The organism is Aquincola sp. J276 (genome assembly GCF_024700035.1).
GTDB classification, from domain to species: domain Bacteria; phylum Pseudomonadota; class Gammaproteobacteria; order Burkholderiales; family Burkholderiaceae_C; genus Aquincola; species Aquincola tertiaricarbonis.
Genome location: NZ_JAJONC010000001.1, coordinates 167,466 through 1,067,307, shown reverse-complemented (window position 1 = coordinate 1,067,307; position 899,842 = coordinate 167,466). Strand labels below are relative to the sequence as shown.

Here is an 899,842-nt window from a genome sequence, read left to right as displayed (position 1 = left end):
CCATGTTGCCGGCCTTGGCGAGCACGGCCTTCCAGCCGGCGCGGTAGAAGCGCCAGCCGAGCCAAAACTGCACCGGGGTCGCCAGCGCCAGCTGCAGCCAGCCGTCCAGCATCCAGTCGATGCCCAAGAGCTGCAGCAGCATCGGCAAGACCAGTGGCAGCGTCAACGCGCCGCTCACGGCCACGGGCCACCAGGCCGGCAAACGAGCCGCCGGCTGCGACTTCGCGTCCTGAACGTCCTTCGCGCTGTAGCCGGCCTTCTCGATCGCGGCCTTCAGCGCCGCGACTGGAACGGTCGACAGCGCCTGGATGCTCGCCTTCTCGGTCGCGAGATTGACGGTGGCGCCGGAGACGCCGGGGACCTTTCGCAGTGCCTTCTCGACGCGAGCCACACACGAGGCGCAGGTCATGCCTTCGATCTGCAGCGTGGTCTCGGTCGTCGCCACGTCGTAGCCAGCCTTGCGCACGGCAGCGGCCAGCGTGTCTGCGGTGACTGAGGGATCGGCGCTCACTGAGGCTTGTTCAGTCGCCAGGTTGACGCTGGCTTGCCTCACGCCGGTGACAGCCTTGAGCGACTTCTCGACGCGCATGACACAAGAGGCACAGGTCATGCCCGTGACCTGAAGCCGGATGTCGGAGAGTGCGGCGGTGTTCATGGATGCCTCGGGAAGTTGTTCGATCCTGTGCATCGTCAAGGTTCTAACGATGGCAAGGTCAACAGCCGCCGGCGATTCTGCATGCCGCGATTGTGGACTTCCGAAATGAGCGCTTGACCTTCCAACAGTGGGAGAGTGGAGAGTCGAAACATCAACAACCCACGGGACCCCACCATGATTGCTTTCGAAGTCAACGACATGACCTGCGGCCACTGCGTCAGCACCATCACCAAGGCGCTGAAGGCCACTGACAAGGATGCCAAGGTTCAGATCGACCTGGCCACGCACCGGGTGCAGGTGGAGCCGGTCTCGGCCGACGCCGAGGAACTGGCGGAAGCCATCAAGGACGCCGGCTACACGCCGGTGCCGGTCGAGGCGGCTGCCGGTGAAGCAGCGCCGCAGAAACGTGGCTCGTGCTGCGGCTGCCGATAAGGCGTTGGACGTGGTCGCGATGTTCCCGGCCGGGGATGTCGCGACCCAGGAGATGATGATCGGCACGCAGGCCAGTGGCTCTGTTGACGACATTACCCCGCCCACTCTTCTGGAGATGCCGACATGTTGCGACCTGAGCGCGTTGGCACGAGGCTCGGCCGAGCTGTCGGTGCTCTGACCGACACCCCAGAGTTCAACGTCGCAGCCTTCGCGTTGCTGCTCAACTTCGCGTGGGAGATCCTGCAGGCGCCCTTGTTCGTCGGAATGGCCGAGATGCCTCACGCCCAGGTGACGAAGGCCTGCCTGCAGGCCACGGTCGGCGACGCGGTGATCATGCTGCTCGCTTATGGCGTCGTGGCTGTCGTCGTGCGCAGCCGCAGCTGGATCCTGGCGTCGAAGGGCTGGCAGTTGTCCTTGTTCGTTGCGATGGGCGTCTCGATCACCGCTGGCATCGAGTGGCTTGCGACGCGCGGGTACTGGATGGCCAGCTGGAGCTACCTGCCGACGATGCCCCTGGTGCCAGGCACCGACATCGGCCTGGTGCCGCTGCTGCAGTGGATCGTGCTGCCGCTGCTGACCGTGTGGTTCGTGAGACGGCAGCTTCCTCACCGTGCGCAAGCTGCCACCGAGACCGAGACGGCGTCGTGACAGGCGCCTTTCAGCGCCGAGGCAGAGGCTGCTGACTCCAGTGTTCGCTGCCGCACAGCCAGCGCCGTCGCAACCAGCCACGCTCAGCCTTTGCCGAGCGCGTGGCGGTTCAGGAAGTCTTCAGGAAGTCTCATGCTCGCGCGGATCGATAAAGCCTCCAGGAGTCGTGCAAGCGTCGCGTGGCTGCGTTGTGCTACAGCGTGCCTGCACAACGCGACGCCTGAACCGTTGGCGCGATGCCACTTCATGGCGCACTGATCACCGAAATTCACCTCAAGGAAACCCCCCATGAACATCAAGAAGCGCAACCCCCTCCAGGCCCTGTTCCTCGTACCGATGGCAGCCCTTTTGCTCGCATCGGCGCCGGCTCAGGCGCAGACGGCCCCGACGATGGCCCCGTCAGCCAGCATGCCCATGGGACAGATGCACAAGGGCGCGGCCGCGCCGCATGACATGAAGGCGTCCATGATGATGGGCATGGACGGCATGCAGAAGATGGCGATGTCGGGCGACGTCGACAAGGACTTCGCGATGATGATGAAGATGCACCATCAGCAAGCCTTGAACATGGCCGAGATGGAACTTGCGCACGGCAAGTCCGCCGAGATGAAGGCCATGGCCAAGCAGATCATCGTGGCGCAGAAGAAAGAGATCGCGCAGTTCGACAAGTGGCTCGCCAAGCAGAAGTGATGGGTGGTGGCGGGGCTCACGATTGGAGCGTGGAGCCGGATGAGTGTCGACCCACAAAACGCTGTTTCCACCGTCAGGGTCTGCGTGGGCGCATTTGCGCCAGCTGTAGCCGCGCACCAAGGCTTGATCGCCTGCGACGCTGAGCATCTGCAGCACATCGGTTCGCGGTCCACCGAACATGTGTGGGGACTGAAGCCGGAGCCCCGGAGCGCGCAGAACGTCAATCCGCGCGTAGGACCTCAGGAGTCGGTAACGCTCGGCCTTCGCAACCGGACGCGACTGAGTAACCGTCTTCCGAGTCAAGTGCCCTGGAGCGAGTTATCCCAAGGTTTGTTGGTTCTGACCACGGCATTGAGCGTGGTCAGCAGCTTGAGCATGCAGGCCACCAACACCCGCCTATCGCGGCGATGCCTCGATGCCGGACCGGCGACGTCAGCGGCCTGAGGCGGGCTGCCAGAACCGCAGCCGCCGTCGGCCTATCGCTTCGCCTTCGCCACTTCCTCCGCCACGAGCGCAGCAAGCTGGTCCGGACCGAAGGTGGGCAGGCTCCGGCCGTTGACGAAGAAGGTGGGCGTCCGGCTCACCTGCAGGGCGGTGAGGTCCTTGACATCTTGGGCCAGCAGCGCCTGCATCTCGGGCCGGGCCATGTCCTCCCGAGCCCGCTCGATGTCCAGGCCGGCCGCTTTCGCGATCTCGAAGGTGAGGTCGGGGTTGGGCCGCCCGTGGTCGGCCCAGGTCGGCTGCGCCTGCAGCACCGCTTCCAGCACCGCTTGGTACTTGCCCTGGCGCTTGGCCGCTTCGAGCAGCTTCACGACCTGGTCGGACCCTTGGTGAAAAGGCGCATAGCGGATGACGAGCCGGACGTCATCCGGGTACTTCGCCATCAGGCTCTTGACGATCGGATAGAACGCGCGGCAGGTCTCGCAGGCCGGGTCGAAGAACTCGACGATCGTGACCGGCGCGCCCTGCGGCCCGAGCACCGGCGAGTGCATGCGCACGAGGCGCTTCTGCTCGGCGCGGACTGTCTGGTCCTGGGCGCTCTGCGTCTGCTTCCGGTACAGGCTCACGCCAAGGGCGAAGGCGGCGACCACGAGGATCAGGATGCCGCCGACGGCGAGCTTCTTGGTGTTCATGGACGGGTCTTTCTCAGGTAGACGAGCAGGAGTGCGACGATGGCGGTGAAGGCCAGCAGCGACAGCCAAGGGATCTGGATGTCGCCGAAGATCACCAGCTTCTGATCGCTGCAGGACGGGCCGGCGCCGCAGGGAATCCACCACTGCGGCACCCAGCCTGCGACGAGTGCGGTGTGATACCCCGCCACTGCGACACCGCCCAGTGCCAGCGGCAAGGCGTAGATCGCGCCGCGCCGGTCGTTGCCGAAGGCCGCCATGCCGAGGATCACGGCCAGCGGAAACATCAGGATGCGCTGGTACCAGCAGAGCTGGCAGGGCGTCATGCCCATCACCTCGCCGATGAACAGCGCAGCGAAGGTCGACACCAGGGCGACGGCCCAGGCGGCAGATAGCCAGATCCATCCGGTGCCCGATCGGCTGGCCGGGGTGCTGCCGGGTGTCCCGTTCACGCTGCTCATAACGTGTGAAGTGTCACTGCAGGATGAATCCGTGTCGTCGCCGGCTCAGCCGCGACGGCCACAAAGGCTGCAACTCTGCTTGACGCCGATCGCGACATGCCCGTCCGCGAGTTCAGGCGCCCTATGGCGATGCAGCGACTTCTCACCGAGCAGGCTCGGGCTGCGATTTCCGCCGAGACCCATGCGCTGCCACGTCGGGTGGTGTCGACTTCAATGAACTCAACCGCGGAGATCCAGATCTGCAACCAATTTTGAGGCCTGTGCGCGTGTTTTCACCGACTCAGCCTGAGCCATCTGCCAGGTGAAGCTGGTACCCCAGGCCCAGCCCGAGCCGATGAGCTCGACCACCCGCAAGTCGCCGGCGCGGCCTTCAACACTCATGTCGATGCTCCGGCCCTCCCATTGCGCGGACACGCGATGTGCGCCGGGCTTCAGGCGCAGACGCACCAACGAAACCGGAATGGTCGCCGCGGTGGTGGCGCCATCGACCGCCACAGGCACCACCACACTGGCATCTCCCCAGCGGCTGCGCAGCACGTACACGGTCAGCGCAGCGGGGTCGGCCTCGAAGCGTTTGGCCTCGGCCTCGACGGCGTCGGTCGGCACGGCGGTCGGTGTGCAGGTCAACGTTGGACGGTAGCTCTTGCCGATGCGGTGGCAGTAGGTGCCGTCGGTGTTGACGGACCGCAATGGTTTGGTCATGCACCCGGCGAGCGGCGCAAGGCCAACCACCGCCAGGCCAAGCAACAGCGTTCTGCGGTGAGGGCGGTCTGACTCGCTCATGATGAACTCCGGTCTACTTCAGCGCAAAGCGCACGGTGCCGGCTGACTTGCCAGCGATGGTCACCAGGGCGACCACCTTGGTGCCGGGGCCGACCTTGAAAGTGCCTGAGGCTTCGAGCTTGTCGCCCGCCGGCTTGAGCTCGACTTCCTGCTTCTCGGCGCCTGTGAGCAGCGTCAGCTTGGCGCTGGCCTTGGACACATCAGCAGGCTTGCCATGGTCCCGCAGGTGCAGCTGGATCATCGTGGGCTTGGCGACCAGTTCGTAGTCGATGTCCTTGACTTCAACGACGACGCCGCCGTGCATGGGCTTGTGCTCATGCGCGTGGTCGTGCTTGTCGCCGGCGGCGTAGGCCGAACCGGCCAGGGCCAGGGTGATTGAAGCAAACAGGGCTTGGGTCTTCATGGGAGTGCTTTCGGGGTGATGGGTGGTAACAGGGGAAAGCTTCAAAGCGCCTCGGCGTCCTTGTCGTTCATCAGCGCTTCGGCCGGCTTGCGCCCGAAGAGCCAGAACATCGCGGGCGTGAGGAAGGTGTCGAGCAGCGTCGAGCTGATCAGGCCGGAGAAGATCACGACGGCCACGGGGTGCAGCACCTCGGTGCCGGGCTGCTCGGCCTCGAACAGCAGCGGGGCCAGCGCGAAGGCCGTGACCAGCGCCGTCATCAGCACCGGGCTCAGCCGCTCCAGCGAGCCGCGCATAATCATCTTCTGGTCGAAGTTCTCGCCCTCGAATCGCATCAGGTTGATGTAATGGCTGACCTTGAGGATGCCATTGCGCACCGAGATGCCGGCCAGCGTGATGAAGCCGACCAGGGCGGCCACTGACAGCGGTTGCCCTGAAAGCCACAGGCCGAGTACCGCGCCGACCAGGGCGAGCGGGATGTTCACCATGATCAGCGCCGACAGCGCGGCCGACTTGTAGCGGCTGTAGAGCACCACGAACATCAAGGTCAGCGACACGATGGACAGCAGGCCGACCAGGCGCGAGGCTTCCTCCTGCGCCTGGAACTGACCGCCCAGCGTGATGAAGTAACCCTCGGGCAGCTTTGTTTCGGCGACCACCTTGCGGATGTCGGCGACGATCTCCGAGAGCGCGCGCCCGGACGCATTCGCCGACAGCACGATACGCCGCTTGCCGTCGTCGCGGCTGATCTGGTTCGGGCCGTCACCGTCTTCGATGGTGGCGATCTTCGACAGCGGGATGCGTCCGTTCGGCGTCTCGATCAGGATCTGGCCCAGGCCTTCCACCGAGCGCGCCGATTCCGGCAGCTTCACCACCAGCGCGAAGCGGCGGCTGCCCTCGACGATCTGGGTGACCTTCTCGCCTTCGACCAGCGCCTGCAATGCCGACAGCACCTGAGGCGCCGGCACACCGTACTGCGCGGCCGCGGCGTAGTCGATGCGCACCTTGATCTGCGGCGCGAGCACCTGCTTCTCGATCTGCAGGTCGGCAATGCCCGGGATGGTGGCCAGCTTTGCGCGCAGCACGTCGGCCTGGCCGCGCAGGGCATCGAGGTCTTCGCCGAAGATCTTGATCGCGATCTGCGATCGCACGCCCGACAGCATGTGGTCAATGCGGTGCGAGATGGGCTGGCCGATCTCCAATGCGGCCGGCAGATTGACCAGGCGCGCACGGATGTCGGCCTTGATCTCGTCCATGCTGCGCGTCAGTTCCGCCGTGGGCTTCAGGCCCACGTCGAGCTCACTGACGTGCACCCCCTCGGCATGCTCGTCGAGTTCCGCGCGGCCGCTGCGCCGCCCGACGTGTGTCACCTCAGGCACCTGCTTGACCAGCACTTCGGCCTGGCGCGCCAGCGCTGACGATTCCGTCAGCGTGACACCGGGGTTCAGGCGCAGGCCGATCAGCAGCGTGCCTTCGTTGAAGGGCGGCAGGAAGGTCGTCGGAAAGAACGGCACGGCCACCGCAGCAACGAGCACCGCTGCACCTGCGGCGGCCATGGCGGCCTTGGGCCGATCAAGAACACCCTGCAGGCTGCTGCGGTAACGCGCCTTCAGCCAGGCCAGGACCTTGGTGTCGCCATGGTCCAGGTTCTTCATCCGCGGCAGCAGGTAGTAACTCAGGACAGGTGTCACCGTCACCGACACGATCAGCGACGCCAGCGTCGAGACGATGAAGGCGATGCCCAGCGGCACGAACAGCTTGCCCTCCAGCCCGGGCAGCGCGAACAGCGGGATGAAGACCAGCACGATGATGACCGTGGCATACAGGATCGCTGACCGCACCTCCATCGTCGCGTGCGCAACGATCTCGATCGGATTCAGGCGGCTGTGCGGATGATTGGCGCGGTCCGCCTTCAGCCGTCGCAGCACGTTTTCGACGCCGACCACCGCGTCGTCGACCAGGCCGCCGATGGCGATGGCCAGGCCACCCAGCGTCATGGTGTTGATCGACAGCCCGAAATACTTGAAGACCAACGCGGTGATGAAGATCGACACCGGGATGGCCGTCAACGCGATGATGGTCGGCCGCAAGGTGCCGAGGAAGAAGAACAGGATCACCGCCACGAAGATCGACGCGCCGATCAGCTTGCCCTGCAGCGTGGTGATCGAGGCCTCGATGAAGCTGGCCTGGCGGAAGGTCACGCGCGGTGCCTCCATGCCGGCCGGCAGCGAGGCCTTCAGGCCCATCAGAGCGTCTTCGATTGACTTGGTGAGCGCGATGGTGTCGGCGGTCGGCTGCTTCTGGATGCCCAGGATCACGGCCGGTTTGCCTTCGTAGCCCGCGTCGCCGCGCTTGAGCGCCGCGGCGAAGGTCACCTCGGCGATCTGGCGCATGAGGATCGGTTGCCCATCCCTGGATGTCAGCGCCAGGTTGTTCAGGTCTTCGAGGCGTGAAGTCCGGCCGAGGTTGCGAATCAGGTACTCGCGACCGTTCAACTCCAGGAAGCCGCCGGAGGTGTTGGAGGAGTAGCCTTTCAATGCGCCTTCGAGCTGGTCGTGCGTGATGCCCAGCTCGGCCATGCGCGTCGTGTTCGGCTGCACCTGGAACTGGCGGACTTCACCACCGATGGGGATCACCTGCGCGACGCCCGGCACCGACAGCAGCCGCGGGCGCAGCACCCAGTCGGCGTACTCGCGCACCGCCATCGGGCTGATCTTGCTCGGATCGACCGGAATGGCGATCTGCATGATCTCGCCCATGATCGAGCTGATCGGACCCATGCGCGGCACCACGCCTTCGGCGATGCCTTCTTCCATCGACGACAGGCGCTCCGACACCAGTTGCCGCGCGCGGAAGATGTCGGTGCTCCAGTCGAAGGTGACATAGAGGAAGGACAGGCCTGCCGACGAGGTCGAGCGCACCGACTCCACGCCGGGCAGACCGTTCATGGTCGTCTCCAGCGGGAAGGTGATGAGCTGCTCCACTTCCTCAGCAGCCATGCCGCCGGCCTCGGTCATGATGGTGACGGTGGGTTTGTTAAGGTCGGGGAACACGTCCACCGGCGTGGTGGACAGGGTGAACACGCCGTAGGCCATCAGCACGACGCTGGCGATGATCACCAGCAGCCGGTTCGTGAGGCTGTTGTCGAGTAGCCACTTGAACATGTCAGCGCACCTGGTTGATCAAGGTGGCGCCTTGTGTCGCCACCCGGTCGCCCGGTTCGAGCCCCGACGTGACCGCGGCATTGACGCCGTCCAGCGGCTCGGTGGTGACGGTGCGTGGCTCAAAGCGCTCCGGCGCCGTCTTGACCCAGACGACGGTCTGGTTGGCCGGGTTCTTCATCAGCGAGGCCACCGGCACCGAGACACCCTTGACCTTGTCCCTGGTCTGCACGAACACGCGCACCGGCTGGCCGACAGCCAGCAGGTTGAGCGCATCACCCTGGGCCCGGAAGGCCAGCGGCAGCGCCTGCTCGCGCAAGCTACGCGACGCACCGATGAAGGTCAGCGGCATCCGTTGGTCGCCCACGGCCATCGTCGCGGCGCCGATGTTCGACGCGATGGCGGCGTCGAAGGCCAGCGCCTCGACGCGCAGGCGCGAGGGGTCGACGATCTCGAAGACCAGTTCGCGGGCATCGACCACTTGGCCGGCCACCACGTTGGCCGAGGCAATCACGCCGGACACCGGTGCCACCAGGGCTTCGCGGGTGGACAGGCCACCCCCGACGGCGGCGATGCGCGCCGCCAGGCTGGCGGCTTCGCTCTCGGCCGCTTCGATCTCCTTGCGCGGCACCGTGTCGGCCAGATCCTGCAGGCGCGCGATGCGCTTGTCGGCCAGTGCCTTGGCGGCGCGCAGCTCGGCAAGTTGCGCGGCTTGGTTGGAGCGTTCGATGGGCGCCGCCGACGGAACGACGTAGGCCAGCACTTCACCCTTGCGCACCTCCTGCCCAGGGTTGGGCAGGCCACGCGGCCCCGGTTCGATGCGGCCGGCGTTCAGCGGCTGCACCTTGCCACCGGCGTTCGGGTCCATCAGCACCTTGGCGCCCAGTTCCACGGTGCGGGGCAGCTCGGCGGCTTCGGTGACGACGGTGCGTACGCCCAGCTGGCGCTGTGCAGGCTTGGGCAGGAATACGCTGCCGTCGGGCTGGCGCTGCGGGCCGTTGGCACTGGGCGCTGCCGGCGCATCGCCGTGGTCATGTCCTTCGCCGGCATGGGCTGGAGACAGTGCTGCCAGGGCGAACCACAGCGCCAGGCTGGTGGCGATCAGCGTGCGCTTCATGCTGCACCCCCAGCGCGAACGCTGCGAGCGCCCATCAAACGACGCCCACCCCACAGGAGAAGGGCCAGGACCGCCACGCCGCCTGCAGCCCAGCCTGCGTACTTCGTCCAGGCGATGGTTGCGACCGCCTCCTCGGTGTGCGCCTCCTCGTGGATGTCGAGTTCACCGGCCAGCAAGTCGGTCTCGTTGCCTGCGATCACGGTTGCGGCGACCGGCAGAACGCCGGGCTGGGGCTCATCGGGCAGCACGACTTCATATTCGTCCTCGCCTTGCTTCTCGGCTTTGAACTTCGCGCCGCCGATCTCGAGCTCGATCTGCGCGCCGCGCACCGGGCTGTTGTCGGCAAAGCGGTCGAGGTACAGGGTGATCTGCTTGCCGCTGAGCACGCCGACGAGCTCGAAGGTCTCTGACACCGCAGAGAACCGCGGGAGTGCTTGGCCGACGGCCGCAGGTGCCGCGTCACCGTGGTCATGGCCTTCACCCGCCCAGGCGGGCACAGCAAGGAGGATGGCCGCAGAGAGCAGCGCGGCCGGGAGTTTCGGGAAGTTCATGGAAGGGTTCCTGGAGGATTCGGGGGGTAGGAATCACGGACACGGCGCCGGCAGCCATCACTGGGGCAGAAGGCCGAGGGCCTGGCGCCATGCGGAAATCGCTGCCGAGAGTTCGATGCGGGTGCGTGCCGCCTGTCGGTCGGCCTCGGCGGCTTCGGCCTCGATGCGCAGGCGTGTCGGCAGATCGGTTTCGCCGAGTCGGAAGGACTTGTCGAAGAAGCCGCGCGACTCGCGGGCGAGTTGCGCACGCCTTTCGGCGGCTGCCAACTGCGTGCGCGAGGCTTCGACACGCACGCGCGCCGCTTCCCGTTCTGCAGTGAGACGTTCACGTTCCAGTGCCAACTGGGCCTGGACTTCGGTCGCCTCGGCGCGCGCGTTGGCGCCGCGGGCATCGAAGCGCGGCCCAGCGCCGAAGGGGATGCGGATGGCCAGCGTGATGGTTTGCTGGGACGCCTCGCCGCGGGCACCGCGGTCTCGCGTGGTTGCCAGCATCAGCTCGGGGTTGGCGCGCGACTGGGTGGCGGTCAGCGCGACGGTTCGATCTGCCACGGTGGCGCGGTCCTTGAGCTCCTGCAAAGCGGCGTGCGCTTCGAGCTCAGTGGCTGCGGCGCCGGGATCCGGCTCGGCCAGAGTGTCGCCTGCGCCAGACAATGCGGGTGCGGCGCCGGCCAGCGCACGCAGATGCTGTCGTGCCGCCGCGAGGCCGGCCTCGGCCTGCGCCACAGCAGCTTCCGCGCTGGCCACCGCGCCGTCAGCCTGGTGCTGGTCGGCGCGGGCCAGATCGCCGGCCTTCGCACGCCGGGCCACGTCAGCGGCAATGAGGCGGGTGTTTTCGAGTTGATCGCGGGCGGTTCCGACCTCGATGCGCGCACGCTGCCACTGCCACCAGGCATCGCGGACGGTGGCGGCGACGCGCAGTTGTGCCGCAGTGGCCCGGCTTTCGATGGCAGCGCCCTCGGCGTCGGCCAGCGCTGCGCTGCGGCCACGTTCACCGGGCAGCCACAGCGGCACGGCGATGCCGACCTCGACCTCACGCGCGCCCTGGTTGTTGCCCAGGCGGTCGGTCTTGTTCGAGAGCTCCAGCGCTGCCGGCTCTGGCGTCCACGCCTTCGCTGCGCTTTGCTGAGCGCGTACAGCGTCGCGCCGCGCCTGCAGCGCCAGGGCTTCGGGCTGGCGGGCCCATGCAGCTTCATAAACCTGGCGCAGGCTCAGTGTGCTTGCGGCGGCTTCCGTGCCTGCCGCTCCTGCAGCCGTGGCAGTCGCAGCGGCCGCCGTAGCGGCCTGTGCCTGCACAGTCGTGCCGCAGAAGGTCGCGGCGGCAACCACGCTGGCGCGCAGCAGCAGGGCCCTCGTTCGAGTTCTTGGTGTCATCCGATGCTCCAGTGTTGAAAACAACTCACGGGAGATCGGCAAGCGGCGACCAACAGGTCGCGTCGTGCCCGACGGCGCCGCAGGCTGCGGCGCACACTCAGGCGCGAACGGGCTTCAGAAAGGGAAGAGACCCGCCTCGCCGATCAGGCGAGGGGCCGCCACTGAGGGCGTTCGGGTCGGGGGGCGCGTGTGCGCCGCTGTCCACGTCGATGGTGGCGCCTGGCCGCTCAACCGAAACCCCGGCAGTAAGGTAGGACGGCAAGGACAGCATCACACTGCAGTTGCCATGGCACTGACCACAGTCCAGATCGATGGCGCCTGGTGCTTTGTCGGCCTGAAGTTCAGTGGTGGCTTTCGAATCCGCAAACGTCTTGCCATCGCCATCGCCATCGCCCTCAGCCGCAGAGTGATGGTGATGCTCATGATGACCGAAGTGCCCAGAAGCAACTTCACGCTCATGCCCGCAGTACGGCGCCACTGCCGCCCAGCTGAACTGGAACGGCAGCAGAACAAGAAAGAAGATGGCAAGGAAGCGGGACATGGCAACGAGTCTAACGGACACAGGGTTTTCAGGGCCCAACCCAGCTGACTGGTTCTCTACGTTCTGGCAGATTCAAAGCCATGGGACCACCTGCGACGCCCACCTCGGCCGGCGCGACGTGCTTTTGTAGCATGCTGTCGAGAGCTTCGATGCAAACAGCGCAGACCTTTGCAGGATGGTCATCATCAGTCCCGTTGTCAGTGGCTCGTGGACGGGCGCTTCGGATCCTTGCGCTTTTTGACTACCGGACTCTTCGCGAGACGCTGTTGCAGTCGCTGTTTGTATCTGGGCACAGGCTCCGGTCGCGAGATTGGATGCCGCGCGCGCCAGTAGCGCTGAATCAGCCAGGCCACCCCACCGGCAGCAAGCACGACCAACCAAATCCAGGTCAGTGTCTGAGCAAGCGCTGAGTCGAGGTACTTGACCTGCATAGAAGTCTCTGGAGCCAGAGGCAAGATAGGACGAACAGTAAGCCATCACGGAGCAGGCATCCAACGCCAATCACCGCCAACCAGCGCCGGATCGAGCGACAGGCGGATTCTGCATTGCTTCAGCTCCGTGAGCTGACCGCTCGGGCGAGTCCTCTCTCCACGCGTGATATGGCCAAGAGCAGCTGCCCGGCACATCTGAGCGCTCGTCACTCTCGCACCCCGTGCAGACGACCGGTCGCAGTCAATGCGGCGAGGCATCTCGATCTCTCCGCACTTGGCGGCCTGGACACGGGCGCCCCGCCTCGCAAAACAGCTGGGGACGCGCTGGCCGGGGCAGCGCACTGGCAACGTGCGAACTCGGGCCAGCCCGCAGAAGCCAAGGGCTGCACCGCAGCGATCTCAATGTCGATTCGACGGGCTGCGGCCGACGTGCACGGCGAAGGGCCTGCTGGCAAAGCCTGCCGGCGCGATTTGGCCTACATCGACGGACCTCCGGTCGAGCCCGTTGAAGGTCCAGGAGAACTGCTGTGCGCCGCTGCGGAAAACCACGGTTTCGCCGTAGCCGACGTTGAGCCGATCCGTGGCAGCGAGGTCCACGACGCGAACGGGAGCGCCCTGGGTCGCCGGCTGCCCATAGATGGATTGGCCGTTCATGAACACAGGTCCGCTGGCGGCAAAACTGAGGAAAGGGACGACGCTCAGGGCGACGAGGGCAGCGGTACGGAGTCGACGGGTCGATTGCATGTTCAGTCCTTTCGATGGGGGTAAGTGCCGGCAGCTGCGCAGAACCGCGCGCCTTGCCGACATCGAAGGTGACTGTAGAAACTGCATACCAACAGCCGCAGAACAGGAACATGACCGTCTCGTCATGTTCGTCATCGGCAGTCGTGCCCGCTGTGCCGGGATTCAGTGCGTTCCGCGGATGTGACGGTGCGGCGGCGCTGGCGTGGACTGGGCTGCCGCGGTGTCGAGCTCGTTGAGGATGCCGCACTGCTCGATGGCGTGGGGCGTGCCGCACCGCGCGCGCAATGCCTTCAGATCCTTCTGCAGCGTCCGCAGCTCGCGGATACGGTGGTTGACATGCCCGATGTGCTCGTCGAGCAATGCGTTCACCTCGCCGCAGTCCTGCAGGGGCGCATCGCGCAGCCGCAGCAGCGTCCGGATCTCATCGAGGGTCATGTCCAGGTTACGGCAGTGGCGGATGAACGCCAGCCGCTCCGCGTGTGCGGGTGTGTACATGCGGTAGTTGTTTTCCGCGCGCTGCGCTGCGGGGATCAGACCCTCGCGTTCGTAAAAACGGATCGTCTCGATCGCCGTCCCGGTCGACTCGGCCAGATCACCGATGCGCATGGTCTTCTCCATCTGGGATCGAAGTGCTTGACTCTAAACCGACTTCAGGGTTTCCAATGCCTGCAACCCATCAAGGAAAGCCACTGTGAGCACCCCCCCACTCTCCAACTCCTGACGCTGCAGCAGCCAAGCCTGCCGATGCCTGCGGCGCTTGCCACGGCGATGCGCCCGCTGCGGGCACGCTCCCCGGCGCGGATTTGACCGCCGGTGGGGCCCGCTTTCGCGTACCGACGATGGACTGTGCCAGCGAGGAGTCGGAAATCCGGCGCGCAGTCGAGCACATCACCGGTATCCGCGCGATGACCTTCCAGCTGGGTCAGCGCACGATGGCCATCGACGCACCGGCGATTTCCGTCGAACAAGCCCTGGTTGCGATCCGCAAAGCCGGCTTCGATCCGCAACCCATCCAGGACAAGGGAGACGACGCGGCGACGAGTTCTGAGGCCGGAGCCGACGGCCATGACCATGGCGCCGGCTCGGGCGGCGCATGGCGGCTGGGTGGCGCCTTGCTGCTCGCCATCGGCGCGGAGGTGCTTGGTTTCTTCGCTCCGGACACGCAGGTCTGGAAGGCCGCAGGCCTGGCTCTGGCGGCTGCCGCCATCTGGCTGGCTGGCTTCGACGTCTACAAGAAAGGTCTGACGGCACTGCGCCATGGGCGGCTGAACATCAATGCGCTGATGACGGTGGCCGTGACCGGCGCCTTCCTGATCGGCCAATGGCCGGAGGCGGCCATGGTGATGGCGCTGTATGCCATCGCCGAGGCGATCGAGGCGCGGGCCGTCGATCGCGCCCGCAACGCCATCAAGGGCCTGTTGGAAATGGCGCCCGAGGAAGCCCTGGTGCGCCAGGCCGACGGCAGCTGGGCGACCTTGCCGGTGGCCTCCGTGATGCTCGGCGCCGTCGTGCAAGTACGTCCGGGTGAGCGCGTGCCGATGGACGGCGTGCTGTCGGCCGGAAGTTCCAGCATCAACCAGGCGCCGGTCACGGGCGAGAGCATTCCGGTCGACAAGGCGGTCGGCGATCCGGTCTTCGCGGGGACGATCAACGAGACCGGTACCTTCGAATTCGAGGTCAACGCGCTGGCCTCGAACTCGACGCTCGCTCGCATCATCCACGCGGTCGAGCAAGCCCAGGGGACGAGGGCGCCCACCCAGGGCTTTGTCGACCGCTTTGCCGCCGTCTACACGCCGGCGGTCTTCGTCATCGCGCTGGCCGTGGCACTGCTCGGTCCCTGGTTGCTCGACTGGACCTGGCTGGAGGCGGTCTACAAGGCGCTGGTCCTGCTGGTGATCGCCTGCCCCTGCGCCCTGGTGATCTCGACACCGGTGACGATCGTCAGCGGCCTGGCCGCCGCGGCGCGCCGCGGCATCCTGATCAAGGGTGGCATCTATCTGGAGGAAGCCCGCAAGATCAAGGCGATCGCGCTGGACAAGACGGGCACCATCACCGAAGGCAAGCCCAAGCTCGTGGCGTGGGAAGTGATTGGCACCGAGGTCGACGCAGCCACCGCCGAGCATATCGCCGCCGTCCTGGCGGGGCACTCGGACCATCCGGTCTCACGCGCCATCGCCGCCGGCCTGACCCCCAACAACGTCGAGGCCAAGGACTTCAAGGCCATCGCCGGCCGCGGCGTCCAGGCCGACGTCGGCGGAGCCGTCTACGTGCTGGGCAACCACCGCTTGATCGAGGAACGCGGTCAGTGTTCGCCGGCTCTGGAGGCGACCTTGCGCACCCACGAGGAAGCGGGTCGCACGGTCAGCCTGCTGGCATCGAGCGCAGGCCCCATCGCGTTGTTCGCGGTGGCCGACACGATCAAGGCCTCGTCCCGCGAGGCGGTTGCATCGCTCAAAGCCCTGGGCATCACGCCCGTGATGCTGACCGGCGACAACCAGGCGACAGCGACGGCCATCGCGCACGAAGCCGGCATCGATGAAGCGCGCGGGAACCTGCTGCCTGAAGACAAACTGGAGGCCATCAAGACGTTGCAGGCCCAACATGGCCTGACCGCGATGACCGGCGACGGCATCAACGACGCGCCAGCACTGGCGCAGGCCGACATCGGCGTGGCGATGGGTGCCGCCGGCACCGACACCGCCATGGAGGCCGCGGATGTGGTGGTCATGAACGACGATCTGCGCCGGATTGCAGAGACCGTCCGGCTGTCCCGGTCCACACATGCCGTGCTGTGGCAGAACATCACACTGGCGCTGGGTATCAAGGCCGTGTTCCTGGTGCTGGCGGTGTTCGGCAGCGCCACCATGTGGATGGCCATCTTCGCCGACATGGGCGCCAGCCTGCTGGTGGTGGCTAACGGTCTTCGGCTGCTGAAGAAAGGGGAGGTCAAGTGATGTTGAACACGGGGCTGTCTCGCATCGAAGCCTTCGAGGCGGCCATGGCAGAAGCCGGGCAGCACGGGGCCGTGGGCGACGCCAGGAGCGCGTTCGCGGCCCTGGAACGGGCGCATGTGCTCGGCCAGCTCGATTTCGTGCCGCATCTGCGGGTTCACTGGCAGATGCTCCGGGTGGGCTGGTCAGCGGGCGACTGGCGCGAGGTGATCGGTCAGGTTCTGCGCATCGCACTGGTCCCGATCGGACATCTGGTCGGACGCCTGCCGATGGGCAATACCGGCGGCGCGAATGTCAGCGCCTTCAAGCCGATGGCCATCCCGCCTGAACTCAAACGGCTGATCGAGGAACGCGACCGATGACACCGGCGCCGGCTGGTCTCCGTCATCGAGATTGATTGGCGCGGCCATGGCGGCCAGCCCCACGCGTTGGAGGCCGAGCGCAGCGCGCCCTATGAAGCCGAGCAATGCAAGATGCAAGTAGACATCTCCACAGACCTTGAATGTTCGATGGATGACGCGATCACCCATGCTGTGACAACGCGTCTGCTGAACTTTGTCGCCTACCCGCTGGTTCAGTTCACACCGCTCGAACCGTACATCTGGCCCCAGACCTGGGCCGAGGGCACGTACTGGGTCGGCGTGCGCATTTTCGGTTTCGTGCCTTTCGGCAAACAGGCCATCGTGATCTCATACCCCGACTCGGCAGCTGGCTTCCTTCTGCGCGATAACGGCCATAGCGCCCTGGTCAAGGTCTGGGACCACACCATCTCGATCTCCACGGCCAGTGGGCGCACCCGCTATCGGGACACAGTCACCATCGATGCAGGCCTGTTCACGTTGCCGGTTTGGCTGTTCGCCCAGGTTTTCTACCGCCACCGCCAGCGGCGGTGGCGCTTGCTTGCCGGGCGCAGCTTCCGGTAGTGACACTCCGCGAGGCTGCAGTTCCACGGAGGACACGGCCCTTTCAGGGCTGCGCACTTCAACCAGGAATCAGTCATCCCTGAGCGGCATGCGGGCGGCGTCGCGTCGTGTTCCTCAGGGGGACTTTCGGCTGTCGCTGATCCAGTCCGAGGCGGCGAACAGAAGGCCCGAGATCACGAAGGTGAGGTGGATGGCGATCTTCCAACCTATCTGCTCGCCCGTGAGCTGCACACTGATCAAGAAGGCCTTCAGCAGTTCAACTGCAGAGATCGCGACGATGGCGCCAATGAGCTTCATCTTCAGATCCGAGAAGCTGATCTTTCCCATCCAGGCGGGCCGGTCTTCGTGGTCACCGATGCTGAGCTTGGAGACAAAGTTTTCGTAGCCGCTGAAAACGATGATCAACAGCAGGACGGCGATCAGTGCAGTGTCGACGAGCGTCAGTATGGAAATCACCGCATCGTTTTGAACGTAGCCGAAGACGCCCAACAGCAACGACCAAAGTTCCTTGCCGAACTTCAGGAGCAGTACCGCCATGGCGATGATCAGGCCGAGAAAGAAGGGAGCGAGTAGCCAACGACTGGCGAAGATGGCCGACTCAAGGAAGCGCTCGAACGCATTCGGTTTGGACTGCATGGGCGAAGTTCTCTTGCAGGAGCAAGGGGTGGGTTGGTTTCGATGGCCCCGAGATTGTCTGCCTTCGCACGCTTCAGGCCTTAGGGCCAGCGGCCGCAGGGCAACTACCTTGAGGCACTGTCGCCGGCTACGGCTCCGCTTCCCCAGTGGAGACCTGATGGACCTCAAACCGCGATGCGGCAGAACCTCATCGGTCACACCGGCCTGGGCACGGGACAAGCACCGGTGTTCTTCGTCAACGGCACGCCTTTGCGTGGATTGGCTGATCCGCCGTTGCAGCTGATCGTCCAGCAGAAACTCATGACAGCTGGTGTTCTGGGATCGACGTGCCAGCCTGAGGCAAAGTAGCTTCGGCCGGCCGGTCTTTCAAGCTCATGCCAATCGACGAGATGCCCTCGGATGATGCGGCCATGGGCCGCCCTCCGTGCATGCGCGCGATGGCCGCCACGATGGCCAGCCCGAGCCCGTGATTGCGATCCGCGTGGCTGCGCGAGGGATCGCCGCGATAGAAGCGGTCGAACAAGCGCGGAAGGTGACTGGGCTCGATCGCGGTGCCGCGATTGACCACCTGGAACTGCACTTCGCCGGGTGCTGACTGGATGATCTCAACACGCACCGTGGAGCCGCGCTGCGCATAGCGTGTGGCGTTGCCGACCAGATTCGACAGTGCCCGTTGCAGCAACGGGGTGTCGAAGCTGCCTGAGGCGTCGCCGACGATCTCCAGAGCCAGGCCCGCATCCTCGAGCGCAGCTTCATGGTAGTTGCACACCTGCAGCGCCAACGCGGCCAGGCTGGTGGTCGGAACGCGTCGTGCGATGACGCCGCGGTCCGCCTGCGACAGGAACAGCATGTCGTGGACGATGCTGGCAACGCGTTGAAGCTCCTCCAGATTCGAGCCAAGCACCTCGCGCAGTTCAGTGGCATCCCGGGCCTTGCGCAGCGCGAGCTCGGTGCTGCTGATCAGTGTGGCCAGCGGGGTGCACAGCTCATGGGCCACATCGGCGTTGAAGCCTTCCATTTGCACGTAAGCCAGCTCCAGCCGGCCGAGCAACTCGTTGAACTGGGCAATCAGCGGCTCAAGTTCCTCAGGCTGTGCGGAGCCGTCCAGACGCCTGTGCAGCGTGTCGGCAGCAAGTTGGCGGGTCTGATCCACCAGGTCGCGCACCGGGCGCAAGCCCAAGCGCACAAGAAGGAACCCGCCTGCCGACACGAGAAGCGTGCCGGCCAGGGCAGCGAAGGCGAGCGTGAACCCGATACGACGCAGCAGTGCAGCGTCGTCCCGAATGTCCAGCATCAGTACGGCGTCGAGTGTCCCTTGCGCTGGCGCTGGCGCGGGTACTGTGAAACGCGCGACGCGCTGGTCGATCGCTGGGCTTGGCGCAGACCGCCGATAGAACTCTGAACCGTCAGACGCCCGGGTCAGTGCAAGTTCCATGTCTGGGTGCCCGATGAAGAAGTCGTCGAGCTTGTGCTTCAGGGTCGCAACGTCACCATCGCGCGCCGCCTCCGCGAGCAGGTGTCGGAGCTGCACCTGCTTTTGCACCATTTCCTCCGCCTGACGGGACTGGAAGCCCAGGTGCGTCGCGCCATACACCGCGGCACAGACCACGACCAGACCCACGAGGCTCTGCAGGGCCAGCCAGTACGACAGCCGGCGCCCCAACGACCCTATGCGGCTGCGGCTCATATGTCTCGCACCTCCAGCACATAACCCATGCCCCGCACGGTGTGGAGCAGGGTGCCCTCGAAGGGCGCGTCGAGCTTGCTCCGCAGGCGGCGGATGGCGACGTCGACGACGTTGGTGGCGCTGTCGAAATTCATGTCCCACACCTGCTCGGCGATCTCGGTGCGCGACAGGACTTCGCCCTGTCGGCGCACGAATAGCGCGAGCAAGCTGAATTCCTGCGCTGTCAGGTCAAGCCTTCGTCCGGCACGCATCGCTTTGCGGCGTACGAGGTCGATCTCCAGGTCCGCCAGCCCGAGAACAGTCGCGCCCCCCGGGGCGCGTGCTGGGCCGGCGCGCCGCAGCAAACCCTGGATGCGCGCCAGCAGTTCAGAGAAGGCGAAGGGTTTGATGAGGTAGTCGTCAGCACCGCTCTGCAGGCCACGTACCCGATCCTCGACGCGCACGCGGGCGGTCAACATCAGCACCGGCGTCTGCTTGCTCTGCCGCAGGGCGGTAAGCAGGCTCAGGCCATCAATGCCGGGCAACATGCCGTCCAGCACCAGCAGCTCGTAGTCGGACTCCATGGCGAGGTGAAGGCCATCGACACCGTTGTGCGCAACGTCCACCACGAATCCCTCTTCCGTCAGTCCCTTGCGCAGGTAATCGGCCAGCTTGACCTCGTCTTCGATCACCAGCAGCTTCATTGCGCGCTGCCCTCCGTGAGACCCGGCCAACAACCTGTCCGAACTGTCATCTGCCGGACCTGTCTCTGTTGGAGCGCGATTTTTAGATTACTGCTCATGCCGTCAGGCATCCCGCTGCAGGTTGCTTGCGGGAACTTCCCAACCAAGGAATGGACACCATGAGCTCGTTCAAGTTTGCGTTCGCCACCGTTGCCGTCATCACCGCCGTCGCTCTGCCAGGCTTGTCGCAGGCCACGTCGCTCTACCACGCTGCCGACGGCGAAGCCGGATTCACGTACCACCCAGACCATGCCAAGAACGGCAAGACGCGCGCCGAGGTGCTGGCTGAACTCGACGCCGCCCGGAAGGACGGCACGCTCGCGCAGATGCAGCGCAACGCACCCGTGACCGTCAGAAGCACCGGTCCGGGCAAGACGCGTCAGGAAGTCCTCAACGAGATGCGCAACGAATCCCCTGAAGCACGGCGGGAACGCCTGGAAATGACGGCTTTCTGAGCGGTCGAGGATCTTGGGAGGCGGCGAACCGGGTCCGTTGGCAGGCCAACTCGCCGCTTGCGTTTCGCGGCGCCCGGATACCTCCGGGGACAACGGCGCTGCTGGTGGCTGTCGCTCTGCTCTTGCGCAGTGCCTTTGCTGCCATCCGACACACAGACTCCACGTGCTAAGGGCGCCTTCCGCGGCCAGAGGCGTTGCCGCCGTCCCAGCGCCCTGAGTCTCTTCGGTTACGTTGCCGGCGGCTACCGGGTTGGGCAAGCAGCAGCTTGGACGCCGGTCCTTCGTTCGATACTTTGCCGTCATTCGATGCTCCAGTGTTGATAACAACTCACGGGAGACCGGCAAGCGGCGACCAAGAGGTCGCGTCGAGCCTGAATGCGCCGCATGCTGCGGCACGAACTTAGGCGCGAACGGGCTTCAAAGAAGGGAGAGACCCGCCTCGCCGATCAGCCGAGGGGCAGCCACTGAGGGCGTTCGGGTCGGGTCGGCGCGTATGCGCCTTCGGCTTCTTCAAGGATGGCGCTGGGGTGCGCCGTCGAGAGCAAGCCGGGCAGAGCCGACGGCAGCGTGAGCATCGCGCTGCAAGTGCCGTGACAGTGGCCGCAGTCCAGGTCCATGGCGCCGGGCGCCTTGTCGCCCTGGACATCGGCGCTTGCAGCCAGGTCAGTATCCGGCGCGGCGTTGCCGCCCACGTCCGCATGGTGCTCGTGCTCGTGGTGCCCGAAGTGCTCGACTGCGGCCTGGGTCTCGTGTCCGCAATACGAAGCTACGGTCGCCCAGCTGAACTGGAACGGCAGAAGGGCAAGCAGGAGGATGGCGAGGATTCGACGCACGGGTAGGAGTCTAGCGGCTACGGGGTTGGCCTCGTCCCGTCCAAAGCGACCGGGCTGTGGGGTTTCACCACTGCCAGGCGCGGACACGCGCGACGTTGCGGTTCATCGCATGGCGGATGACGCGTTCGTACAGCCAGCGCTTGAGGCCCGAGAGGTTGGACCCGCGGCGCGCGTAGAACGCGTCTGGGCTGTCGAAGATGCCGAAGTCGTCGGCGATGCCTTCCTTCTGGATGTAGGTGTCCTGCCCGCGCCACTCGACGCTGGGCGCCGACAGGTCGGGCGTGGCGGCGCCGTAGCCGCAGAAGCGGCGCGCCTGCGGAAAGCGGCGCTGCAGGCTGGCCAAGTAGGGCGCGTCGAGGATGAAGCCTTCCAGCGCGATCCAGCGGCCCTCCAGACTCACCTCGACCCAGCTGTGGATGATGCGTTGCGGGGCCAGCCAGTAGGCCAGGCCGGTGATTGCGCCCTTCTGTAGCGGCTTGTCGATCGTGAAGCCGTGGAAGCGGCAGGGGATGCGCACCGCGCGCAGCAAGGCCATCAGCAGCGTGCTCTTGGTGTTGCACTGGCCGATGCCGTCGGCCAGCACCGTGGGTGCCGGCAATTCGTCGCCTTTGTGGTAGCCAAAGGCGATCTCGTTGCGGACGAAGTCGTAGACGGCGCCGATGCGGTCGTAGGGGCTGAGGGTTCGCCAGCCGCGGCGGGCGACCAGGGCCTCAATGTCCGGGTCTTGAACATCCAGCAGCGGCGTTGCTGCCAACAGGGGGTGCATGGCGTCGGACATGGCCATCTTCCTCTCAAGCGTGCGCCGGCACGGGGCGCAGTTCTGCCCGGGCCTGCTGGATGACGGAGCGCGCGGCGGTCAGCGCGAGCACGCCCATGATCGCGGCGACAGCCAGGTCAGGCCAGCCGCTGCCGGTGCCGAAAACGCCCAGGGCTGCAGCCATCACCGCCAGGTTGCCGATGGCGTCGTTGCGGCTGCACAGCCACACCGAGCGCATGTTGGCGTCGCCCTCGCGCCAGGCGTAGAGCATCGCGGCCACCGACACGTTGGCCACCAGCGCCAGGGCGCCGATCGCGCCCATCGTCACCGGCTCGGGCACGGTGCCAGCGGCGGCCGACCAAGCGGCCCGGCCGAGTACGAACACACCGAAGGCGCCCATGGTCAGGCCCTTGAAGAGCGCGACGCGTGCGCGCCAGGTCAGCGCCATGCCGAAGACCAGCAAGGAGATGCCGTAGTTGGCCGCGTCGCCGAAGAAGTCGACCGCGTCTGCCAGCAGCGAGACCGAGCCGGCCTGCAGGCCGCCAGCGAGTTCGATGCCGAACATCGCTGCGTTGATGAACAGGGCCGCCCACAGCACGCGGCGGTAGCGCGGGCTCTGGCTGGCGGGTGGGGCGGCGCAGCCGTGGCTGCAGCATGAGTCACTCATTGGGGGCTTTCGGGTATCGATGTCCGCATTTGAAACCCTGTAGCCGCTCCAGAGTCAAGCGGCTATGCTGCGATTCTTTGACCGTCATTCCCGGCACCTTGAGAGACACGACCCATGTTCGACTTCCTTCGCGTCACAGGACTGTTCTTCATCACCGCGGTCGCTGAGATCGTCGGCTGCTACCTGCCCTGGCTGGTGCTGACGCAGGGCCGTCCGGTCTGGTGGCTGCTGCCGGCGGCAGCGTCGCTGGCGGCGTTCGCGTGGCTGTTGACCTTGCATCCCAGCGCCGCGGGCCGCACCTATGCGGCCTACGGCGGCGTCTATGTCGTCGTCGCGCTGCTCTGGCTGTGGCGCGTCGATGGCGTCGTACCGACGCGATGGGACCTAGTAGGTGGCGCCATCTGCCTGGCCGGCATGGCGGTCATCGCCCTGCAGCCCAGGGCTGCAGGCTGAAGAAGGGACACAGTTATGAAGTTCGGCGAACTGGCCCTGGCGACGCAGACCCAGGTCGAGACCATCCGCTACTACGAGCGCGAGGGCCTGTTGCCTGCGGCCGGGCGCACGGAGGGCAACTACCGCATCTACACACCCCAGCATGCCGAGCGGTTGGCGTTCATCCGCCAGTGCCGCAGCCTGGACATGGCGCTCGACGAAGTGCGGGTGCTGCTCCGATTCAAGGATCAGCCGCTGGCCGACTGCGGCGAAGTGAACCGCCTGCTCGACGAGCACATCGGTCACGTGGCCGAGCGGATCAAGGCCCTGCGCGCCCTGGAGAAGGAACTGCGCGCGCTGCGAGCCGCCTGCCCGGTGCCACATGCGGCTGCCGACTGCGGCATTCTCCAGGGCATCGATCACGCGGGCGCCAAGCCTGCGGCTGCGTCCAGGCGCCACGTGCGCGGTACGCACTGAGTAGTGCCCGCCCCGCCGCCCTGCCGTCCGTCGACCTCTACAATTGGCGTTGTACCCGTCATTGGGGAGTAGCCGCCCTGCGCCCGCAGGGGCTTGCGTCAACACACTTGGCCCTCACGGTCATGGCGCAAGCAGCTTCAAGCCTGGCAAGACCGTTGACTGCACTGCCTCCGGATGGGCCGGGGATGCCGTGCAGTCTTCGTCTTCGCTGGCCCTTGGAGTTCGTGTGGTAGCTTTCCTTGTCTCGACGGGCGTGGTCGCCCTGGGTGAAATGGGCGACAAGACACAGTTGCTGGCGATCGTGCTGGCGGCGGCCTTCCGCAAGCCCATCCCCATCGTCCTCGGCATCCTGGTGGCCACCCTGGCCAACCATGCGGCGGCGGGCGCCGTCGGCGGCTGGGTGGCCCAGGCGCTGGGCCCCGACATCCTGCGCTAGGTCATCGGTGTGTCGTTCCTGGCCATGGCGGGCTGGATCCTGATCCCGGACAAGATCGATGGCGAGGCAGCTGGCGGCACGCGGCGCTTCGGCGTCTTCGGCACGACTGTCGTTGCCTTCTTTCTCGCGGAGATGGGCGACAAGACGCAGATCGCCACCGTGGCGCTGGCGGCGCGCTACCCCGACATCATTCAGGTGGTACTGGGCACGACCCTCGGCATGATGCTGGCGAACGTGCCCGCGGTGTTCCTGGGAGACAGGATCGCGAAGAAGGTCTCCATGCCATTGGTCCACGGCATCGCTGCGGCGATCTTCGCCTTCCTCGGTGTCCTGACGCTCTTCAATGTCGGACGATTGTTCTGAGGGCCCGCTCGCGTGTGCGTGGCCTGCCAGGCGGCAAGGCAGATGCAGTGGCTTTCGGAGGGTGGGCTTGCCGTGTCGACCCACGCTACCACGTCGTTCTCGCCGTCAAGGTCTGCGCGCTCGCTCAGGCGAGCGCTTGCGGCCTGCGGCCGTCTTCGAACCCTGACAGCTGCGCTGCGGCGTGGTGCTCCGGTCTCGGGCAGTCCCGCCCGACACAGACCGGAGTTCGCCATGTCGTTGTCTTCCACTTCTTCCGTTGTCGCTGTCGATGCGCTGCTGGTGCGCGATGTCGATGGCCAGTACCGTCCTGCGCTTGCCGAGGAGGTGCTGTCGCAGGCGCGGCGCGTGTTGTCGCATCGTGTGCGGCGCGGTGCCACGATGTCGTCGCCGCAGGCGGTGAAGGATCACCTGCGCCTCGAGATCGGGGTGCTGGAGCACGAGGTGTTCTGCGTGCTGTTCCTCGATGCGCAGCACCGGATCATCGAGCTGAAGCAGATGTTCCGCGGCACAGTGACGCAGACCTCGGTGTATCCGCGTGAGGTGGTCAAGGAGGCGCTCGGGGTGAACGCTGCGGCGGTGATCCTGGCCCACAACCATCCCTCGGGCGCTGCCGAACCGAGTCGTGCCGATGAGTTCTTGACGCAGACGCTGAAGACGGCGCTGGCGCTGGTCGACGTGCGGGTGCTCGATCATCTGGTCGTGGCGTGTGCCGACGTGACCAGCTTTGCGGAGCGCGGGCTGCTCTGAACGACCCGCTGTGCGGGGCCTGCGCGGTGACGGTCCCGCACCGCCGCCGCGGGTGCCGCGGCAACTTCGGCGGGCGTCGCTGACGCTCGCCTGAGGCGCTGCCCACGGCCGCTCAGGCTACCCGCTCCTCGGACTGCATCAGGGCTTCGATCAATGGGCAGTTCACCTTGCGCTTCGTCGTCGAGCAGCGGCTCACCAGGTCTTGCAGGGCCGCTTCGAGGACCCGCAGAGCCTGCAGTCGTTGCCGCACGTCCGCGAGCTTGTGCTCGCCGATCTGTCGTGCTGCCGAACAGTCTCGGCCATCGTCGAGCGACAGCAGCGCGTGCACGTCGTCGAGCGTGAAGCCCAGCGACTGCGCCCGCTTGATGAAGCGGAGGCGCGTCAGAGCCGATGGCGTGTACTTGCCGATCCCGCCCGCCGGGCGGTCGGGGATGGCCAGCAGTTCGCGGCGCTGGTAGTAGCGAACCGTCTCGACGTTGACTCCGGCCGCGGCGGCCAGCTGGCCGATCGTCATCTGTTCCGTCATGGGCTTGACTCCGTACTCAGGTACGTATCTAGACTAGCCGCAATCGATCCCTACAGAAACAGGCATGTCACGTCCCTGGACGACTTCAGGCTCGCTGCTGGGCGGCGTCGCCGCTGCCATCGGCGCGTCGGCCTGCTGCGCCGGTCCTTTGCTGCTGGTGGTACTCGGCGTCGGTGGCGCGTGGGGTTCGCGGCTGGTGGCCCTGGAGGTCTACCAGCCTTACTTCGTCGCGGCTGCCTTGGCGTTCTTCGGCTACGCGTTCTTCAAGCTGTACCGCAGGCCCGAGGACTGTGCGCCCGGCGAAGTCTGCGCCATCCCCGTGGTGCGCTGGCGGCAGCGCGTCATTTTTTGGGTGGTCGCCGCTGCGGCAGGGGCCCTGATGGCGTTTCCGCTGTACGCGACGCTCTTTTACTGAGATCACTCCATGAAGTTCATTCCTGTCCTGTTTGCTGGCCTGATCGTTTCCGCAGGCGTCTTGGCCGCCGGTTCCCGCACCGTCACGTTGGACGTGACCAAGATGGACTGCGCGGTGTGCCCGATCACCGTGCGAAAGGCCCTCGAGAAGGTGCCCGGCGTGGACACCGCCAAAGTGGACTTCAAGACCAGGCGCGCGATCGTCGCCTTCGACCCCGCGAAGACCTCGCCCGAGGCTTTGACCCGGGCGACGGCCGACGCTGGGTTCCCGTCGTCGGTGAAGCCGGATCAGTGACGTGACTGCGATCGTTCTTCAATCGGTCCTCACGTGTCCGCAGTGCGGGCATGCCAAGGAAGAGACGATGCCGACCGACGCCTGCCAATGGTTCTACGAGTGCGAGAACTGCAAGGCGGTGCTGCGTCCCAAGGCGGGCGACTGCTGTGTGTTCTGCTCGTACGGCACGAACAAGTGCCCGCCCATCCAGGCCGATGGTTCTTCGTGCTGCGCGAGCTGAGCGCTTGACGGGCTGCCTGAATCTCTGGATGCCTACGGCACATGGATACACCCGGTCGGTACGTTCAGCGCGGCGGGACGACATGATCCCTGGCGGCCTTCCGGGCGGCGTTCTGATCTTCATCGGCGTCAGGGCGTACCAGGGGAGGGCAGATGATCCCGATGTCGGGTCTGCATCCAGGTCTCTGTGGGCCCGGGCGTGTCCCCGCTGCGCGGGGCCGGGCCGTTGCGCTGCGCGTCGAGCCACCGGGGTACCAGCGTCTCGCCCCTTGACGGGCTGCCGTCCCTCACGCAACACGGTCAGGCCGGCGCCGCCGGCTGGGACACGTGGCGGCCCTTTCCCGTGCCCGGGGATCGCGGGCCCTGATTCCTTCACGCTGCGCGTGAACGACGCCCGCTTGGCGATCGGGCCGGCTCGCAGGTCGCTGCGCTCCGCTCGGTGCTCTGCCGTCCCGAACGCCACCCCGGTCACCCGCCAAGCCCGGAGCCGGGCCGCTGAAAGCCGGGTGCAATGAAGTGCACGCAGCGGCTGCGCCGCTGCAAAGCCAGCGATCAGCGGCTCGACCACCGCGCCATTCGCTGCGCTCGGTGTCACGTCGGCCGCAGAGCCGCCGCTGCTCGTGAATGTTCGGTCGGCTTCGCTGCAACCGCTGCGCCAGGCGAGCTGGCACATCGGCCGCGACGCTGCGCCGCCCGTGGGGAGGTGGCAGCCCGTGCGCCAGTCGTCCCACCGCGCTCCCCCCACGCGCCCCGTCGAATTGCGAGGGGGACTTGTGGGGGGATCTTCAAGCGGTGGGCCGGGTAACTGGCTCACTGCTTCGGCTGCGAGGAACCCCACCCATCCCCAACCCCTTCCCGTGAGGGAAGGGGCCATGCCCACCCCCCGCCCGCCCGTGGGCGGGAGCGAGGAAGTCCGAGCGAGAGGATCAGTTTTCAGGGAACCCTGACCGGGGCCCGGCTGGTTGCTCTCGTTTGGAGATCGTCATGGCAAACGTTTCTGTCATCCAGCGTCACGCGCACCTGGCCGGGGCCGTCAAGCTCGAATTCGTCAACGGCCGCGAGGGCAAGATCGCCAAGGGCGTGTTGACCGCAATCAGCAACACCCGGCGCGGTTCGGGTGACGCCCGCGAGGAGGAGTCCACCGCGATTCAGTGGACTCTCTGGGGCAAGCAGGCCGAGAACGCCGCCGAGTACCTGGGCAAGGGCTCGCACGTCAACATCGTCGGGCGCCTCCGCAACAACAACTACGAGAAGGACGGCGAGACCGTCTACGGGATGGCGTTCACGGCCGAGGAGATCGACTACCTCGACAGCCGCGCCGAATCCGAAGCCCGCCGCAACGGTGGTCTCGGTGCCGAGAGCGGCACGAGCAGCGCCGAGCGACCGGCGCCGGCCGCCAGCACCCGCAAGCCCCGCAACGCGCGCCAGCCGGCGCACGCCGACGCCTGAACCCTCATCGGGTGGGCGTGAGGCAGACGAGCCGCGCCCGCCCTTCGACCCTCATTCAACGATCGAAGGAAACCATCATGTACTCGACCCCGACCCTGGCGACCCGCTTTGCCCGCAACACCCGCGTGATGCGCGGCGACCAGCCCCTGAGCGAAGACCAGATGCGCGCCGCGGCGCCGTCCATCTTCGCAGAGGGCAAGCACGCGAGCCGCTCCGAGCGCTACACCTACATCCCCACCATCGATGTCCTGCGCGGCCTGCGCAAGGAGGGCTTCGAGCCCTTCATGGTCGCCCAGGGCGCCAGCCGCGTCGAAGGCAAGGCGGAGTTCACCAAGCACATGATCCGCATGCGCCACGCCAGGCAGGTGCAGACCCGGCCCGAAGCGAACGAGATCATCCTGATCAACAGCCACGACGGCGCCAGCTCGTACCAGATGCTGGCAGGCATGTTCCGCTTTGTCTGCTGCAACGGCCTGGTGGTGGGCGAAGTGGTGGAGGACATCCGCATCCCGCACAAGGGCAACATCCAGGGCGAAGTGATCGAAGGCGCGTTCCGGGTGCTCGACGAGTTCGAGGCGGTGAACGAGCACACCGAGGCGATGAAGGCGCTGCAGCTCCAGCCGCCCGAGGAGATCGCCTTCGCGACGGCCGCCCTGGCGCTCCGCTTCGGCGAGCGCGGCGTGGAGGAGACGGGCGGCCACAAGCCCGCGCCCGTCACGGCCGAGCAGCTGATCGAGGCGCGCCGGCCCGAGGACATCGGCCACAGCCTGTGGACCACCTTCCAGCGCGTGCAGGAGAACGTGATCCGCGGCGGGCAGCCTGGCCGCAGCGCTCAGGGGCGCCGGCTGCAGACCCGGCCGGTCGGCAGCATCGACCGGGGCGTGAGCCTGAACCGTGCGCTGTGGATGCTGGCCGAGGAGATGCGCAAGCTGAAGGGCTGAACGCAGGCCGAGCGCGCCAGATTCGGCCTCGAATCTGGCGCGCTGTCCGTGCCGCACCGGCCCGACCATCGGGCTGGTCTTCCCACACGGTCCGAGGAGGCGCCGATGAGTCCCGATGCGATCGAAGCCGCGCTCACGGAATTCGACACCCGGTCGCGCCAGGCGACCCAGGCAGGAGCGCAGGCGTTCGCGCGCCTGCTCAAGCTGGCCGAGGAGCGCGACTCCGGCCAGATTCCGCGCGTCGCGCGCTTCCTGGCCGCGACCTACAACGGCCGGGCCTTCAAGTTCGACCTGTTCGAGCTGCGCGCCGTCGACATCGCCATCAGCGACGACATGCTGTGCTGCCTCGACGCGCTGCGCTGGGGCCGGGCCGACCTGCACACGCTCATTCCCGATGGGGACGCCCGCGTGCGCGCCGTCATCGAGGGCTGGGGCCTGCGCTGGCCGGAAGGATCTTGATTGCGCGGCGGCCTATCGCCCCAGCATCGACCGCCACGCGCGCTTCGCCGCGAGACGAGCTGTACGGCCGCTCGCCGGCCTCCACTGCGTGTCGGCCGGCTCGCGTGGCCCGGCGGCACCCCGTCGAGGGGTGCACGCCAGGCAACCGGGAGCCTGCGCTGCGTCGACGCTGCTGCCCCCATCTGGCGGTGGGCAGACGGTCCGCGTAGAATGCATCGCAACTGCAACGCACTGACTGCCCACCATGAAATCCGCCACCCTGCCGTCGCTGCGCGTGGAGCCCGAACTGCGCGAAGCCGCCGAGAGCGTGCTCCAGGAAGGCGAGACGCTGTCGGGATTCATCGAGGCATCGGTGAGGGAGACGATCCAGCGACGCCGCGTCCGTGCCGAGTTCATCGCGCGTGGTCTGGCCTCGCGCGAGGAGGCCAAGCGCACGGGTGTGTACATCGACGCCGACGTGGTTCACGCCGAGCTTGCCAAGAAGCTGGCCCAGGCCCGAACGAGGCTGCAGAAGAAGGCCCGTGCGTGAGCTTTGTCGTCCGGTACAGCGCGTCGGCCCGGCATGACCTGACGCGGCTCTACGAGTACCTGCTCGATCGCGCCACGTCGGTCGAGGACCTCGATCTCGCCGAGCGGGCCCTAGGGGCGATCACCGGCGCGGTCGAGAGCCTGAGGCGCTCGCCGTTCATCTACCGCAAGGCCGACGAAGACCCTTTCCTGCGCGAACTGCTCATCCCCTTTGGAAGCAGCGGCTACGTGACGCTCTTCGAGATCGAGGATGCAGCGACGGTGACTGTCCTGGCCGTGCGTCACCAGCTCGAGGACGATTACCACTGACGCCAACAGCGGTGCGGCGGTTCGCCATGGGGCCGGTTCCCTTTGTCCGATGTGTCCCGCCTGGCGGGTCAAGCGCGCTCAACGCGCCCACATCATGACGGCCACCGTCCAGGTGACGGCGGAAGCGGTCGCCGCAGCCGCCGCATGCGTCAGCCATGGCTCCCAGCGCCGTCGCGGCGACTCCGCCCGTGGCTGCGCAGCCGACTGGAGCCGCTGCAGCGTGGCGCCGAGCTCCGCACCGAGCGCCACGCGCGCGGCGTCGGCCATCGCCCGCGCCTGCAGCTCGACCGAGCGCCTCGCCGCCTCGTCAGTGCGTACGAGGACGTGCTTGACTGCCTGGACCTTGGCCCGTTCGGTGAGCGCCGTCACCTGGGCTTCAAACGCGGCCAGCTGCCCCGCGAGTCCGCTGTGCGCATCGGCGAGCGCCTGGCGCGACTGATCCAGCGCCGGTGCCAGTGCCTCGACCTGTCGCAGCAGCTTGGCCGCGTCATCGAGGGCCTCGGCAATGAGCGCCTCCCGCGTCGTGCTGGGATGCGTCATGCCGTCGGTGTCGCCTGCTGGCACGACGGGAGGCGATGCAGCTCCAGCGCTGCGAAGCACGCGTCGAGTTCGGGGATGACGCCCCGGGCCAGGCGGCGGGTTGCCAGACGCTGCGCCAGCGCCAGCTTGTCCGGCTGTGCAGCGGCATTGGCAATCGCGGCCTTGTAATCGGTGCCGTCGGCCGCAAGCTCGGCGAGCGACTGGCCGCTGCCGCGGACGAGCGCGTACACCTCGTTGAACGAGATGCACGCTGCCGCGCAGGTCTGGGCTACGCCGGTCGAGGCGCAGTAAGCGAGAAGCGTTTCGAAGGTGCGCTCGATCGGACTGTCGTCGTCGACCTGGTTGAAGACTACCCGAAGGCGCTCCGGCGGCACGCCGATGCGTGACAGTTCCGCCAGCGTGGCGGCCGTGTCCTGCTGCTGCTTGCGCGCCGGCACGGTGGGAACGACAAAGCCGTCGAAGTCCTCCTGGCTGTCCTGGTAGCGCCGCATCAGCCTGAGCAGCTCCTCGACGTTGCTCGCGCCGACATCGACAACCACGTCGTCGACGCTCTGCAGGAACTCCTGAAGCTGGGCGAACTGACGCCCGCGGATCGTGACCGGCTGACCGTCGTCGGCGTTGATGCTCTCCACCGCGACGACCTGACAGCCGGGAATGCGCGGGGCGAGCAGGTGACGGGCTACTGTCGTCTTTCCTACGTTGCCCGAGAAGTTGATGACGGCTAGTTTCATGGGGACTCCTTGGCAGCGAAGAGGGGGTTGCTCGGGTGGGCGTTGAAGAAGGCTTCGGCGCTTTCCTTGCCGCTGATGCGGTCGGCCGATGTGCTGGTACGGGCGTCGCGCCTAATGGCGGGTGATGCGGGGCCTGATGAAGAGGCAGGTTCCGAGGCATGGGCCGACGCACCTGGCGCGGGAGCTGGCTGCGACGCGCGTCGATGTCCTCCAGCTTCGGCCGCCGACGCGGCTGCCGGCGGATGCCCTGCAGCCCTGGCCGCCTCCCGTTGGACCGTGCTGTTGCTCACGCACACGCCGGCGGCCCCCGCGCTTCGCGGATCGCCTCGAAGGTGTAGCCCTGCGCCCTGAGTTGAAGGATCTCGGAAGAGAACGATCGAGCCTTGCGCGCGTTCGGGCCCGGAGGGCGGACGGGGACCAGGTTCATCGGCTCCTCTCCGAGTCAGTCGCTATGCAGTAGCTGTGCAAGCGCTGCGCTGTTTGTGCAACGGCTGACCACCAATTGGTCAGTCTTGTGCATCGTTTACTCATCGCCTAACCACTGCGTACGCATCGCCTAGGCATCGGCTACGCAGAGTCCATCGTAGGAGTAGCCACAGGCCGCGACCGCGCAGCATTTCGGCCCGAATCTCGCAGGCAAGCTGCCTCGATCCAAGCCAATACTGGTCTTCAAGGTGAGTGCAGAGATAGGCGGCCTGCCGCCAGTTTCACAAGCGCTCCGCGCCCCTCCATTCGTCGGATCATGAACAACTCCACCCATGACTTCGTCACGGTCGAGATGCGCGGCTTGAAGGCCGCGCTGGTGGCGCGTGCGCAGGCGGAACGGGTGAGCGTCTCGGTGCTGGTCCGCAGCGCGGTGGCGCGCGATCTCGGGCTCGCGGCGGATGGCGAGGCCAGCCGTATGAATGCGCTCACCTCAGGCCCTGCAAATGCCGCCAGCGTCAAGCTGTCGATTCGGATGTCCGCCGATGAGGCTCGTCAGCTCGCTGCTGGCGCCCGTGCCGCAGGCCTCTCGCGCGGCGCCTACCTGGCCGGTCTCATCGCCAACGTGCCCGTGCTGTCCGCCGGTGGGAGCCGGGCAGAACACATCGCCACGTTGTTGGCTTCCTGCGCCGAACTGTCGACCCTCAGTCGCAACGTCCACCGCCTGACGGCGCTGCTGCGCCAAGCCAATGTGGAACCCGCAAGGCCCTATCGGGAGATGTTGGACACGCTGGCCGGTGACGTGCGCCGGCATCTCGAGTTGGCCGCCCGTGTCTTGGCCGACCTGCAGCCACAGAGCCGCAGCACTCGGCCCACGGCTCGGTCAGCCCCGTGACGAAAGGAGTTCCCCATGGCTCAAGCCCCCAACATCGACGGCATCCTGATTACCTGGGGCGATCGGCTGTTCTACCCAGGTAATCGGGTTGTCAAGGTGAAACCGCAACCCAGGCTGAGTGGGGACGCGGCACGCCTTCGCGCTGCAGCCATCCGCAAGCGCATCGAGGCGACGGTGGTTCGACGTGCGCCGCAGGTGATGGTCAAGGTGACAGGTGGCGGACGCAGCATGAAGGCCATCGCTGCGCACTTCCGCTACATCAGCAAGAACGGCCGGCTGGAAATCGAGGACCAGCGGGGCGAGACGATGCGCGGCAAGGACACCTTGCGCGAGCTGGCCGATGAATGGCGCTTTGGTGGCTCACTGATCCCCGATGACGCCGAACCCGGTCACCGGCGCGAGGCCTACAACATCATGCTGTCGATGCCCCGTGGGACGGACCCGCTGACCGTGCATCGCGCGGCGCGCGAGTTCGCCCAAGCCGAGCTGGCGGACCACAAGTACGTGATGGTCCTGCACGATCACCAGGCCAATCCGCACGTGCACATCAGCGTGCGCGCGGAGTCCAAGTCCGGAAAGCGCCTGAACCCGCGCAAGGCCGACCTGCACCGGTGGCGCGAGACCTTCGCTGAGAAGCTGCGTGGGTACGGCATCGAAGCTGAGGCGACGCGACAGGCTACGCGCGGTAGGAGTCGGAACTACGACCCCTTGTGGCGGGTGAAGGCGCGCGAGGATGGACGGCTGCGGACCACCAGACCTGCTGCGAAGAGTGGCGCTCGCGCGGAAGCAACGCTGGCGGAGGCGCAGAGGGCCTGGCAGGTGATTGCCACAGCGCTGGCCAAGTCTGGCGATGCGGGCGATCGGAAACTTGCGGCAGCGATCAACAGCTATGCGAGCGGCATGGAGCCGACGGGCCAGCTGACGCGCGGCGGTGTTGGGCTAGACCCGCTGATGCGTCCTTCGGGATCCGATGGTCGATCACGCTGACAGCAGGTACGGGCGCGGTGTCGGGATCGGACGATGGCAAAGATACTGGATAGATGTACAGTATTTGCCTGTGCCTCTGTCGTCGCCCACCGCCATGAACGCGCCCACGCTGCCCGAGGTCTTGCTCGGGGTCCAACCCGCCAACCAATCGACGCTCAATCTGGCGACAGAGGGAGTGCTGCGCTACCTATGGCAGAGCGCGTTCGGCGCCATGCTGATCGAGGTTGCCGGTGGCGACGTATGGGTGAACGGCCAACGCGTCGTGCCGATCGCTGAGGTGCAGCAGCCCCCGGAAGGGTGTGAGGTTGACGGATCGATGAAAACGCACATAATGCGTTGACGTTCTTCCTGGATTGCACAAACCATGTTGGTCCTGAAACCCTCTGACGGTCGCCTTCCCTCCGAACTCAAGGAGGAGTGCCTGCAGCTCGTCGCCTCTTGGCTGCTCGAGGAGTGGCGAGCCACGGAAGACGATCTGGTCCGGGACACTGACACGCCCTACACCCGCGGCACTGCGCGCTTCGGCCGACAGAAGCAACGCATCATGCTCGAGTACCTGTCTGGCCGGCACCCGTGGCTGAAGGTCATGAATGGTGGCCTCGACATCGTGTTCGCGATCAACGGCATCCCATGCCGGTTCAGCAACGACGATGCCGATGCGCCGAAGAAGCGCGCGGTCCTGGAAACGCACCTGTTCCAAATGCCGTTGTTGGAAGAAGCCGAGCCCGGCGAAGCTGCGCGGTTTGTCTTCGTCATCGACTGCGGGGCCGATGAGTCCAGTGACCCTCGCGTCGAGTTGCTTGGGTTCTCCAACGCCGACCAAGTGGTTTGCCGCTGGATCTCTGGCGGTGTGCGCCGCATCGGCGAAGCGACCCCTTCGCTGCCGGCAGCCGTCGAGGTGCCAAAGCCTGTCATCGCGCCGAAGCGCCGTCGTGACGGTGATGACGAGGCAGTCGCATCTGCAGGGCCATGAGCCAGATCATCTACTCGAACATCCGTCTCGCGCGGCTGTTCAATGGCTTCTCGCTCACCGACCTGGGCGAGCGGCTCGACAAGTCCAAGCAGTATCTGAGTCGCGTGGAGACCGGCGCCGAGCCGGTCTCTGCGTCTCTGGAGCAGGCGCTCGTTGAGCACCTGGGCATCCTTCCCGAGTTCCTGCGGCATGTAGACCCGATGCCGCTCACTGAAGAGCAGTGTCACTTCCGCAAGCAGCTGACCACCAAGGTGGCCCTGCGTCAGTACGCCCGTGCGCGCGGCGAGATGCTCAAGCGACTGGTGTGCGTGCTCGAAGAGCACCTCGACATGCCCGGCTACCGCATCGCCGAGGCGGATCCGACCTCCGAAGAATCGATCGAGCGTGGCGCCGAGCAGTGCCGAAGTGCCTGGGGCCTCGGCTGGGGGCCGATCAGCAACATCACGCGTGTAGCTGAGAACGCCGGCGCCGTTGTCATGCGTGTGAACGGCTTGGCCAATGAAGTCGACGCCGTGTCGTTCGCAACGCGGCGTCCTGTGATTGCGCTGAACGGCTCCGGGCGGTCGGCCTGCCGTGCGCGCTTTGGTATCGCCCATGAGCTTGGGCATTTTGCGCTGCACATCGGCGTGCTCACCGGCGACCGTCTGACCGAGACCCAGGCCAACCGCTTCGCGAGCTCGTTCTTGCTGCCGCGTGCGTCTTTCCTCGCTGAAAGCCACCGTGCGCTGCGCGGATCGAGGATCAACTGGGACTACATGAGCCAGCTGAAGCAACGCTGGGGCGTGTCCAAGTCAGCGCTGCTGTACCGCGGCCGTCAGCTCGGCGTCTTCTCCGACGACCAGGTGCGCGCCGGCTACATCTCGCTCAAGCGCCATGGCGAGGCCATCGAGGAGCGCGAAGACGAATTCATGCCGGTGGAGCAGCCCGAGATGGTGAAGGACGGCCTGCGCATGATGACCGACGAGATGGGCGTGCCGCTCGCCGCCGTAGCCCGCAAGATGTGCGTGCAGCCGAAGCTGCTGCGCGATCTGCTCGGTGACGAAGAGGATGCAAACGACGCCAAGGTGGTCAACCTCTTCGCCATGGCCTGATCGGCTGGGGCCGAGTCAGATCGCAAGCGGCGGCAGCGCACGCACGATCTTCATCGTCTCGACGCTCACCGTGATCACGCGCAGCAGCAGCTCGAGCGGGTAACGTGGGTTGCCCACGGTCTCGACTGCCCAGTCGTTGGCATCGTTGACGATGCCGCTGTCCTTGTCGGTCTTGATGACCTGGCGCTCCATCACCCACTCGATCGCCGGCTTGCCGTTGACCACGTAGTCGTAGGCCTCCTTCGGGATGCCGCTGACCGTGATGCGGTGGTTGTAGTGGATCGTGCTCAGATCCTTGTCCTTGCCCGACTTGCCGAAGCGCATCTTCTCGACCCGGTACTCTGCGGCGGGCAGGCGAGGGGGCTTGCCGATTTCGTCGCCGTCCACCTTGGCCGGGTAGATCGCCACCGACTCGTACCCGAGGTGCAGCTGTGCAAGGTTTCGGCCGGCCTGACTGAAGGCGCGGAAATCTGCGGCCGAGGTGACGCAGGGGATGCGCGGCAGATCCTTGCCAAGGTTGTCGGCGAATCGCTCGCGGTAGTCGGGCGAGTGAAGCAGCCCGTACACGTAGTAGAAGATGTCTTCACGAGCGATGGCTTCGCCCGGATACGCCGCTTGGAAGTGTGCAAGGCCTTCGTCCGTGATCGCGTCGCGTCGCTGGCGAACCACCTGCTTCGCCTTGCCGGCAAAGAGCTCGGGTTGTTGAGCTTCGGCGGGTGGCCGCGTGCATGCGCCAGGTTGAGCAGCCGCTGGCGCACCGAGGCGCCCATGTTGCGTGGGTGATCAGGCATCGCTGGTCAGCGCCATCACGTAGGGCTCCATCGTGGCCCAGACGCCTGCAACGTTGGCTTCGCGCGCTATATCCGCTGGCGTGGCCTTGCGCTGCCGTAGTGCTTGGCGCAGGCCCTCGATAGCGAGGGCATCGCCTACCGTTCGGCGGTAGCGGAACAGGTCGGCCACGGTCTTGGCCACCCCGAAAACAGGCACGGGCGTGCCGGCGATCTTCTTGTGTTCAACGCCGCGTTGAAGCAGCTCGTCAGAGAACCGGGCGACGCGGATTGGCGGGTAGCTCACCCGCGGGCGCCAGTCCTTCCGGCCGATGGCGATCCAGACCTTCGGCGGCATCTGGTCGGTCAGGCCGTGGAACGCCAGTGCAGACGCCAGGCAGATGACGCCTTTAGGCACGAGCCGCGCCGCCTCAGCCAGCGACTGCTGCGGATCGAGCGCGGCGTCGGCGAGTTGGTACAGACCGCGGGCGAGGCGCACGACCTCGCCGGCGCGCTCCATGCGGCTGACGGTCGTCGCGGTGATGCCCGCCTCGCCAAACTCTGCCAGCCGCAGCAACCCCCGTCGCTTGAGCAGCGCCAGCGCCTGGCTGCGCTGGGTTGAAGCGATCGGGGCGGGCATGTTATGAATCCTAGGTCGAACGAAGTAAGCGTCCGATGATTTATACCATCCCGGTTCGGTTGCCGACAACCGCATGTCTACCGGCATTCGACGGCGGTCTCAGCTGCTCTCGGCTGACTTGGGTGCCTTGGCGGGAACGATGGCATCGCCTCGAAAGATGGATTCCACAGCCACACTGAGCCCGAAGGCGAGGGGGCCTGACGGTGCTGTTCACGGTCCTGGCTGCCAGCGTCAACGATGTACAGCGAGGGTGTTGAGCCCTCGCAGTCGGTGAGCGCTGCGCACGCCAGCGCGCTGACCTTGCCCAGGTTGTAGCGCAGTCCCTTCACGAAGGATCGCCCCTGAGCGACCAGTTGCTCAATGAGCTGCTTCTCGAATCCGTCTTCGACAGGCAGCCAATGCCGCGTTACCGGCATCAACGACAGTTCCGCGATGGTGGGAACCCCCGTCGCGGCAACGCTGAAGGTCGCAACCATCATCATGTGGATGTCGTCCGCGGCCCCCCAAAGCGCCAGTTCAGACTCGAAGCGGCGTCCGAGCCGTCGGTACAGGTGCTCGTCGATCGCGAAGGCCTGGTCTGGGAGGTGCTTCACCACCGCCTTGAACCCGTATCGCGCCGGGACGATTTCCTTCACCTCCCCGATCAACAGCATCAGCTGCTGGAGTCTCCCGGTCGCTGCCACGGCAGGCCGCCAATGCGCCAGGCGCCGGGCGTTGATTGCATCGCGTTGGTCTGGCGCGAACGGCTCCGGCACGTAGAGACGGGTGCGCAGCGGGCTACCGCGAGTGAGCTGGTTTTCGGCCGCCTGGAGCAGGTGCCTTCGCACTGTGGCCCAGGTCCTCTTTCCAGCGAAGCCTGGATGCCAGCGTGTCAGTTCAGCCTGGTCCCAAAGGTAGTGCAGCAGGCCGCGCAATGAGAGCCTGGTCCCGTCGCTGGCGACGCTGTCGCTGTCGCTACCGCTTGGTGGCATCTGCGATCGTCCCGGCATCTTGGTCAGTGGGAAGTCCAGCTTCAGCGTCGTCTCGCCGGTGGTCGGGTCTTCGGTGATCGCGCTGCCCAGCACCTGCCCCAGGCCGGAGAACTCGGCCGGCGGCTCGTAGGACGGGCAGTCGGGCGCGTGGCGCATGCCCGTGTCGGGCATGCGCTTGACGATGTATCCCTCGCCAAGGCGCGCCACGTACATCTCGACGCCTTCGACCTGGCACAGGCAACGTGGGCGCTGGTGGGCCGCGTGGGCGTCGGCGACGGCATCTGCGAACCCTCGCGACCCGATCTCGAAGCGCCTGCCGGCGATCTCGTACAACGCGGCAGGTGCCGCGATGCCCCGGGCCGAAGTCTCCACGGGCGTGGCCTTACCGCGCCGGTGCCGGCGCGGCGCGGTCGCGCGAGCGCTGCATCTCAGGCGCGGCGACGACGACGAGTCGCTGCGACGGCGCGGCCTTGTCGTAGACCTTCACCTTGGGCACTTGGCCGTCGCGGATGCGCTGGGCCAGTTTTTCGGTCGCGGCGGCGATCACGGCGGCGCGCTGCTTCTCGGGCACCTTCTTGGCAACTAGCACCGCCTCGATGGCGGCGAGCACTGCCTTGCGACCACCGCCGCCGCGGGCGGATGCCTTCTCGGCCGGCGCTGCCGCTGCACCGCCACTCGCATCCCGGGCCGGTTCGATGCGGTTGACTTGGCGCGCCTCGCGCTCGCGCTTCAGCACTTCCAGGTCACCGGGGTTCGGCTCGTAGCCCAGGGTCTTCACGCCGCGCACGGATGCCTCGAGCCAGACCATGCGCTTGAAGTCCTCGTTGCCGGACACTCGCAGCGCCTTCCAGTTGCGCGCCTCGGCCACATCGACCATCGACCGAGCGACCGAGGGGCTGTTGGTGTCGGTGGCGAGGCGAAACGTCGACTCGGTGAAGGCCACGCGGGAGGTGTCGCCGCGAAAGCGGTATTCGGTGCGGCCGAGGGTCACGTCGCCCATCGTCACCGGAGCCCGCTTGATGATGTAGCGCTCCTTCAGCGCCGCTTCGAGGCGCGCGACGAGTACGGATCGCTCCGCCTGGGCGTCGATCTTCGCAACGGCCTTGGCATCGACCTGTTCGGGCTGCGCAGTGGCCTTGCTGGCACCGGGTGTTGGGGCGGCGCTTGCGACCTCGGGAACCTCGTCGCGCGCTCGCGCTGGGTCCAGCGGCCGCTCGGGCGGCGCCGGACGCGGCTCACCGCGTTGCCACGCGCCGTCGACCTTCTGAATCGGCGTGCGCTTGCCGTCCGCGGCCACGGCGACGAATCGCGTGCTGCCCAGCTGGTCCGCCTTGGCGACCATCTCTGGGAGGGTGCTCGCGCGGTAGGTCACCTCGGCGAAGGGGTCTCGCAGCTCGTAGCGTTCGCCGGGTTCCGGGTCCGGCGTCTGGAACTTCGCGATGGCCACCGGGGGCCGGTTGGCGGGCTCGACGGTGCCGCCCTGGGTCGGCGCAGCCTGGCGGACGGGGGGTTGTCTGCATCCATGGCGACCTCACAATGACTCGTTGGATGAAGGCTCAGGGCTGGGCAACAGCCGTCGTACTGAGCGCTACCGGTAGCGCCTGGTACAGCTCAATCTCGACACGGCGGTTCAGACTGCGGCCTCCGGCGCTGGCGTTGTCGGCGACGTGGTCGCCAGCCGGCTGATAGGTAGCGCGGATGCGGGCCGGGTCCACGCCCGCGGCCACCAGGTAGTCACGAACCGCCGCTGCCCGCTCCCGGGCAATACGGCTCTCGGCCGGCGCGTCGGAAGTGCCATCGGTGCGCCCGCGCAGCAGGACCAGCGGTGACGCCTTCGCATCCTCGACAAGGGCCGCAGTGACATCGGGCGGGATGGCCACGCGCGTGCTGCCGAAGTCGAACCGCACGGTGAAGACACTGTTGGCCTTGACCTGCTGGGCGGCTGGCGCCTGCATGGCGGCCAGAAGTTGCTGGCGCGCCGCCATGTTCGCCAACGTGGCCGAGGTGGTCTCCGCGATGCGGCTGGTCTCGGTGGCGAGCAGGCGGGTGTTCTGCAGATCGTTCTTGCAGACCTGCAGCTCGACGGCCATCTGGGAGTTCACTGGCCGCTTCTGCGATTCGTCGACCGTCGGCGGCTTCGGCGGGGAACTGCACGAGGCCAGCGAGAAGAGCCAGGGCACGAAGGGTGTGAGGGCGATGCGGGTTCGCATGGCGTTGCTCCCGGGTCTAGGTGATATCGGCGCGTTCGATGGCTGACAGTTCGGCGATGACCACTCCGCTGTCTTCGCTGAGTAGGACGCCGTCCTCGTCGGCGACGGCTTCGATCGCGCCGCCGATCGAGGATCCGCCCGGCCGAGGGCCGACCATGAAATCGAGGATGCCTTCGGCGACCTGGCCGGGCTCTGCGTCGCCGAGTTCGGGCAGCCGGCTCATGTCATAGGCCAGTTGCTCATAGTCCAAGCCATCGCCCGGGCCCAGCTCATCGTCGGCGTAGCGCCAGCGCTCCTGCACGCGGGCCAGGTGCAGGTCTATGTTCATGCGAGGCACCGAAGGTGCCGGCAGCAGGCGCGACGTGAAGGCCCGGTCGCGGTAGTACCGAATCTTCTCGCCGAGGATCGGCTTGCAGTTCTCGAAGATCACCACCAGCCGTTCGCTGCCCAGTTCCTTGAACTCCTGCGGCAGCAGCAGCGCGCGGCGCTGCTCGCTCTCATTACGGCTGACGGTGCTGCTCCCATGGCCGCTGAATGACCGGCTGCGCCCGCGGGAGGTGGCGCGCTCGGTGAAGTGGCCAAGCATGGCGCTGTACTCGTCGGCATCGCGCTGCTCGCGCGGGGCGTACAGGATCTGCAGGCCGTGGTTGGTGGCGAAGGTGCGGGCTTCCTTGTCGCCATAGACGGCATCCAGCTGCGACATGGCTTGGACCACGGTCAGCAGCCGCAGGTTGTAGCCGGCCAGGAAGGCGGCGGCGGTCGTGATGACGCCCACCCGGCCCATGGCCGTGAACTCGTCGTTGACCAGCAGGCACTGCACCTTCAGCGTCGGGTCCTGCTCGGGCAGGTGTTGGGTGTTCAGGCTGACGAGCTGCGAGAAGAACAGGTTCAGCAGCGGCCGGGCGTTGGCGAGCCTGTTCGGCGGGATGCGCACGTAGACCGACATGCGGCGGCGGCGCACGTCCTCGAGCCGGAAGTCGTCGGCACTGGTGGCGGCGTCGACCACCGCATCCGCGAAGATCGTCAGCGGCGCGTTGAAGGTGGCGACCACGCTGGACAGCGTGTTCTCGGAGTTCGACAGCAGGCGCTGCAGGGCATCGACGCACTCGTCTGACAGCGGCGGGTTTGTGGATGAGGCTTCCTCGCGGCGCTGCGTGATCAGGCCGCTCAGGTGGTCCTTCAGCGACCGGCCCTTGCCCGACGACTGGCGCAGCATCTCGCCGATGGTGCGAGGGAGCGAGGGGGTTTCGAGGAGAACGAGGCCCAGACCCAGGAACAGATTGCGAGCCTGGTCGTTGAAGAAGGCCTCCGACGAGGTGCCACCGCCATCGTTGGGAAAGAAGACCTGGCCGATGGTGAGCAGGTCGCCTACGCGGTGCAGCGGGCTGGGGCGCACGGCGGTCAGCGGGTTCCAGCGATGGCTGCGCGCGGCGTCGTCGAAGGGCGAGAAGGCGTAGACCGCCTGGCCGTGTGCGGCGCGGTAGCCGGCCGTGATGTCGTAGTTCTCGCCCTTGATGTCGAGCACTACGACCGAGTCGGGCCAGTTCAGCAGGTTCGGGATCACGACCCCGACGCCCTTGCCGCTGCGGGTGGGCGCGGACAGCATCACCGACAACTGGCCCGGCAGCGACAGGAACCTGCCGCGGTGGCGGCCGATGAGGATGCCCGGCTGCCCGTCGCTACCGGTGAGCCCCGCGCGATGGATCTCGGCAGGGCTGGCGAAACGGGCATCGCCATGCAGGGCCCGCCGGGGCCGTGCGGCGGCGACGAGGCCCGCTGGAAGCAGGATCAGCAGGCCGATCCCCGAGACGCCGATCGCGAGCTGGAGCTTCTTGCGCAGCTGAGCATCGCCAGCGTACAGGTCCCAGTAGTGGACGATGCTGATGAGCTGCGCCTGCTTTGGGTTCGCCTTGTTCAGCACCAGGAACAGCACACCGGCCAGGTAGACCGCCGCACAGGCCAGCGCGGCGTAGCCGAGGATGGCGAAGGCGCCGGCCGCGACCTTGCGACCCGTGGGCCAGGCCGAGAATGGCAGGGCGGCGATGCTGCTCATTTCGCCGCCTGCTGATCCCAGCGCCCGAGCCGCTGGCGCCGGGGCTCGTAGAGGATCTCGGAGATGAAGCGCCCGCGCTCGTCGCGATCGAACTGCACGATCACGTCGACCACGACGCTGAGCAGCCACTTGATCTCGTCCATGCGCAGGCCACCGCCGGCGCCGGTCTCGCGGATCATCAGCGACATCTGCTCGAAGGCCAGCGCGCAGCTGCCGGCATGAACGCTGGTGATGCTGCCGGGGTGGCCCGAGGCTGCGAGCCGCACGAAGTAGAAGCACTCGTCGCCGCGCACTTCCGCCAGGAAGATGCGGTCGGGCTTCATCCGCAGGCAGGCTTCGAGCAGCGACTTGGCTGTCACGCGGGCCGTGCCCTGCGCATCCTTGCTGTAGAACAGGTGCACCACGTTTGGGTGGTTCGGCAGCGTCAGCTCGGCCGTGTCCTGGATCGTGATGAGGCGCTCGTGCTTCGGCACTTCCTCGACCAGGCCCTTCATGAAGGTGGTCTTGCCCGAGCCGGTCTTGCCGCTGACGACGATGGTCTGGTGCTTGCGCACGGCCAGGCGCAGGAACTCGGCGTACCGGCCTGCGTCCTTCAGCTCCGTCAGTTCACGCTCGAAGGCGAGCAGCTCCGCATTTGGTGTGCGCGTTACGGTGGCCGTGCGCTCGAACAGGCCCTCGCGCTCGAAATCGTCAAGCCGCTTAATCAGGTGCGACGGCTTGCGCACCGTGATCGACACCGTACCGCGCGGCACCGCTGGCGGGATGACGAACTGGATGCGCTCGCCGCTGGGCAGCGTGGCCGACAGCAGCGGGCGCTCCTGGTTGACCCGCTGGTCGCAGAAGGTGGCCACCGCGGTCGCCAGCGAAAGGCAGCGTTCCTGCGTCATCTCCGGCGCCGGCACGACCTGCCAGCCGCGCACCGTCTCGACGAGCAGTTCGCCCGGTCGGTTGACGCAGACCTCCAGCACACCGGGTGCATCGAGTTGGTCGCGCAGCGGGCGCAGGAACTCGACGACCGACGTGGCGTCACCGCACCAGCCCCCATCTGGGTTCACCAGGTCCTCGTGATCGCAGGCGGTCTGGTTCATGGCGTGCCCTCGCGAGGCGGAGTGCCGGCCGTGGGCTTCAACTCGTACACCGACGAGAAGTCCACGTCGCGGGCGACGTAGATGCCGACGATGCCGCCCTGGTTCTGGTAGATCAGCGGCGGGATGTTGATCGTGCTGTCGAGCACCTTCTCGGCCAGCTTGCTGGTGTTGGCCGTGGTCGATGGCAGCACGATGGTGTCGGCCTGCCGGTCATTGGCCTGGTTCTGGATGACGAGCTTCACCGAGTCGTCGATCAGCGACAGCAGCATGGCCGCGCCGATGCGCTCGCCCCAGCGGTTGTCGACATAGCCGTCGATCCCCGACTCGCCGAGCTGACCGGTACCCGGGGAGTCGATGTCCACCGTGACGCCGAGCGGCGTGCGAATGCGGGTCCAGAGCACGGGGATGCGCACGGTGCCGGGCCGGACCGAGGCGATGCGGTACTCGCCGTCCAGATGCGAGCCGCGTTCGATCAACAGCACGCGGCCGTCGTCGCTAAATACGTTGCGCTGCACCTGGCAGCCCACCAGGCCCGAGGTGGCGCTGATCACCTTGGTCTTCAGCGCACAGGTGAAGGCCGTGCCCTTGGGCAGCATCAGGCTGCGGTTGCCTAGCATCGAGGCCGCCACTTTGGGGGTGGCCGACCCTTGAAGCTGGCCCCCGAACAGGCCACCCCCTGCGGGGGTCGCACCGATGGGTGCGGTGCCTGCCATCGGGGGCCCACCGAGGAGGGCCCCCGACGGCATCTGCCCGGTGGCCTGGCCCGTGGCCAGCGCCGCAGTCTTGGTCAGGTTGTCGAGCAGGCCCTGGAGCTGGCGCTGATAGCCCTGCAGGTTGCGCGACGTCGCGGCGATCGGATCGTTCGCGTCGGCGGGCTCGCCCGCCGCTGGGTTCTCGTCGGGCGGTGCACCGGCATCCATCCTTCGGGTGGACGCCCCCGGCGGAGGGAGTGCCCCCGGCCGGGTGCTGACCAGCAGGACGGGGGCATCCTCCGGCGGGACCACCTTCGGGCCACCCGATGCGGGTGCCGCCGATCCGGTCCGCCGAACGCCAATGGGCTCGGCCAGTTCGTCGGCCGTGGGTGTCAGGGCCGGGATGTGCGGTGCAGTGGGCATCGCTGCGCTGGCGGACGGAGCGGGCGGCATCTCGAGCCTGCGCGGCTCGGCCGTGGCTGCGGTCGGCTTGTCCCGCACCAGCTTCGACTCCGCCTCGTCGGCCTTCTTCCCGCTGGACGAGAAGCGCTGGATGGTGACAGCCGCCACCGCGATGAGGGAACCGACGAGCAGCGCAACCGCCAGCAACCCCTTCTTCGACATCGAAACACGCTGCCGGGCGGCGACGTTGGGGATGCCCGGCTCGCCTGGCAGGGGCGAGATGGCGTTGCCGTCGGGCTCGCGGTCAGCGTCCAACCCCGGGTCTCGGTCGCGCGAGTCGTTCGGATCGTGCGTCATGGTGTCGCTCCCTTGCGAACGTCGGAGGGCGCGTTGTTGCCACTAACGTCGGCCTTCAGTACGCGCTGCACGCCAGGCACCGTCGTGCCGTCGCCCGGGGGCCTGCCGTCCAGATCGAAGGCTTCGTTCCACAGACCGACGACGGCCGAGCCGGCCCGCAGCATCAGCCGCCGGCTGACGCGGTCCACTACGAGCAGGTCGTCCTCCATGCGGGCGTTGACGAGCGTCTCGCTGCCGTCACCCAGGACATGGAACACAGCCGGTACCTCGCGGTTGCCGGGGAAGCGCAGGTAGGTGAAGCGGCCGTCGTCATAGACCAGCGTCGGAACGATGTCCTGCGAGCCGGCGCCCTCGGCGATCGAGTACTGGGTATTCATCACCTGCGGCTTGGCCTGCAGGCGCTCGGCCACGACCTGATGAGGTGACGGGGGTGGGGGCATAGCAGGCAACGCCATCAGTGGTGCCGCGTCGCGCATCGCGAGGCGCGCCGGCGGTGCCATCCTGGCCGGTGCCTTTACGACAAGCCGGTAGACAGGCGGCTTCGGGTCGCCGTCTGCCAGCACGACGAAGCGGAAGCTGTGCGTGCGGCGGTCGGTGACCACGGCCAAGGTGTTCGCGGCGCTGGCCGAGCTCTTGGCCTTGACGAACAGGTTTCGGCCTCCGGGCTGGGCCGCGATGCACCAGGCAGCATCCGCCTTCGTGCAGTCGCCCCCCAGGCCGGCGGCGACTTCGTAGATCGCCTCGTCGGCATCGAGCACGACCAGCGTCACGACGCCGCGCTTGACAGGCACGGTGACGACGGCGCGTGGGTCATAGACCACCTCGCGCAGGCGCGGATCCGCACGCTCCGCGGCGGCCATCGTGGAGCCGTAGACAGCGACGCAGCCCAGGGCGGCCAGCCAGGCCAGCGGCTTCATGGCTTGGCCCCCGGTGCCGCGGTGTTGATCTCGGGATCGGACCGATAGGCGGTGACGACGAAGCCGAACGGGTTCTCGAGCCGATCTCGCTCCTTGGCCAGCACCTTGGGCTGGTACTGGTAGACGACGCTGGCCACGTGCCGGGTGGTGACCTCGGGCAGGTTGCGATCCGTGAGGCGGACCACCTTGTCGTAGGTGACGGTGGCCTCGCCCTGGTTGCCGGCGCGCCCGGATGCGGCAAGGCGCACGCCGATGACGTTGATGCGCCAGTCCTCCGCGGCACCGATCTTCTTCTGCAGCGCGCCGTCGCCCTCGAACTGGCGGTTGTAGTCGGCGAAGACCGCCGGCACCGCCATACGCGCCACCTGGTCGAAGTCGCGTTGAAGGAACATCCAGCTGTAGCCCTCGCGGGCGCGAACGAAGTTGGCGAGGTTGTGCTTGTCGAGCGCCTCCATCGGCGGAATGGTCTCGACTGACAGGCGTTGCTGAATCGTGGCCTCGCCGGTGACACGGTCGACCACGATGGGGATCTCCACCACGCGGCGCAGCGGACCCTGGACGAAGACCGCTGCGATGCCGATCAGGCCCAGCACGAGGCCGGCGATGGCGACCCACCAGGCCCGACGCTCCGAGCGTTCGAGCATCAGCGCGAGGTCGACTTCCCACGCGCGATTGGCTTCGATCGCAGTCGTCTCGGGATCGGCTTGTGCTCGATCGGGTGGGCGATCAGACAATGCAGCGGCTCTTCCTGGCGTCAGGACGGCACTCATGAGGACCTCCGTGGGACTGCGCCGACGGCCCGGCGCAGCGATTCAAGGAATAGGCGTTAGGGCAAGTAATCGGCCACCTTCCCAGTGCGCGTGAGCATCTGGTACTGGCGCTCGCGCTCCCGCGACCGGGCGATGCGCTCCTCGCTGTCGGCCATGCCCTGCAGCATCTGCACCTGCGACATCTCGTGCGCCAGCAACGCGTTCTCGGCGCCGATACGGGCCTGGACCTCCTGCACCGCCTTCTGGTCCGTGGTGGCGTTGATCTGGCCCATCAGCGACTGGATCTGCGAGAGGCGCCCCGCGGCCGACTTCATCGCGTCCTGCAGCAGGCCTTTTTGCTGGTACGGCTGCGCCAGAGCCGCCTGGCAGCTGGTGCGGGCGTCGCCGGCGAGGTCCATGCAGTTGTAGACCATGCCCACGTCGCGCAGCGCCTTGGCCGTGGCGTTCAGGCCGGAGTAGCCGGAGGTGTTGATCGCGTTTACGTAGGTATAGGCCTCGGCCGGCACGTAGTTCTTCAGCAGCGGGTTGTTGAACACGTTACCCAGGTTGCGGATGCCGTTGATGCTGTTGATCTGGCTTTGCAGCTGGTTGATCTGCTGGACCTGGTTGTTGATCTGCGTGATGCCATCGAGCACCTGCTGGATCGTCTGGACCAGGTTGGCAACATCGATGACCGGGATGCCCTGCGCGCTGGCGCCGTTGGCGCCGAAGCCGATGAGGACAGCGGCAGCGACCTTGAGTCGTGTGTGCATGGTTTCGCTCCTGTGCTGGTTGACGCTGGTTGAAGTTCATGCCCGACCGCGCAATGCAGCGAGCTTGTAGGCAGCGGTTCGCACCGCGCCGTATCCCTGGCGGACCACGGCGCCGGCGCCGGCGGCCGCGGCTCCTGCGGCGCGACCGGTCGCCGCGGCTGCGGCGACCGTGGCCTGACCCGCCGCGTAGGGCAGGCCGGCTCCTGCCCGAACGACACCGCCGGCCGCGCCCGCGGCACCAGCCCCTCGTGCGGACGATGCCGAGCGCAGGCCCGAGACCATCATGGCGTTCTGGATCATCTGGATCCCCTGCTGGACCGCGGCGCCGCCCGTGAGTGCGGAGGCGAGGCTCGGGGCCTGGAAGCAGATGATGGCCATGAGGATCATCAGGACGCAGTAGCGCGTGGCCTCGCCCAGGACGTTGAACGTCGCTCCGAGGAAGCCCCCGCCACTCTGGATGGCCAGGAACATCTGATTTCCCATGAATGCGCTCAGTCCGAGCGCAAAGAACGCGAACCAGGTCAGCACGACGGCGTTGAGGACCATAGAAAGCCAACTGTCAAAGAACCGCGCGGTCGGCCTCCAGGCGAGGCAGAGAATGAACAGCGGCCCGATGGCGATGACGAACGTCAGGAAGAGCTTCGAGAGCGTCACGACGAAGAGCGAGATGCAGAGGAAGACCACCGAACCGATCGAGAAGATCACGGCGGCGAGCACGAGGTCGAGCCGGAACATGTTCGCCTCTTTCATGATGTCTGCGACCTGCGTGCTGGCGTCGTCGTTGAACTTGTCCAGCAAGGCATATGGCGTTGCCACGGTTGCCGGATCAACAGCTGACGGAACGAACGTCGACGCAACGCCCATCGCTAGGGAATTCGCGGTGTCGGCGACGTTGCTGATGTAGAACCCGGACTGCAAGGCGAACGCCAGCACCAGACCGATCTTGAAGACCTTCCACATGAAGGTCGGCAGCGTCTCAGAAACCTCATTGCGAAGCACCGCCCACCCGTAGAGCGCAACCCACATCGTCATTGCACTCAATGCAACCGGGGCAATCGCGGTCATGAGCGAGGACACGACGCTCAGAACGTAAGTGCTGAGCACTGCGTCGAACTGCGAACCGACCCAGTTGAACATGGTGAGCTCCTGCCTCTACTGGACTGCCGACACTGGCAGGTTCAACGGCGGCCGTGCATTCATGTCAACGCACTTTCCCGACATGTCGGGGTATTGGCACCACAGCCACGTCGCCCCTTTCTTTGCGATCCACAGACGCGACAGCTTCTGATTCCCGTAAGTCGATTCGCGACAAGTCGTCGGACGTGCGAATGGCTCGGTGCACTCGCGCAATCCAGCAGTGGTTTCGACCATGTGCCACGGTCCCGGGTGGCACCCAGCGGCGGCAGCGCATGGCGCCGCTCTGGTGCCAATCAAGGGTGGCGTCTCCACCTTCTTGGAGCCATCAGGCATTACCTTGACGGCCTCGTTGCCCTTCACGAACTGGGCGCTGGCGGTGGTGGCGGCGAGTGCCAGCGCGACCAGCGCGAGGAGATGACGAACAGCTTTCATGCGGCTCTCCTGGAGGTGCGAAACCTGCGATCGTGAACCTCACGAAGGAGAACCGGAAGCCATTGAAACGGATCGTTGCCATGCCGTTCGCGCACGGCATCGAGCAGGGCCACGTTGTCGGTGGTGGCCGAGAGCACGGTGATGAAATCCTCGAGCCCGGCGAGGTCCAACTCGCAGATCGCACTCGCGTGACCCTGCTTGACCAGGAAGCGCCGGCCGCCCTGCGCGCCGAGGCTGCGGACGATGTCGAACTCGGCCTGCGTCAGGCCGAAGCCCTCGACGTACTCCTCGCGCACCGCCTCCGGGTTGGCCAGGAAGATCTTGGTCACGCTCTGTTCGATCATCGTGCGGCCGATGGGATGGCGCAGCACGTCGGACGGGCTCTGGGTGTCGAAGATTCCCAGGCCGTTCTGCTTGCGGATCGTCTTCTGCTTCTGCTTGGCGAAGTCGCTGAAGATCTCGTGGTCCAGCGCCTTCCAGAACTCCGAGATCACGTAGATCAGCCGCTCGCCGTTGACGAGCTCTTCCATCACCTGCAGCAGGTACATCATCACCGGCGTGCGGACCTCCGGCAGGTCGAGGAACTCGGTGGTGTCGAAGCCGATGACATTGGCCGCATGCAGGTCGAGCAGGCGGTCATCGGCCTGGTCGAAGACCCAGCCGAGCGCGCCGCCCTGGCACCACCGACCCAGCCGCTCGAAGAGGCTGTTCTCGCCTGCCTTGGGCAGGTTCTGCCGCACGGTCGAGAAGCGGCGCAGCGGCGCCGGCATCATCGCCACTGCCTTGACGGCATCGGCGATGGCGCGTTCGTCGGCCGGCAGCAGCGGCATGGCAGGCGTGGCGATGCAGGTGCGGATCAGCTGCTCCCAGAACTGGATGCGCGCCGGTGTCGGCTCGCGCTGCAGCGGGTTGCAGCCGGTGGGCTTGCCGGCCTCCAAGGTGAAGTAGCGGCCACCCAGGGCGCGGATCGCGATCTCGCAGCCGCGGTCCAGGTCGAACAGCACCAAACGAGGCGCCGGGTCCCACTTGCGCGTCAGCGTCAGCAGGAACATCTCCAGCGTCGTCTTGCCGACGCCGGTCGAGCCGATGATCAGCGTGTTGCCCGGCAGCTTCTTGTCGGCCGAGTCTTCGCCCTCCGGGCTGCTGTGCAGGTTCAGGTAAAACGGCTGGCCCGAAGGCGTGCGCAACAGGGCCAGCGCCTCGCCCCAGGGGTTGCCATCGCGCTTGCCGCGGGCGAAGTTGTGCCCGCTGGACAGGGCCGCGAAGGCGCGCGAGCTGAGCTTGGCATCCCGGGGCCGCCACTGCCAGTTGCCCGGCATCTGGGCAAACCAGGCGGCATCGGCCACCAGGTCCACAGGAGACATCTGCAGGCTGGAGGCCTCGCCGACGGCACCGATGGCCTGCGCCGCGCGTCGGCCGGCATCGGCCACGTCCTCGCCGAAGACCACCAGGCTGTAGTGGTACTCGCCCATGCAGAACTGGCCGTCGCCGAGCTCGTTCAGCGCCACGTCCATCTCGGCAACCTGGCTGGCCACCACGTCATCGCTTGCGATCAGCTGGTCGCGCTGCAGTTCGAGGGCGCGCATTGCCTCGCGACGGGGCAGGATCGAGAAGCTCTGTGTCTCGATGAATTCGCTGGCTTCGTAGAGCAGCGCGTTCAGGATGCCGGGCTCGACTGCGTCGGCGTACTCCTTGATGTCGACGAGCGCCGCGTAGCGGCGCTGGTCGCCCTGGCGCAGTTCGAGCTTGTCGCCGCCGAAGGACAGGCGTGCTGTCGGAAGCGTGCGGTACAGCGGCCCCGCCGTCATCGGGATCGGCCGCCAGCAGCCGTTGACCATGTAGCCGAGGAACTCGGCCACCTCGGAGTAGGTCCGGCCATGGTGCTCGCGCGTCCCAAGCAGTTCGGGGCCGAAGCCGCGCAGCACACGGCCGACCAGGGCCGTACGCTCTTCCATCACGCGCAGGGCTTCGGCCTGGGCTTCGGCGATGGCTGCACGGGTGCGCTGCGTCGACTGCAAGGCACGGCTCACGCGGGAGACGTTGGGCCGGTAGACGAGCGTCAGGTAGAGCTCGTTGCTCATCATCCGGCGCTCGCCCAGCTTGGCCTGGTAGGCCTGCGACAAGTCACGCGCGAAGCCGGGCTGCGCTGGATCCTGCAGGCTGTCGCTGACGACACGGTGCAGGCGGTGGGTCCACACCGCCCACTGGCCGCCGGCCAGGTTGCGCAGCAGGCTGCACAGCGCCTCGTGCCGCTCGCCGATCTGGTGCTCGTCGGCGCACTCGAAGGCCACGCCATCGAGCCGCCAGACGCGCAGGTAGTCGCCACCGCGCGTGATCACATCGTGTGGGCTGACCAGCGACGAGAACGGGACGAAACGGGCCAGCGGGTTCTCCGCCTGGGCCTGCGTCCAGTGCCGGGGCCTGAAGCTGCTACGGCCAGACCGTGTGTCGGCGCCGTTGGGCTTAGACATGCCAAGCATCGCGGGCTCCCCGGTAGAGGGTGGGCGCGTAGCTGCGCGCGTGCCAGAAACGGCGGTTGCGGTCGTGCAGGCGCAGCTTCATGGCGACGAACATCTGGCGGAAGCGCTGGTCGTCCTTGGAGGTGACGAAGCGCATCCACAGCAGTGCGGGTACGAAGGCCACGACCACGCCGAGGGCGATCCACCAGCTCACCAGGGTGCCGCCCCACATGATCAGCAGCATGCCGGTGCCGAACAGCACCACCAGCGGCACCAGCGGAATGCCCAGCTTCATGGCTGGGCGCGTGGCGCCCTTGTAGATGGCTTCGCCTTGCATGGTCGTACCGCCGGTCAGGTCACGATGTAGCTGGCGAAGGCCGCGGCGCCGCCAACCAGGGTGCCGCCGATCAGCACGTTGGCGACATCGGCCAGGCGGGCGCCCTGGAAGATCATCTTGAAGCCGGCCCAGATGATCGCGATCGTGACCACCGCGATCGAGATCGTCACCAGGATGGTGTTGACGTTCGTGACCGTGGTGTTGATCTTGTCGAAGCCCTGGGCGAGGACCGCCTGCGACAGCAGGGCCAGCGCCAAGGCGGCTAGGGTCGGCGCGGCGCGCCGGATCGATGCGAGGGTTCTCATAGCTGCTCCTTCGGTTGGGCGGTGGGAACGGCACGTGCGGCGACCACGACCTTGCGCACGTAGCCGTGGCGGAAGCCGGTGGCGAAGTTGCCGCTGTAGTAGCAGGACAGGGCCTGCCGCAGGGCCATCTGATCCGCGGCACTCGACGTGGATGCGCTCGCGCGGTCGAAGCACTCGCCGAGCACGGACTGCATGGCGGTCAGGTTGGCGCAGGGCTCGAAGGCAGATTCCACGGTCAGACCGAGCCGATTGAAGTTGCCGACGTTGATCTGCCCAAGGCCGACGCTGAAGTTCCAGCCGGCATCCCGCAGCGCCCGGGCCGTGGCAAGGGCCTCGGCCCGGTGCCGCGGCTGGCGCACGAGCGCACCGCCGACCACGCCGATCGCCCACGGGTTGAAGGCGCTCTCGACGCTGACCAGGGCCCACGCCGTTTCCGCGTGCACCTGGGGCGCACAGGCCAGCACCAGCGCGAGGAAGACGGACGCATCCATGGTGCGCTGCCTCAGTAGCCGGACTCGGCGATCGGAGCCGGAGGAGGCAGCGAGGCGAGCCATGCGGCGTAGTCATCGTCGAAGCGCGTGTCCCAGGTGCCCAGTTGCGCCTTGGCGGCCGGACTGAACTCGGTCACTGTGTCGCCGGCCATCGTCCACCAGGTGCGGGCGAAGGGCCCACCGTTGATCGAGACGGAAACGGCGCCGCTGTAGTCGCAGGAATAGATCGGCCCGCTCTCGCCGTCGAACACCCGGGTGTACTGCGGCGGGCAGTAGCTGGGCGCGCTGGCCCACGCATGGCTCGCGGAGTTGCCGCCACCGGCCATGCTGCAGGTCGGGAACGACTTGCCGCGCGCCAGGTCACGCAGCACTTGCTTGATCGGCGGCACGCACTGTGGGATGGAGCGCCAGCTCGGTGCCGCGAAGCACAGCAGGACGAGGCAGCCGTCGACGGCGCGCGCTTCCCGTGGTGTGATGGCGCCGCACATGGCCACTGCGAGAGCCAACATCACGGCGTCGCGCTTCCGCATAGAGAACCGGACGGGCGAGTCGGCAAGGCGATTGGACGGCAGGTCATTCATGGCGAGACTCCTCGGAAGTCAGTGAGGACGTATCCGGACGTCCTTGACCTTTCAGTGAGCCCACTCTAGGAGCGAATCCACGACGCGCTACAGCGTGATTTGCGCGACTTTCTTGCGCGTGGATCCCAGGTCAAAGCAGCCCGTATCGCTGGCAAAGGCGCACAGCGTCGCGTCGATTTGCCACGCCCAGTCGGACGTTGAGCCGATGGAATCGGCAGTCGATCGTCTTGGGCTCCGCCTGCAAGGCCGCGGCGATGCGTTTGGAGCCGTGGCCCATCTGCTCGTGGCGCAAAAGCTCAAGGTCGCGATCTGTCAGGTGCGCGCGTTGAACAAGCTCTTCGCGGCCACGGCGCTGGAACCACTCGGCGAGTGCCAATGCCAGCGCTCGGTACACCGGCAGCACTGCCCGCGTGACGTCGAGTCTCGCCTCGTCGGTGCTTGCCAGGATCAACAGCCCCAACGCATCGGATGACTGCGGAGAGGGCGCCGGAACGAGCCATGCAGCTCGGATGCTGGAGTCGCCTGAGGTGGCTGCGGAGGCTGCGGCGGCTGCGGTGCCATCGGCGTGGGTGTCTGCCGACTCGCGCACGAGCAGTGGCTCGCTGGAACGCGCCGCGTGTGCCAGCCAGTTGCAGGGGCCTTCATGCAGCCGCCGCAGCACGCTCGCGCCCCAGCGGTGATCCAGCGCCGCGAGCGAACGAAACCACAACTGCTCTTTGTGTCCGGGCACGACCCAGACGAACAGTGCAGCGTCGGCACCCCCGACACGCGACGCCAGCTCCAGTACGGCAATGGCGCTTGCCTCTTCAGCAACGACCAGCGAGTCGGCAAGCTCGCATAGCTCGGCCGCCGCCGTGGTAGACCGGGCTGACACCTCGTGCCCAAGGGTTTCAGGCAGATAAGTTTGCATGCGCAAACCTCCGGAGCTCGTCGTGTGCCACCGGGTGCTCGAACTTGGTCGGGGACACTGAATGCCAGCGATCGAACTCGGCGACCGAGTGAAGGACGAAGATCTCGTCGAGTACGCCGCCCGCTTTCAGCATCGTGCGCTGCCGGACCTGGAGGTCGGGCGGCTCGCGTCTCACGGTCAGTTCACAGCGACCGAGAGTGCCGGCCCAGGTAGCGCGAACCTGCGCATCCCCGCTGGTCAATGTGTGGGAAGGCGCGGTTGGCTGTGCAGCACTGCGCGAGCGGACCCCAGCGCGCTCGCCGTTGGTGGCGTGTCGCCCTCGATCTCTTGTGCGAGGCAGGCCGCTTACATGGACGCCGTGACGCGATGACGGAGATGTGGACATGGCTGCACTCCCGTGTCATCCGGCATCAGGTAACGCGTTGTCCCGATGGCCGGGGACGTGCGAGAAGGTGCCGGGAGGTCAGCCTAGAAAGCGCGGGCAGGGCGTGTCAACGCATCGCGCGCGAAGTGCGCAAATTTGAGGCAGCGTCAGATTCGCTAAATGACGATCGCTGGGACCCTTGCGGAGGTCATTCGAAGCGCGCTTCAGCCGCGAGTCCGTGGAGGATCTCCAGTGTCTCCGCGGCACGAGCCTCAGGTACGAAGAGGTGGTCGTGGTGAAAGGCTGCGACGGCATTGCAGGCGACGCCCGCCTGCGCCAGCCGGTCGGTGATGCAGGCCAGGAACCCGACCGCATCGAGGGACGAATGCACCGCGAGGGTGATGAGTCGACAGGGGAAGGTATGGGGCACGCCGGCCGCTTCGGCCTGCGACTTGCCGACGATGGCCGTCAGTCCTTCGGACTCACGGAAGGTGCAGATCGGCTCAAGCCCCTGGGGGAGGCGGAAGTCGCTGAAGGTGCAGTAGACGAACACCCCGTCGGCGATGCTCGGTGTCATCTGTCTGCACAGGTCGTGCAGGTTACGAACGGCGGTCATTCCCATCCCCTCCAGTCTGCCTTACTCCACCCCACCGAAGATTATGGGCATCCCGGACCGTTGCAGGCACCCTGATCCGAGCGGGCCGTCGGGGCATCAACCGACACCTGGTTTAGCGCTGCTGACGCGGGGCGAAAGTTCCTAAACCGCGATCATCCGTCGCGGTCACTTGGTACCTTGAGAGCGCGGCTGGGACGATCGTGTCGAGGACGGGCCGGGACCATCCAGTCCGACAGCCGCGTGCAAGGAGGTCTGCCATGGCCACCCGCTCGCAAGTGCTATCCGACATCGCACTGCTCCGGCATTCACTGCGTCGCGCCGGCAACCCGCACCTGCCGCTGCTGAAGCTGCAAGGGTGGCGCCCCGCCTGGGACGTCACCGTGGACATCACTGCCATCGGCGCGGCGCTCCTGCTGGCGCTCCAGGAGCCCTGGGCCGCGCCGATCGCGCTGCTGGTCCTCGGCAACCGACAGCGGGCGCTGGGCAACATCCTGCATGACGCTGCGCACCGCAACCTGACGCGCAACCGCCTACTGAACGATCTGGTGACCCGGGCGCTGATTGCTCCGCTTCTCTTCGCGAGCCTGGCGCACTATCGCGAGCTGCATTTCAGCCATCACCTGGACCTCGGCGCGCAGGACGCCGATCCCGACCTGATCCCGATCCCGGCAGCAAAGGCGAAGTCCTGGGTTGCGGCCGTGGCCGCGAACACGCTGTCGCTGCGTGCCGTCCTCGGGTCCACCTTCGGGCACCTGCTCGATCCGGCCGTTCCGATGGGAGGACGGCTGTACATCCTCGCCTGGTGGGTCGTGCTCGTGGCAGTGCTCGTCTTGGCTGCTGGGGTCGGGCCAGCCGCGGTGATGCTCGTCCTGTGGCTGGCCGCGCGTGCCACGGCATTCCACGTGATCACGACCTTCCGGGAAATGTGCGACCACCACGGCCTATCTCCCGGCGGCGTGTTCTGCTTTACGCGCGACATCAAGGCGGCTGGACTCTGGTCGGTGCTGTTCCATCCCCGGAACAACGCCTACCACCTGACCCACCATCTGCTGCCGGCCGTTCCCTACTACCGGCTGCCCGAGGCGCAGCGCCTCTTTTCGACGCTGCCGGAGTACCAGGAACGCGCCCAGGTCTGCGAGGCCTACTTCGCAGAGCCGGGGCCCGCGGTAGGTGCGTGGCAGCGGAGCCTGGCCCGGTGACCACCCGGACGCTCGGGGCGCTGCAGGTGGCAGCGCTGCTCGTCTCGGCAAGCTACGGCATCGGGTTCCTGTTCGGGTCGGGAGAGTACGCCCTGCGCTACGGCATGGCCGGGGCGATCTACGGGGTCGCCACCGGGCTGGGGATGATCGCGATGGCGGTTTTCGCCGGCAGGCTGTGGCTGGCCGGTCGCGCCGTCTGGGACCTGCTCGGAGACCGGTCCGGGGATCGCGTGCGACGCCTGGTCGCGCTGCTCTCGATCGTCTGGATGGCGGGGGTGCTGGCCGCGCAGATCCAAGGTGCCGTGGCCGTGTTGCGGCTGCTCGGTGCGGGCCCGGTGGCGGCCCATGCCGTCGCCATCGCCCTCATCTTCGCGGCATCGCGGTTCGAGTTGCGTGCAGCGTCCCTGGTCTTCGCCGGGTGCCTCGCGGCGAGCGCGATCGTCCTGCTCTACGCGCTTGTGCGCAGCGGCGGCGTCGAGCTCTACGCCGCCTCGCTGCCTGCGTTCGCGCATGCCTTGCCGTCGCTCGGCGCGGCCCAGGCGTTCACGATCGCCATCGGAGTCGGGCTGCTCGTCTGCACGGGCGCGGACTATCACCAGTTCGCGCTCGCGGCCCGTGGGCCCGGCGCTGCCATCCGGGGATGCCTGCTGGCCGGCGCCGGCCTGTTGCTGCTGGCCTTCCTGCCGCCTGCGGTCGTGCTGTCGGCAGTCGTTCAGCCGTCGTGGCCCGGGGTCGCGGATGCCAAGCAGGTCGTGCCGCAGGCGCTGTCGCTGGCTGCGGCGACGCTCGCGGCAGCTGCTGGCCCGGTGATGCTCGGAGTCCTCGGCATGGCGGCGCTTGGCTCGGGTGCCGCGGTGCTCCGCGCGATGGTGTCAGCGCTTGAGGCGGCCCGGCCGCGCCGCGCGTCTACATCACCGATCGTCCTGGCCGCCATCGCAATCGCCGTGGCCGCGTCGCTGACGGCCACCGGGCTGCCCATTGTCGACACGATGGTGTCGGTGAACGTCGTCTACATCGCGAGCGTCGGCGTCAGCCTCTTCGGCCTGCTGCGCGGCAAGGACGGGGACTCAGTGGACGAGACCTGGTCGATTGCGGCGGGATTCGTCGGTGCCGTCGCCGCCTTCGTCCCGACGTGGGCAGGGTGGTCCATCCCGAACGTCGAACTGATCGCGCTCCTCGTCGGCTTGGCGTCGGCCGCCTTGGCGCGTGTGGCACTACATCGACGGCACGGAGAGCCCGGCTACCGGACGGTGCGACGGCAGTAGGGCCAGCGCCCGCCGACGCGACACCTTCCGGAGTTGACGCGGCTGGATGAGGCACTGTTCTGCGCGGCCGACGATCAGCTCGGTGATCTCGCGCGCAATCGGCGGCTCCATTTCCCAGTGATGCCAATACAGATCGACCTTCACCGGATCGTCACGCGCCAGCTCCTGCAGTACGCCTTCCTGGACCAGGCCCTGGGCCTGCGTCGACGGGACCAGTCCGTAGCCTGCGCCCATGGCGATGCCTTCGAGCAGGGCCGACGGGGAGGGTAGGTAGTGGCGGGGATAGCGGTCGACTCGCATGCCGAAGCGGCGCTGCAGGAACTCGTCATGCAGCGCATCCTTGCGGTTGAAGAGGACCGCTGGCGCCCGCAGGACGTTGCGGACGGTCAGGCCATCGGCCAGGAACTCCGCGATGAAACCGGGCGTGGCGTAGCAGCGGTACTCCATCGCGCCGAGCGGCTTGGCGAGGAAGCCCGCGGCGGCCTTGGCATCGGTGGAGATGCAGCCGACCACCTCGCCACGCAGCAGGCGGCTGGAGGTGTGGTCCTGGTCGTCGGTGACGACCTCGAGCGCGACCAGTCGCCTGGCGAAGAGCTCGCGCAGCAGCGGCAGGAACCAGGTGGCCAGCGAATCGGCGTTCACGGCGATGGACAGCGGAACGGGACCATCGTGATCCGTCCCGGTGGACAGTTCGCGGAGCGACGACGCTTCGAGCAGCCTCAGTGCCTTCACGTGGCGCAGCAGCGCTTCGCCGGCGTGCGTCGGCATGACGGGCTTGTCGCGCAGCAGCAGGATGGTCGCCAGCGACTCCTCCAGCGCCTTGATCCGCTGCGACACGGCACCGCGGGTCACGTTGAGTACTGCCGCCGCGCGCTCGAAGCTCTGCTGCTCGGCGACGGTGGCAAACGTCTCCAGTTGATCTCTGTCCAGCATGGCGCGATCTCCTGTCGGGCGGCGCGCGAGACGGATACCCGGTCGCTGCCGGAGGAACGGTGATCCCGGTGCCGTGGGCGCTGGAGACGATCTGCGTCGATGCCGGTGCTGCGCTGCCAGTCCAGTTCGACTTTCGTCGTCACTGTTCAAGCGCAGAGCCAGTTTTTCCAAGCGAGACACATCGGACTGCGGGTGCTCGTTGGACCGCTTCGGCGGCGGCTTCGTGCAAGTCGCTATTGATGCGCTGCAGCGGTCGAGTTGTCCACAGGCGTTACGTGACAAATCGTGAATGCAGGCTGATCGGCGCGCGCGTTCGCACGCGCGGGATTGGCGGTCTTCGCTCCGGCCATTTGGCCTGCGCTTGCCCGTGTCCCTCGATCGCTTGCGCAGGCCGGTGGCCCGCCTCGCCGCTCGCCTTGATTGCGGACCGTAGCGCCGCACGCACGGCCACAAGGGGCGTGCGGGGCATGAACGGCCTGCGCCCCGCTGGCGCGGGTCCCCTCCATTAACGCCCCGGTCCCCTTGCAGCCGCGCTTGATTGCGGCGCTCTCGGTGCCGCACGGCGACCGACGAATGCGGGGCAGGCACCAGCTCGACAGCCTGGCTTTCTCCGAGGGACCAAGAGCCACGAACGGCTCCCTCGGAAATTAGGGCAGGGGGCTGGAAGGCAGGTTTGACACCGCTGTCACGCGGAGCGAAAGGGAACGCAGTGCGAGCACCTGGGCGATTACGGAAAGTTGCCATACGGGCCAGACATGGAGGCCGCTGGCATGCGGGCGTGCCGCCGTGAGGCGGGCGCGTCGTCCCGGATCGTCTCAACCACTCATGGAGTCCGACATGAAGCACACGAAGGAAATGCTGTTGATCAAAGTCGAGGACCTGATGCCCTCGCCGTACAACGTGCGTCGCTACTCGGCCGGCCAGGTCGAGGAACTGGCGGCGCTGATCGCCTCGCAGGGGCTGCTGCAGAACCTGATCGTCACCGAGCAGGTGGTCGGCCGCGGCAAGCGCCAGCAGACCAAGTTCGGCGTCGTGGCCGGCGAGCGGCGGCGACGAGCGCTGGTGCTGCTGCAGGAGCGCAAGGCGCTGGCGGCAGGGCACGAGGTGCTGTGCGAGCTGGTCAGCGCCGACCACGCCGTCGAGATCAGCCTCGCCGAGAACAGCGGGCGCGAGGCCATGCACCCGGCCGACGAGTTCGACGCGTTCCATGCGCTCGTCCAGCAAGGCCGAGGCATCGAGGACGTGGCGGCGCGCTTTGGCGTGTCGCCGGTCGTGGTGCAGCGCCGGCTCAAGCTGGCGGCGCTGTCGCCGAAGCTGCTGGCGCTGTACCGCGAGGACGGCGCTAACCTCGACCAGCTGATGGCGCTGTGCCTGAGCAGTGACCATGCGGCGCAGGAGCGCGCGTGGTTCGACGCGCAACCCTGGGAGCGGACGCCCGCCGCGCTGCGCAAGCGCCTGACGGAGGGCGAGGTGCTGGCCCACCAGAGCGCGCTGGCACGCTTCGTCGGGATCGAGGCGTACGAGGCAGCAGGCGGGGCCGTGCGCCGCGACCTGTTCGACAGTGACCAGTCGTGCTGGATCTGCGATCCGGAGCTGCTGCGGCGCCTGGCCGGCGAGAAGCTGGATGCCGAGGCGCAGGCGGTGCGCGGCGAGGGCTGGGCCTGGGTGGAGGCCCGCATCGAACTGGATTCGGCCGCGCTGCGTGCGTTCTCGCGGTGCGAGCCAGGCGTGCGCGCGCCGAGCGCTGAGCAGAAGAAGGCCTTGGCCGAACTCGATCAGCGCTCGAAGGAACTGGACGCCGAGCAACAGGCCCTCGACGACAACGACACCTGGACGCCCAGCGATGGCGAGCGCATCGACCTGGAAGAGCAGGACATCGAGGCGCGGCGCAAGGCCATCCAGGTGGCGCGCCAGGTCTGGCGTGACCAGGACAAGGCCCGCGCCGGTGTGATCGTCACCGTGGGTCGCGATGGCTCTACCGAGATCATCCGTGGGCTGCTCCGCCCGGAGGACCGGCAGGCGACGAAGGCGGAGGCGCGAAGCCGGACCGCCCGGGAGCAGGCCGCCGAGTCGGGAAGCCACGAACCGGCAACGACCGAGTCTGCCGAGCCGCGCGCGCCGTTCAGCGAGACGCTGCTGCGCCGACTTGCCGCGCATCGCACCGCGGCGCTGCAGGCCGTGCTGGCGCGGGACGCCCATGCGCCCCTGGTGGCGCTGACACACGCGTTGGCGCTGCAGGTGTTCGACCGCTTCGGCCTGGAGGCGCGGTCTGCGTTGCAGATCACGGCTCGCCCGCCGCGGCATGAGCTGCTGCGCGCCGCGGACGACCTGCCCGCCGGTCGGGCATGGACCGACCTCGAGGCCCGCCGCGCTGTGTGGCTCGAGCGGCTTCCGCACGCCGAGAGCGGATGGCTGGACTGGCTCGCAGCGCTCCCTCAGCCGGAACTGCTCGAGCTGCTGGGCCTGTGTGCAGCGCGCCTCGCGCTAGTACCGACCGGACCGGCCAGTGCGGCCGGCGGGCTGGAGCGGCTCGCGGGCCTGGACATGCGGCAGTGGTGGGAGCCGACGCCGGAGGCTTTCCTGAACCACGTGTCGAAGGCCCAGATCGCCCAGGCGCTGAAGGAGGGCGGTGCCGGGTCGGACGCATCGGCTGCGTCTGGCATGAAGAAGGGCGAACTGGCCAACCTGGCGGCTACGAAGCTGGCCGGCAAGGGGTGGTTGCCGGAGCCGCTGAAGGCAGTCGTCTGCGCGTAGCTGACGAGCGTGCGAGCGCGGGCGGGCGTGGGCGAACGCCTGCCCGCAGAGGAGGTGGATCATGTGGGTGATCTTTGCGCGCGCGCCGCCGCCCGACGCCCAGGTCTGGCCGGGGCGGCAGGTGCTCGCGCTTTTCGATGCTGTTGCCTGGCCGGCCGCATGGGCGGTGTGGCTGCTCGGGCTTTCGGTGCCGCTCGGCCTGGCGGGCCAGTGCGCGCTGGCCTGGTGCGGCGTCGCCGCGGTGCGGCGTGCACTCCGGGCTGTGCTTCAGAACCACCGGTACCACTTCACCACCTGGCGGTGGGGGCGTTGGCTTGTCGTCGTGCTTCTGTTCGGCTATTCGCTCAAGCTGGCGGTGAACCTTGCTTCTTGGCAGTAGGTCGACAGCGTTGCTGGCCTACTTGGTCTCGCGCCCTTGTGCCCAGACCGCGACATCTGCGCTTCGCCAGGCCACCAGACGATCGGTCAGTTGGACCGGCCGGGGAAGCCATTGCGGCGCATCAGGCCGTAGAGCGTGGTCTTCTTGAGCCCGGTGAGCTGCAGTACCTTTGGCAGGCGCAGCAGGGCACATGCTTCCGTCGAATCAAGAGGTCTGCGCGCGGCACGCGGATCGGCTCCGGCCATGATGGACTCCTCTTCGTCTCGGCCAATGATCCAGCACGCCGTCGCGCCGCCTCCAGCAAGATTGCGCCGAAGTTCTTGCGATGGGGTACCAGCCTTGACCGGCGCGCGCCATGCCGTGGTGCGAACTCGTTGCCGCTGCGGCTGGAGCAGCGCGACTGCAGCAGGGGGAACGCGGATCTAGCTGCAGGCGACTGTCGTCGCGCGTGGCCGTGGGCTTACGTGAGCGGCCATTGGCCACCCTTGCACTTCGCCACGCGACCAGCAGCTTGAGACTGACTGCAGCCGGCCAAGTCCGGAGGTCGAGCGGCGGCTTAGGCCGAGAGCGGCCACTCGCAGGCCGAGATCGCCGATGACCGCTGGCCGCTCCAGACCGGCCGCACAGCTGAGGCTGCGGGCATACCCGCGGCCGAACGACTGCTTCCACGACGCGCGACAGACTGAGCTCGACCCAATCCAGTCTGTCGAGGAGTTGAGAAGCAGTCGCTGCCGACGGCGGCGACCGATGAAGATGCCCTGCGTTTCGGTGCCAGTCAGCGTCTTGCGGCCCGCGCGGACGAGCCTTTATCGGTGGGGATGCACCACAGATTCCACCCACCTGAAGTCTCACTTGGCACCCCCGCTGGCCTTCGACACATACAGCGACAGAGCCTCAATCTCTGCATCGGTGAGCTTGTCCTTGTACGAAGGCATCTGGCCCAGCCCGTTGCGCAGCGCCTTCGCCACGCGCGCAGCGTCGGGCTTCAACTCGTCCAGCACCGGGCCGACGGCGCCCTCGGCGCCCGCGGCCTGCAAGGTGTGGCAAACGGCGCACGACGGGACGACGCCTTGCAGGAACAGCTTCTTCCCTAGCGCGAGTTGCGCCCTGTCGTCGGCCGCCAGCGCGGGTAGAACGGGCAGCGCCAAGCCGGCGACGAGCACCGACGCGACCCTCATTGCATGCAACATGAAGCGCTGCTGGATGGTGCTGCGCATGATCAGGCCACCGTCACTTTCACGGCGTGGTCGGCCCAGCTCGTGTTGTTGTAGCCGCCGGCGTTTTCCATCCGCTGTTCGGGCTGCACGTTGCCTGCCGTGTCGGTGGCGCGGCTGGCCAGCGTGTGGCTGCCGGCCGGCAGCCTGGCCGGCAGCACGAACTGGCGCCAGGCATAGCGGCCAAGGTCGGGCCCGGTGAGCCGCGCGTCGTTCCAGGTCTTGCCGCCGTCCAGCGACACCTCGACGCGCTTGATGCCGTTCAGCCCGCCGAAGGCCACGCCTTGCACCTGCACCAGGCCGGCCCTCACGCCAGCTGCGTCGGGTGCGGGCGAGTTGATCCACGACTTGACCGTCATCTCCTGCACCGACGGCTGGCTGGGTTCGCCCTTGCCGCCCGGCGGCGAGATGCGGTAGCCGTGCGACATGATCTTCGCCTCGGTTTCCTTGGCCGTGAAGGCCAGGCGCTTGATGTACTTGATGTTGTTCACGCCGGTGTAGCCGGGCACGATCAGGCGCAGCGGCCCGCCGTGGGCCAGCGAGATCGGCACGCCGTTCATCTCCCAGGCCAGCAGCGCGTCGGCCATCGCGGCGGCCGGCACCGAGCGCTCGACGATGATGCTCAGCGGGTCCAGGCCTTCGGGCAGCTTCTCGCCGCCGGTGCCGGTCAGGTAACCGGCGCCCGGCACGACGCCGCCCAGCGCTTCGGCCACCACGCGCACCGGAACGCCGGTCCACATCACGCAACCCGCCGCGCCCACCTGCCAGGGTGTGCCACTGGGCTTGCTGGGGAAGTAGCCGCGACCATTGCCCGAGCACTGCAGCACCATCGCGGTCGTCTCCACGCCCATCGTCTTCAGCTCGCGCAGCGCTCAGCATGCGCGGCGCCTTCACGCCTTCGATGGCCACCTGCCAGGCGTCGCGGTCGGCGACGATGGACGCGTCGGGCGCCGGCAGGTTGTTGCGGATGTAGAGCTGCTCGGCCGGCGTGATGACCCCGCTGCCGAAGGCTGCGCGCTTGGTCTCGATGGTGGTGCTGCTGTGCACGATGACGCTGGCCGGGTCTTTCCACGCCACGTAGGCGGGCAGCGGCTTGGGCGTGGCGCTGGCCACTGGGGTTTCGCCAGCCGCGGCGGCACCGCGCGTGAAAGTGGCCAGGCCGGCCGCGGCCAGGGCGCTGGCGCTGCCGGCCAGCATCTGGCGCCGCGGCAGCGAGTTCAAGGTCTTGTTCATCGGGTCTCCTTGGGGGTCGGTGTGGAATTCGGTGGGGACATGTCGGTGGCTGGACCGAACTGGCTTTGCGCCACGGCCAGGGCCTGCTTCTTCTGCGCCACCAGCACCAGCGGCTTGCCGTCGCGCGAGGTGATGACTTTCCAGTGCACGTTGCCCCACCAGCCGCTGCCCTCCGTCAGCGCCACCGCCTTGTCGAAGGCGAACACGGTGACCATGCCGCCCTTCTCGAAGAAGGTGGTGAGGTGGTAGACGAGGTGGCCGTCGATGTCGCAAGGCCGCATCAGCTGCGGAAAGCCCGGCACGACTTGCTTGCCACCTAGCCCCAGGTGCTGAAGCAAGGGCGCGCTGTCCATAAAGGTGCCGCGCAATGTGCGCTCGAAGTATTCGTGCTCGATGGCGCCGCGCACGAGTTCGGGCGGGCGCATGGCCAACACGGCGCCAGTGCCGCTGCCGGCCAGCAGCAGGCCCAGGACAGCGCGCTGGAAGCTGCGCCGCGCCAGAAGTGGCTGCGCCTTGCGGAACAGGTGCGCCGGGGCGGCGTCGGCGGGATAAGCCAGCGCGAGCTCGGCGCGTGCGCGCAGGTCGAAGTCACTGTCGGGGAACTCGGGGGGTCGGAATTCGGGCGTCATGTCTGGATCTTCCTCAACGGCGTGACCTGGCCGCCGCTGGTCGCCCGCACGGGCACGCCCATCACCTGCTTCAGCGCGTCGCGCGCACGGGCCAGGCGCGACAGCACGGTGCCCGGCGCGATCTCCAGCGCCTCGGCCATCTGCGCAGTCGGCATGTCGTCGAAATAGAACAGCACCAGCACTTCGCGGTGAATGGGCGCCAGCCGTGCGAGTGCCTTGACGACATCGAGCTTGTCGTCCAAGCCGGCGTCAGGCGCGGTCTGCTCGGGCTGCTCTTCATCGTCCAGCGACTGCATGCTGGGCACCGCCTGGCGGAAGGCGGCGCGGCGCATGATCTGGAACAGCCAGGCCCGTGCCAACGCCCCATCCCGCAACTGCTCGCGGTGTTTCCATGCGTTGGCAAAACAGTCCTGCACCACGTCTTCGGCGATCGCGCGCGAGCCGGTCAGCGCCCAGGCGCTGCGAAGCAAAAAGCGGTAGTGGTCCCGCACCCAGGCGTTGTAGCGGGACTCGGCAGACTGCAAGAGCATGGTGATCAAGAGCGACCGGCGCTGCTGTTCATTCCACGGCCATCGTCAGTGCTTACCTTGAGCCCAGCAATCAAGGCCCCCGCGTGCCGCCCAGCGAGGGGAATTCGGCCGCCGAACCCGTGCCGGACGGCTTGCGCAAAGCCGCCAGCCGCCGCGTCATGCTTTCGATCTCGATGGTCTGCCCGGCGATGATCTCCTCCGCCAGTTGACGCGTGGCCGGGTCGCGGCCGTGCTGCAGCACCAGCCGCGCCATGTCGACGGCGCCGGCGTGGTGCGGAATCATCATCGCCAGGAAGTCGATGTCGGCCTGGCCCACGTAGCCCGGGCCGTGCATGTCTTGCATCATGCGCGCCATGGATTCGTCCATCTCGCGCTGGAAGGCATTGACTCCAAGCTGTGCGCGGCTGCCCTTCATGCCTTTCATGCGGTCTGGCCCTTCGCACCCACGCGCACGTAGACAAGGTTGATGCTCTTCTTGTTGCGCAATGCGCCCGAAGGCAGGGCCAGGTTACCCAGCGGAATCTGCGCGATGAAGGCCGGCTTGAACGGGTCGCTCACGTCGAAAGCGCTGCACACCGTTTGGCCGGCGTTGGGCGTGCCGGGCAGTTCGTCCTGTTCGTGCGCCACGTAGAGAAGCGTGTTCTCGGGGTTGGTCCACAGCCCGTGCGATTCGCGGCCGTGGCTGAAGAAGGTGCCCACCACCTTGCGCTGGCCGCCCGCGGCGCTGCGGTCGATGATGGCGATGGGGCTGGATGCCACGCCGCCAGGGCCGCCGTCGTCGATGCGCGCCAGGCTGGCGTAGACCACGCTGCCGCGCGCGTTGCTGACGAACTCGACGTGGTTGGGCCGCGCGCCCATGCCCAGTGGCACGCTGTCGACAAGATCGAAGCCGCCCTGCGTCGAGCGGCACGACAGCGCATCGGCCAGCTTGTGCGAGAACCACACCTCGGCGCCATCGGACGTGGTCTTCATGAAGGGTGTGAAGCCGGGCTTGTCCTGGGCGCTGATGTCCAGCGTGGTCACGCGCTGCGGCTGGCTGCGGCCATCGGCGCCCGCGTTGACGCGGAACACGTCGACCTGCGACACCTTCTGGCTGGCCACGAAAGCCAGCGTGCCTTCGCGGTTGAACCACACCTGGGCCGGGCCGTTGAGCGTCGGCAGGAGCTGGCGGACGGCCGTCGAGCCCGCGCCGTCGGCGCCCTTCAACTGGCGCACGGCGCGGTCGACGTCGAGGATGGCAATGCGGTCTTCACCGCGCAGCGTGACCCAGAGCTCCTTTCCGTTGCGCGTGAAGGTGGGCTCGTGCGGCTCGCGGCCCAGCAGCAGGCCGCTGCTCAGGCGCTCGGGGTTGGTCGTCGGGCCGGCGGCCGGGTTGGGCGTGTTGCCGATCACGCGGCGCTGCTCGGCGTCGATGAGGTAGATGTTGCTGGAGCCGCGCCCGCTGGTGGCCAGCAGCCGGCCGTCGGGCGACGGCACGGCGCCGTGGGCGTCGATGCAGCCGTGGTACAGCGGCTTGTGGATCATCGCCGCGTGCGTGGGCGCCACGCCGGCGGTGACGTAGCGGAACGGCGGCCGCGGGTCTTCGTCGAAGCTGGTCAGGTTGATCGTGCTCTCGACGGTGTTGGTCTTGGGATCGATGACGACGAGCGTGTTGGAGTCTTCGTTGGTGATGAAGACGCGGTCGCGCGGGTCGATGCCGGGGCCGGCTGCGGTACCGGATCCGGTGCCGGGTGCGGCTGGTACCTGGGCTTGCACTGCGGGCAGCGCGCTGGCTGCAGCAGCGGCGAGCGAGTACTTGAGGATGTCGCGGCGTTGGGTGGTCATGGGTGCTTTCGATGTGGAGTGGGGAGCGGTCAATGCCGCGCCAGGAAAGGCATCAGCAGCGCGGCGAAGGCCTGCGGTGAACGCACGACGGCGTCGTGGTTGCTGTTCGGAATGGTGGCCAGCTCGGCCTGGGCGGCGCAGCGCTGCCAGGCGGCAGCGGACAGCGCCCACAAGGGCCGCGTGTCGGCGCCCACGGTCACCAGCGCCGGTGCGCGGATGGCACCCACCATCTCGCAACTGATGGGCTGTGGCGGCGCGTTCAGGGTCAGCGGCACGGTGCGCTGGTTGTCCAGCACCATGCGCTGCAGCGCCACGGGCTCGGCGTCGAAGCCGCCCGGCGGCAGCTTCAGCACGAATTCCCAGAACTGGCGCATCGCCGCTGGCGTGTCACCGCCGTTGGCGACGGTGCGGATGCGGCCGACCTCGCCGCCGAAGGCCGCGATGGCGGCCTTGCCCTCGGGCGTGCCGGTGATCAGGCTGCCGATGGTGGGCTCATGCAGGGTCAGGCTGCGGAACAGCTCGGGGTGCTGGCTGGCCGCCAGCGTGGCCACCGAGCCACCGTAGGACCAGGCCACGACGTGCACCGGGCCGGCGCCCAAACTCTGGATGAAGGCTGCCAGGTCAGCGGCGTGCATGGGCTGCGAGAAGCGCGCACCGCTGTCGTCCCATGGCTGCACGCCGAAGTAGCGCTGGTTGACGGCGATGTAACGGTAGCGCGCCGCCACTTGCGGGCGGTAGGCGTCCCACACGCGCTGGTCGCTCATCGAGCCGTGCACGAAGACCACCGGCACGCCCTGGCCTTGTTCGATGTAGCGGATGTCGGTGTCGTTGACGCGCACCTGCTTCTCGACGGGCGGTGCAGATGCGGGTACTGCAGGTGTCGGCGTCTGGCAGCCGGCCAGGGCCAGCGTCAGACTGAGCATCAAGCTCAAGGGCAGGGCAAGGGTGGGCATGGCGTCTCCGGTGGCGGGCTGGGTTCGGGCGCCTGCCAGCCTGCGCCGGTAGGACGTGTGGACGTGTGGACGTGTGGACCAAGAGCGCGCCGCGCGCCGTTTGATTCCACTGCCGACTAAAAGAAGTGCCACACCGGCCCGTCCGCGGCCATCAGCGCCGGGCGCCCAGCTGCTGGTAAACCGCGGCCGACACCTGCGCCAACACGCTGCGGTCGGCGTCTGACGACAAGGCGTAGCCGAAAGGCCCGTCAACCCAGTAGAAGACATTGACCGCGCCTTCGCGCGCAAAGCGGAAGGCCGTGTCGGCGTTCTTCGCGCCCGGCTGGGGCGCCCCGCCCGGCCCGGCCGCGCTGCCCACGTCAGCGACGTCGTTGGACACATACAGCGTCAGCTTGCTGCCGAGTTCATTGCGGTACATGAACTGCGCCACCGGCCCCTGGCCACCCGGCAGCAGGCGTCCGCCCTCCAGCGTGTAGCCCTGCGACTGCAGGTGCGGCGGCTTCATCGGCGCGCCCATGCGCTTGGACAGCCAGGCCACGAGCTGGTCTTCGTGCGCGGCGTCCACTTCCACGGGCCGGCGCGCATCGGGGCTGTAGACCGCGTGCGCGACGGCGGCGCGCTGCGCGAAGCCGCTGGCAGACACCAGGGTCAGGCCACCCGGAGCCGGTTGCACAGCCGCCATGCGCGCCGCATCGTCACCGCCGGCGCCGGGCCCGACGCCGCGCAGCCCCCAACCGGTGGCGCCGCTCATGACGGCAATGGCCAACCCGGCGGCCAGGCGCTGCAGGTACCAGGGCGTTGGAGCTACGGCGCGCGGGCGCGCCGACTTCAGCAGGCGTTGCGGCGGCTGCTCGTCCAGCACGGGGTCGAACAGGGCGTGCAGCTCGCGCTTCTGCGCACGGTAGGCCTCGACGCGCTGCGCATCGTCGGGGCGCGCGGCCAGGTAGGCGGCGATCTCGGCCTCACGCTCTGCGGGCAGACGGCCATCGACAAACGCATGCAGCTCGGCCTCGGTGACCGGGGGGGTGGGCGGGAGGGTGGGCGGCGATGGGCGATCGGTACTCATAGGGTGCTTCGCAATGCATTCATTTGACGACCTTCAGCCGCACGGGTTCGGCACGACCTTCCATCAGGCCGCGCAGGCGCTCACGGCCGCGCGACAAGCGCGACATCACCGTGCCGATGGGAATGCCCAGGGCCTGCGCCACGTCGGCATAGGCCATGTCTTCCAGCGCCACCAGCAGCAGCACTTCCTTCTGCTCGACGGGCAGCAGGTCCAGCGCGGCCTGCAGGTCCAGCACCGCCAACCTGTCGCCTTGCGTCGGCATCACCGGCACCTCGGGGGTGTCATCGTCCATGGTCACGGTGTGCAGCCTGGGCCGGCGCACGCCATCGACGTGCAGGTTGTGCATGATGCTGAAGAGCCAGGCGCGCATGTCCGCCACGCCGCCCCACAGGCCCGACTTGGCCCAGGCCCGCTCCAGCGTGTCCTGCACCAGGTCGTCGGCGTCGTCACGGTTGTTCACCAGCGCCCGGGAATAGCGGCGCAGGCGCGGCACCCAGCTCAGCAGTTGATGGTCGTCGTTCATCAGGATGTTGACGATGGGTCGAGCCCGCGCGAAGCTGGGTGTGCAGGCGGGTGTACAGGCGTCATTCCTTGATGATGTGCCAGACCTGTTTGAAGTTGTCGCCGCTGCGGTCGCCGGCCTTCTGGTCGGCCTTGTAGGTGTACACCGGCTTGCCCTTGTAGGCCCACTGGCGTGACCCATCGTCGCGAGTGACGATGCTGTAGGCACCCGTGGTCCGGTCGGTGGCGGTGGCCATCATCGGCGGCCAGAGCGCGGCGCAGCCGCCGTTGCAGGCGCTCTTGCCGCTGTTCGCCACGTCCTGGTCGAAGGTGTAGAGGGTCATGCCAGCGGGTGTGACGAGCGCGCCACCAGACAACATGGCGGGCGCCTTGGCAGGCGGCTCGACCATGTTGGCACAGCCGGCAGTGACCAGAAACGTTACCGCAGATGCGGCGATGGCGAGGGTTTTGAACATGGGAAGCTCCGTGGAAGTGGTGGCGGATCGGGCAGCGTGGGTGAGATGTTGCTCACATCGGGGCAGACGGCACGCTCGGGCCTTTTATTCCGCAGGCGTGAAAAAAGATGGGGTGTTGGTTGTGCAGGGTGGCAGGCTGCCGCTGCCCTGTGCGTCCAGCGCGGCTCCATGGTCGGAGCCGCGCGGCCTCGTTCTCAGGGTGCGGGCGTCAGGGTTTGGCCGTTCTCGACCGGGCTGATGCCCACGACGTGGCTGACGCTGCGGGTGCGGTTGGCGTTGTCGGTGACCCGGGCGGTGATCGTGACCGAACGCTTGCCCGCAGGCATCAGGAGCGATCCCCCCACCACCCAATCGGCCGTCGTCACGACATAGCCGTCAGCGTCCAGCTCGCTGCCGGCAACGTTGAAGATCGGCGCCAGGTTCGAGCCCGCCGGCACCACGTTGCCGTTGGGCTGACGCAAGGGCACGTCGAAGGTCACGTTCAGACCCGGGAAATTGCGGTTCGTGCCGTTGCTGGGGTGCGTGATCGGGTTCTGGATCTGGCTGCCATCCAGGATGGTTCCCAACACCGAGCGGGCCGCCGTGCCTTGGCCGTTTTCGCTGACGCCGATGCCGTGACGCGAGCGGTCCAGCGCCGCCACTTGAATGAAGAACAGCGAGGCATTCGCAGGCGGCGTCGGATTGCCGGTTTGCGGCCCAGGTGACACACGCGACGGCACGCGGGGCGCGATCATCGTCACCTCCGGTCCGTCCGCGTCGTCGATGCCGTCATCGAACACATCGATCGGAAGGGGCGTCAGTGCCTGCCCCGATGTGATACCGCCGCGCAGCACCGCCATCGAGACCCGGTCGAATCCGATCCGACCGGCGGTGTCGACCACGGCGGTGGTGATGTTGAAGCGGCTCGTGTCGAGCGGCAGCGATTCAAGCACGTGCCAGCCCAGCCACAGCGTCACGCCCGCGCCCGGCGTGTCGTCAGTGCCCAGGATGTTGAAGAGGTTCGCCAGGTTGGTGTTCTTCGGGATCACGCCACCGTCGGGCTTGACGAGGTCGGTGTCGAGGAAGACATAGAGGCCCGGAATGTTCGGGTTGATCTGGCCGAGCAGCGCGGTGTTTCTGATGTTGAGCGACTCTTTCGCGGCGATCGGTGTCGCGTCGCGCGTGACGACCTCGATGTTCAACACGAAGCCGGTGCCATTCACGCTGCCTGCGCCAATGCGGCCTTCGCCCGGCACGATCTGCGAATCCGCCAGCGGCGAGACGATGCGTGCGATCGGTGCGAGGTCGCCGCGTGCGCCCATGCCGTCGCGTATCTTGGTGATGTTGGTGTAGGTCAGGGATTCAGCGCCGTCTGCGGCGTGGCCGGGCAGTGAAGCAAGGCCTGCCGCGGCCGCGAGAGCAGCGTGCATCAGCACAGCCGAAAATTTGGAAAGCGGGTGTCGCATGGGGAACTCCTGGGGGATGGGTGAGCAGTGGCTCGACCACTGCAAACGGGTAGACGCACGGGCGCTTGCGGGTATTCCGTTGTCAACTGCGGGGAATGAACCCGAACGACGCAGGTGCGCACCGCCCCCGGTCTGGCCCGGTGCGGCGCGGCGCTGGTGGATCAGTAGGTCGCGGTCTTGCCGGCGGTTTCGGCCGTGGCTGCCGGGGCGACGTTCAGCTTGGGGTCGATCTGCCACGTTTCGCTGACGATCTTGCCTTCGCGGTAGGTCAGCACGTAACGCACCTTGATCGGCTGCTTGCCTTCGAAGACGACGTTGGCGGAGACCGTCGAGCCCTTGGGGTTGGCCGATTCTTCGATGGAGCCGATGGTGAGCTTCAGCGGGCCGACGGCCTTGCCGAACTTTTCCCAGGTGCCGCGGATGGCGTCGGTGGTGGCGTAGGTGCCGTCCAGCGGGCCGCCGACCCAGTTCAGCTGGGCCTGGTCGGCGTAGGCGCGCATCACGATCTGGGTGTCGCCCGAAGCGATGGCCTGGAAGTGCGTGCGGGCGTCGTCGGAAGGGGCGGCGAAGGCGCTGCCAGCGGCAAGCGTCAGGGCGGTGGCGGCAAAGGCGAATGTCTTGAACATGGAGGGCTCCGTTGACGGCTTGATGTGAAGTGAGGGGTGGTCGGTGGTGGATGAAGGGTCCATGAGGTCCCGACACAAGGGCAGACGGCGCCGGCAGGCGGTCTATTCCGGTCCACGCAAAAACTTTTTCTGTCACGCCATCGGCAGTTGACCCGCCCGACACGCTCCACCAATTGCTCCGATGAAGCGAACCCTGACCTTCCTGCTGCTGGCCAGCTTGTTCACCGCCGCGACCGGTGCGCTGGCGCAAGGCATCACCGACCCCATTGGCGACCTACTGCCCACGTACATCGGTCCGCAGAACGGCGACGTGGATGTGGCGAGCGCGTTCGCCGGCTACGACCCGGCCAGCGACACCTTCAGCTTCTCGGGCACCTTTGCCGACGCCCTCGGCACCACGGCGGGCGCCTTCTACTTGCGGGGCCTGGACCGCGGTGTCGGCACCGAAGGTTTCGTGAGCGGCAGCCCATCGGGCGGCCAGCGCATGAAGTTCGACGCCGCCGTGTTCCTGCGGCCCGACGGCATGGCTCGCGTGATCACCTTCGTGGGGTCGGTGGGCACGGGCGTCGAACTGGGGGCTGGTACCGGCACTATCGCCGGCGGCTGCGCGCCTCAGGGCGCCAGCCGCTGACCGTCTTGCGCAAACACCACCCCGCCGGCGTAGTGCGCGGCAATCGACGCCTTGACGGCATCACGCTGCGCGTCGAGCGCAGGTGACAGGTGGCTCAGCAGCAGCTGGCCGGCGCGCACCGCATCGGCCACTTCGCCGATGGCCTTGGGTGGCGTGTGCAAGGTGTACAGCACGTCGGGCGAGCCGGGTGGGTCGAGCACCACGCTGTTGAAGACCAGCAGGCTGGTGCCTTGGGCGATTCGCCGCAGACCCGCCAGCCCGCTGGCGTCGATGTCGCCGCTGAAGGTGATGCTCTTGCCGGCGTGGTCGATGCGGTAGACCACTGCCGGTGCGTCGCGGTGGTGGCCGGCCACGGCGCTGATGCGCAGGCCGCCCTCATCGAACACCGTGTGCACTTCGGGCAGGGCTGACGCCGTGGCGGGTGCGTCGATGTCGTTCACTTGAAAGCGCAGCGGCGCCGAGAAGTCCTTCAGGTAGCCGAAGGCGCCCTGCTTGCCGAACAAGAGGTCGATGAAGCGGCTGGTGGCCGGGAAGTCGGCATCGTCGGCATCGAGCGCACGCCGCCCTGCCGGCCCGAAGATCTTGAAATCGACCGGCCCGCGGTTGGACACCGCACGGGCCTTGAAGAGGCCTGGCAGTCCACCGGCATGGTCCACATGAAGGTGCGTCAGCAGCACGATGTCGGCCCGACCCAGCGCCAGCTTGGCTTCACCCAGGCGCACGAAAGATCCCGGGCCGGCGTCGACGAAGACACGCGCCACGCCATCCACCAACACGGCATAGGCCGAACCCGCACGGCCGGTGGCACCCGGGCCGCCCGAGCCCAGCACCACCAGTTCCAGCGCCGGCGGGGCGGCCGTCTGGGCCTGGGCGGCGAATGCGGCGGGCAGCGTGCAAAAGGCCAGACAGATCGAAGCCAGTTGGCGCCGGCCAGGGTTGGCAAGAGTTTTCATTCGATCCTTTGTGCGGGCGGGAGGACAACAGGGCGAACCGGAAGCGGCAAGCCCCCGGCTCGGTCGTGCGGTGCGCCGGTTCTCTGACAGTTCCCGGTTTTCAGTACGCCGCCACCGCCTGCGCAGCGGCCACCGTGGCGACGATTCGCTGCCCGGCACGCTCGACCTTGGAGATGCTCAGGTCCTCGTTCAGCACGTAGGCCGTCTTGCCGTCGCGCGTGAACACGATGGCCTGGCGCGGCTGCTTGAAGCCGGCGATGGTGGCGACCACCTTCAACGTGGCCACGTCGATCACCGACACCGTGTTGTCGGCCAAGTTGCCCGAGTAGACGAAGCGGCCGTCGGGCGTGAGCGCGGCGCCGTAGGGGTCGCGGCCCACCGGCACGGTGCCGGTGACGCGGCGCGCGGCGATGTCCACCACCGCGATGTCGTTGCTGCCGCTGTTGGCCGCAAACAGGGTCTTGCCGTCGGCGGTGACGGAGATGGCGCGGATCTTGTTGAAGCCGGTGATCTCGCCCTCGATCTTGTCGGTCTGCGTGTCGACGATGGTCACCTTGTCGCCCAGGAAGTTGGTGACGTAGAGCTTCGCGCCGTCCGGGCTCAGGCGCACGCCCTGGCGCGGCTGCGCAAAGCCGGTGATCACCGCCTTGGCCTGCCCGCTGGCGGTGTCCAGTCGCGTCACGGTGCTGCTGGCCTGGTTGTTGACGTACAGCGCGCTGCCGTCCTTGCTGAGCGCGGTGCCGAAGGCGCCGGGGCCGGCCGCCAGCGTCGACGCGGTGGCCAGCGGCTTGAGCGTGGTGGTGTCCAGGCGCGTCACCGTGCCCAGGCTGCTGTCGGAGACATAGAAGCTCTTGCCGTCGGGCGCGAACACGATGTTGCGCGGCGTGACGTAGCCGCGCAGCACACCGCGCACGGCACCGGTGGCCAGGTCGTAGACGATGACGTCCGGGCGCTCGCTGTAAGACACCACGGCGGTGGCCTCGTCGGGGCTCAGCGCCAGCGAGTTGTTGCGGATCTGGCCGTCGAAGGTGACGCGGGCCGGGGTGGCTTCGGCGGCGTTGGCGGCGTTGGCGGGCACGCTGGCGGCGACGAGGACGAAGGTGCTGCACAAGGCCAGCGCGGTGGTGCGGAAGAAGGTATTCATGGGATGTCTTTCGGAGAGTGTTGAGAAAAGAGGGAAAGGCTTGCTGTGGTGGACGAGGAGAGCCCGTGGTTTATTCCGTCGGGCCGTGAATTCGAGGCTTCAGCCGAGCAGGGCCGGTACCCAGCGGTTGATCAAGGCACCGCCGACGATGAGCCAGCCGAACAGGATCAGCGCCAGCAACAGCGGCTTGGCACCGGCCTTGCGGATGGCGCCGATGTGCGTGGACAGGCCGAGTGCGGCCATGGCCATGGCCAGCAGCGCGGTGTCGATCTCGGTGGTCACCGCCACCACCGAGGCCGGCAGCCACTGCAGCGAGTTGAACAACACCACCGCGACGAAGCCGAAGGCGAACCAGGGCACGGCGAGCTTGCCTGGGGCCTGGCCCGTGGCGGCGGAAGTGTGGGCGTGGCGTTTGTCGTCACGTGCCAGCCAGGCCGACAACATCACCAGGAACGGCGCCAGCATCATCACCCGCACCATCTTCGCGATGACGGCCGAGTTGGCCGCGTCCGGGCCCACCGAACGCGCCGCGGCCACCACCTGGGCCACCTCGTGGATGGTCGAGCCGGCATAGATGCCGAAGCCGTTGGCGCCACCCGGAATCAGCGCCCAGTGCTGGTTCAGCTCGAACAGCGCCGGGTACAGAAAGATCGCCAGCGTGCCGAACACCACCACCGTGGCCACCGCCACCGTTACCTGCTCGGCGCGCGCCTTGACCACCGGTTCGGCAGCCATCACCGCGGCGGCGCCGCAGATGGAGCTGCCGGCGCCGATCAGCATCGCCGTCTTGCGGTCCAGGCCCAACCAGCGCGTGCCGATGAAGCAGGCCAGCGCGAAGGTCGAGCCCAGCACCAGCGCGTCGATGGCGACGCCGGCGATGCCGACGTGGCCGATGTCCTGCACCGTCAGCCGCAGGCCGTACAGCACGACCCCCAGGCGCAGCAGGTTCTGCTTGGACACGTTGACGCCGGCACCGCTGGCCGCGGCCAAGCGCGGCACCAGCGGATAGACCGTGTTGCCCACCAGCATGCCCAACACGATGGCCAGCGTCAGCGCACTGAAGCCGTGGTCCTGCAGCCAGCCGATGTGGCCCAGCGCGATGCCGGTCGCGGCCAGGGCGCCGCTCAAGGCCAGGCCGGGCAGCAGGGCTGCCAACTGCAAGCGCAACCGCGCTGCCCGGTGGCCGGCTGACGGGCCAGGGCTGGCTTGTGAGGTCGACAGCGCGTGCATCACGCCAGCACCCAGATCAAGGCGATGCCGGCGCACAGCAGCACGGCCGCCAGCGGCACTGCGACCGGCATCCAGCGCAGCACCTGCGGGTCGATGCTGCTGTCGGCGGCCAAGGTGGTCGAGACGGCATGGGCCACGTCGCGGGTCGGCCCCATGAAGCCCGCCACTGGCCGCCGGGCAGCAACCCATTGAAGGGCATGCAGCGCCTGTGGGGCCAGCGGGCCGGGTGCTGCGGGGCGTGGGGTTGTTCGTTCAAGGGTCAGCATGTCGGGCTCCAGATGCCGGTGGTGGCGCGGCAGGCCGCCGCCCCGTGATCGAGCGGCCAGGCAAATTTAGAGCTTGGCAATCAACCCGTCCAACGGGTTGTATGACTAAGATGTACCTGCGAAATCGATAACAAAGGCAATCACCGTGGACGTGCTTCGACTCACCCTGCGTCAGCTGCAGATTTTTGTCGCCGTGGCGCGCAGCGGCAGCACCACGGCGGCCAGCGCTGAGATAGCGCTGTCGCAATCGGCCACCAGTTCGGCCGTCAACGAGCTGGAACGCCTGCTGTCGCTGCGCCTGTTCGACCGCGCCGGCAAACGCCTGCTGTTGAACGACAACGGCCGCGCGCTGTTGCCGCGGGCTATGGCTTTGCTCGACGGCGCCGCAGGCATCGAGCAGATGTCGCGCGACGGCAGCGCGCAGGCGCAGTCGCTGCGCATCGGCGCCAGCACGACGATTGGCAACTACGTGTTGCCCAAGCTGCTCGCTGGCTTCATGGGGGCACAGCAGCCCGGCAGCGCCGCCGCCTGGCGGTCGAAGGTCGTTATCGGGAACACCGCCGCCATCTGCGATGCCGTGACCGCTTTCGAACTCGACGTGGGGCTGATCGAGGGGCCCAGCCACCAGCCGGAGCTGGTGGTCACCCCCTGGCTGCAAGACGAGATGGTGGTCGTGGCTGCGCCCGACAGTGCGCTGGCCCAGTCAAGCCGGGCGGGCGATCGCATTCCCCTGCGCACGCTGCGTGAGGCGGTCTGGCTGGTTCGCGAAACGGGCTCTGGCACGCGCGAGGCCACCGACCAGAGCTTGCTGCCCCACCTGCGTTCTTACCGGCGCAGCATCGAGCTAGGCAGTTCGGAGGCCATCCAGCGTGCCGCTCAGGAAGGGTTGGGGGTGGCTTGCCTGTCCGCCTGGGTAGTGAACGATGCGCTGGAAGCTGGACGTCTGTGCCGCGTCTCCACGACATTGCCGCGGCAGCTTCGGCAATGTCATCTGGTTGTGCATCGTGAGAAGCAGTCGACGCCCGCGTTGCTGGCGTTCATCGCCCAGGCAGATGCGACCACTGGGGCTGCCCGCTAACGTCCCGGCCCCGCTTCGCATGTCGAAGGTTCAGCCCTCGGCGACACGCGATTACCCTTCAGCTAGGCGCCGACGCCCGCTCCGCCCACCTGCCCATTGATCGGAGCTTTGATGCAATGAGCTGGTCTGGGTAATCGACGTCCGCTTCCGGACGCACCACCCAACGGCTGCTGGCCGAGTGTGTGAGGTCACCAACCGCCGCTTTGTGGAAGCGAAACTTGAGAAGTCAGCGCTGAGCATCGGACAGCTTTGGAGAAGTCCGACGGGCCGGTAGGGGTCGGCAGTGACCCGTCAAGCCGAGGAGGAGCAGTCGTTCGACGGGGCCGGGACAAGGTTTCACTTGGGTTGAAGGGCCTGCCCCTCCGGCCGCCCCGTGGCGGCGGCCGGCAATGTCAGCAGTGCCCTCGTAAGCGGCCGGAGGTGGCGCCAGCCGGGACAAGTCCGAACGACGGCAAGGTGTCCGAGACCGTGAGTTCGAGGGCTGGCGGCGACCGGCAGCACCCGCTGCGCTGCTGCCGCCCAAGTCGGCGGCGCGAAGGGCGCCAGCGGGTAGACACGGCCAGACCGGCCTACGGGAAGAATTCGTTGAGGGCTCGGCAAGCCGCGCGGAGCGGCGTCGCGCTACAGTCGAGCCAATGAACAGTAGCCAGCAAATCGCCTGCTTCAGACCTGACGGTACTTTGGACGGTAAATCGCCGGTTCGAGCCCTTGGCTCCCTCGGCTATTGATCATTGAGTGGGAATGAGCCAAGATCGTTCCACGGTGTTCCCGAGGAGCCGGTCGTGGTGACGGTCAGGTACCTCGCTGCCACTGCACGTTGAGCGGCCGGCGCAGGACGCTCACGATCGGACGGCATGAGCCCGCTCAGCATCACGTTCCGCGCGCGCAGTCGCCTATGCTTTCCTTGACATCCGTGCTGCCGTCCGTCAACGGTGAAACGACCCTTCGGCGTCTCGACCCCTCGGATCTGCGCGCCTTCCATGCCTACCGCAGCGATGGCGAACTCGCCAGATTCCAGGGTTGGGCGCCCATGGACGAGGACCAAGCTCGGCGATTCCTGAGCGACATGAGTGCGGCCAGCTGCTTGATGCCTGGTCAGTGGACGCAGTTGGCGGTGGCTCAGTCGAGCACCGACGTGCTTCTCGGTGACCTTGGCTTGCACCTGTCCGACGACGCACGGACGGTCGAATTTGGCATCACGCTGTCGCAGGCGGCCCAGGGCAGGGGACATGCGCTTCGAGCCCTGCAGTCCTGCACCACGCTCTTGCGGAGCCTGGATCATCGGCTCACTGTTCGCGCAGGCACTGACACCCGCAACCAGCCATGCCGGCGCTTGCTTCTGAGTGCCGGTTTCAGTCTTGCCGGCACGCGCTTCGAACAGTACAAGGGCGAGTGGTGTGAAGAACTGACCTACGTGTTCCACCTGTAGGCGGCGCTCCTGCGCCACGGCCCCACTGCCTGTCTCCTCCGTCATTGCGTGGCATGGCCACAGTGGCGCATGGCTGATGAGATCGGCACTAAGCTGCAGCCGACAGATCGAGGAGGAATCGCGACATGGACCTGCAACTGACTGACAAGGTGGCCCTGGTGACAGGCAGCACGGCGGGTATCGGCTTTGCGATCGCGCACACGCTGGCGCGGGAGGGCGCGACCATGATCGTCAACGGCCGGACGCAGGCTGCGGTGGATGAGGCGGTCAACCGCATCCGCACGGAGACCGAGGGAACGGTCGACGGCTTTGCAGGGGACCTCAGCCGCGCCGAGGCAGCCGAGGAACTCGTGCGACGCCACGCGGGCATCGACATCCTCGTCAACAACCTCGGCATCTTTGAAGCCAAGCCGTTCGAGGACATTCCCGATGATGACTGGCGGCGCTTCTTCGATGTCAACGTGCTGAGCGGGGTGCGCCTGGCGCGCCTCGTGCTCCCCGCGATGAAGCGGGCCAACTGGGGGCGCATCATCTTCATCTCCAGCGAGAGCGCGGTGCAGATTCCGACGGAGATGATTCACTACGGGATGACGAAGACCGCGCAACTTGCGGTGTCGCGCGGGCTGGCGGAATCCGTGGCGGGCACAGGCATCACCGTCAACAGCGTGCTTCCGGGACCGACAAGATCGCGTGGCGTCGGTGACTTCGTCGACGGCATGGCACGGTCCAGCGAGAAGAGCCTCCAGCAGGTCGAGGCGGAGTTTTTCGAGCATGTGCGCCCCACCTCGCTCATCCAGCGTTTCGCCACGCCGCAGGAGGTTGCCTCGCTCGTGGCCTATGTGGCCAGCCCACTGGCTTCCGCCACGACGGGCGCGGCCCTGCGCGTGGACGGGGGTGTCGTCAAGAGCGCCTTCTGACAGCGACGCGGTCACCACCGTTGGGTGCTCGCGCACAAGATCGCGCGGACCTGTCCAGGCGCAGCACCGGCGTGCGCTCCTCGGTGGCCACCGCCAGCAGGCCGCACCGAGCACGTTCACGCGCTGATGGCCTGCCCGGGCACGGCCGATGCCTGGCGTCTACCGGGTGATGGTTGCGCGGATCTCCGCCGCATGACCGCGGGGTTCGTCTCCCAGTGCCCGCAACAGTGCCAGGATGGGCTCGTTGCCGGCCATGACGTAGCCGCGCAGCACCAGCAGTCCGTTGGCACGGGCGTGCATGGCCAGGCGGGTCAGCAGCGTGTGGCCGAGGCCCATGTGCTGCCAGTCGTCGGCAACGGCGACACCCACCTCGGCCTCGTCGCTTCGGAGATCTGCGCTGACCGCGTAGCGCGTTCGGCGCACAGCTCAGGCAGTCCGTCCGGGCCGTCGGCCAGCGCCACCAGCGCCACGTGCCGTGTGGCGACCTGTGTCGACAAGGTGCGTGCCATCGCGTCCGACAGGCCGTTCACCACGCCGTGGAAGCGCAGCAGCCGTGAGCGCGGCGAGAGTTCCGCGACGAAGCGCTGCAGCAACGCTGCATCGCGATGGTGTGCCGGGCGCAGCAGTACGCTTCGGCCATCGCGCAGCAGCACGCGCTCGCGGTAGCGGCTCCGCTGCCAGGAGTCGCTGCAGCCGCCAGTCGGTTGGACACAGTCCATCGCAGGCCAGCTGATCAAGCGCTGACGGCGCGCAGGCAAGGACATCGCGTTCATGGCTGCACCTTGCGGTGGACGATGCCCAGCCAGCGCCGCAGCTTGCGCAGCGCGGTGGCGGCGTCGTGCTCGGGCAAGGGCAGCAGCCGCAGCGCCGCCTCACCGCCAAAGGTTCCGATCGTCAGCCCACCGTGGCACTGGAAGTCCCGCTCGCTGCCGGCGTCCACCTCCATGTCCGCTGGCACGCCGTCCTGCGTCACCCACAGCGTGCCCTGGTCGGCAAGCACGCGCACGGGCTGCGCCGCCACATGAAGACAATCGCCGCGGCCAAGGCGATGGCTGGTCATCGGGGCGCTGTTCATGGCATTCTCCGTTCGCATGGGAGCATGGGCTCCGGTTGAGTGCCATGGTCCATCGACTGGTCGTGCCGCTCAAACGATCTTTTGGAAGTGCTTGCATTCCTCCAACGCATGGCAAACCAACGCCTGCCTTCGCTGGATCGCCTGAAGGTCTTCGACGCTGCAGCACGCCAGCGCTCCTTCACGCGGGCGGCCGGGGAGTTGTTTCTCACGCAGTCGGCGGTGAGCCGGCAGATTGCGGCGCTGGAGGCCGAGCTGGGACTGGCGCTCTTCGTGCGCCGACACCGCGCACTCGACCTGACCGACGACGGCCGCCGCCTTGCCGCGGCGGTGGCCCAGGCGCTGGGCGTGCTGGAGACCACGGTGGCTCAATTGCGCCAGCCGCACGGCCGTGAGGTGCTGACGATCACCACCACGCCGGGGTTGGCATCGCTCTGGTTGATCCCGCGCCTGGCCAGCTTCACGCAAGCGCATCCGGGCGTCGACGTGCGCATCGACGCCTCGCACGACGTGCGTTCGATGGAGCGCGACGGCTACGACCTTGCCATTCGCTATGGGCGCAGCGGCGCCCTGGCCGGCACACCGCTGTTCGACGAGGTGCTGGTCCCGATGTGCGCGCCGGCGCTGCTCAAGCGCACGGGGGCGCCGTTGAAGTCCCCCGCCGACCTGCGGCACCACACATTGCTGCAGATCGGCAGTGCTTCTGCCGGGCACGGCATCCCTTCGGAATGGGCCAGCTGGCTGACAGCGGTGAATGCCGCCCACCTGGAGCCCGCCGCACTGCTGACCTTCAATACCTACGACACCGCCATCGCCGCCGCCGTGGCCGGCCAAGGCGTGGTGTTGGGCCGGCGGCCGATCACCGACCGGCTGCTGCGAAGCAAGGCCCTGGTCGCGCCGTTCGAAGGCCAGTGGTCGATGGAACACGGCTACTCGCTCGTGATGTCCGCGGCGGCACGGCGGCGGCCGGCGGCCCTGGCGCTGCACGACTGGCTGCTGCAACAGGCGCGTGCGAAAGAAGCCAGGTAGGGCCTGAGTGGCGCCTGCCTGCATGGCGGGACAGGCGGCTCGGGAACTGACCCAATGGTGCGACAAGGCCTGCATCGCCAGCGTGCATGCGTGCCGGGCCAGCAGGGGTGGCCTGAACGCATGGCGGCTGCAGGCGCAAGGACTCGACAGCGCGCCGCCGGAATAGGGAAGACGCGTTCGCCCTGGGCAGCTAAGGTTTCTCCCTGCAGCATCGGCGCTTGCATCACCGCCATCGAAAGGATAACCATGGTCAACGTTGCCCTGTTCGTGCGCATGGAGGCCAAGCCTGGCAAGGAAAAGGAGGTCGAAGACTTCCTGCGCGGCGGTTTGCCGATCGTGCAGCAAGAGCCCGCGACGATCGCCTGGTTCGGCCTGCGCATCGGGCCCTCGACCTTCGGCATCTTCGATGCCTTCCCGGACGATGCCGGCCGCCAGGCCCATTTGTCGGGCCAGGTGGCCGCGGCGCTGTTCGCGAAGGCGCCCGAGCTGTTTTCGCAAGCGCCGGTCATCGAAAAGATCGACGTGCTGGCGTCGAAATTGCCGCAGTGAAGGGGCGCGCATCCAACCAGCACGTGCTGCGACGCGGCCTCGATGCCGGCGAAGACCGACGCAAAGGTGGCCTTGCGCCGTGCGCGCCTTCATGACCGCCTGGAACCGTCATCATCGAACGCCGCAGCGGTCAGAAAGGCTCACGCCGCGGCCTTGTGTTCGACCTCCTGGACGATGCGCACTTCCTGAGTGGCAGGGTCGTACGACAGCATGGCATCGGCCCCCGGCTGCAGGTCGCCGTTGAGCAGCACGGTGGCCAGCCTGGATTCGACCTCGCTGCGCACCTTGCGCTTGAGCATGCGCGCGCCGAACTCGGGGTCGTAGCCGATCTCGGCCAGGTGATCGACCAGCGACTTGTCGAAGCTCAGGCGCAGGTCCTGCTGTTCCGCTGTCCGCGCCACCCGCTGCAGCTGCAGTTCCACGATGGAGCGGATCTGCTCGCGGCCCAGTGCATGGAACACCACCACCTCGTCGACCCGGTTCAGGAACTCGGGGCGGAAATGGTGGCGCAGCATCTCCATCAGGCGGTCGCGCAGTGCGGGATAGTCGAGCAGGTCGCGGTCCTTGGCCGTCAGGTTGCGCTGGATCACCTCGGAGCCGAGGTTGCTGGTGGCGATGATGACGGTGTTCGTGAAGTCGACCACCCGTCCCTTGCCGTCGGTCAGCCGGCCTTCGTCGAAGAGCTGCAGCAGGATGTTGTGCACCTCGCCGTGCGCCTTCTCGATCTCGTCGAGCAGCACCACGCAGTAGGGACGCCGGCGAACGCGTTCGGTGAGTTGCCCGCCTTCCTCATAGCCCACGTACCCGGGCGGCGCGCCCACCAGCCGGGCCACCGTGTGGCGCTCCGCGTATTCGCTCATGTCGATGCGCACGAGCGCCTCCTCGCTGCCGAACACGGTGGCCGCCAGCGCCTTCGCGAGCTCGGTCTTGCCGACCCCGGTCGGCCCGAGGAACAGGAATGTTGCGGTCGGCTTGCCGGCTTCCTTCAGCCCGGCGCGGGCCAGGCGCACCGCCTGCGAGACCGCGTGCACGGCCTCCTCCTGGCCGACCACGCGCTCGCGCAGCCGGTCTTCCAGGTGCAGCAGCTTCTCGCGGTCCGCGGAGGTCAGCTCGGACACCGGGATGCCGCTGAGAGAGGCCACGATCTCGGCCACCTCCTGGGCGGTCACCACCTCGGAGCTGGTGCCACGCTGCTTCTTCCACTTCGTGGTCTCGTCGTCGAGCCGCTTCTGCTCGGTCTTGGCCCGACCCTCGAGCTCCTTGGCCTTGTCGTACTGGCGCGCCGCGCCGGCTGCATCCTGCTCCTGGCGCAGGCGGCGGATGCCCTCTTCGATGTCGTGCATGGCCTTCGGCCGCGAGCTGGCGCGGATGCGAACCCGCGCCGCAGCCTGGTCAACCAGGTCGATGGCCTTGTCCGGCATGAAGCGTTGGGTGATGTAGCGGTCGGCCAGCTTCGCCGCCGCCGAGATCGCCTCCTCGGTGATCTTCACCTTGTGGTGGGCCTCGAAGCGGTCTCGCAGGCCGCGCAGGATCTCAACGGTTTCGTCCACGCTGGGCTGGGGCACGTTCACGGGCTGGAAGCGGCGCTCCAGCGCAGCGTCCTTCTCGATGTACTTCTGGTATTCGTTCAGCGTGGTGGCGCCGATCAGGTGCAGCTCCCCGCGCGCCAGCGCCGGCTTGAAGGTGTTGGCGATGTCGAGCCCCCCTTCGCCGCCGCCTTGCCCGGCGCCGACGATGGTGTGCAGTTCGTCGATAAAGAGGATCAGCTCGTCCTGGTGGGCGATGACCTCATCGAGCATCTGCTTGACGCGTTCCTCGAACTCCCCGCGGTACTTGGAGCCCGCGACCATGCTGTTGATGTTCAGCTCCACCAGCCGCTTGCCGCGCAGCACCTCCGGCACCTGCTCGTTGACGATGCGCTGCGCCAGGCCCTCGACGATGGCCGTCTTGCCGACGCCAGGTTCGCCGATCAGGACCGGGTTGTTCTTCTTGCGTCGCGCCAGCACCTCGATCGTCGTCTCGATCTCCTTGGCGCGACCGATGACCGGGTCGAGCTTGCCCTGACGTGCGAGCTCGGTCAGGTCGCGCGCGTGCTTGTCGAGGTTGGGCGTGCCGCTGCGCCTGGACACCTTGCCCTCCTCCGCGCCCTTGCCGACCACCTTCACCGTCTTCTGGCGCAGGGCCTCGCGCGTGAGCCCGAGCTTGCGCAGCGCGTCCCCCGCGAAGCCGTCCTCCTCCTCGACGAGGCCGATGAGCAGGTGCTCGGGCCCGACGTAGCTGTGGCCCAGCTCCCGCGAGGCGACCAGCGCGTTCTCGAGCGCGCTCTTTGCGCGCGGCGAGACGCCGATGCGCGGAGACTCGCCCTTGGCGGGCCGGTACTCGCCGCGCGGCGCGTTCTCGTCGATCTGCTGCTTCAAATCCGCGGCGTCCAGCTTGAAATCGCGCAGGATCTCCTGCACCACCTCGTGGCCGGCGAGTGCGTGCAGCAGGTGCTCGGTGTCCACCTCGTCGCGGCCGGACTCCACGGCCTTCTCGGCCGCGGCCTGCAGGCGGTCCAGCGCGGCCTGGTTCAGGAAGGACTGCAGGTCCACGGCTTCGCGCGAGCGCTGCCGGCGCGGCGGCAGGCGCCGCACCGTGCCGCCGGCCTGGTCGAACATGCCGGGCCAGTCGCTGCCAAGGAACTGCTTGAACAGGCCGCCGCCGAACAGCGACTCCAGTGGCGAGGCGGGCATGCGGTTCTGCCCCATCGCCTCTTGGTAGTGCTCGTCGCACAGCGCGATCTGTTCGGTGCGGCCGTTCTGCCGCATCGTGACCTGGGCGGTCGCCGGGCGGCCGCAGATTTCGCACTTGGCCATGTGAGGCTCCTGTGTGGTTGGTCTCTTGGGTCCGCCCGCGGTCAGCCCTTGGCGACCGTGACGGGCACATACAGGCTCGCGCCGTCGCGCCGCACGAGCAGCGCGACGGTGTCGCCGGGAGCGGCCTGCTCGACGTGGCGGTGGAACTCCGACAGGCTCGTGAAGCGCTGGTTGTTGACGCCGACGATCACGTCGCCGGGCTGCAGCGGCGCGTCGGCGTTGTGGGCCTGCACGCCTTCGACCAGCAGGCCGTAGTCGACGCCGAGCGCACGCCGGGCCGCGGGAGCGAGCTCGCGCACCAGCAGTCCCAGGCGGCCGCTTTCCTGCCGCCCCGGCCCGCCCGGCGGCGCCACGCGCTCGGCTTGCCGAGGCGCCGGCGCAGCGCCCACGGTGGCCTTCACGGTGCGGCCCGCGCCGTCCCGCCAGACCTCGAGCTCGACCTCGACGCCGGGCTTGGCCTGCGCCACCAGGCGCGGCAGATCGGCCGCCTGCCCGAGGTCCTTGTCGCCGAAGCGCAGGATCACGTCGCCAGGTGCCAGGCCTGCTTTCTCCGCCGGGCTGGCGGGCTCCACCAACGTGACCAAAGCGCCGCGCGGCTCCTTCAGCCGGAACGACTCCGCCAGCCCGCTGCTCAGCTCCTGGATGCCCACGCCGAGCCGTCCGCGTGTCACCCCGCCTTGTGTGCGCAGCTGCTGCGCGACGTCCATCGCCACCGCGATCGGGATTGCGAAGGACACGCCCATGTAGCCGCCGGTGCGGCTGTAGATCTGCGAATTGATGCCCACCACCTCGCCGCGCGTGTTGAGCAGCGGACCGCCGGAGTTGCCTGGGTTCACCGCGACGTCGGTCTGGATGAACGGCACGTAGGTCTCGGAGGGCAGCGTGCGTTCGGTGGCGCTCACGACCCCGGCGGTGACCGTGTTGGCGAAGCCGAAGGGCGAGCCGATCGCAGCCACCCATTCGCCTGCCTTCAGCTTGCTGGAGTCGCCCACCGTGGCCACCGGCAGACCGGTGGCCTCCACCTTCAGCAGTGCCACATCGGTCTGCGGGTCGCTTCCGATCACTCGGGCCTGATGCTCGCGCCGGCTGCCGGGCAGCCGCACGGTGACGCTGTCGGCCCCGGCCACGACATGTGCGTTCGTCAGCACGTGGCCCTGCTCGTCGATCACGAACCCCGAGCCCACGCCGCCGCCGCGGAATTCGCGCGGCGAATCCCCGGCTCGGGCCGGCGCGAGGAAGCGGCGGAAGAAGTCGAACAGCGGGTCTTCCGGGGCCTGCGCCACCGCCTCGTCCGGGGGCTGGCGGGCGCCGGTGGTCGTCACGTTGACCACCGCGGGCCCGACACGCTCGACCAGCGCGGTGAAGTCGGGAGGCGCCATCGAGGCGGGCGCCGCCGTCGCGACGAGGGCCGGCGCGCTCACCGCGGCCGCGGCGGCCGCCGGCGTCTCCGACGGCGCCTCGGAGCAGGCCGCCAGAAGGGCGGCGAGCATCATAGGCAGTGGCGCTCGTGCACGATCCATGGTCCGCCTCCTCGGTGCGCCGCCTTCGTCAGGCCGGCGCGGCGGACAGGCCTTCGAGCGCCTGCCGCAACTGCGCTTCCTCCTCGTTGGACAGGGAGGTCTTCAGCACCTTGCCGCCGAACGCCTTCAACTCCGGCAGCACCTTGTCGAAGTTCATCCGCCGGGCGAGGATGAAGAGGCCGGAGGTGCCCGGGGGAACTCGGTGGCCATGCGCTTGATGAAGTCGTCATCGATGCCGTAGTCGGCCAGTGCGGCCGACAGCGCACCGGTGCCCGCGCCGACCGCCACCCCGGCCGCGAACCCGATCAGCGGATTGAGGAACAACACGCCCACCAGCACGCCGAACAGCCCGCCCCAGGCGGCGCCGCTGGCCGCGCCGATGCCGGCCAGGTTCACCGCCTGCTTCAGGTGCACCTTGCCGCCGTGGTCGCGCACGACGACCACGGCATCCTCGAGTTCGACGACATATTCCTTCTGCAGTGCCTGCAGCTTGTTGAGGGCCTGGTCGGCCGTGTCCTCGCTCTGGAAGCTCACCACGATCAGGTCGCTCATGGTGTGCTCCTTCAGGCGCCGATGGTGATGCGGTTGTCGACCGACACGACCCCGGGCGCCCGCCAGGCGGCGCGTTCGGCCTCCTGACGCTCCGCCCAGGCTCGCACCGTGCCCTTCAGCGTGACCTTGCCGCCGTCGACCTCGACGCTGATGCGCCCGGCGTCGGTCTGCGCGCTGCGCACCAGCGCCTGCTCGACCTGCTTCCTGATCTCGTCGGGCTGTGCCTTGGGCTTGACGTCGATCAGGTTGCTGACGCCCTTCACGCCGGCCAGGCTGCGCACGGCACGCTCGGCCTCGTACTTCTTGTACTGCCAGTCGACCGTGCCCTTGAGCGTGATCCAGCCCTTGGAGACGGTCACATCGATCTTTTCCGGCACCAGCAGTGCATCCCATTGCAGGGCACGCGCTGCGGCTGCGGCGATCTCGGGGTCGGGCCGCTCGCCGCCCGTGCTCAGGCGGACCTCGATGTCGTTGGCGACCGCCTTGACACCACGCACCCGGTGTGCGGCCTCTTCGGCACCCCAGCGCTTGGTGTAGGAGTCGACCCAGCCGGTCAGCGTCACGACACCGTCCTTCACGGCCACGCCGATCTCCGGCGCCTGCACGCGCGGCTCCCACTTCAGCTCGCTCAGCACCTCGGACTGGATCTCCGCATCGGAGCGCAATGTGGTGGCGATGGTCATGATCGGTTCCTTCTCAGGGCCCGCTTGGATGAGGTCGCAGCCGACCGCGGCGGGCGAGGGCGGGCGATGCGTTGTCGTCGAGTGAAGACTAGGGCCGCGCGCCACCGCAGTCTTGCAAGGACCTGCGCTGCCATGCCACAGGCTTGCGGTATCGGAAGTCGGTGCCGTGTCGAGACCTGTCGCAGGCCTGGGGCAGCTTGAGCAGCAATCGGGAATACCGGCGCCGTTGCGCTGCCTACGCTGGACCCGATCCAACAGGAGAGCGTGCATGCTGAAAGTCAATCCGGTTGCACGCGTCGACGACGCGCCAGGCTTTCGTCGCATGTTCCGTGCAGGCCGCCTCACGGTCGGCATCTTCTTCCCCATCGAAACCTTCAAGGGCGACGAGCCCTCGATGCGCGACCAGGAGCGCCTGGCGCAGCGCGCCGAAGCCCTCGGCTACGCCGCCCTGTGGGTGCGTGACGTGCCGCTGCGCGATCCGAGCTTCGGTGACCTCGGCCAGGTCCACGACCCGTGGGTCTACCTCGGCTGGATGGCGGCGCACACACGAACGATTGCGCTGGCCACCGGCTCCATCGTGCTGCCCTTGCGGCATCCGCTGCATGTGGCCAAGGCGGCGGCCTCGGTCGACCAGCTGTCGGGCGGCCGGCTGGTGCTCGGCGTGGCTTCCGGCGACCGGCCGGTGGAGTTTCCGGCCTTCGGGGTCGACATCGAGCAGCGTGCCGCCCTGTTCCGCGAGTACTTCGGCGTGATCCGCGACGTGCTGGAGCGCGAATACCCCAGCTTGGATTCGACGGCCGGTGTGCTCACCGGGCACGCCGACCTCGTGCCCAAGGCGCTCGGGCGCCTGCCGATGTTCGTCACCGGCAACAGCGGGCAGCCGCTGCCGTGGATCGCAGCGCATGCGGATGGCTGGGTCACCTATCCCCGCGGCATCGAGCTGCAGGCCGCGGCGGCGGCGCGCTGGCGCGGTGACGTCCAGGCCGCCAGCCCGGGCGCCTTCAAGCCCTTCGTGCAATCGCTGTACGTCGACCTTGCCGACGATCCGGACCTGCCGCCCAAGCCCATCCACCTCGGCTTCCGGGCGGGGTGGCACTTCCTGCTGCGCTTTCTCGACGCGCTTCGCGTCGTCGGCGTCAACCACGTCATCCTCAACGTCAAGTACGGCACACGGCCAGCGTCCGAGGTGCTCGAGGAGATCGGCACCGAGGTGCTGCCGCTGCTGTCCGACGTGCAGGGCGAGGAGCCCGCCGCCGCCGAGCTGGAGCCGGAAGATGTCGAAGTCGACGACGCGCTCGTGCCGCCGCGTTGAGCGCCTGAGGCGGCACGGAGCGCCGCGTGCCGACGCGCTGGCTGTTCGTCTGCATCGGCGGCGATCCGCAGACCCAGTGGGCCGGCGCCATCGGCATGGCGCTCGACGAGGCCGGCTACCTGCTGACCGGCCGCGACCTGCTGTGCGACGGCGCGCGGCCGCCGCACTGGCCGCTGGACCGCGAGCCCTACTTCCTCGAGACCAACATCCCTGGCGTGTTCGCCGCCGGCGACGTCCGCCACGGCGCGGTACGCCGCTGTGCATCCGCGGTGGGCGAGGGCGCCATGGCGGTGGCCTTCGTGCATCGGGTGCTGAAAATGTGTTGACAAACCCTGATGCGAAAGGCGCGGGCACTGGAGTCTTTCGCGGCGGGGTGTTCGGTCCTGGCCGGCTGCGGGCCAGGACATCCGGCGCGTGGCTGCCGAATGGCCGTCGCGCATGACGGCCCTCCGGCAGTGCAGCGTGCCGGCAGGCTCGTGCGCCACCGCACCTGTGCACCGCAACTCCTTGTCCGCCAAGCCAAATCGCCAGTCCCGCGATGCCGCTTCACCGCCTTCGCACGCCGGCACGGGACATGCGCTTGTCGACCAGGGCCCGGCCGTCGCTTCGATGGCCGGCGCAGACCTGCAACCACGAGGATCGTGATGTTCGAAGAAGCCAGCATTGCAGGCGACAACGCATCGGAAGCCCATGCGAGCGCGCGATCACCCGGTCCGGCGATGCGCATCGCCTACCTCGGCGCCGCGGACCTCGGCGGCGCGCGCCTGCGCGACTCGGTCGACATCCTCGTGCCGACGGACACCGCCAACCTGTCCGCCACCTACCGGGTCGGACAGGGGCGTGACCGCACGACCTTCCTGCGCGCTCCGCTGGTGTCGGTCGTCCCGCCTGCACTGCCGCATTCGCTGGCCGACCGGCCAGGGACCAACACGCTCGTCCTGAGCATCGCGGCGCCTTTCTTCCACCAGGTGGCGCGTGCCCTCGGGGGCGACGACACGGCACTCGTGGAGCCGCACGCGACCGCCGACCCCTTGATCCGCGAAGTGGGCGACGCCGCCGAACGCGATGTCCGCGCACGGCGTCTGCCGGATGCGCGCTACGTGGAGTCGCTGGCCATGGTCCTCGCGGTGCACGTTGCCCGGAAGTACGCGGTCCTGAGAAGCACGACAGCCGCAGCCTTGGGCGGACTCGCGCCCCACAAGCTGCGCTGTGTCCACAACCACATCTGCGAGCATCTGGGCGAGACGATCCGGGTCGAACAGCTGGCCGCGGCGGTGCAGCTGAGCCCGTTTCACTTCGCGCGCATGTTCAAGCAGTCGACTGGCCAATCGCCCCACCTGTACGTCCTGATGCAACGCGTCGAGCGGGCGAAGGCGCTGCTGACCGGGACCGACACCGCGCTTATTGACGTGGCAGCCAACGTGGGCTTTCGCACCCAGGGTCACTTCACCGGCGTGTTCCACCGGTACGCCGGCTTCACGCCGCGGGCGTTCAGGCTCCAGGCGAGGGAGACGGTGGCCTGCGACGCGCACATCGCCTGCGCCCTCGACCGGACACAAGCGCCTGCTGGATGACCGCCGGCAGGGCGTCCAGGTTGAAGCGCCGGCTGCGCAGATGGCCGCCTCCTTAGGGCGGCAGTCCGTGTTTAGCGTACGCTCAGGGGGAGAACAGCAGCTTTTCGCATCCGAGGTCTTGTCGATCCCGGCGTTTCGCTCTACCCCCGCGAACGCAACAACCCGTGCGTCCCACGGGTGCCAGCATGGCATCTTCATGACCTCATCCTCCCCTGAAACCCGCAGGCTGCAGGACTGCTTCAACGGGCTGCTCAGCCTTGTTGCTGCGCCTGCCCTGTGGTCCGGCAAAGGGCCGGACTGGGTGATGCGCGAGGTGCTGGACATGCTCGCGCGCATGCTGAATCTCGACCTCGCCTATTCGCGCCTGGACGACGGATCGGGCGGCGCGATCCGGGAGCTGGCGCGCAGCGACCGCTATGCGGACGCAGACCGCCGCGTGCATGAGATCGGCGTGGCCGTCGAGCCTTGGCTGCGCACCCAGCAGGCCGGCGAGTGTCATGTCGTGCCGAATCCCTTCGGCGCGGGGGAACTCAACGTCACCTGCCTGTCGCTGGGTTTGAAGGAGGGCGGCGGGTTCGTGCTCGCCGGCTCCAGGCGTCCGGGCTTTCCGGCCGACACCGACCTGCTGCTGCTGCAGGTTGCCGTCAACCAGGCCGTGGTGGAGTTGCAGCGGGCGCAGGTGGTGGCGGCCAAGCAGCGCGCAGAGGCCGCGGAGGCCCACAGCACCTACCTGCGCCAGGAAAGCGAGCAGCACTGGGGCGAGATCATCGGCGCCAGCGCGCCGCTCGCGCAGGCGCTGAAGCTCGTCGAGGAGGTCGCGCCCACCAACGCCTGCGTTCTCATCCAGGGCGAGACCGGCACGGGCAAGGAGCTGATCGCACGTGCGATTCACCGCCTGAGCCACCGAAGCCAGCAGCCCTTCGTTCGGCTGGATTGCGCCGCCATTCCGGCCGGCCTGCTGGAAGCTGAAGTCTTCGGGCACGAAAGAGGCGCATTCACCGGCGCCGTCGCACGGCGCATCGGCCGCTTCGAGCTGGCTGATCGGGGCACGTTCTTCCTCGACGAAGTGGGCGAGATTCCGCTCGATCTGCAAGCCAAGCTCCTGCGCGTGCTGCAGGAACGTGAGTTCGAGCGGGTCGGCAGCAGCCGCACCCGGCGCATCGATGTGCGGCTGATCGCCGCGTCCAATCGCGACCTGGGGCAGATGGTCGAGGCCCGCACCTTCCGTGAGGACCTCTACTACCGCCTGAACGTCTTTCCCATCGAGATGCCCCCGCTGCGCGAGCGGGGCGAGGACATCCCGCTGCTGGCGCGGCACTTCCTGCAAGTGCATGCGCGCGCGAACAACCGCTCGATCACGGCGATGGAACCGGGTGGCCTCGCGGCCCTGTGCCGCTATGCGTGGCCGGGCAACGTCCGCGAGTTGTCGAACATCATCGAGCGCTGCGTGATCCTCACCCACGGCTCCACCTTGCACGTTTCCGCCGATGCGCTGAAGCCGCGCGGCGCGGTCCCGGCCGTGGACAACAGTCTGGCGGGCGCACAGCGACAGCACATCCTGCAAGTGCTCGAAGGATGCCATTGGGTGATCGCCGGACCGACTGGCGCGGCCGCCAGGCTTGGCATGAAGCGCAGTTCGCTTCAGTACAGGCTCCAGAAGCTGGGGATCGTGCGCCCCACGTGAATCGGCCTGCGTGCCGGAGCGTTCGTGCAGCGAGCCCGCGCGCCGATTCCTGCTGTTCATGGCACGCGCTTGCGGCGAACCTGGGGGCCGAACGATGGACAAGCGCCAAGGAGGGCCTCGACACGCACACGGCCGGGCTCCCAAACCTACGATGGCTGCGTGAAAGACTTGAGATATTTCGACCAGCACCGGCACGCGACCTGGCTGGAGCTGTTCTTCGACCTGATCTTCGTCGTCGCCCTGCGCGACGTCGGCGAGATTCTGGCGGAAGCGCACGACGGCCACATCACGGCGCAGCAGTTCCTGCACTTCGTGCTGATGTTCCTGCCGGTGTGGTGGATCTGGGCGGGCCACACGATCTACGCCAATCGCTTCGACACCGACAGCCGCCAACACCGGCTGTCGACGCTACTGATGATGTTTCTGCTGGTCGTCATTTCCGCGCAGGTGTCGGACGCCACCCAGGATGCCGGCACGTACACGCTGGCCGTCGCCTGCTACTGTGGCGCGCGGCTGATCGTGGCGGGGATGTACTTCGTCTCCAGGCGCAAGCACCACGACCGGGGCGGCATCGCGACGACGGTGGGCGCCGTGTTCGCCATCGGCGCGGCGATCAGCCTGTCTTCGGTCCTGCTCGATCCGCCCTGGAGCTACGGCGTCTTCTATGCCGGCATCCTGTTCGACATGGCGGCCCTGGTGGTGCTCGACCGGCGCCTGCATGCGGTGCCCGCGCACACGGCGCACCTGGTCGAGCGCGTCGGCCTGCTGACCATCATCATGCTCGGCGAATCGGTGATCAGCATTTCGGCGGCCCTGGCGGGCATCACCTGGAACCGCTTCAACATCATCGCCGCCATCAGCGGATTCGTCATGGTGTCGGCGATCTGGTGGATCTACTACGACAGCTTCCACCTGCTCGAGCGACGCAAGTTGACGACGGGACACTCGATCCTCTACTCGCACTTCCTGCTGTTCGTCGGGCTGGCGATCCAGGCCTCGCTGATCCGGCATGCGATCCTGGGCGGGCTCGACGCGCATGACTTCCGTCTGCTCGCCGCCGTCGGCACCGTGCTGTTCTTCCTGGGCAAGCAATATGGCTACTACCAGGAGGTGCCGGAACTGCGGCCCTACCTGCTGACCAACACGATGGCGGTGTTCGCCCTGACTGCACTGGTTCTGGTGCTGCCGCTGGGGCTCGAGGGCATGCTGGCGGGCCTGACGGCGACGATGATCTGCTATGTGCTGCTCAACCTGCGCTACCGCCACCCGTCTTGAAGACCCTTGTGCAGTACGCCAACAAGGATGCTGGCTCTGCCGCCGGCGCACGGAACGCGATGTGCCCATCGGGCCGCACCAGCACCAGCGCGGGCGGCTGGCCGGCCAGGCCATAGGCCGCATGGGCCACGCCGTCCAGGTCGTTCAGCAGCACCGCCGCTTCGTCGCCCGCGGGCGTGGCCGCGCTCAGCACCAGGCGCGGTCGCACCCAGGGCCAGGACTGCACGGCGCGGCAGGCCTGCTGCAGCACGGGCAACGCGGTGTCGTCACGACCATCGAAGGCCAGCAGCGCCCAGCCGCAGGTCCAGCCGTCGGGGTTGTACAAGTGGTCGAACAGGCGGGTGCTGCCGCCGTCGGCCGCGATCACCGGGGCGTCCGGTGCGCGCGCACCGGCCCTTACCGCATCGCTGCCCACCAGCTGGCGCAGGCCGTTGGTGAGCCGGTCTTCGCTCAGCGGACTTTCGGGGTAGGCCACTGCCAGCTGTTGCCAGTCGTCGGTGCCCTGGATCAGCGTGCTGATGGTGGGCACTGCCTTGGCCGCCAGGCTCATGGCCGCATCGCTCAGGCGGCCGCGGTACACGCTGTTGTGGAAGCCGCGGCGCTGGCGCGCGTCCAGCGCCCGGTGCTCGCCGCCGCGTTCGGCGTCATAAGAGTCGAGCACGACGGGCTGCGCGCGACCCTGCAGCACCATGGCCAGCCGCCAGGCCGCGGCCACTGCATCGTGCAGTCCGGCATTCATGCCCTGGCCGCCGTTGGGCAGGTTGCGGTGGCCTGCGTCGCCCGCCAGCAGCACGCGGCCCTGCGCATAGTGCGCCGCTACGCCATGCTGGAAGCGGCTGTGGGTGAGCCAGACGGGGTCGGTCAGCGTCAGCGTCTCGTCGCCGGTCACTTCACGCGCCAGGGCCTGCATCTCTTCCAGCGTGGGATCGCGCTCGGGCACGCCTTCGTCGTCGGCCAGGAAGAAGAGGCGGTGATGGCCGCCCCACACCGGCAGCACGCCGCAGAAGCCCTTGCGGTAGTAGAAGAACCAGAGCTTGTCGAAGTCGGTGGCACGTCGCCAGCTGAGCTTGGCGTCCACCTGGCGGTTCATCACATGCGGTAGCCGCTCGGGTTCGAAGTCCAGGCCGAGCTGGCGGCGCACCAGGCTGTCGCCGCCATCCGCCGCCACCAGGTAGCGGCAGTGCAAGGTCTGCGGCTGGCCCACCGTGCGCTGCTCATCGTCGGGGTCGACCTCGGCCACGGTCAGCGTGACGCCGTCGTCGTCCTGCTCGAAGCCCACCAGCCGGCGCCCTCGCTCGACCGTCACCCCGCGGGCCTGCAGCTGCTCGGCCAGCGTCGTCTCGATCACGTCCTGGCCGCTGTACAGCACCTCCGGGAACGGGCTGTCCACGTCGGCGATGCGCACCGGGTCCACCGGCTCGCCCAGCACCAGCGTGTTCACTTCGCGGATCCGGTAGGCCTGTGCCGCCAGCGCGTTGCGCAGACCGATGGCATGCAGCAGCTCCTGCGGCCGGGCCCACAGGTTGTTGGCGCGCGAGTGGGGCAGCACCTGGCGCCGCTGCTCGAGCAGGCGCACCTGCACGCCGTGGTGCGCCAGCGCGAAGGCCGTCGACAGCCCGACGGGGCCACCGCCGACGACGATCACGTCGGCATCCCAGGATGTATCGGCAACAGCAGTCATGACAAAGGCTCAGGGAGTGGAGGAATCGGGGTCGTCGGCGTCGGCGGCGCCGACCAGGCCCTGCTGCAGCAAGGCGTTGAGTTCACGCAGCACCGCGGTGGCAGCGGCAACACGTCTCACGCCGATGCGCTCGACCAGCTGCCGGCTCATCGGGGCCTCGGCCGCCTCGGCCGCGGCGAGGGCCTGGCTGCCTTGTTCCGTGAGCACCACCAGCGGCGCGCGGCGGTGCTGCGGGTTGGGTTGCAGTTCAACGAAGCCCCGCTCGGCCAGCACGTGCACCACCCGCTGCACCGCCTGGCGTGTCAAGCCCATCGCGCGGGCGATGTGGGCCACCGGCAGCGGCACGGGTGCATATCCCAGTGCGGCCAGCACCTGCCATAGCGCGGAAGTGAGGCCCACGTCGCGCACCAGGCCGTTGCCGGTGTCGATCAACAGGCCGTTGGCCTGGAAGACCTCGATCACCAGGTCTCGCAGGGGATTGGTGGGCGCGGAGCGCATGGCCGACATGTTCCCCAAATTGACAACATGTTGTCAGTAGGACAAAGCCGATAGTGGCGTCAAGCGGTGCTGCGGCCTGGCGGCGTGGAAGAGCAGGGAAATGCATCCAACGGCACCGCAGCCGCTGGACGGGCGCGCCGCCCAGGAACGACACTCCGGCCGACCCCTGCGATCCCTACACCACGAGCACATGGCGATGAACCAGCCTGCCAGACCTTTGCCACCCGGCGACTGCCTGCCCAGCGGCTATTGGCAAGAGCTGGCGACCACCGACTTCGCCCGCGTCGACCCCGCACGCACGATAGCGCTGCTGCCGGTGGCGGCGATCGAACAGCATGGCCCGCACCTGCCATTGGCCACCGACGCGCTCATCAACGAGGGCGTGGTGAGCGAAGCACTGCGCCGCCTTCCGGCCACGGCTTCGGTGCTGGTGCTGCCGGCACTGAACATCGGCGACAGCCTGGAGCACACCGCCTTCCCGGGCACCCTCAGCGCCGAACTGGATGACCTGCTCGGCCTGTGGCTGGCCGTGGGCCGCTGCGTGGCGCGGGCCGGCGTGAACAAGCTGGTGATCTTCAACAGCCATGGCGGGCAGCGTGCGCACGTGGACCTGGCGGCGCTGCGGCTGCGGGTGGCGCATGGCCTGCTGGTGGTGCGTGCCCACAGCTTCTCCTTCGGCGTGCCGGCCGTGCCGCCGGGCCTGTTCAGCGCGGACGAACTCGCACACGGCCTGCATGGTGGTGCGGTCGAGACCTCCCTGGTCATGCACCTGCGGCCCGACCTGGTGCGCATGGACCGGCTGGCGCGTTTCCCCAGCCTGGGCGCTGCGCTGGCGCAGCGTGGTGGCTTGCTGGGGGTCGAGAAGCCGGTGGGCATCGGCTGGATGACGCAGGACATCAACCGCGATGGCGTGTGCGGCGACGCCACGGCGGCCACGCCGGAAAAAGGCGCACTGCTGCTGCAGCACATGGCCGGCCGGCTGGTACAGCTGCTGGCCGAGGTCGAGACCATGGACCCGCCCGCAGCCAGCGCGGGCCCTGTGGCCTGACTCAGTCGTCGCCCAGGTGGCCCGCCTGCTGCTTGGTCCGCATGTAGCGTTCGTTGTGGCTGTTCATCGGCGCCGGCAAGGGCAGGCGGTCGACCACCTCGATGCCGTGGCAGCGCAGCGCCTCGATCTTCTGCGGGTTGTTGGTCAGCAGCTGGATGCGCGGGTGGCCCAGGGCCTTCAAGATCACGGCCGCTGCGGCGAAGTCGCGTTCGTCCTCGCGGAATCCCAGGTGACGGTCGGCCTGCAGCGTGTCCAGCCCGGCGTCCTGCAGCCGGTAGGCCCGCAACTTGTTGGCCAGGCCCAGGCCCCGGCCTTCCTGGGCCAGGTAGAGCAGCACGCCGCCCGTCCCGGCCAGCTGCGCCACGGCGCGCTGCAGCTGCGGGCCGCAGTCGCAACGCAGGCTGCCCAGCAGGTCGCCGGTGAGACAGGCCGAGTGCAGGCGCACCGGCACGGGCACACCGACCGGTGGTTGGCCGACGACGATCGCCACGTGCTCGACATCCGCATCGATATCGCGGAACAGCACCAGCGTGCAGTCTTCTTCTGCCGCCAGCGGCACATGGGCGTCGCTGACGCGTCTCAGCCGGGGGGCTTGGCCCGGCAGTGCCCGTCCGACGTCGGCCGGGTCGAAATGCAGCACCTGCGCGGCGGCCAGCGACGCCGGGGCAGGGCTTGGCAGGGCGACCAGCAGCAAGGCTGGCAGCAGCCGGGCACGCTTGCACAGGCTCAGGGCCGCCAGGGCGGCGGGTTCGGCGGCATGCAGCGGCTGCGGCTGGCGCAGCAGGTCGGAGTCGACGGTGCCGGCGCACACGGCCGCCAGCCGCTGCAGCGGCTGCAGGCCCACGCCGGGCGGCTGCACCCAGGCCTGGATGACCGGTTCTGCCGTTCCGCCACGCACGGCCAAGGCCTGCAGACGTTCTGCGCTCAGCACCAGTTGCAGCGGGGCCCCGGCCTGCTGCAGGCTGTGCAGCAGCGCTTCGTCGAGCGTCTCGACAGCGGCGGCAAGCAGGTGGCCCGACCCACTGGACAGCGCCAGCGGGCGCCCGTGGCGCAACTCGCCGCAGGCCCGCAGGACACGGATCGCGGCAGCTTCGCGCTCGTGATCCATGGGGGCAGGAGCAGGGGTGGTCTGGCGTGCGGCCGCCGTGCGTGCTGGCAATGTCGAGCCTGGGGTCATCGTGGGCACCTTAGCAAGTCGGGAGCATCCGCGCAGGCGTCAGGCGATCCGCGCGCTGCGATGATGCGGTACCCGCGTGTTGGATCCGGTTGCTGCGGCGGCCGTCACTGTGGATGACGAGTTGAACGTCCCTGCGAATCTCAGGTTGGACGCCAGTGCGGATGGCGAGCCAGGCGCCACCATGCCGGCCGACTGGGCGGCGCTGTGGGACGAGCTGCTCGAAGCGCGCGCAGTCCCCTCCGGCCGCGCTGCGGCTGCGTGTCTGGCGCGGCCCCGCAGCGCCGAGCAGGCCGCCTGGCTGGCGCTGTACCGGCCCTTGCTGGAGGCCCGCCATGCGCAGGCCCGGGCCGACGGCCTGCCTTGGGCCCTGGCGCAGCTGGGGCAAAGCCTGGACGGCTGCGTGGCGACGGCCAGCGGCGACTCGTACTTCGTCACCGGCGCAGCGAGCCTGTTGCACCTGCACCGGCTGCGGGCCTTGTGCGATGCGGTGCTGGTGGGTGCCGGAACGGTGGCTGCCGACGACCCGCAGCTCACCACCCGTCGCGTGCCCGGGCCGAACCCTGTGCGGGTGGTGTTCGACCCGGCGGCTTCGCTCGATGGCCGAGCGCGCTTGCTGCACGACGGCCTCACGCCCGTGCTGTGGCTGTGTGACAGCCGCCACGCCGAAAGCGCCCGCGCCCGCCTGCACGGCGCGGGGGATGCCGGGGCCGCCGGAGATGCCCACCCCGCCGCGCCGCGCAGTTCGCAGGTGCTGCCGGTGGACGGTCTGCTCGATGCCGACGATCCCGGCCGGGGCCCCGATCTGGCGCAGGCGTTCCGGGCGCTGGCCAGGCGCGGCTTGCGCGTCCTGCTGGTCGAAGGTGGCGGCGTCACCGTGTCACGCTGCCTGCAGGCCGGCTTGCTGGACCGTCTGCACCTGGTGATCGCGCCGGTGATCATCGGCACGGGCCGGCGCGGGCTGCAGCTGCCCAGCCCGGCGCGCATGGCCGACTGCCTGCGGCCCGTCGCGCGACGGCTGCCGCTGGGCGACGACATGCTCTGGGACCTGTCGCTGCGCCCCGCCGATGCAGGCATGACGGCCGGCGCGCAGACGCCGGCCTGAGCCGGCAGGAGCCGGCGCTCATCCCGGCGGCAGCGCCAGCACGTCCAGATGGCCCACCTGCAGCACGCTGCATGGGGCCAGCGCATGGCGCCGCTGCTGCCAGCGCCTGATGCGGGCCGACGCAGCAGGCGCCTGTTCCACCGCGGCGGCGCCCAGGCCATCGACCATCGCCTGCTGCATCGCCAATGCTGCGCCGCCCTCGCGTCCATCCAGCCGCCAGTCGCTGCGCGCGCTGTGGACCTGGTAGCCGCCAACCCGCAGTGCCTCGACCAGCGCCGGTGCCGCGGCGGCACCCAGCGCTGGGCCGCCGAAACCCTTGTCGCGCTGCTGGTGGGCGGCGAACAAGGCCGCAACGGCGGCGTCGTCCGGGTCGGCAGGTGACCAGGCATGCCGACCGTCGACGCTGAGCGCCATCAGCAGCGCCACCCGGGCCTCGGTCGCGGCCGCCACCAGCTGCTGCAGCCAGGCGGCGCTGACCAGGTCGAGCAGGGCCGAGGCGGTGACCAGCATGGCCGCCCGCCAGGGCAGGTCGGCCAAGGGACTGGGCGAGGTCCAGCCGCTGCCGGACCACCTCGGCCTGGAAGCCGTCGCCCGTCAGCTGCAGGATCCGGCCCTGGAAATCGCCCATGCCGTCGGGTGCCGGGCCCTCGCCGTACGCGACCTCCACCGCGTGTGGCTCGGTGCGCCGGCCGGCCAGGGCCTGCCGCCAGTGCTGCAGCAGGGCGGCATCGTGGTCCACCACCAGCCATTGCTGGCTGCCGCCGATCAAGGGCGCCAGCCAGCGCAGGTTCGAGCCCGTGCCGCAGGCCAGGTCGATGATCCGGAATGCTGCGTCGCCAGGCGGCCGGCGGCCGGCCAGCCGGGCCTGCAGCTGCAGCCGCGGTGCAGCGGCACGGCGGGCCAGGGCGTCGAAGGGCTCGCGCTGCTGCAACCAGCTGGCGCTGAAACCGGCGTCGGGCGCAGGCCGGCGGCTCACGGCGGAAAGGCCATCACGGCCGCCAGCACGGCCCCGACGCGCTTGGCCTGCGTCGGCCAGCTAGGCAAGCGGGCGCCGGCTTCACGCGCGCCAGCGGCCAGGCGCTGGCGCAGCGCGGTATCGCAGATCAGCGCCTGGAGCGCAGCCCGCAGTGCCAGCACATCGCCCGCCGGCACGCACCAGCCGGCCTGCGGCGGCACGGTCTGCGCCAGGGCGCCGGCGTCGCTGGCCAGCACCGGCCGGCCCGCTGCCAGCGCTTCGGCCACGGCCATGCCGTAGCCTTCGTGCAGCGAGGCCAGCACCACCAGGTCCGCTGCCGAATAGTGGCCGTGCAGCGCGGCGTCGTCGACCTCGCCGTGCCAGGTCACGCGCCCGGCCAGCGGCGGCTCGGACGTCAGCGCCTGCAATTGCGCCGCGGTGGTCGGGTCGCGCGTCAGGCTGCCCACGCAGTGCAGTTCCCAGCGCAGCTCCGGCAGCCCAGCCAGGGCCTGCAGGAGCAGCGCATGCCCCTTGCGGGGCGTGAGGGTGGCCACGCACAACAGGCGCGCACCGTGCGCGGTGGCGGCGGCAGTGGCCCGTGCCCCGGCTGGCGGCGAAGGCCCGCGACGGGCTGCCACGCTCGTCGATGCCGCATCGATGCCCGGTTCGACGACCGCGATGCAAGGCGGGGGCACGCCCATCGCCACGACATCACGCGCGGTGCGCGGGCTGGTGACGATGACCTGGCGCGCGAACGACAGCGCCCGGGTCTCCTGCGCCAGCAGGCGCTCGCGCAGCGCCGGCGGCAGGCCGGTCTCCAGGTGCAGGGGATGGTGGACCAGCGCCACCCAGCGCAGTCGTGCAGCGTGCGCCGCGACCACGCTGCCCAGCACGCCGAAGGCCAGGCCGTCGGCCAGCACCAGCGTGCCGTCGGCGATGTCGGCCACGGTGGCCGCCGCATGCGCCAGCGTGGCGGGGTCGGGCTCGGGCCAGGGGCCGTCGAGCCGGCGCACGTCGACCGCCCAGCCCGCGGCGATCAGCGCTTCGGCCAGCCGGCGGTCGTAGCGGAAGCCACCGGTGGGGGTGTGCCAGTCGCCGGGAACGAGAAAGGTGAACGCGCGGACCGGCGCCATCGCGACCGGCTCAGGCCGCCGGCAGGGCGCCTTCGTAGGCAGCCCAGGCCACGTGCGATTCATTCAGGGTGACGCGCATCCTCGTCAGGCCGCCATCGCCGGCGCCGGGCAGCGCATGCGGGCCGAGGGCGCCAGCGGCAATGCGCGCGGCGATGCGGTCGAAGATCGCACGCGCGAGGAATTCCGTGGTGGTGTTGCGGCCGGCGAACTCGGGCAGTTCGTCCAGGTTGCGGAAGTTCAACCGCGCCAGTTCTTCGCGCAGCACCTGCGTCGCCAGGCCAATGTCGACGACGACGCCGTCGACATCCAGCGTGTCGCGCTGCAGCTGGAGGTCGACGACGTACGTCGCGCCGTGCAGGCGCTGCGCCGGCCCGAAGACTTCGCCCTGGAAGCTGTGGGCGATCATGAAATGGTCTCTGACGTTGACGGCGTACATCGTGGTGGTGGCTGGGGCTGGTGTGGTGGGGGCCGGGGATCGGCAGCGGGGGTCAGGCACCCGGGGGTAGTCGATGCGGTGGCACAGGGTGCCGAGGCCGTGCACGGCCTCGTCCATCCGGGCCAGCGCATTCATCACGCGGGGCAGTTCGGCATACGGCGAGACATGGGTGATCAGGCGGTCCAGCACCGGCGCGTCCAGCATCGACAAGGCCAGCGCCAGACGCTGCCGGTGGCTCCAGCGCGCGCGCTGCGGGGCGGCCACGCTGCCCACCTGCGAGCTCTTCAGCACCAGGCGCCGCGCGTGAAAGGCCTCGCCCAGCGGCAGCGCCACAGGGCGGCTGCCGTACCAGCTGAGCTCCAGCACCGTGGCCTCGAAACCGGCCAGCCGCAACGCCGTGCCCAGGCCGGCCGCGGTTCCGCTGGTGTGCACCACGAGGTCGGCCTCGGGGGCGGCATCGTCAGGCAGCGCAAAGCCGGCGCCCAGGGCTGCGGCCAGGTCCGAACGGCCCGACAGGGTGTCGACCACCTCCACGCGACAGCCCGGCACCCGCGCAGCCAGCCAGGCCACCAGCAGGCCGAGCGTGCCGCCGCCGACCACCGCGACCCGGTCGCCCATCCGCGGTGGAGCGTCCCACAGCGCATTGATCGCCGTCTCCAGCAGCGCGGCCAGCACGGCGCGGCCCGCGGGCACGCCTGGTGGCAGCGGCAGCAAGGCGTGTGCAGGCACCTGGAACAGCGTCTGGTGCGGATGCAGGCAGAAGACCTCGCGCCCCAGCAGTTTGGCGGGGCCGGCTTCGACCCGGCCGACGTTGATGTAGCCGTACTTCACCGGCCCGGGCAGCTCGCCGGCCTGGAAAGGTGCGCGCATGCGGGCGTACTCGCTGGCGGGCACCTCGCCCCGCAGCACCAGGCCTTCGGTGCCCCGGCTGATGGCGCTGTGCAGGGTGCGCACGCGGGCCTCGCCGTCGCCCAGCGGTGGCAGGTGCTCGGGCAGCAGCTCGGCCCGGCCGGGGGCCATGATCCAGCAGGCGCTGGCGGCCGCATCCGCCTGAACGGCGGTGGCAGAGAGGGTGGCCACGGTGGAAGGCGGGGTGTTCAAGGCGTTGCAGGTCGTCGATCCGGCGCGGCCGGCTGCACCTCGGCAAGCCCCGCAACCTGCTCGGATGCCTGCTCGCCGTACGTTGTCTCGTGCACGATGGTACGTTCCACCCCATGGACGTGCAGTGCCCCCCGTTTTCGCCGCCCGGTCTGCTGGCGCGCAGCCTGTGGCGCGCCGTGGTGTGGGTCGCTTCGGTCGGGGTGCTGCTGGCCACCGGTCTGGCGTGGCTGGCCAGGCTGGGGCTGGGATCTGCTCTCCTTTCCTGGGGCCTGGCCCTGCTGTGGTTCGGCGCTGGTGTCCTGCTCGTGCGCCACGGCCTGCGCACGGGCGCGCATCCGTATGCCCGGTTCGGGGCCGCCAACGGCGTGACCTTGTTGCGCCTGGCGCTGGCCAGCGTGCTCGTCGGCCTGATCGGCCAGGCGGATTGGGCCCCGCCCTGGGCTTCGCCCGGCACCGCGGCCCTGGCCTGGGCGGCGGTGGTGTTGGCCACCGTCACCGCCCTGCTGGACGCGTTGGACGGCGTGCTGGCCCGGCGCAGCGGCCTGGCCAGCGCTTTCGGGGCCCGCTTCGACATGGAAGCCGACGCCGCCTTCATCCTGGTGCTGTGCGCCGGGGTCTGGCTGGCCGGGCAGGCCGGGCCCTGGGTGCTGGCCGCCGGCCTGATGCGTTATGCCTTCGTTGCGGCGGCCGGCGTCTGGCCCTGGTTGGCCGCACCGCTGGCTCCCAGCCGGCGCCGGCAGACGGTGTGCGTGGTGCAGATCACCGGCCTCATCGTCTGCCTGGTGCCGATCGTCACACCCGCGGTTGCCTCGGCGGTGGCGGCCTGCAGCCTGGGGCTGCTTGGCCTGTCCTTCGCCATCGACATCCGCACCCTGGCGCGCAAGCGCTCCTCAACCCGCGAGCCCTGACATGCACGCAATCCGCTCGGAACCTACCGCCCTGTGCCGATCCCGTCGCGCCTGGCTTGCCCGATGGCTGGCGGCGGGCCTGGGCCTGGCCGCCGTGTCATCGGCGTCGGCGCAGGCCGCGCGTTACGAGATCGACCCGAACCACCTGACCGTGGCCTTCCTCGTCGACCACGTCGGCTATGCCAAGACGCTGGGCATGTTCAGGACGGCGCGGGGCGGCTACAGCTTCGACGAGACCACCGCCCAGCTGTCGGCACTGCGCATCGAGGTGGACACCGCCAGTGTCTTCACCAACCAGCGCCAGCGCGACGAGCATCTCAAGGGCGCGGATTTCCTCAACAGCAGCGAGCACCCGCGCATGGTGTTCACTGCCGAGGGCATGCGCCGCATCGGCGAGCGCAGCTTCGAGATCGCCGGGCAGCTGCAGCTGCTGGGCAAGACCCAGCCGCTGACCCTGCAGGCCACCTGGAACAAGAGCGCCGATTCCCCCCTCGGCGGCCTGGGCCGCAAGCCCTACGTGATGGGTGTGTCGGCGCGAGGCAGCTTCAAGCGCAGCGCCTTTGGCATGAACTACGCCGTGGCCAACGGCTGGGTCGGCGACGAGGTGTCGCTGATCATCGAGTTCGAAGCCATCCGGCAGTGAGACCGCCGGCACCGCCGCCCGGCACCTCGGTGCCGGCGGCTTCCTTGCGTCAGGCCGCGGGCTGGCTGCTTCGGTTCGGGCTGGCGTTTGCGTTCCTCAACGCGCTGCTCAGCTTCGAGAACCGGTGGCCGGGCTTCGGCGTGCACTGGATGCCGCGCTTGTCGTTCGAGCTGTGCCTGGCGGTGGCGGCGCTGCTGGCCTGGGTGGCCTGGCGCGGCCACCTGGGCGTGCGCGCGGCCAGCGGCCTGGCGACGGTCTTCGTGCTGCTGGTCGTGGTGCGTTATGCGGATGTGACGGCGCCGGCGGTGCTGGGCCGGCCACTGAACCTGTACTGGGACGGCCGCCATGCGATGGAGCTGCTGCGGCTGGCGCTGCAGTCGGTGTCACCGGGTCAGGCCACCGCGGCCATGCTTGCCTTCGTGGCTGGCCTGGTGCTCACCTGGCTGGGCGCGCGCATGGCGCTGCTCGCCTTGGCCCGCTGCCTGGCCTTGCGGCGCCCCCGCCACGTGCTGCTGGCCACCGTGGCGGCGCTGGCGGCCAGCTTCGCCGCCTACGTGCCGGCCCAGCGCGATACGCGCTGGTTCTTCAGCCTGCCCTTGACGCCCACGCTGATGCAGCAGGCCCTGTTGCTGGCCCGGGTGCTGCTGCCGGCGCAGGGCGAAGCGGTCCTGGGAACAAGCCCCGCCTTCGACACCAACCTGGATGGATTGAAGGGCGCCGGAGCGCAAGCCGACGTGCTGCTGATGTTTGCCGAGTCCTATGGCGCCAGCAGTTTCGACCTGCCCGAACTGGCGGCCGCTTTGGCGGGCCCGCGCGCGACCCTGGCGCAGGCCGCGGCCGACACGGGCCGCGGCGTCGTGTCGGCGCGCCTGCGCTCGCCCAGCTTCGGCGGTGCGTCATGGCTGGCCCATGCCAGCGTGCTGAGCGGGCTGGCCATCACCGGGCCCGACGAGCATGCGCTTCTGCTGACCACCCGCCGGCCGACCCTGGTGAGCCACTTCGCCCGCCACGGCTACCGCACCGTCGGCTGGATGCCCGGCATCAAGCGGGCCTGGCCGGAAGGCAGCTTCTACGGCTACCAGCGCATGGCCGGCGATGCCGCCATCGGCTACATCGGGCCAGACTTTGGCTACTGGCGCATTCCTGACCAGGCCGCGATGGCGGCATTGCACGGCCAGGAACTGGTGCCGGGTGCCGACGGCGGCGCGGTGCGCAAGCCACGCTTCGTGGTCTTTCCCAGCGTGAGCACCCATGCGCCTTTCCACCCGCTGGCGCCGTTCGTCGACGACTGGTCGGGCTTGAACGGGCCCGAGGCCTACACCGCCGCCCAGGCGGCGGCAGCGCGCGCCATGCCGCTGGCGCTGCAGCAGCCGATGCCCAACTACATCCAGGCCATGCGCTACCAGTTCCAGTGGCTGGCCAGTTACCTGCGGCAGCTTGCGCCGCTCCCGCTGGTGCTGGTGATGGTGGGTGACCACCAGCCGCCTGCCCTGGTGACCGGACCCGGGGCCAGCTGGGACGTGCCGGTGCACATCTTCAGCAGCGACGCGACCTTGCTGCAACGCCTGCTGGACCAGGGTTTCGTCAGCGGGCTGCAGCCCCCGGACGCCCCGCTCGGCACGATGCACGAGCTGACCACGCAGCTGCTGCGGGCGTTCGATCGACCCGAGCGTCCTCGGCCGGGGCCATGAAACACCGGCCAGCGTCGCCACGGGTCGCCGGACGGCCGCCGCCGGCTGCCTAGACCGTGCGCGCGCCGTCCACCGGCAGCTCGACGCCGCTGATGAAGCAGGCGGCGTCGCTGGCCAGGAAGACCGCGGCAGCGGCGACGTCCGAGGGCTTCGACAGGCGCCCCAGCGGGATGGTCGCGATGAACCTGGCGCGGTTGTCCGGTGTATCGGGCACGCCCATGAACTTCTCCAGCAGCGCGGTCTCGCCGATGACCGGGCAGATGGCATTGACGCGGATGCCGTCCGGCCCGAGCTCGACCGCCATCGACTTGGACAGCAGGTTCACCGCGCCCTTCGAGCCGTTGTACCAGGTCAGTCCCGGCCTCGGGCGGATGCCGGCGGTGGAGCCGACGTTCAGGATCACGCCCGCCCGCCGCTGCCGCATCAGCGGCACCACCGCCTGCGCCATGTGGTAGATCGACTTGACGTTGACCGCGAACATGCGGTCGAACGTGGCCTCGTCGACCTGCAGCATCGGCTGGTTGGCGTGGGTGGTGCCGGCGTTGTTGACGACGATGTCCGGCGTGCCGAAGCCTTCGACGCAGGCCCGCACCGCCGCGGCAACCGAGGCGCCGTCGGCGACGTCGCAATCCACCGCCGCAGCCCGTTCGCCGCCGAGTTCGGCGGCCAGTTGCCGCGCCCGGTCGGCCTGCAGGTCGGCGATGAGCACCCGCGCGCCTTCGCCGACGTAGTGCCGCACGATGGCCTCGCCGAAGCCCGCAGCGCCGCCGGTGACGATCGCGACCTTGCCTTGCAGTTGTCCCATCGTCGCGCTCCGGTCAGCCGTGGTAATGCACCAGCGTCTTGGTGCTGCTGACTTCTTCCAGCGCCAGCAGGCCCTTCTCGCGGCCGTGGCCGCTGCGCCGGGTGCCGCCGAAGGGCAGCTCGACGCCGCCGCCGGCGCCATAGCAGTTCATGAACACCTGGCCGGCCTTGACCGCCTTGGCCACGCGCTGCAGCCGGCCGGCGTTCTCGGTCCACACCGCTGCCAGCAGGCCGTAGTCGGTGCCGTTGGCCAGGCCGATCCCATCCGCCTCGTCGTCGAAGGGCATGGCTGCCAGCACCGGGCCGAAGACCTCCTCCCGCGCCAGCGCCGCATCGCGCGGCACCGGGCCGAACAGCGTCGGCCGCACGTAGTAGCCGGTCCTCGGTGCATCGGCGGCCACGGTGCCTTCGGCCAGCACCGGGATGCCCGCGGCCCGCGCCTCGTCGATGTAGCGCTGCACCCGTGCGCGCTGCGCCGGGTTCATCACCGGGCCGCAGTCGAAGTCCATGGCCGGCGTGCCGACGCGCACCTTCGCGAAGGCTTCGGCGACGCGGCCGACGAAGCTGTCGTAGATGCCGCGCTGCACCAGCAGGCGGCTGCCGGCGGTGCAGGTCTGGCCCGCGTTCTGCACGATGGCACGCACGATGATCGGCACGGCGCGTTCGGCGTCCACGTCGTCGAACACGATCTGCGGCGACTTGCCGCCCAGCTCCAGCACGCACTTGACCGCGTTCCTGGCCGCCGCCTGCTGCACCAGGGTGCCGACCTCGTTGCTGCCGGTGAAGGAGATGAAGTCGATGCCCGGGTGCGCAGCCAGCGCGGCGCCGGCTTCCTCGCCCAGGCCGGTGACCACGTTCAGCGCGCCTTCCGGCAGGCCTGCGGCGGTGGCGATCTCGGCAAACCGCAGCGCCGACAGGCTGGTGTCCTCGGCCGGCTTGAGCACGGTGCCGTTGCCCATCGCCAGCGCCGGTGCCACGGTGCGCCCCAGCATCTGCGCCGGATAGTTCCAGGGGATGATGTGCGCGGTGACGCCCAGCGGCTCGCGCAGCAGGCTCACCTGGTGGCCCCCCAGGAACGGGATCGTCTGGCCATGCACCTTGTCGGCCGCGCTGCCGTAGAACTCGAAGTAGCGCGCCAGCACCTTGATGTCGTTGCGCGCCGTGGTGATCGGCTTGCCGGTGTCGCGGGCCTCGAGCTGGGCCAGCGCTTCCTCGTGCGCCAGCACCGCCTCGCCGATCCTGACCAGGATGCGGCCGCGTTCGGTGGCGGTCATGCGGCCCCAGGCGCCGTCGAGCGACGCGCGTGCCGCCGCCACGGCAAGGTCGACCTCATGGGCCGCACCGCGGGCGATGTGATCGAAGATCTCGCCGTCGGCCGGCGAGGCGACGGGCAGGGTGGCGCCATCGCGGGCGGCGACCCAGCGGCCACCGATGAACATCTGCTTCATGGAACGCTCCTGTTGCCTTCAAGGCGGTGTTTGCGGCTGTGCAATGCCCGCGCACTGTAGGCAGCCGGCCGCGGCGGCTGAATTGGAAAGTCGGCAACGGCGCCTTGCGCGGCAAGCAAACCGCTGTCGCCGCGGGCGACAATCCGCCCATGCTGCCGGACCTCGATTCCCTTGCGCTGTTCGTGCGTGCCGCAGAGATGGGCAACCTCACCCGCGCCGCCGAAGCCAGCCACATCACCGTGCCGGCGGCAAGCCGGCGGCTCTCGCTGCTGGAGCACCAGTTCAAGGCGACGCTGTTCGAGCGTCATTCGCGCGGGCTGCAGCTCACGCCCGCCGGCGACCACCTGCTGAAGCTGGCCCGCGAGGTGGTGGCCGGCGTGCAGCAGATGCGTGCCGAGATGGGCAACTACGCCAGCGGCCAGCATGCGGTGCTGCGGGTGCACGGCAACACCTCCGCGATGACGCAGTTCCTGCCGGCGGACGTGGCCAGTTTCCAGGCCGGCCATGCCGAGGTGCGCATCGTGCTGGAGGAATGCTGGAGCGAGGAAGCGGTGCGGCGGGTGCGCAGCGGCGAGGCCGATCTCGGCGTCGTGGTCGAGGGTGCCGACCTGCACGGCCTGTGGTCGCGCGGCTACCGCGGCGACCGGCTCGCCGCCGTCGTCCGCGACGACGATCCGCTCGATGGCGAGGCGGTGTCCTTCCACGAGCTGCTCGAGCGCGACCTGGTCGGGCTGGAGGGCGGCAGCACGCTGACGCGGCTCTTGTCGGGCCAGGCGGCGCAGCACCTGCGGCCGATGGCGCTGCGGGTGCAGGTGCGCAGCTTCGAGGCAGTGTGCCGCGCCGTCGAGGCGCGCCTGGGCATCGGCATCCTGCCCATGGCCGCGGCCCGCAGCTTCGCACCGGCGATGCAGCTGAAGGTGCTGCCGCTGACCGATGAATGGGCATGGCGGCGCATGCGCATCGTCATGCGCAGCCAGCCGCCGCGCGAGACGCCGCTGGGCCTGCTGGCCGCTCACCTGGAAGGGTGTGCGGCCCCCGGCGACCTGGCGCCGGCTCCGGCTCAGGCCGGGATGTAGGGCTTCGTCCGCGCGAACGAGGCGCGTGAATTCCACGCTTGCGCCAGTGCCTTCAGGCCCGGCGTGGCGGGCAGCCAGGCTTGGTCGGCGAAGCGGAGTTGCTGGTAGTCGTGCAGCGTCACCGCCGCGATCGCATCCAGCGTCGGCGTGCCGGTGGCAGGTATCTCGCCGGCGCGGGCTTCCAGCCGCAGCATGCCTTCGACCATCGAGCGGCGGCGCCGCAGGCCCACCGGCGTCTCGTCGAACAGCGTGGGCGCGGTCACCTTGCGCGTGATGATGGTGATCACGGAGGCCTCGATCGCGCCCATGGCGATGCCGGCGCGGGAGAGCACGCCGGCGGCGCCGGCTGCCGGGCCGACCAGGCTCGGCCAGTCGGGCGCCGGGCGCGTGGCTTCCAGCCATTGCACGATCAGCATGGCTTCGGTCAGCGGCGTGCCGTCGTCGAGCACGAGCGTCGGCACCCGGGTGGCGGCGTTGGCCGCACGCAGCCGCTCGTCGTCGGCCCAGGGATCGACCAGCGTCGGCTCGATGTCCAGTCCCTTCTCGATCATCGCGGTGCGCGCCAGGCGCACGAAGGGCGAGGTGGTGTTGGCCAGCAGTTGCATGGTGTGGGTCTCCCGGCGTCAGGCGGGCAGCGCGCCGAGCTGCTTGAGCATGCCGAGGTTGTCTAGCAGCGCCCAATGCTCGATGAGCACGCCGTCGCGGATCTGGAACAGGTCGAGCACGCCGATGTCGATGCGCCGGCCGGTGGCGGCCATGTCTCCCAGGGGGCCGGTATGCGTGGCCTGCACGCGCAGGCGTACCAGCACCTTCTCGCCCTCGGCGACGAAGTCCTGCAGCGGCAGCACCATGTCCGGAAAGGCCGGCATCAGCGCATCGTGCAGCTGGGCCACGCCCTGCGGCCCGCGCACATCGAAGGGCAGCCCGGGGTCGTGCCGGACGAAGTCGGGCGCGATGTGCCTGGCCATCCATGCGGTGTCGCGGGCGAGGAAGGCCTTGAAGTAGTCGCGGCAGAGCTGCTTGTTGGCTTCCAGGATGTTGGTGTCCATCGGCGGTCTCCTGTCGTTGTCGTGTGGATCGAGGAATGGCTCAGGCCGCGACGACGTCGAAGCCCAGTCGCGGGAAGTGCAGGTGCAGGTCACCGGCCTGCGCGTCGTGGCGGTGGATCACCACTTCGTGGTCGCTGGCCGCCACCAGCGTGCCGCTGACCGGCACGCGCGCGTTGTCGTCGGGGGTCACCGTCACCGGGCAGCCGGCTCGCAGGCCGCCGGGGTCGCCATCGGGCGCCAGGTGGCTGACCGGGGCAGGTGCCGAGGCGCGCGCCACCTCGAAGGCCTCCTCCGCGCTCATCGCAGCCGGCGTGCCGTGGCCGATGGCGGCGATGCGCTCGTACCAGGGCACCAGCGGCGCGAGGCCGAGCAGCGCGTCCACCTCCGGCGGGCAGTTCTTGCGCAGCAGGTGGATCGTCTGCCACACCGCCAGGTCGGCGGCGCTGGGGGCGTCGCCGAGAAGGAAGGGCTGCGCGGCCAGCGCCTGCCTCAGCCAGCCGAGCTGCGCGCGCACCGCCTGCAGGTGCTGCGGGAACTGCGGCGCCATCGCCGGCCTGGAGATGTCGATGCCCAGGTAGCCTTCCTTGCGGTCCTTGATGAATTCGGGCGGGATGTGCTCGCCGATGAAATGAACCAGCACGCCGATGACCGGTATCCACAGCTGCCGCTCCCAGGCAAAGCCCAGCCCCTCGGCGATGCCCTGGCTGCCCGGTGGGTACAGCGTGCGCTGCGGATGCAGCCGATCCAGCGCGGGCAGGATGACGTGGGTGTCGCAGTAGATGTCGGCGCCCACCTGCAGCACCGGCGCACGCCGGTAGCCGCCGGTCAGCGGGGCCAGCAGCGGCCGCGGCGGCATGCCGGCGATCTCGACCGAGCGCCATGCCAGGCCCTTGTGGCCCAGCGCGGTCCGCACCTTCTCGGAGAAGGTGGAGAAGGGGTAGTGGTGCAGGATCAGGTCGGGCATGGCGTGTCTCCGGGCTCAGTACATGATGTGGCCGCCGTCCACCACGATGGTCTGGCCGGAGACGAAGCCGGCCAGGTCGCTCAGCAGGTACAGCGCCGTGCCGACCAAATCGTCGGGCCGCTGCTCGCGGGAGATGGCGCGCGCCTTCAGGAAGCTCTGCTGCCACTCCAGCGGCCGGTTCCTGGTCGCGTCGGTGATCACGAAGCCCGGCGCGATGACGTTGACACGCACGCCGTGCGGCCCGCACTCCTTGGCCAGCCCCTTGGTCATCGACAGCACCGCGCCCTTGGTCGCGACGTAGTGGAGGTAGCCGGGCTGGCCGGCCACCGCCACCACCGAGGCGATGTTGACGATGGCGCCGGACTTCTGCTCGCGCATCGCGGGCATCACGGCCTTGCAGCATTGCCACACGCCCTTGACGTTGACCGCGAAGATGCGCTCCCACTGGGCGGGGTCGAGTTCCTCGAAGGGGGTCAGCTTGACCTCGCGGAAGTACGCGGCGTTGTTCACCAGGCCGTCGATGCGGCCGAACCGCTGCAGGGCGGCGCGTGCCATCGCCTGCACCGAGTCGTCGTCGGCGACGTCGACCCTCACCGCCAGCGCGTGGCCGCCGCTCGCCTCGATGGCAGCGACGGTCTCGTCGGCCGCATGCAGGTCGGCGACGACGACGTTGGCGCCCTGCGCCGCGCAGCCGATGGCGAACGCCTGGCCGATGCCGGTGGACGCGCCAGTGACGATCACGGTGCGGCCGGACAGGAGGTCGTGGGGAGTGCTCATGGGTGGGTCCTGGTGGTGAAGGAGGAACGGCGGTCCGTCGCCGCAGGTGAAGCGGTGCGCCGCCACGGCAGCGCGCGCAGGGCGGCCAGCGTGGCCTCGTCGAGCAGGCCGCGCGGCCGCCAGCGCAGGAACAGTGCGACCAGGCCGCCGAAGACGACCATGCGCCAGCCCTCGAACCAGCGCGTGGCCTCCAGCAGGCCGAGGTCGAGCGCGGTGCCCAGCAGCGGGCCCGCCACGCTCGCCAGCCCGCCGATCAGCGCATAGCCGACCGCATGCACGCCGAGCATCGGATCGAACACGGCCGGGTCGATGAAGGTGGTGCGGTGCGCATACAGCCCGCCGCCCAGCGCGGCTAGGGCGCCGGCCATGGCCGCGGCGGCGACGCGCAGCCGCGCCGCCGGCCAGCCGCTGGTGTCGGCCAGCGTGTCGTCCAGGCCGACCGCCTGCAGGCCCAGCCCGAAGCGCGTGCGCATCAGCAGCGCCAGCGCCAGCGTGACGACGGCCAGCACCGTGAGCGCCATCAGCGCGAACTGCTCCGGCGTGACGCCGTTGGCCAGCAGCCAGCGGATGTCGCGGAAGCCGTGCACGCCGTCCGGCCCGACCTGCGAGCCGTCGTCGGCCGGCACCCGCCAGTGCCAGGCCGACAGGCCCAGCCGCACCAGCTCCGCGAACGCGAGCGTGGCCACCGCGTAATGCAGGCCGCTCAGGCGCGACATCGCACCGGCGACCAGCGCCGACGCCGCCGCCCCCAAGGCCGCGGCGGCCAGCAGCGCCGGCGCCAGCGGCCAGTCCATCAGCGTGGTGGCGATGGCGGCCGCATAGGCGCCGATCGCGAAGAAGGCCTGCTGGCCCAGCGAGATGCGGCCGCTGCGCAACACCAGCCAGGCCGAGATCGCCAGCAGCGACAGGACCGCCAGGTCGGTCGCGAGGCCGACGCCGCCGTCCGTGGTGCACAGCGCGTCACGCATGCGCCAGCCCGTGCGACCCGCCGCCGCCGCGCGCCGCGCGCCACACCAGCACGCCCAGCAGCAGCGCCCAGGCGGTGGCGTCGCGGCCGATCGCGCCGAAGGCCGCCTGCGCCTGGGCCTCCAGCACGCCGAGCACGACCGCGCCGACGAGAACGCCGCGCACCGAGCCCAGCCCGCCCAGCATGGCGGCAACCAGGCCCTTGACCAGCATCCACATGCCGAACATCGGCGTCACCTGGCCGTCCAGCGCAAGCACCGCGCAGGCCGCGATGCCCGCCAGGCCGCAGGTGGCGACGAAGGCCAGGCGCTGCACACGCGGCACGTCCAGGCCGACGACCTGCGCCGCGCCGCGGTGGTCGGCCACCGCGCGCCAGGCCAGCCCGGCGCGTGTGTGCTGCAGGAACCAGGCGACCGCGGCCACCAGCACGGCGGCCAGCATCAGCATCGACAGCTGGTCGCCGCGCAGGCCGAACGGGCCGAGCCGCCATTCGGCCGTCACCGCCAGCGACGGGAAGGGATTGAGGTGGCGCGGCAGCAGGGTGACCGCCAGCTGCTCGAGCTGCATCCACAGCGCGAAGCTGGCCGCCAGCGCAGCCACCTCGCGGCCGTCCGCACCGCCGACCGCCAGGCCGCGGGCCGCAGGCGTCGGCGCCCGCCGCGCGCCGGCAAAGCACATCCATTCCACATACAGGCCGACCAGCATCGTGCCCAGCACCAGAACCGCGAGCACCAGCCACGCCGGCGCGCCCATGCGTGCATGCAGCCACGCCCCGGCATAGGCGGCGAGCATGGCGCCGGCGCCGTAGGCGAGGTTGACGCGCCGGAGCACGCCGAAGCCAAGCGTCAGCCCCAGGCCGACCAGCGCATACGGCCCGGCCTGCAGCAGGCCGTCGAGGGTGCGCTGCAGGAACTCGACCATCGCGACTGCCGGCGGGGTGGGGCGGGGCGGGCGAGGCTCAGGCCGCGCGCCGTTCGCCGAGGTAGGCGCGCTGCACCACGTCGTCCTCGGCCAGCTCGCCCGGATTGCCTGAGAAGCCGATGCGACCCTGCTCCATCAGGTAGAAGTGCTGCGCCACCTTCAGCGCCATGTGGGCGTTCTGCTCGACCAGGAAGATCGAGGTGCCTTCGGCATGCAGCTGCCGGATGATCGAGAAGATCTCGGCGACGACCTTGGGCGCCAGGCCGACCGAAGGCTCGTCCATCAGCAGCAGCCGCGGCCGCGACATCAGCGCCCGCGCCACAGCCAGCATCTGCTGCTCGCCGCCGGACAGCGTGCCGGCGTTCTGGCCGATGCGCTCGCGCAGCCGGGGAACCGGTCGAGCAGGCGCTCGATGTCGGCCTTGATGGCGGCGCCGTCGCGGCGACGGAAGGCACCGGCGAGCAGGTTCTCGCGCACGGTCAGCGCCGGGAAGACGAGCCGGTTCTCGGGCACCAGCGCCAGCCCCCGGGCGACGATCTCGGCCGGCGACCTGCCGGCGATCTCCTCGCCCTCGAAGCGGATCGAGCCGCGCTGCGGCTTCAGGATGCCGGCCAGCGTCATCATCAGCGTCGTCTTGCCGGCGCCGTTGGGTCCGAGCAGGCAGGTGACCTCGCCGGCCTTGGCGGACAGGCTCACGCCCTTCAGCGCCTCGATCTTGCCGTAGGCGGTGGCCAGGTCGGTGATCTCGAGCATAGCGTGTCCTCCGGGGTGTGCAGGGGTCAGGCCGCCAGCGCGGCATTCATCAGCTCGTCGCCGTCGTCGGCACCGAGGTAGGCAGCACGGACCTGGGCATCGTCCTGCACCTGCGCGGGCGTGCCCTCGGCGATCTTGCGGCCGAAGTTCAGCACCGCCACGCGGTCGCACACACCCATCACCAGCTCCATGTGGTGCTCGATCAGCAGGATCGTGCGGCCCTGGTCGCGCAGGCTGCGGATGCGGGCATCCAGCTCGTCGATCTCCTGCGCGTTCATGCCGGCGGCCGGCTCGTCCAGCAGCAGCAGCGAGGCGCCCGACGCCGCGGCACGCGCCAGCTCCAGCCGGCGCTGCTCGCCGAAGGCCAGGTTGCCGGCCAGCTGGTCGCGCCGGGCCGCCAGGCCGCTGAACTCGAGCAGCTGCTCGGCCTCGTCGCGTGCCGCGCCGGCACCGGCCAGCCAGCGCGCCTTGAAGCCGGCCCAGCCCGACTCGCGCACCACGCGCGCGGCCCACAGGTTCTGCCACACCGTCAGCTGCGAGAACAGGCGGATGTTCTGGAAGGTGCGCGCGATGCCCAGCTCCGCGCGGCGGTGCGGTGGCAGCGCCGCGATGTCGTGCCCGTCGAAGCGCAGCGTGCCGGCCGTCGGCTTGAACAGGCCGGCGATCAGGTTGACCGTCGTGCTCTTGCCCGAGCCATTGGGGCCGATCAGGCCGAGGATCTCGCCGCGGCGCACCTGCAGCGTCAGGTGGTCCACCGCCTTGACGCCGCCGAAGTGGCGCGAGATGTCGTCCAGCTCAAGCATGGCGGGCCTCCGCGTCGATGGGCTTGGCAGGGCGGGGCGCCGGGCCGCGGCGCGCATGCGCCGGCTTCCACAGCGGTGCGCCGAGCAGGCCGCCGGGTCGCACCAGCATCACCACCACGATCAGCGCGCCGAACAGCAGGCTGCGCCAGTCGCCGAGAAACCGCAGGCCCTCCACCATCACGCCCTGGATGAAGACCACGGCCACCAGCGTGCCGGCCAGGCTCTTCAAACCGCCGAGGATCGGGTAGGCGATGGCGAAGGTGGCCAGCAGGATGGTGAAGTTGCCGTGCTCGATGTGGGTGGTGGTGTGGCTGAAGAGGCCGCCGGCCAGGCCCGCGATCGCGCCGCCGATGCCGAAGGCCGAGACCTTGGCGGCGGTCAGGTCGATGCCCGCGCCTTGTGCCGCGACCTCGTCCTCCCCCCACCGCGCGCCACAGCGTGCCGATGCGCGATCGGTCGAGCCACCACAGCGCCAGCATCACCAGCCCGACCAGCGCCCAGATCAGCGCCAGCACCTGCCAGGCGCTCCAGCCGTTGGTCTGGAAGAAGCGGATGCCGCCGAAGCCGAGCCCGCCGTCGGGGCCGACCGGGCCGGACGGCGTCTCGATGCGCCAGCTGAAGTTGAAGAAGACCAGGCGCACGATCTCGGCGAAGGCGGTCGTGGCGACGACCAGCATCAGGCCCTTGACGCGCAAGGCCGGGAAGCCCACCGCCACCGCCACCGCGGCGGCCAGCAGCGCGGCCACCGGCAGCGCGGCGAAGATCGACCAGCCGGCCATCGCCGTGAGCATGCCCGCGCCATAGGCGCCGATGGCGAAGAAGCCGCCTTGCGCCAGGCTGACCTGGCCGGTGTGCAGCACGCACCAGGCCGACAGGCCCAGCAAGGTGTGCACGCCGATCACCTGCAGCAGGCCGAGGTAGAAGTCCATCTTGCAGGCTCCCGGTCAATCACGCCCGCCGGGCGCGGCGAACAGGCCGCCGGGCCGGAAGACGAGGAACGCGAACAGCATCAGCATCACGTAGATGTCGCGTTCGCCCACGCCGCGCAGGAACTGGAACAGGTTCTCCACGCCGCCGACGATCAACCCGGCGACGATGGCGCCGGGAATGCTGCCGAGCCCGCCGATCACCGTGACCACCAGGCCCTTGACGGTCAGTGGCAGCGTGAGCAGCGGCGAGAGCACGCCGATGGCCGCACCCGTCATCGCACCCGCGGTGCCGCCGAGCAGGCCGGCGATCACGAAGGTGCTGGCATTGGTGCGGTCCACGCCCATGCCGCACAACCGAGCGGCGACCGACTGCTGCGCCACCGCGCGCGTTGCCAGGCCCAGCCGCGTGCGCTCCAGCAGCAGCTTCAGGCCGACCATCGCCGCGCAGCCAAGCGCGAAGACGAACAGCAGGTCGCCCCGCAGCATGAACGGCCCGATGTCGAACACCACGCCGGCAAAGGCCGCCGGGTAGTTCTGCGGCATGCCGGCCGTGGCGTGGATGATGGCCTCCTCCAGCAGCAGCAGCATGCCGACGGTGGACATCAGCGTGGCCAGCGGCTGGTTCAAGGGCAGGAAGCGGAAGCACACCAGGTACACCAGCGCGCCGAGCACGCCGCCGAGCAGCGCTGCGGCCACGTAGACGAGCGGCGTGGGCGCGATCTGCACCACCAGCAGGCTCAGGTAGGCCGCCCCGACCGAGGCCGCGGCATACGAGAGGTTGATCTTGTGCATCACGCCGAAGATGAGCGTGAAGCCGATGCCGATCAGCGCATAGGTGGTGCCGAACATCACGCCGTCGGCCACCGACTGCACCAGGTCCTGCACATCGAGCCAGGTCATGGCGGCCTCTTGCTCAGTTGGCGGCCGGGGTGTGCGCGACGGTCCAGGCCCCCTTCTGCGCACGCACGAACAGGAAGGGCTTGACCGCCTCGCGGTCGTCGGTGCGGCCCACCTTGCCGAGCAGGCCGCTGGTCTCCTTCATCGACGCCAGGGCCTCGCGCATCTTCTGGCGGTCGGCCTGCAGCGTGTCGGGCCGCGCCATGATCTTCGACTTCTCGATCAGGTCCTTCAGCGTGAAGATGTTCTCCCACGCGGCGGCGTTGTGCAGGTCCATGTTGGCACCCAGCGCGGACACCGCCTCGGCCGCCTTCTTCGCCTCCGCCGTCACCGGCGCGAAGCTGGTCGGGATGATCAGGCCCTCGGCCTGCGCGGCGCAGCCCTGCAGCGTCTCCATGCTCGACGAGCTGGTCAGGCCGACAAGCATCTTCGGCTTGACGCCCTGGCGCTGCATCTCCTTGAGCACGCCGCAGGTGGTGAAGGGATGGGCCGAGACCATCACCAGGTCCGCCTCGCCGCGGCGCATCTCGCGCACCTGGGTGGAGAAGCTGGTGTCGGCCAGCAGCCATTCGCTCTGGCCCTTGACCTCGAAGCCGGTCTTCTCGGCGTGGCCCTTCATCACGTTGAAGGTCGCGTTGCTGTGCGCGAAGTCCTTCTCGACGCCACCCCAGACGGTCTTGATGTCCGGCCGGGTGGCCTTGATCCAGTCGAACAGGCTCTTGTACATCGCCGACTCGCTGGGCACGTTGCGGAAGGCCCATTGCGACATCGACGCCAGGCCGCCCTTGGCGGCCACGTCGGTGTACAGCGGGAACTGCAGGCCCGAGTCGCTCGCGTCGCCGGCCTTCTTCTGCAGGATGCCGAACACCGGCTCGGCCACGTTGCTGCAGGTGGGCCCGACGGCCACGAAGGCATCGTTCTGCGCGGCGATGCGGCGCAGCGCATTGATGCCTTCCTCGGCGTTGCAGCGGTCGTCCAGGTACTCGATGGCGAGCTTGGCCTTGCTGCCGTCGCCCAGCGTGACGCCGCCGGCCTTGTTGATCTGCTCGGCGGCGGCCTTCATCGCGGCCTCGCTGTTCAGGCCGAAGATGCGGACCACGCCGCTCTTGGCGCCGAAGCCGTAGATCTTGACGGTGCGCTCCTGCGCGGCGGCCGGCGCGGCGGCCAGCAGTGCAGCGGCGGTGAGGGTGCCGAGGGCGGCAAGCGAAGCGGCGGTGCGGGTGGCATGGCGGCCCATGGCTGTCTCCTGTGTTGTATGTGCCCGGTGGCGGCGGACTGTCGAGCCGCGCGGCAGGCACTGGCAATTTCAAAGAAGTTCACGCAGCGTTGCCGCCGCCGCAACGGACGGCTTGCGGCATCTGCAATGCTGGATTCGCGCAAAAGCAATTCCGTGGCGCCGCGCCGGCTTTCCACAATGCCGGGCCATGACATCCCCAGGAGCTGCCATGCCGCATCCCGACAACCGCGGCGCGTCCGCCGAAGGCTCGCGTCCGCTCCAGGGCGTGCTGGTGGTCGCGCTCGAGCAGGCGGTCGCCGCGCCGTACTGCAGCAGCCGGCTGGCCGACGCCGGCGCACGCGTCATCAAGATCGAGCGCCGCGAGGGCGACTTCGCCCGCGGCTACGACCGTGCGGTGCACGGCGAATCGTCGTACTGGGTATGGATCAACCGCGGCAAGCAGTCGGTCGTGCTCGACGTCAAGAAGGCCGACGACCTGGCGCTGCTCGAGCGCATGTTGTCGCAGGCGGACGTCTTCCTCCAGAACCTGGCGCCCGGCGCGACCGATCGCCTGGGCATCGGGTCGGCGGCGCTTCGGGAGCGGTATCCGCGGCTCATCACCTGCGACATCAGCGGCTACGGCGACGATGGCCGCCTGTTCGGCCTCAAGGCCTACGACCTGCTGGTGCAGGCCGAAAGCGGGCTGATCGCGGTCAGCGGTGCAGCGGGGCAGGGTACGGAATCGCTGGGCCGCATCGGCGTGTCGCTGTGCGACATCACCGCCGGCATGAATGCGCTCATCGGCATCCAGCAGGCGCTGCTGCAGCGCCAGCGCACCGGCCGCGGCTCGGCGGTCAAGGTCTCGCTGTTCGGCTCGGCCGCCGAGCTGATGGCGGTGCCCTACCTGCAGACGCGCTATGGCGGGCAGGCGCCGCAGCGCGTGGGGCTGCGCCATCCGACGATCGCGCCCTATGGTGCGTTCACCTGCGCCGATGGCCGCGACCTGGTCATCTCGATCCAGAACGAGCGCGAATGGGCCGACTTCTGCCGGGTGGTGCTGCGCCGGCCCGAGCTGCTCGAGGATCCGCGCTGCAGCGGCAATGCGGCTCGCGTGGCGAACCGCGGCTTCGTGGACGGCGTCGTCGCCGAGGTCTTCGCCGCCGAGCCCAGCGGCGCCATCGTCGACCGCCTGACGGAGGCGCAAACCGCCTATGGCAGTGTCAACTCGGTGCATGACCTGATCGAGCATCCGCAGTTGCGCACGCGGCGCATGCCGGTGGCCGGGCGCATGGTGGAGGTGCCGGCCTCACCCTGGAGCGTCGAGTGGGAAGGTCAGGGCTTCGCGCCGGCCCCGGCGCTCGATGCCCAGGGTGACACGATCCGCGCCGAATTCGCTCCATGGCCCGAAGCGGTCGAACGCTGAGCCGCCTCTGCGCCACGCGGCCGATGCCCATGGCATGGCCGTCGGAACCGAGCAGGCCAAGCTGGCGCCGGTGGCGGCCCGGGTTGGGGTGCAGTGACCTCGTGCGCGCGGCACGACCAGGAGCAGCGCCAGGCCAGCCATTCAGCGTCACCGCACGTGGCAGGTGCTCCCACAGGCGCGAGCTATGCTTGGCTGACATGCCCGTGCCGATGCCCGCCCACCGTTGCCAGCTGCTGCCCGCACCGTGGCACGGTGTGCATGGCGTGCTGACCGACAGCGCGCGGCATTTCGGGCGGCATGTGCACTACACCTTCGGCATCGGCCTGCTCGAGCGGGGCGGTCAGCGGTCGGCCAGCGGCTGCGGCGAGGTGGAAGCCCGGGCCGGCGACCTGCTGGCGCACAACCCGGGCGAAGTGCACGACGGCCGCCCGCTGCAGGGGGCACCGCGCCGCTGGTGGATGCTGCACCTGGAGCCCGACCAGCTGGCCCGCTGGGGCGGCACCGAGGCAGCGGCGGACGCCATCGAGCTCACCCGCCCGGTGCTGCAGGATGCGCGGCTGCACGACGCACTGCAGTCGCTGTTCGGCCGGCTGCTGCAGTGGCATCGGCAGCCGTCGCTGCCGGCTGCGCAGGCACTGGCCTGCGACGAGGCCTTGGCCCGGTGCTGCAGCCGCCTGCTGGGCGCCCATGCCGGCCGCGCCCAGGCCGCGGCCCCCGCAGTCGGCGGCGCCGCGCTGGAGACCGTGCGCGAACGGCTGGCCGACACCGCCTCGGCCGCGCCCAGCCTGGCGGAGCTGGCCCGGCTGGCCGGCAGCAGCCGCTTCCAGCTGCTGCGCCAGTTCCACCGGCTGCATGGCCTGCCGCCGCACGCCTGGCTGCTGCAGCAGCGGCTGGAACAGGCGCGCCGGCTGATACGCGATGGCCATGGCCTGGCCGAAGCGGCACTGCAGGCCGGGTTTGCCGACCAGAGCCACATGACCCGGCTGTTCGGGCGCCAGTTCGGCTACACGCCGGGTGCGTGGCAGCAGGCCGCCGGCCGCCACAGGCCGCTGCAATAACGTTCAAGACGGACGCGCGCCGGCTGCGCAGACTGACGCCATCGTCACTCCCAGCCGCCTTCGCCATGCAGTTCTTCCACAGTCCCGCGGTGTGGGCCGCGCATCCCACGCTGGTGTGCGGTGCGCTGGCCGTCAGCGGCATCACGCCGTTGCTGGCCACCGGCCACGCCGTGGCACCGCTGCATGCCCTGGCCCGCGAACGCCTGCAGCAGCACGGCGAGGGCGAGCTGCCGGAAATCCAGGCATGGCGCCGCGCCTTCTCGGCCATGGGCCACAAGCCGACGCAGGTGCGCTGCGCGGCCGAATCGCTGCTGCGGCGCTTTCGCAAGGAAGGCACGTTGCCCACGCTGCATCCGCTGGTGGACCTGTGCAATGCGGTGTCGCTCGGCTTCGCCGTGCCGATTGCGGTGTTCGACCTCGACCAGGTGGCCGGGCCGCTGGTGGTGCGGCCCGCCGACGGCAGCGAAAGCTACCTCAGCTTTGCCGGCGAGCTGGAGCAGCCCGAACCGGGTGAGATCGTGTTCGCGGACGCGCTGCGGCGGGCGCATGCGCGGCGCTGGTGCCACCGGCAGAGCGCGACCTCGGCGGTGCAGCCGGGCACCGCGCGGGCCTTGATCGTCGCGGAGGCCCTGCATGCCGGCGCGGAGGCCGGCATGCCGCAGTTGCTCGCTTGCCTGGCCGAGGCACTGGCACAGGGCGGTGCGCAGGTGCACGCACGGGCCGTGCTGTCGGCTGCGGGGCCGGTGTTCCACGCTTGATGTCCGCTGCGGCCTGCGCTGCATCGGCGGGTCGTCGGTGCGCCGGCTCAGCCGAAGGTCAGTGCATAGACCTCGACCCCGGGGCGGTCGAAGGTGATCTCGATGTCGCTGAAGGCGATCGCACCGGGCTGGCGCAGCAGCGCATACAGCCGCTGGCTGGACGCGGTGCCGCGGCCTTCGCTGTCGGTGTCCACGCCGTGTGCGGCGCCCGGCGGCCGCCCGTTGATGCGCACGGTGAAGTTCACGGCAGCGCCCGCGGCGGGGCAGCCCATCACCAGGTTGACGTCGCGTGCATGGAAGCGGCAGGTCAATTGCGCGCCGCCGTGCTCGGCGCGGGCCGCCTCGGAGGTGACCGTCCAGTCGCCCGACAGGCTCCAGTGGTTGTCCGGCGTCTGCGGCGGACGGCGGTACGACTGCCGGCGCCCGGCCACCAGCGCCTGCGCGGCAGCCACGCGTTCGGCGGGCAGGGCGCGGAGGTAGATCTCCGGGGTTTTCAGGCTGGCCCAGTCGGCCGGTGCCTGCGCACCCCGCCCTTGCACCTGCACGAGGTCGGTCGGCACGCCGGCTGCACCGGCCTCGCCCAGCAGCTGCTGCAGCATCCGCTCGGTGGCCGCGTACTGCCCTTCGCCGTCGTGCTGCCAGCGGATGCGGCCGGCCGCATCCACCAGGTACAGCGCCGGCCACGCGCGGTTGCCGAAGGCCTGCCAGACCTGGCGTTGCGAATCGACGGCCACAGGGAACTCGATGCCGAGCTGCCCGCTCGCCCGTCGCACGTTCGCCAGCGATTCTTCGAAGCCGAACTCGGGCGTGTGGATGCCCAGCACCACCAGGCCCTGCGCACGGTACTTGCGCGACCACGCCTGGATGTAGGGCAGGGTGCGCAGCCAGTTCACGCAGGTGAAGGTCCAGAACTGCACCAGCACCACCTGGCCGCGGAGCTGGCGCGCAGACAGCGGTTCGCTCTGCAGCCAGGCCACGGCGCCACCCAGGTCCGGCAAGGGACGACCGCCAGGCTGCAGCGCGGCGCCTTGTGCCGCGGCGGAACGCCACCAGGCGCTGGCCAGCAGCAGCCCGCCGCTGCGGACCCAGCGGCGGCGTGAGGAGGAGGGCGGCGATGGGCTTGGCATAAGTCGGGCGGCCACTGCGCAGGAGGGGTCTGCCGGCATGCCGCGGGTGCACTGTACCCAGGAACGCCGCGAGGACTCACAGCCCGTGCAGCGCGCGGATCTCCTCGACCGCACGTTCACCGATCACCACGCAGGGCGCCATGGTGTTGCCGCTGGTGATGTGCGGCATGACCGAGGCGTCGGCGATGCGCAGGCCCTGCACGCCGTACACCTGCAGCCGGCCGTCCACCACCGACATGTCGTCGCGACCCATCTTGGCGGTACAGGACTGGTGCCAGTAGGTGACCGCGGCATTGCGCACATAGGCCTCCAGCGCCGGCCCGCCGAGCCGGCCCGGCAGGCTCTCCCGCTTCACCAGCCCGCGGAAGGCGCTCTGCGCACCCAGCTCCTGCACCAGCCGGATGTTGTCGAGGGCGCAGCGCAGGTCGTCGGGGTCGGACAGCGTGCCCGGCTGGATGACGGGTTCATCGCCGATGTCCGGGCCCGACAGCGTGATGCGGCCCCGGCTCTTGGGATGCGCCAGCCCGGCGAACATGGTCCAGCCGTGCGCGGGCACGTCCGGGCCGGCAGTCTCCAGGCTGGGCACCGGGAACTCCACCTGGCAGTGGAACATGTCGGGCAGGCGCAGCGCGGCATCGCTGCTCCAGTACAGCGTGGCCTCGGAGCCGCCGTGGCCCACGGCCTGCGGGAACTCGTATTCGAAGATCACCGCGAACGAGACATGGTCCTGGTGATTGGCGCCCACGCCCGGCAGGTGCTGCACCAGCGGAATGCCGTGCCGGCGCAGCTCCTGCCCGGGGCCCACGCCGGACTGCATCAGCACCTTGGGCGTGTTCACCGCGCCCAGCGACAGCACCACCTCGCGGTCCGCGGTGAAGCGCTCCAGCCGCCCCTCGCGCAGCGCCTCCACGCCCACCACGCGCCGGCCCTCGAAGACCAAGCGGCGGACCTGCGTGTGCGTGAGGACGGTGAGGTTGGGCTGGCCACGCCGCGGCTGCACATAGGCGCGGTAGATCGAGTGGCGCTGCCCGTCCTTGACGATGAGGTCGTTGAGGGCGGCGCCGCCACGGCCTTCCATCATGCGGCCGTTGGGGTCGTCGAAGGCCGGGATGCCGATCTGCTGCGCGGCCTCCACCAGGGCATGCGCCACTGGCTGCGCATCGCGCGCCGGGCCGACGTGCAACGGCCCGCCGCGGCCGCGGCGCTGCGGATCGGGCTGGCCGATGTAGTCCTCGACCCGCCGGTAGATCTTGAGCACCGCGTCGTAGCCCCAGGCGTCGTCACCGCTTTCCAGGGCGAAGTCGTCCCAGTCGTTCTTGTGGCCGCGGGCCCAGACCATCACGTTCACGCTGGAGCCGCCGCCCAGCACCCGGCCCATGTTGAGCGGAATGCGCCGGTCGTGCAGATGCGGATTGGGCTGCGCGCGGAAGTTCCAGTCGCGTGCGCTGCCGAGGTTCAGCGGCCAGTTGGCCGGCTGCATCACGTCGGCATGCGCGTCGTCGCCGCCGGCCTCGATGAGCAACACCCGCACCGCGGGGTTCTCCGCCAGGCGGCCGGCAACCACGCAGCCGGCGGTGCCGGCGCCGCAGACGATGAAGTCGTAGGCCTGGCCGGCGGGCGGCCCGTCGTGCACGGGAGGATGGAGGGGAGCGTTCATCGCTGCACCACCGCCTCAGTGCTGCGCGGCCTGCACGGCCTGCAGGATGGCCTGGGTCACCTCCTTGGGATGGGACAGCTGCGGCACATGGCTGGCCGGCACGCGCACGATGGTGGAGCCCACCTTGCGCGCGTTGTCCAGCTGCAGGGCCGGCTGGATCATCCTGTCCTGGTCGGCCACGATGAACCACGACGGCCGGGTGGACCAGGCCGCCACGGTGACCTTCTCGTCGAAATTGGCCGCGCGGATCGGACCCTGCACCGCGGTCATCAGCCGCTGCTTGGCCGGGGGCACGTCCTGCGCGAAGTGCTGGGAGATGCCTTCGAACGACATGGTGACGAAGCCTTCCTTGTCGACCACCACATGTTCCAGCCCGCTGGCCTTGGGATAGTCCTTGGTCATGTCGTTGATCGACTGGCCGACGGCGGGCGCGAAGGCGGCCACGTACACCAGCGCATTCACGCGCGGATGGTTGCCGATCTCGGTGATCACCATGCCGCCCCAGGAGTGGCCCACCAGCACCACCGGGCCGGTCTGCACGTCCAGCACGCGGCGCGTGGCGGCCACGTCGTCCGCCAGCGAGCTCAGCGGGTTCTGCACCGAGACCACCTTCAGGCCCCGGGCCATCAGCGATGGCACCACCTCGTTCCAGCCGGAGCCGTCGTCGAAGGCACCATGCACCAGCACCACGGTGGGCTGGCGGCTGTCGGTGGCCGCATGCGAAGGGGCGACGATGGCCATCGAGGCCATGCCCAGCGCGAACAGGAAGGCGGAGGGCTTGAAGATCGACTTCATGGGGATTCCTTTCAGGGGTTGGGAGGACGATGAACAGGACTGAGCCTGTGCCGCTACTGTCCTGCCGCCCCTGGAACGGCACATGGGGCCGTCGTCGAGGCGGGCGTTGCGCCCGAAGCCCGGGGTGGGCATTCGACTTTCGGCTGACGGCGCCGGAGGGGCTTCTCACGCGCCGCCGACGCCGGTCGACCTGGTGGCCTGCGTTGAAGCCGGGCGGGCGTGCTCATGGACGCGCTGCCCGCCGCTGTCGCTGCAGCTCGCCGATGCATCGCGTCGGCACCAGCCGCTGGCGGCCTGACCGGGCGGGCCGCGCAGGCGGCTAGCGCCGCTTGCGGGCGGCCGCGGCGGGTGCGGGCGCAGGTGCGGGTGCGGGCGCAGGTGCGGGTGCGTCGAGGATGCAGTCCTCGAACAGGCGCAGCCCGGCTTCCAGCACCGAGAACCCGCCCGGCACCTGCCGGAAACGCGCCAGCTGCGTGTCGAAGGCCACCCGCATGCGGCCCAGGATGCCGTCGACCACGTCCTTGCCGTGGGGCGTCAGCCCGATGAGGAAGCTGCGCCGGTCGTGGGGATCGGGGATGCGTTCGACCAGGTTGCGCTTGGACAGCTGGTCCAGGCGGTAGGTGGCGGTGCCCGAGGTCACGCTGTGCATCCTGAGGATGTCGGTGGGCCGGAGCGCATATGGCTCGCCGATGCGCCGCAGCGCCATCAGCAGGATGAACTCGTGGTGCTTGACGTCCGCCTGGTCGCACTCGGCGATGATGATCTTGTCCAGCAGCATGCCGATGCGGCGGATGCGGATGCCCATCAGCAGTGCCTCCGAGCCCTGCGCGCCCAGCACCTCGCGCCACTGCGTCACGAGCACGTCCGCATTGCCCCAGATCGGGCTTTGGTGGGCAGGGTCGTGCTGCGGATCGAGGGCATCGGCGTAGGCGGTCAACAGCGTCGCGACATCCGTGGACGGCTTGGCTTTGGGCGGCATCGCTGCAGTGTAACTTATCTTTAACTTGAAGAAGATGCTCTTTCATGTACCATGACTTTCAAGATACTTGAAGCTCGTGATGCTTGAACAGGAGGCTGGCGATGGAAGGCGTGAACCTGGGTGCGTGGGACGCGGCCATCGCTGAAGGCGCACAGGCGGCCAGCCCGCGGCCGGCCGCTGCTGCGGCCGAGACCGAGGTCTTCCGCTTCGACGAGTTCGAACTGCATCCGGCGCAGCGCACGCTGCTCCAGCGCGGGCAGTTGCTGCGCATCGGCAGCCGCGCGTTCGATCTGCTGGTGGTGCTGTGCAGCCGCGCGGGGGAGGTGGTGTCCAACCGGGAGCTGCTGGCCGCGGCCTGGCCCGGCCGGGTGGTGGAAGAGGGCAGCGTGCGGGTGCACATCGCCAACCTGCGCAAGGCGCTGGGCGATGGCGTGGGCGAGCGGCGCCTGATCGCCAACGTGCCGATGCGCGGCTATTGCTTCGTGGCGCCGCTGGTGTGTGCCGTGCCGCCGTCGCCCTCGGCAGCCGCCGCACCTTCGGCTTCGGCGGTGCCGTCCGTGCCGCCCGCCCGTGCGCTGGTAGCCGGTACCGCGCGTGAGCGGTTCGCGGGGCGGCTGCCGCTGCTCACCGGGCTGGTGGGCCGTGAACGCGAATCCGCCCAGCTGGTGCAGGCGCTGCACCAGCGCCGCTGCGTCACGCTGATCGGTACCGGCGGCATCGGCAAGACCAGCATGGCGCTGCCGGTGGCCCGCCAGTTCGCCCAGCGAGAGCAGTACGAGGCGGTGCTGGTCGAGCTGGCCGCGTTGTCGCATGCCGACCGGGTGCCGATGGCCATTGCCTCGGCGCTCGGCGTGGTGATGCCCGATCTCAATCCGCTGGCGGCCATCGCCCAGCACCTGCAGGGCGACCGCCGGCTGCTGATCGTGCTGGACAACTGCGAGCATGTGATCGACGGCGTGGCCACGGTGGCCGAGCAGCTGCTGTGCCGCTCCAGCACGGTGCGCCTGCTGGCCACCAGCCGCGAGCCACTGCGCATCCAGGGCGAATGGGTGCAGCGACTGGAATCGCTGCCCGCGCCGCCGCCGGCGCTGCAGGGCAGCCTGGCGGAGGCGATGCGCTTTCCGGCGGTGCAGCTCTTCGTCGAGCGCGCCGCCGCGGCGGCCGGCGGCATCCCCATCGGCGACGACGAGGTGCCGCTGGTGTGCAGCATCTGCCGGCGCCTGGACGGCATCCCGCTGGCCATCGAGCTGGCGGCGGGCGCCATCGAGGCGGTGGGCCTGCGCGGCCTGGTGGACCGCCTGGGCAGCCGGCTGGGCAGCCGCCTGGTGATGATCGGCCGCGGCCGCCGCACCGCATCGCCACGCCACCAGACGCTGCGGGCCACGCTGGACTGGAGCCATGCGCTGCTGCCGCCCGAGGAGCAGGACCTGCTGGCGCGGCTGTCGGTGTTCCGCGGCGTGTTCAGCCATGCCGGTGCGGCGGCGGTGTTCGGCCAGGCGCCGGAGTTGCTGGACGCCTGCCTGGCCGGCTTGATGAGCAAGTCGATGGTGGTGGGCGAGCACCTGGGCGAGTCGATGGCCTACCGCCTGCTGGAGACCACCCGGGAATACGCGGCCGAGCGCCTGGCCCGCAGCGACGCGCAGCAGGAGGTCGCGCTGCGCCATGCGCGCCACCTGCTGCAGCAGCTGCAATCCGGCCTGCCCGAGGACGCCGTCCACCTCGGCGTGCCGGGCGTGGCCGCGGCGGACTGCTGCATCGACGACCTGCGGCAGGCCGTGCAGTGGGCTTTTGCCGGCGAGGGCACCCGCGCCCTGGGCGTGGCCTTGGTGGCGGGATCGGCCCCGGTGTGGTTCAGCCTGTCGATGCTGACGGAGTTCCGCGGCCTGGCCGACACCGCGCTGGCCGCCATCGACGGCATGGCGCCGGGGGAAGCCGATGCGCAGGCCGAGATGCGCATCTGCGAGGCGCTGGGCCATGCGCTGTGGCACACCCGCGGCGGCGGCGAGGCGATGACCGCCGCCTTCCACCGCGGCCTGGCCATCGCCGAACGGCTGCAGGCCACCGCCTTCCGCCTGCGCTGCCGCTGGGGGCTGTGGCTGGTGTGCAATGCCGAAGGCGACTATGCCGGCTCACGCCGCCTGGCCGAGCAGTTCGGCGACATCGTGGCCCACGACGACGATGTGGCCGTGCGCCTGACCCATGAGCGGATGATGGCGCTGGGCACCCATTTCCAGGGCGACCAGCCGCTGGCGCGCGAGTTCGCGCAACGGGTGCTGCAGCGCGCGCCGGCGCGCAGCCGGGCAGTGTCGCGCTGCCAGAGCCAGTTCGCACCGCGGGTCGCCGGCCTGACGGTGCTGGCCCGCACGCTGTGGCTGCAGGGCTTTGCGCAGCAGGCCCTGGCCCGCGCGGAAGAGGCGGTGCAGGAAGCGCTGGCCATCGACGATGCGTTGTCGCTGTCGTACGCCGTGGCCATCGGTGGCGCGCCGGTGGCCTTCTGGTGCGGCGACCGTCGCCGGGCCGGTGAATGGGTCGGCCTGTTGAACGAGCAGGCGGGCGTGCGCTCCCTGCGCTTCTGGAAGGCCTTCGGCGATGGCTACCAGCAGCTGATCGCGCTGCAGGACGATGCCCGGGCGCCAGCCCCGGCGCTGGCCAGCGGGCTGGGCCTCACGGTGCGCGAGGCCTTGTGCACCGTCGACGCGCGCTTCCTCGATGCGCCGCTCATCGCCCGTGCTGAAGCCGGCGCCGCCGGCTGGTGTACCGCCGAGCTGCTGCGCTTGGTGGGCGAGGCGCAGCTGCGCGCCCAGGCCGGCGACGCGGCCCTGGCGCTGTTCGGCCAGGCGCTGCAGGTGGCGCGGGCGCAGCAGGCCCTGGCCTGGGAGCTGCGCTGCAGCACCACCCTGGCCCGCCTGCTGATGGCGCAGGGCCAGGCCCGGCAGGCCCGGGATGCGCTGCAGCCGGTGCTGGACCGGTTCGAGGAAGGGCACGACACGCCGGACCTGCTGCAGGCGCAGGCGCTGCTGCGGCATGACATCGTTTGACAAGCCATAACTGGCCTGTGCGGCCGCCGCGGGACACCATGCCAGCCATGCCGCGGCGAAGGACGCCGCCGGCCAGCCAAGGAGTTGTCATGCATCCCGTCCCCCGCATCCATAGCCTGCCCGTGGGCATCGAGCACAAGGACGACATCGTCGCCTGCGGCCTGCGCGCCCTGCTGAGTGCTCAGCCCGGCCTGACCGTCTGCGACGGTGCCTGTGAAGTGCTCGTGTGCGACTACGACAAGGCGCTCGAGCATGCCGCGGCGGCCCGCGGCAGCGCCGGGCCGGCGCCGCGCATCCTGGTCTTCACCACGCGCCACGGCGAGCAGGAGGTGCGCCAGGCGCTGTCGATGGGCGTGCAGGGCTACCTGCTGGCCGACGCGGTGCAGGACGACATCGTGCGCGGGGTGCGGGCCCTGGGCGCCGGCCAGCGCTACCTGAGCCCGGTGGTGGCGGACCGCATCGCCGAAAGCCTGGCCCACACGCCGCTGACGCCGCGCGAGCACGAGGTGCTGGGCGGGCTCGGCGCGGGCCAGTGCAACAAGGCCATCGCGCGACAGCTGGGCATCTCGGTGGCCACGGTGAAGGCCCATGTCAGCGCCATGATGGACAAGATGAACGCCCGCAACCGCACGCAGGTCGTGAGCAAGGCCGTGCAGCGCGGCCTGCTCGCCGGCCACCGGTTCGCCTGAGGCGCAAAGGGGCTGGCCCATGGACCACCCGCTCAACGAGGCCGTGCTGCGGCTGCGTGCGCCGGCGGCCTTCGCCGTGCACCAGCTGGCCAAGCACATGCCGGCCTTCCAGGCCTTGTTCCCGCAGGTCAGCGTCGAACTCTGCACCCGCAACAGGCGGCTGGCGGGCGCGCAGGCGCAGGACCTGACGATCCAGATGCGGCAGCCGCCGCGCGGCGCACAGCTGCAGGCGCGACGACTGGCGCGCACCGAGGCCGTGCTCTGCGCCTCGCCGGACTACCTCGACCGCCACGGGCGGCCGCGGCATCCGGCCGAGCTGTCGCAGCACAAGCTGCTGCGCCCGCCCGTGGCCGCCGCCCGCGGCGCCGGGCCTGCCGCCGGTGCGCTGCTGCTGCGGCCGGCGGGTGAAGGCGCCGTCCCGCGCGCGGCGCCGCCGGTGCTGGTGCAGCCCCGGGCGCGCGCCTGCATCAGCACGATCGACCTCGATCTTGTCTATGCAAGTGCGCTGTCCGGCCTGGGCATCTGCGGCCTGCCGTCCTTCGTCGTGGAAGACGCCCTGCTGGAGAACGTGCTGGAGCGGGTGCTGCCGCGCTGGCACCTGCACACCGCCAGCCTCTGGCTGTGCATGCCGGCGGGCCCGGTGCTGCCGGCGGCGACGCAGGCCATGCTGGACTTCCTGCACGGCACCTTCGGTGGCCGGGAAGACGATCCCTGGCTCGCCGCCGTCGAGCGGGCCACCCGGTCCGACCACGGGCGGCCTTCGGCGCAGGCAGCTGCCTGATGCCTGATGCCTGATGCCGGATGCCGGATGCCGGATGGGCCGGATGGCGCGCCACTGTGTGGCCAGGCTGCATGACCCATGCGGTTCCTGGCGGATTCACGCCGCCGGAGGGCCGCTGCATGCTGCAGCCCGACCCCACTCCATTCTTGCGAGGCTTCACGCATGACCACCGATCCCACCCTGCCTGCCCCGATCGCCGACTACTTCGAGGCCGACCGCCGCGGCCCGGAAGCCGTGGCCGCCTGCTTCACGCCGCAGGCGGTCGTGCTCGACGAAGGCCGCACCCACCAGGGCCGCGAGGCCATCCGCGCCTGGAAGCAGGCCGCCTCCAGCGCCTACCGCTACGAGGTGCGGCCGCTGTCGCTGACCGAAGCGGCGGGGGAGCAGGTGGTGCTGGCGCGCGTGACCGGCACCTTCCCCGGCAGCCCGGTGGACCTGCGCTACCGGTTCCGCCTGGCCGACGGGCGGGTGGCCGCGCTGGAGATCACGGCCTGAGCATCACGGCCTGGGCTGCCGCGTCCCGCTGCCGCGGGCCGGCAGGTCGCGGTCCAGCAAGCAGTCGATGAAGGCCGACAGCGCCGGCTGCGGATGGCGGCGGTTGGCGTAGTACAGGTACAGGCCGGGACGGGTGATGGACCAGTCCGCCAGCACCTGCACCAGTCGCCCGTCGGCCAGGGCCTCGTCGACCTGCGCGCGCTCGAAGGCATAGAGCAGGCCCAGGCCCTGCAGCGCGGCGGCCAGGCCCAGGGCCGCGTCGTTGGTGACCAGCGGGCCGTCCACCGCCACCTCCAGCCGCTTGCCGCGCTTCGCGAACTCCCAGCGGTAGCGCCGGCCGTCGTCCTGCAGCCGCCAGGTGATGCAGGCATGGGCCGGGAGGTCGGCCGGCAGCTGCGGCGTGCCGTGCCGGGCCAGGTAGTCCGGCGAGGCGACGACCGCCATGGGCAGGTCGGGCGTCAGGCGCACCGCCAGCATGTCCTGCTCCAGCCGTGCGCCCACGCGGATGCCGGCATCGAAGCGGCCCGCCACGATGTCGGTGAGCTGGTCGTCCACCACGATGTCCAGCACCACGCCCGGGTGCGACTGCCGGAACCGCGCCAGCCGTGGCGCGATGAGCTGCCGCGCCGCGATGCCCAGGGTGTTGATGCGCAGCGTGCCCTGCGCCTGGCCGGCGGCCGCACTCGTCTCGGCCACGGCGCTTGCCATCTCCTCCATCAGCGGCGCGATGCGCTGGTGCAGGCGGGCGCCGGCTTCGGTGGGGGCCACGCTGCGGGTGGTGCGGTTCAGCAGCCGCAGGCCCAGCCGCGCTTCCAGCTGGCGGATGGTCTGGCTCAGCGCCGAAGGCGACAGGCCCAGGTGCTCGGCCGCGCGGGCGAAGCTGGAGCGCTCCACCACCGCCACGAAGGCCTTCAGCTCGGCATAGTCGGCTCCGCGCATTATGGTGCTTCCGCTTAATGAGCTCGTTCGATTCTAGTGGATTCACTCAGCGGTCAAGTACGCGCAAGCTGGCGGCCTTCTTGAACGAAAGGTCCTGACATGACGTACTTCGATCTTCAGCTGGCCGGCCAGCGCGCGCTGGTCACCGGTGGCACCAAGGGCGTGGGCGCGGCCGTCGTGCAGGCGCTGCAGGCCGCCGGCATGCAGGTGCTGGCCGTGGCCCGCAGCGTGCCCGCCGAGGCGCCGCCCGGCGTGAAGTACCTCGCGGCCGACCTGTCCACCCCCGAAGGCACCGACCGGGCGGCCCGCGCGGTACACGACCGGCTGGGCGGCATCGACCTGCTGGTGCATGTGCTGGGCGGGTCCGATGCGCCGGCCGGCGGTTTCGCGGCGCTGGACGATGCGCAGTGGTGGCAGGAACTCAACCGCAACCTGATGCCGGCAGTGCGGCTGGACCGGGCGCTGCTGCCGGCCATGCTGGCCCGGGGCCGGGGCGTGGTGGTGCACGTCACCTCCATCCAGGACGTGCTGCCGCTGCCGGAATCGACCCTGGCCTACGCGGCGGCCAAGGCGGCGCTGTCCAACTACAGCAAGGCCTTGTCCAAGCAGGTGGCGGCGCAGGGCGTGCGGGTGCTGCGGGTGTCGCCCGGCTGGGTGGAGACCGAGGCCGCGGTAGGCCTGGCCGAGCGCCTGGCCCGCGAGGCCGGCACCGACCTGGCCGGCGGCAAACGGCTCATCATGCAGTCGCTCGGCGGCATTCCGCTGGGCCGGCCGGCCCGGCCGCAGGAGGTGGCCGACCTGATCGCCTTCCTGGCCTCGCCGCGGGCAGGCGCCATCACCGGCTCGGAACACCGGGTGGATGGCGGCACGGTGCCGACGGTGTGACCACCGGCCCGCGGCCGTGCTTCAGATCGACGGCGCGGGCAGCGGGCCCAGCAGGGCTTCGATCGCCAGGCCGATGGCGATCAGCCGGCGGTCGCTGCCCACCGGCCCGTCGAGCTCCAGGCCCACCGGCAGGCCGGCGGCCGTGAGCCCGGCCGGCAGCGACAGGCCCGGCAGCCCGGCATTGCTGCCCGGGTCGGTGTTGCGGATGTAGGTGCCGAAGGTGTCGGCCGGCGGGCCGCCATGGATCGACACGGTGGACGAGCCGTTGACCGCGTCGATCGTCGTGGCCGGCAGCACCGTGGTCGGGAACAGCAGCGCCTCGATGCGGTTATCGGCGAAGCAGGCGGCATACAGCGCCTGAAGGCGCGGCCGGTGCACGTTGATCGCATCGGCATAGGCGGCGCCGAATGCATCGGCCAGGATGGCCGAGAAGGCGCCCTTCACGTCGGGGCTGGCCACGCCCGCCGCGACGTCCGCCAGCGTGATCTGGCCGGCGCCGTTGGCCGCCAGCCAGGCAGGCAGGTCGGCAATGGGCTCGTGCAGCGCGATCTGGAACGAGACCTGGTCGTTCAGCGCCGACAGGCCGGGCAGGTCCACCTCCACCAGCACCACGCCGGCGGCCTGCAGCCGGTCGCGGGCCGCCTGCACCACCGGGGCCAGGCTGGCGTCCAGCCCGGACCAGAAGCCCGCCAGGATGCCCAGCCGCAGGCCCGCCAGCGCGGCGGGCGCCGGCACCGCGGTACCGGTGATGGCGGCGTCCAGCCAGGCCAGGTCGGCCACGGTGCGGCCCAGCGGGCCCACGGTGTCGCGGGTATGGCTGATCGGCACCACCGCGTTCTCGTCGTGGTAGCGGCGCTCGGCACCGCCGTTGCCCACCGAGGGCCGCAGGCCGGCGATGCCGCACAGCGCGGCCGGCACGCGGGTGGAGCCGCCGGTGTCGGTGCCCAGGCCGGCCACGACGATGCGTGCCGCGATGGCCGCGGCGGTGCCGCCCGACGAGCCGCCGGGGATGCGGGTGGTGTCGTAGGGGTTGTGCACCGGCCCGGCGAAGGGCGAGAGGTTGGTGCTGGTGATGCCGAAGGCCAGCTCGTGCAGGTTGGCCTTGCCCAGCACGATGGCGCCGGCGTCCCGCAGGCGCTGCACGCTGGGCGCATCGGCGGCCGCCACCACATGGCGCAGCGCCGGCGTGCCGGCGGTGGTGGGCAGGCCGCGCACGTTGATGTTGTCCTTCACCACGATGGGCAGGCCGGCCAGCGGCGGCAGCGTGGCGCCGCTGCGGCGGCGCTCATCCAGCTCGCGGGCGGCTGCCAGCGCGCCGGCCTCGTCCAGCGTGATGAGGCTGTTGAGCGACGACAGGGCCCGCGCCCGTGCCAGCAGCGTGGACACCAGCGCCTGCGCGTCGAGGCGGCCCTGCGCGATGGCGGACACGGTCTCGGCCACGCTGAAGCCGCGCTGCTCGGCCGCGCTGTAGCGGCCGTCGTCGCCGCCGCAGGCGGCCAGCAGGCCGGCCGCGCCGGTGGCGCCCAGCGCGCCCAGCGCACCGGTGGTCTGCAGGAAATGGCGGCGGTCGGTGGCTGCGGGCATGTGGACGGCTCCTGGGGTGAGGGCCCCACGGTAGGCCGCAGCCGCCGCTGTCGCCCATCCTCGGGAATGAGGAGGGCGGACAGGCGGGTCGGCCCGCGCTTCAGGCGCGCAGCCGGTGCGCCAGCGCGGCGCGGTTGGGCACCTCCAGCTTGCGGAAGGCATGTTCCAGGTGGGTGCGCACCGTGGTGATGGCGATGCCCAGCCGCTGTGCGATGGCCTTGTCGGGCAGGCCTTGCGCCGCCAGGCCGGCCACCTGGCGCTCGCGCGTGCTCAGCAGCATGGCTGCGATGGCGCCGTCTTCCGGCTCGGCGGCCGGCACCGGCGGCGCCGTGGGTGCCGGCGTTGCGGTGCGGCTGCGGCGTAGCGCCGCGACGAAGGCCGGACGCACCAGGTCGAGCAGGTCGCGCTCGTCGTCGCTGAAGTTGGCATGGCGGCGGTCGCGCCAGATGCGCATGTCGCCGATGTTGTCGGCGCCGTCCCAGGCATACAGGTTGATGCCCCAGTGCAGGCCGTCGCGCGCCAGGAAGTCGTTGAAGAACTCGGTGCGCCGCAGGGCCGGCTGGGCCATCACGTCGGTGGCACGCACCGCGCGGCGGTGCTGGCGCATCCGCAGGGTGATCGGGTCGTGGAACTGGTAGTAGCGCTCGTAGCCCGCCAGGTTGGCCGGGTCCATCTCCAGGTGCACCCCGCGCCCGAAGCGCTGGCCTGCCTCGTCCCACACGTAGCTGGCGAAGAACTGCGCGTCCAGCAGCTGCAGCATCAGCCGGCCCAGCTGCAGCCGCACCTGCTGTTCCTGCAACGGTTCAGCCAGCGTGCCCATGACACGGGCCAGCACATCGGCGCGGCAGCGGCTCAGGTACATGCGGCCTCCAACGCGCCGGAAAGGCTGGCGCGGCGCCGGGATGATAGGGCGGTCAGCGTGCCGGCTGGTTCAGGTCCACGTCCGCCGGCAGCGCCGGCCGCATCGCCGGCAGGGCTTCGCCGCGGGCCACCTGCACCAGCCGTGCCTCGAAGCCGTGCACCACGCTGTCCCAGCCCAGCGCCAGCGCGGTCTGCCGGGCCGCTTCGCCCAGCCGCGCGCGCCAGGCCGCATCGCCGGCGGCCTGTGCGGCCAGCGACAGGAAGGCCGCGCCGTCGTCCAGCGGTGCCAGCAGGCCATTGCGGCCGGGGCTGATGAGCTGGCCCGCGGCCGCATGGTCGAAGGCCACGACCGGCAGGCCGCTGGCCATCGCCTCCACCGTGGCATTGCCGAAGGTCTCGGTCTGGCTGGGGAAGAGGAACAGGTCGAACGACGCATAGTGCGCCGCCAGCGCATGGCCCTGCTGCACGCCGGCAAACACCGCATCGGGGCAGGCGGCCTGCAGGGCCGCGCGCTGCGGGCCGTCGCCCACCAGCACCAGCCGCAGCCTGGCCTGCCGGCCGCGCAGGCGGTGGAAGGCCTCGATCGCCAGCAGCAGGCCCTTCTCGGGCGCGAGGCGGCCGACGCAGCCGAGCACCAGGTCGTCGGCTGCGGCGCCCCATTGCGCGCGCAGCGCCGGGCTGCGGTGCGCCGGGCCGAAGCGGCCGGTGTCCACGCCGCGCGGCACCACGTGCAGCCGCTCGAAGCCGCTGCGTGCCAGCCGCTGGCGCAGCGGCTCGGTGGGCACCAGGGTGCAGCCGCAGCGGTTGTGGAAGCGGCGCAGGTAGGCGGTGATCGGCCGCTGCAGCCAGCCGATGCCGTAGTGCCGGCTGTAGGCATCGAAGTTGGTGCGGAAGTCGGAACTCACGGGCAGCCCGAGCCGTTGCGCCGCCCGCAGCGCCGACCAGCCCAGCGGGCCTTCGGTGGCCACGTGCACCACGTCGGGCCGCTGCCGGCGCCACAGCCGCAGCAGCGTGCCCGTGGCCGGCAGGCCCATGCGCAGCTGCGTATAGCCGGGGATGGCCAGGCCCGGCAGCAGCACCTCCTGCAGCCCGGGCCGCTGCACCGCCGCGTCGGCCGCCTGCTGGCGAGGCCGCAGCAGCTGCACCGCATGGCCGCGGGCCTGCAGGCCCTCGACGAACTGCTTCGTGGTGGTGGCCACGCCGTTGACTTCCGGCGGATAGGTCTCGGTGACGAAGGCCACGCGCAGTGCATCCATGGCCGCATGCTGCGCAGGCTGCGCAACAGGTTGATGACACGGCCGGCGGTCATGCGGCTTTCATGCGGCGCGGGCAGCATGGCGGCGCCCCTCCACCGTGTCGACGGAGACCGCCTCATGAAAAGCTTCAGCCAGACCCTGCGCGAACAGCGCTGGGACGACCACCGCTTCTATCACCAGAGCCGCATCAACCAGAGCCTGCACTTCATCAGCGCCATCAGCTTCCTGGTGGCCTACGCGCTGCTGTTCATCGACCCGGCGATGGCCGCCATCCTCGGCTGGTGCTTCTCGATGACCACGCGCCAGGCGGGCCACTTCTTCTTCGAGCCGCGCGGCTTCGACACGGTGAACAACGTCACCGACGAATACAAGGAAGCGGTGAAGGTGGGCTACAACATCCGCCGCAAGCTGCTGCTGATCGCGGTGTGGGTCGGCCTGCCGCTGCTGATCTGGCTGCAGCCTTCGCTGTTCGGCCTGATCACGCCGGCCACGAACTGGCAGGGCACGCTGCACGACATCGGCATCGCCTGGCTGGCGCTGGGCGTGGCGGGCCTGGCCTTCCGCACCGGGCAGCTGTGGCTGCGCGACGGCGCGGTGCCGGCGCTGGCGTGGATGACCAAGATCCTGACCGACCCGGTGCACGACATCATGCTGTACCACAAGGCCCCGCTGGCGCTGCTGCGCGGCGAGCGGCTCGACCCGATGCCGCATGTGCGCCAGCAGGTCGCCGGGAGGCACTGAGGCCTCCTTGGGGCCTTCAGTGCCGCCCTGGGGGCCACATCAGCGCAGGCGCTTGAGCAGCATCTCCTTCAGCAGCCCGCGGCGGATGCCGCGGTTGCTGGCACCGGCCTCATGCCACCACCAGCCGTCGGCCTGCATCTCCTGCGCCGCGGCCACGAACTTCGCGGCCACCGCATCCACCTCCGCCTCGGTGTAGTTGAGGCTGAAGACGATGCGGCCGCTGCCCACCCACGACAGTGCCAGCCCATGCGCCCGGAGGTAGAACTGCAGCATCCAGTTGTAGCGCGATGGCGAGGTGTACAGCACCGTCCAGATGCTCTGCAGGCCGGCCACGCGCACCGGCACGCCGGCCGCCTCCAGCGCCGCATTGAAGCGCGCCAGGTGGCCGGCCCAGCGCTCGTCCAGGCCCTGGTACACCGCCTGCACCTCGGGCGTGTCCAGCCGGCGCAGGAAGGCATTCATCGCCGCCATCACCGTGGGGTGGGCGTTGAAGGTGCCGCGGGCGAAGCAGATGTCGGCCGGCCGCTCGTCGCGGAAGCGCTTCATCAGCGCACGTTTGCCGCACACCACGCCCACCGGCAGGCCGCCGCCCAGCGTCTTGCCGTAGGTCACCAGGTCGGCCTGCACGCCGAAGTACGCCTGCGCCCCGCGCTCGGCCAGGCGGAAGCCGACGAACACCTCGTCCAGGATCAGCACGATGCCGCGCTCGGTGCACACCTCGCGCAAGGCCTTCAGCCAGGCGCCGTAGGCCGCGCGGTCCACGCCGGCGCGGCGGCTGCTGTCCACCAGCGACGAATCGCCCGGCGCCGCGGCATTCGGATGCAGCGCCTGCAGCGGATTCACCAGCACGCAGGCGATGTCGTTGCGGGTGCGCAGCACCTGCAGGGTGCGGGCGTCCATGTCCTTGAGCGTGTAGGTATCGCGCGGCGGCATCGGATTGCCCGGGCCGGGCTGCACGTCGTCCCACCAGCCGTGGTATGCGCCGGAAAAGCGCACCAGGTGCCGGCGGCCGGTGTGGTAGCGGGCCAGGCGCACCGCCTGCATCACAGCTTCCGTGCCCGACATGTGGAACGAGACCTCGTCCAGGCCGGACAGCGACCGCAGCCGCTCGATGTTGTCGGCCACGCAGGGCAGGTAGCTGCCCAGCACCGGGCCCACGGCCAGGGTGGCGGCATGGGCCTCTTCCATGCAGGCCTTGTAGAAGTCGACGCCGAAGACGTTGACGCCGTAGCTGCCCGTCAGGTCGTGGAACCGGTTGCCGTCGGCGTCTTCCAGCGTCACGCCGCTGGCGCGGGTGACGAAGCTGCCGCCGCGCAGGTGCTGGCGCACCAGGGGGCTGAACGGGAAGGGCACCCGGTAGCGCGCGGTGAACTGCAGGTCCGACAGGCCCTCGCTGGCCTGCGCCGTGAGTGCCGCGCCCTGTGCGAAGCGCTGCGCATACAGCGCCGACAGCCGCTCGAAGCCCTGCCGGCGCCGCGTGGCCACGGCCTCGGGCACGCCGTCGGCGTTGAAGAAGCGCTCGGGCCCGTAGGCATAGCCGGGAATCCAGCCGGCCACGCGCTTGGCCATGCGGGCGTGGCCGGTGAGCGAGCGGTGCTTGGCCCGCGAGAGCTGCAGCCGCCGGCGCGTGCGCGGCCAGCCCCAGCCCAGGGTACCGAGCGCGGCCATTGCCAGTGCCGTCAGTGCGAAGGTGTCTTCCATGCCATGTCCTGTTCTGCCACCCCAGGGGTCTAACCGAGATGATTGACAGCACCGTGAAACCCGGCGCCTGGCGCCGCCTGCTGCAGCAGGAAGACCTGAACTTCCTGCTCACCAACCGCATCCCGCGCATCGCGCTCACGCGCTGGATGGGCCGCTTCAGCAAGCTGCGCAGCCCGCTGCTGGCGCGGCTGTCGATCGCGGTGTGGCGGCTGTTCACCGACCTCGACCTGAGCGATGCCAAGCAGCAGCGCTTTGCCAGCCTGCACGACTGCTTCACCCGCGAGCTGCGCCCCGGTGCCCGCCCGGTGGCCACCGATCCCGCGCTGCTGTGCAGCCCCAGCGATGCCATCGTCGGCGCCTGCGGCCACGGTGCAGGCCGGGCGCGTGTACCAGGCCAAGGGCTACCCCTACCGCATCGACGAGCTGTTCGGCCCCACGCAGGACACGCGGCCCTTCGAGGGTGGCCGCTACGTCACCCTGCGGCTGACCTCGGCGATGTACCACCGCTTCCATGCGCCCGACGATGCGGTGCTGGAGCATGTGACCTACCTCAGCGGCGACACCTGGAACGTCAACCCCATCGCGCTGGCGCGGGTGGAGCGGCTGTTCTGCCGCAACGAGCGCGCGGTGCTGCGGCTGCGGCTGGCGCCCGGCGGCCAGCCGGTGGCCATCGTGGCGGTGGCCGCGGTGCTGGTGGCCAGCATCCGGCTGCATGCGCTGGATGTGCTGCTGCACCTGCGCTGGCGCGGCCCGAACGAGATGCCCTGCGACGCGCCGGTGCGACGCGGGCAGGAGATGGGCTGGTTCGAGCACGGCTCCACGCTGATCGTGTTCGTGCCGCCTGGCTTCGAGATGGCGCAGGGCGTGGGCCCCGGCAGCCGGCTGCGCATGGGGCAGCCGCTGCTGCGGCGGGTGCCGCCGTCAACGGCCGGTCATGCGGCGGCGACACCATCGGCCGCGCCATGAAGACCATCGACCTCGTGTACTTCGATGCCGGCGGCGGCCACCGCGCCGCGGCGCAGGCGCTGCAGGAAGCGGCGGCGCTGCAGCAGCGGCCCTGGCGCGTGCGGCTGGTCAATCTCACCCGCGTGCTGGATGCGCAGTCCAGCTTTCGGCGCCTCACCGGCTTCGAGCCGGAGGACTACTACAACCTGCGCCTGCGCCGCGGCTGGACGCTGGGCCTGGGCCAGGAACTCAAGCTGCTGCAGATGATGATCCGCCTGGGCCATGCGCCGATGGTGCGGCTGCTGCAGCGCCATTGGCAGCGCAGCGCACCCGACCTGGTGGTCTCGCTGGTGCCCAACTTCAACCGCGCGCTGTTCGAGGGCCTGCGGCAGGCGGCGCCGCAGGCGGGCTACATCACGGTGCTGACCGACCTGGCCGACCATCCGCCGCATTTCTGGATCGAGCCGCGGCAGGCGCAGACCTTCGTCTGCGGCACCGGCCGCGCGGTGCAGCAGGCGCTGCAGGCCGGCGTGCCGCCGCAGCGGGTGCGCGCCACCTCGGGCATGGTGCTGCGGCCGGCCTTCCATGCGCCGCCGATGGCGCCGGCCGAGCGGGCCGCGCAACGGCGCCAGCTGGGCCTGCCCGAGGACCGGCCGCTGGGCCTGGTGATGTTCGGCGGCCATGGCTCGGTGCAGATGCTGGCCATCGCCCGTCGGCTGGACGAGGTGCCGCTGCTGTTCGCCTGCGGCCACAACGTGGCGCTGCGGGCCGAGCTGCAGGCCCTGCGCCGCGCCGCGCCGCATGCGGCGCTGGGCTTCACCCAGGACATCCCGCAGCTGATGGACCTGGCCGACTTCTTCATCGGCAAGCCTGGCCCCGGCAGCCTCAGCGAGGCCGTGCAGCGCGGCCTGCCGGTGATCGCGCTGGCGCCCACCGGCGTGATGCCGCAGGAGCGCTACAACGTGCAATGGGTGCGCGACCACGGCCTGGGCCTGGCCGTGCGCACGGTGCGCGCGCTGCGCGGCGCGACGGCGCATCTGCTGGGCGAGCTGCCCGCCTACCAGGCGCAGGTGAGGGCGCGGCGCAACGAGGCGGTGTGGGAGGTGCTGGAGATCATCGCGCAGGAGCTGGCCGCCGGCGAGGGGGCCGTGGCGCGCACGGCGCAGGGAAGCCGGCAGCCGGGTTGAGCCGTGCGCCGGGCCGTTGGCGGCGCGCTCAGGCCACGCCGTCCACCGGCACCGGCTCCGGCGCCGCTTCCTCCGCCTTGCGCCCCTTGCGCAGGCTGCGCTTGCCCGCCGTCTGCGGCACCCGCGCCGTGCGGCTGCGGTCCAGGATCTCCAGGCGGCCGTCGGCGTGCTCCACCAGGGCGGTCAGGCTCTCCACCCAGTCGCCGTCGTTGCAGTAGAGCACCCCGTCGATCATGCGCATCTCGGCATGGTGGATGTGGCCGCACACCACGCCGTCGGCGCCGCGGCGCTGCGCTTCGCGGGCCACGGCGGATTCGAAGTCGCCGACATAGCTCACCGCCCGCTTGACCTTGAGCTTGAGGTAGCGCGACAGGCTCCAGTAGGGCAGCCCCAGCCGGGCCCGCGCGCTGTTGAACCAGCGGTTGACCTTCAGCGTGAACTCGTAGGCCACGTCGCCCACCAGGGCCAGCCAGCGGGCGCACTGCACCACGCCGTCGAACAGGTCGCCGTGGGTGATCCACAGCGTGCGGCCATCGGCCGTGCGGTGCATGCAGTCCTCCAGCACCTCCACGCCGCCGAAATTCACCGACAGGTAGCGCCGCGCGAATTCGTCATGGTTGCCCGGCACGAACACCACGCGCGTGCCCTTGCGGGCCTTGCGCAGGATCTTCTGCACCACGTCGTTGTGCGACTGCGGCCAGTACCAGCTGCGCCGCAGCTGCCAGCCGTCGATGATGTCGCCGACGAGGTACAGCGTCTCGCATTCCACGTCGCGCAGGAAGTCCAGCAGCGCCGCCGCCTGGCAGCCCGGCGTGCCCAGGTGCAGGTCCGAGATCCACACCGTGCGCAGCTGCATCACGGGCGGGTCGAGGGGCTCGGCGCCGGCGTCAGGATCGTGTCGCATGCGGCGATGCTGGGGCCGCCACATGACGGTGGCGTGAACGTCCGGTGCCCAACGGTGCCCGGCCGCGCATTCACGCCACCGTCATCCAGGCTGCTTAAGGTGCCGGCCAGCCCATTTCCGGATGCCTCGCATGCGCCCACTTCGTCCTGCACTCCGCCCCCACGCCGCGCTGATGCGCGCCAGCCTGCTGTGCGCCGCGCTGGCGGCGGTGTTCCCGGCCTCGGCGGCGGTGGTCATCAGCCAGGTGTACGGCGGCGGCGGCAACAGCGGCGCGCAGCTGAAGAACGACTTCATCGAGCTGCACAACAACGGCAGCACCGACGAGATGCTCGGTGGCTGGTCGGTGCAGTACGCGTCCGCCGCCGGCAGCAGCTGGCAGGTCAGCCCGCTGCCGGCCGGCACCGTGCTGGCTCCGGGCCGCTACCTGCTCATCAGGCAGGCGGCGCAGGGCGGTGGCACGGTGGAGGTGGTGGCCGACGTGACGCCGGCCACGCCAATCGCGATGTCGGCCAGCAGCGGCAAGGTGGCGCTGAGCCGCGCGGCCGTGCCGCTGACCGGCACCGCGCCCAGCGGCGGCACGCTGGTGGACATCGTCAGCTACGGCAGCGCCAATGCCACCGAAGGCACGCCGGCCGGCGGCCTGTCGGCCACCACGGCGGCGCTGCGCCGCAACGGCGGCTGCGACGACAGCAACGACAACAGCGCCGACTTCAGCGTGGCCGCCCCGGCGCCGCGCAACGCCGGCACGCCGGCCCGGCTGTGCGACGGCAGCGGCGGCGGCGACGGTGGCACCACGCCGCCGCCGATGGCCGCGGCGATCTACACCATCCAGGGTGCCGGCACCACCAGCCCGCTGGCCGGCAAGACGGTGGTCACCACCGGCGTGGTGACGCGGCGCAACAGCAACGGCTTCTTCGTGCAGGACGCGGTCGGCGACAACGACCCGGCCACCTCCGACGGCCTCTTCGTGTTCACCGGCAGCACCGCCTATCCGGCGGTGGCGGTGGGCAACCTGGTGGAGGTCACCGGCACGGTGACCGAGTTCAACACCGGCGCGGCCGGCAACGCGGTGACCGCCGCCCGCCCGGTGACGCAGCTGTCCAACGTCACCGGCGTCGTGCAGCGCGGCAGCGGCTACAGCATCGCGCCGGTGGTGGTGACGCTGCCCGAGGCGGTGGACGACGAGCTGGAGCGCCATGAAGGCATGCTGGTGACGCTGACCGGCCCCTTCACCATCGCGCAGAACTTCTTCCAGGGCCGCTATGGGCAGCTCACGCTGGCGGTGGGCGGCCGGCTGGAGACGCCCACCAACCGCTACCGCCCGGGTCCGCAGGCCCAGGCCCTGGCCGACCTGAACAGCCGCCGCCGCATCGTGCTGGACGACGGCAGCAGCCTGCAGAACCCCAATCCCACGCCGTACCTGGGTGCCGACAAGCTGCCGCGGGCCGGCGACCTGGCGGGCAGCATCACCGGCGTGATCGACTACGGCCTGGCCACCAGCAGCAATGCCGATGCGGGCGACTACAAGATCCATCCGACGGTGGCGCCGGTGTTCAGCACCGCCAATCCGCGCAGTGCCGCGCCGGCCACGGTGGGCGGCAACGTGACGGTGGCCAGCTTCAACGTGCTGAACTACTTCACCACCTTCACCGACGGCCGCACCGCCGACGGCCGCAGCGGGCAGGGCTGCAGCCTGGGCACCAGCGTCAGCGCGGCCAACTGCCGCGGTGCCAACAGCCTGGCCGAGTTCCAGCGCCAGCAGGCCAAGATCGTCGCGGCGATGGCGGCCATCCCGGCCGACGTGTTCGGCCTGATGGAGATCCAGAACAACGGCAACGTGGCCGCACAGAACCTGGCCGATGCGCTGAATGCCCGCGTGGGTGCCGGCAGCTATGCGGTGGCCGCGCTGCCGGCGGCCAGCACCGGCACCGACGCCATCCGGGTCGCGCTGCTGTACCGGCCGGCACGGCTGTCGCCGGTGGCTGCGCCGGTGAGCGATGCCGACCCGGTGAACAACCGGCCCACGCTGGCGCAGACCTTCGCCGCGGCCAACGGCGAGCGCTTCACTGTCTTCGTCAACCACTTCAAGTCCAAGGGCAGCTGCCCGTCGGCGGGCGATGCCGACGCCGCCGGCAACACCGATGCCGGCGACGGCCAGGGCTGCTGGAATGCGCAGCGTCTGCAGCAGGCCCAGCGGCTGCGCAGCTTCGTGGCCCAGCAGCAGGCTGCGGCCGGCGCCAGCGACGTGCTGCTGATCGGCGACTTCAACGCCTACGCGCAGGAGGACCCGATCCATGCGCTGACGGCCAGCGGGTTCGTCGACCAGAGCGGCCGCTTCGAGTCCTTCGGCTACTCCTACGTGTTCGACGGCGCGGCCGGCCGGCTGGACCATGCGATCACCGGTGGCAACCTGTCGGGCCGCATCACCGGCGTGACCCACTGGCACATCAATGCCGACGAGATGGCGCTGGCCGACTACAACCAGGAGTTCAAGGCGCCCGCCATCTGCAACGGCGCGCTGTGCCCCGCCGACCCCTATGCGCCCACGCCGTACCGTTCGTCGGACCACGACCCGGTGTTGGTGGGCATCGACCTGACGAAGACCGTGACGGGCGGCACCGGCCGCGACACGCTGGTGGGCACGCCAGGCGACGACCGCCTGGTGGGCGGCGCGGGCCCCGACGTGCTGACCGGCGGCGCCGGCCGCAACGTGTTCGCCTACCAGTCGATGCGCGATGCGGGCGATACCGTCACCGACTTCGTGCCCGGCAAGGACCGCATCGACCTGGCCGCGCTGCTGGCGTCGATCGGCATCGACCCGGCACGCGGCGGCAGCGCCGGCGTGGTGCGGCTGGTGGCCTCGGGCAGCGACACGCTGCTGCAGATCGACGTCGACGGCAGCGCCGGCCCGATCGCGCCCCGCACCCTGGCCACGCTGCGCGGCGTCAGCCCGACGACCGTGTCGCTGTCGCGCGACCTGGGCGTGCAGTGATCCCGCCGCGCCTTCCTCATCGCACCGAGCCCATCACCATGCAGCTGCTTCGACCCATCGCCTTCCTCCTCGGCCTGGCCACCGCCGGCCTGGCCAGCGCCGCGCCCGCCGACCTGGGCACCTGGAACACTGCCGGCGACGTGGTCGTCGATTCGGCCACGGCCGTGCGCCTGACCACCGCCGCGGTCGAGTCCGGCGAGACGCCGCTGGGCAGCGGCAGCGCGCTGCAGTTCTACGAGCTGGAGCCCGCGCTGCAACTGGCGCCCGGTGCCTTGCCAGCCGACAGCTTCGAAGGCTCCGGCCTGTTCCTGCGCTTCGACCATGGCCAGCCGCTGCAGGTAAGCTTCGACTGGACGCTGACGACCACCGGCTTCGACGCCGACTACCGCGACCGGGGCTTCGTCGCGCTGGGCGGCCAGCTGATCGCACCGCTGGGGCAGGCGCAGGCCACGCCGGTCTCCGGCCGCTTCAGCCTGCTGCTGCAGCCGGGCAGCCATGCGCTGGCCTTCGGCGTGCTGGACGTGAACGCGGTGGACGGCGTGTCCACGCTGTCGATCGGCCAGTTCAGCGTGAGCGCGGTGCCCGAGCCCGGCACCTGGGCGCTGTGGCTGGCCGGCGCCAGCGGGCTGCTGGCCTGGCGCCGCCGGGCCTCGACACGCCGCTGAAGGGCGGGGCCATGCGGGCGGCCTCGGGCCGCCGCATGACCCGGCCCCGCATCAGGCCCGGGCGAAGGCCAGCAGGTCGGCGTTCAACTGGTCCTTGGCGGTGTCGCCCAGGCTGTGGCTGCCGCCCTTGTAGATCTTCAGCTCCGCGCCCTTGACCAGCTTGGCCGACAGCAGTGCGGCACCGCCGATGGGCACGATCTGGTCGTCATCGCCGTGGATGATCAGCGTGGGGATGTCGAACTTCTTCAGGTCCTCGGTGAAGTCGGTCTCGCTGAAGGCCTTGATGCAGTCATAGGCGTTCTTGTGGCCGGACATCATGCCCTGCATGTACCAGGACTGGATCAGCCCCTGCGACACCTTGGCGCCGGGCCGGTTGAAGTTGAAGAAGGGGCCGCTGGCCACGTCCAGGAAGAACTGGGCGCGGTCGGCCAGGTAGGCCTGGCGGAAGCCGTCGAACACCTCCATCGGCAAGCCTTGGGGATTGTTCGGCGACTTCACCATGATGGGCGGCACCGCGCCCATGAGCACCGCCTTGCTGACGCGCTGGCTGCCGTGGCGGCCGATGTAGCGTGCCACTTCGCCACCGCCGGTGGAGTGGCCGACCATCATGGCGCCGGTGATCTCCAGCTTGGTCAGCAGCGCCTGCAGGTCGTCGGCATAGGTGTCCATCTCGTTGCCGTGCCACGGCTGGCTGGAGCGGCCGTGCCCGCGCCGGTCGTGGGCGATGCACCGGAAGCCGTGCGAGGCCAGGTGGAACATCTGCGCGTCCCATGCGTCGGCGCTCAGCGGCCAGCCGTGGCTGAACGTGACGACCTTGCCGTCCTTCGGACCCCAGTCCTTGTAGTAGATCTGGGTGCCGTCGGGGGTGGTGATGTACATGGCTGTCTTCCTTTCAGGGGGTGGGTGGCCGGGAGGGCCGCGAGGGAGGAGGTGGCGGTGAAGGCGGTGACCAGCGGGAAGGAGCCGGCCGCCACCAGCGCGGTGGTGCCGGCAAGCAGGTCGCGTCTGCGCAGCCGCAGGGCATCGTTGGCGCGGTCCATGGCTGCCGCGTCAGAAGGCGGAAGGCGCGACGAAGGGCGCGCTCCACAAGGTGACCTGCAGCGTCACCGACTTGAACCAGGCCGCATGCATCGCCTCCACCTCGTCGGCCGCATGGCCCTTGCGGGCCAGGAAGGGCTTGACCGTGGCGGTGATCGGCACGATGAAGGCGATGATGTAGCGCAGGTGCACCGACTGCGCTGCCGAGCAGACGCCGTCGGTCCGGTTCTTCCCGGCGCTGGTGTGGCGCAGTCCGATCTCGTGCTGGTAGTCCAGCCAGGCGCGGTCGTAGCTGGCGGCGCAGGTATCGCGTATCCATTGTCCGAAGCGGCGCCGCACGGCGGCCAGGTAGGCGGCATCGGGCTGCCCGTCGGCACCGCTGAAGTAGCGCACCAGGTGCGGATGGGCACCGACGAAGCCGTACCAGACGTCCAGCACGTCTTCCACCTGGTCGGCCAGCACCTCGCCGGCCCGCCGCAGGTGCTCCAGGTCGTCCGGGCCGAGCAGCACGCTCTGCTTGAGCAGGCCGAATTCCTCGTCGCTGATCGGCGATCGCGCGACGGCGCTGCTGCCGTAGGTGTAGCCGGGGATCACGGTCTTGCTCATGGCGCAGGTCCTTGGGTTGGTCAGGTGCCCACAGCTTAGGCAGCACCCCCGGGCCGTGCATGCTCCGGTGGTCACACCGGCGGCTATCGCTTTGGTGCAGCCCGGCCCGGCCGGCAGGCGGCTACAACGCGTCGAGCCGGACATTGGCGGCCTTGACCATCCTGGCGTAGCGCTGCTCGTCGTGGGCGAGCTGCTCGGCGAACGCGGCCGCTGGCCTGCCGACCGCCTCCACGCCGAACGGCAGCACCACGCGGCCATGGAAGCCGGGCGAGCGGGCGAGCCCGCTCAAGGCGTGCGACAGGCGCTCCACCACGGCGGGCGGCGTGGCGCGCGGCGCCACGATGCCGAACCAGCCACCGCCTTCCAACGGCACGCCCTGCTCGGCGGCGGTGGGCACGTCCGGCATGGCAGGCTGGCGCTGCGCGGAGAAGGCCGCCAGCACCTTCAACCGGCCGGCCTGCACCAGCGGCAGCGTGGGACCCTGCAGCGACATCAGCACCTGGATCTCGCCGTTGAGCAGCGCGGGCATCGCATCGGCCGTGCCCTTGTAGGGCACATGCAGCAGGTCGGTGCCGGTCATCTGCTTGAAGGTCTCGGTCAGCAGGTGCGGGCTGCTGCCCAGGCCGTAGGAGCCGTAGGCGGCCCGGCCCGGATGGGCCTTCAGCCATGCCACCAGTTCCGGCAGGCTGGTGGCCGGAACGCCGGGATGCACGAAGAGGTAGACCGCGGCCGTCACCATCTGGCACACCGGCACGAAGTCCTGCTTGGGGTCGTAGCGCAGCCGCGCGTACACCAGCGGATTGATGGACATCGCCGCGTCCGACGCCAGCATCAGCGTGTGGCCGTCGGGCACCGACCGGGCCACCAGTTCGGCGGCGATCTGGCCGTTGGCACCCGCGCGGTTGTCCACCGTCACCGGCTGGCCCCACAGGCTTGCCAGTTCGGCGGCGGCCAGTCGGGCCACCAGGTCCGCGACGCCGCCGGGCGGGAACATCACGACGATGGTGATCGGCCGGCTGGGGAAGGGCATCACCGGCGGCGCCGCGCGGGCGGCGGGCCAGGCAAGCGCGGCCAGGGCCAGGGCATGGAAGTGACGGCGGCGCAGTGCGGCAAGGTCGGGCATGGGGCTCACCGGAAGTCGAGGGTGGCGGGGGCCTTGCATCTTCGCCAAGCGGGCGGCCGAGCGGTGGGTGCGGCATGCCGATGCAGATGACAGATGACATGCGGCCCCTGCCACCAAGGTCGTAGGCCGCGGCCGCACTTTGCGGCGATGTGCCGGCCCGCCGGGCTGCCTACGCTTGCCTGCATGCCCGCCCCACTGACGCAAGGAAGCCCATGAAGACTGCCCTGTACCACGCCAACGGCGCACCCGTGGCCGACAACCAGAACATCCTCACCGCCGGCCCGCGCGGCCCGGCGCTGCTGCAGGACCTGTGGCTGATCGAAAAGCTCGCGCACTTCGACCGCGAGGTCATCCCCGAGCGACGCATGCATGCCAAGGGCTCCGGCGCCCATGGCAGCTTCACCGTCACCCACGACATCACCCGCTACAGCAAGGCCGCGCTGTTCTCCGAGGTAGGCAAGCACACGCCGGTCTTCGTCCGCTTCTCCACCGTGGCCGGCGAGCGCGGCGCGGCCGATGCGGAACGCGACATCCGCGGCTTCGCGGTCAAGTTCTATACCGAGGAAGGCAACTGGGACCTGGTGGGCAACAACACGCCGGTGTTCTTCATGCGCGACCCGCTGCGCTTCACCGACCTGAACCGCGCCGTCAAGCGCGACCCGCGCAGCAACCTGCGCAGCGCGCATGGCAACTGGGACTTCTGGACGCTGGTGCCCGAGTCGCTGCACCAGGTGACCATCGTCATGAGCGACCGCGGCATCCCGGCCAGCTACCGACACATGCATGGCTTCGGCAGCCATACCTTCAGCCTGGTGAATGCCGACAACGAGCGGCACTGGGTCAAGTTCCACCTGCGCTCGCGCCAGGGCATCCGCAACCTGACCGATGCACAGGCGCAGGCCCTGGTGGGGCAGGACCGCGAGAGTTCGCAGCGCGACCTGTTCACGGCCATCGAGTCGGGCGACTTCCCGCGCTGGCAGCTGTGCATCCAGGTGATGACGGAACGGCAGGCGCGCTCGCTGGCCTTCAATCCGTTCGACCTCAGCAAGGTGTGGCCGCATGCCGACCATCCGCTGATCGAGGTGGGCGAGCTGGTGCTGGACCGCAATCCCGACAACTACTTCGCCGAGGTGGAGCAGGCGGCCTTCTCGCCGGCCAACCTGGTGCCGGGCATCGGCCTGTCGCCCGACAAGATGCTGCAGGCGCGGCTGTTCTCGTACGGCGACACCCAGCGCCATCGGCTGGGGGTCAACTTCCACCTGATCCCGGTCAATGCGCCGCGCTGCCCCGTGCACAGCTACCACCGCGACGGTGCCATGCGGGTGGATGCCAATGCCGGCGGCACCATCGGCTATGCGCCCAACAGCCAAGGCGAATGGCAGGACCATCCGGCGCTGGCCGAGCCGCCGCTGGCGCTGCAGGGCGATGCCGCCCATTGGGATGCACGCGGCGACGACGACCACTATTCGCAGCCGCGGGCGCTGTTCCGGCTGATGAGCCCGGCGCAGCAGCAGGCGCTGTTCGACAACACCGCGCGTTCCATCCAGGGCGCATCACGCGAGGTGAAGGAGCGCCACGTCGCCCGCTGCGCCCGGGCCGATGCCGCTTACGGCGCCGGCGTGGCCGCGGCCATCCGCGCGCTGGAATTCCCCACATCCCCACAAGGAGCACACCCCATGATCGACCGACTGGACATCGCCACGCCCGACGGCGCCTTCCATGCGCATGTGCATCGGCCCGCCCGGCCCAACGGGGCCGCCGTGGTGGTGCTGCAGGAGATCTTCGGCATCAATGCCGACATGAAGCAGACCTGCGCGGAGCTGGCGGACCAGGGCTTCCTCGCGGTGTGCCCCGATCTCTTCTGGCGGCAGGAGCCCGGCGTGGAGCTGAGCGACGCGACGCAGGCTGACTGGGAGAAGGGCTTCGCGCTGTACTCGCGCTTCGACCGCGACCTGGGCGTGGTCGACGTCGGCGCCACCATCGCCGCGGTGCGGCGCCATCTCGGCGGCACCGGCAAGGTCGGCGTGATGGGCTATTGCCTGGGCGGGCTGATGACCTTCCTGACGGCGGCGCGACTCGGTGCCGATGCGGCGGTGGCCTATTACGGCGGCGGCACCGAGCAGTACGTGGACGAGGCCGCCACGCTCAGCTCGCCGCTGCTGATGCACCTGGCGGAGGAAGACGAGTTCATCGACCGCGCCGCGCGCGAACGCATCGTGCAGGCCCTGGCTGGCCATCCCTGGGCGCAGGTGCATACCTATCCCGGCTGCAACCATGCCTTCGCCCGCCACCGGGGCGCGCATTACGACGCCGCGGCGGCGGCGCTGGCCAACGGCCGCACGGCGCAGTTCCTGGCCACCCACCTGGCCTGACGACGCCCAGGCCGTAGGCCGCGGCTTCAGGCCGCGGACGACCAGGCCGACAGCAGCCCGGTGGCGGTGCGCAGGTCGTGCGTGGCCCAGCCCTCGGCGAAGCGTTCCACCACCGGTTCCAGCACCGCACGCGCAGCGCCGGGCCCCTGGTGCAGCGCTGCTTGCCGTGCCAGGGTGGTGGCGGTGCGCAGCTGCCAGGCCAGCGCGCCCTGGGCCTTGGCGATGGCTGCGGATTGCCGCAGCAGCGCCTGCGCCTCGGCCGGTTGCGCGGCCTGGCCGAGCAGCGCGACAGCCTGGCTGCGCAGTACCTCCGGCGCGCACCAGACGCGGTGGCGCTCGGCCAGCGCACGCTGCACCGCCTGCGGCGAGGCCATGCCCTCGACCAGGGTGGCCAGCACCTCCTGCTGCATCGCGTTGTAGGGCAGGGCGTCGGCGGCTGGCGCGGCGGGCCGCGGCGCCGGCGAGTGGCCCCGCAGCACCAGCGCCGCATCGAAGCAGCGCGCCCACAGCGACCAGATCGTCAGCGACTGGCGGGCCGCGCGCTCCGCCAGCATGGCCACGCAGTCGTCGGCCGCTGGCAGGTCGCCGTTCCACAGCGCGACCAGGCAGGCACTCACGCCCAGGGCGTACATCTGGCCCAGCAGCTGGCCGGCGGACAGGCTCTCCTCCACCGATTCGCGGGCCGCCGCCCAGGCGGCATCGGGCCGGCCCATCATCCACAGTGCCCGGGCATTGAAGGCCAGCGCGATCACCCGGTGGTCCACCTCGAAGGCGCGCCGCTGCAGGCTGCGCCCCGCCACCCCCGGGTGCTGGAGGATGGCCTGGCCATGCGCATGGGCGCGCTGGTGCTCGCCCAGGGTGTGCAGGCTCAGCAGCATCATCCGGTGGCGCAGCAGCTCGTCCTGCGGGTCGTCGGAAGCGGCCGTGGCGCTGGAGAACTGCAGCGCCCACTCGAGCGCCGTCTCGTACTCGCCATTCACCACGCTGGCATTCCACAGCCGGAACAGCATCTGCCGGCCGCAGGCCGCGTCGCCCAGCTGGCCGGCCAGGGCCAGCGCGCGCCGGCAGGCGGCCACCAGCAGCGGCGAGCCCGGCCCGGCGGCATGCACCAGCGCCTGGGCATAGGCCGCCTGCAGCCGCATCTCCAGCGGCGGCGGTGCCTGCGGCAGGCCGGGCAGCAGGGCCAGTGCGCGCTCGGCGATCAGCCGGTATTCACCCAGCAGCGAGCGCTGGAACCAGGGGCCGGCCGCATCGGCGGCCAGCTGCAGCGCCAGGGCCGCGTCGCCCTCGGCCGACAACGCCCATTCCAGTGCCGCCCGCACGCCCGGCTCCAGCGCCGGGCCGTCCATCGCGCCGGCCTGCAGCCGGGCGGCCATGTGCAGCGCATGCTGCCGCTGCACCGCCGCGGACTCGCCCGCCTGCAGCAGCTGCTCCCGGGCATAGGCGCGGGTGGTCTCCAGCAAGCGGTAGACGACATGCGCGCCGCCCACGTCCGCCTGCAGCAGCGACTTGAGCGCCAGCGACGACAGCAGCGGCAGCGGCCGCAGCCGGGGCCAGGGCCGCAGCACCGCGCTGGCGTCCTCCAGGGTGAAGGCCGACGGGAACACCGACAGCGCCCGCAGCGCCTGCTGCTCGTCGGCCGACAGCGTCTGGTGGCTCCACTCCAGGGCCGCATGCAGCGTCTTGTGGCGCGGCGGTGCGGTGCGCCGGCCGCCGCTGCGCAGCAGCAGGAAGCGGTCGAGGTCGCCCAGCAGCCCGGTGAGGCCGAAGGTGGCCGCCCGTGAAGCGGCCAGCTCGATGGCCAGCGGCAGGCCGTCCATGCGGCGGCACAGCGCGGCCACCGTGGCCAGCCGCTCCGCCGTGTGCAGCCCCGTCTCGCCGGAGGCGCTGGCGCGTTCCACGAACAGCTGCACCGCGGGATGGGCGAGGTACTGCTCGGCCGTCAGCTCGGCATCGGGCGGCGGCAGCGGCAGCGGTCCCAGGCGCTGCACCGCTTCGCCGCGCGCGCGCAGCGGCTCGCGGCTGGTGGCCAGCAGCAGCACGCCCGGCGCACCCTGGGCCACCTGCTCGGCCAGCGCCGCGGCGGCGTCGATCACATGCTCACAGTTGTCCAGCAGCAGCAAGGCCCGCCGCGCATGCAGCCAGGCCAGCAGGCTGGGCAGGGGATCGGCCTGCACGGCCGGCAGTCCGAGCGCGGCCGCGGTGGCCGCCGGCACCAGGGCCGGGTGCGCCAGCGCCGCCAGGTCCACGAAGAAGACGCCGTCGGCGCAGTCGGCCGCCAGCGCCTGCGCCGCCGCCCGGGCCAGGCTGGTCTTGCCGGCGCCGCCCGGCCCCACCAGGCTGACGAAGCGCTGCTGGCGCAGGCGGGCCTGCAGCGCGGCGATATCCGCTTCACGGCCGATCAGCACGGGTGCGGCCGGCAGGTCGGCCGGGGCGCCGCCGGCCACCGCTGGCGCTGGTGCGGGTGCCGCGGCGGCCTGCAGGGCCTGCACCGCGGCCACGAAGCAGTAGCCGCGCATCGGCACGTGGTCGATGTAGCGGCCCTGGCCCTTGCCGTCGCCCAGCACCTTGCGCAGGGCCACCAGGTGCACCCGCAGGTTGCCTTCGTCCACCACGCTGTCGGGCCACACCATCGCCATCAGCGCCTCCTTGGACAACACCTGGCCGGCCTGGCGCACCAGCGCCAGCAGCAGGTCGAAGGCGCGGGCGCCCACGCGCAGCGGTGCACCGTCCCGCTCCAGCAGCCGCTGGTGGGGCAGGAGGCGGAAGGGGCCGAAGCAATACGCTGCAGCCGGCGGCGGCGGTGTCACGGTCAGGGTGTCGGCCATGCATCGACGGTGGGCGAAAGGCCCGCCAAGCTTAAGCCGGCGCAGCCCGTTGCCAGCGGCTGCCGACCGCTTGCGGCCTATCTCTTTGGAGGTAGCGCCGCCTGCCCGCAAGGTGGCGGGCCGCGTACCCACCGCAGCCGGATGGCGGGGCTGCGCATCGCCGCCACAGTGGCCGCCAGTCCCACCGCGGCACGGCCGTTCTTGACGGAGGAGGCCCGATGAAGATCGACATCGGCCATGAGAATTCCACCTGCATCCAGCTGCACGGGCACGACCTGGGCAGCGGCACGCCGGTGCTGCTGGTGCATGGCTGGCCGGTGCGCAGCAGCGTCTGGGACAAGCTGGTGCCGCCCTTGCTGGCGGCGGGCCGCCGCGTCGTCACCTTCGATCGCCGCGGCTTCGGCCGCTCCGGCCGGCCCAGCACCGGGCACGACCTGGACACGCTGGCCGACGACCTGTCCCGCGTGATGGCCAAGCTCGCGCTGCAGGACTGCGTGCTGGTAGGGCATGGCCTCGGCTGCAGCGAGGTGCTGCGCCTGCTGGGCACCTATGGCAGCGAGCGGGTGCGCCGCCTGGTGCTGGTGTCACCGCTGCCGCCGGTGCCCACCGCTGCCCAGGCGCTGCATGACGCGCTGGTGGACGACCGCCCGGCTGCGCTGGAAGCGTTCCTGGCGCGCGCGCTGGGCCGCGCGGCAGCCCCGCTCACCGCCGCCGGCGACCGGGCGCTGTGGATCGATGCGCTGGATGCCTCGCCGCTGGCGCAGCTGGCCTGCGTGCAGGCCTGGGCGGGCGCCGACCTGCGCGACGACCTGGCGCGCATCGCGGTGTCCGGCGTCGTGGTGCATGGCAGCGAAGACCGCATCGCGCCCCCGGCCAGTGCCGCAGTGCCGCTGTGCGAGGCCCTGGCCGGCGGCGTGCTGCACACCGTACCCGGCGGCCCGCATGCGCTGCCGTGGACGCATGCGCCGCAGGTGCTGCAGGCGCTGCTGGCGGCCAGCGGCTGACAACCTAGCGCCAAGGAGGTAGGCCGCACCTGCCGCTTGGCGGGACGCGGCGCGACCGCCGTCCTGCCACAGTGCGGAGCCCGGCCACCTGCCTCTTGCCATGCCCGACGAGACTGCGCTGCATTTCGGTCCGTTCCGCCTGTTGCCTTCGCGCCGCCAGCTGTTCGAGGGCGACAGGCCGGTGGCCATCGGCGGCCGTGCCTTCGACCTGCTGGTGGCCCTGGTGGACTGCGCCGGCGACGTGGTGCCCGCCAAGGTGCTGCTGGAGCGGGTGTGGGGCCGCAGCGTGGTGGACGACAGCAGCCTGCGGGTGCACATCGCGACGCTGCGCAAGCTGCTGGGCGATGGCCGCGACGGCCTGCGCTACATCAGCAACGTGCCGCTGCGGGGCTACTGCTTCGTGGCACCGGTGTCCCCTGCGCAGGCGGGCGAGGCCGGTGCGTCGACCGATGCACCGGCCGCGGCCGCGGGCGCGCTGCCACCCGACCCTGAGCGCCCGGGCCGCCTGCCCACCCCGGTGCGCCTGCTGGGCCGGGAGGCCAGCATCGACGAGATCGCGCAGCGGCTCGGGGCCTGCCGGTGCCTGTCCATCGTCGGCCCTGGCGGCATCGGCAAGACCGCCGTGGCCGTGGCCGCGGCGCACCGGCTGCGGGAGGCCTTCGAGCACGGGGCGGTGTTCCTCGACCTCACGCCGCTGGGCCACGCCGCGCTGGTGCCCACGCTGCTGGCCTCCGCGCTGGGCATCGCGGTGGATGCCTTGCGGCCGATCGACGCGCTGGCCCGCCACCTGCAAGGCCGGCAGCTGCTGGTGGTGCTGGACAACTGCGAACACCTGATCGACGCCACCGCCGACCTGGCGCAGCAGCTGCTGGCCCGGGCACCGCGGCTGCGCCTGCTGGCCACCAGCCGCGAGGCCTTGCGCGTGGACGGCGAGCTGCTGCACCGGTTGCCGCCGCTGCCGGCGCCGCCGGCCGCCGTGCCGCTGAGCCTGGACCAGGCCCGCAGCTATCCGGCGGTGCAGCTGTTCGCCGAGCGGGCCAGCGACGGCCTCGGCGGTTTCGTGCTGCAGGAAGCCGATGCCGAGGTGGTGGGCGAGATCTGCCGCCGGCTCGATGGCATTCCGCTGGCCATCGAGCTGGCCGCCGCCAGCGTGCAGGTGCTGGGCATCCATGAGCTGGCCAGTCACCTGGGCGACCGGCTGTCCATGCTGGTGCACGGCCGGCGCACTGCCTTGCCGCGCCACCAGACGCTGCGGGCCACGCTGGACTGGAGCTTCGACCTGCTGGGCCCGGCGGAGCAGTCGGTGCTGATGCGGCTGTCGGTGTTCCGCGGCTGGTTCACGCTGGAAGCGGCGGACGCCGTGTGCACCGACGGCGCAGGCCGGCTGGACGTCATCGACTGCGTGGGCCAGCTGGTGGGCAAGTCGATGCTGTCGGCCGACGTGGGCGGCGAGGTGGCGTACTACCGGCTGCTGGAAAGCACGCGGGCCTATGCGCAGGAGCGGCTGGCCGCGCGTGGCGAATGGGCGGCTACCGCGGCCCGCCACGCGCTGCACCAGCAGTCGGTGTACCTGGAGGCCGAGGCCGGCCGCGAGCAGCGCTCGCCCGGCCAGTGGATCGCGCTGCATGGCCGCGGCATCGACGACCTGCGCGCCGCCATCGCCTGGGCCTTCGGTGCGGGAGGGGCCGGCGTGGTGGGCGTGACGCTGGTGGCCACCTCGGCGCCGCTGTGGTTCGCGCTGTCACTCATCGGCGAATACCGGCAGCTGGCGGAACAGGCGCTGGCCCAGGCCCGCCAGCAGCCGGTGGACGCCATCCGGCTGATGCAACTGCACGAAGCCCATGGCCATGCGCTGTGGCACACGCGAGGCAGCGGCCCGGCGATGCACGAGGCCTTCAGCCAGGCCCTGGCGCTGGCCGAGCGCAACGCTGCCGTGGCCTACCAGCTGCGCGCGGTGTGGGGCCTGTGGCTCATCTGCAATACCGTGGGCGACTATGCCGGCTCGCGGCGGCTGGCCGAGCGCTTCGGTGACATCGCCGGCCCGGCGCCGCCACCGGACACCGCGCTCACCCACGACCGCATGATGGCGCTGGGCCTGCACTTCCACGGCGAGCAGGCGCGTGCGATGCAGCATGCGCGGCGGGTGCTGGAACATCCCATCACCGTCAACCATGTGGCCCGCAACAGCGGCTTCCAGTTCGACCAGCGGGTGAGCGCGCTCACCGTGCTGGCGCGCATCCTGTGGGTGCGCGGCTTGCCGGAGCAGGCGCTGGCACATGCCCGGCTGGCGGTGCAGGAGGCGCAGCAGATCCGGCATGCGCTGTCGCTGTGCTACGCCATCGCCAACGGGGCGGCACCGGTGGCCTTCTGGGCCGGCGACCGGGAGGCGGCGCGGCACTACACCGGCCTGCTGCTGGATTGCGCCACCGATGCCGCGCTGGACTTCTGGCTGGCCTTCGGCCACGGCTACCGGCTGGCACTGCTGCTCACCGATGCCGATGCCGCCGCGCGCATGCCGGCCCCGCCGCTGCAGCATCCGGCGGCCGGCCAGCTGCTGCGCGAGACGCTGTGCACCATCGACGCCACCCTGGCGGACGACGACCTGCTGGCCCGTGCCCGCCTGGGCGGCGGCAGCTGGTGCGCGCCCGAGCTGATGCGGGTGAAGGCACTGCGCCTGCTGCAGCAGGGGGAGGGCGCCTGCCAGGCCGAGGCGCGCCAGCTGCTGCGCGAGGCCATCGAGCTGGCGCGCGAGCAGCAGGCGCTGTCGTGGGAGCTGCGCTGCACCATGGCGCTGGCCCGCTGCTGGCAGCAGGAAGGCCAGGCAAGATGGGGCCTGCCGCTGCTGACCGGTGTGCTGGAGCGCTTCACCGAAGGCCACGACACCGCGGACCTGCGTGCGGCCGGCCAGCTGCTGTACAGCCTGGAGGCCGGCTGATGCCGGCCCGTCCTGCGGGCAGGTCATGCCGCCAGCACCGCCAGGTGCGATGGCAGCGGCGCCTGCCGGACGGGGGCCTGCGGCAATGCGGCCTGCACCAGGTGATCGATCAGCTTGCGCACCGCCAGCGGCTGGTTGCGGCGCGAGTTGTAGGCCAGGTGCAGGCTGATCGGCTCGCAGCGCCAGCCGCCGAGCACCCGTTGCAACTGGCCCGCCTCCACCGCGTCCTGCACCAGCGGGACCGGCTGCATCAGGATGCCGGCGCCGTGGATGGCCGCGCCCACGAGCACGTCGGCCTGGGCCGATCGCAAGGTGCCGCGCACCGGGTAGGCGGTCAACGAGCGGGCGGGTGCCTGGCCCAGCCGCCACGTCGTCTCGGCCGCGCCCTCGTCGCCGATCAGGCAGTGGTGGCTGGCCAGCTCGTCCGGATGCTGGGGCCGGCCATGGCGATGCAGGTAGTCCGGCGAGGCGAACAGGCCCACCGGCACGTCCGCCAGGTGGCGCGCGATCCAGCTGCTGCGCAGCTGGCTGCCCAGGCACAGGGCGAGATCGGCTTCCTCGCCCACCCGGTCCAGCGGGCCGCTGGCCAGCCGCAGGTCCACCCACACCCGGGGATGGGCGGCCACGAAGCCGGCCAGCGCCGCGCTCAGGTAGGGCCGGGCCAGCGACGCCGGCGCGCTCAGCCGCACCGTGCCGGCCACTTCCGAGGCGCTGAGGCTGCTGAAGGCGGCCAGCTGCTCGTAGCCGTCCAGCAGGTCCACTGCGCGGTCGAGCACCTGCTCACCCACCGGGGTGAGCGCCACACGGCGGGTGGACCGGTGCAGCAGCCGCACGCCGAGCAGGGCTTCCAGGTCCTGCACCGTGCGCGTGACGATGGAACAGGAGACGTCCAGCTGCGCGGCGGCCCGGGCGAAGCCGCCGTGGTCCACCACCGCCTTGAACGTGGCGAGGGCCTTGAGCTTGTCCATGGGAGGTCCTTCCGCGGGCGGATCGGGTCAGGCGTACTGCGGCTGCGCGGCGGGCAGGTCCACCAGCCCGCGGCGCGTGGCTATGCTGGCCGCCTGGGTGCGGCTGCTGGCATCCAGCTTGGACATGATCGCCTTCATGTGGGCCTTGACCGTGCCCACTGCGATCTGCAGCTCGCGTGCGATGGACTTGTTGCAGGCACCGCGCGCCACCAGCCGCAGCACCTCGGCCTCGCGGGTGGTCAGCGCTTCGCGGGTAAGGCTTTCGGCCATGCGCTGCACCACCGCCTGGGACAGGTAGCGCCCGCCATGGCCGACGGTGTGCACGCCTGCGGCCAGTTCGTCGATGGGGCTGCCCAGCACCAGGAAGCCGTACACGCCGGCTTCCAGCGCGCGGCGCACCTCGTGCTCGCGGTCGCTCATCGCCACCACCAGCACCCGGGCGCCGGCCAGGGCCCGCGGCAGCGCATGGCAGCGGGCTTCGGCCAGGTGGGCCAGGCCGCGCTGGTAGTCGGTGACGATCACGTCCACCGCCTGCGGGGCGCCGGCCTGCAGGCCGGGCGGCTCCAGCAGCACGTCCAGCTCGGCCTGCGGCCGCAGGGCCGCTGCCAGGCCCACCGCCAGCAACGGCTCGGCATGGCTGATCAACACGGTGAGGCGCTTGTTCGATACGGCTTGCATGGGGCACTCCTGTGGTGGCTTTCGGGGGCGGCAGCGGCTTCTTGCGCTGCCATGGCTTCATGTTCGTCGCCGGGCCGCGTCGGCGCGAGTTAATGCTTGTGAAACGTTGATGGGTCCGCCGGCATGACACCAAGGACATAGGCGCCGCTACCGCTTCATGGGCTACGGCCGTCGGCGCCGCCGCCCCACGATGCGGCCACCGACCCACCCCTGAAGGAGCCACCATGTTCGGACTCACCCCCCTCGGCGCCGTGCACACCCTGATCAGCCTGCTGGCCCTCGGCTCGGCGCTGCTCGCCCTCGGGCGCCACCAGGCCATCGCCTGGCGCAGCCGCCTGGGACGCTGGTACGTGGGCTCCACGGTGCTCACCTGCCTCACCGGCTTCGGCATCTTCCAGCATGGCGGCTTCGGCGTGCCGCATGCGCTGGGCGTGCTGACGCTGCTGGTGCTGGCCGCATCGGCCGCGGCGGAATACGCCGGCTGGTTCGGCCGCGCGGCTCGCTACGTGGCGACGCTGGGCCTGTCGCTCACCGTGTTCTTCCACCTGATACCGGGCGTGACCGAGACCTTCACCCGGGTGCCGGCGGGCATGCCGCTGTTCACGGGGCCGGACGATCCGGCGCTGCAGAAGCTGGTGGGGCTGCTGTTCCTGCTCTTCCTGCTGGGTGCCGGCTGGCAGGTGCGCCGCCTGCGCGCCGGCCGCGGGGGCACCACGCCGGTGGCCGCGAACGGCCGGGTTGTCTAGACAAGTCGGGTGCCGGCCGCCAGGCAGGCCCATACGCGGTCGGCGGTCAGCGGCACCTGCAGGCTCGGCGCGCCCGATGCCTGCCCGCCGCGCAGCAGGGCGTCCACGACGGCGTTGACCACGGCGGGCGTGGCGCCGATGGCGCCCAGCTCGCCCGCCCCCTTGGCGCCCAGGCCGTTGGTCAGGCAGGGCGTGTCGCCGGCCAGCCGCGTGCGGAAGTCGGGCAGGTCAGCGGCGCGCGGCAGCGCATAGTCCATCAGGCTGCCGGTGAGCAGCTGGCCCTGTGCGTCATGGCGCAGCTGTTCCCACAGCGCCTGGCCGATGCCCTGGGCCACCGCGCCGTCGATCTGGCCACAGGCCAGCACCGGGTCCACCACGTGGCCGATGTCGTTGACCGAGCTGTAGGCCACCACCTGCACCTCGCCGGTGGCGGGATCGACTTCCACCTCGCAGGCATGGCAGGCATTGGGCCAGCTGGGGCCTTGTGCGGTGGCGGCGCCGCCGGCCTCGAAGCGGCCACCCGGCTGGCGCGCGGCCAGCTCGAACAGGGTCACGCCGGCGTCGGTGCCGGCCACGCGCAGCAGGCCACGTTCATGGCCGATGTCCTCCAGAGGTGCTTCCAGCACCTGGGCGGCCAGCTCACGCGCTGTCTGCACCAGTGCCGCGGCCGCCGGCGCCATGGCCGCGCCGCCCATGAACAGGGAACGGGAGCCGCCGCTGCCGAAGCCGTCCACCTCGTCGGTATCGCCCTGCACGAGGCGCAGGCTCGACGCCGGCAGACCCAGCGCGCCGGCGGCCAGCTTCAGCAGGCTGGCGGCGATGCCCTGGCCCATCTCCTGGGCGCCGGACACCACCGCCACCCAGCCGCGGGCGTCCACCCGCAGGCGCAGGGTTTCGCTGAGGGCGAAGGCGCCGGTCCATGCCAGGAAGCAGGCCAGGCCGCGGCCGCGCAGCCGTCCCCGCTTTGCCGAGTCGGTGGCGCGGCGCTCGAAGCCGGCCCAGTCGGCCAGCGCCAGCGTGTCGTCCAGCCGCCGGGCGAACTGGCCGCTGTCGATCACCTGGCCGCAGGCGCTGCGGTAGGGCATCTGCTGCGGCCGCACCATGTTGCGCCGGCGCAGCGCCGCGGCATCCATGCCCAGCTGGCGCGCGGCCGCTTCCACCAGCCGCTCCAGCAGGTGCGCCACCTCGGGCTGGCCGGCACCGCGGTAGGGGCCCACCGGTGCGGTGTGGGTGAGCACGGCGCGGCATTCGATGTCGACCTGGGGAATGTCGTACACGCCCGTGGCCACCATGGGGCCGACGGCCAGCGGCATCAGCACCGCCATCGGCGCGGCATAGGCGCCGATGTTGGCGATGCAGCGCAGGCGCAGGGCCAGCATGCGGCCCTCGGCATCCAGGGCCAGTTCGCCCTGCAGGAACACGTCGCGCGCATGCGGCGCGGCGCACAGGTCCTCGCTGCGGCTGGCCTGCCAGCGCACCGGCCGCTGAAGCCGCCATGCCGCCAGGCAGGTGACCACGTCTTCGGCATGCAGCACCGTCTTCATGCCGAAGCCGCCGCCCACGTCGCCGGTGCGCACCCGCAGCGGCACGTCCCGCAGCATGGGCAGCGCCGCCAGCAAGGCGCTGCGCAGCGGGCTGGCCATCTGCGTGCTGGCCTGCACCGTCAGGCCGCCGGTGTGCACATCGGGCAGCGCCAGCAGCACGCGCGGCTCCATCGGGCAGGCGGCGACGCGCGGGCTGTCCACGTCCAGGCACACCCGGTGTGCGCTGCGGTCGAAGGCGGCCTGGGTGGCGGCCGCATCGCCGTGGCGCAGGCAGGCGGCGACGTTGTCGGGCAGGTCCTCGCACAGGCGCGGTGCCTGCGGCGCCTGGGCACCGTGCGCATCGGCCACCGCCGGCAGCGGCTGCCAGCACAGCAGGGCCTGCAGGGCTTCGGCAGCGGCCCGTGCCTGGCGGGCGGTGCAGGCCACCACGGCGGCCACCGGCTCGCCCACATGCCGCACGAGGCCACCGGCCAGCACATGCCGCGTGGCCGAGGTGGCAGCGCCGCCATCGGGCCGCTGCAGGCCGCTCACCAGCGGCAGCGGCTGCACGCCGGCCTGCTGCAGGTCGGCGGCCGTCCACACCGCCAGCACGCCGGGCCAGCTGCCGATGGCGCCGGCCTCCACCGCAGCCAGCCGCGCATGGGCATGCGGCGACCGCACGAAGCAGACCACCGCCGCCTGCGCCGCGGCGGCCAGGTCGTCCACATAGGCGCCCGCGCCGCGCAGCAGGCGCTCGTCGTCGGGGCGGCCGGGCCAGTCGCCGGCAGGTGGCGGGGAGGGTTCCACGAACACCAGCATGCCAGCGGCCGCCGCAGGTGCGGGCGCCCGGCCGCGTCTTTGTGTCAGATGACATCCGCGGCGCATGGTGCCGGCGGGCGCGGTGTCATGATCGAGCCGGGCCCGCCAATGTCCCTGCTGTTCGATGACATCGCCTGACACTGCCGACGAAACGCTCCTGCTCGACGACGGTGAACTGGTGCTGTTGCGCACCGGCAGCGGCCGCCTGCTGCGCCGGGCCCGCGGCGGCGGTGCGGCCGCCCGCCGCCTGCTGGAGGCGGAATACGCCTGGCGCGGCCGGCTGCAGCCGGCCTGGGCCGCGGTGCCATCGGCCCTCGAGCTGGATGCGCCCTGGCCGCAGCTGCATCTGCAGGATCCGGGCGGCGAGCCGCTGGCCGGCCTGCTGGAGCAGCCCTGGCCCCTCGAGCGGTTCCTGGCGGTGGCCGTGGCGATGGCGCGTGCGCTGGGCCGTCTGCATGCGGCCGGCCTGGTGCACCGCGACCTCCACCCGGCCCGGCTGCTGGTGCAGCCGGGGAGGGCCGGGCCTGGCTGCTGGGCTTCGCCCATGCGGCGGAAGCGGCACGGGCCGATGGCGACCCCGGCGGCGAAGCGCCGGCCCGGCTCACCCATGCGGCGCCGGAACTCAGCGGCCGCGGTCACCGTCCGGCCGATGCCCGCAGCGACCTCTATGCCCTCGGCGTGGTGCTGTTCGAGATGCTGACGGCCCGGCTGCCGTTTCCGGGCCACGATCCCATCGCGCTGATCCAGGCGCATGCGGCTGCGCCGGCACCGCTGGCCGGCGCCTGCGTGCCGGGCCTGCCGGCGCAGCTCGACGACATCCTGCAGAAGTTGCTGGCCAAGTCGCCAGCCGAGCGCTACCAGACGGCCGCCGCGCTGGCGGCCGACCTGCACCGCTGTCAGGCCGACTGGCGCCAGACCGGCCAGGTGGCCCGCTTTCCGCCGGGCCGCAGCGACCTCGTCGCCCAGCTGCGCATGCCCGACCGCCTGTATGGCCGCGATGCCGACCTGCAGGCCGGCCGCACGCTGGTGGCGCGGGCGGCGGCGGGCGGCTCGGCGCTGCTGGTGCTGACCGGGCCGGCCGGCAGCGGCAAGTCGTCGCTGGTCGAGGCGCTGCAGCAGCGGCTGCCCGATGGCAGCTTCGCCGCGGGCAAGGCCGACCAGTTCCAGCCGCCGCTGCCCTTCGGTGCCTTGTCGCAGGTGCTGCGCAGCCTGGCGCGACGGGTGCTTCGCATGGAGCCGCAGGCGCAGGCGCGCTGGTGCCAACGGCTGCGCGAGGCCCTCGGCCCGCAGGGGGAGGCGCTGCGCCCGCTGGTGCCCGAGCTGGCGGCCTGGCTGCCGGTGGCCGATGCCGCCGGCGAGCTGTCGGCGCAGGACCTGGCACTGCGCTTCCGGCTGGCGGTGTGCCGCTTCCTCGGCGTGTTCGCGCAGCCGGGCCGCCCGCTGGTGCTGTTCTTCGACGACCTGCAGTGGTGCGACGCCGCCACGCTGCAGCTGGTGCTGCACCTGCACCGCGAGGCCCGGCCGCCGCACCTGCTGGTCATTCTGGCCTGTCGCGACACCGGCACCGCGATGCCCGAGGCGCTGGCCGAGCTGCTGGCCGCCCTGCGCGCTGCGCCCGACAGCAGCTTCTGGACGCTCGGCCCGCTGGGCCTGCCCGACATGACGGCGCTGGTGGCCGACAGCCTGCATTGCGGTGAGCAGGAAGCGCTGCCACTGGCCGCGCTGGTGCATGCCGCCAGCGGCGGCAATCCGCTGTTCGCGGCCCAGTTGCTGGGCAGCCTGGCCGACGACGGCCTGCTGCACAACGACGATGCCACCGGCCGCTGGCATTGGCGGCTGGACGAGTTGCACGGTCGGCAGCACCGCGGGGACCTGGTGCGCCTGCTGGTGGACAAGGTGGCGCGGCTGGACACCGCCACCAGCGAGGTGCTGGCGCCGCTGTCCTGCCTGGGCCGCGCGCCGGCCTCGGTGCTGGCCGAGGTGTGCGCGCTGGACGAGGCGGCGCTGCACCGGGCGCTGCAGCCTTCGGTGGATGCCGGCCTGGTGCTGCGGCTGGAGGAGGGCTACGGCTTTGCCCACGACCGGGTGCAGGAGGCGGCGCATGCCCGCCTGGCCGAGGCGGACCGCGTGGCCTGGCACCTGCGCCTGGGCCGGGTGCTGGCCCGGCGGCTGGCGGCCGACGACGCCGGCAGCGCCACCTTCGAGGCGGTGCACCAGCTCAACCTCGGCGCCGCCGCCATCACCGAGCCGCAGCACCTGAAGGCGCTGGCACGGCTGAACCTGGCGGCCGCCCAGGCCGCCCGGGCCGCGACGGCCTACCGGGCGGCGGCCGACTTCGCCGCCAGCGGGCTGGCCCACCTGCCGCCCGGCGCCGGGCCGGACGAACTGGCCGGCGCGCTGCGCCTGATGCAGGCGCATGCGGAGTTCCTGGCGGGCCATCCCGCGCGGGCCGAGCCGCTGCTGCTGGCGCTGATCCACGATGCGCCCGACGCGGTGGCGCATGCGGCCGCCACGCGGGTGCTGATGAGCCTGCAGGTGATGGCATCGCGTTACGCCGATGCGGTGCAGGCGGCCCTGGCCTGCCTGGACCGCTTCGGCCTGCGCATGCCGGCGCATCCCACGCAGCAAGCGGTGCAGCAGGCCTATGACGACGTGCAGGCGCGGCTGTCGGCCCGCCCGCTGGAAGCGCTGCTTGACTTGCCGGCTTGCACCGACGCCGAGGTGGAAGCGGCGATGGGCGTGCTGGCCGAGCTGTTCGCGCCGGCGTGCTTCACCGACGAACGGCTGGCCCTGCTGCACCTGTGTGCGATGGTGGACTTCAGCCTGTCGCGCGGCGTGTCGCCGGGCACGCCACACGGCCTGGCCTGGTTCGGCGTGATGAGCGGCCGCCTGTTCGGCCGCTACCGGGAGGGCCTGGCCCTGGCCCGGCTGTCGCTGCGGCTGACCGAGCGTCCCGGCCTGCGGTCGGCCCGCGCGCGGGCCTTGTTCTCGCTGGAGATCGCCAGCGTGTGGGCGGCGCCGCTGGGCGAGGCCATCGCGCATGGCCGTGCCGCGGTGGACGCCGCGGCGCAGACGGGCGAGCTGGCGGTGGCCTGCTTCGCGCGCCACCACGTGGTCAACGACCGGCTGGTGCGCGGCGATGCGCTGGATGCGGTGGCGCGGGAGATCGAGGACAGCCTGCCCCCGGTGCGGCAGGCGCAATACGACGACGTGATCGACGAGCTGCTGAGCCAGCAGCGCTTCGTCGCGGCGCTGCAGGGCCGCACCGCCGCGCTGCACCGGCTGGACGGCGACGGCTTCGACAGCGCCGCCTTCGAGGCCCGGCTGACGCCGGACCGCATGCCCACGATGATCTTCTGGCACCGCGTGCTGCAGGCGCAGCTGGCCTTCATCGCCGGCCGGCCGTGGCATGCGCAGGCGGCGCTGGATGCGGCCGCGCCACTGCTGTGGTCGGCGGTGCACCTGCAGATCGCCAATTTCCACCTGTTCTCGGTGCTGTGCTGGGCCGCGCTGGCGCGGCGGTGCCCGTGCAGCAGCGCCAGCCACGACGCCGGCAGGTGCAGGCCCTGCTGCAGGGCCTGCAGGCCTGGCGCGACGGCTTCCCGGAGGGCTTCGCCGACCTCGCCGCGCTGGCCGAGGCGCAGTGGACCTACGCCGTGGCCGGGCCGCTGCAGGCCCTGCCGCAGCATGAGCAGGCGGTGGCGCTGGCGCAGGCCAGCGGTCGCTCCTGGCTGGAGGCCCTGGCCAGCGAACTGTCGGCACGCTGCCATGCGCAGGCCGGCCTGCCCACGGCCGCACGGGCGCACTGGCGCCATGCGCGCAGCGCCTGGCTGCGCTGGGGCGCCATGGCCAAGGTGCGGCAACTCGACCGGCAGCAGCCCTGGCTGGCCGAGGAGGCCGGTGCCGCGGCGGCCGGGCCGCCCCTGGTGCAGGTGGACCTGGACCTGGTGGCGCGGGTGTCGCAGACCATCACCGGCGAGATGGACGGCAGCCGGCTGGTGCACACGCTGATGGCCACCGCGCTGGACCTGGGCGATGCCGACAGGGGCCTGCTGCTGGTGCCGGATGGCCAGCCGCTGCTGCTGCGCGCCGTGGCCACGCGCAGCGCCCGGGGCATCGACGTGCAGCCCTGTGCGCGCCCGGTGACGCCGGACGACCTGCCGCCGGACATGCTGGCGCGGGCGGTGCAGCACTCGCGCATCGTCTCGCTCGACGAGATGCCCGCGGCAGACGCGGCGGCGGGAGCCGCGCCGCGCGCCGTCGCAGCGCTGTGCCTGCCGCTGCTGCGCCAGGGCCGGCTGAGCGGCGTGCTGTACCTGGAGCGTCAGGGTGCGGCGGCGGACCCGGGCGGCTTCAGCCGCGAGCGCGCGGCCTTGCTGGCGCTGCTGGCCTCGCAGGGCGCGGTGGCGCTGGACAACGCACGGCTGTACCGCGACTTGACGCACGAGATCCGGGAGCGCCGGCAGGCCGAGCACGAGGCAGAGCAGTCCCGCGCGGCGTTGCAGGAAAGCGAGAACCGCTTCCGCCGCATGGCCGATGCCACGCCTGACGTGATCTGGATCACCGACATCCATCCGGAGCGGGTGCTGTATGCCAATCCCAGCTTCGAGCGCACCTGGGGCCGCCCGGTGGAGGCGCTGTACCGAGACCCGCGGCTGTGGACCGACTGCATCCATCCCGACGACCGCGAGCGCATCAACACCGAGTTCGGCCGCTGGCTGACCTCCGCCGCGCCGCAGGGCTGGGACGTGGACTACCGCATCGTGCGGCCCGACGGTTCGCTGCGTTGGATCCATGAACGCGGCTTCTTCGTCGTCGACGACGAAGGGCGTCCGCACCGGGTCAGCGGCATCTCCAGCGACGTGACGGCCGCGCGGCTGGCGGCGGCGGCGCTGCGCGAGTCGGAAGAGCGCTTCGCGCTGGCGGTGGCAGGCTCCAACGACGGCATCTGGGACTGGGACCTGGCCTCGGACCGCATGTTCCTGTCCGAGCGGGCGCAGCGGTTGTACGGGCTGTCGCCGGGCATGGACACGCGGCCGAGGTCGGAGTGGGTGGCGATGGTGCGCCTGCACCCCGACGACACCCAGCCGCAGCAGGCCATGCTCAGGGACTACCTGGAGCAGCGGCTGCCGCACTACGACTTCGAGGGCCGGGTGCTGCATGCCGGCGACGGCTACCGCTGGGTGCGCATCCGCGGCCTGTGCATCCGCGGCGACGACGGCCGCGCCATGCGCATGGCCGGCTCGGTGAGCGACATCGACAGCATGCGGCGCGCGGAAGCCGCCTTGCGCCAGGCACAGCGGCTGGAGGCGGTGGGCACGCTGGCCGGCGGCGTGGCGCACGACTTCAACAACATCCTTGGCGCCATCCTTGGCTTCGGCGAGATGGCCCTGCGCAACACCCGCGCCGGCAGCCGGCAGCGGCGCGACCTGGAATGCATCGTCGCCGCCGGCGAGCGCGGCCGGGCGCTGGTCGAGCGCATCCTGGCCTTCAGCCGCAGCAGCGTGGGCGAACGTGTGCCGGTGCATGTGGAGGCCGTCGTCCGGGAGGCGCTGGCCCTGCTGGACGCAATGCGGCCAGCCTTCGTGGCGGCCGACGTGCGCCTGGCGGCGGGCCGTGCCGCCATGATCGGCGACGCCACCCAGGTGCACCAGCTGGTGACCAATCTGGTGACCAATGCGCTGCATGCGATGCCGCAGGGCGGCCGCCTCACGGTGGCGCTGCAGCCGCAGGCGCTGGCCGAGCCGGTGCAGACCACCACCGGGCCGCTGCCGGCGGGCGACTACCTGGTGCTGGTGGTGTCCGATACCGGCAGCGGCATCGAGCCGGAGATCCTGGACCGCATCTTCGATCCGTTCTTCACCACCAAGGAGGTGGGCACCGGCACCGGCCTCGGGCTGTCGCTGGTGCATGGCATCGTCACCGACCTGGGCGGCGCGGTGGACGTGGCCACCGCGGTGGGCTGCGGCAGCCGCTTCACCGTCTACCTGCCGCGCAGCGGCGAGGCGCCGGTGCAGCCGCCGCGCGAGCTGCCTTCGCCGCAGCGCGGCCGCCAGGAACAGGTGATGGTGGTGGACGACGAGGAGATGCTGGTGCGCCTGGGCTGCGAGATGCTCAGCGGCCTGGGCTACGTGCCGGTGGGCTTCACCTCGGGGCAGGAGGCACTGGCCGCCTTCCATGCGCATCCGGAGCGCTTCGACGCGGTGCTGACCGACGCCCGCATGCCGCGGCTGTCGGGCCTGGAGCTGATCGAGGCCGTGCGTGCGGTGCGGCCGGCGCTGCCGGTGCTGCTGGTCAGCGGTTTCCTCGGTGCCAGCGCCGCCCAGCGTGCGCGAAAGGCCGGCGCCAGCGCGGTGCTGGCCAAGCCGCTGTCGCAGCGGGAACTGGCCGCGGCGCTGGCGACGGCGCTGGCAACGCGGCGCGCGGACTGATGCCCATGCGTCAGTCACCCGTCGTGCCGGTGGCCAGGGCCCGCTGCACCGCGGCCAGCAATGCTTCCCGCGTGAAGGGCTTGGGCAGCACGCCACGCACGCCCAGCTGCGCCGCCAGCGCGGTGGAATGCTGCTGGCCAGGGCGCAGGCGGGCGGACATCAGCAGCACCGGCACCGGGCGCTCGGCCTGCAGCAGCCGCAGCGCCGGCTCGGCCTGCCGGGGATTGGCGCAGTCCAGGATCACCAGGGCCACCGGCCGCCGCGGCTGCGACAGCGCACTGCCATCGACGACGCGGAAACCCGCTTCACGCAACCACTGCCGCGCCAGCGCACGCATGAGGTCATCGGGGTCGAGCAGGGCGATTCGAAGGCCGGCAGGCACAGGCTTGGGGATGCGGGGCAACCAGGGCAACGGACCCATTGGATGCCGCGGGCCGGCCGGCCGCGTGTCGATCCGTCATCTGCACATGTCATCTGTCATGCCCGCTGGCTTACATTGCCTGCCGGGCTGCCGTGAATCGCTGTTGAATACCTGCCGCCATGTTGGAAGTCTCCGGTGAACGTTCCGTCGCAAACGCCCCCACGTGGTGGCAGTGGACGACGATCCCTCCATCCGCCAGCTCATCAGCCACTACCTGGGCGACCACGGCTTCCGGGTGAGCGCCTTCGCCAGCGGACGCGAGCTGATGGCGCTGCCCGCGCGCGAGGCGCCCGCACTGGTGCTGCTGGACCTGCGGCTGCCCGGCGAGGACGGGCTGGAACTGGCGCGCATGCTGCGGGCCGGCTCCAAGGTGCCGATCATCATCCTCACCGGCATCCATGACGAGGCCGACCGCGTGATGGGCCTGGAGCTGGGCGCCGACGACTACCTGACCAAGCCGTTCTCGCCGCGCGAGCTGCTGGCGCGCATCCGTGCCCTGCTGCGGCGGGCGCGCATGCATGCCACCGTGGCCGATACCGTGATGCATGTGCGGGCCTACCGCTTCGCGGGCTGGGACCTCAACCTGCGGCTGCGCAAGCTGACCGCGCCGGACGGCCAGGCGGTCACGCTGCGCAACAGCGAATACAACCTGCTGGTGGCCTTCCTTTCCACGCCGCGGCGGGTGCTCAGCCGGGAGCAGCTGCTGGAGCTCTCCCGCCTGCACAACGCGGAGGTGTTCGACCGCACGATCGACGTGCAGGTGGGCCGCCTGCGCCGCAAGCTGCAGGCCAGCCCGCAGGCCGCGCGGCTGATCGTCACCGAGCGCGGCGTGGGCTACCGCTTCGACAGCGACGTGGAGGTGGTGCGCGGCTAGCGGCTCATGCCGTGCGCCGGGGCCAGGCCGGCAGCGGACGGCCAGCGGCGGGACGGCAGGCCCCTGCGCTGCGGGCCGCCGTGGTCGCACAGTCCGCGCTGCACCGCGATGCTGGCCGCATGGGTGCGGCAATCGGCCTCCAGCTTGGACATGATGGCCTTGACGTGGACCTTGACCGTGCCCACGGCGATGGTCAGCTCGTTGGCGATCACCTTGTTGCTGCAGCCGCTGGTCAGCCGGCGCAGCACTTCCACCTCGCGCGGCGTCAGCGGCTCATGGGCCAGGCACTCGGCCATGCGGCGCGCGATGGGCGCGGCGAGGTAACGCTCGCCGCGGGCCAGGGCCCGCACGCCCTGCACCACCTCCTGCAGCGGGCAGCCCAGCAGCAGGTAGCCATGCACGCCCTGGCTGAGCGCCGTCTTCACGTCCTGCTCGCGGTCGCGGTGGGTGACGACCAGCACGCGTGCCTGGCGGCACGAGGCGGGCCGGTCCAGCGCCGTCGGCAGGTCGGTGACCAGCACGTCCGGCGGCCTGCCGTCGTCCGCTGGCGCGCCCTCGGCGGCCAGCCAGGCCTCCAGGTCCTCGTGCGGCTTGAAGGCAGTGAGCAACCCCAGCTCCACCAGCGGTTCGGCATGCTGGATGCGGACTCTGAGGCGGGCGGGTGTCGCGGTGTCGTTCATGCAGCGCTCCGGCGGGTGGACCGATGCAGCGCATGATGTCCATGCGGGCACGCACGACGGTGAAACCGACCACAGACGGGATGGCATATGACATGCGCCCGTCAGGCCTATGTCAGAAGTCGTAGCGCCAGGCTGCCCCAAACGGCGAGGCCGGCGCCCGGCCCGCTCACTACGCTGGCGGCTCCACATCCAGCAGGAGGCACCATGAGCCTTGCCAGCACCCGTCGGGCCCTCGTCGTCATCGACGTGCAGAACGAATACATCGATGGCCGGTTCCGCATCGAGCATCCGGCGGTCGAGCAGTCGCTCGCCAACATCCACAGGGCGATGGACGTGGCCGAGCGGCACGGCGTGCCAATCGTGGTGGTGCAGCACCTGCTGCCGCCCACCGCGCCCATCTTCGCCGAGGGCACGCCGGGCGCGGACCTGCATCCGTCGATCGCAAGCCGTCCGCATGCGCACCTGGTCCGCAAATGCCTGCCCAGCGTCTTCGCAGGCACCGACCTTCGCGAATGGCTGGACCGCCGCGAGATCAACACGCTGGCGATCTGCGGCTACATGACGCACCAGTGCGACGAGTCCACCATCCGCCAGGCCCTGCACGAGGGCTACCAGGTGGAGTTCCTCGCCGATGCCGCGGGCTCGCTGTCCTATGCCAACAAGGCGGGGCAGGCCAGCGCCGAGCAGATCCATTCGGTAGCCTGCGTGGTGCTGCAGTCCAGCTACGCGGCCGTGGTCAGCACCGACGAATGGTCGCAGGCCCTGGCGAGCGGCCGCGACCTCGAACGCGACGACGTGTTCTCGTCCCACCAGCGCGCGCTGTCGCTGGCGACGGCCGGGACGGCGAGCCGGACGCTGTCCGCCGAAACGCGCTTCGTGGAGGTGAGCGGCGCCACCATCGCCTACCGGGACCTCGGCCCGCGCCATGGCACGCCGCTGGTGATGATCAACCGCTTCCGCGGCACGATGGACCACTGGGACCCGCTGCTGGTCGACCGCATCGCGGCTGAGCGGCGCGTGATCCTGTTCGACCAGCCCGGCTTCGCCCGCTCCGTCGGCACCCCGCCCGATCACCTGTCCGGCTTTGCCGCCAACGTGGTGGCCCTGGCCGGGGCGCTGGGCATCGCGCAGTTCGATGCCTTCGGCTTCTCCATGGGCGGCAGCGTGGCGCTGCAGCTGCTGCTGGACCATCCGCGGGCCGTGCGCCGTGCGGTCGTCGCCGGTTCGGCGCCCGGCCACGTGCCGGGAGACCTGCCTTCCAACCAGCCGGCGGGCCAGGAGGTGTGGTCGGTGGCCACCAAGCCGGTGAACACGGACGAGGACTTCCTCTACCTGTTCTTCGAGCCCAGCCCCGCCAGCCAGCAGGCCGGCCGCGACTACCTGGCCCGGCTGGCCGGCCGCGCCGATGCCTTCAGCCATCAGGTGGATGCGCAGGCTTGGCAGGCGCAGCTGAAGTCCGCGATGGGCGTGCGCGAGGCCGCCACGTCGCTGCTGCCCCGGCTGAAGGAGATCGGCCATCCGGTGCTGGTGGCCAACGGGCGCCACGACATCATGGCGCCGACCTATGCCTCCTATGCCATGGCGCAGGAACTGCCCCGCGGCTGGCTGAAGCTGTTCCCCGACGCGGGCCACGGCTTCCTGTTCCAGCATGCACAGGAGTTTGCCGACGATGTGCTGCGCTTCCTGCGCTGAGCCTGCACCGCCCCGCGGTGCGGGCCGGGGCACCCGCCGTCAGCGCTCGCGCAGCGGAACCCGCTCGCCGTCGATCATCAGGTCGGGCCAGCGGGGCGGCACCGGCGTCACCGTGCCGCGCTCGATGGCTTCGCGCCACGCAGTGAGCGAGCGCACATCGTGCGAGGTGCCGGCTTGCCGTGCCCAGCCGGCCGGCGTGCGGGCGAAGATGGTGAACGACTGGTAGCCGCTGCGCGAGAAGACGAGGCCCAGGTCCCGGGCGCCGTCGCCGTCGAAGTCGCGCAGCCACAGCAGGCAGTTCGCGGGCGTGGCCAGGCAGGCGGACACCTCCCAGTCGGCCTGCCGGGCCAGCCAGGCCCGCATGTCCTCGTCGAGGACCGCGCCGCGGGGCAGCACCGTGGCCAGCGCCAGGGCCCGCAGCGGCTGCGCCGCCTGCTTCGGTCCCGGCTGGTCGCCTTCGGCCAGCGTCCGCTGCGCCAGCGACGCGATGCGTGCATCCGCCGGGCCCGGGCCCTGGTGCGCCGCCAGCGCGGCCAGTGCCGGCCGGCCATAGGCCGGATCGCGCGCCAGGTGGCTCCAGTCGAAGTCGTCGGGCGTCACCACGCCCTGCAGCAGCCGCTGGACCTGCGCCTGCACACCCAGCCGGCGTGCATCGGCCAGCGAGCTGATCAGCGCCACGAGCAGCATCACCTTGAGCAGGGCGACGGCGATGTTGGCCGGCGCGATGGCCCGCATCCAGCCACCACCGCGTGCCAGCGACGAAGCGGCATAGAGCACGGCATGCAGCGTGAGCAGGCCGGCCACCACCGCCGCCCAGATGCGGTCGTCGGTCCAGCCGTGCTGGGCGATGCGCAGGCCCAGGGCCCAGCAGGCCAGCGCGGCCATCGGCGGCATCGTGAGCCAGGCCAGGCTCAGCAGCCGGGCCAGCGGTGCGGGGTAGGGCGGCGGCTCGCGCCCGCTCTGGAAGGCCGCATTGCCGAACACCACCGCCAGCAGGATGAACCACAGCAGGTACAGCGCCGCCTTCCGGGTGGCGAACAGCGGCTCCACGCCGGTGGCGGCCAGCATGGCCAGCCAGCCGGCGGCGAACAGCAGCGTGAGCGGCAGGAACCAGGTGAGCAAGGACAGCAGGAAGCGACGCAGCGTGACCAACGCCGCGGCCCGTGCCAGCACCAGGCCGGAGCCCAGCCCGAAGGCGCTGCCGGTGATCAGCGCGATGGACGACGACTGCAGCAGCAGCCTGCCGGGGGCCGGAACGCCGATGCTGTCCATCAGCCAGGCGGCGGCCCACAGCAGCACCCACAGCACGCCGCTCAAGCCGGCGGCCAGCGGCAGCACCAGGGCATTGCGCCAGGCCGCATCGAACAGGGCCTCGTAGTCGAACCGCCTGCGGCGGGCGTCGAAGCCGGCCACCAGGCCGATCACCACGAAGCCCAGCACCAACGCCGCCACCGCATGCGCCAGCGGTACGCCGAAGCCCGTCGCGCCGCCATGGCCCGCGTGGGCGCCGAGCCCCGCGAAGGCTGCGCCCATCGCCAGCGCCGCCATGGCGCGGCGCAGCGCGGTGCAGAAGGCGCCCTGCCACAGGATCCATGACCCGGCGGCCGCGACGATGGCGTACAGCCCGGCGAAGCCCGCCCACGCCGGCAGAGCGCGCCAGCCGTCGGCGAGCAGCCACAGGGCCGCGCCGGCGGCCAGCCCGACGCTGCCGTGGGCCAGCAGCGCGGCGGAGGGGGGCCATGCCGGCACGGCGGCATCCGGCGGAGGAGCTTGGTGCATGGGGTACCGGGACGCGGATGGGCGCATCGGTCGGGTGGCCTCGGGGGCGCGATTGTGGAGGCCCCCGGTGCCGCCCATGCGCGCCGGCCGGCCTTCATGCCGCCAGCCGCATCGTGGGCAGCGCGGTGGCAGTGCCGATGGACCACGCGTCGTGCGTGCCGCCGGGGAATTCGGCGCGCAGGAAGTCGAGCATCGCCCGCACCACGGCCGGCACCTGGCGGCGGCTGGGCAGGCAGGCATGCACCGCCAGCCCGGGCAGGCGCCAGTCGGGCACGACTTGCTCGAGCCGGCCCTGCGACAGCTCCTCCTGCACCGCGAAGCTGGGCAACGCCGCGATGCCCAGGCCCGCCAGCGCGCCGGCATGGCACAGCGCCGGCTGCGAGGTGTGCAGCGGCGCCGCTGCCGCCGGCACCTCGACCGCCGCGCCGCTGGCATGGCTGAGCCGCAGGCCGCGTGGCCGGCGCGGCAGCTCGGCCAGCAGCAGCGGATGGCGGGCCAGCTCGCCGGGATGCAGCGGCCGGCCATGGCGCTGCAGGTAGCCCGGGCTGGCGCACAGCAGCAGGCCGGCGCCGGCCAGCCGGTGGGCGACGAAGCGGCCGTCCAGCGGCCCGGCCTGCACCACGATGCTGATGTCATGGTCCTCGCATGCAGTGGCCACCGGGCCGGTTTCCAGCGCCACCGCCAGGCCCGGGTGCCGGGCCTGCAGCCGCGCCAGCCGCGGCATCAGCTGCCGGCTGGCGAAGAGCGCCGGCGCGATCAGGCGCACGCAGCCCTGGAGGGCGTGCTGTCCGTGGGATGCCAGCGCGGCGGCCTCGTCCACCTCCCGCAGGATGGTGCGCACCCGCTGCAGGTAGGCCTGGCCGATGGGCGTGAGGGCCACGCGCCGGGTGCTGCGCACCAGCAGCCGCGCGCCCAGCAGGCCCTCCAGCTCGGCCACCTGCCGGGTGACCGCCGAGGGATCCAGGTCCAGCGCCCGCGCCGCGGCGGCGAAGGCGCCGCGCTCGGCCACCTCGACGAAGGTGCGCATCGCACGCAGCTGGTCCATGGTGCGGTCCTCCCAGCGCCTGCGCTGGCTTCAGCGCCGGATCTCGAAGACGAGGTTGAACGGCGTCTGCGCCGCTGGGCGGAAGTGGCTGAAGCCGGCCTTGCGGAACACCTGCTCCAGCCGCTGCGGCCCGGCCTGCGCCCCCAGCACCAGCTGGCCGCCTTCGGCGATGGCATGGGCGCAGCAGATCAGCGAGGAGCCGCTGTAGTACAGCTGGCCCACCGGCGTGAGGTTGTCCTCCACCCGGTCGTGCGCGAAGGGCTCCACCAGCAGCACCGTGCCGCCCGGCGCCAGCGTGCGCGCCGCATGCCGGGCCGCGGCCACCGGGTCACCCAGGTCGTGCAGCGTGTCGAAGAAGCAGATGAGGCCGTAGCGCTGGTCGAGGTAGTCGTCGGCACGCGCCTGCGCGAAGAAGGTGCGGTCCGCCAGGCCGGCCGCCGCCGCCGCCTGCCGGGCCGCCTCCAGCGAGGCCGCATGGGTGTCGAAGCCGTGGAAGCGCGATCGCGGGAAGGCCTCGGCCATCAGCAGCGTGGCATGGCCGTGGCCGCAGCCGATGTCGGCCACCGCGATGCCGGCCTCCAGCTGCGCCACCACGCCGTCCAGCGCCGGCAGCCACTGCGCCACCAGGCTGGCGCGGTAGCCGTTGCGGTAGAAGGCCGCGATGCCGCAGGCCATGCGGGCATCGTGCTCGCCCCAGGCCACGCCGCGGCCGGTGCGGAAGGCCTCCAGCGCCTTGGGCTCGTCGAACCACATGGCGGCCGGCACCTCCCAGGCCGGCGGGATGAAGACCGGGCTGTCCTCGTCGGCCAGCACCAGCGCATGTTCGGGCGAGAGCTCGTAGGTGTCGCTGGTGGCGTGGTAGGCCAGGTAGCCGCCGGCGGCCTGGGCATTCAGCCATTCGCGCACATAGCGCTCGGCGCAGCCCGCGCGGCGGGCGACCTCCCTGGCGCTGAGCGGCCCGGCGCCGGCCATGGCCTTGTACAGGCCGAGCTTGTGGCCCAGGCTGACCAGCACGCCGGTGTAGCCGGCGGTGGCGTCGCCGATGGCGCGCATCGTGAAGGCCTCGACCCGGGCCATGTCGATGGTGGACGTGTCCATGGATGTTCCTGTGGTTGAGTTTGAACAGGCGCCCATCGTCGCGAGGCGCCACCATTCCCGGCAGAGCCGAAATCGCCCAAGATCGGTCCGTTCGTGCCAACTGCCGGCCCGCCGATGCCCCGATCCGCCCATCCGTCCGCCGCATCCACCGCCGATGCACCCGCCGCTGCGCGCCATGTGTCGCTGGTGGCGCTGCCCGAGGCCGGCTTCGCCACGCTGGCCGGGCTGTACGACGTGATGAATGCGCATGCGCTGATGGGACTGGCCGACACGCCGGCGCGCGCGCCGTTCCAGGTGGAGATCGTGGGCGAGGCGGCCGGCGCGCTGGACATCGCCAGCGGCGTGCCGGTGCCGGTGCAGCGGGCCATCGACACGGTGGCCTCCACCGACATCGTCATCGTGCCTTCGCTGCTGGTGCGCGGCGCCGGCTGGCAGGCCGGCCGCCATCCGCGGCTGGTGGACTGGCTGCGCCGCATGCACGAGCGCGGCGCGGTGCTGTGCTCGGCCTGCTCGGGCATCTTCCTGCTGGCGGAGACGGGCCTGTGGGACGGCCGCGATGCCACGGTGCACTTCGCCTATGCGAAGCCCTTCGCCGCGGCGCATCCGGCGGTGCGCATCCATCCGGAGAAGGTGCTGGTGATCTCCGGCCCGCGGGAGGACCTGGTCAGCTCCGGCGCCTCCACCACCTGGCACGACATGGCGCTGTACCTGGTGGCGCGCTTTGCCGGCGCCACCGACGCGCAGGCGCTGGCCCGCCTGTTCGCGCTGCAGTGGCACCAGGACGGCCTGGCGCCCTACATCACCTTCGAAGGCCGGGCCGACCACGGCGATGCCGAGATCGAGGCGGCGCAGCGCTGGCTGGGCGGCCACTTCTCGGTGGCCAGCCCGGTGGAGGAGATGATCAAGCGATCCCGGCTGGCCGAGCGCACCTTCAAGCGCCGCTTCACCGCGGCCACCGGCCTGGCGCCCATCGCCTACGTGCAGCGGCTGCGCATCGAGGAGGCCAAGCGGCGGCTGGAGCGCACCGACGATCCGGTGGACGAGATCGGCTGGCGCGTGGGCTACGAGGACGCCGCCTTCTTCCGCCGCCTGTTCAAGCGCACCACCGGCCTGGCGCCGGGCGCCTACCGCAAGCGCTTCCGCATCCCCGACTTCGCGCGGCCGTAGCCCGCCGCTGCCTCAGCCTTCGAAACGCACCCGGCACTTGACGCCGGCCGGCAGCTCGCCGTTCGGATTGGGCAGCTCCAGCCGCACGCCGAAGGTGCCGCTGGCCGAATCGACCACGCGGTCGACCACGGTCACCAGCGCCGCATGGCGGCCCGACAGCGGCGCCTCCAGCGACACCTCGCCGCGCATGCCGGTCTTCACCCTGCCCAGCATGGCCACCGGCAGCACCACCTCCACCCGCAGCGGATGGGTCTGCGCCAGCCGCAGGATGGGCCGCGCGCCTTCGCCGGTCTGCGCCAGCTCGCCCACCTGCTGCAGCCGCTCGGTCACCACGCCGTTGAAGGGCGCACGCAGCTTGCGCTGCTCCACCAGCTCGGCCAGCTTGCGCTGCTCCAGCACGGCCAGCCGGCGGTTCTCGTCGGCTTCCACCAGCGCGGCCTCGGCCACGCGCACGTCGGTGCGGGCATCGTCGCGGTCCTGGCGGGCGATGAAGTGCTCCTTGCTCATCTCGTCGCGGCGGGCGAACTTCTCCCGCGCCGCCTCCAGCCGGCTCTGCGCGGTGCGCACCGGCCCTTCCATCACCGCGCGGTAGCGCGCGGCCTCCAGCGCGGCGCGTTCGGCGGCGCTGTCCAGGTCCACCAGCACCTGGCCTTTCTTCACCCAGGCGCCGCGGTCCACATGCACCGCGGCGATGGTGGCTTCCACCGGGCTGCGCAGCTCGATCTTCTGGAATGGCTCCATCAGGCAGGCATGGCCGGCGGCGGGCGGCGGGCCGTCCTGCGGCGCCGGCCAGGCGGCGCCGGCGGCGGCGGCCAGGCACAGCGGCCCCGCCAGGCGCAGGGCGAGGGAAGACCCCAGGCGGGGGCGGCGGAAGAAGGGTGCGGTTCGGTTCATATCTGGTTGCCGGCAAAGGCCAGTTGGGTGTCGAGGGCGCGGTCCTGCTTGAGGTTGTCGCGCCGGGTGCGTGCATGGCGCCGCTCGGAGGCGCCCTGGGCCAGGCGGCGGGCCAGGTCCAGCAGGGCGGCATCGCGCCGGTGCGCCAGGGTGGTGGCCACGCCGGGTGCCTGCAGCACGGCCACCGGGCGGCCGTGCCCGGCCCAGCGCACCAGGCGCCGCGCCAGTGCATGGGTGCCGAACAGCGCATCGTCGGCGGCCACCACGGTGGCGGTGCCGCCGGCGTCGCCCTGGCGGGCGCAGCGGCCGATGAGCTGGCGGTCGATGCGGGCGGATTCATGGAACTCGGTGAGCACCACGCCCAGGCCGCCGGCGGTGTCCACGCCGGGGCCCAGGCGGATGTCGGTGCCGCGCCCGGCCATGTTGGTGGCGACGGTCACGGTGCCGGCCTGGCCGGCCTGGCCGATGATGTCGGCCTCGGCCTGGTCCTGCCGGGCATTGAGCACCTGGTGCTCGATGCCGGCCGCCGCCAGCACCGCGCTCAGCGCCTCGGACGCCTCCAGCGAGCGCGTGCCCACCAGCACCGGCCGCCCGGCCTGCTGCCAGTGCCGCACCGCCTGCACCACGGCCTGCCACTTGGCGGCCTCGTCCTGGCACAGCACCAGGCGCTCGGCCACGCGGCGCGGCGTGCGGTGGGGCGGGATGGTCACCGTCTCCAGGCCGTAGGTGCGGCGGGCCTCGGCGCTCATCTCGCGCGCGGTGCCGGTCATGCCGCCCAGCCGCAGGTAGCGGCAGAAGAAGCGCTGGTAGGTGATGCGCGCCAGCGTGCGGTTGTCGCTGGAGATGGCGCTGCCTTCCTTGGCCTCGATCATCTGGTGCAGGCCCTGCTCCCAGGTGCGGCCGGCCAGCACGCGGCCGGTGTACTCGTCGATGATCTGCACGCTGCCGTCCTCGGCCACCAGGTACTGCTGGTCGCGCAGGAACAGGTGGCGTGCCCGCAGGGCCTGGGTGACGAAGTGCTCGCGGCCGCGGGCCGAGGCCCAGAGGCCGGCGCGGCCGGCGGCCGCCTTGCGCAGCCGCTCCTTGCCCGGCGGCAGCAGGCGCAGCTCGCGCCGCACGCCGTCCAGGTGGAAATCGGTGCCGGCGGCCAGGGTGTCGGCCACCGCCAGCGCATCGTGGAAGGCCTGCGGCTCGGCCAGCGGGTCGCCTTTCTCGGCCAGGATGAGCGGCGTCTTCGCCTCGTCGATCAGCACGCTGTCGGCCTCGTCGACGATGGCGAAATGCAGGCCGCGCTGCATCAGCCGGCTGCCGCCCTGGCCGGCCAGCGCCCGCGTGGCCAACTGCGCCCGGGTGGCGCCGCCGCCGGCGCTGACGCGGTCGCGCAGGTAGTCGAACACCAGGTCCTTGCCGGTGCAGTAGGTGATCTCGCAGGCATAGGCCGCCACCTTCTGCTGCGGGCTGCGGTCGTGCACCACCACGCCGCAGCGCAGGTGGAAGAAGTCGAACAGGCCCTGCATCTCCTCGGCGTCGCGCTCGGCCAGGTAGTCGTTGACGGTGATCACATGCACCGGCAGGCCGGCGGCCCCGGCCAGGCAGGCGGCCAGGCCGGCGGTGAGGGTCTTGCCCTCGCCGGTGCGCATTTCCACCAGCCGGCCCGACAGCAGCCCGGCCGCACCCATCAGCTGGGTGTCGAAGGGCTCCTTGCCCAGCGCGCGCCAGGCGCCTTCGCGCACCGCGGCCAGCGCGGCGGCCAGGTCGCCGGGCTGCAGGTCGCGTGCGGCGGCCGGCGCCACGCGGGCCAGCCGGGCGCGCAAGGCCTCGTCGTCCAGCGCCCGCATCGCCTCGCGCAGCGCCATGGTGCGCCCGGCGATGCGGCGCAGCCCGGCCAGCGGCGGCTGCAGCCGGGTGCGCAGTGCGCTCCAGGCCACGCGGGCCAGCGCGTCCAGCGCCTTGGCGGGGCGGTCGCGCCGCTCGGGCCAGGCGCCGGGCGCCAGGTCGGGCACGTCCAGCAGCAGCGTCCTAGCCATGGCTGATGCTCAGGAACAGCCGCCGCAGCTCGCGACCCCAGCGCAGCCCCACCGGCTCCGGCGCATGCTCGAAGCGCACATGCACCCGGCTGCCGAGGAAGCCGTGCGGCATCCCGCGCGGCAGCTGCAGCTCGAACTCGAACAGCGATTCCAGCGCCTGCGTGCCCTTGGTGTCGCGTGGATCCAGCGCGATTTCGCCGCCGCCCTGGCGGCCCAGCACCGGGCTGGGCAGCTGCTGGGCGGCCGCGGGCGTCACCTGCGTGAGCGTGGCCGGCCAGCTGCGGCCGGGCTCCTGCGGCATGCGCACCTCGATGGCCCGGGTGGAGCGGCGCACCGTGTCCACCTGGGCCTGCGTCACCACCAGCCGCACCAGCGGCGCCTCGCCGGTGCGCAGCCAGCCCACCACCTCGCCGCGCTTGAGCCAGCGGCCGGGCAGGCCGGATTCCTGGCTGATCACCAGCTCGCCGGCGGCGCCGGCGCGGGCGGTCAGGCGCAGCAGCTGGTCGTCCAGTTCGGCCAGCGAAGCCTGCTCGCGGCGCAGCTGTTCCTCGATCTGCTGCGCCTGGGCGGGCGAGCTGCCCCAGGCCGCGTCCAGCTGGCCCTGCACCTCTTCCAGCCGGGCCTCCTGCGCGGCGCGGCGCGCGGCCAGCTGCGGGTCGTAGGCCTCCAGCACCGGCGTGCCGGGCTGCACCGCCTGGCCGCTGCGGGCCGCCACCCGGCTGACGAAGCCGGCGCCGCCGGCCCGTACGATGGCGCGCTCGGGCACCCACAGCACGCCCTCGGTGGCGGTGTGGTAGGGCAGCGGCACGACGAACAGCAGCAGCGCCGCCAGCGCCGCGCCGGTGGCCAGCACGCCGCGCACGCGGGCGCCGTGGGCGGCGTAGCGCGGCTCGGTGAACAGCGCCTTGAGCATCTTGACCAGCGGCCACAGCACGCCCGAGGCCACCGCCCACAGCGCCAGCAGCGTGCCCACCAGCAGGTACTGCGTGGCCACGAAGAAGGCGATGCCGAAGGTGATGAAGAGCCGGTAGACGTAGGCCAGCGGCGCATAGGCGGCGAACCAGCGGCGCTCGCCGGGCGTGGCATGCACCGGCTCGGGCTGCGGCAGGCGCAGCAGGTGGCGTTCGGCCAGGTGGCGCCAGTAGCGGTTGGCCCGGCTGGCCAGGTTGGGGATCTCCAGCCAGTCGGCCAGGATGTAGTAGCCGTCGTAGCGCAGCAGCGGATTGGCGTTGAACATCAGCGTGGTGACGCTGCCCAGCACGCACACGCCGTAGGCCACCGAGCGGGCGAAACCCGGCTCCAGCGCCAGCCAGGCGTAGAAGGCCAGCGCCGCGACGAACAGCTCGGCGCCCATGCCGGCCGCGCCCACCAGCATGCGCTGCCACTTGCCGGCGAAGCCGGAGGCGGCGGAGGCGTCCACGTAGGGCACGGGATAGAACAGCATCAGCATCAGGCCCAGCTCATGCACCTCGCCGCCGCGCATGCGGCAGGCCAGCGCATGGCCCAGCTCATGCACCAGCTTGACCAGCGGGAACACCAGCGCCATCACCAGCAGGCTGTCGGCGGACAGCAGCCGTTCCTGCCAGTTGCCGGTGAGGGCCTGCCACTGCCCCGGCACCAGCGCCAGCGCCGGCAGCACCACCGCCAGCCAGAGCAGCGCGCCGGCCCGGCCCCACAGCCACGGCGCGGCACGCACCAGGGCGGCCACGTGGCGGTCGGGGTCCAGCAGCGGCAGCTTGAGCGACATCGGGTTGCCCAGCCGGCCCATCCACTTGCGCTTGCGCTCCTTGCCCCATCGCTCGAACAGCTCGGCCACCTCCGGCGTGACGTCGGCCTGCACCAGGTCGGCCGCATGCAGCTGGCCCAGCAGGGTGGCGATCTCGTCCTGGCCCGGCGTGTCCTCTCGCGGGTCGGCGGCCACCAGCTGCCACACGGTGCCCAGGTCGCGGCGGCCGTCCAGCAGCGCGATGACGCGGTAGGCCGCCGGATTGAAGCGGTGGTAGCGGCCGCTGGCGCGGTCCTCCACCACGTACCAGACCTGGCCGCGGTAGACATGGCGGTGCACCTGAGCATGGCCGCGCAGCCGCGGACGCAGGTGCTGGATGCGATACCAGTTGCTCGACAGCAGCGAGGTCATGGCAGGGCCTTCCACCAGGCCAGGCGCAGCCAGTCCAGCACAGGCCGCGTCCACACCCACAGCAGGCCGGCGCGGCCCACCGACACCTTGGCCACGCCCTGCATGTTGGGGCTGAGCGCCGGGGCGTCGTCGCCCAGCGCGGCTTCCACGCGGAAGGTGTTGCGGCCTTCCTCGGCCACGCTCACCGGCGTGACGCGCTGCACGCGGAAGGGCCAGGCGCGGTCCGGCAGGCTGGACAGCACCAGCTCCCCGGCCTGCCCCGGCTGCACATGGGCGACGTCGCGCTCGTCCACCTTCAGCACCACGCGCCAGCCGCCGCCGGCGGCCACCTCGAACAGCACCTGGCCCTGCTGCACCGGCGAGCCCAGCTGCTGCGACAGGTCGCCCTTGACCACCACGCCGTCCACCGGCGCGGTGATGGCCACGCGCGCCAGCTTCTCCATCACCAGGCCCAGCTGGGCCCGGGCCTGGTTGGCCTGGGCGGCGGCCAGCCGCTGCTCCACCCGCTTGCCGGCGGACATGGCCTCGCTCTCCTTGCGCTGGGCCAGTTCCAGCTCGGCCTCGTAGCGCACCCGCTCCAGCCGCAGCTCCTGGTCTTCCAGCACCGCCAGCACCTGGCCGGCGCGCACGCTGTCGCCGGCGCGGCCGGGTGCCTCGCGCACGAAGCCGTCGAAGGGCGCCACCGCGGCACGCTGCACCGTGCCTTCCACCGTGGCCGGGGCGGCGATGCGGAAGGGCGCCGGCACCAGGGCCAGCACCAGCAGCAGCAGTGCGCTGGCGCCGGCCGCCAGCTTGAGCCCCGGGTGCGAGCTGTCCACCAGCCGCATCGCCTGCGTGCGCAGGCTGCGCCGGGCATGGGTGGCCAGGCCCTCGTCGGCGCGGCGGCGCTGCGCCAGGGTGGTGGCCAGGGCCAGGCCCAGGGCTTCCAGCAGCATCAGCTCGTCGGGCTGGAAGGGCTGGTCGCGTTCGAGCAGCAGCACGCCGGCCACGCGGCCGGGCTGCTCCAGCGGCTGGGCCAGCAGGGCGGCGCCGCCGGTGGCCTCGGCATAGCGGCGCAGCGCCAGGTCGGCCACCGCCGCCTCGGCTGCGACCGGCGCCGGGCGCTGGGTGCGCTGGCGCTGGTCGGCGGCCTCGCTCATCGCCTCCACCGCCAGGTGGAAGCGGCTGCTGCGCTCGTCGAAGGTGGCCGCATGGGAGACGGCCTGGATGCGCAGCCGGTGGCCGTCGTCCAGCGCCAGCAGCACCTGGTGGCAGGCCAGGCGCTCGGCCACGCGGTTGACCAGCGCCAGCGTGGCTTCGCGGAAGCCGGGCGCACCCAGCGTGCCCAGCACCAGGTCGAGCACGAAGCCGGTGTGCTCCAGCCGCCTGGCCTGGGCCTGCAGCACCTGCTGGTTGGCCAGGTCCAGCAGCCAGGCCGCGCCCCAGTGCAGCCACTGGCGGCAGGCGGCCAGGGCCGCGGCATCGGCGGCGCTGCCCAGGTCGACCACCACCGCGCCCACCAGGGCGCCGTCGCCGCCCAGCAGCGGATAGGCGCAGCGCAGCGCGCCTTCCTCGCCGCGCTGCACCGCCACCGCGCGGCTGGTCATGGCCTGCCGCGCCACGTCGGACAGGGCATTCAGCGCGCGGCCGGGCGGCCAGGCGCCGGCGGGCGCGAAGGCGCCTTCGGCATCGGCCAGCAGCACCACGCCGGCCTGGGCCTGCGTCAGCTCGCCGCACAGCACGGCCAGCCAGGCCTGGCACAGCGCGTGGACGGTGCGCGCCTGTGCCAGCTGCTGCCAGGCGCTGCCGGGCGCGGCCGCGGGCGGCACGGGCAGGGCGGCTACCGGCGAGGGCGGGGCCACGGGATCGAGGGCTGGCGTCATTCCTTCAGCAGCGCATCCAGTGCGCGCAGGTCGGCCTCGCCCAGCGTGTTGGCCGCGGCCTTGAGCTGCAGGGCCGCCACCAGGGTCTGGTAGCGGGCGGCGGCCAGGTCGCGCTGGGTGGCGAACAGCTGCTGCTCGGCATTGAGCACGTCCACCCGCGCGCGCAGGCCCAGCTCGAAGCCGCGGCGGGTGGAGCGCACCTGCGTCTGGCCCGAGGTGAGCGCCTGTTCCAGCGCCGCCACCAGCGCGCTGCCCGACATCGCGCCCAGCATGGCCTGCCGCGCTTCGAACTCGGACTGCCGGCGGGCCGCATCCAGCTCGAAGCCGGCGCGCGACAGGTTGGCTGCCGCCTCCCGTTCGCGCGAGCTGATGGCGCCGCCCTGGTACAGCGGCAGCGAGAACTCCACGCCGATGGTGGCCTGCCGGGCATCGGTGCGCACCAGTGCGCCCGGCGTGCCGGAGTTGCGGTTGTCGTTCAGGCCCAGCACCAGGTCCACCGTCGGGTTGTGGCCGTAGCGCTGCTTCTCGGCCTCGCGTTCGGCGATCTCCTGGTTGGTGCGGGCGATGCGCACCGCCGCGCTGTCGTTGAGCGCGCGGTCCACGTCGGCGGCCAGCTCGCCCGGCGGCGGCGCCTGCACGCGGGCGGCGCCGTCCAGCGGCGCCAGCGGAGGCACCTCCTGCTGGATGATGCGCTGCAGCGCCCGCCGCTTGACCGCCAGGTCGTTCTCCGCGGCGATCTGCTGCGCGCGGGTGAGGTCGTGGCGCGACTGCGCCTCGTTGACGTCGGTGATGGGTGCCGAGCCCAGCTCGAAGCCGCGCTTGGCCTGGGCCAGCTGCTCGCCGAAGGCCTGCAGCTGCGAGCCGATGGCCGCCAGCACGTCCTGCGCCTGCAGCACCTCGAAGTAGGCCCGCGCGGTGCGCAGCAACAGGTCCTGCTCGGCCTGCTGGAACTGCTCGGCCGCCAGCCGGGCCTGCAGCTCGCCCTGGGCGCGCGAGACCACGTTCTGCTGCCGCATGATGGGCTGGGTGAGCTGCAACGCGACGGTGGAGGTCTTGTAGTCGCTGCGATCGTCGCGCTGCAGCGCATGTTCGTTGACATGCTTGACGCTGCCGGTCAGCCCCACCGAGGGCCGCATCAGCGCGCGGCCCTGCTCGGCCTTCTCCTCGCCGGCCCGCAGCGCTTCGCGGGCGGCCGCATAGGTGGCGTCGTGGCGCTTGGCCAGCTCCAGGATCTGGCCCAGGTTGGCCGCCGCGGCGGGCAGGGTGGCGGCCAGCAGCGCCAGCGGCAACAGCGCGGTGGCGAGGTGCCGGATTCGGCGGGGAGCGTGCTTCATCGTCGGAACAGGGGTGAGCGGGTTCATAGGGTGATGCGCCAATCGTTCAGGTCGTCGGCCGGTCCGTCCTGCAGGCCGCCGGCGACCCGGTGGGCATGCAGCGGCGACAGCGGCGTGTCGTCGGCCGGCGGATGCCAGGCCAGGTGCAGGCCGGCCTGGGCGTCGTCGGCCTGCGGTGCGGCTGGCGCGGCCGGGTCGGCGTCGCGGCGCGCGCGCGGCTTGCGGCCCACCGCCGCCAGCGCCGCCAGCGCGGCCAGCCAGGGCTGGTCGAGCAGGGCCAGCGGGCCGGCCGGCGCGGGCGAGGCCGGCACGGTGGCCGCTCGCGGCGCGCGCAGGGTGCCGGCCTCCGGCGTGACGTGGAAGCGCACGCGGTAGTCGCCGCCCGGCCGGCCGCTGTCGTCGCCGTCCAGCAGCTGGCCATCGGGCGTGGCGAAGGCGCCGGCGGCGGACACCAGCCGCAGGGTGTAGTCGCCCTCCGGCAGCAGGCCGGCTTCGGCCAGGAACACGAAGCCCTGGCCGTCGGGGTCGAACAGCAGCACGCCGGCCACCGGGCGGCCGTCGCGCATCACCTGCACATGCGGCGAATGCCAGGCATGGCCCTCCGCATCGCGCTGGGCCAGGCGGGCCACGTCCACCGGCAGGCTGAAGCGCACCCGCAGGCCGTTGCCGGAGAACACCACCGCGCTGACGCGCAGCACGCCCGGCTGCGGCGGCTGGCCGCTGGCGGTGGGCTCGTTTTCCAGAAGCTCGGCCATCGCATCGGCGGTGAGCACCGGGGGCAGGCTGGTGCCCGGCGGCGCGCCCACGGCGCGGCCCTGCACGTTGGGATGCGCCGACTGCAGGTACAGCGCCGGCTGCACACCGGCCAGGCCATCCAGCGCACCGGCGCGGCCGGGCTGCACGCCCAGGCCCAGTCCGGCCAGGCCGCCGGCAGTGGACAGGCCGAAGCCGCCGGCCAGCAGGCCGGCGCCCACGGTGGTGCCGGTGGTGGCCGGCGTGCCGGTGCCGGGGGTGCTGCCCGGGGTTCCGCCGCCACTGCCGACACCACTGCCGACGCCACCCACGCCGCCGACGCCGGAGCCGACACCGCCGGTGCCGTTGCCAGTGCCGTTCCCGTTGCCATTCCCGGTGCCGCCTCCCGTGCCGCTACCGCTGCCGCCGCCATCGACCGGCGGCGGCAGGCCGTCGGCCAGCACCGTCAGCGCCAGCGGCGCGGCCTGCCAGCGGCCGTCGTCGTCGATCGCGGTGACCACCACCGAGCGCTGCGCGCTGGCGGTGTACACATGGCTGGCCCGGGTGGCGTCGGCGCCCAGCACGCTGGTGCTGCCGTCGCCCCAGTCCACCACCCAGCCGGTCACGGCGTCGGCGGCGTCGGCATAGGCCAGGTCCAGCACATAGGGCTGGCCCACCACCACGCGGTTGGCGCCGCCGGCCCGCACCGCGGGTGCCAGGTTGCGCACGCCCACGTCGAAGCTGCGGCTGCTGCTGGCGCCGGCCACGTCCACCACCCGCACGGTGAAGCGGCTGGTGGCCGGGCCATCGGCGGCGCGCCAGGTGAGCCGGCCCTGCGGCGACAGCACCGCGCCGGCCGGCGCCTCGTCCAGCGTCCAGCGCAGGGCGTCGCCGTCGGCATCGCCGGCGGAGAGGTCGAGCGTCCAGCCCTGGCCTTCGTCCAACAGCGGCGGCACTACCGGCGCGATCACCGGCGCGTCGTTCACCGGCCGCACCACCAGCGTCACCGTGGCCAGGGCGCTGCGGCCGCTGCCGTCGGTGGCGCGGTAGCTGAAGCTGTCGCTGCCGTGGAAGTCGGCGTCCGGCGTGTAGCTGAAGCGGCCGTCGGCCAGCAGCAGCACGCGGCCATGCTGCGGCCCGCTGGCCAGCACCGCGGCCAGCGCAGCGCTGCCGCTGTCGTTGGCCAGCACGTCGAGGGCCAGGCTGCCGTCCTCGTCCAGCACCGCCTGGTCGTCGCGTGCCAGCGGGGCCGCGCCGCCTTCCTGCGGCGGCTGCACCACCACGGTCACGTTGACGGCCACGCTCGCACCGGCGCCGTCCAGCGCGCGGTAGCTGAAGACGTCGGTCCCCGCGAAGCCCGCGGCCGGCGTGTACACCACGCGGCCATCGGCCGACCACTGCAGGCTGCCGTGCGCCGGGCCGCTGACCAGTTCGGCCGCCAGCACCGGGCCGTCCACGTCGGCGTCGTTGGCCAGCAGGTCCAGCGCCACCGGCGTGCCGGCCGCCGTCACCGCGGCATCGCCCTGCGCCACCGGCAGGTCGTTGACGGCCGCCACTTCCAGCGTGACCGTGGCCAGGTTGCCGAACAGGCCGCCGGCCACCACGCGGTAGGTGAAGCTGTCCACGCCGTACCAGTCGGCATCGGGCGTGTAGCTGTAGCGGCCATCGGCCTGGCGCACCAGCACGCCATGGGCCGGCCCCTGCACCAACAGCGTGTCCAGCGGGTCGCCGTCGGCATCGCTGTCGTTGGCCAGGAGGTCCAGCAGCGCGCTGCCGTCCTCGGGCAGGGCGAAGGCATCGTCCGCCGCCACCGGCGCCTGGCCGCCGTCGCCGAAGCCGAAGCCCACGTCGTCCAGCACCACGCGGCTGCCGCGGGCGCCGAAGCCCAGCAGGTCGAAGAACAGCGCCGCCTGGCTGCCCGCCGGCAAGGCCGACAGGTCCACCACCACGCGGGTGCTGCCGTCGGGCAAGGCCACCGTCTGCACGCCGGCGGCGCGGTACGCGGTGCCGTCGGCCTGCAGGTTGAACAGGGCGTCGCTGCCCGCCAGCCCGATGGTGGCGCCCAGCGGCGCCAGCGTGGCCGCATCCAGCAGTGCCACCTCGAAGGCATCCTGCGGTCCGCCGGCCACCGGGTCGAACTGCGCCGACACCAGCGTGAAGTGCAGCGTGCGGGCACCGGCCGGCACCTGCAGCGCCTGGGTGAAGCGCGAGGCCAGCGTGCCGTCCTCGGTCAGCACGCCGCGGCCGGCTTCCACCCGGGCGCCGCCCACGGCCGTCCAGCCGCCGCCGGCGCCGCCGAGCACGGTGCCGAAGTCGCCGTTGATCACCGCCACCGGCAGCGCCGGTGCGGCGGTGGCCGCAGCCGGGCCGGCCGGCAGCCCGGTGGCGGGCAGGCCGGCCGCGCGTGCGGCGGCCAGCACCGCCGCATCCAGCGCCGAAGGCAGCCGGCGCTGGCCGGTGGCCAGCTGCGTGGCCATCAGGTCGCCGGCATCGGCCAGGTGCTGGCCATCGGCCGACAGCGCCGCCTGCACGCCCGGCGCGACGAACACCAGCGAGCCGTCCGCCGCCTGCTGCACATGCCGGTCGTAGCCGGCGAAGCCGCGCAGCAGGCCCAGGCTGTGGCCCAACTCATGCGCCACCACGCTGAAGAGGTCGAAGCGGCCGGCCGCGGCGGAACCGGCGGCGCCGAATTCCGACGCCTCCAGCGGCGTGGCATCGGCGAACCAGCCGCGGCCATCCGCATTCCAGTCCAGCACGATGCGCGCCTCGGCCGGCCTGCCGTCGGTGCCCAGGCCGGTGACGAAGGCCTGGCCCAGCTGGCCGTCGGCCAGGTCGGCGATGGACACCCGCAGCAGCAGCCCGGCGGTGTCGCCCAGCGCCTGCTGCCACAGGCCCAGCGCCGCATCGGCCAGCGACAGCAGCAGCGTCGTGTCCTGCAGCACCGGCGATTCCGGCAGGGCCGCGGCCGGCTGCGCGGCCGGCGTGGCCTGCAGCGGCGCGCCGCCCGGCAGGCCGGCGGCGGGCGCCTGCGGCCCCGGCGCTGCACCGCCGGTCGGCTTGTAGCCGTGGGTGTTGGCCATCGGCAGGGGGTTGCCGTTGCTGCCGCGCACCAGCGAGGCCTCCAGTTCGTACACGCCGCCGCCGCGCACCGGCATCTGGTGCACGAAGGTGGTCTCGTACTCGGAGATCCAGCTCAGCCCGGTCTGCCGCACGCCGCCGTGCGGGTAGGGCACCTCGGCCCGCAGCAGGTAGGGCCGGGTGCCCGGCCGGTTCTGCGCCGCGGTGAGCGCGAAGTACTCGGCGAAGTCGCGCTGCGAGGTCATGGAGATGCCGGGCGAGCTCGGGTTGGATCCGTCCACATGCACCGCCACCATCTGCTGCAGCGGCGAGCCCGGCCGGTTCTGGCGGGCGGCGATCTCCAGCGCCCAGGCCTCGGCCTGGGCCGGCGTGAGGCCGTTGCGGGCCGCGTTCGACAGCAGCGGCTGGCCGGCCGACACCTGGCCGGCCAGGCCGGCCGCTTCCTCGGGCGTGAGGGCGATGCCGCGCCACAGCGTCTGCGTGCGGGTGGCCTGCACCGCGGCGGCCACGTTGCCGCCGGCCGCGCCCAGGCGGTTGGCGGTGCCCACGCCGCTGCCCACCGTTACCCAGTCCAGGCTGCTGCCACCGCCCAGGGCGGCGCCGGCCAGCTTCGGGCCGCTGGTGGCGGTGCGGCTGGTGACGTTGGCGCCGGCCGGCCGCTTCCAGCTGGCGTACCAGGGCTCGGTCCCGTTGCTGGCGATGGCGCGGTTGTAGATCTGGCGCTCGGACAGCTCGCGCGTGACCAGGCTGCCGACGTCGTCCAGCCGGAAGCCGGTGACCGCGCCCGGGCCGCCCAGCTTGGCGATGCCCTCGTAGTTCAGGTAGCCGCCGCGCAGCACGTCCATGGTGTTGTGCGAGCCGTGGATGAACGACGGCGTGTGGCCCATGGACGCCAGCCGCTCGTTCAGCCGGTGGCCCAGGGCCACCACCTCGTCGTTGCCCAGCACCTTCAGCGGCTGGCCCGGCACCGAGTAGGTGACGCGGGCGATGTCCAGGTCGGAGCGGTAGAAGTTCTTCTGCGCCCAGTCCTTGAAGCGCTGGCCGAAGGTCTCGCCGCTGGCCTGCTGCCAGGAAGTGCGCAGCGACTTGAAGTCGGTGATGGTGCCCTTGGACGAGATGCCGAAGATCGACTTGGCCTTCAGCACCTCGGGCTTGGCCTCCAGGCCCAGCCGCGCGCCCAGCTTGCTGATCTTCTCGGTCAGCACGTCCACCGAGCGCAGCTCCATGCGCAGCTCGCCCGGCGCATAGGCGGTGCCGGCCAGGTTCAGGCCCTCGCGGCGGGCCAGCGACATCTCCTGCGACACCGCCAGCCGCTCGAAGGAATCGGCCGCGCTGCGCGCGCCGAACAGGTCCTTCAGCGTGCTCTTGGTCTTGGCGACCATGACGTCCCGGACCGGCTTGGGCTTCTCGGCGAAGGGCCGCGGCTTGAAGTTGGCCTCCAGCCACTGCGCCACGTCGCGGCGGTAGGTGACGGCGCCGCGCGCCTGCGCCGCGGCGGCCTGCGCGGCGCGCAGTTCGCCGGCCAGCTGGCGGGCGCGCTGCACCTCGGCGGCCTCGGCCACCGCAGCGGCCTCGGCCCGCAGCGCGCGGCCGGAAGCCATGGCGCCTTCGATGGCCGAGGCGGTGCGGATGCCCGACACCAGCTCGGAGCCGGCACGCACCACCGCACCGGCCACCGGCACCACCACGGCGGCCACCTCGGCCACCGGCTTGGCGAAGGTGAAGCCGGCCTTGAGGTTGTCGGTCAGGCTCTCGCTGCTGTAGAGGCGCTCGACATTGGCGGCCCAGGCATCGAAGGATTCGCCGATGGCGCTGCCGACCCGGGAAGGCAGCTGGCCGATGGTGCTCACGGTGTGCAGCAGGTCGCTGCAGGGGTCCATCGCCTCCTGCATGCGCTGCGCCTGCACCCGGGCCATCTCGGCGTCCTTCTTGGCCGTCAGGCCCGACCAGCCGTGCTGCATCGCATAGTCGATGTCGCTGCCGACCTGCCAGCCGGCATCGAACACCATGCCCAGCGTCATGTCCCAGGCGGCCTTGGCCACGCCGGCCACGGCGCCCACGCCCACGGCCACGCTCTTGCCCACCTGCTGCAGGAATTCCTCGGCGGTGCGGCCGGTGGGGTCGGTGCGGGTGAGCGGGTTGTTGCCCACGTAGCGGTACAGGTTGGCATCGCCGGCGGCGAAGCCGCTCGGGTCCTCGCTGGCAAAGCGGCCGATGGCCGGGTCGTACCAGCGGGCGCGGTAGTCGGCCAGTCCCAGCGCGGCATCGAAGTCGCGGCCGGTGAATCCGAAGCGCGGCGCCTGGGCCGGCGCGCTGTGCGAGACCACCCGGCCGAAGGTGTCGTAGCGCACATGGTCGAGCAGGCTGCCGCCGGCATCGGCCACGTCGCGCACGGTGTTCAGGTGGTCGCCCAGCGACCAGCGCAGCGCGCCGCCATGCTGCTCGGCCAGCACCATGTCGGTCCGCGGGCCGAGGAAGAAGCGCTCGGCCACCTGGCCGGCGCCGTCGAACACCATCGCGACGTGGGTGCCGTTCCAGGCGTAGCCCTCGGTGTTGCCGTCCACGGTGCGCGAGACCTTGCGGTCGAAGGCGTCGTAGCGCAGCGCCACCGTCTTCAGCAGCTGGCCGCCGGCATCGCGCGTGACGGCGCCCACCAGGCGGTTGAGGTGGTCCCAGGCGTAGGTGGTCACCTGGCCGGTGGCAATCTCGGTGCGGGTGCTGCGGTTGCCTTCGGCGTCGTAGGTGTAGCGGTAGGTGCCGTCGCTGGTCAGCCGGTTGTCGGTGTCCACCGTCACGCCGGTCTGCACCGGGTTGCCGGCGGGGTCGTAGGCGAAGGCCTCGTCGGGCTGGCCGCTGTGGTCGCTGCCCAGCACCTGGTCCAGCGCGTCGTAGCGCCAGGCGGTGCTGCCATCGGCACTGGCCTGCGCCACCAGCCGGCCGCCGATGTCCCAGGTGTTCTGGTAGTCGGCGATCACGCCGGCCGGGCCGGCGTGGGTGAGCTGCAGCAGGCGGCCTGCGCCGTCATAGCGGTAGCTGCTGACCACCGCCGGCGTGTCGCCGCTGGCGCTGGCGTGGCGCTCCACGCGCAGCAGCTGGCCGGCGGCGTCATGGCGGAATTCGGCGCGCTGGGTGGCCACGCCGGGCCCGCTGCGCAGGCTGCTGGTGCGGCGGTCCAGCCGGTCGTAGCCATGCGCCGTGGTGGCGCCCGGCTGGCCGTCCAGCGTCTCGGTCTCGACCAGCAGGTTGCCCACCGCGTCGTAGCGGCTGTCCAGCACCAGGCGCGGGCGGCCCGGCGCGGCGGCGGTATCGGTCTGGATGCGGCGGCCCAGGCCGTCGTAGCGGAAGCTGGTGTCGGTGTCGGGATCGGTCACATTCAGCAGCTGGCCGGCGGCATCGAAGCGCCGCGCGATGCTGCGCACCAGCGCGCCGCCGGCGTCCAGCCAGCGCTCCTCGGTCGGGCGGTCCAGGTCGTCGTACCCGAACTCGGTGATGCGGCCCAGCGCATCCACCCGGCGCGTGAGGCGGCCGGCGGCATCCCAGGTGCTGCTGCGCTCGTGGCCCAGCGTGTCCTTCTCCAGCGTCACCCGGCCCAGCTCGTCGTGCTGGTAGGTGGTGGTGTTGTCGTTGGGATCGGCCAGCGCGGTCAGGCGGCCGGCGGCATCCCAGGTCCAGCGCGTCTTGCCGCCGGCGTCGTCCAGGCGCTCGATGCGGCGGTCCAGCCGGTCGTACACCGTCTTCTCGCTCTCGCCATGCGGATCGATGCGTTCCACCAGGTTGCCCACGGCGTCGTAGCGCCATTCGGTGACCGCGGCGGCCAGGGAGCCGCCCGGGCCGTCCGGGTCCGGCGCCACCATGCCGATGCGGCGGCCCAGCGCGTCGTAGGCATAGGCGGTGGTGCGGCCCAGCACGTCGGTCTCGGCCAGCACGCGGCCCATCGCGTCGTAGCGGGTGGTGGCCACGCCCTGGGCGGCATCGGTGATGCTCACCACGCGGTCCAGCGCGTCGTAGCCGCGGGTGGTCACACGGTCCAGCGCATCGGTGACGGTGAGCAGGTTGCCCACCGCGTCATAGCCGTAGCGGGTGACCGGCGCGGCCTGCGCGCCACTGCCATCGGGGTCGGGCAGGGTGATGGCGAGCAGGCGGTCCAGCGCATCCCAGCTGCGGGTGGTGGTGCGGCCCAGCACGTCGGTGCTGGCCACCAGGCGGCCGGCGGCGTCGTAGGCCATGGTGGTGCGGCCCGCTTCGGCGTCGACGGTCTCCACCAGCCGGTCCAGGCCGTCGTAGCGGTAGACGGTGCGGCGGTTCAGCGGGTCGATGGTCTCCACGGTGTTGCCCACCGCGTCGTACACCGTGGTGCTCAGGCCCTGGCGGGCATCGGTCACCGTGGTGCGGCGGCCCAGCGCGTCATAGCCGTAGCGGGTGGTGTGCTGCAGCGGATCGGTCACCGCCAGCAGGCGGCCGGCGGCGTCGTAGGCATAGCGGGTGACGGGCGCGGCCTGCGGGCCGGCGTCGCCGTCGGGGTCGGCCTGGGTCAACGTCGTCAGCCGGTCCAGCGCGTCGTAGGCGTACTGGGTGGTGCGGCCCAGCGCATCGGTCACGGACAGCACGTTGCCCACCGCGTCATGGCGGGTCACGGTCTCGTGCTGCAGCGGGTCGATCACATGGGTGCGGCGGTCCAGCGCGTCGTAGCGGTAGCGGGTGGTGTGCTGCAGCGCGTCGGTGGTGGCCACCAGGTTGCCCACGGCGTCGTAGGCGAAGGTGGTCACCGGCGCGGCCTGCGCGCCGGCCTCGCCGTCCGGGTCGGGCAGCGTGGTGCTCACCAGGCGGTCGAGGTCGTCGTAGGCATGGCGCGTGGTGCGGCCCAGCGCATCGGTGGTGGACAGCAGGTTGCCCACCGCGTCGTAGGCGGCGAAGCTGCGCTGCTGCAGCGCATCCACCACTTCCACGCGGCGGTACAGCGCGTCGTACACATGGCGGGTGGTGCGGTCCAGCGCATCGGTGGTGGCCACCAGGTTGCCCACGCGGTCGTAGGCGTAGCGGGTGGTGGGCCGCGCCTGCGCGCCGGCCTCGCCGTCGGGGTCGGGCGAGGTCACGCTGACCAGCCGGTTCAGCCGGTCGTAGGCCAGGTCGGTGCGGCGGCCGGCGGCGTCGATGCTGGCCACCACGTTGCCCACCGCGTCATACACCTGGCTGCGGGTGTGCTGCAGCGCATCCGTGGTGCTGGTGCGGCGGTTCAGCTTGTCGTAGCCGAACTGCGTCACCTCGTTCATCGGGTCGGTCACCGCCAGCAGGTTGCCCACCGCGTCGTAGCGGTAGCGGGTGACCGGCGCGGCCAGCGGGCCGTCCCCGCCGTCGGGGTCGGGCTGGAAGGTGGCGGTCACCCGGCCCAGCGGGTCGTACTCGAAGCGCGTGATGCGGCCGAGTGCGTCGCGGGTTTCCTTCACCAGGCCCCGCTCGTCGTACACGGTGAAGCGGCTGCCGCTGCGCGGGTCGATCACCTCCACCACGCGGTCCAGCGCGTCGTAGACGAACTGGGTGCTGCGGTCCAGCGCGTCGGTCACGCTCACGCGGTTGCCGGCGGCGTCGTAGCCGTAGCGCGTCACCGGCGCGGCGGCGCCGCCGCTGCCGTCGGGATCGGGCTGCGTCATCTTCACCAGGCGGTCCAGGCGGTCGTACTCGTAGCCGGTCACCCGGCCCAGCGCGTCCTGCTGGCTGAGCACGTTGCCCACCGCGTCGTAGGTGGTGATGGCGGTGCGCTGCAGCGCATCGGTGAAGCTGGTGCGGCGGTTCAGCGCGTCGTAGCCGTAGAGGCTGCGGTGTTCCTCGGCATCGATGCTTTCCACCAGGTTGCCCACGGCGTCGTAGACGTAGCGGGTCACCGGCGCCGGCTGTTCGCCGGCGCCGTCCGGGTCGGCATCGGTGGTGCGGATGCGGCGGTCCAGCGCGTCGTACGCATGCGTGGTCACGCGGCCCAGGGCATCGGTCTCGGTGAGCAGGTTGCCCACCGCGTCGTAGCTGCGCAGGCTGCGGCCGTTCTCCGCATCCACCGTGGCCACCAGGCGGTCGAGCTTGTCGTACTCATGCCGGGTGACGTGGTTGCGGGCGTCGGTCACCGACAGCAGGTTGTCGTTGTCGTCGTAGGTGTAGCGCGTCACCGGCGCGGCCACGCCGCCCAGGCCGTCGGGGTCGGGCTGGGTCATGCGCACCAGGCGGTACCAGGCGTCGTAGACGTAGCTGGTCTCGTGGCCCAGCGCATCGACGGTCCTGGTGACGTTGCCCACCGCGTCGTACTCGCTTCGGGTCACGCGCTCCAGCGCGTCCACGGTGCGGATGCGGCGGTCCAGGTCGTCGTAGACATGGCGCGTGACATGGTTGCGCGGGTCGGTGACGGACAGCAGGTTGCCCACCGCGTCGTAGGCATAGCGGGTCACCGGCGCGGCCTGCGCGCCGCTGCCGTCGGGATCGGGCTCGGTCACGCTGATGCGGCGGTCCAGGCCGTCATAGGCATAGACGGTGCGGCGGCCCAGCGCGTCCACCGTGGCGGTGACGTTGCCCACCGCGTCGTATTCCACCGTGGCGGTGTGCAGCAGCGCATCGGTCACGCCGGTCTGGCGGTTCAGCTCGTCGTAGCTGCGGATGGTGCGGCGGTTCAGCGGGTCGATGGTCTCCACCAGGTTGCCCACCGCGTCGTACGCGTAGCGCGTCACTGGCGAGGTGGAAGCGCCGCTGCCGTCGGGGTCGGGCTCGGTGAGCCGCACCAGGCGGTCGAGCGCGTCGTACTGGTAGCGGGTGACCCGGCCCTGCGCATCGGTGCGCGAGAGCACGTTGCCCACCTTGTCGTAGGCGATGACGGTCACGCCGTTCTCGGCATCGCGCTCCTCCACCAGGCGGTTGAGCCGGTCGTAGCGCTGCTCGGTGGCGTGATGCCGCGGGTCGACGGTGCGCACATGGTTGCCCACGTCGTCGTACACATGCTCGGTGATGCGCTCGGCGCCGTCGTCGCCCTGCTCGCGCACATGGGTCAGGCGGTGCAGCTCGTCGTAGTCGTAGAAGGTGGTGTGGCCGGCGGCATCGGTCTCGCGGGTGCGGTTGCCCACGCGGTCGTAGCCGTAGGTGGTGTGCTGCTGCAGCGCATCCACCACCTCCACCAGCTGGTCCACCTCGTCGTAGATGTAGACGGTCTCGCGCTCCAGGGCGTCCAACACGCGGGTGAGGTTGCCCACCGCGTCGTAGCTGCGCAGGGTGACGGGCGAGGCCAGCGGGCCGCTGCCGTCGGGATCGGGGCCGGTGGTCTTCTTCAGCCGGTTGAGCTTGTCGTACTCGGCCGTGGTCTTGCGGCCCAGCGCATCCAGCGTCTGCACCACGTTGCCGGCCAGGTCGTAGGTGGTGTGCACCGTCTGCTGCCGCGCATCGCGGCTCCAGACGCGGCGGTTCTGCAGGTCGTAGCCGTGGGTGGTGGTGTGCTCCCGCGCGTCGGTCTCGGCCACCAGGTTGCCGGCGGCGTCGTAGGCATATCGCGTCACCGGCGAGGCCAGCGGGCCGTCCTCGCCGTCGGGGTCGGCGGCGATGGTGCGGATGCGGCGGTTGAGCTGGTCGTACTCGTGTGCCGTCACGCGGCCCAGCGCATCGATCTCCTGCGCCAGGTTGCCTGCCAGGTCGTAGCGCCACTCGGTCACGCCCTGCTCGGCGTCGGTGCGGCGGATCGCCCGGTTCATCCGGTCGTATTCGGTGACGGTGGTGCGCAGCAGCTCGTCGGTCTCCACCGTGCGGTTGCCCACCGCGTCGTACTGCATCGTGCGTGTCTTGTTGCGCGCATCGGTGATCGAGGTGCGGCGGTCCATCGCGTCGTGGCCGTAGACCGTGGTGCGGCCCAGGTCGTCGGTCACCTGCACCAGGTTGTCGGCCGCGTCGTACAGCATGGTGGTGGTGCGGCCCAGGTGGTCGCGGGTCTCCACCAGGCGCTCGCGGGCGTCGTACTCGTAGTGCGTGGTGTGGCCGTTCTCGTCGGTCACGCTGTGGGCCAGCTCGCCGCCTTCGTAGCCGTAGTGGCGGTGGCCGTTCTCCGGGTCGATCACCTCCTTCAGCCGGTTGCGCAGGTCGTAGACGTAGCGGGTCTCGTAGCCGCGCGGATCGATCACCTTCTCCAGGTTCTCGGCGTTGTTGTAGACGTAGGTGGTCACGCCGCCCTCGGCGGCCTTGACGGTGAGCACCCGGCCGCGGGTGTCGTAGGTGCGGGTGGTGACGCCGCCGCGCGGGTCGGTGCGGGTGAGCTCGTTGCCCGCCGCGTCATAGGTATGCGTGGTCACCGGCGAGCCGAGCGGCCCGGCGGCGCCGTCGGGGTCGGCCTCGATCAGCGCCACCACGCGGTTCATCGCGTCGTACACGTAGCGGGTGACGCGGCCCAGTTCGTCGGTGATGGCGGTGGTGTTGCCCGCCGCGTCGTAGCCGTAGCGGCGCATCGTGCCATCGGGGTTGATGGTCAGCGCCAGCCGGCCCTGCGCGTCGTAGCGGTAGATCGTCTGCCGGCCCATCGGGTCGGTCATCGAGCTCATCATGCCCTGCGGCAGGTAGCTGTAGAGCCAGGTGCTGCCGTCCGGGTGGCGGGTGGCGAGGTTGTTGCCCTTGTCGTCGATGGTGTAGTGGGTGGTGCGGTGCAGCTCGTCGGTGACCGAGGTCACCTGGTTGAAGCGGCCGTCGTAGGTCAGGCGCGTGGCGGCGCCCCGGGCGGATTCGTCGTCGCTGTAGCTCAGGCGGTTGCCGCGCTCGTCGTAGGTGGAGCGCACCACATGGCCTTCGGCATTGGTGTGCTCGATCACGCGGCCGAAGTCGTCGCGGACGAACTTCTCCAGCAGGCCCAGCTCGTCCTGTTCCTGCAGCACCAGGCCGCGCTCGTCCAGCGTCACCGTGCGGGTGTTGCCGTTGGGCAGCTCGTAGGTGGCGGTGAACTGCTCCAGCCGTTGCGTGGTTACCAGCGCGGGGTTGTCCTTGCTGGCGGTCAGGGCAGGGTCGATCAGCCCGTTCACCTGCCAGGGCTGCACCTTCATCGTGCTGCCGTCGGGCCGCAGTGCCTCCACCAGGCGACCATGGTTGCCGTAGGTGTTGCTCTCCACGCCGCCCAGCTTGTTCACCTCGCTGGTCATGTGGCCCTTGGCGTCGTAGCCGAAGCGCCGCATCGAGCCGTCGGGGTCGGTGATGGCGATGAGGTCGCGGCCGCTGTAGGACAGCCGCGTGGTGCGGCCGGCCGCATCCACGATCTCGCTGACCTGCTGGCCGCTGTAGCCGAAGCGGGTGACGCCGCCCACCGGGTCGGTGATGGACTGCAGCAGGCCGGCGGCGTCGTAGGCGTAGCGGGTCTCGTTGCCGTAGCGGTCGCGCACCGACTGCAGCCGGCCCGGCTGCAGTTTGCCGGCGGCGTCGATGGCCTGCGCGCTGTACAGGTACACCGTGCCGTCGCGCAGCGTGCGGCGGAAACTGCCGTCGGTCAGCCGCTCGAAGGTGGAGAAGTCGGAGGGCAGGGTGCTGTAGCTCTCGGCCACGCCCGGCGCGCAGCTGGAGGCGTCGTAGCCCGGCAGCTGCTGCCGCGCGAAATGCTGCGCGCTGCCGTCGCCGTCCACCAGCGAGATGCTGCCGTCCTCGGCCTCGTACAGCGTCTGCACGCCGTCGATGCCCCAGCCGCGGCCGAAGCCGCTGTCGCTGGCATTGACGTGCAGCAGCGCGCCGCTGGAGATGCGGTCCTTGCCGGCGAAGTTGGCACGGATGGTGTAGCCGTAGTAGCCCGTCTGCAGGCTGCCCAGGTCGGTCTGCACCGCCACGCTGAAGTGGTCGGTGCCCGGCGCGATGGACCAGTACTGCATCGGCCCGGTGAGGGTCTGGGTGCGGCCGTTGAAGATGATCTGCACCGACAGCAGCGCATTGCCCGCGTCGGTGAGCTCCTGCGGATGGCTGGCCATCCAGGCCTGCAGCTCGGCGCCGATGCCCTCCCACGAGAAGTTGAGGATGGGGCTGGGATCGGCGGCCAGCGAGTCGTAGGCCAGCGTCAGGTGCTGCTCGCGGCCCAGCACGGTGCTGCCCACCAGGTCATGGGTCTCGGTCACCACGCCGGAATCCAGCTGCACCTGCGAATTGCTGTGCGGGTCGGGGCAGGTCTGCGGCTCGGTGAGTTCGGCCAGCAGGTCGCTGATGCCGAAGTCGTTGCGCTCGGCGATGCCGATGGTGCGGCCGAGGTCGAACTGGTTCCAGATGCGCGGGCCCGCGCCCACCTGCGTGGGATGCGACTCCAGGCCCTGCGGCGCGCCGCCGGTGCCCAGCGGCGCATTGGGCGAGGGGATCTTCTGGCCGTTGGCGTCCAGCACGTACTCGCCGTTGGCATTCATCAGGTAGGGCACGCCGTACATGTAGCGGCTGGCCGCGGCATTGGCCAGCAGGATGCGGTAGTCGGCGCGGATGTCGATGCCGTTGGACAGGCCCTGCAGGTTCTCCTGCAGCGGCAGGATGGTGTTGCCCAGCAGCTGCTCGATCGGGTACTTCTGCATGCGCGAGCGGCCGATGTCGCCCAGCTGCTCGATCTGGTATTCCACCTGGCCCAGCAGCGCCACGGCGTTGTAGACCAGCACCGCGCCCTCGCCGCCGCCCTGCACCCGCACGCCGCGGAAGCCGGCGTAGATGAAGTTGTGGCCAGCGCCGAAGGCCAGGTTGTCGATCAGCCCCAGCGGGATGGGCAGCGTGGCCGCCACCAGCTCGCCGTCGCGGAAGATGCCGATGTTGCTGCCCGACGGCGGCTGGCCGCTGTTGGCATTGGGGTCCTGCGAGGGCACGCCCTGGATGAAGCGGTTGAAGGCGCCGACCAGCACGTATTCCGGATGGCTGCCGATCGAGGCCTCGAAGGCATCGGCCGGAATCACCAGGATGGACACGCCGTTGTTGGCGTCGAAGGTGTCGTTGGTCGAGCCCAGCGTCATCTCGTGGGTCGAGGTGGTGGCGCTGAAGCCCGTGGGCGAATCCGAGGTGACGTGGATGAAGCCCAGCGCCTCGCTGTCGTCGTGGCGGTTGGTGTAGGCGATGCGGTGCGGATCGCCGGTGCGCTGCAGCGCATAGGTGTGCTGCCCGGTGTCGATGCGCGCGATCACCTCGCCGTAGCGGCGCGGGTTGCCGGCCTGCGGATCCTGCGGCCGGTCGGCTTCGTCGATGTTGATCACGTAGACGAAGCTGTGGTCCATCGCCGGCGTGCTGAAGTCCTCCCGGTTGGGTGCGGCGGCATACAGGCGCTTGCCGTCCTCGCTGATGAGCACGTGGCGCACGCCCTTGGGCGCCTGCGGCAGCGTGATGGTGCGCAGCACCTGGTGGAAGGTGGCCGACTGCGGATCCACGTCGATGACGTAGATCGCGCCCTCGGTGCCGGTCTCGCCGCCCACCGGGTCCTCGTTGGACACGTAGGCCAGGCGGCCGGCCGGATCGATCTCGATCCAGAACGGGCGCGAGCCATTGGGCAGCCGGATGATGTCGATCGGATTGGCGCCGCTGGCGTCGGCATTGCCGGGGTCGGCATCGGCCCACTGCATGGCCACCAGGTCGATCACGGCCACGCCCTCGTGCCCGGGCACGCCTGACAGCGTGACGTAGGCGCGGGTGTGGTCGCCGGTGAGCGCGGTGTCGCGCGGATAACCCGGCACCGGGATGCGGGCCACGGTCTGGATGGTCTGCGCCGGCTGCGGAGCGAAGGGGTCGCCCTGCGTCATCACCGCCACCTGCTGCTCCAGCCGCAGCGCGGCCACCACGTAGTTGCCGGTGGCCGGCAGCGTCAGCGGATTGCTGGCGTAGGCGCGCTCCTGCTCCTCGTATTCGCCGGTGCACGGGCCCACGCCCAGCACCGTGTCGATGCGCACCACGGCCACCTTGGCCACGCCGGCGATCACGGTGGGCGGCAGCTCCACCACGATCTGCTGCTGGCCGTTGACCACCTGCAGCGGCTGCACCACCGGGGCTTCGAACATCTGGCCCTGCTGCTGGAACACCACCACCAGGCGCGAGCCCAGGCTGCTGGCCGGGCTGCCCTGCAGCTGCTGTCCGGTGATGACCATCACCGGCCGGGTGGTGCCGACCACCTGGCGGAACTCCAGCTGCATGCCGGTGAGCGCCGGGCTGCGCGGCGTGGCCTGCGGCGGACGCTCCAGCGTCACCGCCACGTTGGTCACCGCCGCCGGATTGAGTTGCACGCCCACCGTGGTGGTGACGGGCAGGCTGTCGGGCGGAATGGCGGTGACCGTCAGCTGCGACACGTCCATGCTGATGGCGATGAACGGCGCCACGGTGGCGATGCCGCCGATGCCGCCGCCGCTGATGATGGGGATGATGCCCACCGGCACGTTGACGGTGAGCACCCCGCGCGCCAGCGCCACGCGGCTGGACGGATCGCCCAGCACGTACAGGCCCGAGGGCGTGACGCCCGGGTAGGGCGGCGAGCTGGTGCGGGCATAGCCGTCGGCACCCACCACCGCGATCTCGTCCTGGAACCACATGTCCACCAGGTTGCCGCTGGCGTCGGGCAGCTTGGCGGCGCGGAACAGGTACAGCGTCTTGCCCACCGGCACCGTGTCGGGCACCTTGATGGCCAGCTGCGCCGGCACGTCGAGCTGGCCGCCGAAGTCGATCTGGAAGCTGCCCAGCAGGCCGAACTCGGCCGGCATGGGCATCGGCAGCGTGGCGGCCGGCGTGATGGAGACGGACACGTCCGCGCCCAGCGCACCCGGGCCCACCGCCAGCACCGCGCGGCCGTCGGCCGACGCCACCGCGCCGCCCTGGCTGCCCAGCACCGCCTGGCCCACGGCGGGCGCCTGCACCCGCACCGGCACCACGAACTCGGCGCCCTTGTAGATGACGGTGACCTGGGTGTCGCCCGCCAGCGCGCCGGCCTTCACCAGGCCGTCCAGGCTGGTGGACACGAGCGCGCCGTTGCCGCTGAAGTACAGCGCGCCGGCCTGCGCCGCAGAGACGTTGCGGCCGTCCAGCGTCACCAGCAGCGGCTTCTGGCCGGTGACCGGCACCAGCGTCAGCCCGTGCGGGTAGACGTCGATGCCGCTGGCCAGCTGCACCTCCTCGAACGGATTGGGACGGCCGGCCACCACGGCGGTGGCCGCCTGGATGTCGCCGCGCCGCACCACCAGGGCGGCGAAGCCTTCCTTGACCGCCACCACGGTGTCCTCGCGCACCTTGCGCAGCACGCTCTCGTCGGTGCTGCTGAGCAGGTAGTAGTCGGGCGGCAGCTCCACGCCCTGCTGGTCGGCGAAGTCGCCGATGACCACCGGGCGGTCCAGGTGGCCCAGCTGCAGCTCGGGCCGGCGGTGGGCGAAGTCGAGCCGCACCAGCGGCGCATCGCTGACCTTGACGGTGAAGGTGTGCAGCAGGCTCTGGGTGTAGCCGTCGTCGGCCACGATGCTGAAACTGGCGTCGCCGGCGAAGCCATCGTCGGGGCGGAACAGCACCCGCAGGCCGTCGCCCGACAGCCGGGCCACGCCATGCGCGGCACCGACGATGCGGAAGGTGACCGGGTCGCCTTCGGGGTCGTCGATCAGCGTGGACACGGCCACCTGCGTGCTGAGCGACATGTGGGTGAAGCCGGCGCCGTTGCGCACCGTCGGACCCTGGTTGGGCGAGAAGCCCAGGTTGCCGAACAGCAGCGCCGCATCGGCAGCGTCCACGTCGCCGTCGCGGTCGATGTCGGCCCCGGCCTGCCAGCCGCTGCCGCCCGGCAGGCTGCCGCGCGCGGCCATGAAGGCGGCCACGTCCGCACCGTCCACCCGCTGGTTGCCGTCCACGTCGCCGGCAGCGAACAGCCGCAGCGTGTAGCCGCCCGAGCCGCCGGCCGCGGCCACGCGCAGCGTGCGCAGGCCGTCCTCGGTCACCCGGAAAATGGCGAAGCTGCGCCCGCCCTGCGTGGCGGAGGCGATGGCCTGCAGGCCGTCGACCTGGGGCAGCGCCGGGGCCAGGCTGCCGCCCGCGGCCGTCAGCTCCACGCCCAGCAGGAAGGCACCGCCCTGCGGCAGGGCCACCTCGCTGGGCCGCACCGCCAGGCTGTACAGGTCCTGCCCGCCCGCGGACAGCACGCCGCTGAAGGGCTGGCCCAGGTAGCGCAGCGCGCCGCCCAGGTCGGCGGTGAGGGTGCGGGTGGTGACGGTGCTGCCGTACTCCACCACCCGGCCGCCGCCGGCGCCGGCCACCAGCGTGAGCCGGTGGTCGTCCGGCTGGCTGTAGGCATAGCGCTCGGAGAGGCCGGCCGACAGGTCGCGGGCCGACACCAGGTTGCCGTGGCCGTCGTAGGCGTACTGCCAGCCGCGGCCGTCGGGCGCGGTCACGCCCACCAGCCGGCCTTGTGCATCCCGGGTGAAGACGATGGCCTCGTTGCCCGGGCCGGTGATGCCGCTGTCGCTGACCTGCAGCCGCACGCCGTCGGCATAGGTGATGGCGGTGACGCCGTCCTGCACCGTGAAGGCATAGCGGGTGCCCTGCGCATCCACCAGGGTGTACTGGGCGCGCTCGGCGCCGAGCGCCGCGGGGTTGTAGGCGGCGCCGTCGTCCAGCGCATAGAAGCTGCCGGCCGCGCGCTGCAGCGGCAGCGGCGCCGATTCCAGCTGCCAGGCATGGCCGTCGTCGGCCACCCAGCGGGGCAGGAAGTAGCTGGTGCCGGGCAGCAGCACCTGCTGCGGCTGGAAGGTGAAGCCCACGCGCTGGCCGTCCGGCGCGGTGACCACCACGCGCGAGCCGGCCCGCAGCGGCGCATGCACGCCGCTGGCTTCGGCACCGGTGGGCGCCAGGTCGGTGTCCAGCCGCAGGTCGCGCAGCGACAGCCGCCAGCCGTTGCCGAAGCTGCCGGCATCCGCCGCGGCCAGGGAGTCGTAGCGGCGGGTGAAGTCGAGCGTCTTGCCGCCCAGCGTGGCCTGGAAGTCGGTGACCGCATGCACGAAGTGCACCGCCGCGTCGTTGGCGGCCAGTTCCAGCGTGCGCAGGGTCTCGGCACTGCGGCCGGCGATGTCGGTGGCCGACAGCCGCAGCTGGTAGAAGCCGGCCTCGAAGCGGCGCGGGTCCAGCGTGGCCAGCGCGCCGTCCAGCGGCGCGTGGCCTTCGGCCAGCGTCACCCAGTCGTCGCTGCCGCTGCGCGCGATGGCCAGCACCCAGTGTTCCAGGTTGGCATCGGCCACCTGGCCGCGCAGCACCGTGGCACCGGCCAGCCGGCTGCCGGGCAGCGTGGGGTCCAGCGCCACCACCGGCGCGCCCAGGTCCAGCGGGTTCTTCACGCGCAGCAGCGTCTGCGTGCTGCGGGTGAAGCCGTCGATGTCGGTGGCCGTGGCCACCAGCTGGTACAGCCCGCTGGCCGGCGCGGTGAAGAAGGCGCGGCCGCTGTCGTCCAGCGCCAGCGCGGCGCCATTGACGGTGAGGCTGCGGCCGGCCAGCGCCGAGAAGGCGTCGGCCAGCACCGTGATGGCCACCGGCTGACCCGGCACCGCCGGGAAGCTGGGCGTGAGCACGATGGTCACGTCCGGGCCCTGCGGCTGCGCGGCCACGCGCAGCGCCAGGCCGCGCTCGACGATGCTGCGGCCGTCGGTCAGGCGCAGCATCACCAGGTGGTCGCCGATCTGGCCGGCGCTGGGCGTCCAGCTGAAGCGGCCGGTCTGCGCATCGACCGAGGCGCCGTCGGGCAGGCCGCTGGCCAGCAGCGTCAGCACGGCGCCGCTGTCCGGGTCGGTCATGCCGACATCGAACTGCAGCGTCTGGCCGAGCTGCACCTGGTGGTTGCTGAAGGCCAGCACCGGTGCGCGGTTGGCATCGGCGATGGACAGGCGCACCTCTACCGTGTCCTCGGCGCCCGCGGCGTCGCGGGCGGCGAAGACCAGCGTGTAGTCGCCGGCCTGGTCGTGGCCGGGCGTCCACTGGAAGCGGCCGCTGCCGGTGTCGAAGAAGGCGCCGGCCGGCAGCGGCGACAGCGCGCTGTACAGCAGGCCCTCGCCATCGGGGTCGGTGGCCACCAGGCTGAACTGCAGCTGCTGCTGCTCCTGGCCGCCCAGCGGCGGCATCAGCGCCAGCAGCGGCGCCTGGTTGGTGGGCGTGACGGTGATGGCGATGGTCTCGCTGCTGCTGCTGGCGCCGTCGCTCACCGTGAGCACCACGCCGGCATAGCGGCCGGCGGAGAAGAGGTTGGTCTGCCAGGTGAGCAGACCGGTGGCGCTGTCCAGCACCGCGCCGGGCGGCAGGTTGGTGGCGCTCCAGGTCAGCGGGTCGCCATCGCTGTCGCGGGCGGCCAGCTGCAGCTGCATCAGCTCGCCTTCGGCCACGCTGCGGTCGCCCACGGGCAGCAGCAGCGGCGCCGCGTTGCTGGCACGGGCCAGCACGCGCACGCTGAGCTGGTCGCTCAGGCCGGTGCTGTCGGTGACGGTGAACTGCAGGTCATGCACGCCGGCCTGGGCGGCCGTGGGTGTCCAGCGGAAGACGGCGGTGCCGTACTGGGTGCCAGGCGTGAGCGTGGCGCCCGGCGGCAGGCCGGCATGGCTGAAGCCCAGCGCATCCTGGTCGAGGTCGGTGGCGCGCAGCGTGAACTGCAGCGCCTGGCCGATCACCGCCACCTTGGGGCCGGTGGGCTGCAGCAGCGGCGGCTCGGCGTCGGAATCGGCGGAGATCACGAAGCTGCGGCTGGTGGACAGCGCGGCCTTGGCGCCGCCGCCGTCGCCATCGTCGCGGGCGGTCAGCGTCACCACGTAGTCGCCGCGGTCGCGGGCGCCCGGGGCCAGCGTGAGCAGGCCGCCGCCCTGGGCGTCGGGCGTCCAGGTGGCAAAGCGCGGCAGCTGGTCGAAGCTCAGCGTGACCGGGTTGCCGTCGGCATCGGTGGCGGCGATGGGCAGGTTCAGCACCTGGCCCTTGGCCACGTGCTGGGTCGGGATCTCCGGCAGCACCGGCGGTCGGTTGGCATTGCGCACCAGCAGCGTCACCGTGGCGGTGGCGCTCATCGGCGTGCCGGTGCCGCCGCCATCGTCGGTGGCGGTCACGGTCACCTGCCAGCTGCCGGCCTGGGTGAAGCCGGGGGTCCAGCGCAGCAGGCCGGTCACGGTGTCGAACTCGGCGCCGGGCGGCAGCCCGGCCACGCCGTAGCTCACGCTAGGCAGCGTCGCCTCCGGCGGCGACAGCTCGCCGTCGGCCAGGCGCACCTGGGGCACGAAGCGCGGGTTGTCGGGATCGAAGGCGAAGAGCCGCAGCGCCAGCGGCTGGCCTTCCAGCACCGACAGGTTGCTGAAGCTGTCGAACACCGGCGTGGCATTGGCTTCCAGCACCGTCAGGCGCACCAGGCGCTCGGTGCTGCCGCCGGCGTCGTCGGTGGCCCGGAAGCGGATGCTGAAGGTGCCGCTCTGCTCGTAGCCGGGCGTCCAGCGGAATTCGCCGGTCACCGCATGCAGGGTGGCACCGGCGGGCAGGTCCAGCGCGCTGTACCTCGGCGCGCCGCCATCGGCATCGGTGCCCTGCAGCGCGAAGCGCACCGGGTCGCCCTGGCGCACCAGCCGGTCGGGGATGCCGGCCAGCGCCGGCGGCGCATTCACCTGGTCGACGATGAAGCGCACGCTGCGGGTGACGGTCTGGCGGCCGTCGCTGACCGAAAAGCGCACGTCGGGATAGTCGCCGGCGGCATCGAAGCCGGGCGTCCACTCCAGCACGCCGCGCTGCGCATCGAAGCGCGCGCCCGGCGGCAGCTGGTCCACCCAGTACGAAAGCACGCGGCCCTCGGGATCGCTGGCGGCCACGCCCAGGCTCCAGGCCTGGCCTTCGCGCAGGCGCACGCTGGGTGGCAGGTCGAGCGTGGGCGCGCGGTTGCCGCCCGCCACCTCGATGGTGAACACCTGGGTGGCGTAGCCGCCGCGCGTGTCATACGCGCGCAGCACCACCGGCGTCTGCGCCAGGCTGTCGGCGGTGGGCGTCCAGCGCAGCACGCCGGTCTGCGCATCCAGGCTCAGGCCCTCCGGGCCCTGCAGCAGCACATAGGTGACCACCGCGCCGTCGGCGTCGGCGGCCTGCGCGGCGTACTGCCAGGCGGTGCCGGCCTGGGCCTGCTGCGGCGGCACGCTGCTGAACACCGGCGCCTGGTTCGGGTAGGGCAGGGCATACACGCCGCTGCCCATCTCCACATGCTGGCCCAGCGGGTTGTTCAGGGTGACGGTGTGCACCAGGGTGGAGGCACCGGCGGCCAGCACGTCGCCGGGCAGGCCGGCAGCGATGTCCAGCAGCCAGAGGCCGTCGGGCCGCACTGCGGCGCCCACGGCGCTGCCCGCGAAGTAGCGCGCGGGGTCCAGCGCCAGCAGCGGCGCCCGCAGCTCGTAGGCGGTGAGGTTGGTCACCCGCACGTCGAAGCTCACCTGGCCGGTGGAGCGGTCGGCCCGGGTGGCCACGAACTCCACCTTCACCAGCGGCGAGAAGTCCTGCACCGCGGTGAAGGCGAGGGTGTATGGCGCCGTCAGCTCCAGCCCGCCGGTGGAGCGGATGCGCTTGTCCACCACCAGCTGGTAGTGGTCGGGCTCCGGCGATTCGAAGCGCAGCGTGGCGGTGCGGGTGGCCGCGTCGTAGCTCACGGCGGCGAGCTGCACCCGCCGGCCCAGCGAATCGGTGAGCCGGTAGTTGGCCGGGTTCAGCACCGAGTCCGGCATGCCCGCATCGCCGCGGCGCATGTCGCGGTCGAAGGTGACGGTGATGCTGGCCATCGGCAGCGCCACGAGGCTGCCGGCCACCGGGCCGGTGCGCAGCACCGAGGGCGCCACCAGCGGCGCCACCACGTCCACCTGGCTGCCGTTGGCGATCAGCAACCGGCCGTCGCGGGTGGCCAGCAGCTGCTCGGCGCTGGGGCCGCCCTGGCCCAGCATGACGCTGCGGCGGGTGAACAGGTCCACCATGTGGAGGGCTGCGCCTGCGGCGCTGCCCGAGGGAATGCGGCTGCTGACGAACAGCAGGCCCTGCAGCGGCGTGCCGGCGCGGCCGAAGGCCAACGAATCCAGCGCGCCGTCGAGGCGGAACTGCACCGAGGCCTTGCCCAGCGCATTGAAGCTCAACACCTCGCCGCGGCGCGGCCAGCCGGTGCCCCACAGCGTGCCGTCGGGCGCGATGGCCAGGTCGTCCACCCGCACGTTGCTGAAGTGGGTGAAGCGCCGGCTCACCGGGTCGAAGCGCTCGATGCCGTCGCCGGAGGACACGTAGAACACGCCCTCGGCGGCACTGAACGCCAGCGACTGGGTCAGCCCGTCGCCGTAGCGGTTGATGATCTGCAGCGTGACCGGGTCCAGCTCCAGCAGGGCACCGCCGCCGGTGGTGGCCCACAGGCCGCCGTTGGCATCCCAGCCGAAGTCGTAGACCGGCTGGTCCAGCGCCACCGCAGGCTGCAGCGCATGGCCGCCGTCCTGGTCGAACAGGTACAGCGCGCCGCGGTTCATGCCGCCGGAGACGATGAAGCTGCCGTCCGGCCGCTCGGTGATGGCCAGCGGGCCGATGCCGGAGATGCTGAGCCCGATGCCGGTGGCGAACTGCTCGGCGCCGAAAGGTGCCAGCACCTTCTCGAACAGCGCGGGCCGGTCGGCCGGCTGCGCGGGCAGCTGGGCCTCGGCCTGGGTGAACAGCGCATTGGTGGAGGTGGCATTGGTGGGCGCCGGCGGCGTGCCGGTGTCCTGCGTGGGCGTGCCGGCGTCCGGCAGCTCGCCCAGCTCCACCTGGGTGCCGTCGTCGGGCACGCCGCCGCTGGCGGGGCGCTCGCGGTTGCCAGCCAGGTCGGTGGACAGTGCCATGAAGGCATAGCTGTGCCCGGCCTGGCCCTGGAACAGGGCCTCGGTGGTGCCGGGGGGCACCTGGCGCAGCCACAGCGTCCAGTCGCCGCCGTCGGTGCGCACGTAGACGCTGGTGTGGCGCAGGCCGGAGCCGTCGGCGCCATCCTGGGCCTGCCACTTCACCAGCACGTCGGGGCTGCCCGCGCCCATCGGCACCGCGCTCAGCGTGGTCACCGGCGCGCCGGCATCGGCATCCAGTGGGTCACGGCGGCGGTCTCCATCACCGCGCGGGTGTCCAGCGCCACGCGCGCCTTGGCGCTGATGGTCTGGCCGGTGGTGGCGCCGAAGGCGGCCTGCACCGAGTAGCTGACGAAGCCGGCGCCGCGGCCCTGGCTGTTGTCCGGCGGCAGCAGGCCGCGGGTGGCATCGCGCATCACCTCGCCGGTCAGTGGGTCGATGGCCTGCAGCACCCAGCTGGCGGTGCGGCTCACCGGGTCCACGCCGGCGCTGATGCGCAGGATGAAGCCCAGCGAGTTGCGCAGGTCGATGTCGCCCTGGTAGTTGGCCCGGTCGGGCGGCATGCTCACGTTGATGCCGCCGATGCGCAGGTCGCCCAGGCGGAAGGAGCGCAGCGACAGGTGGTCGTCCAGCCGCGTCTCGATGCGCACCTCGTTGGCGGTGATGGCGGCCTCGGCGGGGTTGCTGAAGCGCACGGTGTACGGCAGCGCGGTGTCCGCCGGCACGTACTGGCGGTCGCCCTGGCCGGTGGGGCCGACGATGGCCGCGCCCTCCACCTTCTGCGCGATGCGGTCGAACAGCGCCTGCAGCTCCAGCGCGGTGAGCCGGTCGCTGGACTGCAGCGAGGAGAAGCCGGGGTCCACCGTCAGGTCGGCGCCGGCGCCGCGGCCGGGCGAAAAGATGTTCAGCGCCTGGAAATGCGTGGGCCGCGACAGCTTCATGTCGAACATGTCGGCGGTGGGAATCTTCGGCACCGGGATGCCGTATTCGCCGCAGTCGATGCTCTCGCGCAGGTCCACGCCCACCAGCGGCGACATGGTGCGCGGCGCATCGCCGTACCAGCGGTGCACCTGCTCGAAGAAGGCGGCCAGGCTGGGCGCACCGGCGATCTCGTGCCCGGCCGGGCCCACCAGCACGCCGCTGGACAGCACCGCCATCAGGCTGATGACCTTGGCGTCCTCGCGGATCGGCGGCGCCTGGTCCTCCTGGCGCAGCAGGCCGCTTTCCTCCAGCGCGCCCAGGTAGGCGTCCACCCAGCGGCCGCTGCCGGCGGCCAGGTTCACCAGCGCGGCATTGGCGGTGGGGTCCTGCAGGATGGCGTCGCGCAGCCGCAGCGCCTGCTGGGTCTGCAGCATCACGAATTCATCGCGCGTCAGTGGCGTGGCGGCCGCGCTGACGTTGAACAGGAAGGGCATGAACAGGTCGACGCAGTCGTCGTTCAGCTTCGCGTTCGGGTCGCTGAAGTAGGCCGCCAGGTCGCTGCCCAGCGAGCCCACGCCGTCCTTCAGTGGATCGAGCTTGGCGATGTCGGGCCGCGCCTCGTAGAGCGCGCGCTTGTAGCCCTCGAAGTCGCGGTCGTACAGCGCCTTCAGCCCCGGGTAGGAGGTGACGGTGAAGCTGAAGCCCACGTTGCCGCCGCCGCTCAGGTCCAGCGCATAGCCGGCGGCCAGCAGGCGGCCGGTGGTGTTGGTCTCGCTGTCCAGCGTGGCCCAGGCCACGTCGGTGCGCTGGCCGTTGTCCGGCCCGCCGCGCACGTTGGACGAGAAGGTGACGTAGGGCAGGCCGAACACCTTGGCGTTGTCGCCCAGCTCGCTGGCGCCCACGTTGAAGTACACGTAGGGCGTGTCCACGTTGGTCAGGCTCTTCAGCGTGACGTTGTAGACCCCGGTCTGGCCGGCCGGCAGCACGCGCGAGCCGCCCAGGCCGATGGACACGTCGATCGGCAGCGCCGCCTCCACCAGGTAGCGGTAGGGCAGGGTGGCCACCGTGCCGTCCGGATGCGTCACCACCACGTCGTACAGGCCGTGCGGCGCATGGCGCAGGTCGAAGGTGGCGATGATCCTCGTGGCGTCGATCACCTGGAAGGCGGTGGGCTCGACCTCGGCGATGCCCGCGCGTGCCAGCTTCACCACCGTGCCCGGCGCGAAGCGCGCGCCGGTGATGGTGGTGGTGACCCAGCGGCTGTCGCCGCCCTGGTCCACCGTGATGTCGTTGACCTGGAACGGCAGGCTGCTGGCCTGCAGCGTCACCGGCGAGGCGGCCGGGCCGGAACGGCCCCGCACCAGCACGTAGTAGGTGCCGGGCTGGGTGGTGGGCACGGTGGCGCGGGCATCGGCGGCCAGCACGCCGGTGCTGCCGACGTCGAAGCTGGCCGGCGTGGCCACGTCGGCATAGCGCACGTACAGCTCGTTGGCGGACACGTCGTCCACGCCGTCCAGCGTCAGGCGCAGCGTGTGGCCGGCGGGCACCACCACCTTGTACAGCCGCTCCTGGCCGGGCGACAGCGTGGTGCTGACGCTGTCGCCCAGCGCCAGCTCGGGCACGGTGAGGTTGATCTTGTCGGTGCTGAGGCCATCGTTGTTGCGCTCGTCCACGCCTTCGACCACCTGGTCGCGCAGGTCGGTGCGCACCACGATGCGGTACTGGCCTTCGCGCGCCGGCGGCAGCGTCACCGTCTTCTCGGCGTGATAGCCCTGGCCGGCGGCCAGGGTGCGGTCCTGCTCCAGCGTGCCCAGCAGCACGTCGTCCAGGCTCCAGCTGTCGTCCAGCGACAGGTACAGCGCATCGGTCCAGCGGCCGCTGACGGTGGCGCCGTGGTCGTTGCGCACGTCCCAGCCGATCTTCACCGTGCCGCCGGTCTGGCCGGTGGACGGCACCTGCACCGCGCGCACCTGCAGGTCCGAGGGCGGCGGCAGCTGGATCAGCACCGGGTCGGCGCTGCGCCCGGCATTGTTGCCTTCCAGGCCGCCTTCGAACACCGCGCCGCGCGGCTGGCTGCCGGGGCTGGTGATGGGGTCCGTCTCCACGAACAGGTAGTACGAGCCGGTGAGGTCGTTGGGCAGGCGGAAGCTGCCGCTGCGCTCGTAGAAGCCGCCGTTGGCGGCCACCGCGCCCTGGTGCTCGATCTGGCCCAGCAGCCGGTCGGTGTTGGGATCGAAGTTGCCGTCCACCGACAGGTACACCCGGTCCAGCCAGCGGGCATCGGCCGGCGTGGCCGCGCCGCCCACGTTGCGCACGGTGTAGCTGAAGTCGATTGGCTGCCCGCGGGTGTACTTCGCCGCCGAGGGGGTGACCACCGTCACCCGCAGGTCGGCCGCCGGCGACAGCACCACGTCCACCGCCTTCACGGCGATGTTGTTGCCCTCGTCGCGGAACTCGGGCACCGCGTCCTGGCCCACCTGCACCTGGCCCAGCCCCACGGTGGCGGCCTGGCCGGTGCGCTCGGCGCCGATCACGTTGCTGTCGGTGAAGGCGATGAGGTACCACGGGCCCTCGGTGTCGCCCGGGATGGTGACCACCGCATCGCGCTGGTAGGACTGCCCCGCCGCCAGGCCGCCGTAGCGGATGAAGCTGGCCAGCTGCAGGTCGTTGGGGTCCAGCGAGGGATCGCGCGACAGGTACACCCGGTCGGTCCAGATGGACTGCCGCGTGTCCCGCGTGCCGGCATTGGTGACGCTGAAGCTCACCGTCACCGTCTGGCCCGACATCACCGGCGTGGCCGACAGCGTGATGGGCGAGATCTTCAGGTCGGGCTCGCGGTAGGTCACCTGGATGTCGCCGCGGCCCAGGTTGTTGGCGGTGTTGGCGGCCTCGTACACGGTGCCCAGGTAGCGGCCGCGCGAATCGCCGTTGCCGCCGGCCTCGGGCTCGGGCGAGGGATAGCTGTTGGGCTGGTAGTCCGTCAGCACGTAGACGTAGTAGGGACCGTCGAAGCCCGCGGGCAGCGCCAGCTCGGCCGAGGCCTGGTAGCTGGCCTGGCTGGCCAGGCCGCTGCCGGCCGGATGCGTGACCGTGCCCAGCAGCCGGGTGCGGCTGCTGTTGGGCTGGAACACCGGGTCGGGCGAGATGAAGACCGCATCGGTCCAGGCGCGGGTGCCCGACCACACGGCCGCGCCCACGTTCTGCACCGTCCAGCTGATCAGCGCCTTCTCGCCGGAGAAGTTCTGCGCCGGCGTGCCGACCGTGATGACCTTCAGGTCCGCCGGGCGGGCCTGCACCTCGGCGGCCACGGTGCGGCCGTTGTTGTTCTCGATGGTCTCGGCGATGGTGCGCAGCGGATCGGTGTCCGCCAGCACCGTGACGTACCAGCCCTTGGCGGCCGGCGAGAGGTCGAAGCTTCTGGTGACGGTGTAGCCCGTCTTGGAGGCCAGGCCCGCCGGGCGATCGAAGGTGCCCAGCACCCAGCGCTTGGCCGCCGGGTCGTTGAGGTTCGGCGTGTCGTGCAGCACCACGGTGTCGGTCCACGGCCCGTTGGCCGGGCCTTCGCCCTCGTTGCGCACGGTGTAGGTCACCTCGAAGGGCCGGTCCACCGAGCCCGGCTGGTCGGGCGTGGCATTGGTGCTCACCGCCGTGACCTGCAGGTCGGGCAGCGGCAGCACCGGCGTGCCCAGGATGTCGATGGCCCGGGCCTTGTAGTTGTTGCCGCTCTCCTCGTTGGGATCGTCGGCGTTGACGTGGATGTCCAGCGTGTCTTCCAGCACCGCGTCGTAGGCATCGGCCCAGGGCGTGAGGTACCAGGTGCCCGACTCGATCTGCTGCGGCAGCCGCACCGTCAGCTCCACGTCGTAGCTGCCGTCCTTGGACAGCGCGCCCACGTGCGTCCTGCTGCCCAGCAGGATGGCGGCGTTGCCCGGGATCTGGATCGGCGTGCCGTCGGCGGTGAGCACCGAGCGCGGGCCGGGGCTGGGGCGGGTCCTGTCGCGGGTGAGCCAGAGGGTGTCGGTCCAGCTCGATCGGTTGGTGGGCGTGTCGTTGACGTTGGTCACCGTCCAGCGCACCGTGATCTCGCCGCCGTACACGCCCTGCGAGGGCGCGACGACGTTACTGGTGAGCAGGTCGGCGCTGGGCTGGGCCACCACGTTCACCGCCCGCGAGGCGCTGTTGTTGCGCTCGTTGGCCTGCGGATATTCCTCCACTGCATTGCCGCCATCGGCCACCACCAGGAAGTGGCCGCCGCCGCGGTAGCGCTCGGGCATCACCACCGAGGCGGTGGTGCTGTAGCTGCCGGTGGTGGCAGGCAGGGCCTGGTCGTTGATGACCGTGGCCAGCAGCACCGCACCCTGCATCGTCCCGCTGGGCGAGAACCACACCTGGTCGTGCCACACGCCGGTGGCCGCCACCGGGCCGCGGTTGACCACGGTGAAGGTCACCGCCACCGTCTGGCCGGCCGTGGCCTGCGCCGGCGCCGTGACGCTCTGCACCTGCAGGTCCGGCCGCGGCAGCAGCGACAGCATCAGCACCGCATCGTCCAGCGTGGTGTTGTTGGCCGGCTCGGTGGCGCCTTCGAACACCGAGTTGCCGGCGTCGGTGGTCACCCGGATCTGCCAGCCGCCTTCGATGCGGCTGGGCAGCTTGAAGCGCTCGGTGCGCAGGTAGCTGTTGCCGGCGCCCAGGCCGGCCGCATGGGTGAAGCTGCCCAGCGTGATGGGCCGCGGCGTGGCCGGGTCGGCCGGATCGGCGCCGGCCTTGACCAGCACCACGGTGTCGGTCCAGCTGCCGGCGGCACGGGCGTCGCCGTCGTTCAGCACCTCCCAGGTCACCTCGACGGTGTCGCCCTCGTGGGCGTCGGCCGGGCCGCTGATGGCGATCACCCGCAGGTCGGGCAGCAGCGACTGGGCCACCTGCACCGGCTGCGGCGCGGCCGCACGGTTGTTGTCGGTGTACACCAGCTCGAACGGGCCGCTGGTGCGCACGAAGGCGTACAGCGTGCCGCTGAAGGTGTCGGGCAGCGACACCACGCCGGTGCGGGTGTAGTGCCCGCCCACCTCCAGCACGCCGATGTGCTGGAAGCCCATCGCCTTGACGATGTGCTGCCCGGCGGCGTCGCTGGTCAGCACCACCTCGTCGGTCCAGCGGTCGGTGTCGGTGCGGCCGATGCCGCGGTTGGTCACCGTCCAGGTCACCGCCACCGTGCCGCCCGACTGCGCGTTCGCCTGCGCCGACACGCCGCCCATCTCCAGGTCGGCATACGGTCGGGTCATCAGGTCGAGCGGGGCGGCGGGCGAGTCGGTGTTGTCCGCCTCGCCCCCGTGCTCGAAGACCTGGTTCTCCGCATCGGTCTTCACCAGCACATGGAAGCGGCCGCTGCGTCCGGGCGGCGCGAACATGGTCTCGGTGCGGCTGTATACGCCGCCCTGGGCCAGCCCGCCCTCGTGGCGGAAGCTGCCCAGCAGGATGTCGTCGGCATCGCCGAACACGGTGTTGGTGCTCAGCACCACGGTGTCGGTCCAGGCGTCGGTCAGGCCGGCGCCGGTGCCGTGGTTGCGCACGCTCCAGCTCACCGTCACCCGCGCCGGGTCGGCGATCAGCTGCGTCGGCGCGACGATGTCGAAGGCCTGCAGGTCGGCATAGGCCTGCAGGTCGGCCTGCAGCGACAGCAGGCTGCGGTTGTCGGCCTCGTGGCCCAGCTCGCGCAGTGCGTCGCCGTCGTCGGTGACCGCGATCAGCTGCCAGGCGCCTTCGGCATCGATGGGAATGGTGACGTCGAAATCGACGTGGTAGCCGCCGCCCGGCAGCAGGCTGCGCGTGGCGGTGTGGCTGGCCAGCAGCCGGTCCCCGGCATCCACGGTACCGTCGCGGGAGAGGTACAGCCGGTCGGTCCAGGTGCCGCTGGCTGCAGCGGTGCCCGACTGGACGACGTCGAAGCCCACGGTGAGCTGCTGGGCGGAATCCACCCGCGCCGGCGCAGTGAGGCCGCCGGCCTGCAGGTTGAGGTGGCGCAGGCCCAGCGTGCCGTCCACGCGGGTGTTGTCGCTGTCGCGCCCGGCCTCGAACACCTTGCCGCCGGCATCGGTGACGACGATCAAGCGTGCCTGCACATCGGCCCAGGCCGGCAGCTGCACCTGCAGGCTGTCGGCATAGCTGGCGCCGGCGGCCAGGCTGCCGCTGCGCTGCTTGCTGCCCAGCAGCACCGCGCCGGCCAGCTGGCCGTCGGCGGAGAGGTAGAGGTAATCCACCCAGGGGCCGGTGGCGGCGGCCTCGCCGCCGTTGAGCACCTCCCACGTGACGGTGGCGGCGCCGCCGGCCAGCGCCGTGAGCGGTCCGCTCACGCCCTGCGCCACCAGGTTGGGCGCCGGCGCGGGACGGACGGTGAGCACCGCATCGGCCGCGCGCAGGTTGTCGGAGGTGCGGCCGTCGTCGAACAGCGCGCCGTCCAGGTCGGTGCGCACCAGCACCTTCCACGGGCCCTGCAGGTCGGGCGGCAGCAGGAAGTTCTCGCGGCGGCCATAGCTGGCGCCGGCGGCCAGCGGGCCGTTCAAGGTGACGGTGCCCAGCACGATGTCGTCGGCATTGCCAAACTCGTCGTCCTGCGACAGCACCACCCGGTCCTTCCAGCTGCCGGTGGCGGCGGTGTCGCCGCCGTTGGCCACGCGCCAGGCCACCTCGATGGCCGCGCCGGCCAGCGCCACGGTGGGCGCCTGCACCAGCTGCACCGCCAGGTCGGTGTAGGGCGCCACCAGGCTGATGGCGCGCGGCTGGGAGGTGTTGTCGGCCCGGGTGTCGGGCTCGGTCACCTGCTGGGTGGCATCGGTGACGACCACCCAGCGCAGCATGCCGTTGCGCTGCAGCGGCAGCGGCACCTGGGCGCTGGCCTGGTAGCTGGCGGTGGTGCCCAGCGGGCCATCGTGCGGCACGTCGATGGTGAGCAGCGCATGCGCCGGATTGCCGTCGGTGGTCAGCAGCAGCCGGTCGACCCAGCGGCCGGTGGCGGGCAGGGCGCCGCCATTGGTCACCGTCCACTTCACCGTGACGGTGGTGCCGCCGCGGCCGGTATCGGGTGCCTCGTCGATCACCACCGACAGGTTGGGCGCGGCCGACAGCAGCGCATTGAAGCCGAGGGTGGCGCTGTTGTTGTTCTCGGCGTCGTTGGCGGCATTGGCCTCCAGCACGGTGCCCGCGGCTTGCGGGCTGGCATCGGCGGTGACGGTGACGCTGATGGCGCCGGCGCCTCGGCTGCCCACCGGCAGCTGGAAGGTGGCCAGGCGGTCGCGCGACTGGCCGGGCAGCAGCAGGCCGGAGACGGTGGCGTCGTAGGGCAGGGCCTGGTCGAACAGCACCTCGCCGGTGGTGGTGTTGACCACCCGCAGGCGGTCGCGGAAGCTGCCCGGCACCGCGGTGTTGCCCGCATTCACGTCGCGCCAGCGCACGGTGACGGTGTCGCCGGACTGCGCGCCGCCCACCCGTTCCAGCCCTTGCACCACCAGGTCGGGCGCATTGGGCACCAGCAGCTGGGCGATGTTGTTGGTCTCGCCGCTGCCGGCAGGGTTGGACTCCGCAAGCAGGCCGGTGCTGTCCACCGTCACCTCGAAGCGGATGCGGCCTTGCGCACCGGCGGCCGGCCAGTCGAAGGTCTCGCTGCGCGACAGGCTGGCGCCGTTGCCTTCCAGCGTGCTGCCGTCGTGCAGCACGGTGCGGGTCAGCAGCACCTGGTTGTTGCTCAGGTTGCGCACCACCAGGGTTTCCTGCCAGGAACCCTGGGCCGGGCGCTGGCCGGTGTTGGCCGTCTCCCAGCGCACGGTCACGCTGGCGCCGGCCGTCCAGCCGCCGCCGGCCGGCTCCACCCGCAGATGCTGCGGCACCAGGTCCGGGTAGCTGGCCAGCACCGAATTCGCCACCGTCGCGGTCTGGTTGTTGGTCTCGGCGCGGCCGGCGCGGTTGTGCTCCCTGAGCGTGTCGTCCACGTCGGTGGTGACGGAAAAGCGCAGCGCCCCGGCGCCGCGGGCGCCTTCGGGCAGCGTGATCTCCACGCTGCGCGGCTGGCGGCCGCCGCTGGCCAGCGGGCCGTCCGCGGCCGGCCGCGGCAGCCGCCGGGTCTCGATGACCTCGCCGGTGTCCACCCGGGTGAGGACCAGCCAGTCCACCCAGGCGCCATCGGCCGGCAACTCGCCGGCATTCACGTCGGTCCAGCTCACCGTCACGCGGCCACCGGAGCCGATGGGCCCGCCCCCCACGGCGGTGACGATCACGTCCTCCACCGTCAGGTCCGCGCCGGGCTTGCCTTCCAGGGCGGTGATGGGCACCGGCGCCCGGTCGGGCAGCGGCTGCAGGTTGAAGCGGTAGGTGTTGGCCGCGCTCTCGTCGCGCGCGCCTTCGAAGGCCAGGGTGTAGCGGCCGGCATCGGCCAGGCGGAACACGTCCACGTCGGTGCCGATCGCGGTGTCCCACACCAGGTTGCCGTAGGGGCCCCACAGCCGCACGCGGCCGCCGGTGGCCTGCGCGGCCTGCTGGTCGAAGAAGAAGCGGTCGCCGGCGTTGGCGCTGAAATGGTAGAAGTCGGAGCGGTTGCCCGGGCTGAGCGTGCCCTCCTGCGCGGTGCCGGGCGTGGCCTGGGCCACGGTGCTGCCGGCCACGTCCACCAGCCGGAAGGCGAAGCTGCCCACGGTGTCGCCCGCGGGATCGACGGTCAGGGTGTAGATGCCGGGCGGCAGTTCCAGCAGCGCGCCGCCCAGGTCGGCGCTGTCGGACCAGCGCAGCTGCGTGGGAGCCACCACCGTGCCGCGCGGCCCGGTGAGCGACCAGCGGAAGGTGCTGGGCGACAGGCTGTCCATGCGCACCCGGCGCGCGGTCTGCAGGTCCAGCGTGTACACCGCCACGCCGCCGGGCGTGTTGAAGGTGTGGCTCGTCACCGCGTCCAGCACCAGCGTGGCCGCATGGTCGGCCACCGGCTGCACGCCGTAGTTCAGCACGTTGGGCTCGGCGCCCGCCGTGCGGTAGCCCTCGAACACCAGGGTGTAGCGGCCGCTGAGCGGCAGGGCCAGGGTGTCGAAGTCGCTGTCGATGGCGCGGCTGAACAGCAGGTCGCCGGTGGGCGAGACCAGCCGCCAGCTGGCCTGGTTGCTGGTGGCGCCCTGGGGGTCGAAGTAGAAGCGCTGGCCGGCCTGCGCATCGAAGTAGCGCACCTCGGTGGCATGGCCGGGCGACAGCGTCACGCTCTGGGCCTGGCCTGGCGTCAGCGGCAGCGCCGCGCCCAGGTTCACCAGCCGGAAGCCGTAGCTGCCGGTGGTGTTGCCGTGGATGTGCACGGTGTAGCGCCCCGGCGGCAGCTCCATCACCGGATTGCCCGGGGCATCGGTGGCCCGCTCCTGGAAATTGCGCTCGAACAGCGTGCCGCGGCCCTGGGCGTCCAGCGACCAGCGCAGCGCGCTGGAATCCACCCGCGGATCCATGATGACCCGGGTGGTGCTGGTGAGCTCGAAGCTCCAGCTGTCGCGCTGCTGGCTGCTGTTGCGCTGGCCCTCGGCCAGCGCGCCCAGCTCCAGCGGCTGCGGCACGGTGGGCGTGCTGTCCAGCTTCACCCAGTCGATGGCCACGTCGGTCCTGGCAAGGCTGCCGCCGGTGGTGGACGCCTGGTACAGCCCCAGCCGCAGCCCGTTGGCAAAGGCGGCGGTGGTGAAGCTGAACTGCCGCGCCGCCAGTTCCTGGCCCTGGTCGTCCAGCAGCACCGCGCGCACCCGCTGGCCGGGGCCGCCTTCCAGCCGCAGCCGGTACCAGGTGTTGTTGGCGAAGTCGAAGGCCGTCTCGCCGAAGCCGTCGAAGGGCCGGGCATCGCTGCGGAACACGCGGCCCTGGCCGTCGGGGTTGCTGCGCAGGGCCACGGCGGTCCAGCGGCTGGCGTCCACCGCGTCGGCCAGGTACAGGCCGATGGGCTCGTCCCAGGCCACGCCGGGTGCCTGGGTCAGGGTGTTGAAGCGCACCTCCCAGCGGAAGTTGTCCGCCGGCGCCAGCAGGCGGCTGGACATGGCTTCGAGCGTGCCGTTGGCCACGCTGTTCTGCAGCCGCAGCACGGTGGCGCCGTCCAGCGTCTCGAAGACGGCAGCCGGCAGCGGCCGCTCGCCCAGCGTGGTGGGCCCGCGGCCGGCCTGCCAGTCGGCCGACAGCTGCGGGCCGTCGAAGTCGTCCTGCCAGTGGGTGCCGGGCAGCATCTCGGCCAGGGTGTTGCCGCGGTGCTCCACCCGGAAGCGGTAGGTCTTGGGCGAGGTGTCGGCGCGGCCGCCTTCGACCAGCAGCACGTAGCGGCCGGTCTGCTGCAGCTGCAGCGTGCCGCTGTCGCTGGCGAAGGAGGCGCTGTAGACCTGCTCGCCGGTGGGCGCGATCAGGCGCCAGCGCAGGTCGTTGTGGCCGCTGGGCACGCCCAGGCTGTCCAGCGCCAGGCGGTCGCCGGCGGTCACGTCGATGGCATGGGCCTGGGTCATCGCGCCCCAGGCCAGGGTGCCGGTGAGGTCCTGCCCGGTCTGCACCGGCTGCGGCTGCAGGCCGCTGGCCAGGTCCAGCAGGCGGAAGGCGAAGTCGCCCACCGCATCGCCCGGCGGGTCGATGGTCAGGCTGTAGCTGCCGGGCACCAGGGTGAACACCACGCGCTGCGAAGCGCCCGGGTCGGCCGACCAGCCGTCCAGCCCGCCGATGTCGTTGGCATCGGTGTTGCGCAGCGAGCGCTGGTCCACCAGCCGGCCGCGCGGGCCGTCCAGCGACCACAGGAAGCCGCTGTCGCCCAGCACGTCCATCACCACGGTGCGCGGGGTGGTCACCTCGAAGGTGTAGGTGGCCTTCTGGCCCGGCTGGCTGATGCGCCCGGCCACGGCGCCCGGCACGGCGGCCAGGCCGTCCACCACCTCGCCGTGCAGGCCCAGCGGGCCGCCGTCGGCCACGGCGGTGCCGGCGCCTTCATGCAGGCCGTAGCTCAGCACCAGGCCGGGCGTGGCCGGGTCCACCGGCTGGCCGCTGCTGGTCCCGATCTCGTCCGGCGTCCGGGCGACGTTCCATATCCGCACGTCGGTGATGCGGCCGTCGAAGGCGGCCAGTCCGCTCCACGACTCGTCGCTGCGGCCGATCTGCAGGCCGCGGCTGGGCGAGGACACCATGTCGGCCTTGCGCACCACCATGCTGGCCACCTCGTCGCCGTCGACGAAGAGCTTCATCACGCCGTTCACGCGGTCGATGGTGGCGGCGATGCGGGTGGCCACGCCGGCCTTCACCAGGCCGTTGGCGGTGGTCAGGTACTGGTCCTGGCCGTCGCTGGTGCTCAGGTGCAGCGCGCCGCCACTGGTGACGTACAGCGCCCAGCTGCGGCCAGGACCGTAGCTGGCATCGCCCCGGCCCAGGTAAAGCACCGGCATGTAGCTGGCGGCGAAGCTGTCCACCGTCACCGTGGCTTCCATCGACACGGTGCGGCGCGCATCCAGCGCCGGGCTGGGCGGCACCGCCACATGCCAGTGGCTGCCGAAGTCCAGGCCGGCGGCAGCGCCGCTGCCGCGCCACGGCGGCGTCAGTGCCTGCGGCTGGCCGATCTGCAGCGGCAGCACCGTGTCCTGCACCCGGTGCAACGCAAAGCGGTAGGCCACCCGCTGGTCGGCATTGCCGCGCGCGCCTTCCAGCAGCACGGTGTAGCGGCCGGCGGTGGTCGCCTCGAACACGCCGGCATCGCCGTTGAGTCCCTGGTCCACCAGCAGGTCGCCGTGGGGCGTGAGCACCCGCAGCCGCCCGCCCTGCAGCGCCAACGCCTGCAGGTCGAAGTAGAAGCGCTCGCCGGCCGCGGCGTTGAAGGCATGGGCCTGGGTGGCGCTGCCGGGGACCAGTTCGCCGGACACCGGCTGGGCATCGGTGAGCAGGGGCGCCTGGTCCAGCGGCAGCAGCCGCAGGGCATAGGGGGAGCGGACATCGCCCTCGGTGCGCAGCGTCAGCGTGTAGACGCCGGGCTGCAGATCCAGCAGCGTGTGGCCTTCATGGCCGTCGGTGTTCGCCAGCCAGCCGCCGCGCGAGAGGCCGCCGGTGCCGCTGAGCTGCCACTTCACCTGGCCATAGGGCTCGCCCAGCGTGTCCAGCACCACCAGGCGGCGCTGGTCCACGGTGAGGCGGTAGGTGTCCACCTGGCCGGGCACCGCCAGCAGGCCCGACAGCGTGCCGGGCAGGCCGGCATACAGGCTGCTGACGCTGGCCGCCGGGCTGCCGGGCCGGCCGCTGGGGCTGCTGCCGTCCTGCAGGCTGTCGAAGGGCAGGTACACCGCCAGGCCGGATTCCTGTCCGGTGAGGGCGCTGCCCTTGAGCCCGTCGATCTGCTGCGCGCTGCGCACGCCGCGCCACAGGCGCAGCTCGTCGATGGCGCCGTCGAACAGGCCGCCGTCCAGCGCACCGCCCACCATCAACGCGGCGCCGTTGTCGGCCGGCGGCTGGCCGTCCAGCGTGCCGGTGGAGGCGAGCACGCCGTTGATGTACAGGCGCAGCTGCGGCGTGGCGGCGCTGCGGTCGATCACCGCGGCCACATGCGTCCATTGGCCCAGCTGGATGCTGCCGGCCGCGGTGTCCAGCGTGCGGTTGCTGCCGTTGGCGTCGGCGGTGCTCAGGTGCAGGTAGCCGGCGCTGTTGAGCCACAGCGAATAGCTGCGCGTGGCCGCGGTGCCGTTGGAACGCGCCACGATCGGCATCCAGCTGCCGTTGAAGCGGTCGGGGCGGATCCAGGCCTCGATGGTCAGGTCGCCGCGCAGGTCCACGTCGGGGCCGTTGGCCACGCTCACGCGGGTGTCGGCCACGTCGCGCAGCGCCTGGCCCACCGGCCCGGCCACCAGCACCGGCGCCGTGCCGTGCGACTGGCCCAGCACCACGTCCATCACCGGGGACGGCGCCGGCACCAGGTTGAAGCGGAAGGGCGTGGCCTGCTGCCAGGCCTGGCGGCCGCCCTCGACCAGCAGCACGTAGGTGCCGGTGGCGGGCAGGGTGAAGTGGTCCTGGTCGCCGCGCAGGCCGCTGGTCCACAGCGCGCTGCCGTCCGGCTTGACCAGCCGGTAGCGGCCCAGCGTGCTGCCGGCGCTGATGGCGTCGAAGTAGAAGCGCTGGCCCGCCTCGCCCTGGAAGCTGTAGGCCACGGTCTGGCTGCCGCGCTCCAGCAGGCCCTGCACCGCTGTGCCGGGCACCATGGGCGTGGCCTGGGCCAGGTCCAGCAGCCGCAGCGCATAGGGCGAGGTGGTGTCGCCGCCGGTGGATTCGACGGTCAGCGTCCACCGGCCGGCCACCAGGTCGAACACCGCATGGCCGTCGCCGGCATCGGTGTTGTCGAAGCTGCGCGGGCCGATCTGCCGGCCCTCGGGGCCGTCCAGACGCCAGCGCACGTTGCCCAGGTTCTGCAGCACGTCCACCGCGATGCGGCGGCCGCCCTCCAGCATGAAGCTGTAGCGATCCTTCTCGCCGGGCGTGCCCAGCAGGCCGGCGATGGTGCCGGCGGGCACCGCCACTGGCGACAGCCGCTGCACCGGCAGCGACAGCGGGCCGGCGTCCTGCACCTGCGCGCCGTCCAAGGCCAGCCGCAGCACCAGGCCTGCCGCATCGGCGGCCACGGTGGCGCCGCGCTGGCCCTCGATCTGGGCGGCACTGCGGGCGGTGTTCCACAGCCGCAGCTCGTCCATGGCGCCGTCGAAGAAGCCGTGGTCGCCGGCGTTCTCGATGTCCGCGCCCAGGCGCAGCGCGCCCTGCACCGCCACGGCAGGGGCCGCCGACGCCAGCGCCAGGCTGCCCCGCAGCTCGCCGTCGACGTACAGCCGCAGCGCGGGCTGTGCGCCGCTGCGGTCCACCACGCCGGCCAGGTGGGTCCAGCGGCCCAGCTGCACCAGGCCGGCGGCGCTGGTCACCACGCGGGCGCCACCGGCATCGCGGGTTTCCCAGCGCACCGAGCCGTCCGCGTTGAGCCACAGGCCCATGCTGCGCTGCGCGGCCGCATCGCCACGCACCGCCACCGGCATCCAGGTGTCGGACCAGGCGCGCGGCTGGACCCAGGTCTCCAGCGTCAAGTCGCCGCGCAGGTCCACCGCGGGCTGGTCCACCACCACGGCCTGCTGCTGGTCGAAGGCCAGCGCGCCGCCGTTGCCCGCCACCGGCGCGCCGGCCACCGCGCGCGGCGGCGCCAGCACCGTCTCGCCGAAGTCCATCTGCCGGACCGTGTCCTGCAGCGGCGTGATGCGCAGCCGCACGGTGTTGGCCACCGTCTCACTGCGCTGGCCCTCGATCAACAGCGTATAGCGGCCGGTGTCGGGCAGCGGCAGGCTGCTCATGTCGCTGGCGGTCTGCGCCAGCAGCTGCTGGCCGCTGGGCGAGATCAGCCGCCAGTGCGCATTGGGGCGGGTGGCCGACAGCAGGTCGACGAACACCGCGCTGCCGGCCTGCGCCTCGAACGAGACCAAGGCCGAGGTGTTGCCCGGCGACAGCGTGATGCTGGCTTCCTCGCCCAGGGCCACCGGCGTGGTGCCGGCGCCGTCCAGGTCGAGCAGGGCGAAGGCGTAGGCGCCCGTCTCGCCGCTGACGGCCATGCTGTAGGTGCCGGCTTCCAGCGCCATCACCGGGTTGGCCGACCACGACGCGGCATCGCGCCACAGCGCGCGCGACACCGTGCCGCGCGGGCCGGTGAGCTGCCACACCATGTCGTTGTTGCTGCGCGAGTCCAGCACCACGCGGCGCGTCTGGTCGAGCGTGAAGGTGTAGCGGGCCACCTCGCCGCTGCTGTTGCGCGTGCCGGAAGCCTCGCTGCCCAGCTCATAGCCGCTGCCGGTGGGCGCGGGCGGCGGCGTGCCGCCCTGGCGGCGCACCGCGAACTGCAGCTGGTTGGCATCGGCGCGGTTGCGCCGGCCTTCCACCACCAGCGTGTAGTGGCCGCTGGCGGCCAGGGTCAGCGCCTGGTCGCTGCCGAGGTACTGCGAGAACAGCTGGTCGCCCTGGGCATTGAAGAGCCGCCATTGCGCGTCATAGCTGGTGGCCGAGAGGATGTCGAACAGCAGCTGGTCGCCGGCCTGCGCATCGAAGTGGTAGAGGTGGGTCTCGGCCCCGGTGGCCAGCGTGTCGTCCACCACCTCGTCCAGCGAGATGGCGCGGCGGTAGGTGGCGTCGGTGGAAGCCAGGTCGAGCAGGCGGAACTGGAAGTGCGGCCGGGCGTCGCCCGCGGCCTCGAAGTGCAGCGTGTAGTGGCCGGCGTCCAGGTCCAGCGCCTGGCGGTCGGTGCGCGAAGGATCCCAGCCGGTGAAGCCGCCGAAGTCGCGCGAGTCGCTGAAGGCCACGGTGCGCGGCGCGCTGGCCGGCACCACCTCGCCATGCGGGCCGGTGAGCCACCAGGTGGCGGCGGACGTGTCGGACAGCAGGTCGAACAGCACCTGGCGGCGGCCGTCCAATTGGAAGTCGAAGGCCAGGCTCTGGCCCGGCACGTCGAACCTGGCTTCGCGGGCCTGGCCCAGCACGAGGCTGGCGTTCTTGTCCGGCACCTGGTGCAGCGTGATGGCATAGGCCGTCACCGCATCGGCGGGCCGCTGCACCTGGCCTTCGATCAGCAGGGTGTAGGTGCCGGTCTGCAGCGCGGTGAAGGTGTCGATGTCATGGGCCAGGCCGCGTGCATCGAGCACCTGCTTGCCGTCCGGGCCCAGCAGGCGCCAGGTGGCGTCGTCGCCCTCGGTGCGGTCGATGAAGAAGCGCTGGCCGGCATTGGCATCGAAGCGGTACAGGTCGGTCTCGCGCGCCGAATCCAGCGTGCCTTCCACCGCCTGGCCACGCGGCAGCAACTGGGCCTGCGCCAGGTCCAGCAGGCGGAAGCGGTAGTCGCCCACCGTATCGCCCACGCCGTCCACCGACAGGGTGTAGCTGCCGGCGGCCAGCGACATCGCATCGGCCTGGGGAGCGTTGCCGGCATCGGCCTGGCGCAGCGTGTGCGGCGACACCACGGTACCGGCGGGGCCCTCGAGCTGCCAGCGGATGTCGGTGGCCGGCGTGAGCGAGTCGAAGACCAGCCGCACGTCGCTGGCCAGCGTGAAGCTGTACTGATCGACCTCGCCCGGCACCTCGATGCGGCCCTGCACCTCGGGCGCTGCAGGCGCGGGGGCGGCTGCGGCCGCGGCGCTGACCGGATCGGCCGACAGCAGCACACGGGGCTCTACCGTCTCGAAGACCAGCTTGCCGGGCAGTTCCTCCGCGGGCGCCAGCTCCTGCGTGGCCCGCCGCAGCAGCCGCTGCAGCAAGGTCCGGCTGGGGAGCCGGCCGGTTTCCATGCGCGCATCCACGCGCTGACGCTCTGCCGAGCCCTTGCTGCCCTTGCGCTGCCCCATCCCGCCACCCTCGTACTGCCAGGGACCGCCTGCTTCGGGCGGGCCGAGTTATTGAAAAAGTTTCCGATCGCAAACAACTGCAACCGTGTAAGAAATCCTAGCGACGGCGGCATGGCGCGCCAATGGTCATTTGGAGCCATGCGCAAGGCCCCCGGTGGGCCTTCACCGAGGGCAGCGGCCTGTTTCAGGGCTTGCCCATCCAGCATCCAGGGGGTGCGGATTCGGTGAGCGCCCAAGCGGGTTCTGACGGGACCGGACAGCTTCTGATGAGGTGAGTGCCGTTCAGCTTACAAGTGGCTCGGGCCTCGCGTGTGGACATTGCCGACGTACGGCCTTGGGGTACAGGGCGAGCTGGGCGGGCAGGCCGAACGACTGGAGCGCGGGGATGGACGAGCGTTGGCACGCGGCCCGCCATCACGTTTCTTCGATGCCCCGTTCGGCAAAACACTGCTTTGTCCGAAGGGTGCGGCGGCCTACCGTGCGGCCTCATCATCCAATCCCGCGACCCGCAAGCCGATGGCCTGAGCGGCCTGGTGGAGCGACGGCTGCGTTTCGTGCTGCGGCGCCTGAAGGCGCGGGTGCCGCGGGTGCAGGTGGCCTTGTCGGACGTGAACGGACCACGCGGCGGCATCGACAAGCGCTGCCAGGTGGCATTGCGCACGGACGGTGCGGGCGAGCTGGTGGTCAGCTCGGTGGCCGCCGACTGGCGCAGCGCGCTGGATGCGGCGCTGGCCCGGGCTGCACGCTTCCTGCTGCGCCAGGCCCGCCGCGGCCAGGACTTCCGGCGGCTGCAGCGCGCCCGGCCGCAGGCCGAAGGATAGGAGCCTCCCGCAGTGCTGGCCGCGCGGGCCTAGAACACCACGCCGGCGTACAGCACGATGTTGCGGTAGGGCGTGAATTCGCCGGTGCGCACCACGGCGCGCGCGCCGCGGGTGGCCAGCTTCAGGTCCTCATGGCTCACCGCCTGCACGCTGGCGTCGACCGGCGCCACCCAGGCGGGCAGGGCGCCGCCCGCGCCGCAGGCTTCGGTGGCCACGAGCGCCCGCTCCACCTGCAGCTCCGACAGCACTGCGGCCAGCACCTCGTCGAAGGCCGGCACGCCGCGGCTGACGGCCAGGTCGATGCGCTGCGGGCCGCCCGGGCCCTGCGGCGCGTCGGGGATGGGCAGGCCGGCGTCGCCGATCACCAATGCGTCGCCATGGCCCATGGAGGCGATGACGCGCGAGAGTTCGGCATGCAGCAGCAGGGTGCGTTTCATAGGTCGGTCCAGGCAGGAGGCGCGGGCATCGCATCCACTTCGGCGGCCCGCGGAATCGAAGGTTGGGCACCGGCGCGGGTGACGCACAGCGCCGCCGCCTGCACACCGCGGGCGGCCGCCTGCTGCAGGCCGGCGCCTTGCGCCAAGGCCACGGCCAGTGCGCCGGTGAAGGTGTCGCCGGCCGCGGTGGTGTCCACCGCCTGCACCGGCATCGACGGATGCAGGCAGGCCGATCGGGCGTCCACGCTGACGGCGCCCTGCGCACCCAGCGTGACCACCACGCGGCCCACGCCGCGCTGCATCAGCGCACGCGCCGCGGCCACCGCGCCGGCCGCATCGGCCACCGGCAGGCCGGTGTATTCGGCGGCTTCCACCTCGTTGACCACCAGCGTGGCCACCTGCGGCCACACGCTGTCGGGCAGCGGCTGCATCGGCGATGGATTGAGCACCACCGGGCAGCCGACCTCGTGCGCCAGCGCGATGGCGCGCAGCACCACCGGCAGCGGCGATTCGAGCTGGGTGACGAAGCAGGCAGCGCCCTGCAGAGCCGCCGCGAACGCCGCTTCGTCCAGCGACACCGCCAGGTTGGCGCCGGGGATCACGACGATGCGGTTCTGCGCGCTGTCCTCCACCATCACCAGCGCCACGCCGGTGGCCTGCGTGGCATCGCGCTGCACCGCGTCGAGGCGGATGCCGTCGGCCGCCAGCGCGGCGCACAGGGCATCGCCATCGGCATCGCGGCCCACGCGGGCGATCATCGTCACATGCGCGCCCTGGCGGGCGCAGCTCACCGCCTGGTTGCCGCCCTTGCCGCCAGGCAGGTGCTGCAGCGACCGACCGAGCAGCGTCTCGCCGGCCAGCGGCGCCCGTGGCACCCGCATCAGCAGGTCCATGTTCAGGCTGCCCAGCACCACGATGTCGACGGTCATGGCGCGGCTCCGCTGGAAGCGCGCACGCGCAGCTCGGGCTGCAGCACCACCTTGCGGGTGTCGGCGCGGCGGCCTTCGATGCGTTCCAGCAGCATGTCCACCGCCAGCGCGGCGATGCGCTGCTTGGGCTGGGCCACGGTGGTCAGCGGCGGGCTGCTGAAGCGGGCCAGCTCGATGTCGTCGAAGCCGACCACCGAGATGTCGCCCGGCACGTCGATGCCGCACTCGTGCGCGGCGCACAGCGCGCCGATGGCCATCAGGTCGTTGGCGACGAACACCGCGCTGGGCCGCGGCGTGTGGCGCAGCAGCGCATGCATGCAGGCATAGCCGCTCTCGCTGGTGAAGTCGCCGTGCCACAGCAGCGCATCGGCCTCGGCCTCGGTGGCGGCGCCCATCTCGGCCAGGGCCAGCCGCCAGCCGGCGATGCGCTGCTCGCTGGGCACCAGGCCGCGCGGGCCGCCGATGCAGGCGATGCGCCGGTGCCCCAGCGTGGCCAGGTGGCGGGTGGCCAGCAGCGCGCCGTTCATGTGCGCGGTTTCCACCAGGTCGCAGGGCAGGGTGTCGATCTCGCGGTCCAGCAGCACCGTGGGCATCTCCAGCCCGGCCAGCAGGCCCGGCAGGCTGGCGTCGTCGCCGGAGGAGACGACGATCAGCCCGTCGATGCGCCGCTGCGCCAGCACCTGCAGCACCATGCTCTGGCGGCGCGGCTCGTCGTCGGTGTTGCACAGGATGAGGGTGTAGCCGGCGCCGAAGCAGCGGTCTTCCACCGCGCGAACGATCTCGGCGAAGTAGGGGTTGGAGCTGTTGGGCGTGACCATGCCCAGGGTGTGCGTGGTGTTGCGCTTCAGGCTGCGCGCCACCGCGCTGGGCACGTAGCCGAGCTCGCGGATGGCCTGCTCGACACGGTCGCGCCCATCGGCACTGACATGCCGCGTGCCGTTGACCACATGCGACACGGTGGTGACCGACACGCCGGCGCGCAGCGCGACGTCCTTGATGGTGGCCATGGGTGTTCCGGTGTTGGAGTTTCAGCCGCCGCGGCGGCGCTGCCGCAGCGTGTCCACGATCACCGCGGCCACGATCACGCAGCCGGTGACCACGCGCTTGCTCGGCTCGCTGGCGCCCACCTGGGCCAGGCCGGCTTCCAGCACCGCGATGATCAGCACGCCGAAGAAGGTGGTGACCACCGAGCCGCGGCCTCCCATCAGGCTGGTGCCGCCGATCACCACCGCGGCGATCACGCGCAGCTCGATGCCCTGGCCGGCATTCGGGTCGGCCGCTTCCAGCCGCGCCGCCTGCATCAGCCCGGCCAGCCCGGCCAGCAGGCCGGTGAGCGCGAACACCGCGATGCGGATCGGCCGCGGATCGACGCCGGCCAGCCGCATGGCTTCCTCATTGGTGCCGATGCCCACCACGCTGCGGCCGAACACCGTGCGGCTCAGCACCAGCTGCCCCACGATCACCAGCGCCACCGCGATGACGAAGGCCGCCGACACATTGCCCAGCCACGGCTGCGCCAGCCAGGAGATGCGCTCGCCCACGTACTGCGTGCGCGAATCGGTGACCAGGTAGGCGCCGCCGCGCACCACCTCCAGCATGCCCAGCGACACGATGAAGGAGGGCAGCCGGAAGGCCACCGAGACGGAGCCCAGGATGGTGCCGGCCAGCATGCCCGCACCCAGGCCCAGCAACGAGGCGGCCGGCACGCTCCAGCCCCACTGCAGGATGGCGGTGGCGCACAGCGCGGCGCTCAGCGCCAGCACCGAGCCCACCGACAGGTCGATGCCGGCGACGATCAGCACGAAGGTCATGCCCACCGCCATCACCGCCAGCGCGGGAATCTCGTTGACGATGGCGATGAAGGTCTCGGTGCTGAAGAAGTAGTCGCTCAGCGTGCCGAACAGCGCCACCATGGCCACCAGCACCACGGCCAGGCCGAGGTAGGTGGCCAGCTCGCTGCGCAGCGCGCCGGCGCGGGTGGGGGGAGGTCGTCAGGGGGGTGCTGCTCATGCGGGCTCGCTGCTCATTGCTTCATCGGCCGGCGCAGCGGCCGAGAAGGCCGCCGCCAGCAGGGATTGTTCGGTCCATTCGCCGCGCTCGAAGCTGCGCACCAGGCGGCCGCCGCTCATCACGCCGATGCGGTCGCACAGCGCCATCAGCTCGCGCAGGTCGCTGGACACCACCAGTAGCGCGCGGCCCTCGGCGGCCATGCGTTCGAGTTGGCTATACAGGTCGGCGCGGGCGCCGATGTCCACGCCGCGGGTGGGTTCGTCCAGCAACAGCACCTCGCAGTTGCGGTGCAGCCAGCGGGCGAAGATCACCTTCTGCTGGTTGCCGCCGCTGAGCGATGCCACCGGCTGCTCTTCGCTGCTGGAACGCACGCGCAGCATCTGCACCAGCTGGCGCACGCGGCTGCCTTCCAGCGCCGGCTTGAGCCAGCCGCGGCGGGACACCGCGCCCAGGTCGCTCAGCGTGGTGTTGACGCGGATCGACTGCGGCAGCAGCAGGCCTTCGGCCTTGCGATCCTCGCTGACCAGGCCCACGCCGGCCTTCACCGCCTGCACCGGCGTGCGCCAGGTGCGCGGCGCGCCGCCGTCGATGGGCAGCAGCTCGACGCTGCCGGCATCGGCCTTGTCGGCGCCGTAGATCAGGCGCAGCAGTTCGGTGCGGCCCGAGCCCACCAGGCCAGCCAGGCCCAGGATCTCGCCGCCGCGCAATTCCAGGCTGGTGGGCTGCACCACCTTGCCGCGCGCCAGGCCCTGCACCCGCAGCCGCACCGGGCCGGCCGGTCGGCGGCCGCGGCCGCTGTCCTCGACCAGCGTGCGGCCGATCATGCGTTCGACCAGATCCTCCTCGCGCAGGCCGGGCATCGGCAGCACGTCCACCAGCCGGCCGTCGCGCAGCACCGCCACCCGGTGGGCGATGCGCTGCAGCTCTTCCAGCCGGTGCGACACATAGACGATGGACACGCCCGCGGCCACCAGCTGCGCCACCTGCTCGAACAGGCGGTCGGTCTCGCGCGGGGTGAGCATCGCGGTGGGTTCGTCCAGCATCAGCACGCGGGTGTCGTCGTGCAGGTTGCGCGCGATCTCCACCATCTGCTGGTGGCCGATGCCCAGGCGCGAGACCGGCGTCCACGGGTCGAGGTCGTCCAGGCCGATGCGGGCCAGCTGCAAGCGCGCACGCCGGGCCATCTCGCCGCGCTTCAACCAGCCGGCGGTGTGCGGCATCGCGCCCAGCAGCAGGTTCTCGGCCACGGTGAGCGTGGGCACCAGGCCCAGCTCCTGCAGCACCATGCGCACGCCGTGCCGCTCGGCATCGCGGCGCGAGGCGGGTGCGTAGGGCTGGCCGTCGAGCGTCATCCGCCCGCGGGTGGGATCGACCAGCCCGCAGACGATCTTCGACAGCGTGCTCTTGCCGGCACCGTTCTCGCCGGTGAGCGCCAGCACCTCGCCGCGCTGCAGCGAGAGGCTGACGCCGTCCAGCACGGTGGCGGCGTAGTCCTTGCCGATGCCTTCCAGCACCAGCAGCCGCGTGCGCTCCATGGCCTGCGTGCCTTCGCGGCTTACTTGCTGTCCTTGGTGACCAGCACCACGTCGGTCTTCACCTCTTCGGGCATCTGGGCCTGCGGTGTCTTGTCGGCCAGGGCCTTGAGCGCGGTCTCGATGCCGAACACGGCCTGCTTGGCGGCGTACTGGTCGGCGGTGGCGAGCACCCGGCCGTCCTTCAGCATCGGCTTGATCGCGCTGATGTTGTCGTAGCCCACCACGGCCACCTTGCCGGTCTTGCCGGCGGCCTTGACGGCGGCCACGGCGCCCAGGGCCATGCTGTCGTTGCCGGCGAGCAGGGCCTTCAGGTCGGGGTGCTCGCGCATCATGCCGGCGGCCACGGTGTTGCCCTTGTCGATCTCCCACTGGCCCGACTGCACGCCCACCACGGTGATGCCCGCGGCCTTCATCGCGTCCTGGTAGCCCAGCGTGCGCTGCTGCGCATTGAAGGTGGTGGACACGCCTTCGATGATGCCCACCTTGTCGCCGGACTTCAGCGTCTTGGCCAGCGCATCGCCCACCAGCTTGGCGCCGGCACGGTTGTCGGGGCCGACGAAGGGCACCTTGATGCCCTTTTCCTTCAGCGCGGCGGTATCGAAGCGGTTGTCGATGTTGACCACCAGCACGCCCTTGTCGATGGCGTTCTTGATGGCCGGCACCAGGGCCTTGCTGTCGGCCGGCGCGATCACCAGCGCATCGACCTTCTGCGCCACCATCTGCTCGACCATGCGGATCTGCGCGGCGGTGTCGGTCTCGTCCTTGATGCCGTTGGCCACCAGGGTGTACTTGCCCGAGTTTTCCTTCTGGTGGGCCTTGGCGCCTTGCTCCATGGTCAGGAAGAACTCGTTGGCCAGCGACTTCATCACCAGCGCGACCTTGGGCTTGTCGGCGGCGTGGGCGGCCGGCAGCAGCGCGGCCGACAGCACCAGCGCCGCGGAGGCGCCGAACACCTGCGCGCAGCGGCGGCGGGTGAAGAGGGAAGCAGCAGCGGACGGAATGCGTGAGGTCATGTCTTGTCTCCTGAGTCGGGATGAGCGGTGCCGTACTGTCGTGCGCCTGTGGGCCGGCGGCGTGCAGTCTAGTACGCGCAAACGTTTGCGCAAACGTTTGCGCACCGACCTTTTGCTCCTTGTTTTCCCTAGTGCCACGGCCTTGCTGTCCCAGGTGGGAGGTGCACCGGGCTCGCTGCCGCATCGAGTGCACGTCCGTGCAGTCGAGGCGGCTTTGGCTCCGCGCAGAAGCCTCTCTGCGCCCGGAAGCGCACAAGCCTACTCAGCGATGCCCGACAGGAAGAACCTGATCACCCCCTTGGCCGCGAAGCCCACCAGCCCCAGGCCGAGCCCCAGCAGCAGCACGAAGGTACCGAAGCGGCCGGCCTTGGATTCGCGGGCCAGGTTCAGGATGATGAACACCATGTAGAGCATGAAGGCGCCGAGGCCGAAGGTCATGCCGAACCATGCGAACTGCTCTTCGCTGTAGCCGAACATGTCAGGCGTGCTCCACGGAGCCGGCGGGCACCACCAGGTCCCGATAGGCATGCCAGCTGGCATGTGCCAGCCAGGGCGCGACGAATACCAGCCCCAGCAGCAACGGCAGCATGCCCAGCACCGTCAGTGCGGTCAGCAGCACCGCCCACAGGGCCATTGGCACCGGGTTCTCCAGCACCACCCGCCAGCTGGTGAGCACCGCGCCCAGCACGCCCACGCGGCGGTCCAGCAGCAGCGGCATGGCCACCACGCTGGAGGCGAAGACCGGCGCGGCCAGCAGCGCGCCCAGCGCGACCCAGGCCTCGAACACATGGCCGTGCTCTGCCAGCACCACATGGCGCAGGAAGTCCATCGGGTTGTTGACCGGATACGGCGACAGCCCGGTGATCAGCCCGGCGGAGGTGACCACCCAGCCGGTGCCGGCAAAGGCCAGCAGCACGCCGAACACCACCAGCCGGCCGTCGTCGGGATACCAGGCGCGCATGGCCGTGGCCAGGGCCGCGGGCTCGCCATGCTCCAGCGCGCGGCTGATGGCATACAGGCCCGTGGCCAGCAGCGGACCCACCAGCAGGAAGCCGGTGAAGGCCCCGGTGAGCAGCCAGAAGTGCCGGTGTGCCACCAGGGCCAGCACGATGCCGAAGACGGCCAGCGCCAGCCCGTGCAGCAGGCCGGGCAGGGGGCAGCGTCGAAGGTCGCGCCAGCCCAATGCCAGCCAGCGCAACGGTTGCAGGACCGGCACCGGGCGCACGCCCAGGCGTCGGGAGTCTTGGAGGGCGCGGGGCGCGAGCGGTCGGGTCATCCGCCATGCTGGCATGCAGCGGCCGGGGCGGGCTTGATGCGCGTCATGCCAAAGCCAACCGGTGTGGGGACTGTCTTACACGGCACTGCGGCGTGTGCTTCTGGCCCTCGCGCGCGGGCGCTCCTAAGCTCCCTGCATCACTTTCAAGGAGACCTGCATGAACACCCTTCAACGTGGCGCGATCCTGGTGGCTGGCCTGGTGACGGCGGCCTTGGCCACTGGCTGCTCCAGCATGAGCGACTGCCAGAAGGGCACCGCTGTGGGCGCCGGCGTAGGCGGCGTCGCCGGCTCGGTGCTCAGCGGCGGCAGCACCGCCGGCACCGTGGGCGGTGCGGTGGTGGGTGGCGTGCTGGGCGCCGGCGGCCGCTGCAGCTGATCGCGCAGGCTAGGAACGCCGGCGCGTGCTGGCCATGTAGGTGTCGAACGGCTGCTCGCAGAACTGCTGCCACAGCAGCTGTTCGTCCCTGAACTTAGACCAGTGCGCGTGGATCTTGCGGAAGGCCGGGCTTTTCTCGGCCAGCTCCTGGTAGAGCTGCCCGGCCGCGGTGAAGCTTGCATCCATCACCGGCTTCGGAAAGGCGCGCAGCTGCGCACCGCCGCTGACCAGCCGCTTGAGCGCCGCCGGGTTGCCGATGTCGTACTTGGCGGTGCTCCACTGGTTGGCCTCGGCCGAGGCCGCCTTCACCGCCGCCTGGTAGGCAGCGGGCAGCGCCGCCCAGGCCTTCTGGTTGATGAACAGCGGCAGCGTGGCCGAGCCCTCCCACCAGCCCGGGTAGTAGTAGAACTTGGCCACCTTGTGCAGGCCCAGTTTCTCGTCGTCGTAAGGGCCCACGAACTCGGCCGCGTCGATCACGCCTTTTTCCAGTGACGGGTAGAGGTCGCCCGCGGCCAGCTGCTGCGGCACCACGCCCAGCTTGGACAGCACCATGCCGCCCAGCCCGCCGATGCGGAACTTCAGGCCCTTGAGGTCGTCGACCGTCTTGATCTCCTTGCGGTACCAGCCGGCCATCTGGGCGCCGGTGTTGCCGATGGGCAGGTGGTACAGGCCGAAGCCGGCATAGAACTCGTTGAGCACGTCGTTGCCGCCGCCCTCGTACAGCCAGGCGTTCTGGCCGCGGGTGTTCAGGCCGAAGGGCATCGCTGTGCCGAAGCCGAAGGCGGGGTCGCGGCCGATGTAGAAGTAGCTGGCGCTGTGGCCGGCTTCCACGGTGCCGTCCATCACCGCGTCCAGCACCTGCAGCGGCGGCACCAGCTCGCCGGCGCCGTGCAGGCTGATCCTGAAGCGGCCGTCGGTCAGCTCGGCCACGCGCTTGACGGCGAGGTCCACCGCACCGTAGATGGTGTCCAGCGTCTTCGGATAGCTGCTGGCCAGGCGCCAGCGGATCTCGGGGTGCTGGCCCTGGGCCAGCGCCGGTGCGGCCAGCGAGGCGGCGGTGGTGGCGCCGAGGGCGCTGCGGGTGATGAACTTCCTGCGTTGCATGCGGGGGTCTCCTGTGTTGTTGGACTAGACGCAGCGGGCGCCATCGACCTCGATGCACACGCCCGAGATGAACGAGGCCTCGTCGCTGGCCAGGTACAGCGCGGCATTGGCCACATCCAGCGCGGTGCTGAAGCGCCCGAGCGGGATGGTGGCCAGGAACCTGGCGCGTCGGGCCTCGTCCACCGGGCCGCCGGCAAACTCCGCCGACAGCGCGGTATCGGGGTTGAACACCGGGTTGATGCAGTTGACCCGGATGTTGTCCGGGCCCAGCTCGGCCGCCATCGACTTGCTGGTGGTGATCACCGCGCCCTTCGATCCGTTGTACCAGGTCAGGCCCGGCCGCGGCCGCACGCCGGCGGTGGAGGCGATGTTGATGATGCTGCCGCCGCCTTGGCCGCGCATCACCGGCACCGCATGCAGCGCGGAGAGGTAGATGCTCTTGACGTTGATGGCGTAGAGCCTGTCGAAGTCTTCCTCGCTCACTTCCAGCATCGGCCGGTTGCGGTGCGTCCAGCCGGCGTTGTTCACCATCACGTCGAGCCGGCCGAAGGCCTGCACCGCGGCGGCCACCAGCGCCTGCATCTCGGCCGTCTTCGTGACGTCGGCCTTCACGAAGGTGGCGCTGCCGCCTTCGGCCACGATGGCCTCGCACACCCGGCGGCCGGCCGCCTCGTTCACGTCGTTGACCACCACGCGCCCGCCCTCGGCGGCCAGGCGCCGCGCGATGCCTTCGCCGATGCCACCGCCCGAACCGGTGACGATGATGGACTTGCCCTGCACACGCATTCGCTGGTCTCCTGCTTGTCTAGTCATGTTGGATGGCCACCGTCTTGAGCACGGTGAAGGCATACAGCGCCTCGAAGCCCTTCTCGCGGCCATGGCCGCTGGCCTTCACGCCGCCGAAGGGCAGCTCCACGCCGCCGCCGGCGCCGTAGTTGTTGACGAACACCTGGCCGGCCCGCACCCGCCGCGCCATGCGCAACTGGCGGCCGCCGTCGCGGGTCCATACGCTGGCCACCAGGCCGTAGGGCGTGCCGTTGGCGATGCGCACCGCGTCGTCCTCGGTGTCGAAGGGCAGGGCGGCCAGCACCGGGCCGAACACCTCCTGCTGCGCCAGCCGGTGGCCGGGCGGCACGTCGCGCAGCAGCGTGGGCACCTGGTAGAAACCGCCGGCCGGCACGCCAGGCTCGATGCGGCCCTGGGCCACGATCGGCAGGCCGTCCGCACGCGCCTCGTCGATGAAGCCGGCCACGCGCTGCAGCTGGCTCCGGCGGATCAGCGGCCCGCAGTCCAGGTCCATGGTGGCGCTGCCCACGCGCAGGCGGCCGAAGGCCTCGCCCAGGCGTTCCAGCACTTGTCCATACAACTTGCGCTGCACCAGCAGCCGGCTGCCGGCGGAGCAGGTCTGGCCGGCGTTCTGCACGATGGCATTGATCACCACGGGCAGCATCCTGTCCACGTCCGCATCGTCGAACACGATCTGCGGCGACTTGCCGCCCAGCTCCAGCGTCACCGGCGTGTGGTGCTCGGCAGCGGCCCGCACCACCACCTGACCGATGGCGGGCGAGCCGGTGAAGGACACATGGTCGATGCCCGGATGCCGCACCAGTGCGTCGCCCGCCTCATGGCCATAGCCGGTGACGATGTTCAGCACGCCCGGCGGCAAGCCCACCTCGGCCGCCAGCTCGGCCACGCGCAGCAGCGACAGGCAGGCATCTTCCGCCGGCTTGACCACGCAGGCATTGCCCGCAGCCAGGGAGCCGCCCACGCTGCGGCCGAAGATCTGCAGCGGATAGTTCCAGGGCACGATGTGGCCGGTGACGCCGTGCGGCTCGCGCAGCGTCAGCACGGTGTAGCCGGCCTGGTAGGGCAGGGTTTCGCCATGCAGCTTGTCGGCTGCGCCGGCATAGAACTCGAAGTAGCGGGCGATGGCCGCCGCATCGGCGCGGGCCTGCTTGAGCGGCTTGCCGCAGTCGCGGGCCTCGAGGGCGGCCAGTTCCTCGGCATGGTCGGCCAGCCTGGCCGACAGCCGCTGCAGCAACCGGCCGCGTTCTGCCGCGGGCATGCGGCCCCAGGGGCCGACGTCGTAGGCGCGGCGGGCAGCCTGCACCGCCAGGTCGATGTCGGCCGCATTGCCGCGGGCCAGTTCCTCGAAAGGCTGGCCGTCGGAGGGATCGAGCACCGGGATGCGCTCGCCGCGGGACGGCGCCACCGCGCGATTGTCGATGAAGTGCTGCTTCACGCTGGTCTCCTGCGTGTGTTCTTCATGGGGGTGCGGACCATCATAGGTTCGGGCCCGGGCAAGTTGTCAGTGCTATTGACTGCTTTTGCTCGGTGGATTCCCTGAGCGACCGGGCCCCGTCCGCACCGCATGCTGTCAGCCTGGCAGACAGCTTTTGCATCCCCTGCAGCCATGTCTCGACACGAAGCTTCCGACGATGCGCACGCCAGCGGCCCGGCGGTGGCGCCCGTGCGCCCGCTGCGCAACGAGCGCTTTGCCGAACGGGTGTACGACAGCCTGTTCCACTCGATCATGACCGGCCAGCTGGCCGCGGGCGCCCGGCTGCCGTCGGAGCTGGCGCTGGCCGAGACCTTCCAGGTCTCGCGCCCGGTGGTGCGACAGGCGCTGGACCGGCTGCGTGCGGAACGGCTGGTGCAGTCGGTGCGCGGCTCGGGCAGCTACGTGGCCACGCAGCCGGCTGCGGCGGCCTCGGCCAGCCAGTCAGCGCGCAGCACGGCGGCCGACCTGAGCCACATCCTGCATGGCATCGAGCTGCGGCTGATGGTGGAGCCCGAATGCGCCGCGCTGGCCGCACTGCGCCGCCAGCCGCCCGACCTGGCCCGCATGCGGCAGATGCTCGACGGCTTCGAGCAGGCCCATGCGCGCGGCGACGTGGCGCACCATTTCGACTACGGCTTCCACGAGGCCATCGCGCAGGCCACCGCCAACCCGCGGCTGGTGGGCGTGCTCAAGATGCTGGAGTACGACGTGAGCCGCGCGGTGAACCTGTGGCGCCACCTGGCCCACATGAAGCCCTGGCGCCGCACGCAGGAGGCGCTGGACGAGCACCGCGCGCTGTATGCGCTGATCGAGGCGCAGGACGCCGAGGGCGCCCGCCGCTGCATGCGTGCCCATGTCGAGAACGCGCGGGTGCGCATGCTGGCGCTGGAGCCGTCGATCTGAGCGTCAGCCCAGCATGTCGGCCCAGGTGTTGCGCGCCCAGGCTTCGGCCAGCCGCGCTTCCTGCGCCGAGCGCATGGCCGACACGCCGCCCGAGCCCGGCACCACGTTGAAGGTTTGCGAGGCCGCGTCGTAGCGGTGCACGCTGGCCACGTGGATGGCCTCGGTCGCGCTCACCAGGCTGTAGCAGGTGTTGGTCAGCATCGGCTCGGCCGGCGGCGGCAGGCCGGCCAGCTCGGCGACGATGGCGGCCGCGGCCACCTTGGCATGGTTGTTGGCCATGTGGCCCGACTTGGGCATCTGCGCCGCGGCCTGTACCGCATCGCCCAGCACATGCACGCCGGGCGCATGCACCGACTCGAAGCTGCGCCAGCGCACCGGGCACCAGCGGCCGTTCACCGTGGCCAGCCCGCTGGCCACCGCGATGTCGCCGGCACGCATCGGCGGCAGCACGTTGAGCACGTCGGCCCGCACGTCGGCCTGCACCTCGAAGCGCAGCAGGCCGCGCGCCGCGTCCACGCCGGCCAGCGCATGCTGCGGCCGGTACTCCAGGCGGCCCGCATGCAGCTCGGCCCAGGCCTGCTTGAACAGCGCGGGCTTGGACACCACGTCGTCGTTGGCGTCCAGCACCAGCACCTTGGCGCGTGGCTTGTGCAGCCGCAGCCAGTCGGCCACCAGGCTGGCCCGTTCATAGGGCCCGGGCGGGCAGCGGTAGGGCGCCAGCGGCACGGTGATGGCAAACACGCCGCCATCGGGCAGGGCCTGCAGCTGCCGGTGCAGCGCGGCGGTCTCGGGCCCGGCCTTCCAGGCATGCAGCACGCGTCCTTCGGCATGCGCCTGCGGCAGGCCCTCGATGCGGTCCGGCATCAGCTGCACGCCGGGCGACAGCACCAGCCGGTCGTAGCCGATGCGCTGGCCACCCGCCAGGTGCACGCTGCGGCGATCGACGTCGATGGCCACGGCGCTGTCGCGCAGCCACTGCACGCCATGGCGCCGCACCAGGGTGTCGTAGGGCAGGGTGATGTCGGCCAGCGTCTTCAGCCCACCCACCACCAGGTTGGACACCGGGCAGGAGACGAAGGCCGCCTGCGGCTCCACCAGCGTGACCTGCACCTGCCCTTCCGACAGCAGCCGGATGTAGCGCGCCGCGGTGGCGCCGCCAAAGCCGCCACCGATCACCACCACCCGTGCCGGTGCCCGCGGCGCCACGCCGGCGCAGCCCACGCCGGCCACCAGCGCGCCGCCGGCGATGAAGCTGCGTCGCCTCACCGCGCCGGCCCCGGCAGGCTGGCGAAGTAGCCGGCCAGGGCCTGCACCTGCGCCTCGGTGTAGCCGCGGGCGATCTGGTGCATCACCGTGGCCGGCCGCTCGCCGCTGCGGAAGGCCCGCATCTGCGCCACCACGAAGGCCGGCGGCAGCCTGGCCAGCGGCGGCATTGCTGCGTCGGCCGGGCGGCCTTCGCTGCCGTGGCAGTTGGCGCAGGTGGCGGCCAGCGCGTGCAGTGCGATGCGCGATGCGTCAGCTGCCGGGGCGGGCTGCGCCTGCACCGCCACGGCGGCCGCCGCCAGCAGGAGCCCCGCCGCGGTGCGACGAAGCCGGTAGACAAACGGTGCAGCGGCCGATGGCGACATGGTTGACTTCCTTCGGTCCAGCTTACTGCTTGCCGCGCCCGCGGCCGGCCGCGCCGCTGCCGGGGCCAACCCGCATTGACATCGTCTGCCCCCGGCCCGCCCGTCATCGGCCATGCCGAACTGCCGGTGTGGGTGCCGGGCGAGATCCTGTGCGCCAGCGACGATCTCGGCTGGCATGGCGTCAGCCAGCGCAGCTGCCGCTACCACGGGCAGGACCTTGATCCGGCGTCGTTTGTGGGCTACATGGACATGGAGACGGCGGCCTACCAGCCGCTGGTGGGGCTGGAGGCCGCCCACGCCTGACTAAGGCGCCGGTGCCGGCGCGGCGGCCGCAAACATCGCCTTGCCCCGGCGGCCGCGCCAGTCGCCCAGCAGCAGCAGGATGGGCGCCGCGATGAACACCGACGTGGCCGCCGCGATCACGATGCCGAAGGCCATCGGCACCGCGAAGCTGGCCACCGCCGCGCCACCCCACAGCGCCAGCGGCAGCACCGCCAGGAAGGCGGTGACGGAGGTGTAGAGGCTGCGCGTGAGCGTCTGGTTGATCGACAGGTTGATGGCCTCGCGCAGCGGCAGTTCGCGCCGCGCGCGCAGGTTCTCCCGCATGCGGTCGTACACCACCACCTTGTCGTTGACCGAATAGCCCACCAGCGTCAGCAGCGCGGCGATGGCGGTGAGGCTGAAGTCCAGCCCCGTCCATGCGAACAGGCCCAGCGTCAGCACCACGTCCAGCACCAGCGTCAGGATCGCGCCCACCGCGAACGGCCACTCGAAGCGCACCCAGATGTAGATGAGCATCGCGATGCTGGCGAGGATGACGGCCAGCACGCCGGCGGTGGCCAGCTCGCCGCTGACCTTGGGGCCGACCACCTCGGTGCGCTCGAAGCGGGCTCCGGGGTCGATCGCCTGCACCGCGGTCTTCAGGCGCTCCACCGCCTCGGTCTGGCGGGCTTCGCCGCCGGGTTGCTGCTCCAGCCGCACCAGCAGCCGGCCTTCACCGTCCATCGTCTGCAGCGAAACCTCGCCCAGGCCCAGCCCGTCGAGCTGCGCGCGGTAGCGCGACAGGTCGGCCGGGGCGCTGGTGGCCACTTCCACCTGGATGCCGCCGCGGAAGTCGATGCCGAAATCCAGCCCCGGCCGCAGCAGCAGCAGCAACGAGCCCAGCACCAGCGCCGCCGCCAGTCCGAAGCCGATCAAGCGGGTCTTCATGAAGTCGAAGCGCGTGCCGTCGGGCACCGGGCGAAAGCCCAGCAGCGGCCGGATCTGCAGGGTCTTCAGCCGCCGGCGGCGGGCGATGGACAGCATCATCACCTTGACCACCGACACCGCGGTGAACATCGAGATGACGATGCCCAGCGCCATGGTCACCGCGAAGCCGCGCACCGGACCGGAGCCGAACCAGAACAGCAGCACCGTGGCGATCAGCGCGGTGACGTTGCTGTCCATGATGGTGGCGTAGGCCCGCCGGAAACCGGCGTCGATGGCGGCCAGCGCGGGCCGGCCGCGCAGGGTCTCCTCCCGGATGCGCTCGTTGATCAGCACGTTGGCATCCACCGCCAGCCCGATGCCCAGCACGATGCCGGCGATGCCGGGCAGGGTGAGCGTGGCTCCCAGCAGGCTCATGCCGGCCACGGTGAGCACCACGTTGAGCGACAGCGCCACGTTGGCCACCAGGCCCCAGCCGCCATACAGCAGGAAGAGGAACAGGCACACCAGCACGAAGGCACCGATGCCGGCCTGCACGCCACGCTCGATCACGTCCGCACCCAGGTCGGCGCCCACGCTGCGCTCCTCGATCACCGTGAGCTTGGCGGGCAGGGCGCCGGCGCGCAGCAGCGCCGACAGCGTGGTGGCCTCCTGCACCGTGAAGCTGCCGGAGATCTGGCCCGAGCCGCCGGTGATGGGCTCGCGGATGACCGGCGCGCTCAGCACCTGGCCATCCAGCACGATGGCGAAGGCCCGGCCCACCTTGGCCTGCGTGATGGCCGCGAATTCACGCGCGCCGGTGCGGTCGAAGCGGAAGTTGACCACCGGCTCGCGGGTCTCGGGATCGAAGCCGGCGCTGGCGTCGGAGAGGCGGTCGCCGCCCAGCTCCACCCGCAGGTTCACCGGGTAGCTGTTGCCCTGGGCATCGCGCAGGGTGCGCACGCCGTCGGTGCCGTTGCCGTTTCCGTCGCCCAGCAGGTGGAAGCTCATCTTGGCGGTGGAGCCCAGCAGGGCGCGCAGCTGCGCCGGGTCCTGCAGGCCGGGCAATTGCACCAGGATGCGGTCGGCGCCGATGCGCTGGATGGTGGGCTCGGCCACGCCCACCTGGTCCACCCGCTGGCGGATCACTTCGAGGCTCTGCTCCACGGCGCGGCCGACCGACTGGTGCAGGCCCTCCTCGGTGAGCAGCACGTCGACGGCGTCGCCGCCTCGGCGCGACACTGCCAGGTCCTGCCGCGCTGCGCCGACGGGTTGCGACAGCGTGCGCATGAGTTCCAGCGCACGGTCTTGCTGCGCCGCCGAGCGCAAGGTGATGGCCACGCCCCGTGCGGCCGGCTCCACGCTGCGCCAGGGGATGTCGGCTTCGCGCAGCAGGCGGCGGGCGTCTTCGCCCAGGGTGCGCAGGCGCTCGCGGCGCAGCTCGCTGCCGTCCACTTCCAGCACGAGGTGGGAGCCGCCGCGCAGGTCCAGGCCCAGGGCCACTGTCTTTTGCGGGAGGAAGGCGGGCCAGCGCTCCAGCAGGGAGGCGGGCAGCACATTGGGCAAGGCCAACAGCAGGCCGGCAAGGATGATGGCCAGGTACAGGGCCACCAGGGAGGGTGAGTTTTTCATCGATGGCTTTGACGGGCGCACGCGGGCCAGGGCCCGGGCACGCCGGCTTCAGGAAGGCGAAGGTCGCGCGCAGCGGTGCGCGCGGGTCGTCAGGCCAGCGAAGGCGGTGCGCGGCTGCGGTGCGCGCGCGCAGGTTGCCGCGACCGCGGCGGCCCGGTGACCGGCGGCGGCTGGGCGGCCTGCTGCGCCAGCACCGGCAGGCGGAAGACGGCCGAGGGCAGCGCGTCCATGCCGGCATCCAGCACGGCGTGGGTCCAGCGCGCGTCCGGCAACCGCATTGCGGCAACCTGCGCGGTATCGTGCCGACGCGCCGAACGCGTGACCTGCGACGCCCCGGAGGCACTGGTCGGCCGCTGCATGGGCTGCACATGCGCCGACAGCTTGCCCGCCAGCGTGTGCGACGCCAGACCGACACTGGCGCCCAGGCCTGCGCACAGGACGCCCAGCCACGCCAGCAGCACGAACATCGCTGCACGCAGCCATGCGGCGGCCGGCGCCGGGGCATGAAGGGATTGGTGCGGGCGGTTCACGCCGGGACTGTAGGCGATGGCATCGGAGGCGCTTGGAGCGCGTGCCTTCGGGATGGTTCTGCTGCCACAATCAAGATTATGTCAATTATTGGAGGGCGGCGCGATGATTGCCTACTACACGCTGCCGCTTCATGGGACTGCCCGCTTGCAACCAGATTCCTTGCCACCCCCGCCACCGCGCGCCGCAGCCGCCATGGTCCGCGTGCGTGGCGCGCGTGAACACAACCTGAAGGACGTGGACGTCGACATCCCGCGTGATGCGCTGGTGGTGTTCACGGGCGTGTCGGGCTCGGGCAAGTCGTCGCTGGCCTTCGGCACCCTCTACGCCGAGGCGCAGCGGCGTTATTTCGAGTCGGTCTCGCCCTATGCGCGGCGGCTGATCGACCAGGTGGGCGTGCCGGACGTGGACAGCATCGATGGCCTGCCGCCCGCGGTCTCGCTGCAGCAGCAGCGCGGCACGCCCAATGCACGCTCGTCGGTGGGCAGCGTCACCACCTTGTCGAGCTCGCTGCGGCTGCTGTATTCGCGCGCCGGCAGCTACCCGCCCGGGCAGCCGATGCTCTACGCCGAAGACTTCTCGCCCAACACGCCGCAAGGCGCCTGCCCCGAGTGCCACGGCGTCGGCCGCGTGTTCGAGGTGAGCGAGCGCACCATGGTGCCGGACGATTCGCTCACCATCCGCGAGCGCGCGGTGGCCGCGTGGCCCACTGGCCTGGCAGGGCCAGAACCTGCGCGACATCCTGGTGACGATGGGCCACGACGTCGACATGCCCTGGCGCGACCTGCCGCGCGAGACGCGCGACTGGATCCTCTTCACCGACGAGCAGCCCACCGTGCCGGTATACGCCGGCCTCACGCCCGCGCAGACGCGCGAGGCCCTGCGCCGCAAGCTGGAGCCCAGCTACCAGGGCACCTTCATCGGCGCGCGCAAGCATGTGCTGCACACCTTCAGCCATTCCCACAGCGCGCTGATGAAGCGTCGCGCCGCCCGCTACATGCGGGCCAGCCCCTGCCCGCTGTGCCACGGCAAGCGGCTCAAGCCCGAGTCGCTGTCCGTCACCTTCGCCGGGCTGGACATCGGCGCGCTGCAGCAGATGCCGCTGGATGGCGTGGCCGAGGCGTTGGCGCCCGCGGCCCGCGGCGAGTTCAAGACCGAGGCGCCGCGGCGCAACCCGGTGCTCAGCCGCGAGGCCGCCCGCGCCGACACCGCACGCCGCGTGGCCGCTGGCGGCTCGGCCCATGCGGCGGCCAACGACGCGCGGCGCACGCCCAACCTGTCGGAGGAAAAGCGCATCGCCGCGCAGCGCATCGCTGCCGAGCTGCTGTCGCGCATCCGTACGCTGCAGCAGCTGGGCCTGGGCTACCTGTCGCTGGACCGGGCAACGCCGGGCCTGTCCCCCGGCGAGCTGCAGCGGCTGCGGCTGGCCACGCAGATCCGCTCCAACCTGTTCGGCGTGGTGTACGTGCTGGACGAGCCCTCCGCCGGCCTGCACCCGGCCGACAACGAGGCGCTGATGTCGGCGCTGGAGCAGCTCAAGCAGTCCGGCAATTCCATCTTCGTGGTGGAGCACGACCTGGGCATGATGCGCCGCGCCGATTGGCTGGTGGACGTGGGCCCGGACGCCGGCGAACGCGGCGGCCAGGTGCTGTACAGCGGGCCGCCCCAGGGCCTGAGGCAGGTGGTCGCGTCGCACACCGCGCGCTACCTCTTCGCCGAAGAAGCCGCAGTGCGGCGCACGCCGCGCGCGCCGGCGGACTGGCTGGCGCTGCACGGCGTGACGCTGAACAACCTGCGCAACGTGGCGGCAAGCTTCCCGCTGGGTGCGTTGACGGCGGTGACCGGCGTGTCCGGCTCCGGCAAGTCCAGCCTGGTGACGCAGGCGCTGGTGGGCCTGATGCAGGCGCACCTAGGCGGCGAGCCTGCCGAGCCGCCCGCGGACGAGGACCCCGATCCGCTGCAGGCCGAGGTGGCGGTGCGGGCCGAGGGCCGTGTCGACGCAGCCGCTTTGAAGCGCATCAAGCGCCTGGTGCAGGTCGACCAGAAGCCCATCGGCCGCACGCCGCGTTCCAACCTGGCGACTTACACCGGCCTGTTCGATGCGGTGCGCAAGCTGTTCGCGGCCACGCCGGCCGCGCGCCGGCGGCACTACGACGCCGGCCGCTTCTCCTTCAACGTGGCCAAGGGCCGCTGCACCACCTGCGAGGGCGAGGGCTTCGTCTCGGTGGAGCTGCTGTTCATGCCCAGCGTGTACGCGCCCTGCCCCACCTGCCACGGCCAGCGCTTCAACGAGGCCACGTTGCAGGTGACGCTGCGCGGCCGCAACATCGCCGAGGTGCTGGCGATGACGGTGGAGGAAGCGCTGGACTTCTTCGCCGAGGATGCCGCGGTGGCCCGTCCGCTGGCGCTGCTGCGGGACATCGGCCTGGGTTACCTGCGGCTGGGCCAGCCCGCCACCGAGCTGTCGGGCGGCGAGGCGCAGCGCATCAAGCTGGCCACCGAGCTGCAGCGGGCCCAGCGCGGCGATGCGCTGTATGTGCTGGACGAACCCACCACCGGCCTGCATCCGGCCGACGTCGACCGGCTGATGGCCCAGCTGCAGCAGCTGGTGGAAGCCGGCAACACCGTGGTGCTGGTGGAGCATGACCTGCGCGTGGTGGCGGGTTGCGACTGGGTGATCGACATGGGCCCGGGCGGCGGCGACCAAGGCGGGCGCATCGTGGCCGCCGGCACGCCGGCCGAGGTGGCGAAGGCCGAGGGCAGCCGCACCGGGCCCTACCTGCGGCCGCTGGTGGGCGGTGCTTAAGATGGGGCATCACCCCTTCATTGCACAACCACGTCCATGCGCCTGCTGATCGCCCTCCTCCTGCCCTGGCTCACCTTCTTCACCATCGGCCGGCCCATTGCCGGCGTGATCTGCCTGGTCCTGCAGGTCACGCTGATCGGCTGGCTGCCCGCCACCATCTGGGCGGTGTATGCGCTGAGCCAGTACAAGACCGATCAGAAGATCGAGAAGGCGCTGGGCCGGCGGGGCTGAGGGCGCGACCCCGGCCCGGATCTCGAAATGAAGACGAGGTAGCCCAGGGCCGACAGCAACGCCAGCATGAGCATCGCCAACCGGTAGGCATCGGCCACCCCAGCACAGGCTGCAGCCAGGCAATCACGAGACCAAAGCCCCATTGCCAGAAGAACACTCCCGCGAACAGCAGCAGGTTGAACCAAGCGAGGGCCCGCCCCGCCTGCGCGCCCGCGAATCGCTGTCCAACCAGCGGGTGCGTCACCGACAAGGGCCAGGCGCACACGTGGGACATGGGCATCGCGCCGTCCACCGTCGCCAAGTCGGTCGCCCGGCTGGAGCAGGCATGGCAGGTGCGGCTGTTCCAGCGCACGACGAGAACCGTTCGCCTGACCGTGGACGGCACGCTGCTGTCCGAGCGATGCCGGCAACTGCCGGCCGACTTCGACGCCCTGGCCGTGCAGCCGGCCTGTGCGCAAGGCACGGCCGGCACGCTTGCCTGTTGCCTGAGCGCGTGCGCGCGGTGCTGGATGGACTGGCTGTAGACACCGTTTTGCGTTGAGGCGTGAAGCCTGCAGCGCACGCGGGCGTGGTGTGCCGCCACCAGGTCCTGGTCGGCTTCACGTTCAAGGTGGGCCATGGCCATGGCCGCGGAATGAGGCGCTGGCGTATGGTTCAAAATCGACCACGTCGCCCTTGTGCAACCGTTCAAGACCCCATGCTCACCGCCCTCCGCCAAGCCGACGGCCGCAAGGTACAGGCCGGCCACAGTCATCGGGTGCACGGGCCGTTCCGCTGTGCGGGCTGCGGCCAGCCGGCGCTGCTGGTCAAGGGGGCTATCCGTGTTCACCACTTCCGCCACCAGGCCGAGCCCGGCGACTGCGTGCGCAGCCTGGGCGAAAGCGCCCAGCACCGGGAGTGCAAGCAGGCCATCTTCACCGCGCTGCAGGCCGCCGCGGACGTGGCCGGGGTGGAGCTGGAGAAGGACATCGGCAGCAACGTGGCCGACGTGTTCGCGGTGATCCGCGGCGTTCCGGTGGCCATCGAGATCCAGCGCAGCGAACTGCCGCTGGACGTGCTGGAACGCCGCAACCTCGCCTAGCACGCGCAGCGGGTGCATGTGCTGTGGGTGGCGCTGGCCGGCGAGGAGATCGCCTTCAGCCCTTACAGCCCGCGCGCCTGGGAGCGCTGGTGCCATGCCACCTACGGCGGCCGGGTGTACTACTGGACCCAGGCCGACGAACTGCAGCCGGTGCATTTCGAACCGCACTGGCTGCACACGCCGGCCTACACCACGCGCGACGCCCAGGGCCAGCCCTTGACGGTGGGCGGCCAGGTGCGCCGCTCCTAGCGCTACCGCTCGCCCAACCACGGCGAGCGGGTGGCGATCAGCCGGGGCTTTCGGCCGGTGGTGCGGCGTGAATGGTCGGGCGGCACGGTGCAGGTGCCGCAGTGCAGCCTGTACGTGGACTGCCAGCCGGCATGGTGGAAGCCGGGCGAGTCACCTGTCTAGACAAGCGCGCCACCGCGGCTAGTCGCGCAACCGACCCTCGCCCACCTTGCGCCCACCCTCGTAGGCGACGAAGGACTTGTTCTTCTCGAACACGTGGAAGGGCTCGGTGCAGCGCAGTGCGACCTCGGCGGTCTCGCCGGGCTCGACCTTCTCGCGGGGCGGGGCGATGCGCACGGTGCAGCTGACCTCGTGCTTGTCGGCCGAGAAGCGCAGCTGCGGGCGGTAGTCGTCGTAGAACGGGCCGTCCCGGCCGACCTTGCCTTCGCGTGCGATCAGCGTGAGCGAGGCCGGCGTGTCGGCCGCGGCCGGGTATTCGATGCGCCGGTCCTTCGGATCAGCGGCCAGGGCCAGAGAAGCGCAGCACATGAGCAGCGGGAGCGCGAAGACGGTGGGGGGGCGTGGGGTCGTCATGAGGATCTGCCGCCGAAGGGCGGTGGTGCGGCGCCTGCAGCGTCCAGGCGCCCGGTTCGAGAAGTACAGCCCGCGGCGATGCTGACTGCCGGCGTCGACCCCGCCAAGCAACGTGTTCCGGCAGGCCGGTGCCTGCGCGGTTCACCTGTCTAGACAAGCCCGCTGTCCGGCGCCTCGCCGGCCGGGGCCGGCGGCGAGTCCATCTTCGGCGCCCAGCTCCAGTTCAGCAGCTCGGCGGTGCGGCGTACCACCCACACGGCTTCATCGCCCGTCACCGTGTCCGTGGCGGCCTGCAGGCCGCGCAGGCAGCGGTCGAGCACGATGTCCTCGGGCAGGTCGTCCTTGAACTGCAGGGTCTGCGCCTGGTCCACGAGCATCGTGGCCAGGTCTTCGCACAGCTCGTAGCGTGCGGTGAGTTCCAGCCGCGGCAGGCTGGGCTTGCGGCCCGGGGCGCTCTGGTACAGCGCGATGAAGGAGTCGGGGATGACGATCTGACTGCTGTCGTCCATGCCGTTCAACCCTGGCGGCCCCCGCCCAGTGCCGCGATCACCTCGGGCGGCGCCTGCACCAGCTCGATCAGCACGCCCTCGCCGCCGATCGGGAACTGCTCGTTGCCCTTGGGGTGGATGAAGCAGATGTCGTAGCCCGCCGCGCCGGGGCGGATGCCGCCGGGTGCCAGTCGCACGCCGTTGGCATTCATCCACTCCACCGCCTTCGGCAGGTCGTCCACCCACAGGCCGACGTGGTTCAGCGGCGTGGCATGCACGGCCGGCTTCTTGTCGGGATCGATGGGCTGCATCAGGTCGACCTCGACCTTGTGCACTCCCTCGCCCAGCGCGCAGATGTCCTCGTCGACGTTCTCGCGCTCGGACACGAAGTTGCCGATCACCGTCAGCCCCAGCGTGTCGACCCACAGCGTGCGCAGCTTGTGCTTGTCGGGCCCGCCGATGGCGATCTGCTGCAGGCCGAGGATGCGGAACGGCTTGTCTTGTTGCGTGGCCATGGTGTGCTTCAGCCTCGGGTGGCGGTGATGGGCAGGTCCAGCCGCGCCAGCAGCGCGCGGTCGGCGGTGGCGTCGGGGTTGCCGGTGACCAGCAGCTTGTCGCCGTAGAAGATCGAGTTGGCGCCGGCCATGAAGCACAGCGCCTGCACGCCCTCGTCCAGGCCGCGGCGGCCGGCCGACAGCCGCACCCGCGAGCGGGGCATCGTGATGCGCGCCGCTGCGATGACCCGCACCACCTCGAACGGATCGACCGGCTCGGCATCTTCCAGCGGCGTGCCGGGCACGGCCACCAGCTGGTTCACCGGTACCGACTCGGGCGCGGGGCTCAGGCTGGCCAGTTGCGCGATCAGGCCGGCGCGCTGCAGCCGGGTCTCGCCCATGCCGACGATGCCGCCGCAGCACACCTTCAGGCCCGCATCCCGCACATGGCCCAGGGTGTCGAGCCGGTCCTCGTATTCGCGGGTGCGGATGATGTCGCCGTAGAAGTCGGGCGCGGTGTCGAGGTTGTGGTTGTAATAGTCCAGGCCCGCGTCCTTCAACGCGCCAGCCTGCGATGGCGTGAGCATGCCCAGCGTGGCGCAGGCCTCCAGCCCCAGCGCCTTCACGCCGCGCACCAGCTCGCTCACCTTCTCGATGTCGCGGTCCTTGGGCGAGCGCCAGGCTGCACCCATGCAGAAGCGTGCGGCACCGGCCGCCTTTGCGGCGCGGGCGGCTGCCATCACCGCGTCCATGTCCATCAGCTTGCCGGCTTCCACGCCGGTGTCGTAATGAACGGACTGCGGGCAGTAGCCGCAGTCCTCCGGGCAGCCGCCGGTCTTGACCGACAGCAGCGAGGCCAGCTCCACGTCACCCGCCGGAAAGTGCTGCTGGTGGACCGCATGGGCCCGCTGCACCAGCGCCATGAAGGGCATCTCCATCAGCGCCAGCACGCCCTCGGCCGACCATGCCGCGGAAGCTTCGGCCACCGCATGCGGCTTGCGCGGCAGCTGCCATTGCAGCGGCTGCACCACCGGTTGCGCGATCACTTCCTCACCCATCTCACGTGCCGTCATGCAGCCAGGTCCTCTTCAGTTCAACGCGTTCATTCGAAGCGCACGATGGGCTGGTCGACCGACAGGCTCTCGCCCTTCTTCGCCAGCACCTCGGCCACCGTGCCGTCCTGCAGCGCGAAGAGGATGTTCTCCATCTTCATCGCCTCGATCACCGCCAGCTTCTCGCCGGCCAGCACCTTCTGGCCGACCGCCACCGGCACGTCGGCCAGCAGGCCGGGCATCGGCGCCAGCAGGAACTTGCTGGTGTCGGGGGGCGCTTTATACGGCATCAGCTTGTGGAACTCGGCGCCGCGCGGCGTGAGCACCAGCGCGTCGATGCGCGTGCCGTGGTGGCTGATGCGCAGCACCAGGCCCAGGCGCTCCACCTGCGCGGTGAAGGGCTGGCCGTTGCACTGGCCAGCGATGCGGATGTCGCGCAGCGTCCAGTCGGAATCGAAGGTGTAGGTCTTGCCGTCCACCTCGACCGCGATCCCTCCGTTGAGCTTGACCTGCACCGGCACCTGCGTGTCGTTGCCCTGCTCGCCCTTGACCACCACCACGTAGTCCTCGCGCACCACGAAGCCATGGCCGGGCATCTGGCCGCTCAGGCCGGCCGCGCGCATCAGGTAGCGCAGGTTCACCGCCGCGGCCAGCGCCACCAGGAACTTCGGGTCCTGGTGCTGCACGTCCTCGGCGCGGAAGCCGGTCGGGAACTGCTCGGCGATGAAGCCGGTGTTGAACTCACCCGACACGAAGCGCGGGTGTGCCAGCAGCGCCGCCTGGAACGGGATGTTGCTGTTGATGCCGCGGATGACGAAGCCGTCCAGCGCCTCGCGCATCTTCTCGATCGCGTCGTTGCGGTCTTTCCCGTGCACGATGAGCTTGGCGATCATCGAGTCGTAGAACATCGGGATCTCGCCGCCTTCGTACACGCCGGTGTCCACCCGCACGCCGCCTTCGGCCGGCACGGGCGCCGCGGCCTCCATCGTGGTGACGGGCGGGCGGTACTTCACCAGCCGGCCGGTGGAAGGCAGGAAGTTGCGGAACGGGTCTTCCGCATTGATGCGGCATTCGATCGCCCAGCCCTTGCGCTGCACGTCGCCCTGCTGCAGTGGCAGCGGCTCGCCGGCGGCCACGCGGATCATCAGCTCCACCAGGTCCAGGCCGGTGATGCTCTCGGTGACAGGGTGCTCCACCTGCAGCCGGGTGTTCATCTCCAGGAAGTAGAAGCTCTGGTCCTTGCCGACCACGAACTCCACCGTGCCGGCGCTCTGGTACTTCACCGCCTTGGCCAGCTGCACCGCCTGGGCGCCCATGGCCTGGCGCGTGGCCTCGCTGATGAAGGGCGACGGCGCCTCCTCGATCACCTTCTGGTGGCGGCGCTGGATGGAGCATTCACGCTCCCACAGGAAGATGCAGTTGCCGTGCGCATCGCCCAGCACCTGGATCTCGATATGGCGCGGCTCCTCGACGAACTTCTCGATGAACACGCGGTCGTCGCCGAAGCTGTTGCGCGCCTCGTTGCGGCAGGAGCTGAAGCCCTCGAACGCTTCCTTGTCGTTGAAGGCCACGCGCAGGCCCTTGCCGCCGCCGCCGGCGCTGGCCTTGATCATCACCGGGTAGCCGATGTCCTTGGCGATCTGCACCGCCTGCTCGGGCGTCTCGATGGCCTCGTTCCAGCCCGGGATGGTGTTGACCTTGGCCTCGTTGGCCAGCTTCTTGGAGGCGATCTTGTCGCCCATCGCCGCGATCGAATAATGCTTCGGGCCGATGAAGACGATGCCTTCCTCCTCCACCCGCTTGGCGAACTCGGCGTTCTCGCTCAGGAAGCCATAGCCGGGATGCACCGCCTCCGCCCCGGTGGCCTTGCAGGCGGCAATGATCTTGTCGGCCACCAGGTAGCTCTCGCGCGAGGGCGCCGGGCCCAGCAGCACCGCCTCGTCGGCCAGCTCCACATGCCGCGCATCGCGGTCGGCCTCGGAGTACACCGCCACCGTCGCAATGCCCAGCTTCTTCGCGGTCTTGATGACGCGGCAGGCGATCTCGCCGCGGTTGGCAATCAGGATCTTCTTGAACATGTGGCTACTGGAGACCCAGCTCCTTGCGCATGGATTGGTTGCGCGCCTCGGCACGCTGGAAGGCCGGCCGCTCGTCGAGCCGGGCCACGTAGGCGGAGAAGCCAGGCGTGGCCTCGATCTGCTTGAAGCCAATGAGAAAGCGCAGCATGCCGCCGAACACCACGTCGGCCATCGAGAACCGCTCGCCGAGCAGGAAGGGGCCGGGCACCAGCGCACTCTCGGCCGCGGCCAGCATCGCCTGGTAGTTGCCCCAGCCGGCCGACATCTCCTTGACCTCCCAGCCCGAGCCCTTCGCCATCACGGCCGGCTCCACGACGCCGGGCGTGAAGAACGACCAGCGCAGGTAGGTGCCGCGCTGCGGCGAATCGGGCGGCGGCGCCAGCCGGTCGGCGGCATAGCGGTCCGCGAGGTACAGCGCGATGGCGGCCGCCTCGGTGACCACGACGTCGCCATCCACCAGCGTGGGCAGCTTGCCCATCGGGTTGATCGACAGCAGGCCGGGCTGCTTCTGCTCGCCCTTCATGATGTCGACGACCTTCAGGTCGTACGGGACGCCGGCTTCCTCGAGCGCCCAGAGCGTGCCGGCGGCGCGGGAGTAAGGGTGGTAGTGCAGCGTGATGGCCATGGCAGTGCTCCTTCGCTCACAGAGGAATGTTGCCGTGCTTGCGCCACGGGTTGTCGAGCTTCTTGTCCTTGAGCATCACCAGGCTGCGGCAGATGCGCTTGCGGGTCTCGTGCGGCTGGATCACGTCGTCGATGAAGCCGCGGGCGCCGGCCACGAAGGGGTTGGCGAAGCGGGCCTTGTATTCGGCTTCCTTGGCAGCCAGCTTGGCCGGGTCGCCCTTGTCCTCGCGGAAGATGATCTCCACTGCGCCCTTGGCGCCCATCACGGCGATCTCGGCATTCGGCCACGCGAAGTTCACGTCGCCGCGCAGGTGCTTGGAGGCCATCACGTCATAAGCACCGCCGTAGGCCTTGCGGGTGATCACCGTCACCTTGGGCACGGTGCATTCGGCATACGCATACAGCAGCTTGGCGCCGTGCTTGATGATGCCGCCGTACTCCTGGCTGGTGCCGGGCATGAAGCCGGGCACGTCGACGAAGGTGACCACCGGGATGTTGAACGCATCGCAGAAGCGCACGAAGCGCGCGGCCTTGATGCTGCTCTTGATGTCCAGGCAGCCGGCCAGCACCTGCGGGTTGTTGGCCACGATGCCCACCGCCTGGCCTTCCAGCCGGCCGAAGCCGATGACGATGTTGGCCGCGTATTCGGGCTGCAGCTCGAAGAAGTCGCCGTCGTCCACCACCTTGGCGATCAGCTCCTTCATGTCGTAGGGCTTGTTCGGGTTGTCGGGCACCAGCGTGTCCAGCGACAGGTCGAGCCGGCCCGCCGGGTCGCCGCTGGGACGCACCGGCGCCTTCTCGCGGTTGTTCAGCGGCAGGTAGTTGAAGAAGCGGCGCAGCATCAGCAGCGCTTCCACGTCGTTGTCGAAGGCCAGGTCGGCCACGCCGCTCTTGCCGGTGTGGGTGACGGCGCCGCCCAGTTCCTCGGCGGTCACTTCCTCGTGCGTCACCGTCTTCACCACCTCGGGGCCGGTGACGAACATGTACGAGCTGTCCTTCACCATGAAGATGAAGTCGGTCATGGCCGGGCTGTACACCGCGCCGCCGGCGCACGGGCCCATGATCATGCTGATCTGCGGGATGACGCCCGAGGCCATCACGTTGCGCTGGAACACGTCGGCATAACCACCGAGCGAGGCCACGCCTTCCTGGATGCGGGCGCCGCCCGAATCGTTCAGGCCGATGACGGGCGCGCCCACCTTCATCGCCTGGTCCATCACCTTGCAGATCTTCTCGGCATGCGCCTCGGACAGCGCGCCGCCGAAGACGGTGAAGTCCTGGCTGAAGACGAACACCAGCCGGCCGTTGATCATGCCGTAGCCGGTGACCACGCCGTCGCCCGGCGGCCGGTTGTTCTCCATGCCGAAGTCGGTGCAGCGGTGCTCGACGAACATGTCCCATTCCTCGAACGTGCCGTCGTCCAGCAGCAGGTCGATGCGCTCGCGCGCGGTGAGCTTGCCCTTGCCGTGCTGCGCGTCGATGCGCTTCTGGCCGCCGCCCATCCGCGCCTTGGCGCGCTTGGCTTCGAGCTGTTCGATGATGTCGTGCATGGCGTTCAGCCTCTCCTGGGGAGCGTGGTTTTCAGTTCAAAAGATCGAGCAGCCGGCGGGCCGCGACCGAGGCGGCCAGCGTGCCGGCGCGCACTTCGGCGTTGACTCCGGGCAGGGCCTCCCGCACCGCCGGATGGTGGCGGAAGCGGCTCTTCAATCCGGCCTCGATGCGTTCCCACATCCAGGCCTGATCCTGTGCGCGGCGGCGTTGCAGCAGCCGGCCGCCGGCCGTCTGCAGCTCGCGGAAGCGGCTGACGGCGGCCCAGAACTCGGGCAGGCCCTGGCCCTTGAGCGCGCTGAGCTGCAGCACCTGCGGCTGCCATTGCACCGGCGCGCCGTCCACCGCATGGCTGGCATGCGCCGGGTTGCCGTGGTGGCCGAAGAGCCGCAGCGCCGAGGTGATCTGCGCCCGCGCCCGCGTGGCCGCGGCTTCGTCCAGGTCGGCCTTGTTGATCACCACCAGGTCGGCCAGCTCCATCACGCCCTTCTTGATGGCCTGCAGGTCGTCGCCGGCATTGGGCAGCTGCAGCAGCACGAACATGTCGGTCATGCCGCTGACGGCGGTTTCGCTCTGGCCCACGCCCACGGTCTCGACGATCACCACGTCGTAGCCCGCGGCCTCGGCCACCAGCATCGATTCACGGGTGCGCTCGGCCACGCCGCCCAGCGTGCCGCTGGCCGGGCTGGGGCGGATGAAGGCCTGCTCATGCACCGACAGCTGCTCCATGCGCGTCTTGTCGCCCAGGATGCTGCCGCCCGACACGCTGGACGACGGATCGATGGCCAGCACCGCCACCCGGTGGCCCTGCGCGATGAGGAAGAGGCCCAGGCCTTCGATGAAGGTGCTCTTGCCCACGCCCGGCACGCCGCTGATGCCGAGCCGGAACGAGCGGCCGCTTTTCGGCAGCAGCGTGTTCAGCAGCTCGTCGGCACGGCGGCGGTGGTCCTCGCGGCTGGATTCCAGCAGCGTGATCGTCTTGGCGATGGCACGGCGCTGGGCCGGGCCCGGCGGGCCGGTCACGGCATCGGCCAGCGCCTGGTCGGCGGCGGGCAGCATCGGCGCAGCGGCGGGTGCGAGGCTCAAGCCGCCGCGCCGGCCGGGGCGACGGCGCGGCGGATCTGCTCCAGCACGTCCTTGGCGCTGGCCGGGATCGGCGTGCCGGGGCCGTAGATGCCCTTGACGCCGGCCTCGTACAGGAAGTCGTAGTCCTGGCGCGGGATCACGCCGCCGACGAAGACGATGATGTCGTCCGCACCCTGCGCCTTCAAAGCCGCCACGATGGCCGGCACCAGCGTCTTGTGGCCGGCGGCCAGCGTGCTCACGCCCACCGCATGCACGTCGTTCTCGATGGCCTGGCGGGCGCATTCCTCGGGCGTCTGGAACAGCGGGCCCATGTCGACGTCGAAGCCCAGGTCGGCAAACGCCGTGGCCACCACCTTCGCGCCGCGGTCGTGGCCGTCCTGGCCCAGCTTGGCAATCATCACGCGTGGCCGGCGGCCCTGCTCTGCGGCGAATTCATCGATCTCGGTCTTCAGCTTGTCCCAGCCTTCGGCGCTGTCGTAGGCCGCGGCATACACGCCGGTCACCTTCTGCGTGTCGGCGCGGTGGCGGCCGAACACCTTCTCCAGCGCGTCGGACACCTCGCCCACCGTGGCGCGCAGCCGCATCGCCTTGACCGTGAGGTCGAGCAGGTTGCCCTGGCGGCTTTCGGCACAGGCGGTCAGCGCATCCAGCGCGGCCTGCACCGCGGCACCGTCGCGGCGGGCGCGGATGGCCTTCAGCCGCTCGATCTGGCTGTCGCGCACCTTCACGTTGTCGATGTCGAGGATCTCGATCGGATCCTCCTTGGCCAGCTTGTACTTGTTGACGCCGACGATCACGTCCTGGCCCGAGTCGATGCGGGCCTGCTTCTCGGCCGCGGCGGCCTCGATCTTCAGCTTGGCCCAGCCGCTGTCCACCGCCTTGGTCATGCCGCCCATGGCCTCGACTTCCTCGATGATGGCCCAGGCGGCGTCGGCCATGTCCTGGGTGAGCTTTTCCATCATGTAGCTGCCGGCCCAGGGGTCGACCACGTTGGTGATGTGCGTCTCTTCCTGGATGATGAGCTGGGTGTTGCGGGCGATGCGTGCGCTGAACTCGGTGGGCAGCGCGATGGCTTCGTCGAAGCTGTTGGTGTGCAGGCTTTGCGTGCCGCCGAACACCGCGGCCATGGCCTCGATGGTGGTACGCACCACGTTGTTGTAGGGGTCCTGCTCGGTCAGGCTCCAGCCGCTGGTCTGGCAGTGGGTGCGCAGCATCAGGCTCTTGGGGTTCTTCGGCCCGAAGCCCTTCATGATCCGCCACCACAGCAGCCGGGCGGCGCGCATCTTGGCGATCTCGAGATAGAAGTTCATGCCGATCGCCCAGAAGAAGCTCAGGCGCCCGGCGAACTCGTCCACGTCCAGGCCCTTGGCCAGCGCGGTCTTCACGTACTCCTTGCCGTCGGCCAGGGTGAAGGCCAGCTCCAGCGCCTGGTTGGCGCCGGCTTCCTGCATGTGGTAGCCGCTGATGGAGATCGAGTTGAACTTCGGCATGTTGCGCGCCGTGTACTCGATGATGTCGCCGATGGCCCGCATGCTCGGCTCGGGCGGGAAGATGTAGGTGTTGCGGACCATGAACTCCTTGAGGATGTCGTTCTGGATGGTGCCGCTCAGCTTGTCCTGGCTCACGCCCTGCTCTTCCGCCGCCACGATGTAGCCGGCCAGCACTGGCAGCACGGCGCCGTTCATCGTCATGCTGACGCTGACCTTGTCCAGCGGGATGCCGTCGAACAGGATCTTCATGTCCTCCACGCTGTCGATGGCCACGCCGGCCTTGCCGACGTCGCCGGTCACGCGCGGATGGTCGCTGTCGTAGCCGCGGTGGGTGGCCAGGTCGAAGGCCACGCTCACGCCCTGGGCGCCGGCGGCCAGGGCCTTGCGGTAGAAGGCGTTGGACTCCTCGGCGGTGGAAAAGCCCGCGTACTGGCGGATGGTCCACGGCCGCACCGCATACATCGTGGCCTGCGGGCCGCGCAGGTAGGGCGGCAGGCCGGGCAAGGTGTCGGCGTACGGCAGGCCTTGCAGGTCGGCCGCGGTGTACAGCGGCTTGACGGTGATGCCGTCGGGCGTGTGCCAGTTCAGGGCCGACAGGTCGCCACCGGGTGCCGACTTGGCAGCCGCCTTTTCCCAGGCCGGCAGGCCATCGGCAGAGGTGGGCGTATCGGGTTTGGCGTCGGACATGAAAGGCTCCAGCAGGGAAGGCGCGCCACCGCGGCGCCCCGGACGCACTGGACATCCAACCGCCCGCACGCCCATAATTCAAAACTGAATTATGTTGATCCCCCCTGGCGATGTCAAATTCCGTCGAGAAGTCACAGCCTGCGCCTGAGGCCTCCCCTGCCGGGGTGATGCCGGCAGGCCGCCATGATGGCAGGCCGCTGTACGAGCACGTGGCAGAGCGGCTGCGTGCGGGCATCCTCTCGCACACCCTGGCGCCGGGCAGCTGGATCGACGAGCAGCGCCTGTGCGGCGAATACGGCATCAGCCGCACCCCGCTGCGCGAGGCGCTGAAGGTACTGGCCACCGAAGGCCTGATCACGATGAAGCCGCGCCGCGGCGCCTATGTCACCGAGATGTCGGTGCGCGACGTGACCGACGTGTACCACCTGCTTTCCCTGCTGGAAAGCGATGCCGCCGCCGATGTGGCGCGGCTGGCCAGCCCGGCGCAGATGGCCGAGCTGGAGGCGCTGCATGCGCAGCTGGAGGCGGCGGTGGACGACCGGGAGCGCTTCTTCGCGCTGAACGAGGCCTTCCACCTGCGCATCCTGGACATCGCCGACAACCGCTGGCGCGCGCAGGTGGTGATCGACCTGCGCAAGGTGATGAAGCTCAACCGCCATCATTCGCTGTTCCGCGAAGGCCGGCTGGCCGATTCGCTGGCCGAGCACCGGGCGCTGATGCAGGCCCTGCAGGCCCGCGACGCCACGGCGGCCGAGGCACTGACACGCGAGCACTTCCGCAACGGGCTGGCCGCGGCGACGGTGCGGCCGCGGCAGGCATGAACGGGCCCGCCGCCACGGCCTCTCAGGCGGCGCCGGGCGTGCCCTCGGGCCCGAAACTCAGCCGGTAGCAGCTGGCAAACCCCGGCGGCGGCGGCCGCTGCTCGAAGCGGGCGTCATGGATCGCGGCCACCTTGTCCACCACCCGGTGGCCCAGGCCGAGCCCGGCGGTGTAGACGCTGGACGCGGCGGGCCCGGTCGACGCCGTCCTCGCGCCGGCCGGCCCGCCGCTGTCGCACACCTGCAGCCAGCGCTCGCCGGCCTGCAGCTGCACCTCCACCAGCGTGCCGGCCGGCGTGTGGCCCAGGGCGTTGTCGATCAGGTTGCGCAGCGCCAGGGCCAGCAGCAGCGGATGCCCGGCCAGCATGAAGGCCTGGCCGGCCGGTTCCTCGACCAGCGCCAGCTCATGGCCGCTGTCGTGGGCGCGCTGGGCATAGTCGGCCACCACCTCGCGCGCCAGCGCAGCCAGGTCGCAGGGCTGGGCGGCCTCGTCCATCTCGGTGCGGCTGGCGCGCGCCAGGGACAGCAGCTGCTGCACCACCTCGCCGGCGCGCATCGCATCGTCCTCCAGCCGCTGCAGCGAGGCGCGGCGGTCGGTCTCCGCGATCGGGCCCTGAAGCGTGCGCGCATGCAGCGCCAGCGAGGCCAGCGGCGTGCGCAGCTCATGCGCCAGCTCGCTGGCCAGCTGCCGCTCGCGCTGCAGGGCGGCATGCTGGCGGCCGACCAGGGTGTTGATGGCCGCCACCATGCCCTTGAACTCCTCGTGCGGATGGCGGTCGGGCAGCGGCTGCGGCCGGTGCACGTCCAGCGCCAGCACGTCGCGCGAGAGGTCGTGCAGCGGCTTCAGTCCGCGCCGCGTCGCCAGGCCCAGCACCACGGCGATGGCCGGCATCAGCCACAGGCCGGGGCTGGCCACCTGCTCGGCGATGTCCCATGCCAGGTCGTCGCGCTCCTGCACGCTGAGCATCACCGTGATCTTGCGCTGGCGCTCCGGGCCGTCCCAGCGGGAGAAGCTGCGCCAGCGCGCGGCCGGCTGGCCCAGCTGCAGGTCGGCGAAGCCGGTGGCCGCATCGAACGGCGGCAGCGGCGCATCGCCGGTGGAGGTGAGCAGCCGGCCCTGGCCATCCCACACCACCACGCTGAGCGACTGCTGGTAGTCGTGGCTCTTCAGGCTGGCATCCACGTCGCGGCCGGGGTCGGGCCGGCGGGCGGGGTCGAAGCGGCTGTCGCCCAGCGCCGCCTGCAGCGCGGCCACGCTGGCCAGGTGGCCGTCGGTCAGCTCGTCGGCCTCGTGCAGACCGGTGGTGAAGCCCACCACCACGAAGCTGGCCCACACCAGCGCCAGCGCGCCCAGCGACCAGGCCAGCAGGTGGCGCAGCAGCGTGCGGCCGGCCATCAGGCGGCGTCCGCCGGCACGAAGTAGCCCACGCCGCGCAGCGTGCGGATCACGCCCTCGCCCAGCTTGCGGCGCAGGTGATGCACATGCACCTCGATCGCATTGCTTTCCAGCGCGCCATCGAAGTTGTATAGACAGGCTTCGATCTGCGGCCGCGAGAGCACCCGCGGCCGCGCCTCCACCAGCGCCAGCAGCACCGCGAACTCCCGCGCCGACAGCTCCACCGGCCGGCCCTCGCGCAGCACGCTGCGGGTGGCGGGGTCGATGGTGACGCCGCCGCACTGCAGCAGCGGCTGCGCGCGGCCGGCCGCGCGGCGGCGCAGCGCGCGCATGCGGGCGGCCAGCTCGTCCGGATGGAAGGGCTTGATCACATAGTCGTCGGCGCCCAGGTCCAGCCCGGCGATGCGCGAGGCCACTTCGTCGCGCGCGGTCATGATGAGCACCGGCATGGCCGCGTCCGGCAGCCCGGTGGTGTTGCCGCGCACCCGGCGCAGCAGCTCGCTGCCGTCGCCATCGGGCAGGCCCAGGTCCAGCAGCAGCAGCTCGAAGGGCTCCGCCCGCAGCAGCGCCCAGCCGGCGGCCACGCTGGCCGCGCCATCCACCGCATGGCCTTGCTGGCGAAGCGCCAGCGCCAGGCCCGCGGCAATGCCCTCGTCGTCTTCCACCACCAGCACTCGCATGCAGCGGATTGTGGCGCCGCGGCCCTTAAGGTGGCCTTAAGCCGCCCTGCCTACCGTGGCGGCCATGCCGACCACTGCGCCGTTCTCCCGCCCCTTTCTCTTACGCAACACCCTGCTGGCCCTGGCCGCGCTGCTGGCCTGGGATGCCGGCGGGCTGGACCTGCCGCTGGCCCGCCTCTTCGGCGATGCCGCCGGCTTCGCCCTGCGCGACCACTGGCTGCTGGGCCCGGTGATGCACGAAGGCGGGCGGCTGCTGGGCTGGCTGGGCGCGCTGCTGCTGTGCCTGGGCGTGTGGTGGCCCCGCGGGCCGCTGCGCGGGCTGGCCCGCCGCCACCGGCTGCAGCTGGCGGTGAGCACCCTGGCCGCGGCGCTGGCGGTGTCGGTGCTCAAGGGCTTCAGCAGCACCAGCTGCCCGCAGGAGCTGGCGCTGTTCGGCCGCAGTGCGCAGTACCTCTCGCACTGGCGCTGGCCAGGCACGGCCGATGGTGGCAGCGGTCACTGTTTTCCCGCCGGCCATGCCTCGGCCGGCTTCGCCTTCGTCAGCGGCTGGTTCGCCTTCCGGCGCGCGGGCCAGCGCGGCCAGGCGGACGGCTGGCTGCTGGCGGCCCTGGCCGCCGGGCTGCTGCTGGGCCTGGCGCAGCAGGCGCGCGGCGCGCACTTCATGAGCCACACGCTGTGGTCCGCCTGGCTGTGCTGGGTGGTGGCCTGGGCGCTGGACGGCCTGTTCAACCGCCAGGCTGCAGGCCGGGCGGCACCTTCCTGCCTGGAGCCTTGATGACCACCCTGCCCTACCACGCCGGCCCCCGGCTGGCCCTGCCCACGCCGACCACTGCGCGCGCCGCGCCGGTGGCCGGCCGCTCGCCGCTGTGGGCGGTGCTGGGCGCCAGCGCCTGGATGGCCACCGTCGGCAACCTGGCGCTGTGGCGTGAACTGGCGGCGCTGGGCCAGCTGCAGGGCCTGCGCGGCCTGCTGCTGGGCCTGGGCCTGGCCGGCATCGTGATGGCGCTGACCACCGCGCTGGCCAGCCTGCTGGCGTGGCACCGCACGCTCAAGCCGGCGCTGGCGCTGCTGCTGCTGGTCACCGCGGCCAGCCTGCATTTCATGCTGGCCTACCGCATCGTCATCGATCCGTCGATGCTGGTGAACGTGCTGCAGACCGATGCCCACGAGGCCGCCGACCTGCTGAGCGCCCGGCTGCTGGCCACCCTGGCGCTGGCCGGGGGCTGCCGGTGCTGCTGCTGTGGCGGCTGCCGCTGCACCATGGCGGCGCGGGCCGGCAGGCGCTGCGCAACCTGGGCCTGCTGCTGGCCAGCCTGGCGATGGCGCTGGCGCTGCTGCTGGCGCTGTTCCAGCCGCTGGCATCGCTGATGCGCAACCACAAGGCGCTGCGCTACCAGATGAGCCCGCTGAACAGCGTGTGGGCGCTGGGCAGCGTGGCGGCGCAGCCGCTGCACCGCGGCGCAGGCGTGCTGCAGCCGCTGGGGCGCGATGCTCAGCTGGGCCCCAGCCATGCCGCCGGCCGCAAGCCGCCGCTGCTGGTGCTGGTGCTGGGCGAGACCGGGCGCAGCGGCAACTTCGGCCTCAACGGCTACGACCGCGACACCACGCCGGCGCTGGCGCGGCTGGACGTGGCCAGCCTGCGCAACGTCTGGTCCTGCGGCACCAGCACCGCGGCCTCGGTGCCCTGCATGTTCTCGCACCTGGGCCGCGAGGCCTACGGCGCCCGCGAGCACGATGCCGAGAACCTGCTGGACGTGCTGCAGCATGCCGGCCTGGCGGTGCTGTGGATCGACAACCAGAGCGGCTGCAAGGGCGTGTGCGAGCGCGTGCCGCATGTGAGCACCAGCGCGGGCACCGACCCGATGCTGTGCCCCGACGGCAGCTGCCAGGACATGGTGATGCTGCAGGGCCTGGAGCAGCGCATCGCCGCCCTGCCCGCCGAGCGCCGCGCCCGTGGCGTGGTGGTGGTGATGCACCAGATGGGCAGCCACGGCCCAGCCTACAGCAAGCGCTCGCCGCCGCAGGCCAAGCGTTTCCTGCCCGAATGCACCAGCGCCCAGCTGCAGGACTGCAGCCCGCAGGCCCTGGTCAATGCCTACGACAACAGCATCGCCTATACCGACCAGTTCCTGGCCGCCACCGTCGGCTGGCTGCAGCGCCAGACCGAGGCCAGCACCGCGATGGTGTACCTGGCCGACCACGGCGAATCGCTGGGCGAGAACAACCTCTACCTGCACGGCCTGCCCTATGCAGTGGCGCCGGACGTGCAGAAGCGCGTGCCCTGGATCACCTGGCTGTCGGCCGACTGGCAGCGGCGCAGCGGCGTGCACACCGCCTGCCTGCGCCAGCAGGCCGACGTGCGCCGCAGCCACGACGACTGGTTCCATTCGGTGCTGGGCCTGCTGGACGTGCACACCAGCGTGTACCGGCCGGAGCACGACATCTACGCCGCCTGCGCGCCGGGCTGAGCCGGGCGCCGCTCACGACGGCGCTACTACTTACCAGGGCATCATTTCCATCATTGGCACAGGCATTGCGCATCATTTCCGGACCACCACTCCGGAGCGCGCGCATGCCCCTTCCCTCTTCCCCAACGCTGCCCGCAGCCGGCAGCCGCCCTGCGCCCGGCTTGTTGCAGCGGCTGCTGCGTACCAAGCCCATCGACAGTTTCGTGGAGCAGCCGGAAAGCCAGGGCCTGCGGCGCAGCATGGGCCTGTTCCAGCTCACCATGCTGGGCGTGGGCGCCACGGTCGGCACCGGCATCTTCGTGGTGTTGACCGGCGCGGTGCCCAAGGCGGGTCCGGCCGTGCTGCTGTCCTTCCTGCTGGCCGGCATCACCGCCGCCCTGACGGCGCTGTGTTATGCGGAGCTGGCCTCCACGCTGCCGGTCTCGGGCTCGTCCTATTCGTATGCCTATGCCACGCTCGGCGAAGCGGTGGCCTATGGCGTGGGCTGGTGCCTGTTGCTGGAATACGGGGTCTCGGCTGCAGCCATCGCCGTCGGCTGGGGCCAGTATCTCAACGAGCTGCTGCAGCAGCTGTGGGGTTGGCAGCTGCCGCATGCCATCAGCGCGCCACCCGGCCAGGATGGTGCCCTGTTCAACCTGCCGGGGGTGCTGTTGGTGGCCTTGTGCGGCCTGCTGTTGATGCGGGGCGCGCAGGAGTCCGCCGCGGTCAATGCGGTGATGGTGCTGCTCAAGCTGGCCGTGCTGGTGATGTTCGCGGCCATCGCCTTCACGGCCTTCAGCGCGTCCCACCTCACACCGTTCATGCCAATGGGCATGGCGGGCGTGGGAGCGGCCGCCTCGTCCATCTTCTTCTCCTACATCGGCATCGACGCGGTGTCCACCGCCGGCGAGGAAGTGAAGAACCCGCGCCGCAACCTGCCGCTGGCCATCGTGCTGTCGCTGCTGATCGTCACCGCGCTCTACATCCTGGTGGCGCTGGCCGGCCTGGGCGCCCAGCCATGGACCGAGTTCCAGGGCCAGGAGGCGGGCCTGGCCGTCATCCTCGCCAGGATCACCGGGGCCGCCTGGCCGGCGGTGGTGCTGTCCATCGGCGCCATCGTGTCCATCTTCAGCGTGACGCTCATCGTGATCTACGGCCAGACCCGCATCCTGTTCGCGATGAGCCGCGACGGCATGCTGCCAGCGGCCTTCGGCCGGGTGCATCCCCGCACGCTGACGCCGGTGTTCAACACCGTGGTGGTGTGCGTGTTCATCGGCCTGCTGGCCGGGCTGGTGCCGCTGGATGCGCTGGTGGACCTCACCAGCATGGGCACGCTGATCGCGTTCGCCGTGGTGTCGGCCGGCGTGATGGTGCTGCGCCGCACCCGCCCCGAGCTGCACCGGGGCTTCCGGGTGCCGCTGTACCCGCTGGTGCCGCTGGCCTCCATCGGTTGCTGCCTGTACCTGGTGGCCAGCCTGCCGCGGACCACCTACCTGCTGTTCGGCGGCATGCTGGCGGTGGCCGCGCTGGTCTACGCGGGCTACAGCCGGCACCACTCCCGGCTGCAGGCCGGCAGCCGCCGATAGGCGGCATCAGCGCGCCGCGGTCGCCTCTTCGGTCCAGCCGCCGCCCAGCGCCTGGTACAGGCTCACCTGGTTCTGCAGCTCGGCCAGGCGGATCTGCACCGTGGCCTGCTGGGCGGTGAACAGGGCGCGCTGCGCATCCAGCAGGTCCAGGTAGCTGGCCACGCCGTTGCGGTAGCGCAGGTCGGACAGGCGCAGCCGCGCCGCCTCCGCATCGGCCTGCTGCTGCTGGAACCGCAGCTGCTCGCCCAGCGTGGCACGGCCCGCCAGGGCGTCGGCCACCTCGCGGAAGGCGGTCTGGATGGCCTTCTCGTACTGCGCCACCGCGATGTCGCGTGCCGCGGTGCTGGCGTCCAGGTTGGCGCGGTTGCGGCCGGCATCGAAGATGGGCAGCGTGATCTGCGGCAGGAAGGTCCAGGCGCCGGAGCCGCTCTTGAACAGGCCCGACAACTCGCTGCTGGCGGTGCCCGCGGTGCCGGTGAGCGTGATGCGCGGATAGAAGTTGGCCCGCGCCGCGCCGATGTTGGCATTGGCCGACAGCAGCGTCTGCTCGGCCTGGCGCAGGTCGGGCCGGCGCGCCAGCAGGTCCGACGGCAGGCCGGCCGGCAGGTTGTCGACCATGCGGGTGTCGGCCAGCGACACCAGCGGCGGTAGGTCGGCCGGCAGCGGCTGGCCCACCAGCAGCGTGAGCGCGTTCTCGTCCAGCTCGCGCTGGCGCTGCTGCTGGCTCAGCGTGGCGCGCGCGGCGGCCACCAGGCTGCGGGCCTGCTGCAGGTCCAGCTCGGACGACACCCCGTTGTCGAAGCGCAGCTGCGACAGCTTCAGCGACTCCTCCCGCGTGGCCAGCGTCTGCCGGGTGATGGACAGCAGCTCCTCGTCGGCCTGCACGGCCAGCGCCGCCCGCGCCACCGAGCCGACGAGGCTGATCTGCGCGGCCTTGCGCCCTTCCTCGGTGGACAGGTAGGTGGCCAGGGCCGCATCGCTCAGGCTGCGCACGCGGCCGAACAGGTCCAGCTCGTAGCTGGTGATGCCCAGGCCCACGGTGTAGAGGCTGGTCTGGTCGCCTTGCGCATTGGGCTCGCGGCTCAGCGATGCCGCGCCGCTGACCGACGGCAGCCGGTCGGCCCGCTGCACCTGGTACAGCGCGCGGGTGCGCTCGATGTTGAGCACCGCCACCCGCAGGTCGCGGTTGTTCTGCAGCGCCAGCTCGATCAGCCGGCGGGTGCGCGCATCGGCGAAGAACTGCTGCCACTGCACGTCGGCGGCCGGGGTGCCGGTGGTGGTGTCGCCCGCCACCGAGACCGGGTAGCTGGGCGCCACCGGCGGCACCGGGCGCTCATAGGTCGGCGCCATCGAGCTGCAGCCGGCCAGCAGCGCGGCCAGGGCCGCGGCGGCCAGCGTGGCCGGGCGGAAGAAGTCAGACGTCATGGCGGGCACTTTCACGAGCGGCCCTCCGCTTGCGGAGGCATCGGGGGCGGCAGGGTGTCCTGGTCCAGTTCGTGGGCATAGATGCGGCGCTGCCGCTCGCTGCCCTTGAAGAAGCGGCGGATCACCACGAAGAACAGCGGCACGAAGAACACCGCCAGCACCGTGGCCGCGATCATCCCGCCCATCACGCCGGTGCCGATGGCACGTTGGCTGGCCGAGCCGGCGCCGGAGGCGATCACAAGCGGCAGCACGCCGAGGATGAAGGCCAGCGAGGTCATGATGATCGGCCGGAAGCGCAGGTGGGCCGCCTCCAGCGCCGCATCGAACACGTTCTTGCCCTGCGCCTGCAGGTCCTTCGCGAACTCGATGATCAGGATCGCGTTCTTCGCCGCCAGGCCGATCACGGTGATCAGGCCGACCTTGAAGTACACGTCGTTGGGGTAGTCGCGCAGGTACACGCCGGCCAGTGCGCCCAGGATGCCCAGCGGCACCACCAGCAGCACCGACGCCGGGATGGACCAGCTCTCGTACAGCGCGGCCAGCGCCAGGAACACCGCCAGCAGCGAGAAGGCGAACAGGATGGTGGCGGTGGAGCCCGAGAGCTTTTCCTCGCGGGACTGGCCGGTCCACTCGAAGCCGAAGCCCGGCGGCAGCTGGCGCGCCAGCCGCTCCATCTCGTCCATCGCCTGGCCGGTGCTGATGCCCGGCGCCGCATCACCGGCAATGCGCATGGTGGGGTAGCCGTTGTAGCGCACCGTCTGCATCGGCCCGGTGACCCAGCGCGTGGTGGCGAAGGCCGACAGCGGCACCGGCTGGCCCTTGCTGTTGCTGGCATTCAGCCGCAGCAGGTCGTCGGGCTGCATGCGCTGGGGCGCATCGGCCTGCACGATCACCCGCTGCAGCCGCCCGTTGTTCGGGAAGTCGTTGATGTAGCTGGAGCCCATGGATGTGGACAGCGCGGTGTTGATCGCATCGAAGGTCACGCCCAGCGCGCTGGCCTTGTCGCGGTCGATGTCCAGCTGCAGCTGGGCCGCGTCTTCCAGGCCGTCGGGGCGCACGCCGGCCAGCAGCTTGCTGCCGCGGGCCATGCCCAGCAGCTGGTTGCGGGCGTTGACCAGCGCCTGCCGGCCCTGGCCCGAGCGGTCCTGCAGCCGGAAGTTGAAGCCGGTGGCATTGCCCAGCTCGGGGATCGGCGGCGGGCTCAGCGGGAAGATGAAGGCATCGCGGATGCCCATCAGACCGCCGAAGGCACGGCCTGCCAGCGCACTGGCGCTCATGTTCTCGCCCTCGCGTTCATGCCAGTCCTTCAGCACCACGAAGGCCAGCGCCGCGTTCTGCCCGGTGCCCGAGAAGCTGAAGCCCAGCACGCTGACCATGCTGCGCACCTCCGGCTGCTTGAGGATGAAGCCTTCCACCTGCTTCATCACCTCCAGCGTGCGGTTCTGCGCCGCGCCCGGGGGCAGCTGCACGTTGACGATGATGTAGCCCTGGTCCTCGTTGGGCAGGAAGCTGTTGGGCAGGCGCAGGAACATCCAGCCCACGCCCACCACGATGGCCAGGTAGATGATCATGAAACGGCCGGCGCGGTGAAGGATGCGGCGCACCCATCCCTCGTAGCCCTTGGCGGTGCGGCTGAAGCTGCGGTTGAACCAGCCGAAGAAGCCGCGCTTCTCGTGGTGGTGGCCGGCTTCCACCGGCTTGAGCAGCGTGGCGCACAGCGCCGGGGTGAGCGACAGCGCCAGGAAGGCGCTGAAGGCGATGGCCGACACCATCACCGCCGAGAACTGGCGGTAGATGTTGCCCACCGCGCCGGCGAAGAAGGCCAGCGGCACGAACACCGAGATCAGCACCACCGTCACGCCGATGATGGCGCCGGAGATCTGGCCCATCGCCTTGCGCGTGGCCTGGCGGGGCGACAGCCCCTCCTCGCTCATGATGCGCTCGACGTTTTCCACCACCACGATGGCGTCGTCCACCACGATGCCGATGACCAGCACCATGCCGAACATGGTCAGCACGTTGATCGAGAAGCCCAGCGCCAGCAGCACCGCGAAGGTGCCCAGCAGCGCCACCGGCACCACGATGGTCGGGATGATGGTGTAGCGCCAGTTCTGCAGGAACAGGAACATCACCAGGAACACCAGCACCACCGCCTCGAACAGCGTCTCCACCACCTGCTCGATGGAGATGCTGACGAAGCGCGAGGTGTCGTACGGGATCTCGTACTTGACGCCGGCAGGGAAGAACTTCGACAGCTCGGCCATGCGGTTGCGCACCGCCTCGGCCGTCTGCAGCGCATTGCCGGTGGGCGAGAGCTGGATGCCGATACCGGTGGACGGCTGGCCGTTCAGCCGCGCCGAGGTGGCATAGGCCTGGCCGCCCAGCTCGATGCGGGCCACGTCGCGCAGCCGCACCGACGAGCCGTCGGCATTGGCGCGCAGCACGATGTTGCCGAACTGCTCCGGCGTGGAGAGCTGGCCGGCCACCACCACGGTGGCGAAGATGCTCTGGCCGGGGATGTTGGGCAGGTCGCCGATGGTGCCGGAGGACACCTGCGCGTTCTGCGCGCGGATGGCGGCGTTGACCTCGGCGGTGGACAGGTTGAAGCCCACCAGCTTGGCCGGGTCGATCCAGATGCGCATCGCGCGCTCGGTGCCGAACAGCTGCGCCTGGCCCACGCCCGGCACCCGCTGCAGCTCGGGCAGCACGTTGCGCGAGGCGTAGTCGCCCAGCGCCACGGGGTCGTAGCGCGGGTCGTCCGACGACAGGATGGTGAACATCAGGAAGTTGTTGCGCGACTTGTCCACGCGCACGCCCTGCTGCGTCACCGCCGAAGGCAGCCGCGGCGTGGCGCGGGCCAGCCGGTTCTGCACGTCCACCTGCGCCAGCTCGGGGTTGGTGCCCGGCTCGAAGGTGATGGTGATGGCGCCGGTGCCGTCGGCCTGGGCCACCGACTCCATGTAGATCAGGCCCGGCGAGCCGTTCATCTCGCGCTCGATCACGCTGAGCACGGAGTCCTCCAGCGTCTGCGCGGAGGCGCCCGGGTAGGCGGTGTTGATGACGATGGCCGGCGGGGCCACCGTCGGGTACTGGGCGATCGGCAGCTGCTTGATCGCCACGCCGCCGAGCACCAGGATGAACAGGGCGATCACCCACGCGAAGATCGGGCGATCGATGAAGAATTTGGCCATGGAGGTCCCTCGTTGCTCTGCCGCGAGGGCTTACTTGCTGGCGGCGCTGGCGGCGCCTTGCGGGGCGGAAGCGGGGGCCGAGCCCGCCGGCGCCGACGCGGCACCCGGGGTCCACGGCACCGGCTTGACCGGCGCGCCGGGCACCATCATCTTCTGGAAGCCGTCGACGATGACCTGCTCGCCCGGCTTCAGGCCTTCCAGCACGATCCACTGGTTGTTCTGGTTCTGGCCCAGCTTGACCGGCCGCGGCGCGGGCTTGTTGTCCGGACCCACCACCAGCACCGTGTCGCCGGTGGCCGCGCGGGTGACGGCCTGCTGCGGCAGCAGGATGGCCTGCTTCAGCTGCGCCTGCTCGATGCGCACCCGCACGTACATCCCGGGCAGCAGCAGGCCGTCAGGGTTGGGCACCTCGGCACGCAGCGTCACCTGGCCACTGGTCTGGTCCACGGTCAGGTCGGAGAACAGCAGCCGGCCGGTGCGGCCGTACTCGCTGCCGTCGTCCATCAGGATGTGCACCACGGCCGACTGGTCGCCTCCGGCCTGGCTCACCTTGCCGGCGGCCAGCGCGCGGCGCAGGTTCAGCACCTCGGTGGCCGACTGCGTGAAGTTGACGTACATCGGGTTGATCTGCTGCACCACCGCCAGCGGCGTGGGCTCGCCCTGGCCCACCAGCGCGCCTTCGGTCACCAGCGCGCGGCCGATGCGGCCGGAGATCGGCGCCGTCACCGCGGCATAGCCGCGGTTGATGCTGGCCGTCTTGACCGAGGCGCGGGCCACGGCCACGTCGGCCTCGGCCTGCTTCTGGGCCGCCACGGCATTCACGTATTCCTGCTTGCTGATGGCATTGGCTTCCACCAGCGGCGCATAGCGCTCGGCCTGCGCCTTGGTCTGCGCCACGTTGGCCTCGGCACGCGCCAGCGAGGCCTGCGCGCTGGCCAGCGCCGCTTCATACGGCGCGGAGTCGATCTGGAACAGCGGCTGGCCAGCCTTCACGTCGCTGCCTTCGCGGAACAGCCGCTTCTGCAGGATGCCGGCCGCGCGGGCACGCACCTCGGCCACGCGGGAGGCTTCCAGCCGGCCCGGCAGCTCGGTGACCAGGCCCACGGACTGCGGCTGCACCGCCACCACGCCGACGGTGGCCGGCGGCATGCCGCCGCCCGGCCCGCCCGCGGCGGCGGCCTCGTCCTTCTTGCCGCAGGCGGCCAGCAACACTGCCAAGCCGATCACGGCCAGGGCCGCGCCCGGGGTGCGGGCGCGTTGCGATGCGCCGAAAAACATAGCAACAGCTGACTCTCGTCGCATCACGATGCACGTCCTTGGAAAGTTTTTCTGGGGAGAAGCCGGGAGGGCTGCGGGTATACCCGGAGCCAGAACGGGCGCCAGTATACATACAGCCTAGAATGTATGCGCCACCCTCCCTCACGCCGCCGCCGAACACATGGTCCGCAAGACAAAGGAAGAAGCCCTCGCCACCCGCGCCAGCATTCTGGACGCGGCGGAGCTGCTGTTCCATCGCCAGGGCGTCTCGCGAACCTCGCTGCACGACATCGCCCAGGCCGCCGGCGTCACCCGCGGCGCGGTGTACTGGCATTTCAAGGACAAGGCCGACGTCTTCACCACCATGATGGACCGGGTGTGCATGCCGGTGGAGGACAGCGGCCCCAGGGCCTGCGCTGGCGCCGGGGGCACCGGACTGGCCGGCCTTCGGGCCCATCTGCAGGAGGTGTTCCACCTGGTGGCGCACGATGAGCGCGCCCGCCGCGTGATCGAGATCGCCACGCAGAAGGTGGAGTACGTGGACGAGCTGATGGCCGTGCGCGACCGCCACCTGGAAGTGCGCGGCGGCCACGTGGCCGAGCTGGCCGAGATGTTCGAGCAGGCGCAGGCCGCCGGCGAGGTGCCTGCCGCGGTGCCGGCGCGGCAGCTGGCGCTGGGGCTGCATGCGGTGGTCGACGGCCTGCTGCACAACTGGCTGCTGGACCGCGAGGCCTTCGACCTGGAGGCCACCGGCGCCATCACCGTGGACATCTTCCTGCGCGGTGCCGCGGCACTGCCGCCGGCCGTGTGAAGCCGGTGCCGCCGGCGGCCGGCACGCCGTCGCTGTTCGGCGATGAGCCGGCCGCGGAGCCGGAGGCCGCAGCCCCGCTGCAGGCGGCGGTCCCCTCGCCCGAGCTGGTGTCGCTGGCCGACCGGCTGCAGCAGCGCTTCGGCGGCCGCTTGCGGCTGGGCACCTCGTCTTGGAGCTTTCCCGGCTGGCAGGGCCTGGTGTGGGGCCGGGCGTATGGCGCGCCGGTGCTGGCCCGCCGCGGCTTGACGGCCTACCACTGCCATCCGCTGCTGCGCACCGTCAGCCTGGACCGGGCGTTCTACCGCCCGCTGGATGCGGCCACCTACGCCGGCCTGGCCGCGCAGGTGCCGGCCGATTTCCGCTTCGTGGTCAAGGCGCCGGCGCTGGTCACCGACGCACTGCTGCGCGAGCCGGGCAGCGGCAAGCCGGTGCACGCCAACCCCTGCTTCCTCGATGCACAGCGAGCGCTGCAGGAGGTCTTGCTGCCTGCCGTGCAGGGCCTGGGCCCGACGCTGGGCGCGCTGGTGTTCCAGCTGTCGCCACTGCCGGCCGACTGGCTGGCCGACGAGCCACGGCTGCACGAAGCGCTGGACAGGCTATGGCAGGTGCTGATGCCCGCGCTGCGGGCCGATGCACGCCTGCAGCACACGGTGGTGGCGCTGGAGCTGCGCGACGCCGCGCTGCTGACGCCCGCGCTGGCCGGGCTGCTGCAGTCGCACGGCGTGCGCTACTGCGCCGGCCTGCACGACCGCATGCCGCCGATGGCCCAGCAGCTGCCGATGCTGCGGGCGACGTGGCCGGGCGACCTGGTGTGCCGCTGGAACCTGCAGCGGGGCCAGCGCTATGCGCAGGCCAAGGACGCCTGGGCGCCCTTCGACCGCATGCAGCAGCCGGACGAGGCCACGCGCACGGCGCTGGCCCGGGTGATCGTCGGCACGCTGGGCGCGGGCCACGGCGTGCTGGTGACGATCAACAACAAGGCCGAAGGCTCGGCCCCTCTGTCGGTGCTGGCGCTGGCGCAGGAAGTGCTGCGCCAGGCCGAGGCACCGCGCTGACGTCAGGCGAAGTTCTTCGCCGCGAAGTCCCAGTTCACCAGCTTGTCGAAGAAGGTCTCGACGAACTTCGGGCGGGCATTGCGGTAGTCGATGTAATAGGCGTGTTCCCACACGTCGACCGTCAGCAGCGGGGTGTCGCCGGTGGTCAGCGGGGTGCCGGCGGCGCCCATGTTGACGATGTCCACCGAGCCGTCGCCCTTCTTCACCAGCCAGGTCCAGCCGGAGCCGAAGTTGCCCACGGCGCTCTTGACGAAGGCTTCCTTGAAGGCGGCGTAGCTGCCCCACTTGGCATTGATCGCATCGGCCAGCGCGCCGGTGGGCTCGCCACCGCCTTGCGGCTTCATGCAGCTCCAGAAGAAGGTGTGGTTCCAGATCTGGGCGGCGTTGTTGTAGATGCCGCCGGACGACTTCTTGATGACGTCCTCGAGTTCCATCGCTTCGAACTCGGTGCCCTTTTGCAGGTTGTTCAGGTTCACCACGTAGGCGTTGTGATGCTTGCCGTGGTGGAACTCGAGCGTCTCTTGGCTGTAGTGCGGTGCCAGCGCGTCGATCGCGTAAGGCAGGGGGGCAGCACTCGTTCCATGAAGATTTCCTCGTTGTTGAGCCGGTCTTACCGACGGGTGGGAGCGGTTTGGCCGCCGCATTGTAGGCAGCACGCCAAAGGCGGCGCGCCGTCAAGGCAGCATGTCACACAGGCGTGTCGGGAGTTGGTCGTCGCTCGGCGTGCACCGTCTGCACCAGCGCGTCGGCGCGGCCGTCGGCAAATACCGCGGCGATGCGCGAGCCCGGCTGCAGCGCAGCGGCGGAAGTGACGGCATGGCCGTCCTCGCCGGTCACCCAGGCATAGCCGCGCTGCAGCACCCGAGCCGGGTCCAGCGCCTGCAGCCGGCCGGCCAGCGCGCCCAGCCGGGCCTCGGCCCGCGCCAGCCCCGGTTGCGGCGCCCGTGGCAGGCGCTCGGCCAGGTTCTGCAGCCGGGCTTCGGCCCGGCCGAAGTGCTGGGCCAGCGCCCGGTGCAGCCGCGCGCCGGCCTGCTGCTGCGCCAGCGCCTGCTGCTGCAGCACCTGGCGCAGCGCCTGCTGGCGCCGGTGCTCCAGGCCCTGCAGCCGCTGGGCTTGCCGGGCCAGCGCCTGCGCCGGCCGCGCCAGTTGCATGGCCCGGCGGTCCAGGTGCTGCGCCTGGCCCTCCAGGCGGCGGTGCACCAGGGCCTGCAGCCGGTGGGCGATGGCGGCCAGCCGGGCCAGGGAATCCATCCGCGCCGGCGACACCAGCTCGGCCGCGGCGGTGGGCGTGGGCGCGCGCAGGTCGGCCGCGAAGTCGCACAGCGAGACGTCGGTCTCATGGCCCACGCCGCACACCAGCGGAATCGGCGAATCGGCCACCGCCCGCACCACGCGCTCGTCGTTGAAGGCCCAGAGGTCTTCCAGCGAGCCGCCACCGCGGCACAGGATGAGCGTGTCCACCTCGTTGCGCTGCGCCGCGCGGGTGAGCGCCGCCACCAGCGAGGCCGGCGCCTCCGGCCCCTGCACCAGGCTCGGATAGACGATCACCTCCACCTGCGGCGCGCGCCGCTGCAGCGCGGTGAGCACGTCGTGCAGCGCAGCTGCCCCCAGCGAGGTGATGACGCCCACCCGCTGCGGGAACGGCGGCAGCGGCCGCTTGCGTTCGGTGCTGAACAGGCCCTGCGCCTCCAGGCGGGCCTTCAGCCTCAGGAACTGCTCGTACAGGCTGCCGGCGCCCACCTGCTGCATCGACTCCACCACCAGCTGCAGTTCGCCGCGCGCCTCGTACACCGCCATGCGGCCGCGCAGCTCCACCTGCTGGCCGTCGCGCGGCTGGAAGTCCAGCAGCACCGCCGCGCGGCGGAACATCGCGCAGCGCAGGGTGCCGGTGGCACCGTCGGCATCCTTCAGCGTGAAGTAACAGTGGCCGCTGGCCGCGCGGGTGTAGCCGGAGAGTTCGCCGCGAACCGAAACCGAGCCGAAGCGCGCCGCCAGCGCATCGCCCGCGGCCAGCAGCAGCGCGGACACGCCCCACACCGTGCGCGCCGGCAGTGCGCCGAAGGGCCGGTTCATGCCGCCAGCGCCCGGCTGGCGCGGTGCGAGAACTCCACAAGCGCGCCGTTGCTGGGCTGGCGGCCCCAAACCCCTGTCACCAGGCCGTCATACTCAAGTAAGTGCTTGATTTTGAACACTATTTATGTGCCTAAATTTGCAGCAATCTGTGCGCGGCCCAATGATTTCAAGCCTTTGCGGACGCCATCAGGCACTTGCCCACAAAGTTATCCACAGCAGCCGTGGATTGATGGTTTGTCAAGCGGGTGCGCGGCGGATGGGCCGCCGCGCAGCGAACCGAAGCGCTGTGCGCAAGGCCCGGAACGTGGGGAGGCAGGGCCCATAATCGCGCCTCTCTTCACGGCCGGCGCCCCTGTGGCAGCCGGCGCATTCCCTGGAAGAAGCGTGATTTCGATCATACAAGCCGCGGGTTGGCCGATCTGGCCGTTGCTGGTCTGCTCCGTGGTGGCGCTGGCCCTGGTCATCGAACGGTTCTCCAGCCTGCGGCCGGCACGGGTGGCGCCGCCGCGGCTGCTGGACGAGGTGCTCACCCTCACCCGCTCCAATCTGCCGGGCCCTGACGTGGTCAACCGGCTGGGCGGCAACAGCGCGCTGGGCCAGGTGCTGGCCGCCGGGCTGCGCAGCGTGATCGCCGAGCCACGCATCACGGAGGAAGCGCTGCGCCAGTCGCTGGAAGGCGCCGGCCGCATCGCGCTGCACCGGCTGGAGCGCTACCTGAACACCCTGGGCACCATCGCCACCGCGGCGCCGCTGCTGGGGCTGCTGGGCACGGTGGTGGGCATGATCGAGATCTTCGGCGCCCAGGCCCCGGGCACCGCGCTGGCCGCGGGCGCCGGCGCCAATCCGGTGCAGATGGCGCACGGCATCTCCATCGCGCTCTACAACACCGCGTTCGGCCTGATCGTGGCCATCCCGTCGCTGATGTTCTACCGCTACTTCCGCGGCCGGGTGGACGAATATGCGCTGGACCTGGAGCAGGCCGCCGAGCGCCTGGTGCCGCACCTCATGCGCTTTTCGGTGCGCACGCCGGCATGAACTTCCGCCGGCCGCGGCGCGAGGAGCCGGACATCAACCTCATCCCGTTCATCGACGTGCTGCTGGTGGTGCTGATCTTTCTCATGCTGTCCACCACCTACACCCGCTTCACCGAGCTGCAGGTGAGCCTGCCGGTGGCCCAGGCCGAGCCGATGCGCGAGCGCCCGGACGAGGTGCTGGTCTCGGTGGCCGCCGATGGCCGCTATGCCATCAACGGCGAGCCGCTGCCCGGCCGCAGCGTGGAAGGCCTGGCCGGCGCGATGAGCCGCGCGGCGTCGGCGCTGGGCGCGGCCGGCCCGGGGCCGGTGGTCATCGTCTCGGCCGATGCCAGCGCGGCGCACCAGTCGGTGGTGAACGTGCTGGACGCGGCCCGCCGCGCCGGCCTGCCGCGCGTCACCTTCGCCACCCAGGCTGCCCCCGGCGCGGACACCGGCGTCCCCACCGCGCCACCGGCCGGGCGCTGAAGGCGCAAGCCCGTGCACCGGCCTGCTGGAGCCCGCGCGTGAGCCTGCCTGCACATGGCGGCGCGCTGGCCGCCTGGCTGCAACGCCAGTGGTGGCGGCCTCGCCCTACCCTCGGCGCGCGGCTGCTGCAGCCGCTGAGCTGGCTCTACCGGGGCCTGGCGGCGCTGCACCGCCGCCGCAGTGCCGCGCCGGCCGACCGCGGTCCCGGCGAAGTGCCGGTGGTGGTGGTGGGCAACCTGATCGTCGGCGGTGCCGGCAAGACGCCCAGCGTCATCGCGCTCGTGCGCTGGCTGCGTGGCACGGGCTGGACGCCCGGCGTGATCTCCCGCGGCTATGGCCGTGGCACCGACGCGGTGGCCCAGGTGCAGCCCGGCCTGGGTGCCGCCCACGGTGGCGACGAGCCGCTGCTGATCCAGCTGCGCACCGGCGTGCCGGTGTGGGTGGGTGCCGACCGCGTGGCCACGCTGGCGGCGCTGCGCGCGGCGCATCCGGCGGTGGACATCGTGGTGTCCGACGACGGCCTGCAGCACCACCGGCTGCGGCGCGACGTGCAGCTGGTGGTGTTCGACGAGCGCGGCGCCGGCAACGGCCTGCTGCTGCCCGCCGGCCCGCTGCGCGAGCCGCTGCCGCCGGCCCTGCCGCCGCGCACCCTGGTGCTGTACAACGCGCCGGCCGCCAGCACGCCGCTGCCGGGCTTCCTGGCGCGCCGATCGCTGGCCGGCGTCATGCCGCTGGCCGACTGGTGGGCCGCCACCGACGGCGCCGCGCAGCCGCTGCAGGCGCTGCAAGGCCGGCCGCTGCATGCGGCGGCGGGCATCGCTTCGCCCGAGCGCTTCTTCGGCATGCTGGAAGCCGCGGGCCTGGCCATCGAGCGCCTGCCGCTGCCCGACCACCATGACTTCGCCACCCTGCCCTGGCCGCGGGACACCGAGGTGGTGATCACCGAAAAGGACGCGGTGAAGCTGCGGCCCGATCGCCTGCCGCCAGGCCAGCGGGTGTGGGTGGCCACGCTAGACTTCCCGCTTCCGCCCGGCCTGGCCGCGGCCCTGCAGCCGCTGCTGCCTCCGCCCCCTTCGGGCTGCCCCGCCCCACCTGCCCCATGACGCTCGACCATCGCCTGATCGACCTGCTGGTGTGCCCCGTTTGCAAGGGCCCGCTCGAAATGCTGCGCGACGACGCCAGCCAACCCGCCGAGCTGGCCTGCCGCGCCGACCGCCTGGCCTTCCCGATCCGCGATGGCCTGCCGGTGATGCTGGAAGGCGAAGCGCGCAACCTGGAATGAGCGCCGCCGCCCCCTTCACCGTGCTGATCCCCGCCCGGCTGGCCTCCACGCGCCTGCCGCGCAAGCCGCTGGCCGACATCGGCGGCCTGCCGATGGTGGTGCGCGTGGCGCAGCGCGCCGCGCTGGCCGGCGCCGCCCAGGTGGTGGTGGCCGCGGACGACGCCGAGATCCTGCAGGCCTGCGAAGCCCACGGCGTGCGCGGCCTGCTCACGCGCGCCGACCATGCCAGCGGCAGCGACCGCCTGGCCGAGGCTTGCGAGCAGCTGGGGCTGGACGGCGACCACATCGTGGTCAACGTGCAGGGCGACGAACCCTTGATCGACCCGGGCCTGATCACCGCCTGCGTCGAGCAGCTGCAGCTGCGCAGCGACTGCGTGATGAGCACCGCCGCCCATGCCATCGACAGCGTGGCCGACCTGGCCAATCCGAACGTGGTCAAGGTGGTGCTGGATGCGCAGTCGCGCGCGTTGTACTTCAGCCGCGCGCCGCTGCCCTGGTGGCGCGATGGCAGCCACCCCGGCGCACCCGCCCTGCCGCTGCCGCCCGCACCGCCGGCGCTGCGCCATGTGGGCATCTACGGCTACCGCGCGGGCTTCCTCCGCAGCTTTCCCACGCTGGCCGCATCGCCGCTGGAAACCATCGAGGCGCTGGAGCAGCTGCGGGTGCTGTGGCATGGCGAACGCATCGCCGTGCACTGCAGCGCCGCCGCGCCTGCCGCGGGTGTGGACACGCCCGAAGACCTGGCGCGCGTGCGTGCGCTGGTGGCCGCGCAGGCCGCGCTTTGAGCGTCATCTGAAGGGGGCCAGGCCCCCGTGCCGCCACCCCTGGCGCGTCAGTTTCGCGCAGGGGTGTGCGTGTTATCTTCCACGACTGACAGCGTAGAACACCGCAAAACGAGGACAACGATGAGACTGATCCTGCTGGGGGCACCGGGTGCCGGCAAAGGAACCCAAGCCACCTTCCTGTGCCAGAAGTACGGCATCCCGCAGGTCTCCACCGGTGACATGCTGCGCGCCGCCGTCAAGGCCGGCACGCCGCTGGGCATCGAAGCGAAGAAGGTGATGGACGCCGGCGGCCTGGTCAGCGACGACCTCATCATCGCCCTCGTCAAGGAACGCATCGCCCAGCCCGATTGCGCCAAGGGCTTCCTGTTCGACGGCTTCCCGCGCACCATCCCGCAGGCCGAGGCCATGCGCGCGGCCGGCGTCAAGATCGACGCCGTGCTGGAGATCGACGTGCCGCACGAAGCCATCATCGAGCGCATGAGCGGCCGCCGCACGCACCAGCCCTCGGGCCGCACCTACCACGTCAAGTACAACCCGCCCAAGGTGGCCGGCAAGGACGACGTCACCGGCGAGGACCTGGTACAGCGCGAGGACGACAAGGAAGAGACCGTCAAGAAGCGCCTGGAGGTCTACCAGAGCCTCACGCGCCCGCTGGTGGACTACTACAGCCAATGGGCCGCCACCGGCGATGCCCAGGCCCCGCGCTACAGCAAGATCAGCGGCACCGGCACGGTGGACGAGATCACCGCCCGCGCACTGCAGGCGCTAGGCTGAAGGCCCGCCTGCCGCTCACCGACGAATGCCGCCTGCGGGCGGCGTTTTCCATTCCAGGACTGTCATCTCAGGAGTAATCACGCATGGACATCGCAGGCAAGGTCTTCATCGTCACCGGCGGCGCGTCGGGCCTGGGCGAAGGCACGGCGCGCATGCTGGCCGCCCACGGCGCCACCGTCGTCATCGCCGACCTGCAGGCCGACAAGGGCGAAGCCCTGGCCACCGAGCTGGGCGGCGCCTTCGTCAGGTGCGACGTGAGCCAGGAGGCCGACGGCCAGGCCATGGTGGCCAAAGCCACGTCGCTGGGCAAGCTGGTGGGCCTGGTGAACTGCGCCGGCATCGCGCCCGCGGCCAAGACGGTGGGCAAGGACGGCGCGCATGCGCTGTCGCTCTACACCAAGGTGATCACGGTCAACCTGATCGGCAGCTTCAACATGATCCGCCTGGCCGCCGAGGCCATGGCGAAGAACGAGCCGGAACCGACGGGCGAGCGCGGCGTGCTCATCAGCACCGCCAGCGTGGCCGCGTACGACGGCCAGATCGGCCAGGCCGCCTATTCGGCCAGCAAGGGCGGCGTGGTGGGCATGACGCTGCCGGTCGCCCGCGACCTGGCGCGCAACGGCATCCGCAACATGACCATCGCCCCGGGCATCTTCGGCACGCCGATGCTGTTCTCCATGCCCCAGGAAGTGCAGGACGCGCTGGCCGCGGGCGTGCCCTTCCCCTCGCGCCTGGGCACCCCGCAGGACTACGCCAAGCTGGTGCACGCCATCGTCACCAACGAGATGCTCAACGGCGAGGTGATCCGGCTGGACGGGGCAATCCGGCTGGCGCCGAAGTGAAAAGAGCCCGCGGCCTGTCGAGGCTGCGGGCTCCTGTGCGTCCGGGCATGCGGCCCGGACGGTGCATCAGAAGGCGAAGTTGCCGTTGATGTAGAAGGTGCGGCCGCGCGGGTCGTAGTAGCGGTCGTCGTAGCCCACCATCTGGCCCTTGTTGATGCCGCTGATCACCAGCGACAGCGGCGGTGCGCGGTCGAAGATGTTCAGCACGCCGGCGGTGATGGCGAACTGCTTGTTCAGCTGCACGCGGCTCTGCCAGTCGAAGGTGTAGTAGCGCTTGACCTTCAGGCGCACTTCCTCGAACTCGCCCGTGCCCACGCCGGCGGCGTCCAGCACTTCCACCTCGGCCGGCACGTCCTTGTAGCCGGTCTTGAAGTTGAAGCCCAGCGTGTGGTTCCAGGCACCGGCGCGCAGCGAGGTCGTCAGGCGGCCCTGCCACCGGAAGGTGACGGTGCCCAGCGACTCGTTGTTGTTGCCGATGGCCGAGTAGTACTCGCCGCCCGGCACCAGCTGCTGCTTCTCGCGCAGCATGTAGGTGGCCACGAACTGGGAGGTGACCGTGCCGAGCGGCGTGGGCACGCGGCCCACGACATCGAAGTCGATGCCGCTCATGTAGGTCTTGCCCAGGTTCAGGTTGCTCTGGTTATAGGCCAGGTAGTTGGTGCCCGTGCCCACGTCCACCGCCGAAGTCCACGCGCCTGCGTAGGCGTTCGGGTTGGCGAAAGCCTCCTGCTCGGTGATCTGGCCGAAGGTGTCGCGCAGCGCCACCATCCACAGGTCGGCACCGGCGGAGATCGCGCTGCTGGGCTCGAAGCGGATGCCCAGCGTGGCCTGCTTCGACTTCTCGGGCTTCAGCTCCTTGTTGCCGCCGGCGTACACGTCGTACTGCGTGCCGCTCGGGCGGCAGGTGGCGCCCTGCGCGGCGGCGATGGCGGCCAGCTCCGGCGTGCAGTCGTAGTTGCCCGACGTCACGCCATAGGACTGCAGCGCACCGTTGAGCTGCGGCACCGTGGGCGCACGGAAGCCCGTGCCCACCGAGCCGCGCACCAGCAGCTGCGGCGTCGGGTTCCAGCGGAACGCGGCCTTGCCGGTGGTGGAGTTGCCCGAGTCGGAGTACTTGTCGTAACGCACCGAGGTGGTCAGCTCGAAGTTGCGCGCGATGGGGAACAGCATCTCGCCGAACAGGCCCCAGGCGTGGCGGTCCGACTTGTACGGCGGCTTGGCCGACGCATCGCCGAAGCGCTGGTCACAAGGCAGCGCGTCGTTGTCCGGATCGCACAGCTCGCCGGTCACCGGGTTGGTCAGCACGCCCTGCGCGAACAGGCTGGGCTTGCTCTCGAAGCGCTCCTTGAAGAAGTTGATGCCGGTGCCGAACTGCATCGGGCCGCCGGCCAGCTGGCCAAAGGCGCGCGACGCACGCAGCTCGACGCCGTCCAGCTTGGACTCGCCGCCGTCCCAGTAGCCCTTGTACGAGGCGCCGTTGATGGCTTGCAGGGCTTCGGCGCTCTGCTGGCCCGGACCCACGAAGGGATTGAGCAGGCCGCTGGTCAGCAGCCGGTTGAAGGCGATGGCGCCGGGATAGCCGGAGATGCTGCCCTTGACGATGCTTTCCGAGTGGGTGTACGCGGTGTCGTAGTCCCAGCCGGCCACGGTGCCCTTCAGGCTCAGGCTCAGGTTGCGGAAGTCGGCCTTGTCGTCGCTGGTTCGCTTGCCGAGGTCGGCGGCGCGGTACGAGGCCACGCTGTCCTCGGTGATGCCCACCGGCAGCAGGTACTGGTTGTGCAGCGCGGAGCCCGCTTCCACCAGCACTTCGCCCGGCACCGGTGCGATGCGCGAGATCGACTTGGTGCGCGCCAGCAGCAGGTCGGCGCCGAAGGTATGGTCGGTGCCCAGCTTCTTGGTGAAGCTGGTCATGAAGCTCTCACGCTCGCGCACCGGGTAGATCTCGAGCTGCGTGACGAAGTCGTAGTAGCAGGCGCGCTTGCCCGGCGCCGTTTCCAGCGAGACGTGCACGTCGGGGCAGCTGCCGTTGGCCAGCAGGTAGGGGCTGACCAGGTCGCCGTCGTCGTCCGTGGTGTTGGCAGGAATGCCGCGCGGCGAGCCGTTGAAGAACTGGTAGGTCTTGCCGTTGGCGTTGAAGTTGACGATGCCGCTCTTGGCGAACTTGCGGTCCGTGGAATTGAGCTTGGTGCGGCGGTCGGCGCTGGCGGCGATGAGCACGTTGTAGCCGTCGCTCTCCAGGTTGCCGAAGCCCTTGGAGAAGTTCACGCGCTTCTCGGTGGCGCCGTCGGACGGGCGGGAGTAGCCGACGGTGATGTCGCCTTCCTGCGTGTCGCGCTTGGTGATGAAGTTCACCACGCCGGCGATGGCGTCGGAGCCGTATAGGGCCGAGGCGCCGTCGGACAGGATCTCGATGCGCTCGATGGCGGCGATCGGAATGGTGTTGAGGTCGACCGCGGCGGCAAAGCCGGTCAGCGTCTGGCCACCGAACTGCGCCAGGCGGCGACCGTTCAGCAGCACCAGGGTGCGGTTCTCGGTCAGGTTGTGGATGGACACGCCGGCGAAGCCGTAGCTGTTGCCACCCACGCCGGCGGTCTCGGTGACCGCGCCCTGGATGGAGGGCAGTTTCTGCAGAAGGTCCACCGTGGACGTAGCGCCCGTGCGGTCGATTTCTTCCTTGCGGATCACCTGGACCGGAAGGGCCCCTTCCGCCTGCACCCGGCGAATGGCCGAGCCGGTGATTTCAACGCGCTGCGCACTGTCTTGTGCCACCGCCACGCCCGCAAAGGGCCCGACCGTGCCGCCAAAGGCGAGCAGTATGCTGGACAGTAACTGCGTTCTTTTGAACATACTCATACTCCTAATGTTCAGTTCAAGGTGTCCAGCCACCTGGAGAAATGTCATTGCGGGGCGCTTGTGGCGCCGGTGGCGTGCGATGACATGGCAGGAAGCCTGATGGCCGCCTGCGGGCGAGAGGCGGGTCGCCAATGCCCGGTTAACAAGGAATCAAGGTGCGGGGTTACCGATCAGGTGCCTGGCCTCCATGGTTTTTCTAGGGGAAAGGGAAAGTCAGACGTGCGAACGCAGCCCTGCGGCGGGCCGACGCGCAAGCGTCCCGGTGAACAAGGCGGTGGGGAGAAGGTAACCGGCGGGTGCCGGTGCGCCAGGCAGGCGCGCAGAGGGGCTACAGCGGAACTGCGGAATGAACAAGACTTCGACTACCTATTGTTCAAGACGATGGCCCGTCAGCTGCATGCACACAGTTGGTGCAGACTTCTGGGTGCATGCACACCCTGTAGACGGGCCCGCGCTGGGCGAATGTTTCTGTTTGTTCCCGACTGGCTGCATTACGTGTCTGGATTGTCCTTAAGCATTTACGGGGCCAACCCTGGGACAAACCTTGATGGTGCGTGCGCGCCACGGCCGTGCCGGGCTTGCCGGTAGTGCGGATTGACGGGCAAGCAAAAACGGGCCGCGAGGGCCCGTTTGCTGTTGATGCGCAGCCGCCGTCAGAACTTGAAATTGGCCCTGGCGTAGACCGTACGACCACGGGCGTCTGTGTAGCGGTTGTCGTAGCCGACCTGCTGTCCACCCACGGTCTTGAGCGAAAGCGGCGGATCACGGTCGAAAAGGTTGTTGATGCCGACGGTCGCCGACCATGCCTTGGTGATGTCGTACTTGGTCTGCACATCCACCGTCAGATAACTGCTGACACGCCGGTCCGTCACCCCGACCGTGCGCCCAATGCTGCCGTCAGGATTGAGAACGCGCACCAGTCCGCAGTCCGCCACTGTGCAAGGCTGGTCGAGGTAGGACGACTTGTAATTGATGGCGAAGGTGTTTTCGGCATTGCCGGTCTTGAGCACGGTCGTCAGCTTCCAAAGGTTCTTGAACGTTACCTCCTCATCATTGAATCGTCCTAGGTTACTGAACCACGGGCCATTCTTGAGACGCTGGTAGTCGTACTTGAACATGTGGGTCCACTGCAGAGCGGTGGTCAACCGGCCCAACGACGTGTTGAATGCAACGCGCGCATCCACGTCCAGCCCTAAAAACTTTTCCTTGCCGAGGTTTTCGTTCGGAATGAAGAGGGCCACGTAGGTCTGCTTGGTCCCCGGGTCATCGTAGGTCGTGAAGTTTTTCAGGTAAGACCCAGGGTTGGCCATGATGACGTCTTCCGTCAACTGGTCGATGCGGTCCTTCACGTTCACGCCCCAAAAATCGGCGCCGAAAGACACGTTCGTCGACGGCTCGACCCGGAAACCCAAAGTCCACTGGGTCGACTTTTCTGGTTTGAGCTCAGGGTTGCCGCTGGCCAGCTGCTCATACTGGGTATTGCCCTGCCGGCAACGGACCGAAGGATTGGTCTGCTGAAGTGCTTCCAGTACCTCGGTCGGACAGTTGTAGCCTGCTCCCGTCACGCCATAAAGCTGGCGACCCGCTGCCACCTGCGGTACGGCGGGCGCCCTGTAGCCGGTGCCGACTGAACCACGAAACAGCAGCACCTTCGATGGCTGGTAGCGCATCGACAACTTCCCGTTGTTGGTATTGCCGAAGTCGCTGTAATGGTCATGCCGCAACGCCGCATTCAGCTCCAGCGTCTCCAGCACCGGCAGCACCACTTCCGCGTAGACGCCATAGGCCTTCCGCGACACGTCGTAAGGCACCTCGCCAGAGGAATCGCCGGCAATGTTGTTGCCGATACCCTGCGCCACCAGGCTCGGGCTGCTTTCCACGTCTTCCTTGCGGAAGTCGACGCCCAAGCCAAGCTGAGCCGGGCGGTTGCCGATCTTGAAGATTTCGCGCGAGCCGCGCAGTTCGAGCGCAGAAAGCGCCGAGGTTCGCGTCTGGAACACGTTCCGATATTGCATATCGTCCAGCGCCGAAATGCCGGCGGCCGATTGCTGCCCTGGCATCAGGAAGGGGTCGAAGGAACCGTTGGCAATGGCAGCATCCTGTTCGTTCTGCAAGAGCCAACCGCCGCCGTAGCTGGAGACCCACTTGTTGCGGGACAGCGTCAATGCCGAAGAATAGTCCCAGCCAGACAGGCTGCCAGACAGGCTCAGCGCGAAATGGGTGGCCTTGGTTTCGTTGCGCGTAACCCGGGGCCCGACATCGACGCCCCGCCAGTAAGCATACAAGTCATCGCCGTAAACGGAATCCGGCACCAGTACCTTGGCGCCGCCCGGCATGTACTGGTTGTATAACGTTGAGCCGGTCGGAATCTGCATGTCCACCGGCGGCGGCGCAATGCGCGTCGTCATCGTGTACCGGTTATACGCGAAGTCGGCGCTCAACCGATGGTCGGCCCCCAAGGCCTTGCTGAAGGTGGCGAAGAGGCTGTCGCGTGCTTGCTCAGGTGAAATCTCTAGCGCCTGGCTGTAGTCGTAGCGGCATGCTCCGCCTCGAAATACATGGGTAGGCGGGCAACTGCCGTTCTGGTCGTAGTACGCATTGCCCAACGCATCGAATTCGCGCGCCTCGTTATACACCTCGTAATTGGCGGGCGCCGAGCGAATGGAGCCGTTGAAAAACACCAGGCTCTGACCCTTGTAGTTGAAGGGCACGATGCCGGTTTTCGAGAAGCTTCGGTCGGCCGCCTTCAACTGAGTCTGGCGGTCCATTGCCAGGCTGACCAACGCGTTGTAGCCATCGTCAGTCAAGCTCCCCCAACCCTTTGTCAGGCTGAAGTTGGTGGATTTGCCCGCTCCACCCTTCGGAACGGAGTGGGTAAGGCTTGCAGCGCCTTCCGTCAAGTCGCGCCGCAGGATGAAGTTGACGACGCCTGCAATGGCGTCGGTGCCATACACGGCCGAGGCGCCATCAGTGAGCACTTCGATTCGGTCGACCGCAGCAAGCGGAATGCTGTTGAGGTCGATGCCGGAACCAAAGCCCGTCAGCGTCTGGCCAGCCCAGCTGGCTACACGCCGACCATTCAGCAGCACCAGCGTGCGTTGTTCGCCGACGTTATGGATGGAGGCGCCGGCAAAACCCCCTGAACCGCTGCCCACTGACTCCGAGCTCGAGGTGAACCCCTGCAACGCCGGCAGGTTCTGCAGCAGCTCGGTGACCGACTGCGCGCCGCTGCGGTCGATCTCGGCGCGGTTGACGGTTTGCACCGGCAATGCGGTCTCGGCATTGATCCGCTTGATGGACGAACCGGTGATTTCGACCCGCTGGGCCTCTTGGGCCACCGCCGACCCGGCGGCGAGGAAACACACGATGGCTGAATTGATGGCAGTCCGCTTGAACATGCACTCTCCTGGTCGATGATTGCCTGAGCACCCAGATATGCGGGTGTCAATCGATTGTTAAGCAATCTTTCTGCCAGAAAGTGATATTTTAGCGGTGCATCGGGCAAATCCGGATCGTTTGAATTGATATTTGTGGAGTCTCCGCAACGGCACTGCGAAGCTTCACTCTTGTGCCGTGATGGCCAACCTCGGTACAGCCGCCAACAGTGTGCGCGTATACCCCTGCGTCGGCGCATCCAGCACACTGGCCGCCGCCCCTGCTCCACGATCCGCCCGCGCTGCATCACCGCCACCTCGTCCGCGATGTACTCCACCACGCCGATGTTGTGCGTGATGAACAGGTAGCTGATACCCAGCTCGCGCTGCAGCTGCTTGAGCAGGTTGAGGATCTGCGCCTGCACCGACACGTCGAGCGCGGAGGTCGGCTCGTCGCACACGATCAGCTGCGGCTGCACTGCCAGTGCACGCGCGATGGCGATGCGCTGGCGCTGGCCGCCGGAGAACTCGTGCGGATAGCGGTGCAGCGCCTCCCGGCGCAGGCCGACCTGGTCGGTCAGGGCTTCGATGCGCGCTCTTCGTGCACCGGCGTCCATCTCGGTGCGCAGCGACATCAGGCCTTCCTCCAGCACGTCGAACACGCGCATGCGCGGGTTCAGCGAGGCAAACGGATCCTGGAAGATGATCTGGATGCGCTGCCTCGCCGCGCGCAGCGCATCGCCGTTCATGTCGAACAGGTTCTGGCCGTCCAGCAGGGCCCGGCCCTCGATGCGGGCCTGGGTGCGCAGCAGCTGCACGATGGCCTTGCCCGTGGTGGTCTTGCCGCAGCCCGACTCGCCCACCAGCGCCAAAGTGCGACCCGCGCCCACCTGGAAACTCACGCCGTCCACCGCGTCGAAGTAGCCGGCCACGCGCTGCAGCGCGCCCTTGCGGATCGGGAAGCGCACCCGCAGCCCCTCCACCTGCAGCAGCGGCGCGCCCACCGGCAGGCCGCGGGTGGCCTCGGCCGCGGCAGCGGGAGGCAGCGGCGCGGGTGCGGCCTCGGCCGGCGCCGCGGCGGCCAGCGCGGCCAGGCGGGCATCGTCCACGTACAGCAGGCAGCGCACCGGGTGCGGCGCCTGGCCGTCCGCCGCGGCCTCGTACAACTCGGGCAGCGTGGTGGAGCAATGCGGCATCACCCGGTCGCAGCGCGGCGCGAAACGGCAGCCGGTGAAGGTGGTGGTCAGCGGCGGCACGGTGCCCGCGATGGCGGCCAGCGGCTGGTCGCGGCGCTGGGCATCCGGCAATGCCTTCAGCAACGCGCGCGCATACGGATGGCGCGGGTGGGCAAAGAAGTCGGCGGCCTCGGCCACCTCGATGATCTGCCCTGCGTACATCAGCGCCACGCGGTGGGCCATGCCGCTGACCACCGCCAGGTCGTGCGTGATGAGCAGCATGCCCATGCCCTGCTCGCGCTGCAGGTCGCGCAGCAGCTCCAGGATCTGCTTCTGGATGGTGACGTCCAGCGCCGTCGTGGGCTCGTCGGCCACCACGAAGTCGGGCTCGGTGGCCAGCGTCATCGCGATCATCACCCGCTGCTTCTGGCCGCCGCTCATGCGGAACGGGTACTCGTCGATGCGGCGCTCGGGCTCGGGGATGCCGACGCGGCGCAGCCAGTCGATGGCCTTGGCGCGGGCCGCATCGCCGCGCAGCGCGGTGTGCGCCTCGATGGCTTCCACGATCTGCTGGCCCACCTTCATCACCGGGTTCAGGCTGGTGGAAGGCTCCTGGAAGATCATGCCGATGCGCCCGCCGCGCACCGCGCGCATGCGCGATTCGGGCAGGCTGAGCACATCGGTCTCGCCGCGGCGGTCCTCGTCGCCCAGCAGCACGCGGCCCTGGGCCACGGTGCCGTTGTCGGGCAGCAGGCGCATCAGCGCCAGCGCGGTCATGCTCTTGCCGCAGCCGGACTCGCCCACCAGCGCGAAAGTCTCGCCGCGGCGGATGGCCAGGTCCAGGCCGTCGATGGCCTTGACCAGGCCGGCTTCGCTGTCCAGCTCCACCTTCAGGTTGTCGATGCGCAGCACGTCAGGCCCCTTGTGTCTTGCGTTCGCGCCGCAGCACGCGGGCACGGAAGGTGCGCGCGCGTGGATCGAAGGCGTCGCGCACGCCGTCGGCGAACAGGTTGGCGGCCAGCACCACGGTGACCATGAAGCCGAAGGCCGCCGCGAACGACCACCACACCACCGGGTCGCGGCTCATCTCGGAGCGGGCCAGGTTGATCATGCCGCCGAAGCTGTTCATCGACGGATCGACACCCACGCCCACGTACGACAGCACCGCCTCGTAGAGGATGAGCGAGGAGAACTCCAGCACCGTGACGATGAGCATCAGGTGCGCCACGTTGGGGAAGATGTGCCGCACCATGATGCGGCCATGGCCCACGCCGAAGGCATTGGCGGCCTGCACGTATTCCAGCTCGCGCAGCTTGAGCGTCTCGCCTCGCAGCAGGCGGCACAGGCCGGCCCAGCCGGTGGCGCCCAGCACCACGCACAGCAGGAAGAGCTTGAGGTCGGCCCGCTCGGCGCCGGTCTCGAACAGCTCCGGGTGCTTGTCGAGGAACACCTGCACCATCAGCACGCAGGCCGCGATGAGCAGCACGTTGGGCACCGAGCTGAGCACGGTGTAGAGGTACTGGATCAGCTCGTCCACCCAGCCCTTGAAGTAGCCGGCCATGATGCCCAGCACCACCGCCAGCGGCAGCGTGGCCACGGTGGCCAGCGTGCCGATGACGAAGGCGGTGCGGATGCTCTTGATGGCCTGGTACAGGACGTCGTTGCCGGTGCGGTCGGTGCCCATCAGGTGGTAGGGGCCGGACAGCATCGTGCTGGGGCCGACCACCAGGGCCACCAGCCACAGCGTGATGAGCAGCGCATGCCAGGGCACCTGCCCTTCGCGGTGTCGCACGGCGGCCCAGGTCTCGGCCAGGCCGGTGCCGCGGGCACGGCCGATCATGGCCAGCAGCGCCACCGTCAGCAAGGCGGCCGCCAGGGCGCCGGCCAGCAGGCCCACGCCGGCCCGCCAGGCCACGTCGCCCAGCAACTCGGTCTCGGGGTCCTTCAGGTGTGCGCCGCCGAACTGAAGCCGCGGCGCGGTGCGCACCACCTGCCCGTCCACCTCGCTCGACTCGCGGTTCCAGCTCACCGCCGCCAGCGGATGCGAGTAGGTGGACTCCCGCGCAGCGACCAGGTCCCACATCAGCGTGTCCAGCAGGGAGCGGGTGCGTGCGTCGTAGGCCGGCCCGGCGTCCGCGGCGGCGCCGGGTGCCGGCGGCAGCAGCGGGCGGTAGTGGATGCTGTCCACCAACGTGATGCCCAGGCACAGCAGCAGGATGAGGGAGGACGCCAGCGCCGCCGGATCGCGGAAAACCTTGCGCCAGTTGGCCGACAGCGCGGGCTTGCGCACCACCATCAGGCCATAGGCCAGCAGGGCCAGCAGCAGCAGCCAGATCGCGGCGTCGGTCCAGAGCAGAACGAACTTGGGCATGGAAGGCTCGCAGGTCAGCTGAGGCGCACCCGGGGGTCGGCCCAGGTGTAGGCGATGTCGATCAGCACATAGGTGGCGATGTAGAGCAGCGAGCCGAGGAACACCATCGTGCGCACGATGGCGAAGTCCTGCTTGCCGATGGCCTCGATCACGTAGGCGCCCAGGCCCGGCAGGCCGAAGAAGCTCTCGAACACCAGGCTGCCGAGAAACACGTAGGGCAGGTACGAGCCGGCGCTGGTGATGATGGGGATGAGCGCGTTGCGCAGCACATGCCTGTACAGGACGACCGCCTCCGACAGGCCCTTGGCACGGGCGGTGCGCACATAGTCCTTGCCGATCTCCTCCAGGAACATCGCGCGGTACAGCCGGGCCTCGCCGCCCAGCCGCGCCACCAGCGACAGCAGGATGGGCAGCACCAGGAACTTCACCGCATCCAGCCCCGGCGCATAGCCCGAGATCGGCGCCAGCCTGAGCACCCGCGAGAACAGGAACTGCCCCACGATGATGTAGAACAGGCTGGAGATGGACAACATCACCACGCAGGCCACCACGCCCCACACGTCCAGCCGCGTGCCGCGCAGCATCACCAGCAGCAACGCAAAGGCGGTGCTGGCGATCACCTGCAGCACGAACAGCGGCAGCGCCATCTGCAGGCTGACCTTCATGCGGGTGGCCACCTCGGCGCCGATGTCGCCGGCGCTCTCTGAATCGGCGCGGCCGAACTTCAGCGCGAACAGCGACACCGAGCGGTCCCAGAAGATGGTGTCGGTGAGCTGGGCCGTGCCCTGGGCCTGCGCATTGAAGTACAGCGGCTTGTCGTAGGCGCGTTCCTCCTTCCAGCGCTCGATGGCCTCCTGGGTGATGCGCTTGCCGCCCAGGTTCAGCCGCGCCATGTCGTCCGGCGTGTTGACGGTGAAGAAGAGCACGAAGGTGGCCAGGTTCACACCCAGCAGGATCAGCGCGCCGTAGACGATGCGGCGCATCACATAGGAAAGCATCGGGTCAGGGCTCCGCTTCGTCTAGGCCAGCACTTCGCCACGGGCGTTCATGCGTTCGCGCCGGCGCAGGCTGCGCGCGGCCACCACCACCAGCACCACCACCGCCACGGCCATCAGCACGGCGGGCCACCACACCGGCTGGTTCCAGGCCTTCTGGCGCGCCACCCGCTCGGCCGCATCCACCCGCAGGTAACGGCCCTGGTCGCGCACCAGGATGGCCGGGCGCGAGTTGTAGACCCAGTGCTGCACCGCAGCCGATGCATGCGGGAAGAAGCCCATGGTCCAGGGCGCGTCGGTCTGCGCGATCTTCACCAGTTCGTCGACCAGCTGCTGCTTCTCGGGGCCGTCGTCCAGCGTCTTCATGCGGCCGTACAGGCGGTCGAACTCGGCGCTGGCGTAGTTGGAGGTGTTCTCGCCGTCGTGCTTGGTCTTGCCGTTGGGGCCGTACAGCAGGAACAGGAAGTTCTCCGCGTCGGGGTAGTCTGCATTCCAGCCCAGCCAGAACACCTGGTAGGTGCCCTTGCGCACCTTGTCCTGGAACTGGTTGTTGTCGGTGGCGCGCACTTCCAGCTGCACGTCGATCTTGGCGAACTGCCGCACCACCCAGTCGATCTCCGGCTTGCGCTCGGGCGTGGGCGGTGCGTAGTAGTCGTAGTTGAGCACCAGCGGGCGGCCGGTCCGGGCGTCGCGGCCATTGGGGTAGCCGGCCTCGGCCAGCAGCCGCTTGGCATCGGCGATGGGCCGGCGCTGCACCTTGCCGTCCACCAGGCGGTGCGTCACCGGGTTGAAGTAGCCCGGCTCCTCCTCGCGCGAGCCGACGATGCCCGGCGGCAGCGGGCTCATGGCGGTGTCGCCCGCCTTCTTCGGAAAGACCTTGCTGTATTCCTCCCAGTCGATGGCGATGGAGATGGCCTGGCGCAGCTTGCGGTTGCGCTCGGCCTGCTCGGGCGTGCTGCCGTCGCCGATCACCGGGTCGAGCATGTTGAAGGCGATGAAGTAGCTGTTGACGTCGGAGCGGGTGTCCAGCCGGAAGCCCTTCTCGGTGTACTCGCGGCGCACGGCGTCGGAGTCCTGCATGTCCACCAGGTAGTCCTTGCCGGTGTCGGTGCGCTCGAACACCTCCACGTCGTAGAAGCCCTGGCGGAACTTGCCCTTCTGCGGCACGGCCTCGCGCTCCACCGTGACGACGATCTTGTCCAGGAACGGCGTCTTCTTGCCGCAGTCGGCCAGCAGGCCGGTGGCCTTGGCGATCTCGTCGCCCTCGCAGGGATACGGCTCACCGCGGTAGTTGGGATTGCGCACCATCACGTGCCGGCGGTCCTGCACGAACTCGGTCATCATGAACGGGCCCGTGCCCACCGGCCAGCGGTCCAGCGTCATGCCGCGCTCGGCCATGCCGGGCTGGGCATAGAAGGCATCGGCCTCCCAGGGCACCGGCGCGGTGAAGGTCATCTGCAGCCAGTAGTTCCACTGCGGGTACTTGCCCTTGATGCGGATGCGCAGCAGGTGTTTCTCGGGCGCGCTGGCACCGGCCAGCGGCCACTGGCGGAAGTCGAGGAAGGGTTTGTCCAGGCTGGACGGATCCAGCCCTTCGCGCAGCTTGGCGTCCTCGGCCTTGACCAGCGCGGTGTACTCGCGCAGGCCCACGATGTACTCGCCGAAGATGCCGGCGATCGGCGTGGTGATGCGGGTGGTGGCATGCCGCTTCAGGCCGTAGACGAAGTCCTCGGCCACCAGCTCGCGGGTGCCGGTGTGCTCGAAGTCCACCGGCGTGCGGCGGCCGCCCAGCTCGCCCGGCTTCATCGCGTGGTAGCGATAGCGGCCCTGCTCGTCCTTGGCAAAGGCCGGATGCGGCTGGAACAGGATGCCCGGCTTGATCGGGATGTCGTAGACGCTTTCGGCGATCACCGCACTGTCGGCATCGTCGGGCAGCGGCTGGCCGTTCTTGTCCAGGTAGTGCGGCTTGACCACCTCGGCCGCGCTCTTCGGCACCAGCACGAAGGGCCGCTTCAGGTAGTGGTAGCCGTAGGGCGGCTCGTAGATCTGGTAGGTGAACGGCGTGTCGTTCGACCAGTAGCTGGCCACCGGGTCCAGGTGGCGGGGAGAGTTCTCGATGGCCGCGGTGTACAGCGTGTTGGAAGCGGCGGCATCTTCAGGCCAGGGATTGTTGTTGCAGGCGGCCAAGCCGGCGGCCAGCGCCGCGGCCGCCAAGGCCTTGCCCCATCGAACCCACCCATGAATGCCCATGCATGCTCCTCGCGTGTTGCGCAGATCGTTATGCCGCGTTGGCGAACTGCGGGCTCGTGGCCCAGGCACCCCACGGAAGGCGCGGATTCTAGGAGAAGACATCTGCCAGATTTGCAGCTTCCATGCCAGGGAGTTGTACGTACAACTTGATGTCCCGTGGGAGACAGCCTGGCGCCGGCCCCCGTGATTACCAGCCGATGAAGGCGTCCCGCCCCTGCACGGCCAGCGTCACCCTGGCGCCCACCGGCAGGCATACCTTGGTGGGCACATGGCCGAAGGGCAGCCCGGTGAGGATGGGCACCGGGCACACGGAGCGCAGGTGCTCGATGGCCGACTTCAGCGTGTAGCCGCGGTCCAGCGGCGACTTGCGCCAGGCGGTGAACTCGCCCAGCAGCACGGCCTTCTGCTGTGCCAGCACGCCGGCCTGGTGCAGCTGCAGCAGGCTGCGCTCGATGCTGTAGGGATGTTCGTTCACCTCCTCGATGAACAGGATGCCGCCCTTGATGCGCCGCGTGGCCGGCCAGTGCCGCGTGCCCAGCAGCGTGCTGATGACGCGCAGGTTGCCGCCCCACAGCGTGCCGCGGGCTTCCAGGCCGTCGAAGCCCTCGCCCGTGCGGAAGCCCAGCGCTTCCAGCTCGCCGGACATGGCCTCCAGGAAGCAGCCCTCGGTCACGTCGTCCACGCCGCCCTCCTCGTCGGTGGCGCCGAAGTCGCCGGCGGCCATCGGCCCGGCCCAGGTGACGCCGGCCGGCGCATGGGCCAGCAGGCCCAGCTGCAGCGCGGTGAGGTCGCTGTAGCCCACCCAGCGCGTGCCACGCTCGATGCTGCGGGCCACCAGCGGCCAGTCGATGCGGTCCAGCAGGCGCGACATGCCGTAGCCGCCGCGCGTGGCCAGGGCCACCGAGGGTGCGGCCTCGGCCACCCGGTGCAGCGCGGCCAGGCGGATGTCGTCGGTGCCGGCGAAGCGCTGGTGCTTGCCCAGCGCATCGGCGTCGATGGTGACCTCGAAGCCATGGGCCTTCAGGCGGCGGGCGGCGCGGCGCACCGGCGCGGCCTGCACCACCACGCCCGCGGGCGAGAACAGCGTGAGCGTGCGCGGGCCGTCGGGCACGCCGTGGGCGGCATGGTCGCGGTGGGCATCGTGGGCATGCCCGTGGTGGTCATGGCCATGACGGTGGTCATGGTGGGCATGGTCGTGCGCCGGCGCGGCGGTCTTGCGGGAGGTGGCGGTCATCAGGGCTCGGGGGACGGGTCGGCGGGCAGCTCGGTGGCCTCGCCGGTGGGAATGGGGGGCGGGCCGCGGCGGGCGGCCTGCAGGGCCTTCTGCCGCGCGCGGCGCTCGGCGAAGAAGCCGCGCAGCAGCTGCGCGCTGGCCTCGGCCAGCACGCCGCCTTGCACCGTGGTGTGGTGGTTGAGCTGGGGCTGGGCGAAGAGGTCGATCACCGAGCCGGCCACGCCGGTCTTGGGATCGGCCGCCGCGAACACCACCCGCTTGAAGCGGGCATGCATCAGTGCCATCGCGCACATGGCGCAGGGCTCCAGCGTCACGAAGAGCTCGCACTCCGGCAGGCGGTAGTTCTGCAGCAGCTGCGCGGCATGGCGCAGCGCCACGATCTCGGCATGCGCCGTGGGGTCGTGGGTGGTAATGGGCCGGTTGTAGCCGGTGGCGATCACCTGGCCGTGGCGCAGGATCACCGCGCCCACCGGCACCTCGCCCGCCAGCTGCGCATTCAGGGCCTGGTCCAGCGCCAGGCGCATGGCATGTTCATCCGCCGGGCTGGCGGGCAATGGAGAAGGCACTGCGGACATGCCGCTACGTTACCAGCCGGCCATGCGACGCCCTACAGCTGGAAGCCCACCCACAGCACCAGGCCCTCGCCCACGTCGCGCAGCAGCCCGGCCTTGCGCGGCAGGTGCGCCCGGGCCAGGCGGCGTTCGTGCTCGAACCACTGGGCGAAGGCGGCGATGGCCGGCTGGTCGTGGAAGGCCACCATCAGCTCGTAGTTGAGGAACAGGCTGCGGCTGTCGATGTTGGCCGAGCCGGCCAGGGCCAGCACCTCGTCCACCACCACCAGCTTGGCATGCAGCATGTGCGGCGTGAGCCACAGCCGTGCACCGGCGGCGGCCAGGGCCCGCAGCGCGCGGCCGCGGGCGATGTCGGACATGCGGTGGTTGGAGCGGGCCGGCAGCAGCAGGTCCACCACCACGCCGCGGCGGGCCGCCAGGCACAGCGCGGCCAGCAGGGACGAGTCGGGCACGAAGTACGGCGTGACCATCATCAGCCGGCTGCGGGCGCGGTAGGCGGCCGTCACCAGCATCGACTGGATGGTGTCGTCCAGCTGGTCGGGCCCGCTGGCCACCATCTGCGCCCGGGCGCCGCACTGCGGGCCGGGCCCGGGGGCGGCAAGGCAGGCAGCGCCGGCGCGGGCAGCCGCGGCCGGCCGCCGGCAAAGCGCCAGTCGTGGCGGAACAGCGCGCTGGCCTGCTGCACGAAGGGGCCGCGCAGGTCGAAGCTGAGGTCGTGCCAGGCGGGCCTGCCGGGTTCGCCGTCGAAGTACTCGCTGGCCAGGTTGCGCCCGCCGCACCACAGCCGCTGCGTCGGCAGGCCGGCATCGGCCACCAGCAGCTTGCGGTGGTTGCGCAGGTTGGTGCGGCCCTTCAGCGGTGAATGCAGCGGCGGCACGAACTGCACCGAATGGCCGCCCGCGGCCTTCAGCACTTCCAGCTCGGGCCGGCCGCCCATCAGCGCCCCCAGGCCATCGAGCATCAGCCGCACGGTGACGCCGGCACGCGCCCGCGCGGCCAGCCGCTCCACCACCGCCTGGCCGAAGGCATCGCGGCCGATGATGAAGGTGCACAGGTCGATGGAATGGCGGGCCTGGTCGATCACCTCCCACAGCGCGCCGCGGGCCGCCGCGCCGTCGGCATGGATGGCCAGGTCCGCATACGGTGCCGCAGCCGGCTGGCGCAGTGCCAGCGCGGTCCGCTCGGCCCAGCTGGTGGCCTCGCCCACCGGATGGGCGCCGGCCAGCCGCACCGGCCGGGTGCGCTTGCGCGAGCCGAAGATGAGGAAGCCGGGCAGCGCCAGGTAAGGCACCAGCAGGATGAACAGCACCCAGGCCACGGCGGCGGCCGGCTGGCGCCGCTGACCCAGCACATGGGCGGTGATCACGTAGATCAGCAGCGCGATCACGGTGACCAGGCCGTGCAGGCTCAGCCAATGGGCAAGCGTGAGGACCGGCAGCATCGGCGGTGGTGGCACTCCGTGGACGACGACAACGCCCCGCAGGATAGCCGCCCTGGCGGCCGCGCCGCAGTGGGCTAACCCAGCCGCAGCGCCATCACCCCGGCCACGATGATGGCGGTGCCGGCCGCGCGTTGCCAGCCGAAGGGCTCGCGCAGCAGCCAGGTGCCCAGCAGCGCCGCGAACAGCACCGAGGTTTCGCGCAGTGCCGCCACGGCGGCCACCGGCGCGCGGGTCATGGCCCACAGCGCGATCCCGTAGCTGCCCAGCGAGGCCGCGGTGCCCAGCGCGGCCACCGGCCAGCGCCGCGCCATGTAGCGGCGCGCGGCCGGCAGGTCGGCGCGGCGCTGCCACATCACCAGGGCGAAGTACGGCAGGCCATCGAACAGGAACAGCGCGGCCACGTAGGCGCCGGCATGCCCGCTGGCGCGCACGCCCAGGCCGTCCACCACCGTGTAGGCGGCGATGATGGCCGCGTTGAACAGCGCCATTCGCATGGCCTTGCGGCGCTGGGCCTCCGGTCCGGTGTGGCCGCTGCGCGCCAGGCCCAGCAGCACCACGCCCACGCTCACGGTGGCCACGCCAGCCCAGGCGGTGGCCGACAGCCCCTCGCCGATCAGCGCATGCCCGCCCACGGCCACCAGCAGCGGCGCGCCGCCGCGCATCAGCGGATAGGTCAGGCCCAGGTCGCCATGCCGGTAGGCACTGGCCAGGGCCACGTAGTAGCCGATGTGGATCAGCGCGGACAGGCCGATGTACGGCCAGGCCGCGGCCGGCGGCAGGCCGGTGAACAGCAGCAGCGGCAGCGCGATCACCGGGCCCAGCGCATGGATCAGCGCGGTGTCCAGCGACTTGTCGGCGGCCGACTTGATCAGCGCGTTCCAGCTGGCATGCAGCGCGGCGCCGCACAGCACCGCGGCCAGCACGCCGCCGCCCAGGGCACCCGGCAGCAGCGGTGCTGCCTCAGCCACCGGCGGCGCAGCGGCGCGCCCGGGCCAGGTAATGCGCCAGCGGCGGCGTGGCCAGGCCGGGCGCCTTGGCCGCGTCGTCCCATAGCCGCAGCGCCACCGCTTCCTGCGCATGCGGCTGGGCGATGAAGGCCTGCGCCTGCGCAGCGTCGAACACGCCGCCCTGCAGCCGCAGGCTGCGCTGCGAATCGGTGGACAGCGCCGCGTGGTAGCCCGGCCGCACCGCGCACAGGTAGCGCTTGGCATCCACATGGCGGGCGATGGCGTCCAGCACCCGTTCACCGAACAGCGGGCGCAGGAAGGGCAGCGCCAGGTACTGGTGCAGGTCGTCGATGCCGCGCAGCGTGGGCGTGGCGCCGTGGTCGGCCAGCAGGTGGCCCAGGTCGTGCAGCAGCGCGGCCGTGACCAGTTCGTCGTCGGCACCGGCCTGCTCGGCCAGCCAGGCGGCCTGCAGCGCGTGTTCCTGCTGCGTCACCGGCTCGCCGGCGTACTGCTCGGCACCGCGGGCCGCGAACACCGCCTCGATGTCTTCCAGCGTCAGGGCCATGCTGCGCTGTCCTGCCTCAGGCCGCCGCCGCCTGCTGCTGCAGGTGCTTGTGCAGCGTGCGCTCGCGGCTGTTCATCACATGGCGGAACATGGCCTCGCCGGCCGCCTCCGCGTCGCCGGAGGCGATGGCCTTGACGATCTGCTTGTGCTCGCGTGCGAACACCGCCATCGATTCGCCCGACAGGTTCTGCCTGCGGTGCAGCGTCAGCTCCTTGGTGAGCTTGCGGTAGGTGGCGGCCAGCTTCTGGTTGCCGGCCAGCGCCAGCAGCCGGTCGTGGAACTGCAGGTTGCTGGCATGGAAGGTGTCGGCATCGCCGGCCTTGGCGGCGCGGTCCATCTCGTCGGCCATGCGGCGCAGCTCGCGCACCTGCGCCGTGCCCAGGGACTGCGCCAGCTTGCGGCCGATGTACTGGTCCATCATCGCGCGCACCTCGAAGATCTCCAGCACCTCGTCGATCGGCGGGCTGCGCACGAACACGCCGCGGTTCTTCTCGGTGCGCACCAGGCCGGCTTCCTCCAGCCGGCGAAAGGCCTCGCGCAGCGGCCCGCGCGAGACACCGAGCTGCGCGGCCAGCGCAGCCTCGGTGAGCTTGTCGCCAGGGGCCAGCACGCCTTGCAGGATCAGCCGCTCGAGCTCGGCCTGCACCAGGTCGGCCAGTGACGTGCCCTGCAATTGGGCGATGGTGGGATGCGGCGGTGCGGCGGCGCTGTCGGTCATGGCCAAAGTATGCCCGAGCCGGCTGATTGTCGACAATCTTCAATCGTCAATCAGCGATCTTTCGTTGGCCTTGTTCTTGCTGACGCCGCGATTCATGCGCTTGTCACGTTGCCAAGACATAAACCGGCCATTCGCACCAACCGACGCAAGGGGTTCAAGCATGGGTTTCCGCAAGACGATGATGGCCGCGGTGGCCGGGCTGCTGATGGTGGCTGCCGCCCAGGCGGCCGACAAGACGCAGCTGACGGTGTACACCGCGCTGGAGACCGACCAGCTCAAGGCCTACCAGCAGGCCTTCAACAGGGCCCACCCCGACATCGAGATCAAGTGGGTGCGCGACTCCACTGGCGTCGTCACCGCCAAGCTGCTGGCCGAGAAGGCCAATCCGCAGGCCGACGTGGTGTGGGGCGTGGCCGCCTCCAGCCTGGCCCTGCTCGACCGCAACGGCATGCTGGAGCCCTATGCGCCGATGAACCTCGACGCCATCATGGCCAAGTACCGCGACGCCAAGAACCCGCCGGCCTGGTGGGGCATGGACGTCTTCGGCGCGGTGGTGTGCTTCAACACCGTGGAGGCGAAGAAGCGCAACATCCCGCTGCCCACCAGCTGGAAGGACCTCACCCGGCCCGAGTTCAAGGGCCAGGTGGTGATGCCCAACCCGGCCTCCTCGGGCACCGGCTACTTCGACGTGGTGGCCTGGCTGCAGATGTGGGGCGACGACGGCGGCAAGGGCGGCGGCTGGAAGTACATGGACGCGCTGCACGAGAACATCGCGCAGTACACGCACAGCGGCTCCAAGCCCTGCAACATGGCCGCTGCCGGTGAGTACGTGGCCGGCATCTCGCTGGAATACCGCGGCTACACCAACAAGGCCAAGGGCGCGCCCATCGAGCTGGTGTTCCCGAAGGAAGGCCTGGGCTGGGACCTGGAGTCCTTCGGCATCCACAAGGGGACGAAGAACCTGGCCGCCGCCAGGAAGCTGGCCGACTGGGCTTCCAGCAAGGACGCGATGGTGCTCTACGGCAAGAACTTCGCGCTCACCGCGCAGCCGGGCGTGGCGCCCAAGCTGGAGCACATCCCGGCCGACTACGAGTCGCGGCTGATCAAGATGGACTTCAACTACGCCGCCGCGCAGCGCGACGCCATCCTCACGGAATGGTCCAAGCGCTACGACGCCAAGAGCGAAGCGAAGAAGTAGGCTGCTGCCGTGGCCACCCTGTACGACGAAGCCCTGCCCTACCTGCAGCTCGAAGGCGTGGGCAAGCGCTTCGGCGCCTTCCAGGCGCTGAGCGACGTCGACCTGCAGATCCGCCGCGGCGAGTTCGTGTGCTTCCTCGGCCCTTCGGGCTGCGGCAAGACCACGCTGCTGCGCATCATCGCGGGGCTGGAGCAGCACGACGTGGGCCGCATCGTGCAGGCCGGGCGCGACATCTCCGCCCTGCCGCCGGCCGACCGCGACTACGGCATCGTGTTCCAGTCGTATGCGCTGTTCCCCAACCTGAGCATTGCCGACAACGTGGCCTACGGGCTGGTGAACCGCCGCCAGCCCCGGGCCGCCGTGGCCGCGCGGGTGGAAGAACTGCTGGCGCTGGTGGGCCTGCCGGGCAGCGGCGGCAAGTACCCGGCGCAGATGTCGGGCGGCCAGCAGCAGCGGGTGGCGCTGGCGCGTGCGCTGGCCACTTCGCCCGGGCTGCTGCTGCTGGACGAGCCGCTGTCGGCGCTGGACGCCATCGTGCGGCTGCGGCTGCGCAAGGAGATCCGCGCGCTGCAGCGGCAGCTGGGCGTCACCACCATCATGGTCACGCACGACCAGGAGGAAGCCATGTCGGTGGCCGATCGCATCGTGGTGATGAACCATGGCGTGATCGAGCAGGTGGGCACGCCGATGCAGGTGTACCGCGAACCGGCCACGCCTTTCGTCGCCGATTTCGTCGGCAAGGCCAGCCGGCTGCAGGCGGTGGCCGAGGGCGACCGCTGGTTCCGCGCCGGCGCGCTGCGGCTGCAGTGCCCGCCGGGCCAGGCCGCCGGGTTCCGCCCCGGCGCGCCGGTGGCGCTGTACCTGCGGCCGGAAGACCGCCTCGTCGAAGGCTTCGACGCGGCCCACCCGGGCGCCTGCAGCGGCACGGTGCAGCGCATCGAATTCGCCGGCAGCAACTGCCTGGCCGAAATGGCGGTGGACGGCCTGCCGGGCCAGCCGGTGCAGCTGCAGTTCTCGCTCAACCAGATGGAGGAGTTCGGCGTGCGTGAAGGCGCGGCCCTGCGCTTTGCCCTGCGCACCGACCGGTTGCGGGTGTTCCCGGCCACGTCTTCCGCCGGCGCGGCCGCATGAGCACGCCGCCGATGGCCCTGCCCGTGCTTGCCGCCGCTCCTGCCCGCACGGCCGCAGCAGCGCCTCGCCAGCGCATGCACTGGACCGACCGGCTCTCGCAGGCCGGCCTGCTGCTGGTGGCGCTGGTGCTGGCCGCCGGGCTGCTGGGGCCGCTCGCGGCCCTGCTATCGCAGGCCTTCCAGCCCGGCGATGGGGCCGCGGCCCCGGCGTCGCGCTGGGTGCACTTCGGCGCCTACCTGGCCTCGCCCGCGCTGCGGCAAAGCCTGCTCAACAGCCTCTGGGTCTCGGGCCTGGTCACGCTCATCGTGCTGCCGCTGGCCTTCACCTTCGCCTATGCGCTCACCCGCAGCTGCATGCCGGCCAAGGGCCTGCTGCGCAGCATCACGCTGCTGCCGCTGCTGGCGCCTTCGCTGCTGTCGGCCATCTCGCTGATCTACTGGTTCGGCAACCAGGGCCTGGCCAAGGACTTCTGGCTGGGGCTGGGCTTCAGCGGCCTGTACGGCGCGCCGGGCATCGTGCTGGCCGAATGCTTCGCGGTGTTCCCGCATACCTTGATGATCCTGGTCAGCGCGCTGGCCATGGCCGATGCCCGGCTGTACGAGGCGGCCGATGCGATGGGCACCTCCACCCTGCGCAAGTTCCTCACCATCACGCTGCCGGGGGCGCGCTACGGCCTGGTCTCGGCAGGCCTGGTCACCTTCACGCTGGTCATCACCGACTTCGGCATCCCGAAGGTGGTGGGCGGCAATTTCAACGTGCTGGCCACCGACGTGTTCAAGCTGGTGATCGGCCAGCAGGACTTCCAGCGCGGCGCGGTGGTGGCGCTGCTGCTGCTGGCCCCGGCCGCCCTCAGCTTCGCGGTGGACGGCCTGGTGCAGCGGCGCCAGACGGCCATGCTGGGCGCCCGCGCGGTGGCCCTGGTGCCACGGCCGGCGCGTGGCTTCGATGCGGCGATGACGGCCTTCTGCATGACCGTGGCGGCACTGATGCTGGCGATGTTCGGCATGGCGGTGTTCGCCTCGTTCGCCAAGCTGTGGCCCTACAACCTGGCGCCCAGCCTGGACCACTACATCGCCGGCATCGTCGACGCCGAGCTGGGCGATGCCCTGTTCAACAGCCTGAAGCTGGCCGCCGGCACCGCGGTGATCGGGCCGGTGCTGGTGTTCGTCGGCGCCTACCTGCTGGAGAAGACGCGCGGCCTGGGCTGGGCGCGGCCGGCGGTGCGGCTGATGGCCCTGCTGCCGATGGCCGTGCCCGGGCTGGTGCTGGGCCTGGGCACCATCTTCTTCTTCAATGCGCCGGCCAATCCGCTGCACGGCCTCTACCAGACCGGCGCGCTGCTGGTGCTGTGCACCGTGGTGCACTTCTACACCACCGGGCACCTGACGATGGTCACCGCGCTGAAGGCCATCGATCCCGAGTTCGAGTCGGTCTCGGCCTCGCTCAAGGTGCCGTTCTACAAGACCTTCTGGCGGGTCACGCTGCCGATCTGCCTGCCCACGCTGCTGGATGTGTCGCGCTACTTCTTCGTCAATGCGATGACGACCATCTCGGCCGTGGTGTTCCTCTACACGCCCGACACCAGGCTGGCCTCGGTGGCCATCCTCAACCTGGACGAAGCCGGCGAAACCGGCGCCGCCGCGGCGATGGCGGTGCTGATCGTGGCGGTGTCCGGCACCGTCACGCTGCTGTACCTGGCCCTGGGCACCTGGGTGGACCGCCGCACCCAGGCCTGGCGCCGCCCTGCCCCCTGACCGACCCTGCACCATGGACCGCGACCACATCCTGCTCACCCCCGGCCCGCTGACCACCACGCTGCGCACCAAGCTGGCGATGCTCAAGGACTGGGGCTCCTGGGACGCCGACTTCAACGCCCTCACCGCCCGCGTGCGGCATGGCCTGCTCGACATCCTGCACGGCCATGACACCCATGCGGTGGTGCCCCTGCAGGGCAGCGGCACCTTCAGCGTGGAGGCGGCGGTGGCCACCGTGGTGCCACGCGACGGCCACCTGCTGGTGCTGGACAACGGCGCCTACTGCAAGCGCCTGGGCAAGGTGGCCACGCTGATGGGCCGCCGCACCACGGTGGGCACGCGGGCGGAGCACCTGCCCGTCTCACCCGCCGAGCTGGAGGCCCTGCTGCTGGCCGACCGCAGCATCACCCACGTGGGGCTGATCCACTGCGAGACGGGCACCGGCATCGTCAACCCGCTGGCCGAGGTGGCCGAGGTGTGCCAGCGCCTGGGCCGCCGGCTGATCGTCGATGCGATGAGCAGCTTCGGAGCGCTGCCCATCGATGCCCGCGCGATCCGCTTCGACGCGCTGATCGCCGCCAGCGGCAAGTGCCTGGAAGGCGTGCCCGGCATGGGCTTCGTCTTCGTGCGCAAGGAGGTGCTGGCCGAATGCGCCGGCAACAGCCATTCGCTGGCGATGGACCTGCACGACCAGCATGCCTACATGGAGCGCACCGGCCAGTGGCGCTTCACGCCGCCCACGCATGTGGTGGCGGCGCTGGCCGAGGCCCTGGCCCAGTACCAGGAGGAAGGCGGCCAGCCGGCCCGCCTGGCCCGCTACACCGGCAACTTCGACACCCTGACCGACGGCATGGCGGCGCTGGGCCTGCGCACCTTCCTGGCGCCCGAGCACCTGTCGCCCATCATCGTCACCTTCCTCGCGCCGGCCGACGCGCGCTACGACTTCGGCGCCTTCTACGCCAGCGCCAAGGCCCAGGGCTTCCTGCTGTATCCCGGCAAGCTGACCGAGGTGGACACCTTCCGCGTCGGCTGCATCGGCGCCATCGGCCGCAAGGAGATGCAGCAGGCGGTGGACGCGGTGGGCCACACGATGCGCGCGATGGGCCTGCGCGCCTGAAGCCGCTCGATGGCAGCACGGCACTTCGACGTGGTGGTGGTCGGCGCAGGCATCGTCGGCCTGGCCCATGCGTACGCCGCCGCGCGCCGCGGCTGGCGGGTGTGCGTGGTCGAGCGGGACGCGGCCTGCGTGGGCGCCTCGATCCGCAACTTCGGCTTCATCACCGTCACCGGCCAGGCGGCCGGTGACACCTGGCGCCGGGCCCGCCGTGCGCGCGACCTATGGGCCGAGGTGGCGCCGCAGGCCGGCATCGCGGTGCTGCACCAGGGCCTGTGGCTGGTGGCCCGGCGGCCTGCGGCGGCCGAGGTGCTGCAGCAGTTCATGCAGGGCGACATGGCCGACGGCTGCAGCCTGATGAGCCCGGCCGAAGCCGCCCGCCGGGCCGATGCGCTGGCACTGGCCGATGCCGCCGCGGTGCTGCACAGCCCGCACGAGCTGCGCGTGGAATCGCGCACCGCCATCGGCCTGCTCACGCGCTGGCTGGCCGAGGCACATGGCGTGGTCTTCCGCTTCGACGAGGCGGTGCTGCAGGTGGATGCGCCGCGGCTGCACACCGGCCGCGGCATGCTGCAGGCCGAGCGCATCGTGCTGTGCACCCATACCGACCTGGCCAGCCTGCAGCCCGAGCGCCTGGCCCCGCACGGCCTGCGCCTGTGCCAGCTGCAGATGCTGCGGGTGCAGCCGCAGGCGGGCTTCAAGCTGCCCGGCGCGGTGATGGGCGACCTGAGCCTGGTGCGCTACGGCGGCTTCGCCGCGCAGCCGGCCGCGCAGGCCCTGCGCCAGCAGCTGCAACGGGAGGAGCCCGACGCGCTGGCCCACGGCATCCACCTGATCGCGGTGCAGAGCGCCGACGGCAGCCTGGTGGTGGGCGATTCGCACCATTACGGCGCCGCGCCGGAGCCCTTCGCCAGTGCCGACGTCGAGGCCCTGATCCTGCACCACCTGCGGCGCCTGCTGCGGCTGACCGAGGGCCGCGTGACCGAACGCTGGCTGGGCCAGTACGTGTCGTCGCCCCACACCGATTGCCTGATCGACGCGCCGTGCGATGCCGTGCGGCGTGTCGTCGTCACCAGCGGCACCGGCGCCAGCACCGCCTTCGGCATCGCCGAAGAGGTGTTCGACGCCTGGTGAGCCGCACCGCCTGGAAACCCTCATGCACCCTACCTCCTCCCAGCTCACCGCCGTCGTCTTCGACTGGGCGGGCACCATCATCGACTTCGGCTCCTGCGCGCCGATGGGCGCCTTCGTCCGCCTGTTCGAGCAGTTCGGGGTGCAGATCAGCATCGCCGAGGCGCGCGGGCCGATGGGCATGGCCAAGTGGGACCACATCCAGGCGCTGGGCCGGCTGCCGCGCATCGCCGCGCAATGGCAGGCCCGCCATGGCCGGCCCTTCACCGATGCCGACGCGGATCATCTGTACGAGGTGTTCACGCCGATGAATGCCGCGGTGGTGCCCGACCATGCCGGCTTCATTCCCGGCGCCCTGGCCACGGTGGATGCCCTGCGCGCACGCGGCCTGAAGATCGGAAGCACCACCGGCTACAACCGGCCGATCATGGAGGTGGTGACGCCGATCGCCGCCCGCGGCGGATACGTGCCGGACAACCTGGTGTGCGCCGGCGACCTGGCCGCCGGCCGGCCCAGCCCGCTGATGATGTACCGCACCTTCGCCGACCTGGGCGTGTGGCCGCCGCACACGGTGGTGAAGGTGGACGACACCGGCGTCGGCCTGGAGGAAGGCCGCCACGCCGGCACCTGGGCGGTGGGCCTGGCCATCAGCGGCAATGCCAACGGCCTGACCCTGGCCGAGTGGCAGGCCTTGGACGAAGCGCAGCAGCAGGACCGCCGCCAAGCCGCCACCGCCGCCCTGCAGGCCGCCGGCGCGCACTACGTGATCGACAGCGTGGCCGAGTTGCTGCCGGTGATCGACGACATCCAGGCGCGGCTGCTGCGCGGCGAGCGACCGGAGGGCCAATCCGTCCAGCCCACCTAGCGGCAAGACCTTCGCGATGCCGGCGGTACCCACGGGCTTCAAGCTGGAGCCGGTCGGCAAGCAGGCCGGCATCCCCCGATGCTCAGTCCTCCGACTCCGCCAGCACCACCGCCTGCTTGCGCACCGCGCCGGCGCGCCACAGCGTCAGCGACACGCGGTCGCCGGGCTGGTGGCGCTCCAGTTCGGTGAGCATGTCGTCCAGGTCGGCCACCGGCGTGTCGTCGATGGCCTGGATGACGTCGCCGGCCACGATGCCGCCCTGCGCGCCGCGGGCGAAGGGCCGCAGCCCCGCCTTCTGCGCCGGGCCGCCCGGGGCCACGCCGACCAGCGGCACGCCCTTGGGCAGGCCCAGCGCGCGGCCCATGTTCTCCGGGCCGGCGGTTACGCCCAGGGCCGGCCGCACCATGCGGCCGTCGCGGATCAGCCGCGGCACGATGCGGTTGACCTCGTCCACCGGAATGGCGAAGCCGATGCCGGCGCTGGCGCCCGAAGGGCTGTAGATGGACGTGTTGACGCCGATCACCCGGCCGGCCGAATCCAGCAGCGGGCCGCCGGAGTTGCCCGGGTTGATGGCCGCGTCGGTCTGGATGGCACCGCGGATGGTGCGGCGGGTGACCGATTCGATCTCGCGGTTGAGCGCGCTGACAATGCCGGTGGTCAGCGTCTGGTCCAGGCCGAAGGGATTGCCCAGCGCATACACCTTCTGGCCCACCTGCAGGTCCTTGCTGGTGCCCAGCGCGATGGGCGGCAGCTTGCCCCGCGGCGCCTCGATCTTCAGCACCGCCAGGTCACGGTCGGGGAACACGCCCACCAGCGAAGCCTTGTGCGAGCTCTGGTCCGAAAGCGTCACGCGGGCGCCCGAGGCCTCCTGGATGACGTGGAAATTGGTGACGATGTGGCCCGCCTCGTCCCACACGAAGCCGGTGCCGGTGCCGCGCGGCACCTGGGTCACGCGCGGGCTGAAGAAGTCGCGCTCCACGCCCAGCGCGGTGATGTTCACCACCGAGGGCGAGACGGCCTTGAACACGGCGATGTTGTTCAGCTCGTCGGCGGTCAGCGGGCCGCGCGGGGCCACGGTGCGCGGCGCGGCCTCGGGCCGGGCGGCGGCGGGCAGGCCTGCGGCGGCCGAGAGGCAGCCCAGGGCGCCGAGTTGCAGCAGCAGGCGCCGGCCGGCGATGGGAAGGGTGCTGGGCATGCGGTGGGTCATGACGGGACGGGCGCGCGAGGCGCCGGTGTGAGCCAGGGCGGCTGGCATTCTCCCCGAGCACGGCGGCGCTAAGCTGGGGGCCCGCAGTCCGCTTGCATGCCATGAACGCCAGCCCCGCCGAAGACCCCCGGCTCGACACCGCCGAGCAGGCCCAGCAGGCGGCCACCCTGTTCGGCGACGACCCGGAGGACAGCGCGCACGGCGCCGACGAGCGGGCCGCCGCGGCCAACCGCAGCACCTGGGTGAGCATCGTCGTCAATGCGGTGCTGATCGTGCTGCAGCTGTTCGTCGGCCTGTTCGCGCAATCGCAGGCGCTGGTGGCCGATGCGATGCACTCGCTGTCCGACCTGGTGAGCGACTTCGTGGTGCTGCTGGCCGGCAAGCACAGCCGCAAGGCGGCCGACGACGACCATCCGTACGGCCATGCCCGCTTCGAGAACGCCGGCTCGCTGGTGCTGGGCGCGCTGCTGCTGGCGGTGGGCGTGGGCATGCTGTGGTCGGCGCTGCGCAAGCTGGAAGCGCCGGCCGACATCCCGCAGGTGCATGTCGCGGCCCTGGGCGTGGCCGCCTTCACGCTGGTGTGCAAGGAGGGGCTGTTCCGCTACATGCTGGCGGTGGCCAAGCGGGTGCGCTCCAGCCTGCTGGTGAGCAATGCCTGGCATGCGCGCTCGGACGCCGCGTCGTCGCTGGTGGTGGGCCTGGGCATCCTGGGCAACCTGATGGGCTTTCCGCTGCTCGACCCGATCGCCGCGGCCATCGTCGGCTTCCTGATCGCGCGCATGGGCTGGATCTTCGGCTGGAATGCGCTGTCCGACCTGATGGACCGCGGCGCCAGCGCCGAGGAGGTGGAAGCCATCACCCGCACCGCCGCCGCCACGCCCGGCGTGCATGCGGTGCACGACCTGCGCACCCGCAAGATGGGCGACATGCTGGTGGTGGACATGCACCTGGAAGTGGACGGCAGCCTGAGCGTGGAGCAGGGCCACGACATCGCCGTGGCCGCGCGGGACGCGGTGCTGGCCCGCCACGACGTGCTGCGGGTGATGACGCACGTGGACCCGTGGCCGCGCCGCGGCGACACGCCCCCGCCACCGGCTAGATGAAGGGCGCGAACTCGGTGCGCAGCCGCGCCTGCGGCGCGTGCCAGTCCAGCAGCCAGCCGGCGAAGTCGGTCTCGGGCATCGGCTTGCCCATCAGGTAGCCCTGGGCCTCGTCGCAGTGCAGGGCCTTCAGCAGGGCCCAGGTCTGCGCGTTCTCCACGCCTTCGGCGCACACCGTCAGGCCCAGGTTGTGGGCCAGGTCGATGGTGGAACGCACGATCTTCAGGTCGGCGCGGTCGGTCTCCATGCCCATCACGAAGCTGCGGTCGATCTTCAGCTCATGCAGCGGCAGCTGCTTCAGGTAGGCCAGCGACGAGTAGCCGGTGCCGAAGTCATCGATCGACAGCCGCAGGCCCATGGCATGCAGGCGCTGCAGCGTCTGCAGCGCGCGCTCGGGGTCGTCCATGATGGCGCTCTCGGTGATCTCCAGGCACAGCGCCTGCGGCTGCACGCCGCCGCGGGCGAACAGGCGCTCCATCTTGGCCGGCAGGTGCTGGTCCAGCAGGTCCCGGGTGCTGAGGTTGATCGCGAACTTCAGGTCGATGCCGCGGCGCTGCAGCTCGGCATAGCGCATCGAGCAGCGCTCGATCATCCAGCCGGTGAGCTCGCGGATGAAGCCGGTCTGCTCCGCGAACGGGATGAACTGCATCGGCGGGATCATGCCGCGCAGCGGGTGCTGCCAGCGCACCAGGGCCTCGGCGCCCACCACCGCGCCGGTGGCCATCGCGATCTTGGGCTGCAGGTACAGCCGCAGCTGGTCCTGCGCCACGGCGGCGCGCAGCTCGGTCAGCAGCGACAGCGAGGCCTCGCTCGACGAATCGATGGCGGCGCTGTAGAGCATCACGCCGGTCTCGTGGGCGGGCTGCGACTTGGCGGCGTACATGGCCATCTCGGCGCGCACCAGCAGGGTGTCGGCCTCGCTGCCGTGCGCCGGATGCGCGGCGATGCCGATGCCGGCGCTGACGTCGATGGTGTGGTCGTCCAGCGTGAGCGGCTGCTCCAGCAGCGTGCGCAGCCGGCGCGCGGTGTCGATGGCGGTGTCGGCATCGGCACCGGGCAGCATCACCGCGAACTCGTCGCCGCCCAGGCGGGCCACCAGGTCGTGCTCGGCCAGGCCGCCGCTGCGCAGCCGCGCCGCGATCTGCCGCAGCAGCCGGTCGCCGAAGGCATGGCCCAGCACGTCGTTCACATGCTTGAAGCGGTCCAGGTCCAGCATCAGCACCGACAGCGGCTTTCGGCTGGCCAGTTGCGCCAGCAGCGCGCCGTGGAATTGCGCCCGGTTGGGCAGGCCGGTGAGCGTGTCCCAGTACGCCAGGCGGCGGATCTCCTGCTCGCGCTGCTGCAGGCCCTGGCGCATGGCCTCGAAGGAGCGGGCCAGGTCGCGCACCTCGTCCTGCGCCTGCACCGCCACCGGCACCGCATAGTCGCCGGCGCCCAGCCGCTCGGCACTGCGCGACAGGGCCTGGATCGGCCGCGTGATCTGCCGCGCGGTGTAGATGCTGCCCAGGGTGAACACCGCCAGGCCGGCGCCGCTGATGGCCAGCAGGATGAGCTGCAGCCGCCGGAACGGCGCCACCGCGTCGTCCACCGACTGCAGCAGCAGCACCGCCGCCTCGGTGCCGCCGGAGCGGCCCAGCGGGGCCACCCGCATCGCGTACTGCTCGCCTTCCAGCAGCACCGTGGCCGCGGCCGACGGCATGCCCAGCGCACGCACCTGCGTGGCCAGTTCGTCGTGGTCGGCCGGCGCCGCATCGGCTGGTGGCAGCACCTGCCAGGCGGCGCCCTCGGCCCGCACCGCCAGCGCGGTGCGCAGGCCGGCGATCTGTTCCACGTCGCGCAGCAGCGCGCTGCCCACCGGGAAGCCCATCGCCACATGGCCGATGAGCTGCGGCGCGCGCACCGGCACGGTGACGATCTGGTAGGGCCGCTGGTCGATGACGGCCACCAGGCTCAGGTCGGCGGCCGGCGCCGTGCCGGCCATGCGCCCGGACAGGGCCCGCGCCGCGGCATCGCCATGCGTGGTGGTGGCGGCCACCAGGCGGCCGGCGGCATCGGTATAGAAGGCCACTTCGGCGCCGATGCGCGCGCCATGGTTGTCCAGCGCATCGGCCACGGTGGCGCGGTCGCCGCTGGCCACCGCGGCGCGGAAGCCGAAGTCGGCCGCCAGCACCGTGGAGGCATCGGCGATGTTCTGCGCATTGGCCGCCAGCAGGCGGCGCAGCACCTTCTCGCCGGTGGCCAGCTCCTGCGCGATGGTGGCGCGCGCATTGACCTCCAGGTCGCGGCGGATGGCCAGGAAGCTGGCCGCCTGCACCACCACCAGCAGGCCGACGAACAGCATCACGATGCGCCACTGCAGGCGCCTGGCATACGGCCGCGTGATCCACCGCATGAGCCGCCCCGGCAGGCCGGCCGCCGTTGTCGAGCGCGACACCTCAGCCTCCCACCGGCAGGCGCAGCGCGGCGCGCAGGGCACCGCCACCCACCTGCAGCGCGGCCTCGGCCGGCAGGCCGGCCTCGCCCATGGCTGGATGCCAGCCGCGCAGCAGGTGCGCGCCGGCGGGCACCTCCAGCGTGGCCTCGCCGCGGGCATCGGTGCGGGCGAACAGCGGCGTGTCCACCACATGCACCCAGGCCGTCATGCGGTCGTGCACGTTGCAGCCCAGGGCCGCGGTGCCGGGCTTGTCGAACACCACCGGCCTCGTAGGCGTGCCGGCATACAGCTTCAGCTCGAAGCTGCGGATCGGCGAGAACGAATAGACGTGGTGGCGCACGGTGTCGAAATTGGGAAAGCTCACGGCGGTGCCGGTCTGCACCACGCTGACCGAGGGCACGAACTGCCGCTCGCGCTGGGCGATCTCGGCGGTGGCGCTGCTGGTGTGCTGCGGCTGGCCCTTGACCAGCACGTACACCACCGCCTCGGCCAGCGGCTTGCCGGTGCCGTCGGTCACCTGCACCGTCACCGGCGCAGCCAGCACGGCGGCGCTGCTGCACAGCAGCCCGCATCCGAGCAGGGCCTCACGCACGGCGGTGCGCCCCGTCGGCAGCCGGCGCCGGCCGCTGGCCCGGCAGCGGATGGCGTGGCGACAGCACCCGCAGCAGCTCGTCCTTGGCGCGGGGCGGCACATGGGCGCGGTCCAGCTCCTCGCGCAGCAGCAGCACCAGCGGGCGGAAGCGGCTGTCGTTGATGTTCAGGCCGGCGGCACCGGCTGCGGCGGGTTCGCCCACGCAGCCGCCGCCGGCCACCTGGCACAGCTGCTGCACCAGGCTGCGCTTGAGCGGCTGCGGCTGCCAGCCGGCCTCCCCCGCGCCGGTGCCCAGCGCCTGCTGTGCCAGCGGGTCGGTCGCCGCGCGGTCCACCAGCCGCTCCACCACCCGCTCCAGCTGCGGCGTGCCGCCCAGCCGTTCATACAGGGTGGGCGGCGCCTTGGGCGCGCTGCCGCAGGCGCCCAGCGCCAGCAGCATCAGGGTCGCCGGCACGGCGCGGAACAGGGTCGAGGCGGGCATGGGCAACTTGCTGCAGGACATGGCCCGGCCAGTAGACCGCGCCCGGCGGGGGCCGTAGGTCGCGATAAGTCCGGTCTTCCAGGCGCTGTTTGCCGCCGCGGCCGTGCACTTCGGCGGTGCGCCGCGCCAAATCCGCCACGTTTCCGTGCGCGGCGTCGCTCACGCCGGCGGGCCGGGACGCCGATACAGCCGCAGCGGCCCTTCCGGGCCCCGGGTCGGAGTTGGGGCGGACGACGATGGATGTCAGTGATGCAGCGCAGGTGAGCGCGGTGGCGGCGGCACCACCGGAGGATGCGCGCTCGCTGCTGTTGCAGACGCTGGAACAGGCCATCGACGGCGTGGTGCTGATCGACGAGCACAACGACGTGGTGGTGTTCAACGCCGCCGCGGAGCGGCTGTGGGGCTACCGCCGCGACCAGGTGCTGGGCCGCAACGTGCGCATGCTGATGCCGCACGAGATGCGCAGCCGTCACGACGCCGGCGTGCATGCGCACCGCCACACCGGCCGCAACCGCATCGTGGGCACCACGGTGGAGGTGCCCATCGAGCAGGCCGACGGCAGCCGGCGGCAGGCGACGATGTCGGTGTCGCAGGTGGTGTTCGAAGGGCGGGTGCTGTATTGCGCCTTCGTGCGAGACGCCTCGCAGCAGCATGAGCTGCTGGCGCGCCAGCGCCTGCTGTCCACCGCGGTGGACGAGAGCGACATCGCCGTCATCGTGGCCAGCGCCGACCGCCGCGTGGTGTTTGCCAATGCCGGCTGCCTGCGCATGTACGGCTACCGGCTGGAGGAGATGGTGGGCCACCGTCCCACCGAGCTGCTGGCCGGCCCGCACACCGATCCGTCGATGCTGCAGGCGCTGATGTCCGACGACCTGGCCGAGCAGAGCTTCTCCTGCGAGCTGCTCACCTACACCAAGGACGGCCGGCCGCTGTGGGTCTCCACCGCGGTCAATCCGGTGCACGATGCCCATGGCCGGCTGTGCAACTTCGTGGGCGTGCTCACCGACATCACCCAGACCAAGCTGCACGAGGTGCTGCAGTTCCGCGTGCTGGATGCGATGGCCCGCGAGGCGCCGCTGCACGAGCTGATGCTGCTGCTGTGCCGCGAGGTGGAGCGCATCGCGCCCGAGCTGGTGGCCAGCATCCTGCGGGTGGACGAGCAGCAGCGGCTGCAGACCCTGGCCGGCCCCAGCCTGCCGGCCGACTTCTGCCAGCAGATCAACGGCGTGGCCATCGGGCCCCAGGTGGGCTCCTGCGGCACCGCGGCCTGGCGCAATGCGCCGGTGATGGTGCGCGACATCGCCACCGATCCGCTGTGGGAACACTTCCGCGACCTGGCGCTGCCGCTGGGCCTGGCGGCCTGCTGGTCCAGCCCCATCCGCAGCAGCGACGGCCAGGTGCTGGGCACCTTCGCCTTCTATTACCGCGAGCCGCGCGAGCCCAGTGCGCTGCACCGCCGCCTGGTGGACGTGAGCCTGCACCTGTGCTCGCTGATCCTGGAGCGCGAACGGACCAAGGCCCACATCCACCAGCTGGCGTTCTACGACGCGCTGACCGGCCTGCCCAACCGCGCCCTGCTGCGCGGCAAGACGGAACGGGCGCTGCACGATGCCGGCCGCCATGGCTGGCCGCTGGCGGTGGTGTTCGTCGACCTCGACCGCTTCAAGCAGGTGAACGACACCCACGGCCATGTGGTGGGCGACGGCCTGCTGATCGAGCTGGCACGCCGGCTGGAGGCCTGCGCCCGGACCGGCGACATCATCGGCCGGCTTTCGGGCGACGAGTTCGTGGCGGTGCTGCCGCAATGCGGCGGCGGTGCCGCGGTGGCCGCGGTGGAACGGCTGGTGGCCGCCTTCGCGCAGCCGGTGACGGTGCACGGCGTGCTGCTGCATCCCGGCGCCAGCCTGGGCGTGGCCATGTACCCCGAAGACGGCACCGACATCGACACCCTGATACGCCATGCCGACATGGCGATGTACCAGGCCAAGATGCACCGGCGCGGCGGCTTCCGCTTCTTCAGCGCCGAGCTCAACCGCGAGGCGCATGAACGCGCGATGCTGGAGGCCGACCTGCGCGAGGCCCTGGGCCCGGCCGGCGGCCTGGCCCTGCACTACCAGCCCAAGGTGGCCAGCGACGACGGCCGGCTGTGCGGCGTGGAGGCGCTGCTGCGCTGGGCCCATCCGCGCCTGGGCATGGTGCCGCCGGTGCGCTTCGTGGCCCTGGCCGAGGAATGCGGCCTGGTGCACACGCTGGGCCGCTGGGTGCTGGCCGAGGCCTGCCGGCAGATGGCCGACTGGCGCGCCCGCGGCGTGCCGGTGCCCAGCGTGGCGGTCAACCTGTCGGCCAGCAACTTCCTGGACGCCGGCCTGCCCGAGGTGCTGCAGCGGCTGCTGGCGCGCCACGGGCTGAAGACCGGCGACCTGACGGTGGAGATGACCGAAAGCGTGATGCTCAACCCGGACCCGGTGGTGCTGGCCACGGTGCATGCGGTGCATGGGCTGGGCATCCGGGTGTCGCTCGACGACTTCGGCACCGGCTACTCCAGCCTCAGCCACCTGCACCGGCTGCCCATCGGCGAGCTCAAGCTCGACCGCAGCTTCGTGCAGGACATCGAGCATGACGACCTGGCGCGGGCGCTCACCGTGTCGGTCCTGCGCATCGGCAAGACGCTGGGCCTGACGGTGGTGGCCGAAGGCGTGGAAACCGAGGCCCAGCGCCGCTTCGTGGCCGACGAAGGCTGCCCGGTGGTGCAGGGCTACCTGGTGTCGCGGCCGGTGCCGCCGGCGGGTCTGGAGGCCTGGCTGGGCAAGGCCGGCAGCGGGTGGCCGCTCAGTCCGTCATCAGCCGAACCTTGACGCTCTTGCCCTTCACCTTGCCCGCGGCCAGCCGCTGGCACACCTGCGGCGCGATCTCGGCCTGCACCGCCACGTAGGTGGAGAACTCGTTGATGTTGATCTTGCCGATCTGCGTGCCGGCGTAGCCCAGGTCCTTGGTCAGCGCGCCCAGCACGTCGCCGGCGCGGATCTTCTCCTTGCGCCCGCCCATGATCTGGATCGTGGCCATCGGCGGGCGCAGCGGGTGGGCGGGGTCGGCGTCGGTCAGTTCGTCGAGCTTCTGCCATTCGGTGGTGAAGCCGCCGGCCGCCTCGATCTGGCCCACGCGGCCCATCTCGTCCAGGCTGGCCAGGCTGAAGGCCCACCCCTCTTCGTCCGCCCGGCCGGTGCGGCCGATGCGGTGGGTGTGGGTGTCGACGTCGGGCGTGATGTCGACGTTGATCACCGCCTCCAGCTGGCTGATGTCCAGCCCGCGGGCGGCGATGTCGGTGGCCACCAGCACGCTGCAGCTGCGGTTGGCGAAGCGGATGAACACCTGGTCGCGGTCGCGCTGGTCCAGGTCGCCGTGCAGCTCCAGCGCCGAGAAGCCCTGCGCCCGCAGCACCTCCACCAGGTCGCGGCACTGCTGCTTGGTGTTGCAGAAGGCCAGCGTGCTCACCGGCCGGTAGTGGTTGAGCAGCAGCCCCACCGCATGCAGCCGCTGCTCCTCGCTCACCTCGATGAAGCGCTGGCGGATCTTGGTCGGCGCATGCACCGCGGCCAGCTTGATCTCCTTGGGCTCGCGCATGAAGCGCGCGCTGAGCTTGGCGATGCCTTCCGGGTAGGTGGCGGAGAACAGCAGCGTCTGCCGCTTGGGCGGGCAGTGCTTGGCCACCACCGCGATGTCGTCGAAGAAGCCCATGTCCAGCATGCGGTCGGCTTCGTCGAGCACCAGCGTGTTCAGCGCCTCCAGGTCGAGGCTGCCGCGTTCCAAGTGGTCCATGATGCGGCCGGGCGTGCCCACCACGATGTGCGCGCCATGCTCCAGGCTGGCCAGCTGCGGCCGCATGGTGCTGCCGCCGCACAGCGTCAGCACCTTGATGTGGTCTTCTGCGCGGGCCAGGCGCCGCACCTCCTGCGTCACCTGCTCGGCCAGCTCGCGCGTGGGGCACAGCACCAGCGACTGCACCGCGAAGCGGCGCGGATTCAGGTTGGCCAGCAGCGCCAGCGCGAAGGCGGCCGTTTTGCCGCTGCCGGTCTTGGCCTGGGCGATGAGGTCGTGGCCGGCCAGCGCCAGCGGCAGCGTGGCGGCCTGGATCGGCGTCATGGCCGTGTAGCCCAGGCGCTGCAGGTTCTCCAGCGCGGCCGGGGGCAGCGGCAGGCGCGAGAAATCGGTGGCCGGATCGGGGGTTGCGTTCATGCGCGATTATCGGCAGCCCGGGCCTGAGACACTCGGGGCCTGCCTGAATTCCATTTGATGTCGAACTCCCCTGCCCCCACGCAAGACGAAACGGCGGCCGCTTCCAGCGCCGACAGCCGCAACACGCCGAACCTGCCCAACCCGAAACATGCCGGGCGGTTGCCCGCGCACATCGGCAAGACCGAGTTCGCGGCCATCCGCAACCATGCCTATGCGCTGCCGCAGGTGGTCAAGCCGGCGGACTTCCTGGAAGAGCGCAGCCCCGGCTTCGAGCAGCACCTGGACAAGCTGGGCTACGTGCTGCTGGCCAAGCCGGCCGCCGGTGCCCGGCCCAGCCGGTGGATCCACCCGGCGCTGATGGACTCGGCGCTGGCGCACATCGCCGCCGTGGGCACCGGGCCCGACATGCGGCCGCTGCTGGTCGAGCGCAGCACCGTGCTGGACAGCCTGGGCGTGGCCCGCCGCGCGGGTGAATGGACGCGCCTGATCCGCCACACCTTCCGGCTGCCGCAGCCCGAGCCGCAGGCGCCGTGGACGGTGCCGGTGCTGTTCCGCATCCCGGTGGATGCGGATGCGGTGTGGACCTTCTACCGCACCGGCGACCGCGAGGCGCTGCTGGCCGCGCTGGGCCCGGCGCCGCAGCACCCGAACGCGCCCGAGCTGCTGGCCCACCTGCACGGCCTGGTGGAACGCAGCCGGCAGCTGAGCCCGCGGCACCTCGACTCGCTGCTACCGCGGCTGCAGGCCGAAGGTGCCACGCCGCAGCCGCTGGCCGAGCTGAAGACCGCCTTCAACCGCGCGCAGGAGCGCTGGGAGCACCAGGCCGCCGAGCTGGACACGCTGGAAGGCCTGAACACCGAGCTGGCCTTCCAGGGCTACCCCGACACCTTCGAGATCGCGCGCCGGCTGCAGCGCAGCGTCACGCTGTACGTGGGCCCGCCCAACAGCGGCAAGACCCATGCGGCCTTCGAGCGGCTGGCCCAGGCGCATGACGGCGCCTACCTGGCGCCGCTGCGGCTGCTGGCGCTGGAAGGCCGCGACCGGCTGGTCGCGCGCGGCGTGCCCTGCTCGCTGCTGACCGGCGAGGAGAACGTGCCCGCACCCGAGGCCCGCGCCGTCTCCAGCACCATCGAGATGGTGAACACCCGCCAGCCGATCGACGTGGCGGTGATCGACGAGGCGCAGATGATCTTCGACAGCGCCCGCGGCTGGGCCTGGACGCAGGCCATCGTGGCGGTGCCGGCCAACGAGGTGATCATCATCTGCTCGGCCTATGCGGTACCCGCGATCGAGAACCTGCTGGGCCTGTGCGGCGAGCGCTGCACCGTGCGCGAGTTCGAGCGCAAGCAGCATGTGCAGCTGCTGCCGCAGCCGGTGCCGCTGCCCTCCTTGAAGCTGGGCGACGCGGTGGTGGCCTTCAGCCGCCGCGAGGTGCTGATGCTGCGCGACCAGATCGCCGCCAACGGCCATCCGGTGAGCGTGATCTACGGTGCGCTGCCGCCCGAGGTGCGCCGGCGCGAGGCCGAGCGCTTCGCCCAAGGCGAGTCGCACATCCTGGTGGCCACCGACGCCATCGGCATGGGGCTCAACCTGCCGATCCGCCGGGTGCTGTTCTCCACCATGACGAAGTTCGACGGACAGGGCGACCGCACGCTGACCGAGTCGGAAGTGCACCAGATCGCCGGCCGCGCCGGGCGCTTCGGCATCCACGAGGAAGGCTTCGTCGGCGTGCTGAAGGACGCCGAACCCAGCGCCACTCGGGTGCTGAAGGAGCTGCTGCCCAAGGCGCCGCGGGCGCCGCGCGACTTCAAGGCGCCGGTGGCGCCCAACGGTTGGCATGTGGACACCATCGCCAGCCGCATGAAGAAGAACCGGCTGCGCGAGGTGCTGGGCGTGTTCATGGAACAGCTCAAGCTGGACGATGCCCACTTCGCCGTGGCCGAGCTGGAACAGATGCTGGAGCTGGCCGAGCAGCTGGACCAGCATGCCGGCCAGCTCACGCTGAAGGAACGCTTCATCTATGCCCAGGCGCCGGTGGACAGCCGCACCCCTTCGCAGGTGCAGCTGTACCTCGACTGGGCGCACAACCATGCGGTGGGCGGCGTGGCTGGCAAGCCCTGGTTCCTGGAAGAGGTGGACAGCCACAGCCGGCTCGACCGCATGGAGCAGGCCCTGCGCAGCTGCACGCTGTGGCTGTGGCTGGACCTGCGCTTTCCTGGCGTGTACGGCCATGTGGACGAGGTGGTGGACCTGCGCAGCCGGCTCAACGACGGCATCGAGCGCCAGCTCAAGGGCAAGCGGCCGCTGGCCCAGCAGCGCCGCCAGCGCAGCGCGCGATGAAAGCCCCGAAGCGGCTGCAGCCGCTGATCGACGAAGGCCTGATCGACAGCGTGGTGCGGCAGCTGATGAGCGGCAAGGAAGCCACGGTGTACGTGGTGCGCGTGGGCGACGACACCCGCTGCGCCAAGGTCTACAAGGAGGCCACGCAGCGCAGCTTCCGCCAGGCGGTGGACTACACCGAGAACCGCAAGGTGAAGAACAGCCGCCAGGCCCGCGCGATGGCCAAGGGCACCCGCTATGGCCGCCAGGCGCAGGAAGAGGCCTGGCAGAGCGCGGAGGTGGATGCGCTGTACCGCCTGGCCGCCGCCGGCGTGCGGGTGCCCACGCCCTACAACTTCCATGACGGCGTGCTGCTGATGGAGCTGGTGGCCGATGCCGACGGCGATGCCGCGCCGCGGCTGAACGACGTGGTCTTCACGCCCGAGGAGGCACGCGCCCACCACGCCACGCTGCTGAAGGAGGCGGTGCGCATGCTGTGCGCGGGCGTGGTGCACGGCGACCTGTCGGAATTCAACATCCTGCTGGCCGCCGACGGCCCGGTGATCATCGACCTGCCGCAGGCGGTGGATGCCGCCGGCAACAACCACGCGGCCCGCATGCTGCTGCGCGACGTGGGCAACCTGCGTCACTTCTTCGGCCGCTTCGCGCCCGAGCTGCGCGCCACCGAATACGGCCCCGAGATGTGGACGCTGTACGAGAAGGGCCTGCTGACGGTGGACACGCCGCTGACCGGCCGCTTCGAGCCGGTGCGCGGGGCGGTGGACCTGCGCGCGGTGATGCGCGAGATCGACGATGCCCGCGACGAGGAAGTCGCGCGCCAGCAACGCATGGGTTTCTAGACTGGACGCATGTCCACCGACCACCGCCCCTTCAGCCCCGCGAGCGAACGCAACCGCGGCCCCATCCTCGACGTGCTGCTGCAGCTGCTGCCGCCGCAGGGCACCGCCTTGGAGATTGCCTGCGGCACCGGCCAGCATGCGGCCCATTTCGCGCCGGCGCTGCCGGGATGGCAGTGGTGGCCCAGCGATCCGCAGGCCGAGGCCTTGCAGTCCACCGCCGCGTGGTGCGAAGGCATCGGCAACGTGCAGCCGCCGCTGCAGCTGGACGTGATGTCGCCCGACTGGACCGGCGTGCCCAGCGAGGTGGACCTGGTGTTCTGCGCCAACATGATCCACATCTCGCCCTGGGCCACCACCCGGGCGCTGATGCAGGGCGCGGCCCGGCACCTGCGAGCCGGCGGCCTGCTGCTGACCTACGGGCCCTACTTCGTGCAGGGCGAGCCACCCTCGCCCGGCAACCTGGCCTTCGACGCCGACCTGAAGCAGCGCAACGCCGCCTGGGGCATCCGCTGGCTGCACGAGGTGCAGGCCGAAGCCGCCGCAGCCGGGCTGCAGCTGCAGCGCCGCTTCGACATGCCGGCCCACAATCTGGCGCTGGCCTGGGGCCGGCCGGCGGCCTGATCAGCGACCCGGCTTGGCAGCCTGCCGCATCTGCTGGCGCGTGGCAGCGTCCTGGTACATCGGCACCGCGATCCCGGCGGCGACGCCGCTCAGGCACACCACCAGCAGCGGCGCGATCGCCACCCACCATGCCCGCGTGCCACCCGGTCGCGCCAGTTGTTCCAGCAGGCGGCTGTTGTCGCCTGTGGGCGCACCGAGCCTGTAGATGGCCTTGGTGAATGCTGACGCTGCGCAGGACCCGCCCAAGCACGGCCCGTGCGCAGCCGACCTGCCCGCGCCGCGCAACAGACATGCCCGCAACGGCCGCTTTATCCGGTGGCCGGCACTGAACACACTGGCCCGGTCATCCACTTTCCAGACCGACGCGCCATGTCCCGCCCCCCTGCCTGCCGCCGCCCTCGAACAAACATTCCTGCACGCCCGCACCTTCAACCAGTTCACCGACCAGCCAGTGACCGACGAGACGCTGCAGCAGCTGTACGAGCTGGCCAAGTGGGGCCCGACCTCGATGAACAGCCAGCCGGCACGCTTCGTGTTCGCGCGCAGCGCCGAGGCCAAGGCCCGGCTGGCCGTGGCGATGGCGCCCGGCAACGCCGCCAAGACGCTGGCCGCGCCGGTCACCGTGATCGTGGCGTCGGACACGCGCTTCTACGACCATCTGCCCGAGCAGTTCCCGGCGGTGGATGCCAAGCCGATGTTCGAAGGCAACGCCGCGCTGGCCGACACCACCGCCCTGCGCAACAGCTCGCTGCAGGGCGCGTACCTGATGATCGCGGCCCGCCAGCTCGGCCTGGATTGCGGCCCGATGAGCGGCTTCGATCCCGGCAAGGTCAACGCGGCGTTCTTCGCCGACGGCCGCTGGAAAGTCAACTTCCTGATCAACCTGGGCTACGGCGACGCCACGGGCAACTACCCGCGCGGCCCGCGCCTGTCGTTCGAACAAGCCGCCGTGCTGGCCTGAGGCGCGCCATGAACCGACTCATCAAGACCGCGCTGCTGGCACTGGCCGCCGCCTTCGTGCTGACCGGCTGCCTTGGCAGCGATGGCCACGGCCATGACGAATCCGAGCGCTCGGCACGCATCGCCCGCGGCTTCTACCAGGAGGTGATCGTCGATCGCAACCTGGCGCGCTTCGATGCCTACGTGGGCAGCAGCTACCTGCAGCACGCCACCGGCTATGCCGACGGCGTGCAGCCGCTGCGCGATGAACTGACCGCCCACGCGGCCAGCAGCAACCAGGTGCAGATCCTGCGCGTGGTGGCCGAAGGCCCGTACGCCGCGCTGCATTCGCTGTGGACCATCGGCACGCAGCAGGTGCTGTACGTGGACGTGTGGCGCATCGAGAACGGCAAGCTGGTGGAGCACTGGGACCAGTTCCAGAACGTGCCGGCCACCGCGGCCAACGGCAACACGATGCATGCCGGCCCCGACGCCGATCCGCGTGCGCCGCAGGACCCGGAGCGCAACCGCGCCCGCGCGCTGGCGGTGCTGCGGGTGTTCGACAACCTGGCCGACCTGTCGCCGGTGCAGGACTTCGTGTCCGAGGCCTACATCCAGCACAACCCCACGGTGGCCGACGGCAAGCAGGCCTTCCTGCAGATGCTGGCCGGCCTGCGGGACGCCGGCTACCGCTCGCGCACCCGGGTGGCCAAGACCATCGCCTATGGCGACATGGTGCTGGTGCATTCGCAGGTGGTGGACACCAGCGTGCCGAACGACCCGGGCACCGGCGCGATGGACCTGTTCCGCTTCGATGCCCAGGGCCGCATCGTCGAACACTGGGATGTGCTGGAATCGATGACGGGCACCTCGCTCAACACCAACGATCCCTTCTCCTACCCGGGCTGACCCTTGACCCTGAAGTACCTCACCGGCTATGCGCCCGAGCTGATCGCCCAGGTGCAGCGGGCCATCGATGCCGGTGAGCTGGGCCCCAGCCTGGCGCGCCGGTATCCCGAGCCGCACGAGGTGCGCACCGACCGGGCGCTGTACGACTACGTGGGCGAGCTGCGCGCGCAGTACCTGCGCAATGCGGCCCCGCTCAGCAAGGTGGCCTACGACAACAAGCTCAAGGTCATCCAGCATGCGCTGGGCACGCACACCACGGTGTCGCGGGTGCAGGGCAACAAGCTCAAGGCCAAGCGCGAGATCCGCGTGGCCAGCCTGTTCAAGGAAGCGCCGGCGCCCTTCCTGCGCATGATCGTGGTGCATGAGCTGGCGCACCTGAAGGAGCGCGAGCACGACAAGGCCTTCTATGCCCTGTGCACCCACATGGAGCCGGCCTACCACCAGCTGGAGTTCGACGTGCGCCTGTGGCTGACCGCAATGGAGCTGGAGGCGCCCACCGGCTGAGCCGGCCCGCGCGTCTCAGCGCGGCTTGGCGAAGCCGCTGTCGATCCAGGCGGTGGCGCTGGCACGGTTGAGCTTGAAGCCGGCGGCCACGCGCACCTGGGCCAGCTGCTCGCCGGCTTCGTCCTCGGCGGTGAGCAGGGCATGCGGATCATCGTCGTCGGGCACGATGTCCAGCGTGACGCTCACCGGTCCCTGGGCCGCGGTGACGGTGAGCTGCTGGTGCAGCAGCGCATGCAGCTGCTGCTCATGCCGGCGCAGCACCTCGCTGGCGGTCTTGACCAGGGTGTTGAAGGCGGCGGTGTCCAGCGGCTTGGGGTTCTTCTTGTCGCGGCCCATGGTCCAGGGGCCGACCAGCGCGGGCTCGGGCTCGCCCTGCTTGACCATCTCCACCGCCCAGCCGTCGTCGTCCTCGTTCTTGATGACGCGGGCCGTCCAGCCGTTGTCGCGCCACAGGCGCGGCTCGTGGATGGCGGTGTCTTCGGGGCTGTCTTCCTGGGCGTGCAGGTCGTTGAGCGGGGCATTCATGCCGGCATGGTACCGGCCGCCCCGCGGCTGGCGTGTCAGGCGGCAGCGCTGCCCGGGCGCATCGGCTGGCGCGCCAGGTCGGGCTGCTCCAGCAGCAGTTCCTCGTCGCTGCCGGGCTCGTCCTCGTCGGCATAGACGGTGAGCCACGGCGCCAGCTCGTCGTCCTCTTCCAGTGCCGGCCGCGGCTGCGGCAGGTGGAAGGGCACCGAACGCAGCGCGGGACGCGGCGCCACAGGCATGCGGTTGTATCGGACGGGCGGGCGGCTATCGGAACGCAGTGCGGACATCTCTTGCTCCTGGCATTGCCGCCAAGGCTACGCGCGCGCCCTGCCCCTGTGAAGCGGCCGGCGGCGCATCGCGCGCAAGTCCCACCGCCGCATGAGGCGTTGTCTGACAAGATCATGCGCAGGTACGGCCGTTGCCGCCCGGCCAGGCCGCCCGCGCACGAGGCGGCATCCCTTTTCCGGAGACCGCCATGCGCCCTGCCCACCGAACCTACCGACCCGTGCTGGCCGCCGGATCGGCCGCCCTGCTGCTGGCCCTGGCCGGCTGCGGCGACACCGCCAGCCTGCAGGTGCAGGACGGCATCGGCCCCGATCCCAAGCTGCCGGCGCCCAACAAGTCGCTGATCCCGACGGTGAACGTGGCCGAGGCCAGCGCCTGGCCGGCCGGCGCCGCGCCCCAGGCCGCGCAAGGCACCACCGTGGCCCGCTTCGCCGAAGGCCTGGACCATCCGCGCTGGCTGTACGTGCTGCCCAACGGCGACGTGCTGGTGGCCGAGACCAATGCCCCGCCCAAGCCGGAGGACAAGAGCGGCGGCATCAAGGGCTGGGTGATGAAGAAGGTGATGGCCAAGGCCGGCGCCGGCGTGCCCAGCGCCAACCGCATCACGCTGCTGCGAGATGCCGATGGCGACGGCGTGGCCGAGCAGCGCTCGGTCTTCCTGGAGAACCTGATGTCGCCCTTCGGCATGGCGCTGGTGGGCGACAAGTTCTACGTGGCCAATGCCGACGCGCTGGTGCGCTTCGACTACAAGGCCGGCGCGCAGAGGATCGAAGGCAACGGCACCAAAATCGCCGACCTGCCGGCCGGCCGCAACCACCACTGGACCAAGAGCCTGATCGCCAGCGCCGACGGCAGCAAGCTCTACGTGGGCGTGGGCAGCAACAGCAACGTCGCCGAGCACGGCATGGCCGAGGAGGAGCGCCGCGCCGCCATCCTGGAGATCGACGCAGCCAGCGGCGCGCAGCGGGTGTATGCCTCCGGCCTGCGCAACCCGGTGGGCCTGGCCTGGCAGCCCGACAGCAAGATGCTGTGGACCGCGGTCAACGAGCGCGACGAGATCGGCAGCGACCTGGTGCCGGACTACATGACCTCGGTGCAGGACGGCGGCTTCTACGGCTGGCCCTACAGCTACTACGGCCAGAACGTGGACGAGCGGGTGCAGCCGCCGCGCCCGGACCTGGTGGCCAAGGCCATCAAGCCCGACTACGCGCTGGGCCCGCACACCGCCTCGCTGGGCCTGGCCTGGTCGGCCGGCAACAGCCTGCCGCCGGCCTTTGCCAACGGCATGTTCGTGGGCCAGCACGGCAGCTGGAACCGCAAGCCGCGCAGCGGCTACCGGGTGATCTTCGTGCCCTTCCAGGGCGGCAAGCCGGCCGGCGCACCGGTGGAGGTGCTCACCGGCTTCATCAATGCCGAGGACAAGGCCCAGGGCCGGCCGGTGGGCGTGGCCATCGACAAGAAGGGCGGCCTGCTGGTGGCCGACGACGTGGGCAACATCATCTGGCGGGTGACCGCCGCCCGTTGAATACCGGCCCGCGGCGCCTTCAGGCCGCGGCGATGGGGATGCTGCGCGCCGTGCGCCGCGGCGCGGCCTCGCGCGCGCGCAGCTGGCCGCAGCCGCCGTCGATGTCCTGGCCGGCCGACCAGCGCAGCCGCGTCAGCACGCCGCGGCGGTTCAATGCCCGCGCCATCTCGGCCGCGCGCTCGCCATCGGGCCGGCGGAACGGCAGGCCCTCGTTGGTGTTGTAGGGGATGAAGTTCATCATCGCGTAGCGGCCCTGCAGCAGCGTGGCGATGCGGTCCAGCTCGTCGTCGCCGTCGTTGATGCCGGCCAGCAGCGTCCACTGGTACTGGATCGGGTAGCCGGTGGCGCGGGCATAGCGCTCGCCGGCCTCCACCAGCGCGGCGGGGTCGAAGCGCGGCGCGCGCGGCAGCAGTTCGGCCCGCTTGTCGGCGAAGGTGCTGTGCAGCGACAGTGCCAGCGCCGGCTTCACCGGGCCCTGCGGCAGCCGCTCGAACACCCGTTCGTCGCCCACGGTGGAGAACACCAGCTGCTTGTGGCCGATGCCGCCTTCCTGCCCCAGCAGCTCGATGGCCTGCATCACGTTGTCCAGGTTGTGCGCGGGCTCGCCCATGCCCATGAACACCACCTTCTTCACCGGCCGGCGCTGGCGGGCCAGCACCACCTGGGCCACGATCTCCCCGCTGCTCACCTGGCGCAGCAGGCCGTCGCGGCCGGTCATGCAGAACACGCAGCCCACCGCGCAGCCCACCTGGGTGGACACGCACACGCCGTCGCGCGGCAGCAGCACGCTTTCCACCGCCTGGCCATCGGCCAGCGCCACCAGCAGCCGCTCGGCGCCGTCTTCGGCCGGATGGGCCGACCTGATCGTAGCCAGGCCGGCCAGCTCCGCGCCCAGGGCCGGCAGCGCCTGGCGGATGGCCAGCGGCAGGAAGTGCTCGGCCTGGCTGCGGCCGCCCTCCAGCGCACGCGCCTGCACCCACTGGCGCAGCAGCCGCGCCTCGTGGGTGGGCTTGGCGCCCAGGGCGCGCAGGAATTGGCGGAGCTGGTCGATGCGCATGGAACGGCAGGATGAAGCGGCGGCGAAGGCCGGGAGTGTAGGCAGCCGCGCGGCGGCGAAGCGGTCCGCAGGGCTTAACCTGCTGCCATGAAATCCCGCGCTTCCTCCTCACCGGCCGCCAGCGGCGGCCTGGTCTATTCCACCGACGCCGGCCGGATGTGCCCGCAATGCCGGCAGCCGCTGGCCCGGTGCCAGTGCGCCGCGCTGGCCGCGCAGCAGAAGCTGGCCGCCGCCGACGGCATCGTGCGCGTGGGCCGCGAGACCAAGGGCCGCGGCGGCAAGGCGGTGACGATCGTGCGCGGCCTGCCGCTGGAGCCTGCGGCGCTGTCGGCCATGGGCACGCGGCTCAAGACCCTGTGCGGCAGCGGCGGCACCGCGAAGGACGGCGTGATCGAAATCCAGGGCGACCACCGCGACAAGGTCGTCGCCCACCTGCAGGCGGCCGGCTACACCGTCAGGAAAGCTGGCGGCTGAGGCCGCTGGCCGCGGCCACGCGCCGCACTTCCTCCAGGCAGGCCGCGATGCACTCGGCCAGCACCGTGGCCACCGTCTTCACGATCGGCCCCGGCGGCTTGCCGGCGTCGATGGCCACGGCCACCGTCTGCGGCTCGGCGCCCTGGTCGCGCACCGGCACGAAGCACAGCGTGCCGGCGATCAGCTCCGGCGCCGCGTCCAGCTCCGAGGTGAGCGCCACATGCCGGCCCTGGCGCGCCAGCATCTTCACCAGCTGCAGCGAGTTGGTCTCCACCCGCGTGCGGCTGTCGGCGAACAGCCAGTGGTAATGCGCCTCCAGGTAGCGGCGGATCAGCAGCGCCTTGCTCTGCAGAACGATGGGATGCGCGCCCACCTCCTGCAGGCTGACGCTGGGCAGGCCGGCCAGCGCATGCCCCGGCGCCACCACGCAGCCCAGCGGCAGCGTGGCCTGCCACAGCGCCAGCAGCTCGCGCCGCGGGCTGAGGTTGAAGCCGGCCACCACGTCGGCCTGGCCGGCCAGCAGCGCGGCCACCGCCTCGTCGGTGCTGCGGATGTCGATGTCCAGCGAGATGCGCGGATGCTCGGCGCCCAGCCGCTCCACCAGCGCCGGCAGCACGCTGGTGCTGTGGCTGTCCATCGCCACGATGCGCACCCGGCCCTGGAACACGCCCTGCATCTGCCGGATGTCGGCCACCAGCCGGCGTTCGTCATGGCGCCAGCGGCGGGCCAGCGCCACCACCGCATCGCCGGCCGAGGTCAGCCGCATCCCGCGCGGCAGCCGCTCGAACAGCGCCACGCCCAGCTCCTCCTCCAGCTGCAGCACCTGGCGGTTGACTGCCGAGGCGGCCACATGCAGCTCGCGCGCAGCGCCCTGCACCGAGCCGGAGCGGGCCACCTGGTCGATGTAGCGCAGCACGGTGGGCAACAGCGAGTGGCGCACGGCAGCTCCTGCGTACTGATTTGGAGCACGCAGTATTGCCTCGATGCTGATGGACGGCAATGCAGCCGCTGCCTAGCATGTCTGCATGGACCTGCCGCCCACCCTCGCCGAGCTGAACAGCTGCCCGCCGGAGCGCTTCCTCACGGTGCTGGGCACCGTGTTCGAGCATGCGCCCTGGGTGGCCGAAGCCGCGCTGCCCGCCCGCCCCTTCCGCAGCGTCGATGCGCTGCATGCGGCCATGATGGCCGTGCTGCAGGCGCTGCCGGAGCCTGCGCTGCTGGAATTGCTGCGCGGGCACCCGGAACTGGCCGGCAGCGCCGCCCGCGCCGGCACCATGACCGCCGATTCGGCCGACGAGCAGGGCAGCCTGGCGCTGCAGGCGCTGGCCGCCGACGAGGCCGCGCAATGGGATGCGCTCAACACCGCCTACCGCGAGCAATTCGGCTTCCCCTTCATCCTGTGCATCCGCCGGCACGACCGGGCCAGTGCGCTGCAGGCCTTCCTGCAGCGGCTGCACAACACACGCGGCACCGAGCTGCGGCATGCGCTCGACGAGATCGCCGCCATCTCCCGGCTGCGGCTGGCCCAGCGCGTGCATGAAGCCGCCTGAGCGGCCACCCGCACGCCGCCCCTGTTCCTGCCGTCGATCCACCCGCCCGTACCGGAGCCGCCCATGCGCCCTGCCCTGACCCCCTCCTCGCCCCGCGGCCCGCGCCGCGTCCTGTCGTTGCTGGCCGCGCTGGCGCTGGCCGCGGGCGCCAGCGCGGTGCAGGCCGCCTGGCCCGACAAGCCGATCCGCATCGTCGTCACCTTCGCCGCCGGCGGCGCCAGCGACATCGTGGCGCGCGAGATCGCCGGCCCGCTGGGCAAGGCCCTGGGCCAGACGGTGGTGGTGGACAACAAGCCGGGTGCCGGCGGCACCATCGGCGGCGCCGAGGTGGCACGCTCCGCCCCCGATGGCTACACGCTGATGCTGTCCAACAGCACGCCGCTGTCGATCGGCCCCTTCACGCTGGCCAAGCCGCCCTACGACCCGGTCAGGCAGTTCACCCATGTGGCGATGCTGGGCGTGGCGCCGGTGCTGGTGATGGCCAATCCGCAGGCCGGCATGGCCACGCTGAAGGACCTGCCCAAGGCCGTAGCCGCCGCCAAGGGCAACATCAGCTTTGGCAGCGGCGGGCCCGGCTCCATCGGCCAGATCGTCGGCGAGATGATCAAGGTCGACATGAAGCTGGACATGACGCACGTGCCCTACCGCGGCGGCGCGCCGATGACCACCGACCTGATCGCCGGGCAGATCTCGCTGGGCATCGACGTGATCACCGCCTACGTGCCGATGCTCAAGAGCGGGCAGATCAAGGGCCTGGCCGTTACCTCGCGCAGCCGCTCGCCGCTGGCGCCAGAAGTGCCCACGGTGGTGGAGCTGGGCTATGCCGACCTGGTGGCCGACAACTACTTCGGCATCTCCGGCCCCGCCGGGCTGCCGAAGGACGTGACCGACAAGCTGGCCACCGCGCTGGCCGACGTGGTGGCGCAGCCGGCCATCGTCAAGCGCTTCGAGGAACTGGGCATCACGCCGATGAAGCTCAACGGCGAAGCCTTCGCGGGCTTCGTGGGCAAGCAGGTGAACGACTGGGCGCCGGCCATCAAGGCCGCCAACCTCAGACCTTGAAGCGGCACCCGGTCAGCTGAGCCCAGCTCACCACCCGCCCGCGCCGCGCCGGGTCGGGCGCCTGTCGGCCAGGCCTTCGGCCAGGAAGTCGATGAAGGCACGCGTGCGGGCGGCCAGGTTGTGCTGGGTGGGGTACACCGCATGGATGTCGGCCGAGGGCACCGTCCAGCCCGGCAGCACCTGCTGCAGCCGGCCCGAGCGCAGGTAGGGCGCCGCGTCCCACTCCGAGCGCAGCAGGATGCCGTGGCCGTCCAGCGCCCAGGCCATCGCGGTCTCGCCGTCATTGGTGCTGCAGCGGCCGCGCACCTTCACCGTCTCGCTGCGGCTGCCCTGGCGCAGCTGCCAGCTGCCGAAGGTCTCCTCGTCCTGCCGGATGACGATGCAGCCATGCGCATGCAGCTCGGCCGGTGTGCGCGGCTCGCCCGCCTGCTTCAGGTACAGCGGCGAGGCCACCAGCAGCCGCCGGTTGGGCGCCAGCCGTCGGGCGTTCAGCCGCGCGTCGCGCAGCTCGCCCACGCGCACCATCACGTCGAAGTGGCCCTCGTCGCGGCCGGGCGGCTTGTCGCTCAGCTGCAGCAGCACGTCCACGTCGGCATGCTGCTGCATGAAGCGCGAGACCAGCGGCGCGATGTAGCGCCGGCCGAAGCCCAGCGTGGCATGCACCCGCAGCAGCCCGCGCGGCGTGCCCCGGGCGGCGGCCACCCGCTGCTCCAGCTGCGCCAGCTCGGCGATCAGCCGGCTGCCTTCGGCCACATAGGCCTCGCCTTCGGCGGTGAGCGCCATGCGGCGCGTGGTGCGGTTGAGCAGCCGCACGCCCAGCCGCCTTTCCAATGCGGCCAGCCGCTTGCTGACGGTGGGCGGCGTGACGCCCAGCACCTGCGCGCAGGCAGCCAGGCTGCCGCGCTGCGACAGCATCACGAAGAACGCCAGGTCGGACACCGCATCCATCACATACCCTCCTCGCCGCCCTCAGCGCCGGCGGCGCAGGCCGACGATCACCGGATCGTGGTCGGACGACCGGAAGGCGTCGGGCCGCCAGGCGTCCGGTGCGCAGCGGCTGCAGCCCGGCGCCCGGCCTTCCAGGTTGTAGTCCAGCAGCGCCGGCTCGTCGGCATTGATGTGCCACACCGCCGCGCCGGCCACCCGCGGCGCCAGCGCCGGCGAGGCCAGCGCATGGTCCAGCCGGCCGGCCGCGCCGTCGTGCACATAGGTGTGGGCACCGGGCGCATGCTGCTGCAGCAGGTCCACCAGACCGGCCTGGCGCAGCCGCTGCAGCGGGTCTTCCTGCGCGTAGGCATTGAGGTCGCCGATCACCAGCGCCTGCGGCCCCTGCCGCTGCACGAAGCCGGCCAGCGCCCGTGCCTGCGCCACGCGGCGGGCATTGAAGCAGCCCTGGCCGTCCGCCTGGTCGGCGTCGGCGCCCTGGGCATCGCCGCAGCGCTTGCTCTTGAAGTGGTTGACGATCACGGTGAACGGCTCGCCGCCGTCCACAGGCTGGAAGCGCTGGGCCAGGGGCGGGCGGTGGTGCACCGGGTCGGCATCGGTGGCGGGCGCGCCCAGCCGCCGCAGCCGTGCCGGGCGGTACAGCAGCGCCACCTGGATGGCATCGGTGCCGGTGAAGGCGGCCTGGGGCACGGCCGCATAGGTGCCCGCGCCCATCACCGCATTCAGCGCATCGGCCAGGTGCTGCGGCGCCTGCGGCTGGTTCTCGATCTCCATCAGCCCCAGCACGTCGGCACCGATGGCCTGCAGCGCCGCCACCAGCTTGGCCTGCTGGCGGGCCAGTTCCTCGGCGTTGTCGGCACCGCGCTGCGGGTTGGGCCGGGTGAAGTAGTTGAGCAGGTTGAAGCTGGCCACCCGCAGCTCGCCGCCCACGGCCGGCGGCGTGCCCGGGCGCGGCTGCGGACGCTGGAACACCGGCGGCTGCACCGCCTGCAGCCGCCAGCCCTGCGCACCGCCGGCCTGCAGGCCGATGGGGCCCTGGTCCAGCACGCCGACCACCTCGGCCGTGGTCTCGCCTGCGCGCAGCGTGCCATCGGCATGGAGGAACGGCACCGGCGATGGATGGCTGCTGCTGCGGCCATCGTCCAGCACGATGCGCAGCGCAGCCTGCTGCCGGGCCAGGCGCAGCGCGGCCGGGCCGGGGCGCTGCAGGTCGGTGGGAATCTGCTGGCGGCCGCCGGCCGCGAGCGTGAGCTGGCCGTACCGGCCCAGCAGGTCGTTCCGCAGCACGGTGAGCGGGCCCAGCAGCCGCACCAGCATGCCTTCATGCCGCTCCAGGTCGTGGCCGGCGGGCAGCGGGAGCCGCAAGGCCAGCGGCTCCACCGGCCGCGGGGCCGGACCCAGCAGCTCGATGCCGCTCACCTCGTCCAGCTGCGTGGTGCCGGTGCCCGGCGCTGCGCCGCGCGGCGCCCACTCCACCACCCGGCCGGTGACGCGCACCCGCATGCCAGGCACCATGCCCTGGCGGGCCCGGGCATGCACCTGCAGGCCTTCGGAGGTACGAGCATCGCCGTCGCCCACCGGGTCCTGCAGGTGGAAGCTGCCGGCCAGCACCGCCGTCACCACGCCGGTGGTGCTGACCACCTGCCCTTGCAGCGGACTGGCAGCGCCGCTGCCCTGGATGGCCGCGATCGGCCGATCGGCCGCCTGGGCCAGCACGCAGGCCGCGGCCAGGCCCGCTGCCCCAAGCCCGCGCAGCGTCAAGGGCACGTCGATTGCTCCATCCCGGTGCGGGCTGTTTGCCTGCCATCCTGCCCACGATGAAATACGAGATCACACGCAACGGCCGCCGCATCGAAGGCTACGGTGCGCACAGCGGCTACCGCATCCGCCTGTCCACCACCGAGCCGTTGGCCGGCCAGATGTGGCCGCTGCATGTGGGCGTGCGCGGGTCGGAGAGCGAGGCCGAGGTCAGCGTGCCGCTGCCGCAGATCCAGCTGCGCAGCCTGCAGGAGGCCTTCGACTTCGGCTACGACTGCGCCACGCTGTACATCGACGCCGAGGACCGGCGGCTGCCCTGATTTGCACAAGCGAAACTTGCGGCGCGCCTCGGCGGCGGAACTCGGCCGCCGGCCGGCCCTCACACACCCATGAACACCAAGTTTGCATTCCCCGGCCGCGGCAGCGGCCTCGCCCGAGGCCTGACGCTGGTGCTGGCCGGCTTGATGGCGGTGGCCGGCATGCTGCTGCTGTGGGCCACGCTGTTCGTGGGCGCAGTGGCCTTCTTCGGCTGGTGGGGCTGGCAGAAGCTGCGCGGCCGCCAGCCCACGATCGACCTCGCGGCGGCCTTCGCCCAGCGCCGCGGCGCCGCCTTCGGCCGGCAGCTCCGCCAGGGCGAGGTGGTGGACGTGGAGGTGCGCGAAGTGGACCGAGCAGGCGCCGCCCGCGACACCGCCTCCTTGCACACGCTGGACGGCGGCCGCTGAGCGCGGCCCGCCCGGAATCGCCGGCCTCACTCGACCGACTGCAGCGGCCAGCGCGGCCGCACGTCGAAGGCATAGTCGTGTGACGGCACGGCGCGGCCAGCCTGCAGCCGCATCGCCGCCGCCATCGCGATCATGGCGCCGTTGTCGGTGCACAGGTCCAGCTCCGGGTAGTGCACCCGCACCCGTGCCTTCTGGCAGGCCGCATTCAGCTGGGCGCGCAGCTCGCCGTTGGCGCCCACGCCCCCGGCCACGACCAGCCGGTCCGCGCCCGCCTCGCGCAGCGCGCGCATCGACTTCTTCACCAGCACTTCCACGATGGCGGCCTGGGTGCTGGCGGCCAGGTTGGCCCGGTCCTGCTCGCACACATTGCTGCCCAGCTTGCGCACCTGGGTGAGCACCGCCGTCTTCAGGCCGGCGAAGCTGAAGTCCAGGTTGCCGTTGTGCAGCAGCGGCCGCGGCAGCGCGAATGCCGTGGCATCGCCGAAGGCCGCCATGCGCGACAGCGCCGGCCCGCCCGGGTAGCCGAGGCCGAGCAGCTTGGCCGACTTGTCGAAGGCCTCGCCGGCGGCGTCGTCGATGGTCTCGCCCAGCATCTCGTACTCGCCCACGCCGGCCACGTGCATCAGCTGCGTATGGCCGCCGGACACCAGCAGCGCCACGAACGGAAAGCGCGGCGGATCGGCCGACAGGAAGGGCGACAGCAGATGCCCTTCCAGGTGGTGCACGCCCAGCGTCGGCCGGTCGAGCGCGGCGGCCAGCGCACAGGCCACGCCCGCGCCCACCAGCAGCGCGCCGGCCAGGCCGGGGCCGCGGGTGAAGGCCACCAGGTCCACGTCCTCGAAGCCCAGGCCGGCCTCGGCCATCACCTGCCGGGCCAGGGGCAGCACGCGGCGGATGTGGTCGCGCGAGGCCAGTTCCGGCACCACGCCGCCATAGGCCTGGTGCATGTCGATCTGGCTGTGCAACGCATGGGAAAGAAGGCGCGGCACACCGGTGCCTTCGCTCGCGACCAGGGCCACACCGGTCTCGTCGCAGGACGATTCGATGCCGAGTACATTCATGCCGCCCAGTGTAGTCAGCGCCCGTCGGGTGGCGCGAACCTTGCTCGCCAAGCCCCCATGCCGTCGCCGCCCCCGTCGCCCTTGCGCATCGTCATCGTCGCGCCGGAGTCGCTGTCTCCCGAGCCGAACGACGTGGATGCCTGGTGGGAGGCCGAGCGCTCGCGCAGCCTGCGCATCGGCCTGCTGGAGGCGGGCTACAACATCGTGGCGGTGCTGCCGGTGGACGTCTTCCTCCCCGACCGGCTGGCCCAGATCCAGCCCGACATGATCGTGGTGGATGCCGAGAGCCAGGCTCGCGACACGCTGGAGCATGTGGTGATGGCCACGCGCGATGCCCGCCGGCCCATCGTGCTGTTCACCGACGACGAGGACACCACCCATGTGCGCGACGCCATTGCCGCCGGCGTCACCGCCTACGTGGTGGCCGGGCTGGCGTCCGAGCGCATCAAGCCGGTGCTCGACATTGCGCTGGCGCGCTTCGAGCATGAGGAGCGCCTGCGCCAGGACCTGGCCGAAGCCCGCAGCCAGCTCAGCGAGCGCAAGGTGATCGAGCGGGCCAAGGGCATCCTGATGAAGCGCCAGGGCATCCCCGAGGAAGAAGCCTATGCGCGGCTGCGCAAGACGGCGATGGACAAGGGCCTGAAGCTGGCCGACGTGGCCCAGCGCATCGTCGACGTATCCGACCTGCTTGGCTAGACAAGCAAGCCGCTGCGGCACCAAGCCGGGGCGATTTCGCTGGCACGGCGCTTGCGTTTTGTAGCGCAGCAAGAGGTCAACGGCGATCTCCTGAACACATCGTGGTGCGCCAGCGTTGGCGCGGCACGAGACAAGGACGAAGGCGTCCCCCACACCCCGAGGCGAAGCCCGGGGCCTGTGAGGGACGCCTTTTTGTTTTGCCTTTCAGCCTGTCAGCATCGGGGACCACATGCCAGCCAAGGATCAGATCAACATGGGACGCCGCAACCTCGTCGCCGCCGCCGCAGCCACCACGGCCGCGGGCGTCGTGCCGGGCCTCAACACCGCCGTGTACGCGCAGGGCTCCGACAAGCCCGAGAAGGAGGAAGTGCGCATCGGCTTCATCCCGCTGACCGACTGCGCGTCGGTGGTGATGGCCTCGGTGCTGGGCTTCGACAAGAAGTACGGCGTGAAGATCATCCCCACCAAGGAAGCCTCCTGGGCGGGCGTGCGCGACAAGCTGGTCAACGGCGAGCTGGACATGGCGCATGTGCTGTACGGCCTGATCTACGGCGTGCACCTGGGCGTGGGGATGCCGGGCAACAAGGGCAAGGACATGGCCGTGCTCATGACCCTGAACAACAACGGCCAGGCCATCACGCTGTCGAAGAAGCTGGCCGACAAGGGCGCGGTGGACGGCGCCTCGCTGGCCAAGGCCATGGCGGCGGAAAAGCGCGACTACACCTTCGCGCAGACCTTCCCCACCGGCACCCACGCCATGTGGCTGTACTACTGGATGGCCAGCGTGGGCATCAACCCCATGAAGGACGCCAAGGTCATCACCGTGCCGCCGCCGCAGATGGTGGCCAACATGCGCGTGGGCAACATGGACGGCTACTGCGTGGGCGAGCCCTGGGGCCACCGCGCCATCATGGACGGCATCGGCATCACCGCCGTGACCACGCAGGACATCTGGAAGGACCACCCGGAGAAGGTGCTGGGCACCACCGGCGAGTTCACCAAGAAGTACCCCAACACCACCCGCGCGGTGATGATGGCCGTGCTGGAGGCCAGCCGCTGGATCGACGCCAGCCTGCAGAACAAGCTGAAGATGGCCGAGACCGTGGCCGACAAGAGCTACGTCAACACCAATGTCGACGCGATCAACCAGCGCATCCTGGGCCGCTACCAGGACGGCATGGGCAAGACCTGGGACGACCCCAACCACATGAAGTTCTTCAACGACGGCGCAGTGAACTTCCCGTACCTGTCGGACGGTATGTGGTTCCTCACCCAGCACAAGCGCTGGGGCCTGCTGCGCGAGCACCCGGACTACCTGGGCGTGGCCAGGCAGATCAACCAGGTCGACTTGTATAGGCAAGTGGCCAGCGCGATGAAGATCAGCGTGCCCAAGGACGCGATGCGCTCCAGCAAGCTGATCGACGGCGTGGTGTGGGATGGCAAGGAGCCGGCCAAGTACGCCGACGGCTTCAAGATCAAGGCCGCGTGAGCGGGCACCGAGGAAACATCATGGTCAGTGCCGTTTTCCATTCGCCTTCGGCGGAAGCCGCTCCTGCGGCGGCCACCCAGCCGCCATCCGCCCCGGCCCGCCCGCCGGCCCCGCCGCGCGCGCCGTTCGACTTCCGCGCGCTGTGGATGGCGGTGCTGCCGCCGGTGGTGGGCATCGCCCTGCTGGTGGGCGTGTGGGGCTTGCTCACCCAAGGCAGCACCACCTTTCCCACGCCGCTGGCCACCTTCGAGGCGGCGGTCAAGTTGTTCGCCGACCCGTTCTACAGCAACGGGCCCAACGACCAGGGCATCGGCTGGAACATCCTGTTCTCGCTGGAGCGGGTGGGCGTGGGCTTCGGCCTGGCGGCGCTGGTGGGCATTCCGCTGGGCTTTCTCATCGGCCGCTTCGAGTTCCTCAACCGCATGGTCAACCCGCTGATCAGCCTGCTGCGGCCGGTGTCGCCGCTGGCCTGGCTGCCCATCGGCCTGCTGGTGTTCAAGGCCGCCAACCCGGCCGCGATCTGGACCATCTTCATCTGCTCCATCTGGCCGATGGTGATCAACACCGCGGTGGGCGTGCAGCGGGTGCCGCAGGACTACCTGAACGTCGCTCGGGTGCTGGACCTGAGCGAGTGGAAGGTCGTCACCCGCATCCTGTTCCCGGCCGTGCTGCCGTACATGCTCACCGGCGTGCGGCTGTCGGTGGGCACCGCGTGGCTGGTGATCGTCGCGGCCGAGATGCTGACCGGCGGCGTGGGCATCGGCTTCTGGGTGTGGGACGAGTGGAACAACCTCAACGTGCAGCACATCCTGATCGCCATCTTCGTCATCGGCATCGTGGGCCTGCTGCTGGAGCAGCTGCTGATGGCGGTGGCCCGGCGCTTCTCCTTCGACCACTGACACCGGAGCCATCGCCATGACCGCATTCATCCAGGTGGAACAGGCCGAGATGGTCTTCGACACCCGCAAGGGCCGCTTCCACGCGCTGCGCGACATCAACCTGCAGGTCGCCCAGGGCGAATTCATCACGCTGATCGGCCATTCCGGTTGCGGCAAGAGCACGCTGCTGAACCTGATCGCCGGGCTGACCAAGCCCAGCGCCGGCGCGCTGATCTGCGACGGCCGCGAGATCGCCGCGCCGGGTCCGGAACGCGCGGTGGTGTTCCAGAACCATTCGCTGCTGCCCTGGCTGACCTGCCAGGAAAACGTGCACCTGGGCGTGGAGCGTGTGTTCGGCAGCCGCGAGACCAAGGCGCAGCTGCAGGCACGTGCCCAGGCAGCACTGGACTTGGTGGGCATGTCCCACGCCACGGCCAAGCGCCCGCACGAGATCAGCGGCGGCATGAAGCAGCGCGTGGGCATCGCCCGCGCGCTGGCGATGGAGCCCAAGGTGCTGCTGATGGACGAGCCCTTCGGCGCGCTGGACGCCCTCACCCGCGCCCACCTGCAGGACGAGCTGCTGAAGATCGTGGCCCGCACCCGCAGCACCGTGGTGATGGTGACGCACGACGTGGACGAGGCGGTGCTGCTGTCCGACCGCATCGTGATGATGACCAACGGCCCGGCCGCCACCATCGGCGAGATCCTGTCCATCGCCCTGCCGCGCCCGCGCGACCGGGTGGCGCTGGCCGAGAACGCGGAATACGTGCACTACCGCAAGCAGGTGCTGGACTTCCTGTACACGCGGCACGGCCACGTCGAGAAGGCTGCGGCCTGAAAACCGCGTCGCCTGCGCAAGTCCCCGATCCCTTGCTGGTTGGGGCACACAACGCTGGCACGCACGTTGCTTTCGGGTAGGTCGACACCTCGCGGTGTCTGTCTATCTCCTCAGCAGGGCACAGGAGCCCGTTTTGTCCAACCTCCCGCTTACCCGGGAGGTTTTTTTTCGCCCCGTGGCGGGGCGAGGCCGCACCCACTTTAGTGCGGCACGCCGCTCAATGCTTCTCGCGCGCGTGGTTGATCGTGTACTTCGGAATCTCGATCGTCACGTCGGTGGCCGCCAGGATGGCCTGGCAGGACAGGCGCGACTGCGGCTCCAGGCCCCAGGCGCGGTCCAGCAGGTCTTCCTCGCTCTCGTCGGGCTCGCCGAGCGAGGCATAGCCTTCACGCACCACCACGTGGCAGGTGGTGCAGGCGCAACTCATCTCGCAGGCGTGCTCGATCTCGATGCCGTTTTCCAGCAGCGCCTCGCACACCGAGGTGCCCGCGGGCGCCTCGATGGCGCGGCCTTCGGGGCAGAGTTCGGCGTGCGGCAGGATCTTGATGACGGGCATGGCGGTGGCGGTCTCGTTCTTCAGACGTCGTCGATGTTGCGGCCCGCCAGCGCCTGGCGGATGCCGCGGTTCATGCGCATGGCCGCAAAGGCTTCGGTGCCCTGGGCCAGCGCTTCCACGGCGGCGTCGATGTCGTGGTGGTGGTCCTGCGTGGCGATGTCGCGCACGCGCTGCATCAGGTGCTCGATCTCGGTGCGCTCGGCGCCGCTCAGCAGGTCGCCATCGGCGTCCAGCGCCGAGCGGGTGGCCAGCAGCATGCGGTCGGCCTCCACCCGCGATTCGCGCAGCGCGCGGGCGGCCATGTCGGTCTCGGCCTGCGCGAAGCCTTCGCTGAGCATGCGGGCGATGTCGTCGTCGGCCAGGCCGTAGCTGGGCTTGACGACGATGGCGGCTTCCACGCCCGAGTGCATCTCCTTGGCAGAGACGTTCAGCAGCCCGTCCGCATCCACCTCGAAGGTGACGCGGATGCGGGCCGCGCCAGCCACCATCGGCGGTATGCCGCGCAGCTCGAAGCGCGCCAGCGAGCGACAGTCGCTCACCAGTTCGCGCTCGCCCTGCACCACATGGATGGCCATGGCGGTCTGGCCGTCCTGGTAGGTGGTGAACTCCTGCGCCTTGGCAGTCGGGATGGTGCTGTTGCGCTCGATCACGCGCTCCACCAGGCCGCCCATGGTTTCCAGGCCCAGGGACAGCGGGATCACGTCCAGCAGCAGGATCTCGCCGTCCGGCGCATTGCCGGCCAGCTGGTTGGCCTGCAGCGCCGCGCCGATGGCCACCACTTCGTCGGGATTCACGTTGGTCAGCGGCTCGCGGCCGAAGGCCTCGGCCACCGCCGCACGCACCGATGGCATGCGGGTGGAGCCGCCCACCAGCACCACGCCCTGCACTTCGTCGCGCTGCACCCGGGCATCGCGCAGCACGCGCTTGACCGAGGCCAGCGTGCGGTCGATCAGCGGCCGGGTGAGCACGTCGAACTGCGCGCGGCTGACCTCCACCGCCAGCGGGCCGTCGGCCAGCGTGGCGGACAGCGTGGCCTGCGGTGCGTCGGTCAGGCGCTCCTTCGCGGCGCGGGCGGCCACCAGCAGCGCGCGCTTGTCCTGGGCGCTGGCGGCGCTGCGGCCGGCCTGCTGCAGCGCCCAGTCGGCCAGCGCGCCGTCGAAGTCGTCGCCGCCCAGGGCCGCGTCGCCGCCGGTGGCCACCACCTCGAACACGCCGCGGGCCAGCCGCAGCAGCGAGATGTCGAAGGTGCCGCCGCCCAGGTCGTACACCGCGTAGAGGCCTTCGCTGCCGTTGTCCAGGCCGTAGGCCACGGCGGCAGCAGTGGGCTCGTTGATGAGCCGCAGCACGTTCAGGCCGGCCAGCTGCGCCGCGTCCTTGGTGGCCTGGCGCTGGGCATCGTCGAAGTAGGCGGGTACGGTGATTACCGCGCCGAAGATCTCGTCGGCGTCGAAGGTGTCTTCCGCGCGCTGGCGCAGCGTGGCCAGGATCTCGGCCGACACCTCCACCGGCGACTTGATGCCGGCACGCGTCTCGAGGGCCACCATGCCCGGCTGGTCGACAAAGCGGTACGGCAGCTTGGCATGGCCCTCGATGTCGGACAGCGACCGGCCCATGAAGCGCTTGACGGAGACGATGGTGTTCTCCGGGTCCTCGGCCTGTGCGGCCAGCGCGGCGGCGCCGATCTGGCGGCCGTTGCCTTCGAGGTAGCGCACCGCCGAAGGCAGGATCGCGCGGCCCTGGCCGTCGGGCAGGCACTCGGCCACGCCGTGGCGCACGGCGGCCACCAGCGAATGCGTGGTGCCGAGGTCGATGCCCACTGCGATGCGACGCTGGTGCGGGTCGGGCGCCTGGCCCGGTTCGGAGATCTGGAGCAATGCCATAAGTGTTCTTATTGTCCCAAGCCGTCCACGCGGCGGTCGATGTCATCACGAAAGCGCGCGACGAACATGAGGGCTCTGACCCGCTGAGCGGCCTGCTTCGCAGCGGCCGCGTCGGCGTTCTCGGCCAGCAGCGTGTCGAGCTCGGCGATCAATGCCGCTTCGGCCTGCCGCACCTCGGCGTCCAGCGCCTCCACCGCAGCCACGTCGCGTGCGTCGTCCAGCGCTTCGCGCCACTCCATCTGCTGCATCAGGAAGGCCGCGGGCATGGCCGTGTTGTTCTCGGCCTCGATCGGCGCGCCGCGGAGCTCGCACAGGTAGGCGGCGCGCTGCAGCGGCTGCTTCAGCCGGCCATAGGCCTCGTTCACCCGCACCGACCACTGCATCGCCACGCGCTGCGCCGCGCCGCCCTCGGCGGCGAAGCGGTCGGGATGCACCTCGCCCTGCAGCCGGCGCCAGCGCTGGTCCAGGTCGGCCCGGTCGAGCGCAAAGCGCTGCGGCAGGCCGAACAGCGTGAAGTCGTCGTCGCCCAGGTTCATGCCGCCCTGCCCATCAGTTCACCCGCTTTCCGTAGAACACGCTCAGGCCATTGTCGGGATAGCCGCCGAACGGGCCGCGCCGCACATAGCCGCAGCGCTCGTACAGCCGCACCGCGGCATGCTGGTCGCTGCCGGTCTCGAGCAGTGCCTGCCCGATGCCCTCGGCCACCAGCACGTCTTCCAGCGCCTGCAGCAAGCGCTCGGCAAGCCGCCGGCCACGCAGTTCCGGATCCACGTACATGCGCTTGATCTCGCCATACGGCGCGCCCGCGGTTTCGGGCTCCGCCGGCATGCGACGCACTGCGCCGCAGCCCACGATGCGATCGCCCTGCCAGGCCGCCAGGAAGTGCACCTCCGGCGCCAGCAAGGCCTGCACGTCCAGGATGTGGTTGTCCTCCGGGGCATACAGGCTGGCCAGGTAGTCGTCGAGCGCGGCCAGCAGCGCCACCACCTGCGGATGGTCGGGGCGTGTGGGGCGGATGTGGATGTCGTTCACGGTCAAAAAAAAGCGCGGCCGATGACAGCCGCGCGCTCGTGGAAGCCAGGTATCAGACGCGGAACGACTCGCCACAGCCGCATCGATCCTTCTCGCGCGGGTTGTGGAACTTGAAGCCTTCGTTCAGGCCCTCGCGCACGAAGTCGAGTTCGGTGCCATCGATGTACGGCAGGCTCTTCGGGTCGATCAGCACCTTGACGCCATGGCCTTCGAAGACGATGTCTTCCGGCGCCATGTCGTCCGCGTACTCCAGCTTGTAGGCCAGGCCCGAGCAGCCGGTGGTCTTGACGCCGAGCCGCACGCCCACGCCCTTGCCGCGGCGGGCCAGGTACTTGGTGACGTGCCGCGCGGCGGCTTCGGTCAGCGTGACAGCCATCGTGCGCCCTTACTGCACTTTCTTGCGGTAGTCCTCGACGGCGGCCTTGATCGCGTCTTCCGCCAGGATCGAGCAATGGATCTTCACCGGCGGCAGCGCCAGCTCCTGCGCGATCTGGGTGTTCTTGATCGACATCGCCTCGTCCAGCGACTTGCCCTTCACCCATTCGGTGACCAGCGAGCTGGAAGCGATGGCCGAGCCGCAGCCGTAGGTCTTGAACTTGGCGTCCTCGATCAGGCCCGTGGCCGGGTTGACCTTGATCTGCAGCTTCATCACGTCGCCGCAGGCCGGGGCGCCCACCATGCCGGTGCCCACGGTGTCGTCACCCTTGTCGAAGCCGCCGACGTTGCGGGGGTTCTCGTAGTGGTCGATGACCTTTTCGCTGTATGCCATGTCGGTTCTCCTCAGGTTCTCAATGTGCGGACCACTGGATGGTGCTCAGGTCCACACCGTCCTTGAACATTTCCCACAGGGGGGACAGCTCGCGCAGCTTGGCCACGCGGTCCTTCAGCGTGGCCACCGCGTAGTCGATCTCTTCCTGCGTGGTGAAGCGGCCGATCGTCATGCGCAGGCTGGAGTGCGCCAGTTCGTCGCTGCGGCCGAGGGCGCGCAGCACGTAGCTGGGTTCCAGGCTGGCCGAGGTGCAGGCCGAGCCGGAGCTCACCGCCAGGCCCTTGACGCCCATGATCAGCGACTCGCCCTCCACGAAGTTGAACGAGATGTTCACGTTGTGGGGCACGCGCTTCTCGGGATGGCCGTTGAGGAAGGTCTGCTCGATGTCCTTCAGGCCGTTGATCAGCCGCTGCTGCAGCATGCGGATGCGTTCGTTCTCGGCACCCATCTCCTCGCGGGCGATGCGGTAGGCCTCGCCCATGCCGACGATCTGGTGGGTGGGCAGCGTGCCCGAGCGCATGCCGCGCTCATGGCCGCCACCGTGCATCTGCGCCTCGATGCGCACCCGCGGCTTGCGGCGCACGTACAGCGCGCCGATGCCCTTGGGGCCGTAGGTCTTGTGCGAGGCCAGGCTCATCAGGTCGATGGGCAGGCTGGCCAGGTCGATCTGGATCTTGCCGGTGGCCTGCGCTGCATCGACGTGGAAGATGATGCCCTTCTCGCGGCACAGGTTGCCGATGGCCGGGATGTCCTGGATGACGCCGATCTCGTTGTTGACGTACATCACCGAGACCAGGATGGTGTCGGGCCGCAGCGCGGCCTTGAACTTCTCCAGGTCCAGCATGCCGTCTTCCTCGACGTCGAGGTAGGTGGCGTCGAAGCCCTGGCGCTCCAGCTCGCGCACGGTGTCGAGCACGGCCTTGTGCTCGGTCTTCACCGTGATGATGTGCTTGCCGCGGGTCTTGTAGAAGTTGGCCGCGCCTTTGAGTGCCAGGTTGATCGACTCGGTGGCGCCCGAGGTCCACACGATCTCGCGCGGATCGGCACCCACCAGATCGGCCACCTGCTGGCGCGCCTTCTCGACCGCCTCTTCCGCTTCCCAGCCCCAGGCATGGCTGCGCGACGCCGGATTGCCGAAGTGCTCGCGCAGCCAGGGCACCATCGCGTCGACGACGCGCGGGTCGCACGGCGTCGTCGCGCCGTAGTCCATGTAGATCGGGAAATGCGGGGTCATGTCCATGGCGGGATGCTGGGCGGCCACCGCTTGCGCGGCCGGCCTGCCGGTTGGATCGTTGAAGTTGCTGGCTTACTTGGAGAAGGCGGAGCCGAGGGCGAACACCGAGTTCGGCGCCGTGACCTTGATCGGCTTGACCACCGGCACGCTGGAGATCGCGCGCTTGACCGGCGCTTCCTCGATCGACACGCCCTTGGCGATCTGGTCCTCGACCAGCTTCTTCAGGGTGATGGAGTCGAGGAACTCGATCATCTTGGTGTTCAGGCTGGCCCACAGGTCGTGGGTCATGCAGCGGCCTGAGTCGTCGCCCATGCAGTTCTCCTTGCCCGCGCAGCCGGTGGCATCGATCGGCTCGTCCACCGCGACGATGATGTCGGCCACGGTGATCTCGTCGGACTTGCGGCCGAGCGAATAACCGCCGCCCGGGCCGCGGGTGCTCTCGACCAGTTCATGCCGGCGCAGCTTGCCGAACAGCTGTTCGAGGTAGGACAGCGAGATCTGCTGGCGCTGGCTGATGGCCGCGAGTGCCACCGGGCCGTTGTTGGACCGCAGGGCCAGATCGATCATCGCGGTGACGGCAAAACGGCCTTTGGTGGTGAGACGCATGGATGACTCCTGTTGCTTCGGAAAACCTGCCGGCCGGGCTATCCGCCGGGCTGGGGGGCCTGACCTGGGATAACCCTCGACTGATTCCGAGTGGGTTACTCAAGTATATCGTAAGTTGAGTGTTTCGGTCGAGATTGCCGGCCGAAGTTCCGCAGGCGCCGTGCGCCCGCCGCGTCAGTTGCTGACGGGCGCCGCTTCCAGCCGCTGGCGGATGTGGGCCACCACGCCGTCGCAGCCGTGCTCGATGAGGTCGAGCACATGCTCGAAGCCGCCGGCCGGCCCGTAGTACGGATCGGGCACCCGGCCGTCGCCGCGCGGGCGCTGCGGGTCCGTGGCGTGCTCCAGCAACAGCACCAGTTCGGCGGTGGCGTCCTGCGGGCGCAGGCGGCGCAGGTCACGCAGGTTCTCGTCGTCCATCGCCAGGATGAGGTCGAAGCGGTGGAAGTCCTCGACCGTCACCTGCCGGGCACGCAGCGCCGACAGGCTGTAGCCGCGTTGCTGCGCATGCTTGACCGCCCGGGCATCCGGCTTCTGCCCCGCGTGGTAACCGCTGGTGCCGGCCGAATCCACCTGCACCACGTCGCCCAGGCCGGCGGCCGCCAGCTTGGCGCGCAGCACGCCCTCGGCGGTGGGCGATCGGCAGATGTTGCCCAGGCACACCATCAGCACCCGGTAGCGCACCGCGGCTTCATCGCGGCCGCGCTGGCCGAGCAATGCCTTGGCAAAGCGGATGACCATGCCGCGGCGCCCTCAGCCCTTGCCCACCAGCGGGATCACGTTGGTGTCGTGCCCCGCCGCGCCGAAGGCCTGCTCGCGCAGCACCGCCAGCTGGTCGCGCACCCGCGCCGCCTTCTCGAACTCGAGGTTGCGGGCGTGTTCCAGCATCTGCTTTTCCAGCAGCTTGATGCGCTTGCCCAGGTCCTTCTCGCTCATCGCCTCCACCTCGGCGGCGGCCTGCGCATTCTTCAGGTCGTCCTTGGCGGTCTTGTCGCTGACCACGCCGTCGATCAGCTCCCGCACCTTCTTGTTCAGGCTGCGCGGCGTGATGCCCATCGCCAGGTTGTGCGCGATCTGCTTGGCCCGGCGACGCTCGGTCTCGTCGATCGCCTTGCGCATCGATTCGGTGATGCGGTCGGCGTAAAGGATGGCGCGGCCATTGAGGTTGCGCGCCGCCCGGCCGATGGTCTGGATCAGGCTGCGCTCGGCCCGCAGGAAGCCTTCCTTGTCGGCGTCCAGGATGGCCACCAGCGACACCTCGGGAATGTCCAGGCCTTCGCGCAGCAGGTTGATGCCCACCAGCACGTCGAACACGCCCAGCCGCAGGTCGCGCAGGATCTCCACCCGCTCCACCGTGTCGATGTCGGAGTGCATGTAGCGCACCTTGACGCCGTTGTCGCTCAGGTAGTCGGTCAGCTGCTCGGCCATGCGCTTGGTCAGCGTGGTGATGAGCACCCGCTCGCCGATCACCACGCGGTCGCGGATCTCCTGCAGCACGTCGTCCACCTGCTGCTGCGCGGGCCGCACTTCCACCACCGGGTCGATCAGGCCGGTGGGGCGCACCAGCTGCTCCACCACCTGGCCGGCATGCTGCTGCTCGTAGGCCGCGGGCGTGGCCGAGACGAACACCGCCTGCCGCACCTTGCGCTCGAACTCGTCGAACTTCAGCGGCCGGTTGTCCATCGCGCTGGGCAGGCGGAAGCCGTAGTCCACCAGCGTGCTCTTGCGGGCGCGGTCGCCGTTGTACATGCCGCCAAACTGGCCGATCAGCACATGCGACTCGTCGAAGAACATCACCGCGTCCTTGGGCATGTAGTCCACCAGCGTGGGCGGCGGATCGCCCGGCGCGGCGCCCGACAGGTGGCGCGTGTAGTTCTCGATGCCCTTGCAGTGGCCCACCTCGGTGAGCATCTCCAGGTCGAAGCGGGTGCGCTGCTCCAGTCGCTGCGCCTCCACCAGCTTGCCCGCCTTGACCAGCTCGTCCAGCCGCCAGCGCAGCTCTTCCTTGATGCCCTCGATGGCGCGCAGCACGCTCTCGCGCGGCGTCACGTAGTGGCTCGACGGGTAGATGACGAAGCGCGGGATCTTCTGGCGGATGGCGCCGGTCAGCGGGTCGAACAGCGACAGCGACTCGATCTCGTCGTCGAACAGCTCCAGCCGGATCGCCAGCTCGGAGTGCTCGGCCGGGAACACGTCGATGCGGTCGCCGCGCACGCGGAAGCTGCCGCGCGAGAAGTCGGTCTCGTTGCGCTTGTACTGCATGCGGATCAGCTGCGCGATGGCGTCGCGCTGGCCGATCTTGTCGCCCACCCGCACGATGAAGCGCATCTGCGTGTAGTCCTCGGGCTTGCCGATGCCGTAGATGGCGCTCACGCTGGCCACGATCACCACGTCGCGCCGCTCCAGCACGCTCTTGGTGGCACTCAGGCGCATCTGCTCGATGTGCTCGTTGATCGAGCTGTCCTTCTCGATGAACAGGTCGCGCTGAGGCACGTAGGCCTCGGGCTGGTAGTAGTCGTAGTAGCTGACGAAGTACTCCACCGCGTTCTTCGGGAAGAACTCGCGGAACTCCGAATAGAGCTGCGCCGCCAGCGTCTTGTTGGGCGCGAACACGATGGCCGGGCGGCCCAGCCGCGCGATCACGTTGGCCATCGTGAAGGTCTTGCCCGAGCCGGTGACCCCGAGCAGGGTCTGGAACGCCAGGCCGTCGTTCACGCCTTCGACCAGCTGCTCGATCGCCTTCGGCTGGTCGCCGGCCGGCGGATACGGCTGGAAGAGCTGGAAAGGGGAGCCGGGATAACTGATGAACTCACCCGCCGCCGGGGTGGAGGCTTCGGTTTCCGCCAATGCGGTCATGGGCCATCTCCTAAAATGCCGGGTGCGGTACACGCCACACGGCCAACCCTGCAGGGTACAGCAGCAAGGCTTCGCACGATGCAGCCCGAAGAGATCGGGCCTTTTCAGGAAAACACAATGTCGCTCTTCGCCAAAGTAGAAATGGCCCCGCGGGACCCCATCCTGGGTCTGTCGGAACAGTTCAATGCTGACCCGAACCCGAACAAGGTCAACCTGGGCGTGGGCGTGTACTACGACGACAACGGCAAGCTGCCGCTGCTGGCCTGCGTGGCCCAGGCCGAGAAGCAGATGGTCGAGGCGCCCAAGGCCCGCGGCTACCTGCCCATCGACGGCATCGCCGCCTATGACAAGGCGGTGCAGGGCCTGGTGTTCGGCGCCGAGAGCGACGTGGTGAAGGCCGGCCGCGTGGCCACCGTGCAGGCCGTGGGCGGCACCGGCGGCCTGAAGATCGGCGCCGATTTCCTCAAGCGCCTGAACCCCGGCGCCAAGGTGCTGATCAGCGACCCGAGCTGGGAGAACCACCGCGCGCTGTTCACCAACGCGGGCTTTCCGGTCGACACCTATCCCTACTACGACGCCGAGCGCCGCGGCGTGGCCTTCGATGCGATGCTGGGCGCGCTCGACACCGCCGACGCGGGCACCATCGTCGTGCTGCATGCCTGCTGCCACAACCCCACCGGCTACGACATCACGCCGGCGCAATGGCAGCAGGTGATCGATGTGGTGAAGTCGCGCGGCCTGGTGCCGTTCCTGGACATGGCCTACCAGGGCTTCGGCCAGGGCATCGCCGAGGACGGCGCGGTGGTGCAGCAGTTCCTGGCGGCGGGCATCGACTTCTTCGTCTCCACCTCCTTCAGCAAGAGCTTCTCGCTGTACGGCGAGCGCGTGGGCGCGCTGTCGGTGGTGTGCGGCAGCGCCGAGGAAGCCGGCCGCGTGCTCAGCCAGCTGAAGATCGTGATCCGCACCAACTATTCCAACCCGCCGACGCACGGCGCGCAGGTGGTGGCCACGGTGCTGACCACGCCCGAGCTGCGCCGCATGTGGGAGGAAGAGCTGGCCGGCATGCGCGCACGCATCAAGCTGATGCGCACCGCGCTGGTCGACAAGCTCACCGCCGCCGGCTTCCAGGGCGACCTGAGCTACATCACCCGCCAGCAAGGCATGTTCAGCTACTCCGGCCTGAACAAGGACCAGATGGTGCGGCTGCGCGATGAATTCGGCGTCTATGGCGTCGATTCGGGCCGCATCTGCGTGGCCGCGCTGAACAGCCGCAACATCGACGCCGTGGCTTCGGCCATGGCCGCCGTGGCCTGAGGCCCGCGCACCATTCCGACACAGGCCCGGCTTGCCGGGCCTTTTTCGTGGGCGCGGGTTTTGCCGCAGGCGTGACAATGCGTGGATTGCAGTCCCACAGTCCGGATCTCACCGAGGTTGCTCCAGATGCTCTATCAGCTCTATGAATCGCAACGGGCGCTGCTGGCCCCGTTCTCCGAGTTCGCCAGCGCGTCGTCCAAGCTGTACGACCACCCACTGTCGCCCTTCACCCATACGCCGCTGGCGCACCGCATCTCCGCCGGCTTCGAACTGCTGCACCGGCTGTCCAAGGAATACGAGAAGCCGCCGTTCAACATCTCCTCGGTGACGGTGGCCGGCGCCGAAGTGGCCATCCAGGAGCAGGTGGCGGTCACCAAGCCCTTCTGCCGGCTGCTGCGCTTCAAGCGCTTCACCGACGAAGGCCCGGTGCTGGACCGCATGAAGGCCCAGCCGACCGTGCTGGTGGTGGCGCCGCTGTCGGGCCATCACTCCACGCTGCTGCGCGACACGGTGCGCAGCCTGCTGCAGGACCACAAGGTGTACATCACCGATTGGACCGACGCGCGCATGGTGCCGGCGGACGTGGGCCCGTTCCACCTGGACGACTACGTGGCCTACGTGCAGGAGTTCATCGAGTACATCGGCCCTGACGTGAACGTGATCTCGGTGTGCCAGCCCACGGTGCCGGTGCTGGCCGCGGTGTCGCTGCAGTCCACCCTGGGCCGCACCGTGCCGCGCACGATGACGATGATGGGCGGCCCCATCGACGCCCGCCGTTCGCCCACCGCGGTGAACAACCTGGCGATGAACAAGAGCTACGAGTGGTTCGAGAACAACGTGATCCACCGGGTGCCGGTGAACTATCCGGGCGCCGGCCGCCGGGTGTACCCGGGCTTCCTGCAGCACACCGGCTTCGTGGCGATGAACCCGGACCGCCACCTCACCTCGCACTACGACTTCTTCCTGGACCTGGTGCGCGGCGACGATGAAAGCGCCGAGAGCCACCGCGGCTTCTACGACGAGTACAACGCCGTGCTGGACCTGCCGGCCGAGTACTACCTGGAAACCATCAAGACGGTGTTCCAGGACTTCGCGCTGGTCAACGGCACCTGGCAGGTGCGCGGCCAGCTGGTGCGGCCGCAGGACATCACCGTGCCGGCGCTGCTGACCATCGAAGGCGAGCTGGACGACATCTCCGGTGCCGGCCAGACCCGCGCCGCACACGACCTGTGCACCGGCATCGGCAAGGAGCGGCAGTTCCATTACGACGTGATCGGCGCCGGGCACTACGGCATCTTCTCGGGCCGCCGCTGGCGCGAGAAGGTGTATCCCGAGGTGCGCGACTTCATCGCCCGCTTCGCCCCCAGCAGCGCTCCGGCGCTGCTCGGCGACGACCGCGTGCCGGCCGACGAGCCGGCGCGCCCGCCCGCGCGCAAGGCCGTTGCCCGCGCCCGCCGCAGCGCGGCCTGACAGACCCGGCCTCCGGCCCGGTGCCCCTGCGGCGCCGGGCCGGATAATCTTGCGGTGAGTACCCACCCACCCGCTGTCTTGTCCGACCTACCGTCCGCCGACGCGATCGACGCGCTGCTGCCGCAAACGCAGTGCACCCGCTGCGGCTATCCCGACTGCCGGCGCTATGCCGAGGCCATCGCTGCAGGCCAGGCCGACATCAACCGCTGCCCGCCCGGCGGCACCGAGGGCGTGCAGCGACTGGCCGCCCTCACCGGCCGCCCGGCCCTTCCGCTGGACCCGGCCTGCGGCCCCGAAGGCCCGCTGCTGCGCGCGGTGATCGACGAGGCCTGGTGCATCGGCTGCACCTTGTGCATCACCGCCTGCCCGGTGGACTGCATCGTGGGCGCGCCCAAGCAGATGCACACCGTGGTGGCCGAGCAGTGCACCGGCTGCGAGCTGTGCGTGCCCGCCTGCCCGGTGGACTGCATCTCGCTGGTCAGCGTGAGCGGCGATCGCACCGGCTGGTCCGCCTGGAGCATCGCGCAGGCCGAGGAGGCCCGCGAGCGCTACGCCTTCCACCAGCTGCGCACCGCACGTGCCGCGCGCGAGAACGAGGCCCGCCTGGCCGCCAAGGCGCAGGCCAAGCTGGCCGACCTGCCTGCCGCCAGCCGCCTGACGGATCCCGCTGCGCTGGACCGCAAGCGCGCGGTGATCGAGGCCGCCCTGGCCCGCGCCCGTCAACGCCAGCAGGGGCCCGACCGCGCATGAAGACCGCCGACATCGAACCCTTCTTCGCCACGCTGAAGGCCGCCAACCCCCAGCCCAACACCGAGCTGGAGTACACCAACACCTTCGAGCTGCTGGCCGCGGTGCTGCTGTCGGCGCAGGCCACCGACGTGGGCGTCAACAAGGCCACGCGGCGGCTGTTCCCGGTGGCCAACACGCCGCGCAAGATGCTGGCGCTGGGCCTGGAGCAGGTGACCGAATACATCCGCACCATCGGCCTGTTCCGCACCAAGGCGAAGAACCTGCTCGAGACCTGCCGGCTGCTGGTGGAGCAGCACGGCGGCCAGGTGCCGCGCACCCGCGAGGCGCTGGAGGCCCTGCCCGGCGTGGGCCGCAAGACGGCCAACGTGGTGCTGAACGTGGCCTTCGGCGAACCGACAGTGGCGGTGGACACGCACATCTTCCGCGTCAGCAACCGCACCGGGCTGGCGCCGGGCAAGACGCCGCTGGCGGTGGAGCTGAAGCTGCTGGCCCGGGTGCCGCCGCTGTACTTGCCGGATGCGCACCACTGGCTCATCCTGCACGGGCGCTACGTGTGCCAGGCGCGCCGGCCGCTGTGCGAGGCCTGCCAGGTGCGACCCTGGTGCGACTACGGCCGGACGCTGGACCGCCGGCTTGCCACGAAAGGTGCCCCATGTTGATCGACCGCGGCCTGTTGCACACCCTGGCCCTGCGCCTGGCCGACCGCGAGATCGATGCCCGCGGCTACCTGGAGCAGATGGCGCAGCTGATCACGCGCTGGGTGGGCTGCTCCCGCGCGGGCCTGTGGACCTTCGTCGACACCGACGACGGCCCGGCGCTGCACTGCGTGGCCATGGCCGATGCCGGCGTGCCGCACCGCAGCGGCGAGCTGCCCACCGACATCCTCAGCGCCGACCATCCGCAGTACTTCGCCACCCTGCTGGCCGAAGGCTGCGTGGTGGCCGACGATGCCCGCCACCATCCGGCCAGCGCCAGCTTCGCGGCCGAATACCTGGTGCCGCAGGACGTGCATTCGCTGCTGGACGTGTGCCATTCCGTCAACGGCGAGCTGTTCGGCGTGGTCACCTGCGAGCAGCTGGGCGCGCCCTGTACCTGGTCGGCCCGCCAGCTGCAGACGGTGCGGCAGCTCGTCAGCCGCGCCGGCCTCACGCTGCGCGAGGCGAGCCTGGCGATGGGGGTGGCGTACCGCCGTCCGCGGGAAGGCCGGGCATGGAACGACACGGATTGGGGATGACCAGCCGCTGCCCATAGGCCGGCGGCCGTGGCCAGTCGGCGGCGGTGAGCGGTTCTTGCTGCCGCACCAGGCGCAGCGCATTGATCCAGCCGGCATGCCCCACCACCAGGGCCGGCCCGGGCGGCAGCGCCTGCAGGAACGAGAGCACCCGCGCCCGCAGCGCCGCCACGGGCTCGCCACCGCCGGGCGGATGGTGCTCGAAGTCGGCCTCCCAGCCGGCGAAGTCGGCGGCGGACAGCCGCGACCACGGCAGGCCGTCCCAGCGGCCGAAGTCCAGCTCCAGCAGCCGGGCGTCCACCCGGTGCCGGTAGCCCAGGCGGGCCAGCGCACGGCCCACGTCGGCGCAGCGTTGCAGCGGCGAGGTATGCACCTCCCGTGGCAAGCCGTGTCGCAGCGCGGCCTGGTGCATCTGGCGCGCCAGTCGCCGGGCGCGGCGGGGGTCCAGCGGCAAATCGGTGCGGCCGATGCAGCGGCCCTCGGCGGCGCGTGGGCGTGGATGGCGCCAGATCCACAAGGTGTCGGCCGGCGCCTCGGGCGCGGCGTGCGGCTGCAGGCGGGAGCTCATGGCGCCCCGGCCGGCCAGGCGGAGGCCAGCGCCAGGTAGCCGGCCAGCTCGGTCCATTGCTGGGTGGCGCCCAGGCCGTCCCCCGTGTAGCCACCCAGCCGGCGCCGCAGCCAGCGGGCGCATACGGCCGCCACCGTCGCCATCGCGGCGGCCAGCGCGGCCACCCGCACCGGGGGCCAGCCCGCCGCCACCGCGCCGGTGGCCAGCAGCAGCGCCCAGGCCAGCCCCACCGCCAGGCTGGCGCCGCCCACCTGCTGGGCCAGCGGCTTGGCCTTGGCATGCGCCGGGTCGCCGCCGTAGGGCAGCACCACCAGCAGGACGACCGTCGCTGCGCGGGACAGGCCATGCGCCAGCACCATCGCCACGCCGGTGGCCAGCGGCCCGGCGGCAGCCAGCAGCGCGCACAGTGCCGCCGCCTTGAGCGCCAGTGTCAGCAGCAGGCCCAGCGCGCCATAGCTGCCCAGGCGCGAGTCCTTCATGATCTCCAGCGCGCGCTCACGGTCCACCGCGCCGCCCAGGCCGTCGCAGGTGTCGGCCAGGCCGTCTTCATGGAACCCGCCGGTGAGCCAGACGGTGGCCGCCATCGACAGCAGCACCGCGATGGCCGCGGGCGCCGGCCACAGCGCCGCGGCGGCGCACAGCACCAGCGCCCCGGCCACCCCCACCGCCGCGCCCACCAGCGGAAAGTGCCTGGCGCTGGCATGCAGCCAGGCCGGGTCGAAGCGGCCCTGCTGCAACGGGATGCGCACCGGCACCCGGGTGAGGAACTGCACCGCCACCAGCAGCAGCCGCCATTCGTGCACCAGCCGCTGCATGGCTTCAGCCTGCGCTGTCGGACACGCCGGCCGATTCGAAGCTGGCCATCTGGGTGAGCATCAGCGCCGCGGCCTCCACCAGCGGCCAGGCCAGCGCGGCGGCGGAGCCCTCGCCCAGCCGCATGTCCAGCGCCAGCAGCGGCTGCGCCTGCAGCGCGCGCAGCAGCGCGGCATGGCCGGCCTCGGCGCCGACATGGGCGAACACGCAGTAGTCGCGCACCGCCGGGGCCACGGCGCAGGCCACCAGCGCGGCCGCACCGACGATGAAGCCGTCCACCAGGATCAGCCGCCGCTCGTAGGCGGCCTGCAGCATGGCGCCCACCAGGCCGGCGATCTCGAAGCCGCCGAGCGCAGCCAGCAGCGCCAGCGGCTGGTGCAGCGCGGCATGGCGGGCCAGCGCCTCGGCCAGCAGCGCCCGCTTGCGGGCCACGCCGGCGGCGTCCAGGCCGGTGCCGCGGCCCACCGCGGCTTCCAGCGGCACGTCGGCCAGGCGGGCCAGCAGCATGGCGGCGCTGCTGGTGTTGCCGATGCCCATCTCGCCCAGCAGCACCGCGTTGCCGGGCAGGCCGCGCACCGCCTGCGCGCCGGCGGCCAGTGCGGCCTGGCACTGCGCATCGCTCATCGCGGGGCCCTGGCTGGCGTCGGCGGTGCCGGCCGCCACCTTGTGCAGCAGCAGGCCCGGGCGCGGCGCGAAGTCGTGCGCCACGCCGACATCCACCACCGTCACCGGCAGGCCGGCGCGGCGCGCGAACACGCTGACGGCGGCACCGCCGGCCAGCATGTTTTCCACCATCTGCCAGGTCACGTCCTGCGGATAGGCCGACACGCCGCGGCGGGCCAGGCCATGGTCGCCGGCAAAGACCAGCAGCTGCGGCGACTGCAGCACCGGCGCCTCGGTGCGCTGCACCAGGCCCAGCTGCAGCGCCAGCCGCTCTAGCTGGCCGAGCGCACCCAGCGGCTTGGTCTTGCGGTCGATGCGCTGCTGCAGCCGGGCGGCCAGCGCCGCGTCGGCGGTGGATTGCACGGTGGGAAGAAGGAAGGTGTCGCTCATGCGGTGTCGGGTGATGGGGTGAAGTTCGGCGGGTCCAGCAGGGACCGCAGCACGCCGGGCTGGAAGGCGGCGTCCACCGTGTCGGCCAGGCCGTCGAACACCGCGTCCAGCGGGCGCGGGCGGCGGCCGAACAGCGCCTGCAGCACGGCGGGGTTCTCCAGCAGCCCGTGCAGGTACAGCGCCAGCACGCTGCCGTGCTGCCAGCCCAGGCCTGGGGGGCCGGCCAGGGCGGGCTGCGGCGGCATGCCGCCCGGGCGTGGCAGCAACTGGCTGTCGCCCAGGTGGATCTCGTAGCCCTCGAAGCACAGCTGCGACAGCGGCGCCCACACGCCCTGCAGCAAACCGAAGCGGTAGCCACGGCGCTGCAGTTGCTTGGCAGGCTGGAAGCGGGTGGCCAGCGGCAGCACGCCCAGGCCGGCGGTGCTGCCCGGCTGGCCTCCTTCCAGGCCTTGCGGATCGTGCAGCTGCTCGCCCAGCACCTGCAGCCCGCCGCAGACGGCCAGCAGCGGGCGGCCGGCGGCGGCATGGGCCTGCACCAGCGCGGCCAGGCCCTGCGCCTGCAGCCATTGCGCATCCGCCCGGGTGTGCTTGCTGCCGGGCAGCACCAGCCAGTCCGCCGCGCGCAGCGTCTCGGCATCGCGGCTGAAGCTCACGGCCACGCCGGCCTGGCGCAGCGGCTCGAATTCGTCCAGGTTGCTGGCATGCGGCGTGGCCAGCACCACCACCCGCGGGCCGGTGGCGGCGGCATGGGCGGCGGGCACCGCGTCTTCCTCCGGCAGGCCATGGTCGTGCTGCATCGGCACCACCGCCACCGTGGGCACGCCGGTCAGCTGCTGCAGCTGCGCCGGCGCGGGGGCCAGCAGCGTGGCATCGCCCCGGAAGCGGTTGAGCACGAAGCCGCGCAGCTGGCGCGCCACCTGGGCGTCCATCAGCGCATGGGTGCCGTACAGGTGGGCGAAGGCACCGCCGCGGTCGATGTCGGCCACCAGCAGGCAGGCGGCCTCGGCGGCGCGCGCAGTGCGGGTGTTGACGTAGTCGCTGGTGGCCAGGTTGATCTCGGCTGGCGAGCCGGCGCCTTCGATCACCAGCACGTCCACTTCCTCGCGCAGCGACTGCAGCGCGGCCAGCGCGGCCGGCCACAGGTGCTGGCTGCGTTCGCGCCAGGGCATGGTGGTGAGCTCCGGCCGCACCTGGCCCATCAGCACCACCTGGCTGCGGGTGTCGGCCTCGGGCTTGAGCAGCACCGGGTTCATGCGCACGTCGGGCTCGGCACGGGCGGCCAGCGCCTGGAAGTACTGCGCGCTGCCGATTTCGCCGGCTGGCCGGCCCGCGGCCGCCGGCACCACCCGGGCATGGTTGCTCATGTTCTGCGCCTTGAAGGGCGCCACCTTCAGGCCCTGGCGTGCATACCAGCGGCACAGCGCCGTGGCCAGCCAGCTCTTGCCGGCACCGCTGGTGCAGCCCAGCACCATCACCGCGCGCGCCGGCCGTTTCATGCGCCGATGCCCCGCGCCAGCGCCACCGCGGCCGACAACGCCATCAGCAGCCCGGTGCACAGCGCCAGCGCGCGACCGGCGTGCCTGATCGCCTGCATGACGTGGGCGCTGCCGGGCTCCGGCGCGCCTGCATGGAGCGCATACACACCCGGCTTGCGCAGCCGCGCGCCCAGGGCCAGCGCCATCGCGGCCATCGGCCAGCCGCCGTTGGGCGACGGCGTGCGCCGCGCCTGCGCCGCCAGCTGCCGCCAGCGCAGGCCGCGCGGCAACAGCGCCCGGGCGGCCAGGCGGGCCGGCAGCCAGGCCAGCACGTCGTCGGCCCGCGCGGCGAACTTGCCGGCCCACTCCCAGCGGCCACGGTAGCCCCACATCGCATCGGCGGTGTTGGCATAGCGGAAGAGCACCGCGCCCGGCAGGCCGGCCAGCGCGAACCACAGCAGCGGCGCCACCACCGAATCGTTCAGGTTCTCGGCCAGGGTCTCGATGGCCGTCTCGCGCACCTCGGCCGGCTGCAGCCGGGTGGTGTCGCGGCTGGCCAGGCGGGCGATGCGGTCGCGACCGGCGTCGATGCCGCGGGCCAGCGCGCTGTCCACCGCGGCCACCTCCTCGCGCAACAGGCGCCAGCTCAGCATCGGCTTGAGCAGCAGCCCGGTGGCCAGGGCCGCCGCGGCCACGCCGGCGCCGCCTTGAGGCAGCAGCCAGCGGTGCAACGCCACCTCCAGCAGCACCGCCAGGCTCACCGCGGGCAGCGCGCCGGCCCACCAGGCCAGCACGCCGCCGGCCAGCGCACGGCGCGGCGGCAGATCCGGCAGCCGGCGGCCGGCCCAGCCCAGGTAGCGGCCGATCCACACCACCGGATGCCAGCGGGCCGGCGGCTCGCCGAACAGGCGGTCGGCCAGCAGCGCCACGGCGATGGCCAGCGGCGGCAGCAGGCAGGCGGCGGCGGGTGTCATGTCGGTGTCACGGCTCAGGGCACCGGCACGGCCACCCAGCGCGCGCCGGCGGGGCTGGGGATGCGCTCGATGGTGAAGGCATGGCCGAACACCTCGGCCAGCGCCGCGCGCACCTCGGTGCTGTCCGGCGGGCCTTCGGCGCGCAGGCGGCCGGCCTGCATCACCAGCAGGCGGTCGGCGGCCAGGGCCAGCGTGATCTCGTGCAGCACCGCGGCCACCGCCGCCCCGGCACGGGCATGGGCCACCAGGCTGCGCACCAGGGCCTGCTGGTGCGGTGCATCCAGGTGGGTGGTGGGCTCGTCCAGCAGCAGCACCGGCGCCTGCACCGCCAGTGCGCGGGCCAGCAGCACCCGCTGGCGTTCGCCGCCGGAGAGCTGGTCCAGCCGGCGGCCTTCCAGCGGGCCGCATTCGGTCTCCGTCATCGCGGCATCGACCGCGGCTTCGTCCTGCGGGCCCGGCGCGCCGAACAGGCCCTGGTGCGGCAGCCGGCCCAGGCGCACCACGTCGCGCACCGCGATGTCGCCGCTGGCCTCGCCCTGCTGCGACAGCCAGGCCACGCGCCGCGCCCGCTCCCGCGCCGGCCACTGGGCCAGCGGACGACCGTCCAGCAGCAGCTCGCCGGCCACGGGCGGCAGCAGGCCGGCCAGCGCGGCGAGCAGACTGCTCTTGCCCGCGCCATTGGGCCCCACGATGGCCAGCCACTGCCCCGGCTGCAGCGCCAGCGACAGCCCCTGCACCACCGTGCGGCCGCCGCGCCGCAGGTGCAGATCCCGGGCCTGCAGCCGCGCCGTCATGCGCCGGCCCGCCGCCGCAGCAGCACCATCAGGTACATGCCGCCCACCACCGCGGTGAGCACGCCCACCGGCAGTTCCTGCGGCGCGATCAGGCTGCGCGCCAGCACGTCGGCGGCCAACAGCAGCATGCCGCCGGCCAGCGCCGACAGCGCCAGCAGCGCCCCATGCGTGACCACCACGCAGCGCCGCACCAGGTGCGGCGACACCAGCCCCACGAAGGCCACCAGCCCGGCCTGGGCCACGGCGGTGCCGGTGGCCAGCGCCATCAAGGCCACCAGCAGCAGCCGCAGGCGCGGCAGCACCAGGCCCAGGCTGGCCGCGCTGGCCTCGCCCAGCACCAGCGCGTCCAGCGCCCGGGCGAAGCGCATGGCCAGCGGCAGCGCCAGCGCCAGCGCGCCGCCCAGCACCAGCACACTGGGCCAGTCCAGGAAGCCGGTGGTGCCCAGCAGGAACACCTGCTTGCCGCGCAGCGCCTCGGGCGACAGCAGCAGCACCACGTCGGCCAGCGCCCCCAGCAGCACGCCCACCACCACGCCGGACAGCAGCAGCTGCAGCGGCTGCCCGGCCCCACGCGCCAGCAGCAGCGTGAGGCTCACGCCGCCCAGCGCGCCGGCAAAGGCGGCGCCCACCAGCCCCAGCTTGAGCAGCCAGCCCACGCCCGCCAGGCCCAGCGTGGCGCCGAACAGGCCGCCGGTGGCCAGCACCATCACCACGCCCAGCCCGGCGCCGGCGGCCGAGCCCAGCAGGTAGGGATCGGCCAGCGGATTGCGGAACAGGCCCTGCGCCAGCGCACCGGCCAGGCCCAGCAGCGCACCGGCCAGCAGCGCGCCCAGCGTGCGCGGCGCGCGGATGCCTTCGACCAGCACCCATTCCTCGGCCCAGGCGAAGGACCAGCCCTCGCTGCCCGCGGCCAGGCCCGCGGCCACCAGCAGCAGGCACACCAACGCCATGGCCGCGCCCAGGCGGCGGGCGCCGGCACTCATGGCGCCCGGCCTGCCAGCGCCTGCAGGCAGCCGGCCATCTGCTCGGCGGCTTCGCCCAGCCGCGGACCGGGGCGCACCAGCACGTCGTACACCTGCGGGTCGAAGCCGCACCAACGACGGCCGGCCACGGCGGGCACGGCGGACCAGCCCGGGCGGCGCGGCAGCTCGTCCAGGCTGGCCCGCGGCGCCATCACGATGTCGGGCCGCGCACGCACGATGTATTCGGGATTGAGCTTGGGAAACGGCCCCAGCGACGCCGGCACCACGTTGCCCAGTCCCAGGCGCTGCAGCGTCTCGCCGACGAAGGACGACTCGCCGGCCGCATAGGGCCCGCTGCCCACCTCGAAGTACACCCGCTGCCCGCGCAGCGCCGGCGGCACGCGGGCCGCGGCGGCGCCGATGCGCTGGTCGACGCGGGCCCACAGCGCCTGCCCGGCACCCGGCCGGCCCAGCAGCCGCGCCACGGTTTCCATGGTGCGCCGGGCGCTGTCGTGGGTGCGCGGCTCCAGCACCACCACGCGCAGGCCCAGGCCTTCCAGCCGCTCGACCGCGCGCGACGAGGCCGCGGCCAGCACCAGGTCCGGCCGCAGCGCGACGATGCGCTCGATCTGTGCATCCTCCAGCCCGCCGACCTGCGGCAGGCGCCGCACCGACTCGGGCCAGTTGGAAAAGCGATCCACGCCCACCAGCCGGCCGCAGGCGTCCAGCGCGCAGACCGTCTCGGTGAGCGAAGGCAGCAGCGAGACGATGCGCTGCGGCGGCGGCGCCTCCAGCGGCAGCGGGCGGCCACGGTCGTCCAGCGCCTCGGGCGCGGCGACGGCCGCACCGGCCAGCAGGGCCAGCAGGCCCAGCAGGCCCATCAGGGACGGCCACCAGGCGCCGGCCCTCATGCCGCCGGCCCCTTCACCCGCACCGGGCAGCCGGCCACCATCAGCGTCACCCGCATGCAGGCCGCGGCCACCGCCTGGTGCAGCAGGCCCAGCGCATCGATGAAGCGGCGCGCGTCCGCCGACATCGGCGCCACGCCCAGGCCGATTTCGTTGGACACCAGCACCACCGGCCCCGGCGCGGCGGCCAGGGCGGCGCACAGCGCGGCGCGCTGCGCGGCCAGCGCCGCCTCGTCGGCCGGCACGCCCTGCAGCGGCATCGCCTGCTGGGTGAGCCACAGCGTCAGGCAGTCCACCACCAGCAGCCGGCCAGATGCGGACAGCCGCCGCACCGCCTCGGCCAGCGCCTGCGGTTCCTCCACCGTGGCCAGCCCGGGCACCCGCGCCGCGCGCTCCTGGCGGTGGCGCTGGATGCGCGAGGCCATTTCCCCATCGCCGGCCAGGGCGGTGGCGATGAGCACCGCCTCATGCGCCGGCGCGGCCTGCAGCCAGGCCGCGGCCCGCGCTTCCGCGCAGCGCGACTTGCCGCTCTTCTGGCCGCCGAGGATCAGCTCATGCATGTCACAGCATCTTCGCGCTGTAGCGCAGGCCGATCCAGGCCTGGCGTCCCAGCGCCTGGTACTCGCGCGCCGGCTCGTACTGCTTGTCGGTGGCGTTGAGCACCTTGGCTTCCAGTTGCCACTGGGGCGCGAAGCGCCAGCGGGCGCTGAGGTCGAGCAGCGCATAGGCGCCGAGGTTGACGTTGCCGTCCGGCCGCGCGCCCACCGACAGCAGCGAGGCGCCGAAGGCCCAGCGGCCCAGGTCCAGGTCGGCCGACAGGCTTTCCTGGTGCGCGGCGCGGCGCGTGAGCCGGTTGCCGGTGCCGTCGTCGATCGCATCCAGGAAGTCCACCGTGGCGCGCAGCTGCAGCGCGCCCAGGCGGTGCGCCGCGGTGAGCGTGGCGCCTTCCAGCGTGGCACGGCCCACGTTGCCGGCGCAGCCGTACTGGTAGCCCGGGCCGGGCGGGCAGAAGGCCGCGTCGGGCTGGTAGGCCACGAGGTTCTTCACCCGGTTGCGGTAGACGGTCAGCCCGGCCTCGCTGCCGTTGCGTCGCCATTCCACGCCGGCCTCGATGCTGCGACCGCGCTCGGCCTCGATCGTGGGCACGCCGTAGTCGGGGTAGTACAGGTCGTTGAAGCTCGGCGCGCGGAAGGTGGTGCCGGCCAGCGCCCGCACGCTCCAGGCGGGCGCCAGGCTCATGCGCCAGCCCAGGCGGCCGGTGCTGTTGCCGCCGTAGACGGAGCTGTCGTCATGCCGCAGGTCGGCCTGCAGCGTGTGGGCACCGAAGCGGCCCGACCAGCCCAGCACCAGCGCGTTGTTGCTGCGGCGCTCGCTGCCCAGGTAGGTGCTGGCATCGGCCTTCTCCACCAGGCGCTCGAAGGCGACGACCACCTGGGTGTCAGCGTCGGGCGTCCAGGCGTTCTGCCAGGTGAGCTGGTTGCGGCGGGTGCGGTAGCGGTCGGGCGCTCGGTCGCCGCTGCGCAGGTCGTCGTCGCTGTGGGCGATCTGCACCGAGGTGGTCCAGGCCGCGCCGAGGCGGCCGCGGTAGTCCAGCGACACCACGCGGGTGTCCAGGTGGTTGCGCATGTCGCCGCTGGCGTCCTGGGCGAAGTCGGGCGCCAGGTATTCACTGCCGTCGTACTGCGAGCGCAGGCGCGTGTCGGTCACCAGCAGGCCCACCCGGTGGCCTTCCACCGGCGTGACGCCCAGCTTGAGCGTGCCGCTGGTGCGGCGGTGGCCGTCGCGGTCGGGGTTGTAGTTGCCGAAGCGGTCGCCCTCGCGCAGCGACGACACGCCCTCGTCGCGCTCATGGCCGAGCGAGGCCGCATAGTCGAACAGGCCGCTGGCGCCGGTGACGGCCACGCTGCCCTTGCGCGCGCCATAGCCGCCCACGGCCGCATCGGCGTCGAAGGTGGTGCCGGCGCCCGACTTCCCGGTGCGGGTGAAGATCTGGATCACGCCGCCCACCGCATCTGCGCCATACAGGCTGGAGCCGGGCCCGCGCAGTACCTCGATGCGCTCGATCTGCGACAGCGACAGCGCCTCGAACTCCACCTGCCCCAGCGTGCCGGAGCCGATGCGCACGCCGTCGATCAGCACCACGGTGTTGCTGGAGCCGGCGCCGCGGATGAACACCGAGGCGCTCTTGCCGGTGCCGCCGTTGCGCGACACCTGCACGCCGGCCTCGCGGCGCAGCAGGTCTTCCACCGAATCGGCGGTGCTGGCGCGGATGCGCTCGGCATCGATCAGCACCACGTCGGAGGTCACGCGGTCCAGCGGCAGCGGCTCGCGGCTGCCGGTGACCACCACCGTTTGCGCGGTGGCGGAGGAAACGAAACAGGCGGCCAGGGCCAGGCGCAGCGTCAGCGACACCGGTCGCGCGGCAGGCGCGGAAATCAAACGAGTCATGGAAGGGCACAACGACAAGGGCAGCCACCTGCTTCCCCGCGGGCGTCTGCGACATGGCCGCCACCCCGGAGGATGGCTGCCGCTCGTTGGCCGGTATCCGGGCTGGCGGATTCGGCGATGCAGCCTTCCCAGGCCAGGCTCATGAGCCGGCAACCCAGTGGCAGAGGGCATCGCCGCGGGATGGTTGATCAGATCAACCATCCAGTCCGCTTACCGTTGCGGGGGCAGCGCAGGTTGGGCGTGGCCCGTGGGGCCGTGCCTTCCTGCTTCCCGTTTACCCCGGGCTGCAACGAAGCGCAACCCAGGCACCAACGGCCCGGATGCTACCAGCCCCCCGCCTACAATCAGGGTCGCCCACCGATCGCCAACGCCATGTCCACCCTCGAAGATCTTGCCGAGCGGATCGAACGCCTCGTGCTTCGACACGAGGAACTCAAGCGCACCAACGCCCTGCTCGTGCAGCAGGTCGAAGCCGTCACGCTGGAGCGCGACCAGATGCGCTCGCGCCTGAATGCTGCCCGCGCCCGCATCGACGCCCTGCTCGACCGCCTGCCCGCCAACGGAGGCGACACCCGATGAAACAGATGGAAGTCACCATCCTCGGCCAGAGCTACATCCTCGGCTGCCCCGAAGGCGGCGAAAGCTCGCTGATGGCCGCCGTGGCCAGCGTGGACCGCGAGATGAGCGCCATCCGCGATGCCGGCCGCGTGAAGGCCCGCGAGCGCATCGCGGTGCTGGCCGCGCTCAACCTGGCCTACCAGTTGGCCGAGCGCCCGCCCGCCCCGCCGGCCGAAGGCCAGCCGGTGCCGCCGCCGGTGGACGTCGGCGCGCTGGTGCGCCGCATCGACCATGCGCTGGGCGACGACGGCCAACTGTTCTGAGACCCGCCGCCCGCCATGGAAATGCCGGCCTTTTCCTACGGCCCGCGGCAGCACCCGGCCTTAGAATGAATTCGTCCGTCGCATTCGCGCGGGTCCTATATTTCCTCGAACCGATGGTCTATGACCAAGGGCTTGGAACATCGCTCGGCTGGTGTGATCGTCTCGCGTCAGATGAACCCGAAGCCTTGCTGACCTCGCCCACCTGAACTTCCCTTTGGGGTTCGGGAATGCGGCTCGCGGCTTGCGGCGGACACCCCACCCTTCTTGCCTGGCGCGCCCTGCGCGCACCTCCCCCACGTGGCCTACTGGCTGATGAAGAGCGAGCCCGACGAGTGCTCGATAGACGACCTCGTGCGCCTGGGCCGCGTGCCCTGGACCGGCGTGCGCAACTACCAGGCGCGCAACTTCATGCGCGATGCGATGCAGGTGGGCGATGGCGTGCTCTTCTATCACTCGTCCTGCCCCGAGCCCGGCATCGCCGGCGTGTGCCGGGTGGCCAGTGCGGCCTATCCCGATGCCACGCAGTTCGATGCCGCCAGCCCCTACCACGACCCGAAGTCGCGCCCCGACGCGCCGCGCTGGCTGCATGTGGACGTGGACCACGGCCGCAAGACGCGGCTGCTGTCGCTGGCCGAGATGCGGCAACGGCCGGAGCTGGCGTCCATGGTGGTGCTCAAGCCGGGCAACCGCCTGTCCATCACGCCGGTGACGGCGGATGAATGGCAGGCCGTGACGGCCCTGCTGGACATCGCCTGAGGGCGCCCGCCGGATGGACGCCGCCTTCATCGTCTCCCTGCTGCTGGTGGGCACGGCCACCGGCTTCATGGCCGGGCTGCTGGGCGTGGGCGGCGGCATGATGATCGTGCCCTTCCTCACCCACCTGCTGGCTGCGCGCGGCGTGCCGCCTGGCGTGGCAGTGAAGATGGCCATCGCCACCTCGATGGCCACCATCCTTTTCACCTCGCTGTCCAGCGTGCGTGCGCACCACCGGCGCGGTGCGGTGCGCTGGGACATCGTGCGCCGGCTGGCGCCCGGCATCGTGCTGGGCGGCCTGCTGGCCGGGGCCGGCGTGTTCGCGGTGCTCAAGGGCGCGGCGCTGGCCCTGTTCTTCGCGGGCTTCGTCGGCTTCTCGGCCACGCAGATGCTGCTGGACCGCAAGCCCCAGCCCACGCGCCAGCTGCCGGGTGCCGCGGGCACCACCGCGGCCGGCGGCGTCATCGGCTTCCTGTCGGGGCTGGTGGGCGCGGGCGGCGGCTTCGTGTCGGTGCCCTTCATGACCTGGTGCAACGTGGCCATGCACAACGCGGTGGCCACCAGCGCGGCGCTGGGTTTTCCCATTGCGCTGGCCAACACCGTGGGCTATGTGGTGGGCGGCTGGAACCTGCCACCCGCCCTGCCCGGCGCCTTCGGCTACCTGTACCTGCCCGCACTGGCCGTGGTGGCCGCGGTGAGCGTGGTGATGGCGCCGGTGGGCGCGCGCGTGGCGCATGCGCTGGACGTGCGCAAGCTCAAGCGGGTGTTCGCGCTGGTGCTGTACCTGCTGGCCGGCTACATGCTGTGGCGCGGCATCACGGCCCGCTGACCGGCTTCAGTCGTCGGACCGCTCGAAGCGGATGCCGGCCAGCGTGACCACGTTGCCGCCGCGGCGCTGGGCCTCGGCCAGGGCCGAATCGCAGGCCTCGCGCAGCTCCTCCTGGCTGTGCGCGGTGTGCGGATAGCTGGCCACGCCCATCGAGACCGAGAAGCGCAGCTCCTCGCCATCCAGCACCACGATCTGCGTGGCGCATTCGCGGCGCAGGCTTTCCACCCGCGCATGCGCGGTGGCCAGGCCCACGCCCGACAGCAGCACCGCGAAGCGGCTGTCGTCCACCCGGCAGGAGGCATCCATCGCGCGGGTGTTGCCGCGCAGCAGCCGGCCCAGCGTCTCGACGATGCGGGTGTGGGCGGGCTGGCCCAGCTCGGCCACGCGCGGCGTGGGCGGATCGACCGCGATGGCCACCAGGGCGAACTCGCGGTGCTCCCGCGAGGACAGGTCCACCTCGCGGCGAAGCTGGTCGTCGAAGTGGGCGCGGGTGTAGAGGCCGGTGCGGGTGTCGCGCAGCGAATGGTCCTGCAGCTCGCGGCGCAGCGTCTCGATGCTGCGCTGCAGCTGTTCCAGTTGCTCCAGCGCGGCGCGCAGCTGGGCGTCCTTGGCCTTCTGCGCCGCCTGGTCGGTCCAGGCGCTGCACAGCAGGCGGCGGCCCTCGGCGTCGGGCGGCGTCAGCAGGCGCAGCACCCGGTAGTCGTGCTTGTCACCATCGCGCTCGAAGCGGTGCTCGCTGGTCAGCGGCTGGCCTTGCGACATGGCGGTGTGCTCGGCGGCACGCAGGGTGGTCACCAGCGTGGGGTCCAGCAGCTCGGCGTCGGTGCGGCCCGGCACCTCGGCGGGCTCCAGGTGCAGCCAACGGGCCATGGCCTCGTTCACCCACAGGTAACTGCCGCTGGCGGCGTCCTTGACGGCCAGCAGGACGCCCTGCCGCTCGGCCAGCGCCGGCAACAGCAGGGCGAAGGCGGCTTCCAGCGCGGAATCGGCGGAGGTGAGAGTGGGCAACACCGTGAATGCTTGGTTGTTGGAGCGGTGACTGGATAAATCCATCGAGACATTTTGCAAGCCGCGTGTAAACGACGGGCAAGCGGACGTTCTATGGTGAGGGGCCGTTGCAGTCGAGGCAAGCAGGCCGACCACGGCGCTGCGTATTCTCCCTAGCTTGAACCGATGCCGGTTCATTGTCAGTGCGGCGCACTGGCACGAATGCTGCAAACAACGCTGCCCAAGGCGCGCAGATGCGCCCCGATCGTGCACTCCGTGCACGATTGCCGTGCACACCGGCGTGCGCAGCCATGACCCTCCCCCGGCAAGCCCCAGGCCTGCCGTTCGTCGTCGCTCTTGGAGGAGCATCGTGCGTCTGTCGCTGCCACTGAACCGGGCCCTGCCCGCGCGGTCCGCCCGCATCCCCACTTCCTTCGCCGACCGGCCGCATCGCGCCGCCGGGTCCGGGTACTGAACGCCATGGCCGGCTTCAAGACCTTCCTGCGCGCGGGCCACTGGCCCACGCTGGCGGCTTCCTTCCTCTACTTCGATTTCTGCTTCGCGGTCTGGGTGCTCAACGGCGCCATGGGTCCCTTCATCAGCGAGACCTACGGCCTGGACGCCGCGCAGAAGGGCTTCATGGTCTCGGTGCCCATCCTGGCCGGCGCACTGATGCGCTTTCCGCTGGGCGTGCTGTCGCAGTACATCGGCCGCAAGAACGCGGCGATGGTGGAGATGGCGCTCATCATCCTGGCCCTGGGCTTCGGCTATTACTTCGTCGACAGCTACGACGGCGTGCTCGCCATGGGCGTGCTGCTGGGCATCGCCGGCGCCAGCTTCGGCGTGGCGCTGAGCCTGGGCAGCGGCTGGTTCCCGCCGCAGTACAAGGGGCTGGCCATGGGCATCGCCGGTGCCGGCAACAGCGGCACGGTGCTGGCGGTGCTGTTCGCGCCGCCGCTGGCGATGAAGTTCGGCTGGCAGGCGGTGTACGGCCTGGCCGCGCTGACCATGCTGCTGCCGCTGGCGGTGATGTGGCTGGCCGCCAAGGAGCCGCCCGACCGCGAGCACCAGACGCTGCGCGAGCACACCGCCTGCCTGTTCGAGAAGGACGGCTGGGCCTTCAGCCTGATCTACGTCGTGACCTTCGGCGGCTTCATCGGCCTGGCCAGCTTCCTGCCCACCTACTTCCACGACCAGTTCGGCGTCACCAAGGTGCAGGCCGGCCAGCTGACCATGCTGGCCACGCTGATGGGCTCGGGCGTGCGGGTGATCGGCGGCGCGCTGTCGGACCGGCTGGGCGGCATCACCACGCTGTCGGGCGTGCTGGTGCTGGTGGCCATCACCTTGCTGGCCTGCGGCTTCGCCGGTGCTTCGCTGCCGGTGACCACGCTGCTGTTCATGCTGTGCTTCGCGGCCCTGGGCGCGGGCAATGGCGCGCTGTTCCAACTGGTGCCGCTGCGCTGGCCGCTCACCACCGCGGTGGCCGGCTCGATGATCGGCGAGGTGGGCGCCTTGGGCGGCGGCTTCCTGCCCAATGCGATGGGCCTGTCCAAGCAGTACAGCGGCAGCTACCTGTGGGGCTTCGTGGCCTTCACCGTGCTGGCGCTGGCGATGCTGGCGATGCTGCGCATCGTGCAGATCCGCTGGACCCGCACCTGGGCCGAGCGCGGCGGCCGGGCCCGCATCGTGCCCACGCCGGCCACCGCCGGCGGCCGCCAGGCCGGCACGCCAGGCGGCCGCTCGAAGAAGGCCCCGGCATGAAGCACGGCGCCTCAGCGTGGCAGGAACAGCAGCCAGGCCACCAGCGCGATGTTGAACAGGGCCGAGATCCAGAAGGCCGCCATCCACAGCGCCGCGGGGTCGCGCAGGGCCAGCGGCGTGGCCGGCGGCGCGCCGAGATGGCTGCCGCCGCCGGCGCTGCGTGCGGCGCCGCGCTCCAGCGCCAGCACCAGTTCCTCGGCGGTCTCGAAGCGCTGGCGCGGATCGCGCGCCACGGCCTTGAGCACCAGGTGGTCCAGCCACATCGGCACATCGGGCCGCAGGCGCGACAGCGCGCGCGGGTCGCGCCGGTAGCGGCCGGCCTGCCACGGTTCGATCTCGCCGTAGGGCAGCCGGCCGCCCAGCCACTGGTACAGCGTGACGCCCAGGGCGAACAGGTCGCTGCCGGCATCGGCCGCGGCGCCTTCCCACTGCTCGGGGTTCATGTAGCTGGGCGTACCGGCATGCAGCTGGCGCTGCACCGCGGGCTCGCGACCCGAGATGGCCACGCCCAGGTCCAGCAGCCGCCAATGGCCGTCGTCGCCGCGGTGCAGGTTGCCGGGCTTCACGTCGCGGTGCACCACGCCCAGCCGGTGCAGCCGGCCCAGCGCACGCCCGATGGCGATGCCGGCCTGCACCACATCGGCCACCCCGAAACGGGTGCGTTGTGCAAGCAATTGTTCGAGCGTGTGGCCGCCATGCCAGTCGAACACCGTGTACAGCGCGCTGGGCGCGGCCACCTCGTTCACCTGCACGAAGCCGGGCGCGCCGCTCTCGCCCACGCGCAGGCCCAGCCAGGCCTCGTGCGCCAGCATGGCCCGTTCCTCCGGATCGCTGGCGCGCGACTCGTGCAGCGTCTTTACCGCCACCAGCCGGCGGTCGGCGGTGCGGGCCTGGTACAGGCGGTGCACGCCGGTGTCGGCCACGCGCGCGGTGATGGTCAGGCCGTCCAGCACGTCGCCCACCTTCAGCGGCGGCGGTGGGTCGAGGCGGCGGCCACGCAGCAGCGCATCCTCCAGTCGGCCGGTGTCGAGGCCGCGGATGCGCAGCACGATGGCGCTGGCGTTGTCGGTGCCGCCGGCTTCCAGCGCGGCACGCACCAGCGTGTCGGCCGCCGCCTGGGCATCCGGCGCCTCGCGCAGCAGGTGTGCCATGCGCCTGGCCGGCAGCAGGCCATGCATGCCGTCGGTGGTGAGCACGAAGCAGTCGCCCACGCGCACCTCGCCCTGCACGAAGTCCAGGCGCACCATGTCGTCCAGGCCCACCGCACGGGTGAGCCGGTTGCGCTGGTGCACGTTGCCGAACACATGGTCGGTGGTGAGCTGCACCAGCTCACCGTCCACCAGCTGCGCGGCGCGGCTGTCGCCGGCATGCGCGATGGTGAAGCCGTGGCCGTGCACCACCAGCGCGGTGACGGTGGTGAGCGCGGTGCGCGGCTCGCCGGCCTGTTCGCTCAGGTTCTGCCGCCGGCGGTTGTGGTCGGCAAGCCATTGGCTGTGGGCCTGGATCAGGCGGTCCAGCACCACCGTGGTCTCCCAGGTGTCGGGCGCATCGAAGTAGTCGGCCAGCAGGCCGCGCACCACCGTCTGCGCGGCCTCCTGGCCGCCACCGCCGGTGGACACGCCATCGGCCATCACCGCGATGAGGCCGAGCGGATCGCCCCGGCGCACGCCGGCGAAGTCCTCGTTGATGCGGCGGGGCCCGGTCTGGCTGGCCAGGCCGATGTCGACGTCGAAGCTCATGCCGGATTGTCACGGCCGCGGATGGCACCTCCCTTGCTTTTGAATCCGAAGGAAGCACGCTCATGAAGAAGATGAAACTGGTGATGGTGGGCAACGGCATGGCCGGCGTGCGCACGCTGGAAGAGCTGCTGAAGATCGCGCCCAACCTCTACGACATCACCGTGTTCGGCGCCGAGCCGCATCCCAACTACAACCGCATCCTGCTGTCGCCGGTGCTGGCCGGCGAGCAGACCATCCCCGACATCATCCTCAACCCGCTGAGCTGGTACGCCGAGCACGGCATCACGCTGCACCTGGGCCGCAAGGTGGTGGACGTGGACCGCCGCAGGCGCATCGTGCGCGCCGAGGACGGCACCGAGGCCGAGTACGACCGGCTGCTGCTGGCCACCGGCTCCACGCCCTTCGTGCCGCCGATTCCCGGCAAGGACCTGCAGGGCGTCATCGCCTACCGCGACATCGCGGACACCGAGGCGATGATCGACGCGGCCACGAAGTACCGGCATGCGGTGGTGATCGGCGGCGGCCTGCTGGGACTGGAAGCCGCCAACGGCCTGATGCTGCGCGGCATGCAGGTCACGGTGGTGCACATCGGCCGGTGGCTGATGGAACGCCAGCTCGACGAATCGGCGGCGCAGCTGCTGCAGAAGGCGCTGGAAGCGCGCGGCCTTCAGTTCAAGCTGGGTGCCCAGACGCAGTCGCTGGCCGGCGGCGACGACGGCCGCGTGAAGGCCGTGCGATTCCAGGACGGCAGCGAGGTCCCGGCCGACCTGGTGGTGATGTCGGCCGGCATCCGCCCCAACACCGCGCTGGCCGAGAAGATCGGCATCCACTGCCAGCGCGGCATCGTGGTGAGCGACACCCTGCAGACGGTGACCGACCCGCGGGTGTACTCGGTGGGCGAATGCGCGGCCCACCGCGGCATCGCCTATGGCCTGGTGGCACCGCTGTTCGAGCAGGGCAAGGTGTGCGCCACGCACCTGGCGCAGTTCGGCATCGGCCGCTACCTGGGCAGCCAGACCAGCACCAAGCTCAAGGTCACCGGCATCGACCTCTTCTCGGCCGGCAACTTCATGGGCGGCGCCGACACCGAGGAGATCGTGATGAGCGATCCCTTCGGCGGCGTGTACAAGAAGCTGGTGATCCAGGACGACAAGCTGGTGGGCGCCTGCCTGTACGGCGACACGGTGGACGGCAGCTACTACTTCAAGCTGCTGCGCGAGGGCCGCAAGATCCACGACATCCGCGACAAGCTGATGTTCGGCGAGAGCAACATCGGCGACACCGGCCACGAGGGCCACAGCAAGGCCGCCACCATGCCCGACGAGGCCGAGGTCTGCGGCTGCAACGGCGTGAACAAGGGCACCATCTGCAAGGCCATCAAGGACAAGGGCCTGTTCACGCTGGAAGAGGTGCGCAAGCACACCAAGGCCAGTGCGTCGTGTGGCTCATGCACCGGGCTGGTGGAGCAGCTGCTGATGTTCACCGCCGGCGGCGACTACTCCAAGCCGCCCACCAAGAAGGCGATGTGCGCCTGCACCGACGCCAGCCACCAGGACGTGCGCGAGGCCATCCGCGCCCAGCACCTGCTGACCATCCCCGACACATACCAGGCCCTGGGCTGGCGCACGCCCAATGGCTGCGCCAGCTGCCGGCCAGCAGTCAACTACTACCTGATCAGCACCTGGCCGAAGGAGGCACGCGACGATCCGCAGAGCCACTTCATCAACGAGCGCAGCCACGCCAACATCCAGAAGGACGGCACCTACAGCGTGGTGCCGCGCATGTGGGGCGGCACCACCAACAGCTCGGAGCTGCGCCGCATCGCCGACGTGGTGGACAAGTACCAGATCCCGACGGTGAAGGTGACCGGCGGCCAGCGCATCGACCTGCTGGGCGTGAAGAAGGAAGACCTGCCCAAGGTGTGGCACGACCTGGGCATGCCCAGCGGCCATGCCTACGGCAAGACGCTGCGCACGGTGAAGACCTGCGTCGGCAGCGAGTGGTGCCGCTTCGGCACGCAGGATTCCACTTCGCTGGGCATCGAGCTGGAGCGCGTGCTGTGGCGCATGTATGCGCCGCACAAGGTCAAGCTGGCCGTCAGCGGCTGCCCGCGCAACTGCGCCGAGAGCGGCATCAAGGACGTGGGCATCATCGGCGTCGATTCGGGCTGGGAGATCTACGTCGCCGGCAACGGCGGCATCAAGACCGAGGTGGCGCACTTCTTCTGCAAGCTCAAGACGGCGGCCGAGGTGGTGGAGTACGCGGGCGCCTTCCTGCAGCTGTACCGCGAGGAAGGCTGGTACCTGGAACGCACGGTGCACTACGTGAACCGCGTGGGGCTGGACTACGTCAAGGCCAAGGTGCTGGACGACGCCGCCCAGCGCAAGGCGCTGTACGACCGGCTGGCCTTCTCGCTGGACGGCGAACCCGACCCGTGGTTCGAGTTCGAGAAGGCCGGCGTGGACCTGCGCCAGTTCGAGACCCTGGGAGCCTGAACGATGACGCACTGGAAAGCCATCTGCCGCGTGGAAGACATCCCGGTGCTGGGCGCGCGCCGCGTGGCCCGTGCGGCCGGGCCGGCGGTGGCCGTGTTCCGCACCGCGCAGGACGAGGTGTTCGCGCTGCTGGACGAATGCCCGCACAAGCAGGGCCCGCTGAGTCAGGGCATCGTCTTCGGCACCAGCGTGGCCTGCCCGCTGCACAACTGGACCATCGGCCTGGACGACGGCTGCGCCCGTGCGCCGGACGAAGGCTGCACGCCGCGCTTCGCGGTGCAGGTGCAGGACGGCGTGGTGTCGCTGGACGCCGACGAGCTGGCCGCGGGACGCTGAATGACGGCCTTGCACGAAACGAAATCCACCTGCCCGTACTGCGGCGTGGGCTGCGGCGTGGTGATCGAATCGGCCGCTGGCCAGATCACCGGCGTGCGCGGCGACCCGGACCATCCGGCCAACTTCGGCCGCCTGTGCAGCAAGGGCAGCACGCTGCACCTCACCGCCACCGCGCCCATCCAGCAACATGCCCGGTTGCTGTTCCCCATGCGGCGCGCGCAGCGCGAGGCGCCGCCGCAGCCGGTGAGCTGGAACGAGGCGATGACCCTGGCCACCGACCGCTTCGAGCAGGTGATCCGCGAGCACGGGCCCGATGCGGTGGGCTTCTATCTCTCGGGCCAGCTGCTCACCGAGGACTATTACGTCTTCAACAAGCTGGCCAAGGGCCTGGTGGGCACCAACAACGTCGACACCAACTCGCGCCTGTGCATGAGCAGTGCGGTGGCCGGGTACAAGGCCACGCTGGGGGCCGATGCACCGCCGGCCTGTTATGAAGACCTGGGCCATGCACGCACGCTGTTCATCACCGGCTCCAACACCGCCTATGCCCACCCCATCCTGTACCGCCGGATCGAGGACGCCAAGCGTGCCAATCCGCGGCTGCGCATGGTGGTGGTGGACCCGCGGCGCACCGACACCGCGGCCGCGGCCGACCTGCACCTGCCCCTCCTGCCGGGCAGCGACGTGGCCCTGTGCCACGGCATGCTGCACCTGATGCTGTGGGAAGGCTGGCTGGACGCCGCCTACATCGCCGCGCACACCAGCGGCTTCGATGCGCTGAAGGCCCGGGTGCGCGACTACACCCCGCGCGAGACCAGCCGCCTGACCGGCATCAGCGAGGCCGCGCTGGTGCAGGCCGCCGCCTGGTTCGCCGGGCTCGACGAAGGCGGGCCGGCGCGAAGCCCGACGCTCTCGCTGTACTGCCAGGGCCTGAACCAGAGCGCCAGCGGCACCGCCAAGAATGCCGCGCTGATCAACCTGCACCTGGCCACCGGCCAGATCGGCAAGCCCGGCGCCGGGCCCTTCTCGCTCACCGGCCAGCCCAATGCGATGGGCGGGCGCGAGGTGGGCGGCCTGGCCAACCTGCTGTCGGCCCACCGCGACCTGGCCAACCCGGCGCACCGGGCCGAGGTGGCCGCCTTCTGGGGCGTGAGCGACGTGCCCGCCCAGCCCGGCAAGAGCGCGGTGGAGATGTTCAAGGCCGCGGCCGATGGCCAGATCAAGGCGCTCTGGATCGCCTGCACCAACCCCGCCCAGTCCATGCCCGACCAGGCGCTGGTGCGCGAGGCGCTGCGCCGCTGCGACTTCGTCGTGGTGCAGGAAGCCTTCTCCACCACCGCCACCGCCGCCTTCGCCGACCTGCTGCTGCCCGCCACCACCTGGGGCGAGAAGGAAGGCACCGTCACCAACAGCGAACGGCGCATCAGCCGGGTGCGCGCGGCGGTGCCGCCGCCCGGGCAGGCGCGGCACGACTGGCACATCGCCACCGAGCTGGCGCAGCGGCTCCAGGCCCGCCTGCGTGCCGGCGCGGCCGCACTGTTCCCCTACACCACGCCGGAGCAGGTGTGGAACGAGCACCGCGAGACCACCCGCGGCCGCGACCTCGACATCACCGGCCTGAGCTGGCCGATGCTGGATGCGCAAGGCCCGCAGCAATGGCCGCTGCCCGCTGGCCAGGCCACCGGCCGCGCCCGCCTGTACGAGGACGGCGTGTTCCCCACCGCCGACGGCCGCGCGCGCTTCTTCGACACGCCCTTCGAGCCGGTGGCCGAGCCGCGCGACGTGCGCTATCCCTTCAGCCTGAACACCGGCCGCCTGCGCGACCAGTGGCACGGCATGAGCCGCACCGGCAACGTGGGCCGGCTGTTCGGCCAGGTGCCCGAGCCCTCGGTGGCGCTGCATCCGGCCGAGCTGCAGCGTTTGGGCCTGCAACCCGGCGACCTGGTGCACGTCACCTCGCGGCGTGGCTCCATCGTGATGCCGGCCGCGGCCGACGAGGGCATGGCACCGGCCCAGGCCTTCATCGCGATGCACTGGGGCGAGGAATTCATGTCCGGCCGCAGTGCACGCGGCCAGCCGCTGGCCGGCGTGAATGCACTGACCACGCCGCGCTACTGCCCGCGCTCGATGCAGCCCGAGCTCAAGCATTGCGCCGTCAAGCTGCTGAAGGCCGAGTTGCCCTGGCGGCTGGTGGCCATGGCCTGGCTGCCCGAAGAAGAGTTGCTGCCGGCGCGCAAGGCCTTGCAGCAGCTGATGCAGGCCTTCGGCTATGCGGTGTGCGTGCCCTTCGGCCACCAGCGCGGCGGCCTGCTGTTCAAGGCCGCGCTGGAGGCCGCGCCGGAGATGTCCGTGGTGCGCCGCATCGAGACGCTGCTGGGCCTGGCCTACGGCAGCCACGACGCCCCGGTGCTGCACTACGAGGACCCGCGCCGCGGCCAGCGCCGCGCGATGCGGCTGCGCCATGTGCAGGACGATCGGCGGCTCGACGGCTTCCTGCTGGCCGGTGACGCGCGGGCCGAGGCCTGGCTCAAGCCGCTGCTGCAGGACGAGCTGCCCACCCAGGCCTACGGCCGCCAGTTGCTCAACCCCGGGCCCCAGGCGCCGCTGCCCACGCCCGTGCGCGGCCGCCAGGTGTGCACCTGCCTGAACGTGGGCGCGGGGGCCATCGAGGCCACGCTGGCGCAATGCAGCGGCAGCCCCGCCGAGCGGCTGGCCCAGCTGCAGTCGCAGCTGCGCTGCGGCACGCAATGCGGCTCCTGCCTGCCCGAGCTGCGCCGCATGGTGGCGCAGCCGGTGGCGGCATGATCCAGCGCAATCGCGGCGCCGGCGCAAAGGTCCGAAACTTGCGAACCTGCGCGCAGGAGACATCGTCATGAGCATCAGTCACTACATCAAGGAGATCGGCCGCGGCAGTGCCGGCGCACGGTCGCTCAGCATCGAGCAGGCCCAGGACCTGATGGGCCTGGTGCTGGACGGCCAGGCCACCGACCTGGAGGTCGGCGCCTTTGCCATCGCCATGCGCATGAAGGGCGAGACGGTGGACGAGCTCACCGGCTTCCTGGCGGCGGTGCAGGCGCGCTGCGTGCACGTGCACAGCCGGCAGCCGGTGGTGGTGCTGCCCACCTACAACGGCGCACGCCGCCTGCCCAACCTCACGCCGCTGCTGGCGATGCGGCTGGCCCAGGAAGGCGTGCAGGTGCTGATGCACGGCCCCCGCCACGACCCTAAGCGGGTCAGCACCGCAGACGTGCTGCACGACCTGGGCCTGCCCATCGCGCATGACGTGGCCGAGGTGGAACAGGCCTGGGCCCGGCGCGAGCCCGCCTTCCTGTGCGTGGATGCGTTGTGCCCGCCGCTGGCGCGGCTGCTGGACGTGCGCTGGACCATCGGCCTGCGCAATTCCGGCCACACCGTGGCCAAGATGCTGGACCCGGTGCAGGGCGCGCCCGCGCTGCGCCTGGCCAGCTACACCCACCCCGAATTTGGCGAGCTGATGGCCGCCTATGCCCGCCAGGGTGGCGCCAGCATGATGCTGCTGCGCGGCACCGAAGGCGAGGCCGTGGCCGACCCCCGGCGCCAGCCGCGCATCGAGGCCTGGATCGACGGACAGCCGCGGCCCGAGCTGGGTTGCCCGGCGCAGGAAGGCGTGCTGGCCACCATGCCGCTGCTGCCGCGCACGCACGATGCGGCCACCACCGCGCTGTACATCCAGGCGGTGATGAGCGGCGAGAAGCCCGCGCCCGATCCGCTGGAGACGCAGGTGGCGCTGGTGCGCCGCACGCTGGCGTCCATGGCCGGCGCACGTCGGGTGGACAGCGCGGCCTGAAGCCGCGTCCGGCCCCGCCCGCGGCACGCGGCTGCCCGGGCGGCGGCGGCCGTCACAATCACGGCCTTTTTCACGCGCCCGCCCTGCCCCATGAACAAGCCGCAGCGTTTCACCGTGCACGACATCGGCCGGCTGGCCGGCGTGTCGGCCATGACGGTGTCGCGTGCACTGAACCAGCCGGAGCGGGTGTCGCCGGAGACGCTCAAGCGCGTGCTGGAGGCGGTCAAGCAGACCGGGTTCGTGCCCAATGCGATGGCGCGCGGGCTGCGCTCTTCCAAGGCGCGGCTGGTGGCCGCGCTGCTGCCCACGCTGGTGGGCCCGGTGTTCCAGGAGACGGTGAAGTCGCTCGACCAGACGCTGGTGGGCCATGGCTACCAGCTGATGATCGGCCAGACCGGCTACGACCAGGGCCGCGAGGATGCGCTGCTGGACGCCGTCATCCGCCGTCGGCCCGACGGCATCGTGCTGGTGGGCATCCAGCACAGCGACGAAGGCCGCCGGCTGCTGCTGGCCTCGGGCATCCCGGTGGTGGAAACCTGGGACCTCACGCCCACGCCGCTGGACATGCTGGTGGGCTTCTCGCACGACGCGATCGGCGAGTCGGTGATGGCCTACCTGCATGCCCGCGGCCACCGCCGCATCGGCCTGGTCAGCGCCGACGATCCACGCGCCCGCACCCGGGCCCAGGGCTTCGAGCGCGCCGGCGAGCGGCTGGGGCTGGCGCAGCCGGTGCACGAGCTGCTGTCGCCCGCGCCCAGCACGCTGGGGGCCGGCCGCGCCGCGCTGGCGCGGCTGCTGCAGGAGGCGCCGGGCACCAGCGCCATCTTCTGCAGCTCCGACACGCTGGCGCTGGGGGCGCTGATCGAGGCGCAGGCCCGCGGCCTGCGGGTGCCGCAGCAGATGGCAGTGGTGGGCCTGGGCGACCAGGAGTTCGCGGCCGACCTGCAGCCGGCGCTGACCACCGTGCGCATCGATGGCACCCGCATCGGCCGCTGCGCCGCGGAGCTGCTGGTGCAGCGTGCCGAAGGCCAGGCGGTGGATCAGCGGGTGATCGACATCGGCTTTGCCATCGTCGAACGCGCCAGCGCCTGAGGCCTCAGATCCGCTGCAGTGCCGCGATCTCGCGCGCCATGCCGCCCAGTGGCAGCGTGCGCTGCACCGCGCCGCGCTTGATGGCTTCCTTGGGCATGCCGAACACCACGCAGCTCTGCTCGTCCTGCGCCAGCGTGGCCGCGCCGGCATTGCGCATCTCCAGCAGGCCGGCCGCGCCGTCGTCGCCCATGCCGGTCATGATGATGCCCAGCGCATTGCCGCCGGCACACTTGGCCGCGGAGCGGAACAGCACGTCCACCGACGGTCGGTGGCGGTTGACCAGCGGGCCGTCCACCACCTCCACGTGGTACTGAGCGCCGCTTCGCCGCAGCAGCGTGTGCTTGCCGCCCGGCGCGATCAGCGCCTGGCCCGGCACCACCCGGTCGCCGGTGGCGGCTTCCTTCACCGTGATGTGGCAGATGCTGTCCAGCCGCGCCGCAAAGGCGGCGGTGAACTTCTCCGGCATGTGCTGCACGATGACGATGCCCGGCGACACCCGCGGCAGCTCGGTCAGCACCGCCTCCAGCGCCTGCGTGCCGCCGGTGGAGGTGCCGATCATCACCACCCGCTCGGTGGTCTGCGCCATCGCGCGGCCGCCCTGCGCCTGCGGCGGCAGGATCACGTCGGCGGTGTGCTTGACGGTGGGCGCCAGCGGCGCCGAGGCGGCCCGCGCGACGGTGCGGCGCACATTGGCCTGCGCGGCGGTGCGCACCGTGCTCACCAGTTCCTGCGCGGCATCGGCCAGGAACTGCTTGAGCCCCAGCTTCGGCTTGGTGACGATGGCCACCGCGCCGGCCGACAGCGCCTCCAGCGTGGTGCGCGCGCCCTTCTCGGTCAGCGTCGAGCAGATCACCACAGGCGTGGGCCGCTCGTCCATGATCTTGCGCAGGAAGGTGATGCCGTCCATCTTGGGCATCTCCACGTCCAGCACGATGACGTCGGGCCACTGCTGCTTCATGCGCTCCTGCGCCAGCATCGGGTCGGCGCAGGCGGCCGTGACTTCGATGCCGGGCGCTTCCGACAGCAGGCCGGTGAGCACCTGCCGCACCACGGCGGAATCGTCCACCACCAGCACCTTGATCCGTTTCATGTGGCCTCCGGTGCCAGGGTGGAATCGGCCGCCTCCGGCCGCTGGCGCAGGCGCAGCTCGGGCAGGCGGGCCTCGTGGCTCTTCATCCAGCGGGGCAGCGCATCGCCGGACATCGGCCGTGCGATCAGGAAGCCCTGGCCCACGGTGCAGCCGAAGCGCTGCAGCAGCCGCCAGTCCTCCATCGTCTCCACGCCCTCGGCCACCGACACCAGGCCCAGCCGGCCCGCCATCTCCAGCGCCGATTGCAGGATGACCCGCACATGCGACTGGCGGTGCGCGTTGTGCACGAAGGAGCGGTCGATCTTCAGCTCGGTGAACGGGATGCGCGCCAGCTGCTGCATCGACGAGAAGCCGGTGCCGTAGTCGTCGATCGACAGGCCCACGCCGCGCATGCGCAGCCGCGCCAGCACGCCCATGGTCACCGCGTCGTAGCCCACCACCGAGCCTTCGGTGATCTCCAGCACCAGCTGGCCGGCCGGCAGCCCGTGGCGCGACAGCAGGCTGCACACGCCTTCCACCAGGCCCGGCGTGCGCAGCAGCAGCGGCGACAGGTTGATGGCCACCGACAGCACCATGCCGTGGGCATTCCAGTGCGCCACCTGGGCCATCGCCCGGTCGGCAATGGCCTGCGTCAGCGGCAGGATCAGGTCGTGCTGCTCGGCGATGGCGATGAAGCGGTCGGGCGGCACCGCGCCCAGCTGCGCATCGTTCCAGCGGGCCAGCACCTCCACCCCGCGCACCAGGCCGGTCCGGATGTCCACCTTGGGCTGGTAGTGCGGCACCACCAGGCCGCGGGCCAGCGCGTCGCGCAGCTTGTCCGGCGGGATGGCCGGCTGCGCACCGGGCACGCTGGCGGCCAGGGCAGGTGCGCCGGCGCCCTGGCTGCCTTCCAGCGCGCCGGCCAGCACGTCGGCCGTCAAGGGCTTGGCCACGCCGCCGAGCAGCGGCTGGCCCAGCGTCGCGGCCATCACCTCCACCGCACGCACCAGCGCGCCTTCGCGCGCCGAGGCCACGATGAACGGGATGCGCAGGCCGCGCTTGCTCATCTGCTGGATCAGCTCGAAGCCGTCCATCACCGGCATCTCCAGGTCGATGACCATCAGCGTGGGCGGCGCGGGCAGCGCGGCCAGCAGGTCCAGCGCCTCGCGGCCGTCCCGTGCCTCGTGGATGCGGGCCACGCCCAGGCTGCGGCACAGGTCCGCCGCATGCTGGCGCTGGGTGGTGCTGTCGTCCACCACCAGCACCGCTTCATGACGCACCGCCTCCACTGCTGGCGGTTTGAGCGATTCCATCACCGTCTCCTAGACGGCGGCCCGTGCGGCCGCCCTTACAGCTTGCGGTATACCGACGGCGACACCTGCTGCACGCCATCCATCATGCCGTTGAGGCTCTCGGAATGGCCGACGACGAAGATGCCTCCGCGCCGCAGCGTGCCAAGCACCCGCTCCACCACCTGGCGCTTGGTCTCGGCATTGAAATAGATCATCACGTTGCGCAGGAAGACCATGTCGAAGCCCGACAGCTCGCCCGGCAGCGTCTCGTTCAGGTTCACGTGCAGCAGCCGCAGCCGCTCGCGCAGGGCCCGTTGCACCAGCAGCGTGCCCGCCTGCTCGCCCGTGCCCTTGAGGCAGAAGCGCTTGAGGTATTCGGGCGGGATGTTGCGCGCGCGCTCCATCGGATAGTGGCCCTGGCGGGCGCGCTGCAGCATGCGCAGGCTGATGTCGGAGCCGAACACCTCCCACGGCTTGTCGGCGCGCACGTCGGCCAGCACCATGGCCATGGTGTAGGGCTCCTCGCCGCTGGAGCAGGCGGCGCTCCAGATGCGGAAGGCCTGTCCACGCGGCGCGGCGGCGGCCGTCTCGCGCAGCAGCGCGAAGTGCTTGGGCTCGCGGAAGAAGTAGGTCTCGTTGGTGGTCAGCAGGTCCACCGCGATCTGCACCTCGCCCTCGGCGCGGCCGCTGTCCAGCAGCGCCAGGTAGTCGGCATACCGCTCCAGCCCATGGTGCTGCAGGCGCTTGGCCAGCCGGCCGCACACCAGCGCCTTCTTCCCGGACGACAGCGTGATGCCGGCGGCCGCATGGATGAAGGCCTGGAAGCGCCGGTAGTCGCTGTCGCTCAGCGCCGAAGCTTGCATCTGGCTGCCCCGCCCTCAGTGCGCCAGGCTGGTGTCGGCGGCCTGGCCGGCGGCGGCGATCTCTTCCACCGACAGCACCTGCTCGGCCGCCAGCAGGATGACGAACTTGCCGCGCACCTTGCCCATGCCGTGGATGAAATCGCTGCGGATGCGGGTGCCGAACGACGGCGGCGGCTCGATGTCGGCCGGCGCGATCTCCAGCACCTCGTTGACCGCATCCACCACCGCGCCCAGCACATGGCGCTCGCCTTCGCTCTCCACCTCGATGATGACGATGCAGGTGCGCTTGGTGATGTCGCTGCTGGGGCGGCCGAAGCGGGCCTGCAGGTCCATCACCGGCACCACCGCGCCACGCAGGTTGATCACGCCGCGGATGGAGGGCGGCATCATCGGCACCTCGGTCAGGCCGCGGTATTCGATGATCTCCTTGATGGCCAGGATGCCCAGCGCAAAGGTTTCGCCGCCCAGCATGAAGGTGAGGTACTGCTGCGGCTCGGCCGCCAGCATCGCCGGCATCGCACCGCCCGGGGCCGCCGTGGCGGAGGTGGTCACGTTCATCTGCGGTCTCCTGTCAGAAGGATGTGAAGTGGTGTTCATCGACCGGCGCCGCACGCACCGCCGCGGCGGCGGTGGCGCGCGGCGTGCGGCCTGGTGCCCGGCTGGCCACCTTCAGCGCCTGGCGCGTGGGCGCAGCGGCTTCGGCCTGCGGGCCACGGGCCGGGCTGAGCTGGAAGAAGGCCATGGTCTGTTGCAGCTGGTCGGCTTGGCTGCTCATTTCTTCGGCCGTCGCGGCCAACTCTTCAGAGCTGGATGCATTGAGCTGCGTGGTCTGGCTGAGCTGGCCCATGGCGGCATTGATCTGGCCGACGCCGGAAGACTGTTCCTCGCTGGCCGCGGTGATCTCCTGCACCAGGTCGGAGGTCTTGCGGATGCTGGGCACCATCGCATCCAGCAGCCTGCCCGCGCGCTCGGCCAGTTCCACGCTGGACGAGGCCACGGTGCCGATCTCCTGCGCCGCCACCTGGCTGCGCTCGGCCAGCTTGCGCACCTCGGCCGCCACCACCGCGAAGCCCTTGCCATGCTCGCCGGCCCGCGCCGCCTCGATGGCCGCATTCAGCGCCAGCAGGTTGGTCTGGTAGGCGATGTCGTCGATGATCCCGATCTTCTGCGCGATCTGCTTCATCGCCACCACCGTGGCCTTGACCGCCTCGCCACCCTCGGCCGCTTCGCCGGCCGCCTTGCTGGCCATGCCGTCGGTCACCTTGGCGTTGTCGGTGTTCTGCGCGATCGATGCAGTCATCTGCTCGATGGAGGCGCTGGTCTCCTCCACGCCGGCAGCCTGCTCGCTGGACGCCTGGCTCAGGCTCTGCGCCGTGGCACTCACCTCTTCCGAGGCACTGGCCAGCGATTCGGCCGCTGCATTCACCTCGGCCACCACCTGGCCCAGGCGGTCCACGGTGTCGTTGACGTAGCGCTGCAGCTCCACGTACACGCCTTCATAGTCCTTCTCGATGCGCTGGCCCAGGTCGCCCGCGGCCATCGCACGCATCACGCGCACAACGTCGCCCACGCTGGTGCCGGTGGCCTCGGCCATGCGCTGCATGGCCTGCAGCAGCTGCGCGGTCTCGTCCTTGCCACGCACCTCGATCTGCACCGACAGGTCGCCGCGGGCGATGCGCTCGGCCGCCGCCACCGCGCGTGACAGCGGCCGGGTGACGCTGCGGCTGATCAGCACGCCGAGCGAGCCACCCAGCAGCACGCCGCCCACCACCAGCGCCAGCATCATCCAGCGGCTGGCCTGGAACACGGCCTCGGCTTCTTCGTGCGTGTGCTGGGCCACCGCCTGCTTGGAACGGGTGAGCTGGTCCATCAGCTCGTCCAGCTTGTGGCTGGCTTCCAGCGCACTGGCGGAGGCCTGCTGCAGCGCCTCGTTGCGCTGGCCGGCCGGCGTGGCGGCGGCCAGCGCCGTCCAGCGCCGCACGTCCTTCTGGTAGCCGGCCCAGTGGTGGTCGAACTCCGCCAGCAGGGCGCGGGCGGATTCGGTGGCGAACAGCGGCGCGGCCTTGTCGGCATAGGTGCGCGTGTCCTTCAGGTGCTCCTCGATGGCCGCCGCAGCGGCCTCGCGCTCGCGCGGCGTGGCCGCCTGCAGCATCACGCCCTGCGCACGGCCCACGTTGACCAGGTGCACATTGGCTTCCTTGATGTGCGAGACGCCCATCAGGTCCTGGCTGTAGAGGTTCTCCGCCAGGTCATTGAGCCGCGCGCTGTTGTAGATGCCGATGCCGCCCACCAGCGCGGCGATGGCCGCGGTGGTTGCAAAGCCCGCCAGCAGCCGCGTGCCGATCCGGAAGTCGTTCAACATCATCCGCCTGCTCAGAACGAGGTGAAGTGCGATTCATCCACCGACGCATCGGACGCGCGCTGCGCGCGCGCACCCGAGCGGGCGGCGCCGGCCTGCAACGGTGCGCGACGCGCCGCGGCCTGCGCCTGGCCGATGGCCTGGCGTGCGGGCGATGCGGCCTCCGCCTCCTGGCGGCGCGGGTGGCCGGCCAGGCGGAAGAAGCCCATCGTGCGCTGCAGCTGCTCGGCCTGCGCACTCATCTCCTCGGCCGTGGCGGCCAGTTCCTCGGAGCTGCTGGCGTTCTGCTGGGTGGTCTGGCTCAGCTGGCTGACGGCCGCATTGATCTGGCCGACACCGGAAGACTGTTCCTCGCTGGCCGCGGTGATCTCCTGCACCAGGTCGGAGGTCTTGCGGATGCTGGGCACCATCGCATCCAGCAGCCTGCCCGCGCGCTCGGCCAGTTCCACGCTGGACGAGGCCACGGTGCCGATCTCCTGCGCCGCCACCTGGCTGCGCTCGGCCAGCTTGCGCACCTCGGCTGCCACCACCGCGAAGCCCTTGCCATGCTCGCCGGCCCGCGCCGCCTCGATGGCCGCATTCAGCGCCAGCAGGTTGGTCTGATAGGCGATGTCGTCGATGATCCCGATCTTCTGCGCGATCTGCTTCATCGCCACCACCGTGGCCTTGACCGCCTCGCCACCCTCGGCCGCTTCGCCGGCCGCCTTGCTGGCCATGCCGTCGGTCACCTTGGCGTTGTCGGTGTTCTGCGCGATCGATGCGGTCATCTGCTCGATGGAGGCGCTGGTCTCCTCCACGCCCGCGGCTTGCTCGCTGGAGGCCTGGCTCAGGCTCTGCGCCGTGGCACTCACCTCTTCCGAGGCACCGGCCAGCGCCTCGGCGGCGCCGTTGACCTCGGCCACCACGTGGGCCAGCTGGCTCACGGTGCGGTTGATGTGGTCCTTCATCTCGCCGAAGCTGCCGCTGTAGTCGCGCTCGATCTGGCGCGACAGGTCGCCACCGGACAGCGCACCCATCACGTCGGCCACGTCGTCCACGCTGGCACCCACGGTGGTGACGAGCTGGTTCAGGCCCTGCCCCATCTCCTGCTGGAAGCCCTGCAGGCCAGCCAGTTCCACCCGCTGGCTGAAGTCGCCGCGGTTGGCGGCCTCCACCACACGGCGCTGGCCCTCGATCACCTGCTGCAGCCGGCCGATCATCTGCCGCACCGCGAACAGCAGGCTGCTGCTGTCGCCCTCGCGCAGCGTGATGCGGGCCTCCAGGCTGCCATCGGCCACCTGGCGCAGCACCGCGGCGGCTTCCGCCGGCTCGCCGCCCAGCTGGCGGCTGACCACCCGCGTGACCACCAGGCCCATCAGCACCGCCAGCACCACCGAACCCAGCACCACGCCCAGCATCACCGTGCGGGCGCGGTCGGCCGCCGCAGTGGCCGCGGCATTGGTGGCCTCCGCCTGCGAGCTCAGCTCGACGATGATCTCGGACATCAGCCCTTCCAGCGCATTGACCGCCTTGCGGGTGTCGCCGTTGCTCAGCAGCGCCGCCTCGTTGGCCTGGCCTGCGCTGGACAGCGCCGCCACCTTGTCATGCTGCGCGAGGTAGCCGGGCACCTGCTGGTCGATGCGGGCCAGCAGCGCACGTTCCTTGTCGCTGGTCTCGCTGGCACGGTAGGCGTCCAGCGACTGGCGGAACTTGTCGAAGTGCACCTGGGCGCGGGCCACCGCGTCCTTTACGTCGTCGGCATCCTTCAGCGCCGGCAGCCGCACATAAGCGCGCGAATGGGCGCCCAGCCGGGCCGCGGCTTCCGACACGTGCTGCGCCGGCAGCACCGCATCGGTGTAGGTGGCCTGCAGCATGGCCTGCAGCTCGGCGATGCGCAGCAGGCCGTAGCCGCCCACCGCGGCGGTCAGCACGGAACAGGTGAGGAAGGTCAGCAGCAGCTTGTGCGCCAGTTTCATGCGCAGGAACCAATTCATTTCGGGTACTCCAAAAAGCCGGGCTGAAGATCAGAAGGTCGTGAAGTCGGATTCATCGACCGTGGCGGGGGTGGGCACCCGCCCTGCCGCAGGGCGCCTGGCCGGGGCGGCCACACGCCGTGCCGTGGCCTGCGCCTGGCCCAGGGCCTTGCGCATGGGGGCCGCGGCTTCGGCCTCATGGGCCTGTGCATCCAGCTTGAAGAAGGACATGGTGCGCTGCAGCTGCTCGGCCTGCGCACTCATCTCCTCGGCCGTGGCAGCCAGTTCCTCGGAGCTGCTGGCGTTCTGCTGGGTGGTGGTGCTGAGCTGGCCGACCGCGGCATTGATCTGGCCAACGCCGGAGGACTGCTCCTCGCTGGCCGCGGTGATTTCCTGCACCAGGTCGGAGGTCTTCTTGATGCTGGGCACCATCTCGTCGAGCAGCCTGCCCGCGCGCTCGGCCAGCTCCACGCTGGACGACGCCACGGTGCCGATCTCCTGCGCCGCCACCTGGCTGCGCTCGGCCAGCTTGCGCACCTCGGCCGCCACCACCGCGAAGCCCTTGCCATGCTCGCCGGCGCGCGCCGCCTCGATGGCCGCGTTCAGCGCCAGCAGGTTGGTCTGGTAGGCGATGTCGTCGATGATCCCGATCTTCTGCGCGATCTGCTTCATCGCCACCACCGTGGCCTTGACGGCCTCGCCGCCTTCATTGGCTTCGCCGGCGGCCTTGGTGGCCATGCCGTCGGTGATCTTGGCGTTCTCGGTGTTCTGCGCGATCGATGCGGTCATCTGCTCGATGGAGGCGCTGGTCTCCTCCACGCCGGCAGCCTGCTCGCTGGAGGCCTGGCTCAGGCTCTGCGCCGTGGCACTCACCTCCTCGGACGCGCTGGCCAGGCCCTGCGCACCGCTGTTGACCTCCTGCACCACGCGGGACAGCTTGTCCACCATGTTCTGCATCGCACGCAGCAGCCGCGCGGTCTCGTCCTTGCCCTGCACTTCCAGCGCCACCGTCAGGTCGCCATCGGCCAGTGCGTCGGCGGCCTGCACCGCGCGGTTCAGCGGCCGGGTGACGCTGCGGCTGATCAGCAGCCCCAGCACCACGCCCAGCAGCACGCCGCCGGACACCAGCGCGATCATCATCGTGCGGCTGGCGTTGTAGAGCGCCTCCACCTCGTTGTTGGCGGCTTCGGCGCGCTGCTCCTTCTGCAGCGTCAGCTCCGACAGCAGGTTGTCCAGCACGTCGGCACGCTCCCGCACGCGGGTGAGGGACGCCACCAGCTCATCGCTGCGCTCGGCCAGCTTGCCCTTGGCGGCCAGCTCCAGCGCCTGCTTCATCTCGGACTGGTAGTCGTCCCAGGTCTTGTACGCGGTGGCGAACAGCTCCTTGGCCTTGTCGGTGACGAACAGGGGCCGGGCCTTCTCCATGTTGTCCCTGGCGGCGGCGCTGTTCTTGGCGATGGAGCCCAGGTGACGCTCGCGTTCCTCGAGCGAGGTGGCCAGCAGGAAGTTCGAGCGGGCGCGGCCGATGGCCACCAGCTGGATGTTCGCTTCCTTGATGTAGGACAGGCCGAGCAGCTCGCGCCGGTACATGCCCTCCGACAGCTCGTTCATCTGGGCGGCGTTCTTCAGGGCCACGGCGCCCACGATGGCGCTGATGGCTGCGACGACGAGAAAGCCCACGATCAGCCGGGTGCCGATCTTGAAGTTGGAAAACATGAGGTGTCCTTCGGTACTGCAGGGACGTGCGGAATGCCGGGCTGGTCAGCGCGCGGCTGGCGATCCGGCGGCCTGCCCGGGTAGGGCGGCGGGCTGGGCCTGGCGGCCCACGGAGCGGTGGCTGGCATGCAGCGCCTGGCCGATGAGGGCCGGCACGTCGAGGATCAGCGCCACATCCCCGCTGCCACGGATGCTGGAGCCGCTGATGCCCTTGACCTGCGAGAACATCTTCGACAACGGCTTGATGACGGTCTGGAACTCGCCCAGCAGCGTGTCCACCAGCAGGCCCACCTTCTGCGCGCCGTGGCGCACCACGCAGATGTTCTGCCGCCGGCCAGGCTCGCCGTCCAGCTCGAACAGCTCGCGCAGCCGTATCAGCGGCAGCACCTCGCCGCGCAGGTCGGTGTAGTCGTGGCCGCTGGCGGCGGTCTCGGCGGGGAACTCGATGCATTCCTCCACCACGTCCAGCGGCACCACGAACACCGACTTGCCCACCGCCAGCTGGAAGCCTTCGATGATGGCCAGCGTGAGCGGCAGCCGCACCGTGACGGTGGTGCCCTGGCCGGGCCGGCTGCCGATGTCCACGCTGCCGCGCAGCGCGGTGATGTTGCGCTTGACCACGTCCATGCCGACGCCGCGGCCGGACAGGTTGGTCACTTGCTCGGCGGTGGAGAAGCCGGGCTCGAAGATCAGGTTGTAGATCTCGGCATCGCTCAAGGCCTTGCCGGGCTCCACCAGGCCGCGCTCCAGTGCCTTGGCCAGGATGCGGTCGCGGTTGAGGCCACCGCCGTCGTCGCTCACCTCGATGACGATGCTGCCGGAATCATGGAAGGCATTCAGCCGCACGGTGCCGCGCGCGGGCTTGCAACGTTCGGTGCGCAGTTCGGCCGATTCGATGCCGTGGTCCATCGAGTTGCGCACCAGGTGCGTCAGCGGGTCGCCGATGCGCTCGACCACCGTCTTGTCCAGCTCGGTGTCCTCGCCGCTGACTTCCAGCGCGATGTCCTTGCCCAGCTCGCGGGCCACGTCGTGCACCACGCGCTGGAAGCGGTTGAAGGTGGCGCCGATCTTGACCATGCGCAGCTGCAGCGCGCTGTCGCGCACCTGCTCCACCAGCTGGCTGACGGCGTCGTTCAGCTCGGCCAGTTCCGGGTCGCGGCGCTTGCGGGCCGCCAGGTTGGCACCGGCGGCGGCGATGATGAGCTCGCCCACCTGATCGATCAGCTGGTCCAGCTTGGCGGCGTCAACGCGGATGGACTGGCTTTCGCTGCCGCGCTGCTCGCGGGCCTTGGGCTGGCGCTCGGCCGCGCTGGCCAGGGCGGCTTCCGCAGCGGCCGGCTGCGCGCAGGGCGTGGCAGGCGATGCCGCGGCAATCGCGGCGACGGCCACCTCGGCCGGGGCCGTGGCGGCCTGCGGCGGCGCGATCTGCAGCAGGCAGTCGTCGCGCACGAACTCGAACACCGACTCGATGGCCGCCTGGTCGGCACTGCTGTGCAGCTGGATCTCGAAGCCGAGGTAGCAGCACTCCGGGTCCATCTCGTCGGCCTCGGGCAGCGCCGAATGGTCGGTGGCGATGTGCTCGATGCGGCCCAGCGTGGCCAGGTAGCGGATGAAGGCCAGCGGGTCCATGCCGTTGCGCAGCACGCCGGTGCCGAACTGCACGCGGATGCGCCACAGCCCGGCTTCGCCGTCGGCGGCCGCATCGGCGGTGGCCACGGGCGCGGCGGCGGCCTCGTCGCCCAGGTACACCTGCAGCCGCGCGATCAGCGGTGCGCCCTGCGCCAGCAGCGCCGCATCGGGCGTGCCGCCGGCATCCACCGCGGCCACCAGCGCGCCGATGTGGTCGCCGCAGGCCAGCAGCAGCGCCACCAGCTTGTCGTCGGTGGGCAGGCGGCCGGCACGCACCTCGTCCAGCACGCTTTCCACCACATGGGTGAAGGCGACGATGTCGTCGAGTCCGAACAGGCCCGACGAGCCCTTGATGGTGTGGGCGGCGCGGAAGATGGCATTGACCGCCTCGCCGGTGGCGTCCTCGCCCAGGTGGCCGAGCGACAGCAGCGCATCCTCCATCTGCTCGAGCAGCTCGCGGCTCTCGATGATGAAGGTCTGCAGGGCCTGGTCCAGGTTCATGTACGGGCTCCTCGGGTGGCCGTCAGGCGGGTAGGTCCAGGGGCAGGCCCAGCAGCGCGAAGGCCTCGCACACCGCGGTGCTGGGCGACTGCAGGCGCAGCCGGCGGTCCAGCGCGGCCGCCTCGCGGCGCGCCAGCAGCAGCAGCTGCACGCCGGCGGTGTCGATCTCGCTGACCTCCGACAAATCGAAGGCCGGCGCCGCCGCGCGGCGCACCGCCTCCAGCAGCACCGGCTTCAGCTCGGCGGCGCGGTAGATGGTCAGCTCGCCGTCCAGGCCCAGGCAGGCCTCGGCCGCGCCGTTCGTCGCAGTGGGGTTCATCGCGGTTCCTTCGCAAGGCCGGCGCGCCGCGCCGGCGGATGGCGGCTCAGGGCAGCACCAGCTTCTGCACCACGCCCAGCAGCTGCTCGGGCTTGAAGGGCTTGGTCACCCAGGCCTTGGCACCGGCAGCCTGGCCTTCGGCCTTCTTGCCGTCGGCGGTCTCGGTGGTCAGCATCACGATGGGCGTGAACTTGTACGAGGGGTTCTGCTTGACCGCCTTGACGAAGCTGATGCCATCCATGTTGGGCATGTTCACGTCGCTGATCATCAGGTGGACCTTCTGGCCCTTGAGCTTGGCGAGCGCGTCCTTGCCGTCGCAGCCTTCGAGCACGTCGTAGCCGGCGTTGCGCAACGCGATGCCCACCACCTGCCGGAGCGAGGCGGAGTCATCGACGATCATGATGGTCTTGGGCATGGGATGGACTTCAAAAGAAGGTGATCTCGGATTCGGCCGCAGCCGCGGCGGCCACGGGCTTCTTGTGGCGACCGGCCGGGGCCGCCTGGTGCACCTGGTGCTCATCGGCCATCGCGTAGGTGCTCTGCAGCTCGGCCAGCAGGCCGGCTGCCGACACCGGCGCCAGCACCTGGGTGCTGGTGTAGTGGCGGTGGTTCTCGGCCAGCGTCTCGGGCAGGCGGGCGATGTTCTGCTTCACATGGCTCAGGATCTGGCTCACGCGGTCCTGGAACTGCAGCTGCACCAGCGCATCGGAGATCTCGCCCTGGATGCCGATGCTCTCGTTCTTCAGCACCTCGGTGCTCTGCACCAGGCCGTCGGTCACGCCGCGCAGGTCGTTCAGCACGCCGGCGATCACGCCGCGCGCGGCCTGCATGGAAGCCTCGTCCGCGCTGCTGGAGGCCCGCGAGGCCTCGCTGGCGGCCACGATGGCCTCGCTGACCAGCCGCACCTTGTCGGCGATGCGCTTGCCGGTGTCGCCCGACATCGACGACAGCTTGCGCACCTCCTGCGCCAGCACGCCGAAGCCGCGGCCGGCCTCGCCGGCGCGCGCCGCCTCGATGGCGGCGTTGACGGCCAGCAGGTTGGTCTGGGCCGCGATGGCCGCCACGTCGGTGGCCATCTGCTGCAGCTCCTGGATGAACTGGCTGAGCTGCTGCACCTGCTGCACCAGCTCGGCCTTGCCCTGGTTGGCCGTCTCCAGCGAGCGCACCACCGATGACAGCTGCTCCTCGCTGCGGTTGAACACGGCCAGCAGCCCGGCCTCGCCCTGGGCGCCGGTGGAGCCGTCGGACACCTTCACCGCGCGGTCGAGCTTGTCGACGATGCCGGCGAACTGGCCGGTGAGCGCCGACACGGCCGTCTCCATCTGGTGGCGGGAATTCTCGATGTGGCCGCTCCACACCGGCGCCAGCGCCTCGCCCATCTGGTGGTGGCTGGCCACGTAGGCGCCCAGCGACCGGGCCTGGCCGGTCATCGCCCGGTGGACCGCGTGGGCGGCGCCGGCACCGGCCAGCGCCAGCAGCGCGCCGATGCCGCCCGTCAGCCAGCCGGCGGGTGCCAGGCTGGCGACGGCCACCGCACCGGCCACGCCGGGCAGTGCCGCGGCCAGCAGCGGCCACCGCGCGCCCGGCAGACGGGCAGCGGTACCGCTGGCTTGCATGTTGTTGACTTCCATGGATGCACCCTGGTCGGCGCGGCAGCCAGGCCGCCGCGCGTCCATCGACGTTCGATCCCGGCCGCGAGCGGGAGGCCCGCCGCCGAGGCTTGTGCAGGGTGTATCGGTAACAAACGCCGCAACTTGATCGGGCGACGCGTCAAAAAGTCAGGTGGACTGCGGCTATTTCCGCCAGAACTGTGGCGTGAACAGCACCAGCACCGTCAGCAGTTCCAGCCGCCCGAGCAGCATGCCGAAGGTGCAGACCCAGGTCTGGAAATCGGTCAGGCCCTGGAAGTTGGCCGCCGGTCCCACCTCGCCCAGGCCCGGGCCGATGTTGTTGACGCAGGCCACGACCGCGGCGAAGGCGGTGACCAGGTCCAGGCCCGACATCAGCATCAGCAGCGTCAGGCCGATCAACGAGCCGCCGTAGATCAGCATGAAGGCCAGCACCGACGACAGCACCGACTGCGACACCACCTGGCCGTTGAACAGCACCGGGTTGACCACCCGAGGGTGCACGATGCGCACCAGCTCATGCTGCGCCTGCTTCAGCAGCAGGATCATGCGGACCATCTTGATGCCGCCGCCGGTGGAGCCGGCGCAGCTGGCGAAGCAGCCCAGCATCACCATCACCACCGGCGCGAACAGCGGCCATTGCTCGTAGTCGGTGGACACGAAGCCGGTGGTGGTGGCCAGCGACACCACGTGGAAGGTGACGTGCCGCAGCAGCTCCAGTGGATCGATGTAGGTGCGGTCCAGCCACATGTGCACCGAGATCACCACGATGGTGGCCACGATCCAGCCCAGGTACCAGCGCGCCTCGGTGCAGCGCAGCAGCGGCCGCAGCGAGCGGGTGCGCCACACCACGAAGTAGCGCGCGAAGTTGATGCCGGCCAGCAGCATGAACAGCACCGCCAGGCCGTCCAGCAGCGGTGAATCCCAGTGGCTGAAGCCGTTGTCATAGCTGGAGAAGCCGCCCAGGCCCACGGTGCTGCAGGCATGCATGAAGGCGTCGGCCCAGTCCATGCCGCCGGCCCGGTAGGCTGCGAAGCAGGCGCCGGTGAGCACGAAGTACACGCCCCACAGGCCGCGCGCGGTCTCGGCGATGCGGGGCGTGAGCTTGGCCTCCTTCATGGGGCCGGGCGTCTCCGCCTTGAACAGCTGCGAGCCGCCCACGCCCAGCAGCGGCAGCACCGCCACCACCAGCACGATGATGCCCAGCCCGCCGAGGAACTGCAGGAAACAGCGCCAGACGTTGATGGACAGCGGCAGCGCATCCAGCCCGGTGAACACCGTGGCCCCGGTGGCGCTGAAGCCGGACATGGCCTCGAAGTAGGCATCGGTGAAGCTCAGGCCCGGCAGGTGCAGCAGCATCGGCAGGCTGGCAAAGCCCGGCAGCAGCGTCCACACCAGCGTCACCAGCAGGAAGCCGTCGCGCGGCTGCAGCTCGCGCTTGAAGCGGCGGCCGCCCAGCCACATGGCCGAGCCGCTGGCCGCGGTGATCACCAGCGCCTGCGCGAAGGCGGTCATCGCCTCGTCCCCGCCCACGCGGGCGAAGGCCAGCGGCACCAGCATCGCCGAGGCGAACACCAGCACGATGAAGCCCATGATGGGCACCAGCGGCAGGATGGTGTTGCCCCAGGGCGTGTCGAGCAGGCCGCGGCGGCCGCGGGCCACCTGGCGCGCGCGGCGTTCGCGCCGCACCTCGGCGGCGGGCTTGGAAGCGTGGGCGCGTGGCATCAGAAGAAGGTGACGCCCACCTGGAACAGGCGCTCCACCTCGCGCACCATGCGCTTGTGCGGCAGGAACACGATGACGTGGTCGTCGCTCTGGATCATGGTGTCGTGGTGCGCCATCAGCACCTGCGGCTTGGGCGCGGGCTGGTCGGCTGGCGCATCGGCGCGTGGCAGGCCGCGCACCAGCGCGCCGATCTGCGCGCCCTGCGGCAGCGCGATCTGGTCGATGCGCCGACCCACCACCTTGGAGTTGCGGGCATCGCCGCGGGCCACGATCTCCAGTGCCTCGGCCGCGCCGCGGCGCAGGCTGTGCACCGCCTCCACGTCGCCACGGCGGATGTGCGCCAGCAGCTCGCCGATCACCGTGTGCGACGGCGAGATGGCGATGTCGATCTGCGTGCCCTGCACCAGGTCGGCATAGGCGCGGCGGTTGATCAGCGCCAGCACCCGCCGCGCGCCCAGCCGCTTGGCCAGCAGGCAGGCCATGATGTTGTCCTCGTCGTCGCTGGTCAGCGCGGCGAAGAGGTCCATCTCCCGCACGTTCTCGTCCTCCATCAGGTCTTCGTCGGTGGAGTCGCCGTGCAGCACCAGGGTGCGGCTGCTGAGCTGGGTGGCCAGGTACTCGCAACGTGGCTGGTGCATCTCGATCAGCTTGATCTGGCAGGCCTCCTCCAGCTCGCGCGCCAGCCGCAGGCCCACGCGGCCGCCGCCGGCGATCATCAGCCGCTTGGTGGGCTTGTCCATCTGTCGCAGCGCGCCCAGCACCTGCCGCACATGCTCGGTGGCGGCCAGCACGAACACCTCGTCGCCGGCGGCGATGCGGGTGCTGCCTTCCAGCGGCACCGCATGGTTGCCGCGGTAGATCGCCACGATGCGCATGTCGGCCTCGGGCACCAGCTGCGGCAGTTCGGCCAGGCTGTGCTGCACCATCTGTCCGCCGCGCACCGCGCGCACGGTGATCAGGCTCACCAGGCCGCCTACGAACTCCAGCACCTGCAGCGCCTCTGGATAGTCCACCAGCTTGCGCACGTAGCGCGTGACGGAGGCTTCGGGGCAGATGACCTCGTCCACCGCGAAGCCGCCCTCGCGCGCCAGCAGCGGCGAGCCGGCCTCGAACTCCGGCGAGCGCAGCCGGGCGATCGTCATCGGCACGTTGAACACCTGGTGCGCCACCTTGCACACCACCAGGTTGGTCTCGTCGGCCGCGGCGCAGGCGATGAGCATGTCGCAGTCGTCTGCGCCGGCCTCGCGCAGCACCGAGGGCTGGATGCCGTTGCCGGCCACGCCGCGCAGGTCCAGCCGGTCCTGCAGCACCGCGAGCCGCCGCGGATCGGTGTCCACCACGGTGATGTCGTTGCGCTCGGACACCAGGCTCTCGGCGACGCTCTCGCCCACCCGCCCGGCTCCGATGATCAGGATGTTCATGGCGCGGGAGTGTAGGTTTGGCCACCTGGAGCCCGCACCTATGATCCGCGCCCATGCAGCTTCGATACGACGCGATCATCCTGGGCGCCGGCGCCGCCGGCCTGCACTGTGCGGCCATCGCGGGCCAGCGGGGCGCGCGGGTGCTGGTGCTGGACCATGCGGCCAAGGTGGCGGAGAAGATCCGCATCTCCGGCGGCGGCCGCTGCAACTTCACCAACCGCGACACCACGCCGGCGCAGTTCCTGTCCGACAACCCGCACTTCTGCCGCTCGGCCCTGGCGCGCTACACGCCACAGGACTTCATCGCGCTGCTGCAGCGCCACGGCATCGGCTTCCACGAGAAGCACCGCGGCCAGCTGTTCTGCGACGAGGGCAGCGAACGCATCATCGAGATGCTGCTGGCCGAGTGCGAGGCCGGCGGCGTCACCCGCTGGCAGCCGTGCGCGATCAAGGGCGTGCGCCACGGCGCCGCCGGCTACGAGGTGGACACCGACCGCGGCACGGTGCAGGCACCGCGCGTGGTGGTCGCCACCGGCGGGCTCTCCATCCCCAAGATCGGCGCGAGCGACTTCGGCCACCGGTTGGCCCGGCAGTTCGGCCACCGCATCATCGAGCCGAGGCCCGCACTGGTGCCGCTGACCTTCGCGCCCGAGACCTGGGCACCCTTCTCTGCCCTGGCCGGCCTGTCGCTGGAGGTGCACATCGACGCCGGCAGCGGCAGGAAGCGCACGCGGTTCCTGGAAGACCTGCTGTTCACCCACCGCGGCCTGAGCGGTCCGGCGGTGCTGCAGATCTCCAGCTTCTGGCGCCCCGGCGAGCCGATCACCATCGACCTGGCGCCGGGCCGCGACCTGGCCGCGGAGCTCAAGGCGGCCAAGGCCCGCTCCAAGCGCCAGCTGGGCAACGAGCTGGCCGCGCAGCTGCCGCAGCGCCTGGCCGACACCTGGCTGCAGCGCCAGGGCCTGGACGCCACCCTGGCCATGCCGCAGGCCCGCGACCGCGACCTGGAGGCGCTGGGCGCCAGCCTGGGCGGCTGGCAGCTGCTGCCCGACGGCAGCGAAGGCTGGCGCAAGGCCGAGGTGACGGCCGGCGGCGTCGACACCCGCGAGCTGAACCAGCAGACGATGGAGAGCCGGCTGCAGCCGGGGCTGCACTTCATCGGCGAGGTGACCGACGTCACCGGATGGCTGGGCGGCTACAACTTCCAGTGGGCCTGGGCCAGCGCCGCCGCCTGCGCGGCGGCCTTGCAGCCCAGCCCGTGACAAATCTGCGAAACACGCTATACTCGCCGTCTTTGCTGCAAACCCGCGTCTCGATCCGATCGACGATTCCGGACCAACGGCCTTCGGACACCGAGCGCACAACCCCAGGATTTACCGTTACATGACCACGATTCGCGTCAAAGAGAACGAGCCGTTCGATGTGGCACTGCGCCGCTTCAAGCGCACCATCGAAAAGCTCGGCCTGCTGACGGAGCTGCGCGCCCGCGAGTTCTACGAAAAGCCCACCTCCGAGCGCAAGCGCAAGAAGGCCGCGGCCGTCAAGCGCCACTTCAAGCGCGTTCGCAGCATGCAGCTGCCGAAGAAGCTCTACTAAGCTTCCCGGCGTCAGCCCCAAAGCCCGCGCGGGACGCCGCAGCGGGCTTTGTCGTTTCTGGACCATCCTCACCGGAGCCCCGCCATGAGCCTCAAGGACCGCATCACCGACGACATGAAGAGCGCCATGCGCGCCAAGGAAGCCGACCGGCTCTCCACCATCCGCATGCTGCTGGCCGCCATCAAGCAAAAGGAAGTGGACGAGCGCATCACCGTCGACGATGCCCAGGCCGTGGCCCTGGTCGACAAGCTGATCAAGCAGCGCAAGGACTCGGTGGCCGCCTACCAGCAGGCCGGCCGCGCCGACCTGGCCGACAAGGAAAGCGCCGAGATCACCGTGCTGCAGGCCTACCTGCCGCAGCGCCTGTCGGCCGACGAGGTGGCGGCCGAAGTGCGCGCCATCGTGGCCGAGCTGGGCGCCAGCGGCCCCGGCGACATGGGCAAGGTGATGGGCGCAGCCAAGGCCAGGCTGGCCGGCAAGGCCGAGATGGCCACGGTGTCGGCCGCGGTCAAGCAGGCGCTGGCGCAGTAAGCTCGCCGCCATGAGCCTGCCCCTGTCCCAGATCGCCGCCGACGTCTGCGTCGCCCCGCAACTCACGCCTGAGGCCATGGCCGAGGCGGCGCAGGCGGGCTTCCGCAGCGTGGTGAACAACCGCCCCGACTTCGAGCACGGCCCCGACCAGCCCACCAGCGCCGAGATCGAGGCCGCCGCCCGCGCCGCCGGCCTGAATACCGTCACCTGCCGGTGGCCGGTGGCTACCAGTCGCCCGAGGAAGTGGCGCAGTGTGCGCAGCTGCTCCAGGAGCTGCCGCGGCCGCTGCTGATGTTCTGCCGCAGCGGCGCCCGCTCCACCCGGCTGTTCATGCTGGCGCAGCAACAAGCCTGACGGCTGGCTGACGGCCGCGGTCCGATATTGCGCCGCAGCATCGGTGCTTTCCCTGAACGCCCGCCTTGCGCGGGCGTTTTCACGTCGCCGATGGATACAGTGCGCGGTTTGCCCGCGCCGCACATCTGTCGGTGCCGGGCGTGAACCTTGACGAGAAAGCTTCCGCAGGAGGTGTTGTGTCCGGATTATTGAAACTGTCCCGGCTGATAGACCAGCTGAATGAATTCGTCGGGCGCTGGGTGAGCTGGCTGGTGTTGGTGGCGGTGCTGATCAGCGCATTGAACGCCATCGTCCGCAAGGCCTTCGGCACCAGTTCCAACGCCTTCCTGGAGATCCAGTGGTACCTGTTCGCCGCGGTGTTCCTGCTGGCGGCGGGCTACACCATGCTGCGCGGCGAGCATGTGCGCATCGACATCATCCTGGGCCGCTTCAGCAAGCGCACCCAGATCAAGGTCGAGATCTTCGGCATCGTGGCCTTCCTGTTCCCGTTCGTGGTGGTCGTGATCGAGCTGGTGATGCCGCTGGTGATCCGCGCCTACACCTCGGGCGAGGTGTCCTCGAATGCCGGCGGCCTGATCCGCTGGCCGGTGTTCGCGCTGGTGCCGCTGGGCTTCACGCTGCTGGGCCTGCAGGGCGTGTCGGAACTCATCAAGCGCGTGGCCTTCCTGCAAGGCCGCATTCCCGATCCCACCATCAAGAAGGTGGCCAAGACACCGGAGGAAGAGTTGGCCGAAGCCATCCGCCTGCGTGAAGAAGGAGCACGGACATGATGGAGTTCTTCAGCGCCAACATGGCGCCCATCATGTTCGGCGGGCTCATCGTCTTCCTGCTGATGGGCTTCTCGGTGGCCTTCTCGCTGGCGGCCTGCGGCCTGCTGTTCGCCTTCATCGGCATCGAGATGGGCCTGCTGCCGGCCGCGCTGGTGCAGGCACTGCCGCTGCGCATCTTCGGCACCATGCAGAACGAGACGTTGCTGGCGATCCCGTTCTTCACCTTCATGGGGCTGATCCTCGAGCGATCGGGCATGGCCGAGGACCTGCTCGACACCATAGGCCAGCTGTTCGGCACCATCCGCGGCGGCCTGGCCTATGCGGTGATCATGGTGGGTGCGATGCTGGCGGCCACCACCGGCGTGGTGGCGGCTTCGGTCATCTCGATGGGCCTGATCTCGCTGCCCATCATGCTGCGCTACGGCTATGACCGGCGGCTGGCCACCGGCGTGATCGCCGCCTCGGGCACGCTGGCGCAGATCATCCCGCCGTCGCTGGTGCTCATCATCCTGGCCGACCAGCTGGGCCGCAGCGTGGGCGACCTGTACAAGGGCGCCTTCCTGCCGGGCTTCATGCTGGTGGGGCTGTACGTGCTGTACGTGCTGTTCATCACCATCGTGCATCCCAGCCGGGCGCCGGCCCTGCCGCTCGAGGCACGCACCATCCGCGAGGATGACGGCAGCACCGGCAACCGCTCGTTGCTGGCGGTGTTCCTGCTGTCCGTGGCGGCAGCGGTGGCCTTTGGTGAAACCCGGCCCGAAGGCACGGCCACCGACGAGAAGATCGTGCTGTCGATGTGCGTGGGCGTGGGCGTGGCCTTCGCGCTGGCGGTGCTCAACCGCCTGCTGCGGCTGAAGCTGCTGTCGCGCATGGCCGAGCGCGTGACCTTCGTGCTCATCCCACCGCTGGCGCTGATCTTCCTGGTGCTGGGCACCATCTTCCTGGGCGTGGCCACGCCCACCGAAGGTGGCGCCATGGGTGCGGTGGGCGCGCTGCTGATGGCCCTGGCGCGCCGCCGGCTGAGCCTGTCGCTGCTGCGCCAGGCGATGGACACGACGATGAAGCTGTCGTGCTTCGTGGTCTTCATCCTGCTGGGCGCCACGGTGTTCGGCCTGGCCTTCCAGGGCGTGGACGGCCCGCTGTGGGTGGAACACCTGCTCACCGGCCTGCCCGGCGGCCAGCTCGGCTTCCTGATCGTGGTGAACGTGCTGGTGTTCTTCCTTGCGTTCTTCCTCGACTTCTTCGAGCTGTCCTTCATCGTGGTGCCGCTGCTGGCGCCGGTGGCCGACAAGCTCGGCATCGACCTGGTGTGGTTCGGCGTGCTGCTGGCGGTGAACATGCAGACCTCGTTCATGCACCCGCCGTTCGGCTTCGCGTTGTTCTACCTGCGCAGCGTGGCGCCCACCGACGACTACACCGACCGCGTGACCAAGAAGCCGATCGCCAAGGTGAAGAGCTCCGACATCTACTGGGGCGCGGTGCCCTTCGTCATCATCCAGCTGGTGATGGTGGGCCTGATCATCGGCTTCCCGGGGCTGGTGGGGCACGACACCGAGCAGGCCTCGGGCATCGATGCCGACAAGGCGCTGGAGGAGATGGTGATGCCGGGCGGTGGCAGCGAAGCCTCGCCCACGCTGCCGGGCATGGAGCCGCCTGCCACGCCGGACAGCGGCAGCGCCGCGCCTTCGGCCGAGCCCGAGCCGCCGGCCGGCACCACCGAGGCCGACGACGCGATGAAGGCGCTGCAGGACGCCATCCAGGAAGACGCGAAGGACGGCAAGAAGCCTTGATCGTGCTTGCCGCCGGCCCGGAGCCGGCGGCTTTCGACCCATGAAAAGGGGCCCCTCGCGGGGCCCCTTCTTTCTTGCGGCCGGGTGGCGCTTACAGCTTGGCCGACTGCATGTAGCGGTCGAACTGGCCTTCGGTGAAGCGGAACCACAGGTTCTGGTCGCGCAGGAAGCTGGAGTAGTCCGAGTACACCTTCTTCCAGGCCGGGTTGCTGTTGGACAGCTCCGAGTACACCGCCATCGATTCCTTGAAGGCGGCATCCATCACCGCCTTGGGGAAGGGCATCAGCTTGGTCTTGGCAGCCACCAGCTGCTTCAGCGCGGCCGGATTGCGGGCGTCGTACTTGGCCTGCATGTTGACGTGCGCAAAGGAGGAAGCCGCGTCGATGATGGCCTTGTACTCGGCGCTCAGGCCGTCGTATGCCTTGTTGTTGATGAAGAAGTCGACCTGCGGGCCGCCCTCCCACCAGCCCGGGTAGGCGTAGTAAGGCGCCACCTTGTAGAAGCCCAGCTTCTGGTCGTCGTACGGGCCCACCCACTCGGCCGCGTCGATGGTGCCCTTCTCCAGCGACTGGTAGATCTCGCCGCCGGGAATGTTCTGCGGCACGCCGCCCAGGCGCTTGACGATCTCGCCGGCGAAGCCGCCGATGCGGAACTTCAGGCCCTTCATGTCTTCCAGGCTCTTGAGCTCCTTGCGGAACCAGCCGCCCATCTGGCTGCCGGTGTTGCCGCCCAGGAAGTTGATGATGTTGTACTGGCCGTAGAACTCGCGCATCAGCTTCAGGCCGTTGCCTTCCAGCATCCAGGCCGTCATCTGGCGGCTGTTCATGCCGAAGGGGATGGCCGCGCCGATGGCAAAGGTGGGGTCCTTGCCGAAGAAGTAGTACGGCACCGTGTGGGCCATCTCCACCGTGGCGTTCTGCACCGCGTCCACCACGCCGAAGGGGGGCATCAGCTCGCCGCCGGCATGCACCGATATCTGGAACTTGCCGCCCGACATCTCCGACACCTTCTTGGTGAAGACCTCGGCCGCACCGAAGATGGTGTCCAGCGACTTGGGGAAGCTGGAGGCCAGGCGCCAGCGGATGTTGGCCTGGGCCTGCACGAAGGCAGGTGCGGTGCCCGCGGCAAGCACGCCCGCGATGCCTGCACCACGAACGAAGGAACGGCGTTCCATGTAGGGGACTCCTATGGAGGGAAAAATCGGTCGCGCGATTCTAGGAGTCGCATTTCGTCGGCCCCGAGGGGGTTTCCCCGCAGCAGATTCGGCGCCGCGCGCCCTCGGGCGTCAGCTTGCCGTCAGCTGCCGGCGACCTTCATCTTCTCGATCAGGATGGAGCCGGTCGTCTTGCCGCCCATGGTGTATGCATCGGCGCCCACGGCCACGATGCTCTTGAGCATCTGCGGCAGGTGGCCGGCGATGGTCACCTCTTCCACCGGGTGCACGATCTGGCCGTTCTCCACCCAGAAGCCAGCGGCGCCCCGCGAGTAGTCGCCGGTCACGTAGTTCACGCCCTGGCCCATCAGCTCGATGACGAACAGGCCGCGGTGCAGCTTGCGCAGCATGGCGTCCAGGTCGTCGCCCGGCTGCGTGAGCCGGCTGGTGAGCACCAGGTTCTGCGAGCCGCCGGCATGGCCGGTGGTCTTCATGCCCAGCTTGCGGGCCGAGTAGCTGGACAGGAAGTAGCCCTGCGTCACGCCCGCGTCCACCACCTTGCGCGCGCGGGTGCGCACGCCTTCGTCGTCGAAAGGCGCGCTGGCCTTGCCGCGCTGGATGAACGGGTCTTCCTGCACGTCGAGGTGGTCGGCCAGCACCTGCTGGCCCAGGCTGTCCACCAGGAAGGTGGCCTTGCGGTACAGCGCACCGCCGCTGGTGGCCTGCACGTAGGCGCCCAGCAGGCCGGCAGCCAGCGGCGACTCGAACAGCACCGGCACCTCGCAGGTGGGGATCTTGCGCGAGTTCAGCCGCGACAGCGCCCGCTCGGCGGCATAACGGCCCACCGCCTCGGGCGCGGCCAGGTCGTCGGCCGAGCGCATCGAGGTGTACCAGGCATCGCGCTGCATGCCGTCGCCGCGGCCGGCAATCGGCGCCACCGACAGCGAATGGCGCGAGCTGGCATAGCCGCCGCGAAAGCCGCGCGAATTGCCGGCATAGAAGTGCGACTGCTGCGCCGAGACGCCGGCACCTTCGGAATTGGTGATGCGGCGGCGGTCGGTGGACAGCGCGGCGGCCTCGCAGCGGCGGGCCAGTTCGGTGGCAGCCTCGGCATCCAGGTCCCAGGGATGGAACAGGTCGAGGTCGCGCGCGGCTTCTTCTTCCGTGGCCAGGTCGTCGGCATCGGGCAGGCCGGCCACCGGGTCTTCGGCAGTGAAGCGGGCGATGTCATAGGCCGCGCGCACCGTCTGCTCGATGGCCGCGCGGGAGAAGTCGGAGGTGCTGGCATTGCCGCGCCGGCGGCCCAGGTACACGGCCACGCCGAGGGACTTGTCGCGGTTGCGCTCGACGTTCTCCAGCTCGCCCTTGCGCACCGAGACCGACAGGCCGGTGCCTTCCGAAGCCTCGGCGCCGGCGTCGCTGGCACCCAGCTTCCGGGCCATCGCCAAGGCGTCCTCCACGCTCTGCTGGAACTGTTCTCGCGTGTAGGCAAAGCCCTTGGCGGTGGTCGAACGGGTGTCGGACATGTGGAATGGGGGGATGGGGATGGCGCAAATTATGATAGCGATCGCTTATCGCAGCCCTATGCAGCCCCATACCCCCGACTCCTTCGACGAACGCCCCAGCAAGACCGAGCTGAAGAAGCAGGCGCACGAGCTCCAGCGCCTGGGCCAGGCCTTGTCCGAGCTGCCCGACGAACGGCTTGCCGCGCTGGCCATGTCCGACACGCTGCTGGAAGCCCTGCGCGAGACTCGCCGCATCCGTTCCCACGAAGGCAAGCGCCGCCACCTGCAGTACGTGGGCAAGCTGATGCGCCAGACCGACGTGGAGCCGCTGCGCGAGGCCGTGGCGGCTGCCCAGCTGGGCAGCGCGCAGAACACGCTGGAGCTGCACCGGCTGGAGCAGTGGCGCATCGAGCTGGTGAAGGACGACGAGGCCCTCACCCGCTGGATGACCGACTACCCGGACACCGACCTGCAGCATCTGCGCAGCCTGATCCGCGCCGCGCGCAAGGACGGCGCGCTGCCGCCGGAGCAGCGCCACGGCAAGGCCTGGCGCGACCTGTTCCAGTTCATCAAGAGCCAGTGGATGCAAGGCAGCGAGTGACGCCATGACCGCCTTCGACAGCGTGAGGATCGGCCTCGTCTCGGTCAGCGACCGGGCCTCGGCCGGCGTGTACGAGGACAAGGGCATCCCCGCCCTGCGCGACTGGCTGGGCCGCGCGCTGCGCAACCCGGCGCACTACGAGACCCGCCTGGTGCCGGACGAACAGCCACTGGTGGAAGCCGCGCTGCGCGAGCTGGTGGACGATGCCGGCTGCCACCTGGTGCTCACCACCGGCGGCACCGGCCCTGCGCCGCGCGACATCACGCCCGAGGCGACGCTGGCCGTCGCGCACCGGGTGATGCCAGGCTTCGGCGAGCAGATGCGCCAGATCAGCCTGCGCTTCGTGCCCACCGCCATCCTGTCTAGACAAGTGGGGGTGATCCGGGGCGGCGCGCTCATCATCAACCTGCCCGGCCAGCCCAAGTCCATCGCCGAGACGCTGGAAGGCCTGCCCCAGGCGCAGCCGCCGGTGCATGGCATCTTCGCCGCGGTGCCCTACTGCATCGACCTGATCGGCGGGCCCTACCTGGAGACCGATCCGGCGGTGTGCCAGGCCTTCCGGCCCAAGAGCGCCCTGCGCAGCAGTTCCGGGTCGCGGCCGTGAGGCCACGCCTGCTGCCCATGCTGATGCTGGGCACGGCGATGCTCCCCGTGCCGGCGGCATGGGCCGCGCCCGAGCCGGTGCTGCCGCTGACGGTGCGGCCGGGCGACACGCTGTGGGGCCTGTCGAACGAGGTGCTCACCGGCCCGGCCGCCTGGCGCGAAGTGGCCCGCCGCAACCGCCTGCCGGATGCCAACCGCATCCGCCCCGGCCAGGTGCTGCAGGTACCGCAGCGCCTGCTGCGGGTGCGGCCGGTGGAGGCGCGGTTGGTGCTGGTGCAGGGCGAGGTGGAGCTGGCCGGGCGCCCCGCGGTGGCCGGCGAACCGGTGTCCGCCGGGCAATTGCTGCGCACCGGCGCGGGCGCTTCCGCGGTGGTGGAACTGCACGATGGCTCGCGCCTGCGCGTGCAGCCGGCCACCGAGGCCGCACTCGCGGAGAGCGCACGCCTGGGCGCGCGCATGGCGCCGCAAGGCAGTGGCGGCGCCAGCGAGGAAGGCTGGTTCGCCGGCAGCATGCGGCTGGTGCGCGGCTCGCTGGAGGTGGTGGCCGCACGGCTGCTGCGCGCCAAGCCGCTGGAAGTGCAGTCGCCCACCGCCGTGATCGGCGTGCGCGGCACCGAGTACCGCGTGCACCACGGCACCGACCAGGGCACCCGCACCGAGGTGCTGGAAGGCCTGGTCCGGGCCGAAGCCGCCGGCGCGCCGCAAGCCGGCGTGGACGTGGCCGCGCGCTTCGGCGCCGCCATCGCCGCGGCGGACAGCCCGCCCGCGGTGGTGCCGCTGCCCGCCGCGCCCGACCTGTCGGGCCTGCCACCGCGGTTCGAGCGGGTGATCGTGCGCATCGAGCTGCCCGGCGAGCCATCGGCGCTGCGGGTGCAGGTGGCACTGGACGAAGCCTTCGAGCGCATCGTCAGCGATGAACGGGTGGCCGCCAGCGCGCCGGTGCGCATCAGCGGACTGGACGATGGCGAGTGGTTCCTGCGCCTGCGCCGCATCGAGTCGCGCGGCATCGAAGGCCTGGACGCCACCCACCGCTTCAACCTGGCGGCCCGGCCCGAGCCGCCCGCGCCTGCCGCACCGCGCGCCAGCGCCCAGGTGGGCGTGGGCGGTGTCGAATTCCGCTGGGCCGAGAACGTCGAGGCGCTTCACTACCACCTGCAGGTGGCGCGCGACGCCGCCTTCACCGAACTGGTGGTGGACGAGCCGCAGGTACGCGGCGCCAGCACCCGCCTGACGCTGGACCAGCCGGGCAGCTACTTCTGGCGCATGGCCAGCCTGCGCGCGCCACAAGGCAACCAGCGGACGCGCGGCCCCTGGACCGATGCCCAGCCGCTGACGGTGCGCGCCGCGCCGCCGGCGCCCACCAGCGGCAGCTCGGCCGACGGCATGCAGCTGGCGCTGCGCTGGAGCGGCCGGCCCGAAGACCGCCAGCAGGTGGAGCTGTCGTCCGATCCGCAGTTCGGCGCAGGCACCACCGTGCGCGCCGAACTCACCGAGCCGATGTGGACCCTCCCGCGGCCCGAGCAGCCGGGCACCTACTACTTCCGCTACCGCAGCGTGGAGCCCGACGGCTTCGTCACGCCCTACAGCAGCACGCTGAAGATCGAGGTGGCACGCGACTGGCGCGGCCTGTGGCTGCTGGGCGCGCCGCTGCTGCTGCTGTTGCTGTAGGCCCCGGCGCCGCTACTTCACCAGCCGGTTCAGGCTCGCGGCGTCGAAGGCTTCGGTGGTCTGTGCGTCCTGGGGCACGCAGTCCGCATGCGGCAGCTCATGCGAGCGGGAGGACAGCTTCTCGATGGCCTGCCACAGCAGCGTGATCTGGTGCTCGTGGCCGGCGGCGTTGTCGATCAGGCCCTTCATCGCCTGCGCCACCGGGTCGTCGCCCTGCGTCACGCCGTAGGCGCTGAAGCCCATGCGGGCGGACACCGCCTCGCGCTGCGCATCGGCCTTGCCTTCGATGATGCGCGCCGGATTGCCCACCGCGGTGGCTCCGGCAGGCAGCGGCTTGGTGAGCACCGCGCCGGAACCGATGCGTGCGCCTTCGCCCACGGTGAAGCCGCCCAGCACGCAGGCATTGGCGCCCACGATCACGCCGCGCTCCAGCGTCGGGTGGCGCTTGGCCCCGCGCACCAGCGACGTGCCACCCAGCGTCACGCCCTGGTAGATGGTGCAGTCGTCATGCACCTCGGCCATCTCGCCGATGACGACGCCCATGCCGTGGTCGATGAACACCCGCCGGCCGATGGTGGCGCCGGGGTGGATCTCGATGCCGGTGAGAAAGCGCGCCACATGCGAGATGAAGCGGCCCAGCCAGTACCAGCGGGCGCGCCAGGCCGCATGGGCCCAGCGGTGCAGCACGAGTGCATGCAGGCCGGGATAACACGTGAGCACCTCCCACGTCGAACGCGCGGCGGGGTCGCGTTCGCGGATGCAGGCGATGTCTTCACGCAGTCGGCTGAACATGGCGATTCTTGTCAAACGGCGGGCCAGTGTATGCGCGGGGTTTGCTTCAGGCGGCGGGAGGGACAAGCCGGCCCACCGCCTTGGCGATGCCGCGCAGGATGTGCACTTCCTCGGCCGTGAGCTGGGCCCGGTTGGCCAGCTGGTTCAGCCGCGGCATCAGCTTCTTGGGTGCGGCCGGGTCCAGGTAGCCGATGGCCACCAGCACCTCGCGCCAATGCGCCAGCGTGCCCTGCACCGCCGCGGCGTCGGCCAGCACCGGCTCCGCCGTGCGCGGCTGCACGCCCAATCCGCCCAGCGCCTGCCGCCATTCATAGGCGATCACCTGTACCGCCTGCGCCAGGTTCAGCGAGCCGTAGGCCGGGTCGGTGGGGATGCTCAGGCAGGTGTGGCAGCGGTAGACGATTTCGTTGGGCAGGCCGTAGCGCTCGCTGCCGAAGACGAAGCCCAGCCGCGCGCCCTGCGCCGCCATCGCCGCCAGGTGCGGGCGTGGCGCGGCGGTGGGCGGGCCGAAGTCGCGCGGCGTCATCGCGGTGGCGCACAGGTGGTCGATGCCGTCCAGCGCCTCGTCGATGCCGCCGACGATGCGCGCGCGCACCAGGATGTCGGCCGCGCCGCTGGCCATGGCCACCGTGTCCTCCTGGCTCAGCACGTCGGGAAAGCGCGGCTGCACCAGCACCAGGTCGGAAAAGCCCATCACCTTCATGGCCCGCGCGGCCGCGCCCACGTTGCCCGGGTGGCTGGTGTTGACGAGGATGAAGCGGGCACCTTCGGCGGTGGGCAAGGGCATGGCGTCAGGCATGGGTGGTGGAGGCGGCTAAAATGGCGGGTTTTCGCAGCGCCGCATTGTCCGCGCTGCCCGCTCTTTGCCTTCGCTGCTGCTCCCTCCTCCCCACACGGCCACCGGCCGTCTTCCATCAGGTCGCCCATGTCGCAATCGCTCCATCCCATGCTCAACATCGCCATCAAGGCGGCACGCGCGGCGGGCGCGATCATCAACCGGGCCTCGCTGGACCTGGAGCAGCTGAAGATCAACAGCAAGGGCCCGAACGACTTCGTCACCGAGGTGGACCAGGCGGCCGAGCAGGTCATCATCGACACCCTGCTCCAGGCCTACCCCAACCACGCCATCCTGGCCGAGGAATCCGGCCGCAGCCGGGGCGCGAAGGACAGCGAGTTCGTCTGGATCATCGATCCGCTGGACGGCACCACCAACTTCATCCACGGCTTCCCGGTGTATTGCGTGTCCATCGCGCTGGCACACCGCGGCCAGGTCCAGCAGGCCGTGGTCTACGACCCCAGCCGCAACGACCTGTTCTATGCCTCCAAGGGCCGTGGCGCCTTCATGAACGACAAGCGCCTGCGCGTCTCGCGGCGCACGCGGCTGTCGGATGCGCTGGTGGGCACGGGCTTCCCGTTCCGCCGCGGCGACAACTTCAAGCGCTACATCAAGATGTTCGAGGAGGTGATGCAGGCCTGCGCCGGCGTGCGCCGCCCAGGCGCGGCCGCGCTGGACCTGTGCTACGTGGCCGCCGGCTACTACGACGGCTTCTTCGAGACCGGCCTGAATCCCTGGGACATCGCCGCGGGCTCGCTGATGATCACCGAGGCGGGCGGCCTGATCGGCAACTTCACCGGTGAATCCGACTACCTCTACCAGCGCGAAGTGGTGGCGGGCAATGCCAAGGTGTATGCGCAGCTGGTGAGCATCCTGGCGCCCTATACCCGGGTGATCAAGGCCGACGAGGCCTCCGCCGAAGCCGGTGCCGACGACGGCGAGGCCACGCCCGAGCAGGCCCTGGCTGCCAGCCTGGGCGCCGAAGCGCCCACCGCCGACGCCAAGCCCAAGCGCGGGCCGGTGCGCATCAAGAAGCAGCCGGCGCAGGATTGAGCGCGGGCGCCCGTTCGCCGCGGGAGCGGCGACGCGCGCCCAGGGCCAGCAGGCCGGCACCGCCCGCCAGCAGCAGCCAGGCGGTGGCGGGTTCCGGCACCGCGGTCACCACTTCGATGCCGTGCACCGTGCCCACCAGCAGCGGCATGCCGTCGGCGCGGAAGAAGCCCAGCAACGCTGACTCGAAGGCCTGCGCCTGCGGCGCCACGGCCAGCGACTTGGAGCGGATGCCGTCGGTGCCGCCGCCCAGTTCCACGGTGAAGCGGAAATCCGGCAGGTAGACGTCGTCCGGCGCCAGGCGAAGGCCGGCGCCGAACAGGTTCAGATACCAGTTGTCGCCCAGCGGATGGTCGACCACCGACACCAGGCTGTTGCTGCCTGTGGTCGCCAGGTCGTAGCGCGACGCGGCCACGGTGGCGCCCGTGGGCGTGTGGGCGACGAAGTCGAAGCCGGTGACCAGGGCGTCCACGCCACCGTACAGGCCGCGGCCGGGCTCACCGCTGTGGTCGCGGGCCAGCGCGTCGAAGGCGAAGGTCATGCTGTAGCGGGAGCCGGCCACCACCGCGCGGGAGTCGCTGAGGACCACGTCGCCGGACACACGGAAGGCCATCGGCATCGCGACAGCGGATGCGGTGCACGCCCAGGCCAGGGCGGCGCCGTTGAACAGCTTAGAGAGCAAGTGCTTCCTCCGGTAACGGATGGTGAACGCTATCGCGCCCATGCGTTCCGGGGGGGATGGACGACCGCCGCGCCTTCGCCGTCCGTTAACTACTTCGCGGATTGCAGGCTACAGGGCCGGCGACGGCGTCGCGTGGCAACGCCATGGAGGGGCGAGCCCGAGCATGCGATGATCGCCGCCCCTTCCGGGCCGGGCGCGGCGTGGCCACGGCGCCTTGTGCTCCACCAAGCCGGTTGCCTGCGGCCCTGGTTGCTGATCACCGCAGGCGAATCCACGTGCACCCCGAGAAAACGCTGGCCGATCGACCGGTCGCCCGGGCCGACCTGTCGGCCCATACCCCCATGATGGCCCAGTACCTCGGCATCAAGGCGGACTTCCCCGACACGCTCGTCTTCTACCGGATGGGCGACTTCTACGAGCTGTTCTTCGACGACGCCCGCAAGGCCAACCGGCTGCTCGACATCACGTTGACCACCCGTGGCCAGAGCGCCGGCGAGCCGGTGGTGATGGCCGGCGTGCCGGTGCACTCGGTGGAAAGCTACCTCGCCAAGCTCATCCGCATGGGCGAGGCGGTGGCCATCGCCGAGCAGGTGGGCGACGTGGCCACCGCCAAGGGGCCGGTGGAGCGCAAGGTGGTGCGGGTGGTCACCCCCGGCACGGTGACCGACACCGAGCTGCTGTCCGAGCGGGTGGACAGCCTGCTGCTGGCCATCGCCCGCAAGCCCGCCGGCTTCGGGCTGGCCTGGCTGGGCCTGTCGAGCGGGCAGCTGGGCCTGACCGAATGCAGCGAGCGCGAGCTGCCGGCCTGGCTGGCCCGGCTGGACGCGGCCGAGATCCTGGTCGACGGCGCGGCCGAGCTGCCGCCCTGCGTGCGCGCCAGCGGCGCCGCCCTCACCCACCGGCCGGCCTGGCAGTTCGACGGCGCACTCGGCGCGCGCAAGCTGTGCGCGCAGCTCAAGGTGGCCAGCCTGGCGGGCTTCAACGCGCAGTCGCTGGCCACGGCACATGCCGCAGCCGCCGCCCTGCTGAGCTTTGCCGAGCACACGCAGAGCCAGTCGCTGGCCCATGTGCAGACGCTGACGGTGGAAAGCGCCAGCGATCTGCTCGACCTGCCCCCGGCCACCCACCGCAACCTGGAGCTGACGCAGACGCTGCGCGGCGAGACCCAACCCACGCTGCTGTCGCTGCTGGACACCTGCAAGAGCGGCATGGGCAGCCGCGCCCTGCGCCACTGGCTGACGCATCCGCTGCGCGACCGCACGGTGGCCACGGCGCGGCACGACGCGATCGCGGCACTGATCGCCAGCGAGGGCTTCGAGCCGCTGCGCGAGGCGCTGCGCCACATCTGCGACGTCGAGCGCATCACCTCGCGCGTGGCGCTGCGGCAGGTGCGGCCGCGCGAGCTCTCGGGCCTGCGCGGCACGCTGGCCACGCTGCCTGCGTTGCGCGCCGCGGTGCCGCCCGGCGGCGCGGCGCTGCTGGACGAGCTGCGCGAGGCGCTGTCGCCCGATCCCGCGCTGGCCATGCTGCTGACCACCGCCATCGCCGAGGAGCCGGCCGTCCTGCTGCGCGACGGCGGCGTGATCGCACCCGGCTTCGATGCCGAGCTGGACGAGCTGCGCGCCATCAGCCAGAACTGCGACGCCTTTCTGCTCGACCTGGAAGCGCGCGAGCGCGCGCGCACCGGCATCGGCAACCTGCGGGTGCAGTACAACAAGGTGCACGGCTTCTACATCGAGGTGACCACGAGCGGCATCGACCGCGTGCCCGCCGACTACCAGCGCCGCCAGACGCTGAAGAATGCCGAGCGCTACATCACGCCCGAGCTCAAGGCCTTCGAGGACAAGGCGCTGTCGGCACAGGACCGCGCGCTGGCGCGGGAGAAGTGGCTCTACGACAACCTGCTGCATGCGCTGCAGCCGCACCTGGCCACGCTGGCCGCACTGGCCCGCGCGCTCACCGGCCTGGATGCGCTGGCCGCGCTGGCCGAGCGCGCCGCCACGCTGGGCTGGTGCCGGCCGCAGTTCGTCTCGCATCCCTGCCTGGACATCGAGGCGGGCCGCCATCCGGTGGTGGAAGCCCGCCTGCGCGAGACCGGTGGCGGCGAGTTCATCGCCAACCACTGCCGGCTCGACGCCCGCACCCGGATGCTGGTGATCACCGGGCCGAACATGGGCGGCAAGAGCACCTTCATGCGCCAGGTGGCGCTGATCGCGCTGCTGGCCGCGATGGGCTCCTACGTGCCGGCCACCGCCTGCCGGCTGGGGCCGATCGACGCGATCCACACCCGCATCGGCGCGGCCGACGACCTGGCCAATGCGCAGTCCACCTTCATGCTGGAGATGACCGAGGCCGCGGCGATCGTTCACGGCGCCACCGAGCACAGCCTGGTGCTGATGGACGAGATCGGCCGCGGCACCAGCACCTTCGACGGCCTGGCGCTGGCCGGTGCCATCGCGAGCCACCTGCACGACCGCAACCGCGCCTTCACGCTGTTCGCCACCCACTACTTCGAGCTGACGGCATTCCCGGCCCGGCATGCGCAGGCGCTGAACGTGCACGTCAGCGCGGTGGAAAGCGGGCGCGACATCGTCTTCCTGCACGAGATCGAGCCCGGCCCTGCCAGCCGCAGCTACGGCGTGCAGGTGGCTCAGCTGGCCGGCATGCCGAAGTCGCTGATCCGCCAGGCGCGGCAGGCGCTCGAGGCGCTGGAAGCGCAGCAGCAGGCCGGCAGCGCGCAGGTGGACCTGTTCGCGCCGCCGCCCGCCCCGCCCGCCCCCGCCACCAGCGCGGTGGAGGAGGCGCTGGCCGATCTTCAGCCTGATACCCTGTCGCCCCGCGAGGCTTTGGATGCGCTGTACCGGCTCAAGGCTCTACTGAACTCCACAACCGACAACACGCCATGACTTACTGCGTCGGCATCCGGCTGAACGCCGGACTGGTCTTCCTGTCCGACTCTCGCACCAACGCGGGCCTGGACCACATCAGCACCTACCGCAAGATGATCATCTACGAGAAGGCGGACGACCGCTTCATGGTGCTGCTGTCGGCCGGCAACCTGAGCATCTCGCAGTCGGTGCGGGAGATGCTGCAGGTGGAGAAGATCGACGGCCCGGTGATCAACGGCAAGGAGACCGAGCCCATCACCATCTGGAACGCCACCAGCATGTTCGATGCGGCCCGCGTGCTCGGCGCCACCGTGCGCCGCGTGTTCGAGCAGGACGGCCTGGCGCTCAAGAACGCCGGCATCGACTTCAATGCCAGCTTCATCTTCGGCGGCCAGATCAAGGGCGAGGCGATGCGCCTGTTCCTGGTGTACTCGGCCGGCAACTTCATCGAGGCCACCGGCGAGACCTGCTACTACCAGGTGGGCGAAAGCAAGTACGGCAAGCCCATCCTCGACCGCGTGATCACGCCCAGCACGCCGCTGAACCAGGCCGCCAAGTGCGCGCTGGTGTCGATGGATTCGACGCTGAAGTCCAACCTGTCGGTGGGCCTGCCGCTGGACCTGCTGGTCTACCGGGAAGGCCAGTTCAAGAGCGACGACATCGTCTGCATCGACGACAAGAACCCCTACTTCCGCATGATCCACGAGACCTGGGGCCAGCGGCTGCACGAGGTGTTCCAGGGCATCGACGACCCGCGCTGGGACGGCGGCGACAGCGCCCATCCGATGATGGTGCGCAGCGCCCGCTACGAGCCGATGCGCAAGATCACCCACCCGGGCGAGCGCATCCTGTAAGCCGGCCGCGCCCGCGCCATGCCCGGCACCATCGTCTTCTCGCACGCCAACAGCTTTCCGGCCGGCACCTACCGCGTGATGTTCGAGCGCTGGCGCGCGGCCGGCTGGCGCGTGGTGGCGCTCGACCGCTTCGGCCACGACCCGGCCTACCCGGTCACCAGCAACTGGCCGCACCTGCGCGACCAGCTCATCCACTTCATCGAGCGCGAAGTGCCGTCCGCCGAACGGCCGCCGGTGCTGGTGGGCCATTCGCTGGGCGGCCTGCTCAGCGTGCTGGCCGCCTGCCGACGGCCCGAGCTGGCGCGCGGCCTGGTGCTGCTCGATTCCCCCATCGTCACCGGCTGGCGCGCGCACAGCCTGCGGGCGGTCAAGGCGGCCCGGCTGCTGCCGCGCATCTCGCCCGGCCGCATCGCGCAGCGCCGCCGCTATGAATGGCCCAACCGCGAGGCGGTGCACAAGCACTTCGCCAGCAAGCATGTGTTCGCGCGCTGGGACGAGCGCGTGCTGGCCGACTACGTGGCCGCCGGCTTCACCGAGGCCGGCGAGAAGACGGTGCTGGCCTTCCAGCGCGAGGTGGAGACCCGCATCTACAACACGCTGCCGCACCACCTGGGCACGCTGCTGCGGCGCCATCCGCTGCGCTGCCCGGTGGGCTTCATCGCCGGCACGCAGTCGGTGGAGATGCGCCAGGGCGGCACCGAGGCCGCGCGGGCGCTGGCCCGCGAGCGCTTCGTGTGGACCGAAGGCTCGCACCTGTATCCGATGGAAAAGCCCGAGGCCACCGCCGATGAAGTGCTGAGGCTGGCGGCCACCTTCTGAGTGCACCCGAAAGGCGGAAGCGCCATGGCCTTCGCCTACAATCGCGCTTTACCAGCATGGCATTCGCGCGGCCTCGCGTCGGCCGAATGCAGCACGACATGACCAAGTTCGTCTTCGTCACCGGTGGGGTGGTGTCCTCGCTCGGCAAGGGCATCGCTTCGGCCTCCCTGGCTGCGATCCTCGAATCCCGCGGCCTGAAGGTGACCCTCATCAAGCTCGACCCGTACCTGAACGTCGATCCAGGCACGATGAGCCCGTTCCAGCACGGCGAGGTGTTCGTCACCGACGACGGTGCCGAGACCGACCTCGACCTCGGCCACTACGAGCGCTTCATCAGCACCCGGATGAAGCGGGCCAACAACTTCACCGCCGGCCAGATCTACAAGACCGTGCTCGAGAAGGAACGCCGCGGCGACTACCTCGGCAAGACGGTGCAGGTCATCCCGCACGTCACCAACGAGATCCAGGACTTCGTGCGGCGCGGCGCGGCCAACGTCGACGTGGCCATCGTCGAGATCGGCGGCACGGTGGGCGACATCGAATCGCTGCCCTTCCTCGAAGCCGTGCGGCAGCTGAGCCTGCGCTCCGGCGCCAACAACTCGGCCTTCGTGCACCTGACCTACGTGCCGTACATCGCGGCCGCCGGCGAGCTGAAGACCAAGCCCACGCAGCACACGGTCGAGAAGATGCGCGCCATCGGCATCCAGCCGGATGCGCTGCTGTGCCGCGCCGACCGCGCGGTGCCCGACGAGGAGCGCGACAAGATCTCGCTGTTCACCAACGTCGCGCCGGCCGGTGTCATCTCCATGTGGGACGTGGACACCATCTACAAGGTGCCGCGCATGCTGCATGAGCAGGGCCTGGACGAGCTGATCTGCATGAAGCTGCAGTTGCTGACCAAGCCCGCCGACCTGCGGCGCTGGGACAAGCTGGTCAACGAGGTGGAGCACCCGAAGCACGAGGTGACCATCGCGATGTGCGGCAAGTACACCGACCTGTCGGACTCGTACAAGTCGCTGAACGAAGCGCTGCGCCATGCCGGCATCCACAACCATGCCCGCGTGAAGATCGAGTACGTCGACGCCGAGAGCCTGGAAGAGAGCAACGCCGACGTGCTGGCCAAGTACGACGCCATCCTGGTGCCCGGCGGCTTCGGCAAGCGCGGCGTGGAAGGCAAGATCCTGGCGGCGCAGTACGCGCGCGAACACAAGATCCCCTACCTGGGCATCTGCCTGGGCATGCAGGTGGCCACCATCGAGGTGGCGCGCCACCTCGCCGGCCTGGACAACGCCAACAGCACCGAGTTCGATGCCGCCACGCCGCATCCCGTCATCGCGCTGATCGACGAGTGGCAGGACAGCGACGGCACCATCCAGAAGCGCGATGCCAACTCCGACCTGGGCGGCACCATGCGCCTGGGCGCGCAAAGCTCCGACGTGGCGCCTGGCACGCTGGCCTGGCAGATCTACGGCCCGGTGGTGACCGAGCGGCACCGCCACCGCTACGAGGCCAACGAGCACTATCTGGACCGGCTGCGCAACGCCGGCCTGGTGATCTCGGCCATCACCCAGCGCGAGAAGCTGACCGAGATCGTCGAGCTGCCGCAGGACGTGCACCCGTGGTTCGTCGGCGTGCAGTTCCACCCTGAGTTCAAGAGCACGCCATGGGACGGCCATCCGCTGTTCACCAGCTACGTGAAGGCGGCGCTGGAGCACAAGACCGAAGGCGCGCAAAAGGAAGCAGCATGAAGCTCTGCGGTTTCGACATCGGGCTGGACAAGCCCTTCTTCCTGATCGCCGGCCCCTGCGTCATCGAGAGCGAACAGCTCCAGATGGACGTGGCCGGCCGCCTGAAGGAGATGACCACCGCGCTGGGCATCCCCTTCATCTTCAAGTCCAGCTTCGACAAGGCCAACCGCTCCAGCGGCAGCACCTTCCGAGGCCCGGGCATGGACAAAGGCCTGGAGATCCTGGCCAAGGTCAAGCGCGAGCTGAACGTGCCGGTGCTGACCGACGTGCACAACGAAGAAGACGTGCCCGCCGTGGCCGCGGTGGTCGATGTGCTGCAGACGCCCGCCTTCCTCTGCCGCCAGACCGATTTCATCCGTGCGGTGGCCCAGAGCGGCAAGCCGGTGAACATCAAGAAGGGCCAGTTCCTGGCGCCGGGCGACATGAAGAACGTGATCCAGAAGGCCCGCGATGCCGCGCGCGAGAAGGGCCTGCCGGAAGACGCCTTCATGGCCTGTGAGCGCGGCGTGAGCTTCGGCTACAACAACCTGGTGTCCGACATGCGCAGCCTGGCGATCATGCGCGACACCAACGCGCCGGTGGTGTTCGACGCCACCCACAGCGTGCAGCTGCCCGGTGGCCAGGGCACCAGCAGCGGCGGCCAGCGGGAGTTCGTGCCCGTGCTGTCGCGTGCCGCGGTGGCCGTGGGCATCGCGGGCCTGTTCATGGAGACGCACCCCGACCCGGCCAACGCGATGAGCGACGGCCCGAATGCGGTGCCGCTCAAGCACATGAAGGCGCTGCTGGAGCAGCTGGTCGCGCTGGACCGCGTGATCAAGGCCCAGCCGCTGCTCGAGAACGACTTCTCCTGCTGACTACACGAGCCCGCCGCATGCCCAGCGCCTACATCATTGCCCACGTCGACGTCACCGACCCAACCCAGTACGAAGACTACAAGCGGCTGTCCAGCCTGGCGATGCAGGCCCACGGCGCCGAGGTGTGCGTGCGCGGCGGCCGCGTCGAGGTGCTGGAGGGCGACTGGTCGCCCACCCGCATCGTGGTGCTGAAGTTCCCGAGCCCGCAGCAGGCCCGCGCGTTCTACGACTCGACCGAATACGGCCAGGCCCGTGCCGCGCGCGAAGGTGCGGCGGTGATGCGCATGGTGATGGTCGAAGGCGTCTGAAGAAGTATTCCCATCCAATCGATCTTGAGGAGAACCCCATGAGTGCCATCGTCGACATCGTCGGCCGAGAGATTCTCGACAGCCGCGGCAACCCGACCGTCGAATGCGACGTGCTGCTGGAAAGCGGCACGATGGGCCGTGCGGCGGTGCCGAGCGGCGCCTCCACCGGCTCGCGCGAGGCCATCGAGCTGCGCGACGGCGACAAGGGCCGCTACCTGGGCAAGGGCGTGCTGCGCGCGGTGGAGCACGTGAACACCGAGATCAGCGAAGCCGTGCTGGGCCTGGACGCTTCCGAGCAGGCCTTCCTCGACAAGACGCTGATCGACCTCGACGGCACCGACAACAAGAGCCGCCTGGGCGCCAACGCGATGCTGGCGGTGAGCATGGCCGTGGCCCGCGCCGCGGCCGAGGAATCGGGCCTGCCGCTGTACCGCTACTTCGGCGGCATGGGCGGCATGAGCCTGCCGGTGCCGATGATGAACGTCATCAACGGCGGCGCGCACGCCAACAACAGCCTGGACCTGCAGGAGCTGATGATCATCCCCGTGGGCGCGCCGAGCTTCCGCGAAGCGATGCGCTGGGGCGCCGAGACCTTCCATGCGCTGAAGAAGATCATCGGCGACAAAGGCCTGCCCACGGCCGTGGGCGACGAGGGCGGCTTCGCGCCCAGCGTCGAAAGCCACGAGGCAGCGATCCAGATGATCCTGCAGGCCATCGAGACCGCCGGCTACAAGCCGGGCGAGCAGATCGCCCTGGGCCTGGACTGCGCCGCCAGCGAGTTCTATCACGATGGCAAGTACGTGCTGGAAGGTGAAGGCGGCATCAAGCTGGCCGCCGCCGAATGGACCGACATGCTGGCCACCTGGTGCGACAAGTACCCGATCGTCTCGATCGAGGACGGCATGCACGAAGGCGACTGGGACGGCTGGAAGCTGCTGACCGACCGCCTGGGCAAGAAGATCCAGCTGGTCGGCGACGACCTGTTCGTCACCAACACCAAGATCCTGAAGGAAGGCATCGACAAGGGCATCGCCAACTCGATCCTCATCAAGATCAACCAGATCGGCACGCTGACCGAGACCTTCGCCGCCATCGAGATGGCCAAGCGCGCGGGCTACACCGCCGTCATCAGCCACCGCTCGGGCGAGACCGAGGACTCCACCATCGCCGACATCGCGGTGGGCACCAATGCCGGCCAGATCAAGACCGGCTCGATGAGCCGCTCGGACCGCATGGCCAAGTACAACCAGCTGCTGCGTATCGAGGAAGACCTGGGCGACGTGGCTTCGTACCCCGGCAAGTCGGCGTTCTACAACGTCCGCTGACGGCTGACGGCGGCGCTGCGCATCATGCGGTGGATCACCCTCGGGCTGCTGGCGCTGCTGGCGCTGGTGCAGGCCGAACTCTGGTTCGGCAAGGGGGGCATGCCGTATGCGGTCGCGCTGCAGACGCAGCTCGAATCGCAGAAGGCCGCCAACCGGGTGGCCACGCTGCGCAACGAGCAGCTGGCCGCCGAAGTCTCCGACCTGAAGGAAGGCCTGGAGATGGTCGAGGAGAAGGCCCGCGCCGAGCTGGGCATGGTCAAGCCTGACGAGATCCTCGTCCAGGTGGCCACCCAGCGCCGCTAGCCGCGGCCCGCCCGATGGACGCCTTGCAGGCCGCCTGGGCCGCGGCATTCGCGCCTGCCTTCAGCGCCTGGGGCAGCCCGGTCAGCCGGGCCGAGATCCTGGCCTTTGGCCTGGCGGTATGGATGGTGGCGCTGAACATGCGCGTCAATCCGCTGGCGTGGCCGCTGGCCATCGCCAGCTCGGCGCTGTACGGCGCCCTGTTCCTGGAATACGGCTTGTACGGCGAGGCCGCACTGCAGCTGGTGTTCATCGCCGTGGCCGGCTGGGGCTGGTGGCAGTGGCTCCATGGCCGGCAGGCCGATGGCGCGGCGCTGCGGGTTCGCCACCTCGCCAGCCGCGGCCGCTGGCTGGCGCTGGCCTTGACGCTGGCCGCCTGGCCTGCGGTGGGCTGGCTGCTGCTGCGTTACACCGACAGCACCGTGCCCTGGCTGGACGCCCTGCCCACCGTGGGCAGCCTGGCCGGCCAGTGGCTGCTGGCGCGGCAGTACGTGGAGAACTGGCCCGCCTGGGTGCTGGTGAACCTGGTGAGCGTGGCGCTGTTCGCCACCAAGGGCCTATGGCTCACGGTGCTGCTGTATGCGCTGTTCACGCTGCTGGCGGTGGCCGGCTGGCGCGGCTGGGCACGGCGCGCGGCCGCATGAAGCAGCCTGCCCGCGTCATCGCGCTGCTGGGCGCGGAAAGCACCGGCAAGACCGACCTGGCCCGCGCGCTGGCGCAGCAGCTGCAAAGGCTGCAGCCCTGCACCTGGGTGCCCGAATACCTGCGCGAATGGTGCGACGCGCAGGGCCGCACGCCTGAACCACAGGAACAGCAGCACATCGCCGCCGAGCAACAGCGGCGCATTGAGGCGGCGCTGGCCCGGTCGCCCGACATGCTGGTGGTGGCCGACACCACGCCGCTGATGACGGCGGTGTACAGCCAGTTCGTGTTCGACGATCGCAGCCTGCATGCCGGGGCGCTGCGCTGGCAGCGGGAGGTGGTGGGCCTGACGCTGCTGACCGCACTCGACCTGCCCTGGCTGCCCGACGGCCTGCAGCGCGACGGCCCGCAGGTGCGCGAGCCGGTGGACGCCCTCATCCGCGGCGCGCTGGCCGAGGCCGGCATCGCCTATGGCGTGGTGCATGGCGAAGGTGCGGCCCGGGTGGCGGCCGCGCTGCGGGCGGTGGGCCGGTGGCGGCCCGAGCTGGCCGCCGCGGCCGCACTGCCATCCCCTGAAGGCGAGGCCGGCAGCGGCAGCCGGGTGCGCTGGCGCAGTCGCTGCCTGGACTGCCTGGATCCGGACTGCGAAAGGCTGCTGCACCCGCTGCCCTGAGGCCGCGCGGCCACCGGCGGGCGGGTGTGCCGCGGTTTCAGTGCACTGCGGAGGTCGGCGGCAGCTGGTCCCGCTCCGGCGTGAACAGCCCGCCCACGTCCACGCGGTCGAAGTGGTACTGCAGCCCGCAGAACTCGCAGCCGATCTCCACGTCCGTGCCACGTTCCTCGAGGATGCTGTCGATCTCCTCGCGGCCCAGGCCCTTGAGCATCGCGCCTACGCGCTCACGCGAGCATGAGCAGGCAAAGCGCGGGTGTTGCGGCTCGAAGCGCAGCACGCGCTCTTCCCAGAACAGCCGGCGCAGCACCGTGTCGGCATCCAGCGTCAGCAGCTCTTCCTGCGTCAGCGTGGCAGCCAGGTGGCTGATGCGGTTGAAGGCCTCGTTGATGCCGATCTCGTCCTCGTTGCGCGCGCCGAGGTTGCCCTCGCCTTCGACCGGAAGCCGCTGGATCAGCAGCCCGGCGGCGATCTCGTCGTTGGCCGCCAGGATCAGCCGGGTGTCCAGCTGCTCCGACTGCAGCATGTAGTGCTCCAGCACCTCGCTCACCTTCTGCAACGGCTCGCGGTGGTCGCCATGCAGCGCCACCACGCCCTGGTAGGGCTGCTGGCCGGGCTGCTTGTCCGCCGGATCCAGCGTGATGGCGCAGCGGCCCTGGCCCTGCACGTTGACCATCGCGGCCAGCTGCGCATCGTCGGCCACCTCGCCCACCACCTTGGCGGTGGCCCGGAAGCGCAGGTCGGGCTGGGCTTCCACCACGGCCAGCTTCACCGGGCCATCGCCGTAGATCTGCATCACCAGCGCGCCCTCGAACTTGATGTTCGACTGCATCAGCACGCCGGCCGCGGCCATCTCGCCGAGCAGCGCACGCACCGGCGGCGGATAGGCGCCCAGCGTCTCGCGCCGGCGCAGCACCTCGCGCCAGTCGCCGGTCAGGCGCACCAGCATGCCCCGCACCGGCAGGCCTTCGAACAAGAACTTGTGCAACTCACTCATCACCGGTGTCCCGAACGGGCCGCAAAGGCCCAAAGGGCAGAATTGTAGGAATGGAGCTTCGACAGCAAGCGTTGCGGGTCTTGAGCCTGCCCGACCCGGTGCACAAGGCCGAGGCCGCGCGCGCGCTGCAACAGGCCGCGCCGGAGCTGCCGCTGGACACCTCCGCCGTGCTGGCCGAACCGCCCGGCCTGCCCGGCCGCCCTGCCCGCCCGCGACTGGTGCCACACACCAGCCTGCCGCGCCGCTCGCCATTCACGCTGGAAGGCCGGGCCGCGCTGCTGCATGCCATCGCTCACATCGAACTCAATGCCATCGATCTGGCGATGGACGCGGTGTGGCGCTTCGCCGGCATGCCCGCGCTGTTCTACCAGGACTGGCTGCGCGTGGCCGCGGAGGAGGCGCTGCACTTCACGCTGCTGCGCGAGCACCTGCTGTCGATGGGTCACGACTACGGCAGCTTCGACGCCCACGACGGCCTGTGGTCCATGACCTGGCGCACCCGGCATGACGTGATCGCGCGCATGGCCCTGGTGCCGCGCACGCTGGAGGCCCGCGGGCTGGATGCCACGCCGCCGCTGCAGGCCAAGCTGGCCAAGGCGGGGGATGCCCGCGCGGTGGCCATCCTCGACGTGATCCTGCGCGACGAGGTGGGCCATGTGGCGGTGGGCAATCGCTGGTACCGCTGGCTGTGCGAACGCCATGCGCTGGAGCCGGTGGCGCACTACGCCCGGCTGGTGCGCGAGCATCAGGCGCCGCGTCTGCGGCCGCCGTTCAACCGGGCCGCACGCGAGGCGGCGGGCTTCACCGCCGAGGAACTGGCCGAGCTGGAAAGGCTGCCCTGAAGCGGCTTGGAACAGGGCTTGCGAGCATCGGGCGGGCACATCCTGCCTCGTACACTCCCGCCACCATTTTCATCCTGCACCATTCCCATGACTGATCTTTCCACCCGCCGTTTCCTGCAACGTGTCGGCATGCTGGCCGCCGGCCTGGTGCTGGCCGCCTGCGGCAAGCAGGAGCCGCCCGCACCCGCCCCCGTGGCCTCGGCACCCGAGGCCGCTTCGGCACCCGCCCCCGCGCCGGCCAAGGTCTACACCGTGGGTACCGACGCCGCCTATGCGCCTTTCGAGTCGCAGAACGACAAGGCCGAGATCGTCGGCTTCACCATCGACGTGATGAGCGCCGTGGCCCAGAAGGGCGGCTTCGAGGTGAAGTTCGTCAACACGCCGTGGGAAGGCATCTTCAACGCGCTGCAGCAGGGCGACCGCGACATGCTGGCCTCGTCCATCACCATCACCGACGAGCGCAAGCAGACCATGGACTTCAGCGCGCCTTACTTCGACGCGGTGCAGCTGATCGCCGTCAAGCAGGACAGCAAGGTCGCCAAGTTCGACGACCTCAAGAAGATGAAGGTGGGCGTGCAGACCGGCACCACCGGCGACGAGGTGGTCACCAAGCTGCTGGGCAAGACCAGCGCCAACGTCAAGCGCTACGAGTCCACCCCGCTGGCGCTGAAGGAGCTGGAAGCCGGTGGCGTGGACGCGGTCGTGGCCGACAACGGCGTGGTCATCCACTACGTGGCCAACAACCCGGGCGCGCAGTTCAAGACCGTGGCCGACGCCAGCTTCGTGCCCGAGCAGTACGGCTTTGCGGTGAAGAAGGGCAATGCGGAGCTGCTGGCCCTGGTCAACAAGGGCATCGCCGACATCAAGGCCGACGGCACCTACGACAAGATCTTCGCCAAGTACTTCGGCGCCGCGCCCGCGGCCGCCGCAGCAGCGTCCGCCGCGTCGAAGTAAGCCGGTCGGAGAAGACGGGTCGTGGATCTTCGCTGGGAAATTCTGGCCGGTTACGGCCCGTTGTTCTTGTCTGGCCTGGCGATGACGGTGAAGCTCACCGTCGTGGCCATCGGCGTCGGGCTGCTGCTGGGGGGTGTTCTTCGGGCTGATCAGCAGCTCGGCCGATGCGCCCCAGCCCAAGACGGCACCGCTGCGCTGGCTCCTGAAGGTGGCGCGGCTGTTCACGCTGGCCTACGTCACCTTCTTCCGCGGTACGCCGCTGTTCGTGCAGATCCTGCTCGTGCACTTCGCGGTGATGCCCACGCTGGTCCATCCCGAGCACGGGCTGCTGCTGGCCGGCGAGGCGGCCCGCGGCTTCCGCCAGGAATACGGCGCGTTCTTCTCCGGCGCGCTGGCGCTCACGCTGAACGCCGGTGCCTACATCTCCGAGATCTTCCGCGCCGGCATTCTCAGTATCCACCGCGGCCAGACCCAGGCCGCCTACAGCGTGGGCCTGACCCATGCGCAGGCGATGCGCCACGTGATCCTGCCGCAGGCCTTCCGTCGCATGATGCCGGCGCTGGTCAACGAGGGCGTGACGCTGATCAAGGACTCGTCCCTGGTTTCGGCCATCGGCCTGGCCGAGCTGGCGCTGGCGGCCCGCACCGTGGCGGGCGCCTATTCCCGCTACTGGGAGCCCTACCTGCTGATCTCCGCGGTCTATCTGGTGCTCACCTTGCTGCTGGCCGGCCTGGCCAAGCGGCTCGAGGCGCCGGCCCATCTGCGCGGCAGGTGAGCTCAGGCGGTGCCGCTCAGGTGCCGAAGAAGTAGCGCTTGAGGCCGGCGAGGATCATCTCGACGGCCACGGCGGTAAGCACCAGGCCCATCAGCTTCTCGATGGCGCTGACCATCGACGCACCCAGCAGCTTGCGCAGGCGGTCGGCCGCCAGCAGCACGACGCCGCTGATGGCCATGGCCACCGTCAGCGCGCCCACCCACTCGTGCAGCCGCTCGGGCTGGCGCGACGCCAGCAGCAGCACCGTCGCCATCGCCGACGGGCCGGCCAGCAGCGGCACCGCCAGCGGGAAGATGAACGGCTCGCGCGACTGGCCCTCGGCCGCCGCATAGATTTCGCTGCCCGAGGCGAAGATCATCCGGATCGCGATGATCAGCAGGATCACGCCGCCGGCCACCTCCAGCGAGCGCTCCGACAGGTGCATCAGCGACAGGAAGCCCTGGCCGCCCACCATGAACAGCGCCAGCACGCAGAAGGCGATCACCACCTCGCGCACGGCCACGCGGGCCCGGCGCTCGGGCGCGACGTTGCGCATCACCGAGATGAAGATCGGCAGGCTGCCGAAGGGGTCGAGCACCAGCAGCAGCAGCAGCAGTGCGGAAACGAAGGTGTGGTCCATGGGCGGCGGATTGTGCCTGCGGGCCGGTGGCTTCCGGCCGGGCCGGCGTCCCGGTGCGGCGCGGCATCCACTGTTGTTTTCTCGCCGCGCCGCGCTGCGCGGAAGCGCCCATATGCTCGTTTTCCAGCAGGCCCGCTCTTACACTTTGTCCACGGGCACTGATTCGGTTTCGAACGGTGCACAAACCGATTACCTACATCAAAGGATCTCCATGAAGCGCACCCTGATCGTTGCCGCCGTCGCTGCCCTGGGCACGAGCGCCGCTCTGGCTCAAAGCTCCGTGACCGTGTTCGGCCGTGTGAACACCAGCGTCGAGTACCAAAAAGACGTCGCCGTCGACGGCAAGCAGACCGTTCTGCAGAACAACGCTTCGCGCCTGGGCTTCAAGGGCACCGAGGACCTGGGTGGCGGCTTGAAGGCTGACTTCTACCTCGAGCACCGCTTCAACAGCGATACCGGCACCCAGTCTGGCGACTTCTGGTCCGGCGACGCCTGGGTCGGCCTGTCCGGCGGCTTCGGCAACATCCGCGCCGGTCGCCTGACCAGCGCCGCCTACTACGCCACCGCCGACTGGATCGGTCTGCACAACCACGACACCGGCACGTCGGAAGACAAGCTGTACACCTACCTGAGCCAGAACAAGAACACGGTGTCGTACCAGACCCCGAACCTGTCGGGCTTCGTGGGCGAGTTCACCGTGTCGGCTGCCGAAGGCCCGGTCGAGACCAACAAGGTCTACAACCTGGCTGGCAACTACGACGCGGGTCCCCTGCACCTGGGCGTGGGCTACGAGCACCAAGCCGGCTCGAAGGACAAGCAGCTGGCCGTGCGCGCCCTGTATGAATTCGGCGCCTTCACCGTCGGCGGCTACTACCAGCGCAGCGACCTGAACACCGACGACCTGGGCAAGCGCAACCTGTTCCGCATCGCCGGCATGTACACCCTGGGCGCTTCGGAATTCCACGCCAACGTGGGCTATGCCGACGACTGGAGCAACGCCGACGACACCTCGGCCATCCAGTGGACCCTGGCCTACAACTACAACCTGTCCAAGCGCACCAAGGTCTACGCCTTCTACACCATGGTCGACAACAAGTCGAACGCCGCCTACGGCACGGCCGCCGGCGCCGGCAAGGACCCCAGCTCCTTCGCCGTCGGCGTGCGCCACAACTTCTGATCTCCGGCTCGCCGGATCGGAATGCCAAACGGCCCCTCGGGGCCGTTTTTCATGTCCGGCCCTTTCGGGGCCGTTTGTCTTTTCGTCGTCCGCAGCGCGTCAGCCGCGCGGATGGTGCCGTGCGTGCAGCACCCGCAGCCGCTCCCGCGCCACGTGGGTGTAGATGGTGGTGGTGGAGATGTCCGCATGGCCCAGCAGCATCTGCACCGCGCGCAGGTCGGCGCCGTGGTTGAGCAGGTGGGTGGCGAAGGCATGCCGCAGGGTGTGCGGCGAGATCGGCGTGCCAATGCCGGCCGCCAGCGCATGCTTCTTCACGATGTTCCAGAACATCTGGCGCGTCATGCCTTCGCCGCGGGCGGTGACGAACAGGGCCTGGGTGCTCTGGCCCTGCAGGATGGCCGCACGGGCCTCGGCCAGGTACCGGGTGATCCAGCCGTGGGCTTCGTCGCCAAAGGGCACCAGCCGCTCCTTCGAGCCCTTGCCGGTCACCCGCAGCACGCCTTCGGCCAGGCCGACCTGGATGGTCTGCAGGCCTACCAGCTCGCTCACGCGCAGGCCGCTGGCATACATCAGCTCGAGCATCGCGCGGTCGCGCAGGCCCAGCGGGCGGCCGGTGTCGGGCGCCTGCAGCAGCGCCTCCACCTGCGATTCGCTCAGCGTCTTGGGCACCCGCATCGGCTGCTTGGCGGTGCGCAGCCGCAAGGTGGGATCGGCGGCCACCAGGTGCTCGCGCAGCGCCCAGCGGTAGAAGCGCTTGAAGACCGTCAGCCGCCGGTTGGCGCTGGTGGCGCGGGAGCCGGCGTGGCGGGCCGCCACGTAGCCCAGCAGATCGGTCTCGGTGGCGGCATCGATGGCCTTGGCCGGCCCGGCGGCCAGCCAGTCGGCGCATCCCTGCAGGTCGCGGCGGTAGGCGGCCAGGCTGTTGGCGGCCAGGCCGTCCTCGATCCAGAGCGCGTCGACGAAACGGTCGATCAACGCCTGGCTCTGCTCGCGCGCGGTCACTCCAGCGTCAGCTTCTGCGTCTGCACCACCTTCTTGTACACGTCGTATTCGGCGCGGATCTGCGCGGCGAATTCGTCGGGCGTGTTGAGCACCAGCAGCGAGCCGGTGTCCTCGATGCGCTTCTTCACGTCGGGCAGGTCCACCGTCTTCTTCACCGCGGCGCTGATGGCGTCCACCACGTCCTTGGGCATGCCCTTGGGGCCGAGGAAGCCGTAGTACGCCATGCGGTTGGCTGCCGGCAGGCCCACTTCCTTGAAGGTGGGCACGTTGGGCAGCACGGCCAGGCGCTGGGGCGCCGCCACCACGATGGGCACCAGCCGGCCATCCTTGATGAAGGGCAGTGCCGACGGCAGGTTGTCGAACATGATCGGCACCTGGCCGGCCACGGTGTCGTTGAGCGCCGGGCCTGCGCCGCGGTAGGGGATGTGGGTGATGAAGGTGCCGGTCAGGCTCTTGAACAGCTCGGTCTGCAGGTGGCCGATGCCGCCTGTGCCCGAAGTGGCATAGCTGTACTTGCCCGGGTTCTTCTTGATGACCTCGAGGAAGGTCTTGTAGTCCTTCGCGGGGAACGACGGGTGCACCACGATCACGTTGGGCGTGGCCGCGATGTTGATGATGGGCGTGAAGTCGCTGACGGGGTCGTAGCCGATCTTCGGGTTGATGGCCGGGTTGGACGCGGTGGTGGACACCGTGGCCATGCCCAAGGTGTAACCGTCGGGCTTGGCGCGCACGAGTTCCAGTGCGCCAATCGAGCCGCCGCCACCGCCCTTGTTCTCCACCACCAGGTTCTGGCCCAGCGCCTGGTTGGCCTTCTCGGCCACCACGCGGGCGATGATGTCGGTGGTGCCGCCGGGCGCGAAGGGCACCACCATGCGCACCGGCTTGGTGGGATAGGACTGCGCCATGGCGGGCATCGCCAGCGGCAAGAGCGACAGCGCGCCGAGCGAAGCCAGAGTCTTGAGGGTCTTGCGTTTCGTCTGAGGGATCATCGGTGCATGCTCCTTGTGAGGAGCGGCGATCATAGGGCGCATGGCAGACTGCCATCGATGCACACCGCCCTGCTCCTGCTGCCCGACTTCCTCCTGATCGTGCTGGGCTTCCTGGTGTGCCGCTACACCCTGCTGGACCGCAGCGTGTGGGACGGCGCCGAGCGGCTGGTGTACTACCTGCTGTTTCCGGTGCTGCTGTTCAACGCCATCGTGCGCAATCCGCTGCAGCCCTCGGCCCTGGCCACGCTGGGCGTGGCGGGCCTGGCCATCGTGGGCACCGGCATCGTGCTGTCGATGGCCCTGGGCCGATGGCCGGGCGTGGATGCCCGCATGCATGCCTCGGGCGCGCAGGTGGCCTTCCGCTTCAACTCGTACATGGCGCTGGCGCTGGCTGAGCGGCTGGGCGGCGCACCCGGCGTGGCCGCCGTGGCCCTTCTCGTGGCGGTGGCGGTGCCGGCCTGCAATATCGCCGCGGTATGGCCGCTGGCACGCCACGGCGGGCACGGCTTCCTGAAGGAGCTGGTGCGCAATCCGCTGATCGTGGCCACGCTCGGCGGCCTGGTGGCCAGCCTGCTGGGCCTGAGCTTCCCGCCCGCCGTGGCCACCACGCTGGACCGCATCGGCCTGGCCGCGCTGCCCATCGGCCTGATGGCGGTGGGCGCCGGCCTGCGCTTCGGCGCGCTGCGCGATGCGCCCCGGCTGGCTGCCGCGCTGCTGGGCATACGCCACCTGGTGTTGCCGCTGGTGGCGGTGGTCTGCGTGCGCTTCACCGACCTGGCACCGCTGCAGCAGCTGGTGATCGTGGCCTTCTCGGCGCTGCCCACCGCGTCCAGCTGCTATGTGCTGGCCGCCCGGCTGGGCGGTCATGCCAGCTTCGTGGCGGGGCTGGTCACGCTGTCCACGCTGCTGGGCATGGTGAGCGTGCCGCTGGCGCTGGGCGCCCATGCGGCGCTGGGGCCGTTGGTGGGGACCCCGTTGCGTTGAGCCAGGGCCCAGTCGATGTGCTCGCGCACCAGCGGCGTGGCGGCATCGCGGGCTGACCGCAGGGCAGCGGCGATGGCCTCGTCGCCGGTGGCCCGCCAGGCATTGCCCAAAGCCACGGCCAGGTTGCGCTGCCAGCGCTCGTGGCCGATGCGACGGATGGCGCTGCCTTCGGTGCGGCGCAGGAAGGTGGCCTCGTCCCAGCACCACAGCTGCAGCAGCGTGGGCGCGGCCAGCTCCGGCCGCACGTCGAAGTCGGGCAGCACCGCGCGCTGCGCATACTTGTTCCACGGGCACACCAGCTGGCAGTCGTCGCAGCCGTAGATGCGGTTGCCCATCGCCGCGCGCAGTGCTTCGGGGATGGGGCCCGCATGCTCGATGGTGAGGTAGGAGATGCAGCGCCGCGCATCCACCACCCCCGCGGCGACGATGGCCTGCGTCGGACAGATGTCTAGACAAGCGGTGCAGCGGCCGCAATGCGGCGTCTCCGCTTCGGTCAGCGGCAGCGGCAGGTCGACGAACAGCTCGCCCAGGAAGTACATCGAGCCCGCATCCCGCCGCAGCGACAGCGTGTGCTTGCCGCGCCAGCCCAGGCCGCTGCGTGTGGCCAGGGCCACTTCCAGCACCGGCGCCGAATCGGTGAACACGCGGTGGCCGAACGGTCCCACCGCTTCGGCCAGGCGGTCCGCCAGCTTCTGCAGCCGCGCCCGCAACACCTTGTGATAGTCACGACCGCGTGCATACACCGAGACCGTGGCCAGGCCAGGCATGCCGATGCGGCGCCATTCCTGCTCGCGCCAGTCGGGGCCGGCGCTGGACGGCAGGTAATCCATGCGGGCGGTGATCACGCGCACCGTGCCCGGCACCAGCTCGCTCGGCCGCGCGCGCTTCAGCCCATGGGCGGCCATGTAGGCCATGTCGCCATGGAAGCCGTTGTGCAGCCACTGCAGCAGGCCGGCTTCGGCGTCCTGCAGGTCTACGTCGGCCACACCGATCTGGGAGAATCCCAGCTCCTTTGCCCACGCGCGCAATTGCTCCAGCAGTGCCTGCCCGTCGATGTCGTGAAGACGCTCCCGCATCGCCCCATTCTAGAAACCCGCCTGCTGCACTGGCCCGACGAGGCCGCCTGCGCGGCCGTCGCCCAGGCGCTGGCTGCCCAACCCCTGCTGCGCGATGCGTTCATTGAGCTGCACGGCCCGCTGGGCGCGGGCAAGACCACGCTGGTGCGCCACCTGCTGCGCGCACTGGGCATCCAGGGCCGCATCAAGAGCCCCACCTATGCGGTGCTGGAGCCCTATGAGCTGGCCGATGGACTGGCCGTCTCCCACTTCGACTTCTACCGCTTCGAAGATCCCGCCGAGTGGGACGACGCCGGCTTCCGCGACGTGTTCGCGCAGCCGGGGCTGAAGCTGGCCGAATGGCCCGAGAAGGTGGCCGCCGCCCTGCCGGTGCCCGACCTGCGCATGGAACTGCAACCCCAGGATGACGACCAACGCACCGTGACGATGCAAGCCTGTACTCCCCGCGGCCAAGCGCTGCTGCACGCCCTGTGAGCCGCGCCCTGACGAGCCGCAGGCACCTCCTGAAGCAGGCCGGCGGCCTGGTGCTGTTGCTGGGCGCGGCCGACCTCGCCTTCGGTGCCGGCATCGTGGCGGTGCGCGTGTGGCCGGCCGATGCCTACACCCGCGTCACGCTCGAGAGCGACCAGCCGCTGGCCGCGCGCCACCAGCTGCTGTCCGACCCCGAGCGCATGGTGGTGGACATCGAAGGCCTGGAGCTGAGCCCGCAGCTGCGCGAGCTGGTGGGCAAGGTGCGGGCGGACGATCCCTTCATCGGCGGCATCCGCGTCGGGCAGTACCAGCCCCGGGTGGTGCGGCTGGTGATCGACCTGAAGCAGGCCACCGCGCCGCAGCAGTTCGCGCTGGCGCCGGTGGCGGCCTACCAGCACCGGCTGGTGTTCGACCTCTACCCCACCCAGCCGATGGATCCGCTGCTGGCGCTGATCCGCGACAAGGAAGCCTCCGAGCGCGATGCGGCTCAGACGGTGCAGGACGCGCTGGGCGAATTCATCGGCAAGGTGGGCACGCCGCCACCGGTGGCCGCCGCGCCGGTGCCGCCGGCCGCCGCTTCCGCACCCGGCCTGCCGCCGCCGGCCGCGCCGCCGGTGGTGGCTGCCGCACCGGTGCCGCCGCCGGTGACCGCCGCGCCCGGCCCGCGGGCCGCGCTGCAGAACAAGATCGACCGCCTGGTGATCGTGGCGCTGGACCCCGGCCATGGCGGCGAAGACCCCGGCGCCATCGGCCCCAGCGGCCTGCGCGAGAAGGACGTGGTGCTGTCGGTGGCCTTGCAGCTGCGCGAGCGCATCAATGCCATGCCCGGCATGCGCGCCTTCATGACACGCGACGCCGACTTCTTCGTGCCGCTGCACGAGCGGGTGCAGAAGGCGCGGCGGGTGCAGGCCGACCTGTTCGTGTCCATCCATGCCGATGCCTTCATCACGCCGCGGGCACGCGGGGCCTCGGTGTTCGCGCTGTCGCAGGGCGCGGCCACCAGCACCGCCGCGCGCTGGATGGCCAACCGCGAGAACGCGGCCGACGTGGTGGGTGGGGTGAACCTCAAGTCGGCCGATGCCCAGGTGCTGCGCACGATGCTGGACATGAGCACGCATGCACAGATCAAGGACAGCCTGCGCGTGGGCGGCGAGGTGCTGGGCGAGCTGGACCGCGTGGGCAAGCTGCACAAGCCGCGGGTGGAGCAGGCCGGCTTTGCGGTGCTGAAGGCGCCGGACATCCCCAGCATCCTGGTGGAGACGGCCTTCATCTCCAACCCCGAAGAGGAAGACAAGCTGCGCAGTGCCGAGTACCAGCGCCAGCTGGTGCGCGCGCTGGCCACCGGCATCCAGCGCTACTTCGCGAAGAACCCGCCGCTGGCGCGCAACCGCCAGCTGTGAGCCGCGCGGGCGGCGCGGACCGTTCGGCCGCCGGGCCGCCCCAAGGCTGAACGCGCCCCCTGGGGGGCAGCGAGCGTCAGCGAGCTTGGGGGCTGACCTGTCTCGCGCGCCAGCCGCCAACAAGCGCGATGACGCCGGGGATGATGATCATGGCCCAGATGATCTTGTCCAGGTGCTGCTTGACGAACGGGATGTTGCCGAACAGGTAGCCCGCCAGCGTGATGCCCACCACCCACAGCAACGCGCCGGCCACGTTGTAGGCGGTGAACTTGCCCCGGCTCATCGCCGCCACGCCGGCCACGAAGGGGGCGAAGGTGCGGATGAAGGGCATGAAGCGGGCGATGATGATGGTGATGCCGCCGTGCTTCTCGTAGAAGCCGTGGGCCTGCTCGAAGGCGCGCTTGTTAAACCAGCGGCTGTTCTCCCAGCCCCATACCCGGGGCCCGATGGCCCGGCCGATGGTGTAGTTCAGCTGGTCGCCCAGGATGGCGGCGGCCACCAGCAGCGCCATCACCAGCGGCAGGTTCAGCAGGCCGGCGCCGGCCAGCGCACCCACCACGAACAGCAGCGAGTCGCCGGGCAGCAGCGGCATCACCACCACGCCGGTCTCGACGAAGATGATGGCGAACAGCAGCGCATAGACCCAGGTGCCGTGGTCGGCCACGAACTGCGCGAGGTGCACGTCCACGTGCAGGATGAAGTCGATGAGGGCGGCGAGGAGTTCCATGGCGGCGGATTATCGCGGTGCAGCAAGTTTCTAGAATGACCGGATGAGTTCCGTCTCCGAAGCCGTCGCCGCTGCCGCCGCGCCCCGCCGTCCCATCCGCGAGCTGCCCGACGAGCTGGTAAGCCAGATCGCCGCCGGCGAAGTGGTGGAGCGGCCCGCCTCGGTGGTGCGCGAGCTGGTGGACAACGCGCTGGACGCCGGCGCCACGCAGATCCACGTCAAGCTGGTGGGCGGCGGCGTGCGCAGCATCGTGGTGGAGGACGACGGCGCCGGCATCGAGCCGGCCGAGCTGCCGCTGGCGCTGCGCCGGCATGCCACCAGCAAGATCGGCTCGCTGGACGACCTGGAAGCGGTGTCCACCATGGGTTTCCGCGGCGAGGCGCTGGCCGCCATCGCCTCGGTGGCCGACGTGTCGCTGCTCAGCCGCACCGCCGGTGCGCCGCATGCGGTGCGGCTGGATGCCCGCTCCGGCGAGCTGTGCCCGGCCGCCCGCGCGGTGGGCACCAGCGTGGAGGTGCGCGAGCTGTTCTTCAACACGCCGGCGCGCCGCAAGTTCCTCAAGAGCGATGCCACCGAGATGGCGCATGCGCTGGAGTCGGTGCGCCGCCATGCGCTGGCGCGGCCGGACGTGGGCTTCGCGGTGTGGCACGAGGGCCGGCTGGTGGCGCAGTGGCGCGCGGCGCGGCTGGACCAGCGCATCCGCGACGTGCTGGGCGAGGACTTCCTGGAAGGCAGCCGCGCGGTGGCGCACGAGGCCGGCCCGCTGGCCATCCAGGGGCGCACCGGATTGCCCGAGACGTCGCGCGCGCGGGCCGACCAGCAGTACGTGTTCGTCAATGGCCGCTTCGTGCGCGACCGACTGATCGCCCATGGCGTGCGTTCGGCCTACGAGGACGTGCTGCACGGCCAGCGGCAACCGGCCTATGTGCTGTTCGCCACCATCGCGCCCGAGCTCGTGGACGTGAACGTGCATCCCACCAAGATCGAGGTGCGCTTCCGCGACGGCCGGGCCGTGCACCAGGCGGTGCACCGCGCGGTAGGCGGCGCGCTGGCGGTGTCCCGGGCCGGCGAGGCCACGGCCGGCCCTGGCCTGCTGACCGCCGGGCCGCAGCCACCGGGCGCCACCGCGGAGGCCGCCGCGGACGCGCCTGCGCAGGCTGCGGCCGAGTCGTCCGGCATCGCCCCGCGCCTGCCCGCCTGGCTGCCCGCCGCCCAGGCCGGCGCCAGCTTCGTGCGCATGCCGCGCAGCGATGGCCCGGCCCAGGCGGCGCTGGCGCTGCAGACCGCCGCGCTGCTCTATGCGCAGGAGCCGCCCGCGCCGTGGCAGCCGCGGCCCGGCTCGGCGGCGTCCGCCGCCGCCGCCGAGCCCGCGGCCGACTGGCCGCTGGGCCGCGCCATCGCCCAGATCGGCGGCGTGTACGTGCTGGCCGAGAACCGCCAGGGCCTGGTGATCGTGGACATGCATGCGGCGCACGAGCGCATCGTCTACGAGCGGCTGAAGGCCAGCGTCGGGGCGGCTGCCATCGAGTCGCAGCCGCTGCTGATCCCGGCCACCTTCGCCGCCTCGCCCACCGAGATCGCCGTGGCCGAGAGCCAGCGCGAGACGCTGCTGGCCTTGGGCCTGGACCTGGGCCCGCTGTCCCCCGGCGTGCTGGCGGTGCGCGCCCGGCCGGCGGCGCTGGCCGGCGGTGATGCGGTGGCACTGGCCCGCTCGGTGCTGGCCGAACTGGCCGAGCTGGGCGACGTGGGCGCCACGCAGGTGCTGCAGCGCGCCCGCGACGAGATCCTGGCCACCATGGCCTGCCATGGCGCGGTGCGGGCGAACCGCCAGCTCACGCTGGACGAGATGAATGCGCTGCTGCGCGACATGGAGCGCACCGAGCGCGCCGACCAGTGCAACCACGGCCGGCCCACCTGGCGTCAGCTGGGCATGCGGGAGCTGGACGCCCTCTTCCTTCGCGGCCGTTGAGTCGGCGAGGTTTGCTGCACTGCGGCAAACATGAGGCGTTGTCCTACACGCGCGGGCGCAGCGTCCCGACAGCGGCGCCTAGGGAGTGACCCTTAGTCTTGTGCCCATCGTGCTGCGTGCAGCGCCCCAAGAAAAGCCAGGAGTGAGCGTCATGAGCTTCGAATCCACCTCCCGTCCCGTCGCCACCAGCCACGGCAGCGCCTCGCCTGGCCTGCAGGCGCATGCGCTGCTGGGCACGCCGCGCCAGTGGCGGGTGGCGATGCTGATCGACGATGGCGTGGACGAACTCTGCGTGGCGCGCCTGATCGCAGAACTGGACCGCGCCGGCGCGCAGGTGCAGCTGGTGGCGCCGCAGATCGCGCCGGTGAGCACGCAGCTGGGCGGCATGCTGTCGCCGGAGCACAGCGTGGCCGCGGTGTCCGCCGCGGACTTCGACGCGGTGTGCGTGCCTTCGGGCCTGTTCTGCGCCGAGACGCTGCAGCTCAGCGACGAGGCCTTGAGCTTCGTGCAGCAGGCCTACGAGGCGGGCAAGACCCTGGCCGCGACCGGCGAAGGCGTGCAGGTGCTGCGCGCGCTGGGCTTGCCGGTGGAAGGCGGAGACGCGCTGGACGAGCCGGAGCCGGGCGTCATCGTCGGCCATGGCGAGCACTGCACCTTGTCCAACTTCGGCCGCCGGCTGGCCAAGCGCCTGTCACGCGAGCCGCAGCGCCCGCCGCGCCGCATGCTGCGCGCCCTGGCCGCCTGACCGTCTGCGGGCCGGCCCCCTGGCGCCGTCGGCGCGGGCGCAGCATGCTGCACGCCCGCCCTGGCGCCAGGAGTGATGCGATGGCCGGCCAAGCCCCTCTCCCTTCAGACCCCTTCCCGCACAACCAGGTGCCTCCGCTGGAGGACTACAACCTGTATGCCGCCGACCCGGTGCTGCAGCAGGAGGTGCGGCGAGCCGGCGCCGATTGGCACGAGCCGGCGCTGATGCGCCAGGGCGCCGAATACGGCGCGGCCGCCACGCTGCAGGCGGCCGAGGATGCCAACCGCCATCCGCCCGAGCTGCACACGCATTCCCGCACCGGCGAGCGCATCGACCTCGTTCGCTTCCATCCCGCCTGGCACACGATGATGGCGATGGCGCGGCGCAACGGCATCGCCAACCTGCCCTTCTTCGACGACCGGCCGTCGGCCTGGGCCGCCCGGGCGGCGTCGCACATGCTGCACTGCCAGACCGAGTCCGGCTCCAGCTGCCCGACCACCATGACCCATGCCGCCATCCCGGTGCTGCGGCGCAACCCGGCGCTGTATGCGGTGCTGGAACCGCTGCTGGCGTCCACCGGCCACGATCCGGCCGACCGGCCGCTGGCCGGCAAGCGCTCCGTCACCGTGGGCATGGGCATGACCGAGCGCCAGGGCGGCAGCGACCTGCGCAGCAACCTCACCGAGGCGGTGCCGGCCGGCAGCGGCGAATGGGGCGACGAAGTCCGCATCACCGGCCACAAGTGGTTCTTCTCGGCACCGATGAGCGACGGGCACCTGGTGCTGGCGCGCTGCGGGGATGACGGCCTGGGCTGCTACTTCATGCCGCGCTGGCAGCCGGACGGCCGCCGCAACGCCATCCACATCCAGCGGCTGAAGGACAAGGTGGGCAACCGCTCCAACAGCAGCGCGGAGGTGGAGTTCCAAGGCGCCTGGGCGGTGCGGGTGGGCGAGCCAGGCCGCGGCATCGCGCACCTGATCGACATGGCCAGCCTGACGCGGCTGGACTGCGCGTTGTCCAGTGCGGGCTTCATCCGCCAGGCGCTGGTGCAGGCGCTGCACCATGCCCGCCACCGACGGGCCTTCGGCCGCCGCCTGGTGGAGCAGCCGCTGATGGCCGCGGTGCTGGCCGACCTGGCGGTGGAATCGGAAGCGGCTACGCTGCTGGCCATGGACCTGGCCGCGCGCCATCCCGGCACCGATCCGCTGGACCGCGCCTGGTGCCGGCTGCTGGTGCCGGCGGCCAAGTTCTGGATCTGCAAGCGTGCGGTGGCCCTGAGCGCCGAGGCGATGGAGGTGCTGGGCGGCAACGGCTACGTGGAAGGCGGCCCGCTGGCCCGTCTGTACCGCGAGGCGCCGGTCAACTCGATCTGGGAAGGCTCGGGCAACGTGATGTGCCTGGACGTGCTGCGGGCGCTGCAGCGCCATCCGGCGGAATCGGCCGCGGTGCTGCAGCAGCTGGCGCAGGCGGTGGCCGGCGCGCCGGCCGTGGCGGCCACCTGCGGCGCGCTGCAGCAGCTGCTCGGCAGCCCGCCGGCCGAGGGCCTCGAGCCGATGGCCCGGCTGCTCACGCAACGGCTGGTGCTGCTGGCGCAGGCCGCGCTGCTGCTGCAGCACGGCCGCCCCGCCACCGCCGCCGCCTTCATCGACAGCCGCTTCGGCACCGAATGGGGCGCGGTCGTCGGCACTTTTTGCCAGCCCGCAGGGCGCAGCGCCCTGCTGGAGGAGGCGGTCAATTTGTAACGGCTGCCTGTTTTGCCGAAAAAGTCTGCACGGGCCTGCCGATAAGAGTCAGGCCCGCCGGAAGACGCACTCGCCGGGGGGTATTCCACCCCGTAGTGCAGTAGGCAGTCGATATGCGCAGCAATCTTCCGGTCAGTCAGCGTGAGTACACCTTCCCCGCTGACGCGACGCTGATGTCCACCACGGACACCTCTGGTCGCATCACCTACGCCAATGCGGCCTTCGTGGCGGTCAGCGGCTTTGCGGAATCGGAGATCGTCGGCCAGCCGCACAACCTGGTGCGGCACCCCGACATGCCCAAGGAAGCCTTCGCCGACATGTGGGCGACGCTGAAGGCAGGCGATTCCTGGACCGCGCTGGTGAAGAACCGCCGCAAGGACGGCGACCACTACTGGGTGCGCGCCAATGCCACGCCGGTCAACCGCAACGGCCAGACGGTGGGCTACCTCTCGGTGCGCACCCATGCCAGCCGCGAGGAAGTGGCCGGCGCCGAGGCGCTGTATGCCGATTTCCGCGAAGGCCGCGCCGGCAACCGTGCCTTCCACAAGGGCGTGATCGTGCGCCGCGGCTGGGCCGCGATCACCACGCTGCACAAGACGATGCCGGTGCGCTGGCGCCTGCGCCTGCCGATGATCGGCATGGCCGCCGGCGCCGTCGGCACCGTGGCCGCGGTGGCCGGTGCGGCCGCGCTGCCGGTGGCCGCGCCCGTCATCGGCGTGCTGGCCGTGGCCGCGCTGTGGATGCAGGAGGCGCAGGTCAGCCGCCCGCTGGAAAGCGTGATGGCCCACGCCCGCCGCGTGGCCAGTGGCGAGGTCAACGGCCAGGCGATGGACCGGGTGGACGAGATCGGGCTGACGATGCGTTCGCTGAACCAGCTGGGCCTGATGCTGCGCTGGATCATCGACGACGTGGCCGAGCAGGTGGTGACGGTGGAACAGGCCAGCGGAGAGATTGCCCAGGGCAACGTCGACCTGAGCGACCGCACCGAGCAGGCCGCCGCCAGCCTGCAGCAGAGTGCCGCGTCGATGGAGGAGATGAGCTCCATCGTGCGCAACAACGCCGAGGCTGCCGAGCGCGCCACCGCCCTGTCCTCCAGCGCCAGCGCCGCCGCCCAGGAAGGCGGCGAGGTGGTGCAGCGGGTGACGGCCACGATGCAGGGCATCACCGCCAGCAGCAAGCAGATCGGCGAAATCATCGAGGTGATCGACGGCATCGCCTTCCAGACCAACATCCTGGCGCTGAATGCCGCGGTGGAAGCCGCGCGCGCCGGCGAACAGGGCCGCGGCTTTGCGGTGGTGGCGGGCGAGGTGCGCAGCCTGGCGCAGCGCAGCGCACAGGCGGCCAAGGAGATCCGCAGCCTGATCGGCACCAGCGTGGAGCGGGTGGAGGAAGGCGGCCGCCAGGTGGTGCATGCCGCCGAGGCGATGGACAAGATCATGGGCCAGGTGCGCGAGGTGCAGTCGCTCATCTCCTCGATCAGCGAAGCCACCCGCGAGCAGACGGTGGGCATCGGGCAGATGAGCGAGGCGGTGAGCATGCTGGACCGCAACACCCAGCAGAACGCGGCGCTCGTGGAGCAGTCGGCCGCGGCCGCGCAGAGCCTGAGCAACCAGGCCCACCACCTGGTGGATGCGGTGTCGGTGTTCCGCGCCCGCGGCTGAATCGGCGCCGGCCGCACACGCCTGCATGAAGCATGTTGCTGCAGTGCAAACGCGGCGGGATGTCCGCCGCGGCCTGAGGAAAATCCGCCGCGCCGGCCGGCGCGCGGCACGGTGTGTGCAAGCATCGCGGCCCATGCGTCAGGTCGTCCAGGTTGTTTCAGGGCTGTGCCGCCAGGGTTGGGCCCAGTTGTTCGGTGTGCTGTTCATGGCTGCGGTGGCGGCCGGCTGTGCTTCTCTCGACGAGCAGCAACGCACCTGGATCTTCCAGCCCACGCCCGGCACCTGGTGGGGCGGCGACCTGGAAGCCGCCGAGTTCCAGGACGTGTGGATCGACTACGTGCCCACCGGCGGCTGGCATGCCGGCAAGCCGGTCAAGCTGCACGGGCTGTTCCTCCCCCAACCGCGGCCGGACGCACCGGTGATGCTCTACCTGCACGGCGCCCGCTGGGACGTGCGCGGCAGCGCCAACCGCATGCAGCGCATGCATTCGCTCGGCTTCTCGGTGCTGGGCATCGACTACCGGGGCTTCGGCCGCAGCACCGCGGTGCTGCCGTCGGAAACCATGTCCTACCAGGACGCACGGGCCGCCTGGGACTGGCTGGCCAAGCACCATGCCGGCTCGCGGCGCTTCATCTTCGGGCACTCGCTGGGCGGCGCCATCGCGGTGAACCTGGCGCAGGAGGTGCCCGACGCCTCCGGCCTGATCGTGGAGAACACCTTCACCTCCATCCGCGACGTGCTGGGCACCATGCGCTGGGGCTGGCTGCCGGTGGGGCCGCTGCTGACGCAGCGCTTCGAGGCCGGCGAGCGCATCGCCCGCGTCAAGGCGCCGGTGCTGGTGGTGCATGGCAGCGAAGACCAGCTGATCCCGCCCGAGCTGGGCCGGGCGCTGTACGAGCGCGCCACCGCGCCCAAGCGCTTCCTGCTGGTGGACGGCGGCACCCACCACAACACCAACGACCTGGCGCAGCCGCAATACCGCACCGCCATCGCCGAGCTGTTCGGGCCCACCCTTTAGGCGGATTGACGAGCCGGGCGTGGTCCAATCGCCCCCTTGCCGGCCACTTTCTGGCCGCGCCTTGTCACATGGCCACCCTGAAATTGAAGAACAAGCCGGCAGCTGCCGGCGCCGGCGACCGTTCGCGCGCCCCCTTGCGTTCCGCCACCGCTCCCCGCCGCCAGCGCACGCTGGCCGAGGCCCAGGCCGACCGCGCCGCCCGCGAGGAAGCCTTCCGCGGGCAGGAGCGCGGCCCCGGCCGGGGTGATGACCGCCCGCGCCGCGACGGCCCGCCGGGTGCACGCCCGCAGGGTGACCGGCCCCGTTTCGACCGCGCGCGCGACGACCGGCCCCGGGGCGACCAGCCGCCGGGTGACCGGCCGTACGGTGATCGTCCACGCACTGATCGTCCGCAAGGCGACCGCCCGCGCTTCGACCGGCCTCGCGATGACCGTCCGCAGCGCGACCGGCCGTACGGCAACCGGCCCCAGGGTGACCGGCCGCCAGGTGACCGGCCCTACGGCAACCGGCCGCAAGGGGACCGGCCCCAAGGCGACCGCCCGTACGGCGACCGCCCCCGTTTCGACCGGCCTCGCGACGACCGGCCGCATGGCGACCGGCCGCACGGCGACCGCCCGCGCTTCGACCGTACCCGCGACGACCGCCCGGCCTACGACCGCCCGCGTGGCGACCGCCGCGATGCCGGCCCCACAGGCCGCCCGCCGCGCGAAGCCGGCGCGCGCGACCGGCCGCCGCACGACGCCAGCGGCTATGAAGGCCGCCCGCGCGGCCCGGCCACCGGCTTCGGCGACCGCCCTCAGCAGCGCCACGACCGCCCGCGCGGCGAGGGCTGGCCCGGCGAGCGCGGGCCGTCCGACCGCCCGGCCCGCGGCGGCGCGCCGTTCCGCCCGGAAGGCGACCGCCGCCCGCCGTTCGAGCGCGGCGCGCGGCCCGAACGCAATGACCGCAATGACCGCAACGAGCGCCCCGCCCCGCTGCCGCCGGCCAGCAGCCGCCCGCCCGAGGGCGGCGAGCGCCCGCGCCGCAGCGGCCCGGCCGCCAGCTCCCCGCGTGCCGCCGAAGGCGACCGCCTGTCCAAGCGGCTGACGGCCATGGGCGTGGCCTCGCGCCGCGAGGCCGACGACTGGATCGACGCCGGCTGGGTGCGGGTGGACGGCAAGCCGGCCGTGCTCGGCCAGCGGGTGCGGCCGGAAGCGCGCATCGAGATCGACCCCGCCGCGCAGAAGCAGCAGGCGCAGCGCATGACGGTCATCCTCAACAAGCCGGTGGGCTACGTCAGCGGCCAGGCGGAAGACGGCTACGAGCCGGCCGTGGTGCTGGTCAAGCCGGAGAACCGCTGGAGCGAGGACAGCTCCGGCATCAGCTTCCACCCCGGCCACCTGCGCAGCCTGGTGCCCGCCGGGCGGCTGGACATCGACTCCACCGGCATGCTGGTGCTCACGCAGGACGGCCGCATCGCCAAGCACCTGATCGGCGAGGACTCCAACATCGAGAAGGAGTACCTGGTGCGGGTGGAATACGTGGGCAGCGCGCCCGACGGCAAGCTGCCCGACGACGACATGGAAAAGCTGCGCGGCGGCCTGTGGCTGGACGAGGTCAAGCTGCAGCCCGCCAAGGTGAGCTGGCAGAACGAGGACCAGCTGCGCGTGGTGCTGCGGGAAGGCCGCAAGCGCCAGATCCGCCGCATGTGCGAGGCCGTCGGCCTGAAGGTGGTGGGCCTGAAGCGCGTGCGCATCGGCAGCGTGGTGCTGGGCCAGCTGCCGCCGGGGCAGTGGCGCTACCTGCGCCGCGACGAACGCTTCTGAGCGCGGGCCCGACCTCCGGATGACGCCCTCTGCCCTTGCAGCAGGCTCGCGGCGCGCGGCCGCCATGTCGCCGGTCATCGCAGCCACGCTGCTGGCCCTGCTGCTGGGCCTGCAACCGCTGACCACCGACCTCTACCTGCCGGCGCTGCCGGCCCTGGCGCGCGGGCTGGGCGCCGGCATGCCGGCGGTGCAGCTCACGATGTCGGCGCTGATCCTCAGCTTCGGCGTGGCCCAGCTGTTCTGGGGCCCGGTGGCGGACCGCTATGGCCGCAAGCCGGTGCTGCGGGTGGCGCTCACGCTGTTCGCCCTGGCCAGCCTGGGTGCGGCGCTGGCGCCGAGCATCGGCGTGCTCACGGCGTGGCGCGCGGCGCAGGGCGCCTGCCTGGCCGCGGCCGTGGTGTGCGCGCGGGCGATGGTGCGCGACCTGTACGAGCCGGCCGAGGGGGCGCGGGTGATGTCGCTGGCGATGAGCGGGCTGGGCGTCATCGCCTTCAGCAGCCCGGTGGCCGGCGGCCTGCTCACCTCGGCCTTTGGCTGGCGCAGCACGCTGCTGGCGGTGGCGCTGTTCCTGGCGGGCGTGCTGGTGTTCGTGTGGCGGGTGCTGCCGGAAACCGCCCGCAGCCTGGACCCGCGGGCCCTGCAGGCGGCCAGCCTGGCCCGCACCGCGCGGCAGGTGGCGGCGCATCCCACCTTCTTCTCCTGGGCCTCGCTCACCGCCTGCACCTACGGCGGGCTGTTCGTGGTGCTGGCCTCGTCGTCCTTCGTCTACATCGAGGTGCTCGGCCTGACGGCTTCGCAGTACGGCCTGGCGCTGGGCGCGGGCTCGCTGGCCTACGTGGGCGGCACCTTCGCCTGCCGTCGGCTGCTGCTGCGCCACGGCCTGGCCGGCGCGGTGCAGCGCGGCGCCTTCTTCAGCCTGGCCGGCGGCCTGGGCATGGCGGCCCTGGCGGCGGCGGGCGTGCAGTCGGTGGCAGCGGTGCTGCTGCCGCAGTGCCTGTATGCGTTCGGCCACGGCATCCACCAGCCTTGCGGGCAGACGGGGGCGGTCAGCCCCTTCCCGCAGTCGGCCGGCGTGGCCGCGGCGCTGGCCGGCTTCGCGCTGGCGCTGGTGGCCTTCTGCGTCGGCCTGTGGCTGGGCCAGGCGCTGGACGGCACGGTGCGCCCGATGGCCTACGGCCTGGGCTTCTGGTCGGTGATGACGGCCACCGTCGCCTGGACCCTGGTGCCCCGCCACGGCGTGCTGCGCGCGGCATGAATCTGCCCGAGCAAGCGCCGCCGCCGCGGGCCGAGCGCCGGGCCGCCCCCAGCCGGCCCGCCATCCCCTCGGGGGATCGGCCGGCGCATTCGCCGGCCGCGGGGCTCCGCTGGATCGGCCTGGCAGGACCGACAGCGTCGGGCAAGACCGACGCGGCATTGGCGGTGGCGCAGGCGTTGCCCGTCGAGATCGTCAGCGTCGATTCCGCGCTGGTCTACCGCGGCATGGACATCGGCACCGCCAAGCCCGGCGCGGCCGAGCGGGCGGCGGTGCCGCACCACCTGATCGACCTGATCGATCCGCTGGAAGCCTATTCCGCCGCGCAGTTCGTGGCCGACGCGCGGCGGCTGATCGGCGAGATCCGCGCCCGCGGCCGCTGGCCACTGCTGGTGGGCGGCACGATGCTGTACTTCAAGGCGCTGATCGACGGCCTGGACGCCCTGCCCGCCGCCGACCCGGCGGTGCGCGCCGCGCTCGACGCCGAGGCGCTGGAACGCGGCTGGCCCGCGCTGCATGCCGAGCTGGCGCAGGTGGATCCGGCCACCGCCGCCCGCCTGCCGCCCACCGATGCCCAGCGCATCCAGCGTGCGCTGGAGGTGTGGCGCGCCACCGGCCGGCCGCTGTCCAGCTACCACCATGCCGGTGAGCGCGCCGCCGCCGACGACGGCGTGCTGATCAGCCTGGAGCCCGACGACCGCGCCTGGCTGCATGAGCGCATCGCCCGGCGCTTCGATGCGATGCTGGCCGCCGGCTTCATCGACGAGGTGCAGGCGCTGCGCGCCCGCGGCGACCTGCACACCGGCCTGCCCAGCATGCGCTGCGTGGGCTACCGGCAGGCCTGGGAATGCCTGGACGAAGGCGACTTGTCCCCGCTGCGCGAGCGCGGCATCGCCGCCACCCGGCAGCTGGCCAAGCGACAGCTCACCTGGCTGCGCGGCATGCCGGCCCGCCAGCGCATCGCCTGCGACTCGCCCGATGCGGCACGCCGGGTGCTGCAGGCCGTCACCGCGCTCACCGGCGCCGCACAACCGCCCACGGCCCCCTGACGATGCTGCAGATCACCGACCTGGCCAAGCTCTACGGCGACACGCCGGTGTTCCAGCAGGTGAACCTGGCGGTGGCGCCGGGCGAGATGGTGGCGGTGCTCGGCGATTCCGGCGTGGGCAAGAGCACGCTGCTGAACTGCATCGCCGGACTGGACACGCCCAGCCGCGGCAGCGTGCAGCTGGACGGCACCGAGATCACCACCCTGCCCGAGCCGGCGCAGGCGCGCTGGCGGCGGGCCAGGCTGGGCTTCGTGTTCCAGGCCTTCCATGTGCTGCCGCACCTCAGCGTGGCCGACAACGTGGCGCTGCCGCTGCTGCTGCAGGGCCGGCATGACGACGCCCGCGTGGCCGACATGCTGCGCGAGGTCGGCCTCGAAGGCCTGGGCGGCAGAGCGCCGCGCACCTTGTCGGGCGGCCAGCTGCAGCGGGTGGCCATCGCCCGCGCGCTGGTGCACCGGCCGGCGCTGGTGCTGGCCGACGAGCCCACCGGCAACCTCGACCCCGACACCGCCGAGCGGGTGATGGACCTGCTGGCCGCGCAGGTGCACGCGCAGGGCTCGGCCTGCGTGCTGGTGACCCATTCGGCCACAGCCGCCTCGCGCGCCGACCGCCGGCTGCGGCTGCGCCGCGACGGGATCGAGGAGGCGGCGTGACCGGCGCGTGGCCGCTGCTGCGCCAGCTCAGCCTGCCCGAATGGCGGGCGCATCCATGGCGGCATGCGGTGGCGCTGCTGGCGGTGGCGCTGGGCGTGGCGCTGGCGTTCTCGGTGCACCTGATCAACGGCTCGGCGCTGTCGGAGTTCTCGGCCGCCGTGCGTGCAGCCAACGGAGAGCCCGACCTGTCGCTGCGCTGCGCGGTACGGGAAGGCTGCGCCGACACCCTGCTGGACGCCGTGGCCGCCGCCGACGGCGTGTCGCTGGCCACGCCGGTGGTGGAGGTGGACACCTATGCCTTCGCCGCGCCAGGCCCGGGGGCAGCCGGCGCCGCACCTGCGCGCATCGCGCTGCAGGTACTGGGCATCGACGCGCTGCAGATCGCCGCCGTCGCGCCCGCCCTGCTGCCCCGCGCGGCCGACGGCCAGCCGCGCACGGCTTTTCTCGACCCCGACCGCATCTTCCTCAACCCCGCCGCGCAGCAGCGCCTGGGCGCCAAGCCCGGCGATGCGCTGCGGCTGCAGCGCGGCCTGGGCACCTTCACGCTGCAGGTGGCCGGCAGCGTGGCCGCCGGCGGCGGGCCGCTGGCGGTGATCGACATCGCCGGCGCCCAGCAGCATTTCGGGCTGATGGGCAAGCTCACGCGCATCGACCTGCGGCTGTCGGCCGGCGTGTCGTCGGCGCAGCTGCTGCAGCGGCTGGCGCTGCCGCCCGAGCTGACTGCCGCGGCGGCCGACGATGCGGCGCAGAAGGTGTCCAGCCTGTCGCGCGCCTACCGGGTGAACCTGACGGTGCTGGCGCTGGTGGCGCTGTTTGTCGGCGGCTTCCTGGTGTTCTCGGTGCTGGCGCTGTCGGTGGCGCAGCGCACGCCGGTGTTCGCGCTGCTGGGCGTGCTGGGCCTGGGCGCCGCCGAGCGGCGCCGGCTGGTGCTGCTGGAATGCCTGCTGGTGGGCGTGGCCGGCAGCCTGGTCGGCCTGGTGATGGGCACCGGCATGGCGCAGCTGGCGCTGCGCTGGCTGGCCGGCGACCTGGGCGGCGGCTACTTCCCCGGCGTGGCGCCGGCGCTGGCCTTTTCCTGGCCGGCGGCCGCGGCCTTCGGGTCGCTGGGCATCGTCGCGGCGATGGCGGGCGGCTGGGTGCCGGCCCGGCAGGCCGCGGCGCTGGCACCCGCCCAGGCGCTCAAGGGCCTGGGCGGCACCACCGGGCCGGCGCCTTCCCGCTGGCGGCCGGTGCTGCTGCTGGGCGCGGGCGCGCTGCTGGCGCTGCTGCCGCCCCTCGGCGGCCTGCCGCTGGCAGCCTATGCGTCGGTGGCGGCGCTGCTGCTGGGCGGCATCGCCTGCGTCCCGCTGGCGGTGAATGCGCTGCTGGCGCTGCTGCATCCGCGGCGCTCGGCCCTGCTGCTGCTGGCGGTGGAACGGGCCCGCCATGAAAGCGCCACCGCCACCGTGGCCGTGGCCGGCGTGGTGGCCAGCCTGAGCCTGGCGGTGGCGCTGACGGTGATGGTGTCCAGCTTCCGCGAAGGGGTGTCGCAGTGGCTGGACAGCGTGCTGCCGGCCGACCTGTATGCCCGCACCGCGGCCAGCAGCGCCACCGCCGACCAGGCCTTCCTGCCGCCGGCCTTCGTCGAGGCCGCGGCGGCAGTGCCCGGCGTGGCGCGGGTGCAGGGCCTGCGGGTGCGGCCGATCTCGCTCTCGCCCGACCAGCCTTCGGTGAGCCTCATCGCCCGGCCGCTGGACCAGCCCGCCCAGCAGCTGCCGATGGTGGAGCCGCCGCGGCCGCTGGTGGCCGGCGAGATCGGCGCCTACGTCAGCGAGGCGATGGTGACGCTGTACGGGGCCGAGCCCGGCAGCCAGCTGCGCCTGCCCATCGGTGCCGCCAGCGGCGTGGAGGTGCGCGTGCTGGGCGTGTGGCGCGACTACGCCCGCCAGTTCGGCGCGGTCGCCATCGACCAGGCCGACTACCGCCGCCTGACCGGCGACACCCGCATCAACGACTTAGCACTGTGGCTGCAGCCCGAGGCCGCGGTGGACACGGTGCAGGCCGCGCTGCGCGCACTGGCGCCCGACCCGGCACTGATCGAATTCGCGGTGCCGGCGCAGATCCGGGCGATGTCGCTGGCCATCTTCGACCGCAGCTTCGCGGTCACGCGCTACCTGCAGGCGCTGGCCATCGGCATCGGCCTGTTCGGCATCGCTGCCAGCTTCTCGGCGCAGGTGCTGGCGCGCCGGCGCGAATTCGGGCTGCTGGCGCACCTGGGCTTCACCCGGCGGCAGGTGATCGGCGTGGTGGCCGGCGAAGGTGCCGCCTGGACGGCCGCCGGCGCGCTGGTGGGCCTGGCGCTGGGGCTGCTGGTGTCGGTGGTGCTGGTGCATGTGGTCAACCCGCAGAGCTTCCACTGGACGATGGAGATGGTGCTGCCCTGGGGCCGGCTGGCCGCGCTGTGCGCCGCGGTGCTGGCCGCCGGCAGCGTGACGGCTGCGGTGAGCGCCCGCGCCGCCGCCTCCGGCGACGCGGTGCTGGCGGTGAAGGAGGACTGGTGATGGACCGCCGACGCCTGCTGCTGCGCTGGTGCGCGCTGGCCGGGCTGCCGCTGCCGACGGTGCTGCTGCCGGCCGCTGCCCAGGCCGCCATCGCGCCGCGGCCGCTGCAGTTTCCGCGCGACCACGGCGCCCATCCCGACAGCCGCACCGAGTGGTGGTACGCCACCGGCTGGCTGCAGGCCGACGGCGGCGCGCTCTTCGGCTTCCAGCTCACCTTCTTCCGCTCGCGCACCGACCTGGCGGCCGGCAATGCCAGCCGCTTTGCCGCGCGGCAGCTGCTGTTCGCGCATGCGGCGGTCAGCGACCTGGGCGCGCAGCGGCTGCTGCATGCCGAGCGCATCGGTCGCTGGAACGGCGATCCGGCGCAGCCGCGGGTGACCGCCTCGCTGGCCGACACCGACGTGCGCATCGACGACTGGCGCTTCCGCCGCGAGGGCCCGGCCGGGCGCAGCAGCTACCGCGCCCGGCTGGCCGATCGCGCCGCCGGCTTCGGCTTCGAGCTGGCGCTGGCCACCACGCAGCCGCTGCTGCTGCAGGGCGACCAAGGCTGGTCGCGCAAGGGGCCGAATGCCGACGAGGCCAGCCACTACTACTCGCAGCCGCAGCTGGCGGTCACCGGCACGCTGGCGGTGGGCGCGGGCGCTGCGCCGCTGCCGGTGCAGGGCCGCGCCTGGCTGGACCATGAATGGAGCGAGACGCTGCTCAATCCCGACGCCGTGGGCTGGGACTGGATCGGCATGAACCTGGACGACGGCAGTGCCCTCACCGCCTTCCAGCTGCGGCGGCGCGACGGCTCCGCGCTGTGGGCCGGCGGCAGCTTCCGTGCGGCCGGCGGCGCGGTGCGCGCCTTCGGACCCGACGAGGTGCGCTTCACTCCGGGCCGCGGATGGACCAGCCCGGCGACGCGCAGCAGCTATCCGGTGCAGTGGACGGTGGACACGCCGGCCGGCCGCTTCGAGGTGCGGGCGCTCATCGATGCGCAGGAGCTGGACAGCCGCGCGTCCACCGGCTCCATCTACTGGGAAGGCCTGAGCGACCTGCTGGACGCCGGCACGCAGCGCCGCGTGGGCCGCGGCTACTTGGAGATGACGGGCCGGGCCTCGCCATTGCGCCTGGGCTGAATCGGCGCGGCGCGCACGCAGTTGCGGCCGGCGGCCTTGGCGGCGGCCAGCGCGCCTTCCACGTCGGCCATCAGCGCGTCCAGCGAGGTGTGGCTGGCGCCCATCGACGCGACGCCGATGCTGACGGTGGTGAACACGCTGGTGCCCTGCCAGTCGAGCCGCAGCGAGGCCACGTGCTCGCGGATGCGCTCGGCCACGTCCAGCGCGCCCAGCGGATCGGTCTGCGGCAGCAGCACGATCAGTGCTTCGCCGTCGGAGCGGGCCAGCACGTCGGCCTGGCGCAGCAGGCCGCCGGTCACGCGCACGATGTCGCGCAGCAGCGCGTCGCCGGCGGCATGGCCGTGGTGGTCGTTGATGCGGCGGAAGTGGTCGGCATCCACCAGCAGCACCGCGCCGTCGGCCTCGTAGCGGCGGCAGCGGGCCCATTCGCGCTCGGCCAGCAGCATGAAGTGCCGGCGGTTGAGCACGCCGGTGAGGTCGTCGCGGGTGGCCATCACCGTCACCCGCTGGTGCAGCTGCCGCAGCGACTGCACCAGCTGCGCCACCAGCAGCCCCAGCAGCCCGCCCACCGCCGCGGTGGCCAGACCGGCGACGATGGCCACGGTGGCCCGGTCGGCAGCGCCCAGCAGCATGGCGGCGGTGGCCGCGATGCCGGCGGCAGCCAGGCCGCAGCCCACGCCCACCGGCAGCGCCACCGACCAAGGCCGGCTGCCCGGTACGCGGCGGTCCAGCCAACGCAGCCAGGCGGAATCGAAGGGCGAGTCGATCATGGCGAAGTCGTCAAAACGGGGGATTGATTCGACCACAAAGGCCACCCCGCCGGGCTGTTTGCTGCTGCGCACAATGCCCCGAACATGCGCGCCAAACACCCCTAATTCCTCAGTGCGCGCCGCCGGCGTCCGCCCCGCCGCCGCCTTGCGGCCGGGCGGTGAACCAGATCATCACGATGAGCGCCAGGAACAGGAAGCTGGAGCCGTAGAAGATGTCGTCAGCCGCGCGGGTGAAGGCCTGCTGGTCGATCAGCCGGTTCACCTGCGCCAGCGCCTGCTGCGCATCCAGCCCCGCCACGCCCAGCGTGCCCAGCACCTGCGTGCTGGCGGCGCTGCCGGCGGTGATCTGCTCGGTCAGGTGCGCATGGTGCATGGCGGCGCGGTTCTCCCACAGCGTGGTGGCCACCGAGGTGCCGATGGCACCCGCGGTGATGCGCACGAAGTTGGACAGGCCCGCCGCCGCCGGCAGCCGCTGCGGCGCAATGCCCGACAGCGTGATGGTGGTCAGCGGGATGAAGAAGAAGGCCATCGCCGCGCCCTGGATCACCGTGGGGATCAGGATGGTGAGCTGGTCGGTCTGGGTGGTGAACTGCGAGCGCATCCACAGCACCAGCGCGAACACCACGAAGGCGCCGCTGGCCATCACCCGCGGGTCCCACTGCGCCACTTTCCTGCCCACCAGCGGCGACAGCAGGATGGCCAGTACCCCCACCGGCGCCAGCGCCATGCCGGCGGTGGTGGCGTTGTAGCCCATGTACTGCTGCAGCCACAGCGGCAGCAGCACCACGTTGCCGAAGAACAGGCCGTAGGCCACCGACAGCGACAGCGCGCCGAAGACGAAGTTGCGGCGGGCAAACAGGCGCAGGTCCACCACCGGGTGCTTGTCGGTCAGCTCCCAGATGATGAAGGCCGCCAGGCCCACCACCGCCACCACGCTCAGCAGCACGATCTGCCCGGAGGCGAACCAGTCCAGCTCCTTGCCCTTGTCCAGCGCGATCTGCATCGCGCCCACCCACAGCACCAGCAGGCCCAGGCCCACGCTGTCGATCGGCAGGCGCTTGCGCGGCGTCTCGCGCGTGCGGTAGATGCTCCAGGTGAGGCCTGCCGCGAAGATGCCCACCGGCACGTTGATGTAGAAGATCCAGGGCCAGGCGATGTTGTCGGTGATCCAGCCGCCCAGCAGCGGCCCCACCACCGGCGCCACCAGCGTGGTCATGCCCCACAGCGCCAGCGCGGTGCCGGCCTTGGCCTTGGGATAGCTCGACAGCAGCAGCGTCTGCGACAGCGGGATCATCGGCCCGGCCACCAAGCCCTGCAGCACGCGAAAGCCGATCAGCGCCTCCAGCGAAGGCGCCAGGCCGCACAGCCAGGAGGCCAGCACGAACAGCAGCACGCTGAGCGTGAACAGGCGCACCGCGCCGAAGCGCTGGGTGAGCCAGCCGGTCAGCGGCACCGAGATCGCATTGGCCACCGCGAAGCTGGTGATGACCCAGGTGCCCTGCGTGGGGCTGACGCCCAGGTCGCCGGCGATGGCCGGCAGCGACACGTTGGCAATCGACGTGTCCAGCACGTTCATGAAGGTGGCCAGCGACAGCGCCAGCGTGCCCAGCGCCAGCTGCGCGCCCTGCAGCGGCTGCGGCGCGGCCGGCGCGGCGGCCGGGCGGACCGGCGCCGGCGCGGCTGCGCCGGGCCCGGCGGCCAGGGAGGTGTCGGATGCCAAGGCGGGCTCCGGTCAGTGCGCGGCGGTGCCGGCGGACGAGGCGGCGCCGGCGCTGGCCACCCGCGCCACGGCGGGCGCGGCCGCCAGCCGCTTGCCCAGCTGCGAGGCCACGATGCGCCGCACCTCCTCGTCGGCCCGGGCATCGATGGCGTCGTACACCTGGGTCTGCACCTGCGTGGGCGTCTTGCCGGCATCGGCCAGCACCTTGCCGTCCTGCTGGGTGACGTCCACCGTCACGTCCATCGACAGGCCCACGCGCAGCGGATGCGCCTGCACTTCCTTCGGATCGAGCGCAATGCGCACCGGCACCCGCTGCACCACCTTGATCCAGTTGCCGGTGGCGTTCTGCGCCGGCAGCAGCGAGAAGGCCGAGCCGGTGCCGGCACCCAGGCCGACCACGGTGCCGTGGTACTCCACCTTGCTGCCGTAGACGTCGGCTTCCAGCGTGGCCGGCTGGCCGATGCGCAGCTTGCGCAGCTGGCCTTCCTTGAAGTTGGCATCCACCCAGGTGTCACCCAGCGACACCACCGACATCAGCGGCGCGCCGGCCTGCACACGCTGGCCCAGCTGCACGCTGCGGCGGGCGACGTAGCCGTCCACCGGCGCCAGCAGCTCGGTGCGCTGCGCGGCGAGAAAGGCCTCGCGCACCTGGGCCGCGGCGCGCTGCACGTTGGGGTGGTCTTCCACCGCGCTGCCATCGGTGAGCGCGACATTGGCCGCCAGCTGCTCGGCCGCGGCCACGCGGGCCGATTCGGCCGCCGCCACGGCGCTCTTCACCGCCGCCAGCTGCGACTGCGCATGATTGAACTCCTCCTGCCCCACCGCGCCGGTGGCCAGCAGCGGGCGGCGGCGCTCCACGTCGTCCTGCGCGCGCTGCAGGTCGCTCCTGGCGCGGGCCACGTCGGCGTCGCGCAGCGCCACCTGCGCCTTCAGTGCCGCGTTGTTGGAGAACAGCGTGCGCACCTCGCGCACCGTCTGCGCCAGCTGCGCCTCGGCGCGGTCGAGCGCGACGCGGGCATCGGCCGGGTCGAGCTTGACCAGCGGCTGGCCGGCCTTCACGTAGTCGGTGTCGTCGGCCTGGATGGCCAGCACGGTGCCGCCGATCTGCGGCGTGATCTGCACCACGTTGGCCTGCACGTAGGCGTTGTCGGTGTTCTCGAAGTGGCGGGCCACCTGCCAGTGGTGCACGCCCCAGGCGGCCGCGCCCAGCAGCACCACGCCGCCGAGGATCAGCAGGCCACGCTTGCGGGCCGGGCCGGCGGGCTGGGCCGCGTTGTCATGTGTGTCGCTCATCGGTACTGCTCTCGTGTAGGAGGCGCCGGCGTCCGCTGCGGACCGCGCGGCAGGGAAATTCAGTGCGCCACGGCCACGGTGGCGGCCGCGCCGGTCTCCCGCCAGCCACCGCCCAGGCCGCGCATCAGCAGGGCCTGGCTGTCCAGCGCGCGGGCCTTGAGCTCGGCGGCGATGCGACGCTGCGCCAGCACGTTGGTCTCGGCGCTCAGCACCACCAGGTAGGTGCCCAGGCCGGCGCGGTAGCGCTGCAGGGCCAGGTCGTAGGCGCTTTCGGCGGCGGCCTGGGCGGCCACCTGCTCCTGCTGCTGGCGCGCGATGGCCTGCAGCGAGGCCAGCTGGTCGGCCACCTCGCGCACGGCGGTCACCACCGCGCCGTTGTAGCTCTGCACCGCCGCGTCCAGGTCGGCGCCGCGGCCGCGCAGGTTGGCGCGCAGCCGGCCGGCGTCGAAGATCGGCAGCCGGATCGCCGGGCCGGCACCGGCCTGGCGGCTGCCGGCCTCGATCAGGTGTCCCAGCCCCAGCGCGCTGAAGCCGGCGAAGGCGGTGAGGTTGACGTCGGGATAGAACTCGGTGCGGGCCACGGCCACGTCCTGCGTGGCCGCTTCCACCCGCCAGCGGGCGGCGGCGATGTCGGGCCGGCGGCCCAGCAGGTCGGCGCCCAGCTGCGTGGGCAGCGCCGCCAGTTGCACCGGCGCCAGCGCCGGCTGCAGCCCGGCCAGCGCCTGGGGCGGCTGGGCGGTGAGCGCGGCCAGCTGGTTGCGGGCCAGGGCCATCTGCTCGTCCAGCTGGGCGATCTGCACCCGCGCTTCGGGCAGCGCGCCTTCGCCCTGGCGCAGTTCGACATGGGTGTCCAGCCCCGCGCCCACCCGCTGGCGCACCAGGCCCAGCGTCTCGTCGCGCTGGGCCAGGGCCCGCTGCGCCACGTCGCGCAGGGCCTGGGCACGGGCCAGGGCCACGTAGCTGCGCACCACGTCGGTGGCCAGCATCAGCCGGGCGGCATCGGCGTCGGCGCGGGCGGCACGTTCGCTGCCCAGGGCAGCTTCCAGTGCCGCGCGGTGGCGGCCGAAGAAGTCCAGCTCCCACGCCAGGCCGGCCTGCAGCGTGGCATTGGTGCGGGTGGTGCCGGCCAGCGGCTGAGGCACCAGGCCGTTCTCGGTGTAGCGCTGGCGGGTGGCCTCGGCGCTCAGCGTGGCGTTGGGCCGGCCGGCGGCGCGGGCGTCGTCGATGGCGGCACCGGCACGAGCCACCCGCGCCGCGGCCACCTGCAGGCTGGGGCTGTCGGCCAGGGCCTTGTCGACGAGCGCGTCCAGCGCGGGATCGCCGAAGGCCTGCCACCAGCGCGGCTGCACCTCGGGCAGGGCCGCATCGGCGACCAGGCCCACGCGGGCCGGCGCCAGGGCCTGGGCGGGCGGCGGCATCGCGCCCGGGCTGGCGCAGCCGGCCACCAGCAGCACTGCGGAGGCCACCGCCAACGCGGCGGTCAGCGTGGTCAGCGAGGTGGACTTGCGCGGCAGCGCGCGCTGCAGCAGGCACTGCGCCAGGCACAGCGGGCCGGCGCCGTGGCAATCGGGATGGGAATGGCGGAGGTTCACGGCAGAGCTTTCGTTGGTTCTTTCAGGCCGCGGCGTCGGCGCCGTCGGCTTCGCGCAGCGCGTCGCCGTTGCGCACCATGCGGCGCAGCAGCGACAGCAGCAGCTGCCATTCGTCAGGGCTGAAACCGGCCAGGTGGTTGTTGAACACCTCGGCCAGCACCGGCACCACCAGCGCGGCCAGGCGTTCGCCCTCCTCGGTGAGCGCCAGGTTGACCACGCGGCGGTCTGTGGCGCTGCGCACGCGGGCCACCATGCCCTTGGCCTCCAGGCGGTCCAGCGAGCGGGTCATGGCGCCGGCGTCGGTCTGCAGGTCACGCGCCAGGCCGGCGACGGTGCAGCCATGGCCGGTCTTGAGCTTCATCAGCGCCACCCACTGCACATGGGTCAGGCCGTGCTCGGCCAGGCGGCGGTCGGCCTGCAGCGCGATGGACTGCATCACCCGCTTGAACAGCATGCCCAGGCTGTCTTCCGGCACCCAGGCATCCGCGCGGTAGAAGTCGGCGGCGAGGGTGGCGGCGTTCTCCAAAGCGGGAGCGGCAGCGGGTTCAGCGGGTTTGACCATGGGCGGGATAATACGTGCCTAGGCAATCATTGTCAAGGCAGTAGCTGCTTGGGCACCGATTGCCCAGGCAGTGTTTGCCGAGGCGGGCTTTTGCGCCAGCGCAGCATGCGCCCTGCCCCTGCTGCCTACACTGCGCCCGGTGCGCTGCCCGAATCCACGCGGCTGCGCCGCTCGTCCATTGCCTCGTCGCCTGCCTTCTTCCGTGTCTGCCTCCCCGCCCACCGCCACCGTTTCCCCCGCCGCCGCCCCGGCTCCCGCCGAGGCCACCTTGCCGCCCAAGCGGCCGGTGCGGGCGCTGCGCGCGCTGCTGCCCTTCATGCGGCCCTACCGCACCCGCATTGCGCTGGCCGGCTTGTTCCTGCTGCTGGCGGCGGCCACCACGCTGGCCTTTCCGCTGGCGCTTCGGCAGTTGATCGACCAGGGCCTGGTGCCCTCGGACCGCGGCCAGCAGGTGCTGGCGCTGCGGGACCATTTCCTGGCGCTGTTCGCCGTTGGCGCGGCGCTGGGCGTGTTCTCCGGCGCGCGCTTCTACCTGGTGAGCTGGCTGGGCGAGCGCATCACCGCCGACCTGCGCGACGCGGTGTACGGCCATGTGGTGCGGCAAAGCCCCGAGTTCTTCGAGAGCACCCGCACGGGTGAAGTGCTCAGCCGCCTGACCACCGACACCACGCTGGTGCAGACAGTGGTGGGCTCCAGCCTGTCGCTGGGCTTGCGCAACACGCTGATGGGCAGCGGCGCGCTGCTGATGCTCATCATCACCAACCCTGGGTGATGACGCAGGTGCTGGGCATCCTGGTGCTGGTGGTGGCGCCGGCGCTGTACTTCGGGCGCCGGGTACGCCGGCTCAGCCGCGCCAGCCAGGACCGCATCGCCGACAGCAGCGCCATCGCCGCCGAGGTGCTGAACGCCATCCCCATCGTGCAGAGCTACACCCAGGAGCAGCGCGAGTCCGCCCGCTTTGCCGAGGCCACCGAGGCCGCCTTCGACACCGCGCGCCGGCGCTCGCGGGTGCGGGCCCTGCTGGTGGCCTTCATCATCAGCGCCACCTTCGGCGCGCTGCTGTGGGGCCTGTACCAGGGCACGCAGGCAGTGCTGGCCGGCACCATCACCGCCGGGCACCTGGGGCAGACGGTGGTGTTCATCATCCTGTTCATCGGCAGCGTGGCCGCGCTGAGCGAGGTGTACGGCGACCTGCAGCGTGCCGCCGGCGCCACCGAGCGGCTGATGGAACTGCTGGCCGCCCGCTCGCCGGTGCGCGACCCGGCGCAGCCGCGGCCGCTGCCCGCGGTGGCCGGCGGCTCGGCGGTGGCGCTGCAGCAGCTGCAGTTCCACTATCCGTCGCGGCCCGGCCAACCCTCGCTGGTCGACTTCACGCTGGAGGTGCGCCCCGGCGAGACGGTGGCCCTGGTGGGGCCCAGCGGCGCGGGCAAGAGCACGGTGTTCCAGCTGCTGCTGCGCTTCTACGACGCGCAGCGCGGCCGGGTGCTGATCGACGGCGTGCCGGTGGCCGAGACGTCGATGCATGCGTTGCGCGAGCGCGTGGGCATCGTGCCGCAGGACAGCGTGATCTTCTCGACCAGTGCGCTGGAGAACATCCGCTACGGCCGGCCCGAGGCCACCGACGCCGAGGTGCAGGCCGCCGCCCGGGCCGCCTATGCGCACGACTTCCTGATGGCGCTGCCCGAGGGCTACGACACCTACCTGGGCGAGCGCGGCGTGCGGCTGTCCGGCGGCCAGCGGCAGCGCATCAGCATCGCGCGCGCCATCCTGAAGAATCCGCCGCTGCTGCTGCTGGACGAGGCCACCAGCGCGCTGGACGCCGAGAGCGAGCGCGTGGTGCAGGCCGCACTGGAAAGCGCGATGGCCAACCGCACCACCCTGGTCATCGCCCACCGGCTGGCCACGGTGCAGCGCGCCGACCGCATCGTGGTGATGGACGCCGGCCGCATCGTCGACATGGGCACCCATGCCGAGCTGATCCAGCGCGGCGGGTTGTATGCCCGGCTGGCGGCGATGCAGTTCCACCACGAAGGCGCGCCATCGGACCGGGTCGGACATGTCCCACGTACCCCACGGGCCGGATCCGATGGCCCCGCCCCCTTGTAACGGTGAGACTCGGCAGCGCCGCCACGGCGTTTCGCCGAGCGGCCATGACAAGGAGCCTTCCATGAAGAGAACGATGAACTTCCGCCCCGCCATCGTGGCGCTGGGCGCCGCCGCGGTGCTGATCACCGGCTGCGCGGACATGAGCCAGACCAGCCGCGACACCGCCAAGGGCGCGGGCATCGGCGCGGGCGCCGGCGCGGTGCTGGGCGGCCTGACCGGCGGGCGCAGCGGCGCCGGCACCGGTGCGGTGGTGGGCGGCGCGGTGGGTGCCATCGCCGGCAACATCTGGTCCAAGCGCATGCAGGAGAAGCAGGCCGCGATGGAGAAGGCCACGCAGGGCACTGGCATCGACGTGGCCCGCACGCCCAACAACGAGCTGAAGGTCAACATCCCCAGCGACTTCTCGTTCGACGTCGGCAGCGCCGCCATCAAGCCGGCGATGCGCCCGGTGCTGGACCAGTTCGCCCAGGGCCTGGACCCGGCCATGCAGGTGCGTGTGATCGGCCACACCGACACCACCGGCAGCGACGCGGTCAACGAGCCGCTGTCGCGCCAGCGCGCGGCCAGCGTGCAGCAGTACCTGAGCACCCGCGGCGTGCCGGCCTCGCGTGTGGTCACCGAAGGCGTGGGCTCGCGCCAGCCGGTGGCCGACAACGCCAGCGCCGACGGCCGCGCCCGCAACCGGCGGGTGGAGATCTACCTGACGGACACGCAGTCCTGAGCGATTAAACTGCCGCGGACTCCGCCTGCGCCACAGGCGCAGCCGCAGGACCAGACCCCGGGGCCGCACCAGATGCGGCCCTTTTTCATTGCACCAGGAGTCCGCGTGACCGCCCTTCCCGCCCGCCCCGTGCGCACCCAGTACGAAGACTTCATGCGCCATGTGTTCGAGCACGGCGTGAGCAAGACGGACCGCACCGGGACCGGCACGCGCAGCGTGTTCGGCCACCAGATGCGCTTTGACCTGGCGGAAGGCTTTCCGCTGGTCACCACCAAGAAGGTGCACCTGAAATCCATCATCCTGGAACTGCTGTGGTTCCTGCGCGGCGACGGCAATGCCCGCTGGCTGCAGGAACGCGGCGTGTCGATCTGGGACGAATGGGCCGCCGACAACGGCGACCTGGGTCCGGTCTACGGCGTGCAGTGGCGCGCCTGGCCCACGCCCGACGGCGGCCACATCGACCAGATCGCCGAGGTGGTCAAGCAGCTCAGGACCAACCCCGACAGCCGCCGCATCATCGTCAGCGCCTGGAACGTGGCCGACCTGTCGAAGATGGCGCTGATGCCCTGCCATGCCTTCTTCCAGTTCTACGTGGCCGAAGGCCGCTTGAGCTGCCAGCTCTACCAGCGCAGCGCCGACATCTTCCTGGGCGTGCCCTTCAACATCGCCAGCTATGCGCTGCTCACCCACATGCTGGCCCAGCAGTGCGACCTGCAGGTGGGCGACTTCGTCTGGACCGGCGGCGACTGCCACATCTACAACAACCACTTCGAGCAAGTGCGCACGCAGCTGGCCCGCACGCCGCACCCCTACCCGGTGCTGCACATCAAGCGCCGGCCGCCGTCGATCTTCGACTACGAGTACGAGGACTTCGAGGTGCTGGACTACCAGCATCACGCACCCATCAAGGCCCCGGTGGCGGTGTGAGCGCGGCCATGCCCACGCCCAGGATCTCGCTCATCGCCGCCGTCGCCCGCAACGGCGTCATCGGCCGCGACGGCGCCATGCCCTGGCACCTGCCGGAAGACTTCGCTCACTTCCGCAGGACCACGATGGGCCACCCGGTGATCATGGGCCGGCGCACCTGGGACTCGCTGCCGCCGCGCTTCCGGCCACTGCCCGGCCGCACCAACATCGTGGTGACGCGCCAGCCGCAGTGGCAGGCCGAAGGTGCCGTGCGCTGCGGCTCGATGGCCGAGGCCATCGCCGCGGCCAGGCCGGCCGACAAGGCCTTCGTCATCGGCGGTGCCGAGTTGTATAGCCAAGCGCTGCTGGTGGCCGACGAACTGGTGCTCACCGAGCTCGATGCCGACTTCGACGGCGACACCCGCTTTCCGCGCTTCGAGGGCGCCTTCGTGCCCGTCTCGCGCGAGGTTCACCAGGCCGCCGAGCCCAACCACTTCGGCTACGCCTTCGTCACCTACCAGCGCCGCTCAGGGTAAGCACCGGTCCGCTGCTTTGCGATGACAATCCCGCCCCGCAAGAGGAGCGAGATCACGATGAGCAGCAGTTTGTTTCCGCGTTGGACCCTGAAGACCACCGGCGAGGTGGCGCCCGATGAACGCCTGCCCGGCGGCCAGACCCTGGTGATGGGCATCCAGCATGTGGTGGCCATGTTCGGCAGCACCGCGCTGGCGCCCATCCTCATGGGCTTCGACCCCAACACGTCCATCTTCTTCTCGGGCATCGGCACGCTGCTGTTCTTCCTGCTCACCGGCGGGCGGCTGCCCAGCTACCTGGGCTCCAGCTTCGCCTTCATCGGCGTGGTGATCGCGGCCACCGGTTATGCCGGCAGCGGGCCCAATGCCAACATCGGCCTCGCGCTGGGCGGCATCATCGCCGCGGGCATCGTCTACATCCTGATCGGCCTGGTGGTGCAGATGCTGGGCACCGGCTGGATCGAGCGGCTGATGCCGCCGGTGGTCACCGGCACGGTGGTGGCCGCCATCGGCCTGAACCTGGCGCCAGTGGCCATCAAGAGCCTGGGCGCCACGCCCTTCGAGGTGACGGTGGGCCTGCTCACCGCGCTGGCGGTGGGCCTGATCGCGGTGCGCACCTCGGGCGTGCCGGCACGGCTGCCCATCCTGCTGGGCGCGCTCGCGGGCTACCTGCTGTACGCCATCGGCGCCAACGGCCTGGGCTGGGGCAAGCCGATCGACTTCAGCAGCGTGGGCCAGGCCGCCTGGTTCGGCTGGCCGAAGTTCTCCGCGCCGGTGTTCGACGTGTCGGCCATGGCGCTGATCGCGCCGGTGGCGGTGATCCTGGTGGCCGAGAACCTGGGCCATGTGAAGGCGCTGGCCGCAATGACCGGCCGCAACTTCGACCCGCTGATCGGCCGCGCCTTCATCGCCGACGGCCTGGCCACGGTGGTCTCGGGCGCGGGCGGCGGCACCGGCGTCACCACCTATGCCGAGAACATGGGCGTGATGGCGGTCACCCGCATCTATTCCACGCTGGTGTTCGTGGTGGCGGCCTTCGTGGCGCTGCTGCTGGGCTTCTCGCCCAAGTTCGGCGCGCTGATCCTCACGCTGCCGGTGCCGGTGATCGGCGGCCTGGCGCTGGTGGTGTTCGGCCTGATCGCGGCCACCGGCGGCCGCATCTGGGTGATGAACAAGGTGGACTTCTCCAAGCCCGGCAACCTGATCGTGGCCGGCACCGCGCTCACCGCCGGTGCGGGCGACCTCACGTTGTCGATCGCCGGCTTCAAGATGGGCGGCATCGGTACGGCCACCTTCGGCGCCATCGCGCTGTACCACCTGCTGCGCGACAAGCGCTGAGCGGCTTCAGGCGGCCGCGCCCTCCAGGCGGAACAGCGCCACCGCCCGCACCAGTTCGTCGGACTGCTGTCGCATGCTGTCGGCGGCCGCCGCGGACTGCTGCACCAGCGCGGCGTTCTGCTGCGTCATGTGGTCCAGGGCGCTCACCGCCTGGTCCACCTCCACGATGCCGCTGGACTGCTGATGCGTGGCCTCGCTGATGCCGGCGATGATCTCGCTGACCCGGCCCACGCCCTGGGTGATCTCGGCCATGGCCTGGCCGGCCTCGCCCACCAGCCGGGTGCCCAGGGCCACGGTGTCGCCGCTGGCGCCGATCAACGACTTGATCTCGCGCGCAGCCTGCGCGCTGCGCTGGGCCAGCGTGCGCACCTCGCCGGCCACCACCGCGAAGCCGCGGCCCTGCTCGCCGGCGCGTGCCGCCTCCACCGCCGCGTTGAGGGCGAGGATGTTGGTCTGGAAGGCGATGCCGTCGATCACGCTGTTGATGTCGGCGATGCGGCCGGACGCCTGCTGGATGCGGGCCATGCTGTCCACCACCTCGGCCACGATGCGGCCGCCGCGCTGGGCCGCGCCGGCGGTGGCCTCGGCCAGCAGGCGGGCCTGCTGCGCGGCCTGTGCGCTGTCCTGCACGGTGCCGGTGAGCAGCGACAGCCGGCTGGCCGCCTGCTGCAGGCTGCTGGCAGTGTGCTCGGTGCGCTGGCTCAGGTCCTGGTTGCCGGCGGCGATCTCCGCGCTGGCATCGCAGATGGCCTCGCTGCCGCGGCGGATGTCGCCCACGGTGCCGCGCAGCTGCAGCGTCATGCGGCCCAGCGCCGCGCGCACCGAGCGCGGCGAAGCCTGCGCCTCCACCGGCACCGAGAGGTCACCGTCGGCCACCCGCTGCACCAGCTCGCGCAGGGCCGAGGGCTCGGCACCCAGGTCGCGCCAGACCGAGGCCACGATGGTGCGGGCGGCCAGGCCCATGGCCAGCAGCGCCAGTGCCACCATTGCAGCCATGGCCCACAGCGATTGCCGCCGCGCCTGCTCCACCGCCTGCGAGCCCGCCTGCACCGCGGCGCGGGCCGCGGCCTCCTGGCGGGCCAGCTCGTCGCGCAGCGCGCTGCGGGCCTGCTGCATGGCGGCCACCCGCTCCGGCGCGGCAGTGCCGAAGAGCATCGCCTTCGTTACCTCGGTGGCCACCGCGTGGTAGGCGAGCAGCGCTTCCTCCAGCGGGCGCAGCGCCGGTCCGCCCGCCAGCCGGTGGGCCTCGGCCAGCGCGCTGCGGGCGGCTTCGGCGTGGGCCTGGCTGTCCTGCAACTTGTCGGGATTGCCCTCGGCCGAGGCGGCCTGCAGCGCGGCCTGCACGCCGTCCAGCGCACGGTCCACCTTCAGCACCTGTTCCAGCAGCGGATAGGAGACGCCGCTCAGCCGCTGCAGCGCCTGGCCGGCACGCTCGCCCATCGCCACGTTGAGGCCCAGGCCCAGCCCCAGCACCACGGCCGCCATGCCGGGCAGCGCCCACATCCTGGTCTTGAAGTTCATTCGTGTTCCTGCGACTTGTCCAGACAGGTTCAATCCAGCGCCAGCAGCACCTTGACGCTGGCGTCCACGTCGGCCTTGTCCAGGTAGCCCACCGCATTGGCATCGGCGGCCAGCTGCTTCTTCAGCTCGGCGGGGCCGGCGGCCACGCGCGGCGGCTGGGCGCTGCCGCTGAAGGCCAGCCGCGACCACAGCGCCTTCATCTGCGCCGGGTTCTTGCCGGCCAGCCGCTGGTAGAAGGCTTCGCGCGCGGCATGGCCTTCGGGCAGGTCGAGCAGCGCGGCCTGCCCGGCACCGGCCAGCGCCTGCGTCTTGGACAGGAAGAGCTGCGCCGCCTGCTCGGCCGACAGCGGGCTGGCCGGGCTGCGCGCACCGGCCACCACCACCAGCGGGCCGGCGGCCGCAGGCGCCGCGGCCCCGGCCCAGGCCGCCAGCGCCGCGGCCGGCAGCAGCAGGCCCGCGGCGGCGCGGCACAGGCCCTGCAGGCCCGCCCGCCTGGGCACGCGGAAGATCGACTCGAAGCGATGTGCCATGGCGTCCTCCGTCAGAACACGACATCGGCGGCCAGGCTCAGCACGCGGAAACCGCGGCCGGGCTCGAAGCCGGGCTGGAAGTTGGACAGCATGCCGGTCTGGCCGCTGCCATGGCGCACGCGGTCAAGCTGCAGCTTCAGCGCCAGGCCGGGCCGCGCATCCCAGCGCAGGCCCAGGGAGACGGTGTGCATGCCGCGCGACTGCCCCGCGTCGATCACCTGCTGCAGCACCGGGTTGGCGCTGCGACGGAGGTTGTGGTCACGCAGTCCGGCCAGGGTGAGCGTGGGCGTGAGGCTGCCAAAGCGGCGGGCCACGGTCACGTAGGCCTCCAGGCCGTCGGGCAGGTAGGTGCGCGACATGCGGCCATTGGCCACCTCGGCTTGCAGCAGCCAGGTGCCGTCGTCCCACACCAGGCCCAGCGTGGTGTAGCCCACCGCGCGGTCGCGGAAGCGCAGCGCCGCCACGCCCGCGGGATCGAGCTGCGCCACCTGGTCCAGCACGCTGTCCACCGCCGGCAGCTCGATGCTGAAGGCGCCGTACTGCAGGTGGCCGGCACGCAGCGTGAGGTTGCCCCGCTCGATGACCAGGTTGCCGCCGACCAGCCGGTTGCCGCGCCAGCGGCCGGTGACCACGTTGCGGCTGGAGCGCCCGGCCATGGCCTGCAGCCGCACGCTGCTGTCGCCCCACTGGCCGCGCCAGCCGAGGTCCACGCCGTCCGCGTGGTCGAAGCTGATCATGTACAGCTCCTGCGGCGGCCGCACCCAGGGCAGCGAGAAGCCGACCTTGCGGTAGTCCGAGGTGAGGTAGGCCGACCACGGCAGGCGGCCGAGCCGCAGCGACCAGGCCGGCGACGGCTGCCACTTGACGAAGCCCATCGACAGCGCCGGCTGCCAGCGGCCATGGTGCGCATATTCCACCAGCGCCTGCGCGGAGGCCGACCAGGGCGCGCCCAGCGGCAGGTCGGCCTGCAGGCCCAGCCGGGTATCGGGCTGCAGGCCCCAACGGCGGGTGGCGCCCACGCCGTCGGGCTGGGAGAAGGTGCCGGCGAAGTCGGCCTCGCGCTCGCTGGAGTGGGCCACGCCCAGGGTGGCGAAGCCGCTCCAGGCCAGGCTGCGGCCGGCCGCCTCCTCGGCCCAGCCGGGGCCGGGCCACAGGATGCCCGCCCACATCAGCGCCAGCAGCAGGCCCCGCAGGGCCAGGTCCCACCATGCCGTCTCTTGCTTCATCGATCGCCCCTTCCGCCGGTTGAGCCAGGGCGTCCGGGACTGCGATGGACTGCAACGCCCGCCTGGACCGTGGTTTCGGCGCGGCGTCAGGCCGCAGGAGCGCAAAAAGCGTCTTTCGTCCTTCTGGGGGATGCCGCGTGCGCGGCCTGCTGCGCCAGCCAGCCGGCCAGGGCTTGCGGCGGCATCGGATGGGCATAGAGGAAGCCCTGCAGCTCGTCGCAGCCCGCGGCCTGCAGCGCGGCGGCCTCGGCCTCGGTCTCCACGCCTTCGGCCACCACCTGCAGCCGCAGCGCATGGCCCAGGCCGATGATGGCCTGCGTGATGGCGCGGGCGGTGCCGTCGGACAGCATCGCATGCACGAAGCTGCGGTCGATCTTCAGCTTGTTGATGGGAAAGCGGTTGAGGTAGTTGAGGCTGGAGTAGCCGGTGCCGAAGTCGTCGATCGCCAGGCCCACGCCCAGCTGGCGGATGGCCTGCATGGTCTGCAGCGTGCTGTCGGCGCGGTCCATCAGCATGGATTCGGTCAGCTCCAGCTCCAGCCCGCCGGGCGGCACCGCATGCCGCTGCAGGCTGTCGGCCAGCGTCTGCAGCAGCCGCGGGTCCTGCAGCTGGGGCGCCGACAGGTTGATGGACACGTTCAGCGGCGGCAGCCCTTGCGTGCGCCAGCGGGCGATCTGCGCGCAGGCCTCCTCGATCACCCACGCACCCATGGGCACCACCAGGCCGGTCTCCTCGGCGATGGGCACGAACACCGAGGGGCTCATGGGGCCCAGCTCCGGGCTGTGCCAGCGCAGCAGGCCCTCCAGCCCCACCGCCTGGCCGCTGTGCGCATGCACCCGCGGCTGCCAGGCCAGCTGCAGGCCGCCGCCGTCGATGGCGCGGCGCAGCGCCGCCTCGATGCGGTGGCGCTGCAGCGCGCGCTCGGTCATCTCGGCGGTGAAGAAGGCGCTGGCATTGCGGCCGCCGGCCTTGGCCTGGTACATGGCGGTGTCGGCATGGCGCATCAGCTCGTCGATGTCGGTGGCGTCGTCGGGCGCCAGCGCGATGCCCACGCTGCAGGACACGTTCAGCTCCGCCCCATCCACCACGTGGGGCTGGCGGATGCGCGGGATCAGCCGCTGCTCCACCACCTGCGTCACCTCGTCCACGCTGTCCACGCCGGCCAGCACCACCACGAACTCGTCGCCGCCCAGCCGGCTGACGGTGTCGCCCGCGCGCACCGCCTCCAGCAGCCGCCGCGCCACGCTGCGCAGCAGGCCGTCGCCGATGTGGTGGCCCAGCGTGTCGTTGATGGTCTTGAAGCGGTCCAGGTCGATGAACATCACCGCCACCTTCTGCCCGCTGCGCCGGGCCTGTTGCAGCGCCATGCGCAGCCGCTCGATGCACAGGCTGCGGTTGGGCAGCTCGGTCAGCACGTCGTGCTGCGCCAGGAACTGGATGCGGGCCTCGCTCTTCTTGCGGTCGCCGATGTCGATGGAGGTGAAGATGTAGTGCGTCACCTCGCCGCGGGCGCCGGGGCCTTCGCGCACCGGGCTCACCATCATCCAGGCCGGGTACTCGCTGCCGTCGCGCCGGCGCACCGCCAGCTCGCCCTGCCAGGTGCCGCGGCGGGCCACGGTGCGCCACATCTGCTCGGCGAAGTCGGGCGCGCTGCCCTGGCCCAGCAGCAGGCGCGGGCTCTCGCCCACCACGTCCTGCAGCTCGTAGCCCGTGGCCTTGTGGAAGGACAGGTTGGTCGTGAGGATGCGGCGGTCGGCATCCACGATCAGGATGGCCTCGGTGGAGGCCTCGAACACCTTGGCCCACAGCTCCAGCCGGCGGCGCATGAGCTTCAGGTGGTTGATCGGCGAGAACACCGTGATCACCGCGTCGCGGCCCTGGTAGGCCACGCGGCGCGCGCTGAGCACCGCCCAGGTGGGCGCGCCGCTGCCCAGCCAGCGCACCTCGAATTCATGCACCGCGTCGCGGTCGGCCAGTTGCTGGAAGAAGTGCGCCCGCACCGGCGGCTCCAGGCCCACGGCCCAGGGATCGGTGCGGCGGCCATTGAGCCAGGCCTCGGCCGGCGGATTGGCATGCAGCACCTCGTGGCCGGGGATGGCGGTGACCATCAGCGGGATGGGCGTGCTTTCCACCAGCGCGCGCTGGGCCTCGGCGGCGCGGGCGCTGGCGGCCAGCTCCTGCTGCGCGGTGCGCTCCCGGTCCAGCTGGGCCAGCATGTCGTTGAAGGCCAGCACCAGGCGGCCGATCTCGTCCTGGCTCACCCAATGGGCGCGCAACCGCGGATCGCCGGTGCGCCGCACCTCGTCGGCCACGCCGGCCAGCCGGCGCAGCGGCACCGCGATCTGCCGCGCCACGCCGTACACCAGCGACAGGATGGCCAGCAGCAGCACCAGCGCCGTGCCCAGGTGCAGCCACATGCGGGTGTATAGGCCGTCGATGCGCTGCGCCAGCAGCCGCGACAGCTGCTGCACGCCCAGCCGCCAGGCCTGGTGCAGCTCGTCCAGCAGCTCATGCTGGGCCAGGTGCACCGCCCGCAGACGGTCGTCGGTGGCGCCGTCGTCGATGTAGGCGCGCGAGGCGCGGCGCAGGCCCTCGATGGCCGCGGCCAGCCGGGCTTGCGCCGGGTCCAGCGACAGCCGCAGCGCCGGCGTGCTGGCGGCCACCGCCTCGGCCAGGTCGGAGGCGATGCCCTGCGCCACCGCATCCAGCTGGCCTTCCAGCACCAGGTACTGCGAGAGCGGCCCGCTGCCCGCCCGAGCGCCGGCGCCGCCGGGGCGCAGCTGGGTGCCGATCTGGTCCAGCACGCCCAGCAGCTCGGGGTAGCGCAGCAGCACCAGGGACATGCTGTAGTAGCTGTCCAGGTCGGGGTCCAGGATGAGGTTGGACTGGTTGCCCACCCGCGTGACCAGCGCCCGCCCCTGCTCCAGCGCCTGGGTGAGCGCGGCCGGCGCGGGCCGCGGCTCCAGCGCGGCCAGCAGGGCCTGCAAGGCGGCGGCGGGCTCGGCGCTGCGCATGCCGGGCCCGTGGCGGGCCTCGGTGATGGCCACGGCCTGCGCCAGCGGCGCCCAGCCGGGCGCCCCGGCCTGCGGCTGCGGCCCCGTGCCCACGCCGCCGCGGGCCAGCGCCACCAGCACGTCGGCCGTCTCGGCGATGTAGGCGATGCCGGCTTCCTCCTTGCGGGCGAAGTCGATGGCGATGAACTTCTCGTTGATGAGGATGCCGCTGATGTAGATGACGGCGGTGAGGTCCAGCAGGTAGATCAGCAGCAGTTTGCGGCCCACGGACAGGCGGGCGAGAAAGCGGGCGAACAGGCGCGACATCGGGGTCCTTGGTACGGCGGGGACGACGGCGGCGAGCCGGCGTCAGGCTCTGCGGATTGCCTGCATGGCCCGTGCCACCACCCTTGCCGGCACCCTTGTGACCGCACCCGCTACAGCGGCAGCTGCGTCGTCGACAGCACCTGCCGCAGTCCGATGAAGCTGCGGATCTGGCGCACGCCGGGCAGGTGCAGCAGCTGCTCGGCATGCAGGCGGTTGAAGCTGTCGTTGTCCCGCGTGCGCAGCAGCATGAAGTAGTCGAACTCGCCGGTGATCACGTGGCACTCCATGCAGCCGCTGACCTTGGCCGCGGCCTTCTCGAAGGCGGCGAAGGAATCGGGCGTGCTGCGGTCCAGCACCACGCCGATCATCACCAGCATGCCGGCGTCCAGTGCCTGCGGATTCAGCAGCGCCACGGTCGCGGTGATCAGCCCGGCCTGCTTCAGCCGCTCCACCCGGCGCAGGCAGGCCGGTGCGCTCAGGTTGACCTTGGCGGCCAGCGCCACGTTCGACACCGACGCATCCCGCTGCAGCGCCCGCAGGATGGCCTTGTCGGTGCGGTCGAGCACCGTGGTGGGCGGCTTCTCGGGCAGACGAACTTTTGTTGCGCACATGGTGGGTTCAGCGAAACGCGAGGCGGGAAGACATGCCCAGCTTGTACCAAAGCTGCGCCACGGGTCCTCATGACGCAAGCACGTTAACCGAGCTTGTGCCTAGCATTCCAGGCACCGTCAACCCACCTTCCGGCCGCCATGAACCTGCAGCGCTTTCCCCGCCATCCGCTCACCTTCGGGCCCACGCCCATCCAGCCGCTGCCGCGCCTGTCGGCCCACCTGGGCGGCGAGGTGCAGCTCTATGCCAAGCGCGAGGACTGCAACAGCGGCCTGGCCTTCGGCGGCAACAAGACCCGCAAGCTCGAATACCTCATTCCCGAGGCGCTGGCCCAGGGCTGCGACACGCTGGTGTCCATCGGCGGCATCCAGAGCAACCAGACGCGCCAGGTGGCCGCGGTGGCCGCGCACCTGGGCCTGAAGTGCGTGCTGGTGCAGGAGAACTGGGTCAACTATTCCGACGCGGTGTACGACCGCGTGGGCAACATCGAGATGTCGCGCATCCTGGGTGCCGACGTGCGGCTGGACGCGGCCGGCTTCGACATCGGCATCCGGCCGAGCTGGGAGCAGGCGATGGAGGACGTGCGCCGCGCCGGCGGCAAGCCCTTCCCCATCCCGGCCGGCTGCTCGGAGCATCCGCTGGGCGGCCTGGGCTTCGTCGGCTTTGCCGAGGAGGTGCGGGCGCAGGAGGCCGAGCTGGGCTTCCGCTTCGACTACATCGTGGTGTGCTCGGTCACCGGCAGCACCCAGGCCGGCATGGTGGTGGGCTTCGCGGCCGATGGCCGGGCCGACCGCGTGATCGGCATCGACGCCTCGGCCAAGCCCGAGAAGACCCATGCGCAGATCCTGCGCATCGCCCGCCACACCGCCGAGCTGGTGGACCTGGGCCGCGACATCACCGCGGCCGACGTGGTGCTGCACACCGAATACGGCGGCCCGGAGTACGGCCTGCCGAACGACGGCACGCTGGAGGCCATCCGCCTGTGCGCCCGCACCGAGGGCATGCTCACCGACCCGGTGTACGAGGGCAAGTCGATGCACGGAATGATCGAGCTGGTGCGCCGGAAGGCCTTCCCGGCCGGCTCGCGCGTGCTGTATGCCCACCTGGGCGGCGTGCCGGCGTTGAACGCCTACAGCTTCCTGTTCCGCAACGGCTGAGCGGGCGCCGGTGGCGCCCTGCCGTCAGGCCGAGGTCACCGGGTCCAGGCGCCGGTGCGGCACGGCGCGCAGCTCGCGCCGCTTCCATCCGCCGCCCACTTCCACCGGGTATTCGGCCGCGAAGATGCCGTCCTCGGACACGATCTCCACATACAGCACCGACTGCCGGTAGCCGGTGCGGCGCTCGGTGACGTAGGCGAACAGCGCCTCGGGCCGGCGCTCGCCGTACAGGCGGGCGAACAGCATGCGGCGGCGCTGGGCGTCCTCCAGCGTGGCGGCATCGTCGATGCCGCGGCTGGCCGGCGGGATCCACACCGTGGCCAGCATCTCGCCGGGGATGCAGGTGTCCATCTCGATGCCGTACACCTGCCCCATCACGCTCAGGCCGCGTCGGATGTTGCTGCGCAGCGGCCGGAACACCTCCCGGAAGGCCGCATTGATGTCGGCCGATTCCATGAAGCGGTGCTGGCGGCCGCCCCGGTGGTCGTGGAAGGAGGGGGCGAAGGCGGGGTCGCAGGTGTCCATGGCTGAGGTTTCGGCCCCGGGCCGCGCCGCTTGAGTGGCCGCAAACCCCGAATCGCGCGGCTTTGCGGCCCTTGTTGCCTGCATCGCCGCCGGCGCTGACGGCGACATGCCAATTCCGTCACGAAGCGCACAACGCTTACAGGATGGCCGATCAAGAGCCGGTGGCCGCTCCCGATGACGGAGTTCACACACCGGTGCACCGCGCCGGTGCCCGCCCCCCGCCGCGAAGCAGTCTGTGACCGACCTCCCCCTCCACCGCTCCCCGGCTGCCCGCCGAACCGCCTGCGCCCTGGGCCTGGCCTGCGCGCTGGGCGCCACCGCCCAGCCCGCCGTGCCGGCGGACGAACCCACCACCGACGACCTGGCCGCCGTGCTGGCCCAGCCGGTGTACGGCAGCAGCCGGCTGGGCGCGGCCAGCAAGCGCGACGAGGACCTGGCCACCGCGCCGGGCGCCGCCGTGGTGCGCACCGGCGGCGAGATCCTGGCGCAGGGCTACCGCACGCTGGGCGAGGTGCTGGAGAGCATGCCCGGCGTGCACCTGCGCTACGACCGGGCCTACAGCTACGTGGGGCTGCGCGGCATCACCCGCCCGGGCGACTACACCTCGCGCCTGCTGGTGCTGGTGGACGGCGTGCGGGCCAACGACGCGCTGTACGAATCGGCGTCGATGGACCGGGAGTTCCCGATCGACGTCTCGCTGATCGACCGCGTGGAGTTCATTCCCGGCCCTGGCTCGGCGCTGTACGGCAGCAATGCGGTGGCCGGGGTGGTCAACGTCATCACCCGCTCGCCCTCGCAGCTGGCCGGCGCGCAGGCCGGCCTGGCGGTGGGCAGCGAGCGCCAGCGGCGGCTCACCGCCAGCTGGGGCGGCACCCTGGGCGCCGGCCGCCTGCTGCTGGGCGCGGCCACCGAGCACCGCGCCGGCGGCACCCTGCACTACGCCGAATACGCCACCGAGGACAACCCGCGCGGCCGCGTGCAGGGGCAGGACGGCGAGCGCGCCGACAAGCTCTTTGCCAAGCTGCAGCAGGGCGGCCTGAGCCTGTCGCTGGCCGTGTCGCAGCGGCGCAAGGAGCTGCCCACCGGCGCCTACGACGCCACCTTCGGCACGCCGGCGCCCTGGACCGACAGCTATGTGACGCTGGGTGCCGCCTACACCCGCAGCCTGGGCCCCGAGGCGGCGCTGGACGTGCTGCTCAACCATTCCCGCTACGGCTTCGACTCCACCGCGCTGTATGGCGACGACGGCGACTTCTACAGCCGCAACCGCAACGACGCCCGCTGGCTGGGCGGCGAGCTGCGCTGGCGCTGGAGCGGCCTGGCCGGCCACCGCATCACCCTGGGCGTGGAAGGCCAGCGCAACTACCGCCAGCGCATCGACCTGGACAATCTGGAGGCCGGCGAGCCGAGCGCCGCCACCTTCAGCGGCACCGCCCACCGCGTGGGCCTGTATGCCAACGACGAATGGACGCTGCGCCCCGGCCTGCAGCTGACGCTGGGCCTGCGCACCGACCGCCGCACCGACGGCAGCAACGGCCTCAGCCCCCGGCTGGGCGCCAGCTGGGCGGCCACGCCGGCCTGGACCTTCAAGTGGCTCACCGGCCAGGCCTACCGCGAGCCCAACTTCAGCGAGCTCTACTACGAGGACGAGGTGCAGCGCCGCCCGCAGGCCCTGCGGGTGGAGGCGCTGCGCTCCAACGAGCTGGTGGTGCTGTGGCGCCCGGCGGAAGCCTGGCAGTGGCAGGCCGCGGTGCACCGCACCCGCATGTCGCGGGTGATCGAGCTGGTGAGCGAGGACGATGGCCGCCTGGTCTACACCAACCGTGGCGGTGTGCATGCGGCCGGTGCCGACGTGGAGGCCAGCTGGGTCTCGCGGCGCGGCATGCAGCTGCGTGCCAGCGTGAGCTGGCAGCGTGCCCACGATGCACAGACCGGCGCCGACCTGAGCAACGCACCGCACCGGCTGGCCAAGCTGGCGCTCACCGCACCGCTGCCGCTTCTGCCCGGCCTGGGCCTGGGGTTGAACGCGGTGCATGTGGGCGAGCGCCGCACCCTGGCCGGCGCCACCGTCGGCGCCTACCTGCGGCTCAACGGCCGGCTGCGATGGGCGCCGCCCGGCAGCCCGTGGGAAGGCAGCGTGACCCTGTACAACCTGCTGGACCGTGCCTATGACGACCCGGCCGGCCCCGAGCATCGGCAGGACCGGCTGCAGCAGGACGGCCGCAGCTGGCAGCTGCAGATCGGCCGGCGGTTCTGACATGGCCACGCAGTACCTCTCCCGCGCACTGCTGTGCGCCGCGCTGGCGGCCAGCCCGGCCGCCCTGCGCGCCCAAGCCGCCGGCAGCGATGCAGTGGCCAAGGCCCGGCTGGTGACCACCTTCGCCCGCTTCGTGCAATGGCCGGCCGGCACCTTCGCCGCCGACGACACGCCGCTGCAGCTGTGCGTGGCACAGGACAGCCCGGCCGTGGCCGATGCCTTCCGCCGCCAGGCCGCCGGCGCCGCCGCCGGCCGGCCGCTGCAGCTGGTGCTGCTGGCGCCACGGCCCGGCGCCGAGCGCTGCCACCTGCTCTACATCGACGACAGCGCGCCGCGCCGCGCCGCGCCGGCCCTGCCGCAGGCGGAGGAACCGGTGCTCACCATGGCGCAGATCGACGGCTTCGCCAGCGGCGGCGGCATGGTGGAGGTGGTGGTGGTCAACGACGCGCTGCGCTTCGACGTCAACCTGGCCGCGCTGCAGCGGGCCGGCATCGCCGTGCGCGCCGGTGCACTCAAGCTGGCGCGCGAGGTGCTGCGCAAATGAAGCGGCCCCTGCTCCCCGCCCCGGTCGAGGCCTGGTGGAACCGCTCGGGCCACCTGCCGCTGCGCCGGCGGCTGCCGCGCCTGTTCGTGGCCGCCTCGTCGCTGACCGCGATGCTGTCGCTGCTGGCCATGCTGACGGTGGCGGTGTGGTTCCAGGAACGTGGCATGCGCGGGGAGGCCGAGGAACTGGCCCGCACCATCGCCTTCGCGCTGGAGGCGCCGCTGGCCTTTGGCGACCTGCAGGCCGCCAACGAGACGCTGGCCGTGCTGCGGGTGCGCAGCAACGTGCGCGGCGCCTGGCTGCACGATGCCGGCAACGCGGTGCGCGCCACCTACCGCGCCGCCGGCCTGAAGCCCGCCAGCGCCCCGCGCGAGGGCTTCGGCTGCCTGGTGGCGCAGGCGCCGGTGATGGCCGGCAACGACCGGCTGGGCCGCGTGGTGGTGGAGCTGGACCGGCTGCAGGGCCTGCGCCAGCTGCTGGCCGGCGCGGCCGCGCTGGTGGGCGTGCAGCTGCTGGTGCTGATGGTGAGCCTGCCGATGGTGCGCCGCATCGCCGGGCGCATCACCGGGCCGGTGACGGCCCTGGCCCGCACCGCCTCGCGCATCGCCGAGCAGCGCGACTACTCGCGCCGCATCCACGGCGACGGCAAGGACGAGGTCGGCCAGGCCATCCGCGCCTTCAACGAGATGCTGGACCAGGTGCAGCAGCGCGACGATGCGCTGGAGAACGCCAACCGCACGCTGGAGGAGCGCGTGGCCCGCCGCACGCAGGAACTGGCGCAGGAGAAGGAACGGGCCGAGGCCGCCTCGCTGGCCAAGACCCGCTTCCTGGCCAACATGAGCCATGAGCTGCGCACGCCGCTGAACGCGGTGCTGGGCGCGGCGCAGCTGCTGCAGCAGGGCAGCGACGCCACGCACCGCGCGCACCTGATCGAGACCATCGGCCAGAGCGGCGCCAACCTGCTGGCGCTGATCGAGAACGTGCTGGACGTGGCGCGCATCGAATCCGGCGCGCTCACGCTGTCGCACGAGGCCTTCAACCTGGTGGACTGCGTGGAAGCGGCGGTGGCCACCGCCTCGGTGGCCGCACGCGCCGGCGGGCTGGCCATGGCGGTGGTGATCGAGCCGCAGCTGGGCGCCTGGCGCCAGGGCGATCCAATGCGGCTGCGCCAGGTGCTGCTGAACCTGCTGGGCAACGCGGTGAAGTTCACACCCGCCGGCGACGTGGTGATGCGGGTGTGCGGCAGCGGCAGCGACCGGGTGCGCTTCGAGGTGAGCGACACCGGCGTGGGCATGGACCTGGGCGCCACGCGCGACATCTTCCAGCCCTTCGCGCAGGCCGACGAAGCCACCACCCGCCGCTTCGGCGGCACCGGCCTGGGCCTGACCATCTCGCGCGAGCTGGTGCGGGCGATGGGGGGCGACATCACGGTGCGCAGCCGGCCGGGCCAGGGCTCCACCTTCAGCTTCGACATCCTGCTGCCGGCCGCGCCGCCGCAGGCGGCCGCCGTGGCCCAGCCGCCCGCCCGGCCGGCCGTGCAGCAGGTGGTGTTCTTCGAGCCGCACGACGCCAGCGCCGAGGCCCTGCAGGCCATGCTGCAACGCATGCGCATCCCCAGCCGCCGGGTGGCCGATGCAGCCGACCTGCGCGCGGCCATGGCGCCGGACGAGGCCGCCGAGCCGCCCTGGCTGCTGGTGGCCGCCGAATCGCCCGAGGCCTGGGGCCTGCTGGAGCACTGTGCCGACGTCATCGACCCCGAGCGGGTGATCGCGATGAACGACGCGCAATCGCATGCGGTGGAAATGGCGCGGGAGCACATGCAGCTGCCGCGCAGCGTGCTCAAGCCGGTGCTGCGGGCCGCGCTGGTCAGCCGCCTGGGCCGCCACCGGGATGCGCAGCGCCTGCCGCCGGCGGCCACGGCGGCGCCGGCGCAGACGCTGCTGCCGCTTCAGGCGGGCAGCAGCCGCCGGCTGCTGGTGGTGGACGACGATCCCACCAACCAGATGATCGTCATGGCCATGCTGAGCAATGCCGGCCTGCGGGTGGAGGCTGCCGGCGACGGCCGCAGTGCGCTGGGCCTGCTGCGCGAGCACCGCTTCGACCTGGTGCTGATGGACTGGCAGATGCCCGACATGGACGGGCTGGAGGTCACCCGCCGCATCCGCAACGGGGCGGCCGGGCCGCACAACACCACCATCCCGGTGGTGGCGCTGACGGCCAATGCCTTCGCGGAGGACCGCGCCGCCTGCCTGGCGGTGGGCATGAACGACTTCCTCACCAAGCCGGTGGTGGCGCAGCAGCTGCTGTCGGTGGTGCACCGCTGGACGGCGCAGGCGCATTCCGCGCGGGTGTCCTCAGCTGAAGACGGCCCCGCCCGCGTCCAGTGAAGGCGGGCGCAGCAGGTCGGCGTCGATGCCCATCACCGCGCTGGCCCGCTCCACCGCCTGCCACAGCGAAGCGGGCATCTCCAGGATGGCGTCGGGCGAGTCGGCGCGTGCGATCCAGGCGCCGATCTGGTGGTGCTGTTCGGGGGTGAGCAGGTCGAGGCTCAGCATCTCGTCGATGGTCTTCATGGGGTTTCCCTGTTGAGTTGGATGAAGCGCACGCGCGTGATCTCCGAAGGCGCACCGAGCCGCATCGGAGGCCCCCAGTATCCGGTGCCGCGGCTGACGTATACCCACAGCCCGCGCAGCCGGTGCAGCCCGGCGGTGAACGGCTGCTGCAGCCGCACGAAGAAATTCCAGGGCAGGAACTGCCCGCCATGGGTGTGCCCCGACAGCTGCACGTCGAAGCCTGCATCGGCCGCGCCCGCCGCGCTGCGCGGCTGGTGGGCCAGCAGCAGCCGCAGGCCGGCATCGGCCGGCGCGCCGGCCAGCGCGGCGCGGGCGTCGCTGCGGTGGCTGGCCTCGAAGTGGCCGGCCGTGTAGTCGGCCACGCCGGCCATCACCAGCCGGGCATCGCCGTGCTGCAGCACCACATGCTCGTTCAGCAGCACCCGGATGCCCAGGCCGCGCAGCGCGGCAATCCATTCGGGCGCGCCGCTGTAGTACTCGTGGTTGCCGGTGACGAAGAAGCTGCCGTGGCGCGAGCGCAGGCCGGCCAGCGGCGCCACGTCGTGCTGCAGGTCCTGCACCCGGCCGTCCACCAGGTCGCCGGTGATGGCCACCGCATCGGCCTGCAACTGGTTGACGGCATCAACGATCCGCTGCACATAGGCCCGCTTGACGGTGGGACCGACATGCACGTCGGTGATCTGCGCGACGGTAAAGCCGTGCAAACCCGCGGGCAGGCCCTCGATGGGAATGTCCACCTGCCGCACCGGCGCCCGCCGCCGCGCGCCCACCACGCCCAGCACCACCGCCAGCACGGCCAGCAGCGGAACCGCCATGGCGCTGGGAGCGGCCAGCGGCGGCAGATCGAACGGCAGCGCGGCCAGCAGCAGCAGCTCGCGCAGCAGGGTGAGCACGAACAGCATCGAGAAGCTGCCCAGCGCCAGCATGCCGGCCCAGCTCCAGCGGTCGGCCGCCGCGCGGCTGCGGGACTTGCGCCCGAAGAAGCCGACCGGGATCAGCACCGCCGACGCCACCAACCAGGCCACGAGCAACGCGGGCGCCACCACCCCCGGCAGCCCGGGCGCGATGCGCGCGCCGATGTAGACATGAAGCAGGACCAGGAGCCAGAGTGCGGGCATCGCACCCACATGGGGGTGCGGGGCCGGCGTTCAACCGCGGCGCACGCCGGGCACCGCCGTTGCCCCGGCAGGACGATGGCCGCCGTTCCGCCGCGGCCCGGGAGATCTGCCATGCACCGCCTTCCCCACCACATTCCCCACCACCGGGCCGGTCCCGGCCCCCACCGCGCCATGCTGGCGCTGTGCGCCGCCGCCGCCGCTGCGCTGCTGGCCGGCTGCGCCGCCGCGCCGCGCATCGAGGGCCAGTGGACCGCACCCAACCGGCCCGCCAGCAGCCTGCAGGGCGCGCGGGTGCTCATCGCGTGCGAGGCGGTGGACCCGGCCGTCAAGCGCATCTGCGAGGACCAGATGGCCGGCGCCGTGGTGGCGCATGGCGCCACGCCGGTCACCGCGCCGCAGATCGAGCCGCCAGCGCCCGGCCAGCCGGTGCCCGACCAGCAGTACCTCGGCCTCGCCCGCCAGGCCGGCGCGCGCGCGGTGCTGGCCACCACGGTGTCCGCCTGGGCGGGCGCCCAGGGGGCGGCGGTCCGGCGTTTTCCATCGGCCTGGGCAGCTTCGGCTTCGGCGGCGGCCATGTGGGCGGCGGCGTGGGCGTGGCCGTGCCCATCGGCGGCTACGGCGGCGGAGAACGCCGCAGCACCGCCTACTCGGCCAGCACCCGCATCGTCGACGTGGCCGGCGGCTCGGTCATCTGGACCGCCCGCGCCTCGGCGCCGGCCTCCGACGAGATCCAGGGCCCGATGAGCGGGCTGGCGCAGGCCATCCTCCAGGGGGCGGAGGACGCGGGGGTGTTCTGACGCCCTGCCCGTTCAACCAGGCCGGCGGACCGCCTCCACCACGAAATCGACGAATGCCCGCACCCGCGCCGACAAGTGCCGGTTCTGCGGATACAGGATCGAAAACGGCCGCGTCGCCCCGGCCAGCTGCGGCAGCACCTCCACCAGCTCGCCGCGGCGTACCGCTTCCTCGGCGATGAAGTGGTAGATCTGGCAGATGCCGCCACCGGCCCGCGCCCAGGTGACCACCCCCAGCACGTCCTCGTGCACCCGCTGGCGGCTCTGGAAGGCATGGTCCACCACGCGGTGTTGCGCGTCGCGCAGCAGCCAGGGCAGCGGCCGGCCGGTGCTGGGCAGGATGAACTGGATGCAGTCGTGGCCGGCCAGGTCGGCCAGCACCTGCGGATGGCCGCGCACGGCGAGGTAGGCCGGCGCGGCGAACAGGCCCAGCGTGGCGTCCTCCAGCTTGCGCGCGATCAGCCGGGAATCCTGCGGCTCGCCCAGGCGGATCACCAGGTCGTAGCCATCGTCCACCAGGTCGACGTTGCGGTTGCCGATGTTCAGCTCCAGCGCCACGCCGGGGTAGGCCTGGGCGAAGGCCGGCAGCAGCGGCAGCAGCCTGTGGTGGGCATAGGTGGTGGGCACGCTGATGCGCAGCAGCCCGGTGGGCGTGGTCTGGCGGCCGGTGATGGCGCGCTCGGCCTCGGCGATCTGCTCCAGCGCCTGCTGGCACTCGGCGCGGTACAGCGCGCCGTCCTCGGTGAGCCGGATGCTGCGGGTGGTGCGCACGAACAGGCGCACGCCCAGCCGCTGCTCCAGCCGCGCGATGCTGCGGCTGACCGCCGCCGGCGTGACGCCCAGCGCCTCCGCCGCCGCGGTGAAGCTGCCCAGTTCCGCCGCCTTGCAGAACAGCTCGATGCTGCCCAGCTGCACCGGATCGAACGAACGTGCCATTTGTGCCCCGGCGTAATGAATGAAGTACCTGCAACCGCCTTTATGGCGACCGATCGAGCGCCTAGATTCTGGGGCTGTTGATCCACTTCCCTAGGGAGCACCCCATGGCACAAGCCCGCATCCTGATGATCGTCACCAGCAACAGCCGCATGGGTGACACCGGCAAGCCCACCGGCCTGTGGGCCGAGGAACTGGCGGCGCCCTACTACGCGCTGGTGGATGCCGGCGCCGAGGTGGTGCTGGCCTCGCCGGCCGGTGGCCCGGCGCCGATCGACCCCGGCAGCGTCAAGCCGAAGGGCGAGAACGACGAGATCGTGGAACGCTTCCTGGCCGATGCGCCGCTGCAGGCGCTGGTGCAGTCCACGCGCCCGGTGGCCGAGCTGGACGCCACGCAGTTCGACGCGGTGTTCCTGCCCGGCGGCCACGGCACGATGTGGGACCTGCCCACCAGCCCGGGCGTCACCCGCGCGGTGGAGCAGGCCTGGGCCGGCAACAAGGTGGTGGCTTCGGTGTGCCACGGCGCGGCCGGCCTGGTGACGGCCAGGCGCCCGGACGGCCAATCCATCGTCGCGGGCCTGAAGGTGAACTCGTTCACCGATTCGGAAGAAGCCGCGGTGGGCCTGACCGAGGTGGTGCCCTTCCTGCTGGAGAGCCGGCTGCGCGCGCTGGGCGGGCAGTTCGTGGGCGCGGCCGACTGGCAGCCGTTCGTGGTGCGGGACGGCCAGCTGATCACCGGCCAGAACCCGCAGTCCTCCTCGCTGGTGGCGGCCGAGGTGCTGAAAGCGCTGGGCCTCTGAGCACCGGACCGGCGGCCCGCCTGCCGCCGGTCAGATCGCGTCGGGGTTCTTCTCCACGATGTCGGCGGCGATGTGGCCGGGCGCCTCGGCGCGGCGCTGCTTGTCCATCAGCTTGCCCAGCTGCGAGGCCAGCGCATGCTCCAGCTTCTCGGCCGCGCCGTCGATGGCCAGGTGCAGGCTCTCGGCCTGGTGGGTGACGGCGATGTTCTTCACGCCCGACACCCGCGCCTCCAGCATGCAGCGCATGTCGTTGCTGCCGGACTTGTCGCCGCTGTTCACGTCGCCCAGGTGCGCTTCCACGTGGGTGAGGTACTCGGCGTACTTGTCGACCGAATCCAGGATCACGCCCTGCACGTAGTCGGTGAGCGCCTGGCGGCCTTCGATGTGGTTGTCGGTCTCTACTTGAATCTGCATGGGGGCTCCAGGTCTGACGGTTGATGCCCTGGTCGGGCAACACGCATGCCCAGCCCGCGATGCGCAACCTCTTCCTTGACGAGGGCTGCCCCCTGCTCGTGGTGTTACGCATCGGTAACCGCTACCGCGAACCCTGGCAGACACTGGGCGTGAGCCCCAGCTCCATCGCGGTGGACCTGTTCTTCTTCTGTAGCGGGCTGCTGGTCACCTCCAGCTGGTGGTATGCCGGCTCGCTGCGGCGCTTCGTCCTGGCGCGGGCGGCGCGCATCCTGCCGGGCATGTGGGCGATGGTGGCGGTGACGGTGCTGGTGCTCAGCGCCTTCAGCGCGCTGCCGGCGGCGGCGTACTTCAGCGCCGACACCACCTGGACCTACGTGCTGAAGAACTGCACCGTGCTGTTCGGCACCACCGGCTCCCTGCCCGGCGTGTTCCGCGACACGCCCTATCCGCATGCGGTCAACGGCTCCTTGTGGACGCTGCCGCATGAGCTGCACTGCTATGGCCTGCTGGCCCTCGTGGGCGTGGCCACCGCGGTGCTGGGGCGCTGGCATCCGGCGCATGCGGCGCGGCTGATGACCCTTGCCTTCGCCGGTGCGGCCACCGGCTCGGCCGCCATGATGCTGCGCGCCGCGCTGCAGGGCGCGCACGACCGCGCGGCCGGCTGCTGCTGATGTTCTCGCTGGGCGTGCTGGCCTACCAGCTGCGGCACCACATCCGGCTTCGCTGGCGCTGGGCGGCGCTGGCGGCGGCGGTGCTGGCCGCCGGCACGCTGCTGCAGTCGCGGGCCTTCACCGCCGTGTATCCGCTGCCGCTGGCCTACCTGGCGCTGGCCGCGGCCTACCTGCCGGGCGGCTGGCTGCGCCGCTTCAATGCGCTGGGCGACTATTCCTTCGGCGTCTACATCTACGCCTTCCCGGTGCAGCAGGTGATCTCGGTGCTGCAGCCGCAGGTGGGGCTGGCGGCCCACATGCTGCAGTCGGCGCTGGTGACGCTGCTGCTGGCGGCGGCCTCGTGGCACCTGGTGGAGCGGCCGGCGCTGGCAGCTGCCCGGCGCGGCAGCGCCCACCGGCCGGTGGCGCTGGCCGCCGGCGGCTGAAGCCACGGTCAGCCGGTGCTGGGCAGCAGCTGGCCCACGGTGGCCGAGGGCGGCTGGTCGTTCTCGCCGGGCGGCGCGGCGGCGCCCCACTGGGCGACGCTGCTGCGCAGCTGCACCATCAGGTCGGCGGCCATCGATTCCAGCAGCCGCACCTCGCGGGTGGTGAGCGCACGCGGCGTCACGTCCACCAGGCACAGCGTGCCCACCTTGAAGCCCGCGGCATCCACCAGCGGCGCGCCGGCATAGAAGCGCACGCCGCGGTCCTGCATCGCGGGGTTGTTGGCAAAGCGCTGGTCGCGCGCGATGTCGGGCACCACCAGGGTGTGGCCATCGGCCACCACATGGCCGCACAGGGACATGCGGCGCTGCATGCCCATGTCGTCGCCGCCCAGTGCCACGCCGCCGGCGGCCGTTTCCGCCGACGAGACCAGCGGCAGGCTGCCGAAGGCGCCGCCCACCTGCTGGCGGTCCTCGGTGATGAGCGACACCAGCGCCATCGGCACGTCGAAGATGTCGGCCGCGCGGCGCGAGGCGGCCTCCAGCAGCGTGCGGGCGCGCGGGTCCAGCAGGCCGCTGGCCTGCAGCGCCTGCAGCCGTGCCGGTTCGTCGGCGGGCAGCGGCGCTTCGAGGAAGCCTTCGGGCAGGTCGTCGCCCATGTACTGCGACATGCGCACCATGGCCTCGCCGACCGAGCTGACCACCGCATCGGCGCCCAGCGATTCCGGCGTCTCGCCCTGGCGCAGCAGCTCGGGCGCGTTCCACAGGCCCAGCACGATGCGCAGCTCCGGGTACAGCCGGCGCAGCCGCTTGCAGAAGTGGCGGGCCGAGGTTTCCGGCGCCACCGCGAAGTAGGAGATGCACACGGTGCGCGCGCCGCGCAGGTCCAGCCGGGCCAGGGTCTCGGCATTCAGCGCGGCGGCGGGCCGGTGCTCGGCGGGCCGGCCCTGCAGGCTCAGCGCATGGGCCAGCATGCGGGCGGCCAGCGTGTCCACCTCCCACTTGCCGCCGATGCACACCGCGCCCGGCCGGGTGCTGGCCGGCGGCGGATGCAGCTCCACCAGCTCGTCCAGCAGCGCCTCCATGCCGGTGACCACGCGGTGGCGGTGCTCGGCGGTGGCCACGCTGGCATGGTCGCTGGTGGCCATGCGCAGCACCTGCAGGCCGGCGTCGTCGTAGAAGGCGGCCAGGTTGCCGTCCTGCGCCTGCAGCGTGGCCACCTCGATGGCTTCTTCCACGTCGCCAGCCAGCAGCCGCTGGTACAGCCGTGTGGGCGGGTCCAGCGCGGGCTGGCTGCCCAGCAGCACGTTGAGGAAGGCGAAGCGCGGCAGGTGGTGGCCCACCACCAGCAGGCACACGGTGAGCGGCGTGCTCATGATGAGGCCGATGGGGCCCCACAGCGCCGTCCAGAAGGTGGCCGCCACCATCAGCGACATGGCCGACAGCCCGGTGCTGGCGCCGTACAGCAGCGGCTCCACGATGTTGTTGCTGACCACCTCCAGCACGATGATGAGCGTGCCCGTCCACAGGAACATGTCCCAGCCGGGATCGACCGCGAAGGCCAGCGCCAGCGGGAACACCGCGGCGATCATCGGCCCCACGTAGGGCACGAAGCGCATCAGCGCCGCCACCGCGCCCCACAGCAGCGCGCCCGGCACGCCGATGGCCCACAGGCCCAGCGCCATCGGCACGCCATAGCTCACGTTGACCGCCAGCTGCATCGTCAGGTAGCGGCTGATGCGCCGGCCAGCCTCGTCCATCGCGTCGGTGGAGCGGTGCAGGCTGCCGCCCCACAGCCGCAGCAGGCGGTCGCGCAGGTCCACCCGGTCCAGCAGCACCAGCACCACGAACACCAGCACGATGCCGGCGGTGGCCAGCGGCGCCAGCCCCACCTCGGCCCATTCGATGGCCTGCTCCATCGGCGTGAGCGGGCGTTCCTCCACATGCACCCGCTGCACCGGCGGACCGGTGCGCGGCGTGTTGGCCGCGGCCTTGTCCACCTCGCGGCGCACGGCGTCGAAGGTGCGCACTGCGCCGTCGAACATGCCGGGCTGCCCGGCCGTCTTGCGCAGCTCGCGCAGCTTGTGCTGGATGTTGCTCTGGTAGGTGGGCAGCTGGGCGCTGAGGGCGCTGACCTGGTTGCCCAGGAACACCGTGGCGAGGCCCAGCGCGGCCAGCACGCCGACCATCACCGCGATGACGGCATACACCCGCGGCAGCCCCCAGCGCTTCAGGCGCACGACCAGCGGGTCGAGCATGAAGCCCAGCAGGAAAGCCAGGAACAGCGGCATCAGGATCGAGCGGCCGTAGTAGAGCGCGGCGATCACCAGGGCCGCGGTGATGAGCGAGACCAGCAGTCGCGCCTCGGGCAGCAGCGCCAGCAGCAGGCCGCTGGGGCGCAGGGGTTCGTCGGGATGCGGATCGGATTTCATGGGCGGTGGCATGGGCCCGCCCATGGAGCAGCCAGCGGGCCCGCACTTGGGAAGCACCCCGTGTTTCTGGTGTCGGGGTGTGTGGGGGCTGGCTTGGGTGCTTTCCGGTGGTGAGGCCGCAGGTGCTCTTCTTGTTGGGCCGCCGCGCGGGGGGCGGTGCCCGGCGGGGCTCATGCTGGGGTGGTCCGGCCCTGCGGGCCGGACTGCGCTGCGGTGCTCGCGCCGAGGTCGCGCGGCCCAACTCGCTACGTTCACTGCGTTCACTGCACTCGAACAACGTCCGCGGATCAGTCAACGAAGCGCGCTGCGCGCGCCGACCTCGGCACTGCGCTCCTCGCCACCCCACAAATCGCCCCACCGGGCACCGCCCCCCGCACGGCTCTGCTCATTTGATGCGGGGTGGCCTTGCCACGAGTGCGCGCTAGCAACAGCATTGCGCCTTGCCCCGGCCCGGCGACAGCGACAGCACGGCAACGGCAACGGCGTGGCAGTGGCAGTGGCAGTGGCAGTGGCAGTGGCAGTGGCAGTGGCAGTGGCAGTGGCAGTGGCGATGGCAGCATGTGCTGCAACGGCAGCGGCAGCGGCAGCGGCCAAAGCAGCGAGCGAGCATCAGCCACGAAGCAGAGCGCCCGCACAGTTGTACCCAAGCACGTCACCCCGCTGGCCCTTTGCGCAGGGCCGTGCGGGCAGGCCCGGGGGCGCATGTGGAGCGCCGAGCAGCGCAGGGCAGTTCGCGCGAAGCGCGAACCGCGGAAGCTAAGCCCCCGGGCCTGCCCGCACGGCCCTGCGCAAACCGCCCAAGTTCAGCAAATCACCACCAGGCACGTCACACCGCCGCCGTGACGATGATCTCCACCAGCAGCTTCGGCGAGGCCAGCTTGGCTTCGCAGGTGGCGCGGGTGGGCACGGCGTCTTCGGGGATCCAGGATTCCCATACGGCGTTCATGCCGGCGAAGTCGCGCTCGATGTCCTTCAGCCAGATCTGCACCTGCAGCAGGCGCGAGCGGCTGCTGCCCACGCTCGCCAGGTACTGGTCGATCTTGGCCAGCACGTCCGCGGTCTGTGCGCCGATGTCGCCCTCGGTGTTGCTGGCGGTCACGCCAGCCACGTACACCGTGTTGCCGTGGACGACGACGCGCGACAGGCGGCGGGTGGACTGGAAGCGCTGGATATCGGTGGTCATGTCAGTGTCGTGTGGTTGGGGTGGATGAAGCAAAACGGTCGATCGCGAACGGTGCGATCGGCAAGGTGCTGGCACCGTCGAGCACCAGCTCGGCCACGATCTGCCCGACGATCGGGCTCAGCTCGAAGCCGTGGGCCGAGAAGCCGAAGGCATGCACCAGCCCCGGCTGCGTGCGGCTGGGGCCGATGACGGGAATCTGGTCGGGCATGAAACCCTCCACGCCGGCCCAGGCGCGGTTGATCGACAGGCCCTGCAGGTGCGGAAACAGGTCGGTGACGGTGTGTGCGCTGCGCGCCAGCTGCAGCATGTCCACCTCACCGTGGCGCGCCACCGCATCGGCCTTGCAGCGCAGGCCGCCGCCGATCACCACCGTGCCGTTGCCGAACTGCTTGAACGACAGCGCCCTGCCCGTCGCACCCAGCACCGGGTTGACGAAGGGCTCGACACGCGTGGTCACCATCAGCATCAGGCCGCCGGCCTCGATCGGCACCGGCTCGCCGGCCTGGCGGGCGATCTCGCCGGCCCAGGCCCCGGCAGTGTTGACCAGGTGCGGCGCCTCGAAACGGCCTTGCGGCGTGTGCACCTGCCACAGGCTGCCCACGCGCTCGATGCGCTGCGCGGGGGTGCCTTCATGCAGCTGCACGCCGCGCCGCTGGGCAGCGCGCCGGAACGCCGTCACCACCCCGAACGGATAAGCGTAGCCATCGTCCTCCGCCCAGATTGCGCCGGTGATGCGCGGCGTGAGACTGGGCACCAGCTCGCGCACCTCGGCCGGGCCGATCAGCCGTTCATGGGTGAAGCCCATCACGTTCAGCGTGGCCACGCGCTCCTGCAGCGTCAGCAGCTCGTCCGGCGTCTCGGCCAGCTTGAGCTGACCGCTGGGCACGAAGCCGGCGGGCTCGTCGACCAGCTCGGGCAGGCGGTGCCACAGCGCGCGCGCCGCCACCGACAGCGGTACCTCGGCCAGGTGGCGGTCGACGGTGCGCACGCCGCCGGCGTTCACGCCCGAGGCATGGCGGCCGCAGTAGTCGGCCTCGAGCAGCCGCACGCTGCAGCCGCGGCGCGCCAGGTGCAGCGCGCTCGACAGGCCCTGCAGCCCGCCGCCGATGACCAGCACGTCGCTGGTCGAGGCCGCGGCGCTCATCGCGCCTCGCGCGCCAGCTCGCCCAGCGTGATCGGCTTGATCGGCGGGCGGATGCGGTAGTAGCCCACCTCGGCCGGCGACACGCCGCGGGCCTCGGCAATCACCTCGGTGACGGTCAGGCCGCACAGGCGGCCCTGGCACGGCCCCATGCCGCAGCGGCCGAAGCTCTTGGCCTGGTTGGGGCCGGTGCAGCCCAGCGCCACATGGGCGCGCAGGTCGCCGGCCGTCACTTCCTCGCAGCGGCAGACGATCACGTCGTCGGCCGGCACCCGCAGCTTGGGCCGGTACAACGCATCCAGGAAGGGGCGGATGGCGAGCTGGGTGGCCAGTTCGGCACGCACGGGCGCGGCACGGCGGTCGCGCTCGGCGGCGTCGATGCGCGCCAGCTGCGCGGCCACCGCCAGGCCCGCCAGCGTGCCCTGGCAGGCCGCCGCCAGTGCACCGCCGATGCCGCCGCCATCCCCCGCGATGAAGATGCCCGGCACGCTGAGCTCGCCCCAGGCATCGGCCTGCGGCGTCCAGCACAGCTGCGCCTCGTCCCAGCGGTGCTCGGCGCGCAGGCTCCAGCTGAACTGGGTGTTGGGCACCACGCCCTGGTGCAGCAGCACGGTGGCGGCCTCGATGCGGTGGCTGCGGCCGCCGGCCTCGAAGCGCAGTGCCTGCGCATGGTCGGTGCCTTCCACCGCCAGCCCGGTGGCGCCGGTGAAGAAGGGCACGCCCGCGCGGCGCAGCGCCGTCATCAGCTTCAGGCCCTTGGCCAGCACCCGCCAGCCGCGCAAGGCACCGGCCGCATGGGCCAGCGCACGGCGGTGGTCAGCGCGGTCGGTGGTGTCGACGATGGCGCTGATCTCCACGCCGGCCCGCAGGTACTGCCAGCCCAGCAGGTACAGCAGCGGGCCGCAGCCGGCCAGCACCAGGCCACCGGTGGTGGGCACCAGCTGCGCGGTCTTCAGCAGGATCTGCGCGGCACCGGCGGTCATCACGCCGGGCAGCGTCCAGCCGGGGATGGGAAACGGCCGCTCCATCGCGCCGGTGGCCAGCACCACGCGCCGGGCCTGCCAGCTGCGCACGCCGCCGTTCTGCAGCGCATGCACCTGGTGGTCCCGCGTCACCTCCCACACCGCCACGCCGGCTTCATGCCGCGCGCCGCTGCGGGCGAAGGCCTCGGCCAGCGGGCGGCCAGCCCCGTAGTCGGGGCCCAGCACGTCCAGCCGGCGCGCATCGGCATCCACCTGCGTGATGGCGCGGTAGATCTGTCCGCCGGGCGCGGCCTGCTCGTCCAGCAGCACCACGCTGGCACCGGCTTGGCGCGCCGCGATGGCGGCCGACATGCCGGCGGGCCCGGCGCCGATGACCACCACGTCCACGGCTTCAGGCGTCATGGCCGGCCTCCACGGGCATGGGCATGGCGACCGTTGCAGCGGCCGGTTCGCCGAAGCTGCGCAGCCCCTGCTGCGTGCGCACCTGCATGCCTTCGCGCACCGCGACCAGGCAGGCCTGGCGGGATGCTTCGCCGTCGATCTCGACCAGGCATTCGAAGCACACGCCCATCATGCAGTAGGGCGCACGCGGCGCACCGCTGACGGCCGAGCTGCGAAAGCGCTGCACGCCCGACTGCAGCAGCGCAGCGGCCACGGTGGTGCCGGCCGGCACCTGCAGCAGCCGGTCGTCGAAGCGGATCTGCACCATGGCCACAGGCGCGGCGCCGGGCAAGGGCTGGAACGGAGAGCGGTTGGCGTCAGTGGGCATGGCTGAAGTGGTAGTTCGGGTCGAGGAAACGGCTGCCCTCGAACGGGTTGATCTCTTCGGGCTTGGCGCCGCCCAGCACCCAGGGCGCGATGGCCAGGGCATGGTTGGCCGCCAGCGTCACGCCGCTGTGGCAGGTGGTGACGAAGGCACCGGGCTGCGCCGCGGACTGCTGGTAGATCGGGAAGCCGTCGGGGCTCATCACCCGCAGCGCGCCCCAGGCCCGCACCAGCTTCAGCCCGGCCAGTACCGGAAAGCTGCGCACGCCGCGGCGGGCGATGGCGGCCAGCACGTCGGTGGTGGTGCTGTCGTCGAAGCCCACCTCCTCCATCGAGTCACCCAGCTGGATCGTGCCCTCGTCCGTCTGGCGCACGTTCAGCGTCGGAAAGTCCAGGAAGTGCCCTGCTCGCTCGCCGATCAGCACCTGGCCGCGGTTGGGCTGCACCGGCGCATGCAGGCCCACCTGCTCGGCCAGCGTGCGGTTGCCCAGGCCGGCCGCCAGCACGATGCGCGGCGCCTGCCAGCGCTGGCCGCCGGCCTGCACCGTGAACACGTCGGCAGTGCGGCCGATCTGCTGCACCGGGCTGCCCGGCACCACGCGCACGCCGCGCTGCTGCAGGGCCGCATGCAGCGCACGCAGCAGCTTCAGCGGGTTGGCATGGCCGTCCATCGGCGTGTAGCTGGCGCCCACCACCTCGGGGCCGATGTGCGGCACGCGCTCGCGCACAGCGGCGGTGTCCAGCATCTCGAACGGGTAGTCGGCGGGCCGGCCGCCCAGGTCGTCGCGGATGGACTGCAGGCGGGCGCGGCGCGCTTCCAGTTCTTCATCGGTGAAGCAGAAGGCGTAGCCGCCGGGCTGGCGCAGCTGCACGTCGACGCCGGTTTCCTGCAGCAGTTCGGCAGCGAGCTGCGGCCAGCTGCGGGCCGAGCGCATCGTCCAGCGGGCATAGGGCGCAAAGCCGTAGCCCTTGCCCTGCACCCACACCAGGCCGAAGTTGCCGCGGCTGGCGCGGAAGGCCTGGTCGCCTTCGTCGAGCACCAGCACGCTGGCCTTCTGCCGCGCCAGGCCGTAGGCCACCGCGGTGCCCACGAGCCCGCCGCCGACGACGATGACGTCGGCTTGTCTAGACAGGTCGGTCATCTAGTTCCCCTTGCCCACCAGCACGCGGTCCAGGCCGACGATGCGGTCGAGCAGCAGCATCAGCACCAGCGTGCCGACGATCAGCACCGTGGACACCGAGGCCACCAGCGGATCGATGGTGTGGGCGATCTGGTTGTACATGGCCACCGGCAGCGTGGTGGTGCCGGGGGTGGAGACGAAGACGGTCATCGTCAGCTCGTCGAAGCTCTGGATGAAGGCCAGCATCCAGCCGCCGGCCACGCCGGGCAGGATCAGCGGCAGCACCACGCGCCGGAAGGCGGTGAAGCGGCTGGCGCCCAGCGACAGCGCCGCCCGCTCGGCATCGGTGTCCATGCCGGTGGCCGCGGCCAGCACCAGCCGCAGCGCATAGGGCATCACCACGATCACATGGGTGAGCGCCAGCCAGGCGAAGCTGCCGGTGAAGCCCAGCGCCGAGAAAAAGCGCAGGAAGGCCACGCCCAGCACCACGTGCGGGATCATCAGCGGCGACAGGAAGAAGCCCATCAACACGCCGCGGCCGGGGAAGCGGTGGCGCACCATCGCCAGCGCCGCGGGCACCGCCAGCGCCACCGCCACGGTGGCACTGGCCAGGCCCAGCCACAGCGACAGCCAGAAGGCGTCGATGATTTCCTTGGCATCCAGGATGGCGCGGAACCAGCGCAGCGACAGGCCTTCGGTGGGCAGCGAGATGAAGCCCTTGGAGGTGAAGCTCACCGCCACCACGATGAGCAGCGGCGCCAGGATGAAGCCGATGAACAGCGCGTGGTACAGCAGCGAGAGCCAGCCGTTCTTTCTCATGGATCGTTCTCCTTGGCAGCGCGGTCAGCGGTCGAACACGGCCGCATAGCGGCGCTCGATCCAGCGGTTGCAGCCCAGCACGATGGCCACGTTGGCGATGAGCAGCAGCACCGCGATGGACGCGCCCAGCGGCCAGTTCAACGTGCTCAGGAATTCGTCGTACGCCGCGGTGGCCACCACCTTCAGCCGCCGCCCGCCCAGGATGGCCGGCGTGGCGAAGGCCGAGGCCGCCAGCGCGAAGACGATGATCGAGCCCGACAGCACGCCCGGCAGGATCTGCGGCAGCACCACGCGGCGGAACACCGTCATCGGCGGCGCGCCGAGGGACAGGCCGGCGTTCTCGATCTGCGGATCGAGCTTCAGCAGCGCGGCCCACACCGAGATCACCATGAACGGGATCAGCACATGGGTGAGCGCGATCACCACGCCGCTCATCGTGAACAGCAGCTTCACCGGCTCGTCGGTGATGCCCAGCGCCATCAGCGCCTGGTTGATCAGGCCCTGGTTGCCCATCAGGATGGCCCAGCCCAGCGTGCGCACCACCACCGAGATGAGCAGCGGCCCGAGGATGACCACCAGGAACATCGAGCGCCAGGGGTTGCGCATGCGCGCCAGGATGATGGTCTCGGGCACGCCGAACAGCACGCACAGCAGCGTGACGCCCAGCGCCATGCCGCCGGTGCGCAGGAAGATCTCGTGGTAGTAGCCGTCGCCCAGCACCTCGGCATAGTTGGCCAGCGTGTGCTCGGGCAGCACGCCGCGGGTGCCGTCGAAGGCATTGAACGACAGCAGCGCCGTCATCAGCAGCGGCACCAACAGCATGCCGATGTACAGCAGCAGCGCCGGCCCCGACAGCAGCCAGGGCGCCAGGCCCGGCCGTTCGTTGCGGGCCACGGCCTGCACGGAAGGATGGCTCATCACCTCAGCGGCCATGGGCGGCCTCCGCATGCAGCAGGCGGGCGTCGTCGTCGGTCCAGCGCAGGCCCACGGCCGTGCCCTCGCCCGGTGGCACCGTGCCCACGTTGGGCTGGCTCACGCGCAGCCGGCCCACCGCGCTGTCGATCTCCAGCATCCAGTGGCTGCCGAGGAACACCCGCGTGGCCACGCGGCCGTCGATGCCCTGCCCGGCCGGCACCACCTGGATGCGCTCCGGCCGCAGGTACACGTCGACCCGGCCGGCATAACGCTGGCCCTCGTGCGGCACGAACATGCGGCGTGCATCGGGCCCGGCCGAGGCACCCAGCGCCACCTCGCAGCAGCGCTCATGCGTGGCCACCACGCTGCCGGCCACGGTGTTGGTCTGGCCCAGGAAGGTGGAGGCGAAGGCCGACTGCGGCCGCTCATAGGCGTCGAAGGGCGTGCCCAGCTGCACGATGCGCCCGCCGTGCATCACCGCCACGCGGTCGCTCATCGTCATGGCTTCCACCTGGTCGTGCGTGACCAGGATGGTGGTGATGCCCAGGTGCCTCTGGATGCCGCGCAGCTCGATGTGCATTTCCTCGCGCAGCTTGGCGTCGAGGTTGGACATCGGCTCGTCCAGCAGCAGCACCGCAGGCCGGATGGCCAGCGCACGCGCCAGCGCCACGCGCTGCCGCTGGCCGCCCGACAAGGCCTTGGGATGACGCCCGCCCAGGCCGCCCAGGCGCACCAGCTCCAGCGTCTCGGCCACACGCTTGTCGCGCTCGGCACGCGGCACCTTGCGCATCTCCAGGCCGAAGCCCACGTTCTCCGCCACCGTCATGTGCGGGAACAGGGCATAGCTCTGGAACACCACGCCCATGCCGCGCTTCTCGGGCCGCAGCGCGGTGATGTCCTGGCCGTCGAGCACGATGCGGCCGCGGCTGGGGTCGACGAAGCCGGCCACCATCTGCAGCGTGGTGGTCTTGCCGCAGCCCGAAGGGCCCAGCAGCGAAGGAACTCGCCTTTCTCGATGGTCAGCGAGAGGCCATCGACGGCAGTGAAATCGCCAAAGTGCTTGGCGAGCCCATCAAGCGTGAGGTAGGACATGGCGGTGGCTTCCGTCAGCGGCCGCTCAGCGCTCGACCGAGCGGTTCCAGCGGTTGGTCCACTCGCCGCGCTTCTCGTTGACCACCGTCCAGTCGGTGGGAATCAGCTTGCCCACCTGTGCCTCGCCGTAGGGCACCTTGCCCGCGACGGCCGGTGCCAGCTGCGTGGCCTTGTTCACCGGGCCCCAGCCCTGGCCGTCGGCCAGCAGGGCCTGCACCTCGGGCGTCAGCAGGTACTGCAGCAGTGCCTGCGACTGCTGCGGCACGTCGCTCTGCACCACTGGGCAGCCGGCGATCATCAGCGCCAGCGCGCCTTCCTTCGGGTAGACGAACTCCACCGGGAAGCCGGTGTCCTTCAGCGCCTGCACGCGGCCGCTGCCCCACACGGCCAGCGTGATGTCGCCGTTCTGGAACAGCTCGGTCATCTTGCCCGGCGAAGGCTCCCAGGCCAGCACGTTGGGCGCCACCTCGCCGGTCATCGCCTTGAAGCCCGGCTCGATCGCCTTCTCGCCGCCCTGGCGCAGCTTGGCGAACATGATCAGCGTCTGCAGGCCGTAGGTGTTGCTGATCGGCGGGATGGCGACTTTCTGCTTGAACTGCTTGTTGGTCAGCAGCTCCCAGGAGTCGGGCTTGGCCAGGCCGGCCTTCTTGAAGGCCTCGACGTTGTAGGCCAGGCCGGTGGCCACCACGCCCACCGCCACCGACTTGTCGCTGAGCCTGGCCAGCGGATACAGCGGCGCATAGGCCTCGGGCTTGACCGCATCGCAGAAGCCGAACTGCACCGCTTGCTGCATCGGGCCGTCGTCCAGCAGCACCACGTCCAGTTCCTGCTTGGCCTTCTGCGCCTGCAGCTTGGCCAGCGTGTCGGTGGAGTTGCCGGCCACGTACACCACCTTCACGCCATGCTTGGCCTCGAACGCCGGGATGATCTTCTCCTTGAAGAGCTTCTCGGTGGAGCCGCCATAGGACCCGAGGTACAGCGTGGGCTGTTGGGCGATGGCGGCTTGGGCAGCGGCGGCAGCCGCCAGCGCGACGATGAGACGGGTCGGTTTCATACGGACTCCTTGTGCACCTGAAAGGGCCTTCACGCACCAGCTTGGTTCGGGTTTTCACCAATCCAATGCATTTGGCTTATGGGCACCCGCGGCGTGTTGGGAAGCGCTTTTCCGCAGGGCTGAGGCACAGTCTAGGAAGCGATGGGGCATGCGTGAAATACAATTTGTTCACCCGTCCATAACATCAGAACATGGGTTAAACGACCATGCGCATCCGTCAACTCGAAGCCTTCCGCGCGGTGATGCTGTGCCAGACGGTCACCAAGGCGTCGGAGATGCTGCACATCAGCCAGCCCGCGGCCACGCGGCTGATTGCCGACCTGGAGCAGAGCATCGGCTTCGCGCTGTTCGAGCGCGTGCGCGGCCGGCTGATCCCCACGCCCGAGGCGCAGACGCTGTATGAGGAAGTGCAGCAAAGCCTGCTGGGCGTGGACCGCATCGCCCGCACGGCCGAAGAGATCCGCCATCAGCAGCGCGGCGTGCTGCAGGTGGCCGCGGCGCCGGCGCTGTCGATCTCGTTCCTGCCGCGGGCGACGGCGCAGTTCCTGGTGGAGCGGCCGCAGACCCAGATCTCGCTGCTGTCGCATTCGTCGCGCACGGTGGTCGACATGGTGGTGGGCCAGCGCTGCGACATCGGCTTCGCCATCCTGGCGATGAACGCGCCCAGCACCCACGGCGAGCCGCTGCTGGCCACGCGCATGCTGTGCGCGGTGCCGGCGGGCCACCGGCTGGCCAGCTACAGCGTGGTCAAGCCGACCGACCTGAAGGGCGAGCACTTCGCCTCATTCCCGCGGGTGCTGGACACGCGGCTGCATGTGGACGCGCTGTTCGCGGCCCACGGCGTGGAGCGCATCCTGCGCTTCGAGACGCAGATCAGCCACGGCCTGTGCAGCTTCGTCGAATCGGGCCTGGCGGTGGCGCTGGTCGACCCCATCACCGCCAGCGAATACCGCGGCGACGGCATCCGCTTCATCCCGTTCGAGCCAACCATCCGCATGGACTTCACCGTGCTCACGCCCATCCAGCGCCGGCCGGCGATGCTGGTGCAGACCTATGTGCAGTACGTGCGGGAGTACGCGCTGAAGCAGCTGGATCCGAGGTGTGTGGTGTTGTGAGGTCTGGGCCTTTGAGGTGGTGCTGCTGGCGAGGCCGCTTGTTCTGTTCTTGTTCGACCGCCGCGCGGGGGGCGGTGCCCGGTGGGGCTCATGCTGGGGTGGTCCGGCCTCGCAGGCCGGACTTCGCTGCGGTGCTCGCGCCGAGGTCGCGCGGCCGAACTCGCTGCGTTCACTACGTTCACTGCGCTCGGACAGCGGCCGCGGATCAGTCTACGAAGCGCGCTGCGCGCGCCGACCTCGGCGCTGCGCTCCTCGCCACCCCAAAAATCGCCCCACCGGGCACCGCCCCCCGCACGGCTCTGCTCTGCGGATGCACTGGTGCCGTGCGAAGGCGCCAGGCAAGTCACCAAACAGCCCCGCTCTACAGTTGTCACCTAGCAGTCCATGCACCCCGCCATGCCCTACACCCTCGACACGCTCGACACCCCCGCCGCCATCGTCTGCCTGCCGCGCATGCAGCACAACATCGCCCGCATGCAGCAGCAGGCCGAGCGCCTCGGCGTGCTGCTGCGGCCGCATGCCAAGACCACCAAGTGCGCCGAAGTGGTCGCGGCCCAGCAGGCGGCCGGTGCCTCGGGCATCACCGTGTCCACGCTGAAGGAGGCCGAGCAGTTCTTCGCCCAGGGCGTGACCGACATCCTGTATGCGGTGGGCATGGCGCCGCACCGGCTGCCGCAGGCACTGGCGCTGCGCCAGCGCGGCTGCGCACTGAAGATCCTCACCGACAGCGTGATCGGTGCACAGGCCATCGTGGACTTCGGCCGCGCCCACGCGCATGCCTTCGACGTGCTGATCGAGATCGACACCGACGGCCACCGCTCCGGCATCACGCCCGACGACGCGGCGCTGCTGGACGTCGGCCGCCTGCTGCATGAAGGCGGCATGCGGCTGGCCGGCGTGCTCACCCATGCCGGCTCCAGCTACGAGCTGGACACGCCACAGGCCCTGGCCGCCCTGGCCGAGCAGGAGCGGGCCGGCTGCGTGCATGCGGCGCAGCGGCTGCGCGCGGCGGGCCTGCCCTGCCCCGTGGTGTCGGTGGGCTCCACGCCCACGGCGCTGGCCGCCGAATCGCTCGAAGGCGTGACCGAGCTGCGCGCCGGCGTGTACGTGTTCTTCGACCTGGTGATGCACAACGTGGGCGTGTGCCGTACCGACGAGATCGCGCTCAGCGTGCTCACCACCGTCATCGGCCACCAGGCCGACAAGGGCTGGGCCATCGTGGATGCCGGCTGGATGGCGATGAGCCGCGACCGCGGCACCGCGCGCCAGGCACAGGACTACGGCTACGGCCAGGTGTGCGCGCTGGATGGCACGCCGATGCCGGGATGGCGGATGTCGTCGGCCAACCAGGAGCACGGCATCGTCTCGCACAGCGCCGCGCCGGGAACGCAGAACGCCCCCCATCGACGTTGCCGCCGCCCTGCCCATCGGCACCCGGCTGCGCATCCTGCCCAACCATGCCTGCGCCACCGGCGCGCAGTTCCCGCAGTACCACGCGCTGGCCGAGGATGGCGCGGTGCAGGCCTGGCACCGCTTCCACGGCTGGTGACGCACTTCAGTTCAGCACATAGCCGCGCGGCTGCAACGGCTCGGGCAGCGGCTGCACGCCCAGCTGCTCCAGCAGGTCGATCTCCAGCCCGCGCACCAGCGCATTGAGCGGCAGGTCGTTGTCGGCACGGCCGAAGGGCTCTTCCAGCTCGTCGCCCAGCGCATCCAGGCCGAAGAAGGTGTAGGCCACGATGACCACCACCAGCGGCGTCAGTGCGCCCAGCGTGGCGGCCAGGCCGAAGGGCAGCAGCAGGCAGAAGAACCAGGCCGTGCGGTGCAGCAGCAGCGAATAGGCGAAGGGCGTGGGCGTGCCCTTGAGCCGCTCGCAAGCGGCCTGCACCGCGGTGCATTCATGCAGGTGCGCCATCAGCGCCTGGTAGACGATGTCGCCCAGCGCACCGGCGCCGCGGGCGCCGGCCAGGTCGCGTGCGATGAGGCCGGCGACCAGGTTGTTGGCATTGCGCGCGGCCGCCAGCACCGGCTGCTCGGCCACGGACAGCCACGGCGCGGCCGCAGCCACCGCGTCGTCATCGCGCAGCCGGGCGGCCAGCGCATGGGCGAAGCCGATGCAGCGGCGCACCACGGCCTGGGCCACTGCGGGCTGGTCGGGCAGCGCGGCGAGTGCCTCGCGGGCCAGCGCACGGCTGGCCGCCAGCAGGCTGCCCCACTGCCGGCGCGCCTCCCACCAGCGGTCGTAGCAGACGTTGTTGCGAAAGCCCAGGAACACCGACAGCGCCAGCCCCAGCAGCGAGAACGGCACCGCCGCCAGGTGCGCTGCGTCCAGCCGCGCATCGCGGCCCTGCAGCCACACCGCCAGCACCGAGACGGCCGCCACCAGCGCCAGCTTGCCGGCGATGTGCGGCACGATGGAGCCGCGCAGCACGAAGAACAGGCGCCAGGCGCTGGGTCGGGGTCGCACGATCATCGGCCGATTGTGGAGCCGGCCGACAGGCACGTGCCTTGCCGCTGCGCTGCACCTCCACCGCAGCGCAGCACCACTCGCCCATGCCCGCCAGCCCGCTCGATCCGCAACAGAAATGGCCCGACCGCCTGTGGGTGGTGCGCCATGGCCAGAGCGCCGGCAACGTGGCGCGCGACAAGGCCGAGGCCGCCGGCCTGCCGCTGATCGACATCGCCACCCGCGACATGGACGTGCCGCTGTCGGCGCTGGGCGAGCGGCAGTCGCTGGCGCTGGGCGAATGGTTCGGCGGCATGCCGGCCGACGAACGGCCCAACGTGGTGCTGTGCTCGCCCTACGTGCGCGCCCGCCAGACCACCGAGCTGGTGATGCAGGCCGCGGGCCTGGCCGGTGGCGACGACGAGCTGCAGGTGCGGGTGGACGAACGGCTGCGCGAGAAGGAGTTCGGCATCCTGGACCGGCTCACTCGCCTGGGCATCGAGCAGCAGCATCCGCAGCTGGCCGAGCAGCGCAGCCACGTGGGCAAGTTCTACTTCCGCCCACCCGGCGGCGAGAGCTGGTGCGACGTCATCCTCCGGCTGCGCAGCGTGCTGGAGACGGTGACGCGCGAGCACCGCGGCGAGCGCGTGCTGATCGTGGCGCACCAGGTGATCGTCAACTGCCTGCGCTACCTGCTGGAGCGCATGGACGAGGCCCAGGTGCTGGAGACCGACCGCGCCGGCGACGTGCCCAACTGCGCCGTCACCTGGTATGCCTTCGACCGCACGCTGGGCCGCCGCGGCAAGCTGGCGCTGCAGCAGGCCAACTTCGTGCGGCCGGTGGTGGAAGCCGGCGAGCCGGTGACGGCCGAGCCCGACATGCCGGCAGCACCCAAGTCATGAGCGACCGCTTGTCTTCGCTGCCGCCGCCGCTGCTGCTGGACGAGGCCGCGCTGCGCGCCTGGCCGCTGCCCCTGCCCGACGAGGATGGCGACAAGGAACAGCGCGGCCGGGTGCTGGTGATCGCCGGCGGGCCGGAGATGCCCGGCGCGGCCGTGCTGTCGGCCGTGGCCGCCATGCGCGCGGGCGCCGGCAAGCTCACCATCGCCACCGCCGCCAGCGTGGCCGCGGGCGTGGCGCTGGCCGTGCCCGAAGCCCGGGTGCTGGCCCTGCCCGAGACCGCGGCGGGCGGCCTGGCGGCCAAGGGCCTGGCGCTGCTGGAGGACATCCTGCCCAGCGCACGGGCGGTGCTGTTCGGCCCCGGCGTGCAGGACGAAGGCGCGGCAGTGGACTTCGCACGCGGGCTGCTGACGCGCTGCCGCCATACCGCGCTGGTGCTGGATGCCTATGGCATGTGCGTGGTGAAGTCGCCGCCCGAAGGCCAGCCCTGGCCGCCGCGCCAGGCCTGGGCACTGACGCCGCATGCCGGCGAGATGGCCTCGCTCACCGGCATCGACAAGGACGAGGTGCAGGCGCGGCCGCTGCAGCTGGCGCAGCAGGCGGCGCGGCAATGGCAGGCGGTGGTGGCGCTCAAGGGCCGGCAGACCTTCATCGCCGCGCCGGGCGAGGAACGCGCCTGGCAGCACGATGGCGGCAACGTGGGCCTGGCCACGTCCGGCTCCGGCGACGTGCTGGCCGGCCTGGTGGCCGGCCTGGCCGCACGCGGCGCCCCGCTGGCCCAGGCCTGTGCCTGGGGCGTGGTGCTGCATGCCCATGCGGGCGACCGGCTCACGCGCCGGCTGGGCATGCTGGGCCTGCTGGCCCGTGAGCTGCCCGGCGAGGTGCCGGACCTGCTGCGCGAGCTGGGACCGTGCGCGGCGTGAGCGCTGCCGGCGCGGAGCACCGGCGCGGGGTTCAGTGCCGGCGGCGGCGCGCGGCGAAGCCCACGGCTGCCAGGCCGGCGAGCATCAGGGCATAGGTCTCGGGCTCCGGCACCGGGGCCAGCACCAGCGAGCCCTGCAGGTTGCCGTAGCCGTCGGACGGGCCGGTGAAGCTGCCCGCGATCTCCACTTCCAGCGGCCCGCGGAAGGTGCCGCGCACCAGGCCCAGGTAGGTGCCGTCGACGCTGGGGGACAGCGTCCAGGCCGTGCCGTTCAGCGTCACGCTGCTGAAGCTGAAGTTGGTGGCGCTGATGTCGCCCTTGACCGTGTACTGCTGCTGGCCGGCTTCGCCGCCGCCCAGGTTCAGCACGAAGTTGAAGGCGGTGTCCTCGCCGGTGATGCGCGTGGCACCGAAGGAGAAGGTGGAGGACAGGTTGTCGAAGGTTTGCGACGTGAGCGCGGCGGCGGAGGCCTGCAGGCCGGTGGCGGCCAGCACGGCGGCAACGGCAATGGCGTTGAATTTCATACAGCTCCCGGGAAGGTTGATGGGTTCGGCACACGCCGCGCAAGACGCGGCGGCAGCGCGCCACGGCAAGCGGCATACCCGGGAGCGGAGGAGTTCAGCCGGCCTGGAGGGACGGCGCCGCGCCATCGTTGTCGCCGTCTTCCCCCGCCGGCGCGGTGGGCTCCTGCATGGCGTCCACCGCAGTGGCCAGGGCGACCGGCGGCGGCTCGGCGGCCGGCGCTTCGGCCTGCGCCTGGAGCGGGGCACCGGCCTGGGCATCGACCCCTGCATCGGCATGCGGATAGGTGACGCTCGGCACCGCCTTGCGGCCGCCCGTGCCCCTGCCCGGCTTCCCGGCCTTTGCAACGCTGGCGTCGGCCGCGGGCATCGGCGCCGTGGCCGTCGCCGCGGCCAGCTTCTTCTCCAGCGCACGGATGCGCTGCTCGGCCTTGGACAGTGCGGCGCGGGTGCCGCCATGCTCGGCCTCGACGGCGGCCAGCGCTTCGGCATGGCCGCCGGTGGCCAGCTTGTGCTCGGCCTTCAGCGCCTTCAGCTGCGCCTTGCTGCGCAACAGCTTCTGCAGGGCGCTGGCAGGCATCTCCACCGTCCATTCGCCGTCGCGCTCGGCGATGCTGTGGAAGTCCACCTTGTCTTCCAGCAAGAAGGCGAGCTTCTTCGGAAGGTCGAAGCGCCCGGCTTCGATGCGGCTGCGGTCGATCTTCTTGGCCATGGTCTGCTGCAATCGGTACTGAAGGAGAAAGGATGTTAAGCGCGCAGTGCGGGCAGCACTTCGCGGCCGAAGGCCTCGATGAAGGCGGCCTGGTCACCGCCCACCTGGTGCAGGTCGATGGACGTCACGCCCAGCGCGGCCACCTGCCGCAGATGGTCCACATGCCGGCCCAGGTCGGCCGCCACCATCACCTTGGCGCGCATGTCCTCCGGGCGCAGGTGGGCCGTGAGCCGGACGAAGTCCTCGGGCTGGCGGGCATCGGCATTGGCCTGGCTGCCGCCGGCGTTGAAGCGCCATTGCTCGAAGGCCTGCTCCAGCGCCTGCGCATCGGTGTCGGCCCAGCTGAGGTCCACCTTCACATGCACCGGCTTGTCGGGCCCCGCCTGTTCGCGGAAGGCGGCGATCAGGGCACGCAGCTGCTGCAGGTCGTGCGACACGGTCAGCAGGCCCTCGGCCCAGCCGCCCAGCCAGCGCGCCGTCTCCACGCTGGTGGCCGCGCCCACCAGCACCGTGCGCTGTGGCGGCCGGCACCACAGCCGCGCGTCCACCACCGCGGGCGGGCCGGGCTCGGTCACGCGCTCGCCATCCAGCAGGCGGCGCATGGCCTGGGCCGCGCGCTGCAGCCGCTGGTTGCGCTCGGGCTTGTCGGGCCAGCCCTGGCCCACCAGGCCTTCATTGACCGCCTCGCCGCTGCCCAGCGCCACCCAGGGCAGGCGGCCCGGGTACAGGCGCTGCAGCGTGGCGATGCCCTGCGCCAGCACCAGCGGCTGGTAGCGCCAGCCACCGGGCACGGTGATGGTGCCGAAGCGCAGCCGCCGGGTGGCCTGCAGCGCCGCCCCCAGCCACACCCAGCTCAGCGCCGAATGGCCCTGGGAAGGCGACCAGGGCTGTGCATGGTCGGAGCTGAAGACCGCATCGAAGCCGGCAGCCTCGGCCTGCTGCGCCAGCGCCAGCAATTGCTCGGGCGGAAACTGCTCCTGGGAGGCATGGAAGCTGAACTGCGGCATGGTGGCGGGCTCGGGATCGCGGCGGTCCGCGGAACCGCCCGGGCGGCAAGGTGCATGCCCGGCGCGGCGGCCCGGCCGCTCATTCGCCCAGCAGGTGCAGCACCACCTCGCGCCGGTGCGGCCGGCTGCGGTGCTCCCAGAGGTACAGGCCCTGCCAGGTGCCCAGCGCCAGCCGGCCGCCCAGCAGCGGCACGCTGAGCTGCACCGCGGTGAGGGCCGCGCGCACATGGGCCGGCATGTCGTCCGGGCCTTCGTCGACATGGCGGAACAGCGGGTCGCCGTCGGGCACCAGGCGGGCGAAGAAGCGCTCGAGGTCGGCCCGCACCTGCGGGTCGGCGTTCTCCTGCACCAGCAGGCTGGCCGAGGTGTGGCGGACGAACAGCGTCAGCAGGCCCTGGCCGTAGCCGCAGCCGCGCACCCAGTCGGCCACCGGGCGGGTGATGTCGAGCAGGCCTCGGCCGCGGGTCTCGAACTGGAGCGTGGTGGTGGCTTGTCGGAGCATGCGTGCGAGCTTAAGCGCCGCCTCGTGCCGAGCCTGCTGGCACGCCGGCATGCCGATTGCCGGGCGTTGCGCCCCCATGACCCGAGGAACCCCCATGGCCAGAGCCGCGTCCGCCAAGACCGCAGCAAACCCTGCTTCCACCCCGCAGGCCACCGCCCCTGAAGCACCTGCCAAGGCGGCCCGCAAGAAGGCCGCCGCTGCGCCCAGCGGACAGACCACGCCGGCAGCACCGACGAAGAAGGCGACCCAGCGCACGCGGGCTGCCGAGCCCGCCCGGCCCACCGAGCCGGTGAAGGCCGAGGCAGCCGCCAAGCCCGTCCGGGTCGGCCCCTCCGCGGCCGGCGCCGCAGCCAAGTCGCGCAGCCGCAAGCCGGCGACCCCGGTGGATGCCGCCGGCGCTGCCGGTACGCAGGCCGGCGATGCCGACGGCAGCACGCCCTCCGGCCCCAGCCGCGAGCAGCGCGTGCGCGAGGCGGCCTACCAGCGCTACCTGGCCCGCGGCCAGTCGCATGGCCATCATGAGCATGACTGGCTGGAAGCCGAGCGCGAGGTGGATGCGCAGCAGCCGCCGCAGGGTCGCCAGCCGGGCTGAGCGAAGCGGCTGGCGGGGTCGCCACGGGCCTCCATAATTTCCGCTCTTGCGGGGTCGTTGGATGCCGCTGCCGCCGCATCACCCCGGAGCCCCGCCGTGCCTGAAGTACCCCGCCCCACCGCCCCGCCGTCCGCCGAGGAGCGGCCGACCCGACGGTCCGACCTGCGCTTTCCGGTCGTCGGCATCGGTGCTTCGGCCGGCGGCATCGCCGCGGTGGTGCGGCTGCTGCAGCCGCTGCCGCCGCAGCCCGGCATGGCCTTCGTCGTGGTGCTGCACCTGTCGGCCGAGCATGAGAGCCATGCCGCCGAGATCCTGCAGCGCGCCACGCCGATGCCGGTGATGCAGGTGACGGAGACCACGCGCATCGAGGTGGACCGGGTGTACGTCATCGCCCCGGCGCTGCAGCTGGCGATGGACGACGGCCACCTGGTGGTGGACGAACGCCGCGCGCGCGGCCGGCCGGTGGCCATCGACCTCTTCTTCCGCACGCTGGCCCGCGCCCACCGGGAGCGGGCGATGGCGGTGGTGCTGTCCGGCGCCGGCAACGACGGCACGCTGGGCCTGGGCGAGGTCAAGGCCGAAGGCGGCGTGGCCCTGGCCCAGCTGCCCTCCGATGCCGAGTACGACGCCATGCCCGCGGCCGCCATCGCCAGCGGCCATGTGGACTTCATCCTGCCGGCCGCGCGCATCGGCGACAAGCTGCTGGAGGTGTGGGACACCGCGCGCCGCATCGAGCTGCCCGACGACGGCGAGGCCGGCCTGCGCACCGAGCGGCCGGCCCCCGGCCTGCAGCGCGACCTGGCCGAGCAGGCGCTGCAGGACACCATGGCCATCCTGGCCCAGCGCACCGCCAACGACTTCCGCCACTACAAGCGCGGCACCGTGCTGCGCCGGCTGGAACGCCGCATGCAGGTCACGCGGCAGGCCACGCTGCCTTCGTACCGCGAGTACCTGGATGCGCATCCGCAGGAAGCCGGCCTGCTGCTGCAGGACATGCTGATCAGCGTGACCACCTTCTTCCGCGACGCGGCCGCCTACGAGGCGCTCGAACGGGAGATCGTGGCCACCCTGTTCAACCGGCGGCCGCAAGCCGCCACGCTGCGCGCCTGGGTGGTGGGCTGCGCCACCGGCGAGGAAGCCTATTCACTGGCCATGCTGCTCAACGAGCATGCGCCCGACAAGCTGCCGCGCCAGACGGTGCAGGTCTTCGCCTCCGACATCGACGACCGGGCGCTGTCGGTGGCCCGCGCGGGCATCTATCCCGAGGCCATCGTGGCCGACGTGCGCCCCAGCCAGCTGCGCCAGTTCTTCGACATGGAGATGGGCAGCTTCCGGGTGAAGAAGGCGCTGCGCGAGCAGGTGCTGTTCGCCCGCCACAACGTGCTGCGCGACCCGCCCTTCTCCCGCGTGGACGTCATCACCTGCCGCAACCTGCTCATCTACCTGGAGCGCGAGGTGCAGGCCGAGGTGCTGGAGGCCTTCCACTTCGCCCTCAACCCCGGCGGGCTGCTGTTCCTGGGCAGCGCGGAGTCGGCCGACTTCCTGCCGGAGCACTTCACGCCGGTGGACAAGAAGCACCGCATCTACCGCGCCAATCCCGTGCGCCAGGCGCGGCGCGACCTGCTGCCGCTGCGCGGCACCGACATGCCGCGCAGCAGCCTGCAGCGCGAGCCCGAGGTGCTGCCGCTGCAGCCGCCGCCGCTGGCGCTGCTGCACCAGCGGCTGCTGCTGGAGGAGGACGAGGCCAGCATCGTGGTGGATGCGCGCGGCCACGTCCTGCACACCAGCCTGGGCGCCTCGCGCTTCCTGCGGCATGTGGAGGGGGTGCCATCCACCGACCTGCTGGACCTGGTGCTGCCGGAGCTGGCGGCGCCGCTGCGCGCGGCCATGCTGCTGGCCCGGCGCGACGGCCAGCGGGTGATGGCGCAGCCGGTCACCATCCAGGGCGAGCAGTCGCCCATCACCGTGTGCATGAGCGTGCGGCTGGGCAAGCCGCTGGGCGAGGCCGGCCTGATGCTGGTGCGGCTGCAGGAATTCGATGCCACGCTGCTGGCGCCGGCCGCCGCGCCCGGCGAGGCGCACGACCCCACCTGGCAGGTGCTGGACGAGGCGCTGCGCGCGCTGCAGGCCCAGCTGCACGGCACCATCGGCGAATCGGCCATCTCCGGCGAGGCGCTGCGCGCCACCAACGAGGAGCTGCAGTCGATGAACGAGGAGCTGCGCTCGGCCACCGAGGAGCTGGAGACCAGCAAGGAGGAGCTGCAGTCGGTCAACGAGGAGCTGACCACCGTCAACTTCGAGCTCAAGCGCAAGGTGGAGGAGACAGCCAAGGTCAACGACGACCTGAGCAACCTCATCGCCTCCATGAGCATGGCCACCGTCTTCGTCGACCGCGAGGTGCGCATCCGCGGCATCACGCCGCTGGCCACCAAGCTGTTCAACATCCTGTCCACCGACGTCGGCCGGCCGCTGCGCGACCTCACCCACCGCCTGCGCTACGAAGGCCTGGGCGACGACGTGGCCGAGGTGCTGGCCACGCTGCGCCTGCAGGAGCGCGAGGTGGCCTCCACCGACGGCAGCTGGTACCTGATGCGCATCTCGGTCTACCGCACCAGCGACAACCGCATCGACGGCGCGGTGCTGAACTTCATCGACGTGACCGAGCGCCGCAGCGCGCAGGACCAGGTGCGAGCCCGCGACGAGCGGCTGCGCCTGGTGGCCGAGAGCACCCGCGACTACGCGGTGCTGACGATGGATGCCCAAGGCAACGTCACCGGCTGGAACAAGGGCGCCGAGCTGATGTTCGGCTACACCGAGCAGGAGATGCTGGGCGTGCCCTTCGCGCGCCTGTTCGTGCCCGAGGACCGCGCCGCCGGCAAGCCGGAGCAGGAGCTGCACACCGCGGCCACCGAAGGCCGCGCGCTGGACGAGCGCTGGCACCTGCGCAAGGACGGCAGCCGCTTCTACTGCAGCGGCATCACCACGCCGCTGACCGAGAACGGCGTGGCCGGCTTCGCCAAGATCGCGCGCGACCTCACCGAGCGCCAGCGGCTGGAGCGCCAGCGCGAGGAACTGCTGCAGGCCGAGCAGCAGGTGCGCCGGCAGCTGGAAGCCGCCAGCAACCTGCGCAACCAGTTCCTGGCGGTGATGTCGCACGAGCTGAAGAACCCGCTGAACCTGGTGCTCATCAGCGCCGAGGCGCTGGCCCGTTCGCCCGAGGTGTCGGTGCAGCCACGGCTGCTGCGCACGGTGGACACCATCCGCCGCACCGTGCATGCGCAGTCGCAGATCATCGACGACCTGCTGGACCTGTCGCGGGTGCAGACGGGCAAGCTCTCGCTCACCCGCACGCCGGTGCAGTGGCGGCCCATCGTCGAGAACATCTGCGAGGCGGTGCGCCCCGAGGCGCAGGAGCGCCGGCTGCAGCTCACGCTGCAGGCCACCGATGCCACGGTGTATGCCGATGCGGTGCGGGTGGAGCAGATCGTCTGGAACCTGCTGAGCAATGCCCTGAAGTTCACGCCCGAGGGCGGCCGCATCGAGGTACGGCTGCGGCCCGAGGGCGGCAGCGCGGTGCTGGAGGTGCAGGACAGCGGCCGCGGCATCGCGCCGCACTTTCTGCCGCTGCTGTTCGACATGTTCGAGCAGGAGGACCGCATGGCCACCACCCGCCGCGGCGGCGGCCTGGGCATCGGCCTGGCGCTGGTGCGCGACCTAGCGCAGCTGCATGGCGGCACGGTGGAGGCGCACTCCGAAGGCGAAGGCCGCGGTGCCCTGTTCCGCGTGCGGCTGCCGCTGTTCGGCAACGGCATCGCCGGCGGCACGGGCACGCCGCGGCGCGACCTGCTGGCCGGCCGCCGCGTGCTGCTGGTGGACGAGGACCCGGCCATGCTGCATGCGCTGGCCGAGCTGCTGGAGGCCGAGGGCGCGCAGGTCATCGCCGCCGCTGGCGCCCGCGAGGCGCTGTCGCATGCCGCCGGCACCGGCTTCGAGCTGCTGCTGGCCGACGTGGGCGTGACCGAGATGACCGCCGGCGCGATGCTGGCCGAGCTGCGCGAGACCGCGCCCGGCGACTGGCCGGCGCTGGCCATCAGCGGCTACGGCCAGCGCACTCGGCTGCCGGGCGGCGGCTGGGCCGACGGCTTCGATGCGCAGCTGGACAAGCCGCTGTCGATGGAGCTGCTGCTGCAGGCACTGGCGGGGCTGGACAAGCCCGGGGACTGACGCCGAGCGGGCATCGCGGCCGGCATGTGCCTTGCCATGCCGCCGGGTGACCCCCTCCCCCCTCGCCTTCCTCTTCGGCTATGTGAAGCGGCGGCCGTGGCATTTCGGCTGGCTGCTGGCGATGGTCGCCACCGCCGCCGGCTGCGCCGTCGGCGTGCAGTACGGCATGAAGCTCATCGTCGATGCGATGGGCGTGCGCGACGTCGATGCCGTGTGGCGCTGGCTGGCCCTGTTCATCGCCCTCATCACGGCGGAAAGCGTGCTGTGGCGGCTGGGCGGCTGGCTGGGCTGCCGCACCGTGGTGGCCACCGGCGTGGACATCCGGCTCGACCTGTTCCGCCACCTGGCCCAGCATCCGATGCGCTACTTCGCCGAGCACCTGTCGGGCGCGCTGGGCAACCGCGTGACGGCCACGGCCGGCGCCAGTGGCGCGCTGTTCGGCACCTTCGTGTGGCACATCCTGCCGCCATGCGTGGACTTCATCGGCGCCATGGTGGTGCTCTCGCACCTCGACCCGCGCATGGCCATCGCGCTGGTGGCCTTCGTGGCGGTGGTGGCCCTGCTGATCACCCGCGTGGGCCACCGCGGCCGGCCGCTGCACCAGGCCTTCGCCGAGCAGGGCAGCAAGGTGGGCGGCGAGCTGGTGGACGTGGTGAGCAACATCTGGACGGTGAAGGCTTTCTCCGCGCGCGAGCGTGAATACCGCCGCCTGCGCGAGGCCTTCGGCATCGAGGCCCGTGCCCAGCGCCGCAGCTGGATGTACCTGGAGAAGGCGCGCGTGCTGCACGACCTGTGCCTGTGGCTGATGGCCGGCGGCATGCTGGCCTGGGCCATCCACGGCTGGAGCCTGGGCCGCCACACGCCGGGCGACGTGGTGGTGATCAGCGCGCTGACCTTCCGCATCCTGCACGGCTCGCGCGACCTGGCGCTGTCGCTGGTGGATGCCTCGCAGCAGTTCGCGGTGATCGGCGAGATGCTGGGCGTGATCGCCAGGCCGCACCAGGTGGCCGACCGGCCCGGCGCGCCGCCGTTCCACCCCGCCGGCGGCAGCATCCGGCTGGCCAGCGTGTGCTTCGGCTACGAGAGCGACCAGGGCGGCCATCCGGTGTTCCACCGGTTCGACCTCGCGATTCCCGCCGGCCAGCGGGTGGGCATCGTCGGCCCCTCCGGCGCCGGCAAGAGCACGCTGCTGGCGCTGATCCAGCGGCTGGAGGACGTGCAGGGCGGCACGGTGGAGATCGACGGCCAGGACGTGGCCACTGTGCAGCAGGACAGCCTGCGCGAGGCCATCGCCATGGTGCCGCAGGACATCGCGCTGCTGCACCGCTCGGTACTGGAGAACATCCGCTACGGCCGGCCCGACGCCACGCTCGCCGAGGTGCAGGCGGCCGCCCGCGCGGCCCATTGCCACGACTTCATCGAGGCCCTGCCCGAGGGCTACGACACCCTGGTGGGCGAGCGCGGCGTGCGGCTGTCGGGCGGGCAGCGCCAGCGCCTGGGCATCGCCCGCGCCTTCCTGAAGGACGCCAGCATCCTGCTACTGGACGAGGCCACCGCGGCGCTGGACAGCGAATCGGAGCACGAGATCCAGCTGGCGCTGGCGCGCCTGATGCGCGGCCGCACCGTGGTTGCGGTGGCGCACCGGCTGTCCACCGTGGCCTCGTTCGACCGCGTGGTGGTGATCGACGGCGGCCGCGTGGTGGAGGACGGGCCGCCGCAGAGCCTGCGCCAGCGCGGCGGCCTGTTCGAGCGGCTGTGGCGGCTGCAGGCCGCCGGCATGGAGACGCCCTGAGGCGCCTGCGGCTCAGCCCACCGCGTTGGCGGTGGACTGCGGTCCGCTGTCGGGATCGGTCTCGGCCGCGATCGGATCGCCGGTGGGCATGCCCGCCGGCTCCGAGATGGTGGCCAGCAGCTGGCCGGTCACCGCGCCGCGGTCCTGCAGCGCGAGGTCGCCCAGCGACAGCATGCCCACCAGCCGGCCCTCGGCATCCACCACCGGCAGGCGGCGGATCTGCTGCTCCTTCATGCGCTCGACCACCGTGTCCACGTCGTCGGTGTCGCGGCACACCTCGGGCTCGGCGGTCATCACGTCCTCCAGCCGGGTGATGTGCAGCGGCCGCTCCTCGGCCACGCCACGCACCGCGATGTCGCGGTCGGTGACGATGCCCAGCAGCGTGTCGCCATCGCAGATCGGCACCGCGCCCACGTCCAGCTCGGCCATGGTGCGCGCCGCCTTGACCAGGGTGTCGCCCGGGCCCAGCGTGGTGACGCCGCGTGTCATCAGTTCGGAAACCTGCGTCATGCTGCCGCCTCCGACTCAGGCGCCGCGGGCGAAGTCGCCCAGGCCGGTGGAGCGCGGGCCCGGACCGCTCTGCGAGGACGACTGCAACAGGTCGTCACCGCTGCCGCCCGGTGCGGCCGACAGGCTGGAAAGCCTTGCCGCATTCAGCTGCTCGCCGGCATTGCCGGTGGCCGGGCCGGTGCTGCTGCCGTAGCCGGCGCCACCGGCCGTGCCCAGGCGCAGGCCGCGCGATTGCGCCGCGTCGCGGGCACTCTGCCCGAGGGATTCGAGCACCGCCCGCGGGCCGCCGCGCGCGGCGATCGCCTTGCTGCCGAAATAGGCCAGGCCCAGCAGGCCGCCGAGTTTGATCAGGTTCATCGCCCATCCTTCCGCTTCAGGGTGCGGCACCGGATTGGCGCCGCCGTCAGGGCTGCTGGTGGCAGGCCGCATGCCTGCGGGCTTCAGCCCTGGCGGGCGGCCAGTTCAGCGCGCAGGCGGTCTTCCTGGGCGCGCAGCTCGGGCGTCAGCTCGGCGCCGAAGTCCTCGGCCTCGAATACCGGGCGGATCTCCAGTTCCGAATCCACCGGCATCGGATTGGGGCAGCGGCGGGCCCATTCCAGCGCCTCGTCCATCGAGGCCACCTGCCAGATCCAGAAGCCGGCCACCAGCTCCTTGGTCTCGGCGAAGGGGCCGTCGATCACCTGGCGCTGGCTGCCGGAAAAGCGCACCCGCTTGCCGCGGGCGCTGGGGTGCAGGCCCTCGCCGGACACCATCACGCCGGCCTGCACCAGCTCCTCGTTGAAGCGGCCCATGGCGGCCAGCATCTCGGTGGAGGGCATCTCGCCCGCCTCGGAAGCAGCCGTGGCCTTCACCAGCACGATCACACGCATCACCAGCTCCTTGTCCCAAGTGGTTGACTTCACATCACCACGACGAAGCAGGCCGGCCCGTTTCGACAGCCCGGCGGCTAGAAGAGCACCACCACGCCCGACTTGTCGTCGTCCTGCAGGTTGCCGTCGCGCACCAGCGCCTCGTGCGACCACACCTGGTCGCGGCCGTGGTTCTTGGCGTGGTAGGTGGCGCGGTCGGCCCGCTCGAAGGCAGCCGAGGGCGTATCGCCGGGGCGCAGCCGGGTGACGCCGGCGCTGACGGTGATGCGGCCCACCTGCGGCATCGGGTAGTCGGCCACCGCCGCGCGGAAGCGGTCGAAGGCCTGCAGCGCCTCGGCCTCGGTGGCGCCGCGCAGCAGCACCACGAACTCCTCGCCGCCGAAGCGGTAGAGGCGGTCGCTGGCGCGGAAGCTGGTGTTCATCAGCCGCGCCACCAGCAGCAGCACCTCGTCGCCGATCAGGTGGCCGAAGCGGTCGTTCACGCGCTTGAAGTGGTCGATGTCGATCACGCCCAGCCAGTGCACCGGGCCGGCATCGCCGCGGCGGCGGTCCGGGCCGGCCGGGCCGGCGCCGGTGCCTTCGGCCAGCAGCTTGAAGAAGGCGGTGTCGAAGCTCTTGCGGTTGAGCAGGCCGGTGAGCGTGTCGCGCTCGCTGTAGTCCAGCAGCGCGCGGAAGTTGCCGAACACCTGCAGGATGCCGCTGACCAGCGCCGATTCCTGCCGCGTGAGCGGATAGCGGGTGTGCAGCTCCAGCACCGCCTCCACCCGCTCGCCGGCCAGCATCGGAAAGCCCGACCAGGCCGGCGGGCCCGCGCTGCGCTGGCGCTCGCCGGTGTGCAGGCAGCGTGCGCGCAGCAGATGCTCGTCCAGCGCCGGCAGGTCGTCGAACTCCACCAGCGGCACCGCATCGGCGGCATGGGCCACCGCGCCGTCGGTGACGGCCGACTGCAGCCGCAGCCGGCTGCTCCAGCGCGCAGGCTGGCCCTCGGCCACGCGATGGATGGCCAGCGCGTCGGGCCGCACCAGGTCGCGGATCGACTGCAACAGGCTCAGGTCGAGCAGGTCGCGGTCGCGCAGCTCGGTCAGGCGGCCCAGGTGGTCGATGGCGTTTCGCATGCACTTCCTGCGGTGGTGGGTCGCGGGCTGCGGGCCAGCAGCTCTTCGGTGAAGAGCGCCACGGGACGCGGCCTGTCATGGAGGAATCCCTGCTGCAGCGTGCAGCCCTGCGCGCGCAGGAATTCGGCCTGGGCGCGGGTCTCCACGCCTTCGGCCACGGTGTCCAGGCCGAACTTGCGGGCGATGGCCAGCATCGCCAGCACGATGGCCGCGTCGTCGTCGTCCTCGGTGAGGTCGCGCACGAAGCCGCGGTCGATCTTCAGCTCGTGCACCGGCAGCTGCTTGAGGTACATCAGGCTGGAATAGCCGGTGCCGAAGTCGTCGATGGCGATGCGCAGCCCGGCCTCGGCCAGCAGCCGCAGCCGTGCCGGCGCATCGCCTTCCAGCAGCACGCCCTCGGTGATCTCCAGCGTGAGCAGCCGCGGCGGCACGCCGGCCTCGCGCAGCGTGTCCAGCACGAAGCTGGCGAAGGCCGGCTCGCAGAACTGCCGCGGGCTCACGTTGACCGCCATCGGCAGCTCGATGCCCTGCGCCAGCCAGCCGGCCAGCACCGCGCAGGCGCGACGCAGCACCCAGCGGCCGATGTCGATGATGAGCGGGCCCTCCTCCGCCAGCGGGATGAACTCCGCCGGGCTGATGGGGCCCTTGACCGGATGCGTCCAGCGCAGCAGCGCCTCGCACGCGGCCAGGGTGCCGTCGGGCCGCCACTGGCCCTGCAGTGCCAGGCTCAGGCCGTCGTGCTGCAGCGCCTGGCGCAGGTCGGTCTCCAGCACCAGGCGGCTGGCCACCTGGTCGCGCATGCGGGCCTCGTACAGCCGCAAGGTGCCGCGGCCGGCGGCCTTGGCGGCATACATGGCGGTGTCGGCCTCGCGCACCAGGTCGGTGGCGGATTCGGCCTCGGCCTTGGGGAAGCAGGTGCCGCCGATGCTGGCGGCCAGGCTGAAGGCCAGGCCCTCCACCTGCAGCGGCTCGGCCAGCACCTGCAGCAGCTTGCGGCCCACCCGCTCGGCGCCGGCCGCGGCCGCGGCCAGGTCGGCGCCCAGCCAGGGCAGCAGCACCACCAGCTCGTCGCCGCCCAGGCGGGCCAGCGTGTCCTCGGCGCGCAGCTGGCCGGCCAGCCGCTGGGCCACCGCGCGCAGCACCTGGTCGCCCACCATGTGGCCGTAGGCGTCGTTGATGCGCTTGAAATGGTCGAGGTCGATGAACAGCAGCGCACCGTGCCCGGCCCGCCGCGGCGCGCTGCGCAGCGCCATCGCCAGCCGGTCGTTGAGCACCGTGCGGTTGGGCAGGCCGGTCAGGTTGTCGGTGGTGGCGGCGCGGTGCAGCGCGGCCTCGGCCGCCTTGCGCTCGGTGATGTCGAGGATCACGCCTGACAGCTGCGACGCCCGGCCCTGGCCGTCGCGGTCGCTGGCGGCGCCGGCGGCCAGGTACCAGCGCTCGGCGCCGCTGGCCACGCGCAGCCGGAACTCCGAGCGGTAGGGCCGCGACGGGTCGTCGATGTGCGCGGCCAGCGCGGCGCGCACGCCGGCTTCGTCCTGCGGATGCACCGATGGCCAGAACGGCGTGCGCACCCGCTGGCCGCTGCCCAGGCCGGCCAGCAGCAGTCCGCTGGTGACGGCGGCGCCGCGGTCCAGCTCGACGTAGTCGGTGTCCACGTTCCAGGTCCAGGGCGTGATGGCCGCGGCATCGATGGCCAGCGTGAGCAGCTGGCGCGAGGCCCGCTCGCCGGTCTCGTCGGCGAAGCAGGTGATGGCGCCGCACACGCTGCCGTTGGCATCGTGCAGCGGCGCGGTGCTGATGCGCAGCCAGCGCCGCTGGCCGTCGCCCAGGCGCAGGCCGATGGACACGCCGTGGCGCGGGCGGCCGTCGGCCAGCGTCATGGCCAGCGGCCGCTCGTGCGGCTGCAGCGGCAGGCCGTGCTCGCCCACCGCGTCGCCGAAGGCCTCGTGCATGCGGGTGCCCAGCAGCCGGGTGAGCGGCGCGCACAGGATGGCCTCGGCCGCGCGGTTGCCGCTGGTGGCCCGCTGGTCCGGCCCGTAGACCAGCACGCCCACCGGCAGCGAATCGAAGAGCGCCTGCGCCTGCTCGTGCTGGGCCACCAGGTGGCTGACGTCCGACACCACCGCCAGGTAGCCGCGGAACACGCCCTGCGGGTCGTGCCAGGGATGCAGGTCCACGTCCATCCACAAGGTGGCCGCGCCCAGGGCCTGGTTCTTGGTGCGCACCCGCGCCGGCCGGCGCGCGGCCACGGCGGCGGCCAGGTGGTCGCGGGCCTGCAGGTCGCTGCGCAGGAAGGGCAGCACCTCGCCGGGCCGGCGGCCGCGGCCGGCCTCGGGCGTGACCCCGGTCAGGCGGCCGAAGGCGGCATTGGCCCAGACGATGCGGTTGTCGGTGCCGGTGATCAGCACGCCGTGGTGGGTGTGCTCGGTCACCAGGGCCAGCCGCTGCAGCTCCGACTCGGCCTGCTGCTGCTGCGCCATCGCGCGGCGCAGGGCCAGCAGGTTCATCAGCTGGCGGCCCAGGCGCTCCAGGGTGTCCAGCGCATCCGGCTGCAGCTGCCCGGGCCGGGTGTCCATCACGCACAGGGTGCCGATGGCGTGGCCTTCGGGCGTGCGCAGCGGCACGCCGGCATAGAAGCGCACGCCCGGCCCGCCCACCACCAGCGGATTGCCGGCGAAGCGCGGATCGGCCAGGGCGTCCTCCACCACCAGCACGCCCTCGGCGCAGATGGCATGGCCGCAGAAGGAGATGTTGCGCGGCGTTTCACACAGGTCCACGCCCACGCGGCTCTTGAACCACTGGCGCTGCCCGTCCACCAGCGAGACCAGGCCCACCGGCGTGCCCGCCGCGCGCGCCGCCAGCACTGCGAAATCGTCATAGGCGGCTTCCGCCGGGGTGTCGAGCACCCGGTAGGCATGAAGCGCGGCGAGGCGGGCGGCCTCGTCGGGAGGAACGGGCGCGGGTTGGTAGGTGGGGTACGTCATCAGGCCGGTGAACTGCCGCGAACACCTGGTCCGCGCTCGGATATCGGCGGGCTACCGTAGCGATTAAGCCACACCGACATGCGCCGTGCAGATACCGCGCGCCAGGTGTAACACCAGCGCCCGGCGCATCGGCCGCCGGGCCCCGTTCAGCGCACGCCTGCCAGGTCGACGCGCGCCGTCTCGCGGCTGGTGGCCAGCGCGGCCATCGTCACCACGCCGTTGCCCGCCAGGTACAGGCCCACGCCCCACAGGCCGTACGACCTGTTGAGGTCGATGGCCACCAGCGTGGGCAGCGAGGCGCCGACGATGGAGGCCAGGTTGTAGGCCATGGAGGCGCCGGAATAGCGCACCTCGGTGGGAAACAGCTCGGGCAGCAGCGCCGCCATCGGCCCGAAGGTGCAACCCATCAGCGCCATGCCCACCAGGATGAAGGCCAGCACCGAGGCCGGCGTGCCGTGCGAGAGGAACTGCGGCATCAGCAGCCCGAACACCATGATGGCCGCGGTGACCGCCATCAGCCAGCGGCGGCGGCCGAAGCGGTCGGCCAGCTTGCCGGCCACCAGGCAGAACACGCCGAACACCACCGCCCCGGCCAGCAGGATGCCGGTGAAGGTGTTGGCCGGGATGCCCAGGCCGGTGGCATGGCCCGCGGCGGAGGTGTTCACCGGACTCTTGGAATACACCTGCACGAAGGCCGTCATCAGGTAGAACAGCACGTAGGTGGTCGTCATGATCAGCGTGCCCTGCAGCACCCGGCCGCCATGCTGGCGGAACACGGCGCTCACCGGGGCCTGCTCGGTGCGGCCGGCCTTCTCCACGTCCTGGAACACCTGGCTCTCGTGCAGCGTCAGCCGCACGTACAGGCCCACGCCCACCAGCACGATGGACAGCACGAACGGGATGCGCCAGCCCCAGGCCACCATGGCGTCGGCGCCGATCAGCCAGGTGACCAGGAAGAACACGCCATTGGCCATGAACAGGCCGATGGGCGCGCCCAGCTGCGGGAAGCTGCCGAACCAGCCGCGCTGGCCGGGTGGTGCGTTTTCCGTGGCCACCAGCGCGGCGCCGCCCCATTCGCCGCCCAGGCCGATGCCCTGGCCGATGCGGAACAGGCACAGCAGCAACGGCGCGGCCAGGCCGATCTGCTCGTAGCTGGGCAGCAGGCCGATGGCCACGGTGGACAGGCCCATGGTCAGCAGCGAGGCCACCAGCGTGCGCTTGCGGCCGATGCGGTCGCCGAAGTGGCCGAACAGCGCCGAGCCGATCGGCCGCGCCAGGAAGGCCAGCGCCAGCGTGGACAGCGACAGCAGCATGGCGGCCGACGGATCGCCCTTGGGAAAGAACTGCGTGTTGAACACCAGCACCGCGGCGGCGGCATAGATGTAGTAGTCGTAGAACTCGATGGCCGTGCCCACGAGGGAGGCAACGGCCACATGGCGCGGCGAATTGCGCGAGGCGGAAGAAGACATCAGGACCTTTCAAGGCGCATGGCCAGCCGCGGCCGGCCATGCGCGGCCGCACCGGGCGGGCTGCGGGGCAGCCACGGCCGGTCGGCACATGCATGCGCAGAGGGAGGAAAGGCGCCGGCGCCACGGTCGCAGCGGCGGCGAGCCCAGCCGATCGAGCGCCGGCCGCCTTCTGGGCGGTACTTCATCAGGCGGTGCCTGCGGGGGTGGCGCAGGGAGGTCCGCGCGCTCGGGAACCTAGGGATTCTACGGGGACGCCCCGCTGCGGCACTGGGCAGCCGCATGGCCCCAGACCCCCGGCGGCCCGCCGTTTGCTAGCGCTGCTGCCATGACCCAACGCCTGGTGCAAGCACTGCAGGCGCAGTGGCCGGGCCCCTGGCGGATCCAGGAACTGGGTGCCAGCGGCTTCTGCTCCACCTGGCGCGCCGATGGCCCGGCCGGTGCCTGCTTCGTCAAGACGCTGCCGCCGCCGCATGCCGCCACGCTGGAGGCCGAGGCCGACGGCCTGCAGGCGCTGGCCGGCAGTGGCTGCGTGCGGGTGCCGCGGGTGCTGGCCAGCTTCACCGATGCGCCGCAGGACCTGGCGCTGCTGGTGATGGAGTGGCTGCCACTGCAGCGGCCGCGGGCCGACTACGGGCCGCGCCTGGGCCGGGCGCTGGCGGCGCTGCATGCCGCGCCCGCGCCCGGCGGCGGCCGCTTCGGCTGGCACCGGGAGAACCGCCTGGGCCCCACGCCGCAGCCCAACGGCTGGAGCCGCGAAGGCGGCCTGGCCGGCTGGCTGGACTTCCTGCGCGGCCAGCGGCTGCTGGCGCTGAATGCACGGCTGCAGGCCGCTGGAGGCCATGAGGAGCTAGTGCTGGCGGTGCAGCAGGTGGCCGACCGGCTGGACCCCCTCTTCGATGGCGGACCGGTGCCGCGCCCGGCGCTGCTGCACGGCGACCTGTGGCTGGGCAACTGCGGCGCGCTGGCCGACGACGAACCGGTGCTGTACGACCCGGCGGTGTCGGTTTCCGACCCCGGCATGGAGCTGGCGCTGCTGCAGCTCTTCGGCCAGCCGCCGGCCGGCTTCTGGCACGCCTACCAGGAAGCCGCGGGCTGGACGCCGGACGACCTGCAGGCGCACGAGCGGCGGCGGCCGGTCTACCAGCTGTACCACCTGCTCAACCACGTGCTGGTGTTCGGCGGTGGCTACGGCCGGCAGGCGCTGGCCGTGGCCGGGCAGCTGCTGCGGCCGCGCTGAGCCGGCCCGGCGGCGGCGCGGCGGCTCAAGCCCTGCCGCCGCGCACCGATAGCCAGGGGGCCGTCCATTACGAGAGAAGTACCCATGTCCGCACCCCTGCCCGCCACGGTGGCCGCCGCCCTGGCCGCCGACGCCCATTCACTCGCCGACGTCCGCGGCAAGCTCGCCGCGCTGGACCGGGTGCAGGCGGTCATCGAATTCAGCCTCGACGGCCGGGTGCTCCATGCCAACGACAACTTCCTCGCCCTGCTGGGCTACCGCGCCGACGAGGTGGTGGGCCAGCACCACCGGCTGTTCTGCGAACCCGACTACGCGCGCTCGCCCGCCTACGTGGAGTTCTGGCAGCGGCTGGGCCGCGGCGAGTTCGATGCCGGCCGCTATCGCCGCGTGACCAAGAGCGGCGCCAGCGTGTGGATCCAGGCCTCGTACAACCCGATCTTCGGCGACGACGGCCGGCCGCTGAAGGTGATGAAGTTCGCCACCGACATCACCCAGGAGACCGAGCGCAGCGCCGAGACCCAGGGCAAGCTCGACGCCATCGACCGCTCGCAGGCCGTCATCGAGTTCGACCTGCAGGGCAACGTGCTGCGGGCCAATGCCAACTTCCTGCGCACCATGGGCTACACGCTGGAGGAGGTGGCCGGCCGCCACCACGGCATGTTCTGCGACAGCGAGTACATCCGCAGCCAGGAATACCGCGACTTCTGGGCCGACCTGCGCGAAGGCCAGTTCAAGTCGGGCCGCTACCGCCGCACCGGCAAGCACGGCGCGGAGGTGTGGATCCAGGCCACCTACAACCCCATCCTCAACCTGCACGGCAAGCCGTACAAGGTGGTGAAGTTCGCGATGGACATCAGCGCCCAGGTGCGCCGCGAGCGCGAGGTGGGCCAGAAGGTCAGCGACATCACCGCGGTGATGGCCGACATGTCGGCCACCATCGACAGCATGGCCCGCGGCGCCCAGCGCGCGGCGGACCTGGCCGCACAGACCCAGCGCGAGGCCGGCGACGGCAGCCAGCGCCTGGGCCGCTCGCGCGAGGCCATCACCGACATCCGGCAGTCGGCCACCAACATCCACGAGATCATCGACACCATCGGCGAGATCGCCGGCCAGACCCACCTGCTGGCTTTCAACGCCGCCATCGAGGCGGCGCGGGCCGGCGAGCATGGCATCGGCTTCTCGGTGGTGGCCGACGAGGTGCGCAAGCTGGCCGAGAAGTCGGCCCAGGCCGCGCGCGAGATCACCAAGCTGATCCACCAGACCTCGGCCCATGTGGCCGAGGGCGGCCGGCTGTCGGAGGAGGTGGACGAGGCCTTCGCGCGCATCCGCGGCGCGGTGGACGCCACCACGCAATCGGTGCACGACATCCATGCCGCCACCCAGCAGCAGGCCGGCGCCACCAAGGACGTGAGCCGCCTGCTCAACGACCTGGTGCGCGCGGCCGTTCAGCAGCCGGCGCCGTGAACGTCGTCGCCAGGCCGCCGGAAGGCGGCGCTCCTCCCGTGGGGAGGGATACCGCTGCGCGGGCCCTTGCGGCGACGGTCCCGGCCGCCTATGCCCGCGTGCGGGTGTGCCGGCAGGCGCTGGCGATTCCGGCCGAGCAGGTGCTGCAGGCCGGGCCGTGGCCGGCCGACGGCCTGCTGCCGGTGCCGCGGCGCGGCGGCGCGCTGGCCGGCATGTGCCACCACGACGGCGGGCTGCTGCCGGTGGTGGCGCTGGAGCGCTGGTGCCCCATCGCCACCGACGTGCCCGACGCACCGGCCACGCCCGGCGACGACCGCCGGCTGCTGGTGCTGCGCTGTGGCAGCGCCCTGGTCGGCCTGGCCGCCGATGCGGTGCTGGGCGTGAGCCCGGCCCCTGCCGCCGGCCCGGTGCGGCTGCACCATGAGGACGAGGAACACGAGCTGTTCCAGTCCGCGGTGATGCTGGGCGGCGAGGCCACCTGCGTGCTGGAGGTGGGCCGCCTGACCCGGCTGGCACGCGTGTGGGCCGAGCGTGCGCGGCTGCACGGCGATGCACCCGACGCCGCGGCGGCCGCCGATGCCGGCGCCGGCGCGGGCGGGCCCGACGACCTTGCACGGCCGGTGCCGCATGCCATCCTGAGCGCCGGCGGCCTGCTGGCCGCGCTGCCGGTGCAGCACCTGCGCCAGGTGGTGCCCGCGCCGGCATTGGAGATCGACTTCGGCCGCGGCGCCGTGGTGCGCGGCCTGTGCCAGTGGTCGCAGCGCAAGCTGCCGGTGATCGACCTCGCCCAGCGCCTGTGCGCCACGCCACCGGCCGGCCCGCTGCCGCGCTGGATGGCGGTGCTGTCGGTGGACGGGGCCATGGCCGGCCTGCTGATCGACGAGGCCTGCCAGCTGCTGCCCCTGCCGCCCTCGGCCCCCGCCGACGACGCCGGGCTGCCGCCCGGCCTGCTGCCGCCGCGCATGACCGCCCTGGGCGCGGTGCAGCCGCTGGACGTCGCCGCCTTGCTGGACGGCCTGCCGATGGCGGTGCAGCCCGGCGCCGCCGCCGCGGGCGCGGCCACCACCGCTGCACGCGGCAGCCCTGCCTACCTGGTGTTCGAGGCCGACGGCGTGTATGCCTCGCCGGTGGACGGCATCGCCGCCATCGTGCCGCTGCCGCCGGACAGCGCCCGGCGGCTGCTGGCCGGCGAAGGCAGCACCCTGGCCTGGCGCGACCAGCTGCTGCCGCTGCAGCTGCTGCCGCGCTACGGCGGTGCCGGTGCGCCGCAGCAGCTGCCCGAGCTGGCGGTGGTGCTGGCCCCGGCCGGTGCGCGCCCCACCGCGCTGGCCATCGGCCGGCTGGTGAGCTGGGTGCCGGCCAACACCGCCACCACCGCCGGCATGCGCATGGCCGCGGTGGGGGAGCTGCAGATGATCAGCGTCGGCCGCCCCAGCGCCGCCGCGAGCTACATGGTGCTGGACCTGGCCCAGCTCGCCTTCCTGCTGAACTGAAGGACTTCCACCGATGATCGCCGCCCCCATTCCGCCCGACGACGAGGCCCGCCTGCAGGCGCTGCGCGCACTGCTGGTGCTGGACACGCCGCCCGAGGAACGCTTCGACCGCATCGTGCGCTTCGCGGCCGACGAGTTCGACGTGCCCATCGCGCTGGTGAGCCTGGTGGACCGAGACCGCCAGTGGTTCAAGGCCAAGGTGGGCCTGGACGCCTGCCAGACCTCTCGCGACGCCAGCTTCTGCGGCCATGCCATCGTGCAGGACGCGGTGCTGGTGGTGGAGGACGCGCTGCAGGACGAGCGCTTCGCCGACAACCCGCTGGTCACCGGCCCGCCGCACATCCGCTTCTATGCCGGCGCGCCGCTGCAGCTGCCGGGCGGCGAACGCATCGGCACGCTGTGCCTGCTGGACCGGCAGCCGCGCAGCCTGGCCGCGCTGGACCTGGGCATCCTGGGCGGCCTGCGCCAGCTGGTGGTGGAAGCGCTGTGCGGCCAGGAGGCCGCATGAAGCCGCCTGCCGACCCCTCGCCCCTGCCGCAGGTGCTGCTGGTGGAAGCGCAGTTCGTGCTGCGGCGCACCGTGGCCACGGTGGCGCGCGAACTGGGCATCGCCCAGGTGCACGAGGCCGCCAGCCACGAGGCCGCCGCCCGCCTGCTGGCCGACCTGCGCTTCGATGCGCTGGTGCTGGACATCGATGCCGACGGCCGGGCGCTGCGGCTGCTGGCCCAGCTGCGCGCCGGCAGCGCGGGCGGCCCTGGCGCGCAGGCCAGCCCGCCCGGCCTGCCGGTGCTGGCCCTGATCGACCCGGCCGGCCCGCCCGCGGCCGCGCCGCTGGCCGCGCTGCAGGTGAGCCTGCTGCTGGCCCGGCCCTTCAAGGCCCGCACGCTGCTCAATGCGGTGGAAGGACTGGCCCGCTGATCGCTCCGGGCGCGCTAGCATGCGCGCCATGAAGACCGATCCCCTGCTGCCGGCCCTGCAAGAGCTGGGCGCCGCCGTGCTGGCGCTGGCGGACACGCTGGCGCGCGCCGTGCCCACGCTGCTGGAGGCGCTGCTGCGCGTGGCCGGCTCCTTCACGCGGCTGGTGCATGCGCTGCTGGACTGCGTGCCGCCGCACTAGGCAGCGGCCACTTGTCTAGGCAAGCTGCCCCGGGGCATTCCCGAGGCCGGCTGCGCCGGGTTCCGCATAGCATGGGCCGCCCCCGGGCCCACCCATGAGGATCGGAACCAAGATGCGAAAGAAGTCTGCGCCCCTGAACCGTGCCGCCGTGCCGGCCGTGCTGCTGCTGGCCGCCGCGCTGGGTCTTGCCGCCTGCGGCAGCAGCGATGACGACGACCCGCCGGCGCGCTACAGCGCCGAGATCCGCCGCACCACCCTGGGCGTTCCGCACATCAAGGCCGACGACTGGGGCGGCCTGGGCTATGGCTTCGGCGTGGCCCAGGCGCAGGACAACCTCTGCACCATCGCCGAGAGCTTCGTCACCTACCGCGGCGAGCGCGCGCGCTGGTTCGGGCCCGATGCGCTGCTGTCCAGCAGCGGCACCGCCGGCCGGCCGCGCAACCTGGACGCCGACTTCTTTCACCGCCATGTGCTGTCGGCCGAGGCGCTGGCCGCCTTCAAGGCCGCGCAGCCGGCCGACGTGGTGACGCTGATCGACGGCTTCGTGGCCGGCTACAACCGGCTGCTGGCCGACCTGAAGGCCGGCAGCGCCACCGGCCATGCGGCCTGTGCCGCCGCCGGCTGGCTGCAGCCTGCCACCGCCGACGACATCTACCGCCGGCTGTATGCCACCAACTTCGCCGGCGGCTACAGCAACTTCGTCGGCCAGATCGCCAATGCGCTGCCACCCGCGCCGGCCACGCCCAGCGCCGCACCCGCCGGCCGGCAGGCCGCCTTGAGCCGCAGCCAGCGCCGCGCCATCGAGCAGGCCTTCGCCCGGCTCGACCTGCAGGTGGGCGGCGAGGAAGGCGTGGGCAGCAACATGTACGGCTTCGGCGCCGATGCCAGCGAGGTGCCGCTGCTGTTCGGCAACCCGCACTGGTACTGGCGCGGCCCCGACCGCTTCTACCAGGCGCAGCTCACCATCCCGGGCAAGCTCAACGTCAGCGGCGCCTCCTTCCTGGGCGTGCCGCTGGTGCTGATCGGCTTCAACGAGAACGTGGCCTGGAGCCACACCGTGAGCACCGCGCGGCGCTTCGGCTTCTTCCAGCTCAGCCTGGTGCCGGGCGAGCCCACGGCCTACCTGAAGGACGGCGTGCGCGTGCCGATGACCGCGCGCAGCATCACGGTGCAGAGCCTGGCGGCCGACGGCACGGTCAGCGACGTCACCCGCACCCTCTACACCTCCGAGCATGGCCCGCTGGTGAACCTGGCGCCGCTCAATCCGGCGCTGGCCTGGTCGGGCAGCACCGCCTTTGCCATCCGCGACATCAATGCGGCCAACCACCGCACCTTCCGCAACTGGATGCGCTGGGCGCAGGCCGGCTCGCTGGAGGCGTTCGCGCAGATCCAGCGCGAGGAAGCCGCCATCCCGTGGGTCAACACCGTGGCGGTGGGCCGCGGCGATCCACGCGCCTGGTATGCCGACATCGGCGCCATGCCCAATGTGTCGGCCCAGCAGGTGGCCACCTGCACCACGCCGTTCGGCCAGGCGGTGGCCGGCGCGCTGCCGCGGGTGCCGTTCTTCGACGGCTCCCGCGCGGCCTGCGACTGGCAGACCGATGCGGACTCGCGCCAGCCCGGGGCCATCGGTGCCTCGCGCATGCCCTCGCTGCTGCGGCGCGACTACGTGGCCAACATGAACGACAGCTACTGGCTGGCCAACCCGGCCGAGCCGCTCACCGGCTACCCCGACATCCTGGGGCCGGCCGGCACGCAGGCGCAGTCGCTGCGCACGCGGCTGGGCCACCTGATGGTGCAGCGCCGGCTGGCCGGCACCGACGGTTATGCCGGCAACAAGGCCACGCCGGAGGTGCTGCAGCAGATGGTGCTGGACAGCCGCGTGCTCACGGCGGAGCTGTTCAAGGACGCGGCCCTGGCCGCCGTGTGCAGCGGCACGCCGGCAGCGCCGCTGCCGCTGTCGGCCGATCCGCTGGGCGGCGCCATCACGCCCGCGGTCAACGTGGACGTGGCCCTGGCCTGCAGCACCCTGGCCGCCTGGAACGGCCGCGGCACCGCCGATGCACGCGGCACGCATGTGTGGGACGAGTTCTGGACGCGCGCCCAGCGCATTCCCGCGGCGCAGCTGTACACCGTGCCCTTCAATCCGGCCGATCCGCTGAACACGCCGCGCGGGCTCAACACCACCGACACCACCGCCTTGCGCCAGGCCTTCGCGGCCGCGGTGTACCGGGTGCAGCAGAGCGGCTTCGCGGTGGACGCGCCCCGCAGCGAGGTGCTGTACGCCACCCGCAATGGCCAGCGCATCGGCCTGTACGGCGGCTGCGGCGCCAACGGCTACTTCACCATCGCCTGCTCGGAAAAGCGCATCGAGCAGGGTGGCTACTCGATGGACGAGGACCCGAACGGCAACAGCTACATGCAGATCGTGGCCTTCAAGCCCGAGGGCGTGCAGGCGCACACCTTCCTCACCTTCTCGCTGTCGGACGACCCGGCCTCGCCGCACCATGCCGACTACACCCGGCGCTATGCGGCCGGCCAATGGCTGCGCGTGCCGTTCACCGAGGCCGAGATCGCGGCCAATGCCGACTTGAAGACGACCCGCGTGAGGGAGTGATCCCAGGCAGGCCGGCCGCTAGGAGTCTGCGCGGCAGAAACGGCTATTTCCGGATGTCGCCTGGCCAGGTGTATGCGTTGAGGGGGCATGGCCGGAAGCTATCGCCCCTACGAACCTGACCAAGTGATGCTGCTGCCGGCGGCGCCGCAAGACTGGCTGCCGGCGGGCCACCTGGCTCACTTCATCAACGACACGGTCGACGCGCTGGAGCTCAAGGCGTTCTACGCGCGCTACGAAGGTGGCGGCTCGCGCAACCAGCCGTTTTACCCGGCGATGATGGTCAAGGTGCTGGTCTACGCCTACGCCACGGGCGTTTTCAGCTCGCGCAAGATCGAGCGCCGGCTGCACGAGGACCTGGCGTTTCGGATGCTGGCGGCGGGTAACTTTTCGCGCCACCGCACGATCTGCGACTTCCGGGCGTTTCACCTGAAAGAGTTGTCGGATCTGTTCGTGCAGGTGGTCAAGCTGGCCCGGAAGATGGGCCTGGTCAAGCTGGGCACGGTGGCCATCGACGGCACCAAGCTCAAGGCCAAGGCCAGCCGCCACAAGGCGATGAGCTACGAGCGCATGAAGCAGGCCGAAGCCGAACTCCAGGCGCAGATCGACGCGCTGTTGGCGCGCGCCAAGGCCACAGACGAGGCCGAGGTCAACGAGCCGGAACTGGACTTGCCCGCCGAGATCGAGCGGCGCGAGGCGCGGCTGGCGGCCGTCCGGGAGGCCCGGGAGCGGCTGGAGCAACGCCAACGCGAGGCCGACCTCGAACGTGGACGCAGCGACGACGACGACCGGCGCCCGCGTGGCCCGGACGGCAAGCCCAAGGGTGGGCGCTACAAGCGCGAGTTCGGCGTGCCCGAGGAAAGACGGCGGTGGACGAGATCGCACACATCATCGTGGCGGCCGAACTGGACAACGTGGCACCGGACGCGAACTGGCTGCTGCCGATGATCCAGGCGGTGGGCGAGAACCTGGGCGAGTTGCCCGAACTCGGAATGGCGGATGCGGGCTACCGCAGCGAAGACAACCTGAGGAACGCGCCGATCAAGGTGGTCGTGGCGCTGGGGCGCTAAGGCAAGGAGCACGCGCAGGTCGACGCCAGCAGTACCCGCACACTGCGGCGATGGCCGCCAGGCTGCAGACCGAAGAAGGACGCGCGGCCTACCGCAAGCGCAAGTGGATTGCCGAGCCGCCCAACGGCTGGATCAAGAACGTGATGGGGTTCCGGCAGTTCAGCCTGCGGGGGCTGCACCGGGTGCGAGCCGAGTGGAAGCTCGTGTGCATGGCGCTGAACCTGAGGCGCATGGCGGTGCTCGGCGCCGGTTGAGAGGTGCAAAGCGGCTTGTCAGACTGACTGGAGCCTCCCTCGCGGAGGGAGGCTGGAGGGAGCGGTCGAACAAGCTGGAGCTCCCTCTCGGAGGGGGCTCGGGGAGCCGTGCGTAGAGCCGCAGGCTAGGAGGCGGCGCGGCTTCTGCCGCGCAGACTCCTAGCCGGCCGCGTCCTGCGCCTCGGCCTCGTCGAGGTTGCCCCGCACCCGGCGCAGCAGCGCCAGCAGCTGCGCCCGCTCTTCCGCGCTGAAGCCCTGCAGGCTGCGCTGCGTCACCTCGCGCAGGCTGCGCTGGGTGGTGCGCAGCAGCTCGCGGCCGGCGTCGCTCAGGTGCAGCCGCGTCTTGCGGCGGTCGGCCTCGTCCACCTCGGCCTGCAGCAGGCCGCGCTCCTTCAGCCCGGCCAGCAGCCGCGCGATCTGCGCCTTGTCCCGCCCCGAATGCGCGGCCAGGTCGCCGGCCATCGCGCCGGGATGGCGGCCGAAGAAGCCCAGCACCTTGCCCTCCAGGTGGGTGATCTCATGGGGCGAATCACGCAGCACGCGGTACTGGCGCGCGCGCACCAGGTGCATCAGGCCGTGGATGGCATCGAAGACCTCGTCGGCCTCCGATTGGTTGACAAACTCAACTTTGCGCTTCATGATCGATGACATTGTCCACCAATCCACGCCACCATGTCCATCGACCACGCAGCGGCCACCGAGGCACCCGCATCCACGCAGCGCCGCATCCAGCGCATCCGCCACGAGCTGCGCCGGCGCGAGCTGCAGGTGCTGCGGGTGCAGCGCATCAGCCCGCATTTCGCCAGCATCACCTTCGGCGGCGAGTCGCTGGCCGACTTCGCCTCCGCCGGCTTTGACGACCATGTGAAGTTCATGCTCGACGGCCCGCCGGGCACGGAGCCGGTGCGGCGCGACTACACGCCGCGGCGCTTCAGCACCGCGGCGCGCGAACTCACCATCGAATTCGCGCTGCATGGCCACGGCCCGGCCGCGGCCTGGGCCGCGCAGGCCGCGCCGGGCATGGCCGCCACCATCGGCGGGCCGCGCGGCTCCATGGTGGTGCCCACCGACTACGACTGGCACCTGCTGGCCGGCGACGCCGCCGCCCTGCCCGCCATCCACCGCCGGCTGGAGGAACTGCCCGCCGGCACGCGCGCCATCGTGCGGCTGCAGGTGGAGGCCGCCGACCGCCGCGCACTGCACAGCGCCGCGGCGCTCGACCTGCAGTGGCTGGACAGCCCCGAGGCGCTGCTGCAGTCGCTGCAGGCGCCGGCGCTGCCCGCGGGCGAAGGCTTCGCCTGGGCCGGCGGCGAGGCCACCCTGATGGCCCGCGTGCGCGACCTGCTGCTGCGCGACAAGGGCCACCCCAAGGAGGCCGCCCGCATCTCCGCCTACTGGCGGGCAGGGGATGCGGGGTTCCACGAGGACTTGTGAGGCGGCCGCAAGGCAGGCCGACAATGCGCGCCGACCATGCCGAACCACACCCCCGCCGCCCAACTCGCCTGCCTGCTCACCGGCCAGCTGCAGGGCACCACCCACCTGGACCTCCGCCACTGCGGACTGACCGAGCTGCCGCCGCAGGTGCTGTCGCTGGCCGACACGCTGGAGGTGCTGGATGTCTCCGGCAATGCGCTGCACACGCTGCCCGACGGCCTGGCGCAATGCCGCCGCCTGCATACGCTGTTCGCCTCGGGCAACCGCTTCGCCATGCTGCCGGCGGTGCTGGGCCGGCTGCCGGCGCTGGACACGCTGGGCTTCAAGGCCAACCAGATCGCCGAGGTGCCGGCCGCTGCGCTGGCGCCCACGCTGCGCTGGCTGATCCTCACCGACAACCGCATTGGCGAGCTGCCCGCCACCCTGGCGGACTGCCACCGCATGCAGAAGCTGATGCTGGCCGGCAACCGGCTGGCGCGGCTGCCCGCGGGCATCGGCCGGCTTCAGCGGCTGGAGCTGCTGCGGCTGGCGGCCAATCGCTTCGCGCGGCGGCAGGACGCGCTGCCCGACGAGCTGTTGGCCCTGCCGCATCTGGCCTGGCTGGCCCATGCGGGCAATCCCTTCAGCGCCGCGCGGGAGCAGGCCGCGGCGGCCGAACGCAGCCCGGCGCGCCGCATCCCGTGGGGGCAGTTGTCCCTACAAGACATGCTGGGCGAAGGCGCCTCGGGCCAGATCCATGCCGCGCAATGGCAGCCTGGTGCTAACACGGCGGCGCGCCCGGTGGCGGTGAAGCTGTTCAAGGGCGAGGTGACCAGCGACGGCCTGCCGCAGTGCGAGATGGCCGCCACGCTGGCCGCCGGTGACCATCCGGCACTGGTGGGCGTGCACGGCGTGCTGGCCGACCATCCGCAGCACCGGCAGGGCCTGGTGCTGCCGCGCCTGGCGGCCCACTGGGCGCCGCTGGCGGGCCCGCCCAGCATGCGCAGCTGCAGCCGCGACGTGTATGCCCCGGGCCTGCGGTTGCCGGCCGACCAGGCCGACCGCATCGGCCAGGCGGCCGCATCGGCCATGGCGCACCTGCATGGACGCGGGCTGATGCACGGCGACCTGTATGCCCACAACCTGCTGGTCGACGGCCAGGGCGGCGCCCTGCTCAGCGACTTCGGCGCCGCGTCCTTCCTGCCCGAAGACGACCCGGCCTGCGCCGAGGCGCTGCGGGCGCTGGATCGAAGGGCGCTGGACATCCTGCTGGACGAGCTGGCAGCGCATGCCGGCGGAGGGCATCTGCCGAACCACGGTGCCTTTGCTTCCAACACGGGGCGGCAGCTCAGGTAGGCCGCATGGCCCGCTTTCAATCAGCCTTGCGACGCAGCTCGCGACCCTGCGCTGCAGGCGTCGACCGGCGGCGGCGGACCGCCGACCGGGATGGCATCAGCCGCGCCACGCAAGCCGCCAGCCTTTGCACGCCTTCCTCGATCGTCGGCCTGTCGAGCAGGGCATACCCCATCACCAGCCCCGCCGGCCGCCGCCGCCGGGCGCGTGGCGCCGTGGCATCGAACAGCGGGCCGATGGGATACACCCGCACGTCCTGCTGGCGCGCGGCCTGCACCAGCGCGCCCTCGGCGCTGGCCGGCAGGCCGGTGAACCACGCCACCAGATGCAGCCCGCTGGCCGCACCCTGCACCTGCACGCCCTCGCCGAAATGCCGGGCCAGGGCCTCCACCAGCGCACGCTGACGGGCCTGCTGCAGGCGCCGCATGCGGCGCACATGGCGCTGGTAGCTGCCGTCGGCCAGCAGCCGCGCCAGCGCAGCCTGCACGCCCGTCGGGGCATGGCGGTCGGCCACGCGCCGGGCCGCGGTGAAGACATCCACCAGCCCATCCGGCAGCACCATGTAGCCCAGCCGCAGCTGCGGCGACAGCGTCTTGGAGAAGGTGCCCACGTGGATCACCCGGCCGTGGGTGTCCAGCGACTGCAGCGTGGCCTCCGGTCGCACGCCGTAGCGGTACTCGCTGTCGTAGTCGTCCTCGATGATCCAGGCATGCCGGCGCGCGGCCCAGGCCAGCAGCGCCCGGCGGCGCGCCATCGGCAGGAAGCCGCCCAGGGGGAACTGGTGCGTGGGCGTGACGAAGGCCAGCTGCGCCGGCCCCAGCGCCGCCAGCTGGTCGGTGCACAGGCCGTGCTCGTCCACGTCCACATGCAGCAGCCGCGCGCCGCAGGCGGCGAAGGCATGCTGGGCCATGCGGTAGCCGGGGTTCTCCATCACCACGCCATCGCCGGCATCCACCAGCAAGCGCGCGCACAGGTCCAGCGCCTGCTGCGAGCCGTTGACGATCATCAGCTGCTCCACGCTGCAGGCCAGGCCGCGGCTGTGGCTCAGGTGCGCCTGCAGCGCGCGCCGCAGGCCCAGGTGGCCGCGCGGGTCCTCGTATTCCAGCCGCGCGCTGCGCTGCCGCTCGGTGGCGCGCAGCGCCTTCATCCAGGCCAGGGTGGGAAAGTCCGCGCCCGCCAGCGGCCCGTAGACGAAGTCGATCTCGCGGGTGCCGGTGGGGCCGGCGTCGCGGATGTCCAGCGCGGCAATGCGCCGGGCCACTGCCGACAACCGCCCGGCCGGGCCGCGGGCGGCCGGCGCACGCAGCGCCGATGCCGCGCGCGCCACGCCCGGCGCCACCCGGCTGGCGGCGCCGGTGCGGGTGGTGATGAAGCCATCGGCCGCCAGCTGCTCGTACACCAGCGACACGGTGCCGCGCGACAGTCCCCGCTCGGCCGCCAGCGCCCGGGTGGACGGCAGCGGCGCACCCGCGGCATGGGTGCCGTCCAGGATGCGTGCGCGCAGTTCCTCGTACAGCCGGCGGCTGAGGCCCGGTGGGGCAGGCGGTGGCACGGGCGGTGGGTGGCGCATCTGGGCAACTGGTCCAGTGGAATGGCGTGGAACTGGATGTTTCCATGAATCCGGATCGGGCGCACAGTCGCGCCATGTACCTGCCCAGCCAGTTCGCCGTGCCGGATGCCGCCCTGCTGCATCGCCTCATCCAGCAGCATGCCCTGGGCATGCTCACCTACCGCAGCGGCGACGGCCTGGAGGCCGAGCACCTGCCCTTCCTGCTGGATACCGGGCAGGGGCCGCAGGGCACGCTGCTGGCCCATGTGGCACGCGCGAATCCGGTGTGGCGGCAGGTGCCGGAGGGCGCCGAGGTGCTGGTGGTGTTCCGCGGCGCGCAGGGCTACATCTCGCCCAGCTGGTACCCCGGCAAGCAGCAGACGCACCGCTACGTGCCCACCTGGAATTACGAGGCGGTGCATGCCCATGGCACGCTGCATGTGCGCGACGACGAGAAGTTCGTGCGCGCCGTCGTGGCCCGCCTGACCCGCCAGCACGAGGCCACGCAGCCTGCGCCGTGGAAGATGGGCGACGCGCCGGCGGACTACCTGGCCACGCTGATGCAGCACATCGTCGGCATCGAGGTGCGCCTGACCCGGCTGCAAGGCAAGTTCAAGCTCAACCAGCACCACCAGCCGGCCGACCGCGAAGGTGCGATCCAGGGCCTGCAGGCCAGTGGCCAGGCCGCGCTGGCGCAGGCCATGCGGGAATCGGGCGGCACGGGCTGAAGGGCCGTGGGCCCGCGCCTGCCGCCGTCAGGGCATCGGCACCTGCCGCGGCGGCCGCTGGCGCACGCGCCAGCAGCGCCACACCTCCACCACCACCGGTCCCAGCCCCAGCGCGGCCGTGCCCGCGAGGGCCGGCGCCAGCCAGGCCAGCGGCAGCAGCGGCTGCTTGAGCTGCAAGCCCCACACGCTGCGCCCCAGTGCCGGCGTGGTGGCCTCCTCCAGCGCAAGGTAGCTGCCGAACACCACCCAGGGCAGCAGCTGCTGCCAGCCATGCACCGCCTGCTCGTACCAGGGCACGCGGCGGCGCGGCTCGGCATAGGCCAGGTCCACCCAGGTGGTGGCCTCATGGGCCACGCAGGCGGCCAGCATCAATGCCAGGCTGCCGACGCTGGGCTGCAGCAGCAGCACGCCGCCGGCCAGCACCGCCATCTGCAGCGCCATCAGCAGGTGCAGCAGGCCTTCGGGCAGCCCGGCGCTGTGCTCCAGCCGCTGGATGCGGTGGCACAGCTGGTCGGCCACGCCGGCCGCCAGCCACAGCGGCAGCAGCAGGAAGAGGTACAGCGTCTCGAAGGCGGTGGGCATGGCGGGCGATGGATGCGCCCTGACTCGGGGCAACCGGTATTCCCAGCCGCCCTGCCCCTCGTCCTCAGTCCAGCTTCACCGGCACCGGGCGGGTGAAGAGGTCGACGTAGAAGTCGAAGAAGCGGTTGTTGTCGAAGCGCGTGACCACCGTCATCTTCTGCAGCGACACGCCGGCCGGCGGCACGTCGTAGCCCACCGAGCGTCCGTTTTCCGGGTCGCCCTTGCGCGCGATCACGTCCACGTATTCCTCGCGTGTCTCGGTGGCAAAGCGCGGGTCGATCAGGTAGGCCAGCACCAGGGTGTCCCAGATGTTCTGGGTGTACGTGGGGTCGTTCTCGAAGCCGCTGTCGCCGCTGAAGCCATAGCCGTTGAGCTGCTGGAACAGCCGGGTGATGAGCGTGGGCTGCGGTGCGCGGGCGATGCGGTCGTACACCGGCTTGGTGAGCAGCACGGTGTCGGTCACGTCCAGCGGAATCACCACCTGCCGGATGGGCAGGCGCACCACCTGCTGCGCGGCATCGGGGTCGAACCACCAGTTGAACTCCGCCGTGCGGGTGGTGTTGCCGGGCACATGCACCGCGCCGCCCATGTAGATGATCTGCTTGATCAGCGGCACGATCTCCGGGTTGCGCGCCACCGCCTTGGCCACGTTGGTCATCGGGCCGATGGCCAGCAGCGTGATCTCGTGCGGGTGCGCCTTGACGGTGTCGACGATGAAGTCCACCGCGCTCCTGGCCTGCACCTGGGTGCGGGTGGCAAAGCCGTCGGGCGGAGCCACGAGGTCGGCATCGGTCTGCGGCTCGGGTGTGCTCCAGGCGCCCAGGTAGCCGTCACCGCCGGCACCGGCGGCCTGCTCGGCCTGCACGGCGGCGTAGTCATGGTCCAGCGGCATGTTCTCGCCGGCATACACCGGGATGGCGGCGCCGGCACCCAGCCGCTCCATCGACTTCAATGCATCGGCCACGCCCTGGCGCAGCCACTGGTTGCCCGACACCACGCTGATGCCCATCACCCGGATGCGGCCCTCGGCCTGCAGCTGCGCGGCCATCACGCCCAGCTGCCCATCGTCGCTCATGGTGTTGTAGTCGCTGTCGATGATCACCTTGTGCACGTCGTCATCGCCGCCATCGCCGCCGCAGCCGGCCAGCAGGGCGACGCACAGCATCCAGATCCATCCAAGCCGCATGGCAGTCTCCTTTTCTGGTTCGTGAAGCGGTTCAGTCTAGGGCGCGCAAACGATTGCGCAAACGTTTGCGGCTGCTGGTTAACCCGGCATGGCGCAACCGGGTGTGTCAACCAGGCGCGGCCTGCGCGGCGGCGGCCTCAGCGGCGCACCACCCGCCGGGTGACCGCCGGCGCACTGCCGTCGGTGCGGTTGCCCCAGGTGCCGATGTGCGCCGCCTGCATGAGCGGCGAGGCGCTGGCGGCAGCCGACAGCTCGGCGGCAGCGTCCATGAGATCGGGGCCGAACTGCGCCATGCGTGCCGGCGTCAGCCGCACCGACGGCCCGGCCACCACGATCACGCCGGTGGCCGGCTCGCCGCGCCGCTGCACCGGCGCGGCCATCGAATTCATGCCCGGCGCATAGGTCTCGTTCACCATGCTGAAGCCGCGCTTGCGGTGCTCCTTCAGCAGCAGGTTCAGCGCGCGCATGCTGCGCGGTGCATTGGGGCCGAAGCGGGCGCGGTCGCCCATGCCCTGGCGGGCCACGGCCTGCATGGCCTGGTCCTCGGTCAACGTCATCAGCCAGGCATGGCCGGCGGCGCTGCACGACAGGTTGAGCTCGATGCCCATGTCGGGGTCGTACCTCAGGCCCGAGCGCGAGCCCTGCGCCTTGGCCACCAGCGTGAGCCGCTCGCCGTCCACGATGGCCAGCCGCACCAGCTCCTCCGTCTTCTCGGCCAGGCGGTTGATCACCGGCTGGGCGATGTCCACCACGCCCGACTTGCTGAGGAAGCTCAGGCCCAGCGAAGCCAGCTTGCTGGTGAGCGCATAGCTGCCGCGCTGAGGCAGCGCGCGCACGTAGCCGAAGCCGATGAGCTCCTGCAGCGTGCGGTGGCAGGCGCTGCGCAGCTGGTTGAGGTCGGTGGCAATGGAGGCCAGCGGCGCGCCTTCGGGCCGCGCGGCCAGGTATTCGAGGATGGCGATGGTCTTCTCGAGGGCTCCGCTCACGGCTTCTCCTTGGAACGGCTTTCAGAAATTGAATGCCATCACGATTATTTGAACCGCCGGAATGAACTCTGGCAACCTCCGCCGCGACGGAAGCGCCCGTGACGCGCACCGCACCCCACCTTGCCAAGAGGAGACATCCGATGATGAAGTTGAGCCACATCACCATGGCGGCGCTGATGGCCATGGCCGCATGCGGCGCTGCCGCCGTGCTGGCGCAGCCAGCGCCCTCGCCTTCGCTGGCACCGGCCGGCAGCAACTGGCCGCTGGTGCATGGCAACCTGGGCAGCCAGGGCTACTCGTCGCTCACGCAGATCAACAAGGGCAACATCAGGAGCCTGGGCCCGGCCTGGGTGGTGCACACCAACGTGGAGCCGGTGACCCAGCCGGCACCTGGCCCGGGCAGCAGCGACGTCGGCCAGCAGACCACCCCGGTGGTGGTGGACGGCGTGATGTACCTCGACACCCCGGGCGGCGGCGTGATGGCGCTCAATGCCGCCACCGGCGCGGTGAAGTGGAAGTGGATGCCTTCGGTGGAAGCCAACGGCTATGGCGGCAACCGCCAGCACCGCGGCGTGAGCGTGGGCGAAGGCAAGGTGTTCACCACCGCCGCAGGCGGGCGCATGGTGGCGCTGAACCAGCAGACCGGCGCCGTGGAATGGGCCGTGGTCCCCACCTACAACGGCACCGCCATCGGTGGCATCGCCAAGGTGGCCACCATCTACCAGGACGGCATGGTGTACCAGGGCACCAACGACAACGGCCGCGGCGCGATGATCGCGGTGCGCGCCAGCGACGGCGCGGTGCAGTGGGTGTTCTACAGCGCGTACCCGCACGGCACCTCGTTCACCGACGTCAACGGCAACACCTTCGACGCGGGCGACACCTGGACCACCCGCAACACGCCGAACGACACGCCCAACGACTGCTACCTCAACGGCGGCGGCGCCTCGTGGATCCACCCGTCCATCGACACCCAGCTGGGCATGCTGTACGTCACCTTCGGCAACCCGCGCAGCTGCACCGGCGCGCAGTGGGGCGGCGACCGGCCGGGCGACAACCTGTTCACCAGCTCGCTGGTGGCGCTGGACATGAAGACCGGTGCCTACAAGTGGCACTTCCAGTCGGTCAAGCACGACGTCTGGGACATGGACAACGTGCACACGCCCAGCCTGGCCGACGTGCAGATCGGCGGCCAGACCCGCAAGGTCATCTACTACGGCAGCAAGTCGGGCCACCAGTTCGTGCTGGACCGCACCAACGGCAAGCCGGCGCTGCCGGTGGTGTACCGCCAGGTGCCCACCGATGCCCGCCAGGCCCAGCCCGCCACGCAGCCCTTCCCGGCTTCCGGGCCCTTCCAGGAACAGTGCCTGGTCTACCAGAACCTGGGCTCGGAGATCCCCGGCGCGCCCAACCGCGCGGTGCCCAACTGGAATGGCTACCAGGCCCAGCCCGATCCGGAGAAGCCAGGGCAGTACAAGCTGGTGCTCAACCCGGACAACTACCTGAAGAACGACACGCAGTACCTCTCGGGCACGCGCGAAGGCTGCATGTACGACCCGCACTGGGACGAGAACAGCATGTTCCTGTCGATGACCAGCCAGAACGGCGCGGCCGACTGGTCCAACGTGTCGATCAGTCCCAAGCTGAACATGCGCTACATCGGCATGTCCTACAACCCGGTGGCGCATGGCGCCTTCCAGGGCGGCAACGGCCTGCGCCAGATCGGCGGCTACCAGACCGGCGGCGTGGTGGCGGTGGATGCCTCCACCAACCTGCCGGTGTGGCGCAAGCACTTCGGCCTGGGCGGCGACGTGGCCCACGGCAACCATCCGCTGGTCACGGCCAGCGACCTGCTGTTCATCAACCGCGTGGACGGCTGGCTGATGGGCCTGGATGCGCAGACCGGCGAGGAGCTGTGGCGCTTCCAGACCGGCGCGCCCAGTGCCTCGGGCGTGGTGACCTATACCGTGGGCGGCGAGCAGTACATCGCGATGCCCGCGATGGCCGGCACCCAGCCCTATGCCCAGCAGGGCCAGGGCGCGGCGGTGTGGGCCTTCAAGCTCGGCGGCAAGGCCGTCTACACCACCGGCCCGCGGTCCAATCCGGTGGTGGTGTCGGGCAGCAGCGAGGCGCCGGCCCCGGTGCCCATCGCCAACCTGCGCCGGCCGGTGAACAACACGCCGGCCACCGGGCTGCCGGCCAACACCATCTATCTCGCACGCTCCGACGGCACCGCCACGGCCACCAAGGACAGCGTGACCACCGCATCGATGGTGCCTTCCACGCTGACGGTGCCGGTGGGCACCACGGTGACCTTCACCAACCCGGGCGACGCCACCTTCGGCGTGCCCGGCAGCGGCAACCTGAAGGCCCATTGCGCCACCCAGTACTTCGAGGGCCGCTTCAACTTCAAGCTGCAGCCGGGCCAGTCCGCCCAGCACAAGTTCGACCGCGAGGGCGAGTACTACTACAACGACTGCACCGACCCCCGGCCCACCGGCAAGGTGGTGGTGACGCTGGCCGCGCAGGAACAGCCGGGTGCGCTGCAGTTCACCCCGGGCACGCTGAACCTGCGGCCGGCCAACGGCGTGTTCACCAGCGTGCAGGGGCTGGTCACGGCCACCTTCAAGCTGCCGGCCGGGCACACGCTGGACGGCCAGGTGGAGTTGAAGACGCCGCTGACGATGCAGACGTTCCCGGCAGTGAGCGCCAGGGCCACCTCCGATGGCCGCACGCTGGTGGTCACCTTCGACAAGGCGCTGGTGGACAACAACATCCCCGAAGGCAGCGCCGTGCCGCTCACCGTGTCGGCCAACGTGCTGCACCAGGGCGTGCAGAAGAAGCTGACCTCCACCGCCACCGTGCGCGTCGTCAAGTGAGGGCCGACATGAACCGCTCCCTCCGACTGCACCCGTGCGCCCAGGCGGCGCTGCTGGCCGGCCTGGCCTTCGGCGGTGCCGCGCATGCCGCCATCCCGTTCCTCGACACGACGTTCGAAGCCAGTGCCATCGCCGAGGCCGCGGGCGCCCTGCCCGAGGCCGACCTGCAGGCGGGCGTGCAAGCGCTCAGCGCCTCGGCGGCCTCGGTGGGCAGCACCAGCGTGGCCACGGCCGGCGTGTTCGCGGGCCCGGGCCTGCTGACCACCTCGGCCGACGTGTCGGCGGGCGACCTCAGCCATGCGGTGGCCAGCGCACGTTTCACCGGCTCGTTCATCAGCAGCGGCACGGTGAACCTGTCGCTGGACTTCACCACGCTGAGCTTCGAGACCGGCTCGGGCGCCGCGGCCACCACGCTGTTCGTGTCGCTGAGCAACGGCGGCATCACGCTGTTCGAGGACCATGTGCAGGGCCCCTGGAGCTTCTCGTACACGCCCGCCGTGGGCAGCACCAGCCTGCTGGACCTCACCCTGTCCAGCGAGGTGAGCGCGGCCTTCATCGGCAGCGGCACCGGCGATGCGAGCGCCTTCGGCTCGGTGGCCATCATGGGCGCGGTGCCCGAGGCCTCCACCTGGCTGATGTTCTCGCTGGGCCTGGCCGGCATCGGCCTGGCCGGGCGGCGCCGGCACATCGCGGCAGGCAGCACCACAAGGAGCGCAGCGTGAAGCAGACCCATCTGTTGCGCCCTGTCGTGGCGGCCCTGCTGGCCATGGCAGCCTGCCTGCCCGCTGCCCGCGCGGCAGCGGTGGTCACGCCGCTGGCCGACGGCTCCGCGGCGTCTGCCGCGGCCCTGGTGGACACCTTGCTGGGCGCCGAGAGCCGGCTGTCAGTGGTGGCCGGCTCGGCGAGCTACACCGGCCAGGCCAGCGCCTCCGGCCGCTTCACCGGCGGCGGCACCGGCGCCACCGGCCTGGGCATCGACAGCGGCGTGGTGCTGAGCACCGGCGACGCCCGCTTCATCGGCAGCAGCGCCGCCTTCGAAGGCGATGCCGCCAACCAGACCGGCACCTACACCGCCGGCGTGGGCAACGGCCTCACCGCCAACACGGCGGCCGGCCATGCGCTGTTCGGTGCGCTGACATCGGAGCCCACCTTCAATGCCTCGGTGCTCAGCTTCAGCTTCGTGCCGCAGCATGCGCGGCTGACGATGAGCTTCGTCTTCGCGTCGGAGGACTACAACGACCTGGTGGACAGCGGCTTTCCCACCGACGTGTTCGGCGTCTTCGTCAATGGCGTCAACCAGGCGCTGGTGCCCGGCACCGGGCTGGCCATCTCGGCCTCCAGCGTGCACTGCGTGGGCGCCGGCAGCCACTGTGGCCTGTACCGCGACAACCCGGCGTTCTTCGACACCGTGGACACCGAGCTGGACGGCCTGACGGTGGTGATGAACCTGGAGATGGCGGTCAACGCCGGGCAGGTCAACACCCTGTCCATCGGCATTGCCGACACCCTGGACACCGTGGGCGACTCGGCGGTGATGCTGGCCGCGGGCAGCGTGTCCGCCGTGCCCGAGGCATCGACCTGGGCGCTGATGCTGGGCGGCCTGGCCGCCATGGCTGCCACGGCGCGCCGCCGCCGCCACGACACCACCACCGCTTGACCGGAGGAGAAAGACATGGAACGAAGAGACTTCCTGACCGGCGCCACCGCGGCGGCTGCTGCCCTGGCGGCCAAGGAACTGGTGCTGCCCACGGCGGCCCAGGCCCAGCCCGCGCCAGGCCAGCGGCTGGTCACGCAGCTGTGGTCGCGCCACCTGCAGTGGGTGGGCACCCAGGCCCAGCAGGTGGCCGACCCCTACGGCACCGGCGTGAAGGTGGGCGAGGCCGCCCGCGCCGCCGGTTATGCGGCGGTGGACCTGACGGTGCGCAACGATGGCCATGTGCACCCGGCCAACGTGGCCACGCACCTGCCGGCCATGCTCAGCGGCATCCGCAGCACCGGCGCGCTGTGCGACCACATCGGCGTGAACTTCGCGCCGCCGGCCGACCCGGCCAACACCGCCTGGATCGCCAGCCAGTCGGTGCACCAGATCCTGTCGGTGGCCGGTGCGCACGGCATCCGCAAGTACCGCTTCAACAACTCGGGCGCGGTGGGCTTCGGCAGCAACACCTTCGGCGCGCAGATCACCACGCTGCTGGACGGCGTGCGGCTCAACCACCGCCGGCTGGCCGCCATCAATGCGCAGTACGGCGGCCTGTGCGGCGTGGCCCACACCCATGCCTCCAACATCGGCGTGACGGTGTACGACTACGCCTATGCCATGCAGGGCATTTCGCCCCAGCTCATCGGCATCAACCTGGCCATCGGCCACACCGCCACCGCCGCGCCCGGCACGATGTGGCAGCTGGAGATGCGCCGCAACATGCCGCACATCCAGTGCGTGGCGGTGGAAGACCTGGCCGCCACGGTGGACCCGGAAACCGGCGCCCTGAGCATCGGCCGCGTGCAGCCGCCCGGCGCCACCGGCACCGGCGGCGGCGTCATCAACTGGGCCACCTTCTATTCGCTGCTGCGGCTGGGTGGATACAGCGGCGCGGTGGAGTCGCAGATCGAGTACCGCATAGCCGGCGCGGACGGCAACCCGGTGAGCCTGAACAGCGCCTTCTTCGCCGACCATGCGCAGTTCGCTTCCGGCAACCTCACCCCGGCCATGATGATCGCGGCGATGCGGAAGGACTCCGACTTCATCCGCCAGCGCGCAGTGGCCGGCGGCTGGTCGCCCGACCAGGTGCTGTGAACAACGGCCCCGCATGATGGACGAGGTGTTCGGCGTGTTTCCCACGCCCGTGCTGCGCGCGGCCGGCGCGCTGGAGGGCGAGCTGGTGCAGGGCCTGCTGCGCCACTTCGCCGGCCTGGCCGACAGCCCCAATGCCGCATCCGGCGCGCTCAGCCACACCCGCCTGCTGCGCCCGGCCGACAGCCCGCTGCTGGGGCAGGTGGCCGCGCGCATCACGCCGCGCATCGTGGACATCGGCGCGCTGATGTTCGGCCAGCGCCTGGGCTGGTCCATCAAGGAGATGTGGGTGAACCTGATGGACGGCGGCGGCCACCAGGCCATGCACCAGCACGCCAACAGCTTCGTCTCCGGCGTGGTGTACCTCACGCCGCTGGAGCCCGCGGCGCGCACCGTGTTCCACAAGCCGGTGGGCGGCACCGAGTTCGTGTTCCGCAACGAGCACGCCGAGGTGGCGCCCACGCCCTTCAATGCCGACCGCTGGATCAGCCCGTCCACCGCGCCAGGCGACCTGCTGCTGTTTCCCAGCTACCTGCTGCACTCCGTGCCGCCCAACCCGGGCGGCCGCCGCATCACCCTGTCGTTCAACGCCATCCCGGGCGGGCTGGACGCCTGGGGCTATGCGGTGCGCTTCGGCGCATGAAGAACCCAACCCACTTCCCTAACGGGGACAAGCCATGAACCTCCACCTCCTCAAGACCACCCTGGCCATCGCCGGCCTTGCCTTCGCGGCCGCCAGCGGCGTGGCGCAGGCACAGGACATCAAGGAGCGCAACCTGCGCTTTGCCTTCAGCCTGGCCAAGGACCATCCGCTGGGCCAGGGCGCGCAGAAGTTCGCCGATGCCGTGGCCGCCCGCAGCGGCGGCAAGATGAAGGTGAGCCTCTTCCCCAATGCGGTGCTGGGCAGCGACCCGCAGAACCTGTCGGCCGTGCGCGGCGGCACGCTGGACTTCACCTCGATGGCCACCGGCATCGTCGCCTCGCTGGACAAGCAGTTCATGGTGTTCGACCTGCCCTTCCTGTTCAACGACGCGAAGGAGGCCTATGCCATCACCGACGGCCCGGTGGCCACGCGGTTGCTGGACGGCCTGTCGGCGCACGGGCTGGTGGGCCTGGGCATCTGGGACCTGGGCTTCCGCAACATGACCAACAGCAAGCGCCCCATCGTGCGCGCCGAGGACATGCAGGGCCTGAAGATGCGGGTCATCAGCTCGCCGATCTTCATCGACCTGTTCACCACGCTGGGCGCCAACCCGCTGCCCATGACCTTCGGCGAGGTGTACGGCGCGCTGGAGTCCAAGGCCATCGACGGCCAGGACAACCCGGTGGCGGTGATCGAGTCGGCCAAGTTCGCCGAGGTGCAGAAGTACCTGTCGATCACCCGGCATGTCTATACAGGCATGCCCTTCATGATGAGCAAGAAGACCTGGGACGGCATGTCCGCCGACGAGCGCAAGGTGATCCGCGAGGCTGCGCAGGAGGCCAAGACCGAGGAACGCAAGCTCACCCAGCAGAAGGAGGCCCAGGCCATCGACAACCTGCGCAAGACCATGACCGTCAACGAGGTGAGCGAGGCCGAGATGGCCCGCTGGCGCCAGAAGGTGCAGCCGGTGATGGACAAGTTCAGCCGCGAGATCGGCGAAGGCGTGGTCGGCGAGGTGAATGCCGAGCTGGCCCGCATGCGCGCGGCGCGCTGAGGCGGCCTGGCATGGGCTTGATGGGCAAGGCGGCATTGGCCATGTGGTGGGACATGGCCGCCGAGACACGACCCGACTTCGAGCACTGGCACAGCCACGAGCACTTCCCGGAGCGGCTGGGCATCCCCGGCTTCCTGCGGGCCTCGCGCTGGCGCAGCACGGTGGCCCACGAGGACGGCGGCGAAGGCTTCTTCGTGATGTACGAGCTGGCCGACCACACCACGCTGTCCAGCGCGGCCTACCTGGCGCGGCTGAATGCGCCCACGCCCTGGTCCACGCGGCTGATGCCGCACCACCGCCACATGGTGCGCAGCCAGTGCCGGGTGATGGCCTCGGCCGGCAGCGCAGTCAGCGGCCATGCGCTCACGCTGCGCATGGCCACCGGCGGGGTCACCCAGGCGGGCATGGTGGAGGCCTTCGGGCCGCTGTGTGCCCGGCTGGCGCTGCTGCCCGGCCTGGCGGGCGCGCACCTGCTGCGCCATGAGCCGCCGGACATCGCGCCCACCACCGAGCAGCGCATCCGCGGCCTGGGCGACCAGGCCGCCGACTGGGTGCTGCTGGTCACCGGCTACGAGGCGCCGGCCGTCGCCGCGGTGCTGCAGCAGCCGGGCCTGCAGGCCGCACTGGGGGCGGCCGGCGCCACGCAGATGGCACCGCAGGCCTTCCGGCTGTGTCACTCCGCGGTGGCGGGCGAGCCGGCCGCGCTGCAGTAGGCCGCCATTCGTCCCATAACATGGGGCGGATGAAGGAAGTGTCGAGCGAGGTGCTGCAATGAGCACGGGCGCCCTGCCCACCCCGGCCGAGCGCCTGCGCCGCGCCAAGGGGCAGGCGCTGGCGGTGCTGCTGCTGGTGCCCGGCGGCTTCTATGCCGCCTCGCTGGCCTTCGGGCATCCGGTGGCCGCGGGCCTGTGCCGCTCCATCGCCGAGGCCGCGCTGGTGGGCGGCCTGGCTGACTGGTTCGCGGTGGTGGCGCTGTTCCGCCGGCCGCTGGGGCTGCCCATCCGCCATACCGCGGTGATTCCTTCCAACCAGGCCCGCATCGCCGACAACCTGGGCCGCTTCATCCACGAGAAGTTCCTGGACCCCCGGGCGTTGGCCGCGCTGATGCAGCGCACCGACCCGGTGGCGCTGCTGGCCGGCTGGTTCAGCGTGCCGGCCAACTCGCAGCGGCTGGGCACCCATGCGGTCACGCTGGTGCGCCATGGCCTGGCGCTGGTGGACGACCGGCGGGTGCAGGGCTTCGTGTCCGATGCGATGCAGTCCTTCATCGGCAAGCTGGACCTGGCGCAGGCGCTGGGCAACGTGCTGCAGATGCTGACGCGCCAGGGCCGCCACCAGCAGCTGCTGAGCGACGTGGTGGGCCTGGCGCTGCAGCACCTGAAGAAGGACTCGGTGCGCGAGGCCATCGTGGCCCGCGTGCTGGCCTGGATGAAGGCCGAGCATCCGATGCTGGAGAAGGTGCTGCCCAGCGACTGGCTGGGCCAGGAGGCCGCCTCGGTGGTGCAGAAGGTGCTGGGCCAGCTGCTGGAGGAAATGTCGGCCCGCCCGGACCACGACTACCGCGTCGCCTTCGACCGCATGGCCGAGCGCCTGGTGCAGCAGCTGCGCGAGGACGACGAGCTGCGCGAGCGGGCCGAACAGCTCAAGCGCTACGTGCTGGAGGACCCGCACCTGCTGGCCTTCACCCGCGGCGTCTGGCAGGACATCCGCGGCTGGATCAGCGACGACATCGGCAAGCCGCCCGAGCAGTCGGTGATGGCCGCGCAGGTGCAGCAGATGGGCCTGTGGCTGGGCCGCAAGCTGGGCGAGGACGCGGCGCTGCGCGAATCCCTGGCCGGCCATGTGGTGCAGCTCACGCAGGACCTGGCGCCCGCCTTCGCGGACCACCTGGTGCGCCACATCCGCAACACCGTGCGCACGTGGGACCCGCAGGAGATGGCCCGGCAGGTGGAGCTGCAGATCGGCCCCGACCTGCAGAGCATCCGCATCAGCGGCACGCTGGTGGGCGGGCTCATCGGCGGGCTGCTGTTCGGTGCCGGGCAGTTGCTGCAGCAGCTGCGGGGCGGCACGCCATGACGGTGCAGATCGGCACCGCCGGCTGGTCGATCCCGCGCGACTGCGCGGCGCAGTTTCCCGGCGAAGGCCAGCACCTGCAGCGTTATGCCGGGGTGCTGGGCGTGGCGGAGATCAACAGCTCCTTCCACCGGCCGCACCAGCCCCGGGTGTACGCGCGCTGGGCCGCAATGACGCCGCCGGGTTTCCGCTTCTCGGCCAAGCTGCCGCGGGCCATCACCCATGAAGGCCGGCTGCGTCGTGCGCGGGCACCGCTGCAGCAGTTCCTGGGCGAAGCCGCCGGCCTGGGGGACAAGCTGGCGGTGCTGCTGGTGCAGCTGCCGCCTTCCCTGGCCTACGAGGCGCGGCCAGTGCGCAGCTTCTTCACGCTGCTGGCCAGCCTGTTCCGTGGTGCGGTGGTGTGCGAGCCGCGGCATGCCAGCTGGTTCACGCCGGGCGCCGACGCGGCGCTGGCGGGCCTGCGGGTCTCGCGCGCGGCGGCCGATCCCGCCCGCTGGCCCGCGGCGGCCGTGCCGGGCGGCTGGCTGGGGCCACGCGGCGATGGCGGCGGTGCGCTGCTGTACCACCGCTGGCATGGCGCGCCGCGCATCTACTGGTCGCGCTACGAGGAGGCCTGGCTGCAGCAGCGCGCCGACGAACTGCGCGCCTGGCCTGCCGACGCGCAGCCCTGGTGCATCTTCGACAACACCGCCGGCGGCGGCGCGGCCGCCAATGCACTGCGGCTGCGGCAGCTGCTGGCAGGCCCCTGAGCGAGCACGCACGCAAGCCGGGATTCCGGCCCCCGGCCACCGCGGCTCCGGCGCTGCGAACGTCCATGGCCGGCAGCCACCCGCCGGACGCCCCGACCGTGGAGCGCCAGGCGGCGGTGTGGCCGCCGTCAGCCCTGGCCCAGCGCCGGATCGCTGACGGTATGGCGGCCGGTTTCCACCCGGCCGGCAAAGCGGCGCAGGTACTCGGGGTGGCCGGTCACCGTGGCGCTGAAGTCGTACCACCAGCCGCTGTCGGCCACCGGCAGGCGCAGCGACAGTTCGCTGCGCGCGGCCAGCACATGGGTGGCCGCCAGGCTGCGGTAGGCGTTGGACCGCAGCGTGAAGGTGCACGGGCCCGAGCCCGCATTGGCCAGCATCAGCACCAGCTCGCCGGTGCGGGCATCGCTGCGCACCTGCAGCTCCGGCCGCGGCTGCGCCGCCGATACGGCGCGGAATGCGCTGCCGGTGAAGTGCCGGTGGTAGCCGTCGGGGCCCAGCACCCACAGGTCGTACAGGCCGCCGGCGGCGGGCACCCAGGTGTCGGACAGCTGCTTGCCCGGCTCCACCATGTAGCGCCGCGGCACCGCGGCCAGGTCGAGGCGGTTGTAGACATGGAACACGGCCGCCTGCCGGCCGGTGTTGAAGAAGCCCAGCCGCACCCGCGCGTCGGCGATGCTGCGCGTGGCCGGTGGCAGCACGTCGCAATGGGTGGCCAGCTCATACGGCAGTGCGCGCGACGGCCGGGTGCCGGACACTTGTCTAGGCAACTGCTGCTGCGCCGGCGGGCGGATCTGGCCCAGCCTTTCCTGCTGGCGGCGCAGTGCATCGGCCTGCGCCTTGGTGGCACGGCCCTGCAGCACCGGCAGCACCTCGGTGTTGGGCGTGGCGAAGTTGAAGGCGCTGGTAAGGTCGCCGCACACCGCGCGGCGGAACGGGCTGATGTTGGGCTCCATCACGCCGAAGCGCGCTTCCAGGAAGCGCAGCACCGAGGTGTGGTCGAACACCTGCGAGTTGACCCAGCCACCGCGGCTCCAGGGCGAGATGAGCAGCATGGGCACCCGCGGGCCGGGGCCGTAGACACGGCCGTCCGGCGGTGGCTGCCGGGTGCTGCCGGGCGGCTTGGGCTGGGTGAAGTACTCGGCCGCCATCTCGGCCGCGCCCAGCGTGGTCTTGCCGGCCAGGCCGCCATGGCCATCGGGCGAGGGAGCGGAGGGCGAAGGCACATGGTCGAAGTAGCCGTCGTTCTCGTCGAAGTTGACGATCAGCACCGTCTTGCTCCAGACCTCGGGCACGGCGGTCAGCGCGTCCAGCACCTCCTGCAGGAACCAGGCGCCCTGCACCGGGCTGGATGGGCCCGGATGCTCGCAATAGATCGACGGCGCATTCATCCAGGAGACCTGCGGCAGCCGGCCCTCCCGGATGTCGCGGCGGAAGGCGTCCAGGTAGTTCTCGGGCTGGGTGCCGGGCAGCGTGTTGGCGATGCCCTTGTACAGCGGGTTGCCGGCGTTGTCGGTGGCCGGGTCGTAGGCCTTGTAGGGCACGGCCTGGCCGGTCTGGGTGTAGGGCCGGCCCGGCGAGCCGCCGCTGGAGACGGGATAGCCCGAGGCGATGTTGGCACGCTTGAACTGCCGGAACGCGCCCAGCATGTTGTCGCCCCACTCGTCAGGCATGTTCTGGTAGCTGATCCACCTCACACCGGCCTGCTCCAGCCGCTCGGCATAGGTGGTCCAGGTGTAGCCGGTGTCCACGCCGCCGGGCAGGCCGTCGATGGCATCCCATTCGTTGGTGACGAAGGCGGTGCCGGTCGGCACGGCGCCGTTGGTGCCGGTGAGGAAGAAGGCCCGGTTGGCATCGGTGCCGGTGTGCATCGAGCAGTGGTACGCGTCGCAGATGGTGAAGGCATTGGCCAGCGCGAACTGGAACGGTATCTCGGCCTGCTCGAAGTAGCCCATCGAGATCTGGTTCTTGTAGCGCGGCCACTGGTCCATGCGGCCGTGGTCCCAGGCCTGCTGGCTGTCGTTCCAGTCGTGCGGCGTGCCGTTGGCGCGCTGGGCATTGCCCGCCGTGCCGTCCAGGTGGAAGGGCATCAGCACCTGGCCGGTGGCGGTGCGCTGCTGCCAGACGTTGCGGCCATCGGGCAACGGAATGGGAAAGCGGTCGCCGAAGCCCCGCACGCCGTGCAGCGTGCCGTAGTAGTGGTCGAAGGCCCGGTTCTCCTGCATCAGGATCACCACGTGCTGCACGTCCTGCAGCGTGCCGGTGGCGTTGTGCGCGGGGATGGCCAGGGCGCGCCGGATCGATTCGGGGAAGGCGCCGAGCGAGGCCGCCGCGATGCCCGCCTGGGCACTGCCGCGCAGGAAGCTGCGTCGTGAAGTCATGGGTGTCGGATGAAGGCTGCGTTTGATCGCTGCGCAGCCTAGGCGCGGGGCATGACATGGCCGTGAAGGCCCTGCCCTGCCCCGCGCGGCCGGCTCATCCGGGTCCGGTGGGCGCTGGCCTCACAGCCGGGCGCACTGGTCTTCCTTGCTGGCCGCGCGGTTGCCGCTGCCGGTGGGCGCCGGGATGTTTTCCTTGCACTGCAGGTTGCCGTTCATGCGGTTGTTCAGCAGCGTCACGCCGGCCATGTTCTTGAAGGCCTGCAGGTCGCCGCCCACCACATTGCTGCCGGCCCACAGCGGACCCACGTTCTCGTCGAACTGGATGTCGCCATTGATGCGCGCGCCGCCGATGGAGGCCGAGCCGCCCTTGACGATCTGCACCGAGCCGCCGAAGGTGGAAGCACCGCCCACCCGCACGTCGGCCGCACCCTCGGCCTGCAGGTTGCCGTTGATCGACACGCTGGTGGCCTGCAACCGGGCGTTGTGGCCCACCACGATGCTGCCCTTGGCGCGGGTGCGGTCCAGCACGCAGCTGGCGTTGTCGGGCACGTAGATGTTGTCCAGCGCCACGGCGCCCACGCGCCCGGTGCAGCGGAATTCCTCCGCCGCGGCCGGAAGGCCGGCAAGGCCCAGCAGGCCGCCCAGGGTGCCGACGATGATCGAGTGCTTCATGAGGTTGCTCCGTCCAGGTTGGGGGTTGATGGCACCGGTGCCCGCAGGCTGTTTCCGGTGCCGCCCTACAGAGCGCTTGCTCAGGCACTTGATACGTCGTCGGCCCGTTTTCTTCAGGAAAAATCTCAGCAGGCGATGTCGCGCGGCACTTCGTCGCGCACCGCGCCCGCGGCGTCCACCCGGCGCAGCGTGCTGCCGCACAGCATGGCGCTGCGGTCGGCCAGGCGCTTGGTCACGTCCACCGGCTTCCAGTCGGGGTTGCGCGCCAGCACCAGCGCGGCGATGCCGCTGGCCAGCGGCGCGGCCATCGAGGTGCCACTCCACACGCCGTAGCCGCCGCCGGGCACGGTGCTGGTCAGGCCTTCGCCGGGGGCCGCGGCCATGATCCACGGCCCGCGGTTGCTGAAGGCCGCCACGCGCGCGCCGGCGGTGGAGGCCGCCACCGACAACGCGCCCTCGGCGCCTTCGGCCGCCGGGTACTGGCGCTCGGTGCTGCTGGCGCCATTGCCGGCCGCGGCCACCACCACCGAGCCATGGTGCTGGTTGCAGCGGTCCTGGTCCTGGCGAAAGCCGGCATCGCTCCAGTCGTCGTCGTCCTCGTCCTCGTCGTCGTCGCTGCAGGTCACCAGTTCCACCACCACGTCCAGCATGCGGGTGGGGCGGGTGGTGCCCAGGCTCAGGTTGATGATGTGCGCGCCGTCGTCGGTGGCGCCCACGCCGTCGGGGTCGGCGGCATGCAGCAGGGCTTCGGCGATGGCCCACACGTTGCCGCGGCCGTCGGGGTCCAGCACCCGCAGCGGCAGGATGCGCGCGGCGGGCGCGGCCAGCGCCACCAGGCCGGCCACGTGGGTGCCGTGGCCCCAGGCGGGCCGGCCGGGGCCGCCGCCTTCCGACGCGTCGAAGTCGCCGTCGACGAAGTCGCGGCCCGGTAGCAGCCGCGCGGCCAGCGCCGGATGGTTGCGATCCACCCCGGTGTCCAGCACCGCCACGCGCACGCCTGCACCCCGGCTGAGCTGGTGGGCGGCCGCCAGGCCGAGGGTCTGCGGCGCCCATTGCGCGGTGTACTGGCCTTCGCGGCCGATGGCCCACACCGCGGCCTTGCGGGCCTCGGGCGCGCTGGCGCGGTAGTTGGGCTCGGCGATCAGCACCCGTGCGTCGGCCCGCAGCGCGGCCAGCCGGGTGTCGAGTGACGCACCCGCGGGCAGCTTGAGGCGGAACATCGGCCGCGCGCCGAAGCGCCCGGCCAGCGTCAGCCGGTGGGTGGACAGCACGCCCGGCAGGTCGGCGCCGCGGCGCAGCTTGACCAGCACCTCGCCGGCCACGGCAGTGTCGGCCGTGGTGGTGCTGGTGGTGCTGGTGGTGCTGGTGGACGCGATGCGCGCCGTGCCGGCCTCACCCTCGGCCGCCTGCGCGGCCTCTTCCTCTTGGCCACCACCGCAGGCAGCCAGCAACACGCTGGCGGCAGCGCCCAGCAGGACTCGTCGGACCATGTCGTGTCTCCTCTCGGCGTACCACCGCCGGATGCGCCCACAGAAGGCCCGGCCCGCCGGTTGATACATGCCGCGGTGCGGTGGTTCCCCAACCGGTGGTTTCAGGCGACGCCGTAGAGCCGGAAGGCGGCCCAGTGCGCCGGGTGCGGCCGCTGCGCGCGCAGCGCGCGCTGGGCATCGGCCAGCGCCGCATCGGCCGGCTGGCCGGCCGCCCAGCGGCGGTAGAAGGCGGCCATGAAATCGGCACTGGCCGCGTCGTCCACCGCCCAGGGGCTGGCCAGCACCTGCCGCGCGCCGGCCATCAGGAAGGCCCGCACCAGGCCCACGCCCTCGTCGGTGGCGCCGGGCTCGCCCAGGCCGGTCTCGCAGGCGCTGAGCACCACCAGCCGCGCGCGCAACTGCAGCTGCTGCACCTGGTCGGCGGTGAGGGCGCCGCCTTCCAGGTATAGCGCGGAGAACAGCGGGCTGTCGGCACGGAAGCGGCCATGGCAGGCCAGGTGCAGCAGCTCGGCCTGGCCGACCGCGACCGCCGCGGCCGTGTCGCCGAGCCCGCCCGCCTGCACCACCTGCGGCCAGCCGAGCGAGTCGGTCACCGCCTGCAGCTCGCGAGCCACATGCGGCAACCGGGTGGCATCGCCCAGCAGCAGCGCGCAATGGCCGGGCGCGGTGGCCACGGAGCCCGCAGCGGCGGCGGCGCGCTGCAAGGCATGCAGCGCCACGCCGGCGCTGGCGGCCAGCGTGATGTCGTGGCGGTCCACCACCGCCTGCGTGCCATCGTGCAGCGCCGCGAAGGGCAGTTCGTGCAGTGGGCCGTGCGGCACCACCAGCAGGCGACGGCAATCCGCCACCGACGCCGCCAGCGGCGCCCACACCAGCGCATGCAGCTGCTGCAGCCGGCCCTGGGCCCGCTGGCACAGCTGCGCCATCGGGCCCGGGCCCCAGGCCTGGCCGGCGCGCAGCGCATCCACCTGCAGCTGCAGGCCGCGCACGGCTGCCTGCAGCGGCGCCAGGGTGCACAGGCGGCGGTGCAGCCGCAGCCCGTCGTGGCGCAGCACCAGCGCCAGCAGTTCGTCGTCCACGATGCCGTAGCACACCATCACCCGCTGCGGGCCCAGGGCCGCCTGCAGCGCGGCGACGTCCAGCGGGCCGGGTCGGGCGTAAGGCGCCTGGGTGTCGCCGGCAGCCCCGGTCGGTGCATCGGCCCCGGCCAGCAGGCGCTGCCGGCGCGCGCCTTCCAGCAGCCGCTGCTCCAGCGCGGCGGCCTCGGTGCGCAAGGCCTGCGGCGATTCGCCGTCGTCCTCCACCAGGCGCTGCTCGCGGCGGTACAGCCAGTCCAGCCGCTGGCGCAACGGCTCGTCGTCGGCCGCGTTCAGCGGCGGCCGTGCGCTGCCGCCCAGGCGCTCCAGCAGGCTGCGGGCCTTGAAGCGGTCCAGCCAGTGCAGCACCTCGGCCACGCCGGGGCCGTCCGGCGGCTGCGCCTCCTGCAGCGCCAGCCTCAGCCGCTGCAGGTAGGGCTGCAGCGCATCGGCCAGGAAGGCGCGCTGGAAGTCCTCGCCGGGCAGCACCGCGCGCAGGTCTTCCAGCTCGGCGATGGCGGCTTCCAGCGCCTGCTGCGCCGGTGCGCGCCGGCCCAGTGCCAGCAGGGCCTGCGCCGATTCGGCACGGGCCCGGGCACGCACCTGCGGCGGCAGCGTGGCATCGGCCAGCAGCGCCTGGCATTCGGCCAGCGCGGCGGCGGCATCGCCGGCGCGGCCGCGGGCAGCGGCGGCTTGGACCCGCGCCGCCGCCGCATGCGCCACCAGCCCCGCCGCCTCGAAGCCCTGCACCGCCTGCTGCGCCGCCGCCACCGCCGCATCCACATCGCCCGCGGCCAGGCGCAGCTGCGATTCGATGGCCTGCGCGGTGGCCTGCCCGGCCGCATTGCCCTGCGCCGCGAAGCCGGCGGCGGCCTCGGCCAGGCAACGCAGCGCGGCCGCCGGCTGGCCGGCGCCGGCCCAGGCACGGGCCAGCTGCGCCTGCACCCAGGGCAAGGTGGCCTGCGCGTCCTGCAGGGCCAGCGCCTCGGCCAGGCCGGTGTACAGCGCGATGGCCTCGGGCAGCAGCCGCAGCTCCAGGTAGGCGTCGGCCACGCTTTTTTCGGCCTCGATGCGGCGATGCACCAGGCCCAGCGCATCGAAGTCCCGGCGCGTGGCCTCCAGCCCGGCCAGCGCCTCGCGGTAGCGGCCCTGGGCCAGCGCCAGCAGGGCGCTGCCGTTGGCGGCGGAGGCGGCCAGCACCTGCTGACCATGCGCCTGCGCACGCAGCCGGGCACGGTTGTAGAAGTGCCCGGCCTCGTCGAAGCGACCCAGGTAGGACATGGCATCGGCCAGGCCGATGTCGGCCATCACCGAATGCTCCGGATCGCCGGCACGGGCAAAACGCACCGCGGCGGCGCGGTAGTGCGCCACCGCGCCGGCATGGTCGTCGCGCGAGAAGGCCAGGCTGCCCTGGTTCAGCCGCACCTTGGCCGCGGCCAGCTCGTCGCCGCCGGCATGCAGCGCGGCCTCGGCCTGCAGCGCCAGGGCCTGCGCGTCATCAAAGCGGCCCAGCACCGCCAGCGCCATGATCTGCGGCACCTGCACCCGCGCGGCCTGCAACGGCTGCCCCAGCGCCTGCCAGCCGCCACCGGCGCGGCCCAGCACCTGCAGCGCCTCGGCCATGCGCCCATCGATGAGGCAGGCGATGCCCGCCGTCCAGTCGCACAGTGCCTGCAGCTCGCTGCGCACGGCCGGCACGGCCGTGGGGCCGGCCTGGTCCAGCAGCTGCTGCAGCGCTGCCGCCGCCGCCAGGGCCCGCGGCGGCTCGCTGCTCCAGGCGGCATAACACTCGGCCTTGAGCGCCCAGGCCGTGGCGAGAGCGGCCTGGCCGGCCGCATCCTCGCCTGCAGGGGCCGCGCTCACGCGCCGGCCTGGTCGTCGAGCGCCAGCTCGGGCAGCTCGATCAGCAGCTCGCCGATCTGCACGCTGAACTGGTAGCGGCCCGGCGGCAGCAGGCCGAACTGGAAGTCGCCGAATTCGTCCAGCACCGCGCTGGCCACGTCGACACCGGCCGACTGCAACAGCACGCGGCCGCCCTCGCCCGGCCCCAGCACCTGCCCGCTGAGCACGAAACCGCCGGCCTGCGGCGGCTGCGGCCGCGCGATGCGCAGGTCGATGTCGTGCGCGCCGGCATGGAACAGCAGCTGCCGCACCGATGGGGCCGCGCTGCGCATCGCCATCGCCGGCTGCGCGGCCAGGCTGTCGAAGCCCAGCACCGCGGCCAGGCGCTGCAGCAGCGGCGCCGGCGCTTGCACCGCGGCGGCAGCGGGCGCCGCCCGGGCGGGCCACAGCGCCAGCGCCTGCTGCAGCAGCGCCGGCGGGGCATCGGGCAGCCGCACGCGGGCCTGCGCGGCCAGTGCGGCCAGTTCGTCGTCGGGCAGGTCGGCGGGTGCGGTCATGGGCACGACTCCAGGAAAGGCGCCGGGCGGCCCGGCAATGTGCTTGCCGGCCCACAGAGGCCCCGCGGCCGGCGGAAATACACGGTGGGCGGCTTCATCGCGCGCCGTCCTGCAGCGCCAGCAGCAGGGTGCGCAGCCGGGCCAGGCAGCGTGCCCGGGTGGGCCCGATGCTGCCCACCGGCATGCCCAGCTCGACGGCGATGCGTTCGTAGGGCACGCGCTGGTCGTCGTCGGTGAAGAGCCGGGCCAGCAGGCCGGCACAGCGCTCGTCCAGCCGGTCCAGCGCCAGGCGCAGCAGGTGCAGCTGCTGCAGCTCGTCCAGCTCGGCCTCGGGCAGCGGCAGGTCGCCGGGCAGCTCGTCGATCACGATGTCGCCCGGCGCCGCATCGGCGGCGGACACCAGCGGCAGGTCGCGCCGGGCGCGCCGCCACTGCAGCAGCGATTCACGCTTGGCGGTGGTGACGATCCAGGCGCGCAGCCGGTCGGGCTGGGCCAGCGTGGGCAGCGCCTGCAGCAGCCGGGTGAACACGGTCTGGAACACGTCGGCGGCGGCATGTTCGTCCAGGCCGGTGCGGCAGGCCACCGCGTACACCAGGCGCTGGTAGCGCATCACCAGGGCCTGCCACCCGGCGGCGTCGCCCCGGCGGCAGCGGGCCACCAGGTCGGCATCGGCCACGGCATCGTCGTCGGCATGCATCGTCATGGTCGTGGACCCGGGCTGGGAGGGTCGGCCGATGATAGGGGCGCCACGCCGCCGGGCTCAGCACCCAGTGCTTGAAGCGCACCGGCCCGTCCCGCTGCGCGCGGCGCTCGGGTGGCTGCGATCAGCCGGCCGCCTCGCGCTGCAGCAGCGCGCCGATGCAGGCCTCCAGCTCGTCGAGCGTGAAGGGCTTGCGCAGCATGCCCACGCCGGCGCCCACGGCCTGCTGGATGGCCGACGAATCGGAATAGCCGCTCATCAAGGACACGGGCAGGTTCGGCCGCTTGGCCATGGCCTCGCGGGCCACCACGGCGCCGCTCATGCCCGGCATCGCGAAGTCCACCAGCGCGGCGTCCACGGCGTGGCTGTCCAGCAGGGCCAGGGCCTCATGGCCGTTGCCGGCCTGCAGCACCACAAAGCCCGCGGCTTCCAGCGATTCGGCCACCACCTGGCGCACCGCCTCCTCGTCGTCCACCACCAGCAAGGTGGCGGCGCGGCGCACGGGCGGCGCATCGGCCTGCGCGTCGGCCGCATCGTCGGACGGCGGCTCGCAGGCCGGCAGCGTGAGCACGACGGTGGTGCCGCGCGCAGGGGCGCTGTCCAGCCGCGCGGCGCCGCCCAGGCCGGTGGCCAGGCCATAGACCTGGCTCAGGCCCAGGCCGGTGCCGCTGCCCACCTCCTTGGTGGTGAAGAACGGGTCGAAGGCCTTGGCCGCCACCTCCGGCGGCATGCCGCAGCCGGTATCCGCCGCGCGCAGCTCCACGTAGGCACCCGGCGGCAGGCCGCTGCCGGCGCCGGGCTCCTGCACCGGCCGCACCGACAGCTGGAAGCGGCCGCCCTCGCGCATCGCGTCGCGCGCATTGATGGCCAGGTTGAGCACCGCCGTCTCCAGCTGGGTGCGGTCGCCCATCACCCACAGCGGCTGCGCCGGCACGTCCACCGACAGCGCGACCGTCGGCCCGAAGGTGGTGCGCAGCAGGTCGTGCATGCGCAGCAGCACGTCGCACACCGGCACCGGCCGGGTCTCCAGCGCCTGCCGGCGCGAGAAGGTGAGCAGCTGGGAGGTCAGCCGCGCGGCGCGCCGGGTCACCTCGATGCCCTTGCCGGCGTAGTTGACCACCCGCTCGTCGGCGCGGCCCACGCGGCGGATCAGCTCCAGGTTGGCCGAGATGGCCTGCAGCAGGTTGTTGAAGTCGTGCGCGATGCCGCCGGTGAGCTGGCCGATCGCATCCATCTTCTGGCTCTGCCGCACCGCCGATTCGGCCAGCGCCAGCCGTTCCTGCTCATGCAGCCGGTCGGTCACGTCGTACACGAACTGGTAGGCGCCGATCTGGCGGCCCTGCTCGTCGCGCAGCGCATCGAAGTGCACCTCGTAGTAGCGGCGGTGGCGGTTCAGGTCGCCGAAGGGCGCGATCTCGGTGAAGCGCTCGCCCGCCAGCGCACGCGACCACATGGTGCGCACCTCCTGCTGGTGCTCGGGCTGGTGGGACAGCACCGCCAGCATGTTGTCGCCGACGCGGGCATCCACGTCGTAGGCCCGGCGGAACTCGCGCGCGCCGGCCGGGTTGACGGCCAGCCAGTTGAAGTCCATGTCCAGGATGTGGACCATGGCCGCGGTGCCGTCCACGATGTCGGCCAGCAGCTTGCGTTCGGCCAGCGACTGCGACACCCGCTGCTGCAGCGTCGCCGCCAGCTCGTGCAGCTGGGACTCGCGCCGCTTGCGCTCGGTGATGTCCAGCGCCACGCCGATGCCGCGGATGCACTCGCCCTGCTCGTTAAAGAAACCGCGGCCGCGCGCGGCCACCCAGCGCAGCACGCCGTCGTCCAGGCCCACGGTGCGGTACTCCACGTCGTACACGCTGCGGCGCGCCGGGTCCATCGCGGAGTCGAAGGCCTCCAGCGTGGCCTGCCGGTCGTCCGGGTGCAGGCCGGCATGGAAGTCGTGCAGGGTCACCGGGCGCTCGGTGGTGATGCCGAACAGACGCTGCACCCGCGGCGGCCAGTACAGCGTGTGGCTGCGCGGGTCCACGTCCCACAGGCCGATGTCGCCCGCCTCGATGGCCAGGCGCAGTCGCTCCTCGCTCAGCTCCAGCTCGGCCTCGGCGCGCTTGTGCGAGGTGACGTCGATGCCCATCACCATGATGCCGGCGGTGCGGCCGTGCTCGTCGGCGATGGGCTGGAACACGAAGTCGAAGAACTGCTGCTGGTACGGCGCATCCGGGCTGCTGGCGCGGAATTCCGAGCCATGCGCGGTGGCCGCCACGCCGGTGGCATACACCTCGTCCAGGATGCGCGCATAACCCTGGGCCACCGTCTCGGGCAGCGCATCGGCCAGCTTGCGGCCGACGAACTGGCTGCGGCCGGTGAAGGTCATGTAGCGCTGGTTGACGAACTCGTACACATGCTCCGGGCCCTTGAGGATGGCGATGAAGGCCGGCGCGTTCTCGAACAGCCGCGCCCAGTGAGAGTTGGCCGCGGCCAGCCGCTGCTGCGACTGCACCGCGGCGGTGGTGTTGGCGCACAGCACCAGCACGCCGCCCACGCCGTGCGGCGCCTGGTCGTCGAACAGCGGCGTGTGCGAATAGGTCCAGAAGGACTCCTGCACCCGCCCGTCGCGCAGCAGCGGCACCGGCTCGTTCTCATGCCAGGTGGAAGGCCCGCCGGCCAGCACCGTCTGCACCTGCGCACCGATGCGCGGCCATGACTCGGGCCAGGCCTGCGCGCCCGGCAGGCCGAGCGCGGACGGATGCCTGTCCGGCCCGACCAGGTCGCGGTAGCCGTCGTTGTAGAAGCAGAAGCTGGCCGGCCCCCACAGCACCAGCGCCGGATGCCGCGTGGCCAGCATCGAGCGCAGGGCCTGCTGCAGCGCCGGTGGCCACTGCGCCGGCGGGCCCAGCGGATGGCGGGACCAGTCGTGGCCACGGATGCACTCGGCCATCTCGCCGGCGGCCTGCAGGAACTTCAGGGGCTCGTCCAGCGGCATGTGCTTCAACCCTCCAGCAAGATCGGCCGCAGCCGCCTCATTCCATGAACACCACCGAGGGCAGCGCGGTGAACAGCACCGCCACCGTGGCGATGGCGATGGCGCCCTGCGCGAAGCGGTGGCCAAAGCCCAGCACCTCGCCCTGCCGCGCCAGGCGGGCCACCTGGCGGACATGCCGGCCCATGGCCAGCAGCGCCAGCGCGGTGAAGGCCCAGGCCAGGTGGTTGGCGCGGTCCTGGCCGGGCCAGATCTCCACCGCGGCCCAGCACAGCATGAAGTGGCCGAACCAGATCAGGAAGGCGGTGAGCATCAGCCGCCGCACGGGCCGGCTCGCCGGCACGCCATCCCGCCTCATGCACCACCCCACGGCACCACGCGCGGCAGCAGCAGGCCGGCCGTGCCTTCCAGCGCGGCATAGAGGAACAGCAGCCGCAGCGCTTCCAGCGTCTTGTTGGCCGGCCCGGGCGCCAGGCCGCGCAGCCAGCGCAGCAGGTAGAACAGCGCCGACAGCACCACCGACACCACGATGCAGCCATGCCAGGCCAGCATCGCGTACACCGTGGCGCCCTGCCCGCTGGCGCTGCCGCGCAGCCCGGCCTGCCACCAGTCGTGCACGTCCAGCGCCAGCGCGGCCACCAGGCACAGCGCGCTGAGCATCATCGCCAGCGTGCTGAGGCCGGCGCCGCGCCGCAAGCGCGCCATCACCGGCCGCGCCAGCCAGGCCAGCCCGCCGGCCGCACCCAGCAGCACGAGCCCCGGCACCAGGGTGGCCTGCGGCGCGCTCACGAGCCACCAGTCGGGATGGGCATTGAACAGGTACAGGTACGAGAACATCGCCATCACGAAGATGGTGCCCAGCACCACGTCCAGCAGCACCGCGGCCCACCAGCCGTGGGACTGCGGCCCGGCCACGTAGGTGGGCAGCAGGATGCCGGCGCCCACGTCCACCTGCTTCTGCGGCACATGGCGGTCGTTGTCCCACAGCCAGCGCATCAGCCCGGCCACCGCCAGCACCGCGCACACGGCGCTGAGGGCCAGCGCCTTCACCGTCAGCAGCAGGAAGAAGCCGGCGGTGAACACCGCCGCCAGGAAGGGCCACCAGGAAGGCCCGGGCATGATCTGCACGTACTGCGGCTCGGCCTGCACGGTGCTGGTGATCAGCGTCTCGCGCGCGCCGGTGGTGGTGCCGGGCAGGAAGTAGCGGCCGGCTTCCACGTCGGCCGCCATGCGCGGCGAGGTCCACAGCGGCTCCAGGTCGCCCACCACCGGGATGGAACGCACCGAGTAGTTGTCCGCGGGCAGCCATTCCAGCGTGCCGCCGTTGAACACGTTGCCGGCGCTGCCGCCGTTCTCCTTGGCGCCGCGGCTGTAGCAGCGCACCGCGTCGATGATGAACAGCAGCGCGCCCGCGGCCATGATGAAGGCGCCCACGGTGGAGATCATGTTCGGCAGGTCCCATGCGCGGCCGGGCAGGTAGGTGTCCACCCGCCGCGGCATGCCCATCAGCCCGACCAGGTGCATGGGCAGGAAGCACACGTGCACGCCGGTGAACATGAGCCAGAAGACCCAGCGGCCCACCTTCTCCGACAGGCGGCGGCCGTTGATCATCGGCGTCCAGTAGTAGAAGCCGGCGAACAGCGGGAACAGCATGCCGCCGATCAGCACGTAGTGGAAATGCGCGACCACGAAGTAGGTGTCGTGCGCCTGGCCGTCGAAGGCCACCATGCCCACCATCACGCCGGTGAGGCCGCCCATCACGAAGATGAGGATGCCGCCCACCACGAACAGCGAGGGCACGTTGCGCTGCACCTTGCCCGAGGCCAGCGTGGCGATCCAGGCAAACACCTGCGCGCCCGCCGGAATGGCCACCGCCATCGAGGCCGCAGAGAAGTAGCCGGCCGCCAGCCCCGGCATGCCCACGGTGAACATGTGGTGGGCCCACACGCCGAAGCTGATGAAGCCGGTGGCGATCATCGCCAGCACCACGATCTCATGGCCCACCAGCCGCTTCTGCGCGATGGTCACCACCATCGTGGAGACCATCGCCGAGGCGGGGATGAAGATGATGTAGACGTCCGGGTGGCCGAAGAACCAGAACAGGTGCTGGTACAGCAGCGGATCGCCGCCGCGGGTGGCGTCGAACAGCGGCCAGTTGAAGGCGCGCTCCAGCTCCAGCAGCAGCGTAACCAGGATCATCGACGGGAAGGCCAGCAGGATCATCACGCCGAAGATCAGCACCGCCCAGGCGTAGACCGGCATGCGGGCCAGCGTCATGCCGGGTGCGCGGGTGCGCAGCACGCCCACCACCAGCTCGATGGCGCCTGCGATGGCACTGATCTCGATGAAGCCGATGCCCAGCAGCCAGAAGTCGGCGTTGATGCCCTTGGAGTACACGCCCGAGCTGAGCGGCGGGTACATGAACCAGCCGTCGGCCGGCGCCAGGCTGAAGAACACCGAGCCGAAGAACACCGTGCCGCCGATGGCATAGGTCCAGTACGAATAGGCCGACAGCCGCGGGAAAGGCAGGTCGCGCGCGGCCAGCATCTGCGGCAGCAGCATCACCGCGATGGCCTCGATGGCTGGCACCGCGAACAGGAACATCATCACCGAGCCGTGCATGGTGAACAGCTGGTTGTAGGTCTCCTGCGGCACGATGCCGGCCAGCGGCGCGGCCAGCTGCACCCGCATCACCAGCGCCAGCACGCCGGCGCCGATGAAGAAGGCGAAGGCGGTGACGATGAAGATGAAGCCGATGAAGTTGTTGTTGACGTCGCTCAGCTTGGCCATGCCGGTCGGTGGCGCCCACACCTTCTCCAGCGCCTCCAGCTCCTCCTTCGGTCGCTCGCCGGCGGTGGGAAAGCGCCCGTACAGCCGGGTGTCGAATCCCGTTTCCGACGGCCCGGCCGCCGACCCGGGCACCGTGGCCTGCGTCACCGCAAGGACTCCATGTAGGCCGCCAGCGCATGCAGCTCGGCCGGCTGCAGCGAGCGGTAGGCCGGCATGCGGTTGTTGGGCTTGATCGACTGGCTGTCGCCGATCCAGCCCACCAGCGTGCCGCGGTTGTTGGGCAGGATGCCGGCGCCCAGGCTCTGGCGGGAACCCACGTGCGTGAGGTCCGGCCCCGAGATGCCCTGTGCATCGGTGCCTGCCACGCGGTGGCAGGCCGCGCAGCCCACCTCGCTGAACAGGCGCGCGCCGCGCTGCACCTCGATGTCGGCCGTGGGCAGCGGCGGCCGTGGCGCGCGGCGCGCCTCCATCCAGCGCTGCCAGTCGGCCGGCTCATGCGCCACCACCACGAAGCCCATCAGCGAATGCGCGCCGCCGCAGAACTCGGCGCACTGGCCGCCATAGCTGCCGGGCTTGTCGGCCTGCAGCTTCAGCCGGTTGGTGCGGCCGGGGATCATGTCCATCTTGCCGCCCAGCTTGGGCACCCAGAAGCTGTGGATCACGTCCTCCGACACCATGTCGATGACCACCGGCCGGCCGGTGGGGATGTGCAGCTCGTTGGCATCGGCCATCACCTCGTTGCCGGCCGCATCCAGGTACGAGACACGCCACCAGTAGATGTTGCCGGACACCCGCATGCGCAGCTCGTCGCCCTGGATGGTGGTGATGCCGGCCACCAGCGTGGTGCCGCCGGCCAGCAGCAGCAGCAGGATGCCCGACGGGATGATGAGGCCCAACCACTTCACCACCTTCTCGCCGCCCAGTCGCGCGCGCAGGCCCGGGCTGCCGTACAGCGCCACCCACATGGCTGCGCACACGAACAGGAAGATCAGCGTCACCAGGGCCAGCAGCACCCAGGCCAGCGTGGTGACGCTGTTGGACAGCGGGCCGTGCGGATCGAGCACCGGCGGCGGCCAGCCGCTCAGCGCCTCAGCGAGGGGCGAGCTGGACGAGATAGGCTGTGACATCGCGGGCATCCTGGTCGGACATGGGAAAGGCGGGCATCGCGGTGCCCGGCACCAGCTCGGGTGCATTGCGTATGAAGGCCATCAGCACGCCGGGCTGGTTGGGCAGCTGCCCGGCGATCAGGCCCTGGCGGCCGAAGCCCTCCAGCGACGGGCCGAGCCGGCCACGCGGCCACGGCACATCGGGAAAGGCATGGCAGGCGGTGCAGCCGTGCTGCGCCACCAGCTGGCGGCCGCGCTGCACGTCGGCATCGCCGAGCGCCGGCGTGCGGTCGGGCGGGCCGTCGCAGCCGGCCAGCGCGGCGCAGGCCAGCAGCAGCGCCCGGCTTGACCATGGCATGCTCGCCAGGGAAGATGGCCCGGACCCGATGTTCAACAACTCATTCCCCCTGCTCGTTCAACGCCGTCGATGTGCCCGCTTGGCCATCGTGCTGGCATTCCTGGTGCCCGCGTCGGCCTGCACCGACCGGATGACCCCCAGCGACGATCGTTTCGGCCGCGGCGGCGAGCTGATCGCGATGAGCGGCGGCGAGGGCGGCGCGCGCTACGCCTGCGTCACCTGCCATGGCGCGCGGGGCGAAGGCAACGGCTTCGACGCACCGCGTCTGGCCGGCCTGCCGGCGGGCTACCTGCAAAAGCAGATGGAAGACTTTGCCGCCGGGCTGCGACCGCATGCGCTGATGATGGACGTGGCGCAGTTCCTCGACAGCGACGAGCGGGTGCTGGTGTCCAACCACTATGCCGGCCTGCCGCCGGCCGGCCTGCCGCCGGCCACCACCGAGCAGGCCGCCGCTGGCACGGCCGCGCTGTATGTCCGGGCCTGCCAGAGCTGCCATGGCGCCGAGGGCGTGGGCACCGCGCAGGCACCGCCGCTGAACGGGCAGCCCGCGTTCTATCTCGCCCAGCAGTTGCAGGACTGGCAGCAATCGAAGCGGCGGAACGATGGCGACCATGCAATGTTGAAGGCGGCGCAGCAGCTGGAGGCCGCCGAGGTCAGGCAGCTGAGCCTTTATCTGTCCGCGATCCCAGCACGCCCGGCATCCCCGGCCCGTTGATGTCCAGCATCGACTGCAGCACCCGGTCCTTCTTGATGACGTAGTGCAGCACCGCCGCGCCGGCATGGCCGGGGATGGCCAGCGTGGTGATCCAGACGATCCACAGGTGGGCGGTGGCCGCCCAGCGCATCAGGCGCAGCTGCAGCGCCTCGGAGAGCTGGTCGAACGGCAGGTTGGGAAACGGCACGATGCCGGCGATGAGCAGCGGCAGGTCGCTGGGCAGCGTGGACCACATCACCCAGCCGCTGATGGGCAGCGCGAAGAAGCTGAAATAGAACCAGTTCTGCAGCAGGCGGCTGGCGCGGCCCTCGAAGGAATCCTCCTCCACCGTCTCGGGGCCCTTGATCTGGCTTTTCCAGAAAAATCGAAGCGAGCCCAGCGCCATCAGGGTCAGGCCGATCTGCGTGTGGGTCTGGTAGCCCAGGTACTTGTCGCCGCCGGCGGGCAGCCAGGCCAGGTACCAGCCATGGCCGATCTGGAAGAACATCATCGCCGCCATGATCCAGTGGAAGGCCACGCCGATGGGCGAATACAGGCCGCGCCGGTTGTAGCCCTCCGCCCATTCGATGATGCCGACCAAGTTCATGCCGGCTCCACGCGCAGCCGGCGGTCACGCTCTACCCGCATCCAGCGCCAGCCGATCCACACCGCGGCCAGCAGGTAGGCGATGCTGCCGGGCGCCCACATCACGATGCCGGCCAGCTGCTGGTCTTCCAGCGGTGAGACGCCCCAGCCCAGCGTGGAGGCGATGTGCGGCTCGTACAGCGGCCGCGCCGCGAAGGTGATCAGCGCACCCAGCAGGCCCATCAGCACGGTGGTCACCAGGATGGCCGCCAGCGCCTCGGCCGGCCCGCTGCGGCGCACCGCCAGCCAGAAGGCCAGCGCGCTGCCGGCGATGGACAGCTGCATCAGCGCATACACCGCATGGGAGGACAGTGCCGCCGCATACGGCGCCGGCACATGCCAGGTCCAGAAGGCCAGCGCCGCGATGGCGGTGCAGGGCCACAGCGGCGCCGGCAGCCGGCGCAGCGCCGGCTCCAGGCCATGGGCCAGCAGCGGCGCCACCACCAGCACCAGCGCCATGTGGTGCACCACCCGCACGGTGAAGAAGGCGGAGCTGAGGGCGCACAGCGGCGAAAGGTACAGCAGCGCGGTGAAGGCCCAGGCCCAGCGCAGCGCGGTGCGCCGCGACGCGCTGGCGGCCGTCGGCAGCGCGGAGGTTGTTCGTGCGGGCCACCACAAGGCCACCGCCAGCAGCGCCAGCACGGACCACAGCAGCGGGTCGTCGTTCCACCGCCCCAGCCAGGCTTCGGGCGACGGCGCCTCGCCGCAATAAGGGATCCACCTGCGAACTTCTTGCATGGCGTGTGGGCTGGGCAACTGCAACTTCGTTCGGACCAGTGTAGCGGTCGGGCCTGCCGGGTCAGGCCGTGTCCAGGTCGCCGGCGACGGACGGGTTGTCGGCCTCGTATTCGGCCCGGGTCTTGCGCCGGTGGTCGCCTGCCAGCCGCAGCGAGGCCATCGCCCGGTCCACGTAGATCTCCGAGCGCAGCGGCCAGCCGCGGGCCGCATCGAACAGCCCGGGCATCAGCTCGTAGTGCCGGGGCTCGCCGCCCTCCTCCACGTCGTTGAACCAGAGGTGGGAGCCGCACTGCGGGCAGAAGGCGCGCTCGGCGAAGGAGGAGGACCGGTAGCGCCTGACCTCGCCGTGGACGGTGACGGCCTCGGCATCCGCCTCGAAGCACAGGAACAGCCCGCCCGACCAGCGCTGGCACATCCGGCAGTGGCAGGCGCCCACGCGCGGATCGTGGGCACCTGCCACGGTGATGGTCACGCCGCCGCACAGGCAGCGGCCGGTCAGGGACCGGGACTCTGAGGTGTCGGTCGATGGCTCCATCGCAAAACTCCTGGCGGGATCTTCGACGCGGCAAGCATGCCATGGCAGGCGACCCGCCACCAAAGAGGGGAGCTCCCTCCCACCGATGGAGGGCGAAAAGCGGGCAGCCAGCGCCGATGCTGGTCTCGGCGGGCGGCGAGGTTGCGGCCCGCGTCCGCACCGAGAGGAAGTCGACCATGATCTCCCGCCTGCCCGCAGCGCAAGCCACCGCCCTGCCCGGTGCGCCATCCACCAGGAGAACGGTCTACCTGCGGCTGCTGACCTGGCTGTTCACGCTGTTCAACTCGGTGCGGGTGCTGGCCTACGTGCCGACCGCCTGGGCCATCTTCGTCAGCGGCGACTCCAGCCAGCATTCGCTCTGGACCTGGGGCACCTGGTTCGGCGCCAACCTGACGATGGCCGCCTGGCTGCATGAGCAGAACGGCCAGCGCATGAACCGGGCCGCCGTCGTGTGCGCCTGCAATGCCTTCATGTGCGGTGCCACCGCCGTGCTGATCCTCGTCTTCCGCCTGTGAAGCACCGGCTTTCGGCCCGGCTTGTGCGAACGAAGCCACTTCCTACAATCGCCGCGCAAGCGAGGAGTGCGCCATGACGGTCGTTCCTGTGCAACTCGAGGAGGGTCGGTCCGCCCCGGCGGAGGCCCTGCGCGTCGGACGGTGGATCACGCCGGCAGGCACCGGGCCGGCGGCCGAGGAAGCCCGGCGCCGCGGCCACCACCGCCTGCAGGTGGCCATCGACACCATCGCCTACGCGCACAACGTGCCGCTGCGGCTGCTGCTGCCGGAACGCCTGGCGCATCTGCCGCGGGTGGTCGCCGGCGTGCTCGAGGAACCCAGCATCCGCGCCGTGCTGGCGGCCGACGCACCCGAGATGCGCGCGGCCGACTATCCCAGCCTGGCCGATCCCGCGGTGCTGGCGCTGGCCCGGGACTGGATCCTGCAGCTGCCCGTGGCGCTGGCGCCGCCGCCACCCTCGCTGCCGCCGCACTGGCTGCAGGGCGCGCTGGCGCTGCTGCCCTACGTCGAGCGCAAGATCTGGCTGACCGAGATGGGCAATCCCCTGCCCGCCCATGCGCTGTGCCGCATGCAGGACCACTGGGCCCTGTATGTGCTGATGTGGACCTGGAAGCATGTGGCCCAGCTCGGCAAGCCGGATGCGGTGCTGGCCGGCGCCCTCAACGTGACCGGCCTGGAGGTGCGCACGCTGCGCAGCTTCCTGCTGATGCGCCCGGATGGCGTGGAGCAGCTGTGCCTGCCGGTGGTGGGCCCGTACTTCGTGACCGCCGAGGACACCGACGAGGCGCCGGACCACGATGCCTTCTGCGACCGCTTCGAGCGCTTCGTCGAGCATGTGGTGCAGATCGACCGCGACCGCGACGGCCGCATGCACACCGTGCCGCTGCGCGAGGAACTGAAGGACGCCCTCGGCACCCGCATCGGCCTCACGCCTTCGGAGGCCAGCCTGCGCGTGGCCACCACGGCGCACACGCTGGAGCTGTTCCGCAATGCGCGCATCCTGGACGCGGCGGATGCCGACGCGATGACCCGGCCCGACTGGGAACTGGTGGCCGCCCTGTGCGCCTGGCTGGCGCGCTGGGACGACGTGCTCATCCCGGAGATGCGCAGCGGCCAGCAGGTGCTGCTGAGCCATGGCAACGACGTGCCGGCCCTGCTGGTGGACCTGGACACCGACAGCCCGGTGGACCGCCGCACCAAGCCGCGCGTGCGCGTCAGCCTGGTCACGCGGGCCGGCGGGGCTGCACGCGCCCTGGCGCTGGGCGACCTGCTGCGGCGCATCGATGCCGAGCACGGCGCGGCCATGCGCGGCGCCGAGTTCGATGCCTACCGCATCGACCGCCCGGAGCGCTACTACAGCCGCCTGCGCGAACGCCAGAACTCGATGTGGTCCTCCCAGGTCATCGCCATCAACAACCTGCTGAGCCGCCATGCACCGCGCGACGTCTACATCGGCGCCGACGAATTCCCCAGGGAGGATGCCCACGGCCGGCCCGCGGTGCGCCGCGACGAGGCCGAGCACCTGCTGCGCGGCTTCGGCGGCCGCATCTGCCGCTACCTGGTGAGCATGACGCGGGCCGACGCCGCCGCCATCTACTGGCTGGACTATGCGCAGGCGCCGCCGCGGCTGCTGCCGGTGGGCGACTATGCACGCCATGCCGCGCACCGCGCCCAGGGGCATGCGGTGTGGGAGCAGCTGGACCGCTGGGCCTGGTCGCCCGGCCCGCGCAGCGACAACGACTGCCCGGCCAACCAGCGCGCCCGCTCGGCCGCGCAGGCCTACCGGGTGGCGGCCAGCGGGCAGGAGGATCCGCCGCCGGTGCCGGGCCTGGAGACCGGCCAGCGCAAGGGATCGCCGCCCCGCCAGCGTGTCGTGCCGGTGGAAGCGCAGCCGGCGCCCGGCGGCGAGCCCGCCGACGACCTGGGCGTGCCCACCTACCTGCTCAACTATGCGGAGCCGCGGCCGGTCGATGCGCTGGCCGCGCCGCTGCTGGTCAACGGGCGGGTGATCGGCGTGGTCACGCTGCTGGGCCTGGTCAAGGGCCAGTTCGAGCCGCGGCTGTTCTGGCCGCTGCGCCGCACCACCGGCCTGATGGCCGCCTGCATGAACCACCAGAACCAGGTCTGGCACATGCGGCGGCTGAACTACCTGTTCGCACGCCGCGGCCTGCATGAATTCCAGCGGCGCGGCGGCAATCCGGCCGTGAGTCCGCTGCGCGATGTCTCCCGCTGCCTGGCCAATGTGTTCCTGTGCCCGGTGGCGCACATCTGGCTGCAGAGCGCGAGCAATCCCAACCGCTTCCAGCTGGTGGGCCACAACTGGAACGGCCTGTTCAACTTCGACGGCGCCCCGCCGGAGTTCGCGCGGGAGTTCCAGTACAGCCCGCGGACCGAGCCGCCAGCGGACTGTGTCGCGCGGCCCTTTGCCGCGATGGCCATCGACGTGGCGCGTGCCGAACGCGCCGAGGCCAATCCGCTGGGGCGCTTCGTGCAGGGCCACTTCGATGCCCGGGCCGCCACCACCTCCGGCTACGACGCCGACACCGCCAGCCGGCGCGGCGTGCGGCTGGGGCGCGACTGCTACGACAGCCAATCGACCGACGCCCTCAACCCCACCCACCGCACCCGCGCCCGCATCTACGGCGCGCCCGGCGAAGGCGGCTATGCGCTGCACGACATCATGTCCTTCGCCCTGATGCTGCCCGAGCCGGCCGGCTGGAGCACCGTGGGCGTGGTGACGCTGCATGACAAGGGCGACAGCCAGCGCGACCCGCTGCGCGAACTGCAGCCCTGGGACCGCGGCTGGGCCTCGGTGGTGGCGCACATGCAGACCTACCTGCCCTACCTGTTCCGCCAGGCCGAGGTGCTGAACAACCCCGAGGTGGATGCGCGCCGCTACCTCATCCATGCCGGCCGCGCCGAGCTGATCGCGGTGCGCGACAACATGACCCGCCTGCGCCAGCGCCTGGAGGTGGCCCTGGCGCCCGGGCGCGGCGTGCGCCACATGCTGGACAAGGTCATGTCGCCCCACTTCAACGGCGACTACCGCGAGGCCTTGCGCACGGCGCAGCTCAACGTGGCGGATGCCTGGGAGACGCTGTCGCTGGCCGCCTCGCCCAACTGGGAGCAGAACCTGCGGCTGCTGTCCAACGTCATGCACGAGTACCGGGAGCTCAGCGCCCTGCCGGGCGTGTCGCTCACCGCGGCGCCGGAGCGGGTGCGCATCCATGCGCTGCTGGAGGAGACCATCCTGCGCTTCGCCCATGAGTTCAAGCATCGCCGCAGCCGCCGGCTGGACGTGCCCGAGAACCTGGAGCTGAACGTGCCCGGCCAGTGGCTGCGCATCGTGCTGCGCGACCTGGTGCACAACGCGGCCAAGTACACCACCGGCGACAGCTTCACCGTGAGCTGGGACCACGACACGCGCACGCTGCTGATGGTCAACGAAGGCCCCTACCAGAGCGACCAGGACAGCCAGGAACAGCTGCTGGCCGTGGGCGGCCAGGGCACGGCGGGCAAGGTGGCGCGCCAGCTCGCCTCCGACCGCCGCGCCACGTCCGACAGCCATGGCCACGGCCTGGGCCTGTGGGGCGCCAAGCTGCTGTGCAACGTGATGGACATCGAGTTCTCGATCGAGCCGAAGCCGATGGGCGCCACCCTCAAGGTCGACGGCCAGGGTGTGCAGCGCGGCACCGCCCGCTACAACGTCAGGCTCGTCTTCTCATCCGCTGCGGTGGCCAGCGCGCGCCCGGCCGGCAAGGGCTTCTACTGACAGGAGGAGTTGGACATGTCCGAACGCATCAACCTGCTGTGGTTCGACGACGACCTGCGGCCACGGGCCGAAGGCGCCTCGTCGGAACGGGAACGCCTGCAGACCTGGCTGCGCTACCTCTACACCACCGACCGCATCGAGCGGATTTGCCTGATCGAGGTGCGCGACCTGGCCGGCCTGCGCGAGCAGCTGCAAAGGCGCTGCGACAAGCCGCTGCACGATCCCGACCACATCGATGCCTTCCTCATCGACGTGCTGTGGCGCGAGGACGGCCAGGACGGCGGCTGGAACTTCGGCGAGCTGGCGCCGCAGTTCAGCAGCGAGAAGGTGCTGCCGCTGGACGCCGGCGCGCAGTTGATCGGCCTGATGCGCAACCGCCGCTATGCAGGCCAGCGGCCACCCTGGCTGAGCGCGTTCGAGCAGCATCCCATCGCCGTGCTGACCACGCTCACCGACCACACCGGCACGGTGGAAAAGCACATCGACCAGGAGGTGCTCGCCCAGCTGGACGTGCTGCTCAAGGGCGCCTCCGCCGATGCCGACATGCCCGACGAGGCCTTCTGCCGCTGGGTGAAGAACCTCTCGCGCCGCGCGGCACGGGCCAGGGCCGACAGCGGCCGCGCGCTGCGATGAACCAGCCGGCCGGGCATCGTCGCGGAGGGGCCAGGCGCGTGGCGGTGCTGGCCCTGGTGGCCGGCGGCGTGCTGGCCAGCGCGGCCATGCTGGCCGTGATGCTGAGCCTGAGTGCGCAGGTGACCGCCTCTGTGTTCCCGGACGTCAAGCGGCTGATGCAGCCCACGGCAGCCTCGGCGCCCGCGGACACGGCGGCCTCGGTGCCGGCTTCGCCCGTGTCCATGTCGGACGCCAGTGCCACCGTGGGCAATGCGATGACGGCCATCGGCACCGCGGTGGCGGCGGTGGCGCTCATCCTCAGCGTGGGCACCACCTGGTTCGCGCTGCGCCTCAAGGAAATGGAGAACATGACCTTGAAGCTGGAGGAGGCCGACGCGGAGTACGAACGTCGGCTGGCCAAGCTGTCCGAGGCGATCGAACGCAGCGAGCAGGACCGCGCCGACCGGGAGGAGATCCGCCAGCTGCTGCTGGATGCGCTGTTCGCGCTGCGCAAGTGGGTGGACCGCAACGGCGCCGCGGTGACCCGGTATTCGGTGCTGGCGGACCTGGGCGCGCACCTGGAGATGCTGATGTCGCAATCGGCCGATCAGCGGCAGCGGTCGTATGCCGAGCTGACCAAGTTCCTGCCGCGGGCCTCGACGCCCGAGCTGGCGCCGATCGACGCCTATGCCAAGCGCTGCCATCGCCTGCATGGCGGCACCGAGTCCACGCACGGCCTGTGGTGCGACCTCTTCAGCGGCATCGAGCGCGAGGCCTTTTTGAAGTCACGCGCGCAGGACAGGCCGTTCTACTGAGCGCAGGCCAAGGCGGCACGCGCCGAGGCCGTGCGGGCTTGGCGCGAACCGCCCTAGGGCAGCTTGGTCTCCACCGTGCGCACGCCCTTCTCGGGCGGTCCATACCGGCGCAGGATGGTCGCGCCCTTGGCAAACTCGAATCGCGCAAGCACGGGTTCGACGGCGCGCAGGAGCCGGTCGGCATCCGGGCCGTACAGGTAGAACCGGCCATTGCTGCCATCGACCGCCACGTCGTAGCCGTCCAGCTGGCCGACACCTGCCGCCTCGATCGCCGCCGCCAGCTGGCTTTCGGCCTTCGACAAGGCGTCCAGGTTGGTGCTGCCGTAGCGGAAATGCACGATGACCGCATGGCCGTCCGTCGGCGGTGCGGCCACCGCGGCAACGCACCAGGTCCACGCCGCGGCCACCGACACCAGGATCTTCTTCCAACGCACTGCTGTTCCTTCGTGGAGCTGGTCGACGCCGGGCCGGCGGCCGGTGGTCGCAGGACGACGTCGAGGTTCTGGGGCCAGTCTATCGCCCGCAGTTCAGCAGCCGGCCTGCGGATTGACGGAGCGCAGGAACAGGCGCACAACCACGTGCATGGACGGCAAGCACTTCGAGGCCACGGCAAGGCGGCGCACGCTCGCCGCCGCCTGCCTGCTGGTGGGCATTCCGGCGGCGCTGGCCATTGGCATCGGCATGGCGATCGACGACGGCGAGCTGCGCAAGACGCTGTACACCGCCGCCATCACGCTGGTGTTCGCCGGCCTGTTGGGTGGCCTGCTGAAGATGCAGCTCGACGAGGTGGCGGCCTTCAAGCGCCGGCAGGAGGATGCGGCTGCCTTCGTGACCCATGTGCTGGCAGACCTCAAGGGCGTGTTCGACGAGGTCGCGCGCGCCCGCATCCTGATCCCGGCCCACCAGTCGGTGGCCACCTATGGCGAGGAAATGCGCGCCCTGATCCTGGCGCGGGTGCAGCTGCGCAACGTGATCCGGGCGCTGGAGCGCAGGACGGACGGCATCGACGAGGCGACCCGCTCGGAGGTCACCCGCCAGGTGCGGCGCATGGACCACTTCGTGGAGACGCTGACGACCGAGTTCCGCGACCACTACAAGGCGCTGTCCGACCAGCAGCGCGGCTACGAGGAGCGCGCCAGGGTGCTGATGAAGCAGTTCGGCGAGGACCTGGGCCAGCAGGTGCCCCCGGCCCTGCCCGCCTTCGTCTGGCAGGCGATCTCCCGGCTGCCGCGCCTGGCCGACTTCATGGGCCCGGCCACCGCCTACCAGGCGGAGTTCGAGGCACCGTTGGACGAGGCCAGCGCATGGCTCAGGGACGAGCTGGCGCGCATCCTCGGCAGCACCTCGGCGCGCAGGCGCAGTGCGTCGCGCAGGTCGAGCCCATGAAGGCGGCCTGCCGGCCCCGCTAGGCCGGCCCCGGCTGCGCCGCGCCCAGCAGATCGACGAAGGCCCGCAGCGGCGCCGGCATGTGGCGGTTGGCAGGGAAGTACAGGAACAGGCCGGGCACCGGCGGGCACCAGTCGTCCAGCACGCGCACCAGCCGGCCTGCGTCGAGCTCGGCCTGCGCGGCGGTCTCGGGCACGTAGGCTATGCCCAGGCCGCGGAGCGCGGCCTCCACCATCAACGGCACGTTGTCCAGCGTGAGGGCGCCGGGCACGTCGACGGCGACCTCCTGGCCGTGCTGCATGAACTCCCAGCGGTAGCGCTTGCCGCTGGGCAGCCGCTGCCGGATGCAGCGGTGCTGGCGCAGGTCTTCCGGCAAGGCCGGCGGCGCACGATCCACCAGGTAGCCCGGCGAGGCCACCGCGATGAACCGCAGCGGGCCGCCGATGGGCACGCCCACCATGTCCTGCGGCAGCGATTCGCCCAGGCGGATGCCGGCGTCGAAGCCCTGCTCCACCACATCCACCAGCCGGCCATCGGCCACCAGGTCCAGTTCCACGTCCGGATGCGCCGCAAGGAAGCGCGGCACCACCTGCTGCAGCAGCAGGCGGGCGGCGGACTCGCTGGTGTTGATGCGCAGGGTGCCGCGCACCCGGCCCTGCGCCTGGGAGACCTGTGCCAGCGCATCGTCCAGCTCGCGCAGCAGCGGACCGATGCGCTCCAGCAGCCGCTGGCCCAGCTCCGTCGGTGCCACGCTGCGGGTGGTGCGGTTGAGCAGCCGTGCGCCCAGCTGCGCCTCCAGTCCCCGCATGGCATGGCTGAGGGCGGAGCGCGACTGGCCGAGCGCATCGGCGGCCTGCCGGAAGCTGCGATGCGCCGCGACGGTCTGGAAGGCGACCAGGTCGGCCAAGGTGGCCTTTGCCATTGGTGAATTCTCCTCACGGGCTCATGCCGCCCGGGCTGGCTTCCGCGGGCGGCGCTGGATTTCCAGAATGCAGGCTCCTGCCCACCCCTCCTGGAAGTACACCATGACGACCCCCAAGACCTGGTTCATCACCGGCGCCTCCTCCGGCCTCGGCCTCGGACTGACCGACACCCTGCTGGCCCGCGGCGACCGCGTCGTGGCCACGGTGCGCCGGCAAGGCGCGCTCTCGACGCTCGAAGCCCGGCATGGCGACCGCCTGGCCGTGCTGCCGCTGGACGTGACCGACGTGCAGGCGATCCGCGCAGTGACGGCCGAGGCCTTCCAGCGCATGGGCCGCATCGACGTGGTGGTGAGCAATGCCGGCTACGGCCTCTTCGGAGCGGCCGAGGAACTGAGCGACGCGCAGATCGACCGGCAGATCGCGACCAACCTGCTGGGTTCGATCCAGCTCATCCGGGCCTGCCTGCCGCTGCTGCGTGCGCAAGGCGGCGGCCAGGTGCTGCAGGTGTCGTCGGAAGGCGGGCAGATCGCCTACCCCGGCTTCAGCCTGTACCACGCGACGAAGTGGGGCATCGAAGGCTTCGTGGAATCCGTGGCGCAGGAAGTGCAGGGCCTGGGCATCGACTTCCTGCTGGTGGAGCCGGGTCCCACCGCCACCGGATTCGGCTCGGCGCTGGACCAGGCCGAGCCCCTGCCCGCCTACGAGCCGACGCCAGCGGGCGCCCTGCGACGGGCTTTCACCAGCGGTGGCTTTGCGTTGCGCGGCGATGCGCAGCGCACCGTCGCGGCCATGATCGCGGCCGCCGACGAACGCACGCCCGGCCTGCGGCGCCTGGCGCTCGGCAGCACCGCCTATGCCTCCATCCACGCCGCCCTGCAGCTGCGCTGCCGGGAACTGCAGGCGCAGCAGGCACTGGCCTTCTCGGCGGACATCGACGGCTGAGCGGCCGACCGAAGCGGCAGGCGCTGCGCCCTCAGGCGGGGCGGCGGCGCCGGGCCAGCAGGCCGACGGCCCCCAGGCCGGCCAGCATCAATGCCGTGGTGCCGGGCTCCGGCACGGCCAGCACACCGGCGGTGCTGGTGAAGTTGGCGTTGTCCGGCGCGAAGTCCGAGATGGCGGCGAAGCCGGTGAAGGCGCCGTCGCGCGGCCACAGGTTCCAGGTGTAGTCCAGCTTGTTGAAGCCGGTGGAAGGCAGCAGCGAGCCGCTGACGTAGCCGGTGATGGTGTTGCCGGCGATCTTCACCGAGCCGGGCGCCAGGCCCACGCCGCCGATGCTGCCGGTGCCATCGGGACGCAGCAGCACCACGCTGTCGAAGCGCACGCCGGTGATGCCGCTGGCCTGGAAGTTAGCCACGCCGCTGCCGCGGTTGACGCCCCACACGTAGAAGCCCTTGTCGGTGGAGCCGATCGCGCCGGCCATGGTGCTGGTGAGTTCGAAGAGGTCCTTGCCGGCGTCGTAGGTGACGGTGGCGCTCAGCACGTCCAGGTCGGTGCTGGTGATGCTGCCGGCGAAGGTGGGCAGGAAGTCTCCCGCCGTGTCGGTGATGCCGCTCAGGGCATGGCTGGCGAAGGGCACGGCACACAGCGCCGCGGCACAGGCCAACTGGCCGAGGATCCGGGTCTTCATCTTGCTCGCTCCTGCAATGTGGATGTGCTGCAGGCGCCCCATGCGCCCCGGCACACCCAGGCATACGCGCGACCACGGCGGAACATTCCCCTGCGCCCGACGAACCCGCATCCATGGCGCTGCGCTGGCTTAGACTCGCGCCATGCCTGCCCGCCTGCCCCTGGTCCTCATCGCGATCATTCGAATTCCGCGCTGACCGGGCACGTGCGCGTCGTCCCGGTCAGCCGGGTCGATGTTGCAGCCAGCTTCTTTCCGTCCGCTGTCCTTCGATCCACGCGCACCGCCGCCGGCGCCTCGCGCGCCCGCCTTGTGGATCACCGGAAGACAGCATGAACGCCCAAGACCTCTTCTCCCGCGCACCGCGCCTGGTGCAGACCTACCTGATGGACCGCGATGCCGGCCTGATGTGCCGCATCCTCGGCCTGTACGCGGCCCGCGGCCTCGACCTGCTGCACGTGGACTACGCCTATGCGGCGCAGGACGTGATGAAGCTGGAAGTGGCCGTGTGCGGACAGCCGGCCGCCACCGCCGACTGCGTGCGCGTGCTGGTGGACAAGGCCTCCACCTTCATCGGCGTGATCGTCGCGACCGAGCAGCCGGTGACGCAGCGCCTGTCCGCATAGCGCCAGCGCCGAGACCACACCGCACCCTGCACAGCATGCACTCGCCGCCGATCAGGTTCAGGAAGGGCGAATGCGCAGGCATGGCCATCACCGCAGCGACCGGGCCACGAAGCCGGGATCGGCGACCAGCACCGGCCAGTCGGCCACCGGCACCTCCACCTTGACGCCGCCGCCCGCCGCGGCGCCCACGGCGGCAGCCGGCATGCGGTAGGTGCGGCCGTCCATCAAATCGATGTAGAGCGGTCGCTGCGTCTCGCGCCAGGCCAGCCTGCTGCAGCTGATGGACACCACGGCCCGCGGCTCGGCGGTGTCGGCCACCGGCAGCGGCGTCATCCTCCACACGCCCAGCACCGTGTGCTCGCGGCCGCTGCCGTCCTTCTGCAGCCAGGCATGTGCCACGTAGCCGGCCGGCACGGTGCAGCCATGGTCGGCCACCGCCGTGGTGCGCTCGTCGAACAGCGCCGTCACGTTCTGGAAGGCACCGAAGGCGATCTTCTTGCCCTTGACCGACTGGTCGCCGTTGGTGAACACGCTGTCGTCGTTGGGGTCCCAGGTGCCGGTGGTCAGCAGGCCCTTGGTGTTCTTCGCATCGTTGTAGTGCAGGTCGGTGATGGTGAACATGCTGGTCTCGATGTCGCGCGCCAGGTCGCCCATCACGCGGCGCAGGTTGTACTTGGCCTGGTTCTTCTCGGTCCAGGCCAGGCGGCCGCCGTTGCACATGGCGTAGGTCTGGCAGGGGGTGGAAGGCGCGCCGTTCTCGTCCATGCGCACCTTGAAGCCGTAGCCCCGCACCAGCGCCAGGAAGTTGTCCACGCTCTGCTTGTCCCAGGGCTTGGCGTCGTAGTCGACGTTGGTGGAATACGGGTGGAAGGACACGTACACGTCCTGCGCCGGCACCGTGGGCCCTTTGTGGTCGTTGAAGTACTTCAGCGACTCCAGGATGTAGGCGCGGTCGCGCTGGTTGGCTGCGCTGTCGTTGCAGTTCTCCACGCAGCCCAGCACATAGTGCACCGTGTACCAGGAGCCGATGGAGATCTTCGCCTTCGGCTGGATGCGCTTGATGGCCTGCGCCACCTCCACGCTGAGCACCTTGTAGCTCTCCAGGTCGGTCATCGGCTCGTTCCAGATCTGCCAGTCGTCGACGCGGTCCTTGTAGCGGCTCACCGTGGCTTCCACGAAAAGCAGGAAGCGCTCCTTGCCCGCACCCTTGGGGAAGGCGCCACCCAGGCCGGCACCGCCGCAATCCACGCAGCCATCGCGTGTGTTGCCGTAGCCGAGGAACATGAACGGTCGCAGCTGCTGCGCCACCGCGCCGTCCACGATCTCGTCGAGCTTGGCGAAGTCGTACACCGCCGGCGTCGCGATCACCTTCTCGACGTCGTTCCAGCCCGACTGCACGCGCACCACGCCGGCGCCCAGCGGATTGAGGAACTCCTTCCAGTTGGCGAAGGTGCTGAAGTTGCGGTCGGTGGTCTCGCCACCGATCATCAGCCGGCTGTCCAGGCCCTGCGCGCGCAGTTCCGCCACCGTGCGGGGCTTGATGCGACCGGCCAGCTCGAAGCCGGCCGCATCGACCGGCGCCAGCGCCGCATAGCTGGGTGGATCGGTCTCGAGGATGGACCGCGTGAAGGCGCTGACCGGCGGGTTGTTCACCACCGCTTCGTCATCGTCGTCGTTGCCGCAGGCCGCGATCTGCAGCATCACGGCCAGGGCCAGCAGGCCGGCGCCGCGGCGCAGCCAGGAAGGTTGCTTGGTCATCTTGTCTGTCTCCGCTTCGGGGGTTCAGAAGGAATGCTTGAGGCCGACGTCCACCGCGGTGGTGCGCGTGCGCTCGACGCCGGCCAGCCGGCCCTGCTGCTTGGCGGAACCCAGGTCGGCATAGACCGAGGTGCGCTTGCTCAGCAGGTGTTCGTAGCCCAGGCCGAGCTTGGTGATGTTGTTGTCATCGCCGTCCGGGTCGAGCCGGGCGATGGCGGCGCGCAGGATGCCCCGGCCCAGCGGCGCGGAGGCGCCCAGGGTCAGGTTCACCACGTCCTTGGCGGCCACGCGTGAATCGGTGTAGGTGAACATCGGTCGCACCCAGCCCAGGTCATAGGCCGCACCGGCCACCACCACCCGCGTGTCGGCGTTCTGGCGGTCGACGCCCAGGCCGGCGTACAGCGGACCGCTGGCGTATTCCACGTTGGCGCCGGTGGAGCGGTCGCGTGCCGCCTCGCCGGCCGCCACGGCCACGTTGGCGCTGAAGCCGTTCCACTTCGGCGTCTTGTAGCCCACCGAGTTGTTGCCGCGCGCATGGCCGTCGATGCGGTAGGTCGCGAACTGGTGGTTGAGACCGGGCGAGCCCACCGTGTCCCACAGCCACGGGTCGGTCTTCAAGGCGGGCCAGAACGCGGGCACGTACTCGCGGCCGAGATACAGCGTGCCCACCTGTGCACTCTCCAGGTACACATAGGAGCGCGCCTTCCAGAACACCGGATCGGCCTCGCCGGTGTCGCTGCGGAACCGATGCTCGATCTGGAAGCCCGCGCGCAGCCCGCTGCCCAGGTCTTCCACGCCCTGGAAGCCGAGCCGGCTCTCGGAGCCGTGGCGCACGTCCCAGCGCTCGCCCTCGCGGCCCAGGCGGCCGTTGCTGCCGCTCAAGCTGGAGGTGCCGTCGTTCTGCCGCGTGACGCCCAGGTCGAAGCGGCCGTAGATCGTGACGTTGGACTGCGCATGCGCGGGCATGCCGGTGCCGCCGGTGAGGGCGGCCAGGGCTGCGAGCGCCAGGACTCTGTATTGCATCGTTGTCTCCAGGGTCGCGGACTATGGATAGTCCAGTTAATAAAATGTTTGCGAACGTGCGCGTTGGCTGGGCGTGCGCCGGGCGCGGCCTTGTCTAAAGGAAGCGGAAGCTGGCGGCCGGCAGGCCCAGACCGTCCGACACCAGGCGGAACAGGCTGCCGTCGCAGCTGCCTGCGTGCTGCCCATCGTCCTGCGGCGGTCCGGCGGTCCACTCCGGGCGGACCAGCGAGGTGACGAACCACCACTGCAGCGAAGGTCCGCCATAGCAGCACATGGTCGGCGCGCGGCAAGGCAGGTGCAGCGCGGGCAGGCGCAGGCCGTCGGCCGAGAACCGGTTGAGCCGCCCGGCGGACACGCCGGCCGACAGGTAGTCGCCCCGGCGGTTGACCACGGCGCCGTCGGGCCGGCCCTCCGCCTCGCCGCTGAACACGAAGTGCCGCGGCGCGCCCATGTCGCCCCGTGCCTCGTCCCAGGGCGCGACCCACACCTGCCCGGCATGGCTGTCGGAGAAGTAGATCTGCAGGCCGTCCGGGCTGAAGGCGATGCCATTGGCCACGCACAGGCCGCCGCGCAACCGGCGCACGCGGCCGTCGGCACCCAGCACATGGAGGCTGCCGGTGGGCAGCTTGTGGCTGCCGTCGTTCATCGAGCCGAAGACGAACCAGCCCCCGCCCGGCGATACCTTGCCGTCGTTCAACCGGTTGCCCGGTGGCTCGGTGTCCACCTCGGCCACCGGCTTCAGGCTGCCGTCGCGCCGGTCCAGCAGCACCAGCCGCCGCCGCAGCGCCAGCAGCACGCGGCCGTCGGCGCACAGCGCCATGGCACCCACCGGCTCGTCCAGCTGCCAGTGCTGCACCGTCGGCTCGTCGGACTGGGGGTCGATGGACAGCAGCTGCTGCCGCCGGACGTCGATCCACAGCAGGCGGCCGCTGCCGGCGTCCCACACCGGGTTCTCGCCGACGCGGTTGTGCACGCGGTACTCGGTCATGGCGCTGCCGCGCCCGTCCAGGTGCTGGTGCCGGGAGACGTGCCGCATGTCAGCCCGCGGCGCGGTGGGGGTAGCGGGCCGCCTGCGCCGCCTTCCACGCCTGGAAGCGCGGCCGCAGTGCATCGTCGGTCAGCGGATACAGCCCGAACAGGCCATCGCCCTGCCCCAGCCGCTCGGCCACCCAGTCTTCGTAGATGGTCTGCTCGTAGGCTTCCGCAGCCACCTCGTTGGCGATGCCCGAGGGAATGACCACGACGCCTTCGGCATCGCCCACCATCACGTCGCCGGGGTACACCGCCACGCCGCCACGGGACCTGGGCCCGCGCGGCATCACGGTCAACACCGTGCACCCCGGCCCCACCGGCACCGACATGAACCCGGCCGATGGCGAGCTGGCCCGCCGGCTGACGCCGCAGATCGCGGTCGGCCGCTATGGCCAGCCGAACGACATCGCCAACGTGGTCGCCTTCCTGGCCAGCCCGCAGGCCGGTTTTGTCACCGGCGCCGACATCCTGGCCGACGGCGGCTTCACCGCCTGAATCGCCACCCACCCAAGGAGCTTCAACATGAGCAACACCCTGCCCTCCATCGGCATCATCGGCGCCGGCCAGATCGGCAGCGCCTTCGCCCACGCCCTGGCCCGGCACGACATCCCGGCGGTGCTGTCCAACAGCCGCGGGCCGCAGAGCCTGCAGGCCCTGGTGCAGGCCATCGGCCCCAGCGTGCGCGCCGGCACGCGCGAGGAAGCGGCGGCGCAGCAGATGGTGCTGGTGGCCGTCAACTGGTCGAAGCTGCCGGCCGCCCTGGCGGGCCTGCCCGACTTCGATGGCCGCATCGTCATCGATGCCAACAACCCGATCGAGGCACCGCTGTTCAAGCCGGTGGAACTGCAGGGTCGCAGCTCCAGCGAGGTGTTCGCCAGCCTGGTGCCGGGCGCCCGGGTGGTGAAGGCCTTCAACCACCTGAAGCCGGCCCTCGTGGCAGGTGATCCGGCGCAGCGTGGTGGTCAGCGTGTGCTGTTCCTGGCAGGCGACGACACGGCCGCCAAGCAGGCCGTGGGCACGCTGGTGCAGGCGCTGGGCTTCGCGGGCATCGACCTCGGCAGCCTGGCCGGCGGTGGCCGCCTGAGCCAGTTTCCCGGCGGGCCGCTGGCCGCGCAGGAACTGGTGCGCTTTGCCTGAGGCCATCGACATGAGCAGAGAAGCACCCACCGATGTCGACGCGCTGCTCCAGGCGAACCTGGAGCGTGTGTTCAACGAGCGCGACGATGCGAGGCGCGCAGATGCCATCGCGGCGCTGTACACCGAAGCGCCCGTGATGTACGAGCCCGCCGGTCCGGTGCACGGGCGTGGCGACATCCACCGCATTGCGGGCGAACTGCTGCAGCAGTTCGGGCCCCGCTTCCGCTTCGCCGCCCAAGGCATGGCAGCGGGCCACCACGGCATGGCCACCCTGCGCTGGACCGGCGGCGAACCGGGCCAGCCACCCGTGGTGCAGGGCTTCGACACGGCGGAGATCGTCGACGGCCGCATCGCGCGGCTGTGGGTGCTCATCGAGCCGCCCGGGCGATGAGGCGCACATCGCGCGCATGACCGCCTGTTTCGATCCGTTCGGCGGCCACCCTTCACCCACACGGAACGGGCCGTCCGCAAGAGCTCTTCAAGGCGTCATGCGCCAGTCGGCAAGGAAGCGTCGGACGGCGGCGTCCTCCGTCAACCCGATCGCAGTCTGCATGGACTCGGACGCCTCGCTACGCTGTCCTGCGGCCGCACGCGCATGCGCCAACGTCACCCAGTAGGGCTGGTACCTGGAGACGCTGGCCGGCGGCAGGCCGAGCAGCAGATCGAGGGCCTGCCGATGCGCGCCGGCGTCCACCAGGGCTGCAGCGCGCGCCACCAGCACCCCGGTACTCGGACAGCGGTCGGCCAGCAGCCCGTACAGGACGACCAGCGCCTCATGCCGGGTGCGGCCGGTGATGGCGCGCTGTGCGTGCACCGACTGGATCGCCGCTTCGCATTGGTAGCGGCCGAACACCGCGGCGCGGGATGCCGCGATCAGTTCGTTCTCGGCCTCCACGATCATCTCGTGCGACCACAGCCGGGTATCCTGCAGCTTCAGGGGCACGAAGCTGCCGTCCGGCCCCCTGCGCGCGGCGCGGCGCGCTTCGCAGTGCAGCAGCAGCGCCAGCAGGCCGCGCACCTCCGGCTCGTCGGGCAACAGGGCGACCAGCAGCCGGCCCAGGAACAACGCTTCATCGGCCAGGTCCTGCTGCCCGGTGTCGGCGCCGGCCACCGCGTCCCAGGCCGTGCCGTAGGCCGCATAGATGGCGTCGAGCACGTCGGACAGCCGGGAGGACATGTCCTCGGCCGCAGGCAGTTCGAAGCGCAGGCCCGTGTCCTTGATCCTGGCCTTGGCGCGCACCAGGCGCTGCCCCATGGTCGCCGGGGCCACCAGGAAGGCCGCCGCAATCTGTGCCGCATCCAGGCCGAGCACGGTCTGCAGCATCAGCGGTGTGCGCGCGGCTTCCTCGATGGCCGGGTGGGCGCACACGAACAGCAACTTCAGCCGGTCGTCGGGGATGTCCGGCTGCTCGGGTGCGGCTTCGTCGTGAAGCAGCAGCAGGTCCGCCACCGACGCGTCGACCACCGCCCGGTGACGGGCCGTGTTCCTGGCGCTGTTGCGCGCGGCAGTGAGCAGCCATGCCTCGGGGTTGCGCGGCACGCCCGCCGACGGCCAGCTGCGCAAGGCGGCCAGGAAGGCTTCGGCCAGTGCATCTTCAGACGACGCGATGTCGCGCGAGCGCGCCGCCAGGATCGACAGCAGGCGACCGTAGGAGGCCCGGGCCGCCTTTTCCGCGGCCCGACGCGGGTCGTCCATGCTCAGGGCGCCGGGGGCGGCATCACCGGCCGCACTTCGACCGAGGCGGTCGAAGCCGAGGGCGCCCGGGCCGCCCAGGCCAGCGCGGTGTCCAGATCCGGCACGTCGATCACGAAGTAGCCGCCCAGTTGCTCCTTGGTGTCAGCGAACGGACCGTCCTGGACCACGCGCTTGCCATCGCGGATGCGCACCGTCGTGGCCGTGTGCGGCCCGTGCAGACCATCGCCCTTGACGATGACGCCGGCCTGCGCCATGGCGCCGATGAAGGCATTCCAGCCGCCCCAGTAGGCGCCAGCCTGCGCGGGGTCGTCGCGCTTGGCGAATTCACTCGCGGGTTCGTTGAGCAGAAGCATGTAGTGCATGGTGGGGTCCTGTCGTGGTGCGGTATCGAGGAAGAAAGGATGTCGACCGAGCAGCTGGCGACGTGCGGCTGTCTGCGCCGCCCAGTCCACCGGAACGCTGCTACCCGGATGACACCCGGGTCGATGCGATTTCGACAGGCTGGGCTTGGTCATCAGGCTTTTCAGGTGTGCGCTGTGACCCTGACAGCGGCGTGAAAGGACTGACCCGGGAAGATTCCGGGTAGCTCCGCCGGGCCGCCTAGGTTTGCTTGTGGGTCAGGTGGCTTGCAATCCGCTTCAGGATGCCGGGTCGGTGGTTGGGTGAAGCCGCCGCGGTCCCGGGGGAATCGTCCAGGATCTGCTGAACCATCGCAGCAGGCTTGCGCTCTTCGCCGCCACGGCCCGGCAGGTACTTGTCCAGCGCCGCCTTGCCGACGTACTGGGCGATGAAGCCGACCACGACTGCGCCCCAGAAGTCGGTGACGCTGATCTTCACCAGGAACTGGGACTCAGACAGGCGCGCCATCAGGATGGTGATGATGGCGGCATACAGGAAGACACCGAGCATGGCAGAGGCGTTCGCGCTGACCTTCCACAAGCTCGCCCCCCAGGAGCCATCGCGTGGAATGGCTCGGTCTTGACCTGGAAACAGCAGCCAACAGGCGAGCCCGCCGATCATGGCCCCGAAAATGATCACGAACTGGGGCGCGCCGGCCTTGATGGTGGCCACCTGGGAGAAGGTGTAGTAGCCCGGCTCGGTGGGCAGCTTGTTGGCGCCCACCTTGGCCTGCACGAGGATCTTGTAGTCCCCGGGCGAGAAGAACAGGTAGCGCATTTCCATCATGATCTGCGTCCAGGCGGAGTCGGCCACCTCGGCAAGGGTGTAGGCAGGCGCACGCGCGGGGCCGGTTTGGCACGCTTCGAGGTGTTCTTGAACACCGCGGTGATGCCGAGGTCGGAGCCGACGACCGGATTGGCTCGCGAGGTCTGCACTTCGATGTCGAGGGTGATGTCCTCCGCCGCCGCCGGCACTGGCACGCTCGCGGCGGCCGCCTGCCGTGTGGCTGCCGTCTTTGCGGCAGGTGCCCCACGCGTCGGGAGCGTCGAGACGGCCATCAACACAAACACCACCCACTTGCAGATCGCTCCTGATGGCATCCGTCGCCTCCCGCGCCTGGAGCAGCCGCCAGTGACCACGGCGGGCGCTCGATCCAGCGCCCAGTGTCATGTCGCCGGATGTGCCGGCGGTACCCCTACGTTGGCAGTCGCCAGGTGTCGGCGGTCATGCCCACGGGCACGAACTGCTCCGTGCCACGTTGGCAGAGCTGACCGTCCAGGTTCGTGCTGGCGAAGAGGGCTCTCCTGCGCCTCCCGCCAAAGTCATGGGCTCAATCAGGGCGTCCGCGTCTGACCTGGCTGCTTGGCAGGCCACCCCAGCCGGCCGGCGGCCATGTGGCGCGGCGACCTGCCATTGCCCCGATAAGAGCGAGGCCGCTCAGCATCATGACGACCGATGCGGGCTCGGGCACCGCTGTCAGCGCGTTGATCGTGTCGATCTGCGCGCTTGTCACCGAGTAGACCCAAGTGGCAGCACCGTGGTCTCGCGTGGCCCATTCGCCCTGCTCCAGCCGGATGTCGCCGACGCTGATGTTCGAGACGACGGCGGAACTCCCTGCGACGCCCGAATCGACCAGGAAGGTGATCTCGGTGGCGTCGACAGGCTGCAGCGTGAGATCGATGTGCCGCAGGCTCACGGCGCTTGCAAAGGATTCGGTTCGGTAGACAGTGAATCCACCAAGCAGCACACGGAAAGTCGTGTTCGGCTCAAGGATCGAGAGGTCGAACTCGAGACGAATCGGCGCGGAGGTGCCCGGCAGCGAGTGGGCTATCGAAGCCGGCGAAGCCGTTTGCAGCCATATGCCGAGGTCGCCGAGGGTCGGCGCCGCTCGACTGCCAATCGTTGCGCAGCAGGTCGGTCGCGTCGGTCCGTCTGTCGAAATAGCTTGGCGTCAGGGTCGGCCGCTCATTCGAGTCGCTGTTGAAGAAGAACAGGCGGTCCTGCAAGCCATCGCGCCAGTTGTCCAGGCGCTGCAGCAGACCCGGGCGCGGGGTCGTCTGCGAGGCGGGCGCCTGCACCGACAGCGTGTTGCGCAACGCAACGCGCAGATCGCCGGTTGCCTTGACGCTGGACTCCGGCAGGCCGCCCATCACCGTGAGCAGTTCATAGCTGCCGAGCCGCGGGGTGAACGTCCTGGTGCCTGCGACACCAAGCTCCAGATCCACGGGGTTCGTGCCAAGCACCTTCCGCTGCTCATCTCTCAGCCGGAGCTGCGTTCCAAAGGGCTGCTGCGTGAGCTGCACGAGCAGAGTCGCCGGAACGTTGATGCCGTTCACGCCGCCATCCATGCGACTCAGTGCACCACCAAAGCGTCCGGTCATCGCAACGTTCGAAGCCACGATCGAGGAGATGTCGAGATCGGCGGCTGGCGCAAAGCTGAATGGAAGCTCCCTCACCGAGCCCGTTGCCCTTTCCCAGCGATAGTCGAACACCCTGTCGAGAAAGACATCCTGTGGCGTCGACGATGCGAAGCCCGGGGTTGCGACCATGATGACGGTGAGGCCGAGTGCATGAAACTGTCTCATGGTGCAAGTGCCCTCCTGCTCGAAGTCACCGTAGCACAGCTCATGGCCTCCGTGCCGGGCCTGGGATCCGTCGTGTTCGAGCCCCCCTAACTTGCATCACGGTCAGCCCGGCGCAGCGCGGCCTGCGTCAGGATGCAGGAGCTCAGCTTGTAGGATGCCAAGAACACCGCGCGACGCACCGACCTGAAGCGTGCACGCGCAAGAAGTGGCGGGGCAGCCTCGACCCGCCTGGCGCACGCGCCCCTTTCAAATCCAATCGGTTAGGACGGCCTTGAAACTCGCCACATGAACTGTGCATGGGGGATCCGGGCGATTTCAGGACGTCCCAGGTTGTTCCGAATACTATATACGGAACAACGACTTAGCGACGCACCTGCTCTCAAGCCGTTCCGGCCGATCTCTTGAGATCCCGATCGGCTGGGGGTATGGTTGGGGGTACGGATCGACCCATACCCCCAGTGCTGACAACGCTTCAGATCAAGTCGGCCAAGCCGGCGGAACGTGCCTACAAGCTGGCCGACACGGGTGGCCTATTCGTCCTCGTCCAGCCCAACGGCTCAAAGCTCTGGCGCTACAAGTTCAGGTTGGACGGCGTCGAAGGTCTGCAGGCGCTTGGGGCGTTCCCCGAGGTCACGCTTGCCGACGCGCGGCTCGCCCACGCAGAGTCGCGCAAGCTGGTAGCGAAGGGCGTTCACCCCGTCCAGGCGCGGCGCGATGAACGCGAGAGCCGCGCTCATGCAGAACTACACCGCGTCAAAGGCAACTTCGGCGCGGTGTGTGCAGACTGGAATGCCGCGACGGGTGCGGTCCTTCGGCCAGCGACGGTGTTGCAGCGCAACCGGGAGATCGAGAAGGACCTGACGCCCCGCTTCAAGGACCGGCCGATCTCGAAGATCACACGTCTGGAACTGACCGCTGCGCTGAAAGAGGTAGAGGCACGAGCTCCAGAGGTCGCGCGAAACCTACGCAACTACCTGTGGGGCATCTTCGAGTACGCCATCGACTCGGGGCTCATCGCCGACAACCCTGTGCCGCCGGTTCGCGTGCTCCGCAAGCGCAACCAGGAGAACCACCCTGCCTTGTCGCCCGACTTGCTGAGTGAGTTCCTGCGCAAGCTGGATGCTATCGACACGCTTCACGAGCAGACGCGGATCGCGATGCTGCTCGTCGTATTGACGGCCTGTCGCAAGGCCGAAGTCACCGGCGGCAAGTGGAGCGAGATCGACCTGAATGCAGCGGCGTGGGAAATCCCTGCCTACCGGATGAAGGCCGGCCGCGCCCACTGGGTGCCGCTCTCCCGTCAGTGCATGAAGCTGCTGCAGGAGCTGCGGGCGCTCGTTCCCGAGGACAGCGTCTACCTGTTCCCCAATCGGCTCGATCCCGATCGGCCGATGGCCGATCGAACTCTCAATGCGCTGATGGAGCGGCTGGGCTTCAGCGGTGACGGGACACCGCATGGCATGCGCGCGACATTTAGCACGCACTTCAACGCGGCCGGCGCGAGCATCGACGTCATCGAACACTGCTTGGCCCACTTGCCCGGCAACCGAGTACGTGCTGCGTACAACCGACACGCCTATCAAGCCGAACGCCGCGACTTGCTTCAGACATGGGCTAATCACGTGGACCAATTACGCGCCAATCTGCCATCCTCGGGCAGGTCGCGGTCGACCGTACCCGGAACAGCCAAGGGCGCCACCACAAGCGGTCAATGCCGGCGCGCATGTCCTACAGCTGGCTACACCACCAAAGGGCGTCGATCCTGATCATGCGCCGGTGAGCTGTTCAGGCCCACCCGGAGCCTATACGCTAAGTTGCCGTACAACCCCATCAACGGGTGCACGCCAAGATGTCCGGCCTGAGCCCTGCTCACCGAGCATGACTTGGTGCACTGGACGGTCGCGGCCGCTCACACACCACTTGCTTGGATGCCAGATACGAGCGATGCGTTCGCGCGATCGCAAGCGGTCCGTCAGCTATCGGCCGAGCGACATGATCTTCGCAACAAAGCCGACGGCCCGCTGGTGAGTCGTTGCTCGACCGCTGAGCCCTTGCGCCAGCCGGCAGCTGACTCATGCTAAGGTGACGTGTCCGTTCAGTGCAGCCAATCCCGGCACTTTGAGGAGCGCATCTTGATTGAAGCGAAATCAGTCATTGGACTCCGCTTGCTAGAAGACGCCGTAGGCAGCAACTGTCTGCGCCAATCCCCTTCCTTCAGAGTTGACGACTTCCAGAATTACAGTCTTGTCATAGACGCCCGGGCTCCCCGCGAATATGAAGAAGATCACATTCCTGGCTCAGTCAATCTCCCAGTTGTCGACGATGCACAGTTCGCGGAGGTAGGAACGCTTTACACGTCTAATCCGCACAAGGCGTATTTGCTGGGTGCACAGTACTCGCTCGGCAACATCGCAAGTCACCTTGCATCACGGATCTCACATTACGGCAGAGACGCGAGATTCTTAGTCTACTGCTTTCGCGGAGGCAAGCGGAGCCGCGTGTGGGCCGATACATTGCGAAACATTGGGTACAGGACGGACGTGCTGCACGGCGGTTGGAAAGCCTACCGAGCCTGGGTCCGCAGTGGGCTAGACGTTGGCCCTTCAGCATTTCGCTACCGAGTGATCTCAGGTCTCACTGGTTGCGGCAAAACGCTTCTTTTGGCAGCGCTGCGGGACCGCGGTGAACAGACGCTCGACCTGGAGGGAATGGCGGCTCATCGCGGCTCCCTGATAGGCGCCTTCCCCAATCGGAGCCAGCCTTCACAGAAGAGCTTCGACAGCGAGCTTTTTGCGCAACTCCGTGCGCTCGACCCTAGCAAGCCGGTGTGGGTTGAAGCAGAAAGTAAGAAGATCGGCCGCATCCAGATCCCGCCTTCGCTGCATCAAGCAATCGTGACATCGCCAACGATTGAGCTCTTAAGCTCGGTGCGAGCTCGAGTGAACCTACTCAAACTGTCTTACCCCAACTTCGTTCACGAACCAACATCAATGGTGCAGCAGCTCGCCCCACTGAAGGCGCTCGTCGGCGGCGCAGAGTACAAGTGCTGGCAACTCCTTGCTGGAGAGGCGAATGTCGACGCTCTCTTCGAAAGAGTCCTTGTCACTCATTATGACCCGAGCTACACGCGATCTGCCCGCAGACAATCGGACTCCAACGTGCAAATTGCATGGGATCCGACAGATTCGGCCGAGGTGGCTAGTACAGCGAGCGCGCTGGCGCAGCTGACCGATGACCAGTTCAAGCGCCCGGAAAGTGCCTAGGCAAGCAAACCAGCCTCCAGCCCTGAGGCTCAACCTGTCGCAGCGGATCGACTTTCCAAGCGTTCAATGCCGGTAGCATCAACCACCGCCATAGCGGCGGGAAAAATGACGCCATCAACAGGATCACGTAGCCAGCTGGTAGCCTCGGAGAGCCGGCCCTTGGAACGACGCGGTAGAACGGCAAGCGGGAATCACGATGATGAGTTTGGTGCAACGCCATATTCAGCATCAGCCAGCCTTGAAATCGGCAGCGGTCCTCCCAGGCGTATTGCCCTGCATCTGCATCGGCAATGCTGTCCTCGCCTAGTCCCCAATGCTGTAAGTAAGTGACAGCCTGAACGCCAAAATGCACGCCAGCAATCACAGCCGCATATAGCAGAATGCCTACGGAACCAGCGGCCCAACAAAAAGCGGCGGCCATAAGCACAGTTGCCATTATTCCGTCGCCAAGACCTCCTAAGACTACGTGCTTATTCCGCCTTGCGGCCTGCATCGCGTTGTATTGGAGCGCCGACCGAACCACCCGCTGGGTCCTCCGCGCTGCAAACTGCCAAACGGATTCGTTCAAGCGCGGCCACTCCGCGAGTTCCACATTGCCGGAGACGCTGTGGTGCATGAGGTGTTCCTGTGCGAGCCATGGGTAGCCCGCAGCACCTGCTAGAAACGCGCCAAGGCGCCGCCGCCAACCTCTCTGATGGATTAGTTCATGCGCAACCACCACAGCGAAGAAGCAACATGTCCATAAACTTGCTCCAAACAACAAAGGCTGTGAACCGACGCCGTACCGTTGAATAACCGTTATGGAAACGGTTAGAGCCGCAGCCGCAAACACCGCATAGACTACCGGCAGTAGGTCGAGAATGGATGCTACCCGTTCAGACCATAGAGTGGGCCGCTCTGATGTGTTGCCCAGGAGGAACCGAGACAAAGGCCCGACACCAAAGACGACAAAGAACGCCAGCCATTGTTGATCGAGAAACTGCCCGATCACGAGTAGCGCGAACGGCATGAAGACAAAGAGATAGCCGAATGCTTGCATGACGCCTTCTTTCTAGACGATGCCAAAACGACTGGCGGTTTCAGCCGCGCGGCGCCGCTGAGGCACGCCAAGCTTCGCATTGAGTCGCTGCCAACGCGTGTTGACGGTCGCCTCGCTGAGTCCAAGCCGGATGGCTGCCGTCTTCGTTCCAAGGCCTGCGAGCTCCAGGCGAAGCATCTCTATCTCAAAGTCACTGATAGATAGTCGATTAATTAGTTCTGCACGAAGAAACCTGCTCCACCAGTCGTGCAACTCAAGCGAAAGAGCACGTGCCAGCAGGCGGATCTTCTCGTAGCCGTACCCGTCGAACTTCCCAACCGAAGCCGAGCCCAATGCGAGCATGCCGACACGAGCGCTTGCTCCAAAGGCAGGAGCCGGAGCGATGCACACCGAGACCAGTCCGTAGCGCCTTGCCAACTCTACGGCGGCCTGCTGGCCTGCAGTATGGACCGGGATAGCACAGGCTGAGATTGGCTCTGCATGACTAGCAGCGTACGACAGCCAAGGGTCGCTCGCGAATCGAGCCATCCTTTTGTACTCTAAGCACCAACGGGGGTCGGCGGCCAGCAGGAAGTGGTAGCTCTCGTGAGACTGATCGTCCCTCAGGTAGCTGACAAACACCGCCTGTTCAGCGCCTAGTCCGGTCGCGGCGTTAAGAAACACGTCGTGCACGTCTGGTGGACTTTTGCAGTCCCTTACTCGGCTAAGCCACTCGAGCACTAGGCGTTCATCGATGTTGTGACATGGGGATGTCATGTTGACCATCGACTAATTCTCGAACAGTCTTCTCTAGCTGCTCGTGCAAGACAGGATACTCAAACCTTGTATCGTCTGCGGCGTGCACCGACTCGAAGTGTCTAATGCTATTGAAACGCATGATGTACACGGTGTCTTCTAGACCACCGGATCGCTCAACTCTCTTCATGCGCAACACACCGGACACCAGTTCCACGACGAAGCGAAGTTTGCCGTCCGCAGTCGCTAGCTCTCGGCAAGTCGCAGACGGTCGCGTTGTCGAGCTTGCTCTAGCCGACGGACCAGTTTGGCACTTCTGACTCATGCTTTGAGCCCAGGGCATGTCCGCAAGACTGACAGGTCAAGCCTGCGCAATGATCGCCTTCCCGCTGGCTGATCCAGGAGAACGCAGACTCTTCACAACACTCTTCGCAAAACAGGATGAGATAACGGAAGTCGCGTTTGCAGTGGAGGCATCGCGTCCAGTCCGCTACATCGCGGGTCATCGTCTCAAAGGCGTCGGCCTTGTCAGTACCGCACCGTGGACAAGCAACCAAGAAGTCAGTCATCTGCACCCCTCGCGACGCTGAGATCAGCATTCAAGTGTGGTCAGCGCATCCCATCGCACTGTCCGCGACGATACGCCGTTCCAGGATCACGGCTGCAAGCGAGATCCCCACCAGAATTCAGCAAGTCGTAACAAATTCTTTCTGATCAGCCTAGCGCACCGATTCGCTGCCTCTCAGGCAGATATGAAATTCTGTCGAAAATCATTCAGCCGACCGGATGAGCACGTTCTAGATTGCACCCATCGCGTTCTCACAAGAGGGGATAGACATGCATCTAGATCCGTCGCATCACTTGCAGGACGCAATTTTGCTCCGGCTTCCTCGAGTTCTCGCGGTCACGGGCCTGACCCGGTCAACCGTCTACCGGTTAGTAGCTCGCAAGTCCTTCCCCAGCCAGGTTCAGCTGTCTGACCGCACCGTTGCATGGAGAAGTCGCGATGTTGAGGAGTGGACGAGGAGTCGGCGCGCCAGACAAGGCTGTGACGATGCGACAACGGCCAGCGCCTCGCCCAATCGAACCACAGGTGACGGTTCACTAGACGTTCGCCTTAACAAGCAGCCACGCAAGAACCAACCAGCCCAGCATCTTGCCCACCGCCCAGGTGGAGAACGAATAGGACAGCGGGTCGAAGAGTGCCGTCCTCAGACGCCGCAAGCCCCACGTTGCCAGCAACACCGGCGTGGCGATCGACAACACGCCGGCGTAGTCGATGCGGGTGGAAAAACCGCTAAGGACGCTCCACACCACCAAAGGCCAGAGGATCGCGTCCGCAATGCTCAGCCAGCGTCTTCCCTTGAACTGGCGTGGGGGCATCTTGGGACGACTGGGAAGCAGCAGCCAAACCATAAGCTCTCGTCGGTTGGTGGAGCGTATGGCGCAAACACTATGCGACCGGGCACCAAATATCCAGTCACGTACGGCAACGAAACGAACGCCGCCTGAACAAGCGATGTGTCTGCGACTCCACAGCAAAGTCGTTTTCAGACTCTTAACATCAACTTGTGAGAGATCATGAACCTTGACCTTCAACTCCTGCGAGCCACTTCGACGGCGGCCCGGGGCCCGGTAGTGGCGGCTACGCTGTGTCTGACTGCGTTGAGCTCGCACGCCCTCGACGGCTGCCTTGTCCTCCTCTGCCTGGCCGCCCCCAGCTGGCGCGCCATCCCGCAATGTGTCCCGCCCATCCGCGAGCTGTTCCGCGACCTGGCGCGCGGCCGTCCCTTCCCCACCTGCGCCATGGCCGGCGCCGGTAACAGCGCCAGCCACCGCTGGTCCAGTGTCCCGGACTTCTGCCCGCCCCAGTACATCGCCCGCAACGACACCGAGGGCAGCATCCAATACCACTGCGACTACGCCGGCGCCGTGTCGGTGTCCATCCGCGGTGAACCCTTCGCCCGCACCTGGTGGCGCCTGGACGGCGAGGCCGTGACCGAGTTCAGCCCGAGTGCCAAGGCCCAGCTGGGCACCTGGGACCGCCGCTTCGACAACGACTACGCCGCCTGGCTGGCCACCCGCCCGCCGGTCCTGCCGGACCCGACCGCCCCGTGAGCCCCCCATGGTCCCCGCCTGGCTTGCCCCGCTGCTGCTGGCGTGTGCACCCGACGTGCACGCCACCACCGCGCAGGCGCTCATCCAGACCGAGAGCGCCTTCAACCCCTGGGCCATCGGTGTCGTCGGTGGTGCGCTGCTGCGCCAGCCGCGCCATCACGCCGAGGCATTGGCCACCGCCCGTGCCCTGCAGGCCGCCGGCTGGAACTTCAGCGTCGGCTTGGGCCAGATCAACGTCCACAACTGGGACCGCCTGGGCCTGACACCCGCCTCCGCGTTTGATACCTGCCGCAACCTGGCCGCGATGCAGTCCGTGCTGCTCGAGTGCCGGGCGCGTGTTGCGCCGGGTGGCGTGCCGCCGGACCAGGCGGCGCTGCACCGCACTCTCTCCTGTTACTACGGCGGCAACGCTACCACCGGCTTCCGCCATGGCTACGTGCACCGCGTGCGGGCTGCCGTCTCGGCCGTGCGTCCTGTGTCCCCTGTCCCTGTCAAGGAGTCACCATGAGCCGTTTGCTGCACATCGCCCGCTGGGCCACCCTCACCCTGGCGCCGTGCCTGGTCAGCGCCGCCCGCGCCCAGGGCTTCGACAAGGTCAACACCACCGTCGTCAACATCAACACCATCCTGGTGACGATCTCGGTGGCGGTGGTGACCATCGCCATCATCTGGGCCGGCTTCAAGATGATTTTTCAGGGCGCTCGCCTGTCCGACGTCGCCAACGTGCTGATCGGCGGCACCCTGGTCGGTGGCGCCGGCGCCTTTGCGGCCTACATCGTCAACTGACGGGAGTACGCCGTGCAGGCCGAGGTCATCTACAAGGGTGCCACCCGCCCGGCGATGAAGCTGGGCATCCCGCTGGTGCCGCTGGTGCTGGTGCTGGGCACCGGCTTCCTGCTGATGCTGTGGGGCGGCCTGCTGCTCAGTGGCTGGATCGCACTCGGCGTGGCCGTCGCCTGGGTGCCGGCCCTGGTGGCCATGCGCCTCGTCACCGCGCAGGACGACCAGCGCTTCTGGCAGGTTTACCTGGCGCTGAAGCTGCGCTGGCCGCAGCGCAACCGTCGTTTCTGGCAGTCGCGCAGTTATGCGCCCACCCTCTACCGGGGAGCCTGTGATGCTTACCGCCGCTGATGGCCCGGGCCGCCCACCTCAGCACCGCGTCCATCGCCGGCCGGCCTCCCACCTGCTGCACCCGCGCTGCTGGCAGCAGGCGCTGGCCGAGCTCCCGCTGGCCCGGCTGATCCCCTTCTCGTCCCTGCTGACGCCCCACGACATCATCACCCGCGGCGGCGACTACCTGCGCGTCTGGCGGCTGGAGGGCGTGCCGTTTGAGTGCGCCGATGAACCGCTGATCGCTGAGCGCCATGAAGCCTGGTGCAGCCTGCTGCGCAACCTGGCGGGCGGCCACTGGGCCGTCTGGACCCACCGGCTGCACCGCACCGTGTCGGACCGGCTGGACGACCCGGCCGAGCCGGGCTTTGCGCGGGACCTGTCACGCGCCTACCAGGACCGCCTGGGTGCGCAGCGCATGATGAGCCACGAGCTCTACCTGACGCTGGTCTACCGGCCGACCATCTCCCGTGTCGGCCGGGCGTTCCAGAGCCCGCAGCGCACCCGGGACACCATCGCCGCTCAGCAGGCCGACGCCCTGGTCGCGATGGCCGAGCGCTCGGCGCTGGTGGAACGGATGCTGCGGGGTTTTGGTCCGCAGCGGCTGGGCAGCCGGGAGCACGGCGGACGCCTCTACTCGGAGGTCGCCGAGTTCCTGGGCCTCCTGGTCAACGGGCACTGGCGCCCCATCCCGCTGGCGGCGGGGCCGCTGTACCGCGCGCTGCCGGTGACACGGCTGTCCTTTGGCGGCGACAAGCTGGAGCTGCGCCACGGCGACCAGCGGCGCTACGCCGCGCTGGTCGACATCAAGGAGTATGCCGATGCGGTGGAGCCGGGGGTGCTGAACGCCCTGCTCTATGAGTCCAGCGAGTTCATCGAGACGCAGAGCTTTTCCATCCTGCCGCGGCGAGAGGCAATGCGGGCGCTGACCCTGCAGCGCGACCAGCTGATCGCCAGCGACGACGTGGTGGCCACCCAGGTGGCGGACATGGACGCCGCCTTGAACGACTTGGGCGATGGCCAGTTCTGCATGGGCGAGTACCACTACAGCCTGGTAGTACTCGGCGACAGCGTGGCCGACGCCGGCCGCCGGGCGGCGCAGGCCATCGGGGCGGTGGGCGAGGCGTCCAGCCTGCAGATGGCGCCGGTGGACCTGGTGGCCGATGCCGCCTGGTTTGCCCAGTGGCCGGGCAACTGGCAGTGGCGGCCGCGGGCGGCCCAGCTGTCGTCGCGGGCGTTTGCCGCGCTGGCCAGCGGCCACAACTTCGCGCGCGGCAAGCGCGACGGCAACCCGTGGGGCCAGGCGCTGGCGCTGCTGCGCACGCCGTCAGGGCAGCCGTTTTACCTGAACCTGCACGCCAGCCCGCCGGGCCAGGACAGCACCGACCAGGCGCTGCCGGGCAACACGCTGATCATCGGCTCCACCGGCGTGGGCAAGACGACGCTGGAGATGTGCCTGCTGACACTGACGCGCAAGTGGACCCCGGCACCGCGGTTGGTGCTGTTTGACCTCGACCGGGGCTGCGAGATCGCGGTGCGTGCGCTGGGCGGGCGTTACCTGCAGCTGCAGGCGGGCCAGCCGACCGGGCTGAACCCGCTGCAGCAGCCACCCACCCCGGCGCGGCTGCAGGCCTGGGAGCAGCTGATCCGCACCTGCCTGGCGACGCCGGCGCTGCCGCTGCTGCCGGCCGACGAGCGGGCCATCGCCGACGCCGTGCGGGCGGTGGCCAGTCTGCCAGCCGCGCTCCGGCGCATGTCCTCCGTCCGGCAGAACCTGCCCAAGGCCGGGGCCAACAGCCTGTACGACCGCCTCGGCCGCTGGTGCGCCGGGGGCGCGCTGGGCTGGGTGTTCGACGAAGCCGACGACCGGCTGCAGCCGCTGCAGGACAGCCCGGTGGTGGGCTTTGACACCACCGACTTTCTGGAGCTGCCGGAGGTGCGCACACCGGTGATGATGGTGCTGCTGCAGGCGATGCAGGAGCGCATCACGGGCGAGCGGCTGGTCTACGTCATCTCGGAGTTCTGGAAGGCGCTGGACCACGAGGTTTTCAGCGACTTCGCCAAGCAGCAGCAAAAGACCATCCGCAAGCACAACGGGCTGGGCATCTTCGACACGCAGAGTCCGTCAGACGTGTTGCGCCACCCGATCGGCCGCACGATGGTCGAGCAGAGCGTGACCAAGCTGTTCCTCGCCAACACCGACGCCGTGCGCGAGGAGTACGTCGAAGGCTTTGGGCTCAGCCAGGCCGAGTTCGAGATCGTGCGCAGCCTCGGGCACCACGGCGGACGGCGGTTCCTCTTCAAGCAAGGCACCACCAGCGCGATCTGCGAGCTGGACCTGACGGGATTGGACAACCTGGTCACCGTGCTGTCCGCCACCACCGAGCACCTCGGACTGCTCGACAAACTCCGCGAAAGCCATGGTGACGATCCGTTTCAGTGGCTTCCCGCGCTGCAGCGGGAGGTTCACGATCGACGGCTGCGCATCGTTCGGAGGCTGGCATGAAGATCCTGACATCGCTCGCTTGTACTGTTGCACTGCTTTTGCAGGCGGGTGTCGCTGAGGCCCAGTTCGTCAAGGGCAACGAAGCCGTACACATTGCGCCAGATGGGAGCCGCCGGGTTGAGACGCCGCCAGTCGGCAACGCACTTCTTGCCAAGCCCTGTGCTGCGGCCAGGCCCGGCTGTAGGGGAGCGGGATGGCACATGGTCGAGACGGTCGACGGACTCCAGGAGTGCACTGAGCCATACGCCCGCCCGACGACCTGCAGACCATCCACCTACGGAAAAGAGAAGCGGAGCCGACTCTGGATCGTTAAACACAACGGGCAGTGGATGCAATGCCAACGACCCGACGTCCAAAGCAGGTGCGTGAGCACGAAGGCGCTGCCATACAGCGCGGTGCAGTAGGGAGCGGAAGATGTTCGCTTGGGTCGGCAATCAGCTGGACATCGTGCTCAACGGCTACCTGCTTAGCGTAGTCGTTGCGCTGACGAACGCCATTCGCCCGTTGGCTTTGACTGCGACGACACTGTGGGTCGGTCTGTACGGCTGGGCCGTCTTGCGCGGCCAAGTAGCAGAGTCATTGCCAAACTTTGTCTGGCAATGCTCTAAGACGGGGCTGATTCTCGCCATCGCGCTCCAAACGGGGCTTTACGTTCAAACCATATCGAACGTAGCGTACGGCTTGGCCAATGGTGTATCGACCATCTTCCTTCCCGCCGCAGTGGACCCAGACACGGTTACGACGCCCTACGCACTCCTAGATGAATTTAACGAGCGTGCCCTCGAGCTCGTTATGGCGCTGATGGAAGACGCAAGCCTTCTTCGCCTTGATTTGCTGCTCGCAGCCGCTGTGACGGTGATTGGCAACTTGGTTTTCTTGTGTGTCGCACTCTTCGTCGTCACGCTCGCCAAAGTGTTGATGACGTTTGTTATTGCCATTGGACCCGTGTTCGTGCTAGCACTCGCTTGGCGCCCAACAGCCCGCTTCTTCGACAGCTGGCTATCCATGACATTGAACACCGTGGTGCTGAATTGGTTCACGTTCTTTGCTTTAGGCTTGAGCATCTACATGGGCCAGCAGATCGTCGCGGTGGTACAGGCGCAAGGCGGCTTCAACGGCCCCACGTTCAACGTCGTCGCCGAAAGCCTCAAATACTGCGTCGTGATGGTGCTGATGGCCATCATCTGCTTCCAGGCACCTGGATTGGCGGCCGCGCTCACCGGCGGCGCGCCGGTGCAGCAAGGCCTGCAGATGGTGCAAAACGCGATGATGATCGCCGGCCTGCGCTCCATTTCCGCCGCGCGCAATGGTCCTGCCGCACCGGGCCAAGGCGGCACGGTCCGAGCGGGTGCCGGCGTACTCGGCCACGTGCAGCGTCTGTCAGCCGCCGTGAGTTCCGCCGCCAGCAGCAGCGCGGCCGCGCCGCGCACTCCCGCCTACCGCCGCGCCGCCCTGCGCGGCCTGTCCTGAACGCCTTGACACCCAGGAGACTGCCATGGCCTACCTGCGCCGATGCTTTGCCCGCCTAATGTGTGCCCTGGCGGTGGGCGGTGGCTTCGCCCCGAGTGCGAGCGTCGCCCAAGGCATCCCCGTCATCGACGCCGCCAACCTGGCACAGACCATCCAGCAGGTGGCCAACGACATCACCGGCATCCAGAACCAGGTGCAGCAGATCACCCAGCTACAGGCCCAGATCAACAGCCTCAACGGCATCCGTGGCCTGGGCGCGGTTTTCAACAACCCGGCGCTGCAGAACTACATTCCGGCCGAGGCCCATCACGTCGTCAATGCGGTCAACATCTCGGGTTATTCGGGCCTCAGCGCCACCGCCAAGGCCCTGCGCGACGTCGGCATGGTCTACAACTGTGCCGACCGCTCCGGCGACGCTCGCCTGGCCTGCCAGTCGGCGCTGGCCCAGCCCTACCAGCACAAAGGCCTGGTGCAGGACGCCATGCGTGCCGCAGCAGGCCGGCTCGGCCAGATCCAGGCCTTGATGGGCCAGATCAACGCCACCACCGACCAGAAGTCCGTCCAGGAGATCCAGGCGCGCATCGGCGCCGAAAACGCCTTGCTGGCGCACGAGATGTCGCAGCTGCAGATGCTGCAGGGCCTGGCCGACAGCGAGGAGCGCATTGCGCGTTCCCGCGAGCGTGAACGCCAGTACGAGATGTTGAGCCGCACCGGCCGCATCGCCGACTACCTGCCCTGATCGAGAGGCCCTCATGAACGCCGTCCTGACACCAGGCGGGGCCGCCGCATGGCCCGATGCCGCACCCTCCGAGGCCGCGATGCCGCCGGATGCGCCGCCTTCGCTCACAGCCCCGGACACGGCCCGCGCAGCTGCCGGTCACAAAATCGGACGCGGACGACGTGTTTGCTGGCAACCGAAGTTGGGAGCTGGACCGCGGCCTGCTGCTTGAGCGCTCCGAGCGCCGCGCTTGGCGCGTGGCGTTGGCGGGGGCCCTGTTGGGCCTGCTCGGCATCACCGCTGTGTTCATGCAAGGACCACTGCGACGCGTCGTTGAGATCCCCATCGTCGTCGACCGCGTCACCGGCGAAACCACCATCCAGCAGCGGCTGTCCGAAGAATCCATCCCGGCCCTGGACGCCCTGGACAAGCACAACCTGGCCACGTTTGTGCGCGCCCGCGAAGGCTACAGCTGGATGTTCCTGCAGCGCGACTTCGACCAGGTCGCGCGCATGGCGGTGCCGGGAGTCTTCGCCGACTACAACCGGCAGTTCGAAGGCGACGCCGCGCTGCACAAAAAGCTCGCCGCCGCGGAGGAGTGGCGGATCCAGGTCATCGGCGTGCGTTTGTCGCCGTCCGGCCGTCGCGGCAACCGAGGCGACGCCACCGTCACCTACGACAAGGTGGCCCGCCGCAGCGACCGCCAGACGCCGGAGACCACCACGCGCCACGTCGCCAGCGTCGTCTTCGAGTACCAGCCCAGAGTGCTGGCCAACGAACGTGACCGCCTGGAGAACCCGTTTGGCTTTGTGGTGACGGCCTACCGATCGGACCCTGAACTCAATTCGTCCCCAGCTGGAGCCAAGCCATGACGGCCCTGCGAGCAACACTGCTGGCGGCGCTGTGGGCCGGCCTGATCCCGCCCGCAACAGCCGACCCGCGGCTGCGTGACGTGTTCTACGACCCGCAAGCCGTGCTGAGTGTGCCCGTGCAGCGTGGCGTCGTGACCTTGATCGTGCTCGACCCCGATGAAGCCATCGCCGAGGTGGGTGTGGGCCTGGGTGGTGACTGCAGCAAGCCAGAAGCCGTCTGGTGCATCGCCGCCCAGCCGGGTGGCCGCCATGTCTTCGTCAAGGCAAAAACTGGTGCACGCGCAGACAACACCCTGGCGGTCGTCACCGATCGACGGGTGCACAACTTCCAGCTGCAAGTCGTCGACGGCGGCCGTGGCCAGCTGCCGGTGTACCGGCTCACCGTGCGCGCACCAGTGCCCGCGCCGCCGTCAGCCGTCGCCCCAGCGGCAAGGCCGCTGCCGCCCCTGTCCGCGGTTATGCAGATCGACCCGGCGACTCTGGTGGCCGACCGGCTGCAGGCGCAGCCGGCCATCCGCAACACCGCCTACTCCATTGCGCAAGGCGCGGGCTCCGAGGACATCCTGCCGTCGCTCATCTTCGACGACGGACGCTTCACCTACCTGCGCTTTGCGGGCAACCGCGAGGTACCGGCGGTGTTCCAGGTCCTGGGCGACGGCCGTGAGGCACTGGTCAATGTGCGCATGGAAGGTGACCTGCTGGTGGTGGACCGCGTGGCGCGCCGGCTCACCCTGAGAGCCGGCCAGGCCGTGGTGGCCGTCTGGAACGACGCCTTCGACCTGGACGGCATGCCGCCGACAGGCGGCACCACAGTGCCGGGCGTCCTTCGGCGACTCAAGGGAGAGCGTGTCAGCGACCCGGTCCACGACGCTCCTGTTCACCCTCCGCAACCGCTCCATGCGCCCGTGGCGCCTGCAACCTCAACAGGAGACGGCGATGAGTGATGCCCTTCCACGCGCCGACCTGCCAGGGGAGCCAAGGACCGGTCCGGCGCCGGCGGCCGCCCAGCACACGATGCAGCCGCTGCCCGGCGAACCCGGCATCCCACATGTTGGCGTTAAGCCGCCGCTGCGTCTGTCACGCAAGAGCCTGCTGGCCCTGAGCCTGCTGCTGGTCACCGCGGCGCTGGCCGGCGGTGCCTGGCTGCATCAGGGCCTGAGCCGCCTGCGCGCCCCTAAAGCCCCCGATGCGCCGCAAGCGGCGCAGCAACCTGCGGCCGCCACCACGGTCCCTCGACGGCTGGACCTGACCGTGCCGGAGATCGCGGCAAGCGCCCCGCTGGCAGCCGCTTCCGCCGCACCGCTCATCCCCGCGCTCGACCCAACGGCACCACTGGCCGAGCCCATCCCCGTGCGCCGCACCGGCACGGCAGGCACCAACCCTGGCGGGCCGCCGCCCGTGGCACCCGAGGACGCGCCGGTGCTGCTGCTGACGAGCCGCCCCGGCACCACGTCGACTCCGCGCAGCCCGCCGGCCGCAATGCCCTCGGTATCCGCCAACAACGATCCCAACGCGGCCCTGGCCGCCACCAGCGAGCGCCTGGAGGGCTACCAGCGGCAGTTGCAAGGTCTGCTGCGCAGCCTCGAACAGGGCACCGCGCAAACGACGGCGCCCACGCCCGGTTCGACACCGACCGGCCCCCTGCTCGGACCGCCGGTCGGCCCCCAGGCCGAAGGACGTCGCCCGCCCGCCGCCGGGCTGCTCGGCGGTACCCTGCCCGCCTCTTCGACCGAACGGGTTGTTGCCGGCACGTTGGGCCACCGCAGCCTGACCCTGCCTAAGGGCACCGCCTTCACCTGTGCGCTCAAGACCCGGGTGGTCAGTGCCACCGCCGGCCTGGTGGGCTGCCAGGTGCAGCGCAACGTCTACAGCGACGACGGCCGCGTGCTGCTGATCGAGCGTGGCAGCCACCTCGACGGCGAGTACCGCGTGGCGGCCGTGCGGCCGGGCACGGTGCGCATCCCGGTGCTGTGGACCCGGGTGCGCACGCCGCTGGGCGTGGTGGTCGCGCTGGAGTCCCCGGCCACCGGCCCCTTGGGCGAATCTGGCCTCGAAGGCTATGTTGACAACCGCTGGACCGAGCGCCTGGGCGCGGCCATGCTGGTCTCGCTGATCGACGATGCGCTGCAGGTGGTGGTGCAGAACCAGAACAGCGCCAACAGGGACACGGTGGTGCTGCAGTCGAGCACCGGCAACGCCAGTCAGCTGGCCGAGAAGGTGCTCGAGTCCACCATCAACATCCCACCGCTCCTCAGCCAGCACCAGGGTGGGCTGGTCGGCATTTACGTTGCGCGTGACGTCGACTTCTCGTCGGTCTACGAACTGCACCCGGGGGCGCGATGAACACCAAGCTGGACCTGCAAGGGGCTGTCCCCCTCTGCGCCGCGCCGGCCGCCTGGTGCGGCGACGCCACTTCGGTGATCAATTTCCTGCAGCCGCTGCGTCTGGCACTCGATGCGCCCGGTGTGCTGGAGGTGTGTGTCAACCGCCCTGGTGAGCTGTTGGTCGAAACCCTGCACGGCTGGCAGACGGTCGAAGCACCGGCCATGAGCTACGACCGCTGCCTCGCACTGGCGACGGCGGTGGCCACCTTCTGCGACCAGCAGATCCATGCCGAGCGGCCGCTGCTGGCCGCCACCTTGCCCACCGGCGAGCGGGTGCAGGTGGTCATTCCGCCGGCCGTGCCGCGTGGCACGGTGTCGATCACCGTGCGCAAGCCATCGGCCGTCGTCAAGCGGTTGGATCAACTGCACCACGAGGGCCTGTTTGATCGGGTGGCCACCGCCACCGGCGACACGCTGTCGCCGCTGGAGCAAGAACTGCAATCTTTGCAGGCCGCGGGCCGTTATGCCGCCTTCCTGCGCCTGGCCGTGCAAACGCGGCAGACCATCGTCGTCAGCGGCCGCACTGGCTGTGGCAAGACCACTTTCATGAAGGCGCTCATCGAAGAGGTGCCGACCAACGAGCGCCTGATCACCATCGAGGACACGGCGGAACTGGCGCTGGACCACCACCCGAACGTGGTGCACCTGTTCTACAGCCGCAATATTCCCGGCAGCGCGGTGACCGCGCGCACGCTGCTCGAGGCCAGCCTGCGCATGAAACCCGACCGGCTGTTCCTGGCCGAGGTGCGCGGCGAGGAGTGTTTTTCCTTTGTGCGGCTGGCGGCGTCGGGGCACCCGGGCAGCATCACCAGCGTGCACGCCGGCAGCTGCGCGCTGGCGCTGTCGCAGATGGCGCTGATGATCCGCGAGAGCGGCGCCGGTGGCAGCTTGAGCCTGCCCGAAATTCACGGCCTGTTGCACACGGTGATCGACGTTGTGGTGCAGATCGATCGCGATGCGCAGGGGCGGCATGTCAGCGAGCTGTTGTACCGGCCCCGGGCTCAACGGCGGCTGAGCGATGAACCCCTTGGAGCACGGCCATGAGCACCCTCGCCGGCCCGACGCTGACCGCCTGGCCACGCAGCCGGCAGATGGCTGCAGCGGTGTTCATCGTGGGTGTACTGGGGGCGCTGGTGGTGGGCGCCCTGTACACCGCTGGATGGCTGTTCCTGCTCTGGCACCGCGCCGACCCGCGCCAGGCCAGCTGGTTCAGCATCCTCGACTACTGGCAGGCCTATGGCGCCGCGCCGCAATTCCAGCGGCCGTTGCTGCTGTGCACCGCCTTGCCGGGCGCACTGGCCCTGCTGCTGCCCATCGGCCTGGTGGTGGCGGCCCGGCCGCGGCGCGCGCTGCACGGCGCGGCGCGATTTGCGACGCCGGCGGAGGTCCGTCGGGCCGGCCTCACCGGCGCGCGCTCGACCGCGGGCCCCAGCATCCTGCTCGGTCGCCACCGCGGCCGTTTCCTCAGCCTGCCCGGCCCGCTGTCGGTGATGCTCTCGGCGCCCACCCGCAGCGGCAAGGGCGTGGGTGTGGTGATCCCCAACCTGCTCAACTGGCCCGACTCGGTGGTGGTGCTGGACATCAAGGGGGAGAACTACGACCTGACGGCGGGCTACCGCGCGGAACACGGGCAGGCGGTGTGGGCGTTTTCGCCGTTCGATGAGGCCGGCCGCAGCCACCGGTGGAACCCGCTGTCGGCGGTGCGCACGTCGCCGCTGCACCGCGTGATCGACCTGCTGACGATTGGGCAGGTGTTTTTTCCGAACGACGGTAGCGGGACGTCGTCGGAAGCGTTTTTTAACGACCAGGCGCGCAACCTGTTCCTCGGGCTCGGCTTGTTGCTGCTGGAGACACCATTGTGGCCGCGCACACTCGGCGAAATGTTGCGGCAGTCCTCGGGCCAAGGGCAGCCGCTGAAGGACCACCTGCAAGGCCTGATCAGCAGCCGGCGTGAGTCTCCAACGAAGGATCTGCCGGCGCTGTCGGATGAGTGTGTTGACGCGCTACAGCGGCTGCTGTCGAACTCCGACAACACCCTGTCCAGCGTCGTGGCCACCTTCCATGCACCACTGACCATCTTCGCGGATGTGGTGGTCGACGCCGCCACCAGCGGCGACGACTTCCGGCTGCAGGACCTGCGCCGTCAGCGGCTGTCGGTCTACGTGCGCATTCCGCCGAATCGGCTGCTGAATGCCCGGCCGCTGCTGAACCTGTTTTTTTCGCAACTGGTGAGCTTGAACACCCAGCAGCTGCCGAGCCAGGATGCGTCCTTGACCGTGCAGTGCCTGCTGGTGAACGACGAGTTCACCGCGATGGGGCGCGTGCCAATCATCAGCACCGCGGCTGCCTTCCTGGCGGGTTATGGCCTGCGCCTGCTGACCGTCGTGCAGGCGATGTCGCAGCTCGACGCGGTATACGGCGACAAGGAAGCGCGCACGTTTGCGACCAACCACGGGCTGCAGATCCTGTTTGCGCCGCGGGAACAGCGTGACGCGGACGAGTACAGCGCGATGCTGGGCACCTTCACCGAACGCGCGACCTCGCACGGGCGCAGCCGGTCCTTCAGCGGGCGCAGCGCCAGCAGTGTCAGCCGCAACGAGAGTGACCAGCGGCGTGCCTTGCTGTTGCCGCAGGAGTTCAAGGAGCTCGGCAGCGAACGGCTGGTGATCGTGGCCGAACACTGCAAGCCCATCCTCGGCGACAAGATCCGCTACCACCAGGACCCGGTCTTCCGGGCCCGATTGCGGCCACCGCCGGTGGTGCCGGCGATGGACCTGGACCTGCACCTGGCCAAGGTGCAGCGGCGGGTGCGGCTGCTGCCGGAGGACCTGCCCGCCGATGCCACCTTGTCGGTCGATCGCCTGGCCATGGACTTCAGCCCCCTGCCCGACCGCTTTGACGGCGCACCCGATGACGCGGCACGCCAGTGTCTCAATTGTTTTGTCGAGGCAGCGCAGCCCATTGAAGGCGGTGCCATCGAGCCGGAGCCCGACGAAGACGGTGTGTTGGCCAGTGGACCCGAGGTCGAACGCCTGGATCGTGCGAGCCCCGCGCTCCCTACAGGAGACCTGCCATGCGCATCCTGACCCTGAGTCTCGTGACCACCGCGCTGGCGGCCTGCAGCAGCCCGCCGCCGCTGCCCACCGCGGACGACGCACCACGGCGTCCCATCAACACGCCGGAGGCGGTGGCGTTGCAAAGCTGTCGCCATGCGCTGCACAACGGCCGCATCGAACTGCGCGAGTCGCGGGAGCAGGTGGCGCAACACGCCCACCGGCTGGTGCAGTGGGCGCAGCAGGTGCCCAGCGCTCCTCCGGCGCCGCTGGGCAACACCGTCATCACGGTGCGCTTTGCGTACGGCAGCCACGAGGTGAACTTGTCGGCTGAGGTGCTGCAAGCGCTGCTGCCAGCCGCACGGCAAGCGCCGCTGGTCCTGCTGCGGGGCCGCACCGACGGCAGCACCGACAGCTTCGCTGAGGCGCGCATCGCACGCGAGCGTGCGCACGCCGTGCGCGACCTGCTGGTGGCGGCGGGCATCGAGCCGTCCCGCATCCGGGCCACGTACCAGCCGTCCGGGGATGCCGTGGCCGACAACAGCAGCCCCAGCGGGCGTGATCTGAACCGCCGGGTGGAGATCGAGCTGTACCGCGTGGCGCCTGTGGCGCTCAGTGCCCAGGCGCTGGCAGCCGGGGCGATGTTGCCTTGAGCACCTAAGTCCGATCTTTTGTACAGCCAAAGGAGCTTGCCATGGACGATGTGCCTTCTCCCGCCCGTCCTGCCCCCGCCGGCGGCAGTGTGGAGCCTGCCAACCGCGCGACGGTTGCCAAGGCGCGTTTCCAGACGGCGCCCGAGCAAGCGGGAGAACGCTTTGAGCTGCGTGATCCCTTCGCCGAGGTGCTGTACACAACGACCCGATGGCCGGACATGGTCGCCAAGGCCGAGCAGCTCGGCAGCCGGCGGTTTGTGGCGATCGATGCGGACGGCCAACGCAGCCAAGTCGACAAGGTCGACGGGCAATGGCAGCGCGGGCCGCAGCGACCGGCGGCAGCCCCTCGGTCGCCGGCGGTCGCCACCACGCGGGACGAGGTCCCAGATCTGGGAACGACCGGGCAAGCCAAGGCGCATCAGGAGGACATCAGGCCCGCGACTGCTGTGCCGGGCCATGCGGCCGCGGATCGACACCCGCCGGCGCCTACTAGCCGCAGCAGCGGCCCGCTGTCCGAGATCGACCAGGCGGCCGACCGCAGCACGCGCTTGGCCCAACTGGAAGCCGCGCTGAAAGACCGGTATGTCATCAAGCGCGCCGCCGTGACGCTGGGGGATGTGCAGGTGGGCCGCACCGAATACCGCTTCCGCGGGGACACCACCCGCGTGGCCTTCACCGAATCCACCTTCAAGTTGTCGACCGACACCAACAGCCCATCGGTGGCGCGTTCGATGATCGACGTCGCCGAGGCGCGCAATTGGCGGGCCTTGAGGGTGTCCGGCAACGAGGAGTTCAAGCGCCTGGTGTGGCTGGAGGCGTCGGTGCGCGGCGTCAAGGCGCTGGGCTATGAGCCCAACCCGGCCGACCTCGAGGTGCTGGCGAAGGAGCGGGAGGCGCGCCAGCGCAACCGCATCGAAGCGGTGCCCGAGGCGAACACGTCGCCCGACGCCCAAAAGGGCAGCAGCGGCCGGGGTGGTGGCGGGCGCAAGGCGGTCATTGCCGCCATCGAAGCGATCCTGGTCGACAAGAAGGTACCACCGGCACAGCGTGAGGCGGTGCTGGCCGCAGCGACCGAACAGCTGGCGCAGCGCCTGCGGGCCGGCCAGACGCCCAAGGTGGCGGTGTACGACCGTGAAGCACCGTCGCAGCGGCCGGTGGTGGCGCCCCCGAGCGCAGCCGCACGCGCGACCGCACGGCGCCCACACGGTGAGGCCATGGACAGCAACGGCAACGTCGACAGCCGTCCGGCCTGCTATGCCTTCGATGACGTCGTGCTGGCGCCTCAAAGCCCAGCCTTCCCGGACGCCGTGGCCGAAGCTTATGCGCAGCGACTGCGCCCGCGCTGCCTGTGCCAGCCCAGGGGCGTGCCGATGTACATCGCGCACTGGGGTCCAACCTACCTCATCAAGCGCATGCCCGACACCGGCCCCGCACATGCGCCAGACTGTGCTTCCTATGAACCGCCCGTCGAGTGGTCGGGCCGTGGCGAGGTGGCGCCCGCGATTCAGGAGGATGTCACCACCGGCCTGGTCAGCTTGCGAGTGAACTTCCCGCTCAGCCAGCGGCCCGGGCGTCCTGGCGCGCCAGCAACCGGCGAGCCACGCGGCAGCGTGCGCAGCCCGGGCAGCCGGCTGACGCTGCGCGGGCTGCTGCACTACCTGTGGGAGCAAGCCGAGCTCAACCGCTGGCATCCGGGCTTTGCGGGCCGGCGCACTTGGGGCACGGTGCGGCGCCATCTGCTGCGGGCCGCGCGGCGCACCACGATCGGCGGGCAGCCGCTGGCGGCTCGTTTGTACGTGCCGGAGGTCTTCAGCGTGGCGCAGCGTGAGGTGCTGGCCCAGCGGCGGCGCCAGCAGTGGGCGTGCGCCCTGCCCCGGCCGGGCCAGCCGCAGCCGCTGCTGTTGGTGCTGGCCGAGCTCAAAGAGCTCGTGCCGGCACGTTATGGGCACCACGCGGTGCTCAAGCACCTGCCGGACGTGACCTGCTGGCTGGATGCGACCTTGATGCGGCGCCTGGCGCGGCACTTCGAGGCGGAGCTGACGACCTGGGGCGCCGAGCAGGATCTTCACCTGGTGCTGCTGGCCACGGCCCTGTTGTCCGACGTCGGCCGGCCCACCTTGGTGGAGGTCTGCCTGATGTTGACCACCGCCACCTGGCTGCCGGCGGACGATGGCTTCGAGGCGCAGCTGCTGCAGGCGCTGGTGCAGGCGGGACGGTGTTTCAGCAAGCCGCTGCGTTACCAACTCACCGGCGCCTCATTGCCGGCCGCGGTGCTCACCGACACGGACGACGCACCCACGCCGCTGTTTATGGTGTCGGACGACGGGAACGAGGCGGTCGCACGGCCCGCCGCCGCTTGGTGCTGGTCGCCGCGGGATTCGGTCATGCCGGCCTGGCCGGCGCGCCGGAACGCCACCTTCATGTCGCACACCACGCCATCACCGCCGCCCCCACCGGACGAGGGGCTGCAGGCGCTCACCGGACGGGCAGACTGCGCGGTAGACGTCCCGTCGGCACGATGATGAGCTTGGCTGCGCCTCTGCGTCCCACCCCGGTGCTGGACGACCCCACGGAGCACTGGTGTGCCCGCGTGCGGGGGCATCTGCACGGAACAGGCTACTGCGACGCGTGTGTGCAGGCGGCGCGTCGAATCGGACTGACGGGCTGGGCGCGCAACCGCAAGGACGGCTCGGTGGAGGTGGCCTTGCACGGCTCGGTGGAGCAACTGCTCGCCATGCGGCTATGGCTTGCCCATGGACCGGCGCTGGCCGAAGTGCGCAACATCGAATGGCGGCAGCTCACCCACCCGGGGCCGGTGGCCATCGCTTTCCACCGGCGCTTGTCGCTGTGACGACCCCTCGGACGCGGCGCGAGCCCCTACTTGGGCGGTGGTGAGCGCGGCCAGCGTGGCCGATGCTGGCGCCTCGACAACCACCGGCGACCACCATGGCCTTGATTCGTTGCCCCGCCTGCACCGACGTCGTCAGTTCGTTGGTGCGCACCTGCCCCAGTTGCCAAGCTTCGTTGCCGGCAGCGCAGGTCTGTCAGCCCACCAGCCCCCTGCCGGGTCGGCTGACCGCGCCGCGGCGGGTGCTTCCCGCCGTCCGGCGGGTGTCGAACTTTCCGACACGGGCCTGAACGGGCCCAAAGCCCCAGACTCGGAATAACTCCAGCGCCGCGCCGTTGGCAAGGGTCTGCTTGGGCCACTGACGTTGCAGACCCCATCCGCTTCCGGGGTGGCTTACTCATAGCGGAAGTCGTTGCCCTGCACACGCGTTTTGCAATCACTCCATCGCACTGCCAGTGACCCATGACCCTCTTCGACTGCTCGCTTTGGCCGACTTGCTCGCCCAGGTGATCGTCATGCAGGACCAGGAGCGCTGCAAACGCCACCCAGCCGAGTCCCTCTGGCTGTGTCAGACGCAACCGTGATGGCGTCCCGCAGTTTGATCCAACGACGCTGCGGGGCGCGACACCGGGCCCCGCCGCTCGACTGCGCACCTACGCCCAGGTGAACAAGGCCTCTGTCGCGGCCTGGTCCTGAGCAACTTGCTCGCCCGCGTTTTGAGCGTCACCGCGGGTGGCGGCACGCGGTCCGTTGTCGATTAAGTGCTTGCAGGTGCCGGAACCATTACAAGACGTGGCCTTTTGGGCATTTGAAGCGATCTGCCTCTCGCCCCTCGCCCGGCTCCACCTCGATCCTCGGCCAAACGTAGGTTGAGGCGCAGGCGGGGCACTTGAGCGAGAGGGGACGGCACCCTTGTCGGATCAGCGTGAAGCCGCCATAGCCTTCAAGCGGGTACACCTTGGCGCTCCAGCCAGCAAGATCCTTCTCGAAATCGCGGACGCTCCGAACCTCATCGAGAAAGTACGGTTGCATCTCCTTGGATCGGCCTGCCGCAGCCCACTTCCAACGGTTCTCGACATGGTCGCGCATCAGAAAGGTCAGCTCGCAAGGACCGCCGCCGCTTGGGCCCGATAAGGACTGCTCGCTCATCTTGCTCGAGAAGCACACCAGGAGGTTGGGGTTGAACGGCGGCTCATAGGGCGTGCGGAAGATGCCGCGGGCATACAAGGCCGCCCCATACCGTTCGGCCAGCCGGAGCCACACGGGCATGTCCAGCGGCGTGTTGCCCAGGATGAGGTGTTGCAGCTGGAGGTGCTCCTGGTCCAACAACAATAGCGCCCCGGCATCAGTCAAGCCGGTGTCGGACAGGTCCAGCGACTCCAAGGCCAGCAGCGCAACGCTGGCCAGCAGCTGACGCACCCCTTCATCACCGATCGCGTTACCCGACAGGTCCAGCTCTGCAATGTTGACGACGAACGAACTGCGGCGAAACGCCGCCATACCCGCGGCGGTGATGCCATTGCCCTGGAGCAGCAGGCGGACAACATAGCGCAGGTTGCGGCTCGCGACCAAGGTGGCCAGCCCCTTGTCGCCAAGGTCGTGTGCGTCGAACTTCAAGGTCGGCCCGCCGCGGGTGGGCCACAACTCGGGAAGGCTCAGGTCGAGCTCGACAAACTTCTGCAGGTGAGGATGCGGCGGTGGCGGTGGCGCCGGCTCCAGCGGACGAAACGGCACAGCCTCAGATGCCGCAGACTCCGAGATGCGCCGCAGCTGCTCGCGCGCTGCAATCCTCTCTAGCGAGCAGGACCTGTCGTCTTGGGCAGCTTCGTTTAGCGCCTGCCGTGCTCGCTCATGGTCGTCCTTGGACAGATACCACATGCCAATGAAAAACAGCAGCTCACTGCGCCACACATAGCTCGGTCGATAGTCGCCATACTTCAGCCACGCATCCTCGGATTCGGGTGACAGCCAAACCTTGGACGCTGCGAGTGCAGACCGACTCACCACCCACACGTCGTCGGGTGTGATGCGGTCGAGGAAGAGGTCGGTCAGCACGTCCCAGATTGACACGGCGGGCTGCGGCGGGCCGGTGTCGCAATAGTACAGTCCGCCCGGTCCCATGCAGACACACGCGCCGCTGAGCACAACAGGCGCCTTCTCGGCAGGTCCAAGGGATGGCATCGCCGAGTGGCGCAAGCCGTGAGCGACTTGGCACAGGTGAGCCCAGATCCGGAAGAACTCGGGCTTGTCCGTCTTTCCCGCCGTGAAAGTCTGGTACGCGCCGGCCAAGTCACCGGCAATCCACTGCAAACGGCCCAACCACTCCCGGACGTGAGACGGCACCGGACCGAGACCCGGCCTTGACATGTCGCTCACCGCGCCGGCGTAGTCGCCGATCTGCACCCGGGCGATGGCTCGATCGCGCCTCGCAAGGGCCAAACCAAAGCTGTCGGACGTGTCCTCGTCGAGGATCCTGGAGAACGCCTGCTCGGCCTCCGTGAACCGGTCGAGCCTAAAAAGGTGGTGAGCGCGGCGCAATTCAACGCCTGCGCCGCCGCCGCGGCGGATCGCCTCGTCATAACGGTGCAGCCGCAAGTCCGGATCGTCGGACACCAATTCCGCCAGCATCCACCACGGCTCCCACAGGCTCGGGTCAAGTGCCATCGCCCGGCGCAGGTCCGGCTCGGCGTCACCACGCGCCGGGCCACCGTAGTCCATGAACCAACGCGCACGGGCGACGAAGCTCCCGGCGTCGCCTTCCTGCACAGGAGGGCATGGCGGTGTGTACCGGAAGCTGGTCATCGCGAAACCGTAGCGCGCGGACAAGAGCCTGACCAGTCACCTTGAGCGGTACGCCCAAGGCGGCGAGTGGACTCGGGTTGGCGTCGGACGCGTGCAAGCCATGGCGGTGCAGGCCACCGATAGCCGCGGTGGCTATCGGTGCTGGCGACGCTCAGTGGCCGACCAAACAGTCACCGTCCGCTCTAGCGCGACGCCAGTTGCCTCAGCGCAAACCCAGTTCAGACGGCGACAAATCGTAATCGGCGATCGCTTTGACGATCCAGGCCAGGGCCTCACGACGCTCGCGCTGCCGGGCTTCCTCGGCCTCGGCTCGCAGCGCACGAAGCCGCCTGACCAGCGCGGGATAGCGTGGCCAGCTGTCGCCGCCTTCTGGGGCCTGTGGCACCAGCAAGCGCGGGTCTTGCGCGCCCACCACCTCCAAGCGCGCCGGCGCTTCGCTCGAAACCCGCTCGGCCAACACATCCGGCGCCGGTGTCGGGACTGGGCCTGTGTCGTTGGGACGCGTGATGGTGACTTCGCCGTGCAGCTGCCGCCTCGAACGCCGCCGAAGCTTGCGGCCAGCGGCGGTTTGCACCTCCGCGGTACCGGTCTCCGATTCGGCAAGTTCCTGCGCGCCTGCGGCCGCCGACTCAAGCGCCGTCTGCGAGCTCGCCTCGGTTGACGCAGGCGCTAGCAGTCGAAACACACGAGGTGGTCGAGCAGCGTCCTCTGGCGGCGCCTGCGCGGTGTCAGGCAGCACCGGCTGCTCCGCCCTGCCCTTGACAACGGTGACTACAGGTGCGGGGTCAGGCTGCCCCGCTGGACGTTGTGAGAAAAAGGCTTCGGCTGCCAGACGCGCCGCGCTCGGTGCACTGTGAACTTCAGGGATCTCAAACGGGTTGGGCACAGGGATAGAGGAGTGACAGGCCAAGTTGGGGCAGAGGGCTTCGGTATGCCGCAGCCACGGCAGCCGATCGAGCTGCGCTGTCCGGGCTGAGGAGGTCGGCAACATCGAACAGCTGCGGCCCTCGTGCCGCGCGTGTCGCACTGGCCGACACGCACGTGAGGACCCGGATCAGCCTTCCACGCGGAAGGACTCCAGGGCGCTGCCGTTCGCCAGCGCCCGCTTGAGCCAGTTGGGCTGCAGGCCGCGGCCACTCCAGGTGTTGCCCGACTCATCACGGTACTTCACCGGCCGCTTGCCCGCAGCGCCCTTGCCTTTGGCCGCACGGCCCTTCTTGCTGGCCGGCGAGCGACCGCGGCCAGCGGCCGGTGGGGCAATTTCGCCGCTGGCGTCCGATGCGGCGGGCGCGGAAGCGCTGTTGGCCGCAGCGCTCGAACCACTGCCACCCGTGGCGAAGTCCTGCAGGGACTTGCCTTGTTGCAGCGCTTCGCGCAGCCAGCGTGGACGCGGACCACGACCGCCCCACACATTGCCTGTGCCATCGGCATAGGCTGCTGCACGGGCCTTTGACGGACGACCGCCCTTCGGTGCGGCCGCGCGCGACGCGGTGCCAAACAGATCCCGCTCGGTCAGTTCGTAGGCCGCGATCGCTTCACGAATGCGGGTCACCACACCGGCTTTTTCCTGTTCGCGAAGTTGGTTGGCTTCGGCTTGCAGCTTTTCAATTTGCGCCTGCAGATCGGCGAGTGACTTCTTTGCCATTGGCGGTCTCATTGGATCAGGAAGATCGGAGTATGCCGCATCACGGAATACCTCGATTGGTTTCTGCCGTTAACAAATTGGAAACTGGTCATGGCTATCAAAGCGCTTTTTTCGAATTGGTGAGTACAAACCTGCGCCATCAGGCATTCAGGCGTGGCGCTTGCCTAGAATCGCTCCTGACACACCGTCGCGTCAACTTTCAGGAAAAAACTACCTCATGGTCACTGCCAAGAAGTCCACGCCCGCCAAGACCGTCACCGCCAAGAAGGCCGTTGCTGCCAAGAAATCGAGCGGCGCGGCTCTGAAGCCCATCACCTCTGCCTTCAACAAGACTTCCCTGCTGGCGCACCTGGCGCAGACGACCGGCGTTGATGCCAAGCAGGTCAAAGCCGTGTTGGCCGGACTTGAAGCCACGATGCTGGCGTCGCTGCACAAAAAGGGACTGGGCGAATTCACGTTGCCGGGTTTGCTCAAGGTGACGGCCGTTGCCGTGCCCGCCAAGAAGAAGCGCGTGGGCATCAACCCCTTCACCAAACAGGAGCAGACGTTTGCTGCGAAGCCAGCGACGACAAAGCTGCGCCTGCGTGCACTCAAGAAAGTGAAAGACGCGGCGCTGTAAGTTGGCACACCCCGGATCGCGCCCGGCATGCGTGGCGACTGTGCGCCTTCAAAGACGCGCACGGCCGGGGCCTGACGAGCAGCCACCTACCATGGGATCCTCCATGTCCCATCCCTCCGTCATCAAAGAGCGCACGTCGCACCTGCCGTGACGCGTCTTCCCTGCGGGCTGTTCGGATCTGCCGGCGCCCGCCAGTGTGAGCAGCTCGGGCCCGTCGTCCGGGAAGCGCATGTCGCGCACCGGGCCTGTCTCGGCGAGGTTCCAACACGCCGCAAGCGCACTAGAGCAGCGTCAGCTGGTCAGGGTCCTGCTTCTCAATGCCACCGGTGAGCAGCGAGGGCTGGTCCGGGCCGGCGTCATAGTCATCGATATGGGGCAGCGCCAATGCGGCTGTGGCCTCGTCGACGGTCCCGCGCAGCCACGCGTCAAAGGCCGCCGGATGCAGGGGCACCACGGCCCGCTTGTCCTGCATCGTCGTCGGGCGGGTGGGGTCGGGCCGGTGCATACGATTCAGCAGCGGGTGGTGGTCCGCGTTGAGTGTCACCATGGTGTAGCTTTCGACGACCTCGCCGGTTTGCTTGTCCGTCCAGGTGTTCCACAGCCCTGCCATGCCCCACGGCTGGCCATCGGCGCGGCGGAAGCGCCACCACTGATTTCGGCCGCTCTCCCAGTTGGGCTCGACATACGACCACGCGGGAATGATGCACCGCTGGCCACGCTTCCATGGATCGCGGAAAGTCGGCTTCTCCCCGATGGTCTCCATCCGGGCGTTGTTCGTCAGGATCGGCCCGCCGCGGCCCGGCTTGCGAGGGGGCACGGCTGACTTGGCGAACCAGCCGATGAGGCCCCACTGGCCGAGCACCTCCTGCAGTTGTCCGCTGTCGGGCGCCGTGCGGAGGAAGACGCCTTGGCCGAACGGGCCGATGTCACGCGGAAACAGGGGGTCGCCAATGTGGCCACGAGGCGGCTCCTCGACGCCGAAGACCTCGCGGTAGAAGGTCATCTCCTCCGCGCGCGCTGGGTGGTAGCGATTGCACATCCCGGGCATCCTACGCAGGCGAGGACTGTATGGGTACAGTGTCGACTGCGATCCAAGGACTGTGATGAAGTGGGCTGTGACACAGCTGCGGTTGGCCGGCCGGCGCTTGCGGCGGGGCGAATGGCCCTAGCCAGTGGTTGGGGCGTTGGAGTTGACGGTGATGCCGGAGACAAATGCCCGGCGCCCGCTGAAGAAGTTGGACTTGTTTGGCGTGCCTGGCACGGTACGACAATCCCTGCTGCTCCCGCTGTTCGACCCGTAGATTATCTCGATGGACGCCGGCGGCATGGTGCTGCACGGGATGCAGTTGCACTCGGAGGGCGGCGGAAAGTTCGAGCACATGCAGGTCTGGCACTGCGTGCCGCCTTCGGCGTCCTAGCCGCCTCGGTCGGCGGCCATCAAAGTCGTGATCCCGTGCTGCCCGCCGCAGTAGCTGGGCAGCCCAATGTCGGTTTGCGGGGCGCCGTTTCCAGCATGCCTCGGGAAGAACTGTCCCTTCCGCGCATGCGGGCGAACGGGAAGGCGGCCGCGGTGCCCGAGTCCGGCAGCTCTGCTCGAATGCCGCCCGGGCGCCGCGCTGGTCAGCTTTGCGGCGTGCCGCCGCGGCCGGGGCTGAGGCCGCATCGGCCGCCCGTCGGCGCTATGCTGCATGCCCGATTTAGGGGGCAAGCATGACCGACAGTGCAGCGGAACTCGGCTTCATTGGCCTGGGTGTGATGGGCGAACCCATGGCGCTCAACCTAGCGCGTCACATGACGGCCGGCGGGCGACGACTGGCGGTGTGGAACCGCTCGCCCGGCCCGTTGCGAGCGCTGCGCGAAGCCGGCGCGGTCCCGCTGCCCACGCCACAGGCGGTGTTTGCAGCGGCCCCGGTGGTCATCGCGATGTTGGCCGATGAAGCGGCACTGGACCAAGTGCTGCAACGTGGTTCGCCAAGCTTCGCGGCGATGCTGCGCGGCAGGCTGCTGGTGAACATGGGCACCACCTCGGCGGCGTTCTCGCAAGCGCTGGCCGACGATGTGCACGCCGCCGGCGGCCGTTTTGTCGAGGCGCCGGTGTCCGGGTCGCGCAAGCCCGCCGAGGCCGGGCAGCTGGTGGGCATGTTGGCTGGCGAGCCGGCCGACATGGCGCAGGTGCACCCACTGTTGGCACCGGTGTGCCGGCACGTGTTCCGTTGCGGCCCGGTGCCCTCGGCGCTCTTGATGAAGCTGTCAGTCAACCTGTTCCTCATCACGATGGTCACCGGACTGTGCGAGGCCTTCCACTTCGCCGAGCGCCACGGGCTGAACACTGCACTGTTGCGCGCGGTGCTGGACGCCGGCCCGATGGCCAGCAGCGTGTCGCAGGTCAAGCTGCCCAAGCTGGTGGCGCAGGATTTCGCGGTGCAGGCTTCCATCCGCGACGTGCTGATGAACAGCCGGCTGGTGGCCGAACAGGCCCGCGCCACCCAAGTGGCCAGCCCGTTGCTGGACCAGGCCCATGCCCTCTTCCAGGAGACTATGGCCCAGGGCCATGGCGCGCTGGACATGGTGGCGGTGATCAAGGCGATCGAAGCGCGCACGGACGGCGGTGGGCAGCCCGCCGGCGGTTGAACGCGCGACCTCGCCCGATCCGCCAACGCGCGGATGCGCCGCCGCCTACAGCTGCAGCGCGACTGTGTAAACGCCCGCGGCATGCGGTGGCGGATCCCGGCCAGCACAGCCAGCGGTCGGCTCAAATCGCGCACCTCGACGTCGTAGCCAGCGGGCATCACAGAGGTCGGGCTCTCCACTGGTATCTGCAGGGGAGAACGCGAGAGGACCTCACCCGGTGAGCAGGGCGCCCCTCTCGTGTCAAACGTCGCCCGTCAAAGAGGCGGTGAGGCCGCGCTCACCGCTTACCACAGGCATTCACCCTATCGAGCCGCTCAAGCCAATGGACTAGGGAGGCGGGACGACGAATGCTCGCTGCTGCGCCCATATGCGCGACCTGTCATTCCCAACGCTGGCCGTACAGGCGCGTCGGTCTCTGCCGCGCTGGCGTTGCAAGAACCTAGGGGTGCGGCGTGAAGCCAAAGCGCCTATACCTTGCCCCAGGCCAGCCCGCCGGGAAGGCCAGCAGTTCAGCCAGGGGGACGTCTCCATGCGCCAACGCCCGATCAAGAAGCCCCGCCTCATCCGTATGCTTGCCGCATTGGCGGGGTTGCTATCCTCGACCGCGTATGCCGCGGATCCAGAGCCGATCGAGCACAGCTACAGCGTCAGCTTTCCTATCGGCCGCAAGGATGTTGTGCTCCGCTCCGAAGCCGATTGCGGCTTCATCCGGTGCAACCTAACTTATTCGGTCACCTCGACGCCCATCGATGCCTTCATCAAGCTGGACTGGCGGGACAAGAACGGACGCACCCTGGTGCAGGCGTCGAGCGCCAACTTCTTCGGCTTCTACGTCGAGGATTTTGGCAACGGCGTGGTGGAAGCGACCGAGATCCGGAAGTCGGGCCTGCAGGCCATCGTGGTGGAGTCGGGCACGGCCGACTTCACCGGCAGCATTGGCGGCGGCTCTCTTCCGTGCGGGGTGTCGTTCGTGTGTCCCGGCGCCACTTACCACGCCTTCGCCGGGATCTTCGGGGGCACCGGGCGACTGCCGGCGATGGCCGCCGAAAAGCCCTTGCAGGAGGTCGGCGGCTCGATCTGGCGCGTGGGTGTCAACACCGGCCAGGAAGCGCAGGTCATCAGCTTCAACAGCGAGGTCCATGCGCAATCCGGGGCCTATCGCTACCGGTATGAGGTGACCAACTCGTCGCTGCTTCCCTTGCCGTTCACCTGGTCCGCCATCGGCTTCTCGGGCGTGGTGGCTTCCGGGCAGACCCTGGTGCTGGAACGTATGAGCGAGCTTGCACCGCAGCTCGCCGCTGCGCAGACCGAAACCGTCTTCGACCTCGGTTTTGGCACGGGCGAGACGGACTCCATTGTCATGGGACTGGAGACCCTGGCACCGGTGCCGGAACCGGGCGCCGCCCTGCTGCTGCTGCCGGGGCTCGGCCTGCTGGCCCTGGTGAGCGCCAGCCGCCGACGGGCTCGCGCTGCCAGCGGGCATGCGGATGCCACCGCGCCCGCTGCCTGACAAGATTGCGTTCAACAAGCCGCCTGATCAGCACCGGGGCGTGGCAGCATCCTGCGAACACACGGGAGATCGTATGGGCCCTGACTTGTCGCTGCTTCGTCGCTCCGGTGGCTGCCTGGCCTTGTGCGCCACCCTCGCCGGCCTCGCCGCCCTGGGTTGTGCCAGCCCGGAGCCGGCACCAGTCCATGTGATCAGGCATCCCGGCGGCGTCATGCGCGCCGGCTACATCGCCGTGGACGGACGGGCCATCGTGCCGCTGAACCGCACCTATGAGCAGCTGAGCCCGGCCGAGAAGGCGCTGATCCGTGCCTGGTATGACGACATGCCGGCCGCGGATGAGCCGCCGTTTCCACGCGCGGGCCTGTACCCGGTGATGGAAGCGGTGCGCAAGGGCCAGCAGCGGGTGCTGGCCGAGGGCGACCTGTTCTTGGTCGCCACCGTCAACGGCAGTGGCGGCGTCGACGAGGTCAAGGCCTATGGCAAGGCCGATCCGGTGCTGGTCGACTTCGTGTCGCGCGTGGTGATGCACACGCCGTTCAAGCCGGCGCTTTGCGCCGGGATACCCTGCCGCATGGACTTCCCGCTGAACTTCCTGCTAACCGTGAAATGACTGCCGCCTACTCGGTGCGCCGTCACCGCGGCCGCAGGTTCACGGCCACGCCGGACACGCACAGCACCATGGCCAAGCATTTGTTACGGCCAAGCGGATCGCCGTCCAACAGCGCGCAGGTCACCAGCGCCACCACCAGCACCGGCACCAGCACCGGGCTAAGCGCGGCCACGTGGGCCGGGACCTTGCGCACGATGGACAACCAGGCGCCATTGCCCCCGGCCATCGGCACCATGCTGACGTAGCCGGTGACCACCGGCTGGAGCAAGACGGCATGTACCACTGCCGCGTGCCGGTGGCGAGCGTCGACGCGATGATGGGCACGGCGATGCGCAGCGGCTGCCAGCCGGTGAGCACGGTGCGGCTCACCTGCACCGGGCACGGCCCGCCAACGCCTGTTGCTGATCGCCACGGGACTCGGTCATGCCGGCCTTACCCGCACGCGCACCGCCACCATTGCCACCACTCGGTCACCTCCGCCCCCACCGGACGCGGGGATGCAGCCCTCACCGGACGGGCAGACTACGCTGTAGACGGTCTGTCGGCACGATGATGAACCTCGCCACGCCTGTGCGTCCGATTGCGGTGATGGACGACCCCACGGAGCACCGGTGTGCCCGCGTGCGGAGGCATCTGCAAGGCACTGGCTACTGTGACGCCTGTGTGCAGACGGCGCACCAGATCGGGCTGGCGGGCTGGGTGCGCAACCGCGGGGGCGGCTCGGTGGAGCTGGAGTTGCATGACTCGGTGGAGCAACTGCTCACCATGCGCCGCTGGCTGGCCAACGGGCCAGCGCTGACCGAGGTGCGCAACGTTGAATGGCGGCAATTCACCCACCCGCAGCCGGTTGACATGGCCTTCCACCGGCGCTTTTCGCTGTGATGTCCCCTCGGTCATGGCGCTGGCCCCGACTTGGGCCGTGATCACCCCGGCGGGCGTCGCGCACGCTGGCGCCTCCACCACCACCGGCGACCACCATGGCCTTAATTTTTGATGCCCGCCTGCACCGACGTCGTCAGCTTGTTGGTGCAACCCTGCCCAGTTGCCATGCCCCGTTGCCGGCGCAGGCCGCTCAGCCCACCAGCGCGCCGGCAGCGCTGCCGAACGCACCGCGGCGGGTGCTCCCCTCCGTGCGACGCCTTTTAAACTTCCCGACACGCGCCTGATGGACGGCGTCCGGTCTCGCCTAGCAACGGCTCCAGCGCACTGCCGTCGGGCAGCGCCCCTGTGTAAGTTGGCTCGCGGCGGCTGCCTGCAGTGCGGCCCCTCTACCGTCGCAAATCTCGCGCGCATCGGGCGCGTCGGGACAGCCATCGACACAAGTACCCATCCAATTTGAGATCGCCCCTGCGCCATCCGTAGCGTCGTGCGCTTGAGCGGCCGCAAGTGGCTATGGCTGGCACTCACGATGGGCTCACTTGCGTGTCATCGAATGTGCGACGACGCCCTACTTTTCCAGTTCCGACGCCTTCTGACGTAGCGGTTCGGTGGAACGTGGTCTGATCCGGGTGGAAGGACCGTCCATCACATCTATGGCTCAAGCGATTGCACGGCGAGCGTTCTCTCCCGCTTGGCGACGGGTGCCTAAACAATCAAAGCACCGTGACAGCCGCTGTCGTGGTGGTGACCTCGCTTGCCACAGCAATCCGGTTGCGCCCTGCCCGTTTTGCCGCATAACAGGCAGCGTCGGCCGAACTCAGCACCGCCTCGACCGTGGCTTGCCCGTCGTCTGTCCGCACCACCCCGATGCTGGCACCGATGGTGAACCGATGACAGTCCCACGGCATGACATGGCGCTCGATGGCGAGCCGCATCTTGTCAGCGACCCGGACCGCGGATTCACTGGTGCAGTTCCTCAAGAGCACGGCGAACTCATCGCCTCCCAGCCGTGCTACCAGGTCATCGCGTCGCACGGACCGCAGCAGCAGTTCGGCGACGTGCTGCAGCATCCGGTCACCCGCGGCATGACCACCCGTATCGTTGACCTGCTTGAAGCGATCCAGGTCGATGAACAGGGCGGCCACGCCGACATGCGGTGTCGTGCAGGCTTGAGACAGCTCGGCTTCGAAAGCGGCACGGTTGTGCAAGCCGGTGAGCTTGTCGTGTGAAGCCTCGAAGGACAGCGCATCGTCGCGCTGACGCCGTTCGGTGACGTCGCGAAAGGTCCAGATCGCGCCCGCGCTGCGGTCACCACGCCGAATGGCGCGCGCTTCGATGGCACACCAGAACCGGCTGCCATCGTGCTTGACCAGCTCGATCTCTCCCTCGTAATCGCCCTGCGCCGTGAGCGCGTTGGCGGACTCGGTCTTAAATGATTCGTACTCGTCGTCGCTGGGATGCACCAGCCGCATGGACAGGCCGGGCAAGGAGTCGGCGGGTGCACTCAACACACGGTGCAGCTCGGCATTCGCCAGCCGGAACTCGCCACCCTGCACCCAGGCCAGTCCGACCTTCGCATGTTCCATGACCACCTGCAGCTGGGCCATCAACTGCGCCACCTTGGCTTCGCGCTGGGCGCGATCGACCTGCAAGTCCAGGAAGGCCGTGGTCAATTGGCCGACTTCACCGCCATGGCGCGGCCAGGGCTCGTCGCCATCTGGTGCCGAGCGCAGGCGCTCGACCCGCTGGCGCAGTTGCTCCAGCGGTTGGGCAACGTAAAACGCCAGCAAGCCAGCCAGCAGTGCCGAACCGCCGCCGGCCGCCAGGGCCAGTTTCCAGCCACGCGCACGCGCCGCTGCCACCGGTGCTTGGGCAACGGCTTGATCAGTGGCGCGGATCACCGCCCAGTCGGAGCCCGGAATGCCGGCCAGCGAGACAAGGTACTTATCGCCCGGGAATGACATCGCCTGCGTGTCAATCGGCGCGCCGAGGTCCAGCCAGGCCTTGACAGGCGCCTCGAGTCCCGGCACCTCCACAGCCGCGCGCAACACCTGGTCGATGTCAGGATGGGACAGGATCTTCCCCTTCCGGTCGACGACGACCTCTCGCGTGCCACTCGTGCTGCGGCGGTTCGCCGCTGCGAACAGGCTCGTGGAGCGCAGCCGAAGCGAGCCCACCAACAACCCCACGTGCGCACCGTTTTCGGTCACCGCCGGTTGGGCTAAGAGGACGACGGGTGCCTGAGAGAGCCTGCCCACCGTGGCATCGGATACGGTTGGCTGGTCCGTCGTCATCGCTCGCTGAAACAGCACCGATCCGCCTTGGTTTGGCGCCGGTCCACTCGGCATCCCATGCTCGATGCGGATCAGGACTTCGCCCGAGACATCCAGTGCCGTGATCGCGTCGAACAGCGGCGTCAACGCGGGCTTGTCCAGCAAGTAGCGCCGCATCGCATTGGACGACGTCCAGGCGTCGATGGGCGAGCGTTCCTGCACCGCCTTGAGGGCGCTCTGCAGCATTTGCAGTTTGTCGCCCAGCATTGCTGCCGTCGACTCGGCATAGTCACCTTCGTGGGTGAGGACTTGACTGGCCAACTCGTCGGAGGCGATGCCCAGCGTCAGGTGCATGACGCCCAAGGTGCTCAACACGCCACTGAACACGCTCACCGCCACCACCTTGAACTTCAAGGTAGCCGTGGCCTTCTGCAACGCACGCATCCACAACATCTACGGCACTCCAACCAACCCGGTGAGAGCGCCCAACCAGTGAGAAATGAGCGCTGCGATGTGTTTTCGGCATGGACGTGCCGAGCTTGAACTTGCCGCATGCGCACGGGCGCCGGCTTCGACCGAGCGGGGGAAAGTTGCACATGGCGGTGCTCAGGCCGCCTCGGCGTTGTGCGCGCAGCTGCAGCCGCGTGCTTCGCGTGTGAGTCGAGCGATGGTCACGCAGCCCCGCGCAGCAGCGAAGGCGTTTGCCGCGCGATCACGTGACGCCGATGCTCGGCAGCGTTACTGGCGGTGGCTGACAGTGCCATGCTGTGCATTGCGGCCCAAGCCACACGAGCTCCTAGCTAGCGCAGGGTTGCCCCAGCGCAGGCCCAGCTCAGACGGCGACAGGTCGTAGTCGACGATCGCTTGGCGGATCCAAACCAGCGCCCCCCGGCGCTCGCGCTGCTTGGCTGCCTCGGCCTCGGTTTGCAGGCGCGCAGCCGCTGGAGCATCGTGGGATAGCGTGGCCGGGCATCGCCGCCTTCTGCGACCTCTTGCACCGCGAAACGCACCTGCTCCAGGCGCGCCGGCGCCAGGCGAGCCAGCTCCTTGCCTAGGACCCGCTCGGTCAACGCAATAGTGGTTAAGCGCATCCCAGTCCAGCATTCCTGGGAGCCTGAACAGCGGTGGTTAATACAAGCTGCAGGTCATCCATGACGTCGCTGCAACTGGCCATCAGCTGTGCCTGCAAGGCCCTGTCGCATCATCCACTGGAGGCCGCAAAGGGGGCCAGCCCAGCACCTTGTTGGATCTGCGTGCTTGCTGCGTCGAGCCAGTTGCGTTCTTGACCTGCTACGGACCCGACGCGGTGATAATCACGAATCAGCTCATTGGTGCGCAGCGATGGACGCGAAGGCATGGTTGGACGCAGTGAACAACGCACCGAGCGTGACGACGGCAGCGCAGGTAGTCAGCAATTATTTGTGTGAGTCACGTCATGACCATCAAGTAGCGGCGCAGCTTCTAGCGGCTTTCAGGGCGCGGCGGCTGCACTGGCATGCAGTGGACGCGGCGACGGTGAACGAACACAAACGCCTCCTCAACGAGTGCATCCACAGCCTCCGTCGGGCTGAGCAACTCCTGGACGCGTGGAATTGTTCTGACGGCGCTTGAACGCCGCACGGTGAGTGACCCTGCGCGCCTGGTGCGACGTCCGAAGAAGTGCCGCCCAGGCTTCTCAGGACCCCGGCAGCTTCGACGATGTCCCGGGATAGATCGTCGTTCGCTCTCCGGGTCTCGGCGGCGCCGGCCTGCCTTGTGGTCAAGGCGACCTGAGCCTTCGCTCCTGCCTGGCCATCTCACCCACGAGACGAACGAACCGGTGGCGCGACCCGATCACGCAGAGCAGTGTCCTAACGAGGCGCCAGGGCAAACCGCTGACTCGTCAAGATAGCCCCGGAGGCCACGAACCAAGCAGGCCGACAGGACATCTGATTGACAATCGCCAGTGGTACACCATGGACATCCTGGCCCCTCGGCAGGCACTCGCCGGCAGGTTTGTCCTGCGTTGGCCTGGTTTGCAGGTCGACCGGAGCTTCCTCGTGTCCTGTCATCGCCCACCGATCATGCCAACCAAGCCAAAGAATCAGCCAAGAGGTGGCAGGGAGGTCTTCGGCGACTGCGGCGCTGACGAAGGCACCCCCGCAGCCAAGTAGAAAGACGCACCACCACCGGAGGTTGTAGCAATGGTCCCGTTGGGCTCGAAGGTTCCGCAGCTCACTGCGCCTCCATCGGCGCCATACTCCGTGGCGGTCATGGCCAAGCATATTGAGGGCAGCACGGCGCAGCTTGGGGGCCTGCGGCCTTGTCACCCGTTGCCGGCAGCTCTGCGGCCGTTGCCCGCGTTCAGGCGCTCCTAACGCGTGCCAATCTCTACCATGTGACCAAAAGTCTGGGAGCACCACGCTCGCCGCAGTCAGCCTCAAGAATAGTGCCAAGAGCAGTGCATGCAAGTTGACCAGGAACACCTCTGGATGCAGATCGGCCTCCTCGATCGCGAGCCAATCTGCGTGTTCGACCATGACCTTCGGCTCATTGCCTTCAACCAAGCTCACAACGACGAGTTCTTCCGCGTAAACGGGTTCCATACACAACTGGGCGACGTGTTTCCCGAGCTCTTCATCGAGTCACAGCGCCCGGTCATGCGCAACCTGATGGCACGGGCCTTGGCCGGCGAGTCGTTCACGGTCGTCGAGGAGTTTGGCAGGCCCGAGCTGGGCATCCCGCAGTGGGAAATCGAGTACCACCCGTTGCGCGATCCGCAAGGACACATCGTCGCAGCCTTCCACCGGGCGCGTGATCTCAGCGACAGCCCGCACCGCCTGCGGTCCTTCGTGCGTGCATCCGATGTCCGGCGGCAGCTGGACGACGCTGGCTTTCGCCGAGTCGTAGGGCAGTTGGTGAGCCAGCTGCGGGACATTGTGGATCCGGACGCCATCGCGCGGCGCTGTGCTGGTGTGGTCGGTACGACACTGAACGCGTCCGTCGTTGGCTTTGGCACCATGCGCGCCGATGGTGTGGCCATGGACATCGAAATCGACTGGACGGCCCGGGATGCCGGGAGTGTGGCCGGTACACATGTCCTGTCGGACTTCGGGGACTACATCGACGTCCTGCGCCGGGGCGACGAGGTGGTGATCACCGACGTCACGGTCGACCCGCGCACCGAGCACAAGGCCGCGGCCTTTGCAGCGCTCAACGCGCGCTCTGTCGTGAACGTGCCGATCCTGGAAGGCGGCGCCTACGTCGCCATGTTTTTCGTGCTCAGCGACCAGCCCCGTGAATGGACGCCGGCCGAAGTGGCTTTCATCCGCAACGTGGGTGAACACGCGCGCCTGCATGTTGAGCGTCGCCGCGCCGAACGCAGCCTGCGCCAGCTGGCGGACAGCCTGGAACGCCGCATCGAAGAGCGCACAAGGGAACGCGATCGGCTGTGGGACACGAGCGTAGACGTGATCGTGCACGCTCGAGACGACGGTTCACTGCTGCGCTTGAGTCCTTCGTGGACGCAGACGCTGGGGCACGAGGCGCACGTGTCCCGAGCAAGGTCGCTGTTTGATTTTGTGCACCCGGGTGACCTTGACGCTTTCCGGGCCAGTATCGAGCACTGCCGACACAGCAGCACGCCTCAGCGCCACTCGTGTCGCTTGCAACACCGCGACGGCAGTTGGCGCATCTTGGACTGGTCGATCGTGCCCGACCAGAGCGATCTGCAGTTTCACGCCGTCGGGCGGGACGTGAGCAGCGAGCGAGAAGCCGAACGGGTCCGAGCAATCCTGGAAAGCCAGTTGCGTCAAGCACAGAAGATGGAAGCGGTCGGCCAGCTCACAGGTGGTTTGGCTCACGACTTCAACAACCTGCTGGCCAGCCTGAGTGGCGACCTGCAGTTGTTGCGTCTGCGCCTGAAGCAAGGCCGGACCGAGGATTTGCTGCGCCGCGTGGAGGCCGGTATGGACTCCGTGCGCCGGGCCGCCACATTGACCCAGCGCTTGCTCGCCTTCTCGCGGCAGCAAGCACTGGACGCGAAGCCGACCGACCTGAACCGGCTGGTGGTTGGCATGGAAGAGCTGATCCGCGGCACGGTGGGCCCGGCCATCCACATCGACGTCGTGCTGCATGAGGGACTGTGGCCCATCAAGGTCGACACGTCGCAGATGGAAAATTCTCTGCTGAACCTGTGCATCAATGCCCGCGACGCGATGGCTGCTGCCGGCGGAACGCTCACCATCTCGACCCGCAACGAGACGCTGGATCAGGCAGCCGCGGTGCAGCACGAGTTGCTGGCTGGCGAATATGTAGCGCTGCGCGTGACCGACACAGGGTGTGGCATGTCACCTGAAATCATCCCGCGTGTTTTTGACCCGTTCTTCACGACCAAACCGTTGGGACAAGGCACCGGGTTGGGCCTGTCCATGGTCTACGGGTTCCTGGGCCAGTCGGGTGGACAAGTGCGCATCGACTCGAGCGTCGGCCAGGGCACCACGATGTGCCTGTACCTGCCGCGCTACACCGGTGCACTGGGCACCGAAGTCAGCCCCACACACGCCTGGGGCGGCACGGGCCGATCAAACGAGCGCCTCCTTGTGGTCGAGGATGAATCCGAGATCAGGCACCTGCTGGTCGAGGTGCTGGAGGAAGCAGGGTATGCCGTCAGCGCTGCGGCGGATGGCGTGGCCGCGATGCGCATTCTGCAATCGGATCAACCTTTGGACCTGCTGCTGAGTGACGTGGGCCTTCCGGGTGGCATGAACGGTCGCCAACTGGCGGACATGGCCCGGATCGCACGACCGGGGCTCAAGGTGCTGTTCCTGACGGGTTATGCCGAGAATGCTGCCGCCTGGAGCGGCCAGCTCGAAGCCGGCATGCAGGTCATGACCAAACCGTTTGACATCGATGCGCTGATCACACGTGTGGCCGACATCATCGCGAGCAGCGGCTAATGCGAGGCCAGGCGATGCATCCCTGCGGAGCAGCATGCGGTATGGTGCAACCCACCTCGCGCACGCAGTCTTCAGGGGCTGCCGGCGCCAGCGGAAGCCACAGGCTGTGTCACCGGCAACCGAGCCGTGAAGTCGGTGCCGCGCACCGCGTCCGATGTGGCGTCAAGTTGCCCACCGTGCGCGGCCACGATTTGAGCGCAGATGTGCAGACCCAGGCCCAGCCCACCGCCCTGACGGCTTGATGGCGGGCGGTAATACGGCTGAAAGATGTGCACCAGGTGATCGGCTGGGATGGGCTCACCCCCATTGCTCACTTGAATCACCAGTTCTCCGCCCGTCAAGGCGGCCTGCACGACCACCGGACTGCCGGCGGCGCCATGGGTCAACGCGTTGGCCAGCAGGTTGGACAACAGCTGCTGCAGGCGGGCGGTGTCACACCATACCGAACTGCGGATCTGCAGACGCTTTTCGACGGCTCGATCAGGATGCTGCACGGCGAGTTCGGCGACAACCTCGTGTAACGCAGCCTCCAGCTGGCGCTCCCAACCGGGCTGTATCGGCAACCCTCCACCAATTCGAATGCGGGTGAAGTCCAGCACATCTTGGATCAGCCGGCTCATGCGCTCACCGCTGGACAGGATGCGCTTGCTCAGATCCATTGAGTCGACACCGGGCGCCCGCCGCGCGAGCAGCTGAACGCAGGCCATGATCGCACCCAGCGGGTTGCGCAGGTCGTGGCCGAGCACCGCAACAAACTGCTCGAGCAGCGCGGACTGACCGCGCTCCTGCACCAACGCCTCGGTGGCGCGCAGGCGCTCACCTTCCAGGTCCAGTTGTCGGCCGATCAGCTCCGCATAAGCCGAGAACAAGGCCAGCACACCAGGTCGGTCGAGCTGCGCTGGTTGTGGGTCGATGCAGTACAAATTGCCGAAGTAGTCCCCGTTGCTTAACAGAATCGGGACGGACACGTAGCTCTGCAAGCCGTACAGGCGGGGCGTGTGGTGCTCGCGGTAGCGCTCACTTTCCGCCACGTTGTCGATCACGATCGGTGCACGCGCCGCGCGTGACTCCACGCAGAGGGTGGTCGCCAGCTCCAGCTGCGCGCCGGGTAGCAATCCAAAGCCAATGTGGTCTTCCACCGCGCACGCCGTCCACGTCTGGTCCGACACCCGTGCCACAGCGGCGAAGCCCATGCCGGTGGTTTCACACAGGATGCGCAAGATCGTCGGCACCGCGCCGATGCGCTGCACCGCCACCAGATCGCGAGCGATCGCAAGCTGCTCCGCTTCTGCTTTCGCTTCCGTTTCCGTTTCCGTTTCCGTTTCCGTTTCCGAGTGACCGTTCGAGACAATCGCCTTACCTCCACGAAGAACTGTCACATTATGAGGCTGGGGCTCGCCAGGCGACGCGGAATGCCCTGAATTCGCTCAGGCGCACTGCAGGGCGGCCTCCCCCTTGCCACTCGCGGGCATGACCGATCCCACCCTGACATCGCCTCTGCGGATCCTGATCGCTGATGACCATCCTGACACAGCCGAGGTCCTCGCGACGGTCCTTCACTTGACAGCGCCAGGGCCGGTCGACACCGTCGTCGTTCATGACGGTCTGCGGGCAGTGCACGCTGCGAGTCACGAAGCGTTTGACAAGGTGCTGTTGGACCTGGAAATGCCCCTGCTGGACGGCATGGAGGCCGCCTCCGTCATTCGCGCACTGCACGGCGCACGTGCGATGGTGATCATCGCCGTGTCGGGCAACTCGGCAAAAGTCCAGGCCGCTCGGTCGTCGCCGCTTTTCGACGAGGCCTTTATCAAGCCGCTGGATATGGAGGCGTTCCTCAGTGTCGTTTTCTCAGACCCGCCGACCCCTGGATGACGGCCGCCGAGCAGGTCTGCGACTTGCGACACCGCCCCTCAGCCACCTCCACCGTGCGCAGCGGTCGTCCGCAGTCCGTAGCAAGTTGCTCCATCGCTTCGTTGTTACGACCGGCAGCTGACATCCCCGTGCTGCCACGTACACCGCTCGGTCCAGGCGCTTCGCCCACTCGACTCAGGTGATCAAGCAGTCGCAGAGAACTGCGATCAATGTTGGGATGTCTTACGTCGGTCGTGCCCGTCTGCAAGTCATCCTGCTTGGCCAGGGTCGACATAGCTGCGACTGCATGGTGCGCAGCACCACCGCCGCGTTGTTATCAAATCTCAGCAGCGCTGCCAGCCCATCCTTGCTGACCGCCGTCCGCGACGAAGGTGTTCGAACTGGTCCGGCACTGCCGCTGCGGGTCTCGCCGCTCTTTCGCGCCCATGCGGCCGCCCTGCTGCCCGACGCCTTCCCTTGCCCAAGGGCCCCACTGCGGCTGGCCGCCGCGGCCCGCGTGGCCGCGGACAACCGCCGCGTGGCCCTCGGGCCGACCTGCTGGCCATGCGCGGCTGTGCCGCCAAGACCTGGCCGCCCTGCCCAGACACGCAGCGACAGTGTCAACACGACGCTGGCCAGGTCGGGCCGCTGTGGTCAGACGGCCCACAACGGACCATCAAGCCCGTCATCGACGCGGGTTGCGCCCGCCATGGCACGTGCGGCGCACGGCCACGCTGGCCATCGTCCTGCATGACGAGCAAGGCGAGCTGGTGGCCCGCGTGGCCGTGCCCGTGCTGCAAGCCGAGGGGGCACGGCCTTCCGCTAGCAACAGCGCAGGTGCTGTGAATCTGGCGACCGCGCGTCCGGCGGGCTGATGATCACATTGTCGGTGCCCCGCAAACAGCGCCATGCTGGCGGGCTGGTGACGGTGGTGGATCAGTCCTACTGGCACGCAGGCTGGCGTTCTCTGCCGCATATGAGATCTGTTCTTGCACGGCGACGTTGCGCAGACGCTGCTGCACACGCAGACGCCCTGAAGCCTGCGCGCTGGGCCAACTAAGGACGCCCGATAAGCCGCGCCCGAAGTCACACCAGTGCCGCACCAATATCAAGCAAGCCCTGGGCCTGGCGAACGAGTGCACGGCATCTGCCTTGCCCCTGCTTGGTCACCCATTGAAAGGACTGCCATGTTCGTTCACAACAAGCGACTCCAATACACCGTCCGCGTCAGCGAAAGCAACCCGGGCCTGGCCAACCTCATGCTGGAACAGTTCGGCGGCCCGCAGGGCGAGCTGGCCGCGGCCTGCCGCTACTTCACGCAGTACCTGGGAGAGGACGACCCGGGCCGCAAGGACATGCTGATCGACATCGCCACCGAGGAGCTGAGCCACCTCGAGGTCATCGGCACCATCGTCGGCATGCTCAACAAGGGCGCCAAGGGCCGGCTGGCCGAGGCGGTGGAGGAAGAGGGCGAGATCTACCGCGCCATCACCGGCGCCGGCAACGACTCGCACATCACGCAGGTGCTGTACGGCGGCGGCCCCCCGCTGACCAACTCGGCCGGCGTGCCCTGGACCTCGGCCTACATCGACACCATCGGCGAGCCCACGGCCGACCTGCGGTCCAACATCGCGGCCGAATCGCGCGCCAAGATCGTCTATGAGCGCCTGATCGCGCTGACCGACGACCCGGGCGTGAAGGAGGCGCTGGGCTTCCTGATGACGCGCGAAGTGGCGCACCAGAAGAGCTTCGAGAAGGCGCTGTACTCCATCCAGCCCAACTTCCCGCCGGGCAAGCAGCCGCCGGTCAAGCCTTTCGACGGCATCTACTACAACATGTCGCAAGGCGTGGGCGACCTGCGCGGACCGTGGAACAGCGACGAGAACTTCACCTACGTCAGCGACCGCGCGGACCAGTCGGCAGTGGACGGCGGTGATGGCCGGTTCAGTGTTCAGTTGACCGCTGCCGAAGACCAAGTCGTCGAACAGATGGCGGCACGCACGATGTCCGATCCACAATCAAACCCGATGACCGGCACCGACCTGGGCGCGGGTGTGGTAATCGCCGCCCCTACTGGCAACTAAACCGCGCGCCGACTGTCTCGTGCGCCCTGGTGAGGCATCCGCGAGACGGGCGCCAACGCACACTGGTCGGTGTCGACTGCGTGAGCACAGTCCGACGGCGGCCATCGAAAATGCCGACAGCGTACACGGTGGCAAGTTCGACGCTCCGCACTGGATGGGGCGAGCGTGCGGTCCCGGTCCGTAAAAGAAACCTGAGCGTACGCAAGCAACGCATCCCGCGCATGCTCATGCTGCCTGACAAGCCTTTGGAACACGGGGCTGCCTCAAGCCCCTGGTAACGATGCAAGATAGTTTGCAGCGACCGTGCAGCGAGCGGGTCGGCGCTATCCGCAGAGGGATTCGGCGCACGCCACGGCGGCTTGATCTTAAGCAATGGGAGGGATGGCCCCACCCATAGACGGCATCGAAGTGCCACAGCGGATGTGTCAGCAACCACTCGATCGGGAGGAACGTCCAGCATGGAGGTTACGACGATCGGCCTCGATCTGGCCAAGAGCGTGTTCCGGGTTCACGGAGTCAACGTGCGCGGCAAGGCGGAGCTGCGCAAGCAGCTCAAGCGCGACCAGGTTGCTCCCTTCTTTGCGAGCCTGCCTTCCTGCCTGATCGGTATTGAGGCTTGTGCCAGTGCTCACCACTGGGCCCGCAAGCTGCAAGCACTGGGCCACACGGTCAGGTTAATGGCGCCCCAGTTCGTCAAGCCCTACGTCAAGAGCAATAAAAACGACGCGGCCGATGCCGAGGCAATCTGCGAGGCCGTCAGCCGGCCGTCAATGCGTTTCGTGCCGGTCAAGAACGTTGAGCAGCAGTCGGTGCTCTCACTACACCGCGTTCGCCAGGGCTTCGTCAAGGCACGCACCGCGCAGGCCAACCAGATCCTGCTCGGCGGGTACGGCTTGGTGGTGCCGCAAGGTATCGCTTACATCGTCCAGCGCGTACCGTCGTTGATCGAAGATCCGAACAACGAGCTGCATGGCTCCTTCCGCCGGCTCATCCACCGGCTGCTCGATCACCTGAAGGCGTTGCAGCAGCAGGTCGACGAGATCGAAGCGCAGATCAAGGCGTGGCACCGGGCCAACGAAGCAAGCCAGCGTCTGGAGAAGGTGCCGGGCATTGGGCCGCTCACCGCCACGGTGCTCGTGGCCAGCGTTGGCGACGCGAGGAACTTCGAAAATGGGCGACAGTTCGCAGCTTGGCTGGGCGTAGTGCCCCGGCAGCACTCAAGCGGTGGCAAGCCGACGCTGCTGGGCATGAGCAAGCGAGGTGATGCCTACCTCCGCACGATGCTCATCCACGGGGCGCGATCCCTTATCTACCGGGCTACCCAGCGCGCTGATGCCGACAGCTGGCTCGTCAAGCTCACGACGCAGCGCAACAAGGACGTCGCGGCGGTCGCGCTGGCGAACAAGACTGCGAGAACCGTTTGGGCGCTGGCTGGCGCACGGCCGCGAGTTCAAGCCGGGATATGCCGCTGTGTGACGCGGCATCGACCACACGGATAGCAAAGGAGCATCCAACCGCCGATTGCTCAGGCAAACAGCAAGTTTGATGGCACGACAGGTCAGACCGTGGTTGGCACAGCCCGCGCCGGACGAGGCACTTCGAGTGCGTGTAAGCGATTGGGCACCGACTAGCAGAACCCATCAGGGACAGCGAGCTCGCCTTGCATCAGAAGTCCGAATGTACGGGTGCAATCTCTTCCTCCGTGCCGCAGCGAACTGCAAGCTTGGCAAACCACGGACATCCATGTGCGTCCGCCGGAGTCATTTTGACGCCGGCGGTACTGGCGATCCGCACCTTGCATCTGCGCATGCTGATCTGGACCTTTACGCTGTTCAACTCCGTGCGGATGCTGGCCTCCGTGCCCACTACCTGGGCGATTTACCAGAGCGGCGATGCCAGTCAGCATTCTTAGTGGACGTGGTGCATCCGGTTTGGCGTCGACCTCACCTCGGTGGCTTGGCTTCATGAAAAAAGCGACCAGCGCATGACCCGAGCCGCGCCGGTGTGTGACTGCAATGCACTCATCTGCGGCGCCACCTCGCTGCTGATCCCGACTTGCCGGCTGTAGTTTCCCCCTAAGTTAGCAAGCGCGCCCATGGCGATTACGCCCCAGACTCCCGACGCGAAGAGCAAACGCTCTGTCGAGGAAACACCCGATGCATAAGAGTTTGCCGTTCAAACGGTTATCTGCCTGCGCGGCATTGGTGATATGCAGCACGCAGGCACCCGCAGCCATCATCAGCACCAGGCCGCCAAGCATCCTTGTGCCAGCCGGCTTGGTAGACCCGTTGTCCAGTCTCAACAGCGGTCTTCCGTCCGGCTACTTCCTGGTTCCGGTGAACTTCACCGTTGCCACCGGGTTGGACACATGGACGTTCGACCTGAGGTATGACTTCACTGTGGCCGCACCGGCCGACCTCGGCGGCCTCTTCCAAAATGCCTACCAAGCACTGTCAGGCGACGCGGTGTCTCAAATCCTCTCCAGCGGCGTTGCATCGCCAGGCCTGCTGCACGACGTCTCGGGTTTCTTCGAGCAACCGCAGGACGGCAGTGGATCGCTCGCTTACTTGCTGTTTGCCTGGTCGCCCGGGCAGGAAGGCACCGACCCCGGCGTGCGCGTGGTGGACGGACCGCCTTCCACGGCAGTGCCGGAGCCCGCATCGTTGTTCCTGGCACTGTTCGCCCTGGTTCCGCTTGTTATCACCCTGGTGCGCCGACAGCGTCATCACCTCGTCTCTGGAAGGACACCGGCATGATCCTCGCCCGCATCGCCTCCATCGCAGCAGGCATCCTGCTCTCCGGCACAGTCGTTGGCACGCAAGCGCAAACCGTGGCGCCCGGTCCCTACTACGCCTCGCCATCCTGGGACCAGCAGTTGCCAGCCGCCTCGCGCTTCATCGTGCTGTCGAACTGGAATGCCGAGGCCGTGTTGGACCGTGAGACCGGTCTGGTGTGGCAACGCCAGCCGCTGGCTGCGGTGGAAGACAATGTGAGCGCCCAGGTGCTGTGCCGCTTGGCCACCACCGGCGGACGCGGTGGTTGGCGCCTACCCAGCGGGACGGAGCTTGGCACCCTCTGGGATCCGAACCCCACGGCCGCTGCCACCGGTTTGCCGGCTGGTCATCCGTTCATCGGCATCACGTCGGAGCCTTTTCACAGCAGCACGCACCTCACACGCACGGGCGTCTCGGCGTTTGCCTATGGTCATGTGTTCGGCATCAACGGAGGTGTGCGGCTGCTGAACATGTCACAGCGCCAGCGCTACTGGTGCGTGCGAGCACCGGGTGGCAAGGTTGACATCGTGGATGCGTTCTGACATGCATGACGACGCGGGCGCCGACCGATCCACGTGCCTTGTCCAAGTTCGTCCGAGGCTCCATCCACCAGACGAGCAAAACACCGAACAGGTACTTTCAGGGGTTCACCGCATGAGTCGTCTCCGAACAACGCCGTCTCCATCTCGAAGAGGGGCCGCTGACCTGGCGAAGAAGCTCCTGGCAGCCCTGCCTGCCGCCCTCGTGGTGACCGACGGCGCTCATGCCGCCCAGTATTGGGGCAGCGCCAATACAGTGACCGAGTCGGCTGGTGCAGTGACCACGGGGCCCGCCTCCTATGTTGCCGGCGACATGGACGGCTCGTTCGCGCGCGCTGTGACCCGCTCCGAGCAAGGCGGCAGCGTCCTGGCGGAATCGAGCTCGCAGCGACTGCGCGCTGGCGCGACGGCCGTCGTCTCTTACTCCTTCCAGGTGGTGGGGCCCGCAAACGTCAACGTACCCGTGCGCGTTCAGGCGTCCGGTTATGCAAGCGGGACCGGACTGGACCACCAGGCGACCAGCACGTTCACGCTCGAACGCACGTACAACTCGCCGCTGGCCAACTTGATGGCAACCGCCACGAGCACCGGCAACACCCACGGCCGTCAGGCGTGGTCGGTCGACGAAGTGGTGCTTCTCAGCGCCAACCTCGACATCAATGTTTCGCTCTCGGCCACCGCCATCGCGTTGACGACGGATGGTCCCTCCTCCGCGACGGCGTTTGCCGACCCCATCTTCACCATCGACCCTGCTTTTGCGGCCTCGTACATCCTGGTCGGCATTCCGAGTGCTGTCCCCGAGCCCGGAGCCTGGGGGATGCTGCTGACCGGAGCGGCACTTGGTGGTTGGCATCTCCGAGCGAGGAGCAGGCGGCGCGATCAAGAAAACCAGTCCACGTTGGTGTTAAGCCCTCGGACATGACACGCTCGTTGCCACCCACGTGTTAGCGGCCTTGAAGAGGGCCGGACGACCAGTGCTACGGCAACAGACACACACGCAACGCGGCAGACGCCGGTGGGAAGCAAGTCAAGCTTTCGACCGCCCTGCCGTGAGATTCGACCGGACCCGGCCAGCAACCGTGGAGCCGGCCCCGTCAACGTGAACCAGTGAGTCGCTTGAGGCACCCCCCGCAGGGAGCAGTTGCGGGGCAAGTGCGTCAGAGCCGCGCCACTCCGCTACGTGTGTGATACGCGATGCTTGTGAGCCAGCTTTGCCAACAACAAAGCGAGTCCGGCCAAGCACATCCACACGCTGGAGGGTTCGGGCACCGGGGTCACCGACACCAGCAGGTTGTCGATGCGGACCTGCACGCGCGCACGGCTAAAACCTGTGCCTTGATTGTCCAGCACTGCGCCAACGCCGATGCCAAAGGTAGTGGGCAACGTGGCGTCAAACGTTGGGTGCTCGCCGTGCAGCAACTGGCCGGTGGACAGGTTCACCCGCACAAAGTCGGCCGCCACCAGGCCGCTCGCAGTCACCGTCTGCCACTGACCGAACACCGGGTTCACCGGCACTGCGTGCGCATACACTGCTTGTAGGCCGTCCACCACTTGTGACACCAGGAACGCACTCGTGGCACTCACCAAACCAATGTCGCTGGCGTCGACGTTCAGCGACTGGCTGTAGTCGAGTGTTCCAATGCGGCCGTCGTGTGCCGGTGAATACACCAGATCCTTGGTGATTGCAATGGCCGAGCTGGTAACCACGGCCTGCCCCGGTGCGCGCAGCACTGCGTTGTACAGCAATGCACCACCCGGCTGGCCAGCATTGGCCAAGCGCTGGAAGGATGACGACGAGCCCTCTGGTGGCCAGTCGCGGGTCTCAACGCTGCGCACCTCCCATTGGGTCTCCGACAGCGTGAACGCACCGGACAACGCCGGGACGATGCACAAGCCCACCAGGCACATAAGTGATGAACGTCGAGTGCGCATCGAGTACTCCTTAGCGGCCCACGCAGTCTAAAGCATCTGCGTACGGTTCCGGCCGCCGTTCTAGGTGTTTCACGGCGCCCGTGTGTTGTGCATCAGTGAAACAGGAAGGAATAGTAGGTCATCGCATAAAGCACTTTTGGATGCACCACGTCCTACGAAATGCATGCGGCCGTTTCACTCACCTCATCGGCCCATCAACCGGAGTTGCTCAGCCTTGAGTTCCTTGAAGCCGGCAGCCACATACTCCTCGACGCCCCGCGGGTAAGGAATCAACGAAAATTGATCTGAAAAGTCGTCCATCTGCCACTTCTTCAGGACGGCTTTCCACGCAGCGATATGAGCCATGAGTTGAAGCAAACAACCAGGAACCTGGGGCTCCCTTATGAGGTGCGCGCTGTTGAGAATAATGGTCTCTTGAAGGAGGTTCATTGGCATGAGGACTTCCTTGACCCGCGACCGCCACTCACGTAGAGCCTGGGGTTCCGCCAGCATCGCGTTTGCAGGGGACGGTCCAGCGCTCTGCTTCTTCACATAGGCAGCGTATGCAATCGCACTGGACCGCGTCGATAGATATAGCGGCCCATAGAAGTCGTTCAACTGTTTCGTGACCAGTTCGAGCCGCTCCTTTCTCCGAGCATGTAGCAGGCTGCTGGAATACGACGCAACGTATCCCACCAAGGCAAGCGTGATCGTGACAAGAATGGACCAGTGAGCGACCGTCATAGCTGAGCCTTGTGGAACGAAGGAGACCAGGCAGTCCAGTACCGAGAGTTGTCATCGGTAGTTTCGCAGGTCAAGCCACATAGCGCCGCCTCCATCGACTTGGAAAGCCGCGGTTTGACTATGAGCGTCTGGCGACGCCACCTTGACACGGTCCGGAGGCGGGGCTATCTAGCCGCTTTGGCGGATCCGACGAAGGCGATGCACTCCACGAGGTTGAGCGCGGCAAGCACCATGTACTTCTCAGCCTCGGTACGCACAGCCCAGAGGTCGTGGTCACGGAGATAGCCGTAGACGAACGCAAGCAGGAAGCGCTCGGCATGCTCGTCACAGAACTGCTGGACGATCTGGGCGGCCAACTCAAGCGGCAGCCCCTCGTTGAAGCGCGCACGGGCTGTCAGGCGTTGCAGGCATCCCTCTTGGATGTCCTCTGTAACGACGGGCCACTGGTGACCGCTGCGCTTCATCGCGTGGAAGGTGACCAGCAGGACGTATATCGCCACATCCAACTGCTCCATGGTCACGCCCATGCGTGGTAACACCAGGATCGAGGCGAGCAAGGTGGGCTGCTCCTTAAAGATCTCGTCGGTCAGCGCCACCTTCTGCGCCAGGCTCATCCGCTTGACACCGAGGTGGGCCTGCGCAATTACAGAGGTCGTGATCCTTCCCATCGTCAGGCCGGCCGCCAACGGTGCGGCAGCAGTTCTTCCAGGCGCTGGCTCGGGTGCGTGTGGATCCGCGTCAGCACATCGCGCAGGTAGGCCCACGGATCCAGGCCGTTGAGCTTGCCCGACTGCACCCGCCTCATCACCACCGCCGCACGCTGGCCCGGCAACGCGCTGCCGGCGAACAGCCAGTTCTTCGCCCCGAGCTTCCAGGGCTTGATCTGCGGCTCGATGAGGTTGTTGTCGATGACCACGGCCCCGTCGTCCAGGTGCAGCGTGAGCGCATTCCAGGCGTCGAGGCTGTAGTCGATCGCCTCGGCGATCTTGCTGCCGTCCAGCACCTGCGTGCGCTGCAGCTTCAGCCACACCTCGAATTCCTCCCACAACGGCCGGCTCACCGCCTGGCGTGCCTGCAGGCGTTCCTCGTGGCTCATCTCACTGAAGGCCGCTTCGGCGCGGTAGATTCGAGCTCAGCGCTGCATGGCCTCGGTCGCGACGGCGCTGGCGCTATGCCGCCCCGGCTGAGCTCCTCGAAGCGACGACGGCCATGCGCGGCACATGCCGCCGACTTGCGCTGCGGGTAGCGCTTGGCGTTCAGCACGGCGTTGTAGCCCCCGTACTGGTCCGTGATGAGCGTGCCCTGCCAGACGGGCCCCCGTCCCAGTGGTCCGTTACTGCCGAGGAAGGCCAGCGGGTACTGCGATCCTCGACCCAGGCAGAACTCGAAGATCACGCCCGGGTGTGGGTCGTGATGGCTGCGCGCCCAGGCCCACACATACGCCTTCTTCGTCTTGCCGGCGCCCGGGTCCAGCAGCGGCACCGGCGTCTCTTTGGCATGCTGCACCCGGCAGTCCAGGATGAAGGCTCGGTGCAGCTCATACAGCGGCTCCAGGCTCCCACCGCCTGCACCACCCCAACTGGCCAGTGTGGGGCGCGGCGTGTGCACCCCCGAGCGCGCGTTGATCGGCTCTTGTCGGCAGTAAGGCAGCTGGTCGACGAAGCGGCTGATCAGCGTGTGCGCCACCAGGCCGGCCGCCGGGATGCCGCCGTCAACGACGTCGGGCTCGGCCGGCTCCTGGTGCAACTGCTGGCAGCACCGGCAGGTCCACTTGCCGTAGATGTGACGGTGCACGAAGAACTTGGCTGGAATGATGTCCAACTTCTCGCTGACGTCCTCGCCGATGCGCAGCATGGGCTGGCGGCAGTCGGCGTTGGGGCAGTGGGGGTCCTCGGGCTCGTGGCGGTGCTCGACACGCTCTAGGTGTGCGGGCGGCGCCTGGCGCCGCGGCTTACGCGGCGGTGCCTTGGGCGTCTTGGGGGGCCTCAGGCAGGCAGCGCTGCAGTTCGGCCAACTTCGCGCGCAGGCTGGCCTCGTCCTCGGCCAGGGCTTCGGCGAACAGCAGGCGCTGCGCGGCGGTCATGGCCTCGGTCTTGGCGTCGAACTGCCAGCGGCGCATCTGAGCAAGCTTGAAGTTGAGCTTGTCGATCTTGGCTTGCGCCAAGGTGAGCTCACCGCCACGGCGGCCCAGTTCCTGCGCGTCGGCCTTCGCCTGCTGTTGCAACCGCTCGATCAGCGCAGCTACCTCGGCCGGCAGGCTCGTCAGATCAATGGCGCAGGCAACTGCATTGGGCATGCGCAGCATGGTGCCGCATCGCGCATCGGCCGCCCATTGGCGATTGCGCTGTCAACCGCCGAGCAGCTCAACACAGACGCTCAGGCGCGGCGGATCGTGGCCAGCTCACCCAGGCGCTGCCAGGGCAGTCCGAGGGTTCAGGACCTCGAATTGCTGGGCGCTGAGCTGCAAGGCCGGGGCCGCCGAGCCCGGCTCGCCGGCATGCCAGACGAAGCGCCCGGCATGCAGCCGGCGCGTGGCGCACCACACGCCGAAGCCGTCATGCACGAGCAGCTTGATGCGGCTGGCCCGTGCGTTGGCGAACAGGTAGCCGTGGTGGGCGCGGGCCTCGCCGAGTGTGTTGACGACGGCCGTCAGCAACCGGTCGGCGCCGGCGCGCATGTCCTGGGGCTGGCTGCACAGCCATAGAGCGTCGATCCTGATCATGTGCAAATCATTCTTTGAGGGCCACGGCCGCCAGCTCGCGCAGCGAAGCGGTGCACGCTGCGGCCTGGGCTGACGGCCAGCGCGCGCAAAGCTGCGTCACCCCACGGCTGAGCTCGATAGGGATGTCCGGGAGACTGGCCGCTGCGGCTTCGGCGGGCGCCGCATCAGCCGCAACCGCAACCGCAGGCGCCACCTCAAGGGGGATGAATTGCAGCGGCGCAGCCGCCGGCACGACGGCGGCCGGCGGCTTGCGGGTCACCGTCCGGGACGCGGCCAACCCGTGCGCTTGATGCCGTGACCTACCAGCCACTTGCGCAGCAGGTTGACGTTGAGTCCGTGCGCCAGCGCGATGGCCGCCACGGAAGCGCCGGGCTGCTGGCACGCGGACAAAACCTGCGCCTTGAACGCGGCGTTGTGTACGCGTCGCTGGGATCTGGATTGCATAGGTGCCCACCTGTTCGTATTGGTGGGCACCATCGTCACGGGTGCATCAGCGCTGTTCAATATGGAACGGCTGGACGCTCACGCCGTGGTGTTCGTGACCGACCTGCCGCGTACCTGCAACCAAAAGGCCGATGCGGCGTGTGGTCCGTTCCGCCTGACTTGGCGAGGATGCAGGCGATTTGAGTACTCTCGTTAATCCTGAGGCCGTGCAAGCTTTCCGAGACGCCCGAAATCAGGCTTGAAGTGCGCGTCGATCCGCGTGAGGCGCAGGGCTGGCACAAATTGGCATGGAGGCCTAAAGCCGTGACGTTGCTCTTGAAGTGCGTCGTGCAGCGAGAAGCGAGAAGCTAGATAGCAATATATGTAGGGCGTGCTTAGAAGTTCCTACCAACCTGCTTCTACTCCACTTCGCACACGTCTTAATAGGTGCCCGCCGAGCTCCGTGGTGCGTCAAGACTAAGGCGTCGTAGCTGCGCAGCGAGCTCGGCGACCATGAGCGGCTTGGCCATGAACGTATCCATCCCGGCAGCCAAGCACGCCGCCTCATTGTTTGAAGTGGCGTCAGCACTTGCGCCCAGGATGGGAAACGGTGCCATACCTCCCGCGCGCTGCATGGCTCGAATCTTCAATGTGGCCTCGATGCCGTCCAGCACGGGCATGTTGACGTCCATCAGGACGGCCGAAGGCGGATTGGCCAGGCAGAGGTCGATCGCGCACTGACCGTTGTCAGCCTGAAGCGCGGCGTAGCCCATAGCCGTCGCCATCGCGCCCATAACGGCTTGATTGAAGGGATTGTCATCGACAATCATGAGCAGAGGTTGTGCAGTCTCGGGCCACCACCCAGGTAGCGGCCCCACCGCGTCCGTTCCGGACTTATATGAAGCGGTGAGTAAGGCGAGGTCGCGAGGACTGAAGGGGAGCGCCTGCACTTGCAAACCCTCCTGACTGTACTCTAGCGCCACGTGGCCAATCGGAACGCCAAGAACCCGGGGCACTGTGGCGCTGAGGGGAAGGCTGAGCCAGCGCAGGACTTCAAGGTTTGTTGACGCATGCAGAACTTGCGCCAGCAGGAGCGCAGGTCGCTCGTCACGCAGCCTGCTCTTTGCTTCTTCAACCGCGGTGCCGGCATCGAAGGCAACGACCTTCCAGCCCAGCCGCTCAAGCCGGTGCATGAACACGCTCGGCATCGGATTGTCGGGCAGGAAGACCCATGCAAGCGCTCCGTGCGCCGAAGGAACGTACGGTGCTGGTTCCTCAGCTGCCGCAAAGGGCAACGTGGCGGCTAGGACAAATCCCTCTTTCGCTTCGAAGTCGAGGCTTAATGCGGCACCAGCCACCGGGCATTTTCCGCTAGCCGAGAACCGCTCGCTTTCGACCAAACCGACTGCGGTAAACGCCAGTGCGCGCAGTGCAGTGACTAGGCGTTCCCCCCGCACAAGTACTCCAGCACCGGTCAACCGGACGGCCGGAAAACCCTTGTCATCTAACGCGGCGCTGATGGCAAGCACCCCGGCATCAATGAAGTCGAGCGCGCCGAGCAGAAGCCGATGAAGCGAGCGCTCTGCAATTACTGGTTCACCGTGGACGGCATGTACCGCGTCATCAACATCAAACGTGAAAGCGAGGCCTCGCGCCGCCACGCGCTGCACTACTCGACGCGCGCTGCGGCTGAAACATTCGGCAAAGTCCAACATCCCGGTGGCCTTTCGGGAACACGCGCCAGCGGTCTCCAGACCGGTTGGCCTTGGTCGCCGTGCCCCTAGACACAAGGGGAACCTCAAGCTTTTGACATTGACACATCAAGCGGCTTCTGACAAGAGGCCTGCGCCTCGCTCACATGTAAGCAGGCACAGCGTCGCTTCATCTAAGCGTTAGCAGCGCGACCCATCCTAATCTTGCGCGTTTTGGTGCGCCGGCCATGCTGGCAGCGCAAATTCGAACGTACTGCCGACTCCCGCCGTACTGACGGCTCGCAGCTCACCGCCCATCAATCGCGCGAGCTTGCGAGAACGTGCCAGCCCGATGCCCGCGCCTTCAACACCGGAGCGGTCTGCGTGCAGCCGCTCGAAGGGGGTGAACAGCCGGTGCATCAGCTCGGACGCGATGCCCCATCCGGTGTCGTGCACCGCGAGAATGACAAACCCATAGCCGTCCTGCCAAGCTTGCAGCGTCACCTCGCAACCGCGCCGGTTATACTTGACTGCGTTAGCCAGCAGGTTGAGGAGGACCTGACGTACGCGCAGCAAGTCTGCGTAGACGACCAGCTCGTCCTCCCCGACGCAGACCAGCTGTCGAATGCTGACGCTGCGTGCGTGTGCTCGCTCTTGCACCATGCACACGCTGCTTTGCACTGCTTGGCTCAGTCGCACCGGTCCCAGCGCCAGGGTCAGACGGTGTTCCTCAATCTGGCTTGAGTCCAACAGCTGCTCAATCATTCCAAGCTGGTGCTGTCCAGCGTCCCGGATGAGTGCTGCATACCTGACAACCCTATCGGGCTGTTCTGCAGCGCCTGGGTGCGCAAGCAGTTGGGCGAATCCGATGACAGCATTCAGCGGCGTGCGCAGCTCGTGGCTAAGATGCGACAGGAACTCGGACTTCGCTTGGTTGGCCTTCTCCGCTGCAGCACGTGCTAGCCGCTCACGCCGCAGCTCGTGCGCTTCGCTGACGTCTCGCAAAATGACGGTGAGCAGCGCGGCGCTGCCCGTGCCAACCCGCGAGATGGCAGCCTTCAATGGAAACTCTTCGCCGTCCCATCGACGCCCCACCAACTCGCGCTCGACGCCTACGAGCTGTGAGCCGCCCGAGGCCGATGCAAAGCGCGCCATTTTCTCGGCATGCCCCGGACGGTACCTCTGCGGCAAGAGGTCGTCCACACTGCGCCCCAACACCTGTGCGGCCGACACCCGGAACAGAAGTTCGGCCGCTTTGTTGAACAGGGTGATGCGGAATCTCGAGTCCACGGTGATGACTGCGGCCGGGACCGAATCCAACACCGCCTGCAGCTGCTGCTCCCTGGCCTCGGCCTGCGCGCCCAGCTCCCGCATCCGCTGCGCCTTCCATTGCAGGCGTTGCTCAAAGCGCTCGCGGTCGGTTGTTTCAACGCAGCTGACGACGACGCCGCGAACTTGGCCATCGTCGCAGCGCAGCGGGCTGTACGAGAAGTTGAAGACACATTCTTCCGCGTAGCCGTATCGGTCGACGGTCAGCAGCAATCCGTCGAATCCTCCTGCCTCCCCGGTCATGACCCGGGCCCACATCGGGCCCACGGTGGCCCAAATTTGCTCCCAGGTCATCCGGGCGCTTGCTCCCATCGCCGCCGGGTGTTTCAGCCCAAGGATGTTGGCGTAGCCGTCGTTGTAAATTTGTATCCAGTCCGAACCCCATGCGACGCACATCGGCAGGCGGCTCTCGAGGATGATGGAGACCGCAGTTCGCAAGGCCGTCGGCCACGTCTCAGGGGGACCGAGAGAAGTCTGCTCCCACGCGGTGCGGTCGAACACCGCGCGGGCACTGTTGTCTATGCTCAACTCGGTCATGTCAGCGGAGTTGTGGACCGGTCAATCACACGGGCAAGCCACAGGCCGCTCGGCGGTCCAACCACCGCAGGTAAGGGGAAACGCCAACGGCCGGTGGAGACAGCGCAACGCCTGCAGAACAAGACTGACCCCATCCGCACGTCCCGGGCGGCTTCAAGTGCCTAAGGCTGCTCTTGCTCAGTGGCGAGCGCGATGGCAACCTGTGCCAATGAGCACGTCGACGGGTGAATTATCAATGCAGAGGTCTTCTATGCTTGGTTTGACCCGCACCGCGCGCAGCTCCACCTGTCTTGCGTTGTCGATGTGGGGCCTACTGGCGTGCACTGCCCCTCCCTCTCCTCGGATATTGGTCGAAGCGCCGTCGCCCGCTGGGCCGCGCCAGAACGCCCGTCTCTGTTCGGCCCCTCGCTACCCCGCCGACGCGCTCAGGGCAGACGTGGAGGGGACGACGAGGCTCCTGCTAGATGTCTCGGAAACCGGCAAGGTGCTGAAAGCGACCGTGGTCCGGTCTGCTGGCCCTTCGGACCTTCACAAAACGCTGGACCAAGCTGCCATCGACTCGTTCACCGATTGTCCTTTCCGGCCCGCGAGGGACGCCGATGGACGACCGGTGGGCGGGCCTGCGATGGTGGAATTTCTATGGAAGATTCAAGACGCCCCGCCCGAGCGCTAGCCGCGAGCGCGGGCTGCGCCCCAAAGCGAGCGGCGTATCACGGTCGTTCTGGGCGGGAGGTCGCAGTAATGCATAGCAGCTGTTCGATATCGACCGGTCTCAGGAAAACATGGTCGAAATCACCGCTTGAACGGGCCGCAAGCGCCTTCTCGTGCTGGCCTGTCATCGCCACGAGGACGACTCGGCGACCGTACAGGCGCCGAAGGTGTTGACCTACCTCAAGTCCACCCATACCCGGCATCGACATGTCCAGCACGGCTACGTCAGGACGGCACAGCTGAGCCGACTGCAGCACCTGCGCGCCGTCAGACGCTACCGCGGTCGTGGTCTCATCTTGCGCCAGCGCCTCGAGCAGTTCGGCCAGGGACGTTGCGGTGTCAGAGTAGTCGTCGGCGATGAGAATGTGCATATTCTTCAAACACAAGTCGCCCCCCACCGGGCATGTTGCATGCCAAAGGGAGTATGCCGATGCTGCGCCGAGCGCATTGAGCTTGCGCACCAACACCTTGCCAAAGAGCTGAGCCGCCCACTGCGAGTCAGTATCAGCGGGTTTGCGCGCTATGCCTATGGGTAGCGATGGCCGGGGCCATGGTTCGGATGCAGAATCTCTGAGCGAACAGGTAGGGGGCTGAACATGTGTGCCCATCCCCTGTGTTGTCAAACGAGGGGCGGGACAGCAGCCTGCCACGGGCGGTGGGCTGGCCCAGATGCCGGCGCATCGTCTACTGCAGCACTTCACCCTGCTACGCGGCTAGCACACCTTACTGGCTCAATACACAGCATCTGACTTGCGACGCTCGGCGCTGCGTGATACGCCTGCGGACGGCAAAACGAATACTGCTTGCTGTTATCTACTGCACCGCGCCCGATTTTCTAGTGCTGCAGCGGTCGCCTTCATAAGCTGGGATAGCTGCTCGGCGCTAAGTGGCTTGCGAAACGCGTAGTCAAAATCTCCACTCTCCAGCGCGGCAAGCACATGCTCCTGTTGCCCGGACATGGCTGCGATGACCACCTGGCGACCATAGAGTTGGCGTACGCGGTGCGCAGCCATCAGTCCGTCCATCTTAGGCATACCGATGTCCAACAGAGCGACGTCAGGACGGCGAGCTTCAGCGGCCTCGACAGCTTGCGTGCCGTCGAACGCCACGGTCGTGGTCACCTGCTCATTCATCAGGGTGCCGAGCAAGTCAGCGAGTGACAAAGCGGCGTCCTGGTGGTCATCGGCGATTAGGATTCGCATGGATATTGTAAGGAATCAGATGACCGACGACGCCGGCCAGTCAAAAGTCGCAGGAGGTGAGTGTCGACGCCGAGCAGCCCCATTCACAATCCCCCGGGCTGGGTAGGCGCTCGCCGACAGAAACTGTACTCACGCTCCGACTCGGAAGCGCGGAGTTCAGACGACCGGACCGGCGTGCTTCCGACCTACGCTGCGTCCACCACAACACAGGAGAACGACCGTGAGCGCAGACAGCAAGGACAGCAAGGCAACCGGCACCAGCGCAGTGGTGGGCGGCGTAGCGGGTGGCGTGACCGGCGGCATTGCCGCGGGTGCCGCGATTGGCGGCATGACCGGCCCGGTGGGAGCCGTAGTCGGCGCCGCAGTCGGCGCGGTGGCCGGAGCGCTTGCTGGCAAGGCAGCGAAGGCAGACCCCGCAGTGGAGAACGAATACTGGCGGGACAACTATTCGTCCCGGCCATACGTCACCCCGGGTTCGACCTATGACGACTACGGCCCTGCCTACTCGCACGGCGTCAACGCGTACGAGCGCTACCCCGAGCGCAGCTTCGATGACGTTGAACACGAGCTGAGCAAGGACTGGGGCACCACGCGGGGCAGCTCCAAGCTTGAATGGGAACATGCCAAGCACGCATCCCGCGACGCTTGGGAGCGGTTGAGTGACCGCGTTGAAAGTGCCGTGCCGGGCGACTCAGACCGCGACGGCCGCTGAACGAAACGGCAGAGGCTGAGGGCCACGCAGCTTGCGTGGCCTTTTTTGTTTGGGATAGCAGACTCGATGCCAGACAGGACTGTGGTCGGTGCAGGATGCGGCCATACTAGCGACCTTGCTGAGCAGGCGGCCGCCCTTCGCCACCGCGGCCTGTCGGTAGACTGGTGCGCGGACAGCACACCTTAGAGGTGCCGGACCGTCGGCCACACCCACCGATTGACTGATGCATGACGATGCCTGCAGTTGTACCTGGCTTTGAAGCTTCAGCTGTGAGTTTTGACCAGCCCTTCGAAATGCTCGGTGCTTGTCATGAGCGGACACGTCGGTCGTGTCAGCTCCTGGTGCGGCTGACCACATACTTGTCAGACCATGAAATTGACGAGCTAGCCCGGCAGGCTGCGACAGACGTGCTCCGCTACTTCACACTGGCTGCACCGCAGCATCATAAGGATGAAGAACTGCACGTCGTTCCGCTCTTGCGCGCGTCAGGGGACGCGAAGTTGACGGAAGTCGCCGAGCGGATCTTGAGCGATCACCGCAAGATGGAAAACGGCTGGCGCGGGCTTGCACCTCTGTTAGAAGCGGTCGTGCCTGGAGCAACCCGACAGCTTGCAACACTTGCAGCCGCTGTAGAAGGTTTTGTACTACTGCACAATGAGCATCTGACGCTCGAAGAAGCGTGGGCGTTTCCCGCAGCCCGCGCATTCCAGTCGCACCTCGGCCCCAACGACTTAGCCAACATGGGCGAAGAAATGGCTGCGCGTCGCGTCGTGCATCGCTCAGAGCGCTCGCCCACCGGGAATCTGACACTCTGAGCCGCCCCGACCTCCAAGGAGGCTCGACCCTTGAAAGGCTTGAGCCCACGACAGTGAATGCAGGCCGCTGATCCAAGCGAACAGCCGGCGCGGAACGCTGGATCAGGCGCGAACTCGTGGTGAAGTTCTCCGAAATGGACGCTTGATCGCCATGTCCGCCATCTCCCTTCCGTGGCGTACGCTCGTACAGGCCGAGAAAGGATTGCATGCTCGAGCGTGCACAGCCTGCGGCAGCAGCACGGGCTTGGTACGTCTTGAAAGCGGATACGCGCAAGGAAAGGGGATCGCGCCCCAGTACGGCGTGATGGTCGCAGATGACATCGGCATCGAGGTCGCTCGCCCTGCGCCGCACCGCGCGATGAACTTACCCGTTGCGGCCTAGATGGCACTGGCGCGGTGTGGTGCCGACCGTTTCGACCGCCCTCAACAAGCCATGCTGTGCGGTGAGGAGTCGTCGATCTTGGGGGAAACTCACTGCCCTGGACGCGTTGCCCCTCCCCCTTTAGGAGGCACGAGCCCGCCCGTGTTCGCACGATCCCACGTCGACGTCGTCCCGACGACCGCGGGCCACCAGTTGGCATTCTCCACGGCCTGGTCGTCGGCATGCGTCGTCATTGGCGAGGACCGGAGCTAGAAGAGTCGGCCGATGACATGGCGCGTCACTCCGCTTGGCTCAGCAGCCAGTTCCTGAAGCGCACCAGCTTGCCCAATTGCTTGCGGGCCTCGGGATAGCACAGCCAGTAGCCCATGCTGCAGCTGTAGCCGCCGCCGTCCAGCGGCTCCTCCACCGTGCCGGCGGCGATCTTGTCGCCCACCAGGCAGCGCGGCACTAAAGCCACGCCCAGGCCCACCGCCACCGCCACCGCCACCGCGCGGATCATGGTCTGGAACTCGTCGAAGCGCGGGCCGGCCAGCGGCTCCAGGCCCGGCACCTGATGCGCCTCGGACCACTGCCGCCAGCCGGTGGGCACCGCCACATGGCGCAGCCGGGTGCAGCCGGCCACATCGGCCGGCGTGCGGACATCGATGCCGCCGAACCCCCGGCGCGGCGCGATGAACGCCACGTCGCGGCCCGCCAAGTAGTGCGCCCGCGCGCCAGGCCAATGTCCCTCGCCGAACAGGATAGAGCAGTCCAACGTCGGGTCGGAGAAGTCGTAGTCGTGCCGGTGCGGCACGAAGTTCAGCGTGACTTGCGGATGCTGTAACCGCAACTAGGGCAGCCGCGGTATTGCCACTTGGCCATGAATGTGGGCAACACCGAGATCTGAAGCGCACCGCCGCCGTCACTGTCGGTGAGAAGTTCTAGCGTGGCGGCCTCCAGCCTCGCCAGCAGTCCGGCCACCGCGCGCTCGTAGCGCTCGCCGGCGGGAGTAGGCGTCAGGCGCTGGCGGCTGCGCTGGAACAGCGGCACGCCCACCCAGCGCTCCAGTTCCTGCACTTGCTTGGTGACGGCGCTCTGCGTCAGATGCAGGATTTCGGCCGCACGCGAGATGCCGCCATAGCGCACCACGGTGCTGGAGGCGCGCAGCAAGTGCAAGGGCGGATGAAGGCGGCGCAGGAACATGGCGGAGGCTGAGATGTGTATTCCGGGATGGATGGATTTCAGGCCAGAGCATCAGCTGTCAAAACCGGGACGTCCCTCTAACATGGCCCGAACACAAGGAGTAAACCGGATGCGACGACGCCCCGTACTCACTGCACTGCTGTCCACCACTGTCATTCCTGGAATGAGCTTCGCACAGACCAGCCGCTGCGCATCGTGGTGCCGTTTCCGCCAGGCGGCGCCACCGACATCAGAGTCGCTGCATCGGCTGCTCGGCCAGACGGTGGTGGTAGAGAACAAGGCCGGCGCAGGCGGCTCGGTGGGCATGGCTGAGGTAGCCCGCGCGCCAGCCGACGGCGGCACTGTCGGCGTGGCCACCGTGTCCACCCATGGCGTCGAACCCGGCCGTGTATGCCAAGCAGCCCTACGACCCGGCCAAGGGCTTTGTGGGCGTGACTGAGATCGTCAAGGCGCCGAGGGTTCTGGTAGTCAACCCGGCCAAGCTGCCGGTGGCCGACTTCGCCGCACCGGTGCGTTTCCTCAAGGCCAATCACCGGCAAGGTCTCGTACGCCACGCCGGGCAACGGGACCATCGGCCACATGTGGGGCGAGCTGTTCAAGAGCAGCACCGCCACCAGCCTGGTTCACATCCCCTACCGCGGCGCCGGTCAACACGCATGTCGAAAAGCTGCATGCGTTTGCGCCCGCGCCGGGCGTAGGCTTGGTGGAGGCGCAGTTTCCGCGCATCTACCTCGATGCCAACCGCGACCTGACCGCGCTGGACACCGGCCTGCTGGACGGCCTATGGCCCGGCCCGCTGACCGACGACCCGGCGGTGCTGCAGAAGGTGCGGCTGGGCGGGGCCTGGTCTGGAAGGTGACGGACGAAGGCGAGGCCATCTACCACCGCCTGCTGACGGTGGCCGAGGTGCAGCAGCGCATTGAGCGCTGCTGGAAGCCGTACCACGCGGCCGTCGCGGCGGAAGTGGACGCCGCCCATGCCCGCCACGGCTGGTGCATCCACATCAACTGCCACTCGATGCCGGCGGTGGCGGCCACCCATGCCACGCTGTATCCCGGCGTGGCGCATGCCGACTTCGTGGTAGGCCACCGCAACGGGCGCACCGCCAGCCCGGCGCTGTCGCACCCTGTGTACGGCTTCCTCGGCGCGCGGGGCTTCAGCGTGGACTAGAAGCGTCCCTGCAAGGGCGTGGAGCTGGGGAGGCGCAATGGGCGGCCGGTCAGCAGCGGCACAGCATCCAGCTGGAGATCAAGCGCAAGCTCTATATGGACGAGAGCACGCTGGCTCTGCGGCCCGAAGGCGCCGCCCGACTGCAGGCCGACCTGCAGGCTGGTGCGGCAGCTGCTGGCCACCACCGCTGACGGTCCGGGCCGTTCGCTTGCAGCCAGCGGGCCCGCCAAGTCGCCGCCGGTTGGCACGTGATCGGTCACGCTCTGAGGTCCAACTTTGACAAGTTCCGCCGCAAGTAGGGTTGTCTCGCGCGATGCCGCGCTTCCCAGGAGTTTGTTGTCGTAGGTCATTGCGTTACGCCGGTACCGCCGGACCATGCGCCCAATAATGACCAGGGGATCGCCAACCGAGCGGTTCCTCGTTATAAGCGCGCGTTGCAGCAGCCTCCAAAAGCGTTTTGATGTTTGACTTCGCCGAGTGCCTCACCCGAAGCGCACGTCTCGTCGTGCCGCGGATCGCGGAGCGGGGGCTTGCTTTCACATTCGACGTCGACGTCCCGTCGCTGCTTGTTCAGGGCGACGTTGACGTAGCGGGAGCGCTCGTTGCACCGGCTCTTGCAAGGGGCATTGGGGCTCATCGATGCGGGACTGCTGGCGATCCTGGGTTCGGTCAGCGACAAGGGCCTGCCGACCGTCCGGATCACCGGCGCCGGCGCGCTGCTCAGCGGGCAACGGCTGGTATCGGCGCTGGAGAATCTGGGCCTGTCGCCCTCCGGGCTGTCCAAGGGTACGTTGGTGGTTGCTAAAGGAAACTGTCCGGTCGCAGGTGCACCCCTGGTCTTGGTTCACGACCCTGCGGAGGGCTTCGTGCTGGATGCCACCCTGCCTTTCACCTGGACCGGCGAAGCGTTGCCTCGGCTGCCATCGGCCAACGGTGCGGTGGCATGGGTCCGCCTGCCAGAAAACCCCAGATCCGGCGTCTTCAAGCGCAGGCTGCAGCGGCTCGGCTGGGAAGTGGTGCTGTTCGAGCCTGAAACCTCGCTCGCGGCGGCTTTCGATCGGCTGAACCACGAGCAGCCGAGTCTGCTGCTCGCTCACGCACGGCGACCGTCGCTGGATGCAGACGTGGTGGATTGGCTGCGACTTCCGGTCGCTGCTGACGTGCCCCGGGTGCTGGCGGTTCCTTTGGGGCACCCGGCATTGGAACAGCTGGACTCTGGCTACCGCTTACAGGCGCTGCCCTTCAGCCCGCACGACTTGGCCGTCCTGACCGCTGCGCAGGAGCCCAACTTCGACTTGACCTCGCTGCCCGTGCCGCTGGCTGACGAGGCAGGAGGCCGTCGCCTGTTGATCGTCGACGACAACCCCGTTAATCAAGCCGTCATGGGCGCCATGGCCGAGGCCATGGGCTATGCCGTGTCTCAGGCCGATGATGGCCAACAAGCCATCGAGGCTTGCTTGCAAGCGCCCCCCTCTGCCGTGCTGATGGACGTGAACATGCCCGTCATGAACGGCATCGAAGCGACACGTCACATCCGCGCGCTTCAACGCTCGGGCCAGTTGGCCCCCTTCCCCATCCTCGGTGCCAGCGCCGACGCGACGCCGGACAATGCGCACGCGTGCCTGACCGCCGGCATGGACACGTTCATCGCCAAACCATTGATGATCGCGGAGGTGGCCGCGCAGTTGCGCCGCCTGAGCCCGGACGCGCCGAAAAGCGCCATGTGGTGACACGCCGACTTCATCGCGGTCCGATTTCACCCGGATATAGAAAAGTAGCGTCGACGGTTTCGACGACGTGCAGCAGTCGTTGCACATCGATGGGCTTGGCGATCGCGTGGTCGAAATCGCCGCTGTGGCGCGCCGCCGTGATGTGAGCCCTACGACCCGACACGGCGATCAACTCGATCCGGCGGCCGTACAGCTGCCGCAAACGGTGGGCGGCCATCAAACCGTCCATTCCAGGCATTTCGATGTCCAGCATGGCGACATCGGGTCGCGTCCGGGCAGCCAGCTCAAGCGCGACGACGCCGTTTGAGGCAATCGCCGTCGTCAGCGTCCCTACATGGGCGACGTCAAGCAGCTCGGCCAGGGAGACAGCGGTATCGAGATGGTCGTCGGCAATGAGGATGTGCATCAGCGCTGAGCCAGGGTGGACATTCCACGTGCGTGTCCAGCTGGGCGCTCACCCCAACTCGGCTTTTTGGGAACCGGACTCATAGCGACCTGATGGCCGTGGCTCCTGCCCGCTCGATGGCTGCAGCCGCCGCACGAGCGCGAACTTCGTTGAGCGGATGCACGATCACCGCATGGCCTCCACGGACCAGCGCTGACTGCACCTTGCGGATCACCATGCCGCGGTCCGGTCTCAGCGTAAACAGTCCAGCGAGCATCCCGCCAAAGAAAGCGCCCATCATGGCGATGAACAGCACCGCAAACGCCGGCGAGGCGGCAGCCGCTGGCCAACCCGTCAGCACCAGCGCGCCAGCAACTGCAGTACCGGTCAGCGCGCCGGCGGGCATGAACCACGCATGGGTATGCAACAGCGTACGCCAGATACCCCGGTCCTCCGGCTCAAGCTTGCGCCCGACCTTAGCGTCGCCCGGGTGGACTACCACCGTGTGCAGCCCTGGTTGCAGCCGAAGTTGTTCGGCCAGGTGGTCAGCAGCAGAAGCGTCATCGAACACGCCCACCACGAGCGTTGCGGCGCGCTCCGCGACCAGAGACGTAGTAGTGCTCATCACGGTCTCGCTAGAAAGTGAAGAAGCATGCAGTTGACGCCTCTCGGTCGGGAGCGAACATCGTCCGGCAGCCCGTGCGCTTGTGAGATGCGGCTGACCCGCTACCGCTGCAGCAATGCGACAAGCCGGTCAGGTTCCAAGATCTCCACCTCGCGCTTATCCAGCCGTACAAGGCCGGCCGCCTGCATCTTAGACAGCGTCCGGCTGACCGTCTCGATGGTCATGCCCAGGTAATTGCCGGTCTCCTCGCGCGTCATACGCAGGACCATGGTTCGGCCAGAGTAACCGCGGGCCTGGAGGCGGCGCGCCAGGTTCAGCAAGAAGGCCGCAATGCGCTCTTCAGCACGCATGCCACCGAGCAGCATCATCACGCCTTGTTCCCGCACGATTTCCCGGCTCATGACCCGGTGCACCTGGCGCTGCAAGCCGGGCGCGTCTCGCGAGACGGCCTCAAGCTGGTCGTACGGGATCACGCAGACCTCGGAGTCCTCCAGCGCGGTGACGTCCAGCTGGTGATTTCCCGTGCTGATGCCATCTAGCCCCAGCAGCTCACCGGCCATCGAGAACCCGCTGATCTGCTCGCGTGTCTCGATCAGGTGGGTGGATGCCTTGAAGAAGCCACTGCGGACCGCATAGAGCGCGGCGAAGCGGTCCCCACTGCGAAACAAGCACTGTCCTTGTGGCACCTTGCGCCGCTGCGACACGACACGGTCCAGCTGCGCCAGCTCTTCCTCAGGAAGGCCTACCGGCAGGCAAATCTCGCGCAGATTGCAGCTGCCACACTGCGGTTCAAAGTGCGAGGACGTCCCCGGGCTCGGTGACCCCTCGTCACCGCCTTCTTGCTGGTTGACGTTGGTCATGCGACCAGCATAACGCGATACCGCTTCGCATCTGTAAGCCTTTGCTGACGTTCGTCGTATCAATTTGCTTACGTTCAACAGCGCCCCCCTGCGCCAGCACATCCTGCACAGTAGCCAGCGTGCCAATGCCTGCTGCTCAGCCCCACACCGTCAAAGGCCTGCTGCGCGTGATCGAGGCGCGCGACAGCGAGCTGGCGCTGCTCAAGCTGATGGTCGACAAGCTCAAGCTGCAGCTGCTGCGCCGTGTGAGTGCCGAGTTCGGCACCTCGAGTGAACAACTGGCCGCGCAGGCCACGCTGATCGGCAGCGAGGTGGTCCTGCAGGCCCAGCCCGTGGCCGCGACAGCTCAGCCTGCCGCAGCCAACGCCCCGGCGATCGACCGCAGCCTGCCGGCACACCTGCCGCGCCAAGCGCAGGTGCACCGCCCCGAGGCCACAGCTGCCCATCACGACAGTGCCGGCCACCCTTGTGGCTGCGCGTCCTGCGGTGGCCGCCTGCGCCAGATCGGCCAGGACGTGCCCGAGCAGCTCGAGTACGTGCCGGCGCACTTCAAGGTGATCCGGCATGTGCGGCCCAAGCTGGCCTGCGTGAACTGCCAGGCCAACTTCCAGGCCGCAGCGCCGAGCCGCCCGATCGCGCGCGGCATGGCCGGCCCGGGCCTGCTGGCCCATGTGATGGTGTCGAAGTACTGCGACCACATCCCGCTGTACCGCCTGAGCGGCATCTGCGCACGCAGCGGCGTGCACATCGATCGCTCCACCCTGGCCGGCTGGGTGGACCAAGCCGACCAGTTGCTGGACCCACTGGTGGCCGCGCTGGGCCGCTACACGTTGGCCGCCGCCAAGGTCCACGCCGACGACACGTGCGTGCCGGTGCTGGCGCCCGGCCTGGGCCGGACCCGGACCGGTCGGCTGTGGGTCTACGTGCGCGACGACCGGCCGGCCGGCGCCGACGAGCCGCCTGCGGCGTGGTACCAGTACACACCCGACCGCAAGGGCGAGCACCCTCAAGCCCACTTGCGCCGCTACAGCGGCGTTCTGCAGGCCGACGCCTATGGCGGCTGGGGCAAGCTGTACGACACCGGCCGGATCACCGAGGCGGCTTGCTGGGCGCATGCGCGCCGGCCCTGGTGGGACCTGTACCTGAGCACGGGCAAGGCCGAGGACGGCATCGCGGCCCAGGCACTGCGGCGCATCGCCGCGCTGTATGCGGTGGAGAAGGACATCCGCGGGCAGCCGCCCGACATCCGGCGCAGCCAGCGCCAGGCGCGGGCGGGCCCGCTGCTCGACGAGATGCACGCCTGGCTCAGCGGCCTGGTGGGCCGCGTCTCGGCCAAGTCCGATCTGGCGCGCGCCATCAGCTACAGCCTGACCCGGTGGCAGGCGTTGACCCGCTACCGGGACGACGGGCGCATCGAGATCGACAACAACGCGGCAGAACGTGCGCTGCGCGGCGTGGCCCTCGGACGCGGCAACTATCTGTTCATGAGTTCAAACGCCGGCGGGCGCCGTGCTGCGGCGATCTACAGTCTGGTGGAGAAGGCCAAGCTCAACGGGCTCGACCCCGAGGGGTACCTGCGCGAGGTGCTGGGCCGCATCGCAGACCATCCGATCAATCGCATCGACGAGCTGCTGCCTTGGAACATCGGGCGGGCCGTCGTGCCCGCAGCCGTTTTACTGCGTGCCGCATGAGTCACCCCGGTGTAGATCGTCAACTCATCGATGTCCTGAACCGTGCCAGCAGCCTGCAGCTGTTCCAGCTCAGCGCGCTGATCGAGCGCCTGCTGGCCGATCCGCGGCGCATCATCGCCGTGCGCGTGAACATGCACCTGGGCCAGACGGTGCGCTTCGTGGACTGGCGCGACGGCAGCCTTCTTGAAGGCAAGGTGCTGGCCATGAAGGACACGCAGGTGACCGTGCAGGACCTGCACGAGCGCCGGGAATGGAAGCTGCCTTATGCGGCCATCGAGCCGCCGGCGCCCAACCCAACCGCCCGTGCGCAAGCCGCTGCGGCAGCGCCGCCGCCGGCACCGCTCAAGCCCACCCGTAACGACTTCCGCCGTGGTGAGAAGGTGGCCTTCGAGTAAAAGTACCTGCAGACGGTGGTGGGCACCATCGTGCGCATCAACGACCGCACGGCCAGCATCGACCCGGGGGACGGAACGAAGTGGCGGGTAGGCTTCGGGCTGCTGCGTCACGTCCTTGACGTCTGACCAAAAGCAGCCGCGTCCGTCAAGAGGGTCGTAGGGCCGTGCTTACTTCGCAGGCATCGAGTGCAATGCCATTGGCCCTGACAGCACGCCACTGCGCGGCTCTCTCGCGTCATGCGTTTTCAACAAGCTTCTGGCGCGGCCTCCGACGTCGCCGGATGGCTGGAGGCGGCTTGCGCCAACAATGGCCTGATCGTGCTGGCGGTTCAGCCTGAGGCGCTGACGCGGACGAGGGATCGTGACAGAGGTTGCGCGTGCATCGAACGAACGCGGGCGTTGACACCACCAGCAAGACGCAAGTAAAAGCGGTCCGTTCCCAGGGCGGATCTAGCGCCGATCGCAGCCGCCCAAGGCGGCAAGCTGGACAAGTGCTCAACTTGTCAGCTCGCAAGCTCGCGCAAAATCGATTAGGCTGGTGCGGCAGTGGCAGCCATACTGCGTGATCATTCGACCGGGAGCCTCGTGATGAGTTTCGTAAGCGAATTCAAGGCGTTTGCCGTGAAAGGCAACGTCGTCGATCTCGCCGTTGGCGTGATCATCGGCGCCGCCTTCGGCAAGATCGTTGACTCACTCGTCAAGGACATCATCATGCCCGTGGTGGGGCGGGTCATCGGTGGCCTGGACTTCTCAAACTACTTCTTGCCGCTGTCGACTCCGCCTGCCGGCTACTCGGGGCCGATGACCTACGAGGCGCTGACCAAAGCCGGCGTACCCTTGTTGGCCTACGGCAACTTCCTCACCGTCGCGCTGAACTTCCTGATCCTGGCGCTCGTGATCTTCATCATGATCAAGCAGATCAACAGACTTAGAAGGTCCGAACCTGCGGTTGCGGAACAGCCCGCTGCAGAGCCGGAGGACGTCAAGTTGCTGCGGGAAATACGGGATTCCCTGCGTCCTCCCAGCGTTTAAGTCAACGCATTGCATCGGTACCCTCAGCCGACTAGCCAAGCGGGCGCAAGGCGCGTCTGCCGCCCTGCGCTGACGCGCAAGCTAATAGACGCGGTACCGGCCTCTCGAGAATCCAATCGACTGCCATGAATTCGCTGAGTCTGGCGGACGGCAATACAGAGCACGTCCGACATCGCCGCCCTAACGTGGCGCCGATCAGCGCCTACGTTGGCAACCATCCTGTGAGCACTTGCGCAGCGCGGCCCGGTTCACAATCACGGGCTTGCGACCCCAGTGTGCGCCTCCTTAGTGAGTGGCTAGTCTGTTTGCCCTGTGGGCACAGGCAGCCTGCAGCAGTCGCCTCAGACGACGCACCGACTAGCTCCGCGAGCTCGCCGCTGGTCATGAAGCCGCGGCGCGCAGAGCCGTCCGTCGCCTGCGCGTTGCACTAAGTCCTGCAAACATTTTGCTTGCTTTTTTGCCTTGCCGGTGTGCCGGCCAAGCGCTTAATTCGGGCGGCGCGTTTGACGGGCGCCTTGCAGCCCTCCACAGCGTGAGCGGTAGTGGCAATCGGGATCTGAGTGTGGGGACAGTAATTGAACATGGTGGTCATGAGTCGAGACAGCAGAGGTTTGATTCTGCGATCCACGGGTCGAGCCACGCTGGGCAGTCCTTGCAGCAGGTCTGAAGGACTCTGCCAGCCTCAGTTCTATCGGCGACACGGCATAGTCGGCGATCGCTTTGGGGGTGCAGCGTGATCCTTGGGGCACACAAGAGCACCGGATTTTTGCGTGGCCCGGCGTCCCTGGCCTGAACTAAAGGCGCACGCAATGGCGTGAGCATTGCGAAATAGCATGGCCGAGCTTGAAGCAATCCGGCCGACTGTGGCCCATTGTCTGCCCCGCCTGCTGCGCTGCGTTCGGCGTTTGCCTAACAGCCACCCGCGCCACTCCTGCGACGAGCTGGGTGTGCACCTGGCGCCTGCCTTCCAACCCCACCTCGCGGCTCTTTCGCCGCACCGGAGGCGCTCCGCGCGGCATCCCCGGACGCCAGGGTGGCATCACATTGCGCTCACAAGCCCCGACCTCCTCCCCGATGCCGGCATTCTCAGCGAACGCAGAAGTGCGGTCCGAGATATCGCGCAGCACGAACCACCCGGACGCGTTCGACGCGGCGATGGCACGGCGTTTCATGTTTCGCGTGAACTTCCGTCCGCTGGCAGGGGAACAACGGCTTGCGTTGTTCGCCGAACTGACCGGCCAGCCCACGTCCGTCAATCAAACTCGCATCCTCGCAGGGCTTGCCCAGCTGACGCTGGGTCACTTCGCGAACTCGCGCAAGCGCGTCGATGCCCTTCGACTGGGTGCCGATGCGTGGCTCCATGAGCTGCAGGAAGAGTATGCCGCGAAGGCAACCGCTCCACGGCGCATTGGCTTCTGACGCTAGGTCGCTGATGAGTCTGGTGGAGGCCTTCGAGCTGTGGCATGCACAACACCAAGATACCTTGCCCGCCTTGTCACGAAGCTGCCTTCTTACCTCGCGAGCCAAACCTTGGCTACCCACAACGATGTCAAAACCCTCTTTGTGGGAGAAGGCGGTTAGTCGCATGTGAGCTCGAAGAGCTGCGACCACACGCCGTACGCCTCAGTCCAGCGACCCAGCGGGCCCAAAGAATTCATAACGAAGCTGCGCTTCGGGCACGCCCAGCGCAGTCAGGGACCGCTTCACCTGCCGCATGAAAGGTTGCGGCCCCAGGAAGTAGGCATCGACTCCGGCCGGCTCGGCGGGAAGCCAGCTGGCCAGCCGCTCCGTCGTGATACGGCCGAGGGCACGGCCTTCCGCGTGCTCGCCCGGCGTGGCCTCGTCATAGAGATAAAACCGCTTGAGCTGTGGGTGCCGCTCGGCCATCGCATCCACCGCTTCGCGGAAAGCATGCACGCCTTCATGCCGCGCGCAGTGGACGAAATGCACCGGTCGCTCGGGCTGCTCGCCCGCCAGTGCCGCTTCCACCATCGCCATTGCCGGCGTGATACCCACGCCGCCGCTGATCAGCAGCAGCGGTCGGCCTCCCGCCGCCAAGGTGAAGTGGCCGGCCGGCGGGAAAAGCTCCAGCGTGCTGCCTGCGTGGATCTGCTCGTGCAGGAAATTCGACACCACACCACCCGGCTCACGCTTGACGCTGATCCGGTAGCTAAATCCGTTCGCCGCAGCCGACAGCGAATAGTTGCGCCGCACCTCTTGGCCGGCGATGATCAGGCGCAGGCCGATGTACTGGCCTGGCTGGTGTGCGACCACCTCGCCGCCATCGGTTGGCACCAAGTGGAACGAGGTAATCTCGTCGCTCTCGCGCACCTTCCTCGCCACGGTGAAGCGACGGGCGCCACGCCAGCCGCCGGGCATTGCCGCAAGCGTGTTGTACTGCTGCGCTTCCTCGCCGATCAGCAAGTCGGCAAGTTGTCCATAGGCTGCGGCCCAGGCAGCGATCACCTCGTCGGTGGCCACATCGGCGCCCAGCACCTCTCGGATGGCACGCAGCAGACAGCCGCCAACGATTGGATAGTGCTCCGGCAGCACCTGCAGCGCGACGTGCTTGTTGACGATCTGCGCGGCCAGCGGACCCAGCGCTTCAAGCCGGTTGATGTTCTTGGCATACATCAGCACGCCATTAGCCAGCGCGCGCGGCTGCGCGCCACTGGCCTGGTGCGCGGCGTTGAACAACGGACGCACCTCGGGATGCTCGGCCAGCATCAAGCGGTAGAAATGGGTCGTCAGCGCTTCGCCGCCGTTTTCAAGCAACGGCACGGTGGCGAGGACTACATTACGGTGGGCTTCGCTGAGCATTGGGGTGACTTAAGGATTAGTAGTGCGCTGTTCAATGCAAAGGACGGGCCAGGGCGTCGTCCGCCGCAAATCAATGACTTAGCAGCACATGCTGTCAAACAGATCGCTTTAGAATGACGTCAAATCGACAGCGTGAGTCAAAATGACGCCCACCCAGCTTCTTGACGCGATCGTGCCCCTGGTCACCGACTTGACCGCCGATCTGCCTGAGGATGAGCGCTTTCGTCGCCTGCTCACAGGGCTGCGCAGCGTAATGCCTTGTGACGCAGCCGCACTCTTGCGACTGGAGGGCGATCAGTTGCGGCCGATGGCGGTGGATGGCCTGAGCACCGACACGCTGGGCCGCCGCTTCCGCGTGGCCGACCATCCGCGGCTCAGAGCGCTGCTGGAAGCGCCCGGCCCAGTGCGTTTTGCTGCCGACTGCGGCCTGCCCGATCCGTACGACGGCCTGGTGGAAGGCGTGGCAGGTCACCTGCCCGTGCACGACTGTCTGGGCTGCGCGCTGCACCTGGCCGATGGAAGCGGCCGGCCGTGGGGCCTGTTGACGCTGGATGCGTTGCAACCACAGCGCTTCTCGAAGGTCGACCTGAAGGTCCTGAGCACGCTGGCCAGTTTGGCAGCAGCTACCGTGGCTGCGGGCGAGCGCATCGGTCAACTGACCACTTGCATGGAGCGCTACCGGTTGGCTGCGCAGCCTGCCAGCAGTCGGCTGATCGGGCAGAGCGCGGCGCACCGGGCGCTGTTGAAGGAAATCACGCTGGTGGGCGGCAGCGATCTGTGTGTACTGATCCAGGGCGAAACCGGCGTAGGCAAGGAGCTGGTGGCGCAGGCGCTGCATGCGGCCTCTCCACGCGCCGACCAGCCGATGGTCAGCATCAACTGCGCGGCGCTGCCCGACACGCTGGTGGAGAGCGAACTCTTTGGCCATGTCAAAGGCGCCTTCACTGGCGCCACCGCCGACCGCGCCGGCAAGTTCGAGCTAGCGCACGGCGGCACGCTGTTTCTCGACGAGGTGGGCGAGTTGTCACGGCAGGTACAGGCCAAGCTGCTGCGGGTGCTGCAGAGCGGGCAGTTGCAGCGTCTGGGAAGCGACCGCGAGCGTCATGTGGACGTACGAGTGATTGCTGCCAGCAACCGGAACCTGGCGCAGGAAGTGAAGGCCGGTCGGATGCGGGCCGACTTCTATCACCGGCTGAGCGTGTACCCGCTGCAGGTGCCGCCACTGCGAGAACGCGGGCGCGACGTGCTGCAGCTCTGCGGCCATTTTCTGGAGCAGAACCGCGCGCGGCTCGGGCTGGGTGGTCTGCGGCTCGAGGCTTCCGCGCAGGCAGCACTGCTGGCACACCACTGGCCCGGCAATGTGCGCGAGCTGGAACACCTGGTTGGTCGCAGTGTGCTGCGCGCTTTGGGCCGGGCGCATGCGGCGAGTGGCGCGGTGCCTCGCATTCTGAGCCTGTCTGCGGCCGACCTGGAACTGCCGGCGACGGTGCCTGCTGGTATGCCGGCAGCAAGGGAAGAAGTCGGCGTGGCACACCTGGAGTCGACCACGCCGCTGCGAGAAGCGGTAGATGCCTACCAGCGCCAGCTGATTGGCCAGGCCCTGCAACGGCACGGCCACCGGTGGGCGCCCGCGGCGCGCGAGCTCGGCCTCGACCGCGGGAATCTGGCACGGCTGGCACGACGGTTGGGTGTCGACAGCGGCACCCCAGCGACTCACGGGCGCCGTGGGCAGCACCAACCAACGTCGGGGTGACGCATTGCAGGCGCTCGTGGCGGCGACTTGTCGCGCCCTAACAGTGAAGCGTTGTACGCCCCGGATCGCCCAAACGGCATCTGCCAACCACCTGCGTGCGCGATCTCTGAAATCGGCGTTTGACTTCGCCATTGCACCAGCCCGATCAATGTGCGGCATGCCTCGTTCGGCGGCTGCCAAACGACGGGACATGGACCCGCGGCGGCACTGAAGTACTGGCATGGCCCGTGGTGGCATTGGCCCGGCCGAGTGGTTGGATCTATAGAATTGACGCCATGATCGCTTTGCACTCCACCGCCGCGACTGTCGGCACATTGCTGCTTGCCATCCTTGGCAAGCAGCAGGAGAGTGTGTGGTCGAGGCCAGGTCCTGCGTTTCACCGGTACCCAGCCGGCAGCAGATTCCTAGGCCCGGCGATCACCCCTCCTTCATCACGCGCAACACCAGATCGCCGGGCCCCCAGCCCCGCGCAGCCATGTGCTCATCGCGATCGATGGCCACAATCTGGAGTGCCGTATGCCTACTCTCGTCGATGAGCGAATGCTCACTGAACTCGACCACCTCCGACTGACTCACCTGCTACAGCGGCAAAGTGGGGGCGGCTCCACTTGGGACGCGCTGCGCGCTGTTCTGGCCGACGCGCAAGTGGTTCCTTTGGAACGTTTGCCAGCACATGTGGTGACCATGAACTCACGTGTGCTGTTGACCGACGTGCAGACCGGCGCGTGCACGCACCTCACGCTCACCTACCCAGCCGACGCCGACGCCGCCGTGCACCGGGTTTCGGTGCTATCGCCCGTGGGTACCAGCCTGCTGGGGCTGCGCGTGGGAGACGTCGCGAGCTGGTCACTGCCCGACGGACAAGCGCGCCACGCGAAGCTGGCAGTCATCGAGTACCAGCCAGAGGCCCACGGCGAGCTGGCGCTCTAGTCAAGGCCAAAGCCGGTTTCATCAATGGAGCGTCCATGCTGCCTATCGGCGGCAGGCCGTCGCACGTCGATGCTGTGTTCATAAGGAGTTTAAATGTCCCGCTTGCAATCAATCCTGGCAGCCACCGACCTGTCCCCGCTGGGCAACAACGCGGTGCGCCGCGCCGCCTTCCTGGCCGCCGAGCACGGTGCAGTGCTCCACATCCTGCACGTGGCGTCCAATCAGTGCCCAGAACCCGCGCTCGAATCGGCCCGCGTTCAGCTGCGCTGGCTCGCCCGCCAGATCGGCGCACGAGACGACGTGGTCGTCCGGACAGAGCTGGTTAGCGGCTCGATCGTCGAGCACCTGGTAATCCAGGCAGGCAATCACGACCTGCTGGTGGTCGGGCGGCGCAGCTACTGGCGCTTCAAGGACCTGGTGCGCAGTCGCATCAGCGAACAGGTAGTGCGGGCCAGTGTGGGCCCCGTGCTTGCCGTTCGCTTGACCGCCGCACGGCCTTATCGGCGCGTCACAATCGCCACCAACTTCTCGCAAGCATGTGAAGAAGCAGCTCGCCTGGCGGCCGACCTCAGTCCACGCGCCCAGCTGCAGCTTGCGCATGCCCTGCGCTTCTCCGGCCAGGATTCGGCGATGCGCGAAGTCGGCGTGCCCCTGCACATCGTGCAGGCTTACCGTCACCGCGAGGTCTTGGGGACGCAGGCACGTCTGCGCCGTCTGGCGCAACGTGTCGGCATCGCGTGTGATCGGGTAGAGCATACGGTCACCCGCGGGCCTGCGGCGCCAATGACGCTGCGCTTGCTTCAAGCGTGGCGAACCGATCTTCTGGTGGCCGGCCACAGCGGCAGCAACGCCGTGTGCCGATTCCTGGTGGGCGACATCCACCGCGAGTTTTGCGCGATGCGCAGGCCGACGTGCTGGTCGTGCCGTCGAAGCAGTCGCGCGCAAGTGCGGCAGTGTTAACCAACGTCGCTCCGGAGCTTGGGCGGTAGCACTTGCCAAAGGATCAACGCCGGCATGCGGTTCAACGGCTGACATTCTCTCTACTGCGGTCATGCAACCGCCCAGGTCTTGCGGAGTTCCTAGCGGCCCGTCACCAGTCGGAGGGCAGCAAACGCCACGACCGGCCTGGTCAGCGATACCGCTGAGAACACAGCGTTCGGCGTTGGCGCGGGTGTGCAACCTGACAACGAACCGCATCGAGCGGTCTACCGTTCGGAGCACTGAGTCAGTGACATCACAGACCCCGAGGATCCTTCGCGAGCTCAGCGACGGGACGCACTCCGGCTTGCATGAAGTCGTGGCTGCAAGCTAAGACTGTAGGCAGTAGTGCGCTTGCTGAAAAAACGATTAACGATCCAATCACATGGCTTGCGTGGCGCGGCGGCACCCTTGCAGTGTGACTGCCCAGACAGATGACCGGACGACCACGGCTGCGTCGCCTGGGACGGCGTGGTAACTTCTTGAGCCACCCGCACACGCTCGCGGTGTCCGGGCGTGGTCTCGGTCGACTGTCTGCGGACCTTGCCGGGATGGGAGATCGACGCTCGCAAGCCCAATGGCCGGCGCCAAAGCTCAAGCCGAATCGGCTTGGGACAGCCGGAAGCGCGCCTGTCCGGTTGGTTCATTGCTCATTCCGTGCGCCACGTGGGCAACGTGTAACCGGTCACAATTGCCGCCGTGCGCAGGCCACTGGCGCAGGCAGTGCCACAGAGCAAACAGAGCCAAGCCGGGACGTCGATGGCTTGGGCTCCGAGAAGCGTCCAGCCTCCGATGAAAGCGCAGAGGGCGTACGGACGGTGGTCGCTGAAAGCGACCGGAATCTCATTGCAGACGACATCTCGGAGTACGCCGCCGAACACCGCAGTGATGACGCCCAGCAACGTCGCCACCAGTGCCGGTAAACCACTGTCCCAAGCCAACTGAGTTCCCACCGAAGCGAAGAGGCCCATGCCCAGTGCATCGGGCCATGGATGGAGCGCTCAGCAAGCAAAAAATGCCGGCTGCGCATGAAGAGCATAGCGCCCACGCAGAGCGCTAGCACTGCCCACAGCCAGCTTGGGTGTTCGACCCAGGAGAACGGGCGACGATCCAACAGGACGTCCCTCAGCGTCCCGCCGCCAAAGGCAGTCAAGCTGGCTGCTACGACGACACCTACTGGATCAAGCTGCCGCCGCGCCGCGACAAGGATGCCGGAAACCGCAAATGCCAAGGTACCAGCCAACTCGACTGCTGTTTGAGCCAACGGAATCGCCGTCGTATCAAGCACGACATGGTCCTAGTAATGTCGCTGACACCGGCGTCAGTTGACAAGTTAGCACAGACGCGCATCAGACCGCGCGGAGGGAGCACCCGCAGGCTCGGCAGGCTGGCGCCGAAGTACCTGGCCTGCTGGGGTGCCGCGCACTTCAAGCCGCTCGCCGCCGTGTCCGCCCGCCAGACCGGGGACAAAAACTGTTGCCACCTGTCGGCGGCCATCACGTCGACCGAGGCCCAGTTGATCTGCAAACCTCCCCTTTTGCTCGCATGCCGCCTTTGCATGTCGTCGTTGGCAGCGCGTGGCGCAACCACCGGAACTGATGGCTGGGGCGGACGGCGGCGGCGGGTCCATCACCGTCCATCGCCACTCGCGCCGTATCGCGCGGACGGTACTGGTATACCGGCCAGCTCGCGTCACCGTAACCCGTCGCGTCGCTGCACCATCTTTCCCGCCGGCGCAGTAGACGAACGGCATCGTGGCGAGCGAGATATCCCGCGCCTCCTCACGCGGCGAGTCAGCTCGGGATGCACGCGAAGGCACTGCTGCACCTCCTCCCAATCAGGGGAGCACTGGCGTACACGAAGCCGCCGAGCAAGAAGGTCATGAGCGCGGAGTCGGCACCACGATCGCGGACAAGACCTTCACCAGGGCGACGGCTTACGGCGGCTCGGGTAGGCACTACGCCACCGCCGGTCGGTTCGGTGACACCGCTCGGGCCTATCGCCCATCGCCACGCCCTGCCTACCGACCTGACCGGACGACCCCACCGTGATCGCCGGGGTCACGTAAGTCAGGCGGCATTTCCTCGCCTGAAACGCTCCGAGGTGGGCGGCCCAGGCCGCTGTTGATTACTAGACGCCGATCCCTGCGGCACCGCCAGGCTGCTATGGAGTGATAACCCGCGCTATCTTCACTTGTGGATAGTCTCAAGCAGTTTTAGATGCATCTCATTTTTTCATAGCCTAAGCACATGACGCATCAACGTCGGTACTCTGATTTGCGATCCCGCAGGCCCTTCTCAACGGAACGCTGCGGCGAGAGTTGAGGAACGGCGAAGCGAGGCCTTCCTTGCATAAAGTTAGCAATATCACGTGCGAGGTTGCGATCGAGCGAATTTTCTGACCGGACAAGCACTTGCCCGATACGCGCCCAAGCTTCACGAGCTGAGACGTGGGAAGGAGCAATGGCGATCGGGCGTCGAATTACATCCCGCCGCAGCCGTTGCTGGTCCTGGGCCTGTCGCCGCCATAACGCCTCATTGCGGCCTTGCACGCCGCGCGTTGCAGCAGGTGTGGCTTCCGCCTCGATGCCCCAGCCGCGCAACTTCTCCGCAAACGTCTCCCGCCAACGCTGCAGATCGGCCTTGCGAGGATTCAGCCGGTGTCCATGATTTGACTCTGCCCTCACGCTAAGGTGCACGTGAGGATTCGCTTGGTGGTCGTGCAACACCATGACGTACTTGTGATCTGCAAGCTCTGCCTGTGCGAATTCGCGCGCCGCGCGCTGCACGATGGACGGGTCGGTGCCACGCGGCATGGACAGCATGATGTTGTAGGCCTCGCGCCGCTTAGTGTGTTCCTCGATCGGGCTACCACCCCAGCGCCACTCGTCCACCAGCAGGTCGAGCTCTTCCCGACCCTCCACCAAGTCGCTGCGTTCATCCTCGATTGACAGCCGACCGTGTTTGCTGATGTAGTGGAAATGCGCCGTGATGGCGCGCATGCCTCGGCCGCCTCCGGTGACCTTCACCATCACTTGAGGGGCACGGCGCTGCACCAGCGCGGCGATGCGCTCGCGCAGGGCAGCAGCCCGTTGAGCAGACGAGCCGCGCAGGCGGGGCGCTGCGTTGGGCACCCATCGATTGCTCGGATAGAACAGCCGCTCGCCCCAGTGCAGCAAGGCGGCATCGGTGGATAGCATCATGGCGCGCTCCGAGCGACGCGGCGGCCGTGCATGCGCTGCATCGGCGCGTGATCCTCCGGCGGGCTGTCCATCACCAGCGATGCTGCAGAGACGAGGAGCGCTCGCAAGTCGCTGAGACCTTGCCTGAGGACCTCTGATTCCGGAGACGTCGGCTCGATGCGGCCGTGCAAGCTCAGTCGCTGCAGGGCTCTGCGTAACGCCGCCAGTTCAGCCGTCACGGCTACGAATGCCGTGCGCTGAGCGTCGAGCTGCTCCGCAGTCGCTCCGACAGCGCGGCCAGCGGCCACTCGTGCCAACCAGCGACCGGGCCGTTGACCAGCAAGCGCAGCCGACGACAGCACCGCCTTCGCCTCGTCAGGATGCATGCGTAAGCACAGGCGCTTCGACTTGAGCTGTACAGCGGGCTGTCTGGCCTGGGCATCTAGAGCGTCCTGCGTCCCCAGCGAAGCAGCAAGCACCTGTCGTACAAACTGCGACGGCATGACGCGGTCGGCCTCGGCGCGCGCCATCAACGCGCCTTTCAAGCCCTGCAGATCGACCGTGATGCGGTCCCGAGATGAGGTGCCCATCCGAGCCTCCTTCAAGACAAGCGCCAGCTTGTCCGACAAACGGCGCCACCGCGCCTATCCTGCACTAACCGATGTCTTCAGTATTGGTCGAGGTCGATCCAAGTCGACCGATGACTTCCAGCCAAAATTCATCGTCTAGCGTGTGCAGGTCACTGCCTCGACTTGGCGGCGCTCGCCTCGATCGAGAGGCACTGGATGCCTTGCTAACGTCCGTGGTCAGGCGCTTGCTGAAGCCGTATCTCGTCGCAGCCGAACGTCGACGGCTGGACTGCAGGACGTCAATCGGATTGACACCGCGTTGTCCAGAAGCACAGTGTCCAACCATCTGCGCCATCATTTGAACGTCAATCCGATTGACAGCGAGAACGGTCGGCGCCTCATCAACGACTTGGGTCGACTGCCCCGTCTGCGGCAGACAGTCGTCGCAGGTGAACAACCGGTGCGAAGCCAGCGCGCATGCACGTCAATCGGATGGACAACATTGACCGCATAGGTTGCGGTGGCCCTCGACAGACCCCGTGTCAATCGGATTGACACCGCCCTGTCGAGAAGTACAGCGCTCAACAAACCGCCCCGTCACCCAAACGTCAATCCGATTGACAGCGCGCCCGCTCGTCGTCCGTTCTGCGGCCTTTGGTGCCCGTCCGGCGGGCCGACAGATGTCGCAGGCGAAGGGCAAGGACGACGCCAGCGCTCATCCATGTCGATCGGGTTGACATCATCCATCGCGCCGGCTGCGGTCGCCTTCGGCAGACCCGCTGTCCATCGGATAGCCGCCGCTGCATCTTGCAACGGCACCTAGCGTCTCCACGGCGCAAGCTTCCTCCACTCCGCTGACCTGCCGGCGTGCCTCCGGGTGTCGCAGCGTCTGGGACTCGCACTGGGGTTCGCCCACGTGGCGTACGGCAGTACACCGCCTACGGTTGGCGCACCGGGAGGCCATCATGCGAAACCCAGCTTTGACTTTCATCGCGCTGGCACTGGCAGCCGGCAGCGCCGTGGCCGGACCGTTCAACATCACCCACCAGCAGCGCTACATCGCCATCGGCGCGTCCGTCACCATTGAAAACGCCGGTGGCGAGCCCGGCGGCTCGGGCGCTGCAAGTGACATGTTCACGATGCCACGCGACGACTTCTCCGCCATGAACCGCGAGGTCGGGCTGGACGGCGGCCCGCTGGGCACGGTCGGCTACGCCGGAGGCCGGGCGGTGCAACGGTCGTCCATGACCACGGATGAAATCTCGTTCTACGGCTTCGGCGACATCTACGTGCAGCTGGTCGGCTCGGGCGACGTGATCACCGGTGGTGGCAGCACCAGCTCCGGCTTCTCCGCGACGTTCACCGTCACCGCGCCCACCTCGGTGCGCCTGGCGTTGAGCAGCATGCCCAGCCAGTTTGGCAACGACTTCCAGTTCGGGCTGTCGAGGGCCAACGGCCAGATGGTCTGGGGTCAGAGTTCCATTGAACAACCAGATGGCCCGCCGCTGTACAGCTTCGAGCAACGTCTGGATCTGGCGCCCGGCGTGTACCACGTGGGCGCCTTTGTTGGTGCGAACTACTCGATTGACGGCGTGGGGGACCCTCGCGCCGAGGGCCAATTCACACTGGCTGCCGTGGTGCCGGAGCCGAGCACCACCCTGCTGTGGTCAGCCGGCGTCGCCTTCCTCATGGGTGCGGCCTGGCGTCGATGGCCGCGGGGCTGATCCAGCGCCGCTTCTCGCGCGATGCAACGTACCGCGTCGACATGTCGAAGTAACTGCGAACTTCAACCCCTTCCTTGAAGGTGGGACGCGCCTGCAGGGCAGACCACACTGCACGACAGGCGTTGCACCATGACAGCGGCAACGCTGCAGCCGCACCCCGGAGGTGGACCGTGACGTTGCACCCGTGGATTTGCCTGGCGGCCGGCCTTCTCGCTGGCTCAGCGCACGCGTTCAGCTGCGCACCCACCGGCTCCAGCCCGTGTGAGATCGAGTTCAGCACCGCCACGGTGGTGTTTGACCAGGGCACGCTCAACTTCTCGAGCGAGACGCAGTTCAACGGCACGGACGGATCGGTCAACGGCTACGCCCCGGGCGACTTTCCGGAGCTCACGCCCGTCGACACCGACGGTGGGACGCGCGTGGGGTTCTCCTTCACGCCTAACATGTCGGCGCAGGTCGGTGGCAGCGGCTTCCAAGGCTTCCACGAAGCAACCGCGTCTTTCACCTTCGAGCGACTGGTCTTTGCCCCCAAGGCGGGCTACCAACTGGTGGGGGTGGAATTCACCGTCACCGGCGCGCGCGGCCAGGTGGGCAACGGTCAGGCACCAATCGCCGTGCCGGGCATCCCGGTGCAGAACGGCGATACCTTTGTGGCCAGCGACGTCTGGCACCCCTTCCAGACTACCTTCAGCGCCTCGCTGGGCGCCAACGCGTTTTACCAGGAGGGTCCGGACGGCACGGCGGCGGAGTACGGTACGGCCTTCGCGCGGTTTGACTCGGTGCGCATCGTGGCCCACTTGGCACCGGTGCCGGAGGTCGGGACCGGAGCACTGTCGTTGCTCGGCCTCCTGGCGCTCGGATCACTGCGTGTTCATCGGCGCGTCAGCGGCTCGACCGCCGGTGTGGAGGATGCTGCTCCGATGCCGCCCATCAAGTAGCAGCCATGAGCCTGCTCGTCGAGATCACCGTCGGGGTCGTGTCTGCACTGGTGGCCATTGGACTGTTCGTCAGCACTCGCACGGGCCGTCGCGACTGAGTCGACATCGCGATGTCCATCCGATGGACATTCAGCGCTCAGAAGCCCAGCAGGGTCAGCCGCGTGACGGCGACCACCCTCACCTCGCCGTCGGCACCCGCCCGCACGTGCATGCACCCTGGCTCGTCTGGCACCGAATGCACCAGCAGTTCGAAGACCTGGCCGTCCAGGGCGACCCGCACGGTTGGGGTGACACGCGTCGAATGCGAACGGGCGCCCGCCTTCACCGTTTCGACGGGCGACGCGAGGCGAGGCGGCTGCAATCCTGACGTTGGGGCGATGCAATCTGGTGCGGCCTGGACCGATGCATCGGCCAGCACAGGCCCCGTCGGCAGCAGTGCAGGACTGCAGGCTGCCGTCAACTCCGTCCGCAGAGTGGCCAGGCGGTCCCTCGTCACGTTCGTCTGCGCAGCGGCCCAACGGGTCACCACCTCACCGTGCGCCTCATGCAGCCGTTTGAGCTCCTGCAGCTCGTTGAAGCCCCGGCACTGGCCCGACCGGTAGAGCTGCAGCAGCCAGTCCGGCGGGTCGATCAGTGCGGTGGCCGTCTGCACCCACTGGCGCGTCTTGCCGAGGCGGCGGCCGATCTCGGCCTGGCTTTCGCCCAGCCGCAGCCGCTTGGCGATGAAGAGCGCCAGCTCCAGCGGGGTCAGCCCTTCGCGCTGCTCGTTCTCCAGCACCTGGTCGTACCGGTCGACGGTCGCGTCCACGAACGCCGGAATTGATGCCTGCCCGGCCAGCCGCGCCGCGCGCAGCCGGCGCGCGCCGAAGTTGAGCCACCAGCGCCCTGCCCGCTCCGCATTGGGCCGTACGGAGACCGGCTGCCGCACCCCGCGCTGCTGGATCGTCTGCGCCAGCGCCTGCAAGGCTTCGTCGTCGAACTCGATGCGCGGCTGCTCGGGGTCCTCGTCGATGTCGTTGACGGGCAGCAGCAACGGCGCGCCGGTGGACGGCACGGGCGCATCGAGCGCTGCCAGGTCACTCAGGTCGAGCGCCATCGCTCGGGCTCTTGAGCGTCGGGACGACGATCTCCGCGATGCGCCGCAGGCTGGGTTCGATCTCGACCCAGGCGTCCCGCGCCGCGGTCTTTTTCATCTCCCACAGCCGCTGCCCCTCCGCCTGGGCCTCGGCGATGCACGAGCGCTTCGGGATGCGCGCGAAATCGCCGGCGGCCGGGCTCAGTGGAATCATCAGCGGGAAGTAGTGGTTGATCACCTGCAGGAAGTTCTCCTTCTGGAACGGGGTCGGCTCCACGAGCGTGGGCAGCAAACCGACAAGCTGCAGCTTGGGGTTGAGCACCGCCTTGATCTTTCGCACGCCGATCCGCTCGTGGTTGAGCAGGCTGATGACGCCGTCCAGCGCTTCCTGGTTGAGCTGGATCGGCGACAACACGCAGTCGGCGCTGGCCAGTGCGACGATGACACGGATGTCGGGGTTTGGGTTGGTGTCGACAACGCAGACGTCAAAGTCACCATCCACCCGCGTCAGGAACTGGCGGAACTGTCGTGCAAACGGCGTATGCAGGGTCGGCTGCCGTTCAAAGCCCAGTAGCGAGTCGTGCGCTGGCACCAGCACTGCGCCGGACGGCGGCAAGACAGGCAGCGGGCCGGTGAGCAGGTGCCCGGCATGTCCTGCCTCGGGTGCTGACCAGCCGGCCAGGCGCAGCGGCTTGGAGAGGTTGCCTTGGTGGTCAAGGTCCACGGCGATCACCCGCAGACCGCGGTGGCGCAGGTAGTAGGCCATCAAGGTCGCGACCGCGGACTTGCCGACCCCGCCCTTCTGATTGGCGAGCACCAAGGTCTTCATGGACGCTCCTCGCGCGGACACAGACCATGCGATGCTGCAACGAGCGGCGGCCAGCGGCGCGATGATTTCTAATGGAAATTCATCGCGCCGTGTCGGTGGTCAGGCCTTCAGCTTGCGCATCTCCTCGGCCAGCAGCCACAGCGCCCGGTTGAGGCTGACGTTGCGGTCGATGCTATTGACCGGCCGGGTGTGCAGCCGGCGGCCCTTGGGTCCCCTTCCGCTCTGTCCGCCGCGGATGACGTTTTCCTGCACCCGCTGGAAGGTGTGCCACAGGCTGTGGCCCAGGTCCTCGGGCCGGCGGGCTTCGATGAGTTGTTCAGCGGTGACCGGCGCGGCCGTGTGACCCCCGAAGTCGGCCACCGTGTTTTCGCCAAAACGCAGCGCCAGGGCAGCCGTGGCGAACGCCCGTTCCTCGGCCGGTTGCAGCGGCAGCGCCTTCATGGCGTCGGTGTGCTCGTCCACCGCCTGGAACTGGTCCAGTACACGGAAGGCGCCTTCGATGACCCGGTCCTGCACCTGGCCCTTGTGTGGGACGCGCAAGTCCTCCACCACGTCGCCGACCACCAGGCCGTTGGCACAAACTCGTCGGAACAACCCGGCCAGCATCTGGTACGCGCTGACGCCGTCATGACTGTTAATGAGGATGATCTCCTGCGCTTCGTCGCGCTGATTCGGCTCGCCATGGCGCAGGCGGATCAGGTGCTTGGTGTAGTCGGCCTTGCCTTCCACACGGCTGGCGCCCTGGGCGACCATCACCGGCCGGAAGTTTTCCTTCTGCAGGCCGCGCAGCACCTCGATGGTGGGGATGTAGCTGTATCGCTCGGACCGGCTGGCGTGTTTGCCGGTGGCGAAGATGGACGGGGCGACCTGCCGCATCTGGTGTTCGGCCAGTCCGCTGTCCTGGCGCAGCACGCGGGTGCCGTAGGCAAAGCGGGTGGTCAGGGTCGGGGTGGCGTGGAGGGTGTGCATGGTGGTCTCCTTCAGCGGGTGGCCTAGGCCTGGTCCATCTCGGCGACAAACGCCTGGCGTTCGCGCCGGGCCTCGGCTTCGGCCTTGCTGTCGAGGAAGTCGATCTCCTCGGCGGTGAAGACAAAGGTGTGCACGGTGTGGCCGTCGGTGGCGACGTAGCGGTGGTTGTGCAGGTGGCCGACCACGTTGACGTGGCTGCCGCGACCGAGGTACTTGGCGGCGTGTTCGGCGAGGGCACCCCACACCGTCCAGCGGATGGCCACCGGTGGGTCCTGCTTGTCCTTGCCACGCCGGCGCCGGCTGAGCGCGGTCAGGGTGGCGCGGGCCCGGGGGCCGTCGGAGGTCGGGAGGTGGTCGAGCTGCACCGGGCCGGCGAGGTGGGCATGGCGCTGGGTGATCTGGACGGGGGACATGGTGGGCTCCTTCGCATGAAGGCATCGCTGGTCACCCGGGCTGGGTGGTTGTCAGAAGCTGATCCCTTCATTCGGACCTTCCTCGCTCCCGCCCACGGGCGGGCGGGGGTGGGCACGGCCCCTTCCCGGCGGGAAGGGGTGGGGGGATGGGCGAAGGGCTTCCAGCAGCCGAAGCGGTGCGCCGGTCACCCGGCCCACCGTATTGAGATCCCCCCACAAGTCCCCCCTCGCTGCAGGATCGGGGGGACTTGTGGGGGGACCCGGTGGGCCGATCGGCGCGAGGGCTGCATCGCACAGAGGGTCCGAGCGCCTGCAGCCGATGTGACAGCTTGCCTGGCGCAGCGGCTGCATGCGGGAGCGACCCGCCCCACACCTTGAGCCCCGGCGGCGCCGCGGCCGGCGTGCCACCAAGCGCAGTGCAACGCAGCGACTGGCGCGACGGACGAGCCGGGGTGATCACATCACCGTCCGCGGCCCGGCTTCGGGCGTGGCGGGTGGCCGGGGTGGCGTGCTGGCCGGTGCAGCCGGTCAGGACGACAAGCGGGCGGCGTTCCCGCGCAGCGAGAAGGCAACAGAGCCCGCGATCCCCGGGCACGGGCAAGGGCCGCGGTTGTCAGGACCCCGGCGCAGCCGGCTGAACGTGTTGGCACAGCGAATATGCGAGCCAGGCAGACCAAGACCCATAGGCAGACGCGCGGTGCTCAGGCTGACGGGGCCCCGGCGGAGGGCCGGCGCACCTCGGACGTCGCCTGCGAGACCGGACGTTCGCGGATGCTCACTATCGACCCACTGCTGCCGTTCGTCCTTCTCCGAACCCGCCGGTGAAGGCGATCAGGGTCCACCGCGTTTCAGTTCCAGAAAGCTGACGTTCGTGTCAACCGGGACACGGCCATCAACGGGCGTCGGCGGACGGCGGCTCTGTAGCACCTCAATGTGCCGTTGGTGGCTGGGGCCGTCGAGGTAGCCACTTGGCGACGGGTTGTTCTTTTGCACATCTGAGGCGGCGCGCGCCGACCCATTCAGGCACTGCTCGACGGCCACCCAACACTGCGGTGGGCGTCATGGCCATGACGCGCGGGCGCTCGCCGGCGGTCCGCTTGGCCGTTATGCGGCGCAAGGCCTCCAGCCCGTCCATCTCCGGCAACTGCACGTCCAGTTCGTAGCAGCGCATAGCAGTTTGAAACACCCTTGAGGTCAGCAGTGCCTGCGACGGTCCCGCGGCGGTCTGGATGGCCGCGATGTCTTGAGTTCCCCGGGTGCCACGGTTCGGGGGTGCTGCATGTCGACGTCGAAGACGCCCTTGAGCGCCCGAGCCGCGAGTCGCAGGTCGCGCTGCGCCCGTGCCACGCGACCCGCACACCGCGCCCACGTCTGGCACCGAACCCGAGACCTGCGCGGGGCCGAAGTCTTCAGCGCCGCTGGTGCGGGCGCGTGAAAGCGACGTGGTTCGCGTAAACGTCCCACTCGATCGCCGGCGTGCCCTTTCGTACCAGCACCAAGCGGCGCCCGGGTTTGCGGTGCACAGCGCCGCCGGCGTCGAGCACCAGGTGCAACAGATACGCGCTTGCCGGTGCAGCCGCGTCAGGTCGATGGAAGTATGCCCGCAGCCGCCCCGCACCGCCCGGTAGAGGCCACTCGACGACCCGGAAGTCGCCAGCCAGGCCGCGCATCGCCAGCGCGCCATAGGTGTACAGGTGCATCGAGTCGGGGTGCGCCCGCAGCAGCGCGATGAGGTCGGCGCAATGCTGCTCGGCGCTGCGCGGTCGCCAGTCCTCGGCCACGGCGCCCGACGCGCCGAACACGCGCTCGATTCTTGCTTCGCTGGCGCCGATTGCTACCGTTGCGCGATCGACCATGACGCGCGCGGGCACGAGCGTGCCGCCGCCAAGTGTGCGCTCGTAATCGACCGCGGTGGTCGGCAGCGGGTAGTCGCGCCAGCAAGTTGCAGCGTGCGCCGGCAGCGCGGCGGCCACAACGCCAGCCAGCGCCAGCACCGCGGCGCTCCATTTCACGGCTTGGCCTCGACCATCGGCTTCATCGCGCGGCCGCCCTCGATCGCTTTCAGGTGCTTGAGGGTCGTCTCCTCGTTGGCGGCGGCGAACAGGCCGGTGGCGGCGAAGCAACTGACGCCGGCCGCCCTGGCGACGTTGCGCGCGTATTCACCCTTGCCCATGAAGCAGCCGACGAGCACGATCTTGCCGCCCTTCTTGAGCGCCTTCCCGACCTTGATGCCCCAGAACTCCTTGGCCGCCGCCTCAAGTTCGCCGGTGCCATCGTCGATGCCCCAGGCTTGGTAGCGCTCGTCGCCGAGGCCGTAGGCGAGGTTGGGGCCGTCGCCCGAAAAGCCGTGGCTAATCGTCACCACCGACTTGAGGTCGTGCTGGTCGGCCCACGAGAACGACTTGCCCGAGGCGGTCTGGAAATTGACCGTGGCGGCCGCGGTATCGGTGGCGAGGGTGACGCTGGTCGTCACGACGACGGCGCGACCACCGTAGATCTTGCGGTCGGCGGCCTTGGCGACGCCCTTGAACATCGACGCGTGTTCGCCTTGCGATGGGACGATGATGACAGCACTAACAGCGGCCATGCGCGGCTCCCGAAAGAAGTGATGCGCCGATGGTATTGCCATGGGGGATCGGGCCGCATCCTTCCGAAGTAGGAGCCGTGCGCTGCCCCGATCTTCGAAGCCCGCAAACAAGGACGCCTTGACGACGTGGGCGAACAACGTTCTGTCGAACCAACCAGCGCCGACCCAAAGCGCTGGAACAGTGTGGCGGCACCCGCCGTGGAGTTCGTCGTCCTTGAATCCGGCGAATGGCGGCTGCGGGGTGACGAGTTCCACTCGGACGGCGTGGCCTTTGGGTCGAGCCTCGACGGACGCCTCCCCAAGATCACCGCCGCAGAGCAGTCATCGACGGCGGGCTTCTGGAGAGCAGCCGTTCGTGAGCAGACGGACCCGACCCGTTGCGGACCGAATAATTGCGGAAAATGGACGCCTGAACAGTCGTTCCGCTTCGAGATTCTAAGGCGCGGTTACCGCCACATGACTCGGCCTCGAACAGCAGTTTCCCCGCCAGTGCAGCGACACGATCCACTACAACCGTTGCCAGCGCGAGAGTCTGGCCGTTCGCAACAAACGTGTTGTGCTAGTCCGAGCCGGTGCACGAACTCCACGTGAACGCCATTTTTGGAACGCATAGCGCCGATCCGGCGAGCACGTACAGGCGGCGTAACATTGCCAGCGTTGCAACACCTAGGAACGCTTATGGCCAAAGATTTGCCGCTGCCTATCGGCCGCTATCTGGCCGAGAAGCTGATCGGTGAGGGAGCAATGGGCGCGGTCTATCAAGGTCAGGACCTGGCCTTGGACCGGCCTGTGGCCATCAAACTGCTGGCATCTCAAAACGCCGAAAACCAGCTGCGCTTTGTACAGGAGGCGCGCCTAGTGGCCGCGCTCAATCATCGCAACATCGGAGCTGTCTACGATGTTGGGGCCACCGAGGAAGGCGAACCCTACGTGGTCCAGGAACTCTTGGTCGGTCAGGATCTTGAGCGCATCATCGCCCGCTACTCCAATGGCCTAGACTTCGCCGTCGCGGTCGGCGTGCTGAAGCAGCTAGCCGATGCCTTGCAGTTTGCCCACCTCGCTGGCATCGTGCATCGTGATGTCAAGCCCAGCAATGTGCTGGTACTGCACGACGGCACCGTCAAACTGATTGACTTTGGTATCGCGAGAGCGTTGGGTGCTAGAAGCGACCTGACGCTCACTGGCAGTGCGCTGGGCACCCCTGCCTATATGTCGCCTGAGGCGATCCGGGGCGATCCAGCCTCGACTAAGACCGATATCTTTTCCTTCGGCGTCCTGGCCTTCGAATGCGTAACCGGCAGAAAACCTTACACGGGGCGCACACTCTTCGAATTGGCCGCGGCTATCGTTAATGGCGTTGCACCTGCTTGGAATGAGTCGAGAGTCAACATTTCCGCCCCGGTAACAAGTATGATCGACGCCTGCCTGTCCGTCGATCCGAACGATCGCCCGCAGTCGATGAAAGACATCAGCACGCTGCTGGGCAAGTACACCGTTGCCATCCCGTCGGACGTCTTCAACCCGACGGCGACCTCCTTCGCATTGCCCTCGCCCGTTGCCGACAGTTCTTCGGCGCCAGCCGAGGCGGCGCATTCCGGCGACGCGTCATTTGGGGGGACGGCTCGGGCCTCGCCAGACAATGCAGTTCCGGCCGCGCCTCCGGCGGCCTCCGGCTCTCCACCCCCACCCCCGCCCCCAAGGCCACCGCCGAAGACGCCCTGGCGCGACCAAACCGCCTCGTCCGGCACGCCGCCAATCGACCCCCGACGCGATCTGTCCGGCAAGACGGTTGGAGGCTACGTGCTACACGAACGAATCGCACGGGGTCACTCCGGAATCATCTACAAAGCCTGGGATCCAGTGCGAGGGGAACTCATCGGCGTGAAGGTGGTCCGCACCGTCGACGCCGATGCGCGCGAGCGACTGGTGCGCGGCAGCCGCATATGGCTAAACCTCAAGCACCCGAATATCGTGCCTGTGCTCGACGTCCAGTTGGATCGCGAGGACGGCGTGAGCCTGATTCTGTATGAGGCCATCGACGGAATCAATTTGGAGGAATTCATCAGCCATCGGCAGCTGAACCTCTCGCAGATCGTGTGCATCATGCTGCAGGTGTGCAACGCTCTGGCTGTTATCCATGCCGAAGGCATAGTTCATAGGGAGATCAAGCCACGCAATATCCTTGTCTGCGGTAGCGATCTGCGCGTGGTCCTGCTCGACTCCGGTATCGCCAGGCATGCCAACCCTGAGGTGGACACGTTCACGCGCACGGGCATATTCGTCGGCGACCTGACTTACGCTGCGCCTGAGCAAGTGCTGGGCCGCGTGGACCAACGCACGGATGTGTACGCCGTCGCGGCCGTCCTTTACGAGTTGGTGACCCGCACCAAAATGCCCTTCCCGGTGCCCGTCGATTGGTGCCCCGATGCCCAGGCACTAGCGGCCTTCCCCCAACGCCTAACCAAGGTGCTCACTCGCGGCCTCGCGCGTGACCCAAAGGCCCGCATCGCCAGCGTTGAGGAACTCCACGACCAGTTGCGCGCATTCGCACCGGGCCGCATCGGGCCCGCTCGGCAGGATTGCTCCGTCGTGGCGTTGCACGGCATCCGGACTCAGGCTGCCTGGCAGCGGGCCTTCTCAGAAGTCGCCGCCCGCAGTGGGCTGAGGCCGCTGGTGGATCGGTGGAACTTCGGGTATTTTTCAGTGTTCCGCTTTTTGTCACCTTGGTCTCGCATCGCTAAGGTCCGGTGGTTCCGGGAAACCTACCAGCGCGAATTTCGCGACGCCCTCGTCGAAGGCCGCGCGAAATTGCCGTCCATCGTGGCGCATAGCTTCGGCACCTACATTCTTGGCAACGCGCTATTGCGCTACCCATACCTTCGGTTCGACAAAGTACTACTGTGCGGCTCGATACTTCCCATGAGCTTCCCTTGGGACCGCATTCTTGAGCGCGGGCAGGTCCAAGCAGTGCGCAATGAGTTCGGCACCGAAGATGTTTGGACGCAGGTCGTCGCCTGGTTTGTGCCGGGTACCGGGCGCTCGGGTATAAAAGGCTTCACCGCGCAGCATCCGCGTCTGGAACAGGAGCGTTTCGACTTCCAACATAGCGAATACTTCGAACGGGGCCACATGGAAGACCGCTGGCTTCCTCACCTCACCTCGCAGATCGCCGAGCATTCGGTTCAGGAATTCGCGATACCTCGACCGGCGGGAGAACACTTGCCCTGGGGGCTGGTCGCGCTGTTTTTGGTTTCCCTCGTAGGCCTAGGCATTCTATTGGCCGTCTTGATGAAGTAAGTCGCTTTGGTGAGTCAGAGGATCTGAGGGTATTCTGTGGAACCTCTGAATTGGGGTCAACAATCTCCGAATAAGGTGCCAAGTGCCAATCCTCGCGGCTAAACGCTCGTGGCCGGAAGCGCGCCATCAACGTTTGCTTTGCGGACTCCTCTCGCGAGCAAGGCGGTGCTGCTCGTCCATGGTAATGCGGGCAGCGGACATTCAATGTCCAGCGCTTGGATATTGTCTGCGTTCAACGCTCCCTTCACGCTGCGTGCAGCCTGCAGGCCTCCTCTGCGTTGACCGCCGTTTCTGCGCAGAAACGGGGCCAGCCACCGTTTTGACTCGAAGGTGAGTTCGCTCACTCAGCTCCAACGCGCTAACCCACCGGTCCTCGAATAGCAGTCCCGTGCATAACCGATGCACGAAATTTCCCCCACTCATCCAGAATCGTCCGATTTCGCGGCACCGCGCGAAACATCGCGCTTAGGGGACGCTGCATTTTATCAAGAATGTCTTTAGCCCTTTTCAGGTGACCCACCGCCTCGAACTCGGCGCCAGTTTGCATGAGTGTTTCATAGCATACTAAGTTTGCTTCCATTTGCTCGGCCGCACCTACGTTCGCTACTTTGGCCGAAATAAGACCTACATGCGCGAGTGCCTGAGAGTGGTCGCCCCTAGTTACGGCAATAGTAGCCAGACCACAGAGTGCCTCAACCTGCTCATGTGAATGATGCGAGCCATCGACAAGTGCTGCCGCATTTTGGAAGGACGCTTCCGCACAGTTGATAAGGCCGAGCGCAAGCTTCGCCTGCGCTATAACGATCAGCAGGCTTGCGTGGATATCGTTGTTGCGCAAGCTTTGCGCCAATACAAATCCCCGCTCAATGTCTGGTAGTGATGCTGATGCGTTCCCTACATCAATATCGATGCGCGCCAGCAAGCAGATGACATGAACCGCAACCTTCTTGAGCTCCAGCTCTAGACTCATATTCAGCCCGTCACGAAGCAAACTGGACGCTAGAATATAGTTCCCTAGCAGGCGCTGCAAATTTCCCATGTTGTGTAGCTGGATCGCCTCGTGGACTTTGTCAGCCGTGCTGCGTGCAATGGTGAGCGCCTCACCAAAATGCAATCGTGCACCCAACAAATTGCCTGCATCAACATCTAGTCCACCAAGCAGATGGTGGGCGTCGATATGTCGACGCGGATTTTCAGTCGGAGAAGTTCGGCTCATCAGCAACCCGGCTATTTCTCGCACGCCGACCCGGTCTGCACCGTGCATGACATGATTGCTTTCTGAGCTCTGAATCGACTTTAGCCTAATTTCGCAGGCGCGAAAGTCAAGACCTGGGGTTGAGCCTGAGGGCGCAGGCTACGGGAAACCTGGGGAACTTCTGTAAAACTTGGGTTGCACGTCCGACTCTACTTTGGGGTAGCTGGGTCACGCGTGCTGCGGACAGCAGCGCCCGGTCGCTGAAGCTGAGCATCTTGCCATCGACGCTGGGGCTGCATCGCTTAACGACGGGCCGCTAGCGCCATCGAAGCATCAACAAGTAAATCGCCGCTCGCAAGCGCCGAACGTCGATGCTGCGACGTCTGATGTCCCGAGCCTCGGTAGACCGCGTTGGGTCGAAAGTCCCAGTTCGCAGCGAGCGGCAGCAGTGGTTGGCAGAGCATCTTGGTCATGCCGTTGACTCGCCCGCCCGCCCCTCCGGCGCCGAACTGCGCGTTCCGAGGCACAGCTGACATTCGCCCATGGATCTGGCCAAGGTCAGGTATCGGCACTCGCCGACAGTCACCTTCGATTTATGACCGGCCGCAACCAGTCTTGAGCCGACGTTCGGCTAGCCGCCGGTAAGTCACCTTTTGGCCGAAAGCGCGCCCTCAAAGTCCGCTTCGCGGACACCGCCCTGAGGGCGAGGCGGCGCTGCCGGTCCGTGGCAATCCTGCCAGCGGACTGTCGCAGCACGGCGTAGGCCTATCGGCCCCGTCGATCGCACCCTTTCAAGCTGACTGCAGGCCTGCCCTCCCCTCGGCGAGCGAGAGCCGTGTCCGCGAAACGGACGGTCAACGCACCGTTTCGACCCATACCGGAATTTCGGTAAACCGATCAGCTTGCCCGCAAGCAGCGATTCGTCAACGCAGCGTCGCGCCCAGTGCGCATGCAAGGATTGCTACGTGAACCACAGGTGCTGGGTCAGGATCCTGCTGGCAGCCGGGAAATTCGATCGTGAAGCATCAGGTCCGATGCGGTCAGATGCGCAGTGCAGTCACGACGAGGCTGAACGCCGGCGACGGCTGGCGTCGGCTCGGGTAGTACAGTTGGTAGCCCGCGAACGGCGGGCACCAGTCCTCCAGCACACGCACCAGGCTGCCATCTCTCAGGTGGACGCCCAGTTCGTCTTCCGGCAGCAGTGTTATGCCCAGGCCGGCCAGCGTCGCGTCGACCTGCGGCGGCGTGGTGTTGAAGATCAGCGGGCCGTCGACACGCACGTTGAGTTGCTTGCCGCGCCGCGCGAAGTCCCAGACGTAGAGGCCACCGGAGGTCGGCATGCGCTGGTTGATGCAGCGGTGGGCCGTCAGATCGTGCGGGGTCTTCGGCTTCGGATGGCGCTCGAAGTATCCCGGCGAGGCCACCACCGCCATGCGCAGCGGAGGGCCGATCGGCACCGCGATCATGTCCTTGTCGATGGTGGTGCCCAGGCGCACCCCGGCGTCAAAGCGGTCGGCCACAATGTCGCGGAAGCCGTAGCTGACGTCGAACTCGAGCGTGATGTCCGGGTACTCGCGCAGCAGCGGCGTGAGCTTCGGCAGCAGCACGGTGCGCAGCACGTTGTCTCCGCAGGTGATGCGCACGGTGCCGGCCGGCTTGTCGCGCAGCGCCGTGAGCGCGTCGAGCTCGGCCTCGATCTCGTCGAAGCGATTGCCGATCGCCTGCGCCAGCCGCTCGCCGGCAACCGTCGGCGCAACGCTGCGCGTCGTGCGGGTGAGGAGGCGGATGTGCAACCGCTCCTCAAGCCCGCGGATCGCCTGGCTGAGGGCGGATTGCGTGACGCCCAGCGTCGCTGCAGCGCGGGTGAAGCTGCCTTCGCGCGCCACGGTCACGAAGGCGAGCAGGTCGTTGAGGTTGCGTCTGGGCATCGTGTCTCGACAGCGAATTGATTAGGTCGCCTTATAGGCCAGATAAGCATCCATCATCTAGTCAAGGACTCCCTGGTTCGTGAGACTGCGTGTCATTCGTAGCGACGTCCATCGGCACTCCGTCTGCCCCGATGTCGATCCCTGAACCATGCTCCTTCACGCAGAGGGTTGTCCGATGAGTATCGAGTTTTCAGTGGCCGGCACCCGCACGGCCCTGGCTACCGTCTTCGGCATCGTTTTCGCAGCCACAGCAGCTGCTCAACCAAGTGCGCCGCCGGGGGCCCAGGAGATCGTTCGAGCCGGATCGCAGCCCTCGCAACCAGGGCCGACCGAATTCTTCACCGGGCGCGTTCGCGTCGATCCCGTATGGGCCGCCAACGCGGACATCAACGCCGCCGGCGGGGTGGTGACCTTCGAGCCGGGCGCGCGCTCGGCGTGGCACACCCACCCACGAGGACAGCGCCTCTGGGTGCTGTCGGGCGTGGGACTGACGCAGGAGTGGGGCAAGCCCATGCAGGTTCTTCGGCCCGGCGACGTCGTGTGGTGCCCGCCGGGCGTCAAGCACTGGCACGGCGCAGGTCCGACCACTGCGATGACGCACTTGCATGTGACCGGTACCGAGCCGGATGGGAAGGCAGTCACCTGGATGGAGAAGGTCAGCGATGAGCAATACAACGCACGCTAAGCGGCGAACCGTCCGCGTCTTCCTCGTGGCGGCGCTCGCGCTCGCGCTGGTCCCATTCGAGAAGCCGGCGGCCGCAGAAGAACGACCGACGACCTCTTCTGCAGGCACCTTGGCGACGAAGCAGCAGAGCATCGCCCCGATCGCCGGGGCAATGGCGGTCGGCGACATGGCGCGGCTCGACGCGGCGTTGAACCGCGGGCTTGACGCCGGGCTCTCCGTCAACGAAGTGAAGGAGATCCTCGTCCAGCTTTACGCCTACACCGGATTCCCGCGCAGCCTAAATGCGCTCAACGAGCTGATGAAGGTGCTCGAGGCCCGCAAGCAACGCGGCGTCCAGGATGCGGCAGGGCGCGAGCCGAACCCGGTCCCAGACGGCCCTGCACTGTTGGCGCTCGGGACGGCAAACCAGACAGAGCTGCTCGGCGCGCCGGTGCGAGGAACCCTTTTTGAGTTCGCGCCTGCGATCGACGACTTCCTGAAGCGGCACCTGTTCGGCGACATCTTCGCGCGCGACAACCTGGACTGGCATAGCCGCGAGCTGGCCACCGTCGGGGCGCTGGCGGCCATGCCGGGCGTGGAGTCGCAGCTGCAGTCGCACATCGTCGTCAGCATGAACGTCGGTTTGACTGCTGCACAACTGCGCCAATCGGCTGACGCGCTGGCAGAAGCAGGTCACACGGAAGCGGCCAAGCGCATGCGGACGGCGATTGAAGCACACCGTGGCGGTCCCTCGAAATGACCGGAGAGACTCAGTCACGGGCGAACCATCCGGCTGCGTTGCACCGTCCCTGACGCGCAGCACCCGAGGCACCCACATCAGCAAGCACAGGAACTGACATGACAACAGGCATTGAGGCGAAGGTCGTCATCATCACCGGGGCCAGCAGCGGCATGGGCCACGCCGCAGCGCGTCACCTGGCCGCCGAAGGCGCGCGTGTCGTTGTCGCGGCGCGCCGACGCGACCGGATTGCGGCGCTCGTGAGCGAGATCGCGCAAGCGGGCGGAAAGGCGCTTGCCGTCACGGCAGACGTGACAAACCAGGAAGACATGCAGCGACTGGCCAACACCACTGTCGAGCATTTCGGCCGCATCGACGTCCTCGTCAACAACGCCGGCGTGATGCCGCTGTCACCCCTGGAGCGACTCAAGGTCCAGGAGTGGGACCACATGATCGATGTGAATCTGAAGGGTGTGCTCCACGGCATCGCCGCGGTGCTGCCCCACATGACAGCACGGCGGTCCGGCCAGATCATCAACACAGCGTCCGTAGCCGCATACAAGGTGTTCCCGGCATCCGCCGTGTACTCCGCGACCAAGTACGCCGTCCGCGCACTCTCCGAAGGTCTGCGGCAGGAGATGAAGCCCTACAACATCCGCACCACCCTCATTTCTCCTGGTGCGGTCAAGACGGAGCTGCTGGACCATATCAACGAGAAGGATGTGCAGGCTGCAAACCAGGACTACGTGGGCCGGGTAGCAATCTCGGCGGACAGCTACGCCCGGGTTCTGGCCTTCGCGATCAGCCAGCCGGATGACATGGACGTGAACGACATCGTGTTTCGTCCGACGGCGCAGGAACTTTGAATCATGCCGAGCCCCGACATCTTCCAGCGGGAACGGGCTGGCGAGCTCATCTCGCTGACCGACCCTGAATACCCGAAGATTGCTGCGTTGATCACCGAGGCGCAGCGCCTCATCGCCGAGATGAACACCGCCTATCGCGATCCGGCCGAGGTGCGCGCCCTGTTCAGCCGCCTGACGGGAGCGGCCGTGGATGAATCGTTCTGGCTGCTGCCGCCGTTTTATACCGACTTCGGCAAGAACATCCGCGTTGGCAGCAACGTATTTATTAACCACGCCTGTGAGTTCATGGACCGCGGCGGCATCACGATCGGCGACGACGTGCTGATCGGTCCCAAGGTGAACCTCGTCACCATCAACCATCCGCTCGATCCGACGACGCGGCGTTCTACCTGGTGCGCCCCGATCGTCATCGGCAATGGCGCGTGGATCGGCGCCGGGGCGTCGGTGATGCCCGGCGTGACCATCGGCGAGAACGCGGTGGTGGCTGCGAATGCCGTCGTGACGAGCGACGTCCTCGACGACACCGTCGTCGGCGGGATTCCAGCGCGCGTAATCAGGCGCATCGACGCCAAGAACCGGGCCTTTGAACAGCCAGTCGCAGGTACTGAGTCCGTGCGGACAGCGGTGCCCTCAACAGAAATTCCGGCGTCATGAGATGCGAGTGCGCAGGCCGCCCGATCCAACTGAAACGCTGCGCCGTCGCGGCTGCTGCTGCACTTGGCGTGGTGCTGGCGCCGGCTGCCGCTCGCGCCGACAACGCCCCAGCGGACGGACGTACACCCACGCCCACCAGTGCATCGCAGGAGCCTGCCATGTGGATGAACTTCGGAACGCATCGCTTCGCCGTGACGCTGGAAGACAGCCCCACCGCACGCGCCTTCATGGCCTTGCTGCCGGCAACGCTGGAGATGCCCGATCTGAACGGCAACGAAAAACACGCCCGGTTGGCGCGCCAGCTGCCCACCGCCGCAGTGCGGCCCGGCACGATCCGGGCCGGCGATCTGATGCTGTACGGCAGCGACACGCTGGTCGTGTTCTACGAGACATTCGAGTCGAGCTACAGCTACACGCGGATCGGACGCATCCGGGAGAGCTCCGGCCTCGCCAGTGCATTGGGCCCGGGCAGCCAGCGCATCACGTTCACGGTGCCGTGAGCCGGCGGCGGTTGGACCATGGCGCACGGTCGCTCCGATTGCGGTCCGGCATCTTGCTTGGCGGCTGATGAATGTGCGTTGCAGATAGACAAACTGGCGTTGCCGATGGAATCCCTGGATTGCCAGACCGCCGCGGACTGGAACGGTCACGCCTTCACAGTCAAAGGAAAAAGTCATGAGAGATGGACCTACCCACCTGCCGCTGACCCGCCGTGAGTTGCTCATGGCCGTAGCGGCCTCAGCGGCCTCGGCGGCGGCCCCGACGCGGTCGCGCAGCCGGCCGCAAGCCCGGTGTCGATGTCGAAGGTCTCGCTCGAGGTGAACGGTCAGGTCCATTCGCTGACGCTGGACACGCGCACCACCCTGCTGGACGCCCTGCGCGAGCACCTGCACCTGACAGGCAGCAAGAAGGGCTGCGACCAGGGCCAGTGTGGCGCGTGCACGGTGACCGTCGACGGCCGTCGTGTGAACTCGTGCCTGACGCTGGCTGTGATGCAGCAGGGCCACAAGATCACGACGATCGAGGGCCTTGGAACGCCCCGGAGCCTGCACCCCATGCAGGCCGCGTTCGTCAAGCATGACGGCTTCCAGTGCGGCTTCTGCACCCCCGGACAGATCTGCTCGGCGGTGGCAATGCTGGACGAGATCAAGGCGGGCATTCCGAGCCATGCCACAGTCAACCTGACGCAGCGCGAGCTTTGCCAGCGATGAGTGGCAGGGTCCAGTTGCACTCGCCCGGCGTCCGAAGGTTGTTGAAAGTCTGTCATCAGCGCCTGCGGACATTCCCCGGACCATTGAATGGCAGCAAGCAGTGTTGAGCCGACTTGCGGCCCACCGTCCCGAACATACCCTCTTGGCCGAAAGCGCGCCATCAACGTCCGCTTTGCGGACGCCTGCCCCGGGGGCAAGGCGGCGCTGCCGGTCCGTGGCAAACCTGGCAGCGGACTGTCGCCGCACGGCGGCGGGCTATCGCCCCCGTCGAACGCACCCTTTCAAGCTGACTGCAGGCCTGCCCTACCCCTCGGCGAGCCACAGCCGTGTCCGCGAAGCGGACGGTCAAGGCACCGTTCCGACCCATTTCTGACATCCGCCCTATCCACTTGGACGGCCGGAACGCATCGGGAAGCGGTCAGTAACACCGTAGGTCAGCCAGACGAGCGTCGCGCCCCTGACGACACCCGCTTTCGCCACCAATCTGGGCGCTGCGCGGGCTGTACCGGTGGAAGTCCGGCGGGCTTTCGCATGAGCGTCAACTGCCTGGCCTGCTCGGCGACGAAGTCCATCCAGGCGCGCATCCGCGGCTGCCGCGCCATCGAGCGCTTCACGATCATGCTCAGCGGCGGTGCGTTGAGCCCAGCCCAGTCCAGCAGCACCGGCTGCAAGCTGCCGTCCTCGATGCCCGGGGAAGCGCTCAGGTCGTTGACGCGCGCAACGAACTGCCCGCCATACAGAGGTGCATCCAGAACTCGGCGGTTGTCGCTGACCAGCCAACCATCCACATCCACGACGACGCGCTCACCGCCTTTCTCGAACGCCCATTGACGGATCACTTCGCCGAACGGCGTCCGGAAGAGCCCGCAGTGGTGACTGGCCAGGTCTGAAGGGTGTTTCGGGGCGCCATGCTTGGCCCAGTACGCTGGCGCCGCGACAACCAGCCACCGCGTCTCTGCCAGCGTGCGCAGGATGGCGTCCTGCTCCGGTGGCCAGCCGAACTGCATCAGCCCATCGGTGCCCAGCTTGGACAAATCGCGGCTGGCGCCCGCCTCGATGATCTCGAGCCGGATGTCCGGGTAGCGCGCATGAAAGCGCTGCAGCATCGCGGGCAGCACGAACTCCAGCACCACGCTGTGCGCGGCCAAGGTGATGGTCCCTTTCGGCGACGACGATTCGTCATGGAGGCTTGCATCAAGCTCGCGCAGCTCCGTTAGCAAAGTGCGCGCGCGGTCGATGTATGCCACGGCGTACGGCGTCGGCCGCAACGGCTTCGCCGAGCGATCGATCAATAGCATGCCCAACTCGGCCTCCAGCGCCTGCACCAGGCGGTGGACCGACGGTGCGGCCACGCCGAGTTGCCGACCCGCAGCGTTGAAGCCGCCGGCGTCGACCACGGCGACGAGGTACTCCAGCCCTCGAAGTTTGTGGACAGCCATTCCTTCTCCCCGGTGCAGCATCTGCGTTCATCAGCATTTTGCTCATAAAGCATTAGCCCGCATGAGCATTGCGCTGCTTTCGGCCTTTCTTGAAGATGCCTGACATCGCACCCCGAACCGTGGAGCCATCATGAAATCCGATCGCATCTCTCGCCGCACCTTCTTGCAGGCCACACTGGCCTCAGCCTGCGCACTCACCGCCGCGTCGGCCGCATCGGCCGCAGTCACGCTCAAGGGTCTGCAAATCGTGGTGCCAGCCCCGCCTGGGTCGCAACCTGATGTGATCGCACGCTGGCTGATCGACCCGTTGGCCCGCAGGGCCGGTGTGGCCGGCGTGGTGCTCAACGTGCCGGGCGCTGCCGGCGCACTTGCGGCCGATGCCGTGCTGCGTGCAGCCCCTGAGAGCGGGGCGCTGCTGCTCGGCGGGCTGGACCATGTGGCCTATTCGCACCTCAACAGCAATCGCCGTGCGCTCGACCCGTTTACCGATTTCGTCCCGGTCGCCGCGGTCAATCGCGACACCTGGGTGGTGGCGGTTTCGAGCGAGAGTTCTGCGCGGAGCCTGCGGGCCCTGGCGGACCGCTCCCGGCGCGAACCCCTGAACTACGCCAGCACCGGAGAGGGCTCGACCGCGCACCTGCTGAGCGCACGGCTGTGCAAGGCGCTGGGCATCGACGCTCAACATGTTCCCTACCGAGAGCCTTGGATGCCCGACCTGATTGCAGGCCGCATCCATTTCGTCGTCGCTCCGACGCCGGCGCTGTTGCCGCAACTGCGCGCCGGGCGGCTGATGGCCGTTGCGACGTTGACCGACGAGCGCCTAGCACTGCCCGGCGAGCCGCCGACGATTTGGGAACTCGGAACGGCCGACCAGGTGTTCTATGGCGGCCTGTTCCTGTTCGGTCCGGCTTCGTTGGCGCCACTGGCCCTGCAACTGAACGCCTGGTTCCGGGAGACAGTGGCCACTGCCGACATGCTGCAGCGCTATCGCGATGCCTCGATCGAAGCCACCCCGCTGGACCTCGACGCCACTGTGGCGCTGCTGCGCCAACGCCTGCAGACGGTTGACGCCATGCGCCTGGCCGTGTTCGGCCGCAGCCGTTGAATCCGGGGTGTCGACGATGACCACCATCCTCAAGAGCCCGGGCCTGCGCCTCGCCATGCGGGTGCAGCCTGCACCTGCAGACCCGCAGCGCGCCCGGCGCGCCTACCTGGCGGCACTCACCTGGGGCTTCACGCTCTTCAACGCCGTTCGCATGCTGTCCTACCTACCGACGATGTGGGCGATCTACGGCAGCGGCGACTCCAGCCAGCACTCGCTCTGGACCTGGTTGACCTGGCTGGGAGCCAACGTGACGATGGCGGCCTGGCTTTACGAGCAGAACGGCCAGCGCATGGGGCGCGCGGTTTTCATCAACCTCGGCAACGCAACGATGTGCGCGGCAATGGTGATGCTGATCGTCGCGCTCCGCGGCCTCACGAGCTAACACTCACAGCAGGTGGCATCAAACGCAGACTGGAGACATCGTCGACCGCTTTGCACACGCAAGCTGACGTTGTGGTGGCAGACGGTGGGCGGCTGCTTATGGCCGAAAGCGCACGCTGATCAACGTCCGGTCTGAACGCGCTTAGAACCTCACATCTTCTCAGCACGGCCAATCGCTCAGCGCTGTGTATTGCCTTTGCCTTCCCCGTCCTGCCGAACTGTTGCACTCCTCTTGGCAGAGAGCCCACCACCTATCAACGGTACGCCGACGGCCCCGGCGCCCCTCCAAAGCGGACCTTGACTCGGGCCAAGTCGGCAAAGTTCACCACGCCATTGCCGTCCAGGTCGAACAGCCGCTCGGTGCCGCCAAAGCGGCTTTTGAACAACGCCAGGTCGGCAAAGTTCACCACGCCGTTGTTGTCAAAGTCGGCGTCACAGGCATCGCCGTAACCGTCGCCGTCGGTGTCGCGCTGATCCGCATTGGCGACCAGCAGACAGTTGTCGTTGGCGTCGGTCACCCCGTCCGCGTCGCTGTCGGTGGCATATTCCACCAGCCCAGGCGCTGCCGTAAAACTGCCGGGGACGCCGCTCATGACCGCCGCGGTGGCAAGGGCCTGGTGACCCTCGTCATCCTGCAGCAGCCCTTCGTGCACGATAAGCCGTCCGTTGGCGAAGTTGCCCGCCACAGTCAGCGGCAGCGTGATGACGGTGCTGGCGCCGGGTGCCAGGGTGCCCAGCGCAAAGCCGATCCATTCCGCCGGGTTGCAGTAGCTGTTGCTGCAGGCAGTGTTGGGCACGGTGCTGGTGTAAAAGCCCTCTACCCCTTCCACCGGAGTGCGCCAGCGCAGCAGCACGTTGTTGCGCGGATCGCTGCCGGCATTGGTGACGCGCAACCGCGAACTGAAAACCTGCCCGCCCTGCACCGCTTGCGTCGGCAGGCTTTCCCACCGCAGCCGCAATGGGTTGTCGGCTTGCAACCGCACATGGCGTGCGGCGCGTGCCGTCTCCACGCCGGTGAACGCACTGGTACCGCTAAGGCTGACCGTGTCCAGCCGCAGCAGGCCGTCCGCAGACGGGCGGCTGCCCACACGCACCCGCACCAGGTGCTTGCCGCCGGTGCCGGCCAGCACGCCACCCAGGGTCCAACGCAACAGCCGTCCCTCGACCGTCGCCCCGCTGCTGGACACCAGCGCCGCGCCGTCGGGCAGCCGCAGGCTGAGCGTGCTGCCGTTGACCGTCGAGGTGGCGCGATTGGCCCATATGATGGTGTACTCGAGCAGCTCGCCAGGCGCCACGCTGTCGCGGTCGGCGCTGACCGACAAGGTGAGCGCATGGTCCGGGTCGGCGGCCACGGTGTGGCGGCCGAGCATGACTGGCACACCATCGGCCTGCACCTCTGATTCGAAGACGAGGGCCCGCCCTGCCCCGAAGTTGCCGCTGGCGTTGGCCACGAACAAGCGCGTGACCGAACCGCCGGGTGGCAACGTGCCCAGGTTCCAAGTGCTCAGCTCCGCCGGGTTGCAGTAGCCATTGCTGCACACCACCTCGGTGGCGGCACTGTCGTAGAAGCCGTCATGACCGGCGACCGGCACCCGCAGCCTCAGCGTGGTGCCGAACAAGGCGTCGCCACTGCGGTTGCTCACGGTGACAGCGGTGCGCAGTGCCTCCCCGGGGCGCACCGGGTCGTGCAGGGACGCGATGGCCACGCCAAGGGCCGGCGCCGGGTGCACCCGCGTGTAGTTGGCCGCGTGCGCAATGTCCACGCCGGTGGTGGCGCTGGTGCCCACCCAGCGGGCGCCGTCCACCATCAGTAGTGTGCCGGCGGCCAGCGTCGGCGCCACCTTGGTCACAACCAGCTGCTTCGCGACAGCACCGGCTGGCACGGTGGCCAGGTTCCAGGTCAGCAGATTGCCCGCCACGGTGGGGTTGCCGGTGGCCGACACCAGCGACACGCCCGCGGGCAGGGGCAGGCTCAGGCTGCTGCCGGTCAGGCTGGCGGCGCCGCGGTTGCCGTACGTCAACGTGTAGGTGAGGTGTTCACCCGGGGCCACCACGTCACGGTCGGCATGCAGTTCCAGTTGCTGCGCGGCGTCCACGTCCAGCATCACGACGTCGCGCGCGCCGGCCAGCGGCACGCCGTCGCCGCGCAGCACCGCGTCAAACACGATGGGCCGGCCGGCGGCGAAGCTACCGACGGTCTCCGCCACTGTCAGTAATGTCTGGGACGCCCCCGGCGCCAAGGTTCCGAGCGACCAGCTCGCCAGCTCGGCCGGGTTGCAGTAGCCGTTGCTGCACTGCAGCCCGCCGGTGGCGTACTCGGTGTACATGCCCTCCAGCCCCTCAGGAGGGTACCGCAAGGTCAACACCACACCCTGCACCGGCTGGTTGCTGCGGTTGGTCACGGTGTAAGCGCCACGCAGCAGTTCCCCTGCCCGCGTCGGATGGGCCCCCATCGTTTGCCGCAGTTGCAGCACCGGCACGGTCTGCACCCGAGACACCAGCGTGGCACGTGTCCGTTCGTCACCCACCAAGGCGGAAAAGCCGGCGATCTCCGCCGCGTCGACGGACAGCAGGGTGCCCGACGGCTGCGCCGCGGCGGTGTTCACCACCACCCGCTGCTGCCCGGACTGCCCTGCCGCCAGCGTGGCCAGCGACCACTGCACCCGGTTGCCCGATTGTGTGCCGCCGCCGGTGGCGGACACCAGGCTGGCCCCAGGGGGCAGGGGGAACGACAAGCTGGTGCCGGTGATGCTGGCCCCACTGCGGTTGCCATAGTCCAATGCGTAGGTCACCGGCGCGCCGGGCACGACGTCGAGCGCATCAGCGCCCACCACCAGCGTCAGTGCGGGGATGGTGCCCACCGTCACCGCCGCAGTACGACTCAGAGCCACTTGGCCGTTGACCAGCAGGCTGGCCGGAAAACTTAACGAGGCTCCGGCGGCTGCGTTGGCGGCCACCTGCGTCACCACGCTGAAGGTGCTGCTGTGGCCCGGCGGCAGCAGCCCCAGGATCCAGTTCACCGTCTCCCCGGGGTTGCAATAGCCGTTGCTGCACTGCGCATTGCCGCTGGCATATTCGGCGTAAAAACCGTCGACCCCCGCGGTCGGCGTGGTCATCTGCAGCGACAGACCGCTCACCGCCACGCCACTGTCGTTGCTGGCCGTGATCTCGATGCGCAGCGCCTCGTTGGGTCGGATGCGATCCGGGTTGACCGTGATGGCCAGTTGCAGCGCGTGGCTCCATGGCGCCCACAGCAACAGGCAACACAGCGCGGCGCGGCCGGCGAGCGAACGCAGGAGGTGCTTCATGACGTCTCCACGACAGGTTCCGGGTGCCGACGCCAGCGCGGGCAGCGGCAGGGGTCGGCCCGCGCGTGCGCGGGCCCGGCGGCGTTCAGCGGCGGCGGCGGCGGGCGGCGACGCCGACCAGACCCACACCGGCCAGCAGCAGCGAAACGGTGGCCGGCTCGGGCACTACGTTGACGGTGGCGCCGAGCAAGGTGGGGTTCATCGGGTTGCCGTTGTCGGCGCGGTAGAAGCCACCCCAGAAGCTGTTGGTGGCCAGCTCGATGCGGCCGGTGCCGATTGCCAACGTGTCCACGGTCAGCACGCCGAGGTCGCGCCGCCCGCTCAAGCCGGCGAATTGGCCGAAGTGCACCTCGTAGTCCGCATCGGCGCGTGTGCTGCCGTGACCGGAAAACGCCGCATCGGTCGCGCTCAGGAAATAGGCCGACGGCGTGAAGCTCGCAAAAGCCAGCGGGCCGCTGATGTCGATGTCCAGGCCGCCGCCCAGCGTGGCTTCGCCCTCAGCGAAGTCCATGAACAGGGTGACCGATGCCTGATCGCCCAGCAGCACCGTCTGATTCGCCGGCTCCCAGCCAAACGTCGCCGCGCCGCTGGTGGGCAGGTACAGCGCGACCGCCGCCGCGGCAACAAGGGTTCGGATCAGCGTCTTCATGGAATGTCCTCCTGGTTGGGCATGTGCCAGCCTAAGAGGCCGTGCGTTATGAAGCCGTTATGGCCGGCGCGACACCGCTGCGGGTTTACCCGCCGGGGCCGAGCAGGCGACGGTTGAACGGGTTGTTGCCCAGGAAGCTATGGCGCATCGCAGGCGGCACCCGGGCACCGGCGGTTTTGCGTAGCCACCGCGCGCCTGCGGCGGCCAAAGCCTCCGCGTCGGCTTGCCGGCCCACCCCTTTCCAGGCGCTGCACAGCAGGCACCACAGCTCGGGCCGGTACACGCTGAAGATCGGTCGGTCGGCGGGGCATGCAGCGTGCAGCTCGTCGGCCGCACCGACCGCCTCATCTGCCCGGCCCAACGCCAGCCAGGCTTCCAATTCCACCAGCCGTGCGTACACCGACAAGGCCACGTGTTCGTGGTCGTTGGCCCAACGCCGGGTCTCGACCGCCTGGCGGGCTGCTGCGGCGGGTGACTGATGACGCGCTTCCTCCAGCGCGACCTTGGCTGCCACATACGGTGTACCGATGGCGCCGCCTTGGGTCAGCAGCACCCGCGCCTGTCGAATCGCGGCCAGGCCACTGGCGCCGCTCCAACGCGCCAAGCGTGCGCGGGCAAAGTGCCGACCCGCCAGGGCCCACGGCGGCGCATCGGCGGGCAACTCGTGCAGCAGCTCGCGTGCAGCGTCGGGCCGGCCCAGCAGCAGCAGCAGCGTGGCACGGTCGTTGTCCGCATTCAGCGCCCAGCCAGCAAAGCCATCTTCGCGCAGCTCCAGCGCGCCGCGCTCCAGCATCGCCAGCGCTTCCTCATAGCGCCCCTCGTCGATCAGGCAGCCGGCCAGGCCGGTTTCATCGATCAACAGGAAGCCGCGTTCCACGCCCGCACGGCGCGACAGCTCGAGCGCCTGACGGTACATCGTCTGCGCGGCCTGCACGTCGTTGAGGTACCCCAGTTGCACGCCCAGGTTGCCGGCCGCAGCGGCTGCCGCCGCCGGCCGGTGGGTCGCCAGGGCACGCGCCAGCAGCGCCCGGTGCGCAGCCACCGCCGCACGGCGGTGCCCCAGATGAGCCCGCACCACGCCGCCCAGCTCGTCCGCCTGCTGCAGCGTGTGGTCGTCGAGCAGGGGCCGCTTGGCGTCCAGCGCCCGCAGCAGCCGCGCCGATCGTCGATGCCGCCCCAAGGCCGCCCATGCCTGCGCCTGGGCGAGCGCAGCGCGGGCATGCAGCGGGGTGTCACCCGCGGCCCGCGCCAGTCGACCGGCCGCCCGTGCATCGTCGACCGCGCTGGAATCGTGCTGCTCCGCTTTGGCGCAGGCCCGAAGCTCGAGGGCCCGCGCCTGTGCCAACACGCCGGCCCCCTCGGCATCCACCATCAACTGGTCGGCCATCGCCCGCGCCTCGGCCGCCGAGCTGAGCAGCATCAGGTGCCCACGGCGCCAGCCGGCTTGCAGCGCATTGCCGGCTTGTCCGGCCGCGGCGTACAGCCGGTGCGCATGGCCCAACTGGATGCAGGCGTCGGCCACCAAGCCGTGGGCATGGGCCGAATCTGCCGCCCGGAGCCAGTCGGACGCGGCGCATGCGGGATCACCGGCGGCCTCCCAATGAGGGGCACGGCGGGCAGCCGGGTCCGCCGGCATCGCGCTCGCCAGCTCCTGGTGCAGCAGCGGCTTGATCGGCGTCGGGATGGTGCTCAGCACCGCCTGGCGCACCAGTTCGTGGCTGAAACGGCGGTCCCCCAGCACCTGCATGGCCTGCAGCGCCCGCCAGGCGGAGGCCAATGTCGCCGTCTCGCACCCGAGCAGGCGTTGCAGCAGGCGCGCGTCGAGGTCGCCATCCATCAACGCGGCGAGGTGCGCCAGCCGGTACGTGACGGCGTCGCTGCATTCAAGCCGCCGTGCCACCCCCGCCAGTGCTTCCGCTGGCAGCGGCAGATCGTCCGGCGCTTGCGGCGTCAGGGTTTCGCCCCGGTGCGCCAACTCGCGCAGTACCTGCAGCAAATACAGCGGATGTCCACCACAGTGCTGTTGCAGCCGGGCACCCCAGCTCGCGAAGTCGATGGGCGCGACACACAGGCCCGACAACAGCTCAGCCACGTCGCCGGACCCGATGGGCGGCACCGGCACCACCGGCTCCAGTGCGGGATCCAACGCCTTCAGCCAGCCGTCCACGGCAGCAGGCACGGGCGAGTCGCGCATGCCCAACAACCAACGAACGGTGGGCGGTTGCACGGGGCCCGTGCGCGGCCAGAGCAGGGTCAACACCTCCAGGCTGCGAGGATCGGCGTGCTGCAGGTCATCGATGACCAGCGTCAGCGGGGTGCTGCCCGCCACGTCCGCCAAGAAAGCGCGCATGAGCGTCCCCATCGCCGTGGGCGTGTACTCCCCCGGGCAGCGCACTGGGCGACGCAGCAGCGATGAAGGCGCACAGGCGCTCGTGCCGCGCCGCCAGCGTCGGGGCACAGCGCTGCATGAGGGACGACACCAAGGACGTCAACACGCCGTAGGGGACGGCTTGCTCATCCTGCCCCGGTCGCAGCGACAGCGCCGCTGAGGTCGCCCGTGTCAGGTCGTCAAGCACACGGCTCTTCCCGATTCCAGGTGGCCCCGTCAGCAGGACACAGCCGGCGATATTCCAGGCTGCCATCGCCGTGCGCTGCAGCGCCGCCCGGCCCACCGTGCGCGGGGGATGGCGCAGTGCCAGCGGCAGCAGCTGCGGCGTCTCTTGCGCCTGCACCGGCCGACTGCGCCCGACGAGCCGCGCCAGCGCCAGGGTGTCGGCGTCCGGTGCACCACCCACCGCACGGAGGGCCTCGCCGCAGCGTTCGAAAGCCGCCAGCGCCGCCTCGCGTTCGCCCTGTTGGTGATGGACGCGCATCAACACACGCGTGGCCGCCGCAGAGGTTGGGGACAGTTCCAAGGCGCGTGCGGCCCACCGTGCAGCGTTCGCTGCATCCCCGGCGTGCTCGGCGTGAACGGCCCACTGCAACAGGCCGTCGACCACCGTCTGCCGCCACCGGTCCCGTTCCGCCGTCACCCATGTCGCCAGTTGCGGCGTCTTGCCGTAGTCGAAGGAACCCAGCAAATCGACGCCGACCGCCGCCGGGTCCTCGCGCAGCCCGTCTCGGGGGTCGGCCAGGTCGTGCGCGACCGCTTCGGGCAAACAAAGCCACCCGGCTTGCGGCCCCGCGAGCACCAGCGCCGGAAAGCGCCGCAGTCCATGCAGGCGCTGCCGAAGGTTATTGGCCGCGGTCGGGGCATCGGCCTCGGGCCACAGCAGCGAGGCCATGCGTGGCCGCTGCACCGGGCCCTTGAGGACCAACCAGGCCAACAGCACGGCTTCTTGCGCTGTCAGCGCCCGGCGCTGCGGTGCCGGCGAACCCGGCATCACCACCAAGGGCGTGCCAAGCAGCCGCAGCTGCAGGCCATCGGGGGCGGGAAGACGGTGCGGCGGCGTCACGTGAACTACCTTGGCGATGCGCCCGCGGCGGCGACGGCCGATGCTAGCGATGAGAGGTTGCCCTGTCACGCCAGCTACGGGTGCGGGCTGCGCAGCGGCATGACAGCGCGTGCCTGCAAGAAAGGAAGCGACTGACATGTGCCCCGCCTCTCGCGGTCCATCGAACAAGCCGATGCCCGATCGGCGCGCCGAGCAGGCGTCACATAGCCTCGCACGCCCAGCCGCTTGTAGGATGCCCGCAACACCCCACGATGACCAATCTCCGAGGCCGATCTAAGACTGAACAACTGGGGGTACCACTGGGGGTACCACAGTGCAACCCTCAACCACGAATCGTTAAAAATCAACAGTTTAGGACTGCTTTGAAACTCGCCACCTGGAACGTGAACTCCCTTGCCGTGCGGCTGCCGCAGCTGCTGGACTGGCTGGCCCTGCACCAGCCCGATGCCATGGTGCTGCAGGAAACCAAGCTGACCGACGACAAGTTCCCGCATGAGGCGCTGAGCGCCGCGGGTTACCACCCACAGTGGTTCGGCCAGAAGACCTACAACGGCGTGGCGCTGCTGTCGCGCACGCCGGCCGACGCCATCGCCAGGAACATCGTGGGCGTGGAGGACGAGCAGGCCCGCGTCATCGCCGGCACGGTGGCCGGGGTGCGGGTGATCGGCGCCTACTTCCCGAACGGGCAGGCGCCGGCCAGCGACAAGTTCGCCTACAAGATGCGCTGGCTCGACGGCCTGCGCGCGTGGCTGGCCAGCGAGCTGGCGGCCCATCCGCAACTGGTGCTGATGGGCGACTTCAACATCGCGCCGGAAAACTGCGACGTGCACGATCCGCTGGCCTGGGCCGGGCAGATCCACTGCACGCCGGAAGAGCGGGCGCACTTCCGCGCCCTGCTGGACATGGGCCTGGTCGATGCCTTCCGGCTGTTCGACCAGCCGCCCAAGAGCTGGAGCTGGTGGGACTACCGCGGCCTGGCCTTCCGCAAGAACCAGGGCCTGCGCATCGACCACATCCTGGTGAGCCCGGCACTCAAGCCTCGCGTCACCGCCTGCACCATCGACAAGCTGCCGCGCAAGAACGAACGGCCCAGCGACCACGCACCGGTGGTGGTGGAGCTGGGCCTGCCGGCCGCCTGAGTTCGCGGCACAGCGCCGCGCGCCTGGGGGCCCTGCTCAGGCCGCGATGCGGAAGCGCGACACCGCGCCGGCCAGCTGCTCGGCCTGCGACTTCAGGCTTTCGGCCGCGGCGGCCGACTGCTCGACCAGCGCCGCGTTCTGCTGCGTCATCTGGTCCAGCTGGGTGACGGCGGTGTTCACCTCGCCGATGCCCATGCTCTGCTCGGCGGCCGAGGCGGTGATCTCGCCGATGATGTCGCTCACGCGCTGCACGCTGGCCACGATCTCGTTCATCGTGCGGCCGGCATCGCCTACCAGGCGGGTGCCCGATTCCACGCGGTCCACGCTGGCGCCGATCAGGCTCTTGATCTCCTTGGCGGCTTCGGCGCTGCGCTGGGCCAGGCTGCGCACCTCGCCGGCGACCACCGCGAAGCCGCGGCCCTGTTCGCCCGCGCGGGCAGCTTCCACCGCCGCATTCAGCGCCAGGATGTTGGTCTGGAAGGCGATGCCGTCGATGGTGCCGATGATGTCGGCGATCTTCTGCGAGCTGGTCTGGATGTCGCCCATCGTGGCCACCACCTGGGTCACCACGTCGCCGCCGCGCTGGGCCACCTGGGCCGCCGAATGCGCCAGCTGGTTGGCGGTGCTGGCGGCATCGGCACTCTGGCGCACCGTGCCCGTCAGCTGCTCCATGCTGCTGGCCGTCTGCTGCAGGTTGCTGGCCGTCTGCTCGGTGCGCATCGACAGGTCGGCATTGCCGGTGGCGATCTCCGACGACGCATGGTGGATGCTGTCGGTGGACTGGCGCACGCTGCCCACCATGCCGGCCAGCGCATCGTTCATGTGGCGCAACGCCCGCATCAGCGCGCCGATCTCGTCGCCGCGGCTGGTGTCGATGCGGCGGGTCAGGTCGCCTTCGGCGATGGCATTGGCTGTCTGCACCGCCTCGTCCAGCGGACGCTGGATGGAGCGCACCAGCATGGCCGTGGCGGCTGCGCCCAGCACCAGCACCAGCAGGCCCAGGCCGGCGGCGATGGTGATGACGCGGCTGCGCGCGCTGGTGGCGTCGGCCGCGGCCTGCTCGGCCTTGCGGCGCTGCAGCTGGCCGAACTCGTCGATGCTGGCCAGGTAGGCCGCCACCGCGGGCTGGTACTCGCCCTTGAGGATGCTGTCCATCTTCGCGCGGTCGCCGCTGGCGCCGGCTTCCTTGGCCTTGGCGCTGGTGGCCAGCACGGCCTTGCCGTTGGCGGCGATCACCGGGGCCAGCTTCTTGTCCTCGGGCGTCTGCGCCTTCTTCATCAGCTGCTCGCGCAGCTTGGTGATGAAGGGCGCGTCCTTGGCCACGTTCTCCTTGAACAGCTCGCCCACCGCGGGGTCGGTGCTCACCACGGCGGCCATGCTGCGGGCCACGGCGGTCTCGGTCAGGCCTTTCCAGAGCGTGGCCTGCTCCACCAGCGCATGGCTGCTCGCCTGGTCGGCCAGGGCCTGGTCGCTGATGGCGGTGGCCTGCTGCAGCGCCACGCCGGCGCCGCCCACCATCACCACCTGCAGCGCCACCATCACGCCCCACAACTTGCCTGACAGGCGCAGGTTCTCGAACTTCATCGGGTCATCACTCCACTGCGGATTCCAAAGGAACGGGATGCGGGGTCGGGCGATCAGCCGGCCACCACGCGGAAACGGGCCACGGCGCCGGACAGGCTCACCGCCTGCGCCTTGAGGCTTTCGGCGGCGGCGGCGGATTGCTCCACCAGCGCCGCGTTCTGCTGGGTCATGTGGTCGAGCTGGCTAACGGCCTGGCCAACTTCGCCGATGCCCTGGCTCTGCTCGCTGGCCGAGGCGGTGATCTCGCCCACGATGTCGGCCACGCGCTGCACGCTGGCCACGATCTCCTGCATCGTGCGGCCGGCGTCGCCCACCAGGCGGCTGCCGGTGTCCACCCGCTCCACGCTGCTGCCGATCAGCCCGCGGATCTCGCGTGCGGCCTCGCCGGAGCGCTGCGCCAGGCTGCGTACCTCGGAAGCCACCACCGCAAAGCCGCGGCCCTGCTCGCCGGCCCGCGCCGCTTCCACTGCGGCGTTCAGCGCCAGGATGTTGGTCTGGAAGGCGATGCCATCGATGGTGCCGATGATGTCGGCGATGCGGCGCGCACTGGCCTGGATCTCGTCCATCGTGGCCACCACCTGGCCCACCACGGTGCCGCCGCGCTGGGCCACCTCGGCCGCCGAATGGGCCAGCTGGTTGGCGGTGGTGGCGGCATCGGCGCTCTGGCGCACGGTGCCCGTCAGCTGCTCCATCGCGCTCGCGGTTTCCTGCAGGCTGCTGGCCGCCTGCTCGGTGCGGTTGGAGAGGTCGGCATTGCCGCTGGCGATCTCGGCCGAGGCCTGCTGCAGGCCTTCGGTGGAAGCCCGCACGCTGCCCACCATGGTGGAGAGCGCACCGTTCATGTGATGCAGCGCGCGCATCAATGCGCCAAATTCATCGCCGCGCGTGGTATCGATGCGGCGGGTGAGGTCGCCCTGCGCAATGGCGTCGGCCGCCTGCACCGCCTGGTCCAGCGGCCGCTGGATGGAGCGCACCAGCAGCGCACCGGCCACGCCCGACATCACCAGCACCGCCAGCGCACCGGCGGCCAGTTCCCAGGCCAGCGTCGCGCGCCCGGCTTCGGCATCGAGCCGGGCCTGCTGGGCGCGCTGCACCTGCCAGGCGGCGAATTCGTCAATGCCGGCCACATAGGCCTTGGTGGCGGGCTCGTACTGCTGCTTGACCAGCTCTTCCACCGCCGACGGATCGCCCGCGGTCATCGCCTGGCGGATGCGTTCGTTCACCGCGTCCAGCGTGCTGCCCAGGGCGCGCACGCGGTCGCTGATGGCCTGGTCCTCCGGCGAGGTGGCCAGGGCCAGCACTTCGTCGCGCAGCGCCGCGATGCGCTGGGGATCGGCAGCCACCGCGTCCTTGAACCAGGCGGCCACCGCAGGGTCGGCGCCGATGGCGCCGGCGATGCTGCGGATGGCAGCGGCCTCGGCGGCGGCCTTCCATTGCACCGCGCGCTCGGCCAGGCGGGCCAGCGCGGCTTCGGCGCCGGCGGCATCGCGCGCCATGGCGAATGAACGCATCAGGCCCAGGCCGCCGGCCGTCACCAGCAGCAACTGCAGGCACAGGATGGCGGCCCACAGCTTGTGGGACAAGCGCAGGCGGTTCAACAGCGACACGGCGAACCTTTACAACGGCTAGAGACCGTTGGGGTATCGGCCGGCGCACCGCCCGGCTTGAATCCATGAAGCGCCCGCGCGGGGCGCGTCAGTCGTCCAGGCCCAGTTCCTGGATCTTGCGGGTGATGGTGTTGCGGCCGATGCCGAGCTTGTGCGCCGCCTCGATGCGGCGGCCGCGGGTGATGTCGAGCGCGGTGTGGATGAGCTGGCCCTCGAACTGGCGCGTGAGCATGTCCCACACCTCGGGCGAGCCGGCTTCCAGCAGCTGCCGCGCTTCGCGCTCCAGGTCGGCCAGCCAGGGGCGTGGCCCGCCGGCCGGCGGCATGCCGGTGGCCGCATGCCCCCCGCTGCCCGCAATGCCTAGGCCACCCAGGCCACCCAGCCCGCCTGCGCTGCCCAGCCCACCCAGGCCGCCGGCCATGCCCGCCGGGTCGGACGACAGCGGCGGATAGCCGGCGGGCGTACCCGTCGGCGGCGCGCCGCCCTGGCCCACCGGCTCATGCAACGGGCTGGCCGGTACGCCACCGGCCGACACCACCGGCTCGAAGTGGCTGGCCGCAGGCGCGGCGGCATCGGACGGCGGCGGCACTATCATCGGGATGGAAGGCGACACCGCCAGCAGCTCCGGCGGCAGGTCCTTGGCTTCCACCACCTGGGCCGGCGCCATCACCGTGAGCCAGTGGCACACGTTTTCCAGCTGGCGCACGTTGCCGGGGAAGTCGAAGCCCATCAGCCGTTCCAGCGCGGCATCGGTGATGCGCTTGGCCTCCACGCCCAGTTCCTTCGCGCTCTTCTGCAGGAAGAAGCGGGTCAGCGCCGGCACGTCCTCGCGGCGCTCGCGCAGCGCGGGCAGCCGCAGCCGGATCACGTTGAGTCGGTGGAACAGGTCTTCGCGGAACACGCCCTGCTTGACGCGTTCCTCCAGGTTCTGGTGGGTGGCGGCGATCACCCGCACGTTGCTCTTGAGCGGCTGGTGGCCGCCCACGCGGTAGAACTGCCCGTCGCTCAGCACCCGCAGCAGCCGGGTCTGCAGGTCGAACGGCATGTCGCCGATCTCGTCGAGGAACAGCGTGCCGCCGTCGGCCTGCTCGAAGCGGCCGCGGCGCATGGTCTGGGCGCCGGTGAAGGCACCGCGCTCATGGCCGAAGAGCTCGCTCTCCAGCAGGTCCTTGGGGATGGCGGCGGTGTTGATGGCCACGAACGGGCCGTTGCCGCGCGGGCTGTGCTTGTGCAGAGCGCGGGCCACCAGCTCCTTGCCCGAGCCGCTCTCGCCGGTGATCATCACCGTGACGTTGCTCTGGCTCAGCCGGCCGATGGCGCGGAAAACGTCCTGCATCGCCGGGGCCTGGCCCAGCATCTCGGGCATTTCGGCCTGGCGCTCGTCGATCACCGACTCGCGCATGCTCTCGTCCACCGCGCGGCGGATCAGCTCCACCGCCTTGGGCACATCGAAGGGCTTGGGAAGGTACTCGAACGCGCCACCCTGGAAGGCCGACACCGCGCTGTCCAGGTCGGAGTAGGCCGTCATGATGATGACGGGCAGGCCGGGATGGCGCGCCTTCACCTTGCTCAGCAGCTCGATGCCCGAGCCACCCGGCATGCGGATGTCGCTCACCAGCACCTGGGGTGCTTCCTCGTCCAGCGCACTCAGCACATCGCGCGGGTTGGAGAAGCTGCGGACCGCGAACTGCTCGCGGGCCAGGGCCTTCTCGAGTACGAAGCGGATGGATTGGTCGTCGTCGACGATCCAGATGGGTTTCATGCGCGCGGAGTTGCTTTCTAGAGCGGTGTGATCACGGCAGCGGGATCACGATCTTGAACACCGTCCGCCCCGGAACGCTGTCGCATTCGATCGTGCCCTGGTGCTGCTGCACGAAGGTCTGCGCCAGCGTGAGCCCCAAGCCCGACCCGCCATCGCGCCCCGATACCAAGGGGTAGAAGATGCGATCGCTGATGGACTCCGGTACTCCCGGGCCGTTGTCCTCGATATGCAATTCAAGTGCCAGCCGGAAGCGGTTCTTGCCGATGGTGATCTGCCGCGCGATGCGGGTGCGCAGCCAGATGCAGGCGTCGCCCACGAAGATGCGCTCGTGCAGCGCCTGCGCCGCGTTGTGCGCGATGTTCAGCACCGCCTGGATCAGCTGTTCGCGGTCGCCGCGGAACTCGGGGATCGAGATGTCGTAGTCGCGCTCGATCGTCAGCCCGCGCGGAAACTCCGCGGTGATCAGCGCCCGCACCCGCTCGCACACCTCGTGGATGTTGACGTCGCTCACCACGTGCGGGCGACGGTGCGGCGCCAGCAGCCGGTCCACCAGCGCCTGCAGCCGGTCGGCTTCCTGCACGATCACCTGCGTGTACTCGGTCAACTCCTTCGATTCGAGCTCCATCTCCAGCAGCTGCGCCGCGCCGCGGATGCCGCCCAGCGGGTTCTTGATCTCGTGCGCCAGGTTGCGGATCAGCTCCTTGTTGGCCTTCACCTGCCCCAGCGTGCGCTCCTCGCGGTCGTGGCGGGTCTGCTGCTCGATCTCGATCACTTCCACCAGCACGCGCTCGGTCTCGCCGTCGATCTGGTTGACGATCACATGCACCGGCATCGGCTCCAGGTGCACGTTGGGCTGGCGGCGCAGTGCGGCCTCGAAGCGGCCGGTGGCGTAGTCGTTGCGGGCCACCGCCAGCAGCGTGTCGCGCAGCTGCTGCGGCTCGACGAAACAATCCAGCAGCGAGCCGCGTTGCAGCGTGCGCCGCGACAGGCCCATCACCTGCTCGAAGCTCGCATTGGCGAACAGGCATTCGCCGGTGGGCCGGGCCACGGCGATCATCGTGGCCAGCAGGTCGAAGGTGTCGAAGTGGTTCGACGGATGAGACGGCTGCTTCATGAGGGCAGGCGCGACAGCTCGCGGCGGATGGCTTCCACGTCGCCCTCCTTGCGCTGGATGGCGCTGCGCATTTCCTCCACGCGGTCGAGGTAGCGCTGGTAGTTGCGTTCGTTGCCTTGCCGCTCGGGCTGGCCGTTGTTGAATTCCTGCTTCATGGTGGCCAGGCGGTCCTGTTCCTTGCGGAGTTCGGCTTCGAGGATGCGGCGCGCATCGGCATCGCGGGCGCGCTGCTCGCCGGGGTCGATGCGGCCTTCGCTGCCACGCGCCGCCGGCGCGGCGGGCGAGCCGCCGGGTGGATTGGGCGACGCCACCGGCCGAGGCTTGCTGTTCTGCATGACGGTGACCGGTGCGCTCTCGATGGTGCGGCAGCCGCGGTCCTGGGCCTCGCGCGGGGTCAGCTGGTCGGTGTAGAGCACCGGCGGGCCGGGGCAGCGGTAGACCGTGGTGGCCTGCGCCCACGCACTTCCTGCATTCGCCAGCAACACCACCAGCAGCCATCGACGAACCGTCATGCAGAGTCTCTCCAAGGGTCGGATCGATGATTGTGCTGCAGCGGCATTGCCATTCCTTTAACGAAAAAGGGACGGCCGAGGCCGTCCCTTCGAGGCAAGCCCGGGGGGCTTACAGGCTGTAGTACATGTCGAACTCGACCGGGTGCGTGGTCATGCGGAAACGCTGCACTTCCTGCATCTTCAGGTCGATGTACGCATCGATGTACGAATCGGTGAACACGCCACCCTTGGTCAGGAACTCGCGGTCCTTGTCCAGGTATTCCAGCGCCTGGTCCAGGCTGTGGCACACGGTCGGGATCAGCTTGTCCTCTTCCGGCGGCAGGTGGTACAGGTCCTTCGAGGCGGCTTCGCCCGGATGGATCTTGTTTTCCACACCGTCCAGGCCGGCCATGAGCAGCGCCGAGAAGGCCAGGTACGGGTTGGCCATGGGATCGGGGAAGCGCGCCTCGATGCGGCGGCCCTTCGGGTTGGCCACGAACGGGATACGGATCGAGGCCGAGCGGTTCTTGGCCGAGTAGGCCAGCTTCACCGGGGCTTCGAAGCCCGGCACCAGGCGCTTGTAGCTGTTGGTGGTCGGGTTGGTGATCGCGTTCAGCGCGCGGCCGTGCTTGATGATGCCGCCGATGTAGTACAGCGCGAATTCGCTCAGGCCGGCGTAGCCGTCGCCGGCGAACAGGTTCTTGCCGTCCTTCCAGACCGACTGGTGCACGTGCATGCCCGAGCCGTTGTCGCCCACGATGGGCTTGGGCATGAAGGTCAGCGTCTTGCCGTAGCTGCGCGCCACGTTCTGCATCACGTACTTCTGCAGCTGGCACCAGTCGGCGCGCTGCAGCAGGGTGCTGAACTTGGTGCCGAGTTCCATCTGGCCGGCGTTGGCCACCTCGTGGTGGTGCACTTCGACGGGGATGCCCAGCGATTCGAGGATCAGGCTCATTTCCGAGCGCAGGTCCTGGCCCGAATCAACCGGCGGCGTGGGGAAGTAGCCGCCCTTGACGGTGGGGCGGTAGCCGGAGTTGCCGTGCTCGTAGTCCTTGCCGGTGCTCCAGGCGCCTTCCTCGGACTCGATCTTCACGAAGCAGCCCGACATGTCGACCTGCCAGCGCACGCTGTCGAACACGAAGAACTCGGGTTCGGGGCCGAAGAAGGCGGTGTCGCCCAGGCCCGACGACTTCAGGTAGGCCTCGGCGCGCTTGGCCAGCGAACGCGGGTCGCGTTCATAGGCCTTGCCGTCGGCCGGCTCCAGCACGTCGCAGGTGAGGATGACCGTCGGCTCTTCGAAGAACGGGTCGATGTTGGCGGTGTTCGGGTCCGGCATCAGCAGCATGTCCGATGCCTCGATGCCCTTCCAGCCGGCGATCGACGAACCGTCGAAGGCATGGCCGGAAGTGAACTTGTCTTCGTCGAAGTGCGAGATGGGAACCGTAACGTGCTGTTCCTTGCCGCGGGTGTCGGTGAAGCGGAAGTCAACGAACTTGACTTCGTTTTCCTTCACCATGGTCATCACGTCGGCGACAGTCTTTGCCATCAGGAATCTCCTAGCGGGCGCTGGTCTGGGGTGGTTTTAGGGGTAAGAAACGGCAGATCGGGGAATTGCAGGCGGCCCAGGAACGCTGGCTGCCAAGCCCCAAAAAGGCGCATCGGAAATTAGCAGAAAGTGTGCCCGCGGAATCTTACCGGTTCCGGGGCATGGAAACCCCATCTTGGTGCAGCCGAGCGCACCGACTTGGGCTGCCGTGCTGCGGCGTCAACGCACCATTTCCGGGCCAAGCGAAAGCTGCATCGCTTGCAGGCTGCCCAGCAGTTGCGCATAGGCGGCCGGGACGCCGGCGGCGGCACCCTTGACGCCCAGCTCGATGTGGCGGCCGTACTGGGGATGGTCGACGCTGGGCAGGCTGAACACCTTGATCCCGGGGTGGTCGCGCTCCACGGTCTCCATCAGCGGCGTCAGCGTGGCTTCCAGTCCGCCGAACACGATGACCGACTGCTCCACCTGCCGGTGGCTGCCATGCAGCGCGGCATAGCGGCCGTCCAGCAGCCACTCGATCATCGGATGCGCCATCACCGGGAAGCCGGGCACAAAGTGCACCTCGCCCACGCTGAAGCCCGGGATCTTGTTGTACGGGTTGGGGATGATGGCCGCGCCCTCGGGGAACACGCCCATGTTGAGCCGGTGCAGGTTGTCGGGCCGGTCGGGTTCGTAGGGGGTGCCCTGCTCGGCCGCCACGTCGCGCATGCGCTCCTGGATCAGCGCCTTGGCCTCGGGGTGCAGCACCAGCGGCACGCCCAGGGCCGCGGCGGCGGCCTGGCGGCTGTGGTCGTCGGGCGTGGCGCCGATGCCGCCGCAGCTGAAGACCACGTCGCCGCTGGCGAAGGCGTCGCGCAGGGTGGCGGTCATGCGCTCGCGGTCGTCGCCCACGTAGCGGGCCCAGGCCAGCGACAGGCCGCGGGCGGACAGCAGCTCGATGACCTTGGCCAGGTGCTTGTCCTGCCGCTTGCCCGAGAGGATCTCGTCGCCGACGATGATGAGGCCGAAATTCATGGCAGCTGCTCCAGGGGCGCGGGGGTGATGACGGTGGGGCCGGCCTGCATGCGCAGGCGCTGCAGCGCCGCCAGGCCGTAATGGGTGAACCAGAGCGACGAGAAGGCGAACACCAGCGTGTACAGCCAGACCGAGGCCACGATGAGGATGGGCGCCAGCACCAGCGTCATGGCGCTCACCGCCCACAGCAGCGAAGGCGCGGCGCCCAGGTAGCCGCACACCACGCCGATGCCCATCAACGGCCAGCGGTGCTGGCGCAGCAGCAGCTGGCGCTCCTCGGCGCTGGCATGGTCGGCCAGCGCATCGAAGGCCATCACGCGGTAGGTGAGCCAGCCCCACACCAGCGGCGGGATCACCAGCACCAGCGGCGGGATGAGCCACAGCGGCACGCTGGCCGCCAGCACGATGAAGGCCAGCAGCGTGTAGCCCAGCGAATAGGCCACCGAGCTGGCCAGGCCCGCGCCATGCCGGCGCTCCAGCATCGGGAAGCGGCGGCGGGCCACCAGGGACACCAGCGCCGGCGTCATCATCATGGCCACCAGCACCAGCGACACCAGCACGATGACCGGCACCGCCAGCGCCACCACGATCAGCGGCGCGAGCACTGCGCGAAAGCCCTGCGCGCCCATGGAGTCCAGCCACTGCAGGAAGGCCGAGGTGAGCAGCCAGCTCTCCATCGTGGCGCGCACGCCGTCGATGGCCGCTTCATAGAAGAACCAGCCGGCGGCCAGCGTGAGGCCGCCGGCCACCAGCAGCGGCAGCAGCGACATCGCGATCACGCGCGGGTGCAGGCAGTAGGCGCTGGCGCGCCAGAAGGCATCGATGAGTTCTTTCATGCCGCCCATCATCCCCTGCCGGCCAGGCGCTTGAGGCCCAGCCACTGCTGGGCCCAGAAGCCGCGGCCGTAGTCCCGGCCGCCCTGGTCGGGCAGCTGGTCGCGGATGCCGGTGGGCTCCACCGGCCGGTCGAACTCGGCGGTGCCGAACAACACGTCCCACAGCGGGAACAGCACCGCGAAGTTGTGGCCACCCAGCGTGCCCGCGCCGTTCGATTCATGGCCGATGCCGATGGCGTGGTGCACCCGGTGAAAGCGCGGGCTGACCAGCAGCCGGTCGCCCCAGCGGCCGAAACCCAGCCGCACGTTGGCATGCGACAGGCTTTCCAGCAGCTGCGTGATTACCACCACCGCCACGAACTGTCCCGGCGCGATGCCGACTGCCAGACCCACCAGCACGAACACGCTGTCGTGGATGAGGTCGTCCAGCAGGTGGTTGCGGTTGTCGCTCCACAGGGTCATCTGGCGCTGGCTGTGGTGCACCGCATGCAGCTGCCACCACCAGCTGAACTGGTGCTGCGCCCGGTGCAGCGCATAGCCCACCAGGTCGAACAGCAGCAGGTACATCAGCAAGGACACCCAGGCCACGTCGGTGACGCCGGGCCACAGGTTGTCCAGGTGAAAGGTAGGCAGGCCCTGCAGCCGCAGCCAGCCGATGCCGTCGTTCCACAGCGGCACCAGCGTGAAGAAGAGGGCCAGCCGGAACAGGCCCAGGCGGTGGATCAGCGTGTACAGCACGTCGGTGCGCACGGCGGCGCGGTCGGTCAGCGGCTCGGCGGGCCGCCAGCGCTCCAGCGCGCGGAAGACGGTGAGCATCACCACGATCTGCAGCAGCCCGGCCAGCAGCCAGCCGGTGGCGTCGAAGGCGTCTTCCAGCAGGTTGCCCATGCCCAGCGTGTACAGCGCCGGCTGCACCGCCTGCTCGAACAGCCACTGCTGCGCGGTGCCGAAGACGTCGATGAGGGAATCGAGAGCGGTCATGGACAGGTCAACGCGGCGCGGCCGCGGCGGCATACAGCGGATGCTCGCGCAACGTGGCGAAGCACAGGCCGCGGGCCTGCAGGCCGGTGACCAGCGGCTCCAGCACGGCCGGCGCCCAAGGGTCCTGGCGCGACCAGATGCCCAGGTGCGCCAGCAGGATGTCGCCCGGCCGCACCTTCTGCAGCGCCTGGGACAGCAGCTTGTCGTTGGGGTACTTGTCGCTGGGCAGCTCGTCGCCCAGGAAGCCGGCCGGCGACCAGCCGACGTGGGTGAAGCCGCAGGCCTTGGCCGCGGCCAGCAGCGCCGGCGAGGTGCGGCCGGCCGGCGCGCGGAACAGCGGCAGCATCGCCTGGCCGGTCATCGCCTGGAAGCGCTCGGCAGGCCGGCGCAGCTCGGCGCAGTACTGCGCGGGCGTGAGCGTCAGCGTCTTGCCGGCATCCGGCCCGGCGGTGGGCCGCAGGCGCAGGCCGGCGGCGGTGTCGGCCTGCCACACCAGGTGGTCCCAGGTATGGGAGCCGAAGGCATGGCCCTCGGCGGCGCGCGCCTTCCACCAGGGCGCCCATTCGTCGTCCAGGCTGCTGCCGTCGGTGCGGGTGCGCTCGTTGGCCAGGAAGAAGGTGGCCTTCACGCCGTGGCGGGCCAGCACCTCGGCCACCAGCGGCGCCACGCCCATGTGGCCGGTGTCGAACGTGAGGTAGACCGGTTTGGCGCAGCCGGCAGCGGCCGCCGTGCCCGCAGCGGCCAACGCCGCCGCGGCGGCCAGGAGGCGCAGGCCGCTGCGGCTAGATGCGGCTCGCATGGGCCAGCGTCCACACCCCGTGCGGCGACTTGCCCACGGGCACCTGCCGCACCACCTCGCGCCGGGTGATGTCGATGAAGGTGAGCTTGCGCGCCCAGCGCGAGGTCACCATGAGCGTGCGGCCGTCGTTGAGCATCTCCATGCAGTCCGGGCCGCCGGGCGCGGGATAGTGCTCCACCACGCTCAGCGACTGGGTGTCCAGCAGGCTGATGGTGTTGGCCACCCGGTTGCTGACGAACACATGCCGCCGGTCGCCGCGGGCGCGGAAGGCATGGGCGCCGGCCGCCGTCTTGATGCGCTTGACCAGCCGCGGCTGCGCGCCGGTGACGTCATAGGCCTCGACGAACTGGTCGCCGGTCAGCGCCACCAGCAGCGTGCGGTCGTCGGCGGTGAGGAACACATCCGCCGGCATCTTGCCGATGGGCACCTTCCAGCGCGGCGCCTGGGTGTGGATGTCGATGGCCATCAGCTCGTCGCTGTCCTGCATCGACGAATAGATGACGCTGCTGCGGCTGTCGATGGCCAGGTGGCTGGGCGTGCGGCTGGCGGCCACGCGCTTGACCAGCGCCAGCGGTTGCGCGGCGTCGGCCGGCTGCCAGCGGTACAGGTCGATGTGGTTCAGCCGGTTGGCGGCAGTGACGAACCACTTCATGTCCGGCGAGAAGCGCAGGTGGTAGGGATCGATGATGTCGGTCACCACCCGCTGCACCAGGCCGCTGACGGGATCGATGAAGGTGAGCGAGTCGCTCAGCGCATTGGCCACGATGACGGACTTCTCATCGGGCGTCAGGTACAGGTGGTGCGGCTCCTTGCCGGTGGGCAGGCGCCGGATCTCGGTGAAGCTGGCCGGATCGATCACGCTGACGCTGGCGTCCAGCGAGTTCAGCACGAAGATGGGACCCGCCTTGGCCGGCGGGGTGGCCGGCTGGGCGATGGCCGCACCGGGCAGCACCCCGGCGCTGGCCAGGCCGGCCGCGGCACCCGCCGCCAGGAACGTTCGCCGGCACAGCGGCCGGGCCGAAGGAATGACTTTCAAGACGCACCACCCGGAAACGGGCTGCCGTTATGCAACCCGCTAGTGTAGGCGGAGCGCCCTGCCGGGCACCCGCCGTCTACTCGTCGTCCCCGCCGCCGAGGATGCCACCCAGCAGGCCGCCGGCGTCCACGCCGCCCAGCACCGAACCTTCTTCCCGCGCGCCGCCGCGCTGCGGTGCCGCGGCGAAGATGCGCGAGGCCAGGCGCGACAGCGGCAGGCTCTGCAGCCAGATGGTGCCGGGGCCGGTGAGCTTGGCGAAGAACAGGCCCTCGCCGCCGAACAGCGCCGTCTTGATCTTGCCCACGTACTGGATCTCGAAGCTGACGTTGGGCGTGTAGGCCACCACGCAGCCGGTGTCCACCAGCAGGGTTTCGCCGGGCTGCAGCTCGCGCTTGACCACGGTGCCGCCGGCGTGCACGAAGGCCAGGCCGTCGCCTTCCAGCTTCTGCATGATGAAGCCTTCACCCCCGAAGAAGCCGACCGACAGCTTCTGCTGCAGCGCGATGCCCAGCGACACGCCACGCGCAGCGCACAGGAAGGCGTCCTTCTGGCAGATCAGCGTGCCGCCCAGGCGGCTCAGGTCCATTGCCATGATCTTGCCGGGGTACGGCGAAGCGAAGGCGATGCGGCGCTTGACGTTGGCCTCGTTGGTGTAGATGGTCGTGAACAGCGATTCGCCGGTGACCAGCCGCTTGCCCGCGCCCAGCAGCTTGCCGAAGAAGCCGCCCTGGCTCTTGGAGCCGTCGCCGAACACCGTGTCCATGCCGATGCCGGCATCCATGAACATCATGCTGCCGGCTTCGCCGATGGCAGCTTCGCCGGGGTCGAGCTCGACCTCGACGTACTGCATTTCGGCGCCCTTGATCTCGTAGTCGACGACGTCCATGGCCATGATGGTGGCTCCTGTCTCTGGCATGAGGTGGTTGAAACGGGCGCGATGGTAACGAAGCGGCGCTGCCGATAATGCGCCGCCCGCAACGCCCGCGGCGAGCCGCCCGCCCGCCCCTTCGATGCCCGACCTGCCGCCCTCCCCCGCCCCTGCTGCCCAGGCCGATGCCGCCGAGCGCCCGAAGCCCGGCGACACCTATGTGCAGTCGTTCGCCCGCGGGCTGGCGGTCATCCGATCCTTCAGCGCCGAGGCCCCGACGCAGACGCTGACGGAGGTGGCCACCCGCACCGGCCTCACCCGCGCCGGCGCGCGCCGCATCCTGCTCACGCTGGAAGGCCTGGGCTACGTGGAGGCGCAGGGCCGGCAGTTCCGCCTCACGCCCAAGATCCTGGACCTGGGCTTTGCCTACCTGTCGTCGCTGCCGCTGTGGAACCTGGCCGAGCCGGTGATGGAAACCCTGGTGGCCGAGGTGAAGGAGAGCTGCTCGGCCGCGGTGCTGGACGGCGCCGAACTGGTGTACGTGCTGCGGGTGCCCACGCACAAGATCATGCGCATCAACCTGGGCATCGGCAGCCGGCTGCCGGCTTTCTGCACCTCGATGGGCCGGGTGCTGCTGGCTGGCCTGCCGCCCGAGGAAGCGCGGGCCCGGCTCGCCTCGCGCGAGCGGCTGCCCTGGACCTCGCGCACCGTGGTGGAGCTGGAAGCCCTGGTGGCGCTGGTGGAGGAAACCCGGCGGCAGGGCTGGTGCCTGGTGAACCAGGAACTGGAGGAAGGCCTGGTCTCGCTGGCCGCACCCATCGTCGACCGCACCGGCCGCACCATCGCCGCGCTGAACATCAGCGGCCAGGCCAACCGCACGCCGCCGGCGGTGATGGTCGAACGCTTCCTGCCGCTGCTGCTGCAGGCCTCGCGGGACATCGCGCGGCTGCTGCAGTTCAAGACATAGCATTCAGCCGCCGGGTCGCCCCAAGGCTGAATGCGCCCCCTGGGGGCAGCGAGCGCAGCGAGCTTGGGGGCTCCACGTTCAGCCGCCGGGCCGCCCCAAGGCTGAATGCGCCCCTCGGGGGCAGCGAGCGCAGCGAGCTTGGGGGCGCCACGTTCAGCCGCCGGGCCGCCCCAAGGCTGAATGCGCCCCCTGGGGGGCAGCGAGCGCAGCGAGCTTGGGGGCACCGTGCTCAGCCCTTTTCAGCCTCGAACTCCTTCATGTAGTCCACCAGCGCCTGCACCGCCTCCAGCGGCACCGCGTTGTAGATGGACGCGCGCATGCCGCCCACCACGCGGTGGCCCTTGAGCTGCACCATGCCGCGCGCCTCGGCGCCCTTCAGGAACGCGGCGTCGAGCGACGGGTCGGACAGGCGGAAGGGCACGTTCATCAGCGAGCGGTCCTCGCGCGCCACCGGGCTGGTGTAGAAGCCGCTGGCATCGATCGCGCCGTACAGCAGGCTGGCCTTGGCCTGGTTGAGGCGGGCCATGCCTTCCAGCCCGCCCTGCGCCTTGATCCACTTGAACACCAGCCCGGCGATGTAGATCGCGTAGGAGGGCGGCGTGTTGATCATCGAATCGTTGTCGGCCAGGTGCTTGTAGTCGAACACCTGCGGGGTGATGGGCAGCGCGCCGCCCAGCAGGTCGTCGCGCACGATCACCAGCGTGAGGCCGGCCGGGCCGATGTTCTTCTGCGCGCCGCCATAGATCAGGCCGTAGCGGCTCACGTCCACCGGCTTGCTCAGGAAGTTGCTGGACATGTCGGCCACCAGCGGCACGTCGCCGGTGTCGGGCGTCCAGTGGTATTCCACGCCGCCGATGGTCTCGTTGCTGCAGATGTGCACGTAGGCGGCATCGGGGTCGAGCCGCCAGCTGTCCTGCTTCGGCACGTGCGTGAAGCGGCTGCCTTCGGCGGTGGCGGCCACGCGCGCAGTGCAGTACTTGCCGGCTTCCTCGATCGACTTCTTCGACCACTCGCCGGTGTGCACGTAGTCGGCGCTTTGGCGCCCACGCAGCAGGTTCATCGGCAGGATGGCGTTCTGGCCCAGGGCGCCGCCCTGCATGAACAGCACCTTGTAGTTCGACGGGATGTTCAGCAGCTCGACCAGCAGCGCCTTGGTCTCGGCCAGGATGCCGATGAACTCCTTGCCGCGGTGGCTCATCTCCATGACGGACATGCCCGAGCCGTGCCAGTCCAGCATCTCGGCCGCGGCCTCGCGCAGCACCGGTTCAGGAAGCGCGGCCGGGCCGGCGCTGAAGTTGAAAACACGTGTCATGGAAAAACGGCTCCAGGGTCGGCTGGTTCACGGAGCCCGGCAGGATAGCGCCTCGCCCGGCATCAGCCTTCGTCGGGCAGTTCGTCCGGGCCGGTGGCCGGTGGTGCCTCGGCCGGCGGCGCATGGCGAACGATGGTCACCGGCACGCCGGCATGCTGCAGCACCTCCTGCGAGACCGAGCCCAGCAGCGCCTCGCTCAACGCGCCGTGGCCGAAGGTGCCCATCACGATGGCGTCGCATTGCTCGCGCTCGGCCACCTCCACGATCTGCTGCGCCGGATCGCCGGTGGTGATCTCCACTTCGTAGGCCAGGCCGGCCGCGTCCAGCAGCGCCTGCGCCGACTGCAGCGCGCTCTCGCCCGCCTCGCGCGCGGCGGCGGCGCGGGCATCGGCATCGCGCAGCATCAGCACTTCGTACAGGTGGGTGGGTTCCTGCACGTTCAGCAGCAGGAAGCTGGCCTGCAGACCATCGCGCGCCAGGCGCAGGCCATGGTGGATGGCATCGAGCGAACGCGCGGAACCGTCGACGGGCAGCAGGATGCGCATGGGCACTCTCCGGGCAGTGGGCACCGGCCCATCTTGCCACCGGGCGTGCTGGCGTCAGCGCGGGTTCACACGGTGTCTTCGAACTTGGTGCCGAAGAGCTTGTCGCCGGCGTCGCCCAGGCCGGGAATGATGTAGCCGTTGGCGTCCAGGTGGCTGTCGATGGCGGCCGTCCAGCAGCGCACGTCGGGGTGCGCAGCCTGCAGCGCGGCAATGCCCTCGGGCGCGGCCACTAGCACCAGCGCCCGCACGTCGGTGCAGCCACGGTCCTTCAGCAGCTGCGCGGTGGCGATCATCGAGCCGGCGGTGGCCAGCATCGGGTCGATGATGAGCGCGGTGCGCTGCTCCAGGTGGCCGACGAACTTCTCGAAGTAGCGCTCGGGCTGCAGCGTCTCGTGGTTGCGCGACAGGCCCACCACGCTCACCTTGGCGCCGGGCACGATGTCCAGCACGCCGTCCAGCATGCCCAGGCCGGCGCGCAGGATGGGCACCACCGTCACCTTGCGGCCCTGGATCTGCTCCACCTCCACCGGGCCGCTCCAGCAGGGCAGCGTGACCTTGCACAGCGGGAAGTCGGCCGTGGCCTCGTAGGCCAGCAGCCGGGCCAGCTCCTGCGTGAGGGCGCGAAAGTCCTTGGTGGTGATGCCGGCCTCGCGCAGCAGGCCAATCTTGTGGCGCACCAGGGGATGGGCGATCTGGATGACGGGCATGCCGGGGTTTTAGCGAGCTTCGTGCCAAGGCGCCAGCCCGGCCTGCCGCCAAACCCGAGGCGGAAGTGCGGCCATGCGGCAGGCCCTACCCTCGCGCGCATGCCGCACCGCCTTCCACACCGCCGCGTCCTCGTCCTGCTGCTGGCTGCCGCCGGCGCCCTGGCTGCCCTGCCAGCCCATGCCGATCCGCAGGCCGCGCTGGCCGCACTGCGGGAGCCGGGCACGGTGGTGCTGATGCGGCATGCACGGGCGCCGGGCGTGGGCGACCCGGCCGGCTTCAAGCTCGGCGACTGCAGCACCCAGCGCAACCTGAACGACGAGGGCCGCGCCGATGCCCGCGCGGCCGGCCAGCGGCTGCGTGCGGCGGGTGTGAAGGTGGGCAAGCTGCTCAGCTCGCCGTGGTGCCGCTGCCTGGAGACGGCCCGGCTGCTGGACCTGGGTCCGGTCGTGGCCGATCCCGCCTTCGGCAGCACCTTTCGCTCCGAAACCAGCAGCGACGACGTCACCGCCGCCGCACGCCGCGTGATCGCCGATTGGCGCGGCCCCGGCGTGCTGCTGGCGGTGACGCACCAGGTCAACATCCAGGCCCTCACGGGGCGCAGCACCTCGTCGGGCGAGATGATCGTGCTCAAGCGGCAAGCCGACGGCGGCCTGCGCGAGGTGGGTGCGCTGGAATAAGGCGGCGCTTCTTCGGCCGTCCATCGGCCTTCCAGCGTCCATCAACCGCCGTTCAGGCGTTCCTCAGGCCGCCAGCAGGCGCGGCAGCAGCCCGGCGGCGGTGCCGGCCAGGTGCTCGTCGGCATCGCCGTCGATCTCGGTGGCGGCCGGGTTGACGATGGCGACCCAGGCGCCCGCGCGGCGGGCGATGCCGGCCAGCCCGGCCGCCGGCCACACTGCGCCGGAGGTGCCCACCACCAGCATCACCGTGCAGCCGCGGGCGGCGTCCTCGGCGTCGGCCAGGACATCGGCCGGCAGTGCTTCGCCGAACCACACCACGCCCGGCCGCACCAGGTTGCCGCATTGCGCGCAACGCGGCGGATGACCGGGCAGCGCCTGCCGCAGGTCGCAGGGCGGCATGTGGCGGCTGGGGGCCAGCCAGCGGTCCTGCAGCAGGTCGCCGTGCAGCCGCAGCACGCCGTCCAGGCCGGCGCGCTGGTGCAGGTCGTCCACGTTCTGGGTCACCACCGTGAGCACGCCCGGCCGGCGCTGCGCAAAGGCCGCGAGTGCCTGGTGGCCTGCATGCGGCTGCGCGCGGCGCACGCCTTCGCGCCGCTGCTGGTACCAGTCCCACACCAGCTGCGGATCGGCCCGGAAGCCCGGTTCGCTGGCCAGCTGCATCGGATCGAAGCGGGCCCACAGGCCGGTCTGCGCATCGCGGAACGTGGGAATGCCGCTCTCGGCACTCATGCCCGCGCCGGTGAGCACGCACACGCGGGACGCGCGGGCGATGCGCTCGCGCAGCACGCGCACGGCGGCTTCAGGCACCGGAGCCGCCCGCCCCGCCGCGCTGGCGCAGGGCTTCGTACAGGCACACGCCGGAGGCGACGGAGACGTTCAGGCTCTCCACCGCGCCGCGCATCGGGATGCGCACCAGCTCGTCGCAGGTCTTGCGCGTAAGCTGCCGCATGCCGGGCCCCTCGGCGCCCAGCACCAGCGCCACCGGGCCGGTGAGGTCCACGTCGTACACCGTGCGCTCGGCATCGTCGCTGGTGCCGATGATCCGCAGCCCGCGGTCCTTCAGCTCGTTGAGGGTGCGGGCCAGGTTGGTCACCATCAGGTAGGGCACGGTCTCGGCGGCGCCGCTGGCCACCTTGGCCACCGTGGCATTGAGGCCCACGGCATGGTCGCGCGGGGCCACCACCGCATGGGCACCGGCGCCATCGGCCACGCGCAGGCAGGCGCCCAGGTTGTGCGGGTCGGTCACGCCATCCAGCACCAGCACCAGCGGATCGCCGGGCACCTGGTCCAGCACGTCGTCCAGGCTGTGCTGCTGCACCAGCGGGCTCACCTTGGCCACCACGCCCTGGTGGCGGGTGGTGCCGCCGATGCGCGACAGGCGCTCGTCGTCGCTGTCCACCAGCTTGGCGCCGGCCTCCTTGGCGCGCTCGACGAACTGCCGCATGCGGGCGTCGCGGCGGGTGGAATCGACGTGGATCTCGCTGATGGACGACGGAGCCGTCTTCAAGCGCACGGTGACGGCATGGAAGCCGAACAGGACCTTGGAACTCATGCCCGCATGGTACGACCCGCGGCGGCGGGCACCCTGCGCGCGGTCAGCGCACGATCAGCACCGGCACCTTGCACAGCCCCAGCACCTTGGCCGTGACGGAGCCCAACACCATGCTGGCCAGTGCGCCGTGGCCATGCGAGCCCATCATCAGGATGTCGAACCTGCCGTGGTCGGCCGCTTCGGCAATCGTCGCGGCCGAGGGCCCGATCTTGGACAGGAAGCTGGCCTTCAGCGATTGCTGCTCGAAGAACTTGCGCACCGGGTCCAGCACCTCGGCGGCCTGGTCGCGGTAGTAGCGCTCGCACACCTCGCGGCCCAGCATGTGGGCGGCATTGTGAGGCAAGGTGGGCTCCACGTGCAGCACGGTGTATTCGTGCTGCGGGCCCAGCCATTCGTCATGCGCCGCCACGTAGGCCAGCATGCGCTTGGTGTAGGGGCTGCCATCGGCGGCGATCAGGATCTTCATCGCGTACTCCTGCGGTTGACGCAACGAGTATGCGCAGGCGGCCCGCGACGCCTTTGCCCTGCATCAAGCCCGCTGCAGGAGCGTCAGCAGGCCGATGAAGACCGGCTGGTGCAGCATGTACACGGTGAGCGGCCGGCGCCCCAGCCACACCAGCGGCCGGGCCCAGCCGGACAGCGGCCGCTGCACAGGCGCCTGTGGCCGCCGCAGCCACCACAGCATGGCCGCCACGCCCCACAGCATCACGCCCAGCCAGGGCAGCAGCGGCACATAGTCCTCGGTGGCCGGCTTGCGGGTCACCAGGCCCACCCAGTTGGTCCAGCGGTTGTCGAAGAACGGATGCTGGATCACCAGCGGTGCCAGCACCGCCAGTGCGCCGGCCGCCAACAGCAGCGCAGGCAGCCACGGCGCGGACAGCCAGCGGGGCCGCAGCGTGGCGCGCAGCACCAGCAGCATCAGCGCAATGCCATGCAGCACGCCGAAGCTGATCCAGCTGCGCGGAAACATCCAGGCGGAGCCGACCGAGACCAGCACCGCGCAAGCCGCCACCTGCAGCCAGCGCCGCCAGAAGCGGCCCGGAACCTGGCCCTGCCGCAGCGCCACTGCCTGGCCCGCGCCGGCACACAGCAGGAACAGGCTGACGATGGCGGTGCGTTGCAGCGTCCAGAACGGGTCATCGTAGAAGTCCTGCGCCGGGATCAGCCGGAACTGGTGCAGGTCGAAGCTGAGGTGGAAGCCCATCATCCACACGATGGCCGCGCCGCGCAGCGCATCCAGCCAGGCCAGGCGCTGCGTGTTCATTCCACCTTTTCGTACACGTCGGTGAAGGCCTTGCCGTCCCAGGCATACAGCAGCACGGCCGCATGCACGCAGCCGCGTGCGCCGGTGGGTTTGAACAGGCCCACGCACTGCCCGCCGGGATGGCGCACGCTGCGGTAGGCCACGCCGGCCGAGCCCTGGTCGTGCAGCTGCCGGCCCAGGGCCTGGGCAGCGCGGTAGTCATCCGGGTGGTAGACGGCTTCGGGCGCCGCGTCGTCAGGCCGCAGGTCGTGCAGGCGGGCGTCGATGCTCACCTTGTACAGCCGCATCGGCAGGTGCATCGGCCCCTGCGCGGTGGCCGCAAGGAAGCGGCCATGGTGGTAGCGCGTCTCGGCCACCGCGGTGGCACGGTCGGCAGCCGCATAGAACACGCCGAAGCTGCCGTCGGAAAACCGGCTGCCCAGCGGATTGAGGTGGGTGAAGGCGGCCATGATCGGCCCGGTGCCGGGACCGAAGATGCGGTCCTGCGGCGGCACCAGGTGGATCTGCCCCACTTCGTCGCGCACGCGGTCATTGGTCATCGATTCCAGCGCATACAGCGCATCGAAATCATCGGGACCGGCCACGCGGTCGAACAGGTACACCGAGGGATGGCGGGTGGGCACGATCCGGCAGGCCTGCGCCCAGCGGATGCGGCGTACTGCAGTCACGACCATCCGCCTCCGCGCACCGCGTCCAGGTACTGGCGCACCGCGGTCAGGTCGCTCAGGTTGCCCGCCAGCATGCGGTCGAGCGCGCTGCGGCCGCCGAACGGCGTGGCCGTGTTGGGCTGGCGCACCCAGGCGTCGGCCGCCGCGGTGTCGGGCAGCAGGATCTGCAGCGCCTTGTAGATGCCCAGCAGGTTGGACAGCCGCTCCAGGGTATCGCGCGACAGGTGGGCCTTGTCCGGCTGCTTGCGCCAGGCAAACAGCGTGGACCGGCCGGGGCTGCCCAGCAACACCAACTGCTCGTCCACCGACAAGCCCCACAAGGCGGCAATGCGCTCGAAGGCCCGCAAGCCTGCGGCGGCCATTTGCTGCTCGGTGATGTCGGGCGCGGCGGATTGCGAGGCAGGGAGCGCGGTCACAATGCCCATCCAGATTTGTACATGACGGTGAATCTAGTCCAGATTCAGACGAAAGTACAGTTGCGGATGGAAAAGAAAAAGGCCCCGTCGTCACCGACGGAGCCTTGATCGTGGTTTGGTGGAGCCGGGGGGAATCGAACCCCCGTCCGCGAACCATCACCGGACAGTTCTACATGCGTAGCTGACTGATTTGGAGTCTCACGCTCAGGTCGCGCAGCAGCACGCTACCTTTCACGCCAGTCACTTAATCTCGTCCTGAACCGAGTGACCCGGCCCAGAACCAGCCAATGTGAATGACCTCTCAGCCTAGGATCTTGCGACCTTCAGCCCGGCCCATCGGCCAACCGTTGAGAGGCTCACCGGTGTTAAGCGGCGAGGGCGAAACGTTCGTCGTTCGCAGTTACTTTGTTTCCAGTGGTTTTACGAGCGAACTGGTGCTCGGCATGCCCTGCGCCGGATCCGTACCCACGTCGAAACCAGGTCGGCCCCAGGACTGCGTAGTTTAAGCCAGGTCCAGCCATTTCAAGAGCTCGCCGGGCATATCGATCAAGCCATCCGCACCCCAGCTGCCGATCGCGTCGCCCTGGCCGAGGTATCCCCAGGCCGCGGCCAACGTGGCCATGCCGGCGGCGCGGCCGGCCTGCACGTCGCGCAGGTCGTCGCCGACGTAAACACATGCGGACGGATCGGCGCCGATGCGCCGCGCCGCCTCCAGCAAGGGCGCGGGATGCGGCTTGGCATGCGGCGTAGTGTCGCCGCACACCACCGCGCCCGCACGCACGTCCAGGCCCAGGCCCTGCACCACAGGCAGCGTGAAGCGCTCGGCCTTGTTGGTGACGATGCCCCAGCGCAGGCCCGCCACATCCAGGGCGTCCAGCACCGGCACCATCTGCTCGAACACCCGGGTGTGCTGCAGCAGGTTGCGCTCGTACAGCGCCAGGAACTCGTCGCGCAGCGCGTCGAAGCCCTCGTCGCCCGGTTGGAGGCCGAAGGCGGCGCCGATCATGCCGCGCGCACCGGTGCCCACCATGGGCCGCAGGCGTGCATAGGGCACCGGCGCGAGGCCCTTGCGTTCCCGCAGGCTGTTGACGGCACCGGCCAGGTCGGGCGCGCTGTCGATCAGCGTGCCGTCCAGGTCGAACAGCACCGTGTGGATGGCGCGGACGCTCATGCCAGCGGCTTCCGGCACGCCACCAGGTAGTTCACGCTGGTGTCGGCCGACAGCCAGTAGCGGCGCGTCAGCGGGTTGTATTCCATGCCCTTGGTCTCGCCCAGCAGCAGCCCCGACTCGCGACACCAGCGCGCCAGCTCGCTGGGGCGGATGAACTTGGCATATTCATGCGTGCCCTTGGGCAGCAACTGCAGCACATGCTCGGCGCCCACGATGGCAAACAGGAAGGCCTTGGCATTGCGGTTGATGGTGGAGAAGAAGACCGAGCCGCCCGGCTTCACCAAGGTGGCGCAGGCACGCACCACCGACGACGGATCGGGCACATGTTCCAGCATCTCCATGCAGGTCACCACGTCGAAGCTGGCGGGCTGCTCCGCCGCCAACGCCTCGGCGGCCACCTGGCGGTACTCCACGCCGTCGACGCCTGACTCCATCGCATGCAGCTGGGCCACCTTCAGCGGCTTGTCCGCCAGGTCGATGCCGAGCACCTTGGCGCCGCGCTGGGCCATCGACTCCGCCAGGATGCCGCCGCCGCAGCCGACGTCCAGCACCCTCTTGCCGGCCACCGGAACGGACTGTTCGATCCAACCCAGCCGCAGTGGATTGATCTGGTGCAGCGGCCTGAATTCGCTCTCGGGATCCCACCAGCGATGGGCCAGCTCGCTGAATTTGGCCAGTTCTTGAGGATCGGCATTCATCATGATTTACATCCTACCGCGACCCAACTGGAGATACTTGCCGCACAAATGACAAACCCCGCCGGAGCGGGGTTTGTTTAAGAACCGGAGAACCGATTACTTATTGCGCGTGCCAACCACTTCGATTTCCACGCGGCGATTCTTCGCGCGGCCATCGGCGGTCTTGTTATCGGCGACGGGCTGCTTTTCGCCCTTGCCTTCGGTGTAGACGCGGTTCTTCTCGACGCCCTTGGAGACCAGGTAGGTCTTCACGGCTTCGGCGCGACGCACCGACAGACGCTGGTTGTAGGCATCGCTGCCGACGGAGTCGGTGTGACCCACGGCGATGATGACTTCCAGGTTGATGCCGCCGGTCTTGCTGACCAGGTCGTCCAGCTTGGCGCGGGCTTCCGGCTTCAGGACCGACTTGTCAAAGTCGAAGAAGGCGTCGGCGGCGTAGGTGACCTTTTCGCTGACCGGAGCCGGGCGGACCGGTGCCGGGGCGGGAGCCGGAGCGGGTGCCGGGGCAGCCTGCGGAGCCGGAGCCGGAGCCGGAGCGGCCGGCTTCAGCGCGCCGTCGCAGCTGGGATCCGCCGTGGCGGGGGTCCAGTTGGCATCGCGCCAGCACAGTTCGTTGGTGCCGTTCTTCCAGACGGTACCGTCGGCATTGCGCCAATTGTCGTTCGTCTGCGCTTGGGCGAAGGCCGTCGACAGCGGAGCGGCGAGCGCGACCGATGCGAACAGCACCGCCACGGTGTTCAGTTTCTTCATTGATTCTCCTCTCAAGGAAAGCCGCAGTTGTGCTGCGTAACGTCCAAATTCGGAAGCGTATAACTTGGCAAGCGCCTTGTTTGTCAAGCGCCACCACCGACGCGAAGGATTGTGCCATACGGCGCTCGGCTGGCCCCATTTTGGCAACTGCCCGGCCGGGAGGTAACGCCTGTGTTGCTTTCGAGCGACAAAGCACTGCCGCTTAGAATCCCGCGTCTCATCCCACAGGTCACGGCGCACCCGCGCCGCCCGCGTTTGCCGCCCCCATGACCCAGTTCGCCAAGGAAACCCTGCCCATCAGCCTCGAAGAGGAGATGCGGCGTTCTTACCTCGACTATGCGATGAGCGTGATCGTCGGGCGCGCCCTGCCCGACGCACGCGACGGCCTGAAGCCGGTGCACCGGCGCGTGCTGTTCGCGATGCACGAGCTGAACAACGACTGGAACCGGCCCTACAAGAAATCGGCCCGTATCGTCGGCGACGTGATCGGTAAGTACCACCCGCACGGCGACCAGTCGGTCTACGACACCATCGTGCGGATGGCGCAGGACTTTTCCATGCGCCACATGCTGGTGGACGGCCAGGGCAACTTCGGCTCGATCGACGGCGACAACGCCGCGGCGATGCGTTACACCGAAATCCGGCTGTCGAAGATCGCCCATGAACTGCTGGCCGACATCGACAAGGAAACCGTCGATTTCGGACCCAACTACGACGGCTCGGAGAAGGAGCCGCTGGTGCTGCCCACGCGGCTGCCGAACCTGCTGGTCAACGGCTCGGGCGGCATCGCGGTGGGCATGGCCACCAACATCCCGCCGCACAACCTGAACGAGGTGGTGGACGCCTGCCTGCACCTGCTGCGCAGCCCGGATGCCACGATCGACGAACTGATGTCGATCATCCCGGCGCCCGACTTCCCCACCGCCGGCATCATCTACGGCTTGACGGGTGTGCGCGAGGGCTACCGCACCGGCCGCGGCAAGGTGGTGATGCGCGCCAAGTGCCACTTCGAGGACATCGACCGCGGCCAGCGCCAGTCGATCATCGTCGACGAGATTCCGTACCAGGTGAACAAGAAGACCCTGCTCGAGCGCATCGCCGAGCTGGTCCACGACAAGAAGATCGATGGCATCAGCCACATCCAGGACGAGAGCGACAAGTCCGGCATGCGGGTGGTGATCGAGCTCAAGCGCGGCGAAGTGCCCGAGGTGGTGCTGAACAATCTGTACAAGCAGACGCAGCTGCAGGACAGCTTCGGCATGAACATGGTGGCGCTGGTGGACGGCCAGCCGCGCCTGCTCAACCTGAAGCAGCTGATCGAGTACTTCCTGGAGCACCGCCGCGAAGTGGTGACGCGCCGCACGGTGTTCGCGCTGCGCAAGGCACGCGAGCGCGGCCACGTGCTGGAAGGCCTGGCCGTGGCGCTGGCCAACATCGACGAGTTCATCGAGACGATCAAGAACTCGCCAACGCCGCCGGTGGCCAAGGCGGCGCTGATGAGCAAGAGCTGGGACTCGTCGCTGGTGCGCGAGATGCTGGCCCGCGCCGAGAGTGACACCCCCGGCGGCCGCGCCGCCTATCGCCCCGAGGGCCTGCCCGCCGACTACGGCATGCAGGACGACGGCCTGTACCGCCTGTCCGACGACCAGGCCCAAGAAATCCTGCAGATGCGCCTGCAGCGCCTGACCGGGCTGGAGCAGGACAAGATCGTCGGCGAGTACAAGGACGTGATGGCGCAGATCGCCGACCTGCTGGACATCCTGTCCAAGCCGGAGCGCGTGACCTTCCTCATCAGCGAGGAACTCACCGCGCTGAAGCAGGAGTTCGGCCAGACCAAGGTAGGCACCCGCCGCAGCGTGATCGAGCACAACGCGCAGGAGCTGGGCACCGAGGACCTGATCACGCCCACCGACATGGTGGTGACGCTCAGCCACAGCGGCTACATCAAGAGCCAGCCGCTCGGCGAATACCGCGCGCAGCGACGCGGCGGCCGCGGCAAGCAGGCCACCACCACGAAGGAAGACGACTGGGTCGACCAGCTCTTCATCGCCAACACGCACGACTGGATCCTGTGCTTCAGCGACCGCGGTCGCGTGTACTGGCTGAAGGTATGGGAGGTGCCGCAAGGCGGTCGCGCCAGCCGCGGCAAGCCGATCGTCAACATGTTCCCGCTTCAGCCTGGCGAGAAGATCACCGTGGTGCTGCCGCTGACCGGCGAGTTCCGCACCTTCCCGGCCGACAACTACATCTTCATGGCCACCGCGCTGGGCACGGTGAAGAAGACGGCGCTGGACGAATTCAGCAACCCGCGCAAGGCCGGCATCATCGCGGTCGACCTCGACGAAGGCGACCATTTGATCGGCGCCGCGCTGACCGACGGCAAGCACGACGTGATGCTGTTCTCCGACGCCGGCAAGGCCGTGCGATTCGACGAGGACGACGTGCGCCCGATGGGCCGCCAGGCCCGCGGCGTGCGCGGCATGGCGCTGGAGCCGGGGCAAAACCTGATCGCCATGCTGGTGGCCGAGGACGAACTGCAGAGCGTGCTGACCGCCACCGAGAACGGTTTTGGCAAGCGCACCTCGATCGTCGAGTACACCCGGCACGGCCGGGGAACCAAGGGCATGATCGCCATCCAACAGAGCGAGCGCAACGGCAAGGTGGTCGCAGCCACCCTCGTGCGCCCCGAGGACGAGATCATGCTGATCACTGACAAGGGTGTGCTGGTGCGCACCCGGGTCTCCGAGATTCGTGAGCTCGGCCGCGCCACGCAAGGCGTCACGCTGATCGCGCTGGACGACGGCACCAAGCTGTCGGGCCTGCAACGCATCGTCGAGAACGACGCCAACATCGAAACCCCGGGCGAAGGCGATGCCGCCGCCCCTGAGGAGAACACCTGATGAAGAAGACCCTGCTGATGGCGGCCCTGGTGGTCGCCGCGGTCGGCGCGCACGCGCAGACCAAGAAACAGCTGGTGGACAAGATCCTCGCGGCCCAGCAACCCGCCATCGAGAACATCGCCAAGAGCATCGCCGAGCGCCCCGCGCTGCAGATGATGCAGGCCGCGGGTAACGCCCTGCAGCAGCTGCCGGCCGACAAGCGCGAAGCCACCGGCAAGCAGATCGAGGCCGACGTGCGCAAGTTCGTCGACGAGGCGGTGCCGGTGCTGCGCGACCGCGCGATGAAGCTGGCGCCCAGCACCCTGGGCGCGCAGATGGAAGAGAAGTTCACCGAGGAGGAGCTGAAGGCGCTGCTGGCCTGGCTGGAGTCGCCGGTGAACAAGAAGTACCAGCAGGTGGCGCCGGAGATCCAGAACGCCTTCGCGCAGAAGCTCATCGTGGAAGCGGCACCCGCGCTGGACCCCAAGCTGCAGGCGCTGCAGTCCAAGGTGCGCAGCACGCTGGGCATCAGCGCGCCCGCCACCGAGGCTTCCCGGCCCGCCGCCGGCAAGGCCAGCGGCGCCAAGTAAACCTTCCATCCCGCTCGACATGGCCGAACCCTCCTCTTCCACGCCGCCGGAGCTGCTGGCGCTGCGCCACCAGATCGACACGCTGGACCGCGACCTGCTGGCGCTGCTGAACCGCCGCGCCGCGCTGGCGCTGGCGGTGGGCGAGATCAAGAAGAAGGAAGGCTCGGTGGTCTTTCGCCCCGAGCGTGAGGCGCAGGTGATCGACGGCCTCAAGCGCATCAACGCCGGCCCGCTGCGCTCGGACAGCGTGGCCCCGATCTGGCGCGAGATCATGTCGGCCTGCCGCTCGCTGGAAACGCCGATGCGCGTGGCCTACCTCGGCCCGGCCGGCACCTTCAGCGAGGAAGCGGCGCTGGGTTACTTCGGCGCTTCCATCGTGCGGGTGCCGTGTGCCAATGCCGACGAGGTGTTCCATGTCACCACCTCGGGCGCGGCCGATTTCGGCGTGGTGCCGGTGGAGAACTCGAACGAGGGCGTGGTCACGCGCTCGCTGGACCTGTTCCTCACCACGCCGCTGTTCATCATCGGCGAGACCAGCCTGATGGTGCGGCAGAACCTGCTGCGCAGCGTCGATTCGCTGGAAGGCATCGAGGCGGTGTGTGCCCACCCGCAGGCGCTGGCGCAGTGCCACGGCTGGCTCAGCAACCACCTGCCGCATGTGGAACGCCGGCCGGTGGCCAGCAATGCCGAGGGCGCGCGCCTGGCCGGCACCGACCCGAAGCTGGCCGGCATCGCCAGCGAGCGCGCCGCCAGCGAATACGGCCTGCATGTGGTGGGCCGCGCCATCCAGGACGATCCCCACAACCGCACCCGCTTCGCGGTGGTCACCCACCCCGACCGCCATCCGCAGCCCAGCCGCTCGGGGCACGACTGCACCAGCCTGGTGGTGTCGGTGGTCAACCGGCCCGGCGCCGTGCACGACATGCTGGTGCCGCTGAAGCGCCACGGCGTGTCGATGACCCGCTTCGAGTCGCGCCCGGCCCGCTCGGGCCAGTGGGAGTACTACTTCTACGTCGACCTGCAAGGCCATCCGGAGGATCCGCCGGTGGCCGCGGCCATGCGTGAGCTGCGCGAGGTATGCGACTTCTTCAAGGTGCTGGGCACCTACCCGCTCGACAGCCACTGACCATGTTCCAGCAACTCGGCCTGATCGGCTGCGGCCTCATGGGCGGCTCGTTCGCGCTGGCATTGAAGCGCGCCGGGCTGGTGAAGCATGTGGTGGGCTACAGCAAGTCGCCCTCCACCACCGAGCGGGCCCGCCGGGCCGGCGCCATCGACGTGGCCGCCGAGTCGGCACTGCTGGCGGTGGCCGGCGCCGACATCGTGCTGCTGGCCGTGCCCGTGTCGGCCACGGAAGCCACCTTCAAGGCCATCCGCCACCTCGTCGAGCCGGGCGTGCTCTTCATGGACGTGGGCTCCACCAAGCGCGACGTTGTGGATGCCGCGCGCCGCGCACTGAAGGAGCGCATCGGCGGCTTCGTGCCGGCGCATCCCATCGCCGGCAAGGAAAAGGCCGGCATCGCCCATGCCGACGCCGACCTCTACGTCGGCCGCCAGGTCATCCTCACGCCGCTGCCGCAGACCGACGCGGCCCTGGTGCAGAAGGCCACCGACGTCTGGGCCGCCATCGGGGCGCAGGTGCTGCGCATGTCGCCCGAGAACCATGACGCCGCCTTCGCCGCCGTCAGCCACCTGCCGCACCTGCTGGCCTTCGCGTACTTCAGCGCAGTGGCCAAGCAGCCGGGCGGCGACGATTTCCTGTCGCTGGCCGGGCCGGGCTTCCGGGATTTCACCCGCATCGCCGCCAGCGATCCGACGATCTGGCGCGATATCCTGCTGGCCAACCGGGAAGAGACGCTGAAGCAGTCGATGCGCTTCCGCCATGCGCTGGATGCGCTGGAGCATGTGATCCGCTCCGGCAATGCCGAGGCGCTGGAAGACCTGATCCGCAGCGCCTCCGAAGGCCGCGCCGCCTGGCAGATGAACAGCCCGCGCCCCGCCGCCCCGGTGGCCCTGCCGCCGGCGCGCTGAGCGCTCCCCTCCTCCACGCCCTACCGCCTCCAAGCCGCCGCGTTCGTGTTCGCCATCCCCTTCCTCGACCTGCCCCCGCTCGCCAAGGCGTCCGGATCCATCCGTCTGCCTGGCTCCAAGAGCATCTCCAACCGCGTGCTGTTGCTGGCCGGCCTGGCCGAAGGCAGCACGCTGGTGCACGATCTGCTGGATTCCGACGACACGCGGGTGATGATCGACGCGCTGCGCACCCTGGGCTGCGGCATCGAGCAGGAAGGCGCCACCCTGCGCGTGACCGGCATCGGCGGCCAGCTGCCAGTGCACCAGGCTGCGCTGTTTCTGGGCAATGCCGGCACCGCCATGCGTCCGCTGGCCGCCGCGCTGGCGGTGCTGGCCGCCACGCAGGGCGGGCAGTTCGAGCTGAGCGGCGTCGCCCGCATGCATGAGCGGCCCATCGGCGACCTGGTGGATGCGCTGCGGCAACTCGGCTGCGACATCCGCTACCTGGGCACCGACGGCTACCCGCCGCTGCTGCTGGCCGGCACCGCCAAGGGCACCCTGCGCACCGCCACCGCGGTGCGGGTGCGCGGCGACGTCTCGAGCCAGTTCCTCACCGCGCTGCTGCTGGCGCTGCCGCTGGCCAGCGGCGCCACCGATTCCACGCCGGGCCGCGACATCGTCATCGAGGTCGACGGCGAGCTGATCTCCAAGCCCTATGTCGAGATCACGCTGAACCTGCTGGCGCGCTTCGGCATCCAGGTGCAGCGTGACGGCTGGCAGCGTTTCACCCTCCCCGCCGGCAGCCGCTACCGCTCGCCGGGCGCGGTGCATGTGGAAGGCGATGCGTCGTCTGCCTCGTATTTCGTCGCGCTGGGTGCCATCGCCGCAGTGGACGCGCCGGTGTGCATCGATGGCGTGGGCAGTGCCTCCATCCAGGGTGACGTGCGCTTCGTTGAAGCCGCGCAGGCCATGGGCGCCGACGTGCGCATGGAGGCCAACCGCATCGAGGTGCGGCGCGGCGCCTGGCCGCTGCGCGCCATCACGCTGGACTGCAACCACATCCCCGACGCCGCGATGACGCTGGCGGTCATGGCGCTGTATGCCGACGGCCCGACGCGGCTGACCAACATCGCCAGCTGGCGCGTGAAGGAGACCGACCGCATTGCCGCGATGGCCAACGAACTGCGCAAGGTGGGCGCCGAGGTGGTCGAAGGCGACGACTTCCTGGAGGTGCGGCCGCCAGTGCTGTGGCGTCCCGCGGCCATCCACACCTACGACGACCATCGGATGGCGATGTGCCTGTCGCTGGCGGCCTTCAACGGCCTGCCGATGCGCATCCTCGATCCGAAGTGCGTCGGCAAGACATTCCCCGACTACTTCGAGGCGCTGTTCGAGCTGGCCCATGCCCCGCGCGAGCAGGTGCCGGTGATCACCATCGACGGACCCACCGCCTCCGGCAAGGGCACGCTGGCCAGCACGCTGGCGGCGTCGCTGGGCTACCACTTCCTCGATTCGGGCTCGCTGTACCGCGTGGCGGCGCTGGCCTCGCTGCGCCAGGGCGTGGCCGACAGCGACGGCCCGGGCATCGCCGCGGTGATCGCCCGGCTGAACCTGCGCTTCGACGGCCCGCGGCTGTTCCTCGATGGCGAGGAAGTGAGCGACGAGCTTCGCCGGGAGGACGTGGGCAGCCGGGCGTCGAAGATCTCCGCGCTGGGCGACGTGCGCTCGGCGCTGTATGCGCTGCAGGTGTCCTTCCGCCGGGCGCCGGGCCTGGTGGCCGACGGCCGCGACATGGGCACGGTGATCTTTCCCGATGCGTTGCTGAAGGTGTTTCTCACCGCCAGCGCCGCCACACGGGCCGAGCGGCGGCATAAGCAGTTGATTTCCAAGGGTTTATCGTCTAATATCGACGACCTTCGCGCAGACTTGGAAGCACGCGACGCCCGGGACCGTACCCGTGCCATCGCACCGCTGCAGCCCGCCGAAGATGCGCTGCTGCTCGACAACTCAGCCCAGACCGTGGATGAATCCGTGGCCCAGGTGCTGGATTGGTGGGAACGGCGCCGGCCTTTCGGCGCATAACCGGCAGGCTTTTCGGGTGCCGCCACCCACCCCAGCAGCGCACAGGCTGCGCCGGGTGGCGGTTTGTTCAACGTAACCGCAACCTCCGTTGCACTCTCTGCCGGCCCCCTTGCAGATCGCTTTCGATCTCTCCCCTCCTCGGCCGGCTCCCAGGAAACTCCATGTCTGAAATGCAATCTGCCACCACCGGCGGCGAATCCTTTGCCGCCATGTTCGAGGAAAGCCTCCAGAAGCGCGACATGCGCGCCGGCGAGGTGATCTCCGCGGAAGTCGTCCGCATCGAGCACAGCTTCGTGGTGGTCAACGCAGGCCTCAAGAGCGAGTCCTACGTTCCCATCGAAGAATTCAAGAACGACCAGGGCGAGGTCGAGGTCGAAGTCGGCGACTTCGTGTCCGTCGCGATCGACTCCCTCGAAAACGGCTACGGCGACACCATCCTGTCGCGCGACAAGGCCAAGCGCCTGGCCTCGTGGCTGTCGCTCGAGAACTCGCTGGAATCCGGCGACTTCGTGACCGGCACCGTGAACGGCAAGGTCAAGGGCGGCCTGACCGTGCTGGTCAACGGCATCCGCGCCTTCCTGCCCGGCTCGCTGCTCGACACGCGTCCGGTCAAGGACATGAGCCCGTTCGAGGGCAAGACCATGGAGTTCAAGGTCATCAAGCTCGACCGCAAGCGCAATAACGTCGTGTTGTCGCGCCGCGCCGTGGTCGAAGCCTCGATGGGCGAGGAACGCGCCAAGCTGATGGAAACGCTGCGCGAAGGCGCCATCGTCAACGGCGTGGTCAAGAACATCACCGAATACGGTGCGTTCGTGGACCTGGGCGGCATCGACGGCCTGCTGCACATCACCGACATGGCCTGGCGCCGTGTGCGTCACCCGAGCGAAGTGGTGACGGTGGGCCAAGAGCTCCAGGCCAAGGTCCTGAAGTTCGACGCCGAGAAGAACCGCGTCTCGCTGGGCATCAAGCAGCTGGGCGACGACCCGTGGATGGGCGTGGCCCGCCGCTACCCGACGGGCACCCGCCTGTTCGGCAAGGTGACCAACATCGCCGACTACGGTGCGTTCGTCGAGATCGAGCCGGGCATCGAAGGCCTGGTGCACGTCTCGGAAATGGACTGGACCAACAAGAACGTCAGCCCGAGCAAGCTGGTGTCGCTGGGCGACGAAGTCGAAGTCATGGTCCTCGAGATCGACGAAGACAAGCGCCGCATCAGCCTGGGCATGAAGCAGTGCAAGGCCAACCCGTGGGAAGAGTTCTCTTCCAACGTGAAGCGTGGCGACCGCGTCAAGGGCCCGGTCAAGTCGATCACCGACTTCGGCGTGTTCGTGGGCCTGGCCCAGGGCATCGACGGCCTGGTGCACCTGTCCGACCTGTCCTGGCACGAGCCGGGCGAAGCGGCCGTGCGCAACTTCAAGAAGGGCCAGGAAGTCGAAGCCATCGTGCTGGCCGTGGACGTCGAGCGCGAGCGCATCTCGCTGGGCATCAAGCAGCTGGACGGTGACCCGTTCGCCACCTTCACCACGCTGAACGACCGGGGCGCCCTGGTCACCGGCAAGGTGAAGACGGTGGACGCCCGCGGCGCCGAGATCCAGCTGACCGACGACGTGACCGGCTACCTGCGTGCTTCCGAGATCAGCCGCGACCGTGTGGAAGACGCGCGCAACGTGCTGAAGGAAGGCGACGAAGTCAACGCCATGATCATCAACATCGACCGCAAGCTGCGTTCGATCCAGCTGTCGATCAAGGCCAAGGACTCTGCCGACCAGCAGGAAGCCATGCAGCGCCTGTCGCAGACCAGCGAGCGTGAATCGGCCGGCACCACCAGCCTGGGCGCCCTGCTGCGCGCCAAGCTGGACAACCAGAACAACGGTTGATGCCTGACGGCCGCCTGGTTTTTCGCGCATGACCCGGTCCGACCTCGTTGCCGCGCTGGCCGAACGCTTCGGCCAGCTGACGCAACGCGACACCGAGTTCGCGGTGAAGACCATGCTCGATGCGATGTCCGATGCGCTGGCGCGCGGTCACCGCATCGAGATCCGCGGCTTTGGCAGCTTCTCGATCAACCGCCGGCCGCCCCGCGTGGGCCGCAACCCGCGCAGCGGCGAGCAGGTGGTGATCCCCGAGAAGCTGGTGCCGCACTTCAAGCCGGGCAAGGCGCTGCGCGAAGCGGTGGACGCCAACGTGCCGCTGGCCTCGACGGCGGCGGACGCGCCCGACGACGAGCCGGCGCTCACGCGCTGAACGCGGCTCGCGCAAGCACACCACACGGCCTTCGGGCCGTGTTTTTCTTTGTGCAACACACGGCCGTGCACCCCGCCGGCGCCCCTGGAACGCGTGGCTAGAATCCGCCGGCCATGCGCTTTCTCGTCTGGCTCATCCGAGCCTTTGTCTTCTTCGCCCTCTTCGCCTTTGCGCTGAACAACCAGCAGGAGGCCGCGGTGCGTTGGTTCTTCGGTGTGGAATGGCGCGCACCGATGGTCATCATCGTGCTGATCGCCTTTGCCGCCGGCTGTGCCATTGGCGTGCTGGCGATGGTGCCCAGCTGGTGGCGCCACCGCCGCGTGGCCCGCCGCGTGAGCCCCGAGCCTCTGGCACCCGCGCCGGCCGCCGTGCCGGCCAGCGTGCCCCCGCCTTCCGACTTCCTGCCCGAGCATCCCCCGCGCGATGGACTTTGACCTGCAGTGGTTGCTGCTCGGCCTGCCGGTGATGTTTGCACTGGGCTGGGCGGCCTCGCGCTTCGACCTGCGCCAATGGAAGCGTGAGCAGCAGGAGTCGCCCAAGGCCTACTTCAAGGGCCTGAACCTGCTGCTGAACGAGCAGCACGACAAGGCCATCGATGCTTTCATCGAAGCGGTGCAGAACGACCCCGACACCTCGGAGCTGCACTTCGCGCTGGGCAACCTGTTCCGCCGCCGCGGCGAGTTCGAGCGCGCGGTGCGGGTGCACCAGCACCTGCTGAACCGTGGCGACCTGCCGCAGGCCGACCGCGAGCGCGCCCAGTACGCGCTGGCCCAGGACTTCATGAAGGCCGGGCTGTTCGACCGCGCCGAGGAGGCCTATCGCGCACTCGAAGGCACGCCCTTTGACACCGAGGCCCGGCTGGCCCTGCTGTCGCTGCATGAGCGCTCGCGCGACTGGCGTGCGGCGGCCGACGTCGCCGCCAAGCTGGAAAAAGGCGGGACCGGCTCCTTCGCCTCGCGCATCGCGCACTACTGGTGCGAGCTGGCCATCGAGGCCGACGAACGCAGCCAGCCCGAGGAAGCCGAAGCCTGCCTGCAGCGTGCCATGACCGCCTCGCCCACGGCCGCGCGGCCCTATGTGCTGGCCGGCCAGCGCCTGGCGCGCCTGGGCCGCCATGCCGAGGCGGTGCAGGTATGGAACGACCTGCGCGCGCGGCATCCGGCCACCTTCAGCCTGATCGCCCGCGACTGGGCCCGCAGCGCCCTGGCCAGCGGCCAGGCCGACACCGCGCGCACGGTGCTGCTGGGCCTGTACGAGCGGCATCCCGGCATCGAGCTGCTGCAGGCACTGGCGTTGCTGGATCCCCCGGGGCATGAGGCCGATGCCGTGCAGCGCATGGCGCAGCACCTGGGCCAGCATCCGTCGATTGCCGCGGCCACCGCGCTGATGCAGCTGCCGCCCGCGCCCTGGGGCGACGCCGCGCGCGCCGGGCTGCGGCAGGCGGTGGAGCAGGCGGCCAAGCCCATGCACCGCTACCGCTGCGCCGCTTGTGGTTTCGAGGCGCAGCACTATTTTTGGCAATGCCCGGCCTGCCTGAGCTGGGACAGCTTCCCGCCGCAGCGGCTGGACGACCAGTGAGCACCGACGCCTGATGTCTTCCCTCTTTCTCGACAACGTCGAACAGCATCTCGACGTGATGCGCCGCCTGCCCGCGCTGGAAGCCGACGTGGAGCGCGTGGGCGCGCTGCTGGCGGCCGTGCTGCAGGCCGGCAACAAGCTGCTGGTGTGCGGCAATGGTGGCTCGGCGGCCGATGCGCAGCACCTGGCCTCGGAGCTCACCGGCCGCTTCATCAAGGACCGCCGGCCGCTGGCGGCGATCGCGCTGTCCACCGACAGCTCGGCGCTCACCTGCATCGGCAACGACTATGGATTCGACGACGTCTTCGCCCGCCAGGTGCAGGCGCTGGCGCGGCCGGGCGACTGCTTCATCGGCATCAGCACCTCCGGCCGCTCGCCCAACGTGCTGAAGGCCGCCGCCGCCGCGCGCGAGGCCGGCGCCAAGGTGGTGGGCCTGCTCGGCCGCGACGGCGGGCCGCTGCTGGCCGAGAGCGACCTCGCCATCGTGGCGCCCAGCGACGTGACGGCGCGCATCCAGGAAGTGCACATCCTGGTGATCCACACGCTGTGCGGGCTGATCGAAGACAAGCTGGGGATCGCGTGAGTTTTCCGATTCCGCTCAAGAAAAGCGTCTCGCGCGATGCGCTGGCCCGCCGCCGCGTGATGGTGGTGGGCGACGTGATGCTGGACCGCTACTGGTTCGGCGACGTGGAGCGCATCTCGCCCGAGGCGCCGGTGCCGGTGGTGCGCATCCGCCGCGAGGAAGAGCGCCTGGGCGGTGCGGCCAACGTCGCCTACAACGTGCAGATGCTGGGCGTGCCGGCCACGCTGCTGACGGTGGTGGGCACCGACGACGCGGCCCAGCGGCTGCAGAAGCTGCTGGACGAACGCCGCGTGGCCCATGTGCTGGGCCACGACGCCACGCTGCAGACCATCGTCAAGCTCAGGGTGATCGGCCGCTCGCAGCAGCTGCTGCGTATCGACTTCGAAAGCCAGCCCAGCCACGAGGTGCTGTCGCAGCTGCTGGGCGCGGTGGAGCGCGAGGTGCAGCGCCATGATGCGGTGCTGTTCAGCGACTACGCCAAGGGCGGCCTGGCCCACATCCCGCGCATGATCGAGATCGCCCGCGCGGCCGGCCGGCCGGTGCTGGTTGATCCCAAGGGCACCGACTTCGACCGCTACGCCGGCGCCACCGTCATCACGCCCAACCGCTCGGAGCTGGCGCAGGTGATCGGCCGCTGGAGCGACGAGGCCATGCTGACCGAACGCGTCCAGGCGCTGCGCGAGCGGCTGAAGCTGCAAGCGGTGCTGCTCACCCGTTCGGAAGAAGGCATGACGCTCTTCGATGCCCAGGGCGCGCTGCATGTGCCGGCGCTGGCGCGCGAGGTGTTTGACGTGACGGGTGCGGGGGACACGGTGATCGCCACGCTGGCCGCCCTGGTGGCCGACGGCATGACGCTGCGCGAGGCCGTGCCGCATGCCAACCGCGCCGGCAGCATCGTGGTGGGCAAGTTCGGCACCGCCGGTGTCACCTTCGACGAGCTGTTTGCCCGCACCACCGCATGAACCCGTCACCCGACAGCAAGCTCTGCCTGCCCGACGAGCTGCCCGCGCGCCTGGCCACGCTGCCGCGGCCCTGGGTGTTCACCAACGGCGTGTTCGACCTGCTGCACCGCGGCCATGTGCAGTACCTGCACCAGGCATCGCAGCTGGGTGCGTCGCTGATCGTGGCGCTGAACACCGACCGTTCGGCCCGCGGCCTGGGCAAGGGCCCGGAGCGGCCGATCAACACCGAGCTGGACCGCGCGCTGGTCATCGCCGGGCTGGGCTCGGTGGCGCTGGTCACCTTCTTCGACGAGCCCACGCCGGTGGCGCTGCTGGCCCGCGTGCGGCCCGACGTCTACGTCAAGGGCGGCGACTACGACATGGACACGTTGGCCGAAACCGCGCTGGTGCGCGGCTGGGGCGGTCGCTCGCTGGCCATCCCTTTCGTGGATGGCTACAGCACCACCCGCCTGGTCAAGCGCATGGCCGCAGGCGGCGGCGCGGCATGAAGCGCGCCGCCTTCCTCGACCGCGACGGCGTGATCAACGTCGAGCACGGCTATGTGCACACCTGGGAAGACTTCGAGTTCGTGCCCGGCAGCGTGGACGCGATGCGCCGGCTGCACGAGGCGGGTTATGCGCTGGTGGTGATCACCAACCAGTCGGGCCTGGCGCGCGGGATGTACACCGAGGCGCAGTACCAGCAGCTCACCGCCACGCTGCGCGAGCACCTGCTTGGACAAGGCGTGCCGCTGGCCGCGGTGTACCACTGCCCGCACCATCCCAAGGGCACGGTGCCGGCACTGGCCGTCGATTGCGACTGCCGCAAGCCGGCGCCGGGCATGCTGCTGCAAGCGGCTCGCGCGCTGGACCTGTCGCTGGCCGATTCGGTGCTGGTGGGCGACAAGGGCTCCGACGCCGAAGCCGGCCGCGCCGCCGGTGTCGGCCGGGTGATGCTGGTGCGCTCGGGCCACGCGCTGACGCCGGCCGACCTGGCGCTGGCCGACAGCGTGCATGCCGACCTCGCCGCGGCCACCGCCGACCTGCTGGCGGACGCCACCGCCGCCCGCGCGCCGTGAGCGAACGGGCAGCCAACACAGCGGCGCAGCGCATCCTCATCGTGCGGTTGTCGGCGCTGGGCGACGTGATGATGGCCTCGGGCCTGATCCCGGCGCTGCGCTCGCAGCACCCCGATGCGCACATCGCCTGGCTGACCGAATCACCCGCCGCGCCGCTGCTGCGCCAGCATCCGCTGCTCGACGAGGTGATCGTCTGGCCGCGCCAGCAGTGGCAGCAGCTGTGGCGCGACAGGCAGTACGGCGCGCTGTGGCGCGAGCTGCGCAGCTTCCGCCGCGCCTTGCGCGAACGGCGCTTCACCGTGGCCCTGGATGCGCAGGGCCTGCTCAAGAGCGGGCTGTGGGCCTGGATGAGCGGCGCACCGCGGCGGGTGGGCCTGCTGGCGCGCGAAGGCGCGCAGTGGCTGGCGACCGAGCGGCTCGATCCGCCCAAGGCCGGCGATCCGCGCATCGGCGCCGAATACCGCGCGCTGGCCCGCCACATGGGTGCGCCGGACGAGGCCTTCCGGCTCGACCTGCGATTCACCGAAGCCACCCACCGGCGTGCGCTGGATGCGCTGGCCGCGCGCAAGGTGCTGCCGCCCTTCGCCGTGCTGTGCCCCTTCACCACGCGGCCGCAGAAGCACTGGTTCGAGGACCGCTGGTCCGCGCTGGCCGAGCGGCTGGCGATGCATGGCATCACGCCGGTGCTGCTGGGCGGCCCGGCCGACCGGCCCGCGGCCGCGCGCATCGCGTCGGCGGCGCCGTCGGCGATCGACCTGGCCGGCCAGCTCAAGCTGGACGAGAGCGTGGCGCTCATCTCGCATGCCGCGCTGCTCATCGGCGTGGACACCGGCCTCACGCATGCCGGCAGCGCCTTCCGCATCCCGACGATCGCGCTGTTCGGCTCCACGCGGCCCTACCGCGACGCCGATGCGCCGCGCACCGCCATCCTCTACGAGCCGCTGCCCTGCTCGCCCTGCAAGCGCAAACCCACCTGCGGCGGCCGCTTCGACTGCATGCGCGCGCACACCGTCGACCACGTGTTCTCCACTGCGCAGCACCTGCTCGCCCAGCCCGCATGAAAGTCCTGCACGTCGAATCCGGCCGCCACCTCTACGGCGGCGCGCTGCAGGCGGTGCTGCTGATGCAGGGCCTGCAGCAGCGCGGCTACGAGAACCACCTCGCCTGCCGCATCGGCGCGGCCATCGGGCCGGCCGCGGCGCAGCACGGCGCGACGGTGCACGAGACGGTGATGAAGGGCGACGTGGACGTTTTCACCTGGTGGCGGCTGCGCCGGCTGATCCGCCAGGTGCGGCCCGACATCGTTCATCTGCATGCCCGTTTCGGCACCGACGTGTGGGGCGCGCTGGCTGCCCGCAGCGAGGGCGTGCCGGTGGTTCACAGCCGGCGCGTGGACAACCGCGAGCGTCCCTTCGTCGTGCGCCACAAGTACCCGCTGTACGACAAGGTGGTGGCCATCTCGCACGGCATCCGCAAGGTGCTGCTGAGCGAAGGCGTGCCGCCCGAGCAGGTGGTGTGCGTGCATTCGGCGGTGGACACCGAGCGCTACCGGCCGAACGAGCCGCGCGACGCGGACCGCGCCTGGTTCGATGCCCAGTTCGGCCTGCAGCCCGGCGACCTGGCGGTGGCGCTGATCGCGCAGTTCATCCCGCGCAAGGGCCACCGGGTGCTGGTGGATGCCATGCCGGCGGTGCTGGCCGCGCAGCCGCGCACCAAGGTCGTCTTCCTGGGCCAGGGGCCGCAGGTCGAGCCGATGAAGCAGCTGGTGGCCGAGCGCGGTTTGCAGGCCAGCGTGCTGTTCGGCGGCTTCCGCGACGACCTGCACCGGGTGATGCCCAGCCTGGACCTGGTGGTGCATCCCGCGGCCACCGAAGGCCTGGGCGTGTCGCTGCTGCAGGCCGCTTCCTGCGGCGTGCCGATCGTGGCCACGCGCGCCGGCGGCATCCCCGAGATCGTGCAGCCCGGCCTCAACGGCGAGCTGGTGCAGCCGGGCGATGCGCCGGCGCTGGCCGCCGCGATGCTCAAGCTGCTGGCCGACGAGGCGCTGCGGCGGCACTACGGCCAGGCGGCCCGGCAATGGGTGCTGGACGGCTTTTCCACCCGCTCGATGGTGGAAGGCAACCTGGCCGTCTACCGCGAGGTGCTGGCCCGCCGCGGCCGGCGCCCGGCTTGAAGCGGCATGGGCACCGTCGCCGTCTATTTCGTCGCCTCGCCGCTGCAGTACCTGGCGGCGCGGCAGATCGCGCGCACGCATGAGGCGGGCCACCGCCAGGTGCTGGTGTGGTACCAGCCGGGCGTCGGCCCCATCGTGCGGCAGGAGGACTGGGACGCCGCCGTCTACCTGCCCTGGCCGCGGCTGAAGCCGCTGCCCGGCCCCTTCGGTCGCCACCGCCGGCTGCGCGAGAACATCCGCCTGGTAGCGGATGCGGTGGGCCGGGCCGACACGCTGCACCTGCACAGCGCGGTGTTCGACACCGAGGCGATCAACTACTTCCTGCATGCGCTGCCACGGGCCACCGGCGCGCGCCAGATGCGCGCGCGCATCCTGCCCGACGGCCTGATCAGCGTGCGGCGCTATCCGCTGTCGCGCGGCAAGCGGCTGCTGCAGCACCTGCGGCGGCTGCGCCGGCTGGCAGCGCCGGAGCTGCGCTTCACGCCGTTCGCGGGCGACCGCATCGGCTCCGACGCGCCCTTCTGCGACCGCATCTACGTGCTGCCCGGCATGCCGCATGAATACCCGGCTGCCAAGGTGGTGACGCTGGCGCCCATCGCCGGCCCGGTATCGCCGATCGCCAAGGCCGGCCTGCGCCGCCGCGCGCTGGTGATCGGCCAGCCGCTGGTGGGCGCGGGCCTGCTGGCCGAGGCCGACCTGCCGGTGCTGTCGGCCGCGGTGCGACAGTGGCTGCGGGACCGCGGCATCGAGGAAGTGCTCTACAAGGGCCATCCCAAGGACCCCAACCGCGAGCTGTCGGCCCCGGGCGACGAGGTGCTGGTGCTGGACGAGCCGCTGGAGCTGTGGATGTCGCGCCAGCATTTCAGCGCCGTGGTGGGCGTGCGCTCCACCGCCCTGCTGTTCGCGCGCCAGGTCTACGGCGCCGACACCGAGGTGGTGGCCATCGGCTGGGACAAGGTGCGCTTCAAGTCCGACCAGGAACGGCGCGACATGCAGCGCACCTTCGAGCAGGTCGGCGTGAAGGTGCTGGGCTGATCAGCGGCTGACGAAGCGCAGCCACTGCGCCGCGAACAGGTCGACATCGCTCAACGGCCGCAGCCGCTGCGCCAGGCCCTCGCTCAGGCGCGCGCGTTCGGCGGGCTGCAGCGCATGGCGCAGCTGCTGCAGCCACTCGGCCTGCGTCGTGGCGAACAGCACGCCGGGCACTTGCAGCCGCAGCACGTCGCCCAGCGGCGTGGCCACCGTCGGCACGTCGAAGAAGCCGGCCTCGATGGTCTTGAGCGCCGACTTGCCGCGGGTGAACGGCGTGTCCTCCAGCGGCGCGATGTTCAGCCAGCTGGCGGCCACGGCCGCCGGATAGTCGCCGAACGACAGCTTGGCCACGCGCTGCAGGCGCGGGTGCTGCAGCGGCGTGTCCAGCCGGCCCACCACGCGCACTTCCAGGTCGGGCATCTCGTCGAGCAGCTGCTGCAGCGCCGGCGCCACCAGTGCGAAGTCGCGGTCGTGGGTGCTGGTGCCGCTGAAGTAGGTCAGCACGCGGCGGCTGGCCCGCGGCAGCTGCAGCGCGCGCCAGCTGCGGTGCACCGCGTTCGGCACCACCGTGCAGGGCATGTCGGGCAGCAGCGGCCGCAAGCGGCGCTGCAGCTCGTCGGTGGAGACGGTCACACGGTCGAACAGGGCCAGGGCCGCCAGCGCCCTGGCGAACTTGCCCTCCGTCTTGCGCAGGCTGGCGCTGCCGGCCAGCACCGAAGGCCGGTAGGCGGCCGCCGCGGGGTCGAAGTTCAGGTCGTCGGTATCGGCCACCACGCGGCAGCCGCGGCGGCGCAGCATCGCCAGCGCCAGCCGCAGGCGCCAGGACCGCGAGGGCCGCAGGAACACCGCCACGTCGGGTCGGCCGGGGCGCAGCAGCAATTCGTTCAGGTGCAGCAGCCGCACCTCGTGGCCCATCGCACGCAGGGCCAGGCCCAGGTTCTCGCAGCGGTAGATGAAGGAGGCGTCCTGCCGGAAGAAGCGGCGGCGCGGATGGTCGGAGACGAAGCAGATCTGCAGGGGCGGCATGGCCGGCGCACTGTAGCTGCTGCCGGCCTGTCAAGCGGGCGATGGGCCGCCGGCGTGATGGATCTGGCGGCCGCGCGGACTCTTGCGGGTGCACCCTGCTGCGGGATTCACGGCAGCCTTGCGGCGCACGAACACGCAAGAGGGCCGGCAGTGCGTCGCGGCCCTCAACCCTTCGCAAAGGATCTGCCCATGTTCGCTCCCCTCAAGTCCCTGGCTGCCGCGCTGGCGGCTGCCGTGATGTGTGTCTCCGCCTGGGCGGCGGTCGACGTCAACAAGGCCGACCAGGCGCAGCTGGAAACGGTCAAGGGCATCGGGCCCGCCATGTCCTCGCGCGTGCTGGAGGCCCGCAAGACGGCGCCCTTCAAGGACTGGAACGACCTCATCGACCGGGTGCAGGGCATCGGCCCGGCCAAGGCCGGCAAGCTGTCGGCCGAAGGCCTGACGGTCAACGGCGCGGTATTCGCGCCGCCCGGGGCCACCGCGGCCGCCAAGCTGGTGACCGACAAGAAGTAGCTCGCACCGCCGGCGCGCCGGTGGCTTCAGTCGCGGCCATGGCCCTTGCCATGGCCGTTTCCTGTCGTTTCCATGACCGTGGCCCTTGCCGGGGCCCTTGTCATGGTGCTTGCCGGGGCCACGGTCGTCGTCGCGGCCGCCGGGCTGGCCGTGCGGCCCGTCGCGCCGGTCGACATGCTGGTGGTACCAGTCGTCCCGCACGAAGTACACCGGCACGCCGCAGGCGTTGTAGCGGCCGCAGTGCTTGGCCCAGTTCTTCTGGTGGCCCGGCGGCACCCACATGTACACCGGCGGCGGCCGGTAGCCGCGCTGCACCGGCTGCACCCACACCGGCTCCGCCAGCACCACCTGGGGCTGCGGGAAGCGGCCGATGTCGATGCGGCCATAGACACCCGGCTCGCTGATGGTGACGGACACGCCGACGTCGGCCGCACCCGCGGACGCCGCGGCCAGCAGGCCGGCAGCCGCCAGCGCCAGGCCGGCAGAGAGCTTGTTCATGGAGACTTCCTTCTTGAAGATGAGACAGCGCAGGGCACCCCGGCCTGCGGCCACTGCCGTGCCCGCGGCGGGGGCCGGCGCCTGATCAGGTGGTTTCCGCGTCGTACACCACGGTGGCGCCGCCGGGCACGCTGCGCAGCCAGCGCTCGAGCGCCGCGTCGCTGGGGAAGAACCTGCCTGCGTCGCCCAGGTCGACCACGCCCACCGCCTGCTCGCGCTGCAGCGCGAGCCGCACCGGCAGGCCCTGCAGCCGCTCGCCTTCCTCGGTGACGAGGCGGCGCGCCGGAAACTCCTGCACCAGCGCGGCCAGCGGCTGCAGCGCGTCCAGGCCCGCGCTGCCCAGCTTCACCTGCAGGTAACGGCCGAAGCGGCAGCGCGCGGTGGGCAGGTCCCAGACCTGCTGCACGTTCAGCCGCAGGCCGCCGCTGAAGCGGTCGGGCTGCACCCGGCCCTGGATCACCAGCAGTTCGTCGTCGCGCAGCAGTTCCTTGTTCGCGTCCAGCGTCTTCTCGTCGGCCACCGCCTCGATGAAGCCGCTCTTGTCGTCCAGCTTGAAGATGGCCACGCGGCCGCGGTTGCCGTTGACGATGCGCAGGTCGCCGACGATGCCGGCCACCACCTGCGGGTCGCGGCTGTCGCCCAGGTCGGCGATCTCGCGGCGCACGAACTGGCGCACCTCGGCCTCGCTCTGGTCGAACATGTGGCCCGAGAGGTAGAAGCCGATGGCCGTCTTCTCCAGCGTCAGACGCTCCTTCACGCTCCAGGGCTCGGCGGCCACCAGCGGCGGCTCCTGCGTGCTGCTGCCGTGGGAGTCGTCGAAGTCGAACAGGCCGCCCTGGTCGGCATGCGCGGCCTGGGTGTCGGCCCAGTCGAGTGCCAGGCTCACGCTGGCCAGAGCGCTGGCGCGGTCGGCATGCAGCTTGTCGAAGGCGCCGGCCTTGATCAGCGCTTCCACCACGCGCTTGTTGATGCGCTGGCGGTCCACCCGGGCGCAGAAGTCGAACAGGCTGCGGAACGGCCCACCCTGCGCGCGTGCGGCCACGATGGCCTCGATCGCGCCCTGGCCGGTGCCCTTGATCGCACCCAGGCCGTAGCGCACGGTCTTGTCGTCGATCGGCTCGAAACGATAGGTGCCGCTGTTGACGTCGGGCGGCTCGAAGCGGATGTCGAAGTTGGTCTGCGCGTCGTTGAGCAACACCTTCAGCTTGTCGGTGTCGTCGGTCTCGATGCACATGTTGGCCGCGAAGAACTCGGCCGTGAAATGCACCTTCAGCCAGGCCGTGTGGTAGGCCAGCAGCGCATAGGCGGCGGCATGGCTCTTGTTGAAGCCATAGCCCGCGAACTTCTCCATCAGGTCGAAGACCTCGTCGGCCGTCTTGCCGTCGATGCCCTTGGCCGCCGCGCCCTCGCGGAAGATCTCGCGGTGCTTGGCCATCTCCTCGGGCTTCTTCTTGCCCATGGCCCGGCGCAGCAGGTCGGCGCCGCCGAGCGAGTAGCCGCCCAGCACCTGGGCCGACTGCATCACCTGCTCCTGGTAGATCATCACGCCGTACGTCTCGGCGAGCACGCCTTCCAGCAGCTTGTGCGGGTACACCACCTCCTCGCGGCCGTGCTTGCGGGCGCAGAAGCTGGGAATCAGGTCCATCGGACCCGGCCGGTACAGCGCCACCAGCGCGATGATGTCCTCGAACACGCTGGGCCGCGCGTCGCGCAGCATGCGCTGCATGCCGGGCGATTCGAACTGGAACACCGACTCGGTCAGGCCGTCGGAAAACAGCTTGTAGGCGCGCGCATCGTCCAGCGGAATCGTCTCGTACGCGAAGTCCTTCTTCGCCGGATGCCGGCGCACGATGAACTCCTTGGCCGTCTCCAGGATGGTGAGCGTGGCTAGGCCCAGGAAGTCGAACTTCACCAGGCCGATGGATTCGACGTCGTCCTTGTCGTACTGGCTGACGGCCGAATCGCTGCCCGGCTGCTGGTACAGCGGGCAGAAGTCGGTGATCTTGCCTGGGGCGATCAGCACGCCGCCGGCATGCATGCCGATGTTGCGCACCATGCCTTCCACGCGGGCGGCCAGGTCGAGCAGCGCGGCCACTTCTTCCTCGGCGGCTTCGCGCTGTTCCAGCTCGGGTGCTTCCTTGCGGGCGTAGATCACGCCGCCGTCGGGGTTCTCGGGCACCTTGGCCAGCGTCACCGTCTTGCCCGGCGGCGCCGGGATCAGCTTGGCGATGGAATCGACGTGGCCGTAGCCCATGCCCAGCACCCGGCCCACGTCGCGCAGCGCGGCCTTGGCGGCCATGGTGCCGAAGGTGGCGATCTGGCTCACCGCGTCCAGCCCGTACTTCTGCTTGACGTAGTCGATCACCCGGTCGCGGTTGCCCTGGCAGAAGTCGATGTCGAAGTCGGGCATCGAGACCCGTTCCGGGTTCAGGAAGCGCTCGAACAGCAGGTTGTAGCGCAGCGGGTCGAGGTCGGTGATCGACAGCGCATAGGCCACCAGCGAGCCGGCGCCCGAGCCGCGGCCCGGGCCCACCGGGCAGCCGTTGTTCTTGGCCCAGGTGATGAAGTCCGACACGATCAGGAAGTAGCCCGGGAAGCCCATCTTCAGGATCACGTCGATCTCGAAGTCCAGCCGCTCCACGTAGCGCGGCCGCTCGGCCTGGCGCCTGGCTTCGTCGGGGTAGAGCTGGCGCAGCCGGTGCTCCAGGCCTTCCAGCGACGCCGCGCGGAAGTGCTGCTCGATCGGGATGCCGCCGGGCGTCGGGAAGTCGGGCAGCCGCGGCTTGCCCAGCACCAGGCTCAGGTTGCAGCGCTGGGCGATGCGCACGGTGTTGGCCACCGCGCTGGGGATGTCGGCAAACAGCGCCTCCATCTCGGCCTGCGACTTGAAGTACTGCTCTCGGCTGAAGCGCTTGACGCGCCGCGGGTTGGCCAGCGTCTCGCCCTCGGCGATGCACACCCGGGCCTCGTGTGCCTCGAAGTCGTCCGGCGCGGCGAACTGCACCGGATGCGTGGCCACCACCGGCAGCTTCAGCCGCGCGGCCAGCGGCACGGCCACCCGCACATGCGGCTCGTGCAGCGGCAGGCCGGCGCGCTGCAGCTCGATGTAGAAACGGCCGGGGAAGGTGGCGGCCAGCCGCTCGGCGATGGCGGCGGCGCGGGCCTCGTCGCCCGCCAGCAGCGCCTGGCCGACGGCGCCGGCATCGCCGCCGGACAGCGCGACGAGCCCGCCGTTCAGCTCGGCCAGCCAGCTCCACTTCACCCAGGCCTGCGCCCGCTGGGTGTTGCCCGTCCAGGCGCGTGACAGCAGCTGGTTGATGTTCAGGTAGCCCTGCGAGTCCTGCGCGATCAGCAGCAGCCGGCTCGGCTGCTTCTCCCCGCCTTCGGGCTCCATCCACACGTCCACGCCGATCAGCGGCTTGACACCCGCCTTGCGGCAGGCCGAATAGAACTTGACCGTGCCGAACAGGTTGGACAGGTCGCTGATGCCCAGGGCCACCTGGCCGTCGGCGCGGGCGCCCTGGGCCGCCTCGTCGATGCGCAGGGTGCCGTCAACGACGGAGTATTCGGTGTGGATGCGGAGGTGGACAAAAGGCATCGCGGGATTGTAGGCAGCGCCCCTCCTAGAATGCCCGCCGTGCAGCCTTCCACACCTTCCGTCCTGAATGCCTCGGCCTACAAGTTCGTCACCCTCGACGACCTGCCTGCCCTGCGCAACCGCCTGCATGAAGCCGCCGCCTCCCTGGGCCTCAAGGGCACCGTGCTGCTGGCCGAGGAAGGCATCAACCTGTTCGTCGCCGGCCCCATCGACGGCCTGCGCGCCTGGCTGGCACAGCTGCGCGCCGACCCGCGCTTTGCCGACCTGGCGCACAAGGAAAGCTTCAGCGACAAGACGCCCTTCCGCCGGCTGCTGGTGAAGGTCAAGCGCGAGATCATCCGCATGAACCAGCCGGCCATCCGGCCGGAGGCGCGGCGTGCGCCCTCGGTGCCGGCCAAGACCCTGGCCCGCTGGCTGGACCGCGGTACCGACGACGAAGGCCGCCCGGTGGTGATGCTGGACACCCGCAATGCCTTCGAGGTGAAGGCCGGCGCCTTCGAGCACGCCATCGACTGGCAGCTGCGCCGCTTCAGCGACTTTCCGAAGGCCCTGGCCACGCATGCACCCGAGCTGGCCGGCAAGACGGTGGTGAGCTACTGCACCGGCGGCATCCGCTGCGAGAAGGCCGCGCTGGCGATGCAGGAAGCCGGCATCGAGCACGTCTACCAGCTTGAAGGCGGCATCCTCAAGTACTTCGAGGAGACCGACGGCGCGCCGCACTGGCGGGGCGGCTGCTTCGTGTTCGACGAGCGTGAGCTGCTCGACGCCACCCTGGCGCCCCAGGCGGCGCCCGACGCCACACCGTGAAGCGGGGCCCGGCCGATTCGCCATCGGCCGCCGGCAGCTGGGCGCTGCGACTGCTGGGCGGGCTGCTGATCTGCACGGCGCTGGCGGTGTCCCTGTCCCGCGCGCCCGACCGCGCGCCCGAATCCCTGGTCGCGCGCTGGGCGCCGCCGCCCTCGCAGTTCATCGAACTGGCCGGCCAGGTGGTGCACCTGCGCGACGAAGGCCATCCGCAGGATCCGCTGCCGGTGCTGATGCTGCACGACCTCGGCAACAGCCTGCACACCTGGTCCGCCTGGGCGCCGCGGCTGGCGCGCCAGCGGCGGGTCGTCAGCGTCGACCTGCCAGGCGCCGGCCTCACTGGCCCGCAGCCCGAGGCCGACTACCGCCTGTCCACCCAGGCGCGCTTCGTCCTGGCGCTGATGGACCGGCTGCAGCTGCGGCAGGTGCAGCTGGTCGGCCACGGGCGCGGTGGCGAGGTGGCACTGGAGCTGGCGGCTCAAGCACCCAGCCGTGTGGAACGGCTGCTGCTGCTCAATCCGGGCAGCGGTCCGATCCTGGCGCGGCGGACGCCGCCGCTGTTCCTGGTAGCGCGGCTGCCGGTGCTGTACTGGTTGGCGGAATCGCTGCTGCCCCGGGCGCTGGTGCAGGCGCACCTGACGGCCCTGGTGGCGCGGCCCGATCGGCTCAGCGCCGAGCAGGTCGACCGCCATTTCGAGCTGCTGCTGCGCGAGGGCAACCGCCGCGCGCTGCATGAGCAGCTGCTGCAGGTGCAGGCCGAGGCCCATGCCCAGGGCGCAGCCGCCGCGGGTGGCAACGGCAGTCCGGCGCAGAATGCGACCCGCCAACTGCCAACGCCGATGCCGGTGCAGGTGATGTGGGGCCAGCAGAACCGCTGGATGCCGGGCGATCGGGCCGCTCGGGTCACCGCGTCCATCCCGAACGCCGTGCTGGTGCGCCTGCCGGAAGCCGGCCACCTGCCGCAGGAAGAAGACTTGCCCAGTGCGCTGGATGCAGCGCGGGCCTTCCTGGGCGCTTGAAGCGGGAAACTCAGGCCGTGCCGTGCGACATCAGGCCGCCCCACTGCGGGTTCATGCGGCGGTCGTCCAGCTCGCGCATGCGGCGCTCCAGGTCGTAGATGTCGACCGACTCGGCCAGATAGGCTTCGTCCAGGGCGGCGGGTTCGGGGCGCATGAGGTCATGCAGCATTTCGATGATCTTGGTCATTACTATCTCTCTTTCGACTCAGCAAGAGGGTCGGTCTAAGTGCTAACCCTTAGACCTAGTGTAAACCCTAGGTCAAACCCTTGCCGGCGGAGGTGTGGGGCGTTTGCCTCACTGCTTGGCCCACTGCGCCGGCGACAGGGGGAAAGCGCACGGTTTCAAGGAGCCAGCGCGAACACCAGCACCTCGGCATCGCGGCCGTTGGCCAGCGTCAGCAGCGACTCGCCTTGCAGCTGCGCCGCGTCGCCGGCCTGCAGCGTCAGGCCGTTCACCTCCAGCTGGCCACGGGCCAGGTGCACATAGGCCAGGCGCGCCGGGTCCAGCGCCAGCTGCGCCCGCTCGCCCGCATCGAACAGCCCGGCGTAGATGCGTGCGTCGGCATTCAGCGTCACCGCGCCGTCTTCACCGCCGGGCGCCGCCAGCAGCCGCAGTCGGCCGCGTTTGCTGTCGGCGTCGAAGTGCTTCTGCTCATAGCCAGGCGGCAGGTTGCGACGCTCGGGCAGCAGCCAGATCTGCAGGAAGTGCGTCGTGCCGTCCTTCGAGTGGTTGAACTCGCTGTGGCGCACGCCGGTGCCCGCGGTCATGCGCTGCACGTCGCCGGGCCGGATCACGCCACTGTGGGCGCCGCTGGCGGTGCCGTTGCCCATGCTGTCCTGGTGCGCGAGCGCGCCGTCCAGCACGTAGCTGACGATCTCCATGTCCCGGTGGCCGTGGGTGCCGAAGCCGGTCCCGGGCGCCACGCGATCCTCGTTGATCACCCGCAGGTTGCCCCAGCCCATGTGCGCCGGGTCGTGGTAGTCGGCGAACGAGAAGCTGTGGTGGCTCTTGAGCCAGCCGTGGTCGGCATAGCCCCGGTCTTCGCTCTTGCGCAGGGTGATCATGGTGCGGACTCCTTGTGTGAATCCAATGTAGGAGTCGCGGCCCGCCGCTCCAGCCGGCCTTGCTTGAAGCGTCCATTCAAATAAGATGAAGGCATGCCCGACCGCCGCAGCGCTCTCACGCCCGATGCCCTGACGATGATGGACACCATCGGCCGGCTCGGCAGTTTTGCGGCCGCCGCGCGGGAGCTGGGCAAGGTGCCTTCGGCGCTGACCTACAGTGTGCGCCAGCTGGAAGACGCGCTGGACGTGCTGTTGTTCGACCGCCGTTCAGGCCAGGCCCGGCTGACCGCCGCGGGCGAGGAACTCCTCAACGAGGGCCGCCGCTTGCTGGCCGAGATGGACGCGGTGGCCAACCGGGTCAAGCGCGTGGCCACCGGCTGGGAGTCCTCCCTCACCATTGCGGTGGATGGCGTGATCTCCCGCCTCACCATGTTCGAATTGTGCGAATCCTTCTTTGCGATGCGCCCCGACGACGGCCAGGGCGGGCCGGGCACGCGGCTGCGGCTGCGCACCGAGGTGCTGGCGGGCACCTGGGAAGCGCTGGTTTCGGGCCAGGCCGACCTCGCGATCGGGGTGGGCACCGGGGTGGCGCCGCCGCAGGGCATCGCGATGAAGCCGCTGGGTGGCATGGACTTCGTGTTCACCGTGGCGCCGCACCATCCGCTGGCGGCAGTGGAAGGACCGATCAGCGATACCGAGCTGATCCGCCACCGCGCGGTCGCCGTGGCCGACTCGGCGCACCGCCTGTCCCCGCTGACGGTGAACCTGCTGCCCGGGCAGGACGTGTTCACCGTGGCCAGCACCCAGGCCAAGATCGAGGCGCAGATCCGCTGCCTGGGCTGCGGCTTCCTGCCCGAGCCCTTGATCCGCGAGCATGTGAACGCCGGCCGGCTGGTCATCAAGCCGGTGCAGCGCGAGCGCAGCCAGGTGCTGCTGGGCTACGCCTGGCGCACCACCGCCGCGCCGCAGCCCAGGAAGGCGCCGCAGGGCCTGGCGCTGGCCTGGTGGCTGGAGCAACTGGAAAGCCCGGCCACCCGCCTGGCGCTGCTGGAGCGGCACATGGGCCTGCCGCAACGGGTGGACTGACGGTGGCCGCCGGCCCCGGCGCCGCAGCGGCCTACCGCGGCCGCTTCGCGCCCTCGCCCACCGGCCTGCTGCATGCCGGGTCGCTGGTGGCCGCGCTGGCCAGCTGGCTGGACGCCCGCGCGCACCGCGGCGCGTGGCTGGTGCGCATCGAGGACGTGGACACGCCCCGCTGCGTGGCCGGCGCCGACCACGCCATCCTCGACCAGCTGCAGCGCCTGGGCCTGGTGGCCGACGAAGCGCCCTGGTGGCAATCCCGGCGCGGCGACGCCTATGCAGCCGCCTTGCAGGCGCTGCAGGCGGCCGGTGCGGTGTATCCCTGCGGCTGCACCCGCAAGCAGATCGAAGCCGCGCTGGCGGCGGCCGGCCATCCGCCCGAGCGCTTCGGCGAGCTGGTGTACCCCGGTACCTGCCGCCAGGGCCTGAACGGCAAGCCGGCCCGCGCCTGGCGGGTGCGGTGCGGTACCGAGGCGCAGCCGCTGCACATCGGCTGGCATGACCGCCGCCTGGGCGACGCGCACCAGGACCTCACGCACGAGGTGGGCGACTTCATCGTGCGCCGGGCCGACGGCCTGTGGGCCTACCAGCTGGCGGTGGTGGTGGACGACGCGGCGCAGCGCATCAGCGACGTGGTGCGCGGCGAGGACCTGGCCGACAACACGCCGCGCCAGATCCACCTGCAGCGGCTGCTGGGCCTGCCCACGCCGCGCTACCTGCACACGCCGCTGGTGCTGGCGCCGGACGGGCACAAGCTGTCCAAGCAGAACGGGGCCGCGCCGCTGGCGCTGGGCGCGCCCGGGGAGGTGCTGCAGGCGCTGCGGCAGGCCGGCCAGGCGCTGGGCCTGCCACCGCTGGCCGCCGCCCACCGTGACGCCTGGCTGGCCGAAGCCACCGCGGCCTGGGCGCGCATCCACGGGCTGGCATGATGTGGGGCTGACAACACAAGAAGGACGCTCCGATCATGGTCACCACCTCCTCCGGCCTGCAGTACGAAGACACCGTGCCGGGCACCGGCGACGAAGCCCGCGCCGGCCAGCATGTCACCGTGCACTACACCGGCTGGCTGCATGACGCTGCCGCCCCCAACCAGCGCGGCCGCAAGTTCGATTCCAGCAAAGACCGCAACGACCCGTTCCAGTTCGGCCTGGGCCAGGGCATGGTCATCCGCGGCTGGGACGAAGGCGTGCAGGGCATGAAGGTCGGCGGCACGCGCGTGCTGACGATCCCCGCCGACCTGGGCTATGGCGCCCGCGGTGCCGGCGGCGTCATTCCGCCGAACGCCACCCTGGTGTTCGAGGTGGAGCTGCTGGGCGTCTGACGCACCGGCCCCGCCAAAGAAAAAGGGCTCGCATTGCGAGCCCTTTCTTCATGGCCGGAGCGCGATCAACGCTGGCGCGGCGACGACTTGAAACCGCCGCCGTTGCGCGGGCCGCCGAAGGCCGGACGGTCGCCGCCACCCGAGCGGAAGCCGCCCTTGTTGAACGGACGGCCACGCGGGCGGTCGCCACCGGCGCCACCACCGAAGCCACCTTCACGGCGCTGCGTGAACAGGCGCGGGGCGGGCTTCTGCGGCTCCAGGCCGGCAATGGTCGCCACCGGGATCTGCTGGGTGGTGAACTGCTGGATGCGGCGGATCATGCCGGCGTCCGGCGCCTCGGCCAGCGTGATCGCCAGGCCATTGCGGCCGGCACGGCCGGTACGGCCGATGCGGTGCACGTAGTCCTCGGCCTTCATCGGCAGGCCGTAGTTGATCACGTGGCTGATCGTCGGCACGTCGATGCCGCGGGCGGCCACGTCGGTGGCGACCAGCACGCGCAGCTGCTTGTTGCGCAGGCCCTGCAGCACGCGGGTGCGGCGGCCTTGCGGCATGCCGCCGTGCAGCGAGGCGACATGGTGGCCCATGTCGGCCAGGCGGTCGGCCAGCCAGTCGGCATCACGCTGGGTGCTGGTGAACACCACGGCCTGCTCCATGTCGCGCTCCGACAGGATCTGGTCCAGCAGCGCATTCTTGTGCTGGCCGTTGTCGGCCCAGTGCAGGCGCTGCTCGATGTTCTCGTGCGTGTCGGTGTGCGAGGCGACGTCGATCGTCTGCGCATCGTCGCGCAGCAGTTCGGCGGCCAGGCGGCCGACGTGGCCGGCGAAGGTGGCGCTGTACATCACCGTCTGGCGCTCTTGCGGCAGCGATTCGGCGATGTGGCGGATGTCGTCGATGAAGCCCATGTCCAGCATGCGGTCGGCTTCGTCCAGCACCAGCATCTCGACGTTCGCCAGGATGGCCTTGCCGCTGGCCATGTGGTCCATCAGGCGGCCAGGGGTGGCGATCAGCACGTCCAGCGGGCCGCGCAGCGCCTTCAGCTGGGCGCCGTAAGGCACGCCGCCGACGATGGTGGCCACGCGCAGGCCCTGCACGTGGGTGCCGTAGGTGGAAGCGGCCTTGGAGACCTGCATCGCCAGTTCACGGGTCGGCGTCAGCACGAGGATGCGCGGGCCGTGGACCACGCCCTTCTCGCGGCGCTTGCCGTCGCCGCGGGCGGCCAGCACGCGGGTCAGCGCCGGCAGCACGAAGGACGCGGTCTTGCCGCTGCCGGTGCTGGAGGACACGCGCAGGTCCTGGCCGGCCAGCGCCGGCGGAATCGCGCGGCCCTGCACTTCGGTCGGGGTGGTGTAGCCGGAATCGGCCACGGCGCGCACCAGGGCGGCGTGCAGGCCCAGGGTGGCGAAACCGTTGGTCTCGCCGTCGCCCGCGGGGATGTCGGCTGCGGGGATGTTGGCTTCAGTGAACATGGAACTCTTTCTCTTCTCTCGGCGCGCAGCACAAAGCTTGCGCGGGCTGCACGGACGGTGCAGCCGGGTCAGGTCGCAGCAACAGGAACGCTCGACGGGCAACTCTGAGTGAGTGCCGCACAGTGACAAACGGGCCCAAGCGACGGCATCGCCGCCGACCCGCGCCCCGAGAGGGGCTTCCGGGCTGATTGCCCGGCCACAGAGTCAGTGGGGATGAACGAAACGGCTGGCAGCAACCACCAGCCGAAGCGCGGATTCTACTGTGAATCCGGGTTTTTACCAAGCACCCCGCTGCAATTTCACGCCGGGTCGACGGAAAGCAGGTGATTGCGGTAGTACGCCAGCTCGTCTATGGACTCGTGGATGTCGGCCAGGGCGGTGTGCGCCTGCGCCTTCTTGAAGCCGCCGAGGATGCCGGGCTTCCAGCGCTTGGCCAGTTCCTTCAGCGTGCTGACGTCCAGGTTGCGGTAGTGGAAGAAGGCTTCCAGCGCCGGCATGTAGTTGGCCAGGAAGCGGCGGTCCTGGCAGATGGAGTTGCCGCACATCGGGCTCTTGCCGGCGGGCAGGTACTGCGCAAGCCAGGCGATGACCTCGGCCTCGGCATGCGCCTCGTTCACGGTGGAGGCCTTGACCCGCTCGGTCAGGCCGCTGCGGCCGTGCGTGCCCTTGTTCCAGGCGTCCATCGCGTCCAGCGTGGCGTCGCTCTGGTGGATGGCGAACACCGGGCCTTCGATGCGCACCTGCAGCTGCGGATCGGTGACCACCACCGCGATCTCGATGATGCGGTCGGTGTTGGGGAAGAGACCGGTCATCTCGAGGTCGATCCAGATCAGGTTCTGGTCGCTCTTGGCGAGGCTGGGAGTCGTGGTGTCGGTCATGGCACGGCGGGTCTGGGAAAGCGGTCGATTGTCGCAGCCCTACACTTCGGCCATGCAAGCCCTCCTGCTGTCTCTGCTCTTCGCCGCCGCGCTGCTGGCGTCGATGGGCGTCAAGTTCTGGCTCGCATCGCGCCAGATGCGCCACGTGGCGGCACACCGCGACGAGGTGCCCGCCGATTTCGCCAGCACGGTGACCCTGACCGCCCACCAGCGCGCGGCCGACTACACGCTGGCCAAGGGCCGCTTCGGCCTGCTGTCCACGGCTTTTTCCACGCTGGTGCTGCTGGGCTGGACGCTGCTGGGCGGGCTGGATGCGCTCAACGGCTGGCTGCTGGAAGCGGTGCAGCCGCGCTGGGGCGACATGGCCTACCAGCTCAGCCTGCTGGTGGCCTTCGCGCTGGTCGCTGGCGCGCTGGACCTGCCCTTCGACCTGTACAACACCTTCCGCATCGAGCAACGCTTCGGCTTCAACCGCATGACCTGGCGCATGGTGCTGGGCGACATGCTCAAGGGCCTGGCGGTGGCAGCGGTCATCGGCCTGCCGCTGGCGGCCCTCATCCTGTGGATCATGGGCGCCACCGGCAGCCTGTGGTGGCTGTGGGCCTGGGCCGCCTGGACGGGCTTCCAGCTGCTGCTGCTGGTGCTGTATCCCACGCTGATCGCGCCCCTGTTCAACAAGTTCGAGCCGCTGCCCGACGAATCGCTGAAGGCGCGCGTGCAGTCGCTGATGCAGCGCTGCGGCTTCGCCGCCAAGGGCCTGTACGTGATGGATGGCAGCCGCCGCTCCGCCCATGCCAATGCCTACTTCACCGGCCTGGGCGCGGCCAAGCGGGTGGTGTTCTTCGACACGCTGCTGTCCAAGCTGTCGCCCGGCGAGGTGGAAGCGGTGCTGGCACATGAGCTCGGCCACTTCAAGCACCGGCATGTGCAAAAGCGCATGGCGGTGATGTTCGGCCTCAGCCTGGCCGGCTTGGCGCTGCTGGGCTGGCTGTCGCAGCAGGCCTGGTTCTATACCGGCCTGGGCGTGCAGCCCAACCTCGGCGCGCCCAACGATGCGCTGGCGCTGCTGTTGTTCCTGCTGGCGCTGCCGCCCTTCACCTTCCTGCTGGCGCCGCTGACGGCGCGCAGCTCGCGCAAGCACGAGTTCGAGGCCGACGCCTACGCCTGTGCACAGGCAAACGGCCGCGACCTGGCGAGTGCGCTGCTCAAGCTGCATGAGGACAACGCCTCCACGCTGACGCCCGATCCGGTCTACGTGCGCTTCTACTATTCGCATCCGCCCGCCACCGAGCGGCTGGCCGCACTGCGGCTGCACGGCGCATGACGGCCGCTTCCCGGCGCGCCGAGCACGACACCGGCCTCATCGTCGCCGCCCACGGCCGCCACTTCATCGTCGAGACGCCGGAAGGCCGGCGGCTGACCTGCCATCCGCGCGGCAAGAAAAGCGACTGCGTGGTGGGCGACCGCGTGCGCTGGATGCCCACTGGCTCCGGGGGCGACGACGAAGGCGTGATCGAGAAGATCGAGCCGCGGCGCAACCTGCTGTTCCGGCAGGACGAGTGGAAGACCAAGAGCTTCGCCGCCAACCTCGACCGCATCATCGTGCTGGTGGCGGGTGATCCGATGTTCAGCGAGTCGCAGCTCACGCGCGCGCTCATCGCCGCCGAGGCGGCGGAGATCGACGTGTGCGTGGTGCTCAACAAGGCCGACCTGCCGCAGGCGGCGCTGGCCCGTGAGCGCCTGGCGCCCTACCGGGCCATGGGCGTGGAGGTGCACGACAGCTCCATCAAGCACGACGCCGAAGGCGCCCGCGCCCTCTTCGCGCCGCTGCTGGCCGGCCGCACGACGCTGGTGCTGGGCCCCAGCGGCACCGGCAAGAGCACGCTGATCAACCTCATGGTGCCCGAGGCCGCGGCGCAGGTGGGCGAGATCTCCACCGCGCTGAATTCAGGCCGCCACACCACCACCACCACGCGCTGGTACTGGGTGGACCGTGACGCCGGCACGGCGCTGATCGACTCGCCGGGCTTCCAGGAATTCGGCCTGCAGCAGATCGACGTGCAGCGCCTGCCGCGGCTCATGCCCGACCTGGCGGCGCACCTGAGCGAATGCCGCTTCTACAACTGCACCCATCGCCAGGAGCCGGGCTGCGGCGTGCGGGCGGCGGTCGAGCGCGGCGAGATCAGCCCCTCACGCTGGCGCATCTACGGCGAGCTGTTCGACGAGCTCTCGCGCAGCAGCCACCGCTGACCGCAGCAGGCTTCAGCCCAGCACGTTGGCCAGAGACAGCAGCGCCACCAGCAGCATCCACAGCACCACCGATCGCCACACCAGGCCCACCAGGCTGTGCAGGTGGCCCAGCTGCGGCGGCAGGCCGGGCGTGGTGCCCTGCGCACGTACCGCCTCCGGGTCGACGCCGCTCTCGAAGGTCTTGGAGCGGTCCGGCGTGATGCCCGGCGCCCAGCCGCCACCCAGCTGCACGTTCAACGCCCCGGCGGCGGCCGACAGGATGATGCCTTCGTTGACATGCAGCCACAGGCCGGCGTCGCGCCGCCACACGTTGATGGCTTCCTCGAAGTTGCCGACCACCGCGAAGCCGAAGGCCGTCAGTCGCGCCGGCACATGGTCGATCAGCGAGAACATGCGCTGCGAGATCTCGCGCAGCCGGTCGTTCGACGGCGCTTGCAGCGCACGCTGCTTGTAGGCCCAGTAGCGGCTGGCGAATTCGGCCATGCGGTACAGCACCGCCCCCGCCGGCCCCAGGCCGAAGGCCGAGAGCACGATGAAGCAGAAGAACACGCCCAGCACATGCCGGTGCGCGGCCAGCAGCGAATGCTCGATCACGTGGCGCATCAGCTCTGTGCGCGGCAGCTCGCTGGCGTCCAGGTGGCGCCACTCGGCCAGCAGGCGCCGCGCCTCGTTCTCCTGGCCGCGGTCCAGTGCGTCGCGGATGTCGGTGAAGTAGTGGCTGAACTGCCGGAAGCCCAGCGTGAGATACAGCGTGGCCACGTTGAAGGCCAGTGCCAGCAGCAGGCTGTAGTGGGCGATGGCGGCATGCAGGCCCCAGGCCACCAGGGCGGGCGCGATCACGGTCACGCCCCACACCACCCAGGCGTGATGGGCCTTGCCCGCGTCGAAGTTGCGACCGCTCCAGCCGACCCATGAGATCAGCGAATCGTGCACCCAGTTGTCACGCGGCAGCGGCTTGAGCTGTTCGATCAGCAGCGCAAAAAGGACGGCGAAGAAACTCATCGCCGGCGATGATAGCGACGACAACTACGCTGCCAGAAAGCGATAGAGGTTGCGCAGCATGGAGGCTGTTGCGCCCCAGATGAAAAAAGCCTGCTGCCGGCCATCGGCGGCCGGTCCTTCCCAGTGCATCGACAGGAAGTGGCGTTCGTGGCCCTCGTATTCGAAGCGGTGCCGGCGGTGGTTGGCCGGCGTCATCAGGAAGGCCAGCGGCACCTCGAAGGCCTCGGCCACCTCGAACGGATCCAGCGTCAGCTCGAACCCGGGCCGCACCAGGCCCACCACCGGCGTGACCACGAAGTTGGTGACGGTGCTGTAGGGATGCAGCAGGCCCATCACCTCCACATGCTGGCGCTGCAGGCCCACCTCCTCCTGCGCCTCCCGCAGCGCGGTGTCGACGGCGTCGGCGTCGGTGGGCTCGGCGCGGCCGCCCGGAAAGCTCACCTGGCCCGCATGGTCGCGCAGGTGCGCGGTGCGCTGCGTCAGCAGCACCGACAGGCCCTGCGGCCGGTCCACCAGCGGCACCAGCACCGAAGCAGCGGCCGGCGCGCGCTCGGACTGGCCGCCGTCACCCGTGAACTCGGGCGTCCAGCCGCGGGCCTCGGCGAAGCGTTCGCGCAGCGCTGAAGCGGTGAGCAAGGCCGGGTCGATGGGCGGCAGTGCGTCGTCGATGGCGACGATGGGCACGGCCCGGGGGTCTCGGATGATCGGTCGGGGCATGGCGTCGGCGAGCATAGGCTGCAAACGACAAAGCCGCCCGGAGGCGGCTTTGCGAGGCGGTGAGGACCGCGGCGACGATCAGGACAGCTTTTCCTTGATCCGTGCCGACTTGCCGGAGCGCTGGCGGAGGTAGTACAGCTTGGCGCGGCGCACGTCGCCGCGGCGCTTGACTTCGATGCTGGAGATCAGCGGGCTGTACAGCTGGAACGTACGCTCCACGCCTTCGCCACTGGAGATCTTGCGCACGATGAAGCTGCTGTTCAGGCCGCGGTTGCGCTTGGCGATGACCACGCCTTCATAGGCCTGCACACGCTTGCGGGTGCCTTCGACCACGTTGACGCTGACGATCACCGTGTCGCCCGGCGCAAAGGCCGGAATGGTCTTGTTCAGGCGAGCAATTTCTTCTTGCTCGAGGGTTTGGATCAGGTTCACGAAATTCTCCAGGTGATCTTGCCGGCGCGTGGTGTTCGTGTGCGGTGCCGGGCCCACGAGGGTGGAGCTGCCAGCACCGCGCCCGGTAGAGGATCGGTGAAAAGCCTGCGATTATATGCTGAGACTCGACAGGTAATGCTCGTCGGCCTTCGACAGCCGTCCTGCGGCCCGTGCGGCCGCGATCAGCTCCGGTCGCCGGCGCGCGGTGAGCTCCAGCGAACGCTCGCGCCGCCAGCGTGCGATGTGCGCATGGTGGCCCGACAGCAGCACCGCCGGCACCGGCACCTCCTCGCCGTCGTGCAGCCAGCTCTCGGGGCGGCTGTAGTGCGGGCAATCGAGCAGGCCGTCCTCGGAAAAGCTGTCCTGCTGGTGCGAGGCCGCGTCGTTCAGCACGCCGGGCTGCAGGCGGGCAATGGCATCCAGCAATGCCATCGCCGGCAGCTCTCCGCCGGACAGGACGAAGTCCCCCAGGCTCAGCTCGACATGCGGATGGCGGTCGAGAAAACGCTGGTCGATGCCCTCGTAGCGGCCGCACAGCAGCACGGCGCCGGGCCCGGCAGCCATCTCGCGCACCAGTGCCTGCGTGATCGGCCGGCCGGTGGGCGAAAAGTGGATCAGCGGCACCGCATCGCCGCGCTGCTGCCGAACATCGGCCAGCGCACGCGCCAGCGGGTCGGCCAGCATCACCATGCCGGGGCCGCCACCGAAGGGCCGGTCGTCGATGCGGCGGTAGGTCCCTTCCCCGTACTCGCGCAGCGGCCACAGGCGCACGTCCACCAGGCCGGATTCATACGCGCGACGGGTCACGCCCAGCGACAGCTGCGGGGCGAACAGTTCGGGAAACAGCGTGAGCACGTCGAAGCGCATGGCGTTCGGCGGCTCAGTAGTCCAGGCCCCAGTCGACGGTGATGCGGCGGGCGGGCAGGTCGACCTGGTCGACATAGGCGTCGACGAAGGGGATGAGGCGCTCGGAAGCTTCGGCTTCCGTGTCGTCCGGCACGCCGGCCGGCCGCACCTTCAACACACTGTGCGGGCCGGTGCTGAGCAGGTCGGACACCACGCCCAGCTGCACGCCTTCGCGATTGACCACTTCCAGGCCGATCAGGTCGACCCAGTAGTACTCGTCGTCGTCGGGCGTGGGAAAGCTGCTGCGCGAGACGAACACCTGCGCGCCCTTGAGTGCCTCGGCGGCATTGCGGTCGGGCACTTCCTGGGCGGTGGCGACGACGGCGTCGCCCTGCTCGCGGGCGCCGGTGATCTTCAAGAGCCGGTGACCCGGTTCGATGAACCAGCGCCGCGAGGAGAACAAGGCCTTGGGATCGGACGCATAGGGCAGCACCTTCAGCGCGCCCTTGACCCCCCAGGGCCCCAGGATCCGGCCGACCTCCACCGCATCGTCGGGCCAGGCGGGATCGCCGGGCGCGTGGGCGGTGGTGTCCATCGGCCGGTATCCCGGACTCAAGCGGCGGTCTTTGCGTTGCCGACCAGGCGCTCGACGGTGGGCGACAGCTGGGCGCCGACGCCCTTCCAGTACGTCACGCGGTCGTGCGCGACGCGCAGCGACTCGGCGGCGCCGGAAGCCACGGGGTTGTAGAAGCCCACGCGCTCGATGAAGCGGCCGTCACGGCGCTCACGCGAGTCGGCGACGACGATGTTGTAGAACGGGCGCTTCTTTGAGCCGCCACGGGCCAGACGGATGACAACCATTGTGTTTCCTCGGAGATTCCTGCGAATCGACCGCCTCACCGGGGAGACACCACCAGGTCTGGCAATCGTTGAAAGGCGCCGCTTGCGAAGACTGCAAGCCGGGCACCACGGTTCGGTTCTGTAGATACGCCAAAAGCAGCCAGCGGGCTTGCACCCGACAACCACCGGCCAGCGCCGAAACCGCGCATTATAAACTGTTGCGCATGACCAATCTGTTGATCCGTGCCAGCACGGCGCATGACCTGCCGGCCATCACGGCCATCTACCAACATGCGGTGCTGCACGGTACCGGCACCTTCGAGCTGGAAGCACCCGACGAAGCCGAGATGGCCAAGCGGCGCGAGGCGGTGCTGGGCAATGGCCTGCCCTGGCTGGTGGCCGAGCGCGACGGCCAGGTACTGGGTTATGCCTATGCCAACTTCTTCCGGCCCCGCCGCGCCTACCGCTTCTGCCTCGAGGACTCGATCTACCTGCACGAGCAGGCGCGGGGACAGGGCGTGGGCAAGTTGCTGCTGGTGGAGCTGATGGCCCAGTGCGAGGCCCGCGGCGCGCGGCAGATGCTGGCGGTGATCGGCGATTCGGCCAATGCGGGCTCGATCGGGGTGCACCGCAGCTGCGGCTTCGAGCACACCGGTGTGTTCAAGGCCTCGGGCTGGAAGTTCGGCCGCTGGCTGGATGTGGTGCTGATGCAGCGCGCGCTGGGCGGGGGCGATGCCACGCCGCCCACCGACTCCGACGATTAAGCCGGCGATGGTCAGCTACAAGTCGAAGACGCTGGCCACCTGGCTGGCCCTGTTGCTGGGCAGCCTGGGGCTGCACCGCTTCTACCTCCATGGCTGGCGCGACCGCTGGGGCTGGTTCTACTGCGTGCCCACGCTGCTGGGTGTGCACGGCCTGCAGCGGGTGCAGGAGTACGGGCTGGACGATCACGTCAGCTGGGTGCTCATTCCGCTGCTGGGACTGATGGTGGCGCAGGCAATGCTGACCGCCATCCTTTACGGACTGACGCCGGACGAGCGCTGGGATGCCCGCCACAACCCGGGCCAGCCGGTGCATCCCACCCGCTGGGCGCCGGTGCTGGGCGCGGTGGCGGCCCTACTGATCGGCGCCGGCGTGCTGATGGCCACCATCGCGTTCAGCGGCCAGCGCTACTTCGAATACCAGGTGGAAGAGGCGAAGAAGATCAGCCAGTAGATGTTGGCACCCGGTCCGGCGCCTGCGGCGCCGGTCCACCCGCCAAGCGGGTTGCCCGGCCGCCTTCGGAGCGGCCGGGCGTCGGCCGCGGGGGCACCCGGTCCGGCGCCTGCGGCGCCGGTCCACCCGCCAAGCGGGTTGCGCGGCCGCCTTCGGAGCGGCCGGGCATCGGCCGCGAGGGCACCCGGTCCGGCGCCTGCAGCGCCGGTCCACCGCCAAGCGGGTTGCGCGGCCGCCTTCGGAGCGGCCGGGCGCCGGCCGCGGGGGCACCCGGTCCGGCGCCTGCGGCGCCGGACCACCCGCCAAGCGGGTTGCGCGGCCGCCTTCGGAGCGGCCGGGCGTCGGCCGCGGGGGCACCCGGTCGGCGCCGGGTCGTTGCGTCACAGCACCTGCAGGCCCAGCCAGTAGAAGACGGCGGCGATGAAGGCGGACGCGGGAATGGTGAAGATCCAGGCCCAGACGATGTTGCCGGCCACGCCCCAGCGCACCGCGGATGCGCGGCGCACCGAGCCCACGCCGACGATGGCGCCGGTGATGGTGTGGGTGGTGGACACCGGCACGCCCAGCGCGGTGGCGAAGAACAGCGTCATCGCGCCGCCAGTCTCGGCGCAGAAGCCGCCCACCGGCTTCAGCTTGGTGATCTTCTGGCCCATGGTCTTGACGATGCGCCAGCCGCCGAACATCGTGCCCAGGCCGATGGCGATATAGCAGGTCCAGATGACCCAGGTGGGCGGCATCGCGTCCGTGGCGCTGGCATAGCCGGTGGCGATCAGCAGCATCCAGATGATGCCGATGGTCTTCTGCGCATCGTTGCCGCCGTGGCCCAGGCTGTACAGCCCGGCCGACACCAGCTGCAGCCGCCGGAACCAGTTGTCCACCCGCAGCGGCGAGCTGCGCCGGCACGCCCAGGCCACCGCCACCATCATCAGCGAACCCAGCAGGTAGCCCAGCAGCGGCGAGACGAAGATGAAGGCGACCGTCTTCAGCACGCCGCCCGACTCCAGCGCACCCACGCCCGACTTGGCGATGACCGCGCCAACGATGCCGCCGATCAACGCATGGCTGCTGCTGGAAGGAATGCCGTACCACCAGGTGATGACGTTCCAGGCGATGGCGCCCACCAGCGCCCCGAACACCACATAGTGGTCGACGATGCCCGGCTGCACGATGCCCTTGCCCACCGTGGCCGCCACGCTGAGGTGGAAGACGAACACCGCGATCACGTTGAAGGTGGCCGCGAACACCACCGCCTGCTGCGGCTTGAGCACGCCGGTGGACACCACGGTGGCGATGGAGTTCGCCGCATCGTGGAAGCCGTTCATGAAATCGAAGGCCACTGCCAGCACCACCAGCAGCACCACCACGCCGAAACTTACCTGGACCGCATCCATCGCGCAGCCGGTCTCACGAGTTCTCGAGGACGATGCCCTCGACGAGATTGGCCACGTCCTCGCAGCGGTCGGTGATCGATTCGAGCTGCTCGTAGATGGCCTTGAGCTTGATCAGCTCGCGCACGTCCGGCTCCTCGCGGAACAGCTTGCTCATCGCCGCGCGCATCACGCGGTCGGCATCCGACTCCAGCTTGTCGATCTCCTCGCAGGTCTTGAGCGCAGCCTCCACCACCGTGTGGTCCGACAGCTTGGGCAGCAGCGTGACCACGTGCGCCACGCGGTCGCAGCACTTGGCGCTGAGGTCGCCCAGGCGCAGCACCTCCTCGGTCATCGCGCGCACGTCGTACAGCTGCATGGTCTCGGTGGCGTCCTGCAGCAGGTCCAGCACGTCGTCCATCGCATTGATCAGGCCGTGGATTTGCTCCCGGTCGATGGGGGTGATGAAGGTCTTGTGCAGCAGGCGGTTCACCTCGGCGGTGATGCGGTCGGCGCTGCGCTCGGCGGCATTCACCTCCGCGGCGTACTGCTCGCGCAGCGTGAAGTCGGCGTAGTGCTCGATCAGGCGCGTGAAGGCACGTGCGCCTTCGGCGATCTGCTTGCCGTGTTCATTGAAGAGTTCGAAAAAATTGCCCTCGCGGGGCAGCAGCTTGCCGAACAGCATCGGTCGGTTCCTCGGGGATCGGGACGCGGGCCGCGGTTGTCACAAGACAGTCACGCCACGGTCACATGGACACAGGGCGCGCAGTGTAGCTACATGGCCTCGCGCGGCCCCTGGAACTGCCGCAGGCGCTGCAGCAGCCGATCCAGGTCCTGCGGCCGCTCCAGTGGATTGAAGCGGGTGGTGTCGATGGCCAGCACCGGCAGCAGGGGCTCGCGCTCGAACCAGGCGCCGTAGGCCGCGGCCAGCGACTGCAGGTAGGCCGCATCGATGCCCTGCTCCATCGGCAGGCCGCGCCGCGCGATGCGGCCCAGCAGCGTGTCGGCATCGGCCTGCAGCCAGATCACGAGGTCAGGCCGCGGCATTTGCGGCGCCATGGCCTGGTGGATCTGCAGGTACAGCCGGTATTCGTCGTCCGACAGCGTGAGCCGCGCGAACAGCGCGTCCTTCGCGAACATGAAGTCGCTGACGATGCGCGGCGTGAACATGCCCGGTTGGGCCAGCTCGCGGTACTGCTCGATGCGCTGGAACAGGAAGAAGAGCTGCGTCTGCATCGCGTACCTGGGCGCATCGGCGTAGAAGCGCTCGAGGAACGGGTTGTCATGCGGCCGCTCCAGCAGCAGCTGCGCGCCCAGCCGCTCGGCCAGCAGCCGGGCCAGCGTGCTCTTGCCCGCCCCGATGGGGCCTTCGATGGCGATGTGCCGCAACGCGTCCAGCATCGCCGCGCGGGCTGCCTTCAGCCCCGGAAGATGAAGTACACCGCGCCGACCAGGCACAGCCCGGCCCACAGGTAGTCCAGCTTCAGCGGCTGGCCCATCACCACCACCGCGAACGGCACGAAGACCGACAGGGTGATGACCTCCTGCGCGATCTTGAGCTGTGCCAGCGTGTAGCCGCCCTGGTAGCCGATGCGGTTGGCCGGCACCTGCAGCAGGTACTCGAACAGCGCGATGCCCCAGCTGATGAGCGCCGCGATCCACCACGGCCGGTCGGCCAGGCTCTTCAGGTGCCCGTACCAGGCATAGGTCATGAATACGTTGGACAGCACCAGCAGGCCGAAGGTCTGCACCGACAGCGGCAGCTGCGACAAGCTCGCAAACATCGTGTGGAATCCTGGGAGAACGGGTGGGGGGCCGCTAGGGCAGCCGCTCGATCGGCTGGCCGGTGCAGCTTGCCAGCAAGGCGCCGACCGTGCCCAGGCCAGCAATCTCCAGGCCCGGCGCCAGCTCCTGCAGCGGCGCGAGCACGAAGGCCCGCTCATGCAGCCGGGGATGCGGCAGCGTCAGTCGATCGTCGTGCTGCGCATGCTGGCCCACCAGCAGCAGGTCCAGGTCCAGCGTGCGCGGCGCGTTACGGTAGGGGCGCTGGCGGCCGTGCCGCTGCTCGATGGCCTGCAATGCATCCAGCAGCGCCTCCGGCGCCAGCGTGCTGCGCAGCTCGGCCACGGCATTCAGGTAGTCGGGACCATCGGCGTCGACCGGCGCGGTGCGGTAGAAGCCGGAGGCCCGCACCAGCACGATGCCGGGCAGCGCGGCCAGCCCGGCCAGCGCAGACTGCAGCGTGGCGCGGGCATCACCCAGGTTGGCCCCCAGGCCGACGAACACGCGGTCGTCGGCCGATGGGACGCCGCCGGTCATCGACATCCGGCTCAGGCGTTGTCGCCCGCGGGCGCGGCGGCGTCGCCGGAAGCACCGGCCTCGCCCGCCACGGCGGCACCGGCCGGCTTGCGGCGGCGGCGGCGGCGCTTGCGCGCGGGGGCGCCTTCGGCCTCCATCGCGGGCAGTTCGTCTTCGTCCTCCGGGCTGTCGGCGGCGTCCGTGGCCAGCGCCTCCTCGCCCGCGGGTGCCGACTTGCGGCTGCGCGGCGGCTTGGCCGCGCCGGAGGCCGGCGCCCGGCGCACCTTGCTCTGCTGTTCACGTGCGGCGGCCAGCAGCGCATCACGCTCCTCCGGCGTCCCCAGCGAGAAGTCCTCCCACCATTCGGCCAGCGCCGGATCCACCTCGCCGGCATCGGCGCGCAGCCGCAGGAAGTCGTAGCCGGCGCGAAAGCGCGGCTGCTCCACCAGCGAGAACGGCGCGTTGCCGGTGCGGCGCTCGAAGCGCGGCTGCATGCCCCAGATCTCGCGCATGTCGGTGCCCAGCTTGCCGCGGCCGGAGATGTCGCCCACGCGGGCGTCGAACACCGCGTCCACCGCCTGCATCAGTGCCGGGAACGGCGCCTCGCCCGCCTCGCGGCCACGGTGCCAGCCGGCCAGCACTTCGTGCCAGAGCAGGCAGGCCAGCAGGAAGCTGGGCGCCACCGGACGGTCTTCCGACACGCGGCGGTCGGTGTCGGCCAGCGCCAGTTCCACGAACTTGCGGCGCGCCGCATGCTCGGGCTTGTCGGCGCCGGGCCCGATCAGCACGTCCAGCATCGGGAAGCGGCTGCCCAGGCCCTGCTTGCGCAGCTCTTCCACGCTGGCCACGGCATGGCCGGTCTGCAGCAGCTTGATGGTCTCGTCGAACAGGCGCGAGACCGGGATGTTGTCCAGCAGCGCGGCCATCTCGCCGATGGGCGCGCGGGTCTTGGGCTCGATCTGGAAGCCCAGCTTGGCCGCGAAGCGCACCACCCGCACGATGCGCACCGGGTCTTCGCGATAGCGCGTCACCGGGTCGCCGATCATGCGCAGCACCTTGCGCTCGATGTCCTTCAGGCCGCCGTGGTAGTCCACCACGATCTCGGTCACCGGGTCGTAGTACATCGCGTTGACGGTGAAGTCGCGGCGGGCGGCGTCCTCGATCTGCGGACCCCAGACGTTGTCGCGCAGCACCCGGCCGGCGGCATCCACCGCATGGCTCTTGCCAGCCAGCTCCGACTTCGACGTCTTCTCGTTGCCGGCCACCGCTTCGGCGGCGCTGTTGTCCAGGTAGGCGCGGAAGGTGGACACCTCCACCACCTCGTGCTCGCGTCCGCGGCCGAAGATCACGTGCACGATGCGAAAGCGCCGGCCGATGATGAAGGCGCGGCGGAACAGTGCCTTCACCTCCTCCGGCGTGGCATTGGTGGCCACGTCGAAGTCCTTGGGCCGGCGGTTGACCAGCAGGTCGCGCACCGCGCCGCCGACGATGTAGGCCTCGAAGCCGCCGTCCTTCAGCGTGCGCACCACGCGCACGGCGCGTTCGTCCAGCAGTTCAGGGTTGATGCGGTGCTCGCTCGCGGGCACCTCCACGCGCTTGCCCAGCGGCACCTTGCCGGCCGCGGCCTTGCCGGCCTTGGCGGAGGAGGTCTTGCCCAGCAGCCTGTCGATGAAGGTCTTGATCATTCGAAAAGTCTCAGGATGCGCCAGCCGCGCTCCCGCGCGATGGCTTCGAGCGCAGCGCTCGGGTTGGTGGCGACGGGCTCGGTCGCCCATTCGAGCAGCGGCAGGTCGTTGGTCGAATCGCTGTACACCGTGATGCGGTCGAAGTCGCCGCGGCCGCGGCCCCTGCCCGGCCAGCCAGGCCTCCACCCGCGGCACCTTGCCTTCGCGGTAGGACGGGATGCCGCGGATGCCGCCGGTGGCGCGGCCCTGCGCATCACGCTCCAGCTCCACCGCGATCAGCGTGGGCACCTCGAAGGCGCGCGCGATGGGCTGGGTGACGAACTCGTTGGTGGCGGTGACGATGGCCAGCAGGTCGCCTGCCTGCGCATGGCCCCGGACCAGCGCATGCGCCTGCGGATGCAGCACCGGGCGGATGGCTTCGTCGAAGAAGCGCACGCGGCCGGCCTCGATCTCGTCGAACGGACGGTCGCGCCAGGGCGCGGTGGAAAAGCGCACATAGGCCTGCAGGTCCAGCCGGCCGGCCAGGTAGTCGGCGAAGAAGCGGTCGTTCTCGGCCTGGAAGGCGGCGCCGTCGGCCCAGCCGGTGCGCACCATGAACTCGCCGAAGGCGTGGTCGGAATCGATGGGCAGCAGCGTGCCGTCCAGGTCGAACAGGGTGAGGTTCATGCGGCGGCGCCTTCCTCGCTGAGCATCAGCTTGAGCAGCGGCACGGTGATGGCGCGCTGCTGCGCCAGCGCGAAGTCGTCGAGTCGGTCCAGCAGGCCCATCAGGTCTTTCATGTCGCGCGAGAAGCGGCTCAGCACGTAGTCCATCACGTCGTCGGAGAGAAAAATGCCGCGGCGGTCGGCCTCGCGGCGCAGCGCGGCGCGGGCCTCGGCCTCGGCCAGCGGCTGCAGCGCGAACACATGGCCCCAGCCCAGGCGGGTGCGCAGATCGTCGCGCACCGGCAGGTCCACCGGCGGCAGGCGGCCGGCGGCCACCAGCTGCACGCCGTGGCTCATGGCCTCGATGAACAAGGTGAACGCGCCGTGCTGGCGGGCCGCCTCCAGCGCATCGGCCTCGTCGATCACGATCAGCGACCAAGTGTCGTCGAATTCGAACGGCAGCGGCGACGCGGCATTGAACCAGCCGGCGCGCTCGCCTCGGTCCTGCGCCGCCAGGATGAGCGCATGCAGCAGGTGAGTCTTGCCGCTGCCCGGCGGGCCCCAGAGGTACACCGGTGCGGCAGGCGATTGCAGCGATTGCAGGTGCGCCACCGCCGGCGCGTTGGCACGGGCCAGGTAGCTCTCGAAGGTTTGCGGGGGTCGCGGCCCGAAAGCCAGCGGCAACTGTCTCATCTGGTCTGCGTCGCCCGGCGCAGTGCCGCGCGCGAAACGGCGGATTGTAAGGAAGGCGGGCCGCCGCCCTTCCTGCACATCCGCCAGGCGCTCAGTGCAGCGGCGGACGGCCCGCGCGGCGCAGCTGCGTCATGCGCCGGCGCAGCGCGGCGGCGTCCTCGGCATCGGGCCGGTGCTGCAGGTAGATCGCCAGGTCCTCGGCCGCCTCATCGGGGCGGCCCAGCTCTTCCAGGCACAGGGCCCGGTCGCGCCGCTGCTCCCACTGCTGCGGCAGCAGCACCACCAGGCGCTCGATCACCGCGAACAGGCGCGGCCAGTCGTTGGCGCTGCGGTGGATCTCCTTGAGGTTGCCCAGCATGCGCGCCAGCACGTCACGCGCCGGCGTGGACTGCAGGAACAGGCCCAGCGGCACCTCGAAGTCGCCCTCCAACCCCTGCTGTCGGCGGTACGGCGCCAGCCGTTCGTCCAGGTCCTCGCGCGACAGCGACTGGCCGTTGAACGGATCGATCACCACCTCGCCCTGCGACATGCGCAGCTTGACCAGGAAGTGCCCCGGGAACGAGATGCCGCGGGCCGTCAGCCCGATCTGGCTGGCAATCTCGATGTACAGGATGGCCAGGCTGATGGGAATGCCACGGCGGCTTTCCAGCACCTTGTGCAGGTAGCTGTTGGCCGGGTCGTAGTAGTCGTTGACGTTGCCGCCGAAGCCCAGCTCATGGAAGAAGTAGCGGTTGAGCAGGCGCAGCTTCTGCAGGGTGGCGGCATCGGCCGGAATGCGGCGCTTGAGCTGCCAGGCCAGGCCATCGATCTCGGCGAGCACGGCCTGCGGGTCGAGCTGCGGATACTCGTCCTGCGCGATCGACACCGCGGCTTCGAGCAACGAGAGGCTCTCGTCCTCGGCCACCAGCGATGCGAAATACGTGAGAGGCGACGGGGCCTCGAAGCGCAGCGAACCGGTCATGAACCCAGTGTAGGCGATGGCTTCAGCCATGTCGGGCGAAGTGCCGAGGCCGCATGCCCAGCAGGGCCAGCACGCCGAAATACAGCGCCGCCACCCCGGCCAGCACCGCGGCCATCCAAGCCGCACGCACACCCGGTTGCTGTTGCAAACCGATCCAGTCGATGCGCTCGGCGGCCACCCAAAGAGCCGCCCCCAGCGCCAGCGTCGCCGCCCCGATGCGCAGCGCGAACAGGCCCCAGCCCGGCCGCGGCAGGTACACCTGCAGCTTCAGCAGCCCGAACAGCAGCCACGCGGCATTGACCAGCGCGCCAAGTCCGATCGACAACGCCAGGCCGGCATGGCCGAACCAGGGCACGAACAGCAGGTTCAGCAGCTGCGTGACCACCAGCACCACCACTGCGATGCGCACCGGCGTGCGGATGTCCTGCCGTGCGTAGAAGCCCGGGGCCAGCACCTTCACCGCCACCAGGCCCATCAGGCCGACGCCATAACCCATCAGCGCGCGCACCGTCTGTTCCACATCGTTCGGATTGAACTGACCGTAGTGGAACAGCACCGACACCAGCGCCTTCGGAAACACCAGCAGCGCCACCGCACAGGGCAGCGCCAGCACCAGCATCAGGCGCAACCCCCAGTCCAGCAGGCCGGAATAGCGCTGGGTGTCCCCGCGCGCCTGCGCCGCCGACAGCTGCGGCAGCAGCACCACGCCCAGCGCCACGCCCAGCAGCCCGGTCGGGAATTCCATCAGCCGGTCGGCATAGAACAGCCAGGACACCGCGCCCACGCCCACGCGCGACGCGATCTGCGTATTGATCAGCAGCGACAACTGCGCCACCGATACGCCCACCAGCGCCGGCGCCATCTGCTTGAGCACGCGGCCGACGCCCGGGTGGTGCCAGGCCGCCTTCACCGCGCCGGGCAGCAGCCCGATGCGCGGCAGCGCGCCGATGCGCGCCAGCGCCGGCACCTGCACCGCCAACTGCATGGCGCCCCCCCGCCAGCACGCCCACGGCGATGGCATAGATGGGCTCGATGCCCCAGCGCTCGAAAGCCGGCGCCAGCCACAGCGCGGCGACGATCCAGGCCACGTTCAGCAGCACGGGCGTCAGTGCCGGCACCGTGAAGCGCCGCCAGGTGTTGAGGATGCCGCCGGCCAGCGCCACCAGCGACATGAAGCCGATATAGGGGAACATCCAGCGGGTGAGGTCCACCGCGTCGTCGAAGCGGGCCAGGCCGGAGCCGATGGCCAGCACCAGCAACGGCGCCGTGACCATGCCCACCACCACCGTCAGCACCAGCACCCAGAACAGCATGGTGGCCACCGCGTCGATCAGCTGGTGGGTGGCAGCATCGCCGTCGCGCTCACGCGTGGCGGCCAGGATCGGCACGAAGGCCTGCGAGAACGCGCCTTCGGCAAACAGCCGGCGCAGCAGGTTCGGAATGCGGAAGGCGACGTTGAAGGCGTCCGTCCAGGCGCTGGCGCCGAAGGCGCTGGCCATCAGCTGGTCACGGACCAGTCCGGTGATGCGCGATGCCAGCGTGAGCAGGGAAACGGTGGAGGCGGCCTTGAAGAGGTTCACTGGGCGGGCGGCGGACAGCCGCATGGGGACGGGACAGGGACGCGGGATCGCGGGTACGCCCCCTCTGGCCAGGCCGGGCGGCGCGCGATTATGACGCCGGCCGAGGGCGTGCTATACTCGCTGGCTCCGCATCACCCGGCAACCCGAATATCCTATGGCAACCTCTTCCAAAGCCAAGAAGAAGACCGTCCGCCTCGCCTCCGGCCGCAAGCGCGCGCGCCAGGACGTGAAGCTGAACGCTGCTAACACCTCGCTGCGCTCGAAGTTCCGCACCGTCGTCAAGAACGTGCAGAAGGCCGTCGTCGCTGGCGACAAGGCCAAGGCCACCGAACTGTTCGCCGTCGCCCAGAGCGTCATCGACTCGGTCGCTGACAAGGGCATCTTCCACAAGAACAAGGCTGCACGCCACAAGAGCCGCCTGTCGGCCAAGGTCAAGGCCCTGTCGGCCGCGACCGCTTCGGCCTGACAGCCGGCAGCCGGGTGATGAAAAAGGGCCTGCTCAGCAGGCCCTTTTTGCGTTGGTGCGCGGCTTCTTGTCCGGCGCCTGGGCTTTCAACGCGGCGGGGCCGGTACGTCCGGCAGCACGCACACCTCGGCCACCTGCAGGTTGTTGTCGCGGGCAAAGTTCATCACGAAGTCCCAGGCCATCGGCTCGATCTCCTTCAGCGCCTCGCTGATCAGCACCGCCTTCACATGGCCCACCGACGTGGGCACGCAGTACGGCGAATAGCCGATGCGCGCGCCGGGCCCGCCGACGTTGCCGCCCGGGCGGAAGCACGACATCGCACCCGCCAACCGCTCGGCCCAATCGCTGGGGCGGAAGGTGCGACCTTCCTTGGTCAGACCCTGGACGACGAACTCGCGCGGTTTCGGGGGGAGGAGTGAGTGGCTTCATGCAGGGCAAAAACGCAGGGTCGACGGATATTGTGCCCTGAGGCTGCTGCGGCGCAGCACGACCGCGGCGGCCGTGGCGGCGAAGGCCGTGCCGTCATGCGCACGCCCTTAGAATCCGGCCCCTCTTGCATTTCAGACGGGCCCTTGCCCCGCCGGAGCCATCCATGACCGCTGCTGACACCGCCCTGCCGACCGAGCCGCACGTGATGCACACCTACGGCCGCCTGCCGATCGCGCTGTCGCACGGCCGAGGCTGCTGGGTGTGGGACACGCAGGGCCGCAAGTACCTGGACGGCCTGGGCGGCATCGCCGTCAACACGCTGGGCCATGCGCACCCGAAGCTGGTGCCGGCGCTGCAGGAACAGATCGGCAAGCTGATCCATTCCTCCAACTACTACCACGTGCCGCTGCAGGAGACGCTGGCCGCCAGGCTCACCGCGCTGTCGGGGCTGACGAACGCGTTCTTCTGCTCCACCGGCCTGGAGGCCAACGAGGCCGCGCTGAAGATCGCGCGCAAGTACGGCCACGACAAGGGCATCGAGCGCCCCGAGATCATCGTCTACGAGAAGGCCTTCCATGGCCGCTCGATCGCCACGTTGTCGGCCACCGGCAATGTGAAGGTGCAGGCCGGCTTCGGCCCGCTGGTGGAAGGCTTCGTGCGCGTGCCGCTGAACGACCTGGCTGCGGTGGAGGAAGTGGCCCGCACCAACCCGAACGTGGTGGCGGTGTTCCTCGAGACCATCCAGGGCGAAGGCGGCATCAACCCCACGCGCACCGACTACCTGAAGTCACTGCGCCGCCTGTGCGACGAGCAGGACTGGCTGCTCATGCTGGATGAGGTGCAGTGCGGCATCGGCCGCACCGGCAAGTGGTTTGCGCACCAGTGGGCCGGCATCCAGCCCGACGTGATGCCGCTGGCCAAGGGCCTGGGCTCCGGCGTGCCGATCGGCGCGGTGGTGGCCGGCCCGAAGGCGGCCAAGGTGTTCGGCCCCGGCAACCACGGCACCACCTTCGGCGGCAACCCGTTGGCAATGCGTGCGGGCGTGGAGACGCTGCGCATCATGGAAGAAGAAGGCCTGCTGGAGAACGCCGCGCGTGTCGGCGGCCTGCTGCGCGCCGGGCTGGAACGCGAGCTGGAAGGCGTGGAAGGCTTTGTCGAGATCCGCGGCCAGGGCCTGATGCTGGGCATCGAGCTCGACCGCCCCTGCGGCGAGCTGCTGGGCATCGCCTGCGAGAACGGCCTGCTGCTGAGCGTGACGGCCGACCGCGTGATCCGGCTGGTGCCCGCGCTGATCCTCAGCGCCGAGGAAGCCGCGCAGATCGTGGCCATCCTGTGCCCGCTGATCAAGCAGTTCCTCGGCCGGCGGCAAGCCATGAAACCCGGGGCGCGGCTGATGAAGCACTACCTGCAGTTCAAGGACCTCCGGGCCGAGGAATACGGCTACCTGTTCGAGCGCGCACTCATCATCAAGCAGCGCTTCAAGAACTACGAGAAGTACCAGCCGCTGGTGGACCGCACGCTGGCGATGATCTTCGAGAAGGCCAGCACCCGCACCCGCGTGAGCTTCGAGGCGGGCATGTACCAGATGGGCGGCTCGGTGGTGCACCTGACCACCGGCGACAGCCAGCTGGGCCGCGCCGAGCCGATCGAGGACAGCGCGCGTGTCATCAGCCGCATGGTCGACATCGTGATGATCCGCACCTACGAGCAGAGCAAGCTCGAGCGCTTCGCGGCGCATTCGCGGGTGCCGGTGATCAACGGCCTGACCAACGAATACCACCCCTGCCAGATCCTGGCGGACATCTTCACCTACATCGAGCACCGCGGCTCCATCCAGGGCAAGGTGGTGGCCTGGGTGGGCGACGGCAACAACATGGCCAACACCTGGCTGCAGGCGGCCGAGATCCTGGGCTTCACGGTGCATGTGAGCACGCCCGGCGGCTACGAGATCGACCCCGCGGTGGCCGGCATCCGCAATGCGGACTGCTACCGCGTGTTCGCCGATCCGAAGGAAGCCTGTGCGGGCGCGCACCTGGTGACCACCGACGTGTGGACCAGCATGGGCTACGAGGCCGAGAACGAGGCCCGCCGCAAGGCCTTTGCCGACTGGTGCGTGGACCGCGACATGATGGCCGCGGCCCAGCCCGATGCCCTGTTCATGCACTGCCTGCCCGCGCACCGTGGCGAGGAGGTGGCGGCCGACGTGATCGACGGTCCGCAGTCGGTGGTGTGGGACGAGGCCGAGAACCGCATGCATGTGCAGAAGGCGCTGATGGAGTACCTGCTGCTGGGCCGCATCGGCGGCTGACGCCGCGGCGCGGCGCGCAGGAAAAAGGCCGGGCATTGCCCGGCCTTCTTCGTTGTCGTGCGGGCTTTGCCGTCAGTCGACCAGGCGCAGTTCCACGCGACGGGCTTCCTGCTCGTTGCCGCCGCCGACGGTCACTTCGGGCTTGCGCAGCCCGATGCGGTCGCCAGGCACGCCAGCGCTGGTGAGCGCCGTGCGCGCGGCCAGGGCGCGCTGCTTGGCGAGTTCGGCATTCCGCGCGGCGTCGCCGGTGGCATCGTGGAAACCGGACAGCACCACCTTGCGCGCGGGCGCGGCGGCCAGCGCTTCCATCACCTTGCTCAGCTCGGCGGCGGCATTGGCCGGCAGCGTGGCCTGGGCGGTCTCGAAGTACAGCACGCCGGTCAGCTCGCCAGTGATGGGGCCTTCGATCAGCACCACTTCCTCGACCACCGCGACGTCCGTCTGCGGCGCCGCGTTGTTCATGCGCAGCTGGCGCACCACCATCGATGCGATGACGCTGATGACCACCAGCGCCACCACGCCGAAGGTGATCCACAGGCCCACGCGTGTGGTGTCGTCCTTGTCTTCCTGGTACATGTCGGGCGTTCCTCGCTGCAGCGTTATCAATTGAGCCCGCGATTCTAGCGAGCCAGCACCTTGCGCAGCCAGGCGCCCAGGTGCGTGATCTCCTCCGGGCAGACCGAATGCTGCATCGGGTACTCGTGCCATTCGACGTCGTAGCCGGCGGCCTTCAACGCATCGCGCGTGGCGATGGCGCGGGCGATGGGGATGACGCCGTCGCTGCGGCCATGGGCCTGGAAGATGGGCACCAGCCGGTTGGCATCGTGGGCCTCGGCGGCCAGGCGGTCGGCCAGCGGCAGGTAGCCGGACAGGCCGGCGATGCCGCCCAGCCGCTCGGGATAGCGCAGCCCGGTCATCAAGGACATCGCGCAGCCTTGCGAGAAGCCGGCCAGCACGATGCGGTGCGCCGGCACGCCGCGCTCGCGCTCGCGGTCGATCAGCGCGGCCACCTGCTGCTGCGACTGGCGCAGGCCGGCTTCGTCCTCGCGGCGCACCAGGTCGGCGCCGAGGATGTCGTACCAGGCGCGCATGACGTAGCCGCCGTTGATCGTCACCGGCATGGTGGGCGCATGCGGGAAGACGAAGCGCACGTCGCCGACCTCGCCCAGGTCGAGCTCCTGCGCGATGGGCACGAAGTCGTTGCCGTCGGCACCCAGGCCGTGCAGCACGATGATGGAAGCGCCGGGCGCGTCGCCCGATTGCAGTTCGATGGTATCCAGCAGGCTCATGTCGGTGGCGTGTGCGGCAGGCACAGCGGTGGGATCAGGATGCGCCCATCGTATGCGGTGGCGCGTCCCCGGCCGCTGGTGGGGCCGCCGCAGGCACGTCTTCGCCGCGCGTGCTAGGCTGCGCCATCGAATGATGGTCGTCATATGAAAACAGCCACTGCCGCCACGCCTTCCGATGCATCGCCCGCCCGCCCCGCGCTGGACCCGCGGACGCGGCTGTTGCTGGAGGGCCCCATCGCGCCCACGCTGCTGCGTCTTGGCGCGCCCAACGTGCTGGTGATGTTCGCGCAGGCGGCGGTGGGCCTGATCGAGACCTACTTCATCGGCCAGCTGGGCACCGATGCGCTGGCCGGCGTGGCGCTGGTGTTCCCGGTGGTGATGCTGATGCAGATGATGTCCTCCGGCGCGATGGGCGGCGGCATCGCCTCGGCCATCGCCCGCGCCCTGGGCGCGCGGCGGCGCGAGGACGCCAATGCGCTGGTGCTGCATGCGGTGCTGATCGCGCTGGCCTTCGGGCTGGTGTTCATGGCTGCGGCCCTGCTGGGCGGCCGGGCGCTGTACGCGCAGATGGGCGGCCGCGGCGCCTCGCTGGAGGCGGCGCTGCTGTACTCGAACTGCGTGTTCGCCGGGGCGGTGCTGGTGTGGCTGTTCAATGCGCTGGCGGCGGTGATCCGCGGCACCGGCAACATGGCGGTGCCGGCCACCGTCACCTCGGTGGGGGCGCTGCTGCTGGTGCCGCTGTCGCCCGCGCTGATCTTCGGCTGGGGCCCGCTGCCGGCGCTGGGCATCGCGGGTGGCGCCATCGCGCTGCTGCTGTACTACGCGCTGGGCAGCGTGGCGCTGCTGGCCTACCTGCGCTCGCCGCGCAGCCTGCTGCGGCCGGTGTGGCGCGGCGTGCCGCTGCGCTGGCCGCTGTTCCGCGCCATCCTGGGCGTGGGCATCGCGGGCGCGATCTCCACCATCGCCACCAACCTGGCGATCGGCATCGCCACCGCGCTGGTGGGCGGCTTCGGTGCGGCGGCGATCGCCGGCTACGGCACCGCCTCGCGGCTGGAATACCTGCTGGTGCCGCTGGTGTTCGGCCTGGGCGGGCCACTGGTGGCCATGGTGGGCACCTGCATCGGCGCCGGCCAGCGCGAACGGGCGCTTCGGGCCACCTGGGTTGGCGCGGGCCTGGCGGTGCTCATCACCGAGACCATCGGCATCGCCGCCGCGGTGTGGCCGCATGCCTGGCTGCGCCTGTTCGACACCGACCCCGCGATGCTGGAAGCCGGCGCGCTGTACCTGCGCACCGTGGGTCCGCTGTATGGCTTCTTCGGGCTGGGGCTGGTGCTGTACTTCGCCTCGCAGGGCGCGGGGCGGCTGGGCTGGCCGGTGGCCGGCAACCTGGCGCGGCTGACGGTGGCCGGCGCCGGTGGCTGGCTGGCGCTGCGTTGGGGCCAGGGGCTGGCCGGCGTGTTCCTGGCGCAGGGCGTGGCGCTGGTGGTGTACGGCCTGATCAATGCCGTGACCACCGCCGGCGGTGCCTGGTTCGGCCGCGTGGGATGGCCGGCCACGCCGGGGCGGCTGATGAAGCGCATGGCCGGCGCCCAGGCCGCGGCCTGAGCACCGCCGGGAAGGCCTCAGGCCCCACCGGCCACGCGCGTCCTCAGCCCAGCTGCACCGGCACGAAGATGCGCTCGCCCTGGCGCTCGATCAGCAGCGCCACGCTGCGGGGCTTGTTCTTCAGCACGCCCTGCAGTTGCTCGACCGACTGCACCGGCTGGCCGTTGATGGCCAGCAGCACGTCACCGCTGGACACGCCCGCCCGCGCCGCGGACCTGCGGCTTGCTCCACCACCAGGCCTTCCTGCAGGCCGCTCTGCTGCCGCTCCTGCGGGCTCAGCGGGCGCAGGGCCAGGCCCAGCTTGCCGGGCTCCACCTCGCCCTGGGCATTGGCGGCCTGGCGCTCCGGGTCCTCGGCGCGGGCCAGCTTCACTTCCACCTCACGCGCAGCCTTGTCGCGCCACACCTGCAGCTTGACCTTGTCCCCCGGCGACGACAGGCCGATGCGGCTGGACAGCGTGCCCGAGCGCTCGATGGCCTCGCCGTTGACCTGCGTGATGACGTCGCCGGCCTTCAGCCCCGCAGCGGCGGCCGGGCTGCCCGGCGCCACCTGGGCGACGAGTGCGCCATCGGGCCGCGGCAGGCCGAAGGACTCGGCCAGCGGCGCGGACAGGTCCTGGATCACCACGCCCAGCCGCGCATGCTGTGCGCTGCCGGTGGCCACGATCTGGTCCTTGACCTTCAAGGCCACGTCGATCGGGATGGCAAAGGCCAGGCCCTGGTAGCCGCCGGTCTGCGAATAGATCTGCGCATTGATGCCCACCACGTTGCCGGCGCCATCGAACAGCGGGCCGCCGGAGTTGCCCGGGTTCACCGCGGCATCGGTCTGGATGAAGGGCACGAAGGCATCCCCCGGCAGCGAGCGGCCCTTGGCGCTGACGATGCCCTGCGTGGCCGTCTGCTCGAAGCCGTAGGGCGAGCCGATGGCCAGCACCGGGTCGCCCACCTGCAGCTGCTTCGGGTCGCCCAGGCGCACGGTGGGCAGGCCCTTGGCTTCCAGGCGCAGCACCGCCACGTCGGTGGCCTTGTCGCTGCCCAGCACCTTGGCGCGGTACTCGCGGCGGTCCTGCAGCTTGACGGTCACTTCCTTGGCGCCCTCCACCACGTGCGCATTGGTGAGCACCAGGCCGTCGCTGCTGACGATGAAGCCCGAGCCCGCACCGCGGAACGGCACCTCGCCGCCGCGCGGGCCGCCGCGCTGCTGGAAGCCGGGGAAGCCGCGGAAGAACTGCGCCATCGGGTCTTCCTCCGCGCTGGTCTTGCGCGTGCCCTCCACGGTGACGCCGACGACGGCCGGCCCGGCCTGCTGCACGATGGCGCGGAAGTTGGGCGCGCTGGTGGGGGCCACCGGCGCGGCCGGCGCCACGGCGGCGGCGGCCGGCGTGGCCTGCGCGGTGACGACGGCCGGCGGCTGCTGCGCGGCGGCGTCGTCCTTGTTCCAGGGCAGCTTGAAGCCGAAGGCGCCGGCACTGGCGCCGGCCAGCACTCCGGCTGCGGCCAGGGCACCGACGAGGGGTTTGATTCGGGTCATTGCATGCTCTCCAGATGCGGTTCATTCCGCTTGCAGGCAATGATGGATGGCGGGGGTGAGCCGAAGATTAGCCGTCGGTGAAGTGAAGATTAAGAGCCTGGCGTGATTGCAGGGCGCGCTAAGCACAGGCGGCCCGACAAAGGCGTGCGGGTCACGATGCCAGCGGCAATGCACAACGCACACGCAGCCCGCCGAGGGGCGAGGCACCCAGCGACAGTGCGGCGCCATGCCGGTCGGCCACGCCCTTGACGATGGCCAGGCCCAGGCCGCTGCCGCCGGCCGCCTCGGGGCCGTCGTGGGCGGCTTCGCGGCGCCAGAAGCGGTCGAAGGCCTGGGCGCGGTCGGCCTCGGACATGCCGGGGCCGTCGTCGTCCACCGTCAGCACCGCGGCATCGCCCTCGCGCTGCACGGCCACCTGCACCCGGGCGCCCGGCGGGCTGTGGCGCAGCGCGTTGTCGGCCAGGTTGCGGGCCAGGGCCGTCAGGCCGGCGGCATCCCCTGCACCACCAGGCCGGGCGCGGCCTCCAGCGACAGGGTGCTGCCGCGGGCCAGGGCCAGCGTGGCGCTGTCGGCCAGGGCATGCTGCACCACGGCGCCCAGGTCCACCGGCTGCAAGGCCGGCTGGCGGCTGCCGGGCTCGTTGCGGGCCAGGGTGAGCAGCTGTTCCACCAGCCGCGTGGCACGGTCCACGCCGGCGCCCAGCGCGGCGATGGCCTCGGCGCGGGCGGCTTCGTCCTGCACCCGGCCCAGCAGCTGCACCTGCAGCTTGAGCGCGGTGAGCGGCGAGCGCAGCTCATGCGCCGCGTCGGCTACAAAGGCCCGCTGGGTGTCGAAGGCCGCGCCCAGCCGCTGCAGCAGCGCGTTGAGGCTGCCCACCAGCGGCGCCACCTCGTCGGGCAGGCCGTCGTCGGGCAGTGGTGCCAGTGATTCGGCGTCGCGCAGCTTCACCTCGCGCGAAACACGCTGCAGCGGCGCCAGCGAGCGCTGCACGCCCCACCACACGCCGATGCCCAGCAGTGGCGCCACCAGCAGCAGCGGCAGCACCGCCCGCCAGGCGGCATCGGCAGCCAGGCGCTCGCGGATCTGCCGCGGCTGGGCCACCTGGATCACCCGGCTGAAGGTGGCCACGCTGTAGGTGCGCCAGGTCTGGCCGCCGGCCTGCACGTCGGCAAATCCCAGCACCGCGCGGGTGGGCAGCGCCGCATGCGCACGGGACGCATAGATGGCGCGGCCGTCCACCGACCAGATCTGCACCACGAAGTCCAGGTCCGCGTCGGCGCTGCCGGGGGCGATCTCGCCCTGGTCGCGCAGCGATAGCGCCATCTGCTTGAGCTGGTAGTCGAAGAGCGCCTCGGTCTCGCGCAGCGCATTGCGGTAGGTGGCGCCGCCCAGCACCGCCACCGCCAGCAGCAGCGCCCCCAGCAGGTAGACCAGCAACCGCAGCCGCAGCGAGCTCATGCGTCGGCGTCGGCGCTGGCCGCGGCCTCGCCACGCCGGCCGAGGTAGTAGCCCAGCCCGCGCATGGTGCGGATCACGTCGGCGCCCAGCTTGCGCCGCAGCTGGTGGATGTAGACCGAGACGGTGTTGCTCTCCACTTCCTCGCCCCAGCCGTAGAGCTTGTCCTCCAGCTGCTGGCGCGACAGGATGGCGCCGGGCCGTGCCATCAGCGCCTCCAGCAGCGCGAATTCGCGCGCCGACAGCAGCACCGGCGTGCCGTCGCGCGTCACCTGCCGCGTCGCCGGGTCCAGCGTGATGCCTTCATGCTGCAGCAACGGCGCGGCGCGGCCGGCATGGCGGCGCAGCACGGCGCGCATGCGGGCGGCCAGCTCGTCCAGCTCGAAGGGCTTGACCAGGTAGTCGTCGGCGCCGGCGTCCAGCCCGGCCACGCGGTCCTCCAGCGCATCGCGCGCGGTGAGCACGATCACCGGCGTCAGGTCGCCGCGGGCGCGCATCTGGCGCAGCACGTCCAGGCCGCTGCCCAGGCGCTCGGGCTCGGGCAGGCCCAGGTCCAGCAGCACCAGCGCAAAGGCCTCGCTGCCCAGCGTGGCCAGCGCGGCCTTGGCGTCGTACACCCAATCGACCGCATGGCCTTCCAGCCGCAGCGCCTGGCGCAGCGTGCTGCCGATCATCCGGTCGTCTTCCACCAGCAGGAGTCGCATGGCGCGCAAGGATAGTGGTCTTGCGCAACGGTGATGCAATAGCGGCCTTCCACAGCCCTTCGCACCACCCGCCATGAAGATCGATTTCGTTTCCGACGTCTCCTGCCCCTGGTGCGCCATCGGGCTCACCGCGCTGGAGACGGCGCTGGCCGAACTGGAGGGCGAGATCGCGGTGGAGCTGCATTTCCAGCCCTTCGAGCTGAACCCGGACATGGTGGCCGAAGGCGAGGACATCGACGAGCACCTGAGCCGCAAGTACGGCACCACGCCGGCGCAGAACGCGGCCAACCGCGAGACGATCCGCAGCCGCGGCGAGCAGGTCGGCTTCACCTTCACCATGGGTGCGCGCACCCGCATCTACAACACCTTCGATGCGCACCGGTTGCTGCACTGGGCCGGGCTGCAGCCCGATGCCTCGCTGCAGCATGCGCTCAAGCGCGCGCTGCTGCAGGCCTACTTCACCGATGGCAGGAACCCGTCGGACCCGGCGGTGCTGATCGAGGCGGCCGCCGTGGCGGGGCTGGACCCGGAAGCCGCGCGCGAGGTGCTGGCCAGCGGCGAATACGCCGACGAGGTGCGCGAGGCCGAGCACTACTGGCAGGCGCAGGGCATTCGCGCGGTGCCCTCGGTGGTAGTCAATCACCGCCACCTGCTGCAGGGCGGCCAGCCGCCGGAGGTGTATCTGCAGGCGCTGCGGCAGATCGCCGCCGAAAGCGGCGCCGACTGAAGACGGCCGCAGCCTTGGCTTGAATTGGGCCGACGCGGCCGCAGTTGCTCCTCATCGCACGCACACCGCAAGGAACCCGTTCCATGGCTGCTCCCCTGCCCCAACCGTCTTCTTCCGCCCGCCCGGCCGATCTGCGGGCGCGCCTGGAAACCCTCATCGCCCTGGCCCGCCTGCTGGAACGGCTGGAGCGCAGCCCGGGCTCCGCATCGCCCGACCAATACCAGCAACTGGTGCAGCGGCTGAATGGCCTGCTGGACGAGCCCGGCCTGCCCGACGAGGCCTTGAATGCCGTGCTGGGCGCCCACCCGGCCACCGCCGAGCTGTACGAGAACATGCACTACGAACACTCGGGGCTGTGCCGTTCGCCACTCGATCAGGCCGTGGCCGCCGAGACGCAGGTGGCGCAGCTGGTGTCACGCCTGTCGCGCCGCCATTGACGCCCCCGGATACGCCGCGTATCCATCGGTAAACTGCCCTCGCCGGCCACCCCAGCCGGCCGGGGCCGATGTCCTACAGCGCGCGGCGCAGGCGGCCGACGGACCCGCCCCGCCAACCCTCCTAGAGTGCACTCAGGCCAGTCGAACAGGCCTCCACCTCTACCACTAGGAGTACGGACATGAGCACCAAGAAGTCGATCACCGCGATCATCGCCGCCACCGCGCTGGCAGGCTCTTTCGGCCTGGCCGTTGCACAGGGTTCCGCCACCTCCACGCCGGGCACCACCAACAGCCAGCTGAGCAGCGGCAGCCAGAACGGCGTGCAGCCCAACAACACGACCTCGGGCAGCACCGGCTCCACGATGAGCCAGGGCAGCACCAGCGGCTCCACCGCCGCCCCCAGCGCCCGCACCGACGCCGGCACGATGAACAGCAACACCAATCCGCGTGGCACCGGCACGCAAGAGAACAACAGCAACCAGACGACGAACGGCGGCGTCGGCGCCACCGGCACGACGTCGGGCGGCATGAACAGCGGCAGCACCTCCGGTGCCACCGGCTCCACCTCGGGCGCCACCGGCAGCAGCATGGACAGCAGCACCAGCGGCACGATGAACCAGCGTCCGGCCCGCGCCGACCGCAACTAAGCGCATCCGCGCTGCTCGTCAAACCGCCCGCGCGCCTGCGCCGGGCTTGCAGGGAGGGCCGGCTCAACGCCGGTACTCCCTGCCTCCACATCCGCCCCATGATGTCCAGCCGCCCCGACCGCAACCCGCCTCCCGCCAGCGAGTGGGCCTTCGGCGTGCGCAGAGGCCTGCTGATCGCGGCCGCCATCGGCGTGCTCACCCTGCCGCCGCTGGGCCTGGCCACCCGGATGCCCCAAGCCGGTGCACCGGGTCCCACCGCCGCCCTGTCCGCCGCGCCCGCGCCCGTTGCCGCGCCACGCCTGGCGGATTTCGGCGCCGAGCAGCCGTCGCCTTCCGCCCGCCATGTGGCCGACTGGACGGTGGATGCCAACGACCACGGCGGCAAGCCCTTCGTGGTGGTCGACAAGCAGCAGGCCCGTGTCTACGTCTTCGACGCCCAGGGCCGGCTGAGCGGCGCTTCGCCGGTGCTGCTGGGGCTGGCCGTGGGCGACGATTCGGTGCCGGGCATCGGCGACCGGCCGATCCCGCTGGTCAAGCCCGAGGAACGCACCACGCCGGCCGGCCGTTTCATCGGCGAGCGCGGCAGCAACACCTCCGGCGAAGACGTCGTCTGGGTGGACTATGACGCCGCCGTCTCCATGCACCGCGTACGGCCGCTGGTGGCCGCCGAACGCCGCCTGGAGCGGCTGGCCAGCCCCACGCCGGAGGACAACCGCATCTCCTACGGCTGCATCAACGTGCCGGCGGCCTTCTTCGACGCCCACATCGAGCCGCTGTTCCGCCGCATGCAGGCGGTGGTGTACGTGCTGCCCGAAACCCGGCCGGTGCAGGCCGTCTTCCACTCCTACGACGTGCGCAGCCGCCACGCCGCACTGGGCAGAACCACCGGGTAAACCGCAGCCTTTTGGTGGCTTGGGCCTTGCTTTTGGCTGGGTACCATGCGCGCCGGCGCCTTCGTGGCGCCGCTTCGCAGTACCCCACCGGAAGGCCAGATGCCGTTGCCGCCCCGTTGCCGTGCGCCCCGAGCCACCCCCTGCCTGGCCGCCGTGCTGATCGCACTGGCGGCCTCCTGCTTCACCCCCGCCGCGCAGTCGGCCAGCCATGACACCGCCCAGGCCTGGAGCCGCATCGTGCAGGCCGGCGACCACCGCGGGATGCCATTCGCCATCGTCGACAAGCGCGAAGCGGTGCTCAGCGTGTTCGACGGCCAGGGCCGCGAGATCGCGCGCACGCCCGTGCTGCTGGGCCTCGCACCCGGCGACGACAGCACGCCCGGTGTGGGCGAACGGGCCCAGATCGGCGCGGTGGCGCCCCAGGAACGCACCACGCCCGCCGGCCGCTTTGAGGCCGAGCCCGGCCGCAACGCCCAGGGCGAGGACATCGTCTGGCTGGACTACGACGCCGCCTTCGCCATCCACCGCCTGCGCCCCGGCCCGGCGCGGCAGGCGCGGGAGCAGCGCCTGGCCTCGCCCCGGCTGCGCGACCGGCGCATCTCGCTGGGCTGCGTGGTGGTGCCGGTGGCCTTCTACCGCGAGGTGATCGCGCCGCACCTGGGCCGCAGCCGCAGCGTCGTGTACGTGCTGCCCGAGACGCGGCCGCTGGACACGCTGTTCGACGGCGGCGCCGGCCCCCAGCGCATGGCCTGGGTGCGTACCGCCTCCCGCTGAAGGCAGGCGCGGCGCACCCGGCGCCTTTCGGCAGAACGGCCACGCACAGGCGGGGCGTCTTCCTACATCGGCCGCCGGGGCCCTTGGGTACAACTTGGGGATGATGAGCGCCCTTGCAGAAGCACGCCCCACCGATACCCCTTCCACCGCCGCGCCCGAAGCCGTGAACGTGCGGGTGCTGACGGTGAACACGCACAAGGGTTTCACCTTCTTCAACCGCCGGTTCATCCTGCATGAACTGCGCGAGGCGGTGCGGCAGGTGTCCGCCGACGTGGTGTTCCTGCAGGAAGTGCTGGGCACCCACACCCGGCACTCCACCCGCTGGGCCGGCTGGCCGGATGCGCCGCACTACGAATTCCTGGCCGACGAGATCTGGCCCGAGTTCGCCTATGGCCGCAACGCGGTCTATCCGCATGGCCACCACGGCAATGCGGTGCTGTCCAAGTACCCGATCGCGCACTACGAGAACCTGGACGTCTCCATCGCCGGGCCGGAAAAGCGCGGCCTGCTGCACTGCGTGCTGAAGCTGCCCGACGGCCGGCCGCTGCATGCCATCTGCGTGCACCTGGGCCTGCAGGAGCGCCACCGCGTCAAGCAGCTGCAGCTGCTGTGCCAGATGATGCACAAGCACATCCCGGACGATGCACCGGTGGTGGTGGCCGGCGACTTCAACGACTGGCGCGTGCGTGCCCACAACATCCTGGCCCGCGCTGGCCTGCGCGAGGTGTACCAGCACGCCACCGGGGCCTCGGCCCGCAGCTTTCCGGCCGCCTTCCCGATGCTGCAGCTGGACCGCATCTACGTGCGCAATGCGCGCGTGCATGCGCCCATCGTGCTGCCCAAGAAACCCTGGAACCACCTGTCGGACCATGCGCCGCTGGCGGCGGAGATCGCGGTATGAGCTCGCGTTGGGTGGCGGGCAACCGCTTCTCGCTGCTGGAGAACGGCGAGGCGTTCTTTCCCCGGGTGTTCGAGGCCATCGCCGCCGCCCGGCAGGAGGTGTATGTCGAGACCTTCATCCTGTTCGACGACAAGGTGGGCCGCGGCCTGCACGAGGCGCTGCTGAGCGCCGCGCGCAATGGCGCGCAGGTGTACCTGCTGGTGGACGGCTTCGGCTCGCCCGACCTGGGCCCCAGCTTCACCGACCCGCTGCGCGAGGCCGGCGTGGTGCTGCGCTCCTTCGACCCGGCGCCCTCCATCCTTGGCTGGCGGCCCAACATGCTGCGCCGCATGCACCGCAAGATCGTGGTGGTGGACGGTGCGCGGGCCTTCGTCGGCGGCATCAACTATTCCGCCGACCACCTGGCTGACTACGGCCCCGAGGCCAAGCAGGACTATGCGGTGGAGGTGGAAGGCCCCATCGTCGGCCACATCCATGCCTTTGCCCGCGCGGCCGCGCGCGTGGTGCAGCCCAGCCGCCGCTGGCTGCGCCGCGCCAAGCCCGAGGCCGAGAAGGCGCTGGAGGCGGTGGGCGATGCGATGGCGATGTTCATCACCCGCGACAACCGCGACCACACCACCGACATCGAGCGCCACTACCGCGCGGCCATCCGCTCGGCGCGGCAGCGGGTGGTCATCGCCAATGCGTACTTCTTCCCCGGCTACCGCTTCATCCGCGAGCTGCGCAATGCCGCCCGCCGCGGCGTGGAGGTGGTGCTAATCCTGCAGGGCGAGCCCGACATGCCCATCGCCAAGGCCGCCGCGGAGACGCTGTACGCCAACCTGCTGAAGGCCGGCGTGCGCATCTTCGAATACTGCGAGCGGCCGCTGCACGGCAAGGTGGCGCTGGTGGATGAGGAATGGTCCACCGTGGGTTCCAGCAACCTGGATCCGCTGAGCCTGTCGCTGAACCTGGAAGCCAACGTCGTCATCCGCGACCGCAACTTCAACCAGGTGCTGCATGGCCGGCTGAAGCACCTGATGGACAACGCCTGCAAGGAAGTGGACGCGGCGCAGATCGAACAGCCCAGCCTGTGGTCGATGGTGCGCAGCTACCTGGTCTTCCACTTCATCCGCAAGTTCCCGCGCTGGGCGCCGCGGCTGCCCCAGCTCACCCGGCCCGCGGTGGCACCGCTGCGGCTGTGACGCAGGAGGCCGCAGCCGTGGCATCCCCCGAAGCAACCGGCCTGACCGCCCGCGCCTGGTGGCCGTGGGCCAAGCGCATCGTCACGCTGCTGTTCTTCGGCGCGGTGCTGTGGCTCATCGTGCGCCAGGCGCGCACCATCGACTGGAGCGAGGTGTGGGAGGCGGCGGCCAGCCATCCGGTGGAAGGCCTGCTGCTGGCCGCGCTGCTGGGCGCCTGCAGCCACCTGCTGTACAGCAGCTTCGACCTGCTGGGCCGGCGCTACACCGGCCACACGCTGCCCACCGCCACGGTGATGCTCACCACCTTCATCAGCTACGCGTTCAACCTGAACATGGGCTCGCTGGTGGGCGGCGTGGGCTTCCGCTTCCGCCTCTACTCGCGGCTGGGGCTGGACAACGCGAGCATCGGCCGCATCCTGGGCGTGAGCATGCTCACCAACTGGTTGGGTTACCTGCTGCTGGCCGGCGCCATCTTCGCTTCCGGCCTGCTGGAGATCCCGCCCAACTGGCGCATTGCCGAGCCCACGCTGCAGGTGCTGGGCGGCCTGCTGGTGCTGGCCGGCCTGGGCTACCTGGCGGCCTGCTTCCTGTCCAAGCGCCGGCTGCTGGTGCTGCGCGGGCATGAGCTGCCGCTGCCCACCGGCCGCATGGCGCTCCTGCAGGTGCTGATGTCCTGCACCAACTGGATGCTGATGGGGGCCATGGTGTGGACCCTGCTGGACCAGCGCATCAGCTACCCCACCGTGCTGGGCGTGCTGCTCATCGCCGCCATCGCCGGCGTGGTGACCCATGTGCCGGCCGGCCTGGGCGTGCTGGAGGCGGTGTTCGTGGCGCTGTTGTCCGACCGCATGCCGGCCGGCGAGCTGCTGGCAGCGCTGCTGATCTACCGCGGCATGTACTACCTGGTGCCGCTGGCGGTGGCCACGGTACTGCACCTCACGATCGAGGCGCGGCTGCTTCGGGCATCGGCCCCGCCGCCGTCGCGGCAGGCGCCGCCGCGCCGGAGGCCAGCCAGTCCAACACCGCTGCGTTGAACTCGGCCGGCCGGCCCACCATCACCCAGTGGCCGGTGGGCAGGCCCACCACGCGGTTGCCCGGCTGCGCGGCCAGCTTTTCCGCCCAGGCGCGGGAGTGGAACATGAACGGCTTGCGCTGGCCGTAGAAGAACAGCATCGGGCACGGCGGCACGAAGGCCCGCGGCCGGCCGAAGCCGCCCGCCTCCTTGAACCACTGCACCGCATACGGGTAGCCCATCTGCGCGCCGATGCGCTCCTGCGGCGCCGGCGCCCGGAACAGCTTCGCGGTGCGCCGCGCGATGGCATCGCCCACGCTGCCGCGCAGCTTCCAGGCGGTGGCCAGCGTGAGCTGGTAGGCCACCGCGCCCAGCTTGCCCTTGGCGCCCATCTCCTTCAGGTTGTGGTGCGAGCCGGCATCGCCGATGTCCACGCCGACGAGGCGCTTGACGCGGTCGGGATGGCGCATCAGGTACTGGTAGCCGAAGAAGCAGCCCCAGTCGTGCACCAGCAGGATCACCGGGCGGCCGGGGCTCACCTGGTCGATCACGGCGCGCAAGGTGTCGATCACTTCGTCCAGGCTGTAGGCGCGGTCGATCGGCCGCGTGATGTCGAAGCCCGGCAGCGTGAAGCGCACGCAGCGGTAGTGCGCCTTGAAGGCGGCGACCTGCGGGTCCCACAGGTGATGCGTGTCGGGCCAGCCGTGCACCATCACGATGGTGTCGGGGCCGGTGCCTTCTTCGATGATGTCGACGGGTATGGAGGCCATGGGGTGGACTGTAGGGCTGTGCTCCTGCGCAGTAGACCGGATGCCTGCCGGGACGGCTGTCGCCGCGGCGACCCGGGAGACTCCGCCTAGACTTGCGGGTTTTCCGAGCATTGCCCACCTTCTCCCGAAAGACCACCGTGGCCGCGACCATCCTGCAAAACCTCCCCGCCGGCGAGCGCGTCGGCATCGCTTTCTCCGGCGGCCTGGACACCAGCGCCGCGGTGCACTGGATGCGCGCCAAGGGCGCCATCCCCTGCGCCTACACCGCCAACCTGGGCCAGCCCGACGAGAGCGACTACGACGAGATTCCGCGCAAGGCGCTGGCCTATGGCGCCGACATCGCCCGCCTGATCGACTGCCGCCCGCAGCTGGTGGCCGAAGGCATCGCCGCCATCCAGTGCGGCGCCTTCCACATCTCCACCGGCGGCGCCACCTACTTCAACACCACCCCGCTGGGCCGCGCCGTGACCGGCACCGCGCTGGTGGTGGCGATGCGCGACGACGGCGTCAACATCTGGGGCGACGGCAGCACCTACAAGGGCAACGACATCGAGCGCTTCTACCGCTACGGCCTGCTGGCCAACCCGGCGCTGCGCATCTACAAGCCCTGGCTGGACCAGACCTTCATCGACGAGCTGGGCGGCCGCAAGGAGATGAGCGAATACCTCATCGCCAACGGCTTCGACTACAAGATGTCGGTCGAGAAGGCCTACTCCACCGACAGCAACATGCTGGGCGCCACGCACGAGGCCAAGGACCTGGAGTTCCTGAACGCCGGCATGCACATCGTCAAGCCGATCATGGGCGTGGCCTTCTGGCGCGACGACGTGGTGGTCAAGGCCGAGACGGTGTCGGTGCGCTTCGAGCAGGGCGTGCCGGTGGCGCTGAACGGCATGACCTTCCCGAGCGCGGTGGCGCTGTTCGAGGAAGCCAACCGCATCGGCGGCCGCCACGGCCTGGGCATGTGCGACCAGATCGAGAACCGCATCATCGAAGCCAAGAGCCGCGGCATCTACGAAGCCCCGGGCATGGCGCTGCTGCACATCGCGTACGAGCGGCTGGTGACCGGCATCCACAACGAGGACACCATCGAGCAGTACCGCATGAACGGCCGCAAGCTGGGCCGCCTGCTGTACCAGGGCCGCTGGTTCGACCCGCAATGCCTGATGCTGCGCGAATCGGCCCAGCGCTGGGTGGCCCGCGCCATCACCGGCGAAGTGACGCTGGAACTGCGCCGCGGCAACGACTACTCGATCATGGACACCGTGAGCGAGAACCTGACCTACCAGCCCGAGCGGCTGAGCATGGAAAAGGTGGAAGGCGCCTTCACCCCGGCCGACCGCATTGGCCAGCTGACGATGCGCAACCTGGACATCCAGGACACGCGGCAGAAGCTGGGCATCTACACCGGCGTCGGGCTGCTGGGTGCGGGCTCGGAAGGGAGCATTCTGTTGCTGACTTCGGGGGCTGAGGGCGGCGAAGGCTGATCGTCTCCTGCTTGCTGGGCGCTTGTTTGGGCCGGGCTTGATGTGCTTGCACGCTGGGCCAGCGGGGTACTTACCTCCGGGACTGTCCCCCGGCTTGGGCCTGCGGCCCAAGCCTCCTCCTTGATGTCCCTGCGGCAAGCACCCCGCCGGCCCCGACCCGGGCGGCTGCTCGCGCTGAAATGCCGTTGAACGGCGGGGCGCCTGTAGACCGAGGCGCCTGCGAGGTGTGTGCAGCCTAGGCGGCAGCGAGCCCCACGCGGGAGGGTGGGGTGCTGGGCGCAGGGACATAAGAGGAGGAGGTCCCAGCCCTAGGCTGGGGCCGGGGGACAGTCCCGGAGGCCAGCGCCCCGCCCGCCCGCGGCGCACAGGCGCATGGAGACCATCCATAAGCCCTCCCGCGCCAATCAGGCAGATGGAGCCCATCCACAAGCCCGATCTCCCGAACAAGAAGCCGAACAGGGCCCAGTCCCACCCAGACCGCCCCGGCTTGATCCAGGTCATGCCGCCCCCGCGGCCCGCCGCCTACATTCCCGGCCATGACCGAAGCCGCTGCGGCAGCGGCGCCCGGCTTCGCGGCGCCGCCCCTTCTCGCCACCCTGGACGACCCGCTCGAGCTGCGGGCGTTCACCTCGTTCTCCGCCGACGCGGACGGGCGCCGGGTGGCCGAGAGCGCCTTGTGCTTGAGCGGCCTGCACTGCGGCAGCTGCGCCGGCATCATCGAAAACGCCTTGCGCCAGGTGCCCGGCGTGCTGTGGGCCAGCGTCAATGGCGCCGCCCAGCGTGCCAGCGTGCGCTGGGACGTGGCCGCCACCAGCGCCTCGGCCCTGGTGGCCGCGGTGCAGCGTGCCGGTTATGGCGCCGCCCCCGACACCGCCGCTGGCGCCCGCGCGCAGCGTCTGGCCGAGCGGCGCAGCGCCACCTGGCGCTTGTTCGTCGCGGCCTTCTGCTCCATGCAGATCATGATGATGGCCGCGCCCGCCTACTTCGCCGAGGCCGGCGAACTGGCGCCCGACCTCAAGCAGCTGCTGGACTGGGCCAGCTGGCTGCTGACGCTGCCGGTGCTGTGGTTCTCGGCCGCGCCCTTCTTCACCGGTGCCTGGCGTGCCGCGCGGCAGGGCCGCATCGGCTTGGATGCGCCGGTGGCCATCGGCGTGGCGGTGGGCTTCGTGGCCAGCAGCGGCGCCGCCTTCGATCCCGGCGGCCTCTTCGGCCACGACGTGTACTTCGACTCCATCACCATGTTCGTCGCCTTCCTGCTGGGGGCCGCTGGCTGGAGATGGCGGCCCGCCACCGCGCGGCCGAGTCGCTGGAAGCCTCCATCGGCCAGTTGCCCACCGCCGTGCTGCGGATGCGCGCCGACGGCAGCACCGAGACGGTGAGCGCCCAGCGCGTGGCCCCGGGCGACGTGCTGCGCGTGCCGGCCGGCCAGGCCTTCGCGGCCGACGGCGTGCTCACCCGCGGCAGCACGCAGGCCGACGAGGCCCTGCTCAGCGGTGAATCCCGCCCCGTGCCCAAGCAGGCGGGCGATGCGGTGGTGGCCGGCAGCCTGAACCTGCAGGCGCCGGTGGAGATGCGGGTGGAGCGTGTGGGCGCCGACACACGCCACGAGGCCATCGTCGCGCTGATGCGGCAGGCCCTGTCGCAGCGGCCCTCGCTGGCCCGCAGCGCCGACCGCTGGGCTGGCCCCTTCCTGGCGGTGGTCATGCTGCTGGCCGCAGGTTCGGCGCTGGCCTGGTGGTTCATCGATCCTTCACGCGCGGTGTGGGTGGCGGTGTCGGTGCTGGTGGTCACCTGCCCCTGCGCGCTGTCGCTGGCCGCGCCTTCGGCCCTGCTGGCTGCCGCGGGCACGCTCGCCCGCCGCGGCGTGCTGCTGCGCCGGCTGGATGCGCTGGAGACGCTGGCCCAGGTGCGCCACCTGTTCCTCGACAAGACCGGCACCCTGACCGAAGGCAGCCTGCGCTGCAGCGAAGCACAACCGCAGCCCGGGGCGCCCGCCTGGGGCAGCGCATCCGAGCTGCGGGCACGGGCCGCCTCGCTGGCGGGCTGGTCCAGCCATCCGCTGTCGGCCGCCCTGGCCGCGGAGGGCCGCGGACCGGAGGCCTTCGCCTGGCAGGCGGTGCAGGAGCGGCCGGGCCAGGGCCTGCAGGCACAGGACGACGAGGGCCGCGAATGGCGGCTGGGATCGGCCGCCTTCGTCGGCGCTGCCGATGCCGCGCCCTCGCCCGACCCCGAGGTGTGGCTGGGTTGCCAGGGCCAGCCGCTGCTGCGCCTTCGGTTCGCCGAACGCCTGCGCGCCGGCGTGGAGCCGGCGCTGCGCCAGCTGCAGGCCGACGGCGTGACGCTGACGCTGCTGTCCGGTGATTCGCCCGAGCGGGCCGCCGCCATGGCGGCCCGGCTGGGCCTGCAGGTGGCAGCCTCCGCGGCCGGCACGCAGCAGCGCGGCCTGCAGCCCGAAGACAAGCTGGCCGCGCTGCGCCAGGCGCAGCAGCAGGACCAGCGCGTGGCCATGCTGGGCGATGGCCTGAACGATGCACCGGTGCTGGCCCAGGCCGACGTCTCCTTTGCGATGGGCGAAGGTGCGCTGGTGGCCCGCAGCCATGCCGATGCGGTGGTGGTCTCCAACCGCCTGGCCGATGTGGCCGACGCCCGCCGCCTGGCGCAGCACACGATGCGGGTGGTGCGGCAGAACATGCTGTGGGCTGGCCTGTACAACGCGGCCTGCGTGCCGCTGGCGGTGGTGGGCCTGATGCCGCCCTGGGCCTCGGGCCTGGGCATGGCGCTCAGCTCGCTGCTGGTGATCGGCAACTCGCTGCGGCTGGCCCGCTGACTCGTCTAGACAAGTTCCCACGCATCGCACCATGGACATCCTGTACCTGCTCATCCCGATGTCGGCCCTGCTGGTCCTGGCCATCATGGGTGCCTTCGCCTGGGCGCTGTTCGGCGGCCAGTTCGACGACCTGCAGCGCGCATGCGAGGACATCCTGCAAGAAGGCGTGGAAACCACACCCGGTTCCCACGGCACTGGCGGCGATTGATCCGCATCAAGGCCGCTTGAAGGCCTTGTCCCAACAATCCGGGCTGTCCTCTCACAAGCTCGGAAAGGAGGCGGCCGATGGCTGCCAATCCAGTCTCTTCAAACGCGGTGGCCTACACCGACGACGCCGTGCGTGGCTTCTCGCTCGCGGCAGTCCTGTGGGGCGTGGTGGGCATGGCGGTGGGCGTGTTCATCGCCGCGCAGCTCACCTGGCCCGAACTCAACTTCGGCATCCCCTGGCTCAGCTACGGCCGCCTGCGCCCGCTGCACACCAATGCGGTGATCTTCGCCTTCGGTGGCTGCGCGCTTTTCGCCACCAGCTACCACGTGGTGCAGCGCACCTGCCAGACGCCGCTGTTCCTGCCCTGGCTGGCCAAGTTCACCTTCTGGGGCTGGCAGCTGGTGATCCTGGCCGCGGCCATCTCGCTGCCCATGGGCTTCACGCAGGGCAAGGAATACGCCGAGCTGGAGTGGCCGATCGACATCCTGATCGCCGTGGTGTGGGTCAGCTATGCCATCGTGTTCTTCGGCACCATCGGCATCCGCAAGGTGCGCCACATCTACGTGGCCAACTGGTTCTTTGGCGCCTTCATCATCGCCGTGGCGCTGCTGCACATCGTCAACAGCGCGGCGCTGCCGGCCGGCATGATGAAGAGCTACTCGGCCTATGCCGGCGTGCAGGACGCGATGGTGCAGTGGTGGTACGGCCATAACGCGGTCGGCTTCTTCCTCACGGCCGGCTTCCTCGGGATGATGTACTACTACATTCCCAAGCAGGCCGAGCGGCCGGTGTACAGCTACCGGCTGTCCATCGTGCACTTCTGGGCCCTGATCTTCACCTACATGTGGGCGGGCCCGCACCACCTGCACTACACCGCGCTGCCCGACTGGGCGCAGTCGGTGGGCATGGTGTTCTCGCTGGTGCTGCTGGCGCCCAGCTGGGGCGGCATGATCAACGGCGTGATGACGCTCAGCGGTGCCTGGCACAAGCTGCGCGACGACCCCATCCTCAAGTTCCTGATCGTGGCCCTGTCGTTCTACGGCATGAGCACCTTCGAGGGCCCGATGATGTCCATCAAGACGGTCAATGCGCTGTCGCACTACACCGACTGGACGATCGGCCACGTGCACTCCGGCGCGCTGGGCTGGGTGGGCCTGATCTCCATGGGCTCGCTGTACCACCTGATCCCGCGGCTCTACGGCCGCACCGAGATGTTCAGCGTCAAGGCCATCGAGCTGCACTTCTGGACGGCCACGCTGGGCATCGTGCTCTACATCGCCGCGATGTGGATCGCCGGCGTGATGCAGGGCCTGATGTGGCGCGCGGTGAATCCTGACGGCACCCTCGTCTACACCTTCGTCGAGAGCGTCAAGGCCACCTTCCCCTTCTACGTGGTGCGCCTGCTGGGCGGCCTGCTGTACCTGGGCGGCATGGTGCTGATGGCCTGGAACGTGGTGATGACCGTGCGTGGCGGCCGCCGCAGCGTGGCCTATGCGCCGCAACTCGTGCGCGCGTGAAGGAGCAACACAACATGAGCAATGACACCCAGGCACGCGGCCACCAGCGCATCGAGACCAGCAACTTCCTGATGATCGTGCTGATCCTGCTGACGGTGGCCGTCGGCGGGCTGGTCGAGATCGTGCCGCTGTTCTTCCAGCGCAGCACCACGCAGCCGGCGGAAGGCCTCCAGCCCTACACCGCGCTGCAGCTCGCCGGCCGCGACGTCTACACCCGCGAGGGTTGCTACAACTGCCATTCGCAGATGATCCGGCCGCTGCTGGCCGAGACGCTGCGCTATGGCCAGCCCTCCAAGGCCGGCGAGTTCGTCTACGACCACCCCTTCCAGTGGGGCAGCAAGCGCACCGGCCCCGACCTGGCCCGCGTCGGCAGCAAGTACAGCGACGAATGGCATCGGGTGCACCTGATCAACCCGCGCGACCTGGTGCCCGAATCGAACATGCCGGCCTACCCCTGGCTGGAGCGCACCGCGGTGGACGCCGCCTCGCTGCCCAAGCACCTGGCCACGCTGCGCACGCTGGGCGTGCCCTACAGCGACGCCGACATCGCCGGCGCGGCCGAGGCCGTCAAGGGCAAGACCGAGCTGGATGCGCTGGTGGCCTACCTGCAGGTCATGGGCACCCACGCCAAGTAGACGGAAGGCACACCACCATGGACATCAATGTTCTTCGCAGCGCCGTGACGCTGTGCGGCCTGGTGCTGTTCATCGCACTGGCCGTATGGGTGTGGCTGCCCACCCGCCGCGCCGCGCTGGACGAAGCCGCGCTGCTGCCCTTCAACGACGACATGCACAAGGAAGGAAGGAGCTCATGAGCGACTTCATCAACAGCGGCTGGGCGCTCTTCGTCGCAGGCGCCACCATCGTCAGCCTGGTGTTTTGCCTGGCCCTGCTGTTCATCGCGGCACGCCGCCGCGTGATGGCCGACGACAACACCACCGGCCACGTGTGGGACGACAACCTGGTGGAGCTGAACAACCCGCTGCCGCGCTGGTGGATGTGGCTGTTCATCATCACGGTGCTGTTCGCCGCCATCTACCTGACCACCTATCCGGGCCTGGGCAGCCACCAGGGCACGCTGGGCTGGTCCAGCGCCGGCCAGCTGGATGCCGAGAAGGCCAAGGCCCGCGAGGCCGCGGCCCCGGTGTATGCGGCCTTCACCGGCAAGCCGGTGGAGGAACTGGCGCGCAACGAGCAGGCCATGGGCATCGGCGAGCGGCTGTTCGCCAACAACTGCGCCACCTGCCACGGTGCGGATGCCCGCGGCAGCAAGGGCTTCCCCAACCTGACGGACCGCGACTGGCTGTGGGGCGGCTCGCACGAGAAGATCGTCGAGACCATCACCCAGGGCCGCCAGGGCATGATGCCGCCGATGGCCGCGGCGGTGGGCGGCTCGCAGGACGTGCGCAACGTCGCCCAGTACGTGCTGAGCCTGTCGGGCGCGCCGCACGACGCCATCGCCGCCCACCTGGGCAAGGACAAGTTCAGCGCCTGCGCGGCCTGCCACGGCCCGCGTGGCCAGGGCAACCCGGCGCTGGGTGCGCCCAACCTCAGCGACCGCATCTGGCTGCACGGCTATGGCGAGGCGGCCATCATCGCGATGATCACCAACGGCAAGACCAACGTGATGCCGGCCCATGGCACGCGGCTGAGCCCGGAGCAGATCAACGTGCTGGCCGCCTACGTGTGGAACCTCTCGCAGCCTGCCACGGTGGCCAAGGCGCCCTGATCCGTCATGTCCGCCCAGCCCAAGCCCACGCGTGTCGTGTGGCTGTACGAGTCCCAGAAGAAGGTCTATCCGCGTTCGGTCAAGGGCTGGTTCGCGTCATGGCGCTGGGCCATGGTGTGGTTCACGCAGATCCTGTTCTACGGCCTGCCCTGGCTGCGCTGGGAGGGCCGCCCGGCGGTGCTGTTCGACCTGGCGGCGCGGCGCTTCTACATCTTCGACCTGATCCTGTATCCGCAGGACTTCATCTACCTCACCGGGCTGCTGATCCTCAGCGCCTATGCGCTGTTCTTCTTCACCGCGGTGGGCGGGCGGCTGTGGTGCGGCTATGCCTGTCCGCAGACGGTCTACACCGAGATCTTCCTGTGGGTGGAGCACCGGCTGGAGGGCGAGCGCGGCGCCCGCATGAAGCTCGATGCCGGCCGCTGGAACGTCGAGAAGCTGTGGCGCAAGGGCGGCAAGCACGCCATCTGGCTGGCCATCGCGCTGTGGACGGGCTTCACCTTCGTCGGCTACTTCACGCCCATCCGCACGCTGTGGGCCGAGGCCTTCACGCTGACCTTCGGGCCGTGGGAGTGGTTCTGGGTGCTGTTCTACGGCTTCGCCACCTATGGCAACGCCGGCTTCATGCGCGAGCAGGTGTGCAAGTACATGTGCCCCTATGCCCGCTTCCAGAGCGCGATGTTCGACCATGACACGCTGATCGTCAGCTACGACGAGAAGCGCGGCGAGCCGCGTGGCAAGCGCGGCCGCGATGCCGACAAGGCCAGCCTGGGCGTGGGCGACTGCATCGACTGCGGCCTGTGCGTGCAGGTATGCCCCACCGGCATCGACATCCGCAACGGCCTGCAGTACGAATGCATCGCCTGCACCGCCTGCATCGACGCCTGCAACGGCGTGATGGACAAGATGCACCAGCCGCGCGGACTGATCCGCTATGCCACCCAGAACGCGATGGCGCTGGACGTGCAGGCGCCCGGCCAGCTGCTGCGCCGCATCGCGCGGCCGCGGGTGCTGGTGTATGGCGCGGTGCTGCTGCTGATCTCCGGCGCGTTCATCGTCAGCCTGATGCAGCGCTCGCCACTGAAGGTGGACGTGGTGCGCGACCGTGCCTCGCTGGCGCGCATCGTCGACGAAGGCCGCATCGAGAACGTCTACCGGCTGCAGCTGATGAACGCCAGCAGCGAGGTGCAGCGCTACCGGCTGGCGGTCAGCGGCATCGAAGGCGCGCAGCTGGCCGAGCATGCGCCACTGGTGCTGCAGCCCGCCGAGGCCCGCTGGTTCGTGCTGCAGGTGCAGCTGCCGCCGCAGGCCGCGCAGTCGCTGGGCAGCGGCGCGCATCCTCTCCGCTTCCAGGTGGTGTCCGAGCCAGGCAGCCTGCCGGCCGACGTCACCGAGAAGTCCACCTTCGTCGTTCCGCGCTGAAACAGGCGCCCGAGGACCCGTCATGAAATCGCTCGATGTGCAACCCGTGATGCCCTGGTGGCGCGTGCCCGCCGTATGGCTCGTGGTGGGCGGCCCCGCCGCGGTGGTGGTGGCCGGCATCGCCACCGCGGTGATCGCGGTGCGCGGCGCCGACCCGGTGGTGGCGCCTTCGGCCATTCCGCGCGCCGTCACGCAGCTCACGGTGGACACGCCGGCACCGGCCCCGGCGCCGCGGCAGGCGCCCGCCGAGCCCGAGGCCCGGCCGTGAGCTTCGCGCTGCGCGCCGTGCTGATCGGCTGGCCGGCCTTCGTGATGGCCGGCGTGCTGGAGATGCTGGTGTTCGCGGTGGTCGACCCCGCCTCGCTCACCTGGTTCGGCCACGAGCCGATCGGCTGGAGCCACAGCGCGGTCTACACCGTCACCTTCCTGATCTTCTGGGCGGTGATCGCCACCGCCGGCGCCATCACCCAGCTGCTGGGCGAGCCGGTGCTCAGCAGGTCGACGCGTTGACCAGCTTGCGCAGGCCTTCCTGATCGGCGATGCGGATATGGCGCTGCTTGACCTCCAGCAGCCCTTCCTCCTGGAACTTGGAGAAGGTGCGGCTGACTGTCTCCAGCTTCAGGCCCAGGTAGCTGCCGATCTCCTCGCGCGTCATGCGCAGCACCAGGGCCGAGGCCGAGAAGCCGCGCGACTGCAGCCGCTGCGTGAGGTTGAGCAGGAAGGCGGCCAGCCGCTCCTCGGCCCGCATGCTGCCCAGCAGCAGCATCACGCCGTGGTCGCGAACGATCTCGCGGCTCATGATCTTGTGGAACTGCCGCTGCAGGTCGGTGAACTCGCGCGACAGGTTCTCCAGCTCGCTGAACGGGATCACGCACACCTGCGAGTCCTCCAGCGCCACAGCATCGCAGTTGTGGCGGTCGGTGCTGATGCCGTCCAGCCCCAGCAGCTCGCCGGCCATCTGGAAGCCGGTGACCTGGTCGCGGCCGTCCTCGGCCGACACGCAGGTCTTGAAGAAGCCGGTGCGCACCGCGTAGAGCGAATGGAAGGCATCGCCGGTGCGGAACAGCGCCGCGCCACGCGGCACGTTGCGGCGCGCATCCACCAGGGTGTCCAGGCGCTCCAGGTCGGGTTGAGAAAGGCCCAGCGGCAGACACAGCTCACGCAGGTTGCAACTGGAGCAAGCCACCTTGAGTGGCTCGATGCGAATGGTAGGTGTGGGGCTATTCACTGCTTAGCCGTCCTGGTTGAGCTCAGTCAAGGATTGTTGCGCGCCCGCCCTCGCAGGCAGTTGCGCCACATCAAGCACGCCAGGCCGGTCCTCCGGCAAAGTTGAATGCGATGAACGCGATCGGTACCACTCTTCGCACCGCCCCCTGGACACCGAGTTGCTGCGCCGATTCGACGTGCCGGGGCCACGGTACACCTCCTATCCTACGGCTGATCGCTTTATTGAAGCTTTCGGCGCTGATGCCCATGCCAATGCGCTGCGGCTGCGCTCGGAAGCCAGCGTGGGCGGGGGCCAGCCGCTGTCGATCTACGTGCACGTGCCGTTCTGCGAATCGGTCTGCTATTACTGCGCCTGCAACAAGGTCATCACCCGCCGGCATGAGCGCGCAGTGCCCTTTCTGCAGGCCCTGGCCGCCGAGGTGGCGCTGCATTCGGATGCGCTGGGGCGCGGCCAGGCGGTCTCGCAGGTGCACCTGGGCGGTGGCTCGCCCACCTTCCTGAACGACGAGGAACTGGCGCAGCTGATGGACCTGCTGCGCGCGCACTTCCGCATCGTGCCGGGGGCGGAGCTGTCCATCGAGATCGACCCGCGCACCGTGGACGCGCAGCGCCTGGCCGCACTGCGCGGCATGGGCTTCAACCGGCTGAGCTTCGGCGTGCAGGACTTCGACGCCCGCGTGCAGCAGGCGGTGCACCGGGTGCAGCCGCTGGAGATGGTGCGCGGCCTGATGCAGTCGGCCCGCGCGCTGGGCTTCAATTCCATCAACGTCGACCTGATCTACGGCCTGCCGCAGCAGACCCAGCTCAGCGTGGCCACCACCATCGCGCAGGTGATCGAACTCCAGCCCGACCGCATCGCGCTCTATGCCTATGCCCACCTGCCTGCACGCTTCAAGCCGCAGCGGCGCATCCATGCCGCCGAGCTGCCACCGGCCGCCGACCGGGTGCTGATGCTGGAAGGCGCGGTGGCGCAGTTCCTGGACGCAGGCTACGTGTACATCGGCATGGACCACTTCGCCCGGCCCACCGACCCGCTGGCCATCGCCAAGCGGCAGGGCCGGCTGCACCGCAACTTCCAGGGCTACAGCACGCAGCCGGACTGCGACCTGATCGGCCTCGGGCCCTCGGCCATCAGCCGCATCGGCGCTTCCTACAGCCAGAACGCGAAGGACCTGCAGGGCTGGTACGACGCGCTGGCGCAGGGACGCTTCGCGGTGGAGCGCGGCCTGGCGCTCAGCCGCGACGACCTGCTGCGCCGCGCCGTGATCATGGCGCTGATGTGCCAGGGCCGGCTGGAGTTCGAGTCCATCGAACTTTCGCACCTGATCTCGGTGCCGCAGCACTTCCGCGAGGAAATCTCCCGGCTGCAACCGCTGGCCGAAGCCGGCCTGGTGGAGCTGGGCCCGGACGCCATCCAGATCACGCCCGCCGGCTGGTACGTGGTGCGCGCCATCGCCATGGTGTTCGACCGCCACCTGCAGTCCGACCGCCAGCGGGAGCGCTTCTCGCGGGTGATCTGATGAGCAGCGGCGCCCTCATCGCCGGCGCACTGGCGCTGGGCTTCGCCAGCTCGCCGCACTGCGGCCTGATGTGCGGCAGCGCCTGCGCCGCCCTCAGCCGCGGCGGCCGCGGCGATGCGGTGGCGCTGCATGCCGGACGCCTGGCGGGCTATGCCGCCGCGGGCGCGGTGGTGGCGGCCAGCATGGGCGCGCTGGGGCGCTGGGCGCAGATGGCGCCAATGCTGCAGCCGCTGTGGAGCGCCCTGCATGCGGCGCTGCTGGTGTGGGGCCTGTGGCTCCTGGCCACCGGCCGCCTGCCGGCCTTCTGGGGCCGCCTGTCGGGGCGCACGCCGGACGGCTGGCAGCGCATGCGCGGGCCGGTGCGCAAGGCCGGCATCGGCGTCGCCTGGGTGGCCTTGCCCTGCGGCATGCTGCAGAGCGCGCTGCTGCTGGCTGCCCTGGCCAATGGCCCGCTGCGAGGCGCCTCGGTAATGGCCGCCTTCTGGCTGGGCGCGGGGCCGGTGCTGTGGCTGGCGCCCGCGCTGTGGCTGCGGCTGGCCGGCGGCGCCGGAGGCGGCCAGGCCGTGGCCGGCGCAGGCGCGCTCGCCCGAGGCTGGCCGGTGCGGCTGGCCGGTGCGGCGGTGGCGGCTTCCTCGGCCTGGGTGCTGGCCGGCGGGCTGATCAGCCGCGCCGTGGCCTGGTGCCTGGCCTGATCACTCCAGGGTGAAGCCCACCTTCAGCGTCACCTGCCAGTGGGCGATGCGGCCTTCCTCGACATGGCCGCGGGTCTCGGTCACCTCGAACCAGCGGATGTTGCGCACCGATTCGGCCGCCTTGGCGATGGCCGTCTGGCAGGCATCCTCGATGCCGACGGTGGACGATCCGGTGAGTTCCAGCAGCTTGTAGACATGGTTGCTCATGCGGGTCTTTCGTAGCGGTGAAGGACGTCCAGCGTAGCGCGGGCGCAAACGATTGGCACGCCCGACGCCCACCGACGAGGCGTGGCATAATTGCAACTCCTAAAGGACTTGCCGGCCGACACCAGCAAGTCCTTCAGCACGTTCTGTCCGCCAGCCGCCGCCCTCTTGTCACTCCGGTGCCCTGGAAATCGCCCGCTTCGGCCTCACGGTCCTGATCCGGCCCCTCGTTCCTCTCGCCCCCTCACAAGCACATGGCCAAAGACGCAGTTAAGACCACCATCGACGCCAACGGGCTGCGTTATCGCAGCAAGGCATCTGGATCGCCCTTCGCCTCCACCGGCGTGTTCAGCGCGGCGACGATGTCGTGTTTCCTGTGCGGCAAGCACCGCACGCGCTCTTCGCTGAAGTCGCGCCGCTTCCTGGGCAAGACCCAGTTCGTCTGCGCTCCGTCGTGCAAGGAAGCGGAAGCCGGCGTGTCGCCGAACGCTGCTCCGGCCACCGCCGCCGCGCCGGCCGCCGACACGCCCGACACCGGCAGTAACAACACCTGATCCCCGCACGGCGGCCCCGGCGCAGCGCGCCGGACTGCACGCCGCCTGCCGGACCGCAACGCCGCCCGTCTCACCGCGGGCGGCGTTGTCGTTTGCGGCCCCCGTTCAGCGGGGCTTCGTCTTCTTGGCGGGCGCGGCCGCCGCCGTCTGCTTGAGCGCATCGGACATGCCGATCAGCACGCCGCTGACCATGGCCGCATAACTCTGGGCGAAGGCCTGCGCGGCCTTGACGCTGGCCGCGCGGCTGTCGCGCAGCGCGGTCTGCATCTGCTCGGCCAGGCCCTGCACCGTCTGCGCGGCCTGGGCGCCGGTGTGGGTGCCGCCCGCCTGCAGCTTGCCCAGCACCTGGGCCCACGGCGCGGCCAGTTGCTCGCCGGCGCCATCCACCGACTTGGCAATGGCCTTGAACATCGTGTCCTCGAGCTTTTCCAGCGTCTCGACGGCCTTCTTCATGTTGCTGTCCTGCAGCGTCACGCCCTGGTCGACGAACTGCTGCAGCGCCACCCGGTTGGCATCCACGGCCTTGAGCAGCGCGTCGTCCATGCCTTGCACCGCATCGGACAGCAGGTTCTCCACATCCACGTCGGGCACCATGTTCTTGGCCGCGCCCGCGCTCACCGCCTGGGCAATGCCCTTGAGCGTGCTGCGGATGTTCTGCAGCGTCAGCTCGCGGCCCTGCAAGGCCTTCAGCGTGGCGTCGAACACCGCCTTGCGGGCCTGCTCGCCCTGCTGGGCACCGGCCTCGGCGAAGGTCTGGATCAGCGCTTCCTGGTCGAAAGGCATCTTGGCCATGCGTGTGTCTCCTGCGGCGTTTGAGGTTGGTCGGACGCTGCACGTTATGCCGCGCCTGCATGGCCGGCTCTCGGCGTAAACCCTGCGGGCGCTCAGTCCGCCAGCGCGCGGTGCACCGCCTGACCGATGGCCAGCGCGGAAGTCAGGCCCGGCGACTCGATGCCGAACAGGTTCACCAGCCCCGGCACGCCATGCTGCGCCGGGCCCTGCAGCTCGAAGTCGCGCGCCGGCTCGCCATCGGCCTGGATCTTGGGCCGCACGCCGCTGTAGGCCGGCTGCAGCGCGCCGTCGGGCAGCGCCGGCCAGTAGCGGCGGATCTCGGCATAGAAGCCATCGGCGCGGCGCGGGTCGACGCGGTAGTCGATCGGCGCGTCGTCGCTCAGCCATTCGGTGTCGGGGCCGAAGCGCGCCTGGCCGCCCAGGTCCAGCGTGAGGTGCACCCCCAGGCCGGCAGCCTCGGGCACCGGGTAGATCAGGCGCGAGAACGGCGCCTTGCCGGCCAGCGAGAAATAGCTGCCCTTGCAGTAGTGCGCCGCGGGCACCAGCGCCTGCGGCAGTCCTTCGATGCGCGCGGCCACCGCCGGTGCGGCCAGGCCGGCGCCGTTGACCACGATGCGCGCGCGCAGCCGCATCGGCTGGGCACCGCCCACGTCGAGCTCGATGCCCTGCGGCACCACGCGGCCGCCGCGCACCGGGCTTTCGAAGGCCAGCATCGCGCCGTGGTCCTCCGCCTCGCCCTGCAGCGCCAGCATGAAGCCGTGGCTGTCGACGATGCCGGTGGAAGGCGAATGCAGCGCGGCGGTGGCCTGCAGCGCCGGCTCCAGGCGGCGGGCGGCATCGCCGTCGATCAGCAGCGCGTCGTGCACGCCATTGGCCTGGGCCTGCTGCAGCAGCTTGTGCAGGTAGGCCTGCTGGCCGGGCTGCGTGGCCACCACCAGCTTGCCGCAGCGGCGGTGGGCGATGCCGCGCTCGGCGCAGTAGGCATAGAGCTGCTCGCGGCCCTCCACGCACCATCGGGCCTTGAGCGAGCCGGGCGGGTAGTACAGCCCGGCATGGATCACCTCGCTGTTGCGGGCACTGGTGACGGTGCCGATCGCGTCCAGCGCCTCCAGCACCACCACCTCGTGACCGGCACGTGCCAGCGTTCGCGCCACCGCGAGCCCGACCACGCCGGCCCCGATCACCACCGCCTGAACCTGTTCGATGTCGTCCTTCATGCCGGCATCATCGGCCAAGCCGTGGCGGATGCGCTTCCGTCAGGCCGCGCGAGCGGCACCGCCCAGGCCCAGGTAGGCCTCGACGATGCGCGGATCGTGGGCCAGCGTGCGGGCCTCGCCCTCGATGGCCACCGCGCCCATCTCCAGCACATAGGCGCGGTCGGCCACCTGCAGCGCGGCCCGTGCGTTCTGCTCCACCAGCAGCACCGACACGCCCATGGTGCGCAGCCGGGCCACCACCAGCAGCACCTCGCGCACGATCAGCGGCGCCAGGCCGAGCGAGGGCTCGTCCAGCATCAGCAGCCTGGGGCGCGCCATCAGCGCACGGCCGATGGCCAGCATCTGCCGCTCGCCGCCGGACAGCGTGGCTGCCAGCTGCGCCCGCCGCTCCTTCAGCCGCGGGAAGATCGCGAACACCTCCTGCATGCGCGCGGCCTGGTCGCGCTGGCCGCGGCGCCACTGGGCAAAGCCGCCCAGCAGCAGGTTGTCCTCCACGCTCATCTCGCCGAACAGCTCGCGCTTCTCGGGCACCAGGCCTACGCCGCGGGCCACCATGGCTTCCACCGTGGGCCGGGCGATGCGCTCGCCACTGAACTGCAGCTCGCCCTGTGAAGGCAGCAGGCCCATGGCGGCGCTCAGCAGCGTGGTCTTGCCGGCGCCGTTGGGGCCGATGACGGTGACGATCTCGCCTTCGCGCACTTCCAGGTTGACCTGGTGCAGCGCCTCGACCGGGCCGTAGGAAACGCAGAAGCTGCGCAGCTGGAGCAATGCCTGACCCGCGCTCATGCCACCGCCTTCTCGGCCAGCGCCGCGCCGGCCAGGTCGTCGGCGCCGCCGAGGTAGGCCTCCAGCACCTTCGGGTCGCGCTGCACCTGCGCGGGCGTGCCGTGCGAGATCACCTGCCCGAAGTCGAGCACGGTGATGCGGTCGGCGAGGTTCATCACGAACTCCATGTCATGTTCGACGATCAGGATGCCCAGGCCTTCCTGGCGCAGCTGCGACAGCAGCTCGGCCAGCTGGTGCTTCTCCTTGTGGCGCAGGCCGGCGGCCGGTTCGTCCAGCAGCAGCACGCAGGGGGCGCCGGCCAGCGCGCGGGCGATCTCCACGATGCGCTGCGCACCCAGCGGCAGCGAGCCGGCGGCCTCGTCCACATAGGCACCCAGGCCGCAGCGCTCGATCTGGCGGCGGGCCTCGGCCAGCAGCGCGGCTTCCTCCGCACGGTCCAGCCGCAGCATGGCGGCGAACCAGCCCTTGTGGCCGCGCCGGTGGGCCCCGAGGGCCACGTTGTCCAGCACGCTGCGCTCCTTCAGCAGCCGCACATGCTGGAAGGTGCGGCCCATGCCGCGGGCAGCGAAGGCGCGCGAGGGCTGGCCCACCATCGGCTGGTCCATCAGGCGGACCTCGCCTTCGGTGGGATCGTCCACGCCCGAGATCATGTTGAAGAAGGTGCTCTTGCCGGCACCGTTGGGGCCGATGAGCGCATGCACCTCGCCGGCGCGGACGTCCAGCGCCACCTTGTGGTTGGCCACCAGGCCGCCGAAGCGCTTGGTGACTTCGCGCGCGGCCAGCAGCGTCTGCCCGCGCGGCGGCAGCGTGGGCTGCGGCAGCGCGGCATGCGCCGCAGCCTGCGCCGTGGCCGTCGGCCGGGCCTTCATGCCCGGCAGCAGCCGCGCGGTGAGCGCGGACAGCATCGGCCACAGGCCGTCGGCATACCGCTGCAGCACCAGCAGCATCAGCAGGCCGAAGGCCACCACCTCGAACTGGCCGCTGGCGCCCAGCAGGCGCGGCAGCCAGTCCTGCAGCTGCTCCTTCATGAGCGTGATGAGGGCCGCGCCAAGCACCGCGCCCCACAGGTGGCCGGCACCGCCCACCACGGCCATGAACAGGTATTCGATGCCGATGTTGAGATTGAACGGCGTGGGGTTGACGAAGCGCTGCTGGTGCGCATAGAGCCAGCCCGACAGCGCCGCCAGCATCGCCGCCAGCACGAACACCCGCAGCCGGTAGCGGCCGGTGTCGATGCCCATGGACTCGGCCATCACGCGGCCGCTCTTCAAGGAGCGGATGGCGCGGCCCTCGCGGCTGTCCAGCAGGTTGGACAGGGCCCACATCGCCAGCAGCACCACCGCCCAGATCAGCACGCCCAGCGGCCGCGGCGCGATCAGGGACAGGCCGCCGATCTCGATCGGCGGGATGCCGCCCATGCCGGTGTGGCCGCCCAGGAATTCCAGGTTGCCGAACAGGAAGTACAGGCTCAGGCCCCAGGCGATGGTGCCCAGCGGCAGGTAGTGGCCCGACAGCCGCAGCGTGACGGCGCCCAGCACCCAGGCCACCGCGCCGGCCACCGCCAGGCCGAGCAGCAGGCCCAGCCAGGGCAGCAGCGGCGAGCCGGGCATGCCCAGCATCTGCGCGCCGGCGGTGCCCAGCCAGCCGGTGCTGTAGGCCGCAAGGCCGACGAAGGCGGCCTGGCCGAAGGAGGTCATGCCGGCCACGCCGGTCATCATCACCAGGCCGATGGCTACCAGCGCATACAGGCCGATGTTGTTGACCAGCGTGATCTGGAACTCGGGCAGCAACGCCAGGCCCAGCGCCAGCAGCGCGACGAAGGCAAGCGGCAGCAGACGACGCATCACTCGTCCTCCTCGACATGGCGCGTGCGCAGCGAACGCCACCACAGCACCGGAATGATCAGCGTGAAGACGATGACCTCCTTGAAGGCACTCGCCCAGAAGGACGAGAACGACTCCAGCAGCCCCACCAGCAGGGCGCCCACCACCGCCAGCGGGTAGCTGGCCAGCGCGCCGATGATGGCGGCCACGAAGCCCTTGAGGCCGATCAGGAAGCCGGTGTCGTAATACACCGTAGTGATCGGCGCGATCAGCAGGCCCGAGATGGCGCCGATGAGCGCGGCCAGGGCGAAGCTGAGATCGCCGGCCAGCTCGGTGGGAATGCCCATCAGCCGCGCGCCGGTGCGGTTGATCGCGGTGGCGCGCAGCGCCTTGCCGACGATGCTGCGCTCGAAGAACAGGAACATCGCCAGCATCAGCAGCGCGGCCACGCCCACCACCACCAGCGACTGGCCGGTGAGCGGAATGCCGCCCAGGTCCATGCGAAGGTCGGAGAAGGCCGGCGTGCGCGAGCCCTCGGCACCGAAGAACAGCAGGCCCAGGCCCACCAGCACGCCGTGCAGCGCCACCGAGACGATGAGCAGCATCAGCACCGTGGCATGGGCCAGCGGCCGGTAGGCCACGCGGTACAGCAGCGGGCCCAGCGGCGTGACGATGAGCAGCGTGAGCACGGTCTGCGCGGCCAGGCCGGTGGGCCGGGCCAGCAGCACCCAGGCCGCGGCGATGGCCGGCATCACCACCGCCCACAACAGCGTGCTGCCCCACTCCACCTGGCGCCCGCGCGAGGCACGCCAGGCCTCCACGGCCAGCACGAACAGCCCCAGACCGACGCCCAGCCACAGCGTGGGCGGCGTCTTGCCCAGCTGCAGCGCGGCCATCGACAGCGCACCGAAGGCCACCAGCTCGCCCTGCGGAATGAAGATCACGCGGGTGACCGAGAACACCAGCACCAGCGTGAGGGCCAGCAACGCATAGATGGCACCGTTGACGATGCCGTCCTGGCCCAGCATCAGGGCGATCTGGAAGTCCATTTACTCGGTCACTCGCTCAGGTACTTCCAGGTGCCATTGGAGATGGTCACCATCACGCGGCCGCGCTGGTCCAGGCCGGCATGGTCGGTGGCCGACATGTTGAACACGCCGTGCGCGCCGGGCAGGTCCTTCACCTGTTCCAGCGCATCGCGCAGCGCGGCGCGGAAGGCCGGCGTGCCGGGCTGGGCCTTCTTCAGCGCCTCGGTGGCGGCGGCCTGCATCAGCAGGCCGGCATCCCAGGCATGGCCGCCGAAGGTGGACACCGAGCCCTTGCCGAACTTGGCCTCGTAGGCGGTGACGTATTCGGTGGCGCTCTTCTTCACCGGATGGCCGGCCGGCAGCTGGGCGGCCACCAGCATCGGGCCGGCGGGCAGCAGCGTGCCTTCCACGTCCTTGCCGCCCACGCGCAGGAAGTCGTTGTTGGCCACGCCATGGGTCTGGTAGATCTTGCCCGCATAGCCACGCTCCTTCAGCGCCTTCTGCGGCAGCGCGGCCGGCGTGCCCGAGCCGGCGATCAGGATGGCGTCGGGCCGTGCCGATACCAGCTTCAGCACCTGGCCGGTGACCGAGGTGTCGCTGCGGTTGTAGCGCTCGGTGGCCACGATGTTGAGCTGCTTGATGCCCACGGCCTTCTGGAACTCCTGCAGCCAGCCTTCGCCATAGGCATCGGCAAAGCCGATGAAGCCCACCGTCTTCACGCCATTGGCGGCCATAGTGCTGGGCGATGGCCACGGCCATCATGATGTCGTTCTGCGGCGTCTTGAACACCCACTTGCGCTTCGGGTCGCTCAGCGGCTCGACGATGCGGGCCGAGGCGGCCATCGAGATCATCGGCGTGCTGCTCTCGGCGGCCACGTCGATCATCGCCAGCGAGTTGGGCGTGACGGTGGAGCCCAGCAGCACGTCCACCTTGTGCTCGGTGATCAGCTTGCGGGCATTGGTCACCGCGGTGGTGGTGTCCGAGGCATCGTCCAGCACGATGTAGTTCACCTTCTGGCCGCCGATCTGCTTGGGCATCAGCTCGATGGTGTTCTTCTCGGGGATGCCCAGCGACGCGGCCGGGCCGGTGGCCGAGACGGTGACGCCGACGGTGATGTCGGCCTGCGCGGCCAGGCCGGCGGTGGCCAGCGCGGCGGCGATCAGCGTGTGCTTGAAGAATTTCATCGGGCTGTCTCCTTGGGATGGATGGGGGAACGCGGAACGCGCGGCGCCGGCTGCGGTGTATTCACCGCATGCAGGCCGCCGAAGAACAGGTCGGCCACCAGCGGGGCCATCGCTTCGTGATTGAGGGCGCCATCCGGCTTGAGCCAGGTGAACATCCAATTGATCATGCCGAACAGCAGCATCGTCAGCGGCTTATCCAGCTGCTGCGCCGCCAATGCCGGCCGCACCTCCACCAGCGTGCGGGCGAAGGCATTGACCACGCGCCGCTGCCCGTCCAGCACCTGCTGGTGAGCTTGCGGATCGAGGAACTTCACGTCCTCCGTCAGCACCCGGTGGTGGTGCTGGGCATCGGCGTATTCGCGCACGAAGCGGCTGATCAGCAGCCGCAGCCGCTGCTCGGCCGGCAGCGGCATGGCGCCCACCTCGGCCACCAGCGCCTCCAGCCGGCCCACGTGGCTCTGCGCGATCTGCGCCAGCAGCTCGGCCTTGTCGCGCATGTAGTGGTACAGCGTGGCCTTGGACACGCCGCAGGCCGCGGCCACCTGGTTCATGCTGGTGCCGGGGTAGCCCTGGTGGGCGAACAGCGCCGCCGCCTGCGCGAGGATGTGCTCGCGCTGGTCGTCGTAGGTGGCAGCTCGGGTGCGGGCCATGCGGGCAGCTTGTCTAGACAGGTGCCGGCGCGCTCAGCGGCCGCGGCGGTCGATCACGCGGCGGGCCTTGCCCACCAGCGTGCGCTCGATGGAACCGGGCAGCCCCACGTTCACCCGGGTGCTCACGCCGATCAGCGTCTTGATGCGCTGCTGCAGCTGCCGCGCCACGGCCTGGCAATTGGCCTCGGAGGCATCGGCCTCGGGCAGCATCTCGCAGCGCACTTCCACTTCGTCCAGCGTGCCTTCGCGGGTGACGACCAGCTGGTATTGGCCGCCCAGCTGGCCATGTGCCAGCACGAGCTCTTCCACCTGCGTGGGAAACAGGTTCACGCCACGGATGATCAGCATGTCGTCGCTGCGGCCGACGATCTTGCCCATGCGCCGCATGCTGCGCGCGGTGGGTGGCAGCAGCCGCGTCAGGTCGCGGGTGCGGTAGCGGATCACCGGCAGCGCCTGCTTGGTGAGCGTGGTGAACACCAGCTCGCCCTCGCTGCCGTCGGGCAGCACCTCGCCGGTCTCGGGATCGATGATCTCGGGATAGAAGTGGTCTTCCCAGATCACCGGGCCGTCCTGCGTCTCGATGCATTCGCTGGCCACGCCGGGGCCCATCACCTCCGACAGGCCGTAGATGTCGACCGCCGACAGGCCGGCGCTGGCCTCGATGTCGCGGCGCATCGCCTCGGTCCAGGGCTCGGCGCCGAAGATGCCCACTTTCAGCGAACTGGCCGCCGGGTCCAGGCCCTGGCGCTTCATCTCCTCGACGATCACCTGCATGTAGCTGGGCGTCACCATGATGATGTCGGGCTTGAAGTCGGTGATCAGCTGCACCTGCTTCTCGGTCTGGCCGCCGCTCATCGGCACCACGGTGCAGCCCAGGCGCTCGGCGCCGTAGTGCGCACCCAGCCCGCCGGTGAACAGGCCGTAGCCGTAGGCGATGTGCACCATGTCGCCGCGCCGGCCGCCGGCGGCGCGGATGCTGCGCGCCACCAGGTCGGCCCAGGTGTCGATGTCCTGCTGCGTATAGCCCACCACCGTGGGCTTGCCGGTGGTGCCCGAGGAGGCATGCACCCGCACGACTTGCTCCCGCGGCACCGCGAACAGGCCGAAGGGGTAGTTGTCGCGCAGGTCCTTCTTGGTGGTGAACGGGAACTTCGCCAGGTCGGCCAGCGAGCGGCAGTCCGACGGATGCACGCCCTGGGCATCGAAGGCCGCCTTGTAGTGCGGCACGTTGTCGTAGGCGTGCTGCAGCGTGGCCTTCAGCCGCTGCAGCTGCAGCGCCTGCAGCTCGTCGGCGCTGGCGGTCTCGATAGGCTCCAGGTCACCGGGGGCGGGCATCTTCACGGGCATGGTGGCACTCCTGTGGCCGCGCGCCACGCGGCCGACTGCTGTTGGCGATGAAGGTTGGCGCGGCGCTTCAACCGGCCACGGCCGGCTTGCCGCGCACGGTGTAGGAGCGGCCGCGGAACAGCGCCAGCCGTTCCCCGCGCTGGTTGCTCAGCTCCACGTCGTACACGCCGGTGCGGCCGGACTTCGATTGCTCGGTGCAGCGCGCGGTGAGCACGTCGCCCTGGCGCGCCGGCGCCATGATGTCGATGGAGAAGCCGGAGGCCACGGTCAGCTCGTTGTACGCATTGCAGGCAAAGGCGAAGGCCGAATCGCACAGCGTGGTCATCAGGCCGCCATGGCAGATGTCGTGGCCGTTGAGCATGTCCTCGCGCACCGCCATGGTCAGCGTGGCGCTGCCAGGGCCCACGGCCACCACCTGCATGCCCAGCGCCTGCGAAGCCCGGTCGTTGCGCCACATGGCGTCACGCACATGCTCGGCGGTCTGCTGCGCGCTGCGCTGCGGTGCATCGGCGGCGGTGGATGACGTGGGTTCGAGGGCCATGGACATGGAAATTGATATACCGACCGGTCGGTGAATTTTAGGGAGGCCCCGGCCACCGCGGAAGCACAATCGCGTGGGGACAAACCCGAGGCGCATGCGTGCTGTCCGTCATCTGGATGACGCATTCGCGCCACGCGGCCGACACACTCGGCCCGCAGGCAAGGAAGTGATGAGGAGACCGTCTTGAAGATCCTGGTGATGCACGCGCGACCGTGGCTGGCTTGGCCGTTGCTGCGCGGATGTCTGCGCTGGCCGGTGGCGGTGTGGCTGGCCGCCACGGTGCCGCTGGCCTGCACGGTGATGGCCGTGCTGCTGGCCAGCGCGGCCGACCGCATGGCCACCGCTGCCGCCGATGCACCGGCGCGCGTGGCCTTCAGCTGTGCGGTGCCACCATCCGCCACAGCCGGGGCGAGCGCCGATAGCGGCTGTCGCCGTAGTGCGCCTGCAGGTGTTCCAGCACCTTGATCACCCGCGGGGCGCCCAGCAGCTCGCCCCAGGCCATCGGGCCTTGCGGATGACCGGCGCCCAGCACCATGGCAATGTCGATGTCGGCCGGCAGCGTGCCGGTCCAGGTGCAGAGGTCGGCGGCCTCGTTCACCAGGCAGGCCGCCACGCGCATCACGCCCAGGCCGGCCACGTCGTCCAGCGCCAGCAGCTCGATGCCGGCCGGCCGCAGCGCGACGGCCAGCGTGGGCAGCCGGTCGTGGTGGCCTGCACTGGCGGTGGCCCCCAGCACCCGTGTTGACGCGAAGTCGCGCGCCAGGTCCAGCAGCAGCAGCGGCTGCCCTTCGCCGCGCTGCGTGGCGGTGCGGCCGTCGGTCAGCGCCACCGTCACCTCGTCGATGGCCAGGCTTTCGGCCGGCAGCGAGCCATCGGCCACCACCACCAGTCCGCCGGCGCGCAGCCGCTCCACCAGCGGCCCCAGCAGGCCCGGCTGGGCCGAGGCACGCAGCGCCGGCAGCAGCGGCGCCGGCTCCACCGGCGCGGCCAGCGGCGTGGCCGCGTCCAGCTGGTAGTCGTAGAAGCCGCGGCCGCTCTTGCGGCCCAGCCGGCCGGCACGCACCAGCTCCTGCTGCAGCAGGTGCGGCGCATAACGGGTGTCGAACTGCGTGGCGGCGAAGATGGATTCGCTGACCGCCAGGTTGATGTCCACGCCCACCAGGTCGATCAGCTCGAACGGCCCCATCGGAAAGCCGCCGGCCTCGCGCAGCAGCCGGTCGATCACCGGCGCCGGGGCCAGCTGCTCGGCCAGCAGCCGCAGGCTCTCGCCGTAATAGGGCCGCGCCACGCGGTTGACGATGAAGCCCGGCGTGTTGGGCGCATCCACCGGCGTCTTGCCCCAGGCCCGGCTCAGCTGGCTGATGGCGTCGGCCACGGCATGGTCGGTGTCCAGGCCCCGCACCACTTCCACCAGCCGCATGCGGGTGGCCGGGTTGAAGAAGTGCCAGCCCACCACGCGGCCGCGATGCTGCAGGCCCTGGGCCACGGCGGTCACCGAGATCGACGAGGTGTTGGTGGCCAGCACGGTGTGCGCCGGCAGCAGTTGCTCCAGCTGGCGGAACAGCGCCTGCTTGACCTCCAGCCGCTCGGCCACGGCCTCGATCACCAGGCCGCAGCCCTCGATGCCGGCGATGGAGTCGACCGGCTGCAGCCGGTCCAGCACGGCGGCGCGCTGAGCCGGCTCCAGCCGGCCGCGCTGCACGCCGTGCGCCAGTTCGTTGCCGATGCGCTGCAACGCCGCCTGCACGGCGCCGGGCTGGGCATCGAAGAGCCGAACCGCATGCCCGGCCAGCGCCGCCACCTGCGCGATGCCGGCCCCCATGCTGCCGGTGCCGATGATGCCGATGAGGGTCTGCGGTCCCTGCAGCGCTTCGGCTTCCGGCATGGTGGTGTGCTCATGGTGGTGGTTTGCAACCAATGGTAGGGGCAGCAAGGTGACACCCCACGGTTGCGGGGAGGACAGAATTCATGGTGCGATGCACCATGCACCGCTTCGGGGTTGACGACGGCCCCGTCCGGTTTACCGGGAGGAAAAGCAGGCGTTGCGCGGTTCGGGCAACGACATTGCAGGAAAAGGGGCCTCGGCGCGTGCCGAGGCCCCTTTTTCATGGAGGTCCGGCAAGGGCGCACTCCACCTGGCGGATGCCCTGGCGGCGATGGCCGCGAGGCCACACGAAGAACGTGTGTAGCCGCACGGCGGCCCCGCCCTCGCGGTGCCGGCTACCCCGCCGCCAGCACCGTGCCCCGGCATTCGCCGAAGCCGATGCGGCGTGCGCCAGGGGCTTCCGCCCAGGCCTTCAGGATCACCGTGTCGCCGTCCTGCAGGAAGGTGCGTTGCTCGCCCGAGGCCAGCGTGATCGGCTGCTTGCCGCCCTGCGTGAGTTCCAGCAGCGAGCCGGCCTGGTCGGGCTTCGGGCCCGACAGCGTGCCGCTGCCCAGCAGGTCGCCGGGCTGCAGGTTGCAGCCGTTGCTGCTGTGGTGGGCCAGCAGCTGCGCCACCGTCCAGTAGGCGTCGCCCACGCTGCCCTGGCTCAAGCGCTCGGGCGCGCCCATGCCCGCCGTCTGCAGCCAGACCTCGATGGTGATGGCCAGCGCGCCGCGTTCGCGGTTGGCCGGCGAGTCGAGGTGAGGCAGCGGCGCCGGGTCGCCCTCGGGCCGGGTGAACGGCCGGCGGAATGGCGCCAGCGCTTCCTGCGTGACGATCCACGGCGACAGCGTGCTGGCGAAGCTCTTGGACAGGAACGGGCCCAGCGGCTGGTATTCCCAGGCCTGGATGTCGCGCGCCGACCAGTCGTTCAGCAGCACCATGCCGAACCATTCGGTCTCGGCCTGCGCCATCGTCAGCGGCTCGCCCAACGCATTGCCGGCGCCGACGAACACACCCATCTCCAGCTCATAGTCCAACCGCTTGGCCGGCCCGTACACCGGCACGCCGTCCGCGCCGGGCGTCTGTCCTTTGGGACGACGGAACTGCTGGCCGCTGACGCGGATGCTCGACACCCGGCCGTGGTAGCCGATGGGCACCCACTTGTAGTTGGGCAGCAGCGGGTTGTCGGGCCGGAACAGCTTGCCCACCGCGGTGGCGTGGTGGATGCCGGCGTAGAAGTCGGTGTAGTCGCCGATGCGGCAGGGCACGGCCATCTCGGCCTGCGCCTGCGGCACCAGCGCAGCTTGCAGCGCGGCCTGCTGCGGGCTGCCGTCGCGCAATGCGGCGCTCAGGGCCGCGCGCATCGTGCGGCGGGCGGGGGCACCCTGCGCCATCAGTGCATTCAGGTCGCCGGCGGCCAGCGGCGCCAGCAAGGCGGCCACGTCGGCCGGCCAGCCCGCTTGCGCGGCGGCGAGCTTCAGGTCCAGCACCTGGTCGCCGATGGCCACGCCGATGCGCAGCGGCTCGTCCGTGCCCGCGCGGCGGAAGGCGCCGTAGGGCAGGTTCTGCAGCGGGAAGTCGGTGCCGGGCTCGTTGGCCGAAGCCACCCAACTCTGCAGCGCGGGATCGAGCGTGGGGTCGGTGGAAGCGTTGAAGTCGGTCATGCAGCGGTGTCGGTGAAGCGGTCGTCCAGGGCCGACCAGCATTGCGGATAGTGGGGATCGAGCGCGCCGCCGTTCATTGCGAACTCGGTGGGCACGAAGCGCCAGCGGCTCTCGAACATGAAGGCCAGCGTGTGGTCCAGCTTGTGCGGCTGCAGCGGCGCGTTGCTGGCCTTCTCGAAGGCCTCGGCATCGGGGCCGTGCGGCACCATGCAGTTGTGCAGGCTCATGCCGCCGGGCTTGAAGCCTTCGGGCTTGGCGTCGTACTGGCCGTACACCAGCCCCATGAACTCGCTCATCAGGTTGCGGTGGTACCAGGGCGGGCGGAAGGTGTCCTCGGCCACCATCCAGCGCGGCGGGAAGATCACGAAATCGCAATTGGCGGTGCCCGGCGTGTCGCTGGGGCTGGTGAGCACGGTGAAGATCGAAGGATCGGGATGGTCGAAGCTGATGGAGCCGATGACCATGAAATGCGCCGTGTCGTAGCGCAGCGGCGCCAGGTTGCCGTGCCAGGCCACCACGTTGAACGGCGTGTGCGTCTGCCGGGTGCGCCACAGCTTGCCCGCGTACTTGCGCACCACTTCATAGCCGCCGGGCTCGGTCTCGTAGGCCGCGACCGGCGCCTGGAAGTCGCGCGGATTGGCCAGGCCGTTGCTGCCGATGGGGCCCAGCTCCGGCAGGCGGAACGGGGCGCCGTAGTTCTCCGCCACGTACAGGCGCGAAGGCCCGTCCACCGCCACCTTGAACACGATGCCGCGCGGCACCAGCACGATCTGGCCGGGCGCTGCCTCCAGCACGCCCATCTCGGTCGTCACGCGGATGGCGCCCTGCTGCGGCACCAGCAGCATCTCGCCATCGGCATTGACCAGCGCACGCCGCTCCATCGAGCGGTTGATGAGCACCAGGTGCGCGGCCATGCCGCTCTGCGCATCGGCATCGCCGTTGACGGCCACGGTGCGGATGCCGTCGATGAAGTCGGTGGGCTGGTCATCGCCCGGAATCGCCACCGGATGCCAGCGCATCGGGTTGGGCGGTGCGTCCACGCCCTCCTTCGCGCCGGTCTTCCAGTAGGCATGCGGCAGCGGCTCGAAGCCACCGGTGACCACCGACGGCTGGCGCCGGTAGACCCAGCTGCGGCGGTTCTCGTGGCGCGGCGCGGTGAAGGCGCTGCCGGAGATCAACTCGGCATACAGGCCCAGGGCCACCTGCTGCGGGCTGTTGCGGCCCTGCGGCAGCGCGCCGGCCACCGCCTCGGTGGCGAACTGGTTGCCGAAGCCGCTGAGGTAGCGCAGCGGCGATGCTTGTTCACTCATGGATGTGCCTCGCGGAATCAATTGCGGTCACTGCGCCCTGGCGCGCCACGGCCAGCGCCTGCTTCAGCACCGCCATCGATCCGATGTGGTTGGCCAGCAGCAGCACCAGCCGGGCATTGAGCGCATGGCTCTCGGCCTCGGGCAGGTCGCGGTGGATCTCGATCAGCGCCTCGTAGAAGTCGTCGGGCGCGTCCAGGTGCGGTTCGGTGATCAGGGCAGCGGTGTTCATGCGGCGCTCCTTTCGGTCTGCGGGTCCACCATGCGGCCCAGCGCGCGGGCGCGCGCGGCCAGCACGGCGGCGGCGGTGGGCGCGCGCCAGCGGGCGCACACGTGCTGGTCGGGGCGGATGAGGTAGGCGCTGCCCGGCGTGGCGTCGTAACGCTGCCAGGCCAGCGCGGTGGCTTCGCCCGCCGGCACGGCCAGCAGGCCCAGATCTGGCAAGTCGCGCGCCCAGCCGGGCACGCTGCCGAACACCAGCAACGTGAAGCCGCTGCCCAGCCCGCGCAGCAGCCAGCGACCCTCGGGCAGCGGCGCATCGGCGGCCACGGCGCCGGGCCGCATCGCGCCGGCGAAGGTGTCCACGTCCGGCGTGTTCAGCGATGAGCCGTCCAGCGTGGCCGGCACCGACAGCCGCCCGCTGTTGACCAGCTTGCGCGCAAACGGCTGCGTGCGCGCCAGCTGCAGCACCGCATCGCGGAACAGCCGGCTCACCGCGCTCTTGGGCGTGATGAAGTCGGTGGCGCGGGTGGAGTGGAGGATGTTCTCGTCGGCCGCGTATTCACGCTCGGCGCCATAGCTGGCGATCAGCGCATCGGCGCCCTCGCCCGCCTCGCCCTGCAGCACCGCGGCCAGCTTCCAGGCCAGGTTCTCGGCGTCCTGCACGCCGGAGTTGGCGCCGCGGGCGCCGAAGGGCGACACGCCGTGCGCCGCATCGCCCGCGAACAGCACCCGCCCGTGGCAGAAGCTGCCCATGCGCCGGCAGCCGAAGGTGTAGACGCTGGCCCACTCCAGCGTGAAGGGCACGTCCGGCCCCAGCAGCCTGCGCACCAGCGGCACGATGTTCTCGGGCTTCTTCGCCTCGTCGGGGTCGGCCTCCCAGCCGAGCTGGAAGTCGATGCGCCAGACGTCGTCCGGCTGGCGGTGCAGCAGCACGCTCTGCCCGGGGTGGAACGGCGGGTCGAACCAGAACCAGCGCTCGGGCGGCTGCTGGCGGCCGGTGATCTTCACGTCGGCGATCAGGAAGCGGTCCTTGAAGACCCGGCCGGTGCTGCTCTGGCCGATCAGCTCGCGCACGGTGGAGCGGCTGCCGTCGCAGGCGGCCACCCAGTCGGCACGCAGGCGGTAGGGGCCATCCGGCGTGTCCACCGTCAGCAGCGCATGGTCGGCCTGCTGCTCGATGGCGCTCACCGCGTTGTCCCAGCGCAGGTCGATCAGCGGCAGCTGCGCGGCGCGCTCGGCCAGGTAGCCCTCGACGTAGTACTGCTGCAGGTTGATGAAGGCCGGGCGCTCATGGCCGGCCTCGGGCAGCAGGTTGAAGGCGTACACCGGCTCGTCGCGCAGGAACACGCGGCCGACGTTCCAGGACACGCCCTTGTCCACCATCGGCTGGCCGCAGCCCAGGCGGTCGAAGATCTCCAGCGTGCGCTTGGCAAAGCAGATGGCACGCGAGCCGACGGACAGCTGGTGGTCGTTGTCCAGCACCACGACCGGCACGTTGCGCTGCGCCAGGTCGATGGCCAGGGCCAGGCCCACTGGCCCGGCACCCACCACCACCACCGGATGGCGCGCCGGCTCGGCGGCGTCCTGGTCGGCATGCCGCCGATACGGGAACTGCAGGGTCTGGAAGTCCATGGCCTTGTCCTCGTGGTCGTGCGGTGCTCAGCCTTCCAGCGTCTTCCACATCTGGGTGTCGCGCTCGGCGGTCCAGATGCGCGGGTCGGGGTACTGCGTGGCCTCGTCGTAGCAGCGGGTGACGTCGAAGGGCATGCAGTGGTCGAAGATCACCCAATGGCCGTACTTGGGCTTGAGCGCCGCGTAGGTCTGCTTGTAGACGGTGTTCAGGTCCTGGCCCGCGGCCACGCCGGCCTGCACGTTGGCCCACACGTCGGCGATGAAGTGGCGCGTGCCGGCCAGGCCCTGCTGCACCGCCTCCGGCGTGGTGAGCGCGGCGCCGCGGCCGGGCACCAGCTTCTGCGGCTGCAGCGCGGCCAGGTTGTCCAGCGTCTGCGGCCAGTCCTTGAAGTAGGCGTCGCCGGCATAGGGCGTGGCATCGAACTCGACCAGGTCGCCGCTGAACAGGATCTTCTGCTGCGGCAGCCAGGCCACGGTGTCGCCCTTGGTATGGCCGCGGCCCAGCTGCAGCAGCTGCACTTCCAGGCTGCCCAGCCACAGCGTCATCCTGCCGCTGAAGGTGATGGTGGGCCAGGTGAGGCCAGCCGGCACGCTCTCCACGTTGCGGAACAGGCGCGGGAAGCGGCCGATCTCGCTGGCCTTGTCCTGCTCGCCGCGCTCGACGATGAGGTCGCGTGTGTCCTGGCTCGCGATGATGTGCTCGGCACCGTAGGCGCTGGCGCCCAACACCCGCACCGCGTGGTAGTGCGTCATCAGCACGTACTTGATCGGCTTGTCGGTCACCTCGCGGATGCGGCGGATCACGTCTTGCGCCATCACCGGCGTGGCCTGGGTGTCGAGCACCATCACCGCGTCGTCGCCAATGATCACGCCGGTGTTCGGGTCGCCTTCGGCCGTGTACGCATAGGCGTTGTCGGACAGCTGGGTGAAGCTCACCTGCTTTTCTTCGAGATCGGCTTGCGAGGCGAAGGCTTTGCTCATGGTTTGACCTTGGTTAACGAGTTCAACGATGTCTAACTGATTTGACTGTAGTCAATCCGTTAGATAATGTCTAACTCATTCGCATAAGTAGAAACACGAGCATGGACGACGCCGACGAGGGACGCGGGCCGCGGGGCATCCAGAGCATCGAGGTGGGCGGCCAGCTGCTGCTGGCGCTGGCCCATCACGGCCGGCCGATGCCGCTGAAGGACCTGGCGCGCGAGGCCGGCATGGCACCGGCCAAGGCGCACCCGTACCTGGTGAGCTTCGGCAAGCTCGGGTTGGTGGAGCAGGAGCCGGGCAGCGGCCGCTACGGCCTGGGCCCGCTGGCGCTGCAGCTGGGGCTGATCAGCCTGCAGCAGTACGACCCGGTCCGGCTGGCCACGCCGCTGGCCGACGAGCTGGCGCAGTCCACTGGCCACACGGTGGCGCTGGCGGTGTGGGGCAACCGCGGGCCGACGATCGTGCGCGTGGCCGAGGCGCCCTCACCCGTGCACGTGGCGATGCGCCACGGCACGGTGATGAGCGTGCGCGGTACCGCGTCGGGCTGGTTGTTCGCCGCCTTCCATCCGCGGGCGGAAGTGGCGCCGCTCCTGGCGGAGGAAGCGCCGGCGCCGGGTTTCGAGGCGCAGCTGGACGAGGTGCGGCGGCGCGGCCTGGCACGCGCGGTGGACTTGTCGCTGCCGGGCGTGAGCGCCCTGGCGGCGCCGGTGTTCGACGGCCGGGGCGCGGTGGTGCTCAGCATCACCGCGATCGGCCCCAGTGCCACCTTCGACAGCGACTGGGACGGCCCGCTGGCGACGGAACTCAAGCGCGTGGCCGACGGCCTGTCGCGCCGGCTGGGCTGGCAGCCCGGCTGAGCCGGGCGCAGCCGCCTCAGGCCCCGCAGCCCGGCCTGAACCCCGGCGCCCGAGCCTCGGCCGGCGCTGCCCTCAGCACCTGCGCCCGCATCGCCTGCAGCTCGGGCAGCAGGTAGTCGGCCTGGCGCTCGCGGGCCAGCGCCAGCGCTTCTTCGAGCGTGGCCAGCGCCTGCGCGTGCAGGCCCAGCCGCAGTTGCGCCTCGGCCAGGAAGGACAGGAAGGTCGGCTGCACGCTGGGCTGCACCACCGCCGAGGCGGCCACCGCTTGGGCGACCGGCTGCAGGCCGCCGGCATCGCCTTCCTGCGTGCGACACCAGCCCTGCAGCAGCGCGCCCACCGCCTGCCACAGCGCCAGGTCGTGGCTGTCCCGCGTCAATCAACGTAAGAACTGCGCGTCAATCAACCTGAGAAGTTTGGCAGTGCCGGGAGCCGGACGGGCGTAGCCCGGTTGGCTCCCGGCACTGCCGGCGGCGAGGCTCCTAGTGGTGCTACGCCGGTGATCGCGGAAGTGAGGTACGAAGCGGGCTCTCGTCCTGGGAGTCCGGCCGTGCCTGGTAGTCACATCCACGATCAGCAGATGAGGTTGTTCATGAAGCTCAGACTCACCAAGCCGCTTGCAGCCGCCGCGGCGCAAGCCGGGATCAGCGTTGCCAGTGCGTATCGCCTGCAAGGGGACCCACGGCTGCCGTCCGCGAAGAAGTCCCCCCCGCAGCCGCCGGCGCCCAGATCCCTTGGTCGACATCTTCGATGCCGAAGTGGTGCCGCTGCTCCGGGCCGCTCCGGCCATCCGACCGGTCGCTGTGTTCGACGAGCTGCGACGACGCCACCCCGAACTTGAAGCCGGCGTCCGACGCACGCTCGAACGCCGCATCCGGGCGTGGCGAGCGGTCAACGGCGGTGAGCGCGAGGTGGTGTTCCGCCAAGTCCACGAGGCCGGCCGCATGGGCCTGTCCGACTTCACCGACATGGCCGATCTCGGCGTGACGGTGGCAGGCGCCATGCTCGACCATCGGCTGTACCACTTCCGGCTGGCGTGCTCCGGGTTTGAGCATGCGCATGTCATCCTCGGGGGCGAGAGCTACGTGGCACTTGCCGAGGGCCTTCAGAACGCGCTTTGGTCACTTGGTGGTGCGCCGCGGGAGCACCGCAGCGACAGCCTGTCCGCCGCGTTCCGTAACCTCGACGCGGCGGCCCGAGATGACCTGACCTCGCGCTATGACGCGCTGTGCGCCCACTACCTGATGGAGCCGACCCGCAACAACCGAGGCGTCGCTCACGAGAACGGCAGCATCGAGAGCGCGCACGGGCATTTGAAGCGTGCGGTGCACGACGCGTTGCTGTTGCGGGGCAGCACCGAGTTCACGGACCTCGCCGCGTACCGCGCCTTCATCGACGAGATCGTCAGCCGCAAGAATGCACGCAATGGCAAGCGCATCGATGCCGAGCGGGCCCTGCTGCAGCCGCTGCCACCAGATCGGACGTGCGACTACGAGGAGACCTTCGTCTATGTGACCTCGTCGGGCGGCTTCACCCTGCGCAAGGTGTTCTACACCGTGCCGTCGCGCCTGATCGGCCACCGGCTGCGCGTGCGGCTGCACGACGACCGCCTGGAGCTCTTGTTGGGCGCCACGTCGCTCATGACGCTGCCACGCGGGCGTGCCGGCGCCAACGGCAAGCACGGCCACGTCGTCGATTACCACCACGTCATCCACGCGCTGCGGCGCAAGCCGATGGCGCTGCTCGGCGTGGTCTACCGCGATCAGTTGTTCCCTCGGCAGGCCTACCGCCGGATGTTCGAGTTCCTGCACGAGACGATGTCCGAGCGCCTGGCCTGCAAGACGATGGTCGCCTTGCTGAGCTTGGCCCACGACCGCTCGTGCGAGCTGCAGCTGGCCGACTTGCTCGACGACGATCTCGCACACCGGCGCGCGCCGGACCTTGCTGCGCTGACAGCGCGCTTCGCACCTGACCCGGCAAGCTTGCCGGAGGTGTCGGTGCGGCTCGCAGCGCTGAGTTCTTACGACATCCTGGCAACCTCGGACGCGCAGGTGATCGCATGACCGAGCACTTCGACGCCGCCCGCCTGACGCTGCTGCTGTCGGAGCTGCGCCTGCCCGCCACCAAGCAGATCTGGTCGAGCTTCGCTGAACGATCCGACAAGGAGGGATGGCCCGCAGCCCGGTTCCTCACCGCACTGGCCGAGAACGAGCTTGCCGAACGCGACAGGCGACGCATTGAACGGCATCTGGCCGAAGCCAAGCTGCTGCCCGGCAAGACGCTCGACAACTTCGACTTCCACACCGTGCCGATGATCTCGCGGGCCCAGGTGGCCGCGCTGTGCGCGGGCGATGAGTGGCTACGCAATGGCGCCAACGTCCTGCTGCTCGGACCGCCCGGCGGCGGGAAGTCCCATCTGTCGTCGGCGATCGGCCTGGCCCTCGTAGAGAAGGGCTGGCGAGTGTTGTTCGCAAGGACCTCGGATCTGGTGCAACGCCTGCAGGTGGCTCGCCGCGAACTCGCACTCGAGGCAGCCCTGACCAGGCTCGATAACTTCGACGTCTTGATCCTCGACGACCTGGCCTACGTCACCAAAGACCAAGCCGAGACGTCCGCACTCTTCGAGCTGATCAGCACCCGCTATGAGCGGCGCTCGATGATCATCACCGCCAACCAGCCGTTCGGGGAATGGGGCAAGGTGTTCCAGGACCCCGCCATGACGCTGGCCGCCGTCGACCGCTTGGTCCATCACTCGACCATCTTCGAGATGAACGTCGAGAGCTACCGTCGTCGCACCGCCATCGAGCGCAAGCAAGTCGGGGCGGGCCGTCCTGCCAGCTTTGCAACGCCCAAAAACGTCGGCGTACCGAAGCCCAGCGCGACACCGCCAACACCCTGAAAGCATTGCGCGACAAACAAACTCGTGCATCATCCAACGACCGCGACACGGTTCTCATCCTGATTGTCGCGCTGCTCTCATCCAGATTGACGCGCCACAGTCGTGGCGCTGCGCCACGGCCAGCAGCGCCTCGCACAGCGGCCGCGCCGGGCCGGGCTGGCCCAGGTGGCGGTGGGCCACGGCGGCCATGGCCAGGGCGAAGGCCAGCGTCTGCGCGTGGTCGAGCCGCCGGGCCGCGGCCACCGCGCGGGCAGCCTCGGCCTGGGCGGCCGCGGCGCGGCCCTGCAGCGCCAGCGTCCACGCCCGCAGCGCGCGGGCAGCGATGCCGCCATGCTCGCCGAAGCGCAGCAGCAGCGGCTCGGCGGGCAGGTGCTCGCCGGCCTCGGCCGCAGCCTGCAGCACCGAGTCAGCCTCGGCCAGCCGGCCCAGGAACAGCAGGTTGTTGCCGCGGGCATAGGCGGCCTGCAAGGCGGCGGCCTCGTCACGCGCGCGGTCGGCCTCGGCGGCCAGTTCGTCCGCCAGCCGCAGCGCGGGGATGGGCTCGTCCGGCCCGCTGCGGCTGCCCAGCCACAGGCCCCACAGGGCCTGGAAGCGCTGGGGCTGCGCACCGTCCGGCGGCAGGCTGGCCAGCGCCTGCTCGAAACAGCGCCGCGCGGCGCGGCTGCCGTAGCCCTGCAAGGCCAGCAGGCTGGTGCCCAGCTGCAGATGCAGCGGCGCCAGCAGGCGCTGCCGCAGCGCCGGCGGCGCATCGTCTGCCGCCAAGGCCTGCAGGCCCAGCGTGAGCAGGTGGCGCGCCTCGGCATGCGCCGACTGGCTGGCCGCGCGGCAGCCGGCCTGCCACCAGTAGTGCGCCGCCGCCGCATCGCCGCTGGCATGCAGGTGCCAGGCCAGCAGCGCCGGCTCGTCGGCCACGCGGCGCGGGAACAGCCGCTGCAGTGCATCGGCCGCGCGGGCATGCAGCGCCTGCCGCTGCATCGTGCCCAGCGATTCATAGGCCGCATCGCGCAGCAACGCATGGCGGAAGTGCCAGTGCGGTGCTGGCGCCGGCTGGATGAGGCCGCCGTCGGCCAGCGCCTGCAGCGCAGCCGACCCATCTGCCTGCGCCCGGCCCTCGTCGGCCACCGCCCACAGCAGCGGCTCGTCCCAGCGGCTGCCCAGCACCGCCGCGCACTGCACCAGGCGACGCTGCGCGGGCGGCAGGCGCTCGAGCTGCTCGGCCAGCAGGTCCCACAGCGTGGCCGGCACACGTTCGTGCGGTGCCTGGCACAGCGAGCGGGCCAGCTCCTGCGCGAACAGCGGCACGCCTTGCGCCCGCGAGAGCACCTGCCGGCGGGCTGCGGCGCCTTCGGGCGCATCGGGCAAGGCGTCGATGAGCTGCGCCATGCCGTCGTCGCACAACGGGCCCAGCGCCAGCACCTGGACGCCCAGCGCCAGCTCCGTCGACGGCGGCCGTCGGGAGCTGAGCACCAGCAGGCCGGGGCCGCGCCGGGCGGGCGGCTGCGACAGCCACAGCGCGAGCATGGAGCACAGGGAGGCATCGGCCCAGTGCAGGTCCTCGATGACCAGGAGATGCGGCCGGCCGCACAGCAGGCCCTGGTACAGCGCGAGCCACAGCCGATGCAGGCTGCGCTGCTCGGCCGCGCCCGGCGGCTGCAGAGCATCGCCGCCCATGCGCTCGCCGGGCCACAGCCACTGGGCCAGCGGCGCGGCGCCCTCGCCGGGCTCCAGCCCGGCGCGCTGGAGCAACCGTTGCAGCGCGGCCCGGGCCTGCGCCTCGGTGCGGCGGCTGCCCAGGCGGCGCCGCAACGCGTCCACGGCCGCATGCCAGGGGCTGTGGCGCATCTCGGGCCGGCATTGCAGGCGCAGCACCGGCGCGGCCGGGCGCGGGCCAGCCACCGCCACCTGGTGCTCCAGCGCCTGCAGCAGGCGCGTCTTGCCCAGGCCGGGCTCGCCCTGCAGCCAGACCGCGCGGTACTGCGTCTGCGCCGCCGTCCAGTGCGCCAGCAGGCCGTCCAGCTCGGCCTGCCGACCCACCAGCGGCGGCAGCGCATCGGCCGCAGCCGGTCGGCGGCGCGGGCCCGCCAGCAGCAGGCCGCCGTGCGCCGCGGTGGCAAAGCGGTGGTAGCGCTGGCTCTGTGCCTGCAGCGCGGGGCTGACCAGGGCGGTGCCGGCCCGCGCCGCCACGGCCAGGCGCCGGGCCTCGCGCGACAGCGTGCCCATCACGTCCGGGCTGGCCTGCCCCGGCGGCGCATGCACCCAGCCTACATGCAGGCCCAGGCGCGGCAGCAGCAGGCCATCGGCGGCGCCCAGCACCATCAGCGCCAGGGCGCCGTCCAGCGCAAGGCGGGGTGCCTGGTCGGTGGCCGCCGGATGACCGAAGAAGGCCAGCAGCTCCCCGGCCTGGGCATGCAGCACGCAGCCGCCGTGGGCCTGCAGCAGGGCCTGGGCCCGCGCCTGCAGCCCCAGCAGGCGGGCAGCGAGCGCCTCGGCATCCGCCGCTGCGGGGCTGCCGGTGGTGGGTCCCGCCACCTCCCATTCGCACACCAGCGCCACCACGCGGCGGCGCTGCGCCGGTGACGGGGCCGGCGGCGCCAGGGCCAGCGCTGCGGGCTGGCGCAGCGCCGCGGCCAGGGCCTGGGTCTCGGGCTGCGGATCGGCGCCGAGCTCCTCACGCAGCCGCTGGCTGAACTGCCGGTGCAGCGCCAGCGCCTGGGCGGGCTGTTGCGCAGACAGGGCCTGCATCGCGCAGCGCAGCGCCGGCTCGCACCAGGGGTCCAGCGCCAGGGCGCGCTGCGCGCAGTCCAGCGCGCTCGACAGCTCGCCCTGCCGCAGCAGCCAGGCGGCCAGTGCCACCAGGTACTCCAGCGCCTGGTGATGCAGGGCCTGCCGGCGGGGCGTCAACCAGGCGTCGAAGCCCGGGGCGTCGTCCAGGTGCACGCCATGCAGCAAGGGGCCGCGGTACAGCGACACGGCCTGCCGCAGGGCCGCCAGGCGGCGCGGGCCGTCGCTGGCCCGGGCGGCGGCTTCGGCCTGCTCGAAGGCCAGGCAGTCGATCTGCCAGGGCAGGCCGGTGGCCAGGGCGATGCGCCGGCGGTCGGCGGGCAGCACGGTGCCGATGGCGGGCGCCCACAGGGGCGCCAGGCTGCGCTTGAGGTCGAACAGGGCGCGGCGCAGGTTGGCCAGCGCCTGGGCGGGCTGCGAGTCGGGCCACAGGCATGGTGGCCGTGGCCTCGCGCTCCAGCGGGGTGCGCTGCAGGCACAGCAGCGCCAGCAGCGCGCGGGCCTTGTCGTAGGGCAGGATGACCGGGTGCCCAACAGCGTCCAGCAACTCGAAACCGCCGAGCAGTTGCAGCCGGGGCACCGCGGCAGCGGACGGAACAGGACGCATGGGCGGTACGGGTGGCCCACCCAGTATCCGTGCTGCACAGCAGCATCGCGCCGTGAGCGCGGCGGCGAAAATTTGCGCCGCCGCGCCGGGCACGAGGCGGTCAGTACATGTCGAACATGCGCTGGATTTCCTTCGGATCGCTGGTCTTCGTCAGCGCCAGCATCAGCAGGATGCGCGCCTTGGGCGGGTTCAGCGTGTCGCCGGAGATGGTGCCGAACTTGTCGTCGTCGAACTCCATGTTGCGGGTGATGATGCCCAGCGACGCACGCGGAGAGCGCACCACCGCCACCTTCCTGGCCACCGCATCCAGGATGCCCGGCTGCACCGCCGCGCTGACCGAGGCGGTGCCGGCGCCGGCATGCACGATGCCCTTGGCGCCGGCGGCCACCAGCGCGTCGATGGCGGTGCGGGAGTCGTCCTCGTAGCCGAGCACGATGTCCACCTTGGGCAGCGAGGTCAGGCCCGAGACGTCGAACTCGGTGGCGGTGGTGTGCTTGCGCGCGGCCGGCTTGTAGAAGTGGGTCTTGCCGTCCACCACGAAGCCCAGGTAGCCGAACACCGGTGCCTTGAAGGTGTCCACCGTCATGGTGTCGGTCTTGTGCAGATCGCGTGCGCCGATGATCTGGTCGTTCATCACCACCATCACGCCGCGGCCGTGCGCGTCCTTGCTGCCGGCGGTGATCACGCTGCGGAAGATGTTCATCGGGCCGTCGGCGCTCATCGAGGTGCCCGGCCGCATCGCGCCCACCATCACCACCGGCTTGCTGCTCTTGACCACCAGGTTCAGGAAGTAGGCCGATTCCTCCAGCGTGTTGGTGCCGTGGGTGATGACCACGCCGTCCACGTCCTTGCTGGCCAGCAGCACGTTCACGCGCTGGGCCAGCTTCAGCAGGATGTCGCCGGTCATGTTGTGGCTGGCCACCTGCGCGATCTGCTCGCCGCTGACGTTGGCCACCTTGCTCAGCTCCGGCACCGCGGCCAGCAGCTTGTCCACCGGCGTGACGGCGGCCTGGTAGCCGGCGTACTGGGTGCTGGACACGCCGGCGCCGGCGATGGTGCCGCCAGTGGCCAGGATCTTGATGTTGGGCAGGGCCGGGTTGGCGGCCGGGGCCTGCGCCAGGGCAGGCTGCACGGCGGTGAGCAAGGCGCTGAAGGACAGCATCGGCAGCAGGGCAAGCAGTTTCTTCATGGTGTGTTCCGGTGGGTGGAAACGGGGCTCGTTTGAGCCTCGTCATGGTCCCGCCAGGACGCCGGGCTGACCATTTCTCCATCCGCCGCCGACTGGCGCTGTTTGCTGCCACCGCTGCGCCGGAAAGCGCCACCCGCCCCTAGACTTCCGCCGTCACGCCCCGCACGCCCCTGCCCTTCCCGCCCCGCCATGCCCCGCCTGCCCACCATCGCCGTACCCGCCACGCATCCCGGCCTGGCGGCCAACCTGCGGCTGCTGTGCAGCTTCAAGCCCTCGATCAGCGACGTGGCGCGGGCGCTGGACCTCAACCGCAGCCAGCTCAACAAGTACCTCAGCGGCAGCTCGCAGCCGCGGCCGGCGCTGCTGCGCAAGATCGGCGACCACTTCGGCGTGGAGGTGCACGAGCTGCTGATGCCGGCGGACGAATTCGCCGCGCTGATGGGCGTGCGCAGCGCCGCGCGGCCGGAGGCCAGCCGCCGGCTGCAGGCCCACCTGGACCGGCTGCTGCAGGAGGCCGATCCGCGCGGGCGGCAACTGGTGGGCAGCTTCTTCGAGGTGTACCAGTCGATGTCCACGCCGGGCCATCTGCTGCGCACGCTGATCGTGTTCGAGCTGCAGGACGGCGCAGTGGTCTACAAGCGGCTGGAGCGCGTGGGCGCCCCGGGCGGGCGCTGCCGCCGCCATTACCGCTACCAGGGCATCGCGATGATGCTGGGCGACCGCATCATCCTCACCGACTACGAATGCGGCCTGCGCATCGAGCTGACGCAGACCATCCTCTACCCCGACTACGCCCGCTCGCTCAACACGCTGATGGGTGTGAAGGTGGGCATCTCCGCCAACCACCAGCGCACGCCCTGCGCGGCTCGGGTGCTGCTGGAACGCACGCCGCCGCGCGCCGGCCTGCTGGCCAACCTGCGGCGCTGCGGCCTGTATGCGCCCGACGATCCCGCCATTGCGCCGCACATCCGGCAGGCGGTGGACAACTGCAGCTCGGGCCCGCACCACTTCCTGGCGCCCACCGGCGCCTGAGGGCCCGCGGCGCGCTACAGCCCGCCGATCTGCCGGGCGGCCAGCGCCTCGCGCGCGCGGTCGATGGCGCCGGGCTTCACCCGCCCGGCCATGGCCAGCGCCACCGGCTGCCGCAGCAGGGTGGCGAAGGCGCCGCTCACGTCGGCGGCGGAGGCTGCGTCCAGCGCATCTGCCCGCTCCCGCGGGTCGCGCACCCGGCCGAGCGACAGCAGGTCCAGCGCCGCCCGCTCCAGCCGGCGCTGCGGCCGCTCGGCATCCAGCAACTCGCGCACCGTCAGCTGCTTGCGCGCGCGCTGAAGCGACAGCGCCTGCACCTGCTGCGCATGCGCGGCCAGCAGCGTGGTGACGGCTTCCAGGTACTCGTCGACCCGCTCCGGCGCCATCGACGCTTCCACGATGAACTGGCCACAGTGCTCGTACACGTCGGCCGAGCAGGAGCAGTAGTACGCGATGCCGCGCCGCTCGCGGATCTCGTCCATCAGCGGCGAGCTCATGCCCTCGCCGAACACCGCCGCGGCCAGCACCGCCGCATGGTGCGGCTCGGCCAGCGCGGGGATGGGAAAGCCCAGCACCACGTGCGTCTGGCTGGCGCCGCTCTGCCGGCGCGCGCCCAGGCCGCCGATGTGCCGCGGCGGGGCCACCAGGTTGGGCGTGCCGGCCGGCAGGCTGCCGAAGGCGGCCTCGGCCGCTGCGGCCAGCTCCTCCAGCCGCACGTCGCCCGCGGCGGCCACCACCATGTTGGCGCCGGTGTACTGGCGGCCGACGTAGCCCAGCAGGTCGTCGCGGCTCAGCGTCTCGATCACGCGGCGCGCGCCGATGACCGGCAGCGCCATCGGATGGCTGCCGAAGCAGTGGTGGTCGAACAGCTTGTAGGCGGTGCTCACCGGGTCGTCGTCGTCCTCGGACAGCTCCTGCAGGATCACGCTGCGCTCGCGCGCCAGCTCGGCCTCCGGGTAGGTGCCGTTGCGCACGATGTCGCCCAGCATGGAGACGAAGCGCGGCGCGTCGGCGGCCAGGCCGCGCATGTGGTAAGCGGTGTGGTCCTTGTCGGTATGGGCGTTCACCTCGGCGCCCAGCAGCTCGGCATCGAGGTTGATCTGCTGGCAGTCCCGGGTGTGGGTGCCCTTGAAGGCCATGTGCTCCTCCACGTGGCTGATGCCGTTGATGCGACGGCTCTCGTGCAGGCTGCCGGTGCGCACGAAGATGCTGACGCTGGCCGTGGGCGCATGCGGCAGCCGCAGCGCCAGCACGCGCACGCCGTTGGCCAGCGTGGCCACCTCCACGCTGCTGCCGTCGTCGACCGCTGCGGAATGTGCCATCAAGCCTCTTTGCGCACGCGCTCGATGAAGGCCTGCAGCAGCCGCGTGAACTCGGCCGGCACTTCCTGCACGCTGAGGTGGCTGGCCTGCGGCAGCACCTCCAGCGCGGCGCCCGGGACGCGCTCGGCGATGGCCTGCGCCATCTCGGGCGTGGCGCCGGCATCGCGGGCACCGGCGATCACCAGCGTGGGCACGGCCACCTGGTCCAGCTGGCCCAGCCAGTCCACCGCCATCACCGCGGTGCAGGCGGCCGCATAACCGGTGGCCGAGGTGCGCAGCAGCGTGCCGAGCAGGGCCTCGGCCTGCGCCGGATGCGCCTGCCGGTGGTCTTCATGCAGGTAGCGCTGCACCACCATGTCGGCCACCGCGGCCATGCCGCCGGCCTTCACCGCCTCGATGCGCTGCACCCAGGCGGTCTTGGCGGTGTCGGGATATTGCGCGGTGGTGTTGGCCAGCACCAGGCCTTTGACCAGCTCCGGATGGCGGATGGCCAGGCCCTGGGCCACCATCGCGCCCATCGACAGGCCCACGAACAGCACCGGCCCGCGGCCCCATTCGCGGATGACGCGGGCGGCGTCGTCCACCATGTCGTCCAGGCTGAAGGCGGCATCGGGCACCGCCGAGCCGCCATGGCCGCGGTGGTCGTAGCGCAGCACCGGGTGGCTCCTGCCCAGCTCGGCGGCCAGGTCGTCCCACATGTGCAGGTCCAGGCCCAGCGCATGGCTGAGCACGATGGGCAGGCCGGTCTCGGTGCCCTGCAGCGCCACCGCGCAGCTGCGGCTGGCTGAAGGTGTGGTGCAGCTGCACCCGCGGGCCGGTGGTCAGCGGCGCGGGCTCGGGCAGCAGGCCTTCCTTCTTCAGGATGTCCATGGTGATCTTGAAGGCGGTGTTGGCCGCCGGCACGCCGCAGTAGATGGCGCCCTGCATCAGCGTTTCCTTGATCGTCTCCAGCGGCACGCCGCCGCGGATGGCGGCGCCGCAGTGCAGCTCGAACTCCTCCCAGCGGGCCAGGCCCATGGTCATGCCCAGCACCAGCAGCCGGCGCGTGGTGTGGTCCAGGCCCGGGCGGCCCCAGATGTCGTTCCAGGCGAAGCGGGTGATCAGGTCCTGGAACTCGGCATTGAACGCGGTGGCGCCAGCAGTGGACTTGTCCACCCAGGCGTCGCCCAGCACCGCGCGGCGGTTCTTCAGGCCGCGGTCGAAATCATCCTGGCGAGCACTCATGCTTGTTCCTGCTGTGTAGGGTCGGTGGGGGATGCCGCATCGGCAAAGGGTCGGGCGGCCGCGAGCTGCGCGGCCAGCGGCTGCAGCCGGGCCAGCTGTTCCTGCGTGCGCCGGGCGGCCGGCTGCGCCGCGTGGTCGGGATCGAACAGGCGGTCGATCTCCGCGGCGGGCACTGCCTCGCGCAGCCGGGCATCGGCCTGTACGGCCTGCTGCACCAGCTCGCGCAGGTGGCGGCCCTCGGCCATCACCTGCTGCGAGAGCTGCTCCAGCAATCGTTGTGCCTCCGGCTTGCCGATGGCGCCGGCCAGCCGCGTGGTGCAGGCCTCGGCGCTCACCAGGCCCTGCAGCGCCTCGATGTGGCCCCGCATGCGCTGCGGATGCACCTGCAGGCCGGCGGCGGCTTCGGCCAGCGCATGCACCGCGCCATGCGCGCTGATGAACAGGCCCGCCCATTCGGCCAGCTCCGCCTGCCAGTTGCCCAGGCCGCGCTCATGCTCCTGCCCCATGGCGCCGAGCAAGGCGGCCACGCGGTGCGGCGTGCGCTGGGCGGCGGCCAGCGCCACCATGCTGGCCACCGGATTGCGCTTGTGCGGCAAGGCGGTGGAGCCGCCGCGGCCGGCGCCGGTGGGCTCGGCCAGCTCGCCGATCTCGCCCTGGCTCATCAGCGAAAGATCGCGCGCGAACTTGCCCAGCGCACCCACCAGCACGCCCAGCTCGCAGCCGAGCGCCACCCAGTCGTCGCGCTGGGTGTGCCAGGCGCCCTGCCACGGCGGCAGGCCCAGCTGGGTGGCCATGTGCTGCGCCACCGCGGGGCCGTGTTCGCCCAGCGTGGCCAGCGTGCCCACGGCGCCGCCGAACTGCAGCTGCAGCGCACGCGCGGCCTGCGCATGCAGCCGTTGCTGGCAGCGCACCAGCGGTGCGGCCCATTCCAGCACCTTGAAGCCGAAGCTCACCACCGAGGCCGGCTGCATCAACGTGCGGCCCATCACCGGGGTGCCCGCATGCTGCGCGGCCAGCGCCAGCAGCGCGGCATTCAGCGCAGAGAGGTCGTCGTCGATCAGCGCCAGCGCACGGCGGGTGAGCAGCACCATGCCGGTGTCGATCACGTCCTGGCTGGTGCCTCCCCAGTGCACCACCTGGGCGGCCTGGGCATCGAAGAGCGCCACCGTGTCGGTCAGGCGCTTGACCAGCGGGATGGCCAGGCTGCCGGCGCGGCCGCTGGCGGCCACCAGGGCCGGCACGTCGTACAGCTCGGCCCGGCACACGCCGGCGATCGCGGTCGCCGCGGCCTGCGGGATCAGGCCCACCGCGGCCTCGGCCCGTGCCAGCGCGGCCTCGAAGTCCATCATCGACTGGATGACCGACGCCTCGCCGAACACGGCCAGCATCTGCGGCGTGGACAAAAAGCCTTCGAAGGCGGAACCCGACATGCCTGCTGCTCCTGCGGCCGCCCCTGCGGCCCTTGTGCGCGGCCGATGCTAGCCTCCGCCGCGGCCGCGCCGTGCGCACAGCGCACAGGGCGCGCCGGGATCAGGCGTTGGCGGTGCGGCGGCCGCGGCGCTGGATCAGCCGCGTCATGTTGCCCAGCGAGAGCTGGTGCGCATTGATCAGGCCCAGGATGCCGCTGCGGTGCAGGTCCAGCACCTTGTCGTCGGGCAGCGCGGCGAACTTGGCTTCGTCGATGGCCAGGAAGCCGTCGACGGTGAGCTTGTTGCCGTCGGGCAGCGTGGCGTCGAAGCGCATGTCGCGCAGCAGCTCCAGCTCCACCAGCTTCTGGCCCACCAGCCGGGTGCGCTGCACCTCCAGCTCCAGCTTCTCCAGGAACTGCTGCATCTCCGTCAGGTAGACCGTGGGCTTGCCGTCGGCCTCGAACAGCGGCGTGCCCTCGGTCTCGGAGAAGCCGGGCCATTCGCGGGCGATGCACATGGCGTAGTTCTGCTCGTTGAGCTGCGCCATCGCGAAGGGATAGGCCCGCAGCACCGCGGGCACGTAGTCGGCCTGCCACCGGGTGCCGTCGGCGAACAGGTTCTCGTCCGGCGTGAGGCCGAACACGGCCACCGGCGCGATGTCGGGCTTCTGCGTCTGCGGGTCGGTGCCGGCGCGCACGAAGACGATGGGGTATTCCTTGCAGGCGTCCGCAAACTCCACCGCGGTGAGGAACATGGAGTTCAGCGCCGCGGTGTGCGAGACATCGGCGTAGTCCTGGCGCACGCGCAGCGTGCGGTGCTGGTCGCGGTCCAGCGCAACCGGGTTCTTGTGCAGGGCAGGATGGATCATTCTTCGGTCTCTTCTTCAGATGGGGGCAGGCGGCTCACCAGCACCTTGTCGACACGCTTGCCATCGAGGTCGACCACCTCGAACAGCCAGCCGTTCCACTCCACCTTGTCGGCGGTGCGGGGCAGCCGGCCCAGCAGCAGCATGATCATGCCAGCCAGCGTGTTGTAGCGGCCCCGGTCCTCCTCGGGCAGCTCCTTCAGGTGCAGGCGGTCCTTCAGCTCGGGCACGGGAATCAGGCCGTCCAGCAGCCAGGTGCCGTCGTCGCGCGGCACGGCCCAGGCGTCCTCGTCGGTGGGCGCGCCGAACTCGCCGGTGATGGCCTCCAGCACGTCGCGCACGGTGATCACGCCCTGCACCTCGCCGTATTCGTCCACCACGAACACCAGCTCCGCGCCCGAGGCGCGGAAGTGCTCCAGCAGTTCCATGCCCGACAGCGTCTCCGGCACGAAGACCGGCGGCGCCAGGTGCTCGGTGAGCGTGGCCGACTGGCCACGCGCCAGTGCCGGCAGCAGGCTCTGCGCCGACACCACGCCGATCACGTCCTGCATGCCGCCGCGGCACACCGGGTAGCGGGTGTGGCCGCCGCTGGCCATCTGCGCCAGCGTGTGCTCCATCGGCGCATTGACGTCCAGCCATTCGATCTCGTTGCGCGGGATCATCATCGAGCCCACCTGGCGGTCGTCCAGCCGGAACACGTTGCGCACCATCTGGTGCTCCTGGTGCTCGATGATGCCGGCGTCCAGGCCCTCTTCAAGCTGGCGGCGATCTCCTCCTCGGTCACGCTGCGGCTGGGCCCGGCCTTGATGCCCAGCAGCCGCAGCATGCCTTCGGTGCTGAAGGACAGCAGCGCCACGAAGGGCCGGGTGGCGATGGCCAGCCACAGCATCGGCCGCGACACCAGGCGCGCGATGCGCTCGGGGAACATCTGCCCCAGCCGCTTGGGCACCAGTTCGCCGAAGATGATGGTGGCAAAGGTGATCACCATCACCACCAGCGCGGTGGCGGTGATGCCGGCCACGCGCTCGGGCATGTCGAAGCGCTGCAGCATCCACTCCGCCAGCGGGCCGGCGAAGGCCGATTCACCCACGATGCCGTTGAGCACGCCAATGGAGGTGATGCCGATCTGCACCGTGGACAGGAAGCGCGTGGGATCGTCGTGCAGCACCATCGCCGTGCGGGCGCCGGGTTCGTTGCCCTCCACCATCACCTGCAGCCGGGCCTTGCGGCTGGAGGCCAGGGCCATCTCCGACATGGCGAACAGCCCGTTGATCAGGATGAGGCAGACGAGTAACGCGATGTCCATTCAAGAAAATGCCGCTGTGCGCAGACGCAGCGGCACCGGGTAGCAGGGCAGCCCAGCGTAGCAGAATCACCCCATGCACTACCTCATCGGCGACCTGCAAGGCTGCTGCGACGCGCTCGAGCAGCTGCTCGACGAGATCGCCTTCTCCCCCTCGCGCGACCACCTCACGGTGCTGGGCGACATCGTCAACCGCGGGCCCCGATCGCTGGACACGCTGCGCCGGCTGCATGCGCTGGGCAGTTCGGCCGAGGCGCTGCTGGGCAACCACGACCTGCACCTGCTGGCGGTGGCGCACGGCATCCGGCCGCTGCACCGCAGCGACACGCTGGGCGACATCCTGGCCGACCCGAAGCGCGCGCAATGGATCGAGTGGCTGCGCCAGCGCCCTCTCGCGCTGATGGACAGCGGTTGGCTGTGCGTGCATGCCGGCGTGGTACCGCAGTGGGACGCCGCCACCACGCTGGCGCTGGCCGGCGAGGTGGAAGCCATGCTGCGCGGCCCCGACCTGGCCGCCTTCCTGGCGGCGATGTACGGCAACGAGCCGCGCCGCTGGCACGAGGACCTGGCCGGCCACGACCGGCTGCGCTTCGTGGTGAACGTGCTCACGCGCATCCGTTTCTGCACCGACGATGGCACGCTGGACTTCAAGACCAAGGACGGCGCCGGCGCCGCCCCGGACGGCCACCATCCCTGGTTCGACGTGCCCGGCCGCGCCACGGCCGGCGTGAAGGTGGCCTTCGGCCACTGGTCCACCCTGGGCTTCACCCAGCGCCCGGATCTGCTGTGCCTGGATTCGGGCTGCGTCTGGGGCGGCGCCCTCACCGCGATGCGGGTGGACGGCGGGCGGCATGAAGTGCATCAGGTGCAGTGCGCGCAGGCGGCCGTGCCGGGGTGATGCCCGCTTGAGCGAGAATGCCGCCAGGGCGACCAAGGAAGCGTGGCAGAGTGGTCGATTGCACCGGTCTTGAAAACCGGCGGCTCGCAAGGGCCCGTGAGTTCGAATCTCACCGCTTCCGCCAAGGGTGTCCGCGCTGACGCGCCACCCGCCGGGCCGCGACGAACGCCACGCGCACGCCGTGCTTTGCAACCTGGCGCAGCATGAGGCACGCGCATTGCCCCAGGGTTGCATGACCACCGCAACCTTCGATACAAGCGCGGCCGTACACCGGCCCCTGCATCCGCTCCATGTGCTGCTGCTGGCCGGCAGCGTGCCCATGTTCCTCGGCGTGCTGATGAGCGACATCGCCTATGCCAACAGCGACCAGGTGCAGTGGAAGAACTTCGCTTCCTGGCTGAACGCGGGCGCATTGCTGCTCAGCGGCCTGGCGCTGCTCTGGTCGGTGCTGTCGATGGTCAGCGCCCATCGCAGGCGGCGCCGCCCGGTGCTGGCCGGCGCGCTGCTGCTGGCGGGCTGGATCATCGGCTTCGTCAATTCGCTGGTGCATGCCAAGGACGCCGGCGCTACCTTGCCAGAGGGCCTGGTGCTCGCGGTGATCGTCTTCGCCCTGGTGGCGGTGGCCAGCTGGCTCAGTCTCAGCTTCGAGCGAAGCGGGGTGCGCGCATGACCCCCGTCAAGCGCGGCGTCGCGGCGCTCCTTCCGCTCGTGTTCCTGGCTGCCTGCTCCGGCAGTGCGGAGCCGCCGGTGTATGGCGCCGAGCCCAGGCTGCCCGAGCCGCAGCGCGGCCTGCTGCCCTCGATGAAGATTGCCGAGCCGGCCCTGTGGGGAGATCGCCGCCCGCAGGTGCCCGAGGGATACACCATCACGGCCATCGCCACCGACCTGCAGATCCCGCGGCAGACGCTGGTGCTGCCCAATGGCGACATCCTGGTGGCCGAAGGACGGGGGGGTGGCGCCCCCGCGCTGACACCGAAGGACATGATTGCCGGCGTCATCAAGGCCCGCGGCACGACGTCGGTCAAAGGCGGCAACCGCCTGACGCTGCTGCGTGATGCGGATGGCGATGGCGTCTATGAATCGCGGACGGTCTTCGCCAAGGACCTGAACGCACCTTACGGGCTGGCGCTGGTGGGCAACCGGCTCTTCGTGGCCAACCAGGACGCACTCGTCCGCTTCGACTACCAGCCCGGACAGTTCACGGCCGGCGGCCCGCCGGTCAAGGTGGCCGACCTGCCGTCGGCCATCAACCACCACTGGACCAAGGCGCTGACCGCCAGCGCCGACGGGCGCTTCCTGTACGTGGGCATCGGCTCCAACAGCAACATCACCGAGCGCGGCATGCCGGCCGAGGTGGACAGGGCGATGGTCTGGCAGATCGACGCGGAGACCGGCGCCCATCGCCCTTATGCCACCGGCCTGCGCAACCCCACGGCGCTGACCGTCCAGCCTGGATCGGGCCAGCTGTGGGTGGCGGTCAACGAGCGCGACGAGATCGGGCCCAACCTGGTGCCGGACTACGTGACGTCGGTGAAGGAGAACGGGTTCTACGGCTGGCCGTACAGCTACTGGGGCCAGAACGTCGATACCCGGGTCCGACCGCAGGATCCGGCCAAGGTGGCCGCGGCGATCCGGCCCGACTACGGCCTGGGCTCCCACGTGGCCACGCTGGGCCTCGCCTTCTCGACGCCCGCCATGGGCCAGCAGTTTGCGCAAGGCTTGTTCGTGGGCGAGCACGGCAGCTGGAACCGCGATCCGCCCAGCGGCTACCGCGTGATCTTCATTCCCTTCCGGGATGGCCGCCCGGCCGGCGATCCGGTGGATGTGGTCACCGGGTTCTTCGGGGACGACGGCAAGACGCGCGGCCGCCCCGTGGGCGTGACGGTGGACCCCCGCGGCGCGCTGCTGGTGGCGGACGACCTTTCGAATACGTTGTGGCGCATGACGCCGTCGAGGCAGCCCTCGGCAGATGCCGCTTCCAACGCGGCGCCTGTGGCCTCCGGGGTGGCTTCCGCTGCTTCCGCTGCTTCCGCTGCTTCCGCCGCTCCTGCAGCCTCCGCCGCGGCCGCCACTGACGAGGCAGCATCGGCCGGACAGGGCAGCAACCGCTGAGCCGGAGGCGGCCTTCATCACTGCTGCGCCGCACGAAGGCTGGGCAGGCCGGGATGGCTTGCAGCACGCGCGGAGCCGTTGCGATGCCAGCCAGCACCGGGGGTGCTTGGGGACGCCGACGGGCCTCTCTCCAGCAACCCGTCGTTCGCGACCAAGCGCAGCTCAAGATTCCCAAGGCGGACCGTGCGGTGTTCGGTGTGCGGGCCGCGGCACGGCACCGAGCCGCTGCGCCATTGCAGTGGCCACAGTTCGACGCCGTTGCATTCAGCCAGCGACCGATCCATGTCATCAATCACGGGTCGTCCATCTGGCGATGATCATGTACGGGTAAAAGCTGAGCTCGCGCCTCAGCTGCTCTGTCCATCGCGGCCGATGCTGCCCCGCGGATCGGCGGGGCACCCGGCTGAACTTCGTGCACCGCGTAAGAGCCTGGGGTCGGACACATTTGCCGCAATATGGTTGCGACAGATGCACGTTGGTCACGAGTCCACAGGGGCAGCGCATCGATGGGGCCAGCCCCCCTCGCCTCCGAGGATCATGCTCAGGCTTCCATCGGTTTCCATCACCACGCCGGCCGCGTCGCACACCCGGCCTATTCGTTGCGTGCGCAGCGCCGCATGGACCTCGTCTTCCGTCACACGCTCATGCTTCATCGCCGCGGGCAGCAAGCGACCCTGGTGAACCAGCAGCCTGGGCTCAGACTTCACCGGCTGCGAGAGCCGGGCCGAGCGCACGGACAGCCCGGTGATGAGCCACTGCAGACCCACCAGCAGTACCAGCGCCGTCATGCCCTCGGCCAGCGCCACGTCCTTGGACATCACGCTGGTGGCCAGGGTGGAGCTCAGGGCCACGGTGATGATGAGGTCGAACGCATTGAGCTTGGACAGCGTGCGCTTGCCCGAGCCGCGCAGCAGCAGCACGAGGAATACATAGGCGGCGCCACCCGCGATGACGGTGCGCAGCAGGCCGTGCCATTTGTCGAAGAACATGCGCCGAAGCTGCAAGCACGGTGCCGTGCAACCCGGCAGGCACGCCGATGGACATGAGAACCTTGCGCGGTGCCGCGTCCGTCGGCTTCATGCGCTCGCTGTGGGCCAAGGTACGCCATGACGACGTGCTCAACGGCGCCGCCGCGTTGGCGTTCTACATGACGCTAGCCATCCTCCCGGCCATGATCGTGGTGATGGCCGTGATCCCCTACCTGCCGATCGAGCAGGTGGACCAGGCCCTGATGCAGCTGCTGCGCCAGGCGTTGCCGGGCCATGCGGCCGACCTCTTCTCCGATGTGGTGCAGGAGATCACCACCGAACAGCGCGGCGGCTTGTTGTCGGCCGGACTGGCCGGCTCGCTATGGATCACGTCCACCGGCATGTATGCGGTGATGCGGCAGCTCAACCGCACCTATGGCGTGCGCGAGAGCCGGGGCTTTCTGCGCGGTCGGCTCACCGCGCTGGGGCTGAGCCTGCTGTTCGGGGTGCTGGTGATCGGCGGATTCTCGCTGATCGTGCTGGGCGACCGACTGCAGGACTGGCTGGTGGTCCGGCTGGGCGGGGCATGGGCAATGGGCTGGCTGTTTCTTGCCTTCCGCTGGGTCGTGATCCTGGCAGGCCTGCTGCTGGCCTTTGCCTTGGTCGAACACCTTGCGCCCAACCGCCGCCAGCGTTTCCAACTGCTGACCGCAGGCAGCATCACCGGAGTGGCGCTGCTGGTGTGTGCGTCGGTGGGCTTTGCCTGGTACACGAAGTACTTCGGCAGCTACGGCGCCACGTACGGCAGCATCGGCGCAGTCATCCTGCTGATGCTGTGGCTCTTCGCGGCCGGCTTGGCCATCTTGCTGTCGGCCGAGGTGAACCAACAGCTTCGGCAGCGGGCGTCAGGCAAGTCCTAGGTCCATGCGGACCGCAGTCTGGAACCGGCATCCATACGCCTTCTCCCACGCGGGGATATTCAACACTTCGTATGGAGCTTGGCATGAAGATCCATCAACCCATCCAACGCATTGCGGGTGGTGGCATGGCCGTTGCTGGCCGCCACTCTGGCCATGCCGGCAAGGTGCCTCGCAGGGCTACCGCGCCGTGCGGGCCAGCAAGCACATTGGCCAGATCATCGACCTGCTGGTCGACATGAACACGGCGACCTCTGGACGTCAGCCGCGAGACCATGCGCAACGTGCGCGGCTTCGACGAAAGCCGCATTGACGCTCTCGGCGGCCGCAACTGGGTGAGCGAGAGGCGGCGCAACCTGCAGAACTCGCCCGTGGCGTCGTCTCCGGCCGACCGGGGCACGCGGTGATGGCGCAGCACCGGGGCCAGTGCATGCGGGCGTCAGCGGCGGAGCTGCAGCTCGTCGATCAGCGCCTGCATCTCGGCAATCTCACGCCGCTGGGTTTCGATGATGCCGATGGCCAGCTTGCGCACCCGCGGGTCTTCCAGGTGCGCGCGCTCGCTGGTGAGGATGGCGATGGAGTGGTGCGGAATCATCGCCTTCATCCACGACACCTGGTCCACCGTGGCTTGGCTGCGGACCAGCCACAAGCTGGCCGCGGCCAGCAGCACGCTGCTGACCAGGATGGCCGCATTGACGCTGCGATGCGGGTACATGCCCCACATGAACGCCAGCATCACGATGGCCATCGTGGCCCCCATCAGCAGGGCCATGAAGAACCGCGTCTCGCTGAAATACACATGCGCCAGCGCATAGGTGTTGAGGTACATAAGCACCAGCATGACGACGGTGGACGTGACGATCATTGCTGCGAAGCGGGAGTACTTCATGGTGGCTCCAGGCGGTGGTATGCGCCTGCCCGGCTGCAAACCGCATTCCCAACCGGGGCAGGCCTCGTTGAGTCCCATTCGTGGCCAGGCATCGCGCGCCAATGCCACCGAGGTGGCGGCCGGGCGGCTGGCCATGGATCGTCCCACCGATCCGGCAGTCAAGCGCTTCGCCAAGCGCATGGTGGACGAGCATGCGCGGGTGGGCCGCGAGCTGTCGGAGGTGGTGCAGGTGGTGCAGCGCATGAAGGCCGACCCCGGGCTGACCGCGCTGCTCGGCACCGCCAAGGGCGTGTTCATCCTGCCGGACTACGGACGTGGTGCTCTGATCCTGGGCGCGCAGGCCGGCGCGTCCGCCGGGTCGATGGCATTGCTGCTCATGAGCGACCGCGCGGTCGAACGCTTCCGCTCGGACCGCAACTTCTCGCTCAGCGCCGATGCCGGTCTGTCCATCGGTCCGTACTCCCAGCGCACTTAGGCCTCGGCCGGCAAGGTGCAGGACGTGGTGGTGTGGTCGGGCACCCAGGGCGCGTACGCCGGCGTGTCGGTGGGCGTCACCGACGTGATGCTGGACCGCGACGCCAACCGTGCCTACCATGGCCGCGACGTGTCGGTGGCCCGCATCCTCGACGGCTCGGTGGAAAACCCTCAGAACAACGTGCTGGACCTGTGACCAGTGGCGGCCTGCGCCGGCACCAGGTGCCCGCAGGCTACCCCTATCATCGTCCGCATGGCAACACGCAAGATCGGCCCGCGGCCGGCTGCCCCGGCGCAGGGCAGCACACAAGACGATCCCGCGGGACAGGTGCTGCGACAGTTCCGGCAGGTGTTCGGTGCGGTCCGCAGCCACTTCGCGCAGGTCGAGAAGAAGGTGGGTCTGGGCGGGGCGCAGCTGTGGGCCCTGAATCATGTGCGCGACCGCCCCGGCATCGGCGTGGGCGACCTGGCCCGGGCGCTGGACATCCACCAGTCCACCGCGAGCAACCTTGTCAAGGGCTTGATCGAGCGTGAGCTAATTGCCGCCAACCGCGGCGGCAGCGACCGCCGCGCGGTGCAGCTGGAGCTGCTACCGGCCGGCGCAAAACTGCTGCGCAAGGCGCCTGGGCCATTCTCCGGCGTGCTGCCGGACGCGCTACGGCGCATGGATCCGGCCAGCCTGCGCCGACTCAGCAAGGACCTGGACCGCCTGCTGCAGGAACTGTCCACCGACGACCGCAGCAGCCGTCGCCCACTGAGCGAACTCTAGGCCCCGACAAGTTCCCTGTGAAAGTACGTATTGGCCGGCAAGGCCATGGCAAATACATTTGCGCAAATGTACTGTCGGCTGCGGCCTAGGGAATCCCCATGCAGATCAAGTTGACGAAGGACCTGCTGGCCGGCGTGATGTTCACGGTGGCCGGAATCTGTTTTGCCGTGGGTGCCGCTTCGTACTCGTTTGGATCGGCGGCCAGGCCTGGACCAGGTTACTTCCCGTTCGGGCTGGGCATCCTGCTCGCCCTGATGGGCGCGGTAATCCTGGTGCGCGGGCTGGCCACCCGGCAGGCGCCGGAGCAGCAGTTCGGCCGCCTGTCCAGGCGGCCGCTGCCCATCGTGGTGCTGGCCATCCTGTCGTTCGCCCTGACGCTGCCCACGCTGGGCATGGTGCTGGCGCTGCCCATCCTCATCGCCATCATCAGCGCCGCGGGCGACCAGTTCTCGTGGCGCGATGTGGCCATCGGCAGCGTAGTGCTGACGCTGGGCTCGTGGCTCGTGTTCATCAAGGGCCTGGCGCTGACGCTGCCGGTGTGGCCCTCTTTCATCGGCTGAAGGAGGCCCCATGGACATGCTCGACAACCTCGCGCTGGGGCTGCAGACCGCCCTGACGATGCAGAACCTGCTGTATGCCTTCGTCGGCTGTCTGCTGGGCACCCTGATCGGCGTGCTGCCCGGGCTGGGCTCGGTGACCACCATCGCGATGCTGCTGCCATCCATCTATGCGCTGGACGCCACGCCCGCGCTGGTAATGCTGGCCGGCATCTACTACGGCTCGCAGTACGGCGGTTCCACCACGGCCATCCTGATCAACGTGCCGGGTGAATCGGCTTCCGTGGTGACCGCGCTCGACGGCTACCAGATGGCGCGCCAAGGCAGGGCGGGCGCGGCGCTGGCCACCGCCGGCCTGGGCTCATTCTTTGCGGGAACAGTGGCCACGCTGGTGATCGCGGCCTTCGCGCCGCCGCTGACCGAACTGGCCTTCAAGTTCGGCCCGGCGGAGTACTTCGCGCTGATGGTGCTGGGCCTGGTGGGCGCGGTGGTGCTGGCCTCGGGCTCGCTGCTCAAGGCCATCGCGATGATCCTGTTGGGGCTGTTGATCGGGCAGATCAACACCGACGTGATCTCGGGCGTGCCGCGCTACAGCTTCGACATCCCCGAGCTCACCGACGGCGTGAACGTGGTGGCGCTGGCCATGGGCCTGTTCGGCTTCGCGGAGATCGTGGCCAACCTCAGCCGGCCGGCCGAGCAGCGCGAGGTCTTTACCAAGGAGGTGAAGGGACTGTGGTTGACGAAGGAGGACTTCAAGCTGGCCGCGCCCGCGGTGCTGCGCGGCACCGCGCTGGGCTCGCTGCTGGGCGTGCTGCCGGGCGGCGGCTCGCTGCTGTCGTCGTTCGCCTCCTATACGCTGGAGAAGAAGATCTCCAACACGCCCGAGCGCTTCGGCAAGGGCGCCATCCAGGGCGTGGCCGGGCCCGAGAGTGCCAACAACGCCGGCGCGCAGACCTCCTTCATCCCGATGCTGACGCTGGGCATTCCGCCCAACGCGGTGATGGCGCTGATGGTGGGCGCGATGACCATCAAGGGCATCCAGCCCGGCCCGCAAGTGATGACCAGCAACCCCGACCTGTTCTGGGGCCTGATCGCGTCGATGTGGATCGGCAACCTGATGCTGGTGATCCTCAACCTGCCGCTGATCGGCATCTGGATCCGGCTGCTGACGGTGCCCTACCGCTTCCTGTTCCCGGCCATCGGCGTGTTCTGCTGCATCGGCGTTTACTCGGTCAACAACAACACCTTCGACGTGTACATGGTGGCGCTGTTCGCGGTGCTGGGTTATGTGTTCTACCTGCTGCAGTGCGAGCCCGCGCCGTTGCTGCTGGGCTTCATCCTGGGGCCGATGATGGAGGAGAACTTGCGCCGCGCGCTGCTGCTGTCGCGCGGCGACTGGGGCACGTTCGCCGAGCGTCCGCTGTCTGCGGGCCTGCTGATTGCCGCGGCCATCCTGGTGGCGCTGGTCGCGTTGCCCGCCGTCCGGGGCAAGCGCGAAGTCGCGTTCCAGGAAGCTTGACCACACACCTAAAGGGGTGCACTCATGAAGATCAAGCACGTGTCGGCAGGACTCGCCCTGCTGGTTTGTGGGGTTGCCATGGCGCAGGCGCCTTCGGTTCAGGTACTGCCGGCCGAGCGGCCCGCAGTGCCACCGTCGGCGGCGGCTGGGAACGGCTGCTGGGTTACCTTCTTCGATGGCACGGAGTACCGTGGCGAGCAACTGGTTTTGCTTGGACCGGTCGGCTTGAAGGACATGGACCGCACCGGGAAGCCTTGGCGTGATTGGGACAGCGTGATGGTGGGCACAACGGCACGCGTAGGCACCTTCACGCAAGAGGGCTATTGGGAACGCGCGTCGTTGCTGGAGCCGGGCGAACAGATAAGCGACCTTCGGGGCGCCACGGGCCGCTTCAAGGACATCGAGTCGATCTGGGTGGACTGCGTCGACCGCTGATCCGCTGAGCTTCCGGATGAACCGATTGCGCACTGTGTGGCTGTCGGTGCTCGGCAGCCTGTGGTTCATTCCCGCCGTGATGGTGTGCGGCAGCATCGCACTGGCGCTGCTGCTCATCGAGTCGCAAGCACTGGCCGGCTCCCATCTCGCTGAAGATTGGCCGCGCCTGTTCGGTGCCGGTGCGGAAGGCGCGCGCGGCATGCTCAGCGCCATCGCCACCTCGATGATCACGGTGGCCGGTGTGGTGTTCTCCATCACCATCGTGTCGCTGTCGCTGGCGGCCAGCCAGTACTCGCCGCGGGTGCTGCGCAACTTCATGTCGGACCGGCCGACGCAGGTGGTACTGGGCGCCTTCGTGTCGGTGTTCAGCTACTGCCTGATCGTGCTGCGCACGATCCGCGGCAGCGACGAGGGCGACTTCGTGCCTTCGCTGGCGGTGCTGGGCGGCGTGATGCTGGCGCTGTTTGCGGTGGCACTGCTCATCTACTTCATCCACCATGTGGCGTCGGCCATCCAGGTCTCTTCCATCGTCGGTCGCATCAGCAAGGAGACGGAGGCCGCGATCGATCGCCTGTTCCCGGCCGACGTGGGTGAGCCCACCCGCGGTGATGACACCGCCGCGGCGCCTGCACTGCCGTCCGGCCCTTGCCAGACCGTGCGCGCACCTGCGAGCGGCTATCTGGTGTCGATCGACGGCGATGCGCTGCTGGCCGCCGCCACGCGGTGTGATGCGGTCATCCAGGTGGTGCCGGCCGTCGGCGAGTTCGTGCTGCGTGAGGAGCCGCTGTGCCAGGTGTTCGGTGGCGCGCCGCCCGATGCCGACATGCTGTGCGGCTGCTTCACGCTGCAGCCCGAACGCACCGTGCACCAGGACGTGGCTCATGGCCTCCAGCAACTGGTGGACGTGGCGCTGAAGGCACTGTCGCCCAGCGTGCACGATCCCAGCACCGCGATCGCCTGCATCCACCGGCTGGGCCACCTCATGGCGCTGCTGGCATCGCGGCCCATGCCGGAGCCGGCACGGCGGGTGGAGGGCCGGCTGCGCCTGGTGCTTCCGGCACCGGCATTCGGCGCCTTGCTGGAAGGCGCCTTCAGTCCGCTGCTGCGCCACATGGGGTCGCATGCCGAGGTGTATGCCGAGCTTGCCCGCATGCAGGCGCGCATCGGCCTGTTCGCGCGTGATGCGCGGCGGCGGGACGCGCTGCGGCGGCAGCTCGACGCGGTGCGCACGGCAGCGCGTGGCGCCGAGCTGCCTGCGCACGCACATGCCAGGCTGCAGGCCGACATCGACGCGGCCTCGCACGGGCTGCAGTTGCCGAGCGGCTGACCGGCACGCAGCCCTGGCGGCCCGGCTCGCCGACGGGCGGGACCCAACACGTCTTCAGTGGGTAGTCGAATGGTTTGGCGGCATGGACTCCGACAACCGATCCCGGGCCGAGGACAAGAGCCTGGTACGGCTGACGAAGCCCGGCGCCCTTTCCTTTCGTGGCTACAGCCCCTGCCGCGCCGCCTCGATGCGGGCGATGTCGATCTTGCGCATGGTCATCATCGCGTCGAACACCCGCTTGCGTACCGCGGGGTCGGGATCGGCCATGCCGTCGTTCAGCTGGCGCGGCGTGATCTGCCAGGAAAAGCCCCAGCGGTCCTTGCACCAGCCGCATTCGCTTTCCTGCCCACCGTGGCCCACGATCGCGTTCCAGTAGCGGTCGGTCTCTTCCTGGTCCTCGGTCTCCACCATGAAGGAGACGGCTTCGTTGGGCCGGAAGACCGGGCCGCCGTTCAGGCCCAGGTAGTGGCTGCCCATCAGGGTGAACTCCACCGTCAGCTCGGCGCCCGCCTGTCCGCCGCCGGGGGAAGTCGCCCGGTGCCACCATCGCGCGGCCGATGTGGCTGTCGGGGAAGGTGCGGGTGTAGAACTCGGCGGCCTGCCGCGCCTGGCCGTGGTCGAACCACAGGGTGGTGATCAGTCTGGTCGCCATGTCGGCTCTCCCCACGATGGTCTGGTCGCCAAGGACCGCGTGCGCGTCAGCGCGTCAATGGCAGGTTGTACCGGGACTGCAGGCCTTCGATGGCCGCGGTCAGGGCTTGCACGCAGGTGGCGGTGGCGGCGGAGTCGCCGCTGCCGCGCACGCCGGCCAGGGTCCAGTTGCAGCCGGAGGCATCGGGCTCCTGCGGCTCCACGCCGGAGAAGTGCACGCCGGCACAGGCCTCGTGGCGGGCGGCTTCCTCGCGGATGAGCTCGCGCAGGTCTTCAGCGGAAATGACGGTACGGCCCATGGTGCGCTCCTGGTTCGGCGATGCCGCCACTGTGGCCCGCCGCCCGGCCGCTGCGCGTCGGAGAGCGCCGCATCCGAAGGCAGGCGATGTTCCACGCCCTGGCGGGCAGCCGGCCTGCGGGTGAGTCCTCACGCGCGCCGGTCGTGTCGGTGGCACGATGCCTGCGAGAGGATGACGACCATGATCGTGCGCTTTCCTTCCTCCACCGCCCCGCCGGACCGGTGCATGCCCGCCGCTGACGCGCAGGCGCTGCAGCCCGCCCCGCGCAGCTGGATGTGCGATGCCTGCGAGCAACTGCTGCGCTCGCCGCCCGCCGAGGGCCACACCGGCCTGCGGCCCACCGGCGCGCGCAAGCAGCCGGGCGGCCTGTCCAGCGGCGTGATGTTCCAGTACCGCTGCAGTGCCTGCCGCTTCGTCTGGATGCGGGTGGCCGATTCCGCCTCGGGCGATGTCTCGTGGGTGGGGGGATATGCGGTGGGCGATGCGCCCCGGCGCGGACCGGCGCCGCCCGGCGCCCTGCCCCGCCTGCCCGACCCGGGCGTGGCGCCACCGTGACACCGCCCGCCTCCCCGGCCATGCGCCGCCCCGCAGCGCAAGGCGCCGCGCGGAAGGGTTGTCCCTCAGACCATGCGGTGCGCAGGCGGTGCGTAATCGGCACCGCATGCAGACCCATGGAGGAGATGTCTTGAGCCTGAACCGCGCACTGTCCCTGGCCGCCCTGGCCGCCCTCACCGCCTGCGCCACCGGCCCGTCCAGCGGACCGATGACGTTCTTCGTCACCAGCGTCGGCAGCGGCAAGGGAGCCGACCTCGGCGGCCTCGCCGGCGCCGACGCGCATTGCCAGAAGCTGGCCGGCGCCGCCGGCGCCGGCAGCCGCACCTGGCGCGCCTACCTCAGCACGCCCGGGCAGTTCCCGGGGGCGGCAATCCCACCGGCGTGCCGTCGGTGCATGCGCGCGACCGCATCGGCAAGGGCCCCTGGCACAACGCCAAGGGCGAGCTGATCGCCCGCGACCTGGCGCACCTGCACAACGGCAACCACCTGAGCAAGGCCACCGCGCTGGACGAGCGCGGCAACGTGGTCAAGGGCCGCGGCGACAACCCCAACGAGCACGACATGCTCACCGGCTCGCGCGCCGACGGCACCGCCTTCGCGCCGCAGACCGACACCACCTGCAAGGCCTGGACGAGCAGCACCGACGGCTCGGCCATCGTCGGCCACCACGACCGCATCGGCCCGCTGCCCGAGAACTGGGCCACCAGCTGGAACTTCTCGCACCAGACCGCCGGCTGCAGCACGGAGGCGCTGATCCGCACCGGCGGCGTGGGCCGGTTCTACTGCTTCGCGGCGGACTGAGGCGGCCGCGGCGGCAGGCCTCAGTCCAGCTGCAGGCCCAGGTCCTTCGCCGCCTTGGACAGCACCGTCACCTCCCGCTGCAGCACCTCGTTGAAGGCGGCGGCGGTGTTGCCCGTCAGCGGGGCCACGCCGCCGATCTCGTTCAGCCGCTTGCGGAACTCGGGCTCGGTGACGATCTGAGCCACCTTCTGGTTGATCAGCTGCACCGCGGCCGGCGGCGTCTTCGCGGGCGCCACCAGGCCGAACCACACGTCGAAGTCGACCCCGCCGGGGTAGCCCTGCTCGGTCACCGTGGGCACGTCGGGCCACAGCTCGGAGCGGCTGGCGCGCAGCTGGCCCAGCGCCTTGAGCTTGCCCGACTGGATGAAGCCGCGCGCATCGGCCGTGCCCAGCAGGCCCCACTTCACCTCGCCCGACATCAGCGCCTGCACCAGCGGCGCACCGCCCTTGTAGGGCACGTGGGTGTAGTGGCCGTCCGCATGGGCATTGAGCATCTCGGAGGCCAGGTGCGACAGCCCGCCCGCGCCGGCCGAGCCGTAGGGCAGCCCGCCCTTGCCGGCCGACTTGCCGGCCGTCACCAGGTCGCCCACGGTCTTGAAGGACGAATCCGCCGGCACCACCAGCACCAGCGGCGCCAGCGACACCCGGGCCACCGGCACGAAATCGGCCGCGGTGAAGCCGGCCTTGCTGAAGGTCACCGGATTGATGGACAGCATGCCGGTCAGGCTCATGGCCAGCGTGTGGCCGTCGGCCGGGCTCTGCAGCAGCGAGACCATGCCCAGGTTGCCGCTGGCACCGGGCTTGTTCTCCACCACCACGTTCTGCTTCAGCTCCTCCTGCAACCGCGGCGCCAGCAGCCGGGCCGCCACGTCGGTGGCGCCGCCCGGCGGATAGGGCACGATGATGCGCAGCGGCTTGCTGGGGAAGGCGGCCTGGGCCCGCACCGCGGCAGGCAGCGCGGCCAGCAGGGCGGAGCCGATGAGGCCGGCGGCGACGGCGCGGCGGCGGATGACGTGCATGGAGTCTCCTCGGGGCTTGCGGAAGGGATGGCGGGCGGCCGGCGGGCGCGCCGCACCGCGGTCAGGCGGCGGTCTCTGCGGGCCGCTCGTACACCGCCTGGCGCTGCTCCAGCACATGCCAGCCGATGGTGTGCTTGAAGTCGGCCATCGTGGTGCGGCCGCAGGGCAGCTCGCCCATCGGCACGCCGCGCTGCGCGGACAGCGCCGCCAGGTTGGCCTGCATCGCATGCACCACGCTCAGCAGCGTGACGATGGGATAGGTGGCGAAGGCCGCCACCGATTCGATCTGCGCCCGGTCCAGCCTGGCCATCCAGGTGCCTTCCATCAGCTGCAGCGACAGCGGCCGGCCGCACACCTCGCGCAGCCGCACCAGGTCCTCGTAACGGCTGAAGGTGCGTGAGATGGGCTGGATCAGGTCGGCCCCGGCTTCGGCCAGCAGCGCGGCGCGGTCCAGCGCTTCCTGGGGGTCGGCCACGTCGGTGCGGGCGACGATCAGCAGGTCGGGGTCCTGCCGCGCATCCACCGCGGCACGCACCCGCGCCACCGCATCGACGACGGGCACCACCAGCGACTGGGCGGCCGCCGCGGGGGCAGCGCTTGGGGCTGACCTGGTCTTCGATGGACAGCGCGGCCACGCCGGCCTTCTCGAACGCACGCACGGTGCGGCCGACGTTCAGCACGTTGCCATAGCCGGTGTCGGCGTCGGCGAAGATGGGCTTGCGCACCACGTTGGCCATGTGGTCCACCACCTGCACGTTCTCGCTCAGCGTGTAGAGCTCCATGTCGGGCTGGCCCAGCAGCGAGGCCGAGATGCCGAAGCCGGTGGAGAACACGCCGTCGAAGCCGGACTGGTCGACCAGCAGGGCCGACAGCGCATCCTGCGCGCCGGCAAACCAGAAGGTGGGGCCGCCCTGCACGCGGCGGCGAAGTTCCTGGCGGTTGGTCAGGCTCATGCGATGTCTCCTGTTCGGGCTTGCGCGCGGGCCAGCCGCGCCTTGAGGTAGGGAATCAGGCCGCCGGCTTCCAGCGTGCCCTGCTCGGCCGCGCCCAGCGGCTGCAGCGGCAGCGAGCGGCCCTGGGCGGGCAGCCGCACCTGTTGCGCGGCCCAGTCCACTTCCAGCAGGTCGCCACGTTGCGCCATGCCCAGGATGCCGGGGCAGGTGACCAGCGGGAACCCCATGCTGATCTCGCCGCGGAAGAAGCCGGGCGAGAACGACTCGGCCACCACGCCGGCAATGCCCAGGTGGCGCATCGCCCGCATCGCCGGATAGTGCGGATGGCCGTAGCCGAAGTTGCGGCCGCCCACCAGCAGGTCGCCGCGCTGCACCGTGGCGGCGAAGCCGGGCGCCTGGTCGGCCAGCACCAGGCCGGCCAGTTCGTTCAGGTCGGTGATCTTGATGTTGCGCACGCCCACGATGAGGTCGATGTCGTAGTCGTCGTCGGCAAACACCCAGGCCACGCGGCCGCGCAGGTTGGGCAGGACTGTCATGCGGTGGCCTCCAGGTAGGGCCGCGGGTCGGCGATGCAGCCTTCCACCGCGGAAGCGGCCACCACCGCGGCATTGCACAGGTAGATCTCGGAATCCACGCTGCCCATGCGGCCCGGCGTGTTGAGCGTGCCGGTGGACACCGCGCGCTGGCCATCGGCCATGGTGGCGATGCGGCCGTAGCAGTAGTCGCAGGTGGGCGAGCTGATGAACGCACCCGCTTCCACCAGCGTCTCGATCAGCCCTTCCCTGGCGGCCTGCGCCATGATGGCCTGCGAGGTGGGCACCACGTGCAGCTGGAAGCCGGGCTTCACCTGCCGGCCGCGCAGCACCTCCGCCGCGATGCGCAGGTCTTCCAGCCGGCCGCTGGCGCAGGAGCCGAGGTAGCCCGAATGCACCGCCAGCCCCAGGTGGGCCGACAGGTCGCGGGTGTTGGCCGGGCTGGGCGGCACCACCACGATGGGCTGCAGCGCCGACACGTCGATGCTGACCACCTGCTCGTAGACCGCATCCTCGTCCGGCTGCACCGGCGGCACCTGCAGCCGCTGGCGGCCCTGCAGCCAGTCCATCGTGCGGGCATCGGGCGCCACCAGCATGGTGGTGGCGCCAAGGAACATCGCCTGGCCGCAAATCGTCTGGCGGCCTTCCATGCTCATCGCGTCGATCACCGGGCCGCACAGCTCCACCGCCTTGAAGGCGCAGGACGAAGGACCCATCACCCGCACCAGGTGGTGGAACACGTCGCGTGCCATCACGCCGGGCTGCAAGCTGCCGGTGAGCACGATCTTCACCGTGGGCGGCACGCGCAGCGCGATGGTCTCGGACACATAGGCCTCCAGCACGCCCTTGCGCGCGCCGAAGGCATAGGCACCGAAGGCACCCAGCTGGCTCACATGGCCGTCGAAGTGCACGATGAAGGCGCCCGGCGTGGCATAGCCCAGCTCGGCCGACACCTGGTGGCCGATGCCCTTGCGCTCATGCACCGGCACGCCCTGCGCCGCGCCCCAGGCACGGGTGCCGCGGTGCAGTTCCTCTTCCTTGGGCGCGGCCGCGGGAATCATGTGGTCGATGAACAGGACGTAGCGCTCGGGCGTGGCCACCTGCTGCACGCCGAACTCCTCCCGCGCTTCCTTGAAGAACACGTCGGTGTAGCCGGGGAAGTCGTAGCTGATGACGAAATCGGGCCGGGCCTCGATCTCGTCGCCGGGCTGCACCGAGGCCCGGCCACTGCAGCGGGCGAGGATCTTCTCGGTCATGGTCTGCGGCACGCGCGTGGGGTTGGTTGTCACGTTGTGGAAACTCCTGCGGTGGGCCTGTCCTACCATTGAAGGATGGAAGCCCCACCGCGGCGTTCGGGTGGAACCCCAGGTTCTGCCGCATCGTGGAAACGTTCTTCAGCACGGCCCGAACCATGACACAGCACACCCCATCGGCCGAGCCGCGCCACGGCACCCAGAGCATCGAGCGCGTGGTGGGCCTGCTGCGGGCCGTGGCCTCCCCGCGGGCGCGGCGGCATGCGGCTGGGCGACGTGGCCACCGCCACCGGGCTGCCCACTTCCACCTGCTTCCGTATGCTGCAGCGGCTGGAGGTGGAAGGCCTGCTGGAGCGGCATCCGGTCACGCGCAAGTACTTCCTGGGGCCGCTGCTGCATGAGCTGGGCATGCTGGCCTACCCGCGGCTGCAGCTGGCCGCGCACTGCGAGCCGGTGCTGGCCGAGATCGCCGACGAGACGCAGGACACCGTGTACCTGAGCGAGCGCCGCGGGCTGGAGGCGGTGTGCACCGCCCGCGCGCTGGGCGACTATCCGATCAAGGCGCTGACGCTGGACGTGGGCATCCGCCGGCCGCTGGGCGTGGGCGCCGGCGGCCTGGCCATCCTGTGCCAGCTGCCGCCGGACGAGGCGCAGGACGTCATCGACGCCAATGCCTCGCGTTATGCCAAGCTGTCGTCGCTGGATGCGGCGCAGGTGCGCGCCGCGGTGGAGGAAGGCCGGGCCCGCGGCTACGCCTTCCTCGACAGCCCGGTGTTCGCCGGCACCGCCGCCGTGGGCGTGGCGCTGCCGGCCGAGCATCCGGTGGCGGCGATCAGCGTGGCCGCGGTGTCGGCCCGGCTGGACGCAGGCCGGCGGGCCGAGGTGGGCGCCGCGCTGCAGCGGCATGCGCAGCGGCTGGCCCGCATGCTGGCCGCGTTGCGTTGAGGTGCCGGCAACGCAGCACCGAAGCGCGCCGCACGGTGGCAGCAGCCGCGGCCGGGCTGCTGCAGTTGACGAGCCGGCGCGCCACGCGACTCAGAACTGCCCGTCCGTCGTCACCGACAGCGCCGCATGGGCCTGCAGCTCCACGCGGCGCCGCTCGAAGGCACCTTCGGCGAAGGCCACCGCGTCGCTGCCGGCCACGAAGTGCAGCGGCGGCTCGAACATGTCGGCCAGCGTCACCATCACCCGGCCCAGGCGCGCCGGGTCGCCCGGCTGCTGGTGGTTGTAGGCCTCGTAGGTGGAGCGGTTCTGGCCGGAAGCGCCGGCGTAGTCCTCGATGCGGCGCGAGCCATAGCGCACCGACTTGGCATCCAGGAAATCGGTGCGGAAGAAGCCCGGTTCCACCACGGTCACGCGGATGCCGAAGGGCGCCACTTCCGGGGCCAGCGATTCGGAGAAGCCCTCCACCGCGAACTTGGCTGCGCAGTAGATGGAGGCGCCGTCGAAGCCCATGAAGCCGCCGATGGACGACAGGTTGAACACATGGCCCTGGCGCTGGCGGCGCATCACCGGCAGCACCGCGCGGGTGACGTGCATCAGGCCGAAGACGTTGGTCTGGAACTGGCGTTCGACGTCCTCGGCGCCCACTTCCTCGAACAGGCCCAGCTGGCCGTAGCCGGCGTTGTTGACCAGCACGTCAATGCGGCCGAAGCGCTCGGTGGCCTGCGCCACCGCGGCGACGGCGTCCGCCTCCTGCGTGGCATCCAGCCGCAGGCACAGCACCCGCTCGCCGTGGCCGGCGTAGGCCTGCTGCAGCTGTTCCAGGTTGCGGCCGGTGGCCACCACCCGGTGACCGGCGGCCAGGGCTGCGTTGGCGATGTGGGCGCCGATGCCGCGGCCCGCGCCCGTGATGAACCACACCTTGCTCATGTCGATGAACTCCCGTCGGTGGCGCGCTGGGCGCCGGTTGCTGAGGGCTTCATCCTAGGAAGCGCCCCGCCCCGGCACCTGCCCGATCCTGGCGGGCTCTTGCACAAAGCTGCAGCGGCGCGCGGCTTGCCCTGCCCGGCCTGTCAACACCAGGAGGAACGGCGTGCGCACACCATTCGAGATCGACGATCTGGACCTTCACCGCAAGGTCTCTTCCCTGCATGCGGTACCGGCGGCGCCTGCCGCGCTGTGCGCGGTGCGCTTCGTGCAGCGCCAGGAAGACAGCCACGGCTCGCAGATCCGCATCTTTGCGTTCGACGGCTGCGGCGAAGGCCGGCTGCTGTCCGACGGCCAAGGCGAGGACACCGCTCCGCGCTGGTCGCCCGACGGCCGGCAGATCGCCTTCCTGTCCACCCGCGGCGGTGGCTCACCGCAGCTCTTCGTGATGGACGCCGAAGGTGGCTCACTGCGCCAGGTGGGCCAGTTCTCGCAGAGCGTGACGCAGCTGCGCTGGATGCCCGACGGCCGCTCGCTGCTGGTCACCGCCGCGGTGGCGGTGGATCCCGACCTACGCGGCCGCCCTTCGGACGCGCCCGCGCCCGCACGCAGCGCCGCCGCACCCGAGGTGGTCTGGCGCCTGCCCTACAAGCAGGATGGCGTGGGCTACCTGCTGCAGCGGCAGATCCACCTGTTCACCGTCGACCTGGACTCCGGCCGGCAACGGCAGCTGACCCACGGCGCCTTCGACGTGCTGGGCTTCGACGTCTCGCCCGACGGCCTGCACGTGGCCTATGCGCGCAACCGCGAAGGCCGCTTCGCGCACCGCTACGACCTGTGGACCTGCGGCATCGACGGCCAGGGTCACCGGCAGCTGTCGCATGGACATGCCACGGTGATGCAGCCGATGTGGTCGCCGGACGCACGCCGCATCGCCTTCTCCGGCGCGGTGGACGAAGGCGATGCGCAGACCCGGCTGTGGCTGGCCGATGCCGCCACCGGCCAGGTGCGCGGCCTGGCGCTGGACCTGCTGGAGGTGGCCGACCCGGAGTCGCTGCACTGGTCGGTCGATGGCGACGGGATCGTGCTGCTGCGCGCCCACCGCGGCCGCCATGCGGTGGTGGCGGTGGATGTGGCCGACGGCGGGCTGAAGGTGCTGGCCGCCGGCGACCGGCAGCTCGGCGCCCTGGCCTGCCTGCCGGACCGGCTGGTGTACACGGTGGACCATCCCAGCCTGCCCAACGAGCTGTGGACCCGCACGCCGGGCGCCGACGAAGGCGACGAGCGCTGCATCAGCAGCCTCAATCCCTGGTGGTCGCAGCGCACGCCCATCGAGGCCAAGCCCCTGCGGTTCGACGTGCCCGACGGCGAAGGCGGCATCGAGACCATCGAAGGCTGGCTGCTGCATGCGGCCGGCGCTCAGGGCCCGATGCCCTTGCTGAACGACATGCACGGCGGCCCGGCCAGCTATGCGCTGCTGGACTTCGAGACCAACGTGTTCTGGCAGGTGCTGTGCTCGCGCGGCTGGGCGGTGCTGGCGCTGAACGCGGTGGGCTCGGCCAGCTTCGGCACCGAGTTCTGCCGGCGCCTGTCCGGCCACTGGGGCGAGCTGGACCTGCCGCAGCACCTGGCCGCCATCGACCAGCTGCAGGCGCAGGGCCTGTGCGATGGACGGGTGGCGGTGTCGGGCAAGTCGTATGGCGGCTACCTGAGCTGCTGGGCCACCGGCCACACGCAGCGCTTCCAGGCGGCGGTGGTGATGGCCCCGGTGGGCAACATCGAAACGCACTACGGCACCTCCGACGGCGGTTATTACGCCGACCCGCTGTACGTGGATTCGGCGCCCCGCTTCAACCGCGAGACCGCGCGCCGGCTGTCGCCGATCCAGCATGTGGAGCGCTCCAGGACGCCGACGCTGTTCCTGCAGGGCAAGGAGGACGAGCGCTGCCCCAAGTGCCAGTCGGAGGAGCTGTTCGTGAGCCTGCTGCGCGCCGGCGACACGCCGGCCGAGATGGTGCTCTACCCCAACGAAGGCCACGGCTTCCTGGGCCAGGGCCAGCCCGCCTGCCGCCGCGATGCGGCCTCGCGCATCGTGGACTGGGTGCAGGCGCATGTGCGGCAGGCCGCCGATGCGCCGGCCGTGGATGAGGCAGGTAGCCCGCTCAGGCCGCAGCCGGAGCCGGTTGCGCCTGGCCGATGAAGCGTGGACACGCCACCGCCGCGCCAGCCATGAAAAAAGCGGCCCGCAGGCCGCTTCGATGGGGTCGCTTGCGCCGACCTCAGAAGTCGTAGCGCAGGCCCAGGCCGAGGCTGCGCACGGCGGCCTTCTCGCTGTCGTACTTGGCGCGGCTGAAGTCGGCCGACAGCTCGAGCTTCAGCATGGGCGTGAAGGCGTAGTCCACGGCCAGGCCGAGGTAGGGGCTGGTGTGGCGCTCGTCGTCCGAGCCGCTCAGGCTGCCGGCCGAGGCCGAGACCTTGGTCTTCAGCGAAGCGATGCCCAGGCGGCCGGTCAGGGCCCAGTCGGTGGCGATGGGCGCACGGTAGGCGGCGGCCACGGTGAAGCCGCTGACCTTCACGTCGCCCGACAGGCCGGCGTCGGACGCCGTGGCCTTGCCGAAGGAGATGTAGCCCAGCTCGGCTGCCAGGCCGTTGCCGAAGCGCCAGCCGCCGTACAGCTTGCCGCCGGTGTCGCTGCGGTCGCAGCGGTCGGCGCCGTCGCAGTCGACGTTGATGCGGGCAGCGCTGATGCCGGCACCGAGGTAGGCCTGGGCCGAGGCAGTGCCGGCGCACACGGCGGCGGCGAGGGAGACGATGGCGATGGCTGTCTTGTTCATGATGTTTTGACTTCTTCCCCCGGAGCGGGGTCGCGGATTCTCTGCCCGCCGCCCTGGCCTGCTGGCCCGTCGTTGTATACAACCAACGCTTATCGCACCGACCGGCTACGCCACCCGCAACTCCGTCGCGGCATCGAACAGATGCGCATGCGCCGCGTCCCAGCGCAGGTGCACCGCGTCGCCCACGTGCGCGCGCAGGTTGCCCGGCACGCGGATGGTGAGCGGGCCGGCCGCGGTGTCCACCGTGGCGTAGGTCTCGGGGCCGGTGGGTTCGATGAGCGAAAGCGTGCCGGGCAGGCCGCTGTCGGCCAGCGCAATGTTCTCGGGGCGCAGGCCGTAGATCAGCTCGCCGCCAGCGCCCGCCAGCGCCACCCGCTGTGCCTCGTGCGTGGCCAGCTCGATGCCGTGTGCCACCACGCTGCCGCCCGCCTGGCGGGCCTGCAGCATGTTCATGGCCGGCGAGCCGATGAACTCGGCCACGAAGCGCGTGGCCGGCCGCTCGTAGATGTCCTCCGGCGTGCCGAACTGTTGCACCACGCCGTCCTTCATCACCGCGATGCGGTCGCCCAGCGTCATCGCCTCCACCTGGTCGTGCGTCACGTACACCGTGGTGGTCCTGGTGCGCTGGTGCAGCAGCTTGATCTCGGCGCGCATCTCCACGCGCAGCTTGGCGTCCAGGTTGCTCAGCGGCTCGTCGAACAGGAACAGCTTGGGGTCGCGGGCCAGCGCCCGGCCCATGGCCACGCGCTGCCGCTGGCCGCCCGACAACTGGCCCGGCTTGCGGTCCAGCAGGTGGCCCAGCTGCAGCATCTTGGCCACGCGCTGCACGGTTTCTTCGCGCTGCGGCTTGGGCACCTTGCGGATCTCCAGGCCGAAGGCGATGTTCTGCGCCACGTTCATGTTCGGGTACAGCGCATAGCTCTGGAACACCATCGCGATGTCGCGGTCCTTGCTCGGCAGGTGCGTCACGTCGCGCTCGCCGATGTGGATGCTGCCGGACGTGGGCGTGTCCAGCCCCGCGATCATCGACAGCAGCGTGCTCTTGCCGCAGCCCGAGGGGCCGACCAGGATCAGGAACTCGCCCGGGTCGATCTCGATGTCGATGCCCTTGAGGATGTGCACCGTGTTGTTGAAGGTCTTGCGGACCTGGCGGATCGAAAGCGCACCCATGTTCATCAACCTTTCACCGCGCCGGCCGTCAGCCCGCGCACGAAGTACTTGCCCGCCACCACGTAGACGAAGAGCGTGGGCAGCGCCGCGATGAGGGCGGCCGCCATGTCCACGTTGTATTCCTTGACCGAGCTGCTGGTGTTGGCCAGGTTGTTCAGGCCGACGGTGATGGGCTTGCTGTCGGCGCCGGAAAACACCACGCCGTAGAGGAAGTCGTTCCAGATGTTGGTGAACTGCCAGATCAGCGTGACCACCACGATCGGCGTGGACAGCGGCAGCACGATGCGGAAGAAGATCTGCCAGAACGACGCGCCGTCCAGCATCGCCGCCTTCACCAGTTCATCCGGCAGGCCCACGTAGTAGTTGCGGAAGAACAGCGTGGTGGAAGGGATGCCCGCCAGCACGTGGATCAGGATCAGCCCCCACAGGCTGCTGGCGATGCCCAGCCAACCCAGCACCTGGCTCATCGGCAGCAGCACCACCTGCATCGGCATGAACACGCCGAACAGCAGGAAGGCGAACATCGTCTCGCTGCCCGGAAAGCGCCACTTGGCCAGCACGTAGCCGTTGACCGCGCCAATGGCGCTGGACACCAGCACCGCGGGCACCACCAGCAGCAGCGAGTTGAGGAAGAAGGGCTTCAGCCCGTTGCAGTCGGTGCCGGTGCAGGCGCCGCTCCAGGCCTTGGCCCAGGCCTCGGTGGTGGGCCGCGTGGGCAGGGACAGCAGGCTGCCGTCGCGCACCTGGTCCATGTCCTTCAGCGAGGTGCTCACCATCACGTACATCGGCGTGAGGAAGTACAGCGCAAACAGCACCAGCATGCCCCACAGCAGGATGCGGTGGACGGTCGCGGCCTTCATTTCGGCCTCCTCAGTTCGCTGTAGAGATAGGGCACCACGATGGCGGCCACGGTGGCCAGCATCACCGTGGCGCTGGCCGCGCCCAGGCCGATCTGGCCGCGGGTGAAGGCCATTGCATACATGAAGGTGGCCGGCAGGTCGGTGGCATAGCCGGGGCCGCCGGCAGTGAGCGCCATCACCAGGTCGAAGCTCTTGATGGCCAGGTGGCTCACCACCATCAGCGTGCTGAAGAACACCGGCCGCAGGCTGGGCACCACGATGCGCCAGTAGATGCGCGGCAGGCTGGCGCCGTCCACCTGCGCGGCCTTGATGATGGAGTCGTCGATGCCGCGCAGCCCGGCCAGGAACAGCGCCATCACGAAGCCGGCGCTCTGCCAGATGCCGGCGATGGCCACGCAGTAGATGGCCTTGTCCGGGTTCACCAGCCAGTCGAAGGTGAAGCTGGTGAAGCCCCATTGCCGCACCACGCTTTCCAGCCCCAGGCCCGGGTTGAGCATCCACTTCCAGGCCGTGCCGGTGACGATGAACGAGATCGCCATCGGGTACAGGTAGATGGTGCGCAGCGCCCCTTCCGCGCGCACCTTCTGGTCCAGCAGGATCGCCAGCAGCAACCCCAGCGCCATCGCCCCGGCCACGAACAGCGTGCCGAAGATGGCCATGTTGGTCAGCGCGACGCGGAAGCGTTCGCTTTCGAACAGGGCCACGTACTGCTGCAGGCCGGCGAACTCGTAGTTGGGCAGCAGGCGCGATTCGGACACCGAGAGGTAGCCGTTCCACGCGATGAGCCCGTAGATGAACAGGAAGCCGAGCAGGAAGCTCGGCGCGACGACGAGCCTGGGCAGCCACGGCGTGCGCAGCTGGGACGGTGCGGACATGGGGATTCCCGGAAGGGGCGGCGCGGCGGCGCGCTTACTTGGTCTTGGCGGCCGAGGCCAGCTTGGCCATCGCGTCCTTGGCGGTCATGCGGTCGCTGTTCCAGAACTGGCTCACCACGTCCTTCATCGCGCCTTCCACCGCCGGCGGCACCGCCATGCCGTGGGCGATGGAGGGCACCAGCGCGCCGGTCTTGGCGGTGTCGACGAAGTCCTTGCTGGAGAGCTTGGCGCAGTCGTCGAACTTGGCCATGTTCATGTTCAGCCGCACCGGGATGGAACCCTTGTTCAGGCTGAACTGTTCCTGGAAGTCGGTGGACATGATGGCCGCGGCCAGGTCCTTCTGGGCCTTGGTGTCGCCCTTGACCTTGAACATCGCGAACGAGTCGATGTTGAAGGTGTAGGCGCTGCCGGTGCCGGGAGCGGCGGCGCACAGGAAGTCCTTGCCCGGCACCTTGCCGGCGGCCACGAACTCGCCCTTGGCCCAGTCGCCCATCAGCTGCATGCCGGCCTCGCCCTTGATGACCATGGCGGTGGCCAGGTTCCAGTCGCGGCCGTTGGCGTTCTTGTCGGTGTAGTCCTTGATCTTCTTGAAGGTGGTGAGCACCTTCTCCATGGTGGCGCCGCCCAGCGTGGCCGCGTCCAGCTGCACGAAGGCCTTCTTGTAGAAGTCGGTGCCGCCGATGCCCAGGGCCACGCTCTCGAAGGTGGTGAAGTCCTGCCAGGCCTGGCCGCCGTGGGCGACGGGGATGATGCCGGCCTTCTTCAGCGCCTCGGCGGTGGTGAAGAACTCGTCCCAGTTGGTGGGCAGCTTGGCATTGGCCTTCTTCAGCGCCTCGGGGTTGGCCCACAGCCAGTTGACGCGGTGCACGTTGACCGGCACGGCCACGTAGTTGCCCTTGTACTTCATCACGTCGGACACGGCCTTGGGCAGCAGCTCGTCCCACTTCTCGGCCTTGGCCACGTCGTCGACGTTGGCCAGCACGCCTTCGCGCGCCCATTCCTGGATGGATGGGCCCTTGATCTGCGCCGCGGCCGGGGCATTGCCCGAGACCACGCGCGACTTCAGCACCGTCATCGCCGCATCGCCACCGCCGCCGGCCACCGCGAAGTCCTTCCAGGTGTGGCCCTTCTGCTGCATCGTGGCCTTCAGCGCCGAGGCGGCCTTGGCCTCGCCGCCGCTGGTCCAGTAGTGCAGCACTTCCAGGTCGCCGGCGCGGGCGGCCGTGGCCAGCGTGAGCGCGGCGGCCAGGGCCAGCAGGCGGGGGGCGAACGCGGTGGAGGCGGTGTCTTGTCTCATGGCGGTGTGCTTTGTTGGGTTGAACAGGGATGCAGCGTCCGAAGCTGAACTCCGGATGAACGAAAGATTAACGTTGCCTTGCCAACATCGTCATTCGGGGGAACCCTTAACGATTCATTAACGCGGGGTGCGTCGCCAACGCCCACCCCGGGCGGGCCCGCATGGCCGCAGCCTTAACGCCGCGTTAAGCTCCCAGCCATGAACCTGCTGCTTGCCGAAGACGATGCCCTGCTGGCCGATGCGCTGGTGGCGCAGCTGCAGCGCGCCGGCTTCACGGTGGAGCACGCGCCCAACGGGCCGGTGGCCGAATACCTGCTGCTGAAGCAGCCCTTCGACCTCGCGATCCTCGACCTGGGCCTGCCGATGATGGACGGCCTGACGGTGCTCAAGCATGTGCGCGCGGCCAAGCCGACGCTGCCCGTGGTGGTGCTCACCGCGATGGACGGCCTGGACAGCCGCGTGGCCGGCCTGAACGCCGGCGCCGACGACTACATCACCAAGCCCTTCGACTTCCCCGAGCTGGAAGCCCGGCTGCGCGCCCTGCTGCGCCGCACGCAGCCGGCCGCGGCCGCCGGCGAGCTGGAGGTGGGGCGGCTGAGCTTCGCGCGCGAGGCGCGGCGCGCCAGCATCGACGGCAGCCTGCTGGAACTCAGCCCGCGCGAATGGACGCTGCTGGACCTGCTGGTGACGCACCGCGACCGCGTGGTGACCAAGGAGCAGATCGCGCAGGCCTGGGGCACCGACGGCGGCGAGCCGGCCGGCGGCAATTCCACCGAGGTGTACATCCACCGGCTGCGCCGCAAGTTCGAGGGCTCGGGCCTGGTGATCCGCACCATCCGCGGCCTGGGCTACCTGCTGGAAGCCGAGGCGCGCTGAAGCGCCCGCCATGCGCAGCCAGCGATCCCTGAGCCGGCAGCTGCTGCTGTGGCTGGTGCTGCCGCAGCTGGTGCTGTGGATGGCCGGCGGCGCCGCCACCTACCGGCTGGCCGCCGGTTATGCCAACCGCGCGGTGGATGCCAGCCTGCTGCAGGCCACGCGCGCGCTGGCGCGCCAGCTCAAGCCGCTGGACAACGGGCTGCTGATCGACTTCCCGCGGGCCGCGCAGGACGTGCTGGAGGCCGATCCCACCGACAAGCTCATGTACACCGTGAGCACGCCGCCCGGACAGTTCATCCTCGGCAACAACCAGGTGCCGCCGCCCCCGCCGGTGGCGCATCCGCCGCTGAACACGCCCACTTTCTACGACGGCAGCATGCGCATCTCGCAGGCGCCCTTCGCGCCCGAGGTGCGGGTGCGGGTGGCCGCGCTGTACCTGAGCTATGGCGGCATCGACGCGCCGCCACAGACCATGCTGGTGCAGGTGGCCCGCAGCAGCGCCAACCGCGAAGACCTGGCCCGCAGCATCCTGTTCGACACGCTGCTGCCGCTGTCGGGCCTGATCGGGCTGATGACCATGATCGTGTGGGCCGGCATCCGCGCCGGCCTGGCGCCACTGACCCGGCTGCGCCGCGAGGTGGAAGGCCGCGCGCCCAACGACCTGGCGCCCATCCGGCTGCAGGAAGCACCGCTGGAGCTGCATGCGCTGGCCGGCGCGCTCAACCAGCTGCTGGCCGAGGTGCGCGCCAGCGTGGCGGTGCAGAAGCGCTTCATCGCCGATGCGGCGCACCAGCTGCGCACGCCGCTGGCCGGCCTGAAGAGCCAGACCGAGCTGGCCCTGCACAGCGCCACCGATCCCGAGATGCAGGCCCGGCTGCAGCGGGTGCAGGCGAGTGCGGCGCGCAGCGCCCACCTGGTCAACCAGCTGCTGACGCTGGCGCGGGCCGAGCCCGAGGCCAGCATCGCCCAGGACCGCACCGAGCTCGACCTGCGCCGCTTCGCGCAGGAGCTGGTGGCCGAGCAGGTGCCGCGGGCGCTGCGCGCCGGCATCGACCTGGGCGTGGACACCGGCGACGGGCTGCCGCCGCTGCGGGTGCATGCCAATGCGCTGCTGCTGCGCGAGGCGGTGCTGAACCTGATCGACAACGCCCTGCGCTACGCCGGCCGCGGCGCCGAGGTGACGCTGCGCGTGCGCCAGCAGGCCGACCGCGCCCGCCTGGAGGTGGAGGACAACGGCCCCGGCGTGCCGCCCGAGGCCCGCGAGCGGGTGTTCGAGCGCTTCATGCGCGTGGCCGAGGACGGCGAGGGCTGCGGCCTGGGCCTGTCCATCGTCAAGGAGATCGTCGAGCGCCAGGGCGGGCAGGTGTGGATGGAGGGCATGGTGCCGCGCGGGGCGCGGGTGGTGGTGGCGTTGCCGGTGGTTTAAGCACGGAAAAATAGCTAAATCAACCCCGCACTGGCTGCTGAATCCCCTAGAATTTCGTGCAAATGACTGCTGCCTGCACGCTGCAACTCCACATCGACGGCGCCTGGCGCAACGTCGGCAGCGTTGGCTTGCAAGGTGCCGAGGCAGAGGGCTGGCGCGCGAAGACCTATTCCGGCTATGCGGTGGACTGGGCCTTCGAGCACACCGGCGCGGCCGACGCCCATGCCGCCTGCGCGCGCTGGCCGGTCGGCCTGGAGCCGCTGCAAGCGCCGCACTGGCCGGTGTTCCTGATCGACATGCTGCCGCAGGGCTTCGGTCGCCAGGAGCTGCTGCGGCGCATCGGCCAGCCGGCCACCGCCGGCACGCCCGCCGACTGGCGGCTGCTGCTGGTGGGGGCGGGCAACCCCATCGGTCATCTCCGGGTGAAGGAAGCGGCCGCATGGCTGGCGCAGCAGACCGGCCCCCCACCTCGGCTTCACCGATGAGCAGGTGGCCGAGCGCGGCGACGGGTTCTCGGAGTACCTGGCTTCGCACGGCCTGTTCGTCGCGGGTTCGTCGGGCGTGCAGGGTGAATGGCCGAAAGTGCTGCTCACCCGGGCCGGGGACGGCCTGCTTTATCTGGACCACACGCTGCCCGACGAACTGGCGGTGCAGCACTACATCGTCAAGTTCGGCCGAGGCACCGACCGGCAGCTCGCGCGCATCCTGGAGCATGAGGCGCCTTATATGGACATCGCGCGCCGCCTGGGGCTGCGGGTGCATGCGCCGCTGATGCTGCACCAGCGCGCGCTGTTCATTCCACGCTTCGACCGCCGGGTAGCCGATGGCCGCGTCACCCGCCTGGCACAGGAAAGCATCGCCACGCTGACGGGCCTGCCCGGCTTCGACGCGGTACCCAGCCACGACCAGGTGTGCGCCGCGCTGCTGCGTCACTGCAGCGACCCTCAAGCAGAAGTGCTCGAGTACCTGAAGCGCGACGTGGCCAACCTGGCGCTGGGCAACAAGGACAACCACGCCCGCAACACCGCGGTGCAGCGCGACTTTGCAGGCCACATCGCGCTCACGCCGCTGTACGACTTCGCGCCGATGCTGCTGCACCCCGACGGCATCGCGCGGCGCATCCGCTGGGAGGACAACGACGGCGGCCAGCCCGACTGGGGCCGGGTGCTCGACCGTGTGTGCGCGCTGGCCACGGCCCGGCCCAAGGGGCGCGGCCGGCGCCCGGCGGTCCCGGCGCCGGTGCTGGACCGGCCGACGCTGGCCGCCGGCCTGCGCGCCATGGCGCCCGCGCTGGCCGACATCGCCGCCGACGGCCAAGCCATGGGTCTGGACGCCGAGCTGCTGCAACTGCTGCGGCCGGGCCTCCTCGCGCAGGCCGAGCGCCTGTCGCAGCTGGAGTAGGCATAAGGCCATGGACAAGCGCTACAACACCCTGCCCCTGCCCGAGCAGCTCGCCCTGCGCCAACGGGCGATCGACGATGTGCTGGCGCATCCGGAATGGTCGCTGGCCCAGGCCCTGCGGCACCTGAAGAAGACCATGCGCCTGACCACGGCCGAGATGGCCAAGCTCTCCGGCGTGGCCTACCGCACCCTGCAGGACATCGAGCAGGAGCGCAGCGAAGGCACGGTGCAGACGATGAACCGCGTCTTCGGCATGCTGGGCCTCAAGCTGGGTGTCGTGCGCACCGCGCCGGAGGCCGACGAGGCCAGCGCCTAACATCGCCGCATGGCGTCCCGCATTCCCGACTCCGACGCGCCGCCCGCACCCGCCGCTCCTGCCCCCTACCCCACCGCCGTGCGCGATGTGCGAGTTCACCGCCAAGGAGGGCGACCTCGACCTGCGCTTCACGCCCTCGCCCACCGCGGCCGAAGGCATGGAGGGCCACGCCACCGTGGCCGCGCGGCGGGGCGCCGGTTACCAGGCCGAGCTGAGCCTGTCGGCCGACGTCGGGCCGCTGCGGCTGCGCGGCCGGGCCGACGGCTTCGATGCCACGCGCGGCCGGCTGGAGGAGGTCAAGACCTACCGCGGCGAGTTCGATGCCATCCCGGCCAACCACCGCGCGCTGCACTGGGCGCAGCTCAAGGTCTACGGCGCGCTGCTGTGCCGCCAGCAGGGCCTGGCGCAGATCGAGCTGGCGCTGGTGTACTTCCACGTCGACAAGCAGACCGAGACCACGCTGGTGGAGGTGCATGGCGCCGACGCGCTGGAGGCCTTTCTCGCGCTGCAGGTGCAGCGCTTTGCCGACTGGGCCGCACAGGAGCAGGCCCACCGCGGTGCGCGCGATGCGGCGCTGCAGGCGCTGGCCTTTCCGCATGGCGGCTTCCGCCGCGGCCAGCGCATGCTGGCCGAGAACGTCTACCGCGCCGCGGTGCGCGGCCGCTGCCTGCTGGCGCAGGCACCCACCGGCATCGGCAAGACGGTGGGCACGCTGTTCCCGCTGCTCAAGGCCGCGCCGGGCCAGCGCATCGACAAGCTGTTCTTCCTCACCGCCAAGGGCTCGGGCCGGCAGCTGGCGCTGGATTCGCTGTCCATGATGGCCCGCGCGGACGGCGCCGGGCCGCTGCGGGTGATCGAGATCACCGCCCGCGACAAGGCCTGCGAGCATCCCGACAAGGCCTGCCATGGCGACAGCTGCCCGCTGGCCCGTGGCTTCTACGACCGACTGCCCGCCGCCCGTGCCGCCGCGGTGCAGGCCCCCGGCCCGTTGCCGCGCGAGGCACTGCGCGCGGTGGCCGCGGCCCATGCGGTGTGCCCCTACTACCTGGCGCAGGAGCTGGTGCGCTGGGCCGACGTGGTGGTGGCCGACTACAACCACTTCTTCGACGGCAGCGCCCTGCTGCATGCGCTCACCGCCCAGCAAGGCTGGCGCGTGGGCCTGCTGGTGGACGAGGCGCACAACCTGGTCGACCGCGCCCGCAGCATGTACACCGCCGAGCTGGACCAGGCCACGCTGCAGGCCGTGCGGCGTGAGGCCACCGGCCTGCCCAAGCGGGCGTTGAACAAGCTGCACAAGGCCTGGGCCGCCCTGGCCGCGGCGCAGCCGGCCGACTACAGCGCGCTGGCGCAGGTGCCGGACGACATCGCCACCGCGCTGCAGCAGGCCATCGCCGCCATCGCCGAGCAGCTGGCCGAGCAGCCCGAAGGCATCGCCAGCGCGCTGCTCAACTTCTTCTTCGACGCCACGCACTTCGCCCGGCTGCTGGAGAGCTTCGGCGACCATTCGCTGTTCGACGTCACCCGCAGCACCGGCGGCGGCAGCGCGCTGGCCAAGCCCGGCTCGGTGCTGTGCGTGCGCAACCTGGTGCCCGCGCCCTTCCTGGCGCCGCGCTTCGCGGCCGCGCACACCAGCACGCTGTTCTCGGCCACGCTCACGCCCACCAACTTCTACACCGACCTGCTAGGCCTGCCCGCGGACACGGTGGCGGTGGACGTGGAGTCGCCCTTCGAGGCGCGTCAGTTGTCCATACAAGTGGCGCGGCACATCTCCACCCGCTGGCAGCACCGCGATGCCTCGCTGGGACCCATCGCCGAGCTGATTGGCCGGCAGTATGCGCAGCGCCCGGGCAACTACCTGGCCTTCTTCAGCAGCTTCGACTACCTGCAGCGCGCCGCCGCGCTGCTGGCCGAGCGGCATCCGGAAGTGCCGCACTGGCTGCAGGCCCGCGGCATGGCGGCGGCGGAACGCGATGGCTTCCTGGCCCGCTTCGAGGAAGGCGGCGCCGGCGTGGGCTTCGCGGTGCTGGGCGGCCAGTTCGGCGAGGGCATCGACTTGCCCGGCAGCCGGCTGATCGGCGCCTTCATCGCCACGCTGGGCCTGCCGCCGCTCAACGAGACCAACGAGCGCATGCGCGAACGCATGGCCGCGCGCTTCGGCAAGGCGCAGGGCTACGACTACACCTACCTCTACCCGGGCCTGCAGAAGGTGGTGCAGGCCGCCGGCCGCGTGATCCGCACGCCCAGCGACGAAGGCGTGATCCACCTGATCGACGACCGCTTCGCGCGGCCGGAGGTGAAGCGGCTGCTGCCGGGGTGGTGGGCGGCGCCGCTGCGCTAATCTGCATGCAGGCCAAGCCAACCTGCAGCCCCCCAAGACCATGCATTTCACGCCCGACCACCGTTCTCCGCAGCAGCCGACGCCGCTGGGCTGGCACTTCGTCTTCGTCGACAAGCAGCTGCTGATCCCCGAAGCCGAGGACCAGGCCTTCGGTGCCACCGCGCCCGCGCTGTTTGCAGCCGCGGCCGACGAGTCGCGCCACTACCTGGGCCAGCTCGACGGCTACGACGTGTGGACGCTGACGCTGCCCGCGGCGCCGCCCGGCTGGCGCGCGGTGCCGCTGCGCGCGGCCATGATGCAGTTCGACGCCCCGCTGCTGGCGCTGGCTGGCCGCGCCGCGCAGGTGCTGGAATGGGACCGCGCGCACCGCTTTTGCGGCGTGTGCGGCACGCCCACCGAGCGGCATCCCGGCGAGCGCTCGCGGGTCTGCCCGGCCTGCCGGCATGCGGCCTATCCGCGCATCAGCCCGGCGATGATGGCCCTGGTGTGGCGCGAAGGCGAGCTGCTGCTCGGCCGCGCGCCACACTTTCCGCCGGGCATGTACAGCGCGCTGGCCGGCTTCGTGGAGCCCGGTGAAACCCTGGAGGAATGCGTGGCGCGCGAGGTGGCCGAGGAAGTGGGCGTGCGGGTGAAGCAGCTGCGCTACTTCGGCAGCCAGAGCTGGCCCTTCCCGCACAGCCTGATGCTGGCCTTCACCGCCGAATGGGACGGCGGGGAGATCGTGCCGCAGGCCGACGAGATCGAGCATGCGGCCTGGTTTCCCATCGATGCCCTGCCCGGCATCCCGCCGCGCTTTTCCATCGCCGGCCACCTGATCCGCGACACCGTGGCCGCGATGCGCCAGGGCACCCGGCCGTGAGCCGGTTCGACGAGCTCTGCGGCTGGACGGCGGTTCGCCTGGCGCAGGCGATCCGCGCACGCGAGGTGTCGTGCCGCGAGGTGATGGCGGCCTGCCTGGCGCAGGTGGAGCGCTTCAATCCGCAGGCCAATGCCATCGTGTCGCTGCAGCCGGCCGAGCAGCTGCTGGCCCGGGCCGACGAGCGCGATGCGCAGCTGGCTCGAGGCGAGTGCATGGGCTGGCTGCACGGCTTTCCGCAGGCGCCCAAGGACCTGGCGGATACCGCCGGCATCCGCAGCACCCATGGCAGCCTCATCCTGCAAGACCACGTGCCCCGCACCGATGCCATCGTGGTGGAGCGCATGCGCCGCGCCGGCGCGGTGTTCATCGGCAAGACCAACACGCCCGAGATGGGCCTGGGTTCGCACACCTACAACCGCGTGTTCGGCACCACCCGCAATGCCTTCGACCCGCGATTCAGTGCCGGTGGCAGCAGCGGCGGCGCGGCGGTCGCCCTGGCCCTGCACATGCTGCCCGTGGCCGACGGCAGCGACATGATGGGCTCGCTGCGCAACCCGGCCGGCTGGAACCACGTGTTCGGCTTCCGGCCCTCGTTCGGTCGCGTGCCGCGCGGTCCGGCGCCCGAGCTGTTCCTGTCGCAGCTGGGCACCGAAGGCCCGATGGGCCGCAGCGTGGGCGACGTGGCGATGCTGCTGTCGGTGCAGGCCGGCTTCGACGACCGCGCGCCGCTGTCGCTGCAGGACGACCCGGCCTGCTTCACCGCATCGCTGGACCGCAGCTTCGAAGGCACGCGCATCGGCTGGTTGGGCGACCTTGGCGGCCACCTGGCCACCGAGCCCGGCGTGCTCGACACCTGCACCCAGGCGCTGCGGCACTTGCAGGCACTGGGCTGCAAGGTGGAGGCCGTGCCGCCCCCTTCGACATGGAACGGCTGTGGCGCGCCTGGCTCACGCTGCGCGGCGCGCTGGTGGCCGGTGCCCAGGCGGCCTGGCTGGCCGATCCGGCCAAGCGCGCGCTGATGAAGCCCGAGGCGGTCTGGGAGGTGGAAAACGGCCTGCGGCTCACTGCGGCTGAGGTGTACCAGGCCTCGGTGGTCCGCAGCGCCTGGTACCAGGCGCTGCGCGGCCTGTTCCAGCAGTTCGATTTCCTGGTGCTGCCCTCAGCCCAGGTGTTTCCCTTCGATGCGCAGCTGCACTGGCCGCAGCGCATCGACGGCCGCGAGATGGACACCTACCACCGCTGGATGGAGGTGGTGGTCGGCGGCACCATGGCCGGCCTGCCGGTGCTGGCGGTGCCGGCCGGCTTCGGCGGGCCGCACCGCCTGCCCATCGGCCTGCAGCTGATGGGCCCGGCGCGGGCCGACCTGGCGGTGCTGCAACTGGGCCACGCCTACGAGCAGGCCAGCGGCTGCGGCCGCGTGCGCAGCCCGCTGCTCACTTCCGATCGGACAGCGGACAGCTGCTGAAGCCCAGCAGTGGATACACCGGGCAGAAGCGGAACAGCCCGGTGAGCACCGGCACGATGCCCACATAGCCCCAGGCACCGACGGTGCCGGTGGCGGCCAGCGCGATGAGCGCCAGGCCGAGGGTGATGCGCAGGATGCGGTCGATGCCGCCGACGTTGGCTTTCATGGTCAAGCTCCCTCTTGGGGTGGGGTACTTCAGGTCACGGGCAATACAGCTTCTTCAGGGTCTTGATCAGGGCCTGCACATGCGGATGCTCGATGCGGTAGTACAGCGTCTGCGCCTCGCGCCGGTAGGCCACCAGGCCTTCGTCGCGCATGCGCGCCAGGTGCTGCGACAGGGCCGACGCGCTCAGGTCCACCTGCTCCAGCAGGGCACCCACCGTCATCTCGCCGTGCTGCAGCAGCAGGCACAACACCAGCAGGCGCTGCTCATGGCCCAGCAGCCGCAACATCGCGGCCGCCTGACCCGCACCTTCCTTCATGAACTTGCGATCCGCTTTGCTCAAGGTCATGGCCTTCTTACTTCAGTCGTTGCTAATTTAGCTTGTACTTAATAACATCGCAAGCGTGAACACGCCCCCTGCCCACATCCAGTCCTTCTTCCACGAGGGCACCAGCACCGTCACCTACCTGGTGGCGGACATCGCCAGCGGGCAGGCCGCGGTGATCGACCCGGTGCTGGACTACGACCACCGCAGCGGCAAGCTGCACACGGCCTCGGCCGACGCGGTGCTGGCCGCCGCGCGCGAGGCCGGCTTCGCCATCGCCTGGGTGCTGGAGACCCATGCCCATGCCGACCACCTCTCGGCCGCGCCATGGATCCAGCAGCAGACCGGCGCGCGGGTGGGCATCGGCCAACACATCCGCGAGGTGCAGCGGCTGTTCCGCCCGGTGTTCAACCTCACCGACGTCTCGTGCGACGGGAGTGAGTTCGACCACCTGTTCACCGACGGCGAATGCCTGCACATCGGCGGCCTGCGGGTGGAGGTGATGCACACGCCCGGCCACACGCCGGCCTGCGTGGCCTACCGGGTGCACGGCGGCAACGGCCAGCCCGACGCGGTGTTCGTCGGCGACACCCTGTTCATGCCCGACTACGGCAGTGCCCGAGCCGATTTCCCTGGCGGCAGCGCAAGAACGCTGTACCGTTCGATCCGGCGCCTGCTGGCCCTGCCCGACGACACCCGCCTCTTCATGTGCCACGACTACAAGGCCCCCGGCCGCGACACCCATGCCTGGGAAACCACCGTGGCCGGGCAGCGCCGCGCCAACGTGCATGTGCATGACGGCATCACCGAGGAAGCCTTCGTCGCCGCGCGACAGGCGCGCGATGCCATGCTGCCGGCGCCGGTGCTGCTGCTGCCGTCCATCCAGGTCAACCTGCGCGCCGGCCACTGGCCGCCGGCCGAGTCCAACGGCATGCGCTACCTGAAGATTCCGATGCGGCCCGCGCCGGGGATGCAGGCACCTTGAGCACGGCCGACATGCTGGCGCGCCGCAACGTGCGGCTGCTGGTGGCCGCGCAGGCCGTGGGCGGCGCTGCGGCGCCGGTGATCATCTCGGTGGGCGGGCTGGTCGGCCAGCAGCTGGCCGCCCAACCTTCGCTGGCCACGCTGCCGGTCAGCCTGTACACGCTGGGCGTGGCCTTGGCCACCCTGCCCGCGGCCTGGCTGATGCGGCGGCATGGCCGCCGCGCGGCCTACCTGCTGGGCGCGGCCGTGGGCGGCAGCACCGGCCTGCTGGCGGCGTGGGCGGTGACGCAGTCCAGCTTCTGGCTCTTCTGCGCCGCGCTGGGGCTGGCCGGCTTCTACGGCGCCTGCGTGCAGAGCTACCGCTTCGCCGCGGCCGATGCCGCACCGCCGGCCTGGCGGCCGCTGGCCATCTCGCGCGTGATGGTGGGCGGCCTGGTGGCGGCGGTCATCGGCCCGCAGCTGGTGATCTGGACGCGCGACGCGCTGCCCGCCGCGCCCTTCGCCGGCAGCTTCGTCGGCCAGGGGGCGCTGGCGCTGCTGGCGCTGCCGCTGCTGTGGCGGCTGCGTGCGCCTCCACCGGCCCATCCGGCGGGCAACACAGCGGGCACCACAGCGGGCGATGGCACGGCCGAGGACATGGCCGGCGGCCCGGCGCGCCCGCTGCGCGTCATCGCAGGGCAGCCTGCCTTCATCGTGGCGGTGGTGGCCGGCGTGGTGAGCTATGCGCTGATGAGCCTGGTGATGACCGCCACGCCCATCGCCATGGTGGGCTGCGGCCACAGCGTGGGCGAGGCGGCGCTGGGCATCCAGTGGCATGTGCTGGCCATGTTTGCGCCCAGCTTCTTCACCGGCCGGCTGATGGCCCGCTTCGGCAAGCCGGCCGTCACCGCGGCCGGTCTGCTGCTCATCGCCCTGGCCGGCCTGCTGGCGCTGGCCGGGCTGCAGCTGCTGCACTTCTGGGGCGCGCTGGTGCTGCTGGGCCTGGGCTGGAACTTCGGCTTCATCGGTGCCACCGCCATGGTGGTGGACTGCTGCCGCCCGGCCGAGCGGCCCAAGGCACAGGCCTTGAACGACTTCATCGTCTTCGGCACCGTGGCCGCCGCCTCCTTCGGCTCCGGCCACCTGCTCACCACCGCCGGCTGGACCACCATCAACCTGCTGGTGCTGCCGCTGGTGGCGGCCGCCGTGGGCCTGCTGGTGGTGGCGGGACCGAAGCGGCACGTCACCGCCTGATACGTTTGCACCGGCCTCTGCCGGCCTTCACGCGGGTGAACCCGATGCCGGCGTTGCCGCAGGCGGTGCAGCATGCGCCCCACAACTTTGCGGGAGGCGCCATGAAGTCGTCGGTGCTCTGTCTTGCCCGTGTGGCCGCCGGTGCTGCCGGACTGGTGCTGGCCGCCCTGCCCGCCTGGGCCCTGACCGCCACGCCGGTGGCCGGCGGGCTGGAGGCACCGGTGTTCCTCACCGCACCCAGCGGCGACACGCGCCTGTTCGTGGTGGAGAAGGCGGGCCTTATCAAGACGCTGTCCGGCGGTGGCACCAGCACCCTCCTCGACCTGCGCAGCCAGGTGGACGCGGCCGGCGAAGGCGGGCTGCTGGGCCTGGCCTTCGACCCCGGCTTCGCCAGCAACGGCCGCTTCTACGTGGACTACATCGACCGCAGCACCAAGGCCACGGTGGTGGCGATGTACACCGCGCCCTCCGCCACCGCGCCGGCGGCCGATCCCGGCTCCGGCAAGACGCTGATCTCCATCGCCCAGCCGGCCGACCGCACCAACCACAAGGCGGGCTGGATCGGCTTTCGCCCCGGGGATGCGAACAACCTCTACATCGCCACCGGCGACGGCGGCAGCGGCAACGATCCCGAGAACCGGGCGCAGAACCTCAACGACAACCTGGGCAAGATCCTGCGCATCACGCCGCAGGCCGACGGCAGCTATACCGTGCCGGCCGACAACCCCTATGCCGGCAGCACGCCGGGCAATGACGAGATTTGGGCCTCCGGCCTGCGCAACCCCTACCGCAACAGCTTCGACCGGGCCAACGGCGACTTCTGGATCGCCGACGTGGGCCAGTCGACGCGGGAGGAGATCAACCTGGAGCGCGCCGGCACCCCCGGCGGCCGCAACTACGGCTGGCGCGCGCTGGAGGGCAGCGGCGACAACCCCGGCGTGCCCGACGCGCCGCCCGCCGGCGCGGTAGGCCCGCTGTTCGACTATGGCCGCGCCAACGGCGACGGCTCGATCATCGGCGGCTACGTGTACCGCGGCAGCTTCGAGCAGGGCCTGGACGGCGCCTACTTCTACGGCGACTTCGTCTCCGGCCGCATCTTCACGCTGCGTGAATCCGGCGGCGTGGTGACGGAGGTGATCGACCGCACCGACGAACTGGGCCGGCCCTTCGGCCCCAACCAGCTCACCTCCTTCGGCGAGGACGGCCTGGGCAACCTCTATGCGATGGGCCTGGACGGCCGGGTGGTGCTCATCGCCGCCGCGGTGCCCGAGCCGGGCACCTGGGCGCTGATGGCGTTCGGCGTCCTGGCCCTGGCCGGGCTCAGCCGGCGGCGGCCGCGCCCGCCAGGTCCAGCCACAGCACCTCGTACGGCTTGAGCGTGATGCCGCCGCGCAGCGGATGGCGCTGGCCCTGCAGCAGGTCGGTGGCGGCCTCGGGCAGGGCCGAGAACACGATGGCCGGGCAGTGCTGGGGATGCTCGCTGAAGTTGGCCAGGCACAGCACCGGCTGCGCCGGCAGGCCGCGCTGGTAGCCCAGCACGCTGCCGTTGCCGGTGCCGAAGCCGGTGAGCGCATTGCCGGCGAAGGCCGCGTGCGCGGCCCGCACCCGCACCATGCGCAGCAGGCCCTGGTGGATGCGGCCGGCCACAGTGCCGGTGTCCTCGCGCTGGGCATACAGCGCATCCACCCGCTCGGGCCGGTGCACCCAGCGGCTGTCGCCGGCCTTGGCCGGGTCTTCGAGGTAGCGGTGGTCGTTGGGCGTGCCCACCTCGTCGCCCAGGTAGATCAGCGGAATGCCGCCGGTGCTCAGCACCACGCTGTGCAGCAGCAGCACGCGCTGCACCGCATGCAGGTCGCCCTGCTCCACGCCCGCCAGTGAGGCACAGGTGCCGCTGATGCGGCAGTCGCCGGTGGCGGGGTTGTCCTGGAAGGGCACGCCGCGTGCGAAGCTGCCCGGGAAGCGGTTGACGTAGAACCGGTTGAGGAACTGCCGGTGGTCGAAGCCGTGGATGCCGAAGCGGATGGCGTCCTCGTCGGCGAAGGTCCAGCCGATGTCGTCATGGCTGCGCACGTAGTTCACCCAGGCGGTGCCGGCGGGCAGCGTGTGGCGCTCCTCCAGCGCCTGCTGCAGCAGGTTCACCTCGCGCGTGGCCAGCGTGTTCCACAGCAGGGCCATCTGCAGCGGGTTGTACGAGAGCTGGCACTCCTGCGGCGAGATGTACTTCATCACGTCGTCGGGATGCACGATGGCCTCGCTCTTGAACAGCAGCCCCGGCGCGGCGATGCGGCACAGCGCATTGAAGGCGCGGATCAACGCATGGGCCTCGGGCAGGTTCTCGCAGGCCGTGCCCAGGCGCTTCCAGATGAAGGCCACCGCATCCATGCGCAGGATGTCGGCGCCCAGGTTGGCGATGGCCAGCATCTCGCCGGCCATGGCGGTGAACACGGCCGGGTTGCCGTAGTTCAGGTCCCACTGGTAGCTGTGGAAGGTGGTCCACACCCAGCGGCCGTCGGGCAGCTGGCTGAAGGCGCCGGGATGCTCGTCCGGGAAGATCTCGCGCACGGTCTTCTCGTACGCATCGGGCTGGCTGCGGTCGTCGAACAGGTAGTAGAAGTCCTTGCGCGCCGGATCGCCCCGCACCGCGCCTTGCGCCCATTCATGGTCGTCGGCGGTGTGGTTGAAGATGAAGTCCAGCACCAGGCTGATGCCCGCCTTGCGCAGCGCCACGGCCAGCTCGCGCAGGTCGTCGATGGTGCCCAGCGCCGGGTTCACGTCGCGGTAGCTGCTGACGGCATAACCGCCGTCGTTGTGCTCGGGCGGGCACTTGAAGGGCGGCATCAGGTGCAGGTAGGTCAGCCCCAGTTCCTGGAAGTACGGGATCTGGTCGATGACGCCCTGCAGGTTGCCGCAGAACAGGTCCACGTAGCACACGCCGCCCAGCATCGTCTGCCGCTGGAACCAGTCGGCATCGGCCTCGCGCTGTGCATCCTGCGCACGCAGCTCGGCCGGCCGGGCCTGCCAGCCCTGCCAGGCGGTGAGCACCAGGTCCTCCAGGAAGGGCACGAAGTCCGGCCGCTGGCCGTAGAGGCCGGCCAGCTCGGCGAACAGGCGCGGAAAGTGGGCATCGAGGCGGGCCGCGAAGGCCTCCCAGGCGCGGCCGCGCGGCAGCTGGCCGAGGCGCCGTGCCAGCGCGCTGCGCACGTGCGTGAGCGCCAGCTGGGACTGGTTCTGGAGTGTGAGCATGGGGATGGACACCGCGGCGGGCGCAGTGTCATAAGAATCATTTGGTGGCAGAGCGCAAGAGGTCCGAAGCGCTTTGGAACTTTACACTGTGTGCCGGATTGCCCGGTTCGGGTAAACGCGGAAGCGGCGCCAAAGCGGTTTGACTACAGTCCAAACCGCTTTGGCAGGCCCGCAAAGTCCAACCCTACCTGCGTTCCATGCCCGCAGCGGCATGTCAATGACAGAGCCACCACAAATGAGACAAGTGATTTTCGCCCTCGCCGCCGCAGCCGCCGCGGGCATCGGCGTCCCGGCCTCGGCCGCCCCCGTCGACTTCACCGGCTACCTGCGCAGCGGCGCCGGTTCCAGCAGCGAGGACGGCAAGGAAGTCTGCTTCCGCATGCCGGGCTCCATCGTCTGGTTCCGCCTGGGCAACGAGTGCGACACCTATGCCGCGCTGTCCTTCGGCGCCAAGCTGGGCGAGGTGGATGGCACCACCTTCAAGACCAAGTTCACCACCGCCTACGGCACCCAGCAGCTGGCCAACTGGGAGCAGACCACACCCGCCTTCCGGGAAGCCTTCGTCGAGGCGGTGGACATCGGCGCCTCCACCGGCTGGGCGCCGCTGAAGGGCGCCACGCTAGGGGCCGGCAAGCGGTTCTACAAGAACCCCGACATCCACATGCTGGACTACACCTACTGGGAGCCGGCGGCGGCGGCCGGCTTCGGCATTGACGGCATCAAGACGAGCCTGGGCAAATTCTCGTACGCCTACCTGCGCGCCGGCGACTTCGACGGCTACGGCATCGACAAGACCAACACCGCCTACAACCCGCAGATCATCGACGGCGGCTCGCGCACGGCCACCTCCCATGACCTGCGCTTCGAGGAGATCGACACCAACCCGGGCGGCCAGCTGATGGCGGGTGTGAACCTCATCGTCAACGGCAACCGCAGCGGCAGCTCGACGTACACCAACGACAGCTTCCAGCTGATCGACATCGACAACAACCCGAACACGCCCGCCGTGAACGTGCTGGTCCGCGAGACCAAGACCGTCAGCAACAAGGGCAAGAACGGCTTCGGCTTCACCGTCAGCCATCGCCAGAAGGACTTCCTGGGCCTGGGCGGTTTCCATGACACCGGCTTCCAGTACGCCAAGAACGCCGCGGCGCTCAAGGGCTTCGGCTTCGCCGCATCGCCGGCCGAGCGCACGGAGTGGCTGCTGTTCAACCACTGGGTGATCGAGCCCAAGAACACGCCCTACACCGCCACGGTGACGGCCGGCTACCGCCACGCCAGCCCGGACGGCGGCGACAAGACCAAGGACTTCTGGATCGGCGCCCGCCCGCAGTACCACATCAACAACGTGTGGAGCCTGATGTCCGAAGTGGGCTACCAGCAGGTGAAGGTGACCGGCGAGGACACCCGCAAGCTGGCCAAGGTGACGCTGGGCACGCAGTTCTCGATGGGCAAGAGCATCTGGGCCCGCCCGGCCATCCGCTTCTACGCCACCTACGCCAAGTGGAACGACGCGGCCGCCGCCGCCGGCTCGGTGGCCTGCACCGGCCGTGACTGCGGTACCGCCGTCGACGCCTTCGCCGACAAGCGCAGCGGCGTCGGCTACGGCGTCCAGGTCGAGACCTGGTTCTGACCCCGCACCGCCCTCACTGACCGCGCCGGGGGCCTCTCAGGGCCCCCGGCGCATCACCGCCTCTACTTTTCCTTCCGAACCAGGCCTGGAGACACCATGAACATCCCGCGTCGCAGCCCCCTCGCCCGCAGCATCCACATCGCCTTCCTCGCCGCCGCCGCGGCCGCCGGCGCCGCCCACGCGCAGACCTCGGTCAGCATGTGGGTGCATGCCGGCCCGGGCCCCGAGCGCGATGCCTACGTGGCCTCGGTCAAGGCCTTCAACGATGCGCAGAAGGACATCAAGGTCGACCTGGTGGCCTTGCCCGAAGGCAGCTACAGCGACCAGGTGAACGCCGCCGCGCTGGCCAAGAAGCTGCCCTGCGTGCTCGATTTCGACGGCCCCAACGTCTACAACTACGCCTGGACGAAGAAGATCGTCCCGCTGGACAACTTCCCCGGCGTCAAGGACCTGAAGGCGCAGATGCTGCCCACCCTGGTGCGCCAGGGCACCTACAACGGCAAGCTCTACAGCGTCGGCCAGTTCGACTCCGGCCTGGCCATCTGGGCCAACAAGAAGACCCTGACCGCCGCCGGCATCCGCATCCCCAAGGGCGTGGACGACGCCTGGACGCTGGCCGAGTTCGAGGACGCGCTGAAGAAGCTCAAGGCCGCCGGCGTGCCCTTCCCGCTGGACATGAAGTTCAACTACGGCATCGGTGAATGGGTGTCGTACGGCTTCTCGCCCATCCTGCAGAGCTTCGGCGGCGACCTGATCGACCGCAAGACCTACAAAACCGCCAAGGGCGTGCTCAACGGCCCGGCCTCGGTCAAGGCGATGCAGACGGTGCAGGGCTGGATCAAGGCCGGCTACGTCAACCCCGCGGCCAAGAACGACGGCGACTTCGCGGCCGGCAAGTCGGCCCTGTCCTGGGTGGGCCACTGGGTCTACGCCGACTACAAGAAGGCCCTGGGCGACGACCTGATCCTGCTGCCCATGCCAAAGCTGGGCGCCAAGGCCGCGACCGGCGCCGGCTCGTGGAACTTCGGCATCTCGGCCGACTGCAAGGCCCCCGATGCCGCGGCCAAGGTGCTGGCGCACCTGATGAGCAAGAACGAGATCCTGCGCGTGACCGATGGCAACGGCGCCGTGCCTGGCACCACCGAGGCCCAGGCCGCCAGCAAGAACTACGCGGCCGGCGGTGCGCTGCGGCTGTACGTGGACCAGCTGAACAAGGGCGTGGCCATCGTGCGCCCGGAGACGCCGGCCTACCCGGCCATCTCCAGCGCCTTCGCCGAGGCGATGAACAACATCTTCGGCGGTGCCGACGTGCAGAAGGAGCTCGACAAGGCCGCCAGGAAGATCGACCAGACGATCGAGGACAACAAGGGCTACCCGAACCGCTGAGCGAGGAGACACAGACACCATGAGCACCGCGATCCAGATACCTCAACCCAAGCCGAGTCCGGCCACACCCGGCGCCTGGCTGTTCGCGGGGCCAGGTGTCCTGATGCTGTTCCTGTTCCTGGGGCTGCCCTTCCTGATGGCCTTCGTGCTGTCGTTCACCGACCAGCGGCTGGTGACCAACGAGGAGCTGGGCACCGACTTCGTCGGCCTGCGCAACTACGTGCGGCTGTTCGAGGACGATTCCTTCTGGGCCGCCCTGGGCAACAACTTCATGTTCGTGGCCATCGTCGCGCCGCTGCAGTCGGCCTTCGCGCTGCTGCTGGCGGTGATGGTGAACAAGCCGCTGAAGGGCTCGCGCATCTTCCGCACCGTGTACTTCATGCCGGTGGCCACCACCATGGCCGTGGTGGCCGTGGTGTGGTCGCTGATGTACAACCCGGACGGCGGCGTCATCAACCGCTTCGTCTCGGCCATCAGTTTCGGCGCGCTGGGCCCGTACGACTGGCTGCGCGACCCCGAGCTGGTGATGTACGCGGTCATCGCACTGTCCATCTGGCAGGGCGTGGGCTTCCAGATGCTGGTGTTCCTCGCCGGCCTGCAGTCCATCCCCGAGGACCTGTACGAGGCCGCCAAGCTCGACGGCGCAACGCCGTTCAAGCAGTTCCTCTACATCACGCTGCCGCTGCTGAAGAACACCACCATCTTCGTGGTGGTGACGACCACGATCTACGCCTTCCAGCTGTTCACGCAGGTGCAGATCATCGCCAGCAGCGGCACCGCCGCGCCCGTCGATTCCTTCCGCACCGTGGTGATGCTGATGGTGACCGAGGGTTTCAAGAACGGAAAGATCGGCTACGCCTCGGCCCTCGCCGTGGTGTTCTTCGTCATCGTGCTGGCGCTGTCGCTGCTGCAGCGCGCACTCGTCAAGGAAGAAAGGGCAGGCGCATGAGCACCATGGCTCCTTCGCAATCGCGCCAGAACCTCGTGGCCAAGCTGGCGCAGTACGCGCTGCATGCCGTGCTGTGCGCGTTCTTCATCTTCCCGCTGCTGTTCATGTTCGTGTCGGCCTTCAAGACCGACGAGGCGCAGCTGCTGCGCGACATGAACAGCCTGGCCGCCTTCCTGCCGCAGGGCGAGCTGTCGCTGGGCAACTTCATCGAGGTGTTCAACGGCTCGTCGTTCGTGCGGGCCTTCTTCAACTCGCTGTTCACCGTCAGCGTGACGGTGGTGCTCGGCATCCTGGTCAACAGCATGCTGGCCTATGCGCTGGCGCGCTTCCGCTTCTTCGGGCGCGAGGTGCTGCTGTCCATCGTGGTGGCGCTGATCATCATCCCGTTCGAGGCCATCGCGGTGCCGCTGCTGCTGCTGGCCAACCAGCTGCCGTGGTTCACCGGCGAGGTGGGCTGGCTGGACAGCTACCGGGTGCAGATCATCCCGTTCATCGCCAACGCCTTCTCGGTGTACCTCTTCTACCAGTTCTTCATCGCGCTGCCCAAGGACCTGGAGGAGGCCGCGCTGATGGACGGCGCGGGCCGCCTGCGCATCTACTGGAGCATCGTGCTGCCGCTGTCCAAGCCGGTCATCGCCACCGTGGCGGTGCTGCAGTTCCTCGCCCGCTGGGGCGACCTGCTGTGGCCCATCATGGTCGTGCGCGGCGAGACCTACGCGACGCTGCCGCTCGCGATGCAGACCTTCTTCGGCCAGTTCCCGCGCCAGTGGGGCGACGTCATGGCATTCGCCGCCATGGCCACCCTGCCGACGCTGCTGGTCTTCCTGATCTTCCAACGCTGGTTCGTGCGCAGCGCGATCTCCAGCGGCGTCAAGGGCTAACAAGGCGACAACATGGCCAGCGTCTCTCTCAAGAAAATCCACAAGACCTACGCCGGTGGCGTGCACATCATCAAGGGCATCGACCTGGAGATCGCCGACGGCGAATTCATGGTGTTCGTCGGTCCCTCGGGCTGCGGCAAGAGCACGATGATGCGCATGATCGCGGGGCTGGAGGACATCACCGCCGGCGAGCTGCGCATCGGCGACCGCCTGGCGAACGACCTGCCGCCGGTCGAGCGCAAGGTGGCGATGGTGTTCCAGAGCTATGCGCTCTACCCGCACATGACGGTGGGCGAGAACATGGGCTTCGGCCTGAAGATCAACGGCGCCACCCGCGAGGAAGTGAATGCCGCGGTGGGCCGCGCCGCCGAGGTGCTGCAGATCACCCACCTGCTGGACCGCCGGCCCAAGGCCCTGTCGGGCGGCCAGCGCCAGCGCGTGGCGATCGGCCGCGCCATCGTGCGCAAGCCCGGCGTATTCCTGTTCGACGAGCCGCTGTCCAACCTGGACGCCGGCCTGCGGGTGCAGATGCGGGTGGAGCTGGCCAAGCTGCACAAGGAACTGGGCACCACGATGATCTACGTCACCCACGACCAGACCGAGGCCATGACGCTGGGCAACCGCATCGCGGTGTTCAACGGCGGCCACATCGAGCAGGTGGGCCCGCCGATGGAGCTGTACCAGCAGCCGGCCAACACCTTCGTGGCAGCCTTCCTCGGCTCGCCGAAGATGAACCTGCTGCCCTGCGACGTGCAGTCGGCCGACGGCGTGGAACTGCAGGTCAAGCTGAGCGACCGGGCCGGCTTCAGCTTCGGCCGCAACGACGCCGCCCGTTACCAGGGCAAGTCGCGCCGCATGACCGTGGGCGTGCGCCCCGAATCGCTGGGCGTGGCCAGCCAGGGCGCCGGCATCGCCGCCGAGGTGGTGCTGGTGGAGCGCCTGGGCGACGTGCAGGTGGTGCATGCCCGCGTGGCCGGCACCGAGTCGGTGGCCACGGTCAAGCTGGCCGAGAACGGCAGCAGCCTGGCCGCCGGCCAGCAGGTGGTGCTGCGCCCGGAGCCCGGCAGCTGCTACCTGTTCGACGAGAACGGCAAGGCCGCCTGAGGCAGCGCCCGCGGGGGGTTTGCGACAATCCTGGCACCCCCACTCGACGGAGCCGCCACCCCCGTGCCGATCGATCTGAAGCAGTTGTCGGCCCGGCTGGGCTTGTCAGCCACCACCGTCAGCCGCGCGCTGAACGGCTACGACGATGTCAGTGCCAAGACCCGCGAACGGGTCGAGCGCATGGCGCGTGAACTGGGTTACCAGCCCAACCGCACCGCGCGCCGGCTGGCCCGCGGCCAGGCCGATGCGGTGGGGCTGGTGTATCCGCTGGACGCGGGCGACCTGGGCGACCCGCGCTTCCTGGAGGTGATCGAAGGCCTGTCCGACCGGCTGGAAGCCGCGCAGATGGACCTGCTGCTGGCCTCCGCCCGCGAGCACTCCGAGCTGCGCACCTACGAGCGGCTGGTCAGCGGCGGCCGGGTGGACGGCGTGATCGTGGCCCGCACCCGCGTGCAGGACCCGCGCATCGACTACCTGCTGCAGGCCGGCATGCCCTTCGTGGCCTATGGCCGCACCGCCCGCAGCGACGGCTTCGCCTGGTTCGACTTCGACAACGAGGCCGGCATGGTGCTGGCGGTGCAGCAGCTGCTGGCCGCGGGCCACACCCGCATCGGCTACCTGCATGCGCCGCTGGAGCTGAGCTTCGCGCTGCAGCGCTACTCCGGCTTCCAGCGCGCGATGCAGATGGCCGGCGTGTTGGTCGACCCGGCGCAGGTGGTGGCCGGCGGCCTGTCGCGCCGCACCGGCTATGCGGCGGCGCAGGCACTGCTGGCGGTGCATCCGCGGCCCACGGCGCTGATCGCCGACAACAACCTGTGCGGCGTGGGCGCGGTGCGCTGCCTGCTGGATGGCGGCATCGCCATCGGCCGCGAGGTCTCGGCCATCGTGTACGACGGCGTGCCCGACGACACCCTGCTGGTGGGCCGGCGCATCGCCGCCATCGGCCAGCCCACCGCCTACGGCGCGGGGGAGACGCTGGCCGAGATGCTGCTTACCCTGGTGCAGGGCGGCACGCTGGCCGAGCCGCGGCGGCTGCTGCAGCCGGTGTTCGAGCCCGGCGACTCCATCGGCCCGCCGGCCGGCTGAAGCGCGCCGGGCTGCTGCTGCATCACTGCAGCTTGAAGCGGCCCACCGCGCCGGCCAGCCGCGTCGCCTGCTCGCGCAGGCTCTCCGCTGCGGCCGAGCCCTGCTCCACCAGCGCGGCGTTCTGCTGCGTCATCACGTCCAGCTGCGCGACCGCGCCGTTCACCTCCTCGATGCCCTGGCTCTGCTGCCGGGTGCTGCCGCCGATGCCTTCGATCACGCCGGCCACGCGGCCCACCAGGGCCAGCAGCTCGCGGGTGGACTCGGCGGCGGTGCGCACCTGCTGCGTGCCGTCCTGCGCCTGCGTCATCGACTCGGCCACCAGGCCGCGCACTTCCTTCGCGGCCTGCGCGCTGCGCTGGGCCAGGGCCCGCACCTCGCCGGCCACCACCGCGAAGCCGCGACCCTGCTCCCCCGCGCGGGCCGCTTCCACCGCCGCGTTCAGCGCCAGCAGGTTGGTCTGGAAGGCGATGCCGTCGATCACGCCGATGATGTCGCCGATGCGGCGAGACGAGGCATCGATGCCTTCCATCGAGCGCTCCACCTGCGCGATGGCCTGGCCGCCGCGGCCGGACGCCGCCTGTGCCGAGCGGGCCAGCGCATCCGCCTCGCGGGTGCTGTCGGCATGGCTGCGCACCTGCTCGGTGATCTGGCACATGGCCGCGGCCGTCTGCTGCAGCGAGCTGCTGGCCTGCTCGGTGCGGCTGCTCAGGTCGAGGTGGCCGGTGGCCACCTCGGCACTGGCGGTGGCGATGGCATCGGAGGCCATGCGCACCTGCTGCACCATGGCCTGCAGCGACCCGACGAAGCGGTTGAAGGCGCGCGCCAGCTGGCCGATCTCGTCCTCGGTCTCCACCGCCATGCGGCGGCTCAGGTCGCCGTCGCCCTCGGCGATGTCGGCCAGCAGCGCGGCGGCGCGGCGCACCGGCGCCGCGATGGCACGCGACACCCACACGATCAGCAGCAGCGCCAGCACGCCGCCCACGCCGCCGGCAATCAACGGGCCGGTCCAGGCGGCACGGGTGGCCGCGGCCAGCAGCTCCGCCCGCGGCACCGTGGCCACCACGTAGAGGTTGAGCTCGGGCACGAAGCTGGCGGCCAGCACCCGGTCGCCGCCCTCGGCCGGCTGCACCGTGTGGCGGAACTCCTCGCCGTCCTGCAGCAGCGTGGCCACCGCGCCGGCATGGAAGCCGGGCAGGTCGGCCAGGGCATGGCGGCCGTCGGCCAGGGTCGCGTCGCGGTGGACGACGATGGTGCCGTTGGGCCGCACCAGCATCACCGAGCCGGTCTCGCCGATGCGGTAGCCGCGGATCCTGTCGGCCATGGTGTTGACCGACAGGCCCAGGCCGGCCAGCCCGGCATGGCCCGGGCCCGCGTCGAAGCGGGCATTGATGAACAGCATGTACTCGTTGCTGGACTTGTCGCGGTCCAGGTCCAGCATGTAGGGCCGGCCGCTGGTGAGGAAGCGGCCGAACCAGGCCTCGTCGGCGCCCAGCACCCGCTGCAGGCCGGCTTCCGAGAGGTAGCGGCCATTGGCCTGCGACACCCAGTACACCGCCGAGGCCTTGTGCTTGGCCTTCAGCCGCGCCGCATAGGCCTGGAAGGCCGCCAGGCCGTCCTCGGGCTGGCCGGCCCGTTCCCACTGCAGCAGGAAATGGTTGTCCGCCATGTCGAGCGAGGCGGTCAGCGGTTCGCTGATCTGGCGCTGGATGTCGGCGCGCACGCGGCCAAGCACCGCCGGCAGCTCCTGCTGCACCACGCGGTCCTCGAATGCGCCGCGGGTGAGCCACATGCCGGTGGCCATCGAGATGACGATGAAGCACAACAGGCACAGCAGCATGCTGGCCATGAGCTTGCGCTGGATGGACCAGCGCCGGACTGCAACAAGACCCATGACCTTCAAGGTGGCAAGTGGACGACGACCGACCTATATCGACGCGGCACGCGCGAAGTTGACCGTGATGCCTGCACGCCTTGCAGACCGCGCCGGATCCCCACCTTGAGCGAATTCGTTACAAACCGCAGCTCAATGCCGCGCGCGTGGTGGCCGATATGGGCGAATCCATGCACTCCCGTGCCGGTCACGACCCGGTGCGGCGGGGCGTCCACGACCCGGCCGACCCCGGCCGCCAGCAGTAAAGGTTCGGATGTACCGCAACAATTTGGCCGCCCTGGCCGCCCTGCTCATGCTGGCCGGCGGCACCGCCGTGGCCAACGAGGCGCATGTCGCGCTGTTCAAGAACGTCACCGGCGAGGTGACGGTGCTGCGCCCGGCCGGCAACGTGGCCGCCACGCCCGGCATGACGCTGCAGGTGGCCGACCGCCTGGTGTCGGGCCCCGGCGCCTCGGCCGGCATCATGTTCAAGGACGGCACCGCCGTCACCCTGGGCCCGGCCAGCGAGCTGGAGCTGCGCGACTACGCCTTCGAGCCCAAGGATGCGCGCTACGACTTCGACGTCTACCTGGCCCGCGGCAAGGCCATCTACACCAGCGGCAAGATCGGCAAGCTGGCGCCCGAGGCGGTGAAGGTGGGCACGCCCACCGCCACCGTGGGCGTGCGCGGCACCCGCTTCATCGTGGAAGCGCAATGAAGGCCGCCGCCGCCCTGGCCGCGGCCGTGCTGCTGCTGGCCGGCTGCGCCACGCCGCCTGCGCCGCCGCAGCCGCGCACCACCGTCACCCTGATGCCCGACGAGGACGGCCGCGTGGGCGCGGTGCTGCTGAGCAATGCCGCCGGCACCCAGCGCATCGACCAGGCCTATGCCGCGGCCACCGCGGTGGGCTCGGCCTCCGCCCCCGGCGCGGCGCAGCCGCAGCAGGAAGCCGCCGTCACCGCCGCCCATGGCGACCTGCTGAAGGCCCAGCCGCCGCGGCCGGTGACCTTCGTGCTCACCTTCGTGCTGGACAAGACGGTGCTCACCGAGGCCGCCAAGGCCCAGCTGCCGGCGCTGCTGGCCGCGGTGCGCGAGCGCAAGCCCACCGAGATCAGCGTCTTTGGCCATGCCGACAGCACCGGCAGCAAGGAACGCAACCTGCGGCTGTCGGCCGAGCGTGCCCGCGCCGTGGCCGACTGGCTGCGCAAGAGCGATGCATCGCTGGACCGCATCGAGGTGCAGTCCTTCGGCGATGCCGAACCGCTGGTGCCGGCCGCGCCCGGCGTGCCCGAGCCGCGCAACCGCCGCGCCGAAGTCATGGTGCTCTGACGGCCATGCCCGCCACGCACCGCACCGGCCCGGCGCTGGGCCACAAGGTGTCGCCGCGGCATGCGGCGCTGATGCTGGTCATCGGCCTGCTGCTGCCGCTGGCCATCGGGCTGGCCGGGCTGCTGCAGCCGGCCTGGCTGGCGCGGCTGGAACACGGGCTGCAGGACGAGCTGATGCGCCGCACCGCCTCGGGTGCCACCGCGCAGCAGGTGGTGGTGGTGGACATCGACGACGTGAGCCTGGCCGCGGTGGGCCAGTGGCCCTGGCCGCGCTACCGGGTGGCCTCGCTGATCGAGCGCATCCACCAGGCGGCGCCCGCGGCCATCGCCATGGACATCCTGTTCCCCGAGCCGGACCGCAGCTCGCTGCTGACGCTGCAGCAGACCTTCAAGCAGGACTTCGGCATCGACGTGGCCATCGGCGGCGTGCCGCCCGGCCTGCTGGACAACGACGGCTACCTGGGCCAGCAGATGGCGCGGGCCGGTGTGGTGGGTGCCCGCTACTTCTACTTCGACCATGCCACGCCCGGCGCGCAGCCGGCCGATGCCCAGCCGCTGCAGGTGGGTGGCCGCACCGACCTGCTGGCGCTGCAGGAAGCCACCGGCGTGCTGGAGAACACCGCACCGGTCGCGCGGCGCACCCGCAGCAGCGGCTTCGTGAACCAGAAGCTGGACGACGACGGCGTGCTGCGCCGGCTGCCGCTGCTCATCGGCCATGGCGGCCGGCCGCAGGTGAGCCTGTCGCTGGCCGCGGTGATGCGGGCCCAGGGCCTGCGCGCGGTGCAGGTGCTGGCCACGCCCGACGGCTTGGCGCTGCAGGTGGGCACGCGGCAGCTGCCGATGGATGCGGCCGGCTATGCCACGCTGCGCTTCGACGGCGGGCCGGCCAGCTATCCCGCGGTGTCGGCGGTGGCGCTGCTGGCCGGCCAGGTGCCGGCCGAGGCGCTGCGCGGCAAGGTGGTGTTCGTCGGTACCTCCGCCGTGGGCCTGAAGGACGTGCACACCACCGCGATGCACCCGGCCTTCCCCGGTTTGCGCATCCATGCGCTCATGGCCGAGAACCTGCTGCAGGGCCGCTTCGTGCACACGCCGCCGTGGGGCGCGGCGGTGGCGCTGGCGGCCTGCCTGGCCACCGGGCTGCTGATGACCGCCATCTTCGTGCTCGCCATCCGCATCCCCACCCTGGTGGCCGCCAGCGCGGTGGTGCCGGCGGCGGCGCTGGGGCTGGCGGTGGCGCTGTACCTGCGCAGCGGGCTGCTGCTGCCGATGGCCGCGCCCTGCCTGTCGGCGGGCCTGCTCTTCATGGTGTTCTTCATCACCCGCTATGCGCTGGAGCGCCGGCGTGCGCTGGCCTGGCGGCGGCAGCTGGAGAACGCACGCCAGGTCACCATCGAATCGATGGCCTCGGTGGCCGAGACCCGCGACCCCGAGACCGGCGCCCACATCAAGCGCACCCAGCACTACGTGCGGGCCGTGGCGCTGCATCTGCGGGCCACCGGCCACCACACCGCGCTGCTGACCGACGAGTACATCGAGCTGCTGTTCATCTCGGCGCCGCTGCACGACATCGGCAAGGTGGGCGTGCCCGACCACATCCTGCTCAAGCCCGGCCGCCTCACGCCCGAGGAGATGGAGCAGATGAAGCAGCATGCCGAGTTCGGCCGCAAGATCATCTTCAGCACCGCGCAGCGCATCGAGGGCGACAACTTCCTCACCATCGCCGGCGACATCGCCGCCACCCACCACGAGAAGTGGGACGGCAGCGGCTACCCGCTGGGCCTGGCGGGGCAGGACATCCCGCTGGCCGGCCGCATCATGGCGGTGGCCGACATCTACGACGCGTTGATCAGCCGCCGCTGCTACAAGGAGCCGTTCAGCCATGCGCGCGCCACGCAGATGATGCGCGAGCTGCGCGGCAAGACCTTCGACCCGGTGGTGCTGGACGCCTTCTTCGAGATCGAGGACACCATCCAGGCCATCGCCGACGAGCACCGCGACGAGGCCGAGGGCGACGCCTCGCCCGAGGTGGCCGCCGCCCAGGTCATCGAAGGGCTGAAGCAGCACCGGCCCGCCCCCCTGCCGGCCGCGGCGTCCATCCCCCGCGACCACGCGCAGCAGCCGTGAAGCACCGTCCGCCGCGCCGTGCCGGCGCCGTCCTTGCCGCGGCGCTGCTGCTGCCCGGCGCGCTGCCGGCCCAGCCTGTCGCGCCGGCGCCCGGCCCTGCCGTGCAGGCCGCGCCTGGCGCCGAGCTGCCGGACCGCCTGCTGGCGCTGGAGACCCTGGGCCGCGCCCAGCCGGCGCCGGCCTCGCAGCAGCTGCAGGCCTTGCTGGACGCCAGCCCCGCCTTCAGCGACCTGCGGCTGGCGCTGCTGACGGTGCAGGGCCTGATGTGGGCCGAAGCCGCGCAGGGCGACGCCGCCGAGCGCAGCGCCGTCCAGCTCGACGCCTGGCCCGAATCCGCCGGCCCCGCGCGCGCTGCCCGCGCCGCGGCGGCTGCGCTGCTCATCCGCGCCAGCCTGGCCGCCCACGGCGGCCACGACCTGCAGCGCGCCGACCAGCTGCTGCAGCAGGGGCTGCAGGCGCTGCCGGCCGGCGTGCCCGACCTCGAGCGCTACCGTTTCGTGGCCGCGCACGGCTTCATCAAGGACCGCGCCGGCCAGCTGGAAGCCGCGGTGCGGCTGAACCACGAGGCGCTGGCACTGGCCGACCGCATCGGCACGCCCTGGCGCCGGGCCGAGGCCCGCAGCGCGCTGGCCTACAGCTACTTCGGCGCCAGCCAGCTGGAACGGGCCCGCACCCTCAGCGACGAGGCCTTGGCCGTGGCCACCGCCGCCGGCGATGCGGTGGCCCTGGGCCGGGCCCACAACACCGCCGGCATCGTGCTCGACGGCCTGGGCGACCGCGAGGGCGACCGCCGCAGCTTCGAGCTGGCCATCAGCCATGCGCGGCGCGCTGGCGCCAAGCGCGACGAGGCCCGCTACCTGGCCAACAGTGCCGACTTCTACCTGAAGAAGGGCGACTACAGGACCGCCCTCGGCCATGCCCAGCGTGCGCTGCCGCTGGCACGCGAGCTGCGCGACCCGGACACCGAGCTGGTGTCGCTGGCCAACATCGGCTTCGCCCACATCGCGATGCAGCAGCTGGCCCCGGGCAAGCGCTTCGTGGCGCAGGCCATCGCCATCGACGAGCAGCGCGGCGCCTGGGGTGGCGCCGCCTCCACCTACCTGGAGCTGGGCACCTACCTGGAAAAGGCCGGCGACCTGCGCGGCGCGGTGGCCGCCTACCACCGCCACCGCAAGCTGGCCGCGGGCGTGCTGCGGGTCGACCAGCAGAAGGCCATCCTGGCGATGCAGGAGCAGTACGACGCCGAGCAGCGCAGCCGCTCGCTGGCGCTGCTGCAGCGGGAGCAGGACATCAAGGCCGAGCAGCTGCACCGGCGCGACCTGCAGCAGCGGCTGTGGTGGCTGCTGGCGGCGGCGCTGGTGGCTTCCTTCGGCGTGCTGGTGGCGCTGCAACGGCGGGTGCGGCAGGCCAACCGGCTGCTGGCCCGCAGCAACCAGGTGCTGCGCCAGCATGGCGAGCGCGACCCGCTCACCGGCCTGGCCAACCGCCGCGGCTTCCAGGCCGCGATGCAGCAGCGCGCGGCCGACGGCACCCTCAGCGGCACGCTCTACCTGATCGACGTCGACCACTTCAAGCGCATCAACGACCGCCACGGCCATGCCGCCGGCGACGCCGCGCTGGTGGAGGTGGCGCAGCGCCTGCGCGCCACGCTGCGCGAGGACGACCTGATCGTGCGCTGGGGCGGCGAGGAATTCCTGGTGGTGGTGCAGGCGCTGTCGCCCGAGCGCATCGACGCGCTGGCGCGCCGCATGCTGGGCGCGCTGCAGGCCACGCCGGTGCAGGTGGAGCGCCAGACCATCGCCGTCACCGCCTCCATCGGCTTCGCCACCTTCCCCATCGGCCCCGGCGCGCTGGCGGTGCCCTGGGAACGGGCAGTCAACCTGGTGGACACCGCCATGTACCTGGCCAAGACCCGCGGCCGCAACCGCGCCTACGGCGTGCGGCTGCGGCAGGCGGCCAACGACGCCTCGCTGGAGGCGATCACCGGCGCGCTGGAAGCCGCGGCCGACGACGGCCGCGTGGCGCTGACGCTGCTGCGCGGCGACGGCGGCGAGCCATCGGTGGAGCAGGCGGCGTGAGCGCCGCCGCCCGGTGGGATCCCGCGCAGCGGGAGGGTGCACCCGTCAGGCCCTTGACCGTGGCCCTGCGGCGTCGGCTGCTGGCGCTGGTGCTGGCCGCGCTGGGGGCGGCGCCTGCCGCCGCCACGCCCGCCGCCTTCGAAGCCCAGGTGGACCAGCTGCAGCGCAGCGGCTATGAGCATCCCGACGCCGCGCTGGCCGGGCTGCAGCAGCTGCGCCGGCAGGCCTCCACGCCCGAGGCGCTGCGGCTGGTGCTGCAGGCGCTGGGCAGCATCCAGGCCCAGGCCGGCCGCAGCCGCGATGCCGAAGCCACGGCCGAGCTGCTGCTGGAGCTGGCGCAGCAGCCGGCCCCGCGGGAACAGGCCGGCCGCGCGCTGGCCGGCTCCAACCTCGTGCGGGCGCAGGTGGCGGAAAACGGCGGCCAGTCGGCGATGGCGGCGGCGCTGGCGCAGGCGGCGCTGCAGGTGTTCGAGGCCGACTGCCCGCCCCACACCGAGCGGCCGCTGCACTGCGACTACCGCGCCGCCTGGAGCGCCCGCCAGATCGTGCAGCGGCGCGCGGTGGGCCAGGGCGTGGCCGCCACGCAGGCCGCCCATGCCCGCGCCGCGCTGGCGCTGGCCGAGGCCGGCGGCGACGCCCGCCGCCAGGCCACCAGCCTGGGCGCACTGGCGGTGCTGGCCGAGGAGGCCGGCGACGGCGAGGAGGCCCGCCGCCTGATCGCTCGCGCCCGGCGCCTGGTGCTGCCGCTGGACGACATGGGCGAGCTGGCCCGCCTGAGCGACATCGAGGCGCGGCTGGCCGGCATCCGCGGCGACCAGCGGCATGCGCTGCACCACCACCAGCAGGCCCAGCTGATGGCCGCCCGCGCCGACGCGCCGCGGCTGGAAGCCCGCATGCTCACCAACCTGAGCGATGCCTACGTCCATGCCCAGCGCCCGGCCGATGCGCTGGCCGCGGCCGAGAAGGCCCTGCTCATCATCCGCCAGCGCCACGACCTGCGCGCCGAGCGGGCGGCGGTGAACAACGCCGGGCTGGCCAAGATCGGCCTCGGCCGGCTGGCCGAAGGCAAGGAAGACCTGGCCCGGCTGATCGCGCTGTGGGAGGCCGGCGGCGACAACGGCCGCCAGGCCGAGACGCTGCGCGAGTTCGGCGAGGCCCTGGCCGCCGCCGGCGACGCGCGCGCGGCCATCGACCTCTTCCACCGCGAGCGGGCGCTGAGCGCCGAGCTGATGCGCATCAACCGCAGCGCCGCGCTGAAGGAGCTGCAGGCCCGCAACGACGCCGAGGCCCGCCAGCGCGACATCGACCTGCTGGCCCGCGACAACGCGCTGAAGACCGAGGCGCTGGCCAACCGCGCGCTGCAGCAGCGCATCGGCTGGCTGCTGGCCGCGGTGATGCTGGCCGCCACCGCGGCCGCGCTGCTGCTGTACCGGCGGGTGCGCAGCACGCACCGGGAGCTGGCCGCCAGCCAGGTGCGGCTGCAGGCGCAGAGCGAGCGCGACCCGCTCACGCAGCTGTCCAACCGCCGGCATTTCCAGGCCGCGATGGCGCGGCTGGCCGCGCCCGACGGCAGCTTCCACGGCGGGCTGCTGCTGGTGGACATCGACCACTTCAAGCGCATCAACGACGTGCAGGGCCATGCGGCCGGCGACGAGGTGCTGGTGGAGGTGGCGCGCCGGCTGCAGGCCGCGGCCGGGCCCGCCGACCTGGTGGTGCGCTGGGGTGGCGAGGAATTCCTGCTGGTGCGCCCGGGCGCCGATGCGGCCGCGGTGCAGCGGCTGGCGCAGCAGCTGCTGGCCGCGGTGGCGGGCAAGCCGGTGGTGGCCGGCGGCCAGCCGCTGCAGCTGAGCGCCTCCATCGGCCACGGCAGCTTCCCGCTGCCGCCGCATGGCCGGCCGGTGCGGCATGAACAGGCCATCGCGCTGGTGGACCGGGCGCTCTACGCGGCCAAGCACCAGGGCCGCAACCGCGCCGTCGGCGTGTAGCGCCGGCCGCCCGGCGCTCAGCGGCCCAGCACCGCCGCCACGCCCGCGCGCAGCTTGGCGAAGTCGATCGGCTTGGTCCAGTAGGCCTGCGCACCGGCGCGGGTGGCGGCCTCCACCTCCTGCGGCATGGCGCTGGCCGACAGCGCGATGACCGGCAGTTGCGCGGTGCGCGGGTCGGCGCCCAGCCGCCGCAGCACCTCCAGGCCATGCATGTCGGGCAGCTGCATGTCCAGCAGCACCAGGTCGGGCTGCAGCTCGGCGGCCCGGCGCAGGCCTTCCTGGCCGCTTGCGCACACCACCACCTGCACCTGGGAATGCTGCTGGAAGTAGGTTTCCACCAGCAGGGCGTTGACCGGGTTGTCCTCGATGTAGAGCACGGTGCCGGTCAGCGCGTCGGCGCCCTCGGGTGCATCCAGCGGCGCGAAGGCGCTGGGCACCGCCTCCCCCCGCGGCGGCTGCCAGGGCAGCGAGACGGTCACCGTGGTGCCCAGGCCCTCGCGGCTGTCGAAGGACAGCTCGCCGCCCAGCAGCTCCACCAGCCGGCGGGTGATGAACAGGCCGATGCCGGTGCCCTCGATGGCCGAGCGCTCGCGCCCCAGCCGGTTGAAGGCCTGGTACAGGCCGTCGAGCTGCGCCTGCGACATGCCGAAGCCGTCGTCCGCCACGCGCAGCTCCATGCGGCGGCCGTCGCAGCGGGCCTGCAGCCGCACATGGCCGCCCGGGCGGTTGTACTTGATGGCGTTGGACACCAGGTTCATCAGCACCTGGCGCAGCCGCACCGGGTCGGTCCGCATCGTCAGCGGCAGGCCGGCGGCGGGCTCCAGCTGCAGCGTCACCTGGTGGCGGCGGGCCAGCGGCTGGTTGAGCTGCACCACGCTGGCCAGCTGGGCGGCCACGTCCACGTCGGTCATCTCCACCGTCAGCTCGCCGGCCTCGATGCGGGTGACGTCCATCAGGTCGTCGATCAGCACCTTGAGCTGCCGCGCCGCGGCCATCACATGGCCCAGCTGCTGCTGCGCCTCGGCGTCCTGCCGCGCCTGGGCCCGCGCATGCTGCAGCTGGGCGAAGCCGAGCACCGCATTGAGCGGCGTGCGCAGCTCATGGCTGACGTGGGAGAGGAACTGCGTCTTCGCGCGGTTGGCGGCCTCGGCGGCGGCCAGCGCCTGGTGCGCCGCCTTGTGGCGGTCCAGCGTGAGGCCGAAGGACAGCTCGCGCGCCAGCTCGTCCAGCAGGCCCACCAGCTCGTCGTCGAAGGCCACGCCCGGTGCGGCGCACAGCGTGAGCACGGCCAGCCGCTCCTGCTCCACCTCGATGGGCACGGCGGCCATCGGCGCCTCGTCGGCCGGCGCGTCGATGGCGGGCCGGCCGCTGGCCAGCGCCTGCTCGGCCAGCGCCAGGTCGCGGTTGCCCCAGAGCACGGCCTCGTCCGAGCGCCGCGGCGCGCTGCCGGCGCGGCTGTGGGCCACCACCCGCAGTCCGCCCGCCTCGGGCCGAGAGACCCAGGCCTGCTCGGCCAGGCCGGTGGCGATGCAGGCGCGGCACACCTCCTCGTACAGCGCCTGCGGCGGCATCTGCCGCGCGATCGCCTGGCCGGTGGCCGACAGCGTCTCGTGGAAGCGGCGCAGCTGCACCGCATGCCGCTCCGACTGCTGCAGCTGCGCGGCGCGCTGGTCGTTGCGCTCGATCAGCCGGTTGAACTCCACCGCCACCTCGCCGAACTGCCCGGGCAGGCCGGCATCGGCGCGCACGTCGGTGTGGCCGGCATGCAGCCGGCGCGCGGTGTCGGCGATGCTGTGCAGCGCGGCGGTGAGCCGGCGAGCCGCCAGCCAGGCCGCCGCCAGGCCCAGGCCGATGACCACCAGCGCCAGCGCCACCGCGCGCAGCAGCTCGGCATTCACCGGCGCGTACACGTCGGCCACCGGCATGCCGGCCAGCGCGTCCAGCCCGTGCTTGCCGATGGGCGCGGCGGCATAGGCGCGGCGCTGGCCGTCCAGCCCGGTGGCGATCATCATGCGGGCGTCGGCCACCTTGGTGGCGCCCAGCAGCGCGGTGGGCAGCGCCGCGCCCATCCAGCGCTCGGGGTCGGGCAGGCGCGTGAGCATGATGCGGCGGTCCTTCAGCACCGCCACGATGCCGCCGGCGCCGCGCAGGTCGCCCTGCAGCGACGCGTTCACCGCCTGCATGTCGATCACCGCCACCACCAGTCCGGTCTTGCGGCCCTGTTCGTCGCGCACCGGCAGCGTGAGGTACATGACCATGCGGCCGCTGACCGGCCCGCGGCGCGGCTCGCTCAGCAGGAAGTGATCGGCCGCCAGGCCGGCGCTGAACCAGGCCAGGTCGGCGAAGGAGCGGCGCGGCACATGCGGCTCGGCCGAGCACACATGGGTGCCGTCGGCGCGGAAGAAGCCGATGTTGGTGTAGGCCACGCCCTGGCCGGTGGCACCCTGCACCAGGTCCTCGCAGGCCTCCGGCTGCAGCGTGCGGATGCTGCGCCGCGTGGCCAGGAAGCTCAGCAGGTGCTCCGCGGTGAGCAGGTGGTTGCGCATGTGCTCGGCCACGTCGTGCACCTGCTCGCGCAGCACGGTGGCGGCGCGGCGCTCCGCCTGCCGGCGGGCGTCGAGGATGCTCACCGCCTGCAGGGCCACCAGCGGAATGGCGGCGGCGGCCACGATCAGCAGCAGGCGGGAGAAGAGGTAGTCCGGCTGGCGCCGGCGGCTGGCGTTGGCGGCTGGAAGGCCCATCAGTACTGCTGGAACGGTGTCAGGGCAGCGGCCCGTGGATCGCAGGAAATGCTGTCGCCCGCAGTACACCATGCCCCTGCCGGGCGTCCATCCCGCTGTTGATGGCGGCGGCCCTCCTGAATCGTGCTGAATCCGCAGTTCAGGACATCTTCAGCATCTTGCCCGGCGCCGCCGCCGCATGGGACAACCCGCGCGACAGCGACCACGGAGACCGCCCATGCCCCACCAAGACCAGATCACCTCGGTGGCCATCCACCCGGCCATCGGCATCGCCCGCGTGGGCAACAGCCCGCAGGGCTGGTTCCTGGGGCCGGAGGCGCCCGGCCAGCCGCGCACGCCGGCCGGCAACTACCGCGACGCGCAGGGCCGCATCCTGCGCCGGGCCGCGCGCTTCCGCCTCTACGGGCTGGACGACGCCGGCCGCGTGGTGCGCGAGATCACCGCGCAGGAGGCCCGCATCGAATGGACGGTGGAGGTGGCCAACCTCAAGGCCGACTGGTTCAACTTCGACCAGGCGCTGGACATCCCCGCCAGCCGCGGCGACCTGCCCGGCACGTCGCCGGTGGCCAGCCTGCGCCGCAACCGCCGGCTGGCGGGCGCGGACCGCGCGGGCCTGCGCATCGAGCCCGGCGCGCGCCACATCAGCGGCACCGACACCCACCGCGAGGGCGGCGACCCGCGCCACACCTTCGACAGCGGCTGCTTCATGGGCCGCAAGGTGTACCTGGGCGAGCTGCGCACCGACGAGGCCGGCCGGCTGCTGTTCCTGGGCGGGCGCGGCCATTCATCGTCCTACGACGGCCAGCCGCCGCAGGGCTTCGCCAACAACGACGGCTGGCACGACGACATCTGCGACGGCCCGGTGAATGCGCGCGTCACGCTGGGCGGCGTGACGCACGAGGCCATCGGCGCCTGGGTGGTGGTGGCGCCGCCGGACTACGCGCCGGGCGTGCAGGCGCTGGTCACCGGCTGGGACCTGCTGCGCGACCTGGCGGTGCGCAGCCGCCGCATGTGCCCGCCCGGCCAGCCCGACTACTGGCAGGACATCCATCCGCTGCTGCGCCGCCTGGCCGACACCGAATGGGTGAATGCCGGCTTCGCGCTGCAGTTCGGCTGGGGCACGCCGCAGGACTTCCGCAGCCCCGGGCTGCGGGCCCGGCTGTGCGATCCCGCGCCCGCCTGCCAGCCGCTGCGGCGCGCGGTGTTCCACAGCTTCCGCGAGCCCGGCGCGCCGCGGCTGCAGGCCGACGCCTGGCCGGCGGTGTACGGCGACGCGGTGGTGCTGAACCCGCCGATCACCGACCCGATGAACTGGATGTCCATCACGCCGCTGCAATACGCGCTGCTGCGCCAGTGGGCCGACGGTGACTTCCGGCATGTGCCCGCGCCGCCGCCCGACCTGCCGTTCGACCAGATGAAGCCGGCCGAACAGGCGCAGGCGCTGGACCGCGCCGCGTTGGAGGAAACCACCGGCGGCCCGTTCCATCCCGGCGCCGAGTTCACCTGGCCGATGCGGGTGGCGCTGATGTACGAGCAGCACGGCCAGCCCTTCCGGCTGCGCCGCCGCCGAGGGCCCGAGCCCGATTTCGGCGACGTGCTCACCGCCAGCAGCGCGTTGGCCGCCGGCGGCCCGCTGGATGGCTGCGTGCCCGGCGGCATCACCCGCTGGATGGCCTGCCCCTGGCAGACCGACACCGCCAGCTGCCTGTCGGCCTACAAGCCCTGGGCGGGCGAATACCTGCCCACCTTCTGGCCGGCCCGGGTGCCCAACGACGTGCTCACGCAGGCCCAGTACGCGGTGGTGATGGACACCGCGCAGCCGCTGGACCAGCGGCTGCAGGCGCTGTCGGCCGCGCGCCGCGAGAAATGGCTGCGCGGCATCGTGTACGCCAGCAAGGGCCAGCCGCCCGCGCTGATCGGCCAGCCCAATCCGCGGGCGGTGTTCATCGAGGCCTGGTCGCAGGTGGGCATCGTGCTGGAGCAGCCCGCCCCCACCGACCTGCCCCTGTGGCCGCCCACCCTGCGGGTGGAAACCGGCCGCCGCATCGGCCCCGCCGCCGCCACCGCGGTGCACTCCCTGGCCGCCCACGACCCGACGCAGGAGCGATGAGCACAGTCCGGCCGCCTGGACGGCAGCTGCCGTTCACCGTGCGCATCATCGGCGACGGCCCTGCCGCCCTGGCCACCGCCATCGGCCTGCTGCAGGGCGGCGTGGCGGTGCGCTGCAGGCCGCCGCGACGCCCCGCCACCGCATCCGCGCTGCCACCGCGGGCCGACAGCCTCTCGCCCGGCGGCCATGCGCTGCTGGCGCGGCTGGGCGTGGCCGGGGCCTTCGCCGCCGACGGCCACCTGCCCTGCCACGCCCATGCCTGCGACTGGGGCCCCGGCGGCCTGCGCCACCTGGACTTCATCAGCCATCCGCAGGGCAGCGCCTGGCAGGTGGACCGCGGCCGCTTCGACGGCCGGCTGCGCGAGCGGGCGCTGGCGCTGGGCCTGCAGTGGGAACCGCCCGACGGCACCGAGGCCGCGCCCCCGGTGCAGGCCATAGTGGATGCCAGCGGCCGCAGCAGCCACTTCGCCCGCCGCCAGGGCGCACGCCGGCTGCGCGGCGACCGCCAGCTGGCCTGGCTGGCCAGCGCGCCGGCCGCCCACGCGCCCGGCGACGGCATGAGCCTGGTGGAAGCCACCGCCGACGGCTGGTGGTACAGCGCTCCGGCGCCCTGCGGCCGCTGGAGCCTGGCCTGCTTCACCGATGCCGACCTGCGCCCGCCGCCGGCCCAGGGCCATGCCGGCTGGCTGCAGCGCCTGGCCGCCGCGCCACGCACGCTGGACCGGCTGATCGCCCATGGCGTGGATGCCCGCCATCTGGCCCTGCAGCCCGCCCGGCTGCTGGCCGCCGACAGCAGCCGGCTCGACCGCTTCTGCGGCAGCGGCTGGCTGGCGGTGGGCGATGCGGCCATGGGCTTCGACCCGCTGTCCGCCCACGGGCTGACGGTGGCGCTGCAAAGCGGGCTGCATGCCGCGCAGGCCTTGATCGCGCTGCGCGACGGCGATGCCCAGGCCCTGCCCGCCTATGCCGCGCGCCTGGCCGACGCCTTCGACGCCTACCAGCGCCAGCGCCTGGCGCTGTACCGCGACGAGACCCGTCACGCCTGCCATCGCTACTGGCAGCGCCGCCGCCACGGCGGCTACGATGGCACGACGAGCAGTTCGGACTGACCCCCACAGCAGTTGCGCGGAAGGAGCCGCGCCGCCGCATGAACATGCCCGCCGCCGAACGGCCCGCCTCCCGCCATCTGCTGGGGCGCTTCGAACTGCGCCTGCAGGAACGCCTGCTGCTGGACGACGGCCGGCCGCTGCCGCTGGGCTCGCGGGCCTTCGACCTGCTGGCCGCGCTGGTGGCCGGCCGCGGCCGCATGCTGTCCAAGGACGAGCTGCTGGACACCGTGTGGCCCGGCCTGGTGGTCGAGGAGAACAACCTGCAGGTGCAGGTGAGCAAGCTGCGGCGGCTGCTGGGGCGCGATGCCATCGCCACCGTGGCCGGCCGCGGCTACCAGCTCACGCTGCCGCTGCGGCCCGCCCCGACCGACGAGGCCACGCCGCAGCCGGACACGCCGGCCGCGGCCGCGCCGGTGGCCAGCCTGCCGCCCGAGCGCAGCCCCTTCATCGGCCGCCAGAAGGAGCTGTCGCATTGCCTGCGGCTGATGGCGGACAGCCGGCTGCTGTGCATCGTGGCCATCGGCGGCTGCGGCAAGACGCGGCTGGCCCTGGCGCTGGCACGCCGGCTGGCGCCCGCCACGCCCGACGGCGTGTGGTTCATCGACCTGGCGCCGCTGCACGAGGCGGGTGGCGTGCCGCTGGCCATCGGCGCCGCGCTGCGGGTGTACGAGCAGCCGGGCACGCCGATGATCGACGCGGTGGCCGGCGCCATCGGCCAGCGCCAGATGCTGCTGGTGCTGGACAACTGCGAGCACATGGTGGCCGCGGTGGCGGAGATGGCGGACCAGCTGCTGTCGCGCTGCCCGCGGCTGCAGATCCTGGCCACCAGCCGCGTGGCGCTGTGCCATCCGCTGGAGCGGGTGTATGCGCTGGCGCCGCTGGAAGTGCCGGGCCCGGGCGAGCGGGGCGTGGCCACCGGCTTCGACGCGGTGCGGCTGTTCATCGACCGGCTGCAGTGGGCCGACCCCGGCTACGCGCCCGATGCCGACGAGCTGGCCGCGGTGGTGGACATCTGCCGCCGGCTGGACGGCATCCCGCTGGCGCTGGAGCTGGCCGCCGCGCGGCGCAAGGTGCTCAGCGTGCAGGAGATCCGCGCCCGCCTGGACGACCGCTTCCGCCTGCTGACCGACCTGCCGCGCCACCAGACGCTGCGCGCCACCATCCAGTGGAGCTACGACCAGATGGACCCGGTGCTGCAGCGGCGCTTCCGCGCGCTGGCGGTGGTGGCGGGTCGCTGGACGCTGCACACCGCCGCCGCGCTGGCGGGCGAGCCCGGCGACGGCGAGCTGGACATGCTGGAGGCGATGTCGCGGCTGGTGGACCAGTCGCTGGTGACGGTGCAGGCCGGCCCCGGCGGCGAGACCCGCTACGGCTTCCTGGAGACGGTGCGCGTCTTCGCGCGGGACCGCCTGCGCGACGCCGGCGAGGAGGCCGCCGCCCGCAGCCGCCACCTGGCGCACTACGTGGCCCTGGTGGAGGCCGGCCACCACCGCATGCAGGGCCCCGGCCAGCGCGACTGGCTGCTGCAGCTGGACCTGGAGCGGGAGAACATCCTGCTGGCGCATGCCTGGTGCGACAGCGTGGTGGACGGCGCCCACCCCGGGCTGGTGCTCACCGCCGCGCTGCGCGGCTACTGGCGGATGCGCGGCCTGCTGGGCACCGGCTACCGCCTGGCCTGCCAGGCGGTGGCCCGGGCCAGCCATGCGCCGGCCGGCACGGTGCACGCGCGGGCCCTGGTGGCCGCCGGCGAAGCGGCCTACTTCCTCGGCCGCCACGACGAGGCGCTGCCGCTGCTGGCGCGCGCGCTGGCCATGGCCCGCACGCTGGACGATGCCCCGCTGCAAGCCAGCGCCATGATGAGCCTGGGCTTCGCCTGCCTGGGGCTGGGCCGCACCGACGAAGCCCACGGCCATGCCGCCGCGGCGCTGGCGTTGGCGGGCCAGGCGCAGGACGCGCGGCTGCTGGACACCGCGCTGCGCGCCCGCGGCGTGGTGCACCTGGCCGATGCCGCGCCGGCACGGGCCGGTCCGCTTTTCGAGCAGGCACTGGCGCGCTCGCGGGAACGGCAGACGCCGGCGGAGGTGGCCATCAACCTGGTGAACGTGGCCTGGGTGGCGGTGCTGCAGGGCGATGCGCCGCGGGCGCGCGAGACGCTGGCCGAGGCCATCGACGTGGCGACGGACATCGGCCACGAGGGCATCGCGCAGATGACGCTGGACGCCTTCGCCGGCCTGTGCGCTGCCACCGGCGACTGGGACGATGCCGCGCGCTTCCACGGCGCCGCGCAGGCCGGCATCGAGGTGACGCGCCAGCAGCGCCAGCCGGCGGTGCGCACCTGCGTGGCGCCACTGGTGGCGGCCACGACGCAGGCCCTGGGCGCCACCCGCTTTGCCGCGCTGCAGGCGGAGGGCCGGCAGCTGGTGCTGGCCGATGCGGTGCGCGAGGCGCGGCGGCAGCTGTGCATGTCGCCGCTGGCGCTGGTGGCGGCGCTGCCGGCGCGGGGCCGGCCGGCGGCGGCAGGCCCGCTTCAGCCGCCGGTGCCGTCGCCGGGATCGCCCAGCTGGATCAGCCCGGCCAGCGCCACGCCGGACAGCAGCGGCGGCACGCCGTAGTCGGCCACCACCCAGGCGCGCTCGTGGCCTGCGGCGGCCTTGGCCAGCACCTGGCCCAGCACCCGGCTGGAGGGTGCGTCCAGGGCGGCGAACGGCGTGTCCAGCAAGGTGAGCGCCGCGCCGCTGGCGGCTGCGGCCACCAGGCCGACCTTGCGCCGGCTGCCGGTGGACAGCATGTCCAGCCGCTTGTGCAGATGCTCCTGCAGCGCGAACCCATCCAGCAGCGCCTGCTCGGTGGCCGCCTGCCAGCCCGCATGGCGGGCGCGGCGCAGCGCCAGCCATTGCTGCGCAGGCAGCGCGTCGTCGGCCGGGTCCTGCGCATCGTCGGCATACAGCGTGTCGGCATGGCGCTGCAGCACGCCGGCCGTGGGCGCGAGGCGGCCGGCCAGCAGCCGCAGCAGCGTGCTCTTGCCGGTGCCTTCGTCGCCCTGCACCAGCGTGAGGCCGGGGCGCAGCACGAGGTCCAGCCCATGCAGCAGCGGTGGGCCGCCGGGCTCGAAGGCGAAGCCGAGGCCGCGGGCCTGCAGCAGGAGGGGGTTCGGTGGGTGGGCGCTCATGTCGGCGATTCTGCGCAACCGCCGGCGGACACGGCCAGCTGGCGGCGGCTGGTGAAGCAGCGTTCGCGACCGCTCAGCGGATCGGTGAAGCGGATCTCGCGTGCCAGCAGCTGCAGCGGCCAGCGGTAGTCGGGCGGCGCGTCGGCGGTCTCCGCCGGCCACAGCCGCGGGTAGATGCGGTCGCCCAGCAGCGGCAGGCCCAGCGCGGCCATGTGCACCCGCAGCTGGTGGCGTCGGCCGGTGTGCGGCTGCAGCCGGTACAGCGCGATCTCGGCCACGCCGGGCTCGGCCGCACCGGGCGGCGGCGCGCCCAGCCGGGTGACCAGTTCCACGCGGCTGCGGGCATTGGACTCGCCGGGCACCTCCTCCATCTGCATGAAGGCGTCGCCGGGCCGCTCCTGCAGCCGGCTGGCCACCTCGCAGGGCAGCTGCAGCCCGGGCCGCCACGGCGCGATCGCCTCGTACACCTTGTGCGCGCGGCGCTCTCGCAGCACGGCCTGGTAGGCATCCCGCACCCCGGGCCGCACGGTGAACAGCAGCACGCCGGCGGTCTCGCGGTCCAGCCGGTGCATCGGCACCAGGGTGTCGATGCCCAGCAGGCGCTTCAACCGCACCAGCACGGTTTCCTGCAGCCAGCGGCCGCTGGGCGCCACCGGCAGGAAGTGCGGCTTGTCCACCGCCACCAGGTCGTCGTCCTGGTGCAGCAGTTCGATCTCGAAGGGCACCCGCGGCTCCGGCGGCAGGCTGCGCCAGTACCAGTACACCGCGCCGGGCCGGCAGGCATCGCCGGGCTGCAGCGGCCGGCCCTGCAGGTCCAGCACGTCGCCGCGCGCCAGGCGCTGCGGCCAGTCGGCCACCGCCGGCAGCCGCGCCTGCAGGAAGGCCAGCACGCCGGGCCAGGGCCCGCCGCTGACCGCCACCCGGCTGGGGCTCACGCCGTCGCGCATCGGCGGCGCCCAGGCCACGCGCGGCCGGGTCATGCGCCGCCGGCCGCGGCCAGGCGCAGCGCGCGCTGCAGCCGCCAGGCTTCGTCGGGCTGGCTCGCATCGAACACCTGCGCCGGGCCGGTGGCGGTCTGCTGCAGCCGGGTGTCCAGCGCGGTGCGGTTGTCGAAGACGAAGCACTCGCCCTGCCACTCGCGGTGCGCATCGGGCAGCGCCTCGAAGTAGCCGAGGATGCCGCCGCGCAGCTGCAGCACGGTCAGCCCCAGGCTGCGCAGCCACGGCGCGGTCTTGTCGCAGCGGATGCCGCCGGTGCAGTACATGGCCACCGGCCGGCCCGCGGCCCGCCAGGCGGGTGCATGGGCCTGCACATGGGCCACCAGGTCGCGGAAGTTGCGCACCTGCGGATCGACGGCGCCGCGGAAGCGGCCCAGCCGCACCTCGAAGTGGTTGCGGTTGTCCAGCAGCACCGCATCGCCGTCCTGCAGCAGGCGGCGCCATTCGGCGGGCGTGAGATGGCTGCCGTCGGCCTCGTCCGGCGGCGGCAGGCTCTCGGCGCCGGGCAGGTTCAGCGCCACCAGCTCGGGCCGCAGCACCACCTTCAGCCGGGCATAGGGCGCGGTGCGGCCGTGACTGTGCCGAAAGGCCAGGCCCCGCAACGCGCCGCCGAAGGCGGGCGCGGCGCACAGTGCCTGCTCGAAGGCACGCACCGCCTCGGCCGGGCCGGCCACTGCGCCGCTGAGGCCTTCCGGCGCCAGCGTGACGGCGCCGGTGAGGTGCTGCGCCAGCAGGCGCACCGCCTGCGCGGCGGCGGCCGCGTCGGCCAGCGGCGTGAAGCGGTAGAAGCTGCTGTGCAGCAGCGCGGCGGGCGGGGGTCGGTCGGACATGGGGCGCGATTCTGGCGCGGCGATGTAGCCGCCTCAGCGGAACGGCTTGCTCAGGTACCGCGAGTGCGCCAGGCCAAAGCGCCAGGGCACGTCCACCGCCTTGCTGATGCCGATGCGCACGCCTACCGCCACCTCATGCGCCGTGTCGGCCGGCAGCAGCTCGAAGGGCGGTGCCGACAGCGGCCGGCCATCCAGCTCGCGCGTGATGCCCAGCGCCTGCGCCACCCGGCCGGGGCCGGCGCACAGCAGGCGCTCGTCGTCCAGCCCGCGGCGCTGGCGCATGCGGTCCAGTCCCTGCAGCGGCTGCAGCGCGCGGATCAGCACGCCGGCGCCATGCCCGGCCTCGCGGCAGACGAAGTTGACGCACCAGTGGATGCCGTAGGAACGGTAGACATAGGCATGCGCCGGCGGGCCGAACATCGCCGCATTGCGCGGCCGCGGCCCGCCGTGGCTGTGGGAGGCCGGGTCCTCGCGGTCGTAGGCCTCGGTCTCGGCGATGAGCCCGCCGACGCCGTCCACCAGCAGCACGGTGCCGATCAGCTGGCGGGCCACCTCGTGCGCGTCGGCCATGAAATCGATGCCAGCCAGGCGGCTGGAGGGGGTGGGATGCTGCATGTCCCCCATTCTGCGTGGCCGGGCATCACGCACCACAATGCACGCCCTTTCCCGGTACCGGCCTTGCAGTGACAGCCCACGCCTTCTTCTCGCGCTCCCGCAACGTGGTGGCGCTCGCCCTGCTCTGCTGCCTGCTGTGGGGCAGTTCCTATCCCGCCATCAAGAGTGGCTACGCGCTGTTCGGCATCGCCGCCGGCGACCTGTTCACCCAGCTGCTGTTCGCCGGCTGGCGCTTCCTGGCGGCGGGCGCGCTGCTGCTGGCCGCCGCTGCCGCGCTGGGCCGCCGGCTGGCACCGGCCGGCGCCCGCGCCTGGGGCCGGCTGGCGCTGCTCGGCGTCACGCAGACCGCGTTGCAGTACCTGTTCTTCTATGTCGGCCTGGCCCACACCACCGGGGTCAAGGCATCCATCCTGAATGCCACCGGCACCTTCTTCAGCGTGATGCTGGCGCACTGGCTGCATGCGGACGACCGACTCTCGCCACGCAAGCTGCTGGGCTGTGCCATCGGCTTCGTGGGCGTGATGGTGGTGAACCTGGGGCGTGGCCCGCTGGACTTCGAGTTCAGCCTGCTGGGCGAAGGCTGCATCGTGGCCGCCGCCCTGGTGCTGGCCGCTTCCAGCATCTACGGCCGGCGCATTTCGCAGGGCACCGACCCGGTGGTGATGACCGGCTGGCAGCTGGCCATTGGCGGCGCGGTGCTGCTGGCGGTGGGCGAGGCCGGCGGCGGGTCGCTGCACGGCTTCACGCCAGGTTCCTCGCTGCTGCTGGCGTACCTGGCGCTGTTGTCGGCGGCGGCGTTCTCGGTGTGGAGCCTGCTGCTCAAGCACAACCGGGTGAGCCTGGTGACCGCCTTCAACTTCATGGTGCCGGTGTTCGGCACCGCGCTGTCGGCGCTGTTCCTGGGCGAGCAGGTCCTGCAGTGGAAGTACGCGGCGGCCTTGGCGCTGGTGTGCGTGGGCATCTGGCTGGTGACGCAGCAGGCCGCGGCAGCGCGGCGCCCGGCCGCCACGCTGGGCGGGCAGCCGGCACGCTGAGCGGCCGGCCGGGCGGTCGTCCGGCTGTCAGGCCCGCGCGGCCCGCTGGTGCGACGGCGGCGCCGCCTCGCGCAGCGCGGCCAGTGCTGGCGCCAGCACACGGCCAATCACCAGCACCGCCGGGCTGCCGATGGCGTCGCGGGCCAGCGCGTCCACCAGGGTGTCCAGCGTGGCCACGCTGCTGCGCTGGGCCGCGGTGCTGGCATGCTGCACCGCCGCCGCCGGCAGGTCGCCGGGCAGCTGTTGGCGCAGGGCCTGCACGATCTGCGCTGCATGCGCCACGCCCATGTAGACCACCAGCGTGATGCCGCTGGCCGCCGCGCCGGCAATGGCCTGCCAGTCCGGCCCCGCGCTGCCGGCCTGGGCATGGCCGGTGACCAGCAGCACGCCCTGCGCGCCGGCATCGCGGTCGGTCCAGCCGGTGCCCAGCGCATTCACCGCCGCCAGGCCGGAGGTGATGCCGTTGACCACCTGCACCGGCACGCCGGCCGCCTGCAGCGCAGCCATCTCCTCGCCGGCGCGGCCGAACACCAGCGGGTCCCCACCCTTCAGTCGCACCACCTTCTCGCCCGCCAGGGCCTCGCGCACCAGCAGCTTGCAAATGAAGTGCTGCGGCGTGGAAGCGCAGCCGCCACGCTTGCCCACGTGCACCAGCCGCGGCGGCCGGGCCATGTCCTGCAGCACGGTGGCCAGCACCTGTTCGCTCACCAGGTCGTCCACCAGGATGACGGTGGCTTCGCGCAGCACGCGCACCGCCTTCAGCGTCAGCAGTTCGGGGTCACCCGGGCCGGCGCCCACCAGGTGCACGGGGTGGATCACGGGCGCTGCGGTGTTCATCGGGGCATGCATGGTCGGTTCTCCGTTCAGGCAGGCAAGGCAGGCCTGCCATGCCGCGGCGCGCCCGGGGCACGGGCCGCAGGCAGGAAGGCAGGTGGGGTGTGGGCGCCGGCGCTGCCGCGGCAGGTACGGCAGGCGCGACGAAGGGGCGCCGCAGGCGGTGCGTCTTTACACCGCCCGCCAGCCGATGCAGGTTCCATGCCCGGCGCAGCGGGCCAGGCTGGTGCATGGCGCGCTGCGCCGCAGTTCAGAGGCCTGCTGCGTCGGCCGGTATCTGCCTCCTGGCAGCCCGGCCGCGCCGTAGCAGCCACGCCGCCAGCCCAAGCGCCGCCGCCGGCACCAGCGCCTGCGCCGAGCCCAGCGTCCACAGCGTGGCAGCCGACACCAGGCACCACGCGACCGGCACCGCCCACGAAGCCAGCGCCAGCAGCGCATGGCGCAGCGGCCCGCACCACAGCAGCCAGCCCAGGCTGGCGATTGCCGTCGGGTCCGGCGCCAGGCCGAACAGTTCCGCCTGCTCCGGCGGCCGGCCCGACGCCCAGGCCAGCAGGGGATGCAGCAGCAGCGCCGCGGCCATCAGCAGCACGCCGCCGACGCGCCGACGGTGCAGCGGCGCCGGCAGCTGCACCGCACCGGGGGGCACCGCCAGCGCACGGGCGCCGGCCGCGGCCAACAGCAGCCAGGCCATCGCCTGCCAGGCGAAGCCGGCTGCCATCGGCACGGCCGCCCAGTTGACCGGCGCATAACGCTGCAGCACGAAGGCCCAGCCGGCATGCACCCAGGCCAGCGCCAGCCACAGCGCCCCGCCGCGCAGCAGCAGCGGCGCGGCCGCCATGCCACGGGCCACGCCGCGGGCCGCGGCCACCAGCAGCACCAGGCCGGCTGCCATGAACAGCAGCGCCAGCGGCCAGGCCGCCTGGTTCAACAGCTCGAACAGCCGCCAGTAGGTGCGCGGCGCGAACATCAGGAAGTCCGACGGCCGGTAGCTCCACCATTCGGACATCACAACGCCTGCACGTCGGCCGCCATGCGCCGGCGCAGCGCCGCGTCGGGCAGCGGGCCGAGCGCGGCGGCCAGGTTCTCCCGCACATGCGCCACCTGGCTGGTGGCCGGTATGGCGCAGGTGACGGCCGGATGCGACAGCACGAACTTCAGCGCCACCTGCGCCCAGCTCGTGCAGCCGAGGTCGCCGGCCCAGCCAGGCAGCCGGTGGCGCCGCAGGTCGTCCAGCAGCGCACCCTGGCGAAACGGCCGGTTCACCAGCACCGCGATGCCGCGGTCACGCGCCAGCGGCAGCAGCCGCTGCTCCGCCTCGCGGTCCAGCAGGTTGTAGCTGAACTGCACGAAATCCAGCGACTGGGTGCGCATCAACTGTTCCAGCTCGGCATGGCGCCGGCCTTCGGAGGTGGTGATGCCGATGTAGCGCAGCCGGCCCGCGGCCTTCATCTCCGCCAGCCGCGGCAGGTGCGCCTGCCAGCCCAGCAGGTTGTGCACCTGCATCAGGTCGAAGCGCGGCACGCCCCAGAAGCGGCGCGATGCCTCGATTTGCGCGGCACCGCGTTCGGCATCGCCCACCCACACCTTCTCGGCCGAGAACAACCGCGGCTGCGGCCCCACCCGCGCGAGCGCATGGCCGATGGTGGGCTGCGACGAGCCGTACATCGGCGAGCTGTCGATCAGCCGCCCGCCATCGGCGAAGAAGGCCCGCACCACCTCCGCGCAGGCATCCCGCGCCGCGGCATCGTTGCCGACGTTGAAGGTGATCCAGGTGCCCAGGCCCACTGCCGGCAGCATTTCGCCGCTGGAGGGCACGGGCCGCATCAGCAGCCCGCCCGGTGGCGTCGCAGCGGTGGCCGCGCCACCGATACCGGCCCCGGTCCACACAGCCAGCGGCCAGCCCAGGCCATGGGCCAACAAGCGGCGACGGCCTGGCATCGAGGGTGACTGGGGCGGGCAGGCAGGCACGGCAATCCTTCCAATGGGTGCGCGGGTTGCGCACTGGCCAGTTGGAGGCGATGCGGCAAAGCAGGTTCCTGCGCCGGGCATGGCCGAGGCCGCGCTACATACGACAACGCCACCCGGTGGGTGGCGTTGGTCGTAGATCCTGCGGCAAGGAATCTGGTGGGCGGTGCAGGGTTCGAACCTGCGACCCCTGCCGTGTGAAGGCAGTGCTCTACCGCTGAGCTAACCGCCCGGAAATCTGCGGCGTTTGTTGTTCTTCTCGTGTTCCGGCAAGCCTCGCAGTATGCCACAACTCAAGCGCTTGCCAACTGCCTCCACAAAGTTTTTCCGCCGCTGGCCTTGTCCAGCTCGCCCAGCAGCGCTTCATGGGCCGTCAGTTCCTCGGCGCTGGGCTCGAGCACCACCAGCTCGAACACCGAGAAGTCGATCGGCGCGGCCGCCAGCGCGCCGCTGCCTTCGCTGCCCACGTCGATCACCAGGCTTTCCTGGCCGCGCGTCATGCGGATGTAGACCTCGGCCAGCAGCCCGGCGTCCAGCAGCGCGCCGTGCAGCGTGCGGTTGCTGTTGTCCACCTCCAGCCGCTTGCACAGGCTGTCGAGCGAGTTGCTCTTGCCCGGGAACATGTCGCGGGCCATCAGCAGCGAATCGGTCACCCGGCCCACCTGCTGCGTGAAGCGCGGCCGGCCCAGCCGGCGCAGTTCCTCGTTGAGGAAGCCGACGTCGAAGGCCGCGTTGTGGATCACGATCTCGGCGCCGGCCAGGTACTCCATCAGCTCGTCGGCGATGGCCGAGAACAGCGGCTTGTCGGCCAGGAATTCGTCGGTCAGGCCGTGGATCTTGACGGCGTCTTCCGAGTTCTTGCGCTCGGGGTTCAGGTAGAAGTGCTTGTTGTGGCCGGTCAGCCGGCGGCTGACCATCTCCACGCAGCCGATCTCGATGATGCGGTCGCCGCTCTCGGGGCTGAGGCCGGTGGTTTCGGTGTCGAGGAAGATCTGTCTCATGCGTTCTTGCTCCTGCCGGCGCGCAGCCACAGCACGATGCCGGCGACGACCATCGGCACGCACAGCCACTGGCCCATGCTCATGTTCAAGGCCAGCAGCCCGAGGAAGCTGTCCGGCTCGCGGAAGTATTCGGCGATGAAGCGGAAGCTGCCGTAGCCGATGAGGAAGGCACCGGACACCCGGCCCGTGGCATGCGGCCGCCGTGCATACACCCACAGCAGGATGAACAGCAGTACGCCTTCCAGGCTGAACTGGTAGAGCTGCGACGGATGGCGCGGGATGTCAGTGCCCGACTGCGGGAACACCATCGCCCACGGCAGCGAGGGGTCGGCCGCGCGGCCCCACAGCTCGCCGTTGATGAAGTTGCCGATGCGCCCGGAGGCCAGCCCCAGCGGCACGCAGGGCGCGATCAGGTCCGTCACCTCGAAGAAGGGCCGCTTGCGCCGCCAGGCGAAGAAGGCCATGGCCACCAGCACGCCCAGCAGCCCGCCGTGGAAGGACATGCCGCCCTTCCACAGCATCAGCATCTCCAGCGGATGCTGCAGGTAGTAGCCCGGCTTGTAGAACAGCGAATAGCCCAGCCGGCCGCCGACGATCACGCCCACCACGCCGAAGAACAGCAGGTCCTCCACGTCGCGGCGCGTCCAGCCGAGTCGGGCGTACTGCAGCTGGCGGGTGCGCAGCGTGGCCAGCCACAGGAACAGGCCGAAGGCCACCAGGTAGGTCAGGCCGTACCAGTGGATGGCCAGCGGGCCGAGCTGCAGCGCGATCGGATCGAATTGCGGGTGGACGAGCATCCGGTTCAACTCCAGGGAAGGGGCGGCGATTGTCGCTGCGCCGGCGCATCGCCCATCACGTGGTCGACGAAGCGTTGCACCACGGGGGGCGCCGGCTCCGGCCACAGCAGGCTGGTCTGCGCTTGCAGCCGCACGCCCTGCACCGCCCGGTACACCACGCCAGGGCGCTGCAGCTGGCTCAGGCTTTGCGGCACCCAGGCCAAGCCCATGCCGCCACTGACGAGGTTGACGATGGTCTGCATCTGGATCGCTTCCTGCGCGATGCGCGGCGTGAAGCCGGCGCCGCGGTAGGCCGCCACCACGGCATCGAACAACGAAGGCGTGATCTGTCGCGGAAAGATGACCAGCGGCTCGGCCGCCGCATCGGCGAAACGCAGCGTGCGCCGCGCCGCCAGCGGATGCGCGGCCGGCAGCACCAGCTGCATCGGCTCGGTGAGCACCGTGCGGGCGCCGAAGCCGGGCGGCGCGGCATCGGGCGCATGCAGCACGAAGCCGGCGTCGATCTCCTCGGCAGCGAAGGCGGCCAGCTGCACGTCGAGCGTGGCCTCGCGCAGCTGCACGTCCACCTCCGGATGCGCCTGGCGAAAGCCGCGCAGCCACTCGGGCAACGGGCCGTAGGCGATGCTGGACACGAAGGCCAGCCGCAGCAGGCCGGAGCGACCGGCCGCGGCAGCGCGCACCACGGCCGGCAGCGCATCGGCCGCGCGCAGCAGGCGCCGCGCCTGGTCGAGCAGGGCCTCGCCCGCCGGCGTCAAGGCCACCGAGCGCTTGGTGCGCAGGAACAGGGCCACCTCCAGCTCCCGCTCCAACGCCTGCACCGCCTGCGTCAGCGGCGGCTGCGTCATGTGCAGGCGGCGTGCGGCGCGGCCGAAGTGCAGCTCCTCGGCCACGGCCACGAACTGGCGCAGCGGGCGCAGGTCGATCAAGTTCGATTCCCCCGGTGAATCAATCGCAGGCGACAAATATATTGGACGCTTGCAAAGCCGCTGCGGATACTGCGCGACCCCGCCTTCCGCCAGGAGACACACCGATGAGCTTCAACCGCCGCTCCAAGAACATCACCGAAGGCGTCGCACGCGCGCCCAACCGCTCGATGTACTACGCCCTCGGCTACCAGGAGAGCGACTTCTCCAAGCCGATGATCGGCGTGGCCAACGGGCACTCCACGATCACGCCCTGCAACTCGGGCCTGCAGCGCCTGGCCGATGCGGCGGTGGAAGGCCTGAAGGCGGCGGGCGCCAATCCGCAGATCTTCGGCACGCCCACCATCAGCGACGGCATGGCCATGGGCACCGAGGGCATGAAGTACAGCCTCGTCAGCCGCGAGGTGATCTCCGACTGCGTGGAGACCTGCGTCGGCGGCCAGTGGATGGACGGCGTGCTGGTGATCGGCGGCTGCGACAAGAACATGCCCGGCGGCATGATGGGCATGCTGCGCGCCAACGTGCCGGCCATCTACGTGTACGGCGGCACCATCCTGCCGGGCCGTTACAAGGGGCAGGACCTCAACATCGTCAGCGTGTTCGAGGCGGTGGGCCAGTTCAGCGCCGGCAAGATGGCCGAGGAAGACTTCTGCGAGATCGAGAAGCGCGCCATCCCGGGCAGCGGCTCCTGCGGCGGCATGTACACGGCCAACACGATGAGCTCCTCCTTCGAGGCCCTGGGCATGAGCCTGCCGTACGCCAGCACCCAGGCCAACGTGCAGGACGAGATCGTCGAGACCACGCGCCGTGCCGCGGCCACGCTGGTGGAAGCGGTGAAGAAGGACCTGAAGCCGCGCGACATCGTCACCAAGCAGGCCATCGAGAACGCGGTGGCGGTCATCATGGCCACCGGCGGCTCCACCAACGCGGTGCTGCACTTCCTGGCCATCGCCCATGCGGCCGAGGTGGACTGGACGATCGACGACTTCGAGCGCGTGCGCCGCAAGGTGCCGGTGCTGTGCGACCTCAAGCCCAGCGGCCAGTACCTGGCGATCGACCTGCACCATGCCGGCGGCATCCCGCAGGTGATGAAGGAACTGCTGGACCACGGCCTGCTGCACGGCGACTGCATGACCATCACCGGCAAGACCGTGGCCGAGAACCTGGCCGACGTGCCGGCGCTGACGGCCGACAACAAGGTGATCCGGCAGGTGAGCAATCCGCTGTACAGCGAAGGCCACCTCGCCATCCTCAAGGGCAACCTGTCGCCCGAGGGCTGCGTGGCCAAGATCACCGGCCTGAAGAACCCGGTGATCACCGGCCCGGCCCGCGTGTTCGACGACGAGCAGTCGGCGCTGGCCGCCATCATGGCCAACCAGATCGTCGCGGGCGACGTAATGGTGCTGCGCTACCTGGGCCCCAAGGGCGGCCCGGGCATGCCGGAGATGCTGGCGCCCACCGGCGCGCTGATCGGCCAGGGCCTGGGCGAAAGCGTGGGCCTGATCACCGACGGCCGCTTTTCGGGCGGCACCTGGGGCATGGTGGTGGGCCACGTGGCGCCCGAGGCCTATGAAGGCGGCACCATCGCGTTGGTGAAAGAAGGCGACTCCATCACCATCGACGCCCATGCGCTGAAGCTCGAGCTGAACGTGCCGGCCGACGAACTGGCGCGCCGCCGCGCCGCCTGGAAGCAGCCGGCACCGCGCTACACCCGCGGCGTGCTGGCCAAGTTCGCGAAGAACGCCGCCAGCGCCAGCCACGGCGCGGTGCTGGACCGCTTCGAGTAAGCAGCGTGAACCGCCGGGCGCAAGCCCGGCGCGGTGCTTCTGCGCGGCTTGCGCCGCGTGTCCAGGCCGAGGTCTTCGAGCTGCCGCTGGCGCCGGGTCTGCTTCTTCTGCTCCATGCGGTCCATGGCCTTGCGCTGGGTGTAGCCGAACTTGTCGGCCCAGGCCCACCACAGTGCAGCAGCGGCAAACGGGCTCAGCACCCACCACCAGGACAGCGTGGCCACGGGCCCCAACTCGGCCAGCTTCAGGCCGATGAGCAGCACGCCCAGCGCGATGAACCACATCGTTACCGCTCCTTGCCGTCAACGCGGCGCCCTAGAATCCCGTTCGAGTCAATGTACCGCACGACCACAGCCATCGCCTGTCGAAAGGAACCCATGAACGCTCGCATCTCCGCCCTGTTCGCCGCCGCCCTTGTGGTGGGCGCGGTGTCTCCCGCCTTTGCCAGCGCGGAGCTGGCGCAGAAGAAGAACTGCATGGCCTGCCATGCCACCGACAAGAAGCTGGTGGGCCCCGCGTACAAGGACGTGGCCGCCAAGTACGCCGGCGACAAGAAGGCCGTGGACGCCCTGGCCACCAAGATCCAGAAGGGTGGCGCCGGGGTGTGGGGCGCGGTGCCGATGCCCGCCAATCCGCAGGTCAATGAAGCCGAGGCCAAGCAGCTGGCCACCTGGGTGCTGTCGGTCAAGTAAGCCGGCCGCATCACTCAGGCATGCACAAGGGCCCTGTCGGGCCCTTTTTGCTTTCCGCCCACCGTGTCGAAAGGAAACACCATGAAGCGTCGCGACGTTCTCAGTGCACTGGCCGGCGCCGCCGTGCTGCCAGCCGCGTGGGCCAAGGCCGGCATGCCGTCGGTGCAGGTGTTCAAGGACCCGAACTGCGGCTGCTGCGGCGCCTGGGTGCAGCACCTGGAGAAGGCCGGCTTCCAGGTGAAGGTGACGGAAGTGACCGATACCGCGGCCGCGCGCAGCAGGCTGGGCATGCCGTCGAAGTTCGGCGGCTGCCACAGCGCGACGGTGGAAGGCTACGTGATCGAAGGCCATGTGCCCGCGGCCGAGATCCAGCAGCTGCTGCTCAAGCGCCCGGCCGCGCTGGGCCTGGCGGTGCCGGGCATGCCGGTGGGATCGCCCGGCATGGAGATGGGACCGCGGGTGGATCCCTACGACGTGCTGCTGATCGACCGGCAGGGCGGCGCGAAGGTGTTCGCGCGCTACCCGAAGAAGTCCGTGTAGCGCGCTGCCTCGGCTCAGTTCGTCTCCGACAACTGATCCAGGATCGCCGGGTTGTGGTGCCCGCCCACATCGCTTCGCGATATGAGCAGGCCCCGGAACCCGGCCCGCGCCTGTCGGCGCTGCGGCGCTGGCGCGCCGCCCCGGCTCAGTTCGTCTCCGACAACTGATCCAGGATCGCCGGGTTCTCCAGGGTCGAAGTGTCCTGGGTGATGGCTTCGCCCTTGGCGATGGAGCGCAGCAGGCGGCGCATGATCTTGCCGCTGCGGGTCTTGGGCAGGTTGTCGCCGAAGCGGATGTCCTTGGGCTTGGCGATCGGGCCGATCTCGCGGCCCACCCAGTTGCGCAACTCGGCGGCGATCTTCTTCGCCTCCTCGCCCGTGGGGCGCGGCCGCTTGAGCACCACGAAGGCGCAGATGGCCTCGCCGGTGGTGTCGTCGGGGCGGCCCACCACCGCGGCTTCAGCCACCAGCTCGGTGCAGCTCACCAGGGCCGATTCGATCTCCATGGTGCCCATGCGATGGCCCGACACGTTCAGCACGTCGTCGATGCGGCCGGTGATGGTGAAGTAGCCGGTGTGGGCGTCGCGGATGGCGCCGTCGCCGGCCAGGTAGTAGCCCTTGAGCTCCGGCGGGTAGTAGCTCTTCTTGAAGCGCTCGGGGTCGCCCCAGATCGTGCGGATCATGCTGGGCCACGGCTTCTTCACCACCAGGATGCCGCCCTGCCCGTTGGGCACGTCGTTGCCGGTCTCGTCGACGATGGCCGCGGTGATGCCCGGGAACGGCAGCGTGCAGGAACCCGGCACCAGCGGCGTGGCGCCCGGCAGCGGCGTGATCATGTGGCCGCCGGTCTCGGTCTGCCAGAAGGTGTCCACGATCGGGCAGCGGCCGCCGCCGATGTTCGCGTGGTACCACTCCCAGGCCGCCGGGTTGATCGGCTCGCCCACCGAGCCCAGGATGCGCAGGCTGCTCAGGTCGTAGCGCCTGGGGTGCACCGCCTCGTTGCCCTCGGCCGCCTTGATCAGGCTGCGGATGGCCGTGGGCGCGGTGTAGAAGATGGTGACCTTGTGGTCCTGGATCATCTTCCAGAAGCGGCCGGCGTCGGGGTAGGTGGGCACGCCCTCGAACACCACCTCCGTGCCGCCGAGCGCCAGCGGGCCGTAGGTGATGTAGCTGTGGCCGGTCACCCAGCCGATGTCGGCGGTGCACCAGAAGATGTCGTCGTCCTTCAGGTCGAAGGTCCACTTCGTGGTGAGCGCCGCATGCAGCAGGTAGCCGCCGGTGGAGTGCTGCACGCCCTTGGGCTTGCCGGTGGAGCCGGAGGTGTAGAGCAGGAACAGCGGATGCTCGGCCTCGACCCATTCGGGCTCGCAGGCATCGGCCTGCTGCGCGGTGAGCTCATGCATCCACAGGTCGCGGCCGGCGGTCATCGGCAGCTCGGCGCCGGTGCGGCGCACCACCAGCACGTTCTTCACGCTGTCGCAGCCGCCGAGCGCCAGCGCCTCGTCGACGATGGCCTTCAGCGGCAGGTGCTTGCCGCCGCGCACCTGCTGGTCGGCGGTGATGACGGCCACCGCGCCGGTGTCCTCGATGCGGTCGCG

Annotated in this window: 787 protein-coding genes, 2 tRNA genes, 1 other RNA gene, 39 pseudogenes and 2 riboswitches (2 of these 831 only partly in view); of the genes and pseudogenes, 383 read left to right on the top strand and 446 right to left on the bottom strand. The window is 70.2% G+C overall.

Going from position 1 to position 899,842, the window contains the following annotated elements; translation table 11 throughout:
* Positions 1-655: the beginning of a heavy metal translocating P-type ATPase gene (locus tag LRS14_RS04930; RefSeq protein ID WP_257798805.1), read on the bottom strand. Its footprint begins 1,799 nt before the window's first position; only the first 655 of its 2,454 coding nucleotides appear in the window; its start codon is at positions 653-655; its stop codon lies beyond the left edge, outside the window.
* Positions 656-829: 174 nt separating this feature from the next.
* Here LRS14_RS04930 and LRS14_RS04925 point away from each other — a divergent pair, with 174 nt between their 5' ends.
* From LRS14_RS04925 to LRS14_RS04910, 4 genes are all read left to right on the top strand, one after another.
* The gene (locus tag LRS14_RS04925) at positions 830-1,087 is read left to right on the top strand and encodes a heavy-metal-associated domain-containing protein (protein WP_257798804.1); all 258 of its coding nucleotides are present in this window, start codon (positions 830-832) and stop codon (positions 1,085-1,087) included.
* A gap of 10 nt (positions 1,088-1,097) precedes the next feature.
* Positions 1,098-1,265, top strand: coding sequence for a hypothetical protein (locus LRS14_RS04920; RefSeq protein WP_257798803.1), 168 nt, complete (start codon positions 1,098-1,100; stop codon positions 1,263-1,265).
* Positions 1,211-1,735 (top strand): hypothetical protein, encoded by a 525-nt coding sequence (locus LRS14_RS04915; protein WP_257798802.1) that lies wholly within the window; start codon positions 1,211-1,213, stop codon positions 1,733-1,735. Before LRS14_RS04920 ends, LRS14_RS04915 begins: the two co-directional genes overlap by 55 nt.
* 288 nt (positions 1,736-2,023) lie before the next feature.
* Positions 2,024-2,425 (top strand): DUF305 domain-containing protein, encoded by a 402-nt coding sequence (locus LRS14_RS04910; protein ID WP_257798801.1) that lies wholly within the window; start codon positions 2,024-2,026, stop codon positions 2,423-2,425.
* A 476-nt stretch (positions 2,426-2,901) separates the two neighbouring features.
* Here the strand turns inward: LRS14_RS04910 and LRS14_RS04905 are convergent, their stop codons facing one another.
* The 8 genes from LRS14_RS04905 to LRS14_RS04870 all read right to left on the bottom strand — a co-directional run bounded on the left by LRS14_RS04905 (position 2,902) and on the right by LRS14_RS04870 (position 11,399).
* On the bottom strand, positions 2,902-3,558 hold the full coding sequence (locus tag LRS14_RS04905; protein WP_257798800.1) for a thioredoxin domain-containing protein: 657 nt from the start codon (positions 3,556-3,558) through the stop codon (positions 2,902-2,904).
* Positions 3,555-4,016, bottom strand: coding sequence for a disulfide bond formation protein B (locus LRS14_RS04900; protein WP_257798799.1), 462 nt, complete (start codon positions 4,014-4,016; stop codon positions 3,555-3,557). Before LRS14_RS04900 ends, LRS14_RS04905 begins: the two co-directional genes overlap by 4 nt.
* Positions 4,017-4,235: 219 nt before the next feature.
* Complete coding sequence (locus LRS14_RS04895; RefSeq protein WP_257798798.1) at positions 4,236-4,799, bottom strand: hypothetical protein; 564 nt, start codon at positions 4,797-4,799, stop codon at positions 4,236-4,238.
* A 13-nt stretch (positions 4,800-4,812) separates the two neighbouring features.
* Entirely contained in the window at positions 4,813-5,202 is a 390-nt protein-coding gene (locus tag LRS14_RS04890; RefSeq protein WP_257798797.1) for a hypothetical protein, read from the bottom strand.
* A 41-nt stretch (positions 5,203-5,243) separates the two neighbouring features.
* On the bottom strand, positions 5,244-8,363 hold the full coding sequence (locus tag LRS14_RS04885) for an efflux RND transporter permease subunit (protein WP_257798796.1): 3,120 nt from the start codon (positions 8,361-8,363) through the stop codon (positions 5,244-5,246).
* A 1-nt stretch (position 8,364) separates the two neighbouring features.
* Positions 8,365-9,477, bottom strand: coding sequence for an efflux RND transporter periplasmic adaptor subunit (locus tag LRS14_RS04880; protein WP_257798795.1), 1,113 nt, complete (start codon positions 9,475-9,477; stop codon positions 8,365-8,367).
* Positions 9,474-10,028 carry a hypothetical protein gene (locus LRS14_RS04875; RefSeq protein ID WP_257798794.1) on the bottom strand — a complete coding sequence of 185 codons (555 nt, stop codon included), beginning with the start codon at positions 10,026-10,028 and terminating at the stop codon, positions 9,474-9,476. The genes LRS14_RS04880 and LRS14_RS04875 overlap by 4 nt, the downstream gene beginning before the upstream one ends.
* A gap of 57 nt (positions 10,029-10,085) precedes the next feature.
* Positions 10,086-11,399, bottom strand: coding sequence for a TolC family protein (locus LRS14_RS04870; RefSeq protein ID WP_404977574.1), 1,314 nt, complete (start codon positions 11,397-11,399; stop codon positions 10,086-10,088).
* A 286-nt stretch (positions 11,400-11,685) separates the two neighbouring features.
* On the opposite strand from LRS14_RS04870, the gene LRS14_RS04865 reads away from it, so the two are divergent.
* The gene (locus LRS14_RS04865; RefSeq protein ID WP_257798792.1) at positions 11,686-11,988 is read left to right on the top strand and encodes a hypothetical protein; all 303 of its coding nucleotides are present in this window, start codon (positions 11,686-11,688) and stop codon (positions 11,986-11,988) included.
* Positions 11,989-12,770: 782 nt separating this feature from the next.
* On the opposite strand, the gene LRS14_RS04860 is transcribed toward LRS14_RS04865, so the two are convergent.
* A complete protein-coding gene (locus tag LRS14_RS04860) occupies positions 12,771-13,115 on the bottom strand; it encodes a CzcE family metal-binding protein (RefSeq protein WP_257798791.1) in 345 nt (114 codons plus the stop codon).
* 162 nt (positions 13,116-13,277) lie between these two features.
* Positions 13,278-13,721, bottom strand: coding sequence for a Cd(II)/Pb(II)-responsive transcriptional regulator (gene cadR / locus LRS14_RS04855; RefSeq protein WP_257800413.1), 444 nt, complete (start codon positions 13,719-13,721; stop codon positions 13,278-13,280).
* 218 nt (positions 13,722-13,939) lie between these two features.
* Between cadR (LRS14_RS04855) and LRS14_RS04850 the strand changes: the two are divergent.
* The 3 genes and pseudogenes from LRS14_RS04850 to LRS14_RS04840 form a co-directional block, all read left to right on the top strand.
* Positions 13,940-16,069: pseudogene (locus tag LRS14_RS04850) on the top strand (heavy metal translocating P-type ATPase); the annotation flags it as partial.
* The gene (locus LRS14_RS04845) at positions 16,069-16,428 is read left to right on the top strand and encodes a DUF3703 domain-containing protein (RefSeq protein ID WP_056321183.1); all 360 of its coding nucleotides are present in this window, start codon (positions 16,069-16,071) and stop codon (positions 16,426-16,428) included. The pseudogene LRS14_RS04850 and the gene LRS14_RS04845, both read left to right, overlap by 1 nt.
* A gap of 66 nt (positions 16,429-16,494) precedes the next feature.
* Positions 16,495-16,989 carry a hypothetical protein gene (locus LRS14_RS04840; RefSeq protein WP_257798790.1) on the top strand — a complete coding sequence of 165 codons (495 nt, stop codon included), beginning with the start codon at positions 16,495-16,497 and terminating at the stop codon, positions 16,987-16,989.
* Between the two features lie 114 nt (positions 16,990-17,103).
* Here LRS14_RS04840 and LRS14_RS04835 read toward each other — a convergent pair whose 3' ends face one another.
* The 3 genes from LRS14_RS04835 to LRS14_RS04825 all read right to left on the bottom strand — a co-directional run bounded on the left by LRS14_RS04835 (position 17,104) and on the right by LRS14_RS04825 (position 19,995).
* Positions 17,104-17,625 carry a TIGR00645 family protein gene (locus LRS14_RS04835; protein WP_056321176.1) on the bottom strand — a complete coding sequence of 174 codons (522 nt, stop codon included), beginning with the start codon at positions 17,623-17,625 and terminating at the stop codon, positions 17,104-17,106.
* Between the two features lie 298 nt (positions 17,626-17,923).
* Complete coding sequence (locus tag LRS14_RS04830; protein WP_056321173.1) at positions 17,924-19,312, bottom strand: heavy metal sensor histidine kinase; 1,389 nt, start codon at positions 19,310-19,312, stop codon at positions 17,924-17,926.
* A complete protein-coding gene (locus LRS14_RS04825; protein WP_056321170.1) occupies positions 19,309-19,995 on the bottom strand; it encodes a heavy metal response regulator transcription factor in 687 nt (228 codons plus the stop codon). Before LRS14_RS04825 ends, LRS14_RS04830 begins: the two co-directional genes overlap by 4 nt.
* Positions 19,996-20,153: 158 nt before the next feature.
* Here LRS14_RS04825 and LRS14_RS04820 point away from each other — a divergent pair, with 158 nt between their 5' ends.
* Complete coding sequence (locus LRS14_RS04820) at positions 20,154-20,489, top strand: DUF4148 domain-containing protein (RefSeq protein WP_257798789.1); 336 nt, start codon at positions 20,154-20,156, stop codon at positions 20,487-20,489.
* 446 nt (positions 20,490-20,935) lie between these two features.
* Here LRS14_RS04820 and LRS14_RS04815 read toward each other — a convergent pair whose 3' ends face one another.
* The 3 genes from LRS14_RS04815 to LRS14_RS04805 form a co-directional block, all read right to left on the bottom strand.
* Positions 20,936-21,322 carry a hypothetical protein gene (locus tag LRS14_RS04815; protein WP_257798788.1) on the bottom strand — a complete coding sequence of 129 codons (387 nt, stop codon included), beginning with the start codon at positions 21,320-21,322 and terminating at the stop codon, positions 20,936-20,938.
* 64 nt (positions 21,323-21,386) lie between these two features.
* Complete coding sequence (locus tag LRS14_RS04810) at positions 21,387-22,100, bottom strand: transglutaminase family protein (protein ID WP_257798787.1); 714 nt, start codon at positions 22,098-22,100, stop codon at positions 21,387-21,389.
* Between the two features lie 13 nt (positions 22,101-22,113).
* Entirely contained in the window at positions 22,114-22,746 is a 633-nt protein-coding gene (locus LRS14_RS04805) for a cation transporter (RefSeq protein WP_257798786.1), read from the bottom strand.
* A 114-nt stretch (positions 22,747-22,860) separates the two neighbouring features.
* Between LRS14_RS04805 and LRS14_RS04800 the strand changes: the two genes are divergently transcribed.
* From LRS14_RS04800 to radC, 4 genes and pseudogenes are all read left to right on the top strand, one after another.
* Entirely contained in the window at positions 22,861-23,199 is a 339-nt protein-coding gene (locus tag LRS14_RS04800; protein ID WP_056321150.1) for a YnfA family protein, read from the top strand.
* Between the two features lie 15 nt (positions 23,200-23,214).
* Positions 23,215-23,655, top strand: a complete 441-nt coding sequence (cadR, locus tag LRS14_RS04795) for a Cd(II)/Pb(II)-responsive transcriptional regulator (RefSeq protein ID WP_056321144.1) — start codon at positions 23,215-23,217, stop codon at positions 23,653-23,655.
* 51 nt (positions 23,656-23,706) lie between these two features.
* A riboswitch (yybP-ykoY riboswitch) is annotated at positions 23,707-23,878 on the top strand.
* Between the two features lie 3 nt (positions 23,879-23,881).
* A pseudogene (locus tag LRS14_RS04790) lies at positions 23,882-24,454 on the top strand (TMEM165/GDT1 family protein).
* Positions 24,455-24,685: 231 nt separating this feature from the next.
* Complete coding sequence (gene radC, locus LRS14_RS04785; protein WP_056321140.1) at positions 24,686-25,201, top strand: DNA repair protein RadC; 516 nt, start codon at positions 24,686-24,688, stop codon at positions 25,199-25,201.
* A gap of 112 nt (positions 25,202-25,313) precedes the next feature.
* Here radC and LRS14_RS04780 read toward each other — a convergent pair whose 3' ends face one another.
* Entirely contained in the window at positions 25,314-25,727 is a 414-nt protein-coding gene (locus LRS14_RS04780; protein WP_056321135.1) for a MerR family transcriptional regulator, read from the bottom strand.
* A 64-nt stretch (positions 25,728-25,791) separates the two neighbouring features.
* Here LRS14_RS04780 and LRS14_RS04775 point away from each other — a divergent pair, with 64 nt between their 5' ends.
* The 8 genes from LRS14_RS04775 (at position 25,792) to LRS14_RS04740 (ending at position 30,341) form a co-directional block, all read left to right on the top strand.
* Positions 25,792-26,142, top strand: a complete 351-nt coding sequence (locus tag LRS14_RS04775; RefSeq protein ID WP_056321129.1) for a mercuric transporter MerT family protein — start codon at positions 25,792-25,794, stop codon at positions 26,140-26,142.
* A 9-nt stretch (positions 26,143-26,151) separates the two neighbouring features.
* On the top strand, positions 26,152-26,436 hold the full coding sequence (merP, locus tag LRS14_RS04770; protein ID WP_056321124.1) for a mercury resistance system periplasmic binding protein MerP: 285 nt from the start codon (positions 26,152-26,154) through the stop codon (positions 26,434-26,436).
* A gap of 1 nt (position 26,437) precedes the next feature.
* The gene (locus LRS14_RS04765; RefSeq protein WP_082536003.1) at positions 26,438-26,656 is read left to right on the top strand and encodes a GDCCVxC domain-containing (seleno)protein; all 219 of its coding nucleotides are present in this window, start codon (positions 26,438-26,440) and stop codon (positions 26,654-26,656) included.
* 983 nt (positions 26,657-27,639) lie between these two features.
* Complete coding sequence (locus LRS14_RS04760) at positions 27,640-28,104, top strand: single-stranded DNA-binding protein (RefSeq protein ID WP_056321121.1); 465 nt, start codon at positions 27,640-27,642, stop codon at positions 28,102-28,104.
* 77 nt (positions 28,105-28,181) lie between these two features.
* A complete protein-coding gene (locus tag LRS14_RS04755; RefSeq protein ID WP_056321117.1) occupies positions 28,182-29,045 on the top strand; it encodes a DUF932 domain-containing protein in 864 nt (287 codons plus the stop codon).
* A 105-nt stretch (positions 29,046-29,150) separates the two neighbouring features.
* A complete protein-coding gene (locus tag LRS14_RS04750; protein WP_056321114.1) occupies positions 29,151-29,504 on the top strand; it encodes a hypothetical protein in 354 nt (117 codons plus the stop codon).
* Between the two features lie 244 nt (positions 29,505-29,748).
* Positions 29,749-30,033: a YlcI/YnfO family protein gene (locus LRS14_RS04745; RefSeq protein WP_011829266.1), complete on the top strand. Its 285-nt coding sequence runs from the start codon at positions 29,749-29,751 to the stop codon at positions 30,031-30,033.
* Positions 30,030-30,341: a type II toxin-antitoxin system RelE/ParE family toxin gene (locus tag LRS14_RS04740; RefSeq protein ID WP_056321111.1), complete on the top strand. Its 312-nt coding sequence runs from the start codon at positions 30,030-30,032 to the stop codon at positions 30,339-30,341. Before LRS14_RS04745 ends, LRS14_RS04740 begins: the two co-directional genes overlap by 4 nt.
* A gap of 78 nt (positions 30,342-30,419) precedes the next feature.
* Here the strand turns inward: LRS14_RS04740 and LRS14_RS04735 are convergent, their stop codons facing one another.
* The 3 genes from LRS14_RS04735 to LRS14_RS04725 form a co-directional block, all read right to left on the bottom strand.
* Positions 30,420-30,881 carry a hypothetical protein gene (locus tag LRS14_RS04735; RefSeq protein ID WP_056322094.1) on the bottom strand — a complete coding sequence of 154 codons (462 nt, stop codon included), beginning with the start codon at positions 30,879-30,881 and terminating at the stop codon, positions 30,420-30,422.
* Positions 30,878-31,612, bottom strand: a complete 735-nt coding sequence (gene stbB / locus LRS14_RS04730; protein ID WP_056321107.1) for a StbB family protein — start codon at positions 31,610-31,612, stop codon at positions 30,878-30,880. Before stbB ends, LRS14_RS04735 begins: the two co-directional genes overlap by 4 nt.
* A gap of 286 nt (positions 31,613-31,898) precedes the next feature.
* Positions 31,899-32,039, bottom strand: a complete 141-nt coding sequence (locus tag LRS14_RS04725; RefSeq protein ID WP_257798785.1) for a hypothetical protein — start codon at positions 32,037-32,039, stop codon at positions 31,899-31,901.
* A 315-nt stretch (positions 32,040-32,354) separates the two neighbouring features.
* Between LRS14_RS04725 and LRS14_RS04720 the strand changes: the two genes are divergently transcribed.
* The 5 genes from LRS14_RS04720 (at position 32,355) to LRS14_RS04700 (ending at position 35,981) form a co-directional block, all read left to right on the top strand.
* Entirely contained in the window at positions 32,355-32,930 is a 576-nt protein-coding gene (locus LRS14_RS04720; RefSeq protein WP_257798784.1) for a hypothetical protein, read from the top strand.
* Between the two features lie 15 nt (positions 32,931-32,945).
* Complete coding sequence (locus tag LRS14_RS04715; RefSeq protein ID WP_257798783.1) at positions 32,946-33,917, top strand: relaxase/mobilization nuclease domain-containing protein; 972 nt, start codon at positions 32,946-32,948, stop codon at positions 33,915-33,917.
* 94 nt (positions 33,918-34,011) lie between these two features.
* Complete coding sequence (locus tag LRS14_RS04710) at positions 34,012-34,257, top strand: hypothetical protein (RefSeq protein ID WP_257798782.1); 246 nt, start codon at positions 34,012-34,014, stop codon at positions 34,255-34,257.
* 24 nt (positions 34,258-34,281) lie between these two features.
* Complete coding sequence (locus tag LRS14_RS04705) at positions 34,282-34,890, top strand: hypothetical protein (RefSeq protein ID WP_257798781.1); 609 nt, start codon at positions 34,282-34,284, stop codon at positions 34,888-34,890.
* Positions 34,887-35,981 carry an XRE family transcriptional regulator gene (locus tag LRS14_RS04700; protein ID WP_257798780.1) on the top strand — a complete coding sequence of 365 codons (1,095 nt, stop codon included), beginning with the start codon at positions 34,887-34,889 and terminating at the stop codon, positions 35,979-35,981. The genes LRS14_RS04705 and LRS14_RS04700 overlap by 4 nt, the downstream gene beginning before the upstream one ends.
* A gap of 15 nt (positions 35,982-35,996) precedes the next feature.
* Here the strand turns inward: LRS14_RS04700 and LRS14_RS04695 are convergent, their stop codons facing one another.
* The 20 genes from LRS14_RS04695 to LRS14_RS04600 form a co-directional block, all read right to left on the bottom strand.
* Positions 35,997-36,650 carry a type ISP restriction/modification enzyme gene (locus LRS14_RS04695; protein ID WP_404977531.1) on the bottom strand — a complete coding sequence of 218 codons (654 nt, stop codon included), beginning with the start codon at positions 36,648-36,650 and terminating at the stop codon, positions 35,997-35,999.
* Positions 36,651-36,764: 114 nt separating this feature from the next.
* On the bottom strand, positions 36,765-37,388 hold the full coding sequence (locus tag LRS14_RS04690) for a type IV toxin-antitoxin system AbiEi family antitoxin domain-containing protein (RefSeq protein ID WP_257798779.1): 624 nt from the start codon (positions 37,386-37,388) through the stop codon (positions 36,765-36,767).
* A 77-nt stretch (positions 37,389-37,465) separates the two neighbouring features.
* The gene (locus tag LRS14_RS04685; RefSeq protein WP_257798778.1) at positions 37,466-38,731 is read right to left on the bottom strand and encodes a DUF1173 domain-containing protein; all 1,266 of its coding nucleotides are present in this window, start codon (positions 38,729-38,731) and stop codon (positions 37,466-37,468) included.
* 10 nt (positions 38,732-38,741) lie between these two features.
* A complete protein-coding gene (locus tag LRS14_RS04680) occupies positions 38,742-39,806 on the bottom strand; it encodes an LPD7 domain-containing protein (RefSeq protein WP_257798777.1) in 1,065 nt (354 codons plus the stop codon).
* Positions 39,807-39,915: 109 nt separating this feature from the next.
* On the bottom strand, positions 39,916-40,569 hold the full coding sequence (locus LRS14_RS04675) for an OmpA family protein (protein ID WP_257798776.1): 654 nt from the start codon (positions 40,567-40,569) through the stop codon (positions 39,916-39,918).
* A 16-nt stretch (positions 40,570-40,585) separates the two neighbouring features.
* The gene (locus tag LRS14_RS04670; RefSeq protein ID WP_257798775.1) at positions 40,586-42,622 is read right to left on the bottom strand and encodes a type IV secretory system conjugative DNA transfer family protein; all 2,037 of its coding nucleotides are present in this window, start codon (positions 42,620-42,622) and stop codon (positions 40,586-40,588) included.
* Complete coding sequence (gene virB11 / locus LRS14_RS04665) at positions 42,619-43,710, bottom strand: P-type DNA transfer ATPase VirB11 (protein WP_257798774.1); 1,092 nt, start codon at positions 43,708-43,710, stop codon at positions 42,619-42,621. The genes LRS14_RS04670 and virB11 (LRS14_RS04665) overlap by 4 nt, the downstream gene beginning before the upstream one ends.
* Positions 43,707-45,161 carry a type IV secretion system protein VirB10 gene (gene virB10 / locus LRS14_RS04660; RefSeq protein ID WP_257798773.1) on the bottom strand — a complete coding sequence of 485 codons (1,455 nt, stop codon included), beginning with the start codon at positions 45,159-45,161 and terminating at the stop codon, positions 43,707-43,709. Before virB10 (LRS14_RS04660) ends, virB11 (LRS14_RS04665) begins: the two co-directional genes overlap by 4 nt.
* On the bottom strand, positions 45,158-46,078 hold the full coding sequence (locus LRS14_RS04655) for a TrbG/VirB9 family P-type conjugative transfer protein (RefSeq protein ID WP_257798772.1): 921 nt from the start codon (positions 46,076-46,078) through the stop codon (positions 45,158-45,160). The genes virB10 (LRS14_RS04660) and LRS14_RS04655 overlap by 4 nt, the downstream gene beginning before the upstream one ends.
* Entirely contained in the window at positions 46,075-46,848 is a 774-nt protein-coding gene (locus tag LRS14_RS04650) for a virB8 family protein (RefSeq protein ID WP_257798771.1), read from the bottom strand. Before LRS14_RS04650 ends, LRS14_RS04655 begins: the two co-directional genes overlap by 4 nt.
* 56 nt (positions 46,849-46,904) lie before the next feature.
* Positions 46,905-47,600 carry a type IV secretion system protein gene (locus LRS14_RS04645; RefSeq protein ID WP_257798770.1) on the bottom strand — a complete coding sequence of 232 codons (696 nt, stop codon included), beginning with the start codon at positions 47,598-47,600 and terminating at the stop codon, positions 46,905-46,907.
* A gap of 36 nt (positions 47,601-47,636) precedes the next feature.
* The gene (locus tag LRS14_RS04640; protein ID WP_257798769.1) at positions 47,637-48,737 is read right to left on the bottom strand and encodes a type IV secretion system protein; all 1,101 of its coding nucleotides are present in this window, start codon (positions 48,735-48,737) and stop codon (positions 47,637-47,639) included.
* Between the two features lie 15 nt (positions 48,738-48,752).
* Positions 48,753-49,169, bottom strand: coding sequence for a hypothetical protein (locus LRS14_RS04635; RefSeq protein ID WP_257798768.1), 417 nt, complete (start codon positions 49,167-49,169; stop codon positions 48,753-48,755).
* Complete coding sequence (locus LRS14_RS04630) at positions 49,166-51,649, bottom strand: VirB4 family type IV secretion/conjugal transfer ATPase (RefSeq protein WP_404977530.1); 2,484 nt, start codon at positions 51,647-51,649, stop codon at positions 49,166-49,168. The genes LRS14_RS04635 and LRS14_RS04630 overlap by 4 nt, the downstream gene beginning before the upstream one ends.
* On the bottom strand, positions 51,633-51,965 hold the full coding sequence (locus LRS14_RS04625) for a type IV secretion system protein VirB3 (RefSeq protein ID WP_257798766.1): 333 nt from the start codon (positions 51,963-51,965) through the stop codon (positions 51,633-51,635). Before LRS14_RS04625 ends, LRS14_RS04630 begins: the two co-directional genes overlap by 17 nt.
* 14 nt (positions 51,966-51,979) lie before the next feature.
* Entirely contained in the window at positions 51,980-52,270 is a 291-nt protein-coding gene (locus tag LRS14_RS04620; protein ID WP_257798765.1) for a TrbC/VirB2 family protein, read from the bottom strand.
* On the bottom strand, positions 52,267-52,761 hold the full coding sequence (locus tag LRS14_RS04615) for a lytic transglycosylase domain-containing protein (protein ID WP_257798764.1): 495 nt from the start codon (positions 52,759-52,761) through the stop codon (positions 52,267-52,269). Before LRS14_RS04615 ends, LRS14_RS04620 begins: the two co-directional genes overlap by 4 nt.
* Positions 52,762-52,772: 11 nt before the next feature.
* A complete protein-coding gene (locus tag LRS14_RS04610; protein WP_257798763.1) occupies positions 52,773-53,342 on the bottom strand; it encodes a hypothetical protein in 570 nt (189 codons plus the stop codon).
* A 130-nt stretch (positions 53,343-53,472) separates the two neighbouring features.
* A complete protein-coding gene (locus tag LRS14_RS04605; protein ID WP_257798762.1) occupies positions 53,473-54,252 on the bottom strand; it encodes a LuxR C-terminal-related transcriptional regulator in 780 nt (259 codons plus the stop codon).
* 572 nt (positions 54,253-54,824) lie between these two features.
* Entirely contained in the window at positions 54,825-55,232 is a 408-nt protein-coding gene (locus tag LRS14_RS04600) for an ACT domain-containing protein (protein WP_257798761.1), read from the bottom strand.
* Positions 55,233-55,489: 257 nt separating this feature from the next.
* Between LRS14_RS04600 and LRS14_RS04595 the strand changes: the two genes are divergently transcribed.
* The gene (locus LRS14_RS04595) at positions 55,490-56,431 is read left to right on the top strand and encodes a fatty acid desaturase (protein WP_257798760.1); all 942 of its coding nucleotides are present in this window, start codon (positions 55,490-55,492) and stop codon (positions 56,429-56,431) included.
* Positions 56,428-57,696, top strand: a complete 1,269-nt coding sequence (locus LRS14_RS04590) for a hypothetical protein (RefSeq protein WP_257798759.1) — start codon at positions 56,428-56,430, stop codon at positions 57,694-57,696. The genes LRS14_RS04595 and LRS14_RS04590 overlap by 4 nt, the downstream gene beginning before the upstream one ends.
* On the opposite strand, the gene LRS14_RS04585 is transcribed toward LRS14_RS04590, so the two are convergent.
* Positions 57,646-58,629, bottom strand: coding sequence for an HTH-type transcriptional regulator ArgP (locus tag LRS14_RS04585; protein WP_257798758.1), 984 nt, complete (start codon positions 58,627-58,629; stop codon positions 57,646-57,648). The genes LRS14_RS04590 and LRS14_RS04585 overlap by 51 nt on opposite strands.
* Positions 58,630-59,466: 837 nt before the next feature.
* On the opposite strand from LRS14_RS04585, the gene LRS14_RS04580 reads away from it, so the two are divergent.
* Complete coding sequence (locus LRS14_RS04580; RefSeq protein ID WP_257798757.1) at positions 59,467-61,383, top strand: ParB/RepB/Spo0J family partition protein; 1,917 nt, start codon at positions 59,467-59,469, stop codon at positions 61,381-61,383.
* Positions 61,384-61,444: 61 nt separating this feature from the next.
* Positions 61,445-61,762 (top strand): hypothetical protein, encoded by a 318-nt coding sequence (locus LRS14_RS04575; RefSeq protein ID WP_257798756.1) that lies wholly within the window; start codon positions 61,445-61,447, stop codon positions 61,760-61,762.
* Between the two features lie 86 nt (positions 61,763-61,848).
* Here LRS14_RS04575 and LRS14_RS04570 read toward each other — a convergent pair whose 3' ends face one another.
* The 13 genes and pseudogenes from LRS14_RS04570 to LRS14_RS04510 all read right to left on the bottom strand — a co-directional run bounded on the left by LRS14_RS04570 (position 61,849) and on the right by LRS14_RS04510 (position 72,259).
* Entirely contained in the window at positions 61,849-62,007 is a 159-nt protein-coding gene (locus LRS14_RS04570; RefSeq protein WP_257798755.1) for an AlpA family transcriptional regulator, read from the bottom strand.
* 603 nt (positions 62,008-62,610) lie between these two features.
* Positions 62,611-62,979, bottom strand: a complete 369-nt coding sequence (locus LRS14_RS04565) for a cytochrome c (RefSeq protein WP_133611083.1) — start codon at positions 62,977-62,979, stop codon at positions 62,611-62,613.
* A gap of 2 nt (positions 62,980-62,981) precedes the next feature.
* Positions 62,982-64,209: pseudogene (locus tag LRS14_RS04560) on the bottom strand (sulfite oxidase).
* Positions 64,206-64,838, bottom strand: coding sequence for a hypothetical protein (locus LRS14_RS04555; protein WP_133611085.1), 633 nt, complete (start codon positions 64,836-64,838; stop codon positions 64,206-64,208). The pseudogene LRS14_RS04560 and the gene LRS14_RS04555 overlap by 4 nt, the downstream one beginning before the upstream one ends.
* Positions 64,835-65,368 (bottom strand): RNA polymerase sigma factor, encoded by a 534-nt coding sequence (locus LRS14_RS04550; RefSeq protein ID WP_166643617.1) that lies wholly within the window; start codon positions 65,366-65,368, stop codon positions 64,835-64,837. The genes LRS14_RS04555 and LRS14_RS04550 overlap by 4 nt, the downstream gene beginning before the upstream one ends.
* Positions 65,369-65,438: 70 nt before the next feature.
* Positions 65,439-65,792: a DUF305 domain-containing protein gene (locus LRS14_RS04545; RefSeq protein ID WP_133611087.1), complete on the bottom strand. Its 354-nt coding sequence runs from the start codon at positions 65,790-65,792 to the stop codon at positions 65,439-65,441.
* The gene (locus tag LRS14_RS04540) at positions 65,789-67,192 is read right to left on the bottom strand and encodes a YncE family protein (RefSeq protein WP_133611088.1); all 1,404 of its coding nucleotides are present in this window, start codon (positions 67,190-67,192) and stop codon (positions 65,789-65,791) included. The genes LRS14_RS04545 and LRS14_RS04540 overlap by 4 nt, the downstream gene beginning before the upstream one ends.
* Positions 67,193-67,221: 29 nt before the next feature.
* Positions 67,222-68,145, bottom strand: a complete 924-nt coding sequence (locus tag LRS14_RS04535) for an alpha/beta fold hydrolase (protein ID WP_133611089.1) — start codon at positions 68,143-68,145, stop codon at positions 67,222-67,224.
* Positions 68,146-68,296: 151 nt separating this feature from the next.
* Positions 68,297-69,211 (bottom strand): anti-sigma factor, encoded by a 915-nt coding sequence (locus tag LRS14_RS04530; protein ID WP_220787802.1) that lies wholly within the window; start codon positions 69,209-69,211, stop codon positions 68,297-68,299.
* A gap of 19 nt (positions 69,212-69,230) precedes the next feature.
* Positions 69,231-69,734 carry an RNA polymerase sigma factor gene (locus LRS14_RS04525; protein ID WP_031943581.1) on the bottom strand — a complete coding sequence of 168 codons (504 nt, stop codon included), beginning with the start codon at positions 69,732-69,734 and terminating at the stop codon, positions 69,231-69,233.
* 61 nt (positions 69,735-69,795) lie between these two features.
* A complete protein-coding gene (locus tag LRS14_RS04520; RefSeq protein WP_051495650.1) occupies positions 69,796-70,122 on the bottom strand; it encodes a hypothetical protein in 327 nt (108 codons plus the stop codon).
* A gap of 260 nt (positions 70,123-70,382) precedes the next feature.
* Positions 70,383-71,633: a hypothetical protein gene (locus LRS14_RS04515; protein WP_133611093.1), complete on the bottom strand. Its 1,251-nt coding sequence runs from the start codon at positions 71,631-71,633 to the stop codon at positions 70,383-70,385.
* A 161-nt stretch (positions 71,634-71,794) separates the two neighbouring features.
* A complete protein-coding gene (locus LRS14_RS04510) occupies positions 71,795-72,259 on the bottom strand; it encodes a nuclear transport factor 2 family protein (protein WP_257798754.1) in 465 nt (154 codons plus the stop codon).
* Positions 72,260-72,440: 181 nt separating this feature from the next.
* On the opposite strand from LRS14_RS04510, the gene LRS14_RS04505 reads away from it, so the two are divergent.
* Positions 72,441-72,890, top strand: coding sequence for a hypothetical protein (locus tag LRS14_RS04505; protein WP_133611095.1), 450 nt, complete (start codon positions 72,441-72,443; stop codon positions 72,888-72,890).
* On the opposite strand, the gene LRS14_RS04500 is transcribed toward LRS14_RS04505, so the two are convergent.
* The 4 genes from LRS14_RS04500 to LRS14_RS04485 form a co-directional block, all read right to left on the bottom strand.
* Positions 72,872-73,843 carry an MBL fold metallo-hydrolase gene (locus LRS14_RS04500; RefSeq protein ID WP_133611096.1) on the bottom strand — a complete coding sequence of 324 codons (972 nt, stop codon included), beginning with the start codon at positions 73,841-73,843 and terminating at the stop codon, positions 72,872-72,874. The genes LRS14_RS04505 and LRS14_RS04500 overlap by 19 nt on opposite strands.
* Before the next feature lie 100 nt (positions 73,844-73,943).
* Positions 73,944-74,987, bottom strand: a complete 1,044-nt coding sequence (locus LRS14_RS04495) for a beta-propeller fold lactonase family protein (protein ID WP_133611281.1) — start codon at positions 74,985-74,987, stop codon at positions 73,944-73,946.
* A gap of 99 nt (positions 74,988-75,086) precedes the next feature.
* Entirely contained in the window at positions 75,087-76,154 is a 1,068-nt protein-coding gene (locus LRS14_RS04490; protein WP_130966547.1) for a YeiH family putative sulfate export transporter, read from the bottom strand.
* A 62-nt stretch (positions 76,155-76,216) separates the two neighbouring features.
* Positions 76,217-76,372, bottom strand: a complete 156-nt coding sequence (locus tag LRS14_RS04485; protein ID WP_257798753.1) for a hypothetical protein — start codon at positions 76,370-76,372, stop codon at positions 76,217-76,219.
* Positions 76,373-76,628: 256 nt separating this feature from the next.
* Between LRS14_RS04485 and LRS14_RS04480 the strand changes: the two genes are divergently transcribed.
* From LRS14_RS04480 to LRS14_RS04470, 3 genes are all read left to right on the top strand, one after another.
* Positions 76,629-77,561, top strand: a complete 933-nt coding sequence (locus LRS14_RS04480) for a LysR family transcriptional regulator (RefSeq protein WP_257798752.1) — start codon at positions 76,629-76,631, stop codon at positions 77,559-77,561.
* Between the two features lie 913 nt (positions 77,562-78,474).
* On the top strand, positions 78,475-78,990 hold the full coding sequence (locus tag LRS14_RS04475) for a GNAT family N-acetyltransferase (protein WP_257800412.1): 516 nt from the start codon (positions 78,475-78,477) through the stop codon (positions 78,988-78,990).
* 125 nt (positions 78,991-79,115) lie between these two features.
* A complete protein-coding gene (locus LRS14_RS04470) occupies positions 79,116-79,907 on the top strand; it encodes an SDR family NAD(P)-dependent oxidoreductase (protein WP_257798751.1) in 792 nt (263 codons plus the stop codon).
* A 159-nt stretch (positions 79,908-80,066) separates the two neighbouring features.
* On the opposite strand, the gene LRS14_RS04465 is transcribed toward LRS14_RS04470, so the two are convergent.
* Genes LRS14_RS04465 through LRS14_RS04455 form a run of 3 tightly spaced genes read right to left on the bottom strand, consistent with a single transcriptional unit; the run spans position 80,067 to position 80,982 of the window.
* Positions 80,067-80,243: a hypothetical protein gene (locus LRS14_RS04465; protein WP_257798750.1), complete on the bottom strand. Its 177-nt coding sequence runs from the start codon at positions 80,241-80,243 to the stop codon at positions 80,067-80,069.
* Entirely contained in the window at positions 80,219-80,680 is a 462-nt protein-coding gene (locus LRS14_RS04460; protein WP_257798749.1) for a hypothetical protein, read from the bottom strand. The genes LRS14_RS04465 and LRS14_RS04460 overlap by 25 nt, the downstream gene beginning before the upstream one ends.
* On the bottom strand, positions 80,677-80,982 hold the full coding sequence (locus LRS14_RS04455; protein ID WP_257798748.1) for a hypothetical protein: 306 nt from the start codon (positions 80,980-80,982) through the stop codon (positions 80,677-80,679). The genes LRS14_RS04460 and LRS14_RS04455 overlap by 4 nt, the downstream gene beginning before the upstream one ends.
* Positions 80,983-81,021: 39 nt before the next feature.
* Between LRS14_RS04455 and LRS14_RS04450 the strand changes: the two genes are divergently transcribed.
* Both LRS14_RS04450 and LRS14_RS04445 read left to right on the top strand, forming a co-directional pair.
* Positions 81,022-82,008 (top strand): LysR substrate-binding domain-containing protein, encoded by a 987-nt coding sequence (locus LRS14_RS04450; protein WP_157039417.1) that lies wholly within the window; start codon positions 81,022-81,024, stop codon positions 82,006-82,008.
* A gap of 246 nt (positions 82,009-82,254) precedes the next feature.
* Complete coding sequence (locus LRS14_RS04445) at positions 82,255-82,557, top strand: putative quinol monooxygenase (protein ID WP_257798747.1); 303 nt, start codon at positions 82,255-82,257, stop codon at positions 82,555-82,557.
* Between the two features lie 140 nt (positions 82,558-82,697).
* Here the strand turns inward: LRS14_RS04445 and LRS14_RS04440 are convergent, their stop codons facing one another.
* The 4 genes and pseudogenes from LRS14_RS04440 to LRS14_RS04425 all read right to left on the bottom strand — a co-directional run bounded on the left by LRS14_RS04440 (position 82,698) and on the right by LRS14_RS04425 (position 88,167).
* Positions 82,698-85,412 carry an ATP-dependent Clp protease ATP-binding subunit gene (locus LRS14_RS04440; protein WP_257798746.1) on the bottom strand — a complete coding sequence of 905 codons (2,715 nt, stop codon included), beginning with the start codon at positions 85,410-85,412 and terminating at the stop codon, positions 82,698-82,700.
* Positions 85,413-85,453: 41 nt separating this feature from the next.
* A complete protein-coding gene (locus LRS14_RS04435; RefSeq protein ID WP_257798745.1) occupies positions 85,454-86,905 on the bottom strand; it encodes a Do family serine endopeptidase in 1,452 nt (483 codons plus the stop codon).
* Positions 86,906-86,960: 55 nt separating this feature from the next.
* A pseudogene (locus LRS14_RS04430) lies at positions 86,961-87,484 on the bottom strand (DUF1269 domain-containing protein).
* 11 nt (positions 87,485-87,495) lie between these two features.
* Entirely contained in the window at positions 87,496-88,167 is a 672-nt protein-coding gene (locus LRS14_RS04425) for a BON domain-containing protein (protein ID WP_257798744.1), read from the bottom strand.
* A 268-nt stretch (positions 88,168-88,435) separates the two neighbouring features.
* Between LRS14_RS04425 and LRS14_RS04420 the strand changes: the two genes are divergently transcribed.
* The 5 genes from LRS14_RS04420 to LRS14_RS04400 all read left to right on the top strand — a co-directional run bounded on the left by LRS14_RS04420 (position 88,436) and on the right by LRS14_RS04400 (position 94,012).
* Positions 88,436-89,479, top strand: a complete 1,044-nt coding sequence (locus LRS14_RS04420) for an LLM class oxidoreductase (RefSeq protein WP_257798743.1) — start codon at positions 88,436-88,438, stop codon at positions 89,477-89,479.
* Positions 89,480-89,505: 26 nt separating this feature from the next.
* Complete coding sequence (locus LRS14_RS04415) at positions 89,506-89,805, top strand: NAD(P)/FAD-dependent oxidoreductase (protein WP_257798742.1); 300 nt, start codon at positions 89,506-89,508, stop codon at positions 89,803-89,805.
* A 318-nt stretch (positions 89,806-90,123) separates the two neighbouring features.
* Entirely contained in the window at positions 90,124-91,053 is a 930-nt protein-coding gene (locus LRS14_RS04410) for an AraC family transcriptional regulator (protein ID WP_257798741.1), read from the top strand.
* Between the two features lie 196 nt (positions 91,054-91,249).
* Entirely contained in the window at positions 91,250-92,737 is a 1,488-nt protein-coding gene (locus tag LRS14_RS04405) for a sigma-54-dependent Fis family transcriptional regulator (RefSeq protein ID WP_257798740.1), read from the top strand.
* A 159-nt stretch (positions 92,738-92,896) separates the two neighbouring features.
* Positions 92,897-94,012: a low temperature requirement protein A gene (locus LRS14_RS04400; RefSeq protein WP_257798739.1), complete on the top strand. Its 1,116-nt coding sequence runs from the start codon at positions 92,897-92,899 to the stop codon at positions 94,010-94,012.
* On the opposite strand, the gene LRS14_RS04395 is transcribed toward LRS14_RS04400, so the two are convergent.
* Positions 93,984-95,693 carry an FAD-dependent oxidoreductase gene (locus LRS14_RS04395; protein WP_257798738.1) on the bottom strand — a complete coding sequence of 570 codons (1,710 nt, stop codon included), beginning with the start codon at positions 95,691-95,693 and terminating at the stop codon, positions 93,984-93,986. The two genes, LRS14_RS04400 and LRS14_RS04395, sit on opposite strands and share 29 nt — an antisense overlap.
* A gap of 9 nt (positions 95,694-95,702) precedes the next feature.
* Complete coding sequence (locus LRS14_RS04390; RefSeq protein ID WP_257798737.1) at positions 95,703-96,191, bottom strand: MarR family winged helix-turn-helix transcriptional regulator; 489 nt, start codon at positions 96,189-96,191, stop codon at positions 95,703-95,705.
* Between the two features lie 196 nt (positions 96,192-96,387).
* On the opposite strand from LRS14_RS04390, the gene LRS14_RS04385 reads away from it, so the two are divergent.
* Positions 96,388-97,239, top strand: a complete 852-nt coding sequence (locus LRS14_RS04385; protein ID WP_257798736.1) for a creatininase family protein — start codon at positions 96,388-96,390, stop codon at positions 97,237-97,239.
* Position 97,240: 1 nt separating this feature from the next.
* Here the strand turns inward: LRS14_RS04385 and LRS14_RS04380 are convergent, their stop codons facing one another.
* Entirely contained in the window at positions 97,241-98,347 is a 1,107-nt protein-coding gene (locus LRS14_RS04380; protein ID WP_257798735.1) for a GTP cyclohydrolase II, read from the bottom strand.
* Positions 98,348-98,597: 250 nt separating this feature from the next.
* Between LRS14_RS04380 and LRS14_RS04375 the strand changes: the two genes are divergently transcribed.
* The gene (locus LRS14_RS04375) at positions 98,598-99,518 is read left to right on the top strand and encodes a RibD family protein (RefSeq protein WP_257798734.1); all 921 of its coding nucleotides are present in this window, start codon (positions 98,598-98,600) and stop codon (positions 99,516-99,518) included.
* 18 nt (positions 99,519-99,536) lie between these two features.
* Here LRS14_RS04375 and LRS14_RS04370 read toward each other — a convergent pair whose 3' ends face one another.
* The 3 genes from LRS14_RS04370 to LRS14_RS30200 form a co-directional block, all read right to left on the bottom strand.
* On the bottom strand, positions 99,537-100,055 hold the full coding sequence (locus LRS14_RS04370) for a hypothetical protein (protein ID WP_257798733.1): 519 nt from the start codon (positions 100,053-100,055) through the stop codon (positions 99,537-99,539).
* 435 nt (positions 100,056-100,490) lie between these two features.
* Complete coding sequence (locus LRS14_RS04365; protein ID WP_257798732.1) at positions 100,491-101,606, bottom strand: glycosyltransferase family 4 protein; 1,116 nt, start codon at positions 101,604-101,606, stop codon at positions 100,491-100,493.
* Positions 101,607-101,616: 10 nt separating this feature from the next.
* On the bottom strand, positions 101,617-103,122 hold the full coding sequence (locus LRS14_RS30200; RefSeq protein ID WP_257798731.1) for a 6-carboxytetrahydropterin synthase: 1,506 nt from the start codon (positions 103,120-103,122) through the stop codon (positions 101,617-101,619).
* A 134-nt stretch (positions 103,123-103,256) separates the two neighbouring features.
* Between LRS14_RS30200 and LRS14_RS04355 the strand changes: the two genes are divergently transcribed.
* Genes LRS14_RS04355 through LRS14_RS04345 form a run of 3 tightly spaced genes read left to right on the top strand, consistent with a single transcriptional unit; the run spans position 103,257 to position 106,385 of the window.
* Entirely contained in the window at positions 103,257-104,051 is a 795-nt protein-coding gene (locus LRS14_RS04355) for a CDP-alcohol phosphatidyltransferase family protein (protein WP_052736060.1), read from the top strand.
* 1 nt (position 104,052) lies between these two features.
* Positions 104,053-104,694 (top strand): YceI family protein, encoded by a 642-nt coding sequence (locus LRS14_RS04350; protein ID WP_257798730.1) that lies wholly within the window; start codon positions 104,053-104,055, stop codon positions 104,692-104,694.
* Positions 104,691-106,385: a hypothetical protein gene (locus LRS14_RS04345; protein WP_257798729.1), complete on the top strand. Its 1,695-nt coding sequence runs from the start codon at positions 104,691-104,693 to the stop codon at positions 106,383-106,385. The genes LRS14_RS04350 and LRS14_RS04345 overlap by 4 nt, the downstream gene beginning before the upstream one ends.
* 49 nt (positions 106,386-106,434) lie before the next feature.
* On the opposite strand, the gene LRS14_RS04340 is transcribed toward LRS14_RS04345, so the two are convergent.
* Positions 106,435-107,190 carry an SDR family oxidoreductase gene (locus LRS14_RS04340; RefSeq protein ID WP_046111358.1) on the bottom strand — a complete coding sequence of 252 codons (756 nt, stop codon included), beginning with the start codon at positions 107,188-107,190 and terminating at the stop codon, positions 106,435-106,437.
* Positions 107,191-107,203: 13 nt separating this feature from the next.
* Entirely contained in the window at positions 107,204-108,637 is a 1,434-nt protein-coding gene (locus LRS14_RS04335) for an aldehyde dehydrogenase family protein (RefSeq protein ID WP_257798728.1), read from the bottom strand.
* 149 nt (positions 108,638-108,786) lie between these two features.
* Here LRS14_RS04335 and LRS14_RS04330 point away from each other — a divergent pair, with 149 nt between their 5' ends.
* On the top strand, positions 108,787-109,713 hold the full coding sequence (locus LRS14_RS04330) for a LysR family transcriptional regulator (RefSeq protein ID WP_046111532.1): 927 nt from the start codon (positions 108,787-108,789) through the stop codon (positions 109,711-109,713).
* Here the strand turns inward: LRS14_RS04330 and LRS14_RS04325 are convergent.
* The 12 genes and pseudogenes from LRS14_RS04325 to LRS14_RS04270 form a co-directional block, all read right to left on the bottom strand.
* The gene (locus LRS14_RS04325) at positions 109,698-110,318 is read right to left on the bottom strand and encodes a glutathione S-transferase N-terminal domain-containing protein (protein ID WP_257798727.1); all 621 of its coding nucleotides are present in this window, start codon (positions 110,316-110,318) and stop codon (positions 109,698-109,700) included. The two genes, LRS14_RS04330 and LRS14_RS04325, sit on opposite strands and share 16 nt — an antisense overlap.
* 18 nt (positions 110,319-110,336) lie before the next feature.
* Positions 110,337-110,762: an ester cyclase gene (locus LRS14_RS04320; protein ID WP_257798726.1), complete on the bottom strand. Its 426-nt coding sequence runs from the start codon at positions 110,760-110,762 to the stop codon at positions 110,337-110,339.
* Between the two features lie 40 nt (positions 110,763-110,802).
* Entirely contained in the window at positions 110,803-111,726 is a 924-nt protein-coding gene (locus LRS14_RS04315) for a glutathione S-transferase family protein (protein WP_257798725.1), read from the bottom strand.
* Between the two features lie 15 nt (positions 111,727-111,741).
* Positions 111,742-112,503, bottom strand: coding sequence for an SDR family NAD(P)-dependent oxidoreductase (locus LRS14_RS04310; RefSeq protein ID WP_257798724.1), 762 nt, complete (start codon positions 112,501-112,503; stop codon positions 111,742-111,744).
* On the bottom strand, positions 112,500-113,471 hold the full coding sequence (locus LRS14_RS04305) for a branched-chain amino acid ABC transporter permease (RefSeq protein ID WP_257798723.1): 972 nt from the start codon (positions 113,469-113,471) through the stop codon (positions 112,500-112,502). Before LRS14_RS04305 ends, LRS14_RS04310 begins: the two co-directional genes overlap by 4 nt.
* Positions 113,464-114,390, bottom strand: a complete 927-nt coding sequence (locus LRS14_RS04300) for a branched-chain amino acid ABC transporter permease (protein ID WP_257798722.1) — start codon at positions 114,388-114,390, stop codon at positions 113,464-113,466. The genes LRS14_RS04305 and LRS14_RS04300 overlap by 8 nt, the downstream gene beginning before the upstream one ends.
* A 37-nt stretch (positions 114,391-114,427) precedes the next feature.
* Positions 114,428-115,143, bottom strand: a pseudogene (locus LRS14_RS30580) (ABC transporter ATP-binding protein).
* Positions 115,144-115,169: 26 nt separating this feature from the next.
* A complete protein-coding gene (locus LRS14_RS04290) occupies positions 115,170-115,946 on the bottom strand; it encodes an ABC transporter ATP-binding protein (protein ID WP_198156854.1) in 777 nt (258 codons plus the stop codon).
* A pseudogene (locus LRS14_RS04285) lies at positions 115,939-116,355 on the bottom strand (ABC transporter permease subunit); the annotation flags it as partial. The pseudogene LRS14_RS04285 and the gene LRS14_RS04290, both read right to left, overlap by 8 nt.
* 73 nt (positions 116,356-116,428) lie before the next feature.
* Positions 116,429-116,875: pseudogene (locus LRS14_RS30575) on the bottom strand (ABC transporter permease subunit); the annotation flags it as partial.
* A 15-nt stretch (positions 116,876-116,890) separates the two neighbouring features.
* Positions 116,891-117,775 (bottom strand): branched-chain amino acid ABC transporter permease, encoded by an 885-nt coding sequence (locus LRS14_RS04275; protein WP_046111347.1) that lies wholly within the window; start codon positions 117,773-117,775, stop codon positions 116,891-116,893.
* Positions 117,776-117,788: 13 nt separating this feature from the next.
* Positions 117,789-119,009, bottom strand: coding sequence for an ABC transporter substrate-binding protein (locus LRS14_RS04270; protein WP_046111346.1), 1,221 nt, complete (start codon positions 119,007-119,009; stop codon positions 117,789-117,791).
* Between the two features lie 208 nt (positions 119,010-119,217).
* On the opposite strand from LRS14_RS04270, the gene LRS14_RS04265 reads away from it, so the two are divergent.
* The 3 genes from LRS14_RS04265 to LRS14_RS04255 all read left to right on the top strand — a co-directional run bounded on the left by LRS14_RS04265 (position 119,218) and on the right by LRS14_RS04255 (position 122,227).
* Entirely contained in the window at positions 119,218-120,411 is a 1,194-nt protein-coding gene (locus LRS14_RS04265; RefSeq protein WP_046111345.1) for a CaiB/BaiF CoA-transferase family protein, read from the top strand.
* A gap of 209 nt (positions 120,412-120,620) precedes the next feature.
* A complete protein-coding gene (locus tag LRS14_RS04260; RefSeq protein ID WP_257798720.1) occupies positions 120,621-121,469 on the top strand; it encodes an AraC family transcriptional regulator in 849 nt (282 codons plus the stop codon).
* A gap of 65 nt (positions 121,470-121,534) precedes the next feature.
* A complete protein-coding gene (locus LRS14_RS04255) occupies positions 121,535-122,227 on the top strand; it encodes a B3/4 domain-containing protein (protein WP_257798719.1) in 693 nt (230 codons plus the stop codon).
* Between the two features lie 47 nt (positions 122,228-122,274).
* Here the strand turns inward: LRS14_RS04255 and LRS14_RS04250 are convergent, their stop codons facing one another.
* The 4 genes from LRS14_RS04250 to LRS14_RS04235 form a co-directional block, all read right to left on the bottom strand.
* Positions 122,275-123,354 carry a redoxin domain-containing protein gene (locus LRS14_RS04250; protein WP_257798718.1) on the bottom strand — a complete coding sequence of 360 codons (1,080 nt, stop codon included), beginning with the start codon at positions 123,352-123,354 and terminating at the stop codon, positions 122,275-122,277.
* Positions 123,355-123,430: 76 nt separating this feature from the next.
* A complete protein-coding gene (locus LRS14_RS04245; protein ID WP_257798717.1) occupies positions 123,431-125,011 on the bottom strand; it encodes a GMC family oxidoreductase in 1,581 nt (526 codons plus the stop codon).
* A 15-nt stretch (positions 125,012-125,026) separates the two neighbouring features.
* Positions 125,027-125,806, bottom strand: coding sequence for an alpha/beta fold hydrolase (locus LRS14_RS04240; RefSeq protein WP_257798716.1), 780 nt, complete (start codon positions 125,804-125,806; stop codon positions 125,027-125,029).
* Between the two features lie 319 nt (positions 125,807-126,125).
* On the bottom strand, positions 126,126-126,785 hold the full coding sequence (locus LRS14_RS04235; RefSeq protein ID WP_257798715.1) for a MarR family winged helix-turn-helix transcriptional regulator: 660 nt from the start codon (positions 126,783-126,785) through the stop codon (positions 126,126-126,128).
* A 101-nt stretch (positions 126,786-126,886) separates the two neighbouring features.
* Here LRS14_RS04235 and LRS14_RS04230 point away from each other — a divergent pair, with 101 nt between their 5' ends.
* The 4 genes from LRS14_RS04230 (at position 126,887) to LRS14_RS04215 (ending at position 131,788) form a co-directional block, all read left to right on the top strand.
* A complete protein-coding gene (locus LRS14_RS04230) occupies positions 126,887-129,823 on the top strand; it encodes a helix-turn-helix transcriptional regulator (protein WP_257798714.1) in 2,937 nt (978 codons plus the stop codon).
* Positions 129,824-129,912: 89 nt separating this feature from the next.
* The gene (locus LRS14_RS04225; RefSeq protein ID WP_257798713.1) at positions 129,913-130,512 is read left to right on the top strand and encodes a response regulator transcription factor; all 600 of its coding nucleotides are present in this window, start codon (positions 129,913-129,915) and stop codon (positions 130,510-130,512) included.
* A gap of 19 nt (positions 130,513-130,531) precedes the next feature.
* Entirely contained in the window at positions 130,532-131,293 is a 762-nt protein-coding gene (locus LRS14_RS04220) for a substrate binding domain-containing protein (RefSeq protein ID WP_257798712.1), read from the top strand.
* Between the two features lie 162 nt (positions 131,294-131,455).
* Positions 131,456-131,788, top strand: coding sequence for a nuclear transport factor 2 family protein (locus tag LRS14_RS04215; RefSeq protein WP_257798711.1), 333 nt, complete (start codon positions 131,456-131,458; stop codon positions 131,786-131,788).
* A 3-nt stretch (positions 131,789-131,791) separates the two neighbouring features.
* Here the strand turns inward: LRS14_RS04215 and LRS14_RS04210 are convergent, their stop codons facing one another.
* Positions 131,792-132,727 carry a LysR family transcriptional regulator gene (locus tag LRS14_RS04210; RefSeq protein WP_257798710.1) on the bottom strand — a complete coding sequence of 312 codons (936 nt, stop codon included), beginning with the start codon at positions 132,725-132,727 and terminating at the stop codon, positions 131,792-131,794.
* Between the two features lie 99 nt (positions 132,728-132,826).
* Here LRS14_RS04210 and LRS14_RS04205 point away from each other — a divergent pair, with 99 nt between their 5' ends.
* Positions 132,827-133,612: an SDR family oxidoreductase gene (locus LRS14_RS04205; RefSeq protein WP_257798709.1), complete on the top strand. Its 786-nt coding sequence runs from the start codon at positions 132,827-132,829 to the stop codon at positions 133,610-133,612.
* Between the two features lie 21 nt (positions 133,613-133,633).
* Here LRS14_RS04205 and iaaH read toward each other — a convergent pair whose 3' ends face one another.
* The 3 genes from iaaH to LRS14_RS04190 form a co-directional block, all read right to left on the bottom strand.
* Positions 133,634-135,196, bottom strand: a complete 1,563-nt coding sequence (gene iaaH, locus LRS14_RS04200) for an indoleacetamide hydrolase (RefSeq protein ID WP_257798708.1) — start codon at positions 135,194-135,196, stop codon at positions 133,634-133,636.
* Between the two features lie 100 nt (positions 135,197-135,296).
* Positions 135,297-136,058 (bottom strand): helix-turn-helix transcriptional regulator, encoded by a 762-nt coding sequence (locus LRS14_RS04195; RefSeq protein ID WP_257798707.1) that lies wholly within the window; start codon positions 136,056-136,058, stop codon positions 135,297-135,299.
* A gap of 52 nt (positions 136,059-136,110) precedes the next feature.
* Complete coding sequence (locus LRS14_RS04190) at positions 136,111-137,313, bottom strand: glycosyltransferase family 1 protein (protein WP_310740800.1); 1,203 nt, start codon at positions 137,311-137,313, stop codon at positions 136,111-136,113.
* A 117-nt stretch (positions 137,314-137,430) separates the two neighbouring features.
* Here LRS14_RS04190 and LRS14_RS04185 point away from each other — a divergent pair, with 117 nt between their 5' ends.
* On the top strand, positions 137,431-138,054 hold the full coding sequence (locus LRS14_RS04185) for a membrane protein (RefSeq protein ID WP_046111334.1): 624 nt from the start codon (positions 137,431-137,433) through the stop codon (positions 138,052-138,054).
* Positions 138,055-138,093: 39 nt separating this feature from the next.
* On the opposite strand, the gene LRS14_RS04180 is transcribed toward LRS14_RS04185, so the two are convergent.
* Entirely contained in the window at positions 138,094-139,755 is a 1,662-nt protein-coding gene (locus tag LRS14_RS04180; RefSeq protein ID WP_046111333.1) for an aminotransferase class III-fold pyridoxal phosphate-dependent enzyme, read from the bottom strand.
* Positions 139,756-139,784: 29 nt separating this feature from the next.
* On the bottom strand, positions 139,785-140,123 hold the full coding sequence (locus LRS14_RS04175; RefSeq protein ID WP_257798706.1) for a hypothetical protein: 339 nt from the start codon (positions 140,121-140,123) through the stop codon (positions 139,785-139,787).
* Here LRS14_RS04175 and LRS14_RS04170 point away from each other — a divergent pair.
* A complete protein-coding gene (locus tag LRS14_RS04170) occupies positions 140,098-140,721 on the top strand; it encodes a phosphatidylserine decarboxylase (RefSeq protein ID WP_257798705.1) in 624 nt (207 codons plus the stop codon). The genes LRS14_RS04175 and LRS14_RS04170 overlap by 26 nt on opposite strands.
* Complete coding sequence (locus LRS14_RS04165) at positions 140,718-141,887, top strand: galactosyldiacylglycerol synthase (protein ID WP_257798704.1); 1,170 nt, start codon at positions 140,718-140,720, stop codon at positions 141,885-141,887. Before LRS14_RS04170 ends, LRS14_RS04165 begins: the two co-directional genes overlap by 4 nt.
* 28 nt (positions 141,888-141,915) lie before the next feature.
* On the opposite strand, the gene LRS14_RS04160 is transcribed toward LRS14_RS04165, so the two are convergent.
* Positions 141,916-142,791, bottom strand: a complete 876-nt coding sequence (locus LRS14_RS04160; protein WP_232315249.1) for a UDP-2,3-diacylglucosamine diphosphatase — start codon at positions 142,789-142,791, stop codon at positions 141,916-141,918.
* Positions 142,792-142,963: 172 nt separating this feature from the next.
* Between LRS14_RS04160 and LRS14_RS04155 the strand changes: the two genes are divergently transcribed.
* On the top strand, positions 142,964-145,783 hold the full coding sequence (locus LRS14_RS04155) for an ExeM/NucH family extracellular endonuclease (protein ID WP_257798703.1): 2,820 nt from the start codon (positions 142,964-142,966) through the stop codon (positions 145,781-145,783).
* Positions 145,784-145,821: 38 nt separating this feature from the next.
* Complete coding sequence (locus LRS14_RS04150; RefSeq protein WP_046111329.1) at positions 145,822-146,448, top strand: PEP-CTERM sorting domain-containing protein; 627 nt, start codon at positions 145,822-145,824, stop codon at positions 146,446-146,448.
* A 51-nt stretch (positions 146,449-146,499) separates the two neighbouring features.
* On the opposite strand, the gene LRS14_RS04145 is transcribed toward LRS14_RS04150, so the two are convergent.
* From LRS14_RS04145 to LRS14_RS04135, 3 genes are all read right to left on the bottom strand, one after another.
* Positions 146,500-147,327 carry an alpha/beta fold hydrolase gene (locus LRS14_RS04145; protein ID WP_046111525.1) on the bottom strand — a complete coding sequence of 276 codons (828 nt, stop codon included), beginning with the start codon at positions 147,325-147,327 and terminating at the stop codon, positions 146,500-146,502.
* A gap of 171 nt (positions 147,328-147,498) precedes the next feature.
* Positions 147,499-148,092: a protoglobin domain-containing protein gene (locus LRS14_RS04140; protein WP_046111328.1), complete on the bottom strand. Its 594-nt coding sequence runs from the start codon at positions 148,090-148,092 to the stop codon at positions 147,499-147,501.
* A 121-nt stretch (positions 148,093-148,213) separates the two neighbouring features.
* Positions 148,214-149,215 (bottom strand): tripartite tricarboxylate transporter substrate binding protein, encoded by a 1,002-nt coding sequence (locus LRS14_RS04135; protein ID WP_046111327.1) that lies wholly within the window; start codon positions 149,213-149,215, stop codon positions 148,214-148,216.
* Between the two features lie 212 nt (positions 149,216-149,427).
* Here LRS14_RS04135 and LRS14_RS04130 point away from each other — a divergent pair.
* Both LRS14_RS04130 and LRS14_RS04125 read left to right on the top strand, forming a co-directional pair.
* Positions 149,428-150,852 (top strand): annotated as a pseudogene (locus tag LRS14_RS04130) (catalase); the annotation flags it as partial.
* 39 nt (positions 150,853-150,891) lie between these two features.
* The gene (locus LRS14_RS04125; protein ID WP_257800410.1) at positions 150,892-151,587 is read left to right on the top strand and encodes a dienelactone hydrolase family protein; all 696 of its coding nucleotides are present in this window, start codon (positions 150,892-150,894) and stop codon (positions 151,585-151,587) included.
* Between the two features lie 26 nt (positions 151,588-151,613).
* Here the strand turns inward: LRS14_RS04125 and LRS14_RS30185 are convergent, their stop codons facing one another.
* A complete protein-coding gene (locus LRS14_RS30185) occupies positions 151,614-154,415 on the bottom strand; it encodes a winged helix-turn-helix domain-containing protein (protein ID WP_310740799.1) in 2,802 nt (933 codons plus the stop codon).
* Between the two features lie 218 nt (positions 154,416-154,633).
* Between LRS14_RS30185 and LRS14_RS04110 the strand changes: the two genes are divergently transcribed.
* Positions 154,634-155,419, top strand: a complete 786-nt coding sequence (locus tag LRS14_RS04110; RefSeq protein WP_257798702.1) for an alpha/beta fold hydrolase — start codon at positions 154,634-154,636, stop codon at positions 155,417-155,419.
* A 100-nt stretch (positions 155,420-155,519) separates the two neighbouring features.
* Positions 155,520-158,354 (top strand): helix-turn-helix transcriptional regulator, encoded by a 2,835-nt coding sequence (locus LRS14_RS04105; RefSeq protein ID WP_257798701.1) that lies wholly within the window; start codon positions 155,520-155,522, stop codon positions 158,352-158,354.
* Positions 158,355-158,377: 23 nt separating this feature from the next.
* On the opposite strand, the gene LRS14_RS04100 is transcribed toward LRS14_RS04105, so the two are convergent.
* Together LRS14_RS04100 and LRS14_RS04095 are read right to left on the bottom strand one after the other, a co-directional pair.
* Positions 158,378-159,322, bottom strand: coding sequence for a LysR family transcriptional regulator (locus LRS14_RS04100; RefSeq protein WP_052736052.1), 945 nt, complete (start codon positions 159,320-159,322; stop codon positions 158,378-158,380).
* Between the two features lie 27 nt (positions 159,323-159,349).
* Positions 159,350-160,000 carry a response regulator transcription factor gene (locus LRS14_RS04095; protein ID WP_257798700.1) on the bottom strand — a complete coding sequence of 217 codons (651 nt, stop codon included), beginning with the start codon at positions 159,998-160,000 and terminating at the stop codon, positions 159,350-159,352.
* 224 nt (positions 160,001-160,224) lie between these two features.
* Here LRS14_RS04095 and LRS14_RS04090 point away from each other — a divergent pair, with 224 nt between their 5' ends.
* Positions 160,225-160,746, top strand: a complete 522-nt coding sequence (locus tag LRS14_RS04090) for a hypothetical protein (RefSeq protein WP_257798699.1) — start codon at positions 160,225-160,227, stop codon at positions 160,744-160,746.
* On the opposite strand, the gene LRS14_RS04085 is transcribed toward LRS14_RS04090, so the two are convergent.
* Positions 160,743-163,088, bottom strand: a complete 2,346-nt coding sequence (locus tag LRS14_RS04085) for a xanthine dehydrogenase family protein molybdopterin-binding subunit (RefSeq protein ID WP_257798698.1) — start codon at positions 163,086-163,088, stop codon at positions 160,743-160,745. The two genes, LRS14_RS04090 and LRS14_RS04085, sit on opposite strands and share 4 nt — an antisense overlap.
* Before the next feature lie 124 nt (positions 163,089-163,212).
* On the opposite strand from LRS14_RS04085, the gene LRS14_RS04080 reads away from it, so the two are divergent.
* Genes LRS14_RS04080 through LRS14_RS04070 form a run of 3 tightly spaced genes read left to right on the top strand, consistent with a single transcriptional unit; the run spans position 163,213 to position 169,519 of the window.
* Positions 163,213-163,788: a hypothetical protein gene (locus tag LRS14_RS04080; RefSeq protein WP_257798696.1), complete on the top strand. Its 576-nt coding sequence runs from the start codon at positions 163,213-163,215 to the stop codon at positions 163,786-163,788.
* Positions 163,770-167,099: an AAA family ATPase gene (locus LRS14_RS04075; RefSeq protein ID WP_257798695.1), complete on the top strand. Its 3,330-nt coding sequence runs from the start codon at positions 163,770-163,772 to the stop codon at positions 167,097-167,099. Before LRS14_RS04080 ends, LRS14_RS04075 begins: the two co-directional genes overlap by 19 nt.
* Entirely contained in the window at positions 167,069-169,519 is a 2,451-nt protein-coding gene (locus tag LRS14_RS04070) for a PAS domain-containing protein (protein WP_310740848.1), read from the top strand. Before LRS14_RS04075 ends, LRS14_RS04070 begins: the two co-directional genes overlap by 31 nt.
* 10 nt (positions 169,520-169,529) lie before the next feature.
* On the opposite strand, the gene LRS14_RS04065 is transcribed toward LRS14_RS04070, so the two are convergent.
* Positions 169,530-169,931, bottom strand: coding sequence for a response regulator (locus tag LRS14_RS04065; protein ID WP_157039414.1), 402 nt, complete (start codon positions 169,929-169,931; stop codon positions 169,530-169,532).
* A 181-nt stretch (positions 169,932-170,112) separates the two neighbouring features.
* On the opposite strand from LRS14_RS04065, the gene LRS14_RS04060 reads away from it, so the two are divergent.
* Positions 170,113-170,814, top strand: coding sequence for a response regulator (locus tag LRS14_RS04060; protein ID WP_310740798.1), 702 nt, complete (start codon positions 170,113-170,115; stop codon positions 170,812-170,814).
* On the opposite strand, the gene LRS14_RS04055 is transcribed toward LRS14_RS04060, so the two are convergent.
* Positions 170,811-171,494 (bottom strand): response regulator transcription factor, encoded by a 684-nt coding sequence (locus LRS14_RS04055; RefSeq protein ID WP_052736050.1) that lies wholly within the window; start codon positions 171,492-171,494, stop codon positions 170,811-170,813. The two genes, LRS14_RS04060 and LRS14_RS04055, sit on opposite strands and share 4 nt — an antisense overlap.
* 204 nt (positions 171,495-171,698) lie before the next feature.
* Between LRS14_RS04055 and LRS14_RS30570 the strand changes: the two are divergent.
* Together LRS14_RS30570 and LRS14_RS30565 are read left to right on the top strand one after the other, a co-directional pair.
* Positions 171,699-172,313, top strand: a pseudogene (locus tag LRS14_RS30570) (cysteine hydrolase family protein); the annotation flags it as partial.
* Between the two features lie 123 nt (positions 172,314-172,436).
* On the top strand, positions 172,437-173,186 hold the full coding sequence (locus LRS14_RS30565; RefSeq protein ID WP_404977573.1) for an alpha/beta fold hydrolase: 750 nt from the start codon (positions 172,437-172,439) through the stop codon (positions 173,184-173,186).
* 39 nt (positions 173,187-173,225) lie between these two features.
* On the opposite strand, the gene LRS14_RS04040 is transcribed toward LRS14_RS30565, so the two are convergent.
* From LRS14_RS04040 to LRS14_RS04030, 3 genes are all read right to left on the bottom strand, one after another.
* The gene (locus LRS14_RS04040) at positions 173,226-174,935 is read right to left on the bottom strand and encodes a DUF4153 domain-containing protein (protein ID WP_257798693.1); all 1,710 of its coding nucleotides are present in this window, start codon (positions 174,933-174,935) and stop codon (positions 173,226-173,228) included.
* Between the two features lie 124 nt (positions 174,936-175,059).
* Positions 175,060-176,010, bottom strand: coding sequence for a LysR family transcriptional regulator (locus LRS14_RS04035; RefSeq protein WP_257798692.1), 951 nt, complete (start codon positions 176,008-176,010; stop codon positions 175,060-175,062).
* Between the two features lie 30 nt (positions 176,011-176,040).
* Positions 176,041-177,108, bottom strand: coding sequence for a trans-aconitate 2-methyltransferase (locus tag LRS14_RS04030; RefSeq protein WP_257798691.1), 1,068 nt, complete (start codon positions 177,106-177,108; stop codon positions 176,041-176,043).
* Between the two features lie 114 nt (positions 177,109-177,222).
* Here LRS14_RS04030 and LRS14_RS04025 point away from each other — a divergent pair, with 114 nt between their 5' ends.
* The gene (locus LRS14_RS04025) at positions 177,223-178,275 is read left to right on the top strand and encodes a GlxA family transcriptional regulator (protein ID WP_257798690.1); all 1,053 of its coding nucleotides are present in this window, start codon (positions 177,223-177,225) and stop codon (positions 178,273-178,275) included.
* 12 nt (positions 178,276-178,287) lie between these two features.
* Here the strand turns inward: LRS14_RS04025 and LRS14_RS04020 are convergent, their stop codons facing one another.
* Genes LRS14_RS04020 through LRS14_RS03990 form a run of 7 tightly spaced genes read right to left on the bottom strand, consistent with a single transcriptional unit; the run spans position 178,288 to position 227,420 of the window.
* Complete coding sequence (locus LRS14_RS04020) at positions 178,288-179,169, bottom strand: efflux RND transporter periplasmic adaptor subunit (RefSeq protein WP_257798688.1); 882 nt, start codon at positions 179,167-179,169, stop codon at positions 178,288-178,290.
* Complete coding sequence (locus tag LRS14_RS04015; protein ID WP_257798687.1) at positions 179,166-181,196, bottom strand: hypothetical protein; 2,031 nt, start codon at positions 181,194-181,196, stop codon at positions 179,166-179,168. The genes LRS14_RS04020 and LRS14_RS04015 overlap by 4 nt, the downstream gene beginning before the upstream one ends.
* A complete protein-coding gene (locus LRS14_RS04010; protein ID WP_257798685.1) occupies positions 181,189-183,333 on the bottom strand; it encodes a hypothetical protein in 2,145 nt (714 codons plus the stop codon). The genes LRS14_RS04015 and LRS14_RS04010 overlap by 8 nt, the downstream gene beginning before the upstream one ends.
* Entirely contained in the window at positions 183,330-185,195 is a 1,866-nt protein-coding gene (locus tag LRS14_RS04005; RefSeq protein WP_257798683.1) for an efflux RND transporter periplasmic adaptor subunit, read from the bottom strand. The genes LRS14_RS04010 and LRS14_RS04005 overlap by 4 nt, the downstream gene beginning before the upstream one ends.
* Positions 185,192-186,529: a TolC family outer membrane protein gene (locus LRS14_RS04000; protein ID WP_046111312.1), complete on the bottom strand. Its 1,338-nt coding sequence runs from the start codon at positions 186,527-186,529 to the stop codon at positions 185,192-185,194. Before LRS14_RS04000 ends, LRS14_RS04005 begins: the two co-directional genes overlap by 4 nt.
* A gap of 23 nt (positions 186,530-186,552) precedes the next feature.
* A complete protein-coding gene (locus tag LRS14_RS03995) occupies positions 186,553-210,351 on the bottom strand; it encodes an Ig-like domain-containing protein (protein WP_257798682.1) in 23,799 nt (7,932 codons plus the stop codon).
* A complete protein-coding gene (locus LRS14_RS03990) occupies positions 210,348-227,420 on the bottom strand; it encodes a CARDB domain-containing protein (protein ID WP_310740795.1) in 17,073 nt (5,690 codons plus the stop codon). The genes LRS14_RS03995 and LRS14_RS03990 overlap by 4 nt, the downstream gene beginning before the upstream one ends.
* 533 nt (positions 227,421-227,953) lie before the next feature.
* On the opposite strand from LRS14_RS03990, the gene LRS14_RS03980 reads away from it, so the two are divergent.
* On the top strand, positions 227,954-228,241 hold the full coding sequence (locus tag LRS14_RS03980) for an HPF/RaiA family ribosome-associated protein (RefSeq protein WP_310740794.1): 288 nt from the start codon (positions 227,954-227,956) through the stop codon (positions 228,239-228,241).
* A gap of 29 nt (positions 228,242-228,270) precedes the next feature.
* Here LRS14_RS03980 and rbsD read toward each other — a convergent pair whose 3' ends face one another.
* The 8 genes from rbsD to LRS14_RS03940 form a co-directional block, all read right to left on the bottom strand.
* Positions 228,271-228,678, bottom strand: a complete 408-nt coding sequence (rbsD, locus tag LRS14_RS03975) for a D-ribose pyranase (protein WP_257798681.1) — start codon at positions 228,676-228,678, stop codon at positions 228,271-228,273.
* Complete coding sequence (gene rbsK, locus LRS14_RS03970; protein ID WP_257798680.1) at positions 228,675-229,607, bottom strand: ribokinase; 933 nt, start codon at positions 229,605-229,607, stop codon at positions 228,675-228,677. The genes rbsD and rbsK overlap by 4 nt, the downstream gene beginning before the upstream one ends.
* Positions 229,604-230,614 carry a LacI family DNA-binding transcriptional regulator gene (locus tag LRS14_RS03965; protein WP_046111307.1) on the bottom strand — a complete coding sequence of 337 codons (1,011 nt, stop codon included), beginning with the start codon at positions 230,612-230,614 and terminating at the stop codon, positions 229,604-229,606. The genes rbsK and LRS14_RS03965 overlap by 4 nt, the downstream gene beginning before the upstream one ends.
* A gap of 21 nt (positions 230,615-230,635) precedes the next feature.
* Complete coding sequence (locus tag LRS14_RS03960; RefSeq protein WP_404977572.1) at positions 230,636-231,520, bottom strand: ABC transporter permease; 885 nt, start codon at positions 231,518-231,520, stop codon at positions 230,636-230,638.
* Positions 231,521-231,613: 93 nt separating this feature from the next.
* Positions 231,614-233,152, bottom strand: coding sequence for a sugar ABC transporter ATP-binding protein (locus tag LRS14_RS03955; RefSeq protein WP_257798679.1), 1,539 nt, complete (start codon positions 233,150-233,152; stop codon positions 231,614-231,616).
* Between the two features lie 20 nt (positions 233,153-233,172).
* The gene (locus LRS14_RS03950) at positions 233,173-234,165 is read right to left on the bottom strand and encodes a sugar ABC transporter substrate-binding protein (protein WP_257798678.1); all 993 of its coding nucleotides are present in this window, start codon (positions 234,163-234,165) and stop codon (positions 233,173-233,175) included.
* A 258-nt stretch (positions 234,166-234,423) separates the two neighbouring features.
* Positions 234,424-234,642: a DUF2788 domain-containing protein gene (locus LRS14_RS03945; RefSeq protein ID WP_257798677.1), complete on the bottom strand. Its 219-nt coding sequence runs from the start codon at positions 234,640-234,642 to the stop codon at positions 234,424-234,426.
* Between the two features lies 1 nt (position 234,643).
* Complete coding sequence (locus LRS14_RS03940; RefSeq protein WP_404977528.1) at positions 234,644-235,456, bottom strand: DUF2189 domain-containing protein; 813 nt, start codon at positions 235,454-235,456, stop codon at positions 234,644-234,646.
* 142 nt (positions 235,457-235,598) lie between these two features.
* Here LRS14_RS03940 and LRS14_RS03935 point away from each other — a divergent pair, with 142 nt between their 5' ends.
* Positions 235,599-235,817 carry a glycine zipper 2TM domain-containing protein gene (locus LRS14_RS03935; protein ID WP_046111300.1) on the top strand — a complete coding sequence of 73 codons (219 nt, stop codon included), beginning with the start codon at positions 235,599-235,601 and terminating at the stop codon, positions 235,815-235,817.
* A gap of 9 nt (positions 235,818-235,826) precedes the next feature.
* Here the strand turns inward: LRS14_RS03935 and LRS14_RS03930 are convergent, their stop codons facing one another.
* The 3 genes from LRS14_RS03930 to LRS14_RS03920 are packed head-to-tail and all read right to left on the bottom strand — an operon-like array spanning position 235,827 to position 239,163.
* A complete protein-coding gene (locus tag LRS14_RS03930) occupies positions 235,827-236,921 on the bottom strand; it encodes a TRAP transporter substrate-binding protein (RefSeq protein ID WP_257798675.1) in 1,095 nt (364 codons plus the stop codon).
* Positions 236,922-236,945: 24 nt separating this feature from the next.
* Positions 236,946-237,707 carry an SDR family oxidoreductase gene (locus LRS14_RS03925; RefSeq protein ID WP_257798674.1) on the bottom strand — a complete coding sequence of 254 codons (762 nt, stop codon included), beginning with the start codon at positions 237,705-237,707 and terminating at the stop codon, positions 236,946-236,948.
* Between the two features lie 19 nt (positions 237,708-237,726).
* Positions 237,727-239,163 carry an aldehyde dehydrogenase family protein gene (locus tag LRS14_RS03920; protein ID WP_257798673.1) on the bottom strand — a complete coding sequence of 479 codons (1,437 nt, stop codon included), beginning with the start codon at positions 239,161-239,163 and terminating at the stop codon, positions 237,727-237,729.
* A gap of 171 nt (positions 239,164-239,334) precedes the next feature.
* Between LRS14_RS03920 and LRS14_RS03915 the strand changes: the two genes are divergently transcribed.
* Positions 239,335-240,105 carry a FadR/GntR family transcriptional regulator gene (locus LRS14_RS03915; protein WP_257798672.1) on the top strand — a complete coding sequence of 257 codons (771 nt, stop codon included), beginning with the start codon at positions 239,335-239,337 and terminating at the stop codon, positions 240,103-240,105.
* Between the two features lie 3 nt (positions 240,106-240,108).
* Here LRS14_RS03915 and LRS14_RS03910 read toward each other — a convergent pair whose 3' ends face one another.
* Together LRS14_RS03910 and LRS14_RS03905 are read right to left on the bottom strand one after the other, a co-directional pair.
* Positions 240,109-241,371, bottom strand: a complete 1,263-nt coding sequence (locus tag LRS14_RS03910; RefSeq protein WP_257798671.1) for an NAD(P)/FAD-dependent oxidoreductase — start codon at positions 241,369-241,371, stop codon at positions 240,109-240,111.
* The gene (locus tag LRS14_RS03905) at positions 241,368-241,733 is read right to left on the bottom strand and encodes a c-type cytochrome (RefSeq protein ID WP_257798670.1); all 366 of its coding nucleotides are present in this window, start codon (positions 241,731-241,733) and stop codon (positions 241,368-241,370) included. The genes LRS14_RS03910 and LRS14_RS03905 overlap by 4 nt, the downstream gene beginning before the upstream one ends.
* A gap of 75 nt (positions 241,734-241,808) precedes the next feature.
* On the opposite strand from LRS14_RS03905, the gene LRS14_RS03900 reads away from it, so the two are divergent.
* On the top strand, positions 241,809-242,036 hold the full coding sequence (locus tag LRS14_RS03900) for a hypothetical protein (RefSeq protein ID WP_257798669.1): 228 nt from the start codon (positions 241,809-241,811) through the stop codon (positions 242,034-242,036).
* On the opposite strand, the gene secD is transcribed toward LRS14_RS03900, so the two are convergent.
* Together secD and LRS14_RS03890 are read right to left on the bottom strand one after the other, a co-directional pair.
* Positions 242,037-244,550, bottom strand: a complete 2,514-nt coding sequence (gene secD, locus LRS14_RS03895) for a protein translocase subunit SecD (protein ID WP_257798668.1) — start codon at positions 244,548-244,550, stop codon at positions 242,037-242,039.
* 89 nt (positions 244,551-244,639) lie between these two features.
* Positions 244,640-245,017, bottom strand: a complete 378-nt coding sequence (locus LRS14_RS03890) for a hypothetical protein (RefSeq protein ID WP_046111291.1) — start codon at positions 245,015-245,017, stop codon at positions 244,640-244,642.
* A gap of 256 nt (positions 245,018-245,273) precedes the next feature.
* On the opposite strand from LRS14_RS03890, the pseudogene LRS14_RS03885 reads away from it, so the two are divergent.
* The 5 genes and pseudogenes from LRS14_RS03885 to LRS14_RS03865 all read left to right on the top strand — a co-directional run bounded on the left by LRS14_RS03885 (position 245,274) and on the right by LRS14_RS03865 (position 249,445).
* Positions 245,274-247,884 (top strand): annotated as a pseudogene (locus tag LRS14_RS03885) (excinuclease ABC subunit A).
* Between the two features lie 36 nt (positions 247,885-247,920).
* Entirely contained in the window at positions 247,921-248,115 is a 195-nt protein-coding gene (locus LRS14_RS03880; protein ID WP_046111290.1) for a YqaE/Pmp3 family membrane protein, read from the top strand.
* A 272-nt stretch (positions 248,116-248,387) separates the two neighbouring features.
* A complete protein-coding gene (locus LRS14_RS03875) occupies positions 248,388-248,639 on the top strand; it encodes a LysR family transcriptional regulator (RefSeq protein WP_257798667.1) in 252 nt (83 codons plus the stop codon).
* A gap of 173 nt (positions 248,640-248,812) precedes the next feature.
* Entirely contained in the window at positions 248,813-249,196 is a 384-nt protein-coding gene (locus LRS14_RS03870) for a competence protein CoiA family protein (RefSeq protein ID WP_257798666.1), read from the top strand.
* 12 nt (positions 249,197-249,208) lie between these two features.
* Entirely contained in the window at positions 249,209-249,445 is a 237-nt protein-coding gene (locus LRS14_RS03865; protein ID WP_257798665.1) for a hypothetical protein, read from the top strand.
* A 180-nt stretch (positions 249,446-249,625) separates the two neighbouring features.
* Here the strand turns inward: LRS14_RS03865 and LRS14_RS03860 are convergent, their stop codons facing one another.
* From LRS14_RS03860 to scpA, 9 genes are all read right to left on the bottom strand, one after another.
* On the bottom strand, positions 249,626-249,973 hold the full coding sequence (locus tag LRS14_RS03860; protein ID WP_257798664.1) for a hypothetical protein: 348 nt from the start codon (positions 249,971-249,973) through the stop codon (positions 249,626-249,628).
* 194 nt (positions 249,974-250,167) lie between these two features.
* Positions 250,168-250,527: an ATPase with chaperone activity gene (locus LRS14_RS03855; protein WP_257798663.1), complete on the bottom strand. Its 360-nt coding sequence runs from the start codon at positions 250,525-250,527 to the stop codon at positions 250,168-250,170.
* 5 nt (positions 250,528-250,532) lie between these two features.
* Positions 250,533-251,021, bottom strand: a complete 489-nt coding sequence (locus tag LRS14_RS03850; RefSeq protein WP_257798662.1) for a VOC family protein — start codon at positions 251,019-251,021, stop codon at positions 250,533-250,535.
* 8 nt (positions 251,022-251,029) lie between these two features.
* On the bottom strand, positions 251,030-252,058 hold the full coding sequence (gene bioB, locus LRS14_RS03845) for a biotin synthase BioB (RefSeq protein ID WP_257800404.1): 1,029 nt from the start codon (positions 252,056-252,058) through the stop codon (positions 251,030-251,032).
* Positions 252,059-252,102: 44 nt separating this feature from the next.
* Positions 252,103-254,130 (bottom strand): acetyl-CoA carboxylase biotin carboxylase subunit, encoded by a 2,028-nt coding sequence (gene accC / locus LRS14_RS03840; protein WP_257798661.1) that lies wholly within the window; start codon positions 254,128-254,130, stop codon positions 252,103-252,105.
* Between the two features lie 4 nt (positions 254,131-254,134).
* Entirely contained in the window at positions 254,135-254,755 is a 621-nt protein-coding gene (locus LRS14_RS03835) for a glutathione S-transferase family protein (protein ID WP_046111284.1), read from the bottom strand.
* Positions 254,756-254,771: 16 nt separating this feature from the next.
* Complete coding sequence (locus LRS14_RS03830; RefSeq protein WP_257798660.1) at positions 254,772-256,304, bottom strand: acyl-CoA carboxylase subunit beta; 1,533 nt, start codon at positions 256,302-256,304, stop codon at positions 254,772-254,774.
* A gap of 31 nt (positions 256,305-256,335) precedes the next feature.
* Positions 256,336-257,361: a methylmalonyl Co-A mutase-associated GTPase MeaB gene (meaB, locus tag LRS14_RS03825; protein WP_257800403.1), complete on the bottom strand. Its 1,026-nt coding sequence runs from the start codon at positions 257,359-257,361 to the stop codon at positions 256,336-256,338.
* A gap of 23 nt (positions 257,362-257,384) precedes the next feature.
* Positions 257,385-259,565 (bottom strand): methylmalonyl-CoA mutase, encoded by a 2,181-nt coding sequence (gene scpA, locus LRS14_RS03820; protein ID WP_257798659.1) that lies wholly within the window; start codon positions 259,563-259,565, stop codon positions 257,385-257,387.
* 167 nt (positions 259,566-259,732) lie between these two features.
* On the opposite strand from scpA, the gene LRS14_RS03815 reads away from it, so the two are divergent.
* Entirely contained in the window at positions 259,733-260,386 is a 654-nt protein-coding gene (locus tag LRS14_RS03815; protein WP_257798658.1) for a GntR family transcriptional regulator, read from the top strand.
* 22 nt (positions 260,387-260,408) lie between these two features.
* Here LRS14_RS03815 and LRS14_RS03810 read toward each other — a convergent pair whose 3' ends face one another.
* Together LRS14_RS03810 and LRS14_RS03805 are read right to left on the bottom strand one after the other, a co-directional pair.
* Positions 260,409-261,779 (bottom strand): histidine kinase dimerization/phospho-acceptor domain-containing protein, encoded by a 1,371-nt coding sequence (locus LRS14_RS03810; protein WP_257798657.1) that lies wholly within the window; start codon positions 261,777-261,779, stop codon positions 260,409-260,411.
* Positions 261,779-262,459, bottom strand: a complete 681-nt coding sequence (locus LRS14_RS03805) for a response regulator transcription factor (protein WP_046111278.1) — start codon at positions 262,457-262,459, stop codon at positions 261,779-261,781. The genes LRS14_RS03810 and LRS14_RS03805 overlap by 1 nt, the downstream gene beginning before the upstream one ends.
* 64 nt (positions 262,460-262,523) lie before the next feature.
* Between LRS14_RS03805 and LRS14_RS03800 the strand changes: the two genes are divergently transcribed.
* From LRS14_RS03800 to LRS14_RS03790, 4 genes and pseudogenes are all read left to right on the top strand, one after another.
* On the top strand, positions 262,524-263,234 hold the full coding sequence (locus LRS14_RS03800) for a phosphatase PAP2 family protein (RefSeq protein ID WP_257798656.1): 711 nt from the start codon (positions 262,524-262,526) through the stop codon (positions 263,232-263,234).
* Positions 263,234-263,844, top strand: a pseudogene (locus LRS14_RS30175) (phosphoethanolamine transferase domain-containing protein); the annotation flags it as partial. The gene LRS14_RS03800 and the pseudogene LRS14_RS30175, both read left to right, overlap by 1 nt.
* Positions 263,827-264,927 (top strand): phosphoethanolamine transferase, encoded by a 1,101-nt coding sequence (locus tag LRS14_RS03795; RefSeq protein WP_404977571.1) that lies wholly within the window; start codon positions 263,827-263,829, stop codon positions 264,925-264,927. The pseudogene LRS14_RS30175 and the gene LRS14_RS03795, both read left to right, overlap by 18 nt.
* A 104-nt stretch (positions 264,928-265,031) precedes the next feature.
* On the top strand, positions 265,032-266,492 hold the full coding sequence (locus tag LRS14_RS03790; RefSeq protein WP_257798655.1) for an amino acid permease: 1,461 nt from the start codon (positions 265,032-265,034) through the stop codon (positions 266,490-266,492).
* A gap of 6 nt (positions 266,493-266,498) precedes the next feature.
* Here LRS14_RS03790 and LRS14_RS03785 read toward each other — a convergent pair whose 3' ends face one another.
* The 3 genes from LRS14_RS03785 to LRS14_RS03775 are packed head-to-tail and all read right to left on the bottom strand — an operon-like array spanning position 266,499 to position 272,386.
* Positions 266,499-267,917, bottom strand: coding sequence for an efflux transporter outer membrane subunit (locus LRS14_RS03785; protein ID WP_257798654.1), 1,419 nt, complete (start codon positions 267,915-267,917; stop codon positions 266,499-266,501).
* A gap of 11 nt (positions 267,918-267,928) precedes the next feature.
* Positions 267,929-271,108, bottom strand: a complete 3,180-nt coding sequence (locus LRS14_RS03780) for an efflux RND transporter permease subunit (RefSeq protein WP_257798653.1) — start codon at positions 271,106-271,108, stop codon at positions 267,929-267,931.
* A 30-nt stretch (positions 271,109-271,138) separates the two neighbouring features.
* Positions 271,139-272,386: an efflux RND transporter periplasmic adaptor subunit gene (locus LRS14_RS03775; protein ID WP_257798652.1), complete on the bottom strand. Its 1,248-nt coding sequence runs from the start codon at positions 272,384-272,386 to the stop codon at positions 271,139-271,141.
* 160 nt (positions 272,387-272,546) lie between these two features.
* On the opposite strand from LRS14_RS03775, the gene LRS14_RS03770 reads away from it, so the two are divergent.
* Positions 272,547-273,176, top strand: coding sequence for a TetR family transcriptional regulator (locus LRS14_RS03770; protein WP_046111274.1), 630 nt, complete (start codon positions 272,547-272,549; stop codon positions 273,174-273,176).
* Positions 273,173-274,231: a DUF72 domain-containing protein gene (locus LRS14_RS03765; RefSeq protein WP_257798651.1), complete on the top strand. Its 1,059-nt coding sequence runs from the start codon at positions 273,173-273,175 to the stop codon at positions 274,229-274,231. Before LRS14_RS03770 ends, LRS14_RS03765 begins: the two co-directional genes overlap by 4 nt.
* 2 nt (positions 274,232-274,233) lie before the next feature.
* On the opposite strand, the gene LRS14_RS03760 is transcribed toward LRS14_RS03765, so the two are convergent.
* Positions 274,234-274,794 carry a Fe-Mn family superoxide dismutase gene (locus LRS14_RS03760; protein ID WP_310740846.1) on the bottom strand — a complete coding sequence of 187 codons (561 nt, stop codon included), beginning with the start codon at positions 274,792-274,794 and terminating at the stop codon, positions 274,234-274,236.
* A 124-nt stretch (positions 274,795-274,918) separates the two neighbouring features.
* Positions 274,919-276,304 carry an exodeoxyribonuclease VII large subunit gene (xseA, locus tag LRS14_RS03755; protein WP_257798649.1) on the bottom strand — a complete coding sequence of 462 codons (1,386 nt, stop codon included), beginning with the start codon at positions 276,302-276,304 and terminating at the stop codon, positions 274,919-274,921.
* A 384-nt stretch (positions 276,305-276,688) separates the two neighbouring features.
* On the opposite strand from xseA, the gene LRS14_RS03750 reads away from it, so the two are divergent.
* The 7 genes from LRS14_RS03750 (at position 276,689) to LRS14_RS03720 (ending at position 281,486) form a co-directional block, all read left to right on the top strand.
* On the top strand, positions 276,689-277,339 hold the full coding sequence (locus LRS14_RS03750) for a MotA/TolQ/ExbB proton channel family protein (protein ID WP_257798648.1): 651 nt from the start codon (positions 276,689-276,691) through the stop codon (positions 277,337-277,339).
* Complete coding sequence (locus LRS14_RS03745) at positions 277,336-277,803, top strand: biopolymer transporter ExbD (RefSeq protein ID WP_257798647.1); 468 nt, start codon at positions 277,336-277,338, stop codon at positions 277,801-277,803. Before LRS14_RS03750 ends, LRS14_RS03745 begins: the two co-directional genes overlap by 4 nt.
* Positions 277,804-277,847: 44 nt before the next feature.
* Positions 277,848-278,906, top strand: a complete 1,059-nt coding sequence (gene lpxK / locus LRS14_RS03740; protein WP_259376563.1) for a tetraacyldisaccharide 4'-kinase — start codon at positions 277,848-277,850, stop codon at positions 278,904-278,906.
* Positions 278,903-279,085, top strand: coding sequence for a Trm112 family protein (locus tag LRS14_RS03735; RefSeq protein WP_046111268.1), 183 nt, complete (start codon positions 278,903-278,905; stop codon positions 279,083-279,085). The genes lpxK and LRS14_RS03735 overlap by 4 nt, the downstream gene beginning before the upstream one ends.
* Positions 279,082-279,870, top strand: coding sequence for a 3-deoxy-manno-octulosonate cytidylyltransferase (gene kdsB, locus LRS14_RS03730; protein ID WP_257798645.1), 789 nt, complete (start codon positions 279,082-279,084; stop codon positions 279,868-279,870). The genes LRS14_RS03735 and kdsB overlap by 4 nt, the downstream gene beginning before the upstream one ends.
* A 120-nt stretch (positions 279,871-279,990) precedes the next feature.
* Complete coding sequence (gene adk / locus LRS14_RS03725; protein WP_046111266.1) at positions 279,991-280,644, top strand: adenylate kinase; 654 nt, start codon at positions 279,991-279,993, stop codon at positions 280,642-280,644.
* 83 nt (positions 280,645-280,727) lie between these two features.
* Positions 280,728-281,486 carry a 3-hydroxyacyl-CoA dehydrogenase gene (locus LRS14_RS03720; protein ID WP_257798643.1) on the top strand — a complete coding sequence of 253 codons (759 nt, stop codon included), beginning with the start codon at positions 280,728-280,730 and terminating at the stop codon, positions 281,484-281,486.
* 66 nt (positions 281,487-281,552) lie between these two features.
* Here the strand turns inward: LRS14_RS03720 and LRS14_RS03715 are convergent, their stop codons facing one another.
* The 13 genes and pseudogenes from LRS14_RS03715 to LRS14_RS03655 form a co-directional block, all read right to left on the bottom strand.
* Entirely contained in the window at positions 281,553-284,255 is a 2,703-nt protein-coding gene (locus LRS14_RS03715; protein ID WP_257798642.1) for a TonB-dependent receptor domain-containing protein, read from the bottom strand.
* 737 nt (positions 284,256-284,992) lie between these two features.
* Complete coding sequence (locus LRS14_RS03710) at positions 284,993-287,737, bottom strand: TonB-dependent receptor domain-containing protein (protein ID WP_257798641.1); 2,745 nt, start codon at positions 287,735-287,737, stop codon at positions 284,993-284,995.
* A gap of 162 nt (positions 287,738-287,899) precedes the next feature.
* A pseudogene (locus tag LRS14_RS03705) lies at positions 287,900-289,800 on the bottom strand (ABC transporter ATP-binding protein).
* Position 289,801: 1 nt separating this feature from the next.
* Entirely contained in the window at positions 289,802-291,259 is a 1,458-nt protein-coding gene (locus LRS14_RS03700) for an ABC transporter permease (protein WP_257798640.1), read from the bottom strand.
* A gap of 14 nt (positions 291,260-291,273) precedes the next feature.
* Positions 291,274-292,257 carry an ABC transporter permease gene (locus tag LRS14_RS03695; protein ID WP_257798639.1) on the bottom strand — a complete coding sequence of 328 codons (984 nt, stop codon included), beginning with the start codon at positions 292,255-292,257 and terminating at the stop codon, positions 291,274-291,276.
* Between the two features lie 21 nt (positions 292,258-292,278).
* Complete coding sequence (locus tag LRS14_RS03690; protein ID WP_257798638.1) at positions 292,279-294,504, bottom strand: ABC transporter substrate-binding protein; 2,226 nt, start codon at positions 294,502-294,504, stop codon at positions 292,279-292,281.
* A gap of 187 nt (positions 294,505-294,691) precedes the next feature.
* Positions 294,692-295,738 (bottom strand): LD-carboxypeptidase, encoded by a 1,047-nt coding sequence (locus LRS14_RS03685; RefSeq protein ID WP_083440307.1) that lies wholly within the window; start codon positions 295,736-295,738, stop codon positions 294,692-294,694.
* Positions 295,738-296,313: a tRNA adenosine(34) deaminase TadA gene (tadA, locus tag LRS14_RS03680; RefSeq protein ID WP_052736044.1), complete on the bottom strand. Its 576-nt coding sequence runs from the start codon at positions 296,311-296,313 to the stop codon at positions 295,738-295,740. The genes LRS14_RS03685 and tadA overlap by 1 nt, the downstream gene beginning before the upstream one ends.
* A 32-nt stretch (positions 296,314-296,345) precedes the next feature.
* Positions 296,346-296,864: a phospholipase D-like domain-containing protein gene (locus LRS14_RS03675; RefSeq protein ID WP_257798636.1), complete on the bottom strand. Its 519-nt coding sequence runs from the start codon at positions 296,862-296,864 to the stop codon at positions 296,346-296,348.
* Positions 296,813-297,751, bottom strand: coding sequence for a phospholipase D-like domain-containing protein (locus LRS14_RS03670; RefSeq protein WP_257798635.1), 939 nt, complete (start codon positions 297,749-297,751; stop codon positions 296,813-296,815). Before LRS14_RS03670 ends, LRS14_RS03675 begins: the two co-directional genes overlap by 52 nt.
* Positions 297,752-297,825: 74 nt before the next feature.
* Complete coding sequence (locus LRS14_RS03665) at positions 297,826-298,719, bottom strand: DMT family transporter (RefSeq protein ID WP_232315247.1); 894 nt, start codon at positions 298,717-298,719, stop codon at positions 297,826-297,828.
* Positions 298,712-299,263 carry a phosphonate degradation HD-domain oxygenase gene (locus LRS14_RS03660; protein WP_257798633.1) on the bottom strand — a complete coding sequence of 184 codons (552 nt, stop codon included), beginning with the start codon at positions 299,261-299,263 and terminating at the stop codon, positions 298,712-298,714. The genes LRS14_RS03665 and LRS14_RS03660 overlap by 8 nt, the downstream gene beginning before the upstream one ends.
* A gap of 16 nt (positions 299,264-299,279) precedes the next feature.
* Positions 299,280-299,981 carry a phosphonate utilization associated transcriptional regulator gene (locus LRS14_RS03655; RefSeq protein ID WP_046111256.1) on the bottom strand — a complete coding sequence of 234 codons (702 nt, stop codon included), beginning with the start codon at positions 299,979-299,981 and terminating at the stop codon, positions 299,280-299,282.
* Between the two features lie 160 nt (positions 299,982-300,141).
* On the opposite strand from LRS14_RS03655, the gene LRS14_RS03650 reads away from it, so the two are divergent.
* From LRS14_RS03650 to phnX, 6 genes are read left to right on the top strand one after another with little or no spacing between them, the layout of a single operon-like run.
* On the top strand, positions 300,142-301,179 hold the full coding sequence (locus tag LRS14_RS03650) for a putative 2-aminoethylphosphonate ABC transporter substrate-binding protein (protein ID WP_046111255.1): 1,038 nt from the start codon (positions 300,142-300,144) through the stop codon (positions 301,177-301,179).
* Positions 301,180-301,188: 9 nt separating this feature from the next.
* Complete coding sequence (locus tag LRS14_RS03645) at positions 301,189-302,310, top strand: putative 2-aminoethylphosphonate ABC transporter ATP-binding protein (protein WP_257798631.1); 1,122 nt, start codon at positions 301,189-301,191, stop codon at positions 302,308-302,310.
* Entirely contained in the window at positions 302,307-304,064 is a 1,758-nt protein-coding gene (locus tag LRS14_RS03640; RefSeq protein ID WP_404977527.1) for a putative 2-aminoethylphosphonate ABC transporter permease subunit, read from the top strand. Before LRS14_RS03645 ends, LRS14_RS03640 begins: the two co-directional genes overlap by 4 nt.
* Before the next feature lie 13 nt (positions 304,065-304,077).
* The gene (locus LRS14_RS03635) at positions 304,078-305,181 is read left to right on the top strand and encodes a 2-aminoethylphosphonate--pyruvate transaminase (protein WP_257798630.1); all 1,104 of its coding nucleotides are present in this window, start codon (positions 304,078-304,080) and stop codon (positions 305,179-305,181) included.
* A gap of 9 nt (positions 305,182-305,190) precedes the next feature.
* Positions 305,191-306,312 (top strand): TIGR03364 family FAD-dependent oxidoreductase, encoded by a 1,122-nt coding sequence (locus LRS14_RS03630; protein ID WP_257798629.1) that lies wholly within the window; start codon positions 305,191-305,193, stop codon positions 306,310-306,312.
* A gap of 22 nt (positions 306,313-306,334) precedes the next feature.
* Complete coding sequence (gene phnX / locus LRS14_RS03625; protein WP_257798628.1) at positions 306,335-307,174, top strand: phosphonoacetaldehyde hydrolase; 840 nt, start codon at positions 306,335-306,337, stop codon at positions 307,172-307,174.
* Positions 307,175-307,256: 82 nt separating this feature from the next.
* Here the strand turns inward: phnX and LRS14_RS03620 are convergent, their stop codons facing one another.
* Entirely contained in the window at positions 307,257-308,381 is a 1,125-nt protein-coding gene (locus LRS14_RS03620) for a S1C family serine protease (protein ID WP_404977526.1), read from the bottom strand.
* A gap of 101 nt (positions 308,382-308,482) precedes the next feature.
* Between LRS14_RS03620 and LRS14_RS03615 the strand changes: the two genes are divergently transcribed.
* Positions 308,483-309,484 carry a cation diffusion facilitator family transporter gene (locus tag LRS14_RS03615; RefSeq protein WP_257798626.1) on the top strand — a complete coding sequence of 334 codons (1,002 nt, stop codon included), beginning with the start codon at positions 308,483-308,485 and terminating at the stop codon, positions 309,482-309,484.
* Here the strand turns inward: LRS14_RS03615 and LRS14_RS03610 are convergent.
* From LRS14_RS03610 to LRS14_RS03600, 3 genes are read right to left on the bottom strand one after another with little or no spacing between them, the layout of a single operon-like run.
* Positions 309,477-311,873 (bottom strand): bifunctional diguanylate cyclase/phosphodiesterase, encoded by a 2,397-nt coding sequence (locus tag LRS14_RS03610; protein WP_257798625.1) that lies wholly within the window; start codon positions 311,871-311,873, stop codon positions 309,477-309,479. The genes LRS14_RS03615 and LRS14_RS03610 overlap by 8 nt on opposite strands.
* Before the next feature lie 43 nt (positions 311,874-311,916).
* Positions 311,917-312,507: a methylamine utilization protein gene (locus LRS14_RS03605; RefSeq protein WP_257798624.1), complete on the bottom strand. Its 591-nt coding sequence runs from the start codon at positions 312,505-312,507 to the stop codon at positions 311,917-311,919.
* Entirely contained in the window at positions 312,500-312,988 is a 489-nt protein-coding gene (locus LRS14_RS03600) for a hypothetical protein (protein ID WP_257798623.1), read from the bottom strand. The genes LRS14_RS03605 and LRS14_RS03600 overlap by 8 nt, the downstream gene beginning before the upstream one ends.
* 236 nt (positions 312,989-313,224) lie before the next feature.
* On the opposite strand from LRS14_RS03600, the gene LRS14_RS03595 reads away from it, so the two are divergent.
* Positions 313,225-315,843, top strand: a complete 2,619-nt coding sequence (locus tag LRS14_RS03595; RefSeq protein WP_257798622.1) for an EAL domain-containing protein — start codon at positions 313,225-313,227, stop codon at positions 315,841-315,843.
* Here LRS14_RS03595 and dbpA read toward each other — a convergent pair.
* Positions 315,818-317,221, bottom strand: coding sequence for an ATP-dependent RNA helicase DbpA (gene dbpA / locus LRS14_RS03590; protein ID WP_046115314.1), 1,404 nt, complete (start codon positions 317,219-317,221; stop codon positions 315,818-315,820). The two genes, LRS14_RS03595 and dbpA, sit on opposite strands and share 26 nt — an antisense overlap.
* Before the next feature lie 57 nt (positions 317,222-317,278).
* Between dbpA and LRS14_RS03585 the strand changes: the two genes are divergently transcribed.
* Genes LRS14_RS03585 through LRS14_RS03575 form a run of 3 tightly spaced genes read left to right on the top strand, consistent with a single transcriptional unit; the run spans position 317,279 to position 321,021 of the window.
* A complete protein-coding gene (locus LRS14_RS03585) occupies positions 317,279-319,561 on the top strand; it encodes a helicase-related protein (protein ID WP_257798621.1) in 2,283 nt (760 codons plus the stop codon).
* Positions 319,558-320,400, top strand: coding sequence for a PA4780 family RIO1-like protein kinase (locus LRS14_RS03580; RefSeq protein WP_046115313.1), 843 nt, complete (start codon positions 319,558-319,560; stop codon positions 320,398-320,400). The genes LRS14_RS03585 and LRS14_RS03580 overlap by 4 nt, the downstream gene beginning before the upstream one ends.
* Positions 320,401-320,409: 9 nt before the next feature.
* Positions 320,410-321,021 carry a class I SAM-dependent methyltransferase gene (locus LRS14_RS03575; RefSeq protein ID WP_257798620.1) on the top strand — a complete coding sequence of 204 codons (612 nt, stop codon included), beginning with the start codon at positions 320,410-320,412 and terminating at the stop codon, positions 321,019-321,021.
* Here LRS14_RS03575 and LRS14_RS03570 read toward each other — a convergent pair whose 3' ends face one another.
* On the bottom strand, positions 321,022-321,144 hold the full coding sequence (locus LRS14_RS03570; RefSeq protein ID WP_257798619.1) for a hypothetical protein: 123 nt from the start codon (positions 321,142-321,144) through the stop codon (positions 321,022-321,024).
* A 259-nt stretch (positions 321,145-321,403) separates the two neighbouring features.
* On the opposite strand from LRS14_RS03570, the gene LRS14_RS03565 reads away from it, so the two are divergent.
* From LRS14_RS03565 to LRS14_RS03555, 3 genes are read left to right on the top strand one after another with little or no spacing between them, the layout of a single operon-like run.
* On the top strand, positions 321,404-321,982 hold the full coding sequence (locus tag LRS14_RS03565; RefSeq protein WP_257800401.1) for a malonic semialdehyde reductase: 579 nt from the start codon (positions 321,404-321,406) through the stop codon (positions 321,980-321,982).
* A gap of 8 nt (positions 321,983-321,990) precedes the next feature.
* Positions 321,991-322,869, top strand: a complete 879-nt coding sequence (locus LRS14_RS03560) for an ester cyclase (RefSeq protein ID WP_257798618.1) — start codon at positions 321,991-321,993, stop codon at positions 322,867-322,869.
* A gap of 9 nt (positions 322,870-322,878) precedes the next feature.
* The gene (locus LRS14_RS03555) at positions 322,879-323,373 is read left to right on the top strand and encodes a YgjP-like metallopeptidase domain-containing protein (protein WP_046115325.1); all 495 of its coding nucleotides are present in this window, start codon (positions 322,879-322,881) and stop codon (positions 323,371-323,373) included.
* Positions 323,374-323,388: 15 nt separating this feature from the next.
* Here LRS14_RS03555 and LRS14_RS03550 read toward each other — a convergent pair whose 3' ends face one another.
* On the bottom strand, positions 323,389-323,898 hold the full coding sequence (locus LRS14_RS03550; RefSeq protein ID WP_257798617.1) for a hypothetical protein: 510 nt from the start codon (positions 323,896-323,898) through the stop codon (positions 323,389-323,391).
* A gap of 35 nt (positions 323,899-323,933) precedes the next feature.
* Entirely contained in the window at positions 323,934-324,137 is a 204-nt protein-coding gene (locus LRS14_RS03545) for a hypothetical protein (RefSeq protein WP_257798616.1), read from the bottom strand.
* A 236-nt stretch (positions 324,138-324,373) separates the two neighbouring features.
* Here LRS14_RS03545 and LRS14_RS03540 point away from each other — a divergent pair, with 236 nt between their 5' ends.
* Entirely contained in the window at positions 324,374-325,708 is a 1,335-nt protein-coding gene (locus LRS14_RS03540; RefSeq protein WP_257798615.1) for a sorbosone dehydrogenase family protein, read from the top strand.
* A 19-nt stretch (positions 325,709-325,727) separates the two neighbouring features.
* Here LRS14_RS03540 and LRS14_RS03535 read toward each other — a convergent pair whose 3' ends face one another.
* Positions 325,728-326,765, bottom strand: coding sequence for an RNA methyltransferase (locus tag LRS14_RS03535; RefSeq protein WP_257798614.1), 1,038 nt, complete (start codon positions 326,763-326,765; stop codon positions 325,728-325,730).
* 87 nt (positions 326,766-326,852) lie between these two features.
* Here LRS14_RS03535 and LRS14_RS03530 point away from each other — a divergent pair, with 87 nt between their 5' ends.
* Positions 326,853-327,239 (top strand): translation initiation factor Sui1, encoded by a 387-nt coding sequence (locus LRS14_RS03530; RefSeq protein WP_257798613.1) that lies wholly within the window; start codon positions 326,853-326,855, stop codon positions 327,237-327,239.
* Here the strand turns inward: LRS14_RS03530 and LRS14_RS03525 are convergent.
* Positions 327,220-328,179 carry a LysR family transcriptional regulator gene (locus tag LRS14_RS03525; RefSeq protein WP_310740791.1) on the bottom strand — a complete coding sequence of 320 codons (960 nt, stop codon included), beginning with the start codon at positions 328,177-328,179 and terminating at the stop codon, positions 327,220-327,222. The two genes, LRS14_RS03530 and LRS14_RS03525, sit on opposite strands and share 20 nt — an antisense overlap.
* Before the next feature lie 85 nt (positions 328,180-328,264).
* Here LRS14_RS03525 and uraD point away from each other — a divergent pair, with 85 nt between their 5' ends.
* Together uraD and LRS14_RS03515 are read left to right on the top strand one after the other, a co-directional pair.
* On the top strand, positions 328,265-328,789 hold the full coding sequence (gene uraD / locus LRS14_RS03520; RefSeq protein WP_257798611.1) for a 2-oxo-4-hydroxy-4-carboxy-5-ureidoimidazoline decarboxylase: 525 nt from the start codon (positions 328,265-328,267) through the stop codon (positions 328,787-328,789).
* A gap of 63 nt (positions 328,790-328,852) precedes the next feature.
* The gene (locus tag LRS14_RS03515) at positions 328,853-329,851 is read left to right on the top strand and encodes a tripartite tricarboxylate transporter substrate binding protein (protein WP_257798610.1); all 999 of its coding nucleotides are present in this window, start codon (positions 328,853-328,855) and stop codon (positions 329,849-329,851) included.
* 27 nt (positions 329,852-329,878) lie between these two features.
* Here the strand turns inward: LRS14_RS03515 and LRS14_RS03510 are convergent, their stop codons facing one another.
* Positions 329,879-330,799, bottom strand: a complete 921-nt coding sequence (locus LRS14_RS03510; protein ID WP_257798609.1) for a LysR family transcriptional regulator — start codon at positions 330,797-330,799, stop codon at positions 329,879-329,881.
* A gap of 21 nt (positions 330,800-330,820) precedes the next feature.
* Positions 330,821-332,563 carry an ExeM/NucH family extracellular endonuclease gene (locus LRS14_RS03505; protein WP_257798608.1) on the bottom strand — a complete coding sequence of 581 codons (1,743 nt, stop codon included), beginning with the start codon at positions 332,561-332,563 and terminating at the stop codon, positions 330,821-330,823.
* Positions 332,564-332,613: 50 nt separating this feature from the next.
* Here LRS14_RS03505 and LRS14_RS03500 point away from each other — a divergent pair, with 50 nt between their 5' ends.
* Together LRS14_RS03500 and LRS14_RS03495 are read left to right on the top strand one after the other, a co-directional pair.
* A complete protein-coding gene (locus tag LRS14_RS03500) occupies positions 332,614-332,874 on the top strand; it encodes a hypothetical protein (RefSeq protein WP_257798607.1) in 261 nt (86 codons plus the stop codon).
* Positions 332,875-332,943: 69 nt separating this feature from the next.
* Positions 332,944-333,279, top strand: a complete 336-nt coding sequence (locus tag LRS14_RS03495; RefSeq protein WP_046115301.1) for a hypothetical protein — start codon at positions 332,944-332,946, stop codon at positions 333,277-333,279.
* A 26-nt stretch (positions 333,280-333,305) separates the two neighbouring features.
* On the opposite strand, the gene tsaD is transcribed toward LRS14_RS03495, so the two are convergent.
* The gene (gene tsaD / locus LRS14_RS03490; RefSeq protein ID WP_257798605.1) at positions 333,306-334,340 is read right to left on the bottom strand and encodes a tRNA (adenosine(37)-N6)-threonylcarbamoyltransferase complex transferase subunit TsaD; all 1,035 of its coding nucleotides are present in this window, start codon (positions 334,338-334,340) and stop codon (positions 333,306-333,308) included.
* A gap of 57 nt (positions 334,341-334,397) precedes the next feature.
* On the opposite strand from tsaD, the gene LRS14_RS03485 reads away from it, so the two are divergent.
* From LRS14_RS03485 to LRS14_RS03470, 4 genes are all read left to right on the top strand, one after another.
* A complete protein-coding gene (locus LRS14_RS03485; RefSeq protein ID WP_046115299.1) occupies positions 334,398-335,036 on the top strand; it encodes an ANTAR domain-containing response regulator in 639 nt (212 codons plus the stop codon).
* Between the two features lie 229 nt (positions 335,037-335,265).
* Positions 335,266-336,525 carry a CmpA/NrtA family ABC transporter substrate-binding protein gene (locus tag LRS14_RS03480; RefSeq protein ID WP_257798604.1) on the top strand — a complete coding sequence of 420 codons (1,260 nt, stop codon included), beginning with the start codon at positions 335,266-335,268 and terminating at the stop codon, positions 336,523-336,525.
* Between the two features lie 20 nt (positions 336,526-336,545).
* Positions 336,546-337,424, top strand: a complete 879-nt coding sequence (ntrB, locus tag LRS14_RS03475) for a nitrate ABC transporter permease (protein ID WP_257798603.1) — start codon at positions 336,546-336,548, stop codon at positions 337,422-337,424.
* 16 nt (positions 337,425-337,440) lie between these two features.
* Positions 337,441-338,241, top strand: a complete 801-nt coding sequence (locus LRS14_RS03470; RefSeq protein WP_257798602.1) for an ABC transporter ATP-binding protein — start codon at positions 337,441-337,443, stop codon at positions 338,239-338,241.
* A 217-nt stretch (positions 338,242-338,458) separates the two neighbouring features.
* Here LRS14_RS03470 and fdx read toward each other — a convergent pair whose 3' ends face one another.
* From fdx to uvrB, 10 genes are all read right to left on the bottom strand, one after another.
* A complete protein-coding gene (fdx, locus tag LRS14_RS03465; protein WP_046115295.1) occupies positions 338,459-338,797 on the bottom strand; it encodes an ISC system 2Fe-2S type ferredoxin in 339 nt (112 codons plus the stop codon).
* Positions 338,798-338,817: 20 nt separating this feature from the next.
* The gene (gene hscA / locus LRS14_RS03460; RefSeq protein ID WP_046115294.1) at positions 338,818-340,677 is read right to left on the bottom strand and encodes a Fe-S protein assembly chaperone HscA; all 1,860 of its coding nucleotides are present in this window, start codon (positions 340,675-340,677) and stop codon (positions 338,818-338,820) included.
* Between the two features lie 8 nt (positions 340,678-340,685).
* A complete protein-coding gene (hscB, locus tag LRS14_RS03455; protein WP_257798600.1) occupies positions 340,686-341,213 on the bottom strand; it encodes a Fe-S protein assembly co-chaperone HscB in 528 nt (175 codons plus the stop codon).
* Positions 341,214-341,226: 13 nt separating this feature from the next.
* Complete coding sequence (locus LRS14_RS03450; RefSeq protein ID WP_232315481.1) at positions 341,227-341,709, bottom strand: GNAT family N-acetyltransferase; 483 nt, start codon at positions 341,707-341,709, stop codon at positions 341,227-341,229.
* Between the two features lie 52 nt (positions 341,710-341,761).
* On the bottom strand, positions 341,762-342,085 hold the full coding sequence (iscA, locus tag LRS14_RS03445; RefSeq protein ID WP_046115292.1) for an iron-sulfur cluster assembly protein IscA: 324 nt from the start codon (positions 342,083-342,085) through the stop codon (positions 341,762-341,764).
* Positions 342,086-342,094: 9 nt separating this feature from the next.
* Positions 342,095-342,478, bottom strand: a complete 384-nt coding sequence (gene iscU, locus LRS14_RS03440) for a Fe-S cluster assembly scaffold IscU (RefSeq protein ID WP_046115291.1) — start codon at positions 342,476-342,478, stop codon at positions 342,095-342,097.
* 19 nt (positions 342,479-342,497) lie between these two features.
* The gene (locus LRS14_RS03435) at positions 342,498-343,712 is read right to left on the bottom strand and encodes an IscS subfamily cysteine desulfurase (protein WP_404977570.1); all 1,215 of its coding nucleotides are present in this window, start codon (positions 343,710-343,712) and stop codon (positions 342,498-342,500) included.
* Between the two features lie 72 nt (positions 343,713-343,784).
* Entirely contained in the window at positions 343,785-344,318 is a 534-nt protein-coding gene (gene iscR, locus LRS14_RS03430; protein ID WP_046115290.1) for a Fe-S cluster assembly transcriptional regulator IscR, read from the bottom strand.
* A 174-nt stretch (positions 344,319-344,492) separates the two neighbouring features.
* The gene (locus LRS14_RS03425) at positions 344,493-344,981 is read right to left on the bottom strand and encodes a low molecular weight protein-tyrosine-phosphatase (protein WP_046115320.1); all 489 of its coding nucleotides are present in this window, start codon (positions 344,979-344,981) and stop codon (positions 344,493-344,495) included.
* 87 nt (positions 344,982-345,068) lie between these two features.
* Positions 345,069-347,171 carry an excinuclease ABC subunit UvrB gene (uvrB, locus tag LRS14_RS03420; protein ID WP_046115289.1) on the bottom strand — a complete coding sequence of 701 codons (2,103 nt, stop codon included), beginning with the start codon at positions 347,169-347,171 and terminating at the stop codon, positions 345,069-345,071.
* Between the two features lie 117 nt (positions 347,172-347,288).
* On the opposite strand from uvrB, the gene LRS14_RS03415 reads away from it, so the two are divergent.
* The 5 genes from LRS14_RS03415 (at position 347,289) to LRS14_RS03395 (ending at position 351,939) form a co-directional block, all read left to right on the top strand.
* Positions 347,289-348,485, top strand: coding sequence for an amino acid aminotransferase (locus tag LRS14_RS03415; protein WP_046115288.1), 1,197 nt, complete (start codon positions 347,289-347,291; stop codon positions 348,483-348,485).
* A 126-nt stretch (positions 348,486-348,611) separates the two neighbouring features.
* Positions 348,612-349,955 carry a polyhydroxyalkanoate depolymerase gene (locus tag LRS14_RS03410; protein WP_257798597.1) on the top strand — a complete coding sequence of 448 codons (1,344 nt, stop codon included), beginning with the start codon at positions 348,612-348,614 and terminating at the stop codon, positions 349,953-349,955.
* Between the two features lie 78 nt (positions 349,956-350,033).
* Positions 350,034-350,705 (top strand): electron transport complex subunit RsxB, encoded by a 672-nt coding sequence (gene rsxB / locus LRS14_RS03405; RefSeq protein ID WP_257798596.1) that lies wholly within the window; start codon positions 350,034-350,036, stop codon positions 350,703-350,705.
* Positions 350,702-351,364 (top strand): endonuclease III, encoded by a 663-nt coding sequence (gene nth / locus LRS14_RS03400; protein ID WP_257798595.1) that lies wholly within the window; start codon positions 350,702-350,704, stop codon positions 351,362-351,364. The genes rsxB and nth overlap by 4 nt, the downstream gene beginning before the upstream one ends.
* Positions 351,358-351,939: a GAF domain-containing protein gene (locus LRS14_RS03395; protein ID WP_046115285.1), complete on the top strand. Its 582-nt coding sequence runs from the start codon at positions 351,358-351,360 to the stop codon at positions 351,937-351,939. Before nth ends, LRS14_RS03395 begins: the two co-directional genes overlap by 7 nt.
* Here LRS14_RS03395 and LRS14_RS03390 read toward each other — a convergent pair.
* The 10 genes from LRS14_RS03390 to LRS14_RS03345 are packed head-to-tail and all read right to left on the bottom strand — an operon-like array spanning position 351,851 to position 361,895.
* Complete coding sequence (locus LRS14_RS03390; protein WP_257798594.1) at positions 351,851-352,504, bottom strand: histidine phosphatase family protein; 654 nt, start codon at positions 352,502-352,504, stop codon at positions 351,851-351,853. The two genes, LRS14_RS03395 and LRS14_RS03390, sit on opposite strands and share 89 nt — an antisense overlap.
* On the bottom strand, positions 352,501-353,319 hold the full coding sequence (locus LRS14_RS03385; RefSeq protein ID WP_257798593.1) for an adenosylcobinamide-GDP ribazoletransferase: 819 nt from the start codon (positions 353,317-353,319) through the stop codon (positions 352,501-352,503). The genes LRS14_RS03390 and LRS14_RS03385 overlap by 4 nt, the downstream gene beginning before the upstream one ends.
* A gap of 4 nt (positions 353,320-353,323) precedes the next feature.
* Positions 353,324-354,370, bottom strand: a complete 1,047-nt coding sequence (gene cobT, locus LRS14_RS03380; RefSeq protein WP_257798592.1) for a nicotinate-nucleotide--dimethylbenzimidazole phosphoribosyltransferase — start codon at positions 354,368-354,370, stop codon at positions 353,324-353,326.
* Positions 354,367-355,866 carry a cobyric acid synthase gene (locus tag LRS14_RS03375; protein ID WP_257798591.1) on the bottom strand — a complete coding sequence of 500 codons (1,500 nt, stop codon included), beginning with the start codon at positions 355,864-355,866 and terminating at the stop codon, positions 354,367-354,369. The genes cobT and LRS14_RS03375 overlap by 4 nt, the downstream gene beginning before the upstream one ends.
* Entirely contained in the window at positions 355,863-356,819 is a 957-nt protein-coding gene (gene cbiB / locus LRS14_RS03370) for an adenosylcobinamide-phosphate synthase CbiB (RefSeq protein ID WP_257798590.1), read from the bottom strand. The genes LRS14_RS03375 and cbiB overlap by 4 nt, the downstream gene beginning before the upstream one ends.
* A 14-nt stretch (positions 356,820-356,833) precedes the next feature.
* Positions 356,834-357,613, bottom strand: coding sequence for an ABC transporter ATP-binding protein (locus LRS14_RS03365; RefSeq protein WP_257798589.1), 780 nt, complete (start codon positions 357,611-357,613; stop codon positions 356,834-356,836).
* A complete protein-coding gene (locus tag LRS14_RS03360) occupies positions 357,610-358,596 on the bottom strand; it encodes an iron ABC transporter permease (protein ID WP_257798587.1) in 987 nt (328 codons plus the stop codon). The genes LRS14_RS03365 and LRS14_RS03360 overlap by 4 nt, the downstream gene beginning before the upstream one ends.
* A complete protein-coding gene (locus LRS14_RS03355; protein ID WP_257798585.1) occupies positions 358,593-359,486 on the bottom strand; it encodes an ABC transporter substrate-binding protein in 894 nt (297 codons plus the stop codon). Before LRS14_RS03355 ends, LRS14_RS03360 begins: the two co-directional genes overlap by 4 nt.
* Complete coding sequence (locus tag LRS14_RS03350) at positions 359,483-360,043, bottom strand: bifunctional adenosylcobinamide kinase/adenosylcobinamide-phosphate guanylyltransferase (RefSeq protein WP_257798584.1); 561 nt, start codon at positions 360,041-360,043, stop codon at positions 359,483-359,485. The genes LRS14_RS03355 and LRS14_RS03350 overlap by 4 nt, the downstream gene beginning before the upstream one ends.
* Position 360,044: 1 nt before the next feature.
* Positions 360,045-361,895: a TonB-dependent receptor domain-containing protein gene (locus tag LRS14_RS03345; protein WP_257798583.1), complete on the bottom strand. Its 1,851-nt coding sequence runs from the start codon at positions 361,893-361,895 to the stop codon at positions 360,045-360,047.
* Positions 361,896-362,001: 106 nt separating this feature from the next.
* Positions 362,002-362,259, bottom strand: a riboswitch (cobalamin riboswitch).
* A gap of 44 nt (positions 362,260-362,303) precedes the next feature.
* Between LRS14_RS03345 and LRS14_RS03340 the strand changes: the two genes are divergently transcribed.
* From LRS14_RS03340 to LRS14_RS03325, 4 genes are all read left to right on the top strand, one after another.
* Positions 362,304-362,510: a hypothetical protein gene (locus tag LRS14_RS03340; RefSeq protein ID WP_046115275.1), complete on the top strand. Its 207-nt coding sequence runs from the start codon at positions 362,304-362,306 to the stop codon at positions 362,508-362,510.
* Complete coding sequence (locus LRS14_RS03335) at positions 362,507-362,812, top strand: cell division protein ZapA (protein WP_046115274.1); 306 nt, start codon at positions 362,507-362,509, stop codon at positions 362,810-362,812. The genes LRS14_RS03340 and LRS14_RS03335 overlap by 4 nt, the downstream gene beginning before the upstream one ends.
* 312 nt (positions 362,813-363,124) lie before the next feature.
* The gene (locus LRS14_RS03330; protein ID WP_046115317.1) at positions 363,125-363,568 is read left to right on the top strand and encodes an EVE domain-containing protein; all 444 of its coding nucleotides are present in this window, start codon (positions 363,125-363,127) and stop codon (positions 363,566-363,568) included.
* Positions 363,569-363,581: 13 nt separating this feature from the next.
* The gene (locus LRS14_RS03325; protein ID WP_046115273.1) at positions 363,582-364,394 is read left to right on the top strand and encodes a sulfite exporter TauE/SafE family protein; all 813 of its coding nucleotides are present in this window, start codon (positions 363,582-363,584) and stop codon (positions 364,392-364,394) included.
* 6 nt (positions 364,395-364,400) lie between these two features.
* Here the strand turns inward: LRS14_RS03325 and LRS14_RS03320 are convergent, their stop codons facing one another.
* Positions 364,401-365,402, bottom strand: a complete 1,002-nt coding sequence (locus LRS14_RS03320) for a sensor domain-containing diguanylate cyclase (RefSeq protein ID WP_257798582.1) — start codon at positions 365,400-365,402, stop codon at positions 364,401-364,403.
* 459 nt (positions 365,403-365,861) lie between these two features.
* Between LRS14_RS03320 and LRS14_RS03315 the strand changes: the two genes are divergently transcribed.
* Positions 365,862-367,142 carry a nitrate/nitrite transporter gene (locus LRS14_RS03315; protein ID WP_257798581.1) on the top strand — a complete coding sequence of 427 codons (1,281 nt, stop codon included), beginning with the start codon at positions 365,862-365,864 and terminating at the stop codon, positions 367,140-367,142.
* A gap of 11 nt (positions 367,143-367,153) precedes the next feature.
* On the opposite strand, the gene LRS14_RS03310 is transcribed toward LRS14_RS03315, so the two are convergent.
* A complete protein-coding gene (locus LRS14_RS03310) occupies positions 367,154-368,881 on the bottom strand; it encodes a bifunctional protein-serine/threonine kinase/phosphatase (RefSeq protein WP_257798580.1) in 1,728 nt (575 codons plus the stop codon).
* 62 nt (positions 368,882-368,943) lie between these two features.
* On the opposite strand from LRS14_RS03310, the gene nirB reads away from it, so the two are divergent.
* From nirB to LRS14_RS03285, 5 genes are all read left to right on the top strand, one after another.
* On the top strand, positions 368,944-371,376 hold the full coding sequence (gene nirB, locus LRS14_RS03305; RefSeq protein ID WP_257798579.1) for a nitrite reductase large subunit NirB: 2,433 nt from the start codon (positions 368,944-368,946) through the stop codon (positions 371,374-371,376).
* A gap of 3 nt (positions 371,377-371,379) precedes the next feature.
* Positions 371,380-371,712 (top strand): nitrite reductase small subunit NirD, encoded by a 333-nt coding sequence (nirD, locus tag LRS14_RS03300; RefSeq protein ID WP_046115268.1) that lies wholly within the window; start codon positions 371,380-371,382, stop codon positions 371,710-371,712.
* Between the two features lie 9 nt (positions 371,713-371,721).
* Positions 371,722-374,517 carry a nitrate reductase gene (locus tag LRS14_RS03295; protein WP_257800399.1) on the top strand — a complete coding sequence of 932 codons (2,796 nt, stop codon included), beginning with the start codon at positions 371,722-371,724 and terminating at the stop codon, positions 374,515-374,517.
* Positions 374,518-374,584: 67 nt separating this feature from the next.
* Positions 374,585-375,538: a DNA-binding protein YbiB gene (gene ybiB, locus LRS14_RS03290; RefSeq protein WP_046115267.1), complete on the top strand. Its 954-nt coding sequence runs from the start codon at positions 374,585-374,587 to the stop codon at positions 375,536-375,538.
* A gap of 90 nt (positions 375,539-375,628) precedes the next feature.
* Positions 375,629-376,630: a LacI family DNA-binding transcriptional regulator gene (locus tag LRS14_RS03285; protein WP_257798578.1), complete on the top strand. Its 1,002-nt coding sequence runs from the start codon at positions 375,629-375,631 to the stop codon at positions 376,628-376,630.
* A gap of 4 nt (positions 376,631-376,634) precedes the next feature.
* Here the strand turns inward: LRS14_RS03285 and LRS14_RS03280 are convergent, their stop codons facing one another.
* From LRS14_RS03280 to trkA, 13 genes are all read right to left on the bottom strand, one after another.
* Positions 376,635-377,720: a chemotaxis response regulator protein-glutamate methylesterase gene (locus tag LRS14_RS03280; protein WP_046115265.1), complete on the bottom strand. Its 1,086-nt coding sequence runs from the start codon at positions 377,718-377,720 to the stop codon at positions 376,635-376,637.
* On the bottom strand, positions 377,717-379,012 hold the full coding sequence (locus LRS14_RS03275; RefSeq protein ID WP_046115264.1) for an EAL domain-containing protein: 1,296 nt from the start codon (positions 379,010-379,012) through the stop codon (positions 377,717-377,719). Before LRS14_RS03275 ends, LRS14_RS03280 begins: the two co-directional genes overlap by 4 nt.
* A 35-nt stretch (positions 379,013-379,047) precedes the next feature.
* Positions 379,048-379,854 (bottom strand): protein-glutamate O-methyltransferase CheR, encoded by an 807-nt coding sequence (locus LRS14_RS03270; RefSeq protein WP_046115263.1) that lies wholly within the window; start codon positions 379,852-379,854, stop codon positions 379,048-379,050.
* Between the two features lie 15 nt (positions 379,855-379,869).
* Positions 379,870-380,412, bottom strand: a complete 543-nt coding sequence (locus tag LRS14_RS03265; RefSeq protein WP_046115262.1) for a chemotaxis protein CheW — start codon at positions 380,410-380,412, stop codon at positions 379,870-379,872.
* Positions 380,413-380,425: 13 nt separating this feature from the next.
* Entirely contained in the window at positions 380,426-382,216 is a 1,791-nt protein-coding gene (locus tag LRS14_RS03260; RefSeq protein ID WP_257798577.1) for a methyl-accepting chemotaxis protein, read from the bottom strand.
* An 11-nt stretch (positions 382,217-382,227) separates the two neighbouring features.
* On the bottom strand, positions 382,228-384,186 hold the full coding sequence (locus tag LRS14_RS03255) for a methyl-accepting chemotaxis protein (RefSeq protein WP_257798576.1): 1,959 nt from the start codon (positions 384,184-384,186) through the stop codon (positions 382,228-382,230).
* Positions 384,187-384,216: 30 nt separating this feature from the next.
* Positions 384,217-385,881 (bottom strand): methyl-accepting chemotaxis protein, encoded by a 1,665-nt coding sequence (locus LRS14_RS03250; protein WP_257798575.1) that lies wholly within the window; start codon positions 385,879-385,881, stop codon positions 384,217-384,219.
* A 45-nt stretch (positions 385,882-385,926) separates the two neighbouring features.
* On the bottom strand, positions 385,927-388,011 hold the full coding sequence (locus LRS14_RS03245; RefSeq protein WP_257798574.1) for a chemotaxis protein CheA: 2,085 nt from the start codon (positions 388,009-388,011) through the stop codon (positions 385,927-385,929).
* A gap of 22 nt (positions 388,012-388,033) precedes the next feature.
* The gene (locus LRS14_RS03240) at positions 388,034-388,330 is read right to left on the bottom strand and encodes a lipid asymmetry maintenance protein MlaB (protein WP_257798573.1); all 297 of its coding nucleotides are present in this window, start codon (positions 388,328-388,330) and stop codon (positions 388,034-388,036) included.
* Positions 388,331-388,376: 46 nt separating this feature from the next.
* Positions 388,377-388,745, bottom strand: a complete 369-nt coding sequence (locus LRS14_RS03235; RefSeq protein ID WP_046115621.1) for a response regulator — start codon at positions 388,743-388,745, stop codon at positions 388,377-388,379.
* 10 nt (positions 388,746-388,755) lie between these two features.
* On the bottom strand, positions 388,756-389,961 hold the full coding sequence (locus tag LRS14_RS03230) for a methyl-accepting chemotaxis protein (protein ID WP_232315526.1): 1,206 nt from the start codon (positions 389,959-389,961) through the stop codon (positions 388,756-388,758).
* Between the two features lie 162 nt (positions 389,962-390,123).
* The gene (locus LRS14_RS03225; protein WP_046115660.1) at positions 390,124-391,551 is read right to left on the bottom strand and encodes a TrkH family potassium uptake protein; all 1,428 of its coding nucleotides are present in this window, start codon (positions 391,549-391,551) and stop codon (positions 390,124-390,126) included.
* A 131-nt stretch (positions 391,552-391,682) separates the two neighbouring features.
* Positions 391,683-393,104, bottom strand: a complete 1,422-nt coding sequence (gene trkA / locus LRS14_RS03220; RefSeq protein WP_046115622.1) for a Trk system potassium transporter TrkA — start codon at positions 393,102-393,104, stop codon at positions 391,683-391,685.
* A gap of 53 nt (positions 393,105-393,157) precedes the next feature.
* Between trkA and LRS14_RS03215 the strand changes: the two genes are divergently transcribed.
* The 6 genes and pseudogenes from LRS14_RS03215 (at position 393,158) to LRS14_RS03190 (ending at position 398,145) form a co-directional block, all read left to right on the top strand.
* Positions 393,158-394,366 (top strand): NAD(P)/FAD-dependent oxidoreductase, encoded by a 1,209-nt coding sequence (locus tag LRS14_RS03215; RefSeq protein ID WP_257798572.1) that lies wholly within the window; start codon positions 393,158-393,160, stop codon positions 394,364-394,366.
* Between the two features lie 121 nt (positions 394,367-394,487).
* Positions 394,488-394,700, top strand: coding sequence for a 30S ribosomal protein S21 (rpsU, locus tag LRS14_RS03210; RefSeq protein WP_046115624.1), 213 nt, complete (start codon positions 394,488-394,490; stop codon positions 394,698-394,700).
* Positions 394,701-394,784: 84 nt separating this feature from the next.
* A complete protein-coding gene (locus LRS14_RS03205) occupies positions 394,785-395,231 on the top strand; it encodes a GatB/YqeY domain-containing protein (RefSeq protein ID WP_257798571.1) in 447 nt (148 codons plus the stop codon).
* Positions 395,232-395,241: 10 nt separating this feature from the next.
* Positions 395,242-395,585, top strand: a pseudogene (locus LRS14_RS03200) (TIGR01244 family sulfur transferase).
* A gap of 176 nt (positions 395,586-395,761) precedes the next feature.
* On the top strand, positions 395,762-396,355 hold the full coding sequence (locus LRS14_RS03195) for a TRAP transporter small permease subunit (RefSeq protein WP_046115627.1): 594 nt from the start codon (positions 395,762-395,764) through the stop codon (positions 396,353-396,355).
* Positions 396,355-398,145, top strand: a complete 1,791-nt coding sequence (locus tag LRS14_RS03190; RefSeq protein ID WP_046115661.1) for a TRAP transporter large permease subunit — start codon at positions 396,355-396,357, stop codon at positions 398,143-398,145. The genes LRS14_RS03195 and LRS14_RS03190 overlap by 1 nt, the downstream gene beginning before the upstream one ends.
* Positions 398,146-398,236: 91 nt before the next feature.
* Here the strand turns inward: LRS14_RS03190 and LRS14_RS03185 are convergent, their stop codons facing one another.
* Together LRS14_RS03185 and pmbA are read right to left on the bottom strand one after the other, a co-directional pair.
* Entirely contained in the window at positions 398,237-399,319 is a 1,083-nt protein-coding gene (locus LRS14_RS03185) for a TRAP transporter substrate-binding protein (RefSeq protein WP_046115628.1), read from the bottom strand.
* A 122-nt stretch (positions 399,320-399,441) separates the two neighbouring features.
* Positions 399,442-400,824: a metalloprotease PmbA gene (gene pmbA, locus LRS14_RS03180; protein ID WP_046115629.1), complete on the bottom strand. Its 1,383-nt coding sequence runs from the start codon at positions 400,822-400,824 to the stop codon at positions 399,442-399,444.
* Between the two features lie 58 nt (positions 400,825-400,882).
* Between pmbA and yjgA the strand changes: the two genes are divergently transcribed.
* The 3 genes from yjgA to LRS14_RS03165 are packed head-to-tail and all read left to right on the top strand — an operon-like array spanning position 400,883 to position 403,675.
* Positions 400,883-401,404, top strand: coding sequence for a ribosome biogenesis factor YjgA (gene yjgA / locus LRS14_RS03175; RefSeq protein WP_232315528.1), 522 nt, complete (start codon positions 400,883-400,885; stop codon positions 401,402-401,404).
* A gap of 4 nt (positions 401,405-401,408) precedes the next feature.
* A complete protein-coding gene (mog, locus tag LRS14_RS03170; RefSeq protein WP_046115631.1) occupies positions 401,409-402,008 on the top strand; it encodes a molybdopterin adenylyltransferase in 600 nt (199 codons plus the stop codon).
* Between the two features lie 17 nt (positions 402,009-402,025).
* Positions 402,026-403,675, top strand: coding sequence for a FecR domain-containing protein (locus LRS14_RS03165; RefSeq protein ID WP_257798570.1), 1,650 nt, complete (start codon positions 402,026-402,028; stop codon positions 403,673-403,675).
* Between the two features lie 12 nt (positions 403,676-403,687).
* On the opposite strand, the gene cysE is transcribed toward LRS14_RS03165, so the two are convergent.
* Complete coding sequence (gene cysE, locus LRS14_RS03160; protein WP_046115633.1) at positions 403,688-404,467, bottom strand: serine O-acetyltransferase; 780 nt, start codon at positions 404,465-404,467, stop codon at positions 403,688-403,690.
* 46 nt (positions 404,468-404,513) lie between these two features.
* A complete protein-coding gene (locus LRS14_RS03155) occupies positions 404,514-405,254 on the bottom strand; it encodes an RNA methyltransferase (RefSeq protein ID WP_257798569.1) in 741 nt (246 codons plus the stop codon).
* Positions 405,255-405,392: 138 nt separating this feature from the next.
* Between LRS14_RS03155 and LRS14_RS03150 the strand changes: the two genes are divergently transcribed.
* On the top strand, positions 405,393-406,355 hold the full coding sequence (locus LRS14_RS03150) for an inositol monophosphatase family protein (protein WP_046115635.1): 963 nt from the start codon (positions 405,393-405,395) through the stop codon (positions 406,353-406,355).
* Here LRS14_RS03150 and LRS14_RS03145 read toward each other — a convergent pair.
* Positions 406,330-407,034, bottom strand: a complete 705-nt coding sequence (locus LRS14_RS03145) for a PEP-CTERM sorting domain-containing protein (protein WP_257798567.1) — start codon at positions 407,032-407,034, stop codon at positions 406,330-406,332. The genes LRS14_RS03150 and LRS14_RS03145 overlap by 26 nt on opposite strands.
* A 341-nt stretch (positions 407,035-407,375) precedes the next feature.
* Here LRS14_RS03145 and mutS point away from each other — a divergent pair, with 341 nt between their 5' ends.
* From mutS to LRS14_RS03095, 10 genes are all read left to right on the top strand, one after another.
* Positions 407,376-409,940: a DNA mismatch repair protein MutS gene (mutS, locus tag LRS14_RS03140; RefSeq protein ID WP_257800398.1), complete on the top strand. Its 2,565-nt coding sequence runs from the start codon at positions 407,376-407,378 to the stop codon at positions 409,938-409,940.
* The gene (locus LRS14_RS03135) at positions 409,937-410,776 is read left to right on the top strand and encodes a proteasome-type protease (RefSeq protein ID WP_257798566.1); all 840 of its coding nucleotides are present in this window, start codon (positions 409,937-409,939) and stop codon (positions 410,774-410,776) included. The genes mutS and LRS14_RS03135 overlap by 4 nt, the downstream gene beginning before the upstream one ends.
* An 18-nt stretch (positions 410,777-410,794) precedes the next feature.
* Positions 410,795-411,595: an alpha/beta fold hydrolase gene (locus LRS14_RS03130; RefSeq protein WP_046115638.1), complete on the top strand. Its 801-nt coding sequence runs from the start codon at positions 410,795-410,797 to the stop codon at positions 411,593-411,595.
* Positions 411,596-411,693: 98 nt separating this feature from the next.
* Complete coding sequence (locus tag LRS14_RS03125) at positions 411,694-413,343, top strand: CTP synthase (protein ID WP_257798565.1); 1,650 nt, start codon at positions 411,694-411,696, stop codon at positions 413,341-413,343.
* Positions 413,340-414,197, top strand: coding sequence for a 3-deoxy-8-phosphooctulonate synthase (gene kdsA / locus LRS14_RS03120; protein ID WP_257798564.1), 858 nt, complete (start codon positions 413,340-413,342; stop codon positions 414,195-414,197). The genes LRS14_RS03125 and kdsA overlap by 4 nt, the downstream gene beginning before the upstream one ends.
* Before the next feature lie 17 nt (positions 414,198-414,214).
* Positions 414,215-414,505, top strand: coding sequence for a DUF1330 domain-containing protein (locus LRS14_RS03115; protein WP_046115640.1), 291 nt, complete (start codon positions 414,215-414,217; stop codon positions 414,503-414,505).
* A gap of 38 nt (positions 414,506-414,543) precedes the next feature.
* Entirely contained in the window at positions 414,544-415,830 is a 1,287-nt protein-coding gene (eno, locus tag LRS14_RS03110) for a phosphopyruvate hydratase (RefSeq protein ID WP_257798563.1), read from the top strand.
* Positions 415,831-415,854: 24 nt separating this feature from the next.
* The gene (ftsB, locus tag LRS14_RS03105) at positions 415,855-416,133 is read left to right on the top strand and encodes a cell division protein FtsB (protein ID WP_046115642.1); all 279 of its coding nucleotides are present in this window, start codon (positions 415,855-415,857) and stop codon (positions 416,131-416,133) included.
* A 14-nt stretch (positions 416,134-416,147) separates the two neighbouring features.
* Complete coding sequence (gene pnuC / locus LRS14_RS03100) at positions 416,148-416,774, top strand: nicotinamide riboside transporter PnuC (RefSeq protein ID WP_257798562.1); 627 nt, start codon at positions 416,148-416,150, stop codon at positions 416,772-416,774.
* Positions 416,771-417,445 (top strand): ATP-binding protein, encoded by a 675-nt coding sequence (locus LRS14_RS03095; protein ID WP_257798561.1) that lies wholly within the window; start codon positions 416,771-416,773, stop codon positions 417,443-417,445. The genes pnuC and LRS14_RS03095 overlap by 4 nt, the downstream gene beginning before the upstream one ends.
* A gap of 37 nt (positions 417,446-417,482) precedes the next feature.
* On the opposite strand, the gene LRS14_RS03090 is transcribed toward LRS14_RS03095, so the two are convergent.
* A complete protein-coding gene (locus tag LRS14_RS03090) occupies positions 417,483-418,439 on the bottom strand; it encodes an Hsp33 family molecular chaperone HslO (RefSeq protein WP_046115644.1) in 957 nt (318 codons plus the stop codon).
* A 50-nt stretch (positions 418,440-418,489) separates the two neighbouring features.
* On the opposite strand from LRS14_RS03090, the gene LRS14_RS03085 reads away from it, so the two are divergent.
* The 3 genes and pseudogenes from LRS14_RS03085 to LRS14_RS03075 all read left to right on the top strand — a co-directional run bounded on the left by LRS14_RS03085 (position 418,490) and on the right by LRS14_RS03075 (position 421,010).
* A complete protein-coding gene (locus LRS14_RS03085; RefSeq protein WP_046115645.1) occupies positions 418,490-419,281 on the top strand; it encodes a ferritin-like domain-containing protein in 792 nt (263 codons plus the stop codon).
* 87 nt (positions 419,282-419,368) lie between these two features.
* Positions 419,369-420,235, top strand: coding sequence for a basic amino acid ABC transporter substrate-binding protein (locus LRS14_RS03080; protein ID WP_046115646.1), 867 nt, complete (start codon positions 419,369-419,371; stop codon positions 420,233-420,235).
* 21 nt (positions 420,236-420,256) lie between these two features.
* Positions 420,257-421,010 (top strand): annotated as a pseudogene (locus tag LRS14_RS03075) (amino acid ABC transporter permease).
* A 16-nt stretch (positions 421,011-421,026) separates the two neighbouring features.
* Here LRS14_RS03075 and LRS14_RS03070 read toward each other — a convergent pair.
* On the bottom strand, positions 421,027-421,629 hold the full coding sequence (locus LRS14_RS03070) for a MarC family protein (RefSeq protein ID WP_257798560.1): 603 nt from the start codon (positions 421,627-421,629) through the stop codon (positions 421,027-421,029).
* Between the two features lie 211 nt (positions 421,630-421,840).
* Between LRS14_RS03070 and LRS14_RS03065 the strand changes: the two genes are divergently transcribed.
* On the top strand, positions 421,841-422,806 hold the full coding sequence (locus LRS14_RS03065; RefSeq protein WP_046115649.1) for a porin: 966 nt from the start codon (positions 421,841-421,843) through the stop codon (positions 422,804-422,806).
* A gap of 99 nt (positions 422,807-422,905) precedes the next feature.
* Here the strand turns inward: LRS14_RS03065 and xerD are convergent, their stop codons facing one another.
* Positions 422,906-423,808 (bottom strand): site-specific tyrosine recombinase XerD, encoded by a 903-nt coding sequence (gene xerD / locus LRS14_RS03060; RefSeq protein WP_257798559.1) that lies wholly within the window; start codon positions 423,806-423,808, stop codon positions 422,906-422,908.
* The gene (locus LRS14_RS03055; protein WP_046115665.1) at positions 423,805-424,722 is read right to left on the bottom strand and encodes a tripartite tricarboxylate transporter substrate binding protein BugE; all 918 of its coding nucleotides are present in this window, start codon (positions 424,720-424,722) and stop codon (positions 423,805-423,807) included. The genes xerD and LRS14_RS03055 overlap by 4 nt, the downstream gene beginning before the upstream one ends.
* 132 nt (positions 424,723-424,854) lie before the next feature.
* On the opposite strand from LRS14_RS03055, the pseudogene LRS14_RS03050 reads away from it, so the two are divergent.
* Positions 424,855-425,751: pseudogene (locus LRS14_RS03050) on the top strand (AEC family transporter); the annotation flags it as partial.
* Here the strand turns inward: LRS14_RS03050 and queG are convergent.
* On the bottom strand, positions 425,661-426,857 hold the full coding sequence (gene queG / locus LRS14_RS03045) for a tRNA epoxyqueuosine(34) reductase QueG (RefSeq protein ID WP_257798558.1): 1,197 nt from the start codon (positions 426,855-426,857) through the stop codon (positions 425,661-425,663). The pseudogene LRS14_RS03050 and the gene queG sit on opposite strands and share 91 nt — an antisense overlap.
* On the opposite strand from queG, the gene tsaE reads away from it, so the two are divergent.
* Positions 426,840-427,331 (top strand): tRNA (adenosine(37)-N6)-threonylcarbamoyltransferase complex ATPase subunit type 1 TsaE, encoded by a 492-nt coding sequence (gene tsaE / locus LRS14_RS03040; RefSeq protein WP_404977524.1) that lies wholly within the window; start codon positions 426,840-426,842, stop codon positions 427,329-427,331. The two genes, queG and tsaE, sit on opposite strands and share 18 nt — an antisense overlap.
* The gene (locus LRS14_RS03035) at positions 427,328-428,728 is read left to right on the top strand and encodes an N-acetylmuramoyl-L-alanine amidase (protein ID WP_257798557.1); all 1,401 of its coding nucleotides are present in this window, start codon (positions 427,328-427,330) and stop codon (positions 428,726-428,728) included. The genes tsaE and LRS14_RS03035 overlap by 4 nt, the downstream gene beginning before the upstream one ends.
* 76 nt (positions 428,729-428,804) lie before the next feature.
* Here LRS14_RS03035 and LRS14_RS03030 read toward each other — a convergent pair whose 3' ends face one another.
* On the bottom strand, positions 428,805-429,455 hold the full coding sequence (locus LRS14_RS03030; RefSeq protein ID WP_046115653.1) for a DedA family protein: 651 nt from the start codon (positions 429,453-429,455) through the stop codon (positions 428,805-428,807).
* 43 nt (positions 429,456-429,498) lie between these two features.
* Here LRS14_RS03030 and mutL point away from each other — a divergent pair, with 43 nt between their 5' ends.
* The 11 genes from mutL to LRS14_RS02975 all read left to right on the top strand — a co-directional run bounded on the left by mutL (position 429,499) and on the right by LRS14_RS02975 (position 445,010).
* On the top strand, positions 429,499-431,424 hold the full coding sequence (mutL, locus tag LRS14_RS03025) for a DNA mismatch repair endonuclease MutL (RefSeq protein ID WP_257798556.1): 1,926 nt from the start codon (positions 429,499-429,501) through the stop codon (positions 431,422-431,424).
* A gap of 151 nt (positions 431,425-431,575) precedes the next feature.
* Entirely contained in the window at positions 431,576-432,169 is a 594-nt protein-coding gene (locus LRS14_RS03020) for a DJ-1/PfpI family protein (protein ID WP_046115655.1), read from the top strand.
* 80 nt (positions 432,170-432,249) lie between these two features.
* A complete protein-coding gene (locus tag LRS14_RS03015) occupies positions 432,250-433,911 on the top strand; it encodes an acyl-CoA dehydrogenase family protein (protein ID WP_257798555.1) in 1,662 nt (553 codons plus the stop codon).
* Positions 433,912-434,024: 113 nt separating this feature from the next.
* Positions 434,025-435,572, top strand: coding sequence for a PAS domain-containing methyl-accepting chemotaxis protein (locus LRS14_RS03010; RefSeq protein ID WP_257798554.1), 1,548 nt, complete (start codon positions 434,025-434,027; stop codon positions 435,570-435,572).
* 133 nt (positions 435,573-435,705) lie between these two features.
* On the top strand, positions 435,706-436,590 hold the full coding sequence (locus LRS14_RS03005; protein ID WP_083440914.1) for an alpha/beta fold hydrolase: 885 nt from the start codon (positions 435,706-435,708) through the stop codon (positions 436,588-436,590).
* A gap of 68 nt (positions 436,591-436,658) precedes the next feature.
* Complete coding sequence (locus tag LRS14_RS03000; protein WP_257798552.1) at positions 436,659-438,395, top strand: pseudouridine synthase; 1,737 nt, start codon at positions 436,659-436,661, stop codon at positions 438,393-438,395.
* Positions 438,396-438,459: 64 nt separating this feature from the next.
* Positions 438,460-439,650, top strand: coding sequence for a Bcr/CflA family efflux MFS transporter (locus LRS14_RS02995; RefSeq protein WP_257798551.1), 1,191 nt, complete (start codon positions 438,460-438,462; stop codon positions 439,648-439,650).
* Positions 439,647-440,696 (top strand): tRNA (adenosine(37)-N6)-dimethylallyltransferase MiaA, encoded by a 1,050-nt coding sequence (gene miaA / locus LRS14_RS02990; protein WP_257798550.1) that lies wholly within the window; start codon positions 439,647-439,649, stop codon positions 440,694-440,696. Before LRS14_RS02995 ends, miaA begins: the two co-directional genes overlap by 4 nt.
* A gap of 2 nt (positions 440,697-440,698) precedes the next feature.
* Positions 440,699-441,349, top strand: a complete 651-nt coding sequence (locus LRS14_RS02985; RefSeq protein ID WP_046115375.1) for an ABC transporter ATP-binding protein — start codon at positions 440,699-440,701, stop codon at positions 441,347-441,349.
* Positions 441,346-443,889, top strand: a complete 2,544-nt coding sequence (locus tag LRS14_RS02980; RefSeq protein WP_257798548.1) for an FtsX-like permease family protein — start codon at positions 441,346-441,348, stop codon at positions 443,887-443,889. Before LRS14_RS02985 ends, LRS14_RS02980 begins: the two co-directional genes overlap by 4 nt.
* Positions 443,889-445,010, top strand: coding sequence for a lipocalin-like domain-containing protein (locus LRS14_RS02975; protein ID WP_083440870.1), 1,122 nt, complete (start codon positions 443,889-443,891; stop codon positions 445,008-445,010). The genes LRS14_RS02980 and LRS14_RS02975 overlap by 1 nt, the downstream gene beginning before the upstream one ends.
* Here the strand turns inward: LRS14_RS02975 and LRS14_RS02970 are convergent.
* The 5 genes from LRS14_RS02970 to LRS14_RS02950 form a co-directional block, all read right to left on the bottom strand.
* Positions 444,965-445,780 carry a GGDEF domain-containing protein gene (locus tag LRS14_RS02970; protein ID WP_257798547.1) on the bottom strand — a complete coding sequence of 272 codons (816 nt, stop codon included), beginning with the start codon at positions 445,778-445,780 and terminating at the stop codon, positions 444,965-444,967. The genes LRS14_RS02975 and LRS14_RS02970 overlap by 46 nt on opposite strands.
* 109 nt (positions 445,781-445,889) lie before the next feature.
* Positions 445,890-447,500, bottom strand: coding sequence for a DHA2 family efflux MFS transporter permease subunit (locus LRS14_RS02965; protein ID WP_404977523.1), 1,611 nt, complete (start codon positions 447,498-447,500; stop codon positions 445,890-445,892).
* Positions 447,501-447,512: 12 nt separating this feature from the next.
* On the bottom strand, positions 447,513-448,793 hold the full coding sequence (locus LRS14_RS02960) for an HlyD family efflux transporter periplasmic adaptor subunit (RefSeq protein ID WP_046115372.1): 1,281 nt from the start codon (positions 448,791-448,793) through the stop codon (positions 447,513-447,515).
* A 59-nt stretch (positions 448,794-448,852) separates the two neighbouring features.
* A complete protein-coding gene (locus tag LRS14_RS02955; RefSeq protein WP_404977569.1) occupies positions 448,853-450,319 on the bottom strand; it encodes an efflux transporter outer membrane subunit in 1,467 nt (488 codons plus the stop codon).
* A gap of 88 nt (positions 450,320-450,407) precedes the next feature.
* Complete coding sequence (locus LRS14_RS02950; protein ID WP_257798546.1) at positions 450,408-450,947, bottom strand: MarR family winged helix-turn-helix transcriptional regulator; 540 nt, start codon at positions 450,945-450,947, stop codon at positions 450,408-450,410.
* Positions 450,948-451,263: 316 nt separating this feature from the next.
* On the opposite strand from LRS14_RS02950, the pseudogene LRS14_RS02945 reads away from it, so the two are divergent.
* The 5 genes and pseudogenes from LRS14_RS02945 to LRS14_RS02925 all read left to right on the top strand — a co-directional run bounded on the left by LRS14_RS02945 (position 451,264) and on the right by LRS14_RS02925 (position 456,551).
* Positions 451,264-453,053, top strand: a pseudogene (locus LRS14_RS02945) (ABC transporter transmembrane domain-containing protein).
* A gap of 61 nt (positions 453,054-453,114) precedes the next feature.
* Positions 453,115-453,774, top strand: coding sequence for an OmpA family protein (locus LRS14_RS02940; RefSeq protein ID WP_257798545.1), 660 nt, complete (start codon positions 453,115-453,117; stop codon positions 453,772-453,774).
* A 153-nt stretch (positions 453,775-453,927) separates the two neighbouring features.
* The gene (locus LRS14_RS02935) at positions 453,928-454,701 is read left to right on the top strand and encodes a thymidylate synthase (protein WP_257800394.1); all 774 of its coding nucleotides are present in this window, start codon (positions 453,928-453,930) and stop codon (positions 454,699-454,701) included.
* A gap of 8 nt (positions 454,702-454,709) precedes the next feature.
* On the top strand, positions 454,710-455,216 hold the full coding sequence (locus tag LRS14_RS02930) for a dihydrofolate reductase (RefSeq protein WP_046115381.1): 507 nt from the start codon (positions 454,710-454,712) through the stop codon (positions 455,214-455,216).
* A 57-nt stretch (positions 455,217-455,273) separates the two neighbouring features.
* Entirely contained in the window at positions 455,274-456,551 is a 1,278-nt protein-coding gene (locus LRS14_RS02925; RefSeq protein WP_046115367.1) for a solute carrier family 23 protein, read from the top strand.
* Positions 456,552-456,557: 6 nt separating this feature from the next.
* On the opposite strand, the gene LRS14_RS02920 is transcribed toward LRS14_RS02925, so the two are convergent.
* The 5 genes from LRS14_RS02920 to LRS14_RS02900 form a co-directional block, all read right to left on the bottom strand.
* Positions 456,558-458,072, bottom strand: a complete 1,515-nt coding sequence (locus LRS14_RS02920) for a methyl-accepting chemotaxis protein (RefSeq protein ID WP_257798544.1) — start codon at positions 458,070-458,072, stop codon at positions 456,558-456,560.
* 29 nt (positions 458,073-458,101) lie between these two features.
* A complete protein-coding gene (locus tag LRS14_RS02915) occupies positions 458,102-458,602 on the bottom strand; it encodes a hypothetical protein (RefSeq protein WP_257798543.1) in 501 nt (166 codons plus the stop codon).
* Positions 458,603-458,613: 11 nt separating this feature from the next.
* On the bottom strand, positions 458,614-459,828 hold the full coding sequence (locus LRS14_RS02910) for a hypothetical protein (protein ID WP_257798542.1): 1,215 nt from the start codon (positions 459,826-459,828) through the stop codon (positions 458,614-458,616).
* A gap of 86 nt (positions 459,829-459,914) precedes the next feature.
* Positions 459,915-463,148, bottom strand: coding sequence for an EAL domain-containing protein (locus tag LRS14_RS02905; RefSeq protein ID WP_257798541.1), 3,234 nt, complete (start codon positions 463,146-463,148; stop codon positions 459,915-459,917).
* 110 nt (positions 463,149-463,258) lie between these two features.
* Positions 463,259-463,759, bottom strand: coding sequence for an Lrp/AsnC family transcriptional regulator (locus LRS14_RS02900; RefSeq protein ID WP_046115363.1), 501 nt, complete (start codon positions 463,757-463,759; stop codon positions 463,259-463,261).
* A gap of 138 nt (positions 463,760-463,897) precedes the next feature.
* Here LRS14_RS02900 and LRS14_RS02895 point away from each other — a divergent pair, with 138 nt between their 5' ends.
* The gene (locus LRS14_RS02895; RefSeq protein WP_257798540.1) at positions 463,898-464,914 is read left to right on the top strand and encodes a 1-aminocyclopropane-1-carboxylate deaminase; all 1,017 of its coding nucleotides are present in this window, start codon (positions 463,898-463,900) and stop codon (positions 464,912-464,914) included.
* 24 nt (positions 464,915-464,938) lie between these two features.
* Here the strand turns inward: LRS14_RS02895 and LRS14_RS02890 are convergent, their stop codons facing one another.
* On the bottom strand, positions 464,939-465,439 hold the full coding sequence (locus LRS14_RS02890; RefSeq protein WP_046115361.1) for a hypothetical protein: 501 nt from the start codon (positions 465,437-465,439) through the stop codon (positions 464,939-464,941).
* 235 nt (positions 465,440-465,674) lie between these two features.
* Between LRS14_RS02890 and LRS14_RS02885 the strand changes: the two genes are divergently transcribed.
* From LRS14_RS02885 to LRS14_RS02875, 3 genes are read left to right on the top strand one after another with little or no spacing between them, the layout of a single operon-like run.
* Positions 465,675-467,696, top strand: coding sequence for a TonB-dependent receptor domain-containing protein (locus tag LRS14_RS02885; protein ID WP_257798539.1), 2,022 nt, complete (start codon positions 465,675-465,677; stop codon positions 467,694-467,696).
* Position 467,697: 1 nt separating this feature from the next.
* Entirely contained in the window at positions 467,698-468,240 is a 543-nt protein-coding gene (locus LRS14_RS02880) for a YfiR family protein (protein ID WP_257798538.1), read from the top strand.
* Entirely contained in the window at positions 468,237-470,627 is a 2,391-nt protein-coding gene (locus LRS14_RS02875; protein WP_257798537.1) for a response regulator, read from the top strand. The genes LRS14_RS02880 and LRS14_RS02875 overlap by 4 nt, the downstream gene beginning before the upstream one ends.
* Here the strand turns inward: LRS14_RS02875 and LRS14_RS02870 are convergent.
* Together LRS14_RS02870 and LRS14_RS02865 are read right to left on the bottom strand one after the other, a co-directional pair.
* A complete protein-coding gene (locus tag LRS14_RS02870; RefSeq protein ID WP_257798536.1) occupies positions 470,595-470,813 on the bottom strand; it encodes a hypothetical protein in 219 nt (72 codons plus the stop codon). The two genes, LRS14_RS02875 and LRS14_RS02870, sit on opposite strands and share 33 nt — an antisense overlap.
* Positions 470,810-471,931: a metallophosphoesterase gene (locus LRS14_RS02865; RefSeq protein ID WP_257798535.1), complete on the bottom strand. Its 1,122-nt coding sequence runs from the start codon at positions 471,929-471,931 to the stop codon at positions 470,810-470,812. The genes LRS14_RS02870 and LRS14_RS02865 overlap by 4 nt, the downstream gene beginning before the upstream one ends.
* A 593-nt stretch (positions 471,932-472,524) precedes the next feature.
* Between LRS14_RS02865 and LRS14_RS02860 the strand changes: the two genes are divergently transcribed.
* A complete protein-coding gene (locus tag LRS14_RS02860) occupies positions 472,525-472,728 on the top strand; it encodes a hypothetical protein (protein WP_257798534.1) in 204 nt (67 codons plus the stop codon).
* A 12-nt stretch (positions 472,729-472,740) separates the two neighbouring features.
* Here LRS14_RS02860 and LRS14_RS02855 read toward each other — a convergent pair whose 3' ends face one another.
* Complete coding sequence (locus LRS14_RS02855; RefSeq protein WP_257798533.1) at positions 472,741-473,661, bottom strand: LysR family transcriptional regulator; 921 nt, start codon at positions 473,659-473,661, stop codon at positions 472,741-472,743.
* Positions 473,662-473,765: 104 nt separating this feature from the next.
* On the opposite strand from LRS14_RS02855, the gene LRS14_RS02850 reads away from it, so the two are divergent.
* Positions 473,766-474,458: a type 1 glutamine amidotransferase domain-containing protein gene (locus LRS14_RS02850; protein ID WP_257798532.1), complete on the top strand. Its 693-nt coding sequence runs from the start codon at positions 473,766-473,768 to the stop codon at positions 474,456-474,458.
* A 30-nt stretch (positions 474,459-474,488) separates the two neighbouring features.
* Here LRS14_RS02850 and LRS14_RS02845 read toward each other — a convergent pair whose 3' ends face one another.
* Complete coding sequence (locus tag LRS14_RS02845) at positions 474,489-474,872, bottom strand: HPF/RaiA family ribosome-associated protein (protein WP_046115351.1); 384 nt, start codon at positions 474,870-474,872, stop codon at positions 474,489-474,491.
* 23 nt (positions 474,873-474,895) lie between these two features.
* Between LRS14_RS02845 and LRS14_RS02840 the strand changes: the two genes are divergently transcribed.
* Entirely contained in the window at positions 474,896-475,543 is a 648-nt protein-coding gene (locus tag LRS14_RS02840) for an acyltransferase family protein (protein WP_257798531.1), read from the top strand.
* The gene (locus LRS14_RS02835; protein WP_257798530.1) at positions 475,543-475,968 is read left to right on the top strand and encodes a hypothetical protein; all 426 of its coding nucleotides are present in this window, start codon (positions 475,543-475,545) and stop codon (positions 475,966-475,968) included. Before LRS14_RS02840 ends, LRS14_RS02835 begins: the two co-directional genes overlap by 1 nt.
* Positions 475,969-475,976: 8 nt before the next feature.
* Here LRS14_RS02835 and LRS14_RS02830 read toward each other — a convergent pair whose 3' ends face one another.
* From LRS14_RS02830 to LRS14_RS02785, 10 genes and pseudogenes are all read right to left on the bottom strand, one after another.
* Positions 475,977-478,397 carry an AI-2E family transporter gene (locus tag LRS14_RS02830; RefSeq protein ID WP_257798529.1) on the bottom strand — a complete coding sequence of 807 codons (2,421 nt, stop codon included), beginning with the start codon at positions 478,395-478,397 and terminating at the stop codon, positions 475,977-475,979.
* A gap of 826 nt (positions 478,398-479,223) precedes the next feature.
* Positions 479,224-479,580, bottom strand: a complete 357-nt coding sequence (locus LRS14_RS02825; protein ID WP_257798528.1) for a RidA family protein — start codon at positions 479,578-479,580, stop codon at positions 479,224-479,226.
* A 1-nt stretch (position 479,581) separates the two neighbouring features.
* Complete coding sequence (locus tag LRS14_RS02820) at positions 479,582-480,724, bottom strand: FAD-binding oxidoreductase (RefSeq protein ID WP_257798527.1); 1,143 nt, start codon at positions 480,722-480,724, stop codon at positions 479,582-479,584.
* The gene (locus LRS14_RS02815) at positions 480,721-482,106 is read right to left on the bottom strand and encodes an NAD(P)/FAD-dependent oxidoreductase (protein ID WP_257798526.1); all 1,386 of its coding nucleotides are present in this window, start codon (positions 482,104-482,106) and stop codon (positions 480,721-480,723) included. The genes LRS14_RS02820 and LRS14_RS02815 overlap by 4 nt, the downstream gene beginning before the upstream one ends.
* A complete protein-coding gene (locus LRS14_RS02810) occupies positions 482,096-482,473 on the bottom strand; it encodes a (2Fe-2S)-binding protein (protein WP_257798525.1) in 378 nt (125 codons plus the stop codon). Before LRS14_RS02810 ends, LRS14_RS02815 begins: the two co-directional genes overlap by 11 nt.
* On the bottom strand, positions 482,463-483,611 hold the full coding sequence (locus LRS14_RS02805) for an FAD-binding oxidoreductase (RefSeq protein ID WP_257798524.1): 1,149 nt from the start codon (positions 483,609-483,611) through the stop codon (positions 482,463-482,465). The genes LRS14_RS02810 and LRS14_RS02805 overlap by 11 nt, the downstream gene beginning before the upstream one ends.
* Positions 483,612-484,409 (bottom strand): ABC transporter permease, encoded by a 798-nt coding sequence (locus tag LRS14_RS02800; protein WP_257798523.1) that lies wholly within the window; start codon positions 484,407-484,409, stop codon positions 483,612-483,614.
* 24 nt (positions 484,410-484,433) lie between these two features.
* The gene (locus LRS14_RS02795; RefSeq protein ID WP_257798522.1) at positions 484,434-485,327 is read right to left on the bottom strand and encodes an ABC transporter permease; all 894 of its coding nucleotides are present in this window, start codon (positions 485,325-485,327) and stop codon (positions 484,434-484,436) included.
* 4 nt (positions 485,328-485,331) lie between these two features.
* Positions 485,332-486,416 (bottom strand): annotated as a pseudogene (locus LRS14_RS02790) (ABC transporter ATP-binding protein).
* A gap of 25 nt (positions 486,417-486,441) precedes the next feature.
* Positions 486,442-487,470 carry an ABC transporter substrate-binding protein gene (locus LRS14_RS02785; RefSeq protein WP_257798520.1) on the bottom strand — a complete coding sequence of 343 codons (1,029 nt, stop codon included), beginning with the start codon at positions 487,468-487,470 and terminating at the stop codon, positions 486,442-486,444.
* A 206-nt stretch (positions 487,471-487,676) separates the two neighbouring features.
* Here LRS14_RS02785 and LRS14_RS02780 point away from each other — a divergent pair, with 206 nt between their 5' ends.
* Complete coding sequence (locus LRS14_RS02780) at positions 487,677-488,585, top strand: LysR substrate-binding domain-containing protein (RefSeq protein ID WP_257798519.1); 909 nt, start codon at positions 487,677-487,679, stop codon at positions 488,583-488,585.
* Positions 488,586-488,981: 396 nt separating this feature from the next.
* Positions 488,982-490,134 (top strand): annotated as a pseudogene (locus LRS14_RS02775) (DSD1 family PLP-dependent enzyme).
* Between the two features lie 6 nt (positions 490,135-490,140).
* On the opposite strand, the gene LRS14_RS02770 reads toward LRS14_RS02775, so the two are convergent.
* Entirely contained in the window at positions 490,141-491,058 is a 918-nt protein-coding gene (locus LRS14_RS02770; protein WP_257798518.1) for a bestrophin family protein, read from the bottom strand.
* Positions 491,059-491,138: 80 nt separating this feature from the next.
* Between LRS14_RS02770 and LRS14_RS02765 the strand changes: the two genes are divergently transcribed.
* Positions 491,139-491,933, top strand: coding sequence for a histidine phosphatase family protein (locus tag LRS14_RS02765; RefSeq protein ID WP_046115378.1), 795 nt, complete (start codon positions 491,139-491,141; stop codon positions 491,931-491,933).
* Complete coding sequence (locus tag LRS14_RS02760; protein ID WP_046115337.1) at positions 491,930-492,853, top strand: NAD(P)H-hydrate dehydratase; 924 nt, start codon at positions 491,930-491,932, stop codon at positions 492,851-492,853. Before LRS14_RS02765 ends, LRS14_RS02760 begins: the two co-directional genes overlap by 4 nt.
* A 31-nt stretch (positions 492,854-492,884) precedes the next feature.
* Here LRS14_RS02760 and LRS14_RS02755 read toward each other — a convergent pair.
* The 4 genes and pseudogenes from LRS14_RS02755 to LRS14_RS02740 form a co-directional block, all read right to left on the bottom strand.
* Positions 492,885-493,346 (bottom strand): annotated as a pseudogene (locus tag LRS14_RS02755) (FxDxF family PEP-CTERM protein); the annotation flags it as partial.
* Between the two features lie 124 nt (positions 493,347-493,470).
* Positions 493,471-494,085 (bottom strand): hypothetical protein, encoded by a 615-nt coding sequence (locus tag LRS14_RS02750; protein ID WP_257798515.1) that lies wholly within the window; start codon positions 494,083-494,085, stop codon positions 493,471-493,473.
* 35 nt (positions 494,086-494,120) lie between these two features.
* Positions 494,121-495,092, bottom strand: coding sequence for a TIGR03885 family FMN-dependent LLM class oxidoreductase (locus LRS14_RS02745; protein ID WP_046115334.1), 972 nt, complete (start codon positions 495,090-495,092; stop codon positions 494,121-494,123).
* Positions 495,093-495,171: 79 nt separating this feature from the next.
* Positions 495,172-495,594 carry a secondary thiamine-phosphate synthase enzyme YjbQ gene (locus LRS14_RS02740; protein ID WP_257798514.1) on the bottom strand — a complete coding sequence of 141 codons (423 nt, stop codon included), beginning with the start codon at positions 495,592-495,594 and terminating at the stop codon, positions 495,172-495,174.
* Positions 495,595-495,688: 94 nt separating this feature from the next.
* Between LRS14_RS02740 and LRS14_RS02735 the strand changes: the two genes are divergently transcribed.
* The 3 genes from LRS14_RS02735 to LRS14_RS02725 all read left to right on the top strand — a co-directional run bounded on the left by LRS14_RS02735 (position 495,689) and on the right by LRS14_RS02725 (position 502,202).
* Entirely contained in the window at positions 495,689-496,186 is a 498-nt protein-coding gene (locus LRS14_RS02735; protein WP_257798513.1) for a DUF2934 domain-containing protein, read from the top strand.
* A gap of 96 nt (positions 496,187-496,282) precedes the next feature.
* Positions 496,283-500,410, top strand: a complete 4,128-nt coding sequence (locus tag LRS14_RS02730) for a CheR family methyltransferase (RefSeq protein WP_257798512.1) — start codon at positions 496,283-496,285, stop codon at positions 500,408-500,410.
* 46 nt (positions 500,411-500,456) lie between these two features.
* The gene (locus LRS14_RS02725; protein WP_257798511.1) at positions 500,457-502,202 is read left to right on the top strand and encodes an ABC transporter ATP-binding protein; all 1,746 of its coding nucleotides are present in this window, start codon (positions 500,457-500,459) and stop codon (positions 502,200-502,202) included.
* Positions 502,203-502,214: 12 nt separating this feature from the next.
* Here LRS14_RS02725 and LRS14_RS02720 read toward each other — a convergent pair whose 3' ends face one another.
* The 6 genes from LRS14_RS02720 to LRS14_RS02690 form a co-directional block, all read right to left on the bottom strand.
* Positions 502,215-502,712, bottom strand: coding sequence for a CBS domain-containing protein (locus tag LRS14_RS02720; RefSeq protein WP_257798510.1), 498 nt, complete (start codon positions 502,710-502,712; stop codon positions 502,215-502,217).
* A 15-nt stretch (positions 502,713-502,727) separates the two neighbouring features.
* Positions 502,728-503,069, bottom strand: a complete 342-nt coding sequence (locus LRS14_RS02715; protein ID WP_257798509.1) for a hypothetical protein — start codon at positions 503,067-503,069, stop codon at positions 502,728-502,730.
* Positions 503,070-503,152: 83 nt separating this feature from the next.
* The gene (locus LRS14_RS02710) at positions 503,153-503,581 is read right to left on the bottom strand and encodes a YciI family protein (protein WP_046116065.1); all 429 of its coding nucleotides are present in this window, start codon (positions 503,579-503,581) and stop codon (positions 503,153-503,155) included.
* A 77-nt stretch (positions 503,582-503,658) separates the two neighbouring features.
* Complete coding sequence (locus tag LRS14_RS02705; RefSeq protein WP_257798508.1) at positions 503,659-504,696, bottom strand: GGDEF domain-containing protein; 1,038 nt, start codon at positions 504,694-504,696, stop codon at positions 503,659-503,661.
* Positions 504,663-507,680 carry an EAL domain-containing protein gene (locus tag LRS14_RS02695; RefSeq protein WP_310740789.1) on the bottom strand — a complete coding sequence of 1,006 codons (3,018 nt, stop codon included), beginning with the start codon at positions 507,678-507,680 and terminating at the stop codon, positions 504,663-504,665. Before LRS14_RS02695 ends, LRS14_RS02705 begins: the two co-directional genes overlap by 34 nt.
* A 146-nt stretch (positions 507,681-507,826) precedes the next feature.
* A complete protein-coding gene (locus LRS14_RS02690) occupies positions 507,827-509,149 on the bottom strand; it encodes an MFS transporter (protein ID WP_257798507.1) in 1,323 nt (440 codons plus the stop codon).
* 325 nt (positions 509,150-509,474) lie between these two features.
* On the opposite strand from LRS14_RS02690, the gene LRS14_RS02685 reads away from it, so the two are divergent.
* The 8 genes and pseudogenes from LRS14_RS02685 (at position 509,475) to LRS14_RS02650 (ending at position 518,398) form a co-directional block, all read left to right on the top strand.
* On the top strand, positions 509,475-510,386 hold the full coding sequence (locus tag LRS14_RS02685; RefSeq protein WP_257798506.1) for a fructosamine kinase family protein: 912 nt from the start codon (positions 509,475-509,477) through the stop codon (positions 510,384-510,386).
* Positions 510,387-510,470: 84 nt separating this feature from the next.
* Complete coding sequence (locus LRS14_RS02680) at positions 510,471-511,850, top strand: methyl-accepting chemotaxis protein (protein ID WP_257798505.1); 1,380 nt, start codon at positions 510,471-510,473, stop codon at positions 511,848-511,850.
* Positions 511,847-513,343: a chemotaxis protein CheW gene (locus LRS14_RS02675; RefSeq protein ID WP_257798504.1), complete on the top strand. Its 1,497-nt coding sequence runs from the start codon at positions 511,847-511,849 to the stop codon at positions 513,341-513,343. The genes LRS14_RS02680 and LRS14_RS02675 overlap by 4 nt, the downstream gene beginning before the upstream one ends.
* A 13-nt stretch (positions 513,344-513,356) precedes the next feature.
* A complete protein-coding gene (locus LRS14_RS02670; protein ID WP_052736673.1) occupies positions 513,357-513,851 on the top strand; it encodes a GAF domain-containing protein in 495 nt (164 codons plus the stop codon).
* The gene (locus tag LRS14_RS02665; protein WP_257798503.1) at positions 513,848-514,261 is read left to right on the top strand and encodes a response regulator; all 414 of its coding nucleotides are present in this window, start codon (positions 513,848-513,850) and stop codon (positions 514,259-514,261) included. Before LRS14_RS02670 ends, LRS14_RS02665 begins: the two co-directional genes overlap by 4 nt.
* A 28-nt stretch (positions 514,262-514,289) precedes the next feature.
* Entirely contained in the window at positions 514,290-514,460 is a 171-nt protein-coding gene (locus tag LRS14_RS02660; protein ID WP_257798502.1) for a hypothetical protein, read from the top strand.
* A 112-nt stretch (positions 514,461-514,572) separates the two neighbouring features.
* On the top strand, positions 514,573-517,077 hold the full coding sequence (locus LRS14_RS02655) for a penicillin acylase family protein (RefSeq protein WP_257798501.1): 2,505 nt from the start codon (positions 514,573-514,575) through the stop codon (positions 517,075-517,077).
* A gap of 87 nt (positions 517,078-517,164) precedes the next feature.
* Positions 517,165-518,398: pseudogene (locus tag LRS14_RS02650) on the top strand (transposase).
* Positions 518,399-518,557: 159 nt separating this feature from the next.
* Here LRS14_RS02650 and LRS14_RS02645 read toward each other — a convergent pair.
* Positions 518,558-519,037 carry a MarR family winged helix-turn-helix transcriptional regulator gene (locus LRS14_RS02645; protein WP_257798500.1) on the bottom strand — a complete coding sequence of 160 codons (480 nt, stop codon included), beginning with the start codon at positions 519,035-519,037 and terminating at the stop codon, positions 518,558-518,560.
* Positions 519,038-519,070: 33 nt separating this feature from the next.
* Here LRS14_RS02645 and LRS14_RS02640 point away from each other — a divergent pair, with 33 nt between their 5' ends.
* Both LRS14_RS02640 and LRS14_RS02635 read left to right on the top strand, forming a co-directional pair.
* Positions 519,071-519,832 (top strand): siderophore-interacting protein, encoded by a 762-nt coding sequence (locus LRS14_RS02640; RefSeq protein WP_257798499.1) that lies wholly within the window; start codon positions 519,071-519,073, stop codon positions 519,830-519,832.
* 36 nt (positions 519,833-519,868) lie between these two features.
* A complete protein-coding gene (locus tag LRS14_RS02635) occupies positions 519,869-521,167 on the top strand; it encodes a leucine-rich repeat-containing protein kinase family protein (RefSeq protein WP_257798498.1) in 1,299 nt (432 codons plus the stop codon).
* 16 nt (positions 521,168-521,183) lie between these two features.
* On the opposite strand, the gene LRS14_RS02630 is transcribed toward LRS14_RS02635, so the two are convergent.
* Positions 521,184-522,734, bottom strand: a complete 1,551-nt coding sequence (locus LRS14_RS02630) for a PLP-dependent aminotransferase family protein (protein ID WP_404977522.1) — start codon at positions 522,732-522,734, stop codon at positions 521,184-521,186.
* Between the two features lie 74 nt (positions 522,735-522,808).
* Here LRS14_RS02630 and LRS14_RS02625 point away from each other — a divergent pair, with 74 nt between their 5' ends.
* The gene (locus LRS14_RS02625) at positions 522,809-523,441 is read left to right on the top strand and encodes an FMN-binding negative transcriptional regulator (RefSeq protein ID WP_257800393.1); all 633 of its coding nucleotides are present in this window, start codon (positions 522,809-522,811) and stop codon (positions 523,439-523,441) included.
* A gap of 27 nt (positions 523,442-523,468) precedes the next feature.
* Here LRS14_RS02625 and LRS14_RS02620 read toward each other — a convergent pair whose 3' ends face one another.
* From LRS14_RS02620 to LRS14_RS02610, 3 genes are all read right to left on the bottom strand, one after another.
* Positions 523,469-524,023 (bottom strand): hypothetical protein, encoded by a 555-nt coding sequence (locus LRS14_RS02620; protein ID WP_257798496.1) that lies wholly within the window; start codon positions 524,021-524,023, stop codon positions 523,469-523,471.
* Positions 524,024-524,087: 64 nt separating this feature from the next.
* On the bottom strand, positions 524,088-525,209 hold the full coding sequence (locus LRS14_RS02615; protein WP_257798495.1) for a nucleoside hydrolase: 1,122 nt from the start codon (positions 525,207-525,209) through the stop codon (positions 524,088-524,090).
* Positions 525,210-525,346: 137 nt separating this feature from the next.
* Positions 525,347-526,195 (bottom strand): IclR family transcriptional regulator, encoded by an 849-nt coding sequence (locus LRS14_RS02610; protein WP_046113586.1) that lies wholly within the window; start codon positions 526,193-526,195, stop codon positions 525,347-525,349.
* A 140-nt stretch (positions 526,196-526,335) separates the two neighbouring features.
* Here LRS14_RS02610 and LRS14_RS02605 point away from each other — a divergent pair, with 140 nt between their 5' ends.
* Genes LRS14_RS02605 through LRS14_RS02565 form a run of 9 tightly spaced genes read left to right on the top strand, consistent with a single transcriptional unit; the run spans position 526,336 to position 536,384 of the window.
* Complete coding sequence (locus LRS14_RS02605; protein ID WP_257798494.1) at positions 526,336-529,074, top strand: PQQ-binding-like beta-propeller repeat protein; 2,739 nt, start codon at positions 526,336-526,338, stop codon at positions 529,072-529,074.
* Positions 529,075-529,082: 8 nt separating this feature from the next.
* Positions 529,083-529,796, top strand: a complete 714-nt coding sequence (locus tag LRS14_RS02600) for a PEP-CTERM sorting domain-containing protein (RefSeq protein WP_257798493.1) — start codon at positions 529,083-529,085, stop codon at positions 529,794-529,796.
* The gene (locus LRS14_RS02595) at positions 529,793-530,731 is read left to right on the top strand and encodes a choice-of-anchor L family PEP-CTERM protein (protein ID WP_257798492.1); all 939 of its coding nucleotides are present in this window, start codon (positions 529,793-529,795) and stop codon (positions 530,729-530,731) included. The genes LRS14_RS02600 and LRS14_RS02595 overlap by 4 nt, the downstream gene beginning before the upstream one ends.
* A 15-nt stretch (positions 530,732-530,746) precedes the next feature.
* Complete coding sequence (locus LRS14_RS02590) at positions 530,747-531,868, top strand: twin-arginine translocation signal domain-containing protein (protein WP_257798491.1); 1,122 nt, start codon at positions 530,747-530,749, stop codon at positions 531,866-531,868.
* Positions 531,869-531,884: 16 nt separating this feature from the next.
* The gene (locus LRS14_RS02585) at positions 531,885-532,508 is read left to right on the top strand and encodes a putative 2OG-Fe(II) oxygenase (protein ID WP_046113583.1); all 624 of its coding nucleotides are present in this window, start codon (positions 531,885-531,887) and stop codon (positions 532,506-532,508) included.
* A gap of 34 nt (positions 532,509-532,542) precedes the next feature.
* Positions 532,543-533,562, top strand: coding sequence for a TRAP transporter substrate-binding protein (locus tag LRS14_RS02580; protein ID WP_257798490.1), 1,020 nt, complete (start codon positions 532,543-532,545; stop codon positions 533,560-533,562).
* An 11-nt stretch (positions 533,563-533,573) separates the two neighbouring features.
* Positions 533,574-534,275 carry a DUF4286 family protein gene (locus tag LRS14_RS02575; protein ID WP_257798489.1) on the top strand — a complete coding sequence of 234 codons (702 nt, stop codon included), beginning with the start codon at positions 533,574-533,576 and terminating at the stop codon, positions 534,273-534,275.
* Between the two features lie 58 nt (positions 534,276-534,333).
* Entirely contained in the window at positions 534,334-535,638 is a 1,305-nt protein-coding gene (locus tag LRS14_RS02570; RefSeq protein WP_046113580.1) for a DUF445 domain-containing protein, read from the top strand.
* Positions 535,635-536,384 carry a DUF72 domain-containing protein gene (locus tag LRS14_RS02565; RefSeq protein WP_257798488.1) on the top strand — a complete coding sequence of 250 codons (750 nt, stop codon included), beginning with the start codon at positions 535,635-535,637 and terminating at the stop codon, positions 536,382-536,384. Before LRS14_RS02570 ends, LRS14_RS02565 begins: the two co-directional genes overlap by 4 nt.
* Before the next feature lie 128 nt (positions 536,385-536,512).
* On the opposite strand, the gene LRS14_RS02560 is transcribed toward LRS14_RS02565, so the two are convergent.
* The 11 genes from LRS14_RS02560 to LRS14_RS02510 all read right to left on the bottom strand — a co-directional run bounded on the left by LRS14_RS02560 (position 536,513) and on the right by LRS14_RS02510 (position 552,333).
* On the bottom strand, positions 536,513-538,762 hold the full coding sequence (locus LRS14_RS02560) for a phosphocholine-specific phospholipase C (RefSeq protein WP_257798487.1): 2,250 nt from the start codon (positions 538,760-538,762) through the stop codon (positions 536,513-536,515).
* 120 nt (positions 538,763-538,882) lie between these two features.
* Positions 538,883-539,434: a hypothetical protein gene (locus tag LRS14_RS02555; RefSeq protein WP_046113577.1), complete on the bottom strand. Its 552-nt coding sequence runs from the start codon at positions 539,432-539,434 to the stop codon at positions 538,883-538,885.
* Positions 539,435-539,559: 125 nt separating this feature from the next.
* Positions 539,560-540,924, bottom strand: coding sequence for a S8 family serine peptidase (locus tag LRS14_RS02550; protein WP_257798486.1), 1,365 nt, complete (start codon positions 540,922-540,924; stop codon positions 539,560-539,562).
* Between the two features lie 101 nt (positions 540,925-541,025).
* Positions 541,026-543,863, bottom strand: a complete 2,838-nt coding sequence (locus tag LRS14_RS30170; protein ID WP_257798485.1) for a CHAT domain-containing protein — start codon at positions 543,861-543,863, stop codon at positions 541,026-541,028.
* Positions 543,860-544,399 carry a carboxypeptidase-like regulatory domain-containing protein gene (locus LRS14_RS02540; protein ID WP_257798484.1) on the bottom strand — a complete coding sequence of 180 codons (540 nt, stop codon included), beginning with the start codon at positions 544,397-544,399 and terminating at the stop codon, positions 543,860-543,862. The genes LRS14_RS30170 and LRS14_RS02540 overlap by 4 nt, the downstream gene beginning before the upstream one ends.
* A 94-nt stretch (positions 544,400-544,493) precedes the next feature.
* The gene (locus tag LRS14_RS02535; RefSeq protein WP_052736336.1) at positions 544,494-545,102 is read right to left on the bottom strand and encodes an RNA polymerase sigma factor; all 609 of its coding nucleotides are present in this window, start codon (positions 545,100-545,102) and stop codon (positions 544,494-544,496) included.
* A gap of 121 nt (positions 545,103-545,223) precedes the next feature.
* On the bottom strand, positions 545,224-548,082 hold the full coding sequence (locus LRS14_RS02530) for a PAS domain-containing protein (protein ID WP_257798483.1): 2,859 nt from the start codon (positions 548,080-548,082) through the stop codon (positions 545,224-545,226).
* Between the two features lie 37 nt (positions 548,083-548,119).
* Positions 548,120-548,392 carry a hypothetical protein gene (locus LRS14_RS02525; RefSeq protein ID WP_257798482.1) on the bottom strand — a complete coding sequence of 91 codons (273 nt, stop codon included), beginning with the start codon at positions 548,390-548,392 and terminating at the stop codon, positions 548,120-548,122.
* 41 nt (positions 548,393-548,433) lie between these two features.
* Positions 548,434-551,016: a cbb3-type cytochrome c oxidase subunit I gene (locus LRS14_RS02520; protein WP_257798481.1), complete on the bottom strand. Its 2,583-nt coding sequence runs from the start codon at positions 551,014-551,016 to the stop codon at positions 548,434-548,436.
* On the bottom strand, positions 551,013-551,996 hold the full coding sequence (gene coxB, locus LRS14_RS02515; RefSeq protein WP_046113572.1) for a cytochrome c oxidase subunit II: 984 nt from the start codon (positions 551,994-551,996) through the stop codon (positions 551,013-551,015). Before coxB ends, LRS14_RS02520 begins: the two co-directional genes overlap by 4 nt.
* Positions 551,959-552,333 carry a cytochrome c family protein gene (locus LRS14_RS02510; protein ID WP_046113571.1) on the bottom strand — a complete coding sequence of 125 codons (375 nt, stop codon included), beginning with the start codon at positions 552,331-552,333 and terminating at the stop codon, positions 551,959-551,961. Before LRS14_RS02510 ends, coxB begins: the two co-directional genes overlap by 38 nt.
* 88 nt (positions 552,334-552,421) lie before the next feature.
* Between LRS14_RS02510 and LRS14_RS02505 the strand changes: the two genes are divergently transcribed.
* Entirely contained in the window at positions 552,422-553,048 is a 627-nt protein-coding gene (locus tag LRS14_RS02505) for a c-type cytochrome (RefSeq protein ID WP_257800392.1), read from the top strand.
* Here the strand turns inward: LRS14_RS02505 and LRS14_RS02500 are convergent.
* The 3 genes from LRS14_RS02500 to LRS14_RS02490 all read right to left on the bottom strand — a co-directional run bounded on the left by LRS14_RS02500 (position 552,987) and on the right by LRS14_RS02490 (position 554,945).
* Complete coding sequence (locus tag LRS14_RS02500; RefSeq protein WP_052736333.1) at positions 552,987-553,634, bottom strand: cytochrome b; 648 nt, start codon at positions 553,632-553,634, stop codon at positions 552,987-552,989. The genes LRS14_RS02505 and LRS14_RS02500 overlap by 62 nt on opposite strands.
* Complete coding sequence (locus LRS14_RS02495) at positions 553,631-554,410, bottom strand: cytochrome c oxidase assembly protein (protein WP_257798480.1); 780 nt, start codon at positions 554,408-554,410, stop codon at positions 553,631-553,633. The genes LRS14_RS02500 and LRS14_RS02495 overlap by 4 nt, the downstream gene beginning before the upstream one ends.
* A 61-nt stretch (positions 554,411-554,471) precedes the next feature.
* Positions 554,472-554,945 carry a GFA family protein gene (locus LRS14_RS02490; RefSeq protein WP_046113569.1) on the bottom strand — a complete coding sequence of 158 codons (474 nt, stop codon included), beginning with the start codon at positions 554,943-554,945 and terminating at the stop codon, positions 554,472-554,474.
* Positions 554,946-555,121: 176 nt separating this feature from the next.
* On the opposite strand from LRS14_RS02490, the gene LRS14_RS02485 reads away from it, so the two are divergent.
* From LRS14_RS02485 to LRS14_RS02470, 4 genes are all read left to right on the top strand, one after another.
* Positions 555,122-555,460, top strand: coding sequence for a hypothetical protein (locus LRS14_RS02485; protein WP_257798479.1), 339 nt, complete (start codon positions 555,122-555,124; stop codon positions 555,458-555,460).
* Between the two features lie 73 nt (positions 555,461-555,533).
* Positions 555,534-559,232, top strand: coding sequence for a hypothetical protein (locus tag LRS14_RS02480; RefSeq protein WP_257798478.1), 3,699 nt, complete (start codon positions 555,534-555,536; stop codon positions 559,230-559,232).
* A gap of 15 nt (positions 559,233-559,247) precedes the next feature.
* A complete protein-coding gene (locus tag LRS14_RS02475; RefSeq protein WP_257798477.1) occupies positions 559,248-559,865 on the top strand; it encodes a hypothetical protein in 618 nt (205 codons plus the stop codon).
* 38 nt (positions 559,866-559,903) lie between these two features.
* Complete coding sequence (locus LRS14_RS02470; protein ID WP_257798476.1) at positions 559,904-560,659, top strand: restriction endonuclease subunit S; 756 nt, start codon at positions 559,904-559,906, stop codon at positions 560,657-560,659.
* Positions 560,660-560,712: 53 nt separating this feature from the next.
* Here LRS14_RS02470 and LRS14_RS02465 read toward each other — a convergent pair whose 3' ends face one another.
* Positions 560,713-561,093, bottom strand: coding sequence for a hypothetical protein (locus LRS14_RS02465; RefSeq protein ID WP_257798475.1), 381 nt, complete (start codon positions 561,091-561,093; stop codon positions 560,713-560,715).
* Positions 561,094-561,241: 148 nt separating this feature from the next.
* Here LRS14_RS02465 and LRS14_RS02460 point away from each other — a divergent pair, with 148 nt between their 5' ends.
* Complete coding sequence (locus LRS14_RS02460) at positions 561,242-562,045, top strand: hypothetical protein (RefSeq protein ID WP_257798473.1); 804 nt, start codon at positions 561,242-561,244, stop codon at positions 562,043-562,045.
* A gap of 19 nt (positions 562,046-562,064) precedes the next feature.
* Here LRS14_RS02460 and LRS14_RS02455 read toward each other — a convergent pair whose 3' ends face one another.
* Positions 562,065-562,967, bottom strand: a complete 903-nt coding sequence (locus LRS14_RS02455) for a LysR family transcriptional regulator (RefSeq protein ID WP_257798472.1) — start codon at positions 562,965-562,967, stop codon at positions 562,065-562,067.
* A gap of 103 nt (positions 562,968-563,070) precedes the next feature.
* On the opposite strand from LRS14_RS02455, the gene LRS14_RS02450 reads away from it, so the two are divergent.
* A complete protein-coding gene (locus LRS14_RS02450; protein WP_257798471.1) occupies positions 563,071-563,910 on the top strand; it encodes an SDR family oxidoreductase in 840 nt (279 codons plus the stop codon).
* Positions 563,911-563,941: 31 nt separating this feature from the next.
* On the opposite strand, the gene LRS14_RS02445 is transcribed toward LRS14_RS02450, so the two are convergent.
* Positions 563,942-564,595 (bottom strand): PEP-CTERM sorting domain-containing protein, encoded by a 654-nt coding sequence (locus LRS14_RS02445; RefSeq protein ID WP_257798470.1) that lies wholly within the window; start codon positions 564,593-564,595, stop codon positions 563,942-563,944.
* Between the two features lie 329 nt (positions 564,596-564,924).
* Here LRS14_RS02445 and LRS14_RS02440 point away from each other — a divergent pair, with 329 nt between their 5' ends.
* Positions 564,925-565,218, top strand: coding sequence for a hypothetical protein (locus LRS14_RS02440; protein WP_046113560.1), 294 nt, complete (start codon positions 564,925-564,927; stop codon positions 565,216-565,218).
* Positions 565,219-565,305: 87 nt separating this feature from the next.
* Here LRS14_RS02440 and LRS14_RS02435 read toward each other — a convergent pair whose 3' ends face one another.
* From LRS14_RS02435 to LRS14_RS02420, 4 genes are all read right to left on the bottom strand, one after another.
* On the bottom strand, positions 565,306-566,976 hold the full coding sequence (locus LRS14_RS02435) for a hypothetical protein (protein ID WP_257798469.1): 1,671 nt from the start codon (positions 566,974-566,976) through the stop codon (positions 565,306-565,308).
* A 24-nt stretch (positions 566,977-567,000) separates the two neighbouring features.
* The gene (locus LRS14_RS02430) at positions 567,001-567,999 is read right to left on the bottom strand and encodes a porin (protein WP_257798468.1); all 999 of its coding nucleotides are present in this window, start codon (positions 567,997-567,999) and stop codon (positions 567,001-567,003) included.
* Between the two features lie 94 nt (positions 568,000-568,093).
* Positions 568,094-569,035: an SMP-30/gluconolactonase/LRE family protein gene (locus LRS14_RS02425; RefSeq protein ID WP_257798467.1), complete on the bottom strand. Its 942-nt coding sequence runs from the start codon at positions 569,033-569,035 to the stop codon at positions 568,094-568,096.
* Between the two features lies 1 nt (position 569,036).
* A complete protein-coding gene (locus LRS14_RS02420) occupies positions 569,037-569,288 on the bottom strand; it encodes a hypothetical protein (protein WP_257800508.1) in 252 nt (83 codons plus the stop codon).
* On the opposite strand from LRS14_RS02420, the gene LRS14_RS02415 reads away from it, so the two are divergent.
* Genes LRS14_RS02415 through LRS14_RS02405 form a run of 3 tightly spaced genes read left to right on the top strand, consistent with a single transcriptional unit; the run spans position 569,221 to position 570,559 of the window.
* Complete coding sequence (locus LRS14_RS02415; protein ID WP_404977521.1) at positions 569,221-569,526, top strand: SDR family oxidoreductase; 306 nt, start codon at positions 569,221-569,223, stop codon at positions 569,524-569,526. The genes LRS14_RS02420 and LRS14_RS02415 overlap by 68 nt on opposite strands.
* A 27-nt stretch (positions 569,527-569,553) precedes the next feature.
* Positions 569,554-570,168, top strand: a complete 615-nt coding sequence (locus LRS14_RS02410; protein ID WP_257798466.1) for an NADPH-dependent F420 reductase — start codon at positions 569,554-569,556, stop codon at positions 570,166-570,168.
* Between the two features lie 10 nt (positions 570,169-570,178).
* Entirely contained in the window at positions 570,179-570,559 is a 381-nt protein-coding gene (locus tag LRS14_RS02405; RefSeq protein WP_257798464.1) for a nuclear transport factor 2 family protein, read from the top strand.
* Between the two features lie 87 nt (positions 570,560-570,646).
* On the opposite strand, the gene LRS14_RS02400 is transcribed toward LRS14_RS02405, so the two are convergent.
* The 5 genes from LRS14_RS02400 to LRS14_RS02380 form a co-directional block, all read right to left on the bottom strand.
* Entirely contained in the window at positions 570,647-571,864 is a 1,218-nt protein-coding gene (locus tag LRS14_RS02400) for an RNA polymerase sigma factor (protein ID WP_257798463.1), read from the bottom strand.
* Positions 571,865-571,866: 2 nt separating this feature from the next.
* On the bottom strand, positions 571,867-572,379 hold the full coding sequence (locus LRS14_RS02395) for a YciI family protein (RefSeq protein WP_310740788.1): 513 nt from the start codon (positions 572,377-572,379) through the stop codon (positions 571,867-571,869).
* Positions 572,380-572,464: 85 nt separating this feature from the next.
* Complete coding sequence (locus LRS14_RS02390) at positions 572,465-573,433, bottom strand: hypothetical protein (protein WP_257798462.1); 969 nt, start codon at positions 573,431-573,433, stop codon at positions 572,465-572,467.
* Between the two features lie 160 nt (positions 573,434-573,593).
* The gene (locus tag LRS14_RS02385) at positions 573,594-573,959 is read right to left on the bottom strand and encodes a PEP-CTERM sorting domain-containing protein (protein ID WP_257798461.1); all 366 of its coding nucleotides are present in this window, start codon (positions 573,957-573,959) and stop codon (positions 573,594-573,596) included.
* A gap of 70 nt (positions 573,960-574,029) precedes the next feature.
* Positions 574,030-574,848, bottom strand: a complete 819-nt coding sequence (locus tag LRS14_RS02380) for a hypothetical protein (protein WP_257798460.1) — start codon at positions 574,846-574,848, stop codon at positions 574,030-574,032.
* A 458-nt stretch (positions 574,849-575,306) separates the two neighbouring features.
* On the opposite strand from LRS14_RS02380, the gene LRS14_RS02375 reads away from it, so the two are divergent.
* Together LRS14_RS02375 and mnmH are read left to right on the top strand one after the other, a co-directional pair.
* The gene (locus tag LRS14_RS02375; RefSeq protein WP_257798459.1) at positions 575,307-576,614 is read left to right on the top strand and encodes a tyrosine-type recombinase/integrase; all 1,308 of its coding nucleotides are present in this window, start codon (positions 575,307-575,309) and stop codon (positions 576,612-576,614) included.
* A 366-nt stretch (positions 576,615-576,980) separates the two neighbouring features.
* Positions 576,981-578,111, top strand: a complete 1,131-nt coding sequence (gene mnmH, locus LRS14_RS02370) for a tRNA 2-selenouridine(34) synthase MnmH (protein WP_257798458.1) — start codon at positions 576,981-576,983, stop codon at positions 578,109-578,111.
* Here the strand turns inward: mnmH and LRS14_RS02365 are convergent.
* Positions 578,089-579,150, bottom strand: coding sequence for a fatty acid desaturase (locus LRS14_RS02365; RefSeq protein ID WP_257798457.1), 1,062 nt, complete (start codon positions 579,148-579,150; stop codon positions 578,089-578,091). The two genes, mnmH and LRS14_RS02365, sit on opposite strands and share 23 nt — an antisense overlap.
* Before the next feature lie 12 nt (positions 579,151-579,162).
* Entirely contained in the window at positions 579,163-579,822 is a 660-nt protein-coding gene (locus LRS14_RS02360; RefSeq protein ID WP_257798456.1) for a LuxR C-terminal-related transcriptional regulator, read from the bottom strand.
* Between the two features lie 900 nt (positions 579,823-580,722).
* On the opposite strand from LRS14_RS02360, the pseudogene LRS14_RS02355 reads away from it, so the two are divergent.
* A pseudogene (locus LRS14_RS02355) lies at positions 580,723-580,893 on the top strand (helix-turn-helix transcriptional regulator); the annotation flags it as partial.
* Positions 580,894-580,989: 96 nt separating this feature from the next.
* Here LRS14_RS02355 and LRS14_RS02350 read toward each other — a convergent pair.
* On the bottom strand, positions 580,990-581,301 hold the full coding sequence (locus LRS14_RS02350) for a hypothetical protein (protein WP_257800507.1): 312 nt from the start codon (positions 581,299-581,301) through the stop codon (positions 580,990-580,992).
* 249 nt (positions 581,302-581,550) lie between these two features.
* Between LRS14_RS02350 and LRS14_RS02345 the strand changes: the two genes are divergently transcribed.
* From LRS14_RS02345 to LRS14_RS02275, 15 genes are all read left to right on the top strand, one after another.
* A complete protein-coding gene (locus LRS14_RS02345) occupies positions 581,551-582,003 on the top strand; it encodes a hypothetical protein (RefSeq protein ID WP_257798455.1) in 453 nt (150 codons plus the stop codon).
* Positions 582,004-582,010: 7 nt separating this feature from the next.
* Entirely contained in the window at positions 582,011-582,511 is a 501-nt protein-coding gene (locus tag LRS14_RS02340) for a lytic transglycosylase domain-containing protein (protein ID WP_257798454.1), read from the top strand.
* Positions 582,508-582,789, top strand: coding sequence for a TrbC/VirB2 family protein (locus LRS14_RS02335; protein ID WP_257798453.1), 282 nt, complete (start codon positions 582,508-582,510; stop codon positions 582,787-582,789). The genes LRS14_RS02340 and LRS14_RS02335 overlap by 4 nt, the downstream gene beginning before the upstream one ends.
* Positions 582,790-582,801: 12 nt before the next feature.
* Complete coding sequence (locus LRS14_RS02330) at positions 582,802-583,134, top strand: VirB3 family type IV secretion system protein (RefSeq protein ID WP_257798452.1); 333 nt, start codon at positions 582,802-582,804, stop codon at positions 583,132-583,134.
* Positions 583,118-585,619, top strand: a complete 2,502-nt coding sequence (locus tag LRS14_RS02325) for a VirB4 family type IV secretion/conjugal transfer ATPase (RefSeq protein ID WP_257798451.1) — start codon at positions 583,118-583,120, stop codon at positions 585,617-585,619. Before LRS14_RS02330 ends, LRS14_RS02325 begins: the two co-directional genes overlap by 17 nt.
* Positions 585,620-586,033: 414 nt before the next feature.
* Complete coding sequence (locus tag LRS14_RS02320; RefSeq protein ID WP_257798450.1) at positions 586,034-587,089, top strand: type IV secretion system protein; 1,056 nt, start codon at positions 586,034-586,036, stop codon at positions 587,087-587,089.
* Between the two features lie 25 nt (positions 587,090-587,114).
* Positions 587,115-587,828 (top strand): type IV secretion system protein, encoded by a 714-nt coding sequence (locus LRS14_RS02315; protein WP_257798449.1) that lies wholly within the window; start codon positions 587,115-587,117, stop codon positions 587,826-587,828.
* A gap of 56 nt (positions 587,829-587,884) precedes the next feature.
* A complete protein-coding gene (locus tag LRS14_RS02310) occupies positions 587,885-588,679 on the top strand; it encodes a virB8 family protein (protein ID WP_404977520.1) in 795 nt (264 codons plus the stop codon).
* Positions 588,676-589,623 (top strand): TrbG/VirB9 family P-type conjugative transfer protein, encoded by a 948-nt coding sequence (locus LRS14_RS02305; RefSeq protein ID WP_257798447.1) that lies wholly within the window; start codon positions 588,676-588,678, stop codon positions 589,621-589,623. The genes LRS14_RS02310 and LRS14_RS02305 overlap by 4 nt, the downstream gene beginning before the upstream one ends.
* A 70-nt stretch (positions 589,624-589,693) precedes the next feature.
* Complete coding sequence (gene virB10, locus LRS14_RS02300) at positions 589,694-591,022, top strand: type IV secretion system protein VirB10 (RefSeq protein WP_257798446.1); 1,329 nt, start codon at positions 589,694-589,696, stop codon at positions 591,020-591,022.
* A complete protein-coding gene (gene virB11 / locus LRS14_RS02295) occupies positions 591,019-592,107 on the top strand; it encodes a P-type DNA transfer ATPase VirB11 (protein WP_257798445.1) in 1,089 nt (362 codons plus the stop codon). Before virB10 (LRS14_RS02300) ends, virB11 (LRS14_RS02295) begins: the two co-directional genes overlap by 4 nt.
* The gene (locus LRS14_RS02290) at positions 592,104-594,149 is read left to right on the top strand and encodes a type IV secretory system conjugative DNA transfer family protein (RefSeq protein WP_257798444.1); all 2,046 of its coding nucleotides are present in this window, start codon (positions 592,104-592,106) and stop codon (positions 594,147-594,149) included. The genes virB11 (LRS14_RS02295) and LRS14_RS02290 overlap by 4 nt, the downstream gene beginning before the upstream one ends.
* On the top strand, positions 594,137-594,769 hold the full coding sequence (locus LRS14_RS02285) for an OmpA family protein (protein ID WP_257798443.1): 633 nt from the start codon (positions 594,137-594,139) through the stop codon (positions 594,767-594,769). Before LRS14_RS02290 ends, LRS14_RS02285 begins: the two co-directional genes overlap by 13 nt.
* A gap of 41 nt (positions 594,770-594,810) precedes the next feature.
* A complete protein-coding gene (locus LRS14_RS02280) occupies positions 594,811-597,291 on the top strand; it encodes a DUF1173 family protein (protein ID WP_257798442.1) in 2,481 nt (826 codons plus the stop codon).
* Positions 597,292-597,323: 32 nt separating this feature from the next.
* Positions 597,324-597,620 carry an acylphosphatase gene (locus LRS14_RS02275; RefSeq protein ID WP_257798441.1) on the top strand — a complete coding sequence of 99 codons (297 nt, stop codon included), beginning with the start codon at positions 597,324-597,326 and terminating at the stop codon, positions 597,618-597,620.
* Between the two features lie 780 nt (positions 597,621-598,400).
* Here the strand turns inward: LRS14_RS02275 and LRS14_RS30165 are convergent.
* The 3 genes from LRS14_RS30165 to LRS14_RS02260 form a co-directional block, all read right to left on the bottom strand.
* Positions 598,401-600,383, bottom strand: coding sequence for a tetratricopeptide repeat protein (locus LRS14_RS30165; RefSeq protein WP_257798440.1), 1,983 nt, complete (start codon positions 600,381-600,383; stop codon positions 598,401-598,403).
* Between the two features lie 238 nt (positions 600,384-600,621).
* The gene (locus tag LRS14_RS02265; RefSeq protein ID WP_257798439.1) at positions 600,622-601,158 is read right to left on the bottom strand and encodes a hypothetical protein; all 537 of its coding nucleotides are present in this window, start codon (positions 601,156-601,158) and stop codon (positions 600,622-600,624) included.
* A 315-nt stretch (positions 601,159-601,473) separates the two neighbouring features.
* On the bottom strand, positions 601,474-602,064 hold the full coding sequence (locus LRS14_RS02260) for an H-NS family nucleoid-associated regulatory protein (protein ID WP_257798438.1): 591 nt from the start codon (positions 602,062-602,064) through the stop codon (positions 601,474-601,476).
* Between the two features lie 217 nt (positions 602,065-602,281).
* Here LRS14_RS02260 and LRS14_RS02255 point away from each other — a divergent pair, with 217 nt between their 5' ends.
* The gene (locus LRS14_RS02255) at positions 602,282-602,683 is read left to right on the top strand and encodes an HU family DNA-binding protein (protein ID WP_257798437.1); all 402 of its coding nucleotides are present in this window, start codon (positions 602,282-602,284) and stop codon (positions 602,681-602,683) included.
* 280 nt (positions 602,684-602,963) lie between these two features.
* Here LRS14_RS02255 and LRS14_RS02250 read toward each other — a convergent pair whose 3' ends face one another.
* The gene (locus tag LRS14_RS02250; RefSeq protein ID WP_404977519.1) at positions 602,964-603,722 is read right to left on the bottom strand and encodes an SOS response-associated peptidase; all 759 of its coding nucleotides are present in this window, start codon (positions 603,720-603,722) and stop codon (positions 602,964-602,966) included.
* Between the two features lie 671 nt (positions 603,723-604,393).
* Here LRS14_RS02250 and LRS14_RS02245 point away from each other — a divergent pair.
* The 3 genes from LRS14_RS02245 (at position 604,394) to LRS14_RS02235 (ending at position 607,434) form a co-directional block, all read left to right on the top strand.
* Complete coding sequence (locus LRS14_RS02245; protein WP_257798435.1) at positions 604,394-605,314, top strand: NAD(P)-dependent oxidoreductase; 921 nt, start codon at positions 604,394-604,396, stop codon at positions 605,312-605,314.
* Between the two features lie 529 nt (positions 605,315-605,843).
* Complete coding sequence (locus LRS14_RS02240; protein ID WP_257798434.1) at positions 605,844-606,824, top strand: PEP-CTERM sorting domain-containing protein; 981 nt, start codon at positions 605,844-605,846, stop codon at positions 606,822-606,824.
* Positions 606,796-607,434: a hypothetical protein gene (locus tag LRS14_RS02235; protein WP_257798433.1), complete on the top strand. Its 639-nt coding sequence runs from the start codon at positions 606,796-606,798 to the stop codon at positions 607,432-607,434. The genes LRS14_RS02240 and LRS14_RS02235 overlap by 29 nt, the downstream gene beginning before the upstream one ends.
* A 22-nt stretch (positions 607,435-607,456) precedes the next feature.
* Here LRS14_RS02235 and LRS14_RS02230 read toward each other — a convergent pair whose 3' ends face one another.
* Positions 607,457-607,846 (bottom strand): hypothetical protein, encoded by a 390-nt coding sequence (locus LRS14_RS02230; protein ID WP_257798432.1) that lies wholly within the window; start codon positions 607,844-607,846, stop codon positions 607,457-607,459.
* 137 nt (positions 607,847-607,983) lie between these two features.
* On the opposite strand from LRS14_RS02230, the gene LRS14_RS02225 reads away from it, so the two are divergent.
* Complete coding sequence (locus LRS14_RS02225; RefSeq protein WP_257798431.1) at positions 607,984-608,316, top strand: acylphosphatase; 333 nt, start codon at positions 607,984-607,986, stop codon at positions 608,314-608,316.
* Positions 608,317-609,026: 710 nt separating this feature from the next.
* Here the strand turns inward: LRS14_RS02225 and LRS14_RS02220 are convergent.
* Entirely contained in the window at positions 609,027-611,039 is a 2,013-nt protein-coding gene (locus LRS14_RS02220) for a diguanylate cyclase domain-containing protein (protein WP_257798430.1), read from the bottom strand.
* A gap of 1,991 nt (positions 611,040-613,030) precedes the next feature.
* Here LRS14_RS02220 and LRS14_RS02215 point away from each other — a divergent pair.
* The gene (locus LRS14_RS02215) at positions 613,031-615,523 is read left to right on the top strand and encodes an ATP-binding protein (protein ID WP_257798429.1); all 2,493 of its coding nucleotides are present in this window, start codon (positions 613,031-613,033) and stop codon (positions 615,521-615,523) included.
* 71 nt (positions 615,524-615,594) lie between these two features.
* On the opposite strand, the gene LRS14_RS02210 is transcribed toward LRS14_RS02215, so the two are convergent.
* Complete coding sequence (locus LRS14_RS02210; protein WP_257798428.1) at positions 615,595-616,902, bottom strand: GAF domain-containing sensor histidine kinase; 1,308 nt, start codon at positions 616,900-616,902, stop codon at positions 615,595-615,597.
* A gap of 91 nt (positions 616,903-616,993) precedes the next feature.
* Between LRS14_RS02210 and LRS14_RS02205 the strand changes: the two genes are divergently transcribed.
* From LRS14_RS02205 to LRS14_RS02180, 6 genes and pseudogenes are all read left to right on the top strand, one after another.
* A complete protein-coding gene (locus LRS14_RS02205; protein WP_257798427.1) occupies positions 616,994-617,395 on the top strand; it encodes a response regulator in 402 nt (133 codons plus the stop codon).
* Positions 617,396-618,561: 1,166 nt separating this feature from the next.
* Positions 618,562-619,458 carry a manganese catalase family protein gene (locus tag LRS14_RS02200; protein WP_257798426.1) on the top strand — a complete coding sequence of 299 codons (897 nt, stop codon included), beginning with the start codon at positions 618,562-618,564 and terminating at the stop codon, positions 619,456-619,458.
* A gap of 458 nt (positions 619,459-619,916) precedes the next feature.
* Positions 619,917-620,934 (top strand): annotated as a pseudogene (locus LRS14_RS02195) (IS110 family transposase).
* Positions 620,935-621,614: 680 nt separating this feature from the next.
* Entirely contained in the window at positions 621,615-622,214 is a 600-nt protein-coding gene (locus LRS14_RS02190) for a PEP-CTERM sorting domain-containing protein (protein ID WP_257798425.1), read from the top strand.
* Positions 622,211-622,774, top strand: coding sequence for a DUF1566 domain-containing protein (locus tag LRS14_RS02185; protein ID WP_257798424.1), 564 nt, complete (start codon positions 622,211-622,213; stop codon positions 622,772-622,774). Before LRS14_RS02190 ends, LRS14_RS02185 begins: the two co-directional genes overlap by 4 nt.
* A gap of 310 nt (positions 622,775-623,084) precedes the next feature.
* A complete protein-coding gene (locus LRS14_RS02180; protein WP_257798423.1) occupies positions 623,085-623,693 on the top strand; it encodes a PEP-CTERM sorting domain-containing protein in 609 nt (202 codons plus the stop codon).
* 254 nt (positions 623,694-623,947) lie between these two features.
* On the opposite strand, the gene LRS14_RS02175 is transcribed toward LRS14_RS02180, so the two are convergent.
* The 11 genes from LRS14_RS02175 to LRS14_RS02125 all read right to left on the bottom strand — a co-directional run bounded on the left by LRS14_RS02175 (position 623,948) and on the right by LRS14_RS02125 (position 632,128).
* Entirely contained in the window at positions 623,948-624,703 is a 756-nt protein-coding gene (locus LRS14_RS02175; protein WP_257798422.1) for a PEP-CTERM sorting domain-containing protein, read from the bottom strand.
* A 183-nt stretch (positions 624,704-624,886) separates the two neighbouring features.
* Complete coding sequence (locus LRS14_RS02170; protein WP_257798421.1) at positions 624,887-625,426, bottom strand: hypothetical protein; 540 nt, start codon at positions 625,424-625,426, stop codon at positions 624,887-624,889.
* A 164-nt stretch (positions 625,427-625,590) separates the two neighbouring features.
* Positions 625,591-626,112 (bottom strand): hypothetical protein, encoded by a 522-nt coding sequence (locus LRS14_RS02165; protein ID WP_257798420.1) that lies wholly within the window; start codon positions 626,110-626,112, stop codon positions 625,591-625,593.
* Positions 626,097-626,522, bottom strand: coding sequence for a transposase (locus LRS14_RS02160; protein ID WP_257798419.1), 426 nt, complete (start codon positions 626,520-626,522; stop codon positions 626,097-626,099). The genes LRS14_RS02165 and LRS14_RS02160 overlap by 16 nt, the downstream gene beginning before the upstream one ends.
* On the bottom strand, positions 626,519-627,415 hold the full coding sequence (gene tnpC, locus LRS14_RS02155; RefSeq protein ID WP_257800391.1) for an IS66 family transposase: 897 nt from the start codon (positions 627,413-627,415) through the stop codon (positions 626,519-626,521). Before tnpC (LRS14_RS02155) ends, LRS14_RS02160 begins: the two co-directional genes overlap by 4 nt.
* Positions 627,378-627,731, bottom strand: a complete 354-nt coding sequence (locus LRS14_RS02150; RefSeq protein WP_257798418.1) for a hypothetical protein — start codon at positions 627,729-627,731, stop codon at positions 627,378-627,380. The genes tnpC (LRS14_RS02155) and LRS14_RS02150 overlap by 38 nt, the downstream gene beginning before the upstream one ends.
* Before the next feature lie 96 nt (positions 627,732-627,827).
* The gene (tnpB, locus tag LRS14_RS02145; RefSeq protein WP_257798417.1) at positions 627,828-628,148 is read right to left on the bottom strand and encodes an IS66 family insertion sequence element accessory protein TnpB; all 321 of its coding nucleotides are present in this window, start codon (positions 628,146-628,148) and stop codon (positions 627,828-627,830) included.
* 7 nt (positions 628,149-628,155) lie between these two features.
* A complete protein-coding gene (locus tag LRS14_RS02140; protein WP_257798416.1) occupies positions 628,156-628,407 on the bottom strand; it encodes a hypothetical protein in 252 nt (83 codons plus the stop codon).
* Positions 628,404-628,592: a transposase gene (locus LRS14_RS02135; protein ID WP_257798415.1), complete on the bottom strand. Its 189-nt coding sequence runs from the start codon at positions 628,590-628,592 to the stop codon at positions 628,404-628,406. Before LRS14_RS02135 ends, LRS14_RS02140 begins: the two co-directional genes overlap by 4 nt.
* 419 nt (positions 628,593-629,011) lie before the next feature.
* Positions 629,012-630,286, bottom strand: coding sequence for a response regulator (locus LRS14_RS02130; protein ID WP_257798414.1), 1,275 nt, complete (start codon positions 630,284-630,286; stop codon positions 629,012-629,014).
* Between the two features lie 195 nt (positions 630,287-630,481).
* Entirely contained in the window at positions 630,482-632,128 is a 1,647-nt protein-coding gene (locus tag LRS14_RS02125) for a PAS domain-containing sensor histidine kinase (RefSeq protein ID WP_257798413.1), read from the bottom strand.
* Here LRS14_RS02125 and LRS14_RS30560 point away from each other — a divergent pair.
* Entirely contained in the window at positions 632,010-632,801 is a 792-nt protein-coding gene (locus LRS14_RS30560) for an energy transducer TonB (RefSeq protein ID WP_404977518.1), read from the top strand. The two genes, LRS14_RS02125 and LRS14_RS30560, sit on opposite strands and share 119 nt — an antisense overlap.
* A gap of 37 nt (positions 632,802-632,838) precedes the next feature.
* Here LRS14_RS30560 and LRS14_RS02120 read toward each other — a convergent pair whose 3' ends face one another.
* Positions 632,839-633,210, bottom strand: a complete 372-nt coding sequence (locus LRS14_RS02120) for a response regulator (protein ID WP_257798412.1) — start codon at positions 633,208-633,210, stop codon at positions 632,839-632,841.
* Positions 633,211-633,648: 438 nt separating this feature from the next.
* Positions 633,649-634,041, bottom strand: a complete 393-nt coding sequence (locus tag LRS14_RS02115) for a response regulator (RefSeq protein WP_257798411.1) — start codon at positions 634,039-634,041, stop codon at positions 633,649-633,651.
* A gap of 220 nt (positions 634,042-634,261) precedes the next feature.
* On the opposite strand from LRS14_RS02115, the gene LRS14_RS02110 reads away from it, so the two are divergent.
* The 3 genes from LRS14_RS02110 to LRS14_RS02100 all read left to right on the top strand — a co-directional run bounded on the left by LRS14_RS02110 (position 634,262) and on the right by LRS14_RS02100 (position 635,950).
* Entirely contained in the window at positions 634,262-634,753 is a 492-nt protein-coding gene (locus LRS14_RS02110) for a hypothetical protein (protein ID WP_257798410.1), read from the top strand.
* A 227-nt stretch (positions 634,754-634,980) separates the two neighbouring features.
* Entirely contained in the window at positions 634,981-635,568 is a 588-nt protein-coding gene (locus LRS14_RS02105) for a hemerythrin domain-containing protein (RefSeq protein ID WP_257798409.1), read from the top strand.
* Positions 635,569-635,719: 151 nt separating this feature from the next.
* Complete coding sequence (locus LRS14_RS02100) at positions 635,720-635,950, top strand: hypothetical protein (protein WP_257798408.1); 231 nt, start codon at positions 635,720-635,722, stop codon at positions 635,948-635,950.
* Positions 635,951-636,227: 277 nt separating this feature from the next.
* Here the strand turns inward: LRS14_RS02100 and LRS14_RS02095 are convergent.
* A pseudogene (locus LRS14_RS02095) lies at positions 636,228-637,132 on the bottom strand (LysR family transcriptional regulator).
* Between the two features lie 109 nt (positions 637,133-637,241).
* Between LRS14_RS02095 and LRS14_RS02090 the strand changes: the two are divergent.
* Both LRS14_RS02090 and LRS14_RS02085 read left to right on the top strand, forming a co-directional pair.
* Positions 637,242-637,780: pseudogene (locus tag LRS14_RS02090) on the top strand (tripartite tricarboxylate transporter substrate-binding protein); the annotation flags it as partial.
* On the top strand, positions 637,760-638,302 hold the full coding sequence (locus LRS14_RS02085) for an N-formylglutamate amidohydrolase (RefSeq protein ID WP_257800390.1): 543 nt from the start codon (positions 637,760-637,762) through the stop codon (positions 638,300-638,302). The pseudogene LRS14_RS02090 and the gene LRS14_RS02085, both read left to right, overlap by 21 nt.
* Here LRS14_RS02085 and LRS14_RS02080 read toward each other — a convergent pair.
* Entirely contained in the window at positions 638,299-638,652 is a 354-nt protein-coding gene (locus tag LRS14_RS02080; protein ID WP_257798407.1) for a hypothetical protein, read from the bottom strand. The two genes, LRS14_RS02085 and LRS14_RS02080, sit on opposite strands and share 4 nt — an antisense overlap.
* A gap of 252 nt (positions 638,653-638,904) precedes the next feature.
* Between LRS14_RS02080 and LRS14_RS02075 the strand changes: the two genes are divergently transcribed.
* Positions 638,905-640,032, top strand: coding sequence for a response regulator (locus LRS14_RS02075; protein WP_257798406.1), 1,128 nt, complete (start codon positions 638,905-638,907; stop codon positions 640,030-640,032).
* Between the two features lie 10 nt (positions 640,033-640,042).
* Here LRS14_RS02075 and LRS14_RS02070 read toward each other — a convergent pair whose 3' ends face one another.
* The 3 genes from LRS14_RS02070 to LRS14_RS02060 all read right to left on the bottom strand — a co-directional run bounded on the left by LRS14_RS02070 (position 640,043) and on the right by LRS14_RS02060 (position 641,902).
* Positions 640,043-640,438: a response regulator gene (locus LRS14_RS02070; protein WP_257798405.1), complete on the bottom strand. Its 396-nt coding sequence runs from the start codon at positions 640,436-640,438 to the stop codon at positions 640,043-640,045.
* 79 nt (positions 640,439-640,517) lie between these two features.
* Positions 640,518-641,042 (bottom strand): hypothetical protein, encoded by a 525-nt coding sequence (locus LRS14_RS02065; RefSeq protein WP_257798404.1) that lies wholly within the window; start codon positions 641,040-641,042, stop codon positions 640,518-640,520.
* 101 nt (positions 641,043-641,143) lie between these two features.
* Complete coding sequence (locus LRS14_RS02060) at positions 641,144-641,902, bottom strand: helix-turn-helix domain-containing protein (protein WP_257798403.1); 759 nt, start codon at positions 641,900-641,902, stop codon at positions 641,144-641,146.
* Positions 641,903-642,027: 125 nt separating this feature from the next.
* On the opposite strand from LRS14_RS02060, the gene tnpC (LRS14_RS02055) reads away from it, so the two are divergent.
* The 4 genes from tnpC (LRS14_RS02055) (at position 642,028) to LRS14_RS02040 (ending at position 646,439) form a co-directional block, all read left to right on the top strand.
* Entirely contained in the window at positions 642,028-643,593 is a 1,566-nt protein-coding gene (gene tnpC, locus LRS14_RS02055) for an IS66 family transposase (protein WP_257800389.1), read from the top strand.
* Positions 643,590-643,988, top strand: a complete 399-nt coding sequence (locus LRS14_RS02050; RefSeq protein WP_257798402.1) for a hypothetical protein — start codon at positions 643,590-643,592, stop codon at positions 643,986-643,988. Before tnpC (LRS14_RS02055) ends, LRS14_RS02050 begins: the two co-directional genes overlap by 4 nt.
* Before the next feature lie 588 nt (positions 643,989-644,576).
* The gene (mscL, locus tag LRS14_RS02045) at positions 644,577-645,020 is read left to right on the top strand and encodes a large conductance mechanosensitive channel protein MscL (protein ID WP_257798401.1); all 444 of its coding nucleotides are present in this window, start codon (positions 644,577-644,579) and stop codon (positions 645,018-645,020) included.
* 1,074 nt (positions 645,021-646,094) lie between these two features.
* Positions 646,095-646,439 (top strand): hypothetical protein, encoded by a 345-nt coding sequence (locus tag LRS14_RS02040; RefSeq protein ID WP_257798400.1) that lies wholly within the window; start codon positions 646,095-646,097, stop codon positions 646,437-646,439.
* A 204-nt stretch (positions 646,440-646,643) separates the two neighbouring features.
* On the opposite strand, the gene hmpA is transcribed toward LRS14_RS02040, so the two are convergent.
* Complete coding sequence (gene hmpA / locus LRS14_RS02035; protein WP_257798399.1) at positions 646,644-647,840, bottom strand: NO-inducible flavohemoprotein; 1,197 nt, start codon at positions 647,838-647,840, stop codon at positions 646,644-646,646.
* 142 nt (positions 647,841-647,982) lie between these two features.
* Between hmpA and norR the strand changes: the two genes are divergently transcribed.
* From norR to LRS14_RS02020, 3 genes are all read left to right on the top strand, one after another.
* Positions 647,983-649,593, top strand: a complete 1,611-nt coding sequence (norR, locus tag LRS14_RS02030; protein ID WP_257798398.1) for a nitric oxide reductase transcriptional regulator NorR — start codon at positions 647,983-647,985, stop codon at positions 649,591-649,593.
* A 540-nt stretch (positions 649,594-650,133) separates the two neighbouring features.
* Positions 650,134-650,523: a nucleoside diphosphate kinase regulator gene (rnk, locus tag LRS14_RS02025; protein ID WP_257798397.1), complete on the top strand. Its 390-nt coding sequence runs from the start codon at positions 650,134-650,136 to the stop codon at positions 650,521-650,523.
* 93 nt (positions 650,524-650,616) lie between these two features.
* The gene (locus tag LRS14_RS02020) at positions 650,617-651,483 is read left to right on the top strand and encodes a universal stress protein (protein ID WP_257798396.1); all 867 of its coding nucleotides are present in this window, start codon (positions 650,617-650,619) and stop codon (positions 651,481-651,483) included.
* 668 nt (positions 651,484-652,151) lie between these two features.
* On the opposite strand, the gene LRS14_RS30160 is transcribed toward LRS14_RS02020, so the two are convergent.
* From LRS14_RS30160 to LRS14_RS02005, 4 genes and pseudogenes are all read right to left on the bottom strand, one after another.
* Complete coding sequence (locus LRS14_RS30160; RefSeq protein WP_310740787.1) at positions 652,152-652,472, bottom strand: TRIC cation channel family protein; 321 nt, start codon at positions 652,470-652,472, stop codon at positions 652,152-652,154.
* A gap of 116 nt (positions 652,473-652,588) precedes the next feature.
* Positions 652,589-652,789, bottom strand: a pseudogene (locus LRS14_RS30155) (trimeric intracellular cation channel family protein); the annotation flags it as partial.
* 969 nt (positions 652,790-653,758) lie between these two features.
* Positions 653,759-654,703: a relaxase/mobilization nuclease domain-containing protein gene (locus LRS14_RS02010; RefSeq protein ID WP_257798395.1), complete on the bottom strand. Its 945-nt coding sequence runs from the start codon at positions 654,701-654,703 to the stop codon at positions 653,759-653,761.
* Complete coding sequence (locus LRS14_RS02005; protein ID WP_257798394.1) at positions 654,700-655,272, bottom strand: hypothetical protein; 573 nt, start codon at positions 655,270-655,272, stop codon at positions 654,700-654,702. The genes LRS14_RS02010 and LRS14_RS02005 overlap by 4 nt, the downstream gene beginning before the upstream one ends.
* A gap of 944 nt (positions 655,273-656,216) precedes the next feature.
* Here LRS14_RS02005 and LRS14_RS02000 point away from each other — a divergent pair.
* Positions 656,217-656,975 carry a PEP-CTERM sorting domain-containing protein gene (locus LRS14_RS02000; protein ID WP_257798393.1) on the top strand — a complete coding sequence of 253 codons (759 nt, stop codon included), beginning with the start codon at positions 656,217-656,219 and terminating at the stop codon, positions 656,973-656,975.
* A 170-nt stretch (positions 656,976-657,145) separates the two neighbouring features.
* Positions 657,146-657,913 carry a hypothetical protein gene (locus tag LRS14_RS01995; protein WP_257798392.1) on the top strand — a complete coding sequence of 256 codons (768 nt, stop codon included), beginning with the start codon at positions 657,146-657,148 and terminating at the stop codon, positions 657,911-657,913.
* A 136-nt stretch (positions 657,914-658,049) separates the two neighbouring features.
* On the opposite strand, the gene LRS14_RS01990 is transcribed toward LRS14_RS01995, so the two are convergent.
* The 6 genes from LRS14_RS01990 to LRS14_RS01965 all read right to left on the bottom strand — a co-directional run bounded on the left by LRS14_RS01990 (position 658,050) and on the right by LRS14_RS01965 (position 664,041).
* The gene (locus LRS14_RS01990; RefSeq protein ID WP_257798391.1) at positions 658,050-659,009 is read right to left on the bottom strand and encodes a ParB/RepB/Spo0J family partition protein; all 960 of its coding nucleotides are present in this window, start codon (positions 659,007-659,009) and stop codon (positions 658,050-658,052) included.
* A complete protein-coding gene (locus tag LRS14_RS01985) occupies positions 658,990-659,817 on the bottom strand; it encodes a ParA family protein (RefSeq protein WP_257798390.1) in 828 nt (275 codons plus the stop codon). The genes LRS14_RS01990 and LRS14_RS01985 overlap by 20 nt, the downstream gene beginning before the upstream one ends.
* Before the next feature lie 99 nt (positions 659,818-659,916).
* A complete protein-coding gene (locus tag LRS14_RS01980; RefSeq protein ID WP_257798389.1) occupies positions 659,917-660,786 on the bottom strand; it encodes a DUF932 domain-containing protein in 870 nt (289 codons plus the stop codon).
* A gap of 23 nt (positions 660,787-660,809) precedes the next feature.
* The gene (locus LRS14_RS01975; protein ID WP_257798388.1) at positions 660,810-661,199 is read right to left on the bottom strand and encodes a single-stranded DNA-binding protein; all 390 of its coding nucleotides are present in this window, start codon (positions 661,197-661,199) and stop codon (positions 660,810-660,812) included.
* A gap of 1,409 nt (positions 661,200-662,608) precedes the next feature.
* Entirely contained in the window at positions 662,609-663,211 is a 603-nt protein-coding gene (locus LRS14_RS01970) for a hypothetical protein (protein ID WP_257798387.1), read from the bottom strand.
* A complete protein-coding gene (locus LRS14_RS01965) occupies positions 663,208-664,041 on the bottom strand; it encodes a hypothetical protein (protein WP_257798386.1) in 834 nt (277 codons plus the stop codon). Before LRS14_RS01965 ends, LRS14_RS01970 begins: the two co-directional genes overlap by 4 nt.
* A gap of 423 nt (positions 664,042-664,464) precedes the next feature.
* Here LRS14_RS01965 and LRS14_RS01960 point away from each other — a divergent pair, with 423 nt between their 5' ends.
* On the top strand, positions 664,465-667,083 hold the full coding sequence (locus LRS14_RS01960; protein ID WP_257798385.1) for a serine/threonine-protein kinase: 2,619 nt from the start codon (positions 664,465-664,467) through the stop codon (positions 667,081-667,083).
* 358 nt (positions 667,084-667,441) lie between these two features.
* Here LRS14_RS01960 and LRS14_RS01955 read toward each other — a convergent pair whose 3' ends face one another.
* Together LRS14_RS01955 and LRS14_RS01950 are read right to left on the bottom strand one after the other, a co-directional pair.
* On the bottom strand, positions 667,442-668,347 hold the full coding sequence (locus LRS14_RS01955; RefSeq protein WP_257798384.1) for a tetratricopeptide repeat protein: 906 nt from the start codon (positions 668,345-668,347) through the stop codon (positions 667,442-667,444).
* Between the two features lie 971 nt (positions 668,348-669,318).
* Positions 669,319-670,206, bottom strand: a complete 888-nt coding sequence (locus LRS14_RS01950; RefSeq protein ID WP_257798383.1) for a LysR family transcriptional regulator — start codon at positions 670,204-670,206, stop codon at positions 669,319-669,321.
* A 175-nt stretch (positions 670,207-670,381) separates the two neighbouring features.
* On the opposite strand from LRS14_RS01950, the gene LRS14_RS01945 reads away from it, so the two are divergent.
* The 6 genes from LRS14_RS01945 to LRS14_RS01920 all read left to right on the top strand — a co-directional run bounded on the left by LRS14_RS01945 (position 670,382) and on the right by LRS14_RS01920 (position 674,340).
* Positions 670,382-670,891 carry a cupin domain-containing protein gene (locus LRS14_RS01945; RefSeq protein WP_257798382.1) on the top strand — a complete coding sequence of 170 codons (510 nt, stop codon included), beginning with the start codon at positions 670,382-670,384 and terminating at the stop codon, positions 670,889-670,891.
* Positions 670,869-671,630, top strand: coding sequence for a carboxymuconolactone decarboxylase family protein (locus LRS14_RS01940; protein WP_257798381.1), 762 nt, complete (start codon positions 670,869-670,871; stop codon positions 671,628-671,630). Before LRS14_RS01945 ends, LRS14_RS01940 begins: the two co-directional genes overlap by 23 nt.
* Before the next feature lie 98 nt (positions 671,631-671,728).
* Complete coding sequence (locus LRS14_RS01935; protein ID WP_257798380.1) at positions 671,729-672,475, top strand: SDR family oxidoreductase; 747 nt, start codon at positions 671,729-671,731, stop codon at positions 672,473-672,475.
* 3 nt (positions 672,476-672,478) lie between these two features.
* A complete protein-coding gene (locus tag LRS14_RS01930) occupies positions 672,479-673,129 on the top strand; it encodes a DapH/DapD/GlmU-related protein (protein ID WP_257798379.1) in 651 nt (216 codons plus the stop codon).
* 158 nt (positions 673,130-673,287) lie between these two features.
* Entirely contained in the window at positions 673,288-673,629 is a 342-nt protein-coding gene (locus LRS14_RS01925) for a cyclophilin-like fold protein (protein WP_257798378.1), read from the top strand.
* A 297-nt stretch (positions 673,630-673,926) separates the two neighbouring features.
* Positions 673,927-674,340, top strand: a complete 414-nt coding sequence (locus tag LRS14_RS01920) for a 2Fe-2S iron-sulfur cluster-binding protein (RefSeq protein ID WP_404977516.1) — start codon at positions 673,927-673,929, stop codon at positions 674,338-674,340.
* Between the two features lie 434 nt (positions 674,341-674,774).
* Here LRS14_RS01920 and LRS14_RS01915 read toward each other — a convergent pair whose 3' ends face one another.
* Positions 674,775-675,779, bottom strand: coding sequence for a LysR family transcriptional regulator (locus LRS14_RS01915; protein ID WP_257798377.1), 1,005 nt, complete (start codon positions 675,777-675,779; stop codon positions 674,775-674,777).
* 130 nt (positions 675,780-675,909) lie between these two features.
* Here LRS14_RS01915 and LRS14_RS01910 point away from each other — a divergent pair, with 130 nt between their 5' ends.
* Together LRS14_RS01910 and LRS14_RS01905 are read left to right on the top strand one after the other, a co-directional pair.
* Complete coding sequence (locus tag LRS14_RS01910) at positions 675,910-676,884, top strand: tripartite tricarboxylate transporter substrate binding protein (protein WP_257798376.1); 975 nt, start codon at positions 675,910-675,912, stop codon at positions 676,882-676,884.
* A 16-nt stretch (positions 676,885-676,900) separates the two neighbouring features.
* Positions 676,901-677,266 carry a hypothetical protein gene (locus LRS14_RS01905; protein ID WP_257798375.1) on the top strand — a complete coding sequence of 122 codons (366 nt, stop codon included), beginning with the start codon at positions 676,901-676,903 and terminating at the stop codon, positions 677,264-677,266.
* Positions 677,267-677,519: 253 nt separating this feature from the next.
* Here the strand turns inward: LRS14_RS01905 and LRS14_RS30555 are convergent, their stop codons facing one another.
* From LRS14_RS30555 to LRS14_RS01885, 4 genes are all read right to left on the bottom strand, one after another.
* Positions 677,520-680,573 carry a thrombospondin type 3 repeat-containing protein gene (locus LRS14_RS30555; RefSeq protein ID WP_257798374.1) on the bottom strand — a complete coding sequence of 1,018 codons (3,054 nt, stop codon included), beginning with the start codon at positions 680,571-680,573 and terminating at the stop codon, positions 677,520-677,522.
* Between the two features lie 85 nt (positions 680,574-680,658).
* Positions 680,659-681,222 (bottom strand): PEP-CTERM sorting domain-containing protein, encoded by a 564-nt coding sequence (locus tag LRS14_RS01895; RefSeq protein ID WP_257798373.1) that lies wholly within the window; start codon positions 681,220-681,222, stop codon positions 680,659-680,661.
* Between the two features lie 85 nt (positions 681,223-681,307).
* The gene (locus tag LRS14_RS01890; RefSeq protein WP_257798372.1) at positions 681,308-683,572 is read right to left on the bottom strand and encodes a tetratricopeptide repeat protein; all 2,265 of its coding nucleotides are present in this window, start codon (positions 683,570-683,572) and stop codon (positions 681,308-681,310) included.
* The gene (locus tag LRS14_RS01885; RefSeq protein WP_257798371.1) at positions 683,514-684,677 is read right to left on the bottom strand and encodes a BTAD domain-containing putative transcriptional regulator; all 1,164 of its coding nucleotides are present in this window, start codon (positions 684,675-684,677) and stop codon (positions 683,514-683,516) included. The genes LRS14_RS01890 and LRS14_RS01885 overlap by 59 nt, the downstream gene beginning before the upstream one ends.
* Positions 684,678-685,039: 362 nt before the next feature.
* Here LRS14_RS01885 and xth point away from each other — a divergent pair, with 362 nt between their 5' ends.
* Positions 685,040-685,816 (top strand): exodeoxyribonuclease III, encoded by a 777-nt coding sequence (gene xth, locus LRS14_RS01880; RefSeq protein ID WP_257798370.1) that lies wholly within the window; start codon positions 685,040-685,042, stop codon positions 685,814-685,816.
* Positions 685,817-685,852: 36 nt separating this feature from the next.
* Here xth and LRS14_RS30140 read toward each other — a convergent pair whose 3' ends face one another.
* The 12 genes from LRS14_RS30140 to LRS14_RS01815 form a co-directional block, all read right to left on the bottom strand.
* On the bottom strand, positions 685,853-687,400 hold the full coding sequence (locus LRS14_RS30140) for a methyl-accepting chemotaxis protein (RefSeq protein ID WP_046113631.1): 1,548 nt from the start codon (positions 687,398-687,400) through the stop codon (positions 685,853-685,855).
* 53 nt (positions 687,401-687,453) lie between these two features.
* A complete protein-coding gene (locus LRS14_RS30135) occupies positions 687,454-689,007 on the bottom strand; it encodes a methyl-accepting chemotaxis protein (RefSeq protein WP_052736329.1) in 1,554 nt (517 codons plus the stop codon).
* A gap of 88 nt (positions 689,008-689,095) precedes the next feature.
* A complete protein-coding gene (ntrC, locus tag LRS14_RS01860; protein WP_257798369.1) occupies positions 689,096-690,769 on the bottom strand; it encodes a nitrogen regulation protein NR(I) in 1,674 nt (557 codons plus the stop codon).
* 31 nt (positions 690,770-690,800) lie between these two features.
* On the bottom strand, positions 690,801-691,883 hold the full coding sequence (gene glnL, locus LRS14_RS01855; RefSeq protein WP_257798368.1) for a nitrogen regulation protein NR(II): 1,083 nt from the start codon (positions 691,881-691,883) through the stop codon (positions 690,801-690,803).
* Entirely contained in the window at positions 691,880-692,395 is a 516-nt protein-coding gene (locus tag LRS14_RS01850; protein ID WP_257798367.1) for a hypothetical protein, read from the bottom strand. The genes glnL and LRS14_RS01850 overlap by 4 nt, the downstream gene beginning before the upstream one ends.
* Positions 692,396-692,504: 109 nt before the next feature.
* Positions 692,505-693,920 (bottom strand): type I glutamate--ammonia ligase, encoded by a 1,416-nt coding sequence (gene glnA / locus LRS14_RS01845; RefSeq protein WP_046113542.1) that lies wholly within the window; start codon positions 693,918-693,920, stop codon positions 692,505-692,507.
* A 219-nt stretch (positions 693,921-694,139) separates the two neighbouring features.
* Positions 694,140-694,934 (bottom strand): molybdopterin-binding protein, encoded by a 795-nt coding sequence (locus LRS14_RS01840; protein WP_046113541.1) that lies wholly within the window; start codon positions 694,932-694,934, stop codon positions 694,140-694,142.
* Positions 694,931-695,770 (bottom strand): EI24 domain-containing protein, encoded by an 840-nt coding sequence (locus tag LRS14_RS01835; protein WP_257798366.1) that lies wholly within the window; start codon positions 695,768-695,770, stop codon positions 694,931-694,933. The genes LRS14_RS01840 and LRS14_RS01835 overlap by 4 nt, the downstream gene beginning before the upstream one ends.
* Before the next feature lie 8 nt (positions 695,771-695,778).
* Complete coding sequence (locus LRS14_RS01830) at positions 695,779-696,750, bottom strand: sterol desaturase family protein (RefSeq protein WP_257798365.1); 972 nt, start codon at positions 696,748-696,750, stop codon at positions 695,779-695,781.
* Positions 696,751-696,757: 7 nt separating this feature from the next.
* Positions 696,758-697,549 (bottom strand): polysaccharide deacetylase family protein, encoded by a 792-nt coding sequence (locus LRS14_RS01825; protein WP_257798364.1) that lies wholly within the window; start codon positions 697,547-697,549, stop codon positions 696,758-696,760.
* Entirely contained in the window at positions 697,533-698,501 is a 969-nt protein-coding gene (locus LRS14_RS01820) for a hypothetical protein (RefSeq protein WP_046113627.1), read from the bottom strand. The genes LRS14_RS01825 and LRS14_RS01820 overlap by 17 nt, the downstream gene beginning before the upstream one ends.
* Before the next feature lie 160 nt (positions 698,502-698,661).
* Positions 698,662-699,477, bottom strand: a complete 816-nt coding sequence (locus LRS14_RS01815; RefSeq protein WP_257798363.1) for a TIGR00266 family protein — start codon at positions 699,475-699,477, stop codon at positions 698,662-698,664.
* Positions 699,478-699,595: 118 nt separating this feature from the next.
* Here LRS14_RS01815 and LRS14_RS01810 point away from each other — a divergent pair, with 118 nt between their 5' ends.
* On the top strand, positions 699,596-700,420 hold the full coding sequence (locus LRS14_RS01810) for an IclR family transcriptional regulator C-terminal domain-containing protein (RefSeq protein ID WP_046113538.1): 825 nt from the start codon (positions 699,596-699,598) through the stop codon (positions 700,418-700,420).
* Between the two features lie 229 nt (positions 700,421-700,649).
* On the opposite strand, the gene serC is transcribed toward LRS14_RS01810, so the two are convergent.
* The 3 genes from serC to upp form a co-directional block, all read right to left on the bottom strand.
* Entirely contained in the window at positions 700,650-701,732 is a 1,083-nt protein-coding gene (serC, locus tag LRS14_RS01805) for a 3-phosphoserine/phosphohydroxythreonine transaminase (protein WP_257798362.1), read from the bottom strand.
* 62 nt (positions 701,733-701,794) lie between these two features.
* Positions 701,795-702,277: a universal stress protein gene (locus LRS14_RS01800; RefSeq protein ID WP_257798361.1), complete on the bottom strand. Its 483-nt coding sequence runs from the start codon at positions 702,275-702,277 to the stop codon at positions 701,795-701,797.
* 65 nt (positions 702,278-702,342) lie between these two features.
* Complete coding sequence (gene upp, locus LRS14_RS01795; RefSeq protein ID WP_046113535.1) at positions 702,343-702,984, bottom strand: uracil phosphoribosyltransferase; 642 nt, start codon at positions 702,982-702,984, stop codon at positions 702,343-702,345.
* A gap of 99 nt (positions 702,985-703,083) precedes the next feature.
* Here upp and LRS14_RS01790 point away from each other — a divergent pair, with 99 nt between their 5' ends.
* Positions 703,084-703,662 carry a histidine phosphatase family protein gene (locus LRS14_RS01790; protein WP_257798360.1) on the top strand — a complete coding sequence of 193 codons (579 nt, stop codon included), beginning with the start codon at positions 703,084-703,086 and terminating at the stop codon, positions 703,660-703,662.
* A 63-nt stretch (positions 703,663-703,725) separates the two neighbouring features.
* Here LRS14_RS01790 and LRS14_RS01785 read toward each other — a convergent pair whose 3' ends face one another.
* The 10 genes from LRS14_RS01785 to ompA all read right to left on the bottom strand — a co-directional run bounded on the left by LRS14_RS01785 (position 703,726) and on the right by ompA (position 710,181).
* Positions 703,726-704,469, bottom strand: a complete 744-nt coding sequence (locus tag LRS14_RS01785) for an NAD-dependent protein deacylase (RefSeq protein ID WP_046113533.1) — start codon at positions 704,467-704,469, stop codon at positions 703,726-703,728.
* Positions 704,462-705,214 (bottom strand): 23S rRNA (guanosine(2251)-2'-O)-methyltransferase RlmB, encoded by a 753-nt coding sequence (rlmB, locus tag LRS14_RS01780; RefSeq protein WP_257798359.1) that lies wholly within the window; start codon positions 705,212-705,214, stop codon positions 704,462-704,464. The genes LRS14_RS01785 and rlmB overlap by 8 nt, the downstream gene beginning before the upstream one ends.
* A gap of 43 nt (positions 705,215-705,257) precedes the next feature.
* A complete protein-coding gene (locus LRS14_RS01775) occupies positions 705,258-705,680 on the bottom strand; it encodes a universal stress protein (RefSeq protein ID WP_046113531.1) in 423 nt (140 codons plus the stop codon).
* Between the two features lie 63 nt (positions 705,681-705,743).
* On the bottom strand, positions 705,744-706,478 hold the full coding sequence (locus LRS14_RS01770) for a DUF1624 domain-containing protein (RefSeq protein ID WP_257798358.1): 735 nt from the start codon (positions 706,476-706,478) through the stop codon (positions 705,744-705,746).
* A complete protein-coding gene (locus LRS14_RS01765; protein WP_046113529.1) occupies positions 706,475-707,152 on the bottom strand; it encodes an RES family NAD+ phosphorylase in 678 nt (225 codons plus the stop codon). The genes LRS14_RS01770 and LRS14_RS01765 overlap by 4 nt, the downstream gene beginning before the upstream one ends.
* Complete coding sequence (locus tag LRS14_RS01760) at positions 707,143-707,571, bottom strand: MbcA/ParS/Xre antitoxin family protein (protein ID WP_046113528.1); 429 nt, start codon at positions 707,569-707,571, stop codon at positions 707,143-707,145. The genes LRS14_RS01765 and LRS14_RS01760 overlap by 10 nt, the downstream gene beginning before the upstream one ends.
* Before the next feature lie 107 nt (positions 707,572-707,678).
* Positions 707,679-708,051, bottom strand: a transfer-messenger RNA (tmRNA) gene (gene ssrA / locus LRS14_RS01755).
* 13 nt (positions 708,052-708,064) lie between these two features.
* Positions 708,065-708,733 carry an HAD-IA family hydrolase gene (locus tag LRS14_RS01750; RefSeq protein ID WP_257798357.1) on the bottom strand — a complete coding sequence of 223 codons (669 nt, stop codon included), beginning with the start codon at positions 708,731-708,733 and terminating at the stop codon, positions 708,065-708,067.
* Positions 708,730-709,434, bottom strand: coding sequence for a bifunctional 2-polyprenyl-6-hydroxyphenol methylase/3-demethylubiquinol 3-O-methyltransferase UbiG (gene ubiG / locus LRS14_RS01745; protein ID WP_046113526.1), 705 nt, complete (start codon positions 709,432-709,434; stop codon positions 708,730-708,732). The genes LRS14_RS01750 and ubiG overlap by 4 nt, the downstream gene beginning before the upstream one ends.
* Before the next feature lie 93 nt (positions 709,435-709,527).
* Positions 709,528-710,181 (bottom strand): outer membrane protein OmpA, encoded by a 654-nt coding sequence (ompA, locus tag LRS14_RS01740; RefSeq protein WP_046113525.1) that lies wholly within the window; start codon positions 710,179-710,181, stop codon positions 709,528-709,530.
* A 266-nt stretch (positions 710,182-710,447) separates the two neighbouring features.
* Here ompA and gyrA point away from each other — a divergent pair, with 266 nt between their 5' ends.
* From gyrA to LRS14_RS01660, 16 genes are all read left to right on the top strand, one after another.
* The gene (gene gyrA / locus LRS14_RS01735) at positions 710,448-713,081 is read left to right on the top strand and encodes a DNA gyrase subunit A (protein WP_257798356.1); all 2,634 of its coding nucleotides are present in this window, start codon (positions 710,448-710,450) and stop codon (positions 713,079-713,081) included.
* The gene (locus LRS14_RS01730; protein WP_257798355.1) at positions 713,081-713,650 is read left to right on the top strand and encodes a DUF2059 domain-containing protein; all 570 of its coding nucleotides are present in this window, start codon (positions 713,081-713,083) and stop codon (positions 713,648-713,650) included. The genes gyrA and LRS14_RS01730 overlap by 1 nt, the downstream gene beginning before the upstream one ends.
* Positions 713,651-713,669: 19 nt before the next feature.
* Positions 713,670-714,776 (top strand): prephenate dehydratase, encoded by a 1,107-nt coding sequence (gene pheA, locus LRS14_RS01725; protein ID WP_046113522.1) that lies wholly within the window; start codon positions 713,670-713,672, stop codon positions 714,774-714,776.
* A 2-nt stretch (positions 714,777-714,778) separates the two neighbouring features.
* A complete protein-coding gene (locus LRS14_RS01720) occupies positions 714,779-715,681 on the top strand; it encodes a prephenate dehydrogenase/arogenate dehydrogenase family protein (RefSeq protein ID WP_257798354.1) in 903 nt (300 codons plus the stop codon).
* Positions 715,682-715,726: 45 nt separating this feature from the next.
* Positions 715,727-717,742, top strand: a complete 2,016-nt coding sequence (locus LRS14_RS01715) for a bifunctional 3-phosphoshikimate 1-carboxyvinyltransferase/cytidylate kinase (protein WP_257798353.1) — start codon at positions 715,727-715,729, stop codon at positions 717,740-717,742.
* Positions 717,743-717,903: 161 nt separating this feature from the next.
* Positions 717,904-719,619: a 30S ribosomal protein S1 gene (rpsA, locus tag LRS14_RS01710; protein ID WP_198156945.1), complete on the top strand. Its 1,716-nt coding sequence runs from the start codon at positions 717,904-717,906 to the stop codon at positions 719,617-719,619.
* Between the two features lie 28 nt (positions 719,620-719,647).
* Positions 719,648-719,986 carry an integration host factor subunit beta gene (locus LRS14_RS01705; protein ID WP_046113518.1) on the top strand — a complete coding sequence of 113 codons (339 nt, stop codon included), beginning with the start codon at positions 719,648-719,650 and terminating at the stop codon, positions 719,984-719,986.
* A 113-nt stretch (positions 719,987-720,099) separates the two neighbouring features.
* The gene (locus LRS14_RS01700) at positions 720,100-720,420 is read left to right on the top strand and encodes a lipopolysaccharide assembly LapA domain-containing protein (protein WP_046113517.1); all 321 of its coding nucleotides are present in this window, start codon (positions 720,100-720,102) and stop codon (positions 720,418-720,420) included.
* A complete protein-coding gene (gene lapB, locus LRS14_RS01695; protein ID WP_257798351.1) occupies positions 720,410-721,564 on the top strand; it encodes a lipopolysaccharide assembly protein LapB in 1,155 nt (384 codons plus the stop codon). The genes LRS14_RS01700 and lapB overlap by 11 nt, the downstream gene beginning before the upstream one ends.
* Positions 721,565-721,577: 13 nt before the next feature.
* Positions 721,578-722,147, top strand: a complete 570-nt coding sequence (gmhA, locus tag LRS14_RS01690) for a D-sedoheptulose 7-phosphate isomerase (RefSeq protein ID WP_257798350.1) — start codon at positions 721,578-721,580, stop codon at positions 722,145-722,147.
* 59 nt (positions 722,148-722,206) lie between these two features.
* Entirely contained in the window at positions 722,207-723,109 is a 903-nt protein-coding gene (gene rfaE1, locus LRS14_RS01685) for a D-glycero-beta-D-manno-heptose-7-phosphate kinase (RefSeq protein ID WP_404977568.1), read from the top strand.
* Entirely contained in the window at positions 723,106-723,597 is a 492-nt protein-coding gene (locus LRS14_RS01680; RefSeq protein ID WP_046113513.1) for an adenylyltransferase/cytidyltransferase family protein, read from the top strand. The genes rfaE1 and LRS14_RS01680 overlap by 4 nt, the downstream gene beginning before the upstream one ends.
* Positions 723,594-724,166 (top strand): D-glycero-beta-D-manno-heptose 1,7-bisphosphate 7-phosphatase, encoded by a 573-nt coding sequence (gene gmhB, locus LRS14_RS01675; protein WP_257798348.1) that lies wholly within the window; start codon positions 723,594-723,596, stop codon positions 724,164-724,166. Before LRS14_RS01680 ends, gmhB begins: the two co-directional genes overlap by 4 nt.
* Complete coding sequence (locus tag LRS14_RS01670; RefSeq protein WP_257798347.1) at positions 724,163-725,227, top strand: glycosyltransferase family 9 protein; 1,065 nt, start codon at positions 724,163-724,165, stop codon at positions 725,225-725,227. The genes gmhB and LRS14_RS01670 overlap by 4 nt, the downstream gene beginning before the upstream one ends.
* A complete protein-coding gene (locus LRS14_RS01665) occupies positions 725,224-726,339 on the top strand; it encodes a glycosyltransferase (RefSeq protein ID WP_257798346.1) in 1,116 nt (371 codons plus the stop codon). Before LRS14_RS01670 ends, LRS14_RS01665 begins: the two co-directional genes overlap by 4 nt.
* 6 nt (positions 726,340-726,345) lie before the next feature.
* On the top strand, positions 726,346-727,374 hold the full coding sequence (locus LRS14_RS01660) for an alpha-2,8-polysialyltransferase family protein (protein WP_257798345.1): 1,029 nt from the start codon (positions 726,346-726,348) through the stop codon (positions 727,372-727,374).
* Here the strand turns inward: LRS14_RS01660 and LRS14_RS01655 are convergent, their stop codons facing one another.
* Positions 727,375-728,397, bottom strand: coding sequence for a glycosyltransferase (locus tag LRS14_RS01655; RefSeq protein ID WP_257798344.1), 1,023 nt, complete (start codon positions 728,395-728,397; stop codon positions 727,375-727,377). It abuts the gene before it with no gap.
* A 189-nt stretch (positions 728,398-728,586) separates the two neighbouring features.
* Here LRS14_RS01655 and LRS14_RS01650 point away from each other — a divergent pair, with 189 nt between their 5' ends.
* Positions 728,587-728,910 (top strand): helix-hairpin-helix domain-containing protein, encoded by a 324-nt coding sequence (locus tag LRS14_RS01650; protein ID WP_046113508.1) that lies wholly within the window; start codon positions 728,587-728,589, stop codon positions 728,908-728,910.
* Between the two features lie 583 nt (positions 728,911-729,493).
* Here LRS14_RS01650 and dnaE read toward each other — a convergent pair.
* On the bottom strand, positions 729,494-733,006 hold the full coding sequence (gene dnaE / locus LRS14_RS01645; RefSeq protein ID WP_257798343.1) for a DNA polymerase III subunit alpha: 3,513 nt from the start codon (positions 733,004-733,006) through the stop codon (positions 729,494-729,496).
* A 30-nt stretch (positions 733,007-733,036) separates the two neighbouring features.
* Between dnaE and LRS14_RS01640 the strand changes: the two genes are divergently transcribed.
* Complete coding sequence (locus LRS14_RS01640) at positions 733,037-733,813, top strand: sulfurtransferase (protein WP_257798342.1); 777 nt, start codon at positions 733,037-733,039, stop codon at positions 733,811-733,813.
* Entirely contained in the window at positions 733,810-734,829 is a 1,020-nt protein-coding gene (locus tag LRS14_RS01635) for an alpha/beta fold hydrolase (RefSeq protein ID WP_257798341.1), read from the top strand. The genes LRS14_RS01640 and LRS14_RS01635 overlap by 4 nt, the downstream gene beginning before the upstream one ends.
* 10 nt (positions 734,830-734,839) lie before the next feature.
* Here LRS14_RS01635 and LRS14_RS01630 read toward each other — a convergent pair whose 3' ends face one another.
* Both LRS14_RS01630 and LRS14_RS01625 read right to left on the bottom strand, forming a co-directional pair.
* Positions 734,840-735,016: a DUF3563 family protein gene (locus LRS14_RS01630; RefSeq protein WP_083440596.1), complete on the bottom strand. Its 177-nt coding sequence runs from the start codon at positions 735,014-735,016 to the stop codon at positions 734,840-734,842.
* 155 nt (positions 735,017-735,171) lie between these two features.
* Complete coding sequence (locus LRS14_RS01625; protein ID WP_257798340.1) at positions 735,172-735,894, bottom strand: pirin family protein; 723 nt, start codon at positions 735,892-735,894, stop codon at positions 735,172-735,174.
* A 93-nt stretch (positions 735,895-735,987) separates the two neighbouring features.
* Between LRS14_RS01625 and LRS14_RS01620 the strand changes: the two genes are divergently transcribed.
* From LRS14_RS01620 to LRS14_RS01610, 3 genes are read left to right on the top strand one after another with little or no spacing between them, the layout of a single operon-like run.
* On the top strand, positions 735,988-736,980 hold the full coding sequence (locus LRS14_RS01620) for a LysR family transcriptional regulator (RefSeq protein ID WP_046113503.1): 993 nt from the start codon (positions 735,988-735,990) through the stop codon (positions 736,978-736,980).
* Between the two features lie 2 nt (positions 736,981-736,982).
* The gene (gene gluQRS / locus LRS14_RS01615) at positions 736,983-737,903 is read left to right on the top strand and encodes a tRNA glutamyl-Q(34) synthetase GluQRS (protein ID WP_257798339.1); all 921 of its coding nucleotides are present in this window, start codon (positions 736,983-736,985) and stop codon (positions 737,901-737,903) included.
* A gap of 35 nt (positions 737,904-737,938) precedes the next feature.
* The gene (locus tag LRS14_RS01610) at positions 737,939-738,295 is read left to right on the top strand and encodes an FKBP-type peptidyl-prolyl cis-trans isomerase (protein ID WP_046113501.1); all 357 of its coding nucleotides are present in this window, start codon (positions 737,939-737,941) and stop codon (positions 738,293-738,295) included.
* Between the two features lie 65 nt (positions 738,296-738,360).
* On the opposite strand, the gene LRS14_RS01605 is transcribed toward LRS14_RS01610, so the two are convergent.
* Positions 738,361-739,761, bottom strand: coding sequence for a DEAD/DEAH box helicase (locus LRS14_RS01605; RefSeq protein ID WP_257798338.1), 1,401 nt, complete (start codon positions 739,759-739,761; stop codon positions 738,361-738,363).
* A 299-nt stretch (positions 739,762-740,060) separates the two neighbouring features.
* Entirely contained in the window at positions 740,061-740,639 is a 579-nt protein-coding gene (gene orn / locus LRS14_RS01600) for an oligoribonuclease (protein ID WP_257798337.1), read from the bottom strand.
* A gap of 52 nt (positions 740,640-740,691) precedes the next feature.
* Between orn and LRS14_RS01595 the strand changes: the two genes are divergently transcribed.
* Positions 740,692-741,963, top strand: a complete 1,272-nt coding sequence (locus LRS14_RS01595) for a M48 family metallopeptidase (protein ID WP_257798336.1) — start codon at positions 740,692-740,694, stop codon at positions 741,961-741,963.
* On the top strand, positions 741,960-742,889 hold the full coding sequence (gene rsgA / locus LRS14_RS01590; protein WP_046113499.1) for a ribosome small subunit-dependent GTPase A: 930 nt from the start codon (positions 741,960-741,962) through the stop codon (positions 742,887-742,889). The genes LRS14_RS01595 and rsgA overlap by 4 nt, the downstream gene beginning before the upstream one ends.
* Positions 742,890-742,901: 12 nt before the next feature.
* Here rsgA and LRS14_RS01585 read toward each other — a convergent pair whose 3' ends face one another.
* From LRS14_RS01585 to rpsP, 6 genes are all read right to left on the bottom strand, one after another.
* Positions 742,902-743,891, bottom strand: a complete 990-nt coding sequence (locus tag LRS14_RS01585) for a CobD/CbiB family protein (RefSeq protein ID WP_046113498.1) — start codon at positions 743,889-743,891, stop codon at positions 742,902-742,904.
* 24 nt (positions 743,892-743,915) lie between these two features.
* Entirely contained in the window at positions 743,916-744,608 is a 693-nt protein-coding gene (locus LRS14_RS01580; protein ID WP_046113622.1) for a CoA pyrophosphatase, read from the bottom strand.
* Between the two features lie 78 nt (positions 744,609-744,686).
* Positions 744,687-745,040, bottom strand: a complete 354-nt coding sequence (gene rplS, locus LRS14_RS01575; protein ID WP_046113621.1) for a 50S ribosomal protein L19 — start codon at positions 745,038-745,040, stop codon at positions 744,687-744,689.
* A 111-nt stretch (positions 745,041-745,151) separates the two neighbouring features.
* On the bottom strand, positions 745,152-745,907 hold the full coding sequence (trmD, locus tag LRS14_RS01570) for a tRNA (guanosine(37)-N1)-methyltransferase TrmD (protein WP_257798335.1): 756 nt from the start codon (positions 745,905-745,907) through the stop codon (positions 745,152-745,154).
* A gap of 13 nt (positions 745,908-745,920) precedes the next feature.
* Positions 745,921-746,481: a ribosome maturation factor RimM gene (gene rimM, locus LRS14_RS01565; protein ID WP_257798334.1), complete on the bottom strand. Its 561-nt coding sequence runs from the start codon at positions 746,479-746,481 to the stop codon at positions 745,921-745,923.
* Positions 746,482-746,498: 17 nt separating this feature from the next.
* Entirely contained in the window at positions 746,499-746,747 is a 249-nt protein-coding gene (rpsP, locus tag LRS14_RS01560; protein ID WP_046113495.1) for a 30S ribosomal protein S16, read from the bottom strand.
* A gap of 203 nt (positions 746,748-746,950) precedes the next feature.
* Between rpsP and LRS14_RS01555 the strand changes: the two genes are divergently transcribed.
* Positions 746,951-747,490, top strand: coding sequence for a GNAT family N-acetyltransferase (locus LRS14_RS01555; RefSeq protein WP_257798333.1), 540 nt, complete (start codon positions 746,951-746,953; stop codon positions 747,488-747,490).
* Between the two features lie 7 nt (positions 747,491-747,497).
* Positions 747,498-747,941, top strand: a complete 444-nt coding sequence (locus LRS14_RS01550; protein WP_046113493.1) for an NINE protein — start codon at positions 747,498-747,500, stop codon at positions 747,939-747,941.
* Positions 747,942-748,321: 380 nt separating this feature from the next.
* On the opposite strand, the gene LRS14_RS01545 is transcribed toward LRS14_RS01550, so the two are convergent.
* The 10 genes and pseudogenes from LRS14_RS01545 to murJ all read right to left on the bottom strand — a co-directional run bounded on the left by LRS14_RS01545 (position 748,322) and on the right by murJ (position 757,169).
* On the bottom strand, positions 748,322-749,332 hold the full coding sequence (locus tag LRS14_RS01545; protein WP_257798332.1) for an inorganic phosphate transporter: 1,011 nt from the start codon (positions 749,330-749,332) through the stop codon (positions 748,322-748,324).
* 13 nt (positions 749,333-749,345) lie between these two features.
* The gene (locus LRS14_RS01540; protein WP_046113491.1) at positions 749,346-749,993 is read right to left on the bottom strand and encodes a DUF47 domain-containing protein; all 648 of its coding nucleotides are present in this window, start codon (positions 749,991-749,993) and stop codon (positions 749,346-749,348) included.
* Between the two features lie 89 nt (positions 749,994-750,082).
* On the bottom strand, positions 750,083-750,709 hold the full coding sequence (locus LRS14_RS01535) for a deoxynucleoside kinase (protein ID WP_257798331.1): 627 nt from the start codon (positions 750,707-750,709) through the stop codon (positions 750,083-750,085).
* Positions 750,710-750,726: 17 nt separating this feature from the next.
* Positions 750,727-751,092: a DMT family protein gene (locus LRS14_RS01530; RefSeq protein WP_046113489.1), complete on the bottom strand. Its 366-nt coding sequence runs from the start codon at positions 751,090-751,092 to the stop codon at positions 750,727-750,729.
* Between the two features lie 34 nt (positions 751,093-751,126).
* On the bottom strand, positions 751,127-751,627 hold the full coding sequence (gene folK / locus LRS14_RS01525) for a 2-amino-4-hydroxy-6-hydroxymethyldihydropteridine diphosphokinase (protein ID WP_404977567.1): 501 nt from the start codon (positions 751,625-751,627) through the stop codon (positions 751,127-751,129).
* A gap of 11 nt (positions 751,628-751,638) precedes the next feature.
* On the bottom strand, positions 751,639-753,291 hold the full coding sequence (gene pcnB, locus LRS14_RS01520) for a polynucleotide adenylyltransferase PcnB (protein WP_257798329.1): 1,653 nt from the start codon (positions 753,289-753,291) through the stop codon (positions 751,639-751,641).
* Positions 753,288-753,957 (bottom strand): annotated as a pseudogene (locus LRS14_RS01515) (HAD family hydrolase). Before LRS14_RS01515 ends, pcnB begins: the two are co-directional and overlap by 4 nt.
* Entirely contained in the window at positions 753,954-754,628 is a 675-nt protein-coding gene (hda, locus tag LRS14_RS01510; RefSeq protein WP_046113486.1) for a DnaA regulatory inactivator Hda, read from the bottom strand. The pseudogene LRS14_RS01515 and the gene hda overlap by 4 nt, the downstream one beginning before the upstream one ends.
* Positions 754,629-754,719: 91 nt before the next feature.
* Positions 754,720-755,589, bottom strand: coding sequence for a SirB1 family protein (locus LRS14_RS01505; RefSeq protein ID WP_046113619.1), 870 nt, complete (start codon positions 755,587-755,589; stop codon positions 754,720-754,722).
* 22 nt (positions 755,590-755,611) lie between these two features.
* A pseudogene (murJ, locus tag LRS14_RS01500) lies at positions 755,612-757,169 on the bottom strand (murein biosynthesis integral membrane protein MurJ).
* Positions 757,170-757,323: 154 nt separating this feature from the next.
* Here murJ and rpsT point away from each other — a divergent pair.
* Entirely contained in the window at positions 757,324-757,635 is a 312-nt protein-coding gene (gene rpsT, locus LRS14_RS01495; RefSeq protein WP_046113484.1) for a 30S ribosomal protein S20, read from the top strand.
* Between the two features lie 86 nt (positions 757,636-757,721).
* Here rpsT and LRS14_RS01490 read toward each other — a convergent pair.
* Positions 757,722-758,042: pseudogene (locus LRS14_RS01490) on the bottom strand (DUF3579 domain-containing protein); the annotation flags it as partial.
* A gap of 185 nt (positions 758,043-758,227) precedes the next feature.
* Between LRS14_RS01490 and LRS14_RS01485 the strand changes: the two are divergent.
* Both LRS14_RS01485 and argF read left to right on the top strand, forming a co-directional pair.
* A pseudogene (locus LRS14_RS01485) lies at positions 758,228-759,433 on the top strand (aspartate aminotransferase family protein); the annotation flags it as partial.
* Positions 759,434-759,436: 3 nt separating this feature from the next.
* Entirely contained in the window at positions 759,437-760,372 is a 936-nt protein-coding gene (gene argF, locus LRS14_RS01480) for an ornithine carbamoyltransferase (protein WP_046113481.1), read from the top strand.
* A gap of 72 nt (positions 760,373-760,444) precedes the next feature.
* Here the strand turns inward: argF and LRS14_RS01475 are convergent, their stop codons facing one another.
* Positions 760,445-760,948, bottom strand: coding sequence for an OmpA family protein (locus LRS14_RS01475; RefSeq protein ID WP_257798328.1), 504 nt, complete (start codon positions 760,946-760,948; stop codon positions 760,445-760,447).
* 44 nt (positions 760,949-760,992) lie between these two features.
* Entirely contained in the window at positions 760,993-761,661 is a 669-nt protein-coding gene (locus LRS14_RS01470) for an alpha/beta hydrolase (protein ID WP_257798327.1), read from the bottom strand.
* Positions 761,662-761,805: 144 nt separating this feature from the next.
* Here LRS14_RS01470 and LRS14_RS01465 point away from each other — a divergent pair, with 144 nt between their 5' ends.
* The gene (locus LRS14_RS01465; protein ID WP_257798326.1) at positions 761,806-763,266 is read left to right on the top strand and encodes an MATE family efflux transporter; all 1,461 of its coding nucleotides are present in this window, start codon (positions 761,806-761,808) and stop codon (positions 763,264-763,266) included.
* A gap of 43 nt (positions 763,267-763,309) precedes the next feature.
* Here LRS14_RS01465 and LRS14_RS01460 read toward each other — a convergent pair.
* From LRS14_RS01460 to LRS14_RS01450, 4 genes and pseudogenes are all read right to left on the bottom strand, one after another.
* Positions 763,310-764,796: pseudogene (locus LRS14_RS01460) on the bottom strand (Do family serine endopeptidase).
* Positions 764,797-764,947: 151 nt separating this feature from the next.
* Entirely contained in the window at positions 764,948-765,244 is a 297-nt protein-coding gene (locus LRS14_RS30130; protein ID WP_310740845.1) for an ATP-binding protein, read from the bottom strand.
* A gap of 32 nt (positions 765,245-765,276) precedes the next feature.
* Entirely contained in the window at positions 765,277-766,254 is a 978-nt protein-coding gene (locus LRS14_RS01455) for a histidine kinase dimerization/phospho-acceptor domain-containing protein (protein WP_310740785.1), read from the bottom strand.
* Positions 766,251-766,955: a response regulator gene (locus LRS14_RS01450; RefSeq protein WP_046113475.1), complete on the bottom strand. Its 705-nt coding sequence runs from the start codon at positions 766,953-766,955 to the stop codon at positions 766,251-766,253. Before LRS14_RS01450 ends, LRS14_RS01455 begins: the two co-directional genes overlap by 4 nt.
* Positions 766,956-767,028: 73 nt before the next feature.
* On the opposite strand from LRS14_RS01450, the gene LRS14_RS01445 reads away from it, so the two are divergent.
* The 8 genes from LRS14_RS01445 to LRS14_RS01410 all read left to right on the top strand — a co-directional run bounded on the left by LRS14_RS01445 (position 767,029) and on the right by LRS14_RS01410 (position 773,552).
* The gene (locus LRS14_RS01445) at positions 767,029-767,682 is read left to right on the top strand and encodes a DsbA family oxidoreductase (RefSeq protein ID WP_257798325.1); all 654 of its coding nucleotides are present in this window, start codon (positions 767,029-767,031) and stop codon (positions 767,680-767,682) included.
* An 83-nt stretch (positions 767,683-767,765) separates the two neighbouring features.
* Complete coding sequence (locus LRS14_RS01440) at positions 767,766-768,119, top strand: hypothetical protein (RefSeq protein WP_257798324.1); 354 nt, start codon at positions 767,766-767,768, stop codon at positions 768,117-768,119.
* 179 nt (positions 768,120-768,298) lie between these two features.
* Positions 768,299-768,766: a hypothetical protein gene (locus LRS14_RS01435; RefSeq protein WP_052736326.1), complete on the top strand. Its 468-nt coding sequence runs from the start codon at positions 768,299-768,301 to the stop codon at positions 768,764-768,766.
* 98 nt (positions 768,767-768,864) lie between these two features.
* Positions 768,865-769,659, top strand: a complete 795-nt coding sequence (locus tag LRS14_RS01430) for a hypothetical protein (RefSeq protein ID WP_257798323.1) — start codon at positions 768,865-768,867, stop codon at positions 769,657-769,659.
* Between the two features lie 153 nt (positions 769,660-769,812).
* Positions 769,813-770,433 carry a L,D-transpeptidase gene (locus LRS14_RS01425; protein WP_198156944.1) on the top strand — a complete coding sequence of 207 codons (621 nt, stop codon included), beginning with the start codon at positions 769,813-769,815 and terminating at the stop codon, positions 770,431-770,433.
* 103 nt (positions 770,434-770,536) lie between these two features.
* Positions 770,537-771,334 carry an endonuclease/exonuclease/phosphatase family protein gene (locus tag LRS14_RS01420; protein ID WP_046113615.1) on the top strand — a complete coding sequence of 266 codons (798 nt, stop codon included), beginning with the start codon at positions 770,537-770,539 and terminating at the stop codon, positions 771,332-771,334.
* Complete coding sequence (clsB, locus tag LRS14_RS01415; RefSeq protein ID WP_046113472.1) at positions 771,331-772,518, top strand: cardiolipin synthase ClsB; 1,188 nt, start codon at positions 771,331-771,333, stop codon at positions 772,516-772,518. Before LRS14_RS01420 ends, clsB begins: the two co-directional genes overlap by 4 nt.
* Before the next feature lie 17 nt (positions 772,519-772,535).
* Entirely contained in the window at positions 772,536-773,552 is a 1,017-nt protein-coding gene (locus LRS14_RS01410) for a lysylphosphatidylglycerol synthase domain-containing protein (RefSeq protein WP_257798322.1), read from the top strand.
* Here LRS14_RS01410 and LRS14_RS01405 read toward each other — a convergent pair.
* On the bottom strand, positions 773,455-774,300 hold the full coding sequence (locus LRS14_RS01405) for an alpha/beta fold hydrolase (protein WP_257798321.1): 846 nt from the start codon (positions 774,298-774,300) through the stop codon (positions 773,455-773,457). The two genes, LRS14_RS01410 and LRS14_RS01405, sit on opposite strands and share 98 nt — an antisense overlap.
* Before the next feature lie 137 nt (positions 774,301-774,437).
* Here LRS14_RS01405 and argG point away from each other — a divergent pair, with 137 nt between their 5' ends.
* From argG to LRS14_RS01350, 11 genes are all read left to right on the top strand, one after another.
* A complete protein-coding gene (gene argG / locus LRS14_RS01400) occupies positions 774,438-775,787 on the top strand; it encodes an argininosuccinate synthase (protein ID WP_257798320.1) in 1,350 nt (449 codons plus the stop codon).
* 536 nt (positions 775,788-776,323) lie between these two features.
* Positions 776,324-777,166 (top strand): cation transporter, encoded by an 843-nt coding sequence (locus LRS14_RS01395; protein WP_257798319.1) that lies wholly within the window; start codon positions 776,324-776,326, stop codon positions 777,164-777,166.
* Positions 777,064-778,614 (top strand): heavy metal translocating P-type ATPase, encoded by a 1,551-nt coding sequence (locus LRS14_RS01390; RefSeq protein WP_257798318.1) that lies wholly within the window; start codon positions 777,064-777,066, stop codon positions 778,612-778,614. Before LRS14_RS01395 ends, LRS14_RS01390 begins: the two co-directional genes overlap by 103 nt.
* Positions 778,615-778,645: 31 nt before the next feature.
* The gene (gene ccoS / locus LRS14_RS01385; protein WP_257798317.1) at positions 778,646-778,822 is read left to right on the top strand and encodes a cbb3-type cytochrome oxidase assembly protein CcoS; all 177 of its coding nucleotides are present in this window, start codon (positions 778,646-778,648) and stop codon (positions 778,820-778,822) included.
* A 77-nt stretch (positions 778,823-778,899) separates the two neighbouring features.
* Positions 778,900-780,339 carry a cytochrome-c oxidase, cbb3-type subunit I gene (ccoN, locus tag LRS14_RS01380; protein ID WP_046113469.1) on the top strand — a complete coding sequence of 480 codons (1,440 nt, stop codon included), beginning with the start codon at positions 778,900-778,902 and terminating at the stop codon, positions 780,337-780,339.
* 14 nt (positions 780,340-780,353) lie between these two features.
* Complete coding sequence (ccoO, locus tag LRS14_RS01375; protein WP_257798316.1) at positions 780,354-780,974, top strand: cytochrome-c oxidase, cbb3-type subunit II; 621 nt, start codon at positions 780,354-780,356, stop codon at positions 780,972-780,974.
* Between the two features lie 17 nt (positions 780,975-780,991).
* Entirely contained in the window at positions 780,992-781,153 is a 162-nt protein-coding gene (locus LRS14_RS01370; RefSeq protein WP_157039564.1) for a cbb3-type cytochrome c oxidase subunit 3, read from the top strand.
* Positions 781,150-782,067: a cytochrome-c oxidase, cbb3-type subunit III gene (ccoP, locus tag LRS14_RS01365; RefSeq protein WP_257798315.1), complete on the top strand. Its 918-nt coding sequence runs from the start codon at positions 781,150-781,152 to the stop codon at positions 782,065-782,067. Before LRS14_RS01370 ends, ccoP begins: the two co-directional genes overlap by 4 nt.
* Before the next feature lie 6 nt (positions 782,068-782,073).
* Positions 782,074-783,489, top strand: a complete 1,416-nt coding sequence (gene ccoG / locus LRS14_RS01360) for a cytochrome c oxidase accessory protein CcoG (protein ID WP_257798314.1) — start codon at positions 782,074-782,076, stop codon at positions 783,487-783,489.
* A gap of 22 nt (positions 783,490-783,511) precedes the next feature.
* Entirely contained in the window at positions 783,512-783,757 is a 246-nt protein-coding gene (locus LRS14_RS01355) for a hypothetical protein (RefSeq protein ID WP_257798313.1), read from the top strand.
* Entirely contained in the window at positions 783,754-783,999 is a 246-nt protein-coding gene (locus LRS14_RS01350) for a hypothetical protein (RefSeq protein WP_257798311.1), read from the top strand. The genes LRS14_RS01355 and LRS14_RS01350 overlap by 4 nt, the downstream gene beginning before the upstream one ends.
* Here the strand turns inward: LRS14_RS01350 and fnr are convergent.
* Entirely contained in the window at positions 783,980-784,696 is a 717-nt protein-coding gene (gene fnr, locus LRS14_RS01345; RefSeq protein ID WP_375136395.1) for a fumarate/nitrate reduction transcriptional regulator Fnr, read from the bottom strand. The genes LRS14_RS01350 and fnr overlap by 20 nt on opposite strands.
* A gap of 178 nt (positions 784,697-784,874) precedes the next feature.
* Here fnr and hemN point away from each other — a divergent pair, with 178 nt between their 5' ends.
* Positions 784,875-786,236: an oxygen-independent coproporphyrinogen III oxidase gene (gene hemN / locus LRS14_RS01340; protein WP_310740784.1), complete on the top strand. Its 1,362-nt coding sequence runs from the start codon at positions 784,875-784,877 to the stop codon at positions 786,234-786,236.
* Complete coding sequence (locus tag LRS14_RS01335; protein ID WP_257798309.1) at positions 786,236-786,928, top strand: sulfite exporter TauE/SafE family protein; 693 nt, start codon at positions 786,236-786,238, stop codon at positions 786,926-786,928. Before hemN ends, LRS14_RS01335 begins: the two co-directional genes overlap by 1 nt.
* Here LRS14_RS01335 and LRS14_RS01330 read toward each other — a convergent pair whose 3' ends face one another.
* Positions 786,929-787,135 carry a dodecin gene (locus tag LRS14_RS01330; RefSeq protein WP_257798308.1) on the bottom strand — a complete coding sequence of 69 codons (207 nt, stop codon included), beginning with the start codon at positions 787,133-787,135 and terminating at the stop codon, positions 786,929-786,931. It lies immediately after the preceding gene.
* 251 nt (positions 787,136-787,386) lie between these two features.
* On the opposite strand from LRS14_RS01330, the gene LRS14_RS01325 reads away from it, so the two are divergent.
* A complete protein-coding gene (locus LRS14_RS01325; protein ID WP_257798307.1) occupies positions 787,387-787,686 on the top strand; it encodes a hypothetical protein in 300 nt (99 codons plus the stop codon).
* A gap of 105 nt (positions 787,687-787,791) precedes the next feature.
* On the opposite strand, the gene LRS14_RS01320 is transcribed toward LRS14_RS01325, so the two are convergent.
* From LRS14_RS01320 to LRS14_RS01250, 15 genes and pseudogenes are all read right to left on the bottom strand, one after another.
* Positions 787,792-788,478 (bottom strand): DUF6781 family protein, encoded by a 687-nt coding sequence (locus LRS14_RS01320; RefSeq protein ID WP_046113460.1) that lies wholly within the window; start codon positions 788,476-788,478, stop codon positions 787,792-787,794.
* A gap of 92 nt (positions 788,479-788,570) precedes the next feature.
* Entirely contained in the window at positions 788,571-789,713 is a 1,143-nt protein-coding gene (locus LRS14_RS01315; RefSeq protein ID WP_257798306.1) for an NAD(P)/FAD-dependent oxidoreductase, read from the bottom strand.
* A 21-nt stretch (positions 789,714-789,734) separates the two neighbouring features.
* Positions 789,735-790,481: an ABC transporter ATP-binding protein gene (locus LRS14_RS01310; protein WP_046113459.1), complete on the bottom strand. Its 747-nt coding sequence runs from the start codon at positions 790,479-790,481 to the stop codon at positions 789,735-789,737.
* Positions 790,478-792,325, bottom strand: coding sequence for a branched-chain amino acid ABC transporter ATP-binding protein/permease (locus tag LRS14_RS01305; RefSeq protein ID WP_257798305.1), 1,848 nt, complete (start codon positions 792,323-792,325; stop codon positions 790,478-790,480). The genes LRS14_RS01310 and LRS14_RS01305 overlap by 4 nt, the downstream gene beginning before the upstream one ends.
* Positions 792,325-793,353 (bottom strand): branched-chain amino acid ABC transporter permease, encoded by a 1,029-nt coding sequence (locus tag LRS14_RS01300; RefSeq protein ID WP_257798304.1) that lies wholly within the window; start codon positions 793,351-793,353, stop codon positions 792,325-792,327. The genes LRS14_RS01305 and LRS14_RS01300 overlap by 1 nt, the downstream gene beginning before the upstream one ends.
* A gap of 8 nt (positions 793,354-793,361) precedes the next feature.
* Positions 793,362-794,517, bottom strand: a pseudogene (locus LRS14_RS01295) (ABC transporter substrate-binding protein).
* On the bottom strand, positions 794,514-795,167 hold the full coding sequence (locus tag LRS14_RS01290) for a TetR/AcrR family transcriptional regulator (RefSeq protein ID WP_046113455.1): 654 nt from the start codon (positions 795,165-795,167) through the stop codon (positions 794,514-794,516). The pseudogene LRS14_RS01295 and the gene LRS14_RS01290 overlap by 4 nt, the downstream one beginning before the upstream one ends.
* Before the next feature lie 33 nt (positions 795,168-795,200).
* Positions 795,201-796,514 carry a phenylacetate--CoA ligase PaaK gene (gene paaK / locus LRS14_RS01285; protein WP_257798302.1) on the bottom strand — a complete coding sequence of 438 codons (1,314 nt, stop codon included), beginning with the start codon at positions 796,512-796,514 and terminating at the stop codon, positions 795,201-795,203.
* 67 nt (positions 796,515-796,581) lie between these two features.
* Positions 796,582-797,061 carry a hydroxyphenylacetyl-CoA thioesterase PaaI gene (gene paaI / locus LRS14_RS01280; protein ID WP_257798301.1) on the bottom strand — a complete coding sequence of 160 codons (480 nt, stop codon included), beginning with the start codon at positions 797,059-797,061 and terminating at the stop codon, positions 796,582-796,584.
* A gap of 367 nt (positions 797,062-797,428) precedes the next feature.
* Positions 797,429-798,940 carry a 3-hydroxyacyl-CoA dehydrogenase gene (locus LRS14_RS01275; protein ID WP_257798300.1) on the bottom strand — a complete coding sequence of 504 codons (1,512 nt, stop codon included), beginning with the start codon at positions 798,938-798,940 and terminating at the stop codon, positions 797,429-797,431.
* A 335-nt stretch (positions 798,941-799,275) separates the two neighbouring features.
* Complete coding sequence (fahA, locus tag LRS14_RS01270) at positions 799,276-800,586, bottom strand: fumarylacetoacetase (RefSeq protein ID WP_257798299.1); 1,311 nt, start codon at positions 800,584-800,586, stop codon at positions 799,276-799,278.
* Positions 800,583-801,896: a homogentisate 1,2-dioxygenase gene (gene hmgA, locus LRS14_RS01265; protein WP_257798298.1), complete on the bottom strand. Its 1,314-nt coding sequence runs from the start codon at positions 801,894-801,896 to the stop codon at positions 800,583-800,585. The genes fahA and hmgA overlap by 4 nt, the downstream gene beginning before the upstream one ends.
* The gene (locus tag LRS14_RS01260) at positions 801,889-802,125 is read right to left on the bottom strand and encodes a DUF2783 domain-containing protein (protein ID WP_257798297.1); all 237 of its coding nucleotides are present in this window, start codon (positions 802,123-802,125) and stop codon (positions 801,889-801,891) included. The genes hmgA and LRS14_RS01260 overlap by 8 nt, the downstream gene beginning before the upstream one ends.
* Positions 802,122-803,747, bottom strand: a complete 1,626-nt coding sequence (locus LRS14_RS01255) for an FAD-dependent oxidoreductase (RefSeq protein WP_257798296.1) — start codon at positions 803,745-803,747, stop codon at positions 802,122-802,124. Before LRS14_RS01255 ends, LRS14_RS01260 begins: the two co-directional genes overlap by 4 nt.
* Positions 803,748-803,774: 27 nt before the next feature.
* Complete coding sequence (locus LRS14_RS01250) at positions 803,775-804,728, bottom strand: MBL fold metallo-hydrolase (protein ID WP_257798295.1); 954 nt, start codon at positions 804,726-804,728, stop codon at positions 803,775-803,777.
* A gap of 101 nt (positions 804,729-804,829) precedes the next feature.
* Here LRS14_RS01250 and LRS14_RS01245 point away from each other — a divergent pair, with 101 nt between their 5' ends.
* The gene (locus LRS14_RS01245) at positions 804,830-805,588 is read left to right on the top strand and encodes an IclR family transcriptional regulator (RefSeq protein ID WP_257798294.1); all 759 of its coding nucleotides are present in this window, start codon (positions 804,830-804,832) and stop codon (positions 805,586-805,588) included.
* A gap of 16 nt (positions 805,589-805,604) precedes the next feature.
* Here LRS14_RS01245 and LRS14_RS01240 read toward each other — a convergent pair whose 3' ends face one another.
* Positions 805,605-805,964 (bottom strand): hypothetical protein, encoded by a 360-nt coding sequence (locus tag LRS14_RS01240; protein WP_257798293.1) that lies wholly within the window; start codon positions 805,962-805,964, stop codon positions 805,605-805,607.
* A gap of 201 nt (positions 805,965-806,165) precedes the next feature.
* On the opposite strand from LRS14_RS01240, the pseudogene istA reads away from it, so the two are divergent.
* Both istA and istB read left to right on the top strand, forming a co-directional pair.
* A pseudogene (istA, locus tag LRS14_RS01235) lies at positions 806,166-807,648 on the top strand (IS21 family transposase).
* The gene (gene istB / locus LRS14_RS01230) at positions 807,645-808,484 is read left to right on the top strand and encodes an IS21-like element helper ATPase IstB (RefSeq protein WP_257798292.1); all 840 of its coding nucleotides are present in this window, start codon (positions 807,645-807,647) and stop codon (positions 808,482-808,484) included. Before istA ends, istB begins: the two are co-directional and overlap by 4 nt.
* A gap of 54 nt (positions 808,485-808,538) precedes the next feature.
* Here the strand turns inward: istB and LRS14_RS01225 are convergent, their stop codons facing one another.
* Together LRS14_RS01225 and LRS14_RS01220 are read right to left on the bottom strand one after the other, a co-directional pair.
* Positions 808,539-811,799: a BTAD domain-containing putative transcriptional regulator gene (locus LRS14_RS01225; RefSeq protein ID WP_257798291.1), complete on the bottom strand. Its 3,261-nt coding sequence runs from the start codon at positions 811,797-811,799 to the stop codon at positions 808,539-808,541.
* Positions 811,800-811,972: 173 nt separating this feature from the next.
* Positions 811,973-813,061 (bottom strand): type II asparaginase, encoded by a 1,089-nt coding sequence (locus LRS14_RS01220; RefSeq protein ID WP_257798290.1) that lies wholly within the window; start codon positions 813,059-813,061, stop codon positions 811,973-811,975.
* Between the two features lie 189 nt (positions 813,062-813,250).
* Between LRS14_RS01220 and LRS14_RS01215 the strand changes: the two genes are divergently transcribed.
* Positions 813,251-814,093, top strand: coding sequence for a helix-turn-helix domain-containing protein (locus LRS14_RS01215; RefSeq protein ID WP_257798289.1), 843 nt, complete (start codon positions 813,251-813,253; stop codon positions 814,091-814,093).
* A 14-nt stretch (positions 814,094-814,107) separates the two neighbouring features.
* On the opposite strand, the gene LRS14_RS01210 is transcribed toward LRS14_RS01215, so the two are convergent.
* The 6 genes and pseudogenes from LRS14_RS01210 to LRS14_RS01190 form a co-directional block, all read right to left on the bottom strand.
* Positions 814,108-815,412: a pitrilysin family protein gene (locus LRS14_RS01210; RefSeq protein WP_257798288.1), complete on the bottom strand. Its 1,305-nt coding sequence runs from the start codon at positions 815,410-815,412 to the stop codon at positions 814,108-814,110.
* Positions 815,412-816,179 carry an alpha/beta fold hydrolase gene (locus LRS14_RS30125; protein ID WP_310740783.1) on the bottom strand — a complete coding sequence of 256 codons (768 nt, stop codon included), beginning with the start codon at positions 816,177-816,179 and terminating at the stop codon, positions 815,412-815,414. The genes LRS14_RS01210 and LRS14_RS30125 overlap by 1 nt, the downstream gene beginning before the upstream one ends.
* 163 nt (positions 816,180-816,342) lie before the next feature.
* Positions 816,343-816,636 (bottom strand): annotated as a pseudogene (locus LRS14_RS30120) (carboxymuconolactone decarboxylase family protein); the annotation flags it as partial.
* On the bottom strand, positions 816,633-818,066 hold the full coding sequence (locus LRS14_RS01200; protein ID WP_257798287.1) for a lyase family protein: 1,434 nt from the start codon (positions 818,064-818,066) through the stop codon (positions 816,633-816,635). The gene LRS14_RS01200 and the pseudogene LRS14_RS30120, both read right to left, overlap by 4 nt.
* A gap of 100 nt (positions 818,067-818,166) precedes the next feature.
* Positions 818,167-818,913, bottom strand: a complete 747-nt coding sequence (locus LRS14_RS01195; protein ID WP_257798286.1) for a SapC family protein — start codon at positions 818,911-818,913, stop codon at positions 818,167-818,169.
* Positions 818,910-820,216, bottom strand: a pseudogene (locus tag LRS14_RS01190) (hemolysin family protein). Before LRS14_RS01190 ends, LRS14_RS01195 begins: the two are co-directional and overlap by 4 nt.
* A gap of 73 nt (positions 820,217-820,289) precedes the next feature.
* On the opposite strand from LRS14_RS01190, the gene LRS14_RS01185 reads away from it, so the two are divergent.
* The 4 genes from LRS14_RS01185 to LRS14_RS01170 all read left to right on the top strand — a co-directional run bounded on the left by LRS14_RS01185 (position 820,290) and on the right by LRS14_RS01170 (position 823,223).
* Positions 820,290-821,111, top strand: a complete 822-nt coding sequence (locus LRS14_RS01185; RefSeq protein ID WP_257798285.1) for a symmetrical bis(5'-nucleosyl)-tetraphosphatase — start codon at positions 820,290-820,292, stop codon at positions 821,109-821,111.
* A gap of 36 nt (positions 821,112-821,147) precedes the next feature.
* Positions 821,148-821,235 (top strand) — tRNA-Ser (locus tag LRS14_RS01180).
* A 108-nt stretch (positions 821,236-821,343) separates the two neighbouring features.
* The gene (locus tag LRS14_RS01175; RefSeq protein WP_257798284.1) at positions 821,344-821,781 is read left to right on the top strand and encodes a DUF2231 domain-containing protein; all 438 of its coding nucleotides are present in this window, start codon (positions 821,344-821,346) and stop codon (positions 821,779-821,781) included.
* A complete protein-coding gene (locus LRS14_RS01170; RefSeq protein WP_257798283.1) occupies positions 821,778-823,223 on the top strand; it encodes a sorbosone dehydrogenase family protein in 1,446 nt (481 codons plus the stop codon). The genes LRS14_RS01175 and LRS14_RS01170 overlap by 4 nt, the downstream gene beginning before the upstream one ends.
* Before the next feature lie 479 nt (positions 823,224-823,702).
* Here LRS14_RS01170 and LRS14_RS01165 read toward each other — a convergent pair whose 3' ends face one another.
* Positions 823,703-824,212: a DUF421 domain-containing protein gene (locus tag LRS14_RS01165; protein WP_257798282.1), complete on the bottom strand. Its 510-nt coding sequence runs from the start codon at positions 824,210-824,212 to the stop codon at positions 823,703-823,705.
* 62 nt (positions 824,213-824,274) lie between these two features.
* Here LRS14_RS01165 and LRS14_RS01160 point away from each other — a divergent pair, with 62 nt between their 5' ends.
* Positions 824,275-825,111 (top strand): YihY/virulence factor BrkB family protein, encoded by an 837-nt coding sequence (locus LRS14_RS01160; RefSeq protein ID WP_257798281.1) that lies wholly within the window; start codon positions 824,275-824,277, stop codon positions 825,109-825,111.
* Between the two features lie 272 nt (positions 825,112-825,383).
* Positions 825,384-825,515: a hypothetical protein gene (locus tag LRS14_RS01155; protein WP_257798280.1), complete on the top strand. Its 132-nt coding sequence runs from the start codon at positions 825,384-825,386 to the stop codon at positions 825,513-825,515.
* Between the two features lie 32 nt (positions 825,516-825,547).
* On the opposite strand, the gene LRS14_RS01150 is transcribed toward LRS14_RS01155, so the two are convergent.
* The gene (locus tag LRS14_RS01150) at positions 825,548-825,997 is read right to left on the bottom strand and encodes a DUF305 domain-containing protein (RefSeq protein ID WP_257798279.1); all 450 of its coding nucleotides are present in this window, start codon (positions 825,995-825,997) and stop codon (positions 825,548-825,550) included.
* Between LRS14_RS01150 and LRS14_RS01145 the strand changes: the two are divergent.
* From LRS14_RS01145 to LRS14_RS01120, 6 genes and pseudogenes are all read left to right on the top strand, one after another.
* Positions 825,948-826,667, top strand: a pseudogene (locus LRS14_RS01145) (YSC84-related protein). The gene LRS14_RS01150 and the pseudogene LRS14_RS01145 overlap by 50 nt on opposite strands.
* A 57-nt stretch (positions 826,668-826,724) precedes the next feature.
* Positions 826,725-827,240, top strand: coding sequence for a MarR family winged helix-turn-helix transcriptional regulator (locus LRS14_RS01140; protein ID WP_257798278.1), 516 nt, complete (start codon positions 826,725-826,727; stop codon positions 827,238-827,240).
* A gap of 98 nt (positions 827,241-827,338) precedes the next feature.
* Positions 827,339-827,800 carry a tripartite tricarboxylate transporter TctB family protein gene (locus LRS14_RS01135; RefSeq protein WP_046115234.1) on the top strand — a complete coding sequence of 154 codons (462 nt, stop codon included), beginning with the start codon at positions 827,339-827,341 and terminating at the stop codon, positions 827,798-827,800.
* Between the two features lie 10 nt (positions 827,801-827,810).
* Positions 827,811-829,316, top strand: a complete 1,506-nt coding sequence (locus LRS14_RS01130) for a tripartite tricarboxylate transporter permease (protein ID WP_257798277.1) — start codon at positions 827,811-827,813, stop codon at positions 829,314-829,316.
* Positions 829,317-829,340: 24 nt separating this feature from the next.
* Positions 829,341-829,751, top strand: a complete 411-nt coding sequence (locus LRS14_RS01125) for a hypothetical protein (RefSeq protein ID WP_046115236.1) — start codon at positions 829,341-829,343, stop codon at positions 829,749-829,751.
* 16 nt (positions 829,752-829,767) lie between these two features.
* Positions 829,768-831,078, top strand: coding sequence for a DUF2254 domain-containing protein (locus tag LRS14_RS01120; RefSeq protein ID WP_083440848.1), 1,311 nt, complete (start codon positions 829,768-829,770; stop codon positions 831,076-831,078).
* Between the two features lie 162 nt (positions 831,079-831,240).
* On the opposite strand, the pseudogene LRS14_RS01115 reads toward LRS14_RS01120, so the two are convergent.
* Positions 831,241-831,730: pseudogene (locus LRS14_RS01115) on the bottom strand (VOC family protein).
* A 46-nt stretch (positions 831,731-831,776) separates the two neighbouring features.
* Positions 831,777-832,028, bottom strand: coding sequence for a hypothetical protein (locus LRS14_RS01110; RefSeq protein WP_257798276.1), 252 nt, complete (start codon positions 832,026-832,028; stop codon positions 831,777-831,779).
* Positions 832,029-832,253: 225 nt separating this feature from the next.
* Here LRS14_RS01110 and LRS14_RS01105 point away from each other — a divergent pair, with 225 nt between their 5' ends.
* The 3 genes from LRS14_RS01105 (at position 832,254) to LRS14_RS30110 (ending at position 833,384) form a co-directional block, all read left to right on the top strand.
* A complete protein-coding gene (locus LRS14_RS01105) occupies positions 832,254-832,583 on the top strand; it encodes a hypothetical protein (protein ID WP_157039722.1) in 330 nt (109 codons plus the stop codon).
* 130 nt (positions 832,584-832,713) lie between these two features.
* Positions 832,714-833,031 carry a hypothetical protein gene (locus LRS14_RS30115; RefSeq protein ID WP_310740782.1) on the top strand — a complete coding sequence of 106 codons (318 nt, stop codon included), beginning with the start codon at positions 832,714-832,716 and terminating at the stop codon, positions 833,029-833,031.
* On the top strand, positions 832,974-833,384 hold the full coding sequence (locus LRS14_RS30110) for a hypothetical protein (RefSeq protein WP_310740781.1): 411 nt from the start codon (positions 832,974-832,976) through the stop codon (positions 833,382-833,384). The genes LRS14_RS30115 and LRS14_RS30110 overlap by 58 nt, the downstream gene beginning before the upstream one ends.
* A gap of 20 nt (positions 833,385-833,404) precedes the next feature.
* On the opposite strand, the gene LRS14_RS01095 is transcribed toward LRS14_RS30110, so the two are convergent.
* The 5 genes and pseudogenes from LRS14_RS01095 to LRS14_RS01075 all read right to left on the bottom strand — a co-directional run bounded on the left by LRS14_RS01095 (position 833,405) and on the right by LRS14_RS01075 (position 837,178).
* Positions 833,405-834,403, bottom strand: a complete 999-nt coding sequence (locus tag LRS14_RS01095) for a tripartite tricarboxylate transporter substrate binding protein (protein ID WP_257798275.1) — start codon at positions 834,401-834,403, stop codon at positions 833,405-833,407.
* 61 nt (positions 834,404-834,464) lie between these two features.
* Positions 834,465-834,965 (bottom strand): hypothetical protein, encoded by a 501-nt coding sequence (locus LRS14_RS01090; protein ID WP_257798274.1) that lies wholly within the window; start codon positions 834,963-834,965, stop codon positions 834,465-834,467.
* A 100-nt stretch (positions 834,966-835,065) separates the two neighbouring features.
* Positions 835,066-835,356: pseudogene (locus LRS14_RS01085) on the bottom strand (isocitrate lyase/phosphoenolpyruvate mutase family protein); the annotation flags it as partial.
* On the bottom strand, positions 835,353-835,892 hold the full coding sequence (locus tag LRS14_RS01080) for a 3-isopropylmalate dehydratase (protein WP_257798273.1): 540 nt from the start codon (positions 835,890-835,892) through the stop codon (positions 835,353-835,355). The pseudogene LRS14_RS01085 and the gene LRS14_RS01080, both read right to left, overlap by 4 nt.
* The gene (locus LRS14_RS01075) at positions 835,889-837,178 is read right to left on the bottom strand and encodes an aconitase family protein (RefSeq protein WP_257798272.1); all 1,290 of its coding nucleotides are present in this window, start codon (positions 837,176-837,178) and stop codon (positions 835,889-835,891) included. The genes LRS14_RS01080 and LRS14_RS01075 overlap by 4 nt, the downstream gene beginning before the upstream one ends.
* A gap of 225 nt (positions 837,179-837,403) precedes the next feature.
* Between LRS14_RS01075 and LRS14_RS01070 the strand changes: the two genes are divergently transcribed.
* On the top strand, positions 837,404-838,087 hold the full coding sequence (locus LRS14_RS01070; RefSeq protein ID WP_257798271.1) for an IclR family transcriptional regulator: 684 nt from the start codon (positions 837,404-837,406) through the stop codon (positions 838,085-838,087).
* 90 nt (positions 838,088-838,177) lie between these two features.
* On the opposite strand, the gene LRS14_RS01065 is transcribed toward LRS14_RS01070, so the two are convergent.
* Positions 838,178-839,014 (bottom strand): oxidoreductase, encoded by an 837-nt coding sequence (locus LRS14_RS01065; RefSeq protein ID WP_257798270.1) that lies wholly within the window; start codon positions 839,012-839,014, stop codon positions 838,178-838,180.
* A 163-nt stretch (positions 839,015-839,177) separates the two neighbouring features.
* On the opposite strand from LRS14_RS01065, the gene LRS14_RS30105 reads away from it, so the two are divergent.
* The gene (locus tag LRS14_RS30105; protein WP_257798269.1) at positions 839,178-841,211 is read left to right on the top strand and encodes a S9 family peptidase; all 2,034 of its coding nucleotides are present in this window, start codon (positions 839,178-839,180) and stop codon (positions 841,209-841,211) included.
* A 79-nt stretch (positions 841,212-841,290) separates the two neighbouring features.
* On the opposite strand, the gene LRS14_RS01055 is transcribed toward LRS14_RS30105, so the two are convergent.
* The 5 genes from LRS14_RS01055 to LRS14_RS01035 form a co-directional block, all read right to left on the bottom strand.
* Positions 841,291-841,845 (bottom strand): outer membrane beta-barrel protein, encoded by a 555-nt coding sequence (locus LRS14_RS01055; RefSeq protein ID WP_257798268.1) that lies wholly within the window; start codon positions 841,843-841,845, stop codon positions 841,291-841,293.
* 105 nt (positions 841,846-841,950) lie between these two features.
* Positions 841,951-843,015, bottom strand: a complete 1,065-nt coding sequence (locus LRS14_RS01050; protein WP_257798267.1) for an ABC transporter ATP-binding protein — start codon at positions 843,013-843,015, stop codon at positions 841,951-841,953.
* 5 nt (positions 843,016-843,020) lie between these two features.
* Entirely contained in the window at positions 843,021-843,875 is an 855-nt protein-coding gene (locus LRS14_RS01045) for a carbohydrate ABC transporter permease (RefSeq protein ID WP_257798266.1), read from the bottom strand.
* Positions 843,872-844,750: a carbohydrate ABC transporter permease gene (locus LRS14_RS01040; protein WP_257798265.1), complete on the bottom strand. Its 879-nt coding sequence runs from the start codon at positions 844,748-844,750 to the stop codon at positions 843,872-843,874. The genes LRS14_RS01045 and LRS14_RS01040 overlap by 4 nt, the downstream gene beginning before the upstream one ends.
* 34 nt (positions 844,751-844,784) lie before the next feature.
* A complete protein-coding gene (locus tag LRS14_RS01035; RefSeq protein WP_046114510.1) occupies positions 844,785-846,047 on the bottom strand; it encodes an ABC transporter substrate-binding protein in 1,263 nt (420 codons plus the stop codon).
* Positions 846,048-846,245: 198 nt separating this feature from the next.
* Here LRS14_RS01035 and LRS14_RS01030 point away from each other — a divergent pair, with 198 nt between their 5' ends.
* The 7 genes and pseudogenes from LRS14_RS01030 to LRS14_RS00995 all read left to right on the top strand — a co-directional run bounded on the left by LRS14_RS01030 (position 846,246) and on the right by LRS14_RS00995 (position 854,728).
* Entirely contained in the window at positions 846,246-846,923 is a 678-nt protein-coding gene (locus tag LRS14_RS01030) for a response regulator transcription factor (protein ID WP_046114511.1), read from the top strand.
* A gap of 10 nt (positions 846,924-846,933) precedes the next feature.
* Positions 846,934-848,349 (top strand): sensor histidine kinase, encoded by a 1,416-nt coding sequence (locus LRS14_RS01025; protein WP_257798264.1) that lies wholly within the window; start codon positions 846,934-846,936, stop codon positions 848,347-848,349.
* A gap of 62 nt (positions 848,350-848,411) precedes the next feature.
* A pseudogene (locus LRS14_RS01015) lies at positions 848,412-849,750 on the top strand (type II toxin-antitoxin system HipA family toxin).
* Positions 849,751-849,760: 10 nt separating this feature from the next.
* On the top strand, positions 849,761-850,066 hold the full coding sequence (locus LRS14_RS01010; RefSeq protein ID WP_257798261.1) for a transcriptional regulator: 306 nt from the start codon (positions 849,761-849,763) through the stop codon (positions 850,064-850,066).
* Positions 850,067-850,151: 85 nt separating this feature from the next.
* Positions 850,152-852,404, top strand: coding sequence for an ATP-dependent DNA helicase (locus LRS14_RS01005; protein WP_257798260.1), 2,253 nt, complete (start codon positions 850,152-850,154; stop codon positions 852,402-852,404).
* 40 nt (positions 852,405-852,444) lie between these two features.
* Positions 852,445-853,263, top strand: coding sequence for an NAD(+) diphosphatase (nudC, locus tag LRS14_RS01000; RefSeq protein WP_257798259.1), 819 nt, complete (start codon positions 852,445-852,447; stop codon positions 853,261-853,263).
* Positions 853,260-854,728: pseudogene (locus LRS14_RS00995) on the top strand (amidase). The gene nudC and the pseudogene LRS14_RS00995 overlap by 4 nt, the downstream one beginning before the upstream one ends.
* Here the strand turns inward: LRS14_RS00995 and LRS14_RS00990 are convergent.
* Entirely contained in the window at positions 854,697-854,894 is a 198-nt protein-coding gene (locus tag LRS14_RS00990; RefSeq protein WP_257798258.1) for a DUF2892 domain-containing protein, read from the bottom strand. The pseudogene LRS14_RS00995 and the gene LRS14_RS00990 sit on opposite strands and share 32 nt — an antisense overlap.
* A gap of 34 nt (positions 854,895-854,928) precedes the next feature.
* Positions 854,929-855,240, bottom strand: a complete 312-nt coding sequence (locus LRS14_RS00985; RefSeq protein WP_257798257.1) for a helix-turn-helix transcriptional regulator — start codon at positions 855,238-855,240, stop codon at positions 854,929-854,931.
* Positions 855,241-855,295: 55 nt separating this feature from the next.
* On the opposite strand from LRS14_RS00985, the gene LRS14_RS00980 reads away from it, so the two are divergent.
* The 3 genes from LRS14_RS00980 to LRS14_RS00970 all read left to right on the top strand — a co-directional run bounded on the left by LRS14_RS00980 (position 855,296) and on the right by LRS14_RS00970 (position 858,809).
* A complete protein-coding gene (locus LRS14_RS00980; protein WP_257798256.1) occupies positions 855,296-856,201 on the top strand; it encodes an MBL fold metallo-hydrolase in 906 nt (301 codons plus the stop codon).
* A gap of 11 nt (positions 856,202-856,212) precedes the next feature.
* Positions 856,213-857,433 (top strand): MFS transporter, encoded by a 1,221-nt coding sequence (locus tag LRS14_RS00975; protein WP_257800386.1) that lies wholly within the window; start codon positions 856,213-856,215, stop codon positions 857,431-857,433.
* A gap of 101 nt (positions 857,434-857,534) precedes the next feature.
* Positions 857,535-858,809 carry a sorbosone dehydrogenase family protein gene (locus tag LRS14_RS00970; RefSeq protein WP_257798255.1) on the top strand — a complete coding sequence of 425 codons (1,275 nt, stop codon included), beginning with the start codon at positions 857,535-857,537 and terminating at the stop codon, positions 858,807-858,809.
* On the opposite strand, the gene LRS14_RS00965 is transcribed toward LRS14_RS00970, so the two are convergent.
* The gene (locus tag LRS14_RS00965; protein WP_257798254.1) at positions 858,754-860,676 is read right to left on the bottom strand and encodes an amylosucrase; all 1,923 of its coding nucleotides are present in this window, start codon (positions 860,674-860,676) and stop codon (positions 858,754-858,756) included. The two genes, LRS14_RS00970 and LRS14_RS00965, sit on opposite strands and share 56 nt — an antisense overlap.
* Before the next feature lie 244 nt (positions 860,677-860,920).
* On the opposite strand from LRS14_RS00965, the gene LRS14_RS00960 reads away from it, so the two are divergent.
* The 6 genes from LRS14_RS00960 to LRS14_RS00935 all read left to right on the top strand — a co-directional run bounded on the left by LRS14_RS00960 (position 860,921) and on the right by LRS14_RS00935 (position 867,715).
* The gene (locus LRS14_RS00960; protein WP_257798253.1) at positions 860,921-862,309 is read left to right on the top strand and encodes a carbohydrate porin; all 1,389 of its coding nucleotides are present in this window, start codon (positions 860,921-860,923) and stop codon (positions 862,307-862,309) included.
* A gap of 96 nt (positions 862,310-862,405) precedes the next feature.
* Entirely contained in the window at positions 862,406-863,695 is a 1,290-nt protein-coding gene (locus tag LRS14_RS00955) for a sugar ABC transporter substrate-binding protein (protein ID WP_257798252.1), read from the top strand.
* A 19-nt stretch (positions 863,696-863,714) separates the two neighbouring features.
* The gene (locus tag LRS14_RS00950) at positions 863,715-864,644 is read left to right on the top strand and encodes a carbohydrate ABC transporter permease (protein ID WP_046114524.1); all 930 of its coding nucleotides are present in this window, start codon (positions 863,715-863,717) and stop codon (positions 864,642-864,644) included.
* Positions 864,641-865,525: a carbohydrate ABC transporter permease gene (locus tag LRS14_RS00945; protein ID WP_046114525.1), complete on the top strand. Its 885-nt coding sequence runs from the start codon at positions 864,641-864,643 to the stop codon at positions 865,523-865,525. Before LRS14_RS00950 ends, LRS14_RS00945 begins: the two co-directional genes overlap by 4 nt.
* 12 nt (positions 865,526-865,537) lie before the next feature.
* Positions 865,538-866,629, top strand: coding sequence for an ABC transporter ATP-binding protein (locus tag LRS14_RS00940; RefSeq protein WP_257798251.1), 1,092 nt, complete (start codon positions 865,538-865,540; stop codon positions 866,627-866,629).
* Between the two features lie 63 nt (positions 866,630-866,692).
* Positions 866,693-867,715: a substrate-binding domain-containing protein gene (locus tag LRS14_RS00935; RefSeq protein ID WP_257798250.1), complete on the top strand. Its 1,023-nt coding sequence runs from the start codon at positions 866,693-866,695 to the stop codon at positions 867,713-867,715.
* 22 nt (positions 867,716-867,737) lie between these two features.
* Here LRS14_RS00935 and LRS14_RS00930 read toward each other — a convergent pair whose 3' ends face one another.
* Complete coding sequence (locus LRS14_RS00930; protein WP_257798249.1) at positions 867,738-869,606, bottom strand: methyl-accepting chemotaxis protein; 1,869 nt, start codon at positions 869,604-869,606, stop codon at positions 867,738-867,740.
* 80 nt (positions 869,607-869,686) lie between these two features.
* On the opposite strand from LRS14_RS00930, the gene LRS14_RS00925 reads away from it, so the two are divergent.
* From LRS14_RS00925 to LRS14_RS00900, 6 genes are read left to right on the top strand one after another with little or no spacing between them, the layout of a single operon-like run.
* Positions 869,687-869,851 carry a hypothetical protein gene (locus LRS14_RS00925; RefSeq protein WP_257798248.1) on the top strand — a complete coding sequence of 55 codons (165 nt, stop codon included), beginning with the start codon at positions 869,687-869,689 and terminating at the stop codon, positions 869,849-869,851.
* Positions 869,852-869,859: 8 nt separating this feature from the next.
* Positions 869,860-870,303 (top strand): FecR domain-containing protein, encoded by a 444-nt coding sequence (locus tag LRS14_RS00920; RefSeq protein WP_257798247.1) that lies wholly within the window; start codon positions 869,860-869,862, stop codon positions 870,301-870,303.
* Positions 870,300-870,914 carry an OmpA family protein gene (locus LRS14_RS00915; protein WP_052736457.1) on the top strand — a complete coding sequence of 205 codons (615 nt, stop codon included), beginning with the start codon at positions 870,300-870,302 and terminating at the stop codon, positions 870,912-870,914. Before LRS14_RS00920 ends, LRS14_RS00915 begins: the two co-directional genes overlap by 4 nt.
* Positions 870,915-870,919: 5 nt before the next feature.
* Entirely contained in the window at positions 870,920-873,037 is a 2,118-nt protein-coding gene (locus tag LRS14_RS00910; RefSeq protein WP_257798246.1) for a CHASE2 domain-containing protein, read from the top strand.
* Entirely contained in the window at positions 873,034-875,115 is a 2,082-nt protein-coding gene (locus LRS14_RS30100; protein ID WP_257798245.1) for a diguanylate cyclase domain-containing protein, read from the top strand. The genes LRS14_RS00910 and LRS14_RS30100 overlap by 4 nt, the downstream gene beginning before the upstream one ends.
* Before the next feature lie 59 nt (positions 875,116-875,174).
* Positions 875,175-877,100 carry a diguanylate cyclase gene (locus LRS14_RS00900; RefSeq protein WP_257798244.1) on the top strand — a complete coding sequence of 642 codons (1,926 nt, stop codon included), beginning with the start codon at positions 875,175-875,177 and terminating at the stop codon, positions 877,098-877,100.
* A gap of 17 nt (positions 877,101-877,117) precedes the next feature.
* On the opposite strand, the gene LRS14_RS00895 is transcribed toward LRS14_RS00900, so the two are convergent.
* Positions 877,118-879,841, bottom strand: coding sequence for an ATP-binding protein (locus LRS14_RS00895; protein ID WP_257798243.1), 2,724 nt, complete (start codon positions 879,839-879,841; stop codon positions 877,118-877,120).
* Between the two features lie 217 nt (positions 879,842-880,058).
* Here LRS14_RS00895 and LRS14_RS00890 point away from each other — a divergent pair, with 217 nt between their 5' ends.
* From LRS14_RS00890 to LRS14_RS00880, 3 genes are read left to right on the top strand one after another with little or no spacing between them, the layout of a single operon-like run.
* Positions 880,059-881,951: a LodA/GoxA family CTQ-dependent oxidase gene (locus LRS14_RS00890; protein WP_257798242.1), complete on the top strand. Its 1,893-nt coding sequence runs from the start codon at positions 880,059-880,061 to the stop codon at positions 881,949-881,951.
* Positions 881,948-883,060 carry an NAD(P)/FAD-dependent oxidoreductase gene (locus LRS14_RS00885; protein ID WP_257798241.1) on the top strand — a complete coding sequence of 371 codons (1,113 nt, stop codon included), beginning with the start codon at positions 881,948-881,950 and terminating at the stop codon, positions 883,058-883,060. Before LRS14_RS00890 ends, LRS14_RS00885 begins: the two co-directional genes overlap by 4 nt.
* Positions 883,061-883,098: 38 nt before the next feature.
* Positions 883,099-885,672, top strand: a complete 2,574-nt coding sequence (locus tag LRS14_RS00880; RefSeq protein ID WP_257798240.1) for a tetratricopeptide repeat protein — start codon at positions 883,099-883,101, stop codon at positions 885,670-885,672.
* On the opposite strand, the gene LRS14_RS00875 is transcribed toward LRS14_RS00880, so the two are convergent.
* Genes LRS14_RS00875 through LRS14_RS00860 form a run of 4 tightly spaced genes read right to left on the bottom strand, consistent with a single transcriptional unit; the run spans position 885,588 to position 888,672 of the window.
* Complete coding sequence (locus LRS14_RS00875) at positions 885,588-886,229, bottom strand: ATP-binding cassette domain-containing protein (RefSeq protein ID WP_257798239.1); 642 nt, start codon at positions 886,227-886,229, stop codon at positions 885,588-885,590. The two genes, LRS14_RS00880 and LRS14_RS00875, sit on opposite strands and share 85 nt — an antisense overlap.
* Positions 886,226-887,209, bottom strand: coding sequence for a pseudouridine synthase (locus tag LRS14_RS00870; RefSeq protein ID WP_257798238.1), 984 nt, complete (start codon positions 887,207-887,209; stop codon positions 886,226-886,228). The genes LRS14_RS00875 and LRS14_RS00870 overlap by 4 nt, the downstream gene beginning before the upstream one ends.
* Positions 887,206-888,057 carry a rhodanese-like domain-containing protein gene (locus LRS14_RS00865; protein WP_257798237.1) on the bottom strand — a complete coding sequence of 284 codons (852 nt, stop codon included), beginning with the start codon at positions 888,055-888,057 and terminating at the stop codon, positions 887,206-887,208. Before LRS14_RS00865 ends, LRS14_RS00870 begins: the two co-directional genes overlap by 4 nt.
* 33 nt (positions 888,058-888,090) lie before the next feature.
* Positions 888,091-888,672 carry a DNA-3-methyladenine glycosylase gene (locus LRS14_RS00860; RefSeq protein WP_257798236.1) on the bottom strand — a complete coding sequence of 194 codons (582 nt, stop codon included), beginning with the start codon at positions 888,670-888,672 and terminating at the stop codon, positions 888,091-888,093.
* 68 nt (positions 888,673-888,740) lie between these two features.
* Here LRS14_RS00860 and LRS14_RS00855 point away from each other — a divergent pair, with 68 nt between their 5' ends.
* A complete protein-coding gene (locus LRS14_RS00855; protein ID WP_257798235.1) occupies positions 888,741-889,706 on the top strand; it encodes a DMT family transporter in 966 nt (321 codons plus the stop codon).
* A 27-nt stretch (positions 889,707-889,733) separates the two neighbouring features.
* On the opposite strand, the gene cobA is transcribed toward LRS14_RS00855, so the two are convergent.
* The 7 genes from cobA to LRS14_RS00820 form a co-directional block, all read right to left on the bottom strand.
* The gene (gene cobA, locus LRS14_RS00850; protein WP_257798234.1) at positions 889,734-890,555 is read right to left on the bottom strand and encodes a uroporphyrinogen-III C-methyltransferase; all 822 of its coding nucleotides are present in this window, start codon (positions 890,553-890,555) and stop codon (positions 889,734-889,736) included.
* A gap of 235 nt (positions 890,556-890,790) precedes the next feature.
* Complete coding sequence (locus LRS14_RS00845) at positions 890,791-891,546, bottom strand: DUF6064 family protein (protein ID WP_257798233.1); 756 nt, start codon at positions 891,544-891,546, stop codon at positions 890,791-890,793.
* Positions 891,546-892,364: an aldo/keto reductase gene (locus tag LRS14_RS00840; RefSeq protein ID WP_257798232.1), complete on the bottom strand. Its 819-nt coding sequence runs from the start codon at positions 892,362-892,364 to the stop codon at positions 891,546-891,548. Before LRS14_RS00840 ends, LRS14_RS00845 begins: the two co-directional genes overlap by 1 nt.
* Before the next feature lie 298 nt (positions 892,365-892,662).
* Positions 892,663-892,737 (bottom strand) — tRNA-Val (locus LRS14_RS00835).
* Between the two features lie 61 nt (positions 892,738-892,798).
* Positions 892,799-893,506, bottom strand: coding sequence for a DNA polymerase III subunit epsilon (gene dnaQ, locus LRS14_RS00830; protein WP_046114537.1), 708 nt, complete (start codon positions 893,504-893,506; stop codon positions 892,799-892,801).
* Positions 893,503-894,303: a prolipoprotein diacylglyceryl transferase gene (lgt, locus tag LRS14_RS00825; RefSeq protein WP_257798231.1), complete on the bottom strand. Its 801-nt coding sequence runs from the start codon at positions 894,301-894,303 to the stop codon at positions 893,503-893,505. Before lgt ends, dnaQ begins: the two co-directional genes overlap by 4 nt.
* A 5-nt stretch (positions 894,304-894,308) precedes the next feature.
* On the bottom strand, positions 894,309-895,229 hold the full coding sequence (locus tag LRS14_RS00820) for a LysR family transcriptional regulator (protein ID WP_257798230.1): 921 nt from the start codon (positions 895,227-895,229) through the stop codon (positions 894,309-894,311).
* Positions 895,230-895,333: 104 nt separating this feature from the next.
* Here LRS14_RS00820 and ilvD point away from each other — a divergent pair, with 104 nt between their 5' ends.
* Positions 895,334-897,013: a dihydroxy-acid dehydratase gene (ilvD, locus tag LRS14_RS00815; RefSeq protein ID WP_257798229.1), complete on the top strand. Its 1,680-nt coding sequence runs from the start codon at positions 895,334-895,336 to the stop codon at positions 897,011-897,013.
* Here the strand turns inward: ilvD and LRS14_RS00810 are convergent.
* Entirely contained in the window at positions 896,932-897,297 is a 366-nt protein-coding gene (locus LRS14_RS00810; RefSeq protein ID WP_404977515.1) for a TIGR04438 family Trp-rich protein, read from the bottom strand. The two genes, ilvD and LRS14_RS00810, sit on opposite strands and share 82 nt — an antisense overlap.
* Positions 897,298-897,390: 93 nt before the next feature.
* On the opposite strand from LRS14_RS00810, the gene LRS14_RS00805 reads away from it, so the two are divergent.
* Together LRS14_RS00805 and LRS14_RS00800 are read left to right on the top strand one after the other, a co-directional pair.
* Positions 897,391-897,705 carry a c-type cytochrome gene (locus tag LRS14_RS00805; protein ID WP_257798228.1) on the top strand — a complete coding sequence of 105 codons (315 nt, stop codon included), beginning with the start codon at positions 897,391-897,393 and terminating at the stop codon, positions 897,703-897,705.
* Positions 897,706-897,786: 81 nt separating this feature from the next.
* Entirely contained in the window at positions 897,787-898,245 is a 459-nt protein-coding gene (locus LRS14_RS00800) for a DUF411 domain-containing protein (RefSeq protein ID WP_046114543.1), read from the top strand.
* A 145-nt stretch (positions 898,246-898,390) separates the two neighbouring features.
* Here LRS14_RS00800 and acs read toward each other — a convergent pair whose 3' ends face one another.
* Positions 898,391-899,842 carry the 3' portion of an acetate--CoA ligase gene (gene acs, locus LRS14_RS00795; protein ID WP_257798227.1) on the bottom strand. Its footprint extends 519 nt past the window's final position, so only the last 1,452 of its 1,971 coding nucleotides appear in the window; its start codon lies beyond the right edge, outside the window; its stop codon occupies positions 898,391-898,393.

Bases quoted from the DNA above. Each gene is read 5' to 3' on its own strand.
- LRS14_RS02930 (WP_046115381.1), top strand. From the start codon at position 454,710: ATGCCCACGCCCAGGATCTCGCTCATCGCCGCCGTCGCCCGCAACGGC.
- cbiB (WP_257798590.1), bottom strand. From the start codon at position 356,819: ATGACACCCGCCGCCGCCTGCCTGCTGCCGCCGCTGGCCATCGCCGTG.
- LRS14_RS03065 (WP_046115649.1), top strand. From the start codon at position 421,841: ATGAAGCGCACCCTGATCGTTGCCGCCGTCGCTGCCCTGGGCACGAGC.
- LRS14_RS04465 (WP_257798750.1), bottom strand. From the start codon at position 80,243: ATGGGCCTCGGCCACACGCTGCTGACCCGCCTGGCCATGCACGCCCGT.
- LRS14_RS04520 (WP_051495650.1), bottom strand. From the start codon at position 70,122: ATGGTCGAGCCGCCTGCCAAGGCGCCCGCCATGTTGTCTGGTGGCGCG.
- LRS14_RS03620 (WP_404977526.1), bottom strand. From the start codon at position 308,381: ATGACCCACCGCATGCCCAGCACCCTTCCCATCGCCGGCCGGCGCCTG.
- LRS14_RS01705 (WP_046113518.1), top strand. From the start codon at position 719,648: ATGACCCGGTCCGACCTCGTTGCCGCGCTGGCCGAACGCTTCGGCCAG.
- LRS14_RS04860 (WP_257798791.1), bottom strand. From the start codon at position 13,115: ATGCAATCGACCCGTCGACTCCGTACCGCTGCCCTCGTCGCCCTGAGC.
- LRS14_RS03205 (WP_257798571.1), top strand. From the start codon at position 394,785: ATGAGCCTCAAGGACCGCATCACCGACGACATGAAGAGCGCCATGCGC.
- LRS14_RS04715 (WP_257798783.1), top strand. From the start codon at position 32,946: ATGGCTCAAGCCCCCAACATCGACGGCATCCTGATTACCTGGGGCGAT.
- LRS14_RS02715 (WP_257798509.1), bottom strand. From the start codon at position 503,069: ATGAACCTGATCAAACTCGGCGGCCTGCTGGGCCTGGCCTATTTCGGC.
- LRS14_RS01025 (WP_257798264.1), top strand. From the start codon at position 846,934: ATGCGCAGCCAGCGATCCCTGAGCCGGCAGCTGCTGCTGTGGCTGGTG.
- LRS14_RS01215 (WP_257798289.1), top strand. From the start codon at position 813,251: ATGCCCCGCCTGCCCACCATCGCCGTACCCGCCACGCATCCCGGCCTG.
- LRS14_RS03340 (WP_046115275.1), top strand. From the start codon at position 362,304: ATGTCCACCCTCGAAGATCTTGCCGAGCGGATCGAACGCCTCGTGCTT.
- rbsD (WP_257798681.1), bottom strand. From the start codon at position 228,678: ATGAAACGCACCCTGCTGCTGCATGCCGAACTCTCGCGCGTCATCGCC.
- LRS14_RS04510 (WP_257798754.1), bottom strand. From the start codon at position 72,259: ATGTTCAAGACATTCGCCTTTGCCGCCACCGCCCTGACGCTTGCCGCT.
- LRS14_RS03630 (WP_257798629.1), top strand. From the start codon at position 305,191: ATGGCAGCACGGCACTTCGACGTGGTGGTGGTCGGCGCAGGCATCGTC.
- secD (WP_257798668.1), bottom strand. From the start codon at position 244,550: ATGAAAAACTCACCCTCCCTGGTGGCCCTGTACCTGGCCATCATCCTT.
- LRS14_RS03470 (WP_257798602.1), top strand. From the start codon at position 337,441: ATGACCGCATTCATCCAGGTGGAACAGGCCGAGATGGTCTTCGACACC.
- orn (WP_257798337.1), bottom strand. From the start codon at position 740,639: ATGACCGACACCACGACTCCCAGCCTCGCCAAGAGCGACCAGAACCTG.
- LRS14_RS03330 (WP_046115317.1), top strand. From the start codon at position 363,125: ATGAAGAGCGAGCCCGACGAGTGCTCGATAGACGACCTCGTGCGCCTG.
- LRS14_RS03880 (WP_046111290.1), top strand. From the start codon at position 247,921: ATGCGCCTGCTGATCGCCCTCCTCCTGCCCTGGCTCACCTTCTTCACC.
- LRS14_RS04575 (WP_257798756.1), top strand. From the start codon at position 61,445: ATGTGGGTGATCTTTGCGCGCGCGCCGCCGCCCGACGCCCAGGTCTGG.
- LRS14_RS02630 (WP_404977522.1), bottom strand. From the start codon at position 522,734: ATGCGCCACCCACCGCCCGTGCCACCGCCTGCCCCACCGGGCCTCAGC.
- LRS14_RS04580 (WP_257798757.1), top strand. From the start codon at position 59,467: ATGAAGCACACGAAGGAAATGCTGTTGATCAAAGTCGAGGACCTGATG.
- LRS14_RS03660 (WP_257798633.1), bottom strand. From the start codon at position 299,263: ATGGCCCTGACGCTGGAAGACATCGAGGCGGTGTTCGCGGCCCGCGGT.
- LRS14_RS04260 (WP_257798720.1), top strand. From the start codon at position 120,621: ATGCCCGCCCACCGTTGCCAGCTGCTGCCCGCACCGTGGCACGGTGTG.
- LRS14_RS01545 (WP_257798332.1), bottom strand. From the start codon at position 749,332: ATGGATGCGGTCCAGGTAAGTTTCGGCGTGGTGGTGCTGCTGGTGGTG.
- LRS14_RS01910 (WP_257798376.1), top strand. From the start codon at position 675,910: ATGAAATCCGATCGCATCTCTCGCCGCACCTTCTTGCAGGCCACACTG.
- LRS14_RS04515 (WP_133611093.1), bottom strand. From the start codon at position 71,633: ATGCGACACCCGCTTTCCAAATTTTCGGCTGTGCTGATGCACGCTGCT.
- LRS14_RS02410 (WP_257798466.1), top strand. From the start codon at position 569,554: ATGAGCAACACCCTGCCCTCCATCGGCATCATCGGCGCCGGCCAGATC.
- LRS14_RS04205 (WP_257798709.1), top strand. From the start codon at position 132,827: ATGACGTACTTCGATCTTCAGCTGGCCGGCCAGCGCGCGCTGGTCACC.
- LRS14_RS04380 (WP_257798735.1), bottom strand. From the start codon at position 98,347: ATGGATCACGAGCGCGAAGCTGCCGCGATCCGTGTCCTGCGGGCCTGC.
- LRS14_RS01620 (WP_046113503.1), top strand. From the start codon at position 735,988: ATGCCCGACCGCCGCAGCGCTCTCACGCCCGATGCCCTGACGATGATG.
- LRS14_RS00805 (WP_257798228.1), top strand. From the start codon at position 897,391: ATGAACGCTCGCATCTCCGCCCTGTTCGCCGCCGCCCTTGTGGTGGGC.
- LRS14_RS03775 (WP_257798652.1), bottom strand. From the start codon at position 272,386: ATGTTTTTCGGCGCATCGCAACGCGCCCGCACCCCGGGCGCGGCCCTG.
- LRS14_RS04080 (WP_257798696.1), top strand. From the start codon at position 163,213: ATGACATCGCCTGACACTGCCGACGAAACGCTCCTGCTCGACGACGGT.
- LRS14_RS02335 (WP_257798453.1), top strand. From the start codon at position 582,508: ATGAGCCGTTTGCTGCACATCGCCCGCTGGGCCACCCTCACCCTGGCG.
- cadR (WP_257800413.1), bottom strand. From the start codon at position 13,721: ATGCGCATCGGTGATCTGGCCGAGTCGACCGGGACGGCGATCGAGACG.
- LRS14_RS02125 (WP_257798413.1), bottom strand. From the start codon at position 632,128: ATGACCGAGTTGAGCATAGACAACAGTGCCCGCGCGGTGTTCGACCGC.
- LRS14_RS03000 (WP_257798552.1), top strand. From the start codon at position 436,659: ATGGCCACCCTGAAATTGAAGAACAAGCCGGCAGCTGCCGGCGCCGGC.
- miaA (WP_257798550.1), top strand. From the start codon at position 439,647: ATGAATCTGCCCGAGCAAGCGCCGCCGCCGCGGGCCGAGCGCCGGGCC.
- LRS14_RS01555 (WP_257798333.1), top strand. From the start codon at position 746,951: ATGACCAATCTGTTGATCCGTGCCAGCACGGCGCATGACCTGCCGGCC.
- cadR (WP_056321144.1), top strand. From the start codon at position 23,215: ATGAAGTTCGGCGAACTGGCCCTGGCGACGCAGACCCAGGTCGAGACC.
- ntrC (WP_257798369.1), bottom strand. From the start codon at position 690,769: ATGAAACCCATCTGGATCGTCGACGACGACCAATCCATCCGCTTCGTA.
- LRS14_RS03325 (WP_046115273.1), top strand. From the start codon at position 363,582: ATGGACGCCGCCTTCATCGTCTCCCTGCTGCTGGTGGGCACGGCCACC.
- LRS14_RS04735 (WP_056322094.1), bottom strand. From the start codon at position 30,881: ATGACGCATCCCAGCACGACGCGGGAGGCGCTCATTGCCGAGGCCCTC.
- ccoG (WP_257798314.1), top strand. From the start codon at position 782,074: ATGTCCGCCCAGCCCAAGCCCACGCGTGTCGTGTGGCTGTACGAGTCC.
- LRS14_RS01200 (WP_257798287.1), bottom strand. From the start codon at position 818,066: ATGTCGGGTTCCGCCTTCGAAGGCTTTTTGTCCACGCCGCAGATGCTG.
- LRS14_RS01395 (WP_257798319.1), top strand. From the start codon at position 776,324: ATGACCGAAGCCGCTGCGGCAGCGGCGCCCGGCTTCGCGGCGCCGCCC.
- rsgA (WP_046113499.1), top strand. From the start codon at position 741,960: ATGACGGCCGCTTCCCGGCGCGCCGAGCACGACACCGGCCTCATCGTC.
- LRS14_RS02710 (WP_046116065.1), bottom strand. From the start codon at position 503,581: ATGCGTGTGATCGTGCTGGTGAAGGCCACGGCTGCTTCCGAGGCGGGC.
- LRS14_RS04470 (WP_257798751.1), top strand. From the start codon at position 79,116: ATGGACCTGCAACTGACTGACAAGGTGGCCCTGGTGACAGGCAGCACG.
- LRS14_RS03365 (WP_257798589.1), bottom strand. From the start codon at position 357,613: ATGACGGCGCGGCTGCAGGCCCGGGATCTGCACCTGCGGCGCGGCGGC.
- LRS14_RS02365 (WP_257798457.1), bottom strand. From the start codon at position 579,150: ATGCAAGCATTCGGCTATCTCTTTGTCTTCATGCCGTTCGCGCTACTC.
- LRS14_RS01095 (WP_257798275.1), bottom strand. From the start codon at position 834,403: ATGCACGTCATCCGCCGCCGCGCCGTCGCCGCCGGCCTCATCGGCTCC.
- LRS14_RS03905 (WP_257798670.1), bottom strand. From the start codon at position 241,733: ATGTCGCCATCGGCCGCTGCACCGTTTGTCTACCGGCTTCGTCGCACC.
- LRS14_RS00975 (WP_257800386.1), top strand. From the start codon at position 856,213: ATGCTGGCGCGCCGCAACGTGCGGCTGCTGGTGGCCGCGCAGGCCGTG.
- LRS14_RS02560 (WP_257798487.1), bottom strand. From the start codon at position 538,762: ATGACTTCACGACGCAGCTTCCTGCGCGGCAGTGCCCAGGCGGGCATC.
- LRS14_RS03185 (WP_046115628.1), bottom strand. From the start codon at position 399,319: ATGGAACGCCGTTCCTTCGTTCGTGGTGCAGGCATCGCGGGCGTGCTT.
- LRS14_RS03875 (WP_257798667.1), top strand. From the start codon at position 248,388: ATGGGCATCGCGCCGTCCACCGTCGCCAAGTCGGTCGCCCGGCTGGAG.
- LRS14_RS04825 (WP_056321170.1), bottom strand. From the start codon at position 19,995: ATGAAGCTGCTGGTGATCGAAGACGAGGTCAAGCTGGCCGATTACCTG.
- LRS14_RS04880 (WP_257798795.1), bottom strand. From the start codon at position 9,477: ATGAAGCGCACGCTGATCGCCACCAGCCTGGCGCTGTGGTTCGCCCTG.
- istB (WP_257798292.1), top strand. From the start codon at position 807,645: ATGACCGAGCACTTCGACGCCGCCCGCCTGACGCTGCTGCTGTCGGAG.
- LRS14_RS04220 (WP_257798712.1), top strand. From the start codon at position 130,532: ATGGACCACCCGCTCAACGAGGCCGTGCTGCGGCTGCGTGCGCCGGCG.
- LRS14_RS02820 (WP_257798527.1), bottom strand. From the start codon at position 480,724: ATGAGCGCCGCGGCCTCGACCAGCGACGTGCTGGTCATCGGCGGCGGG.
- LRS14_RS03795 (WP_404977571.1), top strand. From the start codon at position 263,827: ATGCGCAACCACAAGGCGCTGCGCTACCAGATGAGCCCGCTGAACAGC.
- LRS14_RS03355 (WP_257798585.1), bottom strand. From the start codon at position 359,486: ATGAGGGCCGGCGCCTGGTGGCCGTCCCTGATGGGCCTGCTGGGCCTG.
- LRS14_RS02185 (WP_257798424.1), top strand. From the start codon at position 622,211: ATGATCCTCGCCCGCATCGCCTCCATCGCAGCAGGCATCCTGCTCTCC.
- tnpB (WP_257798417.1), bottom strand. From the start codon at position 628,148: ATGATCAGGATCGACGCTCTATGGCTGTGCAGCCAGCCCCAGGACATG.
- LRS14_RS01110 (WP_257798276.1), bottom strand. From the start codon at position 832,028: ATGGGCCGTACCGTCATTTCCGCTGAAGACCTGCGCGAGCTCATCCGC.
- ccoO (WP_257798316.1), top strand. From the start codon at position 780,354: ATGAGCAATGACACCCAGGCACGCGGCCACCAGCGCATCGAGACCAGC.
- LRS14_RS03015 (WP_257798555.1), top strand. From the start codon at position 432,250: ATGGCCGGCCAAGCCCCTCTCCCTTCAGACCCCTTCCCGCACAACCAG.
- ubiG (WP_046113526.1), bottom strand. From the start codon at position 709,434: ATGATGAATGCCGATCCTCAAGAACTGGCCAAATTCAGCGAGCTGGCC.
- norR (WP_257798398.1), top strand. From the start codon at position 647,983: ATGACGCCCACCCAGCTTCTTGACGCGATCGTGCCCCTGGTCACCGAC.
- LRS14_RS03635 (WP_257798630.1), top strand. From the start codon at position 304,078: ATGGACCGCGACCACATCCTGCTCACCCCCGGCCCGCTGACCACCACG.
- LRS14_RS02830 (WP_257798529.1), bottom strand. From the start codon at position 478,397: ATGAAATCCGATCCGCATCCCGACGAACCCCTGCGCCCCAGCGGCCTG.
- LRS14_RS04700 (WP_257798780.1), top strand. From the start codon at position 34,887: ATGAGCCAGATCATCTACTCGAACATCCGTCTCGCGCGGCTGTTCAAT.
- LRS14_RS02745 (WP_046115334.1), bottom strand. From the start codon at position 495,092: ATGCCGCAGTTCAGCTTCCATGCCTCCCAGGAGCAGTTTCCGCCCGAG.
- LRS14_RS02685 (WP_257798506.1), top strand. From the start codon at position 509,475: ATGACCCAACGCCTGGTGCAAGCACTGCAGGCGCAGTGGCCGGGCCCC.
- LRS14_RS02065 (WP_257798404.1), bottom strand. From the start codon at position 641,042: ATGAGCACTACTACGTCTCTGGTCGCGGAGCGCGCCGCAACGCTCGTG.
- LRS14_RS02175 (WP_257798422.1), bottom strand. From the start codon at position 624,703: ATGCGCACTCGACGTTCATCACTTATGTGCCTGGTGGGCTTGTGCATC.
- LRS14_RS03685 (WP_083440307.1), bottom strand. From the start codon at position 295,738: ATGACCGCCACCTCCCGCAAGACCGCCGCGCCGGCGCACGACCATGCC.
- accC (WP_257798661.1), bottom strand. From the start codon at position 254,130: ATGTTCAAGAAGATCCTGATTGCCAACCGCGGCGAGATCGCCTGCCGC.
- LRS14_RS04335 (WP_257798728.1), bottom strand. From the start codon at position 108,637: ATGAAGCAGATGTTCATCGGTGGCCGCTGGGTCGCCGCCCGCGATGGC.
- rpsT (WP_046113484.1), top strand. From the start codon at position 757,324: ATGGCAACCTCTTCCAAAGCCAAGAAGAAGACCGTCCGCCTCGCCTCC.
- LRS14_RS03925 (WP_257798674.1), bottom strand. From the start codon at position 237,707: ATGCGTGTGCAGGGCAAGTCCATCATCGTCACCGGTTCGGGCGGTGGC.
- LRS14_RS04125 (WP_257800410.1), top strand. From the start codon at position 150,892: ATGATCGACCGACTGGACATCGCCACGCCCGACGGCGCCTTCCATGCG.
- LRS14_RS03225 (WP_046115660.1), bottom strand. From the start codon at position 391,551: ATGGGCTTCATCGTGCTGGTGTTCGCCTCGGCGATGCTGGTGCCGCTG.
- LRS14_RS04505 (WP_133611095.1), top strand. From the start codon at position 72,441: ATGAAGCGAACCCTGACCTTCCTGCTGCTGGCCAGCTTGTTCACCGCC.
- LRS14_RS04355 (WP_052736060.1), top strand. From the start codon at position 103,257: ATGGACGTGCAGTGCCCCCCGTTTTCGCCGCCCGGTCTGCTGGCGCGC.
- LRS14_RS02135 (WP_257798415.1), bottom strand. From the start codon at position 628,592: ATGCAATCCAGATCCCAGCGACGCGTACACAACGCCGCGTTCAAGGCG.
- LRS14_RS02795 (WP_257798522.1), bottom strand. From the start codon at position 485,327: ATGAGCCATCCTTCCGTGCAGGCCGTGGCCCGCAACGAACGGCCGGGC.
- LRS14_RS01335 (WP_257798309.1), top strand. From the start codon at position 786,236: ATGAGCAGCGGCGCCCTCATCGCCGGCGCACTGGCGCTGGGCTTCGCC.
- stbB (WP_056321107.1), bottom strand. From the start codon at position 31,612: ATGAAACTAGCCGTCATCAACTTCTCGGGCAACGTAGGAAAGACGACA.
- LRS14_RS02905 (WP_257798541.1), bottom strand. From the start codon at position 463,148: ATGTCGCGCCTGTTCGCCCGCTTTCTCGCCCGCCTGTCCGTGGGCCGC.
- LRS14_RS04425 (WP_257798744.1), bottom strand. From the start codon at position 88,167: ATGACCATCGCCACCACATTGCGCTCCGATGCGGAGATCCAGTCCGAG.
- uraD (WP_257798611.1), top strand. From the start codon at position 328,265: ATGGACCTGCCGCCCACCCTCGCCGAGCTGAACAGCTGCCCGCCGGAG.
- LRS14_RS03055 (WP_046115665.1), bottom strand. From the start codon at position 424,722: ATGCCCGCCATGGCGCAGTCCTATCCCACCAAGCCGGTGCGCATGGTG.
- LRS14_RS30160 (WP_310740787.1), bottom strand. From the start codon at position 652,472: ATGGGCCTCTTCGCTTCGGTGGGAACTCAGTTGGCTTGGGACAGTGGT.
- LRS14_RS03360 (WP_257798587.1), bottom strand. From the start codon at position 358,596: ATGAGTGCCGGCGCCCGCCGCCTGGGCGCGGCCATGGCGTTGGTGTGC.
- LRS14_RS03410 (WP_257798597.1), top strand. From the start codon at position 348,612: ATGCTCTATCAGCTCTATGAATCGCAACGGGCGCTGCTGGCCCCGTTC.
- LRS14_RS04150 (WP_046111329.1), top strand. From the start codon at position 145,822: ATGCAGCTGCTTCGACCCATCGCCTTCCTCCTCGGCCTGGCCACCGCC.
- LRS14_RS00810 (WP_404977515.1), bottom strand. From the start codon at position 897,297: ATGTGGTTCATCGCGCTGGGCGTGCTGCTCATCGGCCTGAAGCTGGCC.
- LRS14_RS00985 (WP_257798257.1), bottom strand. From the start codon at position 855,240: ATGACCTTGAGCAAAGCGGATCGCAAGTTCATGAAGGAAGGTGCGGGT.
- LRS14_RS01305 (WP_257798305.1), bottom strand. From the start codon at position 792,325: ATGCGTCGTCTGCTGCCGCTTGCCTTCGTCGCGCTGCTGGCGCTGGGC.
- LRS14_RS03315 (WP_257798581.1), top strand. From the start codon at position 365,862: ATGGCCGGCTTCAAGACCTTCCTGCGCGCGGGCCACTGGCCCACGCTG.
- LRS14_RS01990 (WP_257798391.1), bottom strand. From the start codon at position 659,009: ATGGCGCTCGACCTGAGTGACCTGGCAGCGCTCGATGCGCCCGTGCCG.
- LRS14_RS02975 (WP_083440870.1), top strand. From the start codon at position 443,889: ATGGACCGCCGACGCCTGCTGCTGCGCTGGTGCGCGCTGGCCGGGCTG.
- LRS14_RS01940 (WP_257798381.1), top strand. From the start codon at position 670,869: ATGAGCAATACAACGCACGCTAAGCGGCGAACCGTCCGCGTCTTCCTC.
- LRS14_RS04925 (WP_257798804.1), top strand. From the start codon at position 830: ATGATTGCTTTCGAAGTCAACGACATGACCTGCGGCCACTGCGTCAGC.
- LRS14_RS02570 (WP_046113580.1), top strand. From the start codon at position 534,334: ATGAGCACGGGCGCCCTGCCCACCCCGGCCGAGCGCCTGCGCCGCGCC.
- LRS14_RS02040 (WP_257798400.1), top strand. From the start codon at position 646,095: ATGCCGGCATTCTCAGCGAACGCAGAAGTGCGGTCCGAGATATCGCGC.
- LRS14_RS03780 (WP_257798653.1), bottom strand. From the start codon at position 271,108: ATGGCCAAATTCTTCATCGATCGCCCGATCTTCGCGTGGGTGATCGCC.
- LRS14_RS00990 (WP_257798258.1), bottom strand. From the start codon at position 854,894: ATGAAAGCCAACGTCGGCGGCATCGACCGCATCCTGCGCATCACCCTC.
- rimM (WP_257798334.1), bottom strand. From the start codon at position 746,481: ATGGACACCACCGCCCACGCGCCCGGCGATCCCGCCTGGCCCGACGAT.
- LRS14_RS02315 (WP_257798449.1), top strand. From the start codon at position 587,115: ATGGCCTACCTGCGCCGATGCTTTGCCCGCCTAATGTGTGCCCTGGCG.
- LRS14_RS04725 (WP_257798785.1), bottom strand. From the start codon at position 32,039: ATGAACCTGGTCCCCGTCCGCCCTCCGGGCCCGAACGCGCGCAAGGCT.
- LRS14_RS04650 (WP_257798771.1), bottom strand. From the start codon at position 46,848: ATGAGTGCCGTCCTGACGCCAGGAAGAGCCGCTGCATTGTCTGATCGC.
- LRS14_RS02105 (WP_257798409.1), top strand. From the start codon at position 634,981: ATGACGATGCCTGCAGTTGTACCTGGCTTTGAAGCTTCAGCTGTGAGT.
- LRS14_RS01660 (WP_257798345.1), top strand. From the start codon at position 726,346: ATGGGCACCGTCGCCGTCTATTTCGTCGCCTCGCCGCTGCAGTACCTG.
- LRS14_RS30185 (WP_310740799.1), bottom strand. From the start codon at position 154,415: ATGGCCGACACCCTGACCGTGACACCGCCGCCGCCGGCTGCAGCGTAT.
- LRS14_RS04615 (WP_257798764.1), bottom strand. From the start codon at position 52,761: ATGGATGCGTCCGTCTTCCTCGCGCTGGTGCTGGCCTGTGCGCCCCAG.
- ccoS (WP_257798317.1), top strand. From the start codon at position 778,646: ATGGACATCCTGTACCTGCTCATCCCGATGTCGGCCCTGCTGGTCCTG.
- LRS14_RS00895 (WP_257798243.1), bottom strand. From the start codon at position 879,841: ATGGGCCTTCCAGCCGCCAACGCCAGCCGCCGGCGCCAGCCGGACTAC.
- LRS14_RS02525 (WP_257798482.1), bottom strand. From the start codon at position 548,392: ATGCTCACCGCCTTCCTGATCTGGTTCGGCCACTTCATGCTGTGCTGG.
- LRS14_RS02255 (WP_257798437.1), top strand. From the start codon at position 602,282: ATGGTCACTGCCAAGAAGTCCACGCCCGCCAAGACCGTCACCGCCAAG.
- LRS14_RS02920 (WP_257798544.1), bottom strand. From the start codon at position 458,072: ATGAACTTCAAGACCAGGATGTGGGCGCTGCCCGGCATGGCGGCCGTG.
- LRS14_RS03375 (WP_257798591.1), bottom strand. From the start codon at position 355,866: ATGAAACGGCCGGCGCGCGCGGTGATGGTGCTGGGCTGCACCAGCGGT.
- LRS14_RS03130 (WP_046115638.1), top strand. From the start codon at position 410,795: ATGCCCGGCACCATCGTCTTCTCGCACGCCAACAGCTTTCCGGCCGGC.
- LRS14_RS01325 (WP_257798307.1), top strand. From the start codon at position 787,387: ATGGCCAAAGACGCAGTTAAGACCACCATCGACGCCAACGGGCTGCGT.
- LRS14_RS03800 (WP_257798656.1), top strand. From the start codon at position 262,524: ATGCCGACCACTGCGCCGTTCTCCCGCCCCTTTCTCTTACGCAACACC.
- LRS14_RS03655 (WP_046111256.1), bottom strand. From the start codon at position 299,981: ATGACCGACAGCGCCGCCGCACCGCCGCATCCCACCATCGCCCAATTG.
- hscA (WP_046115294.1), bottom strand. From the start codon at position 340,677: ATGGCATTGCTCCAGATCTCCGAACCGGGCCAGGCGCCCGACCCGCAC.
- LRS14_RS04595 (WP_257798760.1), top strand. From the start codon at position 55,490: ATGGCCACCCGCTCGCAAGTGCTATCCGACATCGCACTGCTCCGGCAT.
- LRS14_RS04170 (WP_257798705.1), top strand. From the start codon at position 140,098: ATGCCATCGTCGGCGCCTGCGGCCACGGTGCAGGCCGGGCGCGTGTAC.
- LRS14_RS02890 (WP_046115361.1), bottom strand. From the start codon at position 465,439: ATGGACACCTGCGACCCCGCCTTCGCCCCCTCCTTCCACGACCACCGG.
- LRS14_RS04455 (WP_257798748.1), bottom strand. From the start codon at position 80,982: ATGAACAGCGCCCCGATGACCAGCCATCGCCTTGGCCGCGGCGATTGT.
- LRS14_RS03850 (WP_257798662.1), bottom strand. From the start codon at position 251,021: ATGGCCACGCAACAAGACAAGCCGTTCCGCATCCTCGGCCTGCAGCAG.
- lapB (WP_257798351.1), top strand. From the start codon at position 720,410: ATGGACTTTGACCTGCAGTGGTTGCTGCTCGGCCTGCCGGTGATGTTT.
- LRS14_RS03390 (WP_257798594.1), bottom strand. From the start codon at position 352,504: ATGAGCTCCCGCCTGCAGCCGCACGCCGCGCCCGAGGCGCCGGCCGAC.
- LRS14_RS02490 (WP_046113569.1), bottom strand. From the start codon at position 554,945: ATGGAGCCATCGACCGACACCTCAGAGTCCCGGTCCCTGACCGGCCGC.
- rnk (WP_257798397.1), top strand. From the start codon at position 650,134: ATGCTCACTGAACTCGACCACCTCCGACTGACTCACCTGCTACAGCGG.
- LRS14_RS04165 (WP_257798704.1), top strand. From the start codon at position 140,718: ATGAAGACCATCGACCTCGTGTACTTCGATGCCGGCGGCGGCCACCGC.
- LRS14_RS03745 (WP_257798647.1), top strand. From the start codon at position 277,336: ATGAACTTCCGCCGGCCGCGGCGCGAGGAGCCGGACATCAACCTCATC.
- LRS14_RS02995 (WP_257798551.1), top strand. From the start codon at position 438,460: ATGTCGCCGGTCATCGCAGCCACGCTGCTGGCCCTGCTGCTGGGCCTG.
- LRS14_RS01300 (WP_257798304.1), bottom strand. From the start codon at position 793,353: ATGGACTTCCAGATCGCCCTGATGCTGGGCCAGGACGGCATCGTCAAC.
- LRS14_RS02960 (WP_046115372.1), bottom strand. From the start codon at position 448,793: ATGAGCGACACACATGACAACGCGGCCCAGCCCGCCGGCCCGGCCCGC.
- LRS14_RS03030 (WP_046115653.1), bottom strand. From the start codon at position 429,455: ATGGAACTCCTCGCCGCCCTCATCGACTTCATCCTGCACGTGGACGTG.
- LRS14_RS02705 (WP_257798508.1), bottom strand. From the start codon at position 504,696: ATGCGAAACGCCATCGACCACCTGGGCCGCCTGACCGAGCTGCGCGAC.
- LRS14_RS02130 (WP_257798414.1), bottom strand. From the start codon at position 630,286: ATGTTGGACTTTGCCGAATGTTTCAGCCGCAGCGCGCGTCGAGTAGTG.
- LRS14_RS02225 (WP_257798431.1), top strand. From the start codon at position 607,984: ATGATGAACCTCGCCACGCCTGTGCGTCCGATTGCGGTGATGGACGAC.
- LRS14_RS02720 (WP_257798510.1), bottom strand. From the start codon at position 502,712: ATGACGCAGGTTTCCGAACTGATGACACGCGGCGTCACCACGCTGGGC.
- LRS14_RS00940 (WP_257798251.1), top strand. From the start codon at position 865,538: ATGGCCAGCGTCTCTCTCAAGAAAATCCACAAGACCTACGCCGGTGGC.
- LRS14_RS01185 (WP_257798285.1), top strand. From the start codon at position 820,290: ATGCACTACCTCATCGGCGACCTGCAAGGCTGCTGCGACGCGCTCGAG.
- cobT (WP_257798592.1), bottom strand. From the start codon at position 354,370: ATGAGCGACACCTTCCTTCTTCCCACCGTGCAATCCACCGCCGACGCG.
- argF (WP_046113481.1), top strand. From the start codon at position 759,437: ATGAAACCCGGGGCGCGGCTGATGAAGCACTACCTGCAGTTCAAGGAC.
- LRS14_RS03700 (WP_257798640.1), bottom strand. From the start codon at position 291,259: ATGCCCAAGTTCGTTCTGCTCTGGACCGACGCCGCGATCTGGCTGCTG.
- LRS14_RS02240 (WP_257798434.1), top strand. From the start codon at position 605,844: ATGCGCCAACGCCCGATCAAGAAGCCCCGCCTCATCCGTATGCTTGCC.
- LRS14_RS00870 (WP_257798238.1), bottom strand. From the start codon at position 887,209: ATGACCCGGCCGCGCGTGGCCTGGGCGCCGCCGATGCGCGACGGCGTG.
- LRS14_RS04195 (WP_257798707.1), bottom strand. From the start codon at position 136,058: ATGTACCTGAGCCGCTGCCGCGCCGATGTGCTGGCCCGTGTCATGGGC.
- LRS14_RS03510 (WP_257798609.1), bottom strand. From the start codon at position 330,799: ATGGATGCGGTGTCCGACCTGGCGTTCTTCGTGATGCTGTCGCAGCGC.
- rpsP (WP_046113495.1), bottom strand. From the start codon at position 746,747: ATGGTTGTCATCCGTCTGGCCCGTGGCGGCTCAAAGAAGCGCCCGTTC.
- LRS14_RS01250 (WP_257798295.1), bottom strand. From the start codon at position 804,728: ATGAGCAAAGCCTTCGCCTCGCAAGCCGATCTCGAAGAAAAGCAGGTG.
- LRS14_RS04640 (WP_257798769.1), bottom strand. From the start codon at position 48,737: ATGTTCAACTGGGTCGGTTCGCAGTTCGACGCAGTGCTCAGCACTTAC.
- LRS14_RS01150 (WP_257798279.1), bottom strand. From the start codon at position 825,997: ATGAAGTACTCCCGCTTCGCAGCAATGATCGTCACGTCCACCGTCGTC.
- LRS14_RS04190 (WP_310740800.1), bottom strand. From the start codon at position 137,313: ATGGATGCACTGCGCGTGGCCTTCGTCACCGAGACCTATCCGCCGGAA.
- LRS14_RS00945 (WP_046114525.1), top strand. From the start codon at position 864,641: ATGAGCACCATGGCTCCTTCGCAATCGCGCCAGAACCTCGTGGCCAAG.
- LRS14_RS04275 (WP_046111347.1), bottom strand. From the start codon at position 117,775: ATGACCTGGCTCGATGTGCAGGACCTGGTGCAGTCGGTGGCCGACGGC.
- LRS14_RS02290 (WP_257798444.1), top strand. From the start codon at position 592,104: ATGAGCACCCTCGCCGGCCCGACGCTGACCGCCTGGCCACGCAGCCGG.
- LRS14_RS03085 (WP_046115645.1), top strand. From the start codon at position 418,490: ATGGAGCTTCGACAGCAAGCGTTGCGGGTCTTGAGCCTGCCCGACCCG.
- yjgA (WP_232315528.1), top strand. From the start codon at position 400,883: ATGCAGCCCCATACCCCCGACTCCTTCGACGAACGCCCCAGCAAGACC.
- LRS14_RS04625 (WP_257798766.1), bottom strand. From the start codon at position 51,965: ATGCAAGGCGAAGCCATCTACAAGGGCGCCACGCGCCCAGCCATGAAG.
- virB10 (WP_257798773.1), bottom strand. From the start codon at position 45,161: ATGACGCACGATCCGAACGACTCGCGCGACCGAGACCCGGGGTTGGAC.
- fdx (WP_046115295.1), bottom strand. From the start codon at position 338,797: ATGCCCGTCATCAAGATCCTGCCGCACGCCGAACTCTGCCCCGAAGGC.
- LRS14_RS01925 (WP_257798378.1), top strand. From the start codon at position 673,288: ATGTGGATGAACTTCGGAACGCATCGCTTCGCCGTGACGCTGGAAGAC.
- LRS14_RS02605 (WP_257798494.1), top strand. From the start codon at position 526,336: ATGATGAAGTTGAGCCACATCACCATGGCGGCGCTGATGGCCATGGCC.
- LRS14_RS01055 (WP_257798268.1), bottom strand. From the start codon at position 841,845: ATGAACAAGACAGCCATCGCCATCGTCTCCCTCGCCGCCGCCGTGTGC.
- LRS14_RS04605 (WP_257798762.1), bottom strand. From the start codon at position 54,252: ATGCAAACTTATCTGCCTGAAACCCTTGGGCACGAGGTGTCAGCCCGG.
- LRS14_RS03540 (WP_257798615.1), top strand. From the start codon at position 324,374: ATGCGCCCTGCCCACCGAACCTACCGACCCGTGCTGGCCGCCGGATCG.
- LRS14_RS03415 (WP_046115288.1), top strand. From the start codon at position 347,289: ATGTCGCTCTTCGCCAAAGTAGAAATGGCCCCGCGGGACCCCATCCTG.
- LRS14_RS04215 (WP_257798711.1), top strand. From the start codon at position 131,456: ATGACCACCGATCCCACCCTGCCTGCCCCGATCGCCGACTACTTCGAG.
- LRS14_RS04395 (WP_257798738.1), bottom strand. From the start codon at position 95,693: ATGACTGCTGTTGCCGATACATCCTGGGATGCCGACGTGATCGTCGTC.
- LRS14_RS04210 (WP_257798710.1), bottom strand. From the start codon at position 132,727: ATGCGCGGAGCCGACTATGCCGAGCTGAAGGCCTTCGTGGCGGTGGTG.
- LRS14_RS01475 (WP_257798328.1), bottom strand. From the start codon at position 760,948: ATGTACCAGGAAGACAAGGACGACACCACACGCGTGGGCCTGTGGATC.
- upp (WP_046113535.1), bottom strand. From the start codon at position 702,984: ATGCCCGTCATCCAGATCGCCCATCCCCTGGTGCGCCACAAGATTGGC.
- LRS14_RS03095 (WP_257798561.1), top strand. From the start codon at position 416,771: ATGAAGCAGCCTGCCCGCGTCATCGCGCTGCTGGGCGCGGAAAGCACC.
- LRS14_RS03535 (WP_257798614.1), bottom strand. From the start codon at position 326,765: ATGCGCATCGACCAGCTCCGCCAATTCCTGCGCGCCCTGGGCGCCAAG.
- iscU (WP_046115291.1), bottom strand. From the start codon at position 342,478: ATGGCATACAGCGAAAAGGTCATCGACCACTACGAGAACCCCCGCAAC.
- LRS14_RS04525 (WP_031943581.1), bottom strand. From the start codon at position 69,734: ATGAACGACGACCATCAACTGCTGAGCTGGGTGCCGCGCCTGCGCCGC.
- LRS14_RS03650 (WP_046111255.1), top strand. From the start codon at position 300,142: ATGGGTTTCCGCAAGACGATGATGGCCGCGGTGGCCGGGCTGCTGATG.
- LRS14_RS02815 (WP_257798526.1), bottom strand. From the start codon at position 482,106: ATGACGCCTGAAGCCGTGGACGTGGTGGTCATCGGCGCCGGGCCCGCC.
- LRS14_RS01245 (WP_257798294.1), top strand. From the start codon at position 804,830: ATGGACGACGCCGACGAGGGACGCGGGCCGCGGGGCATCCAGAGCATC.
- ilvD (WP_257798229.1), top strand. From the start codon at position 895,334: ATGAGCTTCAACCGCCGCTCCAAGAACATCACCGAAGGCGTCGCACGC.
- LRS14_RS00970 (WP_257798255.1), top strand. From the start codon at position 857,535: ATGAAGTCGTCGGTGCTCTGTCTTGCCCGTGTGGCCGCCGGTGCTGCC.
- LRS14_RS01905 (WP_257798375.1), top strand. From the start codon at position 676,901: ATGACCACCATCCTCAAGAGCCCGGGCCTGCGCCTCGCCATGCGGGTG.
- LRS14_RS00860 (WP_257798236.1), bottom strand. From the start codon at position 888,672: ATGCAGCATCCCACCCCCTCCAGCCGCCTGGCTGGCATCGATTTCATG.
- LRS14_RS02695 (WP_310740789.1), bottom strand. From the start codon at position 507,680: ATGACGTACCCCACCTACCAACCCGCGCCCGTTCCTCCCGACGAGGCC.
- lgt (WP_257798231.1), bottom strand. From the start codon at position 894,303: ATGCTCGTCCACCCGCAATTCGATCCGATCGCGCTGCAGCTCGGCCCG.
- gmhB (WP_257798348.1), top strand. From the start codon at position 723,594: ATGAAGCGCGCCGCCTTCCTCGACCGCGACGGCGTGATCAACGTCGAG.
- rbsK (WP_257798680.1), bottom strand. From the start codon at position 229,607: ATGACCGTCGACATCGTGGTGCTGGGCAGCCTGAACATGGACCTGCTG.
- LRS14_RS01610 (WP_046113501.1), top strand. From the start codon at position 737,939: ATGGTCACCACCTCCTCCGGCCTGCAGTACGAAGACACCGTGCCGGGC.
- LRS14_RS04555 (WP_133611085.1), bottom strand. From the start codon at position 64,838: ATGACGCCCGAATTCCGACCCCCCGAGTTCCCCGACAGTGACTTCGAC.
- uvrB (WP_046115289.1), bottom strand. From the start codon at position 347,171: ATGACCGCATTGGCGGAAACCGAAGCCTCCACCCCGGCGGCGGGTGAG.
- paaI (WP_257798301.1), bottom strand. From the start codon at position 797,061: ATGTCCATGGCCCTCGAACCCACGTCATCCACCGCCGCCGATGCACCG.
- LRS14_RS01165 (WP_257798282.1), bottom strand. From the start codon at position 824,212: ATGTTCTTCGACAAATGGCACGGCCTGCTGCGCACCGTCATCGCGGGT.
- LRS14_RS01210 (WP_257798288.1), bottom strand. From the start codon at position 815,412: ATGGCACATTCCGCAGCGGTCGACGACGGCAGCAGCGTGGAGGTGGCC.
- LRS14_RS01450 (WP_046113475.1), bottom strand. From the start codon at position 766,955: ATGCGACTCCTGCTGGTGGAAGACGACCGGATGATCGGCAGCACGCTG.
- LRS14_RS01920 (WP_404977516.1), top strand. From the start codon at position 673,927: ATGTCGAAGGTCTCGCTCGAGGTGAACGGTCAGGTCCATTCGCTGACG.
- LRS14_RS04010 (WP_257798685.1), bottom strand. From the start codon at position 183,333: ATGACCTCGCTGCTGTCGAGCAACTGGTATCGCATCCAGCACCTGCGT.
- LRS14_RS04655 (WP_257798772.1), bottom strand. From the start codon at position 46,078: ATGAAGCCGCTGGCCTGGCTGGCCGCCCTGGGCTGCGTCGCTGTCTAC.
- LRS14_RS03080 (WP_046115646.1), top strand. From the start codon at position 419,369: ATGACTGATCTTTCCACCCGCCGTTTCCTGCAACGTGTCGGCATGCTG.
- LRS14_RS02600 (WP_257798493.1), top strand. From the start codon at position 529,083: ATGAACCGCTCCCTCCGACTGCACCCGTGCGCCCAGGCGGCGCTGCTG.
- LRS14_RS01700 (WP_046113517.1), top strand. From the start codon at position 720,100: ATGCGCTTTCTCGTCTGGCTCATCCGAGCCTTTGTCTTCTTCGCCCTC.
- LRS14_RS02575 (WP_257798489.1), top strand. From the start codon at position 533,574: ATGGGCTTGATGGGCAAGGCGGCATTGGCCATGTGGTGGGACATGGCC.
- LRS14_RS01275 (WP_257798300.1), bottom strand. From the start codon at position 798,940: ATGCCGGAAGCCGAAGCGCTGCAGGGACCGCAGACCCTCATCGGCATC.
- LRS14_RS01070 (WP_257798271.1), top strand. From the start codon at position 837,404: ATGCGGCTGGGCGACGTGGCCACCGCCACCGGGCTGCCCACTTCCACC.
- mutS (WP_257800398.1), top strand. From the start codon at position 407,376: ATGATGGCCCAGTACCTCGGCATCAAGGCGGACTTCCCCGACACGCTC.
- LRS14_RS01420 (WP_046113615.1), top strand. From the start codon at position 770,537: ATGAGCGCCCTTGCAGAAGCACGCCCCACCGATACCCCTTCCACCGCC.
- LRS14_RS04635 (WP_257798768.1), bottom strand. From the start codon at position 49,169: ATGAAAGCTGTTCGTCATCTCCTCGCGCTGGTCGCGCTGGCACTCGCC.
- LRS14_RS03585 (WP_257798621.1), top strand. From the start codon at position 317,279: ATGTCGAACTCCCCTGCCCCCACGCAAGACGAAACGGCGGCCGCTTCC.
- dnaE (WP_257798343.1), bottom strand. From the start codon at position 733,006: ATGCCTTTTGTCCACCTCCGCATCCACACCGAATACTCCGTCGTTGAC.
- rpsA (WP_198156945.1), top strand. From the start codon at position 717,904: ATGTCTGAAATGCAATCTGCCACCACCGGCGGCGAATCCTTTGCCGCC.
- LRS14_RS03530 (WP_257798613.1), top strand. From the start codon at position 326,853: ATGAAATCCCGCGCTTCCTCCTCACCGGCCGCCAGCGGCGGCCTGGTC.
- LRS14_RS02690 (WP_257798507.1), bottom strand. From the start codon at position 509,149: ATGTCTTCTTCCGCCTCGCGCAATTCGCCGCGCCATGTGGCCGTTGCC.
- LRS14_RS04820 (WP_257798789.1), top strand. From the start codon at position 20,154: ATGAGCTCGTTCAAGTTTGCGTTCGCCACCGTTGCCGTCATCACCGCC.
- LRS14_RS02845 (WP_046115351.1), bottom strand. From the start codon at position 474,872: ATGCAGATTCAAGTAGAGACCGACAACCACATCGAAGGCCGCCAGGCG.
- LRS14_RS04720 (WP_257798784.1), top strand. From the start codon at position 32,355: ATGAACAACTCCACCCATGACTTCGTCACGGTCGAGATGCGCGGCTTG.
- LRS14_RS02530 (WP_257798483.1), bottom strand. From the start codon at position 548,082: ATGCCGCTGGACGAGCCCCTGAAGTTCCTGCAGGCCGCCGGCGAGATG.
- LRS14_RS03830 (WP_257798660.1), bottom strand. From the start codon at position 256,304: ATGCACGACATCATCGAACAGCTCGAAGCCAAGCGCGCCAAGGCGCGG.
- LRS14_RS02430 (WP_257798468.1), bottom strand. From the start codon at position 567,999: ATGCAATACAGAGTCCTGGCGCTCGCAGCCCTGGCCGCCCTCACCGGC.
- LRS14_RS03690 (WP_257798638.1), bottom strand. From the start codon at position 294,504: ATGGGCATTCATGGGTGGGTTCGATGGGGCAAGGCCTTGGCGGCCGCG.
- LRS14_RS01765 (WP_046113529.1), bottom strand. From the start codon at position 707,152: ATGGTCGTGACTGCAGTACGCCGCATCCGCTGGGCGCAGGCCTGCCGG.
- rpsU (WP_046115624.1), top strand. From the start codon at position 394,488: ATGACCACGATTCGCGTCAAAGAGAACGAGCCGTTCGATGTGGCACTG.
- LRS14_RS04090 (WP_257798699.1), top strand. From the start codon at position 160,225: ATGTTCGGACTCACCCCCCTCGGCGCCGTGCACACCCTGATCAGCCTG.
- LRS14_RS02310 (WP_404977520.1), top strand. From the start codon at position 587,885: ATGCCGCACCCTCCGAGGCCGCGATGCCGCCGGATGCGCCGCCTTCGC.
- LRS14_RS01370 (WP_157039564.1), top strand. From the start codon at position 780,992: ATGGACATCAATGTTCTTCGCAGCGCCGTGACGCTGTGCGGCCTGGTG.
- virB10 (WP_257798446.1), top strand. From the start codon at position 589,694: ATGCAGCCGCTGCCCGGCGAACCCGGCATCCCACATGTTGGCGTTAAG.
- LRS14_RS03010 (WP_257798554.1), top strand. From the start codon at position 434,025: ATGCGCAGCAATCTTCCGGTCAGTCAGCGTGAGTACACCTTCCCCGCT.
- mscL (WP_257798401.1), top strand. From the start codon at position 644,577: ATGAGTTTCGTAAGCGAATTCAAGGCGTTTGCCGTGAAAGGCAACGTC.
- LRS14_RS03230 (WP_232315526.1), bottom strand. From the start codon at position 389,961: ATGGAAGTCAACAACATGCAAGCCAGCGGTACCGCTGCCCGTCTGCCG.
- LRS14_RS04105 (WP_257798701.1), top strand. From the start codon at position 155,520: ATGCCCGACGAGACTGCGCTGCATTTCGGTCCGTTCCGCCTGTTGCCT.
- LRS14_RS01665 (WP_257798346.1), top strand. From the start codon at position 725,224: ATGAAAGTCCTGCACGTCGAATCCGGCCGCCACCTCTACGGCGGCGCG.
- kdsA (WP_257798564.1), top strand. From the start codon at position 413,340: ATGAAGCTCTGCGGTTTCGACATCGGGCTGGACAAGCCCTTCTTCCTG.
- LRS14_RS01550 (WP_046113493.1), top strand. From the start codon at position 747,498: ATGGTCAGCTACAAGTCGAAGACGCTGGCCACCTGGCTGGCCCTGTTG.
- LRS14_RS01825 (WP_257798364.1), bottom strand. From the start codon at position 697,549: ATGCGAGCCGCATCTAGCCGCAGCGGCCTGCGCCTCCTGGCCGCCGCG.
- LRS14_RS04315 (WP_257798725.1), bottom strand. From the start codon at position 111,726: ATGCCCGACCTGATCCTGCACCACTACCCCTTCTCCACCTTCTCCGAG.
- LRS14_RS01130 (WP_257798277.1), top strand. From the start codon at position 827,811: ATGGACATGCTCGACAACCTCGCGCTGGGGCTGCAGACCGCCCTGACG.
- LRS14_RS04540 (WP_133611088.1), bottom strand. From the start codon at position 67,192: ATGACCACCCAACGCCGCGACATCCTCAAGTACTCGCTCGCCGCTGCT.
- LRS14_RS04780 (WP_056321135.1), bottom strand. From the start codon at position 25,727: ATGACGGAACAGATGACGATCGGCCAGCTGGCCGCCGCGGCCGGAGTC.
- LRS14_RS01985 (WP_257798390.1), bottom strand. From the start codon at position 659,817: ATGAAGACCTTGGTGCTCGCCAATCAGAAGGGCGGGGTCGGCAAGTCC.
- LRS14_RS03250 (WP_257798575.1), bottom strand. From the start codon at position 385,881: ATGTTTTCCAACTTCAAGATCGGCACCCGGCTGATCGTGGGCTTTCTC.
- LRS14_RS04025 (WP_257798690.1), top strand. From the start codon at position 177,223: ATGCCCCGATCCGCCCATCCGTCCGCCGCATCCACCGCCGATGCACCC.
- LRS14_RS01505 (WP_046113619.1), bottom strand. From the start codon at position 755,589: ATGACCGGTTCGCTGCGCTTCGAGGCCCCGTCGCCTCTCACGTATTTC.
- LRS14_RS04250 (WP_257798718.1), bottom strand. From the start codon at position 123,354: ATGCCAAGCCCATCGCCGCCCTCCTCCTCACGCCGCCGCTGGGTCCGC.
- LRS14_RS01455 (WP_310740785.1), bottom strand. From the start codon at position 766,254: ATGAGCTCGCTGCGGCTGCGGTTGCTGGTCTACCTGCTGGGGGCGCTG.
- LRS14_RS03695 (WP_257798639.1), bottom strand. From the start codon at position 292,257: ATGCTTTCCTATGTGATGCGCCGCATCGTCTACGGCGCGCTGATCCTG.
- LRS14_RS01465 (WP_257798326.1), top strand. From the start codon at position 761,806: ATGAAAACAGCCACTGCCGCCACGCCTTCCGATGCATCGCCCGCCCGC.
- LRS14_RS02735 (WP_257798513.1), top strand. From the start codon at position 495,689: ATGGCCAGAGCCGCGTCCGCCAAGACCGCAGCAAACCCTGCTTCCACC.
- LRS14_RS02285 (WP_257798443.1), top strand. From the start codon at position 594,137: ATGCGCATCCTGACCCTGAGTCTCGTGACCACCGCGCTGGCGGCCTGC.
- LRS14_RS02810 (WP_257798525.1), bottom strand. From the start codon at position 482,473: ATGCCCACTGACGCCAACCGCTCTCCGTTCCAGCCCTTGCCCGGCGCC.
- LRS14_RS03150 (WP_046115635.1), top strand. From the start codon at position 405,393: ATGTCGCAATCGCTCCATCCCATGCTCAACATCGCCATCAAGGCGGCA.
- LRS14_RS02915 (WP_257798543.1), bottom strand. From the start codon at position 458,602: ATGGCACATCGCTTCGAGTCGATCTTCCGCGTGCCCAGGCGGGCGGGC.
- rlmB (WP_257798359.1), bottom strand. From the start codon at position 705,214: ATGAGTTCCAAGGTCCTGTTCGGCTTCCATGCCGTCACCGTGCGCTTG.
- LRS14_RS03810 (WP_257798657.1), bottom strand. From the start codon at position 261,779: ATGGCCGGCCGCACGCTGCTGCGCCACCTGCTGGCCTGGTCGCTGGGC.
- ftsB (WP_046115642.1), top strand. From the start codon at position 415,855: ATGCGGTGGATCACCCTCGGGCTGCTGGCGCTGCTGGCGCTGGTGCAG.
- hda (WP_046113486.1), bottom strand. From the start codon at position 754,628: ATGAGACAGTTGCCGCTGGCTTTCGGGCCGCGACCCCCGCAAACCTTC.
- LRS14_RS04445 (WP_257798747.1), top strand. From the start codon at position 82,255: ATGGTCAACGTTGCCCTGTTCGTGCGCATGGAGGCCAAGCCTGGCAAG.
- LRS14_RS03125 (WP_257798565.1), top strand. From the start codon at position 411,694: ATGACCAAGTTCGTCTTCGTCACCGGTGGGGTGGTGTCCTCGCTCGGC.
- nudC (WP_257798259.1), top strand. From the start codon at position 852,445: ATGCATTTCACGCCCGACCACCGTTCTCCGCAGCAGCCGACGCCGCTG.
- LRS14_RS04885 (WP_257798796.1), bottom strand. From the start codon at position 8,363: ATGTTCAAGTGGCTACTCGACAACAGCCTCACGAACCGGCTGCTGGTG.
- LRS14_RS02765 (WP_046115378.1), top strand. From the start codon at position 491,139: ATGCCCGCCAGCCCGCTCGATCCGCAACAGAAATGGCCCGACCGCCTG.
- LRS14_RS04390 (WP_257798737.1), bottom strand. From the start codon at position 96,191: ATGCGCTCCGCGCCCACCAATCCCCTGCGAGACCTGGTGATCGAGGTC.
- LRS14_RS02120 (WP_257798412.1), bottom strand. From the start codon at position 633,210: ATGCACATTCTCATCGCCGACGACTACTCTGACACCGCAACGTCCCTG.
- folK (WP_404977567.1), bottom strand. From the start codon at position 751,627: ATGACCGGCGGCGTCCCATCGGCCGACGACCGCGTGTTCGTCGGCCTG.
- LRS14_RS02280 (WP_257798442.1), top strand. From the start codon at position 594,811: ATGGACGATGTGCCTTCTCCCGCCCGTCCTGCCCCCGCCGGCGGCAGT.
- LRS14_RS04030 (WP_257798691.1), bottom strand. From the start codon at position 177,108: ATGGACACGTCCACCATCGACATGGCCCGGGTCGAGGCCTTCACGATG.
- LRS14_RS01005 (WP_257798260.1), top strand. From the start codon at position 850,152: ATGTGCGAGTTCACCGCCAAGGAGGGCGACCTCGACCTGCGCTTCACG.
- mutL (WP_257798556.1), top strand. From the start codon at position 429,499: ATGAGTTCCGTCTCCGAAGCCGTCGCCGCTGCCGCCGCGCCCCGCCGT.
- LRS14_RS02580 (WP_257798490.1), top strand. From the start codon at position 532,543: ATGAACCTCCACCTCCTCAAGACCACCCTGGCCATCGCCGGCCTTGCC.
- LRS14_RS01355 (WP_257798313.1), top strand. From the start codon at position 783,512: ATGAAATCGCTCGATGTGCAACCCGTGATGCCCTGGTGGCGCGTGCCC.
- LRS14_RS04000 (WP_046111312.1), bottom strand. From the start codon at position 186,529: ATGAAGCACGCTCCCCGCCGAATCCGGCACCTCGCCACCGCGCTGTTG.
- LRS14_RS03915 (WP_257798672.1), top strand. From the start codon at position 239,335: ATGTCTCGACACGAAGCTTCCGACGATGCGCACGCCAGCGGCCCGGCG.
- LRS14_RS01540 (WP_046113491.1), bottom strand. From the start codon at position 749,993: ATGCTGTTCGGCAAGCTGCTGCCCCGCGAGGGCAATTTTTTCGAACTC.
- LRS14_RS02245 (WP_257798435.1), top strand. From the start codon at position 604,394: ATGACCGACAGTGCAGCGGAACTCGGCTTCATTGGCCTGGGTGTGATG.
- LRS14_RS04585 (WP_257798758.1), bottom strand. From the start codon at position 58,629: ATGCTGGACAGAGATCAACTGGAGACGTTTGCCACCGTCGCCGAGCAG.
- LRS14_RS04810 (WP_257798787.1), bottom strand. From the start codon at position 22,100: ATGTCCGACGCCATGCACCCCCTGTTGGCAGCAACGCCGCTGCTGGAT.
- LRS14_RS04365 (WP_257798732.1), bottom strand. From the start codon at position 101,606: ATGGCGCCGGTCCGCGCGTTCACCTTTCTCGTTCCCGGCGACTGGCAC.
- LRS14_RS04865 (WP_257798792.1), top strand. From the start codon at position 11,686: ATGGCACTGACCACAGTCCAGATCGATGGCGCCTGGTGCTTTGTCGGC.
- LRS14_RS02115 (WP_257798411.1), bottom strand. From the start codon at position 634,041: ATGCGAATCCTAATCGCCGATGACCACCAGGACGCCGCTTTGTCACTC.
- LRS14_RS01630 (WP_083440596.1), bottom strand. From the start codon at position 735,016: ATGACCAAGATCATCGAAATGCTGCATGACCTCATGCGCCCCGAACCC.
- LRS14_RS01775 (WP_046113531.1), bottom strand. From the start codon at position 705,680: ATGAAGATCCTGATCGCCGCCGATGGCAGCCCCTACACCAAGCGCATG.
- LRS14_RS04405 (WP_257798740.1), top strand. From the start codon at position 91,250: ATGACCTCATCCTCCCCTGAAACCCGCAGGCTGCAGGACTGCTTCAAC.
- LRS14_RS04230 (WP_257798714.1), top strand. From the start codon at position 126,887: ATGGAAGGCGTGAACCTGGGTGCGTGGGACGCGGCCATCGCTGAAGGC.
- LRS14_RS00915 (WP_052736457.1), top strand. From the start codon at position 870,300: ATGAAGGCCGCCGCCGCCCTGGCCGCGGCCGTGCTGCTGCTGGCCGGC.
- LRS14_RS02835 (WP_257798530.1), top strand. From the start codon at position 475,543: ATGTTCTCGCTGGGCGTGCTGGCCTACCAGCTGCGGCACCACATCCGG.
- LRS14_RS04760 (WP_056321121.1), top strand. From the start codon at position 27,640: ATGGCAAACGTTTCTGTCATCCAGCGTCACGCGCACCTGGCCGGGGCC.
- LRS14_RS02390 (WP_257798462.1), bottom strand. From the start codon at position 573,433: ATGACACTGGGCGCTGGATCGAGCGCCCGCCGTGGTCACTGGCGGCTG.
- LRS14_RS01135 (WP_046115234.1), top strand. From the start codon at position 827,339: ATGCAGATCAAGTTGACGAAGGACCTGCTGGCCGGCGTGATGTTCACG.
- LRS14_RS02405 (WP_257798464.1), top strand. From the start codon at position 570,179: ATGAGCAGAGAAGCACCCACCGATGTCGACGCGCTGCTCCAGGCGAAC.
- LRS14_RS03070 (WP_257798560.1), bottom strand. From the start codon at position 421,629: ATGGACCACACCTTCGTTTCCGCACTGCTGCTGCTGCTGCTGGTGCTC.
- clsB (WP_046113472.1), top strand. From the start codon at position 771,331: ATGAGCTCGCGTTGGGTGGCGGGCAACCGCTTCTCGCTGCTGGAGAAC.
- LRS14_RS02425 (WP_257798467.1), bottom strand. From the start codon at position 569,035: ATGCGGCACGTCTCCCGGCACCAGCACCTGGACGGGCGCGGCAGCGCC.
- LRS14_RS00890 (WP_257798242.1), top strand. From the start codon at position 880,059: ATGCCCCACCAAGACCAGATCACCTCGGTGGCCATCCACCCGGCCATC.
- LRS14_RS03235 (WP_046115621.1), bottom strand. From the start codon at position 388,745: ATGCCCAAGACCATCATGATCGTCGATGACTCCGCCTCGCTCCGGCAG.
- LRS14_RS04375 (WP_257798734.1), top strand. From the start codon at position 98,598: ATGCCGGCCGACTGGGCGGCGCTGTGGGACGAGCTGCTCGAAGCGCGC.
- LRS14_RS04255 (WP_257798719.1), top strand. From the start codon at position 121,535: ATGCAGTTCTTCCACAGTCCCGCGGTGTGGGCCGCGCATCCCACGCTG.
- LRS14_RS03560 (WP_257798618.1), top strand. From the start codon at position 321,991: ATGAACCGACTCATCAAGACCGCGCTGCTGGCACTGGCCGCCGCCTTC.
- LRS14_RS03600 (WP_257798623.1), bottom strand. From the start codon at position 312,988: ATGCCCGCCTCGACCCTGTTCCGCGCCGTGCCGGCGACCCTGATGCTG.
- LRS14_RS30560 (WP_404977518.1), top strand. From the start codon at position 632,010: ATGGAGACCGCAGTTCGCAAGGCCGTCGGCCACGTCTCAGGGGGACCG.
- LRS14_RS03090 (WP_046115644.1), bottom strand. From the start codon at position 418,439: ATGAGTGAGTTGCACAAGTTCTTGTTCGAAGGCCTGCCGGTGCGGGGC.
- LRS14_RS04690 (WP_257798779.1), bottom strand. From the start codon at position 37,388: ATGCCCGCCCCGATCGCTTCAACCCAGCGCAGCCAGGCGCTGGCGCTG.
- LRS14_RS03735 (WP_046111268.1), top strand. From the start codon at position 278,903: ATGACGCTCGACCATCGCCTGATCGACCTGCTGGTGTGCCCCGTTTGC.
- LRS14_RS01140 (WP_257798278.1), top strand. From the start codon at position 826,725: ATGGCAACACGCAAGATCGGCCCGCGGCCGGCTGCCCCGGCGCAGGGC.
- LRS14_RS00885 (WP_257798241.1), top strand. From the start codon at position 881,948: ATGAGCACAGTCCGGCCGCCTGGACGGCAGCTGCCGTTCACCGTGCGC.
- LRS14_RS00865 (WP_257798237.1), bottom strand. From the start codon at position 888,057: ATGTCCGACCGACCCCCGCCCGCCGCGCTGCTGCACAGCAGCTTCTAC.
- LRS14_RS01430 (WP_257798323.1), top strand. From the start codon at position 768,865: ATGATGTCCAGCCGCCCCGACCGCAACCCGCCTCCCGCCAGCGAGTGG.
- LRS14_RS02785 (WP_257798520.1), bottom strand. From the start codon at position 487,470: ATGAAACCGACCCGTCTCATCGTCGCGCTGGCGGCTGCCGCCGCTGCC.
- LRS14_RS04895 (WP_257798798.1), bottom strand. From the start codon at position 4,799: ATGAGCGAGTCAGACCGCCCTCACCGCAGAACGCTGTTGCTTGGCCTG.
- LRS14_RS04385 (WP_257798736.1), top strand. From the start codon at position 96,388: ATGAACCAGCCTGCCAGACCTTTGCCACCCGGCGACTGCCTGCCCAGC.
- LRS14_RS03950 (WP_257798678.1), bottom strand. From the start codon at position 234,165: ATGACCTCACGCATTCCGTCCGCTGCTGCTTCCCTCTTCACCCGCCGC.
- LRS14_RS04155 (WP_257798703.1), top strand. From the start codon at position 142,964: ATGCGCGCCAGCCTGCTGTGCGCCGCGCTGGCGGCGGTGTTCCCGGCC.
- LRS14_RS04340 (WP_046111358.1), bottom strand. From the start codon at position 107,190: ATGGGACAACTGCAAGGCAAGGTCGCGATCGTCACCGGCGGCGCTGCG.
- LRS14_RS01835 (WP_257798366.1), bottom strand. From the start codon at position 695,770: ATGAAAGAACTCATCGATGCCTTCTGGCGCGCCAGCGCCTACTGCCTG.
- LRS14_RS02060 (WP_257798403.1), bottom strand. From the start codon at position 641,902: ATGACCAACGTCAACCAGCAAGAAGGCGGTGACGAGGGGTCACCGAGC.
- LRS14_RS02635 (WP_257798498.1), top strand. From the start codon at position 519,869: ATGCCGAACCACACCCCCGCCGCCCAACTCGCCTGCCTGCTCACCGGC.
- ccoN (WP_046113469.1), top strand. From the start codon at position 778,900: ATGGCTGCCAATCCAGTCTCTTCAAACGCGGTGGCCTACACCGACGAC.
- LRS14_RS01175 (WP_257798284.1), top strand. From the start codon at position 821,344: ATGACCACCGCAACCTTCGATACAAGCGCGGCCGTACACCGGCCCCTG.
- LRS14_RS01310 (WP_046113459.1), bottom strand. From the start codon at position 790,481: ATGAGCGCGGGTCAGGCATTGCTCCAGCTGCGCAGCTTCTGCGTTTCC.
- LRS14_RS02235 (WP_257798433.1), top strand. From the start codon at position 606,796: ATGCGGATGCCACCGCGCCCGCTGCCTGACAAGATTGCGTTCAACAAG.
- LRS14_RS00955 (WP_257798252.1), top strand. From the start codon at position 862,406: ATGAACATCCCGCGTCGCAGCCCCCTCGCCCGCAGCATCCACATCGCC.
- iaaH (WP_257798708.1), bottom strand. From the start codon at position 135,196: ATGCCCGCAGCCACCGACCGCCGCCATTTCCTGCAGACCACCGGTGCG.
- LRS14_RS02215 (WP_257798429.1), top strand. From the start codon at position 613,031: ATGCAAGTTGACCAGGAACACCTCTGGATGCAGATCGGCCTCCTCGAT.
- LRS14_RS01195 (WP_257798286.1), bottom strand. From the start codon at position 818,913: ATGATCCATCCTGCCCTGCACAAGAACCCGGTTGCGCTGGACCGCGAC.
- LRS14_RS03495 (WP_046115301.1), top strand. From the start codon at position 332,944: ATGAACACCAAGTTTGCATTCCCCGGCCGCGGCAGCGGCCTCGCCCGA.
- xseA (WP_257798649.1), bottom strand. From the start codon at position 276,304: ATGAACCGGCCCTTCGGCGCACTGCCGGCGCGCACGGTGTGGGGCGTG.
- LRS14_RS01935 (WP_257798380.1), top strand. From the start codon at position 671,729: ATGACAACAGGCATTGAGGCGAAGGTCGTCATCATCACCGGGGCCAGC.
- LRS14_RS02875 (WP_257798537.1), top strand. From the start codon at position 468,237: ATGAAGCGGCCCCTGCTCCCCGCCCCGGTCGAGGCCTGGTGGAACCGC.
- trkA (WP_046115622.1), bottom strand. From the start codon at position 393,104: ATGAACATCCTGATCATCGGAGCCGGGCGGGTGGGCGAGAGCGTCGCC.
- gmhA (WP_257798350.1), top strand. From the start codon at position 721,578: ATGTCTTCCCTCTTTCTCGACAACGTCGAACAGCATCTCGACGTGATG.
- LRS14_RS04905 (WP_257798800.1), bottom strand. From the start codon at position 3,558: ATGAACACCAAGAAGCTCGCCGTCGGCGGCATCCTGATCCTCGTGGTC.
- cysE (WP_046115633.1), bottom strand. From the start codon at position 404,467: ATGTTCAGCCGACTGCGTGAAGACATCGCCTGCATCCGCGAACGCGAC.
- LRS14_RS01080 (WP_257798273.1), bottom strand. From the start codon at position 835,892: ATGACAGTCCTGCCCAACCTGCGCGGCCGCGTGGCCTGGGTGTTTGCC.
- pnuC (WP_257798562.1), top strand. From the start codon at position 416,148: ATGGACGCCTTGCAGGCCGCCTGGGCCGCGGCATTCGCGCCTGCCTTC.
- LRS14_RS01720 (WP_257798354.1), top strand. From the start codon at position 714,779: ATGTTCCAGCAACTCGGCCTGATCGGCTGCGGCCTCATGGGCGGCTCG.
- LRS14_RS01850 (WP_257798367.1), bottom strand. From the start codon at position 692,395: ATGACGGTTCGTCGATGGCTGCTGGTGGTGTTGCTGGCGAATGCAGGA.
- LRS14_RS04805 (WP_257798786.1), bottom strand. From the start codon at position 22,746: ATGAGTGACTCATGCTGCAGCCACGGCTGCGCCGCCCCACCCGCCAGC.
- LRS14_RS02455 (WP_257798472.1), bottom strand. From the start codon at position 562,967: ATGGCAAAGGCCACCTTGGCCGACCTGGTCGCCTTCCAGACCGTCGCG.
- LRS14_RS03335 (WP_046115274.1), top strand. From the start codon at position 362,507: ATGAAACAGATGGAAGTCACCATCCTCGGCCAGAGCTACATCCTCGGC.
- LRS14_RS01950 (WP_257798383.1), bottom strand. From the start codon at position 670,206: ATGCCCAGACGCAACCTCAACGACCTGCTCGCCTTCGTGACCGTGGCG.
- LRS14_RS01625 (WP_257798340.1), bottom strand. From the start codon at position 735,894: ATGATCACCCTGCGCAAGAGCGAAGACCGGGGCTATGCCGACCACGGC.
- LRS14_RS01010 (WP_257798261.1), top strand. From the start codon at position 849,761: ATGGACAAGCGCTACAACACCCTGCCCCTGCCCGAGCAGCTCGCCCTG.
- LRS14_RS01445 (WP_257798325.1), top strand. From the start codon at position 767,029: ATGAAGATCGATTTCGTTTCCGACGTCTCCTGCCCCTGGTGCGCCATC.
- LRS14_RS01945 (WP_257798382.1), top strand. From the start codon at position 670,382: ATGAGTATCGAGTTTTCAGTGGCCGGCACCCGCACGGCCCTGGCTACC.
- LRS14_RS04245 (WP_257798717.1), bottom strand. From the start codon at position 125,011: ATGAACGCTCCCCTCCATCCTCCCGTGCACGACGGGCCGCCCGCCGGC.
- LRS14_RS02825 (WP_257798528.1), bottom strand. From the start codon at position 479,580: ATGACCACCGATATCCAGCGCTTCCAGTCCACCCGCCGCCTGTCGCGC.
- LRS14_RS03435 (WP_404977570.1), bottom strand. From the start codon at position 343,712: ATGACCCCGCATTTCCCGATCTACATGGACTACGGCGCGACGACGCCG.
- LRS14_RS04300 (WP_257798722.1), bottom strand. From the start codon at position 114,390: ATGGTCGAGTTCCTGCAGCGCACCCTCGACGGCCTGCTGCAGGCCGGG.
- LRS14_RS02320 (WP_257798450.1), top strand. From the start codon at position 586,034: ATGTTCGCTTGGGTCGGCAATCAGCTGGACATCGTGCTCAACGGCTAC.
- serC (WP_257798362.1), bottom strand. From the start codon at position 701,732: ATGACACGTGTTTTCAACTTCAGCGCCGGCCCGGCCGCGCTTCCTGAA.
- LRS14_RS01390 (WP_257798318.1), top strand. From the start codon at position 777,064: ATGGCGGCCCGCCACCGCGCGGCCGAGTCGCTGGAAGCCTCCATCGGC.
- LRS14_RS02805 (WP_257798524.1), bottom strand. From the start codon at position 483,611: ATGACCGACCTGTCTAGACAAGCCGACGTCATCGTCGTCGGCGGCGGG.
- LRS14_RS02305 (WP_257798447.1), top strand. From the start codon at position 588,676: ATGACGGCCCTGCGAGCAACACTGCTGGCGGCGCTGTGGGCCGGCCTG.
- LRS14_RS01750 (WP_257798357.1), bottom strand. From the start codon at position 708,733: ATGAGCGTCCGCGCCATCCACACGGTGCTGTTCGACCTGGACGGCACG.
- LRS14_RS02760 (WP_046115337.1), top strand. From the start codon at position 491,930: ATGAGCGACCGCTTGTCTTCGCTGCCGCCGCCGCTGCTGCTGGACGAG.
- LRS14_RS02670 (WP_052736673.1), top strand. From the start codon at position 513,357: ATGATCGCCGCCCCCATTCCGCCCGACGACGAGGCCCGCCTGCAGGCG.
- LRS14_RS01980 (WP_257798389.1), bottom strand. From the start codon at position 660,786: ATGCACACCCTCCACGCCACCCCGACCCTGACCACCCGCTTTGCCTAC.
- merP (WP_056321124.1), top strand. From the start codon at position 26,152: ATGAAGTTCATTCCTGTCCTGTTTGCTGGCCTGATCGTTTCCGCAGGC.
- LRS14_RS02750 (WP_257798515.1), bottom strand. From the start codon at position 494,085: ATGGCCAAGAAGATCGACCGCAGCCGCATCGAAGCCGGGCGCTTCGAC.
- LRS14_RS04565 (WP_133611083.1), bottom strand. From the start codon at position 62,979: ATGCGCAGCACCATCCAGCAGCGCTTCATGTTGCATGCAATGAGGGTC.
- LRS14_RS00930 (WP_257798249.1), bottom strand. From the start codon at position 869,606: ATGGGTCTTGTTGCAGTCCGGCGCTGGTCCATCCAGCGCAAGCTCATG.
- LRS14_RS03790 (WP_257798655.1), top strand. From the start codon at position 265,032: ATGCCCCTTCCCTCTTCCCCAACGCTGCCCGCAGCCGGCAGCCGCCCT.
- LRS14_RS03135 (WP_257798566.1), top strand. From the start codon at position 409,937: ATGACTTACTGCGTCGGCATCCGGCTGAACGCCGGACTGGTCTTCCTG.
- scpA (WP_257798659.1), bottom strand. From the start codon at position 259,565: ATGTCCGACGCCAAACCCGATACGCCCACCTCTGCCGATGGCCTGCCG.
- LRS14_RS04915 (WP_257798802.1), top strand. From the start codon at position 1,211: ATGTTGCGACCTGAGCGCGTTGGCACGAGGCTCGGCCGAGCTGTCGGT.
- LRS14_RS01045 (WP_257798266.1), bottom strand. From the start codon at position 843,875: ATGAAGGCCGCGACCGTCCACCGCATCCTGCTGTGGGGCATGCTGGTG.
- LRS14_RS02585 (WP_046113583.1), top strand. From the start codon at position 531,885: ATGGACGAGGTGTTCGGCGTGTTTCCCACGCCCGTGCTGCGCGCGGCC.
- LRS14_RS02400 (WP_257798463.1), bottom strand. From the start codon at position 571,864: ATGGACGACCCGCGTCGGGCCGCGGAAAAGGCGGCCCGGGCCTCCTAC.
- LRS14_RS04325 (WP_257798727.1), bottom strand. From the start codon at position 110,318: ATGCAACTGCTGGCCAACACCACCTCGCCCTTCGTGCGCCTGGCGCGC.
- LRS14_RS04750 (WP_056321114.1), top strand. From the start codon at position 29,151: ATGAGTCCCGATGCGATCGAAGCCGCGCTCACGGAATTCGACACCCGG.
- LRS14_RS03710 (WP_257798641.1), bottom strand. From the start codon at position 287,737: ATGTTCAAGCGGACTGCCATCAATTCAGCCATCGTGTGTTTCCTCGCC.
- LRS14_RS02985 (WP_046115375.1), top strand. From the start codon at position 440,699: ATGCTGCAGATCACCGACCTGGCCAAGCTCTACGGCGACACGCCGGTG.
- LRS14_RS00845 (WP_257798233.1), bottom strand. From the start codon at position 891,546: ATGTCCGAATGGTGGAGCTACCGGCCGTCGGACTTCCTGATGTTCGCG.
- LRS14_RS30565 (WP_404977573.1), top strand. From the start codon at position 172,437: ATGATCAACCGCTTCCGCGGCACGATGGACCACTGGGACCCGCTGCTG.
- LRS14_RS01105 (WP_157039722.1), top strand. From the start codon at position 832,254: ATGCCCGCCGCTGACGCGCAGGCGCTGCAGCCCGCCCCGCGCAGCTGG.
- LRS14_RS02350 (WP_257800507.1), bottom strand. From the start codon at position 581,301: ATGGTTTGGCTGCTGCTTCCCAGTCGTCCCAAGATGCCCCCACGCCAG.
- LRS14_RS04705 (WP_257798781.1), top strand. From the start codon at position 34,282: ATGTTGGTCCTGAAACCCTCTGACGGTCGCCTTCCCTCCGAACTCAAG.
- LRS14_RS04460 (WP_257798749.1), bottom strand. From the start codon at position 80,680: ATGAACGCGATGTCCTTGCCTGCGCGCCGTCAGCGCTTGATCAGCTGG.
- LRS14_RS03990 (WP_310740795.1), bottom strand. From the start codon at position 227,420: ATGGGGCAGCGCAAGGGCAGCAAGGGCTCGGCAGAGCGTCAGCGCGTG.
- bioB (WP_257800404.1), bottom strand. From the start codon at position 252,058: ATGGGTGAGGAAGTGATCGCGCAACCGGTGGTGCAGCCGCTGCAATGG.
- ccoP (WP_257798315.1), top strand. From the start codon at position 781,150: ATGAGCGACTTCATCAACAGCGGCTGGGCGCTCTTCGTCGCAGGCGCC.
- LRS14_RS02435 (WP_257798469.1), bottom strand. From the start codon at position 566,976: ATGACCAAGCAACCTTCCTGGCTGCGCCGCGGCGCCGGCCTGCTGGCC.
- LRS14_RS02640 (WP_257798499.1), top strand. From the start codon at position 519,071: ATGTCCATCGACCACGCAGCGGCCACCGAGGCACCCGCATCCACGCAG.
- meaB (WP_257800403.1), bottom strand. From the start codon at position 257,361: ATGCTGCCCGCCGCCGACCAGGCGCTGGCCGATGCCGTGACCGGCCCG.
- LRS14_RS02150 (WP_257798418.1), bottom strand. From the start codon at position 627,731: ATGCTGCGCATGCCCAATGCAGTTGCCTGCGCCATTGATCTGACGAGC.
- LRS14_RS02660 (WP_257798502.1), top strand. From the start codon at position 514,290: ATGAAGACCGATCCCCTGCTGCCGGCCCTGCAAGAGCTGGGCGCCGCC.
- LRS14_RS03500 (WP_257798607.1), top strand. From the start codon at position 332,614: ATGAAATACGAGATCACACGCAACGGCCGCCGCATCGAAGGCTACGGT.
- LRS14_RS03515 (WP_257798610.1), top strand. From the start codon at position 328,853: ATGCGCCCTGCCCTGACCCCCTCCTCGCCCCGCGGCCCGCGCCGCGTC.
- nirB (WP_257798579.1), top strand. From the start codon at position 368,944: ATGAAGAAGATGAAACTGGTGATGGTGGGCAACGGCATGGCCGGCGTG.
- LRS14_RS03670 (WP_257798635.1), bottom strand. From the start codon at position 297,751: ATGCTGCCGGTCCTCACGCTTGCCCATTGGCTGAGCCTGCACGGCCTG.
- LRS14_RS04180 (WP_046111333.1), bottom strand. From the start codon at position 139,755: ATGGAAGACACCTTCGCACTGACGGCACTGGCAATGGCCGCGCTCGGT.
- LRS14_RS03580 (WP_046115313.1), top strand. From the start codon at position 319,558: ATGAAAGCCCCGAAGCGGCTGCAGCCGCTGATCGACGAAGGCCTGATC.
- LRS14_RS02910 (WP_257798542.1), bottom strand. From the start codon at position 459,828: ATGAAGCAAGAGACGGCATGGTGGGACCTGGCCCTGCGGGGCCTGCTG.
- LRS14_RS01960 (WP_257798385.1), top strand. From the start codon at position 664,465: ATGGCCAAAGATTTGCCGCTGCCTATCGGCCGCTATCTGGCCGAGAAG.
- LRS14_RS04185 (WP_046111334.1), top strand. From the start codon at position 137,431: ATGAAAAGCTTCAGCCAGACCCTGCGCGAACAGCGCTGGGACGACCAC.
- mog (WP_046115631.1), top strand. From the start codon at position 401,409: ATGACCGCCTTCGACAGCGTGAGGATCGGCCTCGTCTCGGTCAGCGAC.
- LRS14_RS04550 (WP_166643617.1), bottom strand. From the start codon at position 65,368: ATGCTCTTGCAGTCTGCCGAGTCCCGCTACAACGCCTGGGTGCGGGAC.
- LRS14_RS03260 (WP_257798577.1), bottom strand. From the start codon at position 382,216: ATGTTGAACGACTTCCGGATCGGCACGCGGCTGCTGGCGGGCTTTGCA.
- LRS14_RS02205 (WP_257798427.1), top strand. From the start codon at position 616,994: ATGACCGATCCCACCCTGACATCGCCTCTGCGGATCCTGATCGCTGAT.
- LRS14_RS01435 (WP_052736326.1), top strand. From the start codon at position 768,299: ATGAGCACCAAGAAGTCGATCACCGCGATCATCGCCGCCACCGCGCTG.
- LRS14_RS02190 (WP_257798425.1), top strand. From the start codon at position 621,615: ATGCATAAGAGTTTGCCGTTCAAACGGTTATCTGCCTGCGCGGCATTG.
- LRS14_RS02555 (WP_046113577.1), bottom strand. From the start codon at position 539,434: ATGAAGCACTCGATCATCGTCGGCACCCTGGGCGGCCTGCTGGGCCTT.
- LRS14_RS04630 (WP_404977530.1), bottom strand. From the start codon at position 51,649: ATGCTTGGCATGTCTAAGCCCAACGGCGCCGACACACGGTCTGGCCGT.
- LRS14_RS01170 (WP_257798283.1), top strand. From the start codon at position 821,778: ATGACCCCCGTCAAGCGCGGCGTCGCGGCGCTCCTTCCGCTCGTGTTC.
- LRS14_RS02475 (WP_257798477.1), top strand. From the start codon at position 559,248: ATGTCCGAACGCATCAACCTGCTGTGGTTCGACGACGACCTGCGGCCA.
- LRS14_RS01260 (WP_257798297.1), bottom strand. From the start codon at position 802,125: ATGAACACCGCTGCCCTGATCACCGAACCGCACCTGGACGCGCCCGAC.
- LRS14_RS00910 (WP_257798246.1), top strand. From the start codon at position 870,920: ATGCCCGCCACGCACCGCACCGGCCCGGCGCTGGGCCACAAGGTGTCG.
- LRS14_RS04875 (WP_257798794.1), bottom strand. From the start codon at position 10,028: ATGAACTTCCCGAAACTCCCGGCCGCGCTGCTCTCTGCGGCCATCCTC.
- iscR (WP_046115290.1), bottom strand. From the start codon at position 344,318: ATGCGTCTCACCACCAAAGGCCGTTTTGCCGTCACCGCGATGATCGAT.
- LRS14_RS01930 (WP_257798379.1), top strand. From the start codon at position 672,479: ATGCCGAGCCCCGACATCTTCCAGCGGGAACGGGCTGGCGAGCTCATC.
- LRS14_RS02800 (WP_257798523.1), bottom strand. From the start codon at position 484,409: ATGAGAAAGAACGGCTGGCTCTCGCTGCTGTACCACGCGCTGTTCATC.
- cobA (WP_257798234.1), bottom strand. From the start codon at position 890,555: ATGCATGCCCCGATGAACACCGCAGCGCCCGTGATCCACCCCGTGCAC.
- LRS14_RS02900 (WP_046115363.1), bottom strand. From the start codon at position 463,759: ATGTGCGCAACAAAAGTTCGTCTGCCCGAGAAGCCGCCCACCACGGTG.
- LRS14_RS04110 (WP_257798702.1), top strand. From the start codon at position 154,634: ATGAAGATCGACATCGGCCATGAGAATTCCACCTGCATCCAGCTGCAC.
- LRS14_RS01530 (WP_046113489.1), bottom strand. From the start codon at position 751,092: ATGTTTGCGAGCTTGTCGCAGCTGCCGCTGTCGGTGCAGACCTTCGGC.
- LRS14_RS04545 (WP_133611087.1), bottom strand. From the start codon at position 65,792: ATGAAAGGCATGAAGGGCAGCCGCGCACAGCTTGGAGTCAATGCCTTC.
- LRS14_RS04830 (WP_056321173.1), bottom strand. From the start codon at position 19,312: ATGAGCCGCAGCCGCATAGGGTCGTTGGGGCGCCGGCTGTCGTACTGG.
- LRS14_RS02440 (WP_046113560.1), top strand. From the start codon at position 564,925: ATGAACGCCCAAGACCTCTTCTCCCGCGCACCGCGCCTGGTGCAGACC.
- hmgA (WP_257798298.1), bottom strand. From the start codon at position 801,896: ATGAGTGAACAAGCATCGCCGCTGCGCTACCTCAGCGGCTTCGGCAAC.
- LRS14_RS01030 (WP_046114511.1), top strand. From the start codon at position 846,246: ATGAACCTGCTGCTTGCCGAAGACGATGCCCTGCTGGCCGATGCGCTG.
- nirD (WP_046115268.1), top strand. From the start codon at position 371,380: ATGACGCACTGGAAAGCCATCTGCCGCGTGGAAGACATCCCGGTGCTG.
- pcnB (WP_257798329.1), bottom strand. From the start codon at position 753,291: ATGATCAAGACCTTCATCGACAGGCTGCTGGGCAAGACCTCCTCCGCC.
- LRS14_RS01470 (WP_257798327.1), bottom strand. From the start codon at position 761,661: ATGAGCCTGCTGGATACCATCGAACTGCAATCGGGCGACGCGCCCGGC.
- LRS14_RS03115 (WP_046115640.1), top strand. From the start codon at position 414,215: ATGCCCAGCGCCTACATCATTGCCCACGTCGACGTCACCGACCCAACC.
- LRS14_RS01125 (WP_046115236.1), top strand. From the start codon at position 829,341: ATGAAGATCAAGCACGTGTCGGCAGGACTCGCCCTGCTGGTTTGTGGG.
- tnpC (WP_257800389.1), top strand. From the start codon at position 642,028: ATGCCTGCTGCTCAGCCCCACACCGTCAAAGGCCTGCTGCGCGTGATC.
- LRS14_RS01730 (WP_257798355.1), top strand. From the start codon at position 713,081: ATGAAGAAGACCCTGCTGATGGCGGCCCTGGTGGTCGCCGCGGTCGGC.
- LRS14_RS00920 (WP_257798247.1), top strand. From the start codon at position 869,860: ATGTACCGCAACAATTTGGCCGCCCTGGCCGCCCTGCTCATGCTGGCC.
- LRS14_RS00875 (WP_257798239.1), bottom strand. From the start codon at position 886,229: ATGAGCGCCCACCCACCGAACCCCCTCCTGCTGCAGGCCCGCGGCCTC.
- glnA (WP_046113542.1), bottom strand. From the start codon at position 693,920: ATGGCAAAGACTGTCGCCGACGTGATGACCATGGTGAAGGAAAACGAA.
- LRS14_RS04160 (WP_232315249.1), bottom strand. From the start codon at position 142,791: ATGCGACACGATCCTGACGCCGGCGCCGAGCCCCTCGACCCGCCCGTG.
- LRS14_RS02325 (WP_257798451.1), top strand. From the start codon at position 583,118: ATGCTTACCGCCGCTGATGGCCCGGGCCGCCCACCTCAGCACCGCGTC.
- LRS14_RS03640 (WP_404977527.1), top strand. From the start codon at position 302,307: ATGAGCACGCCGCCGATGGCCCTGCCCGTGCTTGCCGCCGCTCCTGCC.
- LRS14_RS04135 (WP_046111327.1), bottom strand. From the start codon at position 149,215: ATGCCCGACCTTGCCGCACTGCGCCGCCGTCACTTCCATGCCCTGGCC.
- LRS14_RS04845 (WP_056321183.1), top strand. From the start codon at position 16,069: ATGTTGAACACGGGGCTGTCTCGCATCGAAGCCTTCGAGGCGGCCATG.
- LRS14_RS02925 (WP_046115367.1), top strand. From the start codon at position 455,274: ATGAGCAGCAGTTTGTTTCCGCGTTGGACCCTGAAGACCACCGGCGAG.
- LRS14_RS03860 (WP_257798664.1), bottom strand. From the start codon at position 249,973: ATGTGCTGCGCTTCTCTGGCCCTGGCCGCTGATCCGAAGGACCGGCGC.
- LRS14_RS02000 (WP_257798393.1), top strand. From the start codon at position 656,217: ATGCGAAACCCAGCTTTGACTTTCATCGCGCTGGCACTGGCAGCCGGC.
- LRS14_RS03785 (WP_257798654.1), bottom strand. From the start codon at position 267,917: ATGACGTCTGACTTCTTCCGCCCGGCCACGCTGGCCGCCGCGGCCCTG.
- LRS14_RS03890 (WP_046111291.1), bottom strand. From the start codon at position 245,017: ATGTTCGTGCTGCTGGCGTGGCTGGGCGTCCTGTGCGCAGGCCTGGGC.
- LRS14_RS01815 (WP_257798363.1), bottom strand. From the start codon at position 699,477: ATGGCCATGGACGTCGTCGACTACGAGATCAAGGGCGCCGAAATGCAG.
- LRS14_RS02160 (WP_257798419.1), bottom strand. From the start codon at position 626,522: ATGAGCCACGAGGAACGCCTGCAGGCACGCCAGGCGGTGAGCCGGCCG.
- LRS14_RS04350 (WP_257798730.1), top strand. From the start codon at position 104,053: ATGCACGCAATCCGCTCGGAACCTACCGCCCTGTGCCGATCCCGTCGC.
- LRS14_RS04600 (WP_257798761.1), bottom strand. From the start codon at position 55,232: ATGACCGCCGTTCGTAACCTGCACGACCTGTGCAGACAGATGACACCG.
- LRS14_RS03545 (WP_257798616.1), bottom strand. From the start codon at position 324,137: ATGCCTGTGGCGCCGCGTCCCGCGCTGCGTTCGGTGCCCTTCCACCTG.
- LRS14_RS02070 (WP_257798405.1), bottom strand. From the start codon at position 640,438: ATGCACATCCTCATTGCCGACGACCATCTCGATACCGCTGTCTCCCTG.
- LRS14_RS03310 (WP_257798580.1), bottom strand. From the start codon at position 368,881: ATGAGCTTCGACGTCGACATCGGCCTGGCCAGCCAGACCGGGCCCCGC.
- LRS14_RS02680 (WP_257798505.1), top strand. From the start codon at position 510,471: ATGTCCGCACCCCTGCCCGCCACGGTGGCCGCCGCCCTGGCCGCCGAC.
- LRS14_RS03960 (WP_404977572.1), bottom strand. From the start codon at position 231,520: ATGGTGGCGCTGTTCGGCACGCTGAGCGACTACTTCTTCAGCACCGAG.
- LRS14_RS03835 (WP_046111284.1), bottom strand. From the start codon at position 254,755: ATGGCCATCACGCTGCACTACCACCCTTACTCCCGCGCCGCCGGCACG.
- LRS14_RS02880 (WP_257798538.1), top strand. From the start codon at position 467,698: ATGGCCACGCAGTACCTCTCCCGCGCACTGCTGTGCGCCGCGCTGGCG.
- LRS14_RS00840 (WP_257798232.1), bottom strand. From the start codon at position 892,364: ATGCGGCCCGTGCCCTCCAGCGGCGAAATGCTGCCGGCAGTGGGCCTG.
- LRS14_RS04570 (WP_257798755.1), bottom strand. From the start codon at position 62,007: ATGGCCGGAGCCGATCCGCGTGCCGCGCGCAGACCTCTTGATTCGACG.
- LRS14_RS01595 (WP_257798336.1), top strand. From the start codon at position 740,692: ATGCAAGCCCTCCTGCTGTCTCTGCTCTTCGCCGCCGCGCTGCTGGCG.
- LRS14_RS01580 (WP_046113622.1), bottom strand. From the start codon at position 744,608: ATGCCCCGACCGATCATCCGAGACCCCCGGGCCGTGCCCATCGTCGCC.
- LRS14_RS02380 (WP_257798460.1), bottom strand. From the start codon at position 574,848: ATGAGACAGTTTCATGCACTCGGCCTCACCGTCATCATGGTCGCAACC.
- radC (WP_056321140.1), top strand. From the start codon at position 24,686: ATGTCGTTGTCTTCCACTTCTTCCGTTGTCGCTGTCGATGCGCTGCTG.
- LRS14_RS04835 (WP_056321176.1), bottom strand. From the start codon at position 17,625: ATGCAGTCCAAACCGAATGCGTTCGAGCGCTTCCTTGAGTCGGCCATC.
- LRS14_RS04095 (WP_257798700.1), bottom strand. From the start codon at position 160,000: ATGCAAGCCGTATCGAACAAGCGCCTCACCGTGTTGATCAGCCATGCC.
- virB11 (WP_257798445.1), top strand. From the start codon at position 591,019: ATGAACACCAAGCTGGACCTGCAAGGGGCTGTCCCCCTCTGCGCCGCG.
- LRS14_RS03945 (WP_257798677.1), bottom strand. From the start codon at position 234,642: ATGTTCGGCTACAGCGAAGAGCAGTTCGCATGGTTCGGCATGACCTTC.
- LRS14_RS01535 (WP_257798331.1), bottom strand. From the start codon at position 750,709: ATGCTGGACGCGTTGCGGCACATCGCCATCGAAGGCCCCATCGGGGCG.
- LRS14_RS03770 (WP_046111274.1), top strand. From the start codon at position 272,547: ATGGTCCGCAAGACAAAGGAAGAAGCCCTCGCCACCCGCGCCAGCATT.
- LRS14_RS03480 (WP_257798604.1), top strand. From the start codon at position 335,266: ATGCCAGCCAAGGATCAGATCAACATGGGACGCCGCAACCTCGTCGCC.
- LRS14_RS04270 (WP_046111346.1), bottom strand. From the start codon at position 119,009: ATGGGCCGCCATGCCACCCGCACCGCCGCTTCGCTTGCCGCCCTCGGC.
- LRS14_RS02565 (WP_257798488.1), top strand. From the start codon at position 535,635: ATGACGGTGCAGATCGGCACCGCCGGCTGGTCGATCCCGCGCGACTGC.
- LRS14_RS02020 (WP_257798396.1), top strand. From the start codon at position 650,617: ATGTCCCGCTTGCAATCAATCCTGGCAGCCACCGACCTGTCCCCGCTG.
- LRS14_RS04005 (WP_257798683.1), bottom strand. From the start codon at position 185,195: ATGACGCCAGCCCTCGATCCCGTGGCCCCGCCCTCGCCGGTAGCCGCC.
- LRS14_RS02450 (WP_257798471.1), top strand. From the start codon at position 563,071: ATGACGACCCCCAAGACCTGGTTCATCACCGGCGCCTCCTCCGGCCTC.
- LRS14_RS01640 (WP_257798342.1), top strand. From the start codon at position 733,037: ATGCCCGCCGTGCAGCCTTCCACACCTTCCGTCCTGAATGCCTCGGCC.
- LRS14_RS04035 (WP_257798692.1), bottom strand. From the start codon at position 176,010: ATGGACCAGCTGCGTGCGATGCGCACCTTCGTCGAGGTGGCCGAGCGC.
- glnL (WP_257798368.1), bottom strand. From the start codon at position 691,883: ATGAAGCAGCCGTCTCATCCGTCGAACCACTTCGACACCTTCGACCTG.
- LRS14_RS02495 (WP_257798480.1), bottom strand. From the start codon at position 554,410: ATGCAAGAAGTTCGCAGGTGGATCCCTTATTGCGGCGAGGCGCCGTCG.
- LRS14_RS03005 (WP_083440914.1), top strand. From the start codon at position 435,706: ATGCGTCAGGTCGTCCAGGTTGTTTCAGGGCTGTGCCGCCAGGGTTGG.
- LRS14_RS04495 (WP_133611281.1), bottom strand. From the start codon at position 74,987: ATGAATACCTTCTTCCGCACCACCGCGCTGGCCTTGTGCAGCACCTTC.
- LRS14_RS01065 (WP_257798270.1), bottom strand. From the start codon at position 839,014: ATGAGCAAGGTGTGGTTCATCACGGGCGCGGGCCGCGGCATCGGCGCC.
- LRS14_RS02855 (WP_257798533.1), bottom strand. From the start codon at position 473,661: ATGGCACGTTCGTTCGATCCGGTGCAGCTGGGCAGCATCGAGCTGTTC.
- LRS14_RS02780 (WP_257798519.1), top strand. From the start codon at position 487,677: ATGCGCATCCGTCAACTCGAAGCCTTCCGCGCGGTGATGCTGTGCCAG.
- LRS14_RS02540 (WP_257798484.1), bottom strand. From the start codon at position 544,399: ATGACCGCACCCGCCGACCTGCCCGACGACGAACTGGCCGCACTGGCC.
- queG (WP_257798558.1), bottom strand. From the start codon at position 426,857: ATGCGGGAGCGTCTTCACGACATCGACGGGCAGGCACTGCTGGAGCAA.
- LRS14_RS02460 (WP_257798473.1), top strand. From the start codon at position 561,242: ATGGACGGCAAGCACTTCGAGGCCACGGCAAGGCGGCGCACGCTCGCC.
- LRS14_RS04755 (WP_056321117.1), top strand. From the start codon at position 28,182: ATGTACTCGACCCCGACCCTGGCGACCCGCTTTGCCCGCAACACCCGC.
- hmpA (WP_257798399.1), bottom strand. From the start codon at position 647,840: ATGCTCAGCGAAGCCCACCGTAATGTAGTCCTCGCCACCGTGCCGTTG.
- LRS14_RS04535 (WP_133611089.1), bottom strand. From the start codon at position 68,145: ATGCCCACCCTTGCCCTGCCCTTGAGCTTGATGCTCAGTCTGACGCTG.
- LRS14_RS02220 (WP_257798430.1), bottom strand. From the start codon at position 611,039: ATGTTGTGGATGCGTGCGTTGCAGAAGGCCACGGCTACCTTGAAGTTC.
- LRS14_RS04745 (WP_011829266.1), top strand. From the start codon at position 29,749: ATGAAATCCGCCACCCTGCCGTCGCTGCGCGTGGAGCCCGAACTGCGC.
- LRS14_RS00800 (WP_046114543.1), top strand. From the start codon at position 897,787: ATGAAGCGTCGCGACGTTCTCAGTGCACTGGCCGGCGCCGCCGTGCTG.
- LRS14_RS04070 (WP_310740848.1), top strand. From the start codon at position 167,069: ATGGACGGCAGCCGGCTGGTGCACACGCTGATGGCCACCGCGCTGGAC.
- phnX (WP_257798628.1), top strand. From the start codon at position 306,335: ATGCACCCTACCTCCTCCCAGCTCACCGCCGTCGTCTTCGACTGGGCG.
- LRS14_RS01840 (WP_046113541.1), bottom strand. From the start codon at position 694,934: ATGAATTTCGGCCTCATCATCGTCGGCGACGAGATCCTCTCGGGCAAG.
- LRS14_RS04410 (WP_257798741.1), top strand. From the start codon at position 90,124: ATGTTCGAAGAAGCCAGCATTGCAGGCGACAACGCATCGGAAGCCCAT.
- ompA (WP_046113525.1), bottom strand. From the start codon at position 710,181: ATGAAGAAACTGAACACCGTGGCGGTGCTGTTCGCATCGGTCGCGCTC.
- gyrA (WP_257798356.1), top strand. From the start codon at position 710,448: ATGACCCAGTTCGCCAAGGAAACCCTGCCCATCAGCCTCGAAGAGGAG.
- LRS14_RS01790 (WP_257798360.1), top strand. From the start codon at position 703,084: ATGCCGCACCGCCTTCCACACCGCCGCGTCCTCGTCCTGCTGCTGGCT.
- LRS14_RS01800 (WP_257798361.1), bottom strand. From the start codon at position 702,277: ATGCGCATCCTGCTGCCCGTCGACGGTTCCGCGCGTTCGCTCGATGCC.
- hscB (WP_257798600.1), bottom strand. From the start codon at position 341,213: ATGAACCTGGGCGACGACGACTTCACGCTGTTCGGCCTGCCGCAGCGC.
- LRS14_RS02415 (WP_404977521.1), top strand. From the start codon at position 569,221: ATGCCCGAGGGAATGACCACGACGCCTTCGGCATCGCCCACCATCACG.
- LRS14_RS01605 (WP_257798338.1), bottom strand. From the start codon at position 739,761: ATGTTCACTGAAGCCAACATCCCCGCAGCCGACATCCCCGCGGGCGAC.
- LRS14_RS04225 (WP_257798713.1), top strand. From the start codon at position 129,913: ATGCATCCCGTCCCCCGCATCCATAGCCTGCCCGTGGGCATCGAGCAC.
- LRS14_RS03935 (WP_046111300.1), top strand. From the start codon at position 235,599: ATGAACACCCTTCAACGTGGCGCGATCCTGGTGGCTGGCCTGGTGACG.
- LRS14_RS02100 (WP_257798408.1), top strand. From the start codon at position 635,720: ATGTCCGCCATCTCCCTTCCGTGGCGTACGCTCGTACAGGCCGAGAAA.
- LRS14_RS02895 (WP_257798540.1), top strand. From the start codon at position 463,898: ATGAACCTGCAGCGCTTTCCCCGCCATCCGCTCACCTTCGGGCCCACG.
- LRS14_RS02850 (WP_257798532.1), top strand. From the start codon at position 473,766: ATGGCACAAGCCCGCATCCTGATGATCGTCACCAGCAACAGCCGCATG.
- LRS14_RS03285 (WP_257798578.1), top strand. From the start codon at position 375,629: ATGAACAAGCCGCAGCGTTTCACCGTGCACGACATCGGCCGGCTGGCC.
- LRS14_RS02550 (WP_257798486.1), bottom strand. From the start codon at position 540,924: ATGGTCCGACGAGTCCTGCTGGGCGCTGCCGCCAGCGTGTTGCTGGCT.
- LRS14_RS00880 (WP_257798240.1), top strand. From the start codon at position 883,099: ATGAACATGCCCGCCGCCGAACGGCCCGCCTCCCGCCATCTGCTGGGG.
- LRS14_RS30140 (WP_046113631.1), bottom strand. From the start codon at position 687,400: ATGAAGTTCGAGAACCTGCGCCTGTCAGGCAAGTTGTGGGGCGTGATG.
- LRS14_RS04015 (WP_257798687.1), bottom strand. From the start codon at position 181,196: ATGGCTAGGACGCTGCTGCTGGACGTGCCCGACCTGGCGCCCGGCGCC.
- LRS14_RS02535 (WP_052736336.1), bottom strand. From the start codon at position 545,102: ATGACGATGCATGCCGACGACGATGCCGTGGCCGATGCCGACCTGGTG.
- LRS14_RS02480 (WP_257798478.1), top strand. From the start codon at position 555,534: ATGACGGTCGTTCCTGTGCAACTCGAGGAGGGTCGGTCCGCCCCGGCG.
- LRS14_RS04420 (WP_257798743.1), top strand. From the start codon at position 88,436: ATGCTGAAAGTCAATCCGGTTGCACGCGTCGACGACGCGCCAGGCTTT.
- LRS14_RS03965 (WP_046111307.1), bottom strand. From the start codon at position 230,614: ATGGCCACCATCAAGGACGTCGCGCTGCGCGCCGGCGTGTCGGTCACC.
- LRS14_RS03930 (WP_257798675.1), bottom strand. From the start codon at position 236,921: ATGCAACGCAGGAAGTTCATCACCCGCAGCGCCCTCGGCGCCACCACC.
- LRS14_RS04645 (WP_257798770.1), bottom strand. From the start codon at position 47,600: ATGCACACACGACTCAAGGTCGCTGCCGCTGTCCTCATCGGCTTCGGC.
- LRS14_RS03255 (WP_257798576.1), bottom strand. From the start codon at position 384,186: ATGAATTGGTTCCTGCGCATGAAACTGGCGCACAAGCTGCTGCTGACC.
- LRS14_RS04890 (WP_257798797.1), bottom strand. From the start codon at position 5,202: ATGAAGACCCAAGCCCTGTTTGCTTCAATCACCCTGGCCCTGGCCGGT.
- LRS14_RS03385 (WP_257798593.1), bottom strand. From the start codon at position 353,319: ATGCAGCGGCTGGTGCACGAATGGCGGCTGCTGCTGGTGGCGGTGCAG.
- LRS14_RS02050 (WP_257798402.1), top strand. From the start codon at position 643,590: ATGAGTCACCCCGGTGTAGATCGTCAACTCATCGATGTCCTGAACCGT.
- LRS14_RS01890 (WP_257798372.1), bottom strand. From the start codon at position 683,572: ATGCGCGCTTTCTTGGCGGACGTGGCGGGCAGCACCCCGCTGACGCTG.
- LRS14_RS02950 (WP_257798546.1), bottom strand. From the start codon at position 450,947: ATGGTCAAACCCGCTGAACCCGCTGCCGCTCCCGCTTTGGAGAACGCC.
- LRS14_RS01320 (WP_046113460.1), bottom strand. From the start codon at position 788,478: ATGGCCAAGATGCCTTTCGACCAGGAAGCGCTGATCCAGACCTTCGCC.
- LRS14_RS04670 (WP_257798775.1), bottom strand. From the start codon at position 42,622: ATGAGCAGCATCGCCGCCCTGCCATTCTCGGCCTGGCCCACGGGTCGC.
- LRS14_RS02840 (WP_257798531.1), top strand. From the start codon at position 474,896: ATGCCCTGGTCGGGCAACACGCATGCCCAGCCCGCGATGCGCAACCTC.
- ntrB (WP_257798603.1), top strand. From the start codon at position 336,546: ATGGTCAGTGCCGTTTTCCATTCGCCTTCGGCGGAAGCCGCTCCTGCG.
- LRS14_RS02865 (WP_257798535.1), bottom strand. From the start codon at position 471,931: ATGCCCGCACTCTGGCTCCTGGTCCTGCTTCATGTCTACATCGGCGCG.
- LRS14_RS02655 (WP_257798501.1), top strand. From the start codon at position 514,573: ATGCGAAAGAAGTCTGCGCCCCTGAACCGTGCCGCCGTGCCGGCCGTG.
- LRS14_RS04485 (WP_257798753.1), bottom strand. From the start codon at position 76,372: ATGGGGCCGACCCGCGACGTGGCCCATGCCGTCTCGACCACCTTGGCC.
- LRS14_RS01040 (WP_257798265.1), bottom strand. From the start codon at position 844,750: ATGTCCGCACCGTCCCAGCTGCGCACGCCGTGGCTGCCCAGGCTCGTC.
- LRS14_RS03870 (WP_257798666.1), top strand. From the start codon at position 248,813: ATGCTCACCGCCCTCCGCCAAGCCGACGGCCGCAAGGTACAGGCCGGC.
- LRS14_RS03155 (WP_257798569.1), bottom strand. From the start codon at position 405,254: ATGCCCTTGCCCACCGCCGAAGGTGCCCGCTTCATCCTCGTCAACACC.
- LRS14_RS04800 (WP_056321150.1), top strand. From the start codon at position 22,861: ATGTTCGACTTCCTTCGCGTCACAGGACTGTTCTTCATCACCGCGGTC.
- LRS14_RS04265 (WP_046111345.1), top strand. From the start codon at position 119,218: ATGCCGCATCCCGACAACCGCGGCGCGTCCGCCGAAGGCTCGCGTCCG.
- LRS14_RS02770 (WP_257798518.1), bottom strand. From the start codon at position 491,058: ATGATCGTGCGACCCCGACCCAGCGCCTGGCGCCTGTTCTTCGTGCTG.
- coxB (WP_046113572.1), bottom strand. From the start codon at position 551,996: ATGTCACAGCCTATCTCGTCCAGCTCGCCCCTCGCTGAGGCGCTGAGC.
- LRS14_RS01655 (WP_257798344.1), bottom strand. From the start codon at position 728,397: ATGCCGCCCCTGCAGATCTGCTTCGTCTCCGACCATCCGCGCCGCCGC.
- LRS14_RS01895 (WP_257798373.1), bottom strand. From the start codon at position 681,222: ATGAAGACGCTGATCCGAACCCTTGTTGCCGCGGCGGCGGTCGCGCTG.
- LRS14_RS02625 (WP_257800393.1), top strand. From the start codon at position 522,809: ATGTACCTGCCCAGCCAGTTCGCCGTGCCGGATGCCGCCCTGCTGCAT.
- LRS14_RS02485 (WP_257798479.1), top strand. From the start codon at position 555,122: ATGATCTCCCGCCTGCCCGCAGCGCAAGCCACCGCCCTGCCCGGTGCG.
- LRS14_RS01975 (WP_257798388.1), bottom strand. From the start codon at position 661,199: ATGTCCCCCGTCCAGATCACCCAGCGCCATGCCCACCTCGCCGGCCCG.
- LRS14_RS01330 (WP_257798308.1), bottom strand. From the start codon at position 787,135: ATGAGCAACCATGTCTACAAGCTGCTGGAACTCACCGGATCGTCCACC.
- LRS14_RS03165 (WP_257798570.1), top strand. From the start codon at position 402,026: ATGCTGATGCTGGGCACGGCGATGCTCCCCGTGCCGGCGGCATGGGCC.
- iscA (WP_046115292.1), bottom strand. From the start codon at position 342,085: ATGGCTGTCACGCTGACCGAAGCCGCCGCGCGGCACGTCACCAAGTAC.
- LRS14_RS04305 (WP_257798723.1), bottom strand. From the start codon at position 113,471: ATGCGTGACGCGCTGTGCACCACGGACGGCGGCGTCGGCCTCGCGACC.
- LRS14_RS00965 (WP_257798254.1), bottom strand. From the start codon at position 860,676: ATGCTCACACTCCAGAACCAGTCCCAGCTGGCGCTCACGCACGTGCGC.
- LRS14_RS02080 (WP_257798407.1), bottom strand. From the start codon at position 638,652: ATGACCTACGACAACAAACTCCTGGGAAGCGCGGCATCGCGCGAGACA.
- paaK (WP_257798302.1), bottom strand. From the start codon at position 796,514: ATGCCCGTGAAGATGCCCGCCCCCGGTGACCTGGAGCCTATCGAGACC.
- LRS14_RS02665 (WP_257798503.1), top strand. From the start codon at position 513,848: ATGAAGCCGCCTGCCGACCCCTCGCCCCTGCCGCAGGTGCTGCTGGTG.
- LRS14_RS01440 (WP_257798324.1), top strand. From the start codon at position 767,766: ATGGCTGCTCCCCTGCCCCAACCGTCTTCTTCCGCCCGCCCGGCCGAT.
- LRS14_RS01255 (WP_257798296.1), bottom strand. From the start codon at position 803,747: ATGGACTTCCAGACCCTGCAGTTCCCGTATCGGCGGCATGCCGACCAG.
- LRS14_RS01810 (WP_046113538.1), top strand. From the start codon at position 699,596: ATGCCCGACCTGCCGCCCTCCCCCGCCCCTGCTGCCCAGGCCGATGCC.
- eno (WP_257798563.1), top strand. From the start codon at position 414,544: ATGAGTGCCATCGTCGACATCGTCGGCCGAGAGATTCTCGACAGCCGC.
- LRS14_RS03485 (WP_046115299.1), top strand. From the start codon at position 334,398: ATGCCGTCGCCGCCCCCGTCGCCCTTGCGCATCGTCATCGTCGCGCCG.
- LRS14_RS01650 (WP_046113508.1), top strand. From the start codon at position 728,587: ATGTTCGCTCCCCTCAAGTCCCTGGCTGCCGCGCTGGCGGCTGCCGTG.
- pmbA (WP_046115629.1), bottom strand. From the start codon at position 400,824: ATGTCCGACACCCGTTCGACCACCGCCAAGGGCTTTGCCTACACGCGA.
- LRS14_RS03215 (WP_257798572.1), top strand. From the start codon at position 393,158: ATGCAGCTTCGATACGACGCGATCATCCTGGGCGCCGGCGCCGCCGGC.
- ybiB (WP_046115267.1), top strand. From the start codon at position 374,585: ATGAGCATCAGTCACTACATCAAGGAGATCGGCCGCGGCAGTGCCGGC.
- LRS14_RS03615 (WP_257798626.1), top strand. From the start codon at position 308,483: ATGAACGCCAGCCCCGCCGAAGACCCCCGGCTCGACACCGCCGAGCAG.
- LRS14_RS04440 (WP_257798746.1), bottom strand. From the start codon at position 85,412: ATGGCCAAGTGCGAAATCTGCGGCCGCCCGGCGACCGCCCAGGTCACG.
- LRS14_RS02620 (WP_257798496.1), bottom strand. From the start codon at position 524,023: ATGCCCACCGCCTTCGAGACGCTGTACCTCTTCCTGCTGCTGCCGCTG.
- LRS14_RS03550 (WP_257798617.1), bottom strand. From the start codon at position 323,898: ATGAATGCCCCGCTCAACGACCTGCACGCCCAGGAAGACAGCCCCGAA.
- LRS14_RS04530 (WP_220787802.1), bottom strand. From the start codon at position 69,211: ATGAGTACCGATCGCCCATCGCCGCCCACCCTCCCGCCCACCCCCCCG.
- LRS14_RS02590 (WP_257798491.1), top strand. From the start codon at position 530,747: ATGGAACGAAGAGACTTCCTGACCGGCGCCACCGCGGCGGCTGCTGCC.
- LRS14_RS01155 (WP_257798280.1), top strand. From the start codon at position 825,384: ATGCGCAACGTGCGCGGCTTCGACGAAAGCCGCATTGACGCTCTCGGC.
- LRS14_RS04055 (WP_052736050.1), bottom strand. From the start codon at position 171,494: ATGAACGACACCGCGACACCCGCCCGCCTCAGAGTCCGCATCCAGCAT.
- LRS14_RS02010 (WP_257798395.1), bottom strand. From the start codon at position 654,703: ATGATGCTATCCACCGATGCCGCCTTGCTGCACTGGGGCGAGCGGCTG.
- LRS14_RS02510 (WP_046113571.1), bottom strand. From the start codon at position 552,333: ATGCCATGGTCAAGCCGGGCGCTGCTGCTGGCCTGCGCCGCGCTGGCC.
- LRS14_RS04320 (WP_257798726.1), bottom strand. From the start codon at position 110,762: ATGGACACCAACATCCTGGAAGCCAACAAGCAGCTCTGCCGCGACTAC.
- LRS14_RS04710 (WP_257798782.1), top strand. From the start codon at position 34,012: ATGAACGCGCCCACGCTGCCCGAGGTCTTGCTCGGGGTCCAACCCGCC.
- LRS14_RS03425 (WP_046115320.1), bottom strand. From the start codon at position 344,981: ATGGTGTGCCTGGGCAACATCTGCCGATCGCCCACCGCCGAGGGCGTG.
- dnaQ (WP_046114537.1), bottom strand. From the start codon at position 893,506: ATGAGACAGATCTTCCTCGACACCGAAACCACCGGCCTCAGCCCCGAG.
- LRS14_RS02180 (WP_257798423.1), top strand. From the start codon at position 623,085: ATGGACGGCTCGTTCGCGCGCGCTGTGACCCGCTCCGAGCAAGGCGGC.
- LRS14_RS04020 (WP_257798688.1), bottom strand. From the start codon at position 179,169: ATGAACCGAACCGCACCCTTCTTCCGCCGCCCCCGCCTGGGGTCTTCC.
- LRS14_RS02740 (WP_257798514.1), bottom strand. From the start codon at position 495,594: ATGCTCCGACAAGCCACCACCACGCTCCAGTTCGAGACCCGCGGCCGA.
- LRS14_RS02395 (WP_310740788.1), bottom strand. From the start codon at position 572,379: ATGACCAAGCCCAGCCTGTCGAAATCGCATCGACCCGGGTGTCATCCG.
- LRS14_RS02260 (WP_257798438.1), bottom strand. From the start codon at position 602,064: ATGGCAAAGAAGTCACTCGCCGATCTGCAGGCGCAAATTGAAAAGCTG.
- LRS14_RS01955 (WP_257798384.1), bottom strand. From the start codon at position 668,347: ATGCACGGTGCAGACCGGGTCGGCGTGCGAGAAATAGCCGGGTTGCTG.
- adk (WP_046111266.1), top strand. From the start codon at position 279,991: ATGAGACTGATCCTGCTGGGGGCACCGGGTGCCGGCAAAGGAACCCAA.
- LRS14_RS03350 (WP_257798584.1), bottom strand. From the start codon at position 360,043: ATGCATGAGCTGATCCTCGGCGGCCAGAAGAGCGGCAAGTCGCGCTGC.
- LRS14_RS01405 (WP_257798321.1), bottom strand. From the start codon at position 774,300: ATGGCCTCCATACCCGTCGACATCATCGAAGAAGGCACCGGCCCCGAC.
- LRS14_RS01050 (WP_257798267.1), bottom strand. From the start codon at position 843,015: ATGGGTGCGCTTTCGATCCGCCAGGTCCGCAAGACCTTCAACAACACG.
- LRS14_RS02870 (WP_257798536.1), bottom strand. From the start codon at position 470,813: ATGAAGACCATCGACGAGATGCTGAGCCTCGACCTGCTCACCCCCGAA.
- LRS14_RS04910 (WP_257798801.1), top strand. From the start codon at position 2,024: ATGAACATCAAGAAGCGCAACCCCCTCCAGGCCCTGTTCCTCGTACCG.
- LRS14_RS03720 (WP_257798643.1), top strand. From the start codon at position 280,728: ATGGACATCGCAGGCAAGGTCTTCATCGTCACCGGCGGCGCGTCGGGC.
- LRS14_RS02940 (WP_257798545.1), top strand. From the start codon at position 453,115: ATGAAGAGAACGATGAACTTCCGCCCCGCCATCGTGGCGCTGGGCGCC.
- LRS14_RS01915 (WP_257798377.1), bottom strand. From the start codon at position 675,779: ATGGCTGTCCACAAACTTCGAGGGCTGGAGTACCTCGTCGCCGTGGTC.
- LRS14_RS04330 (WP_046111532.1), top strand. From the start codon at position 108,787: ATGCTGCCGGACCTCGATTCCCTTGCGCTGTTCGTGCGTGCCGCAGAG.
- LRS14_RS04620 (WP_257798765.1), bottom strand. From the start codon at position 52,270: ATGAGAACCCTCGCATCGATCCGGCGCGCCGCGCCGACCCTAGCCGCC.
- tadA (WP_052736044.1), bottom strand. From the start codon at position 296,313: ATGTCCGCAGTGCCTTCTCCATTGCCCGCCAGCCCGGCGGATGAACAT.
- LRS14_RS01770 (WP_257798358.1), bottom strand. From the start codon at position 706,478: ATGAACACGCAGCGCCTGGCCTGGCTGGATGCGCTGCGCGGCGCGGCC.
- LRS14_RS04100 (WP_052736052.1), bottom strand. From the start codon at position 159,322: ATGGACAAGCTCAAGGCCCTCGCCACGTTCAAGGCGGTGGTGGACCAC.
- LRS14_RS03595 (WP_257798622.1), top strand. From the start codon at position 313,225: ATGGATGTCAGTGATGCAGCGCAGGTGAGCGCGGTGGCGGCGGCACCA.
- LRS14_RS04610 (WP_257798763.1), bottom strand. From the start codon at position 53,342: ATGAATGACCTGCCGTCCAATCGCCTTGCCGACTCGCCCGTCCGGTTC.
- LRS14_RS02005 (WP_257798394.1), bottom strand. From the start codon at position 655,272: ATGGGCACCTCATCTCGGGACCGCATCACGGTCGATCTGCAGGGCTTG.
- LRS14_RS02170 (WP_257798421.1), bottom strand. From the start codon at position 625,426: ATGACGGTCGCTCACTGGTCCATTCTTGTCACGATCACGCTTGCCTTG.
- LRS14_RS01035 (WP_046114510.1), bottom strand. From the start codon at position 846,047: ATGAGACAAGACACCGCCTCCACCGCGTTCGCCCCCCGCCTGCTGGCC.
- LRS14_RS02645 (WP_257798500.1), bottom strand. From the start codon at position 519,037: ATGAAGCGCAAAGTTGAGTTTGTCAACCAATCGGAGGCCGACGAGGTC.
- LRS14_RS03815 (WP_257798658.1), top strand. From the start codon at position 259,733: ATGCCGGCAGGCCGCCATGATGGCAGGCCGCTGTACGAGCACGTGGCA.
- LRS14_RS04775 (WP_056321129.1), top strand. From the start codon at position 25,792: ATGTCACGTCCCTGGACGACTTCAGGCTCGCTGCTGGGCGGCGTCGCC.
- tsaD (WP_257798605.1), bottom strand. From the start codon at position 334,340: ATGAATGTACTCGGCATCGAATCGTCCTGCGACGAGACCGGTGTGGCC.
- trmD (WP_257798335.1), bottom strand. From the start codon at position 745,907: ATGCGCTTCGACGTGCTCACGCTGTTTCCCGAACTGTTCGCCCCGCAG.
- LRS14_RS02200 (WP_257798426.1), top strand. From the start codon at position 618,562: ATGTTCGTTCACAACAAGCGACTCCAATACACCGTCCGCGTCAGCGAA.
- fahA (WP_257798299.1), bottom strand. From the start codon at position 800,586: ATGACCGACTTCAACGCTTCCACCGACCCCACGCTCGATCCCGCGCTG.
- LRS14_RS02250 (WP_404977519.1), bottom strand. From the start codon at position 603,722: ATGTGCAATCGCTACCACCCAGCGCGCGCGGAGGAGATGACCTTCTAC.
- LRS14_RS02970 (WP_257798547.1), bottom strand. From the start codon at position 445,780: ATGATCGACTCGCCCTTCGATTCCGCCTGGCTGCGTTGGCTGGACCGC.
- LRS14_RS04500 (WP_133611096.1), bottom strand. From the start codon at position 73,843: ATGAAAACTCTTGCCAACCCTGGCCGGCGCCAACTGGCTTCGATCTGT.
- LRS14_RS04870 (WP_404977574.1), bottom strand. From the start codon at position 11,399: ATGACACCAAGAACTCGAACGAGGGCCCTGCTGCTGCGCGCCAGCGTG.
- rfaE1 (WP_404977568.1), top strand. From the start codon at position 722,207: ATGGTGGTGGGCGACGTGATGCTGGACCGCTACTGGTTCGGCGACGTG.
- LRS14_RS03270 (WP_046115263.1), bottom strand. From the start codon at position 379,854: ATGCAAGCTTCGGCGCTGAGCGACAGCGACTACCGGCGCTTCCAGGCC.
- LRS14_RS04900 (WP_257798799.1), bottom strand. From the start codon at position 4,016: ATGAGCAGCGTGAACGGGACACCCGGCAGCACCCCGGCCAGCCGATCG.
- LRS14_RS03940 (WP_404977528.1), bottom strand. From the start codon at position 235,456: ATGCCAGCATGGCGGATGACCCGACCGCTCGCGCCCCGCGCCCTCCAA.
- LRS14_RS03395 (WP_046115285.1), top strand. From the start codon at position 351,358: ATGTTGATCGACCGCGGCCTGTTGCACACCCTGGCCCTGCGCCTGGCC.
- LRS14_RS02340 (WP_257798454.1), top strand. From the start codon at position 582,011: ATGGTCCCCGCCTGGCTTGCCCCGCTGCTGCTGGCGTGTGCACCCGAC.
- dbpA (WP_046115314.1), bottom strand. From the start codon at position 317,221: ATGAACGCAACCCCCGATCCGGCCACCGATTTCTCGCGCCTGCCGCTG.
- LRS14_RS01830 (WP_257798365.1), bottom strand. From the start codon at position 696,750: ATGACCGCTCTCGATTCCCTCATCGACGTCTTCGGCACCGCGCAGCAG.
- LRS14_RS04235 (WP_257798715.1), bottom strand. From the start codon at position 126,785: ATGCCGCCCAAAGCCAAGCCGTCCACGGATGTCGCGACGCTGTTGACC.
- LRS14_RS03245 (WP_257798574.1), bottom strand. From the start codon at position 388,011: ATGAACCTGGACCAGGCCCTGCAGACCTTCATCATCGAGAGCCGCGAG.
- LRS14_RS01585 (WP_046113498.1), bottom strand. From the start codon at position 743,891: ATGAGTTTCTTCGCCGTCCTTTTTGCGCTGCTGATCGAACAGCTCAAG.
- LRS14_RS01290 (WP_046113455.1), bottom strand. From the start codon at position 795,167: ATGGCCCGCACCCGAGCTGCCACCTACGACGACCAGCGCGAGCACATC.
- LRS14_RS00950 (WP_046114524.1), top strand. From the start codon at position 863,715: ATGAGCACCGCGATCCAGATACCTCAACCCAAGCCGAGTCCGGCCACA.
- LRS14_RS30555 (WP_257798374.1), bottom strand. From the start codon at position 680,573: ATGAAGCACCTCCTGCGTTCGCTCGCCGGCCGCGCCGCGCTGTGTTGC.
- LRS14_RS03275 (WP_046115264.1), bottom strand. From the start codon at position 379,012: ATGGAATCGCTCAAACCGCCAGCAGTGGAGGCGGTGCGTCATGAAGCG.
- LRS14_RS04310 (WP_257798724.1), bottom strand. From the start codon at position 112,503: ATGAGCACTCCCCACGACCTCCTGTCCGGCCGCACCGTGATCGTCACT.
- LRS14_RS03280 (WP_046115265.1), bottom strand. From the start codon at position 377,720: ATGAAACGGATCAAGGTGCTGGTGGTGGACGATTCCGCCGTGGTGCGG.
- LRS14_RS02935 (WP_257800394.1), top strand. From the start codon at position 453,928: ATGCGCCATGTGTTCGAGCACGGCGTGAGCAAGACGGACCGCACCGGG.
- LRS14_RS03265 (WP_046115262.1), bottom strand. From the start codon at position 380,412: ATGAACGTGACCACCTCCGCCACGGCGGCCCCGGGCGGTGCGATGCCG.
- LRS14_RS01220 (WP_257798290.1), bottom strand. From the start codon at position 813,061: ATGAAGAAACTGCTTGCCCTGCTGCCGATGCTGTCCTTCAGCGCCTTG.
- pheA (WP_046113522.1), top strand. From the start codon at position 713,670: ATGGCCGAACCCTCCTCTTCCACGCCGCCGGAGCTGCTGGCGCTGCGC.
- LRS14_RS01120 (WP_083440848.1), top strand. From the start codon at position 829,768: ATGAACCGATTGCGCACTGTGTGGCTGTCGGTGCTCGGCAGCCTGTGG.
- LRS14_RS01680 (WP_046113513.1), top strand. From the start codon at position 723,106: ATGAACCCGTCACCCGACAGCAAGCTCTGCCTGCCCGACGAGCTGCCC.
- LRS14_RS01760 (WP_046113528.1), bottom strand. From the start codon at position 707,571: ATGGGCATTGTGACCGCGCTCCCTGCCTCGCAATCCGCCGCGCCCGAC.
- LRS14_RS04435 (WP_257798745.1), bottom strand. From the start codon at position 86,905: ATGATGCTCGCCGCCCTTCTGGCGGCCTGCTCCGAGGCGCCGTCGGAG.
- LRS14_RS02615 (WP_257798495.1), bottom strand. From the start codon at position 525,209: ATGCGGCTTGGATGGATCTGGATGCTGTGCGTCGCCCTGCTGGCCGGC.
- LRS14_RS04290 (WP_198156854.1), bottom strand. From the start codon at position 115,946: ATGCTTGAGCTGGACGACATCTCGCGCCACTTCGGCGGCGTCAAGGCG.
- LRS14_RS03855 (WP_257798663.1), bottom strand. From the start codon at position 250,527: ATGGACGACAGCAGTCAGATCGTCATCCCCGACTCCTTCATCGCGCTG.
- LRS14_RS03610 (WP_257798625.1), bottom strand. From the start codon at position 311,873: ATGCGGTGGATCACGCGGCCGTATGCCAGGCGCCTGCAGTGGCGCATC.
- LRS14_RS04240 (WP_257798716.1), bottom strand. From the start codon at position 125,806: ATGAAGTCGATCTTCAAGCCCTCCGCCTTCCTGTTCGCGCTGGGCATG.
- LRS14_RS03575 (WP_257798620.1), top strand. From the start codon at position 320,410: ATGTCCACCGACCACCGCCCCTTCAGCCCCGCGAGCGAACGCAACCGC.
- LRS14_RS02500 (WP_052736333.1), bottom strand. From the start codon at position 553,634: ATGAACTTGGTCGGCATCATCGAATGGGCGGAGGGCTACAACCGGCGC.
- LRS14_RS03020 (WP_046115655.1), top strand. From the start codon at position 431,576: ATGAGCTTCGAATCCACCTCCCGTCCCGTCGCCACCAGCCACGGCAGC.
- LRS14_RS03955 (WP_257798679.1), bottom strand. From the start codon at position 233,152: ATGGAGCGCACGCGGCTGCTGGTGCTGGAAGGCATCGGCAAGGACTAC.
- kdsB (WP_257798645.1), top strand. From the start codon at position 279,082: ATGAGCGCCGCCGCCCCCTTCACCGTGCTGATCCCCGCCCGGCTGGCC.
- LRS14_RS03190 (WP_046115661.1), top strand. From the start codon at position 396,355: ATGGAGTTCTTCAGCGCCAACATGGCGCCCATCATGTTCGGCGGGCTC.
- LRS14_RS03805 (WP_046111278.1), bottom strand. From the start codon at position 262,459: ATGCGAGTGCTGGTGGTGGAAGACGACGAGGGCATTGCCGCGGGCCTG.
- LRS14_RS04675 (WP_257798776.1), bottom strand. From the start codon at position 40,569: ATGCGAACCCGCATCGCCCTCACACCCTTCGTGCCCTGGCTCTTCTCG.
- LRS14_RS02445 (WP_257798470.1), bottom strand. From the start codon at position 564,595: ATGAAGACCCGGATCCTCGGCCAGTTGGCCTGTGCCGCGGCGCTGTGT.
- LRS14_RS03240 (WP_257798573.1), bottom strand. From the start codon at position 388,330: ATGAACCCCACTGCGACGAACGGCGCGGCCGAGGCCTGCCTGGGCCTG.
- LRS14_RS04085 (WP_257798698.1), bottom strand. From the start codon at position 163,088: ATGCTGGTGTTCGTGGAACCCTCCCCGCCACCTGCCGGCGACTGGCCC.
- LRS14_RS04140 (WP_046111328.1), bottom strand. From the start codon at position 148,092: ATGAGCAAGACCGTGATCCCCGGCTACACCTACGGCAGCAGCGCCGTC.
- nth (WP_257798595.1), top strand. From the start codon at position 350,702: ATGAAGACCGCCGACATCGAACCCTTCTTCGCCACGCTGAAGGCCGCC.
- LRS14_RS04145 (WP_046111525.1), bottom strand. From the start codon at position 147,327: ATGTACATCACCACCCCCGACGGCACCCAGATCTACTACAAGGACTGG.
- virB11 (WP_257798774.1), bottom strand. From the start codon at position 43,710: ATGAACCAGACCGCCTGCGATCACGAGGACCTGGTGAACCCAGATGGG.